The sequence below is a fragment of the Kitasatospora mediocidica KCTC 9733 genome, from assembly GCF_000744225.1.
GTDB lineage: Bacteria > Actinomycetota > Actinomycetes > Streptomycetales > Streptomycetaceae > Kitasatospora > Kitasatospora mediocidica.
The window spans coordinates 228,783-1,151,528 of record NZ_JQLN01000004.1 but is presented as its reverse complement, the minus strand read 5'-3'; the positions used below and the strand labels follow the sequence as shown (position 1 = coordinate 1,151,528).

700 protein-coding genes, 7 tRNA genes, 10 pseudogenes and 3 riboswitches (2 of these 720 running past the window's edge) are annotated in these 922,746 nt (G+C 72.2%); of the genes and pseudogenes, 386 read left to right on the top strand and 331 right to left on the bottom strand.

All coding sequences use genetic code 11. The features are described from left to right. The 3 genes in view from BS80_RS40700 to BS80_RS12425 are tightly spaced (at most 51 nt apart) and all read right to left on the bottom strand, a layout consistent with a single transcriptional unit that may run on beyond the window. Positions 1–101, bottom strand: the 5' portion of a protein-coding gene (locus BS80_RS40700) for a recombinase family protein (RefSeq protein WP_157536188.1). The gene continues 76 nt to the left of window position 1, outside the view; only the first 101 of its 177 coding nucleotides appear in the window; it begins with the start codon at positions 99–101; its stop codon lies off the left edge, out of view. 51 nt (positions 102–152) lie between these two features. Further along, on the bottom strand, positions 153–503 hold the full coding sequence (locus tag BS80_RS12430) for a hypothetical protein (RefSeq protein ID WP_035796438.1): 351 nt from the start codon (positions 501–503) through the stop codon (positions 153–155). Positions 504–532: 29 nt separating this feature from the next. After that, a complete protein-coding gene (locus BS80_RS12425) occupies positions 533–724 on the bottom strand; it encodes a hypothetical protein (RefSeq protein WP_035796437.1) in 192 nt (63 codons plus the stop codon). A 127-nt stretch (positions 725–851) separates the two neighbouring features. On the opposite strand from BS80_RS12425, the gene BS80_RS12420 reads away from it, so the two are divergent. The 20 genes from BS80_RS12420 (at position 852) to BS80_RS12335 (ending at position 8,307) form a co-directional block, all read left to right on the top strand. Continuing rightward, entirely contained in the window at positions 852–1,634 is a 783-nt protein-coding gene (locus BS80_RS12420) for a hypothetical protein (RefSeq protein WP_035796435.1), read from the top strand. Then, on the top strand, positions 1,634–1,978 hold the full coding sequence (locus tag BS80_RS12415) for a hypothetical protein (RefSeq protein WP_035796433.1): 345 nt from the start codon (positions 1,634–1,636) through the stop codon (positions 1,976–1,978). The genes BS80_RS12420 and BS80_RS12415 overlap by 1 nt, the downstream gene beginning before the upstream one ends. A gap of 1 nt (position 1,979) precedes the next feature. Continuing rightward, on the top strand, positions 1,980–2,207 hold the full coding sequence (locus BS80_RS12410; RefSeq protein ID WP_035796432.1) for a hypothetical protein: 228 nt from the start codon (positions 1,980–1,982) through the stop codon (positions 2,205–2,207). Further along, positions 2,204–2,494 carry a hypothetical protein gene (locus BS80_RS12405; protein ID WP_035796431.1) on the top strand — a complete coding sequence of 97 codons (291 nt, stop codon included), beginning with the start codon at positions 2,204–2,206 and terminating at the stop codon, positions 2,492–2,494. Before BS80_RS12410 ends, BS80_RS12405 begins: the two co-directional genes overlap by 4 nt. A gap of 63 nt (positions 2,495–2,557) precedes the next feature. Continuing rightward, entirely contained in the window at positions 2,558–2,731 is a 174-nt protein-coding gene (locus tag BS80_RS40695) for a hypothetical protein (protein ID WP_157536186.1), read from the top strand. Between the two features lie 71 nt (positions 2,732–2,802). Next, complete coding sequence (locus BS80_RS12400) at positions 2,803–3,099, top strand: hypothetical protein (protein ID WP_035796429.1); 297 nt, start codon at positions 2,803–2,805, stop codon at positions 3,097–3,099. Positions 3,100–3,122: 23 nt separating this feature from the next. Then, positions 3,123–3,644 (top strand): DUF6205 family protein, encoded by a 522-nt coding sequence (locus tag BS80_RS12395; protein WP_035796428.1) that lies wholly within the window; start codon positions 3,123–3,125, stop codon positions 3,642–3,644. A gap of 51 nt (positions 3,645–3,695) precedes the next feature. Next, positions 3,696–3,884: a hypothetical protein gene (locus BS80_RS12390; protein WP_035796427.1), complete on the top strand. Its 189-nt coding sequence runs from the start codon at positions 3,696–3,698 to the stop codon at positions 3,882–3,884. A gap of 10 nt (positions 3,885–3,894) precedes the next feature. After that, on the top strand, positions 3,895–4,131 hold the full coding sequence (locus BS80_RS12385; RefSeq protein ID WP_035796426.1) for a hypothetical protein: 237 nt from the start codon (positions 3,895–3,897) through the stop codon (positions 4,129–4,131). Continuing rightward, on the top strand, positions 4,128–4,331 hold the full coding sequence (locus BS80_RS12380; protein WP_035796425.1) for a hypothetical protein: 204 nt from the start codon (positions 4,128–4,130) through the stop codon (positions 4,329–4,331). Before BS80_RS12385 ends, BS80_RS12380 begins: the two co-directional genes overlap by 4 nt. Before the next feature lie 118 nt (positions 4,332–4,449). Then, positions 4,450–5,244 (top strand): tRNA(His) guanylyltransferase Thg1 family protein, encoded by a 795-nt coding sequence (locus BS80_RS12375; RefSeq protein ID WP_051966505.1) that lies wholly within the window; start codon positions 4,450–4,452, stop codon positions 5,242–5,244. Beyond that, positions 5,241–5,390: a hypothetical protein gene (locus BS80_RS40690; RefSeq protein WP_157536184.1), complete on the top strand. Its 150-nt coding sequence runs from the start codon at positions 5,241–5,243 to the stop codon at positions 5,388–5,390. Before BS80_RS12375 ends, BS80_RS40690 begins: the two co-directional genes overlap by 4 nt. Next, complete coding sequence (locus BS80_RS12370) at positions 5,387–5,623, top strand: hypothetical protein (protein ID WP_035796424.1); 237 nt, start codon at positions 5,387–5,389, stop codon at positions 5,621–5,623. Before BS80_RS40690 ends, BS80_RS12370 begins: the two co-directional genes overlap by 4 nt. After that, entirely contained in the window at positions 5,620–6,006 is a 387-nt protein-coding gene (locus tag BS80_RS12365; protein WP_035796423.1) for a hypothetical protein, read from the top strand. The genes BS80_RS12370 and BS80_RS12365 overlap by 4 nt, the downstream gene beginning before the upstream one ends. After that, a complete protein-coding gene (locus BS80_RS12360) occupies positions 6,006–6,209 on the top strand; it encodes a hypothetical protein (RefSeq protein WP_035796421.1) in 204 nt (67 codons plus the stop codon). Before BS80_RS12365 ends, BS80_RS12360 begins: the two co-directional genes overlap by 1 nt. Next, positions 6,206–6,850 (top strand): hypothetical protein, encoded by a 645-nt coding sequence (locus BS80_RS41825; protein WP_035796419.1) that lies wholly within the window; start codon positions 6,206–6,208, stop codon positions 6,848–6,850. Before BS80_RS12360 ends, BS80_RS41825 begins: the two co-directional genes overlap by 4 nt. Next, complete coding sequence (locus tag BS80_RS12350; RefSeq protein WP_035796418.1) at positions 6,847–7,044, top strand: hypothetical protein; 198 nt, start codon at positions 6,847–6,849, stop codon at positions 7,042–7,044. Before BS80_RS41825 ends, BS80_RS12350 begins: the two co-directional genes overlap by 4 nt. Then, a complete protein-coding gene (locus tag BS80_RS12345; protein ID WP_035796417.1) occupies positions 7,041–7,448 on the top strand; it encodes a hypothetical protein in 408 nt (135 codons plus the stop codon). The genes BS80_RS12350 and BS80_RS12345 overlap by 4 nt, the downstream gene beginning before the upstream one ends. After that, the gene (locus BS80_RS12340) at positions 7,445–8,116 is read left to right on the top strand and encodes a hypothetical protein (RefSeq protein WP_157536182.1); all 672 of its coding nucleotides are present in this window, start codon (positions 7,445–7,447) and stop codon (positions 8,114–8,116) included. The genes BS80_RS12345 and BS80_RS12340 overlap by 4 nt, the downstream gene beginning before the upstream one ends. After that, positions 8,113–8,307, top strand: a complete 195-nt coding sequence (locus BS80_RS12335) for a hypothetical protein (RefSeq protein WP_035796414.1) — start codon at positions 8,113–8,115, stop codon at positions 8,305–8,307. The genes BS80_RS12340 and BS80_RS12335 overlap by 4 nt, the downstream gene beginning before the upstream one ends. Before the next feature lie 204 nt (positions 8,308–8,511). On the opposite strand, the gene BS80_RS12330 is transcribed toward BS80_RS12335, so the two are convergent. The 27 genes from BS80_RS12330 to BS80_RS12195 all read right to left on the bottom strand — a co-directional run bounded on the left by BS80_RS12330 (position 8,512) and on the right by BS80_RS12195 (position 20,738). Further along, the gene (locus BS80_RS12330) at positions 8,512–8,790 is read right to left on the bottom strand and encodes a hypothetical protein (protein WP_198045497.1); all 279 of its coding nucleotides are present in this window, start codon (positions 8,788–8,790) and stop codon (positions 8,512–8,514) included. Next, positions 8,759–9,199, bottom strand: coding sequence for a DUF6221 family protein (locus BS80_RS12325; RefSeq protein WP_035796410.1), 441 nt, complete (start codon positions 9,197–9,199; stop codon positions 8,759–8,761). Before BS80_RS12325 ends, BS80_RS12330 begins: the two co-directional genes overlap by 32 nt. Before the next feature lie 409 nt (positions 9,200–9,608). Continuing rightward, positions 9,609–9,878, bottom strand: a complete 270-nt coding sequence (locus tag BS80_RS12320) for a hypothetical protein (protein WP_035796409.1) — start codon at positions 9,876–9,878, stop codon at positions 9,609–9,611. Continuing rightward, a complete protein-coding gene (locus tag BS80_RS12315; RefSeq protein WP_035796408.1) occupies positions 9,875–10,195 on the bottom strand; it encodes a hypothetical protein in 321 nt (106 codons plus the stop codon). The genes BS80_RS12320 and BS80_RS12315 overlap by 4 nt, the downstream gene beginning before the upstream one ends. A 316-nt stretch (positions 10,196–10,511) precedes the next feature. After that, complete coding sequence (locus BS80_RS12310; protein WP_035796407.1) at positions 10,512–11,027, bottom strand: C40 family peptidase; 516 nt, start codon at positions 11,025–11,027, stop codon at positions 10,512–10,514. Positions 11,028–11,376: 349 nt separating this feature from the next. Further along, positions 11,377–11,589, bottom strand: coding sequence for a hypothetical protein (locus BS80_RS12300; protein ID WP_035796404.1), 213 nt, complete (start codon positions 11,587–11,589; stop codon positions 11,377–11,379). Beyond that, positions 11,586–11,834 carry a hypothetical protein gene (locus BS80_RS12295; RefSeq protein ID WP_035796402.1) on the bottom strand — a complete coding sequence of 83 codons (249 nt, stop codon included), beginning with the start codon at positions 11,832–11,834 and terminating at the stop codon, positions 11,586–11,588. The genes BS80_RS12300 and BS80_RS12295 overlap by 4 nt, the downstream gene beginning before the upstream one ends. Beyond that, positions 11,831–12,541 (bottom strand): hypothetical protein, encoded by a 711-nt coding sequence (locus tag BS80_RS12290; protein WP_035796400.1) that lies wholly within the window; start codon positions 12,539–12,541, stop codon positions 11,831–11,833. Before BS80_RS12290 ends, BS80_RS12295 begins: the two co-directional genes overlap by 4 nt. A 349-nt stretch (positions 12,542–12,890) precedes the next feature. After that, entirely contained in the window at positions 12,891–13,079 is a 189-nt protein-coding gene (locus BS80_RS12285; RefSeq protein ID WP_035796399.1) for a hypothetical protein, read from the bottom strand. Further along, the gene (locus tag BS80_RS12280) at positions 13,076–13,696 is read right to left on the bottom strand and encodes a hypothetical protein (RefSeq protein WP_035796397.1); all 621 of its coding nucleotides are present in this window, start codon (positions 13,694–13,696) and stop codon (positions 13,076–13,078) included. Before BS80_RS12280 ends, BS80_RS12285 begins: the two co-directional genes overlap by 4 nt. After that, a complete protein-coding gene (locus tag BS80_RS12275; protein WP_157536180.1) occupies positions 13,689–13,994 on the bottom strand; it encodes an OB-fold nucleic acid binding domain-containing protein in 306 nt (101 codons plus the stop codon). The genes BS80_RS12280 and BS80_RS12275 overlap by 8 nt, the downstream gene beginning before the upstream one ends. Further along, a complete protein-coding gene (locus BS80_RS12270) occupies positions 13,991–14,431 on the bottom strand; it encodes a hypothetical protein (RefSeq protein ID WP_035796393.1) in 441 nt (146 codons plus the stop codon). Before BS80_RS12270 ends, BS80_RS12275 begins: the two co-directional genes overlap by 4 nt. A 64-nt stretch (positions 14,432–14,495) precedes the next feature. Further along, positions 14,496–15,239, bottom strand: coding sequence for a DNA cytosine methyltransferase (locus tag BS80_RS12265; RefSeq protein ID WP_051966504.1), 744 nt, complete (start codon positions 15,237–15,239; stop codon positions 14,496–14,498). An 18-nt stretch (positions 15,240–15,257) separates the two neighbouring features. Further along, positions 15,258–15,890 carry a DNA cytosine methyltransferase gene (locus BS80_RS12260; protein WP_083974677.1) on the bottom strand — a complete coding sequence of 211 codons (633 nt, stop codon included), beginning with the start codon at positions 15,888–15,890 and terminating at the stop codon, positions 15,258–15,260. A 114-nt stretch (positions 15,891–16,004) separates the two neighbouring features. Further along, entirely contained in the window at positions 16,005–16,271 is a 267-nt protein-coding gene (locus BS80_RS12255; RefSeq protein ID WP_035796392.1) for a hypothetical protein, read from the bottom strand. Further along, on the bottom strand, positions 16,271–16,663 hold the full coding sequence (locus BS80_RS12250; protein ID WP_035796390.1) for a hypothetical protein: 393 nt from the start codon (positions 16,661–16,663) through the stop codon (positions 16,271–16,273). Before BS80_RS12250 ends, BS80_RS12255 begins: the two co-directional genes overlap by 1 nt. An 8-nt stretch (positions 16,664–16,671) precedes the next feature. Beyond that, positions 16,672–17,028 (bottom strand): hypothetical protein, encoded by a 357-nt coding sequence (locus BS80_RS12245; protein ID WP_035796388.1) that lies wholly within the window; start codon positions 17,026–17,028, stop codon positions 16,672–16,674. 52 nt (positions 17,029–17,080) lie between these two features. Continuing rightward, the gene (locus BS80_RS12240; RefSeq protein ID WP_035796387.1) at positions 17,081–17,425 is read right to left on the bottom strand and encodes a hypothetical protein; all 345 of its coding nucleotides are present in this window, start codon (positions 17,423–17,425) and stop codon (positions 17,081–17,083) included. A 17-nt stretch (positions 17,426–17,442) separates the two neighbouring features. Further along, entirely contained in the window at positions 17,443–17,631 is a 189-nt protein-coding gene (locus tag BS80_RS12235) for a hypothetical protein (RefSeq protein WP_035796386.1), read from the bottom strand. Next, complete coding sequence (locus BS80_RS43810) at positions 17,628–18,257, bottom strand: MazG-like family protein (protein ID WP_332262164.1); 630 nt, start codon at positions 18,255–18,257, stop codon at positions 17,628–17,630. Before BS80_RS43810 ends, BS80_RS12235 begins: the two co-directional genes overlap by 4 nt. Continuing rightward, positions 18,254–18,385 carry a hypothetical protein gene (locus BS80_RS43520; RefSeq protein WP_269676101.1) on the bottom strand — a complete coding sequence of 44 codons (132 nt, stop codon included), beginning with the start codon at positions 18,383–18,385 and terminating at the stop codon, positions 18,254–18,256. The genes BS80_RS43810 and BS80_RS43520 overlap by 4 nt, the downstream gene beginning before the upstream one ends. 53 nt (positions 18,386–18,438) lie before the next feature. Continuing rightward, on the bottom strand, positions 18,439–18,762 hold the full coding sequence (locus BS80_RS12220; protein WP_035796384.1) for a hypothetical protein: 324 nt from the start codon (positions 18,760–18,762) through the stop codon (positions 18,439–18,441). Positions 18,763–18,806: 44 nt separating this feature from the next. Beyond that, entirely contained in the window at positions 18,807–19,202 is a 396-nt protein-coding gene (locus BS80_RS12215; protein ID WP_035796383.1) for a beta barrel domain-containing protein, read from the bottom strand. Positions 19,203–19,292: 90 nt separating this feature from the next. Continuing rightward, positions 19,293–19,628 carry a hypothetical protein gene (locus BS80_RS12210; protein ID WP_035796381.1) on the bottom strand — a complete coding sequence of 112 codons (336 nt, stop codon included), beginning with the start codon at positions 19,626–19,628 and terminating at the stop codon, positions 19,293–19,295. Positions 19,629–19,715: 87 nt separating this feature from the next. Further along, positions 19,716–20,078, bottom strand: a complete 363-nt coding sequence (locus BS80_RS12205) for a hypothetical protein (RefSeq protein WP_035796380.1) — start codon at positions 20,076–20,078, stop codon at positions 19,716–19,718. 72 nt (positions 20,079–20,150) lie between these two features. Next, positions 20,151–20,345, bottom strand: coding sequence for a hypothetical protein (locus BS80_RS12200; RefSeq protein ID WP_035796379.1), 195 nt, complete (start codon positions 20,343–20,345; stop codon positions 20,151–20,153). Between the two features lie 45 nt (positions 20,346–20,390). Beyond that, positions 20,391–20,738 carry a hypothetical protein gene (locus BS80_RS12195; protein WP_035796377.1) on the bottom strand — a complete coding sequence of 116 codons (348 nt, stop codon included), beginning with the start codon at positions 20,736–20,738 and terminating at the stop codon, positions 20,391–20,393. 168 nt (positions 20,739–20,906) lie between these two features. Here BS80_RS12195 and BS80_RS12190 point away from each other — a divergent pair, with 168 nt between their 5' ends. Next, positions 20,907–21,212, top strand: a complete 306-nt coding sequence (locus tag BS80_RS12190; RefSeq protein ID WP_035796376.1) for a hypothetical protein — start codon at positions 20,907–20,909, stop codon at positions 21,210–21,212. A gap of 59 nt (positions 21,213–21,271) precedes the next feature. On the opposite strand, the gene BS80_RS12185 is transcribed toward BS80_RS12190, so the two are convergent. From BS80_RS12185 to BS80_RS12065, 26 genes are all read right to left on the bottom strand, one after another. Continuing rightward, positions 21,272–21,565 carry a hypothetical protein gene (locus BS80_RS12185; RefSeq protein WP_035796375.1) on the bottom strand — a complete coding sequence of 98 codons (294 nt, stop codon included), beginning with the start codon at positions 21,563–21,565 and terminating at the stop codon, positions 21,272–21,274. After that, positions 21,562–21,984: a hypothetical protein gene (locus BS80_RS44075; protein ID WP_408607374.1), complete on the bottom strand. Its 423-nt coding sequence runs from the start codon at positions 21,982–21,984 to the stop codon at positions 21,562–21,564. The genes BS80_RS12185 and BS80_RS44075 overlap by 4 nt, the downstream gene beginning before the upstream one ends. Positions 21,985–21,998: 14 nt before the next feature. Further along, positions 21,999–22,475, bottom strand: coding sequence for a helix-turn-helix transcriptional regulator (locus tag BS80_RS37670; RefSeq protein ID WP_051966502.1), 477 nt, complete (start codon positions 22,473–22,475; stop codon positions 21,999–22,001). Then, positions 22,472–22,804, bottom strand: a complete 333-nt coding sequence (locus BS80_RS40680; RefSeq protein ID WP_035796372.1) for a zinc finger domain-containing protein — start codon at positions 22,802–22,804, stop codon at positions 22,472–22,474. The genes BS80_RS37670 and BS80_RS40680 overlap by 4 nt, the downstream gene beginning before the upstream one ends. A gap of 169 nt (positions 22,805–22,973) precedes the next feature. After that, positions 22,974–23,270, bottom strand: a complete 297-nt coding sequence (locus tag BS80_RS12165; protein ID WP_035796369.1) for an FDXHR family putative zinc-binding protein — start codon at positions 23,268–23,270, stop codon at positions 22,974–22,976. 105 nt (positions 23,271–23,375) lie between these two features. Next, complete coding sequence (locus tag BS80_RS12160) at positions 23,376–23,561, bottom strand: hypothetical protein (protein WP_035796367.1); 186 nt, start codon at positions 23,559–23,561, stop codon at positions 23,376–23,378. Further along, a complete protein-coding gene (locus BS80_RS12155; RefSeq protein ID WP_051966501.1) occupies positions 23,558–24,214 on the bottom strand; it encodes a zinc finger domain-containing protein in 657 nt (218 codons plus the stop codon). The genes BS80_RS12160 and BS80_RS12155 overlap by 4 nt, the downstream gene beginning before the upstream one ends. Beyond that, positions 24,211–25,332 (bottom strand): hypothetical protein, encoded by a 1,122-nt coding sequence (locus BS80_RS37665; RefSeq protein ID WP_051966500.1) that lies wholly within the window; start codon positions 25,330–25,332, stop codon positions 24,211–24,213. Before BS80_RS37665 ends, BS80_RS12155 begins: the two co-directional genes overlap by 4 nt. A 78-nt stretch (positions 25,333–25,410) precedes the next feature. Further along, complete coding sequence (locus tag BS80_RS12145; RefSeq protein WP_035796365.1) at positions 25,411–26,169, bottom strand: VWA domain-containing protein; 759 nt, start codon at positions 26,167–26,169, stop codon at positions 25,411–25,413. A gap of 40 nt (positions 26,170–26,209) precedes the next feature. After that, a complete protein-coding gene (locus tag BS80_RS12140) occupies positions 26,210–26,710 on the bottom strand; it encodes a single-stranded DNA-binding protein (RefSeq protein ID WP_035796363.1) in 501 nt (166 codons plus the stop codon). A 37-nt stretch (positions 26,711–26,747) separates the two neighbouring features. Beyond that, complete coding sequence (locus BS80_RS37660) at positions 26,748–27,266, bottom strand: WhiB family transcriptional regulator (protein WP_051966499.1); 519 nt, start codon at positions 27,264–27,266, stop codon at positions 26,748–26,750. Next, positions 27,263–27,817, bottom strand: coding sequence for a RusA family crossover junction endodeoxyribonuclease (locus BS80_RS12130; RefSeq protein ID WP_051966498.1), 555 nt, complete (start codon positions 27,815–27,817; stop codon positions 27,263–27,265). The genes BS80_RS37660 and BS80_RS12130 overlap by 4 nt, the downstream gene beginning before the upstream one ends. Continuing rightward, on the bottom strand, positions 27,814–27,945 hold the full coding sequence (locus tag BS80_RS43515; RefSeq protein ID WP_269676100.1) for a hypothetical protein: 132 nt from the start codon (positions 27,943–27,945) through the stop codon (positions 27,814–27,816). The genes BS80_RS12130 and BS80_RS43515 overlap by 4 nt, the downstream gene beginning before the upstream one ends. Then, a complete protein-coding gene (locus BS80_RS12125; RefSeq protein WP_035796360.1) occupies positions 27,942–28,310 on the bottom strand; it encodes a hypothetical protein in 369 nt (122 codons plus the stop codon). Before BS80_RS12125 ends, BS80_RS43515 begins: the two co-directional genes overlap by 4 nt. Beyond that, a complete protein-coding gene (locus BS80_RS12120) occupies positions 28,307–28,543 on the bottom strand; it encodes a hypothetical protein (RefSeq protein WP_035796357.1) in 237 nt (78 codons plus the stop codon). The genes BS80_RS12125 and BS80_RS12120 overlap by 4 nt, the downstream gene beginning before the upstream one ends. Next, positions 28,540–28,893: a hypothetical protein gene (locus BS80_RS12115; protein ID WP_035796354.1), complete on the bottom strand. Its 354-nt coding sequence runs from the start codon at positions 28,891–28,893 to the stop codon at positions 28,540–28,542. Before BS80_RS12115 ends, BS80_RS12120 begins: the two co-directional genes overlap by 4 nt. Before the next feature lie 10 nt (positions 28,894–28,903). Further along, complete coding sequence (locus tag BS80_RS12110) at positions 28,904–29,143, bottom strand: response regulator transcription factor (protein WP_051966497.1); 240 nt, start codon at positions 29,141–29,143, stop codon at positions 28,904–28,906. After that, positions 29,140–29,973: an exonuclease domain-containing protein gene (locus tag BS80_RS12105; RefSeq protein ID WP_157536178.1), complete on the bottom strand. Its 834-nt coding sequence runs from the start codon at positions 29,971–29,973 to the stop codon at positions 29,140–29,142. The genes BS80_RS12110 and BS80_RS12105 overlap by 4 nt, the downstream gene beginning before the upstream one ends. Before the next feature lie 78 nt (positions 29,974–30,051). Further along, positions 30,052–31,155, bottom strand: coding sequence for a recombination directionality factor (locus tag BS80_RS12100; RefSeq protein ID WP_035796349.1), 1,104 nt, complete (start codon positions 31,153–31,155; stop codon positions 30,052–30,054). Continuing rightward, positions 31,155–32,057, bottom strand: coding sequence for a hypothetical protein (locus BS80_RS12095; RefSeq protein ID WP_035796346.1), 903 nt, complete (start codon positions 32,055–32,057; stop codon positions 31,155–31,157). Before BS80_RS12095 ends, BS80_RS12100 begins: the two co-directional genes overlap by 1 nt. Next, complete coding sequence (locus BS80_RS12090; RefSeq protein WP_035796343.1) at positions 32,054–32,422, bottom strand: hypothetical protein; 369 nt, start codon at positions 32,420–32,422, stop codon at positions 32,054–32,056. The genes BS80_RS12095 and BS80_RS12090 overlap by 4 nt, the downstream gene beginning before the upstream one ends. Before the next feature lie 355 nt (positions 32,423–32,777). Further along, positions 32,778–32,963, bottom strand: coding sequence for a hypothetical protein (locus BS80_RS40675; RefSeq protein WP_157536176.1), 186 nt, complete (start codon positions 32,961–32,963; stop codon positions 32,778–32,780). Then, positions 32,960–33,274: a hypothetical protein gene (locus BS80_RS12080; RefSeq protein ID WP_035796339.1), complete on the bottom strand. Its 315-nt coding sequence runs from the start codon at positions 33,272–33,274 to the stop codon at positions 32,960–32,962. The genes BS80_RS40675 and BS80_RS12080 overlap by 4 nt, the downstream gene beginning before the upstream one ends. Before the next feature lie 97 nt (positions 33,275–33,371). Next, the gene (locus BS80_RS12075; protein ID WP_035796337.1) at positions 33,372–33,710 is read right to left on the bottom strand and encodes a GIY-YIG nuclease family protein; all 339 of its coding nucleotides are present in this window, start codon (positions 33,708–33,710) and stop codon (positions 33,372–33,374) included. Continuing rightward, the gene (locus tag BS80_RS12070; RefSeq protein WP_035796335.1) at positions 33,707–33,925 is read right to left on the bottom strand and encodes a hypothetical protein; all 219 of its coding nucleotides are present in this window, start codon (positions 33,923–33,925) and stop codon (positions 33,707–33,709) included. Before BS80_RS12070 ends, BS80_RS12075 begins: the two co-directional genes overlap by 4 nt. Then, complete coding sequence (locus BS80_RS12065) at positions 33,922–34,143, bottom strand: helix-turn-helix domain-containing protein (RefSeq protein ID WP_035796332.1); 222 nt, start codon at positions 34,141–34,143, stop codon at positions 33,922–33,924. The genes BS80_RS12070 and BS80_RS12065 overlap by 4 nt, the downstream gene beginning before the upstream one ends. 254 nt (positions 34,144–34,397) lie before the next feature. On the opposite strand from BS80_RS12065, the gene BS80_RS12060 reads away from it, so the two are divergent. From BS80_RS12060 to BS80_RS12045, 4 genes are all read left to right on the top strand, one after another. Further along, complete coding sequence (locus tag BS80_RS12060) at positions 34,398–34,838, top strand: helix-turn-helix domain-containing protein (RefSeq protein WP_035796329.1); 441 nt, start codon at positions 34,398–34,400, stop codon at positions 34,836–34,838. Between the two features lie 73 nt (positions 34,839–34,911). Then, positions 34,912–35,430, top strand: coding sequence for a hypothetical protein (locus tag BS80_RS12055; RefSeq protein ID WP_035796328.1), 519 nt, complete (start codon positions 34,912–34,914; stop codon positions 35,428–35,430). Between the two features lie 17 nt (positions 35,431–35,447). Further along, positions 35,448–37,007: a recombinase family protein gene (locus BS80_RS12050; protein WP_051966495.1), complete on the top strand. Its 1,560-nt coding sequence runs from the start codon at positions 35,448–35,450 to the stop codon at positions 37,005–37,007. A gap of 15 nt (positions 37,008–37,022) precedes the next feature. Beyond that, positions 37,023–37,517 (top strand): hypothetical protein, encoded by a 495-nt coding sequence (locus tag BS80_RS12045; RefSeq protein WP_035796326.1) that lies wholly within the window; start codon positions 37,023–37,025, stop codon positions 37,515–37,517. Positions 37,518–37,541: 24 nt separating this feature from the next. Here BS80_RS12045 and BS80_RS40670 read toward each other — a convergent pair whose 3' ends face one another. From BS80_RS40670 to BS80_RS12035, 3 genes are all read right to left on the bottom strand, one after another. Further along, complete coding sequence (locus BS80_RS40670; protein ID WP_157536174.1) at positions 37,542–37,712, bottom strand: hypothetical protein; 171 nt, start codon at positions 37,710–37,712, stop codon at positions 37,542–37,544. Positions 37,713–37,803: 91 nt separating this feature from the next. After that, positions 37,804–38,589 carry a carbon-nitrogen hydrolase family protein gene (locus BS80_RS12040; protein ID WP_035796325.1) on the bottom strand — a complete coding sequence of 262 codons (786 nt, stop codon included), beginning with the start codon at positions 38,587–38,589 and terminating at the stop codon, positions 37,804–37,806. Then, positions 38,586–40,004 carry a class I adenylate-forming enzyme family protein gene (locus tag BS80_RS12035; protein ID WP_035796324.1) on the bottom strand — a complete coding sequence of 473 codons (1,419 nt, stop codon included), beginning with the start codon at positions 40,002–40,004 and terminating at the stop codon, positions 38,586–38,588. The genes BS80_RS12040 and BS80_RS12035 overlap by 4 nt, the downstream gene beginning before the upstream one ends. A 265-nt stretch (positions 40,005–40,269) precedes the next feature. On the opposite strand from BS80_RS12035, the gene BS80_RS12030 reads away from it, so the two are divergent. Next, positions 40,270–41,016 (top strand): thioesterase II family protein, encoded by a 747-nt coding sequence (locus tag BS80_RS12030; RefSeq protein ID WP_035796322.1) that lies wholly within the window; start codon positions 40,270–40,272, stop codon positions 41,014–41,016. An 81-nt stretch (positions 41,017–41,097) separates the two neighbouring features. Here BS80_RS12030 and BS80_RS12025 read toward each other — a convergent pair whose 3' ends face one another. Together BS80_RS12025 and BS80_RS12020 are read right to left on the bottom strand one after the other, a co-directional pair. After that, on the bottom strand, positions 41,098–41,766 hold the full coding sequence (locus BS80_RS12025) for a response regulator transcription factor (protein ID WP_051966494.1): 669 nt from the start codon (positions 41,764–41,766) through the stop codon (positions 41,098–41,100). Next, on the bottom strand, positions 41,759–43,006 hold the full coding sequence (locus tag BS80_RS12020; protein WP_035796319.1) for a sensor histidine kinase: 1,248 nt from the start codon (positions 43,004–43,006) through the stop codon (positions 41,759–41,761). Before BS80_RS12020 ends, BS80_RS12025 begins: the two co-directional genes overlap by 8 nt. Positions 43,007–43,156: 150 nt before the next feature. Between BS80_RS12020 and BS80_RS12015 the strand changes: the two genes are divergently transcribed. From BS80_RS12015 to BS80_RS11955, 12 genes are all read left to right on the top strand, one after another. Beyond that, positions 43,157–43,711, top strand: a complete 555-nt coding sequence (locus BS80_RS12015; RefSeq protein WP_035796317.1) for a hypothetical protein — start codon at positions 43,157–43,159, stop codon at positions 43,709–43,711. Positions 43,712–43,760: 49 nt separating this feature from the next. Then, positions 43,761–44,273, top strand: coding sequence for a PH domain-containing protein (locus BS80_RS12010; protein ID WP_035796315.1), 513 nt, complete (start codon positions 43,761–43,763; stop codon positions 44,271–44,273). Beyond that, complete coding sequence (locus BS80_RS12005; protein ID WP_035796312.1) at positions 44,270–45,871, top strand: PH domain-containing protein; 1,602 nt, start codon at positions 44,270–44,272, stop codon at positions 45,869–45,871. Before BS80_RS12010 ends, BS80_RS12005 begins: the two co-directional genes overlap by 4 nt. A gap of 199 nt (positions 45,872–46,070) precedes the next feature. Continuing rightward, complete coding sequence (locus BS80_RS12000) at positions 46,071–70,244, top strand: type I polyketide synthase (RefSeq protein ID WP_035796309.1); 24,174 nt, start codon at positions 46,071–46,073, stop codon at positions 70,242–70,244. A gap of 47 nt (positions 70,245–70,291) precedes the next feature. Beyond that, positions 70,292–80,506 (top strand): type I polyketide synthase, encoded by a 10,215-nt coding sequence (locus BS80_RS11995; RefSeq protein WP_035796306.1) that lies wholly within the window; start codon positions 70,292–70,294, stop codon positions 80,504–80,506. A gap of 24 nt (positions 80,507–80,530) precedes the next feature. After that, on the top strand, positions 80,531–104,773 hold the full coding sequence (locus tag BS80_RS44070) for a type I polyketide synthase (protein ID WP_051966491.1): 24,243 nt from the start codon (positions 80,531–80,533) through the stop codon (positions 104,771–104,773). Between the two features lie 64 nt (positions 104,774–104,837). Beyond that, positions 104,838–109,763 (top strand): type I polyketide synthase, encoded by a 4,926-nt coding sequence (locus BS80_RS11980; protein ID WP_035796303.1) that lies wholly within the window; start codon positions 104,838–104,840, stop codon positions 109,761–109,763. A 280-nt stretch (positions 109,764–110,043) separates the two neighbouring features. Further along, positions 110,044–125,508: a type I polyketide synthase gene (locus BS80_RS11975; protein ID WP_232246481.1), complete on the top strand. Its 15,465-nt coding sequence runs from the start codon at positions 110,044–110,046 to the stop codon at positions 125,506–125,508. A gap of 60 nt (positions 125,509–125,568) precedes the next feature. After that, a complete protein-coding gene (locus BS80_RS11970) occupies positions 125,569–146,625 on the top strand; it encodes a type I polyketide synthase (protein WP_035796302.1) in 21,057 nt (7,018 codons plus the stop codon). A gap of 56 nt (positions 146,626–146,681) precedes the next feature. Beyond that, complete coding sequence (locus BS80_RS11965) at positions 146,682–156,242, top strand: type I polyketide synthase (RefSeq protein WP_408607365.1); 9,561 nt, start codon at positions 146,682–146,684, stop codon at positions 156,240–156,242. A gap of 47 nt (positions 156,243–156,289) precedes the next feature. Beyond that, a complete protein-coding gene (locus BS80_RS38560; protein WP_083974553.1) occupies positions 156,290–173,251 on the top strand; it encodes a type I polyketide synthase in 16,962 nt (5,653 codons plus the stop codon). A gap of 1 nt (position 173,252) precedes the next feature. Beyond that, positions 173,253–184,721, top strand: a complete 11,469-nt coding sequence (locus BS80_RS11955) for a type I polyketide synthase (protein ID WP_408607364.1) — start codon at positions 173,253–173,255, stop codon at positions 184,719–184,721. Between the two features lie 90 nt (positions 184,722–184,811). Here BS80_RS11955 and BS80_RS11950 read toward each other — a convergent pair whose 3' ends face one another. Beyond that, positions 184,812–185,750 (bottom strand): ACP S-malonyltransferase, encoded by a 939-nt coding sequence (locus BS80_RS11950; protein WP_157536172.1) that lies wholly within the window; start codon positions 185,748–185,750, stop codon positions 184,812–184,814. Between the two features lie 323 nt (positions 185,751–186,073). Between BS80_RS11950 and BS80_RS11945 the strand changes: the two genes are divergently transcribed. Next, complete coding sequence (locus BS80_RS11945; protein ID WP_035796298.1) at positions 186,074–186,709, top strand: thioesterase II family protein; 636 nt, start codon at positions 186,074–186,076, stop codon at positions 186,707–186,709. A 56-nt stretch (positions 186,710–186,765) separates the two neighbouring features. Here BS80_RS11945 and BS80_RS11940 read toward each other — a convergent pair whose 3' ends face one another. Further along, positions 186,766–188,424: a flavin monoamine oxidase family protein gene (locus BS80_RS11940; RefSeq protein ID WP_035796295.1), complete on the bottom strand. Its 1,659-nt coding sequence runs from the start codon at positions 188,422–188,424 to the stop codon at positions 186,766–186,768. Between the two features lie 279 nt (positions 188,425–188,703). Here BS80_RS11940 and BS80_RS11935 point away from each other — a divergent pair, with 279 nt between their 5' ends. The 3 genes from BS80_RS11935 to BS80_RS11925 all read left to right on the top strand — a co-directional run bounded on the left by BS80_RS11935 (position 188,704) and on the right by BS80_RS11925 (position 191,665). After that, complete coding sequence (locus tag BS80_RS11935; protein WP_035796292.1) at positions 188,704–189,750, top strand: sulfotransferase family protein; 1,047 nt, start codon at positions 188,704–188,706, stop codon at positions 189,748–189,750. 248 nt (positions 189,751–189,998) lie between these two features. Then, positions 189,999–190,910, top strand: a complete 912-nt coding sequence (locus BS80_RS11930; protein ID WP_232246442.1) for an ATP-binding cassette domain-containing protein — start codon at positions 189,999–190,001, stop codon at positions 190,908–190,910. Positions 190,911–190,912: 2 nt separating this feature from the next. Further along, a complete protein-coding gene (locus BS80_RS11925; RefSeq protein WP_232246441.1) occupies positions 190,913–191,665 on the top strand; it encodes an ABC transporter permease in 753 nt (250 codons plus the stop codon). A gap of 84 nt (positions 191,666–191,749) precedes the next feature. Here the strand turns inward: BS80_RS11925 and BS80_RS11920 are convergent, their stop codons facing one another. Genes BS80_RS11920 through BS80_RS11910 form a run of 3 tightly spaced genes read right to left on the bottom strand, consistent with a single transcriptional unit; the run spans position 191,750 to position 196,210 of the window. Next, a complete protein-coding gene (locus tag BS80_RS11920) occupies positions 191,750–192,430 on the bottom strand; it encodes a 4'-phosphopantetheinyl transferase family protein (RefSeq protein WP_035796284.1) in 681 nt (226 codons plus the stop codon). Then, positions 192,427–193,389 (bottom strand): metallophosphoesterase family protein, encoded by a 963-nt coding sequence (locus tag BS80_RS11915; RefSeq protein ID WP_035796282.1) that lies wholly within the window; start codon positions 193,387–193,389, stop codon positions 192,427–192,429. Before BS80_RS11915 ends, BS80_RS11920 begins: the two co-directional genes overlap by 4 nt. Then, positions 193,370–196,210, bottom strand: coding sequence for a helix-turn-helix transcriptional regulator (locus BS80_RS11910; RefSeq protein WP_232246480.1), 2,841 nt, complete (start codon positions 196,208–196,210; stop codon positions 193,370–193,372). Before BS80_RS11910 ends, BS80_RS11915 begins: the two co-directional genes overlap by 20 nt. A gap of 1,372 nt (positions 196,211–197,582) precedes the next feature. Here BS80_RS11910 and BS80_RS11905 point away from each other — a divergent pair. Continuing rightward, a complete protein-coding gene (locus tag BS80_RS11905) occupies positions 197,583–200,450 on the top strand; it encodes a helix-turn-helix transcriptional regulator (protein WP_035796280.1) in 2,868 nt (955 codons plus the stop codon). 22 nt (positions 200,451–200,472) lie between these two features. On the opposite strand, the gene BS80_RS11900 is transcribed toward BS80_RS11905, so the two are convergent. The 6 genes from BS80_RS11900 to egtA all read right to left on the bottom strand — a co-directional run bounded on the left by BS80_RS11900 (position 200,473) and on the right by egtA (position 206,577). Then, entirely contained in the window at positions 200,473–201,393 is a 921-nt protein-coding gene (locus BS80_RS11900; RefSeq protein WP_035796278.1) for an AurF N-oxygenase family protein, read from the bottom strand. A gap of 28 nt (positions 201,394–201,421) precedes the next feature. Further along, positions 201,422–202,039 (bottom strand): TetR/AcrR family transcriptional regulator, encoded by a 618-nt coding sequence (locus tag BS80_RS11895; protein ID WP_035796274.1) that lies wholly within the window; start codon positions 202,037–202,039, stop codon positions 201,422–201,424. Positions 202,040–202,176: 137 nt separating this feature from the next. Next, positions 202,177–203,154: an L-histidine N(alpha)-methyltransferase gene (gene egtD / locus BS80_RS11890; RefSeq protein ID WP_035796272.1), complete on the bottom strand. Its 978-nt coding sequence runs from the start codon at positions 203,152–203,154 to the stop codon at positions 202,177–202,179. Further along, positions 203,151–203,924 carry an ergothioneine biosynthesis protein EgtC gene (egtC, locus tag BS80_RS11885; RefSeq protein ID WP_035796270.1) on the bottom strand — a complete coding sequence of 258 codons (774 nt, stop codon included), beginning with the start codon at positions 203,922–203,924 and terminating at the stop codon, positions 203,151–203,153. Before egtC ends, egtD begins: the two co-directional genes overlap by 4 nt. Continuing rightward, positions 203,924–205,297, bottom strand: coding sequence for an ergothioneine biosynthesis protein EgtB (egtB, locus tag BS80_RS11880; RefSeq protein WP_408607363.1), 1,374 nt, complete (start codon positions 205,295–205,297; stop codon positions 203,924–203,926). Before egtB ends, egtC begins: the two co-directional genes overlap by 1 nt. Beyond that, positions 205,291–206,577, bottom strand: coding sequence for an ergothioneine biosynthesis glutamate--cysteine ligase EgtA (gene egtA / locus BS80_RS11875; RefSeq protein WP_035796269.1), 1,287 nt, complete (start codon positions 206,575–206,577; stop codon positions 205,291–205,293). Before egtA ends, egtB begins: the two co-directional genes overlap by 7 nt. Before the next feature lie 316 nt (positions 206,578–206,893). On the opposite strand from egtA, the gene BS80_RS11870 reads away from it, so the two are divergent. The 4 genes from BS80_RS11870 to BS80_RS11855 all read left to right on the top strand — a co-directional run bounded on the left by BS80_RS11870 (position 206,894) and on the right by BS80_RS11855 (position 211,274). After that, positions 206,894–207,613, top strand: a complete 720-nt coding sequence (locus BS80_RS11870) for a TetR/AcrR family transcriptional regulator (RefSeq protein ID WP_083974549.1) — start codon at positions 206,894–206,896, stop codon at positions 207,611–207,613. 131 nt (positions 207,614–207,744) lie between these two features. After that, the gene (locus BS80_RS11865; protein WP_035796267.1) at positions 207,745–209,232 is read left to right on the top strand and encodes an MFS transporter; all 1,488 of its coding nucleotides are present in this window, start codon (positions 207,745–207,747) and stop codon (positions 209,230–209,232) included. A gap of 120 nt (positions 209,233–209,352) precedes the next feature. After that, positions 209,353–210,393 carry a S66 family peptidase gene (locus tag BS80_RS11860; protein WP_408607373.1) on the top strand — a complete coding sequence of 347 codons (1,041 nt, stop codon included), beginning with the start codon at positions 209,353–209,355 and terminating at the stop codon, positions 210,391–210,393. 116 nt (positions 210,394–210,509) lie between these two features. Continuing rightward, positions 210,510–211,274 carry a GNAT family N-acetyltransferase gene (locus tag BS80_RS11855; protein ID WP_035796261.1) on the top strand — a complete coding sequence of 255 codons (765 nt, stop codon included), beginning with the start codon at positions 210,510–210,512 and terminating at the stop codon, positions 211,272–211,274. Here the strand turns inward: BS80_RS11855 and BS80_RS11850 are convergent. Beyond that, positions 211,247–211,870 (bottom strand): O-methyltransferase, encoded by a 624-nt coding sequence (locus BS80_RS11850; protein WP_035796259.1) that lies wholly within the window; start codon positions 211,868–211,870, stop codon positions 211,247–211,249. The two genes, BS80_RS11855 and BS80_RS11850, sit on opposite strands and share 28 nt — an antisense overlap. A gap of 11 nt (positions 211,871–211,881) precedes the next feature. Further along, positions 211,882–212,427 carry an RBBP9/YdeN family alpha/beta hydrolase gene (locus BS80_RS11845; RefSeq protein ID WP_035796255.1) on the bottom strand — a complete coding sequence of 182 codons (546 nt, stop codon included), beginning with the start codon at positions 212,425–212,427 and terminating at the stop codon, positions 211,882–211,884. A 174-nt stretch (positions 212,428–212,601) separates the two neighbouring features. On the opposite strand from BS80_RS11845, the gene BS80_RS11840 reads away from it, so the two are divergent. After that, positions 212,602–214,554, top strand: coding sequence for a phosphocholine-specific phospholipase C (locus BS80_RS11840; protein WP_035796247.1), 1,953 nt, complete (start codon positions 212,602–212,604; stop codon positions 214,552–214,554). A 15-nt stretch (positions 214,555–214,569) separates the two neighbouring features. Here BS80_RS11840 and BS80_RS44065 read toward each other — a convergent pair. Continuing rightward, positions 214,570–215,496 (bottom strand): annotated as a pseudogene (locus BS80_RS44065) (NAD(P)-dependent oxidoreductase); the annotation flags it as partial. A 127-nt stretch (positions 215,497–215,623) separates the two neighbouring features. Here BS80_RS44065 and BS80_RS11830 point away from each other — a divergent pair. Beyond that, positions 215,624–216,541 (top strand): alpha/beta hydrolase, encoded by a 918-nt coding sequence (locus tag BS80_RS11830; RefSeq protein WP_035796244.1) that lies wholly within the window; start codon positions 215,624–215,626, stop codon positions 216,539–216,541. A gap of 8 nt (positions 216,542–216,549) precedes the next feature. On the opposite strand, the gene BS80_RS11825 is transcribed toward BS80_RS11830, so the two are convergent. Then, entirely contained in the window at positions 216,550–217,812 is a 1,263-nt protein-coding gene (locus tag BS80_RS11825; protein ID WP_157536168.1) for a hypothetical protein, read from the bottom strand. A 146-nt stretch (positions 217,813–217,958) separates the two neighbouring features. Here BS80_RS11825 and BS80_RS11820 point away from each other — a divergent pair, with 146 nt between their 5' ends. Beyond that, positions 217,959–219,404, top strand: a complete 1,446-nt coding sequence (locus BS80_RS11820) for an FAD-binding oxidoreductase (protein ID WP_051966602.1) — start codon at positions 217,959–217,961, stop codon at positions 219,402–219,404. A gap of 41 nt (positions 219,405–219,445) precedes the next feature. Here the strand turns inward: BS80_RS11820 and BS80_RS11815 are convergent, their stop codons facing one another. From BS80_RS11815 to BS80_RS11805, 3 genes are read right to left on the bottom strand one after another with little or no spacing between them, the layout of a single operon-like run. Beyond that, on the bottom strand, positions 219,446–220,294 hold the full coding sequence (locus tag BS80_RS11815; protein ID WP_035796241.1) for a helix-turn-helix domain-containing protein: 849 nt from the start codon (positions 220,292–220,294) through the stop codon (positions 219,446–219,448). A 13-nt stretch (positions 220,295–220,307) separates the two neighbouring features. After that, positions 220,308–220,823, bottom strand: a complete 516-nt coding sequence (locus tag BS80_RS11810; RefSeq protein ID WP_035796239.1) for a DUF6879 family protein — start codon at positions 220,821–220,823, stop codon at positions 220,308–220,310. Further along, positions 220,795–221,049 (bottom strand): hypothetical protein, encoded by a 255-nt coding sequence (locus tag BS80_RS11805; RefSeq protein WP_035796237.1) that lies wholly within the window; start codon positions 221,047–221,049, stop codon positions 220,795–220,797. Before BS80_RS11805 ends, BS80_RS11810 begins: the two co-directional genes overlap by 29 nt. A 185-nt stretch (positions 221,050–221,234) precedes the next feature. Between BS80_RS11805 and BS80_RS40665 the strand changes: the two genes are divergently transcribed. From BS80_RS40665 to BS80_RS37645, 3 genes are all read left to right on the top strand, one after another. Beyond that, complete coding sequence (locus tag BS80_RS40665; RefSeq protein WP_157536166.1) at positions 221,235–221,375, top strand: hypothetical protein; 141 nt, start codon at positions 221,235–221,237, stop codon at positions 221,373–221,375. Between the two features lie 520 nt (positions 221,376–221,895). Then, a complete protein-coding gene (locus tag BS80_RS11800; protein ID WP_035796235.1) occupies positions 221,896–222,459 on the top strand; it encodes a hypothetical protein in 564 nt (187 codons plus the stop codon). A gap of 569 nt (positions 222,460–223,028) precedes the next feature. Beyond that, positions 223,029–224,123, top strand: a complete 1,095-nt coding sequence (locus BS80_RS37645) for a SagB/ThcOx family dehydrogenase (RefSeq protein ID WP_051966488.1) — start codon at positions 223,029–223,031, stop codon at positions 224,121–224,123. Between the two features lie 61 nt (positions 224,124–224,184). On the opposite strand, the gene BS80_RS40660 is transcribed toward BS80_RS37645, so the two are convergent. The 3 genes from BS80_RS40660 to BS80_RS11780 all read right to left on the bottom strand — a co-directional run bounded on the left by BS80_RS40660 (position 224,185) and on the right by BS80_RS11780 (position 228,036). Beyond that, complete coding sequence (locus tag BS80_RS40660; protein WP_035796234.1) at positions 224,185–225,207, bottom strand: hypothetical protein; 1,023 nt, start codon at positions 225,205–225,207, stop codon at positions 224,185–224,187. Positions 225,208–225,291: 84 nt separating this feature from the next. Then, complete coding sequence (locus BS80_RS11785) at positions 225,292–225,870, bottom strand: YdeI/OmpD-associated family protein (RefSeq protein ID WP_035796230.1); 579 nt, start codon at positions 225,868–225,870, stop codon at positions 225,292–225,294. A 108-nt stretch (positions 225,871–225,978) separates the two neighbouring features. Then, complete coding sequence (locus BS80_RS11780; RefSeq protein ID WP_035796227.1) at positions 225,979–228,036, bottom strand: carbohydrate binding domain-containing protein; 2,058 nt, start codon at positions 228,034–228,036, stop codon at positions 225,979–225,981. A 716-nt stretch (positions 228,037–228,752) separates the two neighbouring features. On the opposite strand from BS80_RS11780, the gene BS80_RS42685 reads away from it, so the two are divergent. Beyond that, the gene (locus tag BS80_RS42685) at positions 228,753–229,502 is read left to right on the top strand and encodes an aggregation-promoting factor C-terminal-like domain-containing protein (protein WP_157536164.1); all 750 of its coding nucleotides are present in this window, start codon (positions 228,753–228,755) and stop codon (positions 229,500–229,502) included. Positions 229,503–229,586: 84 nt separating this feature from the next. On the opposite strand, the gene BS80_RS11770 is transcribed toward BS80_RS42685, so the two are convergent. The 6 genes from BS80_RS11770 to BS80_RS11745 form a co-directional block, all read right to left on the bottom strand. Further along, entirely contained in the window at positions 229,587–230,498 is a 912-nt protein-coding gene (locus BS80_RS11770; RefSeq protein ID WP_035796224.1) for an ABC transporter substrate-binding protein, read from the bottom strand. Between the two features lie 43 nt (positions 230,499–230,541). Next, entirely contained in the window at positions 230,542–231,213 is a 672-nt protein-coding gene (locus BS80_RS11765; protein ID WP_035796221.1) for an ABC transporter permease, read from the bottom strand. Next, positions 231,210–231,878 carry an ABC transporter permease gene (locus tag BS80_RS11760; RefSeq protein WP_035796220.1) on the bottom strand — a complete coding sequence of 223 codons (669 nt, stop codon included), beginning with the start codon at positions 231,876–231,878 and terminating at the stop codon, positions 231,210–231,212. Before BS80_RS11760 ends, BS80_RS11765 begins: the two co-directional genes overlap by 4 nt. Next, a complete protein-coding gene (locus BS80_RS11755) occupies positions 231,868–232,923 on the bottom strand; it encodes an ABC transporter ATP-binding protein (RefSeq protein WP_035796217.1) in 1,056 nt (351 codons plus the stop codon). Before BS80_RS11755 ends, BS80_RS11760 begins: the two co-directional genes overlap by 11 nt. Positions 232,924–233,076: 153 nt before the next feature. Beyond that, positions 233,077–233,466 (bottom strand): rhodanese-like domain-containing protein, encoded by a 390-nt coding sequence (locus BS80_RS11750; RefSeq protein ID WP_051966601.1) that lies wholly within the window; start codon positions 233,464–233,466, stop codon positions 233,077–233,079. Beyond that, positions 233,463–234,008 (bottom strand): cysteine dioxygenase, encoded by a 546-nt coding sequence (locus tag BS80_RS11745; RefSeq protein ID WP_035796204.1) that lies wholly within the window; start codon positions 234,006–234,008, stop codon positions 233,463–233,465. The genes BS80_RS11750 and BS80_RS11745 overlap by 4 nt, the downstream gene beginning before the upstream one ends. Positions 234,009–234,353: 345 nt before the next feature. Between BS80_RS11745 and BS80_RS11740 the strand changes: the two genes are divergently transcribed. Further along, positions 234,354–235,079 carry a class I SAM-dependent methyltransferase gene (locus BS80_RS11740; RefSeq protein ID WP_035796203.1) on the top strand — a complete coding sequence of 242 codons (726 nt, stop codon included), beginning with the start codon at positions 234,354–234,356 and terminating at the stop codon, positions 235,077–235,079. Positions 235,080–235,149: 70 nt separating this feature from the next. Here the strand turns inward: BS80_RS11740 and BS80_RS11735 are convergent, their stop codons facing one another. The 4 genes from BS80_RS11735 to BS80_RS11720 form a co-directional block, all read right to left on the bottom strand. Then, positions 235,150–235,389 carry a hypothetical protein gene (locus BS80_RS11735; protein WP_051966487.1) on the bottom strand — a complete coding sequence of 80 codons (240 nt, stop codon included), beginning with the start codon at positions 235,387–235,389 and terminating at the stop codon, positions 235,150–235,152. Continuing rightward, positions 235,386–235,823 carry a hypothetical protein gene (locus BS80_RS11730; RefSeq protein WP_035796199.1) on the bottom strand — a complete coding sequence of 146 codons (438 nt, stop codon included), beginning with the start codon at positions 235,821–235,823 and terminating at the stop codon, positions 235,386–235,388. The genes BS80_RS11735 and BS80_RS11730 overlap by 4 nt, the downstream gene beginning before the upstream one ends. Before the next feature lie 126 nt (positions 235,824–235,949). Then, positions 235,950–237,476 carry a sensor histidine kinase gene (locus tag BS80_RS11725; RefSeq protein WP_035796197.1) on the bottom strand — a complete coding sequence of 509 codons (1,527 nt, stop codon included), beginning with the start codon at positions 237,474–237,476 and terminating at the stop codon, positions 235,950–235,952. Then, the gene (locus tag BS80_RS11720; protein WP_035796196.1) at positions 237,473–238,177 is read right to left on the bottom strand and encodes a response regulator transcription factor; all 705 of its coding nucleotides are present in this window, start codon (positions 238,175–238,177) and stop codon (positions 237,473–237,475) included. The genes BS80_RS11725 and BS80_RS11720 overlap by 4 nt, the downstream gene beginning before the upstream one ends. Positions 238,178–238,389: 212 nt before the next feature. Here BS80_RS11720 and BS80_RS11715 point away from each other — a divergent pair, with 212 nt between their 5' ends. Then, complete coding sequence (locus BS80_RS11715; RefSeq protein ID WP_035796194.1) at positions 238,390–238,656, top strand: GlsB/YeaQ/YmgE family stress response membrane protein; 267 nt, start codon at positions 238,390–238,392, stop codon at positions 238,654–238,656. Between the two features lie 64 nt (positions 238,657–238,720). On the opposite strand, the gene BS80_RS11710 is transcribed toward BS80_RS11715, so the two are convergent. The 4 genes and pseudogenes from BS80_RS11710 to BS80_RS11695 all read right to left on the bottom strand — a co-directional run bounded on the left by BS80_RS11710 (position 238,721) and on the right by BS80_RS11695 (position 244,500). Beyond that, positions 238,721–239,635, bottom strand: a complete 915-nt coding sequence (locus BS80_RS11710) for an ADP-ribosylglycohydrolase family protein (RefSeq protein ID WP_035796192.1) — start codon at positions 239,633–239,635, stop codon at positions 238,721–238,723. 185 nt (positions 239,636–239,820) lie between these two features. Next, entirely contained in the window at positions 239,821–242,031 is a 2,211-nt protein-coding gene (locus BS80_RS11705) for a S53 family peptidase (protein ID WP_035797341.1), read from the bottom strand. Between the two features lie 620 nt (positions 242,032–242,651). Further along, positions 242,652–243,227, bottom strand: a pseudogene (locus BS80_RS11700) (TetR family transcriptional regulator); the annotation flags it as partial. 268 nt (positions 243,228–243,495) lie between these two features. Beyond that, complete coding sequence (locus tag BS80_RS11695; protein WP_035796191.1) at positions 243,496–244,500, bottom strand: aldo/keto reductase; 1,005 nt, start codon at positions 244,498–244,500, stop codon at positions 243,496–243,498. A 257-nt stretch (positions 244,501–244,757) separates the two neighbouring features. Here BS80_RS11695 and BS80_RS11690 point away from each other — a divergent pair, with 257 nt between their 5' ends. Then, positions 244,758–247,241, top strand: a complete 2,484-nt coding sequence (locus BS80_RS11690) for an RICIN domain-containing protein (RefSeq protein ID WP_035796189.1) — start codon at positions 244,758–244,760, stop codon at positions 247,239–247,241. 39 nt (positions 247,242–247,280) lie between these two features. Here BS80_RS11690 and BS80_RS11685 read toward each other — a convergent pair whose 3' ends face one another. Together BS80_RS11685 and BS80_RS11680 are read right to left on the bottom strand one after the other, a co-directional pair. Next, positions 247,281–247,709, bottom strand: a complete 429-nt coding sequence (locus BS80_RS11685; protein ID WP_198045494.1) for a (4Fe-4S)-binding protein — start codon at positions 247,707–247,709, stop codon at positions 247,281–247,283. After that, on the bottom strand, positions 247,702–248,004 hold the full coding sequence (locus BS80_RS11680; RefSeq protein WP_035796188.1) for a GNAT family N-acetyltransferase: 303 nt from the start codon (positions 248,002–248,004) through the stop codon (positions 247,702–247,704). The genes BS80_RS11685 and BS80_RS11680 overlap by 8 nt, the downstream gene beginning before the upstream one ends. Positions 248,005–248,754: 750 nt before the next feature. Here BS80_RS11680 and BS80_RS11675 point away from each other — a divergent pair. The 6 genes from BS80_RS11675 (at position 248,755) to paaE (ending at position 253,839) form a co-directional block, all read left to right on the top strand. Then, entirely contained in the window at positions 248,755–250,062 is a 1,308-nt protein-coding gene (locus BS80_RS11675; RefSeq protein WP_198045493.1) for a M20 family metallopeptidase, read from the top strand. A gap of 117 nt (positions 250,063–250,179) precedes the next feature. Beyond that, entirely contained in the window at positions 250,180–251,124 is a 945-nt protein-coding gene (gene paaA, locus BS80_RS11670; RefSeq protein WP_051966486.1) for a 1,2-phenylacetyl-CoA epoxidase subunit PaaA, read from the top strand. Then, positions 251,117–251,404 (top strand): 1,2-phenylacetyl-CoA epoxidase subunit PaaB, encoded by a 288-nt coding sequence (gene paaB / locus BS80_RS11665; RefSeq protein WP_035796187.1) that lies wholly within the window; start codon positions 251,117–251,119, stop codon positions 251,402–251,404. Before paaA ends, paaB begins: the two co-directional genes overlap by 8 nt. 13 nt (positions 251,405–251,417) lie before the next feature. Then, positions 251,418–252,293 (top strand): 1,2-phenylacetyl-CoA epoxidase subunit PaaC, encoded by an 876-nt coding sequence (paaC, locus tag BS80_RS11660; RefSeq protein WP_035796186.1) that lies wholly within the window; start codon positions 251,418–251,420, stop codon positions 252,291–252,293. Continuing rightward, positions 252,287–252,772: a 1,2-phenylacetyl-CoA epoxidase subunit PaaD gene (gene paaD, locus BS80_RS11655; protein ID WP_035796185.1), complete on the top strand. Its 486-nt coding sequence runs from the start codon at positions 252,287–252,289 to the stop codon at positions 252,770–252,772. Before paaC ends, paaD begins: the two co-directional genes overlap by 7 nt. Further along, on the top strand, positions 252,772–253,839 hold the full coding sequence (paaE, locus tag BS80_RS11650) for a 1,2-phenylacetyl-CoA epoxidase subunit PaaE (protein ID WP_051966485.1): 1,068 nt from the start codon (positions 252,772–252,774) through the stop codon (positions 253,837–253,839). The genes paaD and paaE overlap by 1 nt, the downstream gene beginning before the upstream one ends. Here paaE and BS80_RS11645 read toward each other — a convergent pair. Together BS80_RS11645 and BS80_RS11640 are read right to left on the bottom strand one after the other, a co-directional pair. Then, positions 253,827–254,909 (bottom strand): FAD-dependent oxidoreductase, encoded by a 1,083-nt coding sequence (locus tag BS80_RS11645; RefSeq protein ID WP_035796184.1) that lies wholly within the window; start codon positions 254,907–254,909, stop codon positions 253,827–253,829. The genes paaE and BS80_RS11645 overlap by 13 nt on opposite strands. A gap of 40 nt (positions 254,910–254,949) precedes the next feature. Further along, positions 254,950–255,321: a YbjQ family protein gene (locus tag BS80_RS11640; protein ID WP_035796183.1), complete on the bottom strand. Its 372-nt coding sequence runs from the start codon at positions 255,319–255,321 to the stop codon at positions 254,950–254,952. 152 nt (positions 255,322–255,473) lie between these two features. Here BS80_RS11640 and BS80_RS39310 point away from each other — a divergent pair, with 152 nt between their 5' ends. Then, a complete protein-coding gene (locus BS80_RS39310; RefSeq protein WP_157536161.1) occupies positions 255,474–256,394 on the top strand; it encodes a hypothetical protein in 921 nt (306 codons plus the stop codon). Positions 256,395–256,403: 9 nt separating this feature from the next. After that, a complete protein-coding gene (locus BS80_RS11630) occupies positions 256,404–257,114 on the top strand; it encodes an aminoacyl-tRNA hydrolase (protein ID WP_035796182.1) in 711 nt (236 codons plus the stop codon). Between the two features lie 6 nt (positions 257,115–257,120). Here BS80_RS11630 and BS80_RS11625 read toward each other — a convergent pair whose 3' ends face one another. The 5 genes from BS80_RS11625 to modA all read right to left on the bottom strand — a co-directional run bounded on the left by BS80_RS11625 (position 257,121) and on the right by modA (position 260,974). Continuing rightward, positions 257,121–257,399: a DUF6295 family protein gene (locus BS80_RS11625; RefSeq protein ID WP_035796181.1), complete on the bottom strand. Its 279-nt coding sequence runs from the start codon at positions 257,397–257,399 to the stop codon at positions 257,121–257,123. A gap of 14 nt (positions 257,400–257,413) precedes the next feature. Next, complete coding sequence (locus BS80_RS11620; RefSeq protein WP_035796180.1) at positions 257,414–258,157, bottom strand: dienelactone hydrolase family protein; 744 nt, start codon at positions 258,155–258,157, stop codon at positions 257,414–257,416. Positions 258,158–258,246: 89 nt separating this feature from the next. After that, positions 258,247–259,308: an ABC transporter ATP-binding protein gene (locus BS80_RS11615; protein ID WP_083974538.1), complete on the bottom strand. Its 1,062-nt coding sequence runs from the start codon at positions 259,306–259,308 to the stop codon at positions 258,247–258,249. A 23-nt stretch (positions 259,309–259,331) separates the two neighbouring features. Beyond that, positions 259,332–260,126, bottom strand: coding sequence for an ABC transporter permease (locus tag BS80_RS11610; protein ID WP_408607362.1), 795 nt, complete (start codon positions 260,124–260,126; stop codon positions 259,332–259,334). 20 nt (positions 260,127–260,146) lie between these two features. Further along, the gene (modA, locus tag BS80_RS11605; protein WP_035796178.1) at positions 260,147–260,974 is read right to left on the bottom strand and encodes a molybdate ABC transporter substrate-binding protein; all 828 of its coding nucleotides are present in this window, start codon (positions 260,972–260,974) and stop codon (positions 260,147–260,149) included. A gap of 302 nt (positions 260,975–261,276) precedes the next feature. Here modA and BS80_RS11600 point away from each other — a divergent pair, with 302 nt between their 5' ends. From BS80_RS11600 to BS80_RS11575, 6 genes are all read left to right on the top strand, one after another. After that, a complete protein-coding gene (locus tag BS80_RS11600) occupies positions 261,277–262,344 on the top strand; it encodes an RNA ligase (ATP) (protein ID WP_035796177.1) in 1,068 nt (355 codons plus the stop codon). A gap of 74 nt (positions 262,345–262,418) precedes the next feature. Then, a complete protein-coding gene (locus tag BS80_RS11595; RefSeq protein ID WP_035796174.1) occupies positions 262,419–263,429 on the top strand; it encodes a hypothetical protein in 1,011 nt (336 codons plus the stop codon). 121 nt (positions 263,430–263,550) lie between these two features. Then, positions 263,551–264,957: a diaminobutyrate--2-oxoglutarate transaminase family protein gene (locus BS80_RS11590; protein ID WP_035796172.1), complete on the top strand. Its 1,407-nt coding sequence runs from the start codon at positions 263,551–263,553 to the stop codon at positions 264,955–264,957. Then, a complete protein-coding gene (locus BS80_RS11585) occupies positions 264,954–266,447 on the top strand; it encodes a pyridoxal phosphate-dependent decarboxylase family protein (RefSeq protein ID WP_051966481.1) in 1,494 nt (497 codons plus the stop codon). Before BS80_RS11590 ends, BS80_RS11585 begins: the two co-directional genes overlap by 4 nt. A gap of 680 nt (positions 266,448–267,127) precedes the next feature. Continuing rightward, on the top strand, positions 267,128–267,856 hold the full coding sequence (locus BS80_RS11580; RefSeq protein ID WP_035796170.1) for a tRNA-dependent cyclodipeptide synthase: 729 nt from the start codon (positions 267,128–267,130) through the stop codon (positions 267,854–267,856). Between the two features lie 73 nt (positions 267,857–267,929). After that, positions 267,930–269,168 (top strand): cytochrome P450, encoded by a 1,239-nt coding sequence (locus BS80_RS11575; RefSeq protein WP_051966480.1) that lies wholly within the window; start codon positions 267,930–267,932, stop codon positions 269,166–269,168. Between the two features lie 63 nt (positions 269,169–269,231). On the opposite strand, the gene BS80_RS11570 is transcribed toward BS80_RS11575, so the two are convergent. From BS80_RS11570 to BS80_RS11550, 5 genes are all read right to left on the bottom strand, one after another. Beyond that, positions 269,232–270,035: an inositol monophosphatase family protein gene (locus BS80_RS11570; protein WP_035797319.1), complete on the bottom strand. Its 804-nt coding sequence runs from the start codon at positions 270,033–270,035 to the stop codon at positions 269,232–269,234. 175 nt (positions 270,036–270,210) lie between these two features. Beyond that, positions 270,211–271,437: an MFS transporter gene (locus tag BS80_RS11565; protein WP_051966479.1), complete on the bottom strand. Its 1,227-nt coding sequence runs from the start codon at positions 271,435–271,437 to the stop codon at positions 270,211–270,213. Between the two features lie 124 nt (positions 271,438–271,561). After that, entirely contained in the window at positions 271,562–271,939 is a 378-nt protein-coding gene (locus tag BS80_RS41815) for a DUF202 domain-containing protein (protein ID WP_035796168.1), read from the bottom strand. Next, on the bottom strand, positions 271,936–272,292 hold the full coding sequence (locus BS80_RS11555; protein ID WP_232246440.1) for a YidH family protein: 357 nt from the start codon (positions 272,290–272,292) through the stop codon (positions 271,936–271,938). Before BS80_RS11555 ends, BS80_RS41815 begins: the two co-directional genes overlap by 4 nt. Positions 272,293–272,403: 111 nt before the next feature. After that, positions 272,404–273,000, bottom strand: a complete 597-nt coding sequence (locus BS80_RS11550; protein ID WP_035796164.1) for a TetR/AcrR family transcriptional regulator — start codon at positions 272,998–273,000, stop codon at positions 272,404–272,406. A 115-nt stretch (positions 273,001–273,115) separates the two neighbouring features. Between BS80_RS11550 and BS80_RS11545 the strand changes: the two genes are divergently transcribed. Then, positions 273,116–274,075 (top strand): alpha/beta hydrolase family protein, encoded by a 960-nt coding sequence (locus BS80_RS11545; RefSeq protein WP_035796163.1) that lies wholly within the window; start codon positions 273,116–273,118, stop codon positions 274,073–274,075. Between the two features lie 11 nt (positions 274,076–274,086). Here BS80_RS11545 and BS80_RS11540 read toward each other — a convergent pair whose 3' ends face one another. Next, positions 274,087–274,845: a MerR family transcriptional regulator gene (locus tag BS80_RS11540; protein WP_232246439.1), complete on the bottom strand. Its 759-nt coding sequence runs from the start codon at positions 274,843–274,845 to the stop codon at positions 274,087–274,089. Between the two features lie 157 nt (positions 274,846–275,002). On the opposite strand from BS80_RS11540, the gene BS80_RS11535 reads away from it, so the two are divergent. From BS80_RS11535 to BS80_RS11515, 5 genes are all read left to right on the top strand, one after another. Then, complete coding sequence (locus BS80_RS11535) at positions 275,003–276,667, top strand: flavin-containing monooxygenase (RefSeq protein WP_083974532.1); 1,665 nt, start codon at positions 275,003–275,005, stop codon at positions 276,665–276,667. Next, positions 276,664–277,626 carry an alpha/beta fold hydrolase gene (locus tag BS80_RS11530; RefSeq protein WP_035796160.1) on the top strand — a complete coding sequence of 321 codons (963 nt, stop codon included), beginning with the start codon at positions 276,664–276,666 and terminating at the stop codon, positions 277,624–277,626. The genes BS80_RS11535 and BS80_RS11530 overlap by 4 nt, the downstream gene beginning before the upstream one ends. Then, positions 277,623–278,561: an SDR family oxidoreductase gene (locus BS80_RS11525; RefSeq protein WP_051966478.1), complete on the top strand. Its 939-nt coding sequence runs from the start codon at positions 277,623–277,625 to the stop codon at positions 278,559–278,561. The genes BS80_RS11530 and BS80_RS11525 overlap by 4 nt, the downstream gene beginning before the upstream one ends. Next, positions 278,558–279,331: an SDR family NAD(P)-dependent oxidoreductase gene (locus BS80_RS11520; protein WP_035796158.1), complete on the top strand. Its 774-nt coding sequence runs from the start codon at positions 278,558–278,560 to the stop codon at positions 279,329–279,331. The genes BS80_RS11525 and BS80_RS11520 overlap by 4 nt, the downstream gene beginning before the upstream one ends. 123 nt (positions 279,332–279,454) lie before the next feature. Continuing rightward, positions 279,455–281,287: an ABC transporter ATP-binding protein gene (locus BS80_RS11515; RefSeq protein WP_035796157.1), complete on the top strand. Its 1,833-nt coding sequence runs from the start codon at positions 279,455–279,457 to the stop codon at positions 281,285–281,287. On the opposite strand, the gene BS80_RS40645 is transcribed toward BS80_RS11515, so the two are convergent. The 3 genes from BS80_RS40645 to BS80_RS11500 all read right to left on the bottom strand — a co-directional run bounded on the left by BS80_RS40645 (position 281,280) and on the right by BS80_RS11500 (position 282,996). Beyond that, entirely contained in the window at positions 281,280–281,663 is a 384-nt protein-coding gene (locus BS80_RS40645) for a hypothetical protein (protein ID WP_198045491.1), read from the bottom strand. The genes BS80_RS11515 and BS80_RS40645 overlap by 8 nt on opposite strands. A gap of 101 nt (positions 281,664–281,764) precedes the next feature. Then, complete coding sequence (locus BS80_RS40640; protein ID WP_035796153.1) at positions 281,765–282,202, bottom strand: hypothetical protein; 438 nt, start codon at positions 282,200–282,202, stop codon at positions 281,765–281,767. A gap of 125 nt (positions 282,203–282,327) precedes the next feature. Then, a complete protein-coding gene (locus BS80_RS11500) occupies positions 282,328–282,996 on the bottom strand; it encodes a lysophospholipid acyltransferase family protein (protein WP_035796152.1) in 669 nt (222 codons plus the stop codon). Positions 282,997–283,220: 224 nt separating this feature from the next. Here BS80_RS11500 and BS80_RS11495 point away from each other — a divergent pair. Next, positions 283,221–283,487, top strand: a pseudogene (locus BS80_RS11495) (cation:proton antiporter domain-containing protein); the annotation flags it as partial. Between the two features lie 2 nt (positions 283,488–283,489). Here the strand turns inward: BS80_RS11495 and BS80_RS11490 are convergent. After that, the gene (locus BS80_RS11490) at positions 283,490–284,548 is read right to left on the bottom strand and encodes a glycosyltransferase family 2 protein (protein WP_198045490.1); all 1,059 of its coding nucleotides are present in this window, start codon (positions 284,546–284,548) and stop codon (positions 283,490–283,492) included. Positions 284,549–285,065: 517 nt separating this feature from the next. Here BS80_RS11490 and BS80_RS11485 point away from each other — a divergent pair. The 4 genes from BS80_RS11485 (at position 285,066) to BS80_RS11470 (ending at position 287,305) form a co-directional block, all read left to right on the top strand. After that, positions 285,066–285,971: a hypothetical protein gene (locus BS80_RS11485; protein ID WP_035796147.1), complete on the top strand. Its 906-nt coding sequence runs from the start codon at positions 285,066–285,068 to the stop codon at positions 285,969–285,971. Between the two features lie 249 nt (positions 285,972–286,220). After that, positions 286,221–286,487, top strand: a complete 267-nt coding sequence (locus BS80_RS11480) for a hypothetical protein (RefSeq protein WP_035796144.1) — start codon at positions 286,221–286,223, stop codon at positions 286,485–286,487. A 121-nt stretch (positions 286,488–286,608) separates the two neighbouring features. After that, entirely contained in the window at positions 286,609–287,031 is a 423-nt protein-coding gene (locus BS80_RS11475) for a YjbQ family protein (protein WP_035796141.1), read from the top strand. Positions 287,032–287,074: 43 nt separating this feature from the next. Further along, positions 287,075–287,305 (top strand): hypothetical protein, encoded by a 231-nt coding sequence (locus BS80_RS11470; RefSeq protein ID WP_035796138.1) that lies wholly within the window; start codon positions 287,075–287,077, stop codon positions 287,303–287,305. Between the two features lie 72 nt (positions 287,306–287,377). Here BS80_RS11470 and BS80_RS41810 read toward each other — a convergent pair whose 3' ends face one another. From BS80_RS41810 to BS80_RS11455, 3 genes are all read right to left on the bottom strand, one after another. Next, entirely contained in the window at positions 287,378–289,492 is a 2,115-nt protein-coding gene (locus BS80_RS41810) for an alpha-galactosidase (RefSeq protein WP_083974526.1), read from the bottom strand. 151 nt (positions 289,493–289,643) lie between these two features. Then, entirely contained in the window at positions 289,644–292,673 is a 3,030-nt protein-coding gene (locus BS80_RS11460; protein WP_035796134.1) for an AAA family ATPase, read from the bottom strand. After that, positions 292,670–293,839, bottom strand: a complete 1,170-nt coding sequence (locus BS80_RS11455; protein WP_035796132.1) for an exonuclease SbcCD subunit D — start codon at positions 293,837–293,839, stop codon at positions 292,670–292,672. The genes BS80_RS11460 and BS80_RS11455 overlap by 4 nt, the downstream gene beginning before the upstream one ends. A gap of 265 nt (positions 293,840–294,104) precedes the next feature. Between BS80_RS11455 and BS80_RS11450 the strand changes: the two genes are divergently transcribed. The 3 genes from BS80_RS11450 (at position 294,105) to BS80_RS11440 (ending at position 297,416) form a co-directional block, all read left to right on the top strand. Continuing rightward, a complete protein-coding gene (locus BS80_RS11450) occupies positions 294,105–295,370 on the top strand; it encodes a hypothetical protein (RefSeq protein WP_157536158.1) in 1,266 nt (421 codons plus the stop codon). A gap of 246 nt (positions 295,371–295,616) precedes the next feature. Next, the gene (locus tag BS80_RS11445) at positions 295,617–296,225 is read left to right on the top strand and encodes a hypothetical protein (RefSeq protein ID WP_063771941.1); all 609 of its coding nucleotides are present in this window, start codon (positions 295,617–295,619) and stop codon (positions 296,223–296,225) included. A gap of 396 nt (positions 296,226–296,621) precedes the next feature. Beyond that, positions 296,622–297,416: an SGNH/GDSL hydrolase family protein gene (locus BS80_RS11440; RefSeq protein WP_035796128.1), complete on the top strand. Its 795-nt coding sequence runs from the start codon at positions 296,622–296,624 to the stop codon at positions 297,414–297,416. A 178-nt stretch (positions 297,417–297,594) separates the two neighbouring features. On the opposite strand, the gene BS80_RS11435 is transcribed toward BS80_RS11440, so the two are convergent. Both BS80_RS11435 and BS80_RS11430 read right to left on the bottom strand, forming a co-directional pair. Next, positions 297,595–298,914 carry a chitinase gene (locus BS80_RS11435; protein ID WP_083974524.1) on the bottom strand — a complete coding sequence of 440 codons (1,320 nt, stop codon included), beginning with the start codon at positions 298,912–298,914 and terminating at the stop codon, positions 297,595–297,597. 185 nt (positions 298,915–299,099) lie between these two features. After that, positions 299,100–300,929 (bottom strand): AMP-dependent synthetase/ligase, encoded by a 1,830-nt coding sequence (locus tag BS80_RS11430; RefSeq protein WP_035796125.1) that lies wholly within the window; start codon positions 300,927–300,929, stop codon positions 299,100–299,102. A 326-nt stretch (positions 300,930–301,255) separates the two neighbouring features. Between BS80_RS11430 and BS80_RS11425 the strand changes: the two genes are divergently transcribed. From BS80_RS11425 to BS80_RS11400, 6 genes are all read left to right on the top strand, one after another. Next, the gene (locus BS80_RS11425) at positions 301,256–303,904 is read left to right on the top strand and encodes a sensor histidine kinase (RefSeq protein WP_051966477.1); all 2,649 of its coding nucleotides are present in this window, start codon (positions 301,256–301,258) and stop codon (positions 303,902–303,904) included. Continuing rightward, positions 303,901–304,308, top strand: a complete 408-nt coding sequence (locus BS80_RS11420) for a roadblock/LC7 domain-containing protein (protein ID WP_035796123.1) — start codon at positions 303,901–303,903, stop codon at positions 304,306–304,308. Before BS80_RS11425 ends, BS80_RS11420 begins: the two co-directional genes overlap by 4 nt. Beyond that, the gene (locus tag BS80_RS11415; protein ID WP_035796121.1) at positions 304,305–304,751 is read left to right on the top strand and encodes a DUF742 domain-containing protein; all 447 of its coding nucleotides are present in this window, start codon (positions 304,305–304,307) and stop codon (positions 304,749–304,751) included. Before BS80_RS11420 ends, BS80_RS11415 begins: the two co-directional genes overlap by 4 nt. After that, positions 304,732–305,349: a GTP-binding protein gene (locus tag BS80_RS11410; protein WP_035796119.1), complete on the top strand. Its 618-nt coding sequence runs from the start codon at positions 304,732–304,734 to the stop codon at positions 305,347–305,349. Before BS80_RS11415 ends, BS80_RS11410 begins: the two co-directional genes overlap by 20 nt. A 180-nt stretch (positions 305,350–305,529) precedes the next feature. Beyond that, positions 305,530–305,721, top strand: coding sequence for a hypothetical protein (locus BS80_RS11405; RefSeq protein ID WP_035796117.1), 192 nt, complete (start codon positions 305,530–305,532; stop codon positions 305,719–305,721). A gap of 94 nt (positions 305,722–305,815) precedes the next feature. Beyond that, entirely contained in the window at positions 305,816–306,559 is a 744-nt protein-coding gene (locus BS80_RS11400) for a winged helix-turn-helix domain-containing protein (protein ID WP_083974522.1), read from the top strand. A gap of 70 nt (positions 306,560–306,629) precedes the next feature. Here BS80_RS11400 and BS80_RS11395 read toward each other — a convergent pair whose 3' ends face one another. Continuing rightward, entirely contained in the window at positions 306,630–307,619 is a 990-nt protein-coding gene (locus tag BS80_RS11395; protein WP_035796116.1) for an aldo/keto reductase, read from the bottom strand. A gap of 109 nt (positions 307,620–307,728) precedes the next feature. Between BS80_RS11395 and BS80_RS11390 the strand changes: the two genes are divergently transcribed. After that, entirely contained in the window at positions 307,729–308,778 is a 1,050-nt protein-coding gene (locus BS80_RS11390; protein ID WP_051966476.1) for an LLM class flavin-dependent oxidoreductase, read from the top strand. Here the strand turns inward: BS80_RS11390 and BS80_RS11385 are convergent. Together BS80_RS11385 and BS80_RS11380 are read right to left on the bottom strand one after the other, a co-directional pair. After that, the gene (locus BS80_RS11385; RefSeq protein ID WP_035796114.1) at positions 308,775–309,347 is read right to left on the bottom strand and encodes a Clp protease N-terminal domain-containing protein; all 573 of its coding nucleotides are present in this window, start codon (positions 309,345–309,347) and stop codon (positions 308,775–308,777) included. The genes BS80_RS11390 and BS80_RS11385 overlap by 4 nt on opposite strands. Positions 309,348–309,415: 68 nt before the next feature. Continuing rightward, complete coding sequence (locus BS80_RS11380) at positions 309,416–309,634, bottom strand: DNA-directed RNA polymerase sigma-70 factor (protein ID WP_035796112.1); 219 nt, start codon at positions 309,632–309,634, stop codon at positions 309,416–309,418. A 121-nt stretch (positions 309,635–309,755) separates the two neighbouring features. On the opposite strand from BS80_RS11380, the gene BS80_RS11375 reads away from it, so the two are divergent. After that, positions 309,756–310,190, top strand: coding sequence for a group III truncated hemoglobin (locus tag BS80_RS11375; protein WP_035796109.1), 435 nt, complete (start codon positions 309,756–309,758; stop codon positions 310,188–310,190). A 5-nt stretch (positions 310,191–310,195) separates the two neighbouring features. Here BS80_RS11375 and BS80_RS11370 read toward each other — a convergent pair whose 3' ends face one another. The 3 genes from BS80_RS11370 to BS80_RS11360 all read right to left on the bottom strand — a co-directional run bounded on the left by BS80_RS11370 (position 310,196) and on the right by BS80_RS11360 (position 315,842). Further along, positions 310,196–313,336: an error-prone DNA polymerase gene (locus BS80_RS11370; protein WP_232246438.1), complete on the bottom strand. Its 3,141-nt coding sequence runs from the start codon at positions 313,334–313,336 to the stop codon at positions 310,196–310,198. A 204-nt stretch (positions 313,337–313,540) separates the two neighbouring features. Next, on the bottom strand, positions 313,541–315,112 hold the full coding sequence (locus BS80_RS11365; protein WP_051966475.1) for a Y-family DNA polymerase: 1,572 nt from the start codon (positions 315,110–315,112) through the stop codon (positions 313,541–313,543). A gap of 1 nt (position 315,113) precedes the next feature. After that, complete coding sequence (locus BS80_RS11360; protein ID WP_051966474.1) at positions 315,114–315,842, bottom strand: hypothetical protein; 729 nt, start codon at positions 315,840–315,842, stop codon at positions 315,114–315,116. Between the two features lie 188 nt (positions 315,843–316,030). On the opposite strand from BS80_RS11360, the gene BS80_RS11355 reads away from it, so the two are divergent. The 3 genes from BS80_RS11355 to BS80_RS11345 all read left to right on the top strand — a co-directional run bounded on the left by BS80_RS11355 (position 316,031) and on the right by BS80_RS11345 (position 318,143). Then, a complete protein-coding gene (locus tag BS80_RS11355; RefSeq protein ID WP_035797292.1) occupies positions 316,031–316,591 on the top strand; it encodes a DinB family protein in 561 nt (186 codons plus the stop codon). A 127-nt stretch (positions 316,592–316,718) separates the two neighbouring features. Further along, entirely contained in the window at positions 316,719–317,210 is a 492-nt protein-coding gene (locus BS80_RS11350; RefSeq protein WP_035796105.1) for a peptidylprolyl isomerase, read from the top strand. A 222-nt stretch (positions 317,211–317,432) separates the two neighbouring features. After that, positions 317,433–318,143 (top strand): RraA family protein, encoded by a 711-nt coding sequence (locus BS80_RS11345; protein ID WP_198045489.1) that lies wholly within the window; start codon positions 317,433–317,435, stop codon positions 318,141–318,143. 152 nt (positions 318,144–318,295) lie between these two features. Here BS80_RS11345 and BS80_RS11340 read toward each other — a convergent pair whose 3' ends face one another. After that, a complete protein-coding gene (locus tag BS80_RS11340) occupies positions 318,296–318,655 on the bottom strand; it encodes a tetratricopeptide repeat protein (protein WP_051966473.1) in 360 nt (119 codons plus the stop codon). Positions 318,656–318,730: 75 nt separating this feature from the next. Here BS80_RS11340 and BS80_RS11335 point away from each other — a divergent pair, with 75 nt between their 5' ends. From BS80_RS11335 to BS80_RS11320, 4 genes are all read left to right on the top strand, one after another. Then, positions 318,731–319,315 (top strand): TetR/AcrR family transcriptional regulator, encoded by a 585-nt coding sequence (locus tag BS80_RS11335; RefSeq protein ID WP_035796104.1) that lies wholly within the window; start codon positions 318,731–318,733, stop codon positions 319,313–319,315. 66 nt (positions 319,316–319,381) lie between these two features. Further along, positions 319,382–319,972 carry a DUF4865 family protein gene (locus BS80_RS11330; protein WP_035796101.1) on the top strand — a complete coding sequence of 197 codons (591 nt, stop codon included), beginning with the start codon at positions 319,382–319,384 and terminating at the stop codon, positions 319,970–319,972. A 55-nt stretch (positions 319,973–320,027) separates the two neighbouring features. After that, complete coding sequence (locus BS80_RS11325) at positions 320,028–320,447, top strand: carboxymuconolactone decarboxylase family protein (protein ID WP_051966472.1); 420 nt, start codon at positions 320,028–320,030, stop codon at positions 320,445–320,447. Then, a complete protein-coding gene (locus BS80_RS11320; RefSeq protein WP_035796098.1) occupies positions 320,444–321,379 on the top strand; it encodes a phosphotriesterase family protein in 936 nt (311 codons plus the stop codon). The genes BS80_RS11325 and BS80_RS11320 overlap by 4 nt, the downstream gene beginning before the upstream one ends. 54 nt (positions 321,380–321,433) lie before the next feature. On the opposite strand, the gene BS80_RS11315 is transcribed toward BS80_RS11320, so the two are convergent. Beyond that, a complete protein-coding gene (locus BS80_RS11315; protein ID WP_035796095.1) occupies positions 321,434–322,198 on the bottom strand; it encodes an SDR family NAD(P)-dependent oxidoreductase in 765 nt (254 codons plus the stop codon). Positions 322,199–322,362: 164 nt separating this feature from the next. Here BS80_RS11315 and BS80_RS11310 point away from each other — a divergent pair, with 164 nt between their 5' ends. Together BS80_RS11310 and BS80_RS11305 are read left to right on the top strand one after the other, a co-directional pair. After that, positions 322,363–323,025 (top strand): TetR family transcriptional regulator, encoded by a 663-nt coding sequence (locus tag BS80_RS11310; protein ID WP_035796092.1) that lies wholly within the window; start codon positions 322,363–322,365, stop codon positions 323,023–323,025. A gap of 88 nt (positions 323,026–323,113) precedes the next feature. Continuing rightward, positions 323,114–324,277, top strand: coding sequence for an alpha/beta hydrolase (locus BS80_RS11305; protein ID WP_035796090.1), 1,164 nt, complete (start codon positions 323,114–323,116; stop codon positions 324,275–324,277). A gap of 29 nt (positions 324,278–324,306) precedes the next feature. Here BS80_RS11305 and BS80_RS37630 read toward each other — a convergent pair whose 3' ends face one another. Continuing rightward, entirely contained in the window at positions 324,307–324,642 is a 336-nt protein-coding gene (locus BS80_RS37630; protein ID WP_051966471.1) for a MoaF-related domain-containing protein, read from the bottom strand. A gap of 191 nt (positions 324,643–324,833) precedes the next feature. On the opposite strand from BS80_RS37630, the gene BS80_RS11295 reads away from it, so the two are divergent. From BS80_RS11295 to BS80_RS40630, 4 genes are all read left to right on the top strand, one after another. Further along, complete coding sequence (locus BS80_RS11295; protein ID WP_035796088.1) at positions 324,834–325,028, top strand: DUF1059 domain-containing protein; 195 nt, start codon at positions 324,834–324,836, stop codon at positions 325,026–325,028. 105 nt (positions 325,029–325,133) lie between these two features. Next, a complete protein-coding gene (locus tag BS80_RS11290) occupies positions 325,134–326,216 on the top strand; it encodes a class I SAM-dependent methyltransferase (RefSeq protein ID WP_035796086.1) in 1,083 nt (360 codons plus the stop codon). Between the two features lie 55 nt (positions 326,217–326,271). Further along, positions 326,272–327,006, top strand: a complete 735-nt coding sequence (locus BS80_RS11285; protein ID WP_035796084.1) for a helix-turn-helix transcriptional regulator — start codon at positions 326,272–326,274, stop codon at positions 327,004–327,006. 174 nt (positions 327,007–327,180) lie between these two features. After that, a riboswitch (cyclic di-AMP (ydaO/yuaA leader) is annotated at positions 327,181–327,299 on the top strand. A 4-nt stretch (positions 327,300–327,303) separates the two neighbouring features. Next, positions 327,304–328,491, top strand: coding sequence for a glycoside hydrolase family 16 protein (locus tag BS80_RS40630; RefSeq protein WP_157536154.1), 1,188 nt, complete (start codon positions 327,304–327,306; stop codon positions 328,489–328,491). Positions 328,492–328,560: 69 nt separating this feature from the next. Here the strand turns inward: BS80_RS40630 and BS80_RS11275 are convergent, their stop codons facing one another. After that, positions 328,561–329,355 carry an IclR family transcriptional regulator gene (locus BS80_RS11275; protein WP_035796080.1) on the bottom strand — a complete coding sequence of 265 codons (795 nt, stop codon included), beginning with the start codon at positions 329,353–329,355 and terminating at the stop codon, positions 328,561–328,563. Between the two features lie 192 nt (positions 329,356–329,547). On the opposite strand from BS80_RS11275, the gene aceB reads away from it, so the two are divergent. From aceB to gcl, 3 genes are all read left to right on the top strand, one after another. Next, entirely contained in the window at positions 329,548–331,200 is a 1,653-nt protein-coding gene (gene aceB / locus BS80_RS11270; RefSeq protein ID WP_035796078.1) for a malate synthase A, read from the top strand. A gap of 84 nt (positions 331,201–331,284) precedes the next feature. Continuing rightward, positions 331,285–331,674 (top strand): allophanate hydrolase-related protein, encoded by a 390-nt coding sequence (locus BS80_RS11265; protein ID WP_035796077.1) that lies wholly within the window; start codon positions 331,285–331,287, stop codon positions 331,672–331,674. A gap of 259 nt (positions 331,675–331,933) precedes the next feature. Next, entirely contained in the window at positions 331,934–333,721 is a 1,788-nt protein-coding gene (gene gcl / locus BS80_RS11260; protein WP_083974520.1) for a glyoxylate carboligase, read from the top strand. Positions 333,722–333,960: 239 nt separating this feature from the next. On the opposite strand, the gene BS80_RS11255 is transcribed toward gcl, so the two are convergent. From BS80_RS11255 to BS80_RS11230, 6 genes are all read right to left on the bottom strand, one after another. Next, entirely contained in the window at positions 333,961–335,343 is a 1,383-nt protein-coding gene (locus BS80_RS11255; protein ID WP_035796073.1) for an 8-oxoguanine deaminase, read from the bottom strand. Positions 335,344–335,525: 182 nt separating this feature from the next. Continuing rightward, positions 335,526–336,440 (bottom strand): factor-independent urate hydroxylase, encoded by a 915-nt coding sequence (pucL, locus tag BS80_RS11250; RefSeq protein ID WP_035796072.1) that lies wholly within the window; start codon positions 336,438–336,440, stop codon positions 335,526–335,528. Between the two features lie 17 nt (positions 336,441–336,457). Beyond that, a complete protein-coding gene (uraH, locus tag BS80_RS11245) occupies positions 336,458–336,793 on the bottom strand; it encodes a hydroxyisourate hydrolase (protein WP_035796071.1) in 336 nt (111 codons plus the stop codon). Positions 336,794–336,882: 89 nt separating this feature from the next. Continuing rightward, a complete protein-coding gene (uraD, locus tag BS80_RS11240; RefSeq protein WP_232246437.1) occupies positions 336,883–337,413 on the bottom strand; it encodes a 2-oxo-4-hydroxy-4-carboxy-5-ureidoimidazoline decarboxylase in 531 nt (176 codons plus the stop codon). Positions 337,414–337,588: 175 nt separating this feature from the next. Beyond that, entirely contained in the window at positions 337,589–337,972 is a 384-nt protein-coding gene (locus BS80_RS11235; RefSeq protein ID WP_035796066.1) for a helix-turn-helix domain-containing protein, read from the bottom strand. After that, positions 337,969–338,232, bottom strand: a complete 264-nt coding sequence (locus BS80_RS11230) for a thiamine-binding protein (RefSeq protein WP_232246436.1) — start codon at positions 338,230–338,232, stop codon at positions 337,969–337,971. The genes BS80_RS11235 and BS80_RS11230 overlap by 4 nt, the downstream gene beginning before the upstream one ends. Positions 338,233–338,396: 164 nt before the next feature. Here BS80_RS11230 and BS80_RS11225 point away from each other — a divergent pair, with 164 nt between their 5' ends. The 7 genes from BS80_RS11225 to BS80_RS11195 all read left to right on the top strand — a co-directional run bounded on the left by BS80_RS11225 (position 338,397) and on the right by BS80_RS11195 (position 346,884). Continuing rightward, positions 338,397–339,254, top strand: a complete 858-nt coding sequence (locus tag BS80_RS11225) for a TIM barrel protein (protein WP_083974518.1) — start codon at positions 338,397–338,399, stop codon at positions 339,252–339,254. A gap of 50 nt (positions 339,255–339,304) precedes the next feature. Next, the gene (locus tag BS80_RS11220) at positions 339,305–340,201 is read left to right on the top strand and encodes a 2-hydroxy-3-oxopropionate reductase (RefSeq protein ID WP_035796059.1); all 897 of its coding nucleotides are present in this window, start codon (positions 339,305–339,307) and stop codon (positions 340,199–340,201) included. Between the two features lie 290 nt (positions 340,202–340,491). After that, a complete protein-coding gene (locus BS80_RS11215) occupies positions 340,492–341,631 on the top strand; it encodes a glycerate kinase (protein WP_035796057.1) in 1,140 nt (379 codons plus the stop codon). Positions 341,632–341,726: 95 nt separating this feature from the next. After that, positions 341,727–343,094: an allantoinase AllB gene (gene allB / locus BS80_RS11210; RefSeq protein WP_035796055.1), complete on the top strand. Its 1,368-nt coding sequence runs from the start codon at positions 341,727–341,729 to the stop codon at positions 343,092–343,094. An 8-nt stretch (positions 343,095–343,102) separates the two neighbouring features. Further along, positions 343,103–344,380, top strand: a complete 1,278-nt coding sequence (alc, locus tag BS80_RS11205; protein ID WP_051966470.1) for an allantoicase — start codon at positions 343,103–343,105, stop codon at positions 344,378–344,380. A 44-nt stretch (positions 344,381–344,424) separates the two neighbouring features. Then, positions 344,425–345,885: a catalase gene (locus tag BS80_RS11200; RefSeq protein ID WP_035796054.1), complete on the top strand. Its 1,461-nt coding sequence runs from the start codon at positions 344,425–344,427 to the stop codon at positions 345,883–345,885. Between the two features lie 246 nt (positions 345,886–346,131). Next, the gene (locus tag BS80_RS11195; protein ID WP_408607372.1) at positions 346,132–346,884 is read left to right on the top strand and encodes an IclR family transcriptional regulator; all 753 of its coding nucleotides are present in this window, start codon (positions 346,132–346,134) and stop codon (positions 346,882–346,884) included. 31 nt (positions 346,885–346,915) lie between these two features. On the opposite strand, the gene BS80_RS11190 is transcribed toward BS80_RS11195, so the two are convergent. Both BS80_RS11190 and BS80_RS11185 read right to left on the bottom strand, forming a co-directional pair. Next, positions 346,916–347,935, bottom strand: a complete 1,020-nt coding sequence (locus BS80_RS11190) for an outer membrane protein assembly factor BamB family protein (RefSeq protein WP_035796047.1) — start codon at positions 347,933–347,935, stop codon at positions 346,916–346,918. A gap of 425 nt (positions 347,936–348,360) precedes the next feature. Continuing rightward, on the bottom strand, positions 348,361–348,795 hold the full coding sequence (locus BS80_RS11185; RefSeq protein WP_035796046.1) for a CBS domain-containing protein: 435 nt from the start codon (positions 348,793–348,795) through the stop codon (positions 348,361–348,363). A 212-nt stretch (positions 348,796–349,007) separates the two neighbouring features. Between BS80_RS11185 and BS80_RS11180 the strand changes: the two genes are divergently transcribed. From BS80_RS11180 to BS80_RS11165, 4 genes are read left to right on the top strand one after another with little or no spacing between them, the layout of a single operon-like run. After that, positions 349,008–349,901 (top strand): metal-dependent hydrolase, encoded by an 894-nt coding sequence (locus BS80_RS11180; protein ID WP_035796045.1) that lies wholly within the window; start codon positions 349,008–349,010, stop codon positions 349,899–349,901. A gap of 19 nt (positions 349,902–349,920) precedes the next feature. Continuing rightward, the gene (locus tag BS80_RS11175) at positions 349,921–351,018 is read left to right on the top strand and encodes a PDR/VanB family oxidoreductase (protein WP_035796043.1); all 1,098 of its coding nucleotides are present in this window, start codon (positions 349,921–349,923) and stop codon (positions 351,016–351,018) included. Positions 351,019–351,027: 9 nt separating this feature from the next. Continuing rightward, a complete protein-coding gene (locus BS80_RS11170) occupies positions 351,028–351,858 on the top strand; it encodes a M24 family metallopeptidase (RefSeq protein ID WP_035796041.1) in 831 nt (276 codons plus the stop codon). Then, positions 351,855–353,591 (top strand): SDR family oxidoreductase, encoded by a 1,737-nt coding sequence (locus tag BS80_RS11165; protein ID WP_035796040.1) that lies wholly within the window; start codon positions 351,855–351,857, stop codon positions 353,589–353,591. The genes BS80_RS11170 and BS80_RS11165 overlap by 4 nt, the downstream gene beginning before the upstream one ends. Before the next feature lie 69 nt (positions 353,592–353,660). Here the strand turns inward: BS80_RS11165 and BS80_RS11160 are convergent, their stop codons facing one another. From BS80_RS11160 to BS80_RS11125, 9 genes are all read right to left on the bottom strand, one after another. Next, positions 353,661–354,848: a globin domain-containing protein gene (locus BS80_RS11160; RefSeq protein ID WP_063771940.1), complete on the bottom strand. Its 1,188-nt coding sequence runs from the start codon at positions 354,846–354,848 to the stop codon at positions 353,661–353,663. 14 nt (positions 354,849–354,862) lie between these two features. Beyond that, a complete protein-coding gene (locus tag BS80_RS37625; protein ID WP_051966469.1) occupies positions 354,863–355,084 on the bottom strand; it encodes a hypothetical protein in 222 nt (73 codons plus the stop codon). 461 nt (positions 355,085–355,545) lie between these two features. Continuing rightward, positions 355,546–356,565: a hypothetical protein gene (locus BS80_RS11155; RefSeq protein ID WP_051966468.1), complete on the bottom strand. Its 1,020-nt coding sequence runs from the start codon at positions 356,563–356,565 to the stop codon at positions 355,546–355,548. Further along, positions 356,562–357,272, bottom strand: coding sequence for an RNA polymerase sigma factor (locus BS80_RS11150; RefSeq protein ID WP_408607361.1), 711 nt, complete (start codon positions 357,270–357,272; stop codon positions 356,562–356,564). Before BS80_RS11150 ends, BS80_RS11155 begins: the two co-directional genes overlap by 4 nt. Before the next feature lie 125 nt (positions 357,273–357,397). Next, the gene (locus BS80_RS11145; RefSeq protein ID WP_035796034.1) at positions 357,398–358,609 is read right to left on the bottom strand and encodes an XdhC family protein; all 1,212 of its coding nucleotides are present in this window, start codon (positions 358,607–358,609) and stop codon (positions 357,398–357,400) included. Positions 358,610–358,705: 96 nt separating this feature from the next. Continuing rightward, entirely contained in the window at positions 358,706–360,196 is a 1,491-nt protein-coding gene (locus tag BS80_RS11140; RefSeq protein WP_035796027.1) for an NCS2 family permease, read from the bottom strand. Positions 360,197–360,446: 250 nt separating this feature from the next. Next, positions 360,447–362,807 (bottom strand): xanthine dehydrogenase subunit D, encoded by a 2,361-nt coding sequence (gene pucD / locus BS80_RS11135; protein WP_051966467.1) that lies wholly within the window; start codon positions 362,805–362,807, stop codon positions 360,447–360,449. Then, complete coding sequence (locus BS80_RS11130) at positions 362,804–363,289, bottom strand: (2Fe-2S)-binding protein (RefSeq protein WP_035796025.1); 486 nt, start codon at positions 363,287–363,289, stop codon at positions 362,804–362,806. Before BS80_RS11130 ends, pucD begins: the two co-directional genes overlap by 4 nt. Then, on the bottom strand, positions 363,286–364,176 hold the full coding sequence (locus BS80_RS11125) for an FAD binding domain-containing protein (RefSeq protein WP_035796023.1): 891 nt from the start codon (positions 364,174–364,176) through the stop codon (positions 363,286–363,288). Before BS80_RS11125 ends, BS80_RS11130 begins: the two co-directional genes overlap by 4 nt. A 451-nt stretch (positions 364,177–364,627) precedes the next feature. Between BS80_RS11125 and BS80_RS11120 the strand changes: the two genes are divergently transcribed. After that, the gene (locus BS80_RS11120) at positions 364,628–366,220 is read left to right on the top strand and encodes a PucR family transcriptional regulator (protein ID WP_035796020.1); all 1,593 of its coding nucleotides are present in this window, start codon (positions 364,628–364,630) and stop codon (positions 366,218–366,220) included. Between the two features lie 64 nt (positions 366,221–366,284). Here the strand turns inward: BS80_RS11120 and BS80_RS11115 are convergent, their stop codons facing one another. Beyond that, positions 366,285–367,412: an alpha/beta hydrolase gene (locus BS80_RS11115; protein WP_035796018.1), complete on the bottom strand. Its 1,128-nt coding sequence runs from the start codon at positions 367,410–367,412 to the stop codon at positions 366,285–366,287. A gap of 301 nt (positions 367,413–367,713) precedes the next feature. Between BS80_RS11115 and BS80_RS11110 the strand changes: the two genes are divergently transcribed. Both BS80_RS11110 and BS80_RS11105 read left to right on the top strand, forming a co-directional pair. Further along, positions 367,714–368,814, top strand: coding sequence for an ROK family glucokinase (locus BS80_RS11110; protein ID WP_232246435.1), 1,101 nt, complete (start codon positions 367,714–367,716; stop codon positions 368,812–368,814). A gap of 107 nt (positions 368,815–368,921) precedes the next feature. Further along, positions 368,922–369,725 (top strand): exodeoxyribonuclease III, encoded by an 804-nt coding sequence (locus BS80_RS11105; RefSeq protein ID WP_035796015.1) that lies wholly within the window; start codon positions 368,922–368,924, stop codon positions 369,723–369,725. A 12-nt stretch (positions 369,726–369,737) separates the two neighbouring features. Here BS80_RS11105 and BS80_RS11100 read toward each other — a convergent pair whose 3' ends face one another. Continuing rightward, a complete protein-coding gene (locus BS80_RS11100) occupies positions 369,738–370,538 on the bottom strand; it encodes a lysoplasmalogenase (protein WP_051966466.1) in 801 nt (266 codons plus the stop codon). Then, entirely contained in the window at positions 370,532–371,404 is an 873-nt protein-coding gene (locus BS80_RS11095) for a sterol desaturase family protein (RefSeq protein ID WP_035796013.1), read from the bottom strand. The genes BS80_RS11100 and BS80_RS11095 overlap by 7 nt, the downstream gene beginning before the upstream one ends. 181 nt (positions 371,405–371,585) lie before the next feature. Here BS80_RS11095 and BS80_RS42680 point away from each other — a divergent pair, with 181 nt between their 5' ends. Next, positions 371,586–373,409, top strand: coding sequence for a DUF2398 family protein (locus tag BS80_RS42680; RefSeq protein ID WP_051966465.1), 1,824 nt, complete (start codon positions 371,586–371,588; stop codon positions 373,407–373,409). A gap of 5 nt (positions 373,410–373,414) precedes the next feature. On the opposite strand, the gene BS80_RS11085 is transcribed toward BS80_RS42680, so the two are convergent. The 7 genes from BS80_RS11085 to BS80_RS11055 all read right to left on the bottom strand — a co-directional run bounded on the left by BS80_RS11085 (position 373,415) and on the right by BS80_RS11055 (position 379,882). Continuing rightward, complete coding sequence (locus BS80_RS11085) at positions 373,415–373,657, bottom strand: hypothetical protein (protein ID WP_157536152.1); 243 nt, start codon at positions 373,655–373,657, stop codon at positions 373,415–373,417. 182 nt (positions 373,658–373,839) lie between these two features. After that, positions 373,840–375,513 (bottom strand): BCCT family transporter, encoded by a 1,674-nt coding sequence (locus BS80_RS11080; RefSeq protein ID WP_083974512.1) that lies wholly within the window; start codon positions 375,511–375,513, stop codon positions 373,840–373,842. A gap of 132 nt (positions 375,514–375,645) precedes the next feature. Beyond that, positions 375,646–376,272: a TetR/AcrR family transcriptional regulator gene (locus BS80_RS11075; protein ID WP_198045487.1), complete on the bottom strand. Its 627-nt coding sequence runs from the start codon at positions 376,270–376,272 to the stop codon at positions 375,646–375,648. Positions 376,273–376,349: 77 nt separating this feature from the next. Beyond that, positions 376,350–377,264 (bottom strand): acyl-CoA thioesterase, encoded by a 915-nt coding sequence (locus BS80_RS11070; RefSeq protein WP_035796002.1) that lies wholly within the window; start codon positions 377,262–377,264, stop codon positions 376,350–376,352. Positions 377,265–377,369: 105 nt separating this feature from the next. Beyond that, positions 377,370–378,557 (bottom strand): MBL fold metallo-hydrolase, encoded by a 1,188-nt coding sequence (locus BS80_RS11065; protein WP_198045526.1) that lies wholly within the window; start codon positions 378,555–378,557, stop codon positions 377,370–377,372. Positions 378,558–378,891: 334 nt separating this feature from the next. Beyond that, positions 378,892–379,344: a MaoC family dehydratase gene (locus BS80_RS11060; RefSeq protein ID WP_035796000.1), complete on the bottom strand. Its 453-nt coding sequence runs from the start codon at positions 379,342–379,344 to the stop codon at positions 378,892–378,894. A gap of 73 nt (positions 379,345–379,417) precedes the next feature. Continuing rightward, positions 379,418–379,882 carry a pyridoxamine 5'-phosphate oxidase family protein gene (locus BS80_RS11055; RefSeq protein ID WP_051966463.1) on the bottom strand — a complete coding sequence of 155 codons (465 nt, stop codon included), beginning with the start codon at positions 379,880–379,882 and terminating at the stop codon, positions 379,418–379,420. A 223-nt stretch (positions 379,883–380,105) separates the two neighbouring features. On the opposite strand from BS80_RS11055, the gene BS80_RS11050 reads away from it, so the two are divergent. The 13 genes and pseudogenes from BS80_RS11050 (at position 380,106) to BS80_RS43510 (ending at position 394,286) form a co-directional block, all read left to right on the top strand. After that, positions 380,106–380,951 carry a hypothetical protein gene (locus BS80_RS11050; protein ID WP_035795998.1) on the top strand — a complete coding sequence of 282 codons (846 nt, stop codon included), beginning with the start codon at positions 380,106–380,108 and terminating at the stop codon, positions 380,949–380,951. 326 nt (positions 380,952–381,277) lie between these two features. After that, the gene (locus BS80_RS11045; RefSeq protein WP_051966462.1) at positions 381,278–381,718 is read left to right on the top strand and encodes a hypothetical protein; all 441 of its coding nucleotides are present in this window, start codon (positions 381,278–381,280) and stop codon (positions 381,716–381,718) included. 137 nt (positions 381,719–381,855) lie between these two features. After that, on the top strand, positions 381,856–382,701 hold the full coding sequence (locus BS80_RS37620; protein ID WP_051966461.1) for a hypothetical protein: 846 nt from the start codon (positions 381,856–381,858) through the stop codon (positions 382,699–382,701). Between the two features lie 269 nt (positions 382,702–382,970). Further along, positions 382,971–383,177 (top strand): annotated as a pseudogene (locus tag BS80_RS44060) (SAF domain-containing protein); the annotation flags it as partial. A 493-nt stretch (positions 383,178–383,670) separates the two neighbouring features. Beyond that, the gene (locus BS80_RS41795; RefSeq protein WP_063771939.1) at positions 383,671–385,032 is read left to right on the top strand and encodes a hypothetical protein; all 1,362 of its coding nucleotides are present in this window, start codon (positions 383,671–383,673) and stop codon (positions 385,030–385,032) included. 4 nt (positions 385,033–385,036) lie between these two features. Then, a complete protein-coding gene (locus tag BS80_RS11025) occupies positions 385,037–386,773 on the top strand; it encodes an ATPase, T2SS/T4P/T4SS family (RefSeq protein WP_232246434.1) in 1,737 nt (578 codons plus the stop codon). 37 nt (positions 386,774–386,810) lie between these two features. Next, complete coding sequence (locus tag BS80_RS11020; protein WP_051966460.1) at positions 386,811–387,785, top strand: type II secretion system F family protein; 975 nt, start codon at positions 386,811–386,813, stop codon at positions 387,783–387,785. Continuing rightward, complete coding sequence (locus BS80_RS11015; RefSeq protein ID WP_035795989.1) at positions 387,782–388,669, top strand: type II secretion system F family protein; 888 nt, start codon at positions 387,782–387,784, stop codon at positions 388,667–388,669. The genes BS80_RS11020 and BS80_RS11015 overlap by 4 nt, the downstream gene beginning before the upstream one ends. 65 nt (positions 388,670–388,734) lie before the next feature. Further along, a complete protein-coding gene (locus BS80_RS42670) occupies positions 388,735–389,001 on the top strand; it encodes a hypothetical protein (protein WP_035795987.1) in 267 nt (88 codons plus the stop codon). After that, the gene (locus BS80_RS42665) at positions 388,998–389,390 is read left to right on the top strand and encodes a TadE/TadG family type IV pilus assembly protein (protein ID WP_035795986.1); all 393 of its coding nucleotides are present in this window, start codon (positions 388,998–389,000) and stop codon (positions 389,388–389,390) included. Before BS80_RS42670 ends, BS80_RS42665 begins: the two co-directional genes overlap by 4 nt. After that, positions 389,387–389,860, top strand: coding sequence for a TadE/TadG family type IV pilus assembly protein (locus BS80_RS11000; RefSeq protein ID WP_063771938.1), 474 nt, complete (start codon positions 389,387–389,389; stop codon positions 389,858–389,860). Before BS80_RS42665 ends, BS80_RS11000 begins: the two co-directional genes overlap by 4 nt. 26 nt (positions 389,861–389,886) lie before the next feature. Next, entirely contained in the window at positions 389,887–390,327 is a 441-nt protein-coding gene (locus BS80_RS10995) for a hypothetical protein (RefSeq protein ID WP_051966459.1), read from the top strand. After that, positions 390,327–394,286, top strand: a complete 3,960-nt coding sequence (locus BS80_RS43510; RefSeq protein WP_051966458.1) for a LysM peptidoglycan-binding domain-containing protein — start codon at positions 390,327–390,329, stop codon at positions 394,284–394,286. The genes BS80_RS10995 and BS80_RS43510 overlap by 1 nt, the downstream gene beginning before the upstream one ends. Positions 394,287–394,465: 179 nt before the next feature. On the opposite strand, the gene BS80_RS10985 is transcribed toward BS80_RS43510, so the two are convergent. The 3 genes from BS80_RS10985 to BS80_RS10970 form a co-directional block, all read right to left on the bottom strand. After that, the gene (locus BS80_RS10985) at positions 394,466–394,771 is read right to left on the bottom strand and encodes a cupin domain-containing protein (protein ID WP_035795979.1); all 306 of its coding nucleotides are present in this window, start codon (positions 394,769–394,771) and stop codon (positions 394,466–394,468) included. 340 nt (positions 394,772–395,111) lie between these two features. Beyond that, the gene (locus BS80_RS10980; protein WP_083974662.1) at positions 395,112–396,245 is read right to left on the bottom strand and encodes a N(5)-(carboxyethyl)ornithine synthase; all 1,134 of its coding nucleotides are present in this window, start codon (positions 396,243–396,245) and stop codon (positions 395,112–395,114) included. A gap of 1,067 nt (positions 396,246–397,312) precedes the next feature. Next, positions 397,313–397,828 carry a SigE family RNA polymerase sigma factor gene (locus BS80_RS10970; RefSeq protein ID WP_035795977.1) on the bottom strand — a complete coding sequence of 172 codons (516 nt, stop codon included), beginning with the start codon at positions 397,826–397,828 and terminating at the stop codon, positions 397,313–397,315. Positions 397,829–398,024: 196 nt separating this feature from the next. Between BS80_RS10970 and BS80_RS10965 the strand changes: the two genes are divergently transcribed. Together BS80_RS10965 and BS80_RS10960 are read left to right on the top strand one after the other, a co-directional pair. Continuing rightward, positions 398,025–398,396: an Imm51 family immunity protein gene (locus BS80_RS10965; RefSeq protein ID WP_035795976.1), complete on the top strand. Its 372-nt coding sequence runs from the start codon at positions 398,025–398,027 to the stop codon at positions 398,394–398,396. 31 nt (positions 398,397–398,427) lie between these two features. Beyond that, entirely contained in the window at positions 398,428–398,991 is a 564-nt protein-coding gene (locus tag BS80_RS10960; protein ID WP_051966457.1) for a GNAT family N-acetyltransferase, read from the top strand. Between the two features lie 7 nt (positions 398,992–398,998). Here the strand turns inward: BS80_RS10960 and BS80_RS10955 are convergent, their stop codons facing one another. The 3 genes from BS80_RS10955 to BS80_RS40615 form a co-directional block, all read right to left on the bottom strand. Then, complete coding sequence (locus BS80_RS10955; protein ID WP_035795974.1) at positions 398,999–399,943, bottom strand: S1 family peptidase; 945 nt, start codon at positions 399,941–399,943, stop codon at positions 398,999–399,001. A 173-nt stretch (positions 399,944–400,116) separates the two neighbouring features. Next, entirely contained in the window at positions 400,117–401,772 is a 1,656-nt protein-coding gene (locus tag BS80_RS10950) for a hypothetical protein (protein ID WP_035795972.1), read from the bottom strand. Between the two features lie 467 nt (positions 401,773–402,239). Beyond that, complete coding sequence (locus BS80_RS40615; RefSeq protein WP_157536148.1) at positions 402,240–402,455, bottom strand: hypothetical protein; 216 nt, start codon at positions 402,453–402,455, stop codon at positions 402,240–402,242. 171 nt (positions 402,456–402,626) lie between these two features. Between BS80_RS40615 and BS80_RS10940 the strand changes: the two genes are divergently transcribed. Further along, the gene (locus BS80_RS10940; RefSeq protein WP_035795970.1) at positions 402,627–404,099 is read left to right on the top strand and encodes a hypothetical protein; all 1,473 of its coding nucleotides are present in this window, start codon (positions 402,627–402,629) and stop codon (positions 404,097–404,099) included. A gap of 102 nt (positions 404,100–404,201) precedes the next feature. On the opposite strand, the gene BS80_RS10935 is transcribed toward BS80_RS10940, so the two are convergent. Next, complete coding sequence (locus BS80_RS10935; RefSeq protein ID WP_035795969.1) at positions 404,202–405,587, bottom strand: S53 family peptidase; 1,386 nt, start codon at positions 405,585–405,587, stop codon at positions 404,202–404,204. A gap of 307 nt (positions 405,588–405,894) precedes the next feature. Here BS80_RS10935 and BS80_RS10930 point away from each other — a divergent pair, with 307 nt between their 5' ends. Continuing rightward, complete coding sequence (locus tag BS80_RS10930; RefSeq protein ID WP_035797244.1) at positions 405,895–406,968, top strand: NAD-dependent epimerase/dehydratase family protein; 1,074 nt, start codon at positions 405,895–405,897, stop codon at positions 406,966–406,968. 208 nt (positions 406,969–407,176) lie between these two features. Here the strand turns inward: BS80_RS10930 and BS80_RS10925 are convergent, their stop codons facing one another. From BS80_RS10925 to BS80_RS10920, 3 genes are all read right to left on the bottom strand, one after another. Beyond that, positions 407,177–407,794, bottom strand: coding sequence for a recombinase family protein (locus BS80_RS10925; RefSeq protein ID WP_232246432.1), 618 nt, complete (start codon positions 407,792–407,794; stop codon positions 407,177–407,179). Between the two features lie 14 nt (positions 407,795–407,808). After that, on the bottom strand, positions 407,809–407,976 hold the full coding sequence (locus BS80_RS44255) for a zinc finger domain-containing protein (RefSeq protein WP_456298574.1): 168 nt from the start codon (positions 407,974–407,976) through the stop codon (positions 407,809–407,811). Between the two features lie 199 nt (positions 407,977–408,175). Next, on the bottom strand, positions 408,176–408,805 hold the full coding sequence (locus BS80_RS10920) for a winged helix-turn-helix transcriptional regulator (protein ID WP_035795967.1): 630 nt from the start codon (positions 408,803–408,805) through the stop codon (positions 408,176–408,178). A gap of 81 nt (positions 408,806–408,886) precedes the next feature. Between BS80_RS10920 and BS80_RS10915 the strand changes: the two genes are divergently transcribed. The 3 genes from BS80_RS10915 to BS80_RS40605 are packed head-to-tail and all read left to right on the top strand — an operon-like array spanning position 408,887 to position 411,504. Then, positions 408,887–409,639 carry an MBL fold metallo-hydrolase gene (locus tag BS80_RS10915; RefSeq protein ID WP_035795964.1) on the top strand — a complete coding sequence of 251 codons (753 nt, stop codon included), beginning with the start codon at positions 408,887–408,889 and terminating at the stop codon, positions 409,637–409,639. Between the two features lie 23 nt (positions 409,640–409,662). Beyond that, positions 409,663–410,307: an NAD(P)-dependent oxidoreductase gene (locus tag BS80_RS40610; RefSeq protein WP_035795962.1), complete on the top strand. Its 645-nt coding sequence runs from the start codon at positions 409,663–409,665 to the stop codon at positions 410,305–410,307. 3 nt (positions 410,308–410,310) lie between these two features. Beyond that, on the top strand, positions 410,311–411,504 hold the full coding sequence (locus tag BS80_RS40605) for a multidrug effflux MFS transporter (RefSeq protein WP_035795961.1): 1,194 nt from the start codon (positions 410,311–410,313) through the stop codon (positions 411,502–411,504). A 177-nt stretch (positions 411,505–411,681) separates the two neighbouring features. On the opposite strand, the pseudogene BS80_RS10900 reads toward BS80_RS40605, so the two are convergent. The 4 genes and pseudogenes from BS80_RS10900 to BS80_RS10885 all read right to left on the bottom strand — a co-directional run. Continuing rightward, positions 411,682–412,543, bottom strand: a pseudogene (locus BS80_RS10900) (Tn3 family transposase); the annotation flags it as partial. Positions 412,544–412,865: 322 nt separating this feature from the next. Beyond that, positions 412,866–413,633: a 3-oxoacyl-ACP reductase FabG gene (gene fabG / locus BS80_RS10895; RefSeq protein WP_035795960.1), complete on the bottom strand. Its 768-nt coding sequence runs from the start codon at positions 413,631–413,633 to the stop codon at positions 412,866–412,868. 77 nt (positions 413,634–413,710) lie between these two features. After that, positions 413,711–414,898, bottom strand: a complete 1,188-nt coding sequence (locus BS80_RS10890) for a thiolase family protein (protein WP_035795957.1) — start codon at positions 414,896–414,898, stop codon at positions 413,711–413,713. Between the two features lie 34 nt (positions 414,899–414,932). Next, complete coding sequence (locus tag BS80_RS10885; RefSeq protein ID WP_035795954.1) at positions 414,933–416,081, bottom strand: acyl-CoA dehydrogenase family protein; 1,149 nt, start codon at positions 416,079–416,081, stop codon at positions 414,933–414,935. Positions 416,082–416,226: 145 nt separating this feature from the next. Between BS80_RS10885 and BS80_RS10880 the strand changes: the two genes are divergently transcribed. Beyond that, entirely contained in the window at positions 416,227–416,955 is a 729-nt protein-coding gene (locus BS80_RS10880) for a TetR/AcrR family transcriptional regulator (protein ID WP_083974510.1), read from the top strand. Here BS80_RS10880 and BS80_RS10875 read toward each other — a convergent pair. After that, a complete protein-coding gene (locus BS80_RS10875) occupies positions 416,898–418,052 on the bottom strand; it encodes a nitric oxide synthase oxygenase (RefSeq protein WP_083974660.1) in 1,155 nt (384 codons plus the stop codon). The two genes, BS80_RS10880 and BS80_RS10875, sit on opposite strands and share 58 nt — an antisense overlap. 265 nt (positions 418,053–418,317) lie before the next feature. Continuing rightward, positions 418,318–419,835, bottom strand: a complete 1,518-nt coding sequence (locus BS80_RS10870; RefSeq protein ID WP_035795952.1) for an APC family permease — start codon at positions 419,833–419,835, stop codon at positions 418,318–418,320. A 172-nt stretch (positions 419,836–420,007) separates the two neighbouring features. Between BS80_RS10870 and BS80_RS10865 the strand changes: the two genes are divergently transcribed. Continuing rightward, a complete protein-coding gene (locus tag BS80_RS10865) occupies positions 420,008–420,676 on the top strand; it encodes a TetR/AcrR family transcriptional regulator (protein ID WP_051966454.1) in 669 nt (222 codons plus the stop codon). A 25-nt stretch (positions 420,677–420,701) separates the two neighbouring features. Here the strand turns inward: BS80_RS10865 and BS80_RS10860 are convergent, their stop codons facing one another. After that, entirely contained in the window at positions 420,702–421,490 is a 789-nt protein-coding gene (locus BS80_RS10860; protein ID WP_035795949.1) for a TIGR03084 family metal-binding protein, read from the bottom strand. Between the two features lie 26 nt (positions 421,491–421,516). Continuing rightward, the gene (locus BS80_RS10855) at positions 421,517–423,049 is read right to left on the bottom strand and encodes an AMP-binding protein (RefSeq protein ID WP_035795947.1); all 1,533 of its coding nucleotides are present in this window, start codon (positions 423,047–423,049) and stop codon (positions 421,517–421,519) included. A gap of 305 nt (positions 423,050–423,354) precedes the next feature. Here BS80_RS10855 and BS80_RS10850 point away from each other — a divergent pair, with 305 nt between their 5' ends. After that, a complete protein-coding gene (locus BS80_RS10850) occupies positions 423,355–424,104 on the top strand; it encodes an SDR family NAD(P)-dependent oxidoreductase (RefSeq protein WP_035795945.1) in 750 nt (249 codons plus the stop codon). Between the two features lies 1 nt (position 424,105). Beyond that, positions 424,106–425,209, top strand: coding sequence for an S-adenosylmethionine:tRNA ribosyltransferase-isomerase (locus tag BS80_RS10845; protein WP_035795942.1), 1,104 nt, complete (start codon positions 424,106–424,108; stop codon positions 425,207–425,209). Here the strand turns inward: BS80_RS10845 and BS80_RS10840 are convergent. Then, on the bottom strand, positions 425,206–426,375 hold the full coding sequence (locus BS80_RS10840; protein ID WP_051966593.1) for a serine hydrolase domain-containing protein: 1,170 nt from the start codon (positions 426,373–426,375) through the stop codon (positions 425,206–425,208). The two genes, BS80_RS10845 and BS80_RS10840, sit on opposite strands and share 4 nt — an antisense overlap. 277 nt (positions 426,376–426,652) lie before the next feature. Further along, entirely contained in the window at positions 426,653–427,927 is a 1,275-nt protein-coding gene (locus tag BS80_RS10835; protein WP_035795936.1) for a hypothetical protein, read from the bottom strand. Between the two features lie 209 nt (positions 427,928–428,136). Here BS80_RS10835 and BS80_RS10830 point away from each other — a divergent pair, with 209 nt between their 5' ends. The 22 genes from BS80_RS10830 to BS80_RS10720 all read left to right on the top strand — a co-directional run bounded on the left by BS80_RS10830 (position 428,137) and on the right by BS80_RS10720 (position 455,716). Beyond that, on the top strand, positions 428,137–429,372 hold the full coding sequence (locus BS80_RS10830; protein WP_035795934.1) for a methyltransferase: 1,236 nt from the start codon (positions 428,137–428,139) through the stop codon (positions 429,370–429,372). A gap of 108 nt (positions 429,373–429,480) precedes the next feature. Beyond that, entirely contained in the window at positions 429,481–431,385 is a 1,905-nt protein-coding gene (locus BS80_RS37605) for a serine/threonine-protein kinase (protein WP_051966453.1), read from the top strand. Positions 431,386–431,520: 135 nt separating this feature from the next. After that, a complete protein-coding gene (gene rox, locus BS80_RS10820) occupies positions 431,521–432,984 on the top strand; it encodes a rifampin monooxygenase (RefSeq protein ID WP_051966452.1) in 1,464 nt (487 codons plus the stop codon). After that, complete coding sequence (locus BS80_RS10815; protein WP_035795928.1) at positions 432,981–433,544, top strand: hypothetical protein; 564 nt, start codon at positions 432,981–432,983, stop codon at positions 433,542–433,544. The genes rox and BS80_RS10815 overlap by 4 nt, the downstream gene beginning before the upstream one ends. 183 nt (positions 433,545–433,727) lie before the next feature. Further along, positions 433,728–434,756 (top strand): N-acetyl-gamma-glutamyl-phosphate reductase, encoded by a 1,029-nt coding sequence (argC, locus tag BS80_RS10810; protein ID WP_035795925.1) that lies wholly within the window; start codon positions 433,728–433,730, stop codon positions 434,754–434,756. Then, positions 434,753–435,925, top strand: a complete 1,173-nt coding sequence (gene argJ, locus BS80_RS10805; RefSeq protein WP_035795922.1) for a bifunctional glutamate N-acetyltransferase/amino-acid acetyltransferase ArgJ — start codon at positions 434,753–434,755, stop codon at positions 435,923–435,925. The genes argC and argJ overlap by 4 nt, the downstream gene beginning before the upstream one ends. 15 nt (positions 435,926–435,940) lie before the next feature. After that, positions 435,941–436,876 (top strand): acetylglutamate kinase, encoded by a 936-nt coding sequence (gene argB, locus BS80_RS10800; protein WP_051966451.1) that lies wholly within the window; start codon positions 435,941–435,943, stop codon positions 436,874–436,876. A 119-nt stretch (positions 436,877–436,995) separates the two neighbouring features. Further along, positions 436,996–438,228: an acetylornithine transaminase gene (locus tag BS80_RS10795; RefSeq protein WP_232246478.1), complete on the top strand. Its 1,233-nt coding sequence runs from the start codon at positions 436,996–436,998 to the stop codon at positions 438,226–438,228. A gap of 18 nt (positions 438,229–438,246) precedes the next feature. Then, a complete protein-coding gene (locus tag BS80_RS10790; protein ID WP_035795921.1) occupies positions 438,247–438,795 on the top strand; it encodes an arginine repressor in 549 nt (182 codons plus the stop codon). Positions 438,796–438,954: 159 nt separating this feature from the next. Continuing rightward, positions 438,955–439,167, top strand: coding sequence for a ferredoxin (locus BS80_RS10785; protein WP_035795916.1), 213 nt, complete (start codon positions 438,955–438,957; stop codon positions 439,165–439,167). A 68-nt stretch (positions 439,168–439,235) separates the two neighbouring features. Next, entirely contained in the window at positions 439,236–440,390 is a 1,155-nt protein-coding gene (locus tag BS80_RS10780) for a cytochrome P450 (protein WP_035797231.1), read from the top strand. Between the two features lie 259 nt (positions 440,391–440,649). Beyond that, positions 440,650–441,843: an argininosuccinate synthase gene (locus tag BS80_RS10775; protein WP_035795914.1), complete on the top strand. Its 1,194-nt coding sequence runs from the start codon at positions 440,650–440,652 to the stop codon at positions 441,841–441,843. Between the two features lie 102 nt (positions 441,844–441,945). Beyond that, a complete protein-coding gene (argH, locus tag BS80_RS10770) occupies positions 441,946–443,370 on the top strand; it encodes an argininosuccinate lyase (RefSeq protein ID WP_035795912.1) in 1,425 nt (474 codons plus the stop codon). Positions 443,371–443,724: 354 nt separating this feature from the next. After that, a complete protein-coding gene (locus BS80_RS10765; protein ID WP_035795905.1) occupies positions 443,725–444,225 on the top strand; it encodes a GNAT family N-acetyltransferase in 501 nt (166 codons plus the stop codon). Between the two features lie 443 nt (positions 444,226–444,668). Further along, positions 444,669–445,739, top strand: coding sequence for a methionine ABC transporter ATP-binding protein (locus BS80_RS10760; protein WP_035795902.1), 1,071 nt, complete (start codon positions 444,669–444,671; stop codon positions 445,737–445,739). Next, a complete protein-coding gene (locus BS80_RS10755) occupies positions 445,736–446,431 on the top strand; it encodes a methionine ABC transporter permease (RefSeq protein WP_035795899.1) in 696 nt (231 codons plus the stop codon). The genes BS80_RS10760 and BS80_RS10755 overlap by 4 nt, the downstream gene beginning before the upstream one ends. A 95-nt stretch (positions 446,432–446,526) precedes the next feature. After that, entirely contained in the window at positions 446,527–447,354 is an 828-nt protein-coding gene (locus BS80_RS10750) for a MetQ/NlpA family ABC transporter substrate-binding protein (protein WP_035795897.1), read from the top strand. Between the two features lie 156 nt (positions 447,355–447,510). Then, positions 447,511–448,164 (top strand): GNAT family N-acetyltransferase, encoded by a 654-nt coding sequence (locus BS80_RS10745; protein ID WP_083974502.1) that lies wholly within the window; start codon positions 447,511–447,513, stop codon positions 448,162–448,164. A 213-nt stretch (positions 448,165–448,377) separates the two neighbouring features. After that, positions 448,378–449,607, top strand: coding sequence for a precorrin-6y C5,15-methyltransferase (decarboxylating) subunit CbiE (gene cbiE / locus BS80_RS10735; protein WP_035795890.1), 1,230 nt, complete (start codon positions 448,378–448,380; stop codon positions 449,605–449,607). 449 nt (positions 449,608–450,056) lie between these two features. After that, a complete protein-coding gene (gene cobT / locus BS80_RS10730) occupies positions 450,057–453,518 on the top strand; it encodes a nicotinate-nucleotide--dimethylbenzimidazole phosphoribosyltransferase (protein ID WP_083974500.1) in 3,462 nt (1,153 codons plus the stop codon). Between the two features lie 104 nt (positions 453,519–453,622). Further along, positions 453,623–454,873 carry a uroporphyrinogen-III C-methyltransferase gene (cobA, locus tag BS80_RS10725; protein ID WP_035795889.1) on the top strand — a complete coding sequence of 417 codons (1,251 nt, stop codon included), beginning with the start codon at positions 453,623–453,625 and terminating at the stop codon, positions 454,871–454,873. Positions 454,874–454,888: 15 nt separating this feature from the next. Further along, on the top strand, positions 454,889–455,716 hold the full coding sequence (locus BS80_RS10720) for a TrmH family RNA methyltransferase (RefSeq protein ID WP_035795887.1): 828 nt from the start codon (positions 454,889–454,891) through the stop codon (positions 455,714–455,716). Positions 455,717–455,750: 34 nt separating this feature from the next. Here the strand turns inward: BS80_RS10720 and BS80_RS40600 are convergent, their stop codons facing one another. Next, entirely contained in the window at positions 455,751–456,923 is a 1,173-nt protein-coding gene (locus tag BS80_RS40600; protein ID WP_063771936.1) for a hypothetical protein, read from the bottom strand. Then, on the bottom strand, positions 456,920–457,852 hold the full coding sequence (locus BS80_RS40595) for a serine/threonine-protein kinase (protein ID WP_198045486.1): 933 nt from the start codon (positions 457,850–457,852) through the stop codon (positions 456,920–456,922). Before BS80_RS40595 ends, BS80_RS40600 begins: the two co-directional genes overlap by 4 nt. A gap of 464 nt (positions 457,853–458,316) precedes the next feature. Here BS80_RS40595 and BS80_RS10710 point away from each other — a divergent pair, with 464 nt between their 5' ends. After that, positions 458,317–458,529, top strand: coding sequence for a hypothetical protein (locus tag BS80_RS10710; RefSeq protein ID WP_035795886.1), 213 nt, complete (start codon positions 458,317–458,319; stop codon positions 458,527–458,529). Between the two features lie 220 nt (positions 458,530–458,749). Here BS80_RS10710 and BS80_RS10705 read toward each other — a convergent pair. The 5 genes from BS80_RS10705 to BS80_RS10685 all read right to left on the bottom strand — a co-directional run bounded on the left by BS80_RS10705 (position 458,750) and on the right by BS80_RS10685 (position 459,349). Then, positions 458,750–458,821: transfer RNA gene (locus tag BS80_RS10705), tRNA-Val, on the bottom strand. Between the two features lie 75 nt (positions 458,822–458,896). After that, positions 458,897–458,968 (bottom strand) — tRNA-Val (locus BS80_RS10700). A 75-nt stretch (positions 458,969–459,043) separates the two neighbouring features. After that, positions 459,044–459,115, bottom strand: a tRNA-Val gene (locus tag BS80_RS10695). A 32-nt stretch (positions 459,116–459,147) separates the two neighbouring features. Further along, a tRNA-Cys gene (locus BS80_RS10690) sits at positions 459,148–459,221 on the bottom strand. 55 nt (positions 459,222–459,276) lie between these two features. Further along, positions 459,277–459,349: transfer RNA gene (locus tag BS80_RS10685), tRNA-Gly, on the bottom strand. Positions 459,350–459,719: 370 nt separating this feature from the next. Here BS80_RS10685 and BS80_RS10680 point away from each other — a divergent pair. The 3 genes and pseudogenes from BS80_RS10680 to BS80_RS10670 all read left to right on the top strand — a co-directional run bounded on the left by BS80_RS10680 (position 459,720) and on the right by BS80_RS10670 (position 462,496). Further along, positions 459,720–460,747 (top strand): annotated as a pseudogene (locus BS80_RS10680) (chorismate-binding protein). Between the two features lie 41 nt (positions 460,748–460,788). After that, positions 460,789–461,604, top strand: a complete 816-nt coding sequence (locus BS80_RS10675; RefSeq protein ID WP_035795883.1) for an aminotransferase class IV — start codon at positions 460,789–460,791, stop codon at positions 461,602–461,604. Positions 461,605–461,653: 49 nt separating this feature from the next. Further along, positions 461,654–462,496: a GNAT family N-acetyltransferase gene (locus BS80_RS10670; RefSeq protein ID WP_035795881.1), complete on the top strand. Its 843-nt coding sequence runs from the start codon at positions 461,654–461,656 to the stop codon at positions 462,494–462,496. Positions 462,497–462,670: 174 nt separating this feature from the next. Here the strand turns inward: BS80_RS10670 and BS80_RS10665 are convergent, their stop codons facing one another. The 3 genes from BS80_RS10665 to BS80_RS10655 all read right to left on the bottom strand — a co-directional run bounded on the left by BS80_RS10665 (position 462,671) and on the right by BS80_RS10655 (position 464,466). Beyond that, positions 462,671–463,159, bottom strand: coding sequence for a DsbA family protein (locus BS80_RS10665; protein WP_035795879.1), 489 nt, complete (start codon positions 463,157–463,159; stop codon positions 462,671–462,673). Between the two features lie 48 nt (positions 463,160–463,207). After that, complete coding sequence (locus BS80_RS10660; protein ID WP_035795877.1) at positions 463,208–463,789, bottom strand: CGNR zinc finger domain-containing protein; 582 nt, start codon at positions 463,787–463,789, stop codon at positions 463,208–463,210. Positions 463,790–464,052: 263 nt separating this feature from the next. Continuing rightward, entirely contained in the window at positions 464,053–464,466 is a 414-nt protein-coding gene (locus tag BS80_RS10655) for an SsgA family sporulation/cell division regulator (RefSeq protein WP_030056266.1), read from the bottom strand. Positions 464,467–464,785: 319 nt separating this feature from the next. On the opposite strand from BS80_RS10655, the gene BS80_RS10650 reads away from it, so the two are divergent. Together BS80_RS10650 and BS80_RS10645 are read left to right on the top strand one after the other, a co-directional pair. After that, positions 464,786–464,857: transfer RNA gene (locus tag BS80_RS10650), tRNA-Val, on the top strand. Between the two features lie 234 nt (positions 464,858–465,091). After that, positions 465,092–465,163 (top strand) — tRNA-Val (locus BS80_RS10645). A gap of 64 nt (positions 465,164–465,227) precedes the next feature. Here BS80_RS10645 and BS80_RS10640 read toward each other — a convergent pair. Further along, positions 465,228–466,001: a 3'-5' exonuclease gene (locus BS80_RS10640; RefSeq protein ID WP_035795875.1), complete on the bottom strand. Its 774-nt coding sequence runs from the start codon at positions 465,999–466,001 to the stop codon at positions 465,228–465,230. A gap of 233 nt (positions 466,002–466,234) precedes the next feature. Between BS80_RS10640 and thrS the strand changes: the two genes are divergently transcribed. Then, a complete protein-coding gene (gene thrS / locus BS80_RS10635; protein ID WP_035795874.1) occupies positions 466,235–468,211 on the top strand; it encodes a threonine--tRNA ligase in 1,977 nt (658 codons plus the stop codon). 70 nt (positions 468,212–468,281) lie between these two features. Next, positions 468,282–468,842 carry an HIT family protein gene (locus BS80_RS10630; RefSeq protein ID WP_035795872.1) on the top strand — a complete coding sequence of 187 codons (561 nt, stop codon included), beginning with the start codon at positions 468,282–468,284 and terminating at the stop codon, positions 468,840–468,842. A gap of 59 nt (positions 468,843–468,901) precedes the next feature. Here the strand turns inward: BS80_RS10630 and BS80_RS10625 are convergent, their stop codons facing one another. Next, positions 468,902–470,551 carry a hypothetical protein gene (locus BS80_RS10625; protein WP_035795870.1) on the bottom strand — a complete coding sequence of 550 codons (1,650 nt, stop codon included), beginning with the start codon at positions 470,549–470,551 and terminating at the stop codon, positions 468,902–468,904. A gap of 168 nt (positions 470,552–470,719) precedes the next feature. On the opposite strand from BS80_RS10625, the gene BS80_RS10620 reads away from it, so the two are divergent. The 16 genes from BS80_RS10620 (at position 470,720) to BS80_RS10545 (ending at position 486,635) form a co-directional block, all read left to right on the top strand. After that, a complete protein-coding gene (locus BS80_RS10620; protein ID WP_035795868.1) occupies positions 470,720–471,115 on the top strand; it encodes a thiol-disulfide oxidoreductase DCC family protein in 396 nt (131 codons plus the stop codon). A gap of 150 nt (positions 471,116–471,265) precedes the next feature. Further along, complete coding sequence (gene pgsA, locus BS80_RS10615; protein ID WP_035795866.1) at positions 471,266–471,913, top strand: phosphatidylinositol phosphate synthase; 648 nt, start codon at positions 471,266–471,268, stop codon at positions 471,911–471,913. 13 nt (positions 471,914–471,926) lie between these two features. After that, a complete protein-coding gene (locus tag BS80_RS10610; RefSeq protein WP_051966450.1) occupies positions 471,927–472,880 on the top strand; it encodes a phosphatidylinositol mannoside acyltransferase in 954 nt (317 codons plus the stop codon). Positions 472,881–472,910: 30 nt separating this feature from the next. Continuing rightward, positions 472,911–474,074, top strand: coding sequence for a glycosyltransferase family 4 protein (locus BS80_RS10605; RefSeq protein WP_035795864.1), 1,164 nt, complete (start codon positions 472,911–472,913; stop codon positions 474,072–474,074). A gap of 64 nt (positions 474,075–474,138) precedes the next feature. Then, on the top strand, positions 474,139–474,684 hold the full coding sequence (locus BS80_RS10600; protein ID WP_035795862.1) for a LemA family protein: 546 nt from the start codon (positions 474,139–474,141) through the stop codon (positions 474,682–474,684). A gap of 117 nt (positions 474,685–474,801) precedes the next feature. Continuing rightward, positions 474,802–475,716, top strand: a complete 915-nt coding sequence (gene pdxS, locus BS80_RS10595) for a pyridoxal 5'-phosphate synthase lyase subunit PdxS (protein WP_035795860.1) — start codon at positions 474,802–474,804, stop codon at positions 475,714–475,716. 91 nt (positions 475,717–475,807) lie between these two features. Then, positions 475,808–476,425, top strand: coding sequence for a pyridoxal 5'-phosphate synthase glutaminase subunit PdxT (pdxT, locus tag BS80_RS10590; RefSeq protein WP_035795858.1), 618 nt, complete (start codon positions 475,808–475,810; stop codon positions 476,423–476,425). Between the two features lie 78 nt (positions 476,426–476,503). After that, complete coding sequence (locus BS80_RS10585) at positions 476,504–477,262, top strand: YebC/PmpR family DNA-binding transcriptional regulator (protein WP_035795857.1); 759 nt, start codon at positions 476,504–476,506, stop codon at positions 477,260–477,262. Between the two features lie 137 nt (positions 477,263–477,399). Further along, on the top strand, positions 477,400–478,014 hold the full coding sequence (ruvC, locus tag BS80_RS10580; protein WP_051966449.1) for a crossover junction endodeoxyribonuclease RuvC: 615 nt from the start codon (positions 477,400–477,402) through the stop codon (positions 478,012–478,014). Continuing rightward, positions 478,011–478,622, top strand: coding sequence for a Holliday junction branch migration protein RuvA (gene ruvA / locus BS80_RS10575; protein WP_035795855.1), 612 nt, complete (start codon positions 478,011–478,013; stop codon positions 478,620–478,622). Before ruvC ends, ruvA begins: the two co-directional genes overlap by 4 nt. Positions 478,623–478,683: 61 nt before the next feature. Continuing rightward, entirely contained in the window at positions 478,684–479,799 is a 1,116-nt protein-coding gene (ruvB, locus tag BS80_RS10570) for a Holliday junction branch migration DNA helicase RuvB (RefSeq protein ID WP_035795851.1), read from the top strand. A 198-nt stretch (positions 479,800–479,997) separates the two neighbouring features. After that, the gene (gene yajC, locus BS80_RS10565; protein WP_051966448.1) at positions 479,998–480,384 is read left to right on the top strand and encodes a preprotein translocase subunit YajC; all 387 of its coding nucleotides are present in this window, start codon (positions 479,998–480,000) and stop codon (positions 480,382–480,384) included. A gap of 109 nt (positions 480,385–480,493) precedes the next feature. Then, on the top strand, positions 480,494–482,344 hold the full coding sequence (gene secD / locus BS80_RS10560) for a protein translocase subunit SecD (protein ID WP_035795848.1): 1,851 nt from the start codon (positions 480,494–480,496) through the stop codon (positions 482,342–482,344). A gap of 4 nt (positions 482,345–482,348) precedes the next feature. After that, positions 482,349–483,467, top strand: coding sequence for a protein translocase subunit SecF (gene secF / locus BS80_RS10555; protein ID WP_035795845.1), 1,119 nt, complete (start codon positions 482,349–482,351; stop codon positions 483,465–483,467). 20 nt (positions 483,468–483,487) lie between these two features. Further along, a complete protein-coding gene (locus BS80_RS10550) occupies positions 483,488–484,039 on the top strand; it encodes an adenine phosphoribosyltransferase (RefSeq protein ID WP_035795842.1) in 552 nt (183 codons plus the stop codon). Between the two features lie 88 nt (positions 484,040–484,127). After that, positions 484,128–486,635, top strand: a complete 2,508-nt coding sequence (locus tag BS80_RS10545) for a RelA/SpoT family protein (RefSeq protein ID WP_198045485.1) — start codon at positions 484,128–484,130, stop codon at positions 486,633–486,635. A 62-nt stretch (positions 486,636–486,697) separates the two neighbouring features. Here the strand turns inward: BS80_RS10545 and BS80_RS10540 are convergent, their stop codons facing one another. Together BS80_RS10540 and BS80_RS10535 are read right to left on the bottom strand one after the other, a co-directional pair. Continuing rightward, the gene (locus BS80_RS10540) at positions 486,698–487,927 is read right to left on the bottom strand and encodes a DUF349 domain-containing protein (protein WP_035795837.1); all 1,230 of its coding nucleotides are present in this window, start codon (positions 487,925–487,927) and stop codon (positions 486,698–486,700) included. 228 nt (positions 487,928–488,155) lie between these two features. Next, positions 488,156–488,989: a peptidylprolyl isomerase gene (locus BS80_RS10535; protein WP_035795834.1), complete on the bottom strand. Its 834-nt coding sequence runs from the start codon at positions 488,987–488,989 to the stop codon at positions 488,156–488,158. A gap of 275 nt (positions 488,990–489,264) precedes the next feature. Between BS80_RS10535 and BS80_RS10530 the strand changes: the two genes are divergently transcribed. The 13 genes from BS80_RS10530 (at position 489,265) to BS80_RS10470 (ending at position 504,686) form a co-directional block, all read left to right on the top strand. Further along, positions 489,265–489,972 carry an MBL fold metallo-hydrolase gene (locus tag BS80_RS10530; protein ID WP_035795831.1) on the top strand — a complete coding sequence of 236 codons (708 nt, stop codon included), beginning with the start codon at positions 489,265–489,267 and terminating at the stop codon, positions 489,970–489,972. Positions 489,973–489,983: 11 nt separating this feature from the next. Continuing rightward, positions 489,984–491,246, top strand: coding sequence for a histidine--tRNA ligase (gene hisS, locus BS80_RS10525; protein ID WP_035797224.1), 1,263 nt, complete (start codon positions 489,984–489,986; stop codon positions 491,244–491,246). Then, positions 491,243–493,030 carry an aspartate--tRNA ligase gene (aspS, locus tag BS80_RS10520; protein WP_035795828.1) on the top strand — a complete coding sequence of 596 codons (1,788 nt, stop codon included), beginning with the start codon at positions 491,243–491,245 and terminating at the stop codon, positions 493,028–493,030. The genes hisS and aspS overlap by 4 nt, the downstream gene beginning before the upstream one ends. A 114-nt stretch (positions 493,031–493,144) precedes the next feature. Further along, the gene (gene ppk2 / locus BS80_RS10515; protein ID WP_198045484.1) at positions 493,145–493,975 is read left to right on the top strand and encodes a polyphosphate kinase 2; all 831 of its coding nucleotides are present in this window, start codon (positions 493,145–493,147) and stop codon (positions 493,973–493,975) included. 30 nt (positions 493,976–494,005) lie between these two features. After that, positions 494,006–495,355 (top strand): replication-associated recombination protein A, encoded by a 1,350-nt coding sequence (locus BS80_RS10510; protein WP_035795825.1) that lies wholly within the window; start codon positions 494,006–494,008, stop codon positions 495,353–495,355. Positions 495,356–495,667: 312 nt separating this feature from the next. After that, positions 495,668–496,282, top strand: coding sequence for a 30S ribosomal protein S4 (rpsD, locus tag BS80_RS10505; protein WP_035795824.1), 615 nt, complete (start codon positions 495,668–495,670; stop codon positions 496,280–496,282). Positions 496,283–496,438: 156 nt separating this feature from the next. Beyond that, a complete protein-coding gene (locus BS80_RS10500) occupies positions 496,439–496,915 on the top strand; it encodes a DUF948 domain-containing protein (protein WP_035795821.1) in 477 nt (158 codons plus the stop codon). Positions 496,916–496,921: 6 nt separating this feature from the next. After that, positions 496,922–497,368, top strand: a complete 447-nt coding sequence (locus BS80_RS37600; protein ID WP_157536142.1) for a DUF6167 family protein — start codon at positions 496,922–496,924, stop codon at positions 497,366–497,368. Further along, the gene (alaS, locus tag BS80_RS10490; protein ID WP_035795819.1) at positions 497,368–500,037 is read left to right on the top strand and encodes an alanine--tRNA ligase; all 2,670 of its coding nucleotides are present in this window, start codon (positions 497,368–497,370) and stop codon (positions 500,035–500,037) included. The genes BS80_RS37600 and alaS overlap by 1 nt, the downstream gene beginning before the upstream one ends. Then, positions 500,037–500,528: a Holliday junction resolvase RuvX gene (ruvX, locus tag BS80_RS10485; protein ID WP_051966445.1), complete on the top strand. Its 492-nt coding sequence runs from the start codon at positions 500,037–500,039 to the stop codon at positions 500,526–500,528. The genes alaS and ruvX overlap by 1 nt, the downstream gene beginning before the upstream one ends. Before the next feature lie 92 nt (positions 500,529–500,620). Further along, a complete protein-coding gene (gene mltG / locus BS80_RS37595; protein WP_051966444.1) occupies positions 500,621–501,796 on the top strand; it encodes an endolytic transglycosylase MltG in 1,176 nt (391 codons plus the stop codon). A 170-nt stretch (positions 501,797–501,966) separates the two neighbouring features. Next, on the top strand, positions 501,967–503,844 hold the full coding sequence (gene mltG / locus BS80_RS37590; protein ID WP_051966443.1) for an endolytic transglycosylase MltG: 1,878 nt from the start codon (positions 501,967–501,969) through the stop codon (positions 503,842–503,844). A gap of 8 nt (positions 503,845–503,852) precedes the next feature. After that, positions 503,853–504,686, top strand: a complete 834-nt coding sequence (locus BS80_RS10470; RefSeq protein WP_035795818.1) for a shikimate dehydrogenase — start codon at positions 503,853–503,855, stop codon at positions 504,684–504,686. Between the two features lie 10 nt (positions 504,687–504,696). Here the strand turns inward: BS80_RS10470 and BS80_RS10465 are convergent, their stop codons facing one another. Continuing rightward, positions 504,697–504,948, bottom strand: coding sequence for a CBU_0592 family membrane protein (locus BS80_RS10465; protein ID WP_035795817.1), 252 nt, complete (start codon positions 504,946–504,948; stop codon positions 504,697–504,699). A 20-nt stretch (positions 504,949–504,968) separates the two neighbouring features. Continuing rightward, positions 504,969–505,034: riboswitch (guanidine-III (ykkC-III) riboswitch) on the bottom strand. 186 nt (positions 505,035–505,220) lie between these two features. Between BS80_RS10465 and aroC the strand changes: the two genes are divergently transcribed. The 6 genes from aroC to BS80_RS10430 all read left to right on the top strand — a co-directional run bounded on the left by aroC (position 505,221) and on the right by BS80_RS10430 (position 510,369). Further along, on the top strand, positions 505,221–506,405 hold the full coding sequence (aroC, locus tag BS80_RS10460) for a chorismate synthase (protein WP_157536139.1): 1,185 nt from the start codon (positions 505,221–505,223) through the stop codon (positions 506,403–506,405). Beyond that, positions 506,402–506,917: a shikimate kinase gene (locus BS80_RS10455; RefSeq protein ID WP_035795813.1), complete on the top strand. Its 516-nt coding sequence runs from the start codon at positions 506,402–506,404 to the stop codon at positions 506,915–506,917. Before aroC ends, BS80_RS10455 begins: the two co-directional genes overlap by 4 nt. Beyond that, positions 506,914–508,005, top strand: coding sequence for a 3-dehydroquinate synthase (aroB, locus tag BS80_RS10450; protein ID WP_035795811.1), 1,092 nt, complete (start codon positions 506,914–506,916; stop codon positions 508,003–508,005). Before BS80_RS10455 ends, aroB begins: the two co-directional genes overlap by 4 nt. After that, positions 508,002–508,442, top strand: coding sequence for a type II 3-dehydroquinate dehydratase (aroQ, locus tag BS80_RS10445; RefSeq protein ID WP_035795809.1), 441 nt, complete (start codon positions 508,002–508,004; stop codon positions 508,440–508,442). The genes aroB and aroQ overlap by 4 nt, the downstream gene beginning before the upstream one ends. Positions 508,443–508,507: 65 nt before the next feature. Further along, complete coding sequence (locus BS80_RS39270) at positions 508,508–509,530, top strand: AAA family ATPase (RefSeq protein WP_083974498.1); 1,023 nt, start codon at positions 508,508–508,510, stop codon at positions 509,528–509,530. A 32-nt stretch (positions 509,531–509,562) separates the two neighbouring features. Continuing rightward, entirely contained in the window at positions 509,563–510,369 is an 807-nt protein-coding gene (locus tag BS80_RS10430; RefSeq protein ID WP_035795804.1) for an Fpg/Nei family DNA glycosylase, read from the top strand. A 9-nt stretch (positions 510,370–510,378) separates the two neighbouring features. Here the strand turns inward: BS80_RS10430 and soxR are convergent, their stop codons facing one another. Next, positions 510,379–510,843, bottom strand: coding sequence for a redox-sensitive transcriptional activator SoxR (gene soxR, locus BS80_RS10425; protein WP_051966441.1), 465 nt, complete (start codon positions 510,841–510,843; stop codon positions 510,379–510,381). A gap of 93 nt (positions 510,844–510,936) precedes the next feature. Between soxR and fdxA the strand changes: the two genes are divergently transcribed. Then, positions 510,937–511,260, top strand: coding sequence for a ferredoxin (gene fdxA / locus BS80_RS10420; RefSeq protein ID WP_035795801.1), 324 nt, complete (start codon positions 510,937–510,939; stop codon positions 511,258–511,260). Between the two features lie 33 nt (positions 511,261–511,293). Here fdxA and BS80_RS10415 read toward each other — a convergent pair whose 3' ends face one another. Continuing rightward, a complete protein-coding gene (locus tag BS80_RS10415; protein WP_035795799.1) occupies positions 511,294–512,691 on the bottom strand; it encodes a lipase maturation factor family protein in 1,398 nt (465 codons plus the stop codon). Positions 512,692–512,716: 25 nt separating this feature from the next. Continuing rightward, positions 512,717–513,535, bottom strand: coding sequence for an SAM-dependent methyltransferase (locus BS80_RS10410; RefSeq protein WP_035795796.1), 819 nt, complete (start codon positions 513,533–513,535; stop codon positions 512,717–512,719). 178 nt (positions 513,536–513,713) lie between these two features. On the opposite strand from BS80_RS10410, the gene BS80_RS10405 reads away from it, so the two are divergent. From BS80_RS10405 to BS80_RS10385, 5 genes are all read left to right on the top strand, one after another. Then, entirely contained in the window at positions 513,714–514,238 is a 525-nt protein-coding gene (locus tag BS80_RS10405; protein WP_035795793.1) for a pyridoxamine 5'-phosphate oxidase family protein, read from the top strand. A 69-nt stretch (positions 514,239–514,307) separates the two neighbouring features. Beyond that, positions 514,308–515,414 carry a M24 family metallopeptidase gene (locus tag BS80_RS10400; RefSeq protein WP_035795790.1) on the top strand — a complete coding sequence of 369 codons (1,107 nt, stop codon included), beginning with the start codon at positions 514,308–514,310 and terminating at the stop codon, positions 515,412–515,414. Between the two features lie 69 nt (positions 515,415–515,483). After that, entirely contained in the window at positions 515,484–516,047 is a 564-nt protein-coding gene (gene efp / locus BS80_RS10395) for an elongation factor P (protein WP_035795787.1), read from the top strand. Then, positions 516,048–516,491 (top strand): transcription antitermination factor NusB, encoded by a 444-nt coding sequence (nusB, locus tag BS80_RS10390; RefSeq protein ID WP_035795785.1) that lies wholly within the window; start codon positions 516,048–516,050, stop codon positions 516,489–516,491. It begins immediately after the preceding gene. A gap of 112 nt (positions 516,492–516,603) precedes the next feature. After that, positions 516,604–517,449, top strand: coding sequence for an acyl-CoA thioesterase (locus BS80_RS10385; RefSeq protein WP_035795782.1), 846 nt, complete (start codon positions 516,604–516,606; stop codon positions 517,447–517,449). A 131-nt stretch (positions 517,450–517,580) separates the two neighbouring features. On the opposite strand, the gene bldD is transcribed toward BS80_RS10385, so the two are convergent. Continuing rightward, entirely contained in the window at positions 517,581–518,084 is a 504-nt protein-coding gene (gene bldD / locus BS80_RS10380; protein WP_035795779.1) for a transcriptional regulator BldD, read from the bottom strand. A gap of 327 nt (positions 518,085–518,411) precedes the next feature. On the opposite strand from bldD, the gene pyrR reads away from it, so the two are divergent. From pyrR to BS80_RS10300, 16 genes are all read left to right on the top strand, one after another. Next, entirely contained in the window at positions 518,412–519,029 is a 618-nt protein-coding gene (gene pyrR, locus BS80_RS10375) for a bifunctional pyr operon transcriptional regulator/uracil phosphoribosyltransferase PyrR (RefSeq protein WP_035795776.1), read from the top strand. Between the two features lie 20 nt (positions 519,030–519,049). Continuing rightward, complete coding sequence (locus BS80_RS10370) at positions 519,050–520,024, top strand: aspartate carbamoyltransferase catalytic subunit (RefSeq protein ID WP_035795774.1); 975 nt, start codon at positions 519,050–519,052, stop codon at positions 520,022–520,024. Further along, entirely contained in the window at positions 520,021–521,325 is a 1,305-nt protein-coding gene (locus BS80_RS10365; protein WP_035795772.1) for a dihydroorotase, read from the top strand. Before BS80_RS10370 ends, BS80_RS10365 begins: the two co-directional genes overlap by 4 nt. Continuing rightward, positions 521,322–521,876 carry a PH-like domain-containing protein gene (locus tag BS80_RS10360; RefSeq protein WP_035795770.1) on the top strand — a complete coding sequence of 185 codons (555 nt, stop codon included), beginning with the start codon at positions 521,322–521,324 and terminating at the stop codon, positions 521,874–521,876. Before BS80_RS10365 ends, BS80_RS10360 begins: the two co-directional genes overlap by 4 nt. Next, complete coding sequence (carA, locus tag BS80_RS10355; RefSeq protein ID WP_051966440.1) at positions 521,873–523,054, top strand: glutamine-hydrolyzing carbamoyl-phosphate synthase small subunit; 1,182 nt, start codon at positions 521,873–521,875, stop codon at positions 523,052–523,054. Before BS80_RS10360 ends, carA begins: the two co-directional genes overlap by 4 nt. A 3-nt stretch (positions 523,055–523,057) precedes the next feature. After that, a complete protein-coding gene (carB, locus tag BS80_RS10350; RefSeq protein WP_035795766.1) occupies positions 523,058–526,366 on the top strand; it encodes a carbamoyl-phosphate synthase large subunit in 3,309 nt (1,102 codons plus the stop codon). 76 nt (positions 526,367–526,442) lie between these two features. Next, on the top strand, positions 526,443–527,537 hold the full coding sequence (locus BS80_RS10345; protein ID WP_035795764.1) for a quinone-dependent dihydroorotate dehydrogenase: 1,095 nt from the start codon (positions 526,443–526,445) through the stop codon (positions 527,535–527,537). 96 nt (positions 527,538–527,633) lie between these two features. Then, a complete protein-coding gene (locus tag BS80_RS10340) occupies positions 527,634–528,485 on the top strand; it encodes a dihydroorotate dehydrogenase electron transfer subunit (protein ID WP_035795761.1) in 852 nt (283 codons plus the stop codon). Further along, positions 528,485–529,438 (top strand): dihydroorotate dehydrogenase, encoded by a 954-nt coding sequence (locus BS80_RS10335; protein WP_035795758.1) that lies wholly within the window; start codon positions 528,485–528,487, stop codon positions 529,436–529,438. The genes BS80_RS10340 and BS80_RS10335 overlap by 1 nt, the downstream gene beginning before the upstream one ends. A 16-nt stretch (positions 529,439–529,454) precedes the next feature. Further along, a complete protein-coding gene (gene pyrF / locus BS80_RS10330) occupies positions 529,455–530,282 on the top strand; it encodes an orotidine-5'-phosphate decarboxylase (RefSeq protein WP_035795755.1) in 828 nt (275 codons plus the stop codon). A 284-nt stretch (positions 530,283–530,566) separates the two neighbouring features. Then, a complete protein-coding gene (gene mihF / locus BS80_RS10325) occupies positions 530,567–530,893 on the top strand; it encodes an integration host factor, actinobacterial type (protein ID WP_035795753.1) in 327 nt (108 codons plus the stop codon). A 48-nt stretch (positions 530,894–530,941) separates the two neighbouring features. After that, positions 530,942–531,499, top strand: a complete 558-nt coding sequence (gene gmk, locus BS80_RS10320; RefSeq protein WP_035795752.1) for a guanylate kinase — start codon at positions 530,942–530,944, stop codon at positions 531,497–531,499. Positions 531,500–531,592: 93 nt separating this feature from the next. Beyond that, on the top strand, positions 531,593–531,859 hold the full coding sequence (gene rpoZ / locus BS80_RS10315) for a DNA-directed RNA polymerase subunit omega (protein ID WP_035795751.1): 267 nt from the start codon (positions 531,593–531,595) through the stop codon (positions 531,857–531,859). A 112-nt stretch (positions 531,860–531,971) separates the two neighbouring features. Beyond that, complete coding sequence (gene coaBC, locus BS80_RS10310; RefSeq protein WP_035795750.1) at positions 531,972–533,174, top strand: bifunctional phosphopantothenoylcysteine decarboxylase/phosphopantothenate--cysteine ligase CoaBC; 1,203 nt, start codon at positions 531,972–531,974, stop codon at positions 533,172–533,174. A gap of 149 nt (positions 533,175–533,323) precedes the next feature. Next, complete coding sequence (metK, locus tag BS80_RS10305; protein WP_035795749.1) at positions 533,324–534,532, top strand: methionine adenosyltransferase; 1,209 nt, start codon at positions 533,324–533,326, stop codon at positions 534,530–534,532. 92 nt (positions 534,533–534,624) lie between these two features. Further along, positions 534,625–536,706 carry a primosomal protein N' gene (locus BS80_RS10300; RefSeq protein WP_035795748.1) on the top strand — a complete coding sequence of 694 codons (2,082 nt, stop codon included), beginning with the start codon at positions 534,625–534,627 and terminating at the stop codon, positions 536,704–536,706. Positions 536,707–536,756: 50 nt separating this feature from the next. On the opposite strand, the gene BS80_RS39265 is transcribed toward BS80_RS10300, so the two are convergent. Further along, the gene (locus tag BS80_RS39265; RefSeq protein WP_083974496.1) at positions 536,757–537,395 is read right to left on the bottom strand and encodes a hypothetical protein; all 639 of its coding nucleotides are present in this window, start codon (positions 537,393–537,395) and stop codon (positions 536,757–536,759) included. Between the two features lie 237 nt (positions 537,396–537,632). On the opposite strand from BS80_RS39265, the gene def reads away from it, so the two are divergent. The 3 genes from def (at position 537,633) to BS80_RS10280 (ending at position 540,653) form a co-directional block, all read left to right on the top strand. Continuing rightward, positions 537,633–538,178 carry a peptide deformylase gene (def, locus tag BS80_RS10290; RefSeq protein WP_035797203.1) on the top strand — a complete coding sequence of 182 codons (546 nt, stop codon included), beginning with the start codon at positions 537,633–537,635 and terminating at the stop codon, positions 538,176–538,178. Positions 538,179–538,219: 41 nt separating this feature from the next. After that, positions 538,220–539,155: a methionyl-tRNA formyltransferase gene (gene fmt / locus BS80_RS10285; RefSeq protein ID WP_035795747.1), complete on the top strand. Its 936-nt coding sequence runs from the start codon at positions 538,220–538,222 to the stop codon at positions 539,153–539,155. 61 nt (positions 539,156–539,216) lie between these two features. After that, a complete protein-coding gene (locus tag BS80_RS10280; protein ID WP_035795745.1) occupies positions 539,217–540,653 on the top strand; it encodes an RsmB/NOP family class I SAM-dependent RNA methyltransferase in 1,437 nt (478 codons plus the stop codon). Between the two features lie 75 nt (positions 540,654–540,728). Here the strand turns inward: BS80_RS10280 and BS80_RS10275 are convergent, their stop codons facing one another. Beyond that, a complete protein-coding gene (locus BS80_RS10275; RefSeq protein WP_051966439.1) occupies positions 540,729–541,469 on the bottom strand; it encodes a TetR/AcrR family transcriptional regulator in 741 nt (246 codons plus the stop codon). Between the two features lie 104 nt (positions 541,470–541,573). On the opposite strand from BS80_RS10275, the gene BS80_RS10270 reads away from it, so the two are divergent. The 11 genes from BS80_RS10270 (at position 541,574) to BS80_RS10220 (ending at position 560,565) form a co-directional block, all read left to right on the top strand. Beyond that, positions 541,574–542,536 (top strand): daunorubicin resistance protein DrrA family ABC transporter ATP-binding protein, encoded by a 963-nt coding sequence (locus BS80_RS10270; protein ID WP_035795743.1) that lies wholly within the window; start codon positions 541,574–541,576, stop codon positions 542,534–542,536. Positions 542,537–542,550: 14 nt separating this feature from the next. After that, on the top strand, positions 542,551–543,396 hold the full coding sequence (locus BS80_RS10265; protein WP_232246430.1) for an ABC transporter permease: 846 nt from the start codon (positions 542,551–542,553) through the stop codon (positions 543,394–543,396). A gap of 194 nt (positions 543,397–543,590) precedes the next feature. Beyond that, a complete protein-coding gene (locus tag BS80_RS10260; protein WP_051966438.1) occupies positions 543,591–544,169 on the top strand; it encodes a fasciclin domain-containing protein in 579 nt (192 codons plus the stop codon). Between the two features lie 164 nt (positions 544,170–544,333). Next, positions 544,334–552,556, top strand: a complete 8,223-nt coding sequence (locus BS80_RS40590) for a DUF7927 domain-containing protein (protein ID WP_035795741.1) — start codon at positions 544,334–544,336, stop codon at positions 552,554–552,556. Positions 552,557–552,695: 139 nt separating this feature from the next. Continuing rightward, entirely contained in the window at positions 552,696–554,402 is a 1,707-nt protein-coding gene (locus tag BS80_RS10250; RefSeq protein ID WP_051966437.1) for a dolichyl-phosphate-mannose--protein mannosyltransferase, read from the top strand. Positions 554,403–554,529: 127 nt separating this feature from the next. After that, on the top strand, positions 554,530–555,501 hold the full coding sequence (locus BS80_RS10245; RefSeq protein ID WP_035795739.1) for an aldo/keto reductase: 972 nt from the start codon (positions 554,530–554,532) through the stop codon (positions 555,499–555,501). 104 nt (positions 555,502–555,605) lie between these two features. Beyond that, the gene (locus tag BS80_RS10240) at positions 555,606–556,397 is read left to right on the top strand and encodes a class I SAM-dependent methyltransferase (protein WP_035795737.1); all 792 of its coding nucleotides are present in this window, start codon (positions 555,606–555,608) and stop codon (positions 556,395–556,397) included. A gap of 222 nt (positions 556,398–556,619) precedes the next feature. Beyond that, positions 556,620–557,894, top strand: coding sequence for a beta-ketoacyl-[acyl-carrier-protein] synthase family protein (locus tag BS80_RS10235; RefSeq protein ID WP_035795733.1), 1,275 nt, complete (start codon positions 556,620–556,622; stop codon positions 557,892–557,894). A 291-nt stretch (positions 557,895–558,185) separates the two neighbouring features. After that, the gene (rpe, locus tag BS80_RS10230; RefSeq protein WP_035795731.1) at positions 558,186–558,869 is read left to right on the top strand and encodes a ribulose-phosphate 3-epimerase; all 684 of its coding nucleotides are present in this window, start codon (positions 558,186–558,188) and stop codon (positions 558,867–558,869) included. Between the two features lie 76 nt (positions 558,870–558,945). Beyond that, positions 558,946–559,905 (top strand): pirin family protein, encoded by a 960-nt coding sequence (locus BS80_RS10225; protein ID WP_035795730.1) that lies wholly within the window; start codon positions 558,946–558,948, stop codon positions 559,903–559,905. A 471-nt stretch (positions 559,906–560,376) separates the two neighbouring features. Then, positions 560,377–560,565 carry a hypothetical protein gene (locus BS80_RS10220; protein ID WP_035795727.1) on the top strand — a complete coding sequence of 63 codons (189 nt, stop codon included), beginning with the start codon at positions 560,377–560,379 and terminating at the stop codon, positions 560,563–560,565. 7 nt (positions 560,566–560,572) lie between these two features. Here BS80_RS10220 and BS80_RS10215 read toward each other — a convergent pair whose 3' ends face one another. Continuing rightward, complete coding sequence (locus BS80_RS10215; RefSeq protein WP_035795724.1) at positions 560,573–560,962, bottom strand: very short patch repair endonuclease; 390 nt, start codon at positions 560,960–560,962, stop codon at positions 560,573–560,575. 842 nt (positions 560,963–561,804) lie between these two features. Between BS80_RS10215 and BS80_RS10210 the strand changes: the two genes are divergently transcribed. The 8 genes from BS80_RS10210 to BS80_RS10170 all read left to right on the top strand — a co-directional run bounded on the left by BS80_RS10210 (position 561,805) and on the right by BS80_RS10170 (position 575,942). Further along, the gene (locus tag BS80_RS10210) at positions 561,805–562,137 is read left to right on the top strand and encodes a CU044_2847 family protein (RefSeq protein WP_232246428.1); all 333 of its coding nucleotides are present in this window, start codon (positions 561,805–561,807) and stop codon (positions 562,135–562,137) included. A 44-nt stretch (positions 562,138–562,181) separates the two neighbouring features. Further along, positions 562,182–566,318, top strand: a complete 4,137-nt coding sequence (locus tag BS80_RS10205; protein ID WP_232246427.1) for an AAA family ATPase — start codon at positions 562,182–562,184, stop codon at positions 566,316–566,318. Positions 566,319–566,417: 99 nt separating this feature from the next. Further along, a complete protein-coding gene (locus BS80_RS10200; protein WP_035795722.1) occupies positions 566,418–568,979 on the top strand; it encodes a Z1 domain-containing protein in 2,562 nt (853 codons plus the stop codon). Next, entirely contained in the window at positions 568,976–570,001 is a 1,026-nt protein-coding gene (locus BS80_RS10195; RefSeq protein ID WP_035795720.1) for a PD-(D/E)XK motif protein, read from the top strand. Before BS80_RS10200 ends, BS80_RS10195 begins: the two co-directional genes overlap by 4 nt. After that, a complete protein-coding gene (locus BS80_RS10190) occupies positions 569,998–571,992 on the top strand; it encodes a hypothetical protein (protein WP_035795718.1) in 1,995 nt (664 codons plus the stop codon). The genes BS80_RS10195 and BS80_RS10190 overlap by 4 nt, the downstream gene beginning before the upstream one ends. After that, positions 571,989–572,888 carry a hypothetical protein gene (locus tag BS80_RS41790; RefSeq protein WP_198045483.1) on the top strand — a complete coding sequence of 300 codons (900 nt, stop codon included), beginning with the start codon at positions 571,989–571,991 and terminating at the stop codon, positions 572,886–572,888. The genes BS80_RS10190 and BS80_RS41790 overlap by 4 nt, the downstream gene beginning before the upstream one ends. Continuing rightward, positions 572,885–574,711: a DNA cytosine methyltransferase gene (locus BS80_RS43780; protein WP_332262163.1), complete on the top strand. Its 1,827-nt coding sequence runs from the start codon at positions 572,885–572,887 to the stop codon at positions 574,709–574,711. Before BS80_RS41790 ends, BS80_RS43780 begins: the two co-directional genes overlap by 4 nt. Before the next feature lie 121 nt (positions 574,712–574,832). Further along, positions 574,833–575,942 (top strand): DNA cytosine methyltransferase, encoded by a 1,110-nt coding sequence (locus BS80_RS10170; RefSeq protein WP_232246426.1) that lies wholly within the window; start codon positions 574,833–574,835, stop codon positions 575,940–575,942. A gap of 146 nt (positions 575,943–576,088) precedes the next feature. Here the strand turns inward: BS80_RS10170 and BS80_RS10165 are convergent, their stop codons facing one another. The 5 genes and pseudogenes from BS80_RS10165 to BS80_RS41785 form a co-directional block, all read right to left on the bottom strand. Beyond that, positions 576,089–577,444 (bottom strand): IS1380 family transposase, encoded by a 1,356-nt coding sequence (locus BS80_RS10165; protein ID WP_035795708.1) that lies wholly within the window; start codon positions 577,442–577,444, stop codon positions 576,089–576,091. Positions 577,445–577,575: 131 nt separating this feature from the next. After that, positions 577,576–580,206 (bottom strand): tetratricopeptide repeat protein, encoded by a 2,631-nt coding sequence (locus tag BS80_RS10160; protein ID WP_035795706.1) that lies wholly within the window; start codon positions 580,204–580,206, stop codon positions 577,576–577,578. 235 nt (positions 580,207–580,441) lie between these two features. Beyond that, a complete protein-coding gene (locus BS80_RS40585; protein ID WP_157536135.1) occupies positions 580,442–580,603 on the bottom strand; it encodes a hypothetical protein in 162 nt (53 codons plus the stop codon). A 700-nt stretch (positions 580,604–581,303) separates the two neighbouring features. Beyond that, a pseudogene (locus tag BS80_RS39190) lies at positions 581,304–581,735 on the bottom strand (ATP-binding protein); the annotation flags it as partial. A gap of 22 nt (positions 581,736–581,757) precedes the next feature. Then, a complete protein-coding gene (locus BS80_RS41785) occupies positions 581,758–581,973 on the bottom strand; it encodes a hypothetical protein (protein ID WP_035795701.1) in 216 nt (71 codons plus the stop codon). A gap of 308 nt (positions 581,974–582,281) precedes the next feature. Between BS80_RS41785 and BS80_RS10140 the strand changes: the two genes are divergently transcribed. Further along, positions 582,282–582,722 carry a hypothetical protein gene (locus BS80_RS10140; protein ID WP_035795698.1) on the top strand — a complete coding sequence of 147 codons (441 nt, stop codon included), beginning with the start codon at positions 582,282–582,284 and terminating at the stop codon, positions 582,720–582,722. Positions 582,723–583,177: 455 nt separating this feature from the next. Next, complete coding sequence (locus BS80_RS10135; RefSeq protein ID WP_157536132.1) at positions 583,178–583,963, top strand: hypothetical protein; 786 nt, start codon at positions 583,178–583,180, stop codon at positions 583,961–583,963. 71 nt (positions 583,964–584,034) lie between these two features. Here the strand turns inward: BS80_RS10135 and BS80_RS10130 are convergent, their stop codons facing one another. From BS80_RS10130 to BS80_RS10115, 5 genes are all read right to left on the bottom strand, one after another. Then, on the bottom strand, positions 584,035–584,718 hold the full coding sequence (locus BS80_RS10130) for a hypothetical protein (RefSeq protein ID WP_035795688.1): 684 nt from the start codon (positions 584,716–584,718) through the stop codon (positions 584,035–584,037). 178 nt (positions 584,719–584,896) lie between these two features. Beyond that, positions 584,897–586,021 carry a Shedu anti-phage system protein SduA domain-containing protein gene (locus BS80_RS10125; RefSeq protein WP_157536129.1) on the bottom strand — a complete coding sequence of 375 codons (1,125 nt, stop codon included), beginning with the start codon at positions 586,019–586,021 and terminating at the stop codon, positions 584,897–584,899. A 341-nt stretch (positions 586,022–586,362) separates the two neighbouring features. Then, positions 586,363–586,536 (bottom strand): hypothetical protein, encoded by a 174-nt coding sequence (locus tag BS80_RS40580; protein WP_157536128.1) that lies wholly within the window; start codon positions 586,534–586,536, stop codon positions 586,363–586,365. Between the two features lie 400 nt (positions 586,537–586,936). After that, complete coding sequence (locus BS80_RS10120) at positions 586,937–587,713, bottom strand: endonuclease/exonuclease/phosphatase family protein (protein WP_035795687.1); 777 nt, start codon at positions 587,711–587,713, stop codon at positions 586,937–586,939. Between the two features lie 152 nt (positions 587,714–587,865). Further along, positions 587,866–589,089 (bottom strand): IS4 family transposase, encoded by a 1,224-nt coding sequence (locus BS80_RS10115; RefSeq protein WP_051966434.1) that lies wholly within the window; start codon positions 589,087–589,089, stop codon positions 587,866–587,868. Between the two features lie 551 nt (positions 589,090–589,640). Between BS80_RS10115 and BS80_RS10110 the strand changes: the two genes are divergently transcribed. Together BS80_RS10110 and BS80_RS10105 are read left to right on the top strand one after the other, a co-directional pair. Further along, positions 589,641–593,543 (top strand): AAA family ATPase, encoded by a 3,903-nt coding sequence (locus BS80_RS10110; RefSeq protein WP_035795684.1) that lies wholly within the window; start codon positions 589,641–589,643, stop codon positions 593,541–593,543. 323 nt (positions 593,544–593,866) lie between these two features. After that, a complete protein-coding gene (locus tag BS80_RS10105) occupies positions 593,867–594,043 on the top strand; it encodes a helix-turn-helix domain-containing protein (protein WP_157536264.1) in 177 nt (58 codons plus the stop codon). A 72-nt stretch (positions 594,044–594,115) separates the two neighbouring features. On the opposite strand, the gene BS80_RS10100 is transcribed toward BS80_RS10105, so the two are convergent. Further along, the gene (locus BS80_RS10100; RefSeq protein ID WP_232246425.1) at positions 594,116–595,270 is read right to left on the bottom strand and encodes a tyrosine-type recombinase/integrase; all 1,155 of its coding nucleotides are present in this window, start codon (positions 595,268–595,270) and stop codon (positions 594,116–594,118) included. Positions 595,271–595,364: 94 nt separating this feature from the next. Between BS80_RS10100 and BS80_RS39185 the strand changes: the two are divergent. From BS80_RS39185 to BS80_RS10095, 3 genes and pseudogenes are all read left to right on the top strand, one after another. Further along, positions 595,365–595,529: pseudogene (locus tag BS80_RS39185) on the top strand (pirin-like C-terminal cupin domain-containing protein); the annotation flags it as partial. Between the two features lie 419 nt (positions 595,530–595,948). Continuing rightward, a complete protein-coding gene (locus BS80_RS40575) occupies positions 595,949–596,113 on the top strand; it encodes a hypothetical protein (RefSeq protein WP_198045534.1) in 165 nt (54 codons plus the stop codon). Further along, the gene (locus tag BS80_RS10095; protein ID WP_051966433.1) at positions 596,110–596,913 is read left to right on the top strand and encodes a (2Fe-2S)-binding protein; all 804 of its coding nucleotides are present in this window, start codon (positions 596,110–596,112) and stop codon (positions 596,911–596,913) included. The genes BS80_RS40575 and BS80_RS10095 overlap by 4 nt, the downstream gene beginning before the upstream one ends. Before the next feature lie 254 nt (positions 596,914–597,167). Here the strand turns inward: BS80_RS10095 and BS80_RS10090 are convergent, their stop codons facing one another. From BS80_RS10090 to BS80_RS10015, 16 genes are all read right to left on the bottom strand, one after another. Further along, positions 597,168–599,357: a tetratricopeptide repeat protein gene (locus BS80_RS10090; protein WP_051966432.1), complete on the bottom strand. Its 2,190-nt coding sequence runs from the start codon at positions 599,355–599,357 to the stop codon at positions 597,168–597,170. 39 nt (positions 599,358–599,396) lie between these two features. Continuing rightward, positions 599,397–600,611 (bottom strand): hypothetical protein, encoded by a 1,215-nt coding sequence (locus BS80_RS10085; protein ID WP_035795681.1) that lies wholly within the window; start codon positions 600,609–600,611, stop codon positions 599,397–599,399. Between the two features lie 580 nt (positions 600,612–601,191). Beyond that, entirely contained in the window at positions 601,192–602,460 is a 1,269-nt protein-coding gene (locus BS80_RS10080) for an MFS transporter (RefSeq protein ID WP_035795679.1), read from the bottom strand. 49 nt (positions 602,461–602,509) lie between these two features. Further along, the gene (locus BS80_RS10075; protein WP_035795677.1) at positions 602,510–603,550 is read right to left on the bottom strand and encodes a polysaccharide deacetylase family protein; all 1,041 of its coding nucleotides are present in this window, start codon (positions 603,548–603,550) and stop codon (positions 602,510–602,512) included. After that, positions 603,547–604,920 carry a condensation domain-containing protein gene (locus BS80_RS10070; protein WP_035795676.1) on the bottom strand — a complete coding sequence of 458 codons (1,374 nt, stop codon included), beginning with the start codon at positions 604,918–604,920 and terminating at the stop codon, positions 603,547–603,549. The genes BS80_RS10075 and BS80_RS10070 overlap by 4 nt, the downstream gene beginning before the upstream one ends. A 136-nt stretch (positions 604,921–605,056) precedes the next feature. Further along, entirely contained in the window at positions 605,057–605,875 is an 819-nt protein-coding gene (locus BS80_RS10065) for a hypothetical protein (RefSeq protein WP_035795671.1), read from the bottom strand. Further along, positions 605,872–606,138, bottom strand: a complete 267-nt coding sequence (locus BS80_RS10060) for an acyl carrier protein (protein WP_035795669.1) — start codon at positions 606,136–606,138, stop codon at positions 605,872–605,874. Before BS80_RS10060 ends, BS80_RS10065 begins: the two co-directional genes overlap by 4 nt. Beyond that, positions 606,138–607,112, bottom strand: a complete 975-nt coding sequence (locus BS80_RS10055; protein WP_035795667.1) for a 3-oxoacyl-[acyl-carrier-protein] synthase III C-terminal domain-containing protein — start codon at positions 607,110–607,112, stop codon at positions 606,138–606,140. The genes BS80_RS10060 and BS80_RS10055 overlap by 1 nt, the downstream gene beginning before the upstream one ends. After that, positions 607,112–607,936, bottom strand: coding sequence for a class I SAM-dependent methyltransferase (locus tag BS80_RS10050; RefSeq protein ID WP_035795665.1), 825 nt, complete (start codon positions 607,934–607,936; stop codon positions 607,112–607,114). The genes BS80_RS10055 and BS80_RS10050 overlap by 1 nt, the downstream gene beginning before the upstream one ends. A 22-nt stretch (positions 607,937–607,958) precedes the next feature. Continuing rightward, positions 607,959–608,192 (bottom strand): phosphopantetheine-binding protein, encoded by a 234-nt coding sequence (locus tag BS80_RS10045; RefSeq protein WP_035795664.1) that lies wholly within the window; start codon positions 608,190–608,192, stop codon positions 607,959–607,961. Between the two features lie 10 nt (positions 608,193–608,202). After that, on the bottom strand, positions 608,203–608,637 hold the full coding sequence (locus BS80_RS10040; RefSeq protein WP_035795662.1) for a holo-ACP synthase: 435 nt from the start codon (positions 608,635–608,637) through the stop codon (positions 608,203–608,205). Continuing rightward, positions 608,634–609,470, bottom strand: coding sequence for a class-II aminoacyl-tRNA synthetase family protein (locus BS80_RS10035; protein ID WP_035795659.1), 837 nt, complete (start codon positions 609,468–609,470; stop codon positions 608,634–608,636). Before BS80_RS10035 ends, BS80_RS10040 begins: the two co-directional genes overlap by 4 nt. Further along, a complete protein-coding gene (locus BS80_RS10030; RefSeq protein WP_035795655.1) occupies positions 609,467–610,336 on the bottom strand; it encodes a diiron oxygenase in 870 nt (289 codons plus the stop codon). The genes BS80_RS10035 and BS80_RS10030 overlap by 4 nt, the downstream gene beginning before the upstream one ends. Before the next feature lie 99 nt (positions 610,337–610,435). Further along, the gene (locus BS80_RS10025; protein WP_035795652.1) at positions 610,436–611,098 is read right to left on the bottom strand and encodes a pyridoxamine 5'-phosphate oxidase family protein; all 663 of its coding nucleotides are present in this window, start codon (positions 611,096–611,098) and stop codon (positions 610,436–610,438) included. Continuing rightward, entirely contained in the window at positions 611,095–612,123 is a 1,029-nt protein-coding gene (locus tag BS80_RS10020) for a LuxR C-terminal-related transcriptional regulator (protein WP_035795650.1), read from the bottom strand. Before BS80_RS10020 ends, BS80_RS10025 begins: the two co-directional genes overlap by 4 nt. 355 nt (positions 612,124–612,478) lie before the next feature. Further along, positions 612,479–616,015: a BTAD domain-containing putative transcriptional regulator gene (locus tag BS80_RS10015; RefSeq protein WP_198045482.1), complete on the bottom strand. Its 3,537-nt coding sequence runs from the start codon at positions 616,013–616,015 to the stop codon at positions 612,479–612,481. Positions 616,016–616,317: 302 nt separating this feature from the next. On the opposite strand from BS80_RS10015, the gene BS80_RS10010 reads away from it, so the two are divergent. Further along, positions 616,318–616,761, top strand: a complete 444-nt coding sequence (locus tag BS80_RS10010) for a DUF7144 family membrane protein (RefSeq protein WP_083974479.1) — start codon at positions 616,318–616,320, stop codon at positions 616,759–616,761. Between the two features lie 59 nt (positions 616,762–616,820). Here the strand turns inward: BS80_RS10010 and BS80_RS10005 are convergent, their stop codons facing one another. Together BS80_RS10005 and BS80_RS10000 are read right to left on the bottom strand one after the other, a co-directional pair. Further along, entirely contained in the window at positions 616,821–618,854 is a 2,034-nt protein-coding gene (locus BS80_RS10005) for a B12-binding domain-containing radical SAM protein (protein ID WP_035795647.1), read from the bottom strand. Positions 618,855–618,862: 8 nt separating this feature from the next. Next, a complete protein-coding gene (locus BS80_RS10000) occupies positions 618,863–620,302 on the bottom strand; it encodes an NAD(P)/FAD-dependent oxidoreductase (RefSeq protein WP_232246424.1) in 1,440 nt (479 codons plus the stop codon). Between the two features lie 378 nt (positions 620,303–620,680). Here BS80_RS10000 and BS80_RS09995 point away from each other — a divergent pair, with 378 nt between their 5' ends. Both BS80_RS09995 and BS80_RS09990 read left to right on the top strand, forming a co-directional pair. After that, the gene (locus BS80_RS09995) at positions 620,681–621,136 is read left to right on the top strand and encodes a hypothetical protein (RefSeq protein ID WP_157536125.1); all 456 of its coding nucleotides are present in this window, start codon (positions 620,681–620,683) and stop codon (positions 621,134–621,136) included. Between the two features lie 79 nt (positions 621,137–621,215). Next, the gene (locus tag BS80_RS09990; protein ID WP_157536122.1) at positions 621,216–621,689 is read left to right on the top strand and encodes a hypothetical protein; all 474 of its coding nucleotides are present in this window, start codon (positions 621,216–621,218) and stop codon (positions 621,687–621,689) included. A 66-nt stretch (positions 621,690–621,755) separates the two neighbouring features. Here BS80_RS09990 and BS80_RS09985 read toward each other — a convergent pair whose 3' ends face one another. Genes BS80_RS09985 through BS80_RS43500 form a run of 6 tightly spaced genes read right to left on the bottom strand, consistent with a single transcriptional unit; the run spans position 621,756 to position 642,066 of the window. After that, positions 621,756–622,463 (bottom strand): class I SAM-dependent methyltransferase, encoded by a 708-nt coding sequence (locus BS80_RS09985; RefSeq protein WP_035795640.1) that lies wholly within the window; start codon positions 622,461–622,463, stop codon positions 621,756–621,758. Next, complete coding sequence (locus BS80_RS09980) at positions 622,460–623,221, bottom strand: thioesterase II family protein (RefSeq protein WP_035795639.1); 762 nt, start codon at positions 623,219–623,221, stop codon at positions 622,460–622,462. The genes BS80_RS09985 and BS80_RS09980 overlap by 4 nt, the downstream gene beginning before the upstream one ends. Then, on the bottom strand, positions 623,218–624,324 hold the full coding sequence (locus tag BS80_RS09975) for a Gfo/Idh/MocA family oxidoreductase (protein ID WP_035795637.1): 1,107 nt from the start codon (positions 624,322–624,324) through the stop codon (positions 623,218–623,220). Before BS80_RS09975 ends, BS80_RS09980 begins: the two co-directional genes overlap by 4 nt. Then, positions 624,321–625,499 (bottom strand): saccharopine dehydrogenase NADP-binding domain-containing protein, encoded by a 1,179-nt coding sequence (locus BS80_RS09970; protein ID WP_051966429.1) that lies wholly within the window; start codon positions 625,497–625,499, stop codon positions 624,321–624,323. The genes BS80_RS09975 and BS80_RS09970 overlap by 4 nt, the downstream gene beginning before the upstream one ends. After that, positions 625,496–631,027, bottom strand: coding sequence for a non-ribosomal peptide synthetase (locus tag BS80_RS09965; protein WP_232246423.1), 5,532 nt, complete (start codon positions 631,025–631,027; stop codon positions 625,496–625,498). Before BS80_RS09965 ends, BS80_RS09970 begins: the two co-directional genes overlap by 4 nt. Next, positions 631,024–642,066 carry a non-ribosomal peptide synthetase gene (locus BS80_RS43500; protein WP_051966428.1) on the bottom strand — a complete coding sequence of 3,681 codons (11,043 nt, stop codon included), beginning with the start codon at positions 642,064–642,066 and terminating at the stop codon, positions 631,024–631,026. Before BS80_RS43500 ends, BS80_RS09965 begins: the two co-directional genes overlap by 4 nt. A gap of 221 nt (positions 642,067–642,287) precedes the next feature. Here BS80_RS43500 and BS80_RS09950 point away from each other — a divergent pair, with 221 nt between their 5' ends. Then, on the top strand, positions 642,288–643,901 hold the full coding sequence (locus BS80_RS09950) for a (2,3-dihydroxybenzoyl)adenylate synthase (protein ID WP_157536120.1): 1,614 nt from the start codon (positions 642,288–642,290) through the stop codon (positions 643,899–643,901). Then, on the top strand, positions 643,898–645,229 hold the full coding sequence (locus BS80_RS09945) for a salicylate synthase (protein WP_035795636.1): 1,332 nt from the start codon (positions 643,898–643,900) through the stop codon (positions 645,227–645,229). The genes BS80_RS09950 and BS80_RS09945 overlap by 4 nt, the downstream gene beginning before the upstream one ends. 30 nt (positions 645,230–645,259) lie before the next feature. Here BS80_RS09945 and lgt read toward each other — a convergent pair whose 3' ends face one another. After that, a complete protein-coding gene (lgt, locus tag BS80_RS09940) occupies positions 645,260–646,132 on the bottom strand; it encodes a prolipoprotein diacylglyceryl transferase (protein WP_083974650.1) in 873 nt (290 codons plus the stop codon). A gap of 383 nt (positions 646,133–646,515) precedes the next feature. On the opposite strand from lgt, the gene BS80_RS09935 reads away from it, so the two are divergent. Continuing rightward, positions 646,516–648,156, top strand: coding sequence for an LCP family protein (locus BS80_RS09935; RefSeq protein ID WP_083974475.1), 1,641 nt, complete (start codon positions 646,516–646,518; stop codon positions 648,154–648,156). A 40-nt stretch (positions 648,157–648,196) separates the two neighbouring features. Here BS80_RS09935 and BS80_RS09930 read toward each other — a convergent pair whose 3' ends face one another. Continuing rightward, positions 648,197–649,591, bottom strand: a complete 1,395-nt coding sequence (locus BS80_RS09930; RefSeq protein ID WP_083974648.1) for an LCP family protein — start codon at positions 649,589–649,591, stop codon at positions 648,197–648,199. Positions 649,592–649,798: 207 nt separating this feature from the next. Between BS80_RS09930 and BS80_RS09925 the strand changes: the two genes are divergently transcribed. Next, positions 649,799–650,359, top strand: coding sequence for a TetR/AcrR family transcriptional regulator (locus BS80_RS09925; RefSeq protein WP_035795633.1), 561 nt, complete (start codon positions 649,799–649,801; stop codon positions 650,357–650,359). On the opposite strand, the gene BS80_RS09920 is transcribed toward BS80_RS09925, so the two are convergent. Both BS80_RS09920 and BS80_RS09915 read right to left on the bottom strand, forming a co-directional pair. Continuing rightward, positions 650,356–650,817, bottom strand: coding sequence for a nucleotide triphosphate diphosphatase NUDT15 (locus BS80_RS09920; protein ID WP_051966426.1), 462 nt, complete (start codon positions 650,815–650,817; stop codon positions 650,356–650,358). The two genes, BS80_RS09925 and BS80_RS09920, sit on opposite strands and share 4 nt — an antisense overlap. Positions 650,818–650,821: 4 nt before the next feature. Further along, entirely contained in the window at positions 650,822–652,309 is a 1,488-nt protein-coding gene (locus BS80_RS09915) for an SDR family oxidoreductase (RefSeq protein ID WP_035795630.1), read from the bottom strand. Positions 652,310–652,420: 111 nt separating this feature from the next. Here BS80_RS09915 and BS80_RS09910 point away from each other — a divergent pair, with 111 nt between their 5' ends. Then, the gene (locus tag BS80_RS09910; protein ID WP_035795627.1) at positions 652,421–653,380 is read left to right on the top strand and encodes a 2-hydroxyacid dehydrogenase; all 960 of its coding nucleotides are present in this window, start codon (positions 652,421–652,423) and stop codon (positions 653,378–653,380) included. Here BS80_RS09910 and BS80_RS09905 read toward each other — a convergent pair. Both BS80_RS09905 and BS80_RS09900 read right to left on the bottom strand, forming a co-directional pair. Then, positions 653,377–654,015 carry a hypothetical protein gene (locus BS80_RS09905; RefSeq protein WP_035795624.1) on the bottom strand — a complete coding sequence of 213 codons (639 nt, stop codon included), beginning with the start codon at positions 654,013–654,015 and terminating at the stop codon, positions 653,377–653,379. The genes BS80_RS09910 and BS80_RS09905 overlap by 4 nt on opposite strands. A 122-nt stretch (positions 654,016–654,137) precedes the next feature. Beyond that, positions 654,138–654,611 (bottom strand): VOC family protein, encoded by a 474-nt coding sequence (locus BS80_RS09900; protein ID WP_035795621.1) that lies wholly within the window; start codon positions 654,609–654,611, stop codon positions 654,138–654,140. Between the two features lie 194 nt (positions 654,612–654,805). Here BS80_RS09900 and BS80_RS09895 point away from each other — a divergent pair, with 194 nt between their 5' ends. The 3 genes from BS80_RS09895 (at position 654,806) to BS80_RS09885 (ending at position 656,668) form a co-directional block, all read left to right on the top strand. After that, a complete protein-coding gene (locus BS80_RS09895; protein ID WP_198045481.1) occupies positions 654,806–655,039 on the top strand; it encodes a hypothetical protein in 234 nt (77 codons plus the stop codon). A gap of 20 nt (positions 655,040–655,059) precedes the next feature. Next, a complete protein-coding gene (locus tag BS80_RS09890) occupies positions 655,060–656,322 on the top strand; it encodes an SPFH domain-containing protein (RefSeq protein ID WP_035795613.1) in 1,263 nt (420 codons plus the stop codon). 82 nt (positions 656,323–656,404) lie between these two features. Further along, positions 656,405–656,668, top strand: coding sequence for a dsRBD fold-containing protein (locus BS80_RS09885; protein ID WP_035795610.1), 264 nt, complete (start codon positions 656,405–656,407; stop codon positions 656,666–656,668). 46 nt (positions 656,669–656,714) lie between these two features. Here the strand turns inward: BS80_RS09885 and BS80_RS09880 are convergent, their stop codons facing one another. The 4 genes and pseudogenes from BS80_RS09880 to BS80_RS09865 all read right to left on the bottom strand — a co-directional run bounded on the left by BS80_RS09880 (position 656,715) and on the right by BS80_RS09865 (position 662,645). Continuing rightward, the gene (locus tag BS80_RS09880) at positions 656,715–657,185 is read right to left on the bottom strand and encodes a hypothetical protein (RefSeq protein ID WP_035795607.1); all 471 of its coding nucleotides are present in this window, start codon (positions 657,183–657,185) and stop codon (positions 656,715–656,717) included. Between the two features lie 684 nt (positions 657,186–657,869). Beyond that, a pseudogene (locus tag BS80_RS09875) lies at positions 657,870–659,858 on the bottom strand (APC family permease); the annotation flags it as partial. A 208-nt stretch (positions 659,859–660,066) separates the two neighbouring features. Further along, a complete protein-coding gene (locus tag BS80_RS09870; RefSeq protein WP_035795605.1) occupies positions 660,067–661,224 on the bottom strand; it encodes an ARPP-2 domain-containing protein in 1,158 nt (385 codons plus the stop codon). Continuing rightward, positions 661,221–662,645 carry a hypothetical protein gene (locus tag BS80_RS09865; RefSeq protein WP_035795603.1) on the bottom strand — a complete coding sequence of 475 codons (1,425 nt, stop codon included), beginning with the start codon at positions 662,643–662,645 and terminating at the stop codon, positions 661,221–661,223. Before BS80_RS09865 ends, BS80_RS09870 begins: the two co-directional genes overlap by 4 nt. A 389-nt stretch (positions 662,646–663,034) precedes the next feature. Here BS80_RS09865 and BS80_RS09860 point away from each other — a divergent pair, with 389 nt between their 5' ends. From BS80_RS09860 to BS80_RS09795, 15 genes are all read left to right on the top strand, one after another. Beyond that, complete coding sequence (locus BS80_RS09860; protein WP_035795601.1) at positions 663,035–664,117, top strand: NADH-quinone oxidoreductase subunit B family protein; 1,083 nt, start codon at positions 663,035–663,037, stop codon at positions 664,115–664,117. Between the two features lie 64 nt (positions 664,118–664,181). Further along, complete coding sequence (locus BS80_RS09855; RefSeq protein ID WP_035795598.1) at positions 664,182–665,969, top strand: nickel-dependent hydrogenase large subunit; 1,788 nt, start codon at positions 664,182–664,184, stop codon at positions 665,967–665,969. Next, positions 665,966–666,547, top strand: a complete 582-nt coding sequence (locus tag BS80_RS09850; RefSeq protein WP_035795596.1) for a hypothetical protein — start codon at positions 665,966–665,968, stop codon at positions 666,545–666,547. The genes BS80_RS09855 and BS80_RS09850 overlap by 4 nt, the downstream gene beginning before the upstream one ends. Next, positions 666,544–667,212, top strand: coding sequence for a DUF5947 family protein (locus BS80_RS09845; RefSeq protein WP_051966424.1), 669 nt, complete (start codon positions 666,544–666,546; stop codon positions 667,210–667,212). The genes BS80_RS09850 and BS80_RS09845 overlap by 4 nt, the downstream gene beginning before the upstream one ends. Continuing rightward, the gene (locus BS80_RS09840; RefSeq protein WP_035795595.1) at positions 667,209–667,922 is read left to right on the top strand and encodes a DUF6084 family protein; all 714 of its coding nucleotides are present in this window, start codon (positions 667,209–667,211) and stop codon (positions 667,920–667,922) included. Before BS80_RS09845 ends, BS80_RS09840 begins: the two co-directional genes overlap by 4 nt. A gap of 23 nt (positions 667,923–667,945) precedes the next feature. After that, complete coding sequence (locus BS80_RS09835; protein ID WP_035797149.1) at positions 667,946–669,385, top strand: hypothetical protein; 1,440 nt, start codon at positions 667,946–667,948, stop codon at positions 669,383–669,385. Beyond that, entirely contained in the window at positions 669,382–669,921 is a 540-nt protein-coding gene (locus BS80_RS09830; protein WP_035795589.1) for a hydrogenase maturation protease, read from the top strand. Before BS80_RS09835 ends, BS80_RS09830 begins: the two co-directional genes overlap by 4 nt. Further along, positions 669,915–670,022: a DUF6893 family small protein gene (locus BS80_RS44055; RefSeq protein ID WP_408607358.1), complete on the top strand. Its 108-nt coding sequence runs from the start codon at positions 669,915–669,917 to the stop codon at positions 670,020–670,022. Before BS80_RS09830 ends, BS80_RS44055 begins: the two co-directional genes overlap by 7 nt. Positions 670,023–670,166: 144 nt before the next feature. Next, on the top strand, positions 670,167–670,559 hold the full coding sequence (gene hypA, locus BS80_RS09825; RefSeq protein ID WP_035795584.1) for a hydrogenase maturation nickel metallochaperone HypA: 393 nt from the start codon (positions 670,167–670,169) through the stop codon (positions 670,557–670,559). Positions 670,560–670,563: 4 nt separating this feature from the next. Further along, positions 670,564–671,412 carry a hydrogenase nickel incorporation protein HypB gene (gene hypB / locus BS80_RS09820; RefSeq protein WP_035795581.1) on the top strand — a complete coding sequence of 283 codons (849 nt, stop codon included), beginning with the start codon at positions 670,564–670,566 and terminating at the stop codon, positions 671,410–671,412. Beyond that, positions 671,409–673,775 carry a carbamoyltransferase HypF gene (gene hypF, locus BS80_RS09815; RefSeq protein ID WP_035795578.1) on the top strand — a complete coding sequence of 789 codons (2,367 nt, stop codon included), beginning with the start codon at positions 671,409–671,411 and terminating at the stop codon, positions 673,773–673,775. Before hypB ends, hypF begins: the two co-directional genes overlap by 4 nt. A 32-nt stretch (positions 673,776–673,807) precedes the next feature. Then, positions 673,808–674,134, top strand: coding sequence for a HypC/HybG/HupF family hydrogenase formation chaperone (locus BS80_RS09810; protein ID WP_035795575.1), 327 nt, complete (start codon positions 673,808–673,810; stop codon positions 674,132–674,134). Then, positions 674,131–675,255, top strand: coding sequence for a hydrogenase formation protein HypD (gene hypD, locus BS80_RS09805; protein ID WP_035795572.1), 1,125 nt, complete (start codon positions 674,131–674,133; stop codon positions 675,253–675,255). Before BS80_RS09810 ends, hypD begins: the two co-directional genes overlap by 4 nt. Positions 675,256–675,307: 52 nt before the next feature. After that, positions 675,308–676,366, top strand: coding sequence for a hydrogenase expression/formation protein HypE (hypE, locus tag BS80_RS09800; RefSeq protein ID WP_035797147.1), 1,059 nt, complete (start codon positions 675,308–675,310; stop codon positions 676,364–676,366). A gap of 123 nt (positions 676,367–676,489) precedes the next feature. Then, a complete protein-coding gene (locus BS80_RS09795; protein WP_035795569.1) occupies positions 676,490–677,773 on the top strand; it encodes an NAD(P)/FAD-dependent oxidoreductase in 1,284 nt (427 codons plus the stop codon). A 17-nt stretch (positions 677,774–677,790) separates the two neighbouring features. Here BS80_RS09795 and BS80_RS09790 read toward each other — a convergent pair whose 3' ends face one another. Then, positions 677,791–678,081, bottom strand: a complete 291-nt coding sequence (locus tag BS80_RS09790) for a hypothetical protein (RefSeq protein WP_035795566.1) — start codon at positions 678,079–678,081, stop codon at positions 677,791–677,793. Between the two features lie 213 nt (positions 678,082–678,294). Between BS80_RS09790 and BS80_RS09785 the strand changes: the two genes are divergently transcribed. From BS80_RS09785 to BS80_RS09730, 12 genes are all read left to right on the top strand, one after another. Further along, complete coding sequence (locus BS80_RS09785) at positions 678,295–679,041, top strand: type 1 glutamine amidotransferase domain-containing protein (RefSeq protein WP_051966585.1); 747 nt, start codon at positions 678,295–678,297, stop codon at positions 679,039–679,041. 222 nt (positions 679,042–679,263) lie between these two features. Continuing rightward, positions 679,264–680,565, top strand: a complete 1,302-nt coding sequence (locus BS80_RS09780; RefSeq protein ID WP_157536117.1) for a hypothetical protein — start codon at positions 679,264–679,266, stop codon at positions 680,563–680,565. Between the two features lie 139 nt (positions 680,566–680,704). Next, positions 680,705–681,430: a hypothetical protein gene (locus BS80_RS09775; protein ID WP_035795560.1), complete on the top strand. Its 726-nt coding sequence runs from the start codon at positions 680,705–680,707 to the stop codon at positions 681,428–681,430. Positions 681,431–681,495: 65 nt separating this feature from the next. Then, positions 681,496–686,841: a cupredoxin domain-containing protein gene (locus BS80_RS09770; protein WP_035795557.1), complete on the top strand. Its 5,346-nt coding sequence runs from the start codon at positions 681,496–681,498 to the stop codon at positions 686,839–686,841. A gap of 80 nt (positions 686,842–686,921) precedes the next feature. Next, positions 686,922–688,691 (top strand): copper resistance CopC/CopD family protein, encoded by a 1,770-nt coding sequence (locus BS80_RS09765; RefSeq protein WP_035795548.1) that lies wholly within the window; start codon positions 686,922–686,924, stop codon positions 688,689–688,691. Between the two features lie 72 nt (positions 688,692–688,763). Further along, the gene (locus tag BS80_RS09760; protein WP_051966422.1) at positions 688,764–689,513 is read left to right on the top strand and encodes a YcnI family copper-binding membrane protein; all 750 of its coding nucleotides are present in this window, start codon (positions 688,764–688,766) and stop codon (positions 689,511–689,513) included. Positions 689,514–689,863: 350 nt separating this feature from the next. After that, complete coding sequence (locus tag BS80_RS42620) at positions 689,864–704,674, top strand: type I polyketide synthase (RefSeq protein ID WP_051966421.1); 14,811 nt, start codon at positions 689,864–689,866, stop codon at positions 704,672–704,674. 95 nt (positions 704,675–704,769) lie between these two features. Further along, positions 704,770–710,166, top strand: coding sequence for a type I polyketide synthase (locus tag BS80_RS09750; protein WP_408607370.1), 5,397 nt, complete (start codon positions 704,770–704,772; stop codon positions 710,164–710,166). A gap of 25 nt (positions 710,167–710,191) precedes the next feature. Next, complete coding sequence (locus BS80_RS09745; RefSeq protein WP_051966419.1) at positions 710,192–713,266, top strand: type I polyketide synthase; 3,075 nt, start codon at positions 710,192–710,194, stop codon at positions 713,264–713,266. Then, positions 713,266–714,054 carry an arylamine N-acetyltransferase family protein gene (locus tag BS80_RS09740; protein WP_051966418.1) on the top strand — a complete coding sequence of 263 codons (789 nt, stop codon included), beginning with the start codon at positions 713,266–713,268 and terminating at the stop codon, positions 714,052–714,054. Before BS80_RS09745 ends, BS80_RS09740 begins: the two co-directional genes overlap by 1 nt. After that, positions 714,054–715,667, top strand: coding sequence for a bifunctional 3-(3-hydroxy-phenyl)propionate/3-hydroxycinnamic acid hydroxylase MhpA (gene mhpA, locus BS80_RS09735; RefSeq protein ID WP_035795545.1), 1,614 nt, complete (start codon positions 714,054–714,056; stop codon positions 715,665–715,667). The genes BS80_RS09740 and mhpA overlap by 1 nt, the downstream gene beginning before the upstream one ends. 117 nt (positions 715,668–715,784) lie before the next feature. After that, a complete protein-coding gene (locus BS80_RS09730) occupies positions 715,785–717,005 on the top strand; it encodes a cytochrome P450 (protein WP_035795542.1) in 1,221 nt (406 codons plus the stop codon). A gap of 18 nt (positions 717,006–717,023) precedes the next feature. On the opposite strand, the gene BS80_RS09725 is transcribed toward BS80_RS09730, so the two are convergent. Beyond that, complete coding sequence (locus BS80_RS09725; RefSeq protein ID WP_035795539.1) at positions 717,024–717,509, bottom strand: MarR family winged helix-turn-helix transcriptional regulator; 486 nt, start codon at positions 717,507–717,509, stop codon at positions 717,024–717,026. Between the two features lie 240 nt (positions 717,510–717,749). On the opposite strand from BS80_RS09725, the gene BS80_RS09720 reads away from it, so the two are divergent. Together BS80_RS09720 and BS80_RS09715 are read left to right on the top strand one after the other, a co-directional pair. Continuing rightward, positions 717,750–719,168, top strand: coding sequence for an MFS transporter (locus tag BS80_RS09720; protein ID WP_063771931.1), 1,419 nt, complete (start codon positions 717,750–717,752; stop codon positions 719,166–719,168). Positions 719,169–719,239: 71 nt separating this feature from the next. After that, the gene (locus tag BS80_RS09715) at positions 719,240–719,671 is read left to right on the top strand and encodes a DUF6069 family protein (protein WP_035795536.1); all 432 of its coding nucleotides are present in this window, start codon (positions 719,240–719,242) and stop codon (positions 719,669–719,671) included. 147 nt (positions 719,672–719,818) lie between these two features. Here the strand turns inward: BS80_RS09715 and BS80_RS09710 are convergent, their stop codons facing one another. Together BS80_RS09710 and BS80_RS37580 are read right to left on the bottom strand one after the other, a co-directional pair. Then, the gene (locus BS80_RS09710; RefSeq protein ID WP_035795534.1) at positions 719,819–720,856 is read right to left on the bottom strand and encodes a 3-dehydroquinate synthase family protein; all 1,038 of its coding nucleotides are present in this window, start codon (positions 720,854–720,856) and stop codon (positions 719,819–719,821) included. A 25-nt stretch (positions 720,857–720,881) separates the two neighbouring features. Next, positions 720,882–721,700, bottom strand: a complete 819-nt coding sequence (locus tag BS80_RS37580; protein ID WP_051966417.1) for a lantibiotic dehydratase C-terminal domain-containing protein — start codon at positions 721,698–721,700, stop codon at positions 720,882–720,884. A 224-nt stretch (positions 721,701–721,924) separates the two neighbouring features. On the opposite strand from BS80_RS37580, the gene BS80_RS09700 reads away from it, so the two are divergent. After that, the gene (locus tag BS80_RS09700) at positions 721,925–722,860 is read left to right on the top strand and encodes an ROK family protein (protein ID WP_035795532.1); all 936 of its coding nucleotides are present in this window, start codon (positions 721,925–721,927) and stop codon (positions 722,858–722,860) included. A 70-nt stretch (positions 722,861–722,930) separates the two neighbouring features. Here the strand turns inward: BS80_RS09700 and BS80_RS09695 are convergent, their stop codons facing one another. From BS80_RS09695 to BS80_RS09680, 4 genes are all read right to left on the bottom strand, one after another. After that, on the bottom strand, positions 722,931–724,448 hold the full coding sequence (locus BS80_RS09695; protein WP_051966416.1) for an FAD-binding oxidoreductase: 1,518 nt from the start codon (positions 724,446–724,448) through the stop codon (positions 722,931–722,933). Between the two features lie 88 nt (positions 724,449–724,536). Beyond that, on the bottom strand, positions 724,537–725,835 hold the full coding sequence (locus tag BS80_RS09690; protein ID WP_408607357.1) for a 3-deoxy-7-phosphoheptulonate synthase: 1,299 nt from the start codon (positions 725,833–725,835) through the stop codon (positions 724,537–724,539). An 80-nt stretch (positions 725,836–725,915) separates the two neighbouring features. Next, positions 725,916–728,675, bottom strand: a complete 2,760-nt coding sequence (locus tag BS80_RS09685; RefSeq protein WP_035795529.1) for a helix-turn-helix transcriptional regulator — start codon at positions 728,673–728,675, stop codon at positions 725,916–725,918. A 314-nt stretch (positions 728,676–728,989) separates the two neighbouring features. Beyond that, positions 728,990–730,066 (bottom strand): phospholipase D-like domain-containing protein, encoded by a 1,077-nt coding sequence (locus tag BS80_RS09680; RefSeq protein ID WP_157536114.1) that lies wholly within the window; start codon positions 730,064–730,066, stop codon positions 728,990–728,992. A 190-nt stretch (positions 730,067–730,256) separates the two neighbouring features. Here BS80_RS09680 and BS80_RS40550 point away from each other — a divergent pair, with 190 nt between their 5' ends. Further along, positions 730,257–730,397, top strand: coding sequence for a hypothetical protein (locus BS80_RS40550; RefSeq protein ID WP_157536111.1), 141 nt, complete (start codon positions 730,257–730,259; stop codon positions 730,395–730,397). Positions 730,398–730,497: 100 nt separating this feature from the next. Then, the gene (locus BS80_RS37575; RefSeq protein WP_051966413.1) at positions 730,498–732,072 is read left to right on the top strand and encodes an AfsR/SARP family transcriptional regulator; all 1,575 of its coding nucleotides are present in this window, start codon (positions 730,498–730,500) and stop codon (positions 732,070–732,072) included. A 132-nt stretch (positions 732,073–732,204) separates the two neighbouring features. Here BS80_RS37575 and BS80_RS09670 read toward each other — a convergent pair whose 3' ends face one another. The 3 genes from BS80_RS09670 to BS80_RS09660 are packed head-to-tail and all read right to left on the bottom strand — an operon-like array spanning position 732,205 to position 735,229. Further along, entirely contained in the window at positions 732,205–732,900 is a 696-nt protein-coding gene (locus BS80_RS09670; RefSeq protein WP_083974467.1) for an HAD-IA family hydrolase, read from the bottom strand. A 38-nt stretch (positions 732,901–732,938) separates the two neighbouring features. Then, a complete protein-coding gene (locus tag BS80_RS09665; protein WP_051966412.1) occupies positions 732,939–734,066 on the bottom strand; it encodes a Gfo/Idh/MocA family protein in 1,128 nt (375 codons plus the stop codon). Further along, positions 734,063–735,229: an aminotransferase class I/II-fold pyridoxal phosphate-dependent enzyme gene (locus BS80_RS09660; RefSeq protein WP_035795527.1), complete on the bottom strand. Its 1,167-nt coding sequence runs from the start codon at positions 735,227–735,229 to the stop codon at positions 734,063–734,065. The genes BS80_RS09665 and BS80_RS09660 overlap by 4 nt, the downstream gene beginning before the upstream one ends. 249 nt (positions 735,230–735,478) lie before the next feature. Here BS80_RS09660 and BS80_RS09655 point away from each other — a divergent pair, with 249 nt between their 5' ends. From BS80_RS09655 to BS80_RS40545, 4 genes are all read left to right on the top strand, one after another. Next, complete coding sequence (locus tag BS80_RS09655; RefSeq protein ID WP_035795526.1) at positions 735,479–735,913, top strand: type II 3-dehydroquinate dehydratase; 435 nt, start codon at positions 735,479–735,481, stop codon at positions 735,911–735,913. A 17-nt stretch (positions 735,914–735,930) separates the two neighbouring features. Further along, positions 735,931–737,568 (top strand): acyl-CoA carboxylase subunit beta, encoded by a 1,638-nt coding sequence (locus tag BS80_RS09650; RefSeq protein WP_232246422.1) that lies wholly within the window; start codon positions 735,931–735,933, stop codon positions 737,566–737,568. Between the two features lie 8 nt (positions 737,569–737,576). After that, positions 737,577–737,783 (top strand): acyl-CoA carboxylase epsilon subunit, encoded by a 207-nt coding sequence (locus tag BS80_RS09645; protein WP_035795524.1) that lies wholly within the window; start codon positions 737,577–737,579, stop codon positions 737,781–737,783. Between the two features lie 85 nt (positions 737,784–737,868). Further along, on the top strand, positions 737,869–738,030 hold the full coding sequence (locus BS80_RS40545) for a hypothetical protein (RefSeq protein WP_157536105.1): 162 nt from the start codon (positions 737,869–737,871) through the stop codon (positions 738,028–738,030). Between the two features lie 289 nt (positions 738,031–738,319). Here BS80_RS40545 and BS80_RS09640 read toward each other — a convergent pair whose 3' ends face one another. The 5 genes from BS80_RS09640 to BS80_RS42615 form a co-directional block, all read right to left on the bottom strand. Continuing rightward, positions 738,320–739,354, bottom strand: coding sequence for a 3-oxoacyl-ACP synthase III family protein (locus tag BS80_RS09640; protein ID WP_051966411.1), 1,035 nt, complete (start codon positions 739,352–739,354; stop codon positions 738,320–738,322). Further along, positions 739,351–741,201 carry a ThiF family adenylyltransferase gene (locus BS80_RS09635; RefSeq protein WP_198045480.1) on the bottom strand — a complete coding sequence of 617 codons (1,851 nt, stop codon included), beginning with the start codon at positions 741,199–741,201 and terminating at the stop codon, positions 739,351–739,353. The genes BS80_RS09640 and BS80_RS09635 overlap by 4 nt, the downstream gene beginning before the upstream one ends. Positions 741,202–741,625: 424 nt before the next feature. Then, positions 741,626–741,787 carry a hypothetical protein gene (locus BS80_RS40540; RefSeq protein ID WP_157536102.1) on the bottom strand — a complete coding sequence of 54 codons (162 nt, stop codon included), beginning with the start codon at positions 741,785–741,787 and terminating at the stop codon, positions 741,626–741,628. Between the two features lie 58 nt (positions 741,788–741,845). Further along, positions 741,846–743,720, bottom strand: coding sequence for an ABC transporter ATP-binding protein (locus BS80_RS09630; protein ID WP_198045521.1), 1,875 nt, complete (start codon positions 743,718–743,720; stop codon positions 741,846–741,848). A 24-nt stretch (positions 743,721–743,744) separates the two neighbouring features. Further along, the gene (locus BS80_RS42615; protein WP_051966410.1) at positions 743,745–744,374 is read right to left on the bottom strand and encodes a LodA/GoxA family CTQ-dependent oxidase; all 630 of its coding nucleotides are present in this window, start codon (positions 744,372–744,374) and stop codon (positions 743,745–743,747) included. 398 nt (positions 744,375–744,772) lie between these two features. Here BS80_RS42615 and BS80_RS09620 point away from each other — a divergent pair, with 398 nt between their 5' ends. Next, positions 744,773–745,852, top strand: a complete 1,080-nt coding sequence (locus BS80_RS09620; protein WP_051966584.1) for a hypothetical protein — start codon at positions 744,773–744,775, stop codon at positions 745,850–745,852. Positions 745,853–746,098: 246 nt separating this feature from the next. Here the strand turns inward: BS80_RS09620 and BS80_RS09615 are convergent. Both BS80_RS09615 and BS80_RS09610 read right to left on the bottom strand, forming a co-directional pair. Continuing rightward, a pseudogene (locus BS80_RS09615) lies at positions 746,099–746,710 on the bottom strand (transposase); the annotation flags it as partial. 398 nt (positions 746,711–747,108) lie between these two features. Next, complete coding sequence (locus tag BS80_RS09610) at positions 747,109–747,492, bottom strand: transposase (RefSeq protein ID WP_035795515.1); 384 nt, start codon at positions 747,490–747,492, stop codon at positions 747,109–747,111. A 326-nt stretch (positions 747,493–747,818) separates the two neighbouring features. Between BS80_RS09610 and BS80_RS09605 the strand changes: the two genes are divergently transcribed. Beyond that, positions 747,819–749,258, top strand: coding sequence for a GuaB1 family IMP dehydrogenase-related protein (locus tag BS80_RS09605; protein WP_035795505.1), 1,440 nt, complete (start codon positions 747,819–747,821; stop codon positions 749,256–749,258). A 62-nt stretch (positions 749,259–749,320) separates the two neighbouring features. Here the strand turns inward: BS80_RS09605 and BS80_RS09600 are convergent, their stop codons facing one another. Continuing rightward, positions 749,321–750,964, bottom strand: coding sequence for a cellulose binding domain-containing protein (locus BS80_RS09600; RefSeq protein ID WP_035795500.1), 1,644 nt, complete (start codon positions 750,962–750,964; stop codon positions 749,321–749,323). Positions 750,965–751,118: 154 nt separating this feature from the next. Beyond that, positions 751,119–751,808, bottom strand: coding sequence for a DUF5995 family protein (locus tag BS80_RS09595; RefSeq protein WP_035795499.1), 690 nt, complete (start codon positions 751,806–751,808; stop codon positions 751,119–751,121). A gap of 111 nt (positions 751,809–751,919) precedes the next feature. On the opposite strand from BS80_RS09595, the gene BS80_RS09590 reads away from it, so the two are divergent. The 3 genes from BS80_RS09590 to BS80_RS09580 are packed head-to-tail and all read left to right on the top strand — an operon-like array spanning position 751,920 to position 755,783. Continuing rightward, positions 751,920–754,256 (top strand): FHA domain-containing protein, encoded by a 2,337-nt coding sequence (locus BS80_RS09590; RefSeq protein ID WP_035795497.1) that lies wholly within the window; start codon positions 751,920–751,922, stop codon positions 754,254–754,256. 34 nt (positions 754,257–754,290) lie between these two features. Then, a complete protein-coding gene (locus tag BS80_RS09585; protein WP_035795492.1) occupies positions 754,291–754,818 on the top strand; it encodes an SH3 domain-containing protein in 528 nt (175 codons plus the stop codon). After that, a complete protein-coding gene (locus BS80_RS09580; RefSeq protein WP_035795490.1) occupies positions 754,815–755,783 on the top strand; it encodes a serine/threonine-protein kinase in 969 nt (322 codons plus the stop codon). The genes BS80_RS09585 and BS80_RS09580 overlap by 4 nt, the downstream gene beginning before the upstream one ends. On the opposite strand, the gene BS80_RS09575 is transcribed toward BS80_RS09580, so the two are convergent. Together BS80_RS09575 and BS80_RS41735 are read right to left on the bottom strand one after the other, a co-directional pair. Continuing rightward, a complete protein-coding gene (locus BS80_RS09575; RefSeq protein ID WP_035795488.1) occupies positions 755,755–757,041 on the bottom strand; it encodes a streptophobe family protein in 1,287 nt (428 codons plus the stop codon). The genes BS80_RS09580 and BS80_RS09575 overlap by 29 nt on opposite strands. Before the next feature lie 226 nt (positions 757,042–757,267). Further along, positions 757,268–757,834, bottom strand: coding sequence for a hypothetical protein (locus BS80_RS41735; protein WP_051966409.1), 567 nt, complete (start codon positions 757,832–757,834; stop codon positions 757,268–757,270). A 55-nt stretch (positions 757,835–757,889) separates the two neighbouring features. Here BS80_RS41735 and BS80_RS44050 point away from each other — a divergent pair, with 55 nt between their 5' ends. Further along, a complete protein-coding gene (locus tag BS80_RS44050; RefSeq protein WP_408607369.1) occupies positions 757,890–758,786 on the top strand; it encodes a DUF6777 domain-containing protein in 897 nt (298 codons plus the stop codon). Between the two features lie 160 nt (positions 758,787–758,946). Here BS80_RS44050 and BS80_RS09560 read toward each other — a convergent pair whose 3' ends face one another. Continuing rightward, a complete protein-coding gene (locus BS80_RS09560) occupies positions 758,947–759,540 on the bottom strand; it encodes a helix-turn-helix domain-containing protein (protein ID WP_035795486.1) in 594 nt (197 codons plus the stop codon). 162 nt (positions 759,541–759,702) lie between these two features. Here BS80_RS09560 and BS80_RS09555 point away from each other — a divergent pair, with 162 nt between their 5' ends. Then, positions 759,703–760,830 carry an aryl-sulfate sulfotransferase gene (locus BS80_RS09555; RefSeq protein ID WP_035795484.1) on the top strand — a complete coding sequence of 376 codons (1,128 nt, stop codon included), beginning with the start codon at positions 759,703–759,705 and terminating at the stop codon, positions 760,828–760,830. Further along, positions 760,827–762,167, top strand: a complete 1,341-nt coding sequence (locus BS80_RS09550) for a uracil-xanthine permease family protein (RefSeq protein WP_232246421.1) — start codon at positions 760,827–760,829, stop codon at positions 762,165–762,167. Before BS80_RS09555 ends, BS80_RS09550 begins: the two co-directional genes overlap by 4 nt. Positions 762,168–762,194: 27 nt before the next feature. On the opposite strand, the gene BS80_RS09545 is transcribed toward BS80_RS09550, so the two are convergent. From BS80_RS09545 to BS80_RS37555, 3 genes are all read right to left on the bottom strand, one after another. Continuing rightward, complete coding sequence (locus tag BS80_RS09545; protein ID WP_035795481.1) at positions 762,195–763,841, bottom strand: FAD-binding oxidoreductase; 1,647 nt, start codon at positions 763,839–763,841, stop codon at positions 762,195–762,197. 88 nt (positions 763,842–763,929) lie between these two features. Beyond that, positions 763,930–764,439, bottom strand: coding sequence for a DinB family protein (locus BS80_RS09540; protein ID WP_035795480.1), 510 nt, complete (start codon positions 764,437–764,439; stop codon positions 763,930–763,932). 155 nt (positions 764,440–764,594) lie between these two features. Next, on the bottom strand, positions 764,595–765,746 hold the full coding sequence (locus tag BS80_RS37555) for a YncE family protein (protein WP_051966405.1): 1,152 nt from the start codon (positions 765,744–765,746) through the stop codon (positions 764,595–764,597). 253 nt (positions 765,747–765,999) lie between these two features. Then, positions 766,000–766,127: riboswitch (FMN riboswitch) on the top strand. A gap of 175 nt (positions 766,128–766,302) precedes the next feature. Between BS80_RS37555 and BS80_RS09530 the strand changes: the two genes are divergently transcribed. The 9 genes from BS80_RS09530 to BS80_RS09490 all read left to right on the top strand — a co-directional run bounded on the left by BS80_RS09530 (position 766,303) and on the right by BS80_RS09490 (position 773,748). Further along, on the top strand, positions 766,303–766,962 hold the full coding sequence (locus tag BS80_RS09530) for a riboflavin synthase (protein WP_035795479.1): 660 nt from the start codon (positions 766,303–766,305) through the stop codon (positions 766,960–766,962). After that, on the top strand, positions 766,959–767,609 hold the full coding sequence (locus BS80_RS09525) for a nicotinamide mononucleotide transporter family protein (protein WP_035795478.1): 651 nt from the start codon (positions 766,959–766,961) through the stop codon (positions 767,607–767,609). The genes BS80_RS09530 and BS80_RS09525 overlap by 4 nt, the downstream gene beginning before the upstream one ends. Further along, positions 767,606–768,889, top strand: coding sequence for a bifunctional 3,4-dihydroxy-2-butanone-4-phosphate synthase/GTP cyclohydrolase II (locus tag BS80_RS09520; RefSeq protein ID WP_035795477.1), 1,284 nt, complete (start codon positions 767,606–767,608; stop codon positions 768,887–768,889). The genes BS80_RS09525 and BS80_RS09520 overlap by 4 nt, the downstream gene beginning before the upstream one ends. A gap of 54 nt (positions 768,890–768,943) precedes the next feature. Further along, the gene (ribH, locus tag BS80_RS09515) at positions 768,944–769,429 is read left to right on the top strand and encodes a 6,7-dimethyl-8-ribityllumazine synthase (RefSeq protein WP_035795475.1); all 486 of its coding nucleotides are present in this window, start codon (positions 768,944–768,946) and stop codon (positions 769,427–769,429) included. A 99-nt stretch (positions 769,430–769,528) separates the two neighbouring features. Continuing rightward, a complete protein-coding gene (locus tag BS80_RS09510; protein ID WP_035795473.1) occupies positions 769,529–769,801 on the top strand; it encodes a phosphoribosyl-ATP diphosphatase in 273 nt (90 codons plus the stop codon). 49 nt (positions 769,802–769,850) lie between these two features. Beyond that, complete coding sequence (gene hisG / locus BS80_RS09505) at positions 769,851–770,696, top strand: ATP phosphoribosyltransferase (RefSeq protein WP_035795471.1); 846 nt, start codon at positions 769,851–769,853, stop codon at positions 770,694–770,696. A 27-nt stretch (positions 770,697–770,723) separates the two neighbouring features. Continuing rightward, entirely contained in the window at positions 770,724–771,188 is a 465-nt protein-coding gene (locus BS80_RS09500; RefSeq protein ID WP_035795469.1) for a PH domain-containing protein, read from the top strand. Between the two features lie 191 nt (positions 771,189–771,379). Beyond that, complete coding sequence (locus BS80_RS09495) at positions 771,380–772,702, top strand: hemolysin family protein (RefSeq protein ID WP_035795467.1); 1,323 nt, start codon at positions 771,380–771,382, stop codon at positions 772,700–772,702. Beyond that, complete coding sequence (locus BS80_RS09490) at positions 772,699–773,748, top strand: hemolysin family protein (protein ID WP_035797112.1); 1,050 nt, start codon at positions 772,699–772,701, stop codon at positions 773,746–773,748. Before BS80_RS09495 ends, BS80_RS09490 begins: the two co-directional genes overlap by 4 nt. A gap of 60 nt (positions 773,749–773,808) precedes the next feature. On the opposite strand, the gene BS80_RS09485 is transcribed toward BS80_RS09490, so the two are convergent. After that, complete coding sequence (locus BS80_RS09485) at positions 773,809–775,830, bottom strand: AAA family ATPase (protein WP_083974464.1); 2,022 nt, start codon at positions 775,828–775,830, stop codon at positions 773,809–773,811. Positions 775,831–776,181: 351 nt separating this feature from the next. Continuing rightward, entirely contained in the window at positions 776,182–776,793 is a 612-nt protein-coding gene (locus BS80_RS09480) for a uridine kinase family protein (RefSeq protein ID WP_051966404.1), read from the bottom strand. A gap of 205 nt (positions 776,794–776,998) precedes the next feature. Here BS80_RS09480 and BS80_RS09475 point away from each other — a divergent pair, with 205 nt between their 5' ends. Continuing rightward, the gene (locus tag BS80_RS09475) at positions 776,999–778,162 is read left to right on the top strand and encodes an acyl-CoA dehydrogenase family protein (protein WP_035795464.1); all 1,164 of its coding nucleotides are present in this window, start codon (positions 776,999–777,001) and stop codon (positions 778,160–778,162) included. 89 nt (positions 778,163–778,251) lie between these two features. On the opposite strand, the gene BS80_RS09470 is transcribed toward BS80_RS09475, so the two are convergent. After that, positions 778,252–778,722 (bottom strand): hypothetical protein, encoded by a 471-nt coding sequence (locus BS80_RS09470; RefSeq protein WP_051966403.1) that lies wholly within the window; start codon positions 778,720–778,722, stop codon positions 778,252–778,254. A gap of 213 nt (positions 778,723–778,935) precedes the next feature. Here BS80_RS09470 and BS80_RS09465 point away from each other — a divergent pair, with 213 nt between their 5' ends. The 4 genes from BS80_RS09465 to fxsA all read left to right on the top strand — a co-directional run bounded on the left by BS80_RS09465 (position 778,936) and on the right by fxsA (position 783,605). Next, positions 778,936–779,376, top strand: coding sequence for an Lrp/AsnC family transcriptional regulator (locus BS80_RS09465; protein ID WP_035795462.1), 441 nt, complete (start codon positions 778,936–778,938; stop codon positions 779,374–779,376). A 60-nt stretch (positions 779,377–779,436) separates the two neighbouring features. After that, positions 779,437–781,065, top strand: coding sequence for an amidohydrolase (locus BS80_RS09460; RefSeq protein ID WP_035795459.1), 1,629 nt, complete (start codon positions 779,437–779,439; stop codon positions 781,063–781,065). A gap of 163 nt (positions 781,066–781,228) precedes the next feature. Then, positions 781,229–782,959 carry an apolipoprotein N-acyltransferase gene (gene lnt / locus BS80_RS09455; RefSeq protein ID WP_408607356.1) on the top strand — a complete coding sequence of 577 codons (1,731 nt, stop codon included), beginning with the start codon at positions 781,229–781,231 and terminating at the stop codon, positions 782,957–782,959. 58 nt (positions 782,960–783,017) lie between these two features. Then, complete coding sequence (gene fxsA, locus BS80_RS09450) at positions 783,018–783,605, top strand: FxsA family membrane protein (protein WP_051966583.1); 588 nt, start codon at positions 783,018–783,020, stop codon at positions 783,603–783,605. A 242-nt stretch (positions 783,606–783,847) separates the two neighbouring features. Here the strand turns inward: fxsA and BS80_RS09445 are convergent, their stop codons facing one another. The 3 genes from BS80_RS09445 to BS80_RS09435 all read right to left on the bottom strand — a co-directional run bounded on the left by BS80_RS09445 (position 783,848) and on the right by BS80_RS09435 (position 786,439). Then, positions 783,848–784,222 (bottom strand): RNA polymerase-binding protein RbpA, encoded by a 375-nt coding sequence (locus BS80_RS09445; protein ID WP_035795456.1) that lies wholly within the window; start codon positions 784,220–784,222, stop codon positions 783,848–783,850. 318 nt (positions 784,223–784,540) lie between these two features. Beyond that, entirely contained in the window at positions 784,541–786,139 is a 1,599-nt protein-coding gene (locus tag BS80_RS09440) for a hypothetical protein (protein ID WP_083974462.1), read from the bottom strand. 105 nt (positions 786,140–786,244) lie between these two features. After that, a complete protein-coding gene (locus BS80_RS09435; RefSeq protein ID WP_035795453.1) occupies positions 786,245–786,439 on the bottom strand; it encodes a hypothetical protein in 195 nt (64 codons plus the stop codon). A 485-nt stretch (positions 786,440–786,924) separates the two neighbouring features. Between BS80_RS09435 and BS80_RS09430 the strand changes: the two genes are divergently transcribed. From BS80_RS09430 to BS80_RS37550, 3 genes are all read left to right on the top strand, one after another. Continuing rightward, complete coding sequence (locus BS80_RS09430) at positions 786,925–787,362, top strand: ankyrin repeat domain-containing protein (RefSeq protein WP_035795449.1); 438 nt, start codon at positions 786,925–786,927, stop codon at positions 787,360–787,362. 103 nt (positions 787,363–787,465) lie between these two features. Further along, positions 787,466–787,945, top strand: a complete 480-nt coding sequence (locus BS80_RS09425; RefSeq protein WP_035795446.1) for a GNAT family N-acetyltransferase — start codon at positions 787,466–787,468, stop codon at positions 787,943–787,945. Positions 787,946–788,350: 405 nt separating this feature from the next. After that, on the top strand, positions 788,351–789,004 hold the full coding sequence (locus BS80_RS37550) for an acyl-CoA thioesterase (protein WP_051966401.1): 654 nt from the start codon (positions 788,351–788,353) through the stop codon (positions 789,002–789,004). Between the two features lie 58 nt (positions 789,005–789,062). Here BS80_RS37550 and BS80_RS09415 read toward each other — a convergent pair whose 3' ends face one another. Genes BS80_RS09415 through BS80_RS09405 form a run of 3 tightly spaced genes read right to left on the bottom strand, consistent with a single transcriptional unit; the run spans position 789,063 to position 791,301 of the window. Next, positions 789,063–789,476: a RidA family protein gene (locus tag BS80_RS09415; protein ID WP_035795435.1), complete on the bottom strand. Its 414-nt coding sequence runs from the start codon at positions 789,474–789,476 to the stop codon at positions 789,063–789,065. 32 nt (positions 789,477–789,508) lie between these two features. Continuing rightward, positions 789,509–790,252, bottom strand: a complete 744-nt coding sequence (locus tag BS80_RS09410; RefSeq protein ID WP_035795425.1) for an IclR family transcriptional regulator — start codon at positions 790,250–790,252, stop codon at positions 789,509–789,511. Continuing rightward, positions 790,249–791,301 carry a sugar kinase gene (locus BS80_RS09405; protein WP_083974460.1) on the bottom strand — a complete coding sequence of 351 codons (1,053 nt, stop codon included), beginning with the start codon at positions 791,299–791,301 and terminating at the stop codon, positions 790,249–790,251. The genes BS80_RS09410 and BS80_RS09405 overlap by 4 nt, the downstream gene beginning before the upstream one ends. 113 nt (positions 791,302–791,414) lie before the next feature. On the opposite strand from BS80_RS09405, the gene BS80_RS09400 reads away from it, so the two are divergent. From BS80_RS09400 to BS80_RS09390, 3 genes are read left to right on the top strand one after another with little or no spacing between them, the layout of a single operon-like run. Continuing rightward, positions 791,415–792,734, top strand: a complete 1,320-nt coding sequence (locus BS80_RS09400) for a type III PLP-dependent enzyme domain-containing protein (RefSeq protein ID WP_332262162.1) — start codon at positions 791,415–791,417, stop codon at positions 792,732–792,734. After that, positions 792,734–794,335: an N-acyl-D-amino-acid deacylase family protein gene (locus BS80_RS09395; RefSeq protein WP_035795423.1), complete on the top strand. Its 1,602-nt coding sequence runs from the start codon at positions 792,734–792,736 to the stop codon at positions 794,333–794,335. The genes BS80_RS09400 and BS80_RS09395 overlap by 1 nt, the downstream gene beginning before the upstream one ends. Beyond that, a complete protein-coding gene (locus BS80_RS09390; RefSeq protein WP_051966398.1) occupies positions 794,332–794,985 on the top strand; it encodes a bifunctional 4-hydroxy-2-oxoglutarate aldolase/2-dehydro-3-deoxy-phosphogluconate aldolase in 654 nt (217 codons plus the stop codon). The genes BS80_RS09395 and BS80_RS09390 overlap by 4 nt, the downstream gene beginning before the upstream one ends. Positions 794,986–795,011: 26 nt before the next feature. Here BS80_RS09390 and BS80_RS09385 read toward each other — a convergent pair whose 3' ends face one another. The 3 genes from BS80_RS09385 to BS80_RS09375 form a co-directional block, all read right to left on the bottom strand. Then, entirely contained in the window at positions 795,012–795,887 is an 876-nt protein-coding gene (locus BS80_RS09385) for an SGNH/GDSL hydrolase family protein (RefSeq protein ID WP_051966397.1), read from the bottom strand. A gap of 128 nt (positions 795,888–796,015) precedes the next feature. Continuing rightward, positions 796,016–797,041 (bottom strand): S41 family peptidase, encoded by a 1,026-nt coding sequence (locus BS80_RS09380; RefSeq protein ID WP_051966396.1) that lies wholly within the window; start codon positions 797,039–797,041, stop codon positions 796,016–796,018. 173 nt (positions 797,042–797,214) lie between these two features. Next, on the bottom strand, positions 797,215–798,072 hold the full coding sequence (locus tag BS80_RS09375; RefSeq protein WP_035795420.1) for a hypothetical protein: 858 nt from the start codon (positions 798,070–798,072) through the stop codon (positions 797,215–797,217). A gap of 608 nt (positions 798,073–798,680) precedes the next feature. Here BS80_RS09375 and BS80_RS09370 point away from each other — a divergent pair. The 4 genes from BS80_RS09370 to BS80_RS09355 all read left to right on the top strand — a co-directional run bounded on the left by BS80_RS09370 (position 798,681) and on the right by BS80_RS09355 (position 803,729). Beyond that, positions 798,681–800,324, top strand: coding sequence for an APC family permease (locus BS80_RS09370; protein WP_035795417.1), 1,644 nt, complete (start codon positions 798,681–798,683; stop codon positions 800,322–800,324). 99 nt (positions 800,325–800,423) lie between these two features. Next, positions 800,424–801,269 carry an SAM-dependent methyltransferase gene (locus tag BS80_RS09365; RefSeq protein ID WP_035797087.1) on the top strand — a complete coding sequence of 282 codons (846 nt, stop codon included), beginning with the start codon at positions 800,424–800,426 and terminating at the stop codon, positions 801,267–801,269. A gap of 131 nt (positions 801,270–801,400) precedes the next feature. Then, positions 801,401–802,663 (top strand): esterase/lipase family protein, encoded by a 1,263-nt coding sequence (locus tag BS80_RS09360; protein WP_035795414.1) that lies wholly within the window; start codon positions 801,401–801,403, stop codon positions 802,661–802,663. Positions 802,664–802,676: 13 nt separating this feature from the next. After that, positions 802,677–803,729 carry an alpha/beta fold hydrolase gene (locus BS80_RS09355; RefSeq protein ID WP_035795411.1) on the top strand — a complete coding sequence of 351 codons (1,053 nt, stop codon included), beginning with the start codon at positions 802,677–802,679 and terminating at the stop codon, positions 803,727–803,729. A 36-nt stretch (positions 803,730–803,765) separates the two neighbouring features. Here BS80_RS09355 and BS80_RS09350 read toward each other — a convergent pair whose 3' ends face one another. The 3 genes from BS80_RS09350 to BS80_RS09340 form a co-directional block, all read right to left on the bottom strand. Then, positions 803,766–804,212 (bottom strand): SRPBCC family protein, encoded by a 447-nt coding sequence (locus BS80_RS09350; protein ID WP_035795408.1) that lies wholly within the window; start codon positions 804,210–804,212, stop codon positions 803,766–803,768. A 97-nt stretch (positions 804,213–804,309) separates the two neighbouring features. Next, positions 804,310–804,978, bottom strand: a complete 669-nt coding sequence (locus BS80_RS09345) for a hypothetical protein (protein ID WP_035795406.1) — start codon at positions 804,976–804,978, stop codon at positions 804,310–804,312. Between the two features lie 140 nt (positions 804,979–805,118). Beyond that, positions 805,119–806,030 (bottom strand): glutaminase, encoded by a 912-nt coding sequence (locus BS80_RS09340; RefSeq protein ID WP_035795404.1) that lies wholly within the window; start codon positions 806,028–806,030, stop codon positions 805,119–805,121. A gap of 85 nt (positions 806,031–806,115) precedes the next feature. On the opposite strand from BS80_RS09340, the gene BS80_RS09335 reads away from it, so the two are divergent. The 3 genes from BS80_RS09335 (at position 806,116) to BS80_RS09325 (ending at position 809,192) form a co-directional block, all read left to right on the top strand. Continuing rightward, positions 806,116–806,982 (top strand): Fpg/Nei family DNA glycosylase, encoded by an 867-nt coding sequence (locus BS80_RS09335; protein WP_035795402.1) that lies wholly within the window; start codon positions 806,116–806,118, stop codon positions 806,980–806,982. Positions 806,983–807,063: 81 nt separating this feature from the next. Continuing rightward, positions 807,064–808,710, top strand: a complete 1,647-nt coding sequence (locus BS80_RS09330; protein WP_035795400.1) for an AMP-binding protein — start codon at positions 807,064–807,066, stop codon at positions 808,708–808,710. A 101-nt stretch (positions 808,711–808,811) separates the two neighbouring features. After that, the gene (locus tag BS80_RS09325) at positions 808,812–809,192 is read left to right on the top strand and encodes a hypothetical protein (RefSeq protein ID WP_035795398.1); all 381 of its coding nucleotides are present in this window, start codon (positions 808,812–808,814) and stop codon (positions 809,190–809,192) included. Positions 809,193–809,203: 11 nt separating this feature from the next. Here BS80_RS09325 and BS80_RS09320 read toward each other — a convergent pair whose 3' ends face one another. Then, positions 809,204–810,169 (bottom strand): class I SAM-dependent methyltransferase, encoded by a 966-nt coding sequence (locus BS80_RS09320; protein WP_035795397.1) that lies wholly within the window; start codon positions 810,167–810,169, stop codon positions 809,204–809,206. Between the two features lie 78 nt (positions 810,170–810,247). Here BS80_RS09320 and BS80_RS09315 point away from each other — a divergent pair, with 78 nt between their 5' ends. Both BS80_RS09315 and BS80_RS40520 read left to right on the top strand, forming a co-directional pair. Further along, positions 810,248–810,847, top strand: coding sequence for a helix-turn-helix domain-containing protein (locus BS80_RS09315; protein ID WP_035795395.1), 600 nt, complete (start codon positions 810,248–810,250; stop codon positions 810,845–810,847). Between the two features lie 110 nt (positions 810,848–810,957). Next, positions 810,958–811,950, top strand: a complete 993-nt coding sequence (locus BS80_RS40520) for a GNAT family N-acetyltransferase (RefSeq protein WP_035795392.1) — start codon at positions 810,958–810,960, stop codon at positions 811,948–811,950. A gap of 21 nt (positions 811,951–811,971) precedes the next feature. Here the strand turns inward: BS80_RS40520 and BS80_RS09305 are convergent, their stop codons facing one another. After that, complete coding sequence (locus BS80_RS09305) at positions 811,972–812,535, bottom strand: DUF4291 domain-containing protein (protein ID WP_035795389.1); 564 nt, start codon at positions 812,533–812,535, stop codon at positions 811,972–811,974. A 124-nt stretch (positions 812,536–812,659) separates the two neighbouring features. Between BS80_RS09305 and BS80_RS09300 the strand changes: the two genes are divergently transcribed. Further along, positions 812,660–813,292, top strand: a complete 633-nt coding sequence (locus tag BS80_RS09300) for a GNAT family N-acetyltransferase (protein ID WP_035795386.1) — start codon at positions 812,660–812,662, stop codon at positions 813,290–813,292. A gap of 123 nt (positions 813,293–813,415) precedes the next feature. Here BS80_RS09300 and BS80_RS09295 read toward each other — a convergent pair whose 3' ends face one another. Further along, entirely contained in the window at positions 813,416–813,733 is a 318-nt protein-coding gene (locus BS80_RS09295; RefSeq protein WP_035795383.1) for a hypothetical protein, read from the bottom strand. Next, complete coding sequence (locus BS80_RS43495; RefSeq protein ID WP_157536099.1) at positions 813,730–820,284, bottom strand: RHS repeat-associated core domain-containing protein; 6,555 nt, start codon at positions 820,282–820,284, stop codon at positions 813,730–813,732. Before BS80_RS43495 ends, BS80_RS09295 begins: the two co-directional genes overlap by 4 nt. 343 nt (positions 820,285–820,627) lie before the next feature. Between BS80_RS43495 and BS80_RS09285 the strand changes: the two genes are divergently transcribed. After that, positions 820,628–824,290, top strand: coding sequence for a hypothetical protein (locus BS80_RS09285; RefSeq protein ID WP_198045479.1), 3,663 nt, complete (start codon positions 820,628–820,630; stop codon positions 824,288–824,290). A gap of 92 nt (positions 824,291–824,382) precedes the next feature. Here the strand turns inward: BS80_RS09285 and BS80_RS09280 are convergent, their stop codons facing one another. From BS80_RS09280 to BS80_RS09265, 5 genes are all read right to left on the bottom strand, one after another. Then, positions 824,383–826,449, bottom strand: a complete 2,067-nt coding sequence (locus BS80_RS09280) for an elongation factor G-like protein EF-G2 (protein ID WP_035795377.1) — start codon at positions 826,447–826,449, stop codon at positions 824,383–824,385. A gap of 671 nt (positions 826,450–827,120) precedes the next feature. Beyond that, positions 827,121–827,795 (bottom strand): hypothetical protein, encoded by a 675-nt coding sequence (locus BS80_RS40515; protein WP_157536096.1) that lies wholly within the window; start codon positions 827,793–827,795, stop codon positions 827,121–827,123. A 166-nt stretch (positions 827,796–827,961) separates the two neighbouring features. Next, positions 827,962–838,854 carry a LamG-like jellyroll fold domain-containing protein gene (locus BS80_RS09275; protein WP_157536093.1) on the bottom strand — a complete coding sequence of 3,631 codons (10,893 nt, stop codon included), beginning with the start codon at positions 838,852–838,854 and terminating at the stop codon, positions 827,962–827,964. A 274-nt stretch (positions 838,855–839,128) separates the two neighbouring features. Beyond that, positions 839,129–839,629: a type 1 periplasmic-binding domain-containing protein gene (locus BS80_RS09270; protein ID WP_051966393.1), complete on the bottom strand. Its 501-nt coding sequence runs from the start codon at positions 839,627–839,629 to the stop codon at positions 839,129–839,131. 76 nt (positions 839,630–839,705) lie between these two features. Then, positions 839,706–841,052, bottom strand: coding sequence for an MFS transporter (locus BS80_RS09265; protein WP_232246420.1), 1,347 nt, complete (start codon positions 841,050–841,052; stop codon positions 839,706–839,708). A 332-nt stretch (positions 841,053–841,384) separates the two neighbouring features. Here BS80_RS09265 and BS80_RS09260 point away from each other — a divergent pair, with 332 nt between their 5' ends. From BS80_RS09260 to BS80_RS09225, 8 genes are all read left to right on the top strand, one after another. Further along, positions 841,385–842,341, top strand: a complete 957-nt coding sequence (locus tag BS80_RS09260; protein ID WP_035795374.1) for a metal ABC transporter solute-binding protein, Zn/Mn family — start codon at positions 841,385–841,387, stop codon at positions 842,339–842,341. Continuing rightward, positions 842,338–843,252 carry a metal ABC transporter ATP-binding protein gene (locus BS80_RS09255; RefSeq protein WP_051966392.1) on the top strand — a complete coding sequence of 305 codons (915 nt, stop codon included), beginning with the start codon at positions 842,338–842,340 and terminating at the stop codon, positions 843,250–843,252. Before BS80_RS09260 ends, BS80_RS09255 begins: the two co-directional genes overlap by 4 nt. After that, complete coding sequence (locus tag BS80_RS09250) at positions 843,239–844,150, top strand: metal ABC transporter permease (RefSeq protein WP_051966391.1); 912 nt, start codon at positions 843,239–843,241, stop codon at positions 844,148–844,150. The genes BS80_RS09255 and BS80_RS09250 overlap by 14 nt, the downstream gene beginning before the upstream one ends. Beyond that, entirely contained in the window at positions 844,147–844,986 is an 840-nt protein-coding gene (locus tag BS80_RS09245) for a metal ABC transporter permease (protein ID WP_035795371.1), read from the top strand. The genes BS80_RS09250 and BS80_RS09245 overlap by 4 nt, the downstream gene beginning before the upstream one ends. 89 nt (positions 844,987–845,075) lie before the next feature. Further along, positions 845,076–846,395 (top strand): alpha/beta hydrolase, encoded by a 1,320-nt coding sequence (locus tag BS80_RS09240; RefSeq protein WP_035795368.1) that lies wholly within the window; start codon positions 845,076–845,078, stop codon positions 846,393–846,395. After that, positions 846,392–848,917 (top strand): rhomboid family intramembrane serine protease, encoded by a 2,526-nt coding sequence (locus BS80_RS09235; protein WP_051966390.1) that lies wholly within the window; start codon positions 846,392–846,394, stop codon positions 848,915–848,917. The genes BS80_RS09240 and BS80_RS09235 overlap by 4 nt, the downstream gene beginning before the upstream one ends. 74 nt (positions 848,918–848,991) lie before the next feature. Next, a complete protein-coding gene (locus tag BS80_RS09230) occupies positions 848,992–850,011 on the top strand; it encodes an ABC transporter ATP-binding protein (RefSeq protein ID WP_063771930.1) in 1,020 nt (339 codons plus the stop codon). Further along, complete coding sequence (locus BS80_RS09225; protein ID WP_035795365.1) at positions 850,008–850,739, top strand: ABC transporter permease; 732 nt, start codon at positions 850,008–850,010, stop codon at positions 850,737–850,739. Before BS80_RS09230 ends, BS80_RS09225 begins: the two co-directional genes overlap by 4 nt. A 56-nt stretch (positions 850,740–850,795) precedes the next feature. On the opposite strand, the gene BS80_RS09220 is transcribed toward BS80_RS09225, so the two are convergent. Next, the gene (locus BS80_RS09220; RefSeq protein WP_035795363.1) at positions 850,796–851,095 is read right to left on the bottom strand and encodes a putative quinol monooxygenase; all 300 of its coding nucleotides are present in this window, start codon (positions 851,093–851,095) and stop codon (positions 850,796–850,798) included. A gap of 132 nt (positions 851,096–851,227) precedes the next feature. On the opposite strand from BS80_RS09220, the gene BS80_RS09215 reads away from it, so the two are divergent. Both BS80_RS09215 and BS80_RS09210 read left to right on the top strand, forming a co-directional pair. After that, on the top strand, positions 851,228–852,187 hold the full coding sequence (locus tag BS80_RS09215) for a GlxA family transcriptional regulator (RefSeq protein ID WP_035795361.1): 960 nt from the start codon (positions 851,228–851,230) through the stop codon (positions 852,185–852,187). Between the two features lie 93 nt (positions 852,188–852,280). Further along, entirely contained in the window at positions 852,281–853,192 is a 912-nt protein-coding gene (locus BS80_RS09210; RefSeq protein WP_035795358.1) for a phosphatidylinositol-specific phospholipase C, read from the top strand. Positions 853,193–853,246: 54 nt separating this feature from the next. On the opposite strand, the gene BS80_RS09205 is transcribed toward BS80_RS09210, so the two are convergent. Both BS80_RS09205 and BS80_RS09200 read right to left on the bottom strand, forming a co-directional pair. Beyond that, entirely contained in the window at positions 853,247–853,624 is a 378-nt protein-coding gene (locus BS80_RS09205) for an RNA-binding S4 domain-containing protein (RefSeq protein WP_035795356.1), read from the bottom strand. A gap of 42 nt (positions 853,625–853,666) precedes the next feature. Continuing rightward, on the bottom strand, positions 853,667–854,599 hold the full coding sequence (locus BS80_RS09200) for an NADP-dependent oxidoreductase (protein WP_035797072.1): 933 nt from the start codon (positions 854,597–854,599) through the stop codon (positions 853,667–853,669). Between the two features lie 80 nt (positions 854,600–854,679). Here BS80_RS09200 and BS80_RS09195 point away from each other — a divergent pair, with 80 nt between their 5' ends. Next, the gene (locus BS80_RS09195) at positions 854,680–855,639 is read left to right on the top strand and encodes a GlxA family transcriptional regulator (RefSeq protein ID WP_035795353.1); all 960 of its coding nucleotides are present in this window, start codon (positions 854,680–854,682) and stop codon (positions 855,637–855,639) included. Between the two features lie 28 nt (positions 855,640–855,667). Here BS80_RS09195 and BS80_RS43490 read toward each other — a convergent pair whose 3' ends face one another. From BS80_RS43490 to BS80_RS09175, 4 genes are read right to left on the bottom strand one after another with little or no spacing between them, the layout of a single operon-like run. Beyond that, positions 855,668–859,276, bottom strand: a complete 3,609-nt coding sequence (locus BS80_RS43490) for a GH92 family glycosyl hydrolase (RefSeq protein ID WP_051966389.1) — start codon at positions 859,274–859,276, stop codon at positions 855,668–855,670. 52 nt (positions 859,277–859,328) lie between these two features. Then, positions 859,329–860,312, bottom strand: a complete 984-nt coding sequence (locus BS80_RS09185) for an ABC transporter substrate-binding protein (RefSeq protein WP_035795352.1) — start codon at positions 860,310–860,312, stop codon at positions 859,329–859,331. A 17-nt stretch (positions 860,313–860,329) separates the two neighbouring features. Beyond that, the gene (locus BS80_RS09180; RefSeq protein ID WP_035795349.1) at positions 860,330–861,322 is read right to left on the bottom strand and encodes an ABC transporter permease; all 993 of its coding nucleotides are present in this window, start codon (positions 861,320–861,322) and stop codon (positions 860,330–860,332) included. Continuing rightward, on the bottom strand, positions 861,319–862,092 hold the full coding sequence (locus BS80_RS09175; protein ID WP_035795346.1) for an ATP-binding cassette domain-containing protein: 774 nt from the start codon (positions 862,090–862,092) through the stop codon (positions 861,319–861,321). Before BS80_RS09175 ends, BS80_RS09180 begins: the two co-directional genes overlap by 4 nt. 278 nt (positions 862,093–862,370) lie before the next feature. On the opposite strand from BS80_RS09175, the gene BS80_RS09170 reads away from it, so the two are divergent. After that, entirely contained in the window at positions 862,371–863,372 is a 1,002-nt protein-coding gene (locus BS80_RS09170) for a LacI family DNA-binding transcriptional regulator (protein ID WP_051966581.1), read from the top strand. A 27-nt stretch (positions 863,373–863,399) separates the two neighbouring features. Here the strand turns inward: BS80_RS09170 and BS80_RS09165 are convergent, their stop codons facing one another. From BS80_RS09165 to BS80_RS09155, 3 genes are read right to left on the bottom strand one after another with little or no spacing between them, the layout of a single operon-like run. Next, positions 863,400–864,482, bottom strand: coding sequence for a methyltransferase (locus BS80_RS09165; RefSeq protein ID WP_051966388.1), 1,083 nt, complete (start codon positions 864,480–864,482; stop codon positions 863,400–863,402). Next, complete coding sequence (locus BS80_RS09160; protein WP_035795344.1) at positions 864,479–865,171, bottom strand: SGNH/GDSL hydrolase family protein; 693 nt, start codon at positions 865,169–865,171, stop codon at positions 864,479–864,481. Before BS80_RS09160 ends, BS80_RS09165 begins: the two co-directional genes overlap by 4 nt. Before the next feature lie 59 nt (positions 865,172–865,230). Next, positions 865,231–866,310: an alpha-hydroxy acid oxidase gene (locus BS80_RS09155; RefSeq protein ID WP_035795343.1), complete on the bottom strand. Its 1,080-nt coding sequence runs from the start codon at positions 866,308–866,310 to the stop codon at positions 865,231–865,233. A gap of 86 nt (positions 866,311–866,396) precedes the next feature. Between BS80_RS09155 and BS80_RS09150 the strand changes: the two genes are divergently transcribed. The 14 genes from BS80_RS09150 to BS80_RS09085 all read left to right on the top strand — a co-directional run bounded on the left by BS80_RS09150 (position 866,397) and on the right by BS80_RS09085 (position 881,131). Next, positions 866,397–867,710 carry an aminotransferase-like domain-containing protein gene (locus tag BS80_RS09150; RefSeq protein ID WP_035795342.1) on the top strand — a complete coding sequence of 438 codons (1,314 nt, stop codon included), beginning with the start codon at positions 866,397–866,399 and terminating at the stop codon, positions 867,708–867,710. A gap of 249 nt (positions 867,711–867,959) precedes the next feature. Continuing rightward, positions 867,960–869,375, top strand: coding sequence for a class I adenylate-forming enzyme family protein (locus BS80_RS09145; protein ID WP_035795340.1), 1,416 nt, complete (start codon positions 867,960–867,962; stop codon positions 869,373–869,375). A 69-nt stretch (positions 869,376–869,444) separates the two neighbouring features. Further along, positions 869,445–869,714 (top strand): phosphopantetheine-binding protein, encoded by a 270-nt coding sequence (locus BS80_RS09140; protein WP_035795337.1) that lies wholly within the window; start codon positions 869,445–869,447, stop codon positions 869,712–869,714. After that, positions 869,711–869,977, top strand: coding sequence for a hypothetical protein (locus BS80_RS09135; protein WP_051966387.1), 267 nt, complete (start codon positions 869,711–869,713; stop codon positions 869,975–869,977). The genes BS80_RS09140 and BS80_RS09135 overlap by 4 nt, the downstream gene beginning before the upstream one ends. Next, positions 869,970–871,106 carry a beta-ketoacyl synthase N-terminal-like domain-containing protein gene (locus tag BS80_RS09130; RefSeq protein ID WP_051966386.1) on the top strand — a complete coding sequence of 379 codons (1,137 nt, stop codon included), beginning with the start codon at positions 869,970–869,972 and terminating at the stop codon, positions 871,104–871,106. The genes BS80_RS09135 and BS80_RS09130 overlap by 8 nt, the downstream gene beginning before the upstream one ends. Further along, on the top strand, positions 871,103–871,693 hold the full coding sequence (locus BS80_RS09125) for a beta-ketoacyl-[acyl-carrier-protein] synthase family protein (protein WP_051966385.1): 591 nt from the start codon (positions 871,103–871,105) through the stop codon (positions 871,691–871,693). The genes BS80_RS09130 and BS80_RS09125 overlap by 4 nt, the downstream gene beginning before the upstream one ends. Beyond that, a complete protein-coding gene (locus BS80_RS09120) occupies positions 871,690–873,336 on the top strand; it encodes a class I adenylate-forming enzyme family protein (RefSeq protein ID WP_035795335.1) in 1,647 nt (548 codons plus the stop codon). Before BS80_RS09125 ends, BS80_RS09120 begins: the two co-directional genes overlap by 4 nt. Further along, a complete protein-coding gene (locus BS80_RS09115) occupies positions 873,333–874,628 on the top strand; it encodes a beta-ketoacyl-[acyl-carrier-protein] synthase family protein (protein WP_035795327.1) in 1,296 nt (431 codons plus the stop codon). Before BS80_RS09120 ends, BS80_RS09115 begins: the two co-directional genes overlap by 4 nt. Positions 874,629–874,770: 142 nt before the next feature. Then, positions 874,771–875,799 (top strand): 4-hydroxyphenylpyruvate dioxygenase, encoded by a 1,029-nt coding sequence (gene hppD, locus BS80_RS09110; protein WP_035795323.1) that lies wholly within the window; start codon positions 874,771–874,773, stop codon positions 875,797–875,799. Between the two features lie 20 nt (positions 875,800–875,819). After that, positions 875,820–876,731: a phytanoyl-CoA dioxygenase family protein gene (locus tag BS80_RS09105; protein WP_035795322.1), complete on the top strand. Its 912-nt coding sequence runs from the start codon at positions 875,820–875,822 to the stop codon at positions 876,729–876,731. Then, positions 876,728–877,696, top strand: coding sequence for a thiamine pyrophosphate-dependent dehydrogenase E1 component subunit alpha (locus BS80_RS09100; RefSeq protein ID WP_035795321.1), 969 nt, complete (start codon positions 876,728–876,730; stop codon positions 877,694–877,696). Before BS80_RS09105 ends, BS80_RS09100 begins: the two co-directional genes overlap by 4 nt. Then, entirely contained in the window at positions 877,693–878,658 is a 966-nt protein-coding gene (locus BS80_RS09095) for an alpha-ketoacid dehydrogenase subunit beta (protein ID WP_035795320.1), read from the top strand. Before BS80_RS09100 ends, BS80_RS09095 begins: the two co-directional genes overlap by 4 nt. A gap of 53 nt (positions 878,659–878,711) precedes the next feature. Next, positions 878,712–879,503, top strand: a complete 792-nt coding sequence (locus BS80_RS09090; RefSeq protein WP_035795319.1) for a DUF3050 domain-containing protein — start codon at positions 878,712–878,714, stop codon at positions 879,501–879,503. A gap of 41 nt (positions 879,504–879,544) precedes the next feature. Continuing rightward, positions 879,545–881,131, top strand: a complete 1,587-nt coding sequence (locus BS80_RS09085; RefSeq protein WP_051966384.1) for an AMP-binding protein — start codon at positions 879,545–879,547, stop codon at positions 881,129–881,131. 4 nt (positions 881,132–881,135) lie between these two features. On the opposite strand, the gene BS80_RS09080 is transcribed toward BS80_RS09085, so the two are convergent. Next, the gene (locus BS80_RS09080) at positions 881,136–881,957 is read right to left on the bottom strand and encodes an alpha/beta fold hydrolase (protein ID WP_035795317.1); all 822 of its coding nucleotides are present in this window, start codon (positions 881,955–881,957) and stop codon (positions 881,136–881,138) included. A 235-nt stretch (positions 881,958–882,192) separates the two neighbouring features. Between BS80_RS09080 and BS80_RS09075 the strand changes: the two genes are divergently transcribed. Beyond that, a complete protein-coding gene (locus tag BS80_RS09075) occupies positions 882,193–883,398 on the top strand; it encodes a cytochrome P450 (protein WP_035797063.1) in 1,206 nt (401 codons plus the stop codon). A 109-nt stretch (positions 883,399–883,507) separates the two neighbouring features. Here BS80_RS09075 and BS80_RS40510 read toward each other — a convergent pair whose 3' ends face one another. Then, the gene (locus BS80_RS40510; protein ID WP_157536087.1) at positions 883,508–883,723 is read right to left on the bottom strand and encodes a hypothetical protein; all 216 of its coding nucleotides are present in this window, start codon (positions 883,721–883,723) and stop codon (positions 883,508–883,510) included. 13 nt (positions 883,724–883,736) lie between these two features. Beyond that, positions 883,737–884,996 carry a cytochrome P450 gene (locus tag BS80_RS09070; RefSeq protein WP_051966382.1) on the bottom strand — a complete coding sequence of 420 codons (1,260 nt, stop codon included), beginning with the start codon at positions 884,994–884,996 and terminating at the stop codon, positions 883,737–883,739. A 214-nt stretch (positions 884,997–885,210) separates the two neighbouring features. Here BS80_RS09070 and BS80_RS09065 point away from each other — a divergent pair, with 214 nt between their 5' ends. The 3 genes from BS80_RS09065 to BS80_RS09055 are packed head-to-tail and all read left to right on the top strand — an operon-like array spanning position 885,211 to position 888,669. Continuing rightward, the gene (locus BS80_RS09065) at positions 885,211–886,182 is read left to right on the top strand and encodes an alpha/beta hydrolase (protein ID WP_035795315.1); all 972 of its coding nucleotides are present in this window, start codon (positions 885,211–885,213) and stop codon (positions 886,180–886,182) included. After that, complete coding sequence (locus BS80_RS09060; RefSeq protein WP_035795313.1) at positions 886,169–887,416, top strand: cytochrome P450; 1,248 nt, start codon at positions 886,169–886,171, stop codon at positions 887,414–887,416. Before BS80_RS09065 ends, BS80_RS09060 begins: the two co-directional genes overlap by 14 nt. Further along, entirely contained in the window at positions 887,410–888,669 is a 1,260-nt protein-coding gene (locus BS80_RS09055; RefSeq protein ID WP_051966381.1) for an MFS transporter, read from the top strand. Before BS80_RS09060 ends, BS80_RS09055 begins: the two co-directional genes overlap by 7 nt. On the opposite strand, the gene BS80_RS37540 is transcribed toward BS80_RS09055, so the two are convergent. Continuing rightward, positions 888,656–889,120 carry a 4'-phosphopantetheinyl transferase family protein gene (locus BS80_RS37540; RefSeq protein ID WP_198045478.1) on the bottom strand — a complete coding sequence of 155 codons (465 nt, stop codon included), beginning with the start codon at positions 889,118–889,120 and terminating at the stop codon, positions 888,656–888,658. The genes BS80_RS09055 and BS80_RS37540 overlap by 14 nt on opposite strands. Then, positions 889,117–889,296 carry a hypothetical protein gene (locus BS80_RS09045; RefSeq protein ID WP_035795311.1) on the bottom strand — a complete coding sequence of 60 codons (180 nt, stop codon included), beginning with the start codon at positions 889,294–889,296 and terminating at the stop codon, positions 889,117–889,119. The genes BS80_RS37540 and BS80_RS09045 overlap by 4 nt, the downstream gene beginning before the upstream one ends. Before the next feature lie 116 nt (positions 889,297–889,412). On the opposite strand from BS80_RS09045, the gene BS80_RS09040 reads away from it, so the two are divergent. Both BS80_RS09040 and BS80_RS09035 read left to right on the top strand, forming a co-directional pair. Further along, positions 889,413–889,766 (top strand): VOC family protein, encoded by a 354-nt coding sequence (locus BS80_RS09040; protein ID WP_035795309.1) that lies wholly within the window; start codon positions 889,413–889,415, stop codon positions 889,764–889,766. Between the two features lie 176 nt (positions 889,767–889,942). Continuing rightward, positions 889,943–890,776: an SAM-dependent methyltransferase gene (locus tag BS80_RS09035; RefSeq protein ID WP_051966379.1), complete on the top strand. Its 834-nt coding sequence runs from the start codon at positions 889,943–889,945 to the stop codon at positions 890,774–890,776. 187 nt (positions 890,777–890,963) lie between these two features. On the opposite strand, the gene BS80_RS09030 is transcribed toward BS80_RS09035, so the two are convergent. After that, positions 890,964–891,758, bottom strand: a complete 795-nt coding sequence (locus tag BS80_RS09030; RefSeq protein ID WP_035795307.1) for a methyltransferase domain-containing protein — start codon at positions 891,756–891,758, stop codon at positions 890,964–890,966. An 86-nt stretch (positions 891,759–891,844) separates the two neighbouring features. Further along, complete coding sequence (map, locus tag BS80_RS09025; protein ID WP_035795306.1) at positions 891,845–892,612, bottom strand: type I methionyl aminopeptidase; 768 nt, start codon at positions 892,610–892,612, stop codon at positions 891,845–891,847. 62 nt (positions 892,613–892,674) lie between these two features. On the opposite strand from map, the gene BS80_RS09020 reads away from it, so the two are divergent. Next, entirely contained in the window at positions 892,675–892,950 is a 276-nt protein-coding gene (locus BS80_RS09020; protein ID WP_035795304.1) for a helix-turn-helix domain-containing protein, read from the top strand. 16 nt (positions 892,951–892,966) lie between these two features. Then, positions 892,967–893,833, top strand: coding sequence for a DUF3626 domain-containing protein (locus tag BS80_RS09015; protein WP_035795301.1), 867 nt, complete (start codon positions 892,967–892,969; stop codon positions 893,831–893,833). Positions 893,834–893,888: 55 nt separating this feature from the next. Here BS80_RS09015 and BS80_RS09010 read toward each other — a convergent pair whose 3' ends face one another. From BS80_RS09010 to BS80_RS08955, 13 genes are all read right to left on the bottom strand, one after another. Then, entirely contained in the window at positions 893,889–894,452 is a 564-nt protein-coding gene (locus tag BS80_RS09010) for an AAA family ATPase (RefSeq protein WP_035795299.1), read from the bottom strand. 80 nt (positions 894,453–894,532) lie between these two features. Further along, positions 894,533–895,672: a DUF4190 domain-containing protein gene (locus BS80_RS09005; RefSeq protein ID WP_035795287.1), complete on the bottom strand. Its 1,140-nt coding sequence runs from the start codon at positions 895,670–895,672 to the stop codon at positions 894,533–894,535. A gap of 230 nt (positions 895,673–895,902) precedes the next feature. Next, on the bottom strand, positions 895,903–897,615 hold the full coding sequence (locus BS80_RS09000) for an LCP family protein (protein WP_198045477.1): 1,713 nt from the start codon (positions 897,613–897,615) through the stop codon (positions 895,903–895,905). 489 nt (positions 897,616–898,104) lie between these two features. Next, on the bottom strand, positions 898,105–898,992 hold the full coding sequence (locus BS80_RS08995) for a TIGR03621 family F420-dependent LLM class oxidoreductase (protein ID WP_035795285.1): 888 nt from the start codon (positions 898,990–898,992) through the stop codon (positions 898,105–898,107). Next, on the bottom strand, positions 898,989–900,611 hold the full coding sequence (locus BS80_RS42585; RefSeq protein ID WP_232246419.1) for a condensation domain-containing protein: 1,623 nt from the start codon (positions 900,609–900,611) through the stop codon (positions 898,989–898,991). The genes BS80_RS08995 and BS80_RS42585 overlap by 4 nt, the downstream gene beginning before the upstream one ends. Next, on the bottom strand, positions 900,500–902,041 hold the full coding sequence (locus BS80_RS42580) for a condensation domain-containing protein (protein WP_232246418.1): 1,542 nt from the start codon (positions 902,039–902,041) through the stop codon (positions 900,500–900,502). The genes BS80_RS42585 and BS80_RS42580 overlap by 112 nt, the downstream gene beginning before the upstream one ends. A 21-nt stretch (positions 902,042–902,062) precedes the next feature. Next, the gene (locus tag BS80_RS08985; RefSeq protein ID WP_198045476.1) at positions 902,063–903,574 is read right to left on the bottom strand and encodes an amino acid adenylation domain-containing protein; all 1,512 of its coding nucleotides are present in this window, start codon (positions 903,572–903,574) and stop codon (positions 902,063–902,065) included. A gap of 147 nt (positions 903,575–903,721) precedes the next feature. Further along, positions 903,722–903,910, bottom strand: a complete 189-nt coding sequence (locus tag BS80_RS08980) for an MbtH family protein (RefSeq protein WP_035795278.1) — start codon at positions 903,908–903,910, stop codon at positions 903,722–903,724. A gap of 40 nt (positions 903,911–903,950) precedes the next feature. Then, a complete protein-coding gene (locus BS80_RS08975; RefSeq protein WP_063771929.1) occupies positions 903,951–904,727 on the bottom strand; it encodes a thioesterase II family protein in 777 nt (258 codons plus the stop codon). After that, the gene (locus BS80_RS08970) at positions 904,724–907,948 is read right to left on the bottom strand and encodes a non-ribosomal peptide synthetase (protein WP_051966377.1); all 3,225 of its coding nucleotides are present in this window, start codon (positions 907,946–907,948) and stop codon (positions 904,724–904,726) included. The genes BS80_RS08975 and BS80_RS08970 overlap by 4 nt, the downstream gene beginning before the upstream one ends. Beyond that, positions 907,945–910,170: a type I polyketide synthase gene (locus tag BS80_RS08965; protein WP_051966376.1), complete on the bottom strand. Its 2,226-nt coding sequence runs from the start codon at positions 910,168–910,170 to the stop codon at positions 907,945–907,947. Before BS80_RS08965 ends, BS80_RS08970 begins: the two co-directional genes overlap by 4 nt. Further along, complete coding sequence (locus BS80_RS08960; protein WP_083974444.1) at positions 910,167–913,493, bottom strand: non-ribosomal peptide synthetase; 3,327 nt, start codon at positions 913,491–913,493, stop codon at positions 910,167–910,169. Before BS80_RS08960 ends, BS80_RS08965 begins: the two co-directional genes overlap by 4 nt. Continuing rightward, on the bottom strand, positions 913,483–913,827 hold the full coding sequence (locus tag BS80_RS08955; RefSeq protein WP_083974442.1) for a phosphopantetheine-binding protein: 345 nt from the start codon (positions 913,825–913,827) through the stop codon (positions 913,483–913,485). The genes BS80_RS08960 and BS80_RS08955 overlap by 11 nt, the downstream gene beginning before the upstream one ends. A gap of 564 nt (positions 913,828–914,391) precedes the next feature. Here BS80_RS08955 and BS80_RS08950 point away from each other — a divergent pair. Both BS80_RS08950 and BS80_RS08945 read left to right on the top strand, forming a co-directional pair. Next, positions 914,392–915,042, top strand: coding sequence for a response regulator transcription factor (locus tag BS80_RS08950; RefSeq protein ID WP_035795275.1), 651 nt, complete (start codon positions 914,392–914,394; stop codon positions 915,040–915,042). A gap of 157 nt (positions 915,043–915,199) precedes the next feature. Beyond that, positions 915,200–916,975: a hypothetical protein gene (locus BS80_RS08945; protein ID WP_157536084.1), complete on the top strand. Its 1,776-nt coding sequence runs from the start codon at positions 915,200–915,202 to the stop codon at positions 916,973–916,975. Between the two features lie 26 nt (positions 916,976–917,001). Here the strand turns inward: BS80_RS08945 and BS80_RS08940 are convergent, their stop codons facing one another. From BS80_RS08940 to BS80_RS08905, 7 genes are all read right to left on the bottom strand, one after another. Next, entirely contained in the window at positions 917,002–917,427 is a 426-nt protein-coding gene (locus tag BS80_RS08940) for a hypothetical protein (protein WP_035795269.1), read from the bottom strand. 33 nt (positions 917,428–917,460) lie between these two features. Continuing rightward, positions 917,461–919,116, bottom strand: coding sequence for an alpha/beta fold hydrolase (locus BS80_RS41730; RefSeq protein WP_063771928.1), 1,656 nt, complete (start codon positions 919,114–919,116; stop codon positions 917,461–917,463). Positions 919,117–919,210: 94 nt separating this feature from the next. After that, on the bottom strand, positions 919,211–919,996 hold the full coding sequence (locus BS80_RS08925) for a COG4705 family protein (protein ID WP_035795266.1): 786 nt from the start codon (positions 919,994–919,996) through the stop codon (positions 919,211–919,213). A 34-nt stretch (positions 919,997–920,030) separates the two neighbouring features. After that, the gene (locus tag BS80_RS08920) at positions 920,031–921,260 is read right to left on the bottom strand and encodes a sensor histidine kinase (RefSeq protein ID WP_051966374.1); all 1,230 of its coding nucleotides are present in this window, start codon (positions 921,258–921,260) and stop codon (positions 920,031–920,033) included. Continuing rightward, positions 921,257–921,913: a response regulator transcription factor gene (locus BS80_RS08915; protein ID WP_035795263.1), complete on the bottom strand. Its 657-nt coding sequence runs from the start codon at positions 921,911–921,913 to the stop codon at positions 921,257–921,259. Before BS80_RS08915 ends, BS80_RS08920 begins: the two co-directional genes overlap by 4 nt. A 14-nt stretch (positions 921,914–921,927) precedes the next feature. Then, positions 921,928–922,725, bottom strand: a complete 798-nt coding sequence (locus BS80_RS08910) for an FAD:protein FMN transferase (protein ID WP_035795260.1) — start codon at positions 922,723–922,725, stop codon at positions 921,928–921,930. A gap of 6 nt (positions 922,726–922,731) precedes the next feature. Continuing rightward, positions 922,732–922,746 carry the 3' end of an FMN-binding protein gene (locus BS80_RS08905; RefSeq protein WP_035795258.1) on the bottom strand. The gene runs 465 nt beyond the window's last position, so 15 of the gene's 480 nt are visible here — the last part of the coding sequence; the start codon falls outside the window, past its right edge; it ends in the stop codon at positions 922,732–922,734.

Genomic DNA, 922,746 nt, shown 5'->3' with positions numbered 1-922,746 from the left:
TCTTCTGCGATTTCCTCTGCGGTCAGGCCGCTCAGGTAGAGGCGGTTGATGCGCCGGATGAGGGCGGCGTCCCCGGGCGTGATGATGCTGTGGTCGGTCATTCCGGTCTCCTGGGACGGATCGGGCGGTCAGGGTAGCGCGAGGCTTGGGAGTCAGGGGCTGTCGGGCCGGGCGAGTTCGTACATGGGCGGCTTGGAACCGTCGATCTGTACGAGGTGCCCCTCCACGGCCAGTCGTTGCAGGTCCTGACGAGCCCTGGTGACGCTGGGAATCCAGTCCGCTGTCGAGTAGGCGGCCTTGGCCCGCTTGGCGTCCCAGCGGCCGCCCGCCTCGCGGATGATCGCGAGGAGTCGTTCGCGGTGGGTTGGCGGCTTGGGTGTTGTCGCAAGGACGGCGCGGGTGAGGGCTTCGAGGAGAACCTCGGTGCGGCTGGGGGTGCCGGGGAGTTTGGCGGCGTCGGCGAGTAGGGCTTCGGCGAGGGCACGTTGATCGAAGTCGGGCATGTGGGTCTCCGGGGTCGTGGCGGGAAGGGTCAGGGGCCGTCGGGTTCGGCGGGGCCGGGTGGGGCCTTGGCCGGCGTGGAGACGTAGCGCTGTAGCGCGGCGAGGATCACGTCGGTCAGGGTTCGGCCCTCGCTCGCGGCCTTCTCCTTGGCGGCGCCCCAGAGGCCGTCGGGGACCCGGATGTTCCGCAGTTTCGTGACGCCGGTGGCTGGCCTGGCCATTCTGTGGACTCCCAGTTTCTGTAGGTGCATAAATCTAGCATCGCCTGTGCGAACGGGCTTGACAAGGGCCTCGCATAGGTGCAATCTGTAGGTACATTAACTCGTCGCGAGCAGCATGGAGGACCTCATGGACGTCAAGGTCAGGAAGTACTACGGCGACATCGAGGTCTGCGCGACTTGCGGCACCGGCCAGCTCATCCGCCTCCGCGACGGCATGATCCGCAAGCACAAGCGCGAGGTCTGGGAGAACGGCCAGTGGACCGGCGGCCACGAGCACTGCCCCGGCAGCGGCCAGCCGCACATCGACCTTGTCGCCGCCAACAACGCCCGCTCCACCCAGGCCGAGACCCAGGAGGCCCTTGTGACTACCGACTTCAAGCCCGGTCAGCGCATCGTCGTCGCCGACGGCACCATCCACACCGTCGTCAAGATGTCCCGCTGGGCCAACGAGCCGCTGCGCGTCGAGGTCGAGGGCGGCTTGCAGTGGCTCGCCGCCAACTGCGAGCCCGTTCCGGAGCGGACCGACGCCACCGACCGCCTCGACCAGCTGCGCGCCGAACTCGACCGGACCACCGCCGCATGCGGGGAGCAGATCGAGCGACTCCGTGCCCACGTCCCCTGCGACCACGGCAGGGCCGACCTGCGCGGCGGCTACGCCGAACGGATCCCCGTCCCCGCCCGCTGCGAGTCCGGCGTAACCTACGGCCTCTGGGACGAGTACGCCGGGGGCTTCACCTACACCGGAGACTGCCGGTACGAGGTCGCCGCCGAAGCCGTCACGCGCCTGACCGACCCCGCCGACGACGACTACGACCCCGACGGCGAGTACAAGGTGCTGGCCATCTGCCGGGACCACGAGGAGCAGCCCGCCGACACCTGCGAGGACTGCTCGGCCGGGGACGAGAGCTGATGGCCAGTCGCATCGACTTCAGCAAAGCCGACGACGGCCGCTACCACGCCACGCACGAAGGAACCAGCTACGAGCTGGAGAAGCGCCGTAAGAACCCGTGCGACGGGTGCCCCGACACCGGCTGGTACCTGTACGGCGGCCCGCACTTCGGCACCTGGTGCGCCAGCACCATCGCTGCGGCCATCGCCGAGGCGAACAACGAGATCCTCGCCAAGCCGCCCGTCATCGAAGACGGCGAGGGACTTGGCTGCGCTGACTGCGCCAGGCCGAACGACGGCACCTGGCCGATCGGCTCCGACATCTGCAACCACTGCTGGGACCTTGCCGAAGCCGAGGACGTCTGACATGGCCGACCCCACGCCGAACGAGCGCCGGATCACCACGCACGCCCAGGCCAACGGCTGGACCATCCACTCCCGCGACGACCTGATGAACACCGTCGAGTACCGCAAGCGCGGCCGGAAGGCGTTCACCGTGGCATTCGGCCTCAACGGCCACGCCCGCTGGACCAGCGGCGCACCCCGACCGATCCGCACCACCAGCGCAGTCCTCGCCCACCTGGAGTCCCGATGACCAACACCACTGCCCTCACCACCCTGCTGCGTGGGGCCGACAACATGCCGAAGACCGCCGACCACGAGCCGCAGCAACGCTTCCCGAAGTGCGACGGCTTCTCCCACGGCAAGTACCTGTGCTCCGACTACGCGAAGTGGAAGGTGCTGTTCGCCACCCAGGCGCAGATCGACGCCGGTGAGAACGCGGCTGGCAAGTACTCCTGCGGGAAGCACCTCAACCAGCTATGTCAGGACGCCACAGAGCGCTACGGCATCGAGTTCGCGCAGGTTCGACCGCTCAACTGACCGCCCCCGCCCGGCTGCCCCGGCAGCCACCCCAAACCCCGAAGCGCCAACAAGGAGCAGATCATGCACACCGAGCCCAACCAGGTCTACCGGTCCCGCAACCGCCGCGACGACCGGCGGATCCGCATCGTCACAGTGAACTCGACCAGCGTCGATGTCGTGGATGCCGCCACCGGCAACTGGGCCGTCCGCCTCACCACCAGGCTCCTCCACACCGGATACGTCCTGGAGCAGTAGCGCCGAAACCACCAGCTGACCCCCGCCCGGCCGTCACCTGCGGCCGGGCCCACCCACCCGAGGAGGCCCCGATGGGCGACAACGTCATCCGCTTCACCCGCCCCACTCCTCCCCGCCCAACCGGCCGAACCTGCACCTGCGGCGCCACATGGAGGCCCGGCTTCAGCTCCGACCCGGCGTGGCTCATCGCCGCCAACCCGGAGCTGGAGTTCTTCGCCGGACTGTTGAGCTGTCACTGCTGCGGCCGGCGGAAACTGGACGTGATCCGGGAGCAGGCCGAGCAGCGCCGAGCCGAGCAGCCGCCCGCGATCCCCGTAAACCGCGAACGTCCGCCGGCCACCATCTCGCACATCCAGCCCCGCACCTGACCACCCAGCCGGAAGGACCAGCCATGGGCTACACAACCAAAGTCAGCGGCCAGTTCACGATCACGCCGCCGCTGTCCTGGCGCGAGATCAAGGACAGTCCGTTCGCCTCCCCGCGCTGGGACGCGAGCGACCTGGTCCTGCGCGTCGAGGCGACCGCGGTCGACACCGAAGACGGGCAGCTTGTCCGCAAGTCCGCCTCGGCCCTGGTCATGCGGGAGATCAGCGAGTACAACTGCCGGAACCTCATGGCCCAGGTCCAGAAGGCCGTCGACGACTTCCCCGGACACGAGTGGTCTGGCCGGCTGGACTGCGAGGGGGAGGAGAACGCGGACCTGTGGCGGGTCGTGATCCGTGACGGCAAGGCCGTGCGGGTCGAGCCGCGCATCATCTGGCCCGACGAGCAGCCGGAGGATGTTCTCCTGGCCGCGTGGAAGCGTGAGGCGGAACTCCTCCTCGACATCACCCGGCAGGCCCGGCTCATCATCAGCGACGAGCCCAACGCTGAGAAGGCCGTCGACGAGCTCCGCGAACTCCTCAACCCCTGACCCGCCCCCGGCTGTCTTCCCGGCGGCCGGCCCAACCCGAAGGAGCAGCACATGAACGCCAGCCACCCCGAAGACGACGCCTACAACGCCCGCTGCCACGCGCACGCCCAGGCCCACAACGAGTTCACGGAAGCGAACCCGGACTACAACCCGTGGCACGCCACCCCCGACGAGCGCGTCACCTACGACACATACGCCAACGGCCGCGTCGCCGAGATCCTCAGCCGCATCAACTCGTAGGGGCAGCACGATGACCGACACCACCCCGCTCTCCGCAATCCGAGCCGACATCGCCGCCAGCAAGGCTGCCATCGCCGAAGCCCGCGGCAACTTGGACGCCATGCGCCAGCACACCACGAACGCCAGCACGATCCTCGACGGGGTGCGCGCCGGCCTTGACCGCATCGAGCGGCGCAACGCCGAGTGCCCGACGTGTGACGGGACCGACGGCGACCACCAGATCGGCTGCCGAGAGGGGGAGTTGTGAGCGTCGAGCCCGGCCAGACCTACCAGCCGAACGACCCCAGCCAGCCCCAGATCGTCATCCTCACCCCGGTCGGCGACTGGACCGACTACGACGAGGTCCGCCACAACTCCGCGAGGATCACCGACGTGGAGACCGGTCGGCTCCGCGCATGGATCACGCCCGGTGAACTCGCCGTCGGCTACCGACTAGGCGACGCGTAGCGCCTGGCCTGGGCCCAACTTGCCTGCTCACGGCGCTGATTGGGCCCGCAAGGCAGGTGCGATCAAGTGGCACAAATGAGATAATCGACGCATACCACCCAGCCCGAGAGGCACCCTCATGACCGACTCGACCGCGCTCGGCGACAGGATGAAGCAGCACGAAGCCGCCTACCGCAGCATGCTGCCCCGCCGCACCTTCTCCATCCTGCGGGTCGACGGACGCTCCTTCCACGCCTACCTGCGCGGCGCCGAGTGCCCCTTCGATGCCCAGTTCGCCGCCGACATGGATGCGGTCGCCGAGGCTCTGTGCGCCGAGATCACTGGCGCCGTCATGGCGTACACCCAGTCCGACGAGATCAGCGTCCTGTACACCGACTTCGGGAGCGTCAACACGCAGCCGTGGTTCGGCGGGATCGCTGCCAAGCAGATCAGCATCGCCGCTGCACTCGCCACCGCCGAACTGAACGCCCGCCGGCCCGGGAAGCGCGCCCTGTTCGACGCCCGCGTGTTCACCGTCGCCGACCCGGTTGAGGTCGCCAACTACTTTCTGTGGCGCCAGCGTGATGCCGTCCGCAACAGCATCAGCATGGCCGCGCAGGCCCGCTTCTCCCACCGGCAACTCCACGGCGTCAACACCGGCCGCATGCAGGACATGCTCTGGTCCGAGCACGGCATCAACTGGAACGACTACCCCGACGGGTTCAAGCGCGGCCGGGTCACCGTCCGGCAGGTCGGCGAGCGCCAGGTCGAGTACGTCGACAAGCGCAGCGGCCAGACCGTCCAGGCAACTGCGGTCCGCACCTGGTGGGAGACCGCCGGCGCACCGCACTTCACCACCGAACCCAGCGGCTGGCTCGCCCAGACAATCCCCGCACCGCCGACCCTGACCAAGACCGAGGAGACGGCGGCATGACCAACTGTGAGACCTGCGGTCAGCAACTCGCCGCCCACGACCCGACCTGGTGCTTCGAGATCCCGGCCCGGCCGACCACCGACGCCGAGATCGCGGCGCTGCCCTCCCTCAACCTTGACCGCTTCCACGCCCAGGAGACCCTGTGATCGCCTGTCCCGTAACCGGATGCGACCTCGACGACCTGTACGACGACGCCGAACTCGAAGACCACCTCTTCCGCGAGCACGACGAGGAGGAACTCGCCGCCACCGTCGTCCGCCTCGCCCGCAAGGTCAGGTCCGCCCACGCCAACACCGAATGTGAGCGCTGCGGCAACTACGGCGCCACACCAGGTGACCACCCGCTCTGCGACACCTGCGAGACGGAGGTGCGGGGATGATCCGCGAGGACCGATTCCTGATCTCCCGCCGCCCGTACGCCGTCGACCTGAACAGTCTGCGCGTCACAGAGCACATGGTCACTCTCGGCGCAGTCTGGTTCCGGCGGCGCAACGGCGCCACCGTCGCCTGCATCGGCCACCTGTGGGACATCCAGCACCCCGCCCCGGCGGACGCCGCTGAGTTCCTACGTCGGCACGACGACGGTCGATACGGTGGCACCTGCTTCGGTCGGTGGGACGGCGAACGGTACTGGGGCGCGGGCGAACGGTACTGGCGCGCGCAGGAACCCGACGTCATCGCCCAGCACCTCGACCTACTGCTGCCGATGCTCGCCAACTACCCCGAGATCCCGGCGTCGTTCGACGGCTGGTGGCGATTCTGATGACCGACGCCGAGGTGCTGCTCGCCGCCGTCAAGGAGCTCGGCGAACGCCCGTCCGGGCTCCCCGTCTCCTGCAACCCGCTGATCGCCGCCATCCTCACCCGCTGGGCCCGCATGGCCGGCCTCGACCCCGACCCGCTGCACCGCGTCGGCGGCCCCGAAACCGTCGCCCTCGCAAGGGCCATCACCGGAGACCAGACATGACCTCCTTCACCACCCCGTGGACCGCCGAGCAGGTCACCCACCTCAACGACTACCAGCAGTCCGGCCGCATACACCCGTTCACGTGCGGCCAACGCGACCAACACCCGAACAACGAGGGCGTCCTCGTCGCCACCGAGAACGGCTGGCACTGCCCCGCCGACGGCTGCGACTACACGCAAGACTGGGCGCACGCCTTCATGGCAGCATCGCCACCACCACCGGACCCGCGCGACTTCATGGCGAAGGTCCGAGCCGAGAACCAGCGCGGCCACGAAGCGCTCCAACAGCTCCTGTTCGCCACGGAGTTCCGCATCCCCTGCCCCGAGGCCGCAGATCCCGACCGTTCCGACAGCGGCCCGGTGCTGCAGCCCGAGCCGCTGATCGTCCAGAAGGTCACCGCCAACTGGGCCGACCGGTTCCCAGATGGCTGGCTGATCCTCAACCCGAACCTCCAGCCCGGCGACCACGTGTGGACCGGTGACGGGTGGGTCTACCGCGGGAACCTCCACATCGGCGTGATCTACCGCTGGACCCGCGACGAAGCGATCGCCGAGGCGCAGCGCCTGGCCACCGAGGAGACCCGCCGGTACGAGACGTGGGTCGCGGAGCAGCGCGCCGCAGCTCGGAGGGAGCAGCCGTGAACCCCAGTGAAGAGCGTGCAGCCGGGATCGTCCGGGCCGTGCACCTCGGCCGGCGCGCCCCAGCCGGACGGCTGATCTACCTGGCGAACCGGCTCGAAGCCGCCCTCGAAGACGGGACGCTCCTGCCGTCCGTGCTGGCCACAATCACCGTGCTGCGGGACACCGCAAGCGAACTCGAAGGGAAGCGGCAGTGACCGTCACCCGCTACTTCTGCCCGCTCGACTGTGGCTGGCACCACGACCAGGCCGCCCCCGACTTCACCGACCCGGACAGGCTGTACCCGATCGCTGACATCCCGGCGCCGGCGGGTGTCGACCCGATCGCGTTCGGGGCCGCAGCGGGCGCCCTGCAGGCCGTTGACGTGATCGTGAAGGCACACCTGGAGACACACGGGCTGCTCGACTGGGTCCAGGCCATCACGCGCATCAAGGCCGAACGCGACCGGCTCGCCGCCGAACTGCGCCAGCACGAGACGTGCCGGACCTGCGGCCACGAACGCCACGAGCACACCCACGACGCGGCGATCCGCGCCGACTACTGCAGCCGCTGCACGATCGACCGCGGCGTGCACGACTTCCTGGCCGAGGAGCAGCGGTGACCGAAGACCTGAAGGCCCGCATCGCTGCTGCTATCAGCCATGGCCTTTGGTATTCCCAGGCCGACCCGGATTCGGTTGCCCCCGAGACGCTGGCAGCGGTCATGACCGTGGTGCAGCCGATCGTTGACGACCTGGCCATCGCCGAACAGCACATCGAGGAAGGCAACGAGGAGACGCTCAAGGCATACGCGCGACTCCGGAGGGCTGAAGCCGAACGGGACCGCCTCCGTACTGGCGTCGAGGCCATGTGGACCCGCTGGTTCGCGAACGCCCACGCCAGCCTCGGATTCCGGCAGGCCATGGACGGCATCGGGGGTGACCTCCGGCGCGTCCTCGGCAGTGGACCTGAACGTCGCGGCGGCCATTCAGGCGAACCCCCGGTCGACCTGAACAACGCTCGGATCGACGGCCACAACTACGTCGGCACCCCGACCTTCGGGCAGCGCTGCCAGGACGGACCCGCCGGCAGCACCTGCGGCGGCCTCTTCGAACAGCACGTGAGCCGCGAACCCTGCTACCACCTCGACTCGAAGCAACTCGGGGCCAGGGTCGGCGACCTGTCCCTGTGGTGCGCATGCGGCGCCCAGGTCTTCGCCGGCCCGCGAACAATGCCGAACAACCCGCCGACCAGCAGCAACACCGCGAACAACCCGGGCGGGCAACCGTGAGCCGGGAGCGGCGGCACATCGAGGTCGCGTTCACCGTCGACAAGCCCGAACACCTGCCACTCAAGGGCGGCGAGCCCATGTACGCCGACGACGTCAGCGAGGAACTACGCGAGACCGTCCAGGGGGCCGTCGACGCCTGGTACCGGCAGCGTGGGCATGAGCTGCTGGCGTGCGAACCCGATGTCATGTGACCGGCGTACCCTGGTGCTGCGCCGCTCGTCTGCCACCGGGAAACCGTGGCACCCGGGACGCCGGCATAGCCGGGCGGCGCAGTCTGCCGGGACAAGGCCTGGTCCGCTGTCGGACCCTCCCGCCGCAAGGTGGCTGACGCCCCCGGAGGATGTGAGCCCTGGCCCCTGTCGCACGCAACGCGGCAGGGGCCTCGTGCTGCCCGGCTACTTGCTCGGCGTCGGCACCTCGAACGCGTGACCGCACGTCCCCGCGAAGCGCATCGTCTTCCCGTTCGACAGCTTCAGGTCGAACCGGATCGTTCGGTTGCAGGCCGGACACTTGCTGGACGAGCCGAGCGGCTGGCCGGCCGCGTCGAAGAAGTTGGGCAGGTGCGCCGCGGTGAGCGGCTGGAAGGTCGTCATGGCGACCACGCTGCCCGATGCGGAAAATCCCGGCCAGAGCCCGATCGGGTCATTCAATTTCGGGCTGCGGGCTGACAGCATGCGAGGCCTCCCAGCCCCAGGCCTGCGCGAGCAGCAGCACCGTCCGGCACGGGTAGGGCGCGTACTGCGAGCCGCAAAGAATGCATGTGTCGATCACCGCAACCCCGTAGCCGTCGTAACCCACGGCCTTGACTGGCTGGTGCTCGGCGAGGATCTGCCGGTCCGCGGCGACACGGCGCAGCACCGCCCCCGGATCGTGCAGGGCGATGTGCCGCGCATCGGCCTCGTCGTAGACACCGCCACCCGACTCCGCCCCAACGACCCACCTGCTCCCATTGTGGCCTGGGCCGCGGCCACAAACCTCCCAGCCATCGCCGTGATCGCTTGGAGGCCGAACCCCCCACGGCCCCGGCGTCGCCGGCTTCGCGGTCTCCTCGGCGCGCGCCAGAGCCGCCGTCAGGAACTGCACTGCCGGATGCTTACTCACACAAACTCCCCCATCTCACGGCCCGGAGCGCACCCTGAACAGCGCACTGTCCCGCACGCGCAGCAGCCCGGGCAGTCCCCGAGGCACCAGCCGCCGCACGGCAGATGCGCGAAGTCGGCCGGCAACGGCTCGCCGAGTGCCGCCGGCCGCCCGTCACCGTGGACCTCCGCCACGTGCTTGCCGGCGCGCAGCATCGCCCGCTCCCACGACGACGCCTGCGCCACCACCGGGGCCGACAGGCAGCACGGACACCACACCTCCCAGCAGCACGACACCACCCGGCGAACCCGAACAACGGCCCGGCTGAAGTGCCGATGGCCAGCGACCTTGAACAGCCGATCCGGGCACGCCGGCTGGCCAGGGCACGCTACAAACACCACCGGCCGCTCGCTCACCGCCGCCTCCGCTTCTCGCCCTTCGGCGCCCGCACCCCGGCCGGCGCCACCCGCACCGGCGCGTCCAGATCCAACAGCCAACCCGACCAACCCTCATCCCGCAGCTGCTGTCGACGGCTCGTCACGCCGTACAAGAACGCCTCCTCCACCAGCAGGTCCACCACCTGGATCCGTTCAGCGAGCGCCATGGCGAACGCCGTCACGGGGTCCGCCCTGACCGCATCCAGCCGGCTGTCCAGCCACGGCGCCGACCAGCGCCCGTTCACCGTCGCCTCCGCTTGACCCGGGCCCGCTGCCGGCGCCTGTACCCCGACGAGAACGCCGACCGCTGCACCAAGCCGACGTCCGCCGCCCTCAACCCGTACGCCCGCAAGATCTGACGCGTGATCGGATCCGGACGCCCCGACCAGTACAAGCGCGTCTCCCGGGCCCGCTCCTCGGCGGCAGCAAGCCGCTCCCCAGCCATCCACTCGTCGTAGTCCCGCATCACCTCGGCCTCCAACTGCTGGGCCCACTGCTCCGGCGACCGCTCGGCTTCCGAGCCGGCCAGCAGGCCGCCGATCCCGTCGAACTCGCCGCTCATTCGTCCTCCTCGGGGCACGCGCAGACATCGGCGTTGCAGTACCCGTACGTGTCGGTGCACGGACCGTCGCAGCCAGAGGTGCCGCACGGGCCGTAGATACGGCCGTTCAGACACGCCCGATCAGAGTCCAGGCGATGACCGCACGGACAGCGGGCGGCACCAGCAGCGAGCGCCTCGATACCGGCACGCGCAGCCGCTACCTTCTCAGCGGACGGTCCCGGCTCGGACACGAGCCGCTGCATCCCAGCCTTGAAGTCCTCCGCTGCCTTCCAAGCCGGCGAGGCGAGCGCCCGCAGCAGGACCACAGGGAAACTGCTCACCGCTGCCCCTCCCGTCCGAGCAGCAGCGCCAGGTCGGCCGGGGTCACAAATCCTGGCCACCGACCGTCGTTGAACAGCTGCACGCCCGCGTCCTGGTAGCACTGATCGACAAGCTGGGAGCAGATCATGTGGCCCCGGTCCGAGATGTAGCGGCGCAACCCGGGCGCCGGGATGTGGAACCGGTGCGCGGCGATCGCGAAGTAGTCCGCAGCCGAATACGGGGTGTTGATCAGGTTGCGAGCCGCCGCGCAGATCGCGTACCGCTGCTCCGTGCTGAGCTCGGGCGAAACGTACTCGACGTGCCGGCCCGCGTACTCGTCCAGGCCGGCGATCCGCGCACCACCCGGCTCAGCCTCCAACAGCGTGTTGTCGTCGAGGACGATGAACGCGTGCTCGTACGGCGTCACCCCGTCGCCGAGCAGGAACTCACCGAGGCGTATGCCCCAGCCGACCGCGCCAACAATGCTGGTCAGGCCGATATCGCCCGGCTGCGGAACCTCATGAACGGTCACCGCGCTGCCTCCTTGTGGTCACGCTTCACGTGCTCGTCCCACTCAGCGCGAGCCGCCTCCTGGGAGGCCCAGCCGAACCGGTACCACCCGACACACCCCGGGCCGCCGTTGCACTGCCACGACCACACGCCGTTGACGTCCTCCCGAAACTCCGGCGCCGCGGTGCCAGCCATGTCCACGCCCTCATGACAGGGGCACCGGCACGGGGCAGGGCAGAACTTGCAACGCGCGGGCGTCTTCGTCCCCACCGCACCCGTATCCGACTGGCAGTAGCCATGCCCGTCCCGCCCGTCCGGCAGGACCAGGTCCCCGTGGAGACATCCGGTCGAGACGTAGAAGTGCTCGCCGCTCATGCCTCACCGTCCGTCGTCCACGCAGGCGGTACGAACTGCGGCCCGTGCTGGGCGTCGATCACGGCACGGTTCGCTTCGAGATACACGCGGGCATGCTCACGGGCCACATCAACCCGCGCGCCGGCCCACGCCTTCACGACCGTGCGCACCGTCACTGATCCGCAGAACGTGACGAACAGCCACACCGCCGTCTGCTGAAAACCCGTCATGTCAGCTCCTTCGGCTGGTCGACCCATGTGACGTCACCGTGCGCGAACGGACAGGGCAGCGGGACGATCTCGGCAACGTCACTCCATTCCCTCAGCCAAGCGATGTGCTGCGAGCAGTCGTGGACGTGGCCGACCTGATCGTGGAAGCGGGCAGCTGCCACGGCAGGCTTGGGGCAGTCCTCCCAGCTGCACGGCCAATGGGTAATGGGTTCGGCGAGTACGGCCTCAATGGCGGTCTCGATCACGCTGCAGCTCCGAACTGGTTGGCCGACTCGGCAAGCCGGATGAACGCGTCCCTCGTCCAGACCGCTGAGCAGCCCGGGCAGATGGTTCGCAGGGTGTTGGCGCCGACGCGCATCTCCGCGCCACATCGGACGCCGTCGTCCCATTCGGCGAGGCAGCGGACGGGGATGGTGCGGGCGCGGGGTTCACCGGTGACCGCGGCCTGGAGGTCGGCGACGGTGCGGTGGAGCGCTTCGGACAGCAGCAGCACGTCGGGGAGCAGCGGCTCACCGTCGACGAGGCGGGGGTTCTTGTGCTGCGCGCACGCCCACGGCAACTGCACCCGCAGGAACCGCAGCACGCCGGCCATCACGTCCGCGGTCGGCCGCCACGTCTGCACCGTGAAGCCCCGCGCCCGCCGCCAGTCGTCCTCCACCGTCCGCAGCCGGCCGAGCGGGGTGTCGTCACCGCCCGCCGTCAGGTTGATGATCGTCGCGTTGCCGGGCATCCCCGGGTGAACGGACATGGAACGGCCGGGTTCACGTTCGAGCACGGGCCGGTAGGTGGCGTCGGGGAGCTGCGCCCACAGGGTGGCCACGGTGTTGAGCTGGCCGTACAGGCGGTCCTCGCAACGCCAGCACGCCAGCCGGCCGTAGTCCGGGCCGTGCAGTTCACGCGGGCAGCAGGAGCAGCGGGGTATGTCGTCGGTGGGGTCGGCGGTGTCGAACATGCGTGTCTCCTGCGATCGGAGTACCGTCGGGTTCGAACCGGGTGAGCAGCGTGGCGCGCGCTAGTCGGTGAGCGGGACGTCCTGGCGAGGGCGTCCCGCTTCGTTGTGTCAGGTAGCGAGCAGCTCGCGGGCGAAGGCCAGCACGAAGTCCGGGAGTTCACGGAGTTGGGTGGGCGTCACACCGAGCGCCGCAGCGAGCAGCTCGTCGTCAGTCAGGTCGTGCGGCATGCGCGCTCCAGCGAGTCGAGGGGTACTCTGGGAGAGATTCGACACCAGATCACCTCGTGAAGCGCCAACCCCCGGCAGGGTTGGCGCTTTTCGCTTGGGGCCATTGTGCACCAGACGGCGATCAGGTCGCTGTAAGCGGAACGTCGGGCTCATACTCGCCGATGTCCAGGACATCCACCGCGATCCGGCACACGCCGCGCCGGAGTACTACCAGGTGATGGCCCGGCGGCAACAACAAGTCCGGCTCCCCCGGCTCGTCATCGTCGAACTCGGCGAAGCGCTCGCCCTCGAACCGGCGGCTCGTTGTCACGACGCACCGCCAGACAGCTCGCCGAGCGCGACTGTCGTCCGACACGGCCACTTGCAGAGGCAGATGTCGCACCACGGCCCGAGCGGGTTGCTGTCATCGCGGCCGTGCAGCGCTCGAACAGCGGCGACCCTGGCTTCGGCCTGCCCGAGCGCGGCCTCGTGGTCGCATTCGATCGGGTCCGGACAGCCATGCTTGCTACTAATTTGGGATGAAGTAGTAGCAGATTGGGAGTTGCCCGTCCCGTTCAGGGCGTCCCGCAGATCCGCCACCGCGTCCCGGCGGAACAGGTACTCGTCGAACCGGTCCACCACTGCCAGAGCCGCAGCGATTCGGGCCTCGGCTCGCTCGGCGGCACTGCGGTACTGGTGACTGAGCTGCGCAGCCTCCGACCGCTGCGCCTCGGCCTGCCCGAGCGCGGCCGAATGCTGGCAGTCGTCGATGTGCGGCGGCCAGCCGTCGGTGAGCCACGCCGGGGCGACGCCGTGGTCGGTCCAGCCGCAGTGGCGCTGCCCGATCTCGTAGCCGTGCCGCGCCCAGGCGCGGGCCTCGTCCACCTCGGCGCACAACCTGACGATCTGCTCCAACGCGTCCCTGCTGACATCAGGTCTCTCAACCACGATCGGTTCCTTCCTCCGCGGGCGTCACATTCATGGCGAGGATCGTCAGCCCGTCCGGCGTAGCGTCCAGCCGGCCGTTGACCGTCAGCCGCGCACCGAGCCGAACCGGGCAGGCATGGTCGCGCCAGACCCTCGGGAACACATGCACGTCGATCACCCCCGTCCCGTCATCGAGCGTGACCACAGCCCAGTCGTGACCGGCACCGCTCGTACGCAGCACAGCTGTGGTGACCGCGCCGGACACCAGCACCTCACCCTCAACCCGGCCAGAGCCGAGCAACACACCGACGGGCGTCATGACGCACCGCCGAGGAGCTGACGGGCCACCGCGAGGGCGGACTCGTTGGTCTGCGCTGCAATCCACGCGGCCCGGTTCCCCGGGTCGTCGTGGAAGACGTTGGCGGCAGCCTGTTCAGCCGCCTCGTGGGCGCGAGCCTCGTCGTCCAGCCAGTCGGCGAGCGCCGCACCGACGGCGGGGTGCATCAGGGCCATCCAGGCGCTGTTGGCCCACACGTTGCGATCTTCGTTCCAGGGCTTGTGGCCCATCGTGGGCAGCCACGCGACCAGCTCTGTCGCGTTGAGCTCCTCTCGGTCGGTCAGGACGGTTGCGGTGTGCCCGTACTCGCCGAGGTGGGTGTCGTGCGGTCGCCACGGGCCTGGTGTAGCGATGGCGGCGAACTCGCGGACACGTGCCGCGGCGGCGGTGAGCTGTTCGGCGGGGGTCTGGTCGGGCATCTGGTGCTCCTCGGGTGGTGGGCCGCCGCGGTGCGAGCGGCGGCCCAGGCGGGTGTGACGGACGTCAGGCAGGCGTCAGGGCGCGGCTGGCGTGGATGTGTTCTGCGGCCCGCAGCCCGATGTGACGGGCGTAGGCGGGCGGGATGGCTTCGCAGACCTCGCGGATCCCGAGCTGGATGCGGTCCATGCGGGCATCCTCCGGGACCTTGATCCACGGCATGCCCATGGCGTCGCAGGCGGCCCGCTGCCAGGCCCGGGAGTGCTTGCCGCCGTGGATCGACATGAACGGCTTCTCCGGCGTCGGCAGGTAGCCGTTGCGGGTGCAGCGCTCCACGTGCCCGGGATGATGCGGGGCGGTCAGGCCCCAGTTCGTCTCGAAGACCCGATGCCGGTACACCGTGAGACCGAACATCGGGCCGCACAGCGTGATCGGGTCGAGCAGCTCGACGCCGGCGACCTCGACGTTCTCGATCACGTACGGGACGCCGGCCGCGACCATTGCCTCACGGGTCGGGGCGATCAGCCGCGGGTAGTCCTTGCGGTTGTAGGCGTTCAGGTTCGAGTAGTCCTGGCAGGGCGGCGAGCCGTGGATCAGGTCGTACTCGTGGCCGTGCTCGCGGATGTACTCGACGGCGTCGCCCTGGATGAACGGGAACGGGTAGTTGGGCTGCGGGTCGATGTCGACGCCGACGACGGTGAACCCGGCGAGGTAGTAGCCCATTCCCATTCCGCCGGCGCAGCAGAACGTGTCGAGGACGAGCAGGCCGTTCGGCTCGCGGGCGGGGAGCGGGTGGCGGGGCGATATCACGGCGGTCCTTCCGAAGTGTCAGGCGAGCGTCAGAGCGGTGGCGTGATGCTCGGCGAAGCGCCGGCCGAGAAGCTCGGTGTACGCGGGTGGGATGGCCTCGGCGAGCTCGCGGCGGACGTCGGTCCAGCCGATGCCCATCGCCGTCTGCCACTCCGCGACCGAGCCCTTGCCGCCGCCGTCGCCGTACACGGCGAAGTACGGGCCGGTGAACCACTCGCCGTGCCGCATCCCGGCGACGCGCCCGCGGTGCGGCTGGTGCACGGGCCGGGGCGTCGACCAGTGGCCGAGCTCGAAGTTGCGGTGCCGCAGCACCTGAAGGCCGAACATCTCGCCGCACAGAGTCACGTCGACCCGCATGCGCTTCGAGGCGCGGCCGGGCGGCTGCTCGATGACGTACGGCCGGCCGGTCGACTCCAGCGCGGCGCGGGTCGGCTCCAGCAGGTCCGGGTAGTCGACCCCGCGGCCTTTGTTGGTGCCGGCGGTCAGGGTGCAGTCGTGCTGGCAGGGCGGTCCGGCGGAGATCAGGTCGAAGTCGGCGCCGTTGGTGGCGATGTAGTCGATGGCGTCGCCCTGGTGGAACTCGAAGGGGTAGCGGGGCTGTTCGAGGATGTCTACGCCGACGACGTTGTAGCCGGCGAGGTGGAGGCCCATGCCGGCGCCTCCGATGTTGCAGAAGGCGTCGAGGGCCCAGAGGCCGTTCCAGGGGCGGTCGGGGAGGGCGTGCACGGTGGTCCTTCCGGGGTGTCAGGCGGTTGGTGACGGGCGTCAGCGGCCGTCAGGAGCGGTGGCGAGGCTGCGTACCGTGCGGGCGGCCTCGCGGACCATGTCGGCCGAGCCGGGGCCGATTCCGGACGCGGGGCCGTAGTGCTCGGCGACCTTGGCCTCGGTCGCGTCGGCGATCCGGTCGAGGTGGTCGGCGGCTTCGGTGAGCACCTGGTCGCGGTAGGCGTCGAGGGCGCGGCCCCGGGTGACCGGGTGCGTGCCGATCAGCAGCACGTCCAGCTCGAAGCGGGCATCAGTGGGCTCGGCCATCAGGACTCCCCGGCGGCGAGGGCGGCCCGGTAGGCGGCCAGGTGGTCGGGGTGCAGCGGTCCGTCGAGCCACGGGATCAAGTCGAGTGCGATGCCAGCGGGCTCGTCAGCGGGGCCGATCTGCTCGACGCGGGCCAGGACGTGGTGGAGGCGGCAGTGCGCGGCCTCGGACTGCCGCTGCGCGGTGGCCAGCTCGGCGCGCAACCGGTCGGTGATCGGCGTCAGGGCGTCGGCGTACTGCTCGCGGACACGCACGCAGTCCGAGCAGCCGATCTCGCCGGGCTCGAAACCGCAGTCGCCGCAGAAGGCGCCAGCGGTGGACAGGGCGGCCAGGAGTTCCTCGCGGAGGCGGGTGTCGGCGAGTTGCTGGTCGGTGGGCGGGGTGGTGGTCATCGCGGGCCTCAGCTCTCGGTGGCGGGCAGGTGGCGGTACAGGGGGATGCCGTCGGCCTGCAGCACCCGGGTGAACAGCTCGTCCAGGTCGAGGCTCGGGTCAGCCGCCAAGTCCTCGGCAGGGCGCGTCCAGTCCGCCATGTCGGCGACGTACTCGGCGCAGGTGAACACGCCTTGCTTGCTGTAGAAGGCGCCGAAGGTGAGTCCGGAGTGGTGGCTGATCCGCCAATGCGCCTCCTCGCCGGGCTTGCGGTGGTGCTCGGGGACCTCGTCGGCGAGGAGACCGGGGGTGTTGGTGGGGTGGGACTCCCAGATCTCGGTGACGCCGGTCTTGAGGGGCACGGGGAGTTGCACGGGTTCGGACATGAGGGGGTTCTCCTGATGGCGTAGGCGGGGCTGTGCAGGCCTGGTGTTGGGCTCAGGCCGCTTCGGTGGTCTGGTTCTTGCGGGCGGCGTACCGGTCACGCTGATACGCCCGGTAGGCGCGGGCACAGGCACCGCACGCGGCCTCACGCCGGTACTGGTGCGCATGCCAGCCACCTGTCGTGCCGTGCTTGATCGGGCGCAGCCGGTCATGCTCGGCGTCAAGGAGGCGACGCTGTGCCTCACGGTTCGCCAGCCGGCACGGCTCGCACGGGGTTTCGCCGTGGCGCCGGTGCCGGGCGTACGCGGCCGAGGTGCCGCACGGGCGGAGGGTCTTGAGCCCGCAGGCGTCGAGGAGCCGGTACAGGTCGTCATCACTCGGGTTCGGGGTCATGTTCACGGTCGGCTCCTCACGAGTCAGTCGAGGTAGGTGGTGTTGCGGACCGGGTGCGCGTTGTAGATCTGCGGGTCGCCGTCGTAGCGGACCCGGAGCTTGCCGTTGCGGAAACCGACGATGGTTGCCGCACGGCCGGACACGACGATCTGGGCGCCGACCCTCGCCGGCACGTGGTACGCGCGGCGGATCCCCTCAGCCGTGGTCGTCACGGCTCGGCCTTGACGTTGACGCGGTCGGCAATGCGCTGGATCTTGGCGGCGAAGTGCTGCGCCGGGTCCTGGGCGAAGCTGTGCAGGGCGACCATCGCGGTGACGACCACGTCGCACAGCTCGTCCGCGACATCGGCCTCGGTGTGCGTCTGGCCCTTGCGCGGATTCTGGCCCTGCAACCCGATGTACGCCTGCGACACCTCGCCAACCTCCTCGGCCAGCTTCAGCAGGCGCATCGCGGTCTCGTGCGGGCCCCTGCCGTTGGACTCGTTCAGCCATGCCACCAAGGCCGCGACCGTCGGCCACGTGGTGTCCGCCGCAACAGCGCCCGCGAACATCCCGCGCAACACCAGCAGCCCCAACGTCTCGCCCAGGCACCCTTCCTCTGCCAGCCAGCAGTCCGTGGAGCCGCGCATCGTGTAGTCGCCGCCCTTGTAGCCCTGGTAGGTCTCGCCGCGGGCATCGCGGGCGGCGGCGAGCATCTCCCCGACGCTGACGTTGAAGGCAGGCTCGAACGCCAACTCGTTGTAGTAGCCGCGGTAGGAGTGCGGGTTGGCGAACCCATCGCGCAGGACTTGGGTGGGGTCCTCGGCTTCGAGGGCGGTGATCAGTTCGTCGAGCGTCATTGAGACTCCTTGGTGGTCGGGTTGGTGCAAGCTGTGCGGCGGTCCTTCATGCGGGCGAGGATTTGCGTGGTGGTGGGCGCGGCCCACTGGTGCCAGCCGACCGGTTCAATCCACTGCTGGTAGTGCACGCGGGCGGGGATCCCGCAGTGGCCGCAAGCGGACGGCTCGTCCGTTGCGCGGCTCACGCGGTCCACCACTGCGGCAGGTTCTCGCGGACCAGGACGGCAACCCACGCCGCACGATCCGCCTTGGGCACGTACCGCCACACCTCGGCCCGGTGGCCCTGCGGCCCGGCCGTTCCGTCGGAGTTGCGGAACAGGCCCTTGACGGTGACCTCGACCACGCGGGGGATTGCGAACGACGGGTGCTGCGAGTAGTTGATGGTGATGCGGGTCGGGACGAGCGTGTCGCTGCCGGAGTAGATGTCGGGGGCGCCGTTCGGCAGGTCGTAGGTCACGGTCTGCTTCTCCTCGTACGGGACGGCGGTGACGGTCTGAGTGGTCACGGTGGTCTCCTGGCGGGTGGTGGTGCGCGGACAGGCGGTCAGGGCTACAGCTCGGGCAGGCCGTCGTGGCGGCGCAGCAGGTTCGCGAGTTCAAGCCGTCGGTCCTCGGCGTACCAAGGCGACTTGAAGCCCGGGACAAGGTCGACCTCCCGCAGGTAGGCGTTGGCTTCGGCAACGCGCTGCTCCCACGCGTACTGCTCGGCGGTGACGAAGCGGTCCGACTGGCTGTGCTGGGCGCCCTCGTTCTGCGTGTCCAGGCGCATCCGCCACGTCCACGACTGCGAGCGAACCTGATTCACCTGGGCCAGTTCGATCCAGATGCGGCCGACCTTCGTCACCGCAGCGGGGATCGGGGCGTTGTCGGCCCGGTAACGGTTGAACGGGCGGATGACGATCAGCTGGTCGTCAACGGCGACCTTGCCGAGTTCGGGCTTACTCATGAAGGGGGCTCCGATCGAGGGTGTGGTGGGCGGTCGGGTCGGCTGAGTGCCTCGCAGGGCGCCCGTACGAGACGGGCACCCGGGCGGCCGTCAGGCGAGGAGTTCGTCCTGAGGCCGCAGCCCGCCGTCCCGACCCCGCCACAACGGCATGCCGTCCGACGGGCGCACCTGGAACGCGAAGCGCCAACCGTCGACAAGGTGGAGTTCGGCGAGGCGCTTCGCGATGTCGAGCCGGCGGCCGAGCGCGCCCAGCACCGGGGTCCGCTCAACCTGGAATCCGCCCGGCAGAGCCTCGTACAGGTACCAGTGCGGCCGCCCCATGCGGCCCTTGTCGTCCGCGATGGCCCGCTTGATCAGCTCGTAGGGGGCGCCATCCCACTCGGTCTTGTGATCGGCGGTCCAGCTCAGGCGGCTACGTCGGGGCATTTCGATCTCCGTTTCGGATTGGGTGAGTCGGGTGAGTGCCTCGCAGGATGCAGGTACGGGACCCGCACCCGGGCGGCGATCAGACGGTCAGGTGAGGACGCCGGCGGCGATGTACAGCCGGTCAGTCAGCAGGCCCTGCGGGAGCACCGCCGGCAGGTCACCCAGGGCGGCCAGGGCGGCGGCAACATCGGCCGCCACCATCGCCTCGTTCGCGGGGCCGTGGATCTCCCAGGCGGTGGCCGTGAGGGCGGCGACGACACCGTTGGTGGCGATGCCGAGGGCGACGTTGTCGCCGGTCTCGGCGAGGAGGCGGATGGTGCTGGCCGCGGGAGTGGGCGTCGACCGCGGCGCCTTGCCGTACTTCAGGTCGTGCAGCTCCTGGGCGCAGCCGGAGCAGGTGGCCATGAAACGGCCGGCGGACGGGTGGCGGCGGCAGGTCTGGAAGTGCACAGGGGTCTCCTCGCGGTGTTGGGCGCGGCGGTCGGATGGGGGCGGTGTGTTTTGGCGCGCCGCCGCTGACGGTCAGCCGTTACGGAAGACCTCGAAGATGTGGGTGACGTCGGTGCCGTAGGGGTTGGTGGCCGCGATGTTGACCGCGCCGTGCCGCAGGGCGACCGCGCCCATGCGTTCGACGTCGGCGCGGGTCAGGCCCTCGCGGTGCCACTGGTGCGGCTCGCTGGACGGGGTGGCCTGGGTCTGGAATCGCAGGGTGAACATGTGGGGCTCCTCGGGTGGGGTGTTGTACGGGTGGGTGGCGGCTGGTCAGGCGGCGAGGCGGTAGGCCTGGATGGCGGCCTTGTACTCGGCCTTGCGCGGCTTGTAGGCGGCGACCAGGACCGTGATCTGACGGGCGGTGAAGTGGTGGACCGAACGGCGCTTGCAGCCGCCGTCGACGGTGCGGTTGGTGCGGGCGACCTTGACCGGCGCGATGTGGAGGCGCTTGGCAACGGAGCGGAGGCCGCTGGCGACGCCGGCCGCGGTGTCGGTGTCGATGCCGGCGGCGATGAGGTGGGTGGTGATGGCTCGGCCGCGGTTGAGGGAGGCGCGGAAGCGGGTGGCGGCGGATCGGGTCTTCAGGGCCTGGCGGGCGGTGCGGGTGGCGGCGAGCATCGGGGCCTCCTGGGTCTCGGGGCCGCTCTGCGCTGCCCTTGATGACTCCAGTATTAGCCCAACGTGTTGGCCAGTCAATAGGCCAACATGTTGCCCATCATGATTCTTTGCGAGAAGCCAACGCGATGGCCTTCCCGATGGCCAACCCTCCATGCGAACATGACTGACATGACCAGCGACGACTACACACCCGACACCGAAACCACCCAGCTCTTCGCCCGCTACAAGAAAGCCCGCGAAGCAGAGAAGAAGCTCCTCGCCGAAGTCAAAGCCGCAGCCCCGGCCCAACTCCACGCCGGCGCCACCACGGCCCAGCTCGCCAAACTCACCGGACTGTCCGACGAAGTCTTCCGCCGCATCGCACGCGCCGAAGGCGTCGAGCGCAAGCGCGAACCCACCGTCGGCAGCCTCAAGCCAACCGACGGACCCGTCGCCAACCCCCGCCGCACCAAGGGCGCCGACCCCCAGGACTGACCCGCCCCGCCCCCACCCAGCCACACGGCCACCGCCGTGGGGCCCATCGTGCCGCCCGCTCATTGGAGCCCCCAGAAGTCGAACCGCACCCGGCCCTGGTCATCGCGGGAGAGCAGCCCCCAGTCGTTCCGCAGCCCCTGGTACACCGCCCGCCGAACGAGCTGCGGAGGACCCGAAAGATCCGCCAACGAAAACCCCGAAAACGGCAACGCGCACTCGAACTGCGGACACACCATCGACAGGTACGCCCCCGGAAACGGGCGCTCCTCACCGTCAAACGGGCCGCCAACCAACCGGATCGTGACCGTCGCAGGCACGTCGTACAGCGGCGCCAACTCCTCAAAGCCGCTCACCGCCGCGCCCCCAGATTCCGCACCGGAATCCCAGCCGTCTCGGCGCGCCGCATACAGTCCCGCGTCCCCGTCGACCTACCGAGCGGAAACGCCAGGCACAACACCGCGCCCGCATCCACCATCGCCTGGTTACGCCTGTGCCCAGCCGTCGGACAGTACTCGCCACCACCACGACGCACCCGCCTATGACCCGGCCGGCACCCAAGCCCGCAGACCCCCCACGCCGCCGGGAACAGGTCTCGCTCAACACCCAGACCGCGATGCCCAATCGCCCACAGATCCGCCAGGTCGTCCGCACCTGGTGCGGTGCCCTGCGCCACGACAATCCCGTCGTAGCCGATCTGTAGGGCGTCATGCCAGGCCTCCAGCAGGGCCGACCCGACCGCGTCGGCGTCCGACCAGGACCGACTGCCCGTCACGATCACCCGGGCGCTCACTCGACACCCACCGGGATCTCCAACACCCCGGCCGCAACCGCAGCAGCCACGACCGCCGACTTCCCCCGCACACCCAACCGCTCACCAGCCCGCCGCAACCGGCACTCCACCGCCGGCCGCGACACCCACAACGCCGCAGCGATCTCCGCATTCGACAAGCCGTCAACAGCGAGCTCCAACACCGCCAGCTCACGATCCGGCAGGCGACTACCCAACGCCACCGGACGACGAGACGACCGCCGCGACACCGGCTGCTCCCGCACCAGCAGCGCCAACTCCGGCATCCACCCCAACCACATCAGCACTGTTCCGAGCGTGTGCGAATCCGGTGCCAGGCCGGCCTTCATTTGCGTGAACGTCGACGGCGACAACCGCAGGTCAGCGGCCAACACACGCCACGACAGGCCACGCTGCACCCGCACCGCGTCCAGCCGGCCGTACAGCACCGGAACATCCAGCACGTACAGGCTCACGACGCCTCCCCGAGCGCCTGCCGGAACAGCCACCGCGACGCCGCATCCAGCCGGGCCGTGTGCGGAGTCCGAGGCGGCAGAGCACCCTTCACCGACACGCACCGCACCCCCGCCGCGGCACCGCAGTACGGGCACGGCACCAACGTCGGCGACGACTCCGCCGCCTCACGGCGCGCAGCATCCCGCTCGGCCCGGGCCTTCTCCAGATCGCCGGTCAGCCGGCGGATCGCCTTCCCCGCCCCGCCCAGCTGCGCCGCCAGATGCTGGACACCAGTCCGCAGCAGGTGCGTCTCCGCTGGCGTCAGGACGTGCCGCTCGGTGCGGTCCACCAGGACGAGGAGCTGCTCCCGGGATGGCAGGGCTGTCGCCGTTGGCGGTTCTGCCCTCTGGCGGCTCTTGAAGACCTGGGACGGGCGCGGAGTCTCCGCCAGACCCTTCGAGCCGTCAGAGACACGAACCGGAGCGCTTCCCGGGCCACCTGAGCCGGAACCGGCCGCGCTACTCATCGCCCACACCCCGCGCCCACAGCGCCGACAGCCGCGCCCGCTCCGCCTCCGACATCGGCGGCTTGCCCCACAGCGGCCCGAATGCCTCCTCCCGGGCGACCAGGCCGACGTCCGTCGGCTCGTTGCAGCGCAGGCCCTTCCGGTGTGCCTCGAAGGTCTTCAGCGACGTGAACGTCCTGCAGCAGCCGGCGCAGTGGCTGCGTTCGGCGCCGGTCCACCAGCTGTTGCAGGCGCCGTGGGTGATCGCGGCGGCGGGTATGCCGTCAAAGCCGGGGGTGGGATGTGCCATGGGGATGCCCTTTCTAGGGTTCCGGTCGTGGGTAATGCGGCGCTCGGGGGAGATTTGGATACCGGGCGTCGCTCGGGTGCCTCTGCGGCCGTCTACGGGCTTCGGTCAGTGCGCACTATTAGACGGCCCGTCAACGGCGGTCTTCGAGGAACGGCCCACGCCCGGCGCGACCACCTGCCAGCCGTCCCTTCGCAGCTCGGCGACGATCAGCCGACCGAGCGCTGCCCGATCCGTGTCCGGGTTTGCGTCGACGGTGGCCTGCACGGCGGCGACAACCGCGTCGGGGATCACGACGCTTCCTGCGGGTTGCGGTCCGTCACGTACAGGTCCTGCGCCTTCTCCCACGCATCCCGCCTGCTCGGATGCGTGCCCTGCACCATCCGCTTGCCCTTCGACGTCTGGCACGGCCGGTTGGCCAGTGCACGGCAGGCGTGCAGCGGGCATGGGATCGCGAGCTCGGGCCAGTTGCCGCGCTTCGCTCCGATCCCGGCCTGGGCGAGTTCGGCCCGGATGTGCTCCGGCATCCGGCCGATCTCGTTGAGGGCCTGGGCGACGTTGGGGTGCGGGCCGCCGGCTATCTCCCGGATCGGTTCGGCCTGCAGCCGTCCGTCGGCGATGGCTTGGATCTGAGCGCGGCGACGCTGGACGAACTCGGCGCCGGTCTCGTCCCGGCCGAGCGCGGGGTACGTGAACGCGCCGTCGGGGATCCGTTCGGCGCGGATCTCGGCGCGCAGCGTGCGGACGTGGTGGGGTTCGAGCCAGCGTCGGGCGTCGGGCTTCTCGGGCGGGGTGGCGAAGTAGCGGGCGACGGCGTTGAGGGTGTCGCGGTCGAGGGGGGTGTCGTGGAGGGCTGCGGCCCAAGCGCGGGCGTCGACTTCGCCGATGGTGCGGCGGTCGAATGCGGCGATGTGGCCGAGGAGGGTGGCGGCTTCGCTGGGTGTCATTGGTTTTCCTCTGCGGCGAGGCGGGCTGCGAGTTGGGCAGCGTCTTGGACGCGGCGGTCGGCGGTGGAGAGCTGTCGGCCGTCGGTGCCGGTGGCGGCTAGCGGGCTGCTGTGGCCGCGCTGGGCTTGGAGGCGCAAGGTGTCGTACTGCTTGCGGAGCTTGGGCATCGACAGGACGTTGCTGCACCAGAACGAGTCGGCTTGGGACCAGCGGATGGCGGCGAGGACGTTTTCGAGGGGGACGCGATCGCGGTCGATCATGCGGCGGCATTCGTCGCGCCAGTCCTGGGTGATGACGGGCTTGCGGGAGCCGTTGGCTTCGATGAGGTCGGCGAGGAGGGTGCAGGCCTGTTCGACGTCGAGCCGAACAGGCTCGACTGTGCGGTCCAACGGGGCGGGTCGGATGTCAACGACGGGTGCCACGACGTCTTCTATGGGGCAGGGGATAGGGGCAGGGGCAGGGGCAGGGGCAGGGGCCGCGCGTGTCTGCGCGCCCGCGCGCCCGCGCGTAGAGGGTTCGGCAGGCCCATCAGCATGGCTATCGCAGGGGGTTGCGGAAGGGCTTCCGCAGGGGGTTGCCGAGGGGGCTTCGCTGGCCCTTGCCGGTGGCGTCCCCTCGGGCTCCCGGAAGGCCCTCCGCAGGGCCTCGATGTGATCGGACACTTGCTGGCGAATCGACGGCCCTTCACCGGACCGCAGCTTGGCCGGCTCGTCGCTGAGGTCTTCGAGCGGAACGCGGTCCATCTCGGCCAGCAGCGCCCGCCGCAGGTGCCACGAGGAGATTTCCATCGCGCCGGACACCATCGCGCCCATCACTTTGGGTTGCTTCCAGACGCCGTCGTTGCGGACGAAGGAGCGGACGAGGAGCTCCTCGGTGTCGTCGTCGACGACGATGAACCGGGCCTCGTCGAGGGCGGCGAGGTGCTTGTCGAGTTCGGCGAAGCTGAGTCCGGCGGCCTTGCGGGTCCAGCGGCGCAGCGTGAGGGGGAGCAGCCCGGCGTGGTTGAGGTTCGGCTGCGAGATCAGGAACAGGTACAGGCGCTGCTGTTCCTGCGTCAGGGCGAGGAAGTCGCTGTCCTCCCAGACGCTGGTGAGGATGCGGCCGTGACCACGTGCCATGCGGGGCTTCTTTCGAGGACGGTGTGAGTGGGGGAGTGGGGGCCCGGCCGGCGGAGTAGTCCGGCTGGGCAGTTTGGGTCAGCTGATGACGCCGGCGTTCCTGGCGGCGATCAGCCAGGCCGGGTACTCGTTCAGGAGAAGGTCGTACAAGTGCTGGTCGGGCAGGGACTTGGGGTTGCGGCCGGTGGCGCAGAACCCGGCGTTGTCGACGGTCCGGCCGCTGAGGGTGTCGAGGCCGCGGAGGAACTGGAACTCGTTGCTGCCGTGTTCGCCGAAGCCGAGGAACTGCCAGAAGATCGGCAGGCGGGAGGTGTCGCGGAGGAGCTTCTCGGTGGCGGGCCGGTCGTTGCACTTGCCGTCGGTCTGGAAGATCACGAACGTGGGCAGGTTGGTGCCGCCCTGCTGGTGCTCGTTGATGACGCACTGCATGGCCGGGGCGTAGTTGGTGCCACCCCAAGTGACGCCGGCCTGGCGGCGCATCCGGTCGACGACGCCCTGGTGTGAGCCGATGACGGCGTCCATGGACTCGTAAGCCCGGTCGTGGAAGAACGTGACGGGGACGGTGCCGTCGTCGTCGAGGTTGGCGGCGAGCGCGAGGGTCTGCTCGGTGAGGTGCTGGACGGCGCCGTTGGCGTACAGGTTGGACATGCTGCCGGAGTGGTCGAGGACGAGGTGCACGGCGGCGCGCTGGGTGTTGAGGCTGGCCTTGGTGAGGGAGACGGCGGCGGTCTTGTACAGGTTGACGAGGTCGGGGGCGCGGTGGCGCATCGTGTCGAGGTCGATGGCGGCGCCGGCCGGGTCGGGGAGGGTGCTGGTGTTGCGCTTGAAGAGGTTCATGAGGGTTCTCCTGGCTGAGGGGTGGGTGGCTGCGCGGGGATCAGAAGGGCGCTTCGGTGCCGCTGGCGGGCGCTCCCCATCCGCCCTGGCCGCCCTGCGGCGTGGCCTGCGAGGCCCACGGGTCCTGTCCGCCGGGGTTCTGCTGCTGTCCCTGCGGCGTGCCCTGGCCCTGCTGCCGGTTGGCGCGGGTGACCTTGGCGGTGGCGCCTCGCAGTGACGGGCCGACTTCCTCGACCTCGATCTCGTAGACGGTCCGCTTCTCGCCTTCCTTCGTGTCGTAGCTCCGCTGGTTGAGGCGACCCTGCACGATCACGCGCATCCCCTTCTGCAGGGTCTCGGCGCAGTTCTCGGCGGGCTGACGCCAGACGTTGCACGTGAGGAAGAGGGACTCGCCGTCCTTCCACTCGTTCGACTGCTTGTCGAACGTGCGCGGCGTCGAGGCGATGCGGAACTTCGCTACCGGAACGCCGGCGGGAGTAAAACGCAGCTCCACGTCGTCAACGAGGTTGCCGCACAGGGTGATCAGGGTGTCGCCGGCCATCAGGCTGTGTCCTTGTCGTTGGTCTTGGATGCGGTGCTCATGCGGCGACCTTCCGCCGGTTGCCGGCCTTCCAGGTCTCGGCCGCTGCTGCGCCCTTGCACGGCTCGCACCGGCATCCGTACCTGCGGTACGCCGCGTAGCTGCCGTGGGCGGTTCCGGCGGGTACGGCGGCGAGCATGCGATGCAGGTCGGTCTTCTGCTGTTCGGCGTCGATGACGGCGCAGTCGTCGCAGCGGCATCCGAACAGCCACGCCTGCCGGGTGCCGTGCTCGGCGGGCAGGTCGCTGGTCTGCTTGCCGTTGTCGATGGCGAGGCGTTCGGCGGGGGTGTGGCCGCCGAGGATGCCGTTGCGTCCGACAGTGCCGCGTTCCGCTTCGAGGGCTTCGGTGAGGCATTGGGTGCGGACGGGGCAGCTGTAGCGGCAGATGCCGACGGCTTGCGCTGCCTGGGTGACGCCGGTTGGCGTGTTGTAGCGGGCGGGGAAGAACAGTTCGGGGTCGACGGTTCGGCAGGTGGAGGAGAGCCACCACGGCTGCTCGTCGTTGCGGGCGCTCATCGGGTCACCTCGGTGAGCTTCCAGATACGGATCACCGCTCCGGTGGTGTGGGGGATGACGTCGTCGGCGTCGTGCCCGACGTAGTACTTGGCGAGCCGCGTGTACTCGACGACTCGGGCATCGTCCTTCCATGCGACGCCGGTGAGGGCGTCCTCGGTGGAGCGGAGAAGCTTGGAGAGGTCGGGGGTTGAGGCGGGGCGCCAGCGCAGGCTCTTGGACCAGCGGACGCCGCCGGGCCACCAGGTGGGCTTGCCTGCGGGCTGCTCGCGGATGGTGAAGACGATGCTGGCGGCGAGCGGGCCGTCGAGCAGCGGCCGGTGGAGCTGGACTGCTCCGATGGTGGCGCTGGGCAATTCCATGGCGATGAGGGCGGCTTCCTTGACGTCCTGGCGCCAGGGCTTGAGCCGCTTCGACATTTCGAGCATGACGCCGTTGCCGACGTGGCGCTTCGATCCCTGCGGGGCCGGGGTGCCGTAGACGGTGATGATGAGGTCGGGCGGGCTGGTGAGCTGCGTGGTGGTGTTGAGGGGAGGTTCGGCGAGGGTGGTCATTCGTGGCTCCAGGCGGTGTACGCGAGAACGGTGAGGGCGAGGCCGAGGGTGGCGAGTTGGGCGGCGGCGAGGAGTTCGAGGCCGCGGTGCAGGTCTGCGCCGAGCAGTGCGCGGAGGGCGGCGGTCACGCGGCCTGTCCCGGCGGCGCGGCCATCTGCGGGACCTGGGCTGCTCCGTAGCCTCCAGGTCGGGCCCACAGGGGGACGGGCCGGATGGTGGCGATCGGGATTTCCTGCGTCGCTTCGGCGTCCGGTTCGGTGTCGAGGCGGGCGTTGGCGGCCGCGAGCCGGTCGGCTACCTCGCGGTGGGCGCGGCGCAGTTCGCCGGCCTCGGCGCCGAGGTCGAGGAGCCTGCAGGTCTGCACCTTGATGAGCTCGTCGGCGGCGTCGAGCTTGCGCTGCTGCTCGGCGATGATGGCGAGGAGTTCGCTGCGGGTCTGCGTGACGCGGTGCTGACCTCTGCCGCGCCACGCGGCGGGGATGGTGATGCTCACGTCGGCTCTCCAATGGTCAGGCAGGGGCAGGGTGGGATGGTGCCGCCGGGCGCGAGGACGTACTCGGCTCGGGCGCAGCGGGGGCAGTGGCGCCACAGGGTGGGGGCTACGGCACCGAACGGGCGGCCGGCTGGCTGGGCGGCGGCGGGCGGCGCGAGGTGCTTGCCGAGGGCCAGGTAGGTGGCGGCCGCGATCAGCGCGAGCAAGACGACGGCCACCACCACCTCGGTCATGACGCCTGCTGCAGCGCTGGTCTGATGTCACGCTCGGAGACCTCAGCGCGCAGCTGACGGATCGTCTCCCGGGACCTGACCATCGCGCGGGACAGCAGGTCGGCGCGACGGCGGTCGAGACTCGCGAGCTTGATCCATCCCTCGGCGACGTCCCGCAAGCGGGCCATTTCTCTGGCGTCGGCCCGTGCCGCAATGACGCGGTCCCTCGCGAGCTGCTTGGCGAGCTTCTCCCAGTCCAGCTCGACTTTGACCGGCTGAACCGTGGTGCCGCGGGCCGCATCCAGGGCCTTGCGGAGGTACGTCTCGCGTGCCTCCAGCTCGGCTATGCGGCGGCTCTTTGATCCCCACATGTGCTTGCTCCTATCTGGTGGCGATGTCGGCCGGCAGCAAGCCGAGGCTGATCGCGAGGGCGACCGCGTTGGCGTTGTTGACGGCGCCGAGACGCTCGAATGCGGACTTCGTCAGGGACTTCACCGTGTTCTCGGTGACGCCCATTTCCTTGGCGATCTGTCTCTGCTGCTTGCCGAGCGCGTAGTGGGTGATGAGCTCGGCCTCGCGGTCGGTCAGCTCGATCAGGTGCAGGCTCGGGCGGCCGGTCACTGGATCACCTCCGCCGCGAAAGGGCGCATCGGCCAGGCGCCGTCGACCACCGCGTTCGGGTCCCGCTTCTCGCCGGCTTTCTCCGACCGCAGCCACTCCTGGTAAGACGCCGCGTCCGCGGCAGCCCAGCCGATCTGGCGACGGTGCAGGTCGTCGATGTCGACCGCGAGATCATCGAACCGCTCGTACGGGCCGCGCCGGTTCCGCAACGCCTGTACCCAGTCGGGACGTTCGGCCGCCGGCCTGTGCGCGATGGCGCCCATCTTCCAGGCGGCCTGTGCCGACCTCAGGGCGTCGTACTCGGCTCCGTGGGCCTGCTCCTCGTCCCACTTCAGCCCGTACGTCTCCGCGGTCGTCCGCATCTGGTACGGGCCCTGCGTCTCGGACACGCGTTTGCGGTACGGGGCGGCGTGCTTGTCCAACACCAGCGTGTCGATGACGCGGGTGAGCGGACCGGCGAACTCTTCGAGGCCGGTGCCGTGGTGGCGCCGCGACTCGCGGTCGAGGAGGTTCAGGTCGAAGCTGCCCAGGTTGTGGCCGACGAGCGGGATCCCCGCGCCGATCGCCTCCGCCACCGCCTTGCCGATCTCGGCGACGGCCCGATCTGCGGGCATCCCGTGCTCGGCGAGATGCTCGTCCGTCAGCTTGTGCACGGCGATCGCGCCGAGCTCCTGCGGGATGCCCGGGTTGACCAGCCAGGTGCGCGTCTGGGTCGGCATGCCGCCGCCGACGTGGATCAGGGCGCAGGACACGATCCGCGCGGTCTCGACCTCTTTGTCGCTCGCCTCGAAGTCGAGCGCGGCCATGCGCTGCATGTACCAGGGAGACACGAGTGCCCTCCTTTCAGTGAGGGAAGATGAGGGGTGGGGCCGCGCCTGCTACCCACGGGCACGGCCCCGATCCGTCTGCTACTTGCCGGCCTTCATGTGCGCGAGGAACCGGTGCAGCTCCGCGGTCTCCGCCGAGCCCGGCATCGTCCCGCCGGAGAACTCCGCGAACCGCTCCTCGATGTGCTCCGTCGACCAACCCCGCGAGCCAGCCGCGGCGACGATCTGGAACCACACCTCCGTCGGGTCCTCGTCGTTGACGATCTCCGGCTCGATCACGTCATCCGGCTCAGACCTGTCAGCGGCCCGCTTCGACTCACCGATCGCCTTGATGCTCGCGAGATACTGCGCGGGAGCGCCCGCCGACTGAGCCTCGCGGTACACAGCCACGACCGCGTCGGCGTCCGCCGCTTCCTTCGCCAGCATCAGGAAGTCCTTCGGCGGCCCTGCGGGTACCACAGCGACACTGGTAGGAGCAGCCTCGATCGCAGCTGCCCCCGGCCCGGCAGTGACCTGCTGAGCAGCTCCCCGGATCTGCCCCGACATCAGCTCCGTCGGAGTGATCTCCACGTCCAGCGTCGGAACCATGAACCGCCTGGTGCCCTCGTCGTTGACGACACTCTTCGCTTCCATGCCGAGCCACCCGGCGACATAGCCGCCGACCTGGGCCAGCAGTTCAGCGGCGGGCGGCAACTCCACTGCGGCGTAGTACCCCTTGGAGACGAGCAGCCACTGCCCGAGCGCCGGGAGGTCACGCAGCATCACGTTCACGCGGGTGGTGATGGAGCAGTCCCGCTTCTCGGGGTTGCACATGCACGGCCGATCACGCTTGTGCTCCGTGACGCCATCGCAACGGCGCTGGCACTTCGACCCGGCATACAGCTCGTACCACTGAGATACGGCATCAGCTGGCGGCACGAGAACCGGCAACCGGTCGACGGTGGAGTACACCTCGAACTCGGCGGGGCCACCATTGGCGGGCGTCCACGGCTTCACGGTGCCGCCGTACAGCCCGGCGACCTGCTCCAGAATGGGCCGCGACGGGGAGGTGAAGCGGAACGCCTGCAGCTTGGCGGGGCGCTTGATCGCCTTGCCGTTCTTGTCGACCTTGCCCGTGTCGACGGTGTGGCCGATGCGGATCTCGCCGAGCTGACGCATTCGGCGCTGGAGGTCAAGGATGGGCATCAGGCGGCCTCCCTCTCGGTGTTGGCCGGCAGGGAGAGGGCCCCGCCGACGACGGTCTTGGACAGGCCGGACATCCACTCGGCGGCCTGCTGAACAACGCGGAAGTGAGCGAACACCTGGTCGTCGCAGACCACCGGGATCAGCCGGTAGCCCTCAGGGCGCAGGTGGAGCACCACTCCCGTGGAGTGGGTGGCAGGCATTGGCACGGTGCTGCCGTCGCGCAACCAGGCGATCTCCGCATTGCGGTAGGCGGACATCTGGAGCGCGGCCTCCGGGTAGACGCCCTTAACGTCCAGCTCTCCACCGGTCTTGGTGTCGCCCATGAACGTGGCGGTGGTCGCCGCTCCGAGCGCGGAAGCGATGAGTGGCGAACGGAGCAAGTAGTCGAGGGTGCCGGCGTACCCGAACTCGGGGCTGCCGACGACCATCTCGGACGCCTCGAACTCAACCTCCCACTCCTCCACGAACCGAAGGAAGTTGGCCAGGTATGGGGCCATCTCGGGGTCCTCGACCAAGTCGGCCGGGATCGGCTCACCGAGGACGTGAGCCTCGATGATGCGGTGCACCGCGCTGCCGACGTCGGCACGCTCGTCGCGTTTGCGCAGAGCGGCCCGGCTGAGCCAGTCCCGCTTCTCGGTGCGCTCGTCCGGACGGAGGGATGCAGCAACGAGCTGCGGGAGATTGGCGAACGCGGTATCCGCGACGACGCCGGCGGCCCAGCGGGAAAGAACATCGCCCTTGGTGGATCCGAGGCTAAGGATCGTGGTCACGCGGCGGTACTTGGCGCCGGTGACCTTGTCGCGGTACCAGCCGGCAGACGGCTTGGGGATGCGGTCTTCGCCGACGGGCGCGGGTGTGGTCTTGCGGGGGGCGCGGCGCTTGGGGGGAGTGGCGGTGGTCATGCTGCGCGCCTCCGGTCCTGGTGCGGGAGGACCACCAGGCGCTCGGCACGCATCCGGGCACTCGACGTCAACTGCGCCGCGGCGACCAGCTCGTCCGCCAGACCGCGGGCCTGCTCCTCGTCGATGCCGATCTGCGCGTGACCCATCTGCAGGTCGCACTCCATGTCCGCAACCGCGGCCGCCCAGGCGATCGGCCTGTCCACCGCGGCCGCGAGACGGTCCAACTGCTCGACCGCCAGGTCCGGGTTGTCCCGCCAGGCCCGCGCCAACTCACGGAACGAGTCGTTGCGGACCTCGTCGGCGTGGAGGATCACGCGCATCCACAGCGGATCCGGCTTCGCAGAGAGAACGGGCTTGTCGGTCACGGCGAGAGCTCCTTCGGGGCGGCGGGGGAGGGGACGGTGTACTGCTCCGCGTGCTTCTCCGGCGGATGACCGCACCCGCACGGACACAGCGGACCGGCAGCGGCCAGACCCTCAAGCCAGTCCGTGCCGGCCAGCAGCGCGGCAGCCGGCTCCCACGTGCGGCACGGCGTCGACAGGCGCGTCCTCAGGCACCCGGCCAAGTAGCCGTTCCCGGCACGGTCAGCGCCGGCGACAGCCGCCTCCAGCCGGTCCCGCTCAGCCACAGTCGACGGATGCCGTAACGGGCAGGTACAGCCGTGGGGTTCGGCGACCGGTTCCGCCGCGCGGTGCCGCCGACGACGCGCGAGGATGAGCGTCACGCCGCACCGCCCCGCCGGTCGCACTTCCGGCACTTCGCAATCCGCTTCCGGTACTGACGGCGCGTCTGCGTCGACCACGTCTGCGGATTCCTGCCACAGCGGTCGCAGAACGCCTCGAACACAGCCAGCTCAACCTTGAGCTCCGCAGCAGACACCGGAGCGTGCTCGATGGTCGCGTTCACGACGCCACCCCCACGACCGCATCCGGGTACGCCATCACACGGAGCTCGACCTCGGCGTACAAGCCGACCGCGACACGCTTCTCCGCCATGCGGTCCCGGTGCGGGTGCCAGCTCACGGGCTCTTCAGTCAGGCGCAACTCGTCGACCCACTCGCGGTAGTGCGCCGCGTCGGCGCCGAACAGCAGGATCAGCAGGCCACTGCCGCGGGCCTCGACACTCGTGGCCGGCAGGTGCGGGAACTCGCGGGACAGACTCAGCGCCGCAGTCAGCGGACCGGCGGTCGCTCGCAGGGGGTGGGTGGTTCGGGGCATAAGCTGTGTGATCACGGCCTGCCTCGCTTTCGTGAGAGATGTGTGGGGTGGGTCGAGGGCCGTTCCGGGTCGCAACCGGGGCGGCCCGCTACTTCGATCAGCTGATCTCGGAGCGCCATCCGCTGGCGCTGGCCACGTTTTCCAAGGCCCTGAAGTACGTGAACACCTCGTCGAAGTCCGCTTCCAGGAAGTGCTCGGTGTGGCCCGGGAGGTTGTCCCAGCGGTCCCGGCAGAAGCGGATGAGCCTGCGTTCGTCGGGGCCGGCGGTGCCGTAGCGGAAGCTGAAGTCGATCTCATCGATGGTGGTGCCGGACTGTCTGGCCCACCGCTTGTGGTCCTTGTACCGTCGACGGATGTCGTTGGTCCGGCCGACTTTGACGATGCCGTTGGCGAACCGGATGACGTACAGGTAGTTGACGTCGTCCTCGTTGCTCACGCGGCGAGCGGACGGATGGTGTGGGCCTGCTGGGTGGCGAGCACCTGCTTGCGCTGACTGATGATCAGGGCCTCGATCGCCTCGACGGACCCGAGCCGGTGGCCCGGGTACCAGGCGGCCTCGGCGGCCTTGCGGGGACTGAGAGCGTCGCGTTCGGCGCGGGCCTGCACGAGGATCAGAGCGGCTGCACTGATGGCTTCCTTGCGGGTGGTCATGCTGCGACCTGCTCGTCGGTCATGAGCTTGTTGATGGGCAGCTTGTAGGTGTCCAGGAAGCGGTTCTGCGTTGCGGCGTTGGGCTGGCACAGGCCGTTGGCGAGGCGGGAGACGGTCGACTTGCCGAGGCCGGTTCGCTTGGCGATGGCGTAGTCGCTGAGGTCCCCAACCTCAGCGGCTGCTGCGCGGAGGTTCTGGATGTTGAGGCGGTGGGACATGCGTCACCTCTTGTTCCCGTTTTCGGAAGTAGTTCCGTTGATGGGAGCAACGCTAGGCCTCAAGTGCCCATGGCGCAAGTATTTCCACATGAGGAATTAGCGAGATGTCCCAAGATGGGTCGGTTGTTCGACTCGTACACCCCGCGAGCGGCCTGTAGCCTCTGCTCTGACCTGGATGATTCCGTTTGTGGAACTACTCCCGCAGGCGCCAGCAGGTCGGCTATCCTGCCAGCCATGGGAGAGATGACAAACGCATGACACTCAACGAGCAGTACGCAGCCTGGCTCGCCAAGACGATGCGAGCCACCGAAGGCTTCGACATCGACAAGCAGCGCGGAGGCGGCCGCATGGCCCTCGCCACCGCCGTCGGCGTCTCGCCGAGTACCGTCGCGCGCTGGCTTGACGCCAAGTCAACCCCCAGCCCCGAGTACTATGAACCGATCGCCAAGGCGCTCGGCGTCGATCCGATCGTCATGATGGTTGAGAGCGGAATCATTTCCGCCGAATACCTGACGCGGATGCAGCGATCGGACGTACGATCTCAGCCAATCACCCCCGAGCAGGCAGCGGATGATCTAGGCATCCACGACCCGGACGAGCGTGAGCAGTTCTTCCGGGACGTGGCCCGTCGAACGCGCCGCCACCTGCGCCCCGCCGAGTCCGACGGTGAGACAGGGGGCGCGGTGGCCCAGTAACGGGGAGACGGCATTGCAACGCACGACCCGAACCTACAGAGCCCTCCTGGCCGGAATATCACTCCCCCTGGGGGTGGCCGTCATCAGTGCGTCCATCCCCGCGCACACGCCCACACAAGCCGTCGCCGGCCTCGCCCTCATCCTCACCGGCATCACCTCCTACGCCCTCAACGTCATCGACCGCGCCGTCCGCGACACCTCGCACGAACGCGACCGACTCCAAGAAGAACTGAAGGCGACCCGGGCGGAGCACATGCGGTACGTCGTGGCGAAGGCTTTCGTCGACCGCGAAGCCGAGGAGCTTTGCCGCAACATGGAACTCGCCGAGCAGGAGAACGCCGCCTACCTTGCATCCCAGACGGCACGGGTGATGGCCCTCGCCGCCGCCGAGCGCGAGGAACTCCTCGCCGACGTCGAGGACCGCGAGTCCAGCCTCAAGCGCCAGGGATTCCTCCAAGGGTTTGATGCCGGCCTGCGAGGCATCGCCCTCCCGCCGACTGCCCCCACCACAGGCGCCGTTGTCATCCAGATGCCCCGCGCGGCCATAGGATCCAACCCGAACGCGGCGGGCCATGGGGTGCACACGCCGTAGGGAAGCAAGGGGAATCGATGCGCTCAGTCCAACTCGCAGACGACCTGATCCCGACGATCGGATACATCCGCGTCAGCATGGCACGCGAGGAAATGATCTCCCCCGAGCTGCAGCGTGCGGCAATCGCCCAGTGGGCAGCTCGTACGGGACACCAGATCATCGACTGGGTCCAGGACCTCGACGCCACCGGCCGCAACTTCAAGCGCAAAATCATGAGGGCCATCGAACGCGTCGAAGCCAGCGAGGCGCAGGCCATCGCGGTATGGAAGTACTCCAGGTTCGGCCGGACCAGGACCGGCATCGAGATCAACCTCGCACGCATCGAACAAGCGGGCGGCCAACTGCTCTCTGCCACCGAAGACCTAGACGCCACCACCGCCACCGGATGGTTCCAACGCGACGTCATCTTCAGTGTCGCCACATTCGAGAGCAAGCGCGCCGGAGAGCAATGGTCCGAGACCCACCACTGGCGCCGAGAACAAGGGCTGCCCGCCACGGGCGGACGTCGCTTTGGATACATCTGGCACCCCCGCAGGGTCTACGCCCCCGACGGGTCGGTCACACTCCAGGACGAGCACTACGAGCCCGACCCGGAGTCGAAGGGTCTCGTCGCAGATCTCTTCCAGGGCTACGTTGCTGGCGACGGCTTCAACGTTCTGGCCGCCCGTCTCAACGCCGCCGGCATCCGAACGTCACACAACAAGATCTGGAACGACCGCAGTTTGTGCATCTACATGGACTCCGGGTTCGCGGCCGGCTACCTGCGTGTCCACGACGACGCATGCAAGACCGAGCCCTACCTGAGCCGATGCCCGAACCACCACCTCTACCGGCATCCGACCAAGGGCCACCCCCCGATCATCAGCCCCGAACTCTGGCAGCAGTACCAGGAGCGCCGAAACTTCACGCGGACCGCAGCCCCGAAGAACCGCGCCGCGGCCTACCCGCTCAGCGGCCTGGCCCGCTGCGGGCTCTGCTCCGGGTCTACGCGACGCGTCGTGGTCCACGGAAATTCCTACTTCATCTGCGACCAACGATCGCGCAAGGGAACCACGGTCTGCGTGGGCTTCAGGACTTGTCCGGTGAACGTGGGGGACGAGGCGCTCCTCAGGTGGCTCAAGAAGATCACGGGCGAGGTGAGCGACGAGGCTCGCACGCTTTCCGCCGGCCGGGTGATCCCCGACCCTGCGGCCTCGTTCGAGCGCAGGCGTGCGGCGGCTCAGCAGGAGGTGCAGCGGATCGAGCGGGCGGTGGCCAAGCACATGCGCACGTATGCCATGTCTGAACTCGACGACGCTGATGGCACGTTGGAGCGTGAGTACCTCGCGACCCTTGCAGGGCTCCGGGCGGAGAAGTCTGCGGCGGCCGAGAGGCTTTTCGTGCTGGACACGCCGTCCCCGGAGGAGAAAGCGGCGATGAGCCGCTCCGCGGCGCAGCCCATTGCGATAGGTCTGCTGGAGGAGTGGGACACGCTGGCTCCTGGCCGAGCCAACGCCTTGCTGCGGAAGATCGTGGGGCGCCTGGAGGTACTGCCTGGGCGGCGGGTCAGTGTGATCCCGGCCTGGGAAGTCGACTAGCAACGCCAACATCCAATGCAGAAGCTGTCAGACGACGACTTCGCCCAACACGTCTACGCGACGCTGGGCAACGTCGCCTCCCGCTCGGTCTCCTACCTGGCCGCGCCGGCCTTCGCGGCTGCGCTGATGGGCCGTGAGGTGCTGGGCACGCTCTCGGTCTACCGGCACGTACTGCTGATCGCCGAGCTGACGGCGGAGGACGGCGGCGCGCTGGTCGGGATGAGCCGCAACGACATCGAGGCGCTCGGCGGCCTGCGGGTGCTCGCGGTGCGCCTGGCCCGTCAGCCGGACAGCTACCAGTGGGGCTACGCCGACCGCAGCCGCGGCCTCGCGCCCGGCGACCGCGTGGTGCTGGCCGCCACCCGCAGCGGCCTCGGCCGCCTGAACACCGCGGCGCCGGAGGCGGTGAGCGCCTCGGGGGAGATCCGCATCCCCGGTCCCGCGCGAAGCGGTCCCGCCCGCGGCACCGGGGACGCGGCGGGGGTGCTGGGCGCCGGAGACCGCGTGTGAGGGCTGCCCCGAGGCCCAGACGCGTCACGAGGCCGCACCAGCACCCATCCGTTCCATCCACTCCCGCACGGTCAGGACGGCGGTGTGGGCGCCGCGCTCGTCGACCCGCAGCCCCCATGCGACCTCCACCGGCGGCGGCTTCCGCCGGGCGGCCGCCAGACCCGCCACCCAGACACCCGCGAGCTCTGGCACCATCGAACGTCCACTCCCACCACTGGATCGTCCGCGCACTCCACGGGAGAAGGCCAGGTGAGCGGGCATCAGGTAGCAGGGAATCCCGCTGCCGTCAGGGGGTGTAGAGGTCGGGGCGGCGGTCGGTCAGGTAGGGGGTGGCTTTGCGGGCGGCGGTGATGACTGCGGGGTCGACCTCGGTGATGAGGAGGTCTTCGCGGGGGGCTTCCAGGACCGTGCGGGTGCCGTCGGGGGCGGCGACGGTGGTGAGGCCGGAGAAGCGCAGGCCGTGGCGTTCGCCGATCCAGTTGGTGTAGGCGATGAAGAGCTGGCTCTCGAAGGCGCGGGCCGGGACGATCGTGCGCGGGATGAACTCCCACGGCTGCATCAGCGCGGTCGGGACGACCAGCAGGTCGGTCCCGGCCAGCGCGTGGGCCCGTACGGCCTCCGGGAACTCCACGTCGTAGCAGATCAGCAGACCCACCGTCAGGCCGCCCAGGGACGCCTGGACGACGCCGTCGGCGCCGGGGGCGAACCAGGTGCGGTCCACGTCGCCGAAGAGGTGCGCCTTGCGGTAGGAGGCCAGCGTGGTGCCGTGCGGGTCGACCAGCCGGGCCGAGTTGTACACGTCCGGGCCGTCGGACTCCGGCCAGCCGTGCACCAGCGCGATCCCGAACTCCCGGGCGATGGCGGAGACCGCCTCGCACTGCGGTCCGTCCAGTGGTCCGGCGGCCTCCGCCAGGGTGGCGGGGCGCAGCGGGTAGCCGCCCACCGACATCTCGGGGGTGATCAGCAGCTCCGCGCCCGCGTCGGCCGCCCGGCGCGCCACGGCCCGCAGGCGCTCCAGGAAGCGCGGGAGGCCCGGTGCCTCGCACGCGGCCTGCCAGCAGGCGATCCTCACTGGTTGTTCTCCTCCGGTCGGGCCAGCTGCTCCAGCTTCCGCTTGTCGGGCTTACCGTTGCGGTTCAGCGGGAAACTGTCCAGTACGGTGACCTGGTTGGGTCGCTCGTAGGCCGGCAGCAGGTCGTTCAGCACCTCGCGCCAGTAGCCCGCCTCGCGGCCCTGCTCGTCCTCCACGAAGAAGACCAGCTGCGCGCCGCGCCGCTCGTCCGGCAGCGCCACCACCCTGGTCGAGCAGCCGGATGCGGCCGCCTTGCGCTCGATCAGCTCCGGGTAGAGCGTGTAGCCCATCCGGTGGACGGCGAACTTGCGGCCCAGCACGAACAGGTTGCCGTCGGCGTCCAGATGCCCGAGGTCGCCGGTCTGCTGCCAGCCGGTGGGGGCGGGCTGCAGGGCGCCGTCCTCGCCGAGGTGGCCCTCCATGGCGTCCGGGGTGTGGACCTCGATCTCGCCCGGCTCGCCGGCCGCCACCGTGCGGCCCTCGTCGTCGACGATCCGCAGCCGGATGCCGTCCATGGCCCGTCCGCAGGAGACCGGGTTCTCCAGGGTGGCGAAGGCGATGTTGCCCAGTTCGGTGCTGCCGTAGCTGTCCAGCAGCGGGAGGCCGAACTCCTCGACGTAGCGCTCGACCAGCGGCCCGTCCAGCGGCGCTGCCCCGACGCAGAACATCCGGACCTGCTCCAGGTGCGCGCGCAGGTCGGGCTTGCGGGTGACCAGGTTGAGCATGCTGCGGTAGCTCGCCGGGGTCGCGTCGATCACGGTGCTGCCGGTCTCGCCGGCCATCCGCAGCGCCCGGTCGAGCCGGCGGTAGGGGGCGACCACCAGCGAGCACCGGCTCAGCCAGGCGATCAGCACCATGGACAGGCCGTACTGGTGGGAGAACGGCAGCAGCGGCAGCAGGACGTCGTCCGCCCGGTGGCCGACCTGGGCGGCGTTGCGCTCCAGGTTGCGCAGGAACTTGTCGCCCGACTTCACGACGCCCTTGGGCGCGCCGGTCGAGCCGGAGGTCCACATGATCAGGCCGTCGGTGAGCGCGCCCCAGGTCTCGAAGGACAGGCGCTCGTCCTCGACGACGCGCCCGGCCGCGGCGACCAGCAGCTCGTACAGGTGGATGGGGTCCAGGTCGTCGTCCACCGGCGCGTCGTCGTCGACGAAGACGGCCTTGACGCCGGTGCGCAGGGCGATCCGGCGGGTCTCCTCGACGTGCTCCTGCTGGTCGACCAGGACGATCGAGGCGCCCACGTGCATCAGGCCGAACAGGGTGCCGAGCCAGGCGGCGGAGTTGCCGGCCTTGAGCATCACACGCTGGCCGGGTCCGACGCCGTGCTCGCGCAGTACGTCGGCGATGCGCAGCGCGTCCTGTTCGAATTCGGCGAGAGTCCGTACCGAGTCGGTGGCAAAGATCTTCGCGGTCATCGGAGGCACGGTTTCCTTCCTCGTGCCGGACGGCTCCGGCGGGGGCACCTGGAGAGGACGCTAGGCAGCGCTGCCCGGGCCGGGAACCCTTAACCCGCCCCCTAGGCCCCCTGTCTTGCATCCGGTCCTGCACCGGTCGCCGCGCGCTGCGCCGGTGTTGGGCGGGCCGGGTCGGCCGGGCCGGGCCGATAGGGGTACCCCTTCGTTCAACTGCCGTGTTAGACATGGCTCATGTCCGAATTCGAGGGAAAGACCGTGCGCGACTATGGGTGAGCAGCGAGAGAACAGCCGTTGGGTGCGCCGGTTCCACCCGGCACCGCAGAGCAGGGTCCGCCTGGTCTGCCTGCCGCACGCGGGCGGCTCGGCACCGTTCTACTTCCCGATGTCGCAGGCGCTCTCCCCGGCCGTCGACGTCGTCTCCCTGCAGTACCCGGGGCGCCAGGAGCGGCGGTTGGACCCGCGGATCGAGAGCGTCGAGGAGTACGCGGACGCCATCGCCGCCGAGCTGAAGCCGTGGCTCGACCTGCCGGTCGCGCTCTTCGGGCACAGCCTGGGCGCCACCCTCGCCTTCGAGGTGGCGCGCCGTCTGGAGCGCGACGACCCGGAGTTCACCCCGGTCGCGCTCTTCGCCTCGGGCCGCCGGGCGCCCTCCCGGCACCGTGACGAGAACGTCCACCTGCGCGACGACGACGGCATCGTGGCCGAGATGAAGATCCTCAGCGGCACCGACGCGCGGGTCCTCGGCGACGAGGAGATCCTGCGTATGGTGATGCCCGCGATCCGCAGCGACTACACGGCCGCCGAGACCTACCGCGGCGAGCCCGGCGCCACCGTGCGCGCGCCGATCACCGTGCTGACCGGCGCGGACGACCCGCGCACCAGCGCGGAGGAGGCCGAGGCGTGGCGCGGGCACACCACCGGTGCCTTCGAGCTGCACACCTTCTCGGGCGGGCACTTCTTCCTGGCCAACCACCAGCCGCAGGTGCTCAAGATCGTCTCCGCCGCGCTGTAGCGGCGGTGGAGAGTCGTCCGGTGGCTTCGCCCCGTCGTGCGCTGCGGCGGGGCGAAGTGCTGCCCGGGCCCGGGCGGTGGGTCAGGAGAGCAGGCCGCGCTCCAGCGCCGTCATCACCGCGGCCGTCCGGTCGGACACCCCGAGCTTGCGGAACGCGCGCAGCAGATGGGTCTTCACCGTCGCCTCGCCGATGAACAGTTCGACGCCGATGTCGGCGTTGGTCTTGCCCTGGCTGACCAGCCGCAGTACCTCGCACTCCCGCCCCGACAGCGCGACCGGACTCACGCCCCGGGCCCGGAACAGCTTGCCGGCCAGCGACGGCGTCAGCACGGTTTCGCCCCGGGCCGCCGTCTGGACCGCGTCGATCAGCTCCTGGCGCGAACTGCCCTTCAGCAGGTAGCCCGACGCGCCCGCCTCCACCGCGCGCAGGATGTCCGCGTCGTCCTCGTACGTGGTCACGATGACCACCCGGCTGCCCGGCGACTGGCGCAGGATCTGCCCGGTGGCGGCCACGCCGTCCATCGCGCCCATCCGCAGGTCCAGCAGGACGATGTCCGGCCGCAGCGCGACGGCCTGGGCGACCGCCTCCTCGCCCGAACCCGCCTGCCCGACGACGCTGATGCCGTCGGCCGACTCCAGCATGGCGCTCAGACCCGCCCGGACCACCGGGTGGTCGTCGGCCAGCAGGACCCCGATCGGCCGGCCCGCGGGCTCGCCGCGGTCGTCCTCCGTACGAGCCTCGTCACTCATCGACTGCCTCCGCGTCCGACGGGCCCAGCGGCACCGTCACCTCGATCGTGGTGCCCTTGCCCGGGCGGCTGCGCACGGTCGCCGTGCCGCTGATCTCCTCGGCCCGGGCCTGCATCCCGCGCAGCCCGTAGCCCTGTTGGCGGCCGTCCGGCGTGAACCCCGGGCCGTCGTCGCGGACCAGCAGACGTACGGCGTCGTCCTGGTAGGCCACCACCACGTCCACCGTGCGGGCCCGGGCGGCGTGCTTGCGGACGTTGGCCATCGCCTCCTGCACCGAGCGCAGCAGTACGACGCTGGCGGTCATCGGCAGTTCCCGTTCCGTGCCCTCCACCGTGCAGCGGACGTCCAGGCCGGTCTCGGCCACCAGCCCGTCGGCCTGCCGGCGCACCGCCTGCACCAGGGAACTGCCGCGCAACGTGGGCGGGGTCAGCGCGGCGACGAAGTCGCGCGCCTCGGCCAGCGAGTCCTTGGCCACCCGCCCGGCCAGCGCCAGGTGGGTGTGGGCCAGTTGCGGGGCGTGGTCCAGCTCCGACTCGGCCGCCTGCACCAGGCCGATGATGCTGGTCAGGCCCTGGGCCAGGGTGTCGTGGATCTCCCGGGCCAGCCGCTCACGCTCGGCGGAGATGCCGGCCTCGTGGGAGAGCCGGGCCACCCGCTCCCGGCTGCGCCGCAGGTCCTCGACGAGTCCGCCGCGCTCCTTGCTCTGCCGCACCACCCGGGTGATCCAGAGCCCCAGCAGCAGCGACAGCGCGATGCTCAGCAACGCGACCGGCAGCACCGAGAGCACGTCCACGCCGAGGTCGTCGCCGTACACCCAGACCACCAGCACCGGCCAGAGGTTGGCCGCCAGCACCAGCACGACGGCCGACGCCATCGGCAGACTCATGATCAGCATCGGGCCCACGGCGAACATCGCGAAGGACCCCGCCAGGTTGCACGCGGTGATCACCGCGAACAGCAGCAGCAGGACGCCGGCGAAGACCAGGCCCTTCGGCCCGGACTCGGTGTCGTTGATCATCAGCGGCCGGCCCAGCGCCGCGTACCAGGGCACCATCAGCGTCAGCGCGCCGATCGCGACGGCGTGGTGCAGCTGTTGGTCGTCGGCGGTGAACAGCACGACGGCGGTGACGAGGTAGGAGACCGCGAAGAAGCCGTCCCAGAGCCCGAACCAGCGGTTGCCCGACTCGGGTCCGTAGTAGGCGCCGGCCTGATGCGGGTCCTGCTGGGTGTCACTGAGCACGACACCAGTCCTACCACGGTGTCCACCGGTCGGTGGACAGCGGAACCCACCGGTCGGTCGTCCCGGCGGGGGTGCGCGGCGGCCTAGCGTGGACAACAGCCGGGCCGTGCAGTGTTCCGGAGACATCGTCAACACCAGGGGTGGTTGTCCGTGAGCCAGTTCGTCTCCGCGCTCATCGCGAGCGGCACGATTCTGATCGTCATCCTGGCGACGGACATCGGTCGCCGCAAGATCACCACGATGCGGATGCTGCGCTCGGTGATCGCGGTCGCGGTGATCATCGCGATCTTCGTGCACTCCTTCCCGCACCAGGGGAACGACCTGTCGCTCCAGCTCGTGGGTGTGGGTGTGGGCGTGATCTGCGGCCTGGTCGCCGGCGCGCTGCTGCCCGCCTTCCGGGACGAGGACGGTGGCTTCAGCACGGTCGGCGGCATCGGCTACGCGCTGGTGTGGATCGTGCTCTCCGCCGGGCGGGTGAGCTTCGCGTACGGCGCGGACCACTGGTTCACCGCCGACCTGGTGCGCTTCTCGATCGACTACAAGATCAGCGGCAGCGCCAGCTACGCCAACACCTTCGTCTTCATGTCGCTGGCCATGGTGCTGACCCGTACGGCCGTCCTGCTGGCCAAGATGCGCCGGCTGCGCGCCGAGCGGCCCGCGGCCGCCGAGGTCGGTGCGGGCGCGGGCGCGGGCGCTACGCGCTGAGGCTGCGACCCGTCAATTCCTGACCATGGTGCGAGAGCAAGGGCAAACAGTGGAAAACAATCACGTCGTGCGGCTGCGGCCGCCCCGCCACCGCGTCGAGCCCCGGGCCATCGGCTGGTGGACGCTGCAGGCCTCGCTGTTCGCCCTGCCACTCCCGATCACCTTCGGGATCCTCTGCCTCACCATCGCGCCCACCCGTACGTTCTTCGGCTGGGCCACCCTGATCGCCCTGCTGCCCGGCCTGCTGTACATGGGCGTGATGCCGGTCTGGCGCTACCGGGTGCACCGCTGGGAGACCACCGACGACGCCGTGTACGCCGCGTCCGGCTGGCTCTGGCAGCACTGGCGGGTGGTCCCGCTGTCGCGGGTGCAGACCGTCGACACCCTGCGCGGGCCGCTCCAGCAGCTCTTCGGGCTCTCCGGGGTGACCGTGACCACCGCCTCCGCCTCGGGCGCGGTGAAGATCAAGGGCCTGGACCACCAGGTCGCCGGTGACCTGGTGGAGCGGCTGACCCGGTCCGCCCAGGCCGCCCCGCAGGGCGCCGAGCAGGACGCCACATGAGCGCCGGGACCGACGCCCGGCAGGCGGCCCAGGACACCGGCCCCGCGTGGGGGCGGCTGAGCGGACGGCTGGTACTGGTCAACCTGGCCATCCTGGCCGCGCCGGTGGCCACCCTCGCCGCCGCCCTGGCGGCCAACGGCGGCCGGGCCAACCTGCAGATCCTGATCACCCTCGGATCGCTGTTCAGCACCTTCCTGGTCGTCTGCGGGATCAGCCTGATGCGGCTGTTCACCACCCGCTACCGGGTCACCGACGAGCGCATCGAGATGCGCTCCGGGCTGTTCTTCCGCAGCCACCGCTCCGCGCCGATCGAGCGGATCCGCAGCGTGGACCTGACGGCCAACCCCGTGCACCGGCTCTTCGGCCTGACCACCGTGCGGATCGGCACCGGCGACCAGGGCTCCACCGCCGGCCGTCGGCTGGAGCTGGAGGGCATCGCCACCGCGGACGCCGCCGAGCTGCGCCGCCGGCTCGTCGCGGCCCGCGACGCCGCCCGGGGGCGGCAGCTGCCCGCCGACCAGGACGGCCCGATCTGCGAGCTGGACTGGTCCTGGCTGCGCTACGGCCCGCTGACCGTCTGGGGCGTCGGCGGCGTCTTCCTGGTCGCCGGCAGCGTCTACCGGACGCTGCACGAGATGCACGTCGATCCGCTGAAACTCGGCGTGGTCAAGGACGTCGAGGCCCGCTTCGGCTCGGTTCCGCTCTGGTTCGGGATCCTGGTCGCCCTGCTGATCGTCGTGGTGTTCGGCACCGTCGGCGCCACCGCCGTCTACATCGAGAACTGGTCGGGCTACCAACTGCGGCGCGAGGACGGCGGGATGCTCCTGGTCCGGCGCGGCCTGCTGGTCACCCGTTCGGTCAGCATCGAGGAACGGCGGCTGCGCGGCGTGGAGTTGGTCGAGGCGATCCCGCTGCGCTGGGCCGGCGGGGCCCGGACCAACGCGATCGCGAGCGGCCTGGGCGACCGGGAGGACAACCGCAGGCGCCGCGCCCTGACACCGCCGGCGCCGCGCGCGCAGGCGCTGCGGGTGGCCGCCGAGGTGTTGGCGCAGGACCCGGGCGCGCGGTCGGGGTCGGCCACGGCTACGGGTGCGGGACTGATGGCCGGGGACGGGCTCACCGCGCATCCGCGCGTCGCCCTGCGGCGCCGGACGAATCGCGCGCTGACGGCGGTGCTGCTGATCGCCGCCGTCCCGCTGGGCCTGGGGCTGTGGCTCGGCCCGGCGCTCCTGGTCACCGCCGGGGTCACCGCCGTGGTGCTGCTGCCGGTCGCGGTGGCACTCGCCCGGGACGCCTACCGCGCGCTCGGGCACGCCGTTCGCGGGCGCTACCTGGTGGCCCGCTCCGGCACCTTCGCGCGCCGCACCGTCGCGCTGCAGCGGGACGGGATCATCGGCTGGCGGGTCTCGCGGTCGGTCTTCCAGCGCCGGGCCGGACTGCTCACCCTCGGCGCCACCACCGCCGCCGGTGAGGGGATCTACCAGGTGCGCGACCTGCCGGTGGGGGCTGGACTGCTCCTCGCCGAGGAGGCGGTGCCCGGGCTGCTCGCGCCGTTCGTCGAGCGGGTCGAGGGGGCTGCGGGGGTGTCGGTGAGGTAATTCCCGGAACTCCTTGCCCGCACCGGAATCCTCGGGCATTCTGGTGAATTGCGCACGGATATTCCGAGTCGCGCCGCAGTGCCCGGACACCGAGGAACGCTAGGGGTCCGTAGGGGGTTTGAAGGGGTTCCCCGAGCCCCTTCCCGTATGCCAGGCTGCCGATTGGTCTGGTTGATGTCTGCGGGGATATTGGGGCGCGATGATGAGTGAGTCCGAGGATTTCACGCCCGAGCACACCGAATTGCGGGACACGCGTCCCGACGAGGTCTCGTCGTGGCGGCAACGGCTTGAGGAGCTGCCCGAGGGGCAGCGCGGCGAGGCAATCCTCGACTGGGTCGGTGAGCTGGTCTCGGCGGCCCTGCGCGACCACGCGCCGGACTCCCTCGACCCCTACCGGCCCTTCCTGGAGCTCGGGTTCGACTCGCTGGCCACGGTTCACCTGCACGCCAGGCTGACCGCCGCCACCGGGCTGAAGCTGCCGGTGACGCTGGCCTTCGACCACCCCACCCCCGCCGAGCTGGCGCGTCACCTGCACGGGCGGCTGCTGGGCCTGAGCGAGGTTGCGACCACGCTCACGGCCGCCTCCTTCGCGGACGACGAGCCGATCGCCATCGTCGGAATGAGCTGCCGCTTTCCCGGCGGCGTGCGTTCCCCGGAAGAACTCTGGGACCTCGTCGCGGACGGCCGGGACGTCATTTCCGAATTCCCGGAAGGGCGCGGCTGGGACCTTTCCGGCCTGTATCACCCGGACCCCGACCACGCGGGCAGCAGCTATGCCCGCGAGGGCGGATTCCTGCACGACGCGGACGAGTTCGACCCGGCGTTCTTCGGCATTTCCCCGCGTGAGGCGATGGCGATGGACCCGCAGCAGCGGCTGCTGCTGGAGACGTCCTGGGAGGCGTTCGAGCGCGCCGGGATCAACCCCGCGCTGGTGCGCGGCGGCCAGGTCGGCGTGTTCGTCGGAGCCGAGGCCCAGGAGTACGGACCGCGCCTGCACGAGGCCGAGGCGGGCCTCGAAGGCTTCCTGGTGACCGGCAACGCCGCCAGCGTCGCCTCCGGACGGATCGCCTACACCTTCGGCTTCGAGGGCCCCACGGTCACCGTCGACACCGCGTGCTCGTCCTCGTTGGTCGCGCTGCACCTCGCCGTGCAGGCGCTGCGCAGCGGCGAGTGCTCGCTCGCGCTGGCCGGCGGCGTCGCCGTGATGGCCAACCCCGGCTCGTTCGTCGCCTTCAGCCGCCAGCGCGGGTTGGCCGCCGACGGCCGTTGCAAGCCGTTCGCGGCGGCGGCGGACGGCACCGCGTGGGGCGAGGGCGCCGGGACGCTGCTCGTCGAGCGGCTCTCGGACGCCGAGCGCAACGGCCACCAGGTCCTCGCCGTCATCCGGGGCACCGCCATCAACCAGGACGGCGCCAGCAACGGCCTCACCGCGCCCAGCGGCCCGGCCCAGCAGCGCGTGATCCGACAGACCCTGGCCAACGCCCGGCTCTCGGCGGCGGACGTCGACGTGGTGGAGGCGCACGGCACGGGCACCAGCCTCGGCGACCCGATCGAGGCGCAGGCGCTGCTGGCGACCTACGGTCAGGGCCGGGAGGCCGAGCGCCCGCTCTGGCTCGGCTCGCTGAAGTCGAACATCGGCCACACCCAGGCGGCTGCCGGTGTCGGCGGCATCATCAAGATGGTCATGGCGATGCGGCACGGGGTGCTGCCGCGCACGCTGCACGTGGACGCGCCGACCCCGCACGTGGACTGGACGGCGGGCGACGTCGAGCTGCTGACCGAGGCGCGGGCGTGGCCGGAGACCGGGCGGGTGCGCCGGGCCGCCGTGTCGTCGTTCGGCATGAGCGGGACCAACGCCCACGCCATCATCGAGCAGCCGTCGCCGTCGCTGTCGCCGTCGCCGTCGCTGTCGGAGGGTGAGGGCGACGCGGCCGGCGGTTCGTTCGAGGGCGGCGTCCTGCCGTGGTCGCTCTCGGCGCGGACACCGGACGCGCTGCGCGGCCAGGCCGACCGGCTGCGGGCCCGGCTGGAGGCCGAGCCGCAGCTCTCGCCCGTCGATGTCGGCTACTCGCTGGCGTCCACCCGCGCGGAGTTCGAGCAGCGGGCCGTCCTGGTCGCCGAGGACCGCGCGGCCTTCCTCGACCTGCTGGCCTCCCTCGCCGCCGGCGAGGAGGACCCGCGCCTGCTGCGCGGTGCCCCGGCCACCGGCAAGCTCGCCTTCCTGTTCACCGGCCAGGGCAGCCAGCGGCTCGGGATGGGACGTGAACTCTACGACGCCTACCCGGTGTTCGCCGAGGCGCTGGACGACGCCTGCTGGTACCTGGAGGAGCAGCTCGAAGTCCCGCTGCGCGACGTGCTCTTCGCCGAGCCCGGCTCGCCGGAGGCGGCCCTGCTCGACCGTACCGACTACACCCAGCCCGCGTTGTTCGCGGTGGAGGTGGCGCTGTTCCGGCTCGTGGAGGCGTGGGGTCTGCGCCCGGACGTCCTGTCCGGCCACTCGATCGGTGAGCTGGCCGCCGCGCACGTGGCCGGTGTGCTGTCGCTGGAGGACGCCTGCGCGCTGGTCGCGGCCCGTGGCCGACTGATGCAGCAACTCCCCGCCGGTGGTGCGATGGTGGCGGTTCAGGCGACCGAGGCGGAGGTGCTGCCGCTGCTGACCGAGCGGGTGAGCATCGCGGCCGTCAACGGTCCGAACTCGGTGGTGGTGGCCGGTGACGAGGATGCGGTGCTGGCCTTGGTGGCCGGTTTCGAGGGCCGCAAGACGAAGCGGCTGACCGTCAGCCACGCCTTCCACTCGCCGCGCATGGACGACATGCTCGCCGAATTCCGGCGAGTGGCCCAGGTGTTGGAGTATGCGCCGCCGCGTATCCCGATCGTCTCGAACGTGACCGGTCGGATCGCCGGTGCCGAGGAACTCTGCTCGCCCGAGTACTGGGTCCGCCATGTCCGGGACGCCGTGCGGTTCCTGGACGGCATCCGCACGCTGGCGGAGCGCGGTGCGACGACCTTCCTGGAGCTGGGCCCCGACGGCGTGCTCTCGGCGATGGCCCAGGACTGCCTGGCCGGCGGCGACCTGGCTGTCGCCCCGGTCTTCACGCCGCTGCTGCGCGCCTCCCGTCCCGAGCCCGAGACGCTCGTCCGCGCGGTGGCGCTGGCGCACGTCCGGGGCAAGCAGGTGAACTGGGCTGCGGCATACGCCGGTACGGGTGCGCGCCGGGTCGAGTTGCCGACGTACGCGTTCCAGCGGCAGCGGTACTGGCTGGAGGCCGGGCCGGTCGTCGGTGAGGTGCTTGTCCAGGATGCTGCGGATCAGCGGTTCTGGGAGGTGGTGGAGCGCGGGGATCTGGAGGCGTTGGCGGCGGAGTTGGCGGTGGATCCCGCGCTGTCGTTGGGTGCGGTGTTGCCGGCGTTGTCGGCGTGGCGTCGGGTGCAGGGTGAGCGGTCGGTGGTGGAGGGTTGGCGCTACCGGGTGACGTGGAAGCCGCTGGCCGGTGTTGCGGCTCGTGCGGGGTTGTCGGGTGTGTGGTTGGTGTTGGCTGCGGGTCAGGCGTCGTCCGAGGTGGCGGGTGCTTTGGCCGGTGCTGGTGCCGAGGTGCGGGTTGTGGAGGTGGCGGGGGACCGCCACAGCGTTGGTGAGGTTCTGCGGGCGTCGGTGGATGGTCCGGTGGCGGGTGTGGTGTTGCTGCCGGGTGCTGGCCTGGACGGTGTTCTGGGTGTGGTGCAGGCGCTGGGTGACGTCAGTGTCGGCGGCCCGTTGTGGGTGCTGACCTCGGGTGCGGTCTCGACCGGGCGTTCGGATGCTGCTCCGGATGCGGGTCAGGCGTCGGTGTGGGGTCTGGGTCGCGTGGTCGGGTTGGAGCACCCGGAGCGTTGGGGTGGTCTGGTGGATCTTCCCCCGGTGCTGGACGGTCGGGCGTTGGAGCGTCTGGTTGGTGTCCTGAGCTCGGATGAGGATCAGGTTGCGGTTCGTGCGTCGGGGGTGTTCGGCCGTCGTCTGGTCCGCGCCTCTTCCGGTGCGGCAGGGCGTGCGTGGGTGCCGGGCGCTGGTTCGGTGCTGGTGACGGGCGGGACGGGTGCGCTGGGTGCTGAGGTGGCGCGTTGGCTGGTCGGCGCGGGCGCTGAGCATGTGGTGTTGACGAGCCGTCGGGGCCTGGAGGCGCCGGGCGCTGCGGAGTTGCGCGATGAGTTGGAGGCGCTGGGCGGTCGGGTGACGGTCGCCGCGTGTGATGTGGCTGACCGTGAGGCGCTGGCGGGTCTGTTGGCGGAGTTCCCGCCGACTGCGGTGGTGCACGCGGCCGGTGTGCTGGATGACGGCGTGCTGGACGCGTTGACGCCGGAGCGCTTCGCGACGGTGTTGCGCGCGAAGGTGGATGCGGCGGTCAACCTGGACGAGCTGACGCGAGCGATGGACCTGTCGGCGTTCGTCCTGTTCTCGTCGGTCACCGGCACGGTGGGTGCGGCGGGTCAGGGTAACTACGCTGCGGCGAACGCGTTCCTGGACGCGCTGGCCGAGCAGCGCCGCGCCGAGGGTCTGCCCGCGACGTCCGTCGCGTGGGGGCCGTGGGCGGGCTCCGGCATGGCGGCCGACGGTGCGCTGGAGGCGCGGATGCGCCGCGAGGGCATGCCGCCGATGGCCGCCGATCTCGCGATCGCCGCGCTTCAGCGGGCGCTGGACCTGGACGAGACGGGCGTGACCGTCGCCGACATCGACTGGGACCGCTTCCTGCCGTTCTTCACCGCCGCCCGGCCGAGCGCGCTGCTCACCGAGCGTCCGGTGCGGAGCCGTACCTCGGACGTGATCGTCACCGACGGCACGTTGCAGGCGGTAGCGGCTGATGCCGGGACGTTGGCGGGTCGGCTTGCGGGTCTGGCGGTGGTGGAGCGGCAGCGGGTGCTGCTGGATGTGGTGCGTTCCGCCGTGGCGGACGTGCTCGGGCATGCGGGTGCCGAGGCGGTGGAGGCGGAGCGGGCGTTCAAGGAGTTGGGCTTCGACTCGCTGACCGCTGTCGAGCTGCGCAACCGTCTGAACGCGGCGACCGGTCTGCGGCTGCCGACGACGCTGATCTACGACTACCCGTCGTCGGCGGCGTTGGCGGGGCACCTGGGTGCCGAACTGTCCGGCGTGGGAACGGCGGTGGCCGAGCCGGTGTCCCCGATGCTGGCGGTGGACGACGACCCGGTGGTGATCGTCGCGATGAGCTGCCGGTTCCCGGGTGGTGTGCGGTCGCCGGAGGGGTTGTGGCGGCTGTTGGTGGAGGGTGGCGACGCGGTGGCCGGGTTCCCGGCCGACCGTGGGTGGGACCTGGCGGGGTTGTACGACGCGGATCCCGATGCGCAGGGCACGTCGTATGTGCGTGAGGGCGGGTTCCTGTACGACGTCGCGGAGTTCGACGCCGCGTTCTTCGGGATCTCGCCGCGTGAGGCGCTGGCGATGGACCCGCAGCAGCGGTTGCTGCTGGAGACCGCGTGGGAGGCGTTCGAGCGGGCGGGCATCGACCCGGCCACCCTGCGCGGCAGCAAGACCGGTGTCTTCGCGGGCACCAACGGCCAGGACTACGCCGCACTGGTCTCCACCCCGCCCGAGGGCCTTGAGGGTCACATGGGCACCGGCAACGCGGCGAGTGTGGTCTCGGGCCGGCTGTCCTACACCTTCGGGCTTGAGGGCCCGGCGGTCACGGTCGACACGGCCTGTTCCTCCTCGCTGGTGGCCCTGCACCTGGCCGCCCAGGCGCTGCGGCAGGGTGAGGTCTCGCTCGCGCTCGTCGGCGGCGTCACGGTGATGTCCACGGCCGAGCCGTTCGTCGACTTCAGCCGTCAGCGCGGCTTGGCCGTTGACGGCCGGGTCAAGGCCTTCGCGGCCGGTGCCGATGGCACGGGTTGGGGCGAGGGTGTCGGCATGCTGCTCGTGGAGCGGCTGTCGGACGCGCGGCGCAATGGGCACCCGGTGCTCGCGGTGGTGCGTGGCTCGGCGGTGAACCAGGACGGCGCGAGCAACGGTCTGACGGCCCCGAACGGTCCCTCGCAGCAGCGGGTGATCCGGCAGGCGCTGGCCGGCGCGGGTCTGTCCGCCGCCGAGGTGGACGCGGTCGAGGCGCACGGCACCGGCACGACGCTGGGTGACCCGATCGAGGCGCAGGCGCTGCTGGCGACCTACGGCCAGGACCGTGACGCCGAGCGGCCGTTGCTGCTCGGATCGGTCAAGTCGAACATCGGTCACACTCAGGCGGCGGCGGGTGTGGCGGGCATCATCAAGATGGTGCTGGCGATGCAGCACGGCGTGCTGCCGCAGACGCTGCATGTGGACGCGCCGACGCCGCACGTGGACTGGACGGCCGGCGCGGTCGAGTTGCTGACGGAGGCGCGGGACTGGCCCGAGACCGGCCGTCCGCGCCGGGCGGGTGTCTCGTCCTTCGGCCTGAGCGGGACCAACGCGCACACCATCATCGAGCAGGCCCCGGCTGCTGAACCCGCCGAACCCGTTCTCGGGCAGGGCTCGTTGTCGTCGTCGCTGCCGTTCCTGCTGTCGGCGAAGGGCGGCGAGGCGCTGCGTGCCCAGGCTGCCGAGCTCGGTGCGCACCTGCTGTCCCACCCCGAACTGACGCCGGCCGACCTCGCCTTCTCGCTCGCCAGCAGCCGCTCGGCGCTGGACGATCGCGCGGCTCTGCTGGCCGGTGGGCGCGACGAGCTCATCGAGGGCCTGGCGGTGCTGGCCGCAGGCGAGTCGGCGGGCTCCGGTCTGGTGCGGGGGACGGTGGCCGGTGGCAAGACGGCGTTCCTGTTCACCGGCCAGGGCAGTCAGCGGCTCGGGATGGGGCGTGAACTCTACGACGCCTACCCCGTGTTCGCCGACGCGTTCGACGCGGTCTGCGCCGAGCTCGACGCGCACCTCGAACTGCCTTTGCACCACGTGCTGTTCGGCGATGATGCTGCGGTGCTGGACCGGACGGAGTTCACTCAGCCGGCGTTGTTCGCGGTGGAGGTGGCGCTGTTCCGGTTGGTGGAGGTGTGGGGTCTGCGGCCGGACTTCGTGTCGGGTCACTCGATCGGTGAGATCGCTGCCGCGCATGTGGCGGGTGTGCTGTCGCTGGCGGATGCGTGTGCGCTGGTGGCTGCTCGTGGGCGTCTGATGCAGGAACTGCCGTCCGGTGGTGCGATGGTGGCGTTGCAGGCGACGGAGGCGGAGGTGTTGCCGCTGCTGTCCGAGCGGGTGAGCATCGCGGCCGTGAACGGTCCGAACTCGCTGGTGATCGCTGGTGACGAGGACGAGGTCCTGGCCGTCGCGGCCGGCTTCGCGGGTCGCAAGAGCAAGCGCCTCACCGTCAGCCACGCGTTCCACTCGCCGTTGATGGACGGGATGCTTGACGCGTTCCGTGAGGTGGCGGAGGGGCTGACGTTCCAGGCTCCGGAGATTCCGATCGTGTCGAACCTGACCGGCGCTGTGGTGTCGGCGGAGGAAGTCGGTTCCGCCGACTTCTGGGTCCGCCACGTGCGGGAGGCGGTCCGGTTCCTGGACGGTGTGCGGGCGTTGGAGGCGCAGGGCGTCACGACGTTCCTGGAGCTGGGTCCGGACGGTGTGCTGACCGCGTTGGCACAGGACTGCGTCACCGAGGACACCGCCGCGTTCGTCTCGGCACTGCGCAAGGGCCGGGACGAGGGCGAGTCGCTGACGGCCGCGCTCGCTCAGGTGCACGTCCGGGGTGTCGCGCTGGACTGGAAGGCGTTCTTCGCCGGTACGGGTGCGCGTCGCGTCGAATTGCCGACGTACGCGTTCCAGCGTGAGCGGTTCTGGCTGGAGGCCGGGCCGGTCGTCGGTGAGGTGCTTGTCCAGGATGCTGCGGATCAGCGGTTCTGGGAGGTGGTGGAGCGTGGGGATCTGGAGGCGTTGGCGGCGGAGTTGGCGGTGGATCCCGCGCTGTCGTTGGGTGCGGTGTTGCCGGCGTTGTCGGCGTGGCGTCGGGTGCAGGGTGAGCGGTCGGTGGTGGAGGGTTGGCGCTACCGGGTGACGTGGAAGCCGCTGGCTGGTGTTGCGGCTCGTGGTGGGTTGTCGGGTGTGTGGTTGGTGCTGGCTGCGGGTCAGGTGTCGTCGGAGGTGGCGGCGGCTCTGGGGGGTGCTGGTGCTGAGGTGCGGGTTGTGGAGGTGGCGGGGGACCGCGACGGCGTTGGTGAGGCTCTGCGGGCGTCGGTGGATGGTCCGGTGGCGGGTGTGGTGTTGCTGCCGGGTGCTGGCCTGGATGGCGTGTTGAGTGTGGTGCAGGCGCTGGGTGACGTCAGTGTCGGTGGTCCGTTGTGGGTGTTGACGGCGGGTGCGGTGTCGGTGGGCCGTTCGGATGTTGCTCCGGATACGGGCCAGGCTTCGGTGTGGGGTCTGGGTCGCGTGGTGGGGTTGGAGCACCCCGAGCGTTGGGGTGGTTTGGTCGATCTTCCCCCGGTGCTGGACGGTCGGGCGTTGGAGCGTCTGGTGGGCGTGCTGGCGGGCTCGGGTGAGGATCAGGTTGCGGTTCGTGCGTCGGGGGTGTTCGGCCGTCGTCTGGTCCGCGCCGCTGCTGCCGGTGCGGTGGGTCGTGCGTGGGTGCCGGGCACGGGTTCGGTGCTGGTGACGGGCGGTACGGGTGCGCTGGGTGCCGAGGTGGCGCGTTGGCTGGTCGCCGCTGGTGCCGAGCACCTGGTGTTGACGAGCCGTCGGGGCCTGGAGGCGCCGGGCGCGGTCGAGTTGCGCGATGAGTTGGAGGCGCTGGGCGGCCGGGTGACGGTCGCCGCGTGTGACGTGGCCGACCGTGACGCGCTGGCCGCCCTGCTGGCGGAGTTCCCGCCGACTGCGGTGGTGCACGCGGCCGGTGTGCTGGATGACGGCGTGCTGGACGCGCTGACGCCGGAGCGTATGGAGCGCGTGCTCGCGGCGAAGGCCCGGGCGGCTCTGTATCTCCACGAGCTGACCAGCGAGTTGGACCTCTCGGCGTTCGTGCTGTTCTCCTCGATCACGGGGACGGTCGGCACGGCCGGCCAGGGCAACTACGCTGCGGCGAACGCGCTCCTGGACGCGCTGGCGGAGCAGCGTCGCGCTGAGGGTCTGCCCGCGACGTCCGTCGCGTGGGGCCCGTGGGCGGGCTCCGGCATGGCCGCCGACGAGGCGCTGGAGGCGCGGATGCGCCGCGAGGGCGTGCCGCCGATGGCTGCCCGGCTGGCGATCGCGGCGCTTCAGCGGGCGCTTGACCTGGACGAGACGGCCGTGACCGTCGCGGACATCGACTGGGAGCGGTTTGCTCCGGGCCTCGTGGCGTCGCGGCCGAGTCCGCTGGTGGCGGACCTGCCCGAGCTGCGGAAGACGCGGGAGACCGTGGCGGCACCGACGGCCGTAGCGGCTGATGCCGGGACGTTGGCGGGTCGGCTTGCGGGTCTGTCGGTGGTGGAGCGGCAGCGGGTGCTGCTGGATGTGGTGCGTTCCGCCGTGGCGGGTGTCCTCGGGCATGCGGGTGCCGAGGCGGTGGAGGCGGAGCGGGCGTTCAAGGAGTTGGGCTTCGACTCGCTGACCGCTGTCGAGCTGCGCAACCGTCTGAACGCGGCGACCGGTCTGCGGCTGCCGACGACGCTGATCTACGACTACCCGTCGTCGGCGGTGCTCACCGAGCACCTGCTCGCGGAGCTTCTCGGAGGCGAGGCCGACGTCACCGGTCCGGTGACGGTCGCAGTCGACGACGACCCCATCGCCATCGTCGCGATGAGCTGCCGGTTCCCGGGTGGTGTGCGGTCGCCGGAGGGGTTGTGGCGGCTGTTGGTGGAGGGTGGTGACGCGGTGGCCGGGTTCCCGGCCGACCGTGGGTGGGACCTGGCGGGGTTGTACGACGTGGATCCCGATGCGCAGGGCACGTCGTATGTGCGTGAGGGCGGGTTCCTGTACGACGTCGCGGAGTTCGACGCCGCGTTCTTCGGGATCTCGCCGCGTGAGGCGCTGGCGATGGACCCGCAGCAGCGGTTGCTGCTGGAGACCTCGTGGGAGGCGTTCGAGCGGGCGGGCATCGACCCGGCCACGCTGCGCGGCAGCCAGGCCGGCGTCTTCGTCGGCACCAACGGTCAGGACTACCTGACGCTGCTGATGAAGGCCCCCGAGGGCCTGGAGGGCCACCTGGGGACCGGCAACGCGGCGAGTGTGGTCTCGGGCCGGCTGTCCTACACCTTCGGCTTGGAGGGCCCGGCGGTCACGGTCGACACGGCCTGTTCCTCCTCGCTGGTCGCGCTGCACCTCGCGGCGCAGGCGCTGCGGCAGGGGGAGTGCTCGCTCGCGCTCGTCGGCGGCGTCACGGTGATGTCCACGCCGGAGAACTTCATCGACTTCAGCCGTCAGCGCGGTCTGGCCGTTGACGGCCGGATCAAGGCCTTCGCGGCCGGTGCCGACGGCACGGGTTGGGGCGAGGGTGTCGGCATGCTGCTCGTGGAGCGGCTGTCGGACGCGCGGCGCAACGGGCACCCGGTGCTCGCGGTGGTGCGTGGCTCGGCCGTCAACCAGGACGGTGCGAGCAACGGCCTCACGGCCCCGAACGGCCCGTCGCAGCAGCGCGTGATCCGCCAGGCGCTGGCGAGTGCCGGACTGTCGACCGGCGAGGTCGACGCGGTCGAGGCGCACGGCACCGGCACGACGCTCGGTGACCCGATCGAGGCCCAGGCGCTGCTGGCCACCTACGGCCAGGACCGAGACGCCGAGCGGCCGTTGCTGCTTGGCTCGGTCAAGTCGAACATCGGTCACACCCAGGCGGCGGCGGGTGTGGCGGGCATCATCAAGATGGTGCTGGCGATGCAGCACGGCGTGCTCCCGCAGTCCTTGCATGTGGACGCGCCGACCCCGCACGTGGACTGGACGGCCGGCGCGGTCGAGCTGCTCACCGAGGCGACGCCGTGGCCCGAGACCGGCCGTCCGCGCCGGGCCGGCATCTCGTCCTTCGGCATCAGCGGGACCAACGCGCACACCATCATCGAGCAGGCCCCGGCTGCCGAACCCGCTGTCTTGACCGGTGGCACCCCGGTGCCGCTGCCCTTCCTGCTCTCGGCGAAGAGCGCCGACGCCCTGGCGGCCCAGGCCCAGCGCCTGCACGACCATGTCGCGGCACAGTCCGAGCCGGCGTTGCTCGACGTCGCCCACTCGCTGGCCGTCGGCCGGAGCGCCCTGGACCACCGTGCGGTGGTGACTGCCGACAGCCGTGACGAGCTGCTGCGGGGGCTGGAGGCGCTGGCCGCAGGCGAGTCGGCGGCCTCGGGCCTGGTGCGGGGGACGGTCGCCGCTGGCAAGACGGCGTTCCTCTTCACCGGCCAGGGCAGCCAGCGGCTGGGGATGGGGCGTGAACTGTACGACGCCTACCCGGTGTTCGCCGATGCCCTGGACGAGGTCTGCGCCCACCTGGACGCGCACCTCGAACGGCCGCTGCGGGACGTGCTGTTCGGCGACGACGCCGAGATCCTGAACCGGACGGAGTTCACCCAGCCGGCGCTGTTCGCCATCGAGGTGGCGTTGTTCCGCCTCGTCGAGGCGTGGGGCCTGCGGCCGGACTTCCTGTCGGGTCACTCGATCGGTGAGATCGCCGCTGCGCATGTGGCGGGTGTTCTGTCGCTCTCGGATGCCTGCACGTTGGTGGCTGCTCGTGGCCGTCTCATGCAGGAACTGCCCGCCGGTGGCGCGATGGTGGCGATCCAGGCCACCGAGGACGAGGTGCTTCCGCTGCTCACCGAGCGGGTGAGCATCGCCGCCGTGAACGGTCCGACCTCGCTGGTGATCGCTGGTGACGAGGACGAGGTCCTGGCCGTCGTGGCCGGTCGCAAGAGCAAGCGCCTCACGGTCAGCCACGCGTTCCACTCGCCGCTGATGGAGCCGATGCTCGACGCGTTCCGCGAGGTCGTCGAGAGCCTGACGTTCCACGCCCCGGCGATCCCGATCGTCTCCAACCTGACCGGCGAAGTCGGCTCCGCCGACTTCTGGGTCCGGCACGTGCGCGAGGCCGTGCGCTTCCTGGACGGTGTCCGCAGCCTCGAAGCGCAGGGCGTCACGACGTTCGTCGAGCTGGGCCCGGACGGTGTGCTCTCCGCGCTGGGGCAGGAGTGCGTGACCGGTGACGCCGCGTCCTTCGTCCCGGTGCTGCGCAAGGGTCGCCCCGAGGCCGAGTCGCTGGTTGCCGCCGTCGCGCGGGCCCATGTGCGGGGCGTCGCGGTGGAGTGGGCGCAGGTCTTCGCGGGCACGGGTGCCCGCACCGTCGAGCTGCCCACCTACGCCTTCCAGCACCAGCGCTACTGGCCGGATGCCGTCGCCCTGGCGGCCGGTGACCCGGAGTCGGTCGGGCTGGGGCAGTCGGACCACCCGCTGCTCGGTGCGGCCGTTGCCCTGGCGGACACGGACGGCTTCCTCTTCACCGGCCTGCTGGCCACCCGGACCCACCCGTGGCTGGCCGACCACGCTGTCCTGGGCACCGTCCTGCTGCCCGGCACCGCCTTCGTCGAACTCGCGCTGCACGCAGGTTCCCAGGTCGGCTGCGACCTGCTGGACGAACTGACGCTGGAGGCGCCGCTCGCGCTGCCGGAGCAGGTGGCGGTGCAGTTGCAGCTGGTGGTGGAGGGTCCCGACGATTCCGGTCGCCGTTCCTTCAGCCTGCACTCCCGCCGGCGCGACGCGCTCGCGACCGAGCCGTGGACGCGCAACGCCACCGGCGTGCTGGCGCCCGGCAGCCGGACCCCGGCGGGCGACCTCGCGGTCTGGCCGCCGAAGGGCGCCTCGCGCGTCAGCGTCGACGGGCTCTACGAGGAGCTGGCCGGTGCCGGCCTCGGCTACGGGCCGGTCTTCCAGGGCCTGCGGGCCGCCTGGCGGCTCGGCGGCGACCTGTTCGCCGAGGTCGAGCTCCCGCAGGAGGCCGCTGGCGCGGAGCCGCGTCGGTTCGGCCTGCACCCCGCGCTGCTCGACTCCTGCCTGCACGTCATCGGCCTGGACAGCCCCGACCGCGAAGCGGCGCTGGCCGCCGGCGCGCTGCTCCCGTTCGCGTGGAGCGGGGTCCAGCTGCTGGCCGCCGGTGCCGGTGCGCTCCGGGTCCGGCTGTCCGAGCAGTCGCCGCACGCGGTGTCGTTGCTGGTGGCCGACGGGACGGGCCAACCGGTCGTCACCGTCGAGTCGGTCGCGCTGCGGCCGGCCTCCGCCGACCAGGTCCGGGCCGCCCGGAGCGACCTGCACCGCTCGCTGTTCCGGCTGGACTGGATCGCCGCGCCGATGCCGGCCGCGTCGGCCGCAGCCGCTGTGTCGCCCGAGCGTCCGGACGGCTGGGCCGTTCTGAGCACGGCAGCCACGGCACTGACCGGTGTCTTCGGGCCCGGCCTCCGGATCGACGGTCACGTCGACCTGGCGGCGCTGCGGACGGCCGTCGACGCCGGTGCGCCCGTGCCGCACACCGTGTTCCTCGACACCGCCGGCGTGCTCGACAGCGACAGCACGACCGCCGCCCCGACCACCGTCCCGGCGGAGGCGTCCGCCGTGCACGCCGCCACCCAGCGCGTGTTGGCGCTGCTCCAGTCCTGGCTGGCCGACGAGCGCTTCGCCGAGACGCGACTCGTGCTGCTGACGCGCGAGGCGGTGGCGACCGAGCCCGGCGCCGACGTGGCCGATCTGGTACACGCCGCCGCGCGCGGGCTGTTCCGTTCCGCGCAGTCGGAGAACCCCGGCCGACTGGTCCTGCTCGACCTGGACGACCTGGAGGCCTCGCGCCTCGCGGTGCCCGCCGCGCTGACGCTGGACGAGCCGGAACTCTCCCTGCGCGACGGCGCGGTGCTGGTGCCGCGACTGGCCCGGGTGCCGGTCGCCGCCACCGGCGCCGAGGACGACGAGCAGCTGCCGTCCGCGCCGGTGCTCGATCCGCAGGGCACCGTCCTGCTCACCGGTGCCGCCGGAACGCTCGGCGGCCTGTTCGCCCGTCACCTGGTCTCCGTCCACGGCGCGCGCCGGCTGCTGCTGGTCAGCCGCCGGGGTGCCGACGCCGCCGGGGCCGACGAGCTCCGGGCGGAGCTCGTTGCGGCCGGTGCGGCCGTGACCTGGGCGGCCTGCGACGTCGCCGACCGCGACGCGCTCGCCGAGCTGCTCGCCGGGATCGACCCCGCGCACCCGCTGACCGGCGTGGTGCACGCCGCCGGTGTGCTGGACGACGGCGTCATCGAGTCCCTGACGCCCGAGCGGGTCGAGCAGGTGCTGCGTCCCAAGGTGGACGCCGCGCTGAACCTGCACGAGCTGACCCGGGATCTCGACCTCGCCTCGTTCGTGCTGTTCTCCGGCGCGGCGGCCGTGTTCGGCGCGCCGGGCCAGGGCAGCTACGTCGCCGCCAACGCGTTCCTGGAGGCGCTGGCCCAGCACCGCGCCGCCCGGGGCCTCGCGGCGACCGCGCTGGCCTGGGGCCTGTGGGCCGAGGCCAGCGCGATGACCGGACGCCTGGACGACGTCGACCTGCGCCGGATCGCCCGTGGTGGCGTCGCGCCGATGCCGTCCGAGGAGGGGCTGGCGCTGTTCGATGCGGCCCACGCCGACGGCGGCGCGCTGCTCTTCCCGATGCGGCTCGACTACCCGGGCCTGAACGCCGAGGCCGCGGCGACCGGGACCGTGCCGGCGCCGCTGCGCGGCCTGGTGCGCCCGCCGCTGCGGCGGGCCGCCGCGGTGGCCGAGGGCTCCTCGCTGGCCCAGCGTCTCGGCGGGCTCGCGCCGGCCGAACAGCAGTCCGCGCTCCTGGAGTTGGTCCGCACCCGGGTGGCCGGCGTGCTGGGCTACCCGGGACCGGAGGCCGTCGAGGCTGGACGGGCGTTCAAGGAGCTGGGCTTCGACTCGCTCACCGCCGTCGAGCTGCGCAACGACCTCAAGACGGTCACCGGGCTGCGACTGCCCGCCACGCTCGTCTTCGACTACCCGACCCCCGCCGGCCTGGCCCGCTACCTGCACGAGGAACTGCTCGGCACGACGCAGGCCGCCGCACCGACCGCCCCGGCGACGGTGCTCGTGCCCGGCGACGACGACCCGATCGCGATCGTCGGCATGAGCTGCCGGTTCCCGGGCGGCGTGCAGTCGCCGGAGGACCTGTGGCGCCTGGTCGCCACCGGCGGCGACGGAATCTCCGGATTCCCCGCCGACCGGGGCTGGGACATCGACGGGCTCTACCACCCGGACCCTGACCAGCTCGGCACCAGCTACACCCGCGAGGGCGGATTCCTGCACGACGTGGCGGAGTTCGACGCCGCGTTCTTCGGGATCTCGCCGCGCGAGGCGCTGGCGATGGACCCGCAGCAGCGACTGCTGCTGGAGACGTCCTGGGAGGCGTTCGAGCGGGCCGGCATCGACCCGGCCACCCTGCGCGGCAGCCGCACCGGCGTCTTCGCAGGTGTGATGTACCACGACTACGTCACCCGCCTGGGTGAACTGCCCGACGGCGTCGAGGGCTACATCGGCACCGGCAACGCGGGCAGCATCGCCTCCGGCCGGGTCGCGTACACCTTCGGCCTGGAGGGCCCGGCGGTCACCGTCGACACGGCGTGTTCGTCCTCGCTCGTCGCTCTGCACTGGGCGATCCAGGCGCTGCGCAACGGTGAGTGCTCGCTGGCGCTGGCCGGTGGCGTGGCGGTGATGGCCACCCCCGAGACCTTCGTCGACTTCAGCCGCCAGCGCGGCCTGGCCACCGACGGCCGCTGCAAGTCCTTCGCGGCCGCCGCCGACGGCACCGGCTGGTCCGAGGGCGCGGGCATGCTGCTCGTGGAGCGGCTGTCGGACGCGCGGCGCAACGGGCACCCGGTGCTCGCGGTGGTGCGCGGTTCGGCGGTGAACCAGGACGGCGCGAGCAACGGCCTCACGGCGCCGAACGGTCCCTCGCAGCAGCGGGTGATCCGGCAGGCGCTGGCCGGCGCGGGGTTGTCCGCCGCCGAGGTTGACGCGGTCGAGGCGCACGGCACCGGCACGACGCTGGGTGACCCGATCGAGGCGCAGGCGCTGCTGGCCACCTACGGGCGGGAGAAGTCCGCCGACCAGCCGCTCTGGCTCGGCTCGATCAAGTCGAACATCGGCCACACGCAGGCGGCCGCCGGTGTCGCGGGCATCATCAAGATGGTCATGGCGATGCGCCACGGCGTGCTGCCGCAGACGCTGCACGTGGACGCACCGTCCCCGAAGATCGAATGGGCGGACGGCGCGGTCGAGTTGCTGACCGAGGCGCGGGCCTGGCCGGAGACCGGGCGGGTGCGCCGGGCCGGTATCTCGTCCTTCGGCATCAGCGGGACCAACGCGCACACCATCATCGAGCAGGCGCCCCCGGTCGAGGACGGCAGCGCCGTCCCGGCGACCGACGTCGCCGCACCCGTGGTGCCCTGGCTGCTCTCGGCAACCGGACCGGACGCGTTGCGCGAGCAGGCCCGCCGGTTGCGCGAACGGCTGCTCTCGGACGATGAGTTGAGCCTGAACGAGGTCGGCTACTCGCTGGCGGTCGGCCGGGCCGGCTTCGAGGAACGTGCGGCCCTGGTGGCCGAGGACCGTGAGGGATTCCTGCGCGGTCTGGCCGCCCTGGCCGCCGACGAACCGGCGGCCGGTGTGGTGCGGGGCGCGGTGGCCGGTGGCCGGACGGCGTTCCTGTTCACGGGGCAGGGGAGTCAGCGGCTGGGGATGGGGCGTGAGCTGTATGAGGCGTTCCCGGTGTTCGCGGCTGCGTTGGATGCGGTGTGTGCTGAGCTTGAACTGCCGCTGAAGGATGTGCTGTTCGGCGAGGACGCTGCGGTGCTGGACCGGACGGAGTTCACTCAGCCGGCGTTGTTCGCGGTGGAGGTGGCGCTGTTCCGGTTGGTGGAGGCGTGGGGTCTGAAGCCGGACTTCGTGTCGGGTCACTCGATCGGTGAGATCGCCGCCGCGCATGTGGCAGGTGTGTTCTCGCTGGCGGATGCCTGCACGCTGGTGTCCGCTCGCGGTCGCCTGATGCAGGAACTGCCGTCCGGTGGTGCGATGGTGGCGTTGCAGGCGACGGAGGCGGAGGTGCTGCCGCTGTTGTCCGAGCGGGTGAGCATCGCGGCCGTGAACGGTCCGAACTCGCTGGTGATCGCTGGTGACGAGGACGAGGTCCTGGCTGTCGCGGCCGGCTTCGCGGGTCGCAAGAGCAAGCGGCTGACCGTCAGCCACGCGTTCCACTCGCCGTTGATGGATCCGATGCTCGATGCCTTCCGTGCGGTTGTCGAGGGGCTGACGTTCCAGGCTCCGACGATCCCGATCGTGTCGAACCTGACCGGCGCTGTGGTGTCGGCGGAGGAAGTCGGTTCGGCCGACTTCTGGGTGCGGCATGTGCGGGAGGCGGTCCGGTTCCTGGACGGTGTGCGGGCGTTGGAGGCGCAGGGCGTCACGACGTTCCTGGAGCTGGGTCCGGATGGTGTGCTGACCGCGTTGGCGCAGGACTGCGTCACCGAGGACACCGCCGCGTTCGTCTCGGTGCTGCGCAAGGGCCGGCCCGAGGCCGAGAGCCTGGCCCTGGCGCTCGCCGGAGTCCAGGTGCGGGGCGTTCCCCTGGACTGGGAGGCGTTCTTCGCCGGTACGGGTCTGCGCCGGGTCGAGCTGCCGACCTACGCGTTCCAGCGGCAGCGGTACTGGCTGGACAGTCCGGCTGCCATGGTGGCGGGTAGTGCGGTCGCGGACTCGGTGGACGCGGGTTTCTGGGATGCCGTGGAGCGTGGGGATCTCGCTTCGTTGGCGTCGACGTTGGATGTTGCGGGTGAAGGCGCGCTGGAGACGCTGTTGCCGGCGTTGTCGGCGTGGCGTCGGGTGCAGGGTGAGCGGTCGGTGGTGGAGGGTTGGCGTTACCGGGTGACGTGGAAGCCGCTGTCGGCGGGGTCTGCCGGTGGTGGCCTGTCGGGTGTGTGGTTGGTGCTGGCTGCGGGGCAGGTGTCGTCCGAGGTGGCGGGTGCTCTGGCTGGTCGTGGTGCCGAGGTGCGGGTCGTCGAGGTGGCGGGCGACCGCCACAGTGTCGGTGAGGCGATTCGCGCGTCGGTGGATGGCCCGGTGGCGGGTGTGGTGTTGCTGCCGGGTGCTGGCCTGGACGGCGTGTTGAGCGTGGTGCAGGCGCTGGGTGACGTCAGTGTCGGCGGCCCGTTGTGGGTGCTGACCTCGGGTGCGGTCTCGACCGGGCGTTCGGATGCTGCTCCGGATGCGGGCCAGGCGTCGGTGTGGGGTCTGGGCCGGGTGGTGGGGTTGGAGCACCCGGAGCGTTGGGGTGGTCTGGTGGATCTTCCCCCGGTGCTGGACGGTCGGGCGTTGGAGCGTCTGGTTGGTGTCCTGAGCTCGGGTGAGGATCAGGTTGCGGTTCGTGCGTCTGGGGTGTTCGGCCGTCGTCTGGTCCGCGCCGCTGCTGCCGGTGCGGCAGGTCGTGCGTGGGTGCCGGGCACGGGTTCGGTGCTGGTGACGGGCGGGACGGGTGCGCTGGGTGCCGAGGTGGCGCGTTGGTTGCTCGCCGCTGGTGCCGAGCACCTGGTGCTGACGAGCCGTCGGGGCTTGGAGGCGCCGGGCGCGGTCGAGTTGCAGGCGGAGTTGGAGGCGCTGGGCGGTCGGGTGACGGTCGCCGCGTGTGATGTGGCTGACCGTGAGGCGCTGGCCGGTCTGTTGGCGGAGTTCCCGCCGACTGCGGTGGTGCACGCGGCGGGCGTGCTGGATGACGGCGTGCTGGACGCGTTGACGCCGGAGCGCTTCGCGACGGTGTTGCGCGCGAAGGTGGATGCGGCGGTCAACCTGGACGAGCTGACCAGGGACTTGGACCTGTCGGCGTTCGTCCTGTTCTCGTCGGTCACCGGCACGGTGGGTGCGGCGGGTCAGGGTAACTACGCTGCGGCGAACGCGTTCCTGGACGCGCTGGCCGAGCAGCGCCGCGCCGATGGCTTGCCCGCGACGTCCGTCGCGTGGGGCCCGTGGGCGGGCTCGGGCATGGCGGCGGACGAGGCGCTGGAGGCGCGGATGCGCCGCGGGGGCATGCCCCCCATGGCGTCCGGCCTGGCGATCGCCGCACTTCAGCGGGCGCTGGACCTGGACGAGACGGCCGTGACCGTGGCCGACGTCGATTGGGCACGGTTCGCCCCCGACTTCGGTGCCGTCCGGCCGAGCCCGCTGCTGGCCGACCTCCCCGAGGTGCGGGCGCTGCACGAGACCTCGGCGGGCATCTCGGAGTCCGGCGCCGACAGCGCCGGCCGGGCCGGTGGCGGCTCCTCGCTCGCGGACCGCCTGGTCGGTCTCGCCGAGGCCGAGCAACTGCGCGTCCTGCTGGGCCTGGTCCGCTCGCAGGTCGCGGCGGTGCTCGGGCACGAGGGGTCGGACGCGGTGGGCGCCGACCGGGCGTTCAAGGAGCTGGGCTTCGACTCCCTCACCGCCGTTGAGCTGCGCAACCGCCTCGGTGCCGCAAGTGGCGTTCAGCTGCCGACGACCCTGGTCTTCGACTACCCGACCGCGTCGGCTCTGGCCGGCTTCCTCCGGACGGAGCTCACCGGGCAACAGGACGCGGTCGGCGCAGGGGACTTGGCGCCGTCGGTGGCGACGGACGACGACCCCATCGCGATCGTCGCGATGAGCTGCCGCTTCCCCGGCGGCGTGCGTACCCCCGAGGAGCTGTGGCAGTTGCTCACGGCGGGAGGGGACGCGATCGCGCAGTTCCCGACCGACCGTGGCTGGAACCTCGACACACTCTTCGACGCGGACCTCGACAAGCAGGGCACCTCCTCCGCGAGCGCGGGCGGATTCCTTTACGACGCAGGGCAGTTCGACGCCGCGTTCTTCGGGATCTCGCCGCGTGAGGCGCTGGCGATGGACCCGCAGCAGCGGTTGCTGCTGGAGACCGCGTGGGAGGCGTTCGAGCGGGCGGGCATCGACCCGGCCGCCCTGCGCGGCACGTCGGCCGGTGTCTTCGTCGGCTCGAACGGGCAGGACTACGACTCCGCGCTGCGCACCGTCCCGGCGGACGTCGAAGGCTTTCTGGGGACGGGCAACGCGGCGAGCGTCGTCTCCGGCCGACTGGCGTACACCTTCGGGCTGGAGGGCCCGGCGGTCACCGTCGACACGGCCTGCTCCTCCTCGCTGGTCGCTCTGCACTGGGCGATCCAGGCGCTGCGGAGCGGGGAATGCTCGCTTGCGCTGGCCGGCGGCGTGACCATCATGTCCAGCCCGGGCGCGTTCATCGAGTTCAGCCGTCAGCGCGGTCTGGCCGCCGACGGCCGGATCAAGGCCTTCGCGGCCGGTGCCGACGGCACGGGCTGGGGCGAGGGCGTGGGCATGCTGCTCGTCGAGCGGCTGTCCGACGCGCGGCGCAACGGGCACCCGGTGCTCGCGATCGTCAAGGGCAGCGCCGTCAACCAGGACGGCGCGAGCAACGGCCTCACCGCCCCGAACGGCCCGTCCCAGCAGCGCGTCATCCGCCAGGCGCTGAGCAACGCCCAGCTGACCCCCGCCGAGATCGACGCGGTCGAGGCGCACGGCACCGGCACCAAGCTCGGTGACCCCATCGAGGCGCAGGCCCTGCTGGCCACCTACGGCCAGGACCGTGACGCCGACCGGCCGTTGCTGCTCGGCTCGATCAAGTCCAACATCGGTCACACCCAGGCAGCGGCGGGCGTGGCGGGCATCATCAAGATGGTCCTCGCCATGCAGCACGGCGTGCTGCCGCAGACGCTGCACGTGGACGCGCCGACCCCGCACGTCGACTGGACGGCGGGCGACATCGCGCTGCTGACCGAGGCGACGCCGTGGCCGGAGACCGGCCGTCCGCGCCGCGCGGGCATCTCGTCCTTCGGGTTCAGCGGGACCAACGCGCACACCGTCCTTGAGCAGGCACCGGCCCTCGCGAGCGGTGACGTGACCGCAACGCCGGTCGTGCGTGCGGTCGTTCGTCCGGACGTGCTGGCGTGGCCGCTGTCCGCGAAGAGCGAGGACGCGCTGCGGGCCCAGGCCGAGCGGCTGCGCGAGCGGCTGGCGGGCGACGCCGAGCTGCGGCCGCTCGACGTCGCCTACTCGCTGGCGACGTCCCGCTCCACGTTGGAGCGCCGCGCGGTGGTCGTCGGCCGGGACCGCGACCAACTCCTCGCCGGGCTGGACGCCCTGGTGCGGGGCGAGGGTGCCGGGAACCTGTTCCAGGGGGTGTCCGCCGATGGCCGCACGGCGGTCCTGTTCACCGGGCAGGGCAGCCAGCGCCTGGGCATGGGACGGGAGTTGTACGAGTCGAGCGAGGTGTTCGCCGAGGCGCTCGACGCGGTGGCCGCCGAACTGGACCGGCACCTCGAACGCCCGCTCCACGACGTCCTGTTCGCCTCCGAGGGTGACTTGCTGGACCGGACCGAGTTCACCCAGCCCGCACTGTTCGCCATCGAGGTGGCCCTCTTCCGCCTGGTCGAGGCGGCAGGCGTGCGGCCGGACTTCCTCGCCGGTCACTCGATCGGCGAGCTGTCCGCCGCGCACGTCGCGGGTGTTCTCTCACTCGCCGACGCCGCCGCCCTGGTGGCGGCGCGTGGCCGCCTGATGCAGGAACTGCCCGCCGGTGGTGCGATGGTGGCCGTCGAGGCGGCCGAGGCGGAGGTGCTGCCGATGCTCACCGAGCGGGTCAGCATCGCCGCCGTGAACGGCCCGACCTCCGTGGTGGTGGCCGGCGACGAGGGCGACGTCCTGGAGATCGCCGAGGATTTCCGGATGCTGGGCCGCAAGACCAAGCGGCTCACCGTCAGCCACGCCTTCCACTCCCCGCGGATGGTCGCGATGCTGGCCGGCTTCCGCAAGGTCGCCGAGCGACTGACCTACCACGAGCCGCTGATCCCGATCGTCTCCACGCTCACCGGTCACCTGACGACCGACGAGCTGTGCGATGCCGACTACTGGGTCCGGCACGTCCGGCACGCCGTCCGGTTCCTGGACGCGGTGCGCACGCTGGAGGCCCAGGGAGTGACCGACTACCTGGAGTTGGGGCCGGACGGAGTGCTCTGCGCGCTGGCGCAGGAGTGCGTCACCGGTGACGCGGACCCGGCCTTCGTCCCGGTGCTGCGCGGCGGCCGGCCCGAGGCGCAGACGCTGACCGAGGCGCTGGCCCGCCTGCACGCCCGGGGTACGGCCCCGGACTGGGCGGCGCTGTACGCCGGGACCGGCGCCCGCCGGGTCGAGCTGCCGACCTACGCCTTCCAGCGTCGGCGCTACTGGCTCGAATCCGGTGCCGAGGCGGCCGTTGAGCGCTCCGCCGAGGCGGGCGCCGTGGGCGCGGTCGACGCCCGGTTCTGGGCGGCGGTGGAGAGCGAGGACCTCGCCTCCTTCACCGAGGCCCTGCGGATCGACGCGGACCAGCCGCTGAGTGCCCTGCTCCCGGCCCTGTCCGCGTGGCGGCGCCGCACGCACGAGCAGTCCGCCCTGGACGCCTGGCGCTACCGGGTGCTCTGGAAGCCGCTGGATGAGCCCAGCACCGCTGTGCTCACCGGAAGTTGGCTGGTCGCGGTGCCGACGTCGCACGCCGAGGACGACACGGTGCTCCGGGCCGTCCGCGCGCTGACCGAGCGCGGCGCGCAGGTCCGCCTGATCGAGCAGGCCGCCGACGGCCTGGACAGGGCGGCGCTGGCCGGCCGGCTCCGCGAGGCCGCGGCGGACGGAACGGTGAGCGGGGTGTTCTCCCTCCTCGCGCTGGACGAGCAGCCGCATCCCGCCCACCCGTCGGTGCCCGCAGGCCTGTTGCTCACCGGCGTTCTGGTGCAGGCGCTCGGCGACGCGGGCGTGGACGCCGCGCTCTGGTGCGCCACCGCGGGTGCGGTGGCCACCGGCCCGTCGGACCGGCTGCGCAGCGCCGTCCAGGCCCAGGTCTGGGGCCTGGGCCGGGTGGTCGCGCTGGAGCACCCGGAGCGCTGGGGCGGTCTCGTCGACCTGCCCGCGACGCTCGACGAGCGGGCCGCCGCCCGACTGGCCGGTGTGCTCGGCGGGTTCGGCGACCGGGGTGAGGACCAGCTGGCGATCCGCACCTCCGGCCTGCTGGGCCGACGGGTCGCGCACGCCGAGCCCGCCCCGGCAGCCGCCCAGCCGTGGACGCCGCGTGGCACGATCCTGGTGACCGGTGGCACCGGCGCGCTGGGGGCGCACGTGGCCCGCTGGCTGGCCGGCAACGGTGCGCAGCGCCTGATCCTGGCCGGGCGCCGTGGGCCGCAGGCCCCGGGCGCCGAGCAGCTGGCCGCCGAACTCACCGCACTGGGTGCCGAGGTGGTGCTCGCCGCCTGCGACGTCAGCGACCGGGCGGCGCTGGCCGCCCTGCTGGCCGCCGTCGACCCCGAGCACCCGCTCACGGCCGTGGTGCACACCGCGGGCGCCGGGCAGTTCGCCGAGCTGGCGCAGACCGGACCGGCGGACGTCGCCGAGGTGGTGACCGCCAAGGTCGCCGGCGCCGTGCACCTGGACGAGCTGCTCGGGGAGACCGAGTTGGACGCCTTCGTGCTGTTCTCCTCGATCGCCGGTGTCTGGGGCAGCGGCGGACAGAGCGCCTACGCCGCGGCGAACGCGTTCCTGGACGCGCTGGCCGAACAGCGCCGGGCCCGTGGGCTGGTGGCCACCTCGGTGGCCTGGGGTCCGTGGGCGGACGGCGGACTCGTCGCCGACGACGAGGCGGCCGACCAACTGCGGCGCCGCGGGCTGCCGTTGATCGCCCCCGAGCGGGCGATCGAGGCACTCCAGCAGGCCCTGGACCAGGACGAGACCACGCTCAGCGTCGCCGACGTCGACTGGGAGCGGTTCGCTCCCGCCTTCACGGCGGCCCGTCCGCGTCCGCTGATCGCCGACCTGCCGGAGGTCCGCCGCGCCCTGGCGCCCGAACCGCGCTCCGACCGCCGGGACGGTGACGAGGGCGGCGAACAGGACGACCTGGCCACCCAGTTGGCGGGCCTGACCGGTACGGAGGCCGAGCGCCTCCTGCTCGACCTGGTGCGTACGCACGTCGCAGCCGTCCTCGGGCACACCGGCGGTACGGACATCGAGGCGGGCCGGGCGTTCAAGGAGCTGGGCTTCGACTCGCTGACCGCCGTCGAGCTGCGCAACCGCCTGAACGCGGCGACCGGCCTGCGGCTGCCGGCCTCGCTGGTCTTCGACCACCCGACGCCCGCGGCGCTCGCGGACCACCTGCGGTCCGAACTCCGGGGCGAGGACGGCACACCCCAACTCCCGGCGCTCGCGGAGATCGACAAGCTGGAATTCACCCTCGCCGGAGTCCCCGGGGACAGCGCGGAACGCGCGCAGGTCACCGCCCGGCTGGAAGCCCTGCTGCGGACCTGGAACGGGTCCGAGGGCGACGACGACTCAGAGCTCGAATCAGCGTCTGCCGAAGACCTGTTCGACATCATCAACAACGAATTCGGAAAGTCCTGACGTGATGACCGCACACCTTCCGACTCGCTCCAGGGGATGACGTTTCAGTGGCTGGCGTGACCGAAGAAAAGCTTCTCGAAAACCTGAAGTGGATGACCACCGAGCTGCGCCGCACCCGGCGCCGCCTGGGCGAAGTGGAAGCGGACGCAACCGAGCCGATCGCGATCGTCGCGATGAGCTGCCGGTTCCCCGGGGGGGTCGAATCCCCGGAGGATCTCTGGCAGTTGGTGGCCGAGGGCGGCGACGCCATCTCCGGGTTCCCCGCCGACCGCGGCTGGGACATCGAGGGGCTGGCCGACCCGGACCCCGACCGCAAGGGCACCTTCTACAACAGCGGCGGTGGATTCCTCACCGGCGCGGCCGAGTTCGACCCGGGCTTCTTCGGGATCTCGCCGCGTGAGGCGCTCGCCATGGACCCGCAGCAGCGGCTGCTGCTGGAGGCCGCCTGGGAGGTCTTCGAGCGGGCCGGCATCGACCCGGCCACCGTGCGCGGCTCGCGCACCGGCGTCCTGATCGGCGCCGCCGCGATGGGTTACGGCAGCGACCTGCAGGACGCGCCCGAGGGCCTGGAGGGGCTGCTGCTGACCGGCAGCGCGACCAGCGTGCTCTCCGGCCGGATCGCCTACACGCTCGGCCTGGAGGGTCCGGCGGCCACCGTCGACACGGCCTGCTCCTCGTCGCTGGTCGCACTGCACTGGGCGGCCCAGAACCTGCGCCGGCGCGAGTGCTCGCTCGCGCTGGTCGGCGGCGTCACCGTGATGCCCAACCCGGACGTCTTCGTCGAGTTCAGCCGCCAGCGCGGCCTGGCCGCCGACGGCCGCTGCAAGTCGTTCGCGGCGGCGGCGGACGGCACCGGCTGGTCCGAGGGCGTCGGCATGCTGCTCGTCGAGCGGCTCTCCGACGCGCGCAGGAACGGGCACCCCGTGCTGGCCGTGCTGCGTGGTTCGGCCGTCAACCAGGACGGCGCCAGCAACGGCCTGACCGCGCCCAACGGGCCCGCCCAGCAGCGCGTCATCCGGCAGGCGCTGGAGAACGCCCGGCTCTCCGCCGCCGAGGTGGACACGGTCGAGGCGCACGGCACCGGCACGACGCTGGGTGACCCGATCGAGGCCCAGGCGCTGCTGGCCACCTACGGCCAGGAACGGGCCGGGGACAAGCCGCTCTGGCTGGGCTCGCTGAAGTCCAACCTCGGCCACACCCAGGCCGCCGCAGGCGTGGCCGGCATCATCAAGATGGTCATGGCGATGCGCCACGGCGTGCTGCCCAAGACCCTGCACGTGGACGCGCCGACGCCGAACGTCGACTGGACGGCCGGCGCGGTCGAGCTGCTCACCGAGGCCCGGACCTGGCCCGCGACCGGCCAGCCGCGCCGGGCGGGTGTCTCGGCCTTCGGCGTGAGCGGCACCAACGCGCACGTCATCCTGGAGCAGGCGCCGGCCGAGGAGCCCCAGCCGGCCGCCGACGACGCGGCCGGCGCCGACCCGGACACCGCCGTCGCGCCGGTCGCCACCGACGTGCTGCCCTGGCTGCTCTCGGCCCGCACCGAAGGCGCGCTGCGCGAGGCCGCCGGCCGTCTGAGGGCCCTGCTCGACAGTCGTCCGGAGCTCGAACCGGCCGACGTGGGACACTCGTTGGCGACCGGAAGGGCGGCGCTGGAACGGCGTGCGGTGCTCGTCGGCTCCGACCGCTCCGGCTTCCTGGCGGACCTGGAGGCGCTGGCCGAGGGCCGCAGCGCCGTGGGTGCGGTCGTCGGTGGGCGGATGGCGTTCCTGTTCACGGGCCAGGGGAGTCAGCGGCTGGGGATGGGGCGTGAGCTGTATGACGCGTTCCCGGTGTTCGCGGCTGCGCTGGACGCGGTCTGTGCGGAGTTCGAACTGCCGCTGAAGAGCGTGCTGTTCGGTGATGACGCCGAGGCGCTGAACCGGACGGAGTTCACCCAGCCCGCGCTGTTCGCCATCGAGGTGGCGCTCTTCCGCCTCGTCGAGGCCTGGGGTCTGAAGCCGGACTTCCTCTCCGGTCACTCGATCGGTGAGATCGCCGCCGCGCACGTCGCGGGTGTGCTCTCGCTCGGCGATGCCTGCACGTTGGTGGCCGCTCGCGGTCGCCTGATGCAGGAACTGCCAGCCGGTGGCGCGATGGTGGCGATCCAGGCCACCGAGGACGAGGTGCTGCCGCTGCTCACCGAGCGGGTGAGCATTGCCGCCGTCAACGGTCCGAACTCGCTGGTGATCGCTGGTGACGAGGACGAGGTCCTGGCGGTCGCAGCCGGCCGCAAGAGCAAGCGCCTCACCGTCAGCCACGCGTTCCACTCGCCGCTGATGGACGGCATGCTCGACGCCTTCCGCGAGGTGGCCGAGGGCCTGACGTTCCACGCCCCGAAGATCCCGATCGTCTCCAACCTCACCGGCGCCGTGGTCTCGGCGCAGGAAGTCGGCTCGGCCGACTTCTGGGTCCGGCACGTCCGCGAGGCCGTCCGCTTCCTGGACGGCGTCCGGACGCTGCGCGAGCAGGGCGTCACCACCTTCGTCGAGCTGGGCCCCGACGGCGTGCTGACCGCGCTGGCTCAGGACTGCCTCCCCGCGCAGCAGGACGCGGACCCGGACGCCGGTGTCGAGCCGGCCTTCGTCGCGGTGCTGCGCGCCGGCCGGCCGGAGGTGCACGCGCTCACCACCGCCGTCGCGCAGGCCTTCACGCGCGGTGCGGCGCTGGACCGGACGGCGCTGTTCGCCGGCCGGGGCGGCCGGCGCGTCGAGCTGCCCACCTACGCCTTCCAGCACCAGCGCTTCTGGCTGGCGCCGGGCTCCTCCCGGTCGGCCGACGTGGCCGCCGCCGGCCTGGTCGCCACCGGCCACCCGCTGCTGGGCGCGCTGGTGGCGTCCGCCGACTCGGACGGCTTCCTGCTCACCGGCCGGATCTCGCCGCAGACCCACCCCTGGCTGGCCGACCACGCGGTGCACGGCGCAGCGGTGCTGTCCGGTGCGGCGTTCGTGGAGCTGGCGATCCGGGCCGGCGACGAGGCCGGCTGCGACCGGCTGGACGCGCTGACGCTCCAGGCCCCGCTGGTCCTGCCCGCTAGCGGCCCGGTCCAGCTCCAGCTGGCCGTCGCCCCGGGCGACGAGCAGGGGCGCCGCCCGTTCACGATCTCCTCCCGCGCACAGGACGCCGAGCCCGGCACGGCCTGGACCCGGCACGCCACCGGCGTCCTGGCGTCGGGCGCCGCGCAGCCGTCGTTCGACCTGACCGAGTGGCCGCCGGCCGACGCGGAGGTGCTCGACATCGACGGCCTCTACGAGGGCCTGGCCGCGAGCGGTCTCCAGTACGGGCCGCTGTTCCAGGGGCTCGCGGCCGCCTGGCGACGCGGCGACGAGGTCTTCGCCGAGGTCGCTCTGCCGACCGGTTCCGACCCGGACGCCCAGGCCTTCGGCCTGCACCCGGCTCTGCTGGACGCCGCGCTGCACAGTGAGTTGGGCAGCGACGGCGGCCCGGGGCGGCAGCCCGCCGCCTGGCACGGCGTCACCCTGCACGCCATGGGCGCGAGCGCGCTGCGGGTGCGGATCTCGCCGGCCGGCGAGGACACGGTGGCGCTGGCGCTCGCCGACGCCGGCGGCCTGCCGGTCGCCACGGTGGACGGTCTGACGCTGCGGGCGCTCCCGGACGGTGCGCCCGACGGCGGCCGGGCGGCGGACCCGCGCTCGCTCTTCCGGCTGGACTGGGTGACGCCCCCGACCGTCGAGGCCGGGCCGGCCGTGGCCGGTCGGCGGGTGCTGCTGGGCGAGGACACCCTCGGACTGCTGGCCGGCGGGATCGCCGCCGAGGCCTTCGCCGATCTGGCGGCGCTGGCGCAGTCCCTCGACGCCGACGCCGACGCCGACGCCGACGCCGACGAGAGCGCGGCGCCGGAGCTCGTGCTCGCCTGCCTCACCGCACCCGACGACGACGACGACGCCGACCGCGCCGACCTCGCTGCGGCCGGGCACCGCGCCGCGCACCGCGCGCTGGCGCTGGTGCAGGGCTGGCTCGCCGACGAGCGGTTCGCCGACTCCCGGCTGGTCGTCCTGACGCGTGGCGCGGTCGCGACCGACGCGATCGAGGGCATCACCGACCTGGCGCACGCCGGTCTGTGGGGGCTGGTGCGCTCGGCGGAGACCGAGAACCCGGACCGGTTCACGCTGGTCGACCTCGACGCCGACGCCGCCTCGCTGCCCGCGCTGGCCGACGCGCTGGCCACCGGAGAGCCCGAGTTGGCGCTGCGCGCCGGCCGGACCCTGGTGCCCCGGCTGGCTCGCGCCGCGCAGGCGGCGCTCCCGGCAGCGGCCGGGCCGGTGCTGGACCCCGACGGCACCGTGCTCATCACCGGCGGGACGGGCGCCCTCGGCCGCCTGGTCGCCCGGCACCTGGCCACCGAGCACGGCGTCCGCCGGTTCCTGCTCACCAGCCGGCGCGGCGCCGACGCCGACGGCGCGGCCGAGCTGGCCGCCGAACTGCGCGGCCACGGCGCCGAGGTGGCCTTCGCCGCCTGCGACGCGGCCGACCGCGCGGCGCTCACCGCGCTGCTCGCCACCGTCCCGGCCGAGCACCCGCTCACGGCCGTCGTGCACACCGCCGGTGTGCTGGACGACGCCACGGTGGTCTCCCTCACCCCCGAGCGCCTGGACCGCGTGCTGCGTCCCAAGCTGGACGCCGCCTGGAACCTGCACGAGCTGACCCGTGACCTCGGTCTGTCGGCGTTCGTCCTGTTCTCCGCCGTCGCCGGCACCCTCGGCAGCGCGGGCCAGGCCAACTACGCGGCGGCCAACGTCTTCCTGGACGCGCTCGCCGCGCACCGCCGGGCCCACGGCCTGGCCGCCACCTCGCTCGCCTGGGGCCTGTGGGCCGAGGCGGGCGGCATCACCGGTGGCCTGCGGGAGGCCGACCTGAGCCGGATGGCGCGGGCCGGCATGGGCGCGCTCTCCGCCGAGCAGGGCATGGCTCTGTTCGACCTGGCGCTCGTCGGCCCGGACCGTGCGAGCGGCCCGGCCGTCCTGGTCCCCGCCCGCCTGGACCTGGCGGCGCTGCGCACGGCCGCCGGCCCGGGACCCGTCCCGGCCCTGCTGCGCGGTCTGATCCGGACCGCCGCACGCCGGACCGTCGGGAACGCCGCCGCCGGCTCGGACCGGTCGCTGGTCCGACGCCTGCTCGCCCTCCCCACGGCCGAGCGGCGCCGGGCGCTGCTGGAGCTGGTCCGCACCGAGGTCGCCGCCGTGCTCGGCCACGCGTCCGCCGCCGACGTCGAGGCGGGCCGGGCGTTCAAGGAGCTGGGCTTCGACTCGCTGACCGCCGTCGACCTGCGCAACCGGCTGGGCGCCGTCACCGGGCTGCGCCTGCCGAGCACCACCGTCTTCGACTACCCGAACCCGACCGTCCTCGCCGACCACCTGCGCGACGAACTGCTCGGCGCGCAGGAGACCCCGAGCGTCGGCGCCGCCGCCGCTGCCGGTGCGGACGACGACCCGATCGCCATCGTGGCGATGAGCTGCCGCTACCCCGGGAACGTCAGCTCGCCCGAGGAGCTGTGGCAGCTGGTCTCCACCGGCGGCGACGCGATCACCGGGTTCCCGGTCAACCGGGGCTGGGAGAGCGGCAGCGCCGAGACCGACTACGCCCTCGCCGGTGGCTTCCTGCACCAGGCGGACCTGTTCGACGCCGCGTTCTTCGGGATCTCGCCGCGCGAGGCGCTGGCGATGGACCCGCAGCAGCGGTTGCTGCTGGAGACGTCCTGGGAGGCGTTCGAGCGGGCCGGCATCGACCCGGTGAGCCTGCGCGGCAGCCGGGCCGGGGTCTTCGTGGGCGCGTCCTACGGCGGCTACGACATCGGCCTGGACCAGGTCGGCGACGGGGTCGCGGGCCATGTGATGACCGGCAACGCCGGCAGCGTGATGTCCGGCCGGGTCGCCTACGCCTTCGGCCTGGAGGGTCCGGCCGTCACGGTCGACACGGCCTGCTCCTCCTCGCTGGTGGCGTTGCACTGGGCGATCCAGGCGCTGCGCCAGGGTGAGTGCTCGCTGGCGCTGGCCGGCGGCGTCACGGTGATGTCCACTCCCGGGACCTTCACCGAGTTCAGCCGTCAGGGCGGTCTCGCCTCGGACGGCCGGATCCGGGCGTTCGCGGCCGGAGCGGACGGCACGGGCTGGGGCGAGGGCGTCGGCATGCTGCTCGTCGAGCGGCTGTCGGACGCGCGGCGCAACGGGCACCCGGTGCTCGCGGTGGTGCGCGGCAGCGCGATCAACCAGGACGGCGCCAGCAACGGGCTCACCGCGCCGAACGGTCCCTCGCAGCAGCGGGTGATCCGCCAGGCGCTGGCCAGTGCCGGCCTGACGACCGCCGACGTGGACGCGGTCGAGGCGCACGGCACGGGCACCCGGCTGGGTGACCCGATCGAGGCCCAGGCGCTGCTGGCGACCTACGGCCAGGACCGTGACGCCGAGCGGCCGTTGCTGCTCGGCTCGATCAAGTCGAACATGGGCCACACCCAGGCGGCTGCCGGTGTCGCCGGCATCATCAAGACCGTCATGGCGATCCGGCACGGCGTGCTGCCGCAGACGCTGCACGTGGATGCGCCGACGCCGCACGTGGACTGGTCGGCGGGCGCGGTCGAGCTGCTGACCGAGTCGCGGGCCTGGCCGGAGACCGGCCGTCCGCGCCGGGCCGCCGTCTCGTCCTTCGGCATCAGCGGCACCAACGCGCACACCATCATCGAGCAGGCCCCGGCCGCCGAAGCCGTCGCCTCGGCCGGCACCGGTTCAATGCCGCTGCCGTTCCCGCTGTCGGCGAAGAGCACCGAGGCCCTGAGCGAGCAGGCCCGACGCCTGCACGACCGGCTGACGTCCGATCCCGACCTCGAACCGGTCGATGTGGCCTACTCGTTGGCAACCGGCCGCGCGGCCCTGGAGCGCCGCGCGGCGCTGACTGCCGACGGCCGGGACGAGCTGCTGAAGGGCCTGCGGGCGCTGGCCGACGGCGGGGCGTCCGACAGTGCGGTGGCCGGTGGCCGGATGGCCTTCCTGTTCACCGGCCAGGGGAGTCAGCGGCTCGGAATGGGGCGTGAACTCTACGCCGCCTACCCGGTGTTCGCGGCTGCGTTGGACGCTGGACTCGAACCGCCGCTGAGGGATGTGCTGTTCGGTGATGACGCCGAGGCGTTGAACCGGACGGAGTTCACCCAGCCCGCGCTGTTCGCCATCGAGGTGGCGCTCTTCCGCCTCGTCGAATCCTGGGGTCTGCGGCCGGACTTCGTGTCGGGTCACTCGATCGGTGAGATCGCTGCCGCGCATGTCGCGGGCGTTCTGTCGCTGGCGGATGCCTGCACGCTGGTGGCCGCTCGCGGTCGCCTGATGCAGGAACTGCCCGCCGGTGGTGCGATGGTGGCGATCCAGGCCACCGAGGACGAGGTGCTGCCACTGCTCACCGAGCGCGTGAGCATCGCGGCCGTGAACGGTCCGAACTCGCTGGTGATCGCTGGTGACGAGGACGAGGTCCTGGCGGTCGCAGCCGGTCGCAAGTCCAAGCGCCTGACGGTCAGCCACGCGTTCCACTCGCCGCTGATGGATCCGATGCTCGATGCCTTCCGCGAGGTCGTCGAGGGGCTGACGTTCCACGCTCCGGAGATCCCGATCGTCTCCAATCTGACCGGCGACGTGGTGTCGGCGCAGGAAGTCGGTTCCGCCGACTTCTGGGTCCGGCACGTCCGCGAGGCCGTCCGGTTCCTGGACGGGATGCGGACGCTGGAGGCCCAGGGCGTCACCACGTTCCTGGAGCTCGGTCCGGACGGTGTGCTGTCGGCCCTGGCCCAGGACTGCCTGCCGGACGACACCGACGCGGCCTTCGCCGCCGTCCTGCGCACCGGCCGCTCCGAGCGCGCGACGCTCACCGCCGCGCTCGCCCGGGCGCACGCCCGGGGCGCCGCCCTGGACTGGACGGCGTACTTCGCCGGAACCGGTGCGCGGCGCGTCGAGCTGCCCACATACGCCTTCCAGCAGCGCCGCTACTGGCCGGACGCCGTCGCACCGGCCGCCCCGGCGGCCGACGGCGCGCAGAGCGCGGTCGACGTGCGGTTCTGGGAGGCCGTGGCGCGCGGGGACCTGGCGTCGCTCGCCGCCGACCTGCGGGTGGACGGCGACCAGCCGTTCGGCGCGGTGCTGCCCGCCCTCTCGTCCTGGCGCCGCCGCCAGGAGGAGGCGGCCATCGCCGACAGCCGCCGCTACCACGTGGTCTGGAAGTCCCAGGCGCGTCCGGCCCCGGCCCGACCCGCCGTCCCCGCGGGGACCTGGCTGGCGGTCCTCCCCGCCGGCCTCGCGGACCGGGCCTGGGCCGAGACGCTCACCGGCGACCTCGCGCGGCTCGGCATGCGGATCACGCACGTCGAGCTGGACGCGACCCACGCCGACCCCGCCCTCCTCGCCGCACGGCTGGAGGCGGCGGCCGACGGCGGACCGGTGGCCGGCGTCCTCTCGCTGCTCGCGCTGGACGAGCGGGCGCACCCCGAGCACCCGGCGGTGCCGGTCGGCCTGGCGCTGACCGCGGCTCTCGCCGAGGCGCTCGGCCGGGTGGACGCCTACGCCGCGGCCCCCCTGTGGTGCGTCACCCGCCACGCGGTCTCCACCGCGGCCGGCGACCCGGCGGCCGGCGTCGTCCAGTCGCAGGTCTGGGGCCTGGGCCGGGTGGTCGCGCTGGAGCACCCCGAGCGCTGGGGCGGCCTGGTCGACCTGCCGCAGACGGCGGACGACCGCGTGTCGGCCCTGCTGGCCGGGCTGCTGGCCGAGCCGGGCGACGAGGACCAGTGGGCGGTCCGGGACTCCGGCGTCCTGGTCCGGCGTCTCGTTCAGGCCGCGCAGGATGCGCAGGACGCCGCGCCCGCCGACTCCTGGACCCCGCGCGGCACCGTGCTGGTGACCGGCGGTACGGGCGCGCTGGGCCGGCACGTCGCCCGCTGGCTGGCCCGCACCGGGGCCGAGCGGCTGGTCCTGGTCAGCCGCCGGGGCGCGGACGCCCCCGGCGCCGCCGAGTTCGCGGCCGAACTGGCCGGGGACGACACCGTCGTGACCCTCGCGGCGTGCGACGTGGCGGACCGCGACGCGGTCGCGACGCTGGTGGCGAAGCTCGCCGCCGACGGCACGCCCGTCCGGGCCGTGGTGCACGCCGCGGGCATCTCCCAGCCGCCCGGCACCGGCGTGGAACTCCCCGCCTTCGCCGACGTGGTGGCCGCCAAGACCGCCGGTGCGGTGCACCTGGACGCGGTGCTCGGCGACACGGAGCTGGACGCCTTCGTGCTGTTCTCCTCGATCGCCGGCGTGTGGGGCAGCGGCGGGCAGGGCGCGTACTCGGCGGCCAACGCGTTCCTGGACGCGCTGGCCGAACAGCGCCGCGCCCGCGGCCTGGCCGCCACCTCGGTGGCCTGGGGCCCGTGGGCGGAGGGCGGCATGGCCGCCGAGGGCGACGCCGAGGAGCAGCTCGACCGCCGGGGCCTGCCCCCGATGGCACCCGAGCTGAACATGGTGGCCCTCCAGCAGGCGCTGTCCCGCCGGGAGACGACCGTGACCGTCGCGGACGTCGACTGGGCCAGGTTCGCCCCGGCGTTCACCGCGGCCCGGCCCCGCCCGCTGCTCGACGACCTGCCGCAGGTGCGCGCGGCGCTGGCCGGCGACACCGGCCAGGACGCCGGCACCGCCGCCGCCGACGCGGGGTCGGCGCTGCGGCAGCGGCTCGCCGCGCTGTCGGCGGCCGACCGCCGGGACGCCGTCCTGGAGCTGGTCCGGACCCAGGTGGCCGGTGCGCTCGGGCACGCCTCCGCCGCCGACATCGAGGCGGGCCGGGCCTTCAAGGAGCTCGGCTTCGACTCGCTCACCGCGGTCGAGCTGCGCAACCTGCTGATGGCCGCCACCCAACTGCGGCTTCCCGCAAGCCTGGTGTACGACTACCCGACCCCGGCCGCGCTCGCCGAGCAGCTGCTCCGCGAGCTGGTCCCCGACTCCGACCACCCCGGTCCCGGCCAGGCGGCCGTGGACACCGACCCGCAGGACGCCGAGCTGCGCAGGACGCTGGCCGCCATCCCGATGGGCCGGATCCGTGAGGCCGGACTGCTGGAGTCCCTGCTCCAGCTCGCCAATCCCCAAGAAGCGCCCGGCACGACGCGAGGCGATGTCGCCGAGTCCATCGACACGATGGATCTCCAGCACCTCATCGACATGGCACTCGACCTCGACAGCCCCGACGGCACCGATTCCTGACGCAGCCCAAGCTCGGAGTACATGATGACAACCCCCAACGAGAAGATCGTTGAAGCGCTGCGGGCCTCGCTGAAGGAGACCGACCGGCTTCGACGGCAGAACCACCAGCTCACCGAGGCGTCCCGGGAACCGATCGCCATCGTCGCGATGAGCTGCCGCTTCCCCGGCGGAGTGCGCTCCCCGGAGGACCTCTGGCAGCTCGTCGCGGGCGGGCAGGACGCCGTCTCCGGCTTCCCGACCGACCGGGGCTGGGACATCGAGTCGCTCTACGACCCGGACCCCGACCACGCGGGCACCTTCTACGCCCGCGAGGGCGGATTCCTGCACGACGCCGCCGATTTCGACCCCGGCTTCTTCGGGATCTCGCCGCGCGAGGCGCTGGCGATGGACCCGCAGCAGCGGCTGCTCCTTGAGACGTCCTGGGAGGCGTTCGAGCGGGCCGGCATCGACCCGGCGACCGTGCGGGGCTCGCGGGCCGGCGTCTTCGTCGGCGCGTCCGCCCAGGCGTACGGCGCGGGCCAGAACGACCTGCCGGAGGGCGTCGAGGGCCACCTGCTCACCGGGACGGCGTCGAGCGTCGTCTCCGGCCGGCTGGCCTACGTCTTCGGCCTCGAAGGCCCGGCAGCCACCATCGACACCGCCTGCTCGTCCTCCTCGGTCGCCCTGCACCTCGCCGTGCAGGCGCTGCGCAACGGCGAGTGCTCGCTCGCGCTGGCGGCCGGCGTGACGGTGCTGGCCAGTCCGGACGTCTTCGTCGAGTTCAGCCGCCAGCGCGGGCTGGCCGCCGACGGCCGCTGCAAGTCCTTCGCGGCGGCGGCGGACGGCACCGGCTGGGGCGAGGGCGTCGGCGTCCTGCTCGTCGAGCGGCTCTCCGACGCGCGGCGCAACGGGCACCCGGTGCTCGCGGTCGTCAAGGGCAGCGCCGTCAACCAGGACGGCGCCAGCAACGGCCTCACCGCGCCCAACGGACCCGCACAGCAGCGCGTCATCCGCCAGGCGCTGGAGAACGCCCGGCTGACCCCCGCCGACATCGACGCGGTGGAGGCACATGGCACCGGTACCACGCTGGGTGACCCGATCGAGGCCCAGGCCCTGCTGGCCACCTACGGCCAGGACCGCCCCGAGGGGCAGCCGCTCTGGCTGGGCTCGCTGAAGTCCAACCTCGGCCACACCCAGAACGCCGCGGGCGTGGCGGGCATCATCAAGATGGTCATGGCGATGCGCCACGGCGTGCTGCCCAAGACCCTGCACGTGGACGAGCCCACCCCGCACGTCGACTGGACGGCGGGCGAGGTCTCGCTGCTCGCCGAGGCGCGGGCCTGGCCCGAGACGGGCCGGCCGCGCCGGGTGGGCGTCTCGGCGTTCGGCGTGAGCGGGACCAACGCGCACACCATCATCGAGCAGGCGCCGCAGGACGAGCCGGCCGCGCAGCCGACCACGCCGGACACCGCGCCGGCCGCCGCGCTGCCGCCGGTGCTCCCCTGGGTGCTCTCCGGACGCGGCGCCGACGCCGCCCGCGCGCAGGCCGAGCGTCTGCGCGAACACCTCGTCGGCCAGGGCGAGTTGTCGCTCGCCGACGTCGGCTACGCGCTGGCGACCACCCGCGCGACCTTCGACCACCGCGCCGTGCTCCTCGCGGGCGACCGGGACGGTTTCCTGGCCGGGCTGACCGCCATGGCCGAGGGCGTCGCTGCGCCCGGCCTGGTCCAGGGCTCGCCGGTGGCCGGGAAGCTCGCCTTCCTGTTCACGGGCCAGGGCAGCCAGCGGCTCGGGATGGGGCGTGAACTGTACGACGCCTACCCGGTGTTCGCGGCTGCGTTGGACGAGGTCTGTGCGCAGCTCGAACTGCCGCTGAAGGATGTGCTGTTCGGCGAGGACGCTGCGGTGCTGGACCGGACGGAGTACACCCAGCCCGCGTTGTTCGCGGTGGAGGTGGCGCTCTTCCGCCTGGTTGAGGCGTGGGGTCTGCGGCCGGACTTCCTGTCCGGGCACTCGATCGGTGAGATCGCCGCCGCGCATGTGGCGGGTGTGCTGTCGCTCGCGGATGCCTGCACGTTGGTGGCCGCGCGTGGCCGTCTGATGCAGGAACTGCCCGCCGGTGGTGCGATGGTGGCGATCCAGGCCACCGAGGACGAGGTGCTGCCGCTGCTGACCGGTCGGGTGAGCATCGCCGCCGTCAACGGTCCGAACTCGCTGGTGATCGCTGGTGACGAGGACGAGGTCCTGGCCGTCGTGGCCGGTCGCAAGTCCAAGCGTCTGACCGTCAGCCATGCGTTCCACTCGCCGTTGATGGAGCCGATGCTCGACGCGTTCCGCGAGGTCGTCGAGGGCCTGACGTTCCACGCCCCGGCGATCCCGATCGTCTCCAACCTGACCGGCGAGGTCACGTCCGCCGACTTCTGGGTCCGGCACGTCCGCGAGGGCGTGCGCTTCCTCGACGGTGTCCGCAGCCTCGAAGCGCAGGGCGTCACGACGTTCGTCGAGCTGGGCCCGGACGGTGTGCTCTCCGCACTGGCGCAGGAGTGCGTCACGGGTGACGAGCACGCCTTCGTCCCGGTGCTGCGCAAGGGTCGGCCGGAGGCCGAGTCGCTGGTTGCCGCCGTCGCGCGGGCCCATGTGCGGGGCGTCGCGGTGGAGTGGGCGCAGGTCTTCGCGGGCACGGGTGCCCGCACCGTCGAGCTGCCCACCTACGCCTTCCAGCCGCAGCGCTTCTGGCTGGAGGCCGGCACCCCGACGGGTGACGTGACCGCCGCCGGCCTCGAATCGGCCGACCACCCGCTGCTGGGCGCGGCCGTGCCGCTCGCCGACAGCGACGGGTTCCTGTTCACCGGTCGGCTCTCGGTGGACACCCACCCCTGGCTGGCCGACCACGTCGTGATGGGCAGCGTGCTGCTCCCCGGCACGGCGTTCGTCGAGCTGGCGATCCGGGCCGGCGACCAGGTCGGCTGCGACTACCTGGACGAGCTGACCCTGGAAGCCCCGCTGATCCTGCCCGAGCGCGGAGCCGTCCGGTTCCAGATCGTGCTGGGCCCGCTGGACGGCGCCGGGCGACGTTCGTTCGCCCTGCTGTCCCAGCTCCAGGGCGCGCCGGCCGAGGAGCCGTGGACCCGGCACGCCGGCGGTGTGCTCGGCTCGGGCGCGCCGCAGGCCTCGTTCTCCCACACCGAGTGGCCGCCGGCCGGCGCCCGTACGGCCGATGTCGAGGACCTGTACGAGACCCTCGCCCACGTCGGCCTGGACTACGGCCCGGTGTTCCGCGGCCTCACGGCGGCCTGGCGCCTGGGCGACGAGGTGTTCGCCGAGGTCCGGCTGCCCGAGACCGCCGTCGCCGACGCGCAGGCGTTCGGCCTGCACCCGGCTCTGCTCGACTCCGCCCTGCACGCGCTGGGCCTGGTCGGCACCGAGGGCCGGGGGCGGCTGCCGTTCGTCTGGAGCGGCGTGTCGCTGCACGCGAGCGGCGCCGCCGCCCTGCGCGTCCGGCTGGCGCCGAAGGGTGCCGACGGCGTGCGGATCGAGATCGCCGACGCAGGCGGTGCTCCGGTGGCGGCGGTGGACTCGCTCGTGCTGCGCCCGGTGTCGGCGGAGCAGGTGAATGCCGCGCGCTCGGCGTACCACGAGTCGCTGTTCCGCCTGGAGTGGGCCGACCTGACCGGTGACCCGGACGGTTCGGCGCTGCGCTGGGCCGTCGTCGGTCCGCAGGCGCGGGGCCTGGCCCCGGCCGCGCTGCGGGCCGAGGAGTTCGCCGACCTCGCCGCGCTGGCCGCCGCCGTGGACGCGGGGGCGGCCGTGCCGGACTGCGTCCTGGTCGCGCCGACCGCAGAGATCACTGAGGGTGCGGAGGCCGCTGAGCGCGCTCGGGCCGCTGAGGGCGCCGACGCTCTCGCCGACGCGGTGCGCCACGCCACCGCCGGGGCGCTCGGGCTGGTGCAGGCCTGGCTGGCCGACGACCGGTTCGCCGACGCCCGCCTGGTCTTCGCGACCTCGGGCGCGGTGGCCGCCGCGCCCGGTGAGCCGGTCGACGACCTGGCGCACGCCGCGGTGTGGGGCCTGCTGCGCTCCGCGCAGTCCGAGAACCCGGGCCGTTTCGTCCTCCTGGACCTCGACGGCGAGGACGTCTCGGCGGCCGCGCTGCCGTCGGCGCTGGCCTCCGGTGAGGACCAGGTGGCGATCCGCGCGGGCGCGGTCCGCACGCCGCGCCTGGCCCGGGTGCCGGTGGCGGCCGAACCGGCCGCGCGCACCGGTCTGTTCGGCGCCTCCGACCTCGACGGCACGGTGCTCGTCACCGGTGCCTCGGGCACGCTGGGCGGCCTGGTCGCCCGGCACCTGGTGACCGAACACGGCGTCCGCAGGCTGCTGTTGGTCAGCCGTCGCGGTGCCGCCGCCGAGAACGCGTCCGAACTGTCCGACGAACTCGCCGCCTTGGGCGCCGAAACCGTCTGGGCCGGCTGCGACCTGGCCGACCGGGCCGCGCTGGCCGCGCTGTTGGCGTCGGTCCCCGCCGAACACCCGCTGACCGCCGTGGTGCACACGGCCGGTGTGCTGGATGACGGCGTGATCGGCTCGCTCACCCCCGAGCGGCTCGACCGCGTGATGCGCCCGAAGGTCGACGCGGCCTGGAACCTGCACGAGCTGACGCGGGACCTGGACCTCGCGGCGTTCGTGCTGTTCTCCTCCTCCTCGGGTGTCTTCGGCGGACCGGGACAGGGCAACTACGCCGCCGCGAACGCGTTCCTGGACGCCCTGGCGGTGCGCCGACGGACCGCGGGCCTGACCGCGACCTCGCTGGCCTGGGGCCTGTGGGGCGGTTCGGGCATGGCCGGCGGACTGGACGAGGCCGACGTCAGCCGGATGCGGCGCGCGGGCCTGCCGCCGCTCTCGCCGGCCGAGGGCCTCGCCCTGCTGGACCTGGCCGTCGCGGTGGACGAGGCGGCGCTGGCCCCGATGCGGGTCGACACCATGGCGCTGCGCGCCCAGGCCGCAGCCGGAACGATCGCGCCGCTGCTGCGCGGACTGGTCCGGGTGCCCGTCCGGCGCACGGCAGGCGCCGCCGCCGGTACCGGGGAGTCGGCGCTGGCCCAGCGCCTGGCCGGGCTCGACGAGGTGGAGCGGGACCGGCTGCTGCTGGACCTGGTGCGCACCCAGGTGGCAGCCGTGCTGGGCTACGCCGGTCCGCAACTCGTCGAGGAGGGACGGGCGTTCAAGGAGCTCGGCTTCGACTCGCTGACCGCCGTCGAACTGCGCAACCTGCTCGGCGACGTGACCGGGCTGCGCCTGCCGGCCACCCTGGTCTTCGACTACCCCACCGCGCTCGCGCTGGCCGGCTACCTGCGCACCGAGATCGTCGGCGACGAGGCCGCGGTCATCGTCCCCGACCGCGTGATCACCGCTTCCGACGACGACCCGATCGCGATCGTGGCGATGAGCTGCCGGTTCCCCGGCGGCATCCAGTCCCCCGAGGACCTCTGGCGCCTGCTGGTCGCCGCCGAGGACGGCATCACGCCCTTCCCGGCCGACCGCGGCTGGGACCTCGACGCCCTCTACAGCGACGACCCCGACCGCGAGGGCACCAGCTACACCCGCGAGGGCGGCTTCCTGCACGACGTCGCTGACTTCGACGCGCCGTTCTTCGGGATCTCGCCGCGCGAGGCACTGGCGATGGACCCGCAGCAGCGCCTGCTGCTGGAGACGTCCTGGGAGGCCTTCGAGCGCGCCGGCATCGACCCGGCGACGCTGCGCGGCAGCAAGACCGCCGTGTACGTCGGCTCCAACGAGCAGGACTACCTGACCCTCTGGCTGAACGACGCCCAGGGCCTGGAAGGACACCTGGGCACCGGCAACGCGGCGAGTGTGGCCAGCGGCCGGCTCTCCTACACCTTCGGCCTGGAGGGCCCCGCCCTCACCGTCGACACCGCCTGCTCCTCGTCGATCGTCGCTCTGCACCTCGCCGCACAGGCGCTGCGCCAGGGCGAGTGCTCGATGGCGCTGGCCGGCGCCGTCACCGTGATGTCCACGCCCGGTGCCTTCACCGAGTTCAGCCGCCAGCGCGGCCTGGCCGCCGACGGCCGGATCAAGGCGTTCTCCGCCGACGCGGACGGGACGATCTGGTCCGAGGGCGTCGGCATGTTCCTGGTCGAGCGGCTCTCCGACGCGCAGCGCAACGGTCACCCGGTGCTCGCCCTGCTGCGCGCCACCGCCATCAACCAGGACGGTGCCAGCAACGGCCTGACCGCACCGAACGGCCCTTCGCAGCAGCGCGTCATCCGGCAGGCGCTGGCCAACGCCGGCCTGTCCGCCGCCGAGGTGGACGTCGTCGAGGCGCACGGCACCGGCACCACGCTCGGTGACCCGATCGAGGCCCAGGCCCTGCTGGCCACCTACGGCCAGGGCCGCGACGCGGACCAGCCGCTCTGGCTCGGCTCCGTCAAGTCGAACATCGGCCACACCCAGGCCGTCGCGGGCGCCGTCGGCATCATGAAGATGGTGCTCGCCATGCAGCACGGCGTGCTGCCCAAGACGCTGCACATCGCCGAGCCGACCCCGCACGTGGACTGGACGGCCGGCGACATCGAGCTGCTGACCGAGGCCCGGCCGTGGCCGGAGACCGGGCGCCCGCGTCGCGCGGGCGTCTCCTCCTTCGGCTACAGCGGCACCAACTCGCACGCCATCATCGAGCAGGCGCCGGAGCCGGCGGCGGTCGCCGCCGTGGTCGCCGTCGAGCCCGAGACGGTTCTCCCGGTTCTCCCGTGGGCCCTGTCGGGCCGCAGCGAGGCCGCCGTGCGCGCCCAGGCCCAGCGCCTGCGCGCCTACGTGGACACCGCCGCCGCCCACCGCCCGCTCGACATCGCCTACTCCCTCGCCACCAGCCGGTCCGCCCTGGAACACCGGGCCGTCCTGCTCGGCCAGGACATGGCCCAGCTCACCCGGAGCCTGGAGGCGCTGGCCGAGGGCCGCAGCACCGTCGGTGCAGTGGCCGGCGGCCGGATGGCGTTCCTGTTCACGGGCCAGGGGAGTCAGCGGCTGGGGATGGGGCGTGAGCTGTATGACGCGTTCCCGGTGTTCGCGGGTGCGTTGGATGCGGTGTGTGCCGAGCTTGAACTGCCGCTGAAGGATGTGCTGTTCGGTGATGACGCCGAGGCGTTGAACCGGACGGAGTTCACCCAGCCCGCGTTGTTCGCGGTGGAGGTGGCGCTCTTCCGCCTCGTCGAATCCTGGGGCCTGCGCCCGGACTTCGTGTCGGGTCACTCGATCGGTGAGATCGCTGCCGCGCACGTCGCGGGCGTTCTGTCGCTCGCGGATGCCTGCACGCTGGTGGCCGCTCGCGGTCGCCTGATGCAGGAACTGCCCGCCGGTGGTGCGATGGTGGCGTTGCAGGCGACGGAGGCGGAGGTGCTGCCGCTGCTGTCCGAGCGGGTGAGCATCGCGGCCGTGAACGGTCCGAACTCGCTGGTGATCGCTGGTGACGAGGACGAGGTCCTTGCTGTCGCGGCCGGCTTCGCGGGTCGCAAGAGCAAGCGGCTGACCGTCAGCCACGCGTTCCACTCGCCGTTGATGGACGGGATGCTTGACGCGTTCCGTGAGGTGGCGGAGGGGCTGAGCTACCAGGCTCCGAAGATCCCGATCGTGTCGAACCTGACCGGCGCTGTGGTCTCGGCGGAGGAAGTCGGTTCGGCCGACTTCTGGGTGCGGCATGTGCGTGAGGCGGTCCGGTTCCTGGACGGTGTGCGGGCGTTGGAGGCGCAGGGCGTCACGACGTTCCTGGAGCTGGGTCCGGATGGTGTGCTGACCGCGCTGGCGCAGGAGTGCGTCACCGGCGACGCCGACGCCGCTTTCGTTTCGGCGCTGCGTAAGGGCCGTCCCGAGACCGAGACGGTGACGGCCGCGCTGGCCGGCTTGCAGGTGCGCGGATTCGCACCGAACTGGGAGTCGTTCTTCGCCGGAACCGGTGCGCAGCGCGTCGATCTGCCGACGTACGCGTTCCAGCGTCGGCGCTACTGGCCGGAAGAGCCGGTGCGCAACGCTGTCGAGGGTTGGCGCTACCAGGTCTCCTGGAAGCCGCTGGCCGAGAGCCCGGCTCGTGGTGGGTTGTCGGGTGTGTGGTTGGTGTTGGCTGCTGGTCAGGCGTCGTCGGAGGTGGCGGATGCTTTGGCCGGTGCTGGTGCCGAGGTGCGGGTTGTCGAGGTGGCGGGGGACCGCCACAGTGTCGGTGAGGCTCTGCGGGCGTCGGTGGATGGTCCGGTGGCGGGTGTGGTGTTGCTGCCGGGTGCTGGCCTGGACGGTGTTCTGGGCGTGGTGCAGGCGCTGGGTGACGTCAGTGTCGGCGGCCCGTTGTGGGTGCTGACCTCGGGTGCGGTCTCGACCGGGCGTTCGGATGCTGTTCCGGATGCGGGTCAGGCTTCGGTGTGGGGTCTGGGCCGTGTGGTGGGGTTGGAGCATCCCGAGCGTTGGGGTGGTCTGGTCGATGTGCCGGCGGTGCTGGACGGTCGGGCGTTGGAGCGTCTGGTGGGCGTGCTGGCGGGCTCGGGTGAGGATCAGGTTGCGGTTCGTGCGTCGGGGGTGTTCGGCCGTCGTCTGGTCCGTGCCTCTGCTGGTGCGGTGGGTCGTGCGTGGGTGCCGGGCACGGGTTCGGTGCTGGTGACGGGTGGTACGGGTGCGCTGGGTGCCGAGGTGGCGCGTTGGCTGCTCGCCGCTGGCGCCGAGCATGTGGTGTTGACGAGCCGTCGTGGTCTGGAGGCGCCCGGCGCGGTCGAGTTGCGCGATGAGCTGGAGGCGCTTGGCGGCCGGGTGACGGTCGCCGCGTGTGATGTGGCTGACCGTGACGCGCTGGCGGCCCTGTTGGCGGAGTTCCCGCCGACTGCGGTGGTGCACGCGGCCGGTGTGCTGGACGACGGCGTGCTGGACGCGTTGACGCCGGAGCGCTTCGCGACGGTGCTGCGCGCGAAGGTGGATGCGGCGCTCAACCTGGACGAGCTGACCAGGGACTTGGACCTGTCGGCGTTCGTCCTGTTCTCCTCGATCGCCGGCACGGTGGGTGCAGCGGGTCAGGGTAACTATGCTGCGGCGAACGCGTTCCTGGATGCGCTGGCCGAGCGGCGTCGCGCCGAGGGTCTGCCCGCGACGTCCGTCGCGTGGGGCCCGTGGGCGGGCTCCGGCATGGCCGCCGACGGTGCGCTGGAGGCGCGGATGCGTCGTGCCGGTGTGCCGCCGATGGCGGCCGACCTCGCGATCCGTGAGCTTCAGCGGGCGCTTGACCTGGACGAGACGGCCGTGACCGTCGCGGACATCGGTTGGGAGCGGTTCGGCCCGGGCTTCACCGCCGCGCGGCCGAGCCCGCTGCTGGCCGACCTCGTCGAGGCGCGCCGTCCCGGCGCCCGCGACGGAGCCGGGCATGTCGAGTCGGCGGCCGTCGAGTCGGCGTCCGCGCTGGCTCAACGCCTGCTCGGCCTGCCCCAGGCGGGCCGCAAGCGTGCGCTGCTGGACCTGGTGCGTACCCACGTCGCCGGCGTTCTCGGTCACGAGGACGTCGAAGAGGTCGGGGCCGCGCGGGCGTTCCGGGAGATCGGCTTCGACTCGCTCACCGCCGTCGAGCTGCGGAACGGCCTGAACGCCGTGACCGCGCTGCGGTTGCCGGCCACGCTGATCTACGACTACCCGACGCCGCTGGCGCTCGCCGAGCACCTGCTCGCCGAGCTGCTCGGTGAGCAGGACGCCGTCACCGGACCGGTGGCGGTGGCCGTGGACGACGACCCGATCGCGATCGTCGCGATGAGCTGCCGCTTCCCGGGCGGCGTCGAGTCGCCGGAGGACCTCTGGCAGCTGCTCGTGTCCGGCGGCGACGCCATGTCGGCCATGCCGATGGACCGTGGCTGGGACCTGGAGGCGCTGTACAACCCGGACCCGGAGGTCGAGGGCACCTCGTACGTCCAGGAGGGCGGATTCCTCTACGAGGCCGGTGACTTCGACGCCGCGTTCTTCGGGATCTCGCCGCGTGAGGCGCTGGCGATGGACCCGCAGCAGCGCCTGCTGCTGGAGACCTCGTGGGAGGCGTTCGAGCGGGCCGGCATCGACCCGGCCACCCTGCGCGGCAGCCAGGCCGGCGTCTTCGTCGGCACTAACGGTCAGGACTACCTCTCCCTGCTGCTGAACGGACCCGAGGGCCTTGAGGGTCACATGGGCACCGGCAACGCGGCGAGTGTGGTCTCGGGCCGGCTGTCCTACACCTTCGGCCTGGAGGGCCCGGCCGTCACGGTCGACACGGCCTGCTCCTCGTCCCTGGTGGCTCTGCACTGGGCGATCCAGGCGCTGCGCAACGGCGAATGCTCGCTGGCACTGGCGGGCGGCGTGACCGTCATGTCGACCCCGGGCGCGTTCGTCGACTTCAGCCGTCAGCGCGGTCTTGCCGCCGACGGCCGGATCAAGGCCTTCGCGGCCGGTGCCGACGGCACGGGCTGGGGCGAGGGTGTCGGCATGCTGCTCGTGGAGCGGCTCTCGGACGCGCAGCGCAATGGGCACCCGGTGCTCGCGGTGGTCCGTGGCTCGGCCGTCAACCAGGACGGCGCCAGCAACGGCCTGACGGCCCCGAACGGGCCGTCGCAGCAGCGCGTCATCCGGCAGGCGCTGGCGAGTGCCGGACTGTCGACCGGCGAGGTCGACGCGGTGGAGGCGCACGGCACCGGCACGACGCTGGGTGACCCGATCGAGGCCCAGGCGCTGCTGGCGACCTACGGCCAGGACCGTGACGCCGAGCGGCCGTTGCTGCTCGGATCGGTCAAGTCCAACATCGGGCACACCCAGGCGGCGGCGGGCGTGGCTGGTGTGATCAAGATGGTGCTGGCGATGCAGCACGGCGTGCTGCCGCAGACGCTGCACGTGGACGCGCCGACCCCGCACGTCGACTGGACGGCGGGCGACATCGCGCTGCTGACCGAGGCGCGGGCCTGGCCCGAGACCGGGCGTCCGCGCCGGGCCGCTGTCTCGTCCTTCGGGTTCAGTGGGACCAACGCGCACACCGTCCTTGAGCAGGCACCCGTGGCCGAGACCGGGACCGTCGTTCCGGCGGCGGAACTCCCGGCCGTGCCGCTGGTCCTGTCGGCCAAGGGTGGGGCGGGCCTGCGGGCCCAGGCCGACCGGCTTCGTGCGTACCTGACCACCGAGTCGGACGTCCGACTGCCCGATGTCGCCTACTCGTTGGCCGTCGGACGTTCCGCCTTCGAGCACCGTGCGGTCCTGGTCGGCCAGGACCGTGCCGAGCTGCTGAAGAGCCTGGAGGCGCTGGCCGAGGGCGGCGCGACCGAGGGCGCGATCGTCGGCGGCCGGATGGCCTTCCTGTTCACGGGCCAGGGGAGTCAGCGGCTGGGGATGGGGCGTGAGCTGTACGAGGCGTTCCCGGTGTTCGCGGCTGCGTTGGACGCGGTGTGTGCGGAGTTCGAACTGCCGCTGAAGGATGTGCTGTTCGGGCAGGACAAGGAGTTGCTGGACCGGACGGAGTTCACTCAGCCGGCGTTGTTCGCGGTGGAGGTGGCGCTGTTCCGGTTGGTGGAGGCGTGGGGTCTGCGGCCGGACTTCGTGTCGGGTCACTCGATTGGTGAGATCGCTGCCGCGCATGTGGCTGGTGTGCTGTCGCTGGCGGATGCGTGTGCGCTGGTGGCTGCTCGTGGCCGTCTGATGCAGGAACTGCCGTCCGGTGGTGCGATGGTGGCGTTGCAGGCGACGGAAGCGGAGGTGTTGCCGCTGCTGACCGGTCGGGTGAGCATCGCGGCCGTGAACGGTCCGAACTCGCTGGTGATCGCTGGTGACGAGGACGAGGTCCTGGCTGTCGCGGCCGGCTTCGCGGGTCGCAAGAGCAAGCGTCTGACCGTCAGCCACGCGTTCCACTCGCCGTTGATGGACGGGATGCTTGACGCGTTCCGTGAGGTGGCGGAGGGGCTGACGTTCCAGGCTCCGGAGATTCCGATCGTGTCGAACCTGACGGGTGCTGTGGTGTCGGCGGAGGAAGTCGGTTCGGCCGACTTCTGGGTGCGGCATGTGCGTGAGGCGGTCCGGTTCCTGGACGGTGTGCGGGCGTTGGAGGCGCAGGGCGTCACGACGTTCCTGGAGCTGGGTCCGGACGGTGTGCTGACCGCGTTGGCGCAGGACTGCCTGGCGGAGGCCGACCGGGCCTTCGTCCCAGCGGTGCGGGCCGGCCGCTCGGAGTCCGAGGCGCTGATCGCCGCCGTGGCGCGGGCCCATGTCCGGGGCGTCGCACTGGACTGGGAGGCGTTCTTCGCCGGAACCGGTGCGCAGCGCGTCGAGCTGCCGACCTACGCGTTCCAGCGGGAGCGGTTCTGGGTCGAGGCCGTGGAGGACGTGCGGGAGGGTGCCGCAGCCACGGACTCGGTGGACGCGAGTTTCTGGGATGTGGTGGAGCGCGGGGATCTGAAGGCGCTCGCGGCCGAGCTTGAGCTTGACCCCGACCTTTCGTTGGGAGCGGCTCTGCCTGCTCTGTCGGCGTGGCGTCGGGTGCAGGGTGAGCGGTCGGTGGTGGAGGGTTGGCGCTACCGGGTGACGTGGAAGCCGCTGGCTGGTGTTGCGGCTCGTGGTGGGTTGTCGGGTGTGTGGTTGGTGCTGGCTGCGGGTCAGGCGTCGTCCGAGGTGGCGGGTGCTCTGGCTGGTCGTGGTGCTGAGGTGAGGGTTGTCGAGGTGTCGGGCGACCGGTTCAGCGTGGGTGAGGCTCTGCGGGCGTCGGTGGATGGTCCGGTGGCGGGTGTGGTGTTGCTGCCGGGTGCTGGCCTGGATGGTGTTCTGGGTGTGGTGCAGGCGCTGGGTGACGTCAGCGTGGCCGGCCCGTTGTGGGTGTTGACGGCGGGTGCGGTGTCGGTGGGCCGTTCGGATGGTGCTCCGGATGCGGGTCAGGCTTCGGTGTGGGGTCTGGGTCGTGTGGTGGGGTTGGAGCACCCGGAGCGTTGGGGTGGTCTGGTCGATGTGCCGGCGGTGCTGGACGGTCGGGCGTTGGAGCGTCTGGTGGGCGTGCTGGCGGGCTCGGGTGAGGATCAGGTTGCGGTTCGTGCGTCGGGGGTGTTCGGCCGTCGTCTGGTCCGTGCCGCTGCTGCCGGTGCGGCAGGTCGTGCGTGGGTGCCGGGCGCGGGTTCGGTGCTGGTGACGGGTGGTACGGGTGCGCTGGGTGCCGAGGTGGCGCGTTGGCTGCTCGCGGCTGGTGCCGAGCACCTGGTGCTGACGAGCCGTCGGGGTCTGGAGGCGCCGGGCGCGGTCGAGTTGCAGACGGAGTTGGAGGCGCTGGGCGGTCGGGTGACGGTCGCCGCGTGTGATGTGGCTGACCGTGAGGCGCTGGCGGGTCTGTTGGCGGAGTTCCCGCCGACTGCGGTGGTGCACGCGGCCGGTGTGCTGGACGACGGCGTGCTGGACGCGCTGACGCCGGAGCGCTTCGCCTCCGTGCTGCGCGCGAAGGTCGAGTCCGCAGTCAACCTGGACGAACTGACCAGGGACTTGGACCTCTCGGCGTTCGTCCTCTTCTCCTCGATCACGGGGACGGTCGGCACGGCCGGTCAGGGCAACTACGCTGCGGCGAACGCGTTCCTGGACGCGCTGGCCGAGCGGCGTCGCGCTGAGGGTCTGCCCGCGACGTCCGTCGCGTGGGGTCCGTGGGCGGGCTCGGGCATGGCGGCCGACGGTGCGCTGGAGGCGCGGATGCGCCGTGGCGGTGTGCCGCCGATGGCGGCCGGCCTGGCGATCGCGGCACTTCAGCGGGCGCTGGACCTGGACGAGACGTCCGTGACCGTCGCCGACATCGACTGGGAGCGGTTTGCTCCGGGCTTCACGGCGTCGCGGCCGAGCCCGCTGGTGTCCGGCCTCGCAGAGGTGCGGAAGACGCGGGAGAGCGCTCTGGCGCCGACCGCCGGGGCTGCTGACTCCGGGACGCTCGCGGGCCGGCTCGCGGGCCTGGCGGTGGCGGAGCGTGAGCGGGTGCTGCTGGAGACGGTGCGTTCCGCCGTCGCGGACGTCCTCGGGCACGCCGGTGCGGACGCCGTCGAGGCGACCCGCGCGTTCAAGGAGCTGGGCTTCGACTCGCTCACTGCGGTCGAACTGCGCAACCGCCTGAACGCGGCGACCGAACTGCGGCTGCCGACGACGCTGATCTACGACTACCCGACGCCGCTGGCGCTCGCCGAGCACCTGCTCGCCGAGCTGCTCGGTGAGCAGGACGCCGTCACCGGACCGGTGGCGGTGGCGGTGGACGACGACCCGATCGCGATCATCGCGATGAGCTGCCGCTTCCCCGGTGGCGTCCGGTCGCCGGAGGACCTCTGGCGCCTGCTGGCCGGTGGCGAGGACGCGATCTCCGCCTTCCCGACCGACCGTGGCTGGGAGCGCGAGTCGTTCTTCGACCCGCAGGCCGTCACGCAGGACGCCGCGTTCGCCCGTGAGGGCGGCTTCGTCTACGACGCCGGCGACTTCGACCCGGACTTCTTCGGGATCTCGCCGCGTGAGGCCGTCGCGATGGACCCGCAGCAGCGGTTGCTGCTGGAGACCTCGTGGGAGGTCTTCGAGCGGGCGGGCATCGACCCGGTGAGCCTGCGCGGCAGCCGGACCGGCGTCTTCGCGGGGACGAACGGTCAGGACTACCTGTCCCTCGTCCTCAGCACGCCGGACGGCGGCGACGGGTTCATGAGCACGGGCAACTCGGCGAGTGTGGTCTCGGGCCGGCTGTCCTACACCTTCGGCCTGGAGGGCCCGGCGGTCACCGTCGACACGGCCTGCTCGTCGTCGCTGGTCGCGTTGCACCTCGCGGCGCAGGCGCTGCGCAACGGTGAGTGCTCGCTGGCGCTGGCGGGCGGTGTGACCGTCATGTCGACGCCGGGCGCGTTCGTGGAGTTCAGCCGTCAGCGCGGTCTGGCCGCCGACGGCCGGATCAAGGCCTTCGCGGCCGGTGCCGACGGCACGGGTTGGGGCGAGGGCGTGGGCATGCTGCTCGTGGAGCGGCTGTCGGACGCGCGGCGCAACGGGCACCCGGTGCTCGCGGTGGTGCGTGGCTCGGCCGTCAACCAGGACGGTGCGAGCAACGGCCTCACGGCCCCGAACGGTCCCTCGCAGCAGCGGGTGATCCGGCAGGCGCTGGCGAGTGCCGGACTGTCGACCGGCGAGGTCGACGCGGTGGAGGCGCACGGCACCGGCACGACGCTGGGTGACCCGATCGAGGCCCAGGCGCTGCTGGCGACCTACGGCCAGGACCGTGACGCCGAGCGGCCGTTGCTGCTCGGCTCGGTCAAGTCCAACATCGGGCACACCCAGGCGGCGGCGGGTGTGGCGGGCATCATCAAGATGGTGCTGGCGATGCAGCACGGCGTGCTCCCGCAGACGCTGCACGTGGATGCGCCGACCCCGCACGTGGACTGGACGGCCGGCGCGGTCGAGCTGCTGACCGAGGCGCGGGCCTGGCCGGAGACCGGCCGTCCGCGCCGGGCCGCCGTCTCGTCCTTCGGCGTGAGCGGCACCAACGCGCACACCGTGCTCGAGCAGGCGCCGGTGGCCGAGATCGGGACCACCGTCGCTCCGGTGGCTGAACTCCCTTCCGTGCCATGGGTGCTGTCGGGCCGGACCGAGGCAGCCGTCAAGGACCAGGCCGCCCGCCTGCGCTCCCACTTGGTGGCCAACCCGGAGCTGGACTCTGCTGATGTGGCCTACTCGCTGGCCACCGGACGGGCGGCGCTTGAGCGCCGTGCGGTGCTGGTGGCCGACGACCGCGACGGGTTCCTGCGCGGTCTGGCCGCCCTGGCCGCCGACGAACCGACGGCCGGTGTGCTGCGGGACGCGGTGGCCGGTGGCCGGACGGCGTTCCTGTTCACGGGGCAGGGGAGCCAGCGGCTCGGGATGGGGCGTGAACTGTACGACGCCTACCCGGTGTTCGCCGACGCGCTGGACGAGGTCTGCGCCCACTTGGACGCGCACCTTGAACGGCCGCTGCGGGACGTGCTGTTCGGCGAGGACGCCGAGATCCTGAACCGGACGGAGTTCACCCAGCCGGCGCTGTTCGCCATCGAGGTGGCGCTGTTCCGTCTCGTTGAGGCGTGGGGCCTGCGGCCGGACTTCCTGTCCGGTCACTCGATCGGTGAGATTGCTGCCGCGCACGTGGCGGGCGTTCTCTCGCTCGCGGATGCCTGCACGCTGGTGGCCGCGCGTGGCCGTCTGATGCAGGAACTGCCCGCCGGTGGCGCGATGGTGGCGTTGCAGGCGACGGAGGCTGAGGTGCTGCCGCTGCTGACCGGTCGGGTGAGCATCGCGGCGGTGAACGGTCCGAACTCGTTGGTGATCGCTGGTGACGAGGACGAGGTTCTGGCCGTCGTGGCCGGTCGCAAGTCCAAGCGTCTGACTGTCAGTCACGCGTTCCACTCGCCGTTGATGGAGCCGATGCTCGACGCGTTCCGTGAGGTCGTCGAGGGCCTGACGTTCCACGCGCCGGCGATCCCGATCGTCTCCAACCTGACCGGTGAAGTCGGCTCCGTCGACTTCTGGGTCCGGCACGTCCGCGAGGCCGTGCGCTTCCTGGACGGTGTCCGCAGCCTCGAAGCGCAGGGCGTCACGACGTTCGTCGAGTTGGGCCCGGACGGTGTGCTCTCCGCGCTGGCGCAGGAGTGCGTCACGGGTGACGAGCACGCGTTCGTGCCGGTGCTGCGCAAGGGCCGGCCGGAGGCGGAGGCGTTGACCACCGCAGTGGCCCGGGTCCAGGCCCGGGGTGCGGAGATCGACTGGGAGGCGTTCTTCGCCGGGACCGGCGCCCGCCGGGTCACCCTGCCCACCTACGCGTTCCAGCGCCGGCGGTACTGGGCGGAGGCCGCCGAGGAGGCGGTCGCGGACTCGGTGGACGCGGGTTTCTGGGATGCCGTGGAGCGTGGGGATCTCGCTTCGTTGGCGTCGACGTTGGATGTTGCGGGTGAAGGGGCGCTGGAGACGCTGTTGCCGGCGTTGTCGGCGTGGCGTCGGGTGCAGGGTGAGCGGTCGGTGGTGGAGGGTTGGCGCTACCGGGTGACGTGGAAGCCGCTGTCGGCGGGGTCTGCCGGTGGTGGCCTGTCGGGTGTGTGGTTGGTGCTGGCTGCTGGTCAGGCGTCGTCGGAGGTGGCGGATGCTCTGGCTGGTCGTGGTGCTGAGGTGAGGGTTGTCGAGGTGTCGGGCGACCGGTTCAGCGTGGGTGAGGCTCTGCGGGCGTCGGTGGATGGTCCGGTGGCGGGTGTGGTGTTGCTGCCGGGTGCTGGCCTGGATGGCGTGTTGAGCGTGGTGCAGGCGCTGGGTGACGTCAGTGTCGGCGGCCCGTTGTGGGTGCTGACCTCGGGTGCGGTGTCGGTGGGCCGTTCGGATGCTGTTCCGGATGCGGGTCAGGCTTCGGTGTGGGGTCTGGGTCGTGTGGTGGGGTTGGAGCACCCGGAGCGTTGGGGTGGTCTGGTCGATGTGCCGGCGGTGCTGGACGGTCGGGCGTTGGAGCGTCTGGTGGGCGTGCTGGCGGGCTCGGGTGAGGATCAGGTTGCGGTTCGTGCGTCGGGGGTGTTCGGCCGTCGTCTGGTCCGTGCCGCTGCTGCCGGTGCGGCAGGTCGTGCGTGGGTGCCGGGCGCGGGTTCGGTGCTGGTGACGGGTGGTACGGGTGCGCTGGGCGCCGAGGTGGCGCGTTGGCTGCTCGCCGCCGGTGCCGAGCACCTGGTGCTGACGAGCCGTCGGGGCTTGGAGGCGCCCGGTGCCTTGGAGTTGCGCGATGAGTTGGAGGCGCTGGGCGGTCGGGTGACGGTCGCCGCGTGTGATGTGGCTGACCGTGAGGCGCTGGCTGGTCTGTTGGCGGAGTTCCCGCCGACTGCGGTGGTGCACGCGGCGGGCGTCCTGGATGACGGCGTGCTGGACGCGTTGACGCCGGAGCGCTTCGCGACGGTGCTGCGCGCGAAGGTGCAGTCTGCGGTCAACCTGGACGAGCTGACGCGGGCGATGGACCTGTCGGCGTTCGTCCTGTTCTCCTCGATCAGCGGCACGGTGGGTGCGGCGGGTCAGGGCAACTACGCTGCGGCGAACGCGTTCCTGGACGCGCTGGCCGAGCAGCGCCGCGCCGACGGCTTGCCCGCGACGTCCGTCGCGTGGGGCCCGTGGGCGGGCTCGGGCATGGCGGCGGACGAGGCGCTGGAGGCGCGGATGCGCCGTGGCGGTGTGCCGCCGATGGCGGCCGGCCTGGCGATCGCGGCACTTCAGCGGGCGCTGGACCTGGACGAGACGGTCGTGACCGTCGCCGACGTCGACTGGGTGCGCCTGGCCGAAGGCTTCACCGCGTCGCGGCCGAGCCCCCTGCTGGCGGAGCTGTCCGAGCTGCGGACGGCCCCGAGGAGCGCCCTGGCGCCGACGGCCGTCGACGCCGACGCCGACGCCGGGACGCTCGCGGGCCGGCTGGTGGGCCTGTCGGCAGTGGAGCGTGAGCGGGTGCTGCTGGAGACGGTGCGTTCCGCCGTCGCAGACGTCCTCGGGCACGCCGGTGCGGACGCCGTCGAGGCGGGCCGTTCGTTCAAGGAGCTGGGCTTCGACTCGCTGACCGCCGTCGAACTGCGCAACCGCCTGAACACCGTGACCGGGCTGCGGCTGCCGGCCACGCTGGTCTACGACTACCCGACGTCGTCGGCGCTGGCCGGCTTCCTCCGCACGGAGATCACCGGGCCGGAGGACCTGGCGGGTGCCGGGGTGCTGGTGCCGTCGGCGGTGCTAGACGACGATCCGATCGCGATCGTCGCGATGAGCTGCCGCTTCCCCGGCGGCGTCCGCACCCCGGAGGAGCTGTGGCAGCTGCTCGCAACGGGTGGGGACGCTGTGGCCGGGTTCCCGGCCGACCGTGGCTGGGACGTCGACGCACTCTTCGACCCGGAGTCCGAGGGCGACAACTCCTCGTACGTCCGGGAGGGCGGGTTCCTGACGGACGCCGCAGGGTTCGACCCGGGCTTCTTCGGGATCTCGCCGCGTGAGGCGCTGGCGATGGACCCGCAGCAGCGGCTGCTGCTGGAGACATCGTGGGAGGCGTTCGAGCGGGCGGGCATCGACCCGGTGACCCTGCGCGGTCAGCAGGTCGGCGTCTTCGCGGGCACCAACGGTCAGGACTACCTCTCCCTGGTGCTGTCCTCGCCGGAAGGCTCGGAGGGCTTCCTCGGCACCGGCAACGCGGCCAGCGTGATGTCTGGCCGGGTCTCCTACGCGCTGGGCCTGGAGGGGCCGGCGGTCACGGTGGACACGGCCTGCTCGTCCTCGCTGGTGGCTCTGCACTGGGCGGTGCAGGCGCTGCGCAGCGGCGAGTGCTCGCTCGCGCTGGCCGGCGGCGTGACCGTCATGTCGACGCCGGGCGCGTTCGTCGAGTTCAGCAAGCAGCGCGGTCTGGCCGCCGACGGCCGGATCAAGGCCTTCGCGGCCGCCGCCGACGGCACGGGCTGGGGCGAGGGCGTGGGCATGCTGCTCGTGGAGCGGCTGTCCGACGCCCGTAGGAACGGGCACCCGGTGCTCGCGATCGTCAAGGGCAGCGCCGTCAACCAGGACGGCGCGAGCAACGGCCTCACCGCCCCGAACGGCCCGTCCCAGCAGCGGGTGATCCGCCAGGCGCTGGCCGGTGCGGGTCTGTCCGCCGCCGAGGTGGACGCGGTCGAGGCGCACGGCACGGGCACCAAGCTCGGTGACCCGATCGAGGCCCAGGCGCTGCTGGCCACCTACGGCCAGGACCGGCCGCAGGACCGGCCGTTGCTGCTCGGCTCGATCAAGTCGAACATCGGTCACACCCAGGCTGCCGCAGGTGTCGCGGGCATCATCAAGATGGTGCTGGCGATGCAGCACGGCGTGCTCCCGCAGACGCTGCACGTGGACGCGCCGACCCCGCACGTCGACTGGACGGCCGGCGACATCGCGCTGCTGACCGAGGCGACGCCGTGGCCGGAGACCGGCCGTCCGCGCCGCGCGGGCATCTCGTCCTTCGGCATCAGCGGGACCAACGCCCACACCGTCATCGAGCAGGCCCCGGCGGCCGAGACCGACTCCGCCACTCCGGCGGCGGAGCTGCCGACCGTGCCGTGGGTCCTGTCGGGCCGGACCGAGGCCGCGCTCAGGGACCAGGCCGCGCGCCTGCGCTCCCACCTGGAGACCGACGCAAGCTCGGGTGCCACCGACGTCGCCTACTCGCTGGCGACGACGCGCACGTTGCTCGACCACCGTGCGGTGGTGACTGCCGACAGTCGCGACGAGCTGCTGAGGGGCCTGGAGGCGCTGGCCGCAGGCGAGTCGGCGGCTTCCGGTCTGGTGCGGGGGACGGTGGCCGGTGGCAAGACGGCGTTCCTGTTCACCGGCCAGGGCAGCCAGCGGCTGGGGATGGGGCGTGAACTGTACGACGCCTACCCGGTGTTCGCCGACGCGCTGGACGAGGTCTGCGCCCACTTGGACGCGCACCTCGAACGGCCGCTGCGGGACGTGCTGTTCGGCGAGGACGCCGAGGCGTTGAACCGGACGGAGTTCACCCAGCCGGCGCTGTTCGCCATCGAGGTGGCGTTGTTCCGTCTCGTTGAGGCGTGGGGCCTGCGGCCGGACTTCCTGTCGGGTCACTCGATCGGTGAGATCGCCGCCGCGCATGTCGCGGGCGTCCTCTCACTCGCGGACGCCTGCACGCTGGTGGCCGCCCGTGGCCGTCTGATGCAGGAACTGCCCTCCGGTGGCGCGATGGTGGCGATCCAGGCCACCGAGGACGAGGTGCTGCCGCTGCTCACCGAGCGGGTGAGCATCGCGGCCGTGAACGGTCCGAACTCGCTGGTGATCGCTGGTGACGAGGACGAGGTCCTGGCCGTCGTGGCCGGTCGCAAGTCCAAGCGCCTCACCGTCAGCCACGCGTTCCACTCGCCGCTGATGGAGCCGATGCTCGACGCGTTCCGCGAGGTCGTCGAGGGCCTGACGTTCCACGCCCCGGCGATCCCGATCGTCTCCAACCTGACCGGCGAAGTCGGCTCCGCCGACTTCTGGGTCCGGCACGTCCGCGAGGCCGTGCGCTTCCTGGACGGTGTCCGCAGCCTCGAAGCCCAGGGCGTCACGACGTTCGTCGAGCTGGGCCCGGACGGTGTGCTCTCCGCGCTGGCGCAGGAGTGCGTCACGGGTGACGAGCACGCGTTCGTGCCGGTGCTGCGCAAGGGCCGGCCGGAGGCGGAGGCGTTGACCACCGCAGTGGCCCGGGTCCAGGCCCGGGGTGCGGAGATCGACTGGGAGGCGTTCTTCGCCGGGACCGGCGCCCGCCGGGTCACCCTGCCCACCTACGCGTTCCAGCGCGAGCGCTACTGGGTCGACGCCGTGCTGACCATGGACGAGGTCGCCTCGATGGGCCTCGGCTCGGCCGCGCACCCGCTGCTCGGCGCGGCGGTGGAAATGCCCGACTCGCAGGCGTTCCTGTTCGCGGGTCGGCTGTCCCTCCAGACGCACCCCTGGCTGGCCGACTACGCGGTGGCCGACACGGTGGTGCTGCCGGGCGCGGCCTTCGTGGAGCTGGCCGTCCGGGCCGGCGACCAGGTCGGCTGCGACCTGGTGGAGGTGCTCACCCTGGAGGAGCCGCTGGTGCTGCCGGAACGCGGTGGTGTCCAGCTGCGGGTCTCCGTCGCGGAGCCGGACGACTCCGGTCGCCGCGCACTGGCCCTCCACTCCCGCCCCGAGCGGGGGTCGAAGGCCGCCGACGGCACCCGGACCGACCTGCCGTGGACGCGCCACGCCACCGGCGTGCTGGCCGGCGGGTCCGACCAGTCCGAGCCGTCCGCCGACCTGTCGGTGTGGCCGCCCGTCGGCGCCACGGCCGTCGACGTCGACGAGCTCTACGACCGCACGGCGCGCAGCGGCCTCGTGCACGGTCCCGCCTTCCAGGGCCTGCGGGCCGCCTGGCGGCGCGAGGACGAGGTCTTCGCGGAGGTCTGCCTCGCCCAGGCGCAGCAGCCGGACGCCGAGCGCTTCGCTCTGCACCCGGCGCTGCTGGACGCCGCGCTGCACCTGCTGCCGCTCGGCAGCGGGGACGAAAGCGAGATCCCCGCAACGGAGTTCGCCAGGCTGCCGCTCAGCTGGAGCGGCGTGACGCTGCACGCGGTCGGCGCCTCGGCGCTGCGCGTGCGGCTGACGCGGGCCGACGCGGGCGCGGTCCGCGTCCTGCTGGCGGACGAGACGGGTGCGCCCGTCGCCTCCGTCGACTCCCTGGCGACCCAGGCGGTGGCCGCGGGCACTCCTGCGGCGTCGACGGCCGACGTGTCGGCCGCGTTCCACGACTCGCTCTTCCGGATCGACTGGACGGAGCTGCCGACCTCGGTGGCGCCCGCCACGGGCGAGTACGCCGTCCTCGGGACCGACGACCTGAAGCTGGCCGTCGGGCTCCGGACCGCCGGAGCGCAGGCCGAGGCGTACGACGACCTCGACGCGCTGGGGCTGGCCGTCGCCATCGGCCGGACCGAGCCGGCCACCGTGCTGGTGCCCTTCCTCACGGACCGGGTCACCGCCACGGCGGCGGACGGCGGCGCGGGCACCGACCTCGCCGCGGAGGTGCACGACGCCGCACAGCGGGCCCTGCTCCTGCTCCAGGACTGGCTGGGCGGCAACCGGCCCGGCTCGGCGCGCCTGGTGCTCGTCACCCGGGGCGCCGTCACCGCGGCCGGGGACGCCGAGGCCGTGGACCTGGTGCACGCACCGCTCTGGGGTCTGCTGCGCGCGGCGCAGGCGGAGAACCCGGAGCAGTTCGTCCTGCTGGACATCGACGGGGAGGCCTCGTTCGCGGCGATCGCCGGGGCGCTGGCCTCGGGTGAACCCGAGCTGGCGCTCCGGGCCGGCCGGGCGTACGCGCCCCGTCTCGCCCGGGTCCCGGCAGCGGCCGCACCCGCGCAGACCCCGGTCGCGCGGATCGACGAGGCCGGCACCGTCCTGATCACCGGTGCCACCGGTGGTCTGGGCCGGCTGATGGCCCGCCACCTGGTGACCGAGCACGGCGCACGGCACCTGCTGCTCGTCAGCCGGCGCGGCCCGGCCGCCGACGGCATGGCCGAGCTGACCGGCGAACTGCACGCCCTGGGCGCCGAGGTAGCGGTCGCCGCCTGCGACGCGGCCGACCGCGAGGCACTGGCCGCGCTGCTGGCCGGCATCGACCCCGCGCACCCGCTGACGGCGGTGGTGCACGCCGCCGGCGTCCTGGACGACGGTGTCATCGACCTGCTGACGCCGGAGCGCCTCGACCGGGTGATGCGTCCGAAGGTCGACGCGGCGGTCAACCTCCATGAGCTGACGGCCGGTCTGGACCTCGCGGCCTTCGTGCTCTTCTCCGCGGCGGCCGGCACGCTGGGCAGCCCGGGACAGGGCAGCTACTCGGCGGCGAACGTCTTCCTGGACGCCCTCGCCGGGCACCGGCGCGCGCACGGCCTGGCCGGGCTCTCGCTGGTCTGGGGCATGTGGGCCGAGGAGCGGGGGATGGCCGGCCGGCTCGGCGCGGCCGACCTCGACCGGGTCGCCCGTGGCGGGGTGCTCCCGCTCGCCGCGGCGCAGGGGCTGGCTCTGTTCGACGCGGCCCGTGCGGTCGGCGAGCCGGTGCTGGTGCCGATCCGGCTGGATCTGGCCGCGCTGCGCTCCTCCGCGCAGGGCGGCGGACTGCCGCTCTTCCGGGGCCTGGTGCGGACCCCCGCACGCCGGGCTGTGGAGAGCCGCCGGACCGAGGTGACGGCCGGGACCCCGGCCGGCGCCGAGACGCTGGCCGAGCGGCTGGCGGGTCTGGCGGAGGCCGAGCAGGAGCGCATGGTGCTCGACCTGGTGCGCCGGCAGGTGGCCGAGGTCCTCGGCTACGCGTCGAAGGACCTGGTCGGCGCCGAGCAGGCGTTCAAGGAGTTGGGCTTCGACTCGCTCACCGCGGTCGAGCTCCGCAACCGCCTGAACGCCGCGACCGCTCTGCGGTTGCCGGCCACGCTGATCTACGACTTCCCGACGCCGTCGGCGCTCGCGCGCCAGTTGCGCCTGGAGGTGGCGCCGCCCGCGCCGGAGGCCGGACCGTCCGTCCTGGCCGAGCTGGAGCGGCTGGAGAGCACCCTCGCCTCGCTGGCACCGGGCGATCTCGCCTCGGTCGTCGAGGACGAGGCGGGCCACTCCCGCATCGCGGTGCGGCTGCAGTCGCTGTTGACCAAGTGGAACGACGTCGGACGGGCGTCCGACGAGGCCGGGGCGAGCGTGCTCGAAGAGGCCAGTGACGACGAGCTCTTCGACTTCATCGACAAGAGGTTCGGCCGGAGCTGACCGCACGGCCGCACCACCCCGACCACCCAGACGAACCATCGCAAGCGAATAGGTGAAGAAGCCAATGGCGAACGAAGCAAAGCTCCGTGAATATCTGAAGAAGGTCACCACGGATCTCGACGAGGCGTACCGGCGGCTGCAGGATGTCGAGGACCAGGCCCGCGAGCCGATCGCGATCGTCGCGATGAGCTGCCGCTTCGCCGGCGGCATCCGGACCCCCGAGGAGTTCTGGCAGCTGATCTCCTCGGGCGGCGACGCGCTGAGCGGGTTCCCGGCGGACCGGGGCTGGGACCTGGAGAACCTGTTCGACTCGGACCCGGACGTGCCCGGCACCTCCTACACCCGCGAGGGCGGGTTCCTCAGCGATGCGACCCGCTTCGACCCGGCGTTCTTCGGGATCTCGCCGCGTGAGGCGATGGCGATGGACCCGCAGCAGCGGCTGCTCCTGGAGACCGGCTGGGAGGCGTTCGAGCGCGCCGGCATCGACCCGGGCACCCTGCGCGGCAGCCGGACCGGCGTCTTCGCCGGTATCAACGGCTCCGACTACCTGCCCGTGGTGCTGGACGGCGACGAGGACTACGGCGGCCACCTGGGCACCGGCAACGCCGCCAGCGTGATGTCCGGCCGGCTCTCCTACACCTTCGGCCTGGAGGGCCCGGCGGTCACCGTGGACACCGCCTGCTCGGCCTCGCTGGTCGCGCTGCACCTGGCCGTCCAGGCGCTGCGGCTGGGTGAGTGCTCGCTGGCCCTGGCGGGTGGCGTCCACGTGATGTCGACCCCGGGCCTGTTCATCGAGTTCAGCCGGCAGCGCGGCCTGTCCAAGGACGGCCGCTGCCGGGCGTTCTCCTCGGACGCCGACGGCTTCGGCCCGGCCGAGGGCGTGGGCATGCTCCTGCTGGAGCGGCTCTCTGACGCGCAGCGCAACGGCCACCCCGTCCTCGCGGTGGTCCGCGGCAGCGCGATCAACCAGGACGGCGCGAGCAACGGGCTCACCGCGCCCAACGGCCCGTCGCAGCAGCGGGTGATCCGCCAGGCGCTGGCCAACGCCCGGCTCTCCAGCGACCAGGTGGACGTGGTCGAGGCGCACGGCACCGGAACCTCGCTCGGTGACCCGATCGAGGCGCAGGCGCTGCTGGCCACCTACGGCCAGGACCGGCCGCAGGAGCGGCCGTTGCTGCTCGGCTCGGTGAAGTCCAACATCGGTCACACCCAGGCCGCCGCCGGCATCGCGGGAGTGATGAAGCTGGTGATGTCGATGCAGCACGGTGTGCTGCCGCAGTCCCTGCACATCGCCGAGCCGTCGCCGCACATCGACTGGACGGCCGGCGCCGTGTCGCTGGCGCGTACCGCCACCGCCTGGCCGGAGACCGGCCGCCCGCGCCGCGCGGGCGTCTCCTCGTTCGGCTTCAGCGGCACCAACGCGCACGCCATCATCGAGCAGGCGCCCGCGGCCGTGCCGCAGGCACCGGCCGAGCCGGTGGCCGGGTCGGTGGTTCCGCCGGTGTGGGTGTTGTCGGGGAAGAGTGCGGGGGCGTTGGCGGGTCAGGCGGAGCGGTTGTTGGCTGCGCTGGGTGAGGGTGGTCCTGGTGTGGGTGATGTGGGTTGGTCGTTGGCGGTGGGTCGTGCGGCGTTGGAGCGTCGTGCGGTGGTGGTGGGTGCGGGTCGTGGGGAGTTGTTGGCGGGGTTGGGTGCGGTGGCCGGTGGGGTGATGGCGCCGGGTGTGGTGCAGGGGTCGGTTGCGGGTGGTCAGTTGGCGTTCGTGTTCCCCGGTCAGGGTTCGCAGTGGGTGGGTATGGCGGTGGAACTGCTGGACTCCTCGCCGGTGTTCGCGGCGCGGATGGGTGAGTGTGCTTCGGCGTTGGAGGCGTTCTGCGACTGGTCGCTGCTGGATGTGCTGCGCGGCGTGGAGGGCGCTCCTTCGTTGGAGCGCGTGGATGTGGTCCAGCCGGTGTTGTTCGCGGTGATGGTGTCGTTGGCGCGGGTGTGGGAGTCGCTGGGGGTGGTCCCGGAGGCGGTGGTGGGCCACTCGCAGGGTGAGATCGCGGCGGCGTGTGTGGCGGGGATCCTCTCGCTGGAGGATGCGGCGCGGGTGGTGGCGCTGCGCAGCCGGGTGATCGGCGGGGTGTTGGCTGGTGCGGGTGGGATGGTGTCGGTGGCTCTGCCGGTGGGCGGGGTGCGGGAGTTGATCGCTCGCTGGGGTGAGGAGCGGGTGTCGGTGGCGGCGGTCAACGGGCCGTCCTCGGTCGTCGTCTCGGGTGAGCCGGCGGCGCTGGAGGAGCTCCTCGCGGCGTGCGAGGCGGACGGTGTGCGGGCGCGTCGGGTGGCGGTGGACTACGCCTCGCACTCCGCGCAGGTGGAGGCGTTGCGCGCGGAGCTGTTGGAGTGCCTGGCACCCGTAGAGCCGATGGCGGCGAAGGTGCCGTTCCTGTCGACGGTGACCGGTGAGTGGGTCAAGGGCCCCGAGCTGGACGCGGGCTACTGGTTCGCGAACCTGCGCTCCACGGTCGAACTGGAGGGCGCGGTGCGCCGTTTGGTCTCCGAGGGCTTCGGTGTCTTCGTGGAGACCAGCGCCCACCCGGTGCTGACGATGGCCGTTCAGGAGACGGCGGAGGCGATGGATCGTGAGGTCGCCGCGATCGGGACGCTGCGCCGTGGTGAGGGTGGTTTGGAGCGGTTGTGGACGTCGGTGGGTGAGGCGTGGGTGCGTGGGGTGTCGGTGGACTGGCCGGCTGCCTTCGCCGGGACCGGTTCGCGCCAAGTCGCCCTCCCCACCTACGCGTTCCAGCAGCAGCGGTACTGGCCGGAGGCTGCTGCCCCCCGGGCCGTGCAGGCGGGCACGGTCGACGCCGTCGACGCCCGCTTCTGGGAGGCCGTGGAGTCCGAGGGCTGGCAGGCGCTGGCGGCCGAGTTGGCGGTTGACGGGGATCAGCCGCTGAGTGCGGTGCTGCCCGCGTTGTCCTCGTGGCGGCGGCAGAGTCGTGAGCAGTCGGTGGTGGACGGCTGGCGTTACAAGGTGACGTGGAAGGCGCTGCCGGAGCTGTCGGCCGGTCGTCTGTCGGGTGCGTGGCTGGTGGTGGTGCCGGAGCGTGTGGCGGACGGCGAGTGGGTGCGCGGCGTCGTCGCGGCGCTGGCCGAGCGCGGTGCGGAGGTGCGCACGCTGGTGCTGGGTCTGGAGGAGGAGCGCGGCACGCTGGCCGAGCGGCTGGGCGGTGAACTGAGCGGTGTTGTCTCGCTGTTGGCGTTGGACGATGTGGCGCATCCGGTGTTCGGGTCGGTTCCGGCGGGTGTGGTGGGCCAGTTGGCGCTGGTGCAGGCGTTGGGTGACGCGGGTGTGGTGGCGCCGTTGTGGTCGGTGACGTCGGGTGCGGTGTCGGTGGGCGGTGCTGATCGTCTGGCGGCGCCGGTGCAGGCGCTGGTCTGGGGTCTGGGCCGGGTGGCGGCGCTGGAGCACGGCGAGCGCTGGGGCGGTCTGCTGGACGTGCCGGCCCTTCCGGATACCCGGGCGTTGGAGCGTCTGGTGGGGGTGCTGGCGGGTGATGGTGAGGAGGATCAACTCGCCGTCCGTACGTCGGGGTTGTTCGCGCGGCGGTTGGTGCGTGCGCCGTTGGGGCAGTCGCCGGTGGTGCGTTCCTGGCGGGCGTCGGGGACGGTGTTGGTGACGGGTGGCACGGGTGCGCTGGGCGCGCGGGTGGCGCGGCGGCTGGCGGCCGAGGGGGCCGAACACCTGCTGCTGACGAGTCGTCGTGGTCTGGAGGCGCCGGGGGCGGTGGAGTTGCGGGCGGAGCTGGAGGCGTTGGGCGCCGAGGTGACGGTCGCGGCCTGCGACGTCGCCGACCGCGAGGCGCTGGCCGCGCTGCTGGACGGCATCCCGGCCGACCGGCCGCTGACCGCCGTGGTGCACACCGCCGCGGTGCTGGACGACGGTGTGATCGAGGGGCTGACGGCCGCGCAGGTGGACCGGGTCCTGAAGGTCAAGGTCGACGCGACCCTGCACCTGCACGAGCTGACCAAGCACCTCGACCTGTCCGCGTTCGTCCTCTTCTCCTCCTTCGCCGCCACCTTCGGCGCCCCCGGCCAGGGCAACCAGGCGCCGGGCAACGCCTTCCTACAGGCCTTCGCGGAGCAGCGCCGGGCCGACGGCCTGCCCGCGACCACCCTGTCCTGGGGACCGTGGGGAGACGGCGACACGGTGGGCGGTGCCATCGGCGAGCGGATGCGCCGCCACGGCATCAACGAGATGGCCTCCGAGCAGGCGCTCAACGCGCTCCAGCACGCGCTGGACCGCGACGAGACGGCGCTGACCGTCATGGACATGGAGTGGAAGCGCTTCACGCTGGCCTTCACCGCCGACCGGCGCCGCCCGCTCCTGGACGACCTGCCCGAGGCCCGCGAGGCCGTCAAGGAGATGCAGGCCGACGCGGCCGAGGACGGCCTCGGTGCCGCCGACCTGGTGCGCCGGCTCAGCGGCCTGCCGGAGACCGAGCGGGAGCGGGTGCTGCTGGAGCTGGTGCGCACCGCCGTTGCGGCCGTCCTCGGGCATGCGGGGGCCGAGCAGATCGAGGCGGGCCGCGCGTTCAAGGAGATGGGGTTCGACTCGCTGACCGCCGTCGAGCTGCGCAACCGGCTGAACGCCGCCACCGGCCTCAAGCTGCCGCCGACCCTGATCTTCGACCACCCGACCCCGGCGGCCGTGGCGGCCTGCCTGCGGGCCGAGGTGGTGCCCGACGCCGCGGCCGGCGGTGCGCCGGTGCTGGAGGAGCTCGACAAGCTCGAATCGGTGCTCGCCGCCAGCGCGCCCGACAACGTCACCCGGGCCCGCGTGACGATGCGCCTCCAGTCGCTGCTCGCGAAATGGAATGACGCGGATTCGCCGGTGACGGCCGCCGAATCTCCGGCCGGGTCCGCCGCGGCGCTGGACGTCGACGCACTCGGTTCGGCGGACGACGAGGAACTCTTCGCATTCATCAACCAGGGCCTCGGGCGGGGATGACGGGAATTCCGCTCTTGACGTCACTGTCGATGGCGGACAGGATTCTCCTCAATCTCTGAATAGCGTCGCCGTTCCCTGACCTTCTCCCTACCACCTCCGCTCGCAGGGGGTGGTAGGGGTTTGGTTAGGGGTTGTAGGCAGGGTTGGATCGGCCATAACCTCTCGCCGAGAAGTCGAGTAAATGTGGTTGTGGGTGCCAGGGTCCCGTGCTTGAGGATCCGAAAGCATATTCCGATGCCGTCTGCCGTAAATGGGTTGCGTAATGGCGAATGAAGAGACGCTGCGGGACTACCTCAAGCTGGTAACGGCGGATCTGCACCAGACTCGCCTCCGCCTGCGTGAGGCGGAAGCGAAGAATCACGATCCGATTGCCATCGTGGGCATCGGCTGTCGTTATCCCGGCGGCGTGCGGTCGCCCGAGGATCTGTGGCAGGTGGTGAGTGAGGGCGTCGACGCGGTCGGCGAGTTCCCCGTGGACCGCGGCTGGGACGTCGAGAACCTCTACCACCCGGACCCGGACCACCCCGGCACGAGCTACGTGCGCGAGGGCGGCTTCGTCCAGGACATCGCCGGGTTCGACCCCTCCCTGTTCGGCATCAGCCCGCGGGAAGCCCTCGGCATGGACCCGCAGCAGCGGCTCCTGCTGGAGACCTCCTGGGAGGCGTTCGAGCGGGCCGGGATCGACCCGACGTCGGTGCGCGGCAAGCAGATCGGCGTCTTCGTCGGCACCAGCAACCACGACTACCTCGCCGCGATCCTCAGTTCGACGGAGAACTTCGAGGGCTACTTCGGCACCGGCAACGCGGCGAGCGTGGCCTCCGGCCGGCTCTCCTACAGCTTCGGCCTGGAGGGCCCGGCCGTCACGGTCGACACCGCCTGCTCCTCGTCCCTGGTCGCGCTGCACCTGGCCGTCCAGGCGCTGCGCAACGGCGAGTGCACGCTCGCGCTGGCCGGCGGCGCGACCCTGATGTCGGCTCCCGGCACCTTCGTCGACTACAGCAAGATGCGCGGTCTCGCCTTCGACGGCCGCTCCAAGCCCTTCGCGCCCGAGGCCGACGGCTTCAGCCTGGCCGAGGGCGTCGGCGTGCTGCTGGTGGAACGGCTCTCGGACGCCCGGCGCAAGGGCCACCCGGTGCTCGCGGTGGTCCGCGGCACGGCGGTCAACCAGGACGGCGCCAGCAACGGCCTGACCTCCCCGAACGGCCCCTCCCAGCAGCGCGTCATCCTCCAGGCGCTGGCCAACGCCCGGCTCACCCCGGACCAGGTCGACGCGATCGAGGCGCACGGCACCGGCACGGCGCTCGGCGACCCGATCGAGGCCCAGGCGCTGCTGGCGACCTACGGCCAGGACCGCCCGGCGGGCCGGCCGCTGCTGCTGGGCTCCGTGAAGTCCAACATCGGCCACGCCCAGGCCGGCGCCGGCGTCGGCGGCATCATCAAGATGGTGATGGCCCTGCAGCACGGCGTGCTGCCCAAGACCCTGCACGTCACCGAGCCGACCCCGCACGTCGACTGGACGGCCGGCGAGATCGAGCTGCTGACCGAGGCGCGGGACTGGCCGCAGACCGGCGAGCCGCGCCGGGCCGGTGTCTCCTCGTTCGGCATGAGCGGCACCAACGCGCACACCATCCTCGAGCAGGCCCCGGCGGCCGACGAGGCGCCGGTCGACCCGGACGCGTCGGCGGCCGAGCCGTTCCGGCCGCCGCTGACCCCGGTGGTGCTCTCCGGCAAGAGCCAGGACGCGCTGCGGGCCCAGGCCGCGCAGCTGCGCGCCCACCTGGCCGCGCAGCCGGGCCTGGGCCTGGTCGACGTCGGCTACTCGCAGGCCGTCACCCGACCCGCGCTGGAGCGCCGCGCCGCGCTGGTGGCCGCCGACCGCGACGGCCTGCTGGCCGCGCTGGCCGCGCTGGCCGAGGGCCGCCAGGACCCCGCGCTGGTCGAGGGGCTGGCCGCCGAGGGCAAGGTCGCCTTCCTGTTCACCGGCCAGGGCAGCCAGCGCCTGGGCATGGGACGCGAACTGTCCGAGACCTACCCGGTGTTCGCCCGGGCGCTGGACGAGGTCTGCGCCCAGCTCGACCGCTTCCTCGAACGTCCGCTGAAGGACGTGCTGTTCGGCACGGACAAGGACCTGCTGGACCGCACCGGCTACACCCAGCCCGCGCTGTTCGCCGTCGAGGTGGCGCTCTTCCGGCTGCTGGAGTCCTGGGGTCTGAAGCCGGACTTCCTGTCCGGCCACTCGATCGGCGAGCTGGCCGCCGCCCACGTGGCCGGCGTCCTGTCGCTGCCGCACGCCGCGGCCCTGGTCGCGGCCCGCAGCCAGCTGATGCAGCAACTGCCCGCCGGCGGCGCCATGGTGGCGCTGCAGGCGGCCGAGTCCGAGGTGCTGCCGCTGCTCACCGAGCGGGTGAGCATCGCGGCCGTCAACGGCCCGGATTCCGTCGTCGTCGCGGGTGACGAGGACGCCGTCCTGGCCGTCGTGGCCGCCTTCGAGGGCCGCAAGAGCAAGCGCCTGACGGTCAGTCACGCCTTCCACTCGCCGCACATGGACGGCATGCTGGAGGCGTTCCGCCAGGTCGCGCAGAAGATCACCTTCCACGCCCCGAAGATCCCGATCGTCTCCAACCTCACCGGGACCCTGGTCTCCGCCGAGGAGATCACCACCCCCGACTTCTGGGTCCGGCACGTCCGCCAGGCCGTCCGCTTCCTGGACGGCGTGCGCCGGCTGGAGGAGTACGGGGTCACCACCTTCGTCGAGCTCGGCCCGGACGGCGTGCTGTCCGCGATGGCCCAGGACTGCCTGGTCGGCACGAAGAGCGGGGTCGCGGCGTTCGTGCCGACCCTGCGCGCCGACCGCAGCGAGCCGCGCACCCTGACCGACGTGCTGGCCCGGGTGCACGTGCGCGGCACCACCGTGGACTGGCAGGCCTACTACGCGCCCTGTGGCGCCACCCGCGTCGACCTGCCCACCTACGCCTTCCAGCGCCTGCGCTACTGGCCGGCCAACCCGTTCGCCGACATGGGCGAGCCCGTGGCACCCGGCACCGCCTTCGACGCGACCGACGCCCGCTTCTGGGAGGTCGTGCACAGCGAGGACCTCGCGGCCCTCGTCGACACGCTCGGCCTCGACGGCGACCAGCCGCTGAGCGCCGTGCTGCCCGCGCTCTCCGCCTGGCGCCGCCAGGGCCGGGACCGTTCCACCGTGGACGGCTGGCGCTACCGCACCACCTGGAAGCCGCTGCCGCCCGCGCCGCCCGCGCGGCTGTCCGGCAGCTGGCTGGTCCTCACCCCCGCCGGGCTGGAGGACGACGCCTGGGCGTCGGCGCCGGTCCGGATGCTGACCGAGCACGGCGCGCGGGTCCGGGTCGTCCCGGTGGACGCGACGACCGTGGACCGGGCGGCGCTGGCCGACCGGCTGCGCGCCGAGCTCGGCGCGGAGAGCGGCGTCGACGGCGTCCTGTCGCTGCTGGCCCTGGACGAGCGTCCGCACGCCGAACACCCCTCGCTCACCGCCGGTCTGACGGCCACCCTCGCGCTGGTCCAGGCGCTCGGCGACGCGGGCGTGGACGCCCGGCTCTGGGCCGCCACCCGCGGCGCGGTGTCCGTCGGCCGCACCGACCACCTCGACAGTCCCCGCCAGGCCGAGATCTGGGGCCTGGGCCGGACCGCCGCCCACGAGTACCCCGAGCGCTGGGGCGGTCTGGTCGACCTGCCGCAGACGGCCGACCGCCGCTCGCTGGCCCGGCTCGCCGAGATCCTCACGGGCTCCGGCGAGGAGGACCAGCTCGCGGTGCGCCCGCAGGGCGTCTTCGTGCGCCGGCTGGTCCGCGCCGCGCACGGCGAGAGCGCCGGCGACGCCTGGAGCACCGGTGGCACCGCACTGGTCACCGGCGGCACCGGCGCGCTCGGCGCGCACGTGGCCCGCTGGCTGGTGAGCCGCGGCGCCGAGCACCTGGTGCTGACCAGCCGTCGGGGCCCGGACGCCCCGGGCGCCGCCGAGCTGCGAGCGGAGCTGGAGGGCCTGGGCGCCCAGGTGACCGTCGCGGCCTGCGACGTCGCCGACCGCGAGGCGCTGGCCGCCCTGCTCGCCGCGATCCCCGCCGAACACCCGCTGCGCGCGGTCGTGCACGCGGCCGGCGTGCTGGACGACGGCGTGCTCGACGCGCAGACCCCGCGGCGGATCGCCGACGTGCTGCGTCCGAAGGCCGAAGCGGCCCGCAACCTCGACGAGTTGACCCGCGGCCTGGAGCTGGACGCCTTCGTGCTCTTCTCCTCGATGGCGGGCACCTTCGGTGCCGCCGGGCAGGCCAACTACACGGCGGCCAACGCCTACCTCGACGCCCTGGCCACCCAGCGCCGGGCCGAGGGCCTGTCGGCCACCTCGGTGGCCTGGGGCGCCTGGGCCGACGGTGGCATGGCCACCGACGCCACGGTCGCCGAGCGCCTTCGCCTGGCCGGACTCCCGGCCCTGGCACCCGAGTTGGCGACCGCCGCGCTGGCCACGGCGCTCGTCCTGGACGAGACCTGCCCGCTCGTGGTCGACATCGACTGGGAGCGCTTCGCCGCCGGCCTCACCGCGATCCGCCCCAACCCGTTCGTCGCCGACCTCCCCGAGGCGCAGCGCGTCGTCGCGGCCGCCCGGAGCACACCGGGCGCCGCCGACCAGGACTCCTCCCCGCTGGCGCAGCGCCTGGCGGCCGCCGGCACCGAGCAGGAGCGCGAGGACCTCGCGCTGGACTTCGTGCGGACCCAGGTCGCGGTCGTCCTCGGCCACCCCGGTCCGGACTCGGTCGAGCCCAGCCGGGCGTTCCGGGACCTCGGCTTCGACTCGCTCACCGCCGTCGAGATCCGCAACCTGCTGGGCGCGCTCACCGGCCTGCGGCTGCCCGCCACGCTGATCTTCGACTACCCGACCCCGGCCGTGCTGGCCGACTTCCTCCAGGCCGAACTGGCGGGCTCCCAGCCCTCGGTGGCCGGACCGGCGGCGCCCTCCGGCGCGGTCGCGGCGGTCGACGACCCGATCGCGATCGTCGGCATGAGCTGCCGCTTCCCCGGCGGCGTCGCCTCCCCCGAGGAGCTCTGGCAGCTGCTGGCCGCCGGCCGTGACGCGGTCGGCGGCATGCCCCAGGACCGGGGCTGGGACCTGGAGGCGCTCTACGACCCCGAGTCCCAGGCGGAGAACTCCACCTATGTGCGGGAGGGCGGCTTCCTCGCGGACGTCGCCGGGTTCGACCCGACGTTCTTCGGGATCTCGCCGCGCGAGGCCCTGGCCATGGACCCGCAGCAGCGCCTGCTGCTGGAGACCTCCTGGGAGGCCTTCGAGCGGGCCGGCATCGACCCGACCACGCTGCGCGGTCAGCAGGTGGGCGTCTTCGCGGGCACCAACGGCCAGGACTACCTGCCGGTGATCCTCGGCGCCCCGGACGGTTCGGAGGGCTTCCTCGGCACCGGCAACGCGGCCAGCGTGCTGTCCGGCCGGGTCTCCTACGCGCTGGGCCTGGAGGGCCCGGCGGTCACCGTCGACACCGCGTGCTCGTCCTCGTTGGTCGCGCTGCACTGGGCGATCCAGGCGCTGCGCAGCGGTGAGTGCACGCTCGCCCTCGCCGGCGGTGTCACCGTGATGTCCACCCCGTCCTCCTTCATCGACTTCAGCCGCCAGCGCGGGCTTGCCGCCGACGGCCGGATCAAGGCCTTCGCAGCCGGGGCCGACGGCACCGGCTGGGGCGAGGGCATCGGCATGCTGCTCGTCGAGCGGCTCTCCGACGCACGCCGCAACGGGCACCCGGTGCTCGCGGTGGTGCGCGGCAGCGCGATCAACCAGGACGGCGCGAGCAACGGGCTCACCGCCCCGAACGGGCCGTCCCAGCAGCGCGTCATCCGCCAGGCGCTGGCGAGTGCCGGCCTGACGACCGCCGACGTGGACGCGGTCGAGGCGCACGGCACCGGAACCAAGCTCGGCGATCCGATCGAGGCCCAGGCCCTGCTGGCCACCTACGGTCGCGACCGCGACGCCGATCAGCCGCTGCTGCTCGGCTCGATCAAGTCCAACTTCGGTCACACGCAGGCCGCCGCCGGTGTCGCGGGCATCATCAAGATGGTCCTCGCCATGCAGCACGGCGTGCTGCCGCAGACCCTGAACGTGGACGCGCCGTCGCCGCACGTGGACTGGTCGGCGGGCGCGGTCGAGCTGCTGACCGAGGCCCGGCCGTGGCCGGAGACCGGGCGCCCGCGCCGCGCGGGCGTCTCGTCCTTCGGCATCAGCGGCACCAACGCGCACACCATCATCGAGCAGGCCCCGGCCGTCGAGGCCGAGCCGCCCACCGACGTGGCGCCGCCGCAGGCCGGGCTGCCGCTCTGGGTGCTCTCCGCCAAGACCCCGCAGGCCCTGCGCGAGCAGGCCGCGCGGCTGCGCACGCACCTCGGCCTGCACCTCGAACCGACCGACACCGACGTCGCGTTCACGCTCGCCACCCGCCGCTCGGCCTTCGAGCAGCGGGCCGCGATCGGCGCCGAGGACCGCGCCGGCTTCCTGGCCGGCCTCGACGCGCTGGCCTCCGGTGACACGGCCGCCGGCCTGGTCGAGGGCGCGGTGGCCGGTGGCAGGACGGCCTTCCTCTTCACCGGCCAGGGCAGTCAGCGGCTCGGCATGGGGCGTGAACTGTACGACGCCTACCCGGTGTTCGCCGACGCGCTGGACGAGGTCTGCGCGCATCTCGAACTGCCCCTGCGGGACGTGCTGTTCGGCGACGACGCCGAGGCGCTGAACCGGACCGAGTTCACCCAGCCGGCGTTGTTCGCGGTGGAGGTGGCGCTGTTCCGGCTGGTTGAGGCGTGGGGTCTGAAGCCGGACTTCCTGTCCGGTCACTCGATCGGTGAGATCGCCGCCGCGCACGTCGCGGGTGTGCTGTCGCTGGCGGATGCCTGCACGCTGGTGGCCGCCCGTGGCCGTCTGATGCAGGAACTGCCCGCCGGTGGCGCGATGGTGGCGATCCAGGCCACCGAGGACGAGGTGCTGCCGCTGCTGACCGGTCGGGTGAGCATCGCGGCCGTGAACGGTCCGAACTCGCTGGTGATCGCTGGTGACGAGGACGAGGTCCTGGCCGTCGTGGCCGCCTTCGAGGGTCGCAAGAGCAAGCGCCTGACCGTCAGCCACGCGTTCCACTCGCCGTTGATGGAGCCGATGCTCGACGCCTTCCGTGAGGTCGTCGAGGGCCTGACGTTCCACGCGCCGAAGATCCCGATCGTCTCCAACCTGACCGGCGCCCTGGCGACGGCGGAGGAAGTCGGCTCCGCCGACTTCTGGGTCCGCCACGTGCGCGAGGCCGTGCGCTTCCTCGACGGTATCCGCAGCCTCGAAGCGCAGGGCGTCACGACCTTCGTCGAGCTCGGCCCGGACGGCGTGCTCTCCGCGCTGGCGCAGGAGTGCGTCACCGGCGACGAGCACGCCTTCGTGCCGGTGCTGCGCAAGGGCCGCCCCGAGGCCGAGTCGCTGGCGGCGGCCGTCGCCCGGCTGTATGTCGGCGGCGTGGCGGCGGACTGGGAGGCCGTCTTCGCCGGCACCGGCGCCGGTCAGGTCGAGCTGCCCACCTACGCCTTCCAGCACGAGCGGTACTGGCCGAAGCTGTCCTCGCTCTTCCTCGGCGACGTCGCCGCCGTGGGCCTGGGCGAGGCCGAGCACCCGTTGCTCGCGGCGAGTGCCGAACTGCCCGACGTGGACGGGATGCTGTTCACCGCGCGGCTGGCGCTGGCGACCCATCCCTGGCTCGCGGACCACACCATCATGGGCACCGTCCTGCTCCCGGGCACCGCGTTCGTGGAACTGGCGATCCGGGCGGGCGACCAGCTGGGCTGCGACCACCTCGAAGAACTGACCCTGGAAGCCCCGCTGGTGCTGCCCGAGCAGGGCGGCGTCCAGCTACGCCTGATGGTCGGCGCGGCGGACGAGGCGGGCCGGCGCACGCTGACGCTGCACTCCCGCCAGGAGGGCCTCCCGGCCGAGGAGCCGTGGACCCGGCACGCCAGCGGCGTGGTGAGCGCCGAGGCGCAGCCGCAGCCGTCCTTCGAGCTGGCCCAGTGGCCCCCGGCGGGCGCGGTCGAGGTGGAACTCGGCGACCGCTACGGCCAGTTGCTGGACATCGGCTTCGCCTACGGCCCGGCGTTCCAGGGCCTGCGGCAGGCCTGGCGGCGCGACGGCGAGATCTTCGCCGAGGTGCTGCTGCCCGAGGGTGCCCAGGACGAGGCCGGCCGCTTCGGCCTGCACCCCGCCCTGCTGGACTCCGCCCTGCACGCCATCGGTCTGGGCGGGCTCGGCGACACCGGGGGACAGGGGCGGCTCCCGTTCGCCTGGAGCGGGGTCTCCCTGCACGCGAGCGGCGCCTCCGCGCTGCGCGTCCACCTGGTGGCGTCGGGTACCGACCGGGTGCGGCTGGAGATCGCCGACGCCACCGGCGCGCCGGTGGCCACCGTCGCGGAGCTCGGTCTGCGCCCGGTCTCGGCCGAGCAACTGCGCACCGCACGGGCCGCGTTCCACGAGTCGCTGTTCACCCTCGACTGGACCGCGTTGACCCCCCTCGTGGAGCCGGCCGCGCCGGCCGGCACCGGCTGGGTGGCGCTGGGCGCCGCCGACGCCGCGCTGCGCGGCTGCGGCGTGCCGGTCACGGCCTTCGCCGGTCTCGACGCACTGGCCCAGTCCGGCACTCCCGTACCGGAGTTGGTCTTCGTCACGCCCTCGGTCGAGGGAGCGGACGAGGTGGCCGGTGCCACGCACCTGGCCACGGCCCGCATGCTGACGCTCGTCCAGGAGTGGCTGGGCGACCAGCGGTTCGCCGACGCGCGCCTGGTGGTGCTGACCTCGGGTGCCCTGGCCACGACCGCCGGTGAGCCGGTGGACGACCTGGCCGGCGCGGCGGTGTGGGGTCTGCTGCGCTCCGCGCAGTCGGAGAACCCGGACCGCTTCGTCCTGCTGGACCTGGACGGTTCGGCCGAGTCGCTGCGGGCCCTGCCCGCCGCGCTGGCCTCCGGTGAGCCGCAGTTGGCGCTGCGTGCCGGTGTGCCGAGCACGCCGAGGCTGGCCCGGGTGCCGGTGGACCCGCAGGCCGAGCAGGCCTGGACCCCCGCCCCCGACGGCACGGTGCTGATCACCGGCGCCTCCGGCTCGCTGGGCGGCCTGGTCGCCCGGCACGTGGTGGCCGAGTACGGCGTGCGCCGCCTGCTGCTGGTCAGCCGGCGCGGCGCCGCGGCCGAGGGCGCCGCCGAACTCACTGCCGAGCTGGCCGAGTCGGGCGCCGAGGCGAGCTGGGCGGCCTGCGACGTGGCGGACCGCGAGGCGCTGGCCGCCCTGCTGGCCGGCATCGACCCCGCGCACCCGCTGACCGCCGTGCTGCACACCGCCGGTGTGCTGGACGACGGCGTGATCGGCTCCCTGACGCCCGAGCGGGTCGACCGGGTGCTGCGTCCCAAGGTGGACGCCGCCTGGAACCTGCACGAGCTGACGCAGGACGCCGAGCTCTCCGCGTTCGTCCTGTTCTCCTCGTCCTCCGGCGTCTTCGGCGGTCCGGGGCAGGGCAACTACGCCGCGGCCAACGTCTTCCTGGACGCGCTGGCCCAGCACCGGGCGGCCCGCGGCCAGGCCGCGAGCGCACTGGCCTGGGGCCTGTGGGCGGGCTCGGGCATGGGCGGCGGCCTGGACGAGGCCGACGTCAGCCGGATGCGGCGCGCCGGACTCCCGCCGCTGCCGGTGTCGGAGGGCCTGACGCTGCTCGACACCGCCCTGCGGGTCGGCGCGGCCGCGCTCGTCCCGATGCGGGTGGACACCGCCGCCCTGCGCGGCCCGGCGGCGGCGGGCGCGATCTCGCCGCTGCTGCGCGGGCTGGTCCGGGTGCCCGTGCGGCGCGCGGCGCAGGCCGCCACCGCCGACGGCGCCTCGGGCCCGGCCCAGCGGCTCGTCGGACTCTCCGAGGCCGAGCAGGAGCGCCTGCTGCTGGACCTGGTGCGCTCGGCGGTCGCGACCGTGCTCGGCTACGCCGGCCCGGAGACCATCGGCTCCGGCCGGGCGTTCAAGGAGCTGGGCTTCGACTCGCTCACCGCCGTCGAACTGCGCAACCACCTCAACTCGCTCACCGGGCTGCGCCTGCCGGCCACGCTGGTCTTCGACTACCCGGACCCCACCGTGCTCGCCCGCCACCTGCGGGCCGAGCTGCTCGGCACCGCGTCGGCCGCCCGCACCCCGGTGGCCGTGGCGGCACTCTCCGACGACGAGCCGATCGCCATCGTCGCGATGAGCTGCCGCTACCCCGGCGGCGTGCGGACTCCCGAGGACCTGTGGCAGATGCTCGCCGCGGGCAGCGACGGGATCTCGCTCCTCCCCGACAACCGCGGCTGGGACCTCGACGGCCTCTACGACCCGGACCCGGACTCCCAGGGCACCTCCTACGCACGGGAGGGCGGCTTCCTGCACGACGCCGCCGACTTCGACCCGGCGTTCTTCGGGATCTCGCCGCGTGAGGCGCTGGCGATGGACCCGCAGCAGCGCCTGCTGCTGGAGACCACCTGGGAGGCCTTCGAGCGGGCCGGCATCGACCCGCTGTCGGTGCGCGGCAGCCAGACCGGCGTCTTCGCCGGCGTGATGTACCACGACTACGGCTCGCGCCTGCACGCCGTGCCGGACGAGGTCGAGGGCTACCTCGGCACCGGCAGCTCCAGCAGCGTCGTGTCGGGCCGGGTCGCCTACACCTTCGGCCTGGAGGGTCCGGCCGTCACGGTCGACACCGCGTGCTCCTCCTCGCTGGTCGCACTCCACCTCGCGGCGCAGGCGCTGCGCAGCGGCGAGTGCTCGCTCGCGCTGGCCGGCGGCGTCACGGTGATGTTCACACCGGGGACGTTCATCGAGTTCAGCCGCCAGCGCGGGCTGGCCGCCGACGGCCGGTGCAAGTCCTTCGCCGCGGCGGCGGACGGCACCGGCTGGGGCGAGGGCGCCGGCATGCTGCTCCTGGAACGGCTCTCCGACGCCCGCAAGAACGGCCACCAGGTGCTGGCGGTCGTCAAGGGCAGCGCGGTCAACCAGGACGGCGCGAGCAACGGGCTGACCGCGCCCAACGGCCCCTCGCAGCAGCGCGTGATCCGTCAGGCGCTGGCCAACGCCGGGCTCTCCAGCGACCAGGTGGACGTGGTCGAGGCGCACGGCACCGGTACCCGGCTGGGTGACCCGATCGAGGCCCAGGCCCTGCTGGCCACCTACGGCCAGGACCGCGACGCGCACCAGCCGCTCTGGCTGGGCTCCGTGAAGTCCAACCTCGGGCACACCCAGGCCGCCTCGGGCGTCGCCGGCGTGATCAAGATGGTGCTGTCCATGCGGCACGGCGTGCTGCCCAAGACCCTGCACGTGGACGCGCCCTCGCCGCACGTCGAGTGGGCCGCCGGCGCGGTCGCGCTGCTCACCGAGCAGCGGGACTGGCCGCAGACCGGCCGTCCGCGCCGGGCCGGCGTCTCCTCCTTCGGCATCAGCGGGACCAACGCGCACGCCATCATCGAGCAGGCGCCGCCCGTCCTCGCAGGTGAGGACGAGGGCGAGAGCGACGGCGACCGTGGCACCGGGCCGGCCTTCGTGCCCGTGCTGCTCTCCGCGCGCGGTGAGGACGGCCTGCGGGCCCAGGCCCAGCGCCTGCGCTCCCGGATCACCGCCGAGTCCTCCCTCCTGGACATCGGCTACTCGCTGGCGACCACCCGCTCCGCCCTGGAACACCGGGCCGCGCTGGTGGCCGACAGCCACGACACGGCGCTGCGCGCGCTGGAGGCGCTGAGCCGGGGCGAGTCCGGCCCGGCCGACGCGCAGGTGCTGCGCGGCATCGCGACCGAGGGCAAGACGGCGTTCCTGTTCACCGGCCAGGGGAGTCAGCGGCTCGGGATGGGGCGTGAACTGTACGACGCCTACCCGGTGTTCGCGGCTGCGTTGGACGCGGTCTGTGCGGAGTTCGAACTGCCGCTGAGGGATGTGTTGTTCGGTGATGACGCCGAGGCGTTGAACCGGACGGAGTTCACTCAGCCGGCGTTGTTCGCGGTGGAGGTGGCGCTGTTCCGGCTGGTTGAGGCGTGGGGTCTGAAGCCGGACTTCCTGTCGGGTCATTCGATCGGTGAGATCGCTGCCGCGCATGTGGCGGGCGTGTTCTCGCTGGCGGATGCCTGCACGCTGGTGGCCGCTCGTGGCCGTCTGATGCAGGAACTGCCGTCCGGTGGTGCGATGGTGGCGTTGCAGGCGACGGAGGCGGAGGTGCTTCCGCTGCTTACCGAGCGGGTGAGCATCGCCGCTGTCAACGGTCCGAACTCGCTGGTGATCGCTGGTGACGAGGACGAGGTCCTGGCCATTGCGGCCGGTCGCAAGAGCAAGCGCCTGACCGTCAGCCACGCGTTCCACTCGCCGCTGATGGAGCCGATGCTCGCGGACTTCCGCAAGCTCGCCGAGGGCCTGACCTACCACGCGCCGAAGATCCCGATCGTCTCCAACCTGACCGGCGCCCTGGCGACGGCGGAGGAAGTCGGCTCCGCCGACTTCTGGGTCCGGCACGTCCGCGACACCGTCCGCTTCCTCGACGGCGTCCGGGTGCTCGAAGCGCAGGGCGTCACCACCTTCGTCGAGCTCGGCCCGGACGGCGTGCTCTCCGCGCTGGCGCAGGAGTGCGTCACCGGCGACGGGCACGCCTTCGTCCCCGCGCTGCGGACCGGCAGCCCGGAGGCCCGCACGCTGGCCACCGTGCTCGCCCAGGCCCACGTGCGGGGCGTCCCGGTGGATTGGACTGCCCTCTACGCCGGGCACGGCGCCCGGCGGGTGGAGCTGCCGACCTACCCGTTCCAGCGCCAGCGCTACTGGTTGGACGTCGGCGTCTCCTTCGAGGACGTCGCGCTGGCGGGCCTGGAGCCCGCGGGCCACCCCCTGCTCGGTGCGGCGGTCGAACTCCCGGACTCCGGCGGCTTCGTGTTCACCGGCCGGCTCTCGCTGCACACGCACCCGTGGCTCGCCGACCACGCCGTCCTGGACACCGTCCTGCTGCCCGGCACCGCGTTCGTGGAGCTGGCCCTGCGGGCCGGCGCCGAGGTCGGCTGCGACACGGTCGAGGAACTGACCCTGGAAGCACCGCTGGTGCTGCCCGAGCAGGGCGCCGTCCAGCTCCGGCTGGGGCTCGCGGCGGCCGACCAGGACGGGCGGCGCGCGCTCACCCTGCACTCCCGCCAGGAGTTGGTCGACCCCGCCGAACCGTGGACCCGGCACGCCGGCGGCTTCCTCGCCACCGGCGCCCAGCCCGCGGCGCCGTCCGAGGCGTTCGACCTGAGCTCCTGGCCGCCGCCCGGCGCCACCGCGCTGGACACCGGCGACTTCTACCAGCGGGCGGCCGGGGCCGGCCTCGGCTACGGTCCGGTGTTCCAGGGCCTGCACGCCGCCTGGCGGCTCGGCGACGACCTGTTCGGCGAGATCCGGCTCCCGCAGGGCTTCGACGCCCAGGCCGCCGCATTCGCCCTGCACCCGGCCCTGCTGGACGCCGCCCTGCACACCCTCGGCCTCCAGGACACCGACGCGCCCGCCGAGCAGGAGACCGGCGCACGACTGCCGTTCGCCTGGACCGGGATCCGGCTGCACGCCGGCGGCGCGGCCTCGCTGCGGGTCCGGGTCAGCCCGGCCGGCTCCGGCGGCGTGTCGCTCCAGGTCGCGGACGCCACCGGCGCCGCCGTGGCCGCCATCGGCGGCCTGGTGCTGCGCCCGCTGTCGGCCGAACAGCTCAACGCCTCCCGCACCGCCCACCAGGAGTCCCTGTTCCGGCCCGAGTGGACGGCGCTCGCGCCGCTCACCGCCGGGCCGGACGAACGCCGGGTGCTGCTGGGCACGGGCGCGGCGTCGTTCACGCTCCCCGGGGAACGGCTCGACTCCTACCCGGACCTCGCGGCGCTCGCCGACGCGGTGGACCGGACCGGGACCGCCCCGGAGCTGGTCCTGCTGCCGCTCGTGCCACCGGCCCCCCGGTCGGGGAGCGGGCTGCCCGACGCCGCCCGGGCCGCCGCCCGGGAGGCGCTGGACCTGGTCCAGCGCTGGCTGGCGGACCAGCGGTTCGCCGACGCGCGGCTCGTCCTGGTGACCCGTCACGCGGTCGCCGTCCGCTCCGGCGAGGACATCGCCGATCTGGTGCACAGCACGGTCTGGGGCCTGCTCCGCTCGGCGCAGTCGGAGAACCCGGGACGCTTCGTCCTGGTCGACACCGACGGCGACGACCTCTCCCAGCGGGCCCTGACCGCCGCGATCGCCACCGGTGAGCCGCAGCTCGCGCTGCGGGCCGGCACCGCGCACGCCTTCCGGCTGGCCCGGGTCGCGGCACCGGCCACCGCCGCCGACGCCACCGCCACCGACGCCGCGTTCGGCCCGTACGGCACCGTGCTGGTCACCGGCGCGGGCGGCACGCTGGGCGGCCTGTTCGCCCGGCACCTGGTCACCCGACACGGCGTCCGGCAGCTGCTGCTCACCGGACGACGCGGCGAACAGACCCCCGGCGCCGCCGAACTCACCGCCGAGCTCCGCACGTTGGGCGCCGAGGTGAGCTGGGCGGCCTGTGACGCGGCGGACCGCGAGGCGCTGGCCGCCGTGCTGGCCGCCGTCCCCGCCGAGCACCCGCTCACCGGCGTCGTGCACATCGCCGGCGTCCTGGACGACGGCGTGATCAGCTCGCTGACCGCCGAGCGGATCGACGCGGTGCTGCGCCCGAAGGTGGACGCCGCCTGGAACCTGCACGAGCTGACGCGGGAGAGCGACCTCACGGCCTTCGTGGTGTTCTCCTCCGCCGCCGGTGTGTTCGGCAGCTCGGGGCAGGGCAACTACGCCGCCGCCAACACCTTCCTGGACGCCCTCGCCCAGCACCGCGCCGCCCAGGGCCTCCCGGCCGGCTCGCTGGCCTGGGGCCTGTGGGAGGCGGCCGGCGGCATGGCGGGCAGCCTCAACGAGGCCGAGCTGACCCGGATCGCCCGGGGCGGCTATCCCGCGCTGCCGCAGACCGAGGGCCTGGAGCTCTTCGACGCGGCCGGTGCGTCGGGTGAACCGGTGCTGGTGCCGATCAGGATCGACACCACGGTCCTGCGCGGCCAGGCCGCCGCCGGACTTCTGCCGTCGCTGTTGCGCGGTCTGGTCCGGATGCCGGTCCGCCGGGCCGCCGAGAGCGGCACCGCGGCCGCTGCGGCCGGTGCCGTCGGCGCGGGCTCGCTGGCCGAGCGGCTCGGCGCCCTGACGCCGGTCGAACGCGACCGCGTGCTGCTGGAGTTGGTGCGCACCCAGGTCGCCGCTGTGCTCGGGCACGGCGGACCGGACGACGTCGACTCCGGTCGGGGCTTCCTCGACCTCGGCTTCGACTCGCTCACCGCCGTGGATCTGCGCAACCGCCTGGGAGCGGCCGCCGGCCTGCGCCTGCCGGTCACGCTGATCTTCGACTACCCGACTCCCACCGCCCTCGCCGGCTACCTGCGCGAGGAACTCGCCACGGACAGCGCACCCGCGCACCAGTCCGTGCACACCGAGCTCGACAAGCTGGCCGGGCTCCTCGCCACGATCGGGACGGACGACCTCGAACGCCCCGGCATCACCTCGCGCCTGCGCGATCTCCTGTCGAAGTGGAATGAAACGCAAAGTGCAACGGACGGCGCTGCCGATGACCGCGAGATCCAGTCGGCGACAGCAGACGAGATCTTCGACCTCCTCGACGACGAGCTCGGGCTCGCGTGACCTGTTCCTGCTCCCGCTCCACATGAGCTTTCGGACTCTCAGCACCAGGGGAATGGCGTAATGGCGAACGAGGAGAAGTACCTCGACTACCTCAAGCGGGCGACCACCGACCTGCGGGAGGCACGGCGGCGGCTGCGCGAGGTCGAGGAGCGGGAGCAGGAGCCGATCGCCATCGTGGCGATGAGCTGCCGCTACCCGGGCGGCATCAGCACCCCCGAGGAGCTGTGGGAGCTGGTCGCCCGGGGCGGCGACGCCGTCTCGCCCTACCCCACCAACCGTGGCTGGGACTCCGAGGTGCTCTTCGAGCCCGACCCGGAGAGCGGCTACGAGGACTACCTGCACGAGGGCGGGTTCCTGCACGACGTCGCGGACTTCGACCCGGCGTTCTTCGGGATCTCGCCGCGCGAGGCCCTCGCCATGGACCCGCAGCAGCGCCTGCTGCTGGAGACCTCCTGGGAGGCGTTCGAGCGGGCGGGCATCGACCCGGCGACCCTGCGCGGCAGCCAGACCGGCGTCTTCGCGGGTGTGATGTACCACGACTACGCCTCGCGCCTGTGGTCCGTGCCCGAGGGCATCGAGGGCTTCCTGGGCAACGGCAGTTCGGGCAGCATCGCCTCGGGCCGGGTGGCCTACACCTTCGGCCTGGAGGGCCCGGCCCTCACCATCGACACCGCCTGCTCCTCCTCGCTGGTCGCCGTACACCTGGCCGCCCAGGCCCTGCGCCAGCGCGAGTGCGCGCTCGCGCTGGCCGGCGGCGTCACCGTGATGTCCACCCCCGGCACGTTCACCGAGTTCAGCCGCCAGCGCGGACTGGCGATGGACGGCCGCTGCAAGTCGTTCGCGGCGGCGGCGGACGGCACCGGCTGGGGCGAGGGCGCCGGCATGCTGCTCCTGGAGCGGCTCTCCGACGCGCGGCGCAACGGCCACCGCGTGCTGGCCGTGGTGCGCGGCTCGGCCGTGAACCAGGACGGTGCCAGCAGCGGCCTGACCGCGCCGAACGGCCCGTCCCAGCAGCGCGTGATCCGCCAGGCGCTGGCCGGCGCCCGGCTGTCCGCCGCGCAGATCGACGTGGTCGAGGCGCACGGCACCGGCACCACGCTCGGCGACCCGATCGAGGCCCAGGCCCTGCTGGCCACGTACGGCCGGGCGAGGGAGGCGGACCAGCCGCTCTGGCTCGGTTCCGTCAAGTCGAACGTCGGGCACACCCAGGCCGCCGCCGGTGTCGCGGGCATCATCAAGATGGTCCTCGCGATGCAGCACGGCGTGCTGCCCAAGACCCTGCACGTGGACGAGCCCACGCCGAGCGTGGACTGGTCGGCGGGTGCGGTAGAGCTGCTGACCGAGTCCCGGCCGTGGCCGGAGACCGGGCAGCCGCGCCGGGCCGCCGTGTCGTCCTTCGGCATCAGCGGGACCAACGCGCACACCATCATCGAGCAGGCCCCGGCCGACGAGCCGCAGGCTCCCGTGGACGGCGCCGCCGTCCCGGACGCCGGAGCCTCCGCGGCCGCGCTGCCCGTCTGGGCGCTCTCCGCCAAGAGCCGGACGGCGCTGCTCGCGCAGGCCGGCAAGCTCCACACCCACCTCGCCGCACACTCCGGCGTGGCGCTCGCGGACGTCGGCTTCTCGCTGGCGACCGGGCGTTCGGCCTTCGAGCACCGTGCGGTGGTGGTGGGCGACAGCCGTGACGAGCTGCTGGCGGGACTGGAGGCGCTGGCCGAGGGCCGCGCCGGCGCCGGTGTGGTCGAGGGCGCGGTGGCCGGTGGCAAGACGGCGTTCCTGTTCACCGGTCAGGGGAGTCAGCGGCTCGGGATGGGGCGTGAGCTCTATGACGCGTTCCCGGTGTTCGCGGCTGCGTTGGACGCGGTGTGTGCTGAGCTCGAACTGCCGCTGAAGGATGCGCTGTTCGGCGAGGACGCTGCGGTGCTGAATCGGACGGAGTTCACTCAGCCGGCGTTGTTCGCGGTGGAGGTGGCGCTGTTCCGGCTGGTTGAAGCCTGGGGTCTGAAGCCGGACTTCCTGTCCGGGCACTCGATCGGTGAGATCGCTGCCGCGCATGTGGCGGGCGTGTTCTCGCTGGCGGATGCCTGCACGCTGGTGGCCGCTCGTGGCCGTCTGATGCAGGAACTGCCGTCCGGTGGTGCGATGGTGGCGTTGCAGGCGACGGAGGCGGAGGTGCTGCCGCTGCTGACCGAGCGGGTGAGCATCGCGGCCGTCAACGGTCCGACGTCGGTGGTCGTGGCGGGTGACGAGGACGAGGTTCTGGCCATTGCGGCCGGTCGCAAGAGCAAGCGCCTCACGGTCAGTCACGCGTTCCACTCGCCGCTGATGGATCCGATGCTCGACGCCTTCCGCGAGGTCGTCGAGGGGCTGACGTTCCACGCTCCGAAGATCCCGATCGTGTCGAACCTGACCGGCGACGTGGTGTCGGCGCAGGAAGTCGGCTCGGCCGATTTCTGGGTCCGGCACGTCCGGGAGGCCGTCCGCTTCCTGGACGGCATCCGCACGCTGGAGGCGAAGAACGTCACGACGTTCGTTGAGCTCGGCCCGGACGGCGTGCTCACCGCCATGGCACAGGACTGCCTGGCCGAGAGCGGCGCGACCTTCGTCTCCGCGCTGCGTGCCGGCCGTCCGGAGGTCCGGAGCCTGGCCGCCGCACTGGCGGGGACCCATGTCCAGGGCGTGTCCCCGGACTGGAACCAGGTGTTCGCCGGGACCGGGACGACCCGTACGGACCTGCCGCTGTACGCCTTCCAGCGCGAGACCTACTGGCTCGACGCGGGCTACCCCGTCGGCGACGTCACGTCAGCCGGCCTCGGCGCGGCCGGGCACCCGCTGCTCGGCGCGGCGGTCTCGCTCGCCGACACCGACGGCTTCCTCTACACCGGGCGCCTGTCGCTGGAGACGCACCCGTGGCTGGCGGACCACGTCGTGATGGGCAGCGTGCTGCTCCCCGGGACGGCGTTCGTCGAGCTGGCGGTGCGGGCCGGCGACCAGGTGGGCTGCGGCCTGCTGGAGGAGCTGGCGTTGGAGGCGCCGCTGGTGCTGCCGGAGACGGGCGGTGTCCGCCTGCAGGTCGCGGTGGGTGCGCCGGACGGATCGGGCCGGTGCTCGGTCGCGGTGTACTCGCGCGTCGAGGATGCCGACGACGAGCCGTGGGTGCGGCACGCCTCCGGCGTGCTGGCCGGTGGCACGGGCGCCGTCCCGGTCGAACTGGACGTCTGGCCGCCGGTGGGCGCGACGGTGCTGCCGGTCGAGGGCCTGTACGAGGGACTGGCCGACGCCGGGCTCGCGTACGGTCCGGTGTTCCGTGGTGTGCGGGCTGCCTGGAGGCTCGGTGACGAGGTGTTCGCGGAGCTGGTGCTCGGGGAGGGGACCGGTTCGGAGGCGAGCCTGTTCGGCCTGCACCCGGCCCTCCTGGACTCGGCGCTGCACGTGGTGGGCCTGGGCGGACTGGTCGGGGACAACGGCGGGGTCCGCCTGCCGTTCCTGTGGAGCGGTGTGTCGTTGCACGCGGTCGGCGCCTCGGTGCTCCGGGTGCGGCTCTCCCCGGCGGGGCCGGATGCGGTGTCGTTGGCGGTGGCTGACGGTGCTGGGCGTGCGGTGCTGTCGGTGGACTCGTTGGTGTTGCGGCCGGTGTCGGCCGAGCAGCTGAGTGCCGGTGGGCGTCAGGATGCGCTGTTCCGGGTGGAGTGGGTGGATGTCCCGGCCGCGCCCGCTGCGGCTGGTCGGCTGGCGGCGCTGGGCGCCGACCCGTTCGGCCTGGTGCCGGCGGGGGACCGTTGTGCGGATCTCGACCAGCTTGCTGAACTGGACGGCGGGGTACCGGACTTCGTCCTGGTGTCGCCCGTGGTCGAGGGTGACACCGCCGCCGCCGCGCACCTGGCTGCCGAGCGGACGTTGGCGTTGCTTCAGCGGTGGTCGGCGGACGAGCGGTTCGCGGATGCGCGTCTGGTGTTTGTGACGTCGGGTGCGGTGGCCGTTGTTCCGGGCGAGCCGGTGGATGGCTTGGCGGGTGCGGCGGTGTGGGGTCTGGTGCGTTCGGCGCAGTCGGAGAACCCGGATCGCTTCCTGTTGCTGGACGTTGACGGGCCTGAGGGTTTGTCGGCGGCGTTGGCTGCGGGGGAGCCGCAATTGGCTCTCCGTGCTGGTGTGTTGAAGGCCGCGCGGTTGGCGCGAGCCGTTGCCGAGGGTGACGCCCCGTCGTGGGACGGTGAGGGTGCGGTGCTGGTGACCGGTGCCTCGGGTTCGCTGGGTGGTCTGGTGGCTCGCCACCTGGTGGCCGAGCACGGCGTGCGGAGCCTCCTGTTGGTGAGCCGTCGTGGTGCGGCGGCTGAGGGTGCTGCCGCACTGGCGGCCGAGTTGGCCGACTTGGGTGCTGAGGCGACGTGGGCGGCGTGTGATGTCGCGGACCGTGAGGCGCTGGCCGGCCTGCTGGCCGAGCACCCGCTCTCGGCCGTGGTGCACACGGCCGGTGTGCTGGACGACGGCGTGATCGGCTCGCTCACTCCGGAGCGTCTGGCTCATGTGCTGCGTCCGAAGGTGGATGCGGCGTGGAACCTGCACGAGCTGACGCGCGACATGGACTTGTCGGCGTTCGTGCTGTTCTCCTCCGCCGCCGGTGTCTTCGGTGGTGCGGGTCAGGGCAACTACGCTGCTGGAAACGCGTTCCTGGACGCTCTCGCCCAGCACCGCGTCGCACTCGGTCTGCCCGCGACCTCGCTGGCCTGGGGTCTGTGGGCGGATGAGGCGGGCATGGCCGGTGCGCTGGATGCCGCGGATGTGTCGCGGATGAGCCGTGCCGGTGTGGACGGGCTCTCCACCGCGCAGGGCCTGGAGCTCTTCGACGTGGCGACCGCCGGCGCCGAACCCCTGCTGGTGCCGATGCGGTTGGACCTCGCGGCGGTTCGGGCGGAGGCGGCGGCCAACGGTTGGGTGCCGCCGTTCCTGCGTGGTCTGGTGCGGGTGTCGGTGCGTCGGGTGGCGGAGGGTTCCGCCGTCGTCGGTGTGCTGGCACAGCGGCTGGTGGGTCTGGGCGAGGCCGAGCAGGAGCGTGCGCTCCTGGAGCTGGTCCGGAGTCAGGTCGCCGCCGTGCTCGGTCACGGTTCCGCCGACGGTGTCGAGCCGCAGCGGGCGTTCAAGGAGCTGGGCTTCGACTCGCTGACCGCCATCGAGCTGCGCAACCGGCTGAACGCGGTCACCGAGCTGCGACTGCCGGCCACGCTGGTCTTCGACTACCCGACCTCCCTCACCCTCGCCCGCTACCTGCGCGGCGAACTCGCGGGCGTGCGTGCGGACATCGGTATCCCGGTCGCACTGCCGAGCGCGGTCGACGACGAGCCGATCGCCATCGTCGCGATGAGCTGCCGGTTCCCCGGCGGGGTGAGCACGCCGGACGACCTGTGGCGTCTCCTCGCCTCGGGCGAGGACCTGATCTCCGAGTTCCCCACCGACCGTGGCTGGGACCTGGGCGCGATCTACCACGAGGACCCGGACCACCCGGGCACCTCGTACACCCGTCAGGGCGGCTTCCTGCACGACGCGGCCGACTTCGACCCCACGTTCTTCGGCATCTCGCCGCGTGAGGCCCTCGCCACCGACCCGCAGCAGCGCTTGCTGTTGGAGACGTCCTGGGAGGCGTTCGAGCGAGCGGGCATCGACCCGGCGACGCTGCGCGGCAGCCGGACCGGCGTCTTCGCCGGCGTGATGTACCACGACTACGCCGCGCTCCTCGACCAGGCGCCCGACGGCGGCGACGGAGCACTCGGCTCCGGCAGCACCGGCAGCATCGCCTCCGGCCGTGTCTCCTACACCTTCGGCCTGGAGGGCCCGGCGGTCACCATCGACACCGCCTGCTCGTCCTCGCTGGTGGCGCTGCACTGGGCGATCCAGTCGCTGCGCAGCGGCGAGTGCACCCTCGCCCTCGCCGGCGGTGTCACCGTGATGGCCACCCCCGGCACGTTCATCGGCTTCAGCCGCCAGCGCGGTTTGGCCGCCGACGGCCGGTGCAAGGCGTTCTCGGCCGATGCGGACGGGACCGGTTGGTCCGAGGGCGCGGGCATGCTGCTCGTCGAACGACTGTCCGACGCCCGCAGGAACGGGCACCCGGTGCTTGCGATCGTCAAGGGCAGCGCCGTCAACCAGGACGGTGCGAGCAACGGCCTCACGGCGCCGAACGGTCCCTCGCAGCAGCGGGTGATCCGGCAGGCGCTGGCGAGTGCGGGTCTGTCCACGTCGGACGTGGACGCGGTGGAGGCGCACGGCACCGGCACGACGCTGGGTGACCCGATCGAGGCCCAGGCGCTGCTGGCGACCTACGGCCAGGACCGCGACGCCGAGCGGCCGTTGCTGCTCGGATCGGTGAAGTCGAACATGGGTCACACCCAGGCGGCCGCCGGTGTCGCGGGCATCATCAAGATGGTCATGGCGATGCGCCACGGCGTGCTGCCCAAGACCCTGCACGCCGACGCGGCGTCGCCGCACGTGGACTGGTCGGCGGGCGACGTCGAGCTGCTGACCGAGTCGCGGGCCTGGCCGGAGACCGGCCGTCCGCGCCGGGCCGGCGTCTCCTCGTTCGGCATCAGCGGCACCAACGCGCACACCATCATCGAGCAGGCCCCGGCCGAGGACCTGGAGCCCACCACCGAGCCGACACCGGGCGCTGCGTTGCTGCCGTGGCCGCTCTCCGCTCGTAGCGCGGACGCGCTGCGCGACCAGGCCGCGCGCCTGCGCGAACACGTGCTCGGAATGCGCGAGTTGTCCCTCACGGACGTCGGCTTCTCGCTGGCGACCGGGCGTTCGGCCTTCGACCACCGCGCGGTGCTGGTGGGCGACAGCCGTGACGAGCTGCTGGCGGGACTGGAGGCGCTGGCCGAGGGCCGCGCCGCCGCCGGTGTGGTCGAGGGCGCGGTGGCCGGTGGCAAGACGGCGTTCCTGTTCACGGGGCAGGGGAGTCAGCGGCTGGGGATGGGGCGTGAGCTGTATGAGGCGTTCCCGGTGTTCGCGGCTGCGTTGGACGCGGTGTGTGCGGAGCTTGAACTGCCGCTGAAGGATGTGCTGTTCGGCGAGGACGCTGCGGTGCTGGACCGGACGGAGTTCACTCAGCCGGCGTTGTTCGCGGTGGAGGTGGCGCTGTTCCGGTTGGTTGAGGCGTGGGGTCTGCGGCCGGACTTCGTGTCCGGTCACTCGATCGGTGAGATCGCCGCTGCGCATGTGGCGGGTGTTCTGTCGCTCGCGGACGCTTGCACGTTGGTGGCTGCTCGTGGCCGTCTGATGCAGGAACTGCCTTCCGGTGGCGCGATGGTGGCGTTGCAGGCGACCGAGGCGGAGGTGCTTTCGCTGCTCAGCGAGCGCGTGAGCATCGCGGCTGTGAACGGTCCGAACTCGCTGGTGATCGCTGGTGACGAGGACGAGGTCCTGGCCATTGCGGCCGGTCGCAAGAGCAAGCGGCTGACCGTCAGTCACGCGTTCCACTCGCCGTTGATGGATCCGATGCTCGATGCCTTCCGTGCGGTGGCCGAGGGGCTGACGTTCGAGGCTCCGAAGATTCCGATCGTGTCGAACCTGACCGGCGCTGTGGTCTCGGCGGAGGAAGTCGGTTCCGCCGACTTCTGGGTCCGGCACGTCCGCGAGGCTGTCCGCTTCCTGGACGGCGTCCGCAGCCTCGAAGCCCAGGGCGTCACGACGTTCCTGGAGCTGGGTCCGGACGGTGTGCTGACCGCGCTGGCGCAGGACTGCGTCACCGAGGACACCGCCGCGTTCGTCTCGGCGCTGCGCAAGGGCCGGCCCGAGGCGGAGAGCCTGACCGCTGCCGCGATGCGGGCCCATGTCCGAGGCGTGGTCCTGGATTGGGAGGCGGTGTTCGCCGGGGCGGGTGCTCGTCGGGTTGAGCTGCCGACGTATGCGTTCCAGCGTCGGCGTTTTTGGCCGGAGTTGTCGGGTGTGGTGGTGGGTGGGACTGCTGGGTTGGGGTTGGTGTCGGTTGATCATCCGTTGGTGGGTGCTGTTGTTGGGTTGGCGGGTGGTGAGGGTCTGCTGTTGACGGGTCGGGTGTCGTTGGAGACGCATCCGTGGTTGGCGGATCATGCGGTGTTGGGCAGTGTGTTGTTGCCTGGTACGGCGTTTGTGGAGTTGGCGGTGCGGGCCGGCGATCAGGTTGGGTGCGGCACGGTCGAGGAGTTGACGTTGGAGGCGCCGTTGGTGCTTCCGGAGGCGGGTGGTGTCCGTCTGCAGGTGGTGGTGGGTGCGTCGGACGGGTCGGGTCGGTGCTCGGTCGCGGTGTATTCGCGGTTGGAGGATGCCGGGGATGACCTGTGGGTGCGACACGCCTCGGGTGTGCTCGCTCCCGCCGGTGGTGTGGTGCCGGCGGATCTGGCGGTGTGGCCGCCGGTGGGTGCCGCAGCGGTGCCGGTGGAGGGTCTGTACGAGGCTTTTGCGGGGATCGGTCTGGGGTATGGGCCGGTGTTCCAGGGGGTGCGGGCTGCGTGGCGTGCCGGGGACGAGGTGTTCGCGGAGGTCGCACTCGGTGAGGAGCAGGCGGGTGAGGCGGGGGCGTTCGGGTTGCATCCCGCCCTGTTGGACGCCGCGTTGCATGCGGTGGGTCTGGGTGAGTTCTTCGGTGGTGAGGATGCCGGGCGGGCTCGTCTGCCGTTTGCGTGGTCGGGTGTGTCGTTGCACGCGGTCGGTGCCTCGGTGCTCCGGGTGCGGGTGTCTGGGGCGGGGCCGGATGCGGTGTCGTTGGCGGTGGCTGACGGTGCTGGGCGTGCGGTGTTGTCGGTGGACTCGTTGGTGTTGCGGCCGGTGTCGGCAGAGCAGTTGAGTGCCGGTGGGCGTCAGGATGCGCTGTTCCGGGTGGAGTGGGTGGACGTTCCGGCCACCGCGCCCGCTGCGGTGGGTCGCCTCGCGGTGCTGGGCGCCGACCCGTTCGGCCTGGTGACCGTCGACGACCGTTATGCGGATCTGGATGCGTTGGCTCAACTTGAGTCCGGTGTTCCGGACTTCGTCCTGGTGTCGCCCGTGGTCGAGGGCGACAGCGCGACTGCGGCTCATGCGGCTGCGGAGCAGACGTTGGCGTTGCTCCAGCGGTGGTCGGCGGACGAGCGGTTCGCGGGTTCGTGCCTGGTCTTCGTGACCTCGGGTGCGGTGGCCGCCGTCCCGGGTGAGCCGGTGGACGCCCTGGCGGGTGCGGCCGTGTGGGGTCTGGTGCGTTCGGCGCAGTCGGAGAACCCGGGCCGCTTCCTGTTGCTGGACATCGACGGGACCGAGGGTCTGTCGGCGGCGCTGACTGCGGGGGAGCCGCAACTCGCCCTCCGCGCAGGCACGCTGAAGGCCGCGCGGTTGGCGCGAGCCGTTGCCGAGGGCGATGCCCCGGCGTGGAGCGGTGAGGGTGCGGTGTTGGTGACCGGTGCCTCGGGTTCGCTGGGCGGCCTGGTCGCCCGGCATCTGGTGGCCGAGCACGGCGTGCGGAGCCTGCTGTTGGTGAGCCGTCGTGGTGCGGCGGCCGAGGGTGCTGCCGAACTGGCGGCCGAGCTTGCCGACTTGGGCGCTGAGGCCACGTGGGCGGCGTGTGATGTCGCGGACCGTGAGGCGCTGGCCGGCCTGCTGGCCGAGCACCCGCTCTCGGCCGTGGTGCACACGGCCGGTGTGCTGGACGACGGCGTGATCGACTCGCTCACTCCGGAGCGTCTGGCCCATGTGCTGCGTCCGAAGGTGGATGCGGCGTGGAACCTGCACGAGCTGACCCGCGACATGGACTTGTCGGCGTTCGTGCTGTTCTCCTCCGCCGCCGGTGTCTTCGGTGGTGCGGGTCAGGGCAACTACGCTGCTGGAAACGCGTTCCTGGACGCTCTCGCCCAGCATCGCGCCGCACTCGGTCTGCCCGCGACCTCGCTGGCCTGGGGTCTGTGGGCGGATGAGGCGGGCATGGCCGGTGCGCTGGACGCGTCGGACGTGTCCCGGATGAACCGGGGCGGGGTCAACGCGCTCTCCGTTGAACAGGGCTTTGAGCTGTTCGATGTGGCGACCGGCGGCGCAGAGCCGCTGTTGGTGCCGATGCGGTTGGATCTCGCGGCGGTTCGGGTGGAGGCGGCGGCCAACGGTTGGGTGCCGCCGTTGCTGCGTGGTCTGGTGCGGGTGTCGGTGCGTCGGGTGGCTGAGGGGTCGGCTGCTGTCGGTGCGTTGGCGCAGCGGTTGCTGGGTCTGGGTGAGGTTGAGCGGGAGGGTGTGCTGCTGGAGCTGGTGCGGGGTCAGGTCGGCGCGGTGCTGGGTCATGGTGTGTCGGATGTGGTGGAGGCGGGGCAGTCGTTCCGTGAGCTGGGCTTTGACTCGTTGACGGCGGTTGAGCTGCGCAACGGGCTGGCTGCGGCGAGTGGGTTGCGGTTGCCGGCGACGTTGGTGTTCGACTATCCGACTCCGTTGGTGCTGGCGCGTTTCCTGGGTGCGGAGTTGGCGGGGTCGGCTGTCGGGGTGGCGGGGCCGGTGGTGGTGGGCTCGGCTGATGACGAGCCGATCGCGATTGTGGGTCTGGGGTGCCGCTATCCGGGTGGGGTGGCGTCGCCGGAGGATCTGTGGCGGTTGGTGATGGAGGGCCGGGATGTGATCTCGGGCTTCCCGACGGACCGTGGTTGGGATCTGGAGGGGCTGTTCCACGAGGAGGCCGATCACGCGGGGACGTCGTACACGCGTGAGGGTGGTTTCGTCGAGGACGCGGGCGCGTTCGACCCGGGCTTCTTCGGCATCTCGCCGCGTGAGGCCCTCGCGATGGACCCGCAGCAGCGCCTGCTGTTGGAGACGTCCTGGGAGGCGTTCGAGCGGGCGGGCATCGACCCGGCGACGCTGCGCGGCAGCCGGACCGGCGTCTTCGCCGGCGTGATGTACCACGACTACGCCTCGCTCCTGGACCGAGTGCCGGAGGGCGTCGAGGGCTTCCTCGGGACGGGCAACGCGGCGAGCGTGATTTCGGGCCGACTGTCCTACACCTTTGGCCTGGAGGGCCCGGCGGTCACCGTCGACACGGCCTGCTCGTCGTCGCTGGTCGCGTTGCACCTCGCTGTACAGGCACTTCGCAACGGTGAGTGCTCGCTGGCGCTGGCCGGCGGTGTGACCGTGATGGCCACGCCGGGTGCGTTCGTGGAGTTCAGCCGCCAGCGTGGTCTTGCCGCCGACGGCCGGTGCAAGGCGTTCTCGGCCGATGCGGACGGGACCGGTTGGTCCGAGGGCGCGGGCATGCTGCTCGTCGAGCGGCTCTCCGACGCGCAGCGGCTCGGGCACCCGGTGCTCGCCGTCGTGCGCGGCAGTGCGATCAACCAGGACGGTGCGAGCAACGGGCTCACGGCGCCGAACGGTCCCTCGCAGCAGCGGGTGATCCGGCAGGCGCTGGCGAGTGCGGGTCTGTCCACGTCGGACGTGGACGCGGTGGAGGCGCACGGCACGGGCACCTCGCTGGGTGACCCGATCGAGGCGCAGGCGCTGCTGGCGACGTATGGCCAGGACCGCGATGCCGAGCGGCCGTTGCTGCTCGGTTCGGTGAAGTCGAACATGGGTCACACCCAGGCGGCCGCTGGTGTGGCGGGCATCATCAAGATGGTGATGGCGATGCGTCACGGGGTGCTGCCGCAGACGCTGCACGTGGGTCAGCCGTCGCCGCACGTCGACTGGTCGGCGGGTGACATCGAGCTGCTGACGGAGGCCCGGCCGTGGCCGGAGACCGGTCGTCCGCGCCGGGCCGCTGTGTCGTCCTTCGGCTTCAGCGGGACCAACGCGCACACCATCATCGAGCAGGCACCGATCGCAGCGGCCGCGCTCGACACGGACGAGCCGGCACCGTCGGCTCCGGCCGTGAAGCTGTGGCCGCTGTCGGCGAAGACCGCCGACGCCCTGCGCGCCCAGGCGGTCCGACTGCGCTCCTTCCTGGACGACCACGAGGACGGCGAACTCACCGACCTGTCCTACTCGCTGGCCACGACGCGAGCCTCGCTGGACCACCGCGCGGCGGTGGTGGCCGAGGATCGGGCCGGCCTGCTGGCGGGCCTGGAAGCTCTGGCCGCGGGCGAGTCGGCGGCCTCGGGCCTGGTGCGAGGTGCGGTCGTCGGTGGCAAGACGGCGTTCCTGTTCACCGGCCAGGGGAGTCAGCGGCTCGGGATGGGGCGTGAACTGTACGACGCCTACCCGGTGTTCGCGGACGCGCTGGACGAGGTCTGTGCGCAGCTCGAACTGCCGCTGAAGGATGTGCTGTTCGGCGACGACGCCGAGGCGCTGAACCGGACCGAGTACACCCAGCCCGCGTTGTTCGCCATCGAGGTGGCGCTCTTCCGCCTCGTCGAGGCCTGGGGTCTGAAGCCGGACTTCCTCTCCGGGCACTCGATCGGTGAGATCGCCGCCGCGCATGTGGCGGGTGTTCTCTCGCTGGCGGATGCCTGCACGCTGGTGGCCGCTCGTGGCCGTCTGATGCAGGAACTGCCCGCCGGTGGTGCGATGGTGGCGATCCAGGCCACCGAGGACGAGGTGCTTCCGCTGCTCACCGAGCGCGTGAGCATTGCCGCCGTCAACGGTCCGAACTCGCTGGTGATCGCGGGTGACGAGGACGAGGTCCTGGCTGTTGCAGCCGACCGCAAGTCCAAGCGCCTCACCGTCAGCCACGCGTTCCACTCGCCGCTGATGGACGGCATGCTGGACGCGTTCCGCGAGGTCGTCGAGGGCCTGACGTTCCACGCGCCGAAGATCCCGATCGTCTCCAATCTCACCGGCGAGGTGACGTCCGCCGACTTCTGGGTCCGGCACGTCCGCGAGGGCGTCCGCTTCCTGGACGGCATCCGCACCCTCGAAGCCCAGGGCGTCACGACGTTCGTCGAGCTGGGCCCGGACGGCGTCCTGACCGCGTTGGCGCAGGACTGCGTCACCGGTAACGAGCAGGCCTTCGTGCCGACCCTGCGCAAGGGCCGCCCTGAGGCGGAGTCGCTGACCACTGCCCTCGCTACCCTGCACGTTCGCGGTGCACGACTCGACTGGGAGGCGGTGTTCGCCGGGGCGGGTGCTCGTCGGGTTGAGCTGCCGACGTATGCGTTCCAGCGTCGGCGTTTTTGGCCGGAGTTGTCGGGTGTGGTGGTGGGTGGGACTGCTGGGTTGGGGTTGGTGTCGGTTGATCATCCGTTGGTGGGTGCTGTTGTTGGGTTGGCGGGTGGTGAGGGTCTGCTGTTGACGGGTCGGGTGTCGTTGGAGACGCATCCGTGGTTGGCGGATCATGCGGTGTTGGGCAGTGTGTTGTTGCCTGGTACGGCGTTTGTGGAGTTGGCGGTGCGGGCCGGCGATCAGGTCGGGTGCGGCACGGTCGAGGAGTTGACGTTGGAGGCGCCGTTGGTGCTTCCGGAGGCGGGTGGTGTCCGTCTGCAGGTGGTGGTGGGTGCGTCGGACGGGTCGGGTCGGTGCTCGGTCGCGGTGTATTCGCGGTTGGAGGATGCCGGGGACGACCTGTGGGTGCGACACGCCTCGGGTGTGCTCGCTCCCGCCGGTGGTGTGGTGCCGGCGGATCTGGCGGTGTGGCCGCCGGTCGGGGCCGAGGCCGTCGGGGTGGAGGGTCTGTACGAGGCTTTTGCGGGGATCGGTCTGGGGTATGGGCCGGTGTTCCAGGGGGTGCGGGCTGCGTGGCGTGCCGGGGACGAGGTGTTCGCGGAGGTCGCACTCGGTGAGGAGCAGGCGGGTGAGGCGGGGGCGTTCGGGTTGCATCCCGCCCTGTTGGACGCCGCGTTGCATGCGGTGGGTCTGGGTGGGTTCTTCGGTGCTGAGGATGCCGGGCGGGCTCGTCTGCCGTTTGCGTGGTCGGGTGTGTCGTTGCACGCGGTCGGTGCCTCGGTGCTCCGGGTGCGGGTGTCTGCGGCGGGGCCGGATGCGGTGTCGTTGGCGGTGGCTGATGGTGCTGGGCGTGCGGTGCTGTCGGTGGACTCGTTGGTGTTGCGGCCGGTGTCGGCCGAGCAGTTGAGTTCCGGTGGGCGTCAGGATGCGCTGTTCCGGGTGGAGTGGGTGGACGTTCCGGCCACCGCTCCCGCTGCGGTGGGTCGACTGGCGGTGCTGGGTGCGGATCCGTTCGGCCTGGTGCCGGCGGGGGACCGTTGTGCGGATCTCGACCAGCTTGCTGAACTGGACGGCGGGGTGCCGGACTTCGTCCTGGTGGCGCCCGCGCTCGACGGTGACACCCCCGCCGCCGCGCACCTGGCTGCCGAGCGGACGTTGGCGTTGCTCCAGCGGTGGTCGGCGGACGAGCGGTTCGCGGGTTCGTGCCTGGTGTTTGTGACGTCGGGTGCGGTGGCCGTTGTTCCGGGTGAGCCGGTGGACGCCCTGGCGGGTGCGGCCGTGTGGGGTCTGGTGCGTTCGGCGCAGTCGGAGAACCCGGGCCGCTTCCTGCTGCTGGACATCGACGGGACCGAGGGTCTGTCGGCGGCACTGACTGCGGGGGAGCCGCAACTCGCCCTCCGTGCAGGCACGCTGAAGGCCGCGCGGTTGGCGCGAGCCGTTGCCGAGGGCGATGCCCCGTCGTGGAGCGGTGAGGGTGCGGTGCTGGTCACCGGTGCCTCGGGTTCGCTGGGCGGCCTGGCCGCCCGCCACCTGGTGACCGAGCACGGCGTACGGAGCCTGTTGTTGGTGAGCCGTCGTGGTGCGGCGGCCGAGGGTGCTGCCGAACTGGCGGCCGAGCTGGCCGACTTGGGTGCGCACGCGGTTTGGGCGGCGTGTGATGTCGCGGACCGCGAGGCGCTGGCCGGCCTGCTGGCCGAGCACCCGCTCTCGGCCGTGGTGCACACGGCCGGTGTGCTGGACGACGGCGTGATCGGCTCGCTCACTCCGGAGCGTCTGGCTCATGTGCTGCGTCCGAAGGTGGATGCGGCGTGGAACCTGCACGAGCTGACGCGCGACATGGACTTGTCGGCGTTCGTGCTGTTCTCCTCCGCCGCCGGTGTGTTCGGTGGTGCGGGTCAGGGCAACTACGCCGCTGCGAACGCGTTCCTGGACGCTCTCGCCCAGCATCGCGCCGCACTCGGTCTGCCCGCGACCTCGCTGGCCTGGGGTCTGTGGGCGGATGAGGCGGGCATGGCCGGTGCGCTGGATGCCGCGGATGTGTCGCGGATGAGCCGTGCCGGTGTGGACGGGCTCTCCACCGCGCAGGGCCTGGAGCTCTTCGACGTGGCGACCGCCGGCGCCGAACCGCTGCTGGTCCCGATGCTGCTTGACCTGGCCGCCCTGCACGCTCAGGCGTCCGGTGGTGCTCTGCTGCCGCCGTTGCTGCGTGGTCTGGTGCGGGTGTCGGTGCGTCGGGTGGCCGAGGGGTCGGCTGCTGTCGGTGCGTTGGCGCAGCGGTTGCTGGGTCTGGGTGAGGTTGAGCGGGAGGGTGTGCTGCTGGAGCTGGTGCGGGGTCAGGTCGGCGCGGTGCTGGGTCATGGTGTGTCGGATGTGGTGGAGGCGGGGCAGTCGTTCCGTGAGCTGGGCTTTGACTCGTTGACGGCGGTTGAGTTGCGCAACGGGCTGGCTGCGGCGAGTGGGTTGCGGTTGCCGGCGACGTTGGTGTTCGACTATCCGACTCCGTTGGTGCTGGCGCGTTTCCTGGGTGCGGAGTTGGCGGGGTCGGCTGTCGGGGTGGCGGGGCCGGTGGTGGTGGGCTCGGCTGATGACGAGCCGATCGCGATTGTGGGTCTGGGGTGCCGCTATCCGGGTGGGGTGGCGTCGCCGGAGGATCTGTGGCGGTTGGTGATGGAGGGCCGGGATGTGATCTCGGGCTTCCCGACGGATCGTGGTTGGGATCTGGAGGGGCTGTTCCACGAGGAGGCCGATCACGCGGGGACGTCGTACACGCGTGAGGGTGGTTTCGTCGAGGACGCGGGCGCGTTCGACCCGGGCTTCTTCGGGATCTCGCCGCGTGAGGCCCTGGCCATGGACCCGCAGCAGCGCCTGCTGTTGGAGACGTCCTGGGAGGCGTTCGAGCGGGCGGGCATCGACCCGGCGACGCTGCGCGGCAGCCGGACCGGCGTCTTCGCCGGCGTGATGTACCACGACTACGCCTCGATGGCCGTGCTCCCCGAAGGCGTTGAGGGCTTCATCGGTACGGGCAACGCGGCGAGCGTGATCTCCGGCCGGCTCTCCTACACCTTCGGCCTGGAGGGCCCGGCGGTCACCGTCGACACGGCCTGCTCGTCCTCGCTGGTGGCGCTGCACTGGGCGATCCAGGCGTTGCGCAACGGTGAGTGCACGCTGGCGTTGGCCGGTGGCGTGACCGTGATGGCCACGCCGGGTGCGTTCGTGGAGTTCAGCCGCCAGCGTGGTCTGGCCGCCGACGGCCGGTGCAAGGCGTTCTCGGCCGATGCGGACGGGACCGGTTGGTCCGAGGGCGCGGGCATGCTGCTCGTCGAGCGGCTCTCCGACGCCCGTAAGAACGGGCACCAGGTGCTGGCCGTCGTCCGGGGCAGTGCCGTCAACCAGGACGGTGCGAGCAACGGGCTCACCGCGCCGAACGGCCCGTCCCAGCAGCGCGTGATCCGCCAGGCGCTGGCCAACGCCGGCCTGTCGACCACCGACGTGGACGCGGTCGAGGCGCACGGCACGGGCACCACACTCGGTGACCCGATCGAGGCGCAGGCGCTGCTGGCGACATATGGCCAGGACCGTGACGCCGAGCGGCCGTTGCTGCTCGGTTCGGTGAAGTCGAACATGGGTCACACCCAGGCTGCCGCAGGTGTCGCGGGCATCATCAAGATGGTGATGGCGATGCGTCACGGGGTGCTGCCGCAGACCCTGCACGTGGGTCAGCCGTCGCCGCACGTCGACTGGTCGGCGGGTGACATCGAGCTGCTGACGGAGGCCCGGCCCTGGCCGGAGACCGGTCGTCCGCGCCGGGCCGCCGTGTCGTCCTTCGGCTTCAGCGGCACCAACGCGCACACCATCATCGAGCAGGCCCCGGCCGAGGACCTGGAGCCCACCACCGAGCCGGCACCGGGCGCTGCGCTGCTGCCGTGGCCGCTCTCTGCTCGTAGCGCGGACGCGTTGCGCGACCAAGCCGCGCGCCTGCGCGAACACCTGCTCGGCAAGCCGGAGTTGTCGCTCACGGACGTCGGCTTCTCGCTGGCGACCGGGCGTTCGGCCTTCGACCACCGCGCGGCGGTGGTGGCCGACAGCCGCGACGAGCTGCTGCGGGGCCTGGAGGCCCTGGCCGCAGGCGAGTCGGCGGCCTCGGGCCTGGTGCGGGGGACGGTCGCCGCTGGCAAGACGGCGTTCCTCTTCACCGGCCAGGGCAGCCAGCGGCTGGGGATGGGGCGTGAACTGTACGACGCCTACCCGGTGTTCGCGGACGCGCTGGACGCGGTCTGTGCGCAGCTCGAACTGCCGCTGAAGGACGTGTTGTTCGGGAAGGACAAGGAGCTGCTGGACCGGACGGAGTACACCCAGCCGGCGTTGTTCGCGGTGGAGGTGGCGCTGTTCCGGCTTGTCGAGGCGTGGGGTCTGAAGCCGGACTTCCTGTCCGGGCACTCGATCGGTGAGATCGCCGCCGCGCATGTGGCGGGTGTTCTCTCGCTGGCGGATGCCTGCACGCTGGTGGCCGCTCGTGGCCGTCTGATGCAGGAACTGCCCGCCGGTGGTGCGATGGTGGCGTTGCAGGCCACCGAGGCGGAGGTGCTGCCGCTGCTCACCGAGCGTGTGAGCATCGCGGCCGTCAACGGCCCGAACTCGCTGGTGATCGCGGGTGACGAGGACGAGGTCCTGGCTGTTGCGGCCGGTCGCAAGTCCAAGCGCCTGACCGTCAGCCACGCGTTCCACTCGCCGCTGATGGATCCGATGCTCGACGCCTTCCGTGCGGTGGCCGAGGGGCTGACGTTCGAGGCTCCGAAGATCCCGATCGTCTCCAACCTCACCGGCGACGTGGTGTCGGCGCAGGAAGTCGGTTCCGCCGACTTCTGGGTCCGCCACGTCCGCGAGGCCGTCCGCTTCCTGGACGGCATCCGCACCCTCGAAGCCCAGGGCGTCACGACGTTCCTGGAGCTGGGTCCGGACGGTGTCCTGACCGCGCTGGCGCAGGAGTGCGTCACCGGCGAGGCCGACGCCGCCTTCGTCCTCACCCTGCGCAAGGGCCGGCCGGAGGCGGAGTCGCTGACCACCGCTGCGATGCGGGCCCACGTCCGGGGCGTGGCCCTGGACTGGGAGGCGGTGTTCGCCGGGACCGGCGCCCGCCGGGTCGACCTGCCGACGTACGCCTTCCAGCGTCGCCGCTTCTGGTTGGAGAGCGCCGCCGCAGGCAACGGTGACGTGGCTTCGGCCGGTCTCGGCGCTGCCGATCACCCGCTGTTGGGCGCGGCGATGGACCTGCCCGACGGCGACGGCTTCCTGTTCACCGGCCGGCTCTCCCTCCACACGCACCGCTGGCTGGCCGACCACGCCGTCATGGGCACCGTCCTGCTGCCCGGCACCGCGTTCGTCGAGCTGGCCGTCCGCGCCGGCGACGAGGTCGGGTGCGACACGGTCGAGGACCTGACGCTGGAGGCACCGCTGGTGCTGCCCGAGCGGGGCGGTGTCCAGCTGCGGGTCAGCGTGGACGGGCCCGGCGCGTCCGGGCAGCGTGCGCTGAGCATCTACTCCCGCCCGGAGGACGCCCCCGACGAGCCGTGGCTGCGCCACGCGTCGGGTCTGCTCACCGCGTCCGACACCGCCGCCGCACCGGTGGAGCTGCGCGAGTGGCCGCCGGCCGGCGCCGAGGAGCTCGGGGTCGACGGTCTCTACGAGGCCTTCGCCGACCTCGGCCTCGGGTACGGGCCGGTCTTCCGCGGCCTGCGTGCCGCCTGGCGTGCCGGGAACGAGGTGTTCGCGGAGGTCGCACTCGGCGAGGAGCAGTCGGCCGAGGCCCGGGCGTACGGACTGCACCCCGCCCTGCTGGACGCCGCGCTGCACGCGGTGGGCCTGGGTGACTTCTTCCGGGGCGAGGACCCCGGGCGGGCCCGCCTGCCGTTCGCGTGGTCGGGTGTCCGGCTGCACGCGGTCGGCGCGGCGGTCCTGCGGGTCCGGGTGTCGGCGGCCGAGCACGGCGCGGTCAGCCTGGCGATCGCCGACGAGGCCGGTGCGCCGGTCGTGTCGGTCGACTCGCTCGCGCTGCGCCCGCTCGACGCCGAGCAGTTCAACGCCGCTCGGGCCGGTCACCACGAGGGGCTCTTCCAGCTCGCTTGGTCCGCGCTGCCGGCCTCCCCGCAGGCCGGGAACCCGGCCGGCTGGGCCGTCCTGGGCGGTGCCGACCTCGGGACGGCCGCCGCGCTGGTGGCCACGCTGGCGGCGGCGGGTGTCGAGGCCGGCGAATACGCCGACCTGCCCACCCTCGCCAAGGCGGTGGACGTCGAGGGCGTCCGGCCGGAGCTCGTCCTGCTTCCCTGCGGGCCGGTGCCGGGGGCGACCCACGACACGGCCGCCGCGGCGCACGCCGCGACCGGTCGGGTGCTGGAGCTGGTGAAGGAGTGGATCGCCGAGGACCGCTTCGCCGACGCCCGCCTGGTGCTGCTGACCAGCGGCGCGGTGGCGGTCGCCGAGGGCGAGGACGTGGCCGACCTGGCGCACGCCGCACTCTGGGGTCTGGTGCGGTCGGCGCAGGCCGAGCACCCGGGCCGCTTCGTCCTCGTGGACACCCATGGCCACACCGACACCGACAGCGACAGCGCCGACCTCCAGGCGCTCCTGTCCGCCCTCGCCTCGGACGAGACGCAGTTGGCCGTCCGCGCCGGGACCGTCCTGGCCCCGCGGCTCGCCCGGGTGCCCTCCCTCGCCGACGCGGTGGTGCCGGCCTACGACCCGGCGGGCACCGTCCTGATCACCGGGGCGACCGGCACCCTGGGTGGCCTGCTCGCCCGCCACCTGGTGGCCGAGCGCGGCGCGCGGCACCTGCTGCTCACCAGCCGCCGGGGTGCGCAGGCGCAGGGCGCCGCCGAACTCGCGGCGGAGCTCACCGAAGCCGGAGCGCAGGTCAGTTGGGCGGCCTGTGACGCGGCCGACCGCGACGCGCTGGCCGCACTGCTCGCGGGCATCGACCCCGCACACCCGCTGACGGCGGTGGTGCACTCCGCCGGTGTCCTGGACGACGGCATCATCGAGTCCCTGACGCCGGAGCGTCTCGACCGGGTGATGCGTCCGAAGGTGGACGCCGCCTGGAACCTGCACGAGCTGACGGCCGGTCTGGAGCTCGCGGAGTTCGTCCTGTTCTCCTCGGCGGCCGGCGTGTTCGGCAACCCGGGGCAGGGCAACTACGCGGCGGCGAACGCCTTCCTGGACGCACTCGCCCAGCACCGGCGTGCCCACGGCCTCCCGGCCGTGTCGCTGGCCTGGGGCCTGTGGGAGGACGACGGCGGCATGGCGGCCACGCTGGACGCGACGGACCGTCAGCGGATCAGCCGGGGCAGCATGGCGGCGCTCGGCAGCGCGGAGGGCCTCGCGCTGTTCGACGTGGCCGGCCCGGCCGGTTCCGCCGTGCTGATCCCGGCCCTGCTGGACATCGCCGCACTGCGGGCCCAGGCCGGGGCGGGAGTCGCGCCGCTGCTGCGCGGACTGATCCGCACCCAGCCGCGACGGGCCACGGCCGGCGGCGCGGACGGCGGGGCGCAGAGCCTCGCCGACCAGCTGGCGGGCCTGTCCCCGGCAGAACGGACCCGCTACCTGCTCAACCTGGTCCGCGCCCAGGTGGCCGCCGTACTCGGCCACAGCGACGCGGGCGAGGTCGAACCGAGCGCGGCCTTCAAGGAGTTGGGCTTCGACTCGCTCACCGCGGTCGAGCTCCGCAACCGGCTGGGCGCGGTCACCGGGCTGCGGCTGCCGGCGACGCTGATCTTCGACTATCCGACACCCACAGCGCTGGCCGACCACCTGCGGGCCGAACTCCCGCAGGACGGCGGTCCGTCCGTGTTCAGTGAACTCGACCGTCTGGAGGCCGCGTTGGTCGCGGCCACCGACGACAGCGTCACGCGTTCGCGGATCACCATGCGACTGCAGGCCCTCATGGCGAAGTGGAACGACGTCCAGGATGCGACCACCGACAGTGCTCCCGACGACCACGACCTCGAATCAGCAACAGACGACGAACTGTTCAACCTGCTCGACGACGAACTCGGTTCCTCCTGAACGGGAGTGTCCTGACCCGATGAGCACCATCTCCCCTCTCGCAAGGAGCCGACGCAATGGCCAGTGAAGCAATGGTGAACGAGGACAAGCTCCGCGACTACCTCAAGCGGGCGACCGCGGACCTGCGCCAGGTCCGCCGACGCCTGCGCGAGGTCGAGGACCGCAACCAGGAGCCGATCGCGATCGTGGCGATGGCCTGCCGCTACCCGGGCGGCGTGCGCACCCCCGAGGAGCTGTGGAGCCTCGTGCTCGACGGCGCCGACGCGATCTCCGGCTTCCCCACCGACCGTGGCTGGGACGTCGAGACGCTGTACGACGCGGACCCCGACCAGGCCGGCTCCAGCTATGTCAGTGAGGGCGGATTCCTCTACGACGCGGGGGCGTTCGACCCGGCGCTCTTCGGGATCTCGCCGCGCGAGGCGCTGGCGATGGACCCGCAGCAGCGGCTGTTGCTGGAGGCCTCCTGGGAGGCGTTCGAGCGGGCCGGGATCGACCCGACCGCCATGAAGGGCAGCCGGACCGGCGTCTTCGCCGGGGTGATGTACCACGACTACACCTCGCGGCTGGACTCGGTGCCCGAGGGCGTCGAGGGCTTCCTCGGGACCGGCAGCGCCGGCAGCATCGCCTCGGGCCGGGTGTCGTACACCTTCGGCCTGGAGGGTCCCGCGGTCACCGTGGACACCGCCTGCTCGTCCTCGCTGGTGACCCTGCACATGGCGGTCCAGGCGCTGCGCAACGGCGAGTGCTCGCTCGCCCTCGCGGGCGGCGTGACCGTGATGGCCACGCCGTCCACGTTCACCGAGTTCAGCCGCCAGCGCGGCCTGGCCGCCGACGGCCGCTGCAAGCCGTTCGCGGCCGCCGCGGACGGTACGGGCTGGGGCGAGGGCGTGGGCATGCTGCTCGTCGAGCGGCTCTCCGACGCGCAGCGGCTCGGGCACCCGGTGCTCGCCGTCGTGCGCGGCAGTGCGATCAACCAGGACGGCGCCAGCAACGGGCTGACCGCGCCCAACGGCCCGTCCCAGCAGCGCGTCATCCACCAGGCGCTCACCAACGCCCGGCTCTCCGCCGACGAGGTGGACGTGGTCGAGGCGCACGGCACCGGCACGACGCTGGGCGACCCGATCGAGGCCCAGGCCCTGCTGGCCACCTACGGCCAGGACCGGCCGCAGGACCGGCCGTTGCTGCTCGGCTCGATCAAGTCCAACATCGGTCACACCCAGGCCGCCGCCGGCGTGGCCGGCATCATCAAGATGGTCATGGCCATGCGCCACGGCGTCCTGCCCAAGACCCTGCACATCGACGCGCCGAGCCCGCACGTGGACTGGTCGGCGGGTGCGGTCGAGCTGCTCACCGAGACGAAGCCGTGGCCGCAGACCGAGCGGCCGCGTCGCGCGGCGGTCTCCTCCTTCGGCTTCAGCGGCACCAACGCGCACACGATTCTCGAACAGGCCCCGGTGGCCGAGCCCGAGCCCGAGGTCACGGCAGAGGCCAAGGTCCCGCCGGTGTGGGTGTTGTCGGGGAAGAGTGCGGGGGCGTTGGCGGGTCAGGCGGAGCGGTTGTTGGCTGCGCTGGGTGAGGGTGGTCCTGGTGTGGGTGATGTGGGTTGGTCGTTGGCGGTGGGTCGTGCGGCGTTGGAGCGTCGTGCGGTGGTGGTGGGTGCGGGTCGTGGGGAGTTGTTGGCGGGGTTGGGTGCGGTGGCCGGTGGGGTGATGGCGCCGGGTGTGGTGCAGGGGTCGGTTGCGGGTGGTCAGCTGGCGTTCGTGTTCCCCGGTCAGGGTTCGCAGTGGGTGGGTATGGCGGTGGAACTGCTGGACTCCTCGCCAGTGTTCGCGGCGCGGATGGCGGAGTGTGCTTCGGCGTTGGAGGCGTTCTGCGACTGGTCGCTGCTGGATGTGCTGCGCGGCGTGGAGGGCGCTCCTTCGTTGGAGCGCGTGGATGTGGTCCAGCCGGTGTTGTTCGCGGTGATGGTGTCGTTGGCGCGGGTGTGGGAGTCGCTGGGGGTGGTCCCGGAGGCGGTGGTGGGCCACTCGCAGGGTGAGATCGCGGCGGCCTGCGTGGCGGGGATCCTCTCGCTGGAGGACGCGGCGCGGGTGGTGGCGCTGCGCAGCCGGGTGATCGGCGGGGTGTTGGCTGGTGCGGGTGGGATGGTGTCGGTGGCTCTGCCGGTGGGCGGGGTGCGGGAGTTGATCGCTCGCTGGGGTGAGGAGCGGGTGTCGGTGGCGGCGGTCAACGGGCCGTCCTCGGTCGTCGTCTCGGGTGAGCCGGCGGCGCTGGAGGAGCTCCTCGCGGCGTGCGAGGCGGACGGCGTGCGGGCGCGTCGGGTGGCGGTGGACTACGCGTCACACTCCGCGCAGGTGGAGGCGTTGCGCGCGGAGCTGTTGGAGTGCCTGGCGCCGGTGCGGCCGATGACGGCGAAGGTGCCGTTCCTGTCGACGGTGACCGGCGAGTGGGTCAAGGGCCCCGAGCTGGACGCGGGCTACTGGTTCGCTAACCTGCGCTCCACGGTCGAACTGGAGGGCGCGGTGCGCCGTCTGGTCTCCGAGGGCTTCGGCCTCTTCGTGGAGACCAGCGCCCACCCGGTGCTGACGATGGCCGTTCAGGAGACGGCGGAGGCGATGGACCGCGAGGTCGCCGCGATCGGGACGTTGCGCCGTGGTGAGGGTGGTTTGGAGCGGTTGTGGACGTCGGTGGGTGAGGCGTGGGTGCGTGGGGTGTCGGTGGACTGGCCGGCTGCCTTCGCCGGGACCGGTTCGCGCCAAGTCGCCCTCCCCACCTACGCGTTCCAGAACCAGCACTACTGGCTCGAAGCCGGTACGAGCACTGCCGACCCCCTCGTCGCGACCCAGGACCCCGGGGAGGCCCGCTTCTGGGAGGCCGTGGAGTCCGAGGACTGGCAGGCGCTGGCGGCCGAGTTGGCGATCGAGGCCGATCAGCCGCTGAGTGCGATGCTGCCGGCCCTCTCGGCCTGGCGGCGGCAGAGTCGTGAGCAGTCGGTGGTGGACGGCTGGCGTTACAAGGTGACGTGGAAGGCGCTGCCGGAGCTGTCGGCCGGTCGTCTGTCGGGTGCGTGGCTGGTGGTGGTGCCGGAGCGTGTGGCGGACGGCGAGTGGGTGCGCGGCGTCGTCGCGGCGCTGGCCGAGCGCGGTGCGGAGGTGCGCACGCTGGTGCTGGGTCTGGAGGAGGAGCGCGGCACGCTGGCCGAGCGGCTGGGCGGTGAACTGAGCGGTGTTGTCTCGCTGTTGGCGTTGGACGATGTGGCGCATCCGGTGTTCGGGTCGGTTCCGGCGGGTGTGGTGGGCCAGTTGGCGCTGGTGCAGGCGTTGGGTGACGCGGGTGTGGTGGCGCCGTTGTGGTCGGTGACGTCGGGTGCGGTGTCGGTGGGCGGTGCTGATCGTCTGGTGGCGCCGGTGCAGGCGCTGGTGTGGGGTCTGGGCCGGGTGGCGGCGCTGGAGCACGGCGAGCGCTGGGGCGGTCTGCTGGACGTGCCGGCCCTTCCGGACGCCCGGGCGTTGGAGCGTCTGGTGGGGGTGCTGGCGGGTGATGGTGAGGAGGATCAACTCGCCGTCCGTACGTCGGGGTTGTTCGCGCGGCGGTTGGTGCGTGCGCCGTTGGGTCAGTCGCCGGTGGTGCGTTCCTGGCGGGCGTCGGGGACGGTGTTGGTGACGGGTGGTACGGGTGCGCTGGGCGCGCGGGTGGCGCGGCGGCTGGCGGCCGAGGGGGCTGAACACCTGCTGCTGACGAGTCGTCGTGGTCTGGAGGCGCCGGGTGCGGTGGAGTTGCGGGCGGAGCTGGAGGCGTTGGGCGCCGAGGTGACGGTCGCGGCCTGCGATGTCGCCGACCGCGAGGCGCTGGCCGCGCTGCTGGACGGCATCCCGGCCGACCGGCCGCTGACCGCCGTGGTGCACACCGCCGCGGTGCTGGACGACGGTGTGATCGAGGGGCTGACGGCCGCGCAGGTGGACCGGGTCCTGAAGGTCAAGGTCGACGCGACCCTGCACCTGCACGAGCTGACCAAGCACCTCGACCTGTCCGCGTTCGTCCTCTTCTCCTCCTTCGCCGCCACCTTCGGCGCCCCCGGCCAGGGCAACTACGCGCCGGGCAACGCCTTCCTGGACGCCTTCGCCGAGTACCGCCGTGAGGCCGGGCTTCCGGCCACCTCGTTGGCCTGGGGCCCGTGGGGCGACGGTGGCATGGCCGAGGGCGGGGTGGGAGAGCGGATGCGCCGCCACGGCATCAACGAGATGGCGCCCGAGCCGGCGCTCAACGCGTTCCAGCACGCGCTGGACCGCGACGAGACGGTGCTCACCGTCATCGACATGGAGTGGAAGCGCTTCGTCCTCGCCTTCACCTCGGGCCGCTCGCGCCCGCTGCTGGCCGACCTGCCCGAGGCCCGGGACGTCGTCAAGGACATGAACGGGGACGCCGAGGACGAGGGCGCCGGAGCCGCCGCCCTGGTGCGTCAGCTCGGCGCGCTGCCCGAGGCGGAGCGTGAGCCGCTCCTGCTGGACCTGGTGCGCACGGCCGTCGCGACCGTCCTGGGCTACGCGGGCGCCGGCGCCGTCGAGGCGGGCCGGGCGTTCAAGGAGCTGGGCTTCGACTCGCTGACCGCCGTCGAGCTGCGCAACCGGCTGAACGCGGCGATCGGCCTCAAGCTGCCGCCGACGCTGATCTTCGACTACCCGACCCCGACCGCTCTCGCCCGGCACCTGCGGGCGGAGCTGTCCGGCGGTCAGCAGGCCGTGCTGGCCCCGACGGCGACGGGGTCCGCGCTCTCGGACGACGAGCCGATCGCGATCGTCGCGATGAGCTGCCGCTTCCCCGGCGGTATCCGTACCCCGGAGGAGCTCTGGCAGCTGCTGGCCTCGGGAGGCGATGCGCTCTCCGCGTTCCCGGCCGACCGCGGCTGGGACGTCGAGTCCCTGTACAACCCGGACCCCGACGCCCAGGGCACCAGCTACACCCGCGAGGGCGGCTTCCTGAGCGGCGCCGCCGACTTCGACCCGACCTTCTTCGGGATCTCGCCGCGTGAGGCGATGGCGATGGACCCGCAGCAGCGCCTGCTGCTGGAGACCTCGTGGGAGGCGTTCGAGCGGGCCGGGATCGATCCGGGCACGCTGCAGGGCAGCCAGTCCGGGGTCTTCATCGGCTCCAACGGCTCGGACTACTCGATCCTGATGCGGAGCAACACCGAGGGCTACGAAGGCCACCTCGCCACCGGCAGCGCCGCGAGCGTGGTCTCCGGCCGGCTCTCCTACACCTTCGGCCTGGAGGGGCCCGCGGTCACCGTGGACACCGCCTGCTCGGCCTCGCTGGTCGCGCTGCACCTGGCCGTTCAGGCGCTGCGCAACGGCGAGTGCACGCTCGCGCTGGCCGGCGGCGTGACCGTGATGGCCACGCCCGGCACCTTCATCGAGTTCAGCCGTCAGCGCGGACTCTCCTCGGACGGCCGCAGCAAGGCGTTCTCCTCGGACGCCGACGGCTTCAGCCCGGCCGAGGGCGTGGGCATGCTGCTCGTCGAGCGGCTCTCCGACGCGCAGCGCAACGGCCACCCCGTCCTCGCGGTGGTCCGCGGCAGTGCGATCAACCAGGACGGCGCCAGCAACGGGCTGACCGCGCCGAACGGCCCGTCCCAGCAGCGGGTGATCCGCCAGGCGCTGGCCAACGCGCGGGTCTCCGCCGCCGAGGTCGACGTCGTGGAGGCGCACGGCACCGGCACCAGCCTCGGCGACCCGATCGAGGCCCAGGCGCTGCTGGCCACCTACGGCCAGGACCGCGACGGTCAGCGGCCGCTGCTGCTCGGCTCGGTCAAGTCCAACATCGGGCACACCCAGGCCGCCGCCGGCGTCGCCGGGGTGATGAAGCTGGTGCTGTCGATGCAGCACGGCGTGCTCCCGCAGTCCCTGCACATCGCCGAGCCGACCCCGCACGTGGACTGGACGGCGGGCGCGGTCGAGCTGCTGACCGAGGAGGTCAGCTGGCCGCAGAGCGAGCGTCCGCGCCGCGCGGGCGTCTCCTCGTTCGGCTTCAGCGGCACCAACGCGCACGTCATCCTGGAAGAGGCCCCTGCCGCCCTGCCGCAGCCGGCTGCGGAGCCGGTGTCCGAGCCGGTGGCGCTGCCGTGGATCCTCTCCGGCCGCACCGAGCAGGCTGTGCGCGAGCAGGCCGGGAAGCTGCTCGGCGCGCTCGGCGCCGACCCGTCCGCCCGTCCGCTCGACGTGGGCTATTCGCTGGCCACCGGCCGCGCCGTCTTCGACCACCGTGCGGTGCTGGTGGGCGGTGAGCGGGACGACTTCGTGCGGGCGCTGGACGCGCTGACCCGCGGTGAGGCCGTGCCCCACCTGGCCCAGGGGTCGGGTATCGGGGGCAGGACGGCATTCCTGTTCCCGGGACAGGGGTCGCAATGGGTAGGCATGGCTGTGGCGCTGTTGGATGCTTCGCCAGTGTTCGCTGCACGGATGAGTGAGTGCGCGACCGCGTTGGAGGCGTTCTGCGACTGGTCGTTGCCGGACGTGCTGCGCGGCGTGCCGGACGCTCCTTCGCTGGAGCGCGTGGATGTGGTCCAGCCGGTGTTGTTCGCGGTGATGGTGTCGCTGGCGCGGGTCTGGGAGTCGCTCGGTGTGCGGCCGGCCGCGGTGGTGGGCCATTCGCAGGGCGAGATCGCGGCGGCCTGCGTGGCGGGGATCCTCTCGCTGGAGGACGCGGCACGGGTCGTGGCGCTGCGCAGCCGGGTGATCGGCCGGGTGCTGGCGGGCGCGGGCGGGATGGTGTCGGTGGCTCTGCCGGTCGGCGGGGTCCGGGAACTGATCGGACGTTGGGGAGAGGAGCGGGTCTCGGTGGCAGCGGTCAACGGGCCGTCCTCGGTCGTCGTCTCGGGCGAGCCGACGGCGCTCGAGGAGCTCCTCGCGGCGTGCGAGGCGGACGGCGTGCGCGCCCGTCGCATCCCGGTGGACTACGCCTCGCACTCCGCGCAGGTGGAGGCGCTGCACGCGGAGCTGCTGGAGTGCCTGGCACCCGTAGAGCCGATGGCGGCGAAGGTGCCGTTCCTGTCGACGGTGACCGGCGAGTGGGTCAAGGGCCCCGAGCTGGACGCCGGTTACTGGTTCGCCAACCTGCGCTCCACGGTCGAACTGGAGGGCGCGGTGCGCCGTCTGGTCTCCGAGGGCTTCGGTCTCTTCGTGGAGACCAGCGCTCACCCGGTGCTGACGATGGCCGTTCAGGAGACGGCGGAGGCGATGGACCGCGAGGTCGCCGCGATCGGCACCCTGCGCCGGGGTGAGGGCGGTTTGGAGCGGCTGTGGGACTCGCTCGGCGAGGCCTGGGTGCGCGGCGCGACGGTGGACTGGCCGGCCGTCTTCGCCGGCACCGGCGCCGCCCGCGTCGACCTGCCCACCTACGCCTTCCAGCAGCAGCGCTACTGGCCGCAGGCCGTCGAGGCGCCGGCCCCGCAGCTCGGCGGCGGCGACGAGGTCGACGCACGCTTCTGGGAGGCCGTGGAGCGCGAGGACCTGGAGTCGCTCGCGGGGACGCTGGACTTCGCGGACTCCGCCGCGCTCTCCTCGTTGGGCGCGGTCCTTCCGGCCCTGTCGTCCTGGCGTCGGCAGAGCCGCGAGCAGTCCGCCGTGGACGGCTGGCGCTACCGGGTCTCCTGGAAGCCGCTGCCCGAGCTCCCGGCGGCCCGGCTGTCCGGTGCCTGGCTGCTGGTGGTGCCGCAGTGCGCCGCCGACGGCGACTGGGCGAAGGGTACGGCCCGTACGCTCACCGAGCGCGGCGCGGACGTGCGCACGCTCGTCCTCGACCCGCACGGCGACCGCGAGGCGCTGGCCGGCCTGATCCGCGCCGAACTCGCCGGGGACCTCGCCGTCGCCGGTGTGCTCTCGCTGCTCGCCCTGGACGACCGCGCCACCTCGGACACCGGCACCGCCAACGCCGGCCTGCTCGGCTCCGCCGCGCTGGTGCAGGCGCTGGGCGACGCCGGGATCGACGCGCCGCTGTGGTGCGCGACCCGCGGCGCCGTCTCGGTCGGCGGCTCGGACCGCACCGACCACCCGGTGCAGGCCCTCGTCTGGGGCCTGGGCCGGACCGCCGCGCTGGAGTACCCCGAGCGCTGGGGTGGCCTGATCGACCTGCCGGCCGGCGCCGACGACCGCGCGCTGTCCCGGCTGGCCGCCGTGCTCGCCGGGAGCGGCGGCGAGGACCAACTCGCCGTGCGCGCCTCGGGCGTGCTCGCCCGCCGGCTCGGCCGGGCCCCGCTGGCCGGCGCGACCGCGGCGAAGCCCTGGCGGCCGTCCGGCACCGTCCTGGTCACCGGCGGCACCGGCGCGCTCGGCGCGCAGGCGGCCCGCTGGCTGGCCCGCAACGGCGCCGAACACCTGCTGCTGACCAGCCGTCGTGGCCTGGAGGCCCCAGACGCGGTCGAGTTGCGGGCGGAGCTGGAAGGCCTCGGCGCCGAGGTGACGGTCGCCGCCTGCGACGTCGCCGACCGCGAGGCGCTCCGCACGCTGCTGGCCGCCGTCCCCGCCGACCGGCCGCTGACCGCCGTGCTGCACACCGCCGGTGTGCTCGACGACGGCGTCCTGGACGCGCTGACCCCGCAGCGCTTCGCGACCGTCCTGGCCCCCAAGGCCGACGGCGCGCTGCACCTGCACGAACTGACCAAGGAGCTCGACCTCTCCGCGTTCGTCCTGTTCTCCGGCATCGCGGGCACGCTCGGCGACGCCGGCCAGGGCAACTACGCGGCGGCCAACGCCTTCCTGGACGCGCTGGCCGAACAGCGCCGCGCCGACGGCCTGCCCGCCACCTCGGTGGCCTGGGGCCGCTGGGGCGAGAGCGGTCTGGCGGCCGGCGGTGCCATCGGCGAGCGGCTGGACCGGGGCGGCGTCCCGGCGATGGCCCCGCAGTCGGCCCTGCTGGCGCTCCAGCAGGCGCTGGACCACCCGGAGGCCGTCCTGGCCGTCGCGGACATCCAGTGGGAGCGTTTCATCCACGGCTACACGGCCGTCCGTCCGAGCCCGCTGCTCGGTGACCTCCCCGAGGTCCGGCGTCAGCTGCGCTCCGGCGCGGCGGACGGCGCCGACGGCGCGGCCGAGGCCCCGGCCACCGCGCTGCTGCGGCGGCTGACCGGAATGTCGCAGGCCGAACAGTCCCTGGTCGTACTGGAACTGGTGCGCTCCAACGCGGCCGCCGCGCTGGGCCACCCGTCGGTGGCCGAGGTCGGCGCGGGCCGGGCGTTCAAGGAGCTCGGCTTCGACTCGCTGATCGCGCTGGAACTGCGCAACCGGCTGGCCGTCGCGACCGGCCGCAAGCTGCCGGCCACGCTGGTCTTCGACTACCCGACGCCGGCCGCCCTGGCCGAGTTCCTGCGCGCAGACATCGTCGGTGACGGCGCTGCGGGCGCCGCACCGGGGCTCGCGGAGCTGGAGAAGCTGGAGTCCGCGCTCTCGGTGATCGATCCGGACGGCGAGACCCGGGCGGACATCGCCGCCCGGTTGCAGACCCTGCTGGCGAAGTGGGGCGAGCCGCGTGCGCTCCCCACCGGCAGCGGGACGGTGACGCGACAGCTCCAGGAAGCGACACCGGATGAGGTCTTCGACTTCATCGAGAAAGAACTCGGAATCTAAGGTCCGCACGCGCAAGGTTTGTGACGAGAAGCATGGGTGAGACTCCAATGGCGGATCAGGACAAGATCCTCGACTACCTCAAGCGGGTAACTGCCGATCTGCACCAGACGCGACAGCGCCTGCGCGAGGTCGAGTCGCAGGAGCCGGAACCGATCGCGATCGTGGGCATGAGCTGCAGGTTCCCCGGGGGCGTCGAGTCTCCGGAGGACCTGTGGAACCTCGTGGCCTCGGACGGCGACGCCATCTCGGACTTCCCCGCGGACCGCGGCTGGGACATCGAGTCGCTGTACGACGCGGACCCGGACTCCCAGGGCACCAGCTACACCCGCGAGGGTGGGTTCCTGGACGGGCCGGGCCGCTTCGACGCCGCCTTCTTCGGCATCAGCCCGCGCGAGACGCTGGCCATGGACCCGCAGCAGCGCCTGCTGCTGGAGACCTCCTGGGAGGTGTTCGAGCGGGCCGGCATCGACCCGGCCACCCTGCGCGGCAGCAAGGCCGGCGTCTTCATCGGCACCAACGGCCAGGACTACCCGGAGATCATGCACCGGCTGCCGAAGGGCGCCGAGCAGTACCTGCTGACCGGCAACGCGGCCAGCGTGATCTCCGGCCGGCTCTCCTACACCTTCGGCCTGGAGGGCCCGGCCCTCACCATCGACACCGCCTGCTCCTCCTCGCTGGTGGCGCTGCACCTGGCGATCCAGGCGCTGCGCAGCGGTGAGTGCTCGCTGGCACTCACCGGCGGTGTCACGGTGATGACCAGCCCGCGGGCGTTCGTCAACTTCAGCCGCCAGCGCGGGCTGGCGCCCGACGGCCGGTGCAAGGCGTTCGCGGACGGCGCCGACGGCACCGGCTGGGGCGAGGGCGTCGGCGTGCTGCTCGTCGAGCGGCTCTCCGACGCCCGCAGGAACGGGCACCCGGTGCTCGCCATCGTCAAGGGCAGCGCCGTCAACCAGGACGGCGCCAGCAACGGCCTCACCGCGCCCAACGGCCCCTCCCAGCAGCGCGTCATCCGCCAGGCGCTCACCGACGCCGGCCTGACGCCGGCCCAGGTGGACGTGGTGGAGGCACACGGCACCGGTACCAGCCTGGGCGACCCGATCGAGGCCCAGGCGCTGCTGGCCACCTACGGCCAGAACCGGCCCGAGGGGCGGCCGCTCTGGCTCGGCTCGGTCAAGTCCAACTTCGGCCACACCCAGGCCGCCGCCGGCGTCGCCGGCATCATCAAGATGGTCAAGGCCATCGAGCACGGCGTGCTGCCGCGCACCCTGCACGTCGACGCGCCCTCCCGGGACGTCGACTGGGGCACCGGTGCCGTCGAGCTGCTGACCGAGGCTCAGCCGTGGCCGGAGACCGGCCAGCCGCGCCGGGCCGGCGTCTCCTCGTTCGGCGTCAGCGGCACCAACGCGCACACCGTCATCGAGCAGGCGCCCGAGGCCGAGGCGCCCGCCGGGGAGGCCGTGCCGGCTCCGGGGGAGAGCTCCGTCCAGCGGTCGGCCGGCATCGGCCCGCTGCTGCCGATGCTGCTCTCCGGGCAGAGCGAACCGGCGCTGCGCGCCCAGGCCGAGCGGCTCACCGCCCACCTGGCAGCCCACCCCGAGCTGAGCGCGGCCGACCTGGCCCACTCGCTGGCGACCACCCGGCACGCGCTCGACCATCGCGCGGTCGTCCTCACCGGCGACGGCGGCCACGCCGACCTGCTGCGCGCCCTCGCCGTGCTGGCCGAGGGCGGCACCGGTGCCGGCCTGGTCCAGGGCGAGGTCGGCGACGGCAAGACGGCGTTCCTCTTCACCGGGCAGGGCAGCCAGCGGGCGGGCCTGGGCCGGGAGTTGTACGCGACGGTGCCCGGCTTCGCGCAGGCGCTCGACGCGGTCTGCGCCGAGCTCGACCAGCACCTCGAACTGCCGCTGAAGGACGTGCTGTTCGCCTCAGACAGCACGCAGCTGGACCGGACCGGGTACACCCAGCCCGCGCTGTTCGCCATCGAGGTGGCGCTCTTCCGGCTGCTGGAGTCCTGGGGTCTGAAGCCGGACTTCCTGGCCGGCCACTCGATCGGTGAGATCGCCGCCGCGCACGTGGCAGGCGTCTTCTCGCTGGCGGACGCGTGTGTGCTGGTGGCCGCGCGTGGCCGCCTGATGCAGGAACTCCCCACCGGTGGCGCGATGGTGGCCATCCAGGCCGCCGAGGCCGAGGTGCTGCCGCTGCTCACCGAGCGGGTCAGTATCGCCGCCGTCAACGGCCCGAAGTCCGTGGTCGTGGCGGGCGACGAGGACGCCGTGCTGGCCGTCGTCGCCGCCTTCGAGGACCGCAAGACCAAGCGTCTGACGGTCAGTCACGCCTTCCACTCGCCGCAGATGGACCCGATGCTGGCGGCGTTCCGCGAGGTCGCCCAGCGCATCGCCTACGCCGCGCCGGTCATCCCGATCGTCTCCACCCTCACCGGCGCCTCGGTCTCCGCCGAGGAGATCTGCGCGCCCGAGTACTGGGTGCGGCACGTGCGCGAGGCGGTCCGCTTCCTGGACGGCATCCGCCGGCTGGAGGAGTACGGCGTCACCACCTTCGTCGAGCTCGGTCCCGACGGCGTGCTGAGCGCGCTGGCGCAGGACTGCACCACCGCCGACGGCGCGCTCTTCCTGCCTGTGCTGCGCGGTGACCGCCCCGAGAGCGCGGCGCTGGCCGGCGCCGTCGCCCTGGCGCATGTGCACGGCGTCGCGGTCGACTGGACCGCCGTCCTCGCGGGCAGCGGCGGCAGCCGGATCGAACTGCCCACCTACGCCTTCCAGCGTGAGCTGTACTGGCCCGAGCCGGCCGCTCCCTGGACCGGCGACGTCACCGCCGCCGGGCTCGGCCCGGCCGACCACCCGCTGCTGGGCGCCGCCGTCTCGCTGGCCGACGCCGCCGGGTTCCTCTTCACCGGCCGGCTCTCGCTGCAGAGCCACCCGTGGCTGGCCGACCACGCCGTGATGGGCACCGTCCTGCTGCCGGGCACCGCCTTCGTCGAGCTGGCCGTGCGGGCCGGCGACCACGTCGGCTGCGACCTGCTGGAGGAGCTCACCCTCGAAGCCCCGGTCGTGCTGCCGCCGCAGGGTGGTGTGCAGCTGCAGATCGCCGTCGGCGCGCCGGACGCCTCCGGGCGCCGCTCGCTGACCCTGCACTCGCGCCTGGAGGAGGCCGCCGACGGCACCTGGGGCGAGGGTGAGTGGACCCGCCACGCCACCGGCCTGCTCGCCGCCGGGGCCCGTACCCCGGACGCCGACCTGGCCGCCTGGCCGCCGCCGGGCGCCACCGAGGTCCCGGTCGACGGGCTCTACGAGTACCTCACCGAGGCCGGCTTCGCCTACGGCCCGGTCTTCCAGGGCCTCAAGGCCGCCTGGCAGCACGGTGACGACGTCTACGCCGAGGTCCGGCTGCCCGAGCACGTCCGCGACGAGGCCGGCCTCTTCGGCCTGCACCCGGCGCTGCTGGACGCGGCCCTGCACGGCGTCGGCATCGGCTCGCTGCTGGAGGAGACCGAGCACGGCCGCCTGCCGTTCTCCTGGAGCGGCGTCAGCCTGCACGCCGTCGGCGCCGCCGCCCTGCGGGTGCGGCTGTCGCCGGCCGGCCAGGACACCGTGGCCGTCCTGGTGACGGACGAGAGCGGCGTCCCGGTCGCCTCGGTGGACGCGCTGCTGCTGCGCCCGGTCTCCCCGCAGCAGTTGCACGCCGCGAGCAGCACCTTCTACGACTCGCTCTTCCGGGTCGACTGGACCCCGGCGCCGGTCGCGGCCCCGACCACCGTCACGGCCGGTCAGTGGGCCCTGCTGGGCGAGGTCACCGAGGAGCTGGCCGCCGCGCTGCCGGCCTCGGCGGCCTACCCCGACCTGGCCGCGCTCGGCGCGGCCGTGGCCGCCGGCACCCCGGCGCCGCGCGCCGTGCTGGCACCGTTCCTCCCGCACGGTGACGCCGCACTGCCCGGTGACGCCGCGCTGCCCGGTGCCGTGCGCGCCGCGCTGCACCGGGCGCTGGAGCTGGCCCAGCAGTGGCTGGCCGACGACCGCTTCGCCGACTCCCGGCTGGTGCTCACCACCAGCGGCGCCGTCGCCACCACCGCCGCCGACGACGTCGCGGACCTGGCGAACGCCCCGCTGTGGGGCCTGCTGCGCTCCGCGCAGTCGGAGAACCCCGACCGCTTCGTCCTGCTGGACCTGGACGGTTCGGCGGAGTCCTTCCGCGTCCTGCCGGCCGCGCTGGCCGGCGGTGAGTCGCAGCTGGCGATCCGCACCGGCGCCGTGCTGGTGCCGCGCCTGGCCCGGGTCGCCGCCGAGGACGAGCACAGCGCGCCCGTCCTCGCCCCCGAGGGCACCGCGCTGGTCACCGGCGCGACCGGCACGCTGGGCGGCCTGGTCGCCCGGCACCTGGTCGCCGAACACGGCGTGCGGCACCTGCTGCTGCTCAGCCGACGCGGCGCGGACGCCCCCGGCGCCGCCGAACTCGCCGCCGAACTGCGGCAGTCGGGCGCCGAGGTGACCCTCGCGGCCTGCGACGCGGCGGACCGCGAGGCGTTGGCCGCCGTGCTGGCCGCCGTCCCCGCCGCGCACCCGCTGACCGCCGTGGTGCACACCGCCGGCGTGCTGGACGACGGCGTGCTCGGCTCGCTCGACGCCGAGCGGATCGACCGCGTGCTGCCGGCCAAGGTCGACGCCGCGCTGAACCTGCACGAGCTGACCCGGGGCGCCGACCTCGCCGCGTTCGTGCTGTTCTCCGCCGCCGCCGGCACCCTCGGCGGCCCCGGCCAGGCCAACTACGCCGCCGCCAACACCTTCCTGGACGCGCTCGCCCAGCACCGCCGGGCGCAGGGGCTGCCGGCCACCGCGCTCGCCTGGGGCCTGTGGGCCGAACGCAGCGGCATGACCGGTGAGTTGGGTGACACCGACCTTCAGCGGATCAACCGGGCCGGCGTCGCCGCGCTCTCCTCCGCCGAGGGCCTGGCCCTGCTGGACACCGCACTGGCCGTCGGCGACGCCGCCTTCGTCCCGATGCACCTGGACCTGGCCTCGCTGCGCCAGGCCGACGCGAGCATGGTGCCCGCGCTGCTGCGCGGCCTGGTCCGGGCCACCGGCCGCCGGGTCGTCGACGCGGCGGGCGCGGCTCCGGCCGGCGGCCTCGCCGAGCGGCTGCTCGGCCTGAGCGTGCCCGAACGCGACCGCCTGCTGCTGGAGATCGTCTGCAGCCAGGTCGCGGTGGTGCTCGGCTACCTCGGCCCCGAGGCCGTCGGTGCGGGCCGGGCGTTCAAGGAGCTGGGCTTCGACTCGCTCACCGCCGTCGAGCTGCGCAACCGCCTCGGCGCCGTCACCGGCGTCCGGCTGCCCGCCACGCTGGTCTTCGACTACCCGACGCCCACCGTGCTGGCCGGCTTCCTGCGCACCGAGATCCTCGGCGCCAACGCGGACGACGGCGCCGCCGCACCGGTGGTCGCCGCCGCGATCGCCGACGACGAGCCCATCGCGATCGTCGGCATGAGCTGCCGCTACCCCGGCGGGGTCACCACCCCCGAGGAGCTGTGGCAGCTCGTCACGGGCTCGGTGGACGCCATCTCCGGCTTCCCGACCAACCGCGGCTGGAACCTCGACGCGCTCTACCACGACGACCCCGAGCACGCCGGCACCAGCTACACCAGCCAGGGCGGATTCCTGCACGACGCGGGCGAGTTCGACCCCGACTTCTTCGGCATCAATCCGCGTGAGGCGCTGGCCATGGACCCGCAGCAGCGCCTGCTGCTGGAGGCGTCCTGGGAGGCGTTCGAACAGGCCGGCATCGATCCGCTGTCCGCGCGCGGCAGCCGCACCGGCGTCTTCGCCGGTGTGATGTACCACGACTACCTCTCCCGGCTGCCCGCCATCCCCGACGGCCTGGAGGGCTACCTCGGCACCGGCAACGCGGGCAGCGTCGCCTCCGGCCGGGTCGCCTACACGCTCGGCCTGGAGGGCCCGGCGGTCACCGTCGACACCGCGTGCTCGTCCTCGCTGGTCGCGCTGCACCTCGCGGCGCAGGCGCTGCGCAGCGGTGAGTGCACGATGGCGCTGGCCGGTGGCGTGGCCGTGATGGCCACCCCGGACACCTTCGTCGACTTCAGCCGCCAGCAGGGCCTGGCCACCAACGGCCGCTGCAAGTCCTTCGCCGCGTCCGCCGACGGCACCGGCTGGGCCGAGGGTGTCGGCATGCTGCTCGTCGAGCGGCTCTCCGACGCGCAGCGCAACGGCCACCAGGTGCTGGCGATCGTCCGTGGCACCGCCGTCAACCAGGACGGCGCCAGCAACGGGCTGACCGCGCCGAACGGCCCGTCCCAGCAGCGCGTCATCCGCCAGGCGCTGGCCAACGCGCGGGTCTCCGCCGCCGAGGTCGACGTCGTGGAGGCGCACGGCACCGGCACCACGCTCGGCGACCCGATCGAGGCCCAGGCCCTGCTGGCCACCTACGGCCGGGAGAAGACCGCCGACCAGCCGCTGCGGCTGGGCTCGATCAAGTCGAACATCGGCCACACCCAGGCCGCGGCCGGCGTGGCCGGCATCATCAAGATGGTCATGGCGATGCGCCACGGCGTGCTGCCGCAGACCCTGCACGTGGACGAGCCCTCGCCGCACGTGGACTGGGCGGCGGGCGCGGTCGAGCTGCTGACCGAGGCCCAGGCCTGGCCGGAGACCGGCCGTCCGCGCCGCGCGGGCGTCTCGTCCTTCGGCGTCAGCGGGACCAACGCGCACACCATCCTCGAAGAGGCACCCAAGGCGCAGGCACCGCAGCCGTCGGCCCCCCGGACGAACGGCGCGCTGCCGTGGACGCTCTCGGCACGCAGCACGGACGCCCTGCGCGCCCAGGCCGAGCGCCTGCTCGCCCACCTGGGGCAGCAGCCGGCGCAGCACCCCGCTGACGTCGCCTACGCGTTGGCGACGACGCGTGCGGCGCTGGAGCACCGTGCGGTCGTGGTGGGCGACAGCCGTGTCGACCTGCTGGCCGGTCTGGAGGCGCTGGCCGAGGGCCGCACCGCCGCCGGCGTGGTCGAGGGCGCGGTGGCCGGTGGCAAGACGGCCTTCCTGTTCACCGGCCAGGGCAGCCAGCGGCTCGGGATGGGGCGTGAACTCCACGCCGCCTACCCGGTGTTCGCGGCTGCGCTGGACGAGGTCTGCGCGCAGCTCGAACTGCCGCTGAAGGACGTGCTGTTCGGCGAGGACGCCGAGGCGCTGAACCGGACCGAGTACACCCAGCCCGCCCTGTTCGCCATCGAGGTGGCGCTCTTCCGCCTCGTCGAATCCTGGGGCCTGCGCCCGGACTTCCTCTCCGGTCACTCGATCGGTGAGATCGCCGCCGCGCACGTCGCGGGCGTTCTCTCGCTCGCGGATGCCTGCACGCTGGTGGCCGCCCGTGGCCGTCTGATGCAGGAACTGCCCGCCGGTGGCGCGATGGTGGCGATCCAGGCCACCGAAGACGAGGTGCTTCCGCTGCTCACCGAGCGGGTGAGCATCGCGGCCGTCAACGGTCCGAACTCGCTGGTGATCGCGGGTGACGAGGACGAGGTCCTGGCCGTCGCGGCCGGCCGCAAGTCCAAGCGCCTCACCGTCAGCCACGCGTTCCACTCGCCGCTGATGGAGCCGATGCTCGACGCCTTCCGCGAGGTCGTCGAGGGCCTGACGTTCCACGCGCCGAAGATCCCGATCGTCTCCAACCTGACCGGCGAAGTCGGCTCCGCCGACTTCTGGGTCCGGCACGTCCGCGAGGGCGTCCGCTTCCTGGACGGCATCCGCACCCTCGAAGCCCAGGGCGTCACCACCTTCGTCGAGCTCGGCCCGGACGGCGTGCTCTCCGCGTTGGCGCAGGACTGCGTCACCGGCGACGACCACGCCTTCGTCCCGACCCTGCGCAAGGGCCGCCCCGAGGCTGAGGCGCTGACCACCGCCCTCGCCGCGCTGCACGTCCGGGGCGCGGAGCTGGACTGGGAGGCGGTGTTCGCCGACACCGGCGCCCGTCAGGTCCCGCTGCCCACCTACGCCTTCCAGCGCCGCCGGTTCTGGCTGGAGGCGCCCGCCGGCTGGGTCGGCGACGTCGTGTCGGCCGGTCTCGCGTCGGCGGGTCACCCGCTGCTGGGCGCGGCCGTCCCGCTGGCCGACTCCGACGGGTATCTGCTGACCGGCCGGCTCTCGCTGGAGACCCACCCCTGGCTGGCCGACCACGCCGTCATGGGTACCGTCCTGCTGCCCGGCACCGCCTTCGTCGAGCTGGCGATGCACGCCGGCTACCAGGTCGGCCACGACCAGCTGGACGAACTCACCATCGAGGCACCGTTGGTCCTCGCCGACCAGCGGGCCGTCCAGGTCCAGATCATGGTCGGCGCCCCGGCCGAGGCCGGGCACCGCACGCTGGAGCTGTACTCCCGCACGCAGGACGCCCCGGCCGAGGAGCCGTGGATCCGGCACGCGAGCGGCGTGCTCGTCCCCGGCACCCCGCAGGCCGACTTCGACCTGACCGAGTGGCCGCCGGCCGGCGCCGAGGCCGCCGACGTCGAGGGTCTCTACGAGCACCTGGCCCAGGGCGGCTTCGCCTACGGCCCGATGTTCCAGGGCCTGCGCGCGGCCTGGCTGCGCGGCGACGAGGTCTTCGCCGAGATCGAACTCCCCGAGGAACGCCGGTCCGAGGCAGGCCTGTTCGGCCTGCACCCGGCGCTCCTGGACGCCGCCCTGCACAGCACCTTCGCCCGTCCCGACGGCGACGGACAGGGCAGGCTGCCGTTCTCCTGGAGCGGCGTGACGCTGTACGCGGTCGGCGCCGGCGCCCTGCGCGTGCGCCTCACGCAGACCGGCACCGACAGCGTGGCGCTGGAGCTGGCGGACGGGACCGGCGCGCCGGTGGCCGCCGTCCGGCAGCTGGCGCTGCGTCCGGTGGCGGCCGACCAGCTCACCGCCGGACGCTCCGCCGTCGCCCACCACGAGTCGCTGTTCCGGCTGGACTGGGTCACCGTCCCGGTGGCCGCCGCCGGTGCGGAGCCCGTCGGGCCGTGGACGCTGCTCGGCGCCGACCTGCCCGGGCCGCACGGCCTGGCCGGCGGGACCGTCGTGCACGCCGACCTGGCCGCGCTCGGGGCGGCCGTGGACGCGGGGGCCCAGGCACCCGCCCACGTCCTCGTCCCGTGCCTGCCGCAGGACGCGCCGGCCGGCGCCGAGGAGCTGACCGGCGCCGTGCACACGGCCGTCCGCGAGGCCCTCGCGCTCGTCCAGTCCTGGCTGGCCGACGAGCGCTTCGCCGGCTCGCGCCTGGTCCTGGTCACCCGTGGCGCGGTCGCCACCCAGGCCGACGCCGGTCTGCGCGACCTCGCGCACGCCCCGGTGTGGGGTCTGGTGCGGTCCGCGCAGTCGGAGAACCCCGACCGCCTGGTCCTGCTGGACCTGGACGGTGACAGCGGCTCCTACGAGGCGCTGCCCGCCGCCCTGGCCGGCGGTGAGCCGCAGTTGGCGCTGCGCCGGGGCACCGTGCACGCCCCCCGGCTGGCCCGCGTCCCGGTCGGCGGCCCGCTGGTGCCGCCCGCCGACGACCAGGCCTGGCGCCTGGACATGGAGGACAAGGGCACGCTGGAGAACCTGACCCTGCTGCCCTGCCCGGAGGCCTCGGCCCCGCTGCAGAGCGGACAGGTGCGGGTCGGGGTCCGGGCCGCCGGCCTGAACTTCCGCGACGTGCTCAACGGTCTCGGCATGTACCCCGGTGACGCCGGGCTGATGGGCAGTGAGGGCGCCGGTGTCGTCCTGGAGGTCGGCCCGGGGGTCACCGACCTGGCCGTCGGCGACCACGTCCTCGGCATGCTCCCCGGCGGCTTCGGCCCGCTGGTGGTGGCGGACCGCCGGATGGTCGCACCGATGCCCGCCGACTGGAGCTTCGCCGAGGCGGCGTCCGTCCCGATCGTCTTCATGACCGCCTACTACGCGCTGCGCGACCTGGCCGGTCTGCGCAGCGGCGAGTCGCTGTTGGTGCACGCCGCCGCCGGTGGTGTCGGCATGGCCGCCGTCCAGCTGGCCCGGCACTGGGGTGTCGACGTGTTCGCCACCGCCAGCCCGGCCAAGTGGGACACCCTGCGCTCGCTCGGTCTGGCCGACGACCGGATCGCCTCCTCCCGTACCCTGGACTTCGAGCAGACCTTCCGCGAGGCCACCGGCGCTCGCGGTGTGGACGTCGTGCTCGACTCGCTGGCCCGGGAGTTCGTCGACGCCTCGCTGCGGCTGCTGCCGCGCGGCGGCCGCTTCGTGGAGATGGGCAAGACCGACGTCCGGGTCCCGGCGGAGGTCGCCGCGGAACACCCCGGCGTCGCCTACCAGGCGTTCGACCTGACCGAGGCCGGGCTCGACCGCATCCAGGAGATGCTCTGCGAACTCCTTGAGCTGTTCGAGCGGGGCGCGTTGCGGCCGCTGCCGATCAGCTGCTGGGACGTCCGCCAGGCCCCGGACGCGTTCCGGTACCTGAGCCAGGCCCGGCACGTCGGCAAGGTCGTGCTGACCGTCCCCGCGCCGTGGAACCCGGACGGCACGGTGCTGGTCACCGGCGGCACCGGGACGCTGGGCGGCCTGGTCGCCCGGCACGCGGTGACCGAGCGCGGCGCCCGCCACCTGCTGCTCACCAGCCGGCGCGGCGAGCAGGCCGCCGGAGCCGCCGAACTCGCGGACGAACTGCGCGCGTTGGGCGCCGAGGTGACCATCGCGGCCTGCGACGCGGCCGACCGCGACTCCCTCGCCGCCGTGCTCGGCGCGATCCCCGCCGCACACCCGCTGACCGCCGTGCTGCACACCGCCGGTGTGCTGGACGACGGCATCGTCGGCTCCCTGACGCCCGAGCGCGTCGAACGGGTGCTGCGCCCCAAGGTGGACGCGGCGCTGAACCTGCACGAGCTGACCCGGGGCGCCGACCTCGCCGCGTTCGTGCTCTTCTCCTCCGCCGCCGGCACCTTCGGCGGCGCCGGACAGGCCAACTACGCGGCCGCCAACACCTTCCTGGACGCGCTGGCCCGCCACCGGCACGCCCACGGCCTCGCCGCCACGTCACTCGCCTGGGGCCTGTGGGCCGAGGCCAGCGGCATGACCGGTGAGCTGAACGGGACGGACAAGTCCCGGATGAGCCGCTCGGGCGTGCTCGGCCTCTCCTCCGAGGAGGGCTTGGGCCTGCTCGACGCCGCCCACCTGATCGGTGACCCGTTCCTGGTGCCGATGCAGCTGGACCTGGCGCCGCTCCAGCAGGCCGACCCCGCCATGGTGCCCGCCCTGCTGCGCGGCCTGGTGCGCGCACCGGCCCGCCGCGCCGCGCGCTCGGGCGCCGTCAGCGACGGCAGCTCGCTCGCCGAGCGCCTGGTCCGGCTGCCCGAGGCCGAGCGGGCGCAGCTCCTGCTCGACCTGGTACGCGGCCAGGTGGCCGCCGTGCTCGGCCACGCCTCGCCCGACGCGGTCGACGGGAACCGGGCCTTCAAGGACCTCGGGTTCGACTCGCTCACCGGCGTCGAGTTCCGCAACCGGCTGGGCGGTGCCGCAGGTCTGCGGCTGCCGGCCACCCTGGTCTTCGACTACCCGACGCCCACCGCCCTCGCCGAGTACCTGCGCGGCGAACTGCTCGGCGCCGACGCGCCCGACCCCGTCGCGGCCGCACCGGCCCACACGGCCGGTGCCGTCGACGACGACCCGATCGCGATCGTCGCGATGAGCTGCCGCTTCCCCGGCGACGTCCGCTCGCCCGAGGACCTCTGGGCGCTGCTCGCCGAAGGCCGCGACGGCATCGCGCACCTCCCGGCCGAGCGCGGCTGGGACCTCGACGGGCTCTACGACCCGGACCCGGACCGGCCCGGCACCTCCTACGCCCGCGAGGGTGGCTTCTACTACGACGCCCACCACTTCGACCCGGCGTTCTTCGGGATCTCGCCGCGTGAGGCGCTGGCGATGGACCCGCAGCAGCGCCTGCTCCTTGAGACGTCCTGGGAGGCCTTCGAGCGGGCCGGCATCGACCCGGCGGCGCTGCGCGGCAAGCAGGTCGGCGTCTTCGTCGGCCAGATGCACAACGACTACGTGTCGCGCCTGAACACCGTCCCCGAGGGCGTCGAGGGCTACCTCGGCACCGGCGGCTCCAGCAGCATCGCCTCCGGCCGGGTGTCGTACACCTTCGGCTTCGAGGGTCCGGCCGTCACGGTCGACACCGCGTGCTCGTCCTCGCTGGTCGCGCTGCACCTCGCGGCGCAGGCGCTGCGCAGCGGCGAGTGCACGATGGCGCTGGCCGGTGGTGTCACCATCATCACCACGCCGTCGGTGTTCACCGAGTTCAGCCGCCAGCGCGGCCTGGCCGCCGACGGGCGTTGCAAGCCGTTCGCGGCCGCCGCCGACGGCACCGCCTGGGGCGAGGGCGTCGGCATGCTGCTCGTCGAGCGGCTCTCCGACGCGCAGCGGCTCGGCCACCGGGTGCTCGCACTGGTCCGGGGCTCGGCCGTCAACCAGGACGGCGCGAGCAACGGCCTCACGGCGCCGAACGGTCCCTCGCAGCAGCGGGTGATTCGCAAGGCGCTGGCCGGCGCCGGGCTGACCAGCGCCGACGTGGACGCGGTCGAGGCGCACGGCACCGGTACCACGCTGGGCGACCCGATCGAGGCCCAGGCGCTGCTGGCCACCTACGGCCAGGACCGCGACGCGGACCGGCCGCTCTGGCTCGGCTCGATCAAGTCCAACTTCGGTCACACCCAGGCCGCCGCCGGTGTCGCGGGCGTCATCAAGATGGTGATGGCGATGCAGCACGGCGTGCTGCCCAAGTCCCTGCACGTGGACGCACCCTCGCCGCACGTGGACTGGGAGGCGGGCGCGGTCGAGCTGCTGACCGAGGCACGGGCCTGGCCGGAGACCGGCCGTCCGCGCCGGGCCGGCGTCTCCTCGTTCGGCATGAGCGGCACCAACGCGCACACCATCATCGAGCAGGCACCGCCCGTCCCCGAGGTCGAATCCCGCCCGACGGGAGCCGGTGTGCCGCTCTGGGTGCTGTCCGGCAAGACCCCGCAGGCGCTGAGCGACCAGGCCGCCCGTCTGCGCGCGCACCTGGCCGACCACCCGGACGTGGACCTCACCTCGCTCGGCTACTCGCTGGCCACCACGCGCAGCGCCCTGGAGAACCGCGCGGCCGTGGTGGCCGCCGACCGCCAGGAGTTCCTGGACCGCCTCGCCGCGCTGGCCTCCGGGCAGGTGCGGGGAGGGACGGTCGCCGGTGGGCGGACGGCGTTCCTGTTCACGGGGCAGGGCAGTCAGCGGCTCGGGATGGGGCGTGAACTGTACGACGCCTACCCGGTGTTCGCGGCTGCGTTGGACGCGGTCTGTGCTGAGCTCGAACTGCCGCTGAGGGATGTGCTGTTCGGTGATGACGCCGAGGCGTTGAACCGGACGGAGTTCACCCAGCCGGCGCTGTTCGCCATCGAGGTGGCGCTCTTCCGCCTCGTCGAATCCTGGGGCCTGCGGCCGGACTTCCTGTCCGGTCACTCGATCGGTGAGATCGCCGCCGCGCATGTCGCGGGTGTTCTCTCGCTGGCGGATGCCTGCACGCTGGTGGCCGCTCGTGGCCGTCTGATGCAGGAACTGCCCGCCGGTGGTGCGATGGTGGCGTTGCAGGTGACGGAGGCGGAGGTGCTGCCGATGCTCACCGAGCGGGTGAGCATCGCCGCTGTCAACGGTCCGAACTCGCTGGTGATCGCTGGTGACGAGGACGCCGTCCTGGCCATTGCGGCAGGCCGTAAGAGCAAGCGCCTGACCGTCAGCCACGCGTTCCACTCGCCGCTGATGGAGCCGATGCTCGCGGACTTCCGCAAGCTCGCGGAGGGCCTGACCTACCACGCGCCGAAGATCCCGATCGTCTCCAACCTGACCGGCGCCCTGGCGACGGCGGAGGAAGTCGGCTCCGCCGACTTCTGGGTCCGGCACGTCCGCGACACCGTCCGCTTCCTCGACGGCGTCCGGGTGCTCGAAGCGCAGGGCGTCACCACCTTCGTCGAGCTCGGCCCGGACGCCGTGCTCTCCGCGCTGGCGCAGGAGTGCGTCACCGGCGACGAGCACGCCTTCGTCCCGACGCTGCGCAAGGGCCGGCCCGAGAGCGCCGCCCTGCTCGCGGCGCTCGGTGCGGCGCACGTCCGGGGGGCCACCCCGGACTGGGAGGCGGTCTTCGCCGGGCAGGGCGCCCAGCGCGTCGACCTGCCGACCTACGCCTTCCAGCACCAGCCGTTCTGGCTGGACGCCGGATCGTCCGTCGGCAGCGCCTCCGCGATCGGGCTCAACCCGGCCGAGCACCCGCTGCTCGGCGCGGCGCTGGAACTGCCCGAGTCGAACGGCTTCCTGTTCACCGGGCGGCTCTCGCTGGAGACGCACCCGTGGCTGGCCGACCACGCCGTCATGGGCTCGGTGCTGCTGCCGGGGACGGCGTTCGTGGAACTGGCGCTGCGCGCCGGTGTCCAGGCGGGCTACGACCGGTTGGACGAACTCACCCTGGAGGCACCGCTGATCCTGCCCGAGCGAGGAGGCGTCCAGCTGCGCCTGTCGCTCGCGGCAGCCGACGCCGAGGGCCGTCGCTCGCTGACCATGCACTCGCGTGCGGAGAGCGCGCCGGAGGATGAGCCGTGGCTGCGACACGCCACCGGCGTGTTGGTGGAGAGCGGTCCTGCGGTCTCGTTCGACCTCGGCGTGTGGCCTCCCGTGGATGCGGAGGCGATCGGGGTCGACGGGCTCTACGAGGGCCTGGCCGGTGCGGGGTTCGCCTACGGGCCGGTCTTCCAGGGCCTGCGGGGTGCCTGGCGGCGCGGCGAGGAGATCTTCGCCGAGGTCGCACTTCCGGAGGGCAGCGAGGCCGACGCCAAGGCGTTCGGGCTGCACCCGGCGCTGCTGGACGCCGCGTTGCACGCGCTCGGGCTCGGCGACCTCGCCGGAAACCCTGGGCAGGGACGACTGCCGTTCGCCTGGACCGGCGTCTCGCTGCACGCCGTCGGCGCCTCCGCGCTGCGGGTGCGGCTGGCACCGGTCGCCAACGGCCGGGTGGCACTGGAGATCGCGGATGTCGCGGGTGCTCCGCTCGCCTCGGTCGACGGCCTGGTGCTGCGTTCGGTCTCGGCGGAGCAGCTGGGCGCGACCGGGCGCCAGGAGTCGCTGTTCCGTGTCGAGTGGGTGGATGTCGCGGCGAATGCCGTCGATGCGGGTCGTGTGGCGGTGCTGGGTGCGGATCCGTTCGGCCTGGTGCCGGCGGGGGACCGTTGTGCGGATCTCGACCAGCTTGCTGAACTGGACGGCGGGGTACCGGACTTCGTCCTGGTGTCGCCCGTGGTCGAGGGCGACAGCGCGACTGCGGCTCATGCGGCAGCGGAGCAGACGTTGGCGCTGCTTCAGCGGTGGTCGGCGGATGAGCGTTTCGCGGATGCGCGCCTGGTCTTCGTGACCTCGGGCGCGGTGGCCGCCGTCCCGGGTGAGCCGGTGGACGCCCTGGCGGGTGCGGCCGTGTGGGGTCTGGTGCGTTCGGCGCAGTCGGAGAACCCGGGCCGCTTCCTGCTGCTGGACATCGACGGGACCGAGGGTCTGTCGGCAGCGCTGACTGCGGGGGAGCCGCAACTCGCCCTCCGCGCAGGCACGCTGAAGGCCGCGCGGTTGGCCCGAGCCGTTGCCGAGGGCGACGCCCCGACCTGGGACGGCGAGGGCGCGGTGCTGGTCACCGGTGCCTCGGGTTCGCTGGGCGGCCTGGTCGCCCGCCACCTGGTGACCGAGCACGGCGTGCGCAACCTCCTGTTGGTGAGCCGTCGTGGTGCGGCGGCCGAGGGTGCTGCCGAACTGGCGGCCGAGTTGGCCGACTTGGGTGCTGAGGCGACGTGGGCGGCGTGTGATGTCGCGGACCGTGAGGCGCTGGCCGGCCTGCTGGCCGAGCACCCGCTCTCCGCCGTGGTGCACACCGCCGGCGTCCTGGACGACGGCGTGATCGGCTCGCTCACCCCCGAGCGTCTGGCCCATGTGCTGCGTCCGAAGGTGGACGCCGCCTGGAACCTGCACGAACTGACCCGCGACATGGACCTGTCGGCGTTCGTGCTCTTCTCCTCCGCCGCCGGTGTCTTCGGTGGCGCGGGCCAGGGCAACTACGCCGCTGCCAACGCGTTCCTGGACGCTCTCGCCCAGCATCGCGCCGCACTCGGCCTGCCCGCGACCTCACTGGCCTGGGGCCTGTGGGCCGATGCGGGCATGGGCGGCGGGGTCGACGCGTCGGACGTCTCCCGGATGAACCGGGGCGGGGTCAACGCGCTCTCCACCACGCAGGGTCTGGAGCTCTTCGACGTGGCGGCCGGCAGCGCCGAACCGCTGCTGGTCCCGATGCCGCTGGATCTGGCCGCCCTGCGGGCCCAGGCTGCGGCCGGCGGGCAGTTGCCGCTGCTGCTGCGCGGCCTGGTCCGGGTGCCGGTCCGCCGGGCCGCCGAGTCGGCCGCGGCCGCCGCGGCGGGCGTCGACGCTCTGCTCGGGCGGCTCGCCGGACGGTCGGCGGCCGAGCGGGAGGAGGTGCTGCTCCACCTGGTCTGCACCGAGGTGGCTGCCGTGCTCGGCCACCCCGGGCCCGAAGTGGTCGACCCGGCACGGTCGTTCAGCGAGGTCGGCTTCGACTCGCTGACCGCCGTCGAACTCCGCAACCGACTGGGCGCGGTCACCGGGGTCCGGCTCCCGGCCACCATGGTCTTCGACTACCCGACTCCCACCGCGCTGGTCCAGTTCCTCAAGGACGAGATCGTTCCGGACGGCGCGGGCGCGGTGACCTCGGTGCTCGCCGAGCTGGACCGGCTGGAGGCCTCGCTCGCGGGGGCCGAGACGGACGACGAGGGCCGGGGCCGGGTCACCGCCCGCCTGCAGGCGCTGCTCGCGACCTGGAGCGAGGACCGGGCGCCCGAGGACGGCGCCGACGTCGTCGACGAGATCGAGTCGGCGACGGATGACGACCTCTTCGACTTCATCGGCAAAGAATTCGGGATCTCCTGACATGACCGGCGTGAATGAGCCCGACCTTCCGGATTCCTCGAAGGGGAACGCACGTATGAACGAGGAAAAGCTCCGCTACTTTCTGAAGCGGGTGACTGCCGACCTGCACGAGACCCGCCGGCGACTGCAGGAGGTGGAGTCCGAGGACCGCGAGCCGATCGCGATCATCGGCATGAGCTGCCGCTACCCGGGCGGCGTCGCGTCGCCCGAGGACCTGTGGCGGCTCGTCTCCGAGGGCGGCGACGCGATCTCCCCCTTCCCCACCGACCGTGGCTGGGACATCGAGCGGCTCTTCAACGACGACCCGGACGGCCGGGGCACGAGCTACGTCCGCGAGGGCGGGTTCCTGCACGACGCCAACTACTTCGACCCGGCGTTCTTCGGGATCTCGCCGCGCGAGGCGCTCGCCATGGACCCCCAGCAGCGGCTGCTGCTGGAGACCACCTGGGAGGCGTTCGAGCGCGCGGGCATCGACGCCGCGTCGGCGCGCGGCACCCGGACCGGCGTCTTCGCCGGTGTGATGTACCACGACTACGCCTCCCGGCTGCGGGCCGTGCCGGCCGGCGTCGAGGGCTACCTCGGCACCGGCGGCTCCAGCAGCATCGCCTCCGGCCGGGTGTCGTACACCTTCGGCCTGGAGGGCCCGGCGGTCACCGTCGACACCGCCTGTTCGTCCTCCCTGGTGACGCTCCACCTGGCCGTGCAGGCGCTGCGCAACGGCGAGTGCACGATGGCGCTGGCCGGCGGTGTCACCGTGATGCCGACGCCCGGCACGTTCACCGAGTTCAGCCGCCAGCGCGGACTCTCCTTCGACGGCCGGTGCAAGTCGTTCGCGGACGCGGCCGACGGCACCGGCTGGTCCGAGGGTGCGGGCATGCTGCTGGTCGAGCGGCTCTCCGACGCCCGGAAGAACGGCCACCGGGTGCTGGCCGTCGTCCGGGGCAGCGCTGTCAACCAGGACGGCGCCAGCAACGGACTCACCGCGCCGAACGGCCCGTCCCAGCAGCGGGTGATCCGCCAGGCACTGGCCAGCGCCCGCCTGACGGCCGACCAGATCGACGTGGTCGAGGCGCACGGCACCGGCACCAAGCTCGGTGACCCGATCGAGGCCCAGGCCCTGCTGGCCACCTACGGCCGGGAGCGGCCGGCCGAGCGGCCGTTGCTGCTCGGCTCGATCAAGTCGAACGTCGGCCACACCCAGGCCGCCGCAGGCACCGCCGGCATCATCAAGATGGTCATGGCGATGCGCCACGGCGTGCTGCCCAAGTCCCTGCACGTCGACCGGCCCAGCTCGCACATCGACTGGGAGGCCGGCGCGGTCGAGCTGCTGACCGAGTCGCGGGCCTGGCCGGAGACCGGCCGCCCGCGTCGCGCCGCCGTCTCCTCCTTCGGCATCAGCGGCACCAATGCGCACCTGATCATCGAGCAGGCGCCGGAGCTGGAGGACGAGGCGTCCGACCCGGACGCGACCGACGACAGCGGCGACGAGTCGGTCGCCGCCGCCGTGCCGGCCAGGACCCTTCCCGTTCTGCCCTGGGTGCTGTCAGGCCGGGGTGAGGACGCCCTGCGGGCCCAGGCCGCCCGTCTGCACGCGCACGTGACGGACCGCCCGGACGCGGACCTGACCTCGCTCGGCTACGCGCTGGCCACCACACGCAGCGCCCTGGAGAACCGCGCGGCCGTGGTGGCCGGCGACCGCCAGGAGTTCCTGGACCGTCTCGCCGCGCTCGCCGCGGGGGACACCGCCGCCGGGCTGGTGCAGGGCACCGAGGCCAGGGGCCGGACGGCGTTCCTGTTCACCGGCCAGGGCAGTCAGCGGCTCGGGATGGGGCGTGAACTGTACGACGCCTACCCGGTGTTCGCCGACGCGCTGGACGAGGTCTGCGCGCAGCTCGAACTGCCGCTGAAGGACGTGCTGTTCGGCGAGGACGCCGAGGCGCTGAACCGGACCGAGTACACCCAGCCGGCGCTGTTCGCCATCGAGGTGGCGCTGTTCCGCCTCGTCGAATCCTGGGGCCTGCGCCCGGACTTCCTCTCCGGTCACTCGATCGGTGAGATCGCCGCCGCGCACGTCGCGGGCGTTCTCTCGCTCGCGGACGCCTGCACGCTGGTGGCCGCGCGTGGCCGTCTGATGCAGGAACTGCCCGCCGGTGGTGCGATGGTGGCGATCCAGGCCACCGAAGACGAGGTGCTTCCGCTGCTTACCGAGCGGGTGAGCATCGCGGCCGTCAACGGCCCGAACTCGCTGGTGATCGCGGGTGACGAGGACGCCGTCCTGGCTGTTGCAGCCGACCGCAAGTCCAAGCGCCTCACGGTCAGCCACGCGTTCCACTCGCCGCTGATGGAGCCGATGCTCGACGCCTTCCGTGAGGTCGTCGATGGGCTGACGTTCCACGCGCCGAAGATCCCGATCGTCTCCAACCTGACCGGCGAGGTCACGTCCGCCGACTTCTGGGTCCGCCACGTCCGCGAGGGCGTCCGCTTCCTGGACGGCATCCGCACCCTCGAAGCCCAGGGCGTCACGACGTTCGTCGAGCTCGGCCCGGACGGCGTGCTCTCCGCGCTGGCGCAGGACTGCGTCACCGGCGACGAGCACGCCTTCGTCCCGACCCTGCGCAAGGGCCGCCCCGAGGCCGAGGCGCTGACCACCGCCCTCGCCACGCTGCACGTCCGGGGCGTAGCCCTGGACTGGCCCGCCTACTACGCGGGCACCGGTGCCGACTGGGTCGAGCTGCCCACCTACGCGTTCCAACGTGAGCACTACTGGCTGGACGCGGGCGCCGACTTCGGCAGCGTCGGCTGGGCCGGGCTCGGGGCCGCTGAGCACCCGCTGCTGGGCGCGGCCGTCTCGCTGGCCGACGCCGACGGCTTCCTGTTCACCGGGCGGCTCTCGCTGGAGACGCACCCGTGGCTGGCCGACCACGCCGTCATGGGCTCGGTGCTGCTGCCGGGGACGGCGTTCGTGGAACTGGCGCTGCGCGCCGGTGTCCAGGCCGGCCACGACCGGTTGGACGAGCTCACCTTGGAGGCGCCGCTGATCCTGCCCGAGCAGGGCGCGGTGCTGCTGCAGATCGCGGTCGGCGCGCAGGACGGCGACGGTCGGCGCTCGTTGGCCTTCCACTCGCGGTTGGAGAACGCGCCGGAGGATGAACCGTGGCTGCGGCACGCCACCGGCGCGCTGCTGGAGAGCGGCCCGGAGGCGGCGTTCGACCTGCGGGTCTGGCCCCCGGCGGACGCACAGGAGATCGATGTCGACGGGCTCTACGAGGGCCTGGCCAGTGCGGGGTTCGCCTACGGTCCGGTCTTCCAGGGCCTGCAGGCCGCCTGGCAGCGCGGCGGCGAGGTCTTCGCCGAGGTGGAGCTGCCGGAGGGCATCGAGCCCGGCGCCGAGCTGTTCAGCCTGCACCCGGCGCTGCTGGATGCCGCGTTGCACGCGCTCGGGCTCGGCGACCTCGCCGCAGCCACCGGTCAGGGCGGACTGCCCTTCGCCTGGAGCGGCGTGCGCGTCCACTCGGTGGGTGCGAACGCCGTACGGGTACGGCTCTCCGCGACCGAAAACGGCACGGTGGCACTGGAGTTGGCGGATGTCACGGGCGCTCCCGTGGCGTCGGTGGAGAGCCTGACACTGCGTTCGGTCTCGGCCGGGCAGCTGAGCGCCGGTGGTCGTCAGGACGCGCTGTTCCGGGTGGAGTGGGTGGACGTTCCGGCCACCACCCCTGCTGCGGTGGGACGCCTGGCGGTGCTGGGTGCCGACCCGTTCGGCCTGCTGCCCGCCGACGACCGTTGCGCGGATCTCGACCAGCTGGCTCAACGTGACTCCGGCATGCCGGACTTCGTCTTTGTTTCGCCCGCGCTCGACGGTGACACCGTCGCCGCCGCGCACCTGGCTGCCGAGCGGACGTTGGCGTTGCTTCAGCGGTGGTCGGCGGATGAGCGGTTCGCGGGTTCGTGCCTGGTCTTCGTGACCTCGGGTGCGGTGGCCGCCGTCCCGGGTGAGCCGGTGGACGCCCTGGCGGGTGCGGCCGTGTGGGGTCTGGTGCGCTCGGCGCAGTCGGAGAACCCGGGCCGCTTCCTGCTGCTGGACATCGACGGGACCGAGGGTCTGTCGGCGGCACTGACCGCGGGGGAGCCACAACTCGCCCTCCGCGCAGGCACGCTGAAGGCCGCGCGGTTGGCGCGAGCCGTTGCCGAGGGCGACGCCCCGACCTGGGGCGGCGAGGGCGCGGTGCTGGTCACCGGTGCCTCGGGTTCGCTGGGCGGCCTGGTCGCCCGCCACCTGGTGACCGAGCACGGCGTGCGGAGCCTGTTGTTGGTGAGCCGTCGTGGTGCGGCGGCCGAGGGTGCTGCCGAACTGGCGGCCGAGTTGGCCGACTTGGGCGCTGAGGCGACGTGGGCGGCGTGTGATGTCGCGGACCGTGAGGCGCTGGCCGGCCTGCTGGCCGAGCACCCGCTCTCGGCCGTGGTGCACACCGCCGGCGTCCTGGACGACGGCGTGATCGGCTCGCTCACCCCCGAGCGCCTGGCCCACGTGCTGCGTCCGAAGGTGGACGCCGCCTGGAACCTGCACGAACTGACCCGCGACATGGACCTGTCGGCGTTCGTGCTCTTCTCCTCCGCCGCCGGTGTCTTCGGTGGCGCGGGCCAGGGCAACTACGCCGCTGCCAACGCGTTCCTGGACGCTCTCGCCCAGCACCGCGCCGCACTCGGCCTGCCCGCGACCTCACTGGCCTGGGGCCTGTGGGCGAACGAGGCGGGCATGGGCGGTGCGCTGGACGAGGCCGAGCTGAGCCGCCTTCAGCGCGGCGGTGTCCAGGCGCTCTCCACCACGCAGGGCCTGGAGCTCTTCGACGCGGCGACCGCCGGCGCCGAACCCCTGCTGGTCCCGATGACGCTGGACCTCGCTGCCCTGCGCCCGCAGGCCGCCGCCGGCCTGCTGCCGCCGCTGCTGCGCGGCCTGGTCCGGGCGCCGGCCCGCCGCGCCGCCCGCTCCGGCGCCGCCCAGTCCGGCGCGCTGGCCCAGCAGTTGGCCGGCGCCTCGGAGGCCGAGGCGGACCGGATCGTGCTGGAGCTGGTCCGCACGTACGTGTCCACGGTGCTCGGCTACTCCGGGCCCGAGGCCGTCGACCCGCAACGGGCCTTCAGCGAGGTCGGCTTCGACTCGCTGACCGCCGTCGAGCTGCGCAACCGGCTCGGCACGGCCACCGGCGTCCGGCTGCCCGCGACGCTGATCTTCGACTACCCGACCCCCAACGCGCTCGCCCGCTACCTGCGCGGCGAGGCCCAGGGCACCGCCGCCGAGGTGGCGGCCCCCCTGCGCGCCGCCACGGCGGCCGACGACGACCCGATCGCCATCGTCGCGATGAGCTGCCGGTTCCCCGGCGGGGTGCAGTCGCCGGAGGACCTCTGGACGCTGGTCACCGAGGGCCGTGACGCCATCACGGACATGCCGACCGACCGGGGCTGGGACATCGAGGGCCTCTACGGCGACGACCCGGAGCTCCAGGGCACCGGCTACGCCCGCAACGGCGGCTTCCTGCACGAGGCGCACCACTTCGACCCCACCCTCTTCGGGATCTCGCCGCGCGAGGCCCTCGCGATGGACCCGCAACAGCGCCTGCTGCTGGAGACCTCGTGGGAGGCGTTCGAGCGCGCGGGGATCGACCCGACCACGGTGGGCGGCAGCCGGACCGGCGTCTACACCGGCGTCATGTACAACGACTACGGGACACTGCTGCACCGCGCGCCGGACGGCCTTGAGGGCTTCATGGGCACGGCCAGTGCGGGCAGTGTCGCTTCCGGCCGGGTGTCGTACACCTTCGGCCTGGAGGGCCCGGCGGTCACCGTGGACACCGCCTGTTCGTCCTCGCTGGTGACCCTGCACCTGGCCGTTCAGGCGCTGCGCAGCGGCGAGTGCACGCTCGCGCTGGCCGGCGGCGTGACCGTGATGGCGACCCCGGGAACGTTCGTCGCCTTCAGCAAGCAGCGCGGCCTCGCCTCCGACGGCCGGTGCAAGCCGTTCGCCTCGGAGGCCGACGGCACGGCCTGGGGCGAGGGCGTGGGCATGCTGCTCGTCGAGCGGCTCTCCGACGCGCGCCGCAACGGGCACCCGGTGCTGGCGATCGTCAGCGGCAGCGCCGTCAACCAGGACGGCGCCAGCAACGGCCTGACCGCGCCGAACGGCCCCTCCCAGCAGCGGGTGATCCGCCAGGCGCTGGCCAACGCCCGGCTGTCGGCGGACCAGGTGGCCGTGGTCGAGGCGCACGGTACCGGCACCACGCTGGGCGACCCGATCGAGGCCCAGGCCCTGCTGGCCACCTACGGCCAGGACCGCGACGCGGACCAGCCGCTCTGGCTCGGCTCGATCAAGTCCAACTTCGGCCACACCCAGGCGGCCGCCGGCGTCGCGGGCATCATCAAGATGGTCAAGGCCATCGAGCACGGCGTGCTGCCCAAGTCGCTGCACATCAACGAGCCGTCGCCGCACGTGGACTGGTCGGCCGGCGCGGTCGAGCTGCTGACCCGGGAGATCAGCTGGCCGGAGACCGGCCGTCCGCGCCGCGCCGCCGTCTCCTCCTTCGGGATCAGCGGCACCAACGCGCACGTCATCCTGGAAGAGGCCCCTGCCGCCCGGCCCGCACCCCCCGCCGCGCCCGCGCCGGCCGAGGGCACCGCCGTGCCGTGGGTGCTGTCGGGCAAGAGCGAGAGCGCACTGCGCGCTCAGGCCGGGCGACTGGCGGACCGACTGGAGGCGGACCCCGACCTCCGGCCGGTCGACGTCGGCTACGCGCTGGCGACCACCCGGAGCACGCTGGAGCACCGCGCGGCCGTCGTCGCCGAGGACCGCGCCGGGTTCCTGGCGGGCCTGGCGGCGCTGGCCGCCGGCGAGTCGGCGGCCGGCCTGGTCGAGGGCTCGCCGGTCGGCGGCAAGCTGGCCTTCCTGTTCGCCGGACAGGGCAGCCAGCGGCTCGGCATGGGCCATGAACTGCACGCCGCGCAGCCGGTGTTCGCCGCCGCGCTGGACGAGGTCTGCGCCCACCTGGACAGCCACCTCGCACGGCCGCTCAAGGAGGTGATGTTCGGCGACGACGAGGAGCTGCTGGAACGCACCGAGTTCACCCAGCCCGCGCTCTTCGCCGTCGAGGTGGCGCTGTTCCGCCTCGCCGAGGCCTGGGGCCTGAAGCCGGACTTCCTCTCCGGCCACTCGATCGGCGAGATCGTCGCCGCGCACGTCGCGGGCGTCCTCTCGCTCCCCGACGCAGCCGCCCTGGTGGCCGCCCGCGGTCGCCTGATGCAGGAGCTGCCCGCCGGTGGCGCGATGGCGGCCGTCCAGGCGACCGAGGCGGAGGTCCTGCCGCTGCTCACCGAGCGGGTCGGCATCGCGGCCGTCAACGGCCCGAACTCCCTCGTCGTCGCCGGTGACGAGGACGCGGTGGCCGAGGTCGTCGCGGCCTTCGTCGTCCGGGGCCGCAAGACCAAGCGGCTGGCGGTCAGCCACGCCGCGCACTCGCCGCGGATGGACGCCATGCTGGACGACTTCCGCGCGGTCGCCGAGGGCGTGGTCTTCCACCCGCCGGTGATCCCGATCGTCTCCAACCTCACCGGCGCCGTGGTCTCGGCGCAGGAAGTCGGCTCCGCCGACTTCTGGGTCCGGCACGTGCGCCAGGCGGTCCGCTTCTTCGACGGCGTCCGAGCTCTGGAGGCCGAGGGCGTGCGCACCTTCGTCGAGCTCGGCCCGGACGGCGTGCTCAGCGCGATGGGCCAGGAGTGCGCGAGTGCGCAGGACGTGGTGTTCGCCCCGGCGCTGCGCTCCGGCCGGCCGGAGGCGCGGTCGTTCACGGCCGCCGTCGCCCGGGCCCACGTCCGGGGCGTCCCGGTGGACTGGAACGCCGTCTTCGCCGGCACCGGCGCCGCCCGCGTCGACCTGCCCACCTACGCCTTCCAGCACCGGCGTTACTGGATCGAGGTGCCCGCCTCGGTGGGCGACGTCGCCGCCGCCGGACTCGGTGCGGCGCACCACCCGCTGCTCGGCGCGGCCGTCGAACTGCCCGACTCCGACGGCTTCCTGCTCACCGGCCGGCTCTCCCTGCAGACCCACCCCTGGTTGGCGGACCACGCGGTCGCCGACACCGTCCTGCTGCCCGGCACCGCCTTCGTCGAGCTGGCGATCCGGGCCGGCGACGAGGTCGGCTGCGACCTCCTGGAGGAGCTGACGCTGGAGGCGCCGCTGCTGCTGCCGGAGCACGGCGGCGTCCAGCTGCGGCTGAGCGTCGGCGCGGCCGACGACTCGGCGCGCCGGACGGTGGAGGTGTACTCGCGGCCGGAGGAGGCCGCGGGCGCCGACGGCCGACCGGACCAGCCGTGGAGTCGGCACGCCACCGGCGTGCTGGCTACCGCGGTGGCGGGCCCGGCCCCCGAGGGCCTGCCGGCCTGGCCGCCGGCCGACGCCGTCGCCTTGGACGTCGAGGCGCTCTACGAGCAGTTCGCCGCCGGCGGGCTGGGCTACGGCCCGGCGTTCCAGGGTGTGCGGGCCGCGTGGCGGCGCGACGGCGAGGTCTTCGCCGAACTGCTGCTGCCCGAGCCGCAGCGCGCGGACGCGGCCCTGTTCGGCCTGCACCCCGCGCTGCTGGACGCGGCGCTGCACGGCGTCGCGCTCGGCGACTTCCTCAGCGCGGGCGACGGCGACGGGATCCGGCTGCCGTTCTCCTGGAGCGGCGTCAGCCTGCACGCCGCCGGCGCCACCGCACTGCGGGTGCGGATCGCCCCGGCCGGCCCGGACGCGGTCGCCCTCACGGTGGCCGACCAGGCCGGGGAGCCGGTTGCCTCGGTGGAGTCGCTGGTCCTGCGGCGCCTGGCCGCCGGGCAGCTGCGGTCCACGCGCACCGCCTACCACGAGTCGCTCTTCCGGCTGGAGTGGATCCCGCTGCCGTCCCGTCCGGTCGCCCCCGCGGCCACCGGACGGTGGGCGCTGGTCGGCTCCGACGACCAGCTGCCCGGCCTGGCGCGGGCGGCGGGCGTGGACTGCGACGTCTACGCCGACCTCGCCGCCCTGGCGGGCGTGGTGGCCGCGGGCAAGCCCCGGCCGGACGTCGTCCTGTTCGCCCCGGCCCCGGTCACCGGCCACGACCTGGCGGCGGACGCCCGCGGCGCCGCGCACGCGGCGCTGGAGGGCGTCCAGAGCTGGCTTGCCGAGGAGGCCTTCGCCGGCTCCCGGTTGGTCTTCGTGACCAGCGGCGCCACCGGTCCCGGCGCCGAGCCGGCCGGCCTGGCCCAGACCCCCGTCTGGGGCCTGGTGCGGACCGCGCAGACGGAGAACCCGGACCGGTTCGTCCTGCTGGACCTGGACGGTACGGAGGCCTCCCACCGTGCGCTGCCCGCCGCGCTGGCCGCCGCCGAGCCGCAGCTCGCGCTGCGGGCCGGCGACCTCCACGCGCCCCGGCTGGTCCCGGTGGCGGTGGACCCCGAGGCGGTGCCCGCCGCGACATTCGATCCGGACGGCACGGTCCTGGTCACCGGCGCCACCGGCGTGCTCGGCGGGCTGCTCGCCCGCCACCTGGTCGCCGAGCACAGGGTGCGGCACCTGCTGCTCACCGGCCGGCGCGGGATCCTGACGGCCGGCGCCGCCGACCTGGTCGCCGAACTGACCGCCCAGGGCGCCGAGGTGACCGTCGCGGCCTGCGACGCTGCCGACCGCCGGGCGCTGGCCGCGCTGCTCGCCGAGGTGCCCGCCGCGCACCCGCTCACCGCCGTGGTGCACGTCGCCGGGGTGCTGGACGACGCGGTGATCCCGGACCTGACGCCGGAGCGGCTGGACACCGTGCTGCGCCCGAAGGTGGACGCGGCGCTGAACCTGCACGAGTTGACCAAGGACGCCGGCCTCTCGGCGTTCGTGCTCTTCTCCTCGGCGGCCGGCACCTTCGGCGCGCCGGGGCAGGGCAACTACGCGGCCGCCAACACCTTCCTGGACGCGCTGGCCGAGCACCGCCGCTCGGCGGGCCTGCCCGCGCTCTCGCTGGCCTGGGGCCTGTGGGAGCAGCGCAGCGCGCTGACCGGTGACATGACGGCGGCGGACGTCCAGCGGATGGCCCGCTCGGGCCTGGCGCCGCTCTCCTCGCAGGAGGGGCTGGCGCTGTTCGACACGGCCAGGTCCGTCCAGGGCGAGGCGGTGTTGGTGCCGCTGCACCTGGACGTCGTGCCGCTGCGCGCCCAGGCCCAGGCCGGCGCGCTGCCCGCGGTGTTCCGCGCCCTGGTGCCCGTTGGCGGCCGGCGCACCGCGGCGGCCGCCACGGACCTCCCGGCCGGTCCGCCGCTGGCCCAGCGCCTCGCCGGGCTGGACGAGGCCGCGCAGCAGGAACTGCTGTTGGAGCTGGTCCGCGCGCAGGCGGCCGTCGTGCTCGGGTACCCGTCCACGGACACGGTGGTCGCGGCCGCCGGGTTCCTGGAGCTGGGCTTCGACTCGCTGACCTCGGTGGAGCTGCGCAACCGGCTGAACGTGGCCACCGGCCTGCGGCTGCCGGCCACCCTGCTCTTCGACCACCCGACGCCGGCCCTGGTCGCGCAGCAGCTGCGCGAGCGGCTGGCCGACGCGTCCGCCGAGGGCGGCGCGTCGGCGGCGGACCGGGACGCGGGCGGCGAGGAGCCGTCCGGCGTGTTCGGCGCGATGATGCGCGAGGCCGGGGAGCTCGGCAGGCAGCAGGAGTTCATGCGGCTGCTGATGGACGTCTCGCAGTTCCGGCCGTCCTTCACCGGCGCCGCCGACCTTCGCCGGCCGCCGGCCCTGGTGCGGCTGGCGCGCGGCGAGGCCGAGGCCGGGCCGGCCCTGGTCTGCTTCTCCTCGATCCTGTCGATCTCGGGACCGCACCAGTACGCGCGGTTCGCCGCCGGCTTCCGCGGCCGGCGGGACCTCTGGGCGATGGGCAACCCCGGCTTCCTGACCGGGGAGCAGCTGCCCGCGAGCCGCGAGGCGGTGATCGAGGCGCAGGCCGAGGCCGTCCTGCGGCAGCTGGACGGCGCGCCGTTCGCGCTGCTCGGCCACTCCTCCGGCGGAATGCTCGCGCACGAGGTGGCCGTCCGGCTGGAGAGCGCCGGGGTCTTCCCGGAGGCGGTCCTGCTGCTCGACATCTACTCGCAGGACCGGGACGCGGCGGTGGGCATCCAGCCCGGGCTGGCGGCCGGGATCGGTGAGCGGCAGGACAGCTACGTTCCGGTGGACGACGCCCGACTGCTCGCCATGGGTGCGTACTTCCGGCTCTTCGGGGAGTGGACGCCCCAGCCGCTGAAGACCCCGACCCTGCTGGTGCGGGCCGCCGAGCAGCTCTTCGACTGGTCCAGGGACGGCGACTGGCGCTCCTACTGGGACCTGGAGCACACCGCGCTCGACGTGCCCGGCAACCACTTCACCATGATGGAGGAGCACGCCGGGGCGACGGCGCAGGCGGTGCAGGACTGGCTCACCGCCGGGCCGGGCGCCTGACCCGGGGACACCGAAAGGGGCCGGTCCCCGCTCCCCCCGGAGTTCACCGGGGGAGCGGGGACCGGCCCCTGGCCGGTTCCTGGGACGCGGTCAGCGGGCCCGGGGAACGCGCTGGCGCTTGCCGGGGCCCACCGTGACGACCTGGAAGTTGTCCTTGGTGCAGTCCAGGCGGTGGAACAGGTTGTCCGGGCCGGCGATGCAGAGCTTGGTGACGCCGGCCGTGCGCAGCGCCCCGACCACCTTCGGCCAGTCGATCGGCAGGTCGAAGGTGTCCAGCAGCATCGTGCGCAGCCGGTCGGCGGTGGTGATGACGCTGCCGTCCTGGTCGGTGACGATCGGCAGCTTCGGGTCGGCGAACTCGTAGCGCGGGAAGACCTCTTCGGCGGCCCGCCGGCGCAGCTCGGTGAAGGCGGGCGCGTGCACCGCCGGGACCATGGTGTACATCGAGTACCCGCCGGCCTGGCTGATCCGCTGCTTGAAGCCCTCCAGGTCCCGCTCGGAGAGCGAGACCATGTGGAAGCCGCTGTCCAGGTGCCCGGAGAAGTCGTACCAGCGCCCGCGCTCGTCGAAGTCCGCGAGGATCTCGGCCAGCTTCTCCGGCGCCGTGCGCACGAAGGTGTGGGTGACCGCGTCCTGGTACTCCTCGGTGAAGTACCGCTGCTCGACCCGGGCCAGTTCGGCGGTCAGCCGGACCACCTCGGGGAAGGGCAACGCGCCGGTGTACGCGGTGGCGGCCTTCTGGCCGAAGCTGGGGCCCACGCAGAGGCCGGGGACGATGCCCAGCTCCTCCTCGGCCCGGTCGGCGGAGGCCATCGAGTTGACCAGGAAGGCGATCTGGGTCGCCTCGGAGTAGTCCTCCTCGGATTCCCGCAGGCGGTCGAAGACCGAATAGCCGAGTGCCTCGTCGGCCTCCGCGAGCCGTTTGCGGGCGAACGGGTCGAGCATCAGGAACTTCCCCACCTCGGAGAAGCTTGAAGGTCCCATGCCGGGGAACACGATGGCGGTGTTGGTCGATTCGGAAGCCGTCAAGGTCTGGTGCCCTTACTCCTGGGAACGGTACCGGCCGGGGCGCCGATGCGGGCCTGCCGTGCACCGCACCTGCTGGGCCGCAGAGAACATGCTTTCCATGTCTAGCACCGACGTTCGTCCGACGGCCCGGAGCAGCCCGCAGACCGGGGGTGCCCGTGCCAGGTCAGGGGCTGTGAGGGGGTGTGGCCGGACTGTCCGGCGCTGTCGTCCCACCAGGGCGCAATTGATCGCCGACGAGGGGGAGGCAGGGGGTTGCGGTGCCACGGAACAGGCTCATAGCCTCGCAGAATGAGCCCTTCTACCGACAGGGTGCGGAACAACTCGTGAATAGCTCGACAGATGCCACGGAGCCCGGGCCCGGCGGCGTCGGTCTCATACGGATTCTGCAGCCGGGGATTGCCAGCAGCTTTCGGCTGGTTTTCTTCCCCGAGTCCGCCGAGTCCATTGCCTACTACCTCTCGCTGGCGGAACTGCTGCTCCCCACCGTCGAGGTCCTGGTCGTCCAGTACCCGGTCGCCGCGGGCGGTGACGCGGGCGCGCGGACGACGGACGACGCGCAGCTGGCCGACCGGATCTTCGAGGCGTTGGGGGAGTGGACCGACGGGCCGGTGGCGCTCTTCGGGCACCGGGCCGGCGCGGATCTCGCCTTCCGGGTCGCCGAACGCTGGGAACGGGACTGCGGGACGGCGGTGCTGACGCTCTTCGTCTCCGCCCGGGCGGCCCGCCTGACGCTGCCGCTGGGCCCGCCGACGCTCGGCTGCCGGGTCGTCGCCCTGGTCGGTGAGCACACGCCGGACGCCCCGCGGCGCGGTGTGCGGGGCTGGCGGCGGTGTACCAGCGGGCGGTTCGACCTGGAGGTTTTACCCGACTCCTACGACTACCTGGACTCCTGCCGCCGGGAGATCGTCAACCTGGTGCACGACCAGCTGCTCTCCCAGCCGCCCCCCGACGCCGAGTGAGATCCGGCGCAGGGGGAGCGGCTGAGGGCGGTTCCGGTCTCAGGGCGGTTCCGGTCTCAGGTGTAGGGCAGCTCAACCGGCGCGATGCCGTGGAACAGGTCGCCGGGGCCGGGGTTGTCGGGGTGCGTCGCGCCACCGAGGTGGTTGAGCACCCCCCACACCGCGTTGAGCGCGGTGGTGACCGCCCCCTCGGCGAAGCCGGCCGTCCAGGAGACGTCGTCGCCGCAGAGGAAGAAGCCCTGCTGCCGCTCGTCCAGGTCCTCCTGCATGAACTGGGTGAACAGCCGCCGCTGGTAGCGGTACTGGCCCGGCAGGTTGGACTTGAAAGCGCCCATGAAGCTCGGCTCGGTCTCCCAGCTGATGGCCAGCGGTTCGCCGAGGATGTGCGAGCGGATGTCCAGGCCCGGGTAGATCAGGGCCAGCCTGGTCAGCAGCACCTCCAGCCGTTCTTCGGCGTCGAGCGTGGCGAACTTCAGCGAGTCGTCGTTCCAGGTGTACGACAGGCACATCACGGCGGGCCGGTCGGGGCCGTCGTCGAAGAGGTAGACGCCGCGCGGCATCCGGTCGGTGAGCGTCATGCTCATCGCGTCCTGGCCGGTGACCGGGTCGGTGTCCAGCCAGAACGGCCGGTCGACCAGCACGAACAGCTTGGACGCGCCCATGTAGTGGGTGCGTTCGATCGCCGTCCAGTGGTCGGTGGGCAGCAGCGCGGGGTCGCTCTCGATCCGGTTCAGCAGGGTCCACACGTGCGGGCTGAAGACGACGGCGGGGAACTCCCGCCGCCCGCCGCTCTCGTCCTCGACCCGGAAGCCCTGCGCGGTGCGCAGCAGTCGGGTCACCGCGGGCTGTGGCGCGCCGTCGTGCAGGGAAGCCAGTGACGTCCCCTGCGGCCAGTGCGCGAGCGTCGCCGGCCGGTGCTCCCACAGGCCGCGCGGCACCTGCTGGGAGCCGCCGACGATGGCGACCTGGTGGTCGTCCGCCTCGGTGTAGACGACCCGCAGGATCTCCAGCACGGAGTTGGGGAAGTCGGTGTCCCAGCCGCCGGTGCCGAAGCCGACCTGACCGAAGATCTCCCGGTGCCGGAAGGACTGGAAGGCCGAGGAGGTGGCGAGGAAGCCGTAGAACGACTGGTCGTCGAACTCCCGGACCAGCCGGTTCCAGACGTTCTTCAGGGTCTCCACGTCGCGGCGCTGGATCGCGTCGCGCATGGTCGACAGCTCGGCGCGCTCCTGCAGCGCCTTCTCCCAGGCGTCGGCGACCTCCTGGTAGACGTTCGGCAGGTCGTCGAGCGAACGGCCGCGGTGCTGGGCGCCGTTCAGGTCGATCAGGGTGCTGGAGGTGCTCGGGCCCAGCGGATTGGGGAACGGGCGGGTGGGCAGCGCCAACAGGTCGATGTAGTGGAACAGGGCCTGCGCGGAGACCGGGAACCGCATGGCCCCCATCTCCGCGAGGCAGTCCGGGTTTCCGGGGAAGGGCGTGGAGCGCATCCGCCCGCCCAGCTGCTCCGCCTCGTAGACGACCGGGCGCAGGCCCAGCCGCATGAGCTCGTACGCGGCGGTCAGGCCGGCCATGCCGCCGCCGACCACCGCGACCTCGGTGCCGGCCGCGCCGGGCGGCAGGGCTCCGAGGCCGGCCGGATGGCGGAGCCAGCCGTCGTAGGAGAAGGGGAAGTCCGGCACCAGCATCGTCGTCGGAGCCGGTCTGGCTGACGTCATGGGAGAACCTCTCGGGGCCGAGTCGGCTGTGCGTGAAGCGACATCGGGGAATTCCCGGCTCAGACCGTCGGACGGTCTAAGTCAAGGCAGAGCCAGGCTCGTGCCGACAGCGGCCCCACGCTATTTTCGCGGCGGCCGGACGATCAACCCCTATCCACCCTTGCTGACCGGCAGTCACGGACCGGACGACGATTTTCCGCCGATGCACCGGAAACCCGCCGAAATCGTGCGCGCTCGAATAGTGTCGACGCGATGACGAAATCTGGGGAGGAAGTGAGCATGCACACCCGAAAGCTGACGTTTGTGGTCGGCACCGGCCGATGTGGTTCGACGGCATTGTCGCAGGTCGTCAATCTGCACCCGGACATGCTGAGCGTGAACGAACTGTTCGCGAGCGTGCCGGGCCCGCAGGTGCTGGGCGACGAGCCGATGAGCGGCACCGAGTTCTGGGGCCACCTGGCCCGGCCGAACCCGGTGGCCGACACCATGCTCCGCAACGGCGCCCCGCCGCCCGAGTTCCTCTACAACCGCCGCCCGCGGGGGCGCTACCGCGTGGAGACCACCGGCATCCCCGCCGTCAGCATGATGGTCCTGCCGCACCTGACCGACGATCCGGACGGCCTGTTGGACGCGCTGGAGCCCGAGGTCAGCGCCTGGCCCGTGCGCTCCCCGGCCCGCCACTGGGAGGCGTTCTTCGACGCCCTGGCGGTGCGTTTCGGCGACCCGGGCGCGGTCGTCGAGCGCTCCGGCCTCTCGCTGGGCCGGGTGCCGCAGCTGCGCCGGCTCTTCCCGCACGCGCGCTTCGTCCACCTCTACCGGGACGGGCCGGACTGCGCGCTGTCGATGAGCCGGCACGTCGGGTTCCGGTTGCTCCTGCTGATGTGGGAGATGGCCGACCGGTGCGGCCTGGCCTCCCCGCACGAGCTGACCGCCGAGCACGCCGCCACGCTGCCGGCCGACCTCGCGCCGCTGCTCGGCGAGCGGTTCGATCCGGCGCTGGTGCTGGACCGGCCGATGCCGCTGAGCGTCTTCGGCGGGCTCTGGTCGCACCTGGTGGTCGACGGCGTGGACCGGCTGGAGGAGATCCCGCAGTCGCAGCGCAGCACCCTCCGCTACGAGCAGCTGATCGCCGATCCGCGCGGTGAACTGAAGCGGCTGGCCGACTTCGCGGGTGTCGAGGCGGACCCGCGGTGGCTGACCGCCGGCGCCGCTCTGCTGGATGGCGGCCGGTGCGGCGCCGCGCTGAATCTGCCGGCCGACGAACTCGCCGCACTGCGTCGCAGCTGCGAGCCGGGAATGCGGGCACTGGCCCGGCACGGCTGCTGAGAGAGCGCATGGTGAGGGGCGGTTAGGGGTTGCCGGGGGATTCGGCCGCCGCCTACATTTCGCGGTGGGTATGCGCGCATGCGCGCAATTCTCCGCCGAATCGCGGCGGCCGGAATCCCACGCGGATTGAACCGGCGTGTCTCTGCTGCCCGCCGGCAATCGCGTCCCACCGGACGAGAGTACATCTGATGATCAAAGTGCGCGGCCTCACCAAAACATTCAGAGGCCGGGGAAACACCGTTCAGGCGGTGAACGGAGTCGACCTCGATGTCGCCGAAGGCGAGATCGTCGGATTCCTCGGCCCCAACGGAGCGGGCAAGACGACCACCCTGCGCATGCTCTCCACGCTGCTGCGGCCCACCTCCGGCGAGGCCATGGTGGCCGGGTGCGATCTGCTCGACGACCCGGCCGGCGTCCGCCTGCGGATCGGGTACGTGGGCCAGGGCAACGGCGCCGGCGCCGACCAGCGGGTCGGCGAGGAACTGATCACCCAGGCACGGCTGTACGGCATGACCCGGGCCGCCGCCCGGCAGCGGGTGGACGAGCTGCTCACCCGCTACGAACTGCAGGGCATGGCCGGCCGCACCGTGCGGACCCTCTCCGGGGGCCAGCGCCGGCGGCTGGACATCGTGATGGGCGTCCTGCACCGGCCGCCGCTGGTCTTCCTGGACGAGCCGTCCGCCGCGCTGGACCCGCAGAGCCGCAGCAACCTCTGGCAGCACATCAGTTCGCTGCGCGACGAGCACGGCAGCACGATCTTCCTCACCACGCACTACCTCGACGAGGTGGACGCGCTGTGTGAGCGGATCCTGGTCATCGACGGCGGCCGGATCATCACCGAGGGCACCCCGGACGGCCTCAAGGGCGAGATCTCCGGTGACCTGGTGACCCTGGAGCCCGCCGACCCGGCGGCCGCCGCCGCGAGCGCCGAACAGCTCCCGGGCGCGCGGGAGGTCACCGTCGACGGTGCCACCGTCAGCTTCCGGGTCTCCCACGGTGACACCGCCGCACCGGAGTTGATGCGCACGCTGGAGGCGGCCGGAAACCCGGTGCGCGCGGTGCAGATCAAGCGGCCGACCCTCGACGACGTGTTCCTGACCCTCACCGGGCGCAGCCTGCGCGACGCCGACGCCAACCCCGAACCGGGACAGGGAGAATGACCGTGCGACTCCTCCAGCAGACCCGACTGGTCTTCGTCCGCTCCAGCCGCCCCTGGCTGCGCAGCCCGATGGCGCTCCTGGTGGGCGTGGCCGGGCCGCTGGTCTATCTCCTGCTCTTCGGGCCGCTGTTGAAGGGCACCGTCGTGCGGGGCGGCGGCAACCCCTGGCAGTGGTTCGTGCCGGGGATGCTGATGCAGCTCACCCTGTTCGGCGCCGCCTACGCCGGGTTCTCGCTGATCCCCGAACTGCGCTCCGGGGTGATGGAGCGACTGCGGGTCGCGCCGGTCAGCCGGGCGGCGCTGCTGCTCGGCCGGGTGATCAGTGACGTGTTCCAACTGGCGCTGCAGGGCGTGCTGTTGCTGGCAACCGCGACCGCGCTGGGCTTCCGTGCCTCGGTGCCGGCGATGGCGCTGGCGCTGACCCTGACGGCGGTGCTCGGTGCGGCGATCAGCTCGGCCTCCTACACGCTGGCGCTGAAGATCAAGGAGGAGTACAAGTTCGCCCCGCTGCTCAGCATGCTGCTGGTGCCGCTGATGCTGCTTTCCGGCGTCCTGCTCCCGATGGACGCCGCGCCGTCCTGGTTGCACACGCTCTCCCGGCTCAACCCGCTCACCCACGTGGTGGACGCGCTGCGCGCCATCGCGGTCGGGCACTACGGCTCGCACGCCACGCTGACCGGCGCCGTGGTCGCCGTCGTGCTGGCGGTGCTGGCGGTGGCCTGGGGAATGCGCACGATGAGCCGCGAACTCGGCTGACAGAGAAAGAAGTTCGGGCCGGTCCGCTCCCGCTGGGGAGCAGACCGGCCCGTTCGCGTCCGGGGTGGTACCGGACGCGGGTGCTCAGGCCGCGACCGCGATCGCGGTGACGATCAGACCGTGCCGGGCGACCCAGCCCCCGTCGAACCGGCTGACCAGCCGCCCGTCGGAGTGCCGCCCGGGCCGCAGCACCCGGGCGTGGAAGGTCCCGGACCGCCCGGCCACCCCGGCGGCGGGCGGATCCTGGGTGAACCTGATCTCCGCGTCCTCGAACTCCAACTCGGTTCGCATCAGCGGGTACCAGGTCTTGTAGACGCTCTCCTTGGCGCTGAACAGCAGCCGCCCGCGGTGCGGCAGCCCGCCGCCGCCCGGTGCGGCCGCCGCCCAGGCGGCCTCCGACGGCAGCGCGATGGACTCCAGCACCCCCGACGGCAGCGGCGCGTCCGGCTCGGCGTCGATCCCCACGGCCAGCAGCCGCGAGTCCCGCGCCAGCGCCGCCGCCCGGTAGCCGTCGCAGTGCGTCATGCTGCCCACCACGCCGGCCGGCCACTGCGGCGCGTTGCGCACTCCGGGCAGCACCGGCGTGGGCGGCAGGCCCAGTTCGGTCAGCGCCTGCCGCGCACAGGCCCGTACGGTGGCGCTCTCCCGCCGGCGGTCGTCCGGCAGGCCGGCGAGCAGGGCCACCTCCTGCGGGAAGAGCCCGTCCTCGCCGAAGTCCTCGAAGGAGTAGGCGCAGGCCGCCGCCGGTATCAGCTCGTCGATCATCGGGTGCTCGTTCCCTGGCCGGCCGTCGTCGCGGCCCCGTTCGGTGCCGTCGCCGGCTGCGCCGGGTAGGGCAGGATCTGGCGCAGCAGGCCCTTGGGGTGGCCGCGCCTGCGCCACTCGCGCGGGTAGCCGATCGAGACCTCCTCGAAGCGGACGCCGTCGTACCAGGTGGTCCGCGGGATGTGCAGGTGCCCGTAGACGACCGCGGCGGTGGTGAACCGCTGGTGCCAGTCGGCCGTCAGCTCGGTCCCGCACCACTGAGCGAACTCCGGGTAGTGCAGCACCCTGGTGGGCTCGCGGACCAGCGGGTAGTGGTTGACCAGCACCAGCGGGACGGCCGGGTCGTGCGCCGCCAGCCGTCGTTCGGTCTCCGCCACCCGGGCCCGGCACCAGGCGCCGCGGTCCGGGTAGGGGTCGGGGTGCAGCAGGTACTCGTCGCTGCAGACCACGCCCGTCTCGTGCGCGTAGGCGAGCGACTGCGCGACGGTGTCGGTGCCCGGCGCGCGGAAGGAGTAGTCGTAGAGCACGAAGAGCGGCGCCACGGCGACCGGTCCGCCGGGGCCGGTCCACACGGGGTACGGGTCCTCGGGGGTCAACACCCCGAGGCCACGGCAGAGTTCGACCAGATGACGGTAGCGGGCCACCCCGCGCAGCTGCACTCTGTCCTCGCGCGGGGTCCACAGCTCGTGGTTGCCCGGCGCCCAGACGACGGTGCTGAAGCGGTCCTTGAGCAGGCGCAGCGCCCACTCGATGTCCTCGGTCATCTCGCCGACGTCCCCGGCCACGAGCAACCAGTCCTCGTCGCTGCCGGGCCGCAGCGACTCCAGGATCGCGCGGTTCTCGGACATCCCGATGTGCAGGTCGCTCACCGCGAGCAGCCGTCCGCCGGACGGCGCGCTGCGGGTGGTCGGATCGGTCCGGCCGGTCGGGCCGGTCTGGTCAGGCGGTGTGGGCGACATCGAAATCCAAGCTGGTCGGCAGGTCCTGGCGGTGCCTGACATCGATCTTCCGGTAGACCCGGGTGAGGTGTTGCTCGACGGTACTGATCGTGATGAAGAGCTTGCCGGCGATCTCCCGGTTGGTGTACCCGTACGCGGCCAGCGAGGCGACCCGCCGTTCGGCCGCGGTCAGCGCGACCTCGCCGGTGCCGCCGGCCGCAGCCCCGGCCGCCGGCTCGGCTGCGCTGCCCGCAGCCGAGTCGGCGGCCGCGGCCGCGGCAGCGCTCGCGGTGGCCGCACCGGTGCGGGCCGGGGCGGCCGGCTCCGCGGTGCCGCGTCCGGACGCGCCCTGCAGCGAGCGGTAGAGCTCCTCGGCCCCGCAGCCGTCCGCCATCCGCGAGGCCCGGCGGACCAGCGGCCGGCTCTTGGCCGGATCGCCGAGGAGCTTGTGGGCCTGGCCGAGGTCGGCCAGCACCCGCGCCGTCTCGTACCAGTCGCCGCCGTCCTGCAGCTGTTCCAGTGCGCGGCCCAGCAGTTCGGGGCGGCTCCTGGCCGGCGCGCTCGCGGCGAGCACCCGCAGGGCCGCGCCGCTGGTGCGCGGCAGGGCGGATCCGGCCAGGTCCAGCTGCTCCTGGGCGAGCGCCCCCGCGCGTTCGGCGTTGCCCAGCTTCAGCCACACCTCCGCGGCGCCGGTGCGCCAGGGCACCAGCGCCGGCGAGTCCAGCGACCAGGCCCGCATCTCCTCGCCGCAGGCCAGGAAGTTGTCGAGCGCGGCGTGGTGGCGTCCGGTGGCCAGCCGGTGGCGGCCGAGCGCGTAGCGGTAGTGCAGGCCGAAGCGGGTCATGAACATCGTCTGCGGGACCGGCCGGTCCAGGTGTTCGGCCGCGGCGTCGTGGTGGCCCATCGCGGTCCGCGCCTCCACGAGGACCGAGAGCGGCAGCCCGATACCGACACCCCAGCCGTGCGCCGGGAGCTGCTCAAGGGCGGACTCGGCCTGTTCGACCGCCTCGGTGAGCCGGCCGCGGCGCAGCGAGACGAGGGCGCGGGTGGCGGTGAGGGTGGCCGTCCAGGCCGGGGCCCGCAGGTCGGCCGTCTGGGCGAGCAGCCGGTCGCACCAGAGCGCGGCGGCGGCGAGCCGGTCGGTGTACACGAGCGTCAGCAGCGCGGTGGCCAGCGCGTCCAGACTCTGGTCGGAGACCGGAGCGCTCTGCAGCACCTGCTCCGCGGTGGCCGCGGCGCCGGGCTCGGTGTGCTGGCCGAGCGCGACGGACAGCGCGCCCAGGGCCTTGAGCCGGGTGGCGGTGGGCAGCACCGGCATCGGCGCGGGTCCGAAGCGGGCCGGCAGCAGCGGGCCGACCTGGGTCAGCACGCCGGGGTAGGTGCAGGCCAACGTCTTTCGGGTGAACCGGAGTTCGGAGTCGAGCAGCGGGTCGTTCGGGTCTCCGGTGCTGCACACCCGGCGGATCGCCGCGGCCGCGTCGTCCATCCAGCCGTGCCACATCAGGCCGTGGGCCAGGTTCAGCGTGCAGCCGGACGGCAGCTGCCCGGAGCGGGCCGGGCCGGCCAGCGACTGCACCAGCTGGGCGGCGGCGGACGGCTTGAACCGCCAGGTCAGCCGTGCCCGAGAGGCCCGCAGCACCAGCCGCTGCTGCTCGTCCGAGCAGCTCAGTTCGGCCAGCCGCAGACATCGGATCGCCAGCGCCGCCTCGTCCGTGGCCAGCGCCTCCTGGGCGGCGTCCTGCAGGACCTGGGACACCCAGTGCGCCGGCTGCTCGGGCAGGCCGTGGGCGAGCAACTGGCCTGCGACGTCCAGCGGAGAGGCGCCGTCCTCGTGCAGCAGCCGGGCGGCCCGGTAGCGCAGGTCCGCACCCTCGTCGGTGGGCAGGTCCTCCAGGACGGCGCTGCGGGCCGCCTCGTGGCGGAAGTTCATGCCCTCCAGGATGCCGGCCTCCTGCTGGGTGGCCAGCGCGAGCCGCAGCCCCGACTCCGAGACCCCGGTCAGCCCGCGCAGGACGGTCGCGGAGGCCATGCTGTCCAGCAGCGCGACCCCGCGGGCGACCAGCAGGCTGTCGCTGCCACTGCGGTGGACGCACGCGAGGACGGCCTGCCGGAACAGGTCCCCGGCGCGTGGCCCGCACTCCGTCGAGCCGCCGGCGCCGTGGTCGTCCAGCAGGGCGCGCAGCAGCAGCGGGCTGCCGCCGGTGAACTGGTGGAAGCGGGGGGCCAGCTGGGCGCCCTCGGCCTGCCCGAGCTCCGCCGTGAGCAGCCGGGTCACCGCGTCGACACCGAGCGGACCGAGCGCGATCCGGCAGGCCCGGGGCTGGTCCAGCAGGTCGGCGAGGACCGGCGGCAGCCCGCCGGGGTGCAGGCCGTGGGTGGCGATCAGGGTCAGCTGGGCGGAGTCGTAGCAGCGCGTGAGATACGTCAGACAGCGCAGCGACTGGGGGTCGGCGAACTGGATGTCGTCGATGGCGATCAGGACCGGGCCCTGCGCGGCGAGGCCGGTCAGCGTGCGCAGGACGTCCTGCAGGAAGCGCGGCGGGACCTGCGCCGTCTCGCCGGTCGGGACCTCGACGGGGTCGCCGGTGGCCGGGCCGGTCTGCAGGAGCTGTTCCAGCAGGGCGTAGGGGAAGTGCTGTTCGGCTGGTGACGCGACGGCGCTGAGCAGCCTGACCCCCCGGGCCGCGGCGTGCCCCGACACCAGGTGCAGCAGCTCCGTCTTGCCCGAGCCCACCGCACCACTGACGACACCGAGTCCGCAACGGTCCTCAGGGCCCCCACCCAGCTGTCCGTCGAGGAGTTGTATGAGACGAGCGATCTCGTCGTCCCGGTCCACAAGCACGTCCAAGCATCCTTCCCGTTCGCGCCTCGCACGGGTCCGGACGGCATGACGGCGCAGCGGACTGCCGCTGCTGCCGGCCGTGCCAACGGGTCCCCGTGCGCTGTGCGTTGTATGCCACGGCCGGTCTGTCGGCCGCCCTCCGTACCGCGTGCAGGCGGTGGAGTCTGCGCATCCCCGTCTAGCCACCGCGCTCTGCGCGGGCCCCGCTCTCCCCCTCCGCTGGACCGTCCCCGGGCGTTCGGGCGGGCGCTCCCGGCACCGGCCAAAATCGCATGGCGCAGCCCCGGGCTGACGGTCCCCTCGTGCCGTCCGCTCACCTGTTCGTGACTGTAGCAATGTCAGATGTCAGGTGATGGCATCTGACCAGCCGTTAGGTCGTCATAAACCCGCTAATTCTTGTCTCATTAGCTGTTGGCCCGGGCTGGAGCCACCGACAGGACTGGAGATTCCACTGATCCCGCCCTGGTGACAGGGGTGGTGCGCGTGGCGCCGGTGCCCTGCGGCGGCCCGGTGGGGGCGGTTCGGTGGCGGCTTGGTGAAAATGTGGGTTTGGCCACGCGGGGGTTGGGTACGACGAACCCGGAGCTGCTGCGGACCCGGTCCCGGCAGGCGCCGTGCTGTGCCGTACCCGCAGACCTGCGGACACGGCCTGCCCGAGAGTCAGAACCGGTCCGCTGACCGGTTTTTGGTGGCGCTTCGGTGGGTGTCCGTGCGCAGAAGTTCCACAAGATCTGCGGCATGGCCCGGCAGCCGGGCGGGCAGTCCTGGAGTCGGGCGGCCCCCGATCCGCTGGCACACAATGGCGCGAGAAGTGTCGGAGCAGTTCTTACGAGATGGTGAATTCTCAACGGTTCCCACTGCCGGGCGGGCGCCATTCGTTGATTACTCAACCATTAGTCTGGCGTTGATCAGCTGATCTTCCGGCGGTGAAGAGCGGTCCCCCGGAAGGCGCCCGGCTTTCCCCGAAAAGCCATTTCAGGGGGTCCGGCCCGGCGGTTACGCGGCTGGGTGTATTCGAACTGTGCGGTCGGGTGCCCCGTACCCCGAAGTACCCGGGTGGTCTACCCCAATCTAGGGGTACCCCCTACCTCGGTCGCTCTGCCTAACATGACAACCGTCGGGGCCTCGGATCACCGTGCCACCGACGGCGCCGCTGCGAGGGCGCCGGCCGCACGGCCGAAGCAGCAAGCGGCCACGTCTTCCTGAGCGGCCGTCGGGGAAAAGCCGCGAGCGCGGATCCACGCGGATCCGTCCTTCGGCCTGCCCGCTTCCGTCGCGTCGGCACAGGCTCGCCCGTCTGGCGGGCCGGATCCACACATGTCGCAGAGAGAGCCTGCCGGGCACCGGGTGCCCCGCAGGAGAACCGGAGGGGATGTCCTTGTCGGCTGAACTGGTCGAGCGCGAGAGTCAGCTGACCGTGCTGAAGGAGCTGCTCACCAGCGCGATCGCCGGGAAGGGCCGGATCGCGCTGATCAGCGCGGCCGTCGCCGGCGGCAAGACCGCACTCCTGGTGGACTTCACCGACCAGGCGGTCGCCGAAGGGGCGCTGCTCCTGGACGCCACCGGCTCGCACACCGAACGCGCACTGCCCTTCGGCGTGCTGCGCAAGGTGCTGGACAACGCCCCGCTCGACCCGGCCGCACACGCCGAGACCGTCCGCCTGCTCGACCTCGCCGGCACCGACAGCGCCGGCCAGGCGCGGGTACGGGCGATGCTGCAGCTCTCGGCGGCCCTGCTCCGGCTCGCCAAGGACCGGCCGCTGGTGATCGCCGTCGACGACGTGCACTGCGCCGACGAGGCCTCGCTGCAGTTCCTCCTCTACCTGGCCCGCCGGATCCGGCACAGCGGCATCCTGTTGGTGCTCACCGGCTCCGCCCGGCTCCAGCAGGACCAGCTCGACTTCCACGCCGAACTCCAGCGCCAGCCGCACTGCACCCGGATCCGGCTGCGGATGCTCTCCGCGACCGGAACCGCCCGGATCCTGGCCACCCGCCTGGCGGCTGACCTGCCGTCGGCCGACCCGGGCCCCTTCCCGGCGGTGGCCCGGCTGGGCGCCGAGCTGTACGAGGCCACCGGCGGCAACCCGCTGCTGGTGCGCGCCCTGGTCGAGGACACCGCGGCCGCCGCGCAGAGCGCCGGCGCCCTGCCCCCGCACCTGGTCCGCTCCGACAGCTACACCCAGGCCGTGCTGGACTGCCTGCACCGCGGCGAGTCCGAGACGCTGGACGTCGCCCGCGCCACCGCCGTGCTTGGCGAGAGCGTCTCCCCGGTGCTGCTCGGCCGGCTGCTGGACATCCGCCCCATGGCGGCGACCCGGGCCGTGCAGGACCTGGGCCTGGCCGCGCTGCTCGACGACGGCCTCTACCGCGACCCGGCCGCCCGGACGGTGGTGCTCGACGCGACCCCGGCGGCGATGCTGGCCGACCTGCACCGCCGGGCCGCGCAGCTGCTGCACAGTGACGGCGCCGCCGCCCCCGAGGTCGCCCGTCACCTGGTCGCCGGCCGCGAGACCGGCGGTCCCTGGACCGTCCCGGTGCTCCAGGAGGCGGCCGAGTACGCCCTGGTCGACGACGACATGGAGATGGCCCGGCACTGCCTGGAACTCGCCTACCGGACCTGCACCGACGGCCGCACCCGCGCCGCCATCAAGGCCCGGCTGGTGAGCGTCGTCTGGCGCACCACCCCGGCCGCCGTCGACGGCCACCTCTCGCAGCTGACCGCCGAGATGGGCACCGGCCGGCTCTCGCACCGCGACCTGGCGATGTCCGTCGCCTACCTGGCCTGGGCGGGCCAGCTGGACCGGGCGGCCGACGTCGTCGACGAACTCGCGCGCTCCGGCGAGTGGACCGACCCCGGTGACGTGGCCGCGCTCACCGCCGCCCGCCGCTGGCTGACCGTCTTCAGCCCGCCGCTGGGCGCCCGCTTCCCCGCCACCGCCGAGGTCCCGGCCGCGGGCCCGGCCCGGCTGCCGCGCGCCGACGGCCGCCCGTCCGCCGTCGAGCCGCCCGCCCCGACCGCGGACGACGCCCACCTGCAGGCGGCCTCGGCCGTCGCCGCCGCGCTGAGCCCCGATGGTGACCCGCAGGCGGCCGTCGCCGAGGCGGCCCGGGTGCTGCAGCGTTACCACCTCAGCGACAGCACCATCCACCCGCTGGTCTTCGCCCTCTGGGCGCTGATCTACACCGACCGGCTCGACCTCGCCCTCTCCTGGTGCGAGCGACTGCTCGGCGAGTGCTCCGGGCACCACGCGCCGTCCTGGCAGGCGCTGCTGACCGTGGTCCGGGCCGAGATCGCGCTGCGCCAGGGCGACCTGGCCGGCGCCGAACGGCACGCCCGGGCGGCGCTGGCCCAGATGTCCCCGCAGAGCTGGGGCGTGGCGATCGCGCTCCCGCTGGCCGTGCTGCTCCAGGCCTGCACCGGGATGGGGCGCTACGACGAGGCGATGAGCCTGCTGGAGCACTCCGTCCCGGACACCCTCGCCCAGACCCTGCCGGGCCTGCACTACCGACGGGCCCGCGGCCGCTGGTACCTGGCGACCGGCCGGCTGCACGCGGCGCTCGGCGACTTCCTCGCCTGCGGGGAGCTGATGGAGCGCTGGGGGGTGGACAGCCCCGACCTGGTGCCGTGGCGCGCCGACGCCGCCGAGGCCTGGCTCGCACTCGGGGAGCCGGAGCGGGCCAGGAGCCTGGCCGAGCAGGAGCTGCGCCGCCGCGGCCCGGCCCGCAGCCGCCAGCGCGGCGCGCTGCTGCGGGTGATCGGCAGCACCGGCGAGACGCCGGCCCGGCTGCGGGTGCTCCGGGAGGCCGTCGAGATCCTGGAGACCAGCGGAGACCGGCTGCAACTCGCGGTCGCACTCGGGGAGCTGGGGCGTGGCCACCGCGCGATGGGCGACGTCAACCGGGCCCGGATGCTGGTGCGCAAGGCCTGGCACGTGGCCAAGTCCTGTGGCGCCGAGCCGCTCTGCCAGCAACTGATCCCCGGTCAGGCGGACGGCGAACCGGCGCTGCCGAGCCGCGACAGCGACCTCCCCCAGGACGCGGAGGTGCTGACCGAGGCCGAGGGACGCGTCGCGCTGCTCGCCGCCCACGGGCACACCAACCGCGAGATCGCGGCCCAGCTCTACGTCACCGTGAGTACGGTGGAGCAGCACCTCACCCGGATCTACCGCAAGCTCCAGGTCAAGCGCCGCCGGGACCTGCCGACCAAGCTCTCCGGAAACACCCTGGTCGGCATCGCCTGAGGCCCGCAGGCCTGACGGGCAATCAGGTCAGCAGCGAGGCGCGCCGCCACATCGCCTGCGAGCGGCTGTCGATGATGCCGAGGTCGGTGAAGAAGGTGACCGCCTTGCGGGCCCAGTCGACCTTGGTGGCCCGCCAGTTCGGGTTCTGTGCGGCCGCCGCGCGGGCCTCGCGCGGGTCCAGGCCGGCGAGGGCGTAGACCCGCGGGTTGATCGCCTCGTTCACCGCCTCGTACGCCAGGACGCCCAGCACCTGGCGGAAGACCGCCCGCCGGGCCGGGCTCATCCTGGCCCAGCGGCGCTCCAACTCCGGCTTGGCGTAGCCGATGTGGCGGGCCTCCTCGATCACGTGGATCCGGGCCACCGAGCGGGCCAGCGGCTGCAGGCTCTCGTCGCGGATCATCTCGCGCTGCATCGCGTCGGTGAACTCCTCGACGAAGATCGCACCGGCGAAGGTCAACGTGGTGTCGTTGAGCAGCAGATGGAACTTGCCGCGCCGCTGGGCCCGCCGGCTGGGACGGGCCGAGGGGTAGCCGGTCGCGGTGATGTACCGGGCGAACATCGTGGAGTGCCGGCACTCGTCGGCCACTTCGGTCAGCGCGTACTGCGCGTGCTGGGTGGTGAGGTCGCTGTCGTAGACGTGCCGGACCAGGCCGTTCATCAGGATCAGCTCGAACCAGATGCCCGCCGAGGTGACGCTGGCCAGCTCGTGCACGCTCAACTGCGCCTGCCGGCGCGGGGTCAGCCGGTCCCACAGGGGGGTTCCGTAGAGCGAGACCCGGTGCGGGGGTATCGCGAACTGGTCGGGGTCGATCGGGGCGTCCCAGTCGATCTCGGTCAGCGGGTCGTGCGAGTGCCTGGCGGAGACGCGCAGCAGGCGTTCGGCGTTCTGCTCGCGGGCTTCCAGAGTGAGGGCGGGTGCGCTGGAGGGGGAGGTGTCTCGCACGGTGCTGCTCCTACGGGTGGGACGGGCGTCAGCTGGGGGAGGCGGCGGCGGGGGAGCCGCCCAGGGCGCGCAGGGCGAAGGAGATGAGAGCGGGGATCAGGTCGGCGGGTGCCCGGCCGTCGGCCAGCGGTCCGACCAGCGCCTCGCCGACGCCCCCGACCAGCAGGGCGGCGGTCAGCTCCGGGTCCTGGGCGGGCAGCCGGCCGGCTGCCACGCCCTCGGCGATCCGCGCGGCGATCACGTCGCGGAACGCCCTGCGGAAGACCAGGCGTTCGGCCTCCACCTCGGCGTCCACCGGTTCGGCGAGCAGCGCGTACGCCAGCCGGGGCGCGCCGAGCGCCCGTCCGGCGAAGGTGCCGATCACCGAGGCGACCTGGGCGTGCAGGTCACCCTCGAACGCGGCCGCGTCGCGCACCGCCGCGACCTCCCGCCCGACCACCGACCGGAACAGCTCGGCGACCAGTTCGGACTTGTTGCGGAAGGACCGGTAGACGCTGCCGGTCGCGATCCCCGCCCGTTCCGCGACGGCGGCCACCGAGCAGGCGGCGTAGCCGCGTTCGGCGAGCAGTTCGATCGCGGCGGTGAGCACGGTCTCGCGCTGTGCGTCGAGCCGGGCTTGCACGGCGGGCGTTTTCCGGTAGGCCACGGCAAGAAGTGAAGCAGGCATTCAGAGCTTCAGCAAGACTCCGTGTCAATAAGGATCTGCTGTCTCCGAACCGGTGCCGGGCACGGCAGCGGCGCCTGTGCACCGAAGTGCGCAGGCGCCGCCGGGGAAGGGGTCGGTCAGCCGATCGGCTGGGCCAGCGAGAGGCCGAACCGGCCCTCGGGGTCGGTCCACCAGTGGGTCAGTGCGAAGCCGGCCGCGCTGAGCTCCCGCTCGACCCGCTCGCGGCGGAACTTCGCCGAGATCTCGGTGCGCAGCTCCTCGCCCGCGGCGAAGTGAACCGCCAGGTCGAGTCCCGGGATCTTCACGCTCTGGTCCTCCCGGGAGCGCAGCCGCATCTCGATCCACTCCTGCTCGGCGTCCCAGTGGGCGACGTGGTCGAAGGCCTCCGGGTCGAAGGTGGCGTCCAGTTCGCGGTTCACCACGGTGAGCACGTTCTTGTTGAACTCCGCGGTCACCCCGGCCGAGTCGTCGTAGGCGGCGACCAGGACGGCCGGGTCCTTGACCAGGTCGGTGCCGAGCAACAGCGAGTCGCCGGGGGCCAGTTCGGCCCGCAGTGCGGACAGGAAGACGGCGCGTTCGGCGGGCAGCAGGTTGCCCAGCGTGCCGCCGAGGAAGGCCACCAGCTTGGGGGAGTTCACCGCGTGCGGCAGGTCGAGGCTGGCGGTGAAGTCCGAGACCACCCCGTGCACACTCAACTCGGGGTACTCCTTGACCAGTTGCTCCCCAGCTTCCTGGAGTGCGCTCTCGCTGACGTCCACCGGGACGTAGCTCTCCAGGGTGCCCAGCGCGTGCAACCCGTCCAGCAGGAATCTGGTCTTCTCCGAGGAGCCCGAACCCAGCTCGACGACGGTACGGGCCGCGGTGGCCGCGGCGATCTCGCCGGCCCGGGCGGTCAGGATGGCCCGCTCGGCGCGGGTCGGGTAGTACTCGGGCAACCGGGTGATCTCCTCGAAGAGTTCACTGCCCCGGCTGTCGTAGAACCACTTCGGCGGAAGCCACTTCGGGTCCGCGGTCAGTCCGCCCCGGACGTCCTCGCGCAGGGCGCGGGCGAAGTGGTCGGCGGGCAGCAGCCGGGTGAGCTCGAAGGCGGTCATCGGGGGTTGTCCTCTCGGTTCGGGTCAGCGGGGTCCAGCGGGCGGACGGTCACCGCGTCCGGGGTGGCCAGCAGGAGCGAGCGGTCGGGCACCGGGACCCAGCCCGGCCCGTCGTCGCTCGGCTCGGAGGCGACCAGCACCGAGCGGCCGCGCTCCAGGCGATGGAAGAGCGTGTCGCCCCAGGTGGTCGCGGCGATCACATGGCCGTTGGTGATCAGCAGGTTGAGGCGTGCCTCGGTGTGCCGGGCGACGTCCGCGACGGTGGCGGACAGCGCCGCCGCGGGCTGCTGCCCGGTGCGCAGCCGGCGCGCGAGCAGCGCCCAGACCAGTGCGGAGTCGCAGCGCGCGGCCAGCGAGAGCAGCTCGGCCGGCGGCAGCAGCGCGGCCAGCGGGTCCACCGCGTCCGGCCAGCCGCTGAGCGCGCCGTTGTGGCTGAAGAGCCAACTGCCGTCCGCGTAGGGCGCGGCGGCCGCCTCGCCCGGCGCCGTGCCGGACGTCGCGGAGCGGACGGCGGCCAGCAGGGCCCGGGTGCGCACCACGCGGGCCAGGTCGGGCAGGTTCTCGTCGGCCCAGATCGGCCCGGCCCGGCGGTAGCGGGCCGGCACCGGGTCGCCGTCGGCGTACCAGCCCAACCCGAAGCCGTCGGCGTTGACCGTCCCGTAGCGCTGCAACCGGGGGGCCCAGGACTGCCGGTACAGCCCGAACGGCTGCTCCAGCAGCAGTTCGGCGATCGGCAGGGGTGCGCCCAGATAGGCGAGATGACGGCACATCAGGCGTCGGCTCCGAGGTCGCGGGCCGTGCGGAAGCCGGCGAAGATCTGCCGCCGTACCGGGTGGTCCCAGTTGCGGAAGGTGCCGCGGCAGGCCACCGGGGCGACCGCGAAGCTGCCGCCGCGCAGCACCTTGTACGGCGCGGGCTTGCCGGGCTCGGCGAAGAACACCTCGGAGTACTCGCGGTAGGGCCAGGCCTTGAAGCCGGGGTAGGGGGCGAAGTCGCTGGACGTCCACTCCCAGACGTCTCCGATCAACTGCCGTGCCCCGTACGGGGAGGCTCCCTGCGGGTAGCTGCCGACCGGGGCCGGCTGGAGGTGGCGCTGGCCCAGGTTGGCGTGCTCGGGGCCGGGCGCGGCGTCGCCCCACGGGAAGCGGCGGGAGCGGCCGGTGGCCGGGTCGTGCCGGGCGGCCTTCTCCCACTCCGCCTCGGTGGGCAGCCGGCGGCCGGCCCAGCGCGCGTAGGCGTCCGCCTCGTACCAGGTGACGTGCAGGACCGGCTCGTCGGGCGGGACCGGCTCGGTGCGGCCGAAGCGGCGGCGCAGCCACTGGCCGTCCTCGCGCGACCAGAACAGCGGGGCGGTGAGCCCGGCGTCCATCCGGTGCTGCCAGCCGGCCGGGGTCCACCAGCGCGGGTCGTGGTAGCCGCCGTCCTCGATGAACACCTGGTAGGCCGCGTTGCTCACCGGTGTGGTGTCCAGGGCGAAGGCGGCCAGCTGCACCTGGTGCGCCGGCCGCTCGTTGTCCAGGGCCCATGGCTCGGTGTCCGTTCCCATGGTGAACGGACCTGCGGGGATCACGACTTCGGACGGCCAGTCGGCGTGGGCCGGCCTCGGCGGGGTGGGCGCCACGATCGCGGCGGCGCCGGCCCGCAGCTGATGGGTGATCAGCATGGTTTCGTCGTGCTGCTGTTCGTGCTGGGCGATCAGACCGAAGGCGAAACCGGCCCGCAGCAGCGGCGGACCGGCCAGCTCGACGCCGGCCAGCAGGTCGAGCACCCGGCCGCGCACCTCGTGGGCGTAGGCCCGGGCCTCGGCGGGTGGCAGCAGCGGGAGCTTCGGCCGTTCGGCGCGCGGGTGCTCGAAGGCGTCGTAGAGCTGGTCGATCTCGGGGTGCATCGGGTCGCGTCCGCCGACGTTGCGCAGCAGCCAGAGCTCCTCCTGGTTGCCGATGTGCGCCAGGTCCCAGACCAGTGGCGACATCAACGGGGAGTGCTGGGCTGTGAGTTCGCCGTCATCGACACAGTCGGTCAGGCCGCTGGTGCGCTCCCGGGCGGCCAGCAGTTCGCCGGCGATGGTCTCCCGCAGCTGCTCGTCGCTGAGGTCGGTGAGCAGGGGGAGCGCAGTGAGCGTGGTGGGATCGGGGTTCAGCACGGCGTTGCCTCCTGGGACGCGGGGCGCAGGCCCGCGCCGGGCGGGTCGAGCAGGTCGTCGGCGGGACAGCGGCCCCGGGCGGTGTAGCGGTCGACGAAGTCGGCTACCTTGCTGCGCAGTTGCTCGCTGGCACCGAGACCGGGCAGTGCGGCGTCGGCGGCCGCGAAGCAGGCCAGCGCGGCCCTTCGCAGCACCGGATCGTCCACCGCCCGGGTGGCCGCCCGGCTCCAGGCGGCGCCGCGCGGTCCGGGCTCCTCGGTGGCCCGGACGAGGGGTTCCAGCGCCTCCTGGGCGGCGTCGGCAGCGCGCGGGTCCTCGAAGAGCGCGGTGGTGAGCGCGGTGGTCACCATCCAGCCGTCGCCTGGCTGGGCGTCGATCATGCGCAGTTCGAGGTAGCCGTGCGGGCGCACCGGCGGGAACAGCGTGGTGATGTGGTAGTCGAGGTCGGCCACCGTCGGGCGCTGCCCGGCCGGGCGGCGCAGCCAGTCGCGGAAGGTCAGGCCGGCCGGGGCGTTCCACGGCCGGCCGTCGGCGCGGCGCACGCAGAGCACGGCGGCGTCCAGCACGTAGCGGGCCCAGGAGGCCCGAGGGTCGCCGTTCGCGCTCGGCGCCAGGGTGCGGCTGGGGTCCATCCGGGACCAGACGGCCTGCCGGGTGGACCGGTAGCCGGTCGGCCGGCCGTCCAGCATCGGGGAGTTGGCGAACGCGGCGACCAGCACCGGGCCGAGCCGGTGGGCGAGCAGCCAGCGCTCGCGGAACCCGTGCGCGCCGCCCTGGTCGGTGCCCGCGTCCAGGCAGACCTGGGTGGACGCGGTGCTGGTCATCATGATCTTGCCCCACGGCCCGGCCCGGCCGAAGAACTCCTCCATGGCCAGGTAGCGGGGCTGGCGCAGCAGGACCCGGCGCTCGCGCGCGTGCGGTTCGGTGCCGTAGCCGGTGAGGGTCAGGCCCTGGGCGGCGAAGGCGGCCCGCAGGGCGGAGAGGTCGCGCGAGGTGATGTCGAGGCACTCGCTGAGACTGTCGGCGGGCGGGGAGCTGAGCTCGACCTGGCCGCCCGGCTCCCTGGTGATCCGGGAGCCGTGGGGGAGGAGCGGGTCTTCCTGGGGCAGCCGCAGGGCTTCCAGCGCGGCGAGTGTGCGGTTGTGCTCGGGGGCGGCGTCAGGGCGACAGGAGTCGTGGATGAGCCACTCCAGCTCGACGCCCACCCGGCGCGGCGGGCCTATCTTGAAACAGACGCTTGCGACGTAGGCCTCGGCGGCGGACTGGGTCAACTCAGTCACCGTCGGAGGCGTCTGCGGCTCGGCGTCCAGGGGCGGGCTGGCTGCCCGTGCTGGTTTCACGTGATCCACCGTCCTCGGTCCAGGAAGCAACCCGGTCTTCCTGCCCAGTTTGCGACGGGCCACACGGCGTTGCCGGATACCCGTGGGTAGGAAGTGGATCTCCGCTGGTCAGCGCTGGCAACCGGGTGATGTGACGCGGGTCACGGGGGCCCCAGAAATATGTGGGGAGCTTTTCCCCGTTTGCCGTACAGTAGGACGAAGTGGGGAACCAGTCCCCGGAAAACGACGCGGAACCGATCCCGGAAGGAGTGTCGTGATGAGTGCCATCAAAGCTGTCCGCAGTGTGCTGGCCGGGTGTGCCGTGAAGGCCGCCCAGGCCGAACCGGCCACCAAGCCTACGACGCCCCGCCTCCGGGCGGACGCCACCCGCAACCGGGAGCGGATTCTCGCCGCCGCCCGGGAGATCCTGTCCGAGAGCGGCGCCGAGGCGCCGCTGGACGAGATCGCCAAGCGGGCCGGTGTGGGGAACGCCACGCTCTACCGGAACTTCCCGGACCGCACGACGCTGGTCCGCGAGGTCGCCCGCTCCGTGATGGACCGCATCCTGGTCCAGGCGGAACAGGGACTGGTGGACGGCTCCGAACCGTTCGAGGCGCTCAAGCGCTTCGTCCACGTCGCCGCCGAGGAGCGGATCGGCGCGCTCTGCACCATGCTCACCGCGGGCGTGGACCTCAAGCAGGACGAGCAGCTCTACGCGATCCGGGCCCGGCTGGAGGAGGTGGTCGAGCAGCTCATGCAGCGCGCCCGGCAGGCCGGCCAGCTGCGTGCGGACGTCGGTCCGGGTGACCTGTTCGTCGCGGTCGCCCAGCTCACCCGTCCGCTGCCGGGCACCGGCTGCCTCGACCTCGGCTCCTTCGTCCACCGCCACCTGCATCTGTTCCTGGACGGTCTGCGGACCCCCACGCCATCCGAACTCCCAGGCCGGGCCGCTACTTTGGCAGACCTGCGGAACCAGCCCGCGCCCGTTCACGGCTGACCGGCCGGTCGGCCCGACGCGGCCCGACCCGACCCCGGCACGTCCTCGGACGCCCCCAGACGTTCTCGTTCCGTCACGCTTCGCACCAGCACGACCGCCGGCTCCACCAGCACCGTTAGGTGAGTAAACCCATGTCTGAAACCGTTCCACAGCCCGATCCCAGGCGCTGGAAGGCCCTGGCCTTCATCGGCCTGGCCCAGCTGATGGTGGTGCTGGACGCGACCATCGTCAACATCGCCCTGCCGTCCGCGCAGCGTGACCTCGCCTTCTCCGACACCAGCCGCCAGTGGGTCATCACCGCCTACGCGCTGGCCTTCGGCGGCCTGCTGCTGTTCGGCGGGCGGCTCTCCGACCTGCTGGGCCGGCGCCGGATGTTCATCATCGGCCTGGTCGGCTTCGCCGCCGCCTCGGCGCTCGGTGGCGCCGCCGCCAACATCAGCATGCTGATAGGCGCCCGCGCCCTGCAGGGCGTGTTCGGCGCGATGCTCGCGCCCGCCGCACTCTCGCTGCTCTCGGTGATGTTCACCGAGGCCAACGAACGCGCCAAGGCGTTCGGTATCTACGGCGCCATCGCCGGTGGTGGCGGTGCGATCGGCCTGATCCTCGGCGGTCTGCTCACCGAGTACCTCAACTGGCGCTGGACCCTCTTCGTCAACGTCCCGTTCGCCGTCATCGCCGTCATCGGCGCGGTCATGGTGATCCGCGAGCCCGGCGGAGCCCGCAACCGCAACCCGCTGGACATCCCCGGCGTGCTGCTGGTCTCCACCGGCCTGGTCTCCCTGGTCTACGGCTTCACCAAGGCCCAGGAGGACAGCTGGACCTCCGGGACCACGATCGGCCTGTTCGTCGCCGCCGCCGTGCTGCTGGCCGCGTTCGTCGCGGTCGAGAGCCGGGTCAAGAGCCCGCTGCTGCCGCTGCGCGTGGTGCTCAACCGCAACCGCGGTGGCGTCTACCTCTCGCTGGGCCTCGCGGTCATCGGGATGTTCGGCCTCTTCCTCTTCCTGACCTACTACCTGCAGAACGTGCTCGGCTACTCCCCGGTCAAGACCGGTGTGGCGTTCCTGCCGATGGTGGCCGGCATGATCACCGGCTCCACCCAGATCGGTGCCCGCCTGATGAACCGGGTCCCGGCCCGCTGGCTGATGGGCCCCGGCTTCCTGGTCGCGGCCTCCGGCCTGGTGATCCTCACCCAGATCAAGGTCGACTCGTCCTACTGGCTGATCCTGCCCGGCCTGGTCCTGATGGGCCTCGGCATGGGTACCGCGTTCATGCCCGCCATGAGCCTGGCGACCTACAAGGTGCAGCCGCAGGACGCCGGTGTCGCCTCCGCGATGGTCAACACCTCGCAGCAGGTCGGCGGCGCCATCGGCACCGCGCTGCTCAGCACGGTGGTCGCGAGTGCGATGAAGGCCTACCACCCCACGCACGTCACCAGCAAGACCAACGCGATGCTGCAGGTCCAGGTGCACGGCTTCGCCACCGCGATCTGGTGGTCGGCCGGGATCCTGGCGCTCGCCTCGCTGATCGCCTTCACCTTCCTGAACGCCGGTCACATGGGCCACAACCCGGACGCCTCGGACGAGGACAAGCAGGACTTCGTCCCGGCCATGGCGCACTGACGCCCGGTCCGTCCTGAACGGCGCTGCCCCCTCCACGCGGAAGGGGGCAGCGCCGTTCTCGTCGCGGGGAAAAGCGCTGGTCGAGGCCGATCGGCAATTTGTACGATCACCCCTATGACGATGCCCCCCGCGCACCCGCCCAAGCCACGACCCGGCGACCGGGTCGCCGTGATCTCCCCCTCCCAGGGCACCCCGGGCCGGCTCCCGCTGCCCTACGAACTGGGGCTGCGGCGGCTGCGCGAGGACTTCGGCCTGGTGCCGGTCGAGTACCCGGCCACCCGGCTCTTCGGCTCCACCCCGCAGCAGCGTGCGGCGGACATCCACGCGGCGTTCGCGGACCCGCAGATCAAGGCGGTCATCGCCACCATCGGCGGCGACGACCAGATCACCGTACTGCCGCTGCTGGACCGGGAGTTGATCCGGGCCAACCCGAAGCCGTTCTTCGGCTACAGCGACAACACCAACCTGCTGCTCTTCCTGCGCAACCTGGGCATCGTCAGCTACCACGGCGCCTCGGTGATGGTGCAGCTGGGCCGTCCCGGCGCGCTGCACCCGCTGACCGCGGACTCGTTGCGTGCGGCGCTGTTCGACTCCGGCAGCTACGAGCTTCGGCCGTCCGCGGACTTCGGCGACGTCGAGGCCCACTGGTCCGACCCGGCGACCTTCGAGGCCGAGCCGGCGATGGAGCCCGCCGAGGGCTGGATCTGGCACAACGCCGACAAGGTCGTCGAGGGCCTCGGCTGGGGCGGCAACCTGGAGATCCTCTCCTGGCTGCTGATGGCCGACCGCGAGATCCGCCCGGTCGAGGAGTACGCGGGACAGGTGCTCTACCTGGAGACCTCGGAGGAGCTGCCGAGCGCCGACGAGGTCCACCGGATCCTGCGCAACATGGGTGAGCGCGGCCTGCTGCGCCAGTTCCCCGCCGTCCTGATGGCCCGCGCGAAGGGCTGGAGCTTCGAGCACCCGAACGCCGCGCCGGAGAAGGCCGCCTACCGGGCGGCCCAGCGCGAGGCGGTGCTGCGCGCCCTGGCCGACTACGCCCCGGACGCCGTCGCCGTCTTCGACGTCGACTTCGGCCACACCGACCCACAGCTGGTCATCCCCTGCGGCGGCCGGATCCGCGTCGACGGCCCGGCCCGCCGGATCACCGTGCAGTACTGACGGCAGCGCGACCCCCGACCCCAGAACCCCGGCCCCCGGCCTCCGGCCGGTCCGACCAGCACGCGCAGCTCACCGAGCGCGCCGCACCCCGTCTTCAACGTGAGGTCACCATCACCGTGGACACCGACGTCCAGAGCTTTGCCGTCGCCAACCTCCGCCGACGTCCCGTGGTCGTCGAGACCGCCGGCTTCGTCGTGGGGTTCGACCCCGGTACCACCAGCCCGTACATCAACTACGCGACGCCGCTGCCCGGCGCCGAGCCGACCGCCGCGGACGTCGCCACCCTGGTCGCGGCCTTCCGTGACCGCGGGCTGAAGCCCCGCCTGGAGTTCGCCCCCGACGCCGCACCCGCCGTGGAGCCCGCGCTGCGCGAGGCCGGCTTCACCCGCGAGGCGGTGCACGAGTACCTGCTCTGCACCCCGGCCACGCTGGCCGTGCCGCAGCCCGGCCCGGGCCGTCCGATCGTGGAGATCCCGTCCACCGACGAGGACTTCACGGCGATCGACGAGGCCCTGGCCGAGGCGTTCGCGGGCGAGTTCCCCGCCTCTGCCGAGGGCGCGGCCCGGCTGCGCCGTACCCACGAGACGGGCGGCGCCGTGCGCTTCGTCCGTTCCCCCGACGGCAGGTGTGCGGGCGGGGCGATGACCTCCGCGCCGGCCGTCGGCACCTCGGAGCTGGCCGGGGTCGGGACGCGCCCGGACTTCCGCGGCCAGGGCGTCGCCGCCGCCGTCACCGCGGCACTCGCCGAGGCGATGTTCGCCGGCGGGGCGGCATCCGTCTGGCTCGAGTACTCCGGCGAGGGCTCGCGCCGGGTCTACGAGCGGGTCGGGTTCCGGCCGCACGGAACGCGGCTCTACGTGTCCCTGGCCGACCCGGCCTGACCGCGCAGGGTCGCCACCACCGAGCTGAGGTCCGGCGCGAGCCGGACCTCCACGGCGCGCAGGGCGGGGTGCTCCAGCCAGTGCAGCCGGGCGGTGTCGGGGCGGCCCTCGTGCAGCGGCGGCCAGCCGGGGGAGGGGGTGAAGTCGTCCATCACCAGGGTGCCCTGGGGGCTGAGCAGCCGGGCCGGGTCGGCGGGCGGCTCGATGCCCTTGCCCTGGCCGCCGCCGTCCAGCACCAGCAGGTCGAACGGTCCGTGCTCGTACAGCTCGGTCCAGTCCGCGCAGAGCACCCGGACCTGCGGCTGGTCGGCGAAGACCTCGGCGGCGACCGCTGCCCTGGCCGGGTCGCGTTCGACGCTGACCAGCCGCACCCCGGGCGCCGCGCCGCTCGCCAGCCAGGCCAGGCCGACCCCGCAGCCGGTTCCGCTCTCGCCGATCAGGCCCGCCGCCCCGCCGGCCAGCGCCCTGATCAGCAGGCCCTGTTCGGGGTGGCAGGAGTGTTCGAAGCCGTGCGCCCGCGCCACCTCCAGGGCGCGGCGCACCAGCGGCGGCAGGTCGGGCAGGCGGTGGTGCGCGGCGGTGCCGTGCGTCGACATCGGGTCTCTTCTCAGCCGGCCTTCGAGACCAGTTCGGCCAGCAGCTCCTGACCCTGCGGCCAACTGCCCATCTTGGAATCGCTGTTGATGTGCCCGTGCGGACCGAGCTCGACCAGCCGGGCGCCCCAGTTCTCGGCGAACCGCCGGGACCGCTCGATGCTGGCCCACGGGTCGTCGCTGCTGGCGACCACGATGCTGGGGAACGGCAGCGAGCGCAGCGGGATCGGCTGGAAGGTCCGGAGTCCCGGGTCCACCGCGTTGTCGATGTCGGCGGGCGCGACCAGCAGCGCGCCGGCCACCGGCAGGCCGTGACGCGCCGCCCAGTGCGCGACGGTGATGCAGCCGAGGCTGTGCGCGACCAGCACGACCGGTCCTGGCTGGGCCAGGACGGCCCGGTGCAGGGTCGCCACCCACTCGTCGACCTGCGGGGCGTCCCAGTCGGCCTGCTCGACGCGCAGGTACGCGGGGTGCTCCCGCTCCCACTGGCTCTGCCAGTGCTCGGGGCCGGACCCCTGGTAGCCGGGGAGAACGAGGACGGAGGCGGCGGTGTCAGTCACCCGGTCAGTTTATCGGCCTGATGATCCGCCAGGAAGGGCCACTCCAGCCACCTCGGACCGCGATATGTACAGACACCTCAACGGCTGTCCCCGGGTCTTCCGCTGTTCACCCTTGACTGGAATCATCCTTACCCGCAGGTAACTCGCCGTCGGTACCCCCTTCCTGGAGGCCTCGTGTCCCCGCTCTCCCGCCGCGCTCTGCTCGGTTCGGCCGCCGCCTCCGGCGCCGCGCTCGGCCTCGGCGCGCTGCCCGGCACCGTTCAGCAGGCCCTGGCCGCCCCCTCGGCGCCCGGAACCCTGGACGACGTCGAGCACGTCGTGGTGCTCATGCAGGAGAACCGCTCGTTCGACCACTACTTCGGCACCCTGAACGGCGTGCGCGGGTACGGCGACACCTCGCGGGTGCGCTTCCCCGGCGGCTCGGACGTGCTGCGCCAGAAGATGCTCGGCACGGTGGGCGGCACCGACCTACTGCCCTGGCACCTGGACACCTCCACCAGCGACGCCCAGCGGATCTTCGACCTGGACCACTCCTGGGCCGGCACCCACAGCGCCTGGGCGAACGGCCAGTACAACAACTGGATCCCGGCCAAGACCTGGTACACGATGGGCTACTACCGCCGCCAGGACATCCCGTTCCAGTACGCCCTCGCGGACGCCTTCACCGTCTGCGACCAGTACTTCTGCTCTGCCCTGACCTCCACCGACCCGAACCGGCTCTACCTCTGGTCGGGAACGATCGACCCGAACGCCACCGGCGGCGGCCCGGCCACCGACAACACCAAGTCCGGCTTCACCTGGACCACCTACCCCGAGCGGCTGCAGGCGGCCGGCATCTCCTGGAAGGTGTACCAGCAGCAGGACAACTACGACGACAACGCGCTGGCCTGGTTCAAGAGCTTCCAGACCGCCCCGCAGGACTCGCCGCTCTACGTCAACGGCATGGCCCGCCGGGGCGCCGACGACTTCGCCAACGACGTGGCCAACGGCAGCCTCCCGGCCGTGAGTTGGGTGGTGGCCCCGACCGCCCAGTCGGAGCACCCCAACTACCCGCCGGCCCAGGGCGCGGACTTCACCTCCTCGTACGTGCTGGAGGCGCTGGCCGCCAACCCGGAGGTCTGGGCGAAGACCGTCGTGCTGCTCAACTACGACGAGAACGACGGCTTCTTCGACCACGTGGTGCCGCCGGTGGCGCCGGACGGCACGCCGGACGAGTTCGTGGGCGGGGTGCCGATCGGCCTCGGGCCGCGCGTGCCGATGATCGTCATCTCGCCCTGGAGCCGGGGCGGCAAGGTCAACTCCGAGGTCTTCGACCACACTTCGGTGCTGCGGTTCCTGGAGAACTGGACCGGTGTGAAGGAGACCAACATCTCCGCCTGGCGGCGCACGGTCTGCGGCGACCTGATGTCGGCCTTCGACTTCACCACCAGCAACCGGACCTTCCCCGCCCTGCCCGACACCAAGCAGCTGCTGGCCGACCTGGCCGAACAGGACAAGCTGCTGCTGCCGCCGCTCTTCCCGCCGATCATCCAGCAGCAGCCGCAGGTCGAGCCGGGCGACCGCCCGTCGCTGCCGACCGGCTACCGCTTCGGCTCCTCCTCGCACACCGACACCTCCACCGGCCGGCTCTGGGTCACCCTGGACAACCTGGGCACGCTGGGCGCGGGCGTCTCGATGTACGTGGTGAACTTCCGCCAGTTCGGCGCCTGGCGCTACACCCTGCCGGTCGACGGCACGGTCACCGACTACTTCAGCGCGCTCGGCGTCAGCGGCGGCCCGTACGACGTCGACGCGCACGGCCCGGACGGCTTCCTGCGCGGCTACAAGGGTGACGTCCGCACCTGGACGAACTCCGCCAAGGGCCACCCGGAGGTCTCCTCGGTGGAGACCCCGGGCGGCGTGCAGATCACCCTGAGCAACCAGGGCAGCCGTCCGGTGGTCTTCACCATCGGCGCCAACTCGGCCTTCGGCGCGAGCGGTTCGACGCCGCGGACGGTCACCGTGCCGGCCGGCGGCAGCGCCCGGGACGTGCTCGCGCCGACCCCGGCCGGACGCTACGACTACGCCGTGACCGCCGACACCGGCGACGGCTTCGAGCGCCGCTTCGCCGGCCGCCTCCAGCCGTAGCCGTGGCCGTGGCCGTCACTGCGGGTTGACACCGCCGCCGCTCGGCGGGGGTGTCAACCCGGCCCGCCGGCGGGCCCGTTCGCCGAGCGCGGCAAGGTCGAGCCCGCCGTCCCCGTGCGCCACGGACTCCGCCAGCGCCTCGCGCAGCACGTCCGCGAACGGCAGCGGCACGCCCGCCTCGGCGCCCGCGTCCAGCGCGAGGCCGACGTCCTTGAGGCCGAGCGCCAGGCGGAACCCGGCCGGCTCGTACCGGTGTTCGGCGATCATCGCGCCGTAACCGGAGTAGACCGGGCCGGGCAGGATGGTGCTCGTCACGATCGCGAGCAGCTCCTGCGACGGCAGGCCGGAGGCCTCGGCGAGCGCGGAGGCCTCCGCGAACGCCTCGATGGCGGAGGCCAGCATGAAGTTGGCGCTGATCTTCGCGACATTGGCCACCTGCGGCTGATCGCCCAGCCGCCTGGTCGCCCGGCCCATCGCCTCGAACAGTGGCTCCACCCGGTCGATCATCGAACTCTCACCCGCCGCAAGGATGGTGAGGTTCCCGGCGGCCGCCACGTCGCTGCGGCCGAGGACCGGCGCGGCGACGTAGCCGATGCCGTGCCGGGCGTGCAGCTCGGCGGCCCGCCGGGCGAGAGCGGGCGAGACGCTGGCCATGTTCACGTGCACGGCCGCACCCGCCGCCGCCAACAACCCCTCGTCGAGCAACAGCGACTCCACCGCGGCGTCGTCCGCGAGCATCGACACCACGACCTCGTTCTCCAACACCTCGGCGAGGCTCCCCGCAGCCAGCGCCCCCCGCCCGACCAGCGCCCGCACCGGCTCCGGCGAGCGGTTCCAGACCTGCACGCGCTGGCCCGCGGCCACCAACTGCCCGGCCATCTCCCGGCCCATGGCCCCCAATCCGACGAATCCGACGTTCAAGGCTCTCTCCTGCTGCTCGGTTGACTGCTGCTCGGTTGACTGCTGTTTCTACTGACGTCGCCCGGCTCTGTGCCATGCTGCCCGGCCCGGGCGCGGTTAGCATCTCCCAAGAGCGTTCGATCATGTTCGACGGGGAGACGGGGAGACGATGAGCACCAGCGGAACAGGCCTGACCAGACGTCGGCTGCTGTGGGCGGGCGGCGCGCTCGGCGGCCTGGCCGCGCTCGGCGCCGGGACCGGGACCGCGATGGCCCAGGACGTCCTGCCGGGCGGGGTGACGCTGCGTCGGGCGCTCGGCCTGACCGGCCCGGACGGCAGCGTGCCGCAGGTCACCCCGGGACCGCTGACCGACGAGCCGGTCGCCTCCAGCGCCCGTGGTCGCACGGTGCGGCTGATCACCATGACCCCACCCGGCGTGGCCGACCCCTCCGGCCTGCCGGTCTGCGTGGTGCTGCACGGGCGCGGCGCCGACGCGCGGACGATGGTGCAGCTCGGGATGCCGCAGTTCCAGGCGGCGGCGGTCCGGGCCGGTGTGCCGCCGTTCGTCCTGGTCGCCGTGGACGGCGGGGACGCGAGCTACTGGCACCAGCGCACCCCGGGCGACGACCCGCAGCGGATGCTGTCGGACGAGCTGCCCGGCTGGCTGGCCGCCCGGGGCTTCGCCCGTGCGCGGGCCGGTGCGCCCGGCGGTGCGCTCGGCATCTCGATGGGCGGTTCGGGCGCGCTGCGCTACGCCCGGGGTCGCGGCGCGGGGTTCGGCCCGGTCGCGGTGCTCAGCCCGGCGGTCTTCCGCACCTGGGACGACGCCCGCACGGTGGACGGCTTCGACTCCGAGGCGGACTGGCGCGAGGACGAACCGCTGCTGCACCTCGACCAGCCGCACGGCTCCCCGCTGGCCGTCTGGTGCGGCACCGAGGACCCGTTCTGCCCCGCCGCCCGCCAACTGGCCGCCCGGGGCGGCGCCGTGCAGGGGCACTTCCCGCGCGGCGAGCACACCGACGGCTTCTGGCGCCGGGTGCTCCCGGCCGCGCTGGACTTCCTGGGTCACAGCCTGACCGCGCGGTAGGTTCCGGATCAGATCACCGTCCCCCAGAGCGTGAGCATCCCGGCGCCGTACCAGCTGCCGAGCAGCACGGCGCCGGTGGTCACGCTCCAGGCGGTGACCGCCCGGGCCCGGCCGAGCGCGAGGGCGGCGGGTAGCAGGAAGAGCAGCGCCGGAACCAGCATCCGGGGTTTGCAGGTGGCGTAGTTGCTCTGCCCGAGCGCCATCGCCGTGACCAGCAGGCCGTAGACGGCCAGCGGCGGCCAGGGCCGGTGGGTGAGGGCGAGCAGGGTGCAGCCGACGGCGAGCGTGATCAGCAGCGCGCTGCTCAGCTCCACCCAGTCGGCGCCGTCCCGGAACTGTGAGCTGACGAAGTCCCAGGTGTCCGCACCCCAGTCCAGGTGGGTGCCCCAACCCCCTTGCTGGATACGGAACCAGGCGTCCAGGGTGCCGGTGTGCAGGCCGACCCAGAGCAGGTAGCCGGGCGTGCCGGCGCCGGCCAGCAGGGCGCCGGCCAGCGGTCGCCACCGGCGGATCGGCCTCGGCATCCCGCTGCGCCACGCGCCGTACGGCAGCAGCGCCGCCGCGACCGCGACCGCCGCGCCCACGCCCGGGCCGGTGGAGCGGGTCAGCCCGGCCAGCAGGCCGCAGAGCCCGGCGCAGAGCCAGGCCTGCCGGTGTGCGGCCAGCAGCGCGCCGGCGGCCAGCGCGAGGAAGACCGGCTCGGTGTAGCCCATGCCGAGGCTGACCCCCATCGGCTGGGCGGCGGTCAGCAGCACCATCACCAGGCCGGTGCGCGGGGTGTAGAGGCGGGAGAGGAGCTGGTGGACCAGGACGGCGGCGGCCGCTCCGCCCAGCCGGCCCACCGTCAGGGCGCTGTCGCCGTAGCTCAGGGCGGTCAGCTCGTGCACGGCCCGCACGAGCGCGGGGAAGAGCGGGAAGAACGCCAGGTTGCTGCCGAACCAACCGCCGCCCGCGTCGCGCGACGCGGTGGCCGGGTAGCCGTGCGCGGCCACCTCCAGGTAGAGCCGGCTGTCCCAGCTGAGCAGCACATGGCCGACCGCGGGGGTGTCCGGGCGGCGCAGCAGCGCGATCATCGCGATCTGCACCAGCATCACCGCCAGGTACGCGAGCAGCGGCGGCGCCAGCCGGCGCGGCCACGCCCGTTCACCACCCCCGGCCGGTCCGGCGGGGGCGCCGACCGCCACGAGTCCGTGGACGGTGCCGAAGGCGGGGCCGTCGGTCGGCGCCGCGCGCGGCGGAGCGGGCGACGGGCGGACATCGGAGGACGTCATGAGGGGACCGTAGGCGCGCCGCGCGGCCCCGGGAGCGCGCTGGCGGCCTGTGTCCGCAGGGCGGTGGCGAGATCCGCCCGAAGGGACTATCGGGCAGGTCGGACCGTTCCGGCCGGTCGGGCTGGCACGATGCCGGGGTGGACCAGATGCGATCCGACCCGCCCGCCGCCTCGCCCGACCTGCCTGCCGCCCTCGCCGCCCTGCGCTCCGTGCTCGGGCCCGGCGATGTCCTGGACCCGGCCGACCCGGCGGCCGGCTTCGTCCGCGACGAGCGCGGCCTGCTGCCCGCCCGCCCCGCCGCCGTCCTGCGCCCGCGCGACACCGCGCAGGTGGCCGCCGCCGTCGCGGTCTGCGCCCGGTACGCGGTGCCGGTGGTGCCGTTCGCCGGCGGGACCGGGCTGGTCGGCGGGGCAGTGCCGCTGGGCGACCGCGAGCAGGTGGTGCTCAGCGTCCGCGCGCTGGACCGGATCCGCTCGGTCGACCCGGCCGACTTCGCGCTCACCGCGGAGGCCGGCTGCATCGTGGCGGACGTCCAACAGGCCGCCGCCGACGCCGGGTTGCTCTTCCCGCTGCGACTCGCCTCGGAGGGCAGCTGCCGGATCGGCGGCACCGTGGCCACCAACGCGGGCGGCAGCAACGTGCTGCGCTACGGGATGACCCGCGAACTGGTGCTCGGCCTGGAGGCGGTGCTGCCGGACGGCCGGATCTGGCACGGCCTGCGCGCGCTGCGCAAGGACAACACCGGCTACGACCTCAAACAGCTGCTGATCGGCTCGGAGGGCACCCTGGGCGTGGTCACCGCCGCCACCCTGCGGCTCTTCCCCGCCCCGCGCCACCGCGCGGTCGCCCTCCTCGCCCTGCCCCGACTCTCAGTGCTCACTCCGCTGTTGGCCTGCGCCCGGGACCTGCTGGAGGACCGGCTGAGCGCGCTGGAGCTCTTCACCCGCACCGGGGTCGAGCTCCTCCTCGCCCATGTCCCGGGCACCCGCGACCCGTTCGGCGCGCGGTATCCGGCGTACGTGCTGGTGGAGGCGACCGCCACCCGGGACGGCACCGGACTCGCCGCCCAGCTGGAGGAGTTCCTCACCGAGGCCACCGAACGCGGGCTCGTCACCGACGCCGTACCGGCCCTGGACCATCCGCAGGCCCAGGCACTCTGGGCGCTGCGCGAGTCGCTGCCGGAGGCGGAGAAGCGGGCCGGCGGAGCCGTCAAGCACGACGTCGGCGTCCGGCTCAGCGCCGTCGCCGACTTCGTCACCGCCGCCGAGGAGCGCCTTACGCAGCGTCATCCGGCCCTGAGGGCGAACGTCTTCGGCCATGCCGGCGACGGCAACGTGCACGTCAACGTGCTGGCGAACGGGCTGGCGTCGGCCGGGATCGACCGGGCGGAGGTCTCCGCACTGGTGCACCAGGTGGTCGCGGAGTTCGGCGGCAGCATCAGCGCCGAGCACGGCATCGGCGTCTTCAAGGCCGACGCGCTGCTGGCGGCGAAGTCGCCGCTCGAACTCGCCCTGCTGCGCACGGTGAAGGACGCACTCGACCCGCAGGGCATCATGAACCCCGGCAAGATGCTGCTCAGGCGGCAGTCCTGAGCTCCATGGCGCCCGCTGGCGCTGATCCACTGATGGGACTGTCAATCCAGGTATGCCAAGGCGCCCGCCACGAGTGAGCGCGCTGCTGCGCCTCGTAGCGCCCCCTGCGAGAGTCGATCAAAAGCTCGGGCGTACAGATCTACCTGGCTGGGTTGCGTGAGCGTGGAGGCAGCATCCAGTGTGTCGGCGTGGACTCTTGTGGCGTCGAAGATCGTGAACGTTGGCATGGGCCACACGGTCCGTTGTGTCACGAACGGAATGATGCCCAGAGCGACGTTCGGAAGATCCATAGCTCCGAGCAGGTGCCCGAGTTGAGCCGCCATGGCCTCGGTACCGCACACGCGGTACCGCAATACGGACTCCTCCAGTACGAACGAGAACCGGCGTGCGCCGTTGCTCAGCACCGCGTTGCGCCGCATGCGGGCCGCTACGGCGGCACTCACGTCGTCCGGGGTTTCCCGGAAGTCCGCGATGGACGACAGCAGAGCGGTGGCATATCCAGGAGTTTGGAGGAACCCGGGGATCACGTCGGAGACGTAGGCCCGGAACACCCTGGTCCGTTGGTACAGGTCCCCCGTGGACTCTTGCAGGCGACGGAGCCCACTCCGCTGAAGCCGTCTCCACTGCACATGAGCATCGGCGGACTGCCTGTTGGCGGCGATCAGATCAAGGGCTTGGTCGTCGGCGCCACAGGCTTGGCACCAGGCCCTTATGTCTGCATCGGAGGGAGGTGTCTTGGCGTTCTCGATCCGGGATGACTTCGATTCTGACCAGCCACACCTGACGGCCAGCTCCCGCCCGCTGATCCCGGCATCCTTCCGAATCTCACTCAGCCGACCGGCAAGGGCTTCGCGAGCCTTCTGAACGCTCGAAGAGGGGTGCGCGGGCATGGAGCTGGCCTCGTCAGATTTCGTAGAGGTGGTGCGGAACCGCTCGCTCCCAGACTGCTTCGAACGCAGTGGTGCACAGCTTTACGGTCTCCGGGTCTGCCGTGATCTCGTCCTCGACCACCACGCCGTCGCCGGAGAAGTGGTGCACCCGGAGTAGCGCACCATCGAACAGCCAGAAGTCATTCGCCGGGAGGGGGATACCCGTGGCCCGTCGCCGTTGCAGCCATCGGACCTCCTCACCCGCCGTAAGGTTCGCGTGGGTGACGTAGTGTTCCCACCGGATGTACTCGGACACGGGCTCGGAGACGATCCGAGCTCGACGGATCACCACACCCCGAGCCACCGTGTCCGTGATCAACTGGTCATAGGGATGCCACCAGGACTCGCGGTCATCCCAGTTGATCCGCTCGCCGCGCTGCCATCCCTCGAACCGCTCTGTCGGGGCATAGGAGTCCCGTAGCTCCAGATGGACAGCAGAGCGCTCGCACTGCCCAAGCAGGTCAGCGAAGTTGGGCACGCTCGATGGCATCGCACGCCTCCCTGATCATAGGTACCATCCGGGCCGGAACCCTGGTGATGGCTTCACTGTCGGGCACCGGACCATTCGCGGGGCTGCTTCGCTCGCAGTCTGCCTGAGTCTCGGGGCTCGGTTTCCATCCCTGGAACAGGATTTCCTGGGCCTCCAGGTCCACCCACACGGTGGGGCAGTGGTCCCGGTCGGTGTTGGGGTCGATGCCAATGAACTCTACGGCCATCGCTGGCTCCCTGGTCGAGGTGCTTGCTCGGGCTTGCACAAGCTTCGCTGAGCAGTAGATGAAGCGTCAATGCAGCGACGGGTCAAGAAGATTGGCGTGCAAGCTCATGCAAGTTCGTAGAGCCGGCTGTCTCACCGTCCGTAGCGTCGTCTGCATCGGCCCGGCAGGTAACGGAGGGAGCATCCGTGTCGAATTCAGAAGGCCATCCTTCGGAGGTGCCCGACGACCCCGAGCCTCCGGCTGGCCCCAGCGTGCTGGAGCCCGCCGAGTCGGACACCATGCGGCGGTTGCGTGAGGCCATGGGCCGGTACCGCCACCGCATCTGAGACCCCCCGTGCTGGGCCGTGGAAAGGGTTGTCCAGCCTGGCCGGGCCCCAAGAGGCTCCCCCCGATCGGCCTTCCTCGGACAGCACACCGACCGAGGTGGGGTCCGCAACACCGAACGGCCCGGCCGCCACCAGGCGGCCGGTTCCCTCAGCGTGAGGAGGCACCAGTATCCGCCACGGCCCGCTTGAGAGGCCGCCCGGTCCGACGCCGCCGGGCACCGCCGCCAGTACCGCCACCACCCCCGCCGAGTAGGAGGAACCCCATGCGTATCGAGATCGTCGTGTCCAAACACAAGGGAGCCGAGAAGCCCCCGCCGAAGCACCAGGGCAACCCCGCTCCGGAGCCGCAGCCCACCCCGCAGAAGTAGGACGGCAGGCGTGCCGATTCACCCCGGGAAGCCACACCCCGACCCGGTACCGCCACCGCACCCAAGTCCGGCCCCTGAGGGCTGACAGAATGGCAGGCCCCTCACAGCGTGCGACGTGAGGGGCCTGTCCCCCATGGCAAGGGAGAGCTTCAATGGCTGACGATCGTCTCGTCATCTCGTACGAGTCGCGCCACTTCGCTGACGTGGACTGGTCGTTGAAGGCTGACCGGTGGAAAGCGCACTTCTACGAGAACGGGGCCGATCGGAAAGCCGGAGGTGCGGAGATCACCCGGGTGGTTCCCGGAGTGACCCCGAACCCCCGCGCGGCGCTTGAGGTTGATCCCGGGCTGCTCGACCGCATCCCGCGCGTGATCTTCACCGAGGACGGTGACCTGGTCCCCGCACTGGCGGAGCTGCGCCCCCCACTGCTGCTCCTGCTGGAGTCGGTCCACGTCACGGACGAATGGCGGGGCAAGGGAGTCGGCATGAGCTTGGCAGTTGCGGCGCTGCGGCGGCTGGCCGTCCCGGGGACGGTGGCCGTCTGCTACCCGGCCCCGATCCACGACCACGGGCCGGATGAACCGTGTTCCTACGAGTCTGCTGACCCGGAGATCCGGCGACCGGATGAAGAGGCGGTAGCCAAGCTCAGGAGGGCATGGGAGCAGCACGGCTTCTCGCATCTCGACCAAGGCGTCTACACCATGGCTTTTGCCTGAGGCCGCGCCGCCCGCTGTGCTTCCTCTGGCCCCGTCCCGCTGGTGAATTCCCGCAGGGCGGGGCCTACTCGGTTTCGTTGGCCTGGTTGCGCTGCTCGGCCGGGAGGGGTGCCCCACTGCGGCACCCCTCCCGGCCGATGGCCGGGCGGGGCTCTTGCATGCGCTGACCCACCGATATGCTCAGAACCGGAAGTCAGAAGTGTTGGGAACCCGTGAGGGGTTGCCCCCACCACGCGCCGGCGAGTTGACTCTGTCGAGGCCCGCCATTCGGGTGGCCCTGCACCGAGAAACCGAGGAGGCTGGCCATGCAGGCTGAGATCACTGCAGACCGGACCAACTGCCAGGACCAGGAAACCTTCCTGATCGAGGTCATCGAGGACGACGACGAGTTCCTCCTGGCACTGAACAAGAACAACGTCTGCTGACCTGCCGTCATCAGTACTGCGGGCGCGGGACCGGTACCGGCCCCGCGCCGCTCTGACCGGGCAGTTCGACGCCCGGGCGCGGGGCTGCGACCCACCGGCCGGATGGTCAGTCCTTCGATTCCCCGGCCGACAATGGAGCTCTGCATGCTGGTTCGCGCGGTAAACCCGCTGTTCATCCAACCCGATGCCACCGGCATCCAGGTATCGAGCCCGCTGGTGCCCACCCGGCTCCGGATAGGGCCCGAAATCGCCGAGCTCCTGATCAGCGCGCGGACCCCGCTGTCCGTCCCCGAGGCCGAGTGCGGCGCCGCGTCCTCCCGGCTGGCCGCGGTGGAGCAGCTGCTGGCGCTGGGCTTTCTGGTCAAGGCGGAGGAGGACGAACCCGCGCCGGCGGCCCCGAGCCCGTGGGACGCCTGGGGGCCCGTCGCCTGGTGGTTCCACCAGCGCACCAGGAACGTGGCCTTCCTCCCGGCTGAGCAGGTCGGCGACTTCCGGAGCGAGTTGCTCACCCGGCCCCGGCCGAGCGGTTACGCACACCCCGGCCCGGAGACTCCGGTGCTCCTGCTGCCCCGAGTTCGCCGGCCGATGACCATGTCTTTCCAGGACGTGCTGGAACAACGGCGCACCCATCGCACCTTCACCGGTCAGCCGGTGTCGCTCGACGCCTTCGCGACACTGCTCCACTACTCCTTCGCCCCGCTCCGCTTCTCCGACTGCGGCGATCTGGGCGTCACCCAGCTGCGGGCCGCGGCCACGGGCGGTGCCCGGCACGAGACTGACGCCTACGTGGCCGTCTTCGACGTCCGGGACGTCTCACCCGGCCTGTACCGATACGACGCGATCCGCCATGGCCTCCTTCCCGTCGACGCCCGAGCCGACCGGGAATTCTGGGAGGGGCTGACATCGAGGCAGGGGTTTTTCACCACGGGCAGCTTTGCCCTGATCACCGTCGCGGTGGCTGAACGGATGTCCTGGAAGTACCGGCAGGCACGGGCCTATCGCTTCCTCCTGCAGGATGTCGGCCACGTGGCACAGGTGGTGTCCATGACGGCCACCGCACTCGGTCTGGGTGCCGCCATCACCGGCGCCTTCCAGGACGACTTGGTCGATCAGGCGCTCGGGCTCGACCCGGGATCGGAGTTCGCCACGTTTGTCATGGTCTGCGGCATTCCTCGGACCAGGGACGATGGCATGCCGCTCGACTCCGACTTCCCCAGTAAGCCCTGGGACCTGAGCTGAACGCGCCGCCGAGGGCCGCAGCCACTTGGCGGACGTCCTGGAAGCAGGCGCTGTAGGTCTCTCAGCCGGCCGCGGTCTTGCCGCGGGCCAGCAACTGGCTGCTCGCGTAGGCCGCCAGGGTGGGTCCGGCCGCCGTCGCGTCCGGGTCGGCCGTCGTCCCCGTGGTCCCCGGCCTGCGGGTGCCGGAGACCGAGTAGAAGTCGTAACGCCCGATCGAACCATGGGTGTTGGCGCAGCTGGGGGAGGTGCAGAAGGAGATCGAACCGGCCGGGGCGAGGCCCTGGATCTGGCCCTTGTACGCCGCGGCGGCGGCGTCGGCCAGCGACTTGGTGTCGAAAACCGCCACGCCGATCGTCACGGCGCTGAAGCCGTTGGTGTAGGTCGCCAGCAGCAGCGAGCCGCAGCCCTCGGCGGTCAGCTGGCCCAGTCCGCCGGTGGTCTTCTGCCAGCACGGCGAGGCGGTCCCGGTGTCGATCCGGGTCCAGGTCTTCCCGTCGGCCGAGAGCGTGGTGGCCGCGAACAGGGTGGCCGGGTCCAGGGGCGCGCCGTCCGTGCTGATGTTGGAGATCAGCGTCAGCGGGTCCTTGGGCGCGGCGCCGGGGGTGGGGGTGACGGCGTCCGGCAGGGTGGTCGCGGGCCCGGCCGGTGCGGCGCTGCCGGCGGACGGGTGAGCGACGTCGGCACTCGCCGACCTGCCGGGCGCCGGCGAGGCGCTCGCTGCGCCGCTCGCTGCGCCGCTCGGCGAGGCGTTGGGGGAGGAGCTGGCGGACGTGCCCGGCGAGGCCGCCCCGTCGGTCGTCGGGCTGCCGGCCGGGGACGGCCCGCGCCCGCCCAGCGCGTCGACCACGCCGGTCGTCGCGCCGCCCGCCCGGTGGTCCGAGCCGCCGCTCACCACGATCGCGGTCGCCGTGATACCCACCACGACCGCCGTCGCGGCCGCCCCGGCCGCCAGCAGGCGCAGCCGCCGACGCCGCCGGGAGTCACGCTCGTGACGCTCCGCCAGTGCGGCCCAGTCGGGTTCGGCGCTCGTGATCACCAGGGGGTCGCCGCCCTGGAGGTACTCGCTCTGCGGCCTCTCGGTCATAAGGCGGAAGCCTAGAACACCTCCCGGACGGACCCGCCCGCAGGCCCCGGCGGCCTGGACGCCGCAGGCCGTGTCACGCACCGCCTACGGGTGGATCTTCTCCCCGGCGGCGAGCATCGCGACATACTTCTCGATCCGCCGGGCGCGGGTCTCGGGTTTCTTGGGTTCTTGGACCCGGTAGAGCACGGCGTACCGGTTGGTGCGATCCAGGGTCTCGAAGAAGCGGGCGGCCGCGGGCTCGGCGGCGAGCGCCGCGGCGAGGTCGTCGGGGACCTCGGCGGTGCGCGAGCTCTCGTACGCGGCCTCCCAGCGGCCGTCCGCGCGGGCCCGCTCGACCTCGGCGAGCCCGGCCGGGTGCATTCGTCCGTCGGCGATCAGGGCCTCGGCCTTGTCGCGGTTGATCCGCGACCACTTGCTGCGGGCGCGGCGCGGGGTGAAACGCTGGAGCCAGTACCGGTCGTCCAGGGCGGCCTTCTGCCCGTCGATCCAGCCGTGGCAGAGGGCGACCTCCAGGGCCTCGGCATAGCTGAGTGCCTCGACGCCGGGCGCCTTCTTGCGAAACTTGAGCCAGATGCCCGGAGAGTCGCCGTGATGCTCCGTCAGCCAGGCTTCCAGGGCGGCGGGGGTGGCGAATTCGAGGGTCTCCAGCTGCTGTGCTGCCATGCTGTTCAGTCAAGCACAGGGCTCTGACACACAGCGCCGGGAACGGTCGGGGCCCGGGTCGCGTCGGCGCTGCCGACCTGACCCGGGCCCCTGCTCGGGACGGGACGACTAGGCGATCGAGAAGTCGTCCCCGAAGACGTTGCCCTGGCCGTACCAGCCGTGCAGGTAGATGGTCACGGTGCCCGAGGCGCCCGTGGTGAACGGGACGGAGAGCTTGGTCCAGCCGCTGCCCGAGGCCCAGGTGGAGGCGGTGGCGCCGCCGCTCACGCCCAGGTACGCGTAGCTGCCCTGGACCCAACCGGTCAGCGTGTAGGCGTGGTTGGGGGCGAGGGTGACGGTCTGGTCGCACTCACCGGTCTGGCTGCTGGTCGGCGAGACCTGGAGCGCGTGGCTGCCGGAGTGGACGGGGGTGGAGACCACCGCGCCACCGGGCTGGCAGGTCCACGGGCTCAGGCTGCCGGTCTCGAAGCCGCCGTTGGCCAGGCTGCCGGTGGTGGTGCCGCCGGTGACGGTGAGGGTGTAGGTGGTGGTGTGGCTGCCGGAGGCGGCGGTGCCGGTGATGGTGAGCGGGTAGCTGCCGGGCGTGGTGGTGGCGCTGGTGGCGATGCTCAGGGTGGAGGCGGCGCCGGCGGTGACGCTGGTGGGGCTGAGGGTGGCGGTGACGCCGGCGGGGGCGCCGGTGACGGTGAGGGCCACGTTCTGGGCGCTGCCGGAGGCGACGGCGGTGCCGATGGTGCTGCTGGCGGAGCTGCCTGCGGCGACCGAGCCGGCGGCCGGGGAGGCGCTCAGCGAGAAGTCGTTGCTGGTGGTGCCGCCGGTGACGGTGAGGGTGTAGGTGGTGGTGTGGCTGCCGGAGGCGGCGGTGCCGGTGATGGTGAGCGGGTAGCTGCCGGGCGTGGTGGTGGCGCTGGTGGCGATGCTCAGGGTGGAGGCGGCGCCGGCGGTGACGCTGGTGGGGCTGAGGGTGGCGGTGACGCCGGCGGGGGCGCCGGTGACGGTGAGGGCGACGCTCTGGGCGCTGCCGGAGGCGACGGCGGTGCCGATGGTGGCGCTGGCGGAGCTGCCTGCGGCGACCGAGCCGGCGGCCGGGGAGGCGCTCAGCGAGAAGTCGTTGACCTGGGTGCCGCCACCGTTGGTGAACGGCTCCAGGGCGTGGCTGAAGTCCCAGGTGCCCTGCGCGATGCCCGAGCAGGTGTCGGATCCGGCGGTGCCGACGCAGCCGCCGTTGTCACGCTCCAGGGCCCAGAACGAGAGCGTGTTGATGCCCTTGCTGTTGGCCCAGTTGAGGACGGTGGAGGCGTCCGCGACGGTGGTGGTCTCGCCCGCGCCGAAGTCGTCGATGCCGGGCATCAGGGTGACGCCGATCGAGCCCCACAGCTGGGCGGCCGTCTGCGTCGGGTAGAGCTTCGCCAACTGGGCCTCGGTGCCGGCGGCCGCGCTCTCGGCGTCGTTGGCCATCTCGTGCGAGGCGCCGTCGTAGTAGTCGAACGTCATGAGGTTCACGACGTCGATCCGCGCGTTGTTGGTGACCGCGTTCTTCAGGACCGCGAGACCGCTGGACGCCAGGCCGCTGGTGGTGGTCGGCAGGGTGTAGGAGAACTGCACGGTGCGGTTGTTGGCCGCGGCCCAGTCCTCGACGACCTTGATCGCCTTGTTGCGGCGGTCGATGCCGGCCGTGTTGGTCAGCGAGTTGTCCTCGGTGTCCAGGTCGATCCGGCTGACGCCGTAGGTGGTGATGACGTTCTCGTACGCGGCGGCGATCGAGTTGACGTCGGTGCAGCTGTCGGCGATCTCGGTGCCGCCGTTGTCAGCCGCGTAGCCGCCGAAGGACGGGATCACGTCGCCGCCGCCCGCGCGGATGGTGTTGATCGCGGCGCCGAACTGGGAGGCCGCGATCGGCTGTGAGGTCTGGCCGTTCCAATACGGGGTGCAGGAGCCCTTGGTGGCGGCCTGGATGAACGCCATCGTCAGGTACTTGTTGCCGGACTGCGCGGCCAGGGCGGCCGGGTCGTCGTTGCTGTAGGCCTCGAAGTACGGCGCGAAGACGTGCGTGGGCAGCGGGGTCGCCGCGTGGGCGGCGCTGCCGACGCCGACCACGAGACCGGCCGAGGCGGCCAGGGTGAAACCGGCCGAGATCAGGGCCTGGATGGATCTGTGAAGTCGCATGCAGTGCTCCAACAGACGTGACGGGGGAATTGGGAAGTGTGCATGACAACGACCCGCGCGGAGGTGGCCGGATCGCGGTCGGGCTGAGCGGGCTGGGCGGGCGTCGGCACAAGGAGCCGGTGGCGACAGGGGGTGGTGGGCGGATCAGGGCAGGGCAGGTGCCTGCCGGCCGGTGGTCACACCCCCACAGTGCATCCCGGTCGGATGACACCGCCTATGTTTGGACTAGACCACTGATCTGTCAAGAGTCCTAACGATTGGTCAGCACCGGCCGGTGGCACCGCCGGTCGCCCGACGGCGTGTCCCACCTGCGACGCACCGCCCGACCGGCACGCTCGGTGCCCGCTCGCTGACCCACGGCAACCGCGCTGGTGACACCGGCCACAGGGGATTGGCGCCCACGACCGTGCGTCGTCGCTCCGATCCCGTTGCCGGGGCGGCTGCACCGGGTTCCGGCGGCGGAACTCCTATCGCGCGTCGTAGCGGCGCTGTTTGCCGCCCGCCCGGCGCGCACGTTAAACCTGGACGAGTCGCCCAGCGCACCGCCTCGCACCGGCCTCCCGCCGGTGCCGCCCCTTCCCGGTGGAGCGCTCCGTACGGCACCGACCGAGACCGGGGTGCCCACGGCCACCGACGCGCCGTCGCAGCGCGCGGCACACCGCCGCAGTACCGCTGCGCGCCCGGGGCCGGAACCTACCGAACGAGGTTGATGCAGCATGCGCAAGACCCTGACGAACCACGTGCGCCGACGATCGTCCGTGCTGGTCGGCTCGGCCGGCCTGGCCACCGTGATCGCCGCCTCCGCCGTGGCCCTCGCGATCCCGACCGGCCCGGCCGTCGCGGACGCGCCGACCGTCACCACGGTCGCCGCCGCCGGACACCCGGACGCCCTCAAGATCGCGCCGGTCACCGCCACCCGCGCCATCGACACCGGCAAGCTCGGCGCCGCGCCCTACCTGAAGCCGACCCCGGCCGCCGGCGGCCACACCGTCGCGGCCGCGCCGTACCTGGCGTCGGGCGAGGCCAAGCCGGCCGCCCCGGCCGCGCAGCCCGTCGAGGCTCCCGCCGCCGCCCCGCAGGCTCCCGCTCCGGCCGCTCCGGCCGAGCAGGCCCCCGCGCAGCCCGCCCCGCAGCCCGCGGCTCCGGCGCCTGCCCCGCAGGCCGCCGTGGACACCAGCCCCAGCGGCGTCCGCGCGCTGGCGCAGAGCATGGTCCCGGCCGGCCAGTGGGCCGCCTTCAGCAACATCATCAACCACGAGAGCAGCTGGAACCTGCGGGCCACCAACCCGTCCTCCGGCTCCTATGGCCTCGGCCAGGCGCTGCCGGCCGGCAAGATGGCCTCGGCCGGCTCCGACTGGCGGACCAACCCGGTGACCCAGATCAAGTGGACGCTCGGCTACATGAACGACCGCTACGGCAGCCCGAACGCCGCTTGGGCCTTCTGGCAGAACCACCACTGGTACTGATCCGGACCCCACACGCGAGGGCCCCGCACCGCCGTCCCCCTCGGGCGGCGGTGCGGGGCCCTGACGCGTACCGGGCGCAGTCGGTCAGCCCAGGCCGTTGGCCTTGACCCAGTCCTTGGCGACCGCGGACGGGTCGTCCTTGTCGATCGAGACCTTCTTCATCAGCGCCACCAGCCCGGGGGTGTCCAGCTTCGCCGAGACGGCGTTCAGCGTGTCGGTCACCGTCGGGTTCACGCCGGCCTTGTTGACCAGCGGCGTGACGTTCTGCGCGCCGAACAGGTTCTTCGGGTCGGTGAGCGCCACCAGGCCGAGCTGGAGGATCCGCGGGTCGGTGGTGAAGACGTCGCCGACCTGGAGCGAGCCGTCCTTGAGCGCGTTGGCCGTGGTGTCGGCGGTCGGCTTCCAGTCCTTGAAGGTCAGCCCGTAGGCGTCCTTGAACTGCTGCTCGCGCCGCGACTTGAACTCCGGCTGGCCGCCGATGGTGAAGTTCGCCGCCTGCCCGGTGAGGTCGGTGATGCTCTTCAAGTTGTACTTGTCGGCCGTGGCCTGACTGACCGTCAGCGAGTCCTTGTCCTCGGCCGCCGAGGAGTTGAGGATCTCCAGCGAGGACGGCAGCGCCTTCTGCAGCGCCGCGTCGACGTCGGTCGAGGTGGCCGCGGTGGCCTTGGCGTCCAGGTACTGCAGCAGCGCGCCGTTGTACTCCGGCAGCACCGTCAGGTTGCCGCTCTGCAGCTGGCCGTAGATGACCTCCCGGCTGCCGATGTTGAACTTCTCGTCGACCTTGACGCCCTTGGCCTGCAGCGCCTGCGAGTAGATCGAGGCGAGCAGGACGTTCTCGGGGTAGTTCGCCGAGCCGATGGTCACCGTCGAGCCGCTGCCGGCGGCTTTGGAAGCACCGGACAGCGGGTCGCTCTTGGATGAGCTGCAGGCCGTCGCGGCCAGCGCGATGGCCGCCATCAGGACGACGGAGGTGGTCGCACGCGAACGCAGGGACATGAGGTGGTCCTTTCGGGACGGGAGTGGTGAGGAGTGAAGGGGGTCAGCGCCGCTGCTTGCGCAGCCCGGCGGGCAGGGCGAACCGGCTCAGCGCCGCGAAGAGCAGTTGGGCCGCCACCGCGAGCAGGACCACCAGCAGCGCGCCGCCGACGGTCAGCGGGAAGTCGCGGGTGGCCAGGCCGTCGATGACGTAGCGGCCGAGCCCGCCCAGGCCCACGTAGGCGGCCACCGTCGCGGTGGCGATCACCTGGACGGTGGCGGTACGCAGCCCGGCCAGCAGCGCGGGCAGCGCCGCCGGGACGCAGACCTGCCAGAGCACCTGGCGATGCGTCAGCCCGATGCCGCGCGCCGCGTCCCGCAGGTCCGGATCGGTGCCGCGGACGCCTTCGCAGGCCGCCACCAGCAGCACCGGCGCGGCCAGCGCCACCAGCGGGATCAGCACGGCGGTGTCGCCGACCCCGACCAGCAGGACGGCGAGGGTGACCAGGCCGAGCGTCGGCAGCGCCCGGGCGGTGCCGCTGAGCGCCGTCACCAGCCCGGCGCCGCGCCCGCTGTAGCCGATCAGCAGGCCCAGCGGGACGGCCAGCAGCGCCGCGTAGAACAGCGCCTCGCCGGAGATCGCCAGATGCTCGCCGATCCGGTTGGCGATCGAGTCGGGGCCGCTGCGCCGGTCGGGGGAGCTGAAGAAGTCGGAGATCCAGGAGAGCCAGTTCATCGCCGCACCGCCGTCTCACGCCCGGCCCAGGGGGCCAGTACCCGGCGGGCCAGCAGCAGTACGCCGTCGGTCACCAGGGCCAGCAGGGCGACCAGCACGATCCCGGCCACGATCGGGGTCGGGAAGGTCCGCTGGAAGCCGTCGATGAACAGGTAGCCGAGTCCGCCGCGCCCGATCAGCGCGCCGACGCTGGCCAGCGAGATGCTGGAGACCGCCGCCACCCGCAGGCCGGCCACCACGTACGGCACGGCCGAGGGGAGCTCGACGGCCGTCAGCCGCCGCCAGGGGCCGTAGCCCATCGCGGTGGCGGCCTGCCGGACCGGATCCGGCACCGCCCGCAGCCCGTCCACCGTGGTGGGCAGCAGCACGGCCAGCGCGTAGCAGGTCAGCGGGATCATCACGGTGGCCTGGGTGGCCAGACCGGTGTACGGGATGAGCACCACGAAGACCGCCAGCGAGGGCAGCGCGTAGACCACGTTGAAGGTCGCGGCCAGCGGCTGGTAGAGCCGCGGGAACCGGGTGCAGAGCAGTCCCAGCGGCAGCGCGAGCAGCAACCCGATCAGCACCGGCACCAGCGAGATCACCGCGTGGTCGGCCAGCAGGCCCCACAGGTAGCCGAGATGGTCGCCGATCCAGTACCAGCGGACCAGGGGCTCACCGTCCATGGCCGGCCTCGTCCCGGGGCGGTAGCGCGTGCAGCGCGTCGAGGGCGTCCAGGACGGCCGCGCGCGCGGCGATGCCGACGGCCCGTCCGTCGCCGTCCACCGCGACGGCCGCGCCGACGGGCGACAGCACGGTGGCGTCCAGCGCGGTGCGCAGGGTGTCGGCGCCGGGGTCGAAGGCGGCGGCCGGGCGGTGCTCGCCGTGGCCGGTCCAGCCGGTCGCCCGTCCGGCCTCGTCCAGCTCCAGCCGCCAGCCGGCGAAGGGCTCGTCGAGGGGGGTGAGTGCTATCGAGCCGGCCGGGCGCAGTCCGAGCCCGCGCAGCCCGCGGTCACGGCCAAGGAAGGCGGCCACCTGCTCGTCGGCCGGCGCGGCCAGCAGGGTGGCCGGGTCGGCGACCTGGCCGATCCGGCCGTGCTCGCGCAGCACCACGATCTGGTCGCCGAGCCGGACGGCCTCCTCGATGTCGTGCGTCACGAAGAGCACGGTCTTGTTCAACTCCGACTGCAGGCGGAGCAGTTCCTCCTGCAGCCCGGCCCGCACCACCGGGTCGACGGCGCTGAACGGCTCGTCCATCAGCAGCAGCGGCGGGTCGGCGGCCAGCGCCCTGGCCACCCCGACCCGCTGCTGCTGGCCGCCGGAGAGCTGGAACGGGTAGCGCTTGGCGGTCTCCGGTGCCAGGCCCACCAGTTCGAGCATCTCGTGCGCCCGGGCCCGGGCCTTCTTGCGGTCCCAGCCGAGCAGGTGGGGCACGGTGGCGATGTTGTCGATCACCTTGCGGTGCGGGAAGAGCCCCGCCTGCTGGATCACGTAGCCGATCCCGCGGCGCAGCTTGGCCGCCTCCAGCTCGGTGACGTCCGTGCCGTCCAGCAGCACCCGGCCCGAGGTCGGTTCCACCATCCGGTTGACCATCCGCAGGATGGTGGTCTTGCCGCAGCCGGACGGGCCGACCAGCACGGTGGTCCGCCCGGCGGGCACGGTGAGGTCGAGTCCCTCGACGGCTATCGTGCCGTCGGGGTGGCGCTTGCCGGCGCCGTCGAATCTGATCACGGAGTGTTCCTAGCTGTGGTGCCCTGGGCACCGGTCGGGTGAAGCTGGATCAGGGGCGGAGCCCCGCGGCACGTTTCCCGCGTCGAGGTTACGGGAAACCCCTGACCGGTGATCAGTGACGGATCTGACGCGGTCCTCCGCGTCACCCTCACCTCACCCCACCGGGGGTCCCGGCTCGGTGGGCAGGCCCGCCTCGGCCCAGGCGACGAAGCCGCCGTCCAGGTCGGTCGCCCGGTGCAGCCCCAGCTCGCGCAGCGAGGCGGCGGCCAGGCTGGAGGCGTACCCCGCCGAGCAGAGCACGATCACCGGCAGGTCGTACCCGGTCGCCTCCGGGATCCGGTGGCTGCCGGTCGGGTCCAGCCGCCACTCCAGCACATTGCGCTCGATCACCAGCGCGCCGGGGATCTGCCCCTCGGCGGACCGCTGCGCGGCCGGCCGGATGTCCACCAGCAACGCTCCCGCCAGCTGCGCGGTGCGGGTCTCCTGCGGGCCCGGGCGGTGCACACCCGCCCGGGAACGGGCCACCAGGTCGTCGACGGTCACCACTGCTCCGGTCCTTCCACCGCGGTGCGCCGCAGGCCGCTGGCGCGCAGTTCGTAGAGCGCCATCTCGCCCAGCGGCGGAGAGTACGCGTGGATGGTGACCGCCGGGCCCGCGGCGGTGTTGCGGACATCGTGCAGGAACTCCGGACCGAACGCGCGGACCGCGCCGGCCGACAGCCGCCGGGTGTGCAACTCCCCCTCGGGGCCCCCGAGCGAGAGCTCCTCCAGCTCACCCAGCGCCACCGTGAACGCCCCGCGCGAGCCCCCGTGGTCGTGGAAGCCGGTGGACTGCCCCGGCAGCCAGCTGATCAGCCACACCTCGTGGTCGTCCGCCAGTCGCAACCGTTCGTACCACCGCTCGTCCACCGACAGCCGCACCCGGTGGATCCACTCCTCCGGCCGCTCGGCCAGCTCGGCCACGACGGCCCGCAGCTCGGCGGGCGTCAGCACGGCGCCGGCTCCGGCTTCGGCGGACGGGGGTGCGGCAGGGGACGGAGAGTGAGCCGGCTGGTCGGTCTGGGCCGGCGCGAGGTCGACGCTCATCTGAGGTCCTCACGAAGGATGCGGGGTGCGCCCGTGCGACACACCGCCGACGACAGACGCCGGGGCAGCCGGGGAGCAGGGAGCGAAAGGTGTGAGTGGAGACGAAGCAGCCGTGCGCCCTGGAAACGGTCACAGGGGGCGGGGCCGACGAGGGTTCAGCGGCAGCAAGCACACATGTCGCTCGCCTGGCGTCGCAGATCGACGTGCAGGCGGCAGACGAGAGCGGTGCCGTGGTCCATGCCGTGATACTTGTCGACCGCCTACCTGCACGTCAAGCGAGGTCCACCATCCGGAGCGTCGCGCCGACCCCGCACCCGGGCCGGGCACCGGCGGTATCTTCGACGGATGGCTGACGAACTCTTCGGGCACCCACGGCTGGCGGCGATCTACGACCCGCTCGATCCGGATCGCGGCGACCTCGACGCCTACCTGCGCCTGGCCGGGCAACTCGGCGCGAGGCAGGTGCTGGACGTCGGCTGCGGCACCGGTGTCTTCGCGCTCCTGCTGGCCGATCGCGGCATCGAGGTCGTGGGTGTCGACCCCGCCCGCGCCTCCGTCGAGGTGGCCCGCGGCAAGCCGGGTGGTGACCGGGTTCGCTGGATCTGTGGTGACGCGACAGCGCTTCCACCGCTACAGGTCGACCTCGTCACGATGACGGCCAATGTGGCCCAGGCGATCGTCGCTCCGCACACGTGGCAGGGAACGCTCAAGGGGGCTTACGAGGCGCTGCGCCCCGGCGGTCATCTGGTGTTCGAGACCCGGGACCCGGCCAGGCGTGCCTGGGAGGAGTGGAACCGCGCGGCCTCGCACCGGGTCACCGAGATCCCGGGCGTCGGCGCCGTCGAGACCTGGCTCGAACTGGTGGAGGTGAGCGGGCCGTTGGTGACGTTTCGCGGGACCTACGTGTTCGCTGCGGACGGACGGCGGTTCACGTCCGATTCCACCCTGCGGTTCCGGGAACGTCAGGAGATCGAGGCGGACCTGACCGCGCAGGGATATCTGCTGCACGACGTCCGGGACGCACCCGATCGTCCGGGCAGGGAGTTCGTCTTCGTCGCGCAGCGGCCCTGAACGTCGTACGACGGCGCCGGTGGGGAGGAAAGGAACGCTCCTTTCCTCCCCACCGGCGCCCCGGGCGCGGTCAGTTGTTCTGCGCGGCGTCCGAATCGGCCGCTGCGGCGGCGCTCTCGGCGGCGTCCACCTTCTGCTGCATCTCGCCCAGCTGCTTGCTGTCGGTGGAAGCGTTGCCGGGGGAGGCGGCGTTGCCGGTGGTCGAGGCCGCCGGGGCCTGCGGGGTGGCGGAGCCCGCGCCGGCGCCGCAGGCGGTCAGGGTCAGCGTGGCGAGTGCGGCCGCTGCGGCGACGGCGAGGGCGCGCTTCACCGGGAGGCCGGAGCGGAGTCGCCGAGGCCCTGGGCGGAGCACCAGCTGGCCACCGACTTGAGGTCGCTCTGGCGGGTCTGCAGGGTCGGCACCAGGCTCTTGCGGAAGGTCAGCCGGTCGTTCAGGTAGGTGTACACGGCGGTCTGGCCGGCGGTCTTGGCGTTGTCCACCCGCTGCTCCAGGCGGGCGATCGAACCGGCCGTGGTGGCGGGGCCGTTGAGCCGGGTCAGGGAGTTCTCGATGCGCTCCTGGAGCTTCGGCATGCGCTTGCAGATGCTCTTCGCGCCGTCACCCGTGGGAACCGGGAGGGTCTTGGTGGTGGGCGACGCCACGGGGGTGGCGTCCTGCGCCTGGGCGGGGGCGGCGGTCGCGAGCAGCGCGCCGCCGAGGGTGAGGGCGCCGAGCGTGGCGGCCGCCTTGCGGTACGAGGTCATGACGGGTGTCCTCCGGTCTGTCGTGAACGGTCCGGCCGGTCACCGGGGCGACCTGCCGAGAGCGACAGTAGGGAGGCTCTTTGTGGATTCCTTGTGGGATCGCGAGCGGGGCTCCCACAGTCAACGTCAGTGGCCGCCGCCGATCCAGTCCCGGCGGGCCGGCAGCGCCACGGTCGGCGCGTCCGTGGCGAGCAGCGGCAGTCGTACCTCGATCCGGCAGCCGACCCCGCCGGGCGGCGACGACACGGTCACCGTGCCCCGGTGCAGGGCCACTTGCTGAGCCACCAGGGTCAGCCCGAGCCCGGAGCCGGGACTGTCCCGGCGCCGGTGGAAGCGGTCGAAGACGACGGCGCGCTGCTCGGGCGGGATGCCCGGACCGGCGTCGTCCACGGTCAGCACCGCCTGCCCGCCCTCCCGGCCCAGCCGGACGGTGATCCGGACGGGTTCGCCGGGCGTGCGACCGTGCGCCACGGCGTTGGCCAGCAGGTTGTCACAGAGGATCCGCAGCCCGGCGTCCCAGCCGAACACCCGTGCACCGCCTGCCACTTCGGGGACGTACCAGAGCTGGATCTCCGGGCGCCGGCGGCGCATCTCCTCCACGGCGGCCTCGACCGGCTCGGCCAGGTCCAGCGGGCCGAAGGCCTCCACCTCCACCAGATCGCCGCGCGCCAACATCCGCAGGGCGGTGAGCAGTTCGAGCAGCCGACGGTGGTCGCCGCGCAGGTCGGCCAGGATGTCGGCCCGGTCGGCGGGGGAGAGGTCGGGGTGCGCGTTGAGCACGTCGAGGTTGGTCTGCATGCTCATCAGCGGGGTGCGCAGCTCGTGCGAGGCGGCGGCCGAGAAGGAGCGCGCGGTGTCCAGCGCCTGGGTGGTCCGTTCGGCCTGCTCGTCGTAGCGTGCCAGCACCGTCTCCAGGACGGTGGCCAGCTCGTCGACGTCGCCCACGCCGGTGCGCTCGACCCCGAAGCCGGCGGCGCCCGCGCGCGGGTCCAGCTCGGCCGCGCGCCGGCCGAGCCGGCGCAGCGGAGCGGTGGCCCGCCCGGCCACGGCCAGCGCGAGCAGGCCCGAGAGCGGCGCCGCGAGCAGCGCGATCAGCAGCACCCGTCCGCGCACCGCGCTGACCTGCGGATCGGTGACCGAGGTGGGCTCGAACACCCAGAGCGTGCCGGGGTTGGCGCCGGTGATCCGCACGGCCAGCACCCGCCAACTGCGCGCCCCGACGGCGGGGGCGGCCGAAGCGGGGGCCGTGGCGGAGGCCGTGCCGGCGGTGGAGGCCGTCGCGTCGGCGGCCTCGCGGCCGCGGACCGTGGTGGGTCCGGCGCCCGGCGCCGGGAGGGCGACCGAGTCGGCCGGCTGCGGCCCGCCCTGGGTGACCAGCGTGCCGTTCGCGTCCGCCACCCGGACGCCGACGTCCAGCGCCGCGTCCAGCACCTTGCGGTGCTGGTTCTGCGCGACCTTGGTCCGGCCCTGCTGGTCGGCGTTGAGCAGTGTCCGGGCGTCCGGCAGGACGGCGGCGGCCCGGTCCTGGAGCCGGACGTTCTGCTCGCTGCGCAGGTCGTGGGTGATCAGGCCGAGCAGGGCCGCTCCGGCGCCGAGCACCAGCAGCGGCACGATCAGCGCGGTCGACAGGGCGATCCGGGTGGCGAGTCTCATCCGAGTCCCCCCGGGACGCGCAGCACGAAGCCGACCCCGCGCACGGTGTGGATCAGCCGGGGACGCCCGCCCTCCTCCAGCTTGCGCCGGAGGTAGCTGACGAAGGTGTCCACCGCGTCCGTGCGGACGTCGAAGTCGTAGCCCCAGACCCGGTCGAGCAGCTGGTCGCGGGTGAGCACCAGCCCGGCGTTGCGGGCCAGCTGCTCCAGCAGCTCGAACTCGCGCCGCGTCAGTTGCACCGGCAGGCCGTCCCGGTGGACCTCGCGGGTGGCCGGGTTGATCTCCAGCGGACCGGCGCGCAGCAGGCCGGTGGCGGCGGGCGGGCGCCGGCGCAGCAGCGCGTGCAGCCGCAGCACCAGTTCCTCCAGGGCGAACGGCTTGACCAGGTAGTCGTCGGCGCCGGCCTGTAGGCCGGCCACCCGGTCGGCCAGTTCGTCCAGGGCCGAGAGCATCAGTACGGGCGTGTCGACGCCCTGCGCGCGCAGCTGGCGGCAGACCTCGGTTCCGCTGAGGTCGGGCATCGAGACGTCGAGCACCAGGACGTCCGGTGGTTCGGTCGCGACGAGCTCCAGCGCGGCCCGGCCGCCGTCGGCCGAGCGGACGGCGAAGCCGCTCAGCCGCAGCCCGCGCTCCAGCGACCGCCGGATCGCGGCGTCGTCGTCCACCACCAGGACTCGACCGGTGCTCTCGCCGCCGCCCATCGGCGCGCTCCTTCCAGGGGCCCGGCCACGCGCCGGGGGTGGCCACCGTCGCACGCGCGGATGAGAGCCTTTCTCATCGAAATGGCGACGTCATGGCGACGTACGAAATGCCGAGGTCTGAAGTGCCGCTCCCCGGGTAGCCGCTGGAACCGGGAGGGCGCCCGGTGGCGTCTACTGCTCGGACAACGACGCACCGAAAGGCACGAGACACCATGGGCATTGTCAGCTGGATCATTCTGGGGCTGATCGCCGGGGCCGTCGCCAAGCTGCTGCTGCCCGGGCGCGACCCCGGGGGCATCATCGTCACGACGCTGATCGGCATCGCCGGGTCGTTCGTCGGAGGCTGGCTCTCCGCGCACTTCCTGCACCGGCCGGTGTCCACCCACTTCTTCGACCTCGCGAGCTGGGTCTCGGCCATCGCCGGAGCGCTGGTGCTGCTGGTCGCCTACCGTCTGGTCTTCGGCAACTCCCGCCGCTGAGACGACTCGGACGCCCGATGCGGCGGGTGGTGAGGCTGCTCCCTCGCCACCCGCCGCACGGTCGTCAGGACGGTCGTACGGCCGCGACCCAGTCGGGCAGCGGCTCGCGCGAGCCCAGCCAGCCGACCGGCACGCCGGCCAGTCCGGTTCGGGCAGCGACGACGCCGGCCGCGATGGCGCAGGTGGTGTCCATGTCCCCCCGGCCGCCGAGCGTGGTCCAGATCGCCTCGGGCAGGTCGTCCAGCGCGCCGGCCGCCGTCCAGAGCGCGAACGGCACGGTGTCCTGGGCCGACAGCTGCCGCCCGGAGCCCAGTGTCACGGCCGCGTGCCGCACCGACGTCGCCTGCGGCATCCTGGCAGCGATCCGCAGACCCGACCGGACGTCGCTCTCCGGCAGCAGCCCCGCCACCTCCTCCAGCAGCTCGCGCCGCCCCGGCACGGATGTCCCGCGACTGCGCGCGGCGAGAGCCGCGGCCAGTGCCACGGCGACCGCGCCGGCCGCCGCCTCGGGGTGGAAGTGCGTGGTCACCGCGGAGAGCCGGGCCTGCTCGGCGACGGCCGCCAGGTCGTCGGCGAACCAAGCGCCCAGCGGCGCGACCCGCATCGCCGCGCCGTTGCCGTGCGAGCCCTGGCCGCCGAACAGCCCGGCGGTGACGGTGCGCCAGTCGGCGCCCTCCTGGATCGCCCGCAGCACCTGGTGCATGGACGGTCCGTACTTGCGGCCGTAGTGCTCGGTGTACTCGGCGGCGAATCCCCGGGCGAGCTCGTCCTGCCGGACCTCGCCGTGCGCCACCAGGTGGCGCAGCAGGACCAGGGCCATCGCGGAGTCGTCGGTCCAGTGCCAGGGGCCCTTGCGTGGCACCCGCGCGGCCAGCGCGGCGGACGCCTCGTCGGCCGGGACCGGGAACCAGCGGTCGCCGAAGGCGTCGCCGAGCGTGAGTCCTTGCAGGCTGTCGAGCGCCGGGGCGGGGGCGAACACGTTGTCCTCCAGGTGAGAACGACCGAGGGGGTCGATTCTGCCGTCCCCCCGCCCTCCAGGCCAGCGCTTTCCCGTGCCCTCCGGCCACGGCCCCGGCCCCCGCGCCCCGGACAGCCCGAGGGCCCGTGGCGGGAAGCCACGGGCCCAGGGGTGCGTGCGACGTGCCGGGTGCTACTGATCAGTGATCAGGAGGTGGTGATGGCGGTGTCGTCGATCACGAAGCTGGTCTGCAGCGAGGAGTCCTCGGTGCCGGTGAACTTCAGGGTGACGGTCTGACCGGCGAAGGAGGAGAGGTCGTAGGACTTCTGCACGTAGCCGGTGTTGTGGTTGACGTTGGAGAACGACGCCACCGTGCTGGAGTTGGCCTGCACCTTGAGGGTGTCGTACGCCGTCGAGCCGGTCTCGGCGGTGTCGATGTGCAGCCAGAAGGAGAGCGTCGCGTGGCAGCCGGCCGGGATGCTGACCGTCTGGCTCAGGGTGTCGGTGTGCGAGGTGCCGTAGCCGTCCAGCCAGGCCTTCCAGCTGCCGGAGTGGGCGGGCTCGCCGCTGCTGTTGTCGAGGACGCCGGCGCTGGCGGTCCACGGGGCGGCCGAGCCGGTCTCGAAGCCGGCGTTGCCGAGCAGCTGGGCGCCACAGCCGGTGCCGCCGCCGCTGACGGTCCAGGTGAAGCTGGCGGAGCCGTTGGCGCCGGTGGTGTCGGTGGCCTTGACGGTCACGTTGTAGGTGCCGGCGGTGGAGGCGGTGCCGCTGATCAGGCCCGAGGAGCTGATCGAGAGGCCGGTGGGCAGGCCGGTGGCGGAGTAGGTCAGGGTCTGGCCGCCGGCGGAGTCACTGCCGTTGACCTGGAGGCTGACCGAGCTGCCGGTGGTGGTGGACTGGTTGCCGGGGCTGGTCACCGTGACGGTGTTGCCGCCGGTGCCGCCGCTGACGGTCCAGGTGAAGGAGGCGGAGCCGTTGGCGCCGGTGGTGTCGGTGGCCTTGACGGTCACGTTGTAGGTGCCGGCGGCGCTGGCGGTGCCGCTGATCAGGCCCGAGGAGCTGATCGAGAGGCCGGTGGGCAGGCCGGTGGCGGAGTAGGTCAGGGTCTGGCCGCCGGCGGAGTCACTGCCGTTGACCTGGAGGCTGACCGAGCTGCCGGTGGTGGTGGACTGGTTGCCGGGGCTGGTCACCGTGACGGTGTTGCCCGTGCTGGTGCCGGCCGCGAAGGCGGCGGTGCCGTTCGGGGTGCCGAGGCCGGTCGGGCCGTCGTAGCCGGTGCCGGCGGTGCAGAGGTAGCTCGGCGAGCAGGAGCCGTTGTTACCGCTGGTGACGTCGTTCAGCGCGGTGGTGTGCTGGTACGGGTACTTGGCCGGGTAGTCGCCCGAGCCGGGGGTGCCGGCGTCGGCGTAGACCGAGGCGATGATCGGCGAGGAGGCGCTGGTGCCGCCGTAGACCGCCCAGCCGGAGCCGCCGTAGGTCTGGTAGACCGCGACGCCGGTGGCCGGGTCGGCGACCGCCGAGACGTCCGAGACGGTGCGCTTGGAGCAGCCCGTGTCGGTCTGCCAGCTCGGCTTCGGGTCGTAGGCCGAGCAGCCCGAACCGGTGCCCTCGGAGCTGCTGGTCGACCAGACGGTCTCGCCCCAGCCGCGGGCGCTCGAGTTGCGGGTCAGCGCGGTGCCACCGACGGAGGTGACGTACTGCGAGGAGGCCGGGTACTCGGCGCCGTAGGCGGAGTCACCCGCGGAGACGGTGATCGCCACGCCCGGGTGGTTGAAGTAGCTGCTGTCCGAGGAGGTGTCGGTCGAGTCCTCGGAGCCGCCGTAGCTGTTGGAGACGTACTTGGCGCCCAGCGAGACCGCGGTGTTGACCGAGGTGCCCAGGTCGCTCATGTTGGCGGAGGTGGCCTCGACCAGCAGGATGTGGGCGTTCGGGGCGGCGGCGCTGACCATGTCGAGGTCCAGCGAGATCTCGCCGGCCCAGCCGGTGTCACCGGTCGGGTAGCTGGTGCCGCCGTTCTGGTCGACCTTCTTGAAGCAGCCGTTGGCCGTGGTGCAGGCCGGCAGGCCGTACTGGCTGCGGTAGGCGGCGAGGTCGGACTCCGCGTTCGGGTCGTCCTGCGCGTCGACGATGCCGATGGTCGCCCCGGCACCGCCGTTGGCGGGCAGCTTGTAGGCGCTCTGCAGGTCGGAGGGACCGTAGCCGGACGGCGTCGCGTTGGGCGCGAGGACCATCGGCTCCTTGATGTCCGTACGGGCCAGCGCGAGACAGGCCATCTGGCCCGGGTGCGTCGGAGCGGCGCAGACGTGCTTGACGCTGACCGGGCTGGCGCTGGTGGCGCCGGCGGCCTGTGCTGCGGGTGCGGCGAAGGCCAGCAGGCCCATCGCCGTCAGCGCGAAGGCCGGGACGGCCGCGGTCATCGCGCGCAGCCCGCGCTTACGCGGGCCGCTGGGGTTGTGGGTGCGCAAGAGAGAACCCTCCGTGGGGGTCGGGGTCGCTTCCACCCGGCTGGGGTGATGCCGGTGCGTGGGGAGAGCGCCCGGTGCTGGTGGATCTCGGCACGTGCGGATGGCCGACGGCTGGTGGCCGTGGGCCGGGAGCGTCCGCGCATGGGTGCATGCCGCGCGGACGCAGATGTGCGGGGTGACGCTGTGCAGAAGCGCGGCCGACCGCTTGTTCGCGGCCTGGTCGCGGGTGGGGGAGCTAGCGCCGAACCGTGGTGTCAGGGGCATGACATGCATCAGCCCGCACCACCCCGGCGGTACCGGGCTGGTGCGGGCCTGACGTTAGTGCGCGTTCACGACGGGCGGCAAGGTCCGCGTCAATCTTTTGCCGAGTCGAAATCATCAACTCCGCTGACGGAACTCGGATTTCACGCGCCCTCAGGGGCGGGTGCGGCGCCCGGGCCGGATGAGGCGCCGGTCCGGCCCTACGGGGCGCCGACCTGACCCGACGCGGCGTCGGTCTTTCCGGAGGGCGCGTCGGACGGCAGGTCGGACGGCAGGTCGGACGGCAGGTCGGAGCGGCCCCAACGCCCGGTCAGCCCGGCCCGCAGCAGCGCCCAGAGCGCCTCGAAGTCCGCGTCGGCCCGCTCGCCCGCCCACTCGCCGGCATGCGCCGGGTCGTGGAAGTGCGCGGTGGCCTGGAACACCGCGCGGGCCGTGACGGACACCTGGACGGGGGTGAACTCGCCCTGCCAGATGCCGTCCTGGATGATGGCGGCGATCTGGCCGGTGAGCACCTCGACGTGCTCGGCGACCGTGCCGCTGTGCTCGCCGACCAGCGACAGGTAGGTGGCGAACAGTTCGGGGTCGCTCAGAGCCTTGCGGCGCTTGGCGGCGAACAGCGTCGCGAGCCAGCGGTGCAGCCGCTCGCCGGCCGGGCCGGTCTCGGCGGTGACGGCCTGCAGGCTGTCGTGGGCCTGGTCCAGCCAGCGCTGGGTGACGGCCTCGCGCAGGGCGGCCTTGCTGGGGAAGTGGCGGTAGACGCTGCCGTGGCTGACCCCGAGGGCGCGGGCGATGTCCACCACGGTGGCCTTGGCCGGGCCGAACCGCCGCAGGACGTCCTCCGCCGCGCTCAGGATCTGCTCGGGGGTCAGTGCGCTGTCGGTGGTCACGGGGCGGTACGTCCTTACTGGTGCCGGCTGCTGGTTCCGGTCGCTGGGGCCGGAGGCTGCCGCGGTGCGGTCGCGGTCGGGGCCGCACCGCGACGGGAGCGTCGAGTCGCCGGGGTGCCGGACGGCGCGAACGCCGAGCGCCGGGGCCGCCCGCCGGGGCCCGCGCGGTCGGCGTCGGAAGTCGGCGGACGGCCCCGGCACTCGACGCGGCGCCGGGTGTCCGAGCCGGGTGTCCGAGCCGGGGCACGGGGACCCGGTGCGGGGTGTCTCAGTGCTCGCTGTCGAGGTGGGCCATCTGTGCCGCAGCGTACCTGTCCCCGAGGGCGGCACCGGCCGGGACGGCGGTCTCGATGGCGGCCAGGTCGGCCGCGGTGAGCTCGACGTCCACCGAGCCCAGGGCCTCCGCCAGCCGCTCGCGGCGGCGCGCGCCGACCAGCGGCACGATGTCCTCGCCGCGCGAGGCCACCCAGGCGATGGCCACCTGCGCGACGCTGACGCCCTTGGCCTCGGCGATCGTGCGCAGGGCCTCCACCAGGGCCAGGTTGTGGCTCAGGTTGTCGCCCTGGAAGCGCGGGCTGTGGCCGCGGAAGTCGGTGCCGGCCATCTCGCGGTCCTTGGCCCAGTGGCCGCTCAGCAGGCCGCGCGAGAGCACGCCGTACGCGGTGATGCCGATGCCCAGCTCGCGGGCGGCCGGCAGGACGGCGGCCTCCAGGTTCCGGGAGAGCAGCGAGTACTCGATCTGCAGGTCGCTGATCGGGTGGACGGCGCCGGCACGGCGCAGCGTGTCGGCGCCGACCTCGGAGAGGCCGATGTGCCGCACGTAGCCGGCCTGCACCAGCTCGGCGATCGCGCCGACGGTCTCCTCGACCGGGACGTTCGGGTCGAGCCGGGCCGGGCGGTAGATGTCGATGTAGTCGGTGCGCAGGCGGCGCAGCGTGTAGGCGAGGGCGGTCTTGGTGGCGGCGGGGCGCGCGTCGTAGCCGAGCCAGCTGCCGTCCGGGCCGCGCTGGGCGCCGAACTTGACGCTGATCTGGACGGCCGCGCGGTCGCGGCCGCGCAGCGCCTCGTGGATCAGCAACTCGTTGTGGCCCATGCCGTAGAAGTCGCCGGTGTCGATCAGCGTGATGCCGGCGTCCATGGCGGCGTGCAGGGTCGCGACGCTCTCGGCGTCGTCGGCCGGGCCGTAGAGGTCGGACATGCCCATGGCGCCGAGGCCGAGCGCGGAGGTGGTGGGGCCGTTGGCGCCGAGCTTGCGGGTGGGGAGGGCGGTCATTGGGTGCTCCTGCGGTGCGTTCGGGCTGGGGGTGTTCCGGAAACAACTATGGCATGACGGATGACAGATTTCAATATCTGTCAGTCCATACCCCATACCTGAGCCTTCGGGCATCCGTGGACAAGCCGCAACTTTCGGAACCTGCACGCATCTTGACGGTGTGTTGACCGCTCCCTACCGTTTGATTTTGGTTGTCTGAGTGTGATTTTGATCGGACAACGCGCACAATCCACCACCCATGGGAGGACTGCACCCCGATGCGAACCGTTTCCCCCACCGGTCGACTGCGAAGTACCGCCGCACTCGCCGTCCTCGCGCTCTGCCTCGCCCTGTCCGTCGGCCGAGCCCCCGCCCAGGCCGCAGCGCCCACCCCCCACCTCGCGGCCGCCCCCGCCGCCGCAGCAGCCGCCGGCACCGCGATCACCGTCGACGGCAACTCCACCGGCCGCACCTTCGACGGCGTCGGCGCCATCAGCGGCGGCGGCGGCAACTCCCGCCTGCTGCTCGACTACCCCGAGCCCCAGCGCGGCCAGATCCTGGACGACCTCTTCAAGCCCGGCTCCGGCGCCGCCCTGCAGATCCTCAAGGTCGAGATCGGCGGCGACACCAACTCCACCGACGGCGCCGAGTCCTCCATCGAGCACACCCGCGGCACGGTCGACTGCGACAACGGCTACGAGTGGTGGCTGATGGAACAGGCCAAGGCCCGCAACCCCGGCATCAAGCTCTACGCCCTCGCCTGGGGCGCCCCCGGCTGGGTCGGCAACGGGAACTTCTGGTCCCAGGACATGATCGATTACCTGATGTCCTGGCTCGGCTGCGCCCATCAGCACGGCCTCGCCATCGACTACCTCGGCGGCTGGAACGAGCGCGGCTACAACGCCGCCTGGTACGAGAACCTGCACGCCACCCTCGCCGCCAAGGGCTACACCGGCACCAAGGTGGTCGGCGCCGACGACAACTGGTCGATCGCCACCGCGATGCGCGGCGACAGCGCACTCAACGGCGCGGTGGACATCGTCGGCGCGCACTACCCGTGCGGCTACATGTCCGCCATGCAGACCTGTTCCACCACCTCCGACGCGCTGGCCACCGGCAAACAGCTCTGGGCGAGCGAGAACGGTTCGGAGGACGCCGACACCGGAGCCGCGCCGATCGCCCGCGCCATCAACCGCGGCTACCTGGACGCCAAGCTCACCGCCTTCATCAACTGGCCGGTGGTCGCCTCGCTCTACCAGAACCTCGGCTTCAACTCGATGGGCCTGGTCACGGCGAACCAGCCCTGGTCCGGCGCCTACGCGGTCGGCCGCAGCACCTGGGCGATCGCGCAGACCAGCCAGTTCACCGCGCCCGGCTGGCAGTACCTCGACTCCTCCTCCGGCTACCTGGGCGGCAACCGCGCCAACGGCAGCTACGTCAGCTACGCCGCCCCCGGCAAGGCCGCCTGGAGCACCGTCTTCGAGACCATGGACGCGACCGCCGCGCAGACCGTCACCCTGAAGGTGGCCGGCGGGCTCCCGGCCGGCGCGCTGCACGTCTGGTCCACCGACTTCTCCAGCAGCGCCGCCACGGCGCACCTGGTCCCCGGCCCCGACCTCACCCCCACCGCCGGCGGCTACCAGCTCACCCTGCAGCCCGGCCACCTCTACACCGTCACCACCACCACCGGTCAGGGCGCGGTGACCGCCGCCTCCCCGCAGCGCGGCGTGCTCGCCCTGCCGTACGCCGACTCGCTGGCCGGCACCGCCACCGGCCAGGAGGCCCGCTACTTCTCGGCGATGAACGGCGCCTTCGAGACCGAGCCGTGCGACGGCGGCCGGGCCGGCCGCTGCCTCACCCAGCAAGCCCCGACCACCCCGATCCGCTGGACCAACGAGCCCGCCGACCAGCCGTACACCCTGATGGGCGACCTCAGCTGGAGCAACTACACGGTCAGCACCGACGTGCTGCTCCAGCACGCGGGTACCGCCGAACTGCTCGGCCGGGTCGGCACCCAGGGCCGGAACAACAACGGGCTGAACGCCTACAACCTGAAGATCAGCGACACCGGCAGCTGGACCCTGCTGAAGAGCGACGACGCCTGGGCCTTCAGCACGCTGGCCAGCGGCTCGGTGGCGGCGCCTGGCCTGGGCAGCTGGCACAACCTGGCGCTGTCCTTCCAGGGCAGCACGATCACCGCGCGGATCGACGGCACGACGGTCGCCACGGTGACCGACGCCAGCTACGGCGCCGGCCAGGTCGCCCTGGGTACCGGCGGCTACTACGGCGCCCAGTTCAGCAACCTGAGCATCACCCCGGGCCCCGCCACCCCGCTGGACGGCACCTACCGGCTGGTCAGCGCGAACAGCAGCCAGCTGCTGGACGCCTCCGCCGGCGGCACCGCCGACGGCACCCCGGTCATCCAGTGGCCGGCCAACGGCGGCGCCAACCAGCAGTGGCACCTCGCCTCCACCGGCGACGGCTACTACACGGTCACCGGCGTGCCGAGCGGCAAGGCACTTGACGTGCCGAACCTGAGCGCCGTCCCGGAGACCCCGCTGGACCTGTGGACGGCGAACGGCGGCGCCAACCAGCAGTGGCTGGTGGTCCCGGCGGGCGGCGGCAGCTACACGCTGGAGTCCCGCTCGGACGGCGAACTGCTGGACATCGACGGCGCGTCGCTGACGATGGGCGCCAAGGCGATCCAGTGGCCGGCCGACGGCGGCGCCAACCAGCGCTGGCAGCTGGTCCCGGTCAGCTGAGGTCCCCGCATGCACTGAGGTTTCCGCAGGCAGCGCGGGTCAGCCGCCGCAGGCACCGCTGCGGTCGCAGTACGGCGGGCTCGCGCTGCTCCCGCACCCGCAGAGCATCGCGCGGGTCGCCTGCCGCGCCCCCGCACCGCCCTCGGTGATCCGCAGGTCGCCGCGGAGCAGCAGCCGTCCGTCCGCCGTCCGGAGCACCTCGGTCGGCCGGGCGGGCGGCTCGCCGCTGCCGTCCGCGAGCCGGTAGCCGAGCGCGCCGGTCGGGCAGCGTCGGACCACCTCGGCGACCTGCTCCGGCGGGGCCGCGCCCGGCTCGATCCAGGGTCGCCGGGTGGTGTCGAAGACGGCGGGCAGCCCGCGCACGCATTCGGCCGCATGACGGCACAGCCCCGGGTCGAAGGTGACCGTGACGCCCTCGGCCCGGTAGCTCTTCACCGCCGGCACCTTCGGCGGCTCGGGCTCAGTCACGGACCCGGCTCCGGTTCTGGTAGGCGAGGTCCTGGTACTCGGGGTGGCGCTGCATCCAGCCGTGGATGAACGGACAGGTCGCCAGCACGGCGAGCCCACGCCCGCGCGCGTCGTCCAGCGCCGCCCGGGCCAGCGCGCCGCCGACGCCCCGGCCCTCGAAGGCCGGCTCGACCTCGGTGTGCGGGTAGACGACCAGCTCGTCGCTGCGGATGTACAGGGCGAAGCCCGCCGCCCGGCCGTCCACCTGGGCCTCGAAGCGCTGCTCCGACGGGTTGTCACGTACCGTCACACTCATCCGCCACCACGCTCCTCGACTGCTGACCCCGCGTCATCCTCCGCATCATCGGTGCGCCGACCGGTCGGCCGGGCGGGACGCGCGGCGCCGGCGCGGCGGCCGTCACCCGTCCGGCGCGGATCGGGCGCGCCGGGGCCGGTTCGCCCTGCCGAAGGCGTTCGGGAGGTCCATCGTGGAGGTACGGAGTCGGTCCACCGACCGGATCCGTACCGGACGACCCCGGTCCGACCGCCGCGCCACGCCGCGCCACACCGTGCGACACGCCGCGACACACCGCGACACACCGCGCCGCGCGGTGACACCCGCCCCGCCGCCCGTGCCCGCGCGTCACCGCATGTCACCGCCCCGCGCCCGGGCACGCGCCGCGCCCGTGCCGCGCTCACGGCGCCCCGCGCCGGGCCCGCGCCACGCCCGCGACACACCCGCGCGGAGCGCGGGCGCGCCCTCGGACCAGGGCCACCTCGCAGGAAACCGAACGGTTCTTCTAGGCTCACCTCTCGGCTTCCTCATCACGTGGCGCGATCACGCGCCACGACCGGGAGGCCGGTGTCCACGGCGGTCCCGGGTGAGCCGGGGCCACCGGATCGAGCGAGGAGGACGCATGACGAACAGCCGTTCCATCGCACTACGCGCGCCCAGGCCACCGGCGGGCATGCGGCGCAGCCGTACCGTGTGTTCGCACGGCACCGCCGCGCCGCGCGGACTGTCGGGTGTGTCGCTGAATACGGGCAGCCGGCTCGGGGGTGTCCGGTGAGCCCGCACGGTACCGGCACCGCACCGCGCTCCGCCGAGCCGGCCGCCCGGCCACCGGCCCCCTCGGCGGGCTCCGGCGACCCGGCGTCCGCGCCCGGAACCGGCGGCGGTGAGGACCCGGCCCCCAGGGCCGAGGCGCTGCCCGGTCTGCCGAGCACCCTCGCCGCCCGCGCCCGCACCCTCTCCGCCGCCGTCCGCGGCCGTTGCGCCGACCTGGCCCGGATGGAGTCCCCGAGCGGCGACGCCGAGCGGCTGAACGCGCTCGCCGAGGAGCTGGCGGCCGGCTACCGGGCGACCGGCGCCCAGGTGAGCCGCGAGCCGGGCCCGGCCGGCGACCACCTGTTGCTGAACTGGCCCGGCCAGGACGAGAGCCTCCCGCACCTGCTCTTCGTCGGCCACCACGACACCGTCTGGCCGGCCGGCATCCTGGCCGACTGGCCGGTGCGGGAGCACGACGGCGTGCTCAGCGGTCCCGGCGTGCTGGACATGAAGGGCGGTCTGGCCCTCCTCGAAGGCGCCTTCGCGCTCCTCGCCGACCTCGGCCTGCGTCCGCACCGCTCGGTGCGGGTCGTGGTGACCGCGGACGAGGAGATCGGCAGCCCGGACGGCCGCCGCGTGGTGGAGCGCCAGCTCCCCGGCGCCGCCGCCGTCCTGGGCCTGGAACCACCGCACGAGGACGGCCGGCTCAAGACCGCCCGCCGCGGGGTCAGCCGGGTCCGGCTGACCGTCACCGGCCACGAGGCGCACGCGGGCAACCACCCCGAGGACGGCACCTCGGCGGTGGACGAACTGGTCGACCAGCTGGTCGCCGTCCGCGGGCTGGCCACCGGCCTGCCCGGCACCGAACTGAACACCGGCCGGATCAAGGGGGGCACCAGAGCCAACGTGGTGGCCGGCCAGGCGGAGGCCGAGCTCGGCCTGCGCTTCTCGACGCCGGAGGCCCAGCGCAGCACGCTGGACACCCTCGCTCACCTGACCGCGCTGCGCCCCGGCGCGCTGGTCCGCACCGAGGTGCTGTCCAGCCGCCCGGCCTGGCCCGAGCGGGACGGCAACCAGCTGCTGCGGCACGTGCGCTCGCTGGCGGCCGCGCTCGGCCAGCAGCTGGACGGCGCCCCGGCCGGCGGCGCGGGGGACACCAACCTGGCCGGTGCCCGCGGCCTGCCGACGCTGGACGGCCTCGGCGCGGTCGGCGCCGGCCCGCACGCCCGCGACGAGCACATCGAGCTGGCGCAGCTGGGCCCGCGGATCGCGTTGCTGGCCGGCCTGCTCGCGGTGCCGCTGCCCCGCCTGGGCAGCCGCTCCTGAGCCACCGCGGGGGCGGGTCCACTCGGGCCCGCCCCCGCTCATTTCCGATGGTCCTTGTCACGGGTGGCCAAACGGCTACACAATGGACCCGACCGAACGGTCAGTCGGGAGGCAGCGATGGTGCAGCAGGAACAGTCCGCTCTGGAGGAGCGTTTCGATGCGGTGGTCGCCGCCGAGCAGCGGATCGAGCCGCGGGACTGGATGCCGGACGCCTACCGGGCCACCCTGGTCCGGCAGATCGCCCAGCACGCGCACTCCGAGATCATCGGCATGCAGCCGGAGGGCAACTGGCTCACCCGGGCGCCCTCGCTGCGCCGCAAGGCGATCCTGCTGGCCAAGGCCCAGGACGAGGCCGGCCACGGGCTCTACCTCTACGCCGCCGCCGAGACGCTGGGCGTCGACCGGGCCGAGCTGACCGAGAAGCTGATCAGCGGGCGGCAGAAGTACTCGTCGATCTTCAACTACCCGACGCTCACCTTCGCCGACGTCGGGGTGATCGGCTGGCTGGTGGACGGCGCGGCGATCTGCAACCAGGTCCCGCTCTGCCGCTGCTCCTACGGGCCGTACGCGCGGGCGATGGTCCGGGTCTGCAAGGAGGAGTCCTTCCACCAGCGGCAGGGCTACGAGCTGCTGATGACCCTGATGCGCGGCACCGAGGGCCAGCGCCGGATGGTGCGGGACGCGGTGGACCGCTGGTGGTGGCCGTCGCTGATGATGTTCGGCCCGCCGGACGGCGACTCGCCGAACACCGCGCAGTCGATGGCCTGGCGGATCAAGCGGCACACCAACGACGAGCTGCGCCAGCGCTTCGTCGACATGACCGTCCCGCAGGCCGAGCACCTCGGCGTCACCCTCCCGGACCCGGCGCTGAGCTGGAACGAGGAGCGCGGCAGCTGGGACTTCGGCGAGCCGGACTGGTCCGAGCTGCAGCAGGTGATCAAGGGCAACGGCCCGTGCAACGCCGAGCGGATCGACCGCCGCCGGGCCGCCCACGAGGACGGCGCCTGGGTACGGGAAGCCGCCGTGGCGTACGCGGCGAAGCAGGAGGAGCGCAATGTCTGACATGTCCTGGCCGCTCTACGAGGTCTTCGTGCGCCCCCGGCGCGGCCTGAACCACGTGCACGTCGGTTCGCTGCACGCGGCCGACGACCGGATGGCGCTGCTCGCCGCGCGCGACCTCTACACCCGCCGCAACGAGGGCGTCAGCCTCTGGGTGGTGCGCTCGAACGCCATCACCGCCTCGACGCCGGACGAGAAGGACCCGTTCTTCGAGCCCTCCGGCGACAAGGTCTACCGCCACCCGACCTTCTACGACATCCCCGAGGATGTCCCGCACATCTGACCTGGGGGTCACCATGACGGACGATCACGTCTACCTGACGCTCGCCGAGTCGGACCACGAGGCCGAGGCCCGCTGGGCCTACGGGACGGGCTTCGCCGATCCGCTGCTGGGCGTCGACACCGCCCTGGCACCGGACGTCGACGGGGCCGACCTCTCGCTCTACTGCCAGATGCTCGGCGACGACGCGCTGATCCTGTCGCAGCGACTGATCGAGTGGTGCACCCGGGCCCCCGAGCTGGAGGAGGAGGTCGCCCTCGCCAACCTCGGCCTCGACCTGCTCGGTCAGGCGCGGCTGCTGCTCAGCCGGGCCGGCCAGGCCGACGGCAGCGGGCGCGGTGAGGACGACTTCGCCTACTGGCGGCCCGAGCACGAGTTCCGCAACGTCCGCCTGGTGGAGGTCGCCAACGGCGACTTCGCCTTCTCGGTGGCCCGGCTGCTGCTCTTCGCCACCGCCCGCGGGGCGCTCTACGAGCTGCTCGCCGGCGCGCCCGACCCGGTGCTGCGCGCGGTCGCCGTCCGTGGCGCCAAGGAGCTGGCCTACCACCAGGAGTACGCGACGGCCTGGACGCTGCGGCTGGGCGACGGCACCGCGTACTCGGCCGAGCGGATGCAGGCGGGTCTGGACGCGGTCTGGCCGCTGCTGGACGAGCTGTTCACCCCGCACGAGGTCGAGCTGCGGCTCGGCGTGGACCCCACCGCGCTGCGCGAGCCGGTGCTGGCCGCGCTGGCCGAGGTGATCACCGAGGCCCGGCTCACCGTCCCCACCGCCCTGCCGCTGGCCCGGATCGGCGGCCGGGCCGGGCGCGACGGCGTGCACACCGAGGCGCTGGGCCCGCTGCTGGCCGAGTTCCAGTCGGTGGCCCGCGAGCACCCGGGGGCGACATGGTGATCACGCTGCCCTCCGCCGCCGAGGTCGCGGCCACCGTCCCGGACCCCGAGCTGCCGATGCTCACCCTGGCCGACCTCGGCGTGCTGGCCGGCGTCGAGCAGCAGGGGGAGGCCGTCACGGTCTGGCTCACGCCGACGTACTCCGGCTGCCCGGCGGTCGCCGAGATGGCCGCCGACGTGGACACCCGGCTGCGGAAAGTCGGCTATGTCGACGTCTCGGTCCGACTGCGCCTGGACCCGCCGTGGAGCACCGACCTGATCACCGCCGAGGGCCGCCGCAAGCTCGCCGAGGCCGGCATCGCGCCGCCCGCCGCCGAGCACGGCGTGCTGCGGCTGGGCCCCACCCGGCTCGCGGTCGACTGCCCGCAGTGCGGCTCGGCCGACACCGAGGAGCTGTCCCGCTTCGGCTCCACCGCCTGCAAGGCGCTCTGGCGCTGCCGCGCCTGCCGCGAGCCGTTCGAACGTATGAAGGAGATCTGATGGCGCCCCGCCGACCGCAGTTCCAGCCCCTGCGGATCTCCGCCGTCGACCGCCTGTGCGAGGACGCGGTCGCGGTCACCTTCGAGGTGCCGGCCGAGCTGGCCGAGGAGTACGCCTTCCGGGCCGGCCAGACGCTGACCCTGCGGCAGCTGACCGACGAGGCCGACGAACGCCGGTCGTACTCGATCTGCTCGCCGGTCGGCGGGCCGCTGCGGATCGCGGTGCGCGAGGTGCCGGGCGGCCTCTTCTCCGGGCAGCTGGTACGCCGCGCAGCGGTCGGCGACACGGTCGAGGTGCTGCCGCCCGGCGGGACCTTCACGGCCGACCTGAGCCTCCCGGCCCGGCACGTGCTGCTGGCCGCCGGCTCCGGCATCACCCCGATGCTCTCGATCGCCGGATCGGTGCTGGCCGCCCACCCCGAATCCACCGTCACCCTGCTCTACGGCAACCGACGCAGCGACACCGTGATGTTCGCCGACGAGCTGGCCGACCTGAAGGACCGTTACCTGAACCGGTTCGAGCTGGTCCACGTGCTCTCCCGGGAGGCCCGCGACGCCGAGCTGCTCAGCGGTCGGCTGGACGCCGAGCGGGTCGGCGCGCTGCTCAAGGCCCTGGTGGACGTCGAGGCGGTCGACCACTGGTGGCTCTGCGGCCCGTACGGCATGGTGGCCGGCGCCCGCGAGCTGCTCGGCGGGCTCGGCGTCCCGGCCGCGGCGGTGCATCAGGAGCTCTTCCACGCCGAGGACGAGCCGGTCGCCGACCGCCCCGACGAGGCGGCCTTCGACGGCGAGGCCAGCGTGGTCACCCTCGTCCTGGACGGGCGGCGCAGCGAGCTGCGGCTGCCGCGCGACCGCAGCGTGCTGGACGGCGCGCAGCAGGCCCGTCCGGACCTGCCGTTCGCCTGCAAGGGCGGCGTCTGCGGCACCTGCCGGGCGCTGGTGACGGAGGGCGAAGTGACCATGCGTCGCAACTTCGCCCTGGAGGAGAAGGAGCTGGCCGCCGGCTATGTGCTGACCTGCCAGGCCCTGCCGGTCTCCGACCGGGTGACGGTCGACTACGACCGCTGAGCGAGCGCGGCTTCGGGCGCGCCCAGCAGGGCGACGATGTCGTTCACCGCGGCGCGCCCGGCCCGGTTGGCCCCGATCGTGCTGGCCGAGGGCCCGTACCCGACCAGGTGCACCCGCGGATCGGCCGCCGCCCGGGTGCCCTCCAGCCGGATGCCCCCTCCGGGCTCGCGCAGTCCGAGGGGGGCCAGGTGGCCGGTCTCGGGCCGGAAGCCGGTGGCCCAGACGATCGCGTCCACCGCCTCCTCCCGCTCGCCCCAGGCCACCCCGTGCTCGGTCAGCCGGTCGAACATCGGGAGCCGGTGCAGCGCGCCCAGCTCCCGGGCGCGGCGCAGCGCCACCGACGGGCCGAGCCCGGTGACGCTGACCACGCTGCGCACCGGCAGCCCCAGCCGGACTCGCTCCTCGACCAGCGCGACCGCCGCCCGCCCGGCCTCCGGGCTGAACGGGCCGTCCCGGAAGACCGGCTCACGGCGGGTCACCCAGAGCGTCTCGGCGACGGCCGCGACCTCCGAGAGCACCTGGACCGCCGAGGCCCCGCCGCCGACCACGGCCACCCTGAGACCCGCGAACTCCTCGGGGCCGCGGTAGTCGGCGTAGTGCAGCTGCCGCCCGGCGAAGCGGCCGGGGTAGTGCGGGACGAACGGCCTGCTCCAGGTCCCCGTCGCGTTGACCAGCGCGCGGGCCGACCAGCTACCCGCGTCGCTCTCCACCAGCAGCCGCCCGCCCGGCTGCGGGCGCACCGCCGTCACCCGCACCGGCCGCACCACCGGCAGCGCGTGCCGGGCCTCGTAGGCGGCGAAGTACCCGGGCACCACCTCACGGGCCGGGGCGGCCGGGTCGACCGGCGGCAGCTCGAAGTCGGGCAGGTCGTGGAAGCCGTGCACGGTGGCCATCCGCAGGGACGGCGCGCGGTGCGCCCAGGCCCCGCCCGGCGCCGCGTCGGCGTCCAGCACCACGAAGCCGTCGTACGGGGCGAAGCCGCGTCGGCGCAGGTGGTAGGCGGCGGAGAGGCCCGCCTGGCCCGCACCGATCACGACCACGTCGACGTTGGTTGCACCGTAAACAGTCACGCCCCTGAAACATCAGGGGCGTGACCGGGATTCCCGACGCTCAGGCGATCGGACTGATCACCGCCGCCGTGCCGTAGGCACAGATCTCCGTCCCCAGATCGGCAGCCTCGGTGACGTCGAAGCGCATCATCAGCACCGCGTTTCCGCCGCGCGCCCTGGTCTGCTCGATCAGCCGCTCCATCGCCTGGTTGCGGCTCTCCACCAGGGTCTTGGTCAGGCCCCTCAGCTCACCGCCCATCATCGACTTCAGCGAGGCGCCGATCTGGGTCCCGATGTGCCGGCTGCGCACCGTCAGACCGAAGACCTCACCGATCACCCGGTCCACCCGGTGCCCGGCAACGTCGTTGGTGGTGACCACCAGGATGTCCGCGTTCGGGCTCTGCCCGCCGCCGTACTCGTCAAGGTTGCTCATGCCCCCATCCTGCGCGAACACCGCCGTTCCGTCCGGCAGCCACGGCCGTGGGGCGGCCACCGGCGCACAGTTGCCGGATCCGCTCGGACGCCGGTAGCGAAAAGCTGCCGCCGACCTGTGAGCGGCGGCGGTAAAGGCCGTACCGTAGGCGCATGGGAGAGCGAAGCGGTCATCCGCAGGGGTCGGGAGCGACGGACAATCCGGGCGCACTGGAGATCGAGGCGACCGTGGTGCTGGGCATCCGGATCACCGACTGGCCCGCGCTGCGCGCCGCGGCCCTGGCCGCCGTCGAGGAGCTGGACTTCGCCGGCATCGACCCGGCCGCGCAACGCCGTGAGCTGCTCCGCGAGGTCGCCGAGGATCCGCACGCCGCGCTCGGCGCGCTGCTGCACCCGGACCGGCTGGTCGGCGCGCTGCCCGGCATCGAGCCGCTCGGCGGGACGCTGGAGATCAGCACCACCGACGACTTCGCCCCCGACTTCGCCGAGCTCTTCCCGCTCGACGCCGAGGACGGTGAACCGGGGGACTGGTCGCTCACCCCGCGCACGGCCTGCCTGTTGCACACCCAGCTGCTCGCGCTGGCCGACGCCGCCTACGACGACCTCGAAGAGCACGGCGACGACCCCGTGACCGACGGCGACGAGCATGACTGGGCGGTCTTCGCCCGCCTGCCGCGCCGCAGCTGGGTGATGCACCGCTCCTGGCGGCGCGCGATGGCCCGCGCCTACGACGACCTCGCCGAGGACCTCGGCCTGGGCGAGTGGCCGCTGCCGCGCTGCCCCGGCGAGGAACTCGCGCTGCGGCTGGCCCTGCTCGACGCGCGCTCGCTGCTCGGCTCCCAGCCGCAGGCGGTGGCCGACCTGATGGGCGATCTGCCGGCCGACCTCTACGACTACGACTGGGACGGCTGCTCCGACGAACTGCTCGGCGTCTACGACCTGGCCGGCCAGGACCCGGACGAGGACAGCGCGGTCCGCCTGGACAACGTGCTCGCGGCCACCCACCCCGAGGGCTGGTTCCTCCCGTACGAGGAGGCCGAGGAGCGCGACCCCGGCCGTGGCTACCGCCGGTAGCCTGTCCGGGTGACCACTCCGTTCGACGCCCCCAGTCCCGCAGGCGACCCCGCAGAGCGCGACGCCAATCCGCAGTACGTGCTGCCGCTGGTCCTCCACCTGGAGAAGGCCGATCCGCCGGCCCGCACCGACGCGCTGGAGACCTCCGCGCGCGCCGTGCTGACCCTGCTCGCGGACCCGCGCGCCACCGGTGACGGTGAGTGGGCCGAGCTGGTGCACGCCTGGGAGGACGCCCGGATCCGCAAGGTGGTCCGCCGGGCCCGCGGCGGCGAGTGGCGCAAGGCGGCGCAGCTGCCCGGCATCACCGTGCACGGGACGGCGGCCGAGGTGCGGGTCTACCCGCCCGTCCCGCTGGACGGCTGGCCGAAGGAACTGGCCAAGCTCCAGGTCTCCGGCACCGATCTGGACGACCCCGCCCCGCCCGCCGCCCCCGCCCCCGGCCTGCCGGTGCTCTGGCTCAACCCGGAGCTGGAGATGAGCGCCGGCAAGACCATGGCCCAGACCGGTCACGCCGCCCAGCTCACCTGGTGGCGCCTGGACGAGACCCAGCGCAAGGAGTGGGCCGAGTCCGGCTTCGCCCTCGCCGTCCGCACCGCCAGCCCCGCCCACTGGGCCACCCTGACCACCGGTGACCTCCCGCTGGTCCGCGACGCCGGCTTCACCGAGATCGCCCCCGGCTCCTGCACCGTCGTCGCCGACCACCCGGCTCTGTCGGGGTAGCAGGCCTCAGGCCGGCGGCTGCGCCGAGGCGAGGCCGGGCGGGGCGGCGGCCAGGGCGGCGCGGATGGCCTCGATCAGGGCCAGCGCCGACTCCTCGGTCAGTTCCACCGCGACGCGCGCGGAGGGGCCGAGGTCGGGGTTGAGGAAGTCGATGTTGACGGTGTGCTCGAAGGGCGCGTGCTGCGGGTGGTCGACGCAGACCATGGCGGTGGTGAGCGGGATGTAGCCGGTGGCGCTCTTGCCGCTGCCCTGGATCTCGGCCAGCTCGGTCAGATAGGTGCACATGACGGGTGGTCTCCTCAGGCGCCGAGGTGGCGACGGTAGAAGTCGAGAATCTTCGTCCAGCCGTCGGTGGCGGCCTGCGGGCGGTAGCCGGGGCGGTCGACGGCGAAGAAGCCGTGGCCGGCGTCCTCGTAGCTGTGGAACTCGTACTCCTTGCCGGCGGCCTTCAGCAGCTCCTCCAGCTCGGCGACCGCCTCGGGGGAGGGGTACTTGTCGTCGGCGCCGAAGATGCCGAGCAGCGGGCAGGAGAGGTCCGCGGCGAGGTGGCCGATCGGCTGGACCTGGAGCGGGAAGCCCTCGGGGACGGTGCCGGTGACGAAGGCGCCGTAGCAGTCCACCGCGGCCTGCAGCTCCAGGTGGGCGGCGGCCAGGAAGGACTGCCGCCCGCCCGAGCAGTGGCCGATGGTGCCCACCCGGCCGTTGGAGGAGCTGAGTCCGCGCAGGTACGCGGCGGCGCCGGCCACGTCGCCGACCAGGCGCTCGTCCGGGACGCCGCCGAGCGCGCGGGCGGTGGCGGAGGCGTCGTCGGGCGAGGCGCCGGGGGCCTCGCGGGTGTAGAGGTTGGGGCAGACCGCGTTGAAGCCCTCGGCGGCGAAGCGGCGCACCATCTCCTTGGTGCCCTCGTCGTAGCCGGGCATGTGGTGGATCACCACGACGCCGCCCAGCGGGCCCGCGGTGAGCGGTCGGGCGGAGTACGCCTCGATGGTGTCGCCGCTGTGGCCGGTGAGGGTGATGGTCTCCGCGAGCATCGCGTCGTACATGAGCCGTGACCTTTCCGTGGGGAGGACAGGTGTACCGGACCGAACGGTCGGTCCTGACGGCAGCGTATCGGGTGCCCGGCAGAGCCGGTTCAGGCCGGGTAGGCGTGGGTCTGGGCGGCCTTGACGGTGGCCCAGACGCTGGCTCCGGTGGACAGGTCGAGTTCGGCCGCGGCGGCCGGGGTGAGATCGGCGGCCAGCGGCAGCGCGCCGGTGAGGTCGGCGCGGACCTGGTCGCCGTGCAGGTCCAGGCCGGCCACCGTGAGCTCCCAGACGTTGCGGGCGCTGGAGTCCGGGCGGCCGCGGTGCAGGGTGACGGCGGCGGGCGGGAAGGCGACGAAGGCCGGGCCGGTGAGCTCGTCCGCGACGGTCAGCTCCGCGCCGCTCGCCAGCTTCACCCGGCGGCCGTCGGCGACGCCCTGATAGAGGTTCAGGCCGACCAGCCGGGCGATGTAGTCGGTGCGCGGGCGACGCGCGATCTCGGCGGGCGTGCCGGCCTGCACCACCCGGCCGTCCTCGATCACCACCAGGCGGTCGGCCAGCACCATGGCGTCCAGCGGGTCGTGCGTGACCAGCACCGCGACGGCGTCGAACTCCGCCAGGTGGCGCCGCAGTTGGGAGCGGACGTCGAGCCGGGTGCGGGCGTCCAGGGCGGCCAGCGGCTCGTCCAGCAGCAGCAGCCGCGGCCCGACGGCCAGCGCCCTGGCCAGCGCCACGCGTTGGGCCTGGCCGCCGGAGAGCTTGCCGGGGCGTTTGGCGCTGTGCTCCTCCAGGCCCATCCTGGCCAGCCAGGGCAGCGCCTCGGCGCGCGACTCCTTCTTGGAACGGCCCTGGCAGCGCAGGCCGAAACCGACGTTGTCCAGGGCGCTGAGGTGCGGGAAGAGCAGGTAGTCCTGGAAGACCACGCCCACCGGCCGCTCCTCGGCCGGGGTGTGCAGGCCGGCCGCCGGGTCCTCCAACGCCTTGCCGTCCAGCCGCAGGTGGCCGGCGGTGAGCGGCAGCAGGCCGGCCAGGGCGCGCAGGGCGGTGGTCTTGCCGGCGCCGTTGGGCCCGAGGAGCGCGATCACCTCGCCCGCGCCGGCGGTCAGCGCGAGGTCGAGCGAGAAGCCGGTCCGTTCGACCTGGAGGTGGGCGTCCAGGGAGGGCGTCGTCATCGGGTTCCTCACGTTCCTGCGGGCTACGGCGTGCTCATCCAGCGGTCGCGCAGCCCGACCAGCACCGCGATCGAGACCGCGAGCAGGACCAGGCTGAGCGCGATCGCGGTGTCCGGATCGGTCTCCATCGCGAGGTAGACCGCCAACGGCATGGTCTGGGTCTTCCCGGGGAAGTTCCCGGCGAAGGTGATCGTCGCACCGAACTCGCCGAGCGCCCGGGCCCAGGCGAGGACCGCGCCGGCTCCCACCCCGGGGGCGATCATCGGCAGGGTGACCCGCCGAAAGGCCGTCAGGCGCGAGGCGCCGAGTGTCGCGGCGGCCTCCTCGTAGCGGGGGTCGGCGGCGCGCAGCGCGCCCTCGACGCTGATCACCAGGAACGGCATCGCGACGAACGCCTCGGCGATCACCACGCCGGTGGTGGTGAACGGCAGCGTGATGCCGAAGGCCGAGTCCAGCCAGCGTCCGACGATCCCGTTGCGCCCCAGCGCCAGCAGCAGCGCCACGCCCCCGACCACCGGCGGCAGCACCAGCGGCAGGGTGACCAGCGCGCGGATCACCCGCCGTCCGGGGAACTCGGTGCGGGCCAGCAGCCAGGCCAGCGGCACCCCCAGCACCAGCGAGACGCCGGTCGCGGAGGTCGCGCAGATCAGCGACAGCCGCAGCGCGTCCCAGACCGCCGGGCTGGACAGCTCGCTGGGCATCGCGCTCCAGGGCGCCCTGATCAGCAGGCCGGCCAGCGGCAGGACGAGGAAGACCAGCCCCAGCAGCGCGGGCAGCAGCAGGGCGAGCGGGATCCGGGAGCCCCGCTTCGCCCTCACCGGCGCGGTGTCGATCAGTCTCACGGGGCCTGGAAGCCCGCCGCGGTCAGCACCTGCATGCCCTCGGTCGACTCGACGAAGGCGATGAACGCCGCGGCGCCGGCCGCGTTCGGGGCCTTGGCCACCTCGGCGATCGGGTAGTCGTTGATCGCCTTGGCCGCCTCGGGGAAGTTGACCCCGTCGACCTTGCCGCCCGCGGCCTGCACGTCGGTCTGGTAGACCACCGAAGCGTCGACCTCGCCCAGCTCGACCTTGGTGAGCGCGCTCTTGACGTCCTGCTCCAGGGTGACCGGGGTCAGCTTGACGCCGGCCGCGGTGAGCGCGGTCTGCGCGGCCGAGCCGCACGGCACCTGGGTCGCGCAGAGGGCGACCTTGACGCTCGGCGCGGCGAGCGCCTGCAGGCTGGTGAGGTTCTTCGGGTTGCCCTTGGGGACGGCGATCTCCAGGGTGTTGCGCACGAAGACCTTGGGGTCCGTGGCGGTGTCCTTGGCGTCGGTGACGGTCTTCATGGTCGCCGGGCTGGCGGCGGCGAAGACGTCGGCGGGCGCGCCGGACACGATGCTCTGCGCCAGCGCCGAGCTGCCGCCGTAGTTGAACTTCACCGTGGTGCCCGGGTTCGCGGCCTCGAACTTCTTGCCCAGGTCGTTGAAGGTCCCGGTGAGCGAGGCGGCGGCGAAGACGGTGATCGTGCCGGTGGCCTTCGGCGCGGACGCGGACGCCGCGGCGGAGCCCGAGGCGCCGGAGGCGGCGGGCGTCGTGCTCTTGGAGGAGCTGCACGCGGTCAGGCCAACGGCCAGGGCGAGCACGGCGAACGTGGCGGCGGCGGTGCGGGACCGGGTGGTGGTCATCTGGAGTTTCCCCTCTGCCGCGCCGTCAGGGCGCGGGTGTGCGGTCGGTGTGGGCCGGTCCGCCGCGTCATGCGGCGAAAGGGGGCGACCCTGGCGCCCACAGAGCTCGCGATCGTTGCGTATCTGCGGTCGCCGTGCCGATCATAGTGCCGCAGATGCAAGCCTGAAATCCCTTGTGCCTTCGCACAGGCCAGCCCGGCCCGGTGCCCGGTGGGACCTGTGTGAACCGTGGGAAAACCGCTGGCCACCAGGCCCGCTGCTTCGTCACAGTGGTGACATACCCACGGGGAGGAGTCACCACCATGTCCACGCTGCGCGTCACCGCCGAACGGCTCACCGTTCTGGACCACCCGAACGCCGACGCCCTGGAGCTCGCCCAGGTCGGGCTCTACCGGGCGGTGGTCGCCAAGGGTGCCTACCGCACCGGCGAGTACGCCGTCTACATACCCGAGCAGGCGGTACTCCCCGCCGCGCTCATCGAGGAGCTGGGTCTGACCGGACGGCTGGCCGGCAGCAAGTCCGACCGGGTGCGCGCGGTCCGGCTGCGCGGCGAGCTCTCGCAGGGCATCGTCTGCCGCCCGCTCGCGCTGGCCGGCGTCGACCTTGAGCTGGCCGCCGCCGAGGGCCGCGACTTCGCCGCCGAGCTGGGGGTCGTCAAGTGGGTGCCGCCGATCCCCACCACGATGAACGGCGAGGTCGAGGCCGCCCCGGATCTGCTGCCCTGGGTCGACATCGAGAACCTCCAGCGCTTCCCGGACGTCTTCGAGCCGGGAGAGCCGGTGGTGCTCACCGAGAAGCTGCACGGCAGTTGCTGCCTGCTCACCCTGCACGCCGGAACCGGCGCGGTGCAGGTCTCCTCCAAGGGGATCGGCGCCCAGGGCCTGGCGCTCAAGGAGGACGGCGGCAACCTCTACTGGCGCGCCGTCAGGGCGCACGGCGTGCCCGAGGCCGCCGCCGAGCTGGCCGAGCGGCTGGGCGCCGAGCGGGTCGGCATCTTCGGCGAGGTCTTCGGCGCGGGCGTGCAGGATCTCGGCTACGGCGAGTCGGGCCGCGCGGAGCTGCCCGGCTACGCGGTCTTCGACGTCTCGGCCGTGATCGACGGGCAGCTGCACTGGCTGGACGCCGCCGAGCTGCTGACGGGCCGGCTGCCGCTGGTGCCCCGGCTGTGGAGCGGTCCGTTCGACGCCGCCACCGTCCTGGCGCTGGCCGACGGCCGGGAGACGGTCTCCGGGCGCGGGCTGCACCTGCGCGAGGGCGTGGTGGTGCGGCCGGTGGTGGAGCGCTACAGCTTCGCGCTGGGCGGCCGGGCCATCGCCAAGGTGGTCAGCGGCGCCTACCTGACCCGCAAGGGCGGCACCGAGTACGAGTAGCAGGATCCACCCGGCGACGCACCGAGCTGACGTGATGTCAGGGCGTGTCTCCGGGTGGCACGTACGCTGCAAATATGATCACCCATGAGGACCGCAGGCTCCGCGCCCTGGCCGCCCAGGGCAGCTGGGCGGAGCTGCTCGGGATCTACCGGCAGACCCGGGCCGCCACCGCCGCGCTGAGCGGGGAGCGGGCCGCGGCGCGCGAGGCGGCGGCCTTCGGCCACGAGCTGGCCTTCGCGGCCCCGGCCGACGTCGCGGCCGGGCTCTTCGATCCGTCCGCCGGGCCCGGCGCGGTGGCGGGTGAGTACGACGGCCGGGTCGGGCCGCTCTGGGAGGTGCTGGCCACCCGTCACCTCTGGGAGGTGCTGGACCCGCTGCTGCCCGACGAGCCGATCCGGACGCTGGTGGCCCACACCCGGGTGCTGCTCGGCGAGGACCTGACGGGCACGGCGCTGGTGAGCCCCACGCCGCCGCCGGTGCTGCGGTCCTGGGAGCTGGCGGGCTGGGAGCCGGGCAGCCGGGTGACCAACTACCGGCGCGGCGGCGCGGCGGCCACGGCGCTCTTCTCGCTCCCGGACAGCCGGGAGGGTCTCGGCCCGATCCGGCTGCCCGCCCCCGGCAGCGCACTGCCCGGCCCCGACCAGCCCGCCACCGCCGCCCTGCGCGGCCTCTCCAGCTGGCTCAGCACCCGCTGCCTGCGCGGCTCGGCGCCGGACGCGGCCGCGCTGCTGGCGCCCAGCGGATCCCTGGCGACCGGTGGCTACATCCCCTTCGCCCTCGCCTACCCGGCGCTGGTGCGGGCCGCCTCCGGCGCCGGCGCGTACGGCGAACCGGGCGGCGCCGCCCGGGGCCGGATCGCCGTCTGGGAGGCGCTGGGCGCGATGGCGGACCCGTCCGCCAGCCTGCGGCCAGGAGGAACCCCGACGGTGCCCAGCTGCTCCGCGGACGAGGTGGACGCGCTGGTGGCCCGGATGCGTTGCTTCACCTGGTGCGATCCGGCCGACGAGATCTGGCATCTGCACCTGGCCCTGGAGGACCCGGCCACCGGCCTGGCCTGGGCGGTCAGCGGCTCGGACTACGACTGAGCGGTCTCCCGGTTGCGGGCGGCGCACCCGTGACCCGCTGCCCGGCGGCTCGTTGAAACGGACGGAGCGGTACCTGACAGGCCATAAACTAAAGTTAGGCTTACCTAACTTTGGAGCTGTCTTGACCCTCTCTGTCGCGCCTGCCGCCGCGCCTTCCGGTCCTGCCGCCCCCGCCGGGCCGGGTGAGGCGATCCTGCGCCGCCAACGGGTCCGCGAGTCCGCCGCCCGGACGTACGCCCGCTCGTTCCCGATCGTGCCGGTCCGCGCGCACGGCATGACGGTCGAGGGCGCCGACGGCCGCCGCTACCTGGACTGCCTCTCCGGCGCCGGCACCCTGGCGCTCGGCCACAACCACCCGGTGGTGCTGGACGCGATCCGCCGCACCCTGGACAGCGGGGCGCCGCTGCACCTGCTCGACCTCGCCACCGCGGAGAAGGACGACTTCACCACCGCGCTGCTGGAGAGCCTGCCGGCCGGGTTCGCGAACGGCGCCCGGGTGCACTTCTGCGGCCCGGCCGGGACCGACGCGGTCGAGGCCGCGCTCAAGCTGATGCAGACCGCGACCGGCCGCCGGGGTGCGCTGGCCTTCACCGGCGGCTACCACGGGATGACGGCTGGCGCCCTCGCGGTCACCGGCAACGTCGCCGCCAAGGAGCCGTTGCCGAGCGGCGGCGAGGTCACCCGGCTGCCCTACCCCTACTCCTACCGCTGCCCGTTCGGCCTCGGCGGCGAGGCGGGCGCGCGGATGTCCGAGGTCTACACCGAGCGGCTGCTCGACGATCCGGCGGGAGGCGTGGTGCGCCCGGCGGCGATGATCCTGGAGGCGGTGCAGGGGGAGGGCGGCGCGGTGCCGGGGCCGGACGGCTGGCTGCGCGCGATGCGCCGGATCACCGCCGAGCGCGGCATCCCGCTGATCGTGGACGAGGTGCAGACGGGCGTCGGTCGCACCGGCGCGATGTGGGCGGTCGAGCACAGCGGAATCGTCCCGGACGCCATGGTGCTCTCCAAGGCGATCGGCGGCAGCCTGCCGCTCGCGGTGGTGGTCTACCGCGAGGAGTACGACGGCTGGCAGCCCGGCGCGCACACCGGGACGTTCCGCGGCAACACCCTCGCGATGGCGGCCGGCGCCGCCACCCTGCGCCATGTCGCCGCCAACGGGCTCGCCGAACGGGCCGGACAGCTGGGCGGGTTGCTGATCAGGGAGCTGACCGCGCTGCGCGAGCGGCTGCCGGTGATCGGCGACGTGCGCGGTCGGGGGCTCATGATCGGCGTCGAACTGGTGGACCCCGCAGGGGAGATGGACAGCTGCGGCGCGCTGCCGGCGGATCCCCGGCTGGCCGTCCGGGTCCGCGAGGCGTGCCTGGCGCGTGGGCTGATCGTCGAACTCGGCGGCCGGCACGACGCGGTGCTGCGTCTGCTGCCGCCGCTGACGGTCACCGACGAGCAGCTGCGGGCGGTCCTGGACCGACTCGCCGACGCCATCGAGGCCGCATCCGCCCAAGGCCCGGCGCGGGGTGGGGCACGATGAGCGACGAACTTCCCGATCCCGAACTACCGCCCCTGGCCGGGGGAGTGGGCGGACCGGCCGCGCTGCGCCCGCTGCTGGAGACGGTGCTGACGGCGCTCGAAGCCGGTGCCGTGCGGCGCGCAGGTCCGTTGCCGGCCGGGGCTCCGGGGGAGCTGGCCGACCTGGTCCGCGAGGAGTTCCGGCACACCGAGGCCGACGCGCTGGCCCGGCTGACCGAGCTGCTCGCGCACGGCGCCGCCGATCCGGCGGATCCGGCCTGCGCGGCGCACCTGCACTGCCCGCCGCTGGCCGTCGCGGTCGCCGCCGACCTCGCGGCCGACGCGCTCAACCCCTCGATGGACTCCTGGGACCAGGCGCCGGCCGCCACTGTCCTGGAGACCGAGTTGCTGGCCGAACTGGCCGTCCTGGTCGGCTACCGGCCGGAACTGGCCGCCGGGGTGCTGACCTCCGGTGGCACCGAGTCCAACCTTCTCGGGCTGATGCTCGCCCGGGACCAGATCCTGCCCGGACGGCCCGAGATGGACGGGGTCGACCCGGGTACGCGCCCGCGGATCTTCGCCTCGCGCGCCGCGCACTTCTCCGTCCAGCGAGCGGCCGCCGTGCTCGGGCTGGGGGAGCGCGCGGTGGTCGCGGTCGACGTCGACCGCGAGCTGCGGATGGACGGCGCCGCGCTCGGCGCGGCGCTGGCGGCGGCGGTCCGGGACGGGCAGACGCCGATCGCGGTGGTCGCCACCGCCGGGACCACCGACACCGGCGCCGTCGACCCGCTGCACCGCTGCGCCGACCTGGCGGCCGAGTACGGCGCCTGGCTGCACGTGGACGCCGCGTACGGCGGTGGGGCGCTGCTCTCCGACCGGCTGGCGCCGCTGCTTGACGGCCTGGCGCGGGCCGACTCCGTCTCGCTGGACTGGCACAAGCTGGGCTGGCAGCCGACCGCCGCCGGGGTGTTCCTGGCCCGCCGGGCCGAGACCTACGCCTCGCTGGCCCGCCGGGCGGTCTATCTCAACCCGGCGGACGACGAGGAGGCCGGCTACCCGAGCCTGCTCGGTCTCTCGCTCCGGACGACCCGGCGGGCCGACGCTTTCAAGATCGCGGTCACCCTGCGGACGCTGGGCCGCCAGGGGCTGGGCCGGCTGGTCGACCGCTGCCATGAGCTGGCCCTGGCGGCGGCGGAACTCGTGCGTGGCCGACCCGAGTTGGAGCTGCACTGCGAACCGCTGCTGACCACTGTGGTGTTCCGCTACCGGCCGCAGCGCGGGGAGCGGGCGCGGGAGTGGGACCCGGCGGCCGTCGATCGGTTCAACGGCGAACTGCGCCGGCGGCTGCTGGCCGGCGGGCGCGCGGTGCTCGGCCGCACCGAACTCCCGGGCGCCGGCCCGGGCCTGGTGCGGCTCAAGCTCACGCTGCTCAATCCGCACACGAGCGAGGCCGAACTCGCCCGGCTGCTGGACGAGGTGACCGAGGCCGGCCGTGCACTGGAGTCGGCGTAGGGCAATGCGGAACAGTGGTGATCCGCACAATTCGACGGGAATATCGACGGCGCCTGCTGGAGGAAGTTCCAGCGATCGGTGGTAATCGCATTCCGTTGCTCATCGATGTCTTTTTTCGGCCGCGCCTGGACGACATTTCGCCAACCCACCGGCAAGACTTGCGATCCTCCCGAACAACGACGGTAACGTCACTTCCCGTAGTCGCCGCCACACCAGGAGCACACGGTTCCTCGGGACTCGCGGCGCGAGGGGGACCCGCCATGCGCAACCGCGAATCCGCGGTGCCTGCGGCATGTCGTAGCGATCGGGCGCGGCCGGCGACGGCCCCGGCGTCCGTGGTGGCCACCCCCGACGGCGCGCCGGATGTCCAGGCGCCGCCGGCCTTATGCTCGTAGCCCGGTCGTCGGAGTGGATCCGCTGCGGATCCCGGGCGGCCCGAGTGCCGCGGTGACCGTCGGACCTGAATTCAGCGTCACATTCGGATGAACGAGCGTCAATAGCGCGGGCATTTCTGCGCGCTCGTGCCCGGATGTGCGTTCTTCCGCGCCCCGGTGAACGGCGGCGCGCGTCACGACACCCGAGGTGCCGGACATTCTCCCTTCCCCCGCTTTCCCCTTCCCCCGTTTTCCTTTCCCTGACTTCTGCTGTGAACTCAGCCATGCGACGCGGAGGCCGCGGTTATGAGCGACTCGCTCATCAGCACCAAGCCCAGCACGTTCGAGGCACGTCCCTTTTCCGACCGCTGCCGGCAGGTATGGGAGCGCGGTGACCACCTGCTGATCGGGGTGAGCCCCGGGAACAGCTACTTCAGCCCGCAGCGGATATCCGAACTCGTCTTGTGGGCAAGGGAGTTCTTCGACTCGGTGGATATCGTCTACGCGGATCTGCACGTCGACACCCAGTTCGCGGCCTTCGGCTACACCCCCGAGCACGCCCAGCGCCGGGCTGCCAAGGAGATCAAGACCACCGCCCGGCGGATCCAGCGCGGGGTGGCGGACGCCGGCTGGGAGGCGGTCCGGATCCGCGCGGTCTCCGATTTCCTCTCCGACGCCCGCTACCAGCAGCTGCGGATCGCCATCGAGGAGAGCCTGACCGGCGACCCGGTCTTCCGGCAGGCCGCGGAGGGGATGGCGCGCTCCTTCCTCGCCGGCCGCACGCCCGACGGCGAGGAGCCGACCGCGGAGCAGCTCGCCGCCGGCCTGCGCTACATCTGCGCCGAGCTGCCGTTCTTCCTGGACACCCCCGGCCTGCTCAAAGTGCCCACCTCGGTCTCCTGCTACCACGTCGAACTCCCGCTCACCCCGGTGCTGTTCGGTCGCAGCGAGGGGCTGCGCGCGGTTCCCGGGCAGGCCTACGCGGTGGTCCGTCCCGGGGCGGCCGCGCCGCGTCCGGCCGCTGCCGCGGCCTGAACATCCGGGCCCGTGACCCGTCCGACCCCGACTTCCTTCTGATCGACCGTCATATTTCTTGAGGAGAAGCACGATGACCACGACAGCACAGCGCGACCCGGTCCTGCCCGGCACCGCGCACCACCCGCCGCTGCCGGACTTCCCGCTGTCCCGCCGCGGCGACATCCTGCCCGCGGAGGCCGAGCGGCTGCGTGCGGAGCAGCCGGTCGCCCGGGTCCGCACCATGACCGGCGACGAAGCCTGGCTGGTCAGCAGCTACGAGCTGGCCAAGCAGGTGCTGGAGGACGACCGGTTCAGCCTCAAGGACACCGCGAACCCGGGCGTGCCGCGCCAGTACGCGCTGACCATCCCGCCGGAGGTGGTCAACAACATGGGCAACATCAACAGCGCCGGGCTGCGCAACGCCGTCATGAAGACCCTCTCACCGCAGGCGGACCGGGAGTTGGGCGGCTGGCTGGAGGCGCAGGCGCACCAGCTGCTGGACCGGCTGATCGAGCAGGGCCCGCCGGCCGACCTGCGCGACGGCTTCACCGAGCCGTACTCGGCCGCGCTGCACTGCCGCCTGCTGGGCATCCCCACCGACGACTGGCGCCGGCTGATGTCCGGCATCGACGTCGCGTTCATCACCAGCCCGAGGACCTTCGAGGGCTCGGCAGTCAACTGGTACAAGGACCTCGGCTACATGGTGGACCGGCTGAACGCCGATCCGGAGCCGACCGAGGGCCTGCTCGGCCGGTTCGCCGAGCTGCGCCGCTCGCCGGACGTCTCGGACCAGGTCAGCGACGAGCTGCTGGCCACCGTCGCTCTCTCGCTCTTCGGCGCGGGCGCGGTCAGCACCTCGGCGTTCCTGCAGCACGCGATCATCGCGCTGGCGCAGCAGCCGGAGCTGGCCGACCGCCTGCGGGCCGAGCCGGCGGTGATCGGCCGGGCGGTGGACGAGCTGCTGCGCTACAACCTGTCGATCGGCGACGCGCTGCCGCGGATCGCCCTGGCCGACGTCCGGTTGGGCGAGGTGGAGATCAGGGCGGGTGAACTGGTGCTGGTCCTGATCGAGGGGGCCAACTACGACCCGGCGGTCTTCCCGCACCCCGAGCGGATCGACTTCGACCGGGAGTCCAACCCGCACCTGGCCTTCGGCGGGGGCCAGCACTTCTGCCCCGCCTCGGCGCTCGGCCGCACGCACGCCGAGATCGCGCTGACGGCGCTGGTGGAGAAGCTGCCGGCGCTGCGGCTGGCCCTGCCGGTCGAGCAGTTGGCGTGGCGTCCGGGCTTCATCAAGCGCCTGCCGGAGCGCCTGCCGGTGCTCTGGTAGCGCCGCAGGCCGTCTCCGACACCCGTTCGTCGTGGCGCTGCCGCGGCGGACGGGTCAGTCGGGTCAGTCGGGCAGGCCGAGCAGGATCGCCCGGGTCCGCTCCCAGGTCTCGGGGTCGCCGGCGACCAGCAGGCCGTCCTCACCGCCGGGCGGGTCGGCCCGGTACGGGGTGCCGTCCAGCCGGGCCGAGACCCCGCCGGTCTCGCGGACCAGCAGCGAGCCCGGTGCGTGGTCCCACGGAAGGGTCCGCCAGTAGACCAGGAAGTCCAGGTCACCGTCGGCGACCTGCGGGTACTCCACGCCCGCCGCGCGCCGCCCCCCGGTCACCTGGCCGAAGGCGTGCACCCGGTCACGCAGTCCGGGAAAGACGTCCTTGGTCAGGAACCACGGCTTCATCGAGCCGCGCCACTTCTCGGGCGAGTCGGCCGCCGGCGCATGGGTGAGCCGCTGCCCGTCGCGCCAGGCACCCGCGCCCAGTTCGGCGGCGTAGGCGGTGCGGGTCATCGGCTGCCAGATCCAGGCCGCCACCGCCTCGCCGTCGCGGATCAGCGAGACCATCACCGCGAAGTCGGGCCGTCCGGCCACGAAGTTGGCGGTCCCGTCCACCGGGTCGACCAGCCAGCAGGCGGGTTCGGTGTGCAGCGCCCGGGCGAGCGACGGGTCGGCGGCCACCGCCTCCTCGCCGACCACGGGCACCGGCAGCAGCTCGCGCAGCCGTCGGGTGATGATCACCTCGGCCTCCCGGTCGGCGACGGTGACCAGGTCACCCGGGGACTTCTCCATCACCTCGCCGGCCGCCAGGGCCCGGAATCGCGGTTCGACGACCTCCGCGGACGCCTCGGTGAGGATTTCCGCCACCTTCTCCATGAGCACGCGTCCGCTCCCTTCGCTGCTACCACTCTCGCACGCCCGGGTATCCGCGACCTGCGGCGACCACCGGCTGGACGGCGTGGGCCCCCACGCCGTCCCGGCCCGTCGCGCGGGGCCGGAGCGAACCCCTCGGGGCGGGTCCAGGCACGGAGGTACCGAGGAGCTCAGGCGCTCAGGCCGGGACCCGTTCGGCGACGGGGGAGTCGGCCGGCCGGCGGTAGCGCCGGCCGGTGGCCGTGCAGGCGGCGAGCAGCAGGGCGGCCGCCGCGGCGGCGCAGGTGAGGGCGAACGGCGCGCGCGGGCCGTAGGCGTCCACCGCCCAGCCGCCGGCCACCGTGCCCGCCGACTGCGCGAGCGTGATGCTGCTGACCAGTCCGGCCATCGCCTCGCCGAGCCGCATCCCCGGGACGGTCCGCTCGACCAGGCCGAACATCGTGATCATCTGCGGCGCGATCGCGAGCCCCACGCACCCCACCGCCAGCGCCAGTCCGCCCAGGCTGGTGCCGGTCAGCGGCGCCAACACCGACGCGGCGAAGAGCAGGCCGGTGCCGGCCCGCAGGCGTCCGGGCAGGTCCCAGCGGGCCGGCAGGGCCGCCATCGCGACGCCCGCGAAGGAGCTGGTCAGGCCCACCAGTCCGTAGAGCAGCCCGGCCGCGCCGGGGTGGCCCAGCTGCGCGGTGGTCGCGGTGACGCCGACCTGGAGTGAGCCGAAGACCGTCCCGAGCAGGGCCATGCCCGCCAGCAGCAGCCCGTACGGGAGGGTCAGCAGCCGCCCGGCGGGTGTGCGCGGACCCGCGCCGGTGCCGGGCGGCGCCGAGGGGTGCAGGGCGAAGAGCGTCGCGCCGCCGCCGACCAGGGCCGCCGCCAGCAGCATCCCGGCGCCCGGACCGGCCAGCGTGGCCAGCACGCCGACCAGCGCCGGGCCGCTGGTGAAGCTGATCTCGTCGACCAGGCCGTCCAGCCAGAGCGCCGAGGCCCGCCGGTCGGGCCGTCCGCGGGCCAGCCAGAGCCAGCGGCTGCGGGAGAGCGGCCCCACCAGCGGGACGGAGAGTCCGACCAGGACGGCCGGCGCCAGCTGCCAGCCGAGCGGCGCACCGCTCTCGGAGGCGGCCACCAGCGCGAGGATCGCGAGCGTGTTGACCACGGCGGCGACCAGCCCCACCGGGCGCTGCCCGCGCCGGTCGGCCAGCCGTCCCACCAGCGGCCCGCCGCCGGCTTGGCCCAGGGCCAGCGCACCGGCCGCCGCGGCTCCCTGCCAGACGCTGCCGGAGTTCTGACTGACCAGCAGCAGGGTGCCGATCGGGCACATCGCCGCCGGGAGCCGCCCGAGCAGCGACCACACCAGCACCCGACCACCCGTCAACTCCCGGGTGTCCCGGAACTTCTCCGCCGCACTCATGCCCGCTCGTCCTCCAGGGGCCGGGTCGGGGCGCCCGCCTCCCCCACACCGACCCCGACAGAGCGTCAGCCCGCGGGTGAGTCCCGACCCTATGAGCCAGTCGGATGGCCCAGCCATGGTCGGATCATCCAATCCCGCCGCCCGCAGTCGGTCCGCTGCCGGTGGCCGCGCTCGACGGGTGACCCGTGCTCGACGGGTGACCCACGCCCGGCCGGTGCGGCGCGCCCGCCGCGGACAGCGCGACGCCGAGGGCGACCAGCGCGGTCAGCAGGACGGTCAGAGCGATGAACCCCAGCGCGCGCGGCCGCCCGTGCGGGACGCTACGACACGTCCCCACCGCCCAGACCGCTGCCGTCACGACGACCAGCGGCAGGCCGGCCGGCGGGTCGATCCTCAGCACACCCGCGCTGACGGCCGCGAAGGTGACGCAGGTCCGGGTCCAGGCCAGGTCGGTGCGCCCCTGCGCGGACCCGGGTTCGACGTCGAGGGGCGGGCCGCTCACCCGCCGGAACTCCTGGAGAAGACCACCAGGGCCGCCGCGAACGCGCACTCGACGGCCACCACGGCGGCCAGAATCCGTGGCAGCGGGGAGCGTGGCAGCGGCGCGCCCTGCCGCAGCGCCCGCTGGGTGCGTGCCCAGTCCAGGTAGCCGACCACCGCGACGACCGCGCCGAGCACGATCAGCGGCACTCCGAGCGCCCGGCGCCCCCACGCGATCCCGGGGAAGGGCGGCAGCAGCTGGGTGAACCCCAGTCCCGCCGCCACCAGGGCCAGCGCGGTGCGGCTCCAGGCGAGGTAGGTCCGCTCGTTGGCGAGGGTGAAACGCGGGTCGGGCTCGCTCTCCTGGCCGGTCACCGCCCGTCTCCACGGATCATGCGGCCAGTCAAGCAGACCGGCCCGCGCCGCGGCGGAACCGAATCGCGGGGCGCGGCGCGGCGCAGGCCGACCGGCACATGGTGGGCGGCGTCAGGACGGTTGCGCTCGCCGCAGTCCCCCCAGGAGCAGGTCGACCAGGCGGCGGGGGTCGTAGCGCGGGTCGCTGTCCCGTCCGACGCAGAGGTTGCCGATGCCGCGCATCAGCTCGTAGGCAGCCGTCCCGGGGCGGATCTCGTCGGCCTCGACCGCGGCGTCGAGCAGCTGCGCGCAGACCGGAACCAGGCGGTCGAGGAAGTAGCTGTGCAGCGCCTCGAAGCCGGTGCTGTCCGACTGCAGGGCGTTGGCGAGTCCGTGTTTGGTGACCAGGAAGTCGACGAAGAGGTCGACCCACTGGCGGAGCGCCGCGAACGGGGAGTCGGCGGCGGCCAGCAGGCTCGGGCCGGCCTCGGCGCAGGCCTCCACCTGGTGGCGGTAGACCGCGACGACGAGATCGGCCCGGGTCGGGAAGTGGCGGTAGATCGTCCCCATCCCGACGCCCGCCCTGGCCGCGATCTCACGGATCGGTGCGTCGACGCCGGAGGTGACGAACACCTCGGCCGCGGCGGTGAGCAGCGTCTGCTGGTTGCGCACCGCGTCGGCCCGCTTGGTTCGGGCCGGCACCTCCCCGGAGGGGCTTGTCGAGGGCACCACGCTCTCCTTTCGCCGGCCGGGTGGCCGCCTGGACCGTTGACAAAGCGGAACACTGCTCCGTATCGTAAATCCGGAACATTGCTCCGCTTCTAGTCTAAGGGACGTCCTCGCCATGAGTGCACTCACCGACCCGGCCGGAACCTTCGGCCGGCCCGCTCCCGTCCTCTCGGTCGCACCGGTCGTGCTGCCGGTTCCCGGTCGCCCGGTGGACCTGGAACTGCGCGTCTCCGCGCCCGTGGCCGGGACCGACCTGCCGGTCATCCTCCTGTCGCACGGGCAGGGCCACTCCAACCACCTCTCCTCGCTTGACGGTTACGCCCCGCTCGCTAGCTTCTGGGCGGCGCACGGCTTTGTCGTGATCCAGCCCACCCATCTGAGCTCGACGACGCTGAGCCTGGACGCCGACACCCCCGGAGCGCCGCTGTACTGGCGCTCGCGCGCCGAGGACATGACGCACATCCTCGACCGGCTCGACCTGGTCGAGGCCGCCGTCCCGCAGCTCCTCGGGCGCCTGGACCGCGACAGGGTCGCCGTCGTCGGGCACTCGATGGGCGGCCACACCGCGAGCCTGCTGCTGGGCGCGCGGCTCACCGATCCGCAGGACGGGACGGAGGTGAACCTGGCGGAGCCGCGGATCAGGGCGGGCGTGCTGCTCGCCGCGCCCGGCCGGGGCGGGGACGCGCTCAGCGCGTGGGCGGCCGATAACTTCGCCTTCCTGCACACCCCGGACTTCTCCGCGATGACGACGCCCACGCTCGTGGTCGCCGGCGACAAGGACACCTCCGCCCACCTGACGGTCGCCGGCGCGGACTGGCACGCCGATCCGTACGTCCTCGCGCCGGGCCCCAAGTCCCTGCTCACGCTGTTCGACGCGGAGCACGGACTCGGCGGGATCTCCGGCTACGACGTCGCCGAGACCACGGACGAGAACCCCCTGCGGGTCGCCGCGGTCCAGCGGCTCGGCTGGGCCTACCTGCGCAGCGAGCTCTACCCCGGGGATCCCGCCTGGCAGCAGGCGTGTGACGCGCTGGCGGCCGGGCCCGAACCGCTCGGACGGGTCGAGTCCAAGTAGGCAGGGCGGCCTCAGTGCCGGCGCTGGCGGATCACCTCGTCGTACTCGGCGTGCACGCGGCGGTCCATGGCCAGCGCGAACTGGGCGTCGGCCACGGTGCGGGCCAGCGGGCGGACGCGGGTGAGCTGTTCCGTCAGGTGGGCGGCCCGGCCCGGCGGGAGCGGCTGCTCGCCGGCCAGCGCGCCGAGCAACTGGTCGCGGATCAGCGCGACGAAGACCTCGGCGACCGCGTCGGCGTACTCCTGGGTCTTGCGGCTGGCGTCCAGCACGGCGCTGAGCGGGACGCCCTCCGCCACCAGCGCGACGGTGGCGTCCATCAGGCGGCGGCTGACGTGGGTGACGCCGTCGTCCTGGACGGTGATGTAGCCCTGGGCGAGTGACTCGGCGGTGACGGTGTCGGTGAGCTGGTCGCCGAAGGCCGCCGCCAGCTCGTCCCAGCTCAGCGAGACGGGGGTCTCGTCCGACCAGGGGGCGACGATCGCGTCCTGCAGCCCGATCAGCTCGGCGACGTCCCGCCCGCTCTCGCCCGCGCCGATCAACTCGGTGATGCCGCCCAGGGTGTGGCCGCGTTCCAGCAGCTCGGCGATCATCTGCAGCCGGGCCAGGTGGGATTCGCCGTACCAGGCGATTCGGCCCTCCTTGCGCGGCGGCGGCAGGAGTTTGCGCTCGCGGTAGAAACGCAGGGTGCGGGTGGTGATGCCGGCGGCCGCGGCGAGTTCCTCGACGCGGAACTCGCGCGGACCTGCTGCTTTGCTCTCGATCTCCGCCACGCGGCCAGCATAGGGCGGGGCCGCGCCGAACCGGACCGGTCGGGCTTCTTCCATCAACTGTCAGCAAGGGCTACTCTGCCAATCGTGCCAGTAGATACTGGCGTGATTGGTCTGGGGAACAATCGTCAGCACCGCAGTGCCCAGAGAGGACCGCCGCATGGCAGCCAGCCCCGAGAAGCGTGCCCGCACCCGCACCGGCCGCACGCCGGACGTCCCGGCCCAGCCGGCCGCATCGGCCGGGCCTGCCGCGTCGGCCGAGTCCGACGTGCCGCGGGTGCCGCATGTCCGCGTGGCCGTGATCGGCTCCGGCTTCGGCGGGATCGGCGCGGGCGTGCGGCTGCGCCGTGCCGGGATCACCGACTTCGTGATCCTGGAGCGCGCCGGCTCGGTCGGCGGCACCTGGCGGGACAACGACTACCCGGGCTGCGCCTGCGACGTCCCCTCGCACCTGTACTCCTTCTCCTTCGCCCCCAACCCCGACTGGCCGCGCAGCTTCTCCGGCCAGGCCGACATCCGCGCCTACCTGGAGCGGGTCACCGACACCTACGGCCTGCGCGCGCACCTGCGCTTCAACGCCGAGGTCACCGAGGCCCGTTGGGAGCCCGCACAGGCCCGCTGGCGGGTCACCAGCGCGGCGGGGGAGTGGACGGCCGACGCGCTGGTCGCCGCCTGCGGTCCGCTCTCCGACCCGCAGATCCCCGACCTGCCGGGCCTCGCCGACTTCCCCGGAAAGGTCTTCCACACCTCCCGCTGGGACCACGACTACGACCTCACGGGCAAGCGCGTCGCCGTCGTCGGCACCGGGGCGTCGGCCGCCCAGGTGGTGCCCGCGATCCAGCCCGAGGTCGGCCGGCTGACGCTTTTCCAGCGCACGCCCGCCTGGGTGCTGCCCAAGGTGGACCGCGAGATCAGCGCCGTCGAACGCTGGGTGCACCGGACCATCCCGGCCACCACCGCGCTGCGCCGGGCGGCGCTCTTCGCCGTCCGCGAGCTCCAGGTGGACGCCTTCGTCCGCCGGCCCGGCGCGCTGCGGGTGGTCCAGCAGCTGGCCGAGCGCCACCTGGCCCGCTCGATCGCCGACCCCGCGCTGCGCGCCCAGCTGACCCCGGACTACCGGATCGGCTGCAAGCGCATCCTGATCAGCAACGGCTACTACCCGGCGCTGGCCGCCCCCAACGCCGAGGTGGTCGCCGCCGGGCTGACGGAGGTGCGCGGCTCCACCCTGGTCGCCGCCGACGGCAGCGAGCACGAGGTCGACGCGATCGTCTTCGGCACCGGCTTCCACGTCACCGACATGCCGATCGGCGCCAAGGTCTTCGGCGCCTCGGGGCGCAGCCTGGCCGAGGAGTGGGGTGGAGGCATGGAGGCGCTGCGTGGGTCCACCGTGCACGGGTTCCCCAACCTGTTCTTCGTCATCGGGCCCAACACCGGGCTCGGCAACAGCTCGATGATCCTCATGATCGAATCCCAACTGAACTATCTGATAGACGCGTTGAGCACCCTGGAGTCGGTCGGCGCGACCGCCCTGCAGCCCACCGAGCGGGCCCAGCGGCAGTGGAACCAGCGGCTCCAGCACAAGATGGAGCGCACCGTCTGGAGCACCGGCGGCTGCCGCAGCTGGTACCTGGACGGCGAGGGCAAGAACACCGTGCTCTGGCCCGGTTCGACCAGCTCCTTCCGCCGGGCCACCCGGCGGATCGACCTCGCCGAATACGACCTGATCAAGCGCACTGCCGCGGAGACCGCCGTCGGGACCTCCGCCGCGACCGCCGCCGATTCCGCCGCCGATTCCGCCGTCGTGACCCAGGAGGTGTCCGCGTGAGCCCCGCCATCCCCGCCGACTGCGTGCTCCCCGCCCCCGCGCGCGAGCACTCCGTCCGCTCCGCCGACGGCAGCCGGCTGCACGCCGCCGAGTACGGCCCCGAGGGCGCACCGCTCGTCGTGCTCGCGCACGGCTGGACCTGCTCCACCGAGTTCTGGGCCCCGGTCGTCCACCAACTGGCCGACACCCACCGGGTGGTCGCCTACGACCAGCGCGGGCACGGCCGCAGCGACATCCCGCCGACCCCGCGCGGCCACTCCACCACCGCGCTGGCCGACGACCTGGAAGCCGTCCTGGCCGCGGTCGTACCGGACGGCCGCAAGGCGGTGCTGGCCGGGCACAGCATGGGCGGCATGACCATCATGGCGGCCGGCGACCGGCCCGCCGTGGCCGCCAGGACGGCCGCCGCGCTGCTGGTCAGCACCGGTCCGAGCGACCTGGTCGAGGAGCTGTTGGTGATCCCGGCCGGCTGGCGGCCCCGGTGGCTGCGCCGCGCGCTGCACCGGCAGATCCTGCGCTCCCGGCTGCCGCTGGGCCCGATCAGCGGCGCGTCGAGGGCAGCACTGAAGTACGCCACGATGGGACCGGCCACGCCCGCCGACCGGGTCGAGGCCACCGCCCGGATCGTGCACGCCTGCCCGACGGCCGTCCGGGCCCGCTGGGCGGCGGTGCTCGGCGAACTGGACGTCAACGCCGGGCTGGCGCGGCTGGCCGCGCCCACCGCGATCGTCGTCGGCAGCGCCGACAAGCTCACCCCGCCGGTGTTCGCGCACCGGATGCTGGCCGCGCTGTCCTCGCCGGCCGGGTTGCTGGAGCTACCCGGGGTCGGGCACATGGCACCCGTCGAGCGGCCGACCGAGGTCGCCGCCGAGATCCGCCGGCTGGCCGCCGCCCACCTGACGGCCGCCTCCTCGTCCGCCGTCGCCGCCCCGCCCGTTGAGAGGACCGAGGCCTCGTGACTCCTTCACTGAACAACCAGGTCGTCGTCGTCACCGGCGCCGCCCGGGGCCTGGGCGCGCTGATGGCCCGTCGGCTCGCCGAGCGCGGGGCCCGGGTCGCGCTGGTCGGCCTGGAGCCGGCCGAACTCAAGGCCGCCGCCGCGCTGTGCGGTCCGGAGGCCTCCAGCTGGGAGGCCGACGTGACGGACCTCGCGGCGCTGACCGCCACCGCCGAGGCGATCACGGCGAGGTATGGCCGGATCGACACCGTGGTCGCCAACGCGGGCATCGCCATCGGCGGCCCGCTGCTCGACAGCGACCACGCCGCCTTCAGCCGGGTGATCGAGGTCAACCTCCTGGGCAGCGTCGCCACCGCCCGGGCCTTCCTTCCGGCTCTGACGCAGAGCCGCGGCTACCTGCTGCAGATCGCCTCGCTGGCCGCGATCACCCCGGCGCCGCTGATGAGCGCCTACTGCGCGAGCAAGGCCGGCGTCGAGTCGTTCGCCCACGCGCTGCGCGCCGAGGTCGCCCACCAGGGCGTCAAGGTCGGTGTCGGCTACCTGAGTTGGACCGACACCGACATGGTGCGCGGCGCCGACCAGGACGACGTGCTGCGCGAGATGCGGGCCCGGCTGCCCTGGCCGGCCAACCGCACCTATCCGATCGGCCCGGCGGTGGAACGCCTGGTGGACGGCATCGCCCGCCGCTCGCCGCACGTCTACGCGCAGGCCTGGCTGCGCGGCATGCAGCCGATGCGCTGGATGCTGCCCGGCCTGATCGCCTCGGTGGGCGCGCGCGAGGTGGCCCGGCTGGCGCCCCGGCTGCGGGCGACCGCGAGCAGCCGGCTGCGTCCGGTGGGTGCGGGCGGCGCGGCCGATGACGCGGCGCACGGTTCGGCGGGCCCCTCCGGCGGCATGCGGACTCCGCGGGCCGGTGACGCTAGCGTCACCCCATGACAACTGCCCTCATCACCGGCGCCACCGCCGGAATCGGTGCCGCCTTCGCCCGCCGTCTGGCGAAGGACGGCCACGACCTGGTCCTGGTCGCCCGGGACACCGGACGTCTGGAGGCCTCCGCCGCAGAGCTGCGCAAGGCGTTCGGGGTGGAGACGGAGGTGCTCACCGCCGACCTCGCCACCGAAGCCGGGATCGCCGCGGTCGAGGAGCGGCTGAAGGACGCTTCCCGACCGGTCGGCATCCTGGTCAACAACGCCGGGTTCGGCAACCGGGGCGCCTTTCTGGCGGTCCCGTTGCAGGACGAGCTCGACATGCTCAAGGTGCATGTCGAGGCGGTGCTGCGGCTCACCACGGCAGCTCTGCCCGGGATGCGCGAGCGCGGGTTCGGCGGGGTGGTCAACGTCGCCTCGGTGGCGGCCTTCCTGCCGCGCGGCACGTACGGAGCCACCAAGGCGTGGGTGGTCAACTTCACCCAGGGCGTGATGCGCGACCTCACCGGCACCGGCGTCCGGCTGATGGCGCTCTGCCCCGGCTTCACCCGCACCGAGTTCCACGAGCGGGCCGGTATGGGGACGTCGAACATCCCGGCCTGGGGCTGGCTCTCGGCCGAACGGGTGGTGGACGAGGCGCTGCGCGACCTGGCGCACGGCCGGACCCTCTCGGTGCCGGGCAAGCGCTACAAGCTGGTGGTGGCGGTGGCCCGGCTGATGCCGGCGGGCAAGCTCGGCGGGATGTCCTCGAAGGCGGCGCGTACCTACCGGACGGACTGAGGCCTCTCGGGCCGGCGCGCGGATCGGTGCGCGGGTCGGCGGGAATACCTGACGGGCATAGCTCATTATTAGCATCGCTAACAATGAGCTATGCTCCTCATGTTTCCCATCCCTGGAGGTTCTATGAGGCCCGACCGCGTCGACTGGACGCCGCCCGAACGCTCGGCCGACTCCCCGCAGCCGCCTGCCCAGCTGCGCCGCATCCTTGCCCTCTTCCGTCCCTACCGGGGACGGCTGGCCGTCGTCGGGCTGCTGGTCGGAGCCTCGGCGGTGGTCTCGGTGGTGTCGCCGTTCCTGCTGCGGGCGGTGCTCGACACGGCCATCCCGCAGGGCCGCACCGGACTGCTCGCCCTGCTGGTCCTCGGCATGGTGGCGACCGGGGTGATCAACAGCGTCTTCAACGTGTTGCAGACGCTGATCTCCACCACCGTCGGCCAGCGTGTCATGCACGACCTGCGCACCGCCGTCTACGCCCACCTGCAGCGGATGTCGCTGGCCTTCTTCACCCGCACCCGCACCGGCGAGGTGCAGTCCAGGATCGCCAACGACATCGGCGGCATGCAGTCCACCGTCACCTCCACCGCGACCTCCCTGGTGTCCAACCTGACCAGCGTGGTGGCCACGGTCGTGGCGATGGTCGCGCTGGACTGGCGGCTGACCGTCGTCTCGCTGCTGCTGCTCCCGCTCTTCGCCTGGATCAGCCGCCGGGTCGGCAGCGAGCGCAAGAAGATCACCTCGCAGCGCCAGAAGCAGCTGGCGCTGATGTCCTCGGCCGTCCAGGAGTCGCTGTCCGTCAGCGGCATCCTGCTGGGCCGTACGATGGGCCGATCGGACTCGCTGGCACGGGAGTTCACCGAGCAGTCGGACGAACTGGCCGGCCTGGAGGTGCGCTCCAGCATGGCCGGGCGCTGGCGGATGAACGTCATCCAGATCGTGCTGGCCGCGATGCCGGCGGTGATCTACCTGGCGGCCGGTCTGACCTCCGCGCACGGCGCGCCGATCGTCTCGATCGGCACCCTGGTCGCCTTCGTCACCCTCCAGCAGGCGCTGTTCCGCCCGGCGGTCAGCCTGCTGGCCACCGGCGTCGACGTGCAGACCTCGCTCGCGCTGTTCCAGCGGATCTTCGAGTACCTGGACCTGCCGGTGGAGATCGCCGAGCCCGCCGAGCCCGTCCACCTGCTGCAGGTCCGCGGCGAAGTCCGGTTCGAGCAGGTCGACTTCGGCTACGACGCCCAGCACCCCACCGGTACGCTGGCCGGGATCGACCTCACCGTCCCGCCCGGCGGTTCGCTCGCGGTGGTCGGCGAGACCGGCTCGGGCAAGACCACGCTCAGCTACCTGGTGCCCCGGCTCTACGACGTGACCGGCGGCCGGGTGACCATCGACGGCACCGACGTGCGCGACCTCGCCTTCGAGACGCTCTCCCGCGCGGTCGGCGTGGTCTCCCAGGAGACCTACCTCTTCCACGCCTCGGTCGCCGACAACCTGCGGTTCGCCAAACCCGACGCCACCGACGCCGAGTTGGTCGAGGCGGCCCGCGCGGCCCAGATCCACGACCACATCGCGGGCCTGCCCGACGGCTACCAGACCCTGGTCGGCGAGCGCGGCTACCGGTTCTCCGGCGGCGAGAAGCAGCGCCTGGCGATCGCCCGCACCATCCTGCGCAACCCGCCGGTCCTGATCCTGGACGAGGCCACCAGCGCCCTGGACAACCGCACCGAGCGCGCGGTCCAACAGGCCATCGACGCCCTGGCGGTGGGACGCACCACGATCACCATCGCGCACCGCCTCTCCACCGTCCGCCAGGCCGACCGCATCGTCGTCCTCGACCACGGCCACATCGCCGAACAGGGCACCCACGAGGAGCTTCTCGCCCGGGACGGCCGCTACGCCGCCCTCCTGCGCCGTGAGGCCCCGGAAGACGAGCCGGGTCGGGTCGACCCTGTTCTCACATAGCCAGCCAGGTGGCACTCCAGCCGAGGGAGAGATGCGGCCACAACGAGTGGTCGTCCAGCGGGTGGAGGGTGCGGGCGACGGCGGACAGATCGTCATGGGTGCGGGCGGAGTCGACGCAGACGGTGGCGAGGACGCCATGGCTGCGCACGGCGTAGCCGGTGAAGTCGTTGCCGATCAGCCTCCAGGCGTCCTTCCCGTCGGGGGTGCAGGAGGTGACGGGCAGGAGCACGACGGAGCCGACGGGGGTCGGGTCGTTGTCGGGCGTGTTGTGCCCGGTCGCCACTGTCGCCGCGAGCTTGCAGGGATTGGCCGTGGCCGGGGCGACGGAGACGACGCCGTCGTCGTTGCCGTCCATGGTGGTGTCCTGGAAGAACACGGTGGTGCGTACGCCGTAGGGGCCTGTGGTGAAGGCGGACTGCTCGCCACCGGGCCAGTCGACCGCCTGAAGGAGCGTGTGGTCCAGCCCGGGATGATCACTCAGCCAGGCACGGGCGGCCAGCGTTCCTGTAGGGCGTGCAGCGGCACCGTTCCCGCAGCCAGCAGCAGCACCGCGGCCCCGATCCCGGCGGCCACCGCCCGGCCTCGCACCTCCAGCAGGGCGAAGGCCAGCGGGTACGGCAGGCACAGCAGCACGGTCGAGACGGGACCGAAGGGCAGCAGATAGGGGCCCGAGACCAGCACCAGGTTCAGCGCCACCACGCCCGCCCCGCCCAGGACGAGCACCCGCAGCGCGGCGAGGCCGCTGCCCTTCCCTGCTGCGCGGCGCCGCCGCACCAGGGCCCACATCGAGGCGAAGGCAGCCCCCTGTAGCGCGCATCCGACGCCGAGCGCGATCAGGAACACCAGCCCGGCGATCCCCCCGCCGCCCTGGACGACGCTCGATGCGGCTCCTCGCACGACACCGATACCCAGCATGGACGGGAACCCGATGCACCACGCCAGGAGCCAATCCACCATCGGTCGGCGACCACCGGTGCTGCGTGACATGTTCTTCGGTGGAAAAGGGTCAGCGGCTCGATGACTGGACCCGGCCGGCATTCTCAGGCGGCTTTGGGGAGTTCGTTGTAGACCTCGGCGAGTTCCTGGCCGGACAGGGCGTGGACGGCGCGCATGACCTCGTCGGTGACCTCGCGGCGGGCCTTGGCGGAGCGTTGCCGGCCGTGGTACTCGGTGAAGTCCAGGGGCTCGCCGAAGCGGACGGTGACGCGGGCCAGGCGGGGGATGCGGGAGCCGACCGGTTGGAGGTGTTCGGTGCCCTCCAGGGCGACCGGGACGACCGGGACGCCGGCGGTCATCGCCAGCCAGGCCACGCCGGTCTTGCCGCGGTAGAGGCGGCCGTCGCGGGAGCGGGTGCCCTCGGGGTAGATGCCGAAGGCCTCGCCGCCCTCCAGGACCTCCAGCGCGGCGTCCAGGGCGGCCTGGGCGAGGTGGACGGTGCCGCGCTCGACGGGGACGGCGTTGATCGCGTCGAAGAACGCCTTGGAGAGCCGGCCGCGCATGCCCTCGCCCTGCCAGTACTCGGCCTTGGCCAGGAAGCGGACCGGGCGCGGCGCGGTCAGCGGGATCACCACGCTGTCGATGAAGGACAGGTGGTTGCTGGCCAGGATCACCCCACCCTTGCGCGGCACGTTCTCCAGGCCCTCGATGACGGGCCGGTAGAGGGCCTTCGCGAGCGGCTTGATCGCGAGCTTGGTGATGAGATTGATCATGGTCCCTCCCCGGGCACCGGCCTGCGTGGATCGGCTCGTCGCGGCGCCGTGCCGGGGCGCTGCCCGACCGCACAGTACGACATTCGTTGAGTCCGCTGTCGTCGGCCCCCATCCGGTGGGCACCGGATGACCAGGCAAAAGCCCGAAGTGACGCGCCGACGGTTCATACAATAGGCGCGTCGAGCCACCCCGGGGGCTCGATCCCCAGGGGAGGCGTTGCCGGCGTGAGCGGTGTCACAACAGTGCTGTTGCTGGTCATCCTGGCCACCGCCGTGGCCACCGGGGCCCGGCACTGGAGCATTCCCGCGCCGTCCCTGCTGGTGGTCGCCGGTGTGCTGGCCGGGCTGCTCCCGTTCGTCCCGCGGATCACCGTGCCACCGGAGGTGATCAGCGTGGCCGTGCTGCCGCCGCTGCTCTATGCCTCCGCGGAGGACATCTCCTGGCGCGAGCTGAAGGCGGTCTGGCGGCCCGTCACGGTGCCGGCGCTGGGGCCTCAGGCACTGCGGCGCAGGCCGCGCGCGAGGGAGGTCTTCAGCGTGCGCGGCAGCCGCCCGGTGCGGCGCAGCTCGTCGTAGGCGAACCGGGCGTCGCGCGCGGCCAGCCGGTAACGCAGGCCGGTGACGCCGCCGGGGAAGCGGTAGCCCTCGGGGCGGTGCCGGGCGAAGTGCGCGGCGATCCGGTGGAAGAAGTCCTTGCGCAACTCGGCGGGGACGAGCCCGGGGGAGTCGTAGACGGTCAGTGCCTGCTTGACGGTGCGCTCGAAGACCAGCGGGCTCAGCTCGCTGGGGCGCCGGTCCAGGAAGGCGAAGATGGCGTCGTACTGGGCGAAGGCGTCGGCGTGCCTGGGGGAGGAGGTCGCGGTGATCGCGCCGGGGCGGCCGCGGCGGTAGTTGTAGCAGGGGCGGTCGAGATAGCGCAGCCGTCCGGCGGCGAGCAGGGCCGGGTAGGTGACCGAGATGTCCTCGTAGTAGCCGCGTCCGAAGGCGACGTCCAGGCTGTCCAGGTACTCCCGGCGGAAGATCTTGTTCCAGACCGACATCACGCTCTGCAGCAGCGCCCGGTGCTCGGCGAGCGTGCAGCCGGCCTCCAGCGGCGAACCGGCCAGCACGTGCCGCCAGGGGTTGGGCTCGCTGCTCCCGTCCGGGTAGACGTGGGTGAAGCCGGTCAGCAGGACGTCGACCGGCTGCTCGCTCGCCCGCTCGGCGCGCAGCTCGGCCAGGACGGCGTCGAGCGTGCCGTCGGGGAGCCAGTCGTCGCTGTCGACGAACCAGATGTACTCGCCGTGCGCCTCGGGCAGGGCGGCCGCCCGGGCGCCGCCCAGGCCCTGGTTCTCGGTCAGGTGCAGGACGCGCAGACGGGGGTCTCGGGCCGCGTAGTCGTCCAGGATCTTGCCGCAGCCGTCGGGGGAGAGGTCGTCTACCGCGATCACCTCGATCTCCGCGGCCGCCTCGGCGTCCTGACCCGGCCGGCCGCCGAGGACGGAGTCCAGGCAGAGCGGCAGGAAGCGCTCCACGCCGTGGACGGGCAACACGATGCTGAGGAGGGGGCGCACGCTGTTCCTGTCTCCACGGTGGGGCCGGGTGGCGGTGGGACGGCCCACTCTAGTGCCGGGGCGCGGGCTGCCTGACGCGGCACTGGCGACCGCCGGTGCCACCGCCTGTGCGGCGGGGCACCGGCAGCCCGTTGGCGGCCCGGCCGACCCTCGGCGGCCGACCGCCGGTCCGTCCACCTTGGTCGAGCCGGGTCACCGCAGCGTTGAGGTGACCGAACAGTGGCTCAGGGGTGGCGGAAGGAGAAACAGGAGGCGCGTTCATGCGTTCATCAGTCGAATGACTGTAAGGACCGCAGAGCCCTACTTCCTGCTCAAACAGATATTGCTTGGACGTAACGGCCGCGTCAATCCCCCGTGTGTGTTCGGTTTCCGAATATTTCTCTTCAGCCTGTCAGGGGCATTGCCGGGGTTCCGCAGACCTCCTATATTGACGCGCAGTCTCATAGCGCGCTGCAGTATCCAGCGGTTCGGCTCCCCCACCTCTCCGCCGCCCGTACCTCTCCCCCCGGGAGCGCCCATGTCCGCGCAGCCCCCACTCCTCTCCTCCCCGCTGCCGCACCGCCCGGTCAGCCGGATCCTCAAGGCCGTCGTGCTGGTCCCGCTGGCCCTGGCGGCCGGCTACGTCTTCCTCTCCCTGACGCTGCTCAGCTCGCACACCGACGGCTTCTTCGCCTGGCGGATGTCCCCGGTCACCGCCACCCTGCTGGGCGCCGCCTACGGTGGCAGCTGCGCGATGCTGGCGCTGGCGGCCTGCACGGACAGCTGGGTCAAGGTGCGGGTGGCGGTCTTCGCCAGCTCCCTGTTCATGCTGTTGATGCTGGGCGCGCTGCTGCTGGGACGCGGTGAGATGCACCTGCGCGGCGGTGCCCTGGTGGGCTTCCTCAGCGCCTGGATCTGGCTGGGCGTCCATCTGCTGGCCCCCCTCGTCGGACTGGTGGGGCTGGGGGCGCAGTGGCGGATCCGCGGCGCGCTGCCGCCGCGCCCGCCGCGGCTGCCCTGGTGGGTCTCCGCGCCGATGGCCGTCAACGGGACGGCACTCGCCCTGGCCGGGGCCGTGCTCTACGTCGACCCGGCCCCGGCCGCCCGCCGCTGGCCGTGGCAGGCCGGACAGCTCGACGTCCGGGTGATCGGGGCCTGGTGCCTGGTCTTCGGGGTCGCCCTGCTGCTGAGCCGCCAGGAGGCCGAGCTGCGCCGGGTGCGCGGCGGCATGGCCGCCCTGGTCTGCACCGGCGGCTTCGGGCTGCTCGGGCTGGTGCGCTATGCCGACCGGGTCCACTGGGCCTCGCCGGGAGCGTGGCTGGTGGTGCTGGTGCTCTGCTCGCTGCTCGGGCTCGGACTCTCGGGCGTCGGGATCTCTGCCCTGCTCGATCCGCCGGAGATCACCCCCGCACCTCCGTCCGCCCCCGTGGTGCGCCCGGCCTGATTCGCTGTCAGCTGTGCGCCGGTCGGGGTCCGATGCCTGGTCAGAGACTGCGGCGGGGACGGGAATCGGCCGGTGTCCAGGATCCCGCCCCATCGATGCGCAGTCGTGACCGATGCCACGCGTCCCTGGTGACACGTGAGTTGTCATCACACGATACGGTGGCAGAACACCAGGACGGTTGCGCGAAGACCGTCCCTCACGGATAGTCTTCGCCTCACGGCCCTGGCGCCTCGTAGGGGTGGGAATCTCATGGAACACATGCAAGTGCGGAACAGGCCCCGAGTGCCGGCGATTCAGTGCGGCGTCGGGGCGACCGGTCGGCGGATCGACCGGCACCTGGCCGTGCTCGGCGCGCCCGCGCTCTCGGTGGTCGACACCGCCGAGGCGCTCGGCCTGATAAGGGAGCTGACGCCGCGTGGCGTGAGCACCCCGGCTGCTCCGCGTCGTACGGCGCGGGTGCTGCTGCTGGCCCCGCTGCGGCGGCTGAAGCGCAGTCTCTTCGGCAGCCGCGGATAGCGTCGGCCGCGGACCCGGTGGGCAGGAAACCGCCCACCGGGACTTTTGCGTTCCCGGACGCCCCGGATATGTGCGCGGATTCTTCACCGCCGCTTCGCCGGGATGGGTCAGGATGGGGGCCATGGCCGAGACCTTCCACTCCCAGACCTTCGAGATCATCACCGGCGACCAGGAAGTCGCCCTGGACATCACCGACCGCTGCACGGCCTTCCTGGACGACATAGCGTCCGGCCGGGACGGTCTGCTCAACGTCTTCGTCCCGCATGCCACCGCCGGTGTCGCGATCCTGGAGACCGGCGCGGGCAGCGACGACGACCTGCTCGCGGTGCTGCGCGACCTGCTGCCCGCCGACGACCGCTGGCGCCACCGGCACGGCAGCCCGGGCCATGGCCGCGACCACGTACTGCCCGGCCTGGTGGCCCCGCACGCGACGCTGCCGGTGATCGGCGGGCGCCCGGCGCTCGGCGTCTGGCAGTCGGTGGTGCTGATCGACACGAACCGGGACAACCCGCGGCGCACCGTGCGGCTCTCCTTCCTGGGCTGAGACGCGCTTGCCCCGGCCCGCCGGGAGCGGGTAGGAAGGCGGCATGACGGACGAGACGAGGACGTACTGCGCCGTGCCCGGGGCGGACGGGTCGGACGGGCCGGGCAGCCCGGGCGCGCTGGCCGCGCTCACCCCCGCCGTGGACGGGACGGGCCCGCGCGCCGACTGCGTGCTGTGCGGCGAGCCGACCGAGTTCCCGGCCGACCGGGCGGGCAGCACGCTCTGCCCGGTCTGCGCCTGGCAGCAGGCCCAGCGGATCGCCTGCGCCGGCTGACACCGTCCTGCCGGTCCTGCCGGTCCTGCCCGTCCGGGGGCCGGGCCGCCGCCCGGCCCCCGGACGGAGTCGTCAGCTGACGGCCAGCCAGCCCTGGGTGCCGCCCGCGTTGCCCGGGTTCACCACGACGGTGGAGCCCGCCGTGCCGGCGGCCGAGTCCAGCACGTATCCGGTCGCCCGGTTGGTGAGGGTCAGCGCGCCGCTGCCGGAGTTCTGGGTCACCACCCACTTCTGGTAGGCGCTGGCCGGGTCGTAGCCGTTCTGCACGGTGACCGCCGGACCGGAGCTGCCGGGCGCGGTGAGCGTGCCGTTGACCTGGGTGCCGGTGGAGCAGCGGTCGGAGATCCGGACGGTGCCGTCGCCGTTGGCGGTGAAGGTCCACTGCTCGGAGGTGTGGGTCGGGTCCCAGGCGTTGATGTCGGCGTTGCCGCCGGCGGGGGCGCTGCAGGTGCCGGCCACCTCCAGGACGTTACCGGCCGGGCCGCCGTTGGACAGGCTGTGGTACTTGCCGTCGCCGACGAGGGCCGGGGCGGTGTTCACGGTGGAGCCGCTGATCCGGTACATCGCCACCCCGTGCGGCGCGACCGTGGCGCTGATGCCGCCCGTGAAGGTGCCGGTGGCCTTGGTCCAGAGGTCCTGGTAGCGGTAGCCGGTGCCGTTGAGGCCGAGTGCGGCGAGGCTGGTGCTGATGGTCTGGCTGTTGGCCGGGTCCTGGTTGAGTAGCAGGACCGCGGTGTCGCCGTTCGAGAGCTGACGCTTGAGCACCACCGGTGCGGTCTGCGAGGTCGGCGCGCTGCCGACCAGGGTGGCGGGCCTGGCTAGGCTGTCCTGGTCGACCGCGATCACGCCGGCGTTCTTGTAGATCGCGAGCGAGGTGGCGCTCAGGCCGGTCGACCAGGTGGCGCCGTTGGACGTGTGCTGGGAGGCGGCCGCGCCGCGCAGGTCGGCGCCGGAGATCAGCGGCGAGGCCATCATCGACAGGATCGACAGCTCGGTGGCCGACTCGGTGTCGGTGAACGGCTTGTGGCACGTGCAGGTGTCGGTGACGCCGTACTCGCCGTAGGGGTCGACCCAGCCGGCGAACATCATGTCCATGTCGTTCCAGCTGCCCGGCTTGATGTTCGACGCGTACTGCAGCGACGTCCCCAGCGCGCCGCCGTAGAACACCCCGGTGAGGTCGCTGGCGCGGTCGCCGCCGATCCGGCAGAGGTTGGCGACCTGGCCGCACCAGATGCCGGTGGGGGCATAGCCCGGTGCGTTGTACTGCGGCGTGCCGGCCGCGGTGATCAGCGAGTCCGAGCGGGCCGGGTCGTTGGCCGCCTCCAGGGACGGCACGCCGGTGTGCACGGGCTGCGCCGAGACGCTCAGCACCACCTTGCGCCGGCCCTGCGCGGCGGAGGCGGCGTCCAGCGCCTTCTGGAAGGTCTGCACCCGGGCGTACATCGACTCGGTGAGCTCCTTCCCCTCGCCCTGGGTGCCGTAGTTGTGCCCGTCCGAGCCGGTGATCGGCGGGCCGTACGGGCAGTCGTCGTACTTGACGTAGTCGACGCCCCAGGCGACGAAGTCGGCGGCGTCGGTGCTCTCGTGGCCCAGGCTGCCGGGGTGGCTCTGGCAGGTGGTGTAGGTGTCGGTGCCGTACAGGCCGAACTTCATGCCTTTGCTGTGCGCGTACCAGGCGACGTACTGGATGCCGTTCAGCGTCTGCCCGTTGACGACCTGGTTGGGGAAGTTGGCCGGGTTCGGGATCAGGTGGCCGGTGGTCGGGTCGTTGCCGGTGCCGTCCGTGCCGCTGACGGGGTTGCCGTTGGTGTCGTAGAGCTGCAGGGCGCCGTAGGAGTTCTTCACCAGGTCGGTGGTCTGGCCGCTGCGGTGCCAGAGCGACCAGCCGTCGTCGATGGTCACGGTGTCGTAGCCGGCCGCCACCAGGCCGTTGGCCGCCATGGAGTCGATGGTGTCGGTCACCTGCTGCTCGGTGACGTTGGTCCCCAGGCTGTTCCAGGAGTTCCAGCCCATCGGCGGTGTCAGGGCGAGGCCGTTGCCCAGCTGGGGCGTCACGGTGGCCGCGGCGGCCACCGGGCTCGGGACCGCGCCGCTCAGCGTGGCGAGTGCCAGCATCGCCGACGAGAGCGAGACCGCCCCCAGCCGTCGCAGTCGCCGGTGCGAAGCGGCTGATCGGGATTCAAACATTCCAAACACCTTCCGTCGGGCGGGATGTGGGCCTGAGGGAAAATGTTTGGCCAACGCGCCCCATGTCGAGAAGTATTTGGTTTTGTTGGAATCTGTCAATGTCTGTGACAGGAACTGACAGAACTGATCAGCTGATCACCCAGCCCGTCTCTCAGCTCGCCTCCGGACCGGTGAGCTGGAGGGTCGAGCCCTGCCGGCCCTTGCGGACCAGCAGTTGAGCCGGGATCCGCTGGCGCAGATCCGCGACGTGGCTGACGATCCCGACGGCGCGGTCGCGCTCGCGCAGCCCGTCCAGCACGTCCATCACCTCCTCCAGGGCCTGCTCGTCCAGGGTGCCGAAGCCCTCGTCGATGAACAGGGTGTCCAGCGGCATGCCGCCGGCCTCGTCGGTCACCACGTCGGCCAGGCCCAGGGCCAGCGCCAGCGAGGCGAAGAAGCTCTCGCCGCCGGAGAGCGTGGCGGTGTCCCGCTCGGTGCCCGTCCAGGCGTCCACCACCAGCAGCGAGAGGCCCGAGCGGCGGTTGCCGGCGGCCCGCTGATCGCTGTGCGCCAGGGTGTAGCGGCCGCCGGACATCCGGACCAGCCGGGCGCTGGCCGCCGCCGCCACCTGTTCGAGACGGGCCGCCAGCACGTACGACTCCAGGCCCATCTTGAGGCGGTTGTCCCCGCCCGTCCCGCCGGCCAGCTGGGCCAGCCGGGTGATCCGGCCGAACTCGGCCAGCAGCGGCGCGAGTTCCTCGGCCAGCCGGGTCAGCAGGCCGCCCAGCCGGGCCAGTTCGGCCCGCCGCTCGCGGGCGGTGTGCTCGGTAGACGAGAGCGCCCGCAACCGGTCGACGGCCGCGCGCAGGCCCTCCCGGGCGGCCGTCGGATCGGCCGGTGGGCAGGTCGCCGCCGCCACCAGCGCGGCATCCGCCAGCAGGTCGGTGACCGCCGACCGCTCGGCGGCCCGCCGCTCCAGCCGCTCGCGCAACTCGGCCTGCCGCTCGGCCGGCATCCGGACGGCCTCGGCCTCCTGCGGCGTGTCGAAACCCGCCGCGTGCGCGGCTCGCAGCAGCTCGGCCTCGGCCTCGGCCAGTCGGGTGGCGGCCTCCTCGGCGGCGCGCGCGGCGCTCGCCGCGGCACCCAGCCGGGTGGCCAACCGGTCGAGACCGGCGGCCCGTTCGGCCACCGACGGGGCGTCGCCACGGGCCTCGGCGACCCGCTGGGCCAGCTCGTGGTGCTCGGCGGCCAGCGTCTCCAACCGCGCGGTGCGGGCCGCCACCCGCTCGCGGCTCTCGTGCAGCTGCTCGCCGTAGTGCTGGTGGCCGTGCTCCAGCCGCTCCCGGCGCTGGAGCAGGACGGTCAGCTGCTCGGCCGCGTGCAGCGCCGAGCGGTGCTCGCGGGTCAACGCGGCCACCTGCTCGGCCAGCTCGGCGGCCGGCTCCTCACCGGCGGTGCCGGCCGCGGTGGCCGCCCCCAGCTGGAGGCCGGTCAGCGCCTCGCGGGCCGCGCCCAGAGCCAGTTCGGCGGACTGCTGGACGGCTGCGGCGGCCTCTTCGTCCTGCGGGCGGACCGGCTCACCGGTCGGCGCGGCCGGGGCCGGGTGTGCGGCGGACCCGCAGACCCGGCAGGCCTCCCCGGCGCGGAGCCGGCCCGCCAGCTCGGCGGCCATCCCGTCCAGCCGGCGCCGACGCAGGTCGAGGGTGTGCTCGCGGGCGTCCAGCGCCGTCTTCTGCAGGCCGAGCAGCCCGGCCTCGGCCTCGGCGGCCAGGGCGCGCAGCTCGTCGCGGCGGCGGGCGGCGTCCAACCGCTGCGCGGTGTCGGCGCGGCGGGCCTCCAGCTGTTCGGTGCGGGCGGCGGCCTCGCGGGCCTGTGCCTCCTGCTCGCGCAGCGTGTCCGACTCGGCCTGATGGCCGGCCAGCCACAGTTCGGCCTCCTCGGCGAGTTCCTCGGCCTGGCGGCGGTCGGCGGCCTCGGTGGACTGCTCGGCGAGGAGTGCGGCGCAGCGGCGCTCGTCCTCGGCGGCCGCCCGCAGCCGCCCGATCGCCTCCCGCACGCCCGCCTCGGCGGCGGTCAGCTCGGCCACACCGGCCGCCGCCTCGGGGGCGTCGCCGAGCCGGCGGCGCTGCTCGGCCTCGGCCGCGGCGGCCCGCCGCCGTCCGTCCGCGGCGCCGGCCCGCAGCCGCAGCGCCGACTCCACACCGACCGCGGCCTGCGCCAGCGCCAGCCGCTGCCGCTCGGCGGCCTCCTGCTCCTCGGTGGCCGCCAGGGTGGCCGCCCGGTCCAGCGCCGCGCGGTGCTGACGCTGACGGCCCGCCAGCTCCTCGGCCGCCGACAGCTCCTGCTGGGCGGCCCGCTGGTGCTCCTCGGCACCGGCCAGCGCGGCCTCGGCGACGGCCAACTGCTCGGCCGCGCCGCTGCGCAGGACGGCGGCCCAGCCGAGCGCGGCCCCGGCGAGGTCGTCCGCGGTTCGGGGCTCGCCCTCCGCCGGGATCCACTCGGCGGCCGGTTCGGCGCCCGGCCCGGCCGCCTGCTCGGTGCGGCTGACCAGCTCGCGCAGCCCCCGCAGGCCGGCCTGCACGGCGGCCTCCTGCCGGCGGCGGCGCTCGGCCAGCCAGTCCTCCACCCGGCCGAACCGGGCGGTGTCGAACAGCTTGCCGAGCAGCTCGGCGCGGTGCGTGGCGTCGGCCTTCAGGAACCGCGCGAAGTCGCCCTGCGGTAGCAGCACCACCTGGCAGAACTGCTCGCGGCTCATCCCGATCAGGCGCAGGATCTCCTCGCCGGTCTCCTGGTGCGAGCGGCTGCCCGCCCGCCAGCCGGGCGCGCCCTCGCCCGCGTCGGCGGCCCACTCGCGCAGCAGGGTCTGCGCCTTCTCCGGGGTCCAGCCGGTGCCGCGCTTCTTGGGGCGCAGCTGCTCGGGGATCCGGGTGATCTCCAGCCGCCGCCCGCCGAGCGTCAGCTCCAACCGGACCTCGGTCAGCCGGTCCGGGGCGGCGTGGTCGCTGCGCATCCTGTTCGCCTTGCGGCTGCCGGGCAGCTCGCCGTAGAGGGCGTAGCAGACCGCGTCGAGCACGCTGCTCTTGCCCGCGCCGGTCGCCCCGCGCAGCAGGAAGAGGCCGCCGGTGGAGAGCGCGTCGAAGTCGACCTCCTCGCGGCCGGCGAACGGGCCGAAGGCGGTGACGGTCAGCCGGTGCAGTCTCATCGGGGCAGCTCCCGGGTGCGGTCGTCGGACTCGCGGACGTGTTCGAAGCCCTCGCGCAGCCAGTCGCGCTCGGTCGCGTCCAGCTCGATGCCGGGGCGTACGTGCCGCACGAAGCTCTCGGCGACCTCCAGGTCGTCGCGGCCGCGGACCCGGGCCGCGTAGGAGGGCAGGCCGTCGCCGCTCTCCTCGGCCGGTTCGAAGACCAGCTGGAGGGTGTGCGGGAAGCGGCGGCGCAGGCGTTCCATCGGATCGGCGGGACGGCCCGGGTCGGTCAGCGTCGCCTGCACCCAGGACTGCTCGTGGGCCTCTAGCGCCGGATCCTCCAGCAGCTCCGCCAGCCGTCCGCGCAGCCGTTTGAGCGGGCGCGGGACCGGGCAGTCCAGCCGCTCGGCGCTCACCGAGCCGTCGGCGGCCAGGTCGACCAGCCACATGCTCTTGCGCTGGAGCTCTTCGGAGAAGGAGTAGGCCAGCGGGGAACCGCTGTAGCGCAGGTGCGGGGCCAGCGTCTGGGCGCCGTGCAGGTGGCCGAGGGCCGCGTAGTGCACGCCGTCGAAGACCGCGGCCGGGACGCTCGCCACGCCGCCCACCGCGATGTCGCGCTCGCTGTCGCTGGCCGCGCCGCCGGTGACGAAGGCGTGCGCCAGGACGACCGCCCGGGTACCCGCCGGGCGGGCCGCCAGATCGGCGCGGACCTGGTCCATCGCGGCGCCGAGCACCGCCGCGTGGCCGCCGCGCTCCAGGCCGAAGCGCTCGCGGACCAGCAGCGGCTCCAGGTACGGCAGCCCGTAGACGGCGACCGGGCCGTGCGCGTCGGCCAGCAGCACCGGGGTCGCGCAGCCCTGCGGGTCGGTGCGCAGGTGGATCCCGGCGCGGCCGATCAGACCGGCGCCGACGCCCAGGCGGCGGGCCGAGTCGTGGTTGCCGCTGATGAAGACGGCCGGCACGTCGAGGTCGGCCAGCCGGTGCAGCACCTCGTCGAAGAGCCCGACCGCCTCCAGACCGGGCAGCGCGCGGTCGTAGACGTCCCCGGCGACGAGCACGGCGTCGACCTGCTGCTCGCGGACCACCGCCACCAGATGGTCGAGGAAGGCGCGCTGGGCGTCGAGCAGGCTCTCCCGGTGGAAGGAGCGGCCCAGGTGCCAGTCCGAGGTGTGCAGCAGTCGCATGGGGTGTGCTCCGGGAGGGCGGCTGGGGCGGTTGGGCGGGGGAGGTGCTTCGAGGGTCGAGGGGCGAGTGGGGCGTCGGGGGGCTGGACGGTCTACAGCGGCGACCCTAGCAACGGGGACTGACATTCCGTGGTGGTCTGCGATTGCTCACGCTCGGTGACGGAGCGTGGATTGTCAGTCGCTCTGTGTATGGTCGGCGGCGTCGGCCCACCGGGGGTTCCCGGGGGTCGGTGGTGGTCCGTCCGTTCGATCCAGGGAGGCCGTCATGTCCGAGAAGTCGCAGCAGCGCTCGCAGCAGCGCCGTCGTCCCGCCGGGCGTCCGGCTGACCGGCGGCCGGCTGGTGCGGCGCCCCTGGTGGGGCTGCCGCCGGGGTTCGGCGGTGGCGGGGGAGCCGCTGGGGGTGGTGGCGGTGGTAGTGGCGGCGGCGGGGCCCGGCCGATGGCCGGTCTGCGGGCGGGTGGTGCGCCGCTGGTGCAGCCGGTCGCGCTCGCGCTGGCGGCGGACGCGATCGACTTCCGCCGCCTGGGCCGCGACGGCGTCTTCGGCGGGACCGACTACCCGGGGTACCTGGATCGCACGCAGGTCCAGCTCCGGGCCGCGCTCGACCAGGGCTTCGAGGTCCACCTGCGGGTGCTGGAGCCCCTCGATTTCGCGGACTTCTGCGCGGCGCGCGGGCTGGCCCCGCAGGACCCGGCCGCCCGGGTGGCGTACGCGGCGGATCCGGAGTTGGCCGGGGAGCCGTTCGTCTACGACGGCGCGGCCCTGTCCGAGCTGCTGCCCGCGCTGGTGGCGGACCACCTGGCCAGGGTGCGGATCTCGGTGGCCTACCAGGAGCTGCTCGACGCGACGGCGCGGCCGGGGGACGCGGCGCCGCCGGGCCGATCGGCGCCGCCGCCAGCGGATCCGTCGGGCCTGTCGGGCCCGTCGGGCCCGCCAGGGGCGTCGTCCGCCGTCGGGCTGCGGGCGGCGGCGGAGCTGCTGGAGTACGTCGCCGCGGTGTACCTCGCGCTGCTGGCCGGGCTGGGGGAGGGGTGCCACCGCTTGGTGCTGCGGTTCGACGCCGCGCCGGGTGTCGAGAGCCGTGACGACGACGGGCCGGTGGCGACGGCGGAGCTCTGCGCCGAGCACGCGCGGCGCTACCTCCCGGCGCGCGAGGCGGAGGCCTTCTGCGTCACGCTGGCGGCCGGTCTGGGCGCGGGCCGGGCGGGCGAGTTGCTGGCGTACAGCGCCCGCCATGAGGGTGCGCGGTCCGTGCCGGGCGCGCGGTCCGGGCGCGGTGGGCGCGACGGGCGCGGTGGGAGCCGCGGGCGGGAGCGGCCGCGGGTGGTCCGTGGCTGGGCGTTGGCCGCCGGTCGGCTGTCGGCCCTGGACGCGGACGGCGTGCGGGCGGCGCTGGCCCGGCCCCCGTCCGCTGTGCCCGACGCCACCGGCGGGGTGACGGGTCCGCTGCGGGTGCGGTCCGGGTTCGCCCTGCCGGAGCCGTCCGGCCGCGGGACCGCGCCCGGGGCGGGTGGTGGGCCGATGGTCTGACGCCTCAGGGTTCGGCATCGGGGCCCGTCCGGGCGGGGTGCGGCGCTGCGTCCTTGCCCCGTGCGGCTGCGAGGACTGTTCATCGACCGCCTGTTCGGGGAAGATCAACAGGTCGGAGCCTGCGGTGGTGTGCGCCCGCGCGCCGCCGCCCGACCGCCGGCACCTGCGCCAGCCCCGACTCCCGCGCAGGCACGGTGACCGAATCCAGGACGACCGGCCCGAGAGCCCGACGGCGGAGGGGGACGCATGCAGCGGATCGAGTACAGCGCGGAGATCGCCGACCTGCTCGGCCGGGTCCGGCGCCGTCCGGCCGCGGGCTGGCCGTGGCGCCCCGACGAGCCGGTGCCGTCGTGGCTGCCGGTCAAGCAGTCCTGGGGCTGGCTCTTCGCGCGCGACGGCCGGGTGCTGACCCTGGTCAACCCGAAGGACGGCATCGTCAGCCTGCCCGGCGGCTCGCTGGAGCCCGAGGACGCCGGGGACCCGGGGGCGGCGCTGGCCCGCGAGGCGGCGGAGGAGGCTCAGGCGGTGATCGGGCCCGCGCACTACCTGGGCTACCTCTACGACCGGGTCGGTTCGGCGAACGGCGGCCATGAGTGCGCCCGGGTGCGGATGACGGCGGCCCTGCACACGGTGGGCCCGAGCGTGCCCGACCCGGCCTCCGGGCGCCACTACCGGCGGCTGCTGGTCGCGCCCGGTCTGGCCGTGGAACTGCTCGGCTGGGGTGAACCGGGCCTGCGGCAGGCCAGGGCCGCGGTGCGCGCGGCGGTGCGCACCCTCGCCGTGCCCGCGGCGGCGAACGAGGCGATCGAGGAGCTGCCGGCGGGCGGCTGCGAGGTCTTCCCGATACCCGGCTGACGGATTGTCGGTTGGCGGAGTATCACTGAGCGGTTACCACTGAGCGATTGTCACCGAGCGTGACGATCGCGGTGGTTTCGCGCTCCCGTGCGCCGGGTCGCCGGCGGGTGCGCCGCCGTCCGCTTCCTCCCGCCCTGCCCCGCTGTGCCCCGGATCGACGGGGGCGGGTGCGATGTCCGTTCTGCGGCGGCCGAGCCCCCGGGGTATCAGGGGCCTTGCCGGTCAGGGCGATATCGGCCGACATCGGGGGACATGGTGCGACGCCGTACTGACAATCGGGCCAACTCCAGGTCCCGGTACGAGAATTCCCGTCAACAACTTTGGCATGGGCACTTCCCCCGACGCAGCGTCACTGGTACCACATAGTGACCCGTGTCACAGTCCCGTGGAGGTCCGATGCGTCCCGTCCGTGCTGTCTCCGTTGCCGCCATGGCGTTCCTGCTGGCGGTCGCGACGTTCTTCCTGGCCTCACCCGCCAACGCCGCTACGGTCAGATACGTAGCGTTGGGAGATTCCTACTCGTCCGGCGTGGGGGCCGGCAACTACACCAGCTCCAGCGGCAGCTGTGAGCGCAGCACCAGCGCCTACGCCAGCCTGTGGGCCGCGGCGAACGCCCCCTCCTCCTTCACCTTCGTCGCGTGTTCCGGCGCCACGACCGGTGACGTGCTGAACAGCCAGCTGTCCGCCCTGAGTTCCTCCACCACCCTGATAAGCCTCACCATCGGCGGCAACGACGCCGGCTTCTCCAACACCATGGAGACCTGCGTGCTGGACGGCACCAGCTCCTGCCTCAGCGCGGTGCAGACCGCGGAGGCGTACGCCAACAACACCCTGCCCGCCCTGCTCGACAACCTCTACGCCGCCATCCACGCCAAGTCGCCCAGCGCCCACGTCGTGGTGATGGGCTACCCGGAGCTCTACCAGATCAACGGGAGCTGCTGGTTCGGCATCAGTGACACCTCGCGCAGCGCGATCAACGGCGCTGCCGACACCCTGGACTCGGTGATCTCCCAGCACGCCGCCCGGGCCGGCTTCACCTTCGCCGACGTCCGCGGCAACTTCTCGGGCCACGAGATCTGCAACGACGACCCGTGGCTGCACAGCACCACGCTGCCGATCGACCAGAGCTACCACCCCACCGCCGACGGCCAGCAGTACGGCTACCTGCCGGCCTTCACCGCCGCGGCCTGATTCCCGGGGCCCGATTCCGGGCGGCCTGATCCCACGAGCCTGATTCCTCGCCGCAGCGCCGCACGCGCTGTGCCGGTGCCGCGGTCTCACCGCCGTGGCACCGGCACAGTCCGCTGAACGCACCGCCGCCCCGGGCAGCGTCTGCTCGGGGCGGCGGGCGTCTCGGGGTCGGGCGGGATCAGCAGGGGCCGTCGTCACCCCAGACGCCCCACTGGCCGCTCGCGGTCGGAATCTCGTTCAGCGTCCACCACTTGGCGTGGTAGTTGTGCCCGTTGTAGGACACCTTGCTGCCCGCGGTGTAGGTGCTCGTCGCGCTCCACGGCGCGGCCGTGCAGGTGCCGGGAGAGCTGGGGGGCGTCACCGGCGGGGTCACCGGGGGCGTGACGGGCGGCGTGGTCGGCGGGGTGACGGGCGGCGTCGCACCGGCGAACTTCACCGTGTACTTGGTGAAGTCCCAGTCGTTCTGCGCCACGCTGGAGCAGGCGCCCGACAGGCCCGGGTCGACCGTCCCGGCGCACTGCCGGTCGCGGTTGACGGACCAGAAGGTGTAGCGGGCCAGCCCGTTGGCGGTGGCGAAGTTCAGCACGGTCTGGAAGTCGGCCTGGCTGAAGTACTCGGCCGCGTCGGTGCGCCCGTTCATCATCGAGATGCCCTCGTGCGCGTACGCGGTGGCCGCGTTCCAGCCGAAGGTGTTCTGCAGGATGGTGTTGAAGCTCACCAGCGCGGCGGTCTGCGCGGCGCCGCCGTTGAAGCCGCCGTCGAACGGCATGATCGAGAAGTTGTTCGGCGTGAAGCCCTGCGACTTCGCCTCGTTCAGCATCTGGGTGCCGAACCAGCCGGTTCCGGCGGTGGTCCCGGCGGTGGTGATAGAGATGTAGATGCCGGGGTTGTTCTGCTGGAGGATCTTGGCCGCGCCGATCTCGTTGTGGATCGCCGCGGTGTTCTCGTACTCCGGCTCCTCCAGGTCGAAGTCGATCGCGTGCAGGCCGTACTTGGTGACGACCTTCTGGTACGCGGCGGCGGTGGCCTCGGGCGTCCCGCAGCCCTGGCCGAGCTTGTTGCCGCCGTAGCCGCCGAAGGAGACCGAGACGTCGCCGCCCTTGCCGCGGATCGTCTGGATCACGGCCGGCATGACGGTGTCGGTGTCGATGGACGAGGTGCCGCCCCAGGCCGGGGTGCAGCCGCCGGAGTCCAGCACGAAGGCGAGCTGGAAGGCCTTCTGGCCGGTGGCGTCCATGACCGCGGCGGCGTCCGGCGGGGTGTTGTCCTCGGGCATCAGGTACGGCGCCGAGGCGTACCAGTTGCTGCTGAGCGCCCCGGTGGTGGCGGCCGTGGTGGTGGAGGCGAGGGCGGAGCCGCCGCCGGCGACGGCGGCCACGCCGCCGGCCAGCAGGCTGAAGGCGGCGACGGCCACCGCGGTGGCGGTGCGGCGGCGGTGTCGGCGGGTGGGCGCGCCGACGGCGGCGGCGGGCTGGGGGGACGGCGTGGCGCGATCCATCGAGTCTCCAGAGGGCGGCAGTGGGGGAGAGCCGTCCCGCGCGATGTGGGGGCGCGCGGGGCGGCTTGCGCTCGGACTTTCCAATAAAATGGACTAGACCAACTCGGAGGTCAAGAGCGCGAACGCACGCTTACCCTGTTCTTAAGGTTCGGGTGCCGGGCTCGACGGGGTGTCAGCGGGCGCCGTCAGGAGGTGTAGAGCTCCTCGATGTCCGCCGCGTACCAGTCCGCGATGGCCTTGCGGCGCATCTTCAGGGAGGGGGTCAGCAGCCCCTGCTCGACCGTGAAGTCCCTGGGCAGCAGGCGGAAGGCGCGGATCGACTCGGCGCGCGACACGGCGGTGTTGGCGGCGGCCACCGCACGCTGGATCTCGGCGTGCAGCTCCTCGTCGGCCAGCGCGGTCCACTCGTCCTGCGGCGGCCGGCGCCGGACCTGCTGCCAGTGGTCCAGCGCCCGGGGGTCCAGCGTGATCAGCGCCGCTACGTACGGCCGGTTGTCGCCGACCACCAGGCACTGCGAGACCAGCGGATGGAGCCGGACCCGCTCCTCCAGCGCGGCCGGCGCCAGGTTCTTGCCGCTGCTGGTGACGATCAGCTCCTTCTTGCGGCCGATGATGGTCAGATAGCCGTCGCCGTCCAGCGAGCCGAGGTCGCCGGTGGCGAACCAGCCGTCGCGCAGCGCCTCGGCCGTGCACCGCGGGTGGTTGAGGTAGCCGGCGAAGACGCTTCCGCCGCGCACCCACACCTCGCCGTCCTCGGCGATCAGCACCGTCGCACCGGGGACCGGCTTGCCGACCGTGCCGAACTTGGCCCGGCCCGGCGGGTTCGCGGTGATCGCGGCGGACGTCTCGGTGAGGCCGTACCCCTCGTAGACCGTCATCCCGGCGCCCGCGAAGAAGAGTCCGAGGTCGCGGTTGAGGGTGGAGCCGCCGCACATCACGTTGCGCACCCGGCCGCCCAGCGCGGCCCGGATCCGCTGGTAGACCATCCGGTCGAAGGCCAGATGACGGGCCTTCAGGCCGGGACCCGGACCGGTTCCGTGGCCCAGCGCCTTGCGCTCGTTGGCCCGAGCCCAGCGGATCGCCACCTCGGCGGCCCGTTCGAAGAGCTCGCCGCGCCCGGCCGTGGCGGCGGCCTGCCGGGCCTGCGCGTACAGCTTCTCGAAGACATAGGGGACGGCGTGCAGGAAGGTCGGGCGGAACGAGGCGAGGGCGGGCAGCAGCGCGTCGGCGCCCAGCTCGCCGACGTGGCCGAGCCGGATCCCGCCGCGCATCGCGGCGATCTGCACCATCCGTCCGTACACGTGCGCGAGCGGGAGGAAGAGGAGCGAGGAGGCCTGCTCGTTGCTGTGCTCGTTGAAGAGCGATCCCCAGCCGGCCAGCATGTTGTCCGCCTCGGCGGAGAAGTTGCCGTGAGTCAGCAGGCAGCCCTTGGGTCGGCCGGTGGTGCCGGAGGTGTAGATGACGGTGGCGACCGACTCGGCGGTGACCGCGAGGCGCTGGCGGTGCACCAGGGCGTCGGGGATGTCGCGACCGTCCTCGACCAGCAGTTCCACGCAGCGCTGGTCCAGCTGCCAGATGTCGGCCAGGTGCGGCAGCGCGTCGCAGACCGCCCCGACGGTCATCGCGTGGTCCTCGTTCTCGACCACGCAGGCCACCACATGGGTCTCGGCCAGGATCCAGCGGACCTGCTCGGCGGCGGCGGTGGGGTAGACCGGGACGGTGATCGCACCGATCGACCAGAGGGCGTAGTCGAAGAGCGTCCACTCGTACCGGGTCCGTGACATCAGGGCGACCCGGTCGCCGAACCGGATGCCACGTGCGAGTAAGCCCTTGGCCAGGCCGAGGACTTCGTCGCGGAACCGGCGTGCGCTCACGTCGTGCCAGCCGTCGCCCTGACCGGCGACGCGGCGGGAGTACAGCAGGAGGTCCGGGCTGGCCTCGGCGGTGTCGTACACCGAGTCGGCGAGTCCGCCCGGCGCGGGCGGGGCCAGCGGCGGTGTGCTCAGCTCGTGCACGATCCTCCTGGCCGTCTCCGCCCCTCCCGGGGCCCGGGCTCGAAGCTATCGGATCGTGGCGGCGCTGCCCAGGGCCGCGGTGCGCCCGGAGCGGGATCGGCACCGGCGAGGCCCAGTGGTGCCAGTGGTCATGCGCCTGCCAACCACGGGGATTTTTACGGGTTGTCATCGATCTCCGGACCCCTTCGAACGAGCATGCAAGGAGTAGTAAGCTCGCGCAGATCCATCGGCTTGACGCTCCCGTCGGGCCTGCTCGGCCTGCCGTATGCCCCGCTCGCCCGGGCCGGACCGACCGTCCACCCCGGGCACATTCGACCGAGGACTTCATGCGTCTGCGCAGCAGCTCGATCCGCGCGAAGATCATCGCGCTGCTCCTGGTGCCCATCGTCGCTCTCGTGGGCCTGTGGGCCTACGCCACGCTGGCCACCACCAGCGACCTCTGGAACCAGCTGAACATCGCGTCGACCTACCGGGCGTTCGGCGCCCCGGTCGACCAGCTGACCCGCGACCTCCAGGACGAACGCCGCGCCGCCGTGCTGCGGCTGGCCAGGCCCCGGGCCGAGGGCGTCCAGGACGACTACCAGAAGGCCCAGACCGTCACCGACCAGGACCTGCAGGCCCTGCGCAACCGGCTGGACGGATCGAACGCGGGTCAGCTGACCGCCACCGAGCGGGCCAGGCTCGGTGACGTCCTGACGGAGGCCGGTGCCCTCGCGGTGCTGCGCGGACAGGTCGGGCGCGACGGGGTGGCCTGGGAGTTCGCGCTCAGCCAGTACACCGACCTGATCAAGCCCACCTTCACCTTCCGGTCCGCCTTCATCGCCACCCAGAGCGGCCAGCTGCCGCGCCAGGGGACCATCCTGATCGAGCTGGTCCGGGCCCGGGAGTACTTCTCCCAGGAGGACGCGGCGATGGAGGGCCTCCAGGCGAGCTACCAGCCCACGGGGGCCGAGTACCAACTGGTGCTCGACCCGATGCACGACCAGCAGGCGCTCTTCACCGTCTACATCGGTGAACTGGACGCGGACGACCAGGCGGACTACCAGGCCGTCCGATCCGATCCCGCCTTCGCCCAGCAGGACGTCTTCGAGCGGGAGTTCCAGAGCGCCACCGATCCGAGCTTCGCGGCCCGCGACATCAGCACCGAGGCCTGGCAGCGGACCGCGGACCAGACCCTGGGCGAACTCGCCGCCGTCAACACCAGACTGGCCGACGCCATCGGCACCCGGGCCACCGCGTACGCGATGGGCCTGGTCTGGCGCGGCGTGATAGCCGGCCTGGTCGGTCTGCTGGCGATCGTGCTCTCCATCCTGATCTCCTTCCGGATCGGCCGCGGCCTGGTCCGCGAGCTGATCGGCCTGCGCAACGCCGCCAACGAACTGGCCGACGCCCGACTGCCCTCGGTGATGCTGCGACTGCGGCACGGTGAGCCGGTGGACCTCGCCGCCGAGACGCCTGACCTGGAGTTCGGCCAGGCCGAGATAGGCCAGGTCGGCCGGGCCTTCAACTCCGTGCAGCGCGCCGCGATCCAGGCCGCCGTGGAGCAGGCCGAGCTGCGGCGCGGCGTCTCGGCGGTCTTCGTCAACCTGGCCCGCCGCAGCCAGGTGCTGCTGCACCGGCAGTTGACCCTGCTGGACACCATGGAGCGGCGCACCGAGGACCCGGCCGAGCTGGACGACCTCTTCAAGCTGGACCACCTGACCACCCGCATGCGCCGGCACGCCGAGGGCTTGATCATCCTGTCCGGCGGCTCGCCGGGCCGCGCCTGGCGCAAGCCGGTGCGGATGGTCGACGTGGTGCGCGCGGCGGTCGGCGAGGTCGAGGACTACGCCCGGGTGATCGTCCGGCCGTTCCCCGGGACCGGGCTGCTCGGCAGCGCGGTGGCCGACGTCACCCACCTGATCGCCGAACTGGTCGAGAACGGCGCGGTCTTCTCGCCGCCGCAGACCCAGGTCACCGTCCAGGGCGAGGTGGTCGCGCACGGCTTCGCGCTGGAGATCGACGACCGCGGGCTCGGGCTGAGCGGGCAACTGCTCGCCGAGATCAACCAACGGCTCGAAGTGGAGCAGGAGTTCGACCTCGCCGACACCGACCGGCTGGGCCTCTTCGTGGTCAGCCGGCTGGCCCGGCGGCACGGCATCCGGGTCCACCTGCGGCCCTCGCCCTACGGCGGGACCAGTGCGGTCGTGCTGATCCCCCGGGAGCTGCTGGCCGAGGTGCCCGGCGGGTTCGCCGAGCCGCCCGCGGCCGCTCCCGCCCCGGCGCGCCAGCGTGAGCTGGTGGCGGTGGCCGGGGGCGCGGCCGAGGCCCAGCAGCGCCGTCCGGAGCCCAAGCCGCGCGGGCACCAGCGTCCGGTCACCGGCCCGCAGGCGGCCGGCGCCGAGCCCGCGCGCACGCCCGGCGGACTGCCCCGGCGGCGGTCGGGCGGCGGACCGGTGCTGGTACCGGCCTCCGGCGGTACCGGCCGCCACCGGCGGGGCACGCAGGGTACCGAGCCGGGCGACGCGGCCCCCGGGCCCGCAGCCGATCCGTCCACCGGCATCGACCCGTCCAGCAGCATCGACGCTTCCACCGGCACCGGGCTGCCCGGGTCCCAGGAGCCGCCGGGCGGTGGGCTGTTGCCGCGCCGGGTCCGGCAGGCCAACCTGGCGCCGCAGCTGAAGGAGGCCGGCGCCCGGGCCGAGGAGCCGACGCCGGACCGTGACCGGGCCGCCCGCGAGCGCTCGCCGGAGGAGGCACGGGCCACCTTCTCCTCGTTCCAGCGCGGCTTCAGCCGTGGCCGGGCCGATCCCGGCCGCCCGGCGCCGGCGCGACCGGCCGCGACCGCGCCCGCCCCGCCGGCCCCCTCACCGGCCGTGCCCGCGCCGTCCGTTCGGGACGCGCGTCGGGCGCTCACCTCCGCTCCCGTACCACCGGCCCTGCCGGCAGCTCCACGACCAGCACCACCCGCACCACTGGAAGGACAAGATCGATGACCGCAATGACCCAGCCGTCCGGCGACCTGAACTGGCTCCTGGACGAACTGGTGGGACGGGTCGCGTCTTTGAGGCACGCGGTCATCCTCTCCAGTGACGGGCTGGCCACCGGCGCCTCGCAGGCGCTCGGTCGCGAGGACGCCGAGCACCTGGCGGCGGTCGCGGCCGGCTTCCACAGCCTGGCCAAGGGGGCCGGACGGCACTTCGGCGTCGGCGGCGTGCGCCAGACCATGATCGAGCTGGATGAGGCCTTCCTCTTCATCACGGCTGCCGGGGACGGCAGTTGCCTGGCCGTCCTGGCGGACGCGGAGGCCGACATCGGCCAGATCGCCTACGAGATGGCCCTGCTGGTCAAGCGGGTCGGCGAGCACCTGGCCGCAGATCCGCGGACGCCGGCCGGATGACCGGGCCGCAGGCGGCGGAGCCGCCGGAGTCGAGACCCTCGGGCGGCAACCGGCAACCCGAGGAGGCACAGTGGTTCGACGACGAGGCGGGCCCGATGGTCCGGCTCTTCGCGATGACGCGCGGGCGGACCCGTCCGGTCGTCGACGGCTTCTTCGACCTGATCTCACTGATCGCGCTGAAGGACCCGGCCGAGCGGGACGGTCAACTGCCCACGCCTGTCCTGGATCCGGAACACCACGCGATCATCGACCTGTGCCGGAGCGGGCCGCTCGCCGTCGCCGAGATCGGCTCCTACACCGATCTGCCGGTCAGCGTGGTGCGCGTACTGCTCGGTGACCTGCACGACGCCGACCTGATCGACGTCACCCGCCCCGTCCCGCTCGCCGAACTCCCCGACGAGCGCCTGCTCCGGGAAGTGATCAATGGACTCCGCGCACTCTGACGCAGCGTCAGTACACGGACAGCGTAGTGGTATTCGCGGAGGCCCGGCGGTCGCGCTGAAGATCCTGGTGGCCGGCGGGTTCGGCGCGGGCAAGACCACGCTGGTGGGCGCGGTCAGCGAGATCCGCCCGCTGCGCACCGAGGAGCGGCTCAGCGAGCTGGGCCGGCCGCTCGACGACACCGCCGGGGTGGAGACCAAGCGGACCACCACGGTGGCGATGGACTTCGGGCGGATCGACCTGCGCCCCGGACTGGCGCTCTACCTCTTCGGCACCCCCGGACAGGACCGCTTCTGGTTCGTCTGGGACGAGCTGGCGCTCGGCGCGCTCGGTGCGCTGGTGCTCGCCGACACCCGGCGGCTGGCCGACTGCTTCCCCTCGGTGGACTTCTTCGAGCAGCGGGGTATCCCGTTCGTGGTCGCGGTCAACTGCTTCGAGGGCACCGAGGTCTTCGCCGTCGAGGACGTGCGGGGCGCGCTGGACCTCGACCCCGGTGTCCCGGTGGTGCTCTGTGACGCGCGCAGCCGTGAGGACGGCAAGGGTCTGCTGGTCCGACTGGTCGAGCACGCCGCCGAGCGCCGGGCGGCCCGGCGCGGTTAGGGCCGCCCGTGCGGGCTGCTGTCCGGTGCTCGGTTGCAAGTGCTCGGTTGTCCGCTGATCGGTCTCCGGTTTCCACACCGTGGACAGAGTTGCCCTGCGGGCACTCGGCATGGAACCCTCGGATCATCAGACCGAGGCGCGCGACCCGCGCCGGGCGGATCACCGGGGGAGGGCAGATTCATGAGTGCGCACCGTTCGCATCCGACGACCTGCCACGCCGCCGTCATCTGCTTCAATGGGGACATGCACACCACCGTGGACAGCAGCCGAGGTCGCCCCGACCTTGAGCCGTTCTGGCCGTCCCGGCAGCCGCACCTCTTCGACCAGACCTGTCCGGGCTCGCCTCGCGCGTCCCGGACCTCCGCCGGCTGACCCCGGGTCACCGACCCCGCTCAGCTGCGACAGCAGTGCCCGGCCGACGCGCAGACGAATCCCCACCCACCGTCTCGCGCGAAAGAGCTGCCTCATGTCCTCCTCCTCTGCCGTCCTCTCCGCTCCCGCCGCCACCCCGCACCTGCGGGCGGTCCGCTCGGTCTCCGCACTGCCCACCGGCGCCGAGCGATGGCACAACGCCGCGGCGGCGCCGCACACACCCGCACCGCACGGCGTCGCCGCGCCGTCGGTGGCCGGGCAGGGCGCTCCCGCGTCGGTTCCGGTCGTGCCGGAGCTGCTCAACGCACTGCCGGCGGGTGCGGCGGTGGTCGCCGCACTCCCGCACTCCGCGCTGCCGCAGGGTCTGATCGCCCAGTACGGCGCCCAGTTGGGCGTGCAGGTCGGCGCGCATCCGCTGGTCGGCTACCTGGTGCTGGTCCCGGCGGGCGAGGTCCCGGTCGTCGACCAGCTCGCCGCCGTCCGCCCGGGCCCGCACCCGTCGCCGGTCCCGGCGGACCGCCCGGCGCGGGCGGCCCGCCCGGCCGCCCGTGGGATCAGCGTCGACCTGGACCGCCGGCTCGCCTACGTGGACAACGAACAGCTCGACCTCACCTACCTGGAGTTCGAGCTGTTGGCCCACCTGACCCAGCACCCGCAGCGGGTGCACACCCGTGACTACCTGGTTTCCGCGGTCTGGGGCTACGGTCACGTCGGCGACGGTCGCACGGTCGACGTCCATGTCGCCCGGCTGCGACGTAAGTTGGGCGCCGCACACCGCGACAGCATCGTCACCGTGCGCCGGGTCGGCTACAAGTACGCTCCGGCTGCCGGGAGCTGAGCGAGGCCCGGTTGACCGGCCGGTGGCCGGGCGGCTGTTCGGCCGCCCGGCCCCGGCCACCCACTGGATGTCAGCTGCTCAGCCGGTCGATCTCGGCCAGCTCGGCGGCGCTCAGCGGGTCCGCCGCCAACGCGTCGATGTTCTGGTCGAGTTGCTCCACGCTGCTGGCGCCGATGATCACCGAGACCACCCGTGGGTCGCGCAGCACCCAGCTGAGCGCGAGCTGCGCCAGGTTCTGTCCGCGCTGCTCGGCGACCTTGTTCAGCGCCCGCAGCTGCTCCAGCTTGGCACCGGTGAGCGCCTCCTCCTTGAGGAAGTGGCCCACCGACATCCGCGATCCCGTCGGCACCCGGCCGTCGAGATAACGATTCGTCAGAAGACCCTGGGCGAGCGGAGAGTAGGCGATCAGGCTGGTCTGGGTGTCGCCGACGGCGTCCAGTACGCCGTCCTCGACGGCGCGGTCCAGGATGGAGTAGCGGGCCTGGTTCAGCAGGACCGGGGTGCCCAGCTCACGCAGGATCGCCACCGCCTCGCGGTGCTGCTCGGCGGGGTAGTTGGAGATGGCCGCGTAGAGCGCCTTGCCCTGGCGGACGGCCGAGGCGAGCGCGCCCATGGTCTCCTCCAGGGGCGTGTCCGGGTCGTAGCGGTGGGAGTAGAAGACGTCCACGTAGTCCAGGCCCATCCGACCGAGCGACTGGTCGAGACTGGCCAACAGGTACTTGCGCGAGCCGCCGTCGCCGTAGGGGCCGGGCCACATGTCGTAGCCCGCCTTCGAGGCGATGAACAGCTCGTCGCGGTAGGGACGGAAGTCCTGGGCGAAGAGCGTGCCGAAGTTCCGCTCGGCCGATCCGTACGGCGGACCGTAGTTGTTGGCGAGGTCGAAGTGGGTGACACCCCGGTCGAAGGCGCGGCGCAGCACGGCGCGCTGCACCTCCAGCGGCTGGGTGTCGCCGAAGTTGTGCCACAGGCCGAGCGAGACGGCGGGCAGCTGCACGCCGCTGCGCCCGGCGCGGCGGTAGGTCATCGAGGCGTAGCGGGAGTCGGCCGCGAGATAGCTCATGACGGCATCCTGCCAGGCCGGGGCGGGGTGTCGCGATCACCGCCGCAGCTCCGTGTCCCGGTCCGCCGTCCCCGTTGTGCCCTTTCCCCTCTCGTGAGGAGTCACCGCGATGCGGTTCATCGTCTCGTCCCTGCTCTCCAACGGACCCGACCCGGTCACCGGGCGGCAGTACAGCGCGTCCGAGAAGTACCGCAACGTCGTCGACCAGGCGGTCACCGCCGAGGAGTTCGGCTTCGACGGCTACGGCGTGGGGGAGCGGCACGGCGAGCCGTTCCTCTCGCCGTCGCCGGCCGTGCTCCTCGCCACCATCGCCGCCCGGACCTCCACCATCCGGCTCTTCACCACCGTGACGGTGCTCAGCATCCTGGACCCGGTCCGGGTGGCCGAGGACTACGCGATGCTGGACCAGCTCTCCGGCGGCCGGCTGGAGCTGATCATCGGCAAGGGCAACGACCCGCGCCACTTCGGGCTGTTCGGCCTGGAGGAGGAGCGGCAGTGGTCCCATCTCGCGGAGAACTACGGTCTGCTGCACCGGCTCTGGCGGGAGGAGAAGGTGACCTGGGCCGGGAGCACCCGGCCGCCGCTGACCGGGGTGACCAGCTATCCGCGCCCCTACCAGCAGCCCATACCGGTCTGGCACGGCAGCGCGACCAGTGAGCAGTCCACCGATCTGGCGGCCCGCTACGGCGACCCGCTCTTCTCCGCCAACAGCTTCCACCCGCTGGAGAAGTACCGGGTCCTGGTGGACCACTACCGCGAGCGCTGGGCGCACTACGGTCGCGCGCCCGAGGACGCCAGGGTCGGCACCGGCTTCGGCGGCCTCTTCCTGGCCAAGCGCTCGCAGGACGCGGTGGCGGGCTTCCGCCCTTACTGGGACGCGCTCTTCTCCTCCGCCGCCGGCCGGCACAACAACTCGCCGTTCAGCTCCCTGGAGGACGCCCTGGCACGCGGGTCCGCGCTGGTGGGCAGCCCGCAGCAGGTGATCGAGAAGATCCACCGCTACCACGAGGCGTTCGGCAACGAGGTGGTCGGGATCGGGGTGGACTCGCTGACAGAGGACGTGCAGCGCGAGCAACTGGCGCTTTTCGCCTCGGAGGTGGCGCCGGTGATCCGGCGTGAGCTGCGCCAGGTTCCTACGGCGGGCCGGCCGGCCGGTTAGCCGAGCGTGGCCAGGACAGCGGTCCGCACCGCCGCGGGGTCGAGCCCGTGGTCGCGGACGACCCGGGCGGCCAGGCCCTCGTTCTCCCGGATCAGGCCGAGCACGAGATGCCCTGGGCGGATCGCCCGCTGCTTCAGCGCGAGCGTCTCGCGCAGCGACAGTTCCAGCGCCTTCTTGGCCTGCCGGGTCCAGGGCCTGCGTCCGACGGCCCTGGACAGCCGGGAGCCGCGCCGCGGGTCGGTGGCGGCATCCCCGGGTCCGTCCAGCGCGCCCGGGCCGAAGGCGGCCTCCACCGCCTCCCGGACGGCGGTGAGGTCGATGCCGATGGTCTCCAGCGCCGCGGCGTCCACGCCGGCCGGGCGTTCGGCGAGCATCCGCAGCACGGCCGCCCGGGCGGTCTCCAGGTCGAGTCCGGCGCTGATCAGCACCTCCACGCCCGGGTCCTCGGTGAGGTGCAGCAGCGCGAGCAGCAGGTGTTCGGTGCCCACGTGCGGGTGCTGGAGGCGGGCGGCCTCCTCGAGGGCCAGCGGGATCGTGCGGCGGGCGTCGTCGGTGAATCGTTCCAGCATGGTCGTCCCCGTCCTTGTCCTGAGTCCTGTCGTCCTGTGGTCGGTCCGTGGGTCCGTGGGCCCGTTGGTCATCCCGCGGTGCGGCGGGCGTGCTTCTTGTGGACCGCCTGCCGGCTGACGCCGAGGCAGGCGGCGATCTCCTGCCAGGACCAGCCGTGCGCCCGGGCGTTGCCGACCTGGAGGTCCTCCAGCCGGTCGGCAAGGTCGCGCAGGGCACGGACGGCGCGGAGTCCGACGGCGGGGTCGCGGCTGCTCGCATCTGCGGCGAGCTGGTTGGTCTCGCTCATGGTGTCAATGTAGGTTGACACCGATCCCTTGTCAACCTTGGTTGACAAGGGCGTGCGGGGGCGGTGTGCTCCAGGGGGAGTGCGGGTCTACCGTGGGGGTGAGACCGGAGGAGCCAGCGCCATGCGGAACGACATCGCCACCCGCGCCGACCTGGAGCGCCTGCTGCGCCGCTTCTACGGCGCGGCCTTCGCCGACCCGCTGATCGGTCCGTTCTTCACCGAGGTCTCCGGGATGGACCTGGAGGCCCACCTCCCGCACATCACCGACTTCTGGGAGAGCACCCTGCTGCGCACAGCGGCCTACCGCCGCAACGCCTTCACCCCGCACGCCGCGCTGCACGAGCGGGAGCCGATGACCGCCGAACACTTCGGACGCTGGGTCCAGCTCTGGTCCGCCGCCGTGGACGGGCTGTACCGCGGCCCGGTCGCCGACCGGGCCAAGGCGCAGGGCGAGCGGATCGCGCTGGCCCTGCTGCGCCGCACCTCGGGCGAGGGCACCGAGGGTGCCGAGGGCGGCGGCTTCGTCCCGCTCGCGGCGGTCCTGCTGCGCAGCTGACCCGCTCACACGGCCACCCGTAGCGGTGCCAGCCGGGTGGCGACCAGGTTGGTCGCGCCCTGGTTGCGCTCGATGTGGCCGTGGATGAGCAGCCCGGCCCGGTCCAGCGCGGTCCGGCGGTGCGCCTCCCAGACCGGGCGGCTGCAGACCACGTTGATCAGGCCGGTCTCGTCCTCCAGGCTGATGAAGAGCACCCCGCCTGCGGTGGGCGGCCGTTGACGGTGCGTCACCAGTCCGCCGACCAGGACGGGGCTGCCGTGCGCGACGCCGGGCAGCGCGGAGGCCGGGAGCGCGCCGCAGCGCTCCAGGATCGACCGGACATGTTCGACGGGGTGGCTGGTGGCGGAGGAGCCGGTGGCCCACAGGTCCGCGATGGTCTCCTCGACAGGTGTCATCGCGGGCAGCGTCGGGGCGGCGGTCCCGGGGGTCGTCCCGGGCAGCAGATCCGGTCCGCCGGTCGCCAGGGCGCCTGCTGACCAAAGGGCCTGACGTCGCGTCAGACCGAAGCGGCGGAACGCCCCGGCGGTGGCCAGCGCCTCCAGGACCGGGGCCGGCAGGCCGGTTCGGCGTGCGAAGTCCTCCAGGTCGCGGTACGGCTGCCCGTCCGCGATCCGCTTCGCCTGCTCGTCGCCCAGCCCCCGGACGGTCGCCAGCCCCAGCCGGATCTCCGGTGCGTCGTCGGGCCCTTGCAGGGTCGGCCGGACCCGGCTGGCGTTGACGTCCACCGGGTGCACCGTCACCCCGTGCCGCCGGACGTCCGAGATCAGGCTGAGCGGCGAGTAGAACCCCATCGGCTGGTTGGCCAGCAACGCGCAGGTGAAGGCCGCCGGATGGTGGTACTTGAGCCAGGCGCTGGCATACACCAGATAGCCGAAGCTGATCGAATGGCTTTCCGGGAAGCCGTAGTTGGAGAAGGCCTCGATCTTGCCGTAGATGTCCTCGGCCACCGGCTCCGGGATCCCCCGCGCGGCCATCCCGTCCAGCAGTCTGCGGCGCAGCTCGGCCACCCGCTGGTGGGAGCGCTTGGACCCCATCGCCTGCCGCAGCTGGTCGGCCTCGGCGCCGGTGAACCCGGCGCAGTCGATGGCCAGTTGCATCATCTGCTCCTGGAAGAGCGGCACCCCCAGGGTCTTGCCGAGGGCCCGTTCCATCAACGGATGCGGGCAGCCGGCCGGCTCCAGCCCGGCCCGCCGCCGCAGGTACGGATGGACCGAGCCGCCCTGGATCGGCCCGGGGCGGATCAGTGCGACCTCGACCACCAGGTCGTAGAACGTGCGCGGCTTCAGCCGGGGCAGGGTGGACATCTGGGCGCGCGACTCGACCTGGAACACCCCGACGCTGTCCGCCCGGCAGAGCATCTCGTAGACCGCCTCGTCGTCGGCGGGGATGCTCGCCAGGTCGTAGCGGACGCCGTGGTGCTCGGCGATCAGGTCGCAGGCGTCGTGCAGGGCGGAGAGCATGCCCAGGCCGAGCAGGTCGATCTTGACCAGGCCCGCCCCGGCCGTCGACTCCTTGTCCCACTGCAGGACGGACCGGCCCGGCATCCGGGCCCACTCGGTCGGGCAGATCTCGCCGATCGGGTCCTCGGTGAGCACCATGCCGCCCGAGTGGATCCCCAAGTGTCTTGGAATGCCGTGTAGTTGACTGCCGAGTGCGAGCACGTCGTCGGGGATGACGGCGTCCGGCCCGGGGGCCGAGCGGAAGTCGGCCTGCCGGGAGAAGGCGGTGACCTGCTCCATCGGATAGCCGAGGACGCGGGCCGCGTCGCGCAGGGCGAGCCGTGGCCGGTAGGTGATCACGTTGGCGACCTGGGCGGCGTGCTCGCGGCCGTAGCGCCGGTAGACGTACTGGATGACCTCCTCGCGGCGGCGGTGCTCGATGTCCAGGTCGATGTCCGGCGGTCCGTCCCGGTCCATGCTGAGGAACCGTTCGAAGAGCAGCCGGTAGTGGATCGGGTCGACCGCGGTGATGCCCAGGGCGTAGCAGACCGCCGAGTTGGCGGCCGAGCCACGGCCCTGGCACCAGATGTCCGTGCGCCGGCAGAACTCCACCAGGTCGTGGACGATCAGGAAGTAGCCTGCCAGGTCCAGCCGTTCGATGATGTCCAGCTCGTGGGTCAGCTGGTCCCGGGCCTTGCGGTGGTCCGGGTGCGCGGGGCCGAAGCGCCGCGCCGCGCCGTCGGCGGTCAGGGCGCGCAGATGGCTGATCGGGGTGTGCCCGGGCGGCACCGGGAAACCCGGCAACTTCGGTGTGAGCGAGGCGAATGTGAAGGAGCAGGAGCGGCCGAGTTCGACGGTGGCCTGCTGGACGCCGGGGAAGCGGGCGAGCCGGGCCGCCATCTCGGCACCCGAGCGCAGGTGCGCGGTGCCCGCCGCCCTGGTCCAGCCGGCCGCCTCCTGGAGCGTCCGCCGGGCCTGCAACGCGGCGAGCCCCTGGGCGAGTCGGCCCTGGGCCGGCGAGGCGTGGTGGACGTTGTTGGAGGCGACCACCGCCAGGCCGGCCCGGGTGGCCAGCGCGGCCAGCGCGTCGTTGCGCGGGTCGTCGCCGGGCAGCCGGTGGTCGATCAGCTCGACGAAGACGTTCTCCGCTCCGAACGCGTCGGCGAGCGAACGGAGTTCACCCAGGGCGGCGGCCTCACCGTGCTCGTCGAGCGCTTGGCGCACCCGGCCGTTGCGGCAGCCGGTGAGGATGGCCCACTGCCCGCCGTGCGCGTCGGCGAGCCGCCCGAAGTCGTACGCGGGACGGCCCTTGCCCTCGCCCGCCAGCTGGGCCGCGCTGATCGCGGCGGAGAGCCGGCGGTAGCCCGCTGGGCCACGGGCCAGCACGAGCAGGTGCTCGGCCCGCCCGGAGCCGGGGCGGAGGTTCAACTCGGCGCCGAAGACGGTCCGCAGGCCGCCCGCCGCGGTGGTGCGGCGGGCGGCCTCGGCGAGTCGTACGGCCCCGTACAGGCCGTCGTGGTCGGTGATCGCGAGGGTCTCGACGCCGAGCCGGACCGCCTCCTCGACCAGCGCCTCGGGCTCGCTCGCGCCGTCCAGGAAGCTGAACGCGGAGTGCACGTGCAGCTCGGCCCACTGCTCGGGCCGCGGTTCGGATCCCCGTTCGGCCCGCCGCTCGGACCGCCGGAGCGGGAGCACGGTCGCGGGCACGGTCGCGGGCGGGGCGCGGACGGGGTCGCAGTCTCCCCCTGCCCCTGCCCCTGCCCCTGCCCCTGGCCCGCCATCCGGCGCTGGAGTTCGCTCCAGGGAACCCTGGGCAGGCTGTCGAATCCCATGGCTCGCTCTGCTCCTCACTCGTCTTCCCGCGCGTTTGCCCGCGCGTTCTCCCACGCGCCCGCTTCGGCCGCCGACCGCTCAGGCATAGGCCGCCTCCACCGCCCAGCCGCCGTCCTCCACCACGAGCAGCAGGGCCCGGCCGTCCGCGAGGGCGACCTGGAAGCGGGCCCGGCGGCGCGCCGCACCGGGGTCCCACCAGCGCTCGACGGCCGGCCACGGCCCGGCCCAGGCGGTGACCGCGAAGCTCCGTCCGGCCAGCGTCAGCCGGGCGGGCGGCGCCGACACCTCGGCGCGTCCGGTCACCCGTACCGGGGTGCCCTCCGCGTCGAGCACGGCCACCGGCGCCGGCACCGGCAGGACGACCGACGGCGCCGGATGCCCGAGCTGCCCGGGCCAGGGGGCGTCCCGGTCGGCGGCGGGCGGGGGGTGGTCGCCCCACGGCACCCGGACCAGTACCTCACCGGGCCCGCGCCCGCCGACCGGCTCGATCCGGCTCAGCCCGTCGTACCCCAGCAGCGCCTGCACCCGGGCGGCGGCCCGTTCCACCCGGTCCTCGGCCAGTGCCTGCCCCCAGAGGGCCAACTGCCGTCCGTGGTCGGCCACCAGCTCGTCCGGCACCAGGCGCAGCGCGGTGAAACCGCCCGACTCCGGGGCGAAGAACCCGGTGCCCTGCCAGGCCTGCAACTGCCAGCGGACGCGCTCGGCGAGCGCCGGGGCGGGCAGCCGTCCCTCGTGCTGCCACAGCCGTCGAGCCGTCCGCCCGTCCGCGCAGGTGACCTCCACGCCCACCCGGCGGCAGGCCAGCCCGGCTCCGCCGAGCGCGGTGTGCAGGCGCTCGGCGAGGGTCCTGGCGACGAAGACCAGCGGTTCGGCGAGCAGTTCGGGCGGCTCGAAGAGCTGCTCCACGGTCAGGTCGAGCCCCGGCGGTGCGGTGGCGGGCGGCCGGGCCTCCAGCCCCTGGGCCAGCCGGTAGGCGGCCAGGCCCGCCGGGCCGAACCGGTCGGCGACGGTCGCGGCCGGCAGGCGCGCGAAGTCGCCCAGCGTCGGCACCCCGAGCCGCACCAGCAGCCCGGTCAACGGCTCGTCGTCGAGGACGGCGACGGGGTACGGCGCCAGGAACGCGGCGGTCCGCCCGGCGGGGACGACCTCTGCGGCCCGGGCGGCGAGCACGGCGGCGAACAACCCCTCCGCCACGCCGACCCGCGGCCCGTCCGCCGCGCCCTCGTCGCCCACCCCGGCCACCGCCTGCCGCATCGCCGCGACCAGCGCCTCCTCCCCGCCGAAGTACCGCGCCGGCCCCTTCACCTGGATCGCGCAGAGCCCCGGGCGCACCACCTCGACCCGCGGCGTGAACGCCTCGACGGCGGCCAGTACGGGTTCGAACCGCCGGGTCTCGGCCTCCGGGTCGCGCTCGCGCAGCCACAGCTCAGGGCAGAGCCGGTGGGCGAGCCGCAGCCGCTGCCCGCGCCGCACCCCCGCCTGCCGGGCCGCGTTCGAACAGGCCAGTACCCGTCCGCCCTCGACCACCGCCACCGGCCCGGCGGCCTGCTCCGCGGTACAGGTGGCGACGATCGGCCAGTCGGGGTACCAGACCACCAGCACCCGAAGCGCGCCCACCCGGCTCGCGGTGTCGATCTCGACAGCAGTCATCTCACACCGCCGTCAACCCACCCCGCCCCACGATGTCCCTCGGCTCCCCACCGAGTCCTGCCCTCTCCCGTTCCGCCTCCGGCGCCGTCTCCCGCGCCGCTTCCTCCTCGGTCAGCGCCCGGACCACCCCGTGCCCGTCCGGCAGCCACAGGCGCGCCGTACGACCGCGCGCCGCCGCCCCGCGCCCCTGCACCACGACCTCCGCCTGCCGCCCGGCCAGCAGCCCGTGACCGGCCCCGAGGCCGACCCACCGGCTGCTCCGGACGCCCAGCCGCAGTCCGGCCCCGGGCCACTCCCCGGCCACCAGCAGGACGCAGCCGCTGCGCCGCAGCACCGCCCCCAGCCGGGCCGCGGACCGCGCGGCGACCGGCCCGGACGGGCGGAGCAGCACCACCTCCACCGCCCCGGCCAGCGCCGACACCACCTCGGGCCAGTGCGCCCCGGGGGCGTCCACCAGCAGCAACCGCCGCGGGTCGATCCCGTAGCCCGAGGCCGCGAGCAGCCCGAGTTCCGGCAGCCCGACCGCCGCACACCACCCGTCCGCGGCCCCGACCCCCGCCGCGAGCGCGAGCAGCAGCCCGGCATCCTCCGCCACCGACACCACCGTCCCGCGCCGCACCCCGCCCTCGGGCAGTACCCCCGCCAGCGCACCCGCCACCCCCGGAGTCGCGCCGTCCCCGGACGGCGCCGACACCGGCACCGCCTGCTGGACGAGTACGGGAGTGGCCACCCCTCCAGCATCGAACATCTGTTCGCAAAGATTCAAGTCGAATCCGCCCTGGTGACGCTGCGTGCCGGTGAGCGTCGATCTCGGTTCGCCCGCGATTGAGGACGGAATCTGACCTAGATGCCCCCTAGCGTGGTCCTTGCCGACGGAGCGGTCCGACGGAGCAGGACGCAATGAGGGAGCGGATGACCATGACTGACCACGCGCTGACGACCACCGACCAGCCGATCGAGTCCCCGGCCGTCGAGGGCGAGCGCGCCGACCTGTTGGCGATGCTGACCAAGCACCGGCACTTCCTGCGCTTCACCACCCGCGACCTCACCGACGAGCAGGCCGGCCTGCGGACCACCGCCAGCGAGTTGTGCCTGGGTGGTCTGGTCAAGCACGTCACCTCGGTCGAGCGGGGCTGGGCGGACTTCATCGTGCAGGGCCCGTCGGCGATGGGCGACTTCTCGACCATGACCGAGGCCGACTTCGCCCGGCGGGCCGACGAGTTCCGGATGCTGCCCGGTGAGACCCTCGCCGGTGTGCTGGAGCAGTACGCCGAGGTGGCCCGTCGCACCGACGAACTGGTCGTCGCCCTGCCGGATCTGAGTGCCACTCAGCCGCTGCCCAAGGCGCCGTGGTTCGAGCCGGGCGCGCGCTGGTCGGCGCGTCGGGTGCTGATGCACGTCATCGCCGAGACCGCTCAGCACGCCGGCCACGCCGACATCCTGCGCGAGAGCCTGGACGGCGCCAAGAGCATGGGGTAGCCGACCTGGTGACGGGGACCGGACCCCCGGTCCCCGTCACCGATCACCGGGTCGCTCGGCTAAGCTCCTGGGGGCGCGGAGGGGGTGGCGAGTCTCCGAATGCAGCGATTGATGCCAGAATGACCGTATGACGATCAAGGTTTACTTCGACATCACCATCGACGACGCGCCGGCCGGGCGGATCAGCTTCGATCTGTTCGACGACGTGGTCCCCACCACCGCGGAGAACTTCCGCGCGCTGGCCACCGGCGAGAAGGGCTTCGGCTACGCCGGGTCCAGCTTCCACCGGGTCATCCCCGAGTTCATGCTCCAGGGTGGCGACTTCACCCGCGGCGACGGCACCGGCGGCAAGAGCATCTACGGCGAGAAGTTCGCCGACGAGAACTTCACCCTCAAGCACGACCGTCCGTACCTCCTGTCGATGGCCAACGCCGGCCGCAACACCAACGGCTCGCAGTTCTTCATCACCACGGTGGTGACGCCGTGGCTGGACGGCAAGCACGTCGTGTTCGGTGAGGTCACCGAGGGCCAGGAGCTGGTCAAGAAGATCGAGGGCCTCGGCTCGCAGAGCGGCAAGACCAAGTCCAAGATCACCATTTCCGGGTCCGGAGTCCTCTGACACTCCACGGGTCCCATCGACCTCGGAGACGGCTCTGCGCGCGTCCGCCGGCGAACCACGCCGACGGGCGCGCGCCGTGCGTTCGGGGTGGTGTCCCGCGACCGCGCGGCCGCAGGGCGTCCGGTCGTTCGGTCGTTCGGTCGTTCGCGCGCCACGGCGGTGCCCGCTGGGCGAGACTGGTTCGGGGCCCATGGCCTAAGCGGACGAGAAGCGGAGCAGAGCATGCTGGATCACCGGGAACTTCGGCGGCGGTTCGCGACACTGACCACGGCCCATCTGGCCGACGCCTGCATGCGTGCCCGGGTTCCGGTGCGCTGTGCGCCCGCGCCGCTGGGCGCCGTCGTGCCCGGCAGCCGGCTGGCCGGGCGGGTGGCGCCGGTGCGGCACGTCGGGAGTGTCGACATCTTCCTGGAGGCCTTCGAGGAGGCCGAGCCCGGGGACGTGCTGGTGGTCGACAACGCGGGACGGCTCGACGAGAGTTGCGTCGGCGATCTCGCGGCCCTGGAGGCGCAGTGCGCCGGGCTGGACGGGATCGTGATCTGGGGGCTGCACCGCGACACGGCCGACATCCGGGCGATCGGACTGCCGGTCTTCAGCCTGGGGACGATGCCGACCGGTCCGCAGCGCCTCGACGCCCGTCCGGCGAACGCCCTGGAGTCCGCCAGGGTGGGGGAGTGGACGGTGGGCCGTGCGGACGTGGTGCTGGGCGACGACGACGGCGTGCTCTTCGTGCCGGCCGACCGCCTGGCGGACGTCCTCACCCAGGCCGAGACGATCCGGGACACCGAGCGCCGCCAGGCCGACCTGATCCGGTCGGGCGTCTCGCTGCGCAGCCAGGTGCAGTTCGACGGCTACCTCGCCCAACGCCGCCGGACGCCCTCGTTCACCTTCCGCGATCATCTGCGGGCCGTCGGCGGGGCGATCGAGGAGTGACACGCGGGGCGTGGCGGGGGCTGCGTCCGTCGGAGCGGGGTTCTCGGTAGCGCGGGTGGTCGTCGCCCGGGAGCGCCGGGGGACGGCAGATCACCCACACGCAGCCGTGCGTGAGCCTCGCGGGCCGGCCCTCCGGCCGGCCCGGCGCGTGCTCAGGACTGCGTCGCGTCGTCGGCCATCGCGGCCGCGAGGCGCAGGTGGGGGCGGGCCTCGTCGGGGCGGCTCTGGCGCTGCAGGGTGCGGCCGAGCATCAGGCGGGCGTAGCTCTCGGCCGGGTCCTGCTCCAGGATCCGGTGCAACTCGGCCTCGGCGCGCCAGAGTTGGGCGGAGTGGTAGTAGCTGCGCGCGAGCAGCAGCCGGACTGACAGGTTGCGGGGCTCCTGGTCGACCAGATCGCGCAGGATGCGGGCGGCGTCCGTATAGGCCCGGGAGTCGAAGAAGAGCTGGGCCCGGGCGTACTCCGCGGCGGGGTCGAGGGGACTGGTGGGGGTGAAGGTTCGCACCGTGGTCATGCCTGCTCCAACATTAGGTGAATCTTCAACTATTCCCGCCTGCCTATAAGGGTGCTGACTTCTGTACCTACTAGTATGTACAGTGTGCTCATGGCTACTCCGGAACGGCTCATCGAGAGCACCCAGGAGCTCCTGTGGGAGCGCGGTTACGTCGGCACCAGCCCCAAGGCGATCCAGCAGCGCGCGGGGGTGGGCCAGGGCAGCATGTACCACCACTTCGACGGCAAGCCCGATCTCGCCTGCGCCGCGCTGCGCCGGAGCGCGGAGCAGTTGCTGAGCCTGGCGGAGGAGCAGTTCTCCGCCCCCGGCACCGCCTACGAGCGGATCGCCGGCTACCTGCTGCGCCAGCGCGAGGTGCTGCGCGGCTGCCGGATCGGGCGGATGGCGCAGGACCCCGAGGTGATCGCGGATCCGGTGCTGCGGGCTCCGGTCCAGGAGACCTTCGACCGGCTGAGCGTCCGGATCGCCGAGGTGATCGAGGAGGGCCGCCGGCGCGGTGAGCTCCGGCCGGGGGCCGCGGCCCAGGAGCTGGCCGCCACGGTGGTGGCCGTCGTCCAGGGCGGCTACGTGATGGCCCGGGCCGCGGACTCCGAGGAGCCGTTCCACCGCGCGGTCCGCGGCGCGCTCGCGCTGCTGGGCACCCAGATCAGCCCGCAGTAGCCCGCAGTAGCCCGCAGCAGCCGCGACAGCTTCGACGGCCGCGACAGTCCGGAACAGGAGACGTCAGTGCAGGCGATGCAGTACGAGATCACCCTCCCGGCCGACTACGACATGCGGATCATCCGCCGCCGGGTCGCCGACCGGGGCCATCTGCTCGACGGATTCCCCGGGTTGGGGTTGAAGGCCTACCTGATCCGCGAGCGCGGGACGGCCGGTTCGCCGGTCAACCAGTACGCGCCCTTCTACCTCTGGAACTCCACGGAGGGGATGAACAGCTTCCTCTGGGGGCCGGGATTCCAGGGGATCAACGACGACTTCGGCCGCCCGGTCGTGCGGCACTGGCTGGGCCTGGCGTTCCAGGACGGCCCCGCCCGCGCCGTCGTCCCGCGCAGCGCCACCCGGAGCGTCGAGCCGGTCCCGCCGGGCCGCGCGCCGGCCGAAGCCGTGGCCCGGGCGCTGGAGCGGCTGCCGGACCGGGCCGAGGTGCACTCCACCGCGCTGGCCGTCGACACCGCACGGTGGGAGCTGACGACCTTCACACTCTGGGACGGTCCGGAAGCCGCCGCCGCGCTCGCGCCGGACGGTGCCGAGCGCTACGAGGTCCTGCACCTCAGCGCCCCGGAGCGGGAGAAGCTGCCGCAGGGTCGGCACTGGTGACGCCTCGGCCGGCGAATCGACAGATCGATATCGGACCGACCTCTCGGAGGGAACCATGACCACGCTCAGCAGCGCCACCCTGGATCGCGAGGCCGGTTACCGGCTGCTCGACCTCCTCCAGGACCAGCAGACCCAGGACGCGGCGCTCCCCGGCCTGGAGGCGATCGCGCCGGGGTTCGCGGACTGGATCGTCACCAGCCTCTTCGGCGGCACCTACCAGCGCGAGGGACTCACCCTCCGCGACCGCCAACTCGTCAACCTCGGCGTCCTCGCCACGCTCGGCGGGGTGGATCCGCAGCTCACCGGGCACATCCGCAGCAGCCTGCGGGTCGGCCTGACGGAGCAGCAGATCGTCGAGGTGTTCGTCCACCTCGCGCCGTACATCGGCACGCCGAAGACGCTGGCCGCGCTCCGGGTCGCGGCCGCCACCTTCGCGGGGCCGAACACGGGGCTGAACACGGAGGCGGACGCGTGAGCCGCGCCGTCCGCGCCGTCCGTACGGTCCTCGGCGACCTCGACCCGGCGGAGCTCGGTGTCTGCGACGCGCACGACCACCTCTTCCTGCGCAGCCCGCTGCTGCCCGGCCAGGAGCTGGACGATCCGCAGGCCGCCGCCGCCGAGCTGGCCGCCTTCCGCGTGGCCGGCGGGCAGGCCGTCGTCCAGTGGACCCCGTACGGGATGGGGCGGCACGCCGCCGAGCTGGCCGAGCTCTCCCGCCGCTCGGGAGTCCACCTGGTCGCCGCCACCGGCCTGCACCAGGCGGCGCACTACGAGCGGCCGCTGACGGCCGACCGCTACCGGGAGCTGGCCGCGCTCTTCGTGGCGGAGCTGACGGAGGGCATCCACGGGAACGGCCCCCGGGCCGGGATGATCAAGGTGGCCGGCGGCTACCACGGCCTGGACGAGCACGCCCGCCGGGTGATGACGGCCGCGGCCGAGGCGCACCACGCGACCGGCGCGCCGATCGGCGTCCACCACGAACTGGGCACCGGCGCGCTCGACGTCCTGGAACTGCTCTGCGGGCGGCTCGGGGTGCCGCCGCAGTGCGTCGTGCTGGGGCATCTCAACCGGTTCCCGGACCTGCGGGTGCACCGCGAGGCCGCCGAGGCGGGGGCCTACCTGGCGTTCGACGGGCCGTCCCGGGCCAACCACGCCACCGACTGGCGACTGCTGGACGGGATCGCCGCGCTGGTCGAGGCGGGTCACGGCGACCGCCTGCTGCTGGGCGGGGACACCACGACGGCGGCCGCGCGCTCGGCGACCGGGGGCGGTCCGGGCATGCCGTACCTGCTCACGGGGCTGCGGCCGAGGCTCGTCCGCGAGCTGGGCGAGGAGCAGACGGACCTGATCCTGCGGGCCAACCCGGCCCGTGCCTTCGCCGTGGAGTGGCGAAGCCCGGCGCTGTGAGCCCCGGCGCGGTGAGCCCGGGCACCGTGACCCCGGGCACCGTGAGCCCGGGGCTCACATGTGGGTGCCGCCGTCGATCCTGATCTCGGTGCCGGTGATGAACGCGCCGTCGTCGCTGGCCAGCATCGCGATCACCCCGGCCACCGTGTCGGGGCCGGCGAAGCCCTGCCCGAGCGCCGGGGCCAGCTTGGCGAGGAGGCTGAAGTCGGCGTCGGCGGGCAGGCCGGGGTTGTTGGTCATCCCGCTGTCGATGCTGCCCGGGGCGACGCAGACCGCGCGCAGGCCCTGCCGGGAGTACTCCTGGGCGATCGCGTGGGTGAAGGACTGGATGCCGCCCTTGGTCGCGGCGTAGGCGGCCATGTACGGGTGGGCGAAGCTCGCCGAGGTGGAGCTGAAGTTGACGACCACGCCCCGGCCGGTGGCCAGCAGCGCGGGCAGCGCCTCGCGGGTCATCAGGAAGGTGCCGGTCAGGTTGACCTTCAGCAGGGTGTTCCAGAAGTCCAGGCTCGTCTCGTGGGTGTGCGAGGAGCGCAGGATGCCGGCCGCGTTGACCAGCGCGTCCAGGCCGCCGAGGCCGGCCACCGCGGCCGCCACGCCGGTGCGGACCGCGTTCTCGTCCGAGATGTCTAGCAGGGCGGTGGTCAGCCGGTCGGCGGTGCCGTCCGCGGCGGCCCGCTCGGCGGTGGCCAGCAGGCCCGCCTCGTTGACGTCCACCGTGACGACCCGCCCGCCCTCGGCGAGGATCCGGTGGACGGTGGCCTGCCCGATGCCCGAGCCGCCGCCGGTGACGAGGACTCGACGGCCGGTGAAGCGCTGCATGGTGATGCTCCGTTCTGGAGGTTTCTGGAGGTGCTGGGTGCGCGGCCCGTGGTGGGGGCCGCTCTGTCACCGTACGCCCGAATGGCATAACGTGCCACTATGGCGTGCCGTGCCACATGGGCCCAGCGCGTCGCCGTGGCAGCACCGGGCGTAGCGTGGGAGTCATGAGCGAACTCCCCTCCCCGTCCGCGCGCCCCTCCCCGTCCGCGCGCCCCTCGCTGAGCGAGCGCCGCCGCGCCGAGACCCAGCTGGAGATCGCCATGGCAGCCGCCGAGCTCTTCGCCGAGCGCGGCGCGGAGGCCACCACGGCCGAGGACATCGCCCGCAGCGCGGGCGTCGCGCTGCGCACCTTCTACCGCTACTTCCGCGCCAAGGAGGAGGCCGTCGCCCCGCTGCTCGCGGCCGGCGGCCGCCGCTGGGTGGCGCTGATCGAGCGGAGCCCGGCCGGTCCGCCGCTGCCGCAGGTGCTGGAGCGCGCCGCCGTCGAGGCGCTGACCCCGGACGGCGAGGAGATGGCGCGGGCCCTGCTGGTCACCCGCCGCCTGCTGACCGATCCGGGGCTGCGGATCGTCTGGCAGGCCGTCCACCAGGACTCCGAGGACGAGCTCGTCCCGGCGCTGGCCGCGCGCTGTGGTCCGGCCGCCGATCCGCTGGAGGTCCGGCTGGCCGCGGCCGCTGCCACCGCCGCGATCCGGGTGGCGCTGGAGAGTTGGGCGGCGACCGATGCCGGTACCACCGGACCGGGTTCGCCCGGAGAGCTGGCGGCGCGCTGCGTAAGGGAGTTGACAGCGGGACTGCGGCTCTGGGGCGAGGTCCCGCACTCCTGATCGCGCGCTGAACTCCTGATCGCGCGCTGACCCGTTAGGGTGGCCCATCGGGGTACGGGCCGGTAACACACGCGGGAGCAGGGCGTTCATGGGTCTGACGAGCCACACGGTGGTGGCGCTGGCGGTCCTGTCGGCCCTGCTGGCGACGGCCGGCACGGTGTGGCTCTGGCCGCGGCTGGCCCGGCGGCACTGGCGGGCGGTGCTCGGCCGGATCGGCGCGCTGCTCCTCACTCAGCTGGCGACCCTGCTCGTGCTCGGCCTGCTGGCCAACAACTACTTCACCTTCTACGGCAGTTGGGACGAACTGCTGGGCAGTGGCGACACCTCCCCGGTCACCGTGCAGGCCAAGCAGTCGAGCGACGTCGACCCGCGGACCGGCCGGACGCCGGGCAAGCCGATCCCGGTGCAGCCGCTCGGCAAGGAGGACGTCCAGGGGCGCGGCGCGGTCGGCCGGGCGCCGGCCGAGTCCGGGGAGATCGACGCGGTCCGGATCGCCGGGGCCGAGTCCGGCCTGACCACCGACGGCTACGTCTACCTGCCGCCGCAGTACTTCCAACCCGCTTACGCCAACCGGAAGTTCCCCGTCGCCGTCGTGATGACCGGTTTCCCCGGCGACGCGAAGAACCTGGTGAACCGGCTCAACTACCCGGGTACCGCGCTCGGTCTGACCCTGAACGGCACGATGCGGCCCACCGTGCTGGTGCTGATGCGCCCCTCCCCGGCGATGCCGCGCGACACCGAGTGCGAGGACGTCCCCGGCGGTGCGGCCGCCGACACCTACTTCTCGCAGGACGTCCCCAAGGTCATCGCGGCCTCCTACCGGGTCCTGCCCGGCGGCCCCGGCTGGGGCGTGATGGGCGACTCGACCGGCGGCTACTGCGCGCTCAAGCTGGCGATGCGGCACCCGGGCGTGTTCCCGACCGCCGTCTCGCTCTCCGGCTACTACCGGGCCGCCGAGGACGACACCACCGGCGACCTCTTCGCGGGCAGCCCGCAGCTGCGTGACCAGGCCGACCTGGTCTGGCGGCTGCGGAACCTGCCCGCGCCCGCCGTCTCCGTCCTGGTGGCGGGCACCGACCAGGGAGACGGCGACTACCGGCAGCGGACGGACGCGTTCGTCGCCGCGGTCCAGCAGCCGATGCAGGTCTCGTCCACCGACCTCGCGGCGGGCGGGCACAACCTCCAGACCTGGAACCGGCTGATGCCGCCCGCGCTGGAGTGGCTCTCCCAGCACCTGGCGCCGCCGTCCTGACGCGGCGTCACCCCCGCCGGACAGGGAGCCTAGGCCACCCGCTCCAGCGTGCCGGCGTGCAGCTCGCCGACCCGGCCGCCCTCGCCCTCGTACGTCCAGAACACCCGGACGGTCAGCGCCGCCAGGTCCATCACATGGCTGACCGTGATGCCGCTCTTCTCCGTCCAGCTGACGAAGTAGACCTCCGGCGCGACCCGCGCCACGTGCAGGGTGACGTCCTCCCACTGGCCGGCCGACTCGCCCAGGCCCTCCCAGCGCAGCCGGGTGCCGTCGGCCGAGTAGGCGTTGCGGAAGGCCGCGCCGTTGTCGACCTGGAAGAGGTACGTCCGTCCGGCGAAGCCCGGCAGGGGGGCGGTCTCGGTCATGCGGTCGGAGTCCTCTTTTCCAGGGCCGGGGATGGGAGGCGATCGCCCCCCGAGGCGTGCGTGCCCAAGCTATCGGACCGGGCCGACAGAGGGATAATGGTCGGGCGACACGCCCGTACGCCGCCTGCCGGTCGTCCGGCCAGCCGTTGGCCCACCGGTCCGCGCGGCGCCGGGGCGTCGGGAGGTCGATCATGCGCAAGGTTGTCGACTGCCGTGAATACCCGAGCGAGAGCAACTGCTCACTGGCCATCACCGGTGAGGAGGAGGAGGTCGTGCGGGCCGCCGCCGAGCACGCCGTCTCGGTGCACGGGCACACGGACTCCCCCGAGCTGCGGCAGCAGATGAGGTCCATCCTGAAGGACGAACTGGTCCTGCAGCACACCTGAAACACCGGCGGGCCGGGTGCCCCGCGCCGTACGGGATTCTCCGTATGGCGCGGGGCACCGGCCGTTTGCTGCACTGGAGGGAGGCAGGAGAAGGAGGCGGTGGGGATGGCCATGGGCGAGAACACCGTGAACAGCGTGGACCAGGACAAGGTGATGGAGTTCCTGATGCGCGTGGTGACGGACGGCGGCGCGGCTGCCGCCGGACTGTGCACCTCGCTCGGCGACCGGCTGGGCCTGTACACCGCGATGGCCGGCGCGGGGTCGATGACCTCCGCGCAACTCGCGGAGCGGACCGGTCTGCACGAGCGCTACGTACGTGAATGGCTGGCGGCCCAGGTGGCCGGCGAGTACGTGACGTACGACGCCGACGCGGACGGCTACCTGCTGCCGGACGAGCACGCCGCCGTGCTGGCCGACCCGACCGCGCCGACCTACGCGGCCGGCTTCTTCACCATGATGCAGGCGCTGTACGGCACCGAGGACGTGCTGATGGAGGCCTTCCGCACCGGCCGCGGGGTCGGCTGGGAGGAGCACAGCAGCGCGCTCTTCGCCGGCACGGCGAAGTTCTTCCGGCCCGGCTACACCGGCGCGCTGGTCCCGGAGTGGATTCCCGCGATGAACGGCACCGACGCCAAGCTGCGCGCGGGCGCGGAGGTCGCCGACATCGGCTGCGGCTACGGCTGGTCGACGCTGCTGATGGCCGAGGCCTACCCGGCCTCCAAGTTCCACGGCTTCGACTTCCACCGTCCCTCGGTCGAGGCGGCCCGCCGCAACGCCGAGGAACGCGGCATGGCCGACCGGGTCAGCTTCGAGGTGGCCACCGCGCAGGACTTCCCCGGCCACGACTACGACCTGATCACCTTCTTCGACTGCCTGCACGACATGGGCGACCCGGGCAGCGCCCTGCAGCACGCCCGCGCGGCGCTCGCCGACGACGGCAGCTGCATGATCGTGGAGCCCAACGCCTCGGCGGACGTCCGGGAGAACGCCAACCCGATCGGCCGCGCGGTGGTCTCCGCGTCGGTCGCCGTCTGCCTGCCCTCGGCGCTGGCCCAGCACGGGCCGCACGCGATGGGCAACCACGCCGGCGAGGACGCGATGCGCATGATCGCCGACGACGCGGGACTGCACCACTGGAAGCTGGCCGCCGAGACCCCGGTGAACCGGGTGTACGCCGCCAGCAGGTAGAGCCGGAATGTCGGGCCGGCTTGACCGGCCTCCCCGGGCGGAGCACGCTTTTGAGGTGACTCCGTCCGGGGAGGCCGGTCTGCGGCGGATCTTCGCCGTGATCGACCTGCTTCTCGACGCCGTCGACGAGGAGACGCTCCTCCCGGCGCTGTTCCCGGCGCTGCTCCGGGCCGTCCCGGGGGACAGCCTCACCTGGTCGGTCCGTACCCCCGCCGGACGGCACCCGATCACCGCGCCGGCCGGGCTCTTCGGCCCCGAGGCGCTGGCCGGCTTCTTCCGCCACGCGCCCGCCGACTCGCTCTTCCGGCACACCGACACCGGCAGCGGCCGGCCGATGCGCCGCTCCGACCTCCAGTCGCGCACCGAGTACCACCGGCTGGGCACCTACGCCGAGGCGCTGCGTGGGGCGGGCGCCGAGTACCAGTTGGCCACCGCCTTCCCGGCGGGCTGGGCGCGCAGCGGGCGGCGCACCGTCTGCCTGGTGGTGAACCGCACCGGCAGCGACTTCGCGGATACCGACGTCGAGGCCGCCACGCTGCTGCGGGCCCGGCTGAGCCACGGCCTGGACCGCCTCGCCCCGCCCGTACGGCTGCCGGCCGACCTCACGGCGCGCGAGACCGCGGTCCTGGACCTGCTCGCGCACGGGCTGACCGACCGTCAGATCGGGCGCCGGCTGGACATCTGCGAGCGCACCGTGGACAAGCACCTGGAACACGTCTACGCCAAGCTGCGGGTGCACAGCCGGCTGGCGGCCGCGACCCTGTGGCGGACGGCGAGCACCAGGCTTTAGGTCGTGTGACCTTTCCGACAGCGCCTTGTCCGCACGCGAACCGTCTGCCTACGCTGCAAGTCGTCCGCCTCTGGCGGGCCCTGCCGCCGGGACGCCGAGTCCTGCCCACCCGCCGGCGGGCACCACGGCACCGCATGGGCAGGAGCGGGGGAACCAGGTCAGTCGCCGCGACCCCGCCCGCGCATGCAACCGGGCGCGGGGCCGCGGCTCGGGGTGAAGCCGCCGTCCCACCGGCGGCAGGGTCGACCTCAGACCCCAACCCGACAGCTCACCTCGCAGGCGTCGCAGAGGAACCCCATGAACTTTTCTGGTACCCCCGCACGCCTGGGCGCGATAGCCGGAGTGGTCGGCCTGCTGACCGTGCCCGTGGTCTCCCAGGCCCAGGCCTCCGCGCCGCGCGTCACCCAGGACCGGTTGACCCCGACCTCGGCCGTCGCCGGGGCCTCGACCACCGCCACCCTGACCCTGCACTCCTCCTCCTGCTTCACCGTCCGCACGGTGGGCGTGGGGGTGCGTGACGCCGCCGGTAACAACCTCGACTTCCCCGGCTCGCGCTCCAACGCGCAGATCTGCCCCGGCGGCCTCACCCTGACCACCGGCGCGCGCACGCTGCCGGCCGGGACGTACAACGAGTTCGGCTTCTACCAGGACACCGCCGGCGCCTGGCACAACCTGACCACGCAGACCCTCACCGTCGGCGCGGCCGCCAAGCCCACCCCGACGCCCACCCCGGCGCCGACCCCGGCGCCGACCCCGACCCCGGCGCCCACCCCGGCCCCCGTGGTCCCGGCCTCGCCCGTCGCGGGCAAGAACCTGACCTGGTCGGACGAGTTCAGCACCCCGCTCGCCCAGGACTCGCACTGGCAGTCCTCGACCAGCACCGCCTACAAGTACGGCACCCACAACCCGGACGACAACAAGCTCGACTGGCTCGACCCGTCCGACGTGCAGACCGCGAACGGCGTGGCGACCTTCACCGCGCAGCCCAGCAGCCACACCCTGGAGAACGGCAAGCAGGCCTGGACCACCGGGCTGCTCACCACCGAGGGCACCGCCGAGGGCTTCAAGGTCAAGACCGGCGACTACGCCGAGGCCCGGGTCCAGCTGCCCGGCGGCTCCGGTGCCTGGCCGGCGCTGTGGACCTGGCAGAACGGTGGCAACGAGGTCGACTCCTTCGAGTACCACCCGGACAACCCGAACCTGCTGGAGCTGACCAACCACGTCAACCCCGGCCAGGACTACTGGACCAACGCCTCGGCGGTGGCCCCCGGCCAGTGGGTGACCATCGGTACGTACTACGGCGCCAACTCGGTGGACTGGTACGTGAACGGGACCAAGGTCTTCTCCGACAACACCGGTGTGGGCGCCAACTGGTCGGCGTACCTGATCCTCAACCTGTCGGTCGGCGCGGGGCAGTACCACCCGGGCCCGCAGGGCACCGCCCCGATCAGCTTCGCGGCGGACTACGTGCGGGTCTACCGCTAGAAACCCCTACGCCGACGCCCCGGACCACCGCAGTGGTCCGGGGCGTCGGCGTATATCCGGTATCCGGCCTCAGGGCGCCAGGACGTGTCCCAGCCGTTCGGCGATCTGGCGCATCACCGGGACCAGTGAGGCGCTGCCGGCCTGCTCCTCCAGCGCGCGGATGCGGGCCTCGGGGCCGGAGACCGACAGGGCGGTGGGGGTCGGCGCACCCGGGACGGCCACCGCGATGCAGCGCACGCCGATCTCCTGCTCCTGGTCGTCCACCACGTAGCCGGCCTCGCGGGCCTGGGCCAGCTGGGCGAAGAGCGCGGTCGGGTCGGTGACGGTGAAGGCGGTGTGGGCGGGCAGCGGCTGGGTACCGAGCACGGCCCGGGCCTCGTCCTCGGGGAGCTGGGCGAGCAGCGCCTTGCCGACGCCGGTGCAGTGCGGCTGCACCCGGCGGCCGACCTCGGTGAACATCCGCATCGAGCGCCGGGACTGGACCTGCCCGACGTAGACGACGTCGCCGCCCTCCAGCACCGCCAGGTTGGCGGTCTCGCCGGTGGCCTCCATCAGCTCGGCCAGGTACGGGCGGGCCCAGCTGCCGAGCAGCCGGCCGGCCGTCTCGCCGAGCCGGATCAGCCGCGGACCGAGGGTGTAGCGACGCGCGGTGTCCTGGCGGACATAACCCTGCTGCGCGAGGGTACGAACCAGCCGGTGGATGGTGGGCATCGGCAGGCCCGAGGTGGTCGACAGTTCGCTGAGGGTGGCGATGCCGCCGGAGTCGGCGAGCGCTTCCAGGAGCAGGAAGGCGCGCTCGACGGACTGCACGCTTCCCGCACTGCGGTCGGAGCCTGTCGATGCTGCGACGGGGGTGGTGGCCACCGGCGTTCCCTTTGCTCTCGGGGGAGGAGTAGGCTCCCAGCGATCTACCTCAACAAACCGTTGAAATTCTGTATCGCGGAAACTAGTCTCCACCTTACAGAATCGAACTCGGCAGTAGGCGGGTTCAGATCGAGGAAGTTCCCACCGGAGCTTTCCTTACACACGCTCAACCGTCCAAGGAGTGTCCTGCCCATGGCTACAGACAATGGACCTGTCGGCGTCTCACCCGCCGTTCCGGTCGTCACTGTCGCCGGTCCGCGCGTCCCGCGTGCGGAGGAGGTGCTCACTCCGGAGGCGGTCGCCTTCGTCGTGGGCCTGCACCGTACCTTCGAAGGCCGCCGGCAGGAACTCCTGACCCGACGAAAGTCCCGCCGGGCCGAGATCGCCCGGGCGGGGACCCTCGACTTCCTCCCCGAGACGGCCGCCGTGCGCGCCGGGGACTGGAAGGTCGCCCCCGCGCCGCGCGCCCTGCAGGACCGCCGGGTCGAGATCACCGGCCCGACCGACCGCAAGATGCTCATCAACGCGCTCAACTCCGGCGCCAAGATCTGGCTGGCCGACTTCGAGGACGCCACCTCGCCGACCTGGCAGGCCGTGGTCTCCGGCCAGATCAACCTGATCGACGCCTACGAGGGCCGGATCGACTTCACCTCGGAGCAGGGCAAGACCTACACCCTCAAGCCCGCCGCCGAACTGGCCACCGTGGTGGTCCGCCCGCGCGGCTGGCACCTGGACGAGAACCACCTGCTGGTGGACGGCGTGCCGGTGGCCGGCGCGTTCTTCGACTTCGGCCTCTACTTCTTCCACAACGCGAAGCGGCTGATCGCCAAGGGCGCCGAGGACCCCAACTCCGGGCCGTACTTCTACCTCCCGAAGACCGAGAGTCACCTGGAGGCGCGCCTCTGGAACGACGTCTTCACCTACGCCCAGCAGCAGCTCGGCATCGAGCACGGCACCATCCGCGCGACCGTGCTGATCGAGACGATCACCGCCGCCTTCGAGATGGACGAGATCCTCTACGAGCTGCGCGAGCACGCCGCGGGCCTCAACGCCGGCCGCTGGGACTACCTCTTCTCGATCGTCAAGAACTTCCGCGACGCCGGCGACCACTACATCCTGCCGGACCGCAACAGCGTGGGCATGACCTCGCCCTTCATGGCCGCCTACGCCCGCCTGCTGGTGCAGACCTGCCACAAGCGCGGTGCGCACGCGATCGGCGGCATGGCCGCCTTCATTCCCTCGCGCAAGGACTCCGAGGTCAACGCCGCCGCCCTGGAGAAGGTCAAGGCGGACAAGGACCGCGAGGCCGCGGGTGGCTTCGACGGCTCCTGGGTGGCCCACCCGGACCTGGTCCCGGTGGCCCGCGCCTCGTTCGACGCGGTGCTCGGCGACCGGCCCAACCAGAAGGACAACCCGGGCTCCGCCGAGGTGGTGACGGGCAGTCAGCTGCTCGACATCGCCGGCTCCGGCGGCAGCTGCACCGAGGCCGGTCTGCAGAACGCGGTCGCGGTCGGCCTGCGCTACAGCGAGGCCTGGCTGCGCGGCCTGGGCGCCGTCGGCATCTTCAACATGATGGAGGACGCCGCCACCGCCGAGATCTCGCGCTCGCAGATCTGGCAGTGGATCCACAACGGCGTGGTGCTCGCCGACACCGGCGAGAAGGCCACCACCGAGCTGGTCCGCCGCCTGGTCTCCGAGGAACTGGTCTCGCTCCGCGCGGAGTTGGGCGATGAGGCGTACGCGGCCGGCCGATGGGCCGAGGCGCGCGAACTCTTCGAGCAGGTCTCGCTCTCCGAGGACTTCGTCGACTTCCTGACGTTGCCAGGCTACGCACTGCTCGGCTGAGCCGCTTACTGCCGTTTCGTACGGTCCGCCGGGGCGATCTGTCCCCGGCGGACCGTGCGCTTTTCCAGCTGAAGGGTTCCATCCATGGTCCGCATGTTCCTCAACGGTCAGGCGATGCGCGGCGGCGAGTTCCACGCGCTGCTCGGCGACGCCCCGTTGCTCGGTGTCGTCAGCACGGCGCCGGGCCACCGGTTCTTCTCCATCCGCGACGTCTGCCCCGGCCTGCTGCCCGACCCGGCGGTCGACACCGCGATCGAGGGCGAGTTGTACGAGGTGAGCCTGGAGTTCCTGCGCGACGTCCTGCTGCCCGGCGAGCCGGGCGAGCTGGAGTTCGGCGTCATCAAGCTGGCCGACGGGAGTGCCTGCTTCTCCATGGTGCTGGGCCGCGGTGAGCTGGAGCGCGGGGTGCACAAGGAGATCACCGAGTTCGGTGGCTGGCGCGCCTACCTGGCGACCCTGGGCCGTACCTTCTAGTCACCTCTACCCCCTTCCCCCCTGAGCCACCGGCGATCTCGCCGGTGGCTCTCTGTCGTTCAAGGCGCGGCGGCGGCGTCCAAGAAGGGCGGCCATATCGGGCATTTCTCCTGGTGAGATCACCAATGGCCAGAGCTTCAACGAGTTGTTGAAGATGGGTCAGCTGAACTCTTGACGCCTCGCCCGGCCTCGCCGTACTTTTATTTCGCATACCAAAACCCAAATTCCGTATCGTGGAACTGACCGCAGGAGACACCCGATGCCTCGAATGACAGCCGCCCGCGCGGCAGTGGAGATCCTCAAGCGCGAGGGCGTTGACGTCGCATTCGGCGTGCCCGGTGCCGCGATCAACCCGTTCTACGCCGCGCTCAAGGCCTCCGGCGAGATCCGCCACACCCTCGCCCGCCACGTCGAGGGCGCCTCGCACATGGCCGAGGGCTACACCCGGGCCAAGGCCGGCAACATCGGCGTCTGCATCGGCACCTCGGGCCCGGCCGGCACCGACATGATCACCGGCCTCTACTCGGCGATCGCCGACTCGATCCCGATCCTGTGCATCACGGGCCAGGCGCCGGTCGCCAAGCTGCACACCGAGGACTTCCAGGCCGTCGACATCGCCTCGATCGCCAAGCCGGTGACCAAGGCCGCCACGACCGTCCTGGAGGCCGCACAGGTCCCCGGCGTGTTCCAGCAGGCCTTCCACCTGATGCGCTCCGGCCGTCCGGGCCCGGTCCTGATCGACCTCCCGATCGACGTCCAGCTGACCGAGATCGAGTTCGACCCGGAGACGTACGAGCCGCTGGCGGTCTACAAGCCGGCCGCGACCCGCGCCCAGATCGAGAAGGCGATCGGCTTCCTGCTGGAGTCCGAGCGTCCGCTGATCGTCGCCGGTGGCGGCATCATCAACGCCGACGCCGCCGAGCTGCTGGTCGAGTTCGCCGAGCTGACCAACACGCCGGTCATCCCCACCCTGATGGGCTGGGGAATCATCGCGGACGACCACGAGCTGAGCGCCGGCATGGTCGGCGTGCAGACCTCGCACCGCTACGGGAACGCGAACTTCCTGGAGTCGGACTTCGTCCTCGGCATCGGCAACCGATGGGCCAACCGCCACACCGGCTACAAGCTGGACGTCTACCGCGGTGAGCGCAAGTTCGTTCACGTCGACATCGAGCCCACCCAGATCGGCCGGATCTTCGCCCCGGACTTCGGCATCGCCTCCGACGCCAAGGTCGCGCTGGAGCTCTTCATCGAGGTGGCCAAGGAGCTCAAGGCCGCCGGCAAGCTGCCCGACCGCAGCGCGTGGGTCGCCTCGACCCAGGAGCGCAAGGCCACGCTGCAGCGCCGCACGCACTTCGACAACGTGCCGATGAAGCCGCAGCGGGTCTACGAGGAGATGAACCGGGCCTTCGGCCCGGAGACCCGCTACGTCACCACCATCGGCCTCTCCCAGATCGCCGGCGCGCAGATGCTGCACGTCTACAAGCCGCGGCACTGGATCAACTGCGGTCAGGCCGGCCCGCTCGGCTGGACCACCCCGGCCGCTCTCGGGGTCGCGACCGCCGACCCGCAGACCCCGGTGGTCGCGCTCTCCGGCGACTACGACTTCCAGTTCATGCTGGAGGAGCTGGCCGTCGGTGCCCAGCACAAGATCCCGTACGTCCACGTGCTGGTGAACAACGCCTACCTCGGCCTGATCCGTCAGGCGCAGATCGGCCTGGACATCAACTTCCAGGTCAACCTGGAGTTCGAGAACATCAACTCCCCGGAGCTGGGCGTCTACGGCGTCGACCACGTCAAGGTCGTCGAGGGCCTGGGCTGCAAGGCGATCCGGGTCACCGACCCGAACGAGCTCGGCGCCGCCTTCGAGCAGGCCAAGAAGCTCGCTGCCGAGTACCAGGTGCCGGTCGTCGTCGAGGCGATCCTGGAGCGGATCACCAACATCGCGATGAGCAAGACGGCTGACATCAGCAACGTCAGCGAGTTCGAGGAGCTGGCCACCGAGCCCGGCCACGCCCCCACCGCCATCAAGGCGCTGAAGGTCTGACGCACGAACGCAGGGCCCGGGATGCTCGTCGAGCATCCCGGGCCCTCTGTTGTGCCCGCGTACGGCACGATGGGCACGCCACAGCCCCGGACCCTCGCCGTGGGTCCGGGGCTGCGGTCCGTCCGCCCCGGCTGGGGCGGACGGAGTCCGGGTCACGCACCGTCCCTGGGCGGCCCGGAGTTCAGGGGGATCGATGGGGAAGTCGGCCGGACCGACTTCCCCATCGGGGTGAGGCGGGGTCAGCCGCGGGCGGCCAGCTCACGGGCTGCCTTGGCGCAGGCCAGGGCGATCCGGTCCTCGTTCACCGTGGTCAGGTTGCCCTTCTCGACGACGGCGTTGCCGTTGACGAAGAGCACGGACAGCGGCGGCAGGGCGCCCAGCGTGAGGGCGGCCACCGGGTCGGCGATCGAGGAGTGCATGATGCCGTCGATCTTCCACAGCGCCAGGTCGGCGAGCTTGCCGACCTCGATCGAGCCGATCTCGTTGTGCCGGCCGAGCACCCGGGCGCCGCCCATGGTGCCCAGGCGCAGCGAGCTGCGGGCGGTGAGCGCCTTCGGGCTGCCGTGCAGACGGTTGATCAGCAGCGCGTTGCGCAGCTCGGTGCCGAGCTCACCCGACTCGTTGGAGGCGGTGCCGTCCACGCCCAGGCCGACCGGCACGCCAGCCCGGAGCATGTCCGGGACGCGGGCGATGCCGGCCGCGAGGCGGGCGTTGGAGGACGGGCAGTGTGCGACACCGGTGCCGGTCTCGGCGAACTTGGCGATGTCCGAGTCGTTCATGTGGACGCAGTGCGCCATCCAGACGTCCTCGCCCAGCCAGCCGGTGGACTCGAAGTAGTCGGTCGGGCCCATCCCGAACAGCTCCTTGCAGAACTGCTCCTCCTCGGCCGTCTCCGAGCCGTGGGTGTGCAGTCGGACGCCCTTGCGGCGGGCCAGCACGGCGGCCTCGCGCATCAGCTCGGTGGAGACCGAGAACGGCGAACAGGGCGCGATGGCGATCTGCAGCATCGAGTCGAAGGAGGCGTCGTGGTAGCGGTCCACGGCGGCCTCGGAGGCGATCAGGATGTCCTCGGTCTTCTCGACCGCGTGGTCCGGCGGCAGGCCGCCGTCCTTCTTGCTGCGGTCCATCGAGCCGCGCAGCGCGGTGAAGCGCATGCCCAGCTCCTGGACGGCCTCGATCTCGGCGCCCAGGATGTCGCCGCCGTCCTTCGGGAAGACGTAGTGGTGGTCGCTCGCGGTGGTGCAACCGGACTTCAGCAGCGCGGCGGCCGAACCCTGGGCGGCGGCGTGCACCAGCTTGTCGTCGATCCGCGACCAGGTCGGGTAGAGCGCGACCAGCCAGTCGAAGAGGATGTTGTCCTGGGCCAGGCCCCGGGTGATCCACTGGTAGAAGTGGTGGTGGGTGTTGACCAGGCCGGGGGTGATCAGATGGCCTTCGCCGTTGATCCGGCGCACCACGTTGTCCAGCCACTGCGGGGCGGGGCCGTCGCCGACCGACTCGATCTTGTTGCCGAGGATCACGACGTGGCCCCGGGCGTACTCGGTGTCGTTGGCGTCGACCGTGGCGACGGCGACGTTCTCGATCACGATCCGCTGGTCGGCGGGCGGAGGCTGGACGGCCATGGTGTCTCTCCAAGGGTGCGGTGGGGGAGGAGCGACCGCCGTCGGAGCTGTTGGTGTCCCGAGGGCGGGACGGCGGTACGAGAATCCCTCGGGATGCGACGACGCTCCGTACCGTCCACGCCGCGGGGAGGCGGTTGCGGGGGCGGTACGGAGCGGACCGCGTCGGCCGGACGACCGGTCGGTCAGGCGACCGGGATGACCGGGACGACGCCCTCGCGGTGCACGGTGCCCTCGATCAGGCCATACATCCGGTCGGCGGCGTAGTACACCTCGTTGTCGTTCTTGAGGCCGAAGGGCTCCAGGTCGACGAGGAAGTGGTGCTTGTTCGGGAGCTCCAGGCGGACCTCGTCCACCTCGGCCCGGTTGTTCAGCACCCGGGTGCCCATCGCGTGCAGCGTCTGCTGGAGCGAGTAGGAGTAGGTCTCCGCGAACGCCTCCAGCATGTGGCGGCGGATGTGGGCGTAGGAACGGTTCCAGTTCGGCTGGGCCTCGTCCTCCGCGCCGCTGAAGGAGTACTTCCAACGGGCCGTCACCTGGGTGGCCAGGATGCGGTCGTAGGCCTCCTTCAGGGTGGTGTACTTGTCCTTGATGTAGCCCCAGAACTCGGAGTTCGTGGTGTTCATCACGACCAGGTCCTTCAGCCCGGAGATGACCTGGACGGTGCTGCCGTCGTAGGTGATCTCGCAGGTGCGGACCTCACCGCCGTTGCGCGAGAAGGAGTGTCCGACCTCCTCGGACCCTATGAAGCGCGAGGAGTTGTCCGGGGTCTTGATCCGGTCCCAGGTGTATTCCTCGATCCGGATCCGGGCGCGGTGGATCGGCTCGTTGTTGTCCACGAAGTGCTTCGCCAGCGTGATGCCGAAGGCCTCCGCCGACTCGATGCCGTACTCCTTCGCGAACGCGAAGACGGTGTTCTTGGTGGTGTCGGTGGGCAGGCAGTTGGCGTTCGAGCCGGTGAGGTGGACGTCGTCGAGATCGCCGGAGAGGGCGACCGAGACGTTCAGGTCCTTGATCTCGTGGCGGGTGCTGTCGCGGTAGACCCGGACGATCCGGTTCTCTGCCTTGCCGTACTGGTTCTGACCGAGCACGTGGGCCATGGCGTGGCTCCTAGCTTCTAGCTTCCGCGGTAGACGGAGTATCCGAAGGGGTTCAGCAGCAGCGGCACGTGATAGTGGTGCTGCGCGGGCGCGACCGTGAAGACGATCGAGACCTCGGGGAAGAACGGCGTCTGTTCGGACCGGCCGGCGTAGTAGGCGGCGGTGTCGAACAGGAGCCGGACGACCGAGCCCGCCTCCACTGCCGGCAGGTCCTTGGCCCGGCCGTCGGAGTCCGTGGCGGAGGTGCCGAGCACCTTCCAACCACCCTCGGTGTTCAGTGCGAGCTCGACCGGGACACCCTCGGCCGGGCGGCCGAGGCTGGTGTCGAGCACGTGCGTGGAGATGCCAGTCATGGCTGAAGTGACCTTACTGGTGGCGGAGATGGGTGCCGCGCGCAGCGCGCCCCCGGAAGGGTGGCGGCGGGCGACGGGTGGGTGTCCGATCAGCTGGGGGTCTCGTCCAGGATGCGGTTGAGACGGATGTCGTTGATCTTGCGGAGCTCGCCGCGGACGATCTCGGCCTCGGTGGCCGCGTCGTTGGGGAACCGTTCGCGCAGCGCGTCCAGCATGGTGGCCGCGGTGCGCCCGGTGGCGCAGATCAGGAACACATGGCCGAACTTCGCCTCGTAGGCGGCGTTGGCCTCGTGCAGTTCGTCGAGGAGCGCGGAGTCCACTCCGTGGATGCCGGCCTGCTCGCGCTCGGAGGTGGCGTCGCCCGGCTTGGGTTTGCCGATCCGGGCGTGGCCGGCCATGGCGTCGCCGAGGTCCGCGGTCGAGAGTCCCGCCATGGCCGTCAGGTTGGCCGTGAGCAGGGCGTGTCGGTCGGACCAGGGCCGGGTGGCCGCGACGGCGGCGGCCCAGGCGGGGCTGGAGCAGACCTCCAAGAGGTGCTTCTCCAGCTCGGCGGCCGGAGCCGCCGCCAGCGCCGCGAGGGCGTCGGCTGCGTCAGGCGACGCATGGGGGTGGTTGGTCACGGGTGGACCTCCTGAAGAGTGGTGCCACCCGCAAAAACTAGATCCACCACCCCCGGTCGTCAACACTTTGTTGAAGCCTTGGTGGTTACGTTTCGAAGCGCCGGGTGTGACCGGGCGGTTTCGTGTGCGATCCGCCAAGTGTGCCGGGGTACGGCCATCGGTGAGACTTGCCTGGTCAGTCGGCCTTCGGGCCGTCGACCTGCCGGTTCAGGTAGTTGTACACCGTGAATCGGCTGACGCCCAGCGCGGACGCCACGGTCTCCACTCCGTGTCGGACGGTGAAGGCGCCACGTTCCTCCAGCAGGGCGACGACGCGCTGCTTCTCGAGCCGGTCGAGCTCGGTGAGCGGTCGCCCGTCGAACTGGCGGGTCATCTCGGCCAGCAGCCGGTCCAGCGCGTTGCTGAGGTGGGGGAGGCGGACGGCCACGGCCGGGACGCCCTCCCACTCCAGGACGACGTCGTCGGGCTTGGCGTCGGCCATCGGGAGCGCCGTCGCGCCGACGGCGTCGAGCAGCGGCTTTATCGCCGCGGTGAGCGGGTGTTCCAAGGCGTCGGTCACTGCGTACCCACTCCTTCCGGGGCATCTGGGACCACGCTGACCTGGAAGGAGATCCGGCTCGCGCCGGCTTCCAGGCTCTCGCGCAGCAGTCGGTCCACTGCGGTCAGGACCTGCTCGGCCGCGCCCTCGGCGCTGGTGCCGAACGGGCCGACCGAGACGGCCAGGCCCGCCTCGTCCACCGCCCTGCGGGCCGCGACCGCATGGTCCGGGAAATTGACCAGTTCGAACGGTTCTGTCGTGAACTCCACCATCAATCGCACCCGCTCACTGTAGCGAGCGGGCGATGGGGTGGCAGGGGCCGGTCGATCTCTTCAACAAATTGTTGCGACGGTCTTGACACCTCATCGGGTGCCCGTGCCATGCTTCCACCAAGCAGAATCCCTCTTCCGCATCATGGAAGTTGCGGATGTCGGAAGAGTGAAAGGTGATTGACGTGACTGCCGCTTCCCAGCACGCGTCCTTGAACGGCCGCGTCACGGTCAACCTGTCGATCCTGTTCAGTGAGCTTCCGCTCCTGGAGCGTCCCGCCGCCGCGGCGGCCGCCGGCTTCACCGCCGCCGAGCTGTGGTGGCCCTTCGGCGCCGACCACACCCCCACCGAGGCCGAGCTGGACGCGCTGCGCAAGGCGTTCACCGACGCCGGGGTGCAGCTCACCGGCCTCAACTTCCTGGACGACCTGACCAAGGGCGCCAAGGGCGTCCTGTCGGTGCCCGCCGAGAGCAAGCGCTTCCGGGAGAACATCCCGGTGGCCGTGGCCCTCGCCGAGTCGCTCGGCACCAAGGCGCTCAACGCGCTCTACGGCAACCGCGTCGAGGGCGTCGACCCGGCCGAGCAGGACGCCCTCGCGCTGGAGAACCTCGTCCTCGCCGCCCAGGCCGCGCACGCCATCGGCGCCGTCCTGCTGATCGAGGCGCTCAACAAGGTCGACGCGCCGGACTACCCGCTGCACACCGCGCAGGCCGCCGTCGACATCGTCGACCGGGTCAACGCCGCCACCGGGCTCGGCAACGCCACCTTCCTCTGCGACCTCTACCACCTGGCGGTGAACGGCGAGGACCTGCCCGCCGTCATCGCCGCCCACACGGGCAAGACCGGCCACGTGCAGATCGCCGACTTCCCGGGCCGCAACGAGCCCGGCACCGGCGAGCTGAACTTCGACGAGCTCTTCGCCCGGCTCGACGCGGCCGGTTACCCGGGCCGCATCGGCCTGGAGTACCGCCCGTCGACCGGCGTCAGCGCCGACAGCTTCGAGTGGCTCCCGCGCGAGAACCGCGCCGGCTGACCCTCAGCTCTCTCCCACCCTCCTCCCCCCGCTACGAAGGGAACAGCGCTGTGAGCGCCACCCCCCGCACCATCGCCTTCATCGGTCTCGGCATCATGGGCAGCCCGATGGCCGCCAACCTGGTCAAGGCCGGGCACACCGTCACCGGCTTCAACCTCGAGCAGTCCGCCATCGACGCCCTGGTGGCGGCCGGCGGCAAGGGCGCGACCAGCATCGCCGACGCCGTGACCGGCGCCGACGTGATCATCACCATGGTCCCCGCCGACCCGCACGTCGAGCAGGTCATCCTCGGTGAGGGCGGTGTCCTGGAGAACGCCAAGGCCGGCTCGCTCGTCATCGACATGAGCAGCATCACCCCGCAGACCTCGATCAAGGTCGCCGCGGCCGCCAAGGAGAAGGGCATCCGCACCCTGGACGCCCCCGTCTCCGGTGGCGAGGCCGGCGCGATCGAGGCCGTCCTGTCCATCATGGTCGGTGGCGAGGCGGCGGACTTCGCCGAGGCCAAGCCGCTCTTCGACGCGCTGGGCACCACGGTCATCCACGTCGGCCCGGCCGGTGCCGGCCAGACCGTGAAGGCCGCCAACCAGCTCATCGTGGCCGTGAACATCCAGGTCGTGGCCGAGGCCGTGGTCTTCCTGGAGAACGCGGGCGTCGACCTGCAGGCCGCGCTGGACGTCCTCGCGGGCGGCCTGGCCGGATCCACCGTGCTGAACCGCAAGAAGGCCAACATGGTCAACCGCGAGTTCGCCCCGGGCTTCCGGATCGACCTGCACCACAAGGACATGGGTATCGTCACGGCCGCCGCGCGCGCCGTCGAGGCCCCGCTGCCGGTCGGCTCGCTGGTCGCCCAGCTGGTCGCCTCGGCCCGCGCCAACGGTGACGGCTCGCTGGACCACTCGGCCCTGCTGCGCGGCGTCGAGCGCCTCGCGGGCCGCGAGGTCAAGTAACCCTCCGGGTTACCCCTTACTCCTCCTGGTGGCGTGTACCTGTCCGGTCGTGCCCGCGTCACCAGGAGGGCCTTATCGGCCAGCAGGGGAGTGGTGCTCATCCACCCCTGCTGGCCGTGCCAGCCGGCGGCGCCTCGCACTTCGGTCGTGCGGGCGCCGCCCGGCCCCCTCCCTCGCCGAGGGGAGCCTCCCGTACGTCGGAAGCGGGACGGGAGGAACGGCGGGGAGGGGGTCGCACCCCGATCATTGAGAGCACGTCCCCCAGCGCCACTCGGAAGTGAGGCCCCACCATGCCCGCCACCCCCACCCAGGGCCACGTGGTCGTAGCTCCCGACAAGTTCAAGGGCACCCTGGAGGGCGCCGAGGTCGCCGCCCGCCTGGCGGCCGGCATCCGCAAGGTCGCGCCGCAGCTGGAGATCCGCGAACTCCCGGTCGCCGACGGCGGCGAGGGCACGCTGGCCGCCGCGCTGGCGGCGGGCTTCACCCGGATCCCCGCCAAGGTGGCCGGTCCGACCGGGCTGCCGGTGGACGCCGCGATCGCCGTCAAGGGCGACACCGCCGTGGTCGAACTCGCGCTGGCCTCGGGCCTCGCCCGGCTCCCCGGCGGACGCACCGCGCCGCTGGCGGCCGGCTCCTACGGGGTCGGTCAGCTGATCGGCCGGGCGGTGAGCCTCGGCGCCAAGCGGATCGTGCTCGGCCTGGGCGGCAGCGCCTGCACCGACGGCGGCGCGGGCATGGTCCAGGCGCTGGGCGCCGCTCTGACGGACTCGGAGGGCATCGAACTGCCCCCCGGCGGTGCGGCCCTGCGCCGGCTGCACCGCATCGACCCGGTCCTGGTGACCAAGGCCCTCAAGGGCGTCGAGATCGTGGTGGCCTGCGACGTGGACAACCCGTTGCTCGGCCCGCGCGGCGCCACCGCCGTCTACGGCCCGCAGAAGGGCGCGGACGGCGAGGACCTGCTGGTCCTGGAGGCCGGTCTGACCCGCTGGGCGGACGTGGTCGCGGCCGGCACGGGTGAGGACTTCCGGGACGCCCCCGGCGCCGGGGCCGCAGGAGGGGTCGGCTTCGCCGCCCTGGCCCTGCTCGGCGCCACCATGCGGCCCGGCATCGAGCTTCTGCTCGAACTGCTGGGCTTCGACGAGGCCGTGCGTGGGGCACGCCTGGTCGTGACCGGTGAGGGTTGCCTGGACGCGCAGACGCTCCATGGCAAGGCTCCCGCCGGCGTTGCCGCGGCGGCCACTGGGGCGGGGGTTCCGGTGGCCGCTGTGGCCGGACGGCTCGAACTGTCGGAGAGCGAGTGGCGCGGGGCCGGTTTCGTCGCCGCCTACGCGCTCACCGACCTGGCCGAGCAGCCCGGCGACAGCCTGACGAAGGCCGCGGAGCTGGCCGAGGTCGCGGGGGAGCGACTGGCGGCCGACCTGCTGGCCTAGTTTCCAGCCAGTCGTACTTTCATACATTGACGTTTTGTTGAAGGCGGGCCTAGGCTCCGAGCCACCCACCTGACACCCCCACTCCGGAGGTCTTGATGCCGCTCAGCGAGCAGCCCGTGGCGACCGCGGTGATCCGCTCCCGCCGGGTGGTCCTCCCCGACGGCGAGCGGCCCGCCGATGTCTTGGTCCGGGACGGCAAGATCGAGCAGATCGCCGCCCACGGCTCGCTGCTGGTCGGCGACGCGCACCTGACCGACCTGGGTGAGGTGGCCCTGCTGCCCGGCCTGGTCGACACCCACGTGCACGTCAACGAGCCCGGCCGGACCGAGTGGGAGGGCTTCGCCACCGCCACCCGGGCGGCCGCCGCCGGCGGTGTCACCACCGTCATCGACATGCCGCTGAACTCCATCCCGCCCACCACCACGGTGGACGGCCTCGACGCCAAGCGGAAGATCGCCGAGGGTCAGGCCTGGGTCGACCTCGGCTTCTGGGGCGGCGCGATACCCGGCAACACCGGCGATCTGGAGCCGCTGCACGAGGCCGGCGTCTTCGGCTTCAAGAGCTTCCTGGCCCCCTCCGGCGTGGACGAGTTCCCGCATGTCGAGGGCGCCGACCTGGAGGCCGCGCTCACCGAGCAGGCCAGGATCGGCGCCCTGGCGATCATCCACGCCGAGGACCCGGCCGTGCTGGAGGCCGCCCCGCAGCGGCCCGGCACGCACTACCGCGACTTCCTCGCCTCTCGCCCCGACGACGCCGAATCCGCCGCCGTGGCACGGCTGTTGGACACCGCGCGGCGCACCGGCGCCCGGGTCCACATCCTGCACGTCTCCTCCGCCGCCGTCCTGCCGCTGCTCGCGCAGGCCCGCGCCGACGGCGTCCAGGTGACCGCCGAGACCTGTCCGCACTACCTGACGCTGGCGGCCGAGGAGGTCCCGGACGGCGACACGGCCTTCAAATGCTGCCCGCCGATCCGCGACGAGTCCAACCGCGACCTGCTCTGGGCGGCCCTGGCGGCCGGCGAGTTCGTCGCGATCGTCTCCGACCACTCGCCGTCCACGCCAGATCTGAAACTCCTTCAGAAGTACGGCGGCAGCGGCGACTTCGCCAAGGCCTGGGGTGGCATCGCCTCCCTCCAGCTGGGCCTGCCCGCGATCTGGACCGAGGCCCGCAAGCGCGGCCACAGCCTGTCCGACGTGGTCCGCTGGATGTCCGCCGGACCGGCCTCGCTGGTCGGCCTGACCGGCACCAAGGGCGCCATCGCGGTCGGCCACGACGCCGACCTGGTCGCCTTCGACCCGGACGGCGTGTTCTCCGTCGATCCCGACGCCCTGCACCACCGCAACCCCGTCACCCCGTACGCCGGCAAGACCCTGACCGGCACCGTGCAGACCACCTGGCTGCGCGGCCGCGTGGTGGACGTGGACGCCGAACCGTTCGGCCGGCAGATCCTTCGTACCCGCTGAGGAGCGAGATGAGTACCAGTCAGACCCCGGCCGCTCCCTTCACCGAGCTGGTCAACCTCGCCTCCCGGCTGCTCGGCGCGGGCGTGGTGGCCACCAACGAGGACACCTTCGCCGACGCGGAGAACCTGCTGGTCGCCAAGGCCGCCGAGTTCCGCGCGCACACCTTCGGCCACAAGGGCCAGATCATGGATGGCTGGGAGAGCAAGCGCCGGCGCGGTGTCAGCGCCGAGCAGCCGCACCCCACCGACGAGGACCACGACTGGGCGGTCGTCCGCCTGGGCGTGGCCGGCCGGATCCACGGCGTGATCGTCGACACCGCGCACTTCACCGGGAACTACCCGGAGACCGGCTCGGTGCAGGCCGCCTCGATACCCGGCCACCCGTCCGTCGAGGAGCTCGACGACGCCGAGTGGACCGACCTGGTCCCGCGCACCGCGCTCCAGGGCGACACCGCCCACGAGTTCGAGGTCAGCGACCCGACCCGCTACACCCACGTCCGGCTGAACATCTGGCCGGACGGCGGCGTGGCCCGCCTGCGGGTGCACGGCGAGGTGCTGCCCGACCCGCGCGACCTGGACGGCCTCAGCTTCGACCTGGCCGCCCAGGAGTACGGCGGCGTCGCCGAGGCCGCCTCGGACCGCTACTTCTCCTCCCCGCACAACCTGAACTCTCCGGGCCGCGCCTCCGTCATGGGCGAGGGCTGGGAGACCCGGCGTCGGCGCGACAAGGCCAACGACTGGGTACAGATCGCCCTGGCCGGGGGCGGCGAGGTCCTGGCCGCCGAGGTGGACACCACCCACTTCGTCGCCAACGCCCCCGGCTGGGCCGACCTGGTGGGCTACGACGCCTCCGCCGGCGGCGACCCGTCTGCTGACCCCTCCAGCGACCCTGACGGCTGGTTCGAGATCCTGCCGCGCACCCGGTTGCAGCCCGACACGCGCCACCGGCTGCGCCTGGACGTGGGCCGCCCGGTCACGCACGTCCGGATCAACGTCTACCCGGACGGCGGCCTGGCCCGCCTGCGGCTGACCGGCCGGCTCACCGAGGCCGGCCGCGCCGCCCTCGCGCTGCGCTGGTTCAACGCGCTGCCCGTAGCCGAGGCCGTCCAGGCGCTCACCGAAGCCGGCCTGGCCGGCGCCGAGGCGACCACCCTCGCCGCGGCGCGTCCGCTCGCCGCACCGGCCGACGTCACCGCCGCCGTGACGGCCCTTCAGCCCGCCGACGGCCCCGACGGCACCGAGACCTCCCGCCGGGCCGCCGCGATCTGGCGCCTGCTGGGCGTCTGAATTCTTCTCTCCACGCACCGCCTCTCTTTCCGAAGGACCGCGCTATGTCCAAGATCCTGACCACCGAGTCCGGCGCGCCGATCGCCGACAACCAGAACTCGGCCTCCGCCGGCGAGTACGGCCCGCTGCTCATCCAGGACCAGCAGCTCCTGGAGAAGCTCGCGCGCTTCAACCGCGAGCGCATCCCGGAGCGCGTGGTGCACGCCCGCGGCTCGGGCGCGTACGGCTACTTCGAGGTCACCGACGAGGTCTCGCAGTTCACCCGCGCCAACTTCCTCGCCTCGGTGGGCAAGCGGACCGAGGTCTTCCTGCGCTTCTCCACCGTCGCGGGCAACCTCGGCGCCAGCGACGCGGTCCGTGACCCGCGCGGCTTCGCGCTGAAGTTCTACACCGAAGAGGGCAACTACGACCTCGTCGGCAACAACACCCCGGTGTTCTTCATCAAGGACCCGATCAAGTTCCCCGACTTCATCCACTCGCAGAAGCGGGACCCGTACACCGGTATCCAGGAAGCCGACAACGTCTGGGACTTCTGGGCCCACTCGCCGGCCTCCACCCACCAGATCACCTGGCTCTTCGGCGACCGCGGCATCCCGGCCTCGTACCGCCACATGAACGGCTACGGCTCGCACACCTACCAGTGGGTCAACGAGTCGGGCGAGGCCTTCTGGGTCAAGTACCACTTCAAGACCAACCAGGGCATCCGCTCGCTGGACGGCGACCAGGCCGCCGAGGTGGTGGGCGCCGACGCCGACAGCCACCAGCGCGACCTGCACCAGGCGATCGAGCGCGGCGTGTTCCCGTCCTGGACCCTCTACGTCCAGCTGATGCCGGTGGCCGAGGCGGCCGACTACCGCTTCAACCCGTTCGACCTCACCAAGGTGTGGCCGCACGCGGACTACCCGCTGCAGAAGGTCGGCCGCCTGGTTCTCAACAAGAACCCGGAGAACGTCTTCGCCGAGGTCGAGCAGTCCGCCTTCTCGCCGAACAACTTCGTCCCCGGCATCGGCGCCTCGCCCGACAAGATGCTCCAGGGCCGGCTCTTCGCCTACGCGGACGCCCAGCGCTACCGCCTCGGCGTCAACCACACCCTGCTCGCCGTCAACGCCCCCAAGGCGACCGAGGCGAACAACTACGGCCGCGACGGCTTCGCCGCGGTCAACAAGTCCGGCCGTGGCAAGAACTACGAGCCCAACTCGTACGACGGCCCCGCCCAGACCGACAGCGCGCTGGCCGCGCCGGTGGCCCTGGGCGGCCACACCGGCACGTACACCACCCCCGCGCACACCAAGGACGACGACTTCTTCCAGGCGGGCGAGCTGTTCCGTCTGATGTCGGCCGGTGAGCAGGAGCGCCTGATCAACAACATCGCGGGCTTCCTCGCCCAGGTGACGCGCGACGACATCGTCGAGAAGAACCTCGCCCACTTCCACGCGGCCGACGAGAACTACGGTCGCCGCCTGGAGGCCGCCGTCGCCAAGCTCCGCGCCGGCGACGAGGGCTGACCCTCCCAGCGCCAACTGACGAACCCTCAGACGTACCCCTCCCCGCTGTCCTGGGGAGGGGTACGTCGTCATGTTTCCCGCCTGCTCCAACTGGTAATGCTTCTGGCATATGCCATTCGGCCAATACCCGTCACCTGCGGGAATATCGCCCGAGCAGGGGGTGTGGAGGGCGCACGGTGGTTAGTCTGAGGGTGGTACCAGGAGCGGAAAGGGGAGGCCATGCCGGCACACGGCCAGGGTCGTCAGATCATGCTCGACCAGGGTGAGTCCGGACCGCACGCCTCTCTGCGGCGCGCCCTGCGCCTGCTGGAGGTCGCGGACCGACACTCCGGAGGCGCCACCTTCGGGGACTTCGTCCGGGAGGCCGGCCTGCCCGCCCCCACCGTAAGGGAGTTGATCGCGATCCTGGCGGCCGAGGGCTACCTGCAACCGCTCGACGGCGGCTGGGTGCTCGGCGGCACGTTCGCGATGCTCGGCCAGTCCAACCGTGAGCAGCTGATCCGGATCAGGCTCAACCACAAGCTCGCCGAACTGCGCGACGAGCTGGGCGCCGCCGTCTACTTCAGCCGGTACTACGACGGCGAGTTGACGGTCGAGGCAGTCGCCTTCGGCGAGGACGCGCCCGCCGTGCACGAGTGGGTGGACTTCAAGGCCACGGCCCACGCCAGCGCGATCGGCAAGTGCCTGCTGAGCCAGCTCGACCACGACGGCCGCCTCGACCACCTCTCCCGCCACCCGATCGCCCGCCTCACCTCACGCACCATCACCGACGCCGAGCAGTTGATGCACCGCCTGGAACGTCAACCCGCGACCATGCCGGTCCTCGACCTCCAGGAATACGCCCTCGGCACCGTCTGCGCCGCCGTCCCCGTCACAGCGGGAACCACCGTCGGCTGCCTCGCCATGTCCCTCCCCGCCGCCAACGCCCACCGCCTCCGCGCCGCCGCCGAACTCCTCGCCGAGCGAGCGGCACCGCTGATGCTGGCGATGGCGGTCTGACCGCCGGCTCGTGGACGACCTCCTGACGTTCCTAAGCCGCATCCACGCTGGAATCGACCTCGACGACGCGCAACGTGCCCTTGGTCAGCACCAGTACCGTGTGGGGGCCGTGGCCGCGAAGGGCCCTGATCCTCTGGGTGATGCGCCTGGAGTGCGTCGAGTACCTCGGATCCTCCGGGTCTGGAACGACCAGGGCCAGCCCGCCACGCCAATCCGCCACGACGAACCCCGAGTCGGCCTGGACGGGGTGATCGACCTCCGAAGCGGCGAATATCCGCAGCAGTCTTCCGTCGTGTGCGTCGATGGCCGTGACCAAGCGGCGCGCTGCGGGTACCCAGAGGATCGGACCGGTCCGGCTCACCGCCTGCGGCAATAGCGGGTGGAAGTCGGAGTCGGATCGGTGGAAGACGGCGGCGGCTCCGGTGGAGAGCGAGAGTTCGAGCACGGTCCGCGGCCCGCAACGCGCAAGGACCCGGTCCGAGTCCAGCGACGTCAGGACCGGTTGCGCGTCACCCGAGGCCAGCGGCTCGGGCAGCGACCACCGGCGCGTGATCCGTCCGTCACGCGGTTCGACCAAGCGGATCTCGGCGCCATGCGGCTCACCGACCAACACACCGGCCTCCGTCACGAGCGGGACCGCGATCTCGGCACGCTCCGGATTCCGCCACAGCAGCGTTCCGGTCTGCAGGTCGAACGCCGTGAGCGGGGTGTAGCCGCGCCAGCCGCCGACCAGCACCGTGTCCTCCGTCGCCACCAGATGCCCGGTGAACTCGGCCAGCTGCGCCGTCCACAGCGTTTCCCCGGTGCGCACGTCCAGGCAGGACAGCCGCGGGAGGTTCTGCGGGATCACCAGGCAGCGCTCGCCGACGACAACGGTCGCGCGCGGCCAGGTGCCAACCGGAATATCCCAGCGCTGCGCGCCATCAAGAGGATCGAGACCGACCAGGCGAGTCCACCGCTCGTGGACGACGATGTGCTCGGCGGTCACCGCCAGTCCGGCCGCGCGACCCGGCTGATGAAGATTCCGCTCCCACACCGTCTGTCCGAACATGGGCTCATTCCAGCAGTGGCGTACCGGTGGTGCAACGAGTTTGCGACTTCGACCTGACGTCCGGTCCGTCGGTGCGGTTCGGGGCGAGAGAGAGAACGTGACCCGCTGATCGGCCGCCGTTCAGAGCCACTGGCACCCGACGCTCGGAACCCGGAGCGGCGCCAAGTACGCCGATCCAGCCCTTCCAACAGCCGGCCATCTCGGTGAGAGCTGCTGCGGCTGCGAACACCTGTGGCCCGCTGGCGACACTGACGAGGTCGCCCCTGGTGCACTTCCTTGTTACGGCGGACCGGGCCGAACCGGCGGCCATAGCGGCGTGTTCGGTAGCCGCGTGAGGCCCCCTCTGACCACTGCATCGCGAGAAAACGCCGGCGGGGCCGGTCGAGAGGTGATCTCAACCGGCCCCGCTCGTCTGTCGCTCAGCCTCAGTGGCTGGTGTAGACGCTGTCCATGAAGGCCAGGATCTGCTCGTCCGTGAGGCGGTGGCCCTCGCGGTGGCCGTGGGCGAGGTCGGCCTCGCTGATCATGCCGACCAGCATGTCGTTGTCGATCACCGGCATGCGGCGGATCTGGTGCTTCTCCATCTTCTTCAGGACGGTGTCCATCGAGTCGTCGGCGCGGACGCAGTGCAGGTGACCGCTGAGCTCCATCGCCTTCATCATCTTCGGGTCCTTGCCCTCGGCGATACATCGGGTGACGATGTCGCGGTCGGTGATCATGCCCTTGAGCTTCCGGTCCTCGCCGCAGATGGGGAGGGCACCGACGCCCATGTCGCGCATCATTCGTGCGGCGTCCATGAGGGTCTGTTCGGCGTCGATGCACTGGGCTCCGCTGTGCATGATGTCGCGCGCCATGATCATGGGAATACTCCTCTGCTTGCCGAGTTGTCGCCGAAGGTGTCGGCTTCATCACCGTAGGTGCCCGCCGGGATGGTCGCGAGTGGAGGGCGGGGTTCTGGGTGACGTTATTAGACTGTGCGTCGATAAGAATGGGCGAAACCCTTGTGGCAGGTCGTACCCGCCAGTAGTTTGAGGTGCCGCCACCGCCCCCGCAGGTCAGGAGGGTCACCCCAATGCCCGGTACCGGTACCGCACCCGAGGTGCACGACAACCTCGTTCTGGAGCCGCGCGACGTGAAGTTCGACTGGTCGCAGCTGCCGCTGCACTGGATCCCGGACGAGCCGTTCGCCACCCACACCATCAACGTCCTGCACCTGTTGCTCCCGGAGGGTGAGCGCTGGTTCGTCCGGGTCTTCAAGGACGCGCTGCCGATGATCACGGACGAGCAGCTGCGCGAGGAGGTGCTCGGCTTCATCGGGCAGGAGGCGATCCACGCCCAGGCGCACGAGGAGGTGCTGGAGCACCTGCTCTCCCAGGGGCTCGACCCCCGTCCGTACGTCCGGCAACTGGCCTGGCTCTTCCAGCGGGTGCTGGGCGAGCGGCCCGGGCTGAGCGCGCGGCAGCGGCGGGAGAACGTCATCGAGCGGGTGGCCTTCGTGGCCGCGATCGAGCACTTCACCGCGTTCCTGGGCAACTGGGCGCTCAACTCGCCCGGCCTGGACCGCGCGCAGGCCGATCCGACGATGCTGGACCTGCTGCGCTGGCACGGCGCCGAGGAGGTCGAGCACCGCAGCGTGGCGTACGACCTGATGGTCCACCTGGACCCCGGCTACCTGCGGCGGATCCGCGGCATGATGGTCTCCGGGCCGCTGCTCGTGCGGCTGTGGGTGCGCGGCGTGCGCTTCCTGCTGGCGGCCGACCCGACGCTGCACGGGCGGATCAGGCCCAGCTGGCTGGCGGCGCGCTCGGCCGCCGAGCGCGGCATGCTGCCCGATCCGGTGCAGTCGCTCCGGTCCGGCCTGCGCTACCTCAAGCGTGGCTACCACCCGACCCAGGAGGGTTCCAGCGCCCAGGCGTTGAGCTACCTCGCCACCTCTCCGGCCGCCCGCGCCGCCGTCGCCCGCTGAGCCCCGGAGCACTTGTCCCATGGACCACACCACCCTGCCGGAGTCGGCCAGCCTGCTGCCCGACCTGTACGGCCGCCCGCAGGCGGACCGCTTCATGCGCCACCTCACCGCCTTCGGTGACCGCTACACCCCGGCGCTCGGCAGCCTCGGCCTGCGCCGCAGCCCGCGGTTGCCCGAGCAGCCGAGGTCGCTGCCCGCGCTGGTCCTGGTGGTCACCGGACATCGGCCGGTCGCCGAGGACGTGGTCGAGCTGCGGCTGGCCGACCCGTCCGGCGACCTGCTGCCGCGCTGGCAGCCCGGCGCGCACTTGCGGCTGACGCTGCCCTCCGGCCGCGAGCGGCACTACTCGCTCTGCGGCGACCCGGCCGACCGCCGCTCGTACCGGATCGCGGTGCGCCGCCTGCCGGACGGCGGCGGCGGTTCGCTGGAGATCCACGACGAGCTGCACCTCGGGGTCCGGCTCACCGTGCGGCGCCCGCGCAACGGGTTCCCGTTCTGCGGTGAGCAGAAGCTGCTGCTGCTGGCCGGCGGGATCGGCGTGACCCCGTTGCTGCCGATCGCCCGCGAGGCTGGGCGGCGCGGCCTGGACTGGCACTTGGTGTACGCCGGGCGGAGCGCCGAAACCATGCCGTTCACCGAGGAGTTGCGCGCGCTGGCTCCCGAACGGGTCAGCCTGCTGGTCGGCCGGGTGCCCAGCGGTGCGGAGCTGCTGGAGCGGGCCCGGCCCGGCTCCGCGGTGTACTGCTGCGGCCCGGCCCCGATGCTCTCCGCCGTGCAGCGGGCGCTGGACGCATCGCCCGCCGGCGCCCTGCACTTCGAGCGCTTCGCCGCCGCGCCGATCGTCGACGGCAAGCCGTTCACCGTCCAACTCGGCGCGGACGGGCTGACCTTGGACGTCGCGGCGGACCGCTCCGCGCTGGACGTGCTGCGCGAGGCCCGGCCCGACCTGCCGTACTCCTGCCACCAGGGCTTCTGCGGCACCTGCCGCGTCCAGCTGCTGGCCGGCACCCCCGACCACCGTGACCGCCGGCTGACCTCCGAGGAACGGGCGGACGGCGCCCTGCTGCCCTGTGTCTCGCGGGCCGCCGAGGGCGAGCACCTCGTCCTGGACATCTGAGGAGTACCTGTGCCGACCTTTCCGTTCAGTACCCAGGACCTCGAACGCTTCCGCGAGGTCCAGCAACTCGCCTACCGCTGCGCCGAACAGGTCGCCGCCTGGATCGAACCCGGGGTGACCGAGCGGCAGGCCACCGCCAAGCTGCGGCGCTGCCTGGTGGCCGAGGGCGTGCAGGACTTCTTCCACATCCCGTTCGCCTGGTTCGGCGACCGGACCGCGTTCCGGCACTTCCACACGCCGCTGCAGTTCTTCGCCGGCGGCCGGGTGCTGCGCGAGGGCATGCCGTACGTGCTGGACTGCGCGCCGGTGGTGGACGGTTACACCGCCGACATCGGCTACGGCGGCAAGGTCGGCGACAACCCGGTCTGGGACCGGCTGGCGCTCGACCTGCGGACCTACCGGGAGCTGATCGTGCGCGAGGTGCGCGCCCGCAAGCCGCTCAACGAGGTCTACGCGGCCGTGGACGCGCAGATCGCCGCGCACGGCTACGACAACCGCCACCAGGTCTACCCCGGTCGGGTGATCGGCCACCAGGTGACCCGGACCGTCAGCCGGGGACCGGCCGGGGTGAACGTCCTCGGCTTCGGGGTACGCACCCTGCAGACCCTCGGGCGCGAGCTCATCAGCGAACGGCTGCACGGGCGTTCGCCGCTCTGGGCGGACGGCCGGTCCTCCCGGCACGCGCCGACCCCCGGCCTGTGGGCGGTGGAGCCGCACATCGGGTTCCGCGACGTCGGCATCAAGTTCGAAGAACTGCTGGTGGTCACCGAGGACGACGCCTACTGGCTCGACGACGACCTGCCGCACGTGCGGCGCTGGACCATGGAGGCAGCCGCATGACGACCGACGCCCACGCCACCCGCCGCCGCACCGTGCTCTCGGCCGGCGTCGCCCTGGCCGTCTTCGAGCAGGGCGCCCCGGACGCGCCCACCGTGCTGCTGGTGCACGGCTATCCGGACACCCACCGGGTCTGGGACGACGTCGCCGCCGATCTGGCCGCCGACCACCACGTGGTGCGCTACGACGTACGCGGCGCGGGGGAGTCGGGGGTGCCGGCCCGGCGCGAGGAGTACCGGTTGGAGCTGCTGGCGGCCGACCTCCTCGCGGTCGCCGACGCGGTCAGCCCGGACCGTGCGGTGCACGTGGTCGCCCACGACTGGGGCTCGTTGCAGTCCTGGGAGGCCGTCACCGAGCCCGGTGCCGAGCGGCGCATCGCCTCGTACACCACGATGTCCGGACCGTGCCTGGATCACATGGGCTTCTGGATCCGCCATCGACTGCGTCGGCCCACCCCGCGCCACCTGCGCCAACTCCTGGTCCAGGGCGCGCACTCCTGGTACATCACGGCCTTCCACCTGCCGTTCCTGGCGCCCGCGACCTGGCGGTTCGGCCTGGCCCGGGCCTGGCCGCGGGTGCTGCGCGACCTGGAGGCGGTCACCCCGCGCCCGGGCCACCCTCAGTCGACACTTCGTCAGGATGCCGTCCGGGGAATCGAGTTGTACCGGGCCAACATGCGGCCTCGGCTGCGCCACCCGCGCGAGCGGCCGACCGAGGTGCCGGTGCAGGTGGTCACGCTGACCCGCGACCGCTACGTCAGCGGCTTCCTCTCGGAGGGCCTGGAGCGCTGGGTCCCCCGGCTCACCCGGCGCGAACTGAACGCCACGCACTGGTCGGCGCTGCTGGAGAAGGGGGCCCTGGTGGCCGGGATGGTGCGCGAGTACACGGGCCGGATCGAGGCCGGCGGCGCGGGCGAACCCCCGGGATCCGACGGCCCGTTGGTGGTCGTCACCGGCGGCGGCAGCGGGATCGGGCGGGCCACCGCGCTGGCCTTCGCCGAACAGGGCTCCCGGGTCGTGGTCTGCGACCTGGACCTCGACGCCGCCCAACGCACCGCCGAACTCGCCTCCCTGCTCGGCCCGGTGGCCACCGCCTACCAGGTGGACGTCAGCGACGGCCCGGCCATGGACGCCTTCGCGCTGACCGTCGCCGCCGCGCACGGGGTGCCGGACGTGCTGGTCAACAACGCGGGCATCGGGCACTCGGGGACCTTCCTGCAGATCACCGAGAAGGAGTGGCAGCGGGTCCTGGACGTCAACCTCTGGGGCGTGATCCACGGCTGCCGGGCGTTCGGCACGTTGATGGCCGAGCGCGGCGAGGGCGGCCACATCGTCAACCTGGCCTCGGCGGCGGCCTACCTGCCGTCCAAGATCCTGGCGGCCTACGCCACCAGCAAGGCCGCGGTGCTGATGCTCTCCGACTGCCTGCGTGCCGAACTCGCCCCGGCCGGCATCGGGGTGAGCGCGATCTGCCCCGGCATCGTCAACACCAACATCACCCGGACCTCCACCTTCTCCGGCCTGTCGGCCGCCGAGCAGTCGGCCAAGCAGGCCCGCGCCTCGAAGCTCTACGCCCGCCGGGGCTTCCCGCCGGAGAAGGTCGCCGCCGAGATCGTCCGCGCGGTCCGGACCCGCAAGGCGGTCGTCCCGGTCACCTTCGAGGCGAAGGCGGCCCGGCTGCTGGGCCGGATCTCTCCCGGCCTGCTCCGGCTGGCCGCCCGGCTCGACCTGGGGTGACGGACGGCGTGCCCACGCGGACGGCCGGCAGGCGGTCGGGGACGGCCAGGGCAGGCCGGGCCCTGACCGTCAGACCGCCCCGGGGAACCTGCGCGGCGGCGCCACCGGGCTGTCCAGCAGGCCGGTGGTGATGTCCAACGCCTCCGGGGTGGTGTTGAGTTCGTAGTGCAGCCGCTCGCCGGGGACGCCGAGCCGCTGGAGCCGCTCGACCATGCTCATCACCATGTCGTCCGGACCGCTCACGAACACCTCGTGCTCACCCCACTGCCCCTGGGCGGGGACGACCTCCGGCAGCCTGCCCAGCACGCCGGGGTAGCCGATCTCCTCGGAGACCACCGGGACCAGCAGCAGACGCGGGAAGACCGCGGACAGTTGGCGCAGGCCAGGCAGGTCGTAGAGGTCGCTCTCGCGCCGGGCGCCGGTGAACAGGTGCAGGGTGAGCGGGCGGTGGCGCGAGATCATGTCCTCGACCAGCGCCTTGATCGGCGCCAGGCCGGTGCCGCCGGCCACGCAGAGCACCCGGCGGGCGGGATGCTCCGGCAGCACCATCGAGCCGCGCCCCGGACCCAGCCGCAGCACGTCGCCGACCCGGGTGTGGTGGACCAGCGCGTTGCTCACCCAGCCGGCCGGCACGGCCCGCACGTGCAGGGTCAGCAGCCCGTCGCGGCGCGGGGCGTTGGCGATCGAGTACGGGCGCCAGACCCGGGGCCAGCGGGCGGTCTCCACCGTGGTGTACTGCCCGGCGCGGTAGGGGAAGGGCGCGTCCGGGCGCAGCGTCAGGACGGCGACGTCCGGGGTGCGCATCTCGTGCCCGACCACCTCGGCCAGCCAGGACGCGGGGGTCCGGCCGGCCTCCTCCTCGGCGGCGCCGCTCATCGCCGAGGCTATCTGCCCGTACGCCTGCGCCCAGGCGCTCTCGTGCGCCTCGGTCCAGGCGTCGCCGGCGAACTTGCTCAGGGTGGCCAGCAGGGCGGAGCCGACGGCGTCGTAATGGGCGCTCTGCACACCGTACTTGCGGTGGTCGCGGCCCAGTTGGCGCAGGAAGGAGGTGAGTTCCTCGGGGCGGTCGAGCATCCGGACCGCGCCCGCGAGCGCCTGGAAGAGCCGGTCGCGCTGGATGTCCATCGCGGGCGGGAAGAAGGCGCGGACCTCCGGGTTGTGCAGGAAGAGCGTCGCGTAGAAGTGCGCGGTCAGCTTCTCCCCGGAATCCCGGACCAGGGTGAAGCTCTCACGGATCAGGGTCAGATTGTCAGTCATGTGATGGCGATTCGTCAGAGCCCTTGACGGCTGGTGTCCGCGGCGCCGAAGAAGTCGCCGCCCTTGCGTCTCGTGTCGTCGGTTCCCCGGACATGGGGGCAGCGGACATGGACCTCCTCGACCTGGTCCAGCAGCTGTTCCGCGCAATACCGCTCGGCGCGCTCGCTCGATCCGTAGGCTGCCTGGAGTGCGTGTTCCCCGGCGCTGCCGGGGCGGCCGAGCAGGTGCTTCGCCATCGCGTCTCCGTCAAGGTCTGTGGGCAGCTGGGCGTACCACGGGCATCACGGGCTGGGACATGCGGGGAACGTGCTGGAATATCAAGTGGATGTCAAGAGCATGACAAGATCTCTCCCAAGGCTGCACAACTGCCGTCCCGGGAAGCACCCTTAGGCGCTCCTGGCACCCTACACGTAGAGCGATCAGGACGTCACTCGACCCCGGTGGCCGGAATCAGCCGCTCCCGCGCCGCTCTCTCGTTCACCGCAACGGCGGGTGCAACGGCGGGTGCAGCGGCCTGGGCCCGGTCCGGTCGACCCCAACCGGACCGGGTCCAGGCGCTGCGCTGCGAGGCTGGTGGACCCGGGGGAGTCCACCAGTCCCGCAGCGGCGACAGCCGACTCATGCACAGTCGGCGCCGCCAGGTTTCCGGGCGGACGGCGTGTCCGGGGAGACCGCCATCCGTCCGGAAGTTCATGGGTTACCGCGTCGGCCGGCTGGCGCCGGCCTCCGTCGGGGACTGCGGCCAGCGGCCCGGGTCGGGCTTGTCGCCGGTGGGCGCGGGGATGTCCGGCCCACCCGGATCGAGCCTGCCCGGGTCGGGTCTGGCCGTGCCGGGCACGCTCGCGCTGGGAGCACCCGCGCCAGGGGTGTGGACCGGCTTGCCGCCCAGGGTGATCCCCGGACGGCCGGGGTGCTCGGTGCGGCCGCCCGTCGCACGGTCCGTGGCGGCGTCGGAGGGGTGCTCCGGGTCGTGGTCGGGACCGGCGGCGGTCGTCGTCGGCCCGGGCGTGGGGGTCGCCGTGCCGCCGGCCGACTGCGGCAGCTTCGCGCAGAAGGCCGGGACCCGCTCGGCGTTGCCCGCCGCGCGGATCAGCGGCGCGAACTTGGCGTCCGGGCTCGCCTGCCCGTTGCCGGTCGTGCCGTTGGCACCGGTCCAGGCCCGGCAGAGCGCCGCCAGACCGGCCGTGGCCGGAGCAAGCCCGTTGTCCGGCCGGTCCGAGCCGCGTCCGGTGCCCGACGGACGGCCGGAGCCGCCGGTCGAGGCCAGCGGCGCCGCCGGGACGGGGTGGGCGCCGGGCGTACCGCCGGCCGAACCGCCCAGCGCGACGGGCAGGTTCCCGGTTCCGGCCGCGACGGCGACACCGCCGAGGGCCGTCGCGGTGAGCGCGGCCGCGGCGATCTTCGTGCTCAGGAAGCGCGCGGGTGCGCAACCGGCCATCGATCGTCTCCGGAACTGGGGGGCGGTGGACTTGCGTGGAGCTTTCGTGCGTGGAGCTGCTGTGCGAGTGGCGGACTGGGCGGGCATGAGCCGGGCAGCCTCCCGGAACGCGGTCACGGCGGCCTCCTCACCGGCCAGTTCGCGCGCGGTGCCGGGGGCGGCCGCAGCGGCGAGCAGGTCGGAGAGGGCGCCGGTACCGCCCTGTCTGGCGTCCGTGGCACCGCTGAGCAGCTGCTCGGCGGCGTCGCGGTCGATCCGACGGGATCGGTTGGTGCTCATCTCATGTCCTTCAGCGTCGTCGCTCTGGTTTGTGTCACACCTTCGGGAGAACTTTTTTTCGGAAGTCCCACGGATGGTCGTGGCGGTGCTGTCCCGGGCGGCGCGCCGGTGGACTCCAGCAGGGCGGCGAGCTTGCGCAGACCGCGGTGGGCGGCCATCCGGACGCTCCCGGCCCGCTTGCCCAGCACCCGCGCCGCGCTCTCGGCGTCCAACTGCATGACGACGCGCAGCAGGACGGCCTCGGCCTGGTCCTTGGGCAGGCCGGCGATCATCGCCAGCGCCTGCCGGGTGCCGTCGGCCGCCAGCACGGCGCCCTCGGTGTCGTCCGGGGCCGGGAGGTCGGTGAGCTGATCGACCGGGAGGTCGGCGACCGGTCTGCGACGGCGGGCGCGCAGGTGGTCCATCGCCCGGTGGCGCGCGATGGTGGCGGCCCAGCCGCGGAACCCGTCCGCGTCGCCGTGGAAGGTGTGCAGGTCCCTGGCGATCTGCAGCCAGGCCTCGGAGGCGATGTCCTCGGCGTCCGCGCCGTCGCCGCCGACCAGGACCCGCAGATAGCGCAGCAGTGCGGGCTGGACGGCGCGGAAGAGCAGCCGGAAGCCGTCCTCCTCCCCTCTCTGCGCGGACCGGACGGCCTCGGACAGGTCGGGTATCAGGGGCGGTGAGGGGGCGGCGTCGTCATCGGCGCCGCACTGGTCTGCGTTAAGCACTGCGCCATCATCCGACATCGGCGCGCGGCTGACCGACGGCAGGTCGAAGCGGAGAGCCGGATACCGGAACGCACGTGAGCACCGCCGACGCGCTGTCGGCGGTGCTCACGTGCGTTCCGGTCCGCTCAGGCCGCGTGCTGGGTGGCCTTCGTCTCCTCGACGCGCTCCAGGTCGTGGTGGATCGGGCCCTGGCCGGCCGACAGCGGCAGGCAGCCGCCGCCCCGCCGGCTGGCGACGATCTCGGCCGCCACCGCGACCGCGGTCTCCTCGGGCGTCCGGGCGCCCAGGTCGAGCCCGATCGGCGAGCGCAGCCGGGCGATCTCGGCGTCGGTCAGGCCGACCTCGCGCAGCCGGGCGTTGCGCTCCAGGTGGGTCCGCCGCGAGCCCATCGCGCCGACGAAGCCGACCGGCAGCCGCAGCGCGCGCTCCAGCAGCGGGATGTCGAACTTGGCGTCGTGGGTGAGCACGCACAGCACGCTTCGGCCGTCGAGCCCGGACCTGGCGTCGGGCGAGGCGAGTTGGGCGTCCAGGTAGCGGTGCGGCCAGTCCACCACGACCTCGTCGGCGTCCGGGAAGCGGCGCTCGGTGGCGAACACCGGACGGGCGTCGCAGACCGTCACGCGGTAGCCGAGGAACTTGCCGATCCTGACCACGGCGGCGGCGAAGTCGATCGCGCCGAAGACCAGCATCCGCGGCGCGGGCACGTAGGACTCGACGAAGAAGGTCAGGGCGCCCTGGTCGGAGCCCGTCTCTGAATCAAGAGGTGTGCAGGGGCGGCCGTCCAGCGCCAGGGTGAGCTTGCCGGTCTTCCCGGCGTCCAGCATCGCCCGCGCCTCGGCGACGGCGGAGCGCTCCAGCGCCGCGGTCGTGGAGGGGGCGGGGGAGAGCGAGCCGTGGTGGGTGCCGGCGGTGACGGCCACCGTGGCGCCGAGCAGAGCGGCCGGGCCCTCGATCACCCGGGCCAGGGCCACCGGGGTGCCCGAGGCGATGTAGGTGATGCCGGCGTCGAGCGCGGCGTCGGCGCCCGGCACGATCGGCTGGACGAACACGTCCAGGATGCCGCCGCAGGTCAGACCCACCGCGAAGGCGTCCTCGTCGCTGTAGCCGAAGCGCTCCAGGACCGGTTCGCCGGAGGCGATCGCCTCCCGGCACAGCTCGTACACGGCCCCCTCCACGCAGCCGCCGGAGACGCTGCCGATCGCCTCGCCCTCGGCGTCCACGGCCAGCGCCGCCCCCGGGTCGCGCGGTGCGCTGCCCGAGACGCCCACCACCGTGGCCACCGCGAAGGAGCGCCCGGAGGCGTGCCAGGCCTGCAACTGATCGGCGATGTCCTGCATGTCCGGGCTCCTGTCAGGGTGTGGAGGGCGTGCCGTGAACCGGAAAACGGGCTGAGCCGCTGTGCGGGGTGAGGGCCCCGCACAGCGGCGGTGGTGCTAGTGGACTCCCAGCCACTCCTTGACCGGAGTGAGTGCGAAGTACACGACGAACACGGCGGTCAGGACCCACATCAGCGGACCCGGCTCGCGCCACTTGCCCTTGCCGGCCTTGATCACAACGTAGGTGATCACGCCGCCGGCCACGCCCGCGGTGATGCTGTAGGTGAACGGCATCAGCACGGCGGTGAGGAAGGCGGGGATGGCGACCTCGCGGTCACCCCAGTCGATGTGCCGCGCCTGGCTCATCATCATCGAGCCGATGACGACGAGGGCGGCGGAGGCGACCTCGACCGGCACGATGCCGGCCAGCGGGGAGAAGAAGAGCATCAGGGCGAACAGACCGCCGGTGACCACCGAGGCGAGGCCGGTGCGAGCACCGTCACCGACACCGGTGGCGGACTCGACGAAGACCGTCTGCCCGGAGGCCCCGGAGAGGCCGCCGATCACACCGCCGGTGCCGTCGATCAGCAGTGCCTTGCTGAGACCGGGCATCCGGCCCTGCTTGTCGGCGAGTCCGGCCTCGGTGCCGACGCCGATGATGGTGGCCATCGCGTCGAAGAAGCCGGCCAGCACCAGGGTGAAGACGGCGACCGAGGCGCTGATCGCGCCCATGCCCTTGCCGCCGAAGGCCCCGATGATGTCGACGTGACCGAAGAGCCCGAAGTTGGGGGAGGCGACCGGGTTGCCCGGCCACTTCGGGACGGAGCTGCTCCAGGTGTGCGCGGGAAGGTTGGCCGCGGCCTGGACGATGAAGGCGAGGACGGTGCCGCCGACGATGCCGATCAGGATGGCGCCGCGGGTGTTGCGGGCCAGCAGGACGAAGATGCTGAGCAGGGTGACGCAGAAGATCAGGACGGGCCAGCCGGTCAGCGTCCCGTTGGGGCCGAGGTCGACGGGCGGGCCGTACGGGTCCGGGCCGTGGTGGATGAAGCCGGCCTTGACCAGGCCGATCATCGAGATGAAGAGACCGATTCCGATGGTGATGGCGTGCTTGATCGGCAGCGGTATGCCGTTCATGATCTTCTCGCGGAGGCCGGAGACCACCAGCAGGACGATCAGCAGACCGTAGATGACACAGAGTCCGAACGCCTGCGCCCAGGTGGTGTGTGGCACCACGAGGGCGGAGATCGCGCCGGAGACGCCCAGCCCCGCGGCGGCGGCGAGCGGCACGTTGCCGACCACGCCGAGCAGGATGGTGGTGACCGCGGCGGCCAGGGCGGTGGCCGTGGTCAGCTGCGTCGCGTTCAGGTGGAACCCGGTCTTGTCGGCGCCGTCCAGGAGGATCGGGTTGAGCAGCAGGATGTAGGCCATCGCCATGAAGGTGGTGAGGCCGCCACGAATTTCGTTGCCGAAGGTCGAACCTCTGGCGGAAATCTTGAAGTACGCATCGAGGGCGTTCTTCGGCGGAACTGCCGCGGGCGGCGTGGGGGTGCCGGCCTGGGCGGGGATCTCTTCAGTGGTGCCTGGCTCCGTGGGGATCCGGGACATGTCCACTCCCAAGGTTCAAAGGGGATTGGGGTGGGCGAGCCGACCAGTTCGTCAAGGCAGACGACATGGGGGACTTGCTCGACTCACGAGGTGCACTCTGTAGGTGCCTGCGGTGCGGGGTGGAGCGCACCGCTGCAGAGCCCCGGCGTGGGAGAGGCAGCGGGATGGTGCACAGAGAGCTTGCGTGTGTTCGGTGGTGCATCCCGGGGCGGTGGGGAAGACGGTCACCGCCCCGGGAGGTTCGGTGGGACTAGAGCGTCCCGGTGAGGTGCTCCGGCCGGACCGGCACCCGGTTGAGGGCGAGGCCGGTGGCGGCGCGGATGGCGGCCACGATGGACGGGGTGGCCGAGACGGTGGGGGCCTCGCCGACGCCGCGCAGCCCGTAGGGGGCGTTCGGGTCGGGAAGTTCCAGTACGTCCACGGGGATCGGCGGGACGTCCAGGATGGTGGGGATCAGGTAGTCCGTGAAGGAGGCGTTGCGGACCTTGCCGTCCTTGACGATGATCTCCTCCATCACCGCCAGCCCGAGCGCCTGGGTGCAGCCGCCCTGGATCTGGCCGACCACCGAGAGCGGGTTGAGCGCCTTGCCGACGTCCTGGGCGGCCGTCAGCTCGACGACCTTCACCAGGCCGAGTTCCACGTCCACGTCGACCACCGCGCGGTTGGCGCAGAAGGTGTACTGGACGTGGCCGAAGCCCTGCCCGGTCTCCTTGTCGAACGGGACGGTGGGGCGGTGGTGGTGCTCGCGGGTCAGGTCGATCGCGTCGTCGCCCAGCAGGTCGACCATCGAGACCAGCACGCCGGCGGACTCCGAGACCACCTTGCCGCCGTTCAGCGACAGGTCGTTGTGGGTCCAGCCGTAGCGCTTGCGGCCCTTGGCGATCAGCGCCTGCGCGACGGCCTCCGCGGCGTACTTGACCGCGCCGCCCGTCATGTAGGTCTGCCGCGAGGCGGAGGTCGAACCGGCCGATCCGACCTCGGTGTTGGCCGGGTGGATGGTGACCTGCTCGACGCCCAGCTCGGTGCGGGCGATCTGGGCGTGCACGGTGATGCCGCCCTGGCCGACCTCGGCCATCGCGGTGTGCACCATGGCGACCGGCTCGCCGCCGATGACCTCCAGGCGGACCCGGGCGGTGGAGTAGTCGTCGAAGCCCTCGGAGAAGCCGACGTTCTTGATGCCGACCGAGTAGCCGATACCGCGGACGACGCCCTCGCCGTGCGTGGTGTTGGACAGCGCGCCGGGCAGCGTGCGGACGTCGAGGTTGGTGAGGTCCAGCGGCGGCGGGAGCGGCATGTCCTTGACCCGCTGCAGCAGTTCGGCGACCGGGGCGGGCGAGTCGATGACCTGGCCGGTGGGCATCGAGTCGCCCTCCGCCATCGCGTTCAGCTGGCGCAACTCCACCGGGTCCATGCCCAGTTCGGCGGCGAGCTTGTCCATCTGCGTCTCGTAGCCGAAGCAGGCCTGGACGGCGCCGAAGCCGCGCATCGCGCCGCAGGACGGGTTGTTGCTGTAGAGGGCGATGGCCTCCATCCGCACGTTCGGGATGTTGTACGGGCCGTGGCCCAGCGAGGCGGCGTTGCCGACGACGGCGGGGGAGGCTGACGCGTAGGCGCCGCCGTCCAGCACGATCCGGGCGTCCGCGTAGACGAGCTTGCCGTCGCGGGTGGCGCCGTGCTCGTAGTACATCTTCGCCGGGTGGCGGTGCACATGGCCGAAGAAGGACTCGTCACGGGCGTAGACGATCTTGACCGGCTTGCCGGTGCGCTGCGCCAGCAGGCAGGCGTGGATCTGCATCGACAGGTCCTCGCGGCCGCCGAAGGCGCCGCCGACCCCCGCGAGGGTCAGCCGGAGCTTCTCCTCCGGGATGCCGAGCACCGGGGCGACCTGCTGACGGTCCACGTGCAGCCACTGGGTGGCGACGTAGAGGTCCATGCCGCCGTCCTCGGCGGGCACGGCCAGGCCGGACTCCGGGCCGAGGAAGGCCTGGTCCTGCATGCCGACCTCGTAGTCGCCGCTGACGATCACGTCGGCGAGCGCCCGGATCTCGTCGGTCACGCCGCCGCCGTGCACCAGCTTCTGGCTGTGGCAGATGTTGCCCGAGCCGTGCGACTTGAACTCGTGCGGCTCGTGGACGTAGCCGTACACCTCGGGGTTGAGGCACTGCTCCTCGGTGGTGATCGGGGTGAGCACCTCGTACTCGACCTTGATCTTCTTCACCGCTCGACGGGCCGTCTCCGGGTGGTCCGCCGCGACGATCGCGATGGCCTCACCGTGGTAGCGGACCTTGTCGATGGCCAGCGCGGGCTGGTCCTGGATCTCCAGGCCGTAGAACTTGGTGCCCGGGATGTCCTCGTGGGTCAGCACCGCGTAGACGCCCGGGAGCTTGAGCGCCTCGGAGATGTCCACGCTGAGGATGTTGGCGCGCGGGTGCGGCGAGCGCAGCGCCATGCCCCAGAGCATGTCCTCGTGCCAGAGGTCGGAGGAGTACGCGAACTCGCCCTTGACCTTCAGCGTGCCGTCCGGACGCAGCGGCGAGCCGCCGATGCCGTCCTTGCTGCCGGTGCGGATGTCCTGCAGGTTCTTCTGACCGGCGATCGTACGAGTGCTCATTCGGAGGTCCCCACCTTCTGGCACTTGCGGGCGGAGGCGAGCCGCACCGCGTCCATGATCTTCTCGTAGCCGGTGCAGCGGCACAGGTTGCCGCTGAGCGCCTCACGGATGTCCGTGTCGCTCGGCTGCGGCTCGCGCTCCAGCAGGTCGTGGGTCTGCACCAGCAGCCCGGGGGTGCAGAAGCCGCACTGCACGGCGCCGGCGTCGATGAAGGCCTGCTGGACGGGGTCCAGGCCGCTCTCGTCGGCCAGGCCCTCGACGGTGCGGACCTCGCGGTCCTGCACCTGGCCGGCCGCGACCAGACAGGAACAGACCGGCACGTCGTCCAGGTAGACCGTGCAGGAGCCGCACTCGCCCTGCTCGCAGGCGTTCTTGGAGCCCGGCAGGCCCACCCGCTCGCGCAGCACGTAGAGCAGGCTCTCGCCCTCCCACACGTCGTCCGCCTCGACGGGCTTGCCGTTGGCGGTGAAAGTGACCCTCATGCCGCGCTCCTGATCTGCTTGCTGTAGTCGTTCCACGTCCAGGTCAGGGTGCGCCGCGCCATCACGGCCAGCGAGTGCCGGCGGTAGTCGGCGGTACCACGGACGTCGTCGATCGGGGAGGCGGCGGCCTTCACCAGCTCACCGAACTGCTGGATGACCTCGGCGCCCAGCAGGTCGCCGGACTCCCACAGGCCGCGCTCGGCGAGCACGCCCTGAAGGAACTCCTCGGCGGCCACGGCCCGGCGCGGCGTCGGGGCGGCGGAGCCGATCCCGGTGCCGACGGTGCCGTTCTTGGGGTGCAGCGCGAAGCCGAAGGCGCAGACCGCGATGACCATCGCGTTGCGGGTGCCGATCTTCGAGAACTGCTGCGGACCGTCCGCCACCGGGATGTGGACGCGCAGGATCAGCTCGTCCTTCTCCATGGAGTTGCGCTTCACGCCGACGTAGAAGTCGTCGATGGCGATCAGCCGGGTGCCGCGGGCCGCCGAGGCGACCTCGACGAAGACGTCCCGGCCGGCCGCCAGCAGCGCGGGGTGCGCGTCGCCGGCGGGGGAGGCCCCGCCCAGGTTGCCGCCGACACCGCCGCGGTTGCGAATCTGCGGGGACCCGACGGTGTGGGCCGCCAGGGCCAGACCCGGCAGGGGCTCGGACAGCTCGTTGATGATCCGGGCGTACGGCACCGAGGCGCCGAGTCTCACCACGCCGTCAGTGATCTCCCACTGACGCAGCTCGGTGATGCGGTTCAGGTCGAGAATCGCGGATGGCCGGTGCACGTCGAAGTTCATCTCGACCATCACGTCCGTACCACCGGAGATCGGCAGCGCGGTCGGGAACTCAGCCTTCGCCGCGAGCGCCTCGTCCCACGTAGCGGGCCGCAGGAACTCCATGCGGGTGTCTCCTCAAGTCGTCGTTGTCGCCGGAACCGCGGGGCGTCGCCCAGTCGGGGGCATCGGCGCGAGATTCCAAACCTTCGGTGTTCGGACTCTGCCACCCGAGCTTCGCTCCGGCTTCGTGTCCTGGTCACCGGGGTGTGTCCGGCGGCGTGTGGCCAGTGAACCGCTGTCGGCCCCGTCGGAGGCAGTCACCGATGGCATGAAGCCCTTGCCTCGCTGTCGCCCGGCATCCTGTACGTTCCTCTAAGGGAGACGAATCCCCTGTTGAGCGGTTTCCCAGCCGCCCCTTACGACCGTAATCCGGTCGTGACGACGAAGCTACGGCGCTGTGACCCGGCGGAGTGCTGATACGTAACACCCACTGCTCGAACTCGGGCACACTGTGAGCCCCCCTCACCTGCCACTCCTCCCCAACCGCCCCCTGTTCAGACGAAGGAGTCTGCGGATGCGTGTCCGTGACCTGCTCGCCCCCGGAGCCCCGAGACTGCGGCTCCTGGCAGCCGAGGACGAACTCGACCGACAGGTCAGCGGCGTCATGACCACGGACCTGTACGACCCGGGCCGCTACCTGCACGGGGGCGAGCTGGTGCTGACCGGGATGCTCTGGCGGACGGTGCCGGAGGACTCCGAGCGCTTCGTGCGGACCCTGGCGGCCGGTGGGGCGGTCGCGCTGGCGGCGGGCGAGGCCGAGGTCGGCCCGATCCCGGAGGACCTGATCGACGCGTGCCGACGCCACCGGATGCCCCTGCTGGCGGTGCCCGACGACGTCGCCTTCAGCTCGCTCACCGAGTTCATCGGCCGGCAGGTCTCCGCCGACCGGGCCGCCGACCTGGCCGCGCTGGTCGACCGGCACCGGCTGCTGGTCTCGGCGGCCGGCGGTGGCGGCCTGGACGCCGTCCTGGACCTGCTCGGCGGCGACCTCGACCTCGACTGCTGGGTGCTCACGCCCACCGCCCGGGTGGTCGCCGGACCCGCCGAGAACCTCTCCGCCGAGGCCCGCGACCAGCTGGTCCGCGCCCACCTGGCCGCCCAGCGCCAGCGCCGCCGCCCCCCGCACCGGGCCCGGCTGGCCGCCGGCGCGTACTCGCTGCTGCCCGCCGCCGCCGACCCCTCGGTCGAGGCGCCGCTCGCCGACTGGGTGCTGGTGGTGGCCGGCGACGTGACCGAGTGGACCGGAAAGCGCCAGCAACTGGCCGAGAACCTGGCCCGGCTGGTCGCCGCCGAGCGCACCCGCCGCGACGAGGGCCGCCGGCTGCGCCGCCGCCTGGCCGACGAGGTGCTGACGCTCCTTCAGCGCGACGCCGACCCCGCCGAGATCAGCCGCACGCTCTACGCCTCGTCGGCGATGGCCGCCCGCTACGAGGGCGCGGAGCCCAGGCCGCAGGAGCCGGACGGCTCCTGGCTGGTCCTCAGCGCCGAGGGCACCGGCCTGCCGGACGGCATGGTCCGGGCCGTCCTGGAGGAAGCTCTGACCGACACCTCGGACCGCGCGCTGGTCGCCGGCGCGGGCACCGGCGCGGTGATCGTGCTGCCCGCCCCGGACGCCGCCGTGCCCGCCGACGCGCTGCGCGAGCTGCTCGCGCCGCTGGAGGCCGGGCTCGGTTCGGAGGGGCGGATCACGGTGGGCGTCTCGGCCCCCGCGCTGGAGGCCGGCGGTCTGCGCGGCGCGCTGGAGGAGGCCCGGCACGCCCGCCGGATCGCCGCCGCCCGGGTCGGCCGGGTCTGCGTGGCCGGGCCCGAGGAGCTCGCCTCGCACGTGCTGCTGCTGGCCGCCGTCCCGGACGAGGTGCGCCGGGCGTTCCGCAGCCGGCTGCTCGACAAGGTGATCGCGTACGACATCGAGCACCAGGCCGACCTGGTCCGCACCCTGGAGGCGTTCCTGCGCTCGGACGGCTCCTGGACGCGCTGCGCGGCCCAGCTGCACGTGCACGTCAACACGCTGCGGTACCGGATCGGGCGGATCGAGGAGCTGACCGGGCGTGACCTCTCCCGGCTGGAGGACCGGGTGGACTTCTACCTGGCGCTAGAACTGGCCTGACCCGCGCCCGAACGCGCCGGAGCCCCGGACGGCAGGCCGTCCGGGGCTCCCACGCGTCACGAGGTCAGTGCTGGACCGGGATGATCCCCGTCAGCCACTTGAAGATCACCGGCACCATCGGTCCCCAGACATCGCGGTCGTGCCCGCTGGTGCTCTCCGTCACCGTCACCGTGGTCGGCGCCTTGGCGGCCTTGGCCAGCGCCTGCCCCGACTCGTAGCCGTCGCCCTTGGCGCCGCTCTGGAAGAGGGCGACCTTCGGCGGCTGCGGCGCGTGGGTGAGGATGTACAGCGGGTTGGAGATCTCCGCCAGGTGCGGGTCCTTGGCGGTGAGCGACTTCGCCTCGGCGGTCGGGTCGTTGTAGCCGGACATGCTGATCGCCGCGCGGTAGCGGTTCGGGTGCTCCAGGGCCAGCCGGTCGGCGCAGTGGGCGCCCGCCGAGTAGCCGGCCACCGCCCAGCGGTCGGAGGACGGGTCGGCCCGGAAGTTGTCCATGATCATCTGCGGGACGTCCCGCGACAGCCAGGTGTCGGCGTTCACCTTGCCGGGCACGTCCGCGCAGCCGGTGTCGGAGCCGTCGTTCATCAGCTGGGTCCGCGGCGAGACCAGGATGAACGGCGCCACCTCACCGGACTGCATCAGCGGCTTGAGCTGGTCGGAGACGCGCAGCGTGCCGAACCAGGTCTTGGACGAGCCGGGGAAGCCCGGCAGCAGCTCGACGACCGGGAAGTTCTTGTCCTTGTACGCGGGGTCGTTGTACTGCGGCGGCAGCCAGACCAGCACCTCGCCGTCCACCCCGGACAGCCGGCCCTTGAGCTCGGTGGTCTGCACGTCGCTCGGCACCACCGGGTCGCCGACTCCCTTGAACTGCTGGAGCACCTTGGCCGGCTTGGCGTCGCCGCTGGTGCCGCCCTGGCCGAGCGTGGCGTCCGACGGCGGCACGGGCACCGCGCGGACGTGGTTGGAGGTGCCCAGCAGGTCGTCCCAGCTGCCGTAGATGAGGTTCGCGTTGTTCACCAGCACGAACACCATGAGCACGGCCGTGGCCTGGCAGAACAGCAGCATGATCAGCCGGGTGACGGCCTGCACCGCCTTGGGTCCGCCGACTCGTCCCCAGAACAGCAGGGCCACCAGGATGGACACCGGCACCAGGATGATCGTGAGGAGGAGGAAGGGCGTACCTGTCAGTTGCATCGAGTTCTCGTATCCGGGTCGCTGGCCGCCCGGACCCCGCTTGCCCGGCGCGCTGTACAAAGAGTGAGGACGGCCAGGGGCACGTGAACGGTTGCTCGAACCTGGGAAATCGCTGAGAGCCCGCCCACGTGACCGGGGAGATCCGCCGGGTCACCACCCCTAGTCTGTCATCTGCCTGGGTGTCTCCTGTGCAGGGCCCAGTCAAACTTCACGAACGCGCCGTCTGCCCGTCGCCCGGGGAGAATGGCAGCCGTCCGTCCTTCACCTCAGCGCCGTCGTCCGACAAGGAGTCCCCGCCGTCGTGACCAGCCCCAACGGTCGGCCCAGCCAGCCCGTCCTGCCCGCCCTCCTCGGTCTCGGCCGGCGCAGCGCCGACCGGCGTCGGCGCACGCTGCCCGCCAGCGTGCTGCGGTTGCCCACGATCGGGGTCGACATCGGCGGCACCAAGGTGATCGCCGGGGTGGTGGACGGGGAGGGGAAGATCGTCGAGCAGCTGCGGGCGGAGACCCCGCACCGCAGCAAGAGCCCGCAGGTCGTCGAGGACGTCATCGTCGACCTGGTGCTGGAGCTCGCGGACCGCCACGACGTGCACGCGGTGGGCATCGGCGCGGCCGGCTGGGTGGACGCCGACCGCTCCCGGGTGCTGTTCGCGCCGCACCTGAACTGGCGCAACGAGCCGCTGCGCGACGCGCTCAGCGAGCGGCTGCGGTTCCCGGTGGTGGTCGAGAACGACGCCAACGCGGCGGCCTGGGCCGAGTGGCGCTTCGGCGCGGGCCGCGGCGAGGACCTGTTGGTGATGATCACCCTGGGCACCGGGATCGGTGGCGCGGTGGTCCGGCACGGCTACGTGGACCGCGGCCGGTACGGGCTGGCGGGCGAGTTCGGTCACATGCAGGTGGTGCCGGCCGGGCAGCGCTGTCCGTGCGGCAACCGGGGCTGCTGGGAGCAGTACTCCTCCGGCAACGCGCTGGTGCGCGAGGCCCGCGAGCTGGCCGCCGCCGAGTCGCCGGTGGCCCAGCCGCTGCTGGCGATGGCCGGCGGCGACGTCGCGGCGATCACCGGCCCGCTGGTCACCGAGGCCGCGCAGCAGGGCGACCCGATGGCCGTCGAGCTGCTGCACGACATCGGCACCTGGCTGGGCGTCGGGCTGGCCAACCTGGCCGCGGCGCTGGACCCCGGGCGCTTCGTGATCGGCGGCGGCGTCTCGGCGGCCGGCGACCTGCTGCTGGCCCCCGCCCAGGACGCCTTCCGGCGGACCCTGACCGGCCGGGGGTTCCGCCCGGAGGCCCAGCTGGCCCGGGCCGCGCTCGGCAACGAGGCGGGCCTGATCGGCGCCGCCGACCTGGCGCGCTCGGTCGCCCGCCGCTTTCGGACCGTCAAGCGCAGCCGCGTCGAACGCTGAGCCGCGGTTCGCCGGGGCCGGCCAGTCGGTGGTGCGCGGTAGATTCGGGACGGGTGCCGCCCCCGGTGCCCGCTCTCGTTGCCCCGCACCCCGGGAAGGCCCCAGCCGTGACCGTCCGCATCGCCACCTGGAACATCAACTCCGTCACCGCGCGGCTGCCCAAGCTGCTGGAGTGGCTGGAGAGCGCCAAGCCCGACGTGCTGTGCCTCCAGGAGCTGAAGTGCGCCACGGACGCGTTCCCCTACGAGGCCGTCCGCGAGCTCGGCTACGAGACCGAGGCGTACGGCACCGGGCGCTGGAACGGCGTGGCGATCCTCTCGAAGCTGGGCTTCGAGGACGTCGTGCGGGACGTCCCCGGCCAGCCCGGCTTCCTGGCCGACGACGCGCTGCTGCCCGCGACCGAGCCGCGCGCCATCGCCGCCACCTGCGGCCCGGTCCGGGTCTGGTCGGTCTACGTGCCCAACGGCCGCGAGGTGGACCACGCGCACTACCGCTACAAGCTGGAGTGGCTGGAGGCGCTGCGCGTGAGCGTGCTGGAGGACGCGGCGGGCAGCCGCCCGTTCGCCGTCCTCGGTGACTTCAACGTCGCGCCGACCGACGAGGACGTCTACGACGTCGCCGTCTTCGAGGGCGCCACCCACGTCACCCCCGCCGAGCGCGCCGCGCTGGCCGCCCTGCGCGAGGCGGGCCTGGCGGACGTGATGCCGCGGGCCCTCAAGTACGACCGCCCCTACACCTTCTGGGACTACCGCGCGCTGGCCTTCCCGAAGAACCGCGGCATGCGGATCGACCTCACCTACGGCAACGCCGCCTTCACGGCGGCCGTCACCGACAGCTACGTGGACCGCGAGGCCCGCAAGGGCAAGGGCACCTCCGACCACGCGCCCGTGGTCGTCGACCTCGCCCTCTGACGCACGCCCGACTCACGCCGCGACGGCCTCCGCCTCCTCCTCGGCCTTCAGGGCGGCGGTGGCCAGCAGGTACTGGGCGGCGACGTACGTCGACATGATCCAGAACTCGTGGCCCGGCAGCTCGCGCCAGCCCGCGATCCGGGTGGCGATCAGGGTGTCCGAGAGCAGGAAGAGTCCGCCGCCGAGCCCGGCCCGCAGGCCCAGGCCGGCCGAGGTCACGGCGGTGGAGGCGAGCAGCAGGCTGTAGCCGGCCACCGGGATCCGCAGGGCGCCCAGCCCCGGCCAGAGCTGGCTGATCATCACCGCCCAGGCCGCCGCGTACGCCGTGGAGACCAGGGCGGCGCGCCGACGGTCGGTCAGCGCGCCCTGCTGGGCGAACATCGTGACGTAGCAGACGTGCGCCGCGGCGAACGCGCCCATGCCGGCCAGGAACGCGCCCTCGTCGTCGAACTGCAGCAGGGTGTCGCCGACCGCACTCGCCAGCAGCGCCGGGACCAGCAGCCTGGCCGGCCGCGCAGCCGGGGCGGCGGCCGTCGCCTCGTGGCCGGCCATGCCGCTGGTCCCGGCCGCGGCGTTCAGCCCGCTGCGCCGGGCCCGGCCGCCCGGGGCACGGGAGCTGAGCACGTGCGCGGCCAGCAGCGGCATCAGGGCCGGCTTGCTGACCAGCTCCAGCGCCTTGCTGTCGGTCAGCAGCGAGCCCAGGTGCGCGGCGGAGGTCGCCGCGAAGGCACCCAGCAGGCCGCGGGCCCGGCCCGCCAGCCTCCCGGCGGTCGCTGCGGCGGTGGTGGATCGGGTGGTCTGGCTGTTCAGCATGCGGGGGAGCCCTCCGGGCCGGTCGCGGTGGTGGCAGGTCCGGGCTGCCAGCCCGGACCCTTGGTGAGATGGCGGAGCCGGTCGCCCCAGCTGTCGGCGGCGGCCAGGTCGCGGGCGATCGCCGCATACTCGTGGGTGGCCACCAGCAGAGGGTTGAAGGTGCTCAGATTCTTCGTCAGACCGTAGACCGGCCGGATGGTCTCGGGCGTGAACGAACCGAACAGCCGGTCCCAGAGGATCAGGATGCCGCCGAAGTTGCGGTCCAGGTAGCCGCCCTGCGAGGCGTGGTGCACGCGGTGGTGGGACGGCGTGTTGAGGACGTACTCGACCGGCGCGGGCAGCCGGTCGATCCGCTCGGTGTGGATCCAGAACTGGTACACCAGGTTGACGGACGAGCAGAACGCCAGCGCGGCCGGGTGCACCCCGGCCAGCACCATCGGGACGTAGAACACCCAGCTGGTCGCGCCGGTCCAGGGCTGGCGGAGCGCGGTGGAGAGGTTGTAGTGCCGGCTGGAGTGGTGCACCACGTGACAGGCCCACAGCACGCGCACGACGTGGTGCCCGCGGTGCTGCCAGTAGTAGCAGAAGTCCTGGGCGAGGAGCATCAGCGGCACCGTCCACCACAGCACCGGCACCCGCAGCGGCGTCAGCTCGTAGAGCGCGGAGTACACCGCCACGATCGGGATCTTCCACCCGGCGTCGAACAGCAGGCTGCCCAGGCCCATGGTGAGGCTGGTCGCGGTGTCCCGGCCCGCGTAGCCCTGCTCGTCCCGGTCCGGGTGGAACCGGAAGGAGGCCAGCTCGACCACGGTGAGCAGCACGAAGGCGGGTATCGACCACAGGACGACATCGGGCAGGTTGGGCATGACCGGCACCCTAGGCGACGTCCGCCGCCCTGCGGAAGGGGTTGTTACTCACGCGTAGCGGCCGAGTACCCGGGAGGTCCCGAGTCGGCGAAGGTCGTCAACTAGGCTGTCACCCGACATGGTGGAGCGGGACGGACAGCCGGGTGTGAGCGGGTCGCCCGGCGGCACGGCGGAGGGGCACGTGAACGGGGGCGGAGGGCTGGGCGGTACCGACCTGTCCGCCCGCACAGGCGTGCCGGCCGGGCCGTGGAGCATCGCGCTGACCGAAGTCGACGCTGTGGGGGATGTCCTGACGTTGCTCCAGCCGGATCCAGCTCCCGAGCCGGACCCCGACCCGGGTCCGCCGCCGTCGCCCCTCGCCGGGCCGAGGTCCGCCGTCCCGGCTGCCCGACGGGTCTCCGAGGCGCACCAGGACACGGCGCGCGAGGCGGCCCGCGAGCTGGTGCACCTCGCCCGGCGCTTCGCCCGGGCCGACGAGCAGCAGGCCCACGACCTCTTCACGGCCGCCTTCGGTCTCTACGGCGCCCGGCACTTCGGCATCGCGCCGGAGCCGGACACCGCCGACCTGGGCCGGGTCAGCTGGTGGCACGGACCGACCGTGCGCCGGCCGGCCGACCTGGCCGGTGTCCTGCCCGCGCAGGCCCGCCGGGCCCGCCGCCGTCACCCGGCCACCGCCACCGCCCCCGCCACTGCCCCTGCCACCGTTCCCGCGAGCGCGGCCGCCTCCGACCTCCCGTGCGCCGACCGGCTGAACCCGGGCCGGCACCGCAAGCCGGAACTGCCGCTCGCGGCGGACGAGCCGCAGGACCCGGCCCTCGGCGTCGAGCGCCGGGCCGCCGCCCGGATGCTCCTCGCGCACCCGCTGGTCACGGCGACCGGCCCGCACGCGGAGGCCTTCGCCCTGATCCGCCGTCACGCCGACTGGCTGGCAGAGCGCTTCGAGCGACTGCTCGGCTACCCGCTGGTGGTCACCGCCCGCTTCGCCCGCCTGCACAAGGCGGGGATCGGCCCGGGAGCGCTGCGCCGCCTCGACCTGGACGGCGTGCCCTGTCGGCCGGAGACCTACGCGGCGCTCGCGCTGACCCTCTCCGTCCTGCTGACCGGTCCGGACCGCCGGCCGGCCGGGCAGCTGGCCGAGGTGGTCGCGGTCGCGGCCGGCGCGGCCGGCATCGGCCCGGTGGTGGGTCCCGCGGGGATCGCTCCGGCGGCGGTCACGGCGGCGTTCGCGCTGCTGGGCCGGTGGCAGGTGCTGAACCCGGCCGGGCAGGCTCCGGCCGGCGTCCTGACGGTCGACCAGGAGCTGGCGGCCGTACTGGGCGCCGTCCCGGCCGACGGCGCGGCGGCGGAGCCGGCCGTCGACGTCCCGGTGGCCGTACGCCGACGGCTGGCCGAGACGCCGGTGGTGCTGCTGAGCGAACTGACCGCGCTGGAGCGCGAGTGGCTCTGGGAGTCCCGGCAGCGCGAGTCCGAGATGTTCGCGGAGTTCCTGGGCCTGACGGCGGAGATCCGGCGCGAGGGCATCGCGTTGCTCGACCCGGCCGGCGAGCTGACGGACCTTCGCCTGCCGTCCGCCGCCACGCCGGCCCACGCGGCGCTGCTGCTGGTGGAGCACCTGGTCGAGCAGCTGCGCCCGTTGCCCGACCCCGCGACGGAGGGTGCGGCGACGCCGGCCGTGACCGGGGTGCTGATCCCGGAGGCGCTGATAGACGGCACCCTCGGCGACGTCGCCGACGAGTACGGTGCGGCGGCCGGCTGGGGCCGGGACCACCTAGCGGACCGTGCGGCGTTCCGTCGCGAGGTGCTGGACCTGCTGCACGGGATGCGGCTGATCGCGCCGCTGGAGCAGCCTGCGGACCCTGCCGGTGCCGAGGGGACGTCAGCTGTGCGGGGGCGGGCGGCGGGGGGCTGGATGCTGCTGGCCCCGGCCGCCCGGTACGCCGTCCAGGCGGAGCTGCGGCCCGCGCCCGGCACCGGCCGGCACTCCCGTCCGGAGGACGGGCGCTGAGAGCGTCAGTGCGAGGAGCCGATCGCGCTCGCGACGGTTCCGTTCTGCACGGTCTCGACGGTCGCGCCCACGCCGAGCGTGCCCAGCGCGACGGACGCGGCCACCGCCGCGCAGGCCAGGAAGCGCCGGTGCCGCTGCGGGAGCGGGAAGCGCGGTGCGCCGTCGGGGCCGTCCGGGAGGGGGGCGTCCGGAGAGCCGGGGGCGGCGGGCCCCAGTGGCCCGTAGGAGGGTGACAGTCGGTCGTCCATGATGGTGAGCATTCCAGTCGGGTGTTAAACGATGACTACACAGGGGTGAACGCCGCACCCGTCTCACAAGACGAAACGGGACGCAGCCGTGCTCCGCAGATTGGCAGGTCAGCGACTTGAGCGCAGCCTGAGAACGGCTGGAACGGCGGCCGCGCCGGTGTAGTTCATCCTGGTGGTCAAGGTCAGCGCCGCCTCACCCGGTCGTCGAATTCACCCGTCCGCAGGAGCGTGTCGCTACGGCGGTCCGCCATCGCGTCGCCCACCGCGACCCGGATCGCCTCGCGCAGCCCGTGCGCGGCGTGGAAGCGCCGGGGCCCGGCGGCCGGGTCCTCGCGCAGCTCCTTGATCAGCGACAGGCAGAGCGCCAGCATCACCACGACGAACGGCAGCGCCACCAGAATGGTCGCGTTCTGCAGCGCGCTCAGCCCGCCGGCCAGCAGCAGCGAGGCCGCCACGCCGCCCATCAGGACGCCCCAGACCACCACCAGCCAGGTCCGCGGGTGCAGCGAGCCGCCGCTGGAGAGCGAGCCGAGCACCAGCGAGGCGGAGTCGGCGCTGGTGATGAAGTACGTCATCACCAGCAGCACGCAGATCACGCTGCTCACCGAGCCCCAGGGCAGCGCCTTCATCATCGCGAAGAGCGAGGCCTCCGGGCCCTGGGAGATCGTGCCGACCAGGTCGTGCGCACCGGTCGAGTCCAGCCGGATCGCCGTCCCGCCCATCACACAGAACCAGACCACGGTCGCTCCGCTGGGCACCAGCAGGACGCTGACCAGGAACTCGCGGACGGTGCGGCCGCGCGAGATGCGGGCGATGAAGGTGCCCACGAACGGCGCCCAGGAGAGCCACCAGGCCCAGTAGAAGATCGTCCAGGTGCCGAGCCACTTCTCGTCGGTGAAGGCGCCGGTCTGGCTGGAGAACACGAGCAGGTCGGAGAGGTAGCCGCCGACCGTGGAGGGGATGGAGTCCAGCACGAAGACGGTGGGGCCCACCAGGAAGACGAAGAGCATGATGGCCGAGGCCAGCACCACGTTGAGGGTGCTCAGCCACTTGACGCCCTTGTGCACGCCGGAGAAGGCGGAGAGCACGAAGGCGGCGGTCAGCGAGCCGATGATGACCAGCTGGACGTTCTGCGTGTTGCGGACCGAGGAGATGAAGCCGAGCCCGTCGGCGACCTGGAGGGCGCCCAGGCCCAGGCTGGTGGCGGAGCCGAAGACGGTCGCGAAGATCGCCAGCAGGTCGATGGCCCGGCCCGGTGCCCCGTTCGCGCGGCGGCTGCCCAGCAGCGGGACGAAGGCGGCGCTGATCCGGTTGCCGCGGCCCTTGCGGAAGGTGGTGTACGCGAGGGCGAGGCCGCCCATCGCGTAGATCGCCCAGGGGTGCAGGGTCCAGTGGAAGAGCGAGAACTCCAGCGCCTGCTGGGCGGCCGCAGGGGTCTGCGCGGTCAGCCCGGAGCCGGGCTGCGGTTCGGCGTAGAGCTGGAGCGGTTCGCCGACGCCGTAGAACATCAGGCCGATGCCCATGCCCGCGCTGAACATCATCGCGATCCAGGCCAGCGTGCTGAACTCCGGCCGCTCGTCGTCGCGTCCGAGCCGGATCCGGCCGAACCGGCTGCAGGCCAGCAGCACGGCCAGCACCAGGAAGACGTCCGCGGCGACCACGAAGAGCCACCCGAAGCTGTGCAGCACCCAGCCCAGCGCGCGGCTGGAGGTCCGGCCGAGGGAGTCCTTGGCGAAGACGCCCCAGGCGACCACCCCGAGCACCAGCACGGCGCTGATGCCGAAGACCACCCGGTCGGTGGGGAGGGTGGCCTGCGGTTCCCCGGGGGCGGTGGCGTCGGGTGGCTGACTGGTCATCAGGGGCCTTTCGGCAGAGGCAGTGAGAAGGGCGGCCGAAAAGCCGCATCTCGCACTATCTCCGTCGAAATCCGCCCGCCCGCCCGCGACGCGCCGAGCCGCCCCGGCTCCCGGGCCGGGGTGCCGACGCTCTCAGGCAGCCCCGTACGGTGCCAGCACCAGGCGCACCACGTCCTCCAGGCGCCGCCGGGCGTCGCCCAGGGTGGCCCGCCCGGTCACCCAGGCGGTCAGCTCGCCCTGCCAGGCGTGCGCCACGATCTGGCTCACCAGGGCGCTCTCGGTCGGCGGCACCTCGGCCATCACCGCCTGCAGCGCCAGCGCGTCGGCCCGCGCCATGCCCTGGAGCGCCTCGCTGGCGAACGGGTCGGTCGAGGCCGCCACGCTCACCCGCAACCGGGCCAGCTCGGGCTGGCGCTGGTAGGCCCGCATGCCGTCGCGCACGAAGCGCAGCATCCGCTCGGCGGGCTCGCGCGGCGCCTTGGGCCCGGGCAGGCCGCGCGGCTCGCAGGCCAGATCGACGAGCAGCAGCCGGTGCCATTCGGCGATGGCGGTGGCGAGCAGGTGCTCCTTGGAGGAGAAGTAGCGGTAGGCCGTCCCCAGGGCCACTCCCGAGCGCTCGCAGACCTGTTTCATCTGCAGCTTCTCGACGCCGGTCTCGGTCACCAGGGCGAGCGCGGCCGCGATCAGGCTCCGGCGGCGTTCCAGCTGGCGCGGCGACATCGCCTCGATCGGACGGGGTGACAGGTCAACACTGGTCACCCGCCCCATGATACGGGCCGCCGGCTGGCGTGAGTATGTCGCCTGAGCGGCGTGCGGCCGCGCCCACCGGTACGGCCTCAGGTCCGGTGGCGCTCGCGCAGCAGGGTCTCCTGGACGGCCGAGGCCACCAGGACGCCGTCGCGGTCGTAGAACTCGCCCAGCGCGAGCCCCCGGCCGTCCGCGGCGGACGGGCTGCGCTGGGCGAACAGCAGCCACTGGTCGGCGCGGAACGGGCGGTGGAACCACATCGCGTGGTCGAGCGAGGCCAGCGTCACCGTCGTCGCAGGCGGCTCGGTCCGCTGCAGCCGGGGCCGCTGGAGGTGCAGCGCGGTGGTGGAGGCCAGCGTCAGGTCCGAGAGGTAGGTCAGCGCGCAGACCTGGAGCAGCTGGTCGTCGGGCGGCAGCGGCGAGCGGCTGCGCAGCCAGACGAACTGCTGCGGCACGCCCGGGATCTCCGGCGGGATGCCCGGCGCGTCGTCCGGCAGGAAGCGGATGTCCAGCGAGTGGAAGCCGGAGGCGCTGCTGGGGTCCGCCTCCTCGGCCTCCTCGCGGGCCTGGAAGGGGTTGGGCAACTCCTCGGGACCGGGCACCGGCGGCATGGTGGGCCGGCGGTCGGTCGACTCCTCGCCGCGCTTGAACGAGGCGGAGAGCGTGAAGATCACCTCGCCGCGCTGAACCGCCGTCACCCGCCGGGTGGCGTAGGAGACGCCGTCGCGGATCCGCTCCACCTCGTAGACGATCGGCCGGGTCGGGTCGCCGGGGCGCAGGAAGTAGCCGTGCAGCGAGTGCACCGCGCGCTCGGTGTCCAGGGTGCGTCCGCCGGCGGTCAGCGCCTGGGCGGCCACCTGGCCGCCGAACGCCCGCAGCGGTGCGCCGGCGTGGCAGCTTCCCCGGAACAGGTTCTTGTCCAGCTCCTCGATCCGGAGCAGGTCCAGAAAGGATCTCAGGGCCGGGGGTCCGTCCTGCTGCTCCCGCGCGGTCTCATCTGTCATTGGCTCATAGTGGCAGAAGCGTGTCACGCGCACTGTGAGCTGGGTTACCAGTGCGTTTCTGCAACAGGTTCCTGTACCAGGGCGGCGTGGCGGTGGGCAGGTTGCTCAGGCGGGGACCTCGTCGCCGTGCGAGGAGTCGCGGGCCGGCTCCTGCGGGAGCGGGCGGGCGGTGACCGGGGCCGGGGCGGCCGGTCGGGCCCCGTCGGGCGGGACCGCCACCGCGCGCCACCAGGGCGTCGGCTCGGGGGCGTCGGCCGGCTCGAAGGGGGCTCCGGGGTGCGGGACGGCGAGGACGGCGCCGAGCGACCGGGCGGCCGCCAGGGTCCGTTCGACGGGCTCCTCCCACGGGTGCGGCGCCAGGTTGAAGGTGCACCAGTGGATCGGCAGCAGCAGCGCGCCGGCGGCGTCCAGGTGCGCCCGGACGCCCTCCTCCGGGGTCATGTGCACCTCGGGCCAGAAGTCGCTGTAGGCGCCGATCTGCATCATCGTCGCGTCGAACGGGCCCAGCCGGCGGCCGATCTCGGCGAAGCCGGGGAAGTAGCCGCTGTCCCCGCTGTGGAACACCCGGTGCTCGGGCCCGGCCACCGCCCAGGAGGCCCAGAGCAGGTTGGGGTTGGTCCGCGGGCCGCGACTGCAGTAGTGCCGGGCCGGGGTGGCGGTCAGCGTCAGGCCGGCCACCTCGGCCGACTCCCACCAGTCCAGTTCGGTGATCCGGTCGGCCGGTACGCCCCAGTGCTCCAGGTGCGCGCCGACGCCCAGCGGCGCGGCGAAGTGCGCGCCGCTGCCGATCAGGGCGCGCACGGTGGTCATGTCGAGGTGGTCGTAGTGGTCGTGCGAGATCACCACGACGTCGACCGGGCCGAGGTCGGCCAGCCGGATCGGCATCGGGTGCAGCCGCTTGGGGCCGATCCCGGGGAACGGAGAGCACCGCTCTCCCCAGACCGGGTCGAAGAGCACCCGGCGGCCGTCCAGTTCGGCCAGCACGGTGGCGTGGCCCAGCCAGGTCAGCCGCAGGCCCGAGACGGGCGGCAGCGCGAGCTCGGCGGTGCGCAGCGGGTGCACCGGGATCGGGGCGGCGGGCGCCCGGCGCGCGCGTCCGGAGGCCAGCTGGGCCCGGGTGATCTCCAGCGGCGACCGCTCGTAGACCAACCGCCGGGTCGGGACCGGGTTGCGGAAGGCGCCGTCGACGAAATGCGGGCTGCGCCGGATCCGCTCCAGGCGCTCCCCGGCCGGCTCGGCGCCGAAGGCGGCCGTCCGCACCCGGTGCCAGCCGGCGGTCGACAGCTCGCGCAGCGTGCCGGCCGGGGTGGGGGCGGCGTCGGGGGACAGTCCGCGCGGCCGGTCGGTGCCGGGGGAGAGCAGGCCGGAGACTCGGGAGTACCAGGGGACGGGGCCGGTCACGGCACCTCCAGAAGCGGGACACCAGTCGGGAAACCGGCGCCACCCGAGGGGCGTCGGCGGAACACCAGCGGCACGGCGGCGGGCGGGCACGTCACGCGGTGTGCCAGCCCATGACTATCGACATCTCATCGGGAGACTACCGGTAGCGATGCCGCCGGGCCCGCTGGATCCCGGGACCGCACTCCGTTCGGGGCGCCCGCCGAACGGGCCGTCAGCCGCGTCGGCGTCAGCGGTAGAAGCGGGTGATCGTCTCCGCCACGCAGTGCGGCTTGGCGCTGCCCTCGCTCACGATGGTGAACCGCACCACGGCCTGGGCACCGCCGGTCACCTCGGTCAGCGAGAGCAGTTCGGCGGTGGCCCGCACCGCGCTGCCGACCGGCACCGGGGCGGGGAAACGCACCTTGTCGGAACCGTAGTTGACGGCCATCCGGACGCCGTCGACGCCGTAGCACTCCTTGGCCAGCAGCGGGATCAGCGAGAGCGTCAGGTAGCCGTGCGCGATCGGCCCGCCGAACGGGCCGGACTTGGCGCGCTCCGGGTCGGTGTGGATCCACTGGTGGTCACCGGTGGCCTCGGCGAAGAGGTCGACCTGCTTCTGGGTCACCGTGTGCCAGTCGCTGGTGCCGAGCTCGGTGCCGACCGCCGCGGTCAGCTCGTCGAGGGTGGCGAACGTCGTCATGACTGCGCTCCTGAGGGCCGCTGGGGACTGCGGACGGGGGGACGGCCTTCCGCCCGTCCGGGGGAGCGTAGCCCTACCCGGCGCAGACCCGGTGGCGGGGTGAGACCTCGCCGCCGACGGGCGCCGGGCTCAGCCGCTGGCCGACCACCAGTTCGGGGGTCAGCACGACGAACATCGGCTCGGGCTCGGGGACCCAGGGCTTCGGTCCGCTGCGCAGCAGCTCCCAGTAGGTCCGCGGATCACGCACCACCGCGGTGTGCCCGTGCACGGTGACGCTCCAGCCGTGGCCGGCCGCGACGTCGACGTCGTCGGCCTGGAACGCCGTGACCGTGCCGTCCAGCGCGCGGGAGAGCGTGCCGCCCGGGAGCAGCGCCAGCACCAGCCGTCCGTCCGGCTCGACCCGGAAGGCGACCGGCAGCACGCCGGGCAGCGCGTGGGCGGTGTACACCACGCGGCCGAGGGGCACGGTGGCGAGCAGCCGAAGGCACTCGGCCTCGCTCAGCGTCTCGATCCGGTCGGCGGGGTGGGCGGGGTCCATGCTCCCGATGGTGCGGGTGGGCGCGGGGGACCGGTAGGGCCCATGGTCCCGGTCCTGGGACCCGGCCCGGCGAGACCCGATCGGAGTCGTTCCGGTCGAGAGTCACCACGAGTGGACCGTCGTGCGGCAGAGTGTGGCGGGCAGGGTACGGCAGGGCCGGCGGTGACGGGCATCCGGCCGGCCGATTCGGCCGAATCGGACGGACGCGGAGTGGGGTGCGGGCATGACTGGTGGCGTCGAACTGGTGGTGATCGGCGCGGACGGCGGTCCGGAGCGCAGTTACGGCGGCTCCGCGCAGGCCGCGCACGGCGCCCGGCTGCTGGCCCAGGCACTTCCCGCGGTCTGCTTCGACACCGGCTCACGCGGCTGCCGGGCCACCCTGGTGCCGCCGGACGCCGACGCGAACGCCATGCTGACCGCGCTGCGCGAGGCGGCCCGGCAGCAGGGGCGGTGGCTGGTGGTCTGCCTGCTGGGCCAGCTGGTGGCGGACCAGCGCGGCCGCCGGTTGGCGCTGGTCACCGCCGGCAGCACCCCGGACAACGCCTACCGGCGCGGGCTGGCCTGGGACTGGGTGGTCAGCGCGATGGTGCACGGCGCCCAGGACGAGGTGCTGCTGCTGGTCGACGCGGTGGCGGCGCCGGAGACCTGGGCCGCGATCGGCGGGGCCGGCGGCGAGCAGGGGGTGGCCGAGCTGCTCACGCACTCCCGGGTGCCGCTCTGGGGCCGGGTCGGCCCGTACGCGGGCGGTCGCCGCGGGCGGGACGCGGTACTGCCCGGCGCCGAGGGCTCGTTCAGCTGGGCGCTCGACCGGGTGCTGGAGCGCGGGGTGCCAGGGGGGCCCGCCACCGTCGCTCCGGCGGAGCTGCATCCCGCCGTCGCGGCCGAGCTGGCCTGGGGTGAACTGGCGTCAGGTATCGAGGCGCGGCTGCTTGTCCCTCCTTCGGGTGGCCGGTTGTTGATGCGCAATCGGGCCGCCGTGCGTGGTGCGCTGGCCGGATTGTCGGTTTCCGAAGAACTGTTGGCTGTTCTGTGGCGGGAAAGTGCCCCAACGGATCCGCCTTCCGCGTAAGGTCAGGGGCCCAAGGTGTTGCCGTGGGCGGGTGGGTTGGCGAAGAATCGGTCTTCACTCGCACTTCACTCGCACCAAGGCAGTAGGCAGGCTTTTTCTGCCAACTTCGGCCAGCTGTCGGTCAGTCGCGGCAAGGTGGGGCTATGCGCCGTTGCAAGGCTTTGTTACGCCTGAGGGCGGTCGGGGTCGGTGCGGTGGCTCTGCTCACGCTTTTCGCGGCCGGCTGCGCCGCTGATCGGCCGGGGGTCGCGGCCCGGATCGGAACTCCCGGTCCCAGTGCGGCGGGTGGGATTGTCGCGGCACCCTCCGGCTCCCCGGACGGGGGAGTGACAGCGCCCACCGACGGGCCCGAGGGGGCCGTGGGACGGGTGGTACTGAGGGCCTATCAGGCCTGGTGGGCGGCGCAGGTGCAGGCGGATGCGCGGAGTGACTCGACCGGGACGCAACTGCGGATCTACTCCACCGGCGAGGCGCTCAGCGGTGTGCTGGCGAGCCTGGTTTCTTTGCACGAGGCCAAGTTGGTGATGAGCGGGGCTCCCGTCAATTCACCGGTGGTGGCGAAACTCGATCTTTCCGGCACTCCACAGAGTGCGGTGGTCGAGGACTGTGTGGATGTCACCGGCTGGCACCAGGCCGATGCCGTGGACGGGTCGGTCAAGGATCCGCCGCAGCGCCTGGAACGCTATGTCGCGAGTGCCGAGATGCGCGCCAACGGCACTACCTGGATGGTTGTCGAGTTCAATCGCGAGGCAGGCCGGACATGTTGAGGTCGTCGAAGTCGGTACGCCGAATTCCTGGTCAACTCCTGTTACTGATCGCTCTGCTGGCCGGGTCGACACTGCCCGCCGCGGCCGCCGGTCCGACGGGGGGGATCAATCCCTGCGTCGTCCAGGCGGTCTGCATCGTGGTCACCACCCCCGGCCAGAGCCCCGCGCCCGGTGGCGGCGGTTCCGGCGGGGGAACGGGCGGCGGGTCGGGGGGCACCCAGACCTGCACCTGGAACGGTCAGCAGTGGCCCTGTTGGGACCCGGACCTCGGCTACTTCGACACCGGTGACGGCTGCTACTACAGCAAGAGCGACCCGCAGCCGCCGCCCGGCGACCCGGCCTGGGCCGGCAACGACCCCAGCACCGGCGCGATCTACGACAAGACCTGCCGGGACACCGCCGGCGGTCTCAACCCGGAGGCCCCGGTCTGGGAGGCCAAGGCGCCCGGCGCGGGCGCGCCGCCGCCGGATCCCGGCGTGGTGGCGCAAATAGCCTTCAAGAAGCTCCAGTTCGTCACGCCGGTGGCGCACACGGCACCGGGTGGTACGGCGCTGGTCGGGGTGCCGGTCTGGCTCTGGTACGACGCCCCGAACGCCACCGCCGAGGAGCTGACCGGTCCGCAGAGCCGGACGGCCTCGCTCTCCGGCATCTCGGTCACGGCGACCGCCGTGCTCAAGGACGTGGTCTGGGACCTCGGTTACCGCGACCCGGTGACCGGCAAGGAGGTCCTGGCCTCCTGCCAGGGCAAGGGCGCCGGTCACCCGTACGCGGTGGGCCTGGAGAACGACCCGCCCGCGGACGCCTGTATCCAGACGTACCTCAAGGCCTCGCCCGACGCCGGCTACTACCTGACGGTGACCGAGTCCTGGGCCGTCACCTCGGTCGACGACGCCACCGGGAATCAGGCCTGGCCCGAGCTGGACCTCACGGTGGCCAGCGCACCGCTCGCGCTGAAGGTGAACGAACTGCAAGTCCTGAACTGAACGCCGGGGTCGACAGGCGGCCGCCGATTGCCCCCGGCAGCCGCCCGCCGACCCGACCCGAACCCCCGTACCCGTACCCGTAGTCGGCACAGTCCCTCAGCAAGGAAGGCCGAAGTCCGGTGGAGAACCGCACATTCCCGTCCCCGACCCTCGGCACGCCCACCTTCGGCCAGGACCAGCCGCCAGCTGCGGCCGGTTCGGGGCGCGGGGGCTCGTCCGGCCCGGTCACCCCGTCCCGCTCGCTGCGCGCCCGGCGCCGACGCCCGGCGATGATCGCCATGGCCGCGGCGCTGATCGCGGCCGGCGGACTCGGCGGGGCGGTGCTCTACAACAGCACCGGGCAGCGGATCGCCGTGCTGGCACTGGCCCGTGACGTCCCGTACGGGCAGGCGCTGACCGCCGACGACCTGGTGGTGGCGCGGATCGCCAGCGACCCGGCGCTGAACCCGGTGAGCGCCTCCGACCGCGGCCTGGCGATCGGCCGCCGTGCCAGCACCGACCTGCACCGCGGCGCGCTGCTGCTGCCCGCCGACATCACCAACGCGCTGGTGGTCAAGCCGAGCGACCAGGTGGTCGGACTCGCGGTCAGGCCGAGCCAGTTGCCGGCCGGCGGGCTGGAGCCGGGGCAGCAGGTGATCGTGGTGCTGACCTCCGACGCGTCCTCGCAGACGGGTCAGTCGGGCCAGTCGGGCCAGTCGTCGCAGGCCTCGGGCGGCAACGGGGCGTCCGGCGGGGGCGCGCACGGTCCCGCGACGATCGGCGCGGTGGTCGCCGAGGTCGGGCGGGCCGGCGGCGACGGCAGCCAGGTGGTCGACGTCGCGGTGCAGCCGAGCGACGGGCCGACGCTGGCCGCGTGGGTGTCGGGCGGCCGGTTCCAGGTGATCCTGGCCCCGCGTACCGCGTCGTCGGCGGCGCCGTCGCCCGCACCCTCCGGCTCGGGGCCCCGGGGACCGGCGGGGGGGCCGCCTGATGGCCGTGATCGCGATCGCCGGCGGCCTGGGCGCTCCCGGGGCCACCACCACGGCCCTTGCCCTGCTGCTCTCCTGGCCGCTGGCGCCGGGACGCAAGGTCCTGCTCGCCGAGTGCGACCCGGACGGCGGAGCGGCCCTGGCCGGTGCGCTGGAGGGCCGGGTCGAAGCCGTGTACGGGCTGCGCAACCTCGCCGTCGCCGACCGGCGCGGCCTGCTCGCCGAGACGCTCTGGGACCAGTTGGTCGACATCTCGCCGGCCGGCAACGGCGAACGGCTGCTGCTGCCCGGCCTGACCGACCCGGCGCAGGCCGCCGGTCTCGCCTACACCTGGGAGCCGCTCGTCGAGGCCCTGCACGCGCTCGGTCCGCAGGGCTACGACGTGCTGCTCGACCTCGGGCGCTCCGGGGCGAGTGGTCCCGGCGCGATCCTCGCCCGGCGGGCCGACGCCGTCGTCGTGACGTTGCGCAGCACGCTGCGCGGGCTCAGCGCGGCCCGGCCGCGGCTGGCCGCGCTGCGCGAGGACCTGGAGTCGGCCGGCACCGGGGCGGACGCGCTCGGGCTGCTGGTGATCGCCGAGGGGCCCTACCCGGCGGCGGACATCACCCGGGAGCTCGGGCTGCCGGTGCTCGGGCTGCTGCCGCACGCCGTGCGGACGGCGCGGGTGCTGTCGGACGGCGGGGACAGTACGGACCGGCGGTTCATGCGCTCCGAGTTGATGCGTACGGCGCGCAGCGCGGCGGATCAGATCCAGACGCTGGTCCAGCGCCGCCGCGCCCGGCTCTCGGCCCTCGGCGTGGTCGCGGGGGCGGCCGCGGCGGCCGTCCCGCAGGCGTCCACGCCGGCGCCCGCCGCCGGGTACGGGTGGGGCGCGCCGGAGGAGTCGCACCCGCTGGCGTACCCGGCGCAGTCGCAGTCGCAGCCGTCGCCGGTGCAGCAGCCGTACGCGGGGCCGTCGGGGCAGGTCTACGCACCGGAGCCCGAGCAGTCCTGGAGCGCGCCGCCGCCGTCGTACGGTGAACAGGCCTATGCCGAGCCGCAGTTCGGCGAACCCCCGTACGCCGATCCGCAGTACGGCGGGCAGGTGTACGCGACGCAGTCCGGGGCAGCGTACGTGCCGCAGACCGGGCCGGTGCGGCCGCTTCGGACCGGTCCGGTGAGCCCGACGGCGACCCCGAGCCCGACCGTGCAGCCCTACCCGCATGCGCAGCCGCAGCCGCACCCGCAGACCGCCGAGCCGTATCCGCAATCGCTACCGCAACCGCCGCTCGCCGCCATAGCGCCGCACCCGGCCGCGCCCGAGCAGTTCCGCGCTCCGCAGGACGACGAGCAGACCCAGGGGGCGGTGCTCCGTGCGCGGTAGCCCGATGCGGGACCGTCCCGCCGGCGACCCGGCCGCGCTGCCGTGGACGCCGATCGCCCCCGCCCCGGCCGTCCACGACGCTCAGCCGGACGCCGGCTACCCGGACGACGCGTACGCGGGCCATGGCGCCGCGTCGGCGCCGGCCGGTCCGGTGATCCCCGGCCCGGTCCGTCCGTCCGCGCAGCCGGTCGGCCAGTTCCCGCCGCAGCCGCCGCGGTGGGCCCAGCCCCGGTCCCAGCCGCCGGCCGAGGCCCAGCCGCAGTACGCCGCCGCGCCCCCGCCGCCGTCCCCGGCCGCCGCCTCGCCGGTCGGCCTGCCGGTGCTGCCGACCCTCGACCCCTGGGGGGCCGCCACCGCGCCGCCCGTCGACCAGCAGGTGGCCCGTGAGCTCAAGCGCCAGGTCGCGGCCGAACTGCACCAGCAGCTCTCCCGTCTGACGGGCAGTCACGGACTGGACGCCGACCGCGCCACCCGCCGCCAGCGCGGCCGGGCGCTGATCGAGGAGGCGGTGGCCCGCTGGTCCGACGCGTACGCGCAGAGCCATGGCGTCCCGCCGACCCGCGAGCAGGACCGCGCGCTCTCCGAGGCCGTCTACGACCTGCTCTTCCGGGCCGGCCGGCTCCAGCCGTACCTGGACGACCCGGAGATCGAGAACATCCTGATCAACGGCTGCGACGACGTCTGGATCTCCCGCGTCCACCAACCCCTGCGCCAGGTACCGCCGGTGGCCGACTCCGACGCCGAACTCGTCGAGATGCTCCAGGACCTGGCCCGCCAGCACGGCGGTGGCGAGCGCAGTCTGAGCACCGCCAGCCCGACTCTGGCGCTGCGCCTGGAGGGCGGCATGCGGCTGCAGGCGATGACCGAGGTGACCCCGCGCCCGTATGTCGCGATCCGCCGTCACCGGGTCGCCTCGGCGACGCTGTCCGACCTGGTGACGCTGGGCACCGTCGACCCGACCATCGCGGCCTTCCTGGCCGCCGCCATCCGGGCCCGGAAGAACGTGATCATCACCGGCACCCAGGGCGTCGGCAAGACCAGCCTGCTGCGCGCGATGGCGGCCGAGATCCCGGCGGACGAGCGGGTCGGCACGCTGGAGTCGGAGTTCGAACTCTGGCTGCACACCCTCGGCCACCTGCGCCAGGTGGTCCCGATGGAGGCCCGCGAGGGCAACGGCGAGCGCGTCGACGGCAAGGTGGCCGGGGAGTTGACGATCGGCGAGCTGATCCCCGCGGCGCTGCGGATGACGCTGTCGCGGATCATCGTCGGCGAGGTCCGCTCCGGTGAGGTCGTCCCGATGCTGCGGGTGATGACCAACGGCGAGGGCGGCTCGATGTGCACGCTGCACGCGCGCGGCCCGCAGATGGTGGTCGACCGGATCGCCGAACTCTGCCTGGAGTACGGCTCGCACATGACCGACAGCCTGGCCTACCGGCTGATCGCCAACGCGATCGACCTGATCGTGCACGTGACGATGGTCGACGAGACGGCGGTCGGCGGGCGCCGGCACCGGTTCGTCTCGCACGTCATGGAGATCACCGGCCTCGGTGAGCAGGGCCGCCCGGCGCTGAACACCGTCTTCGGGCCCCGGCCCGACCTGGGAGAGCCCCGCGCGGTCCCGCACACCCCGCCGAACTGCCTGGACGACCTGCGCCGGGCCGGCTTCGACGCCGGCCTGCTGCAGTCCGCGTACGGCACATGGAGTGCACCGCTCTCGTTGCGGATCGGTGGTCTGCGATGACTCGTCCGGTCACCACCCGTCCGGAGGGACGCCACTGATGCTGCTCTACGCCCTGTGCGGGCTCCTGCTGGCCGGCGGCCTGGTCGCCCTCGCCGTCGGCCTGAACGGCAACCGCGCCGCCGAGCGCTCCGAGCCCGGCCCGCTGGCCACCCGGGCGCACGTCCTCTGGTACGGCGGGCCCGGCACCCCGGCGCCGTCGGTGGTCCGACGCCGCCGCATCCAACTCGCCCTCTCGCTGACCGGCGCCCCGCTGGTCTGGCTGTTCAGCCGGATCCCGCTCACCCTGGGCCTGGTCCCGCTGGCGGTGTTCGGCCTGCCCTGGCTGTTCGCCGCCACCCGCTCCGACACCCGGCGGATCGTCCGGCTGGAGGCGTTGGCCGAGTGGACCCAGCGGCTGGCCGACGTGCTGCTGCTCGGGATCGGCCTCAACCAGGCGCTGCTCGGCAGCCGCAAGACGGCGCCCACCGCGCTGGCACCCGAGATCGAGGACCTGGCCGCCCGGCTGCAGGCCCGCTGGCGTGCCGAGGACGCGCTGCGCGCCTTCGCGGACAGCCTGGCGGACGCCACCGCCGACAAGGTCCTCGCGGCGCTGCTGCTGCGCTCCGGCGACAGCGGGCCGGGGCTGGCCCGGGCGCTCTCCGACCTGGCCGAGTCGGTCCGCGAGGAGGTCCGCCAGCGGCGCTCGATCGAGGCCGACCGCTCCAAGCACCGTACGACCATCCGCTGGCTGGTGACGATCATCCTCGGCGTGATCGTGGTCGGCTCGTTCAACGAGCGCTACACCGCGCCCTACAGCTCCTTCCAGGGACAGCTGGTGCTCGGCGTCCTGGCCGCGCTCTTCGTCGCGGTCATCGCCTGGATGCGCTCGCTGGCCTCGAACCCGCCGCTGCCACGGCTGTTGGAGCCCGACCGGCGCAGCCGGGTCGGCGCGCTGCCCGAGCCGGACGGGTCGGACGACGAGGGCGAGGCCCGGGCCGACCTGGCGTCGCCGCTGCTGAAGGAGACCCGATGATCTCGCCGTGGGCCGTCCTGGCCGGCGCCGCCGCGGCCGGCGGGGTCGCCCTGCTGGTCGCCGAACTCCGGCCCTCGCCACCGAATCTGGGCCAGGCGCTGGACCGGCTGCACCGCGCGCCGGTCGAACACCGCGCGCAGAGCGTCGACGAGCAGGAGACCTGGTACGACCGCCTCGGCGCCCGCTCGCTGGCCTACGCGGGCTCGCGGCTGCCGACCCAGTCGCTGGCCCTGATCGGCCGCACCCCGGCCCGCTTCATGGCGCACAAGCTGCTCTTCGCGCTGGTCGGTCTGCTGCTCCCCGGCTACCTCTCCGCGATGGCCGCCCTCGTCGGGATCAGCCTGTCGGTGGCGCTGCCCGCGCTGCTCGGCGTGGCCCTGGCGGCGGCCGGCTGGATGCTGCCCGACGGCATCGTGCAGGGCGAGGCCAAGGAGGCCAGGACCGAGTACCTGCACGGCATCGCGGCCTACCTCGAACTCGTCGCGCTGGAGCGGGCCTCCGACCACGGTCCGGCCGAGGCGATGCGACGGGCGGCGGCCGTCGGCCGGGGCAACGTCTTCCGGCGGATCCGGGACGCCCTGGAGCGGGCGGCCACCGACCGGCTGCCCCCCTGGGACGGCCTGGACGCACTCGCCGAGGAACTCGGCCTGACGCCCCTCCAGGACGTCGCCGACATCATGCGGCTCTCCGGCACCGACGGAGCCGCCGTCTACGACACGCTACGGGCCCGCTCCAAGGGCCTGCGCGACGAGCTGCTCGCCGCGGAACTGGCGAAGGCCGGCTCCGACAGCGAACAGATGGTGGCGCCCGGCGCCGCCCTCACCCTGTTGATGACCATCCTGATCGTCTACCCCGCGCTGTACCAAATGCTCCATGTGTTCTGACGTCCGTGCGTGTTCCGAACTCGATTCCGGCCCATCGGAATTCCCCTCACCTGGGAGAGCGAACCATGAAGACCCTGCGTACTCTGCCCCTCCTGCTGCTGGCACCGCTGATGCTGCCCCTGCAACTCGCCGTGACGCTGCTGCGCGTCCACGCCGGCCGCGCCCGCGTCGCGCGGGCCGAGGGCGACCGCGGCGCGCTGAGCGTGGAGATGGCGCTGATCATCATCGTGGTGATCGGGATCGCCGGAGCGGTGCTGGCGGCGCTCACCAAGCTCGGCAACGCCGTCGAGCCCAAGATCCCCACCGCGATCCCCAGCGGCGTCGGGCAGTGACCTCCGAGCGCCGCCGGGAGCGCGACAGCGGGGTCCTCAGCATCAGTCTCGCGCTCGTCTTCCCGGCGGTGCTCTTCCTCGTCGTGCTCATCGCCCAGAGCTCGCTGCTCTGGTACACCGACAACGTGGCCCTCACCGCCGCGCGCGAGGGCGTCGACGCGGGACGCGCGTACGGCTCCACCGACCAGGCCGCCCACGACCGGGCCCAGGCGTTCCTGGACCGCTTCAACGGCCTGCTCGGGACCCCGACGGTCGACCCGCCGGTGCGCACCGCCACCGACCTGACCGTCACCGTGCACGTCAACCCGCTGATCCTGCTGCCCGGCTTCGACGGGCTGAAGATCACCCAGAGCGCCTCGGCGCCGATCGAACGGTATGTGGCGCCATGACCGGGCCCGGTCCGGTGAACGGGCCCGACGGCACGACCGGCGCACGCGATCCGCAGGCCGGCAGCCTGGCCCTGGAGGCGGCGATCCTGGCGCCGGCCATCGTCCTGCTGTTCTGTCTGGTGGTCGTGATCGGGCGGCTGGAGACGGTCGGCGGCACGGTGGACGCCGCCGCGCGCGCCGGGGCGCGCAGCGCCTCGCTGGACCGCTCCGGCGCGCCGGCGCAGCAGGTGGCGGCCACCGCCGTCAAGGACGCGCTGCGGCAGCAGGGCGTCAGTTGCCCCGACCCGCAGGTGACGGCGCGGACGGTTCCGCTCCAGGTCCCCGGCGCGCAGCCGCTCACGCTCGTCGAGGTGGACGTCGAGTGCACCGTCGCGGTGAATGATCTGCTCCCCGTGGGGGTACTACCGGGCGGTGTGGTGCACATGCACGGAAGCTTCAAATCGGTCATCGACCGCTACCGGTCGCAGTAGTGCACCGCCCGTGCAGGGGAGGGAACGTGAGGATCCGTCGGGACGCCCGTGACACGGGTACGATCTCGATCTTCGTGGCGCTCAGCGCCACGATGATGCTGCTGTTCATCGGCATCGTGCTGGACTGCGGCGGACGGCTGCGCGCCACCGCCGACGCCGACGCGCTGGCCCAGGAGGCCGCCCGGGTCGGCGGGCAGCAGATCGACCAGGGGGCGTTGCTCGGCGGCCGGGGCTTCCTGATCGACACCACCGCGGCCTACGCCGCCGCCGACGCCTACCTCGCACCGTACGGGCTGCACGCCGAACCGCCGCCGCCCGGCCGGCCGCCCTCCGCCAGCATCACGATCGTCATCGACACCACGTACGACACCGCCCTGTTGGGGCTGTTCAACACACCCACCCTGTCCGTGCAAGGCAAGGGCACCGCCACTCTGGTGCACGGCGTCGAGAAAGCGGGGGGCGCCTGATGGCCGCGCCACGAGCCAAGGTCCATGCCCGCCCGAGCGCCCCGGCCGCCGGCCGATCGGGCGCCTCCGCGGCCCCCGGGAGGGCTGCCCCGCCGGCCGGCACCCGGGCCGGCGGGCGCGCCGCCGCCCGGCCGCCGGGGCGTCGGCGCGGTCCGCTGCGCTCACTGCCGGGCGCGCTCGGCGCGCTGCTGGTGCTCGCCGTGCTGCTGGTCGGCGTTCCCGCGCTGCTCTACTACGGGACGCGGTCGGTGGCCGCGATGGGCGGCGCCGCCGACGGGAACCTCTGGCAGGTGCTCAGTACGCCCGACGACGGGCGGCTGTTCCTCTGGGCGCTGGTCGGCATCGGCTGGATCGGCTGGCTCTGCTTCGCGCTCTCCGTCCTGCTGGAGATCCCGGCCCAGTTGCGCGGACGGGTCGCCCGCCGGCTGCCGGCCTTCGGCTGGAGCCAGCGGATCGCGGCCGGCCTGGTCGGCGCGGTGATCGCGCTGCTGCCGGTGGCCGGCGCCTCGTTCGCCGCCACCCCAGGGCAGTTGACCGCAGCGACGGCTCCGGCACAGCTCGCGGCCGCGCCGCGCTACGCGGCCCTGACGGCCGGTCCGGTGAGCGCGCCCAGCGCGGCGCTGCCCGCCGCCGACCCGCAGCAGCCCAGCTACACCGTGCGCGACAGCCGGCCCGCCGACAGCCTCTGGTCGATCGCCGAGCGCCAACTCGGCTCGGGGGAACGCTGGCAGGAGATCGCCAAGCTCAACGCCGGTCGGGTGATGGACGGTTCAGGAACCACCTTCGACGCGGACCGGCCGATCCAGCCGGGCTGGCAGCTGTTGATGCCGGTCGGCGCGACGCCCGACACCGCCCCCGCGCCGGCCGCCGGCGCGTCCGTCCCCGGGCCGTCCGCAGGGGCGCACGACGCCACGACGACGGTGCGGGACGGGGACACGCTCTCCTCCATCGCGCTGCGCGAGCTGGGCAGTTCGGACGACTGGCCGCAGCTCTTCGCGGCCAACAAGGGGATCCAGGAACCGGACGGGGAGCGGCTGACCGACCCGGACATGGTGGCCGCCGGGACCGTGCTGACGATCCCGGGCGCACCCGCTGCGCCTGCCGCTCCGGCTGCCCCCGCTCCCGGTGCGGCCGCGGCGGCGCCCGCCTCCCCCGAGACGGCGCCGCACCCCGGCGGTTCGACGGCCGGGGGCACGTCCACGGCCGGAGGCGCACCGTCCGCCGAGGCCCACCCGTCGGCGACGCCCCACCCGTCCGCGACACCCCATCCGTCCGCCGATCCGGCCCCGCACTCGGCGCCGCCGCGCTCGGAGTCCCACCCCGTCGCGGCCAAGTCCGGTGGCGCGAAGGCCCACACGCCCAGCAGTGACTACACCACCTCCCTGGAGGTCTCCGGCATCGGTCTGCTGCTCGCCGCCGCGATGATCGGCGCGGTGGCCAACCGGCGCGGTATCCAGCAGCGCGCCCGTCGCCCCCGGCACCGGATCGTGATGCCGCCGCCGCCCGCCGCCGCCTTTGAATCCGAACTGAAAGCCCGTCAGAGCAGCACCGGACTCGACCAGTTGAACAGGTCGCTGCGCACCCTGGCCCGCAACGTCAGCCGCACCGGCAAGCGCCTGCCCGCGCTGGCCGCCGTCCGGGTGACCGCCGGCGGAACCATCGAACTGCACCTGGCGGCACCGGCCGTGCCGATCGCGCCGTTCCGCGCCGCGCACGCCGCCAACGTCTGGTGGTGCGCCGGTGACTCCGGCGACCTGCTCTCCGCCCAGCAGGCCGCCAAGGTCCCGGCGCCCTACCCGGCGCTGGTCACCCTCGGCAGCGCCGCCGACGGCGCCGCCGTGCTCGCCGACCTGGAGACCGTCCGGCTGCTGCACCTCAGCGGCCACCCCGACGACGCTCGCGGGGTGCTGCGCACCATCGCGCTGGAGCTGGCGCACAGCCCGCTGGCCGACAAGCTCAACCTGCACCTGATCGGCTTCGCCGACGACCTGCCGGTCTCCGACACGGTGGCCGACCGCGTGCACCACTACCCCCACCTGGAGGCCGCGCTGTCGGCGCTCGGCCCGCGCACCGCGAAGGCCAGGGCCACCCTGGTCTCCGCCGGGGCCGCCCATCCCCGCGACGCCCGCAGCCGCGGTCACGCCGACGAGGCCTGGGTGCCGGAGATCGTGCTCTCCGCCCAGCCGCCCAGCGGCAGCGTTCCGGCCGAGCTGGGCCGCCTGCTGGACGGGCGGCCGCGCACCTGCCTGGCCGTCGTCACCCGGGCCCCCGAGCGCGGTGCGGGCCCGGTCGCCCGGTGGACCCTGCCGAGTACCGGTGCGGCCAACCTGCCCGGACTCCACCTCTCGCTGCAACTCCAGCGGCTGACCGACGAACAGTTCGGCCACTGGAGCGAGTTGATGCAGACGTCCGGTTCGACGGAGCAACAGGCCGCGCCCAGCTGGACGTTGGACGGCGAGGAGCTCGAGCCCGCCGACCTGCCCAGGCCGGTACCCGTGTTGGCGGGGGTCGGTGCTCCCGGCGCGGCCGTCAACGCGCCGTTCGTCGGGGCGTCGCTGCCCGACGGCGTGCCGGAGGCCGGGCCGCGGCTGATCGCCCGGCTGATCGGGACCGGCAGCAGCCCGTTCGCCACCGTCGACCCGGCTGCCGCCCCCGGCGGTTCGTCCGGGTCGGCTGGACCGGTCGGGCCGGGCGGGGCCACCTTCGCGAACGACCCGTACTCGGCGTCGCCGTCGCCGTCGCCTTCGTCCGCTCCGGCCGCCGCTGCAGGAGCGTCCGGACCGCTCTCGGGGCTGCCGCTCGGCGGGCTGCCCCGGCACAGCATCAACAACCGCGGCCTGAAGGCGAACAGTGGCGCCGGCGGTGGCAGCGGCCAAGTGGTCATCCCGGTGACGGTCCAACTGCCGGAGCCCACGCCGGAGTCGGAGGCCGTCTTCGAACTCGCCCCCGCCGCCGAGCCCGCGCCGCCCGAGGCCGTCGTGGAGCCCGCCCCCGCCCTCGAACCCGACCCGGCCCCCGAGCCGCTCCCCATGCACGGCGCGGCCCCGGCCCCCAGCGCCGAAGACCCGCGGGTGGCCGTCCGCCCCGAACCGGTCACGCCCGTCACCGCGTCCAGCTCCACCTCCAGCACCACGTCCACGTCCGCCTCCGCCACGGTGACCGCGCGGACCGACGCCGACGACCTGCTCGCGATCCTCCGCTCCCCGGAGGCGCACGCCGTCCGGACCGCCCCACGCGTCCGCCTGCTCGGCCCGGTCGACGTCCTGGGCGCCACCGGCCCGGCCGACCCCGCCGCCCTGGCGGGCCTCACCGAACTGGCCGCCTACCTCGCCCTCAACCCGGGCGCCGACCCCGCCGCCGTGGACCGTGCGCTCCACCCCGGCGACCACATCCGCCCCGACCAGGCCCTGCCCGCCTCCCTGCCGGAGCTGGGCACCTGGTTCGGCGCCGCCCCCGACGGCCGCGCGTTCGTCCGTCCGGACAGCGCCGACGGCTGCACCTTCGCACCCACCGTGACCTGCGACTGGGACGAGTTCCGCAGCCTCTACCGACGCGGCATGCGCAGCACCAGCACCACCGCCGACGCCGCACTCGCCCACGCCCTGGCCCTGGTCCGTGGCGCCCCCTTCGCCGAGGCCCCCGCCACCACGTACGGCTGGGCCGAGGCAGCCCGCCAGGACATGCTGGCCGCCGTCGTCGACACCGCCCACGAACTCGCCGCCCGCCGCCTCCAGTACGGCGACCACCGCAGCGCCGAGGCAGCCGTCTTCCGCGGCCTCGCTGTCGCCCCCGACGTCGAACTCCTGCACCGCGACCTGTTCTACGCCTACGCCTCGGCCGGCGCCCGCGACCAACTCCTGAAAGCCGTCAACCGCCTGGACGCCCTCAGCCGCCGCACCGGCCGCAACCTCGACCCCGACACCGTCGCCCTCCTCCGCGACCTCCTCTCGGGCGCCTGACCCGGGGGAGTACTGCTACCTCAACGGCACTGACCACCGCAGCCACGGCGGGCAGAACGCCGCCATCGGCGCCTACGCGCGCCGGCGTAATGCCCGCGCCGAACCGGAGAGCAACTTCGCCCCCGACTCACCGATCCGCACCTGGACCGAGTACCCGGCCAAGGCTGCCTGACGAACAGTCACTCTTCGGCCGACTCCACGATCACCAGCACGCCATGACTTCCGGGGCGGACCGTGTGCGCGGTTCCCGCCGCCACCATGTACAGCTCGCCCGCCCGCACCGACACCGGCGTGCCGTCCACGTCCAGCTCCAGCCGGCCGTCGACCACGATCAGTGCCTCATCGGTACTGTGGCTCTCCTCCTCCACCGACAGCTCGTCCATGCGCAGGACCTTCACGCAGGCCGCCCCCACCTGGCCCAGCCTGCGAGAGCTCCACGCCTGCGGCAGGCCGGCCGCCGTCGCCATCAGGTCGACCACACTCACGGCACACCCCTCCCAGTAGGCCCGTTCGGTCGTGCCGACCGGCCCTCATCAAGATCAATGGATGCCACGGAAGCTACCCGACCAGGAGCACGACGTGGTCGACCGTTTGGCAAAGACTTTCGACGACCGGATTCAGAGTCCCACCGCGCGGCCCGCCCCAGACGCGCATCCCGTTACCCGGCCAAGCATCTGAGCCGAGCCACTGGCTCACCGGCCCACATTCGACCGGCTGAGCAAGTCCGGCGGTCCTTCTCCGAGGACGCGCACCGCCATCGCCCGACTGGTCGCCTCAGGGCACATGAAGGTGATCATCACCCTGAACTTCGACCCGCCTGAGGGCCTACCGCTGCTGCAGGTGCGGGTACTCGGTTGCGCGGTGCTGAAAGTCCAGGACGGCGGGGTTGCGGACCGCGCCGTCGCGGATCTCGATGGCGCGGCGGATGGTCTCGTCGGCCTCCCAGCTGGCGGGTCCGTCCAGCACCGAGCGCAGGTAGGGGATCAGTGCCTCGCTGTTCTCCCAGGTTGCCGCGTTCCACAGGTACGAGGGGCTGTGGTCGACACCGTAGTAGTGGACGTTGTCACCCACGGTGAAAATCGGCTCGGTGAAGGTGGTCGGCCGGGCCCAGCTGAAGCCCATGCCCTCGTCGCAGGAGACGTCGATGACCAGGGTGCCGGGCGACAGCGTGTCCAGGTCCTCGTCTATCAGGAAGGTCAGCGGCGCCCGGGTGTCCTGCAGCACGCAGTTGACGATGACGTCGTGTCCTGCCAGGAACTCCGCCAGCGGCTGCCGGCCGTCCTCGGTGAGGGCGTGGCTGCGGCGCGGGTCGGCGGTGTCGTCCGCGACGTCGTGGTCGAACTGGACGATCCGGGCGGAGTGGATCGGCGCGCTGACGGCGGTGACGCCGCGCGCGGTGAGCACGTCGACGTCGTGCACGCCCAGGGAGTTGAGCGCGGTCACCGCTCCACGGGCGGTCGCACCGAAACCGATGACGACGGCGCGCAGCCGGCGCCCGTAGGCGCCGGTGGAGCCCCGCAGCTGCATCGCGTGCAGCACCGAGCAGTAGCCGGCCAGCTCGTTGTTCTTGTGGAAGACGTGCAGGTTGAACGTGCCGTCGGGGTGCCAGTGGTTCATCGCCTCGAAGGCGATCAGGGTCAGCCGCCGGTCGATGGCCCTCTGGGTGACTTTCTCGTCCTGGACGCAGTGCGGCCAGCCCCACAGGACCTGCCCCTCGCGCAGCTCGGCCACGTCCTCGAGCATGGGCTTGCCCTGCAGGATCACGTCGCAGTCGGCGATCAGCTCCGCGCGCGAGCGCAGGCTTCCGACCAGGGGCGCGAGCTGCTCGTCGGAGACACCGAAGTAGGAGCCGTAGCCCTGCTCGAGGTGAATGCGTCCGCGGAGATCGTCGTCGATTCGCTCGAAGTGTGCGGGATGGACCGGCAGTCGATGCTCATTTTCCTTGCGTGACTGCGCCATGATGCCGAGCGTGAACTGGTGCAAAATGCCCCTTTGATTATTACCTGTCTACCACACTGCATCTCAGAGGGCATTTAATGGGAGCAGTTTGCCCTTTATATCCCAGTAGGTCCCTCGCCGGGTTGGTGTGCTCTCGTCCGTTGTGCGCTTGGTGAGGTTGTCGATCGAGGCGATGTGGATCATGGCTTCAGGCTTCGTTCGACCACCCACCGCCTTTTCGCAACGTGAAATCCGGGCTCACGGCGCAGCGGTTGCATGAATGTGGCGGAAGACTCCGTGCCGCTGCCTGATAGGCGGTTCTATGACTTCTGCAAACCGGACGGACTTCCCCATCGGCTATGGCATCACCATGCGGTCAGGGATGAAAGCCGCATGGCGGAACAGAGCTCTCTGAACGCCCACTGACAGGCTGATTCATGGGGACGTGGCCCGGAAGTCGAACTCCCGGGCCACGGGCCACAGTTCCTCTACCGAGTCGGGGTGGGGCTCGGGCTCGGCGCGCCGTCCGCCTGGCCGCTCGGGGTGGTCATCGGCGGGGCCGTTGCCGCTGGGGTCCAAGCCGGAGTTGGCATCGGACCTGTCCCGGGGGTGGGGGTTGGGGTCGGTATGCCTGCCGCCGGGGCGGTCGGGGTGGTCATGGGCGGCGGCGCTGACACTGCGGTCCGCGCCGGAGCGGGAGTCCGCATGGAACCCGTCCCGGGGGTGGGGGTTGAGGTCGGCATGCCTGCCGCCGGGGCGCTCGGCGTCGGCATCGGATCCGTCGTCGGACCCGTCGTCGGTGTCGGGGTCGGTGTCGGGGTCGGCGAGGTGACCGACGACGCCGGGCGTTGCAAGGGCGTGGTGGGGTGGTCCTGGGCAAAGGCGTTGGGCAGGACCACCAGCCCGATGCCGAGCCCCGCGAAGGTCAGGACCGATCCGCCGGCCATCCAGGCCGCCCGGGCCCGACGACGGGTTCGGACGCCTGCCTCCAGGCGGTCGCGGTGGCGGGGCTGAAAAGGCGTGTGTTCCGGTGTTTCGTGCATCATTCGAGCCAGCTCCTTCTCGAAGTCATCCATCGTGTTTCTCCTTCACCTCACCGGCTCGACAACCGCCTCGGCCAGTACCTGCCGCAGTTTGGCCACCCCGCGCGACACGAGAGAGCGGGCCGTACCCACCGGGCACCCCAGCACCTCGGCCACCTGCCGCTCGGGCAGGTCCTGGTAGTAGCGCAGCACCACCGCGGCCCGCTGCCGCACCGGCAGTTGCGCCAGCCCGATTTCCAACCGGGAGCGCTCCTCCACCTCGGCCGCCAGGTCGACCAGGCCGGTGATTTCCGGCATGTCCTGAGTCCGGGTGGGACGCTCGCCCCACCACCGTCGCCGCGCGGACCTGGCCGCCGCGCGCGTCAGCACCTGACGCACGTACGGCTCCGGCGCCTGCTGGGCGACCTTCGGCCAGGCGAACCAGAGTTTGACGAGCGCCTCTTGCAACAGGTCCTCGGCCCGGTGCCGGTCTCCACCGGAGAGCAGGCGTGCGAAATGGAACAGGGCCGACCAGCGGGCCGCTACGAACTCATCGAAGCCGTCCGGTTGCAGCTGCTTCATTGACACCGCCCTTCATTCGCCCATGCGCCTGTACTCCTAGAAAGGCGTCGGGCTCAGCCCCGCTATGCACTCCCGTCCTGTGAACCAGGTCACACGGGCCGCCCCCGCCGACTGGGACAGTACTCAAGCCGCCACCGCGCTCGGCCTCCGAACCCGCCTCGGACCGTTGTCAGTGCCGGCCGCTAGCGTCGCCACCATGGATACCGACCGGACGACCTACGCACCGCTGGCCCTCATCGAGTACGGCGATTCCGGCTCCTACGGGCTGCTCCTCACCGACAACGCGATGGTCGCGCTGTCGGACGAGTTCGAGGCCCGTGGCCGCTGGAGCAATGGGTACGGCTGGGAGTTCGTCGCCCGCTCGGCCGTCGACGCGTACGCCCCCGAGATAGCCGAGCGGCTGTCGTACGACTGCGAGGCCGGCATGTTCGTCGCCCGCAGCGGCGACCTGGAGGCGCTGCGGCTCCTCGCGGTCCTGGTGTCGACGACGTTCCACGACCGGGTCCGGCTCGGCGAGTTGCTGGGAAGCCGCAGTCCGGCGGAGACCAAAGAGGTCGGATCGGCTTGATCGAAGGCGGCCCGGTGTGCTCAACTGACTGATGATCAAGCTTCTGGACACCCTGCCGACCGCCCCGCCCGCGCTCGTCCTGCGCCCGTGGGAGCAGGACGACGTTCCCGCGCTCCTGGCCGCGCATCAGGATCCGCAGATGCGGCAGTGGCTGGTCACCCACCTGGACGACGTGGACGACGCGACGCGCTGGGTGGCGGAGCAGGAGGGCGCCCGGCAGCGCGCCGAGCGCTTCAGCTTCGCGGTGGTGGAGCCGGTCACGGGGGACGCCGCCTCGCACCGACTCGTCGGCCAGGTCGTCCTGAAGGGTGCCGGCGGGGGAGCGTCGGCCGCGGAGGTCGGGTACTGGACCGTCGCGGCCGCACGCGGGCGAGGCCTGGCCGGGCTGGCCTTGCGGTCCCTCACCGACTGGGCCTTCGCCACGTTCGCGGCCGATGGCCTCACCCGCCTTGAGCTCTTCCACCAGGTGGGCAACGAGGCGTCCTGCCGGGTGGCCGAGAAGAGCGGCTACCCGCTCGTCGCCGTCCTGCCGCCCCTGCCGCCGTACCCGCAGAACGGCCATCTGCACGTCCTGCGGCGGGGCGAGGGGGACTGAGCCGGGGTCAGAAGTTCAGCGGCTGGAAGAACGTCGGTCCGCCGCCGCCCTTCGGTCCTCCGCTGACCAGGCCGAGGCCCTTGCCCAGCTCGCGGTCGAAGACGGGCCCGCCGGAGTCGCCCGCGTTGCCGTCCTGGGTGCTCTCGGCGAGACCGGTGACCAGGCCGTCGGGGTAGTTGACGGTCACGTTGGTGGCCTCGATGGACCCGCACTGGGTGCCGCTGGTGGCGCCGGTGCCGCAGACCCGCTCGTTGAGCTTGGGCAGGGCGAAGCCGGTGACGTCGCGCACCACGCCGTCGTCGAGGACGGTGCTGTTGAGCTTCCACTTGTCGGTGGGGGTGATGACGGCCCAGTCGTGCCCGGGGAACTTGTCGGCGGTGACCGAGCCCAGCAGCTCCTTGCTGCGGTCGTACCACTTGGGTGCGGCCTTGCCGCAGTGGCCGGCGGTGGTCGCCTTGCCCTCGCGGTAGTTGTTGAACCCGCTGGTGCACTCGTAGACCGTGCCCGTGGTGCCGCTGAAGATCGGCGTGCCGCCGTTGAACGTCAGGTCCGCCGCCGGGGTCCCGGCGTCCAGCGGGGCCGGCACGGTGGCGACCCGCGAGGAGACCGCCGAGGCCACCTCGGTCACGTGCAGCAGCTGGGGGTCCAGATCGGCCAGGAAGTCCCGGGTCGAGCGGTCCTGGGCACCGGCGAGTACGGCGACGGCGACCTTGCAGGTGCCCTGGTCGACGTACCAGTACTGGCTGTTGCCGGCCCGGCCCGATCGGGCGAGATCGTCGAGCCGGGACTGCACGCCCTGCAACTGGTCGAGCTGCGCGGGGAGACAGACCGGGCCGCGGACGGCGGGCGGGATCGCGGCGGTGGCGGCTGCGGCGGGTGTGGCCGGCACGGCGGCGGCGCCCAGGGCCAGCAGGGCGATGGGCAGCAGTGATCGTTTGGCGGTGAGCTTCATCGGCGGATCCTTCGGGAGTTCGGCTGGCGCAGAACGGCAGCAGGGCGTCGCCCCGCGCGGGCCTGGATCGTGGCCGAAGGGGCGCGTGGCGTCACTCTAGGCACGGCGAACACCGGTTCGGCTGCGGAACGTGCAGCGGTTCACCCGAAGGAATCAGTGCTGCTGAGGGCGGCTCAGCTACCGGCGTCGCGGTCGCGCTCGCGGTCGCCGCCGTCCTCGTGCGGCTGCTCGTAGCCGCGCAGGGCCGGAATCAGGGCGAGGCAGAACGGGCCGATGAACAACGGGCCCACCATGTACCGGTAGAGCGGCGCCGGATTGGCCGCCAGGACGGTCAGTTGGTAGGCCAGCGGCACGCCGACCAGCGCGTACACCGCTCGCATCCGCCGACGCCCGACGTAGAAAGCGATCGCGGCGTAGGCGAGGTAGCACCAGGTGGCGCCGCGGTAGACGATCCAGTCGAGCTGCGGCACGCGGAACGCGTTGTACCAGGTGGCGGCGACGGTCCGCAGCCGCTGCGAGACCGGGTGGCTGTAGAGCGCGAGGCGGTACGGGTCGGAGGCCATCGGGGTGCCGGGGGCGGCCAGCCCGTACAGGTCCTGCGGCGCGACCCCGGGGTAGGCGATCCAGGTGTCGCCGCTCAGCGCGGGCGGTCCGGGGAACGGGGACCAGGCGATGTCGCCGCGGCAGATGCGGGCCTGCAGCACCAGGTCGGGGCGGGTCTTGAGGGCGTGCGTCCAGATGTCCGTGAGCTGGGAGTTGACCTTCTCCGCAGCCGTGCGGTTGAACTGCCAGTTGCTGACGAACTGGTCGGAGACGTAGCAGTTGGAGCCGCCGGCGGTCCACTCGGTGAGCGGGGTGACCTCGGCCATCACCGCCTTCTCCTGGGCGGTGAAGGACTCCGGGGCGTTCGCGTACACCACGGCGATGTCGTGGTAGTTGAGCGAGAAGACCGAGCTGACGGACGGCTGTTGGATCCCGAGCGCGGGGTAGAGGAAGAGCTGGCAGGCGAGTGAGACGCCGACGCTCGCCGTGGTCAGCGCGGTCAGCACGACCCGGCGCCCGGGAACGGCGATCGCGACCGCGAGGCCGGCCACCAGCGCGACGCCCAGGCCGTTGTTGCGGAACAGGCCGAGTCCGAGCAGCGCCAGTCCGAGCGCCCACCAGTCGCCGCGCGGCGCAGCCGTGCCGCGTGCCGCTCCGGTGGGGCGTGCCGCTTCCGTGGGACGCAGCGCGATCAGCCGGACGGTCGCGGCGAAGACCACGAGCGAGCAGAGCGTGAACGGCACGTCCTTCCAGATGAAGAGGACGAACGCGCCGGTCGGCGGCGCGGCCGCCAGCAACAGCGCGATCGGCGCCGTCCAGCGGCCCCGGCAGCCGAGCCCGCGCAGGGCGACGCAGAGGTAGGCGAGCGTGGCGGCGGCCGCGAAGGTCTGGGCCAGGGTCAGCAGCGCGAGCTTGCCGGGGATGTGCAGGACGAGCCAGATCATCGCGTCGTAGAGGACGGAGTGGTCCGAGCTCCACGGCCCGATGGTGACCTGCGAGACGTACATCGCCGAGTCGTAGCTGGTCAGCCCGGGGTAGAAGGCGGCCCACCAGAGCAGCAGGATCAGTTCCGTCCCGACGGCGACGGCCAGCGGCAGCCGCCAGTGCGCCGGAACGCGTCGGGCGAGGCGTCCCAGACGTCCCAGGCGTCCGGGACGTCCCGATCCGGCGGGCCGCAGGGCCCGCTGCGGGGTCGCCGGGCCGGGCGGGGCGGGCTTGCCGGGCGGGGCGGCCTCCGCACCGGGCTCGGCGACGGCGGATTCTGCGTCGTTGGAAGTCGGAGTCACGGTGCCTGTGCTTCCTGCGCGCTCGTGGGAGAGGGCCGACCGTCGCGACCGGGCGGGGGTGGCCTCGTGCGCCCGCATCATAGCGACCGTTCGTACGGGCTTACGGCTGCCGTACTGATGTGCGCCCGCTCGGCCGCGTTCGGCGCTCGGTCAAGGGGCCGGATGACGCCCGGTACGAGCGGGACGGGCAAGCGCCCCGGCCTGGAGCGGAGGGGAGATCACCCCGTAAGGTGGCGCGAAAGGGGAGTGGCGGAGGGTTGCCGCGACCTGCGGACTGAGAAAAGCCGCCGGGTACGGCGGACGGGGTGGTGACCGGCGTTGGCGGACAGTGCATCGACCTCCGGGGTTCCGGCCGGGGCGGTGACCGGTGAACCGGGCGTCGTCCCGGCCGCCGGTTCCGGGCTCGGCGGTTCGGGGTTTGACGGGACAGCGCTGCTGCCGGTGATCGAGGACGCCATTCCGGAGGCCTACCGGGCCGAGGCCGAGGCGCGTGCGGCGGCCGCCCGCGCGGCGGCGGCGACCGTGCCGCTGCCGCCGTCGGCGCCGCTGGCGAGCACGCTGCCGCTGCCGCCGCTGGGGGAGACCGAGCCGGCGCAGCCGTCCGCGATCCCCGAGCCGCCGTCGGCGCCGCCGATCCCGTCGGCCTCCACCGGCTGGACGGTCACCGGGCTGCGGCTGCCCACGCCGGAGGGCGAGGCCGCGGGCGCGGGCGTCGGCTCGGGCGTGGGCTCGGCGGTCGGTTCCGGCGCGACTTCGGTCGGCGGCGGGTTGCGCGGTCGGCTGCTCGCGGTCGAGGGCGGGTACGGCGGCGCCGGTCGGCGCGGCTGGGCCGGGGCGGCTCGGGACAGGCACAGGTGCTCTCCGCGATGCTCGCGGCCGTCTCGCCGCAGACCCTGCTCGGCGCCGACGCGGTCGACGCCGTCCACCTCCCGTCGGCGAGTGACCCGCACACCGTGGTCGCGCACCTGCGGGCGGCGGCCCGCCACCCGGGTCCGCTGCTGCTGCACCTCGGCGGGCACCTGGTGCTCGACAAGCGCGGCGGCGGCCTCCATCTGACCCTGCGCGACTCCAAGCCGGGGACGGTCCGTCAGGACGGTTTGGCCTGGCAGGCCGTCGCGGCCGAGCTGCGCTCGCGTCCGGCCGACTGGGACACCCTGGTGATCGCCGACCTCAGCGCCGACCAGGCGGCGTGGCCGCTGTTGCAGTCCGCGCCGACGCCGTTGGTGGAGGGGCTGCCGCTGTGGGCGGTGGTCAGCCCGGACGCCGAGCAGATCGGCACGTTCACCCGGGCGCTGATCGAGACGCTGCACGGCGGACGGCCCGGCGCGGGACCGCTTCTGGCACCCGAGCAACTGCGGTCGCAGGTGCACTCGGTGTTGCGGCCGGACGTGCTGGTGTTCGCCTCGCACGGGCCGGACCGGCCGGTGTTCCGCAACACGGCCCGTCAGCGCGGGGCCGACGCGGGCGCTCCGGCGCCGCGCGAGGTGTGGCAGGCCACCGCTCCGGCGCCGGCCGCGGCGAGCTCCGAGGAGTGGCCGCCGCCGGGCGGGTCGGCCGAGCCGCCCGCCCGGCCGGAGCCGTCGGAGGCGTCGGTGGCGGCGGTCGCGGTGGCCGCACCGGATGCTTCGACAGCAGTGGGGACACCGGCTGGTTCAGTGACGCTGCTCAAGCCGGGTGTGCCGCCGACCCCGCCCCGGCCGGTCCGGCCGGTGTCACTGGCGAAGCCGGGCGCGGCGGTGGACGCGGCGCCGGACCCGGTGCCCACGGACGTCCAGGAGCAGGCCCAGGAACAGATCGCCGATGCCGTACCCGCCGACGCCGTCCCGGTCGACGCCGTCCCCCAGCCACCGTCCGACCCGCAGCCGCAGCCGCAGCCGACCCCGCCGACGCCTCCCGCCGACTACCGCGAGGCCCTGGGACGGATTGCCCGCAGCGCCGAGGCGGGTGAGCACGCGAAGGCCGCCGGGCTCGCGCTCGCGCTGGAGCAGGAGGCCGTCGCCGCGAGCGGCGCGATCTCCGAGCCCGTCCTGATGATCCGTCAGATCCGCGCCCACGTCGCACGCTTGGCGGGCGAACCGGCCCACGCGGCCACGCTGTACCGGGAGGTCGCCCTCGTCATGATCGCCTCGCAGGGACCGGACGACCCGGAGACCCAGCGCGCCGTGACGAACGCCGAGGCCTGCTGGCGGGCGATCACCGACCGGGAGCAGGCGCTCAAGGTGGCCCCCGAGATCCTGGAGCTGCGCGCCCACCTCCCCGGCCCGGACGGCCGCAAGCTGCGCGCCTCCGAGCGCTACCTCGCGCAGCTCGCCGCCGCGCCGCAGTAGCCCCGGCGCGCGGGACGACGAACGGCCGCTGCCCGCCTCCCGGGGGAACCGGAAGGCGGGCAGCGGCCGTACAGGTGTACAGCGGGTAGAGCTGGTTGAGCGTCAGCGACCGGCGATCGCGTGCACGAACTTCGTGCCGTCGATGGTGCCGAGGCCCGTGGCCAGGTCGTAGCCCTTGACGGCCTGGTAGCCGGTCACGTTCGACCAGCCGTTGTCACCGGCGGTGACGTCGGTGATGCCGCTCCACTGCGAGGGCAGCAGCGACAGGCCGTACATCCGCCAGTTGAGCTGGCCGAGCCGGTAGCCGGCCGCCTGGTCGGCGAGCGCGACGACGCCGGAGAAGATCGGCGTGGCCTCGCTGGTGCCGCCGGTGAGGTGCCAGCCGACCGCGGTCGGGTCGTACGAGTCGTACGTCCAGGCCGCGCCGTCCACCGCCGCGCTCATGCTGATGTCGGGGGTGCCGCGGTGGTTGCCGGTCACGTTGGCGACACCGGTCTGGTACCACGGACGGTCGAAGACGGCCGAGACGCCGCCGCCGCCGGCGCCGTAGGCGTCGTGCCACACCTGGTCGGGCGCGGTGCGGTTGCCGTTGTTGTCCAGGGTCAGCTGGGTGCCGCCGACCGAGGTCACCAGCGGGTCCGAGGACGGCCAGGAGTTGACCTTGTAGGCGTAGTTGTTGTTGTTCACGTCGGAGTCGGTCACACCGTTGTCGCCGGAGGCACCGAGCACCGTCACGTTGTGCTCCGCGGCGGCCTTGAAGGCGTAGCGGAGGTTGGTGAGGGAGGAGTAGTCACCCTTGTCGAAGCCGGGGAAGGTGTTCTCCGTGGCGCCGAAGCTCTGCGAGATGACGTCGCCCTTGCCCTGCTTGATGAGCGCCTGCTCGGCGTCCATCATCTCGGGCAGGCCGGTGACGCCCTCGGTCTCCGCGACGGCGGTCTCGACCAGCAGGATGTGCGCGTCGGGAGCCATCGCGTGGGCGTACTCGACGTCCAGGGTGGTCTCGCCGGCCCAGCCGGTCTGGTCCGAGTTCTTCGGGTCGAAGACGGGGACGTTGCCCCACTTCTGGACCTCGACGTTGGTGTCGGGGAGGCCCCACTGCTTGTCGAAGGTCTCCAGGTCGTGCTGGATCGTCGGCGAGCCGAAGGAGTCGACGATGACGATCGTCCGGCCCTTGCCGGTGATGCCCTGCTTGTACAGCGGGTTCAGGTTGTACGCGGTGCGGTACTGCAGCGGCGAGTAGCAGTGGATGCCGATCTGCGTGACGCAGTCCGACGTCGACAGCGGGGCCGGGCGCGCGGCGGCGAGGAAGTGGCCCGCGGAGGCGGGCTGCAACTTGAACGTCACACCGGACGGGGTGCTGGCTGCGGCAACCGTGGTCTGCGCGGTAACCGTGCCTGCCGTCAGGGCGGTGGCCCCGACTGCGAGCAGTGCGAGCGCACGCGCGGTCATGGAGCGTCGGGGGCCCGCGGTGACGGGGGAGGTGCCCATGGAACTCCTTTGATGGAGGGTTGGACCGACACAAGGTCGATTCGGTTATCCCATCGTGTGAAGAGCCGATGAATCTATAGTCCTTTCGGACTCTTGACATGAGCGCACGCCATACCAACAGGTAACTCGATCGGCTCAGCGTCCCCGCGGACGTCCAGCGTGACGCGGCACACGTCAAACCGAGGTAAAGATTGCCCGCGCGGGCCTAGTGCCGCGCCTGTGGCGCTCTGTTCGCGGGCAGCGGACGGCTTGCGCCGTGGGCGGACACCTCGTGCAATTCGCTGCCCGGTATGGCGAACTGTTCGGCATGAGACTTCTGGTGATCGGTGGTTCGGTGTTCCTCGGACAGGCCTTCGTGGCCGACGCGTTGGCGCGCGGCTGGGAGGTGACGACGTTCAACCGCGGGAAGACCGCGCACGACCTGCCCGGTGTCGAGGTCGTGCGCGGTGACCGCGAGGTGCAGGGCGACCTGGACACGTTGGCCGCAGCCGGGCCGTGGGACGCGGTGGTGGACGTCTGCGGTTACGTCCCGCGGGTGGTGGGCGCCTCGGTGCGGACGCTGGCGCCGCAGACCCGGACGTATCTCTTCGTCTCCTCCGTCAGCGCCGTGCAGGGCTGGCCCGAGCTGGCGGTGGACGACTCCTCGCCCCGTCAGGAGTGCGCCTCTGACGCGGACCGGGACGCCGGCGACTACGGCGTGCTCAAGGCGGGGTGCGAACGCGCGGTCGAGGAGGGCTTCCCGGACGGCGCACTGGTGCTGCAGCCCGGTCTGATCATGGGTCCGGGGGACCGGGCGCGACGGCTGACCTGGTGGCTGGACCGGGCGGCCCGGGGTGGTCGGATGGTGGCGCCGGGCGCGCCCGAGCGGCCCATGCAGCTGATCGACGCCCGCGACATCGCCGCCTTCGGCCTGGACCAGGTGGAGCGAGGTGCCACCGGCCGCTACATGGTCAGCGGGGTGCGGGCCAACACGACCTGGGGCGAGTACCTGGGAACCTGCGTGGAGGTGACCGGTTCGAAGGCCGAACTCGTGTGGGTGGACGACGCGTTGATCGTCGAGCACGAGGTCGAGATGTGGACCGAGCTGCCGCTCTGGACGCCGCAGGGCCCCGAGGACGCCGCGGTCTGGGAGCCGGACTCGTCGCGGGCGATCGCCGCGGGGCTGCGCTGCCGGCCGGTGGTGGAGTCGATCCGTGACACCTGGGCCTGGCTGGCCACGCCGCAGGGGCACCAGGAGGCGTTCGGTGCCTACCGCAGCTTCGCGCAGGGCGGCGTGCAGGAACGCGGCCTGGCCCCGGAGAAGGAGCAGCGCATCCTGGACGCCTGGGACGCGGCCCTGTCCTCCCGAAGCTGCCGTGAAGTGACAAGTAGCTCTCTGTGATCAGAGTGACGCTCGGTCAGAGGTGGCGGGGCGGGGCTCGGGGACCGCGCCGGTCCGGTCGGCGGCGAAGTCGGCGCGGGCTTGCTCGACGGCTTCGGGGTACGCCTCGCGTTTGGCGTGCTCGGTCAGCGCCCGGTAGATGCTGGCGACCGAGGGGTGGTGCCCCTTGCGCTTGCCGGTGGGGATGATCAGGTCGGGCTGGATCTGCTCAACGGACTCCCCCCCCCGCGCGGCGTCGGAGCACGGTGTGGAGCATGTCGTCGGTGATGACGGGGGGCCGGCCGCCGTGCTTGCCCTTGCGGGCTGCGGTGTCGAGCCCTTCCAGGGTCGACTCGCGGATGTTCTCCCGCTCGGTCTCCGCCATCGCCGCGAAGAACGCGAACAGCAGCTTGCCCGGGCCGGTGGGGTCGTAGATGCCGGGCAGGGGTCCGGCGAGCATCTCCAGGATGAGGCCGTGGGCGGTGAGGTGGTCGGCCAGCGCGGTGAGTTCGGCGGCGTCGCGGGCGAGGCGCTTCATCTCGTACACGGTGAAGATGACCCGGCAGTGCGGGGCGTGCGCCTTGACCTCCCGCGCGGTCCGCAGCGCCTCCTCGAACCGGGGCCGGACCCGGACGCGGGTGCTGATCTTCTCGCTGAAGATCTTTTCCAGGGGGATGCCGTGTCCCGCGAGCGCGTCGAGCTGGGAGTCGAGTTCCTGGCCGAGGGTCGAGCAGCGGGCGTAACCGATGCGGATGTCCGCGCCCGGCAGGTCCGGGTCGATCGGCGCGGGGGGCGGGGTGCCCGGCCGCCACGGCCGGCCCGGCCCGCGGTCGGTCGGGGTTGGCACCCTCAGCGCCTTCTTCAGCCGGGGCACCATGGTGAAGCGGCGGTGTGGTAGGCGGAGGCGACGGCGCCGCCGCGCGAGCGGCAGGGCGATCCGGGCTGGGCATCGCACTTCGGACACGCGTGCTGTTCCACGTCGTCCGCTTCCGACCGGTCGGTCGGGGAGGGCTGCTGAGGGTCCGTCATGGGCGGCGATCTTCGCACAATGCAAGTCTCAGAAGGGGGTCCGTGCCGCTTTCGGGTGAGAACGGGTTCTGAGAACGGAACCGGGCCCGGCGGCGGTCTGGCGACCCGTCTCCGATCTTGCTCGGGCAAAGGACCGTTTTTGAGACCGGCGCGGACTCGGTAGAGCTTGAGGTCGCAGGCCCGCGAGCGGCCGGTCGATTCAGCGGGGCAGGATGCGCAGTACTGCCTCGCGTTCACCGCTGAGCCGCAGGCCTTGCTGTACTGCGGCGCTCAGATCGAGGTCGCCGAGCAGGGTCGCGGCCAGCAGGTGCGGCGGTCCGGTCAGGGACGCGGTGGGGTGGTCGACCCGGCCGGCGTGTGTGTGCACCGAGCCGTCCTTGACTTCGATGACCAGGTCCTCGCTGCCGTCGGCGTGCAGTTGCAGGGCGATTGCCGGCTGGTCGGGGCGGTGGTCGGTCAGTGCCCGGGCGGGCATGTCCAGCCAGTGGGTGCGGAAGGTGTCGTTGCCGCCCGGCTCACGCAACAGCGGCACGCCCCACCGGCTCAGTTCCTGCAGCACCGGCTCCAGCGCGCGGCCACGCTCGGTGAGGGAGAACAGGGTGGTGGCCACCGGCGGCGGGGCGGCCTCGCGGTGGATCAGGCCGGCTTCCTCGAGTTCGCGGAGCCGGTCGACCAGCAGGTTGCTGGCGATCCCGGGCAGCCCGTTGCGCAGGTCGGTGTGCCGGCAAGGACCCAGGGCGAGCAGTTCGCGGACGATCAGCAGGGTCCATCGGTCGCCGATGGTGTCCAGTGCTTTCGCGATGCCGCAGTACTGCCCGTAGGTGCGCATGCCACCACCCTACATTGCGACGTTGAGATTCAAAACTCTCTTGTTGACTTTCTCAACAACGTCGGTCTAGCGTCGCTGCCCATGACCACCACCCTTTCCGTGCGTCGGCTGGCCTGGGCCGGCGTCGAGATCCGTCTCGGCGACACCCGCCTGCTGATCGACCCGCTCGAGAACGTCGCTCCGCTGGCGCCGGTGATGGGGCCGCCGCACCGGCCGGTCGACCCGGTCGATACCCCGCCCGGCACCCACGCCCTCATCACCCATCTGCACCCCGACCACTACGACCACGACCTGATCGCCCGGATCGCGGCCACCGGCACGATCGGCTGTCACACCCCGAGCGCGGCCGGGCTGCACGAGGCGGGCATCACCCCCGTCGCCCAGGACCTGGGCGAGTCACGCCGCATCGGAAAGCTGACCGTCACCCCGGTGACCTCGCTGGACTGGCGCGGCAACGACTGTGACCAGGTCGCCTGGGTCGTCGAAGGCGCCGGCCGGCGGGTCATCCACTGCGGCGACACCCAGTGGCACGGCAGCTGGTGGCAGATCGCCCGCGACCACGGCCCGTTCGACGTCGCGTTCGTCCCGGTCAACGGCGTCATCGCCCACTTCGAGGGCTACGCGGCCAACGTCCCGGCGACCATGACCCCCGAGCAGGGCGTCGAGGCCGCCGTCGCACTCGGCGCCGGCACCGTCTGCGCCATGCACTACGGCCTGTTCCACAATCCGCCGTTCTACACCGAACAACCCGACATCGAGCAGCGGTTCCAGCACGCCGCCGACGAGCGCGGCATCACCGCGGCCATCGTCGCCGACGGCCAGCCCGTCCTCTGACCATCAGAAACAAGGAGCAACACATGAAGATCGTCCTGTTCGGTGCCAGCGGCAACATCGGCCGGCCCACCACCGAGGAACTACTGCGTCGCGGTCACACCGTCACCGCGGTCACCCGAGCCGGCCACCTCGACGGCCTCGAGCACAAGGCCCTGACCGTGACCACCGGTGACGTCACCGACCCCGCGGCGGTCGCCGGCCTCGCCGCCTCCCACGACGCCGTACTGTCGGCCGTCGGCCCCCGGATCGGCCAGGAGAACGACCGCGCCACGATCGTCGGTGCCGCCCGTGCGCTGATCGACGGACTCCGCCGAGCCGGCGTCACCCGCCTGGTCACCATCGGCGGCGCCGGGAGCCTGCGCACGCCGACCGGCGCCCGCGTCATGGACGACCCGGACTTCCCCGCGCTGTGGAAGGCCAACGCCGAGGCGCAGGCCGAGGCGCTCGACCTCTACCGGGGAACCACCGGCCTGGACTGGACCTATGTGTCCCCCGCCGCGCACATCGGCCTCGGCAAGCGGCGCGGCGCCTACCGAACCGGCGGCGACACACTGCTCACCGACGACGCCGGCGCCAGCGAGATCTCGTACGCCGACTACGCGATCGCCCTGGCCGACACGATCGAGAGCGGCACCGCGATCCGCCGCCGCATCACCGTGGCGTACTGAGCCATGAGCAACGACGCCGCCGGCCGGCACACCCGATTCATCGTCCTGCTCGCAGCGCTCGTGGCCCTGGGACCACTGTCCATCGACGGCTACCTGCCCGGACTGCCGGACCTCGCCGGCGACCTGCGCGCCAGCGCCGCGGCCACCCAGCTCACCATCACCGCCTGCCTGGCCGGGCTGGCCATCGGGCAGCTGATCGCCGGGCCGCTGAGCGACACCTACGGCCGGCGGCGTCCGTTGCTGGCGGGCCTCGCCCTCTACACGATCGCCAGCGCGCTCTGCGCGGTGGCACCCGACGTCCGGACCTTCGTCGGCCTACGCCTGGTCCAGGGCATCGGCGGGGCGTTCGGCATCGTCATCGCCAACGCCATGGTCCGCGACCGCACCTCCGGAACCCGCACCGCACGTCTCTTCTCCGCACTGACCTTGATCACCGGCCTGGCGCCGGTGTGCGCGCCGGTCCTCGGCGGCCAGCTACTGCGCGTCACGGCCTGGCCGGGGATCTTCGTGGGCCTGGCCGTACTCGGCGCCGTGATGCTGGCGGCCTCCGCCGTAGGACTGCCGGAGACCCGGTCCTCCGCGTCACGCCAGCCGCTGCTGGCTGTCGTCGGGCAGTTGCTCAGCGACCGGGTCTTCACCGGGTACGTCCTGGCCAACGGCCTGGTCTTCGCGGCGATGTTCGCCTACATCTCCGGCTCGCCGTTCGTCCTGCAGGAAATCCACGGCCTGTCACCGCAGCAGTACAGCGCCGTGTTCGCCGTCAACGCCGCCGGACTCATTGCGGCCGCCCAGATCAGCGGCCGGCTGGTGGCCCGGACCGGCGCCCGCGTGCTGCTGCTCGCCGGTCTGCTGGGCGCGACAGCCGGTGGCACCACGGTCCTGGGCGCGGTGCTGACACGGGCACCCCTGCCCGTGCTCCTGATCGGCCTGTTCGTCCTGGTCTCCAGCGTGGGCCTGGTCATGCCGAACGCCGCGGCCCAGGCCCTGGCCGACCACGGCGGACACGCCGGGTCGGCCGCCGCTCTGCTCGGCTTCAGCCAGTTCATGATCGGCGGGGCACTTGCTCCGCTGGCCGGCGCGGGTGGCGCCACCGACGCCTTGCCGATGGGAATCATCGTCGCCGTGCTGCCGGCGCTCGCTCTGCTCACACTCGGCATCCTCACCCGGTCGATGCCCGGAGAGCGCACCCCCGGCTGAACTCAGCCCGGCCCTTCCACGCCCGCCCCGGGCTGCCCGAGGCTGCCCGTCAGGCCCTGACGGGCCCCGGCCCGGCGAGCCCGTCAGGCCGGGGCTGTGCCCGGCTCGCTGCTGCGCGGGCCGGGCACTGAGGCCGTCACGGCGGCAACGAGGTCGAGGTGGGAGTTCATGTCCAGCTCGAAACCGGCCGTAGGGGTTCACGTGCGTCCAGAACAGCGGGGACAGGGCCCAGGTCGCCGTCCTTGCCGTAGAACAGGTCGTGGTTGGCGGAGTTCCAGTTCTCCACGACCTGGAGCCCGTCGTTGATCTCGTGCCGCAGCTCGGCGTCGGCGAGGTAGTCGCAGATGAACGCCGTACGCACCGCCCGGCCCAGCTCTTCGATCGCCCGGTAGGTGGGGTGCTTGGGCCCGCCGCGGGTGAAGCGCCGCAGGACCTGCTCGGCCTCGGCGGTGCCCAGGCGCAGGGCGGTGGTGTACTTCACGATCTGGTCGTACTGCTGGGCGATCAGGTCCCAGTCGATCGCCTTGGTCGACAGCATCGGCGCCAGGTGCGGCCAGGTCTCGTCCTCACCGGCCGCCGGCCGGTACAGCCGTGCGGAGCCGACGTTCTTCAGCCTCGGCAGCAGGTTGAAGCCGAGCATGTGGGCGAAGGCGAATCCGACGATTGAGGCGCCGTGGGTGTCGGTGTACTGGCGGTCGATCTCTACGCCCCTGCAGTGCCGCAGCACGCCCTCGATCATCGCGGAGACCTCGGACGCGGAGCAGGACTTGAGCTGGGAGTAGACGCACAGCGACTTCTTCTCGACGTGCCAGGAGATCATCACGCCGGGCCCGCGGTAGCGCTGGTGCCACTCGGTCATGAAGTTGCTGGACCAGGACCCGAACTTCTTCGAATCGCTCGCGCAGGCGGTGCCCTCGCCCCACCATGCCTGATCACGGGCCGCGAAGGTGGTGTTGACGAGGCGGACCAGGGCGGCGCGCAGGTTGGTGCGGTTGACGAACAGGTGCCGCACCCGGCGCAGGACGGCCTCGCTCTCACCGTGCTTTCCCAGCAACAACGCGAACCCCAGCCGGTTCGCCCCCGACTTGTTCCGCAGCCGCTCCTGGTCCTCCTCCAGCAGCGTCCAGACCTCGATCAGGTCCTCCGGCTCCCAGTCCTGCCGCACCCCGCGCTCCCTCCGGTCGACGTGACCGGACCAACCTCGCGGAACCGCTCCCTCAACAACCCCAGAAGATCGAAAACCCGGACAAGCACACCCTCGCCTTGCTACAGAGAGCTACTTGTCACTTCGCGGCAGCTTCGGGAGGACAGGGCCGACGCGCGCGGCTGAGCCGGGACCACCCGGTCCCGGCTCAGCACTCTCAGCGGGCGCCGCCGTTGACGTACAGGGTCTGGCCGCTCACGTACGAGGCCTCCTCGCTGGCCAGGAAGGCGACCACCGCGGCGACCTCCTCGGGACGGCCGACCCGGCGCAGCGGGGTCCGGGCGGCCACCTCGGACTGGTGCTCCTCGGCCGTCGAGCCGACCCGCTCGGCGGTGGCCGCGGTCATCGCGGTGGCGATGTAACCGGGCGCCACCGCGTTGACGTTGATGTTGAACGGGCCGAGCTCGATCGCCAGGGTGGCGGTCAGGCCCTGGATGCCGGCCTTGGCGGCGGCGTAGTTGGCCTGGCCGCGGGCGCCGAGCGCCGAGCGCGAGCTGAGCGAGACGATCTTCCCGAACTTCTGCGCGACCATGTACTTCTGGGCCGCCTGGCTGCAGTTGAAGGCGCTGGTGAGGTTGACCGCCAGCACGGAGTCCCAGTCGGCCCGGGGCATCTTGAAGAAGAGGTTGTCGCGGGTGATCCCGGCGTTGTTGACCAGGATCTGCACGCCCCCCAACTCCTCGGACACGGCGGCGAAGACGGCCTGCACCTCGTCGTAGTCGGAGACGTCGCAGCCGTAGGCGCGGGCGGTGCCGCCCTTGGCGGTGATCGCGTCGACCGTGCCCTGCGCCCGCTCGGCCGTCAGGTCGACCACCGCGACGGTCGCTCCCTCCTCGGCGAGCAGCAGGGCGGTGGCGGCGCCGATGCCCTGCGCTGCGCCGGTGACGACGGCGACCTTGCCGGCGAAGCCGGTGTACTTCGGCATGTGACTCTCCCTCAGTGGATCTCAGGCGTTCTCAGTACTTCGCGGGCGTTCTCAGGCCTTGCGTTCCCAGGCGTTTCTCAGGCGTTCTCGACGAGCACGGCGCTGCCCTGGCCGACGCCCACGCACATGGTGGCCAGCCCGCGCCGGGCACCGGTGCGGCGCATCCGGTGCAGCAGGGTGGTGAGGATCCGGGCGCCCGAGCCGCCCAGCGGGTGGCCCAGCGCGATCGCGCCGCCGCTGGGGTTGACCAGCTCCGGGTCGAAGCCCAACTCGTCGACGCAGGCCAGCGCCTGGGCGGCGAAGGCCTCGTTGAACTCGGCCTCCTGGACGTCCTCGACACTCCATCCCAGGCGCGTGAGCACCTTCCGGGTGGCCGGGACCGGCCCGATGCCCATGACGTCCGGGTGCACGCCCGCCGAGGCGCCCGCCGCGTACCGGCCGAGCGGCTCCAACCCCAGCTCGTGCAGGGCCTCTTCGCTGACCAGCAGCAGGCCGGCGGCGCCGTCGTTCATCGGTGAGGCGTTGCCGGCGGTGACCGTGCCGCCGGCCCGGAAGGCGGGCTTGAGCTGGGCGAGGCGCTCCAGGCTGCTGTCCTCGCGGATGCCCTCGTCCTGGCTCACCGTCACGCCGTCCGGGCGCAGGACGGGCAGCAGTTCGGCGTCGAAGTGGCCGTCCTTGCGGGCGGCGGCGGCGCGCTGGTGGCTGCGCAGCGCGAAGGCGTCCTGGCGCTCGCGGCTGATCCCGTAGCGGGCCGCGACCTCCTCGGCGGTCTCGCCCATGCTCAGCACGCCGTGCAGCTCATGCATCGCGGGGTTGGTGATCCGCCAGCCGAGCCGGGTGTCGAAGGTCTCCATCCGGTGCGGCAGGGCCTCGTCCGGGCGGGGGAGCACGAACGGCGCCCGGCTCATCGACTCGCAGCCGCCGGCGATCACGATCTCCGCCTCGCCGGAGCCGATCGCCCGCGCCGCGCTGGTGACGGCCTCCATGCCGGAGGCGCAGAGCCGGTTGACGGTGGCGCCGGGCACGCTCTCGGGCAGCCCGGCCAGCAGGACGGCCATCCGGGCGGCGTTGCGGTTGTCCTCGCCGGCCTGGTTGGCCGCTCCCCAGTACACGTCGTCGATCCGGGCCGGGTCGAGGGTCGGCACCTCGGCCAGCAGGCCGCGCAGGACGGCCGCCGAGAGGTCGTCGGGGCGGATGCCGGACAGGGCGCCGCGCAGGCGGCCGATCGGGGTGCGGCGGGCGGCGGCGAAGTAGACAGGGCGCACGACTCTGGGCTCCTGAGTAAAAGGGGTGGGTGGGTCAGAACGCGTTGACGCCGGTGAGGGCCCGGCCGATCAGCAGCTTCTGGATCTGGCTGGTGCCCTCGTAGAGGGTCATCACCCGGGCGTCGCGCAGGAGTTTGCCGACCGGGTACTCGTCGATGTAGCCGTAACCGCCGAAGACCTGCAGTGCGTTGGAGGCGGCCCGGACGGCGGCCTCGCTGGCGAAGAGCTTCGCGGTGGAGGACTCGGTGGCGAACGGCAGGCCGCGGTCGATGAGGTCGGCGACCTGCCAGGTGAGCAGGCGCGCGGCGGCCAGGTCGACCGAGATGTCCGCGATCAGCTCCTGCACCAACTGGTAGGAGGCGATCGGCTTGCCGAACTGCTCGCGCTGCTTCGCGTAGCCGACCGCCGCGTCCAGGCAGGCCTGGGCGATGCCCACGCACCCGGCCGCGACCGACATCCGGCCCTTGGCGAGCGCCGCCATCGCCACCGTGAAGCCCTTGCCCTCGGGGCCGAGCCGGGCGTTGTCGGGCACCCGGACGCCGTCGAACACCAGCTCGGCGGTGGCCTGGCCGCGCAGCCCGAGCTTGCCGTGGATCTCCCGGCGCTCGAATCCGGCGGTGTCGGTCGGCACCAGGAAGGCGGTGACGCCCTTGTGCCCGGCCTCGCCGGTCCGGGCGAAGACCAGCGCGACATCGGCCCAGGTGCCGTTGGTGATGAACATCTTCGAGCCGGTGAGCACCCAGTGGTCGCCGTCCCGGACCGCCCGGGTGGCCAGGTTGGCGGCGTCCGACCCGGTGCCCGGTTCGGTCAGGGCGAAGCAGCCCAGGGCCTGGCCGGAGGTCAGCCTCGGCAGCCAGTGGCGCTTCTGCTCCTCGCTGCCGTAGGCGTTCACCGACTTGGCGACCAGGCCCAGGGTGACCGAGACGATGCCGCGCACCGCGGAGTCGCCGCGGCCCAGCTCCTCCAGGACCAGGCAGTACGCGAGGTGGTCACCGCCGCTGCCGCCGTACTCCTCGGGGATGGTCAGGCCCAGGAAGCCGAGCTTGCCGAGTCTGGCGACGATCGTCCGGTCCACCGACTCCGCGCGGTCCCACGTGGCGGCGTGCGGGACGATCTCGCGTTCGGTGAAGTCGGCGGCGAGGGCGCGGACGGCCGCCTGCTCCTCGGACAGCTCCAGGTTCATCGCTCAGGGCCCTTCGGACGACCGGGTCGGCACCGACGGATAAACTAGCGGTGCAAGTTTTTTGGACTCTAGTCCGCCGGGACGGCTCCTGGGAAGAGGGGCCTGCGAGAATGCCGTTCCATCCACTCGACCGGAGGAACCCGCCATGGCCCGCCCCCGTACGCCGCTGCTCAGCCGCGAGCGGATCGTCGTGGCCGCGCTGGCCCTGGTGGACGCCGAGGGCCTGGACGCGCTCTCCACCCGGCGGCTGGCCGCGGTCCTGTCCGTCAGCGGCCCTTCGCTCTACAACCACTTCGCCACCAAGGACGAGCTGCTGGACGCGGTGGTGGACAGCGTGATCGGCGAGGTGGACCTCACGATGTTCCCCGCCGCCGGCCCCGACTGGCGCGGCGCGCTGGGCGCCTGGGCCCGCTCCTACCGCGCCGCGCTGGCCGCGCACCCCAGCATCGTCCCGGTGCTGGCCCAGGGCCCGGGCCGGCGGCCGAACGCGCTGCGGCTGGCCGACGCGGTCTACGGCTGCCTGGTCGAGGCGGGCTGGCCGCGCGGGCAGGCCACCCGGATCGGCGCGCTGATGCGCTACTTCGTCGCCGGGTCGGCGCTCGGCTCGTTCGCGGCCGGCTTTCCGGAGGACGCCGAGCTGTACGCGACCGGGTACCCGCACCTCGGCGAGGCGCACCGGATCGCCGAGCACCGCCGGCAGATCGACGAGGGCGCCTTCGAGACCGGTCTCGAGGCGCTGCTCGACGGCCTCGAACTGCGCTACCTACGGACGGTCGTGGGCGAGTCGGCCGCTCGGCCGGCCGGTCAGGGGGGAGCTCACCAGGGCTCGCGGGCGACGAAGGCCGGGCGGGTGGAGGGGTCCACCGGGTCGTAGTAGCGGTGGAAGACCGGCGTCACGCCGCCGGAGACCGGTGGCACGATCCAGCTCCAGTCGGCGGGCGTGGGCCGGCCGAGCCGGTTCTCCTGGGCGATGTGCTTGAGGAACCGCTCCGACTCGGTGTGGTGGTCCGCCATCGTCACGCCGGCCTCCTCGAAGGAGTGCAGCACGGCGACGTTCAGCTCCACCAGCGCGCGGTCGCGCCAGAGCGTGCGCTCGCGGGAGGTGTCCAGGCCGAGCCGGGCGGCCACCTCGGAGAGCAGGTTGTAGCGGTCGGCGTCGGCGAGGTTGCGGGCGCCGATCTCGGTGCCCATGTACCAGCCGTTGAACGGCGCGGCGGGGTAGCGGATGCCGCCGATCTCCAGGGTCATGTCGCTGATCGCGGGGACCGCGTACCAGCGCAGGCCCAACTCGGCGAACCAGGCGTGGTCGGGGTGGACGAGCGGCACCTCCAGGGTGCTGTCGTCGGGCAGTTCGTACCAGCGCGGCCGCTCGCCGGGCCGCTCCTGCACCAGCAGCGGCAGGACGTCGAACCGGCCCTCGCCCGGCTTCCAGCCCACGTCCTTGGCGCGGGCCGCCAGTTGGCCGCCGGCCGGATCGCCCGTCCAACCGCCGTCCGGCGCGGGGTAGCCCGCGTAGCGCACCAGCTGCTGGTTGAGGATCCGGGTCGCCGGGCGGCCGGGGCGGTCCGGGGCGAAGATCGTGATCAGCGGCCGGACCCGGCCGCCGTTGGTGGCCAACCTCAGGTGCTCGAAGCTCTGTTCGGCGATGTCGTCGGCCGAGCCGAGGCTGCGCAGGTCGCGCACCACCAGGCTGCGCCAGTACAGCCGGCCTATGCAGCGCGCCGAGTTGCGCCAGGCCACCCGGGCGCCGAACGCCAGTTCCTCGGTGGTCTGTTCGTAGCTGCCCGTGCGCTCGATCTCGTCCAGGACCTGGCGGATCCGCGTCTCGGGGTCCTGCAGTGCGGCCTGCTCCGCGTGGAACTGCCGCAGGAACCCGACCGCCTGCGCCGAGTCGGTGAACGCCTCGGCGCTCGACGGTGCTGCCGCCGCCGTGGAGTCGGCGTGGGGTGCCACGGGACCGCCGTACCCCATCGGGCAGGTGGCGGCGGGTACCGGCCGGTGGGCGCGAAGCCGACTGAAGATCAAGTGTGCATCCTTTCCGCCCCCATGGATACCGCATGTAGGTGAACGACGGCTGAGCGTGAGTGAATTCGCACAGGGCTCCCCCACTTCCCGCTAGGCTGGGGTGCGACGCGTGGAACATGTGATGAGCACGTCATGTACAGGGTGTCATGCGTCGATGGCCGGGCCCAAGGGGGGCCCGGCCATCGACGCATGACGGTGCAGACCGACCGGCTCAGGCCGGCGCGGGTGCCGGCTCCTCGGTGGAGGCGGCGTTCGTCTCCCGCATCAGGTCCTGCGGGCGGCGCAGCAGCAGGTAGCCGAGGCCGGCCAGGCTGACCGTGCCCACCCCGAGCAGGGCCGCCCAGACCTGGTACCAGGGTGCGCCGGGCGGTGCCAGGATCGCCCGCGGCCAGCAGATGTTCAGCACCTCGAGTCCGGTCCAGAGCACGGCCAGTGCGTTCAGCACCGTCCCCGCCCGGCCGTACGAGACCGCGCCGGCCGGGCGCCAGGTGCCGCGCACCCGGGCGATCAGCGCGGCGAGGGTGAGCAGGAAGAACGGCAGGAAGGTCGCGGCGCTGCCGAAGGTGATCAGGCTGCCCATCGCGGTGCTCTTCAGGCCGAGCGGCAGCGCCGCGCAGCTGATCACGGTGGCCGCGACCAGCCCGCCGATCGGGGCCTGGTGCTTGTTGACCCTGCGCACCCTGGCGGAGAACGGGAAGACCCCGTCCCGGGCCAGCGAGTAGAGCCCGCGCGCCGCGCCGCCCTGCGAGGCCATCAGGCAGGCGGTGAAGCTGACCAGCACCACGACGACGAACGGCTTGGCCGACCAGTCGCCGAAGGAGCTGGTGACGGCGGTGGTGACCGGGTCGAGGTCCCTGCCGGAGACCACGTCCGCCGGGTTCGGGTGGGCCAGCGCCACCGCGACGGCGTTCAGGATGACCACCGTGCCCACGCTGAGCAGCGCGTACCACATGGCGCGCGGCACCTGGCGGCCCGCGTCCTTGGTCTCCTCGGCGGTGGAGACGCAGGCGTCGAAGCCGATGAACGCCCAGCCGCCGACCGCGATCACGGCGAGGAAGGCCATCAGGCCGCCGGTGTGGGCGGCGGCGGGGGCGCCGAGGGTGTCGGTGAGCAGCGAGAAGCCGTGCTTGCGGAAGAAGAGCAGCAGAGAGACCCCGACCAGCACCGAGGCGATGGCCTCGGCGGCGATCCCCAGTGAGACGAACCAGCGCAGCAGGTTGATCCCGTAGGCGTTGACCAGGGCGCAGAGCATCGTGAAGACGGCTGAGACCAGCACCAGTTGGGCGGGCGTCGGGGTCGCGCCGAACAGTGCGAAGACCCATGGTGAGGCGAGGTAGGCGACCGTGGTGTTGGCGAACATCACGGCGAACTGCCAGAGCCAGCCGCTCATCCAGGCGAACGAGGGGTTGGCCAGCCGCCGGGTCCACTGGTAGGCGCCGCCGGCCAGCGGCCACTGCGAGGCGAGTTCGGAGTAGACGCAGACCACCAGCGCCTGGCCGAGCAGGCAGATCGGCAGCGCCCAGACCCAGGCCCCGCCGTCGATGCTCATCCCGACCTGGGCGACCGCGTAGAGGCCCACCACGGGGGAGACGACCGCGAAGCCCATCGCGATGTTCCCGAGGACGCCGAGGCTGCGGCGCAGCTCCTGGCGGTAGCCGAGGGCTGCCAGTCGCTCGCTGTCGTCGGCCGCTCCGCCGTCTGCGGGTCTGCGCGGGGAGTGCTCGCTCATATGCGTCCGCCTTGCTGTGACGTGGGGGTGTGAGGGAAAACTAACTTAGTTAGTCGGGAACCGTAGCCGGGTCACCCAGGTAAACGGAAGGGCCGACACCGGGCTGTAACCTTGCGCCGACGGCGACGGCCGGCAGTGGGACGGCGACAGCGGGCGAGAAGCGGGGCAGGGCGTGGGGCGACCGGTCAGGAACCTGCTGAGCAGGGACATCATCGCCGGAGCGGCGCTGGCGGTGGTCGACGAGAACGGCCCCGGCGGGCTCACCATGCGCGCGCTGGCCGAGCGGCTGGGGGTGAAGGCCGCCTCGCTCTACAACCACGTGGGGAGCAAGGACGACCTGCTGGACGCGCTCGCCGAACTGGTCAACGCCGAGATCGACCACGCCCCGCTGGAGCGCCGCGCGGGGGAGTCGGCCGACGACTGGCGCGAGGCGGTGGCCCGGTACGCCCGGGGCTACCGGCAGGTCTTCCTGCGTCACCCCAACACCATCGCCCTGCTGGCCCGGCGCCGGGTGGAGGCGACGCGGCAGCTGCTGGGCTACGACAAACTGCTCGGCGCGCTCGTCGCGGCCGGGCTCGCGCCGGCGGACGCCGCAGAGGCGGCGGCCGCGCTGGACTACCTGGTGCTGGGGTCGGCGCTGGAGACCTTCACCGAGGGCTTCGCCCGGCCGGCGGCCGACTACCGGCCGCACTATCCGGCGCTGGCCGGGGCCCTGGAGGCGTCGGCGGAACGCGGCGGCGGGCCGGGCGGGCTGGACGAGCGCGGCTTCGAGCTCGCGCTGCGGCTGCTGCTCGGCGGGCTGGGGAGAAGCGGCGGGGGAGGAGCGGCTGACACCCCCTGAGGCGGGGTGTCAGCCGCCCCGGCACTCACGCGCCGGTGGCCGCCCGGCCCTCTCCCGGCGGACCGGCGAAGACCTGGGCGATCGGCAACCAGGCGACGGCCACCGGACCGACCGCCGTCAGTGCCAGGTCGGCCGGGTGCCGGCGCTGGGTGACCCGCAGGCAGAAGTCCAGCGCCGGTCCGGTGATCCGGTTTTCCGCGTCCTCCGGTCCCCAGGCCCACAACTCGCCGTCAGGGCTGGTGAGTTCCACGCGCAATGCAGCCTCGGGTGCAGGCAGCCGGTTGGCCATGAAGGCGAACGGCACGGTACGGAAGCCCAGATGGGCGATGTGCCGCAGCCGGGCCGTCGGCGCGCGGACCACGCCGAGCGCGTCGGCGACGTCCTCGCCGTGCGCCCAGGTCTCCATGATCCGCGCGGTGGCCATCGAGATCGGCTTCATCGGCGGGCCGAACCAGGGCATCTTGGTACCGGGGTCGGCCTTCGCCAACTCGACTGCCAGCTCGGCCCGTCCGGCCCGCCAGTCGGCCAGCACCTCGCCGTGCGGACGCCGGGCGCCCGCCTCGGCACCCTCGTCGACGATGTTGTCGAGCTTGGCGAAGGCGGCCCGGCCGGCGGCCTCGAAGCCCTCCGGATCGCGCAGCGCGCGCAGCGCCCAGGCGTCCGTCCAGGCCAGGTGCGAGACCTGGTGGCTGATCGTCCAGCCGGGGGCGGAGGTCTCGGTGGCCCAGCCGTCGGCCGTCAAGTCGGCCACCAGGGCGTCGAGTCCGGCGCCCTCCTCGGCCAGGTCGGTGATCAGGTCGTGGACATCGGGCATGGTGGAACTCCCTCGGGATCGACGGATCAGTTGACGGTGCGTGAGCGGCCGGCCCAGTACGGCTCGCGCAGGCGGAACTTCTGCAGCTTGCCGGTGGTGGTGCGCGGCAGGGCGTCCCGGAACTCCACCGTGGTGGGGGACTTGTAGCCGGCCATCCGCGCCTTGCAGTGCGCGATCAGCGCGGCCTCGTCGGTGCTGCGCCCCGGCTTGAGGACGACCAGCGCCTTGATGGTCTCGCCCCACTTCTGGTCCGGCACGCCGATCACCGCGACCTCGGCCACGTCCGGGTGGTCGTAGAGCACGTCCTCCACCTCGATCGAGCTGACGTTCTCGCCGCCGGTGATGATCACGTCCTTCTTCCGGTCCGAGATGGTCAGGTAGCCGTCCTCCAGCGTCCCGCCGTCCCCGGTATGGAACCAGCCGTCCTTCAGCGCGGCGTCGGTCTCGTCCGGCCGCTCCCAGTAGCTGGTCAGGACGGTGTTGGAGCGGATCAGCACCTCGCCCTCGTCGTCCACCCGCAGCTCGGTGCCCAGCGCCGGGGCGCCCGCGCGGACCAGCTTCTCGGCGCGCTCGGCGGCCGGCAGGTCGTCCCACTCGGCGCGGGTGCGGTTCACCGTGGCGATCGGGGAGGTCTCGGTCAGGCCGTAGATCTGCATGAACTCCCAGCCCAGCTCGGTCTCCATGCGCTGGATCACGCTGGTCGGCGGCGGCGCGCCGGCCACGATGATCCGCACCCGGTCGCGCCCGGGGACCGGCCCCTCCCAGTCGGCCGCCGCGTCCAGCACCGCCGCGCACACCGCCGGGGCGCCGCACAGGAAGGTCACCCCGTGGCGTTCCACCCGGCGCAGGATCTCGGCGCCGTCCACCTTGCGCAGCACGATGTGCTGGGCGCCCAGCCCGGTCAGGCCGAACGGCATCCCCCAACCGTTGGCGTGGAACATCGGCAAGGTGTGCAGGTACACATCGCGATCGTTCGCCCCGAAGTGCAGCGCCATCAGCGTCGCATTCAGCCAGCAGTTGCGGTGGGTGAGCTGAACGCCCTTGGGGCGCGCGGTGGTTCCGCTGGTGAAGTTGATCGTGGCGGTGTCGTTCTCGTCGATCTCGTAGCGCACCGGCTCGTGCTCGAAGTCGTACAGCTCGGCGTCGCTCTCGGCGCCCAGCACGTACCGGCGGGCGCACGGCACCCCGGCCAGCGCCTCGTCCAGCTCGGGGTCCACCAGCAGCAGGGTCGCGCCGCTCTGCTCGACGATGTACGCGACCTCCTCGGCCTTCAGCCGGAAGTTGATCGGCACCAGCACCCGCCCGTAGCCGCTGACCCCGAAGAGCGCGGTCATCAGCCGGGCCGAGTTGTGCGAGACGATCGCGACCCGCTCGCCCTTGCCGATGCCGAGCCGGTCGAGGCCCGCCGCCTGTGCGCGGGCGAGTTGGGCGATCCGTCGGTAGCTCAGCTCGCCCCAGGGCTCGGCGGGTTGAACGGGCTCGTCGACAATTCCGATCCGGTCCCCGTAGACCATTTCGGCTCTGTTCAAGAAGTCCATGACGGACAGTGGTGTCTGCATGACGCCACTCTGGCCCCACCGGCCGTCCGCGCGCCAGCCCTCCGGGGGTGCTGCCCGGCCCGCCGGGCCGGGCAGCACCCGCGCAGGTCAGGAGGGAATGTAGTCGAAGCGCGGGGTCAGCGTGCCGAGGCGAGAGCGGGGGTGGCGACCGGGGCTGCGCCGGCGGTGGCCGGCGCGGCCGTGACCTTGGGTCCTGGGTCGGAAGGTGGAGCCGGCCTCGTCGGGGCGTCCTACGCCGAAAGGCCCCGCCGCGGCGCTGCTCCCGGCCGATCCACCGTCCGCATGTGCGGAGGGAGAGTGCAGGTATGAACACCACTGACACCCCGCAGCCGCCCCCCGCCCACCCCGTCGCCGTCGTCACCGGTGCCTCCCGGGGCCTTGGCCTCGAGCTCGCCCGGTTCCTGGCCGAGGACGGCTGGCAGCTGGTGATCACCGCCCGTGGCGCGGCCGAACTCTCCGCAGTCGAATCCCGGTTGAGCCGGCTGACGACCGTGATCGCGCTGGCCGGATCGGTGGTCGACGACGACCACCGCGCCGACCTCGCCGCGGCCGCCGACCGGCTGGGCGGCGCCGCGCTGCTGGTCAACAACGCCTCCACGCTGACCGGCTACGACCTCGCCGGCGCCGCCCTGCCCGCGCTCGCCGAATTCCCGCTGCCCGGCCTGCTGGAGACCTTCGAGGTCAACGTCCTCGGTCCGATCGCGCTCACCCAGCTGCTGCTGCCCCAACTCCGTTCGCACGATGGTGCGATGCTCGCCATCAGCTCGGACGCCGCCGTCGAGGCGTACGCCGGCTGGGGCGGCTACGGCGCGAGCAAGGCCGCGCTCGACCACGCCTGCGCGGTGCTCGCCGTCGAGGAACCGGGACTGCGCGTCTGGACGGTCGACCCCGGCGACCTGCGCACCCGGATGCACCAGGAGGCCTTCCCCGGCGAGGACATCTCGGACCGGCCGCTGCCGCAGACCGTCGTCCCGGCCTTCCGTGCCCTGCTGCGTGACCGTCCGGCCTCCGGCCGCTACCGCGCCGCCGACCTGCTCGCCGCGGCGGTGGGCTGAGATGCGCGCCGCCACGCAGACCCCCGGCTTCGACTTCACCGTCCCGCCGGAGCTCTCTGCCCACGCGCCCGCCGAGGCGCGCGGCCTGGCCCGCGACGGCGTGCGCATGCTGGTCGGCCGCGGGGACGGTTCCCCCACGGTCGAGCACCGCCGCTTCACCGACCTGCCGGCCGTGCTGCGCCCGGGCGACCTGCTGGTCGTCAACAACTCGGCCACCCTGCCGGCCGCCCTGCCCGCCCGGCTCCCCGACGGCACGCCCGTCGTGCTGCACCTCTCCTCGGCCCACCCGGACCCGCGCGGAACCCATCTCGTCGAGCTCCGCCGCCCGGCGGCCCGGGGCGCCGACTCCGACTTCGACGCTGCCGCCGCGCAGTACTTCCGTCCGGCCGAGAGCCCGGCCCGCCCCGGTCTGCCGCTCACCCTGCCGGACGGCGCCCGCGCCGTGCTGACCAGGGCGTTCACCGCGCGCCTCTGGTACGCCCGGCTCGCCCTGCCGCAGCCGCTGCCGGACTACCTGGCCCGGCACGGCAAGGCCATCCGCTACGGCTACGTCGACCGGGACTGGCCGCTCTCCGCCTACCAGACGGTCTTCGCCAGCGAGCCGGGCAGCAGCGAAATGCCCAGCGCGGCCCGCCCGTTCACCGCGCAGCTGGTCAGTGCGCTGGTCGCGCGCGGCGTCCTGGTCGCGCCGATCACGTTGCACACCGGCGTCGCCTCCCCGGAGGCCCACGAGGCCCCGTACGCCGAGCGGTTCCGCGTCCCGGAGTCGACCGCCCGGCTGGTCGAGCACGTCCGCGCGGTCGGCGGCCGGGTCATCGCGGTCGGCACCACCGCCGTCCGCGCCCTGGAGTCCGCCGTCGGCCCCGACGGACGCCCGCACGCCGCCGACGGCTGGACGGACCTGGTCGTCACCCCCGAGCGCGGCGTCCGCCTCGTGGACGGACTCCTCACCGGCTGGCACGAGCCGCGCGCCTCCCACCTGCTGATGCTGGAGGCGATCGCCGGCCGCCCGCTGCTCGACCTCTGCTACACAGAGGCGATCGCCCACCGCTACCTGTGGCACGAGTTCGGCGACGTGAACCTCCTGCTGTCGTACAGCTCCTAGTCGTCGATCGCCTGGTAGGCCGAGGTCCAGAAGTCGCGGCAGACGTCCGGCGGGTTGGGCGAGGTCCAGTTCCGCTGGGTCAGCAGGACGGTGACCAGCTCCTCGCTCGGATCGGTGCACCAGGAGGTGCCGAGGCCGCCGTCCCAGCCGAACCGCCCGACCGGCTCGGCCGGGTCGGTCCGCCGGGTGACCACCGACAGGCCGAAGCCCCAGCCGTGGCTGTCGAAGGAGCCGGGGAACAGCGCGGAGCCCGCCTTCTGCGCCGCTGTCAGCTGGTCGGTGACCATGGTCTCGACCGAGGGCCGGGAGAGGATCCGCTCGGCGCCGTACCGGCCCTTCCCCAGCATCATCCGGCCGAAGGCGAGGAAGTCGTCGGCGGTGGAGACCAGGCCCCCGCCGCCGGAGGGGAACGCCGGCGGCCGGCTCCAGGCGCCGCCGACCGCCTCGTCGGAGACCACCAGGCTCCCGGTCTCGGGGTCGGGCGCGTAGCTGGTGGCCAGCCGGTGCAGTTGGTCGGCCGGTACCGAGAAGCCGGTGTCCCGCATGCCGAGCGGGTCCAGCACCCGTTCGCGCAGGAAGGTCTCGAACGGTTGCCCCGAGGCGCGCGCGATCAGCACGCCGAGGACGTCCGAGCCGGTGTTGTACATCCACCGCTCGCCCGGCTGGTGGATCAGCGGCAGCGTCCCGAGCCGCCGGATCCACTCGTCCGGCTCCGGCGGTACCGACGGCTGCGGCGGGCCCTGGCCCAACTCCAGCTCGTCGGCGGCTCGTTGGATCGGGTACGTGCCGGGGCGGGCCATCACGATGCCGAAGCCCATCCGGAACGTCAGCAGGTCGCGCAGGGTGATCGGCCGGTGCGCGGGGACGGTGTCGTCGAGCGGTGCGTCCAGGCTGCGCAGGACCCGGCGGTCGGCCAGCTCGGGCAGCAGCCGGTCCACCGGATCGTCCAGCCGCAGCCGGCACTCCTCGACCAGGATCATCGCCGCGACGGCGGTGACCGGCTTGGTCATCGAGGAGACCCGGAAGATCGTGTCCCGTTCCACCGGCGGCCCGCCGAGCGCCCGCACACCGAGCGTCTCGACGTGGACCTCGCCGCGCCGGGCCACCACCGCGACCAGCCCGGGCACCCCGCCGGGCCCGACGTGCCACGCCAGGGTGTCGCGCATCCGCGCCAGCCTGGTCCCGGAGAATCCACCGTCGCGCACGGGCCCTGCCTTCCGCTCTCCTCGACTGGTGACGGAGTGCCACGGACCGATCCTGGCAGCGATCGCCGCGCCACCGCCGCTCCTGGGCCCGTGTCGCTGCCCCGAACAGCACGGCCCCGAACAGCACGGCCCCGAACAGCACGGCCCCGAACAGCACGGCCCCGAACAGCACCGCCCCCGAACAGCAGCGCGCCCCTCCCCCCGAGTGCGGGGGAAGGGGCGCGCTGCTGCCGGGAGGTCAGGCCCCGGCGCCGCCGAGCAGGCTCTTGATCTGGTCGTAGCCGAGGCCCGCCTCGGTGGCCGACTTGATGTCATCGGCGGTCAGACCGTCCGCCATCAGCTCCTTGACCTGGGCGTCGGTCAGCGCCGCCGCCGGGGTCATGTGCCCGCCGGCGGCCCCCAGGGCCTTCGGCGCGAACATCGCCATGATGTTCTTCAGGTCCGCGGCGGTGACGGCGGTGGCGCCGGCCGGCACCTGGAGGGTGGGGGTGTCGGTGCCGAAGGCGACCTTCACCGGCAGGTGGACGTTCGGCGTGGACTTCTTGTCCAGCTGTGCCAGGTCGAAGCCGATCGAGGAGACCGTCCCGTCCTTGAGGTACAGGTCCATGGCGAAGGTGCGGTCGGGCAGGTCGGCGGGGGCCGTGGCGGGCAGCTTGGCCAGGCCCGGAATGTCCTTGACGACCGAGGGGACCGAGGGGACCGACTTCAGCAGATCGTTCGCGAGCTGCCGCGACGGCGCGCTGACCACGATGTGCTCGGCGCCGTCCGTCTTGCCCTTGTCCGTGAAGGTGGCGTTGCGGGACAGCACGTCCTTGACGGTGTTCAGCAGGTTCTGCGCGGTCTTGGGGTCCATCGACGGCAGCGCGGACGGCTGCGCGGACGGCTGCGCGCCGTCCTTGGGCAGGTTGCCGGCGAGGCCCTTGCCGAAGTCCGCGGCGGTCTTCGGGTCGAGCGAGATCCACTGGCCGGCCAGGGCGTCCTTGACCACCTTCAGGGTGTCCGGGAGCTCGGCCGAGGTCGCCTGGACCTTCGCCGGGTCCGCACCCATCATCTTGGTGATCCCGGCGACGTCCGCGTGCAGGTAGACGTCACCGCCGAGCTGGCGCATCTCGACGAGCGAGGCTCCGCCGTTGCCCGTCACGGTGTAGGAGAGGTTGACCGACTTGTCGGCGGAGAGCCCCGCGCCGCCGGTTCCGGCGGTCGGCGTGGCGAGGTCCTTCAGCGGCTTGTCGGAGCTCAGCGCGACGGCGATGCCCAGCCCGGACAGCGCGTCGGCGTTCTTCTGCTCGATCTTCTCGCCGGTCGCGCTGCCGTAGGCCATGATCTGGGCGGCCGACGCGTCCAGCGACAGCTTGGCGCTGAAGGACTTGCCGGCGCCCAGCTTGCCGAACGCGTCCGACACCTTCTGGGCGGCACTGAGCTGCTTGACGGCGCCACAGGCCGTCAGGCCCGCGGCGAGGACGGAGGTGCAGGCGGCGGCAACCAGGGTGGCTCGAACGGTGCTGCGTATCACGGTGTTGATGGGGGCTCTCCTGAGGGATGGCGCCGGCACGGGGAGACAGCGAAACACAGGCTTCCGTGGTTGCGCACGCCATTTTTCTTTGCCTTCTCTTGAAGGTCGTGCCAACGTACCGCAGGGCTCCGACAGTCCGTGTCGGGGGTGGCGCAACACCCTTCCTGCCGCACGGTCAGGCGGCCCCGACCAGGTAACCTGAGCGGACGATGAACAGTTTCACGACGTCCTGGGGTGCCTTCGACCTCGCCCGTTTCCCCGAGGACCCGCGCGACGCGCTCCGCGCCTGGGATGCCGCCGACGCCTACCTGCTGCGACACCTCGCGGGAGCGCAAGCCGGACCGGAACCGGCCGTCGACACCGATACCGCCGCCGCCGCCTCCGACGTCGTCGCCGCCGCCGTTGACCTCACCGACGCCGTCGACCTGTCGGGCACCGTCGTCCTGGTCGGCGACCGTTGGGGCGCTCTGGCCACCGCGCTCGCCGGCCCGGCCCGTCCCGTGCAGATCACCGACTCGTTCCTGGCCCGCCAGGCGACCCGGGCGAACCTGGCGCGCAACGGCATCGACGAGGACGCGGTACGGCTGCTCTCGACCAGGGACACCCCGCCCGGCCCGATCGACGTCCTGCTGATCCGCGTCCCCAAGAGCCTCGCGCTCCTGGAGGACCAACTGCACCGCCTCGCACCGGGCGTGCACGCCGGCACCGTCGTCGTCGCCACCGGCATGGTCACCGAGATCCACACCTCGACGCTCAAGCTCTTCGAGCGGATCATCGGTCCGACCCGGACGTCGCTGGCGGAGAAGAAGGCCCGGCTGATCTTCTGCACGCCCGACCCCCGGCTGCCCCGCACCCCCAGCCCGTGGCCGCACAGCTACCCGCTGCCCGACGACATCGGCGTCGCCTCCGGCCTGACCGTCACCAACCACGCCGGCACCTTCTGCGCCGAACGCCTGGACATCGGGACCAGGTTCTTCCTGCGCAACCTCCCGCAGACCCGCCGGGGACGCGAGCGCGTCGTCGACCTCGGCTGCGGCAACGGCGTGGTCGGCACGGCCGCCGCCCTGGCCAACCCGCGCGCCGAACTCACCTTCATCGACGAGTCCTACCAGGCGGTGGCCTCGGCCGAGGCCACCTTCCGGGCCAACGCACCCGTGGACGCGTCCGCCGAGTTCCTGGTGGGCGACGGGCTGTCCGGCGTGCCGGCCGGCTCGGTCGACCTGGTGCTCAACAACCCGCCGTTCCACACCCACCAGGCGACCACCGACGCGACGGCCTGGCGGATGTTCACCGGCTCCCGCGATGTCCTGCGCCCCGGCGGCGAGCTCTGGGTCATCGGCAACCGGCACCTCGGCTACCACGTCAAGCTGCGGCGGCTCTTCGGCAACTGCGAGGTCGTCACCAGCGACCCGAAGTTCGTGATCCTGCGCTCCGTCAGGACCTGACGCCCTGCCCCCAACCGGGTCTGGCACACTCTGATCGTGATCCGACAATCTGGAGCGTCGGGCGCGATGAGGGGGACGGTGGGGACGGGGATGTGGGATCGGGGGACGGTGCTCGGGGACCGGTACCGGTTGACCGAGCGGCTCGGCGGCGGGGCGATGGGCGAGGTCTGGTGCGCGGACGACGGCGTGTTGGAGCGCCAGGTCGCCGTCAAGATCCTGCTGCCGTCGCTCCTGGACGACGCCGCGTTCATGGAGCGCTTCCGGCGTGAGGCCAAACTGCTGGCCGCGGTCAACCACCCCGGCATCGTGGAGGTCTACGACTACGGTGAGAGCACCGGCGGTTCGGTGACCCGGGTGGCCTACATCGTCATGGAGCTGATCACCGGCCGACCGCTGGACGAAGTCCTGGCGGAGGGCGGGCCGATGGCGGCCGACCAGGCCCTCGGCCTGGTCGCCCAGGCGCTCGACGCGCTGCACGTCGCGCACCGGCGCCAGATCGTGCACCGCGACATCAAGCCGTCGAACCTGATGCTGCGCGACGACGGCCGGGTGGTGGTGACCGACTTCGGCATCGCCAGCGCCGCCGCCGGTACGAGGATCACCTCGTCGAACGCGATCCTCGGCACCGCGCTCTACGTCGCCCCCGAGCGGGCCGAGGGCGCCTCGTCGATACCGTCGTCCGACCTCTACTCGATGGGTGTCCTCTGCTACGAAATGCTCACCGGCGAGCCGCCGTTCACCGGTGAGACGGCGCTGGAGATCGTGCTCAAGCACATCCGGCAGCCCGCGCCCGCGCTCCCCGACGCCTTTCCGGAGCCGGTGCGCGAGCTGGTCGCCAAGGCGCTGGCCAAGCAGCCCGAGGACCGTTTCACCAGCGCCGCCGTGATGGCGGCCGCCGCCCGCCGCGCCTCCGGCACAGCGCCGAGCGCCGGGCCCGCGATGAGCGTCCCGGCCGACAGTACGACGATCCGGCTGGTTTCGGCCGCCCCGGACGAGACCACGGAACCCGGGTCTGCGCCGCCGGCGGCGGCGACCGCTCCCGTCGAACCTCCGCTGGTGAAGACCCTGGTGGCCGCGGAGAAGCCGCGCCTGCGGCGCGACTGGCGCCGGTTGCTGATCCCCGTGATCATCCCGTGCACCATCACCGCGGGCGTCGGTACGGTCCTATTGATCGATCCGAGCCCGTTCCGCTCCGACGCGAGCCCGTCCGGCTCGCGACCCGTCGTCGCCGTCTCCGGTCCGTTGAGCGGCGGCGCGTCTTCGGCGGCCTCCGGGGTGCCGAGCTCCGCGGCGCCGACGTCGCCTGGCGCGGCCGCGCCCTCGACCCCGGGGGCGGCGAGTGCGTCGGCGCCGGGCGGCCCGCCGGCCTCGGCTGCTGCGCCGCCCGGCAGCGGCGCGGTCCCGCCGGCCGGCGGTGGCGGTGCCGGCAGTGGTGGCGGCGGTGGAACGACGTCCGGCTCGGGCGGTCAACCGGTGACCGCCCCGCAGGGCGGCGGCAACGCGCCGGGCCAGGGCGCCCCGGCGGCCCCCACGACAGCCGCGGCCCGGCCGACTGCCTCCACCCCCACGTCAGCGCCCGCACCCGCACCGGGTCCGGCAGCCCCCGCAGGCTGCGGCGGCGCCGGTTGGGGCGCGATCGTCAACGTCGGCGACCGGCAGAAGCTGGGCCTGGCCGCGGACAGCCTGGCCGGCGGCACCAGGGTGGTCACCGGCGCAACCACCGCCTACGGCTGGGTGCACTGGGCGGACGCGTTCCAGCGCTTCAACGTCTGCGACCGCAGCGACCCGGCCCTCGCCGAGATCCTCACCTTCGACGGCTCGCCGCCCGGCGTCGAACTCGCCTCCTTCAACGACGTCGCCACAGCCTGGACGACTGCCGCCACCGCCACCGGCAGCTACACCATCAAGGACTCCGGGGGGCAGAACTGCCTGACCGACAACGGCGTCGGCAAGCCCGTCACCGTCGTCGCCTGCACCCCGGGCAACACGTCCCAGGAGTGGTTGCTCCCCTGACACGGGCCCGCTCGTGCCCCAGAATGGTTGGCCAGGGCCAGCGCCTGTCCTTCTGTCACCTCGCTCTCGTGCCCTGGCTCTCGGCCTCGGTGCGGAGCGGCCGGCTGCAATCCAGACTCGGCGAATGGGCTTGTGATGATTGACGTGATCGTGGTCGGCGGCGGGCCGACCGGCTTGATGCTCGCCGGCGAGTTGCGGCTGCACGGTGTGCACGTCGTCGTGCTGGAGAAGTCGGCCGAGCCGACCGTGCACGCCCGCGGGCGTGGCCTGCACACGCGCAGCGTCGAACTGATGGACCAGCGCGGCCTGCTGGACCGGTTCCTCGCGGTCAGTGAGAAGTTCCGGATCGGTGGCTTCTTCGGCGGCGTCCACAAGGACTGGCCGGACCGGCTCGACACGGCGCACCCGTACGGCCTCTCCGTCCTGCAACCGGTCACCGAGCGGCTGCTCAACGAGCACGCCCTCGAACTCGGCGCCGAGATCCGGCGCGGCTGTGAGGTGGTCGGGCTCAGCCAGGACCCGGACGCGGTGACCGTCGAGCTCGCGGACGGCACGCGGCTGCGCTCGCGCTACCTCGTCGGGTGCGACGGCGGCCGCAGCGTGGTGCGCAAGCTGCTCGGCGTCGCCTTCCCCGGCGAGCCGGCCACGGTCGAAACGCTGCTGGGCGACCTGGAGGTGACCGAGGATCCGGAGACGGTGGCCGCCGTCGTCGCGGAGGTCAACAAGACCCAGCTGCGGTTCGGCGTCATCCCCAACGAGGACGGAACCCACCGCATCATCGTGCCCGCCGATGGCGTGGCCGAGGACCGTGCGACCGCGCCGACCCTGGAGGAGTTCAAGCACCAGCTGCGTTCCTTCGCCGGCACCGACTTCGGCGCCCACTCGCCGCGCTGGCTCTCCCGGTTCGGTGACGCCACCCGACAGGCCGAGCGCTACCGGGTCGGCCGCGCACTGCTGGCCGGCGACGCCGCGCACATCCACCCGCCGACCGGCGGACAGGGACTCAACCTAGGCGTGCAGGACGCCTTCAACCTCGGCTGGAAGCTGGCCGCCGAGGTCAACGGCTGGGCCCCGGAAGGCCTGCTGGACACCTACCACGTCGAACGCCACCCGATCGGCGCCAGCGTCCTGGACAACACCCGCGCACAGATCGTCCTGCTGGGCACCGACCCCGGCGCGGCCGCCCTGCGGGAGCTCTTCTCGAAGCTGATGGACTTCGAGGAGGTCAACCGCTACGTCACCGGCATCATCACCGCGGTCGACGTCCGCTACGACTTCGGCGAGGGCCACCCCCTCCTCGGCCGCCGCCAGCGCGACCTGACCCTCAAGCGCGGCCGCCTCTACGACCTGATGCACGCCGGCCGCGGCCTCCTCCTCGACCAGACCGGCCACCTCTCGGTCACCGGCTGGACGGACCGCATCGACCACATCGTCGACGTCAGCGAGCAACTCGACGCCCCCGCCGTCCTGCTGCGCCCCGACGGCCACATCGCGTGGGCCGGCGACAACCAGGAGCAGCTGCTCGCCCAACTCCCCAAGTGGTTCGGCAGGTCGGCGCGCACCGCCTCTGACCGAACCGCATCGAGGAACAGCAGTTGACCCCGTACTCCCTGGCGTTCTACGTCGACGTCGTCACCACCGGCACCGTGCTCGGCGTGAGCCCGACGGACCCTCCAGACCGCGTCACCGAGGTCCTGGGGTCGGACTTCGGCGAGCATATCTTCGACGACCACACCATGTGCCGTGACTACGGGCTGACCGAGTTCTCCTGGGAGCGCGCCTGCGCCGACCACCCCTGGTCGGGCCACCACTTCTCCTTGCAGGTCCACCGGCTCGCGCACCAGGACCGCACGGCCGCCGACGCGACACTCCGCGCCCGGTACGGGCGATTCACCCCCAGGCTCCGGTTCGAGAAGCTGCACCGACTGCTGGCGCGGCGCGGCGTCCCCCTGCTGGAGCTCCCGGCGAGCCCGCCGAACGCACCGTACTACCGAACGTTCTGGCAGCCCGATTCCGAGGTCGCCATCGTCGTCATCGGCACCCATGGCGAGTACAGCACGCCGGACAACCTGCGGGTCGGCGACGTGTACAAGATCCAAGCCCCGATGCCCGCCGACGAAGTGGAGCGCGTGCGAGCGTGGCCGAGCGAAGTCCTGTAGTCCTCGCCGGGTGTCTACGAGTGGCGGCGCTGCCCTGCTGCCGAGCGGTGCTCGGGCAGCACGTCAGTCAGACCACGGAAACCTAGCGGGCCCAGGAGCGGCCGCTCTCCCCTCCCGAGCGGAGTGCCTTGCATGGATGTTCCGGGATGCGTATATTCATGCTGAGTTCTAGGAGGAAACGTCATGGCATTGCGAGTCGCCGTCGCCGGGGCCAGCGGGTACGCCGGGGGTGAGGTGCTCCGGCTGCTGCTCGGGCACCCGGAGGTCGAGATCGGGGCGCTGACCGGTGGGTCGAACGCCGGGAGCAGGCTCGGTGAGTTGCAGCCGCACCTGATCCCGCTGGCGGACCGGGTGCTGGAGCCGACCACGACCGAGGTGCTCGCGGGGCACGACATCGTCTTCCTGGGGTTGCCGCACGGGCAGTCCGCCGCCGTCGCCGAGGCGCTCGGTGAGGATGTGCTGGTGGTGGACTGCGGGGCCGACTTCCGGCTCAAGGATGCCATGGACTGGGAGCGGTTCTACGGCTCGGCGCATGCGGGGACCTGGCCGTACGGCCTGCCCGAGCTGCCGGGGCACCGGGCCGCGCTGAAGGGGACGAAGCGGATCGCGGTTCCCGGCTGCTACCCGACGGCCGTCACGCTCGCCCTCTTCCCCGCGTACGCGGCGCGGCTCGCCGAGCCGGAGGCCGTGATCGTGGCGGCGAGTGGCACCTCGGGCGCCGGCAAGTCGGCCAAGACGCACCTGCTGGGCAGCGAGGTGATGGGCTCGGTCAGTCCGTACGGGGTCGGCGGCGGTCACCGGCACACGCCGGAGATGTCGCAGAACCTGAGCCCGGTGGCGGGGGAGCCGGTGACGGTCTCCTTCACGCCGACCCTGGTGCCGATGTCCCGGGGCATCCTGGCCACCTGCTCGGCGAAGGCGAAGCCGGGTGTCACGGCGGCGGCCGTCCGGGCCGCTTACGCCGAGGCGTTCGCCGCCGAGCCGTTCGTCCACCTGCTGCCCGAGGGGCAGTGGCCGCAGACCAAGTCGGTGTACGGCTCCAACTCCGCCCTCGTCCAGGTCGCCCTGGACGAGCACGCCGGGCGGATCGTCGTGATCAGCGCGATCGACAACCTCGTCAAGGGCACCGCCGGCGGCGCGGTGCAGAGCATGAACATCGCCCTGGGCCTGCCCGAGGAGCTGGGCCTTCCCGTGAACGGAGTCGCACCGTGACCAGTAACCACAAGAGTGTCGGCGTGACGGCGGCCGGCGGCTTCCGCGCGGCGGGGGTCACGGCCGGCCTCAAGGCCTCCGGCACCCCGGACCTGGCGCTGGTCGTCAACGACGGCCCCATGCACGCCGCGGCCGGCGTCTTCACCTCCAACCGGGTGAAGGCGGCTCCGGTGCTCTGGTCCCAGCAGGTGCTGAAGGCCGGTGAGTTGGCCGCAGTCGTGCTCAACTCCGGTGGCGCCAACGCTTGTACGGGCGCGGGTGGCTTCCAGGACACGCACGCCACCGCCGAGAAGGTCGCTGCCGAACTGGGCGTCGGCGCCGGCGAGGTGGCGGTGGTGTCGACCGGTCTGATCGGTGTGCGACTGCCGATGGACGTGCTGCTGCCGGGTGTCGAGCAGGCCGCCAAGGCGCTGTCCGCGGACGGCGGCGAGGCGGCGGCGATCGCCATCAAGACCACCGACACCGTGCACAAGACGGCCCAACTGAGCCGCAGCGGCTGGACGGTCGGCGGGATGGCCAAGGGCGCGGGGATGCTCGCGCCGGGCCTGGCCACCATGCTGGTCGTGGTCACCACCGATGCGGTCGTCGACAGTACGGGCCTGGACGAGGCGCTGCGCGCCGCCACCCGCACCACCTTCGACCGGGTGGACTCCGACGGCTGCATGTCCACCAACGACACGGTGCTGCTGCTCGCCTCGGGTGCGTCCGAAGTCACCCCGGACGCCGCCGAGTTCAACGCCGCCGTGCAGCAGGTCTGCGCCGAACTGGCGCGTCAGCTGATCGGTGACGCGGAGGGCGCCAGCAAGGACATCGAGATCGTGGTCACCGGCGCGGCCACCGAGGACGAGGCGGTGGACGTCGCCCGGGTGATCGCCCGCAACAACCTCCTCAAGTGTGCCCTGCACGGCGAGGACCCCAACTGGGGGCGGGTGTTGGCGGCGATCGGTACCACCAGCGCGGCCTTCGACCCGGACCGGCTGGACGTCGCGATCAACGGCGTCTGGGTGTGCCGCAACGGCTCGGTCGGCGACGACCGCGACCTGGTCGACATGACGGGACGCGAGATCACCATCACCGCGAACCTGAACGCCGGAGAGGCCGAGGCCACCGTGTGGACCAACGACCTGACGGCCGACTACGTGCACGAGAACAGCGCCTACTCCACCTGAGCCCGGGGACACACCTTGCAGATCGCACCCAAGGGCGAACAGGCCCGCAACAACACCGCGTTGCCCAAGGCCCGCACGCTCATCGAGGCGCTGCCCTGGCTGGAGCGGTTCCACGGCAAGACCGTGGTGATCAAGTTCGGCGGCAACGCCATGGTCGACGAGTCGCTGAAGTCGGCCTTCGCGCAGGACGTGGTCTTCCTGCGCTATGCCGGTCTGCACCCGGTCGTCGTGCACGGCGGCGGCCCGCAGATCAGCGCGCAGCTGGACAAGCTCGGCCTGAAGTCCTCGTTCACCAACGGGCTTCGGGTCACCACGCCGGAGACCATGGACGTCGTCCGGATGGTGCTGGCCGGGCAGGTGCAGCGCGAACTGGTCGGACTGCTCAACGAGCACGGCCCGTTCGCGGTCGGCATGACCGGTGAGGACGCGCACACCATGACCGCCGTCAAGCGCTACGCGACGGTGGACGGAGAGCAGGTGGACATCGGCCTGGTCGGCGACATCGTCAACATCGAGGCGGGCGCCGTCAAGGCGCTGATCGCCGACGGCCGGATCCCGGTCATCTCCAGCATCGCCCGCAGCACCGACGGCCACGTCTACAACATCAACGCGGACACCGCCGCGGCAGCCCTCGCGGTCGCGCTGGGCGCCGAGATGCTGGTGGTGCTCACGGACGTCGAGGGTCTGTACGCGGACTGGCCGAACTCCGACGACGTGATCAGCCAGCTCTCGGCCACCGAGCTGGACGCCATACTGCCGACGCTGGCCAGCGGGATGCTGCCGAAGATGGAGGGCTGCCTGCGCGCGGTCCGCTCGGGTGTGGGCACCGCCCGCGTGCTGGACGGCCGGGTGCAGCACAGCCTGCTCCTGGAGATCTTCACCGACGAGGGGATCGGCACCATGGTGGTGCCGGACGACGACACCGACGTACTCCTGGGGGGACTCGCATGACCGCCGGACCGACCGGACAGACCGACCCGACTGACCCGACCGACCCGACTGACCCGACCGGACAGACCGAACCGACCGACCCGACCGGCAAGGAACTCACCGACCGCTGGCAGCACGCCATGGCCGACAACTACGGCACCCCGCGCCTCGCGCTGGTCCGCGGTGAGGGCGCCACGCTCTGGGACGCCGACGGCAATCGCTATGTCGACTTCCTCGGCGGCATCGCGGTCAACGCGCTCGGCACCGCCCACCCGGCCGTCGTCGCGGCGGTCACCGACCAGATCGGTCGGCTGGGGCACGTCTCCAACCTCTTCATGGCCGAGCCGACGATCCGGCTCGCCGAGCGCCTGCTGGAGCTGTTCGGGCGGGAGGGCCGGGTCTTCTTCTGCAACTCGGGCGCCGAGGCCAACGAAGCCGCGTTCAAGATCAGCCGTCTCACCGGCCGCACCCACCTGGTCGCGCTGGAGGGCGGGTTCCACGGCCGGACCATGGGCGCCCTCGCGCTGACCGGCCAGCCCGCCAAGCAGGAGCCCTTCGTCCCGCTGCCCGGCGACGTCACGCACGTCCCGTTCGGCGATGTGGAGGCGCTGCGCGCGGCCGTCACCACCGAGACCGCCGCCGTCGTCCTGGAGCCGATCCAGGGCGAGAACGGCGCGATCCCGCTGCCGCCCGGCTACCTGCGGGCGGCGCGCGAGATCACCCGGGCCACCGGCACCCTGCTGGTCCTGGACGAGGTCCAGACGGGCATCGGCCGGACCGGCCACTGGTTCGCGCACCAGGCCGAGGAGGGTGTCGCCCCGGACGTGGTCACGCTCGCCAAGGGCCTGGGCGGCGGCCTGCCGATCGGCGCGGTGGTCGCCTTCGGCCCGGCGGCCGAGCTGCTGCGGCCCGGCCAGCACGGCACCACGTTCGGCGGCAACCCGGTGGTCGCGGCGGCCGCGCTGGCGGTCCTGGACACCATCGAGGCGGACGGGCTGCTCGCGCACGTGCGGCGCGTCGGCGACCGGTTGCGCTCGGGTGTCGAGGCGCTCGGCGACGACCTGGTGTCGCATGTCCGCGGCGCGGGCCTGCTGCTGGGCATCGTGCTGAACGAGCCGGTCGCGGCGCGGGTCCAGGCGGTGGCCCAGGAGGCCGGCTTCCTGGTGAACGCCGCCGTCGCGGACGCCGTGCGGCTGGTGCCGCCCCTGGTGCTCACCGAGCGCGAGGCCGATCTCTTCCTGGCCGCACTGCCGCAGATCCTCGACACCGTCCGCGCGGAGCGCAGCGCAGCCGACGCCGAACCCGCGACCAAAGCCGCGGCCGCCGTCGCGCAGGCGCGGGATGCCGCCCCGGCCGCGCAGGCCCGAGGGTAGTCGGGGAGAATCATCGACATGACCGTGCCGCCATCTGACCAGCCCGCCGCCGCCGGCCCCACCTCGCAGGTGCCGCAGACCCGCACGGCGCGGCACCGGCGGATCGTGGACCTGCTCACCCGTCAGCCCGTTCGTTCGCAGAGCCAGTTGGCCAAGCTCCTCGCGGACGACGGCCTGGTGGTCACCCAGGCCACGCTCTCGCGGGATCTGGACGAGCTGGGCGCGGTCAAGATCCGCAACCGGGACGGCGCGCTCATCTACGCCGTCCCGGCCGAGGGCGGCGACCGCACGCCGCGGGCGCCGATGGGGGAGTCCGCCAGCGAGGGGCGGATGGCCCGGTTGGCCGGTGAGTTGATGGTTTCGGCCACCGCCTCGGGCAACCTGGTGGTGCTGCGGACCCCGCCGGGTGCCGCGCAGTTCCTGGCCTCGGCGATCGACACGGCCGAGGTCTTCGAGATCATCGGCACCATCGCGGGCGACGACACCGTCCTGCTGATCAGCCGTGACCCGGCCGGCGGCCAGGCGCTGGCGGACCACCTGATGCAGCTGGCACAGGCCCGCTCGTAGGCCTGCACGGCTCCCCGGCCGCCACCGGTGCGAATCGGCCAATCTGCTTCGAACGGGTGCAACCCCTTCGTGTGCCCCGCAACTCCGGGCTAGGTTGAGCTGACGGAAAGTTGGTTGCCCAAGGCAACCGACCCCCTGCGCGCCCATCGAGGTCCCGCCATGCACGTGACTGTCGACCAGAATCGCTGCTGCAGTTCAGGGCAGTGTGTGCTGACCGCCCCCACGGTCTTCGACCAGAGCGAGGAGGACGGCCTGGTCCTGCTGCTCCAGGACGAACCGGCCGAAGCGCTCCACCCCCAAGTCCGCACCGCCGCCGCGATCTGCCCCAGCGGTGCCATCTCCCTCACCGTCGGACAGGCGGTCGGCGCATGAGCCAGAGCACGAGCCCCAGCAGCAGCCTCAGCGCCAGCCTCAGCACGGGCCAGGCCGACCTGCTGACGATGCCCGCCGACCGCGGCGGCTGCCCGTTCGACCCGCCGCCGAGCTACCGCAAGGAGGCCTCGGTCTCCCGGGTGAGCCTGTGGGACGGCAGCCCGTGCTGGCTGCTGAACGGCTACCGCGAGGTCCGCACGGCGCTGACCGACCGACGGTTCAGCGCCGACGCCCGCCACCCGGGCTTCCCCTTCCTCACCCCGGGCCGGCGCGAGCTGGTCGGGGACAATCCGAGCTTCATACGCCTGGACGACCCCGAGCACTCCCGGCTGCGCAAGATGCTCACCGGCGACTTCCTGATCAAGCGGGTCGAGGCGATGCGGCCCGGCATCCAGCGGATCGTCGACGAGACGCTGGACGCCATGCTGGCCAAGGGCTCGCCGGCCGACCTGGTCGCCGAATTCGCGCTTCCGGTACCGTCGTTGGTGATCTGCGACCTGCTCGGCGTGCCGTACGAGGACCACGAGTTCTTCCAGCGGCAGAGCAAGCTGCTGCTGGACGCCACCTCGCCCGCCGGCACCGTCCGGCAGGCCGTCGACGAGCTGGAGCAGTACCTCACCGCGCTCGCCGCCCGGATCGGCGCCGACGACGAGAGCATCCTCGGCCGGCTGGTCGCCCGCGGCGACCTGACGTCCGACGAGATCGCCTCCAACGCCCTGCTGCTGCTGATCGCCGGGCACGAGACGACCGCGAACATGACCTCGCTCTCCACCCTCGCGCTGCTGCGCAACCCGGAGCAGGCCGACCGGCTGCGCGCCGACCCCTCGCTGATCCGCGGCGCGGTGGAGGAGCTGCTGCGCTACCTCACCATCGTGCACACCGGTCTGCCCCGGGTGGCGCTGGAGGACGTCGAGTTGGACGGGGTCCTGATCCGGGCCGGGGAGGGCGTGCTGTGCATGCTCTCCACCGCGAACCGGGACGAGGAGCTCTTCGCGGCCGGCAGCGAGCTGGACGTCGAGCGCGACGCCCGGCGCCACCTGGCCTTCGGCTTCGGCGTGCACCAGTGCCTGGGCCAGCCGCTGGCCCGCGCCGAGCTGCAGATCGCCCTGGAGACGCTGCTGCGCCGACTGCCGGAGCTGCGGCTCGCGGTGCCGTTCGAGGAGCTCTCGTTCCGTACCGAGACGATCGTCTACGGCCTGCGAGCCCTGCCGATCGCCTGGTGAAGACCCCGTCCACCTGCTAGGAAGCAGGGGTGCACAGCACTGCCGAACCGATCGCCCGACCGATCACCCGACCGGCCGTCCGACCGATCACCCGACCGATCACTCGACGCCGGATCGCGGCGAGCCGGGACCACCGTCCCGGCTCGTGGCGGTCCGGCTTTGAGTTTCATGCGGAGTCGTGCATACTTATGCCTATCAGCGCATGGGACACCGATCCTGGCGCGAGCCCCCTGCCTGTACTGCGAAGAAGGAGAAAGCCGTGACCGAGCGCGTCGTACTCGCCTACTCGGGCGGTCTGGACACGTCCGTCTGCATCGGCTGGATCGCCGAGGAGACCGGCGCCGAGGTCATCGCCGTCGCCGTCGACGTCGGCCAGGGCGGCGAGGACCTGGACGCCATCCGCCAGCGCGCCCTGGACTGTGGCGCGGTCGAGGCCGAGGTGGCCGACGCCCGCCAGGAGTTCGCCGACGAGTACTGCCTCCCGGCCCTCAAGGCCAACGCCCTGTACCAGGGCCAGTACCCGCTGGTCTCCGCGCTCTCCCGGCCGGCCATCGTCAAGCACCTGGTGGCCGCCGCCCAGAAGCACGGCGCCAGCACGGTCGCCCACGGCTGCACCGGCAAGGGCAACGACCAGGTCCGCTTCGAGGTCGGCATCCAGTCGCTGGCCCCGTCGCTGAAGTGCATCGCCCCGGTCCGCGACTACGCGATGACCCGGGACAAGGCGATCGCCTTCGCCGAGGCCAAGAACCTCCCGATCGTCACCACCAAGAAGAACCCGTACTCGATCGACCAGAACGTCTTCGGGCGGGCCGTCGAGACCGGCTTCCTGGAGGACATCTGGAACGCGCCGATCGAGGACGTGTACGAGTACACCCAGAACCCGGCCACCCCGCGCGAGGCCGACGAGGTGGTCATCACCTTCGACGCCGGCGTCCCGGTCGCCATCGACGGCCGCAAGGTCACCGTCCTTCAGGCGATCGAGGAGCTCAACAAGCGGGCCGGCGCCCAGGGCATCGGCCGCCTCGACATGGTCGAGGACCGGCTCGTGGGCATCAAGTCCCGTGAGATCTACGAGGCTCCGGGCGCGATCGCGCTGATCACCGCGCACCAGGCGCTGGAGAACGTCACCGTCGAGCGCGAACTCGCCCGCTACAAGCGGCAGGTGGAGCAGCGCTGGGCCGAACTCGTCTACGACGGCCTGTGGTTCTCGCCGCTCAAGCGCGCGCTGGACGGCTTCATCAACGAGGCCAACCAGCAGGTCTCCGGCGACATCCGGATGGTCATGCACGGCGGCCGGGCCGTCGTGAACGGCCGCAAGTCGGAGCAGGCGCTGTACGACTTCAACCTCGCCACCTACGACACCGGCGACACGTTCGACCAGTCGATGTCCAAGGGCTTCATCGAGATCTTCGGTCTCTCCTCGAAGATCGCGGCCCGCCGCGACCAGGCCTGAGTCCCTCCCGAACCACCCTTCCCGAGCCCCGGCCGGTTCCCCTGCCGGCCGGGGCTCACCCCTTCTTCACCTCGCCGTCCGCGCCGCCGCAAGGAGCCCCCGATGTCGTCCGACCAGACCGCCGACGTACGCCTGTGGGGCGCCCGCTTCGCCGACGGCCCCTCCGAGGCGCTGGCCCGGCTGTCGGCCTCCGTCCACTTCGACTGGCGGCTCGCCCCGTACGACATCGCCGGCTCCAAGGCGCACGCCCGTGTCCTGTACGGCGCGGGCCTGCTCTCGGACGAGGAACTGGCCGCGATGCTGGCCGGGCTCGACCAGCTGCTGGCCGATGTCGAGGCGGGCGACTTCGTCGGCACGATCGCCGACGAGGACGTCCACACCGCGCTGGAGCGCGGCCTGCTGGAGCGGCTCGGTGCGGACCTCGGCGGCAAGCTGCGGGCCGGCCGCTCGCGCAACGACCAGATCGCCACGCTCTTCCGGATGTACCTGCGCGACCACGCCAGGACGATCGGCGCGCTGGTCCTCGACCTCCAGCACGCCCTGGTCGCGCTGGCCGAGGCGCACCCGGACACCGCCATGCCGGGCCGCACCCACCTGCAGCACGCGCAGCCCGTGCTCTTCGCCCACCACGTGCTCGCGCACGTCCAGGCGCTCAGCCGGGACGCCGAGCGGCTGCGCCAGTGGGACGCCCGCACGGCCGTCTCGCCGTACGGCTCCGGCGCGCTGGCCGGCTCCTCGCTCGGCCTGGACCCGCAGGCGGTGGCCGCCGAACTCGGCTTCGAGGGCGGCTCGGTCGGCAACTCCATCGACGGCACCGCCTCGCGCGACTTCGTCGCCGAGTTCGCCTTCGTGACCGCGATGATCGGGATCAACCTCTCCCGGATCGCCGAGGAGGTGATCCTGTGGAACACCAAGGAGTTCGGCTTCATCACGCTGCACGACGCCTTCTCCACGGGCTCCTCGATCATGCCGCAGAAGAAGAACCCGGACATCGCCGAGCTGGCCCGCGGCAAGTCCGGCCGCCTGATCGGCAACCTCACCGGCCTGCTGGCCACCCTCAAGGCCCTTCCGCTGGCGTACAACCGGGACCTCCAGGAGGACAAGGAGCCGGTCTTCGACTCCTGCGACACCCTTGAGGTCCTGCTGCCCGCCTTCACCGGCATGATGGCCACCCTCACCGTCCACCGCGAGCGGCTGGAGGAGCTGGCCCCGGCCGGCTTCTCGCTGGCCACCGACGTGGCCGAGTGGCTGGTCAAGCAGGGCGTGCCGTTCCGCGTCGCGCACGAGGTGGCGGGCGCCTGCGTCAAGACCTGTGAGGGCCTGGACATCGAGCTCGGCGACCTGACGGACGAACAGTTCGCCGCGATCTCCCCGCACCTGACGCCGGCCGTCCGCGAGGTGCTCAGCGTGCACGGCTCGATCGCCTCCCGCGACGGCCGCGGCGGCACCGCCCCCAGCGCCGTCGCCGCCCAGCTGAGCGAGCTCAAGGCGGACCTCTCGCTCCAGCAGGAGTGGGCGGGCCAGTAACACCGGTTCTCCTCCGAGGGGCGCGGCAGTCACCTGCCGCGCCCCTCTGGGCACTCCCGCCCGTCCGCACGCCGTCTGTACGCTGTCCGTACGCTGCCCGCGAGTGATTTCCGACACGCGCCAGGTCCGCCGGGTTGAGAACAGCTGAAGCCTGGGTAGAGCGCTGGCGAACGTATCTGCCGACGTATCTGCGCGTGGCCCGGCGTGACGGACGGGTGTTCGTCAGGTACGGCTGATACGGTCTTGCGCTACTCCCGGTCAGGGCCGATCCCCGTCCGGGCAGACCTCCGGCTGGGCATCCGGTGCGGAACCCTCACTGCGCGCGCCGGTAGAGACGATGGGAGGCCCCCGCACATGGGCATGAGCGTGATCATCTCGGTGGCGACCGAGGACGATGCCGAACAGATCCTCAAACTCCAGTACCTCGGGTACCAGAGCGAGGCCGAGCTTTACGGAGACTGGTCGATCGAGCCGCTGACGCAGAGCCTGGACAGCCTGCGCGCCGAGCTCGCCGACCGCCATGTGCTGGTCGCCCGGCTCGGTGACGAGGTGGTCGGCTCGGTCCGCGGCTGGGTCGACGCCGAGGGCGTCGGCCGGATAAGCCGACTGGTCGTCCACCCGCGGATGCAGCGGCACGGCCTGGGCGGCCGGCTGCTGACGGCTGTCGAGGAGCGCCTCGTGGCGCAGGGCCCGGTGGAGGCGTTCCGCCTGCACAGCGGGCACCGGAGCCTCGGCAACCTGCGGCTCTACGCCCGCCAGGGCTACCGGCAGACGGAGGTCCGCGCGGTCAGCCGCCGGCTGAGCTTCGTGACGCTGGAGAAGCCCGTCCAGGTCGCCCTGCCGACGGCGGTCTAGACCTCTCGCTCGTCCCCGGCCCCGCCCGCGCAGCCCTGCGCAGGCGGGGCCTTGGCGTGTGCGGCCCTTGGTGCGCCTGCCTCGTGTCCGTAATACGGACAGCGCGTCCTGTTCATTGGGACTCATCGCACCCATCTGTTTTACTAGTTCGTATGACTGCGACGACGAAATCCACCGCCCCCGGCACCATGCCGGCAGGTGTGCGTGGCATGTGTTGTCGAATGTGTCCCTGCTGAACGGGCCTTCGCCCCGCGGGCCACTGCCCGCCCCAGCCTCTCGGTCCGGCCTCCCGGTCCCGCACGCCCGCTGCCTCGACGCGTAGGCGTCGTCCGCGCCGGCGGTAACCCTCCCTGTCACACCACCCTCGCCGTCCGGCGTGGCGCCGCTCCGCGTGCGCCCGCGGGCCGTCGCGTGCCGCCCACCCCCGACCCACGGAAGCAGCTGTGATCACCACCAAGGACCTCACGAAGGTCTACCGATCAGGAGATCGCCAGGTCACCGCCCTGGACGGCGTCGACCTGCACGTCCGCGAGGGCGAGGTGTACGGCGTTGTCGGCACCAGCGGCGCCGGCAAGAGCACCCTCATCCGCTGCGTCAACATGCTGGAGCGCCCGAGCTCGGGCACGGTCACCGTCGACGGTCTCGACCTCACCGCGCTGGCGGGCAACGAGCACCGCGCGGGACGCGAACTGCGCGAGGCCCGCCGCCGGATCGGCATGGTCTTCCAGCACTTCAACCTGCTCTCCTCGCGCACCGTGCAGGAGAACGTCGAACTGCCGCTGGAGATCACCGGCCTGGACCGTCACGCCCGCCGCCGCAAGGCCGCCGAACTGCTGGAGCTGGTCGGCCTCGCCGACAAGGCCCGCAGCTACCCGGGCCAGCTCTCCGGCGGCCAGAAGCAGCGCGTCGGCATCGCCCGCGCGCTGGCCGGCGACCCCAAGGTGCTGCTCTCCGACGAGGCGACCTCCGCGCTCGACCCGGAAACCACCCGCTCGGTCCTGCGCCTGCTGCGCGACCTCAACCAGCAGCTCGGCCTGACGGTGCTCCTGATCACCCATGAGATGGACGTCATCAAGTCGGTCTGCGACTCGGCGGCGCTGATGCGCGGCGGACGGGTCGTCGAGTCCGGCACCCTCACCGACCTGCTCGCCGACGAGCGCTCCGAACTGGCCCGCGAGCTCTTCCCGCTCAGCGAGTTCGGCACCGGGCGGCCCGACGGCACCGTGCTGGAGATCACCTTCCAGGGCGACACCTCCGGACAGCCGTTCGTCTCCCAGCTCGCCCGGACCTACCAGATCGACGTCAACATCCTGGGCGCCGCGGTGGAGACCATCGGCGGCCGGATGGTCGGCCGGATGCGGGTCGAGCTCTCCGGCAGCCATCAGGACAACGTGGTGCCGATCGGCTACCTGCGCGAACAGGGCCTCCAAGTGGACGTCCTGAACGGGCCGAACGGCCTGAACGGGCCGAACAGCCTCGACGGCCTCACCGCGACGAACGGAGCAGTGGCATGACCTGGGACGACATGCAGCCGCTGCTGTGGACCGCCACACAGGAAACTTTCCAGATGGTCGGCATCGCCACCCTGGTCACCCTGCTGCTCGGCCTGCCGCTCGGCGTCCTGCTGGTCCTCACCGACCAGGGCGGGCCGCTGCGCAACCGGCCGGTCAACAAGGTGGTCGGCGCGATCGTCAACGTCGGGCGCTCGCTGCCCTTCGTGATCCTGCTGGTCGCGCTGATCCCGTTCACCCGCTGGGTGGTCGGCACCACCATCGGCTGGCAGGCGGCCACCGTGCCGCTGGCCGTCGGCGCCATCCCCTTCTTCGCGCGGCTGGTGGAGAGCGCGGTGCGCGGGGTGGACCGCGGCCTGGTCGAGGCGATCCACGCGATGGGCGGCAGCACCTGGGCGGTCGTCAGGAAGGCGCTGCTGCCGGAGGCCCTGCCGGCCCTGGTCTCGGCGCTGACCACCACCGTGATCGCGCTGGTCGGTTACTCGGCGATGGCCGGCACGGTCGGCGGCGGCGGCCTGGGCAACCTGGCCATCACCTACGGCTACATGCGGTTCGAGACCAACTTCATGATCGTCATCGTGATCGAGCTGATCCTGCTGGTCGCCGTCGTCCAGCTGCTCGGCGACTTCGCGGTCCGCCGGCTTTCCCACCGCGGCACCTCGGCCGGGCTGCTGTCCCGCCTGCGCCGCGCCTGACCGCCCGCCGACCGCACCCCTGAGACTTCCGCCTCCCGGGAAACCCCCGGGTGCGCGGCCAACCCCTCCCATACCTCCGGAGAAAGGCACTTTTCGTGCGTACCGTCCTGAAGTACACCGCTGTCCTCGCCACCGCCGGCCTCACGCTCTCCGTGGCGGCCTGCTCGTCCAGCTCCTCGGGCTCCTCGAACAGCGCCGACAAGCCGCTGGTCGTGGTCGCCAGCCCGACCCCGCACGCCCAGATCCTGGACTACATCCGGGACAACCTGGCGGCCAAGGCGGGTCTGAAGCTGACGGTCAAGGAGGTCTCGGACTACACCCTGCAGAACCCCGCCGTGCAGGACGGCTCCGCCGACGCCAACTACTTCCAGCACGTCCCCTACCTGACCGACTTCAACAAGACGCACGGGACGGACATCGTCCCGGTCGAGGCCGTCCACCTGGAGCCGCTGGGCGTCTACTCGAAGAAGGTCAAGAAGATCACCGACCTGGCCCAGGGCGCCTCGGTCGCGGTCCCCAACGACGCCACCAACGAGGGCCGGGCGCTCAAGCTGCTCGCCGACAACGACGTGATCACCCTCAAGGCCGGCGCCGGCACCACCGCCACCATCCACGACATCGCCGCCAACCCGAAGAGCCTCAAGTTCAAGGAGCTGGACGCCGCGCAGCTGCCGCGCGCCCTGGACGACGTGGACGCCTCGGTGATCAACGGCAACAACGCGCTGGGCGCGGGCCTCAAGCCCGCCACCGACGCGATCCTGCTGGAGAAGGCCGACGGCAACCCGTACGCGAACGTGCTCGCCGTCAAGAAGGGCCACGAGAACGACCCGCGGGTCCAGAAGCTGGTCCAGCTGCTGCACTCGCCCGAGGTCAAGAAGTACATCGAGGACACCTTCCAGGGCTCGGTCATCCCGGCCTTCTAGGCACGCCCCACCATTTCGCGGGCCCCGGCACGGCGGTGTCGGGGCCCGCGCACGTCCGCGCCCGGATCCGCGCGAACTGACGCTCCGTCGCCCCGGGACAGCGCCCCCGGAGCGCGGGGCGTACCGTGGGTCCACGACCCGGCGAGGAGAGACGGTATGCCAGCGAGCTTCCCCGAGACCGCGATCAGCACCGAACGGCTGCTGCTGCGCCCTCTGGAGGAGGGCGATGCGCCCGGGCTGGTCGCCATGATGGCCGACGAGCTGGTCCTGAGCTGGACCGACGTCCCGCAGCCCTACACCCGCGAGCATGCCCTGGGCTGGGTCCGCAGCGAGGTCCCCGAGCTGCGCGCCACCGGGCGGGGCATCGCCTTCGCGGTGACCGAGCACCTCACCCAGCGCCTGGTCGGCATCGTCGAACTGCACCACACCGACTGGCGTTTGCTCAGCACCGAGGCCAACTACGTGACGGCGCCGTGGGCGCGCGGCGAGGGCTACGCCGTCGAATCGCTGCTGGGGGTGGCGCAGTGGCTCTTCGAGGACCGCGGCTTCCACCGGCTGGAGCTGCGCACCGCGGCCGGCAACACCGCGGCCCAGCAGGTCGCGCAGAAGATCGGCTGCATCAGCGAGGGCGTGCTGCGCAGCGCCTGGATAGTGCGCACCGGCGAGGTCGGCTCGGCGGGGGAGGAGAGCCGCAGCGACCTGATCCTGTGGAGTCTGCTCCCCGAGGACCTGGACGCGGTCGACAGCTACGACGGCTACCAGGGCGGTGCCGCGCACGAGAACGCCGACCGGTTCGCCCTGCACGACTGACCTCCTGCCCCGTCAACCCGGGCCGACCCGAGTGGATGTCCGGCCTCGTACGATCCCACCAGGTAACCTCTGCTCCTGGGCGGACGGCCGGACGGCGGGGGTGGCAGACACCTCCGCCCTGCGCGGCCCTCCGGCCGGCCAGGGCCCGGACGCAGGTACCGATGCGCGCCGCGGCCGAGTCGTCAGGTGGGAACCGAGGGAGAACAGCCGCGCATGGCTGACCGGATCACAGTCATCGGCTGGGACGGCACACCGCTGACCGAGGCCGCCGCCGCCGCGCTCGGCGCAGCGACCCTGGTCGCCGGGGCGCCGTACCAGCTCAACGCGCTGCCGGTACCGGCTGCCGCCGAGCGGATCGCGCTCGGCAGCGTCGAGTCGGCGGCCCGCCGGATCGCCGAGCACCGGGGCGCGGTGGTGGTCGTCGCCGAGGGCGACCCCGGATTCTTCGGCGTCGTCCGCACCCTGCGGCGCGCCGAGTACGGCCTTGAGCTCGAAGTGCTGCCGGCCGTCTCCTCGGTCGCCGCGGCCTTCGCCCGGGCCGGAATGCCCTGGGAGGACGCCCAGGTGGTGAGCACGCACGGCGGCCGGTTGCGCCGGGCGGCGAACATCTGCCGGGCCAACAGCAAGGTCGCCGTGCTGACCAGCGCGGACGCCGGGCCCAGTGAGCTGGCCCTGATGCTGCGCGGCGTGCACCGCACCTTCGTGGTCTGCGAGGGACTCGGCACGCCCGACGAGGACGTCACCGTCCTGACCTCCGACCGGGTCCCGGACCACGACTGGCGCGACCCCAACGTGGTGCTGGTGATCGGCGGCAACGCGCAGACCAACCAGCCCGTCGGCGAACCGTCCGGCTGGCTCGCCGGCCGTCCGGTCGGTTACCGCACGGGCGAGCACGGCTGGGCCCTGCCGGGCGAGGCCTACGACGGCGAGGCGGCGGACTCGGTGCCCGCGCAGACCCGCGCGGTGGTGCTGGCCAGGCTCGGTCCCGGGCCGGGCGACCTGGTGTGGAGCGTGGGTTCGGGCAGCGGGGCGCTGGCGGTGGAGACGGCGCGCTTCGGCGCGGCGGTGCTCGCGGTCGAGGCGGATGCGGCGGCCTGCGCCCGGATCGCGGTCAACGCGCGCCGCTACGGCGTGGAGGTCGAGACCGTGCACGGCAGCGCGCCCGAGGTGCTGGGCGGCCTGCCCGAGCCGGACGCCGTGGTGGTCGAGCACGGCGGCGCCGCCGTGGTCGAGGCGGTGCTGACCCGCCGTCCGGGACGCCTGGTGGCACTGGCGGGCACCTTCGGCGAGGCCGAGGAGATCCGCAAGGTCGTCACCGCGGCGGGATACCAGCTGTCGGGCTCGCTGCTCCAGAGCGCGCCGCTCTCCAACGACGGCGGGCTGTCGATCGGTGCGGGCGAGAGTTCCCTCGTGCTCTGGGCCGAGCCGACTACCCAGCAGTAGCGGACGGCCATACCGGACGATTCGGACATCGATTCGATGAGCTGTCGGTCCGGGCCGGTAGTCTGACGGTCCGACCGCTTCCCGGAAATCCGGGGCGGCGGCCCTCCCGACGTGTTGCAACCCACACGCTGATCGGGCTGTGGGCATTCGACTGACACTCGCCGGACCGGGAGAATGTGCCGGGGCCCGGGGTGGTCGTGCCGGTTGCCCCGGGCTGTCGTTAGTTCAGGTGACGGTGTGCTGTGCCGATCCGCCCCCACCGGGGTGGGCGGGCGAGGCACCCGCTGCCGTGACCAGCCGGACGGGACCACGGGCGTCGCGCAACGGTGCGACGACCGTCAGTTGTTGAGGGGTGGGCCGACCCGCGGCTTGGACCCGGAGCGGACGGTGTGCCTCGGTCGGTGACCGGGTCGCCAAGGACGCGGAAGCGGCCTGGAAGGAGTGTTGACATGACCGACAACGGTCACGTCCCCAACGAGGGACTGCCGGAGCATCTGCTCCCCGAGAACGGAACCGACCCCGCGCGCGGAGGTGGCGGTTGGGGCCCCGACCTCGTCGGCCAGCCCGTCCCGGGCGGAGTTCTCCGACCGGCCTTCACCTTCCTCGATCAGCCGGACCAGGTGGAGCAGCGGCTGGAGCCGCTCGACCAGCTGGACGACGATGACGACGTGCTGCTGATGCCGGGTCCGCAGGGCTCCTGGAGCGATGCCGCGCCGCCGGTCACGATCCCGCAGGCCGACCTCGGGCCGGCGGCGCCCGCCGGGTTCGCCGTCGCCGACGGGCCGGTGGCCTTCCACCCGGTCGAGCCGGCCGCGCCGCTCGGCGACCCGTCGGTGCCGGTGGCGCCGGTCGAGCCGACGATGGCGCTGCTCACCGTTCCCGTGGCGGCTCCCGTCGCCGGGCCCGAGGCCGACGCGCTCGGCGTCGCGGGTACGCCGGTCGAGCCGTCCTGGCCCCCGCTCGCCCCGCCGCTGCTCGCCGCCGACGCGGCGCCGGAGGCGGCGGCCCTCGCGCCGGTCGCTCCCGACGTCGCCGTCCCCGCCGCTGCCGTCCCCGTTGCCGCCGAGCCGGTGACGCAGCCGGAGGCCGTCCAGGCGACCGTGCCACAGCCGGTGGCCGCGCAGTCCGCCCGCCGTCCGCTGCACGCGGGCCCGCCGATCCCGGACCCCTCGCTGATGACCGGTCACGTCCCGGTCCGCTCGCTCGCCGACCGTGGCCCGTCCGGCCAGGTCGCCGCGCCGGCCGTCGGCATCGCCGTGCTGCCCGCGCAGCAGGTGGCCGCGCCCGTCGAGACCGTGCCGGCGCCCGCTGCCCCCGCCCCGCTCCCGGTCGAACAGATCGAGCAGGCCGGGCAGGTCGAGCAGGTGGCCGTGGTGCACGAGGTCCCGGCGCCGGTGGCTGAGCCCGCCGCCGCGCCCGTCGTCGTCGAGCCCGTGGCCGAGGTCGTCGCCGCGCCCGTCGAGGTTCCGGCGGAACAGCTGCCCGTCGAGGTCCCGGTGGCCGAGGTTCCGGCTGCCGCTCCCGTTGTCGTGGAGCTCGTCGAGGCGCCCGCCGAGCAGCAGCCCGCCGAGCCGGTCGCCGAGCAGCTGCCCGACCCGGTCGCGGCCGTCGCCGTCGAGGCCCCCGTCACGCCGGAGCCGCAGCCCGACCCCCAGGCCCAGCCCGACCCCCAGGCCCAGCCCGCCCCCGTCGCCCACCCGCGCCGGATCGCCGCGTTCCTGGCCGCGCCCGCGCCGCACGGTCTGCCGGTCGTCCCCGCCGTGCCCGTGCCCGTGTCCGAGGCGCCCGAGACCACCGAGGCCCTCACCGTGCCCCCGATAACGCCCGACGCGTCCGCCGCCGCCCCGGAGCTCCGGCCCGCGGCCGCTCTGGCGGCACCGGCCGCACCAGCCGCACCGGAGACGGCCGTTGGCACCGGCGTGATGCCCTCCGGAACGACCGCCGCCGACCCGCAGCCCGCGCCCGTCGCCGAGGCCGCCGCCGTCGAGCTCACCGAGCCCGAGCCCGCCCAGTCGTCCGAGCAGCAGCCCGCCCCCGAGGCCGCCGCCGCAGCCGAGCCCGCGGTCGACCCGGAGCAGCTGAATCACCCGCAGCATCCGGAGCAGCCCCAGCAGCCGGAGCAGCCCGAAGAGCCCGCAGCCGAGGAGATCGACCGCGGCCCCGCCGCCCCCGGCTACGACCAGGCCATGCGCGACGCCGTCCACCAGGTCATGCGCGAGCGCCGCGACGTCCGCAACGGCTTCCGCCCGGACCCGGTCCCGCACGAGGTGCTGCTGCGCGTCCTGGAGGCGGCCCACACCGCGCCCAGCGTCGGCTACTCCCAGCCCTGGGACTTCGTGGTCATCCGGTCCTCCAAGACCCGCCGCAAGATGCACGACCTGGCCGAGCGTCAGCGCGAGGCCTACGCCGCCTCGCTCCCCAAGGGCCGCGCGAAGCAGTTCAAGGAAATCAAGATCGAGGCCATCCTCGACACGCCGGTCAACATCGTCGTCACCGCCGACCGCACCCGTGGCGGCCGGCACACCCTCGGCCGGCACACCCAGCCGCAGATGGCGCCCTACTCGGCCGCGCTGGCCGTCGAGAACCTCTGGCTGGCGGCCCGCGCCGAGGGCCTGGGCGTCGGCTGGGTGAGCTTCTTCGACGAGGAGGAGATGGTCCGCGAGCTCGGCCTGCCCGAGCACCTGGACGTCGTCGCCTACCTCTGCATCGGCTACGTCGACTCGTTCCCGGACGAGCCCGAGCTCCAGCAGCAGGGCTGGGCCAAGAAGCGCCCGCTCTCCTGGGTGGTGCACGAGGAGCAGTACGGCAACCGTGCCCTGCCGGGCGAGGAGCCGCACAGCCTGCTCGCCGAGACCCGCCGCACCATCCGCCCGCTGGACGCCAAGGCGCTCGGCGAGGCCTGGGACCGGCAGAAGCGGATGACCAAGCCGGCCGGCTCGCTCGGCATGCTGGAGATCATCTCCGCCCAGCTCAGCGGCCTCTCCCGCAAGTGCCCGCCGCCGGTCCCCGAGCCCGCCTGCGTCGCGGTCTTCGCGGGCGACCACGGCGTGCACGCCCAGGGCGTCACCCCCTGGCCGCAGGAGGTCACCGCGCAGATGGTGGCGAACTTCCTGGCCGGCGGCGCGGTGGTCAACGCCTTCGCCGCCCAGGTCGGCGCCGAGGTCTGCGTGGTGGACGTGGGCGTGGCCAGCGAGCTGCCGCAGGCAGTCCAGGACGGCCGGACCACCGGCCTGCTGCCCCGCAAGGTCAAGCCGGGCACCGACGACATGACCCAGGGCCCGGCGATGAGCCGGGAGGAGGCGCTCAAGGCCATCGAGGTCGGCATCGAGACCGCCCGCGACCTGGTCGCGGCGGGCAACAAGATCCTGATCACCGGCGACATGGGCATCGCCAACACCACGGCCTCCGCCGCCCTGATCGCCGTCTTCGCGGGCGCCGACCCGGCCGAGGTCACCGGCCGCGGCACCGGCATCGACGACGCGACGCACGCCCACAAGGTCGAGGTGGTCCGCCGCGCGCTGGCGCTGCACCAGCCCGACCCGGCTGACCCGATCGGCGTACTGGCCGCCGTCGGCGGTCTGGAGCACGCGGCCCTGGCGGGCTTCATGCTCGGCGCCGCCTCGCTGCGCACCCCGGTGATCCTGGACGGCGTCATCGCCGGCTCGGCCGCCCTGGTCGCCAAGGCGATCGCCCCCGAGGTCCTCGCCGCCTGCATCGCCGGCCACCGGTCCGCCGAGCCCGGCCACAAGGCCGCGCTGGCCAAGCTGGGCCTGCGTCCGCTGATCGACCTGGACCTTCGCCTCGGCGAGGGCACCGGCGCCCTGCTCGCGCTTCCCCTGGTGCAGAGTGCCGCCCGGGCGATGCACGATGTAGCCACCTTCGACTCCGCCGGGGTCACCGAGAAGGCCTGAGGCCGCGCTCGTCCGCTCCTCCCGTACCCGGCCCAAGGGCGCGTCCGGTACGGGAGGAGCGTTGCCCTACCCGAACAGCCCTCCGTCGCTCAGGAGCTCCGCCGATGACCGCGCCCCACCCCCACCCCAGCACCGCGGGCCGCACGCCCTACCCCGTCGGTCTGCTGCTCACCGGCCGCCGTGTGCTCGTGGTCGGCGGCGGCCAGGTAGCCCAGCGCCGGCTGCCGGCCCTGATAGCCGCCGGTGCCGATGTGCACCTGGTCTCGCCGGTCACCACCCCCGCCGTCCAGGCGATGGCCGACGCGGGCGAGATCAGCTGGCACCGCCGCGGCTACGCCGACGGTGACCTCGCGGACTGCTGGTACGTGCTGGTGGCCACCGACGACCACGCGGTCAACGAGGCCGTCAGCGCGGCGGCCGAAGGGCTGCGGATCTTCTGCGCCCGCAGCGACGACGCGGCCGCCGCGACCGCCTGGACCCCGGCCACCGGCCACGACGACGGCACCACCGTCGCCGTGCTGACCGGCGACCCGCGGTACTCCGCCGCGCTGCGCACCACCATCGTCGAGGGACTGCGCGACGGCAGCCTGAGCGCCCGTCAGTTCCGCGCCCGCGCGGCCGGCGTGGCCCTGGTCGGCGGCGGCCCCGGCGACCCGGACCTGATCACCGTGCGCGGCCGCCGGCTGCTCGCGGACGCGGACGTCGTGGTCGCCGACCGGCTGGCCCCGCGCGAGCTGCTCGCCGAGCTCGCGCCGCACGTCGAGGTGATCGACGCCTCCAAGATCCCGTACGGGCGCGCGATGGCCCAGGAGGCGATCAACCAGGCGCTGATCGACGCGGCCAAGGCCGGCAAGTTCGTGGTCCGGCTCAAGGGCGGCGACCCGTACGTCTACGGGCGTGGCGGTGAGGAGCTGCTCGCCTGCGTCGAGGCCGGCATCCCGGTCACCGTCGTGCCGGGCATCTCCAGCTCGATCAGTGTCCCGGCCGCGGTCGGCATCCCGGTCACCCACCGCGGGATGACCCACGAGTTCACCGTGGTCTCCGGCCACGTCGCCCCCGAGGACCCGCGCTCGCTGGTCAACTGGGAGGCGGCCGCCCAGATGCGCGGCACCCTGGTGCTGCTGATGGCCGTCGAGCGGATCGGCGCCATCGCGGCCCGCCTGATCGCCTCGGGCCGGGACGCCGACACGCCCGTCGCCGTGGTCCAGGAGGGCACCACCGCCGCCCAGCGCCGGATCGACGCGACCCTCGGTACGGTCGCCGCCACGGTGGTCGCCGAGGGCGTCCGCCCGCCGGCCGTCATCGTCATCGGCGAGGTCGTCCACGTGCTGGACCCCGCAACCCGTACCGCCTGAGCCGAGAGCGCGAGCATGGCCGAGCCGAGCACCATCACCGACCCCGACGACCCGCGCCTGGCGGACTACACCGGGCTGACCGACGTCGAGCTTCGCAGACGCCGGGAGCCGGCCGAAGGTCTGTTCATCGCCGAGGGCGAGAAGGTCATCCGGCGCGCCCTGGCTGCCGGGTACGCGATGCGCTCGATGCTGCTGACGGCCAAGTGGCTGGACGTCATGGCGGACGTCATCGCCGAGGCGGATGCCCCGGTGCACGTGGTCGAACCGCAGCTGGCCGAGGAGGTCACCGGCTACCACGTGCACCGCGGGGCGCTCGCCTCGATGGCGCGCAAGCCGCTGCCGTCCGCCGCCGACCTGCTCGGCGGCGGACGCGACGGCGCGGCCCGCCGGGTGGCCGTCTTCGAGGACATCGTCGACCACGCCAACATGGGTGCCGCCTTCAGGAACGCCGCCGCCCTCGGCATCGACGCCGTCCTGCTCACCCCGCGCTGCGCCGATCCGCTCTACCGGCGCTCGGTGAAGGTCTCGATGGGGACCGTCTTCCAGGTGCCGTGGACCCGCCTGGAGTCCTGGCCCCAGGACGTCGGGACCCTGCGCGCCGCGGGCTTCACGGTCGCCGCACTCTGCCTGAGCGAGCAGGCGATCACCCTCGACGAACTCGCCGCCCGCAACGACGAGAAGCTCGCCCTGGTCTTCGGCACCGAGGGCGACGGCATCGCCCCCGGCACCCTCGCCGCGGCGGACCAGCACGTCCGGATCCCGATGGAGGCCGGCGTGGACTCCCTCAACGTCGCGGCCGCCTCGGCCGTGGCCTTCTACACCACTCGCCCGCGCACGGCCTGACCCACCGGCCGAGGTCCACGGCTTGCGGCAAGGCTCAACTCACCCCGGTGCCACCGGAGATGCCTGCGCCCGGCCAGGACTCGTCGAGCGTGCCGTCCGGGCGCAGCGTGTAGCGGGTCGAGGAGCTGGCGCCGGTCTGGGCCACCCGCTCCTCGCGGACCAGCGCGCCGTCCTCCAGCCGCCAGGCGGCGGCGGCCTGCGGGTCCGCCGCCGAGGAGCGGGAGGCGAGCAGGACGGGCGTGTCGGTGGTGAAGCCGAAGAGCTCGACCAGGTCGACCGGGACCGAGCCCTCGGTCCGTCGCAGCACCACCACGGTGGCCGCCGCCCCCCGGTAGCGGGCGGGCAGCACGGAGGCCAGCGTGACCGGCGCGGCGCCGGGGGACTGCGGGGCGGTCGGCTGGACGGCGGGCGAGACGTCCGGGCCGGCCGAGCGGCCGTCGCGCAGCTGGATCGCCGGGCCGCCGCCGGGGTCGCTGTAGCTGCGGTTGGGCCAGTCCACCGCGGGCACCGCCCCGGTGGCCGGGCCGAAGCCGGCCGGGTTCGCCGCGCCGGGGGAGCCGGTGCCGCCGCTGGTCCTGGCCGCGGGCGCCTGGGGTGCCGGCTGCTGGCTCTGCACGCCGTCGGCGGAGAGTCCGAGCGCCGGTCCGGCTCCCTCGGGGACCTGGCCGCCGACCGCGGGGCGCGGCGCCGGCAGCCCCTGCGAACTGCGGTTCTCGCAGCCCTGGGCGGCCGCGATGGCCAGCGCCACGCCGATGGTGACGGTGATGAAGACCACCAGCCGCTGGCGCAGCAGCCGGCGGCGGGAGTCGATCGGCCGCCCCGGGGCCGGGGTGTGCTGACGGTCGCGCGCCGGACGTCCCGGGGCGGGCGTCTGCTGGCGCTCGCGCACGGTGGCCCGCTCCCGGCCCGCGCGGTCGTGCGGCGCCCGGACCGGCCGGGCCGCAGCCCGGACGTCGTAGGCCTCGTGGCCCTCCGGTGCCTGGGACTGAGCGTTGGCCTGGGCGTCGCGGGCCGGCCAGGGCATCGGCGCGGTCGGCGGCTGGCCGGGCGGCCGGCGCAGCGGGGCGCGCCGCTCGGCGGGCCGTCCGGCGCCGGGGTGGTGACCGGGAGCGCTGTGGCCGGCCTCGCGCGCCGAGGGCGCCCCGTGCGCCGGACTGCCCGGGGAGCCCGCGGCAGGGGCGAAACCGCCCTGCGCGCCGTGGCTCACGCCGGGCGCCGGCGCACCGGGGGGCGCAGCCGCGCGCCGCGCGCCGCCTCCCGGGCGGCCGCCTCCTCGCGCGGCTCGGCCGGCGCCGCCGCCCGCCCGCGACCGCCGCCGGCCCGTGCCGCCAGCTCGCTGAGCCGCTCGTGCAGATGAGCCGCGCCCGGGCGCTCCATCGGCTCCTTGGCCAGGCAGGCCCCGACCAGGGGAGCCAGCACCGCCGGCACCTCCGAGAGGTCCGGCTCCTCGTGCACGACCCGGTAGAGCATCACCTCCGACGAGGCGCCGGAGCCGAACGGCGAGTCGCCGGTCAGCGCGTACGCCAGCGTGGCGCCGAACGCGAAGACGTCGGTGGCGGGCGTCACCGCGGCGCCGCGGACCTGCTCGGGGGCCAGGAAGCCGGGTGAGCCGACGGCCGTGCCCACGTGGGTGAGCGTGCTGGCGCCGCGCGACCACGCGATGCCGAAGTCGATGATCCGCGGGCCCTTGGGGGAGAGCAGGATGTTGGACGGCTTCAGGTCCCGGTGCACGACGCCGGCCTCGTGCACCTTCACCAGGCCGTCGGCCAGCGCGGAACCGATCCGGGCCACCTCGGGCCAGGCCAGCGGGCCCTCGTCGCCGACCCGCTTGTAGAGCGAGGGGCCGGGCACGTACGCGGTGGCGAGCCAGGGCCGGTCGGCCTCGATGTCGGAGGCGACCACCCGGGCCGTGCAGCCGCCGCGGATCCGCGAGGCGGCGGCGATCTCGCGGGCGAACCGGGTGCGGAACTCCGCGTCCTCGGCCAGCTCGGCCCGGATCAGCTTCAGTGCGACCCGCTGGCCCTTGCGGTCGGAGCCCAGATAGACCACGCCCATCCCGCCGGCGCCGAGCCGACGGTGCAACCGGTAGGGGCCGACGATGCGGGGGTCCTCACGCCTCAGCCGCATCATCGCCATGTCGTTCCCCGTCGGCCCGTCAGGTGGGCAACCCGTGAGGTGCGCCCCCGGTGGTGGGGCAGCGTCAGATTCTTCCGGGCACAGCTTACGGACTGTCGGCTGCGGTGTGCTGATACGCAACACGTGAACCGCCGGTGGGATTGTCCGATCTCCCTGGGACAGGGCCGCGCGGAGGCGTTGGTGTGACCGGGGTCTCGGGGTCGCTCTCAGGGTTCCCTCGGGGGTCGAAGGACCCTCGACTCCCCCTGCGGTAGTAGTCGACCCGGACTCCACTCATCCTCCTGGCCACCCCTGGAACGATACGCGGGCACGATGTCAGGAGCCGGCGGTCCACCTACGGTTGAGAGCAGCGGTGGGCGGGGTGCTCGTCCCCCGAGACCAACCGTCCACCGCGCAGGCCGTACCGCAGCGGCATCGGTGACCGTCCGACTCGAAGCGGCACCAGTAGGGGCAGGAGCAGGACCATGGCAACGGAAATCTCCGCAGACCCGGCCCGGCGCCGGCGGCTGCTCGCGATCCGGCCCGCCCGGTCGCGCCGCCCGGCGGACGACCGCCGGCATCCCGTGGTCGCCCTGGCCATGGCGCTGCCGTGTGCGATCGCCCTGCTCCTGCTCTTCGGAGGCTGGGAGCAGATGGTCAGCCAGACCGAGGCGGTGGCCAACCTGATCGGGCGTTGACCTCTCGGGACAAGGGGTCGGCGCCGACCGGAGCGAAGCGCCCGCGGGGACACGCGGACGGGCGAGCAGCGGGTGCCCACGCACCGGTCAGTCGAGTGCCGTGTACGGAACGCCGGTGAGGGCGTCCCGTACACGGCACTCTCGTTTCCCCCGCCGCGGACGCACGAGAGCCGCAGCCCGTGACCGGACTGCGGCTCTCGTTCCAACTGCTTTGCTGCTGTGCGCGATACTGGGATCGAACCAGTGACCCCTACCGTGTCAAGGTAGTGCTCTCCCGCTGAGCTAATCGCGCCTGCCCGACACCAGAGTGTCGGCCCGGCTGGTGGCAGCACTGCGAGGTGCCGCCGAAGATCCCGAAGGACCTGTGTGCGCGATACTGGGATCGAACCAGTGACCCCTACCGTGTCAAGGTAGTGCTCTCCCGCTGAGCTAATCGCGCCTGCCCGACACCAGAGTGTCGGCCCGGCTGGTGGCAGCACTGCGAGGTGCCGCCGAAGGACCCGAAGGACCTGTGTGCGCGATACTGGGATCGAACCAGTGACCCCTACCGTGTCAAGGTAGTGCTCTCCCGCTGAGCTAATCGCGCGGGAAGACCCCCGGTCGAACCGGGGGACCTCTTGGAGGTGGAGACGGGATTTGAACCCGTGTACACGGCTTTGCAGGCCGTTGCCTCGCCTCTCGGCCACTCCACCAGGCAACTTGTCAAACATACCAGGAAGAACGATCATGCTGTCCTTCACGGCACCGAGCGGACGACGAGATTCGAACTCGCGACCCTCACCTTGGCAAGGTGATGCTCTACCAACTGAGCCACGTCCGCCTGTCTTCCGGGTCCTTCACCGCTTCTCAGCGGCTCCGTTTCCCGGCGACGTGTTGAACTTTAGCGGAAACCCTGGCCAGCTCAAATTCCGTATCCGCAGCTAGCGCCCGGGCCCCCTCCGAAGCGCCCCCCGGACGGCCCCGGCAGCAGTGCCGGGCCCGCCGCGAATCCGTGCACGTCAGCCGCCGGGCGCGGCCGCCGGCGCCCGGCGCGGACCGGGTCGCGGCCCGTGCCCGACCTAGACTTCCCAGCACCGCGGACCCGCAACACCGCAGACCCCCGCCGTCGGCCCCCCGGACCCGACGCAGACCGTGACCACCGCAGGAGAACCGTGCCCGCCCCCAGCTCCGCCCCCGCCCCCGACCAGCCGATGGCCCGCTTCGGCGGCCGGCTCGCGACGGGCCTGTGCGAGGTGACCTCCGACCCGGCCGCGTTGGAGAGCGAGGGCTGGTGGGCGGTCGCCCACGACTTCGAGGGCCGCCTCACCTGCGCCCGCTTCGCCGACGTCCGCCCCGACCCGGCCCCCGGCGCGAGCCCGGCGCCTGGCACGGCCCGCTCCCCGGCAGCTGGCACAGCTCGCTGGACCGCGCCGGCTACACCGCCGGCGTCCGCCGGATCCGTGAGCGGATCGCGACCGGTGAGGTCTACCAGGCGAACCTCTGCCGGGTGATGAGCGCGCCACTGCCGCAGGCCGACCCCGCCCGCAGCGACATCGACGCCCTGACCGGCCTGCTCGCCCACGGCAACCCGGCCCCCTACGCGGGCACCCTGCGGCTGCCCGACCACGGCATCGAGATCGCCACCGCCTCGCCCGAGCTCTACCTCTCCCGCTCCGGCCGGAGCGTCTCCTCCGGCCCGATCAAGGGCACCGGCCGCACCGAGGCCGACCTGCTGGAGAAGGACTACGCCGAGAACGTGATGATCGTCGACCTGGTCCGCAACGACCTCGGCCGCGCCTGCGCGATCGGCAGCATCACCGTCCCCGACCTCTGCGCGGTCGAGAAGCACCCCGGCCTGGTGCACCTGGTCTCGCTGGTCCGCGGCACCCTGCGGGACGGCGCCGGCTGGCCCGAGCTGCTGGACGCGACCTTCCCGCCCGGTTCGGTCACCGGCGCCCCCAAGTCCAGCGCGCTGCGCGTCATCGACGAGCTGGAGACCGCCCCGCGCGGCCCGTACACCGGCGCCGTCGGCTGGGTCGACGCCGACCGCGGTGAGGCCGAACTCGCTGTCGGCATCCGGACGTTCTGGATTGAGCGGCCCGCCGCGGCGGCGCCCGTCCTGTACTTCGGCACGGGCGCAGGCATTACCTGGGGCTCCGACCCCGAGCACGAGTGGGCGGAGACCGAACTCAAGGCCGCCCGGCTGGTCGCGATAGCGTCGGGGGAGTATCCGGAGTAGAGCCGTCCACTCCGTGCCCGCGTCTTCTGGAGGAACATCCGATGATCTGGCTGAACGGATCGCTGGTCGAGGAGCACCGCGCCGAGATCTCCGTCCTCGACCACGGACTGACCGTCGGCGACGGCGTGTTCGAGACGGTCAAGAGCGTGGCCGGCCGCCCGTTCGCGCTCACCCGCCACCTCGACCGCCTGGTCCGCTCCGCCACCGGCCTGGGCCTGCCGGCGCCGGACCTCGGCGAGGTCCGGGCCGGCTGCGCCGCCGTGCTCGCCGCCAACCCGATGCCGCGTGGCCGGCTGCGGATCACCTACACCGGCGGCCTCGCCCCGCTCGGCTCGGAGCGCAGCGACACCCCGCCCACCCTGGTGGTCGCGCTCGGCACCGCCGCCGAGCGTCCCGACAGCACCGCCGTCGCCACCGTCCCGTGGGCCCGCAACGAGCACAGCGCGGTGGCCGGCCTGAAGACCACCTCCTACGCCGAGAACGTGGTCGCGCTCGCCTACGCCCACCGCCACGGCGCCTCCGAGGCGGTGCTCGCCAACACCGCCGGCCGGCTCTGCGAGGGCACCGGCTCCAACGTCTTCGTGGTGGTGGACGGTGAGCTGCTCACCCCGCCGCTCGGCTCCGGCTGCCTGGCCGGCATCACCCGGGACCTGGTCGCCGACTGGTGCGGGGCACGGGAGGTCGACCTGCCGTACTCGATCCTGCGCGAGGCCGACGAGGTCTTCCTCACGTCGAGCCTGCGCGACGTCCAGGCCGTCCACCGGATCGACGACCACGACCTGCCCGCACCCGGCCCGGTCACCGCCAAGGCGATGGCGCACTTCGCCGCCCGCGCCGCCGACGACCTGGACCCGTGAGAGCGGCACACCCCGTTAGACGGGCACGCGGACGGGTAGGAAGGCTGCCATGACCACCACGCTGCGCCCTGCCGGCCCCGAGCAGTCCCTCCCGGGCGGCGGCCGCAGCCGCCGCTGGCAGGTCTGCGCCAACGGTCGTCCGGTGGGCACCGTGTGCACCAGCTCGCACCCGCTGGGCACCGGCTGGATCGGGCGGATCGCAGAGCTGGAGATCATCGCGCCGCAACGGCGGCGCGGCCGGGGCACGGTCGCGGCGCTCGCCGCCGAGGAGGCGCTGCGTCAGTGGGGCTGCGTGCGGATCGAGCTCTCCGTCCCCGCCGACGCCGCGGCCGCGCTCGCGCTGGCCGACTCGCTCGGCTACCTCGAGACCAACCGCAAGCTCGCCAAGGAGCTCGGCCAACCACCGGCCACCACACCGGATCTGACGATACGTCGGATCGGTGCGGAGGAGTTCCCGCACTGGCTGGCGCTCACCCGGGCCACCTACCGCGAACACCTGGCCCGCTCCGGGCTGACCCCCCGTCAGGCGTACGACAAGTGCGAGGCCGACCACACCGAACTGCTCGCCCAGGGCGCCGCCACGCCGGGCGTGGCGCTGCGTCAACTGGTCGTCGAGGGAAGGCCGGTGGGCAGTCTCTGGGTCGACCTGTCAGGCGGCACCCTGCCCGACGGCCGGCCGCAGGCCTGGGTGATGACCGTCGAGGTCGACGCCGACCGGCGCGGACACGGCTACGGCCGCGAGCTGATGCTCGCGGCCGAACGCGAATGCCTGGCCGCCGGGGTCCGTGACCTCGGCCTGAACGTCTACTCGGCGAACACCGTCGCCATCACGTTGTACGAGTCGCTCGGCTACCGGATCAGCAGCCGCATCCTGGCCAAACCGCTCGTTTAGGCCGTGTCTGACAATTCCCGCCGGGCCCGCGACGCCGGGCATCCCGGCTGGACGCACCGGCGGATCATCCAAGTACGACCCAGTACGAGGACGATCCGCCGGAACGCCCAGCCGGGCGCCCAACGCCGCGGGCTCATCCGACGCGAATTGTCAGACACGGCCTAGGAGTTCTCCTCAGGCCTCCAGCAGCGCCACGATCCGCTCGCGCAGCCCCTCCTGGCTCTGCCCGCCGTCCAGCCGCTGCCCGGCCACCACGTACGTCGGGGTGCCGGTCACGCCGATCGCCTTCCCCTCGGCCTGGTCGGCGTCGACGATCAGGGTGTGCCGGCCGTCGACCAGCGCGAGTTCGATCTCCTCGGTGTCCAGGCCCAGCCCGGCGGCCACCTCGACCAGCAGCTCCTGGCCGCGCTCGGCCAGCTCCTCGGTGCGGGCCAGCACCGCCTCCACGAAGGGCCAGCCCTGGCCCTGGGCGAAGGCCTCCTCGGCCGCCTCGGCGGCCGCGTAGGCGTGCTTGTGCCGCTCGAGCGGGAAGTGCCGGAACTCGATCGTCAGCGCGTCGCCGTAGCGCTCACGCAGGGCACGGACGTCGTCGAGGGAGGTGCGGCAGTCCGGACACTGCAGCTCGCACCAGAGCTCCAGACGGGGGAGAGAGGCTTCGGTCATGCGGCCAGTCTTCCATCACGGGAGCCGTCGGCCGAGCGCGAGCGTGGCTCAGCGCACGCCGAGCGGGATCGCGTCGTCGGCCGCCGAGCGCTGGCGGGCCCGGTAGGCGGCCACGTGCATCCGGTTTCCGCAGGTCCGGCTGTCGCAGTAGCGCCGGGAGCGGTTGCGCGAGAGGTCGACGAAGACGCGGGCGCAGTCCGGGGCCTCACAGCGGCGCAGCCGCTCCCGTTCACCGGCCATCAGGATGAGCCCCAGGGCCATCCCCAGCTCGGCCGCGAGATGGTCGGCCAGGGCCGCGTGCGGGGCGAAGTAGTGCATGTGCCAGCCGTGGCCGTCGTGGTCGGTCAGGCGTGGCGTCGCGTTGACGTCGGCCACCAGCACGTTCACCAGTTCGGCGGCCTCCTCGGTGGACCCCGCGCCGAACACCGCCCGTAGCCGGGCCCGCAGCGCGTGCACGGCCGCCAGGTCGGCCACGGTGACCGCGTCGACCTCGCTGATCTCCCGCCGCTCCACCAGGGCGTCCAACGAGGCGACGTCGGGAAGCTGCTCGTAGCCGCCCGCGTCGGGGGAGGTGTTGAGGAGCTCGACCAGGGTGCCCAGGGCGGACTCGGTGTCATGGGTGATCAGCACGTGGGAACTCCTCGCGTGCGCCGGGGACGGTGGCCCGTCCGCGTCGGTCATCAACGCCGCACTCTACCGGGCCCGGCGCCGGGAACGCCGAAGGCACCCGGAGCCACGAATGTGACTCCGGGTGCCTTCGGCGTTCTCACTCGAACGCCGTGGAGTACCGGCCCCGAGACCGCGCAGCACGCGGATGAGCCTGTGGCCGTGCCCCCGAGTAGGACAGCCACCAGGAATGTCGACCGGGCCACCGGGGGCGCACCCCCGGGGCTTCAGCTCTCGGCAAGGATGTGCGACAGCTCCCGGTCCAGATCGAAGTGACGATGTTCGGTGCCGGGGGGCACGGCGGCGTCGGTGCGCTTGAGGAACGACTCAAGCGCCCGGGCCGGGGCTTCCAGCAGTGCTTCTCCTTCCGGAGAGCTCAGCGCGATGCAGACGACACCCTGTCCGTGGCTACGTGACGGCCAGACCCGGACGTCGCCGGTACCGGTGGGTCGATGCAGCCCCTCCGCGAGGAGGTCGCGGGCGAACACCCACTCCACGGTCTCGTCGGCACCGGTGTGGAACGTGGCGTGCACGGCATAGGGGTCCGCAGTGTCGTAGCGCAGGCCCGCGGGGACGGGCAGTGACGACTCGCTGGACACGATGAGGCGCAGGTGCAGCTCGCAGCTGACCGTGGTGTTCATAAGCGCCATGGCCTTTCGCTCAGTGTGCGCTCGGGGAATCGCACGTCGGCGAACGGACCATCCCACCGCTGGCGCCGATGTAAACCCCTCTGTCCCGATTCGGGGCCCGGCGGTAACCCTTCCGGCGCATTGCACAAAGTGCCGGAAGCGGGTCCGAACGCGATATCGGGACGTCCGGCGGGACGGTCCTGACGTCCTGCGCAGTGGTTACCGAAAGTGACGGGCGGTGGCTGCCGGGCTGGTGGGGGCCGCTCTGGGGATGCCGGGGGAGGGGTGTGCGGAGCACCCCTCGGGATGCGGTAATGTTTTCTCTGCACCCGGGCGATTAGCTCAGCGGGAGAGCACTTCGTTCACACCGAAGGGGTCACTGGTTCGATCCCAGTATCGCCCACCGGATTGCAGAGTAAGGCGTAGGACCCCGGTCAGTAATTGACCGGGGTCCTACGCTTTTCGGTGTTCCGATCGAGAGTGGAAGTGACCGGAATCGACTCTTCGGGAAGTCGCGGGGAACTGAGGCGACGTCATGGGTCCTTTGCCGGAACCCCGCTGGCGGGCCGTCGGGTGGCCGCCGGCCAACCGCTTTGGAGCTACGCCTCGGACGGTGCTACTGTTCATCTCGTTGCCCGGGCGATTAGCTCAGCGGGAGAGCACTTCGTTCACACCGAAGGGGTCACTGGTTCGATCCCAGTATCGCCCACCGGACAACATCAGGGCCGTTGGTTGGATATCCAACCAACGGCCCTGATGCGTTGTCAGGCTCGTCAGGCCGCCGCTTCGCAGCTGTGTCCGGAGGTCAGCCGGTGTCCGCAGGCGCAGCGCACCGGACGCAGCGGCCAGGACCGGTCGACCCGCTCCGGGGTGCCGGACCGGTCGAACCAGTCCTGCAGTCCACGGGCCTGCGCGGCGTGCCAGACCCCCTGCCGCAGGTGCAGCTCGGCGGCCGAGAAGCCGCCCAGCGCCGCCCGGTGACGGGCACCTATCGCGCGGACCAGCTCCAGGGAGGCCGTGGCGTCGGCCGCCGCGTCGTGCGCGCCCTCCAGACTGACGCCGTAGTGCGCGCAGAGGTCGGTGAGGGTGCGTCGGCCCCGGCGGTAGCGGTCCACGTGCTTGTCCAGCACCCGCGGGTCGACCACCAGCAGCGCGGCGCCGTCCAGGAACTCCTCCAGCGAGCTCTCCCGGTGCCGGCGCAACTCCCGGTCGAGCAGCGTCAGGTCGTACGGGGCGTTCATCACCACCACCGGGACCCCGGCCCGGGCCTGGTCGGCGAGCGCGCGGGCTATCTCGCCGACCACGGTGTGCGGGGGGCGGCCGAAGGCGCGGACGTGTTCGTCGGTGATGCCGTGCACCGCGCGGGCGCCGTCCGGGATCGCGATGCCCGGGTCGGCCAGCCAGGTTCGTCGCTCGGCGGCGCTGCCCGGCGCCGCCTGGACGACCAGCGCGGCGGAGACGACCCGGTCGCTCTCCACGTCCACGCCGGTGGTCTCGGTGTCGAAGGAGGCGAGTGGGCCCTCGTGCCAGTAGTGGTGTTGCTCCATGACCACCCCTCAGGTCCCCCGGCCCCGCCTGGTGCACCGCCGAGGACTGGCGGTGCACCGGCTCATGGCGCCGTTCTGAGCAGGTGATACCCCGGGCAGGTACCCCTTCAACCCCGCCGCCGCGGCGACGGCCCGGACGACCGGCGGATATGGGTGCGCGGGCGGCGCGGCGGGCTCGGTACCATCGTCACGTCACAGCACTGTGCTGTGCGCCAGACCATCAGGAGAGACCGGTGACCGACGTCCGGGTAACCATCAGCCGCGAACCCGATCGGGAAGAGCGCGTGGTGACTACGGGCACCACGGCCGCCGACCTCTTCGCGGACGACCGCTCGATCATCGCCGCCCGGGTGGCGGGCGCGCTCAAGGACCTGGCCTACCAGGTGCAGGAGGGCGACGAGGTCGAGCCGGTCGAGCTCAGCAGCCCGGACGGTCTGAACATCCTGCGGCACTCCACCGCGCACGTGATGGCGCAGGCCGTGCAGGAGCTCTTCCCCGAGGCCAAGCTGGGCATCGGTCCGCCGATCAAGGACGGCTTCTACTACGACTTCGACGTCGAGAAGCCGTTCAACCCGGACGACCTCAAGGCCGTCGAGAAGAAGATGCAGGAGATCATCAAGCGCGGGCAGAAGTTCGCCCGCCGAGTGGTCACCGACGAGGCGGCCCGGGTCGAGCTGGCCGGCGAGCCGTACAAGCTGGAGCTGATCGGGCTCAAGGGTTCGGCCTCCTCGGAGGACGGCGCCAACGTCGAGGTGGGCGGCGCCGAGCTGACCATCTACGACAATCTGGACCCGAAGAGCGGCGAGCTGTGCTGGGGCGACCTGTGCCGCGGCCCGCACCTGCCGAGCACCCGGATGATCCCGGCCTTCAAGATCATGCGCTCGGCCGCCGCGTACTGGCGCGGCAGCGAGAAGAACCCGCAGCTGCAGCGTCTCTACGGGACCGCCTGGCCGACCAAGGACGAGCTCAAGGCGCACCTGGACTTCCTGGCCGAGGCCGCCAAGCGCGACCACCGCAAGCTCGGCAGCGAGCTGGACCTCTTCTCCATCCCGGAGGAGATCGGCTCGGGCCTCGCGGTCTTCCACCCCAAGGGCGGCGTGATGCGCCGGGCCATGGAGGACTACTCGCGCAAGCGGCACGAGGAGTCGGGCTACGAGTTCGTCTACACCCCGCACGCCACCAAGGGCACCCTGTTCGAGCTCTCCGGTCACCTGGACTGGTACGCCGACGGGATGTACCCGCCCATGCAGCTCGACGGCGAGAACGACTACTACCTCAAGCCGATGAACTGCCCGATGCACAACCTGATCTTCCGCTCCCGGGGTCGCTCCTACCGCGAACTCCCGCTGCGGCTCTTCGAGTTCGGCACGGTCTACCGCTACGAGAAGTCCGGCGTGGTGCACGGCCTGACCCGTGCCCGCGGCTTCACCCAGGACGACGCGCACATCTACTGCACCAAGGACCAGATGGCCGGCGAGCTGGACTCGCTGCTGACCTTCGTGCTGGACCTGCTGCGCGACTACGGGCTGAACGACTTCTACCTGGAGCTCTCCACCCGGGACCCGAACAAGTCGGTCGGCTCGGACGAGGACTGGGCCGAGGCCACCCAGGCGCTGGCCGACGCGGCCGAGAAGCAGGGCCTGGAGCTCACCATGGACCCGGAGGGCGCGGCCTTCTACGGTCCGAAGATCTCGGTGCAGGCCCGGGACGCCATCGGGCGCACCTGGCAGATGTCGACCATCCAGGTCGACTTCCAGCTGCCGCAGCGCTTCGAGCTGGAGTTCCAGGGTGCGGACGGCAACCGCCAGCGCCCGGTGATGATCCACCGCGCGCTGTTCGGCTCGATCGAGCGGTTCTTCGCGGTGCTCCTGGAGCACTACGCCGGCGCCATGCCGCCGTGGCTCGCGCCGGTCACCGTCGTCGGGATCCCGATCACCGACGAGCACGTGCCGTACCTCCAGGAGGTCGCGGCCGAGCTGAAGAAGCGTGGGATCCGGGTCGAGGTGGACGCCTCGGACGAGCGGATGCAGAAGAAGATCAGGAACGCTCAGAAGAGCAAGGTTCCGTTCATGCTGATCGCCGGCAACGACGACGTCGAAGCGGGCGCGGTGTCGTTCCGCTACCGCAACGGCGAGCAGAAGAACGGCGTCTCGCGTGACGAGGCGATCGCCGAGATCGTCGACGCGGTGGAGCGCCGGATCCAGGTCTGACCGAACGATCGGTGCGGGGCGGACTCGACGAGTCTGCCCCGCACTGGTTTCTCCGGGGCCCGCTCCGAATATGCTGATCACCATGACGAGTGAGCCGGAACTGCAGCGGGGCGTGGGGGAGCCGGACGGCTTCAGGCGCCTGTGGACGCCCCATCGGATGGCCTACATCCAGGGCGAGAACAAGCCCACCGGGCCTGCCCCCGGTGACGGGTGTCCGTTCTGCTCGATCCCGTCGCTGAGCGACGAGGACGGGCTGGTCGTCCGGCGCGGGGAGCACGTCTTCGCGGTGCTCAACCTGTACCCGTACAACGGCGGCCACCTCATGGTCGTCCCGTACCGGCACGTGCCCGACTACACCGAGCTCACCGAGCCCGAGACGGCCGAACTCGCCACTCTCACCAAGCAGGCGATGACCGCGCTGCGGGCCGCCTCCGGGGCGCACGGCTTCAACATCGGGATGAACCAGGGCGAGGCGGCCGGTGCCGGGATCGCCGCGCACCTGCACCAGCACGTGGTGCCGCGCTGGGGCGGCGACACCAACTTCATGCCGGTGGTCGGCCACACGAAGGTGCTGCCGCAGCTGCTCGCGGACACCCGCAAGATGCTGGCCGAGGCCTGGCCGCAGGACTGAGCCGGGCAGCACGGGGGCCCCGCCGGATTCCGGCGGGGCCCTTGTCGTGCTCGATCCGGTCAGTCGGCGTCGTAGGCGTCGGCCTTGAAGGGGCGCACGCTCTGCAGTTCGGACTTCAGGATCATCGAGCGGTTGCTGAACCGGTCGGTGTCGATGTCGTGGTCGCGCAGGAACTCGATGGTGGCCGCGAGCACCGCGCTCATCACCGGGGTGGCGATCCTCGTCGAGTCGTCCGTCATGAACCGGCTGTTCCACGGGGCCGTGGCCCAGGCGGTGCGCAGGCCGAACGGCTCCGGCAGGGGGAGCGTGCCGCCGAGCCAGTTGAGCAGCGCGGGCGCCTTCATGAAGGGCGCACGGACCGCCTGGCGGACCACCTCGTCGTTGTCGATCAGCGGCAGCTGGACGGTCTCCTCCACCCAGAACTTGCCCGACTTGGGCCGGGTGATCTCCTTGGGCTTGGGCTTGTCGTGGAAGGTGCCCTGCACCGGGCCCAGCGTGTAGCCGGTCACCGAGATCCGCAGGGTGTTGCCCAGGATCGTCACGGTGACCATCAGGCTGACGATCAACTTGCCGTTGTTCAGCACGAACTGGGTGCCCAGGTAGTGCCGCAGACCGGCCGCGCCGAAGGTCTGGCGGTTGGCGATGTCGGCCACCGCGTGGTCGCGCATCCGCGGGCCGTCCATCTCCGGGCCCTCCGGGCGGGCGATCTCGGCGGCGCCGGCGCCGACTTCGGAGATCACCCACTGCTGGACGGAGGAGTGCGGGATGCCGCCGTTGCCGACGTCGCTGCGGCCGAGGCCGTTCAGCTGGTCGGTGATCTTCTTGATCAGGTCCCAGGCGTGGAAGGTGCGGAAGTCCTGGTGGCCCTCGGCGGGGTAGAGGTCCCCGGCGACGTCCCAGGAGCCCCAGTGCTTGCCGAGACCGAGTATCCCGTTGACGCCCGCGTAGTGCAGGACGTTGGTGTCCTGCTCCATGGAGAGCCGGGTCAGCTGCTTCTTCAGCAGCTCGGCCTTGGCGTCCTTGTCGTCGCGCGGGACGGCGGTCGGCAGCACGGCGGCCAGCACGTTGCCGTCGATCAGCCCGGCCCAACGGGCCCGCAGGTCCTTGGTGGTGGCCAGACAGATCTGCCGCGCCCAGTACCAGCCGGCCACCGGGACCAGCAGCACCACGCGGGCGTAGACGGAGAGCGGCCCGGTGAACGGCGGGCGCAGCGCGAGCAGTACGGCCAGAGCCAGCGGCAGCAGCAGGATCGCGGCGCCGTAGGTCTTCTCCCGGGCGGGGCTGCTCTTGCCCATCATGATCCGCAGCTGGAAGGTGCCGAGCCAGACCAGTGCGCCGGGCAGGAAGAGCAGCCCGGTGAGCAGCGTCACCAGGGTGAGCTTGCGGTCCCGGGCGGTCCGGACCTCCTCCGCCGCCAGGCAGTGTTCGACGACCATCCGGGGGTCGGTGCCGAAGGACGGCACCAGTGGTTTGCGCGAGGCGCCCAGCGTGCGGGCGATCACGGCCTTGCTGAAGGCCTCGCCGAGGTTGGGTCGGAAGAGGCTGAACCGCCCGTGCTTCAGCGTGAGATCGGGCTGGGCGGCTTTGGCGAAGGCGTCCGGGTCGCCGTCGCGGTAGGCGACCGACGAGAGAGCCTGGGTGACCGCCGTCTGTGGGCCGGCGTCCGTACGGGGTATCTGCGCACCCGGGGTCATGTCCAGCTTGTTCATGGCGGCCACCCCTCCTCCCCTTGTGTGGTCAACGGCAGGCTATCGCGCCGCGGTACCGTCCCGCCGATGATCGTCTGAAGTGCCGTCACCAGCCAGGACGGGCCCGGCACTGCCGACATGCTTCCCCGGATGTGGGCGCTTCGATCCCGATGCGGCAGGATCGGTGTCATGAGTGCCAATGATCCTGTGCTGATCTATGACGGGGACTGTGCTTTCTGCACCTCCTGCGTCCGGTGGGCCGAGAAGTACCTGCGGCAGACGCTGGCCTCCGGGGGGTGGACGGCGCAGCCGTTCCAGTTCACCGAGCTGGCGGAGTTCGGGGTGACCCGGGAGCGGGCCGAGTTCGAGGTGCTCTGGGTGACCCCGACCGGCGCGGTGTACGGCGGTGCGCAGGCGGTGGCGCGGCTGCTGATGCGCTCCGGCGGGGTGTCCGCGTATCTGGGGGCGGTGCTGGCGCTCGGACCGGTGCGTCCGGTCGCGGCCGCGGTCTACCGGCTGATCGCGAGGAACCGTGAGCGGATGCCCGGCGGGACCCCGGCCTGCGCGCTGCCGCCCCGCGGGTAGCCCGTCGGGGCCCGGACGGGCGTGGGCGTCGAAGGCAGGTGAATCGGCTCGATACCATGGGTGAGCCGGGTGGGCTGATCCGCTCGGCCGCCCGGCGCCGCTCTCGGCCGCCGGTGAACACCAGGTGAGATCGGAGCGGTCCGGAAGGCCATGCTCAACAAATACGCGCGTGCCTTCTTCACACGTGTCCTGACCCCGTTCGCCGCCCTCCTGCTGCGCTGGGGCGTCAGCCCGGACGCGGTGACCCTGGTCGGTACGGCCGGCTCGGTGGCCGGCGCCCTGGTGTTCTTCCCCCGGGGCGAGTTCTTCTGGGGCACCATCACGATCACCCTCTTCATCTTCTCGGACCTGGTCGACGGCAACATGGCCCGCCAGTCCGGGCGGTCCAGCAAGTGGGGGGCCTTCCTGGACTCCACGCTGGACCGGGTCGCCGACTCGGCGGTCTTCGGCGGTATCGCGCTCTGGTACGCCGGGCACGGGAACAACGACCTGCTGTGCGCGATGGCGGTGCTCTGCCTGGCGAGCGGCCAGGTGGTCTCGTACACCAAGGCGCGGGCGGAGAGCCTGGGCCTGCCGTGCAACGTCTCCGGGCTGGTGGAGCGGGCCGAGCGGCTCGTGATCACCCTGGTGGCGGCCGGTATCGCGGGTCTGCACACCTTCGGGGTGCCGTACGTCGAGTGGTTGCTGCCGGTGGCGCTGTGGCTGGTGGCGGTGGGCAGCGTCATCACGGTGCTGCAGCGGATGCTGACGGTGCGTCGGGAGGCCTTCGAGGCCGCCGCCGTGGCGTCGGAGAGCTGAGGGCGGGGAAGCGATGCGGGAGAAACTGGTCGACAGCGGGTACGCGGCGGGGTGGGCCACCGTGAAGCTCCTGCCGGAGCCGGTGGCGCGCGCTCTGGGCAACCGGATCGCGGACGCGGTCTGGCGCAAGGAGGGCAAGGGGGTGCGCCAGCTCCAGGCGAACCTGGGCCGGGTCCGCCCGCAGGACACGCCCGCCCAGCTGCGCGAGCTCTCGCGGGCCGGGATGCGCTCCTACCTGCGCTACTGGATGGAGTCGTTCCGGCTGCCGACCTGGAACGACCGCACGATCGCCGACCGGGTGCAGGTGGACGGCATCGAGCATCTGGTCGCGGCGATGGAGTCCGGCCGGGGCGCGCTCGTGGCGCTGCCGCACATGGGCAACTGGGACCTGGCCGGGGCCTGGGTGGTCCGCCATCTCGGCTTCACCTTCACCACCGTCGCCGAGCGGCTGAAGCCCGAGTCGCTCTTCGACCGCTTCGTCGCCTATCGCGAGGGCCTGGGCATGGAGGTGCTGGCGCTGACCGGCGGCGGCGTCTCGGTGATCGGCACGCTGGCCCGCCGGCTGCGGGCCGGGCAGCTGGTCTGCCTGGTCGGCGACCGCGATCTGTCGGAGGCCGGCGTGCCGGTGACCTTCTTCGGTGAGGCCGCCAAGATGCCGGCCGGGCCCGCCATGCTGGCGCAGCGCACGGGCGCGGCGCTGCTGCCGGTCACCCTCTGGTACGACGGCCGGGTGATGCGCGGCACCATCCACCCGCCGGTGGAGCCCCCGGCGGGGGAGGACCGGCACGCGGTGACGCAGGCGATGACGCAGACCCTGGCGGACATCTGGGCCGAGGGGATCCGGCAGCACCCGCAGGACTGGCACATGCTGCAGCGCTACTGGCTCGCGGACCTTCCGTCGGCCCGGTCGGCGCGCCCGAAGCACGAAGCGAACGAAAAGTCGGCCGAGCCGACTCCTCGTGCCTGAGCGCGGTCCGACGACCCGGAGGGGAAACACGTGAAGATCGGTATCGTCTGCCCGTACGACTGGGACGTCCCCGGCGGGGTGCAGTTCCACATCCGTGACCTCGCCGAGCACCTGATCGGGCTGGGGCACGAGGTCTCGGTGCTCGCCCCGGCCGACGACGAGTCGGGCCTGCCGCCCTACGTGGTCTCGGCCGGCCGCGCGGTGGCCGTGCCGTACAACGGCTCGGTGGCGCGCCTCAGCTTCGGCATCCTCTCCGCGGCCCGGGTGCGGCGCTGGCTGCACGACGGCAACTTCGACATCCTGCACGTCCACGAGCCGACCTCGCCGAGCCTGTCGATACTGGCCGCGTGGTCGGCGACCGGACCGATGGTGGCGACCTTCCACACCTCCAACCCGCGCTCGCGGGCGATGATCGCGGCCTCGCCGATCCTGCAGCCGGGCCTGGAGAAGATCCGCGCCCGGATCGCGGTCAGCGAGTACGCCCGCCGCACCCTGGTCGAGCACCTCGGCGGCGACGCGGTGGTGATCCCCAACGGCGTGGACGTCTCGTTCTTCGCCGACGCCCTGCCCGACCCGCGCTGGACCGGCGCCACCATCGGCTTCATCGGCCGGATCAACGAGCCGCGCAAGGGCCTGCCCACACTGCTGGCCGCGCTCCCCGCGATCCTGGCCGCCCGGCCGGACGTGCGACTGCTGGTGGCCGGCAAGGGCGACGAGGAGGAGGCCGTCGCGGGCCTGGCCCCGGAAGTCCGGGCCAGGATCGAGTTCCTCGGCATGGTCAGCGACGAGGAGAAGGCGCGGCTGCTGCGCAGCGTCGACCTCTACGTGGCGCCCAACACCGGTGGCGAGAGCTTCGGGATCATCCTGGTGGAGGCGATGTCGGCGGCGGCGCCGGTGCTGGCCAGCGACCTGGACGCGTTCGCGCAGGTGCTGGACGGCGGCCGGGCCGGCGAGCTGTTCCCGGTCGAGAACGCCGACGCGCTGGCCGAGGCGGCGATCCGGCTGCTCGGCGACCCGCAGCGGCTGGCCGAGCTGCGCGTCGCGGCCTCGCGGCACGTCCAGCGCTTCGACTGGAAGACGGTGGGGACGGACATCCTGGCGGTCTACGAGACGGTCGCCGACGGCGCGGCCGGCGTGCACGAGGACGAGCAGCGGATCAGCTGGCGCGAGCGGTTGGGTCTGCCGCGGCCCTGAGTCCCGGGCGCCGGGCCCGGCGTGATCCTGGTCACGTCGGGCCGGGACGGTAGCGTTGCCCCCCGTGACTACCTGGATCTGGGCCGCTGTTGCCGTGGTGTTGTTCGCCGTCTACCTGAGTTGGACGGCCGGCCGGCTCGACCGGCTGCACGCCCGGATCGACGCCGCGCGGGCCGGGCTCGACGCCCAGCTGCTGCGCCGGGCCTCGGTGGCGCAGGAGCTGGCGACCTCCACGCTGCTCGACCCGGCCGCCTCGATCCTCCTCTACCAGGCCTCGCACGCGGCCCGGCAGGCCGACGAGGAGCAGCGTGAGGTGGCCGAGAGCGAGTTGAGCCAGGCACTGCGGGCGGTCTTCGCCGCGCCCGAGCAGGTCGAGGAACTGCGCGCGGCGCCCGGTGGCGAGGAGGCGCTGAGCGATCTGACCTCGGCGGTGCGGCGGGTCTCGATGGCCCGGCGGTTCCACAACGACGCCGTCCGGGCGGCCCGCGCCGTGCGGCTGCACCGACTGGTCAGGTACTTCCGGCTGGCCGGCAAGGCGCCGTTCCCGCTCGCCTTCGAGATGGACGACGAGCCGCCCGCCGCGCTGAATCCGCAGGGTTCGCCTGCGTAGTTCCAGCCGCTTTGTCGTATCCGCGCGGTCAGAATGGACTGAGAGGCGCACCAATCTGCGGCTCGAACGGCCTACCATAGGGCGATAGCACTGGTACGTCTTCGAGTGAGGTCCTACGTGTCCACCACCCCTGTCAACACCGCTGACCAGCCGCAGATCGGTACCGCCCGGGTCAAGCGCGGCATGGCCGAGCAGCTCAAGGGCGGTGTGATCATGGATGTGGTCAACGCCGAGCAGGCCAAGATCGCCGAGGACGCCGGTGCGGTCGCCGTCATGGCGCTGGAGCGCGTCCCCGCCGACATCCGCAAGGACGGCGGCGTGGCCCGGATGTCCGACCCGGACATGATCGACGGCATCATCAGCGCCGTCTCCATCCCGGTCATGGCCAAGTCCCGGATCGGCCACTTCGTCGAGGCCCAGGTCCTCCAGGCGCTCGGCGTCGACTACATCGACGAGTCCGAGGTGCTGACCCCGGCCGACGAGGTCAACCACTCCGACAAGTGGGCGTTCACCACCCCCTTCGTCTGTGGCGCCACCAACCTGGGCGAGGCGCTGCGCCGGATCGCCGAGGGTGCGGCCATGATCCGCTCCAAGGGCGAGGCCGGCACCGGCAACGTCGTCGAGGCCGTCCGCCACATGCGCCAGATCAACGGCGACATCCGCCGCCTGGCCACCCTCGACGAGAACGAGCTCTACGTCGCGGCGAAGAACCTGCAGGCCCCCTACGAGCTGGTCAAGGAGGTCGCGCAGCTGGGCAAGCTCCCGGTCGTGCTGTTCTCCGCCGGTGGTGTGGCCACCCCGGCCGACGCCGCGCTGATGATGCAGCTCGGTGCCGAGGGCGTCTTCGTGGGCTCCGGAATCTTCAAGTCCGGCGACCCGGCCAAGCGCGCCGCCGCCGTCGTGAAGGCCACCACCTTCTTCGACGACCCCAAGGTCATCGCGGATGTCTCGCGCGGTCTGGGCGAGGCCATGGTCGGCATCAACTGCGACACCCTGCCCGAGTCCGAGCGGTACGCCAACCGCGGTTGGTAGTCACGTAACAACGGTCCGCCGCGCGGCAGTTCGGCGCGGCGGACCGTTGTGCGTCCCCCCTGGATCAGATCCTGCGAAGAAGGTAGTCACCGTGTCCAGCAGCACCCCCGTCATCGGCGTCCTGGCCCTGCAGGGCGACGTCCGCGAGCACCTGGTCGCGCTCGCCGAGGCGGACGCCCTCGCCCGCCCGGTGCGTCGTCCCGAGGAGCTGGCGGAGGTCGACGCCCTGGTGATACCCGGGGGCGAGTCGACCACCATGTCCAACCTCGCGCTGGCCTTCGGCATGATGGCGCCGCTGCGCGAGCGGGTGGCCGCCGGGATGCCGGTCTACGGCTCCTGCGCGGGCATGATCATGCTCGCGGAGAAGATCCTGGACGGCCGGGACGACCAGCAGACCGTCGGCGGCATCGACATGACGGTTCGCCGCAACGCCTTCGGCCGGCAGAACGAGTCGTTCGAGTCCGCGATCGAGTTCCGCGGCCTGGAGGGCGACCCGGTGCACGGCGTCTTCATCCGCGCCCCCTGGGTCGAGTCGGTCGGCGCCGGCGTCGAGGTGCTCGCGGAGCTGCCCGCGGCGGACGGTGCGGAGAGCAGGATCGTGGCGGTCCGTCAGGGGAACCTGCTGGCCACCTCGTTCCACCCCGAGCTGACCGGCGACCACCGGGTGCACGCGTACTTCGTGCAGCTCGTCGCGGCCGCCGCGCGCTGATCCGGTGCCCGCCGCCTCGGGCGACACCGGTAAGATCTCTCCTGTTCATTTCCCTTTGGCGACGTAAAGGAGCTGGTGATGTCCGGCCACTCTAAGTGGGCTACCACCAAGCACAAGAAAGCCGTGATCGACGCCAAGCGCGGCAAGCTCTTCGCCAAGATGATCAAGAACATCGAGGTGGCGGCGCGTACCGGCGGCAGCGACCCGACCGGTAACCCGACGCTCTACGACGCCATCCAGAAGGCCAAGAAGAGCTCGGTCCCGATCGACAACATCAACCGCGCCGTCAAGCGCGGAGACGGCGCCGAGGCCGGCGGGGCCGACTACTCGACGATCATGTACGAGGGCTACGGCCCGAACGGTGTCGCGGTGCTCATCGAGTGCCTCACCGACAACCGCAACCGCGCCGCCTCCGACGTGCGCGTCGCGATGACCCGCAACGGCGGCAACATGGCCGACCCGGGCTCGGTCTCGTACATGTTCAACCGCAAGGGCGTGGTCGTCGTCGCCAAGGCGGACGGGGTCGACGAGGAGAAGGTGCTCGACGTCGTCCTGGAGGCCGGCGCCGAGGAGGTCAACGACCTCGGTGACAGCTTCGAGGTGATCTCCGCGCCGACCGACATGGTCGCTGTGCGCACCGCGCTGGTGGACGCCGGGATCGACTACGACTCCGCCGACGCCAACTTCGTGCCGAACCTCCAGGTCGAGCTGGACGTCGAGGGCGCCCGCAAGATCTTCAAGCTGATCGACGCGCTGGAGGACAGTGACGACGTGCAGAACGTCTTCGCCAACTTCGACATCTCCGACGAGGTCGGCGCGCAGCTCGACGCCGAGTAGGCATCCGCTCCGTCGTCCGGCCCGGCCCGGTGGTCCCTCGTGGATCACCGGGCCGGTCTCGTCGTCGGCGCGTCGTCGGCGTTGTCGGACCCTGCCGATACCCTTCGAGTCGGCATCACCGACGAAGGGCTTGTGACGTGCGGGTACTGGGCGTGGACCCGGGTTTGACCAGATGCGGCGTCGGTGTGGTGGACGGCGCGCCGGGCCGCCCGCTGACGATGGTCGCCGTCGGCGTGGTCCGCACCCCCGCCGAGGAGGACGTTCCGCTGCGCCTGCTGGCGATCGAGACGGGCCTGGAGGAGTGGATCGACACCCACCGGCCCGACGTCATCGCCATCGAGCGGGTCTTCGCCCAGCACAACGTCCGTACCGTGATGGGCACCGCGCAGGCCAGTGCCGTCGCGATGCTGTGCGCGGCGCGGCGCGGCATTCCCGTCTTCCTGCACACCCCCAGCGAGGTCAAGGCGGCCGTCTCCGGCTCGGGACGGGCCGACAAGGCCCAGGTCACCGCGATGGTGACCAGGCTCCTGCGGCTGGACGCGCCGCCCAAGCCCGCCGACGCCGCCGACGCGCTGGCGCTGGCCATCTGTCACATCTGGCGCGGCGCGGCCACCGACCGGATCGCGGCCGCGCTGGCCCGCACCGGCGCGGCGGCCGCCCGTCCCACCACCACCCGCACCGCCGCCACCCGCACCGCCGTCCCGCGCTCCGCCGCCCCCCGGCTCGCCCCCCGCAAGGAGTACCTTCCGTGATCGCCTTTGTTCAGGGCCCGGTGGCGTCCATCGGCCACGCCGGCGCCGTCGTCGAGGTCGGCGGCGTCGGCCTGGCGCTGCAGTGCACCCCGACCACGCTGGCCGCGCTGCGCGTGGGCGAGCCCGCCCGGCTGGCCACCTCGCTGGTGGTCCGTGAGGACTCGCTGACCCTCTTCGGCTTCGCGGACGACGACGAGCGGGCCACCTTCGAGATCCTCCAGGCGGCGCCCGGCGTCGGACCGCGCCTGGCCCAGGCCATGCTCGGCGTGCACAGCCCGGACGCGCTGCGCGTGGCGATCGCCGGCGGCGACGAGCGCGCGCTGATCCAGGTGCCCGGGATCGGCAAGGCCAAGGCGGCCAAGCTGCTCCTCGAGTACAAGGACAAGCTCGGCGCCCCGCACGGCAGCGTCCCCGCGCAGAAGCCGCTGGCGACCGGCCCCGCGCCGTGGAGCGACCAGCTGCACGCGGCGCTGGTCGGCCTCGGCTACGCTCCGCGCGAGGCGGACGACGCCGTCGCTGCCGTCACCCCCGAGGCCGAGGCGCAGGCGGTCACCGACGTCGGCGCCCTGCTGAAGGCCGCCCTGCGCAGCCTCAACCGCCAGCGCTGAACCGCTGTCGGCGTCCCGTACGCTGACGATTCGTCACCATGTCGACTTGGAGCCCGCCCTGATGAGCCCGTACGACTCCGACCCCGCCGACCGGTTCCCGGTCGACCGTGTGGTGGCGTCCGCCGCCGACGGCGAGGACCAGGCGGTCGAGGCGGCGCTGCGGCCCAAGCTGCTGGACGAGTTCATCGGTCAGGAACGGGTCCGTGAGCAGCTCTCCGTCGTCCTGCAGGCCGCCCGCCAGCGCGGCGCCTCGCCGGACCACGTGCTGCTCAGCGGCCCGCCCGGGCTGGGCAAGACCACCCTGTCGATGATCATCGCGGCCGAGCTGAACGCCCCGATCCGGATCACCTCCGGGCCGGCCATCCAGCACGCCGGCGACCTCGCGGCGATCCTCTCCTCGCTGAGCGAGGGCGAGGTGCTCTTCCTCGACGAGATCCACCGGATGTCGCGGCCCGCCGAGGAGATGCTCTACATGGCGATGGAGGACTTCCGGGTCGACGTGATCGTCGGCAAGGGACCCGGCGCCACCGCGATCCCGCTGGAGCTGCCGCCGTTCACCCTGGTCGGCGCGACCACCCGGGCCGGCCTGCTGCCGCCGCCGCTGCGCGACCGCTTCGGCTTCACCGGCCACATGGAGTTCTACGCGCCGGCCGAGCTGGAGCGGGTGGTGCACCGCTCGGCCGCCCTGCTGGACGTCGAGATCGACCCGATAGGCGCCGCCGAGATCGCCGGCCGCTCGCGCGGCACGCCCCGGATCGCCAACCGGCTGCTGCGCCGGGTTCGCGACTACGCGCAGGTCAGGCACGACGGCGTGGTCACCAGGGAGATCGCCGCCCAGGCCCTGAAGGTCTACGAGGTGGACGAGCGCGGCCTGGACCGGCTGGACCGCGCGGTGCTGACCGCCCTGCTGAAGCTGTTCGGCGGCGGCCCGGTGGGCCTGTCCACGCTGGCCGTCGCGGTGGGGGAGGAGTCCGAGACGGTCGAGGAGGTCGCCGAGCCGTTCCTGGTCCGCGAGGGACTGCTCGCCCGTACCCCGCGCGGCCGGATCGCCACCGCGGCCGCCTGGCAGCACATGGGTCTGGTCCCGCCGCTCCAGCCGGCCGCCGGCCGCGGACCGCTCCCGGCCCAGCAGGAGCTGTTCGGTCAGGGCGGCGCCGCCCGGCCGGGCGGCGAGTGACCTCGTGGAACGTCTTTCCGGGCACTGGTTCAGAGTGACCATGCCAGGGACTCGCCACCTTTGGTGGCAGGATGCGATGCTTGGCGTTGTCCGATCAGAGAAGCTCTCCTAGACTTCGCCGGACCGTCCCGTCTCACCTGACGGGCGACCATCTCCACAGGCCACCCGCCGGGTGGCCCGTAAAGGACGCTGTCTGCTGTGAATCTCCTCATTCTTCTCCTCCCCGTTGCCGCCATTTTTCTGATGTTCAGGTCGCAGAAGAAGCGGCAGCAGCAGGCGTCGTCCATGCAGTCCTCGATGGCGGCCGGCTCGGCGGTGCGCACCATCGGTGGGATGTACGCGCTGGTCAAGTCGGTCAACGACTCCACCGTGGAGCTGGAGATCGCGCCGGGCGTGGTCACGCACTTCTCCAAGAGCGCCATCGCCGCGGTGATCGACGAGCAGGAATACGACGAGATCATCAACGGTCGTCCCGAGGTGGACGAGTCGGTCGATCTCGATGACGAGGTCCTGGAGGACGAGACGCCGGCGGAGGAGTCGGTCAGTCTCGACAAGGGCACTGGCGACACGCCTGCCGCGAAGTAGTACGGACGGTCTGCAGCACCTCACGGTTGTCCGCGGTTAGCGCTGCCGCCTGCCCCAACGGGCCGGGCGGCGCGCAGCCTGCGGCATGGGACAGGGAGAAACGAGCAAGGTGGCAGCACCCAAGTCGCGTCCGCGCGACGGTTACCCGGGACGGGCGCTGGCCCTCATCCTGGTGGTCACCGTCGGTCTGGTCGCCCTCATGTTCGGGACGGGCCACACGACGCCTCGCCTCGGGATCGACCTTGCAGGCGGCACCAGCATCACGCTGACGGCCGACTCCAAGGACAAGGCCGCGATCAACCAGGCCAATATGAACACCGCGGTCGGGATCATCCAGCAGCGAGTCAACGGGTACGGCGTCTCCGAGGCGGAGGTGCAGACCCAGGGCAGCAACAACATCATCGTCAACATCCCGAAGAACGGCGCCTCGCAGGACGAGGCCAAGCAGGTCGGGACGACTGCCCAGCTGTACTTCCGCCCGGTGCTGGCGACCGCGCCCACCGGTGTGACCGCTCCTCCCGCGACCAGCAGCCCCAGCGCCGCTGCCAGTGGCAGTGCCAGTGCCAAGCCGAGCGCCAGTGCCAGCGCGAGCGCCGGCGCGGCCTCGGCCCAGCCGTCGACCAGTGCCGGCGCGGCCGCCACCCCGAGTGCCGGCGCCTCCACCGCGGGCCGCGCGCTCTCCGACGGCCTCAAGGCCGCCGACCCGAGCGGCACCCCGGGCGCGGCGGCTCCGTCCGCCCCGGCCAGCGGTGCTGCCGCCGCTCCCAGCGGCATGCCTAGCGCCCCCGCTGCCCCGCAGCCGACGAGCCCCGCCGAGATCTCGGCCGCGCTCACCCAGGGCACCGTCCCCGCCGACCTGCAGCAGCAGTTCACCGCCCTGGACTGCTCGGACATCAAGCAGCGGTCGAAGGACTACCAGACGGACCCGACCAAGGACTCCGTCGCCTGCACCCGTGACAAGGAGCAGGGCGCCTGGACCAAGCTCGCGCTCGGCCCGGTCGCGGTCAACGGCAAGGACGTCTCCAAGGCGCAGGCCGGCTTCGACACCCAGAACGGTGCCGGCTGGGAGGTCCAGCTGGGCTTCAACGGCGCCGGCAGCAAGGCCTTCGCCACCACCACCGGCCAGCTCGCCACCCAGCAGTCGCCGATGAACCAGTTCGCCATCGTGCTGGACGGCCAGGTCATCTCGCACCCGTACGTCAGCCAGTCGATCGTCGGCGGCAACTCGGTGATCTCCGGCAGCTTCACCCAGGACGAGGCCACCGGCCTCGCCAACGTGCTCAGCTTCGGCGCCCTGCCGCTCAGCTTCGTGCAGAGCGACGTGACCACGGTCACCCCGCAGCTCGGTGGCGACCAGCTGCACGCCGGTCTGATCGCCGGTGCGATCGGCCTGCTGCTCGTGGTGCTCTACTCGCTGATCTACTACCGCGGTCTGGGCCTGGTCTCCATCGCGGGCCTGGCGGTCTCGGCGGTCCTGACCTACTCGATCATGTGCCTGCTCGGCGCGGGGATCGGCTTCGCGCTGAACCTCCCGGCGGTCTGTGGCGCGATCGTGGCGATCGGTATCACGGCGGACTCCTTCATCGTGTACTTCGAGCGCATCCGCGACGAGGTCCGCGAGGGCGCCCAGCTGCGCCCGGCCGTCCAGCGCGCCTGGCCGCGCGCCCGGCGCACCATCCTGGTGTCCGACTTCGTCTCCTTCCTCTGTGCCGGCGTGCTCTACGTGGTCTCGGTCGGCAAGGTGCAGGGCTTCGCCTTCACCCTCGGCCTGACCACCCTGCTCGACGTCGTGGTGATCTTCCTCTTCACCAAGCCGTTGATCACGCTGCTGGCCCGCAAGAAGTTCTTCGCCAGTGGTCACCCGTGGTCCGGTCTGGACCCGAAGCGTCTGGGCGCCCGCCCGCCGGTCCGCAGCACTCGCCGCCGGCCCGCCACCACGTCTGCCGTGAAGGAGGCCTGACGCCATGTCACGCTTCGGCAACCTCGGCCACCGCCTCTACCAGGGCGAGATCAGCTTCGACTTCGTCGGTCGGCGCAAGCTCTGGTACAGCATCTCCGCGGTCATCGCGGGTGTGGCGCTGCTCGGTCTGACCGTGATCGGCCTGCACCTGAGCATCGAGTTCAAGGGCGGCGCGGTCTACACCGTCTCCAAGCCCGGGCTCTCGGTCTCGCAGGCGCAGGACGTCTCGAACAAGATCACCGGTGACAACACCGCGCTCGTCCAGGCCACCGGCAACGGCCAGATCCGGATCCAGGTCAGCTCGACGGAGAAGGTCGACTCCTCGACCTTCGTCAACAAGCTCTCCAGCGACCTGGACGTCCCGGCGTCCAGCGTCAACACCCAGGTGGTCGGCCCCAGCTGGGGCCACGAGATCTCCCAGAAGGCCCTGCTGGGCCTGGTGATCTTCATGGTGCTGGTCACCGTCTACCTGGCGATCGCCTTCGAGTGGCGGATGGCGGTGGCCGCCCTGGTCGCCCTCATCCACGACCTCCTGATCACCATCGGCGTCTACGCCCTGGTGGGCTTCGAGGTCAGCCCCGGTACGGTGATCGGCTTCCTCACCATCCTCGGGTACTCGCTCTACGACACGGTCGTCGTCTTCGACACCGTGAAGGAGAACACCAAGAACCTGGAGAAGCAGAACAAGCTCACCTACAGCGAGGCCGCCAACGCGGGCCTCAACCAGACCCTGGTGCGTTCCGTGAACACCACCGTGGTCGCCCTGCTGCCGGTGGCCGCGCTGCTCTTCATCGGTGGCGGCCTGCTCGGCGCCGGCACGCTGAACGACATCTCGCTCGCCCTCTTCATCGGCCTCTCGGCCGGTGCCTACTCCTCCATCTGCGTCGCCACCCCGCTGCTCGCGCAGCTCAAGGAGCAGCAGCCGGAGATGAAGGCACTCGCCAAGCGGGTTGCCCTGCGGCGCGCCGCGGACGCCAAGGCCGCGGCCGAGGCGCCCCAGGACGCCGCCCCGTCCGAGGGCGGGGATGACGAGGACGACGCTCTGGCGGCCGGTATGGTCGGTCAGCGGAACCAGCCCGTCAGCCGCGCCCGCGGCAAGGGCCGGCCCTCCGGCAAGCGCTGAACCCCACCCGAAGGACATCTGTGAACACCCCTGACACCGCCCTGGCCGACCTGCTCACCAGCAGGATCCGGGACGTCCCCGACTACCCGAAGCCCGGCGTGCTGTTCAAGGACATCGCGCCGCTGCTCGCCGACGCCGAGGCCTTCGCGGCCCTCACCCAGGCGCTGGCGGACCGGGCGAAGGCGCTGGGGGCGACCAAGGTGGTGGGCCTGGAGGCGCGCGGCTTCGTGCTGGCGGCTCCGGCGGCCTTCGCGGCCGGGCTCGGCTTCGTGCCGATCCGCAAGAAGGGCAAGCTGCCCGGCGAGGTGTTCGCGCAGTCGTACGACCTGGAGTACGGGTCGGCCACCCTCGAGGTGCAGTGCGACGCCTTCGCGCCGGGTGAGCGGGTGCTGGTGGTCGACGACGTGCTGGCCACCGGCGGCACCATCGCCGCCTCACTGGACCTGGTCCAGCGCACGGGGGCGGAGCTGGTCGGGGTCGTCGTGCTGATGGAGCTCGGCTTCCTGGACGGCCGCGAGCGGCTCTCCGCCCACCTGGGCGGGGCTCCGCTGGAGACGCTCATCACGGTCTGACGATCGGGACACTGATCCACAACGAGAGCGGTGATCGCATCTGCGATCACCGCTCTCGGCATGTCAGCCGCCGGGCGGCGGAACGCCGATGCTTCACGCTCGGTACCATGAAGGTTCATCCGGTGCGTTCCGAGGAGTGTCCTTGCCCGACGAGGTAGTGCCCACGGCCGAGTCCGGCGCCCCCAGCAGTCAGCCCGAGCCCTCGGGGGCCAGCCCGGCGCGTCCGGCCACGGTCCCGTCCGGCGCCTCCCGGACGGCGGTGCCCGCCGTCCGGTCCATCACCTCCTCCGGCGGAGGAGGCATGCGGGCCCGCCTCGCCCGCTTCGGCGGCCAGCGCAGCACGCTGCTCAACCCCGTGCTCGAACCGCTCTTCCGCACCATCCGGGCCGGCGACCCGAAGGCCGACCCGGCCCTGCTGCGTGACATCGAGCGGGCCTACGCCGTCGCCGAGAAGTGGCACCGCGGCCAGAAGCGCAAGAGCGGTGACCCCTACATCACCCACCCGCTGGCGGTGGCGACCATCCTCGCCGAGCTGGGGATGGACGCGGCCACCCTGATGGCCGGGCTGCTGCACGACACCGTCGAGGACACCGACTACGGCCTGGAGACCCTGCGCCAGGACTTCGGCGACTCGGTCGCCCTGCTGGTGGACGGCGTCACCAAGCTGGACAAGGTCAAGTTCGGCGAGGCCGCCCAGGCCGAGACGGTGCGCAAGATGGTCGTCGCGATGGCCAAGGACCCGCGGGTCCTGGTGATCAAGCTCGCCGACCGGCTGCACAACATGCGCACCATGCGCTACCTCAAGCGGGAGAAGCAGGAGAAGAAGGCCCGCGAGACGCTGGAGATCTACGCCCCGCTGGCGCACCGGCTGGGCATGAACACCATCAAGTGGGAGCTGGAGGACCTGGCCTTCGCCATCCTCTACCCCAAGATGTACGACGAGATCGTCCGGCTGGTCGCCGAGCGCGCCCCCAAGCGGGACGAGTACCTGGCGACCGTGATCGACCAGGTCCAGGGCGACCTGCGCGGCGCCCGGATCTCGGCGTCGGTGACGGGCCGGCCGAAGCACTACTACTCGGTCTACCAGAAGATGATCGTCCGAGGCCGCGACTTCGCGGAGATCTACGACCTGGTGGGCATCCGGGTCCTGGTCGACACCGTCCGCGACTGCTACGCGGCGCTCGGCACCATCCACGCGCGGTGGAACCCGGTCCCCGGCCGGTTCAAGGACTACATCGCGATGCCCAAGTTCAACATGTACCAGTCGCTGCACACCACGGTGATCGGCCCCGGCGGCAAGCCCGTCGAGCTGCAGATCCGCACCTTCGACATGCACCGCCGCGCCGAGTACGGCATCGCCGCGCACTGGAAGTACAAGCAGCGCGCGGTGGCCGGCACCTCCAAGGTCCGCACCGACACGCCGTCGCAGGTCCGCAAGGACGACAAGGCCGGCGCGGTCAACGAGATGGCTTGGCTGCGCCAGCTGCTCGACTGGCAGAAGGAGACCGAGGACCCGAGCGAGTTCCTGGAGTCGTTGCGCTTCGACCTCTCCAACAACGAGGTCTTCGTCTTCACGCCCAAGGGCGACGTGATAGCGCTGCCGGCCAGCTCCACCCCGGTGGACTTCGCCTTCGCGGTGCACACCGAGGTCGGGTACCGCTGCATAGGAGCCCGGGTCAACGGGCGCCTGGTGCCGCTGGAGTCGACGTTGGAGAACGGCGACCTGGTGGAGGTCTTCACCTCCAAGGCGGAGGGCGCCGGGCCGTCCCGGGACTGGCTGGGCTTCGTCAAGTCACCCCGGGCCCGCAACAAGATCAAGGCCTGGTTCTCCAAGGAGCGCCGCGAGGAGGCGATCGAGCAGGGCAAGGAGTCCATCGCCCGCGCGATGCGCAAGCAGGGTCTGCCGATCCAGCGGATCCTCACCGGTGACTCGCTGGTGACGCTGGCGCACGAGATGCGCTACCCCGACATCTCCTCGCTCTACGCCGCGATCGGCGAGGGCCACGTCGCCGCGCAGAACATCGTCCAGAAGCTGGTACAGGCGCTCGGCGGCGAGGAGAGCGCCAACGACGACCTCGCCGACACCGCGACGCCCACCGGCGGCGACGGCCGGGCGGCGCGCCGGCGGCGGGCCAAGGGCGACCCCGGGATCATCGTCAAGGGCGTCGACGACGTCTGGGTCAAGCTCTCGCGGTGCTGCACGCCCGTGCCGGGGGACCCGATCGTCGGCTTCGTGACGCGCGGCAACGGCGTCTCGGTGCACCGCGCGGACTGCGTCAACGTGGACTCGTTGACCCAGCAGCCCGAGCGGATGATCGAGGTCGAGTGGGCGGCGACCCAGTCCTCGGTCTTCCTGGTGGCCATCCAGGTCGAGGCGTTGGACCGGGCGCGACTGCTCTCGGACGTCACCCGGGTGCTCTCCGATCAGCACGTCAACATCCTCTCGGCGGCGGTGCAGACCTCGCGCGACAGGGTCGCGATGAGCCGCTTCACCTTCGAGATGGGCGACCCCAAGCACCTGGGCCACGTGCTCAAGGCGGTGCGCGGCGTCGAGGGCGTCTACGACGTCTACCGGGTGACCTCGGCCAAGAAGTAGCGCGGACGCGAGAGGGGCCCACCGCCGTTGGCGGTGGGCCCCTCTCGGCTGTCAGCCGGCTGTCAGCCGCTGAACTCCTGCAGGCTCTTCAGAGCCTGGTCGAGCAGCTCCTGACGGCCCGCCAGCTCCTTCTCCAGCTTCGCGGCCTTGGACTCGTTGCCCGCCGCACGGGCCTTGTCGGCCTCGGCGCGCAGCTTGTCCACGGCGCTCTGCAGCAGCCCGGTCATGCCGGCCGCACGGGCCTTGGCCTCCGGGTTGGAGCGCTGCCACTCGGCCTCCTCCGCCTCGCGGATGGCCCGCTCGACGGTGTTCAGCCGGGCGTCCAGCTTCGGCCGGGCGTCGCGCGGCACGTGCCCGATCGCCTCCCAGCGCTCGTTCACCTCCCGCAGGGCCGCCTTGGCGGCCTTCAGGTCGCTGATCGGCAGGATCGCCTCGGCCTCGACGAGCAGGGCCTCCTTCAGCTTCTGGTTCTCGCCCTGCTCGGCGTCGCGCTCGGTGAAGACCGCCGAGCGCGCCTGGAAGAAGACGTCCTGCGCGCCGCGGAACTTCGCCCACAGCTCGTCCTCGGCGTCCCGCTGCGCGCGGCCCGCCGACTTCCACTGCGCCATCAGGTCGCGGTAGGCCGCCGCGGTGTCGCCCCACTCGGTGGAGCTGGACAGTGCCTCGGCCTCGGCGACCAGCCGCTCCTTGAGCGCCCGCGCCTGGTCGCGCTCGGCGTCCAGCGACGCGAAGTGCGCCTTGCGGTGCTTGGAGAAGACCGACCGGGCGTGCGAGAACCGGTGCCAGAGCTCGTCGTCGCTCTTGCGGTCCAGCCGGGGCAGGCCCTTCCAGGTGTCCACCAGCGCGCGCAGCCGGTCTCCGGCCTCCCGCCACTGGGTGGACTCGGCGAGCTGCTCGGCCTCGGCGACCAGGGCCTCCTTGGCCACCCGGGTCTCGTCGGCCGCCTTGGCGCGGGCCGCCTTGCGCTCGACCTGCCGGGACTCGATCTCGCCGGTGAGCACCTCGAGGCGCTTGGCGAGCGAGGCCAGGTCGCCGACCGCGTGTGCCTCGACCACCTGCGCGCGCAGGTGGTCGAGCGCGGTCTGGGCGTCCTTCGCGGCCAGGTCCGTCTTACGGACCCGGTGCTCCAGCAGGCCGATCTCGGCTACCAGGCCCTGGTACTTGCGCTCGAAGTAGGCGAGAGCCTCCTCGGGGGAGCCCGCCTGCCAGGAACCTACGACGCGTTCGCCGTCGGCGGTCCTGACGTAGACGGTCCCCTGCTCGTCGACACGGCCCCACGGGTCGCTGCTCACAGCGCCTCCTCCACATGACGTTCCGTCCACGACCGTTGTCGTGCGGATCGTCGTCCACAGTTGAATGTGCGGCGGACCGATGGGCCCGCCGTTCCTGCCCGTCTGTCGGTGCTGCCGCGGGTGACGGCGATCGGGTCAGGGCACCCTATACAACAGCAACATAGGGGACCAGGCCCGGTGCTGTCCGCATCCCGGCCGGGCCAATTCGCGCGGCGTTGTCGGCCTCGCTCAGCTCTTGACAGCCGTCACCTTGTTGAGCACCACGCTGGCGTTCGGGGCGCCGTCGCCGCCGCCACCCTGCACGCCGCCGGCCGCGATGTTGTTCAGCACGTCCAGGCCGCCGGTGATCTTGCCGAACGGGGTGTAACTCGGGGGCAGCTGGCTGTCCTTGTAGACCAGGAAGAACTGGCTGCCGTTGGTGCCCGGGCCCGCGTTCGCCATCGCGACGGTGCCGGCCGGGTAGGTGCCGCCGGTCACGGCCTTGTCGGTCAGGTTCTCGTCGGCGAACTGGTAGCCGGGACCGCCGCTGCCGGAGCCGGTCGGGTCGCCGCACTGCAGGACGTAGATGCCCTGGGTGGTCAGGCGGTGGCACTTCACGTGGTCGAAGTAGTTCTCACCCGACAGGAACACGAACGAGTTGACGGTGTGCGGCGCCGTGGAGGGGTCCAACTGGAGCGTGACGGTGCCGCAGCTGGTGTCCAGCGTCGCGGTGTACTTCGCGTTGGCGTCCACCGACATGGCCGGCTCGGTCTTCCACTGCTTGCCGTTCGGGGAGCCCGCGGCCGGGGCGGTGCAGCCCTTGACCGACACCGGGGCGGCCGGAGCGCTGCTGCCGGGCGTGCTCGCGGCGGGCGCGGCGTTGGCGGTGGTCGACTTCTTGGCGTCGCTCTTGAAGGCGCCGCCCGCCCACAGGCCACCGCCCGCCAGGACGACGACGGCGAGCGAGGCACCGAGGATGCTGGTGCGGCGCCTGGCCTTGGCCTGGGCCTCGATCCGGTTCTGCTGCTGCCGCTCGTACTTCTCGCGGGCGAGCTGGCGCCGCCGCTGTTCGCTGTTGACCACCGGCTGTTGTCTCCTCTGTTGCGCTGGACTCTGGAGTGTCGGACTAAGGGGTACTGGTCCCTGGATGCGGTTCCCGGGGTGCTGGATCGGATCATCGCATCCACTGGCGGCCAAGTGTAGGGACCCCGTCTGTAAGTACGAGGTGAACAGCCCGTGGTCGAGGTCACGATTCACCGGTGGGGCGGCACGTCCTATCCGGTTCGCAACCGGTGCCTTACCGCCGGTAGGCTGCACCGAAGACTCTTCCCGCCCCTCGACACCTCCGAAGGACTGCCGTGTTCATCGCCGGATTTCCCGCCGGAGCCTGGGGCACCAACTGCTACCTGGTCGCGCCGGCCCCCGGCGAGGAGTGCGTGATCGTCGACCCGGGCCACCAGGCCACCCGCGGGGTGGAGGACCTGGTGCGCGAGCACCGGTTGAAGCCGGTCGCGGTGGTCCTCACGCACGGGCACATCGACCACGTCGCCTCGGTGGTGCCGGTCTGCGGGGCCCGGGACATCCCGGCCTGGATCCACCCCGACGACCGCTACATGATGGCCGACCCCGAGAAGGCGCTGGGCCGCTCCCTGGGGCAGCAGCTGATGGGCGAGATCACCGTCGGCGAGCCGTCCGACGTGCGCGAGCTGACCGACGGCAGCGTGCTGGAGCTGGCCGGCCTCAGCCTCACCGTCGACCATGCCCCCGGCCATACCAAGGGGTCGGTGACCTTCAGGACGCCGCAGCAGCCGGACCTTCCGCCGGTGCTGTTCTCGGGCGACCTGCTCTTCGCCGGCTCCATCGGGCGCACGGACCTCCCGGGCGGCAGCCATGACGCGATCATGCGTTCGCTGGCCCGGGTCTGCCTGCCCCTCGACGACGCCACCGTGGTCCTCTCCGGCCACGGCACCCAGACCACCATCGGCCGCGAGCGCGCCACCAACCCCTACCTCAAGCAAGCGGCGGGGGCTTCGGCCGGCCCCGGGCCGGTACGACGAGGAATGTGACGGAAGAGAAGTTGAACACCTTCACCGCCCCCAAGGGCACCTACGACCTGCTGCCGCCGAGCTCCGCGACCTTCCTGGCGATCCGCGAGGCGCTGTCCGCGCCGCTGCGCCGGGCCGGCTACGGCTACATCGAGACGCCCGTCTTCGAGGACGTCAAGCTCTTCTCGCGCGGCGTCGGCGAGTCCACCGACATCGTCACCAAGGAGATGTTCTCGCTCACCAAGCGCGGCAAGGAGGACCTCGCGCTGCGCCCCGAGGGCACCGCCTCGGTGGTCCGCGCGACCCTTCAGGCCAACCTGCACAAGCTCGGCAACCTGCCCGTCAAGCTCTGGTACTCCGGCTCGTTCTACCGCTACGAGCGCCCGCAGGCCGGCCGCTACCGGCAGTTCTCGCAGGTCGGCGCCGAGGCGATCGGCGCGGAGGACCCGGCGCTGGACGCCGAGCTGATCATCCTGGCCGACGACAGCTTCCGGGCGCTGGGGCTGCGCGACTACACGCTGCTGGTCAACAGCCTCGGCGACAAGCAGTGCCGCCCGGTCTACCGCGCCGCGCTCCAGGAGTTCCTCACCGGCCTGGACCTGGACGAGGACACCCGCCGGCGCGCCGAGATCAACCCGCTGCGGGTGCTGGACGACAAGCGCGAGGCCGTGCAGGCCCAGCTGACCGACGCGCCCCGGCTGCGCGACTTCCTGTGCGAGGACTGCAAGGCCTACGACGAGCAGGTCCGCGAGCTGCTCACGGCGGCCGGCGTGGCCTTCACCGACGACCCCAAGCTGGTCCGGGGCCTGGACTACTACACCCGTACCACCTTCGAGTTCGTGCACGGCGGCCTCGGCGCGCAGTCCGCGATCGGCGGCGGCGGCCGGTACGACGGCCTGTCCGAGATGCTCGGCGGCCCGGCGCTGCCGTCCGTCGGCTGGGGCCTGGGCGTGGACCGCACCTACCTCGCGATGGAGGCCGAGGGCATCGTCCTCGACCTGCCCGCCACCACCGCGGTCTACGCCGTGGCGCTCGGCGAGGAGGCCAAGAACGTGCTCTTCGCCAAGGTGGTCGAGCTGCGCCGGGCCGGCGTCGCCACCGACCTCGCCTTCGGCGTCAAGGGCATCAAGAACGCCATGAAGTCCGCCGACCGCTCCGGCGCCCGCTGGGCGCTGGTCGCCGGGGACCGCGATCTCGCCGACGGCGTCGTCCAGTTGAAGGACATGACCAGCGGCGAGCAGATCCCCGTCGCCCTCGACGCACTTGTCACCACCCTGAAGGAGAAGCAGCAGTGATCCGCACGCACGACGCGGGCACGCTCCGCGCGGAGCACGCCGGCACCACCATCACCCTGGCCGGCTGGGTGGCCCGCCGCCGCGACCACGGCGGCGTGGCCTTCATCGACCTGCGCGACGCCTCCGGCACCGTGCAGGTGGTGGTCCGCGACCTGGAGTCGGTGCACGGCCTGCGCGCCGAGTACTGCGTCAAGGTGACCGGCGACGTCCGGGTCCGCCCCGAGGGCAACGAGAACCCGGACATCCCGACCGGCCAGGTCGAGGTCGTGGTCAGCGCCATCGAGGTGCTCTCCGAGGCCGCCCCGCTGCCGTTCCAGGTCGCCGAGTACGAGCCGGGCACGGTCAACGAGGAGGTCCGGCTGCGCTACCGCTACCTGGACCTGCGCCGCGAGGGCCCGGCCCGCGCGCTGCGGCTGCGCTCGAAGGTCAACCACATCATCCGCACGGTGATGGAGGAGAACGACTACCTCGACATCGAGACGCCGTACCTCACCCGCTCCACCCCCGAGGGCGCCCGCGACTTCCTCGTCCCGGTCCGCCTGCAGCCCGGCCACTGGTACGCCCTGCCGCAGTCCCCGCAGCTCTTCAAGCAGCTGCTGATGGTCGCCGGCATGGAGCGCTACTACCAGATCGCCCGCTGCTTCCGCGACGAGGACTTCCGCGCCGACCGCCAGCCGGAGTTCACCCAGCTGGACATCGAGGCCTCCTTCGTCGACCAGGAGGACATCCTGGCGCTCGGCGAGAAGGTCGTCTCGCGGATCTGGTCCGACGTGCACGGCTACCAGCTGCCGAGCCCGCTGCCCCGGATGACCTACGCGGACGCGATGAACCGCTACGGCTCCGACAAGCCGGACGTCCGCTTCGGCCAGGAACTCACCGACCTGACCGAGTACTTCAAGGGCACCGAGTTCCGGGTCTTCCAGGCGCCCTACGTCGGCGCGGTCGTGATGCCCGGCGGCGCCTCGCAGCCCCGCAAGCAGCTCGACGCCTGGCAGGACTGGGCCAAGGCGCGCGGCGCCCGGGGTCTGGCCTACGTCGTCATCGACGCCGAGACCGGCGAGCTGCGCGGCCCGGTGGCCAAGAACCTCAACGCGGAGCACCTGGCCGGCCTGGCCGCCGCCGCGGGGGCCAAGAACGGTGACGCGATCTTCTTCGCGGCCGGCAAGAAGACCGCCTCGCAGGAGCTGCTCGGCGCCGCCCGCCTGGAGATCGGCCGCCGCTGCGAGCTGATCGACGAGTCGCAGTGGGCCTTCCTCTGGGTCGTCGACTTCCCGATGTTCGAGCCGATCGAGGACGACAAGGGCGAGTTCCAGGGCTGGCACGCGGTGCACCACCCGTTCACCGCCCCGACCGCCGAGTCGCTGGCCACCTTCGACACCGACCCGGGCAGCGCGCTCTCCAACGCGTACGACCTGGTGCTCAACGGCAGCGAGCTGGGCGGCGGATCGATCCGTATCCACCAGCGCGACGTGCAGAAGCGGGCGTTCGACGCGATCGGGCTCTCCGAGGAGGAGGCCGCCTCGCAGTTCGGCTTCCTGCTGGACGCCTTCAACTACGGCCCGCCGCCGCACGGCGGTGTCGCCTTCGGCCTGGACCGGATCGTCACGCTGCTCGGCGGCTACGACACCATCCGCGACGTCATCGCCTTCCCGAAGACGTCCACCGGCGGTGACCCGCTGACCGGCGCACCGACCCCGATCACCCCGGCCCAGCGCCGCGAGGCCGGCGTCGACGCCAAGCCCAAGGTCCGCGAGGACGCGAAGCCGGAGTCGCAGGACTCCTGAGGCACCGTGAAACCCCCGGTCGACTCGTCGGCCGGGGGTTTCGTGCATCCATCGGACGGCCTGGATGTGAGAGTTTGTCACTCTCTGTCCCGTCCTGTCCCCGGAGGCGCCACCGTGACCGACCAGCCCGCCGTGCAACCCCGTCTGGTCAAGAAGCGGTACGAGAAGGAACTGCTGCGGCTGCAGTACGAGCTGGTCAAGATGCAGGAGTGGGTACGGGCCGAGGGCGTTCGGCTGGTGGTGGTCTTCGAGGGGCGGGACGCGGCCGGCAAGGGTGGGGCGATCAAACGGGTGACGGAGTTCCTCAACCCGCGGGTGGCCCGGATCGCCGCGTTGCCGGCGCCCACCGAGCGCCAGCGTGGGCAGTGGTACTTCCAGCGCTATGTCGAGCAGCTGCCGGCGAAGGGCGAGATCGTGCTCTTCGACCGCAGCTGGTACAACCGGGCCGGGGTCGAGCACGTGATGGGCTTCTGCACGTCGGAGGAGTACTGGCAGTTCCTGCACCAGTGCCCGATCTTCGAGCGGATGCTGATCGAGGCGGGCATCGAGCTGCGCAAGTACTGGTTCTCGGTCAGCGACGCCGAGCAGGAGCGCCGGTTCCGCGACCGGCTGGCCGACCCGATGCGGCAGTGGAAGCTGTCGCCGATGGACACCGAGTCGATCACCCGCTGGGAGGACTACTCGCGGGCCAAGGACGAGATGTTCGTCCACACCGACCTGCCGGACTCGCCGTGGAACGTGGTGGAGAGCGAGGACAAGCGCCGGGCCCGGATCAACATGATCGCCCACCTGCTCTCCACCGTGCCCTACCGCGACGTCACCAAGCCCCCGCCGGCCCTGCCGCCCCGCCCGGCCTCCCAGGGCTACCAGCGCCCGCCGCGCGACCTGCAGAAGTACGTCCCCGACCACGCGACGGGGCTGGAGGGCAAGCGCAAGCGGAAATAGCCTGTCGGCCCGCTCGCATAGGCTGCGGGGGTGGACGAACCGGACCTCTTCACCGCCGCCGCCGAGGACCTCCAGGCCAGGGAGCCCGGCCGGGCCCCGCTGGCCGTACGGATGCGCCCGCGCACCCTGGACGAAGTGGCCGGCCAGCGGCAGCTGCTCAAGGAGGGCTCGCCGCTGCGCCGGCTGGTCTCCGGCTCGCGCGGCCCGGCCGCGACCAGTTCGGTGATCCTCTGGGGCCCGCCCGGTACCGGCAAGACCACCCTCGCGCACGTGATCAGCCAGGCGGTGGAGGGCCGCTTCGTCGAGCTCTCGGCGATCACCGCGGGCGTCAAGGAGGTGCGGGCGGTGATCGAGGGTGCCCGCCGCGCGGTCGGCATGAGCGGCCGCGAGACGGTGCTCTTCCTCGACGAGATCCACCGCTTCTCCAAGGCCCAGCAGGACTCGCTGCTCCCCGCCGTGGAGAACCGCTGGGTCACCCTGATCGCCGCGACCACCGAGAACCCGTACTTCTCGGTGATCTCCCCGCTGCTCTCCCGCTCGCTGCTGCTCACCCTCGAATCGCTGACGGACGACGACATCCGCGCCCTGCTGCGCCGCGCCCTGGTCGACGAGCGCGGGCTCGAAGGGCAGCTGGAGCTCAGCGCGGAGTCCGAGGAGCACCTGGTCCGCCTCGCCGGCGGGGATGCCCGGCGGGCGCTGACCACGCTGGAGGCGGCGGCCGGGGCGGCGCTGGAGAAGGGCGAGCAGACCATCACCCTCGCCACTACCGAGACCGCCGTCAACCAGGCGGCCGTCCGCTACGACAAGGACGGCGACCAGCACTACGACGTCGCCAGCGCGCTGATCAAGTCGATCCGGGGCAGCGACGTCGACGCGACGCTGCACTACCTGGCGCGGATGATCGAAGCCGGCGAGGACGCCCGCTTCATCGCCCGCCGCCTGATGATCTCGGCCAGCGAGGACATCGGCCTGGCCGACCCGACCGCGCTGCCCACCGCGGTCGCCGCCGCCCAGGCGGTGGCGCTGATCGGCTTCCCGGAGGCCCGGATCATCCTGTCCCAGGCCGCCATCGCGCTGGCGCTGGCACCCAAGTCGAACGCCGCCTACCTGGCCATCGACGCCGCGCTCGCCGACGTCCGCCAGGGCCTGGCCGGCGCCGTCCCGCCGCACCTGCGCGACGCGCACTACGGCGGCGCGGGCAAGCTGGGCCACGGCCAGGGCTACCAGTACCCGCACGACCTGCCCGGCGGCATCGCCGCCCAGCAGTACGCGCCGGACTCGGTGCACGGCAAGGTCTACTACCAGCCGACCCGGCACGGCGGGGAGGCCCGCTACGCCGATATCGCGGACTGGACCAGGGCCCGGCTGAAGGGCGAGTAGCCAGCGGGTATACTCGGTCGGAGTGCCAGGTCCCGGGCACGGCGGCGGGTGAGAACCCGACCGACCGGCCGCACCAGCGGGGCATCGGCCGATGACCCTTTTCGAGGGTCGTACCAGGAGCGTCGCGCACCGTTTCGGTGTCGCGGGCAGCCCACTCCCTTCATCGGGCGGTGGGCCGTTCGTGTGCTTGCACATAGTGCCCGGCCCCGGAGAGCGGCTGATCACCCCCGGGTGGTTTTTCTCCGGACCGCGAGAGGCGACCTCCGTCAACACCTGGTGAAGCCGTATTCACATGCAAGAGAGGTTTGGTTCATGGCGAACCAGAAGCGCCCCAAGGTCAAGATTGCCCGTGCCCTGGGCATTCCGCTGACCCCGAAGTCCGTCAAGTACTTCGAGGCCCGCCCGTACCCGCCCGGCCAGCACGGCCGCGGGCGCAAGCAGAACTCGGACTACAAGGTCCGTCTGATGGAGAAGCAGCGTCTGCGCGCTCAGTACGACCTGAGCGAGACCCAGATGGCTCGCGCCTTCGACCGCGCCAAGAAGGCCGAGGGCAAGACCGGTGACGCTCTCGTCGCCGACCTCGAGGTTCGCCTCGACTCGCTGGTCCTGCGTTCGGGCATCGCCCGCACGATCTACCAGGCCCGCCAGATGGTCGTGCACGGTCACATCGAGGTCAACGGCCACAAGGTCAACAAGCCCTCGTTCCAGCTGAAGCCCGGCTACGTTGTCACCGTGCGTGACCGTAGCAAGGAGAAGGTCCCGTTCCAGGTTGCCCGTGAGGGTGGCTACGCGGGCGAGGGCGCGACCCCGAAGTACCTCGAGGTCAACCTCAAGGCGCTGGCCTTCCGTCTGGACCGTGCCCCGCAGCGTCGCGAGATCCCCGTGATCTGCGACGAGCAGCTCGTCGTCGAGTACTACTCGCGCTGACCCGCGAGTAGTGGCACACCGAACCCCCGCTGCCTTCGGGCCGCGGGGGTTCGGCGCTTTCCGGGACCAGGCCGCCCCGCCAGCGGATATCCGGTCGGGAGCGGAGGCCCGGGCGCGATAGGGTTCCCTTCTGGAGAAGTGAAGGGAGCACGCAAAGTGTCCGTGGGAGAGCTGGCCGGCCTGATCGTGGCCGTGGGCTGGGCCGTCCTGGTCACTCTGCTCGCCGTCGTCCTGGTGCGGCTCTCGAAGGTGCTGCGCGAGGCCACCGTGCTGGTCTCCTCGGTCACCGAGCAGGCCGTGCCGCTGCTGGCCGACGCGAGCGCCGCCGTGCGCAGCGCGCACGAGCAGCTGGAGCGGGTGGACGAGATCACCGCCAACGTGCAGGACGCCGCCGCCAACGCCAACGCGCTCTCCTCGACGGTCGCCGCCACGCTGGGCGGCCCGTTGGTCAAGGTCGCGGCCTTCAGCTACGGCGTCCGCAAGGCCGTCGGCCGTCAGCAGAGCGGCCTGACACTTCCTCAACCCGGCGTCGAGAGCGACGCGTTGACCCGTCTGATCCGGGCCGAGGTGCGCGCCGCCACGGCGCCCCGGGGCGGCCTGCTGGCCCGTGTCCGGCGAGCCGTGAAGGGCTGATGCACCGTGGTTCGACGCGTCTTCTGGATGGCGGTCGGTGCCGGCACCGCCGTCTGGGCCATGAACAAGGCCAACGAGGCCGCCCGCCGGCTCACCCCTGACAGCCTGTCGGGCACCGCCGCGCGCGGCGCCCTGCACCTGGGCGACGTCGCCAAGCGCTTCGCCCTGGACGTCAAGGCCGGGATGGCCGAGCGCGAGCAGGAGCTGCGCGCGGACCTCGGGCTGGACGGCACCGCCGTGCTGGACCCGCCGCGCCGGCGCCTGAGCGCGTCCCTCGGCGCCGGGTCCCTCGACGCCGGGTCCCTCGACGCCGGTGACCGAGCTATCTCGGCGGCCCCGGGCTCTCCGGGCGCCGCCCTGCCTCCGTCGCGCAAGACCCCCCAAGCCATCGCGTCAACGCCCCGTCAGCTCGAACAGCGCCGGGGCAGTACCCCCAACCGGAAGGACCAATAATGGAGTCGGCAGAGATTCGCCGCCGCTGGCTGCGCTTCTTCGAGGACCGCGGCCACACCGTTGTTCCGTCGGCGTCCCTGGTCGCCGACGACCCCACCCTGCTGCTGGTCAACGCCGGCATGGTGCCGTTCAAGCCGTACTTCCTGGGCGACGTCAAGCCCACCTTCAGCACGGCGACCAGCGTGCAGAAGTGCGTGCGGACTCCGGACATCGAAGAGGTCGGCAAGACCACCCGGCACGGCACGTTCTTCCAGATGTGCGGCAACTTCTCCTTCGGCGCCTACTTCAAGGAAGGGGCCATCAGCTACGCGTGGGAGCTGCTGACCTCGTCGGTGGAGGACGGTGGCTACGGCCTGGACCCGGAGAAGCTCTGGATCACCGTCTACCAGGACGACGACGAGGCCGAGAAGATCTGGCTGGAGAAGATCGGCGTCCCGTCCGAGCGGATCCAGCGCCTGGGCAAGGCCGACAACTTCTGGTCGATGGGCGTCCCCGGCCCGTGCGGGCCGTGCTCGGAGATCAACTACGACCGCGGGCCGGCCTACGGCGAGGAGGGCGGCCCGGCCGTCAACGGCGAGCGTTACATGGAGATCTGGAACCTGGTCTTCATGCAGTACGAGCGTGGCGCCGGCACCGGCAAGGACGACTTCCCGATCCTGGGCGACCTGCCGAACAAGAACATCGACACCGGTCTCGGCCTGGAGCGTCTGGCCACCATCCTGCAGGGCGTCGACAACCTCTTCGAGATCGACACCACCCGGATGATCCTGGGCCGGGCCGCCGAGCTGACCGGCCACCGCTACGGCGCCGGCGAGAAGACCGACGTCTCGCTGCGCGTGGTCTCGGACCACATCCGCACCTCGGTGATGCTGGTCGCCGACGGCGTGACCCCGGGCAACGAGGGCCGTGGCTACGTGCTGCGCCGCATCCTGCGCCGCGCGATCCGCAACATGCGCCTGCTGGGCGCCACCGAGCCGGTCACCCAGTCGCTGACCGACGTGACCATCGAGGCGATGGGCCCGCAGTACCCGGAGCTCTTCGAGGAGCGCAAGCGCATCGAGACGGTGATCGTCGCCGAGGAGATGTCGTTCCTGCAGACCCTGCGCAGCGGCACGCTCATCCTGGACACCGCGGTCGCCGAGACCAAGTCGGGCGGCTCCACGGTGCTCGCCGGTGACAAGGCCTTCCAGCTGCACGACACCTTCGGCTTCCCGATCGACCTCACCCTGGAGATCGCCGCCGAGCAGGGCCTCTCGGTGGACGAGGACGGCTTCCGCCGCCTCATGAAGCAGCAGCGCGACGCCGCCAAGGCCGACGCCCGTGCCAAGAAGCACGGCCACGCCGACGTCTCCGCCTACCGCGTGGTGGCCGACACCTCCGGCGCCACCACCTTCATCGGCTACACCGACACCCACGCCGAGGCCACCGTGGTCGGCCTGCTGGTGGACGGCGTGCCGGCCCCGGCCGCGCACGAGGGCGACGACGTCGAACTGGTGCTGGACCGTACGCCGTTCTACGCCGAGGGCGGCGGCCAGCTCGCCGACCACGGCCGGATCCGACTGGACTCCGGCGCCGTGGTCGAGATCCGCGACGTCCAGCAGCCGGTGCCCGGCGTGATCGTGCACAAGGGTTCGGTGCTGGTCGGCGAGGTGGTGCTCGGCGCCAACGCCTACGCCCAGCTCGACCTGGACCGCCGCCGCGCCGTCTCGCGCGCCCACAGCGCCACCCACCTGACCCACCAGGCGCTGCGTGACGCGCTCGGCCCGACGGCCGCCCAGGCCGGCTCGGAGAACGCCCCCGGCCGCTTCCGGTTCGACTTCGGCTCGCCGACCGCCGTGCCCGGCTCGGTCCTGGTGGACGTCGAGCAGAAGATCAACGAGGTGCTGGCCCGCGAACTCGACGTCACCGCCGAGGTGATGACGATGGATCAGGCCCGCAAGGCCGGCGCCATCGCGATGTTCGGCGAGAAGTACGGCGACGCCGTCCGAGTGGTGACCATCGGTGACTTCTCCAAGGAGCTGTGCGGTGGCACGCACGTCGGCAACACCGCCCAGCTGGGTCTGGTGAAGCTGCTCGGCGAGTCCTCGATCGGCGCCGGCGTGCGCCGCGTCGAGGCGCTGGTCGGCGTGGACGCCTACAAGTTCCTGGCCCGCGAGCACACCGTGGTGGTCCAGCTGACCGAGCTGGTCAAGGGCCGCCCGGAGGAGCTGCCGGAGAAGATCGCCGGCATGCTCGGCAAGCTCAAGGACGCCGAGAAGGAGATCGACCGCTTCCGCGCCGAGAAGGTGCTGGCCGCGGCTGCCGCACTGGTGGACAGCGCCCAGGACATCCACGGCGTGGCCCTGGTGGCCGCCCGGGTGCCGGACGGCGCCGGCGCCGACGACCTGCGCAAGCTGGTCCTGGACGTGCGCAACCGCCTCGGCTCCAAGCCGGCGGTGGTTGCCGCCTTCACGGTCGCCAACGACCGGCCGCTGACCGTCATCGCCACCAACGAGGACGCCCGCGCCCGCGGCGTCAAGGCCGGTGAGCTGGTCAAGGTCGCCGCCAAGGCGCTCGGCGGCGGCGGTGGCGGCAAGGACGACGTGGCCCAGGGCGGCGGCACAAACCCGGCCGCCGTGGACGCGGCCGTCGAGGCCGTCCGTTCGCTGGTCGCGGAGCGCACCGCCTGATGGAGCACAGCCTGACGGAGGAGCCCAAGCCCTGGCGCAGGGGCCGGCGGATCGCCGTCGACGTCGGTGACGCCCGGATCGGGGTCGCGTCCTGCGACCCCGACGGGCTGATCGCCACGCCCGTGGAGACGGTCCCCGCCGGGGGCCGCTCCCAGGCGCGGCTCAAGGCGATCGTCGAGGAGTACGACGCGATCGAGGTCGTGGTCGGCCTGCCGCGCTCGCTGAACGGCAAGGAGGGCCCGGCCGCGGAGAAGGTGCGCGGCTACGCGGGCCGGCTGGCGGCGCTGCTCGCGCCGGTCCCGGTCCGGCTGGTCGACGAGCGGATGACCACCGTCACCGCAGCTCAGGGGATGCGGGCGGCCGGTGTCAAGGCCAAGAAGGGCCGGTCGGCGATCGACCAGGCCGCGGCTGTGGTGATCCTGCAGAGCGCGCTTGAGACCGAACGGGTGAGCGGACGCGCACCTGGTGAGAGCGTCGAGCCGATCAGCTGATCAGCCTGGTCTAGCTTGCAGATGGGGGCCCGTCCGGACGCGTCCGGACGGGCCCCCTGACGTTTGCGCCCAGCCGCGGAGGCTCTCGACCCATGGACCAGGACTCGGCCCCCGGCCTCACCCCCGGGCACCTCGGGGCACCGGCCCTGGAGCCCGGACCGCAGGAGCGCCCGCCGGCCCCGTCGGGCCCCCGCGACCAGCGCCCGGACCGGACGGGCCTCGCCTGCGGCCTCACCGCGCTGCTGCTGGCCCTGCTGGCCGGTGGGGTCCTGCTGATCGGCGTCCGGATGTTCGGCCACTCGGGCCCACCGCAGGCGGCCGACTACCAGGGCGGCGGCACCGGCTCGGTCGAGATCTCCGTCCCGCAGGGCGCCAGCCTCACCCGGATCGGCCAGCTCCTGGTGAAGAACAAGGTGGTCGCGAGTACCAAGGCCTTCACCACGGTCGCCGCCCAGGCCACCGGGCAGCGGATCCAGCCCGGCACGTACACGCTCAAGCGGCAGATGAGCGCGGCCGCCGCGCTCACCGTGCTCGGCAACCCGGCCAACGCCAACGGTCTGACCGTGCCCGAGGGTTGGCGCGCCAGCCAGATCTACGCCGCGATCGACCAGCGCCTGAAGCTCCCCTCGGGCAGCGCGCAGTACGCCGCCGACCAGCACCGCGACGAGCTCGGGCTGCCCGACTACGCGGGCGGCAACCCCGAGGGCCTCTACTTCCCGTCCACCTACAGCGTCACCAGCGACAGCACGCCGCTGTCGCTGCTCCAGCAGATGGTCAAGCAGTCCGGCGTGGAGTCCGGCACCGACGAGCTGGACGCCGACGCGCCCGGCAACGGGATCACCTCCTACCAGGCGTTGGTGATGGCCAGCCTGGTCCAGGGTGAGGCGGACAACCCCGACGACATGGCCAAGGTGGCCCGGGTGATCTACAACCGGCTGGGCAAGGGGATGCCGCTGCAGCTCGACTCGACCATCAACTACGCCCTCGGCCGCACGACGCTGCACACCACGGTGACCGACACCAAGCTCGACTCGCCGTTCAACACCTACCAGCACCCCGGACTGCCGCCGACGCCGATCGACAGCCCCGGGCACGACGCGCTGGACGCCGTGCTGAATCCGGCGCAGGGGGACTGGCTCTACTTCGTCACCGTGCAGCCCGGGGACACCCGTTTCACGGACAGTGAGCAACAGCACAAGAAGAACGTCGACGACTTCAACGCGTACCAGGCCCAGCACGCTCCCTCGCCCGGAGCGAGCCCCTCCTGAGGCTCCGGAGGACCACTCTGCGCCAGGACGGGATCCGAGGCCTCGCAGTGCGGTACGGTAACGTCTCCCACCAGGCGCTGCGCTAGCACGCCGGTTCGACACGTTGCCGGGACGCCGTCCCGGACGGCCGGTCCGATCAACCGTCCGTCTCCGTCGGCATAAGGGATTCGATGACTGATCAGGGTCGGGGCTACGGCTCCCAGCCGTGGAACCCCGCCGAGTCCGGGTACGGAGAGCAGGCGCAGCAGGTCGCCGCTCCCGACGGGCAGGGCTATGCCGGGCAGGATCCGTACGCGCAGCAGCAGCACATCCCGCAGCAGCAGGGACCGTACGGCCAGGGTCAGTTCGTACAGCAGGGCCAGTCCTACGGACAGCAGCAGGGCTACCCGCAGGAGCAGTACGCCCAGCAGGACCCGTACGCGCAGCAGGGTCAGCACGGCCAGCCGATGCAGCAGGTCCCGAACCAGCAGCAGTGGCAGCAGCAGCCCTATCCCCAGCAGCAGGGGTACCCACAGCAGCAGCAGGGCTACCCGCAGCAGGGTTATCCGCAGGGCCAGTTCCCGCAACAGCAGCAGTACCAGCAGCAACAACAGCCCGCCCCCGTGCCGCAGCAGCAGGCCGTCCCGGTCGCGCGGACCGTGCCGGCCGCGCCGGTCGCCCCGCAGCCCTCCGGGCCCGGCCCCGACGGCATCGACTGGGAGGCCGAGGCGGCGGCGCTGGACAACCCGGCCGCCGTCACCGAGCAGTTCGAGGACGAGCTCTACGCCGAGGGCGAGTACGCCGAAGGGGAGTACGCCGAGGACGCGTACACCGAGGACGAACGCGCGGAGCAGGACGAGCACGGCGAGCACACCGAGGACGAGTTCGCCGAGGACGAGGAGCGGGCGTCCTTCTTCGGCGGCGAGGAGCAGGACAACAGCCGCGAGTCCGAGCGCAAACGCAAGGAGAAGGGCAAGAAGACCGGCCGCCGCAACCGCGGGGCCTGCCTGGTGGTCGCGCTGGTGATGCTCGGTGGCGCCGGCGGTGTCGGCTACCTGGGCTACGGCTACTACAAGAGCCACTTCGGTCCCCCGGCCGACTACGTCGGCGACGGCACCGGCGAGGTGCAGATCGAGATCGCCTCCGGCGCGGCCGGCACCGACATGGCCACGGTGCTGAAGAACGCCGACGTGGTGAAGAGCGCGCAGGCCTTCAGCGACGCGTTCACCAAGAACCTCCCGAAGGCGGCGAGTATTCAGCCGGGCTTCTACACCATGCACCACGAGATGTCCGCCGACTCCGCGATCCAGCTGCTGCTGACCGCGGCCGGCGGCGACGCGCTGATCGTGCCCGAGGGCCAGCCGGCCAGCGCCGTCTACACGTTGATCGACAACAAGCTCAAGGTCCCGGCGGGTACCACGGCCGGTGTGGCGAAGAGCCAGGCCGGCAGCCTCGGCCTGCCGGCCTACGCCAACAACAACCCCGAGGGCTTCCTCTGGCCGACCAAGTACTCGATCGGCCAGGGCATGAAGCCGCTGGATCTGCTCAAGCAGATGGTCGCCACGGCCAACACCACCTACGCCGGCCTCAACCTGGACGGGGGCGCGCAGGCGGTGGGCCTCAAGAACGCCTACGACGTCATCACCGAGGCCAGTATCCTGCAGCGCGAGGGCAACAACTCGGCGGACTTCGGCAAGATGGCCCGGGTCATCTACAACCGGCTGACCACCGACGTGAACCACCACACGCTGGGCATGGACACCACGCTGCAGTACTCGGTCGGCTCGAAGACGCTCACCGATGCGCAGATCAAGGACGCGTCGAACAAGTACAACACCTACATCAACCCGGGCCTGCCGCCGACCCCGATCGCCAACCCGGGGCAGGACGCCATCCAGGCGGTGCTCAACCCGACGCCCGGATCCTGGGGCTTCTTCCTGGCGACCAGTCCGACGCAGACCCAGTTCTTCGACACCGGCGAGCAGTTCGCGGCGGCCGTCAAGGCCAACTGCGCGGCCCACGGCCAGGGCTTCGACGCCAAGCAGGTCATCTGCACCAGCAAGAGCTGAGAGGCTCCATGGACATCCCCCAGCGCCGGGCCGCCGTGCTCGGCTCACCGATCGCACACTCGCTCTCCCCGGTGCTGCACAACGCCGCCTACCGCGCGCTCGGCCTGGCGGGCTGGGAGTACGGGCGGTTCGAGGTGGACGAAGCGGCGCTGCCCGGCTTCCTCGCGGGGCTGGATCCGGAGCTGTGGGCGGGCCTGTCGCTGACCATGCCGCTCAAGCGCGCGGTGGTGCCGCTGCTGGACGAGGTGAGCGCCACGGCGCTGGCCGTGGACGCGGTCAACACGGTGGTCCTCGAGCCCGACGGCCGCCGCACGGGCGACAACACCGACGTGCCCGGCCTGATCGCCGCGCTGCGCGAACGTGCGGTGACGACCGTGCCGGCCGCGGCCGTGCTCGGCGCCGGGGCCACCGCCTCCTCCGCGCTGGCCGCGTTGGCGCAGGTGTGCACCGGCAAGGTGACGGTGTACGTGCGCAGCCCGGAGCGGGCCCGCGAGATGCTCGCGCTCGGCGCGCGGCTCGGGCTGGCGGTCCGCACGGCGCCCTGGGAGCAGGGCGCCGAGGCACTGGCCGGACCGCTGACCATCTCCACCACGCCGGTCGGTGCCACCGACGCCTTCGCCGAGGGCCTGACGGCCGCGCCCGGCGTGCTCTTCGACGTCCTGTACCACCCGTGGCCGACCGCCCTGGCGGCGGCCTGCACGCAGCGCGGCGCCACCGTCCTGGGCGGGCTGGACCTGCTGGTCCACCAGGCGCTGCTCCAGTGCGAGCGTTTCACCCGCATCACGCCGGGCCCGCTCGCGGCGATGCGCGCCGCCGGCGAACAGGCGCTGGCGGCAGGTTGACGCCCGGGCGTCAGTGCTCGGTGCGGGGTTCCCGGCCGCGCAGCACGGCGACCAGGCCGATCAGCGACACCACCGCCCAGACGCCCTCCAGCAGCAGGAAGCCCCACTGGAGGGTGAATGCGGCCTGCGTCGCCAGGATCGCCGAACCGGACAGGTTGAAGATCAGGTAGGCCTTGGACCTGGCGCTGAGCCGGCCCGACTGGGCCAGCGCGAAGGGGATCAGTATGAGGATCGACCCGAGGATCTGGACGGTCTGCTCCATGACGGCACACTCCTGACAAGTGAGCGTCGTCTTGTCTGTCCGGGTACGGCGCGTCTCGTCCGGTGGCCGCGGAAGGGCGGTCCGCCTCCATTGTGCCTGAGACCGGGTGTCCCTGTCGCGGACGGTGGCTGTCCGCCCAGCGGACCGTGAACCGATACCCCCGTCAGTCGTGAAAGGATTCGGGAGAGGGCACCGCGCACCGGAGCCCACAGATGAACCCGGCCGGACCGCGGCCTCACCGCCGCGACCGGACCGCTGACGAAGGAGCACCGTTGGGTACGTTGCGCTGGCTGACGGCGGGGGAGTCGCACGGCCCCGCACTCGTCGCGACGTTGGAGGGCCTGCCCGCGGGCGTGCCCGTGACCACCGCGATGGTGGCGGACGCCCTGGCGCGGCGCCGGCTCGGCTACGGGCGCGGCGCCCGGATGAAGTTCGAGCAGGACGAGGTCACCTTCCTCGGCGGCGTGCGGCACGGCCTGACGATGGGCAGCCCCGTCGCGGTCATGGTGGGCAACACCGAGTGGCCCAAGTGGGAGCAGGTGATGTCGGCCGACCCGGTCGACCCCGAGATCCTGGCGGGCCTGGCCCGTAACGAGGCGCTCACCCGCCCGCGCCCCGGCCACGCCGACCTGGCCGGCATGCAGAAGTACAGCATCGACGAGGCCCGCCCGATCCTGGAGCGCGCCAGCGCCCGCGAGACGGCCGCCCGGGTCGCGCTGGGCGCCGTCGCCCGCTCCTACCTCAAGGAGACCTGCGGCATCGAGCTGGTCTCGCACGTGGTGGAGCTGGGCGCCGCCAAGGCCCCGGCCGGCGTGCTGCCGCTGCCCGGCGACGAGGCCCGCCTCGACGAGGACCCGGTGCGCTGCCTGGACGCCGACGCCGCCAAGCGGATGGTCGCCGAGATCGACCAGGCCCACAAGGACGGCGACACGCTCGGCGGCGTCGTCGAGGTGCTCGCGTACGGCGTGCCGGTGGGCCTGGGCTCGCACGTGCACTGGGACCGGCGCCTGGACGCCCGCCTGGCCGCCGCGCTGATGGGCATCCAGGCGATCAAGGGCGTCGAGGTCGGCGACGGCTTCGAGCTGGCCCGGGTCCCCGGCTCGCAGGCGCACGACGAGATCGTGCCGACCCCCGACGGCGTGCGGCGCACCTCGGGCCGCTCCGGCGGCACCGAGGGCGGCCTCTCCACCGGGGAGCTGCTGCGGGTGCGGGCCGCGATGAAGCCGATCGCCACCGTGCCGCGCGCGCTGCAGACCCTGGACGTGCGCACCGGCGAGCCCGCCAAGGCGCACCACCAGCGCTCGGACGTCTGTGCCGTGCCGGCCGCCGGGATCGTCGCCGAGGCGATGGTCGCGCTGGTGCTGGCCGACGCGGTGAGCGAGAAGTTCGGCGGCGACAACGTCTCCGAGACCCGCCGCAACGTCCAGAACTTCCTCGACCACCTGATCGTCCGATGAGCGGCCCCGCGGTCGTGCTGGTCGGCCCTCCCGGGGCCGGCAAGACCACCGTCGGACGACTGCTGGCCGAGCGTCTCGGCACCGAGTTCCGCGACACCGACGCGGACGTCGAGCAGCTCGCGGGCAAGCCGATCCCGGAGATCTTCATCGACGAGGGCGAGCCGCACTTTCGCGCCCTGGAGGCGCAGGTCGTCGCCGCCGCGCTGGAGAGCCACCCCGGCGTGCTGGCGCTGGGCGGCGGGGCCGTCATGGCGGACGCCAGCCGGGCGCTGCTGGCCGGCCGGCCGGTTGCCTACCTTGAGGTGTCGCAGGCCGACGCGGTCAAGCGGGTCGGCCTGGACGCCCCGCGTCCGCTGCTCGCGGTCAACCCGCGGGCGGCCTGGCGCGAGTTGATGGAGGCCCGGCGGCCGCTGTACCTGGAGGTCGCCGCAACCGTGATCGGCACCGAGGGGCTCACCCCGGAGCAGGTCGCGGACGCAGTCCTGGAATCCCTGGAGTTGAAGCGAGTATGAGTAGCAGCACCGTCACCATCCACATCGGGGGCGCGGACGGCCACGAGCCGTACGACGTGCTGATCGGGCAGCAGTTGCTCGGCGAGCTCGGCGGCCTGATCGGCACGCAGGCCCGACGGGTGGCGATCATCCACCCGGAGGCGCTGGAGGCGACCGCCGAGGTGATCCGCGAGGACCTGGCCGGCGAGGGCTACGAGGCGATCGCCCTCCAGGTGCCCAACGCCGAGGAGGCCAAGAGCGCCGACGTCGCCGCGTACTGCTGGTCGGTCCTCGGGCAGACCGGTTTCACCCGCAGCGACGTGGTCATCGGCCTCGGCGGCGGCGCCACCACCGACCTGGCCGGGTTCGTGGCCGCGACCTGGCTGCGCGGGGTGCGCTGGATCGCCATGCCCACCACGCTGCTCGGCATGGTGGACGCGGCGGTCGGCGGCAAGACCGGCATCAACATCGCCGAGGGCAAGAACCTGGTCGGCACCTTCCACCCGCCGGTCGGGGTGCTGGCCGACCTGGCGACGCTGGAGACCGTGCCCAAGCACGACTACGTCTCGGGTCTCGCCGAGGTCATCAAGTGCGGCTTCATCGCCGACCCCGTGATCCTGGACCTGATCGAGGCCGACCCGGCCGGCGCCACCACGCCGGCCGGCCCGCACACCGTGGAGCTGATCCGGCGCGCCATCCAGGTCAAGGCCGACGTGGTCTCCGGCGACCTCAAGGAGTGCGGCCGCCGCGAGATCCTCAACTACGGCCACACCCTGGCGCACGCCATCGAGCGCAACGAGCGCTACAAGTGGCGGCACGGCGCGGCGGTCTCGGTCGGCATGGTGTTCGCCGCCGAACTCGGGCGGCTGGCCGGGCGGTTGGACGACGAGGCGGCCGACCGGCACCGCACCGTGCTGGCCTCGGTGGGCCTGCCGCTGAGCTACCGTGCCGACGCCTGGCCGAAGTTGCTGGACGCCATGAAGATCGACAAGAAGTCGCGCGGGGACCTGCTGCGGTTCATCGTGCTCGACGGCCTGGCCAAGACTTCCGTCCTGGAGGGCCCGGACCCGTCGCTGCTGGTCGCCGCCTACGCCGAGGTGTCGGCGTGACGGCCGTGCTGGTGCTGAACGGCCCGAACCTCGGCCGCCTGGGCAGCCGCGAGCCGGACGTCTACGGTGCCACCAGCTACGCCGGCCTGGTGGAGCGGTGCACGGCGCTGGGCGCGGAGTTGGGCTTCGAGGTCCAGGTCCACGAGACCAACTCCGAGCAGCAGATGATCGAGTGGCTGCACCGGGCGGCGGACGAGAAGACCCCCGTGGTGATCAACCCGGGTGCCTTCACGCACTACTCGTACGCGATGCGCGACGCGGCCGCCCAGCGGACCGCGCCGCTGATCGAGGTGCACATCTCCAACCCGTATGCCCGCGAGGAGTTCCGGCACACCTCGGTGATCGCCGCGGTCGCCTCCGGCACCATCGCCGGCTTCGGCCTGGGCTCCTACGAACTCGCGCTGCGCGCCCTCGCCGAGCAGCTCACCAAGGGGTAGGGCCGGCCCCGCCCGAGGTGGGCGGCCCGGTGGGCGGACTGGGCTGCTCACCGGGCCGCCGTGTAATGTCCCGGACGGGAGGTGTGTCCGTGACGCAGTACGCAGGGGGAGGTCAGCAGCCTCCGCGGCCGCTGGCCCCGCCGCCGGTGCCGCCGCGCCAGACCGTGCAGCCGTACCCGGCGCCGCCGACGAGGCGCGCCGCGTTGCCGCCGGGCCCGCCGCCGCCGTTGCCGCCGGCTCCGCTGCCGTCCGGCCTGCCGCCCGCCCTGCCCTCCGCTCCGCCGCCGCCCGCGCCCGCGCTGCCCGGTTCGGCGCCGGCGTCGCCGCCGCCTCCCGCACCCGTGACGGCCGCCCAGCCGCCGCAGGCTCCGCCGCCGCGCCCGGCGCCCGCTTCCGCTCCCGCGCCCGCGCAGCCCCGCCGGGCCCAGGCCACCGCGCCGTCCGCCGCCGTACCGCCGGGCGGGACCGGGCACTTCGTCATGCCCACCGGCTCGCCGGTCCACCTGCCGGCGCCCGTCGCGCACGCCTACACCGGTCCGATCGCCGTCCTGCTGATCGGCCCGGCCGGCGCCGGCAAGACCACGGTCGCCCGGCACTGGGCCGAGCGGCGCCCCACCACGACCGCGCACATCAGCCTGGACGACGTCCGCGAGTGGGTGCAGTCCGGCTTCGCCAACCCGCAGTCCGGCTGGAACAACGCCTCCGAGGCGCAGTACCGGCTGGCCCGCCGCACCTGCGGCTTCGCCTGCCGCAACTACCTGGCCAACGGCATCTCCTGCATCATCGACGACGCGGTCTTCCCCGACCGTCCGGCGATCGGCCTGGGCGGCTGGAAGCGCCACATCGGCCCCGGCATGATCCCGGTGGTGCTGCTCCCGGGCCTGGACTCGGTCCTCGCCCGCAACGCCCGGCGCAGCGGCAACCGGCGGCTCAGCGACGAGGAAGTGGCCCGGATCCACGGGCGGATGGCCGGCTGGTACAACTCCGGACTGCCGATCATCGACAACTCCCAGCTCGACGTGAGCGCCACCGCCGAGGCCCTGGACCGGGTGGTCACCGCCCGGCTCGCCGGCCAGCCGGTCCGCTGAACCCTCCCGCACCGTACGAGAGTTGACCCGTCATGCCCGAAGGCCACATCCTGCACCGGCTCGCCGCCGAGAACCTGCGCGCCTTCGGCGGCCGCCCGGTGGCCGTCGCCAGCCCGCAGGGCCGCTTCGCCGAGGGCGCCGCGCTGCTCGACGGCCGCACGCTGGAGAGCGCCGAGGCGGACGGCAAGCACCTCTTCCTCGGCTTCGCGGACTCCTGGCTGCACATCCACCTGGGCCTCTACGGCGGCTTCAGCTTCGGCGCGGCCCCGGCGCCCGCGCCGGTCGGGCTGATCCGGCTGCGCCTGGAGAACGCCGAGCACTTCGCCGACCTGCGCGGGCCGACCACCTGCGCGCTGATCACCCCGGCCGAGAAGGACGCCGTGCACGCCCGGCTCGGCCCGGACCCGCTGCGCGCCGACGCCGACCCGGAGGCCGCCTGGCAGCGCATCTCGCGCAGCCGCAGCACGGTGGCGGCGCTCCTGATGGACCAGAAGGTCCTGGCAGGCGTCGGCAACGTCTACCGCGCCGAGGTGCTCTTCCGGCACGCGATCAGCCCGCACCGGGCCGGCCGCGACCTGTCCCGGGCCGAATGGGACGCGATCTGGGGCGACCTGGTGGAGCTGATGCACGGCGGCGCGGCCATCGGCCGGATCGACACCGTACGCCCCGAGCACACCCCCGAGGCGATGGGCCGCCCGCCCCGGGTCGACGACCACGGCGGCGAGGTCTACGTCTACCGGCGGGCCGCGATGCCCTGCCTGGTCTGCGGCACCGAGATCCGCACCGAGTCGCACGCGGCCCGCAACCTCTTCTGGTGCCCCCGCTGCCAGCAGGTCTAGTGCCGCGTCTCAGAGCCGTCGAGGCCCGACGCCGTCCCCAGCGAGCGCATCACCCGGGTTCAGCAGCGCGCAGGCCTTCATCGAGAGGCATCCGCAGCCGATACACCCGGTGAGCTCGGCCTCAAGCCGCTCGATGGTCTGCCGGCGCTCCTCCAGCCGACGCTTCCAGTCGCGCGAGGCCCGCTGCCACTCCTGGTGACTCGGCGGACGGTCGAGCGGCACGTCGGCGAACGCCTCCTGGAGGTCCTGCAACGGGATGCCGATCCGTTTGGCCACCGAGATCAACGCCACGCGGCGCAACATGTGCCGCGGGTAGCGGCGTTGGTTGCGATGGTCGCGGTCGGACGCGATCAGGCCGAGTTCCTCGTAGAACCGCAGCGCGGAGACGGCCGCCCCGGTCCGCGCGCTCACCTCGCCGATGCTCAGCCAGTCGTCCGGGGTGGCCCGGAGGCTGGCGGAACCGTAGCTCGTCATGAAGATCCTCCCTTGACCTCAAGGTTACTTGAGGTCATACGGTCGGCTGCGTCGGAACGGCAAGCAGGAACCACCGGAGAGGACGGCAGTTCGATGACGTTTGTGATCGCTTTGCCCTGTGTGGACGTCACGGACAAGGCATGCATCGACGAGTGCCCGGTCGACTGCATCTACGAGGGAGAGCGCATGCTCTACGTCCAACCGGACGAGTGCATCGACTGCGGCGCCTGCGAGCCGGTGTGCCCCGTCGAAGCGATCTTCTTCGAGGACGACATCCCGCAGGAGTGGCAGCACTTCACCACCGTGAACGCCGAGTTCTTCGCCGACCTCGGCGCCCCCGGAGGCAGCGCGAAGCTCGGTCGGATCGGACACGACCACCCGGTCGTGGCGGCACTGCCGTCGCAGAGCGCCGTGTGAGCCGGCGGCCCTCGAACAGGCAACTCGTGCTGGTCACCTCCTGACCGGCGCGAGGTACTCGCGCACGCGGGTCCGGTGCCACCACGCGCCGCTGGCACGCCGTTCGCGGGCGGTGGTGAAGCGGTAGCGGTAGAGCACGGCCCGGACGAAGACCGGCGGGGCGTCCGGGAACGGGTTGCCGCGCAGCAGGCGCAGCGTGTCCGGGTCGTTCACCAGCAGCCGTTCGACGAACGGCCGCAACCACGGCCGCGCGTAGCTCGGGGAGATCCCGGCGAACCACATCATCCAGTCCAACCGCAGGTGGTACGGCGCGAATTGGCGCGGCAGCCGGCGCACGTCCCCGGGCTTCCCGTGGAACGCGTACTCCCGCCAGAGCGTCCCCGGGGTGATCCGCGGCTCGGCGGTGCCCTCCACCACCACCTCCAGCCGGACCCGGTTGATGCTGCCGAACGCGCCGTAGGTGTTCACCAGGTGCAGCTGGTTGAAGGAGCGGTTCATCGCCTGGTGGCGGGAGAGCAGATTGCGCACCGGCCAGTAACTCAGGCCCACCACCAGTGCGGTGGCGGCCAGCACCGCGCCCCGGAACCACAGCGGACCGGCTCCGGCGGTGCTCGCGGCGTGCGGCAGTTCGACCGCGGAGAAGGCCAGCGCGATAGTGAGCCAGTTGAGCCAGGCGAAGTTGCCGGAGGCGACCAGCCAGAGCTGGGTCAGGACCATCAGCGCGGCCGCCGTCCCGGCCACCGGCTGCGGCAGGAACAGGCAGACGGGCAGCAGCAGTTGGGCCAGGTGGTTGGCCGCCACCTCGACCCGGTGCAGCGGCTGCGGCAGGTGGTGGAAGTACCAGCTCAGCGGCCCGGGCATCGGCTGCGTCTCGTGGTGGTAGCGCAGGCAGGTGAGGTCGCGCCAGCACGGGTCGCCGCGCAGCTTGATCAGCCCGGCGCCGAACTCGACCCGGAAGAGCAGCCAGCGGAACAGCCAGAGCACGGGTGTGGGCGGCGCCACCGTCGCGTTGCCGAGGAAGACGGCCAGGAAGCCCGCCTCCAGCAGCAACGACTCCCAGCCGAAGCCGTACCAGACCTGCCCGACGTTGACGATCGACAGGTAGAGCACCCACAGCGCCGTCCAGAACAGCATGGACGCCCACAGCGGCACCGCATCCGCCGCCCCCGCCAGCACCGCCGCCGCGAGCGCGGCACCCGTCCAGGCGACGACGGCGAAGCCGAGGTCGCTGTAGCCGAACTGGAAGATGCTCGGCGCCCGCCGAAACGGCCTGCGCGCCAGGAAGCGCGGCACCGGCAGTATCCCGTGCACCCCGATCAGCGCCCGGAACTGCCGGGCCGCGGCCAGGAAGCCGACCAGATAGACGGCGGCCAGCAGCCGCAGCAGAACCAGTCTGCTCAGCCCGTACGCGGGGGCGGTGAACCAGTGCACGCGCCCCATCCCTACCAGAGCGCGGCTACGGCTTGCGTGCCACCGCGCCGTAGTAGTACGCCGAGGCGATGTCCACTCCCTCGGCCACCTCGCCCCAGCCCAGTACGGGGACGACGCCGGGGTCGACCAGGTCGAGCCCGTCCAGGAACCGGGCCACCTCGGCGCGCTCGCGTGGCGTCAGTGTGACGTGGGCGTGGGCGGCGGCGCGGACGGCGATGTCGACCTCCTCGGGGGCGAAGTCCGCGGTGGGGTGGGTCAGCGCCACGTAGCTGCCGGAGGGCAGCGCGTCGACCAGGGCGCGGACCATGGCCCACGGGTCCTCGGCGTCCTTGAAGAGCATCAGCACGGCGATCAACAGCAGGCCGACGGGCTGGTCCAGGTCGATGATCTTCGCCAGCGCCGGATGCCCGAGGATGTCCGCCGGCTCGCGCAGGTCGCCCAGGACGAACGACGTCCGCCCGGCCGGGTGGCTGGAGATCATCGCCCGCGCGTGGGCCAGCACGATCGGGTCGTTGTCGACGTACAGCACCCGGCACTCGGGGGCCAGCGTCTGCGCCACCTCGTAGGTGTTGCCCGCGGTCGGGATCCCGGTGCCGATGTCGAGGAACTGCCGGATCCCGCCCTCGACCACCAGGTGGGTGACGGCCTTGGCGAGGAAGTCCCGGTTGGCCCTGGCCATCGCGCGCATGTTCGGCACGGCGGCGATGATCTGCTCGGCCAGCTCCCGGTCGGCGGGGAAGTTGTCCTTGCCACCCAGCCAGTAGTCGTAGACCCGTGCGGAGTGGGCGACGGTGGTGTCGATCTCGGCGGGGGCCCAGTCGCTCGTTGCGTCGGTCCTGGTCATGGCGTTCCTCCACGGGGACGGACGGCCCACTGGCCGCGCGCCGCAGCCTATATGACTAACCGTCATTCTCTTCCCTCCTGATGTCGCTGAGGAGCGACTGCGCGCCTGAGTGGGAGGGTGGGAAGCGATCCGGCCGCGGCGCAGGGCGGCCGGCCCGGACTCTCGAAGGGGATGGACGATGACCGGCAGGGAACCCGTCGAGGCGACCAACCTCGACCGCTACGGCAACCCGGCGCTGGCGTGGAGCAGGGCTGACGAGGCGCTTCGCGTCTCCATGCCGAGCCCGGCCGTCACCTCCTTCCTCGGGACGGTCCGTCCGGACGGGCGCCCGTGCGCCGCGGGCATCGGGGCGGTGTGGCTCGACGGCGATCTGTACTTCACCAGCGGCCCCGACGCGCGCAAGGCGCGCAATCTGGCCGCGAATCCGGCGTGCACGTTCTCGGTGCGGCTGGAGGGCATCGACCTGGTGGCCGAGGGCGAGGCTGCGCGGGTCACCGACGGGGACACGCTGGCGAGGGTCTCGGCCGTCTACCGAGCGGCGGGGTGGCCCGCCGAGGTGGCGGGGGACGCCTTCACCGCGCCCTTCAACGCCCCCAGCGCGGGCCCGCCGCCGTGGCAGCTGTTCCGGATGCGGATCAGCACTCTCTTCGGCGTCGCCACGGTCGAGCCGCACGGCGCGACCCGATGGCGGTTCGCGCACTGAGACAGCCCGGCTCGGACCGCCCGGCTCGCAGAACAGGCGCCCGGGCGTGTCTCTTCGTAGGCTCGAACCATGTCCGATGCGCACGCCGCCCGCCGACAGCGGCTCCGAGAGCACTGCGGCGCGGCCGGAGCCGACGCGGCGCTGATCACGAGCGCGGCCAACGTCCGGTACCTGACGGGGTGTGCTCCGTGCGGCGCCGCCCTGCTGCTCACCCGCGAGCGGGCGCTGCTCGCGCTGCCCGCGGACCTGCCGCCGGACGACACCGGCGAGCACCCGTACGCCGACGACCTGGCCCATCTGGCCGCCGAGCCGGACGAGGACACCGCCGTGACCGCCACCGCGGCCGCGCTGACCCTGGGCGTCGGCCACCTGGTGGTCGAGGATCACGACCTGACCGTCAGCCGCCACCGGGCGCTTCGCGCGCTGGCGGTCGGCGTGCGCTTCTCCGACCTGGACCTCGCCGTCGAGCGGCAGCGGGTGATCAAGGACGAGTACGAGATCGGCGACCTGCGGATCGCCGCCGAGATCGCCGACCAGGCCCTCGGCGAGCTGCTGGAGTCGATCCTCGTCGGGCGCACCGAGCGGCACCTGGCGATGGAGCTGGAGCGCCGCATGATCGACCACGGCGCGGACCGGGCGGCCTTCCCGGTCTCGGTCGGCACCGGCAGCCACTCGGGCCGGGCCGGTCACCCGCCCACCGACCGGCGGGTCGAGGAGGGCGACTTCCTGACCGTCTCGCTCGGCGCCCAGTACCGCGGCTACGCCGTCTCCACCGCGCGCACCTTCGTGATCGGCGCGGCCCCGGCGGCCTGGCAGGTGGACCTGCACCGGCTGGTCTTCGAGGCCCAGCGGGCCGGTCGGGAGGCGCTGGGCCCGGGTGTTCCGGCCGCCGCCGCCGACCGTGCGGCCCGCGACATCCTGCAGGCGGCGGGCCATTTGGAGAGCCCGCCGAGGCCGCTGGGACACGGTGTCGGACTGGAGGTGAGGGAGGCGCCGCGTCTGGGACCGGCAGACATGGGTAAACTGGACAATCGCGTGCCGGTCACCGTCGGTCCAGGGGTCCATCTCCCGGGCAAGGGCGGCGTCCGGATCGAGGACACGCTCGTCGTACGCCCCCTTGAAGAGGGCGGGCCCGAGCTGCTCACCATCACCACCAAGGAGCTCCTCGCCCTGTAGTCCCACTCGCGTGGGGCCAGGCCGCATCCCTTGGTTCCTTGACAGCTAGATGCAGGAGTAAGTGCGCCCGTGGCTTCCACGAACGATCTCAAGAACGGCATGGTCCTCAAGCTCGACAACGACCAGCTCTGGTCCGTGGTCGAGTTCCAGCATGTGAAGCCGGGCAAGGGCCCCGCCTTCGTGCGCACCAAGCTCAAGCACGTGCTGAGCGGCAAGGTCGTCGACAAGACGTTCAACGCGGGTACCAAGGTCGAGACCGCCAATGTCGACAAGCGCGGCATGCAGTTCTCGTACAAGGACGGCGACAACTTCGTCTTCATGGACATGGACACCTACGACCAGCTCACCATTGAGCCGAGCGTCGTCGGCGATGCCGCCAAGTACCTGCTCGAGGGCTTCGAGGCCCTGGTCGCGGTCAACGAGGGCATTCCGCTGTACATCGAGCTGCCGGCCTCGGTCGAGCTGCTCGTCCAGGAGACCGAGCCGGGCCTGCAGGGCGACCGCTCCACCGGCGGCACCAAGCCCGCCACCCTGGAGACCGGCGCCGAGATCGCCGTCCCGCTCTTCATCGTCACCGGCGAGAAGATCAAGGTCGACACCCGCGACGGCAGCTACCTCGGCCGCGTGAAGTAAGTGTCTGCTGCACGCACCAAGGCCCGCACGCGCGCCTTCCAGATCCTCTTCGAGGCCGACCACCGGGACGTCGACCCGCTGTCGGTCCTCGCCGACTGGGTCGCCCGGGCACGGGACCCCAAGCCGGACGAGGGTGTTCCGCAGGTCGGCGAGTACACCATGCAGCTGGTCGAGGGTTACGTCCAGCACGCTCGGCGGATCGACGAGCTGATCTCCACCTACTCGGTGGGCTGGACCCTGGACCGGATGCCGATCGCGGACCGCAACGTCCTGCGGATCGGCGCCTACGAGCTGATCTGGGAGGACGGCGTCCCGGACGCCGTCGTCGTGGACGAGGCGGTGGAGATCGCCAAGGAGTACTCCACGAACGACTCCCCGGCTTTCGTGAACGGCCTGCTGGCCCGTTTCATGGAGCTCAAGCCCTCCATCCGGCGGGCTCAGTAGCAACGCTTTCCCTTCGATGGCCGTCGGACCTCCGGGTCCGGCGGCCATCGGGCGTTCACGGCCCTGGCGTATGTTGGCTACTGACCAGTAGCTTCCCGAAGGGCGTCCCACCATGACGACTGTGACCGCGACCGGCAGCAGCGAGTTCGACCAGGCCATCGCCCTGCATCCGGGCCCCGACGGCGTGCGCCGCGGCGAGCTCGGCGCCGGCTGGCGGATCGGCGGCGGCATCAACGGCGGGCTGCTGCTCGCGGTCGCCGCCAACGCGCTCTCCCAGGAGCTGCCCGAGCACCCCGACCCGGTCTCGATCAGCTGCTACTACCTCTCGGCCTCCCGCCCGGGCCCCGCGAGCGTGCGCACCGACGTCGTGCGCCGCGGCCGCTCGCTCTCCACCGGTACCGCCTCGCTCTACCAGGACGGCGAGGACGGCGCGCCGGTCGAGCGGCTGAGAGTACTCGCCAGCTTCGGCGACCTGGCGGACCAGGAGGGCGAGGTGCACACCTCCGCGACGCCGCCCGTGATGCCCCCGCCGGAGCAGTGCGTCGGGATGGAGCACGCGCCCCCGTCGCTGATCGAGCAGGCCGAGCTGCTGCAGCGCTTCGACATGCGACTCGACCCGGCCACCGTCGGCTGGGCGGTCGGGCAGCCCTCCAGGCAGGGCCGGATCCAGGGCTGGTTCCGGTTCGCCGACGGCCGGATGCCCGACCCGCTGGCGCTGCTGCTGGTGGCCGACGCGCTGCCGCCGGTCACCTTCGACCTCGGCCTGCCCGGCTGGGCGCCGACCATCGAGCTGACGGTCCACCTGCGGGCCCGTCCGGTCCCCGGCTGGCTGCGGGTCAGCCACGCCACGCGCAACGCGGCCGGCGGGTATTTCGAGGAGGACGCGGAGATCTGGGACGAGTCCGGCCGCCTGGTCGCGCAGTCCCGCCAGCTGGCCCGCGCGCCGCGGGCGAAATGATCTCACTCTCAGTTACATGTTCGTGACAACAGGGCGGCCGACCTCGGTCGACCGCCCTGTTGGTATGCGTACGGCGCGGCCCCCCGGGGCCGCGCCGTGACGTTTCTGCAGATGCCCGCTCGCGCGGACGGTCAGCCGGCGTCCTCGTCGCGCACCGCGCGACGGGCGTCGGGGTTGAGCACGCCCCAGCTGATCAGCTGTTCGGTGAGGATCGACGGCGACTGGTCGTAGATCACGGCCAGCGTGCGCAGGTCGTCCTGACGGATCGACAGCACCTTGCCGTTGTAGTCACCGCGCTGGGACTGGATGGTGGCGGCGTAGCGCTGGAGCGGGCCGGCCTTCTCTGACGGAACCTGGGTCAGTCTCTCCAGGTCCAGCACCAGGCGCGGCGGCGGCTCGGCCGCACCGCCCGGGGTGCCGCCCGGCAGGAGCTCCTGCACCGGCACGCCGTAGAACTCCGCCAGCTCGGCCAGGCGCTGCACGGTCACCGCACGGTCGCCGCGCTCGTAGGAGCCGACGACGACTGCCTTCCAGCGCCCCTGGGACTTCTCCTCGACGCCGTGCAGGGAGAGTCCCTGCTGAGTGCGGATCGCTCGGAGTTTTCCTCCGAGCTGCTTCGCGTAGTCGCTGGACATTGGTCTCCCCGGACGAGTTTGTTTCGCGTTCAATGGCGGTCACGGGGGAGTGAGGGGTGCCTCACAGCCCAGGCGTCCTACCGGTGGGTTCGACGTCTGTTCCGTAACTCACTGTGAGGTTACGTAGAGTAAGGTAGCTGCGTCAAGCCGAATGGGGCAGTCGTGCGAATGGTCCGCTGCCTCTGCGTGAACACGACATAGAGTGCGAGCAGGATCAGGGTGATCGCCCTGGTAGTGTGGATGAGGCTTCCGGCACGACTGGGCAGCCACCCCCAAGGCATCCTTTAAGGCCCGTCCCGTGAGGCGGGGAAGGAGGTCGGCTTCGGCATGACCGCATCACAGGACTCCACCCAGCCACGTCCGCCGCACCAGGTTCTGGACGGCGCGGACATCTCCCGGGTCATCACCCGGATCGCCCACGAGATCGTGGAGCGCGCGAAAGGCGCCGAGGATGTCGTCCTCCTCGGTATCCACACCCGCGGCGTCCACCTCAGCCGCCGGCTGCACGCCCGGTTGACGCAGATCACCGGCCGCGAGATCCCGCTCGGGACGCTCGACATCACGATGTACCGGGACGACCTGCGGCTGAAGCCCGCCCGGGCCCTGGAGCACACCGAGATCCCGTCCGGCGGCATCGACGGCAAGCTCGTCATCCTCGTCGACGACGTGCTCTTCTCCGGCCGCACCATCCGCGCCGCGCTCGACGCGCTCGGCGACATCGGTCGGCCGCGCGCCGTCCAGCTCGCCGTCCTGGTCGACCGCGGGCACCGCGAGCTGCCGATCCGCGCCGACTACGTGGGCAAGAACCTGCCCACCTCGCTGCGCGAGGCCGTCCAGGTCCGGCTCTCCGACTCCGACGGGCACGACGCCGTCCTGGTCGGCGACCGCGACTACGCCGCCCGCTCGTCCCAGGCGCTCGCCGCCGACCCGATCCCGGCCCCGTAACCCGGCAGGAGCTCCCCGAAATGCGCCACCTCGTCTCCGCCGCCGACCTCAGCCGCGACGACGCGCTGCTGCTCCTGGACACCGCCGAGGAGCTCGCCCAGCTCTCCGGCCGGGCCGTCAAGAAGCTCCCCACCCTGCGCGGCCGCACCGTCGTCAACCTGTTCTTCGAAGACTCCACCCGCACCAAGACCTCCTTCGAGGTCGCCGAGAAGCGGCTCTCCGCCGACGTCGTCAACTTCGCCGCCAAGGGCTCCTCGGTCTCCAAGGGCGAGAGCCTGAAGGACACCGCGCTGACCCTCCAGGCGATGGGCGCCGACGCCGTCGTCATCCGCCACCACGCCTCCGGCGCGCCGGCCCGCCTGGCCCAGTCCGACTGGCTGCACGGCAGCGTCATCAACGCCGGCGACGGCACCCACGAGCACCCCACCCAGGCCCTGCTGGACGCCTTCACGATGCGCCGCCACCTCAACCCGGGCCTGGGACACGACCTGGCCGGGCGCCGGGTCACCATCGTCGGCGACATCCTGCACAGCCGGGTGGCGCGCTCCAACGTCCTGCTGCTGAACACCCTGGGCGCCGAGGTCACCTTCGTGGCCCCGCCGACCCTGCTGCCGATCGGCATCGAGAACTGGCCCTGCGAGGTCAGCTACGACCTCGACAGCACGCTCGCCAAGACCGACGCGGTGATGATGCTGCGGGTCCAGCGCGAGCGGATGAACGCCGCGTTCTTCCCGACCGAGCGCGAGTACTCGCGCCGCTACGGCCTGAACGGCAACCGGATGGCCCGGCTGCCCGAGCACGCCATCGTGATGCACCCCGGCCCGATGGTCCGCGGCATGGAGATCACCGCCGAGGTGGCCGACTCCCCGCGCTGCACCGTGGTCGAGCAGGTCGCCAACGGCGTCTCGATCCGGATGGCCGTCCTGTACCTCCTGCTCGGCGGCGCCACGCTCGCCGACACCCCCCGCACCGAAAGCCCGGAGACCGTCGCATGAGCAGCTACCTGATCCGCAACGCCCAGATCCTCGGCGGCGCCGCGCAGGACATCTTCATCTCGGACGGCGTCATCCGGGAGATCGGCACCGACCTCACCGGCGAGGCCGACGTCGACATCGACGCGCACGGCCTGATCGCGCTGCCCGGCCTGGTCGACCTGCACACCCACCTGCGCGAGCCGGGCCGCGAGGACGCCGAGACCGTCCTGACCGGCACCCAGGCCGCCGCCAAGGGCGGCTTCACCGCCGTCCACGCGATGGCCAACACCTTCCCGGTGGCGGACACCGCCGGCGTGGTCGAGCAGGTCTGGCGCCTGGGCCAGGCGGCCGGCTACTGCGACGTGCAGCCGGTCGGCGCCGTCACGGTCGGCCTGGAGGGCAAGAAGCTCGCCGAACTCGGCGCGATGCACGACTCCGCCGCGGCCGTCCGGGTCTTCTCCGACGACGGCAAGTGCGTGGACGACGCGGTGATCATGCGCCGCGCGCTGGAGTACGTGAAGGCCTTCGACGGGGTCGTCGCCCAGCACGCCCAGGAGCCGCGGCTGACCGAGGGCGCCCAGATGAACGAGGGCCAGGTCTCCGGTGAGCTGGGCCTGGGCGGCTGGCCGGCCGTCGCCGAGGAGGCGATCATCGCCCGTGACGTGCTGCTGGCCGCGCACGTCGGTTCCCGGCTGCACGTCTGCCACGTCTCGACGGCCGGTTCGGTGGAGATCATCCGCTGGGCCAAGGCCAAGGGCTGGCCGGTGACCGCCGAGGTGACCCCGCACCACCTGCTGCTCACCGACGAGCTGGTCCGCTCCTACGACGCGGTCTACAAGGTCAACCCGCCGCTGCGCACCGCCGAGGACGTGCACGCGCTGCGGATGGCGCTGGCCGACGGCACCATCGACGCCGTCGCCACCGACCACGCCCCGCACCCGATGGAGGACAAGGAGTGCGAGTGGGCCGCCGCCGCGATGGGCATGGTCGGCCTGGAGACCGCGCTCTCGGTGGTCCAGCAGGCGATGGTCGAGACCGGCCTGCTGAACTGGGAGGGCGTTGCCGACCGGATGTCGCACCGCCCGGCCCGGATCGGACGGCTGGCCGGCCACGGGCGTCCCGTCTCGGTCGGTGAGCCGGCCAACCTGGTGCTTTTCGATCCCGGATACCGTGGCACGGTGATCCCCGAGAGCTTTGCCACCCGTAGCCGCAACACCCCCTACCGGGGCCTCGAACTGCCCGGCCGTGTGCACGCGACCTTCCTGCGCGGGGTGCCCACCGTGCTGGCCGGCGAGCTGGTCGAGCCGGGCGAGCTGGCATGAGGCCGGTCCTCCTGCTGGGCATGGAGCAGGCCAAGGTCCGCAACTGGCCGGACTACATCGGCTGGGCGGTGGGCCTGCTGATCGTGATCGGCATCGTCTACTGGCTGATGCGCCAGGGCTGGAACTGGCGCCGGCACCTGCAGTCCGACCTACCGGCCCTGCCCGCCGTGCCGAGCGACCCCGGCCCGGCCATTCTGGAGAGCAGCGGTCGCTACCACGGCAGCACCACCGCCGGGAACTGGCTCGACCGAGTGGTGGCCCACGGCCTGGGCACCCGGAGCCTGGCCCAGCTGACCCTCACCGAACGCGGCCTGCTGGCCGTCCGTCCGGGTGAGGACGACCTGTGGATCCCCGCCGAGCACCTGACCGGTGCGCGGACCGACTCCGGCATCGCCGGCAAGGTCGTCCCGGCCGGCCTGCTGGTCGTCACCTGGACGCACGAGGGCCGCGCGCTGGATTCGGGTTTCCGGCTCGACCACCCGGACGAGCACGCCCGCTGGGTCACCGAACTCGCAACACGTACGACGAAGACGGAAGGCGTAACACCATGACCGCACCTGCCCCCCTCACTACGAGGCAGCCGCGTGCTGCCCGCCGGGAGCGCGTGCCCGCCGTGCTCGTCCTGGAGGACGGCCGGACCTTCCGCGGCCAGGCCTACGGCGCGACCGGCGAGACCTTCGGCGAGGCGGTCTTCAACACCGGCATGTCCGGCTACCAGGAGACCCTCACCGACCCGTCCTACCACCGCCAGGTGGTGGTCATGACGGCCCCGCAGATCGGCAACACCGGCGTCAACGACGAGGACCCGGAGTCGCAGCGGATCTGGGTGGCCGGCTACGTGGTCCGCGACCCCGCCCGGGTCCCGTCCAACTGGCGCTCGCGGCGCTCGCTGGACGAGGAGCTGGCGAACCAGGGCGTCGTGGGCATCAGCGGCATCGACACCCGTGCGCTCACCCGCCACCTGCGCGAGCGCGGCGCGATGCGGGTCGGCATCTTCTCCGGCCCCTCGCTGGCCGAGGAGAGCGAGCTCCTCGTCCGGGTGCTCCAGGCGCCCGAGATGAAGGGCGCCGACCTCTGCGCCGAGGTCGCCACCACCGAGCCGTACATCGTGCCGGCGGTGGGGGAGAAGCGCTTCACCGTCGCCGCCGTGGACCTCGGCATCAAGGCGATGACCCCGCAGCGGATGGCCGAGCGCGGCATCGAGGTGCACGTGCTGCCCGCCAACTCCACGGTCGAGGACATCTACGCCGTCGCCCCCGACGGCGTGTTCTTCTCCAACGGCCCGGGTGACCCGGCCACCGCCGACCACCAGGTCGCCGTGATGCAGGAGGTGCTGACGCGCCGCACCCCGCTGTTCGGCATCTGCTTCGGCAACCAGATCCTCGGCCGCGCGCTGGGCTTCGGCACCTACAAGCTCAAGTACGGCCACCGCGGCATCAACCAGCCGGTGCAGGACCGCTCCACCGGCAAGGTCGAGGTCACCGCGCACAACCACGGCTTCGCCGTCGAGGCGCCGCTGGACAAGGTCAGCGACACGCCGTACGGCCGGGCCGAGGTCTCCCACGTCTGCCTCAACGACAACGTCGTCGAGGGCCTGCAGTGCCTGGACGTTCCCGCCTTCAGCGTGCAGTACCACCCCGAGGCGGCAGCCGGTCCGCACGACGCGGCCTACCTCTTCGACCGTTTTGTCGACCTCATGACGGCGTCGCACGCCAACGCAGGGAGCTGACCCGTGCCCAAGCGCACCGATATCAAGTCCGTCCTGGTCATCGGCTCCGGTCCGATCGTGATCGGCCAGGCCGCGGAGTTCGACTACTCCGGTACCCAGGCCTGCCGCGTGCTGCGGGCCGAGGGCCTGCGGGTGATCCTGGTGAACTCCAACCCCGCGACGATCATGACCGACCCGGAGATCGCCGACGCCACGTACGTCGAGCCGATCACCCCCGACTTCGTCGAGAAGATCATCGCCAAGGAGCGCCCCGACGTGCTCCTGCCGACCCTCGGCGGGCAGACCGCGCTCAACACCGCGATCTCGCTGCACGAGAACGGCACGCTGGCCAAGTACGGCGTCGAGCTGATCGGCGCCAACGTCGAGGCGATCCACAAGGGCGAGGACCGCCAGCTCTTCAAGGGCGTGGTCGAGGCGGTGCACGCCAAGATCGGCCACGGCGAGTCCGCCCGCTCGGTGATCTGCCACACCATGGACGAGATCATGGCGGGCGTCGACACCCTCGGCGGCTACCCGGTCGTGGTCCGGCCCTCCTTCACGATGGGCGGCGCCGGCTCCGGCTTCGCGCACGACGAGGAGGACCTGCGCCGGATCGCCGGCCAGGGCCTGGCGCTGTCGCCGACCACCGAGGTGCTCCTGGAGGAGTCCATCCTCGGCTGGAAGGAGTACGAGCTGGAGCTCATGCGCGACCGCAACGACAACGTCGTGGTGGTCTGCTCCATCGAGAACTTCGACCCGATGGGCGTGCACACCGGCGACTCGATCACGGTCGCGCCGGCGATGACGCTGACCGACCGCGAGTACCAGACGCTGCGCGACATCGGCATCGCGATCATCCGCGAGGTCGGCGTCGACACCGGCGGCTGCAACATCCAGTTCGCGATCAACCCGGACGACGGCCGGATCATCGTGATCGAGATGAACCCCCGGGTCTCCCGCTCCTCCGCGCTGGCCTCCAAGGCGACCGGCTTCCCGATCGCCAAGATCGCCGCCAAGCTGGCCGTCGGCTACACGCTGGACGAGATCCCCAACGACATCACCGAGAAGACCCCGGCCTCCTTCGAGCCGGCCCTCGACTACGTCGTGGTGAAGGTCCCGCGCTTCGCCTTCGAGAAGTTCCCCTCCGCCGACGCGTCGCTGACCACCACCATGAAGTCGGTGGGCGAGGCCATGGCGATGGGCCGCAACTTCCCCGAGGCGCTCAACAAGGCGCTGCGCTCGCTGGAGAAGAAGGGCTCGCAGTTCTCCTGGAGTGGCGAGATCGGCGACAAGGACGCGCTGCTGGCCAAGGCCCAGGTGCCCACCGACGGCCGGATCAACACGGTCATGGAGGCCATCCGGGCCGGCGCCACCCAGCAGGAGGTCTTCGACTCCACGAAGATCGACCCCTGGTTCGTCGACCAGCTCTTCCTGCTGGACGAGATCGCCGCCGAGCTGGCCGAGGCCGACAAGCTCGACCCCGAGCTGCTGCGGCACGCCAAGCGGCACGGCTTCTCCGACCAGCAGATCGGCGAGATCCGCGGCCTGAAGCCGGACGTGGTCCGCGAGGTGCGGCACGCGCTCGGCATCCGCCCGGTCTTCAAGACGGTCGACACCTGCGCCGCCGAGTTCGCCGCCAAGACCCCGTACTTCTACTCGTCCTACGACGAGGAGAGCGAGGTCGCGCCGCGCACCAAGCCCGCCGTGATCATCCTGGGCTCGGGTCCGAACCGGATCGGCCAGGGCATCGAGTTCGACTACTCCTGCGTGCACGCCTCCTTCGCGCTGGCCGACGCCGGGTACGAGACCGTGATGGTCAACTGCAACCCGGAGACCGTCTCCACCGACTACGACACCTCCGACCGGCTCTACTTCGAGCCGCTCACGCTGGAGGACGTGCTGGAGATCGTGCACGCCGAGCAGCAGGCCGGACCGCTGGCCGGCGTGATCGTCCAGCTCGGCGGCCAGACCCCGCTGGGCCTGGCGCAGGCGCTCAAGGACAACGGCGTGCCGATCGTCGGCACCCAGCCCGAGGCCATCGACCTGGCCGAGGAGCGCGGCGCGTTCGGCCGGGTGCTGCGCGACGCGGGCCTGCCGGCCCCCAAGCACGGCACCGCCTTCTCCTTCGAGGAGGCCAAGGCGATCGCCGACGAGATCGGCTACCCGGTGCTCGCCCGCCCGTCCTACGTGCTGGGCGGCCGCGGCATGGAGATCGTCTACGACGAGCCCTCGCTCGCCTCCTACCTGGAGCGGCACGCCGGCCTGATCTCCGAGCACCCGGTGCTCATCGACCGCTTCCTGGACGACGCGGTGGAGATCGACGTCGACGCACTCTACGACGGCACCGAGCTCTACCTCGGCGGCGTCATGGAGCACATCGAGGAGGCCGGTATCCACTCCGGCGACTCGGCCTGCGCGCTGCCGCCGATCACGCTGGGCGGCTACGACATCAAGCGCCTGCGCACCTCCACCGAGGCGATCGCGCGCGGCGTCGGTGTGCGCGGTCTGATCAACATCCAGTTCGCGCTCTCCGGGGACATCCTGTACGTCCTGGAGGCCAACCCGCGCGCCTCGCGGACCGTGCCGTTCACCTCCAAGGCGACGGCTGTCCCGCTGGCCAAGGCCGCCGCCCGGATCTCGCTCGGCGCCACCATCGCCGACCTGCGCGCGGAGGGCCTGCTGCCCGCCGAGGGCGACGGCGGCACGCTGCCGGCGAACTGCCCGATCTCCGTCAAGGAGGCCGTGATGCCGTGGAGCCGCTTCCGCGACATCCACGGGCGCGGCGTCGACACCGTGCTCGGCCCGGAGATGCGCTCCACCGGCGAGGTCATGGGCATCGACACGGTCTTCGGCACCGCGTACGCCAAGGCCCAGTCCGGCGCGTACGGCGCGCTGCCGACCAAGGGCAAGGTGTTCGTCTCGGTGGCCAACCGCGACAAGCGCAACCTGGTCTTCCCGGCCCGCGCGCTGGTCGAGCTCGGCTTCGAGGTCCTCGCCACCTCCGGCACCGCCGAGGTGCTGCAGCGCGGCGGCATCCCGTCCACCGTGGTGCGCAAGCACAGCGAGGGTGAGGGTCCCAACGGCGAGCGGACCATCGTGCAGCTGATCCACGACGGCGAGGTCGACCTGATCATCAACACCCCGTACGGCACCGGCGGCCGGCTCGACGGCTACGAGATCCGCACCGCGGCGGTCTCGCGCGGCGTGCCGTGCCTGACCACCGTCCAGGCGATGGGTGCGGCCGTCCAGGGCATCGACGCGCTGACCCGGGGCGATGTCGGTGTGATGTCGCTGCAGGAGCACGCGGCGCTGATCAACTCCGCGCGCAAGTAGCTCCATCATCAGTGGGGGGCACCGAAGGTTCCGGTGCCTCCCACTGTCATGTGTCATGCGAGGAAGGCCTCCCAGCTTGTACAAGATCCTGTTCAACCTCGTGTTCCGGAAGATGGACCCGGAGAAGGCCCACCACCTGGCCTTCTTCTGGATCCGGCTGGCCGCCTCGGTGCCCGGTCTGCGCCAGCTGGTGCGCCTGGTGCTGGCCCCGCAGGACCGGGCGCTGCGCACCACCGCGCTCGGGCTCGACCTGCCGGGCCCGTTCGGCCTGGGCGCCGGCTTCGACAAGAACGCGGTGGGCATCGACGGCCTGGCGATGCTCGGCTTCGACTACGTCGAGATCGGCACCGTCACCGGTGAGCCGCAGCCGGGCAACCCGCTGCCCCGGCTCTTCCGGCTGGTCGAGGACCGCGGCCTGATCAACCGGATGGGATTCAACAACCAGGGCTCGGCCCGGGTCGCCGCCCGGCTGGCCGCCCGCCCGCACACCAGCTCGACCCCGGTGATCGGCGTCAACATCGGCAAGACCAAGGTGGTCGAGGAGGCCGACGCGATCGCCGACTACGTCAAGAGCACCTTGCGGCTGGCGGCGCACGCCGACTACCTGGTGGTCAACGTCAGCTCGCCGAACACCCCCGGACTGCGCAACCTGCAGGCCGTCTCGCACCTCGGCCCGCTGCTCGCGGCCGTCCGCGAGGCCGCCGACCAGGCCACCGCGCACCACGTCCCGCTGCTGGTCAAGATCGCTCCCGACCTCGCCGACGAGGACGTCGACGCGGTCGCCGAGCTGGCCCTGGAGCTGCGCCTGGACGGCATCATCGCCACCAACACCACCATCGGCCGGGACGGCCTGCGCGCGCCGGCCGCGCAGATCGAGGCGATCGGGATGGGCGGGCTCTCCGGCGCTCCGCTCAAGGAGCGCTCGCTGGAGGTGCTCAAGCGCCTGCGCAAGCGCACCGAGGGCCGTCTCACGCTGGTCTCGGTCGGCGGCATCGAGACCGCCGACGACGCCTGGGAGCGGATCGTGGCCGGTGCCGACCTGGTGCAGGGCTACAGCGCCTTCATCTACGAGGGGCCGTTCTGGATGCGCCGGGTGCACAAGGGCCTGGGCGCCCGGCTGCGCGCCAGCGGCTTCCGGACGATCGCCGAGGCGGTCGGCAGCAAGGCCTGACGGTTCGTCACTCTCTGGGGGGATGTGACAGCCGGTGGGCGGATTTGGGAGAGTTCGAACGCCAACCGGGCTCAGGCCGTCGAAAGGTGTCCTCGCATGGCCAACCCCCTGCACCTGCGGGCCGAGGTGCTCACGAACGTCCCCGATGCCGCGTACCACCGCCTGCTGCTGCGCGCCCCCGGGGTGCCGGAGCGGGCCCGTCCGGGCCACTTCGCCACTCTGGCGGTGGGCGGCCCGGACTCCTCGATGCTGCTGCGTCGGGCCTTCTCGATCCACCGCGCCGATCCCGAGGCCGGGACGGTCGAGCTGGTGGTGGCCGCGCGCGGCCCCGGCAGCCGGCGGCTGGCCGAGGCCGCGCCGGGCGAGACGCTGGACCTGATCGCCCCGCTCGGCACGCCGTTCCCGCTGCCGGACGGCCCGGTGAGCGCCCTGCTGGTGGCCGACGGCCACCACAGCGCGGTGCTCTTCGACCTGGCCGCCGAGATCCAGCGGCGCGGCGGCCAGGTCGGCTTCATCCTCGGCGCGGCCGGCGCGGACCGGCTCTTCGGCGTCGAGCGGGCCCGGGAGCTCACCCGGGACGTCCTGGTGCTCACCGAGGACGGCTCGGCCGGGATGGCCGGCCAGGTCACCGGACCGCTGGCGCAGGCCGTCGGCGCCATCGAGGCGAGCGTCGTCTACGCGGGCGGGCCGGTCCCGATGCTCGCGGCGGTCGGCGCGATCGCGGCGGAGCTCGGCGTGCGCAGCCACGTCGCGGTCGAGGCGGCGATGGCCTGCGGGGTCGGGATCTGCATGACCTGCGTGCTGCCGGTGGTCGGCGAGGACGGCGTCAGCCGCTTCGTCCGGTCCTGCACCGACGGGCCGGTCTTCGACGGGTCCCGGGTCCGCTGGGCCGACATCGGCACCGTTCCCCCCGACCTCGAAGGTGCCGCCGCGATGGGAGTCAGCTGATGCAGCCGCAGGACGTCGACCTCCGTGCCCCGCTCGGTTCCACGGTGCTGCCCAACCCGCTGAGCACGGCGGCCGGCTGCGCCGGGTACGGGCGGGAGCTGGCGCGCTTCGTGCCGTTGGACGCGCTGGGCACCGTGACCACCAAGACGATCATGCCGCAGCCGCGCTCGGGCCGGGCCACCCCGCGGCTGGCCGAGACGCCGTCCGGGATGCTCAACTCGATCGGGATGCCGGGCGCGGGCATCGACGCCTTCGTCCGCCAGGAGCTGCCCTGGCTGGCCGAGCGCGGCGCCCGGGTGCTGGTCTCGATCGCGGGGGAGCGGCTGGAGGAGTTCGCGGCCCTCGTCGAGCGGCTCAACGGGCAGCCGGGGGTGGCCGGCATCGAGCTGAACATCTCCTGCCCGAACACCGCCGACCGCGGCCTGTTCTTCGCCAGCAACCCGGCCACCTCGTACGACGTGGTCCGCGCGGTCCGCAAGGTCACCGACCCCGAGCTGCCGGTCTACGCCAAGCTCTCGCCCGACGTCACCTCGATCACCGAGATCGCCGCGGCCTGCGTGCAGGCCGGGGCGGACGGCCTGTCGATGGTCAACACCGCGCTCGGGATGGCCGTGGACCTGGACACCCTGCGCCCCGCGCTGGCCGACGGCACCGGCGGGCTCTCCGGCCCGGCGCTGCGCCCGATCGCGGTGCGCTGCGTCTACCAGGTGCACGCCGCGATGCTCGCCGAGCGGATCCCGATGGTGCCGATCCTCGGCATGGGCGGCATCCGCAGTGGGCGGGACGCGCTGGAGTTCACCCTGGCCGGGGCCTCCGGGGTGGCCGTCGGCACCGCGCTCTTCAACGACCCCGGCGCCCCGCTGCGGATCCTGGACGAGCTGCGCGCCGAACTGGCTGCCCGGGGCTTCGCCAAGTACACCGACGCGGTGGGACTCGCCCACCGCCCTCTCTAGAGTCTGGAAGGCCCACATGACCACCTTCGGTACCCGGCTGCGCCACGCGATGGACACCCGCGGCCAGCTCTGCGTCGGCATCGACCCGCACGCCGCGCTGCTCTCCGCCTGGGGGCTGGGCGACGACCTGGCCGGCCTGGAGACCTTCAGCCGCACGGTGGTCGAGGCGCTGGCCGACCGGGTCGCCGTGCTCAAGCCGCAGGCCGCCTTCTTCGAGCGCTTCGGCAGCAAGGGCGTCGCCGTCCTGGAGCGGAGCGTGGCCGACGCCCGGGCGGCCGGCGCGCTGGTGCTGATGGATGCCAAGCGCGGCGACATCGGCTCCACCATGGCCGCCTACGCCGAGGCCTTCCTGTCGCCCGGCAGCCCGCTCTTCTCGGACGCGGTGACGGTCAGCCCGTACCTGGGCTTCGGCTCGCTGCAGCCCGCGCTGGACCTGGCCCGGGCGAGCGACGCCGGCGTCTTCGCGCTGGCCCTGACCTCCAACCCCGAGGGCTTCGAGGTGCAGCGCGCCGTCGGCCCGGACGGCGTGAGCGTGGCGCAGGGGGTGCTGAACCGGCTGGCGGCGGAGAACAAGGGCGCCGAGCCGCTGGGCTCCTTCGGTGCGGTGGTCGGGGCGACGCTGGCCGACGCGGGCGCCGACCTGGCGATCAACGGACCCCTGCTGGCTCCCGGGATCGGTGCCCAGGGAGCGACCATGGCCGACCTGCCGCGGGTCTTCGGCGCCGAGGTCCGCAACGTGGTCCCCAGCGTCAGCCGCGACGTGCTCAAGCACGGGCCGTCGGTGAACGCGCTGCGCCAGGCCGCGCAGCGCTTCGTGGAGGAGTACGCGGCGGCGGCGATGTGAGGGTCGTCACAGTCGTTTGACGAACAGGGGCCAAACCCGGCCGATTTCTCCCGAAAAGTCCTGGCCTACCTAGGCTGACCAGGACTTTTCGGCTTCTTTTCCTGACGCGGGCGCGCAATGCGGGTAGTGTCCGGCGGTAGGTGCCCTTGGAGGCGCGATTCTCGTTGCTCTTGCAGGTCAGAGCGGCGTGGCCGCACTTCGGCCGTAGTCCCAGCGACGTCGGCAGGCCCCTGGTACTACCTGTCCTAGCACTTCATTTCCTTCCAGACCCTGAGGTGAACGGCGTGGCTCTTCCGCCCCTTACCCCTGAACAGCGCACCGCTGCGCTGGCCAAGGCCGCCGAGGCTCGCCGGGAGCGCGCCGAGGTGAAGAACCGGCTCAAGCACTCCGGAGCCTCCCTGCACGAGGTGATCAAGGCCGGCAAGGCCGACAACGAGGTCATCGGCAAGATGAAGGTCTCCGCACTACTGGAGAGCCTTCCCGGTGTCGGCAAGGTCCGCGCCAAGCAGATCATGGAGCGGCTCGGCATCAGCGAGAGCCGTCGGGTTCGCGGCCTCGGTACCAACCAGATCGCCTCCTTGGAGCGCGAGTTCGGCGGCGCTGCATCCTGACGCCACCCGGTGGTCTCCGGTTCGTCCGCGATCCGGGATAATCGGGGCATGAGTGAACGTCCGCGGCTGACCGTGCTCTCCGGCCCTTCGGGGGTCGGCAAGAGCACGGTCGTCGCTCATATGAGGCAGCAGCACCCCGAGGTCTGGCTCTCGGTGTCGGCGACGACCCGCCACCCGAGGCCCGGCGAGCAGCACGGGGTCCATTACCACTTCGTCGACAACGACGAGTTCGACAAGCTGATCGCGAACGGCGAACTGCTGGAGTGGGCGGTGTTCGCCGGCAACCGCTACGGCACGCCGCGCTCGGCGGTGCAGGAGCGGCTGGAGCGCGGTGAGCCCGTGCTGCTGGAGATCGACCTGCAGGGCGCCCGCCAGGTGCGGGAGTCGATGCCCGAGGCGCAGCTGGTCTTCCTGGCCCCGCCGAGCTGGGACGAGCTGGTCCGCCGGCTCACCGGCCGCGGCACCGAGGCGCGGGACGTGATCGAGCAGCGGCTGTCGGCGGCGAAGGTCGAACTGGCGGCCGAGCCGGAGTTCGACACCACGCTGGTCAACACCTCCGTCGAGCAGGTGGCGGCCGAACTGCTAACCTTGCTCGGTGTAGCCTGATCTGATCTTTCTGATGGTGATCTTTCCGGATCCGATCAGATCGAGCCAGCTCACTGAGATTTCAGTTTTTCCATTCTTTCGGAAGGTTTTCGCGTGTCCTCTTCCATGACTGCTCCCGAGGGCATCATCAACCCGCCGATCGACGAGCTGCTTGAGGCCACCGACTCGAAGTACAGCCTGGTCATCTACGCCGCCAAGCGCGCGCGTCAGATCAACGCTTACTACTCGCAGCTCGGTGAGGGCCTCCTGGAGTACGTCGGCCCGCTGGTCGACACCCACGTGCACGAGAAGCCGCTGTCGATCGCGCTGCGCGAGATCAACGCCGGCATGCTCACGGCCGAGGCCGTCGACGTCGCCTGATGTTTCGTCAGTGAAGGGCCCGCCGGAGATCCTCCGGCGGGCCCTTCGCGTCTGCCCGTTCGACCAGGGCCGTAGGGTGATCACCAGCCCCAGTGGAGGAGTGGACCAGCCCATGCACCAGCCCCGTGTCGTCCTCGGAGTCAGCGGCGGGATCGCCGCCTACAAGGCCTGCGAGCTGCTCCGCCGGTTCACCGAGTCCGGCCACCAGGTCACCGTGGTGCCCACCGCGGCGTCGCTGCACTTCGTCGGCGAGGCGACCTGGGCCGCGCTGTCCGGCCGTCCGGCGGCCACCGAGACCTGGGAGCGGGTGCACGAGGTCCCGCACGTGCGGATCGGGCAGCAGGCCGACCTGGTCGTGGTCGCCCCCGCCACCGCCGACCTGCTCGCCAAGGCCGCCCACGGCCTGGCCGACGACCTGCTGACCAACACGCTCCTGACCGCGCGCTGTCCGGTGGTCTTCGCCCCGGCGATGCACACCGAGATGTGGGAGCACCCCGCCACCCAGGAGAACGTCGCCACGCTGCGCCGGCGTGGCGCGATCGTGTTGGAGCCCGCGGTCGGCCGGCTGACCGGGGTGGACACCGGCAAGGGCCGGCTGCCCGACCCGGGCGCGATCTTCGAGGCCTGCCGGCTGGTGCTGGCCCGCGGCGCCCTGCCGCTGGACCTGGCCGGACGTCACGTGGTGGTCTCCGGCGGCGGCACCCGCGAGCCGCTGGACCCGGTGCGCTTCCTGGGCAACATCTCCTCCGGCAAGCAGGGCTACGCGCTGGCCGCCACCGCCGCGGCGCGCGGCGCCCGGGTCACCCTGCTGGCCGCCAACACCGAACTCCCGGACCCGGCCGGCGTCGATGTGGTGAAGGTCTCGACCGCGCTCCAGCTGCGCGAGGCCGCGCTCAAGGCCGCGGCCGACGCCGACGTGGTGGTGATGGCCGCCGCGGTGGCCGACTTCCGGCCCGCCGAGTACGCCGCCGTCAAGATCAAGAAGGTCGAGGGGGCCGAGCCCGCGCCGGTCGCTCTGGTGCGCAACCCCGACATCCTGGTGGAACTGGCCACGCACCGGGCGTCCCCGGCCCAGGTGGTGGTGGGCTTCGCCGCCGAGACCGACCACGCCCTGGAACACGGACGGGCCAAGCTCGCCCGAAAAGGCTGCGACCTGTTGGTGGTGAACGAGGTCGGCGAGGGCCGGGCCTTCGGTGCCGATACGAACGAAGCCGTCATCCTGGGCTCAGACGGCTCCGAGACGGTGGTCCCGCACGGTCCGAAGGAGGCCCTGGCGGACCTCCTGTGGGACCTGGTGGTGCCGCGACTGACGTGACCAGTGGGTGAGACGGGACCGAGCGAACTGTTGAAGACAGTGTCGAACGTCGGTACCCGCCCGTTACACTCCAGGCATCAAGTCTTTCCGGATGCCCCGGCCCGGCCGGGAGCGTTCAGTCAGCAGCCGCTGCAACCCCAGGGAGCGCTGTGTCTCGCCGCCTGTTCACGTCGGAGTCCGTCACCGAGGGACACCCCGACAAGATCGCTGACCAGATCAGCGACACCATTCTCGACGCCCTCCTCAAGGACGACCCGACCTCCCGGGTCGCCGTGGAGACGCTGATCACCACCGGCCTGGTGCACATCGCCGGCGAGGTGACCACGAAGGCGTATGCGCCGATCGCGCAGCTGGTGCGCGAGAAGATCCTGGAGATCGGCTACGACAGCTCGAAGAAGGGCTTCGACGGCGCCTCCTGTGGCGTCTCGGTGTCCATCGGCGCGCAGTCCCCGGACATCGCCCAGGGTGTCGACACCGCGTACGAGGCGCGCGTGGACGGCGACGAGGACGACCTTGACCGCCAGGGCGCCGGCGACCAGGGCCTGATGTTCGGTTACGCGTGCACCGACACGCCCGAGCTGATGCCGCTGCCGATCACCCTGGCGCACCGCCTGTCGCGTCGGCTCTCCGAGGTGCGCAAGAACGGGACCATCCCCTACCTGCGCCCCGACGGCAAGACCCAGGTCACCATCGAGTACGACGGCGACAAGGCGGTCCGTCTGGACACCGTCGTGGTCTCCTCGCAGCACGCCAGCGACATCGACCTCGATTCGCTGCTCGCGCCCGACATCCGCGAGTTCGTCGTGGAGCCGGAGCTCAAGCGCCTCGCCGAGGACGGCATCGACCTGGAGGTCGGCGACTACCGGCTGCTGGTCAACCCGACCGGCCGCTTCGAGATCGGCGGCCCGATGGGCGACGCCGGCCTGACCGGTCGCAAGATCATCATCGACACCTACGGCGGCATGGCCCGGCACGGTGGCGGTGCCTTCTCGGGCAAGGACCCGTCCAAGGTCGACCGCTCGGCCGCCTACGCGATGCGCTGGGTCGCGAAGAACATCGTCGCGGCGGGCCTGGCCACCCGCGCCGAGGTGCAGGTCGCGTACGCGATCGGCAAGGCCGAGCCGGTGGGCCTGTTCGTGGAGACCTTCGGCACCGAGACCGTCCCGGTGCTGAAGATCCAGGAGGCCGTCACCCAGGTCTTCGACCTGCGCCCGGCCGCGATCATCCGCGACCTGGACCTGCTGCGCCCGATCTACGCCCAGACCGCCGCCTACGGCCACTTCGGCCGTGAGCTGCCGGACTTCACCTGGGAGCGCACCGACCGCGCGGAGCTGCTGAAGGCCGCCGCGGGCGCGTGACACGCGTCTGATCCGCGGGCGGCGGCCACCCCCAGCCGGGGTGGCCGCCGCCCGCGGCGTTTCTGTCAGAGCTTTCTGGTACGACTGGATTCATGAGCACCGACGACCCCACCGCCGGCGGGCCTCCCGAGCAGCTCGCGCTCATCCGGGAGACGGTGCGCAAGGCCAAGCCCCGGACGTGGCGCGGCGCGCAGCGTGCCGCCGAACTCCCGGTGGCGCGGGTGGTGGTCGACAAGGGCCTGCTCCACCTCGACCAGTTCTTCGACTACGCGGTGCCGGCCACGATGGCCGAGGACGCCCAGCCGGGCACCCGGGTCCGGGTCCGGTTCGGGGCCCGGGTGGTGGCCGGCCGGCGTGAGGGCGGGGAGCTGCACGACGGCTTCGTGGTCGAGCGCCTCGCCGCCAGCGACTACGCCGGGCCGCTCGCCCCACTGGCCCAGGTGCTCTCCCCGGAGCGGGTGCTGACGCCCGCCCTGCTGCGGCTCAGCCGCAAGATCGCCGACCGCTACGCCGGCACGCTGGCCGACGTGCTCCAGCTCGCGGTGCCGCCCCGGCACGCCAAGGCCGAGGCGGAGCCGTCGCCCGAGCCGCTCGCGCCCCCCGCCGCGCCGGAGCCCGGCAGCTGGAGCCGCTACCCGCACGGCGCCGAGTTCCTCGCCTCGCTCGCCGCCGGCCACGCGCCGCGGGCGGTCTGGACGGCGCTGCCCGGCCCCGACTGGCCGGGCGAGATCGCGCGCGCCGTCGCCGCCGCGCTGGCCGCCGGGCGCGGAGCCGTCGTGGTGCTGCCGGACGGGCGCGCGGTGGCCCGGGTCGACGAGGCGCTGACCGCGCTGCTCGGCCCCGGCCGGCACGCCACGCTGACCGCCGATCTCGGCCCCAAGGAGCGCTACCGCCGCTGGCTGACCGTCAGCCGCGGCTCGGTGCGCGCCGCGATCGGCACCCGTGCGACGATCTTCGCGCCGGTGCGCGACCTGGGACTCGTGGTGGTCTGGTCGGACGGCGACAGCAGCCACAGCGACCCGCGCGCCCCGCACCCGCACGTGCGCGAGGTGGCGCTGCTGCGGGCCGCGGAGGAGGGCGCGGCGGTGCTGCTCGGCGGCCTGTCGATGACCGTCGAGGCCGCGCAGCTGCTGCGCACCGGCTGGGCCCGGCCGCTGGCCGCCGACCGGGCGGTGGTGCGCGAGGCCGCGCCGCGGGTGCGGACCGTCGGCGACGGCGACCAGGCGCGGGACGCCGCCGCGCAGGCCGCCCGGCTGCCCTCGGTCGCCTGGCAGGTGGCCCGCGACGCGCTGCGCAGCGGCCCGGTGCTGGTCCAGGTGCCGCGTCGCGGGTACGTGCCGCGGCTGGCCTGCGACCGCTGCCGGACCCCGGCCCGCTGCCGGCACTGCGTCGGCCCGCTGGAGGCCACCGCGGCCGGGCGGGAGCTGCGCTGCTCCTGGTGCGGGGTGGAGGAGGCGGACTGGCACTGCGTCGAGTGCGGCTCGTTCCGGCTGCGGGCGCAGGTGGTCGGCGCCCGGCGGACGGCGGAGGAGCTGGGCAAGGCGTTCCCGCAGACCCCGGTGCGCACCTCGGGGCGGGACGCGGTGCTGGCCACCGTCGGTCCGGAACCCGCGCTGGTGATCTGCACGCCCGGTGCCGAGCCGGTGGCCGAGGGCGGCTACGCGGCGGCGCTGCTGCTGGACGGCTGGGCGCTGCTCGGCCGCCCCGACCTGCGGGCCGGTGAGGAGGCGCTGCGGCTCTGGCTGGCCGCGGCCGGGCTGGTCAGGCCGTCCGGCGAGGGCGGTGTGGTGGTGGTCGTGGCGGAGCCGACGGCGCGGCCGGTGCAGGCGCTGGTCCGCTGGGACCCGGCCGGGCACGCGGGGGTGGAGCTGGAGGAACGGGCCCAGCTGCACTTCCCGCCGGTCTCCCGGATGGCCTCGGTGGCCGGTTCGCCGAGCGCCGTGGCCGATCTGCTGGCGCTCACCAGGCTGCCGGAGGGGACCGATGTCCTGGGCCCGATCCCGCTCCCCGCCCCGGGGGGACGTGGCGAGGAGCAGGAGCGTGCGCTGCTGCGGGTGAACCCCGGTCAGGGCGGAGCACTGGCAGCGGCGCTGAAGGCCGCGCAGATCGCCCGGGTGGCGCTGCGCACACCCGATCCGGTCAAGGTCAGGATCGACCCGGTCGACATCGGCTGAGCACTTCCCGGGGGCGGCCCAGGTGGAGCACTCCGGTGGTTGTGGGGCGCTCAGCGGCCCACGCGAGCCCCCGGGTGTTGCGGCAGGCCGCCCTGCCGTGCCGCCGGGACGGCCCGGGCCAGCGGAGCGGCCGCCAGCGGGTTCGGGCCGGCCAGCGGGCCCTGAGCCAGCGCGGCCTGGCCCATCGCGTTCGAATTCATCGGACTCGGGGCAGGCTCCTCGCGCAGCGCCGCGGGGGCGATCGCGCCCTGCTCGTCCGCCAGGCAGTCGTCGCGCGGCCCGCCCGGGGCCGGGACCGTCGTGGCCAGCGGCGCACCGGCCGCTCCCAGCAGCTCGCTCGCCGAGCGGCGCATGCCGTAGCGCCGGTGCACCGCCTGCTTGGTGACCCCGAGGGCGGAGCCCACCGAGTCCCAGGAGAAGCCCAGCGCCCGGTCGAACTCGACCGCCGCCGCCACCAGCGTCTCCACGCTCTCGCGCAGCTCCTGGGCCAGGCGCACGGTCGGGGCCGGGGCCCTGCCGTACACCACGAAGCCGCCGGAGCTGCTGGGCCGACGCGGCCGGTAGACGTTGCCCAGCTGGGCGGTGAGGGTGCGCAGGGCGTCGACCTGGCGCCGGACGCGTTCGATGTCGCGCACCAGCAGGTGCAGGCTCGCCCGTGCCCGGGTGTCGTGGTTGATCTGCTCGGCCATCGTGCTCAGGCCACCTTCCGTGCAAGTGAATGGGGCCTCGCGCCGGCCCGGTGAACTCACGGTCAATCTCACTTGACCAACGCCGAAGCAGGGTCCGGGGTCACGCGTCGCGTCGATCCGGGATATGCCAGATCTGCCGACCGGACCGGTCGGAGCACCGCATAGACTGATGTGCTGCGGCGCAACGAGCCGGAACAGCGAACCCGAGCAGTCGACCCCGACGAGGAGCCCGCCACCGTGCCGATCCAGCCGATCCGGATCTTCGGCGACCCGGTCCTGCGTGCCACGGCACAGCCGGTGACCACGTTCGACAAGGAACTGCGCACCCTGGTCAAGGACTTGACCGAGACCATGCTCGACGCCCCGGGCGCCGGCCTGGCCGCTCCCCAACTCGGCGTCTCGCTGCGGGTCTTCACCTACCACGTGGACGGCGTGGTGGGGCACCTGATCAACCCCGACCTGTCGCTCACCGAGGAGGAGCAGGACGGCCCCGAGGGCTGCCTCTCGCTCCCCGGGCTGCGGTTCGACACCAAGCGCGCCTACGGCGTGGTGGCCCGGGGCTTCAACGAGTACGGCGACCCGGTGACCATCGAGGGCACCCAGCTGCTGGCCCGCTGCATCCAGCACGAGACCGACCACCTGGACGGGATCATCTTCATCGACCGGCTGGACCGCGAGCTGCGCAAGGAGGCCCTGCGGGCGATCCGCGAGTCCGACTGGGGCAGCGGCCCGGTCCCCGAGGTACGGCTCTCGCCGCACAGCACCTTCGGCGCGGTCCGCTGAAGCTCCTCAACTCCCCTTCCACTTCTTGAAAGGCCCGTGACTTGCGTCTCGTCTTCGCCGGAACCCCCGAGGTCGCCGTCCCCGCCCTGGAGGCGCTGCTCGCCTCCGACCAGCACGAGGTGGTCGCCGTGGTGACCCGCCCGGACGCGCCCGCCGGGCGCGGCCGCAAGCTGGTGGCCAGTCCGGTGGGGCAGCGCGCGCAGGAGGCGGGGATCGAGGTCCTCAAGCCCGCGAAGCCCAGCGAGCCGGAGTTCCTGGCCCGGCTGGCCGAGTTGGCGCCCGACTGCTGCCCGGTGGTCGCCTACGGTGCGCTGCTGCGTGAGCCGGCCCTGGCGATCCCGCGGCACGGCTGGGTCAACCTGCACTTCTCGCTGCTGCCCGCCTGGCGCGGCGCGGCCCCGGTCCAGCACGCGGTGCTGGCCGGCGACGAGGTGACCGGCGCCTCCACCTTCCGGATCGAGCTGGGCCTGGACTCCGGCCCGGTCTTCGGCATCCTGACCGAGGAGATCCGGCCCACCGACACCAGCGGCGAGTTGCTGACCCGGCTCTCGCACGCCGGTGCGCGGCTGCTCACCGCGACCATGGACGGCATCGCCGAAGGCGCTCTGCAGGCCGTCCCGCAGCCCGTCGAGGGCATCACCCTCGCCCCCAAGATCACCGTCGAGGACGCCCGGATCGACTGGACGCACCCGGCCCTGCGGATCGACCGCCTGGTGCGCGGCTGCGCCCCCGCGCCCGGCGCCTGGACCACCTTCCGCGGCGAGCGGCTCAAGGTCTCCGGCCCGGTGAAGCTGCTGACCGACGCCACCGAGCTGGCTCCCGGCGAGCTGGCCGTGAGCAAGAACAGCGTGCGGGTCGGCACCGGCAGCCATGAGATCGAGCTGGGCGAGGTCCAGCCGCAGGGCAAGAAGCCGATGCGGGCGGCAGACTGGGCACGTGGGGTCCGGATCGAGAGCGGGGAACCGCTCGGCGTCTGACCCGTCACCCCCCCGTACCGCACGCCCGTTTCGATAACTCCGCAGCACTTTGAGGTCCCCCGTGAGCACCCCCGCCCCCAGCGCCAAGCGCCCCCCGCGTCCGCACCGCCGCCCGAAGAAGGACCCGGCGCGCCTGGTCGCCTTCAAGGCCCTGCGGGCCGTCGACGAGCGCGACGCGTACGCCAACCTGATCCTGCCGTCGCTGCTGCGTGAGGCCGAGCAGAAGGGCATGGAGCGCCGCGACGCCGCCCTCGCCACCGAGCTCGTCTACGGGACGCTGCGCCTGCAGGGCAGTTACGACGCGATCATCGCGGCCTGCATCGACCGGCCGCTGCGCGAGGTCGACCCGCCGGTGCTGGACGTCCTGTCGCTCGGCGCGCACCAGCTGCTGGCCACCCGGATCCCCAGCCACGCGGCGGTCTCGGCCACCGTCGAGCTGGCCCGGGCGGTGCTCGGCGACGGGAAGGCGAAGTTCGTCAACGCCGTGCTGCGCCGGATCAGCGCCAAGGACCTGGACACCTGGATCGCCCAGGTCGCGCCGCCCTTCGAGAAGGACGCCGAGGACCACCTGGCCGTCGTCCACTCGCACCCGCGCTGGGTGGTCTCCTCGCTCTGGGACTCGCTCGGCCGCTGGCAGCCGGACGCCTGCGGACGCGCGGACATCGAGGAGCTGTTGCGCGCCGACAACGAGCGTCCCGAGGTCACCCTGGTGGCCCGGCCCGGTCGTGCCACGGCCGCCGAACTCGCCGAGGCGCTGCCGGAGAGCGAGCCCGGCCGGTGGTCGCCGTACGCCGTGCGGCTGGCCGAGGGCGGCGACCCGGGCGAGTTGGACGTCATCAAGGAGAACCGGGTCGGCGTCCAGGACGAGGGCAGCCAGCTGGTCGCGCTCGCCCTGGCAGCGGCGCCGATCGACGGCTCCGACCGGCTCTGGCTGGACGGCTGCGCGGGCCCCGGCGGCAAGGCCGCCCTGCTCGGCGCGCTGGCCGCCGAGCGCGGCGCGGCCCTGGTGGCGTCCGAGAAGCAGCCGCACCGGGCCCGGCTGGTGGCGCGGGCCCTGGACGGCAACCCCGGTCCGTATACGGTGATCGCCGCCGACGGCACCCGGCCGGCCTGGCGGCCCGGCAGCTTCGACCGGGCGCTGGTGGACGTCCCGTGCTCGGGCCTCGGCGCGCTGCGTCGCCGCCCGGAGGCGCGCTGGCGGCGTCGGCCCGAGGACATCGCGGGCTTCGGCCAGCTCCAGCGCGACCTGCTGCGCTCGGCGATCGAGTCGGTGCGGGTCGGCGGCGTGATCGGCTACGCGACCTGCTCCCCGCACCTGGCCGAGACCCGCGCGGTGGTGGACGATGTGCTGCGCGGCGACGTCGCGCTGGAGTGGATCGACGCGCGCCCGCTGCTGCCCGGCGTCCCGGCGCTCGGCGCGGGCCCGGACGTCCAGCTCTGGCCGCACCTGCACAGCACCGACGCGATGTACCTCGCGCTGCTGCGCCGCACTTCCTGATCGATGCCGAGGGGCCCGGACGACGCCGTCGTCCGGGCCCCTCGGCATGTCATCTCACCTGCCCGGCGGAGGTGTTCACGTCGTTGCGGGCTGGTCGGGCGGGGTGAGCATCGCGGTGAGGATTCGGCCGAGCGAGCGTTCGAAGACGCTGTCCGGTGTGCTGGGGTTGCCACCCGCGGAGGCCAACGCCGTGGCCAGGTGCGGGTACTGGCCGGTGAGCACGGCCTGGGTCATGTACTCGATCAGCTCACGCTGCCCCTGCTCGCGGTCCTGCCCGGGGGAGACGCCGCCGCGCTCCCACTCGGCGAACTGCACGACGAAGCCGTTCAGCAGGGACATCGCCTCCAGCTTGGTGCCGCTGTCGAACGGCACCGGGGCCATCACGGCGAGGTAGTACTCGGCGAACCGCAGCCCGTTCGGTCCCAGCGAGGGGCGGGTGACGACGACGGTCGCCGCCCACGGGTGGCGGCGCAGGATGGCGAGCTGCTGGTGCGCCAACTCCCTTAGGTCGGACCGGACATCGCCGGACGGCTGGTCCGGGAAGCGGTACTCGCCGGACACCGCGTCCAGCATCAGGTCGAAGAGGTGCTCCTTCTTCGGGACGTAGTTGTAGAGCGACATCGTCCCGGCGCCGAGTTCGGCGGCGATCCGGCGCATCGAGACGGCACCCAGGCCCTCGGCGTCGGCCAGCGCGACCGCGACGGCGGCGATCGAGGCACGGCTGTGCGCGGGACGCGGCCCGCGGCCGGTCCGTTCGGGGCGCAGCCAGATCAGCTCCGGAGTGGTGGCGGCGGGCGGGGTCTTGCTGGACGGCACGGAAGATCACCTCGAAATCCATCTTAGCAACGTACGCCGTACGTAGTACGCTGCTGCACAGAACGCCTCTACGTACGGCGTACCTAGAAAGCGAGGGCTCCGCCATGTCGCAGCTATCTGGAGATCAACTCGCGGTATCGGCCCAGGGATTGGGCAAGAGCTTCGGCGGGACCACGGCGCTGGACGGCCTTGACCTGGCCGTCCCGGCGGGCACGGTCTACGGTCTGCTCGGTCCCAACGGCGCCGGCAAGACCACCGCCATCCGGCTGCTCGCCACGCTGACCGCTCCTGACACCGGGTGGGCGAGGGTGGCCGGCTTCGACGTGGCCAGGGAGCCCGAGCGGGTGCGCCGCAGCATCGGCCTGGCCGGACAGCATGCCGCCGTGGACGAGGGAATCACCGGACGCGAGAACCTCACTCTGGTCGGCCGGTTCCACCACCTCGGCGCCCGCGAGGCCCGCCGCCGCGCGGACGAACTGCTGGAGCGCTTCGGCCTCGCGGCGGCCGGCGACCGCCTGGTGCGCGGCTACTCCGGTGGCATGCGCCGCCGCCTGGACCTGGTGGCCTGCCTGGTCACCCGGCCGCCGGTGCTGTTCCTGGACGAGCCCACCACCGGCCTCGACCCGCGCAGCCGGGGCGAGATCTGGGACGCCGTACGGGAGTTGACCGCCGGTGGCAGCACCGTTCTGCTCACCACCCAGTACCTGGAGGAGGCCGACCGGCTGGCCGACACCGTGATGGTCCTCGACCACGGCCGCGCCATCGCCGACGGCCCACCGGGCCGGCTGAAGGCGGCGATCGGCACCCGGGTGCAGGTGGTCGTCGACGATGCCGGCCAACTCCCGGCCGCCGCCGGGGTGCTGGCCGCCGTGACGGGTGGTGAGCCGGTCAGTGACCGGGACCGCCGACAGGTCGAGGCGCTCTCCCTGCCGGGCCGCGAGGTGCTGCTACCCGCGCTCGTCCGCGCACTCGACGCCGCCGGCGTGGCCGCCCGCGACGTCGCCCTGCGCACGCCCTCGCTCGACGACGTCTTCCTCGCCCTCACCGCCGAAAGGCAGGCCGCCTGATGTCCGGTTCCACCGTGTCGACGACCCGTCCCGCCCGCGCCACCGCCCCCGGCGGGCCGGCGGCCGCCCCCGGCCGGCTGCGCCGCACCGCGCTGGACGCGGCCACCTCGACGACCCGCGTCCTGCTGTACTACCGGCACTCGCCCGGCCTGCTCGCGGCCTCGTTGGCCGTCCCGGTGGTGATGGTGGTGCTCTTCGGCTACGTCTTCGGCAGTGCGATGCGGGTGCCCGGTGGCGGCGACTACCGCGAGTTCCTGATGCCCGGGCTCTTCGCGATGGTGGCGATCAACGGCATCACCCCGACCATGGTCGGCGTCGCGCGTGACGTCGACCGCGGTGCCACCGACCGGCTGCGCTCGATGCCGCTCTCGCGCTTCGGTGTGCTGCTCGGATCGGCGCTGGCCGACCTGCTGATCGGGGTGGCCGTGCTGGTGCCACTGGTCGGGGTGGGACTCGCGGTCGGCTGGCGGATGCGCGACGGCGTCGCCGACGCGCTGGCCGCCTTCGCGCTGCTGGTGCTCTTCCGCTTCGTGATGACCTGGGTGGGCACGTTCCTGGGACTGGCCGCCGGCAGCGAGCAGATGGCCGGGCAGCTGGCGGTGCTGACCTTCCCGCCCGCCATGGTGACCAATGTGTTCGTGCCGACCGGCGGGATGCCGGGCTGGCTGCGGGTGATCGCCGACTGGAACCCGGCCAGCGCCGTGGTGGCGGCCTGTCGGCAGCTGTTCGGCAACCCGACGGCCCCGGCGTCCGCCTGGCCGTTGCAGCACCCGGTGGTGGCCACGCTGCTCTGGAGCGGGCTGCTGCTGGCCGTCTTCGCGCCACTGGCCGTCCGGAAGTACTCGACGCACGGGCGCTGACGGGGACCGGGGACCCGGGACCGGTGACCGGGGGCGGGGGGTGTCGGCTGCGCCGGTCGGGGCGCCGCCAGTCGGGGGATGTTCGAGGTGCGCGGTGGTCCGCTGCGGCGGTGCGGCCCGGGCGACTGTCACTATCTGGGCAGATCTGGTCCTGGTATGTCCGGATTGCCAGCCCTGAGAGAGGACCATCGTCCATGCGCAGTCTCCCCTCGCGTACCGCCCTGGCCGTGGGCATCGTCCTGGCAGCCGTCACGCTCTCGGGCTGCGCAGGCTACGGGGAGGAGTCGGCCGACCGGGCCGGGCCGCCGCCGGACAAGCCGTTCGGCCAGACCTGCACGCAACTGCCCGCCGACGGCCCGGGCAGCATGGACTCCATGGGCGGCATCCCGGTGCTGGCCGCCATCGAGCAGACCAAGGACCTCAGCACGCTGGCCGGCCTGATCAAGACGGCCAAGGCCAAGGACCTGTTCGACTCGATGGACAACGTCACGGTGTTCGCGCCCACCGACGAGGCCTTCGCCAAGCTCCCCGACGCGCAGCGCAAGACGCTCGGCGACCAGGCCGCCGCAAGCGACCTGCTGCGCCGTCTGATCGTCGTGCGCGACCTGCACAAGAGCGACCTCGCCGACCACGACTACACCAGCGTGCAGGGCGCGGTCCTCAAGGCCACCGGTTCGGGCGACGACTACCGGGTCGGCGGCGCGCAGGTGCTGTGCGGGAGCATCAAGACGTCCAACGCGCGCCTCGCGATGCTCGACCAGGTGCCGTCCTGACTCCGTTGTCGGGGTGGGGTCGGGAGTAGGAAGTCGGTGTGAGCCGAACGCGGGGAATTTCCGGGCAATGTGATGACACGTCATCAGTTGATCGTTCCTTCAACAATTCATCGGATAGTCGTTGCTCAGCTCATCGGAAAGCGATGGGCTGAGAGGAGACTCCGGTGGTCCCGGTGCGTGGCTGGTTCAACGGTCGGATCCCGACGGTGTTGCGGGCGGTGCTGGCCCTGTTGTGCCTGGTACCCCAGAGCAGCCTTGCGCTGGCCACACCCGCCAACCCGGTGGCGCTGCGGCACGTTGTGGCTGCGGCCGCGAGGGCCGCAGCCGCTCCCGCTCCCGCCGAGTGGGTGGAGTCCGACCGGGCCGCGGTGACCTGCACGCCGACCACCGGCTTCACCAACTGCGTGCGCTACACCGCCAGCGGCGCCGACCAGACGTTCACGGTGCCGGCGGGGGTCAGCAGCCTCTTCGTCCGGCTCTGGGGCGCGGGCGGCGGTGGCGTCAAGACGGCGTACTACACCGGCCAGCGCGGTGGCGGCGGTGGCGGCTACACGACCGGCACGGTCGCCGTCACCGCCGGCGACTCCCTGACGGTCACCTCCGGCAGCGGGGGCGTGATGAACTCGACCTCCGGCGTGTACGGCGGCGGCGGTGCCGGCGGCGCCGGACGGACGGACGCCTCCGGCGCGACCGGCGGCGGCATGAGCGCGCTGTGGAAGGGCGCCAACGGCTCGACCCCGCTGCTGATCGCGGGCGGCGGTGGCGGGGCCTCGCCCGGCGCGGACACCGGCACTCCGAGTTCGGGCGGCGGTGGCGGCAGCAGCGGCGGTCAGGACAACCAGCCCGCTCTCTCCGGCCGGGGCGGCACCCAGTCCACCGGAGGCGCGGCCGCCACCAACACGGACTGCGGCCGGGCCACGGCGGGCAGTCGCTTCCAGGGCGGTACGGGTGGGTCGTCCTCGGGGTTCGAAGGCGGCGGTGGCGGTGGCGGCGGCAACTACGGTGGCGGCGGCGGTTCCTGCCAGAGCTCCGGCGGAAACCCCAACGGGATGGGCGGTGGCGGCTCCGGCTTCACCGGCGGCACCGGGGTCACGGGAGCCGGTACGGCCAACGGCTCGAACAGCAGCGCCAACGGTGTCGGCGGCGCGGCGGCCGGTACCAACGACCCGCTGTACAGCGCGAACATCGGCAACGGCGGCGGCATCACCAACGGCGCCAACGGCGAGGTGACCGTGGAGTGGGTGACCAAGGTGGCCCTCTCGATCACCAAGACCGCCGTCCCCGCGTCCTACACCCCCGGCGAGCCCCTGACCTACACCGTCACCGTCAACAACGCCGGTCCCGCCCCGGTCTCCGCGGCCCAGATCAGGGACACCCTGCCGTCCGCCCTGCGCGGCTTCACCTGGAACTGCGCAGCGACCGCGCCGAACGTCTGCAACAGCCCGTCGTCCGGCACCGGCACTATCGACACCACCGCCGACATCGCGTCCGGCGGCAAGGTGACCCTGACGCTGACCGGCACGGTGCCCTCGGACACCATCGGTACCCTCTCCAACACCGCGACCGTCACCCGCCCCTCCGGCACCACCGACGACAACTGCGGCCCGACCTGCTCGGCCACCCGGGACACCCCGGCGGCGGTGAAGACCGGACTGGCGGTGACCAAGACGCCCGACAGGAACCCGTACGTCCCCGGCCAGCCGCTCACCTACACGATCACCGTCACCAACAAGGGCCCGTCCGACGCGACCGGTGTGCGGGTCCAGGACACCCTGCCCGCCGCGATCCAGGGCTTCACCTGGAGCTGCGCCGCGACCGCGCCCGACAGCTGCGGTACGACCGCCACGGGCACCGGCAGCATCGACACCACCGTCAACGTCGTCGCCGGTGGCAAGGTCGTCTACACGCTGACCGGCACGGTGCCGCCCAACACCAGCGGCTCGCTCGACAACCGCGCCACGGTGACGCCGCCCGGCGCAGTCACCGACCCGGGCTGCACGCCGAACTGCACCAGCACCGCCAACCCGATCGCCCCCAACGGGCAGGCCAGCCTGACGATTTCGAAGGTGTTGTTGACCGATCCGGTGGTGCCGGGGCAGGGGGTGTCGTGGCGGGTGACGGTGAGCAATGCGGGTCCGTCGCGGGCGCGTGGTGTGGTGGTGCGGGATCAGGTGCCGGTGGGGGTGAGTGGTGCGTCGATGAAGGCGGACGCGGACAGTGCGGACTGTCCGGTCGGGGGTGGTGTGGCGGTGTGTCCGGCGGTCGAGATCCCGGTGGGTGGCTCGTTGTCGTGGACGCTGACCGGCACGCTCTCGCCCGACGCGACGGCGACGCCGGTGAACACGGCGACGGTGACGGGTGGTCCGGATCCGTCGGCATCGGTGCGGACGGCTGTCGCGTCGCCCTCGTCCTCGCCGTCACCGCAGGCGAACCTGACGATTTCGAAGGTGTTGTTGACCGATCCGGTGGTGCCGGGGCAGGGGGTGTCGTGGCGGGTGACGGTGAGCAATGCGGGTCCGTCGCGGGCGCGTGGTGTGGTGGTGCGGGATCAGGTGCCGGTGGGGGTGAGTGGTGCGTCGATGAAGGCGGACGCGGACAGTGCGGACTGTCCGGTCGGGGGTGGTGTGGCGGTGTGTCCGGCGGTCGAGATCCCGGTGGGTGGCTCGTTGTCGTGGACGCTGACCGGCACGCTCTCGCCCGACGCGACGGCGACGCCGGTGAACACGGCGACGGTGACGGGTGGTCCGGATCCGTCGGCATCGGTGCGGACGGCTGTCGCGTCGCCCTCGTCCTCGCCGTCACCGCAGGCGAACCTGACGATTTCGAAGGTGCTGCTCACCTCCCCGGCGGTGGCCGGGCAGACGATCTCGTGGCGGGTGACGGTGACCAACAACGGCCCGTCCCGGGCGCGCGGCGTGGTCGTCACCGACCAGGTGCCGGCCGACGTCCGCAATCCGCAGATGACCGCCGACGACGACGCGACGCCCTGCCCGATCACGAGCAGCGTGGCCACCTGCCCCGCGACCGTCATCGACCAGAACGCCTCGAAGTCCTACACCCTGACCGGCGTGCTCTCCTCCAACGCCACCACCGTGCCGACCAACACGGCCGTGGTGACGGGCGGCCCGGATCCCAGCGCCTCCGCGCGCACGGCAGTGGCGTCGCCGAGCGAGTCCCTCACCGTCCGCGCGCAACTGACCCTCTCGAAGATCCTGTTGACCGATCCGGTGGTGCCCGGCCAGCCGATCTCGTGGCGGGTGACGGTGACCAACAACGGCCCGTCCCGGGCGCGCGGCGTGGTTGTCACCGACCACATCCCCGCCGACACGACGAACGCGACGATGGTCGCCGACTCCGACGGCACGGCGTGCCCGATCACCGGTGCCGATGCGGTCTGCCCGGCCGTCGAGCTCGCGGCGAACGAGTCCAAGTCGTACACCGTCGCCGGAACGCTCTCGCCGGACGCGACCCAGACCCCGGTCAACCTCGCGTCGGTGACCGGCGGCCCCGACCCGTCCGCCTCGGTGCACGTCGCCACGGCCCAGGCCAGCGGCTCGCCGGTCGGCCGGTCCAGCCTGACCATCGCCAAGGCGCTGTTGACCGACCCGGTGGTGCCCGGGCAGACGATCGCGTGGCGGGTGACGGTCACCAACAACGGCCCGTCCCGCGCGCGCGGCATCGACCTGCTCGACCGCGTCCCGGACGGCGTCTCCGGCGCGAGCATGACCTCCGACGCCAACAACGTGCCCTGCCGGATCACCGGCGGCGTGGCCGAGTGCTACCCGTTCGACCTCGCGGTCAACGCCACCGCCTCCTTCACGCTCTCCGGCATGCTGGCCCCGAACGCCGTCCAGACGCCCGTGAACACCGCGACCGTCATCAACCCCGGCGACCCGTCGCAGGCGACGAAGACGGCCGTCGCCTCGCCGTCCTCGTCGCCGGTGCCGCAGGCCAATCTGACGATCTCCAAGGTGCTGCTGACCGACCCGGTGGTCCCCGGGCAGACGATCTCCTGGCGGGTGACGGTCACCAACAACGGCCCCTCGCGAGCGCGGGGCGTGGTCGTCCGGGACCGCATCCCGGTCGGCGTCACCGGCGCGCGGATGTCCGGCGAGGCCGGGCAGGTCGACTGCCCGGTCACGAACGGGGAGGCGGTCTGCCCCGCCCAGGACCTCGCGGTGAACGAGTCCGAGGCCTTCGTGCTCACGGGGACGTTGGATGCGAATGCGATGGTGACGCCGGTGAACACGGCGACGGTGTCGGGTGGTCCGGACCCGTCGGCGAGTGTGCACACGGCTGTTGCGTCGGCGAGTGGTTCGCCGGAGTTGCGGGCGAGTTTGACCGTTTCGAAGGTGTTGTTGACGTCGCCGGTGGTGCCGGGGCAGCAGGTGCAGTGGCGGGTGAGCGTGACGAACAACGGTCCGTCGCGGGCGCGTGGTGTGGTGGTGAGGGATCAGGTGCCGGCCGGGGTGGCGGATGCGTCGATGAAGGCTGATGCGGATGGCTCGGATTGCCCGGTGAGTGCGGGAGTTGCCACATGTCCTGCGGTGGAGATCCCTGCGGGTGAGTCGCGTACGTGGACGATGTCCGGGACGCTGGACGCGAACGCGACCTCGACGCCGGGCAACACCGTGGTGGTCACGGGTGGTCCGGATCCGAGTGCGTCGGTACACACCGCCGTTGCGTCGCCGAGCAGTTCGCCCGACCAGCGGGCGAACCTGACGCTCTCCAAGGTGCTGCTGACCGATCCGGTGGTGCCCGGGCAGCGGATTCAGTGGCGGGTCACCGTCACCAACAACGGTCCGTCGCGGGCGCGGGACGTGGTCGTCAGCGACCGGGTGCCCGCTGGTGTCAGCGATGCCGTGATGACCTCCGACAGCGGCGGGCCGGACTGTGCGGTGCTGAGCGGGACGGCGACCTGCGCGGCTGTCGAGCTGGCGGTGGGGGAGTCGAGGTCGTACACCCTGTCGGGGACGCTGGTTTCGGACGCGACGGCGGTGCCGGTCAACTCGGCGACGGTGACCGGTGGTCCGGATCCGTCGGCGAGTGTGCACACGGCGGTGGCCAGCCCGACCGGGCCGGTGACGCCGCGGGCGGGTCTGACGCTGGCGAAGGTGCTGCTGACCAACCCGGTGGTCCCGGGTGAGTCGATCCAGTGGCGGGTCACGGTCACCAACAACGGTCCGTCGCGCGCCCGTGATGTGGTGGTCAGCGACCAGGTGCCGGCCGGGGTGACGAACGCCGTCATGCAGGCGGACTCGGACGGCGCCGGTTGCCCGCTCAGCGCCGGCACGGCGACCTGTCCGGCGACGGAGTTGGACGTCAACCAGTCCAAGACGTACACCCTCACCGGTGTCCTCTCCCCGGATGCCACCGTCACGCCGAGCAACTCGGCCTCGGTGACCGGCGGTCCCGACCCGTCGGCGTCCGTCCGGACCGCGGTGGCGAGCCCGAGCGCCCCGCCGCAGCTGCGGGCCGACCTCGCCCTCGCCAAGGAGCTGCTGACGTCGCCGGTGGTGCCCGGGCAGCAGATCCGCTGGCGGGTCACGGTCACCAACAACGGTCCGTCGCGCGCTCGGGGCGTCGTGGTCAGCGACCAGGTCCCACCTGGGGTGGACGGTGCCTCGATGACCGCCGACGACGGCCCCCAGGAGGCCTGCCCGATCACCTCTGGCACGGCGACCTGTCCGGCGATCGAGCTGGCGGCCAACGCCTCGCGCAGCTACACGCTCACCGGCACGCTCTCCGCGGACGCGACCGCCGCGCCCGTCAACGTCGCGACCGTCACCGGCGGCCCCGACCCCGACCCCTCGAACAACGTCGCCACCGCCCACCCCACCGAGACCGTGCAGCCCCGCGCGGGCCTGACGGTGTCGAAGGTGCTGCTGACGAATCCGGTGGTGCCCGGGCAGCGGATCCAGTGGCGGGTGGCGGTGACGAACAACGGTCCGTCGCGCGCTCGGGACGTCGTCGTCAGCGACCGGATCCCGGACGGCGTCACCGGCGCCGAGATGGCGATCGACGCCACCGGGGAGGCATGCCCGATCACGAACGGGCTGGCGACCTGCCCGGCCGTCGAGATCGCGCCGAACGCGACGGCGACGTTCACCCTGACCGGCACACTGGCCCAGGACGCCACCGCCACACCCGTCAACTCGGCGGTGGTGACGGGTGGTCCGGATCCGTCGGCGAGTGCGCACACGGCGGTGGCGTCGCCGAGTGGTTCGCCGTCGCCGCGGGCGAGCCTGACGGTGTCCAAGGTGCTGCTGACGGACCCGGTGGTGCCCGGGCAGACGATCTCGTGGCGGGTGACGGTGACCAACAACGGTCCGTCCCGGGCCAGGGATGTCGTGGTCACCGACCATGTTCCGGCCGGCGTCTCCGGTGTGTCGATGGCCTCCGACCCGGGTGCTGTCGCGTGCCGGGTGACCGGCGACACGGCGGTGTGTCCGGCGATCGGGCTGGAGGTCGGGCAGTCCGCGAGCTATGTGCTGACCGGCACGCTCTCCCCGGACGCGACGGTCACGCCCGTCAACTCGGCGGTGGTGACGGGTGGTCCGGATCCGTCGGCGAGTGCGCACACGGCGGTGGCGTCGCCGAGTGGTCCGCCCTCTCCGCAGGCGCATCTGACGGTGTCGAAGGTGTTGCTGACGAGTCCGGTGGTGCCGGGGCAGCAGGTGCAGTGGCGGGTGGCCGTGACGAACAATGGTCCGTCCCGCGCCCGGGATGTGGTGGTGCGGGACCAGGTGCCGGCCGGGGTGACGAACGCGTCGATGAAGGCGGATGCGGCCGGCACCGACTGCCCGGTCGCGGACGGCGTGGCGACGTGTCCCGCGGTGGAGATCCCGGTGGGGGAGTCCCGTACCTGGACGCTGACCGGCACGCTGGTGGCGGGGGCGACGGTCACTCCGACCAACGTCGCCGTCGTCACCGGCGGCCCCGACCCGTCCGTGAGCGCGCACACGGCGGTCGCCTCGCCCAGCGGCACTCCCGAGCAGCGGGCCAGTCTGACGCTGTCGAAGGTGCTGCTGACGGACCCGGTGGTGCCGGGGCAGCGGATCCAGTGGCGGGTGTCGGTGACGAACAACGGTCCGTCCCGCGCAAGGGACGTCGTGGTGAGCGACCGCATCCCCGGCGGGGTCGGCGCGGCGGCGATGACCGCGGACGGTGACGGCACCGCCTGTCCGATCACCGACGGGCTGGCGCTCTGCCCGGCCGTCGAACTGGCGGTGGGCGAGTCCAGGACGTACACCGTGTCCGGGACGCTGGCCGCCGACGCGACCGCCGTGCCCAGCAACGCGGCGACCGTGACCGGTGGTCCGGACCCGTCGGCCAGCGTGCACACGGCGGTGGCCAGCCCGACCGGGCCGGTGACGCCGCAGGCGGCCCCGACAGTGTCGAAGGTGCTGCTGACCGATCCGGTGGTGCCGGGGCAGCGGATCCAGTGGCGGGTGTCGGTGACCAACAACGGTCCGTCGGTCGCCCGGGACGTCGTGGTGAGCGACCGGATCCCGGCCCAGGTCAACGAGCCGGCGATGCGGGCGGACGCCGACGGGACGGAGTGTCCGGTCAGCGAGGGCGCGGCGGTCTGCCCGGCGATCGAGCTGGCGGTCGGCCAGACCCGCAGCTACACGCTCACCGGGGTGCTGGACGGCGACGCCACCGTGACGCCGACCAACACGGCGGTGGTGACGGGCGGCCCGGACCCGTCGGCGAGCGCGCACACGGCGGTCGCCTCGCCGACCGGGCCGCTGACGCCCAGCCGCGAACTGCGGTTGGACAAGTCGGTCTCGCCGACCGCCCCGACCGCGGGCGGACGGGTCAGCTACACGGTGACCGTGACCAACACGGGGACCGGTACGTACCGCGGGGCCGAGATCGTCGACGACCTCAGCGGTGTGCTCGGCTCGGCCGACCCGGACGGCGCGGCCACGGCCAGCACCGGCAGTGTCTCCTCCGCCGGGTCGCTGCTGACCTGGGTCCTCGACCTGCCGGCCGGTGCCACCGCCACGCTCCGGTACACGTTCACCGTCCACCGCGACGCGGGCGGCCGCACGCTGGCCAATGCCGTCACCGCCCGCACGGACGGCACCAACTGCCCTGGGGCGATGGACGGTAGCCAGGTCGGCGGGGTCCGGCGGGCGCTGCCCGGCCAGGGCGCGGCCGTCGACCCGGCCTGCTCGACGGCCGTCACCGTCGTCGCGCTGCCGAGCCCGACGCCCACTCCGACGCCCACTCCGACGCCCACTCCGAAGCCGAGCCCGATGCGCACCCGGCCGCCGCTGCCCGATACCGGCAGTTCGGGCCTGGCCGTGGACCTCGTCGTGGCGACGCTGCTACTGGCCGCCGGCTCGGCGCTGGTCGTGCACCGCAGGGGCCGCCGCTGAGCCGCCGCTTATCCGCTGCTGATTCGCCGCTGATCGGAGGCGAAGGCCCGGGCCGCTCGCTGAGGCGAACGGGCGGATTACCCGGTCCGGTGGGGCACGGCGCGCAGTGGGCGCCGTGCCCCACCCCGATGATGGGCGGATGCTGCTGGAGCCGTTGCCGCCGCCGTCCCCCCGGGCCTGGGAACTGCTGCGGTTCCCCCCTGCCCGGGCCGCCCGACTCGCCGCCCTCAACGGGTGGATCGGGCCGGCGCTGGTCACCCTCCTCGCCGGGGTGCTGCGGTTCGGCCACCTGGGCAGCCCGCGCGCGGTGGTCTTCGACGAGACGTACTACGCGAAGGACGCCTGGTCGCTGCTGCGGTACGGCTACGAGGGGACCTGGAGTGCCGGGGCCGACGTCGACCTGCTGGCCCGGCCGCAGCGCATCGACCTCAGCGCCGCACCGGAGTTCATCGCGCATCCGCCGGTCGGCAAGTGGCTGATCGCGCTGGGCGAGGCGGTGTTCGGGCTGACCCCGTTCGGCTGGCGGTTCGTGCCGGCGCTGCTGGGCACGCTCTCGGTGCTGATGCTCTGCCGGATCGGCCGCCGGCTGCTGCGCTCCACCTGGTGGGGCGCGCTGGCCGGGCTGTTGCTCACGTTCGACGGCCTGCACTTCGTGATGAGCCGCACCGCGCTGCTCGACATCGTGCTGATGTTCTGGGTGCTCGCCGCCTTCGGCTGCCTGCTGATCGACCGGGACGCCTTCCGGGCCCGGCTGGCGTCCGGTGACGGGAGCGGCGGTGGCGCTGGTGGCGGTGGCGGGTGGGACGAGGCGGTCGTCAGTGAGGACGAACAGGGCTCGCGTCCATGGCGGTTGGCGGCCGGGGTCTGCCTGGGCCTGGCGTGCGGCACCAAGTGGAGCGGGGCCTACTCACTGGCCGCCTTCGGCCTGCTCACGGTGGCGTGGGACGTGGGCGCGTACCGGGCGGCCGGCGCCGCCCGGCCGTGGCGGGTCGCGCTGCGGCGGCAGGCGGTGCCCGCCTTCGCGGCCCTGGTGCCGGTCGCCTTCGCGACCTACCTGGCGTCCTGGACGGGCTGGCTGGTCGGGCAGGGCGGCTACGCGCGGGACTGGGCGGTGGGCCAGGACCTGTCCAGCATCGGCCCGTTGGGGTCCTGGGTGCCCGCGCCGCTGATCAGCCTGGTGCACTACCACCAGGAGATCTGGGGTTTCCACCTGGCGCTGTCGACGCCGCACCGCTACCAGTCCGACCCGCTGGACTGGCTGCTGCTCACCCGCCCGGTCTCCTACTTCTTCCGGGACTCGGCGGGCGGCTCGGCGGCCTGCCGCGCCGAGGGCTGCACGCGGGAGATCCTCGCGCTCGGCACGCCGCTGCTCTGGTGGACGGCGCTGGTCGCCCTCGGCTACCTGCTGCACCGGCTGCTGCGGCGGCGCGACTGGCGTGCGGGTGCGGTGCTGGCGGCGGTGGCGGCGGGCTACCTGCCGTGGTTCCTGTACCAGGGCCGGACGCTGTTCTCCTTCTACACCGTCGCGTTCGTGCCGTTCCTGTGCCTGGCGGTGGCCATGCTGCTGGCGGACCTCGCCGGGCGGCCGGGCCCGGCGCTGCCCTCGCCGCGCGGTGCGGACGGTGGCGCGGGCGCGGGCGCGGGCGCGGGGGCGGGCACGGGCGTCGGCAGGGGTGCGGGGCTGGGCGCGAGCCGGCGGTCGGTGCGGTGGGCGAGGCTGACGGCTGCGGGGCTGTTGACCGTCGCGGTGGCGGTGAACTTCGCCTGGTTCCTGCCGCTCTACACCGGGCAGGCCGAGACCGTCGCGGCCTGGGAGAGCCGGATCTGGTTCGACAGCTGGATCTGATCGACGGGCGGACGGGCGGACGGGCTGAGGCGTGGACGGGCGGAGGGGTCGGATGCGGAGGGTAGTGCAGTCGACATGACGATTTGTCAGTCTGGACAAACAGGTCGGTGCGGCAGAGGGTGACTTCATGGAGTTCACCTACCTCGGCCGCACCGGCCTCCGCGTCTCGCGCCTCTGCCTGGGCACCATGAACTTCGGCCCGCACACCGAAGAGGCCGACGCGCACCGGATCATGGACGTCGCCCACGAGCAGGGCATCAACTTCTTCGACACCGCCAACGTGTACGGCTTCGGTGAGAACAAGGGCCGCACCGAAGAGATCATCGGCAGCTGGTTCGCCCAGGGCGAGGGCCGCCGCGAGCGGACCGTCCTCGCCACCAAGCTCTACGGCGACATGGGGGCCTGGCCCAACGAGGGCAAGCTCTCCGCGCTCAACATCCGCCGGGCCGTGGATGCCAGCCTCAAGCGGCTGCGCACGGACTACATCGACCTCTACCAGATGCACCACATCGACCGGGCTACGCCGTGGGAGGAGATCTGGCAGGCGATGGAGGTGCTGGTCGCCCAGGGCAAGATCATCTACGTCGGCTCCAGCAACTTCGCGGGCTGGCACCTCGCCCAGGCACAGGAGGCCGCCAAGGCGCGGGGGTTCCTGGGGCTGGCGAGCGAGCAGTCGCTCTACAACCTGCTGGAGCGCAGCGTCGAGCTGGAGGTGGTGCCGGCCGCCGAGCACTACGGCATCGGCCTCATCCCGTGGTCCCCGCTGCACGGCGGGGTCCTCGGCGGGGTGCTGCGCAAGGAGCGCGAGGGCGTCCGCCGGGCCTCCGGCCGTGCCGTAGAGACGCTCGGTGTCAAGCGTGAGCAGATCGCCCAGTACGAGGACCTCGCCGCCGAACTCGGTCACGAGCCCGGCGACATCGCCCTCGCCTGGCTGCTCACCCGCCCGGCCGTCACCGCCCCGATCGTCGGACCGCGCACGCTGGAGCAGTTGCACGCGGCGGTACGGGCGTTGGGCGTGACGCTCGACCAGAAGACGCTCGACCGGCTGGACGAGATCTTCCCGGGCCGCCGCCCGGCCCCGGAGGACTACGCCTGGTAGGACGACCGCCTGCCCAGGGTCCCGAAGGCGGGGCCGGGGGCAGTTTGGCGTTGGGCCCGCTCCTGGCGGAGCGGGTGACCCGTTGACCGGAACGGAACACCGCGATGAACAGTTACACCGATCAACGTCTGGCCGCTGCCTACCAGTTGGGCAACGAGATGCCGGCCGACTCGCTGCGCGCCTGGGCCGAGCTCTTCCTGCACGAGGCCCCGGCGCCCGTCGGCGCGGGGCTGCGCGCGGTCGAGGTCGGCGCCGGGACGGGCATGTTCTGCGCGGCGCTGGCCGATGCGTCGCCCGGTGCCATGGTGGTCGGCATCGAGCCATCCGCGCCGATGCTCGCCGAGGCGGTTCGGCGCAACGCCCGTCCGGGGGTGCGCTACCTCGCGGGCAGCGCGGAGGCGTTGCCCGTCGTGGACGGCGGCTTCGACCTCGCGCTGCTCTCCCGCGTCGTCCACCATCTGCCGGACCGGCCCGCCGCCGCAAGGGAGTTGCTACGGGTGCTGCGTCCGGGCGGACGGCTGGTGGTCCGCACCACCTTCCGCGAGCGCCTGGACGCGCTGGTCTACCAGTACTGGCCCCGGCTGCGTGAGACCGACGCCCGGCGGTTCCCCGCCGAGCGCGAGGTGCTGGACGACTTCACGGCGGCCGGGTTCACGGTGCACCGGGTGTCCTCGCGGGCCCTGCCCGTGGCCGCCGGCCTGGGGGAGTTCCGGGACCGGCTGGCCGACCGGCCGCAGTCCAAGTTCCTGGCGCTGACCGAGCGCGAGTTCGCCGAGGGATTGGCCCGGCTGACTTCGGATGCGGAGGCGGAGGCGGAGGCGGTGCCGCGGCGGCCCGTGCTGGAGCGTTATGACCTGGTTGTCCTGGAGCGTTCGCGTGAAACGCGGTGGCAATGAATGCGGACGGCCGGTTTTTGTCGAATCGTCCGACACCGCTTCTGCGCTGCCCCGCGTTTGCCTGGATGAACAGCTGCTGGTGAAATGGAATCACTCGGGGGGAGGTGTCCGTTGTCCTGGTGTCTCGGTTAAAGTGCGAGCGCCACTGCCAACGGCAAATTAAGGGATCGCACAATGAGAGACCGGTCGTCCGTCGCGAATCATCAGCAGTCCGGGATTCGCGTGAATGAGCAGTCGCCCGAACGCCGAAGAGTGGTCGTCACGGGGGTGGGGGTGATTTCGCCGCTGGGGGGTGACGCCGCGTCGACCTGGGAGGGGCTGCTGGCGGGGGCGTGCGGTGTGCGGCCGCTGACCGGGCCGGAGTTCGCGGGGCTGCCGGTGCACATCGCGGCCCCTGCGGCGGTCGACCCGGCCACGCTGCTGCCGCGTACCCAGGCGCGCACCATGGGCCGCAGCGCGCAGTTCGCGCTGCTGGCGGCCCGGGAGGCCTGGGCGGACGCCGGCTTCGGCCACGAGGCTCTCCACGAGGGCGAGTTGGACGCCAAGCGGGTGGGGGTGTCGATGGGCACGATCATCGGTGGCGCGCCGGTGCTGGTCGCGGCCGACCAGGTGCTGTCCGAGCGCGGGGCGAGGTTCGTCTCGCCGCACACGGCACCGATGACCGTGCCCAACAGTGCGTCCGCGCAGATCGCGATCGACCTCGGCGTGCGGGGGGAGGCGCGGACGGTGGTGTCGGGCTGCGCGTCGGGCACCGAGGCGATCGGGCAGGCGATCGACCGGATCAGACACGGCCACCTGGACGTCGTGCTGGCCGGCGGCAGCGAGGCGGTGATCACCCCGGTCGTGCTGGCCGCCTTCGCCTCGATGCGCGCGCTGGCCCTTGGCCAGGACGGCCCTCTGGGCGCCTGCCGGCCGTTCGACAAGAACCGGGACGGCTTCGTCGTCGGCGAGGGCGCCGGGCTGCTGGTCCTGGAGTCCGAGGAGCACGCGCTGGCCCGTGGGGCGCGGATCTACTGCGAGGCGGCCGGCTGGGGCCTGTCCGCGGACGCTCACCACATGGCCGCCCCCAGGCCGGACGGCGAGGGCATCGTCGACGCGATAGCCAAGGCGCTGGCGGACGCGCGAGCCGAGGCCGGCGATGTGGTGCACGTGAACGCGCACGCCACCGCCACCTCGAACGGGGACGCGGCCGAGGCGGTCGCCCTGCACGCCGTCTTCGGCACCGGGATCGCGGATGTCCCGGTCACCGCGCCCAAGGGGGCACTGGGTCACATGCAGGGCGCCGGCGGTGCGGTGGAGGCGATTGCCACCGTGCTCACCCTGCACCACGGCCTCATTCCCCCCACCGTCGGCTGCGACAATCCGGACGACGAGATAGGACTCGACGTCGTTGTCGGAACGGCGCGCCCGCTGTCGCGTAACGGGGATGTGGCGCTGAGCAACTCCTACGGCTTCGGCGGCCACAACGCCGTTCTCGCCTTCCGTCGTACCGACTGAGAAAAGAAACCGATTCATCGGTTTTTATGTGGTCGGATAATCAGCTCTCAGTGCACCTTTGATTGCCTTGAGTGTCGGCTCTACCCGGCCCATTGGCGGTTGAATCCTGGACGACCGGAAATGAATGCGCCTTTTGTCATGTCGGCAGCAATATCGAGCGTCGCGTCCGCCGGAGTAGCGGTCCGGGCCGGGCAGCTGCCGGGCGGCGTGCCCGACCACGTGGGAGGCGGGGGATGATGGGGGCGAGGCGACCGCGCTGGTGGCCCGTCCCGAGTGGTGAAGGTATCGGAAATGGCGCAGATCAACCCCAGCATCCTGTCCGCGGACTTCGCTCGTCTCGCCCAGGAGGCCGAGGCCGTGCGGGGGGCCGACTGGCTGCACGTGGACGTGATGGACAACCACTTCGTCCCGAACCTGACGCTCGGGGTGCCGATCGTGGAGTCGCTGGCCCGGGCCACCGACATCCCGCTGGACTGCCACCTGATGATCGAGCAGCCGGACCGCTGGGCTCCCCAGTACGTCGAGGCCGGCGCCGGCTCGGTGACCTTCCACGTCGAGGCGGCCGCCGCTCCCGTCCGGCTCGCCCGCGAGATCCGCGCCAAGGGCGCCCGCGCGTCGATGGCGCTGCGCCCGGCCACGCCCATCGAGCCCTACGAGGACCTGCTGCCCGAGCTGGACATGCTGCTGATCATGACGGTCGAGCCGGGCTTCGGTGGCCAGGCCTTCCTGGACATCATGCTGCCCAAGATCCGCCGCACCCGTGAGCTGATCTCCAAGCACGGCCTGGAGCTCTGGCTCCAGGTCGACGGCGGCGTCTCGGCCTCCACCATCGAGCGGTGCGCCGAGGCCGGTGCCGACGTCTTCGTGGCGGGCTCGGCCGTCTACGGCGCCGCCGACCCGGCCGAGGCGGTGCGAGGGCTGCGCGCCCAGGCCGAGGCGGCCATCGCGGGCGCGCCCTGGGCCTGCGCGCACTGAGGCGCCGGCCCCGATCTCGGGCGCCACTTCCCCGGGTCCGCCGTGGCTGCCCCGTCGTCAGTTAGCGTGGGTTGCCGTGAGCAACCTCGATCCCAAGCCCGTCACCACCCTCTGCGGCGGTGACGCGAGCGCCGGCCCGGTACGGGAGCTGATGACGGGTCGCTCCGTCCGGCTCGGCGAGAGCACCCAGGTGCGCCGACTACTGCCGAACCTTCCCCGGCGGATGGTCGGCGCCTGGTGCTTCGTCGACCACTACGGCCCCGACGACATCGCCGACGAGCCCGGCATGCAGGTCCCGCCGCACCCGCATCTGGGCCTGCAGACCGTCAGTTGGTTGCACGACGGCGAGGTGCTGCACCGCGACAGCCTCGGCAGCCTGGCCACCGTCCGCCCGCGCGAACTCGGGCTGATGACCTCGGGCCGGGCCATCTCGCACTCCGAGGAGTCCCCGCGCGACCACGCCCGCCTCCTGCACGGCGCCCAACTCTGGGTCGCCCTGCCGGACGCCCACCGGCACACGGCTCCCACCTTCGAACACCACGCCGACCTCCCCGAGATCAGCGCCACCGGCCTGCACGGCACCGTGATCCTCGGCTCGATGGACGGCGCCACCTCCCCCGGCCGCACCTTCACCCCGCTGGTCGGCGTCGACCTCACGCTCACCGAGGGCACCCCGGCCGCCCTGCCACTGGAGCCCGACTTCGAGTACGCGGTGCTCGCGATGGCCGGCGGCGTCGACGTGGACGGCGTCCGGGTCGAGCCCGGCTCGATCCTCTACCTGGGCTGCGGCCGACGCCAACTCCCCCTGCTGGCCCGCACCGACAGCTCGCTCCTGCTGCTGGGCGGCGAGCCGTTCGGGGAGGAGATCTTGATGTGGTGGAACTTCGTCGGACGCAGTGACGAGGAGATCAGGCAGGCGCGCGAGGAGTGGACGAACGGGAGGAGGTTCGGCGAGGTGCACGGCTACGACGGGGCTCGGCTGGCCGCTCCCGAGGTGCCCCAACTTCCCCTGAAGGCACGGGGAAGGGTGCGCTGACCTGGGCCTATGTGTCCGCGGAGCGGTGCGTTGGTTTGCGGTGGGTCGCAGTTCCGGTCGGTCTGTGATCCACCGTCTCGGGAGAGCGTTCGTGCCGCCGCGCGACGGGCCGGTGAGTGATCGCCAGTCCCAGATATGGGCATGTGTAGCCAGGTTTAGTCAGACCAATGCTGACTCAATGCTGACTTTGCTGACTAATAGTCAGGTCCATGTGATGGATGTGCGTGATCAGTACAGTGCGGTCTCGGCCCTCGCCCGTCGATGGCTCCGCTCGGGCAGATGGGCCCTACCTGGAGGGCTGCAAACTCGTGGTGGCGAACGGGCGGTGCTACGGGGGAGCGGTTGGCGGTTTGTCGGGTGCCGACAACGGCCGGGGTAGATGGACGGCCCCACTCGCGACGGGGCCGAGCACGTCTTCGGCCGCTTACGGGCGATCGGGACTGACGCATAGACCTCTGGCATGCTGTTGGCGTGATCAGAGAACCGTTCGAGACCGTCATCCGTATGGACGGCACTGTCGAGCTTCCGATGGGAATCCTCGTCGAGGCCGGCCTCGCGGTCGGCGCCAAGATCATCGCCTTCAGTGACGGTGATGGCAGGATCGTCCTACGGCGAGAGGCTGATGCCGTTGATGACCTACTCAGAGGCCTGCCTCTCTAACTACGGGTCACCGTCGGGCCCGCAAGCGGGCAGCCGCGACGGTCTCGATCACGAGGTGTGCCGCCTCCTCCGGCGGGACGTGCTCCCAGAATCGCAGCACCGTCCATCCTGCTTGCTCGAGCAGGCGTACCGTTTCCGCGTCGCGGGCCTTGTTCCCCTCGATCTTTTTGGTCCAGAAGCCCCTGTTCGTCTCGGGAATGTTCCGATGCTCTGCACAGCCATGCCAGTAGCAGCCGTCGACGAAGACCGCGACCTTCACCTTCGTGAACACGATGTCCGCCGTACGCCGGAGCGTCGGTACCGGCCGCATCGAGACGCGATACCGGAGACCCTCCCGGTGCAGTAGCGATCGGAGACGCAGTTCGGGTTTCGTGTCCTTCCCCCTGTTGCCCTGCATCGACTTCCGAGTACCGGGAGACGCTGCCCATGAGCCTTCTGCAACCGGGGCAGGCGCGAGCAGTCCGGTAGCGGCAGCCAAGCGCCAGCCCTGACGCAGGTTCTCCGCGCGAGTGGGAAGATCGACCTCTCCCAACGGAATGCGATTAGAACGGCCCGCGGCGGTCCATCGGAGCGCAACCCGAACCCGTCCCGTGCGGGCGGATCGGCTCAGCACGACCGTCGCTGGCCGGAGACTCCCCGCGCCAGTGTCCACCAGTCGGTGGCTGGCACCGCCCGCTGCACGGTCCTGCTCGCGCGACAACTGCAGTCTGCTGAGCCCCCGCCTCGGACGCCACGATCGGTCGGGAGCGGCCTTTGCCAGCGACCTCCTCGTGTTCTTCTCTGCCACTGATCGTTCCCCGGCTCTCGAGAGTGCGCTTCGATTCGACGATACGGGCAGACCGGGTGGTGTTGTTGCCGCGTCGCTTGCAGGCCCGACACCCGGTACTTGCAGGGTGTGACCGGGCCCCCTTTACAGCTCCGACGAGCCCGCCGAAGCCTCCGGAGCACAAGGTCCGAGTCGGCATCCGAGAACTGGCGAGGCGACTGAGGCGTGCGGTGTTGGCAGCTGTGGGGTCCGCCGCTCCCGACTTGGGTTATGGCAGTCGGTCCTCGGGATGTGGAGGACCTTGACGGGGACGCGGGACGCTGTCGCCCCCAAGGCGGTTGAAAACCTTCATAAACCGCAACATTGATGAACGAATCATCCTCGGAGTCGAGGGGCGACACGCCACCGGTTCTGCGTGGTCCCGGCGTTGCCGGTACCGTCTTCGCGACAGTGAGTTAGCGAAGGGGGGACCAATGGCGTCTCAGGTGGTGTCATACGAGCTGGATCCGAACACGGTGGTGCAGTTCGAGATCGAGCCGACGGATGGATACCAGCAGGTCGGCGCCGACCAGGTTCTCGGCCGAGTACAGGAGTCCATCCGCCCCGCCATCGAAGCTGCACGAGCCGTGATGGACCAGGTCGCGAGGCTTCGCCCTGCGGAGGTCGAGGTTTCGTTCGGCATCAAGGTGAACGGCACGACCAACTGGTTGGTTGCCAAGGCCGCGACAGAGGCCAACTTCGGCGTGAAGCTCAAATGGCGCCCCGCCGGTGAGCAGGCCGGAGACGAGGGCGACACCGAGGAATGAGTACGGCAACCCCGGACGGCCGCCGGCCCCGGGTGGACGGTTGGGTGGCAGCCGTCCACCCGTCGGAAGTCGGCGACAGGCTCCTCGGCTCGGGTTTTCTCGTGGACGCCCACCGCGTGCTGACCTGTGCTCACGTCGTCTTCTCACAGGACAAGCCGCTCAACCAGCTGTGGGTGGCGTTCCCGAAGGCCGATGAGCTGATGCATCGCCGGATCAAGGTCCGTCGCGTGATGGCGCCCGAGACCGCCCGGGGTGTGAAAGACGTGGCGGTCCTGATCCTCGAAGAGCCGGTGTCCGAGAAGTTCGCCGCGCCGTTACGGCGACCGAGGCCGGATGACCTGCTGGGCACTTCGTGGTGGTCCTTCGGCTTCGCCGACGACCTTCTGGGGGATTCGACGGACGGAGTGGTAGGCGAGTCGATCTCGTATGGCTGGGTCCGCTTGAACACCGGTCGCCGCACGATCCGTTCCGGCGACAGCGGAGCTGCACTTTGGGCGGCCGACTATCAGGCCGTCGTCGGAATGGTGGGGCAGGCGCGATTGAACGGAGACGAGGCCCGCGCCCTGACCATGTGGGCCATTGCCGACTACCTGCCGGACGAGAAGCTGCAGCTGCTTACGGACTGGGCGGTCGAGGACGCGGGCGATGCCGGGCTGTCCGAGTGGGGATGGACCCTCTCGGGCGATGTCGAAGCCGGCCGACACTGGCGTCCCCGGGCTCGCGGAGTGAGCACGGATGCCGAGCGGGGCATGCGATTCCGTGGCCGCACGGCAGCATTGACCACGATCGTCGACTGGATCACCCGATCGGTCGGTGACCGCAGGCAGGTCCTGGTCGTAACCGGATCCCCCGGGGTCGGGAAATCCGCGGTGCTGGGCCGCATCGTCACCTCGGCCGATCAACGGATCGCGGCGACCCTACTGCCCGAGGACGACGCCGTTCGAGCGCCGGCGGGATCCGTGGCCTGTGCGGTTCACGCTAAGGGAAAGACCGCTCTGGACGTGGCCTGTGAGATCGCCTCCGCCGCCTCTGCCGCGCTCCCGGGGGACATCGACGACTTGCCGCTCCTGATGAGGACCGCACTCGGCAGACGGACGCCGAGAGCGTTCGCCGTCGTGGTGGACGCACTCGACGAAGCCGCGACGCCCGACGATGCACGGGCGATCATGAGATCGATCGCGATTCCTCTTGCGGGGACGTGTGCGGACCTCGGCGTCACGGTGGTGGTCGGTTGCCGCCGCGTGGACGGCGAGGGTGACCTGGTTGCACCGTTCGGCGCAGCCGTTGAGATCCTGGACCTCGACAGCCCGGAATTCTTCGCGCAAGAGGACTTGATCGCCTACACGCTGGCGACACTTCAACTGTTCGGTGACGAGCGCTCGGACAACCCGTACAACGTACGAAGCACAGCCGATGCGGTGGCCGAACGGATCGCCGTCATCGCGCAACGGAACTTCCTGATCGCCGGGCTGGTCGCACGTTTCCACGGCATGCACGACCGCACGGCGATCGAGCCGGCCTCGATCTCCTTCGCCCCGAACGTCCCCGACGTGCTCCGGGACTACCTCAGCCTCCTGCCATTGCTGGACGACATTCCCGCAGAGGAGGTTCTTGCAGCGCTGGCATACGCGGAGTCCCCCGGGATGACACTCGATCTCTGGTCCACCGCAGTGGGTGCCCTAACCGGTCGTAGTCCGGCTGTGAACGACTTGCGGGCGTTCGCCCGAGCCTCCGCAGCGAACTTCCTTATCGAGTCGAGTCCCACCGCCGCTCGGCCGAGTACCTTCCGACTGTTCCACCAAGCGCTGAACGAAGCGCTTGTGGCGGGCCGGGCAGCGGAGGTGACCATCGCCGACGAACGTGCCATCGCCCTAGCCTTCCAGCGCATCGGTAGCGAGACGGGCTGGGACGGTGCCCCCGACTACCTGCTTCGGGCACTGCCGGATCACGCCGCCCGGGGTGGTGTCATCGACGATCTGCTTGAGGACGACTCGTATCCCCTCCACGCCGACCTTCGTCGGCTGGTACCGGCGGCCAAGGCTTCGACCTCGGCCTCGGGACGAGCCCGTAGTCGGTTGCTGCGAATGACCCCGCAGGCTCTCGATGCGGCGCCGGAGGAGCGGGCAGCCCTCTTCAGCATGACCGAGACCCGCGAACGCCTGGGCGACACGTATCGCGACGCCGGGCTTCGCGCGCCGTATCGGGCGCTCTGGGCTGCGGGGCCACCTCACCTTGAGGAGATCGTGCTCGAAGGCCACGGTGACTGGGTCAATGCCGTGTGCGTGCTTCCCACGGAGGGCCGCACTAATCTCGCCAGCGCCGCCAACGACGGCACCGTGCGTCTCTGGAACCTGGATACCGGAGACCAACTGCGGGTTCTCGAGGGCTATAACGGCTCCGTCCAGGCCATGTGTGCCGTGTCGGTGGAGGGGCGACTGCTTCTCGCGACTGCCGGGAGCGATTCGGTGGTCCGCCTCCAGGATCCCGTGACCGGGGTGCTGCTCCGTGCTTTCGAGGGGCATACCGGAGCAGTCAGGGCCGTGCTTGCGGTCGGGACTTTCGGACGGTCGCTTCTCGTGACCGCTGGGAACGACTCGACGGTTCGTGTGTGGGATCCGGAGTCGGGTGAGTCGGTACACGTGCTCGAAGGGCATGACGGCTGGGTCAACGCCGTGTGCGCAGTGTCGGTGGGTGGCCGGACGCTGCTCGCGACCGCCGGGAACGACTCCGTGGTTCGCTTGTGGAATCCGGAGTCCGGTGCCCATTGCGGAGACCTGGAAGGACATGAGGGTGCGGTCTTGGCGGTGTGTGCCGTCGGTGCTCGGGGCAGGGTGCTTCTCGTGACCGCCGGTGAGGACTCGACGGTTCGTGTGTGGGATCCGGAGTCGGGTGAGTCGGTACACGTGCTCGAAGGGCATGACGGCTGGGTCAACGCTGTGTGCGCAGTGTCCGTGGGTGGCCGGTCGCTGGTCGTGACGGCCGGTGATGATTCCATGGTCCGTGTGTGGGATCCGGAGACAGGTGTGGCCTCCGGTGGCCTTGAGGGCCATACCGATCGGGTGTTGGCAGTGTGTGCAGTCTCCGGGGGCGACCAGCCGCTGTTCGTGACGGCCGGTGACGATTCCATGGTTCGGGTGTGGGATCCGGAGGCGGTAGCCGTTTCCGGCGGGCTAGGGGGCCCTACAGGCCGGGTGCCGGCGGTCTGTGCCGTCTCAGTGGGTGGCCGGGCGATGGTGGTTACCGCCGGACATGATGCCGGCGTGCAGTTGTGGGATCCGGAGTCCGGCGCCGTAACGCGAACCCTGGAAGGTCGCAGCGGTCGGATCCGAGCCCTCTGCGCCCTGTCCGCGAGTGATCGCAGTCTGCTCGTAACGGCCGGCGATCAGACGATCCGTGTTCGGGACGCAGCTACCGGTGAAATTCTGCATAGCTTTGAAGGTCACCCGAACGGAATCAATGCAGTATGTGCGGTTCCGATCGGTGAGGGGACTCTGCTTGCCATCGCTGGCGACGACCGAGTCGTTCGTTTGTGGGATCCCGATGAGGTCGAGCGCTTGCGGACCTTCGACAGCGAAACCGGTTCGTACAACGCGGTTTGCGCGCTCACCACGGGTGGCCGCACGCTGCTCGCGGCTGCAGGAGAGCGCCTCGCTGCAGCTGGCGGTGGGACGGTGATTCGCCTTTGGGACCTAGTCTCCGGCGCCATGCGGTGGACCTTCGAAGGCCACACCAAGGCGGTCAACGCTGTCTGTGCCGTTCCGCTGGACGACCGCACTCTGCTCGCTTCAGTCGGTGACGATCGCACGCTTCGCCTGTGGGATCCCGAGACCGGCGAGGCGGTTTCCGTTCACGAGGGCCACACGAGCCGTGTAATGGCTGTCCGAGCGATTGTGACGGGCGATCGGACCTTTCTCGTGACCGCGGGAAGCGACCACACGGTCAGACTCTGGCAGCCCTTCGTTCCCCACGCAGTGCGGGTGATTCCCGTTCGTTCCCCGGCGCTTTCCATTGAAGAGGTCGACGGCCTGATCGTAATCGGGCTTAACGACGGGGTGGTGGCTCTGGCTGATACCCAGGAATCGGTATCGCCGCTGAAGGCGCTCCAGTTCTCCGCCGTGAAATCTGCCGCGGCTCGGAACACTGGCTATCCAGTCGCCGGGGCGGAGAGGGGTAATCCGTGAAGAGCGCTAGCGTGTATTCGCGGTTTGGTGGGACCGTTATGGTTCAGGCTTCGAATAATTCTGACTCTATCGAACGAGATCGGGGAACGGTCGGCTGCTATGACCGATGAAATCGACGGAATGTATGAAACGTTCAAGGCGCTTCTTGACACGTTCACCCCGGCAGACTCGATTAAGCGCCTGGAGCAGTTCGGCATCGGCCCCGAGGTTATTCAGAAAATTCGAGACCGGCACGAGCACGAGGCGATTCGTGTCAAGGAGCTCGAGGAGCCGCGTGTCGTGGAAGCCGGGAATCGCGAAACCTGGTACACGGGACCTCAGCCCAAGGACAAGTGCTGGCCGGCCATCGAGGACCTGCTCCGTCGGGACGACTGGTCGGAGCCAGCGGTCACGAGTCTCGACGAGGCCTCTTACCGGATCGTTTCGCTGCTCAACCACCCGCGAGAGAGGTCCTTCTCTACGCGGGGCCTTGTGGTCGGTTACGTGCAGTCCGGTAAGACGACCAACTTCACGTCGGTCGTTGCCAAGGCCGCGGACCGTGGCTACAAGTTGTTCATCGTCCTCGCGGGCGTCCACAACGGCCTTCGTCGTCAGACCCAGGCGCGATTGATTCAGCAGCTAGTTGAGCCCAATCCAACTCTGTGGTCCCAGCTCACGGGGCTCGACAAGGACTTCACGCCGCAGGAGAATCCGGCCTCGTACTTTGGCAAGAGTAATAAGACGCATGTGCTGTGCGTGGTGAAAAAGAACGCCGCGGTGTTGCGTAAGCTCGCTCGTTGGCTCGATCAGGCGTCGGAGTACTTGCAGGACTGCCCGGCGCTGATCATCGATGACGAGGCCGATCAGGCGACCGTGGCGACGAAGTCGATCAACCCGCTGATCTTGAGCATCATGGAGAGCCTGCCGAAGTGTGCGTACCTCGGCTACACCGCGTCCCCCTTCGCCAACCTGCTGATCGATCCGAGCGCTGAGGATCTCTACCCCAAGGACTTCGTGGTCAATCTACCGAAGCCAGCGGGTCATTTCGGCACAGAGGTCCTGTTCGGGCGATATGCGCTCGACGGTGAGGATCCGGAACAGGTGGATGACGGGCACGACATGATTCGCTCGATCCCCAAAGAAGACGTGTCGTGCGTGCGCCCTGCCACGAAGGCGGACGTCGATGGCTTCGAGCCGGTTATCACCGACACCCTTCGTGAGGCCGTCGAATACTTTTGGCTTGCCACGGCCGCTCGACGCGTGCGCGGCAAGGGGAATCCGCATAACACGATGTTGATCCACACCAGCGTCAACACGGCGGTACACAACAGCTTCGGGCGACCGCTCGAGCAACTGCGCGATCGCTCTGCGGAGGCCCTGGCGGACGTCGAGTTCGTCGGTCGGCTGCGAGAGCTATGGGACCGAGAAACCGCCCGCGTCGCAGCCGAGGAGTTCCACGAGACGAAGGTGGAATTCGACCGACTTCTTCCGGAACTCCCGGGGGTCCTCGCAAGCTGCCGTATCATCATGGATAACTCCAGCAGTGAAGCCCGATTGGACTATGAGAACGGCCCGGTCGTGGCGATCGCGGTGGGTGGTAACACGCTTTCCAGGGGGTTGACCCTCGAAGGCCTGTCGGTCAGCTACTTCGTCCGCTCGGTATCGGCGTACGACACGCTTCTGCAAATGGGACGCTGGTTCGGTTTCCGAAACCACTACGCGGACCTCCCGCGGATTTGGATGACCGACGATCTCGCCGAATGGTTCCGCCACATCGCCACCGTCGAGACCGAGATGCGTCGAGACATCGACGTCTACATGACCGAGGACGAGACGCCTCTCAGCTTCGCCGTGCGCCTTCGTACGCATCCGGCCATGCGTGTCACCGCGGCAGCAAAGATGCGGGATGCCGTTACGGCCGCCTCCTCCTACGGCGGCAAGCGCGTTCAGACCCATTACTTTCACACCAACGCCGAATGGTTGAGGGGCAATCTCGCTGCCGCCCGGACGCTCGTGACCGAGGCCAGGAAGCGCTCGGTGCGGACGGAGGAACGTCCCGAGGACGGTCGCTACGTCTTCCGCGACGTTCCGCACGAGCTCGTGACCGAGTTCTTGGCGTCGTATCAGTTCCATGAGAAGTCTCCGGAGAGCGACGGCGAGCTGATCACGGGGTACATCAAGAAGCGAGTCCGCATGGCCGGCTCGCTGGGTAGGTGGAATGTCGCGATCGTCGGCAACCCCGGCGGTACCGAGGACAGGGATCTCTGCTTCGCCGAAGGCGTAGCGGTCGGCCGGATCAGCCGCGCTCGGGTCACCACTGCCAGCCCCACGCCGGACTTCGCCGACATCAAGACGCTGATGAGCCGCCGCGACGCCGCCGTCGACTTGGTGGGCGACACGGATAAGCTCGTGGAGAAGGAGATCAAGGCCGAGCGGATGCGTCAGCTCCCCGACCACGGCCTGCTGGTCCTCTATCCGATCGACAAGGTCTCGACGCCCGCCCCGTCCAAGCAGCAGCGGCGTGAGCCGCTGAACGCGGAGGAACACGTCATCGGCGTCGGACTGGTTTTCCCCGAGCCGAGGGGCGCGGACAGCACCGTGGAGAAGTACATCTCGGCCGATCTCTCCGGAGTCGAGATCGAAGACGAGGACTACAGCTTCCTCGACGGTGAAGGCGTATGACCGACAGCGCGCTCCGGAAGGTAGTCGAGCAGTACTGGACCGCCCTCGAGACCGAGCAGGCCAGCGATGCAAGGCACCTGCGAGTCTCCCAGCTCCCCGTAAGCACCGACGGCGGACCCTTGGCGGTGGGCGTCGATCACGACGGCCATCGACACCTCCTCGTGCCGATCCACTCGCATCAGAAGGTACGGGCGGGCCTGGACGGCCCAGTACTCCGCCTGCGTAAGCGACCTTTGGAGGACAAGGAGACCTATCAGACGTACGCCGACCTCGGATGCCTGCGAAGCGATCTCAACGATCTATTCACGGAACTGTGCCTAGACGTTCTGGTTGTAGTCGAGGGCATGCCCGAAACCCCGGTCAAGGCCCTCTATCGCGTACTCGACCGGTGGCGGGCGCTGTTCCGGACGGAGAACAAGCCGTTGAAGTCGGAGCAACTTGCCGGTCTGTTCGGAGAGTTGATTCTGCTCAATCGGCTTCTAGAACAGGACCCGAGTGCTCACCGGCTCTGGCACGGCCCGCATGGTCATCGTCACGACTTCTCGACTGTGACCACCGCCGTCGAAGTGAAGTCCACCACGGCTGGTGAGGGGCGCAGGCCGCGCATCCACGGGCTCGACCAACTGGAGCCACCGGCCGGTGGTCTGCTCTGCATGGCCTGGTTTCGCCTCCAACGCACCCTTGCAGAGAGTGCGGGTACCGGATTCATCGAGTCGATAGAACGAGCACTCCGACTCTGCGACGACGAGAGCGTGCTGCTCGAACTGCTTGCCGCAGCGGGGTATCACTCCTCCGACGCCGACCACTACCGAGACGTTCGCTTCGTCATCACCGAGGAGGCGTGGTACCGAGTCGACGCCGAATTCCCCGGACTGACGAGCCGAGCCCTCGCAGCAGCAGGCGTGCCGGTGACGGTCCTGGAGGTCGAGTACACGATCGACCTGTCCGGAGAACATCCGGCGCCCCTAAGGCAGGAGACCGTGTCCACGGTGATCGACAGCATGATCCGGGAGTCAGCGTGACGGAGCCCCGATGGTCCTCCCAGCCGTACCCGCCGGATGGCGGAAATGCGGCCGAGGGCATCCGCAACCAGCTCGGCCGCCCCGAACTCGATCTACTCACCATCCTGGTACGAGAGTCCGCGCAGAACAGTTGGGATGCGCGGCTGGAGGGCTCCTCGGAACCGGTCGACTATCGAATCGAACTGGGAACGGTCGGTCCTGCACACGTGCTCGCCTGGCGCGAGCTGTTGCTCAGTGGGGCGCCGATATCCGCCCATCTCCCCCTGCGCGACTCGCTGATGCGTGGCGTGGTGCGGGTGATGGTGATCTCCGACCGGGGTACCAGAGGCCTCGGTGGTCCCACCAGAGCTGACGAAGCCATCGGCGACGACCGCGACTTCGTCTCCTTCGTCCGCAACATCGGTGAACCGCGCAACACCGCTCTCGGTGGCGGCACCTTCGGCTTCGGCAAGGGCATCTTCTACCTTCTCTCCAAATGCGGCACGATCCTGGTGCACACGCGCTGCCGGACGGAGGAGGGCGGGTACGAGACTAGGCTTATCGGCTGTGCTCTGTGGAAGAACTACGTGGCCTCGGGACCCACCGGTGAACGTCGGTACACCGGCAGGCACTGGTGGGGCGATACCGTCGGCCCGGTCGTCGAACCACTCGTCGGGGCTGAAGCCGAGGCCACGGTCCGACGCCTCGGTCTCAAGTCGTTCGGTCCAGACGAGACGGGCACCACCGTCATCGTTATAGACCCCTCCCTTGAGGATCTCGAGCCCGCGGCTGCGGCGGACTACCTCGCGGAGACCGTGACATGGCACCTGTGGCCGAAGATGATCGCTACCGGTACCGGACGGCCCGCGATGCGTTTCGCCGTGGGTTGCGATGGCAGGGATCATCCGGTCCCCGACCCGCGGCAGACCCGCCCGCTCGACATGTTCGTGTCGGCTTACGAGGCCATGCTCGGCCCGGACGGCACAGACATCGAGTGCTTCAAACCCAAGAAGCATCTCGGCAGGCTCGGCCTGATCACCCGGATCATCCCACCCCTGGAACCCAGCAGGGCCTCCCGCCTGCTCGGAATGGAAGACCTCGTCCATCACGTCTGCCTCATGCGGCCCGCTGAATTGGTCGTCACCTACCATCCCGGACCCAAGCCGCCGAGCGTGCACCAGGGTTACGCCGGAGTGTTCCGCGGAGACCCGGGCATGGACGACGCCTACGCGAGGGCCGAACCACCGACCCACGACGCCTGGCACCCTCAGTCACTCGACTACCCGGATAGCACATTCGTCCGAACGACGTTCCGGCGCATTCAGGAGCGGATCGACGGGCTGCTCGCACTGGGCGGGACCGCCCGCTCCGGTGCAGCCAAGGTGGCACTGGGAGCGGCCAGTTCACTCTTTTCAGGTCTCGTGGGAGGCGCTTGGGGCATCGGCGGAGCCACCGACTACGGCAGACCCGGCAGCACAGCGACCTCCTCTTCGCGTGCCTCGGAGGTCGACGAGCACGAGTCCGCCGAACCGGCCGACCCGGGCAGCCCGCCGGCGACCGTCGGCCCCACTACTGGCCACTCGACGCCAGGGGAATCGGGCTCGGGAAGCCGTGCCGCTCCGGGGGCCGCTCACGGCCACGGAGTAGCCGCTCCCGGTGGTCGGCCTTTTCGCCGTCGCCCCCGCGTGCAGTATCTCGGTGACCCCTACTACGAGGAGGATTCCGATGCGGCTGTTCTCGTGCAGGAGTTCAGGTTGCCCGTACCCGGGATCCAGCGTGTTCGAGCCGACCTGGCGGTCACTCTGCCGGGCGGCGGCGGGCGAGAGTCCGATCCGCCTTTGGGCGCGCAGATGCCCGAGCTTGTCGGCTGGCAGGACGCCACGGGACGACTCCACACCGAGCCGTCGTTCGAGATCGACGGTGGCGATGCCGTCTGGCGAGCCGTAGTCCGCCCAGCTCCGGACACCATGACCGAGATCGACATCAAGGTCGAGGCGGTGAAGACGCAGTGAGTCGCCGGGCACTTCCGTATCGAATCCCGTCCGAGGACGTCGTCCAGACCGACCTCTGGCAACTGGTCATGGACGACGGCCATGTTCCCATGCCCGAGGCGCTTTCCGACTGGGACTACCAGATGGATCTGCACCTGCGTAGGTCAGTCCGGGTCGACCAGGACCGAGCGCGCTCCGAGGCAGGACTTCCAGCCGAGGCCGTGCTCATGCTCGCCGCGGTTTGGACGGCCACCGGCTCCAACCTGAGTGGCCCGGCCCAGCACGTCCGCCTGGCGGGTGGCGGGTCGGCCACCATCTCGCTCGATGTCCGGCTTCGGGGTTCGGATCTGGGTGGACTCCTACTCCTGGACACGGTCCTTCTTCTCGGTGAGCGCCAGAGCGACGTCCGGCCGGCCGCGCCTCGCCGCGCCGGATCGGTCCTGTGGAGCGACCGCGCGGCCCTGCGACTCCAGGGCGACGCCCCGCAATTCCCGATGGCAGTGATCGACTTCGGGCGGACCTCTTTTCCAGACGGTGCGGCATGGCACCTGCAGATCAGCGGCAATCTGGAGAGCGCGACCATGGGTTCGCTGCTATTGCTGGTCAACGAGCGGAACACGGCCGTCGCCACTGCCTTCGAGAGCGCGGGCAAGCCACGGGACATCGACAGGATCGTGCTGTCCGCGGTGTACGCGGACACCGCGAGAACCATGATCGAACACGCGCTGTCACTCGACGAGTTCGTCGATGGCGCCGACTTCCCCTCCGAGTCGCTCGGGGCAACCCTCACGGCTCTGTTCGACCAGCTCTTTCCCGGCCGCTCGATCAGCGACATGAGATTGCGCCGACAGCAGTCACCGAGCCTGTTCGCCTCGGAAGTCCAGGAAGCCGTGAAGATCTTCGAGGTGTCGCGATGAGCTATCTGTACCCCCGATTGCTCTCCGGCCAGGCTCGGCGCCTGTTCGCCGAGTACGGTCAACTCTCGGTTGCCCAGCTCACGAAGCGGGTGGCCACGTCCCACGATTCCGCCGTCTACGTCGCGACCGGAGGCGACCGGATCTCCGAGGCCCAACTCAATCGGTTGCGCGGCCTCGTGCTCGGCCTCGCCGCGGACGCCGGCTTTCCGGAGCCGGCCGGTCGCGCGCGAAACGCCGAGTTCGACATCCGGCTCGCGGTGTTGTTGCACTCGGAGATGGGACTGGTCCCCGCCGAAGCCGCCGCGCGGGACGTGTGGGCCTTTCTAGCGCTGGTCCTGCTGCCCGACGTGGCCTACTGGCGCTATCCCGAACCTCCCAAGGACCGCGTCCTCGGCACCGATCTCACCCGACATGTCTTCGGCCGCTTGTGGTGGCGGGCTCAACTCGTGCATTCCTCCGCCGACTCGGATCCTTATGGTGCGCTGGGGATCCTCGGCGAGGCCGCCTTCGACCAGATCTATGCCCGTCGGGCGGCGCTCGGCGGAAGCCCGCACACGGTCAAGGCCATCCTTCGGGTCTGGAACGAACTCGATCTGCACGGCCTGAACGAACGGGAGGCTCTGCGCGACTTTCTCAAGAGAATGTTGCGACTTGCCCCGTTCGTACTCTTCGACGGCATCGAGGAGAATGTGCTGGACGAAGAACTTCGGACCGTCGCACAGGAATCGGTGACCGCGCTGCTACGAGTTCCCTCGCTGGAACTCCCATCGTCGGGAATATCGGATCTGGCGTCCGCGCCGGTCTTGGCGCATCCACAGCCCGAGGTCCGGGCAGCGGGTGACGCTCGGCGTGAGCCGTCGTCGGTGCTCTCCTCGCTGGAGATCTGTGCCGGGTCGGGCGCCCAGGCACTGGGGCTCGAGCGCGCAGGCTTCGAGCCGGTCCTCCTACTCGACCGAAACCCCAAGGCGTGCGCGACCATCTCCCTCAACCGCCCACTATGGGAGGTTCACTGTGGCGACATCGGGGACTTCGATCCTCTTCAGCACCGAAGGGTGTTAGGGGTAGACCTGCTCAGCGGTGGCCTGCCTCGAATCAAGTCGGCAGCCGCGGTCCGCCGGGCCGACGACGGGGAAGCACGCGAGGTGCTCGAAGCCGCACTCCGGCTGGTAGATCTCCTCCGCCCGAAGGCGGTTCTCCTTGAGAACCTCGCCGACCTCGCGTCGAGCCCCGATTTCGCCGCCGACCGATCGTGGATCGAGGCCGAGCTGGCGCAAGCCGGCTACCATTCGAACTGGGCGGTGCTCGACGCCGCCGACTTCGGTGTTCCCCAGCATCGGAAAAGCGGGTTCCTTGTCGCTCTCCTCGAGCCTTTCAGTTCCGGCTTTCGATGGCCGGAGCCCAGCGGTATGCCCGCGCCGACCGTCGGCGCCGTGCTCGGTGCTTCCATGGCCAGCTGCGGCTGGCCCGGTGCCGACGCCTGGTCCGAGCGAGCCGATCGCTTGGCGCCCGCACTCGTAGGCGGCTCGGAGAATCGAGGCGGGGCGGATCTCGGCCCTACCGGGAGCAAGCGAGCTTGGGCGGCTGCGGGGGTCGACGGCAACAGCCTGGCGGATGATCCTCCCGGCGCCGACTTCCCGGTGGACGGCCACCCGAAGCTCACCGTGAGGCAGGCGGCAAGGATCCAGGCGATCCCCGACGATTGGCAGCTCGCCGGTGGCAAGACCGCCGAGTACAGGCAGGTCGGCCATGCTTTGGCGCCGCCGGTCGCCGAGGCCGTGGGGCGCGCGATCGCCTACGCACTCAAGGTGGGCGAGCGCGTATAGGCGACATCACCTGGTCATCCGCTTCGAGGAACCGGCCCCGCCGGCTAGCATAGGGCCGATCCGTGTCTACGACGCCGGAGACCGTAGCTCTCCCTCGCCTCCCGAACTGCAAGGAAACCGCGTGCCTGCGCCCTTCAAGATCATCGACCTGTTCGCCGGCCCGGGAGGGCTGGACGTGGCAGCACAGGCGCTCGGCGTTCCGGTCGTCGTCGGCATCGAATGGGACGACGACGCATGTGCTACACGCATGGCGGCCGGTCTCCCGACAAGGAACCGGGATGTGCGCGACTTCAAGCCGAGCGACTTCAAGGACGCCAACGTCCTGGCCGGCGGGCCCCCGTGTCAGACCTTCACCGTCGCCGGGAACGGTGAAGGAAGGGCTGCGCTCGATCAGGTTCTCCGGTTCGCGAATCGTTACGCCGCCGTGCAGCCGGGCTGCCACGACGAGGAGTTCGCGGCGATTCGGGACGACCTCAAGCAGCTCAGCGACGAACGTACCGGCCTGGTGCTGGAACCGCTGCGATGGGCGCTGGAGGCGCTCATCGATGGTCGGCCCTATCAGGCGATCGTCCTGGAACAGGTTCGCGCGGTACTCCCGGTCTGGCAGGCGTTCGGCGAGATCCTCAGGAGCAAGGGCTACGCGGTAGCGGAGCCGGAGGTTCTCCACACCGAGGAGTTCGGGGTTCCCCAGACGCGACGCCGGGCCATTCTGATCGCCCGCTGGGCCGGCGAGGGCGCCCAAATCGAGGGGGCGCCGGAGATGCCCGAGCCCTCTCACCGACGTTATAGGAAGGGGGTCGGTCGAAATTCGGGGAGTTCGTCCCACCTGCCCTGGGTGACGATGGGGGAGGCGCTCGGGCGAGCGGACTGCTTCGAGGTGGTCTCGAACTACGGAACCGGTGGTAACCCGAAGGCACGAGGGCGCCGCCGGTACGACGAACCTTCCGCCACCGTGACCGGCAAGGGATCACGCAACAAGCTCGACTGGAATGGCCGCGACCTCGGGGTGTTCTCGCTTGCCGAGCTGGGTGTACTCCAAACGTTTCCTCGGGACTATCCATGGCGACGTGAAAACGGCGACGACATCGATGCCCTCGGTGCGCGCAGCGTTATTGCACAGCAGATCGGTAACGCCGTTCCGCCGCGGCTGGGGATGCATGTTCTCGCTTCCGCGCTCGATATCAAGCGCGAAGATCTCGAAGCCGCGATCAAGCTGCAGTACGACTACTGAGCCCGAATCCACCGGCCTGGTCCGAGGGTGATTGATTCGGGTCCGGCTGGCTGGTGCCCGGTGTGAGGATGTGGGGTGTCCGCTGGTCTGCCTAGCTCTTCCACGTCTGTCCTGGTCGGGCCCTTGCGGGCGGGTGGTCGGTGTGGTCAGAGTGTTGGTGGCGAGTGGGCGGCGTCGAACAGGTCGGCGAAGGCGTGCTGCCAGGGCCCCCCTCTCGATAGGTGAAGTGTCAGTCGGCGAGCGGTGCGGGCGAGTCGGGCTGGGACGTGGACCAGGTGCGCGCGGATCGTTTCGGTGGTGGCCTTCGCGTGGAAGGCGCCCGCGAGTGCCCCGGCTGCCCGCAGCAGGTTGTGCGTGATCGCCCACAGGGTCAGCCAGGCGGCGTTGGCCTGGAACGATCCGGAGGGCAGGTGGGCCAGCGCTGAACCCTTGCCGTCCGCGATGACCTGCTCGACGACCGCGTGCCGCCGGTGCTGCAGTTCGGCCTGCAGCACCTCGAAGGGGCTGTCGGTGAAGACCGGGTGGTAGCGCCAGGCCGTGAACAGCTCGCCCTGCCCGGCGGCGACCTCGGCGTTCAGGCGGCGGACCCGGCGCACGATAAGTCGGGCGGTGACGTGCTCGGCCTTCCTGCGGCCGGTGAACGCCGTGTACTCGATTTCGGCGACCTCGGCGTCGGAGATCAGCTCGTCGGTGTCGGGGTCGACGAACGCCTCGGGGTAGCGGATCGCCGTCCACGCGGTCTCGGGGATGGTGCTGATCGCGGCGGCGAGGTGCGGGTTCATCCGCACCGTGACGGAGAAGCGGACGCCCGCGCGGCGGCAGGCCGCGACGACGTCGGCGTTGTAGAACTGGCTGTCCGCGCGCACTACGACGGTGCCCCTCGCGCCGGCCTGCCTGGCTGCCGCAATGGCCTCGGCGGTGAACGGGCCGGCGCCGCGGGCGTCGGCGGCCTTTCCGCGTCGCAGCCGCACTGCCGCGATCACGGGTCGCGCGAGTGGCGTCGACAGCGTGGCCAGGATCGGGTGCAGGGTGCGAACGCCCTTGAACCGGCCGACCTCGGCGCCCTGCTTCGAGCGGCCGAACACCCGCCGGTGGGTGGGGTCGATATCGACGAACGCCACCTGGCCGACGCCGGGCAGCAGCGGTGTTGTCGCGGCGAGGCGGGCGAGGAAGTCCTGGTGCACACCGTGAAGTTGGCGGTTGTGGCCGTGGGTGAACGAGCGCAGGGACGTGCTCAGCGTCGACGGCGCTCGCACCCTTGCGAACAGCGCTTTCATCGCGCCGTGCCGCAGCCGGTCGGCGACGTCGATCGAATCGGCCCCGGCGCTCATCGCCGCCACCAGGCTCATCGCCTTCGCGGCCGGGGCACCACCGCAGTTGTCGGCCTGGTCGATCCGGAGCCTGTAGGTGATCAGGCCCGGCAGGTTGAGCCGCTCGGCCAGGCGAACCAGCGGGACCAGGCCCGCGTCCGCGATGAGGTTCGGCTTGTCGAACGCGGCCAAGACGGCCGTTGTGGCGTGAGAGGATTGTACTTACGAGATGCCTTGCTGATTGTGCTGATGAAGCGTAGAGAACTCACATCATTGCAGGTCGCAAGGCACCTCTTCGTTCCGGGCCTCTCCCACGCCCGCGATCAGCCAGTGGACCCGGGCTCAGGGATCGTGTGTACTCCGAGCATTTCACGGAGGGAGCCCTCAATGGCAGCTACGTGTTGCTGGGAACCGAGCTTGCGAAACATGCGGAGAGCCAAATTGTAATGAATCTGCGCCTGGCTCGGAGCATTGGACATCCATTCGAGGGTGCCGAGAAGGGCCAGCGAAGCCGCCTCCTGAAACTCATTCGAGACGTCGCGAAAGTAGCGGTGGGCCAATTGGAGCGAATGGCGGGCCTCTGGCAGGTTGCTCATTGCGAGCTGAGCATGGCCAAGATTCAGGTAATTGAGATGAATTCCGAATTCGTCCTGGACCTCCCGATAAGCAGAGAAGGCCGCCTGGAACGATTTCACTGATTGCTCCAGCCGCCCCAGCTGGGATAGAGTGACGCCGAGGCCGGCGTGCCCAGAAGCCTCCTTTCGCCGATCCCCTGACGCGTGGTGGAACCGGATGGATTCGGCGTAAGCCGTGGCAGCTGGGCCAAGCATACCGGCCTCTCGATAAGCACTGCCAAGATTCGTGAGAGATGTTCCCAGGTCATTGGCATCTTGATTTTTCCGAGAAAGTCGGACCGCTTCGACAAGAATCGGAATGGCTTCTGCGGGGCTGCGGTGCTGGCGGACCGCTGCACCCAAGGCGATGGTGGCGTCGCACTGACCGTCGAGGAAGCCGATTCTCTCCGCAATGGCAAGGGCTTTGGTCAAGGTCAGGATAGCGTCCTCAAACCTGCGCAGGCTGGTCAGGGCGTTACCCACGTTGTTCAGGGCCCTGACTTGCCGTTCGGCGTCGTGCTCCTGGCGCGCGGCCTCGTGCGCCGTCTGCGCAGACTGCAGAGCCTCTGGGCCCCGGCCCCTCAGATCGAGGAACACGAGGAGGTTCATCGACAGCACGAACGCGTACTCTGTCATACCGAACTCCCGGGCCTGCCGGGCTGTTGCCTGAAGGTTCGCACAATCAACGTCGAACCAGCTCAGCGCATCACCCACTGCATCAAACCGCGGTGGATTCCCTTCGGGTGTTCCTCTCAGAGTTAGATCGGCCTCGTGCGAGATCTGGGCATAGAGCTCTGCCGCGCGACCGAACGCCGCCCGGCGTTCTACCTCAGAGATGGTTGTCCGGCACTGTTCGGCAGAGAACAGATGGACCAGGTCGTGCATTTTCCACCGAGAGGTTCCAGGGACGCGCGAAACCAGGCTGGCCTGGCCGAGCTTGCGGAGGACTGAGCGCGCCTGTGGGTCGTCTTCGCCCAGAACGGCGGCAGCCACCGGCTCTGACATCTGGCTTCCCGGATGAATGGACAGCTTGCAGAACGGGGCCCGCAAGGACTCGTCGAGGCGGATAAGCGAGACGTGTAGTGCGGCCCGGACGGCTGTGTCTCCAAACTGCAGGACATCCAGCCGGGTCTTCTCAGCCGTCAGTTCCGCTAGCAACTCGACAGCGTCAAGGTCGGGATCTTCCTTCATGATCGCTGCCGAGACGCTGAGCGCCAACGGAAGGTGACCACACAGCTTGGCGATCTCCCGGATCGGGAGCGGATCCCGGAGCCGGTCGTCGCCGGGACTCAGGTTCTTTCCAAACAGGACTTCCGACTCCGCAGGACCGAGGCACTCCAGCTTGATCGTCTCGACGCCTTCGATGATGCCAAGTCGGCTGCGCGAAGTGATGATCACTCCATGGGTAGTCCCTCGGGGAAGCAACTCGGCTACTTGCGAGAGCTCGGCCACGTTGTCGAACACCAGAAGTACCGGACTACCCGCTGCACCGAGGGAATCGAGCGTCCGATGATAGAGAGCGGCCTGACTCTCGACGTCCCGTGGAGTCTCGCCGGCTGGGACACCAAGTGCGGACAGGAGGGGGGCGTAGGCCGTGCCGGCACGAGCCAATTGATCGCGGTTGACCGAGAAGCCACGCATGTCCGCGACGACCACACCACCGGAGAACACCGCATGTGTGTCCGGTTCCCCGGCGACCCAGTCGACGAGGGACGTCTTGCCGACGCCAGCCATTCCAGAGACAAGGACCCTGCGTGCACCGCTCTCGGTCAGCTTCGCCTTGATGGCTCGCCGCTCTTGACCACGGCCGACGAACCATGATGGGGCTGACCGGGAGGTTCCCGATACGAGTGCGACCTGGAGTGCCGACTCGCCTGTGTGCCGACTCGAGCGCTTCTCAACGAACATGTGGGCGACTTCCAGGAACAAGTCGAGATTTCTTGCATGGAGTTCCTGCTCGAGAGGAACATGGATCCAGGTCGGCGCATCCTGGGACGATTCCAAAGTCTCCGTCAGGTTGACCCAGAACAGCTGTCGTGACCCGACATCGAAGACCACCCCGAAAACGGGCAGGAGTGCGTTTCTCCAGTCACTCGCATGCGCGTCAACAGGGATCGCGTAGCCGTTCGCCCGCTTGTACTTGTCGCCGCTCTTCACCTGAACGGTGATAGACGCACCAGTTCGCTCACCTCCCCGAGTGAGCATGACGAATAGATCCTCGCCGAAGTCGTTGCCCCCATCGATCTCCTGGACGATCTGATCGTGTTCCTCCAGGAGCGCGCGGAGCGCGTTGACCCCCGCTCGTTCGATCCTTCTGTTCCGAGTGACGCTTGCTGGCACTGTTCTCCCACCCCACCGCACCAGTCGGCGCTGCTGATACGGCGACACTATCGCTCAGCCCGGATCAACGAGCTGATTCCCGGGTGATCGGTTCGCTGGTTCTGCCGGGGTGACCGGCTGGAGGGCATGCGGAATCGGCTGGTCCGCCCAGCTCTTCCACATGCTGCTCCGGTCGGGCCCTCGCGGGCGGGGTGGTGAGGTCGTTGTCCAGGCCGGTGAATGCCTGCTGGCAAGGTCATTGGTCGGGCAGCCTGGAAGCGGCCGGAGCGAGCGGGCCGGACTTGCCGCCAGCGATGATCTGCTCCATCACGGCGTACTGCCGGTGGTGAAGCTCGGCCTGCAGTATCGTGAACGGGCTGTCGGTGAACACGGCGTGGTAGCGCCAGCTGGTGAACAATTCGCCCTGATCGTGCGGCGGCTTCGGGGTTGAGACGGCGAACCCGCCGCACGATCAGGCGGGCCGTTGTCTGCTCGTCCTTATTCCGGCCGGTGAAGGCGGTGTAGGTGGTCTCGGCGACCTCGGCGTCGAAGACGAATTCGCCGGAGTCGGGTCGACGAAGGAAACCGGGTAGCGGATCGGCGTCCACGCGTCCGGCGCGATGGCCGAGATCGTGGTGGCGATGTGCGGGTTCATCCGCACGGTGAGGGAGAACCGGGCATTGGTGCGACAGCAGGCGGCCACAGCGTCGGCGTTGTAGAACTGGCTGTCCGCGCGGACGACCACGATTCCGCTCGGGCCGGGCAGCGGCCAGGGCCTCGGCGGTGAACGGGGCGGCGCCGCGGGCGTCGGCGGCTTGCCTCGGCCCTGTTTGGCGCGTCCGAAGACACGCCGGTGGGTGGGGTCGACGTCCACGAACGCCACCGGGTCAGCGCCGGGCAGCAGCGCGGTGGTCCGGGCAAGCTGACCGTTGGCGCACGACCACTACACCACTTCACAGGACAGGACCCACGACCCCGTCCCGAGACGTCTCCGGGACGTCCCAAGACGGGGTCGTGCCGTCCCGGTAGAGCGCGCCAGCATCTACGCGTGAACGACGGCGTTATTCCTAGGGGTTGTGGTCGCCCAATTCTCCAGCCCCTGGGATCTGCCGGGCTGTCTAGGTCGGCGGGGCGGTGGGGTTCCTCGGTCGCTTGTTGGGCCGGTAGCTCGGGCTGTTCATGATGACCTGGTGACTGGCGTTGATGAGCCGGTCGAGGAGGGACTCGGCGACGACGGGGTTAGGGAAGTGCGGATACCAGTCGCTGGGAGCGCGGTTGCTGGTGATGATCACGGAGTGGCCTTGCCGTTCGGAGACGAGTTCGTAGAGGTCGTCCGCCTGGGGCGCGGTCAGTTGCCGCATGGCGAGGTCGTCGAGGATCAGCAGGTCGGGACGGACGAGTTCACGCATGCGCTGGTCCCAGGTGCGGTCCGCGTGACCGCCGGCGAGCTCGGCCAGGAGGCGGCTGGTCTTGGCGAAGCGGACGTTGGCGCCCTGGCGGATGGCGAGGTGTCCCAGCGCCTGGGCGACGTGGGTCTTCCCGACCCCGAGTGACGCCGGGGCCGATCTACAGTCAGCAGTACTGGGGTGCGCTACGAGAGCAGAAGCGATAGTTGTCGTCGTCGGTGTATCCGCCGTGCCTCCGGTTGGCGTGGTCGTGGGCGATGCAGCTACCGGCGGCGGAGAGGATGAACAGGCCGACGACACCGGCGGTGATCCAGAACTTGATCTCGGATCGCTTCCGGACGCGCTCCTTGGCACGTTGCCTGACTATCTCGTCCAGGGCCACCCTTGGGGGTTTCCCTCGGTTCGGTCCTCCACCGAATTTGGCGAAGTGGGAACTGGCCAGCCGTGTAAGGCCATCCGGTCCGGTGATCCATCGTTCGCCCGTCACAGGCTGCCCTCCTCGTGGTGGCACAGTCACGGCCACCATGCCGACACCCGATCGTAGACAAGGCGGCGGTGCGACCGGTGCCCAGATGCACACAGGGTGCGGGCGACCGACTGACCTTCCGTCTCCCCCTGCTCCCCACCCTTCCCGGTGACGTTCTCCCTGACCAGCCCTCGCGGCCGACCCGCGGGCTCTACGCTCGCCCCATGCAGCCTGTCCTGACGAACGAGCAGCTCACCGAGCGCTGGCCCGAGGTTCTCGACGCCGTGAAGCAGCGTCGGCGGTTCACCTGGATTCTGCTGAGCCAGAACGGCACCCCCGTCGGCGTCGACGGCCAGGTGGTGACGGTGGAGTTCGCCAACGCTGGGGTGTGCGACTCCTTCGAGAACAGCGGCAGCGTCGAAGTCGTCCAGGTCGCGCTGGAGCACATCCTGGGCGGGGACTGGTGGGTGGAGTGCACTGTGGACCCCAACGCGCCCGACAGTCCTTCGCGGCAGTCTCCAGGCCCGCGGCTCGCGCGGGAGGAGTTCCACCAGAGGCTGATCAGCCGATCGCCGCTCAACGAGAACATGCCGGTCGACGGCGAGAACGACGACTCCGGGTACGGCGAGGGCTCGTACTTCCAGCACGCGGTGCAGAAGGACTGAGCCGCCGCCCGCCTCGGCCCTGGCACCGGTGACAACCTCCGGCTGACGGTCGAGTGCGGCCCGAACAACCCCACTCCGGCCGTCCACCGCGGCAGCAAGGTGCCCGCAGCGGTGTGACTTGGCACCGCCTGCTCGCGGGGCGCGTCACCGTGGCGTCCTCGGCGCCGCCGGACAATCGCACCTGAGGCGGGCACGATAGGGGGATGGACCGAGTGGGTCGGGCAGTCGGAGCGAGCGAGCGGTCTGCGTGCCGGGAGTGGGCCGAGAACCTGGCCGCGTGGGCAGGCTCGTCGCAGCCACACTCAGACGTAGTGGAAGCTCTCGCGCAGGCGCTCCATCGGTGCGTCCTCGCGCAGGAGCAGTGGCGCCGAGGCGTCGATCACGTGACGTTGGACCACCTCGACGCGGCCCTCGCCGGGGACGGGGACGGGGAGGCAGAGTGCGGAGCTCGGGGGGTGATCGCCGCGCACCGGCAGCCCTACCCGACGCCCTACCACGCGACCCCCCGCTTCGTAGGGTGCCGACGCCAGACGCTGGCCGACATGCTGCGGTCCCGGCCTGACGGCGGCCTGTTGGCGGCGCTGGCCGGCTCGGATGTTCTGGCGGGCGAGGTGACTGTGCATGTGGCGACTTTGGTGGCCGACCTCGGTCCCGAGCGTCCGCCCGTGGTGCACCTGTCGCTGGCTGATCTTGAGGATCACGACCCGTGGGGGCGCGGGCCGGAGGGCGACGATCCGGCGGCGCACAGCGTCTACGTGAAAGCAACCGGGCCCGGCGTCGCGGACCGGCTCTACAACGGTCACTCCCATAAGCTGCTCGTGGCCGCGATCTCTCCGGCGGAGCCCCCGGAGGTGGCGCTCAGAAGGATCGCCGAGCGCCTCCTCGTCGGAAGCCTGCTGGTCGGCATGCAGACGCCGACCCGGTCGGTGGCCATGTGGGACAAGGGCGTGCGTGTGCCCGAAGCAACCGCTGGCGCCGCGTTCGGCTGGCTGTCGTTACTGGTCGAGTTGGAGACCGAGTCGGGCCAAGGCCACTGGGCGGGACCGGCGCTGCGGGCCTGGACGCTCTGGGCGTCCCTGCGCCGCCGGGAGCTCATGCAGACGACCCGAGCTCCCCGCGAGAACCGCGTGCTGCCCCGGAGCGGGGCGATCGAGGTGGTGGCGCCCGACGGCAGCCGCAGCCTGGTGCGGATCACCTCGGCCCGCTCGACGGCCCGGCCCGCCCCGATCCTCGGGGAGTAACCGGGGGCGCTGCCGAAGAACATCCTTGTCCGCAGGCCGGCGAACCCGTCCAGTGGACGCCCGGCCCGGGCTCAGGCCGTGATGTCCATCGCGATGGCCAGCTCGGTGAGCGCGGACAGCAGGTCGGCGTCGGCCTCGCATCGCTCGCGGGCGGCCTCGGACTGGTTGGGGCTGGGCTCGGCCAGCTGGCCGGCCGAGCGGACCAGCGCGAGGGTCAGGGCTGGCGTCCGGTTCTCGGCCCCCTCCATGAACACGGCCATCGTCAGCGAGTCGAGAGTGAGGCCGTCGGCACACCACTCGACCACATGGTGGCTGAACGACGTGTCGTCCGTATTCGGGCTCCACGCCCCGGACGCCAGGTCGGCGCGCAGCGCCGCGACCTCCTCCCTCGCGGTGCAGGGAGGACCGTCGGCGTTCTCGACTGCGGTTTGCAGCAAGGCGCGGCTGAATGCTTCCCAGCCTTCAGCGGGACGCAGATCGGGGTTGGCCGCCGGGTACCAGAGGGTGGCGCAGCGGGTGCACACCAGGCGTGCCTCCTCGCCGGGGCGGCCTTGGACGAGGTGGCCCCGGTCCTGACCACACCACTGCCGGGGGCATGTGAGCGGAATCGGGTGGACGACGGCCGGGGTCACGGGCGTGCCGGTGAGGATAAGGCTGTCAGAGACCTGGGCCACCCAGCTGGCAAGGTCGCGGTCGAACGTCGGGACCAGGATCGGGTCCTCGACCAGTACTTGGCAGAGTGTTCCGGTCGCCATCAGCCGCCTCCTTGGGGTGAACGGTTAGTAAATCAACTATGAGCCAGCCGCCGACGCTTTCGTCAGCGGTTCCGGGAATTCACCTCCGGCGTCGCGGGCAGGCCGGCCGACCCGTCGGGGTCAGGCACCCGCGAGCAGGGGGACGCTCCGGTAGCTGGCCACCGGGTGTAAGGCGACCCTAATTTCCGAGGGCCAGGGCGCTGCGGCGGATCGGATCCGGCTCCTCGTTTAAGCGCATCAGCCAGTCGTAAGTGCGGACCATGATCTGCGTCCGTCGCTGCGTAAGCTCGCGGATCTCGGCGGCCGCGTCGTCGGCGTCCTCGCGAGCCATGATGATCAACCCTGGAGCCTCGGCCGTAATACCCGGCAGGCCAAGCCCGTTGTTCGCGCGGGCAGACCGGGCATAGTGCAAGTTACTGGACAGCCACCGACGCCAATCCTCGATCTGGTCGACGGCATGCCGCAGGGTCATGGTTGCCCGCCGGTTGCCCGGGTTGCTCATGCGGCTGACCGGGCTCTCGAGTTCGACCAGCACCCATCGCATCCCGAGGGAGGTCTGACCGGCGATCAGGAAGTCGGCCATGTAGTTGTTCCCGAACTGGACCTGGGGCCGCACCCACGTACCGTGGTTGCCCACCACGGCGCCCCCGAGTAGCGCAGGGTGTTTCTCCAGTACCTGCTGCATCGCACGCTCGTCCTCGGCCGTCTCGAGTGCATTGCGCAGGGCTTCGACGGCGGCCGGCGTGGCGGGGCCTCCAACCAGCCACGGGGCCAACTGCGCCTCGTCGACCTGGGTGATCTGGTGGGGGTTGCTGTGGATCGCAGCGGCGTACTCGCGCGCCTGGCGAAGCTGCTCGGGGTAGTCGCCTTCACTGGGCCGGATGATGCGAGTGACCCGGTGGGGTGAGGTGCCGAGCCCGTGGCCGCCCCGGAAGTTCAGCCGGCCGTTGGCGCTGATCGAGGAGACCTCGCCGTACACCTCTGGACCCCTGCCCCGATCCCGGGCGATGACGACGTCAGCGACTACCGGTTGCAGACGGCGCAGAGCCTCTGCAGACTCGCGGTCCCTGGCAACGCGTAGCCAGGCGTTCAGCACCTCCCGGAACCCGAGCTCGTGCTCATCGGGAACCGTGAGGTTGGTTCGCGCTGCCAGATCGAGGAGCGTCTCATACTCGGCGCTGCCGAAGTCCTTCGCGAGCGCCAGCTCCAGGGGTACCCGGAGGTGGACCCGCAGCTCCGCGGCGGCGACCCGCGCTGGCATGGCTGGCTCCAGAGGAAAGCCCTGGGCCTTGGCGACGGCCATCTGTTCATCCGTCGGCGCTGCGCACCGCCGTTCCAGGGCCTCGGCCACGACTAGCCACTCGGACTCTGACACTGTGCCTCCTTACCGATCGACGCACCCACCGTAGCGAGTCGACGACCCTTCGAAGGCGGCAACGGCAGGAGCCGGGGCGTCGAGCTGAGGGCACTCCACGGCGCGCGGGTCGACGGCCGCAACCACCCCGTGCCGTCCGGGAGCAGCAGCTCGACAGGGACGGCCCAGCCGGCGTCTTACCAGTCAGCATCGCTTCCCGCCCAGTCGCGTCGGCTCGGGGATCCCAGGTCCGGTGGGAAAAGCTCCGTACATGACCATCCGGACTGAACTTAGCCGCCGAGCGCGACGTCCAGCAGGTTCTCCCAGCAGATCAGCCCCCTGCCGTCGTGCCATTGGGCGACCAGCGAGATCTTCTCGGCCCGCTCGACGCCGTCCCCGGCGTACGCCACGTTCAGGTGCGGGGCGTAGACCGCAGGGGTGACCGGCACCCGGTCGCCGAGCACCGCCGTGTGGGCCTGGGCCGTCAGCTCCCACAGCCGCCGCGGGTGCGCCGGGATGCCCGGCCCGCTCCAGGGCGACCTGCCCTACGGAGGGCCGCTCAAGGATGACGTCGAAGGGGGCGATCCGGGCAGCGCCGGCGCGGACCAGCTCGACGACGCCCGCCAGCTCGGCTTCGCTCGTCTGCTCCTGCGGGGCGGCGTGCAGCACGGCCAGGTGCAGCCACTGCGGAGGGACGGCGTACAGCCCGGGGACGTCCAGAACCTCCCGGTAGGGCTCGCTGAGCAGACGGGCGGTCTCCTGGTCAGGGAGGATGTGCCAGTGGAGGTCCCGGCGACCGGCCGGCCACGGGTATGTCTGGCGGTTGGCGACGCGGTGGAAGAAGTCCTGCATGGTTGTTTCCGATCAGGTGTAGGTGCGGACGGCGGAGTTGTCGGCCTTCGACAGGTCGAGGGTGAACACGAGCCCGTGGTGGTCGGAGAAGTCGGTCTCGGCCACCCGGCAGTCCTCGATTGCCGGGCTGAGGGCCCGGGTGGTGTGCGCCTGGTCGACGCGCAGCAGCCCGGCCTTCCCCGTGGCCTTGAGCGGCGACTGGTCGTGGCGGCGCTCGGCGACGACCGCCGCTACGTCGGCGAACTCCCCGTCCCGCAGCACTTCGCCGACGATCCGGTTGCCCTCCCACGGGTCGTCCGGGTGCTGGCGCCGCTTGCACCGGGCGGTCCGGTTGTAGGGCTGGACGAGGGTCCAGTCGATCTCGTCGTCGCCCAGCGGCACGTGGTTGATGTCCCCGGCGATCATCCCGAAGCCGCCGTACCGGTACGCCCGCGCCACGAGGAGCTGAGCCTCCTGAGCGGCGGTGTCGGCGGAGTACGGCGTCAGGTGGGTGCTGATCGCCACCAGTGGCGCCTCCAGCGCCTCGGTGAGTCCCCACCGGGCGAAGCGGGGCGCGCAGTAGCCCTGGTGCAGGTCATGCTCGGAGTACCGGGTGTCGACGTCCTCCACCCGCAGCGCGTCGGGGTGCCAGGCGACGGCGGTGGGCAGGTTGCGCGACGGCGCGACCGCGACCTGCATCCCGAGGGTGAGGCCGGCGGCTGCGGCTTCGTCCGGGTCGGCCAGCCAGTCGACCTCCTGGAGGAACAGCAGGTGCGGGGCTTCCCGGCGGATCTCCCGGACTAGGCCCAATGCCGGTGACTTTAGGTCGGGCCGTGCTTGGTGATGGTGGGTGTTGCTGGTTGTGGTGGTGGGCGCGTTTGAGGGGCCAGTTGGACATCTTGCGTTTGATGACGCGCGGGCAGGCTCGTTGACGCCGTTCGGGTAGCAGGCGTTCGGTGATCTCAGCCAGGGTGCGGATCAGTGCGCTGGCGAGTCTGCCGGGGGGAAAGCGCCGCCTGGGTGGGGACTTGGCGGCGCACAACACGCAGGCTGCGGGTGAACGACAGACGGTCGGGGTCCAGGCCCTCGCGCAGGGCAGCCTGGTGCATCAACTGCCGGATGGCGTGATGGACGAGGAGGAGGCCGTAGATCTCCTGCTCGACGCCCCACGGGTACTTCGAGCGCAGGACGAGCCTGGGGCCGCGCTGGTGGGTCTTGATCTCGTCCAGCGTGGTCTCGATCTCCCAGCGCTGGGCATAGAGCGCGGCCAGTTCGACGGCCGGTGCCTCCTTCGGGTCGAGGAGGGTCGTAAGCAGCCGGTAGACGGTGGTGTCGCCGGTGCGGGCCAGGGTGTACTCGACGACCCGCACGGTCACCGGGTCGCGGCGGGTCCTCCTGTCCTGCTCGGCGAAGACCTCGCTGAGGTAAGAGCCGTCGCCAAGGACCCGCACGATTGGCAGGGCCGCGTTCTTGCGCACCCGCCACAGGAGGTCCGCGCCGCTAGCCCGTGCCTGCTGCCACAGCTCGAAGCCGTAGAAGCCCCGGTCGGCCAGCAGCAGCATCCCCGCCCGAAGATGGGCAAACAGCTGCCGGGAGAGCGTCTGCTCGCTGGCCGACAACGGTCCCAGCGCGGCGCCGAACACCGCATGGGTGCCGCACTCGGCCAGTCCCACCAGCCTGGCCTGCGGGAACGCGCCCACCCCACGCCCGGACCCCGGACGGCCGAAGAACTCGTCGTTGGCTTCGGTGTCGGCCAGGTCCAGCGTGGTGCCGTCCACGGCTACCAGTTGCCAGCGCCGGTACCAGGCACCCGCCGTCCCGGACACGGCCAGCGGACGGCACACCCGCGCGAACAGCAACCGCAAGGGCTCCGGGCCCAGCCTGCGACGGGCCCGGCCGATCGCAGCGGTCGTCGGCACTCTCCACGACCGCCGCCCGTCCCCGAGGCCTTCGCCCAGCAGCCGCGCGACCTCCTCATAGCCCTGCCCGAAGAACAGGCACATCGCCAACACGAAGTACACGACCACCCGCGCCGGCAGCAGCCGACTGCGCTTCTCGACCCGCCCAGTCTCGGCGATCACCTCATCGACCAAACCCGGCGGAAACGCCTGGGTCAACACCCCGATCGCAATCCGATCCGACAACCGCTCACCCGCAGGCAACTTGACCTGCCCCACCCTCGCCACCCCACAACCAACGAGACCGGAAGCCCAAAGTCACCGGCATTGGGCTTAGGCGGCATGATGCAGCAGCCCTCAGTCTGTTGTGGAGTACCGACAGGCCCGATCTTGGCCATACTGGTGCGTCCGGTGGGGCCATGTGCGGCCGGTGTGCGGCCGGACCCCTTTGGACGGGGCAACATCAGGTGGTACGGCTTGAGAAGCTGCACCTGCTCTGACCAGGCAAAATGGCACTACGGAGCACGAGACGGTACCAGCCGTCACGAACGCTCATGGTCTCGTAATGCGCAGGTTGGGGGTTCGGATCTCGTAGGCGCCGAACCGCAGAAGGCCCGGTGCTAGCCAGTGACCTGTGACCATGCTTTGGCGAAACCGTCAATGCTGTCGCTCGGGTGAACTGATCTTGATCGCAGCTCGGAGCTGCTGTCGGGCGCCCGTCAGCACGGCTCCTGGGGGAAGTGGCCCCGTCGGTGGCGTCGTTGGGGGGATCATGGCTGTGTCGCCGTGGGCGCTAATCCGAGTCCATCTGCGGGAGTGCCCCATTATTGGAGGGCCCTGTGCTGTACGACACCGTCAAGGTCGCCTTGGAGCAACTCACCGACGACCGAGTCTTTGAGCGGGTCGCCTACCGTGTCATGCGGCACCGCTACCCGGATCTGCGGATCACGACTGCCACCTCGGACACTGGCCTGGACGGCTACTCGCGGCCTCTCTTCGGTCCCGAGGAGGAGATCGTGCTCTGGGCGAGTTTCGAGAACACCAAGGCGAAGCTCAAACCGGAGCTGGCCAAACACAAGGATCACGGACGGCGGGCCAACGCGATCTTCGTGACGAACAAGAGCACGCCAACCGAGGCGACCCAGAGACGGTGGAAGCGCGACGCCCTGAAGGACTGGGAGGTCCATCTGGAGATCTTCACGCTGGACCAGTTGGTGGAGGATCTGGAGACGGACGATCTGCGGTGGGTGGCAGAGGCTGACCTGGGAGTGCGCCCGAAACAACCGCGGCATCTCCTCACCTGTGCGGAGTACCTCGACCGGCTCGCCATCGTGCCCGGTATGTCGGAGCCGCTGCTGGGCCGTGACGACGAGTTGCAGAGCCTTCGACACGCGCTGCGGCCCGAGGACGGCACCGCCCGCGTGGTGGTCGTTGAGGGGCCGGGAGGGATCGGCAAGACCCGACTTGCCATGGAGGCCGCCCACACCACGTCGACCACACTGGTGATTCCGACCGGCGTGGCCGCGCCGTCGGCGGTGTTCGCGGCGGTGCCGCTGAACGTCTCGCTGATCGTGATCGTCGACGACGCCCACCGCAGCCCTGACCTGAGCGGACTGGCGGCGCTGATCAACGACCGCCGCTTTGACCGGGTCCGCCTTCTGCTGACAGTTCGCCCCGGATACCGCGACCTCACCCTGCAGCGCGCCGGCCTGGAGCTACATGCGGCACCGCCCTTTGAGGTCGAAGCGCTTGACCGGCCCTTCATCGACGGGATCATGACCGCCCGCGGCATCACCCACTCCGTGTTCCGGCAGAGTGTCGTCGACCTGGCCCAAGGCAATCCGATGCTGGCCCACGCAGCCTGCGAAGTGGCCCTCTCTCGCGGAGTGTTCGTCTGGGACGACGCAGCCAGCCTGCTGCGGGACTTGATGACCCGCCGCCTCGGCGACCGCGACACCGATGCCCACCGCGCGGCGGCTGTCGCTCTTGCTCTCCTGGGCAGCGCCGCCGATGCCGACCAACTGGCCCCGATCGCCGACGCTGTGCGACCCCTGCCCCCGCAGCGTCACGAAATCGCCACCTTGCTCGATGACCTCGCTGATGCCGGCCTCGCCGACGCGCCGCCGTACAGCTTGCGCCCCGCCGTCGTGGGGCAGGTACTTCTGGCTGACGCGCTCGACCCGGCGGCCCGGGTTCGGCTGGACACCGCTAAGGCTCTGGCCCTCCTCGGTGTCGGCCACGAGGACCGCACCCATGCTGGCAACGAGGCCAGCGGTGCACTGATCGAGACGGCTGCCGCCCTTGGCCCCACTCTTGGGGCGCTCGCTCTTGCGGCCCGCGAACGCGGGAACCGAGTGGTCAGCGCTCAACTGGCGACGGTCGTAACCGAACTCCTTCCCGGTGTGGCCGACATGCGGGACGCCGCGCTGGTCGCTGCCGTGGCCACCGAGGTCATCCCGGCGGCTCCGGGCCTCCTGGCAGACATGCACAGCAGCCTGGTGGAGCGCTGGCCACTGCCGGCCTCGACGGACGTGTGGGGACGCGACCCTGTCGGTCACTACCGGTCCGAAGTCGTGCACCTCGGCCAGCGCTTCGGTGAGCTTGCCGAACGTGCGGGCCTGGACGCCATGCCCAACCCAGTGAGCGTGCTACTCGATATGGCCTGGCTGGCGGAACCCGCCCTACCGTCGGACGGCCATGACCTGAAGGAACTCCTCCGCCCGATCAGCCGCTGGTGCTCGGCCCCCGCCCACACCCTTCCCGGCAGCTTCGCCGCCCTGCTGCAGCGCCGCCGTGAGGTTCTACGCTCAATTGCCCAATGGCACCGCGACCGAACTGCTCAGCCACCGCCAGGCCTCGGCCCGGCCGAGGCCACGGTTCGCGAGCCACAGAGCCGTGCCCGCGTCCTCCTCGCAGCCCTGCAGCCACTGCTCCAGGTAACGGTCGAGTCCACCCACCTCGGAAGCCCGCACGCAGCGAACGTCGCCATCCTGCACGCTCACATTCTGCCCGACCAGCCTGACACAACCACGTTGCTCACCGACGCGGTCGACCTCCTGGCACCGCTTCTAGATGAGCCGTCCATCCGGACCCCCGGCAACCGCCACCTCCTGTACGACCTCATGGAACTGCCATCCCAACTGCGAGGAGAAGGTGCCCGCCCCGTCCTCGGCTCCGGTCAGCCGATGCCGGCACACGCCATCGCGGCCCTGGACACCGCAGCCGAACACGCCGCGCAGGCGACCGCCGACCGCTGGGGCAGCTTGCCCCTGGCCGCCCGGCGAAGGGCGGCGCAGGCGAGCCTGCGGTTCGAAGAACCACGAACTCTGACTGCTGCGGCCGCACTCGGCGACCCTGTGGCCGCCGCCGCCATGGCCGATCCGGCCCTCGCCAGGCTCCTGATCGTGCAACCCGTGGACACTTCAGCACCCTGGCGCGAGGGAATCGAGGCACAGAGACAGGCCGCGGAGGATCTCGCCGAACAGATCAGCACGGAGGAGGTCATCGCCCTGCTGGAGCAGATCGACCAGTCAGCGCGCGGCTACGCAGCCTCCGCCCTCCCCGGCTTCGCCGTCGCCGCAGGCGCCGCGGCCCCGAGCCCGGACGCCGTGCTCGAGCGCCTGGCCCAAGGCCCCCTCGCTGGCGAGATCAGCCTGCTGACCGGACTCGCGAAGGCCCACGAAACGGCAGTCTGGACCTGGATCGACGCCCGCCTCGCCGATCCGCGCCTAGCGACTCTCGCCCTGTGGATCGGCGACCAACATCCCGACCACGAGCCCGAGCTGTTCGCGAACATCGTCGCCTGCCTCACTACGAATCCGGCCCCCAACGGCACCGGACACGCCCAGCTGATCGCGGCATTCGCCCGGCACCTCATTACTTGCGGACAGCCCGCTCAGGATCGGCTGCAGATCCTTGCCAAACTCGGCACCTGCGGACCCGCAGACGCCCTGCCGAACGTGTTGGAAGGCGTCGGCATGCTCCTTGCCGACGCCCGAGCGGCTGGCCTCGCTCTCGACGACGCTCTCCTGGATCACCTAGCGAACCTGCTGCGCCGCCGACTTGATGACCACAGTCTGACCAGCAGAGCCTCGATCCACTCCGACAGCAGCGTGGCCTCGGCGGCCGTCGAGATCGCTGTTTCGGCGCCGTCCGCATTCGCCACGATCCTTGCTGAGCGGCTTCTGACCAGCGGAGGCGACCACTCCGTGCCAATTGCCTGGGAGGACCGTCTCAGAGACCTCGACCACGGGGCGCGGGAGAACCTGGCCGTTGCCTTCCATGAGGCCGTCGAGCAGCTTCGAACCGCCCAGGTGTCGGTACTGACCGAACACCAGGAGGCTGCAGTGGCGCAGACTCTGACCCTGTTGGGAGAAGGCACCGGCTACTGGAGGAACCTGCTCGAACGGTGGGCCGCCGGTGCTCCGGATGATCGCGTCCGAGCCGCTGTCGCGATCCAATCTGCCTGGCAGGATCCCAGCTGGGCACTAATCGTTTCTGCTGTCCTGTCTGCGGGCGTTACCGCCGCCACCCGGGAGAACCTCCTACACGGCCTCCTGTACACGGATCTCCACCCAGGACTCCCGGCTGCGACACAGGCCCGTCAGGCCGCTCTCGCACCGCTGCACACCGACAAGACCAGCGCCGTCCGCCGGTTCGCGACAGAAGCGCAACAAAGGCTCGACGAGCAACTGGAGAGCTACCAAGCAGGCGAGATCCGCGACGTCCGCGGCTATAGGTAGGTCGTTCACCACCTCCAGTTGAACGCAGCCTCGCGGACGGAGCTCGACGTCCGCGATGTACAGGCGGCGCGCCTGTCGCCAATCATTCGGTGCCGCATCCCCACTGTTGGAGCCCTGTATCGCTACGCGGGATCGCCAGGCGGCACACGCCCCGCCTCCCTGCCTGGGCGAGTGACCTCCAAGCACGCACCACTTACACCGCTTATCAGTAAGTGCCGGTCATTCCAAATCAGCGTTCGCGCGGAAGGTGATAGCTGCCTGAGCGCTCCGCTCTGGCGTTCGATCGTGCCATTACCTATGGAGTGCTCGTGTCGGCTCAGTTCATGGATGTCAAGCAGACCGCAGAGTACTTGAACATGTCGGTGCCGTGGGTGTACAGGGAGGCCCCGCGGTTGGGCCTCATCCCTTACAAGTTCGGGCGGGGGCGTAATGCGAAGATCCAGTTTCGGGTTTCTGAGGTTCAGTCATGGCTCAAGCAGCAGAAGGTCTCTGGATGGTGATCGGCAGGTACTGAGTAGCGAGTACTTGCAGCCCCGGCTCTGCTCGATCGGAGCCGGGGCCGCTCCTTGCTCCTAAGCGGCCAGGCCGAGATCGAGGATCTTGGCGGCCTTGCTGATCGACCCCGGCATGAGATGCCGGTAGATCTTGAATGTGATGTCGAGACTCCTATGTCCCATCCACTCGGCGACATCAGTGATCGGAATGCCATTGGTCAGGCAGTTCGATGCGAAGAAGTGCCGGAAGCTGTAGACGACCATCCCCTCGGGGATCTCCACCACACCCGACTTCTTGATCCTCAGCCACTGGTTGTCGAGGTAGTAGCAGGGAAACGCTTTGCTGAGGTCGTGAGGATGCCGGAGAAGGTAGCCATCGACCGTGCCGTACTTGTCCGCGTACCAGTCGATGGTCTCTTTGACCCGCGCCGGAAGTGGGACATCGCGGTACTCGGTGACCTTACGGTGCTTCAACCGCCCATAGGTCTTGGTGGTCTGATTCACCTGCTCCGTGATCCGGTAGATATCGTCGGCCACGATGTTCCTGAGGTTGACTGCCGCCGCCTCCCCATTGCGCAGCCCGCAGCCGCTCATGAGGTCGGTGATCAGGAGGAACATGTCGTCGCCGGCGGTGCGTATGTCCCGGAGTTGCGTCGGCGAGGGAATGACGGCACGCGTCGGGTCGTACTGCGGGGGCCTCACACCCTCGAGCGGGCTCTCGTCGTAGATGCCGAGTCGATGGGCATCGAGCAGGATCGACTTGAGCTTGTCGTAGGCGTTGGACTGCGTTGCCAGCCCGACGCCGTTGCGCTCCATGGTCTGGAGGAAGCCGTCCACGACCTTGTGGTCGAACGTGCCCATCCGACGACTGCGGAGCGCCGGGAAGAGGTGGTGCTCCAACAGGGAGTCGAGAGCCCGCACCGATGACTCACCGAGATGCCGCTGGCCGGCCTTCCACTCGGCGACGTACTCGCCGAACTGCATCACCCCGTACTTCTGGATGCGCTCGGCCTTGCTCTGCTTTCGCGGGGTGTCCTTCTTGGCTTTGTAGATCTCGGACAACCGGGTGATGGCCTTGTCCTGGGTGGCGTAGCCGGACTCCTCGACCTGCTTTCCGGTGGCGTCGCGGTACCGAATCTTGTACTCGTGCGGGCACTTGGACCACCTCGCCTGAGGGTGCTCGCACTCCTTGAAGAAGGTGCCCATGCCGTGGGCCAAAGCCTTGGTGGCCATGATGATCGACTCCCCGCGTACCAATGCTGACTATTTGCTGACGGGGGATGGTCCACCAGGCTTCTGACCTGGGTGAAAACGCTGAATCGGTGATATGTGGTGGAACTTCGTCGGACGCAGTGACGAGGAGATCAGGCAGGCGCGCGAGGAGTGGACGAACGGGAGGAGGTTCGGCGAGGTGCACGGCTACGACGGGGCTCGGCTGGCCGCTCCCGAGGCGCCCCAACTGCCCCTGAAGCCACGGGGAAGGGCGCGCTGACCTGGGACTTCGATCCCGTGCCGCGCTGCGGTGGGTGGCGGTCTCCGACTGGCATGCGATCCACCGTTCCTGCGGAGTCGAGCCGGCCGGTGGTCGTGTTGAGGCCAAGGACCTGGGACAGCCGCCAATCCTGGAAGCCTTCGAGTTGTATGTGGCCTTCGCTGATCGTCCGGGTCGGACGGCGGCTCGGGGTCACCTTGCTCACAGGGGCTCCAAGGACACCGGGGACGATTGACGGCCGATCCGGCGGGGCCGTACCCTGCCTGAGGTAGTGATGGCGTACAGAAGCTGATGAGAGTCCAGCACGGTCGCGCCACTGTGAGCGAAGCGCCCCCGGGCGGTTCGCGAGTCAGATACGACGCCATCACCGCGCTCCAATTCGCTAGCGGGATGCCGGATCCCCTGAAGGTGGCTCAACTGTGGTGCTGTTCAGCTTCCGCTTCTACTCGGTGGTCGCACAGCTGCTGCTCTGGGCCTGCCTCGGGCTCGTCTTCGGGCCGATGGCCGAGCGTCTGCTCAACCCGCGGACCGAGTCCGCCGCCGCGGCGGCCTCGATCAAGTCGAAGCCCGTCACGGCGGTATGACCGACCCGGCAAGCCGCCGCACGGCGGCACGCCCGGACCCGGGGGTCACGATCCCGCAGCGGATCGCGGCCCTCGGGCCGTTCTTCGTCTTCGAGACCCACGGTCCCGCAGCGGCCGCGGTGCCCTGGCGGGGCATGGGCGAACTCCTCGACGATCCAGCCGTGTTGGGCGAGCGGATCGGTGCCGTGCGCGGCTACCTGGCGGCCGGGGGAGGGCAAGGCGTCGAGGCGGTCGAGCTGCGGGTGGCCGCCTCGGTGACCCACCTGGGCCTGGTCTCCCGGCTGATCTCCCCGTCCTTCGCCGTGGCCGTGCTCGCGGGCGCGGTGCTCCCGTACGGCCTGCGGGAGGCCAGGTGGCAGCCGACGCTCGGCGGCATGTTCCCGCTGTCGCTGCCGGACCGGGTGCCCGTACCCGTGGCCGACCCGGTCGAACGGGCGGCTCGACTCGGGTCCGAGCTGTTCGACGGCCCGGTGCGCGAGCTGGTGGCGGCCGTCGGTGGCTACTCGGTCGCGCCGCAGATCCTGTGGGGCAACGTCGCCTCGGCGGTCAACGGCGCGGTCTCGGCCATCGCCCGGACAGCTCCTGAACTAACGGGCCAGGCCCGCGACTTCGCCACCATGGTGCTGGACCAGCCACACCTGCGCGGCACTTGCACGATGGCGGCGGACGGCACCGGGTTCCGCCGCCGCAGCTGCTGCCTCATCTACCGGGCTGCCCCGGGCCGCGCGGGCGGCCTGTGCGGGGACTGCGTCCTCACGGCACCAGTCCGGACGCGGCCGCCCGACGCGGTGCGGGGCTGACGTCCCGTTCCTCCCGCGCTGTTCGGAGCCCCCGGGTCTCGGCGGACGGCCCGCGCCGTATCAGGCGGCTTCTCGTAGGCGCTCGTTGCGTCGCATGATGTAGGCAGTGCGGCACTCGTAGATGGTCGGGACGAGGCCGATCACGGCCGAAGCGGCGATGCCGTCATGGCTCGAAGCATAGGTAGGTCGCTGACCTATGCGCAGCCCCCTTGGTCGGCGGCCGGCTGATCGCGTCACTGTGCGTCAGTGGGAGCTCAGCCGCCGAGCAGCGACCGGACCTCCTCGGCGTGTTCGGAGGCGCCGAGCTCCAGGTGGGCGGTGAGGTCGCGGCGGGCTGCCTCGTGCGCACCGCGGCGCAGCTGGCAGCGACCGCGCAGGAAGAGCAGTTCGGCCTTGTCGTCGGTGTGCTCCAGGGCGACCGTGTAGTCGGCCACGGCGTCGTCCCAGCGGTGCAGCTCCTCCAGGACGAAGCCCCGGTTGTAGCGCAGGTCGCTGTCGTCGGGCTGCTGCTCGACGGCGGTGGTCAGATCGCGCAGCGCCTCGTCGGGGCGGCCCTGGCCGTGGGCGGCGACGGCGCGGTTGACCAGGGCCTCGTGCAGCTGCGGGTCCAGCTCCAGCGCGCGGGTGAAGGCGGCTACGGCGGCGTCGGCGTCGTCCAGTTCGAGCAGCGCCAGGCCGAGGGTGCAGTGCAGCCGGGCGTCGTCCGGGCTCTGCGCCAGGCCGGCGGCGGCCTGTTCGGCGGCCTGGCCGGGCTCCGCGAGGTCCAACAGCAGGGAGGCCAGTGAGACGCGCGCTTCGGTGTAGTCCGGCTCCAGGTCCAGGACGTACCGAAGATCAGCCAACGCACCATCGGTGTCCGCGAGTTCGGCGCGGACGTTGGCGCGGTTCCAGTACACCTCGGGGAACGGCGGGCTCAGCCGGACGGCCTCCTCGTAGTTCTCCAACGCCTCCTGGTGGCGGCCCAGTTGGAAGTACAGGTTGCCGCGGTCGAAGTGGTACTCGGGGTAGTGCGGATCCACCTCGATGACGTGGTCGAACTCCGCCAGCGCCTCCTCGGCGCGGCCCAGCGCGGCCAGCACCTGGCCGCGGTTGTGGTGCAGTACCGAGCGGTGCAACCGGTGTTGGTCGGGCCGCAGTTCGGCGTCCAGGCGCTCGATGCCGGCGGTGACGAGCTCCAGTGAGGCGGGCAGGTTCTTCAGGTGCATCTGCACCAGGGCCTTGCCGTTGTTCATGAACACCGCGTGGAAGGCGCGGTCCTCCTGGTCGGGCAGCGCCTCGGCGATCGCGATGGCGGTGTTGACGTAGGCCAACGCGCGTGTGTGGTCCTTGTGTTCGGGACCGTAGAGGCGGGTGTAGAGCAGGCTCAGCGCGTAGTGGAGCGACATGTGCGGGCGCAGGGCCGTGGTTCGCGAGAGCAGGTCGTGGTAGAGCTGCTCGGTCTCGGCCGGACGGTCCAGCAGGGCCAGGCACTGGGCGGCCTGGGTGCGGGCCCGGTGGTAGGTGATCCGGTCGTCGGGCTCGACCAGGGCCGTCATCCGGTCGGCCAGGTCCAGTCCGGCGTGGTAGAAACCCATCCCGATGCAGTAGCCGACCGCCTCGGCGCAGGCGCGCAGCCCGTCGGTGTGCGGCGCGCTGCCGCGTTCGCGGTGGTAGACGACGGCGCCCAGTCGCAGGCTGAACTCTCCGCGCTGCTCCAGCTCTTCGGCGCGCCGATCGTGCAACTCCGCGCGCCGGGCCGGGTCGAGGCGCTGGTAGGCCGCGCGGGCGGTGGGCAGCTCGAGGGCGCAGTCGGCGGCGACGTACGCGCGGGCCAGCGTCACCTGATCGTCGGGGTCGGCGGCGTGCGGGTCGGCCGGGTCCGGGACGGCGTCGGCGGGCAGGGTGTGCCGGACGGCGTGGGCGGCGACGGCCGCGCTCAGCGTGGCCGGGGGCTCGGGCTGCGCGGAGGCCGCCACGATCCGCAGCCGGGCCGGGTCCAGGCGGCGCAGCGCGAGTTCCAGGAACTCCAGATCGGTGGCGTCCGCACGGTCGACGTCGCGGTAGACCAACACCGGTACGGCGTAGGACCGTTCGGGAATCGCCGACCAGGCGGCGAGCAGGTCCACCAAGCCGTGCGCGATACGCCGGGTGCGCAGGGCTGAGTACCAGCGGGTGCGCTCGGCGTCGGCGGCCGTCGAGGTGAGTGTGTCGGGCGCGGGTCCGACCAGGGGCAGCGTCTCGGGGGCGGCGGCGAGGATCTCGATGGCGTGCCGGCGCAGCAGGTCGGGCCGGTGCTTGTGGAGTTCGGGGACCAGCTCGCGCAGCAGGGCGCCGGTGGCGGTGTACGGGCCGCGCAGGCGCCGGTCGGCGTCCAGCACCAGGGGCGACCCGGGCTGCCCGGCGGCGAAGGGCGCGACCGCATCGTGGGGTGCGGTGAGCCAGAGGTGGCAGACGGCCGTGGGCATGGCGGGCTCCGCTGGGATGAGAGGGGAGGGAGGGGCTGGTCAGGAGGCCGGGACGGCGGCGGCGCGCCGGCGTCGGCGGTCGCGCACCGCCAGCGCCGTGAGCAGGCCGAACTGCGAGAGGATCGCGGTGGCGGCCACCGCGGAGTCCCAGAAGTGCGGGTCGTCCAGGGCGCCCGCGCTGATGCCGTGGGCGAGTCGGACGGCGAATCCGGCGATCACCGGGGCGATCCCCTTGAGGACGACGGCGATCATCAGCGTGGCGCCGAGCACGACGAACGGCGCGTAGCGGCGGGCCATGGCGCGGTCGTGCGCGGTCCAGCCGGACTCGTCCGTGGCGCGTTCCGGACGGCCGAGCCGGCGCCACAGCGTGTTGCGCAGGTAGGCACGGGTGAGGGCGTGCAGGTCCGGGCAGCGCAGCAGCACGGTGACCACGTGGTAGAGGTCGGTCTCCATGAAGACCATGACCTGCCAGAGCATCCGCAGCAGCGTCATGTACGCCAGCGCGCAGGCGATCCGGCCGATGTCGGTGACGCCTGCGTGCGCGAGCCGGTCCGCCTCCCCCACGCCGATGAGTGCGGCGAAGTAGAGGGCGTCGGCAACCAGTCCGGCGCAGAACGGCAGAATCCGCCGCGCTCTGGGGACGCCCATCAGGCCGGCCAGGGTGGTTTCGAAGACGACGAAGACCAGCCGTCGCCCGATGCTCAGCCGGCTGGGCAGGTTCAGCCGGCGGCCGGCCAGGACGTGGAACGACTCGTGCCAGGCCACGCCGACCAACTGGCCCGCGAAGATGGTGAGTTCGATGACGACCAGCGAGCTGCTGAAGAATACGGCGGACGGGGTGGGGTGCAGCCCCGGCGTCCGTGCGGCGATCCAGCCGGCCACCGCCACGACCAGCGTGTACAGGACCCAGGCCGGCGCGGAGAACGCCAGCCGGCCCAGCCGGTGGCCGCGTACCACGGTGGCGGGCGGCGGCTCGTCGCCCTCGGCGGGTTCGGGGTCGGCGGGGTCGCGCAGGAATTCCAGGTCCCGCAGCGTCTCCACCAGATCCTCGATGTCGGCGCGTTCGCCGTACGTTTCCAGGTACCAGTCACCGACCCGCGGAATACTTTCGCCATTCTGCAAATGACGGACCACCGCTGCGGCGTCGGCCGGGAAAACCGCGAAGGAATCGATCTCGGGGCGGCCGATGACGATTTCGTCGCCCTCCTCGACAAAGGTCAGTGCATGGAATCGAATTCGCTCTGCTGCATCCACCGCGCCTCCCGGCCGTCGGTCCTCCGGCAGCCGGGCGTCCGCCGGCCCGAGGTCCTGTGTCCGCTGTCCGGGATCCCGTGTCCGCTGACCGGGACCCCGGGCGGCGGACACGGGACCGTGTCATCAGGCTGCGTTGCAGGGGCCACCGCCGTAGAACGCGGTTGCCGTGCTGGTCAGACGCACCGGACCGGTCTTGCGCACCTGGAGCTTCTTCATGGCTGTCCCTCCTTCCCGAGTGAGAAACGACGAATGCGTACCGAGCACAGCTGGCGTGAGTCACCTCCCGACGGGGTGTCATGTCAGCTGCAGCGTCAGCATGGCGGCGACGTATTCAGACTGTCAATCGGTCTGAATGCGCGAATTCCGGGGCTTCCTGAGAATTCCGGTCAACGATCTCGACTCGCGCATCAGAAGGCACAGGAGAAACGTGCGCAGCACGGTCGGCCGACGCGGGTGGGGGACGTCCGTGAATGGGCGGGGAAAGCCACCGTGCTCAGGTCGCGGAAACGACAGAGCCGCCCGGGGTGACCAGGCGGCGCAGGGCGTGCAGGGTGACTGTCGTGTGCTCGGGTGGTTGGGGTCAGGTGCGGTCGGGTGCGCGGCCGAGGGTGCGGATGGGGTGGGTGAGGAGGAGGGCGGTGGCGGTGAGGGCGGCGGCGGCTGCGCCGACGAGGAGGACGTGGTGGGTGCCGAAGGCTTTGACGGCGGGGCCGGCGAGGGCGCTGCCGACGGGGTACATGCCGACGGAGCCGGCGACTTCGTAGGCGTGGACGCGGTTGAGGACTTCGCCGGGGACCTGGGTCTGGACGCTGGTGGCCCACATGACGCCCCAGATGCCGATGCCGATGCCGACGGTGGTCTGGGCGAGGGCGAGGAGCCAGACGGGTGCGCCGAGGACGATGCCCAGGGGGTAGAGGGGGTAGGCGAGCATGGCGGTGGCGCCGGCGGCCAGCGGGCGGGCGGGTTTGTAGCGGATGGCGAGGAGGCCGCCGGCGACGGTTCCGGCGCCGAGGGCGGCGTTGATGAGGCCGAAGGCGGTGGCGCCGTGGGCGGGGACGATGACGCCGGCGGCGATGGAGAGTTGGGGTCCCCAGGACAGGACGGCGAAGAACATCCAGATGACGATGACGCCCCAGAGCCAGCTGCGGGAGCGGAATTCGTGCCAGCCGACGACGAGGTTGCGCCACAGGCTCTCGCCGGCGGGTGGGGCGGGGACGACGCCCAGGCGCAGGGCGAAGAGGCAGGTGGCGCTGGTGCCGTAGGCGGCGGCGGAGATGATCATGACCCAGCCGGTGGAGGCGGTGCCGACGAGGAGGCCGGCCAGGGCGGGGCCGCCGAGGCCGGTGAGGGCCTCGGAGGTGCGCAGGACGCCGTTGGCGCCCTGGACGTCGCGGGCGACCAGGGGGACGGTGGAGGAGGCGCCGGGTTGGAACATGGCGTTGGCGGTGCCGGCGATCATCAGCAGGGCGTAGAGCTGCCAGAGGTGGTCGATGCGGTGCAGGAAGAGGACGGCGAGCAGGATCTGGGTGGTGAGGTTGGTCAGGTCGGCGGCGATCATCATCCGGCGGGCGGTGAAGCGGTCGGCCAGGACGCCGCCGAACAGCACCAGGGCGGCGAAGGGGCCCACCAGGAACGCCATCGCGTATCCGGCGGTGCTCAGCCCGTAGCCGCCCCTGAGCAGGCCGGCCGAGACCGCCACCGGCAGCATCGCCCAGCTGAGCAGGCCCGCGCTGCGCGCGGTGAAGTAGTAGCGGAAGTTGCGGGACCAGATGGCCGGTTCGCCGCCCGGCGGGTCCTGGGGCCGCGCGGACGCCTGCGCGTCGGTGTGGTCGGTCAACGGTTCGGTCATGACTCTTCAGTGCTCCAGCCGTAGCTCGTGGTCGTCATCGGTCGGATGGCTACTGGACGGCCGGCGTGGGCAGTTCTCCCACGGTGACCAGTTCCAGGCCTCGTTCGAGCAGGCCCTCGATGATCGAGGGGAGGGCCTGGACGGTCTGGCCGCGATCGCCGGCGCCCTCGTGCAGCAGCACCACCGAGCCCGGCCCGGCGGCGTCCAGCACGGTCGCGGCGATCCGCTCCGGCCCGGGCCTGGACCAGTCGCGGGAGTCGACGTCCCACAGCGTCAGGGTGCTCGGATGTCTCTCCAGGGTGGTGAGCACCTCGGGGTTCAGCGAGCCGTAGGGCGGACGGAACCGGGTCGGGGCCTGGCCGGTCACCTGGGCCACCGCCTCCGTCGTCCGGTCGAGCTGCTCGCGCAGCTGACCAGGTGTCAGGTCGAACAGGAAGGGGTGCGACCAGGTGTGGTTGCCCACCTCGTGACCGGCCCCGGCGATCCGGCGCACCTCCTCGGGCAGCGCCGCGACGTGGAGACCGACGCAGAAGAACGTCGCCCGGGCGCCGTAGCGCTCCAGGATCTCCAGCACCCGGCGGGTGTGCACCGGATCGGGGCCGTCGTCGAAGGTGAGCGCGACCCGCGGGGTGTCCCGGTGTCCGTGCTCGAAGCAGCGCCCGGCCGCCGTCATGGCCGCCACGATCGGTTCGCCGCGCCGCACGCCCTCGTGGTACTCGTCGGCGCGGCCGGTCAGGGTGCCGCCTTCGGCGGTCACCCGGGCCAGCGCGCCGGGCGCGCTGTGGGCCTGCTGCGCCAGCCGGTCGGCCGCCACGGAGCCGAACCGCGGCCGGGTCGGCAGCAGCCAGGGGTCGGCGCGGTAGACCTCGAGACCGGCTGCCGTCATCGGCCCGTCGAGCAGGCCGTTGGTACTGTCCAGGACCACGGCCGGCGGCTGCCCGTCCTCGAAGTCCCGCAGCCAGGCGATGAGTTCGGCGACCTGGCCGCCGCCCCAGCTGCTCGGCTCGGCGGCCCGCTGCCCCGCCGCGTCGAGGACCTCGACCCGGTAGCCCTCGTCCGTCCAGGCGATGCCCGCATACCGCGTGCTCATACCTCCCCCAGTGCGATCGCCTCGCCGACGACCAGCCGTTCGACCCCGCGCAGGAACTGCTCCATCCCCTCGCGGGTGATCACCGCCGGGTCGGCCGTCATGGCGAGATCCAGGGCGCCGGGGGCGGTCAGCACGTCGACCGCCACCGACACGTTCACCCGCGCCGGGAACTCGGTGGGCCAGCTCAGTTCGGTCCGGCCGATCAGTTCGCCCAGTGCGGCGCGCGGCCGCTCGACGGTGTCGAAGGGCCCGGTGCCCGGGTCCCGGGTGTCGTTCCACCAGCACGAGTGGTCGGCGGCCTCGCCCCGCTCGGCCATCACCGCCACCTCCCGCTCCAGCGCCCACTTGTCGTACCCCGCGTGGCGGAACGAGCTGAACGCGACGGACCGCGTCCGGCGTACCGCGTCCCTGAAGTCCCGGTCCGCGTCGGTGAGAAGGAACAGGGCCTCCTGCGCGACCGTGCTGACCGCGGCGGCGGCGGACGGCTGGAACCGGTTGCTCACCACCACCTGGAACACCGCGTCGCCGCTGCCGGACATCCTGGCCAGCTGGTGGGCGGCGGCGCCCAGCAGCAGCGCCGAATCGCTCACCCCCAGCTCCTCCGCCACCCGGGTGACGGCGACCGCCAGCGCGGGCGAGCGCAGCAGCGCGTTGGGGAAGCGCCGGGCCGGATCGGCGGCGAGGCCCGGCGCCGCCGGGTTCGGGAACATCTTCCGCGGGCCGACGGTGAGTTGCTCGCACCAGTAGCGGCGCGCCGCCTCGTCCCGGCGACGGCCCAGCGGCGACGCCTGGACCTCCGCGGCCTCCAACGGCTGCAGGGCCGGGCGGTCCGCGCGCAGCGACTCGGCGGTCGCTCCCGCCTCGATCAGCTGCAGGTCGCGGACCATCCGGCCCTGCCCCCAGTAGTCCATCCCGGCGTGCGAGGCCGCCAGCACCAGCCGGTGCACCAGGCCCTCGCACTCCACCAGGCCGACCCGCAGCGGCCACTCCCGCTCGTGGTCGAAGGCACGCCCGGCCAGCTCCCCGAGCAGCGCGGCGCTGACCGCCGGGGCCTGCTCCGGCGCGCAGCTGCGGATCTGCACGGGGAGCTCGCCGGAGCCGTCCACCACCTGCTCCAGGCCGTCCACGCCGGCCGGCAGGAACCGGGTGTGCAGGCTGTCGTGGAGCAGCAACAGCTCCGTCAGGTCCGCCAGCACGCGGGAGACCGGGCGGGGCGGGGAGACGGGCAGGTCGATCGGCAGGTTGTACCGGGGGGCGTCGTCACCCAGCCGTGTCACGACTCCCCAGATCGCCCGCTGCCCCCAGGTGGCCGGGGCTGTCCCGGCTCGCGCGGAGTCCAGTCTGATGGACTGCTCGTTGACCGTGGTCATCGTGTTCTCACCCTTCCGTTCGATTGCCTCGTCCGATGTCTGTCGGAGCAGCACGTGAGCCCCGCGCATCGGGGTCGAGCGAGTCCGCCACGACCGGTCGTGGCGGACTCGCTCGACCCCGACCCGCAGGGTGGGGTTACTTCTCGCCGGTGGCGAAGAGCGCGACGTGACTGCGGCCGGAGCGCGGGTCGGTGTCGCAGAGCACGACCCGCCGATAGGCCTGCTGCCACTCCTGCCAGTGCTCGGCCAGCTCCAGCCAGAGGCTGGTGCAGTAGCTGCCCGGGGCCGCCCGGTGCACCGCGGTGCGCTCCGGGACGTCCTCGGTGACCCAGGGTCCGAGCACCAGGAGGGTGCCGTCCTGCGCGCCGCTCAGGCCGAGGGTCTCCTCGTCGAGCGCGGCCGCCGCCGAGGGGGCCGACCGCGCCCGGACGAACCGAAGTCCGTCCTCGGTGGAGGCCCCGAGGACCAGTGCCGCGGCCGAGTCGACCAGCGGCGTCTCCTGGACCAGCGGGAAGGCCGTCGGCAGGGTGGTCTGCTCCAGCACCGCCAGGACCACCTCCGCGGCCCGCCCCGCACTGTGGTACGCCGAGGCGACCCGCAGTGCGGTGAAGGGCGCGGCCAGGCCCTGCTGGGCGATCGCGAAGTTGGCCGCCCGGCCGCCGAGGCGGTCGGTCAGGTACGGCGCGACGGCGGTGAACGGCACCACGTCCGGGAGGGCGTGGGTGACGATCAGCAGCTCCGGCCGGCTGCGGCCGACGCCGTCGTCGGCGGCGAGCAGGTCGGCGAGGTCGCGGTGCTGGACGTGTGCGCCCCGGTTGAACAGCTCCTCGTCCGGCTTCTGCCCGAAGGGGGCGAGCAGGTCGTGGAAGTAGCCGAGCGCGGCCGGGGTGTCACCCGGCCCGCGGCCCTGCGGCGCGCGCACCGCGGCGGCGGCCCGGACGGCGAGTCCGGTCATGACGTCCCCTCTCCTTGGCGGAGTGCGGCCTCGACGTAGTCGGCGAAGGACCGCATGGTCCGCAGATGGTCGATGTCGAGGTCCTCCGGGTCGACCGAGATGCCGGTCGCCTCCTCGACGGTCATCAGCAGCCCCAGCACGGAGGAGGAGTCGAGCCGCAGCTCGTCGAAGAGCGCGGTGTCCTCCGTGAGCCCGGTGACCGACCGCTCCAGGACCTCGCTGAGCGCCTTCTCGATGGTGGCCAGTACTTCCTGACGATCCATCAGCTCTCACCCGCCGCGCGGTGGGTGATCACCATCGCGCCGAAGGTGGCGCCCAGGCCGACCGAGACCAGCAGGTAGTGCGCGCCGTCCACCAGGCGTCCGGCGTCCCGCAGGGTGGTGTAGTTGACGAAGACGTCGGAGGCGAAGGTGTGGCTGAAGCGCGGGACGTTGTCCAGGAAGACCTTCTCCGGCGCCACCTCCAGCTCCTTGATGGTCTGCCGCCAGGCCAGCTTGTTGACGTTGTGCGGGATCACCAGGTCGACCTCGTCGAGCGTCAACCCGGCCTCCGCCACCGCCTGGTGGATGACCTCGGCGATCCTGGCGCCGTACTGCTCCCCGAACACGGTGTTCTGCTCGGGGGTCAGCTCCAGCCACTGGGCGTACTCGCCCAGGGTCCGGGTGGCGAACGAGCGGACCACGTCGCCGTCGCCGTCCAGGGTGATCAGGCAGGAGGCCGCGGCGTCGGCCATGATCGAGGTGTTGGGCACGTGCTGGACGATCGGCGAGTAGGCCTGCTCGCCGGTGACCATCAGGGCGTACGCACCCTCGGTGCCCTCCGCGCGGAGCAGTTCACCCAGCACCTCGATGGCGCCCAGGCTGCTGACGCAGGCCTGGTGGCTGAGGCCGAAGGCCTCGGTGCCGGCGAGACCGAGGTCGTCGCTGACCACCTGCGCGATGTCCACGTCGGCCGGGGCCACCGCCTGGGTGACGTGGGCGTAGGCCAGGTACTCCACCCGGCCGCCCTCCGGGAGGGCGGCCAGGGCGCTGCGCGCGGCGGGCCGCAGCAGGTCGATCAGTGGGAGCTCCGGGTCGAAGCGCAGCGTGTCCAGCCCGTAGAACTTGCGGAACACGCCCAGTTCGGCCCGACGCAGACCCAGCCGCTCGCCCAGCTCCTCGATCCGCACGCTGCGCTCGGGCAGGTACGACTCGATGCGCTCCAGGGTGATCCGGCGATCGGCGGTCGGACGGCTCATCAGGCCGTCGCGATCTCGGCGCGGATCAGCCACAGCCGGTTGGCGCCGCGACGGTTCCTCGGCTGGACCTGGTACGGCCAGCGGCCCTCACCGGCGCCGGGCTGGCCGGGCTCGCGCAGGTCGGTGGTCTTCCAGCCGTTGGCGGTCAGGAACTCCTCGGGCTCGTCGGTGCCGAAGATCCACGGCGTGCCGTCGGCGGCGAGGGTGTCCAGGAAGGGCTTCGAGAACGGGCTGCGCAGCAGGGCGCGCCCGAGGATGTCGAAGGCCAGGTGGCTGCCGGGGGCCGAGGCGGAGGCGAGCAACTGCAGCAGCCCGGCGGCCTGCTCCTCGGTGAGGAAGAAGGTCAGCGCCTCGGCGACCCACAGGGTCGGGCGGTCACGGTCGAAGCCCGCGGCCTCCAGGGAGGGCATCCAGTCGCCGGTGAGGTCGGCGGAGACCTCGCGCCGGTCGGTGCGCGGCTCGGCGCCCAGGGCGTCGAGCCGGCGGCGCTTCTCGGCGATCAGCAGGGCGTGGTCGACCTCGTAGACCTCGGTGCCCTCCGGCCAGTCGAGCCGGAACGAGCGGGTGTCCATGCCCGCCGCGATCAGGACCACCTGCTGGATCCCGCTGGTGGCGAGGACGTCGCGGATGGCGTCGTCCAGGTACCGGGTCCGGATCGAGATGAACGGCAGCAGGCCGCCGCCGGCGTAGCGCTCGATCAGCTCGAAGCCCCGGGGTGCGGCCAGGTCCTGGGCCAGCGGGTCGACGAACAGCGCGTCCTCGCGCTCGGACTCCTGCGCGCGGGCCGCGGCCATCCACTGTGCGGTGTACGAGACTGCATCCATGGTGAAAGATCCCTCCTCGGGATCAGGCGAAGAACGCCTTCTCGATGGTCGCGAGGGTCTGGAAGTCCTCGATGTCGATGTTGTCGAAGTCGACCTCGATGCCTGCGGCGTCCTCGATGGTGTAGACGAGTTCGACGAAGGCGAGCGAGTCGACGAGCCGGCTCTCGATGAGGTCGACGTCGGCGGCGAGCTCGGTGCGCTCGGGGTGACGGCCGAGGATCCAGTCCCTGACCTTGTCGATACCTGCGGAACTCATGGCATTCCCTTCAGAGTTGGTCATCAAGAGAGTGGTGGTGGTCGAGTGCGGCGGTGGCGGCCGCGACGGCGATCGCGAAGCCTCCGTCGTGGCTGATGCTGACGTCGATCGGGCCTAGGTCGGCCTGCCGGGCCAACTCGGCCGCCCCGCCCGAGAGTCGGACTCCGGGCCGGCCGCCGGGACCGCGCAGGACCTCGATGCCCTGCCAGGGCACCGGCCGTCCGACGGCGCCGAACAGCTTGAAGACGGCCTCCTTGGCGGCCAGCCGTCCGGCGATCCCGGCCTGGTCGGGCGCGCCGTCCGGGGTCCGGGAGGCGGTCACCTCCTCGGTGGAGAGGAACCGCCTGAGCACCGGACCGATGTCGGGGTCCAGCAGCTCGCGGACCCGGGAGAGCGGCACGAGGTCGACGCCGATCCGCGGCCGCGGCGCGACCGGTGGGGTCACGACGGGTCGGCGGCGGCGCGCACGGCGGCCAGCGCGGCGTCGAGGTCCTCGTCGAAGTGCTCGGTCAGGACGGCGACCCAGCGCTCCAGGCCGAAGGCCACGCAGGAGGTGTAGGCGTGCTCACCGGACTCCAGCCGGATGCCGCACCGCTCGCCGAAGAAGTTGCGGTGGGTGTTGACCGAGGCGATCGCCAGGTCGCCGTACTGGAACTCGTACTTGACCGGGCTGAGCTTCTGCAGCAGGGCGCGGCCGTTGTCGTTGCGGAAGAACGGGTCGCCGGCCGGCACCTTGCCCAGGTCGATCCCGAGCGCGCCGGCGAAGGCCTGGATCCGCCCGGTGAAGCCGGCCAGCACGTCCTGGGTGTGCTGGAAGCTGCCGAGCGCGACGATCTCGCGCATCTGGAAGCTGGCGAGGCGGCGCAGCCCGCCGTAGTGGTCCTCGTTGCGGAAGCAGCGGTTGACCAGGGTCACCAGGGTGTCGTCGGCGACCTGGTCGCCCTCGTGGAAGAGGTACGCGCCGTAGCAGGTGGCGTGCGGCAGTCCGTACCGCGCCTCGGTCACCGAACCCGGCCCGAACTTGCCCTCCACCGGCTTGAAGTGATCCTCCGTCAGATCAAGTGAGCCGGCCACCCAGGCGAGCTGGGGGAAGTTGGTGTAGACGTCGAACTTCTCCAGGTCGGTCACCGGGAAGAGCGGCGGGGCGCTGATCTCCTCGGCGCCGGCCGCCAGGCCCCAGCCGGCGAAGACCCGGTCGAGCTCCTTGACGAGCCTGGTGGCCGGCGGCCCGAGGATGGCCAGCGCGGGTGCGCCGTCGCTCCCGGTCAGGCGGTTCATCGGATGAGTCCCGTCTTTTCGAGGTACTTGGTGGTCTTGCGGAAGGTGCGCGACTCGGCCTCGGCCCGGGCCGGCGACTCCATCAGGGCCCGGCGCAGCTCGTGCGGGTTCTCCAGCCCGGCGTCGCGGTAGACCTGCGGGTGGTAGAGCGAGTCGAAGCTGTGCTTGAGGTAGCGGCGCAGGTAGGTGGAGACGTCGGCCAGTTCCTGTTCGGTGGCGGTCTGCTTCAGGTCCTGGTGCAGCAGGTCGACCAGCTCGCGGCCGAAAGCGATGTGCCGGGACTCGTCCTGGTGGTGGATCCGGTTGATGCCGCGGATCGTCTCGTGCAGCCGCTCGTCCTCGGCCATCGCCGAGTTGAAGTGGTCGACCAGCTCCTCGAAGATCAGGATGCGGGCGAACACCAGCAGGCTCTGGATCTTGGCCGAGGGCTCGGAGGCCTCCGCGCCGGCCGGCTGCCGGTAGATCTTCTTGCCGTAGCGCAGGCAGAACTCGGCGAAGAACCACATGTGCTCGTTCTCCTCACCGATGAAGTGGTGGAAGAACTCCGACGGCGTTTCGAAGCCGGCGGTGTGGATACGGCCGACCACCTCGATGAGAAGTTCGCGAATGCCGTGCACATTGAGGCTGTAGAAATTGATGCTCTCGTGCTTGGAAAGCGTGTGGAGCTGTTGCGGAGTGAGCTTCTCGGCCCATTCCGTCCCATAGGTGGTGGTGAGCTCGGGGCTCATCCACCACATGTCCTCGGGAAGTCGGTCCGGCCACTCGAACAGCCGGTACGGGTTGTAGTAGTCGTCGATCGACTTGGTGGCGAGGCGGTCCAGGATTCCCCGGAACCGGTCGTTTCGGTCGATCACATCGCTGACCATCGCGCGATGGCTCCGTTCGCCTCGGGGTCTCTTCTGTGATCTCAGAGTAGGGATTCCGGTTAGGGTTCCTCAATGCCCGAAACCGGCTGCCGAATTCGGTCAGTGGGCAGCTCTGGGTGGATTTGGGCGGGCATCGGCGCGATGCGCGGCGAGTTCCGCGCGCAGGGCGGCGTTCTCCCGCTCCAGCCGCGCGAGGTGATCCTGGACCGGGACCAGCGCGTCGGAGAGTTCGCGCTTGCTGAAGCGGGGCGTGATGTGGTTGGGGCAGTTCCAGGCGACGCCCTCGACCCGGATGGTGACGAGCTGTTCGACCGTGCCGTCGGTGCGCGGCGAGTCCAGGCGCTCGGCGAGCGCGGGGTCCTGGCCGGGCGGCACGGCGGTGGCGTGGCCGAACACCTTGAGCCGGGTCTGCCGGGCGTGGTCGATGAAGAAGAGCGCGACCCGGTCGTCGGCGCGCAGGTTGCCGGTGGTGATGTACTGCCGGTTGCCCCGGACGTCCAGATAGCCCAGCGTGTGTTCGTCCAGGACATGGACGAACCCCGGCGGCCCGCCCCGGAACTGGATGTACGGCCAGCCGGTCTCGCCCACGCTGGCGAACAGGAAGCCGTCCAGGCTGCGGATGAAGTCGGCCTCGGCGTCGCTGAGCGGCTCGGGCTCCTCGTCCGCCCCCCGCAGCTGGCGGCCGGCCGCGGCGGCGCTGCCCATCTCCTGCTGGACCTGACGCACCGTCGAGGTGAACGCGAGTCTGGCGAACCGGCTCATGCGGCGCTCCTCAGGACCAGGTCGACCAGGCCGGTCCGGGCGGCCAGCACGCCGGCCTGGAAGCGGCTGGTGGCCGACAGATCCTGCATGATCGTGGCGACATGGCGGCGGAAGGTCCGCTCGGACATGCCCACCCGGCGCGCGATCACCTCGTCCTTGGCACCCGAGGCCAGCAGGTCGAGGAGGGTCACCTTCAGGTCCTCCAGCGTCCCGGCGTAGCCGGCCGCGCCGGAGTCGAAGTCGAACGCGGACTCCCAGGCCCGGGCGTGCAGTGCGGCCAGGAAGGCCGCGACCGCGCCCTCGTAGACGACGGCGATCGCGTCGCCCTCGCCGGCCGGGATGAACGCGGTCTTCCGGTCGAAGACCAGGAAGCGGTCGTGCACCTCCTTGGTGGTGCGCACCTGCCCACCCGCCGGCAGGAGGTCGCCGATGTGCGCGCGGGTGTCGGAGTCGCCGCGGGCGGTGTGGGGGTAGAGGATCCGTCCCTGCGCGCCGCGCCGCAGCGCCTCCAGCACCAGCGGACGGGCCAGTTGGAGTTCGCGGGTCTCGTGGGCCACGCAGGGTTGCATCACCAGGACCTCGGTGGTGCAGCCCTGCGCGGCCTCCAGCAGCCGCAGTTCGATCTCCTCCGGGTCGTCGGTGATCACCACCGGCTCGGTGCGGGTCCTGGTCTGCTTCTGATAGGCCGCCGCGAAGGAGCTCAACTGCCCCTTGAATCCGGCGAGTCGGCGGCGGCTGTCATGGATCTCCCACTCCAGCGGGACCAGGAGCTCCATCTGGGCGGCCTCCGGGCTGACCGCGACCAGCCGGTCCGCACCGCCCTGCGCCGGCTTGACCAGGTGCAGTTCGCGCAGCGCGCCGACCGCCTGCTCGGCGCGCTGCAGCGGGACGCCCAGCTCCTCGGCGATCCCGGACGGGGTGAAGTCGGCGCGCCCGGCGACGCGTTCGTAGAAGGCGACGACGAACTCGTCGGCGGTGCCGACTCGTTGGCCTTCCTGACGTAGGGTCTGCGTGCTGAATTCCATCGTCATCTCACTCTGATCGCGCGGATAGGTCGGCAGGACCGAAGGAGAGGGGCCCGGAGCGCCCCGGACGGGCGGCGGTGGAGGGCACCGTGAGCTGTGGCAACGTGTCACCTCATGGATCGGCACGGGGAACGGTCTTGTGGTTGCGACTACCGTACGGAGACGACCTGGTTGGGCCCCTACAGCCGGGCCAGAGGCGTCGAAGCCCCCGCCCGGCCGATCGCCGCCGGGCGGACCCGCGCTGACCTGCGGGTCCGCCCGGCGCCGCCGACCGGCCCACGGGAACCGGCAGAACTGCGGTAACTGCCGCAGCAGTTGTCCTGCCGCCGGGCCGGCGACCGGCGGACGCCGGTGTTCAGCCGATCCGGACCCCGCCCATCGCCCGGGAGAGCCGCAGCACCTCGCGCCAGTGCTCGAGCGCCTCGCTCCGCTCGCCGAGGGCCGACTGCGCGTGGCCCAGCGCCAGTTGGCTGCGCGCCTCGCCCGGCCGGTGCCCGGTCTCGCGGTGCAGGGCGAGTGCGTCGCGCCCGATCTCCAGGGCGGTCCGCGACTCGCCCAGCCGTACCCGGACGCAAGCCAGGACGTTGAGCGCGCAGCCTTCGAGCATCCGGAACTCCGCCTTGCGGGAGAGCGTGACGGCGCGCTCCGCGGTGCGCAGGGCGGTCTGCGGCTCCAGGCGCGCCTGGACCGTCGCGAGCCCGACGAGAGCCGCGACCTGGGGGAACCGGTCGTTCACGACCTCGGCGAGGTGGAGCGCCTCCCGGTAGCTGTCGGCCGCTTCGGACAGATCGTGCGCGCGCTCCTGCGCGGCGCCCAGCGCGAAGTAGGCGTTGGCCTCCAGCCGCCGGTTGCGCAGCGCCTGGGCGGCGGCGAGGGCCGTGTGGGCCAGCAGCCGTCCGGTGGAGTGGTCGCCCAGGTCGGTGTGCGCGCCCGAGAGACAGCTCAGCGCCACTGTCTCACTGAGCTTGTTGCCGCTCCTCAGGTGGATCGGCAGCGCCTCGCCGAGCACCCGGATCGCGTCCCTCGGGCGTCCCAGCGCGCGGTAGGCGATCCCCAGATTGGTGTGCGAAACCGCCTCTCCACCCGCGGAGTTGAGGTCCCGGAAGAGCTGGGCCGCATGCGAGAAGTGCTCGGCCGCCTCGTGCAGTCGCCCGAGCTTCCAGCAGATCAGCCCCAGGTTGGTGACGTCGTCGGCGGTCCCCGCCCCGTTGCTGCGCCGGGTGAGTTCACGCGCCTGGCACAGGTAGTCGGAGGCCAGCCGCATGGCGCCGTTCTCCTGGTGCGCGGCGCCGATCCGGCGCAGCGCCAACGCCTGGCCGTCGGGCCAGTCGGCCTGCCGCGCGAGCTCCAGCGCGCTGCCGAACAGTTCCATGGCCTGCGCGTTGTTCGCCAGCATCCAGTGGCAGTCGGCGCGCCGCAACTGGGCGGCGGCCTGGGCCCGCAGCTCGCCGTCGGCGACGGCGGCGAACAGGCTTGCGGTCGCGACCTTGAGGCAGTCGCCCGTGTACATCCCCACCGAGAGATAGCTGTGCAGGCTCTCCGCCAGCCGCCAGGCGATGGTGGTGAAGCCGGTGCCGGACGCCTGCAGGACGGCGCCGGCCAGGTTCTCCCGCTCGCTGTCCAGCCACTCCGAGGCCTGGCCGTCGTCGGCGAGAACCAGCGCGGCCGAGGGAGCCGTCCCGGCGGACGGCTCCGAGGCCGGCTGCGCCGGATAGAGCAACCGGGCCGCCGCGTCGGTGTGGTAGAGGTACCAGTCGAAGAGCCGCTGCCGGGCGGCGTGCGCCTCCTCCCGGCCCACCAGCTCGCGGGCGTAGGACCGCAGCAGGTCGTGCAGGCCGAACCGGCTGGCCGCCCGTTCCTGCACCAGATGGGCGTCCGTCAGGCTGACCAGCAGTCCGGCGGATTCGGCCGAGGTCGAGTCCGCGAGCGCCGCCGCGCCGTGCACGGTGAGGTCGGGGCCGGGCATCAGGCTGAGGAGCCGGAACACCCGCTGCGCCCCGGCCGGGAGCGCGCGGTAGGAGAGGTCGAAGGCGGCCCGGACCGTCGAGCGCCGGTCGCCTTCGATGTGCAGCCGGCTGAGCATGTCGTCACCCGCCAACTCGGCGCAGTACTCGGCGATTCCGGCATTGCGGGCGAGCAGGTTGGCGCCGGCGATCCGGATCGCCAGTGGCAGCCCGCTGCACACCCGCACGAGCCGGTCGGCGGCCTCCTCCTCGGCCGCGACCCGGCTCTCCCCGATGGTGCCGGCCAGCAGTTGGCGGGCCTCGTCCGGATCGAGCACGTCCAGGCCGAGTTGGCGCGCGCCGTCGCTCGCGACCAGTCCGGCGAGCTGGCTGCGGCTGGTGATCACCACCGCGCAGCGCTGGGCGCCCGGGATGAGCGGCCTGACCTGTTCGGCGTCCCGCGCGTTGTCCAGCACGATCAGCATCTGCTTGTCGGCGAGCAGGGTGCGGTAGAGCGCGGCGGCCTCGTCCTCGTCCTCGGGCAGCTGGTCGGGGGGTGCGCCCAGGGCCCGCAGGAACTGTGCCAGGACCTCCCCGGGACGCAGCGTCGGGAGCGCGGAATGGCCGCGCAGGTCGACGAAGAGCTGCCCGTCCTCGAAGTGCTCACGCCGCGCGTGCGCCCACTGCGTGGCGAGGGCGGTCTTGCCGACCCCGGGTGCGCCGACCACCGCCACCACGTGCGAGCGTCGCGCCTGGTCGGGCGCGACGAGGGAGTCCAGCTCCCGCATCTGCCGTCGCCGTCCGACGTAGGAGTCGGCCTTGGCGGGCAGTTGGGCCGGGGGCGGGCCGGACAGCGGCGGCCGGTCGGCGGTCACGGGGTGGTCGGGGCGCTGCGCGAGGGGCAGTTGCTGGCGCAGCACGCGCAGGTGGGCGTCGCGGACCTCGGCGCTGGGTGCGATGCCCAGCTCCTCGTCGAGCCGGTCGCGCAGGCGGTTGAACACGTTGAGCGCGGCGGCCTGCTCCCCGCAGCTGGCGAGGGTGAGCATCAGCCGGGCGTGCAGACCCTCGTGCAGCGGCTCGGTGTTGACCAGGTCCCAGAGCACCCGGACGGCCTCCTCGGGACGGCGCAGCAGCAGCGCCGTGTCGGCGTGCAGGAGCGCCGCCTCGACCCGCCGCTCGTTGGCCGCCACCGCGGCCGGATGCTGGCGCAGCACCGGGTCCGCGTCCGCGAGTACGGGCCCGCGCCAGCACTGCAGGGCCTGCGTCAGCGCCTCGTACGCGGCCCTGGGGTCGGGCGCGCGGTGCACGCGCTTCGCCTGGGCCAGCAGCTCGTCGAACTGGCCCAGGTCGATCTGGTTCCGGGACGCCTCCAGCAGGTAGCCGGTGGGCGTGCGGACGACGGTCGGCGGCGGGACGGTCCGCAGGCCGGCCGGCTCCAGCAGCTGGCGGACCTGGCTGACGTAGGTGTGGATCAGGCTCTGGTGGGAGCTGGGAGGGCCGAACGGCCAGAGGGTGTCGGTGATTTCCTGCTGGGTGGACGGCTCGGGGTGCTTGAGCGCCAGCAGGCCCAGCAGCCGGCGCAGCATCGGGCTGGTGACCGGCACGGGGGTCTGGCCGCGCTGGAGGGTGAGCGGGCCGAGGATCAGCAGGCGCGGGCGCGCACCGGCGCGCGGCGCGGCGGTGCGGGCGGCGGCCTGCAGGTCCGCCAGCTCGCCGCCGCTCAGCCCCAGCGTCTCGGCCAGCCGGTGCAGGGTGCGCGCCTGGGGCCGCTGGACCCGGCCGCGCTCGATGTCGCGCAGCGCCCTGGTGCTGACTCCGGCCCGTAACGCGGCCTCCTGCTGGCTCAGCCCGGCCCGTCGGCGGAACGACTGGAGCCGTGGGCCGAACGCGTCCGGCTCGCCGGCCGGACCGCCGCGGGCCAGTCCCGTGGCCGACATCCTCTCTGACATGGCATCCCCCTCATCCGGTGACCGCGCCCTGTCGGTCATGACCGGCGGCGGCAGTGCGGGCCGTGCGTGGCCGATTCCGCAGGGGATTTCGACCAACGATCAGTTTGGACTAGACCAATGAGCCAGGCAAGGGACAATCCGCCCGCCCGGGCGCGGCCCCTCCGGGGCGGCCGGGCTGGGCACCCAGGGTGAGGGTGTGCGCCTGTGCGTGAGAGGCGCGCGGTTCCGGCCGTGCCGTGGAACGCTGGAAGCAGTGCCGCGGTCCGATCGACCGGTCGGTTCCGCCCGCCAAGGAGGCTCCGATGACCAGTAACGACGTCAACCAGCCGCCGCCCGGAAGTTTCGTCCCGAACCCCACGCGCAGCGGCGTCAGATCGGGCCTGACCCTGTTCGCGGCGGTGATGATGATGATCGGCGGGAGCATGGCGGTCTTCGAGGGGATCACCGCCATCGCCAAGGACGACCTGTTCGTCCGGACGGCGAACTACACGTTCAGCTTCAGCCTGACCAGCTGGGGCTGGATCCACCTCGTCCTGGGCATCGTGCTCTTCCTCGCGGGCTGCGCGCTGATCAGCGGGGCCGTCTGGGCGCGTGCCGTCGGCGTCGTGATGGCGGCTCTCGTCCTGATCGCCAACTTCCTGTGGCTGCCGTACTACCCGTTCTGGGCCATCGCCCTGATCGCCCTGAACATCTTCGTCATCTGGGCCCTCTGCGCCGGGACGCTGCGCGAGGGCCGGTACTCCTGAGGACGCCGGACGCTCTTCCCCCGGGCGGATCGCCGCACCGGGGGAAGGGCGGGGGAGGCTCAGGCCGGGGCCAGGCTCCCGGCGTCGCTCGCGGTCCAGTCGACGGCGGCCTCCCGCAGGGGGGAGACCAGGCCGCGCCAGACGAGGACGACGAAGCGGCTGAACGAGTAGCTGGGCTGGAAGTCCTCCAGGTGCAGCGGGGCCGCGCCGATCCGGCCGGTCACTTCGCCGCCCTCGGGACAGCTCAGGTCGGGCGGCAGGTCGCCGGCGTCCCTGAGCAGGGTCATCAGCTCGGCGGAGATCCGGAAGTCCAGTTGCTCGGCCTCGCCGGTGATCATCGACCGGAAGACCGCGCCGGCGGCGAGGTCCAGCTCCAGGGCGGCGCGCAGGGCGGTGGGGTCGGGGCGGGCGTCCTCGGGCAGCGAGCGCAACAGGACGGCGACGGCGGCCTCCAGGAAGCGCTCCAGGGCGGCGGCGTCCCGCACCAGGCGGTGCAGCAGCGCCTCGTAGTGGGTCTCCTGGCGGCCGTACAGTTCGCCGCTGCCGACCTCGATGGCGAGCTCGTCCTCGATCAGCCGGCGGTCGATCCGGTCCGGCTGCTGCCAGGACTGCCGGTAGTTGACGGCGATCGCGTGTGCCACCGGGTCGGGCGCGCGGTCGAAGAGGAACTCGCGCAGCAGCTCGCACAGGTCCACCACGCGGACGTCCGAGGTGGCGTTCAGCAGCCGCAGCGTGCAGCGCAGCAGGGACTTCTGGAAGAGGTAGAGGCAGAACCGGAACTCCAGTCCGCGCAGCCACTCCTCCTCGGTCATCGTGGCGTGGGAGACCACCGTCTCGCCGGTCAGCTCCGGGTCGCTGACGTCCACCGGGAGCCGGCGGACGACGATCTTCTGCTCCTCCCGGAACTTCTCCCGGGTGTAGTCGGTGTTGTTCAGCAGGAGCAGCGGGAAGATGATCGGCGCGCCGCCGGCGCTGAGCACCTCCTCGGTGCCGGTGAGGAAGCTGGCGTAGGTCTCGCCCGGCATCCCCCAGATCAGGTCGGTGTAGGTGGGGATGCCCAGGTCGCGGAACTCGCTCTGGAGCTTGCGGAAGTGGTCGGGGCGGATGTTGGAGCGGTTGCCCAGTTCGAGGGCGGTGGGGCTGAAGGACTGCGCCGACAGCGTCACCGGCGCCAGCAGGCCGCCGTCCCGCAGCAGACCGGCCATCTGGACGATCCGCTTGTTGCAGTTCTTCGCCCAGGTGACGAAGAAGTCGACCCGCTTGTCGTACTTCCGGCAGGTGTCCACCAGGAGTTGGGCGATCTCGACGTCCCGGGGCAGGATGCCGAAGTTGGCGTCGGCCAGGGCGAGCATCATGTGCGGACCGGCCAGCCGGATGATCCGGTCGAGGTCGGCGGCGATCCGCTCCATCGGGAACTGGCGGACCTTGGAGTTGGTCGCGCCACCCCAGTAGCAGAACGCGCAGCTGTAGGGGCAGCCGCGGTTGGTCTCGTACACCAGTAGGGTGGTGGTGGCCAGTTCGGCGTCCGAGTAGACGGAGATCGGCGAGGGCACGGTGGCCAGGTCGGTGATCCGGTCGGCGGCCTTGGTGGTGACCAGCCGCCGGTCGGCGCCGGTGCCCGACCAGTAGCTGAGCCCGTCGACCGAGGCGAGGTCGGCGCGGTCGTCCAGCAGGGCGCGGAGCAGCTCGACGAAGCGGAACTCGCCGTCCCCGTGCACCAGGACGTCCGTCCAGGGCGCCTCGGCGAAGAGCGCGTCCTGCTGGTAGCTGACGTCGTTGCCGCCCATCACGATCCGGCAGTTCGGCCAGGCCAGCTTGACCCGGCGGGCGAGTTCGACGGACTTGGCCCGGTTCCAGAAGTAGACCGTGAACGCGACGACCAGCGGATCGTCCAGCGCGGCGAGGACCTGCTCGCAGGCCTGCTCGAAGAGCGACCCCCGGGAGAGCAGGGCGTGCCGGGTGAACGTGCAGCGGTCCGCGACCTCGGGGACGGCCTGGGCGGCCGCCTGCAGATAGCCCAGCGTGGGGCTGTAGCCGGCGCCGGCGATGGTGGTCAGGTCCACCAGATGCACCTGGCGGGAACGGGTGCCCATGCGTGCCGTCACCTCGACGTGGTGAGGTCGGCGGACTCGGCGGGACGCGGCGGCCTGACCACGCCGGCGGCGGGCTGCTCGCGCCGCAGGCCGAGCCGGGGCGAGGTGACCAGGCGCAGCCGGGAGTCCTCGTCGTAGAGGTCGCGCGGCCGGATCTCGACCAGGCTGAGGTTGTCCTCGCCGTTCGCCGCGTCCGCCGCCGGGGCCTGTCCCCGGCCGTGCTTGGCGTCGTAGAGGTCGGAGATGCCGCCCACGATCTCGACGAACGCCGCGTTGGGAGTGATCGCCTGCTCGGCGGGCGTGCCGGTCAGCTTCTGTGCGAGCCAGAAGTAGCCGGCCTGGCCCTGGTACTGGTCGTACATCCGGGCGACCATGGCGAGCATCCGGGTGTAGCTGTGGCGGTAGAGCGACTCGTAGAACGTGCCGGCCTCGCTCTCGGTCACCTCCCCGTCGAGCACCGCGACGATCGAGGCGGCGGCGAGCAGCGCGCTGTAGGAGGCGAGGTGCACGCCGCTGGAGAGCAGCGGGTCGAGGAAGCAGGCCGCGTCGCCGGCCACGAAGTAGCCGGGGCCGCAGAACGTGTCGGAGACGTAGGAGTAGTCCTGCTCGACCTTCGCCGGGGAGATCCGGGTGTCGCCCGCCAGCAGCGAGCGGACCGTGTCCGACTCGTCGACGAGGGCGGTCAGCAGGTCTTCGAGCGAGTCGTGCGCGCGGCGGCGCTCGCGGAAGGCGCTCTCGTGCATGACGAACCCGACGCTGCGCCGGCCGCCGCGCAGCGGAATGACCCAGTACCAGCCGTCCGGCGAGGAGATGATGTTGCTGCCGCCCTGCGGGGTGTCCGGCAGCAGCTCCTCGCCGTCCCAGTAGCCCCAGATGGCCACGTTGCGGAAGACCTCGTGCCGGGTGCGGTTGCGGAAGTGCTGGGCGGTGAGGACGCCGGCCCGGCCGGAGGCGTCGACGACGTGCTCGAAGCGGGTGGTGTGCAGCCGGTCGGGGTCGTCGCCGCTGACCCACTCGGCGGCCACCGGGCGGTCGTCCTCGAAGACGATCCGCTTGACGGCGGCGTTCTGGACGACCCGGGCGCCTTGTTCCGACGCATTGTTCAGCAGCAGGTGGTCGAATTCCGAGCGGTCCACTGACCAGGACCTTACTTCGGGGCCGAACAATTTCGTCCAGTCCGCACTCCAGTCTTTCTCGGCGCCCCAGCGGAACAGGCCGCCGTGCTTGTTCATGAAGCCGAAGTCGTCGACTTTCTGTGCGGCTCCGGCGAGCTCCAGAACGGCCCGGCAGGACGAAGCCAGGGCCTCGCCGATGTGGTAGCGGGGGAATACCTCCTTCTCCAGCAGGAGGACGTCGACGCCCGCCCGGGCGAGTAGTGCGGCCGCTAGTGAGCCGGCCGGACCACCGCCGATCACCAGGACCTTCACCGAGGTTGCAGTTGGCTCCACTTGACTCTCCATCAGGTCGGTGTCGACAGGGGGTTGGCGCCCACTGTAGAGGCCGTGTGGCCCCGCGTCGCACCCGCGATTAGGCCAGTCGAGGGCATCGTGATCCGCAGTCGGGAAAAGGTTTCGCGATCCTGTGGAAGGGAAGCCAGATGGCCGGTCAATGATCGTCATATGGGTGGAGTTGTTAGCCCATATGGTGTTCTCCGAAGAGTTCATGCGAATGGATGAGTCGATTTGATCATGACCCAGAGTCGGGGGCCGCTATAGTTCCAGTTGTTCGCGCACGTCGTTTTGAGGTCCGGATGGTGACTGGGGCGACTTTTGCGTGGGCAGTCGCTGAAATCGTGCGTTCACGTAGAACAAAGGAAGGGTTCCCTCATGACCTCAACCCGACGGCTTGCGATGGCCGTCCTGTGCTCCACCTCCCTCGCCGCCGCCCTGGTGGCGGCGACCCCCGCGGTGGCGAGCGCGCCGGCCTCGCAGCGCGCCGCGTGTGGTGCGTCGGCCTCGGACTACGACGGGACCTTCGCGGGCGCCTTCGACAACAACGCGGCCGCCACCCTCTCGGCCACCTTCGCCGCGCCCCGGTCGGTCACCACCCACTGGTCCGTCCAGGGCTGGGACGGCTCCGGCAAGGGAGAGTACGAGCTCAGTGCCACCGGTCCGGAGTGGACGAACTCCAACACCGTCGACGGCCCGCTCACCGGTGTGGACAACGAGGTCTACCGCAGCGTCAGCGTCAGCTGCGCCAACGGCGGCGGCACGGTCACCTCGATCGCCGGCATCGTCGACTCCGGTAAGGCACAGATCCCGTTCACGATCGACCGGCAGTAGTCCCGACCGGCCGTCCGCGCGGACGGCCCGTCGTACCTCCTCGGCCGCTGACATGTGTCCCCAGTAGAAAGGCTTTCCCATGATGTCGATCCGACGGCTCGCGCTGCCGCTCGCCTGCGCCACCGCCCTCACCGCCGCGCTCGTGGCGGCTTCCCCCGCCATGGCCGTCCAGCCGGCGCAACACCGTGCCGGTGCCTGTGGCGCGGCTGACCAGGACTACAACGGCAGCTTCTCGGGCACCTTCGACAACGCGCCCGGCGACACCATCAACGTGACGTTCTCCGCGCCGCAGTCGGTCCAGACGAACTGGACCGTGGAGAGCTGGACGGGCAACGGCAAGGGCACCTTCGAGCTCACCAACGCTGGCGTGAAGTGGAACAACTCCGACCTGATCTCCGGCCCCGCCACCGGCGTGGACACCGAGGACTTCCACAGCACGGCCGTCAGCTGTGATGACGGCACCAGCGAGGTCGCCACCATCCACGGCGAGGTCGTCGCGCCGACCGGGAACGGCACGGTGCGGTACGCCTTCACGGTCACCCGCCAGAGCTAGTCCCGGCAGAGCGTTCGCACGCGAGGGCTGGGCCACCGCCGGGGCGGTGGCCCAGCCCGTCGGCGTTCAGCGGACCAGCACGCCCAGTTCGGGGGTGATCCGCTTGGCCGTCAGGCCCGTCTCGGCGGCCAGGTCCTCGATGCCGAAGGTGTACCACTCGTGCGTGACGTCCACCTCGCGCACCACCCGGCTCCCGCGCAGCACCCGCCAGGTGGCGGCCCAGCGCATCCGGTCGGGACCGCACGGTTCGCCCGAGAGCCAGGCCTCGTAGTCCTGCTCGCCGAGCGTCTGGCGGGCGATCCGCATCGGCGCGACCGACTGCGGGGCGCTGACCGCCATCAGTTCGACGAGAATCGGCGCACCGGCCGGGAGACGGTCCAGCAGGCGGCCCCACAGCTCGGCCCGCTCGGAGCGGTCCAGGTAGCCGAGCACCCCACAGATCACCGCGCCCGAGAGCCGGTCCGGCAGCTCCATCTCCTGGGCGGAGGCGGCGACGACGGTCACCCGGCGCCGGAGGTCCTCGTCCCGGACCACCCGGCTGGTCAGCGCGGCCCGCATGCCGGGCGACGGCTCGACGGCGAGGATCCGGGCGTCGGGCAGCACCCGCCCGATCACCGCCGTCGCCCGCCCGGTCCCGGCCCCGAGGTCGAGCACCGGGCCGGATCCGGTGTCCGTCCCGGCGAGCGCCGCGGCGAGCAGCGGGTCGCTCTGCGACCAGTGCTGGACGCCCACCAGGTCGTAGAACTCGGCGGTGGGGGAGTAGTAGTCGATCACGGTGAACAGGCCTCCGGAAGCAGGGTGGTGGGGGTGAGCAGGCAGTCGGCGATCGCCGCCGCTACCTGGTGCCGCTGCGGCACCAGGTAGAAGTGGTCGCCGGGGAAGGTCCGCAGGGTGAAGCCGCCGGTGGTCGCGTGCGCCCAGTCGCCGGCCTGGCCGAGCGTCAGCTCGGTGTCCGCCAGGGCGGCGAAGGCGGTCACCGGGCAGCTGAGCAGTCGGCCGGGCGGCGGTCGGTAGGTCTCGATCAGCCGGTAGTCGGCCCGGATCACGGGTGCCATCAGCTGCCAGAGTTCGGCGTCCTCGAAGAGCAGCCGGCTGGTGCCGCCCAGCCGGGCGAGTTCGGCGCGCAGCGCCGCGTCGTCGCCCAGGTGCACCTCCCCGGCGCTCACGTGCTCGACCGGTTCGCGCGCCGAGACGATCAGATGGGCCGGGTCCGGCAGCCGCAGCGCCACCTCGTGGGCGATCGCGGCGCCCATGCTGTGGCCGAACAGCGCCAGCGGCCGGCCGGCCAGCGAGGCGAAGGCGGCCACCTCCGGGAGGACCGCCTCGGCCAGCGCCGTCAGGTCGGTGAGCAACGGCTCGGTGAAGCGGTCCTCCCGGCCCGGGTACTGCACCGCCAGCAGCTCGATCCACGGTGGCAGCAGCTGCGGCCAGCCGCGGAACGCGCCCGCGCCGCTGCCCGCGTGCGGGAAGCAGACCAGCCGCAGGCGGGCGTCCGGTCGGGGTTGGTAGCAGCGCAGCCAGGGAGTCGTCATACGGGCAGCTCCGTCATCAGGTCGGCGGGGTGGAGGGGCGGGGACGGCGCCCCTCCGATCAGTTCGGGCCGGCCGAGCCGGGTGGTCAGGTCCGACCACATCCGGCTCACCGTCAGGTCGTACTGCCCGCGCGAGGAGCCCGGGCCGTCGTCCAGGATCGCCGTCCGCAGCTCACCGAGGGCGTGCCGGATCCCGTCCGGCCAGAGCTCGGCGAAGGTCCGCCGGAACGAGTACGGCGGTTCGGCGCCGAGCGGTGAGCCGGTCGGCTGGTCCAGGCGCTCGGTGCCGGGGCCGTCCAGGGCCAGCAGCCCGTCCCCGTCGCGGCCGACGTGCAGCCGGGGGTTCCAGAGCACCGGGCCGTGCGTGTCGGCGAGGGTGAGGGTGCCCGCGTCGGTGCCCAGCGAGACGCGGTGCAGCAGGTGGGCGTGGTTGTCGGGGTCGGCCGGGTCGAGCTGGTTCTGTACCCGCAGGGTGAGCGGCACCCCGGCGACCGCGCCGTGCACCAGCCGGAAGGGCACCGGCGCACCGGTGGCGGCCCGCACCTCGGCGACCGGCACCGGATCGGTGAACGCCCAGGGGCCGAGGCCGCCGAGCGCCCGGCCGAGGATGTCGAGCAGCGGGAGCAGCACCTGGCTCGAACAGGCGGCGTCCACGTACCGGCAGGTCCGCAGGGCGCGCAGGGCGCGCGCCGCGGCCAGGAAGCGGCGCACCGGCTCGACGTGCGGGTAGAACCCGTTGAGCTGGTAACGGACACCGTGCGCGCGCGCCGCCCGCAGGCAGGCGGCCACCTCGTCCGGATGGGCGGGCTGCTCCTGCAGCACGTGCACGCCGCGGGTCAGCAGGGCCCGCGCCAACTCGCCGCCCGCACCGCCCGCGACCGCCGCGCGGACCACCACGCAGGCCACCTCCACGTCGGGCGGCAGCTGCTCGACGCCGGTGTAGTACGGCACGCCGTACGCGGCGGCGCGGCGGCGTGAGCGCGGGCTGTCGTTGGCCAGCACGCCGACCAGCTCGAAGTCGGGCGAGGCCGCCCGCAGCGCCTGGAGGTAGAAGGTGCCGAACACCGTGCCGCAGACCACCGTGCGCAGCGCGCGCCCGCTCACAACGCACCCACCGAGGAGGTCAGTTCGACCGGGCCGTGCGAGAGGTCCAGCGTGACGCCGGGGGTTGCGGCGAGCCGGCGGACGCTCTCGGCGGGGTCGAGCACCTCGGCCGCGAAGTGCAGGCCGGCGGGGATCGTGCCGGCCAGCGTGGCGGTCACCGCGAGCGCGCCGACGGCGGCGGTGAGCCGGTAGCTGTCGCGGGTGCCGAGCACGGCGGTGGCCGCGCCGTCGGGGGAGTCCAGGGCGAACACCATCCGGAAGTACGGCCGGCGCCCGGTGAGATCCAACTCGGCGGCCCTGACCAGCCGTTCGGCGGCCTCGGCGAGTGGTTCGCGGCCGGTGCCCAGGGCCGCGAGCAGGTCGCGGACCCGGCGGCCGGGGAACACGTTGAACCAGTCCAGCTCGTCCAGGCCCAGGGCCCGGGCGAGGCGTTCGGCCTCAGTGCTCAGGTAGGGCTGGAGGGAGACGCTGGTGGGGAAGTACGGCAGCTCGGCGCCGTCCTGCGCGCGGAGCGCCCGGCTGACCCGGCGGCCTTGGCGCCAGGCGGCCAGCGATTCGCCGAACGGGACGGTGGCGTCGGTCGGATGCCCACTCGGGTCGCCGCTCGGGTCGCCGCCCACCGAGAGCAGCAGGTCGGCCGCCACGGTCCGGCTGCACCGCTCCAGGCCCCCGGTCCACACCGTCAACCGCCCCCCACCGCCGACCTGTTGCCGCTGCGCCAGCCAGCGGGGCAGCAGCCCGGACAGGCCGGGCAGCATGCCCGCCGACAGGACGACACTGCGTCCGGTGCCCGCGACGTCCACCGCGCGCAGCTGCTCGTACGCCGGGTCGTCGCCCGCGACGTCCACGCAGTGCGCCCCGGCGGCCAGCGCGGCCAGCGCGACCCGCCCCCGCACCCGGTAGGACGGGCCGGCGCAGTTCAGCACGACGCTGCAGCCCGCGCAGAACGCCGCGAGGCTCGCCGCGGCGTCGAGGTCCACCGCGACCGCCCGGCTCGCCCGGTCCGTGCCGCCCGGCAGCGCGGCGGCGACCGCGGCCACCGCGTCGAGCCGCCGTCCGCCCAACCGGAGCCGCTCGACGCCCAGTTCGCGCAGGGCCCGGGCCGCTGCCCGCCCCACCACGCCGGAGCCGCCCAGCACACCGACCACCCCGGTGCCCGTCCGGGCGCCGGTCATGACGCGGCTCCGCCGAGCAGCCCGCGCACGGCCGCCGCCCGGTGTCCGGCGATGCACCCGAAGTGGTCGCCCTCGATCTCCCGGACTCGCAACTCGCCCAGGCAGATGCGCTGCCAGTACGCGTTCATGTCCTCCTGAAGGCCGGGGACGAAGCTGTACGTCCCGGTGTGCGACAGGAAGGTGATGTCGCCGACGTACGGCTCCGGCCGGTGCCGGGTGACCGCGAACAGGCTGTGCCGGAAGATCCGGTAGCGCCGGGCCAGTTGGGCCCGGTCGAGCGGTCCCGCCAGCAGCTCCGCGGCGTGTGCCACGGCCGCCAGCCGCTCCTCGGGGCCGCGTTCGGCCAGCGCGCGGAAGGCCTCGGCCACCTTGGCGTGCGCGCCGTCGAGCGCGGCCAGCCGGCCGGCGGCCAGCCGGCCCGGGGTGGTCGCGAGGACGGCCTCGATCGCCCGGCCGAGCGCGGCGCCGTCCGCCGGGAACCCCACGGTCCCCGGATCGACGCCCAGCGAGAGGGCGAAGGTGTACTCGGCGAGCAGGTCCTCGTGCACCTCGAACGCGGGCCGGTAGCAGCTGATCACGGTCAGGTTCTCCACCTCGGCGCCGCCCTCGGCCAGCGCCCGGGCCACCTCGGTGGCGATCAGCCCGCCCATGCAGTAGCCGACCACCCGGAACCGCCGCGCGCCGCCGGCCAGCAGCCGGTGCGCGTACTCCCCGCCCAGCCGGTTGATCAGCAGCGCCGGATCGGCGTCGAGGTAGCGCGCCGTGGAGCCGGCCTCCAGACCGACCACCGGCCCGGTGGCCGGCCGTCGGCGGTACTCCTCCAGCACGGCCTGGTAGGGCAGCAGGGTGCCGCTGCCGTCATGCACCAGCACGGTGGTCGGACCGTCGGCCGTGCCCGCGACCAGCAGGGTCGGCGTGGCCGCGGCGTCCTCGGCCTCCGGCAGGTCGGCGACGGCGCTGGGAGCGGCGGCGCCGCGCAGGAAGCCCGCGAGCGCGGCCACCGTCGGACGCTGGAGCATCTGGCGCAGCAGGTGCTCCCACTCCGTCCCGGCCGCCGAGGGTTCCTCCTCGCGCAGCCGCCCGACCAGCCGGGCCACCAGCAGCGAGTCCCCGCCGAGCCGGAAGAAGTCGTCCTCCCGGCCGACCCGAGGGCAGTCCAGCACCTCGGCCCAGAGCGCGGCGAGCCGCCGTTCCAGCTCGTCCGCGGGCTCGGCCGCCGCGCCGGAGCGGTCCGCGCCGCCCTCGCCGCCCGGCTCGGGAACCCGGCGGCGCAGCCCGGCCCGGTCGATCTTGCCGTTGGCGGTGAGCGGGAGCTCGTCCAGGATCTCCAGGTGGGCCGGGAGCATGTGTTCGGGCAGCCGGTCGGCCAGATGGCGGGTCAACTCGTCCCGGGTCAGCCGGGTCCGGTCGCTCTTCAGGCGCGAGAAGAAGATCTGCTGCCCGGCCTGGGCGAGGACGTCGTCGGCGGGCGGGAAGCAGAGCCGGACGTCGGCGCCCGCGTCGGCCAGCAGCCCGGTCCACTGGGCGTGGGTCAGGAAGGTCTGGTCGGCCGCCTCGCGCAGATCGTTGAAGCCCCCGCTCAGCCCGTCGACGAACTCCATCGAGACCAGCAGCGGATGGCGCTCCACGGTGGCCTCCATGAACACCAACCACCCGCCGGGCGCCAGCAGTTCGCGCAGCCGTCCGAGTGCCTGCGCGGCGTCGTCGGCGTTGTGCAGCACGTTGGCGCAGAGGATCACGTCGAAGCTGTTCGCCGTCAGGCCCTGCCCGGCGGCGTCCGCGTTGACGTCGAAGAGGCCGTAGCGCACCCAAGGGTAGGGCTCGAAGCGCCTGCGCGCCTCGCCCAGGAAGAACTTCGAGATATCGGTGAAGAGGTAGTCCACCTCGAACTCGGCCAGTGCGGGGATCAGGTCGATGCTGGTCCCGCCGACGCCCGCGCCGACCTCCAGGATCCGCAGGGGGCCCGGCCGGTCGTGCGAGGCGGCCAGCTCGCGCAGCCCGGCGACGGCGACCCGGTTCAGCGTGCGGCTGACCAGGTTGTCGCGGTAGGCGGCCTGGGCGACGTTGAGGTTGCCCTGCGGGAAGAGCAGCTGCAGCGGGTCCTCCTCGCCGCGCAGCAGCTCGGCCAGGTGTTCGCTGCTGGTCCGCACCAGGCGCAGCAGGTCGGCGCCGTAGTCGAGTTGACGCCCGAGCTGCTCGACCCGCTGCCAGCCCGCCTCCGGGTCCACCGGATCGGTGGCGGGCAGGCCGCAGTACCGGCCGGTGGCCGGGTCGTGCCGCAGCCGTCCCGCCCGGGTGAGCGCGCGCAGCCAGCGGCGGACGGCCCGGGTGTGCAGGGCGTGCGCGCCGAGCCCGGCCGCGACCTGCGGGGCGGTGTGCGCGCTCTGCGGGGTCTCGAACAGCGCTGCGGCGCGCAGCGTACGGGCGATCGCGGTGAGCGCGACCTCGTCGGCCAGGGCCAGGAACTCGCCCAGCAGTTCGCGGTCGACACCGGCTCCGGCCGCCGCTCCGGCGGCGCCGGCGGCGGCGATCGCACGGGCTCCGCTCGGCGCCGGTGCCTGCTCGGTGGGCCGGGTGGTGGCGAAGGCCGCCAGCCGCCGCTGCGCGGGGTCCTCGCCCGACACCAGTGCCACCGCCGACGCCACCGCCGGGTGGGACTCGACGGCCGCGGCGAGTTCGGCGGGCTCGACCCGGTGGCCGCGGATCTTCACCTGGTCGTCGATCCGGCCGAGCAACTCGATGGCGCCGTCCGGCAGATAGCGCCCGAGGTCGCCGGTGCGGTACATCCGCGCGCCGGTGCGGGGGTGGACGCGGAAGCGCTCCGCGGTCCGGGTGGTGTCGCCGAGGTAGCCGAGGGCGAGACCGGCACCGGTGATGTACAGCTCGCCCGGCACCAGATCCGGGCGGTCGTGCAGCTCGGCGTCGAGTACGTGCCAGCCCTGGTTGGCCAGCGGCGTGCCGTACGGGACGCTGGAGGCGCCGACCGGCTGCCGGTCGATCGGGTGGATGATCGACCAGATGGCCGCTTCGGTAGCGCCGCCGAGGCCGACCAGCTCGCAGTGCGGCAGCCGCCGGGCGATCCGCTCGGTCAGCGGGAGCGGGATCCAGTCGCCGGAGAGCAGGGCCAGGCGCAGCGGGAGCGAGCCGACCGCGCTGTCCTCGGAGCTCAGGTAGCTTTCCAGCATTTGGAGTTGGGCGGGAACGGAGTTCCACAGGGTGATCCCGTGCCGGACCGTCAGGTCGGCCCAGTGCGCGGGGTCGGCGCGGCGCCGCGGGTCGGGCAGCACCAGGGCGCCGCCGCGGGCCAGCGGCCCGAAGACGTCGTACACCGAGAGGTCGAAGCCCAGCGCGGCGAGGCCGAGCACCCGGTCGTCCGGGCCGACGGCGAACCGGTCGTTGATGTCGGCGACGGTGTTCAGCGCCGCGCGGTGGCTGATCATCACGCCCTTGGGCGTACCGGTCGAGCCCGAGGTGTAGATCACGTAGGCGAGGTCGTCGGGCGCGGCGGCGCGCAGCGGCTCGCGCACCGCCGACTCCGCACTCCCGTCCACGGTCAGCATCCGCAGGCCAGGCAACTCGGCCGTGCACCAGGGCTGGACGAGTACCGTGGCGACCCCGGCGCCGGCCAGCATCGCATCCCGGCGGGCGGCCGGCTGATCGGTGTCGAGCGGCAGATAGGCCGCGCCGGCGAGCAACGTGCCGAGGATGGCGACCACTTGCTCCCAGCCCTTGTCCATCAGCACGGCGACCACCCGGCCCGCCGGGTCGCCGTCGGTGGCCAGCTGTTCGGCGACCGCCGCAGCCCGGGACAGCAGTTGACGATACGTCAGTTCGTTCGAGCCCGCGATCACGGCGATCCGGTCGGGCGTGGCACGCGCCTGAGCCACCAGACCGGCGTGCAGCAGTCCTTCGGGCAGCGGGCGCGCGGTCCGGTTGACCCGCTCGCGCCGCTCGCGCTGGGCGTCGGGCAGTTCGACGACCGAGGTGAGCTGCCAGGCCTGGTCGGAGTCGGCCAGCCGTCGAACGGCCGTCTCGAAGGCGGCGAAGGCGTCCTCGGCCAGGCCGTCGGGGAAGACCCCCTGGCGGACGTCCCAGCCGAGCAGCAGGGCGTCGCGGTGCTCCATGACCTGGCAGTCGATCCAGACGTGCGGCGTGCGGCTGTTGCCGAGGACGATCTCGCCCTCGCGCAACCGGGCCGGGCCGTCCGTGCTTTCGTCGCCGCCGACGCCCACGGTGCTGGTGAACACCACCGGCATCAGCGCGGCGTCCTGGCCCCGGCGCCGGCCGAGCTCGCGCAGCACCTCGACCCCGGAGCAGCTCCGGTGGTCGAGGTCCAGCCACAGCTGGGCCTGCACGGCTGCCGCGCGGGAGGCGAACGACCCGTCGGCCGAACTGTCCACCGTCAGCAGCTCCACCGAGGTGAAGTCACCTACCAGCAGGCCGACGTCGGGATGCAGTGGCAGTCGGCTGAACATCGGCAGGTCCAGCGTGAAGCGCGGCCGGCCGCTCCACCGGCCGACCACCTCCGCGTAGGCGGTGAGCAGGGCGACGGTCGGCGTGACGCCGTGCGCGGCCGCCCGGTCGCGCAGCTGCCGCCAGTCCTCGGCGGGCAGCTGGGCCTGCACGCGCTCGAAGCGTGGGGCGCCGGCGCCGGGCACCCCGGTGGCGCGCGGCAGGGCCGGGGCGGGCGCCAAGGGGACGGCGTCACCGCCCTCGGGCCGTTCCTCGTCGAGCCGGTCCCACCAGTAGGCCCGGTCCTGCTCGAACCTGCCGTCGCGCAGCTGCCGTTCGGCCGCGAGGTAGTCGCGGTAGCCGATCCCCAGCTCGGGCAGCGGCGTGCCGGGGCGCAGGCAGAGCTGCTCCAACTCGCCCAGCAGCAGCTGGACGCTGGCGTAGTCGCAGATCAGCAGGTCGATCGCGAGATGGACGACGACGTGCAGCGCCGTCCGGGTGACCCGCAGCTCGTGCAGCGGCCACTGGTCGGGGCGGAAGTCGCGGGCGGAGAGCTCGGCCCGGGCGGTGTCGATCGCCTGCCGCTGCTCGGCGGCCGACCCGAAGCAGGCGTCGGTGACCGGGACGGGCTGCTCGGGCACGGTCGCCAGCACCTGCTGGTAGCCGTCCTGGTGCACGACGGTCCGCAGCGCGTCGTGCCGCGCCGTCAACTGCCGCCAGGCGTCGGCCACCAGCGCCGGGTCGAAGGCCGGGAACCGGACCTCCAGGTACGCCTGGCAGCCGACGCCGCCGTACTCGTAGGCACTGCTGCGCCCCAGCAGGTACGCGGACTGGACGTCGGTGAGCGGGAACGGCTCGTACCGGGCCGCCGGGTCGTGGGTGAGCCGCGGACCGGCCGCGCCGCGGCGGAGCTCTTCGAGCACGGCGGGCTTGTGCTGCCGCAGCCGCGCGAGCCGCTCCTCGGTCATCACATGGCGAGGCGCGCGGTAGCGCAGCACCCCGTCCTCCTCCCACAACCGGACGCCGATGTTCTCAAGTTCACCGATGAGTTCACCGATGAGTTCGCTGACCGTCAAAGGGAGCCGTCCTCTGTGTCGTCGTCCTCGGTGCCGAGGATCTGGTGCTCGATGAGCGTCGCGAGTCCTGCGATCGTGGGCGTGCTGAGCAGCTGGCGCAGCGAGATCTCGCAGCCGAACCGGTCGCGCAGCCGCTGGACCAGCCGGGTCGCCTGGAGACTGTCGCCGCCCAGGGCGAAGAACGTGGCGTCGCGGGGGACGGCGGCTCTGCCGAGCAGGCCGCCCCACAGCTCGGCCAGCGTCGTTTCGACCGGGCCGCGCGCGGCCTGCCCGGTCGGCGGGGTGGAACCGGCCTCCGACGCCAGGGACTTGAGCTTCGCCCGGTCGACCTTGCCGTTGCCGGTCAGCGGGAGCGCGTCGAGCACGGTGATCGTGCTCGGGCGGGCGTACGGCGGCAGTCGGTCGACCAGGAAGCCCTGCACGGCGGCCGGTTGGGGGTGCTCGGGACCGTCGGCCGTGACGAAGGCGTGCAGACGGTGGCCGCCGCGCTCGCCGACGGCCACGACGACGGCCTGCCGCACGGCGGGGTACGCGGTGAGCGCCGCCTCGGTCTCGCCGGGTTCGAGGCGGTGGCCGTTGATCTTGAGCTGGTGGTCCGTGCGGCCGAGGAACTCCAGGGTCCCGTCGGGGTGGTAGCGGGCGAGGTCGCCGGTGCGGTAGTAGCGCACGCCGTCGTGCCGGACGAACTTCTCGACGGTCCGGGTGGGGTCGCCCCGGTAGCCGGCGGCGAGGCCGGCGCCGGCGATCCAGAGTTCGCCGGGGACCCAGTCGGGGGTGTCGTGGCCGTGCGGTCCGGTGGTGCGGTGGTGTTGGTTGCGCAACGGGTGGCCGTAGGGGATGGACGTCCAGTGCGCCGGGATCCCGGTTACCTCCCAGCTGTTGGACCAGATGGCGGCCTCGGTGGCGCCGCCCAGGGCGATCAGGCGGCAGTGCGGGAGGTGGCTGGTGAGGCGGGGGTGCAGGTCGAGGCCGACCCAGTCGCCGGAGACCAGGGCGAGCCGCAGGTGGGTGAGCGGCTGGTGGGGCCGGGCCGCTGTGAGGAGCATGTCGAGCAGGGTGGGGACGCTGTTCCAGAGCGTGACCCGGTGGTCGTCGATGAGGGTGAGCCAGGCCTCGGGGTTGCGGCGGTCGTCCTCGTGCGGGAGGACGAGGGCGGCGCCGGTGCTGAGCGGGCCGAAGATGTCGTAGACGGAGAGGTCGAAGTCGAGGGCGGAGAGGGCCAGGAGGCGGTCGTCGGGTCCGACGGTGAACCGCTCGTTGATGTCCTGGACGGTGTTCAGGGCGGCCCGGTGGGTGATCTCGACGCCCTTCGGCTCGCCGGTGGAGCCGGAGGTGAAGATGACGTACGCGAGCGCGTCGCCCGCCACCGCCACCGGACCCGCCAACGGCTCGTACGCGGGTGCCGCGGCGACCTCGGCCGCCGAGAGCGTGAACCGCGCGCCGCCGGTCGCCAGCATCCGGGCGCGCCGAGCGCCGGGCTGCTCCGGCCCGATCGGCAGGTAGGCGCCGCCGGCGGCGAGTACCCCCAGCACCGCGGCGATCTGGTCGGGGCCCTTCGGCAGGCTCACCGCCACCGGTTCGGCCGGCCGCAGGCCACCGGCGTGCAGCAACGCCGCGATCCGCAGCGCGCGTTCGGCCAGTTCGCCGTAGGTCAGCCGCCCGTCCGCACCCCAGCGCAGGGCGCAGCGGCCGGGGTCGGCCGCCGCCCGGGCGAAGAAGTCCCCGTGCAGCGGCCCGCTCGGCAGCGGCCCGGCCGTCGCGTTGACGGCGGCACGGACGGCGCGCTGCGCCACGGGGAGCAGCGCGGGGCGCGGGGCGGACCAGTCCGCCCGGCAGGCCCAGTCGAGCAGGTCGCCGTGCGCGGCGAACATCGCGTCGAGCATCCCGGCGGGGAACAGTTCCTCCACCGCGTCCCAGGTGACCAGCAGGCCGCCGTCGCGGACCATCACCTGTTCGTCCAGCCAGACCTGCGGCGTCTGCGACACGCTCCAGACCGGCCGGCGCAGTCCGTCGCTGAGCTCGTCGGCCACCCCGAGCGCGCTGGTGAACACCACGGGCAGGGTCGCCCCGGCCGCGCCCGCCGCTCCCGCCTCCGCGCGCAGCAGGCCGAGGACGGGAGCGCCGCGGTGGTCGAGGTCGCGCCACAGTCGGTCCTGCAACCGCCGGACCCTGGCTTCGAACGACTCGCCCGGCTCCGGCCGGTGGGCGACCGGCAGCAGCGAGGTGAAGTCGCCGAGCACCCGCTCGATGTCGGGATGCACGTCGCGGCGGTCGAACAGGGTGAGCGCCAGGGTCAGTTCGGGGTCGAGACTCCAGGCGCCGAGCACCTCCGCGTAGCACGCGAGCAACAGGGCGGACGGCGTGAAGCCGTGCTGCCGGGCCCGGGCCTGGAGCGCCTGCCACTGCTCGGGGGCGAGCCAGGTCTCGCGGCGGACGAAGCGCGGCCGGTCGACGGTCGCGGGGTCGACGGCGAGCGGCAGGGCCGGCGCGGGCGGCAGCTGCGGGATCCGCTGTTGCCAGTAGCTCAGTGAGCGGTCGAGTTCGGTCGGGTCCGGTGCGACCTGGCAGGCGTAGTCGCGGAAGGAGACGCCGATCGGCGGGAGTTGGGCGTCCGGGTCGCGGTAGAGCCGGTCGAGCTCGGAGAAAAGGATCATCATGCTCAGCCCGTCGACCACCAGGTAGTCGAGACCGATGCCGACCCGGGTGCGGCCGTCCTCGTGGCGGGCAGCGCGGACGTCGAAGAGCGGCCAGGTCGACGGGTCGAGGAGCTGGTGGGACATCTCCTCGCGCAGCGCGGTGAGTCGGGTCTCGCCGGTGGCCTCGGCGAGCGGGATGGTCAGGCGGGGGACCACGGGCATGACCCGCTGGCTGCCGTCCTCGTCGAACACCACGCGCAGCATCTCGTGGCGCTCGATCAGCCGGTTCCAGGCGTCCTCCAGCCGGGCGAGGTCGAGCTCGCTCGCGTCGAACTCGCAGTAGTAGTAGGACCCGACGCCGCCCAGGGTGAAGGCCGAGGACCGCCCGACCCAGTAGGCGCGTTGCAGTTCGGTCGGCGGGAACGGCTGATGGCGCGCGGCCGGGTCGGCGGTGATGCCGGCGGGCCGGACGCCGACGGCCGACGGCTCGCCCTCCAGCGTCAGCGTCGCGGCGAACTCCGCGAGTTGCGGCGCCGTGAACAGCGCGCTGATCGCGGCGCCCGCGACGCCGGCCGTGCGCAGCCGGGTCACCACCTTGGTGGCCAGCAGCGAGTCGCCGCCCAGGGTGAAGAAGTTGCCGTCGCACGAGGGCGCGGGCACTCCCAGCACCTCGGACCAGACCGCGGCCACCAGCAACTCAGCCGGAGTCTCAGGCAGTTGGCTGGCGAGGGACGGGACCTGAGCCGGGACGGCGTGGGCGGTGAGAGCCGCCCGGTCGACCTTGCCGTTGGCGGTGAGCGGGAGTTCGTCCCAGAACGCGACGGCGTGCGGCACCGCGTGCCGGGGCAACCGCTCGGCCAGGAAGGCCCGTAGCACCTCGGCGGCGACCTGGTGGCCGCCCTCGGCCACAACGTGCGCCACCAACTGCCGCCGCGCACCGCGGTCGTCGACGGTCACCACGGCTCGGCGCACGCCCGGGTGGCTCTCCAGGGCGGCTTCGATCTCGCCGGGTTCGAGGCGGTGGCCGTTGATCTTGAGCTGGTGGTCCGTGCGGCCGAGGAACTCCAGGGTCCCGTCGCCGTGGTAGCGGCCGAGGTCGCCGGTGCGGTACCAGCCGGTGCCGTCGTGCTGGACGAACTTCTCGGCGGTCCGGTCCGGATCCCCCCGGTAGCCGTCGGCCAGGCCGAGACCGCCGATCCAGAGCTCGCCCGGGACGAGGTCGGGGCAGTCGCGGCCCTGCGCGTCGACCACGCGGTAGCACTGGTTGCGCAGCGGATGTCCGTACGGGACGGACGTCCAGTGTGCCGGGATCCCGGTGATCTCCCAGGAGTTGGACCAGATGGCGGCTTCGGTGGCGCCGCCCAGCGCGATCAGTCGGCAGTGCGGCAGCCGGGTGGTGAGGCGCGGGTGCAGGTCGAGGCCGACCCAGTCGCCGGAGACCAGCGCCAGCCGCAGCGAGTCGGGGAGCGGTCGGGATTCGGCCGCGGTGAGCAGCATGTCGAGGAGGGTGGGGACGGTGTTCCAGAGGGTCACCCGGTGCCGGTGGGCGAGGTCGAGCCAGCGTTCGGCGTCGCGCCGTTCGTCCTCGCCGATGAGGACAAGGGCGGCGCCGGTGCTGAGCGGGCCGAAGATGTCGTAGACGGAGAGGTCGAAGTCCAGGGCGGAGACGGCCAGGACGCGGTCGTCAGGTCCGACGGCGAACCGCTCGTTGACGTCCTGGACGGTGTTCGCCGCCGCCCGGTGGCTCACCTCCACGCCCTTGGGTTCGCCGGTGGAACCGGAGGTGAAGATGACGTACGCGAGCGCGTCGCCCGCCACCGCCACCGGACCCGCCAGCGGCTCGTACCGCTCGTACTCCCCGATGGCGAGCACGGCGACCCCCTCGGGAGCCGGCTCCGCGTGCGCCGTCGCGGTCAGGACGCAGTGGACCCCGGCGTTGCGGTAGAGCCGCTCGCGCCGCGTGACGGGCAGGTCCACGCCGACCGGAACGTAGGCCGCGCCGGTGGCCAACACGCCAAGCACCGCTGCGAGTTGGTCCGGCCCCTTGGGGAGGTGCAGGGCCACGGCGCAGCCCGGACGGACGCCGTTCGCGCGCAGCAGCGCGGCGATCCGCCGGGCCCGCAGGGCGAGTTGGCCGTAGTCGAGCCGTCCACCGGCCCAGTGGCAGGCCGTCCGGTCCGGCTCGCGCTCGGCCAGCGCGAAGAACGGCTCGTGCAGCGCGGCGGTCGGCAGCGGCCCGGCCGTGCTGTTGACACCGGCCCGGACGGCGCGTTGGCCGGCCGGCAGCAGATCGGGGACGGGGGCGTCCCAGTCGGACTCGGCCAGCCAGCCCAACAGCTCTCCGTACGCGGCGAACATCGCGTCCAGGGCTCCTGCGGGGAACAGCTGCTCCACCGCGTCCCAGTCGTAGTGCAGGCCCCGCGCCGAGTCGTAGACCTGGTTGTCGAGCCAGGTCTGCGGGGTCTGCGAGACGCCCCAGACCCGGGGCAGCAGCCAGTCGGCGAGGTCGAGCGAGAGGTCGCGCGGGGTGCCCAGCGCGCTGGTGAAGACCACCGGCATCGCCTGCTCCGCCACCCCCTGCGACCTGGCCAGCTCGCGGGTGACCCGGACGGCCGACCAGGCGCGGTGACCCAGGTCCTCTCCCAGCCGCCGCTGGAGGGCGCGGGCCCGGTCGAGGAACCCGGCGCCGGGCGCGGGCTGGTAGGCGACGAGCAGCAGCGAGGTGAAGTCGCCCACGATGTCGTCGACGGCCGGATGCACCTCCTCGCGGTCGAAGAGCGTGAGGTTGACCGTGAGTTCGGGGTGGGCGCTCCACCGCCCGAGCACCTCGGCGTACCCGGCGAGCAGGACGGCCGAGGGCGTCAGCCCGTACGTCCGGGCCCGGTCGGTGAGGGCCTGCCAGCGAGCCGTCGGCAGCAGCCCCGAGCGCCTGACGAAGCGCGCCGCGGTGACCTCCGACGGGTGCGCGGCCAGCGGCAGCCGGGGTGCGGGCGGCAGGTCGGCCAGCCGGTCCGTCCAGTACCGCCGCGCGGCTTCGGAGGCGGCGGCGGACGGCGCGACCTGGAGCAGGTAGTCGCGGAAGGACAGCCCGTCGACCGGGGGCAGCGCCGCGTCCGGCGTGCGGTAGAGCCGGTCGAGTTCGCCGAGCACGATCATCATGCTGCGGCCGTCCAGCACGATGTTCTCCAGGCTGACCCCGAGCCGGACGCGCCGCGCGCCGTCCTGCTCGTAGACCAGCGCGCGCAGGTCGACCAGCGGCCACCGCGCCGGGTCGCGGACCTGGTGCGACATGGCCGTGCGGAACGCGCCGAGCGCGTCCCCAGCGGCATCGGCCGTCGGCCGCTCGACCGGGATCACCACCCTCGGCACGTCGGCCAGGATGCGCTGGTCGCCGTGTTCGTCGAAGACGGCCCGCAGCATCTCGTGCCGGGCGATCAGGCGGTTCCAGGCCTCTTCGAGGCGGTCGAGGTCGAGCCCGGTCCCGTCGAACTCGACGTAGTAGTGCGCGCCCACGCCGCCCAGCGGCAGGCCGGCGGCCCGGCCGGTCCAGTAGGCGCGTTGCACGTCGGTGGGCGGGAACGGGTCGTGGCGGTGCCCGGGGTCGGCGACGACCGTCGCGTGCGGCGCGCCAGGGGCGTGCGTGAGGCACGCGGCGAGGTCCTTGAGGACGGGGGAGGCGAACACCGCCGACAGCTCCACGGCCAGCCCGGCGCCGCGCAGCCGGCTCACCAGCCGGGTGGCCAGCAGCGAGTCGCCGCCGAGCGCGAAGAAGCTCTGCTCGCGGGCGACGTACCCGACCCCGAGCACCTCGCACCAGAGCGCGGCCAGCGCGGTCTCCAGCGGACCGCTCGGCGGGTCGCCGGCGGCCCGTGCGGCGCCCGCCCCGGCCCCGGCGGGATCGGCGGCGGGCAGCAGGCCCGCCAGCGCGGCGCGGTCCACCTTGCCGTTGGCGGTGAGCGGCAGCGCGGCCGTGCCGAACAGGAGGTCGGGGATCATCGCGGCGGGCAGCCGGGCGGCCAGCCACTCCCGGAGGGCGTCCTCGGTCGGCAGCCCGGCGTCCGGGGCCTTGGCGGCGCGCAGCAGCAGATGCCCGTCCGGGAGGGCCGGGCCGCCGGCGCGGGCGGGTGACGGGACGAGCCCGGCGCGCGCCAGCAGGTGGTGCCAGTCCACGGCTGGGAGCAGCGGGGTGCGTCGGTCCCGGCGGACCGGGTCGAGCCGGGTGAAGCCGACGGTCGGCAGGGCGGCGGCGATCAGGGCGAGCGGGGGAAGCGCGGTCCGTTCCAGCGCGAGCAGCAGCCCGCCGGGCGCGAGCAGCAGCGCGCCGAGCTGCGCGCCCTGCGCCGGGTCGGGGTACGCGTGCAGCGCGTTGTCGGCCACCACCACGTCGAAGCGGCCCAGCAGTTCGGCCGGAACCAGCGGGCCGCTGAGCCGGCGGTAGGCGAACCGGCCGGGGGCGTCGGCCAGCAGCTTCTGGGCGGCGTCGAGCCGGCTGACGGAGGTGTCGAGCAGGGTGCAGCGGTGGCGGTCGTCGGCGGCGGCCAGTCGCCGGGCGATCCGGGAGCCGCCTGCCCCGAGTACGGCGATCTCCAAGGGGATTGCCGTCGAAGGGAGTTCGGCGACCAGCGCGGCCGCCGCGCGATCCGCGCCGGCGTCGAGACCCGCCAGCGCCTCGGGAGCCAGCACCGGGTCGTCGAGCAGCGCCGACGGGTCGAGTTCGCCGCGCACGACGGCGGCCAGCTCGTCGATTCGTTGCGCCAACCGTTGGGCCACCGCCGTGAGTTCGCCGCCGGGCGGCGCCTCGGACGCGGCCGGTCGGCACACGGCGGCCAGTCGTGGACCGGCGGCGTAACCGTGCCGGTCGCCGGTGAGCACGCCCCGCGCGGCGAGCCAGTCGAACCAGAGGCGCAGCAGCGGCTGCCACCCGGGCGGCGCGCCCCAGCGGCGGGCCAGTTCGGTGAGCGGCGCGCTCGCGGCCGTGACGCCCGCCTCACCGGCCGCGAGCCGGGCGAGGACGTGCTCGACGACACGCGCCTCGGGGTCCGCCTGGTCGCGCGGCGCCACCGGTCCCGCCTGGTCGCGCGGCGCTGCCGGTCCCGCCTGGTCGCGCGGCGCTGCCGGTCCCGCCTGGTCGCGCGGCCCTGCCGGGCCCGCCGACTCCGGGGCGGGTTCGGCGACGGCCACCGCGCGCGGGGCCGGTACGGGAGGCAGCGCCGGCCGGGCCGGGCGCCCGTCGACGGCCACCGGGGTGGCCACCGCCGCCAGCCGCCTGGCCGGGCCCTCGCCGAGCACGGCCACCGTGCAGCGACCGACCGAGGGGTGCGCCTGGAGGGCCGCCTCGATCTCGCCCAACTCGGTGCGCACGCCCCGGATCTTGATCTGCCGGTCGATTCGGCCGAGGAACTCCAGCGTGCCGTCCGGCCAGTAGCGCCCACGGTCGCCCGTCCGGTACCAGCGACCGTCCTCGTGCGTGACGAACCGGTCCGCCGTGAGCCCGGGATCACCGAGGTAGCCGAGCGCCACGCCGGCGCCGCCGATCCACAGTTCGCCGGCCACCCAGTCGGGGCGGTCCAGGCCGGTCGGCCCGACCACCCTGAACTGCTGGTTGCGCAGCGGGAATCCGTACGGGACGGAGGTCCAGGTCGCGGGAACCTCGGTCACCTCGAAGAGGTTCGACCAGATCGAGGCCTCGGTCGCGCCGCCGAGCGCGACGAACCGGCAGGCCTGCCCGCTCCGCCCGGCGAGCCGCCCGGGCAGGTCGAGGCCGATCCAGTCGCCCGACAGCAGTGCCAGCCGCAACCCGGCTAGGCCTCCCGGCAGTTGGGGTTCGACCGGGGCCGCGGTGAGCAGCATGTCCAGCAGGACCGGTACCGAGTTCCAGACGGTGACGCCGTGCCGGGCGATCAGCTCGGCCCACGCCCGGGGGTCGCGCCGCTGCGCCTCGGCCGGCAGGACCAGCGCGCCACCGGCCGACAGCAGGCCGAAGACGTCGTAGACCGACAGGTCGAAGTCGAGCGCGGAGACGGCGAGTACCCGGTCGCGGGGGCCCACCGAGAAGCGCTCGTTGAGGTCGGCGACGGTGTTGGCGGCCGCGCCGTGGGCGACCTGGACGCCCTTGGGGTCGCCGGTGGTGCCCGAGGTGAAGATCACGTAGGCGGGCGCGTCGGCCGGCACCGGGACGGGCCCCGCGAGCGGCGGGTGCGCGCAGGCCGTCGCGACGTCCAGCGCCGACACGGTCGAGGGGAGGCCGGTCGGGGCGGCCGTGTCGGTCAGCAGCAGCCGGACACCGGCGCGCTCCAGGATCCGCCGCCGCCGCCGGTCCGGCTGGTCGACGCCCACGGGGACGTAGCTGCCGCCGGCTGCGAGCACCCCGAGCACCGCCGCGATCTGGTCGGCGCCCCGGGCGGTCGAGACGGCCACCGGTTCGGCCGCCCGCAGTCCGCGCTCACGCAGCGCCGCGGCCACCCCCAGCGCCCGCCGCGCCAGCGTGCCGTACGTCATCCTCCCGTACGTCGTCGTCCCGTGTGCCGTCGTCCCGTGTGCCGTCGTCGCGTCCGGCGCCGCGTCGTCGTCGCCCCACAACAGGGCCGGGCTGTCCGGGTGTTCGGCGGCGCGGTCGAAGAAGCCCGCGTGCAGCGGGCGGTCGGCGCCGGGCGCGCCGGTGGCGTTGACGCGGGCCCGGACGGCCCGCTGGCGCGGCGGCAGGGCCGGGCGGACGGGTCCGTCCCAGGCGCGCCCGGCGGCGAGGCGGTCGACCAACTCCCGGTAGCTGTCGAACATGTCGTCGACCAGCCCGGCGGGGAACAGGTCGTCGACGGCGTCCCAGCACAGGTCGACGCCGCCCTGCGACTCGTACACCTGGTGGTCCAGCCAGACCTGCGGGGTCTGCGAGATCATCCAGCCCAACTCGCCGATGGACTGCCGCACTTCGGCGTCGATGAGATCGTCGCCGAGGGTGCAGGCGAACACCACGGGCGCCCTCCGCGGCTGCTCCTCCCCGGTCTCCCGCGCGCGGGCCAGGTCACGCAGCACGTCGACACCGGAGTACGCGCTGTGCGCGGCGACGGCCCGGAACTCGCTCTGCAGCGCGCGGGCGCGCTCCAGGAACGAGACGTCCGCCGAGACGTCCGCGGTGAGCAGCAGCAGGTCGGTGAAGTCGGCCACCATGCCGGGGACGGCCGGGTGCACCGCGTCGCGGTCGAACAGCGGCACGCTGAGCAGGAACCGGGGGCTCTCGCTGAACGCGCCGAGCACCTCGGCGTACGCGGCGGCCAGGGCCATCGCCGGGGTGGTGCCGCCGCGCCGCGCGCGGTCGCCGAACCGCCGCCAGGCGTCCGGTTCCAGGCGGTGCCGCCGCCGGGTGAAGCGCGGCGCCGCCGCCAGTCGCGTCGGGTCGGTGGCCAGCGGCAGGCCGGGCCCGTCCGGCAGGTCGGGCAGCCGGTCGCGCCAGTACGCCTGGGCCTCCCGGCGGGCCTGCGCGCGCCGTGCGCCGTGGTCGGCGAGGTAGTGCGGGAAGGTGAACTCTTCGGTGGGTGACAGGAGTTCGGGGGAGTGGTAGGCGCGGGTGAGGTCGGCCAGCAGGATTCTGATGCTCTCGACGTCCGCGACCAGCAGGTCCACGCCGAGGTGCAGCCGGGTGGCGCCGCCGGGCAGCAGCGAGAGCTGCACATCCAGCACCTCGCCCTGCTCCACGCGCAGCCGGCGGTGCGAGAGCGCCTCCCGGACGGCCGCGAGGCGCTCTGCCGTGTGTTGCTCGAGCCGCCCGGCCACGTGCTGCTCGGGGCCGTCGCGCAGGTCGTGCACCAGCAGCCCGGGCCAGGCGCTGTCCGGCATGATCTGCTGCGTGCCGTCCTCCAGGAACCGGGCCCGCAGCATGCCGTGCCGGGCGAGCACGGTGCGCACCGCGGCTTCGAGCCGTTCGGGTACGAGGCCGACGCCGTCGAACTCCAGGTAGGCGTGGCAGCCCACCGAGCCGAGCACCTGGTCGTCGCGCCGCCCGATCCAGTACGCGTGCTGCATCGGCGTCAGCGCGAAGGGCGCGCCCGGGTCAACCGGCTGACCGCTCCCGTCGACGGCCGGACCGGCCTCGGCGACCGCCGCGCTCCGCGCCCGGGGCTCCGGCAGGTGGGCGTCGGCCAGCGCCGACCACTGGGCGAGCGTCGGGCTCTGCGCCAGCGCCGGGAAGCCGACCTGGACGCCCTGGCGACGCAGCCAGCCGGCCAGCGTCATCGTCCGGATCGAGTCCATGCCGAGCTCGGCGAGGTCGTCGGTGTCCAGGAGATCCCGAGCCTCGCAGCCGAGCAGGTCCGCGACCGCATTCCTGAGTGCGTCCGCCGTCAGCGATGGGCGGGCGAGTGGCTGCGCCTCATGTTCAGTGGCCGAAATCCCATGCTGCGGTGAAAGCATCCCTCGCCCATCGCTCGGATAGCAGTGTACTTGTCCTACTGCGGCACAGAAGGTTGTGCGTCCAGAAACTAATACACCAGACTTCCCACTCCGGGCAAAGTCCCGACGGTGCCACCGGTGAATGCGAAGAGCGCTAAAGTACACCGGGATTGATGGTTGGATTGTGCACGACCCCATCTCTCCTGTCCTACCCTTGCTCATAAAATATTCAGATCAATGGGATGAAACTCAGAGTGGATACCCTTGACGCCATCCTGCGCTCGCAGGCTCGCTGTCGCCCCGACCGGACGGCGCTGATCTCCTCGGGACGGCGCATCGGCTACGGCGAACTCGACGCTGCCGTCGAGCGGCTGGCCGGTCGGCTGGCCGGGCTGGGCCTGGCCGCCGGCGACCGTGTCGTCGTCCAGCTTCCGAACTCCATCGAATTCATACTTCTTATTTTCGCCCTTTTCCGGCTCGGCGTGATTCCGGTCCTGGCGCTGCCCGGACACCGGAGAAACGAGATCGATCATCTGTGTAAGATGGCCGAGGCGGTGGGGTACGCCATCCCCCGCGGGCAGCCCGGATTCGACTTCCTTTCCCTTGCCGAGGCCGTTCGCGCGGGAAATCAAGGCTTGCGTCACGTCCTGACCGCAGGGCATCCAGATGGTTCTCTCGACGACGTATTCCGGTTGCACGACGGTACCGATCTGCCTTCTCGCCGACCGGATTCGCAATTCCCCGTACCCGCCCCTGCGGACCTCGCCCTGCTGCTTCTCTCCGGTGGGACGACGGGTGCGCCGAAACTCATTCCCCGCACGCACCGGGACTACGTCTACAACGTCCGGGAGAGCGCCGCGCTGTGCGGGCTGGACGAGAACTCCCGCTATCTCGCGGCCCTGCCCGCCGCGCACAACTTCGCCCTCGGCTGCCCCGGCGTGCTGGGCACGCTGGCGGTCGGCGGCACCGTCGTCCTGGCGCCGGGCGCCGCCCCCGACCAGACCTTCGAGCTGATCGCCCGGGAACGGGTGACCGTGTCCGCCCTCACCCCGCCGCTCCTCACGCTCTGGCTGGCTGAGGCCTCCTGGTCCGACGCCGACCTGTCGAGCCTGCGCCTGCTCCAGGTCGGCGGCGCCCGGCTGGGCCGGGCCGAGGCGGCCCGGGTCGGTCCCGAACTGGGCTGCCGGCTGCAGCAGGTGTTCGGCATGGCCGAAGGCCTGCTCTGCTTCACCCGGCCCGACGATCCGCCGGAGACCGTGCTCTCCACCCAGGGCCGCCCGCTCTCCGCGGCGGACGAACTGCGGGTGGTGGACGGCGACGAGCGGGAGGTCGCCCCCGGCGAGATCGGCGAACTGCTCGTCCGCGGCCCGTACACGATCCGCGGTTACTACCGGGCCCCCGACTACGACGCGACCGCCTTCACCACGGACGGCTACTACCGCACGGGCGACCTGGTGCGCCGCACCGCGACCGGCCACCTGGTCGTCGAGGGGCGGGTCAAGGACGTCATCAACCGCGGCGGGGAGAAGGTGCCGGCCGCCGAGGTCGAGGACCACCTGTCGGCGCACCCGCAGGTCGCGCAGGCCGCAGTCGTCGGCATGCCGGACGGGCTGCTCGGCGAACGCTCCTGCGCGTACGTGGTGCCGCAGGGGAGTGCGCCCACCCTCGGCGAGCTGGCCGCCTTCCTGCGCGGGCGGGGGCTGGCCGCGTACAAACTGCCCGACCGGCTCGAAATCGCGGACGCGTTCCCGCGCACCGGCGCGGGCAAGGTCGACAAGCGCGAACTCGCGGCCGGTGTCGCCGCCAGACTGCGGGCCGAAGGCCTCGCAAAAGCCGTCAGGGAGAACACACCATGACCCCACGCCAGTGCTACCGGGAGACCGAGGTCGACGCCCCGCACGACCCGCTGCTGATGGCCGCGCGACTGGCCAGGGCCCACCGGGCCGAGACCCATGTCGTCTACGAGCAGGGCGCCGTCTGGCACGTCGGCGTGGGGACGCTGGCGGAGATCCGGGTGGACGGGCGGCACGTGCACTACACCTGCGGTGCGGACCGGCGCAGCATCGCCTGGCACGAGCAGCCGCTGCGGGTGGTCGCCGCACTGCTCGACGAGCTGCCGGTGGAGGGCTGGTGCGCCTACGGCTGGGCGGCCTTCGAACTCGCCGTCGCGCAGTCCGGCGGCGACCCGGGAGGCGCCTCAACTCCGCTCCTTCACCTGGTCGTTCCCCAGGACGAGGTGAGGATCACGGCCGGCCGGGCGCTGCTGCGGACCACCGGCCCGGGCGCCCGGGACCGGCTTGCCGCGCTCCTCGCCGAGGCACCCACCGCACCAGCCGCGGTGGGCGGGGTGCCCGGAATCGACCTCACGGCCGACGGCGACCAGTACCGGAAGCTGGTGGCTTCGGCCGTGGCCGACATCGCCGCCGGTTCGTACCAGAAGGTCGTGCTCAGCAGGGTCGTCCCGGTGCCCGGCGCGATCGACCTGGTGGACACCTTCGTGCTCGGCCGGCGCCACAACACCCCGGCCCGGTCCTTCCTGCTCGGCATGGGCGCTCTGCGGGCGGCCGGCTTCAGCCCGGAACTGGTCGTCACGGTCGACGCCGACGGTCTGGTCCGGACCCAGCCGCTGGCGGGCACCCGGGCCCGCACCGACTCGGCCGCCGAGAACGCCCGGCTGCGCGCCGAACTCCTGGGCGACGCCAAGGAGATCCACGAGCACCGGATCTCGGTGGAGGCCGCCCGCGGCGAGCTCGGCGAGGTCTGCGAGGCGGCGGGCATCGCGGTCGACGAGTACATGGTCGTCAAGGAGCGCGGCAGCGTGCAGCACCTGGCCTCGCGGCTCTCCGGCCGGCTCGCGCCGGGCCTGGACCGCTGGGACGCGTTCGCCGCGCTGTTCCCCGCGATCACCGCGACCGGCGTGCCCAAGCCGGCCGCCGTCGCGGGCGTCCGGCAGCACGAACAGGTGGCCCGGGAGATGTACGGGGGCGCGGTGCTGGCCGTGGACGCCTCCGGCGCGCTCGACGCCGCCCTGGTCCTGCGCGCGGTCTTCGAGCAGGCCGGACGGGTCTGGCTGCGGGCGGGGGCCGGGATCGTGGCCCAGTCCGTCCCGGCGCGCGAACTGGAGGAGACCTGCGAGAAGCTGCGCAGCGTCGCGGCCTACCTGGTACCGGCCGCAGGACGCTGAGCCGCCGCCCTTCCGGAGGCCCCGCCCCTCTCAGGCCGTCTCGTCGGGCTTGTCGGCCGCGCCCGTGAGGTCGGGGCCCGCGACGCGGCCGATACCCGGGTCCGCCGGGGCCGGGCGGTTGCGGGTGATCACCAGGTAGGCGACCGAGGCGAGGAAGAGGAGCAGCGAGGTCCAGTCGTTGAGCCGCAGCCCGAGGATGTGGTTGGCGTGGTCGTCGCGCAGCGCCTCCACCCAGCCCCGCCCGGCCGTGTAGGCGGCGACGTACAGGGCGAACAGGCGCCCGGAGTGCATGCTGAACCGCCGGTCCGCCCAGAGCAGCAGCACGACGACGCCCAGGTCCCACAGCGACTCGTAGAGGAAGGTCGGCTGGTAGGTGGCGATGTCCGGGGTGCCCGGCGGCCGGTGCGCCGGGTCGATGAGCAGGCCCCAGGGCAGGTGGGTGGGGTTCCCGTAGAGCTCCTGGTTGAAGTAGTTGCCCCAGCGGCCGATGGCCTGCGCGAGGATCAGGCCCGGCGCGAGGGCGTCCGCGTAGGCGGACAGTCGGATGCCCCGGCGGCGGCAGCCGATCCAGGCACCGACCGCGCCGAGCGCCACCGCACCCCAGATCCCGAGGCCGCCGTCCCAGATGTACAGCGCCCGGATCGGCTGCTCCCCGGCCTTGAAGTACAGCTCGGGGTCGGTGATCACGTGGTAGAGCCGTCCGCCGACGATGCCGAACGGCACCGCCCAGACCGCGATGTCCGTGATGTCGTCCGGATTGCCGCCGAGCGCGGACCAGCGCCTGCGGGTCAGCCACAGCGCGGCGGCGATCCCGGCGATGATGCAGAGCGCGTAGGCGCGGATCGGCACCGGCCCCAGGTGCCAGACCCCCTGGGAGGGGCTGGGCAGATATGCCAGTTCCAGCATGAGGGCCGTTCCCCTAGCGGGCCGGGCGCGGCGGTGGGCCCGCCCCGCGATGGCCCTCACCGTACCTCGGAGAGTGATCGGGTCCGCAACCACGGCCCGGTCGCGCACGGACGCGCGGCCTGCCGTCCGCAGGGCTTCACCCAGCCCGGAGCCTGATCGTCCGCGAACCGGCGCAACCGTTGGTACTGACGGAACGTCACACCTCGGTAGTGGGCACCCGCCGACCGGGTGGGTATGCCGAGAGTGCCGGGTCCGCCGGCCTGTTGGATGGGGGAGCACATGATCGGCCAGGGGACGGCAGCGTCCGAGCGGGACGGATCCACGGGGGGTCGCCGCAGCCTGCGGCCGGGCCCGGCCACGGACCGGGGAGGTGTTCGCCGATGACCGGGATACCCGCGGAGCGGTCCGGATCGGCACCGCGCGCCACGGCCCGCCGGGGCCGTCCCAAACCCCGGCGCCGGGGTTTGCGGCTCGCGGCCTTCACCGCCGCCGGCCTGGTGCTGATGACCGTCGGCGTCGGTACGTACCTCTACGTCCAGCTCAACGGCGACATCCACCACTCCTCGCTGTTCTCCGGTACGTCGGGCGACGCGGGCCACGAGAAGCCGGACGCCTTCGGCCGCACGCCGATCAACATCCTGGTCATCGGGTCCGACACCCGCGACAACGCGGCCGACTGCGCGATCGGCGGCGACTGCGGCTCGGGCGCCAACGCGGACGTCCAGATGGTCCTGCACGTCTCGGCCGACCGCAGCAACGCCACCGTGATGAGCATCCCGCGCGACACCATGACCGAGCTGCCGGCCTGCAACGACACGCAGAACCACACCTCGATGAAGACCGTTGCGCACGGCCAGATCAACAGCACGCTGGACTACGGTCCCGGCTGCACGGTCGCCGCCGTCCACCAGCTGACCGGGATCCCGATCGACCACTTCGTCACCGTCGACTTCACCGGCGTGGTCCAGATGTCCGACGCGGTCGGCGGCGTGCCGGTCTGCGTCAGCGACAACGTCTACGACGCCAACTCCGGCCTCAAACTGAAGAAGGGCAACCACACCCTGAAGGGCACGGCCGCCCTCCAGTTCGTCCGCTCCCGGGACGCCTTCGGCGACGGCAGCGACCTGGGCCGCACGGTCACCCAGCACATGTTCATCGGGTCCCTGGTCCGCCAGCTGAAGAGTGCCGGGACGCTCACCGACCCGGCGGCCGTCTACTCGCTGGCCGGCGCCGCCGTCAAGGCGCTGACCGTGGACGACGCCCTGAACGGCATCCCGAAGCTGGTCGGGCTGGCGGACGACATCAACAAGGTGCCGGCCGACCGGATCACCTTCACCACCATGCAGAACAGCCCGGATCCCCGGGCCCAGGGCAAGGTCGTCGTCTCGCCGGCCGCCAGGAACCTGTTCACCGCGATCACCGACGACCAGTCGCTGACGACCGCGAGCGGTGACAAGTCCAGCGCCGCCGCCCAGGCCACCTCGACCGCGGGCGACCCCACCACCACCACCCCGGGACCCTCGGCGAAGCCGTCCGGCGCCGCACCGGCACAGATCGCCGTGCGGGTGGAGAACGGCAGCAACGTCAGCGGCCGCGGCGGCGCCCTCAAGGCCGCGCTGATCGCCCAGGGCTACAGCTCCAGGACCAGCGACGCCACCGGGACGGTCACCGCCCGCACGACCGTCGGCTACCCGGCCGGCCGCGAGGCCGACGCCCAGGAGGTCGCCGCCTCGCTCGGGTTGCCCGCCACCGCCGTGGTTCCCGGTGACGGCCCCGGCATCACGCTGACCATCGGCACCGACTGGACCACCGGCACCACCTTCGGCACCTCCGCCACCGCCGGGACGCCCACCCCCGTCAACACCCAGGCCGCCCTGAGCGACGCCAACGCGGCCACCGCCGACGACGGCAGCAAGTGTGCCCAGGTCAGCCACGACTACACCGAGAAGATCAACGGCGTCGGCATGACACCGATCCAGGCCTACGCCCGGTTCCCCGACAAGCCCGACTCCGCCTCCTGACCGCTCCGCGCCCTGACCCCTGCTCCGCAGGACGCGGGGGTCAGGGCGCGGAGTCCGGGATCTGCGGGTTGAGCGCGTAGGCCGCGACGGGCGTGCCGAACTGCGTGGTGTCCTCGGTGCCGACGGCCACGCAGCCGGCCGGCGCCGTGGCGTTGAGCGGCTGGGTGGCCGCCGTCGGGGAGGAGCCGGCATCGGCCGCGACGGGGGCGTACCCCTGCGGAGCGAAGCCCGCCGAGGGCCCCGGGGCCGGGGAGCGGCCCAGCAGCGCGTCGAGGAACAGCCCGGGGCCGCCACCGGCCTTCGTCGCGCCGCCGCCCGGCCGGACCGGCGACTGCGGGCGGGCCTCCGCCGCCGTGGTGGCCGACGCCGAGGCCGACGGCAGCGGCTGGTCGGTGGCCAGCGCCCGGAACACCGCCTGCGCGCCGGGGCCGGGGCTGAGCCAGTTGGCGTTGGCCGGGTACGGCACGCTCGGCATCGTGATGAAGGCGGTCCGGTCGGTCGGCACGTCGGCGAGTTGGGAGGCGATCGACATCAGGTTCGTCACCCCGGCCAGGCCGTCGTCCACGGTCAGCGCCTTGGTCGCCGCGTCGGCGAGCTTGTAGAGCGCGACCGGGTCGGTCAGCGTGCCGGCGCTCTTGGTCTTCTGCAGCAGCGCGGAGAGGAACACGTGCTGGGCGGTCTCGCGGCCGAGGTCGCCGCCGTTGCCGAAACCGTGCCGGGTGCGCAGGAACTCCAGGGCGGCCAGGCCCTTGAGCGTGTGGGTCCCCTTGGCGAGCTTGAGGTGCGAGTCCGGGTCGTACACGTTGTTGTCGACGCAGACGTTGACGCCGCCGACCGCGTCGGACATGCTCACCACCCCGGCGAAGTCGACCATCATGAAGTGGTCGATGGATATGCCGGTCAGCGCGTGGACCGCGGCCACCGTGCAGCCGGGGCCGCCGTTCTGCAGGCTCCCGTTGATCTGTGACCGCGCCTGCGCCGGGTAGCTGTGGCCGGTGGCGGGGTCGGTGCAGGCGGGGATGTCCACCACCGTGTCGCGCGGGATGCTCATGACCGTCGCGTCGGTGCGGCCCGCGGACAGGTGGACGACCATCTCCACGTCGGCGTTGGCGCCCGGCCCGCAGTCGCCGCCGATCGCGCAGTCGGCGGCGGTGGCGCGGGTGTCCGAGCCGATCACCAGGATGTTCATCGGGCTCTGGCCCGCACTGTTCCTGGCCTCCGGGCTCTGCGTCCCGGGGGCCAGGTACAGGGCCGAATGGTGGATGTCGCCGTTCAGGTGGAAGAACAGCCAGGTGCCCCCGGCCGCCAGCAGCACCACCACGAGCGCCAGGGCGAAGGCAGCCCGGCGGATCCAGGGGTGACGCCGTCGCCCGGTCCCGGGGCCGCCGCGAGCGGCGCTGCGGGAGCGTGGCCACGGGAATCGCCTGTTCGTCATCTCCACCAGCCCCGTTCGTTCCAGGGGGGTCGATCCGGTCGCAAGCCCTTCGCGCAGCAGGGGCGGAAAAACGGCATGTCAGCGCCACTGTAGGGGGCGAGACCGGCCCGCGCCTTCCGAAGCCGGGCAGCCACGGCGGCCGCCCGCCCGCCGGGTACCGCTACCCCGGTAGGGTGTCGGCCTGTGGCCGATCGTCGAACAACCATCATGGAAGCCGCCGCGCGGGTGATCGCCCGGCGCGGTGTGCGGGGTCTGCGGGTGGAGGAACTGGCCGCCGAGGCCGGGGTGTCCACGGCGCTGATCTACTACCACTTCAAGGACCGCACCGGGATCATGCGGGCGACGCTGGAGTTCATCAGCGACCGCGCCGAGCGGTACACCACGGAGCGCGACCCGCAGGCCGAACCACTCTCCCCCGAGGCCGAGTTGGAGCAGTGCCTGGTGCAGGAGCTGCAGGACACCCCCACCGTGCGGGAGAACAGCGCCGCCTGGGGGGAGTTGCGGGCCAGCGCCGTCTTCGAACCGGACCTGCGCGAGGACCTCGCCAAGGCCACCCTGGTCTGGGTGCAGGAGGTCGCCGACCTGCTCGGCCGCGCCGCGCCGATGAGCACGGCCACCGCGCTGGCCGCCGCCGCCGAACGGCTGACGGCGCTCCTGGAGGGCCTGAGCGTCCGCTGGTTGAGCGGCGGACTGCCGCTGGACCACGCGCGCGAGCTGATGTCGGGCTCCGTCGAAGCCGAACTGGCCCGCCTGCGCGGCACTAGCTAGCGCGCCACCGGGTAGCCGAAGACGTCGGCCGGCAGTGATGGCAGCCCCGGCTGCCAGCGCGACAGCACCCAGGCCGACGGTGCGAAGAGCGGCGTCGGCAGCGCGTCGGGCGCGAAGCGCTCCCAACCACCGCAGGCGTGCGGCTCGGTGACCACGGCGGTCGCGTCGCAGACCGGCGCGAGGACGGCCGCGGTCAGCCGGGCCCGGCCGTCCCGGTGGTCGAGCAGCACGCCCAGCACCCGCATCGCGTCGGCGGGCAGCACGATCCCGGTCTCCTCGGCCAACTCCCGTGCGGCGGCCTGCTCGAAGGACTCACCGTGCTGGTCGACCTTGCCGCCGGGCAGGCCCCAGCTCGGCTGCTCGCCGGCTGTGATCCGGCGCCCGAGCAGCACGCGGCCGTCCGGGGCCGGCACGATCACGCCGGCCCCGATCAACGGCGGCCGGAGGGCCGCGGTCACCGGGTCACCAGGGGGAGGGCGCGTAGTCCTTGAGGAAGCACCCGTGCAGGTCCTCCCCGAGTTCCCCGCGGACGATCGGGTCGTAGACCCGCGCCGCGCCGTCCACCAGGTCCAGCGGGGCGTGGAAGCCCTCGGCGGCCAGCCGCATCTTGTCCGGGTGCGGGCGCTCGTCGGTGATCCAGCCGGTGTCCACGGCGGTCATCAGGATGCCGTCGGTCTCCAGCATCTCCTTGGCGCTGGTGCGGGTGAGCATGTTCAGCGCGGCCTTGGCCATGTTGGTGTGCGGGTGGCCCGCGCCCTTGTAGCCGCGGCTGAACTGGCCCTCCATCGCGGAGACGTTCACCACGTACTTACGGCGCGCCGTGGCCGCCGCCATGCTCGGGCGCAGGCGGCTGACCAGCAGGAACGGCGCGGTCATGTTGCACAGCTGCACTTCGAGCAGCTCGATCGGGTCGACCTCGTCGACCGTCTGCACCCAGGTGTTGGTGGAGTCCAGGTCGGGGACCAGGCCACCGGCGTCGATCGCGGTGCCGGCCTCGATCCGGGCCGGCGAGGCCGAGCCGGTGACCAGCGCGAGCGAGGTGACCTGCTGGGCGGTGAGGCCGTCGTGCGCGCCGTCGGCCTGGCCGGGCAGCGCCGGGCGGTCCACCGCGCCGCTGCCGAAGCTGCCGATCACCTCGGCGGCCGGCAGCGCCCCGGCGGGCAGCGGCGCGGACTCCGCCGCCACCAGCTCCGCGTAGGCGCGGGGGGAGCGACGGACGGTCTGCGCCGCGTTGTTGATCAGGATGTCGAGCGGGCCGTCGGCGGCCACCGAGTCGGCCAGCGCGATCACCTGGGCCGGGTCGCGCAGGTCGATCCCGACGATCTTCAGCCGGTGCAGCCAGTCGGCGCTGTCGGGCATCTCCTTGAAGCGGCGGATCGCGTCGTTGGGGAAGCGCGTGGTGATCGTGGTGTGCGCGCCGTCCCGCAGCAGCCGCAGCGCGATGTACATCCCGATCTTCGCCCGGCCGCCGGTGAGCAGCGCACGACGGCCGGTAAGGTCGGCCCGGGCGTCGCGGCGCGAGCGGTTCTCCTTGGCGCACGGCGGGCAGAGCTGGTGGTAGAAGGCGTCGACCTCGACGTAGCGGGTCTTGCAGGTGTAGCAGGAGCGCGGGCGCTGCAGGATCCCGGCGATCTCGGTGGTGGTCGGGCTGCTGAGCCCGAACACGCCCGCGGTCTCGTCGTCGATCCGGCCGGGGGCGCCGGTCGCGGTGGCGGCGGTCACGGCGCGGTCGTTGGCCGACTTGGCGGCGCGGGTCTCCTGGCGGCGGCGCTGCTTCACGGTGCGGAAGATGCCGGCGACGGCGCGGCGCACGGTGATCGCGTCCGGGTGGTCGACGTCGAGGTCGTCCAGTTCGGCGAGTACGTCCAGGCAGAACCGCAGGCGTTCCGGGTCGATCCCCGGCCCGAACTCGAACTCCGTGATGTCCTGCATCTCCTCTGCCGTCGCCATGCCTTCGCTGCTTCCTTCATCGCTGATCCCACCCGATTACTCGATGAATCGTACGGAGTGCTCAGCGGGAGGCCAAACGACGTCGGTTGATCGCTGGGTAGATTGCGGGCCATGACCGCTGCCACCACACCCGTCGTCCTGCTGCCGTACCCCGCCGAGTCGATTCCCGGGCTGCCCGCGGAGCTGGAGGTGCACCTGTTCGACAACGCCTCCTGCGACGGCGTGCCCGGGCCGCCGCCGGCCGGGCTGCTGGCCCGCACCGACGTCCTGGTCGTCCCGTACAGCTACCTGCACCCGGGCTCGGTACTGCCGCTGCTGCCCGCCATGCCCCGGCTGCGGGTGGTGCAGACGCAGACCGCCGGGGTGGACGACATCCTCCCGCACATCCCGGCCGGTGTGACGCTCTGCAACGCCCGGGGCGTGCACGACGCCTCCACCGCCGAACTGGCCCTCACCCTCACGCTGGCGGCGCTGCGCGACGTCCCCGGCTTCGTCCGGGGCCAGGACGCCGAGCAGTGGCGGGCCGGCTTCTACCCGGCGCTGGCCGACCGGACGGTCCTGATCGTCGGCTACGGCGCGGTCGGCGAGGCGATCGAGGAGCGGCTGCGGCCCTTCGAGTGCGAGGTGCTGCGGGTGGCCAGGTCGGCCCGCAGCGCCGCGCACGGGCCCGTGCGGGCGCTCAGCGAGCTGCCCGAGCTGCTGCCGCGGGCGGACGTGGTGATCCTGGCGGTGCCGCTGTCGGACAGCACCCGAGGCCTGGTGGACGCCGGCTTCCTGGCCGCGCTGCCGGACGGCGCGCTGCTGGTGAACGTGGCGCGCGGCCCGGTGGTCGACACCGCCGCCCTGCTCGCGGAGCTGACGGCCGGGCGGCTGCGGGCGGCGCTGGACGTCACCGACCCCGAGCCGCTGCCGGCCGGTCACCCGCTCTGGCACGCGCCCGGCCTGCTGATCAGTCCGCACGTGGGCGGCAGCAGTTCGGCCTTCCTGCCGCGCGCCAAGCGCCTGATCGGGGCCCAGCTGACCCGCTTCGCCAAGGGCGAGCCGCTGGAGAACGTGATCACGCCGCGTTAGCGCGGGTCGGGCCGGTCGAGGTTCCAGTGCCGGACGACCTGGCAGAACCAGGACTGGTCGTCGTCGCCGCGCGGGATCAGCGCGAAGCGGCTGATGGTGCGCTGGCCGCCCTCGTGGTCGCCGTAGAGCAGGTCGATGTTGATCCGCTCGCGGCTCTTCAGGCGCTGGACCAGCGGCGCGTGGTCGGGGTCGGCCGGTTCGCGGATCGCCGCGTGCCAGAAGCCGGTGTCGCCGGGCGCGACGTACAGGTCGCGGGACTGGCGGCGGAAGGCGTCCGGGGCGGCCGGCCGGCGGTCGGCGTAGGTGTCGTCGTCGGCGAACCGCCAGCCGTGGATCACGCCCAGGCCCGGGCCGACGTTGCGCAGCGAGGCGGCGAGGTAGAGCCGGCCGTCCTCGACCCGGACGTACCCGGCGCTGCCGTGCAGGCGGGTCCAGTGGCCGTCCATCCAGACCAGCTTCTGGTCCGGGTCGTCCACCCGCGAGGAGATCAGCACCGGGCGCAGCGAGGCCTGGACGGCGCGCTCGGCGGAGAGCGCGGCGCGGTCCGCCGAGCGGATCGAGGCGAAGGAGGCCACGGCCAGGACGAGCGTTCCGCCGGCGGTCGCCAACGAGGAGATGGTCGCCCAGTCAGCCATGGGCGTCGGCCCGCCGGCTCGGCTCGGCGGATGATCGCAGCGAAGTCATTGCGGCAGCGTAGGGGAGGACCCTCCGACGCGGTCGGAGGGTCCGGCAGGTGGGCAGGGTCCGGGCGGGACGGTCAGCTGTCGCCGCCCATGGCGGCCTTGGCGCGCTCGGCCATCTCCTGCGGCGGCACGTCCTCGATGTGGGTCGCCACGCTCCAGTGGTGCCCGAACGGGTCGGCGAACGAGCCGGACCGGTCGCCGTAGAACTGGTTCGCCAACGGCCGCAGCACGGTGGCACCGTGGGCCAGCGCCGTCTCGAACACCGCGTCGACGTCCTCGACGTAGACGTTCAGCAGCACGGGCGTGCCGCCGACCGTCTTGGGGCCGCGCGCGCCGACCTCGGGGTACTCGTCGGCCAGCATGATCACCGAATCGCCCAGCTGCAGCTCCGCGTGGCCGACCCGGCCGTCCGGGCCGGTCATCCGGTCGCCGCGCTGGGTGGCGCCGAAGACCGTGGCGTAGAAGTCGATCGCGGCGGCCGCACCGGCGACGAACAGGTACGGCGACAGGCGGGGGTATCCATCGGGAAGGGGTTTCACGGACGACATGACGGCTCCTGGTGCTCTGGACTGCGCCTCTTCCGTCAGCCTGGCACGGCGGTCCGACGGGTGCAGGGCGGCGGCCCGCCCGGCGGGCGGCGGGGTCGGCGCCGCATCCGGAGCGTCGCCTGTCGCGGGAGGCTCTTTTCACCCCCGCGATCGTTAGATTGGAGGGGCGGAGGTTCGGCCGCGGCGGAGGGCGGGTGAGCTTGGTGCACGAGGCGGGCGACGCGGAGCAGAGCCCGGTCGGTGCGGTGGGACGGGTCACCGTCTCGATCCCGCTGGACGGCCCGGGCGAGGTGCTCGTGCCGGTACGCGGCGGGACCGAGGCCTTCGCGGCCTGGGCCGACGAGCCGATCGCCCGGCACGCCCAGGTCATGGTGGTGGAGCGGACCTCCGCCCGATCGGTCATCGTCGTCCCCTTCCCCCTTTCGTAGCTCGTCAGAGGAGTCCCGCGATGTTGTTCTGGCATGTTCCCGCGCCGAACGAGGCGCTGCTGATCTCCGGTTCCAAGCGCCAGGCCCAGGACACCCAGTTCCGGATCGTCACCGGCCACGGCAGCTTCGTGATGCCGATCAAGCAGAAGGCCCGGATGCTGTCGCTGGCGCTGCGCGAGGCGGAGATCTCCGAGGACTGCGTCACCCAGCAGGGAATCCGCCTCAACGTCCGTGCCGTGACGGTCTTCAAGGTCGGCGACGACTCGGTGTCCATCTCCAACGCGGCCCGCCGCTTCCTGGCCGAGCAGGACCGGATGGAGGAGCTGGTCGGCCGGATCTTCGCGGGCCATCTGCGCTCGATCATCGGCGGCCTGACGGTGGAACAGATCATCCGCGAGCGCGACCGGGTGGCGCAGGAGGTGAAGGCCGGCAGCCACAACGAGATGGAGAAGCTGGGCATCGTGGTGGACGCCCTGCAGATCCAGGAGATCGAGGACGCCACCGGCTACATCACCAACCTGGCCGCCCCGCACGCCGCCGCGGTGGCCAGCCAGGCCCGGATCGCCCAGGCCCGCTCCGACCAGGAGGCCGCCCAGCGCGAGCAGGAGGCCGCCGCCCTGAAGGCGCAGTACGAGCGTGACACCGCCATCAAGCGGGCCGGCTTCGTGGCCGAGACCGAGCAGGCCAACGCCAGGGCGGCCCAGGCCGGGCCACTGGCCTCGGCCAAGGCCTCGCAGGAGGTCATCGAGGAGCAGACGGCGCTGGCCCAGCGCCAGGCCAACCTGGCCGCCCAGCGGCTGGAGGCGGAGGTCCGCCGCCCGGCCGACGCGGAGGCCTACCGGCAGCGCACGCTGGCCGAGGCGCAGCGTGACCGGGCGAAGTTCGAGGCCGAGGGCGAGGCCTACCGGCGCACCACGCTGGCCACCGCCGAGGCCCAGGCGATCCGGGTCCAGGCGGACGGCACCGCGTACGCCGAGCGGACCACCGCCGAGGCGCAGGCCGCCGCCAACGACGCCCGGGCGGCCTCGCTCCGGGGCGGCAACCAGGAGCTGATCGCGGCCAACCGGGTGGTGGAGAACCTGCCGGCGCTGGTCGACGCGGCGGCCCGGGGCATCGCGGGCTCCAACCTGACCATCCTGAACGGCACCGAGGGCGTCAACGAGGTCGCCGCCGGGATCGTCGGCCAGGGCCTGGCGATCCTGGACGCGCTGAAGCGGTCCACCGGAGCGGTGAACCGCACGGCCGCGGCCGCCCAGTCGGCTCCGCCGGCCGACCCGAGCTGAGCCCGTGCCGTCCTTGCCGCTCGCGGGGCTCGGGAGGACGCTGGAGAGAGCGGGGGGACGGACCGGGTCCAGGAGGCGCGGGATGCACAACCAGTGGAAAGTCGAGCTGAGCTTCGAGGAGGACGGGACCGTCACGGCCTGCGAGGCCCGGCTGGTCGGGGTCCGGGCACCGTCGCTGAACGCCCACGCGGAGTCGGTCCGCAGTGCGGCCGACCGCCCCGCCAACCGGATCGGCGAGGAGGTGGCGGCCTCGCGGGCGCTGGACACGCTCTCTCGCAAGCTGCACGCCCAGGCCCACGGTGATGTCGAGGACGCGAGTCTGCGGCCCGACTACCTGATCTACTGACCGACGGGAGAGCGGGTTCCCCGATATCCGGAGAACCCGCCGCCGGTCACTGCTGGACGAACGAGCCCGAGCCCGAGGCCTGGCCGGGGATCGGGGCGTTCGGCACGGCGGTCAGCAGCTGGTCGAACTCGTTGCGCCAGTAGCGGTGGATGTTGAGCCGGCGCGGGAACTTCTCGCCGGGGAACTGCAGGTATATCGAGCTCCACACCCGCGCGCGCTTGATCTTGCTCACCGGGAAGGCGCTGCGGGGGTAGACCGCGACGACCTCGCCCGGACGGTTGGTCCAGCGACTGGCGGTGTTCACCACGACCGAGGTGTTGGTGAGCGTCAGGAAGTAGAACTTGCGGGTGAAGGCGACCACCAGGCCGAGCAGCGGGACCTCGTCGAACAGTGCGTTCAGCCAGGGGCTCGGGCCCGTCTCCGTGTGCACGCAGGCGATGAAGGTCTCGCCGGGGGGCGCTACCTGGGAGAGCTTCTCAATGACCTGAGCCTTCTGCTTGGCCCGCCGAATCGCCATGAACCTGTCTTTCTTTTCAGGTGAGTGCCGCCGCACAAGCGCGGCGAAAACGGCTGAGATTAGCACCTGGGAGCAGGGTCATGCGATGAATTGTTCGAATACAGGTTTATCGCTGATATGGGCGATTCTGGCTGGTTAACGACCTATTCATGCCGAATCGCCGGAGGGTCAGGAGACGCGAACGCCCCGGCCCCTGACACCGTGTCGGGCGTCAGGGGCCGGGGCGTCAAAGGCCGGGGCGTCGGGGGAATCCGGCTACGCGGTCGCCTCCGGCTCGTTCTTCTTCGGCGGCAGCAGCGCGTACGAGGGGTTGGCGATGGTCAGATAACCGTCGGTGCTGCCGACCATGCCCTCCGCGCGCAGGCGGGCGCCGGGCTGGATGCCCTGGATCGCGCGGCGGCCGTAGAAGGTGAGCGTGATGCCGCCGGTCTCGTCGAACAGCTCGCACTCCAGGTGCGGAGTGCCGGAGACCGGGGTCACGTTCACCGAGCGGATCTGGCCCCGGACGCTGGCGCGGTTGCGCCAGTGCAGGTCGGATATCGCGGTGGTGCCGTCCGCGCGCGGCGTGGCCGGCGCCTGCGCGGCCTCGGTGCCGGCGCTCTCGACGACGCGCCGCCGTCCCCTGGCGCTCTCGCCGCGGGCCGCGGTGGCGGTGCTGGGCACCGGCCGGGGGCCGTCCGCCAGGTCGGGGCCGAGCTCCTCGATGGCCTGCGTGACGTCGAACGGCACGATGGTCGCCGCGGTGTGCGGCAGCCGGCTGGCGGCCTGCGCGATCCGGTCGCCGACCCGGGCGTGGAAGAGCCGGCCGAAGAGCGGGCCGTAGGCGCGCCGGGGGATCAGCAGGGTGACGTCGGTCCGGCCGTCCGCCGTGGCCCGCGCCGAGAGCTCGGCCACTGCGCGGCGCAGCCGCCGGTCGGGGCACTCGATGACCTCCAGCGGGACGTCCGCGGCGTGGTGCGCCTCCCAGCTGCGCTGCAGCCGCTCGGCCTGCCGGTCGTCCACCATGAAGTGCACGGCGCTCAGCTCGGTCGGGCGCAGGCTGCGCGCGTGGTGCAGGGCCTTGACGACGGCCAGGTCGAGCCGGTCCACCAGCACGTAGACCACGCTGCGGGTGTTGGCGGCGGTGGTCGCCGAGGCCGGAGCGGCCGCCAGCGCGGCGGTCTCGGCGCGGTAGCGGCCGTTGGTGCGGATCAGCGCCCAGACGCCGAACGGGAAGATGACGACGACCATCCAGGCGCCCTCGGTGAACTTGGTGACCGCGAACATCACCACCACCGCCGCGGACGCCACGGCCGCGGCCGCGTTGATCACGATCTTCATCGTGCGATGCGGATCGCGGCGCACCCAGTTGTACTTCACCAGACCGGCGGCGGCCATCACGAACCCGGTGAACACGCCGATCGCGTAGAGCGCGACCAGCTTGGTGAGGTTGCCCTGGGTGCCGATCAGCAGCACCAGCGAGGCCACCGCCAGCACGATGATGCCGTTGGAGAAGGCGAGCCGGTGGCCGCGGATGGTCAACTGCCGGGGCAGGAAGGAGTCCTCGGCGACGAAGCTGGCCAGGAACGGGAACCCGTTGAAGGAGGTGTTGCCGCCGGTGTAGAGGATCAGCGCGGTGGCGATCTGGACGAAGGCGAACATCACGTTGCCGAAGCCGCTCTGGCCGAATACCAGGTGCGCCTCCTGCGCGAGGACCGTCGGGCTGCCCGAGGAGAACGGCACGGCGTGGGTCTTCCAGGCCAGCGTGGAGACGCCGAGCACCAGGGCGCCGAGGATGGTGCTCATGATCACCAGGGTGCGCCGGGCGTTGGGGCCCTGCGGGCTGCGGAAGGCACTGACGCCGTTGGAGATGGCCTCCAGACCGGTCAGCGAGGAACCGCCGTTGGCGAACGCCCGCATCATGATGAAGAGCGAGGCGCCCATCAGGATGCCGCCGCCGGGGTGGCCGATGTCGATCACGCCGGGCGCGTGCAACTGGGCGTCGGTGAGCTGCGGCAGGGTGCCGGTGAAGAGCCGGATCATCCCGACGACGACGGTCAGCCCGGTGGCCAGGATGAACAGGTAGGTCGGCAGCGAGAAGGCCTTGCCGGCCTCGCGGATGCCCCGCAGGTTGCCGTAGAAGAGCAGCGCGACCACCCCGCAGGTGATCCAGATCTTCTCGTGGTCGATGTTGGTGTGCAGCAGCAGCTGGAGCAGTGAGGCCACCGCGTCGGTGCCGGCGGCGGTCTGCACCGCGACCGTCACGATGTAGTCGATCAGCAGCGCCACGGCGGCGATCTGGGCGACCCGCGGTCCGAAGTTCTCGCGCGCCACCACGTAGGAGCCGCCGGCCTTGGTGTACGTCATGACGACGTCGCGGTAGGACAGCGTGAGCAGGAAGAGCAGCGCCAGGATGATGCCGGTGACCGGCATGACCAGCGCGAAGCCGGCCACTCCGACGGCCGGGATCAGCTGGGTCAGCATCTGTTCGGTGCCGTACGCGCTGGAGCTGATGCAGTCCGGGGCCAGCACGCCGAGCGCGATGGGCTTGGAGAGCTTCTCGTTGTGCAGTTCCGAGCTGACCAGCGGCGGGCCCAGCAGAGCCTTCTTGAGCCGGTAGCCGGCACTCTCCGGGAGGTCGACACCGCCCGGGAGTGCGGAGGGTTTTTCGGGGGCTTGGGCAGGCGCGGCCATGCGCCATCCTTTCGACCGTGAGTACCTGGCGGCGCGACACTGCGTTGTCCGGGGTACTGCTGACGGCGTGAGGGGCCGTCGCCTTTTTGACGGTTATCTTCTTAACGCGTTTCAAGCGCTCCGGCGCCCCTGAGCATGATCCAATCGGCTTTCTTGACGGGATCTTGACGGGCTCCCGTCGACCCGGCCGACCCGGCGACGTCGCAGCTCAGCGCTTGCGTCCCAGCGTTCCCACGGCCACCTTGCGGTACAGGTCCAGCACGTCCCGGCGCAGCAGGTGGCCGAAGCCGGCCGACTCCAGCCGCATCCCCAGCTGCGCCTCGGTGACCCCCAGTTCGGCCGCCGTGTCGGCGAGGTTCCACTGCCGCTCGGCCAGCCGGCTCAGCAGGTGGCCGCGCCGGACCTGGTTCTCCGAGAGCCGGAAGGTCTTCAGGTACGCGATCCGGCCGTTCTCGTCGGTGATCGTCTCGCCGATGTGGTTCTCGTGCTTCGGCGCGAAGGGCGGCAGGAACCGGGAGAGCGTGAAGCGGCCCAGCCGGTAGACGCTCTGCGCGGTGTGCGGGACGTCGAGCAGGCCGCCGGCCATCGTGGTGTCGTGGAAGAGCGCCCAGTCGCGCTCCTGGCGCCGCGCCGCCGCCCGCAGGTCGGCCAGCGAACGGATGCCCGCGCCGTCGATCGCGGTCCGGAAGTCGGGCAGCGGCGCCGCCAGCAGCGCGTAGTGGTGCACCAACTCGCCGTAGAGGTCACTGACCAGGCTGGGGTGCAGCGCCCGGTAGTCGTCGGGGTGCGGGACGGCGAAGGCGCTCGCCAGCGCGTCGCCGGTGTAGACCAGCAGTCCGCACTGGTTCGGGTGGATCTCGAAGACCCGCAGCGCGTCGCCCAGCCCGCGCACCTGCGCGCCCACGTACGCCTCCTCGACGCGCGGGGAGAGGCCGCCTCGCAGCGCCCGGTCCGACCACTCCTGCCAGGCGATCACGGGCCCGCCGAAGTGCAGTGCCAGGTAGCCCTCCAGTGCGAGGTGCAGCGGCAGGAAGCGCAGCCGGTCCTTGGCCTGCCGGCGGACCATTCGGCGGTGGAAGCGCAGCGGCATGGCCGGCGGCGGCCCGCCGCCGGGACCGTCCAGCCGGGTGCCGTACGCGGCGGCCGGCGAGCCGTCGCCGGTCCAGGCCGCGACGAACCCGTGCGGGATGTACGAGAGGTAGTGGTCGCGCGGACCCAGCTCGACCAGGCCGGGCCCGTCGCTGTAGATCTCCTCGTGCAGCCGCAGGTCGGTCAGCGGCTCCTCGCGCACCAGCGGCACCAGCCGCACCCCGCCCCAGACCTGCGAGGGGCGGGTGGTGAGGCCGGTCAGGTCCAGCACGGTCATCGCTCCTCCTTCAGGAAGTGGGCGGTACGGGCGTCCAGATAGGCCGTCAACTCGGCTTTCCCGGTGCGGCCTTCGGCGAACTGGGCGAGTTCGACCAGGGCCGGCAGGTCCTCGGCGTCGCGCAGTCCGGCGGTGGGGACGGTCGGGGCGAGCCGGCGAACGTCGAAGTCCTCCGCGTCGTACACCGGGTTGAGGTGGACGACGCTGGTGCGGCGCCCGGGGTCGAGCCGGGTGCGCCAGATGCGCAGTACCTCGCCGGCCAGCCCGGGCGGCGCGTTGTCCCAGCCGTCCGAGACGATCACCAGGCGGGCGGGCGCGGTGTCCAGCGCGTCCAGGATCCGGTGGCCCAGCGGCGTCGGCCCCTGCGGACGGCTGAGCAGTGCGTCCGTGTGGCCGGAGGTCCAGAACGCGGTGTAGTGCCCGGCCAGCGCCTCCAGCAGGTAGTGGGCGGCGAGTGCGGCGGCGAGCGGGCGGCGCCGCTTCTGCCCCGACCCGACCGTGGAGAAGCTGTCGTCCAGTACTGCGGCCACCCGGCCCCAGCTGCCCCGGTGCACGCCCGCCACCCGGCGCGCGGCGGCCCGCAGTGCGTCCGTCAGCTCGGCGCGCCGGGCCAGCCGGTCCGCGACCGGCAGCCCGAGCACATACGAGGCGAGGCGGGTGAGCGGCATCCGGGTTAGATCGGCGCGCACCGCGCCGGCCTTGTGCTCGCGTCCGGACTCCTGCAACCGCAGCTGCTCCAGACGGGTCATCCGCGGGGCGATCCGCTCCAGGAAGACCGCGCGCGGGATCCGGTGCTTGGCGGCGAAGCCCTCGGCCACGGTGTACGGCAGCTCGTAGAGGGCAGCCTGCTCGTAGTGCGCCCGGCGCCAGCTCTCCAGGATGGGCGTGGTGAACCGCTTGCGGGAGCTGGGCGCGAACACGAACGGGCCCAACTCCTCGACGGCGGGCGCCAGATGGGCGTGCCGCAGGGCGAGCTTGACCCCGCCGCGGTACTTCACCGCGTCGAACGCCGGGTCCGGACGGGCGGCGATCCAGTCGCGCATGACGGCCCGGGTGCGCCGGTTGTTGACCTTGGCCCGGCGCAGCTCGCGGAACAGCCCGTACACCCGCTGCGGCGGGAGCAGCGCCAGCCGACGGGCGATCAGCCGGCCCTCCGTACGACGCTGCTCGTCGGTCGCCTCGCGGGCGCTCTCCAGCAGCCGCCGGACGATCAGCACCGCGTTGTGGTCGTTGATGTCGAGCGCGAGGACGGCGGCGTACAGGTCGCGGTAGTTGCCGATCATGTACTCGTGCAGGAAGTCCAGCGAGAGCCGCTGCGCGCCCTCCTCGCTGTGGAACTCGCGCTGCCCGGTGGAGGTGATCGCCGCGTTGACGAAGAGCAGCACGTCGTCGGCGGCGATCAGGTCGCCGTACGAGTCCATCGGACGATCCCCCGGGTCGTGGTCGGATGCCGGCCGGGGAATGGGGGCGCGAACTGCGAATCATTGCGTTAGAGGCAGGTTCCGGAAGTCGCACCGGAGTCCCGCGGCCGGCCCGCCGACCGTAACAGAGCGGCCCCCGGGCCCACCGCCGAATATCCGCGGTGCTGCGCTGCGCCAACTGGGCCTGGCCCGGGTTCCGCTTTCGAGTGACACGGCGGCTGGCCGCACGCGGAGCGGCCCCGGATGTGCGTGAGCATCGGCTCTGGCCCTGCCGCACCAGGGAGCGTCACCGGATTGGCCGCGCCCGACGTCACACCGGGCTCCGGTTCCGAGCACGCTGAGAACTGACCTGAGGGTATTTCGTCCCACACCTCCCCGAGGAGGCCCCCATGAACGCTCCAACGCCGACCACGGCCGATGCGGCCGCATCGGGACCGGGCACCGACGAGTCCCCGATCCACATCCTCTGGATCAATGCCGGGCTGAGCTGCGACGGCGACTCCGTGTCGCTGACCGCCGCCACCCAGCCCAGCATCGAGGAGATCGCACTCAGCGTGCTCCCTGGTCTGCCCAAGATCGCCATCCACTGGCCGCTGATCGACTTCGAGTGCGGTCCGGTCCAGGGGGCGGACAACTTCATCGAGTGGTTCTTCAAGGGGGAGCGCGGCGAGATCGACCCGTTCGTCCTGGTCATCGAGGGGTCCATCCCCAACGAGGCGATCAAGGCCGAGGGTTACTGGTGCGGCTTCGGCGACAACCCCGAGACCGGCCAGCCGATCACCACCAGCGAGTGGATCGACCGGCTCGCGCCCAAGGCGTTGGCCGTGGTCGCGATCGGCACCTGCGCCACCTACGGCGGCATCCACGCGATGGCCGGCAACCCCACCGGTGCGATGGGCGTGCCCGACTACCTGGGCTGGGACTGGAAGTCCAAGGCCGGCATCCCGATCGTCTGCGTGCCCGGCTGCCCGATCCAGCCCGACAACTTCTCCGAGACGCTGGTCTACCTGCTCCACCAGGCCACCGGCGCCGCCCCGATGATCCCGCTGGACGAACACCTGCGTCCCACCTGGCTGTTCGGCGCCACCGTGCACGAGGGCTGCGACCGGGCCGGCTACTACGAGCAGGGCGAGTTCGCGACCACCTACGACTCGCCCAAGTGCCTGGTGAAGCTCGGCTGCTGGGGCCCGGTGGTGAAGTGCAACGTGCCCAAGCGCGGCTGGATCAACGGCATCGGCGGCTGCCCCAACGTCGGCGGCATCTGCATCGCCTGCACGATGCCCGGCTTCCCCGACAAGTTCATGCCGTTCATGGACGAGCCGCCCGGCGGCAAGGTCTCCAGCACCGCCAGCGCCGCCTACGGCGCGGTCATCCGCAGGCTGCGCGCGGTCACCGCCGCCACCGTGGACAAGGAGCCCAAGTGGCGCGCGCCCGGGGAGAAGCTCACCACCGGCTACAAGCCCCCCTGGTGATTCCGCATCAGAACCCCAACCGTCCAGCAGCGCTCCCCGTTTGAAGAAGGGCACGGCACACACGATGGCAACACCGAGCACGAAGGCGACCGGCGACGGCAGCGGCCTGGTGGAGATGTCCTGGGATCCGATCACCCGGATCGTGGGCAGTCTCGGCATCCACACGAAGATCGACTTCAAGCAGAAGAAGGTCGCGGAGTGCTACAGCACCTCCTCGGTCTTCCGCGGCTACAGCGTCTTCATGCGGGGCAAGGACCCCCGGGACGCGCACTTCATCACCAGCCGGATCTGTGGCATCTGCGGTGACAACCACGCCACGTGCTCGGTGTACGCGCAGAACATGGCCTACGGGGTGAAGCCGCCGCACCTGGGCGAGTGGATCATCAACCTCGGCGAGGCCGCGGAGTACATGTTCGACCACAACATCTTCCAGGAGAACCTGGTCGGGGTCGACTACTGCGAACGGATGGTCAAGGAGACCAACCCCGGCGTGCTGGAGCTGGCCGAGCGTACGGCCGCTCCGCACGCCGGGGAGCACGGCTACAAGACGATCGCCGACATCATGCGCTCGCTCAACCCGATCGAGGGCGAGTTCTACCGTGAGGCGCTCCAGGTCTCCCGCTACACCCGGGAGATGTTCTGCCTGATGGAGGGGCGCCACGTGCACCCCTCCACGCTCTACCCGGGCGGCGTCGGCACGGTCGCCTCGGTCCAGCTCTTCACCGACTACCTCAGCCGGCTGATGCGCTACGTGGAGTTCATGAAGCGCGTCGTCCCGCTGCACGACGACCTCTTCGACTTCTTCTACGAGGCGCTGCCCGGCTACGAGGAGGTCGGCCGCCGGCGCGTGCTGCTCGGCTGCTGGGGCGCTCTGAACGACCCCGAGTACTGCGACTTCACGTACCGCAACATGACCGACTGGGGACGGCGGATGTTCGTCACCCCGGGCGTCGTCGTGGACGGCAAGCTGGTCACCAACGACCTCACCGAGATCAACCTCGGCATCCGGATCCTGCTCGGCAGCTCGTACTACGACGACTGGCAGGGCAAGGAGCAGTTCGTCACGCACGACCCGCTCGGCAACCCGGTCGACCCGCGCCACCCGTGGAACCAGCACACCATCCCGGCGCCGCAGAAGCGCAACTTCGACGACAAGTACAGCTGGGTGATGTCGCCGCGCTGGTTCGACGGCAAGGACTACCTGGCGCTGGACACCGGCGGCGGCCCGATCGCCCGGCTCTGGTCCACCGCGCTGTCCGGGCTGGTCGACATCGGCTACGTCAAGGCCACCGGCCACAGCGTGCAGATCAACCTGCCGCGCACCATGACCAAGCCCGAGACCAGCTTCGAGTGGAAGATCCCGAAGTGGAGCAACGCGCTGGAGCGCAACCGCGCCCGCACGTACTTCCAGGCCTACGCGGCGGCCGTCGCCCTGCACTTCGCGGAGAAGGGCCTGGCCGAGGTCCGCGCCGGGCGCACCCAGACCTGGGAGAAGTTCGAGGTGCCGGAGGAGGGGCTGGGGGTCGGCTTCACCGAGGCCGTGCGCGGCGTCCTGTCGCACCACATGGTGATCCGGGACGGCAAGATCGCCAACTACCACCCGTACCCGCCGACCCCGTGGAACGCCAGCACCCGTGACACCTACGGGACGCCCGGCCCGTACGAGGACGCCGTGCAGAACACGCCGATCTTCGAGGAGAACACGCCCGAGAACTTCAAGGGCATCGACATCATGCGCGCCGTCCGCAGCTTCGACCCCTGTCTGCCCTGCGGCGTCCACATGTACCTCGGCGAGGGCAAGACCGTGCAGAAGATGCACGTGCCCACCGGCCTGAGCGGCATGGGCGGATGAGCGCCACGGTGGAGACCCCCGTCCGGCCGCGGACAGCCGACGCCGAGCTGACCGGCCGGCGGGTCGAGGAGGTGCTGGAGCGCCTGGCGGCCACCGGCGACCGCGAGGTCTGCGCCGCGGCCGAGGAGCTGGTCCGGCTGCTGATGGACTTCTACGGCGCCGGGCTCGGCCGGATCGTCGAGGTGCTGGACCGCGGCACCGAGCACACCCGCGCCCTGGACCGGCTGCTGCGCGACGAGTTGGTGTCCAGCCTGCTGGTGCTGCACGAGCTGCACCCCGAGGACGTCGCCACCCGGATCGGCCGTGCGCTGGCCGGGCTGCGCAACAAGCCCGTGGAGCTGGTGCGCTTCGACGAGGCCACCGGCACGCTCCACGTGCGGGCCGCCGGTGGCGGCTGCGGCTGCTCCGCCACCGGTGACGAGACGGAACAGGCGGTCCGCGAGGCGATGGCCTGCTTCGCCCCCGAGGTCACCTCGGTGCGGCTGGAGGCCGCGGTCAAGGAGCCGGCGCTGCTGCAGATCGGCGTCCGTCCGCCGGGCACCGCTGCGGGGGCCGCCGCCCCGGTGACGACCTCGTGAGCACCGCTCAGGCGTGGCCGCCGCGGACCGGGCCCTCGCCCGCTCCCGGCGGCCTGCGCCGCTTCGTCCGCTCCCCGCAACCACGCCAGGAGCGCTGCGAGTTGTGCGGGGTGGTGGTGGCCGAGGCAGGGCACCGGCACCTGGTGGACACCGAGAAGCGCTCGCTGGCCTGTGCCTGCACCGCGTGCGCGATGCTCTTCGACCGTCCGGGGGCGGCCGGCGGCCGGTTCCGGACCGTGCCGGACCGGTACTTCACCGACCCCGGCCACAGCCTGGACGACGGTGCCTGGGAGCTGCTGCAGATCCCGGTGAGCGTCGCCTTCTTCTTCCGCAACGCCGAGTTGGACCGGCTGGTCGCGCTCTACCCGAGCCCGGCCGGCGCCACCGAGAGCGAGCTGGACCCGGCCACCTGGCAGACCGTGCTGGGCCAGACCCGGCTCGCCGCGCTGCTCGAACCCGACGTCGAGGCGCTGCTGGTGCACCGCAGCGAGGGCCGCTACGCGTGCTTCCTGGTGCCGATCGACGTCTGCTACGAGCTGGTCGGGCGGATGCGGCTGCACTGGCAGGGGTTCGACGGCGGCGCGGAGGCCAGGGCCGACCTGGCGGCCTTCTTCGCGCAGGTCACCAGCCGGGCCCGGGTGCCGAAGGAGGGCGCGGCGCCGTGACCGAATTCGCCTTCTCCTGCACCGGGGTGCGCGCCGACCGCTACGCGGCCGGCCCCACCCTGGTGTTCCGGCTGCGGATCACCGCCTCCCCGGACACCCGGGTGCACGCGATCGCGCTGCGCTGCCAGCTGCGGATCGAGCCCGCCCGCCGCGGCTACCGCGCGGACGAGGCCGACGGCCTGGCGGACCTGTTCGGCGACCGCGCGCGTTGGGGCAGCACGCTGCTGCCGGTGCAGTTCGCCCAGGTCTCGCTGGTGGTGCCCGGCTTCACCGGGGAGATCGAGGTCGACCTCCCGGTGCCGTGCAGCTACGACCTGGACCTCGCCCCGACGCGGTACTTCCACGCGCTCGAGGAGGGCGAGGTGCCGCTGCTGATGCTCTTCTCCGGCACCGCGTTCACCGGGCCCGGCGGCTATCAGGTCGAGCCGGTGCCCTGGGACCGCGAGGCGTCCTTCCGGATGCCGGTCGCCGTGTGGCGCGAGATGGTCGACCAGCACTTCCCCGGCTGCGGCTGGCTGCGGCTGCCCCGCGAGACCATGGACGCCCTGCTCGCCTACCGCTCACGCCGGGCGCTGCCCTCCTGGGAGGCGACCGTGCGGGAGCTGCTGGCCGCGGCGCAGGCCGCCTCGCCGGATCTCCAACCTCCGCCGCCCGCCTGCGCCCTGTCGGGCCCGGCGGTACCGCTCGCCACCGGAAGGACGGGTCAGTGACGACCACCGAACCGACCGCCGACATGGTCGCCGAGGCGATCGGCGCACCGGACGCCGACTTCGACACCCGGTTCGCCGCCGCCCGACAGGTGGCGGACGCCGTCCTGTTCGAGGGCTACGTGCTCTATCCGTACCGGGCCTCGGCGGCCAAGAACCGGATGCGCTGGCAGTTCGGCGTGCTGGTGCCGCCCGGGTGGGGCGCCGACTGCGGCGAGCACGCCCAGCAGCGCACCGAGTGCCTGATGGAGCCGCGGCGCGGCGCAGCCCTCCTGGTCGAGCTGCGCTTCCTGCACGCGCAGCGGCGCGTCGTCCAGCAGCTCGGCCCGGCCGGCGGCTACCGCACGGTCGCCGAACTGGAGCTCTCCGACCGGGTGCTGACGCCCTGGGACGAGGGCGTCGAGGAGCGGGTGCGGCTGACCGTGCCGGTGGCCGAGCTGGCCGACGGCGAGTACCTCCTGCCGTTCGAACTGCCGGTCCACGAACAGGCCGAGGCGGTGCACGACGAGGCCGGCCGCACGGTCGGACGGCTGCTGCGCCGACGCGAGGCGCTCTGCGGAGCGATCCGGCTGACCGCCACCGACATCGAGGGCCCGTACGCGACCCAGCGGCTGACCGCGGTGGTGGAGAACACCAGCGACTGGACGCCGCTGGACGGTTCGGCCGACCGGGAGGCCGCGCTGCCGCGCTCGCTGGTCTCGGCCCACCTGATGCTCGGGCTGACCTCCGGCTCGTTCCTCTCGATGGCCGACCCGCCGCAGTGGGCCAAGGGCGCCACGGCGGCCTGCCGCAACGAGCACACCTGGCCGGTGCTGGCCGGCGGCTCGGGCGGCGCCGACGTGCTGCTGTCCTCCCCGATCATCCTGGAGGACCACCCGGCGATCGCCCCCGAGAGCCCCGGCGCGCTCTACGACGCGCTGGAGATCGACGAGATCCTCGCCCTGCGTACCTCGGCGCTGACCGACCAGGAGAAGCGCGAGGCCCGCGGCACCGACGCGCGGGCCGCCGCCGTGATCGACCTGGCCGACTCGATGCCGCCCGAGGTCCTGGAGCGCCTGCACGGCGCGGTCCGGGCGCTGCGGGAGGTCACCGCGCCGCGGGCGCAGGACGACATCGACCTGGTCGACCTGGTGGACCCGGCCGCCGTGCTCCAGCCGGACACCCCCTGGTGGGACCCGGCGAGTGACCGCTCCTTCGACCCCGCCCGGGACCGGGTCGTGGTGGACGGCCGGTCGGTGGGCGCCGGCAGCCGGGTGCTGCTCAAGCCCGGCCTGCGGCGCAGCGACGCCCAGGACCTCTTCCTGCACGGGCGCAGCGCCCAGGTCGAGGCGGTGCTGCACGACGTCGACGGTGCCGTGCACCTGGCGGTGATCGTGGAGGGCGACCCGGGCGCCGACATCCGGCGCGAGCAGGGCCGGTTCCTGTACTTCCAGCCCGACGAGGTCTCCCCGCTGGAGGACGCGTGAGCGCGCCCGCGATCCGGCGGACCCTGGTGGCGGGCGTCGGCAACATCTTCCTCGGCGACGACGCCTTCGGCGTCGAGACCGTCCGGGAGTTGAGCCGGCAACCGCTGCCCGCGCATGTCGAGGCCGTCGACATCGGGGTGCGCGGCGTCCATCTGGCCTACCAACTCCTTGAGGGCTACGACACGTTGATCCTGGTCGACGCCACCCTGCGGGGCAGCGATCCGGGCACGCTGTACCTGATCGAGCCGGGCGAGGGCAGCGGGTCCGGCGGCGTGGAGCAGACCGAGGCCCTGCTCGACGGACACCGGATGTCCCCGGACTCGGTGTTGGCGCTGCTGGGCACCCTGTGTGCCGGCACCGGGGCCTCCCCGCCCCGCCGCACGCTGGTGGTGGGCTGCGAACCCGCCTGCGTCGAGGAGGGGTTCGGGCTCAGTGCGCCGGTGGCCGCGGCGGTGCCGGAGGCCGTCCGGCTGGTGCTGCGGCTGCTGGACGATGACCACGACCGTGAACCGAGAGAGGAAAACGTCTCATGTTGAAGAAGATCTTCGTCTCCGGCGTGACCGTGGCGGCGCTGGCCGCCCTGGTCTCGCAGGTGCTGCCGGACATCAAGCGCTATCTGCGGATGCGCAGTATGTGAGACAGCGTCATATCTCCTTCTGTCGAGCCAGGTTGGGCCAAGCGGGCGATCCGCCGTCCGGTGGCGGCGTGGCAGCCGGCCCGGTCGCCCGACGGCGCTCTGTAATGGAGCGGCTCGGCCGTTCGGCCCGGCAGGAGGAGACCGATGCACGAGATGTCCGTCGCGATGGCCGTGGTCGGCCAGGTGGAGGAGGCGGCGCAGGCCGCCGGTGCCACTGCCGTCCGGTCCATCCGGCTGCAGGTCGGCGAGCTGGCCGGGGTGGTCCCCGACTCGCTCGCCTTCTGTTTTGAACTGGCCTGCTCCGGGACGGTGTTGGAGGGGGCCGAGCTGGTCACCGAGACGGTCCCCGGGCGGGCCCGCTGTGGGCCCTGCGCCGACGAATGGGCGGTCGGCATGCCGCCGGACCTGTGCTGCCCGGTCTGCGGAGCGGCGACCGAGGAGCTCCTGGCCGGCCGCGAGCTGCAGATCGTCAGCGTGTGCTGGGAGGACGGCCCGGTGCCCGTGCCCACCCGCGAACGGATCCCCGAGGAGCGTTGAAACCATGTGTCGTGTGGTCGACCTGCAGCAGGCGGTACTCGCCAAGAACGACGTCTGCGCCCACGAGTTGCGCGCCGAGCTGGCCGCCCGCGGCACGATCGTCGTCAACCTGCTCTCCAGTCCGGGCAGCGGGAAGACCGCGCTGCTGGAGCAGGAGCTGCTGCTCGCCCGCCGACGCGGCGTTCCCGTCGCCGCGTTGACCGCCGACCTGGCCACCGAGAACGACGCGATGCGCCTGGCCCGGTCCGGCGTCCCGGTGAAGCAGGTGCTGACCGACGGGCTCTGCCATCTGGAGGCCGGGATGCTCGGCGCCCATCTGGAGGACTGGCTGCCCGAGGACACCCGGCTGCTGTTCGTGGAGAACGTCGGCAACCTGGTCTGCCCGGCCTCCTACGACCTGGGCGAGTCGCTGCGGGTCGCCCTCGCCTCGGTGACCGAGGGGGAGGACAAGCCGCTCAAGTACCCCACCGCCTTCGGCCTGGCTCAGCTGGTGGTGGTCACCAAGACGGACATCGCCCAGGCGGTCGGCTTCGACGAGGCGGCCTTCCGGGCCAACGTCCAGCAGGTCAACCCGGGGGTCGAGGTGGTGCTCACCTCCGCGCGCGGCGGCGCCGGGGCCGGGCTGCTGCTCGACCGGGCGGTCGCGGTCGCGGACGGCGCCTCGCCGCACCTGCCGGTGATGGCCGCCCGGACGGCCGGGCACCTCCACGAGCACGGACAGCACGGCGGCGGCGAACTGCACAGCCACGAAGGCGGCCTGCTGCACGCCCACCCGCACGCCCACGACGGCGACGACCACGCCCACCCGCAGACGGCCGGGGCGGCGACCTCCCCGCGGGCGCACCGGTCGTGACGGCCGCGCAACCGGGCACCGCCGTCGGCGAGGTGCTGCGCCGCCGGGTCACCGTCCGGGGCGTCGTGCAGGGCGTCGGATTCCGCCCGTTCGTCTACACGCTGGCCACCGGGCTCGGCCTGGCCGGGCAGGTCAGCAACACCGGCGAGGGCGTCATCGCGGAGGTTGAGGGTGCGCCGGGCGCGGTGGCGCTGTTCTGCGACCGGATCGCCACCGACGCGCCGCCGCTGGCCGTGGTGGAGTCGGTCGATCACCAGGAACTCGCCGCCGCCGGGGGCTCGGGCTTCGCCATCGTCGCCTCGCGCAATGGCGGCCCGGCCCGCACCCTGGTCTCCCCGGACGTCGCCACCTGCGCCGACTGCCTCGCCGAGCTGGCCGATCCCGCCGACCGCCGCCACCGGCACCCGTTCATCACCTGTACGCACTGCGGCCCGCGCTTCACCATCGTCACCGGGCTGCCCTACGACCGCTCGCACACCACCATGGCCGGCTTCCCGATGTGCGCGGACTGCGCGCGCGAGTACGCGGACCCGGCCGACCGGCGCTTTCACGCGCAGCCGGTCGCCTGCCACGCCTGCGGGCCCCGGCTGGTGCTGCTGCCTGCCGACGGCGTGCCGGGCGACCCGATCGCGGCCGCCCGCGCGCTGCTCGCGGAGGGCGCGATCCTCGCGGTCAAGGGCCTCGGCGGCTACCACCTGGCCTGCGACGCGACCGACTCGGCGGCGGTGGCCCGGCTGCGGCTGCGCAAGGCGCGCGGCGACAAGCCGTTCGCGCTGATGGCCCGCAGCCCCGAGGACGTCGAGCCGCTGGTGGAGCTGGGGGCGGCCGAACGGGAGCTGCTGACCGGCGGAACCCGTCCGATCGTGCTGCTGCGCAAGCGATATGACGGTTCGTCGACAGTGGCCGACGCGGTGGCGCCGGGCAGTGCGGACCTCGGGGTGATGCTGCCCTACACGCCGCTGCACCACCTGCTGCTCGGGCTGCCCGGCGACCCGCCGGGGCCCCGGCTGCTCGTGATGACCAGCGGCAACCTGTCCGGTGAGCCGATCGTCATCGACGACGCCGAGGCGCTGGAGCGGCTGGCCCACCTGGCCGACGCCTGGCTGACCCACGACCGGCCGATCCACGTCCCCTGCGACGACTCGGTGCTGCGGGTCTGCGACGACGCGCCGCTGATGCTGCGCCGCTCGCGCGGCTACGCCCCGTTGCCGGTCGCGCTGCCGGTGCCGGTGCGGGCGGCGCTCGCGGTCGGCGGGGACCTGAAGAACACCTTCTGCCTCGCCGAGGGCCGCCGGGCCTGGCTCTCGGCCCACGTCGGCGACATGGACGACCTCGCCACCCAGCACGCCTTCGAGCGCGCCGAGGCCCAGTTGGAGTCGATCACCGGGGTGCGCCCCACCCTGCTGGCCGCCGACCGGCACCCGGCCTACCGTTCCGGCCGGTGGGCGCAGCGGCACCGCGGTGACCGCCTGTTGGCGCCGGTCCAGCACCACCACGCGCATATCGCCTCGGCGATGGCCGAACACGGCCTGGACGGCGGGCGCCGGGTGATCGGCGTCGCGTTCGACGGGACGGGGTACGGCGACGACGGGGCCGTCTGGGGCGGTGAGTTCCTGCTGGCCGACTACGACGGCTACCGCCGCTTCGGGCAGTTGGCCTATGTGCCGCTCCCCGGTAGTGACGCCGCCGTGCACCGCCCGTACCGGATGGCGCTGGCCCACCTGCGCGCGGCCGGCCTGCCCTGGACACCCGACCTGCCCTGTGTGGCGGCCTGTCCGCCGGATGAACTGAAGCTGCTGGAACGTCAGTTGGAGCGCGACCTGAACTGCGTGCCGACCTCCAGCATGGGCCGGCTGTTCGACGCCGTCTCGTCGTTGGCGGGCGTCTGCCAGCTGGCGGGCTACGAGGCGCAGGCCGCGATCGAGTTGGAGGCGGCGGCGCTGGTCGGCGCCGGTGCCGGTGCCCTGCGGGGTGACGGCTACGCCTTCGGGCTGCGCCCAGGGCCGTCCGGCGGGCTGTGTGCCGAGCCGGGGCCGGTGCTGGCGGCCGTCGTCGCCGATCTGCGGGCGGGCGCCGACCGGGGGCTGGTCGCGGCCCGGTTCCACGCGGCGGTGGCCGACCTGGTGTGCCGGGTCTGCGCCGCAGCGCGCGCCGAGACGGGCCTGGACACCGTCGCTCTGACCGGCGGGGTGTTCGCCAACACCGTCCTCTCCTCGGCCTGTTCGGCGGGCCTGGCCCGGGACGGCTTCACCGTGCTGCGCCACCGCCTGGTCCCGCCGAACGACGGCGGGCTGGCGCTCGGCCAGCTGATGGTGGCGGCCCGGTGGCGGCCCGGCGACCGGCCGCCTCCGGTCCATTCCTGACCTCCCGACTCCCGACAGCAAGGAGACACCCCATGTGTTTGGCGGTACCCGGCAGAGTGCTGGACATCGAGGAACGGGACGGCACCCGGATGGCCAACGTCGACTTCGGCGGTGTGGTCAAGGAGGTGTGCCTGGAGTACCTGCCGGACCTCCAGGTCGGCGAGTACGCCATCGTCCACGTCGGATTCGCGTTGCAGCGCCTGGACGAGGAGTCGGCCAGGCACACCCTGGAGCTCTTCGCCGACCTCGGGATGCTCCAGGAGGAGTTCGGCGATCCGTGGGAACTGGCCGCCAGGGAGGGCGGATTCGTCTTCCCGAGTGACGTGGCGGGCGACGCGGTGCGGGAGGCGGGGGAGTGAAGTACATCGACGAGTTCCAGAACCCGGAGCTGGCCCGGCGGCTGCTCGACGACATCCACTCCACGGTGACCAGGCCGTGGGCGCTGATGGAGGTCTGCGGCGGCCAGACGCACACCATCATCCGGCACGGGATCGACCAACTGCTGCCGGATGAAGTGGAGTTGATCCACGGCCCAGGGTGCCCGGTGTGCGTGACCCCACTGGAGGTGATCGACAAGGCGTTGGAGATCGCCTCCCGTCCCGGGGTGATCTTCTGCTCCTTCGGCGACATGCTCCGGGTCCCGGGGACCGGCCGCGACCTGTTCCGGGTCCGCAGCGAGGGCGGGGACGTGCGGGTGGTGTACTCGCCGCTGGACGCCCTGCGGATCGCCCAGCAGAACCCGCAGCGCGAGGTGGTCTTCTTCGGTATCGGCTTCGAGACCACCGCCCCGCCCAACGCCATGACCGTCTACCAGGCGCGCAAGCTGGGCATCCGCAACTTCAGCCTGCTGGTTTCGCACGTCCGGGTGCCGCCCGCGATCGAGGCCATCATGCAGTCGCCGAGCTGCCGGGTGCAGGGCTTCCTGGCCGCCGGGCACGTCTGCAGCGTGATGGGCGTCGGCGAGTACCCGGAGCTGGCCGAGCGCTTCGAGGTGCCGATCGTGGTGACCGGCTTCGAACCGCTCGACATCCTGGAGGGAGTGCGGCGCACCGTACGGCAGTTGGAGCGCGGCGAGCACACGGTGGAGAACGCCTACGGACGGGCCGTGCGCCCCGAGGGGAACCCGGCGGCGCAGGCGATGCTGGCGGACGTCTTCGAGGTCACCGACCGGGCCTGGCGCGGGATCGGCGTGATCCCGCGGAGCGGCTGGCGACTGTCCGAGCGCTACCGCGAGTTCGACGCCGAACTGCGCTTCTCGGTCACCGGCATCCAGACCCTGGAGCCGGCCGCCTGCCGGGCCGGCGAGGTGCTGCAGGGCCTGCTGAAGCCGCATGAGTGCGAGGCCTTCGGGACTCTCTGCACCCCGCGCAACCCGCTCGGCGCCACCATGGTGTCCAGCGAGGGCGCCTGCGCGGCCTACTACCTCTACCGCCGGCTCGACCTCACCCCCGCGCGCCAGGAGGCGAGCCCCGTTGTCTGAGACCACTCCCGTTCCGTTCGGCGCCCGCACGCTCAGCTCGCAGGCCCAGGAGCTGCTGAAGGCACCGGACTTCAGCTCCTGGACCTGCCCGGCTCCACTGCGCGACCAGCCCCGGGTGGTGATGGGCCACGGCGGCGGTGGTGCGCTCTCCGCCGAGCTGGTCCAGCACGTGTTCGCCCCCGCCTTCGGGGGAGCGGTGCTGGCGCAGCTGGGCGACGCCGCCGCCGTCTCGCTCGGCGGTGTTCGACTGGCCTTCTCCACCGACTCGTTCGTGGTCCGGCCGCTGTTCTTCCCCGGTGGCAGCATCGGCGACCTCGCGGTCAACGGGACCGTCAACGACCTGGCGATGAGCGGTGCCCGGGCCGCCTACCTGTCCTGCGGGTTCATCCTGGAGGAGGGCGTGGAGATGTCGGTCCTCGCCCGGGTCTCGCAGGCGCTGGGCGCGGCGGCGCGTGCGGCGGGCGTCGAGGTGGCGACCGGTGACACCAAGGTCGTCGAGGCCGGTCACGGTGACGGCGTCTACATCAACACCGCCGGCATCGGGCTGATCCCGGACGGCGTCGACCTGCGGCCGCAGCGGGTGGTCCCGGGCGACGTGGTGATCGTCAGCGGCGAGATCGGCGTGCACGGCGTGGCGATCATGAGCGTCCGCGAGGGCCTGGAGTTCGGAGTGGAGATCGAGAGCGACTGCGCGGCCCTGGGCGGGCTGGTGGAGGCGATGCTCGCGGTCACCCCGGACCTGCACGTGCTGCGCGACCCCACCCGGGGCGGGCTGGCGGCCGCGCTCAACGAGATCGCCTCGGCGGCCGGCGTCGGCGTGGTCGTCCAGGAGCGCGCGGTCCCGGTCCCGCCGGCCGTCGCCAACGCCTGCGCGATCCTCGGCCTGGACCCGATGTACGTGGCCAACGAGGGCAAGCTGGTCGCGTTTGTGCCGCGCGAGAAGGCGGACGCCGTCCTCGCGGCGATGCGCGCGCACCCGCTGGGCGCGGGCGCGGCGGTGATCGGCGAGGCGGTGCCGGAGCACCCGGGCATGGTGGTGGCCCGCACCGGCCTCGGCGGCACCCGCGTGGTGGACCTGCCGCTCGGCGAGCAGCTGCCACGGATCTGCTGACGTTGTGCGGTGGCGGGAGTGAGGGGGCCTCAGGCCCGCACTCTTGACACCTGACCATGGTCCTGACAGCACTGGAGGGCAGCACTGCCGAACGGCAGCGCACCTGAAGGGGGCGATCAGCGCATGACCAGGCCTGGGAGCACGGAATACGACTACGACGTCGTGATCAGTGGAGCAAGCCTCGCCGGCAGTGCCGCGGCGATCCTGCTCGCTCGACGCGGCGTCCGCGTCGCACTGCTGGAACGCCGCTCGGACCCCGCGGCGCACAAGGTGCTCTGCACCCATTCCATCCAGGCCTGCGCCCACCCGGTGCTGGACGAACTCGGCCTCCTCCCCGACCTGGAGGAGGCCGGAGCCGTCCGCAACGAGGGCCGCTGGTACACCCGTTGGGGATGGATCGAGCCGAGGGCCGCGCCGGAGGGCCCCGCGCTGCCGTACGCGTACAACGTGCGGCGCAGCACCCTCGATCCGATGATCAGGGCCCATGCGGCGGCGACCGCGGGTGTCGACCTGCTGCTCGGCCACCAGGTGACCGGGTTGCTCGCGGAGGGCGGCCGCACCTCGGGGGTGCGCGCCTCGACACCCCAGGGCGAGCGCGAGATCAGGGCCCGCCTGGTGGTCGGCGCCGACGGCAAGGACTCGGCCGTGGCGAAGTCGGCCGGGATGCCCGAGCGGCGGTACGCGAACGGGCGGTTCGGCTATCTCGCGCAGTTCCGCGATCTTCCGCTGCACGGCGGGTTCGGTCATACCTGGTTCCTCGAACCCGACATGGCGTACGCCTTCCCGAACGAGGACGGGGTGACGGTGGTCGCGGTGCTCCCGGACAAGAAGCGCCTGCCGCCCTTCCGGGAGGACCTGGAGGGCAGCTTCCTCGCCTTCGTCCGCGCCCTGCCCGAGGCACCGCCGATCGACTCCGCCGAACGCATATCGAAGATCATCGGTACGGTCGACTACCCGCTGCACAGCCGCAAGCCGATCGCACCGGGCGTCGCGCTCATCGGCGACGCCGCGCTGACCAGCGACCCGTTGTGGGGGGTGGGGTGCGGCTGGGCTCTGCAGTCCGCGCAGTGGCTGGCCGAGGCGGTCGCACCGGCCGCTACCGGTCGGGGCGACCTCGACAGGTCGCTGGCGGCGTACGCGCGCACACACCGGCGCCGGCTGGCCGGCCACCAGTTCCTGGCGGCCGACTACGCCACCGCCCGTCCGTTCAACCCCCTGGAGCGGCTGATGTTCTCGGCGGCAGCGCGCGACGCGGCGGTGGCGCGGCACATGTACCGGTACGCGTCCCGCCTGATCGGTCCGGCGCGCTTCCTGAACCCCGCGGCGCTGGCCAAGGCTTCGGGCGTCAACCTCAGGCACCGCTGGGCTGGTGCGCCCGACCCGCAGGTGTCGCGCACGGGATCATGATGCCGGGGGCCCCGGCACTAGGTCGCCGTCCCGGGGGCGCGGGCCTCGCCGCGGGCCTTGGTGGCCACCACCATGGCCTGGTGGATCTCCCGGGCGGTGTGCTCGTCGGTGGCGGGGACCGGGCTGCCGTGGACGGTGTACCAGTCGAGGGCGTCGGTGTACTGGACGGTGATGATGGCCTCGGTGCCCGTCCAGGTGGTGTGGACGGTCAGGTCGCCCGTGATGGCGCCGACCTCAGCGGTCAGGACTCCGCCGGGGCCGGCGATGATGCTCTTCGTGGTCCAGGATTCCCAGGCGTCGGCGGCCATCCAGAACTCCAAACTCGGTCGGTCAGCGATGCGACCGGGACCTGCCCGGCGCCGGAGGGGGCGGCCCGTCCGGCAGTCCCCTGTTCGAGCGTGCGCCTGCGGCGGCCCGTGCGCATCCCGGCGGAGGGTGCGAATTTTCGGCCGGTAGGCTCGCGGCACGCGCCGCCGGGCCCGTTCGGGCGCCCGCGGGAGCACAAGAAGAAGGTGGACCTCGTGGCCAGAGTCCTGATCCCCGTGCCCGACCGGGACTTCGACGTGACCGAGGTCGCGGTGCCCTGGCGGCTGCTGACCGAGGCCGGCCACCAGGTGGTCTTCGCCACCGAGGCCGCCGGCACCGTACCGGCCGCCGACCCCCGGCTGCTGACCGGCGTCGTCCTCGGCAAGCTCGGCGCGGCCCCCGAGGCCAAGGACTGCTACGCGCAGCTGGTCGTCGCGCCCGAGTTCCGGGCCACCCTGGCCTGGGCGGACCTCGACCCGGCCGAGTTCGACGCGCTGCTCCTGCCCGGCGGCCACGCGCCCGCGATGCGCCAATACCTGGGCTCGGAGCTGTTGCAGGCCAAGGTCGCCGCGTTCTGGGCCACCGGACGGCCGGTGGCCGCGATCTGCCACGGCGTCCTGGTGCTGGCCCGGGCCCAGGACCCGGCGACCGGCCGCAGCCTGCTGTACGGCCGGCGCACCACCTGCCTGCCCGCCTACATGGAGCGGTCCGCCTACCTGGCCACCGCCTGGCGGCTGGGCCGGTACTACCGGACGTACCCCGCCTATGTGGAGACCGAGGTACGGGCGGCGCTGGCCGGCGAGCGCGACTTCGAGCGCGGCCCGCTCACCCTCTCGCGCCGGGGCACCGCGGACGACGACAGCGGCGCCTTCACCGTGCTGGACGGCAGCTACCTGTCCGCCCGCTGGCCGGGCGACGCCTATCTGTTCTCCCGCCGGCTGATCGAGCTGCTGGGCGACTGACCCCGGCCGGGGGGACCGGAGCTGACGAATTCACCGAAAACCGGTACCGCGCGGCGCTGTGGGCGGCACAGTGGACCACGGGTGTTTGACGCTGCCATGCCAGGCTGCGCGGGGCGCCCGGGTACGGGCGGAATTCGGCTACCGGTCCGGCACGCGGCGCGCGCCGGCCGAGCAGGGGGTCAGCAGCAGATGAGTGCTCTCGCCAGGGGATTGAGCCACTTCGTGACCTGCGTGACGGTGGCCGCCGCAGGCCTCGCGCTGCCGGGCGTCGCGTCGGCCGCGCCGATGCCCGCGCCCGCGCACGGCTGCCGGGACGCGAGCGTCGTCGGCACCGTCGAGGAGCAGCGGCTGAGCCGCTCGATCGGCACCGGCCAGGCCGCCGTCCCGGCCCAGCTGCTCAGGTTGAGCGGCTTCGACCAGCTCACCGACGGCTTCTCGGCCGCGCTCTGCTCGGTGCACAGCGCCGCCGGGGCCCGCGCCGCGGTCGCCGCCTCGGGCCGGCTGCTCTGGCGGACCGCGGTGCGCCGTGCCGGGGACCCGCGTCCGACCGCCCCCGGCGCGCTGCCCGGCGACGACGACCGCCCGCTCTACTGGGCACGGCTGACCATGACGCTCGCGCTGCGCCAGTGGACGCCCCGGTTCGCCCTCTCGGACGCCGAGCGCGCCGGGCTGGAGCACGATCTCGACTACGCCTCGCGCGGCATCACCAGCAGCGACTTCCGGCCGGAACCGGGCGTCCGCAAGCTCTTCGTGACCGGATTCGACCCGTTCTCGCTCGACCAGGACATCCGGATCGGCAACCCCGCGGGCGCCGCCGTGCTCAGCCTGGACGGGCGGATCCTGGACGTGAACGGCACCCGGGTGCAGGTGCGGTCCGTCGTCCTGCCGGTGCGCTACGCGGACTTCGACGCCGGCATCGCCGAGGACGCGCTGCGCCCGCACCTGGCGCCCGGCCCGCAGCAGGCCGACATGGTCACCACGATCAGCCAGGGCCGCCCGGGCAAGTTCGACCTGGAGGTGTGGAACGGCCGGCGGCGCGACGTGCCCGCTTCCTACGGTGACAACGACAACGTCTGGGGCGGCGGCACCCCGCAGGCGCCCGTGGTCTTCCCCGGCGTCGCGCCCGGCCCGGAGTTCACCCGCACCACCCTGCCGGTGGACGCGATGGCCGCCGCCCCCACCGGGCCGTTCCCGGTCAACGTCGATCTGCCCGTGCTGGAGATCCCGGCCGGCGGCACCGCTCCCGTGACGGCGCCGAACGGTCCCACACCCGGCTCGGTCGCGGTGGAGGGCGGCGGCGGGGGCTATCTGTCCAACGAGATCGCCTACCGCGACACGCTGCTGCGCGACGAACTCGCCCCCTCGCTGCCGGCCGGCCACCTGCACACGCCGGTGTTGACGATGGCCGACGACGACAGCACGCAGCTCACCGATCCGGTGTTCGAGCAGAACCGCGCCACCATCGTGGCCCAGGTCCGGCAACTGCTCCGCGCCGGCCTGGCGGCCACCGAAGACTCCCGCTGACCCGGCCGGCACATCCCGTCCGCCACCTGACGGGGATGAGCGGGCGATTACCGGGTGGTGGCCGGCGCCGTGGAACTCTCACAGCATCCGATGAGCAGGCTGGCATCGGGGCGGGTCCACGAGCGAGGGGCAGGGCGGGATGCTGTGGCGATTCGGAGAGCGTGGCGCCGGCAAGGCGTCCAACCCGCGGCTGAGCACCTGGTTGGCCCGGTGCATCAGTATCTGCCTCGTGGTGGTGGCGGTGGCCACGACGGCCACCGGGGTGGTCCTGTGGCGCCGTCACGTGGCTGCCGCTCTGGCGCTGCCGACGCGTTCGGCGACGCTCAACGGGCTCGACGCGCTGCCTCAGGCGGCGGCGTGGGAGGCGATGGACCAGTCGGCCATGAGCCCCGACCCCTCGTCCGGCGATCCGTCCGACGGTTCGCCTGACGGATCGTCCGACGGTTCGTCCGACGGATCCGCGGGCGTTTCGCCCGACGGCTCGCTCGACGACTCGCAGGGCGGCTATCAGATGCCCGCGCAGATGATGCCCGGGGCTCCGGCGGCCGGCGAGGTGCGGCTGGGCGTTCCGCTGACGCTGGAGAACACCGGCGGCGGGCCGCTGGACTTCGGTGTCTCGCAGGAGTTCCAGCTCGGTGGTGGCAAGGCCGGCGGACCTCGCACGGCCCACTCCGACACCTTCGGCGGGCTGGCCCAGCTGGCTCCGCACAACGCCGTGCGGGGCGTCGTCTACTTCGACACGCCGCCCCCCGGGGCCGGTGACCCGCCGCTCTACCTGCTCTGGAAACGCGGTGGGCAGACGCGGCGGCTGCTCCTGTCGGTGACCGGTACACCGGGCGACCCCCAGTCGATGCCCGGTATGTGAGTCCGCACCTTTTCTCCCGCCGGGTGCCGCTGTGGTCCGGCGGCACACCAGAAGGAGGTCTCGCCATGCGCGAGCCGTCCGCCGAGGCCCTGAGAGGCCCGGCGCGTGAGTGGGCCGACGGCCCACCGCAAGAGAGAGCGGTCCCGGAGTTCCGGGCCGAGTTCCTGTTGGTCCTCCTGCTGGCCGCGAGTACCGTGGCCTGGCAGTGCTGGGCCGTCCCCGGCGGTGCCGGCGGGTGGAGCACCGGCCCGGCCGCCGCCGTCGACTTCCTGCTGGCCCTGCCGGCCGCAGGCGCCGCCGTCCGGCTGTCCGGCGCCGCGCTGCGCCGGCTGCCGGTCCGGCGCGGGGTGCCGGGCGAGCTGCTGCGCGGCTCGGTGCTGGCGCTGGCCTTCACCGCGGTGATGGTGCCGGTGAGTGTGGTGCAGGCCGCTGCCCGTTCCGTCCTGGGTTCCTCGGGGGACCTGAGCGGTGTGCCCGAGCTGTACAGCACCGACCCGGTGGGCCTGCTGCGGTACGGCGTCAGCCAGGCGACGCAGCTCGAACTGGCCCTGCTGGTCGCGCTCGTCGTGGGGCTGGCGGCCGGTCGGGTGTTCTCCCGGGCGGCTGCCCGGCCGACCCCGGAGCACGTCCCGGCAGCGGCCGCGGTCCACGGCCCGCCGCTGAGCGGGCGTTCGCGCCGCAGGGCCTTCGGGCCGCGTACGGCGGTGGTGGGCCTGGTGGTCGCCGGTCTGCTGCTGCCGAACGAGGCGCTGGCCGGAGCGAACGACCTGCACCGTTCGTACGGTGACTGTGCCACCGCTCCGCAGCGGGTGTTCGACATCAGTGCCATCGACATCGACCTGGTGGTCGACCGGTTCGGTGACCACGACCCGTACGGGTACATGTACGTACTGAACTCCCGTCTGCAGGCCGTCCGGGACCAGGAGGCCGCGCTGGAACGCGCGTCCTCGCTGCCCAAGGACGACCCGACCGCGGCCAAGGTCTCGATCGGCCTCGGTGAGGACCCGATGCAGCCGCTGGTGATGCGGGCCCGCCTCGGCGAGTGCGTGGTCATCAACCTGACCAACAAGATCACCCAGCCGGTGCGCGGCGGCGAGCTCGGCAACCCGCCCATCGTGCAGCCGGGCGGCCTGCCCTCGGTCTCGGTCGACATGGCTGGCGTCGCGTACGACGCGGCTCGCGGGGACGGCGGCCAGGCGGTCGGCGACAACCCCACCTCGGTGATGGCGGCGCCCGGCGAGACCAAGCAGTACCGCTACTACCTCGACCCCGCGATGGGCGAGGGCGGCAAGGTCTTCCGCAGTGGCGGCGACTCCCAGCAGCTCACCTACCACGGCCTCTTCGGCTCGCTGATCGCGGAGACCGCCGGTTCCCGCTGGTTCGACCCGATGAGCGGTGCGGAGAAGACCTGGGACAACGGCTGGAGCAACTGGGAGGCGATGATCCAGCCCCGGACCAGTCCGACCTTCCGTGAGTTCACCCTGATGTACCACGAGATCGGCGACGAGGACTTCAACCTGCGCCGACCGCTGCGGGAGAACACCACGGGCATCCCGATCGGCGGCGACCCCGGCGTACCGGTGGGCGACCAGGTGCAGTACGGCCGGCCGCTGCCGATGATCGACGTACGCCCGCCGACCGCGTCCACGCCGGAGGAGGGCGGCGGTGGCACCGACACCTACCGTCCGGGCGCCTGGGCGATCAACTACCGCAGCGAGCCGTTCTACCGCAGGCTCCAGCTGGAGGCCCCGCGCGGGCAGGATGCCCAGAAGGCCAACGAGTCGCTGGGCTACAGCTCGTACACCTACGGCGACCCGGCGACCCCGATGCCGCGCTCGTACCTGGGTGAAGCCACCAAGACCCGGCTGATGAACACCGGCGTGGGCCAGCTGCACGTGCACCACCTGCACGGCGGCGGCACCCGCTGGGCGCAGAACCCGGGCGTGGACCAGAGCGCCAGCACGGTCGGCCTGCGCAAGACGCCCGATCCCGGCATGCAGTCCATCGACCTCGACTCGCAGACCGTCAGCCCGGGCGAGTCGTACACGCTGGACCACGAGTGCGGCGCGGGCGGCTGCCAGCAGGCACCGGGCGACTACCTCTTCCACTGCCACATCTCGCAGCACTACATCGCGGGCATGTGGGGGATCTGGCGGGTCTTCGACACCCGACAACCCGATCTCGCGCCGCTGCCCGGCAATGCCCAGGCACCGGCCGCGGTGGACTCGGCCGGCCTGCTGGGCAAGGTGATCCAGGGCAAGACGGTGGTGCTCCAGGCCGACCTGACCGACCAGAAGACCCAGGTCGCCCTGGAGAAGCTGGTCGAGGGCTATCTGCCGCCGCAGGGCACCCGCTGGACCACCGCGACCGGCTCCGACCCGGACGACGCCACCGTCTGGGATTGGCAGAAGGGCGGCAGCGCCCAGAAACCGGTCTACCTGGGCGAGCCGGAGACCTCGTCGGTCTGGGCGAACTACCGCTCCGCCGCACCGGGTTCACGTCCGACGATCATGTTCAACCCGGACACCGGAAAGCCCGCCTACCCACTGCTGAAACCTCATCTCGGGATGCGACCACCCTTCGCCCCCGGAGGCCACTCGGGTGCGCCCTACCTGGGGGAGACCGCGACGGCCCAGAACCCCGGCGCGATCTGCCCCTCCCAGGCACCGGTGCGGCAGTACAACACGACCGCCGTCACCCTGCCGATCAAGGAGACCGCCCGGGAGACCGACACCAACGGTGAGTTGTACGTCCTGAACGAGGACAAGGCCGGAGTACTCGCCGGCACCAAGCCCGCCGACCCGTTGACCATCCGGGCCAACGTCGGCGACTGCGTGGGCGTGATCTTCGGCAGCGAGCTGAATCCGACCGTCCAGGCCAAGGTCAACATGCACACCCACTTCGTGCAGTTCGACCCGCTGGCCTCCGACGGCGTGATCACCGGCTTCGCCTTCGAGCAGTCGGTCTTCAGCGACACCCGCGAGGGCCGCACGCTGAGTTCCTCGGACGCACCGGACAAGGTCACCGTGAACACGGTGGGCGAGCTGCGCCCGGGCGTCTCGATCGGGATCGGCGTGGGCCGGACCGACGTGGAGATCCGGACCATCACGGCGATCAACGGCAACCAGCTCACCTTCGACAAGGCGCTGACCAACAGTCACGCCCAGGGTGAGCCGGTCACCACGGAGTTCGTGCAGTACCGCTGGTTCGCGGACGTCGACTCCGGCACCGTCTTCTGGCACGACCACGTGAACGGCGTCACCTCCTGGGCGCACGGCCTCTTCGGCGCCCTGATCATCGAGCCGAAGGGCTCGACCTACCGCGACCCGGTGACCGGCGCGCCGGTGCGCAGCGGTACCAACGTCGACATCATCAACAACGACGGCTCGGTCGGGACCGGCGAGAGCGGCTCCTTCCGTGAGTTCATGCTGTTCCTGCACAACGGCCGAAGAGGCCGAAGCGAACTGTCCGGCACCCAACCGGGGACCGACCTGATCCCCTTCAACAACGGCCAGGAGTGCGAGGAGGGCTCCATCAACCTGAGAGCGGCACCTCTCGGGGAACGAACACCACCGGGGCAGACCCCCACCGACCCGAAAACCACCGACCAGCGCCAGGAGTTCAACGGCGAACGCTGCCGCAACGCCTTCGTCAACGACCAGGACGTCCCCGGCTCGCCCGATGTGAGCACGGCCAAGGCGACCGTGACGACCGTGGACCCGTACGTCTTCTCCTCGGTGAAGTACGGCGACCCGATGACCCCGCTGCTGCGTGCCTACGCGGGCGACCCGGTGGTGATCCGGACCATCGGCCTGAGCGACCGCGCCGAGGCGCTGCGCATCCAGGGCCACCGGTTCCGGCTGGAACGCTTCAGTCCGGGCAGTCAGTTGTCCGACACGGCCACCGTCGGCATGTCCGAGCGGTACGACTACGTGTTGGACGGCGGTGCCGGCGGTCCCTCGCACAGTCCGGGTGACTACCTCTACTACAGCACCCGCACCTTCGCGCTGGAGAGCGGAGCGTGGGGCATCTTCCGGGTCTACGGCAGTCCGCAGAGCGACCTGCTGCCACTGCCGGCCCACCCGGCGCCCACCGACCCGCAGGGCTTCCCGCGGCAGAGCGCCGCGACCGGGAACACCCAGCGCAATCCCGGGCCCGCCCCCGCGTCGGCCTACCGGGCGGACGGCTCGGTCAACACCGACGTGGTCACCTCCACGGCGAACCCGTGTCCCTCGGGTGCCCGGCCGATCCACTACGACGTCTCGCTGTTCGACCAGCCGCTGCCGACCGAGCCCTACTCGGACACCGGTGGCGTGGTCTACGCGCTGACCTCGGACGTGGCAGCGATGAAGGCCGGGACCAAACCGGTGGAGCCGCTGGTGCTCCGGGTCGACCAGGGCGACTGCGTCAGCCTGACCCTGCACAACCAGGTCTCGCCGGGCTCGCTCTACGGCGGCGTCCGGGCCGGCCTCGACCTCGCCAAGCTGACGCACAACCAGCAGCTCTCGGCGGGCAGCGCGATCGGCCTCAACCCGGACTCCACGGTCGGTGCCGGAGGGACCGTCGGATACACCTACTACGCGGACCAGGCGCTGGGCACCTCGCTGTTCCAGAACCTGGGCAGCGTGGCCTCACTGCGCCACGGGGCCTACGGCATGATGATCGTGGAGCCGCGCGGCGCGACCTGGTCGGACAGTGAGACCGGTGCCCCGCTGGGGACCACCGCGACCAGCACCGAGGCGATCATCCGGGCGCCGGGGCAGCCCCGGTTCCGGGAGTTCGCGCTGACCATGCAGACCACCGACCAGCAGTTCGGGCGCGGGATCCTGCCCTACGACGAGGAGGTCGCCGGCAACGGCGTCAACAGCCCCTTCTCGTTCAACGTGGCACCCGCTCCGGTCCCCGGCGCGCCGCCGGGAACGTCCGGGAACCCGGGCTCCTACGACAAGGGGTACAGCGATTTCAACTACCACAGCGCGCCGCTGACCACGCGGCTGGGCCTGACCGCCAACATCAACGACTTCACGAAGGCGACGGTCATCGGGTCCTACGGCACCGCGTTCAGCTCGACCCCGTACGGCGATCCGCACACCCCGGTGTTCCGGGCCAACAGCGGTGACCCGGTGGTCTTCCGGGTCGGTGTCGGGGCCTCCGACCAGCTGCACTCGTTCACGGTCAGTGGTCACACCTTCCCGATGGACCCGCTGCTCCAAGGGTCCCAACTGATGACGGCCCGCACCGTCACCGCCGGCGAGACCATCGACGCGCGGATCGGCAAGGCGGGCGCCGATCACGGCTACACGGGGGACTACCTGTTCTCCGACGCGCGGATGGGATTCGTCGAGGCCGGCATGTGGGGCATCCTGCGGGTGCTCCCGGACGGTTCGCCCGACTCCCCGGCGCATCTGTGACGCAGTCGCAGCGCGGCACTGCCCTCCCCCCGGTCCCTGGCCGGACCGGGGGGAGGGCGCTGTCCCGCTGGCCGGCCGCGTTGCTGGTCCTGTTGGCGGCGTTCGGCCTGGTGTGGGCGGGACCGGCCCAGCCGGCCTTCGCGCACGCCCAGGTGCTGGGCACCAGCCCGGCGAACGGTGCCCAACTCGCCAGTGCGCCCAGTGAGATCGACATGCGGTTCAGCGAGGGCGTGCTGCTCGTCGACGACGGCATCCAGGTGGTCGGGCCGAACGGGCCGGTGCGGCCCGCGAGTTCGGCACAGTTGGACGCGCAGCACCCCGACCAGCTGCACCTCGCGCTCCCGGCCGGTCTGGGCTCGGGGATCTACACCGTCAACTGGCGTGTGGTCTCGGCGGATTCGCACCCCGTGCACGGCGCCTTCGTGTTCGGTGTCGGTGGCGCGAGGCCGGACCGGCTGCCCACGGCGGGTGCCCAGGGCGACGGGCAGTCGGCCCTCTCGCTCACCTTCGACCTGTTCCGCTGGCTGGGTTATGCGGCGCTCGGCCTGTTGGCCGGCGGCGCCGGGTTCCTGGCCGTCTGCTGGCCGGACGGCCTGACCCAGCGCCGGGTGCGGCGGGTGCTCGCCCTGGCCTGGGGCGCGAGCCTGTCCGCCACGCTCGGCGTGCTGCTGCTGCAGGGCCCGTACGCGGACGGCCTGGGGCTGACCAAGGTGGTGAGCCCACACCTGGTGGCGGTCACCCTCGGTACCGGCTACGGGCACTACGTCCTGGCCCGACTCGTGCTGCTGCTGGCGGCACTGGTCCTGGGGCTGGCGCTGCGCGGCGGCCCGGCGTGGGCCCGTCCCGGCTCGACCGGCCGGCGGATCGCGGTCGGCTGCGGCGCGGCCCTAGGGGTCGGCCTGCCGCTCACCTGGCGCGGCACCGGGCACACCATCGCCGAGCCCGGTCTGCTGCCGGCCGCGGCGGACGCGCTGCACCTGGCCGCGATGGCCTGCTGGTTCGGCGGACTGGTCTTCCTGCTGCTCTGCCTGGGCCGCGCCGCCCACCGGCCGCCCGCCGAGCGGCTGGCCGTGGCGGCCGGGCGGTTCTCACTGGTGGCGACCGGGTCGGTAGCCGTGCTGGTGGTGACCGGCTGCTACAAGGCCTGGCGCGAGGTCGGCTCGGTGGCGGCCCTGACCGGTACGGCCTACGGCACGCTGCTGGTGCTCAAGCTCGGCTGCACATGCGTGCTGCTCTGGCTGGGCATGCAGTCCCGCGGTCTGGTCCGGCGCCGACTGGCCCGTTCCGCGGCGGAGGCCGGCGTACCCGTGCTGGAACCGGTCGGAGCGGGCGCGCCGGTGCGCGGCCGGACCGGACAGCGGGCCGAGCGGGCGCGGCGCGAGCTGGCTGCCCGGGAGGCCCTCGACCGGCGGCAGTTGCGCTGGTCGGTCGGGATCGAAGTGGTCTTCGTCCTGGTGGTCCTGGCGCTCACCTCGGTGCTGGTCGCGACCCCGCCCGGGGCCCGTCCGGCGGCCGCCCGCAGTACGTCGACCGGGCAGCGGCTGGCACTGCGGGGCGGCGGGCACCTCACGCTCACCCTCGGCCCGGCCGGCGTCGGGCCGAACTCGCTCGCCCTGACCGTGCTGGATCCGACCGGAAAGCCCTGGGACGTACCGGAAGTGACGGCGGCGCTCAGCATGCCCGACGCGGGCGTGGGCCGGCTGCCGGTCACGCTGGTGCGCACGGGAGCCGGGAATTACCAGTCGCAGAACCTGATCCTGCCGAAATCCGGCACGGCGAGGCTGGAAATCACCGTGCGGTCGACCGAGACCGACGAAGAGACCGTGCAGGGCGAATTCACGGTGTTCTGACCGCAGGTGAACCGATGTATCCGAATCGATGTATACGAACCTATGCAGCCGAACCCAAGAGGACTGATCCGCATGTCGAATGTTTCCCGTGCCCTCGGTCGTGCCGCGGCACTCGCCGGTGCCGCCGGTGCCGTGCTGCTGCTCCTGGCGGGGCCGGCGGCCGCCCATGTCACCGTCCACCCGTCGGCGGCGCCGCAGGGCGCCGCCGACCAGGCGTTCGCCTTCCGGGTGCCGGACGAGGAGGCCGACGCCGGCACCGTCAAGGTCGAACTCTTCCTGCCGGCCGACCACCCGATCCCCTCGGTCACGCTCGCTGCCGTCCCGGGCTGGACCGACCAGATCGAGACCGCCAAGCTCGCCGCCCCGATCCACACCGACGACGGCGACGTCTCCGAGGCGGTCACCAAGGTCACCTGGACCGGCGGCACCATCACGCCCGGGCACTACCAGGACTTCCCGGTCGTCCTCGGCGCCCTGCCGACCGGCCTGGACCAGCTCACCTTCAAGGTGCTGCAGACCTACTCCGACGGCACCGTGGTCCGCTGGATCGACCAGTCCCAGCCGGGCCAGGCCGAGCCGGAGCACCCCGCGCCGGTGCTGCAGTTGACCGCCGCCGGCCAGGCCCCGAGCAGGTCGGCGCCGCGCCCGCCGCGCCCGCCGCGCCCGGCGCCCGGAGCGGCGGCGACTCGGTGGCCCGGGGTTGGGGGGTGGCCGGGGCGGTGCTGGGCGCTGTCGCGCTCGTCGGCTTCGTCACGACCGCACTGCGTCGCCGGGGCAGCGCCCTGGGCGCGTTCTCCGCGGCCCCGGCGGTCCAGCCGGTGAGTGGCGACCTCGCCACCGAGGGGTGAGCCCGCGGCGGGGCGGAACGCCGCAGCCCGCAGGGAGTAACGGCCGTCGGTCCCGTCCGGGACCGACGGCCGTCGGCGTTCCGGGAGCTTTCCGCGTGCATTCGAGGAGTTCCCGGAACGGTTGCACCGAAATCGCTCCCGGCGCAATTACCGCGGCGTTTGGGGTTGAAGACTGGGCGCCACTAGGGGGGGTGACAGGGGGTTGGCCGATCGCTTTCCGGTCGAGACTGGTCACCGGCACTGTGCGAGGCGATCCCGCATGTGTGAGTGCGCACCTGGAGCAGGAGCGCCAGATATCCCGCCCGATCGAGAGGTGTAGGGAAAATGCTGCGTACCGAGCTGATCCGGCCGCTGCCTGAGCTGCTGCGGGCCAACGCCGATCGTTTCGGGGACAAAGTCGCCTTCCGGGACGCCCGCCGCAGTGTCGGCTACGCGGAGCTGGAACTGCGCACCCGACGCCTCGCCGGGAACCTGGCCGCCATGCGCCTGCAACCGGGCGACCGCGCGGCGATCCTGCTCGGCAACCAGGTCGAGATGGTGGAGAGCTATCTGGCGATCACCCGCGCAGCAGCCGTCGGCGTGCCGCTCAACCCCCGGGTCACCCCGGCCGAACTCGGCTACCTGCTGGACGACTGCGGCGCCCGCGTGGTGATCACCGACCCGCCCCGGTACGCGCAGCTGGCACCGCTGTTGACGGATCGTCAGCACATTCGGGTGGTGCTCGTCGAGGACGAGGCCGGCACCGCGCTGCCGAGCGGCGCCGTCGCCTTCGAGACGCTGGCCGGCCGCGAGCCGAGCACCCCCGCCCGCGACGACCTGGGCCTGGACGAGGTCGCCTGGATGCTCTACACCTCCGGGACCACCGGCCGGCCCAAGGGCGTGCTCTCCACCCAGCGCAGCTGCCTGTGGTCGGTGGCCTCCTGCTACGTCCCGATCCCGGGCCTGTCGGCCGAGGACCGGGTGGTCTGGCCGCTGCCGCTGTTCCACAGCCTGTCCCACATCGCCTGCGTGCTGGCGGTGACCGCGGTCGGCGCGAGCGCCCGGATCGTGGACGGCTTCTCGGCCGAGGAGGTGCTCGACGCGGTCCGCGAGGAGTCGGCGACCTTCCTGGCCGGCGTCCCCACCATGTACCACTACCTGGTCCAGGCCGCCCGGGAGAACGACTTCCACGCGCCGGACCTGCGGATGTGCCTGGTCGGCGGCGCGATCACCACCGCCGCGCTCCGCCGTTCCTTCGAGGAGTACTTCGGTGCGCCGCTGCTGGACGCCTACGGCAGTACCGAGACCTGCGGGTCGATCACCATCAACTGGCCAACCGGCGCCCGGGTCGAGGGCTCCTGCGGCCTCCCCGTGCCCGGTCTCGGCGTTCGACTGGTCGACCCCGAGACCGGGACCGACGTGCTGACCGGTGACGAGGGCGAGGTGTGGGTCCGCGGCACCAGCGTGATGGTCGGCTACTACAACCGGCCGGAGGCCACCGCCGCCGCGCTCAAGGACGGCTGGTACCGCACCGGTGACCTGGCCCGGCGAGACGCGGCCGGCTACTTCACCATCACCGGCCGGATCAAGGAACTGATCATCCGCGGCGGCGAGAACATCCACCCCGGCGAGGTCGAGGAGGTCCTGCGGCAGGTGCCGGGGGTCGCGGACGTCGCGGTGGTGGGCAAGCCGCACGAGCTGCTCGGGGAGGTACCGGTGGCGTTCGTCGTCACGGGTCCCGAGGGGATCGACGCGGATCAGCTGTTCGCCACCTGCCGTGAGCACCTCTCCTACTTCAAGGTGCCGGAGGAGCTCTACGAGATCGAGAAGATCCCGCGCACCGCCTCCGGCAAGATCACCCGGCATGTGCTGTTGGACCAGCCCACCCGGCTGCGGGCCACCAGCAGCGGCCGGTACGAGTCGCTGTTCCGGCTGGACTGGATGCCGGTGCCCTCGCTGCCGGTCGGCCAGGGCGGCGCGGCGCAGGCAGCCGCGCTGTCCGGCGCCGGCCGGTGGGCGGTGGTGGGCGCGGGTGCCGAGGACCTCGTCGAGGCCCTGACGGCGGCAGGCGTCCAGGCGGACCACCATGCCGATCTCGACGCGGCCCGTATCGCCGGTGCCGCTGGTGCCGGCGGCGCAGACGGCGCAGACGGCGCTGCCGAGGTGACCGTGCTGCTCCCGGACACCACCGTGACCGGTCAGGGCTCGGTGGTTTCGCCGGCCGACCGGATGCGTGAGGCGCTGACCGGGCTCGCCCAGCAGGTGGAAGCCTGGCTGGCCGACAACCGGCCCGCCACCGCCCGGCTCGTGGTGGTGACCCGGGACGCCGTCGCCGCCGCCGCCGACGAACAGCTCGCCGGGCTCGCCCAGGCGCCGCTGTGGGGCTGGCTGCGCTCCGTCCAGGCCGAGCACCCCGATCGCCTGGTGGTCGTCGACATCGCCGCCGCCGACCCGCTCGCCGCCCGGGCTCTGCCGACTGCCGTGGCCACCGCCGAGCCGCAACTCGCGATCCGTTCCGGCGTCCCGCTGGTGCCCCGGCTGGCCCACGCGTCCGCGCGCACCGACCAGGAGCAGCCGACAGCCATCGACCCGCGGTACACCGTTCTGGTCACCGGCGCGGACGGCGTGGCGGGCGCTGCCGCGGCCCGTCAGCTGGTGGCCGGTCAGGGCGCCCGCCGGGTACTGCTGACCAGCCCGCGTGGCTCGGCCGACCCGGCCGCCGTGGAGTTGGAGAGCGAACTCGTCTCGGCCGGTGCCACGGTCGAGCTGGCCGCCTGCGCGGTCGCGGACCGTCAGGAGCTGGCAGCGCTGCTCGCCCGCATCCCGGCCGAGCACCCGCTCACCGCCGTGGTGCACACCTCCGGCCGTCAGGATGCGACCTCCGACACCGGCCTGCGGGCCCTGGTCGACGGCGCGCAGCACCTGCACGACCTCACCGCCGACCGGGAGTTGACCGCCTTCGTGCTCTGCTCGACGGTCCTCGGTGTGCTCGGTGCGCCCGGCCGGGGCGACCAGGCGGCCGCGGCGGCCTTCCTCGACGCGCTGGCCCAACGCCGCCGCGCGGCCGGTCTGCCCGCCCTCTCGCTGGCCTTCGGTCCGTGGGAGCAGCCGGGCGCGGCCACTTCGGAGCCGACCACCGTGCCGGGTGTCGGCGTGCTCTCGGTGCCCGAGAGCCTGGCCATGCTGGACGCCGCGCGCACCGCCGACCAGGCGTTCCTGGCCGTCATGCGGCTGGACGTCGCGGGCCTGGACGCCGCGGGCCTGGCCGGCCGCGCCGTGCCGGCCCCGCTGCGCGCGCTGATCGACGCGCCCGCCCGGCCGTCCCGTCCCGCTGTGACCGACGAGGCGGTGCCCGCCGAGCTGCGCGCGGCGCTGGCCGGTCGCTCGGAAGCCGACCAGCACGGTGCAGTGCTGGACCTGGTCCGCACCGCGCTGGTCGAGATGACCGGCGTGGACGACCCCGACCTCGAACGGACCTTCAAGGACCTCGGGTTCACCTCGGCCACCGCGGTCGAGCTGCGCAACAAGCTGACCTCGGCGGTCGGGCTGCGCCTGCCCGTCACGCTGGCCTTCGACTATCCGACACCGCTGGCAGTCGCCGACTACCTGCGCCGTCGGCTGCTCGGTCTGCCCGGCACGCACCCCCGGTCCGGTGCGCCGGCCCAGGTGCAGCACTTCGACGAGCCGATCGCGATTGTGGCGATGGGGTGCCGGCTGCCGGGTGGGGTGTCGTCGCCGGATGAGCTGTGGCGGTTGGTGGAACAGGGAGTTGACGCGATCTCGCCGTTCCCGGTGGATCGGGGCTGGGATCTGGAGGGACTGTACGATCCGGACCCGGATCACCCGGGGACGTCGTATGCGCGGCACGGTGGGTTCCTGCACGAGGCCGCGGAGTTCGACGCGGCGTTCTTCGGGATCTCGCCGCGTGAGGCGTTGGCGATGGACCCGCAGCAGCGGTTGCTGCTGGAGACGTCCTGGGAGGTCTTCGAGCGGGCCGGGATCGATCCGACCTCGCTGGGCGGTGCCTCGATCGGCGTCTTCTCCGGGGTGATGCACCACGACTACGCGAGCAACCTGAGCAAGGCGCCCGAGGGCAGCGAGGGCTACCTCGGCATCGGTACGGCGGGCAGCGTGGCTTCGGGGCGGGTCTCCTACACGCTGGGCCTGGAGGGTCCGTCGATCAGCGTGGACACGGCCTGTTCGTCGTCGTTGGTGGCGTTGCACCTGGCGGTGCAGGCGTTGCGCAGTGGTGAGTGCTCGATGGCGCTGGCCGGTGGTGTGGCGGTGATGGCCACCCCTGGCACGTTCGTGGAGTTCTCGCGTCAGCGTGGGTTGGCGGTGGATGGTCGGATCAAGGCGTTTGCGGCTGCGGCGGATGGTACGGCGTGGGCTGAGGGTGTGGGTGTGTTGCTGGTGGAGCGGTTGTCGGATGCTCAGCGGTTGGGGCATCCGGTGTTGGCGGTGGTGCGGGGTTCGGCGGTGAATCAGGATGGTGCGTCGAATGGTCTGACGGCTCCGAACGGTCCGTCCCAGCAGCGGGTGATTCGGGCGGCGTTGGCCTCTGGTGGGTTGTCGGCGGCGGATGTGGACGCGGTGGAGGCGCACGGTACGGGTACGACGTTGGGTGATCCGATCGAGGCGCAGGCGCTGCTGGCGACGTATGGCCAGGAGCGGGCTGGGGGTGAGCCGTTGTGGCTTGGGTCGTTGAAGTCGAACATCGGTCATGCGCAGGCGGCGGCTGGTGTGGCGGGTGTGATCAAGATGGTGATGGCGTTGCGGCATGGGGTGTTGCCGCGGACGCTGCATGTGGATGAGCCGTCGCCGAAGGTGGACTGGTCGGCGGGTGCGGTGGAGTTGTTGACGCGGGCGCGGGCCTGGCCTGTGCGGGAGGGGCGGGTGCGTCGGGCGGGGGTGTCGTCGTTCGGGGTGAGTGGGACGAACGCGCATGTGATTGTGGAGGAGGCGCCTGCGGTTGCGGAGCCTGCTGGCCGGGTTGTGTCGGGTGGGGTGCTGCCGTTGGTGTTGTCGGCGAAGTCGCCGGAGGCGTTGCGGGGGCAGGCGGATCGGTTGGCCGATGCCCTGGACCGGGAGGATGCGCCGGCGTTGGTGGATGTGGCGCATTCGCTGGTGGCGTCGCGGGCGCGGTTGGAGCGTCGTGCGGTGGTCGTCGCGGGGGACCGTGAGGAGGCGGTGGCTGCTCTGCGGGCGGTGTCGGGCGGCAGCGGTGTGGTGGGTGGTCGGTTGGCGGTGTTGTTCACGGGTCAGGGGTCGCAGCGGGTCGGCATGGGGCTGGAACTGTACGGCCGGTTCCCGGTGTTCGCCGCTGCGTTTGACGCGGTGTGTGCGGAGTTGGATGCGTATCTGTCGCGTCCGTTGGTGGAGGTGCTGGCGGACAAGGAGCTGCTGGATCGCACCGAGTTCGCTCAGCCGGCGTTGTTCGCGGTGGAGGTGGCGTTGTTCCGGTTGGTGGAGTCGTGGGGTGTTCGGCCGGATTTTGTGGCGGGTCATTCGATCGGTGAGTTGGCGGCCGCGCATGTGGCGGGTGTCTGGTCGTTGGCGGATGCTGCCCGTTTGGTGGCTGCGCGTGGGCGGTTGATGCAGCAACTGCCGTCGGGTGGGGCGATGGTGGCGGTGGAGGCGTCCGAGGAGGAGGTCCGGCCGCTGCTGGTGGAGGGCGTGGACATCGCGGCGGTGAACGGTCCGCGCGCGGTGGTGCTTTCCGGCGTCGCGGCCACCGTGGAGGAGTTGGCGCAGCGGCTGGCTGAACAGGGTAGCCGGGTCAAGCGGCTGACGGTCAGTCATGCCTTTCATTCGTCGTTGATGGACGGGATGGTGGAGGAGTTCGGGGAGGTCGCGGCGGGTCTGGTGTATGAGGAGCCGCGGATCCCGGTGGTCTCCAACCTCCCCGGTGAGGCGGATCTGACGTCGCCCTCGCACTGGGTGCGTCATGTTCGTGAGGAGGTGCGTTTCGCGGACGGTGTGCGGGCGTTGGCGGCCGAGGGGGTGACGACGTTCCTGGAGCTCGGTCCGGATGGTGTGTTGACGGCTCTGGCTCAGGAGGTGCTGGACGGCGGCGACTTCGGGTTTGTGGCGGCGTTGCGTCGTGGCCGTCCGGAGGGGGTGGCGGTGCTGTCGGCGGTGGGTGAGGTGTGGGCGCGGGGTGTGGCGGTGGACTGGTCGTCGTTGGTGGCGGGTGGTCGTCGGGTGGAGCTTCCGACGTATGCGTTCCAGCGTGAGCGGTTCTGGTTGGCGGGTTCGCCGGTTTCGGGTGATGCCGGTTCGCTGGGGCTGATGGGTGTGGATCATCCGTTGCTGGGTGCGTTGACGTTGCTGCCGGAGTCGGGTGGTGTGCTGGGTGCGGGTGTGTGGTCGTTGGACGCGCAGCCGTGGTTGGCGGATCACGTGGTGGCGGGCACGGTGGTGGTGCCGGGTGCGGCGTTGGTGGAGTTGGTGGTGCGTGCGGGTGATGAGGCCGGTGCGGGTGTGGTCGAGGAGTTGGTGATCGAGGCGCCGTTGGTGCTGGCGGAGCGTGGTGGTGTGCGGGTGCAGGTGGTGGTCGGCGGTGCGGACGACTCCGGTCGTCGTCCGGTGTCCGTCCATTCGCTGGCCCAGGGTGCCGAGGCGGGTTCGCCGTGGACGCGGCATGTGAGCGGCTTCCTGGTGGAGCGGGCGCAGCCGGCCGGCTTCGACCTGAGCGTCTGGCCGCCCGAGGGCGCGCAGGAGGTCGACCTGTCCGACTTCTATGACCGTCGTGCGTTGGCTGGTCTGGGGTACGGGCCGGTGTTCCAGGGCGTGCGTGCTGCGTGGAGGCGTGGCGGGGAGGTCTTTGCGGAGGTTGCTCTGCCGGACGGTCAGCAGCCCGAGCTGTTCGGTCTGCACCCCGCCCTCCTCGACTCCGCTCTCCAGGCCGGGATGTTCGCACCGGAGCTTCAGTCGACTGAGGGGCTCACCCAACTCCCCTTCTCCTTCGGTGATCTGGCGCTGCACGCGGTGGGTGCCGATGCCCTGCGGGTGCGTGCGGTGGCGGCCGGCGCTGACACGCTGTCGCTGCAGATCGCCGACGGCAGCGGGGCCCCGGTGGCCACGGTGGGTTCGATGGTGCTGCGCACGCTGCCCGACGACGCGCTCAGCGCGAACCGCTCGCCACTGCGCGACTCGCTGTTCCGCGTCGAGTGGACCGCGCTCGCCCAGCCCGACAGCACGGCCCCGCTCTCCACGGCGGTGCTCGGCATCGACTACTTGGACATCACCGCGCTCACCGCTGCGGTCGCCGCAGGCGCACCGGCGCCGGAGGTGCTCGGCTTCGAGGTCACCGCCGATGCTCAGGGCGCGCAGCGGGTGCGGGAGACGACCGTCGCGGTCCTTGACCTGCTCCAGGCCTGGGCCGCCGAACCGGTGCTGGCCGAATCCCGGCTGCTGATCGCCACCCGAGGTGCGATGGCGGTGCAGTCCGCCGGGGAAGTGACCGACCCGGCCGCCGCCGCGGTGTGGGGCCTGGTCCGCTCGGCCCAGTCCGAGAACCCGGACCGGATCATCCTCGTGGACAGTGACGACGATCTGTCAGAGAGCGTGCTGCAAACGGCAGTTGGACTGGACGAACCGCAGCTGGCGCTGCGCTCCGGCCGGGCCTTCGCACCCAGGCTTGGCCGGGCCGAGGGGATCGAGCAGCTCGCCGTCCCCGCGACCCCTGCCTGGCACCTGGACGTCACCGAGCGCGGCACACTGGAGAACCTTGCCCTGCTGCCCAGCCCGGAGGTGCTGGAACCGCTCGGCGAGGGCCAGGTGCGCCTTGCCGTCCGCGCGGCCGGCTTGAACTTCCGTGACGTGCTGATCGCCCTCGGCATGTACCCCGGCGAGGCCAGCTTCGGCGGCGAGGGTGCGGGCGTGGTCCTGGAGGTCGGGCCGGGTGTCACCCGACTCGCCCCCGGCGACCGGGTGATGGGCCTGCTGCGCGACGGTTTCGGACCGCAGGCGCTGGCCGACCACCGCAATCTGGTGCGGATGCCGCGCGGTTGGTCCTTTGCGCAGGCCGCGTCGGCCCCGATCGTCTTCGTCACGGCCTACTACGGCCTGAAGGACCGCGCCGGGCTGAGCGCGGGCGAGTCCGTGCTGATCCATGCCGCCGCCGGCGGTGTCGGCATGGCAGCCGTCCAACTGGCACGGCACTTCGGCGCCGAGGTCTTCGGTACCGCCGGGCTCGGCAAGTGGGCGGCGTTGCGCGCGGGTGGTCTGGACGACGCCCACCTGGGCAACTCGCGGACCCTGGAGTTCCGGGAGAAGTTCCTGGCCGCCACCGAGGGACGCGGCGTGGACGTCGTGCTGGACGCCCTGGCCGGCGAGTTCGTCGACGCTTCGCTCGACCTGCTGCCGCGCGGTGGCCGGTTCCTGGAGATGGGCAAGACCGACATCCGGGTGCCCGAGGAGGTGGCAGTCGGCCACCCCGGTGTCGCCTACCAGGCGTTCGACCTGGTCGAGGCGGGGCCGGACCGGGTCCAGGAGATCCTCACCGAGCTGGTCGGTCTCTTCGAGAGCGGCGCGCTGGCGCCGCTGCCACTGGTCAGCTGGGACGTCCGCCGGGCCCCGGAGGCGTTCCGCCACCTCAGCCAGGCCCGGCACATCGGCAAGGTGGTGCTGACCGTGCCGCACGAGCCGGACCGCGAGGGCACCGCCCTGGTCAGCGGCCTCGGCACGCTGGGCAGCCTGGTCGCCCGGCACCTGGTGACCGAGCACGGGGTCAGGAACGTGGTGCTGACCAGCCGCCGCGGACCGGCCGCGGAGGGCGCCGCCGAACTGGCGGCCGAACTGACCGGGCTCGGCGCTCGGGTCACCCTGACGGCCTGTGACACCGCCGACCGTGAGGCGCTGGCGGCGGTGCTGGCCGCGATCCCCGCCGAGCACCCGCTGACCGCCGTGGTGCACACCGCCGGTGTGCTGGACGACGGCGTGGTCTCCGCGCTGACCCCGGACCGCTTCGACCGGGTGCTGCGGCCCAAGGTCGACGCCGCGCTGAACCTGCACGAGCTGACCCGCGACGAAGACCTGGCCGCGTTCGTCCTCTTCTCCTCCGCCGCAGGTGTCTTCGGCAACCCGGGACAGGCCAACTACGCGGCGGCCAACGGATTCCTGGACGCCCTGGCGGACCAGCGCCGTTCGGCCGGCCTACCCGCCGTCTCACTGGCCTGGGGCTTCTGGGCCGAGACCAGCGCGATGACCGCCGAGCTCGACACCGCGGCGCTGCAGCGCAACAAGCGCGACGGCATGCTGGGCCTGACGGCCGAGACCGGCATGGCGCTGTTGGACGAGGGGCTGAACGCCGCCGTCCCGGTCCTGGTGCCGGCCAGGCTCGACCTCGCCGGGCTGCGGGCCCGCTCGGCCGGCGAACGCGTACCGGCGATCCTGCGGGGCTTGGTGCGGGCCACCCGGCAGGCTGCCAAGTCGGCTGACCGGTCCGGTGGTTCGCTGGTGCAGGAGCTTGCTGCCCGGTCCCCCGAGGAACAGACCCGGCTGCTGCGGGACTTGGTGCTCGCCAATGCTGCCACCGTGCTCGGCCACGCCGTCCCCGGCATGATCGAGGCGGAGAAGGCCTTCAAGGAGGCCGGCTTCGACTCGCTGACCTCGGTCGAGTTGCGCAACCGGCTGGGAGCGCTCACCGGTCTGCGACTCTCGGCGACCGTGGTCTTCGACTACCCGACGCCGCTGGCCCTGGCCGGGCACCTGCGGACCGAGCTGCTCGGAGAACTCGCCGCCACGCCTGCTCCGGCCACGGCGCCGATCCGGGACCAGGCCGGCGAGGCCGGTACCGACGACCCGATCGCCATCGTCGCGATGGCCTGCCGGTTCCCCGGTGGCGTGGACAGCGCCGAGGACCTGTGGCGGCTGGTCGCCGACGGCGGCGAGGTGGTCTCCGGCTTCCCGGTCAACCGTGGCTGGGACCTGGAGGGGCTCTTCGACCCCGACCCGGACCGGCTCGGCAAGACCTACGTCGACAAGGGCGCCTTCCTGCACGACGCGGGAGAGTTCGACGCGGCGTTCTTCGGGATCTCGCCGCGTGAGGCGATGGCGATGGACCCGCAGCAGCGGCTGCTGCTGGAGACGTCCTGGGAGACCTTCGAACGGGCCGGGATCGACCCCAGCTCGGTACGCGGCAGTGACATCGGTGTCTTCACCGGCCTGATCAGCCACGACTACACCGTGCGCCTTCAGCAGGCACCGGCGGAGCTCGAAGGACTGCGGCTCACCGGCACCGCCGGAAGTGTGGCCTCCGGTCGGGTCTCCTACGCGCTGGGCCTGGAGGGCCCGTCGATCAGCGTGGACACGGCCTGTTCGTCCTCGCTGGTGGCGCTGCACCTGGCGGCGCAGGCGCTGCGCAGTGGTGAGTGCTCGATGGCCCTGGCCGGCGGCGTCATGGTGATGGCCACGGCCGACACGTTCGTGGAGTTCTCGCGTCAGCGTGGGTTGGCGGTGGACGGCCGGGTCAAGGCTTTCGCCGCTGCGGCGGATGGTACGGCGTGGGCTGAGGGTGTGGGTGTGCTGCTGGTGGAGCGGTTGTCGGATGCTCAGCGGTTGGGGCATCCGGTGTTGGCGGTGGTGCGGGGTTCGGCGGTGAATCAGGATGGTGCGTCGAATGGTCTGACGGCTCCGAACGGACCCTCGCAGCAGCGGGTGATCCGGGCGGCGTTGGCTTCCGGTGGGTTGTCGGCGGCGGATGTGGACGCGGTGGAGGCGCACGGCACCGGTACGACGCTGGGTGACCCGATCGAGGCGCAGGCGCTGCTGGCGACCTATGGCCAGGAGCGGGCCGGGGGTGAGCCGTTGTGGCTCGGCTCGGTTAAGTCGAACATCGGCCATGCCCAGGGCGCGGCCGGCGTCGCTAGTGTGATCAAGATGGTGATGGCGCTCCAACACGAGGAGTTGCCGCGGACGCTGCATGTGGATGAGCCGTCGCCGAAGGTGGACTGGTCGGCGGGCGCGGTGGAGCTGTTGACGCAGGCGCGGGCCTGGCCTGTGCGGGAGGGTCGGGTGCGTCGGGCGGGCGTGTCGTCGTTCGGGGTGAGTGGGACGAACGCGCATGTGATTGTGGAGGAGGCGCCTGCCGTTGCGGAGCCTGCTGCCCGGGTTGAGCCGGGTGGGGTGCTGCCGTTGGTGTTGTCGGCGAAGTCGCCGGAGGCGTTGCGGGGGCAGGCGGATCGGTTGGCCGACGCCCTGGACCGGGAGGATGCGCCGGCGTTGGTGGATGTGGCGCATTCGCTGGTGGCGTCGCGGGCGCGGTTGGAGCGTCGTGCGGTGGTCGTCGCGGGGGACCGTGAGGAGGCGGTGGCTGCTCTGCGGGCGGTGTCGGGCGGCGGCGGTGTGGTGGGTGGTCGGTTGGCGGTGTTGTTCACGGGTCAGGGGTCGCAGCGGGTCGGTATGGGGCTGGAACTGTACGGCCGGTTCCCGGTGTTCGCCGCTGCGTTTGACGCGGTGTGTGCGGAGCTGGACCCCCATCTGTCGCGTCCGTTGGCGCAGGTGCTGGCGGACAAGGAGTTGCTGGATCGCACCGAGTTCGCTCAGCCGGCCTTGTTCGCGGTGGAGGTGGCGCTGTTCCGGCTGCTCGACTCCTGGGGTGTTCGGCCGGATTTTGTGGCGGGTCATTCGATCGGTGAGTTGGCGGCCGCGCATGTGGCGGGTGTCTGGTCGTTGGCGGATGCCGCCCGCTTGGTGGCCGCGCGTGGGCGGTTGATGCAGCAACTGCCGTCGGGTGGGACGATGGTGGCGGTGGAGGCGTCGGAGGAGGAGGTCCGGCCGCTGCTGGTGGAGGGCGTGGACATCGCGGCGGTGAATGGTCCGCGTGCGGTGGTGCTCTCCGGTGTTGCTTCGGTGGTGGAGAAGTTGGCGCAGCGGCTGGCTGAACAGGGCAGTCGGGTCAAGCGGCTGACGGTCAGTCATGCCTTTCATTCGTCGTTGATGGACGGGATGTTGGAGGAGTTCGGGGAGGTGGCGGCGGGTCTGGTGTATGAGGAGCCGCGGATCCCGGTGGTGTCCAACCTTCCCGGTGAGGCGGATCTGACGTCGCCCTCGCACTGGGTGCGTCATGTTCGTGAGGAGGTGCGTTTCGCGGACGGTGTGCGGGCGTTGGCGGCCGAGGGGGTGACGACGTTCCTGGAGCTCGGCCCGGATGGTGTGTTGACGGCCTTGGTTCAGGATGTGGTGGAGGGCGTCGGGTCTGTGGCGGCGTTGCGTCGTGGCCGTCCGGAGGAGTCGGCGGTGCTGTCGGCGGTGGGTGAGGTGTGGGCGCGGGGTGTGGCGGTGGACTGGTCGTCGTTGGTGGTGGGCGGTCGTCGGGTGGAGCTTCCGACGTACGCCTTCCAACGCGAGTGGTATTGGCCGAAGACCGTGGCTCCGGCCGGGGATGTGGCCTCACTCGGTCTGGCCGCTGGGGGGCACCCGCTGCTGGGTGCGCTGACGCTGCTGCCCGAGTCGGGTGGGGTGCTCGGTTCCGGTCTGTGGTCGCTGGGGTCGCAGCCGTGGTTGGCGGATCACGTGGTGGCGGGCACGGTGGTGGTGCCGGGTGCGGCGTTGGTGGAGTTGGTGGTGCGTGCGGGTGATGAGGCCGGTGCGGGTGTGGTCGAGGAGCTCGTGATCGAGGCGCCGTTGGTGCTGGCGGAGCGTGGTGGTGTGCGGGTGCAGGTGGTGGTCGGCGGTGCGGACGACGCCGGTCGTCGTCCGGTGTCCGTCCATTCGCTGGCCCAGGGCGCCGAGGCGGGTTCGCCGTGGACGCGGCATGTGAGCGGCTTCCTGGTGGAGCAGGCGCAGCCGGCCGGCTTCGACTTCACCGTCTGGCCGCCCGAGGGCGCGCAGAAGGTCGACCTGTCCGACTTCTACGACCGCCAGCTCGACGCCGGCTACGAGTACGGGCCGGTGTTCCAAGGCGTGCGTGCGGTCTGGAGGCGTGGCGAGGAGGTCTTTGCGGAGGTTGCTCTGCCGGACGGTCAGCAGCCCGAGCTGTTCGGCCTGCACCCCGCCCTCCTCGACGCCGCCCTTCAGTCCAGCAGTCTGCTCGCCGGCGACGCGGCTGACCCGGCTGACCCGGCCGAGCCGGGCATGGTGCGGCTCCCGTTCGCGTGGAACAGCGTGGCGCTGTACGCCGCCGGTGCGTCCGGTCTGCGCGTGCGGGCGACACGTGAGGGCGCGGATGGGATCGGGCTGAGTCTGGCGGACCAGGCCGGCGCCGCAGTGGCCACGGTCGGCGCACTGGTGATGAGGGCGGTGCCGGTCGGACAGCTCGCGGCTGCGACCGCTCCGACGCAGGACTCGCTCTACCGGCTCGACTGGACCGCCGTGCCGCAGCCCGAGTCGCGTTCGACGCTGGACCACACGGCTGTCGCGCCGGTGACCGACGCGGCCTCGGTGCACTCCCTGGTCGCCGCCGTCGAGGCCGGTACGCCGGCTCCCGAGCTGCTCACCTTCGAGGTGACGGCGCAGCCCAGCGCGGCCGGCGCGCAGCGGGCCCATCAGCTCGCCGCCCGCACCCTGGCCCTGCTCCAGGCATGGACCGCCGCCGACGTACTCGAAGACTCGCGCCTGGTGGTCGCGACCCGGGGCGCGGTGATCGGCGCCACCGACCCGGCTGCCACCGCGGTCTGGGGCCTGGTCCGCTCGGCCCAGGCCGAGCATCCGGATCGAATCACCCTGGTGGACATCGATGACCATCTGTCAGAGGCGGTTCTGGAAACTGTGATTGGTTCCGGTGAGCCGCAGTTGGCGTTGCGTTCGGGTGTGTGGTCGGTGCCTCGTCTGGTGCGGGCTGGGGTTGGGGTTGGGGTTGGTGATGGCTTGGCTGGGTTGGATCCGGTGGGGACGGTGTTGGTGACTGGTGGTACGGGGATGTTGGGTGGGTTGGTGGCTCGGCATCTGGTGGAGCGGTATGGGGTGCGGGAGTTGGTGTTGGCGAGTCGGCGTGGTCCGGGTGCGGCGGGGGCGTCGGAGTTGGTGGCGGAGCTTGCGGGGTTGGGTGCGCGGGCGTCGGTGGTGGCGTGTGATGCGGGGGATCGTGAGGCGTTGGCGGGGTTGTTGGCGGGGGTGTCGGTTGAGCATCCGTTGACTGCGGTGGTGCATACGGCGGGTGTGTTGGACGACGGGGTGATCGCGTCGTTGGACGGGGAGCGGTTGGCGGGGGTGTTTCGGCCGAAGGTGGATGCGGCGTGGAATCTGCACGAGTTGACGCGTGACCACGGCCTGGCGGCGTTTGTGCTCTACTCGTCGATCGCGGGTACGGTCGGCACGCCGGGGCAGGGCAACTACGCTGCGGCGAACGCATTCCTGGACGGTCTGGCCGAGCACCGGCGGGGTCTGGGGCTGCCGGCGACCTCGCTGGCCTGGGGCCTGTGGGCCGAGGCGAGCGGGATGACCGGTCACCTCGACGAGGCCGACATCCAGCGCGGAAAGCGCGGGGGTGTGCTCGGACTGCCGGCCGACGAGGGTATGGCGCTCTTCGACGCGGCACTGGCCTCGGCCGAGCCCGCGTTGGTCCCGGCCAAGCTGGACCTCGCCGAACTGCGACGCCAGGGCGGGCTCTCGTCGGTGCCGGCGATCCTGCGCGGCCTGGTGCGCCCGGCACGCCGAGCGGCCCCCGCAGCCGGCCACGGCGGCGAGCAGTCGCTGGCCCAGCGTCTCGTCGGCCTGTCGGCCGAGGAGACCGGGCAGCACCTGTTGGACCTGGTGCTCGGCGAGGTGGCCACCGTTCTCGGCGCCGGTGGCGCCCACCGGATCGACGCCACGCAGTCGTTCAAGGACTCCGGCTTCGACTCGCTGACCGCCGTCGAGCTGCGCAACCGCCTCACCGAGGCGACCGGCGCACGACTGCCCGCCACCCTGGTCTTCGACTACCCCAACCCGGCCGCTCTGGTGCAGACGCTCCAGGAGCAGTTGGCGGCCGCCAACCCGGCCCAGCCGCTCTCGGCACTTGAGGAGCTGTCCCGGCTGGAGCGGGCGTTGGCCGCGGCAGCGCCGGAGCCCGGCGTTCGGGACCAACTGGCACAGCGCCTCCAGGCGTTGAGCACTCAGCTGGAGGCACTGCGGGGCATTGCGGCGGACGGGGACGAACTCGAACTCGACCTCGGCACGGCGACGGACGACGAGATCTTCGACCTGATCGAGAACGAACTCGGGCTGGCCTGACCGCCCGTACCCGTCGGCGGAACAACTACTGAACTCGAAGGGACCGAGGTGCCATGACCAGTAACGACGAAAAGCTGCGCGACTACCTGAAGCTCGTGGTCGCCGACCTGCGCCGAGCCAACAAGCAGCTGCGCGATGTGGAAGCGGAGAAGTCCGAGCCGATCGCGATTGTGGCGATGGGGTGCCGGCTGCCGGGTGGGGTGTCGTCGCCGGATGAGCTGTGGCGGTTGGTGGATCAGGGAGTTGACGCGATCTCGCCGTTCCCGGTGGATCGGGGCTGGGATCTGGAGGGTCTGTACGATCCGGACCCGGATCACCCGGGGACGTCGTATGCGCGGCACGGCGGGTTCCTGCACGAGGCTGCGGAGTTCGACGCGGCGTTCTTCGGGATCTCGCCGCGCGAGGCGCTGGCGATGAACCCGCAGCAGCGGTTGCTGCTGGAGACGTCCTGGGAGGTCTTCGAGCGGGCCGGGATCGATCCGGCCTCGCTGCGGGGTAGTTCCATCGGGATCTTCGCCGGCGTCATGCACCACGACTACGCCCCCGTCGGCTCACGGATCCCGGCGGCCGTCGAGGGCATGGTCGGGATCGGCAACTCGGGCAGCGCCACCTCCGGTCGGGTCTCCTACACGCTGGGCCTGGAGGGCCCGGCGGTCACTGTCGAGACCGCCTGTTCGTCGTCGTTGGTGGCGTTGCACCTGGCGGTGCAGGCGTTGCGCAGTGGTGAGTGCTCGATGGCGCTGGCGGGTGGTGTGGCGGTGATGGCCACGGCCGACACGTTCGTGGAGTTCTCGCGTCAGCGTGGGTTGGCGGTGGATGGTCGGATCAAGGCGTTCGCGGGTGCGGCGGATGGTACGGCGTGGGCCGAGGGTGTGGGTGTGTTGCTGGTGGAGCGGTTGTCGGATGCTCAGCGGTTGGGGCATCCGGTGTTGGCGGTGGTGCGGGGTTCGGCGGTGAACCAGGATGGTGCGTCGAATGGTCTGACGGCTCCGAACGGGCCGTCGCAGCAGCGGGTGATTCGGGCGGCGTTGGCTTCTGGTGGGTTGTCGGCGGCGGATGTGGATGCGGTGGAGGCGCATGGCACCGGTACGACGTTGGGTGACCCGATCGAGGCGCAGGCGCTGCTGGCGACGTATGGCCAGGAGCGGGCCGGGGGTGAGCCGTTGTGGCTCGGGTCGTTGAAGTCGAACATCGGTCATGCGCAGGCGGCGGCTGGTGTGGCGGGTGTGATCAAGATGGTGATGGCGCTCCAACACGAGGAGTTGCCGCGGACGCTGCATGTGGATGAGCCGTCGCCGAAGGTGGACTGGTCGGCGGGCGCGGTGGAGCTGTTGACGCAGGCTCGGGCCTGGCCTGTGCGGGAGGGGCGGGTGCGTCGGGCGGGCGTGTCGTCGTTCGGGGTGAGTGGGACGAATGCGCATGTGATTGTGGAGGAGGCGCCTGCCGTTGCGGAGCCTGCTGCCCGGGTTGAGCCGGGTGGGGTGCTGCCGTTGGTGTTGTCGGCGAAGTCGCCGGAGGCGTTGCGGGGGCAGGCGCAGCGGTTGGCCGACGCCCTGGACCGGGAGCATGCGCCGGCGTTGGCGGATGTGGCGTACTCGTTGGCTTTGACGCGTACGGCGTTTGACCGGCGGGCTGTGGTGGCGGCTTCGGATGTGTCCGAGGCGGTGGCTGCTCTGCGGGCGGTGTCGGGCGGCGGCGGTGTGGTGGGTGGTCGGTTGGCGGTGTTGTTCACGGGTCAGGGGTCGCAGCGGGTCGGTATGGGGCTGGAACTGTACGGCCGGTTCCCGGTGTTCGCGGCGGCGTTTGACGCGGTGTGTGCGGAGCTGGACCCCCATCTGTCGCGTCCGTTGGCGCAGGTGCTGGCGGACAAGGAGTTGCTGGATCGCACCGAGTTCGCTCAGCCGGCCTTGTTCGCGGTGGAGGTGGCGCTGTTCCGGCTGCTCGACTCCTGGGGTGTTCGGCCGGATTTTGTGGCGGGTCATTCGATCGGTGAGTTGGCGGCCGCGCATGTGGCGGGTGTCTGGTCGTTGGCGGATGCCGCCCGCTTGGTGGCCGCGCGTGGGCGGTTGATGCAGCAACTGCCGTCGGGTGGGGCGATGGTGGCGGTGGAGGCGTCGGAGGAGGAGGTCCGGCCGCTGCTGGTGGAGGGCGTGGACATCGCGGCGGTGAATGGTCCGCGTGCGGTGGTGCTCTCCGGTGTTGCTTCGGTGGTGGAGAAGTTGGCGCAGCGGCTGGCTGAACAGGGCAGTCGGGTCAAGCGGCTGACGGTCAGTCATGCCTTTCATTCGTCGTTGATGGACGGGATGTTGGAGGAGTTCGGGGAGGTGGCGGCGGGTCTGGTGTATGAGGAGCCGCGGATCCCGGTGGTGTCCAACCTTCCCGGTGAGGCGGATCTGACGTCGCCCTCGCACTGGGTGCGTCATGTTCGTGAGGAGGTGCGTTTCGCGGACGGTGTGCGGGCGTTGGCGGCCGAGGGGGTGACGACGTTCCTGGAGCTCGGCCCGGATGGAGTGTTGACGGCGCTGGTTCAGGACGTGGTGGAGGGCGTCGGGTTTGTGGCGGCGTTGCGTCGTGGCCGTCCGGAGGGGGTGGCGGTGCTGTCGGCGGTGGGTGAGGTGTGGGCGCGGGGTGTGGCGGTGGACTGGTCGTCGTTGGTGGCGGGTGGTCGTCGGGTGGAGCTTCCCACCTATGCGTTCCAGCGTGAGCGGTTCTGGTTGGCGGGGTCGCCGGTTTCGGGTGATGCCGGTTCGCTGGGTCTGATGGGTGTGGATCATCCGTTGCTGGGTGCGTTGACGTTGCTGCCGGAGTCGGGTGGTGTGCTGGGTGCGGGTGTGTGGTCGTTGGACGCGCAGCCGTGGTTGGCGGATCACGTGGTGGCGGGCACGGTGGTGGTGCCGGGTGCGGCGTTGGTGGAGTTGGTGGTGCGTGCGGGTGATGAGGCCGGTGCGGGTGTGGTCGAGGAGTTGGTGATCGAGGCGCCGTTGGTGCTGGCGGAGCGTGGTGGTGTGCGGGTGCAGGTGGTGGTCGGCGGTGCGGACGACTCCGGTCGTCGTCCGGTGTCCGTCCATTCGCTGGCCCAGGGTGCCGAGGCGGGTTCGCCGTGGACGCGGCATGTGAGCGGCTTCCTGGTGGAGCGGGCGCAGCCGGCCGGCTTCGACCTGAGCGTCTGGCCGCCCGAGGGCGCGCAGGAGGTCGACCTGTCCGACTTCTATGACCGTCGTGCGTTGGCTGGTCTGGAGTACGGGCCGGTGTTCCAGGGCGTGCGTGCTGCGTGGAGGCGTGGCGGGGAGGTCTTTGCGGAGGTTGCTCTGCCGGACGGTCAGCAGCCCGAGCTGTTCGGTCTGCACCCCGCCCTCCTCGACGCCGCCCTCCAGTCGACCAGCCTGCTGGTCGCCGGTGAGGGCGTGAAACTCCCCTTCTCCTTCGGTGATCTGGCGCTGCACGCGGTGGGTGCCGATGCCCTGCGGGTGTGCGCGGTGGCGGCCGGCCCCGACACACTGTCGCTGCAGATCGCCGACGGCAGCGGGGCCCCGGTGGCCACGGTGGGTTCGATGGTGCTGCGCACGCTGCCCGACGACGCGCTCAGCGCGAACCGCTCGCCACTGCGCGACTCGCTGTTCCGCGTCGAGTGGACCGCGCTCGCCCTGCCCGACAGCACAGCCGCTCTCTCCTCGGTGGTGCTCGGCATCGACCACCCCGACATCGCGGCCGTGGCCGAGGCGGTGCGTGGGGGCGGCGCAGCGCCGGACGTGGTGATCGCGGACCTCACCGAGGTCGGCGACGGGTCCCCGGCGGAGCTCGCCTTCCACCGCACCACCCGGGCCCTGGAGCTGCTCCAGGAGTGGTCGACCGCTGCCGAACTGGACGGCACCGCACGGCTGGTGCTGCTCACCCGCTGCGCGACGGGCGCGGGGGCCGATCCGGCCTCTGCCGCTGTCTGGGGCCTTGTGCGTTCGGCCCAGTCCGAGAACCCGGACGCGTTCGTGCTGATCGACCTCGGCGAGGACGACGAACCGTCGGCTCAGCAGCTGCGAACGGCGGTTGGTTTCGGTGAGCCGCAGTTGGCGTTGCGTTCGGGTGTGTGGTCGGTGCCTCGTCTGGTGCGGGCTGGGGTTGGGGTTGGGGTTGGTGATGGCTTGGCTGGGTTGGATCCGGTGGGGACGGTGTTGGTGACTGGTGGTACGGGGATGTTGGGTGGGTTGGTGGCTCGGCATCTGGTGGAGCGGTATGGGGTGCGGGAGTTGGTGTTGGCGAGTCGGCGTGGTCCGGGTGCGGCGGGGGCGTCGGAGTTGGTGGCGGAGCTTGCGGGGTTGGGTGCGCGGGCGTCGGTGGTGGCGTGTGATGCGGGGGATCGTGAGGCGTTGGCGGGGTTGTTGGCGGGGGTGTCGGTTGAGCATCCGTTGACTGCGGTGGTGCATACGGCGGGTGTGCTGGACGACGGGGTGATCGCGTCGTTGGACGGGGAGCGGTTGGCGGGGGTGTTTCGGCCGAAGGTGGATGCGGCGTGGAATCTGCACGAGTTGACGCGTGACCACGGCCTGGCGGCGTTTGTGCTCTACTCGTCGATCGCGGGTACGGTCGGCACGCCTGGGCAGGGCAACTACGCTGCGGCGAACGCATTCCTGGACGGTCTGGCCGAGCACCGGAGGGGTCTGGGGCTGCCGGCGACCTCGTTGGCCTGGGGCCTGTGGGGCACGGACAGCGAGATGACGGACAGCCTGGCCGAGGCCGACCGTGAACGGGTGGCCCGCAGCGGGATGCTCGCACTGGACGCGCCCGAGGGTATGGCGCTCTTCGACGCGGCCCTGGCCTCGGCCGATCCCGCGCTGGTCCCGGCCAAGCTGGACCTGGCCGAACTGCGACGCCAGGCCGGTCAGGCCGCCGTCGCCCCGCTGCTGCGCGGGCTGGTCGGCCAGGTACGGCGAGTGGCCCGGCCCGGCACCCCGAGCGGCGAGTCGCTGAGCACCCGACTGCTCGCCCTCCCGGTGGCGGAGCGGACCCGGTTGCTGGTCGACCTGGTGAGCGAGCAGGCTGCCACCGCGCTGGGGCTGGCCGGTGCGGCCGGCGTGGAACCGGACCAGGCGTTCAAGGACCTCGGCTTCGACTCGCTCACCGGCGTCGAGCTGCGCAACCGGCTGGCTGCGCTCACCGGAGTCCGGCTGCCGGCCACCCTGGTCTTCGACCACCCGACCCCGCAGGCCCTCGCCGGGCGTCTGCTGAGCGAGCTGTTCCCGCAGGCCGTCTCGGCCGACCGGCTGAGCGCGGAGCACGAGCGCGGACTGCGCCGGGCCCTGGCCACCGCTCCACTCCAGCGGCTCGGTGAACTGGGAGTTCTGGAAGCACTGTTGGCCCTCGCGGCCGAGATGGAGGCGGTCGCCGGGCCGATCGATGAGCTCGCCACGGACGATACGGACGAGACGGACCTGATTGTCGCCATGGACCTGGAGGGCCTGGTGGCACGGGCCTTCGACAGCGCCGGCACCGGCAACTGAGCCGATGGGGATCGAGAGGACAGGCATGACTACGCAGCAGGACAAGGTCGTCGAGGCACTGCGCGCCTCGCTGTTGGAGAACGAGCGGCTGCGGCGGGCGAACGACCGGCTCAGCAACAGGGCGAGCGAGCCCATTGCCATTGTGTCGATGGCCTGCCGGCTGCCGGGTGGGATCTCCTCGCCCGAGGAGCTCTGGCACCTGGTGGCCGAGGGCGTCGACGGGGTCACCGGCTTCCCGCGCAGTCGCGGCTGGGATCTGGAGAGCCTGTACGACCCGAGTCCGGCGCAGCCGGGCCGGACCTATCTGACCGAGGCCGGATTCCTGCACGACGCAGGGGAGTTCGATGCCGGCTTCTTCGGCCTCTCGGAGCGTGAGGCGCTCGGCACCGACCCGCAGCAGCGGCTGCTGCTGGAGACCGCCTGGGAGGCCTTCGAGCGGGCCGGCCTGGATCCGCACGCGGTCCGCGGCAGCGACACCGGGGTCTTCGCCGGGCTGATGTACCACGACTACGCGCACGGCATCGAGCAACTGCCCGAGGGGGTCGGCTCCTTCCTCGGCCTGGGGAAGTCGGGCAGTGTCCTGTCCGGCCGGCTCTCCTATCTGTTCGACCTGAGCGGCCCTTCGGTGACGCTGGACACGGCCTGCTCCTCCTCGCTGGTGGCGCTGCACCTGGCCGCTCAGGCACTGCGCAACGGCGAATGCTCCATGGCGCTCGCCGGCGGGGTGACCGTGATGGCCACCCCGGGGGCGTTCGTCGACTTCTCGCAGCAGCGGGCGCTGGCCGCGGACGGCCGGATCAAGGCCTTCGCGGGTGCTGCCGACGGCACCAACTGGGCCGAGGGCGTGGGCCTGCTGCTCCTGGAGCGGCTTTCGGACGCTCAGCGGTTGGGGCATCCGGTGTTGGCGGTGGTGCGTGGTTCGGCGGTGAACCAGGACGGTGCGTCGAATGGTCTGACGGCTCCGAACGGTCCCTCCCAGGAGCGGGTGATCCGGGCGGCGTTGGCCTCTGCCGGTCTGTCGGCGGCGGATGTGGACGCGGTGGAGGCGCACGGCACCGGTACGACGCTGGGCGATCCGATCGAGGCACAGGCGCTGCTGGCGACCTATGGCCAGGACCGTGCCGGGGATGAGCCGTTGTGGCTCGGCTCGTTGAAGTCGAACATCGGCCATGCCCAGGCGGCGGCTGGTGTGGCGGGTGTGATCAAGATGGTGATGGCACTCCAACACGAAGTGTTGCCGCGGACACTGCATGTGGACGAGCCGTCGCCGAAGGTGGACTGGTCGGCGGGCGCGGTGGAGCTGTTGACGCAGTCGCGGGCCTGGCCGGCCCGGCCCGGCCGGCGCCGGCGGACTGGGGTCTCCTCCTTCGGGATCAGCGGCACCAACGCGCACGTGATCCTGGAGGAGGCACCGGCGGTCGCGGAGCCTGCTGCCCGGGAGGAGACGACCGGGGTGCTGCCGTTCGTACTGTCGGCGAAGTCGCCGCAGGCGCTGCGCGCCCAAGCGGGCCGGCTGGCCTCCTTCCTGGACGTCGAGGACACCACCGCGCCGCTGGATCTCGCCTACTCGCTCGCGCGGACGCGCAGCGCGTTCGACCGCCGGGCCGCGGTGATCGCCGCCGACATGCCCGAACTGCTCGGCGGCCTGCGGCGGTTGGCGGCCGGAGAGACCAGCCCGGTGGTGCTGGAGGGCAGTCGAAGCCGGGGGCGGCTGGCGATGCTGTTCACCGGTCAGGGGTCCCAGCGGGTCGGCATGGGTGAGGAACTGTACGGGGAGTACCCGGTGTTCGCCGCCGCGTTCGACGCGGTGTGTGCGGAGCTCGACCCGTATCTGTCGCGCCCGTTGGCGGAGGTGCTGGCGGACAAGGAGCTGCTGGATCGCACCGAGTTCGCCCAGCCGGCGTTGTTCGCGGTGGAGGTGGCGCTGTTCCGGCTGCTCGACTCCTGGGGCGTGCGGCCGGACTTTGTGGCCGGTCACTCGATCGGTGAGCTGGCGGCCGCGCATGTGGCGGGTGTCTGGTCGTTGGCGGATGCCGCCCGCTTGGTGGCCGCGCGTGGCCGGCTGATGCAGCAACTTCCCGCAGGCGGGGCGATGGTGGCAGTGCAGGCGTCGGAGGAGGAGGTCCGGCCGCTGCTGGTGCAGGGCGTGGACATCGCGGCGGTGAACGGGCCGCGCGCGGTGGTGCTCTCCGGGGTCGCTTCGGTGGTCGAGGAGTTGGCCCAGCGACTGGCCGAACAGGGCAGCCGGGTCAAGCACCTGACGGTCAGTCATGCCTTTCATTCCTCGTTGATGGACGGGATGTTGGAGGAGTTCGGGGAGGTCGCGTCGGGCCTGGTGTACGAGAAGCCGCGGATCCCGGTGGTCTCCAACCTCCCCGGCGAGGCGGACCTGACGTCACCCGAACACTGGGTCCGGCACGTTCGCGAGGAGGTCCGCTTCGCGGACGGCGTGCGCACCCTCGCGGCCGAGGGAGTCACGACGTTCCTGGAGCTGGGCCCCGGCGGCGTGCTGAGCGCCATGGGGCCGGCCTGTCTGGGGGAGCAGGCCGGTGACACCGCCTTCGTTCCGGCGCTGCGCACCGGCATCGCCGAGGACCGCACCGTGCCGGCCGCGCTCGCCCAGCTCTACACACGCGGCACAAATGTCGATTGGTCGGCGCTGCTCGTCGGCGGACGTCGGGTCGAACTGCCCACGTACGCCTTCCAGCGGCGCTCTTACTGGCTGGAGGCCACAACTACCGTGGAAGAGAACGTGGAAACCCTTGACCAGGGCCTCGGGGCCCGCCAGGCGCTCGCTGCGCGACTGCTGCCGCTGTCCGAGACGGAGCAGCTGGACCTGCTGCTCGAACTGATCCTGACCGAGTCGGAGCAGGCCCGCACCGAGCAGTCCCCGGACGAGTTCTTCGAAGAGGAACTCGACCAGGACAGCCCGTACTTCGAGGTCGGCTTCAACTCGCTGAGCGCGGTCGAGCTGCGCAACCGCCTGGTTGCCGTGACCGGTCTGCAGCTCAGCCCGATGCTGCTGTTCGACCAGCCCACCCCCGCCTATGTCGCGGACCACCTGCGGGAGCAGCTGCTCGCCGCCTCCAAGGAGAAGTGATGACTGTGTTCAGCACCGACAAGTACCTGGCGAGGATCGGCTACCAGGGCACCAGGGAGCTCTCCGTGGCGAACCTGCGGGAGATCCAGAAGCGGCACCTGATCGCGATCCCGTTCGACAACACCCTGAACGCCGACGCCGATCGCGGCGTCGAGGTCCTGGACGACGTGGCGATCGACGAGGACGCGGTCTTCGCGGCCGTGGTCGAGGGCGGCCGTGGGGGCGTCTGCTACGAGCTGAACGGTCTGATGCGCCGACTTCTCACCGAACTCGGCTACGAGGTGCGGATCCTGGCCGCCTCCGTACTGCAGGTGAACGGCAACTTCGGTCCCGACCTGGAGCACATCTTCAACTGCGTGTTGATCGACGGCGAGACGTACCTGGTGGACGTCGGTCTGGCCGGCCCGTCCTTCCTGGAGCCGCTGCGGGTCACCGACGAGGAGCAGACCCAGTACGGCGTGGACTACCGGATCGTCGACCAGCAGGACGGCTACCGGCTGGTGCAGCGTCGGCCGCAGGGCACCGACTGGAGCCCGCTGTACAAGTTCAGGCTCGAGTACCGCGAGCTGGCCGACTGGTCCGGTCTGGTCGAGGCCCTGGCGGCGTTCCCGCTGGAGGAGGTCCTGCTCGGCACCCGGATCCACAGCCGGGCCTTCGAGACCGGCCAGATGGTGCTGATCGGCAAGCGCTATGTGCGGGTCGAGGACGGCAAGGAAGAGGTCAAGGTGCTGGCGAACCCGCAGCGGTTCAAGGAAGTTGTCGACCTCGTGCTGAACGGGCAGGGCTGATGGCCGGCGCCGCCGGGGAGCAGAGCGACGTCCTGATCGTCGGCTACGGACCGGTGGGGCAGCTGCTCGCCCTGCTGCTGGTCCAGAACGGCTGGCGGGTGACCGTGGTGGAGCGGTGGCCCGAGCCGTACCCGATGCCGCGTGCGGTGGCCTTCGACGGCGAGGGCGCGCGGACACTGTCCGCGGTCGGCGTCGGCGGTCTGATCGGCGAGATCGGCGAGCCGTCCGGCGAGTACCTGTGGAAGAACGCCGAGGGTCAGGTGCTGCTGCACATCGACGGTGCGGCCGACCTGTGGTGCGGATGGCCGGAGTCCACCTCGATGTACCAGCCGGCGCTGGAGGCCGCGCTCCAGGCGCGCGGCACCGAGTTCGCCGAACTGACCGTCCTGCGCGGGATGCGGGCGGTGCGGCTGGCGGAGCACCAGGACTTCGTCGAGCTGACCGCGGTGGACGCCGCAGGCGCCGAACACCTGCTGACGGCGCGCTGGGTGGTGGGCTGCGACGGGGCGAACAGCTTCGTGCGCGAGCACGTCCCCGGAACCGTCACCGACCTGGGCTTCTCGCACGACTGGCTGATCTGCGACGTGGTACTGGACGAGGAGCGCGAGTTCAAGCCGAACAACCTTCAGATCTGCGACCCGGCCCGGCCGCGCACCGAGGTGTCGGCCGGCCCCGGCCACCGGCGCTGGGAGTTCATGCGGGTCGGCGACGAGACGGTGGCCGGGCTCAACACGCCGGAGACCGCCTGGCGGCTGCTCGGCCTGTTCGGCGTCGACCAGCAGAATGCCCGCCTGGAGCGGCACCACGTCTACACCTTCCAGGCGAGCCTGGCGGACCAGTGGCGCTCGGGCCGACTGCTGCTGGCCGGCGACGCCGCCCATGTGATGCCGCCGTTCGCCGGCCAGGGCATGTCCTCCGGTTTCCGGGACGCGAAGGCCCTGGCCTGGCGGCTCGACGCGGTGCTGCGCGGCACCGCGCAGGAGGGCCTGCTGGACAGCTACACGGAGGAGCGCCGGACCCATGTGAAGCATGCGCTCACCATGTCGGTCAACCTCGGGAAGATCATCTGCCAGACGGACGCGGTGGCCGCCGCCGAGCGCGACCAGGTGATGCGCGCCACCGCCGAGCGGGCCAAGGCCACCGGCACGGTGAGCAGGCGCTCCCCGCTGCAGCCGCTCAGCCGCGGTCTGCTGCACGTCGGAGCCAACCAGCGGCCGGTCCGGCCCGCCGGCGCCCTGACCCCGCAGGCCCGGGTCGCGCGGGCCGGCCGCAGCGGACTCTTCGACGACGTGGTGGGCACCGGCTTCGTGCTGCTGACCACCGAGGACCCGCACGCTCTGCTGGACGCCGCCGAGTTGGCCTTCCTGGAGCGCCTGGGTACCCACCTGGTCCAGCTCCGGCCGGCCGGCGGCATGCCCGCCCCGGCCGCGCCACACCTGGTCGAGGACCTGGACGGCACCCTGCTGGGCTACCTCGCCGATGCCGGTGCGACGGCTCTGCTGGTGCGCCCCGACTACTACGTCTACGGCGCTGCGGCCGACCGCCAGGGCCTGGCCGAGCTGCTGGCCACGCTGCGCGAGCGGCTGGGCGCGGCCGCCGCAATGGCCCTCTGATTACCGGCCGCAGCCGACAGTTACCCAGCGATGACTGATGCCGGGATTCCGGCACATACGGTCGTGCTCGCCGCCGCTTCGCCCGCCGGCGGGCACCGCCCTGAGGAGGAAGACGCCATGACCCAATCCCTGCGCACCGTGGACGCGTTGCCGCTGTCCCGCGGGTCCCGCTTCGATCCGGCGGACGAGCTGCGCGAGCTGCGCGAGCAGCACCCGGTGACCCGGTTCAGCTACCCCGACGGCCACTTCGGCTGGCTGGTGACCGGTTACGCCGCAGCCCGTGCGGTGCTGGCCGACCCGCGGTTCAGCTCGCGGCGCGAGCTGCAGCACTTTCCGATCCCGCACCCGATGATGGCCGAGGAGATGAAGCCGGCCGAGCCGGGCTCCTTCCCGGAGATGGACGCGCCCGAACACACCCGCTACCGACGGTTGCTCACCGGCCAGTTCACGGCCCGTCGGCTCAAGGAGCTGACGCCGCGGATCGAGCGGATCGTCGAGGACCACCTGGACGCGATGGAGCAGGCGGGCCCGCCGGTCGACCTGGTCCAGGCGTTCGGCCTCGCGGTGCCCTCGCTGGTGATCTGCGAGCTGCTCGGGGTGCCGTACGCCGACCGCGAGCAGTTCCAGGCCCGTTCGCTGGTGATGGTCAGCATGGACTCGACGCCGGAGCAGACCATGGAGGCCCTCGCGGGCTTCCGCGAGTTCGTCCTGCAGCTGGTGCAGGCCAAGCGGACCGAGCCGACCGACGACCTGCTCGGCAGCCTGGTCACCGATGGCGAGTTGACCGATGAGGAGCTGACCACGATCGGCCTCTCGCTGCTCTTCGCCGGCCACGGGCTGACCGGGAACATGCTCTCGCTGGGCACGTACGCCCTGCTGGACAGCCCCGACCAGCTGGCCGCGCTGCTCGGCAAGCCGGAGCTCATCGACAACGCGGTGGACGAGCTGCTGCGGTTCCTGACGATCGTGCACATCGGCCCGACCCGGACCGCGCTGGAGGACATCGAGCTCGGCGGCCAGCTGATCAAGGAGGGCGAGACGGTGACGCTCTCGCTGCCCGCCGCCAACCGGGACCCTGAGCGGTTCGAGAACCCGGACACGCTGGACATCACCCGGGAGGCCGCGCGCGGCCACCTCGCACTGGGTCACGGCATGCACCAGTGCCTGGGTGCCGAGCTCGCCCGGATACAGATGCGGGTCGGCTACCCGGCGCTGTTCCGGCGCTTCCCCGACCTGCGCCTGGCGGTGCCGACCGAGGAGATTCCGATGCGCGACAACATGGCCTTCTACGGCGTGCACCGGCTCCCGGTCGTCTGGGGCGGCGCCGAGGGCGAGTAGCCCGTCGGGCCGGGTCGCTCAGACCCGGCCCGACCGGCGCCGAGGCGGCTGTTCGCACTGGATGAACGCGGACAGCCGCCCTTCGACGAGCCGGGTGAGGCCCTCGACGAAACCAGCCCTGACCTGGGGCGAGAGGGAGCCCAGCACGTCCTCGTGGACACCGCCGATGATCTCCTGCGAGCGGGCGACGATCTGCCGGCCCTTCTCGGTGACCACCAGGGTCTTGACCCGGCGGTCCGTGGTGGAGGGCTGCCGCTCGGCCAGTCCGTCCTGCTCCAGCTTGTCCACGACGACCACCATGGTGGTCTTGTCCAGGCCGCACGCCTCGGCGATCTGCGTCTGCGTCAGATCGCCCTCCAGCGCCTTGTAGAGGACGCAGTGGGCGCGCGGGCTGATCCCGACCTCCTCCAGCGCGGCGGTCAGCTCCGTCTGCAGCGAGTGGCTGGTCCAGGAGAGCAGAAACATCAGGTCGGTGGTCGCGATCGCGGGGGCTGTGGTCTGCATAGGTCGATGGTAACTGGACCTTCCCGCAGAAGAAAGTTTCTCAACCGAACTACTTGCCTCCCCTCGCTCCCGTCGCGGGGTGGGGGTGCGGCAAAAACATGTTCTGATCAATACTGTGCCGAACAGAACTATCTGCTACTGTACGTTTCTGTCCGGAACGGCCGGGAGGGCCAACTCATGTCCATGCCAGTCCAGTTAACCGCCAGAACCCGCTGGCTAGCCTTTTCGGTGCTGAGCGCGATGCAGTTGATGATCGTGATCGACATCAGCATCGTCACCGTGGCGCTGCACTCGATCCAGCGTGATCTGGGCTTCGAGCAGGCCCACCTGGCCTGGGTCACCAACGCCTACACCGTCGGCTTCGGCGGTTCGCTACTCCTCTCCGGCCGCCTCGGCGACCTGGTCGGGCGCAAGCGGATGTTCGTCGCCGGCCTGTCCGTCTTCACCCTCTTCTCCGCACTCGGCGGCGTGTCCCAGAACCAGGGGATGCTGATCGCGATGCGGTTCTTCCAGGGCGTCGGGGCCGCGATGGCCTACGCCGTGGTGATGGGCATCATCTTCACGCTCTTCCAGGACCCGCGGGAGGTGGGCAAGGCGATGGGGGCCGCCGGCTTCGTCCAGGCGGCGGGTGCCGCGATCGGCATCCTCCTCGGCGCCTTCCTCACCCAGGGGATCAACTGGCACTGGGTCTTCTTCATCAACGTGCCGATCGGCGTGGCGGCGGGCGTGCTCGCGGTCAAGGTCGTGCCGGCCGACAAGGGAATGGGCTTCGGCTCCGGCATCGACATCGCCGGAGCGGTGCTTGCCACCGCCGGCATGATGCTGGGCGTCTACACCATCGCCACCGTCGGCGACTACGGCTGGCAGTCCGGCCACACCTTCGGCTTCGGCCTCGGCGCGCTGGCGCTCCTGGTGGGCTTCGTACTGCGGCAGACCAAGGCGCCGGTGCCGCTGATGCCGCTGACCCTCTTCCGGTCGCGGAACCTGACCGGCGGCAACCTGGCCCACATGCTGCTGGTGGCCGCCACCATCTCCTTCAACATCCTGGTCGCGCTCTACCTGCAGCAGGTGGTCGGCTACTCACCGATCAAGGCCGGCCTGGCCTTCCTGCCGCTGGCGCTGTGCGCCGCCGTCGCCTCGCTGACGCTCTCGCACCGGCTCAACGCGAAGTTCGGCCTGCGAACCGTGCTGCTGGCCAGCCTGGTGGTGATGGCCGCCGGCCTGCTGCTGGCCGCCCGGCTGCCGGTGCATCCCGACTACGCGGTGGACCTGCTTCCGGTGGTCGTGCTGCTCGGCGCGGGCGGCGGGCTGGCCATGCCCGCGGTCATGATGCTCTCGATGTCCGTCACCTCCCCGCAGGACGCAGGCCTCGCCTCCGGGCTGGCCGGCACCTCCGGGACGGTCGGCGACTCGATCGGCATCGCGACCATGACCGCGATCGCCGCCTCGCACGCCACCACGCTGCTCGCCCGCGGCCAGAGCCTCCCGGAGGCGATGACCGGTGGCTACCGGCTCTCCTTCGGCATCGGCGCGGGCGTGCTCGCGGTGGCCTTCGTGCTCGGCCTGCTGATCCTGCGCACCCCGCAGCAGCCCATGGGGGGTCCGCCGCCCTCGGACCCCGCCGCCGAGCTGGCCGGCGCCGAGAGCATCCCGATCTGACACCGCCTCACCCGCGGTTCGCAGCAACGACAGCAACGTCCCCCGCATCTCTCGTCCCGAGGAGCACCCCCATGACCACCCAGACGCCTTCCCGTTCCATCGCCCCGGCCGCCCCGACCTGGCGCCTGCGGATCGCCGCGGTGCTCGCCGCCGTGATCGGCGCCGTCGTGATCTACGCGATCGCCAAGGCCGCCGGTGCCGACTTCCTCGTCGACCAGCACAACGGCAAGGGCGCGCAGGCCATCGGTATCGGCGCGGTGATCGGTATGGCACTGATCATCCCGCTGCTCGGCTGGGGCCTGATGGCCCTGCTGGAGAAGTTCAACCGCAACCCGGTCAAGATCTGGACCATCGTGGCCGGCGTGGTGACCGTCCTCTCCTACCTGCTGCTCCTGGTGGTCGGCGCCGCGGCCGGCACCAAGCTCTCGCTCTTCCTGCTGCACACCTTCGTCGCCGCCGTGCTGTTCACGCTGCTGCGCCGGGGTGCGGGCAAGACCGCCTGACGTCCGCCCAACGCGCGCGCTGATCCCGAGATCCGCCGTACGGGCCCTGCTCTTCGGGGACCGGAGCACCCCTGGTTCCGGTCCCCGAAACACCGATCGCCCTCCGCCACCTGGTCGTGGCGGAGGGCGATCGTGTTTCCCGGGTGCTCAGAGTCGGCGCGGCATGGCCTCCAGGACCTCCAGCACCACCCGCTCCGGCACCGCGTGCACCAGCTCGGGGCCGCGGGCCGAGTCCAGGACGAAGCTGAGACCGTCGGTCGCCTTCTTGTCCAGCCGCATCAACGCCACGAGTTCGGCGGGCGTCGGGCCGGCCGGCAGGGCGGTCGGCAGGCCGTAGTGCGCCACCACCTCCAGGTGCTCGGCGCTGCGGGCCTCGTCGATGCGGCCCAGGGCGGCGGCCAGCCGGCCCGCGAAGACCGTGCCGACCGCCACGCCCTCGCCGTGCCGCATCGCGAAGTCGGTGGCCCGCTCCAGCGCGTGGCCCAGCGTGTGGCCGTAGTTGAGCAGGTGACGCAGGCCGGTGTCGCGCTCGTCGGCCATCACGATCGAGGCCTTGCGCGCGACGCTCGCGCCGATCTGCTCGTGCAGCGGCAGCCCGCGCAGGTCGCCGGCGCCGATGAAGTGGCAGCGGGCGATCTCGCCGAAGCCGTTGGTCCACTCCTCGCGGGGCAGCGTCTGGAGGAAGTCGGTGTCGCAGAGCACCGCCTTCGGCTGCCAGTACGCGCCGACCAGGTTCTTGCCCTGCGGCAGGTTGACCGCGGTCTTGCCCCCCACGCTGGCGTCCACCTGGGCCAGCAGCGAGGTGGGCAGGTGCACCACCGCGACGCCGCGGTGGAACAGCGCCGCGGCGAATCCGACCGAGTCGGTGGTGGTGCCGCCACCGCAGGAGACCACCAGGTCGGAGCGGGTCAGGTGGAAGTCGGCGAAGCGCCGGCACATGTCCTCGACGGTGGACAGGGTCTTGTCCTGCTCACCGTCGCGCGCGGTCAGGAAGAGTGTTTCCACCCCGGTCTCGGGGACGCTCTCGCGCGGCCGGGCCGAGACCACGACCACACGTTTCGCACCGCTTCCGGCGACGATCTCGGGCAGCAGGTTCCGCACCCCCGCTCCGATGTGCACCGGGTAGGAACGGTCGCCCAGTTCGACCCTGATCGTGCGGTGCGGCCGCAGCGCGGTCTCGGACATCATTGCTCCTCTCGACGCGACCTGGTCACGCGCTCTGCAGGGCCGGGGCGGGGGCGGTCAGCGGGAGGCCGTCGGCGAGCGCGCCGCGCAGCGCGTTGGCCGCCAGCGTCTCGGCGGCCAACGACAGGCCGAGCCGGTCGTGGGTGAGCTGAGCGTGCTCGAACAGCAGGAAGTTGACGGGGACGGCCGCGCCGAGCGGCACATCCGAGACGATCGCGTCGACCGCGCGGGTGTAGCCCGCCCAGACGCCGCTGTCCAGCCGTCCGTCCAGGAGCACCGGGATGACGTCGGCCTGCCGGCGCGCCGCCTCGCTCACCCGGACCCGCTCGGCCGGAGCCATCGCCTGGCTGCGATGCTGCCAGAGCGTGAACAGGAAGCTCGCGCGCTCACGGGCCGGGACCAGACTGACCAGGCTGCCCAGGTGCAGGACCGCCATCTCGAACTGACGGTCCGCATCGAGCCGTCCGTCGCGCAGCAGGTCGAGCGCGAAGTCGCTGGAGAGCGCGGCGAGCCGCTCGGCCAGCCGACGGGCCGGCAGCGAGTCGTGGTGGTCGGCGGGCCGGCCGCCGTGCTCCGCCGCCACCGGCCAGTCGTGCGAGGCGGCGACCGCGCGCACCGCCGCCTCCAGCTCCTGGCGCAGCGGATCGGCCGAGTGGAACCAGAGCCCGAGGGCTGATCCGGGTGCGTCGGCGAGCCGCTGGAACGACCACAGAACGCTCGGGTCCCTGTCGCGCAGTCGGTCGGCCAGCACCGGGCCGACCTTGGAGATCGCCTGCTCGACATGGTCCTCGGTATCGGTCCCGAGTGGTTTCGGCAGACGGAGGAACGACCAGCTTTGAGCCACCTTGAGCCACCTCGAAATGGTAGGAGGGATTGTTCTCCGCAGAATGTGCGCGGGAATTCCGGGATTTCCCCGGAGGTGCGCTCTCCGCTGGCTGCCAGCGTAATAGTGGGGGCCTGGCGGTGCCGGGCGGGCGGCCCGGCAGTGCGGCCGTGCCGCCAAGTTAGGGCGGCAGTAGGGGGATCGCTGGGGTGAATAACACCCGGCGCCTGTGGAATTCTCGCAGCATGGACGCTGATAGCACTTTTCTGGGAATCGATATCGGTGGCACCAAGGTCGCGATGCGGGCCGAGACGGCCGGGGTCGCACAGGACGGCGGGGGCGGCGGGGGCGGCCGGAAGAGCTGGGAGAGCACATTCCGCTGGCCGCCGCCCGAGGGGCCCGCCGCTGACCTGGCCGTGCTGGCCGAGCACCTGGACGCCTTGGTCCGCCGGCTCGACGGGCCGCTCGCCGGGGTGGGGATAGCCCTGCCGGCGACCCTGGACCCGGTCGGCCGGGTGACCGCCTGGCCCGGCCGTCCCTCCTGGACCGGCCTGGACCTGGCCGCCGCACTGCGTGAGGTGCTGCCCGGGACCGAGGTCCGCTGCGCCGACGACGGCGACCTGGCCGCCATGGCGGAGGCGGCGGCGCTGGACTGCCCGGACGTGGTCTACCTCGGGGTGGGCACCGGCATCGGCGGCGGGATCGTGCTGGGCGGGCGTCCGTACCCCGGACCCGGCCGGGGCTCCTGCGAGATCGGCCATCTGGTGGTCGACCGCACCGGTCCGCTCTGCGACTGCGGGCGTCGCGGCTGCGTCCAGGCGCTGGCCTCGGGGCCGGCCACGCTGCGCCGGGCAGCCGTCGAGGCGGCCGCCGAGGTGGATTTCGCCACCCTGCGACAGGCTTGGTCGGACCGGCTGGACTGGGCGGTACGCGTGGTCGAGGAGAGTTGCGCCGTGCTGGCGGCGGCCGCCGTCTCGGTGGGGGAGCTGACCCACCCCGCGTACACCGTCCTCGGTGGCGGCTTCGCCGACGGACTGCCCGGCTTTGTGGCCGAAGTCGACCGCCAGGCCCAGAAGTTGTCCCGCCCCGGACACTCGGTCGCGCCGGTTCGGGCGGCTGCCCTGGGCGGCCTCTCCTCACTGCGCGGCGCCCTGCTGCTGGCCCGGGGCGAGGCCGCCTGAGCGGCGGCCTCCCGAAGCGCGAACGAGGGCCCCGGCAACCCGCCGGGGCCCTCGTTCGGTGCGTCGGGCGTCAGCTGCCGACGCTCTGCGGGTGCTGGAACAGATCAGTCGGGTCGTACGCGTACTTCACCTGCACCAGACGGGCGTAGTTGTCGCCGTAGTTGTCGGCGGCCCAGTCGCCGTTCATCACCGAGCTGGGGAAGTTGATGTACGAGCCGCCGGCCCGCGGCGCCAGTGCCGCCGCGCCGGCGGCGGCCCAGTCGTCCGCCGCCGGCACGTCGGTGGAGTCCTGGAAGCCGACCTGGTAGCCGAGCAGCGACTGCGCCGAGCGGTGCACGTACGCGGTGGCCCCGCTGGGCACGTCGTTGGCGGCGCCACCGAGCGCGAAGGACTGCAGGAACCGGTACGGCAGCTCCGGGTGCGCCGACCAGGCGTTCAGGACGTCGGTGGCGTCGGCGGTGGTGAGCTGGCGGTCGATCAGCCGGTAGCTCTGGCGCTGGTTCGGGGTCCGGGGCAGCACCGCGTCCGGGTTGCTGCCGGCCCGGTGGCAGGCCAGCTCGGTGATGTCGCCGCAGCCGTACAGGTACTGCATGCCGTCGGCGAAGCCGAACTGCTGGGAGGTGCGGCTGAGCGGCTTGGCGCCGACGGCCAGCGCCAGCTGGTCCAACTGGGCGTCGGCGTCGGCCTGGACGCCGTGGTAGCCGCCGTAGATGCGCACCAGCGGGTTGCTGCTCGGGTAGCCGTAGTAGCCGTTCGGCGGCACCACGATCAGCGAGGAGCCCAGCTCACGCGGTGCGTTGGCGGTCCAGTGCTCCCAGGCGGCGATGGTGGTGGCGGCGTTGTCGAAGGACCAGACCGTCTCGTAGGCGGTGAGGACGGGTGCGTCGATCGGGGTGACCTCGAAGTTCACCACGATGCCGAAGTTGCCGCCACCGCCGCCGCGGACCGCCCAGTACAGATCCGGCTCCACGAAGGGCGAGCAGTAGGTGATCCGACCGTCCGAGGTGGCCACCCGGGCGGACACCACGTGGTCGGCGCCGATCCCGAACTTGCGGGTCTGCCACCCGAGTCCACCGCCGGACAGGAACCCGCCGGCGCAGACCGTCGGGCAGGTACCGGCGATGACCTGCTTGTTGTACGGCTTCAGCTGGCTGAGCGCGTCGATCGACTGGGTGCCGGGACCGAGCTGCACGGTGGAGCCGGTGACGGTGGCCTGGTTGATCCGGGACAGGTCCACGATCAGCGCGTTGTCGCCGGTGGACCAGCCCGCGAGGTTGTGGCCGCCGCTGCGTACCCGCAGCGGGGTGCCGGTGTACTGCGAGAACAGCACGCAGGTGCGGACGTCGTCGGCGTTCTGGCAGTACGCGACGGCCTGCGGGTTGACCGCGTCGTACTGGCCGAGCTGCAGCTGCTTGGCGGCCGCGAAGCCGCTGTCGGTGGGCAGCACCAGGGTGCCCTGGAGCCGGGAGCGCAGGATGTTCCACTGGCTGGTCGCGGCGGACGCGTTCCATGAGGTCGAGTCGGCCAGCGCGGTGGCGGCGAGCGCGAGCCCGCCGCCGGCGCGGAACAGGGACCTACGGCTGAGCATGGTTCCTCCCGTTGGGACGTGCAAGAGAAGCGATGTGGGATCGGTGTGGTGCGGGGAGACTGTGGGTAGGGCGGCCGGCCGCCCCGGTTCAGCCGCGCAGCAGATCGCCGACCAGGGTGGCGAGCTCCAGCGACTGCCGGGTGTTCAGCCGCGGGTCGCAGGCGGTCTCGTAGCGGTAGGCCAGGTCGCCGTCGGAGATCTCCTCGGTGCCGCCCAGGCACTCGGTCACGTCGTCGCCGGTGAGCTCCACGTGCAGCCCCCCGGGATGGGTGCCCAGCCGGCGGTGCACCTCGAAGAACCCCTCGACCTCATCGGCGATCCGGGCGAAGTGCCGGGTCTTGTACCCGGTCGGGGACTCGACCCCGTTGCCGTGCATCGGATCGCACTGCCAGACCACCTGGTGTCCGGTCTCGGTGACCCGTTCGACCAGCGGCGGCAGCGCCTCACGGATCCGGTCGCTGCCCATCCGGATGATCAGGGTCAGCCGGCCCGCCGTCCGACGCGGGTCCAGCCGCCGGACGTACTCGACGGCCTGCTCGGGCGTGGTGGAGGGGCCGAGCTTGAGGCCGATCGGGTTCTCCAGCAGCTCGGCGAGGGCGATGTGCGCGCCGTCCAGCCGACGGGTCCGCTCGCCGATCCACAGGAAGTGCGAGGAGAGCCCGTACAACCCGGTGCCGTCCGCCGTCTCGCGCGGTCGGACCAGGCCGGCCTCGTAGTCCAGCAGCAGCGCCTCGTGGCTGGCGAAGACCTCGGTGGGCAGGGCGGCCCCGCTCTCACCGGTACCCGCCTCGTGGCGGGAGCCGCCGGTGATCGCCCGGACGTAGTTCATCGTCGCGCCGGCGTGGGCATAGGCGCGCAGCATCCGGCTCGGGTCCGCGACGCGGGCCGTCGGCGAGGGGTGCAGCGAGTTGACGATGTCGCCCCGGTAGACCGGCAGGCCCAGGCTGTCGACGGCGTTGGAGCGCGGCTTGGCGAACTGGCCGGCCATCCGGGCGATGTTCAGGACCGGCAGGTCGGCCGCGCGGCCGAGCAGCGTGGACATCTGCAGCAGCGTGCCGATGTTGGCCCGGACATGGGACTCGGTGTTGCCGGCGAAGGTCTCGGCGCAGTCGCCGCCCTGCAACAGGAAGGCTTCGCCGCGGGCCACCCGGGCAAGCCGTTCGCGCAGCGCGTCGACCTCCTCGGGCAGTACGAGCGGCGGCAGTTCGGCCAGCGTCGCGCGGGTCGCGGCCACCTGGGCGGCGTCCGGCCAGCTGGGCTGCTGGTCGGCGGGCCGGGCCAGCGCCTCGGTCAGCCGGGAGAGGAACGGAGCCGGGGGCGGGGGAGCGTGCTCGGAGGGCCGTTGACCGACCGTCACGGCCTCGGACTGCTCACGCAGAGTTGGCACGGGGTGACCTGATCCTTCGTTCGAGGGAGGGGTGGGTCGGGAGGGGTGGGTCGGGAGGGGTGGGGTGCGGCGGGCAGTCGTCAGCCGGCCTTGGATGTCGTGGTCCACAGGTCTGTCGGCAGATCGGCGCGCCGCTTCACGTTGAGTTTCCGGAACACCCGGGTGAGGTGCTGCTCGACCGTGCTCGGGGTGACGTAGAGCCGGCCGGCGATCTCCCGGTTGGTGTATCCCATGACCGCCAGCGAGGCGACCCGGCGCTCGGAGCCGGAGAGCGCGGCGATCTGGTCGCCGCCGAGCGGTATCCGCTCCACCGACTCGTCGCTGCCGGAGAGCAGTTCCTGGACGAGCGCGTGCGCCCCGCAGGTGGTCGCCACGTGCAGCGCCTGCCGCAGCAGCAGGCGGGCCCGGCGCGGGTCGCCGAGCGCGTCGTGGGTACGGCTGAGGTCGGCGAGGACCCGCGCCACCTCGAAGCGGTCGCCGGATGCCTCCAGCAGGTCGAGCGCCTCGTTCAGCAGGCTGGTCCGCCGGTTCGGCGGGCAGACCCGGGCGAACAGCCGCAGGGCGTGCCCGCGCGTCCGGGTGCCCTCGGTGCCGGGGTGGGCGAGTTGGTCGTGCAGCAGGTGCTTGGCCTGGTCCTTGTTGCCCAGCCGAAGCCAGGCCTCGGCCGCGCCGATCCGCCACGGCACCAGTCCCGCCTGGTCCAGTCCCCAGGCCTGCACCAGGTCACCGCAGGCCAGGAAGTCGGCCAGCGCCGCGTGGTGATGGTTGCCCAACAGATAGGAGCAGCCCCGGGCGTAGAGGTAGGGCAGCCCGTGGCGGCTCTCGAACATCTGGTCCGGAACCGGGCGGGCGAGCAGCTCGGCCACCTCGGTCAGACTGCCCATCCGGGTAGCGGCCAGCACCAGGGTGCCCAGCGGCAGCCCGACGGCCACCCCCCAGGCCTTCTCCGGGAGTTCGGTCAGCGCCTCACTCGCCTGGGCGATCGCCGTGCCGAGCCGGCCCCGGCGTAGCGAGACCTCGGCCCGCACGGCGGTGAAGACCGGTCGCCAGGTCGGCGCGTCGTAGCGCTGCGGCTCGGCGGTCAGCTGGTCGCACCAGTACTCGGCCGCTTCCAGCTTGTCGGCGCAGAGCAGGGTCAGCAGGGCCAGTGCGGCCGACTCCTCGACCCAGAAGGACGTCCGGTTCAGCTTGATGTCCTGGAGGACCCGCTCCGCCTGGTGGACCGACTCAGGGTCGTACGGCCGCTCCAACCGGTCGGCCAGCGAGGCGGCCCGGTTCAGCCAGGGGTCGGAGCCGAGCACCGCGGTGCCGGCCCGCCGGTCGCCGGGGTACCGCCGGCTCTGGCGTGGCCGGGCGAGTTGGGGGTGGCTGCTGAGCAGCCACGACTCGACGTCGTGCAGCACCGCGGCCGACTCGCCGGCCGGTGCCTGCTGCTCGCGCAGGCCGGTCAGGACCTGGGCGGCCGACTCCGAACGCCCGTGCCAGAGCAGCTGCCTGAGCACGGCGGCCTTGTCGTGGGCGCTGAGCAGGTCCTCCCGGGCGGCCTCGGTCAGCGCGGGCAGGTGCCGGGCCGAGGCGGCCCGGTCGGTCTGCCACTCGACCTGTGCGAGCCGCGCCACCGTCTCGGCCCGCTGGTCCGGGGCGCCGGCCGAACGCTGGGCAAGGGTCAGGCTGGCCACCGCGAGCGCGGCGCGGTCGCTCTGCAGGGCCAGTTCGGCGGCCTCGCCGAGCAGGTCCGCCGCCCAGGGCTGCTCCTGTCCGGTCTCCACCAGGTGGTGGGCCACCCGGGTGGCGTCCGCGCCCTGGTCGTGCAGCATCCGGGCGGCCGACAGGTTCAGCTCGGCCCGCTCCCGCGCGGAGAGCTCGTTCAGCAGCGCGGCGCCCGCCTCCGGGTGCCGGAAGAAGCCGTCGGTGAGCACGGCGGCTGCGGTCATCGCGTCCAAGGACTGCTCGACCCGGTCCCGTGGGACCCCGGTGAGCCGGCTCAACTCACCGGCGGTGGCCGAGGGGCCGAGCACCGCCAGAGCGCGGGCCACCGGCACGGTGTCCAGGTCTCCGCGGTGCAGAGCGCCGGCCAGCGCCAGGCCGTAACCGGCGGCGCGGTTGGTGCGGGCCTGGTCGTGGTCCTCCAGCAGGGCCCGCAGCAGCAGCGGGTTGCCGCCGCTGAGGGCGTGGAACCGCGCGGCCAGCCGGTGGGTGCTCATCGGGTCGAGGTGCTGGGCCAGGAGGTGCCGTGTGCCGGTACCGGAGAGCGGGCCGACCCGCAGCCGGTGCAGGTCGGGCTGGCGCAGCAGTTCGGCACGCAGCGACGGGTGCCGCGGCTGCACGTCCATGGTGTCGGTGACCAGCAGCATCAGAGGGGCTGCGCCGAGCCGGCGGATCAGGTGCAACAGGCAGTGCAGGGACGGCAGGTCGGCGTGCCGCAGGTCGTCGACGGCGATCAGCAGCGGCTGCCGGCCGGCCAGGTCGAGCAGCATCGCGGCCTGCTCGTGCAGGTGCTGCGTCGGGCGCGGCTCGAGCTGCCGACCGTCGCCGGCCGGCTCGGGCCGGATGTCGGCGACCAGCAGCCGGTCCACCCGGGCGGCGAGCGCCGGGTCCGGCCCGGCGGCCCGGAACAGCTGTCTGAGCAGGCCGAACGGCAGGTCGCTCTCGTCCCGGAAGCAGGTGCCGCTGAGTACCGCCACGCCGGCGGCCGCGGCCTGCTCGGCGAATTCCCGGAGCAGCGCCGTCTTTCCGCTGGCAAAAGGCCCTTCCAGGCACGCCAGCCGGCCCTTTCCGGACCTCGCTTCACTGAGCAGTGAATGGAGTGTCTCTAATTGTTCGAATCGCTCGACGAGCATGACCCGGTGTCCCCCCGCCGCAGTGGTCACGGCCGCCCGGACAGGCGGCAACCGACTTTCCTGGTCCGCATATTGTTGGTACCCAGGCGACTGGATGGACTGTAGCAATTCCACGGAATCGGCCACCCATCCACCGGAAATCCGTCGCCCATCGCGGTACGAGGGGCTGGTTAGGGGGGTGCCAGGGGGTTGCCGGGCCGGCTCGCCGCTTCGTATGGTCCAGCGACATCCGCCCGCGATGCGGTCGGCGGTTCTGATCGCGATGGGCGGGGGCCAGCGCGATCCCCGCGCTGGTGCCGGCCGGCCCGAGTGGGTCAGCAGTCCGTCCCGGTCTCGCTCGGGTGCTCGTCGAGCAGGCCGGACTGCGCTACCAGGAAACCCAGTTGAGCCCGACTGCGGCTGCCGAGGCCGGCGGCGATCCGGGCGATGTACTCCTGGCAGCGGCGCACGCTGATGCCCAGTTGCTGCGCCGTCACGGCGTCGGTGTCGCCGGCCACCACGTGCCGGATGATCGCCACGCTCAACTGGTCCGAGATGAGGGTGGTGGTCCGGCTGCGGTCCGGCGCGGTGAAGGGCTTGGCCCGCAGCCAGGCACGCTCGAAGACGCCGGCCAGGAAATCGATGATGCCCGGCTGGCGGATCTCGATCGCGGTCTGCCGGTCCAGTCGACCCGGAATGAAGGCCACGGTGCGATCGAAGATAATCAACCGCTCGAACGACTCGTCCAGGGTGCGGACGTCGGCGCCTTTCTCGCGGATCACCCGGACGAAGTCCTGCGTGCCGACCGAGGACCGTGCGGTGTGCTGGTAGATGGTTCGCATCGGCACACCGCGCTCCAGCATCGCCAGTGTCGGCGGCAGCGAATCGCTGAGCGTCTGCCGGGAACGGCCGCCACCGGGTTGGAATGTGAGCAACTCACTCCGGCATTCCTGGGCGCTCTGGTGGATAGCGCCATTGATGTCGGCCAGACCGGAGTGGATGGTCAGGGTGCCGCTGTCGGGCTGGCGGTGCTCCTCGTACACCTGGCTCGCCATTCGGAGCCGGGAGCGGGCCTGGGTGATCTGTCGAACGGTCTCGTTCGCCGCCCGCAGAATCGACTCGACCACCGACGCCTCGGCGGCGACCGGGCTGACCGGATAATAGTGCCGAATGCCCTCGATGTCCGCTTCGCCCACCAGGTGCAGGCCCATCAGTCGGCCGATCGAGGTGCGGGTTCTTATTAAGCCTGGTTCGTGGTCGCCGATGGACTCGGCAGCCCCCTCCAGGGTCAGTTGCTCATGGACCACCATCGCTTGGTAGAGCCGCAGGCTCGCGGTATCAAGCAGGGGCAAAGTAGGACTCATCGAATCAGGTTGGACAGACAACATCAAATCCCCATCGGGTTCACGCATTGCGGGATCACGACCCCTTGTTAAGCTTGAGCTTAGAGGTACCCGGCTATCAGGATCTAGGCATAGCGCCAGGCACGGCCCGCTGGATCAGCGGTCGTTTTCCGAGTGGCGTGAACATTTAGCGGGTTTCCAAAAAGGGGGCGCGGACATGTCTGTCCGTCGTATTTTCTGTGCTATTTGTGTAGGAATCGTGACAAGTGCTTTCGGAGGAGCGCTTGTCGCGACACTCGGCGCCGCCGCCGCGCCCGTCGCGCAGGTCGCGGTCGTTCTGCCGGCGGGCGACATCGGCTGGGACGGCGGCCGCCAGGCAAGCACCCCGGCTCAGCTCTGATCTCCGGGCGCCGGCCGAGCGACACAGGCCGGCCGGCGCCGGCAAAGGTCATTGCTTCGAGGCGGGGGAGGTCTTGTTGCGTTTCAACATGCTTGGTCCATTGGAAGTACAACAGGAGGACCGGCGCGTCCCGTTACGGGGTGTCAACCAGCGGGCCGTCCTCGCATTCCTGCTCCTGCACGCCAACAAGGTGGTGCCTGCCAGCCACCTGATCCGGGCCCTGTGGCAGGACGACACACCGCTGACCGCCCGGAAGATGCTGCACAACGCCATCGCCGGGCTGCGCGGTGCGCTGCGGGCCAACCACGAGGGCCGCGATCCGGTCTCGTTGGTCACCCAGGCGCCCGGGTACGTGCTGCAGGTGTCGCCGGACCAACTCGACCTGCTGGTGTTCCAGCAGCTCTGGGAGTCGGGACGGGCGGCACTGGCCGAGGGTTCGTACGACACCGCGGCCGGTGTCATCCATCAGGGGCTGGCGCTCTGGCGCGGGCCCGCGCTCGCGGATCTGGTGGAGGCGGGTTTTGCCTGGTCGCAGTTGGCGGCGGTGCAGGGCGCCCGGATGGCTGCCCTGGAGGACTGCGCCGAGGCGCACCTGGCCGTCGGCCGGCACCACCGGGTGGTCGACCTGTTGGAGACGACCGTCCCGACGGAACCGACCCGGGAACGGATGTGCGCCCAGCTGATGATCGCGCTCTACGGGGCCGGTCGGCACAGCGAGGCACTGGGCGTGTACCGCAGAACGCGGTACGCGCTGGTGGAGGAGCTCGGCCTGGATCCCAGCCGGGAACTCCAGGCGCTGGAGCGCGCGATCCTGGAGCACGACCCGGCGCTCGGTCTGACCGCTTCCGGTCCGGGCTTCCACAGCGGTTCGGTGCCGGCCCCGCGCGGGCCCGGCGGCGACCGGGGCGGGGTCCGGCAGCCCCGGGCGACCGAGGTGGCGAGCGGAGCCCTGCTGCTGCGCAGCGGCGCGGCCGCGGCGCTGCGTCCGGGCGGTCGCGAGGGTGAGCGCGAGTTGGCGCTGCTGCGGCAACGCTTCTCGGAGGTGGCGGACTCGGGTCGGCCGCACTCGGTCGCGGTGTTCGGCGAGTCACCGGCGAAGGCGGACCGGTTGATCACCGACTTCGCGCAGTCGCTCGCCCAACTGCCCGGCGGCGTCGGGTTTCTGCGGGCCAGCGCGGAACCGCCGACGCGAGCCGCGCGGTCCACGGCGATCGCCGATCTGGTGCGGGCGCACGCCGGCATCGAGGAGGCGGACGCCGACGAGGTCGCCCGGCAGAAGCTGGTGCTGGCGCTGCGCGGTCTGCTCGGCGCCGGGCAGGTGCTGGACTGGGCCTGCGCGCAGCTGCTCCCGCTGGTCGCCCAGGACGACTGCGGCCAGTGGACCGAGGTCGGCGGCGAGGTGCTGGCGGTCCGTCGACTGCTGGAGGAACTCGCCGGCCGTGGCGCCCTGGTGGTGGCGATCGAGAATCTGCACTGGGCCGACGAACTCTCGCTCGGCCTGGTCGAGGCGCTGGCCGCCTGCGGGTTGCCGGTGCCGCTGCTGCTGGTGACCACCGCGCTCGCGGAGCCGACGGAGCGGCGGCCGCCGATGGTGGCACGCCCGCACCGCGCCGCGGCCCACCCGCAGCCGCGTTCCGTGGTGCGCATGCCGGCCGTCACCCGGATCGGTGCCTGAACCGGCATCGGTGACCCGACTGGACGAGGCTCCAGCCCGTGAGGGTTGGAGCCTCGTCCAATCGGTCGGGTTCCGGGCCTGGGCCGTGTCTGACAATTCCCGCCGGGCCCGACGCGAATTGTCAGACACTGCCTAGCGGCCGGCCAGCGCCGGGCAGAGGGCGAGCAGGTCGGCGGGCCGGTCCAGCGCGGCGTCCGGCTTGGCGTCCAGCAGCGCCTGGGCATCCGACTCGCCCCACAGGGCGGCCACCGCGGCCACCTGGGCACCGCGCGCGCTGGCGATGTCGGTCACCGCGTCGCCCACCATCATCGCGTCCTGCGGCCGGACCCCGAGCAGGTCCAGTGCCTGCAGCACGATGTCCGGGGCCGGCTTGGGGTGGGCGACCTCGTCCGAGCCGATGACGTGGTCGAACAGCGGCAGCACCCCGAGCAGGTCGAGCAGCGACCTGGCCCGGTCGCCGGCCTTGCCGGTGGCTATCGCCATCTTCAGGCCGCGGTCGCGCAGTTCGTGCAGCAGCTCGCGCACGCCGTCGAAGAGCTCGACCTGGTGGGCCAGGCGGTAGCTCTCCCGGACGAAGGGAGCCTCCATCTCCGGCGGCAGACCCATGATCTTCATGATGTCCGGAAAATATCGCCCGAGGTGCTTCTCGTACTCCTCGAACGGCGGGGTACCAGAGCCCACGACCTCCGCGTACGCGGTGGTGAAGGCCTGCCGCATGACCCCGAAGCTGTTCACGACGACACCGTCGAGGTCGAAGACCACGGCGCTCTTGGGGTGTCCGAGCGGGCTGTCGAGCAGGTCGACGCGATGGTTCAGAGCGGTTTCCATGGAGGCTCCCTGAGGTTGGATCGGCTGTCCTGGTGCGATCAGCCGGCTACCTGGACCGCGACCCGTTCGGGATCGCGACCGGGGTTACTGCGTGCCGAGTCGTAGAGGCGCTCGATCACGGCGATGGTGCGGCGGACATCCCCGATCGTCTCGCCGCGCTGCTGACTGTCAATCAACTGCGTTTGTATGATGTCGAGTTGACGGTCATATTCGGAGCCGATCGGCTCGTCCGGCAGTACCACGGGGGTGCTCACGCCGTGCCTGGTCACGGTGAGCCGTGAGCCCCCGGCGCGGTTGGGGCTGAATCCGAAGGTGCACTCCAGCGACGCCACCCCGGCGCTGCCCTCGACCCGCAGGACGGTCCGGTCCGGCGCCTCGTGCGAGGCCCAACTCGCCCGCAGTGATACGGCGATGCCCTCGTCGGTGACCAGGAAGCCGCGTGCGGTGTCCTCGACGTCGCCGCTGCGCCACTGGTCGGCCGTGGGCTCGTCGGCACGCCAACTCGCGCCGTGCGACTGGGCGCTGATGAAGTCGCCGGAGGTGCTGCCGACCACCTGCCGGAAGTCCACCGGACCCAGCAGCGGGCGCAGCGTGTCCAGCAGGTGCCAGCCCAGGTCGACCAGTGCCCCGCCACCGGCCAGCTCGCGCCGGGTGAACCAGCCACCCGCGCCGGGCACCCCGTTGGCGCGCACCCAGGCGAGTTCCACGTACCGGATCCGGCCCAGCGAGGGGATCAGTTCGGCCAGCGCGCCGATGTCGGCCCGGTACTGGGCGGCGCTGCCGGCCAGCAGCACCGCCCCGCCCGCCGCCTCGGCGGCGGCCAGCTGGTCGGCCTCGGCCGAGCTCAGGCAGACCGGCTTCTCGAGGAAGACCGGCAACCCGCGCTCCAGCAGCCGGGCGGCGATGCGCGCGTGCAGGTGATTGGGCACCGCCACGATCGCCAGGTCGATCAACTCCGGGTCGAGCTGGTCGATGTCCGCCAGCACTGGGATGTCCGGTGAGGCCTCGGCGAACGCCTCCCGCGCCGACTGCTGCGGCTCGACCGCCGCGGCCACCGAGAAACCGGGATGGGCGAGCAGGCGGGGGAGCCAGATGGAGCGGCCCGCCCAGCCGAGCCCCACGACTGCGGCCCGGATCGGCTGTGATCCGGTGGTCGGCGGCGTCACAGAGTTGCCACCACGTCGGCCACGATCTCGGCGATGTCGTGCATCAGCTGCTCGGAGCCGAGCAGCGTGCGGTGGTGCAGCCAGATGGCGTCGTTGTTGATGGCCTCGCTGACCGGGCAGCGGCGGGCCAGCTCCTCGACCGTCTCGTCCGGGCCACCGGTCTCCCAGAAGCCGTCGCAGCGGTAGATCGCGCGGAACGCGGCGAACGCCGGCAGACCGCGCTCGACCAGCGTGGCCACCATCTCGTTGCGCCGCTCCTCGGTGAGGCCGGGAACGCGGAACATCGCCATGTAGTGCGGATTGCGGTTGTTCCGCTCGTCGCGGCCCTGCGGGATCACGCCGTCGATCTCGGACAGCAGCCGGTGCAGCAGCGGCCAGCGCTCCTCGCGGGTCTCGATCTGGCTGTCCAGCCGGCTCAGCTGGGCGCGCAGGACGCTGGCGGAGAACTCGTTCATCCGGAAGTTGGAGCCGGAGGTGGCGTGCAGATAGCGCAGGTCGCCACGCGGGCGGCCGCAGCTGTGCCGCACGAAGGCGGCCTCGTACTGCTCGCCCTTCGGGAAGAGCACGGCGCCGCCCTCGCCGGCCGTCATCAGCTTGCCGTTCTGGAAGCTGAACGCGGCGACCGAGTCGAGCTCGCCGAGCTTCTTGCCGTTCCACTCCGAACCCTGGGCGTGCGCGGCGTCCTGGATCAGCGGGATTCCGGTGTTCGTGGAGATCTTCCCGAGCGCGTCCATGTCGGCGAGGCGCCCGGCCATGTGCACCGGCATGATCGCGCGGGTCCTGGAGGTGATCCGCTCCTCGACCGCGACGGGGTCGATGCAGTAGGTCACCGGGTCGACGTCCACCGGCACCGCGACCGCGCCGAGCCGCTGCGCGGCCTGTGAGGAGGAGATGAAGGTGAAGGCCGGGACGATGACCTCGGTCCCCGGGCCGACCCCGAGCACCTGGAGGGCCAGCTCCAGCGCGTGGGTGCCGTTCGTCACGGCCAGGATGTGCTCCGCGTTGTGGTACTCGGCGAACTCGCGCTCGAACGAGTCCACCTCGCTGCCGCCCATGCGCCACCACTGGCCCTGCTCCAGGGCACGCAGCAGGCCGGCCCGCTCGGCGTCGCCGAATTGCGGCCAGGCCGGGATATCGAGCACGCCACGAGAATTCTTGCTCATGATTCCAACCTTTGTTGTGGAGGGCGGAAGCACCGCGTCGCCGTCGGCTCCGCCGGAGCATCCGAAGGAAATTCAGCATTCGGCACGCTACCCGAGGCCCGGAAGCGCTCCAACCCCCTACCGGACCCCCTGAAACACCCTTCTCTCGGTTCCCGGCAATGGGGTCGGAGCCGGGTCGCCAGTACGCTGGACCGAGCCGAATTACTTGGCAATTCATCGTTGCGCGACAATCGGAAGAGCGAGGGACCGGTGAACGCACTACTCCTGCTGAACGGCCCGAACCTGGGCATCCTGGGTCGGCGCCAACCCGAGGTGTACGGCCACGAGACCCTCGCGGACGTCGAGAAAGCCGTCGCCGCCGAGGTCGCCGACCGCGGTTGGGAGGTCATCTCCGTCCAGGACGAGTCCGAGGGCGATCTCATCCGGGCGATCCAGGCCAATTACGGGACGGTGGGCGCGATCGTCAACCCGGGGGCCCTGATGGTCGCCGGCTGGAGCCTGCGGGACGCCATGGCGAATTACCCCCGGCCCTGGGTCGAGGTGCACATATCGAATGTCTGGGCCCGGGAGGCATTTCGACACGAATCAGTCCTGGCGCCGCTGGCCGGCGGCATTGTGGTGGGATTCGGAACCCTCGGCTACCGGCTTGCCGCGCGAGCCCTGCTGGAGATGGTGACCGAGTGATTTCCACACATTCGGTCATGGCCGCACCGAGCCCGACCACGGCCGCCTCGGCGCCTCCTGACGACCTGGGCGAGGAGACGGTGGCGCGGAAGGCTCCTGGTACTCCTGGTACCCGTGGTCGGGTGGCGGAGTTGCACGAGCTGCGTGAGCAGGTGCGGCGCGGCCCGAGCGACAAGGCCACCGAGGCGCAGCACGCCAAGGGCAAGTTGACGGCGCGTGAGCGGATCGACCTGCTGTTGGACGCGGGGTCGTTCCATGAGGTGGAGCCGTTGCGGCGGCACCGTGCGTCGGGTTTCGGGCTGGAGGGGAAGAAGCCGCATACCGATGGTGTGATCGTGGGTTGGGGCACGGTGAACGGCCGGACGGTGTTCACCTACGCGCATGATTTCCGGATCTTCGGTGGGGCGCTGGGTGAGGCGCATGCGCAGAAGATCCACAAGATCATGGACATGGCGATCGCGGCGGGTGCGCCGCTGGTGTCGCTGAACGACGGTGCCGGGGCCCGGATCCAGGAGGGCGTCACGGCGCTGGCCGGTTACGGCGGTATCTTCCAGCGCAACACCCGAGCGTCGGGGGTGATCCCGCAGATCTCGGTGATGCTGGGCCCGTGCGCGGGCGGCGCGGCCTACAGTCCGGCGTTGACGGACTTCGTGTTCATGGTCCGTGAGACGTCGCAGATGTTCATCACCGGCCCGGACGTGGTGCAGGCCGTCACCGGGGAGAAGATCAGCCAGAACGGTCTGGGCGGCGCGGACGTGCACTCGGCGGTGTCGGGGGTGTCGCACTTCGCGTACGACGACGAGCAGTCGTGCATCGAGGAGGTGCGGTTCCTGCTGTCGATGCTGCCGCAGAACAACCGCGAGATGCCGCCGGCCACGCCCGCCGAGGACCCGGTGGAGCGGCGCTGCGAGGCGCTGCTGGACCTGGTGCCCGCCGACGGCAACCGGCCCTACGACATGCGCAAGGTGTTGGAGGAGATCGTCGACCACGGCGAGTACCTGGAGGTCCACGAGCGCTGGGCCACCAACGTCATCGTCGCGCTGGCCCGCATCGACGGCCACGTGGTGGGGCTGATCGCCAACCAGCCGCAGTCCCTGGCGGGCGTCCTGGACATCAATGCGTCGGAAAAGGCCGCCCGCTTCGTGCAGATGTGCGACGCCTTCAACATCCCGCTGGTCACCCTGCTGGACGTGCCCGGCTTCCTGCCCGGCGTCGACCAGGAGCACGAGGGCATCATCCGCCACGGCGCCAAGCTCCTCTACGCCTACTGCAACGCCACCGTCCCGCGGATCCAGCTGATCCTGCGCAAGGCCTACGGCGGCGCGTACATCGTGATGGACTCGCGCTCGATCGGCGCGGACCTGTCCTACGCGTGGCCGACCAACGAGATCGCCGTGATGGGTGCCGAGGGCGCCGCCAACGTGATCTTCCGGCGCGACATCAACGCCGCCGAGGACCCCGAGGCGATGCGCGCCCAGAAGATCAAGGAATACAAGAACGAACTCATGCACCCGTACTACGCGGCCGAACGCGGCCTCGTCGACGACGTCATCGACCCCGCCGAGACCCGCACCGTCCTGGCCGCCGCCCTCGCCATGCTCCGCACCAAGCACGCCGACCTGCCCTCCCGCAAGCACGGCAACCCACCCCTGTGAGCTCTCGGATGGATGACCTGACCGTGCGGGTCCTCCGGGGTCGGCCGACCCCGGAGGAACTCGCCGCCGTGGCCGTGGTGCTGCGTGTCCTCGCCGCGAGGCGCAGCGTTCCGACGGCCCCCCACCGCCGCGTCGTCGCCCGCCCCCGCTGGCGGCGGGCGGCACTGCGGACCGCCGACACGGCCGCACAGAGCTGGCAGACCGCCGGCCGGTGATTCAACAATCGTGCGTGAACCGGCGGCGTTGGCGGACCTCCGCCGCCCGGCCGCGTGAGGGGCGCCGAGCGGCGGGGCCAGGGCCGTGGCCAAGGCCGACACGGTCCGCAACGGCGACACCCGCCTGCTCCGTGGGGTCGAGGCCGTCGTGGACAAGGACCGCAGGGCCGATGCGGCCACCGGCCGCGGCAACGTGCTGTACCACCGATACGACGGCCACTACGGCCTCATCACTCCCGCATCATAGGGGCGGCGCGGGTGCGGCCCGGCTGCTGTGGGGCATGACCAGGCACCGCAGAACCGGGGACGGCGTGGGGCCGTCCCCGGTTCGCGCTGTCCGGAAGCAGGAAGGGATCCGGATGGCCTCGTTGCTGTTGAGTTGACACCGGCCGGCACGTGGGGATGCCGGGTGTCGGAGCCGGGGGCCCGGACCCGAGACAGGCGCGAGCCCAGCGTGGTCGTGGAGCTTTCCAGGTCCAGTGATCACATGGGGGAGCTGTGCACGCGGTGCTGTCCTGCCTGCTGGACAGGTCCGTTCAGCTGTGGCGCAGGCACAGGGTGCCCCAGTGGAAGCCTGCGCCGATGGCGGACATGACGTAGGTGTCGCCTGGCTTGATCCGTCCGTGGGTGACGGCGTCGTGGAGTGCGGTGAACATTCCGGCCGCGCCGGTATTGCCGAGCTTGTCGAGGGTGATGGGGGCGCGTTCGGAGGGGACGTCGAGGGTTTTCAGGGTTTCGCCCAGGATGTTGATGTTGGCCTGGTGCAGGAAGTAGTGGTCGATGGCGGCGGGGTCCAGGCCGGCGCGTCGGGCTGCGAGGGTGATGCTCTGGGGCAGCCTGGTGGTGGCGGTCTCCCAGACGGCCCGTCCGTCCATGGCCAGGTAGTGGCCGCCGTCGGTGAGGGTGTCGGCGGTGGTCGGCAGTCGGGAGCCGCCGGCCGGGATCTGTACTTGGTAGGAGAGTTGCGAGCCCAGGTCGTAGGCGAGCAGGCCGGCGCCGTGGGTGTCGTTCTTGGCCAGGACGGCCGCGGCTGCGGCGTCGCCGAAGAAGACTCCGGTGGTGCGGTCGCCCGGGGCGGTGACGCGGGAGGCGCAGTCGGCGGCGAGGACCAGGACGTTGCTGATGGAGGGGTTCTGGAGCAGGTGGGCGGCCAGCAGCACGGCGTGGACCCCGGAGGCGCAGGCGGCCTGGGTCACGTCCAGGGCCAGGGCGCGGGTGGCGCCGAGTGCGTCTTTGACGATCAGGGAGGTGGAGGGCAGGGGTTGGTCGTAGGTATAGGTGGCGACGATGACGGCGTCCAGGTCCGTTGCGGCCAGCCCGGCGGCTTGCAGGGCCGGCCGGGCGGCGGCCAGGCACATGTCGGAGGTGGCCAGTTCCGGTGCCAGGCGCCGTCGTTCGCGGATGCCGGTGCGGGCGACGATCCATTCGTCGGTGGTGTCGAGGGTGCGGGTGAGGTCGTGGTTGGTCACGATGGTCGGCGGTAGGTGCAGGCCGGTTCCGGTGACGGCGAACGGGACGGGCAGGCCGGCGCCGGTGTGGGTGTCGGTGGCCAGCTCGGGGGCGAGGGTCATGCGACGGTGCTCCGGTCGGCTCGGGTGAGGAGTTCGAGGTCGGTGTAGAAGCGGCCGGAGGGGCGGGGCTGGCCGAGCAGGATGCGGCGGGCCGCCTCTGCGGTCAGAGCTCCGCCCAGGGCGACGCCGGAGGCCAGTTGTGGCCAGCTGCTGAGGGTCTTGCCGATCTGCGGGATGGAGGCGGCGAGTTCGGGGCTGATGCGCTCGCGGTCGACCATGGTGAGGATCAGGTCGACGATCTGGTCGAAGGTCAGGTCGAGCAGGTCGGCGGAGGTGGTCTCGCCCAGGATGCCGTGCAGCAGGGGCCGTTCGGGTTCGAGGTCGAAGCGTTCCACGTCCAGCAGGCCTCGGTCGTTGGCATCCATGACCACCGGGATGCCGAGCCGGCGGGCGTGCTCACGAGCGGCGATCTTGACGTAGGGGGTGTCGCATTCCTCGACGAGCAGGTCGATCGGACCATGACCGCCGCTGAAGAATTCGGGCATGTTCTCGTCGGTCAGACCGGCCGGGTAGATCTCGATGTCCAGCCAGGGATCGATCTCCAGCATCTGACGGGCGGAGATGACGCACTTGTTGAGGCCCATGTGGTGGACTCCGGCGCGCAGCCGGTTCAGGTTGGACAGGCTCAGGTCGTCGAAGTCGGCGAGCTTGAACGCGCCGCCGATTCCCTCCATCGCGAAGGTGAGCGCGGCGCTGCTGCCGACCGACAGTCCGATCACGCCCACCCGGCGGGCCATCAGTTCCCGCTGCTGCGGACGTTCGATCCGACCCCGGTTGCGGTCGGTACGCACCAGCCTGAACTCCTCGCGCGGCAGCAGGTGCACCAGCCGACCCGACCACGGATACCACGCCCAGACCCCGTAGGAGGCCGGGTCGACTCCCGCCAACTGCTCCCCGACGGCCCTCTCCAGCTCCGCCCCGGCCAGCTTCCGCCCGGGTTCACGGCTCCTGACCAGCTCCCGCAGCTGCTCCTCGATCGTGTCGCAGACCTCGCGGACCTGGCCCGAGGCCAGCAGCGCGTCCAGCTCCCCGCGGTCCTCGGCACGCTGGGGCTCGAACAGGACGGGCCGCCAGACCTCGGCGTCCATGCGGCGATCGGCGCCGGGGGCGGGGATCGTGACGGCGGACGATCCGGCCCTGCCGTGGGCGCGGGGCAGGTCGCCCAGGGCCCGCTCCGGCGTCACCGTGATCGTGGAGAAGACCGGTTCCAGCTGCTCGACCAGGGCGGTGTACTCCCCCGCGCCGCGGGCGGCCCGGTAGAGCATGAGGACCACGTCCTCGGTGTACCGCTCCACGTACCGGCGCGTGCCGGGCACCGGGCGGAAGCCGAACCGTTCGTGGAACAGGTCCTGCCCGTCCGCCGTGCCGGAGGTCCCGATCATGGCCTTGGCCCCCAGGCAGCGGGCCGCGGCGATGGCCATCGCGTTCAGATGCACACCCAGGCCCAGCTTGCGGGCCCGGTGCTCGACGACGAGTCGACTGTGCTCAAACGTTTCTGCGGTTCCCAGCCCTTCCTCGGTCAGCAAGTCCTCGAAGGGCCCTTCCCCAAGGAAGGCGCGGGACTGGAACAGCCGCCCCGTCTGCGGGGTCGACAGCCGCACATACCCGACGGGCGGGCCGTCGGCCTCGCGTCGGCCCACGAAGTGCCAGGCCCCGAAGTCCAGTTCCTGATCATCGACGTAGTCCTCACCATCGCGGAAGTCGGGCCGGCGGCCCCCGTCGAACAGGATCCGTGCACGTAACTCGCGGATCCGGGTGACCAGTTCCGCAGCCCCCGGCGCTTCGGCCGGCAGCTGGAACGCGGACACCTGCCACGGCACGCCAAAACCCACACCATCAGTACTCACAGCGGACAGCTCCTTTTCTTCGGGCGCGTACGTCACACGACATGGCGGCATGACGCCTGCGCACTCGTTGATCAACGAGCGCGCAGGCGAAGCGTTTCTTCGGGCCGCTCCAGCAGCACAGGACTGCAAGGGAACGGCGACAGGGATGCGATGACGCGAAGGGGTGGTCGTCGCGTTACGCGAGTCCTCCCACCGATGACGATAGCTATGGCATGTCCACAGCGAATGTCTCTGGATCTTCGTCGGCCAATCGGCAGGGGCGGGCTGGAATCCCGCCCCGTGCACGACGCGCAGCACCGCCCCGCGCCGGGCCGCCTGGCGGAAGGCGAAGTCGATGGCCTCCGCTGCCGGTTCGTGGGTGTCGACACCCAGGACCACCTGTGGTCCGTCGGGGCCGGAGCCGCACCGGGCTCCGGCCGACCCGTCAGGCGAAGACGGTTCGCAGGGCCTGGAGGACCGTGGCGGGTTCGGTCAGGGCGTGGTGGACCGGGGGAACGCGGAGGTCGAGGCCGAGGAGCTGGTAGACGGCGTGCATGGCGCCGCGCACGGAGTACTCGACGGTGAAGATCGCCGCACCAGGGGGCACCTCCCGGCCGAAGGCTGGGGGACCGCTCCTTGCCGGGCAAAGGTTGCCTGACGCGGCACTAGACGCTTGCCGCCGGGAGGTGCTTCTCGAACTGGGTGCGGTGCAGTTCGGCGTACCGCCCGTCCGCGGCGAGCAGTTCCTCGTGCGTGCCTCGCTCCACGATCTGTCCGGCTTCGACGACGAGGATCAGGTCGGCGGCCCGCACCGTGGACAGCCGGTGGGCGATGACGACGGCGGTTCGCCCCTCCAGGGCCTCCGCGAGGGCCTCCTGGACGGCCGCTTCCGAGGTGTTGTCCAGGTGGGCCGTGGCCTCGTCGAGGATGACGACGCGCTGCCGGGCCAGCAGCAGCCGGGCGATGGTCATGCGCTGTCGCTCGCCGCCGGAGAGCCGGTAGCCGCGCTCGCCGACCACGGTGTCGAGGCCGTCAGGCAGGGAGTGCACGAGGTCTTCGAGGCGGGCCCGGCGCAGCACCTCCCACAGCTCGTCCTCGGCCGCCCCGGGCCGGGCGAGCAGCAGGTTCTCGCGCACCGAGTCGTGGAAGAGGTGCCCGTCCTGGGTGACCATGCCCAGAGTCGCCCGCATCGAGCCGGCGCTCAGCTCGCGCACGTCGATGCCGCCGATCCGGACGGCTCCCGCGTCGGTGTCGTACAGCCGCGGCAGCAGCTGCGCGATGGTGGACTTCCCGGCGCCGGACGAGCCGACCAGGGCGACGGTCTGGCCGGGTTCGGCGCGGAAGCTGATGCCGTGCAGCACCTCGGCGCCACCGCGGGTGTCCAGTGCGGCGACCTCCTCCAGCGAGGCCAGGGAGACCTTGTCGGCGGACGGGTAGCCGAAGCGGACGTCCTCGAACTCCACCGCGACCGGCCCCTCCGGCACGGTGCGGGCGTCCGGCTGCTCCTCGATCAGCGGCTTGAGGTCGAGCACCTCGAAGACCCGCTCGAAGCTGACGAGGGCGCTCATGACCTCGACGCGGGCCCCTGCGAGCGAGGTGAGCGGCGCGTACAGGCGGGTCAACAGCAGTGCCAGGGACACCACGGCGCCCGGCTGCAGGCTGCCGCTCAGCGCGAACCAGCCGCCGAGCCCGTAGACGAGCGCGAGCGCCAGGGCGGAGACCAGCGTCAGGGCGGTGATGAATGCCGACTGTGCCATCGCCGTGCGCACCCCGATGTCCCGCACCCGCCGGGCCCGCGCCGCGAACTCGGTGGACTCGTCCTCGGGCCGCCCGAAGAGCTTGACCAAGGTGGCGCCCGGCGCCGAGAACCGCTCGGTCATCCGGGTGCCCATCGAGGCGTTCAGGTCGGCGGCCTCGCGCTGGAGCTTCGCCATCCGGCTGCCCGTCCGCCGCGCGGGGATCACGAACAGCGGCAGCAGCACCAGCGCGAGCAGCGTGATCTGCCAGGACAGGGTGAGCATCACGACGAGGGTGAGCATCAGCGTCACCAGGTTGCTGACGACTCCGGAGAGGGTGTTGCTGAAGGCGCGTTGTGCTCCGATCACGTCGTTGTTGAGGCGGCTGACGAGCGCGCCGGTCCGCGTACGCGTGAAGAACGCGACCGGCATGCGCTGCACATGGTCGAACACGGCCGTCCGCAGGTCCAGGATGAGCCCTTCGCCGAGCGTCGACGACAGCCAGCGGCCCAGGATCCCGAACGCGGCCTCGGCGAGCGCGATGAGGGCGATGAGCAGGGCGAGGCGTACCACGGTACTCCGGTCGCCGTGGGACACGATGGCGTCTACGACGCGCCCCGCGAGCACCGGCGTGGCGACGGCGAGCAGCGCTGTGCCCACGCTGAGCGCCACGAAGTGCCAGATGCGGCGGCGGTGCGGCCGGGCGAAGGCGCCGATGCGCCGCAGCGTCGTGCGGGCGAACGGGCGGCGCTCCTGCTGGGCGTTCATGACGCTGTGCAGCTGCATCCAGGCTGTGCTCTCCATGCTCATGGGAGAGACGGTATGGCCTCAGGCTTTCCTGAGGTCAGGGGGGGGCTCGGCCTGGCCCGTCCGGGCCGAGTGCCTGTGGGCGACGACGTGGCCGGGCGTTGGTGAGGTGCCGTCAGCCGGTTGGGGAGACAGTGGCCGCCGTCTCAGGTGCTCGGGTGGGGTGTGGCGGCGGGACCAGAAGGGGTGGGTGGGCCAGCGGGGCTCGGCGGTGTAGGTGGTTGCGGTGGTAGGCGGCGAGGAGGGTTGCAGGGTGGTGCGGTAGGAGGGGAGGGCGGTGGGGTCTCCGGTGAGGTGGGCGTGGAGGGCGAGGGCTCCGGTCAGGCCGGTGTGGAGGGCGGTGAGGATGCCTTGGGAGGAGATGGGGTCGAAGGCGGTGGCGGCGTCGCCGACGGCGAGCCAGCCGTCGCCGGTCGGGGAGAGCTTCAGGTGCTGCAGCGGGGTGCGCGGCGGGATGGCCATCCCGTCCCCGTACAGCCGGAAGCGCGCGGCCTCGCGCTTGATCGCGCCGGAGGCGTCCTTGTAGAAGCCCGGCGCCGCCGGGTGGGGATCGGGGACCTCGGGCCCGAGGTAGTACTCCTCCGGCGAGTTCCCCACGCGGGCGACCCCGATGGCGTGGTGGATGACGGCGCGGACGACTTCGTCGAGCATGGGCGGTGCCTCCAACGTCTGCGAACGTTCGGGGAGAAGGGTTGTTCGCAGACGGAAGGTTAGGTGCGGCGGTGTGGGGCCGAACGGGGTGACACGGAGTAAGTCTCGAACGAGTAAAGGGAGTTGTCGCGCGGGGGCGGGCGAATAAATGACGTTCACAGGATTGACGGTCTCCTGACAGGTCTGCTTTCCTCGGAGTACCGCGCGGCTCCCTGCTCGGTGCCAAGCTCACCACCTGTACCCCACAAGGCAGTTGGTGAGGCCAGGTGCAACGACTCGCACCACCGACCGGGCCTTCGGCGCTTCTTCACCGCTCTCGTACCACCTGCTCGACCGCTCCGCCTACCCGAGCGGCGCGGCCCCATCGAGAGAGGAACTCCCCCACCATGGGTCACTCCATGCTCCGTCGTACCTCCCGTGCCACGCTCACCGGTGCCGCTGCCCTCGCCCTGGCGGCTGGCGCGGCGCTGGCCGTCGTGCCCCAGGCCTCGGCGCTGGCCCCCGCGAGTGCCGATTCGGCCGCGGTGCGGCACGGCGTCATGACGACGGTCCAGCAGGCCGCCCAGAACCGCGCCCACCGGGCGGCGACCAGTGCGAACACCCTTAGCTACGGCGGTGGCACCGGCGGCGTCGGCGTCAACGACGGGCACTCCAAGGTGTACCTGGTCTTCTACGGCAACCAGTGGGGCACCCAGAGCACCGACAGCCACGGCAACGCCACCTTCTCGAAGGACCCCTCGCACGTCGCCTCGCCCACCCAGCAGATGTTCAAGGGCATCGGCACCGGCAGTGAGAAGTGGTCCGCCGACCTGACCCAGTGGTGCGACGGTGCCGTGGCGGCGGGTGCGACCAGCTGTCCGTCCAACGGCAGCTTCGTGCCCTACCAGACCGGTGGCGTGCTCTCCGGTGTCTGGTACGACAACTCGGCGGCCTCGCCGAGCGCCGCGACCGGCCACCAGCTCGGGCAGGAGGCGGTCAAGGCGGCCGCGCACTTCGGCAACACCACCGCCGCCTCCAACCGGCACACGTACTACGTGATCCTCTCCCCGCACGGCGCCAACCCGGACAGCTACTTCAACAACTACTGTGCCTGGCACGACTATACGGGCGACAGCACGCTGACCGGCGGCGCGGTGACCTCGCCCTACGGCCAGCTGGCCTTCAGCAACCAGCCCTACAACACCGACATGGGCGCCAGCTGTGGCGTTGGCTTCGTCAACTCGCCTGGCACGTTGGACGGTTGGACAATGACCCTGGGTCACGAGTGGCACGAGATGATGTCGGACCAGTTCCCGGCGGGCGGCTGGACCAACGCAAGCTCCGGCGAGGAGAACTCGGACGAGTGCGCCTGGATCGCCAAGGGCCAGCCGGGCGGTGCGGCGAACGTGACCATGGGCACCGCCGGCACCTTCGCCGAGCAGGCCAGCTGGTCGAACGACACCAACTCCTGCGCGATCACCCACGCGATCCTGCACTGACCTGACACACGAGTCCCGCCGACGACAGGCCGTCGGCGGGACTCGTGCGCGCTGAGGGTGGGATGAACCCCGCAGATGCCGGTCGTGGATGCCGGGCCAACCGGAGTGACCCGAGGGAGTGGCGAGTCGGTCTCCTGACGGGCCGTCTCCTGGTCGGCGAGGACGCGCAGGCAGCACCTGGCCGGCACCTGGACCGCCCGGAACCGGTCCCGCGGGGTGCCGCTGGCCGGGGCCGAGGCGCCACTTGGACTCGGTGGATTCGCGCAGGCCCTCGGCGAGTGCGATCAGTTCTTTCGTGCCGTCGACGCGGACGCCGAGCAGGACCAGCACGCACGAGTGCGCCTGCCCGAGCCGAACCGTGGGGTGCACGCCGTCGGCTCACACGTAGACGAAGTCCCGGTCGGACAGGTCCCGGGCCTGAAAGGCGGCGCGGTCGTCGCCCCACTGCTTCGTCAGCCGGGTCACAGTGGCCGGCGACAGCCCGGCGGCCGAGCCGAGGAACTGCTCCAGCGCGGGCACGAAGTCCCCGGAGGACAGGCCGTGCAGGTAGAGCAGCGGCAGCACCTCCGAGACCCTCGGCGACTTGTGACACCACGGCGGCAGGATCTTCGAAGAGAAACACTGGCGCTCGCCGGTTGCCTCCTCGATGCGGTGGTCGTTCACCCGCGGTGCGCTGACCTCGACGGGTCCGGCGGCAGTGACGACGGTCCGGGACCGATGGTGGCCGTTGCGGACCACCAGGCGCCGACCATGCTCGTCGGATTCGGCCGCCAACTCGGCTATGTACTGGTTGACTTCCGCTTCCAAAGCGGCAGCAAGCCTTCGGCGGGCGCCCTCGCGGACGATCTCGTCGATCAGGAGCCGGACTGGGTGGAGCCGCCGTCGGTGACTACGCCGAGCATGGGCGTGCCTTCCCGATCCGCACTGCAACGCGGGCCTACTCGGTGACCATCAAGGGATCATTCGGGAAGGTACGCCCTCCGAATGCCCTCCCGGAACCGATCCACAAGTCCTGAGCGCAGGCGGCAGGTCGGCGTAGTCGGGCCGGTTGAGCAGGGCCAGGACCTCGGCGCGCTCGGCCGGCGTCAGCGCCGAAGGCGGCGCGGGGCGCGGGGCCCGCTTCCTGGGGGCGGGCGGATGGAGTCTTCGGTAGTGCGTGGCCCGCGAGCGCCCGGACAGCCGGCAAGCGGCCGTGGTGCTCAACTCGCGCTCCAAGCCGGGGAACAGCTCATCGACGACCTGCTCGACGTCGCGCTTCAGTCCGCGCTCTCGGAGAGCATTTCCAAGAGCGCATGTGCTTTTCCCAGCAGTTCCAGAGCCGCGTCCTTCTGCGCGCCCTCCTTCTCCAGCCGGGCGACCTTCTTGCGCAGCCGCTCGAGCTCGGCCTGCTCGGCGGCCTTCTTCGGCCGGGCCCGCGAGGTGCGTTTGTCGACCAAGGTGGCCATCGCGCCCGCGTCCCGGGCGGCCCGCCAATCGACAATGTGCGAGTGGCAGAGCCGCTCGCGGCGCAGGATCGCGCCCTTCTCCCCGTTCGGGGCCGCGTCGTACTCGGCGACGATCCGCAGCTTGTACTCCGCCGGGAACGTCCGCCGCTTCGGGCGCGGTGCCGGGTCCTGCTCGGGGTGGGTGGTGCTGGCCATGCCGGTGATACTCCTGTCTCGCCGATCCACTAACCCGACATACCGGGCGTCTCAGCCGAGACTGTCAGAGAGGGTCTTCCGGGAGTTCGCGAAGCTGTGGACCCGGCTCATGGCCGGTTTGCACCGTTCGACTTGTACGTTCCTACAGGAGTTGCGCCAGTGCTCCCGGGTCTGTCTGTGTGGATCTTCAACGTTCGCGTGTGAACTGGCTTTCGACCCGGGTATCGGCAAGTATTGACGGTTGGGTGCGGGGCGCCCGAGTGCGCCCCGCGGCCGAGCCGCATTCGCACCCGAGGTGTACCTTCTCCCAGCCAGAGAGCCTTTTCATGCGCTTCCTGAACGACCTCAAGCCCGCGTACGACCTCACGTACGACGACGTCTTCATGGTCCCCAGCCGCTCCGCAGTGGGCTCCCGGCAGGGCGTCGACCTTTCCTCCAACGACGGCACCGGGACCACCATCCCGCTGGTGGTCGCGAACATGACCGCGATCGCCGGCCGCCGGATGGCCGAGACGGTGGCCCGCCGCGGCGGGCTCGTCGCCATCCCGCAGGACATCCCGACCGAGGTCATCGCCGAGGTCATCGGCTGGGTGAAGCAGCGCCACCTGGTGTTCGACACCCCCGTCACGCTCGCCCCTGGCGCCACCGTCGCCGACGCGCTGGCGCTGCTGCCCAAGCGCGCGCACGGTGTGCTGGTCGTCGTCGAGGGTGGCCGGCCGGTCGGCGTGGTGGCCGAGTCCGACTGCCACGGGGTGGACCGCTTCACCAGCGTCTCCCAGGTGATGTCCCGTGACCTGCTGCTGCTGGACGAGGGCATCGACCCGCGCGCGGCGTTCGAGCGCCTCAACGAGGGCCACCGCAAGGTCGCGCCGGTGGTGGACGCGGACGGCAAGCTGGTCGGCATCCTGACCCGCAAGGGCGCGCTGCGCGCCACCCTGTACACCCCGGCCGTCGACGACGCCGGCAAGCTGCGGATCGCCGCCACCGTCGGCATCAACGGCGACGTGGCCGGCAAGGCCAAGGCGCTGATCGAGGCCGGTGCGGACGTGCTGGTGGTGGACACCGCACACGGTCACCAGGAGTCGATGATCAGCGCGCTGCGCGCGGTTCGTGGCCTCGACCCGCAGATCCCGATCGTGGCCGGCAACGTGGTCTCCGCCGTGGGTGTGCGCGATCTGGTGGAGGCCGGCGCGGACATCCTCAAGGTCGGTGTCGGCCCGGGCGCGATGTGCACCACCCGGATGATGACCGGCGTCGGCCGGCCGCAGTTCTCCGCCGTGCTGGAGTGTGCGGACGAGGCCCGTCGGCTCGGCAAGCACGTCTGGGCGGACGGCGGCGTGCGCCACCCGCGCGACGTCGCGATGGCGCTGGCCGCCGGCGCGTCCAACGTGATGATCGGCTCCTGGTTCGCCGGGACGTACGAGTCCCCGGGCGACCTGCAGACCGCTCCGGACGGGCGTCAGTACAAGGAGAGCTTCGGCATGGCGTCCGCTCGCGCGGTGCGCAACCGGACCGCCGAGGAGTCCGGCTACGACCGGGCCCGCAAGGCGCTCTTCGAGGAGGGCATCTCCACCTCGCGGATGTTCGTCGACCCGGCCCGCCCGGGCGTCGAGGACCTGATCGACTCGGTGATCGCCGGCGTGCGCAGCTCCTGCACCTATGCCGGTGCCAACAGCCTGGAGGAGTTCCGCGAGAAGGCGATCGTGGGCGTCCAGAGCGCGGCCGGCTACGCCGAGGGCAAGCCGCTGCACTCCAGCTGGGCCTGACCCTCGCGCCACAGTGCCCCCCGGCCGCATCGACGCGGCCGGGGGGCACTGTGCTGCGCGGGTCAGCCGGTGAAGCCGGCCCACATCTTGGAGAACTCGTACGGCGTCTGGGTGATGTTGGTGCACTTGAAGAGGGCGCCGGTGCAGGCGTTGGCGTCCCGGGTGAGCTCCCAGAAGGCCAGCTCGCCCAGGTGGTTCTGCTGGGCGAAGGTGAGCAGCTGCTGGGCGTCGGCGAGGCCGAACACCTCGTCCGCGTTGTCGTTCTGACCCAGCATCGGGGTGACGCCGACCATCGCCCAGGTCTGCGCGGTGGTCAGGGCCGGCCAGACCTGCGCGATCTGCGCGCGGGTGGACTGCGCGGACTGGATCGCGTAAGCGCCCATCTTGCCGGACGGGTTGGGCGCCTCGGTGTCGCCGAAGTCCATCGCCATCACGTTGACCACGTCGACGGCGACGCCCGCGGCCTTGGCCGACTGCAGGACGTAGACGCCGTCGGCGGTCAGGCCGCTGGGCAGCACCGGGAGGGTCAGGCTGACCTTGAGGTCGCGGCCCTTGGCCCGCTGGGCGGCCTGGACGGCGGCGATCGCGGCCGAGCGGCGGTCGATCGAGGCGTGGTCGGAGACCGCGGAGCCCTCGATGTCGAAGTCGATCCGGTCCAGCCCGTAGGCGTCGACGACCTTCTGGTACTGCGCCGTCAGGCTCGCGACGTCGGTGCAGGACTGGGCCAGCTCGGTGCCGGCCTCGCCGCCGAAGGACGGGCGGACGTCGCCGCCGGCCGCGCGGACCGCGTCGAAGTCGGCCTTGTCCCAGCCGGTTCCCGGGTCGTAGGCGTTGAACCAGCTCGCGGTGCAGGCCGCGGTGCCGTTCACGATGAAGCCGAGCGAGAGCTGCTTGAGCCCGGTGGTGGCGATGATCTGCGCCAGGTTGGGCGTCGGGTAGGCGCCCAGGTCGACGAAGGGCGCGGCCACCCCGGCGGCGGTGCCACTGCCCGCGACACCGGTCACCGTGGCGGACTTCGCCGACTCGTTGCCCGCCGCGTCGTAGGCGGTCACCGCGAAGGTGTGGCTGCTGCCGGCCAGCAGGCCGGTGAGGGTGGTCGAGGCGCCGGTCGTGGTGGTCGCCACCACGCCGGTGCCCTCGTAGATCCGGTAGCCGGCCACCGCGACGTTGTCGGTGGAGGGCGTCCAGGCCAGCGAGATGCTGTCCGGCCCGGTGGCGGAGACCTTGACGCCGGCGGGGACCGAGGGCGGCGTGTTGTCGGCCGGGGCGCCGGCGCAGGGAGCGTTGTTGATGGCGCAGTTGGCGGGCAGCACCTGGGTGCCGGTGGCCGAGATGTCCATCCCGACGACCGGGGCGCTGGCGCCGGGCGCGAGTGGTGAGGCCCAGCTCGGCGAGGTCACCGTGTAGTGGGTGCCACTCTGGGTGAGGGTGCCGTTCCAGGCGCTGGTGGCGCTCTCCCCGGCGGGCAGGTCGAACGAGAGCGACCACGAGGACACCGTGGTGTTGGTGTTGTTGGTGATCGTGTAGTCCGCCTCGAACCCGCTGCTCCAGCTCTGCGGCTCGGTGAGGGTGGCGATCAGGCCGGACATGCCGCCGGCGGCCTGCGCGGTGGCGGGCAGCGTGAGCGGTAGGGCTGCGCAGGCCAACAGGGCGGTGGCCGTGGTGACGGTGGCCATGGTGACGGTGGGCAGGGTGACACGCCTCATGGGCGGGTCCTCCTTGGCGAAGGGCAGCGCAGGCACGCCGCCGGACAGTGTGGGGGAGTGCCGCGGCTCCCTTACAGTGGTACAGACCAATAGGGCGCGTCAATACAGCCGGGGTCGCGGGATTCGCCGCGTTCCCGGCTGCGGTGAGGGTCCGTCAGGCTCCCAGTGGGGTGAGCAGCGCCCGGCTGACCATGCCGACCGAGTCGTCGAGCGCGCTGACCAGGGCGGCGGACGCGAGCGGGGCGTCGCGCAGACCGTGCAGCACCAGCACGGTGGCCCAGGCGGCGTCCCTGGCCCGGTCGATGCTCCAGACGCCCAGCACGTGCAGCAGCGGTTCGGCCGCCCGCGTGGACTCGGGTTCGGGCAGCAGCTCCTCGCGGACCTGGGCCTCCACCTGGGCGAGCAGGTCGTTGATCCGGTGGTAGTCCGCCTCGAAGGTGAGGGGGTCGCGGCCGAGCAGCTGGGCGGTGTCCAGGACCGCGAGCGGCAGGTCGTGCTCGATGTGCGCGTTCATGCCGGCCAGGGCGAACTGCAGCGGGTGGATGCCGGGGTGGCGGCGCAGCTCGAAGAGCGGGCGCCAGCAGGGGCGCGGGCGGCGTCCGGCGGCGTCGGTGTCGACGGCGGCCAGGTAGCGGCCGGCGAAGACCACGTCGAGGGCGCTCATCGCGTCGGGGTCGGCGAAGTAGGCGGCCGCGAGCCGGTCGTGCACCAGTTGGGTGACGGTCAGGTACATCCGGTGGAAGACCCCGACGCCGTCGCCCGGTGGGAATGTGGGGGCCAGGGTCTGCAATCGTGCGATGACCTGATCGACCGTCGGGACGCCTGCCACCGGTGCATCCGTCATCGTGCCACCTCGCCTGGAAGGGGGTCTCACGATGCCAAACCGCGCGCCTGCGCGGAACCCGCCGGGCGGGCGATTTCTGCGACTGTCCCACGATCGGTCTATCGTCGGAGTATGGGAGAGCGACAGGTCGCGCCCAACGCGCCGCAGCTGGTCCTGGAGACGGCGGACGACTCGAAGGTGCTGAGCCCGAGCCGTTCGTACCACGTCGGCCGCGACCCGGTCAGCGAGATCGTCCTCGCCGATCCCCGGGTCTCCTGGCACCACGCGCTGCTGCACGTCGAGCACGACCACTGGACCCTCGACGACATCGGCAGCACCAACGGCACCTTCGTGGACGGCCGTCGGATCGGCCACCTGGACGTCGGCCCGGGCTCGGTGATCCGCTTCGGAAGCCCCGGCGACGGCCCCAGGGTCGCGTTCAGCGGCGCCCCCGAGCCGGTCCGCGCCCGGCCCCGGCCGTCCGCGCTGACCTCGCTCACCGGTTCCTACCGCGCGCCGACCAACGTCCTGCCGCTGCCCGCCCGCACCGTGCGGATCGGCCGCGCGCCGGGCAACGACCTGGTCCTGGACGACCTCTCGGTGTCCCGTCTGCACGCCGAGCTGCGGGCCCGCCCGGACGGCCGCTACGAGATCGTCGACCTGGGCAGCCACAACGGCACCTACCTCAACGGCCAGCCGGTCCTCCAGGCGATCGTCGGCTCGCAGGACCTGGTCGGCATCGGGCACTCGATGCTCTGCCTGGTCGGCGGCGAGCTCCAGGAGTTCGTCGACGCCGGCGACGTCACACTCGACGTCGAGGGGCTGGTGGTGAGGGTCGACGACGGGCGGGTGCTGCTCGACCGGATCAGCTTCCCGGTCGGCGAGAAGTGCCTGCTCGCGGTGGCCGGTCCCAGCGGCTCCGGCAAGTCCACCCTGCTCAACGCGCTGACCGGCCTGCGTCCGGCGGACGAGGGCACCGTGCGCTACGACGGCCGCGACCTCTACCGCGACTACGCCGAACTGCGCCGCAGGATCGGCCTGGTGCCGCAGGACGACATCCTGCACACCCAGCTCACCGTGCGCCGCGCACTGGGCTACGCCGCCGAACTGCGCTTCCCCGGCGACACCGCCGAGTCCGAGCGGGAGGCCCGGATCACCGAGGTGATCTCCGAACTCGGCCTGGAGAAGCGCGCCGACCTGGTCATCTCCAGCCTCTCCGGCGGCCAGCGCAAGCGGGTCAGCGTGGCCCTGGAACTCCTCACCAAGCCCTCCCTGCTCTTCCTGGACGAACCGACCTCGGGGCTGGACCCCGGCATGGACCGCTCGGTGATGCACATGCTGCGCGCCCTGGCCGACGACGGCCGCACCGTCGTCGTGGTCACCCACAGCGTGCTCAGCCTGGACGTCTGCGACCGGCTGCTGCTGCTCGCGCCCGGTGGACGGATCGCCTACTACGGCCCGCCCGGCGACGCGCTGGCGTACTTCGGCTACACCCAGTGGCCCGAGGCGTTCGAGGCCTTCGAGACCGAGGAGGACCGGGACTGGGCCGGCCAGTTCCGCTCCTCGGCGCCCTACCGCCGGTACATCGCGCCGATGGCCGAGCCGCGGCCGCCGGCCCCGACCGCCGACCGGCCGGCCCCGCCGCCGCCCACCCCCCAGCGCTGGCACTCCCAGGTGGGCACCCTGGTCCGCCGCTACGCGACCGCGCTGGTCGCCGACCGGACCTTCCTGGCGATCATGGTCGCGCTGCCCTTCGTGATGGGGGCGATGGCGCACGCCCTGGCCGGCAGCAAGCTCACCAGCACCACCGCACTCAACGCCCTGCTGATCCTCTGCGTCGGCGGCGTGCTCACCGGCGCGGCCAACGCGGTCCGCGAGCTGGTCAAGGAACGCGTCATCTACCAGCGCGAACGGGCCGTCGGCCTGTCCAGATCCGCCTACCTCTGCTCCAAGGTGGTGGTGCTGGGAACGGTGACGGTGGTGCAGGCGGTCGTCCTCACCATGGTCGGCCTCGGCGGCGTGCAGCTGCGACCACAGGGTGGCAGCGGGGTCTTCCTGCCGCCGTTGCTGGAGATCACCCTCGCCGTCGCGCTGCTCTCCTTCACCGCGATGATGCTCGGCCTCTTCATCTCCGCGCTGGTGAAGAAGGAGGAGGTCACCATGCCGCTGCTGGTGCTGCTGGCGATCGTCCAGGTGGTCTTCTGCGGCGCGCTGCTCCCGCTCAGCGGTGTCCCGGTCCTCAACCAGCTCTCCTGGCTGGTCCCCTCACGCTGGGCGTTGGGCGCGATGGCGTCCACCATCGACCTGCACGCCATCGTCCCCGGGAGCCTGACCGCCGACCCGCTCTTCCGGCACTCCGCCGGAGTCTGGCTGCTCGACATGGGCATGCTGGTGGTTCTCTCGGCCGTGCTCGCCGTGCTGGTCGCCCGCCTGCTGCGCCGGCACGAGCCGGCCGTCATGAGGCGATGAGGGCGATGACGGCGACGACCGGGGCCGGTCCGCGATGAGCGAGGTCAGGGACGGGGGCGCCGGCTTCGTGGCGACCCACGTGGTCCCGCCGGACGGTCTGCCGACCTGGGCCGAGCCGGACCCGGGGCACCCCACGGCACGGCTGGACGCGCTGCTGCCCGTCCAGCTGGCCAAGCTGCGCGGGGACTGGGCGCAGGTGCGCTGCTCCAACGGCTGGACGGCCTGGCTGGACGGCCGGTTGCTGGTCCCGCTGCCGCACAGTCCGGAGGCGGCCGCCCGCCCGCTGGACGTCGTGGAGGATCCGCGCCCGCTGCTGATCAGGCTGGAGCGCGCCCTGGCCGACTACCGCAGGCTGGTCGAGGACCTCGCCACCGGGCGCTGCGACCTGGAGGCCTTCCGGCGGCGCAGCGGGGGCGTCCGGCTGGGCGCGGTGGTCGACGGCCCCGCCGCCTGGCTGCTCGATCTCGACCGCGGCACCTGGTACTACTGCGACGGCACCGGGCTGCGGACGTACGCCACGGTCCAGCCGCCGCCGGACGGCGACCAGGCGGACAGCCGATGACCACCGTCCCGTCGGACCTGCTCGGCCGCACCATCGCCGGCTACCGCCTGGACCGCGAGATCGGCCGCGGCGGCATGGCGGTGGTCTACCAGGCCGAGGACCTGCGGCTGGGCCGGCAGGTGGCGGTCAAGGTGCTCGCCCCCGAGCTGGCCCGCAACGAGGTGTTCCGCAAGCGGTTCGCGCACGAGTCGCGGATCGCGGCCTCGATCGACCACCCCCACATCGTCCCGGTCTTCGAGGCCGGCGAGGCACAGGGCGTGCTCTTCATCGCGATGCGCTACGTGCACGGCCGCGACCTGCGCGCGCTGCTCGACCGGGAGGGCCCGCTCGGCGTGCGCCAGACGGCGCGGATCGCCGGTCAGGTGGCCTCCGCGCTGGACGCCGCGCACGACCACGACCTGGTCCACCGCGACGTCAAGCCCGGCAACATCCTGGTCGCCGAGGGCACCGACAGCGACCATCCGGAGCACGTCTACCTGACCGACTTCGGCCTGACCAAGAAGTCCCTCTCGCTGACCGGCTTCACCACGGTGGGCCAGTTCGTCGGCACGCTCGACTACGTCGCCCCCGAGCAGATCGCCGGCAAGCCGGTCGACGGCCGCTGCGACGTCTACAGCCTGGGTTGCGTGGTGCACGAGGCGCTGACCGGGCATCCGCCGTTCGAGCGCGACGACGACATGGCGCTGCTCTGGGCCCACCTGCACGACCCGCCCTCGACGCTCGGGCTCGCCCCGGGGGTGGCGGGCGTGCTGGCCCGGGCGCTGGCCAAGGCGCCGGAGGAGCGGTACGACACCTGTGTGGCCTTCACGAGCGCGCTGCGCGCCCAGGCGGGCGGACCGGTGCCGGTCGCGGTGCCGGATCCCACCCAGGTGGTGACCCGGCCTCCGGAGCCCTGGCCGGCCCCGCCCGCCTGGGCCGCCCCGGTGTTCGGCGTGCCTACCGACGACGACGGCCCCGGACGGTGAGCGCTCCGACGAATCCGGCCAGGGCGCCCCAGACCCCGCCCGCGGCCACCGTCACCAGCAGGTCGCAGTGCAGCGCCACGGCGGCGGCGGGTCCCGTCAGGTCGCCGACCCCCAGGAACGACAGCCCGTAGTTCGCCGCGATCCTGGTCAGCAACCCCACCACCAGCAGCGCCGCGCCGAGCGCGACCGCCATCCGCACGGCGTGCTGCCAGGGCGAGACCCCGCCGCCCGGCACGGCCGTCGCGGCGGTCTGCCGGGCGCTCAGGACACCCGCGCCGAGCACCACGACCGCGGCCAGCGGCAGCAGCAGCCAGGCCCGGCCGTCCTGCTGCGCGAGCGAACTCAGGTCCAGCACGGCCTCCTTGTCGCCGCCGACGCCCAGCACCGAGGCCAGCGGCTCGGGGACGGGCAGCCCGATGCTGCCGCCGGTCACCCGTCCGTGCCAGGAGCCGCCGAGGCCGACACCGAGCGCGATCCACACCAGGTTGGGCAGGCCGAGCAGGACCAGCGCCAGGGTGTCCCGGGCGTCCGTGCCGCGGATCACCACGACGAACGCGGCGACCAACCCGAGCAGCACGTACGCCAGCAGGACCAGCAGCACCCCGTGCGCCGCCGGGCGCACCCACAGCTGGCGGCGCAGCAGGGCCGAGGGCAGCGGCGCCCGGCGGGCGACCACGAAGGCGAGGAGCAGCACCACGACCAGCCAGAGCAGCCCGTAACCGAGCGCGGCCGCCCAGGCGGCGTGGAACCCGACGGTGGGGGTGATGCCGAGCGCCCCGCCGATCAGGTCGGCCTCCGGGCTGCCGGTGGAGATGCTGAAACTGTGCCGGGCCAGCCGGGTGAGCAGCAGCAGGGCGGCCGCCCAGAAGAGTGCCGTCCGCAGCGCCCGGGCCGCCAGCTCGCCCGGCGTCAGCACGGCCCGCAGCCGCAGCGGCCACAGGAACACCCACCCCAGCACCAGCGCGCCGACCAGCGTCACCGAGAGCGGCACCACGTCGATGGACGCGCTCGCCTGGGCCAGGAAACCGGCGTCGCCGTCCAGCTGGAGCGGGATGCCCTGCGCGCTCAGCACGGTCGCGGCCACCACCGGCAGGAACGAACCGGACGGCAGCCCGGTCGCCCCGGCCGACCAGAGGCCGAGCGCGGCGACGGCGGCCATCACCACGAGGGTGGCGACGGCGGTGGCGAGGGCTTCCAGCCAGCCGGCCGGCGGGCGGTGCGGGTGGGCGGCGTCGGGGGGACCGTCACTCGGACGCACGCTGTCTCCTGCTCGGGCGGGGGCGGGTGGGGCCGGGGCTGCCGGCAGGTCCAGCTTCCGTCGGCGCGGCGGGATCGGCGCGGGGGACGGGCGCGCAGTGGCCCGATGGGGTGTCGCAGTGGCCGCTCGCGGAGCCGGCTGCGGGTGGGCGGCGGGCCCGGCTGCGGTTGCGAGGCGGCACGGGCAGGCGCAGAGAATGGGCCGTGAGCTCCGAAACGCCGTCAGGTCAGCCGTCCGGTGGGTCTCCCGAGGAACCGTCGGGTTCGTCGGGGGCGTCCGGCCCGCCGCCGTCCGGTCCGCCCTCGGGCCCGACGTCCGGGCCCTCCTCGACTCCGCCGCCGTCCGGGCAGGTGCCCGGTCCGCCGTCGGGGCCGCAGTCCGGCCCACAGCCCGGTACGCCGCCGCAGCCGCCCGGGCCGCCCGGGCCGCCGTCCTCGGGTGGTCCGCCCTCGGGCGCGCGGCCGGACGGCTCCGGGGAGGCGACGTCCCTGGGGTCGGCGCCGCCGCCCGTCGGGCCGCCGCCGCGCACGCTGGTCAGCGCGTCCGGTGGCGGTGGGGGTGGTGGCCCCCGGCGGCCGTGGTGGCGCAGCCGGCGTGGTCTGGTGGTCGCCGCGGGTGTCGTCGTGCTCGCCGCCGGGGTGGGCATCGCGCTGGCCGAGCGCCAGCCGAAGAGCAGCAGCCAGGTCACCTCCGCGGCGCCGCAGGTCGCGCTGCAGGCGGCCACCGTTCCCGGCCCCGACCCGTTCACCCCCTCGGTCGCCGTCGCCGTCGCGAAGTCGTCGGGCCCGGCCACGGGTTCACCGCCCGCGGCGGCCGTCTCGGTCCTGCCGACCGGCGCGGGCGGGAGCGTGAACGGCGGCTCGGTCGGCCTCTACGGCGGCACCGAGCGGACCGGCAGCTGCGATGTGGGACAGCTCTCCGACTTCCTGACCACGCACGCGGACAAGGGCAAGGCGTGGGCCCAGGTCGAGGGCATCCCGCAGGGCTCGATCTCCTCCTACCTGCACTCGCTGACCCCCGTGGTGCTGCGGGTGGACACCCGGGTGACCAACCACGGGTTCGCGGACGGCGCGGCGACCAGCTTCCAGTCCGTGCTGCAGGCCGGCACCGCCGTGCTGGTCGACAGCCGGGGCGTGCCCCGGACGCGCTGCGCGTGCGGGAACCCGCTGCTGCCGCCGGTCATGTCGAGCGCGACGCCGACCTTTACGGGCAGTGCCTGGCCCTCGTTCCACCCGAACAACGTGGTCGTCGTCCAACCGGCGCCGACACCGGTGGTCGTGATCGTGGTGGTCGACCAGGACAGCGGCAAGGCGTTCGCCCGGCCAGTGGGCAGCTCCGGCAGCCACGACACCGGCGCGCCGAGCCCGATCGGGTCCGCGTCCGCGTCCACATCCACCTCGTCGGCCTCGTCGGCCTCGTCGTCCGCCTCGAGCGCCACTTCCGGTTCGAGCTCCGCCTCGGCGTCGGGCGGCCAGTCCTCCGCGTCCGCCTCGGCCTCGAAGAGCGCCTCGTCCTCGTCTTCGTCCCCGTCTTCGTCATCGTCCTCGCCCTCCTCATCGACGACGAGTTCGACGGCGACATCGACGATGACGGAGACGACCTCTGGCAGCGCGTCGTCCGCGGGCACCCACTCGCTCTCCACCACGACTCCCACCGAGTCCACCGCCTCGACCTCGGGCCTGGTCACCGCCTCCGGGTCCGGTTCCGAGAGCGCGGCGCTGGACTCGACAGGTGCGAGCTCCTAGTGCCGCGTCAGGCAACCTTTGCCCGTCAAGGAGCGGTGTCCGGTGCGTGCTCTCGGCGTGCCGGCCGGAAGTCCTCGTACTGGACGTACTTGGGCTTTCGGCCGGTGCGGCGAGAGTGCGTGCCGGGCGTCGCGACGGGGCGAAGGTTGCCTGACACGGCCTAGCACTCGGTCAGCGGGTCGGCTGCGACCTCGACGTGCTCCGCGACGGCGACGACCAGTACCCGGGTGCCCGGCTCCAGTGCGCGCCAGCGGTGCCGGACGCCGCCGGCCAGGTAGAGGGTGTCCCCGGCACTGAGCCGGTGGGTCTCGCCGTCCGCCTCCAGCTCGGCCGAGCCGTCCGCGACGTAGAGCAACTCGTCGTTGCGGTGCAGGAACTCACGCAGGCCGTCATGGCGCCCGGTGAACTCCAGTGCGTGCAGCTGGTGGTGGCCGCGCACCAGCGGGCGGACCCGCGCTCCGTCCGGGTCGGCGTCCTCGGCGGTGGCCAACTCCCCGTCGGCGCCCGCCCGTACGATGTCCACCCGGCGCGCGGGGTGGGCGGCGGCCAGCAGCTGCACGGCGGTGGTCGCCAGCGCATCGGCGATCAGCTGGAGTGAGCGCATGCTCGGGCGGGCCCGGTCGTTCTCGATCTGGCTCAGGAACGGCGAGGACAGGCCGGAGCGGGCGGCGACCTCGGCCAGCGTGAGGTCCAGCGCGCGTCGGCGGCGGCGCACGCTCGCCCCGACCCGCAGCTCCGGTGCTTCCCGCGTCACGTGGTGCCCTGCCTTCCGTTCCGGGTGATCGTCTTTCGTGGTCATCGCAGCCTAGCGGTGGCCCGGGGGCGGTTTATCGCGCCGTTCACAGTGCCGACATACCCGGCCTCTAACTTCTGAAGGTAGTTGATGCCATCAAAGAAAGTTTGACAGGAGCGCCCCATGCCCGTAGTCGACCAGAACTCCCGCCGCCGCCGCGGCACCGGACTCATCGCCCTGGACGCCGACGCTTCGGCCGGCGGCTACACCCTGTTCGCACCGCTCACCGGCGGCGGCGAGGTGTACCTGATCGACCTGCGCGGGCAGGTCGTCCACCAGTGGAAACTGCCGTACCGGCCCGGGCGGCACGCCCGGATCCTGGCGGGCGGCAACCTCGCCTACAACGGTGTGCTGCCTGACCGGCCCGCGCTCTTCCCGATGTGGCACAAGTACCGCGGCGGCGTGATGACAGAGGTGGCCCCGGACGGCACCGTCCTGCGCGAGCACCGCGACCCGCTGCAGCACCACGACGCCCACCACCTGGACGACGGCCGGATCCTCTACACCGCGCTCGAACCCCTGCGCGGCGCGGACGCCGAGGCTGTCCGGGGCGGGGTCCCGGGCTCCGAGACGGACGGCACGGTCTGGGCCGACACCATCCAGGAGGTGGACGCGGACGGCAACCCCACCTGGTCCTGGCGGGCGGCCGAGCACCTGGACCGCGACGCCTACGCCCTGCACCCGGACTACTCCCGCGAGCACTGGCCGCTCATCAACAGCGTCACCCCGCTCGCCGACGGCACCGTGCTGGCCAGCCTGCGCAGCACCTCCGACGTGATCGTGATCAGCCGGGAGACCGGCGAGGTCCTCTGGCGCAGCGCGCCCGGGACCGTCTCCCAGCAGCACTGCCCGACCGAACTGCCCGGCGGGAACCTGCTGGTGTTCGACAACGGTGTCTTCCGCCCGGGCTGCGACGTGCCGTACTCCCGGGTCGTCGAGATCGAGCGGAGCAGCGGAGAGGTCGTCTGGGAGTACCACGACCCGGCACGGGAGTCCTTCTTCGCGCCGTTCATGGGCAGCGCGCAACGGCTGCCCGGGGGGAACACCCTGGTCACGGACTCGCCCTCGGGCCGGCTCTTCGAGGTGACCCGGGACGGCTACCTCTGCTGGGAGTACGTCGTGCCCTACTTCGGCGGGTACCGGGAGTCGCAGGTCCGCGAGCTGTTCCCGGCCGAGCCCAACGCCGTGTTCCGCGCCTACCGTTACTCCGCGGCCGACCTGCCGTGGCTGACCGTGGCGGGCCAGGCGTGAGCGCCGTGGTGAGCCCCGTCGACGAACGGCTTCCGCTGCGGCGGCTGGTGCCGCTCTCCGCGCAGCACGTCGTGGTGATGATCGCCGGCCCGGTCTCCACCACCTTCCTGACCGGCCAGGCGCTCGGCCTCTCACCCGACCGGACGGCCGCCCTGCTCAGCGCGACGCTCGTGCTCTGCGGGGTGGGCTCGCTGGTGCAGTCGCTGGGCGTGCGCGGGATCGGCGCGCGACTGCCGTTCGTGATGCTGCCCGGGGGCGCCGCCACCGCGCTCTTCCTGCAGATCGCCAAGGACCACGGCCCCGCCACCGCGAGCGGCTCGGTGCTGCTCGCGGCGGCGCTGCTGCTCGCCGTCCTGCCCCTCTACGCGAGGGTGGTGCGGCTCTTCCCACCCCTGGTGCTGGGCACGGCCGTGCTGCTGATCGGCATCTCGATGATCAAGGTGGCGGCCCAACTGGTCACCGGTGTCCCCGGGAAGCCCGGCTACGCGGCCCCCTCGGCGGTCGCGCTGGCGGCGGCGACCGTCGGCTGCACGGTGCTGCTGCTTGCGGTGCTGCACGGGGTGTGGCGGCAGAGCGCCGTCCTGCTCGGGCTTGCGGCCGGCACGCTGCTGGCGTCGGTCGTCGGGCTCGGCGGCTTCGCCGCCGTGCACGGGACGGGATTCGCGCTGCCACACCCGTTCCCTTACGGCACACCGCACTTCGACCTGCTGGCCGCGCTGCCGCTGCTGGTCTTCAGCCTGGCCTCGCTGGCCGAGGCCACCGGCCAGACCGTGCTCAACAGTGAGATCGTCGGGCACGACCTCGGCCTGGAACGCGACGTGCCACGGGTGGCGCGGGCGGACGCGGTGGTGTCGCTGCTCGGCGGGGTGTTCGGCAGCTCACCGCTGGTGACCAGTTCGGAGAACCTCGGCCTCGGCCAACTCACGGGCGTGCGCAGCAGATTTGTCACAGCCGGGGCCGGCGTGCTGCTCGTCGCGGTCGGCCTGCTGACCCCGCTCTCGCGCCTGCTGGCCGGCCTGCCGGCGCCGGCGGTCGGGGGTTCGGCCCTGGTGGTCTACGCCGTGATCGCCGCGCAGGGCGTCCGGATGCTGCAAGGCGTCGACCTCGCCGACCGCGCGAACTCCACCGTCGTCGCCCTCGCGCTGGCCGCGGGCCTGCTGCCGCTGCTGGCGCCCGACCTGTACCAGGGCTTCCCCTCCTGGGCCCGGACGATCTGCGCCAGCGGCGTGGTCGCGGGGACCCTCGCCGCCGTGGCCCTGTACGCGGCCTTCGCCCGTCTGCCGCGCGCCCGCCCGCTCAGCGGCGCGTCGGTGGGCGCGGTCGGCGAGGACGGCTGACACCGCGTCGCGTACGTTCTCCGGACGTCACCGGCTGCCCGGCGGGGCGACGATCGACTGGGCGTGGTGGAAGCGGTTCTGCGGGTCCCAGAGTGCCTTGGCGGCTTGCAAGCGTGGGTAGTTGTCCTTGTAGTAGAGCTGCGGGTAGCGCGGCGACGGGTCGGTGGCGACGCCCAGGTCGGTGTCCGGGTAGTTGACGTACGCGCCGTCTGTCGTCAAGTCGCGTGTGGCGCTGCTGACTTCGGGGAGGCCGCCGGTGTCGGCGTAGACCCCGGCGTAGAACTCGCGCAGGAAGTCCAGGTGCGCCGCGTCCTCGGCGGGGTCGGTCCAGTAGGTCTGGTACTGGAGTTTGAGGATGGAGTCGCGCTGTGGGACGGCGGTCTCGGCCGGCCCGACCGCGTTGATCCGGCAGCCGTAGCTGTCGACCTGGACCAGGGTCTGGGTGAGGTCGGCGCCGGGGGCCGTGCGGGTCAGCGCATTCCAGATCCCGGCGATCTGGCCATCGGTCAACGGGCTGCGGTGGTAGGCGGACTTGTATTTCCCGCGCTGCAGGTCGCCGGAGGCGCTCAGCACCGAGGCCGCCTGGAACCACGGCAGTTGGCGGCGGGTCTCGGTGGACGGCAGGAAATACTCCCCGACCCTGCGGCTCTGCAACGCGGTCCGGGTCTTCACCCCGGCCTGGAGCGCTGCCAGGAAGCTGTCCAGCGGGCCCGGGTCGTCCTGGTCCCATTGGGTGAGCAGCACGATGCTTCCGTTGCTCCGGTGGGAGAGCTGGAGCATGCTGAACAGCCCCTGGTACAGCGGCTCTTCGGGCGCGCTGTGGGCGGCGAAGAACTCGCCGTAGTTCCGCAGCAGCCGCTCGAAGCCGTCCCGGTCCTGCTCCAGCCCGGCCCATGGCCAGGCGAGGGTGCTGATCCACACGTGTTCCGGGGTCTTCGGCAGAGTCTCGGCGAAGTAATAGCGCACCACCAGGCCGAAGTTGCCGCCACCACCGCCGGTGTGCGCCCAGAAGAGCTCCGCGGTGTCTGAGCCGGGCCGGTCGTCGCGGTGCGCCGCGGTCAGCTCGGCCCGGCCGTTCCTGACCGTGACGACGTCCACCTGCACCAGGTGGTCGACGGTCAGCCCGTGGCGGCGGGAGAGCAGGCCGTAGCCTCCGCCGCAGATGTGGCCGCCGGCGCCGACGGAGTTGCACGAGCCGGCCGGCAGGGTCACCCCGTACTTCCGGAACAGCGTGCTGTAGACGTCCCAGTTGCTGGCGCCGGACTCGACGCAGTACGCCGTGCGGCCGCGTTTGTCCCGCGTCCGGTAGACGTTCCTCATCGGGCTCACGTCGAGGATCGCGCCGCCGGTGTTGTCGACGAAGTCCTCGTAGCAGTGGCCGCCGCTGCGCACGGTGGGCCGCAGGCCCTGGCTCAGGGCGTGCTGCACGGCCGCGACGGCGTCGGCCTCGTCCGCGATCAGCTGGACGTAGCGCGGATTGCTGCTCCAGCGCTGGTTGAAACCCCGGCGCAGCGAGTCGTACCGCCCGTCCCCCGGGAGGACGCGTAGTGCGGTGAGGTCGGCGGTGGGGGCCGGGTCCGCAGCGGCGGGCGGCGCGGTGACCGGACCGAGCGAGACCCCTGCGGCCGCGGCGCCGGCGGCGGTCAGCAGGCCGCGTCGGGAGACTGATGACATGAGCAACTCCATTCGCAAGAAAGGAAGCTGATGCCTCATCAGTAAACCGCATGCGGAGTATCCGGCGGCCGGATCCGCGCGGACTCGCTCAGGCGCCGACGGTGCCGTCGATCCCCTCACGCAGGAAGTCGGCGTGGCCGTTGTGGCGGGCGTAGTCGTGGAGCAGGTGCAGCATCACCAGGCGCAGCGAGACGTCCTCGCCCCAGCGGGCGTTGTGGCCGGTCACGTCGAGGGACTCGGCGGCCCGCTCGATCCGGCGGGAGTGCTCCACCTCCGTCTGCCAGGCCGCGAACGCCTCCGAGCGGGTGGCCGAACTGGCGTCGTAGGCCACCTGGTAGTCCATCTCCTCGGACCACACCAGCGGGAGCGTGGACTCGCCGTTGATCACGATGCGGAACCAGGTGCGCTCGACCTCGGCCATGTGCCGCACCAGGCCGAGCAGCGAGAGGGTCGAGGGTGGCATCGACTGGCGGCGCAGCTCGTCGTCGGAGAGGCCGTCGCACTTCATCGCGAGGGTCGCGCGGTGGTAGTCGAGGAACGAGCGCAGCATCTCGCGCTCGCCGCCGACCAGGGGCGGACCGATGCGTTCGGTGGTCATGAGGTGTCTCCCTGCCGGGGCCGTCGTCGGTGATCTTCCTGCATCCTGCACCGTCGGTGCGGCCCGGGCAACGGAGATCTGTGACGGTGTGCGCGGCCGTCCGGCCAAGCGGCTGCGTGGCCGGACGGCCGCTTGGCCGCGCACACCGTCCGACGTCAGTGGGTCGGCAGGAACTGCACGCTGCCGGCGCCGCCGTCCGCGGGGGTCGCGACGCCGGTGAGCAGGAGGGTGCTGCCACCGGCGCCGGGCGCGGCGCCCCAGAGCTGGTCGGTGTCGATGTCGGTGAGCGGGCGGCCGACCTTGCGGGTGGCGGTGTTGGCCACCCGGACCTTCGGGCCGTTGACGTCGTCGTCCACCACGTACAACGAGCTGCCGTCGCCGCTCACCACCGGGTACCGCAGGTCGAGATAGCCGCTGGAGAACGTGATGGTGCCGGTGATGGTGTCGGTCGCGGTGCTGATCACGTGCACCAGGCCGGTGTTGGTGGCGACGGCGTAGATCCGGCTGCCGTCGGGGCTGATCGCCACGCCGTCCGTGCCGCTCTCACCGGCGGGCTGCGCGACGGTCGCCAGTACGGTGGGCGCGGCGCCGGCGCCGACGGCGAGGTGGACCAGGCCGGCGTCGGTGCTCACATAGGCGTCCGTGCCGCCGCGGACGAGCATGCCGTTCGCGTAGCCGTACGTGCCCGGCAGCGTGACCGAGGTCGTGAAGGCCCCGGTCGTGGGGGAGAAGACCAGGACGCGCGCGGGGCCGTTCTGGCGGTAGGCGGTGGCGCCGTACTGGCTGACGTAGACCGAGGTGCCGTCCGGGCTGACCGCGAGACCGGTCAGGGCGCCCTGGAGCCAGCCCGGGGCGGTCGTCTGGACGGGTGCGGCGACGCTGGTGAGCACGGTGTCCGTGGCGGTGTCGACGACCGAGAGGGCCTGGCCGGTCAGGACGTAGAGCCGGCTCCCGTCCGGGCTGAACCCCAGCTGCCCGAGGCGCTCCGATGACGCTGCGGGGAGCGCGATGGTGGCGGTCACCGCGCCCGTGGCGGTGTCGAGGACGTCCAGCGCCGCGCTGTATCCGGACGGGCCGCTGCCGGCGGTGACGCCGACGAAGGCCTGCCGCCCGCCCGGGGCGACGGCCACCGAGGTCGGGACGGTCGCACCGAGGTCGGTCGTACCGTCGTAGAAGGCGGCGGTGGCGGTGGCCGCGACGGCGTGGCCCGCGCCTGCGGCGTCGGCCACGCCGCTGCCCGCCCCGACGAGTGACAGCAGTGCGACAAGTCCGATCGTCCGGCGTAGGGCCGGAAGTTGGTGCTTCACTGGGATCCCCTCCCGTTGGCTGGTCTGCATCGTAGGGAGCCAGGGCCGTCCCGACCGGGGTGATGGCCTGATGCCGCCGTGAGAACGGCCGACAACGCCTCGCCGGGGGCCGGGAGCGGCCGCCGGTCCGTTGCGGTGACCTGCGGGGCGCCCTGGCATTCCCGGGCGGTGAGTGAAACAGACCACAACGTCACCCTCTCCCTGAACGGTTGCGGGCCGTGGCACAATGAGCGCAGTAGTAGCAGTGACGTTCAGCGCACTCCGGGGTCGGTGAAAATCCGAACCGGCGGTTACAGTCCGCGACCCGTCCGCAGCCAGCGGCCGGTTGACCAGGTGAAATTCCTGGACCGACGGTTAAAGTCCGGATGGGAGGCGTGCGCGACGGATCGAGCAGTGCCACGGATCCCCTCGGGGAGCCGTGTTCAGGGCGTACGGCCAGAGCTCCCTTCGGCGACGAAGCGAGGCCCTCCCGGGCGCCCGTAGCCGCCGATCCGTGTCATCTCCCGATCAATGCCGCCCCGGAGTCCGCGCCCCTATTAGCGCGAGGAGAACCCGGGTGTTCACCGGCATCATCGAAGAGCTCGGCGAGGTCGTCTCCATCGAGGAGTTCGGCGACTCCTCGCGCATCCGCCTGCGTGGCCCGCTGGTCTGTACCGGTGCCCGGCACGGCGAATCCATCGCGGTCAATGGCGTCTGCCTGACCGTCGTCGACAGTCCGGACGAACTGGCCGCCGAGAGCGGCGAGTTCAGCGCGGACGTGATGGCCGAGACGCTCCAGCGGTCCAGCCTGGGCGCGCTGGTGGTCGGTTCGCGGGTCAACCTGGAACGCGCCATGGCGCTCGGCGCCCGGCTCGGCGGCCACCTCGTCCAGGGCCATGTCGACGCCACCGGAACGCTGTTGGAGCGTTCGCCGGGTGAGTTGGACGGCGAGGGCAACCCCCGCTGGGAGGTGCTGCGCTTCTCGCTCCCGCAGAGCATCTCGCGCTACCTGGTCGACAAGGGCTCGATCACCGTGGACGGCATCAGCCTCACCGTGGTCGAGGCCGCGGCGGACAGCTTCACGGTCAGCCTGATCCCGGCCACGCTCGCGCTGACCACCTTGGGCGCCAAGGTCGTTGGGGAGCCCGTCAACCTCGAGGTCGACGTTCTCGCGAAGTACGTCGAGCGCCTGCTCGACTCCCGTACCGTTCCGGCGATCTCGAAGGACGCCTCGTGAACTGGCTCAACAGCATCGCCTTCTCGATATTCGGCCAGCACGTGCTGTGGACCGACATGGTCGGCAACCTGCTCGGGCTCGCGGCCCTGGCGCTCGGCTGGCGCCGCTCGGTCACCAGCTGGCCGGTCCAACTCCTCTCCGGCGTGGTGCTGGTGGGGGCCTACCTGTCCGGCCACCTGACCGGTCTGATGGGCAAGCAGGTGATCGTGATCGTCACCGCCGTCTGGGGCTGGGCCCGCTGGCAGCGCGGCCTGCGCGACACCGGTGAGATCAAGGTCCGCTTCGCGACCTGGACCGAGCGCGCGCTGCTGGTCGGCGCGACCGCACTGGCGACCGTCGGGGTGGCGCTGCTCTTCACCCACTACTCCTGGATGTCCTGGAGTCCGTGGTCCGACGCCTACATCTTCGTCGGCACCCTGGCGGCGATGGTCGCCCAGGCCCGCGGCTGGGTGGAGTTCTGGTTCGCCTGGATCGCCGTCGACGTGGTCGGCGTCCCGCTGGCCTTCAACAACGGCTACGCGTTCTCCGGACTGACCTACAGCATCTACTTCGTCCTGGTGCTGCTCGGGCTGCGCGCCTGGTGGCTGAGCACCCGCACCCCCCGGACCTCCACGTCCGCCTCGACCCTCCAGGGAGCCACGGCATGAGCACCCAAGACAGCACCCCGGACCTCGGCCCGGACCTCGGCCCGGACCTCGGCCTCGACCCGATCGAGCGCGCCATCGCCGACATCGCGGCCGGTCGTGCCGTGATCGTGGTGGACGACGAGGACCGCGAGAACGAGGGCGACATCATCTTCGCCGCCTCGGCCGCGACGCCCGAACTGCTCGCCTTCACCATTCGCTACAGCTCCGGCGTGATCTGCGTCCCGATGACCGGCGCCGAGGCCGACCGGCTCAACCTGCCGCCGATGACCCGGGTCAACGAGGACCGCAAGGGCACGGCCTACACCGTCTCGGTGGACGCCCGCGATGTGGAGGCCACCGGCATCTCGGCGGTCGACCGCGCGATGACCGTCCGCCTGCTGGGCGACCCGGCCTCCGGTCCCGACGACTTCACCCGCCCCGGCCACGTCTTCCCGCTGCGCGCGATGGACGGTGGCGTGCTGGTGCGCCCCGGCCACACCGAGGCCGGCGTCGACCTGGCGCGGCTGGCCGGACTGGCCCCGGCCGCCGCCATCTGCGAGGTGGTCAACGACGACGGGACGATGGCCCGGCTGCCCGAGCTGGTCGCCTTCGCCCGCGAGCACGGCCTGGCGATCATCTCGATCGAGGACCTGATCGCCTACCGCCGCCGCACCGAGCTGCACGTCGACCGCGCCGCCGTCACCGCCCTGCCCACCATCCACGGCGAGTTCACGGCCGTCGGATACCGCGGCACGCTGGACGGTATCGAGCACATCGCCCTGGTCGCGGGCGGCCTGGACGCCGACGGACAGCTGCCGGACGGCGAGGACGTGCTGGTCCGGGTGCACTCGGAGTGCCTGACCGGCGACGTGCTCGGCTCGCTGCGCTGCGACTGCGGTCCCCAACTCCAGCTCTCGCTGGCCAAGGTGGCCGCCGCCGGCCGCGGCGTGGTGCTCTACCTGCGCGGGCACGAGGGCCGCGGCATCGGTCTGGCCCACAAGCTGCGCGCCTACCAGCTCCAGGAGCAGGGGCGTGACACCGTGGACGCCAACCTCGACCTGGGCCTGCCCGCCGACGCCCGCGACTACAGCATCGGCGCGCAGATGCTCACCGACCTCGGCGTGCGGTCGCTGACGCTGCTCACCAACAACCCCGACAAGCTGGCCGCGCTGACCGAGCACGGCCTCAAGGTCAAGGGCCGGGAGCCGATCCCGGTCGAGGCCGGCGTGCACAACCTCGGCTACCTGCTGACCAAGCGCGACCGGATGGGCCACGACCTGCCGTGGCTCGGCAACGCCTGATCCTGCGCCACACCACCCACCGACGAAGAAAACCGACGAAGAAAAGAGACACCAGTGAGCGGCCACGGAGCACCCGAGCTGACCGTCGAGAACTGCCAGGACCTGCGGGTCGCGGTGATCGCCGCCCAGTGGCACACCACGGTGATGGACGGCCTGCTGGACGGCGCCAAGCGCGCCCTCAAGGAGCTGGGGATCGAGGAGCCGACCATCGTCCGCGTCCCCGGCACCTTCGAACTGCCGGTGGCTGCAAAGCAGTTGGCCAGCCGTGGCTACGACGCCGTGGTCGCGCTCGGGGTGGTCATCCGCGGCGGCACCCCGCACTTCGACTACGTCTGCCAGGCCGCCACCCTCGGCCTGACCGACGTCAGCGTGAGCACCGGGGTGCCGGTCGGCTTCGGCGTGCTGACCTGTGACAACGAGCAGCAGGCGGTGGACCGGGCCGGGCTGCCGGGCTCGGCCGAGGACAAGGGCCACGAGGCGGTCACCGCCGCCGTCGCCACCGCCGCCATGCTGCGCTCGGTCTCCGAGCCCTGGCGCTGACCCGCTTCGGACGCTGTGCGGTCGGGTGTCCAGCGGACTGTCCACGGTCCGGGACTGTTTACCGTCCGTCCAGGTCCAGCACGTAAGGTGAGTCCCATCATGGCTTCGAAGACATTCGAGGAGCTCTTCTCCGAGCTCCAGCAGAAGGCCGCCACAGGCGACCCCTCGTCCTCCCGTACGGCTCAGCTCGTGCAGCAGGGCGTTCACAGCATCGGCAAGAAGGTGGTCGAAGAGGCCGCCGAGGTCTGGATGGCGGCCGAGTTCCAGTCCCAGGAACAGACCGCCGAGGAGATCTCCCAGCTCCTCTACCACCTTCAGGTGATGATGATCGCCCGCGGGCTGACGCTCGACGACGTCTACGCCTATCTCTGAAGCAGTGCCGCTCCACCCCATCCGCGACCAAGCGAAGGATTACCCTCTCATGCTGCGCATCGCCCTCCCCAACAAGGGTTCGCTCTCGGGTCCCGCGGCGGAGATGCTCCATGAGGCCGGGTACCGCCAGCGCAAGGACCCCAAGGAACTGGTTCTCGTCGACCCCGAGAACCAGGTGGAGTTCTTCTTCCTGCGCCCCCGCGACATCGCGGTGTACGTCGGTTCCGGCCGGCTGGACGTCGGGATCACCGGCCGTGACCTGCTCCTCGATTCGGCGTCCAACGCCGAGGAGGTGCTCGCGCTCGGCTTCGGCGGCTCGACCTTCCGCTTCGCCGGACCGGTCGGTTCGCCCAAGGACGTCCAGGGCCTGCAGGGCCTGCGGATCGCCACCTCGTACACCGGCCTGGTCGAGCAGCACCTGGCCGAGCAGGGCGTCACGGCGACGGTGACCAAGCTGGACGGCGCGGTGGAGACCGCGGTGCAGCTGGGCGTGGCCGACGTGATCGCCGACGTGGTGGAGACTGGGACCAGCCTGCGCAATGCCGGTCTGGAGATCTTCGGCGAGCCGATCCTGGTCTCCGACGCCGTGGTGATCCGCCCCAAGGGCGCCGGCCAGGACGCCGGGGTCGACCAGTTCCTGCGCCGGCTGCAGGGCGTCCTGGTGGCCCGCCGCTACGTGCTGATGGACTACGACATCCGCGCCGAGAAGGTCACCGAGGCGGTCGCCCTGACGCCCGGCCTGGAGTCGCCGACCGTCTCCCCGCTGCACACCGAGGGCTGGGTCGCCGTCCGTTCGATGGTGCTCCGCAAGGAGGCCCAGCGGATCATGGACGACCTGTGGAGCATCGGCGCCCGGGCCATCCTGGTGACCAACATCCACGCCTGCCGTCTCTGACCAGCCTGTTCCGGGAGCACCGACGCCATGCCTGACGCAGATCTGCCCACCCTTCCCGTCACCTGGGCGCCGCGCCGCAACCGTGCGGTGCTGCTCCCGGTGAGCGCGCTGCTGGTGGTCGTCTTCGTCACGGTCGCGCTGGCGCTCCCGGCCAGCTGGCAGCTCAACGACCGGGTCGCCCTGATCACCACCGGCCTGGTCTTCGCCGCGGCCGGCGCGATGCTTGCGCGCCCCCACGTGGTCGCCGACGCGGACGGGATCACCGTGGTGAACTTCGTCCGCACCCGGCGGCTGCACTGGGCGCAGATCGTCCGGGTGAACCTCCGCCAGGGTGACCCGTGGGTGACCCTGGACCTGGCCGACGGCACCTCGCTGGCCGCCGTCGGGATCCAGCCGGGCGGCGGCCGCGAGCAGGCCGTCCGGGCCGCGCTCGGGCTGCGTGACCTCGTCGAGGCGCGCGGGGCGACGCCGGAGCCCGCCACCACCAAGTAGCCCGAACCGCGTTCGCGACATCACTCGAACACCAGAACCGAACGGGCCCGGGTATCGTCTACGCTGGTAAAGCCGGGGCAAAGCGGCCCCGCCCGCCCGCGACCTGAGGAGTGAACCCTCCCCTCGATGGACGATCCGTCCGGTAGTACACCCGCCGCCTCCCTCCTGAGCCCCGGAGAGCAGGCGGCGCTGTGATCGCCGCCTGGCTGATGCTGATCGCGGCCCTCCTGCTCATCCTCGCGAACGGCCTCTTCGTGGCCGCCGAGTTCTCTCTCATCACGGTCGACCGCGGCACCGTGGAGCGGGCCGCCGCAGGCGGGGACCGCAAGGCGATCGGCGTCCGCGCGGCGCTGCGCCGGCTGTCGTTCCAGCTCTCCGGCGCCCAACTCGGCATCACCCTCACCTCGCTGCTGGTCGGCATGCTGGCCGAACCGGCCCTCTCCACCCTGCTCGGCCCACCGTTGACGGCGATCGGCGTGCCGGCCTCGGCCACCACGGGCGTGGCGGTGGTCGTCGGCATGCTGCTGGCCACCGTCGTGCAGATGGTGATCGGCGAGCTGGTCCCGAAGAACTGGGCGATCTCCCGCCCGCTCCAGGTGGCCCGCGCCGTCGCCGGGCCGCAGCGGCTCTTCTCGACCGTCTGCCGCCCGGTGATCACCGTGTTGAACGGCTCGGCCGACCGGATGGTCCGGTCGCTGGGCCTGGAGCCGACCGAGGAGCTGGCGCACGCCCGCACCCCCGGTGAACTGGTCTTCCTCGCCCGGCACTCGGCCCGCGCGGGAGCGATAGAGGAGGACACCGCCCTGCTCTTCGTCCGCTCGCTGGGCCTGGCCGAACTGACCGCCGAGAGCGTGATGACCCCGCGGGTGGACGTGGCCGCGCTCCAGCAGGACGCCACCGCCGCCGACGTGGTCAACCTCACCCGGGCCACCGGCTTCTCCCGTTTCCCGGTCTACCGGGACAGCCTGGACGAGGTCACCGGCACGGTCACCCTCAAGGACGCGCTGGCGGTGCGCCCCGAACAGCGCGCCAGCGTGCGGATCGCGCAGCTGGCCGGCGTGCCACTGCTGGTCCCCGAGACCCTGCCGGCCGAGCGGCTGCTCGACCGGCTGCGCAGCCGCACGCCGATGGCGATCGTGATCGACGAGTACGGCGGGACGGCCGGTGTGGTGACCCTGGAGGACATCGTCGAGGAGATCGTCGGCGAGGTGCAGGACGAGCACGACCCGGGCGACGTACCGGAGTTGGTCGCGATTGTGCCGGTCGACGGCAGGCCGGCCTGGCTGGCCGACGGCCGCGCCCGGATCGACCAGCTCGGCGCGATCGGCCTGGTCGCCCCGCACGGCCCGTACGAGACGCTGGCCGGGCTGCTGGCCGACCTGCTCGGCAAGATCCCCGAGCCCGGCGACCGGGCCGTGCTGCCGGGCTGGGAGCTGACCGCGCAGGCGGTGGACCGGCACCGCACCACCCGGGTCCGGCTGGTCCGGGTCGAGGGTACGGAGGGCCGGTGGTGATCTTCTTCCAACTCTTCGCCTCGGGTCTGCTGTTGCTCGGCAACGCCTTCTTCGTCGGGGCCGAGTTCGCCGTCATCTCGGTGCGCCGCAGCCAGATCGAGCCGCTCGCGGACGCCGGCAACCGCCGGGCGCGCACCGTCCTGCATGCCCTGTCGAACGTCTCGGCGATGCTGGCCGCCGCCCAACTGGGCATCACGGTCTGCTCGCTGCTGCTGGGCGCGCTCGCCGAGCCGACCATCGCCCACCTGCTGGAGGGCCCGTTCCAGGCGGTCGGCCTGCCCGAGCTGCTGGTCCACCCGACCGCCTACGTGCTGGCGCTGGCCCTGGTGGTCTTCCTGCACATGGTGATCGGAGAGATGGTTCCCAAGAACATCGCACTCGCCACGCCGGAGCGTGCCGCGCTCTGGCTCGGCCCGCCGCTGGACCGGCTGGCCCGGCTGCTGAACCCGGTGATCCGGCTGCTGAACGCCTTGGCCAACCTGGTGCTGCGACTCTTCGGGGTCGAGCCGAAGGACGAGGTGGAGTCGGTTTACAACGGGGAGCAACTGCTCTGGATCCTCTCCGAGTCACGGGCCGCCGGGCTGCTGGAGCAGGGTGAGCAGGAGCGCCTGGAGGACGCCCTGGAGCTCGGCCACCGCCCGGTCGCCGAGGTGCTGCTGCCGATGTCCCGGCTGGTCACCGTGGACTCCTCGGTGACCGCCCGCCAGGTCGAGGAGCTGGCGGTGTCCACCGGCTTCTCGCGCTTCCCGGTGATCGGCGACTCGGGGGACTTCCTCGGCTACCTGCACGTCAAGGACGTGCTGGAGGCGGAGGACCGCGAGGCGGCCGTCCCGGTGCGGCTGTGGCGGCCGATGACGGTCGTGGCGGAGCGACTGCCGCTGGACGACGCGCTCACCGCGATGCGCCGGGCGGCCGCCCACCTGGCCGCGGTGACCGCCCCGGACGGGCGCACGCTCGGCCTGGTCACCCTGGAGGACGTCCTGGAGGAGCTGGTCGGCGAGATGCACGACCCGGACCACCGGCGCACCGCCCCGGAGCGAGCCTAGCCGTGTCTGACAATTCCCGGCTCATCCGACGCGAGTTGTCAGACACGGCCCAGGAGCTGCTCAGCTGCGCCCGTCGATCAGCTCGCCGTACGCCTGGACCAGGTCGGGCAGTCGCAGGGTGGCCAGGTCCTCGCGGCCGGGCAGTGCGCGGGCCTGGGAGAGCCGCAGGTCGCGGTAGGCGCAGGACTTCTCGTAGAGGGTCCTGATGAACCGGCCGTTGCCGAGGTCGTCGATCCAGCCCTCGCCCACCACATGGGCGCAGATGCTGGCCAGCTCCTCGGCGGCGTCCTCGTCCCAGCTGTCGCCGTCCCGGGCGGCTAACGTGCTGCCGATGGCGGTGAGTTCGGCCGGGCGGTAGCTGGGGAAGTCCACCCGGGTGGTGAAGCGGGAGTTGAGGCCGGGGTTCGTCGCCAGCAGGCGGTTCATCCCCTCCGGGTAGCCGGCCAGGATCACCACCAGCCGGTCCCGGTTGTCCTCGGCCCGCTTGAGCAGGACCTGGAGGGCCTCGTCACCGTAGGCGTCGCCCTTGCTGTAGCCGGAGTTGGCGAGGCTGTAGGCCTCGTCGATGAAGAGCACGCCGTCCAGTGCGGAGTCGATCAGCTCGTTCGCCTTGACCGCGGTCTGGCCGAGGAACTCGCCGACCAGGTCGGCGCGTTGGGCCTCCACCAGGTGGTCGCCGGAGAGCAGGCCGAGCGCGTGGAAGACCTGGCCGAGGATCCGCGCCACGGTGGTCTTGCCGGTGCCGGACGGTCCGGAGAAGACGAAGTGACGCTTCGGCGGCTGGACCGGCAGGCCCTGGTCGGCGCGCAGCCCGGCCATCCGCAGCTGGGCCGAGAGTGCCCGGACCTGGCGCTTGACCGGGTCCAGGCCCACCATCTGCTCCAGTGCGGCGAGGGCCACGTCCAGCTGCGCGCGGCCCGCGGGGGAGCCGACGGGGGCGGGGCCGCCGCCCTCCGCGGGTGCGGCCCCGAGGTTTTCCCGGACCGCCGCGGCGGCGTTCGGCGCGCTCTCCCCGGTGCCGCTGCCGGTACCGGTTCCCTGACCCGGGCCGGTGCCGCCACCGACCCCCGGCTCGCAGCGCCCGGTGCCGCCCGGCCGTCCGCCGAGCTGGAGCGCTCCGGCGTCGGCGGCGTCGGTGCCGTCGAGGTCGGCGCCCTCCAGCGAGTAGGAGGCCTCCAGCTGTTCGGCCAGCTGTTCGGCGCGCTCCTGGGCGTCCACCAGGCCCAGTCCGTCGAACGCCTCCAGCCCCTCCAACCCGTCCATCGCCAGCCCGTCCAGCGCGGGTCCCGGCGGCTCCGCCGGGTCCGCGAGCGCCCCGGGGTCGCCGGCGTCCTCCAGCATGGTGAAGCCGGGCAGCTCGTCCAGCAGGCCGAGCCCGTCCTCGGCCGCGATCGCGGCCAGCCGGGCGGCGGTGTCCATGAACGCCGGGTCGGCGCGGTGCACCGCCCGGTAGAGCGGCAGGGCGGCGGCGCTGCGCCCGGCCCCCTCGTACGCCCGGGCCAGCCAGTAGCGCAGTTCCTTGCGCTGCGGCTGCTCCGATCTGCAGCGCGTCAACGAGGCGGCCAGCGGGGACTGCGCCTGGGCGCACATGTCCAGCCGGACCCTGGCCATCCCGCCGAACAGGCCCGCCTCGATGCCGAGCAGTGGGTCGTCGAGCAGTTGGTCGGTGTCCCGGATGAGCTGCTCCCAGTCCTTGAGCAGGTAGGAGCGGCAGGCGTGCAGGAAGCGCACCGACGGGTCCTGGTCGGCGGGCGGGCACTGCTCCAGCGCGCGGTCCAGCTCGGCCAGGTGCCGGCCGTCCAGCCAGTGCGAGGCATGGGCGAGTGCGAGGTCGCGGGTGCCCTCCAGGACGGGCTGCACCCACCAGCCGAGCCAGTACCAGGAGCTCAGCGGGCGCTGGTGGTGACGGCGCTGCTCGCCGAAGCGTTTCTTGTGCCGGTGCATCGCGAGCAGCGCGCCGGAGGTGTCGCAGCGCAGGGCGTGCAGGCCGAGCCAGGCGTCCGCCATGCCCGGGTCGAGCCGGACGGCGGTGCGGAACTCCTCCTCGGCGCGGGCGTAGGAGCCGGCCGTGTACGCGTCCATGGCGCGCAGCCATGCGCGGTCGGCCGGTCCGTGCGGACCCGTGGTGCCGGAACTGTCGACAGTGGTCACTCACGCCCCCCGTGGTGTGCACCGATGCGCGGCCAACTGATGGCATGTCAGCACCGCGCCCCCGGGGCGCATATGCGCCTGCACTTCATCGTACCGGCGCCGGGCTGATCCGGAAGGGTGTCGCGCCGGTCCAAATCCTTTGCGCGCGTAGACCGTTCGTCTACCGACGGGTGGGTCGGGCGGGGCAGGGGCAGCAGAACGGCACCTCCGGCTCACGGGGGACGAGTCGGAGGTGCCGCGTTTATGGTTGCGGGCTCAACTAATCCCGCTGCGAGGGAGAACCTAGTTGTTCCCCGGAACGCGGTCAACCACTCCGTCGAACGCCGAGGTCCGCGTGACGCGTCCGGTCCGGCCGTCCACCAGGAGCTGGGCGTACGGCCGGCTGGGGTCCCGCGCGAAGTGCGCCGCCTCGGCCGCCGACCAGCGCTCCCAGAACGCCGCCAGCTCCGGCCCGTCGCGCAACTCGCCCCGTGCACGGGCGGCTTCGGCGGGCAGCTCCATCCAGATCAGCGCGGCCAGCAGCGGTCGCACCGCACGCCGTCCGGCCCCGACTCCCTCGACGAGGACGACCGGCGCGGGCGGTACGTCGCACGCCCCCTCGAACCGCCGGCTCACCCAGTCGTAGACCCGGTGCCGGGCGTGCTCCCCGCGTGAGAGCGGCTCCAGCACCTGCCCGCGCAGCCGCCCGGTCCAGCCGAACAGCTCCTCGTGGGTCGCCAGGTCGTCCAGGTGCACGACCGGCGCCCCGCCCAGGGCCCGGGCGAGGCGAGCGGCGAAGGTGGTCTTCCCGGAGCCGGCATGGCCGTCCACGGCGACCAGCCGGACCGGTCCGCAGGACGGCGGCAGCGCCCCGAGCTGGGCGGCGAGTGCTTCCAGGCCGTCCGGGTGATCCATACCGGCCACTCTACGGGCCTGCGGCCGGGGCGCCGGATGCGCTGGTCAGGCGCCCCGTGACGGGCGGCCCGGGATCGGGCATACTCGCATCGCCAGCTATGTGAACGACCGTTTACCGCTGACCGGTGGCGGCCGAGCCACCCAGCACCCCCCAACGCGCCGTGCCCCACACCCCGGGGCCCGATCGAGGAGGCGACCCACCCTCATGAACGCCGCACCCCCCAAGCCCGTGGAACGTCAGCTGCCGAGCGACGAGGCCCGCGAACTTCTCGCCCTCACTCGTGACCTGGTCGACCGTGAACTGCTTCCCCGGGCCGCCGAGGAGGAGGCGGCCGGCCGCTTCCCGCGGGACGTCTTCCGCACCCTGGGCGAGGCGGGCCTGCTCTCCCTGCCGTACGCGGAGGCCGACGGCGGCGGCGAGCAGCCCTACGAGGTCTACCTCCAGGTCCTGGAGGAGCTCTCCTCCGGCTGGCTGGCGGTCGGCCTCGGGGTGAGCGTCCACACCCTCTCCTGCCACGCGCTGGCCACCTTCGGCAGCGCTGAGCAGCGCTCCCGCTGGCTGCCGGGGATGCTGGGCGGCGCACAGCTGGGCGCCTACTGCCTCTCCGAGCCGCAGTCGGGCTCCGACGCGGCCGCGCTGCGCACCCGCGCCGACCGTGACGGCGACGAGTACGTCATCAGCGGCACCAAGGCCTGGATCACGCACGGCGGGCAGGCCGACTTCTACAGCACCTTGGTGCGCACCGGCGAGGACGGCCCGCGCGGCATAAGCTGCCTGCTCGTCCCCGGTGACAGCGCCGGCCTGTCGTCCGCGCCGCCGGAGCACAAGATGGGCATGCAGAGCTCGCCCACCGCCCAGATGCACTTCGACGGCGTGCGGCTGAGCGCCGACCGGCTGGTCGGCGAGGAGGGCCAGGGCTTCCAGATCGCGCTCTCCGCGCTGGACTCCGGCCGGCTCGGCATCGCGGCCTGCGCGATCGGTGTGGCCCAGGCCGCGCTGGACCTCGCGGTGGACTACGCCCGGACCCGGCAGCAGTTCGGCCGGCCGATCGCCGACTTCCAGGGCCTGTCCTTCATGCTCGCGGACATGGCCACCCAGATCGAGGCCGGCCGCTCGCTCTACCTGGCCGCGGCCCGGCTGCGGGACGGCGGCCTGGCCTTCTCCAAGCAGGCCGCGATGGCCAAGCTGTTCTGCACCGACACCGCCATGCGGGTGACCACGGACGCGGTCCAGGTGCTCGGCGGCTACGGCTACACCCAGGACTTCCCGGCCGAGCGCTTCATGCGCGAGGCCAAGGTGCTGCAGATCGTCGAGGGCACCAATCAGATCCAGCGCCTGGTGATCGGCCGCCACCTCACCAAGGGCTGAGCCACCGGCTGAGTTTCACCCCGAACGAGTCGCGAGCCCGACGCCGAGGATCGGCGTCGGGCTCGCGGCCCGTTCGGGAGCCGCCGTGCTCAGTGGCGGACGAGCCGGGCGTCCGCGGGCTTGCGCATCGCCGGCACCCGGTGCATGCCGGGAGCGCCGCCCGGGCCGCCCGCGTGCGAGAACGGCTGGGTGCGCCAGTCCAGGACGACCGGCCGCGCGAGCAGCGCGGCGAGGGCGCTGTCGGTGTCGGTTCCCGGTTCGGGGCCGGTCTCCTCCAGGTCGTCCGCCGGCAGCCCCGACCCCGGGCACAGCGCGGGGGAGAACGGGTGCCAGGCGGTCCGCAGCACCGCGTGCTGCGGCAGCCGCTCCTCCTCGTCCACCAGGGCGATCGGGCGGTCGCACTCCGGGCAGTGCACGCGGAAGATCTCCCAGGACTCGGGCTCGCCGGGGTCGGCTCCCGGAGCGAGGTCGAGGCCCGGGGACAGCTCGTCGCCCTCCGGCCCGTCGAGCTCGGTCAGGGTGCTGTCGGCGCTGAGGGCGCGCTGGTCGGCTGCAGGCATCTGATCCCCCTTTGGATCTGGCCGGGCCGGCTCGGCCGGGGCCAACACGAGCACTTCCCGCCGAGGGGGGCTCATAACCCTGCAGGTGACGGCAGGGTGATGCACTGAAGTGTGGCCTTGGCCACATTCCCCTGGCACGTGCCACCGGCGCACTCGCGGGCCGCGCGCCGGGTGGGCCGAGCGGCTCCGGTATCTGGGGTAGGTTGACGCCTTGTGGAGGACCTCGACCAACGCATCGTCCAGCTGCTCGTCCAGGACGGGCGGATGAGCTACACCGACCTGGGCAAGGCGACCGGCCTGTCCACCTCGGCCGTGCACCAGCGGGTGCGCCGGCTGGAGCAGCGGGGGGTGATCCGCGGCTACTCGGCGATCATCGACCCGGACGCCGTCGACCTCGCGCTCACGGCCTTCATCTCGGTCAAGCCCTTCGACCCGAGCGCCCCGGACGACGTGCCCGACCGGCTCGCCCCGCTGCCCGAGATCGAGGCCTGCCACAGCGTCGCGGGCGACGAGAGCTACATCCTCAAGGTCCGGGTCTCCGCCCCCGGCGACCTGGAGGACCTGCTCGCCCGGATCCGCACCGCCGCCGGCGTCTCCACCCGGACCACCGTGGTGCTCTCCACCCCGTACGAGGCCCGGCCGCCCAAGCTGTAGGGCGCTGTCCGCCCGACCCGGTGTCCGAGGGGCGGACAAACCGGGTGCAGACTAGTGCGCATGACCGAACGCACCTCCCGCACCGTGCTGCTGCGCGGCGGAACCGTCTACAGCCCGGCCGACCCCTTCGCCACCGCGATGCTGATCGAGGGCGAACAGGTCGCCTGGGTCGGCAGCGAGGGCGCCGCGGACGGCTACGCCTCGGTCGCGGACGAGGTCGTCGACCTCGCCGGTGCGCTGGTCACCCCCGCCTTCGTGGACGCCCACGTGCACGCCACCTCGGCCGGCCTCGCGCTGACCGGCCTGGACCTCACCGGCTGCCCCACCCTCGCCGAGGCGCTCGCCCGGATCGCCGCGTTCGTCTCCGCCGCCTCCGGCGAGGGCCTGGCGGGCGGTGTGCTGATCGGCCACGGCTGGGACGAGAGCGGCTGGCCCGAGGGCCGCCCGCCGACCCGCGCCGAGCTGGACGAGGCGGCGGGCGGCGCCGCCATCTACCTCTCCCGCACCGATGTGCACTCGGCTCTGGCGTCCAGCGCCCTGCGCGGGCTCACCCCGGGGCTGGACGCCGAGCCCGGCTTCCACCCCGAGGCCCCGCTCACCCGCGACGCCCACCACGCCGTGCGCCGCACCGCCCTGGCCCACCTGACGGACGCTCAGCGCCGCGCCGCCCAACTCGCCACCCTGGAGCGCGCCGCCGCCCTCGGCATCGGCTCGCTGCACGAGTGCGCCGGGCCGGAGATCTCCTCCGAGCAGGACCTCACCGCGCTGCTGGCGCTGGCCGCCGAGCACCAGGGCCCCGAGGTCTACGGCTACTGGGGCGAGTTGGGCGGCGTGGAGACGGCCCGCCGGCTCGGCGCGGTCGGCGCCGGCGGCGACCTCTTCGTGGACGGCGCGCTCGGCTCGCACACCGCCTGCCTGCACGCGCCCTACCAGGACGCCGAGCACACCGGCACCGCCTACCTGACGGCCGACCAGGTCGCCGACCACGTCACCGCCTGCACCGAGGCGGGCCTGCAGGCCGGCTTCCACGCGATCGGCGACGCCGCGCTGAGCGCCGTCCTGGCGGGCGTCGGGACGGCGGTGGCCCGGCTCGGCCTGCCGGCCGTCAAGGCCCTGCGGCACCGGGTCGAGCACGCCGAGGCGCTGGACGACAAGGCCGTCGCGGCCTTCGCCGAGTACGGTCTGGTGGCCTCCGTACAGCCCGCCTTCGACGCCGCCTGGGGCGGCCCGGACGGCATGTACGTCCAGCGCCTTGGCGCGGAGCGGGCGGCCGGCCTCAACCCGTTCGCCGCGCTGCTGCGGGCCGGCGTGCCGCTGGCCTTCGGCTCGGACGCGCCGGTGACCGCGCTGGACCCCTGGGGCACCGTGCGCGCCGCCGCCTTCCACCGCACCCCCGACCACCGGATCTCGGTGCGGGCCGCCTTCAACGCGCACACCCGCGGCGGCTGGCGGGCGATCGGCCACGACCACGAGGGCGTGCTGGTGCCGGGCGCCCCGGCCAGCTACGCGGTCTGGGAGACCGGCGACCTGGTCGTGCAGGCCCCGGACTCGCGGGTCGCGGGCTGGTCCACCGACCCCCGCTCCGGCACCCCCGGCCTGCCCGACCTCACCCCCGGCGGCCCGCTGCCGGCCTGCCTGCGCACGGTGGTCCGCGGCCGGACCGTGTACCAGGCCGGACGTCCGGGCTGACCTGCGGATTCTCACCCGGCCGCGACTACCGGTGGCTCGCGGCGGGAGGTACCGTCGTCGGATACCCGCCGGAGCCCCGTACGGGCGCGCAGCGGCGTGTCCGCTCCGGCGGTGCGATACGGGCGCATGGCTGGTCGGTCCCAATCAGAGAGATGGTGCGCAGGTGGCATTGCCGCTCGACTCGGAGTCCCGGGTCCACGGCGCGGACGACGTGTCCGACGACTCCGCGGTGCCGACCGCGTCCGTGCGCTCCGGCCGGTTCGCCCGGCGCCGGGCCGTCATACGCGCCGGGCTGCCCCGCACGGCGCTGGCCGCCGTCGCGGGTCTGCTGCTCGCACTGGCCTTCCCGCCGTACGGCGTCTGGCCGCTGTCGATCGTCGCGGTGGCGTTGCTCTCGCTGCTGACCCGCGGCCGCACCGCGCGCCAGGGCGCCTGGACGGGCTTCGCCTTCGGTCTCCCGTTCTTCCTCGGGCTGCTCGACTGGATCCGGGTGATCGGCTCGGACGCCTGGGCCGGGCTCTCGACGGTCGAGGCGCTGTTCGTCGCCGCGCTGGGCGCCGGGCTCGCGCTGACCTCCCGGCTGCGTGGCTGGCCGTTCTGGGGGGCCTGCCTCTGGGTGGCCCAGGAGTGGGCCCGCGACCGGCTGCCGCTCGGCGGCTTCCCGTGGGGACGGCTGGCCTTCGCCAACACCGCCAGCCCGTACACGCCGCTGGCCGCGCTGGGCGGGGCGCCGCTGGTGACCTTCGCGGTCGCGCTGACCGGCGCGCTGCTGGCTTTCGTGGCGCTCCCGTACCTCCCGTACCTGCCGCTGCTGTCGCGTGCGGCGCGGCGCGGCGCTCCCGAGGCTGCTCCTGCCCCCGCGGCGCGCCGGCCGGTGCTGGTCCCGGCGCTCGCCGGGGCCTGCGCGGTGGTGGTGGCGGTGGCCGGCTACGCCGTCCCGGTCCCCACCAACGCCGACGCCACCACCAAGGTCGCCGTCATCCAGGGCAACGTCCCGCACCCGGGGATGGACTTCCTCGGCCGTCCGATGCAGGTGCTCGACAACCACGCCGACGCCACCGACCGGCTGGCCGCCGCCGTCAAGGCGGGCAAGGCGCCGCAGCCCGACGTGGTGATCTGGCCGGAGAACTCCTCCGACATGGATCCGTACAGCGATCCCGCCGCCTACGAGCGAATCGACGAGGCGGTCAAGGCGATCGGTGTGCCCACCCTGGTCGGCGCCCTGGTCGACGGCCCGGACAACCAGCACGTGCAGAACGAGGGCATCGTCTGGGACCCGGCGATCGGCCCGGGGGCCCACTACACCAAGCAGCACCCGGTGCCGTTCGGCGAGTACGTGCCGTTCCGCTCGGTGCTGATGAAGGTCATCACCCGCCTGCAGCGGGTCGCCCGGGACTTCTACCCCGGCAAGACGAGCGGCGTGCTCCAGCTGGGACCGGCCAGGATCGGCGATGTGATCTGCTTCGAGGTCGCGTACGACGAGATCGTCCGGGACACCGTCGACGACGGCGGCCGGGTCATCGTCGTGCAGACCAACAACGCCACCTACGCGCGCAGCGGCCAGCCCGACCAGCAGCTGGCGATGTCCCGGCTGCGCGCGGTCGAGCACGGCCGGGCCGTGGTGATCGCCGCGACCAGTGGGATCAGTGCGATCATCCGGCCGGACGGCACGGTCGAGAGCCGTACCGCCGAGCTGGTGCCCGCCGAACTGAGCGCGGACGTGCCGCTGCGCGACGGAAAGACCGTCGCCGACCGGGTGGGCGCCGCGCCGGAGTGGACGCTCTCCGTCCTCGGCCTGCTGGCCTGCGGCGGAGCCCTCCTGGCGGGCCGCCGCCGACGCACCGACGGCGGAACACCCGAGGCCCCCGAACCGTTGACCACTGTGGCGACCTAGCCGGTCAGGAACCCCGTCCGCCGGCGTGCCGTTCGCCGCGATGGAGTGGAACCGTACCGTGACCCACGAAGCATTCCCCGCCGCCCATGGCGGTGCCCCCCATGGCGGTGCCCCCGCCCCCGGGCGTCCCGCCGGGCGTCGTTTCCGGCTGCGCCGGGTGGTCCCGCTCGTGGTGACCGTCTGGCTGGTGCTGGAGATCTGGCTGCTGGTCCAGGTCGCCTCGCTGATCGGCTGGTTCCTGGTGCTGGCCCTGCTGGTCGGCGGTGCCGCGCTCGGCGGCTCGCTGGTCAAGCGGGCCGGCCTGAAGGCCTTCCGGGCGGCGACCGCCTCGTTCGAACAGGGAGCCGTGCCGCCGTCCGGCGCGGCCGAGACCGGCACCAGCCTGACCGTGCTGGCCGGCCTGCTGCTGATCCTGCCGGGCTTCCTGTCGGACGTGCTGGGCCTGACCCTGCTCTTCCCGCCGACCAGGGCGCTGTGGCGGCTGCTCGGCCGCCGGGTGGCCGGCTCCGCGCTGCGCGGCTCCGCCCCCGCCGCGGCCGCCCCGCTCGCGGACGCGCTGCGCCTGCAGGAGCAGCTGCGGATCCACCGGCCGGACGGCAAGGTGATCCAGGGCGAGGTGGTCGACGAGCCGACCGACCGGCCGTAGAGCATAAGACCGACCGGCAAATGGTGGGCGGCGTCGCGGCCCGATGGCTCTCGCCTGGACGGCTTCTCCTCAGTCACCGCAGCTCCGCTGCTGCTCCCTCGTCGGCACCGCCCAGACTCGGCCCTCGACCCGCTCCTTCCTCCACCCACCATTTGCCGGTCGGTCTAAGAACTGCCGAAGGGCCCCGAACCAGAGTTCTGGTTCGGGGCCCTTCGGCAGTTCTTCCGCCCGGGGGCGGTTACTCAGGCGCTCTTACGGGTGTCCCGCGGGTGAACCGCGAGGTTCATCCCACCGGAGCGGAGCACGGCCAGCCTCTCGGCCAGCACCTCCTCCAACTCCTCACGGGTCCGGCGCTCCATCAGCATGTCCCAATGGGTCCGGGTTGGCTTGGTCTTCTTCTCCTCCGGCTCGTCACCGTCCAGCAGGACGGCTTCGGTGCCGCAGAAGCGGCACTCCCACGCCGAGGGGATCTCCGCCTCGACGGAGAAGGGCACCTCGAAGCGGTGTCCGTTCTGACATGCGTACTCGACGGTCTGGCGGGGGGCCAGGTCGATGCCACGGTCGGTCTCGTAGCTGGTGGCCCCAAGTCGCGTGCCGCGGAGAGCTCGCTCGCTCATGAATCGTGCCTCCAGGGCTTATGGCCCACAGGACTAGTTGGTCGCTGTCTTCGTCGTTCGGTCAACGCTCGGCCGCCGACGAAGATTCCCGTACCGGGACATGCGTCGTCTGTCGTGCCGCCCCTGTTTGTACCCATCTCCGTCCGATTTGTCACATCTGGAGCCGGATATCACCCTGAGTGCCGCGAAATTCGCACCCTGTGACCGAATGTCTCTTGTTTCCGGAGCGTAATGGCCTTCCGGAGGGTACTGGTGCGATACCTGAATTGGCCATTCCGTCGCGCGGCCGGTCGGGTGGCGGCACCCGCCCCTCGCCGCTCAGAGCAGCGGCGCGGGCCGCGCCCGGCGCTCCTTGCCGAGTTCCACCCGTACCGGCGGCTCACTCTCCCGGCCGACCTCGGGCGCCGCCTGCGGCATCGGCGGGGCGGCGGCCTCGGTGCGGGTGTCGCGGTGCGGGAGCAGCGAGATGACGGCGTCGCGCAACCGGGCCGGCGCCTCGTCGTCCAGCGGGTCGACGGTGGCCGGCACCTGGACGCGGATCGGGGCCGTCGTGCCGATCCGGGCGTAGCCGCGGCCGGGCGGGGTCAGCGCGGCGGGGGCGATGTCCAGCGGGACGCCGAGCGCGCAGCGCAGGTCGTCCTGGGCGGCGCAGCCGAGCACCACCCGGGCCCGGGTGGTGGCGCGCACGGTGGCCGAGATCCGGTCGACGGCCTCGATCGCGTCGACCACCACCACGGTGACCCTGGCCGCGCGGCCGTGCCGCAGCGGGGTCTCCAGCAGGTCCTGCGGGTCGGGGCGGCCCTCCGCCTGGGCGAGTTCGCTGAGCTCGGTGGGGTGGTCGAGCAGCAGCCAGAGCGGGCGGGTGACGTCGGCGGGGGCGGGCGTGCCGTTGTGTCGCGCGGTGTTGAGCGCGGCGATCCGGCGCTCCGTCTCCTGGGCCGCCCAGTCCAGCGCGGCCAGTGCGCCGTGCAGGCTGGTCTCCACGGTGTGCACGCCGGGGCGGTTGACCAGGCAGGCGTGCTCGCCGGTGCCGGCGCCGTCGACCACCAGCAGGTCGCCGTGCACCAGCGCCTGCAGGGCGATCGTGCGCAGCAGGGTGGAGGTGCCCGAGCCGGCCGCGCCGAGCGCCAGCAGGTGCGGCTCGGAGGAGCGGGGGCCGGTGCGCCAGATGACCGGGGGCTGGTGGCTGGGGCCGCCGTCCTGGCTGACCGGGATCATCCGCTGGGTGGCCAGCGCGTCGGTGAAGCCGAGCACGATCTCGCCGGGGGCGGTCACCCAGCTCTGCGCGGGAAGGTCGACGGGGAGCGGCGCCAGAGCGGTGACCCGGAGCTTGTTGCACTCCTCGTCCCAGTCGAAGCGGTACTCGCGGGCCCGGCCGGCCTTGCCCTGCACCACCTGTTCGACCCGGGCCCGGGCGGCCGGCTCGGTGTCGGTGAAGTAGGCCGGGTAGCCGAGCTCCAGGGCGCAGAGCCGACCGTCGCCGTCGAACTCCCAGCCGGCGAAGACGTTCTTGTAACTGCCGTCCGGGCTGTAGAGCGGGCAGACGTCCTCGGGGGAGGCGAGGTAGGGGGTGAGCGCGGCGTAGAGAGCGGTCAGCTTCAGGTCGGCGACGTCCGGCTCGGGCGCCGTGGCGGCCTTGGGCTGGCGGCCGACCCAGGCGGCGCTGGCGACCAGCGCGACCACGGCCAGCAGGGGGCCGTGCGGCAGCAGCACGATGCCGACCAGGGCGGCGGCGGTGAGCAGCAGGGTCGGGCCGCGGCGGTCCTTGGGGGTGGCCTGCCAGCGGCTCCTGGCCCAGTCGGCGTGGCGGCGCAGGCCGCGTCCGATCAGAGCGAGCGGCGCGAACATGTCGTTGGCGTGGTCACCGGCGGTGCGTGCGAGGTCGCGTCCTCGGGTGAGGTGGCGGTTGAGGGACATGGTCCTGACTCCCCGGGCGGGTGGGACGAATAGGGACGGCCCGGGGCGGTGGGATCCGCGCCCGGGCCGGTGGGCCTCCGAGGGGGAGGCCCCGGGACCGAGAGGTCAGAACTTGATGCCGCCGAGCAGGTTGGCCAGGCTCGCGCCGCCCGCCTGAATGCTCGGGGCGATGGCGGTGCCGGCGAGGTAGAAGCCGAAGAGGGAGCAGACCAAGGCGTGCGACACCTTGAGCCCGTCCCGGCGGAAGAAGAGGAAGGCGATGGTGCCGAACAGGACGATGCCGGAGATGGACAGGATCACGGGGTCTGCTCCTCGGTGCGGGGGGACAGGAAGGACCACTGCCGTGGGAATGGCGGCGGTGAGCGGTCCGCGAAGCCATACAGGGGACAGTGTCACGGAAAGTTCCCTTATCGTGACAAAAAGTAATAGATGATGGAACGGCGCAAATGGGTGGACTTTCCGCGAAGCCGCAGGCCGGGGGTGGGGTGAGGTGCTTTCGGCTCCCTCGCGGCGGCCCTGCGGGCCTGGCGGGCCCGGCATCCCGGGGGCCTCTCCGGGACGGTTGCTGCTGTGACGGGTGTGACGAATGGGGCTGGTGAGGAACCGGTGTCATTCCCCCGAACGGGTGCGTGACCGATCGCCCGGTGTGTCGTGCGTGATGGCCGAATCGCGGACAGTCCTGGCCCGGGCGTCAGCGGCCGGTTACGGTGCGGGGGCACCACGCGGCGGGCCGGTGCGCGCCGCTGTGGACTCTCCTGTCAACCCTCCGTAGTGAAGGGCCCGAGATGGCCGACGAGCGCGAACCCCAGAACCTTGCAGAGACCCCTGCCGACGAGCAGGGCGCCGATGCCGAGCTGATCGAGCTGGCGGGCCGGATCTTCGGCGCCGCCCGTTCCGGCGACCAGGCGGCGCTGGCCGCCTTCCTGGACGCGGGGACGCCGGCGAACCTGTCGAACGACCGAGGCGACACCTTGCTGATGCTGGCCGCCTACCACGGGCACGCGGAGGCGGTCCGGGTGCTGCTGGCGCACGGCGCGGACCCGGACCGGGCCAACGACCGGGGGCAGACCCCGCTGGCCGGGGCCGTCTTCAAGGGAGCCGACGACGTGCTGGACGCCCTGCTGGAGGGCGGCGCGGACCCGACGGCCGGGCAGCCGTCGGCCGTCGTCACGGCGCAGATGTTCGGCAAGGACGACCTGTTGGCGCGGTTCGCCGCGCGCTGAGGCGGCGGGGTAACGGGGTGGCCCCAGGCGGGCCGTGGACCTGCTCCCAGGCGGTTTCGAGTCCGGACCGACGGTAGATCATCAGGTCCTATGCTTGTCTGTCATGGAGCTCCGTACGACTGGCTATGACCACCCCGACGCCCAGCTGCTGACCGCCGAGGTCCAGCAGGAGTACATCCGCCGCTACGGCGAGGTGGACGAGACGGTGATGCACCCGGAGCACTTCGTGCCGCCGCAGGGGACCTTCGTGGTGGCCTACCTGGACGGCGCGCCGGTCGCCTGCGGCGGCTGGCGCGCCAAGGAGAGCGGCGGCCCGGGACTGCAGGACGGGGACGCCGAGCTGAAGCGGATGTTCGTCCTCTCGGCGGCCCGTGGCAAGGGGCTGGCCCGGGCCGTGCTGCGTCATCTGGAGGGCTCCGCCGCCGAGGCGGGCCGAGCCAGGGTCATTCTGGAGACCGGCACCGAGCAGCCCGAGGCGGTCGCGCTCTACACCTCGGAGGGCTACCAGCCGATCACCAAGTTCGGCATCTACCGGGAATCGCCGCTGAGCATCTGCCTGGGCAAGGAGCTCGGCCCGGCCTGAGCCCGGACCGTCCGCGGGTGGCCGGCGGTGATCGAATGCCCGGTGCGCAAGACTTCTTCACATTCTGCGCGATTTCCCGCGTGCGATGCCGCCGGTTGGCTGGTTACTTGACTGGTCACGGTGAATTCCGATTACTCCGGACGTGGGTTCATTCCCCCCGGAGGTGCATAAACCGTGAATAGGGCGGTTGGGCTGGGCTAGCGTCATCCCCGCTGCGTCAGTGGGGTGGCCTCCGGAATCGTCCGGGTCACCTGTCATGCCCATCCGCTATTTCCCGGGAGACACCGTGCACGAAAATTGCCAACCGGAAAGCAGTGCGGCCGCATCCGCCGGTCGCCGGCTCGCGGTGAACGCGCTCGCCGCTGACGGTCCTTACCGCCGTCGTGTCACCACCGGAGCACAGCGATGAACGGGGGCCGACTGGACACGCGGCCGACCGCGCAGCCGCAAACGCCCTCCGCCACCGTGCCGCCGGAGGCGCCGGACGCGCCGGTCACGCTTGCCGAGTCCGACGAGAACGCGCATGTCCTCTGCTGCCCCACCCGGTGGAGCGATGTCGACGAGAACGGGCACATCAACAATGCCCGGTTGGTCGGCTACATCCAGGAGGGAATCCACGACCTCTTTTACCACCACGCGCGGGCCGTGCGGGATTCGCTCTTTCCGGCCGGATTCCTGATCGCCCGGCACGAGATCGATTATCTTCAGCAGCTGCACCACCAGCCGGAGCCGCTGCTGGTGCGGTTGCAGGTGGAACGGCTCGGGCGCAGTTCCGCCCAGGTGCGGGTGGACGTCTGCCGTGAGCCGTTCACCTACATGACGGCCCGTACGGTCGTGGTCGCCCGCGACCGGACCTCCGGGCGGTCGCGGAAGCTGAGCCAGTCGGAGCGGCGCTTCCTGTCGGACTATCTGACGGACAGTCCGCATCTGGCGCAGGCGCAGGGGCCGTCCAAGGCCCAGGCGAAGCCCGTGCAGCCGAAGAAGATGGCGTCGCCCAAGGTGCCGCAGGCCAGGTCGAGGTCCCGGGCCGCCGCCCTGCCGAGGAGCCGCCGGGGCTGAGTACCGCGGGCCGTCGGACCCGCCCGCCCTGCGGGGAGCGGGCGGGTCCGACGGCACGTCAGGAGACCACGGCCTGCGCGTCGATCTCCACCAGCATCGCCTCGTTCGGCAGCTCCACGAAGACCGTGGTGCGGCAGGGCTTCACGCCGGAACCGATGTGCTCCTCGATGAACTCGGCGTAGGCCTCGTTCATCGGGGCGAAGTCCGCGCGGGTGGTGAGGTAGACCCGGAACATCAGCACGTCCTCCACGCGGGCCCCGGCCGCCTCGACGATCGCCCGGACGTTCTCCAGGGTGCGCCGGGTCTGCGCCTTCACGTCGCCGGGGTGGAGGTAGGCGCCGGTCTGCGGGTCCTGCGGGCCCTGGCCCGAGACCTGCACGATCGGGCCCTTGCGGACGCCCTGGGAGAACAGCCAGGCCGGCGCCGGGGCGCCGTCGGTGCGGATCTCGGTCTTCTCGGCGTAGTCACTCATGTCGCTCGGCTTTCTCTGGGCGGATCGGGGGGTCAGGGGGTGGCGCCGCAGTCGGCGGAGACCGCGGCGGCGGTCGCCAGCAGCTGCGGGAGCAGGTCGAGCACGCGTTCGTAGGGCAGGACCAGGTCCGGCACCGAGATCGACGCGGCGGCCACCACCCGTCCGGTGGCGTCCCGGACCGGGGCGGCGACGCAGTTCATGAACGGCTCGTGCTCGGCGTGGTCCTGCGCCCAGCCCTGGCCGGCCACCGTCGCCAGCTCGCCCAGCAGGGCCTGCGGGGTGCGCAGCGTGCGGGTGGTGAAGGGGGTGAAGTCGATCCGGGCCACCGCCCTGCGGCGCTCGGCGGGCGGCAGGTCGGCCAGCAGGACCTTGGAGACCGCCGCGCAGTGCAGCGGCACCGGCAGCCCGATCCGCGAATACATCCGCACCGGCTGGCGGGACTCGTACTTGTCGATGTAGACCACCTCGCCGCCCTCGTAGGCCGCCAGGTGCACGGTCTGCCCGGTGGCGGCGTTCAGCTCGGCCAGGTGGGCGGCGGCGATCCGGCGCACCGGACGCTGTTCCAGGGCGCGGCTGGAGAGCGCGAAGAGCCCGGCGCCCAGGTGGTAGCGGTAGTCGGCGTCCCGGTGGACCATCCGGGCCTCCTCCAGGCTCTGCAGCAGCCGCAGCACCGTGGTCTTGTGCACGGCGAGCAGCGCGGCGAGCTGGTCGAGTGAGCGCGGGCCCTCGCCGAGCTCGGTGAGCAGCCGCAGGGCACGGGTGACGGTCTGGCTCATCGGTCTCTCCTGGGCCGGGTGTCGGTGAGTACGGGGGAGACGATGCCGGACGCGTCGACCCTGGTCGCGGCCCACTGCGCGGGCGTGGCGTCCAGCAGGGCCGCGACGTCCCCGGCGGGGGGCAGCGGGCCGCGGTCGCCGTGGGCGGTCAGTGCGGCGGCGGCGCAGAGGTGGCCCAGGCGCAGCCGGCGGCGCTGGTCGAGGCCGCGCAGGGTGGCGTGCAGGTAGCCGGCGGCGAACGCGTCGCCCGCGCCGGTGGGCTCCACCACGGCCACCGCCAGGGCGGGTTCGGTCACCGTGCGGCCGCTCGCGCCGACCGCGGTGGCCCGCCGGTCGGCGTCCTTGACCACCAGCGTGGCGGGCGAGGGCAGCAGGGCGCGCAGGGCGGCCGGGTCGCCGGTGCCCAGCACGGCTTCGGCCTCGTCGGCGCCGAGCAGCACCACGTCGGCGGCGTCCAGCAGGGCGGGCAGGACGGAGCTGTCGCGGCCGTGCCAGAGCGTCGGGCGCCAGTTGAGGTCGAAGCTGACGGTGCGGCCGGAGCGACGGTCCGCCAGCAGGGCGCGGAGCAGGGCGAGGCAGCTGTCGGAGAGGGCCGCGCTGATCCCGGACAGGTGCAGCAGCTCGGCGCCGGCTATCAGCGCGGCCGCCGCCGGGTCGTCCAGGAGCGCCGGACCGAGGGCGGCCGCGGCCGAGCCGGTGCGGTAGTAGTGCAGGCGGCTGCGGCCCGGGCCCAGATCGCGCGGGTGGGTGCCGGGGGAACCGATCTCCTTGACGTACAGCCCGGTGGGGCGCTGCGGGTCGACGGCGACGGCGGAGGTGTCCACGCCGTGGGCGGCGAGTTCGCCGGTCAGCCGGCGGCCGAAGCCGTCGTCACCGACCCGGCTGATCCAGGCGGTCGGGGTGCCCAGAGCGGCCAGGGTGCAGGCGACGTTGGACTCCGCGCCGCCGATGGTGTGCCGGAAGGTCTCGACGGTCTCCAGTGGTCCGGTCCGGTCCGGAAGCAGGACGGCCATCGACTCACCGAGACAGACCGCTGCGGCAGTTGCCACCGAAACGCACACCCCTTCGTTGACCCTGGTTGCGGGTCGATGCTAGAACCGGAGAAGCAACATATGCAAAGGATGTTGCGGATGTTGCAACATCCCAGTTCGGAGGTGCAGTGGTGATCCAGTCCAAGGCAAGTGGTCCGGCCGGCTCGGGGATCGACGCGGCGCGGGTGGCCGCTCTCGCCGACGAACGGCTGGACTGGCGGTTCAAGGCCGTCCCGGCGGCGGCCTCGGGGCTGACGGTCGCCGAGTACCTGGCCACCGGGCCGACCCTGGACGACTTCGGGACCCCGCTGCTGACCCTGGACGCCGGTGCCATGGCGCACAATCTGCGCACCATGGCCGACTGGGCCGCCGAGGCCGGGGTGCGGCTCGCGCCGCACGGCAAGACCACGATGGCGCCGGCGCTCTGGCGCGACCAGCTGGAGGCCGGCGCCTGGGCGATCACGCTGGCCAACCTGCCGCAGCTGCGGGTCGCCCGCGCCTTCGGGGTGCGTCGGGTACTGCTCGCGAACTCCCTGCTGGACGCGGCCGGACTGGCTTGGCTGGCCGGCGAGTTGGACGCCGACCCGGAGTTCTCGGTGAGCTGCTGGGTGGACTCGGTGCAGAGCGTGGAGCTGATGGACCGGGCGTTGCGCGCGGCCGGGGCCCGGCGCCCGGTGGAGGTGTTGGTCGAACTCGGCGGCCCCGGCGGGCGGACCGGCGCCCGCGACCTGGAGAGCGCTCTCCAGGTCGCCCGGGCCGCGTACGGCGCGGACACCCTGCGGCTGTCCGGCCTCGGCGGCTACGAGGGCGCGCTCGCCCACGACGCGACCGCGGCCGGGCTCGCGACGGTCGAGCGCTACCTGGAGCAACTCGCCGCACTGCACGGCCTGGTACGGGCCGAGGGGCTCTTCGGGCAGGCCGCGGAGGTGGTGCTGACGGCCGGCGGCAGCGCGTACTTCGACCAGGTCGCCCGGGTGCTGACCCCGATCGCGCGGGCCCACCCGGACACCTGCGTGGTGCTTCGCGCCGGCGCCTACCTGGTGCACGACGACGGCTTCTACCGGGGCATCTCGCCGCTGGTCCGGGGCGCCGAGGGTGGGCCGCTGCGCTCGGCGATGCACGGCTGGGCCCGGGTGGTCTCCCGGCCCGAGGAGCAACTCGCCCTGCTGGATGGTGGAAAGCGCGACTTCCCGTACGACGAGGGCCTGCCCGAGCCGCAGTCGGTGCGCACCGCCGACGGACTGCGCAAGCTGACCGGCGCGGTGACGGCGGTCAACGACCAGCACGCGTTCCTGCGCGAGGCGGGCGAGCTGGCACCGGTCGGCGCGGTCGTCCGGCTCGGCCTCTCGCACCCCTGCACCGCCTTCGACAAGTGGACCCTGATCCCGGTACTGGACGACGCGGACCGTGCGAACCCCCGGGTGGTCGACCTGGTCCGGACGTTCTTCTGATGCCCGACCTGCTCTTCCGCGGTGCCACCGTGATCGACGGCACCGGCGCCGAGCGCCGGCGCGCCGACGTCACGGTCGACGCGGGTGTGATCACCGCCCTGGGTGATGGCTTGACGGGTCGTCAGGTGATCGACGCCGAAGGGCTGGTGCTCGCACCGGGGTTCATCGACATGCACGCCCACTCCGATCTGCGGCTGCTGGTCGAGCCGGACCACCCCTCCCGGGTCACCCAGGGCGTCACCTGTGAGCTGCTCGGCCAGGACGGCCTGTCGTACGCGCCGGTGGACGACGTCACGCTTCCCCAGCTGCGCCGCCAACTGGCCGGCTGGAACGGCGATCCCGACGGCTTCGGGTGGGACTGGCGCACGGTCGGGCAGTACCTCGACCGGCTGGACCGGGGGATCGCGGTGAACGCCTGCTATCTCGTCCCGCACGGTTCGCTGCGGATGATGGTGTTGGGCTGGCAGGACCGCCCGCCCACGCCGCAGGAGCTGGCGCGGATGCGCGAGTTGCTCGGGCAGGGGCTGCACGAGGGCGCCGTCGGCCTCTCCAGCGGGCTGAGCTACCCGCCCGGCATGTACGCCGGGACCGCCGAACTGGTCGCGCTCTGCGAGCTGGTGGCCGCCTACGGCGGGTTCCACGCGACGCACCAGCGGTCGTACGGGAAAGGCGCGTTGGAGGGCTATGCGGAGATGGTGGAGATCTCCCGGCAGTCCGGCTGCCCGCTCCACCTGGCGCACGCGACGATGAACTTCGGCGTCAACGCGGGCCGGGCCGGGGAGCTGCTGGAGCTGCTGGACCGGGCGATCGCGGACGGCTGTGACCTCACCCTGGACAGCTATCCCTATCTGCCGGGATCCACCACGCTGGCGGCCCTGCTGCCCGGTTGGGTGGCCGAGGGCGGTCCGGCGGCAGCTCTGGCGCGGCTCGGCGACCCGGTGGCCCGGATGCGGATCGGGCGTGAGCTGGAGCAGACCGGCAGCGACGGCTGCCACGGGGTGGTGGTCGACTGGGCGACCGTCCAGATCTCCGGCGTGCGCGACCAGCGGCTCGCCGCGGCGGTCGGTTCCACCGTCGCCCAACTGGCCGACGCTCGCGGCAGCAGCGGGACAGAGGTCTTCTTCCAGCTGCTGCGGGACGACGAGTTGGGCACCACGATCCTCCAGCACGTCGGCCACGAGGAGAACGTCCGGGCCATCATGCGCCACCGCGCGCACACCGCCGGCAGCGACGGCCTGCTGGTCGGCGCCCGGCCGCACCCGCGGGCCTGGGGCACCTTCCCGCGCTATCTCGGGTACTACGCGCGGGAGTTGGGGGTGCTCACGCTGGAGGAGGCGGTGGCCAGGATGACCGGCCGGCCGGCCCGCCGGTTGCGGCTGGAGCGGCGCGGCCTGATCCGGCCCGGTTACCACGCCGACCTGGTGCTCTTCGACCCGCAGACGGTCGGGGCCACCGCCACCTTCGAGGACCCGTGCCGGCCGGCCGCCGGCATCCAGCACGTCTACGTCAACGGCACCGCCGTGCTGCGGGACACCCGTCCCACCGGGGCGCTTCCCGGCCGCGCGCTGCGCCGTACCGAGCAGGGGACCCGAGCCCGATGAGCCTTCCGTCCACCGAGCAGGCCCTGGAGCTGCGGGCCGCGCTGAGTGCCGACCCCGTGATCGCGGTGGTCCGGGCGCCCCGGATACCCGACCCCGCCGCGCTCTGCGCGGCGCTGGCCGAAGGGGGCATCCGCTGGGTCGAGTTCACCTTCACCACGCCGGGGGTGACGCAGGCGCTGGCCCGGGCGTCGGCGGCCGGCACCGGCTGCCGGATCGGCGTCGGCACCGTCCTGACGGCCGAGCAGGCCGAACGCGGCATCGAGGCCGGAGCGTCGTTCCTGGTCACCCCCGGCTGCCGCGCGCAGGTCGCGCGGGCGGCGCGGGAGGCGGGCGTCCCGGTGGTGCTCGGTGCGCTCACGCCGACCGAGGTCGCCGAGGCGGTGGAGCTGGGGGCGGCGGCGGTCAAGATCTTCCCCGCCAGGGCCTTCGGGCCCGGCTACTTCAAGGACCTGGCCGGCCCCTATCCGGACGTCCCGCTGGTGGCCTCGGGCGGCGTCAGCACGCTGAACGCGGCCGACTTCCTGGCACACGGCGCGCTGGCGGTCTGCGCGGGGACGGAGGTGGTGGCCCCGGAGCTGGTGGCGGCCGCCGACTGGGCCGCGATCACCCGCCGGGCACGGCTGTTCACCGCCGCGCTCGGGCGGCGGTGAACAGCCGATAGCGCCGCGTACTTGGCTCAGAGCTTCGGCAGGAAGGCGTCGGCGATCACCTGGTAGCCGGTGTCGTTGGCGTGGATGTCGCCGCGCGCCATGTTGGTCCAGGTCATGATGCGGTCCACGTTCAGCGGCACCTGCTGGCCGGCCAGCGGGACCAGCGGCAGGAAGGAGTTGGTGCTGAACGCCTTGGCGACGTCGGCCGTCGGCACGCCGTGCAGCGCGTCGACGACGTCCAGCGTGGTGTTCAGGGTGTCGGCCAGCGGCACCGAGAGGCCGGCCAGCACCTTGCCCTGGCCGCCGGTCATCCAGGCGGCGAGGAAGGGGTCGTAGAGGTTCATCCCGACGATCTTCGTATGCGGCCCGGCCACCGCCTTGAGCCTGCCCAGGATCGTGCCGAGGTCCTGGCCGGCCGTGACGATGCCCTTGGTCGCGCAGGCGATGTCCAGGTTGCCGCCGGTGGCGCAGCCGTCCACGTTGTTGGCGCCGATGTCGAGGGTGACCGTGACATCGTCGTGGCGGTGGGCCAACAGGTAGGCGACCGCGGCGTCGATCTGCGCACCGGCGTACGGGTGCGGGTACGGGCAGCCGCCGTTGATCATCGAGCCGGTGGTCTCGCCCGGGCAGCCCAGGTCGGTGAAGGAGAACGCGTGGCCGGAGTGCGCGGCGCGCTCGCCGAGGGTGCGGGCGAGATCCTGGGCGTAGCCGTGGCCGACCTCGCTGCCGCCGCCCGGCAGGGTCTGGTAGCCCGCCGCGAGCGAGTCGCCGAGGGCGAGGTAGTAGTGCGGCGCGCGGTTCTCGGCGGCGGAGGCGGGGGCGGCCGAGACGCCGAGCAGGGCGCCGCCGAGCAGGACGGCGCAGGCCGCCCGGTGTCTGCGACCGGACAGAAGTGAACGCATGGACCCTCCCGAGGTGACCCGCCCGCCGCCCGGGTGGCGCGGCGCGGGTCGAACCCGGGTGAGGTTACTGCCTGGTAGATCGGCTGGTAAGGGGGCTGACCAGGAAATCTTCCTGGCCGTCGATCTCGTTACAGCGGGGTGCTCGCGGACCGGGCGGCGGACGCGTCGGGGCCGGTGGCCGCCGTGGGTGCGGTGAGCGCCGCGACGGCCCGGCGGGCCTCGTCGGCGGAGGGGGAGTCGACGTCGCGGGCGGCCACCGCGGCCAGCGCCGCCCGGTACGCGACGTCGAGGGCGTCGGCCGGCGCGGTCTCGATGTCGGGGGTGATGCCGGTGCCCTCCCAGTTGTCGCCGGAGGTCGGGTTGATGGCGCGGGCGACCGGGATCGTCGCCTCCAGGTGTGGGTGGACGGTGAAGCCCTGGCGCGGGTTCGCGCCGCCGCCGGTACGCTCGCCGACCACTACGGCCCGGCCCAACTGCTGGAGGTCGTAGGTGAGTTCCTCGCCACCCGAGAAGGTGGCCCGGCTGGTCAGCAGGTAGAGCGGCTTCTCGCCGCCGAACTTCGCGCCCGGCACGTACGGCAGGCTCCAGAACTGGATGTAGTCGTCGTCCTCGCGGTCGTACAGGGTGTTCAGGTGGGTCGGCTGGTCGAGCAGGTAACTGGCGATCTGGGCCACGGTGTTGGGGTGGCCGCCGACGCAGGCACGCAGGTCGATGACGAGCGCTTCGGCGCGGGCCACCAGGTTGAGCGCGGCGGTCACCGACTCGCCGGTCATCGAGAGCGGGAACAGGATCGGGGCCAGCTCCAGGAGTGCGACACCGCCGGCGAGCCGCTCGATCTTCGGCACGCCGCCGAGCGAGAGGTCGGCGGCGTGGGTCATCTCGGCCAGCACGGCGCCGTCCGCGCCGTCCGGTATCGGGCGGGGGTGGAACTTCAGCCGCAGGTGGCGGTCGTTGTTGACCGACTGCAGGTCCTCGGTGGCCAGCCGGCCCAACTCCGCCGGGTCCGCCGCCTGGTGGTAGCGGCCTGCGGCGAGGCGGTCGTCGAGCAGTGCGGCCAGCTGGGCGCCGACCTCGGGGAAGACGTACCGCTCGACGACCAGACGGCGGGTCTCGCCGATGACGGCGGTGATCTCTGCGGGCTGGAGCTGGGTCATGGCGTTTCCCCCTGGAAGCGTGTGGCGGTGCGTTCGAGAGGAGTAGATCATGGGTTCAATGAAAGCGTCAACAAATCTCGACGCTTAAATCGGTGCGAACACGCCGACGGCGTGCCGGTGACTCGTCACCGGCACGCCGTCGCGGAACTTCCTCGCCTGGGGGCGCTGCTCTGTCAGGGGGCGCTGATCAGGCCCAGGGCGATCAGGTCGTCCAGCGGTTCGATCACGCTGCAGGTGCCGAAGGCGGTGAATCCCCGCCGGGTGGCGGCGATCTGATCGTCCGTCAGCTTCTCGGCGAGGCCGGCCAGGACGGTCCCGGAGCGCTCGGCGAGAAGCTCGGCCAGCTCGGCCCGGGTGCCGCCCTCGGCCGCCGCGTGGGTCGCCAGCAGGACGTTGAGGAACCCGTGGTGCTCGAAGCCGGTGGCCGGGTCGGTGTGCCGCAGTGCGTTGTGCAGACCGGCGGTGCACTTGAACGCCAGCTCGCGCTCGGCGCAGGCCAGCAGGAACGCGGCGAGCTCGTCCTCGCTCGGGAAGGCTGCGGCCGCCGTCCCGCCGGTGCGGAACTTCGCGCGGTACGGCGTCCCGGCCAGCACGTCCAGGGCGGCCGGGACGCCGGGCCCGCGCGGCACCTCGACGGCGCCTGCGGCGCCCTCCGGCAGCAGTGCCTCGTACGCGGCCAGCACCCGGCGGACTCCTTCGGCGGCCTCGACGCCCGGGTCGGCGGCGACCTCGGCGCCTACCACCCGCAGGCCGCGCCCGGCTGCCGCGGCCCGCAGTGCCGGCTCGAGGCCGGTGCTGCCACTGGGCACGATCACGCCGATCCGCAGGTCCTCGGGGTCCTGGGCGACCAGCGTCGCCAGTCCGCCGGCGCCGCACAGGAAGGGGCCCACCAGCTCCGCGTACCAGGCGGTGCGGTGCACCAGGTGCGCGGGAACGGCCTGCTCCAGCGGCAGCTCCCCGGGCGGGAAGATCGCGGCGTCGTCGCAGAGTCCGCTGAAGAGCGGGGGCACGGCGCTCCGGTGGGTCGTCATGGGTCCCGTCCTTATACGTGTCGACACAGGCTCTGAGCCTGCCTCAGCCCGGCCGTGCAATCAAGGTCGGGCCGGTCGCGGGCGGCAGGGGCGACGGCGACACGCCGTCGAACGGGTGAGGATGCCAGATCGCCGACCCGAAAGGCGTAACGCTGGGTGCCGTCGGCGTTGCCGGAGGTGAGGTTTTCGCGCCGCCCGTCGTGGGTATTAGTGCGCGCCGCCCATCCCGGCCGCGCCCCTCGCGGATCTGACGGTCCGTCAAGTCCCTTCGCCGGTGAGCGTATGGAGGGCGTTAAGAGTATTTCCGGCGGATGAATTGGATCCGCATCGCCATGCGTCCCCGACGAAGGCTATGAGCCCCGGCGGGAGAAAGCTCAAATCATCCTCAAATATTGGTCCAGACTTTAGCTCTAAAGTTGTCAGTGGGCGTCACCAGCTGCTCTGACCTGCGCAGATGCCGTCTCGTGGGCATGGTGCGACGAATTGAGAGTTTCATGCTATGAGGTCACTCGAACGTAACTATTCGGCCATTGGGTCTTTGCAGATCCCTAATCGGCGGTTAGCGTTTGGCCACTCTCACTCCGCCGTCATTGAAGAGGGTTCGTGACATGGCAGTTGTTGACACAATATCTCCGCCTACCTCCGGATCGGGGAGCAAGCTCCGCCGCGAGATCGGACTGATCGGCCTGCTCTGGGCGTCGGTCGGCTCGATCATCGGCTCGGGCTGGCTGTTCGGAGCCAAGGGCGCGGTGGTCGTCGCCGGACCGGCGGCCGTCATCTCGTGGGGGATCGGGGCCGTCGCGATCGTGCTGCTCGCACTGGTCCACGCGGAGCTCGGGGGGATGTTCCCGGTAGCAGGCGGCACGGCTCGCTACCCGCACTACACCTTCGGCGGACTGGCCGGCATGTCCTTCGGCTGGTTCTCCTGGCTTCAGGCGGCCACTGTGGCGCCGATCGAGGTTCAGGCCATGATCGGCTACGCCGGTCACTGGTCCTTCGCGACCGGCTTCCTCAACACCAACGGCACCCTGACCAAGTCGGGCTTCGCAGTCTCGGTGCTGCTGATGGCGGTCTTCGTGGCCGTCAACTTCCTCGGCGTCCGCCTGCTGGCCCGCACTAACAGCGTCGCCACCTGGTGGAAGGTCGCCATCCCGCTGGTGACGATCTTCGTGCTCGCGATCAGCAACTTCCACCCGGGCAACTTCACCTCACACGGCTTCGCGCCGTTCGGTGTCAAGGGTGTGCTGGGCGCGATCAGCACCAGCGGCATCATCTTCGCGCTGCTCGGCTTCGAGCAGGCGATCCAGCTCTCCGGTGAGAGCAAGAACCCCAAGCGGGACATCCCGCGCGCGGTGATCGGTTCGGTCTTCATCGGCGCGGTCATCTACACCCTGCTCCAGGTCGTCTACATCGGCGCCCTGCCCGGCAGCTCCTTCGTCCACGGCTGGGCCAACCTCGCCTATCAGGGAATCCAGGGTCCGTTCGCCGGTCTGGCCACCGTCGTCGGCCTGGGTGTGCTGGCCTGGGTGCTGTACGTGGATGCAGTGATCTCCCCGGCAGGAACCGGTCTCATCTACACCACCTCCACGTCGCGGATCTCCTACGGCCTGGCCAAGAACGGCTACGCTCCCCAGCTGTTCGAGCGCACCGACACCCGCGGCGTGCCGTGGTTCGGCCTGATCATCTCCTTCGCCACCGGCGTGATCTGCTTCCTGCCCTTTCCCAGCTGGCAGGCGCTGGTCGGTTTCATCACCTCGGCCAGTGTGCTGATGTACGCCGGCGCCCCGCTCGCGCTCGGAGTGCTGCGCAAGCGACTGCCGGACCGTGAGCGCCCCTACCGGCTGCCGCTGGGCGAGATCATCTCCCCGCTCTCGTTCGTGGTTGCCGGTCTGATCATGTACTGGGACGGCTGGGACACCCTGTGGCGTCTGGGCGTCGCGATCCTGCTCGGCTACCTGCTGCTCGGCTCCTACGCCGCGTACGCGATCAAGAAGCGGCTTCCGAACGCGCCCCGGCTCAACTGGAAGGCCGCGCAGTGGCTGCCGGCTTACCTGGTCGGCATGGGCCTTATCTCCTGGCAGGGTGGTTTCGGCCCCAACGCCAAGAACAACATCCCGCTCTGGTGGGACATGGGCCTGGTCGCGGTCTTCTCTCTCGCCATCTACTACTGGGCCCGCGCCGTGGCGCTGCCCGCCGAGGAGATCGAGCGGAACATCGCCGACGTCGAGGTCGTCGACGAGGGCGGTCACTGACAGCACCGCACCACTGAAGTACTCGTAGCACCCGCATGACGGCCGACGCCGCCCAGGTCACCCGACCTGGGCGGCGTCGGCCGTCGTAGCATGCGCAGCATGACAACCCATGGAATTCCTGAGGGCGTTGGCCACACGGCGCTCGGTGTGGCGCGGGCCCGGGCGATCGAGAGCCGGCGCCCCGACCGGCTCTTCGACGACCCGTACGCCGCCGCCTTCGTCACCGCCGCGTACGGCGAGCCGGCCGAGCCCAAGCCCGGCGAGGTGGCGCCCGGGCTGGTCGCGATGGCCCGCCACCTGGTGGTGCGCACCCGTTTCTTCGACGACTACCTGCTGCGGGCCACAGCCGAGGGCTGCACGCAGGTGGTGGTGCCGGCCGCGGGTCTGGACACCCGGGCCTTCCGGCTGCCCTGGCCGGACGGGGTGAGCTTATTCGAGATCGACCTGCCCGAGATCTCGGCGTTCAAGGAGCGGGTGCTGGCCGAGCAGGGCGCCGTCCCCGCCTGCCGGCGCAGCTCGCTGGTCGCCGACCTGCGCGAGGACTGGGCCGCGGTGCTGACCGGCGCGGGCTTCGACCCGGCGGCCCGCTCGGTCTGGCTGATCGAGGGGCTGCTGATCTACCTGGACGCGGCCGACGCCGCCCGGCTGCTCACGGTCGTCGGCGAACTGTCGGCCCCGGGCAGTCGGTTGGCGCTCACGCACGGCGCCGGCCGCCGGGACCGCGAGCTGCGCGGCCAGGACCAGGTGGCGCCCGAGCTGGCGGCGGTGGCCGCCCTGTGGCGCGGCGGTCTGGACGAGGACCCGGTCGACTGGCTGGCCCGCGACGGCTGGCAGGCCGTCCGGCACGACCGGGCGGAGGCCGCCGCCTCGTACGGCCGTCCGGACTACGTCTCCCCGCAGGCCCGATTCGTCACCGCCGAGCGGGTGGGGGCGGAGCAGGGCTGAGCGACCAGGGGTGTGGCCCACACAGTGGTCGCCCGCAGCTGTGGCCCGCCCACATGGGTGGGGCCGCCCGCTGCCCCTAGGGTGTCGCCCGGGCCGCTCCCGGCCCCGCAGACCAGGGGAGTTGACGCGCGGTGCGGGCACGAGGCGGCTGGATTCTCGCAGTACTGCTGTCGTTGGTGACGGCGTTCGCCGGGGCGCTGCCCGCCTCGGCCTCGGCGCCGGCCTACCTGAAACTGGAGGCGAGCTACGGCTCGGTCGCCAACGGCTGGGACCACGTGGAGCGTTACCTCGACACCACCACGGGCTACCAGCAGGAGCAGTACCCGCCGGACGGCCGCGGCGACCAGGACGGCCAGCGGCTGACCTTCTTCGGCGGAGTGCGGGAGCCCTTCTCCGGCCGCTTCCTGCTCTACTCCGCGCCCGGCTGGAACAGCGGCGCGCATCAGGTCCCGATCCTGCTGGTGCACGGCGCCAACGACAATCCGGACCGGGCCTGGGCCGATCCGGGTGAGTCCGGCGGCTACGGCTGCGGCGCGCTCAGCTGCCCCGACACCGGTCTGATGCAGTACCTTTCGGGCCGCGGCTACCGGGTCTTCGCGATCGGCTTCGCACAGAAGCAGGGCGACAACCTGATGCAGGCCCAGGAGGTCGGCGACGCGGTGGCGTTGATCCGGGCCAAGCTCGGCGTCCCGCAGGTCGACCTGGTGGGCTGGAGCAAGGGGGAGATGTCCGCCCGGGCGTACGTCTCCTCGCTCAAGCCCTCCTGGGGGCGCGGCTACGCGGGCGACGTCCGCCGGCTGGTCACCCTCGGTGGCCCCAACGGCGGCTACGACTACCCCTACGCGCACGGCTGGGCCCACGACTTCAGCATCTGGCCGGAGTGCGGCGGCACCGTCAACGCGCCCTCCCCGCATCTGGACATGACCTGCTACGGCGCCTACACCGCCCACCCGGAGTTCGCCTTCACGCCCACCTCGGGCCACGACGACTACCCGGGCCAGCGGCAGATGCTGGCCCGCTGGGACGGCAGCTACGGCGTCGACCAGACCCAACAGGACTGGTACACCACGTACTACGGCGGCCAGGGCCTCTACACCTACGGCACCGGTATCCAAGCCGCCATCAACGCGGGCTCGTTGGTCGCGCCGCTGCAGAAGGCCGGGGTGCCCGCCTCGATTCCGACCTTCCTGCTGGCCGGCGGGACGCCGAACATCGTCGGCATCTTCAACGAGGACCGTGGCCCGAGCGACGGCGTGGTCTTCGTCTCCAGCGCGCTGGACACCGCCGGGATCGGCGATGTCGCCGGCACCGCCCTGGTCGCCGCCGCCAACCACCTCGAACTCGGCTGGAACGGCGCGGTCGCCGCCCAGATCGACAGCTGGCTCGGCAACTGAGAGGGTGCCCGTCATGCAGCGTCCCACCCTTGCCGCGCGGCGCGTGGCGACCTCCAGACTGACCGTCAACATCCTTGAGAGGAAAGGAAGTTCCGAAGGTGAGCCGGTACTCCTCCTGCACGGCAACGTCTCCGCCGCGCCGTTCTGGCACCGGACCGTGGTCGACCTGCCCGCTGGATACCGCCCGATCGCCCCCGACCTGCGCGGCTTCGGCGACAGCGACCCGCTGCCGGTGGACGCCACCCGTGGGCTGAGCGACTACAGCGACGACCTCAGCGCGCTCCTGGACGCCCTCGGGCTGGACCGGGTGCACCTGGTCGGCTGGAGCCTGGGCGGCGGCGTGGCGCTGCGGCAGCTGCGCGACCACGCGCCGCGGCTGCGGTCGGTGACCCTGGTCAACCCCGTCTCGCCGTACGGCTTCGGCGGCACCCACGGCATCGACGGCCGGCTGAACCACCCGGACGGCGCGGGCTCCGGCGCAGGCACCGCCAATCCGGAGTTCGTCCGTCTGCTGGCCGCCGGTGAGCGCGCCGCCGACTCCCCGCTGGCTCCGCGCGCCGTGCTCGAAGCCTGCTACGTCAAGCGGACGTTGGACCCGGCGGCGGTCGACGACTACGTCGGCGCGATGCTCTCCACCCGGATCGGCGACGACCACTACCCGGGCGACTCGCGCACCTCGCAGGCCTGGCCCGGCATCGCCCCCGGGGACCGCGGCGTCCTCAACTGCCTGGCCCCGACGCACTTCCGGATCGACGACCTGGAGGCGGCGCAGGCCAAGCCGCCGGTGCTGTGGGTGCGCGGCGCCGAGGACGTCATCGTCTCGGACACCTCGCTCTTCGACCTGGCCCACCTCGGCGCCCTGGGCGCTGTCCCCGGCTGGCCCGGCTCACACGCCTGCCCGGCCCAGCCGATGGTGTCCCAGACCCGCGCCATCCTGGACCGCTACGCGGCGGCCGGCGGCAGCGTCCGGGAGGTCGTCTTCGAGGGCGTCGGCCACAGCCCGCACCTGGAGTGCCCGCAGGAGTTCGTGGCCGAGCTGACGGCGGTGCTGCGCAGCGGGCGGTGAAGCGCAGCCGTGAACGGGAGGTGTGAACGGGAGGCGTCAGCCGCCCGGCATCGGTCGTTCCTCCTCGACCAGCTGCTTGAACTGCTCCAGGTCGGCACGCACGGTGCGTTCGATCGCGCTGACCTGGGCGAAGCCGTGCGGCCCGCCGAAGGCCTCGCGGACGGCGTCCGGCTCGTACTCGACGCGGATCTGCACCCGGGTGCTCCCGGCGTCGAGCGGGAGCAGGGCGAAGGTGCCCTTCAGGTGGGCGCTGTCCATGGTCTGCCAGGTCATGACCTGGTTCTGGCCCCGGTCGGTGATCTCGGTCTCGAACGCCCGCTCGGTGCCCTCCACCTCGATGTCGAGGTGGGCCCGGCTGCCGCCGTGGGTGTGGGCGTGCAGCACGCCGTCGACGAAGCGCGGGTAGTCCTGGACGCGGTGCAACTGCTCCCAGGCCACCTGTATCGGCACGTCCACATCGATCTGCTCTTCGAGCCTGCTCATCCGGCGCCTCGCCTTCTCAGCTTGCTGGGTCCCCGCCGACCATTCCAGCGTGCGCCCTCGGCGGTGCGGTGGGCAACCAGAGACGGCGGCCGGCGGTTCAGGCCAGGCCGGGGACCTGGTCGGCGAGGGTGTTCCAGAACAGCAGCTCGTAGTGCTGGAGCAACCGTGCGTAGCGCCGGCCCAGGGCGATCCGCTCCGGCGTGAGGCCGCCGGCGGTGATCACCGAGAGCGCCTCGTCCTCCAGTTCGGGGGCCGGCACGGCGAAGAAGTCGAAGAACGCGCAGGAGGCGTCGCTGAAGCCGTAGCGGCGTCGCAGGGCGCGCGCGGTGATCGCACAGGACGTGCCCCAGTCGGCGAAGTTGGCGCTCAGTGCGAGCACCACCGCGATCGGGTCGCCGTTCAGGGCCAGCCAGGCCAGGTAGTTGGGGTAGGTCTGGCAGCCGGCCAGCGGCTCGTGCCCGGGGCCGGTCGCCGCCTCCCGTCCGCAGCCGGCCGTGAAGGCCGCCAGTGCGGTGAGCGCCCGGGACTCGCCGTCGGCCAGCCGGCTGAAATAGCCGCCGACGGGGGAGTCCGAGCAGCGGGTGGCCAGCAGCAGGAAGCTGCGCCGGTCGCTGGTGATGACGTGGTGCTGCTGCGCGGCGAGTTCGCCGAGCACGGCCAGCGGCGCGGTGCCCTGCTCGATCGGCGCGATGAGCCGGTTCGAGCCGTCGGCCGGCGCGAACTCCCGCCGGATGCTCTGCAGTACCTCGCGTGGCGTCGGGGACATCGGCTTGCGCCTCCTGTGGCCGCCGTGCGGACGGGCTGACGCGGTTCAGCGTAGACGCAACCCGGGGGCGCCGAGGCGGTCGCCGCGACGTGTCGCGCGGCCGCGTGGGGCGCGGCCGGGCATGACGGAGGTCTGGGGGATCAGAAGATCGACCAGCCGGTGGCGGTGGTGAAGGCGTCCAGGGCCGCGACCGCGCCCACCGAGTTCCCGGCGCGGTCCAGCGCCGGGCCCCAGGCGCAGAGCGCGCCCCGGCCGGGCACGATGGTCAGGATGCCGCCGCCGACCCCGCTCTTGCCCGGCAGGCCGACCCGGTAGGCGAACTCGCCGGCCGCGTCGTACGTCCCGCAGGTCAGCAGGACGGCGTTGACCCGCTTGGCGTCACTGCGCGAGAGCAGTCGGCTGCCGTCCGCGCGCAGCCCGTGGCGCGCCAGGAAGAGGCCGGTCAGCGCGAGGTCCCGGCAGCTGGCGGTGAGGGCGCAGTGCGCGTAGTAGTTGCTCAGCACCTCCTCGACGGGGTTCTCCAGGTTGCCGTAGCTCGCGATGAAGTGGGCCAGGGCGGCGTTGCGGTGGCCGTGCGCGGCCTCGGAGGCGGCCACCGCGGAGTCGGTGTCCAGCAGCGGGTTGCCGGACTCGGCGCGCAGGAAGTCGCGCACGGTCCGTCCGGCGTCTCCGGTCAGCGTGAGGAGCCGGTCGGTGACCACGATCGCGCCGGAGTTGAGGAAGGGGTTGCGCGGGATCCCGTTCTCGCTCTCCAGCTGGACCAGCGAGTTGAACGGGGTGCCGGAGGGCTCGCGGCCGACCCGGTGCCAGACCGTCTCGCCGCCGGTGGCCAGGGCGAGCGCGAGGGTGAAGAGCTTGGAGATGCTCTGCACCGAGAACGGCTGCTCCCAGTCCCCGGCGCCGTACACCGCGCCGTCGACGGTCGCCAGCGCGAGGCCGAACGAGGCCGGGTCGACCTCGGCGAGGGCCGGGATGTAGTCCGCGACCCGCCCGGTGCCGAGCACGGGCAGGGCGGCATCGGCGGCACGCCGCACTTCACGCTGGTAGTTCATACGATCATTCTGCATGCGTGGCGCGGCACCGGGAGAGCGCCCCGGCCGCCCTGCGCCGCCGCCCGGGGCGCGGCACAATGGTGACGTGCCGGAGCTGCCCGAAGTCGAAGCGCTCAGCGCCTTCCTGACCGAACGGCTCGTCGGGCGCGCGATCGGCCGGGTGTACCCGGTGGCGATCAACGCGCTCAAGACCTACCGGCCGCCGCTGGAGGACCTGGAGGGCCGCACGGTCACGGAGGTCGGCCGGCGCGGCAAGTTCCTGGTGATCGGCACCGGCGGGCCGTACCTGGTCGTCCACCTGGCCCGGGCCGGCTGGCTGCGCTGGCGGGAGAACCTGCCGCCCGAGCCGCCGCACCCCGGCAAGGGCCCGCTCGCGCTGCGACTCTGCCTCGCCGACCCTCCCGGCACCGGCTTCGACCTCACCGAGGCCGGCACCCACAAGGGCCTGGCCGTGTACTGCGTCGGCGATCCGGCCGAGGTCCCCGGCATCGCCCGGCTCGGCCCGGACCCGCTCGACCCGGGGTTCACCGAGGAGCTCTTCGCCGGGCTGCTGAGCGGCGAGCGGCGCCGGATCAAGGGCGTCCTGCGTGACCAGGCCACTATCGCCGGGATCGGCAACGCCTACTCGGACGAGGTGCTGCACGCCGCCCGGCTCTCGCCGTACAAGATCGCCGCCAAGCTCACCGCCGCCGAGACCGCCACCCTCTACGAGGCGATCGGCGCCACCCTGCGGGACGCCGTGGAGCGCTCCCGGGGCCTGGCCGCCGGTGAGTTGAAGGCCGAGAAGAAGACCGGCCTGCGGGTGCACGGCAGGGCCGGGCAGCCGTGCCCGGTCTGCGGGGACGTGATCCGCGAAGTCTCCTTCGCCGACTCCGCGCTGCAGTACTGTCCGACATGCCAGACCGGTGGCAAACCCCTCGCCGACCGTCGCCTCTCCCGCCTCCTGAAGTAGAGCTCCCCAAGCCGGGCATGGAAGGTCGTCCGCGTGGGTATCGCCCCCGCAGCCGTCCCCGACCCTCCGCAGGAGTGAACCGTGCCCGTCGCCGACCTGAGCCATGCCCGCGGAGCCACCGGCACGCCGCTGCTGACCGAGACCATCGGCGCCAACCTCGACCGCACCGCCGCCGCCTTCGCCGAGCGCGAGGCGCTCGTCGACCTGCCGACCGGACGGCGCTGGACGTACGGCCGGCTCGTCGAGGACGTGGACGTGGTGGCCCGCGGGCTGCTGGCGCTGGGCGTCGGCACCGGGGACCGGGTCGGGATCTGGTCACCGAACTGCGCGGAGTGGGTGCTGCTGCAGTACGCCACCGCCCGGATCGGCGCCGTCCTGGTCAGCATCAACCCGGGTTACCGCACCCACGAGTTGGTCTACGTCCTGCGTCAGGCCGGCGTTCGCACAGTGGTGGCGATGCCCGCCTACAAAACCTCCGACTACGCGGGCATGCTCGCGCAGGCCCGCCCCGACTGCCCCGAGCTGCGCGACGTGCTGCTGATCGGCGAGGCATCCTGGGACGCCCTGCTGACCGCCGGACGGGCCGGCGACCCCGCCCAACCCGCGCTCGTCGGCGCCGGGTTGAGCCCCGACGACCCGATCAACATCCAGTACACCTCGGGCACCACCGGGTTCCCCAAGGGAGCCACCCTCTCGCACCGCAACATCCTCAACAACGGGTACTTCGTCGGCGAGTTGTGCGAGTACACCGAGCAGGACCGGATCTGCATCCCGGTGCCCTTCTACCACTGCTTCGGCATGGTGATGGGCAACCTCGGGGCCACCTCGCACGGCGCCTGCATGGTGATCCCGGCGCCGTCCTTCGACCCCGCGGCGACGCTGGCGGCGGTGGCCGCCGAGCGCTGCACCTCGCTCTACGGCGTCCCGACGATGTTCATCGCCGAGCTCAACGACCCGTCCTTCGCCGAGCACGACCTCTCCTCGCTGCGCACCGGGATCATGGCCGGTTCGCCCTGCCCGAGCGAGGTGATGAAGCAGGTGATCGAGCGGATGGGCATGCGCGACGTGTCGATCTGCTACGGCATGACCGAGACCTCGCCGGTCTCCACCCAGACCCGCACCGACGACTCCTTCGAGCACCGGGTCTCCACCGTCGGCCGGGTCGGTCCGCACCTGGAGGTCAAGGTGGTCCACCCGTCCACCGGCGAGACCCTCCCACGCGGCGCCGCGGGCGAGTTGTGCACCCGTGGCTACTCGGTGATGCTCGGCTACTGGGACGAGCCGGAGCGGACGGCCGAGGCGGTGGACGCTGACGGCTGGATGCACACCGGCGACCTCGCCGTGATGGACGCGGACGGCTTCCTGGCCATCACCGGCCGGATCAAGGACATGGTGATCCGCGGCGGCGAGAACGTCTACCCGCGCGAGATCGAGGAGTTCCTCTACCGCCACCCCGACATCCTGGACGCCCAGGTGATCGGCGTGCCCGACGAGAAGTACGGCGAGGAGCTGATGGCCTGGATCCGGCTGCGCCCCGGCGCGCCCGAGCTGACGGCCGAGGCCCTGCGCGCCTTCTGCGACGGCAAGTTGGCGCACTACAAGATCCCGCGCTACGTGCACCTGGTGGATGCGTTCCCGATGACCGTCACGGGCAAGATCCGCAAGGTGGAGATGCGGGAGGAGGCGGTCCGGCTGCTGGCGGACCGGGAAGCGGAACGGGCGAGGTAGCGGCCGCACCCGGGATGCTGCACCGTCGGCTGCCCTTTCGGTCGTTGTGGAGGAGCCGCCACGGTGGTCACATCTGCTCGCCGGCCCCGCGTGGAGCGGCGGTGAGTGGGGAGGGACCGGCAGATGCACGGTGGAGAGCGGCGGCCCGATCGCGGGCGCGGACCGGCGGCGCCCGCGTCGCAGGGCCCGGCGGTGCGGGACCGGACGGCGGACGAGCCGGGGCGGGCCGCGCTGCGGCGGGCCCTGCCGCGGCCGGGGGCCGCGCCGACTCCGGGAACGCCAAGGCGTTCGAGGGACTGAACGACCTGGCCCGGGGTCAGTGCCTGAAGATCGTCGCACTGTTCCAGGGGCCCGAGTTCCGCCGCGCCGCCCTGAACCCCCTCGCGGCCGTGGCCGCGCTGAACCGGGTCATCGCCTCGGGGGGTCAGCTCGGGATCGCCGACGCCGTCTACAAGTCCACGCTGTTCGGTCCGAAGGAGTAGGAACCAGCAGGTCAGCGCGGCGGGCGCACGCCCGTGAAGACCGTGCTCGCGGTGAGCAGGAAGGCGTCGGGCCGGTTCAGGATGCCCTCCGGGGCCTCGGGGTCCACCAGGATGTCGAGGGTCCTGCGGTCCTCGGCGTCCAGGGGGTCGGCCATCCGGTCGCGTACCCGGGCCAGCTGATCGAACAGGAAGGCGCGGGCGGTGTCGTCCAGGGGTGCGGGCAGGTCGAGGAGGACGGTGTGGCTGCCGGCGTCGGTGAGCCCGGCGCGGGTGAGCATGGCGGGCCAGTCCTCGATCTCGGGCTTGCTGCCGGGCAGTTCGGTGCGCATGGTCTCGAACCACTGCTCCTGGACCACATCCAGCCGGGCCTGGAGGCCGGGCCTGCCGATGCCGATGTCGCGCGGCAGGAAGCGCGTCGGCAGCCCGCCCTCCGCGACGGCGAGGATTCCGCCGGGCCTGAGCAGGCCGGCCAGCGCGGTCAGGGTGGCCTGCTGGTCGCCGAGGTGGTGGACGGCCTTGCTGCTCCAGATCAGGTCCGCCGTGCCGAGGCCGGGCTCGCCGCCGCCGCTTTCGCCGTGCTCGCCGCCGCTGGTCAGTCCCTCGGGCAGCTGTGCGTGCCGGGTGGTCACCCGGCCGCCGAGACCGAGCCGCTCGGCGCGGGCCAGGGCGTGGTCCAGCAGCCCGGGTGCGCCGTCCACCGCGACCACCTCGGCGTCCGGGAAGGCCTCGGCGAGGACGCAGGTCATCACGCCCGGCCCGCTGCCGATGTCGAGGATGCGGCGGCGGACCGTCTGCCCACTCCCGTCGGCGCCGAGCAGGCCGCTCAGGTGGGTCGCCATGCGGTTGAGGGCCGGCAGCTGGAGTTCGCCGTTGCGCTCCAGGTGGGCGGCCATGTCCTCCCAGTCGATCTCGGTGTCGTGCTGCCCGTGGCTGTCGCCGTGGCTGTGACCGTGTCCGGAGTGGTTGTGTGCGCTCATGGGGGGAAGCGTGCCCCCCGCCGAGCGAGCGTGGCAACTTCCGTTGCTGATTCCGGGACAGTGGTGTGGAATACCCGGATGGACACCCCATCTCCTCCCTACCAGGCGGTCCTCGACGAGGTGGCCCCCCGGCTGCGCCGCCTGCGCGACAAGCGCGGCCTCACCCTGGCCGCGCTCTCCGAGGCGACCGGCATCTCCAAGAGCACCCTCTCCCGCCTGGAGTCGGGGCAGCGCCGTCCGACCCTTGAGCTGCTGCTGCCTCTCGCCGACGTCTACCAGGTGCCCCTGGACGACCTGGTCGGAGCCCCGGCGGTGGGGGATCCCCGGGTGCGGCTGACGCCGCGCGCGCTGACGAACGGCGGGACCGCCGTCCCGTTGACCCGGGGGCCGGGCCCGCTTCAGGCCTACAAGATGATCATCAACGACCGGGGTACCGAGCCGGAACTCCGGACCCACGAGGGCTACGAGTGGCTGTACGTGCTGGGCGGACGCCTGCGCCTCGTCCTCGCCGAACACGATCTGGAGCTCGGCGCCGGTGAGGCCGCCGAGTTCGACACCCGGCTGCCGCACTGGTTCAGCAGCGCGGACGGGCGGCCCGTCGAGATCCTCAGCCTCTTCGGGCGCCAGGGTGAGCGGATGCACGTCCGCGCGAAGCCCTCCGCGAAGCCCCGCGCCTGACGGTCCGGCACCCCGCGGGCGGCGCCCGCGGCGCAGCCGTCCCGCAGGTGTACGGTGCCCTGGTCCCCGCCCCGATCCCCGACGCGCCACCGAGAACCACTGGAGTCCGCATGTACGCACGCCCCCTCGGCCCGGGAGCGCGGCTCGCCCCGCTGGAGCCCTGGCGGGCCGCGGAGTTCCTCGCCAACCTCGACCGCTGCCGCACCCACATCGCCCCTTGGGTCGGCCGCAGCTTCGTCGCCAAGGACCTGGAGTCCGCCGAGGCCGTGCTGCGCCGCTACTGGGACGCGCAGGGACGGACGGGCGCCGGAATCCACGGCATCTGGCTGGACGAAGTCCTGGTCGGCGGCGTCATGTTCGTCTCGATCGAGAACGCGACGGGCGTCGCCGAGGTCGGGTGCTGGCTGGAGCCCGCGGCCGAGGGGCGCGGGCTGGTCACCCGGGCGGCCGGGCTGCTGATCGACTGGGCCTTCCGCGAGCGGGGGGTGCGCCAGATCATCTGGGACACCCGGGCTGCCAACGTCCGCAGCATCAGCACCGCCCGCCGTCTCGGCCTGACCTTCCAGGAGGCGGACGACTCCGGCGAGTACTCCAGGGAGATCTGGTCGATCGGCGCCGAGGAGTGGCTCGGCCGACGGGTCGCGGACGGCGCAGGCGGCACGGGTGGTTCGGTGGGCGCTGTTTCGGACGAGGACCAGATCGACGCCCTGGGCGCGGAGTTCTTCGACGCCTTCACCAACGCCGACGGCCGGGTGGTCGATCTGGGCGCGCTGGAGGCCTCGTTCGTCCCGGGTGCCGTCATCGTGACCCGCGCCGCGGATCCCGCCCCGGTGCGGGTCGAGTCCCTGGAGGAATTCCTGACGCCTCGACAGAAGTTGCTCACCGATGGCGAGTTGACCGACTTCAGGGAATGGGAGACGACCCGGAGCACGCTGGTGTCCGGCGACCTCGCGCTGCGACTCGTCCGCTTCGCCAAGTCCGGTGTCCTGCGCGGCACTCCGTTCACCGGTGGCGGGACGGCGGGTACCCAGCTGGTGCGGACGTCGGCCGGCTGGCGGATCGCGGGCCTCACCTTGAGCGACGACGACGGCGCGCAGGGCTGACGGCGACACTGGGCTCTGGGCTCAGCCGATCGCCAACTCCCGTGCCAGTGAGGGATTCAGCGGGTAAGGCCGTTCCGGCGGGAGGAGCCGGGCGGCCTGCGAGGCGCGGCCGGAGCGGACCAGCTCGGCGATCCTGCGGACGCGCGGGGTGAGGTCGGTGATCGAGATCGTCCACTCGTCCGCGAAGGCGTCGATCAGGCCGCGGCCGACGCCGACCTGGATGCTGTAGTGGTTGAGGGCCGCACCCGAGAGCGAGCGCTCCGGGTCCCACTGGACGTGCACGGCGGCCCGCTCCACGGCCGCTGGGTCAGCGGTTGTCGGAACGGCCCGGGCCAGCGCCTGTTCCCACCCGGCCCGGCTGATCCGCACGGCCAGGACGCATGTCTGGCCCGGCTTCTGGCCCCAGTTGCTGCGGTGCATCAACCAGCGGAAGGACGGCTTGATCCAGGTCATCCGACCGCGCGAGAACGGCGCGACGAACCGGTTCGCGGCCACGGCAGGCCCGGCGATCGCCGGTGCGTAGGCCTGGTAGAGCACGATGCCGGCGGCATCGTAGTCGGCACGGATCTCACGTAGCTGCGTCACCGGCCCCACTGTGCCGGTCCGCGACGCTCACGACCAGCGGATTTCCGGTGCCCTCTTGTCGCGTGGATGTGTAATATCCACAGAGGGATATCAACCATTACTCATTGCTCGAAGGGGTGGCCGGATGCTGGAGATCGCGCGCACGTGGGTCGAGGGCTGGACCGTCTCACGCCGGACACCCAAGCCGGTGGACGTGCCGTGGGGACTGCGTATCGCGGTCGGTCAGCCGGCCCAGAGGGTCCGCCACGTCCTGCGGGACGCCGATGCCGAGGTCGCCCGCGGGCTCGTCGACTCGATCACCGAGCCGGCCACCTGGGTCAAGGCGTTTCTCGAACCGGACGTCATGGAGCCGTGGTTCGGCTCCGGGTGGCATCCGACCGAACCCGGCTTCCTGATGGGCGTCGACCTGCGGCCGTCCGCCGTGCGCCCGCCCGACGGCTACACCGTCATCACCGAGACCGCCGACGCCGTCACCTACGTCCGGGTCCTGACCGCCGGCGGGGAGCTCGCCGCGCGCGGGCAGCTTGCGCTGACCGGCGCCGCAGGCGTGTTCGACCAGATCTCCACCGAGCAGGCCCACCAGCGCCTCGGCCTCGGGACACTCGTGATGGACACGCTCACCAACGCGGCCGTCGACAACGAGGTGGAGACCGGCCTCCTGGGCGCGACCCTTCAGGGCCGGGCGCTCTACGAGACGCTCGACTGGAAGGTCATCGCCCCCCTCACCGGCTATATCCACCGGCCCGTCGCTCTCTGAACGATCTTGCTGCGGAGGGTAGTTGGAATTTCCGGCTCTGCAGCCTGCCTCCGGCTGTCCGTGAAACGCGTCGGCCTCCACGGCCCCTGAGGGGAGTGGAGGCCGACGTCGTGCGGAAGTGTGCTATTCGAGCTCTGCCCACAGGGCCTTTTTGAGGCGCTCGAACTCCTCGTTGGCCTCGATCATTTCTGTCCTGTCGCTTCTGGAGACGTAGAAGTCACTGAGACCACCACGCCCGTACGTCGCCTCGCGAAGTACCTCTGCCGCATCTCGCAGCGCCTCGGCATCAGTTGACTGCTCGTAAGCCAGGGCAAGCCGGACTACTCGGAGCTTGTGGTAGGCACCGATCTCTCTGGGGCCCTCACCGAGAACGATCTGGACAAGGGTGTCGACGATCTCGCGCGCCCGCAGTCGGCGCGCCTTGAAGGCGTCCTCGCTCATCCCAGACTCGTCGATCCGATGATCGTGCCCTTGTTCCAGGAGTTCTGAATGAAGATCTGCTGGACTCCGCCCACGTAGACGCCTCCCTGGTTTGCCACGGGACCTTCGAAGATCTCGGTCCCGGCGGGGAACTTGATCGAGTACACCGTGTCGATCGGTGAACTGCCGGTCCAGCCTCCGCTGAGGTCGAACCAGTGCGGCTTCACCGCGGTGTCGATTCTCACGTTGGCCACCGATGCCGGGGGCTCGGCGGTGTACCAGCTGCCGAACTCCTTGCCGGGACCGCCGACGCCGCCCCGATAGAGAATCGTGTCCTGCGTGAGAACACGGACATTGTATCGTCCACCCGCGAAAGCGGCGGTCGCGGACTCGGATATCTCCGCCAGCGGACCCGGATTGTCCACCATGTTGTAGAGGTACTTGTCCGCCTCCGAGGACGCGGACCTGGCGGCCGTCGCGGCGCCCGCCGCCGGTCTGGCGTCGGCTTCCGGGACCTCCAGGTGCGTGACGAGGACGGTGGCCAGCGTGTTGACGTCATTGGTGAGCCACTGCGTCAGCCCGGGGTGTTTGGCGAACCACTTGTCGACGCTGTCGTGGTGGGCCTGGAGAACGGTGCCGCGATATTCGCCGGACTCGTATCCGCGCGTCGACGGAATGTACTGGGTAATGGTGCCGGTCGGGATTCCGGCGTAGCCGCCGACGTGCCTGACGTCCTTCCAGGCCCAGCCGCCGGCCGGGTCACTGACGTACTGGCTTCCCGCCTGGTAGACCGAGGACCCCTGGTCGGTGCGCCCGAGGGACCACTGGTAGTCCTCGCTGGTGCCGCCGTCGGTTGGGCCGAGGGGGATCAGTCCGCTGGGGTCGCTGAGGTTGACCGGATCGTTGGTGCTGTAGGCGTACGGGTTCCACTGCTGGGGGTCGGTGGGGTTGATGAGCGGGTCCGGGCTGAGGAATCGGCCGTGGACCGGGTCGTACTCACGGGCACCGATGTTGGTCAGGCCGGTGGCGACGTCCGCGGTGCCGCCGATGAATCCCTTGTCGCCGGCCCAGGCGCCTGCGCCGGGCTGGGTGCCGCGGGCGTTGCCGAACGGGTCGGTCGGTCGCCGGGTGACGCTCTGCGAGGCGTCCGTGGTGATCTGGACGCTGCCGGTGCCGTGCGGGTCGGCGGCCTGGTAGACGAGCTGGCCGCCGCCGGTGGGGGTGGTGACCCGGGTGATCGTGATGCCGCCGGGCGAACCGTAGTAGCGCACGTCGGTCAGCGAGTTGTCGGCGGTGTTCAGGGTGAGTTCGTCGGCGCCCAGGCTGACCGTGGTCCGGCCCGGGTCGCGGCGGATGAGCTGCTTGCCGTCGGCGTCGTAGAGGTAGGAGGTCGCCGATCCCGGCTTGGCGGTCGAGGCCAGCCTGTCCTCGCCGTTCCAGGTCAGGGTGGTGGTGCCGGTGGCGTCGGTGACGCCGGTGGTGTTGCCCCCGGCGTCGTAGGTGTAGGTGCTGCCGGCGGTGCCGCTCGCGGACTTTGTCGAGGACGTCAGCAGCCCGTGCGGGCCGCCGGTGGTGCCCTGGGCGGGGTTGGCGCCCGTGCCGAAGGTCTGGGTGGTGGTGGAGTCATTGGCGGTGTTGCCGGTGACGTCGTGCTGCACCAGGCCGGTTCGGTTGCCGCTCGCGTCGTAGCTGTAGCTCTGCCAGTACGGTGCCGGGCCGCCCACGGTGGGCTTGCCCGCCGTGCTGCCCGGGCCGGTGGCGTTGTTGCAGGTGCCGATGCCGGGGACGGAGGGCGCCGGCTTGGTGGTCGTGCCGGCGGTGTCGGTCCAGGCGGTGGTGAGCCGGCCCAGGTAGTCGTACGTGTAGCACTGGGTGTCGGTCGCCGAGGCGTTCTGCAGGTCGGTGACCGAGGTGACGCGGCCGGCCGGGTTGTAGGTGTAGCCGGTCTGGTCCAGCGAGGTGGTGCCGGTCTGGCGGTCCAGGAAGGAGTTGACGACGTGTCCGGTCGCCCAGTCGTACTGCTGGGTGGAGACCACCTGGGTGCCGTAGTCGCCCACGGTGGTACGGGTCGCCCGGCCCAGCGCGTCGTACTGGACGTCGGTGACCAGGCTGTTGTTGCCGCCCGAGGCGATCAGCGAGCCGGTGTTGCTGTAGAGGTAGTCGACCTCCTCGGCGGGAAGCCCGCCCATCGCGGGCAGGATGGTGTGGTCCAGCGAACCCAGCACCGGGGTGTAGGTGTTGCTGGTGGTGTAGGTGCCGGCCAGCGCGCCCTCGGAGGAGGGGATCGTGACGCTGCTGCCGAGCGCGCGGTACATGGCGTCGTAGCCGGTGACCGCCTGGGTGTACGCCGCGCCGGTGGCGCCGCCCACGTAGCGGGTCGAGGCGGTCGGCTGACCCTTGGCGAGGGTGTCGTAGGTCCAGCCCACGAGCTGGTTCGCCGGGGCGACGCTGCCCGTGTACATCCCGGTCTTACGGCCCAGGACGTCGTAGCTGTAGGCGAGCGTGTTGTTGCGGGAGTCGGTGGTGGTGGCCACCCGGGAGTCGACGTCGTAGGTGGAGCTGGTTGTCCCGGTGTCCGGGTCGGTGGCCGAGGTCTGCCGGCCGCGCAGGTCGTAGGTGTAGGACCAGGTGTTGCCCGCTGCGTCGGTCCGGCTCAGCGGCTGGCCCGCGGCGGTGTACGCGTAGTTCGTGACATCGGCGTCCGAGGAGGTGCCGGTGGCCGAGCCGACGCGGTACTGCCACAGCTGGGTGGTGCGGCCGCGCGCGTCGGTGAGCGTGCTGGTGGGCGTGCCGCCCTGCGCGGGCGTCGTGTCCGTGCGGTCGGCGCCCGGGTAGGCGGTGATGGTGGCCCACTGCTGCTGGGCGTAGGACATGAACGCGCTGGAGACCGCCCGGCCGAGGCCGTCGTAGGTCACCCAGGTCTGCGCGGGCACCTGCGAGTCCGGCACCGAGAAGATCGCGCTGCCGGGCAGGTTGGCGCTGTCGTAGTACGGGGCCGAGGTCTTGATCGGCCAGCCGTGCGAGTCGTACGTGCTGTCGGTGATCAGACGCCCGCCGCTGCCGCTGGGCGTGGTGGTCTGGGTCTGCCGGGTGCGGCCGAGACCGTCGTACAGCTCGGTCCTGGTCGAGTAGCTGCCGTCCTCACGGATGACCTGTGAGGTGACCACCGACGGGGCGGTGGTGCCGTTCACGGCGTAGGAGTACTTCTGGTCGGGCGACAGGTTGGTCGCCCGGTCCGGGTTCCACACCGCCGTGACGCGGCCGAGACCGTCGTACTGCCGCGTGGTGGCGCGCCCGTTGGCGTCCGTGGAGACCAGCGGGAGACCGCGGCCGGGATCGAAGGTCGCGGTGGTGGCCCAGGAGGCGCCCATCGGACCGGTGAGCTTGACCTGGGTCGGGATGGTGCCGGTCGCCGGCTGCGGGTCGGTCCTGGACACCACGCCGTCCGCGCCGGCGGTCGTGACCGTCCGGCCGTAGGAGTCGAAGGTGGTGGTGCTCAGGGTGGTGTACTGCGCGTTGCCGCCGCCGTCGTACGAGGAGAGGCTTTGCGTGCCGGTCGCGTCCGCGACCGCCCCGGCCTGGCCGAACGGCTGGCCGTCGAAGAGGGTCCGGGTGTCGGAGACGGTGTTGGACGCGCTCGGGGTGGTCCCGCACGCCCCCGCGATGCTGCGCTTGCCGGATGCCAGGGTCAGCATCATCGGGTTGCTGCCGACCGCGTAGCTGGTCGTGGTGCAGATCTCCGGTGCGGCGGCGGTGCCGTCGCCCTTGTCGTCCACCGACACCGGGCGGTTCGCGTGCGTGGCGTCGGAGGTCGAGACCGTGGTGACCGTACGCCAGGAGCCGCCGGAGAGGCGCTGCGAGGTGGTGGCGGTGGCGCTGGTGCTGCCGTAGCGGGCGACCAGGTCGGGCATACCGCCGGACTGCTTGTGGGTCGCCGTGACCACCTCGCCGGAGGGCACGGTGGCCGAGGCGGTGAGGATCGAGCCGCCGGCCTGGTCGAAGCCCTGGCTGCCGAGCACACTGCCGGTGAGCCAGCTGTCGTCCGCGCGGGTCACCGCTGTCGCGCCCGGGTAGGGGACGAAGGAGACGGTGACGCTCTTCGTGGTGCCGTCCGCCTGGTGGTCCCCGTTCATGCCGCGCAGGTAGGTGGCGACCTTCTGGGTCTTGGGTGCCTCACCCGCGTTGCCGGTGCCGATGGTCGTGGTGACCGTCTGGTAGCCGCGGAACTCGTCCCAGCTACGGGTCTTGGGGTCGGTGACGTCGCTGTCGTCGCGGTGCCAGGCGGCGCCGCCGCCGTAGGCGTAGCTGGTGGTCTTGGTCGGCGTCGTGCCGATCACCCCGTCCTGTTCGGTGACGGTGCTGACCAGGGTCTTGTTGAACCAGTCACTGACCGGATCGGGCGAGCTGGAGCCCGGGAGGTACCACTTGACCGGCATGCAGGCCATGGTGTTGGCGTCCTCGGAGGACGGCATGTGGTTGGCGACCCGCGAGCACTCGGCCGCGGCGTAGACCACGTTGATCTGTTCGCCGGTCTCCGTGCTGATCTGCTGGATGCGCGGACGGTAGAACGCCGGTTCGGCCGGCGTCAGGCCGTCCACCCGGTTCGCCAACTCGCGCGCGGTGAAGGTCACCGCGGGCAGCGAGACGGCCGGCTGGCCGTCGGTGCCGGTGCGTTGGATCGAGGAGAGCCACAGGGCGGGCTTGGTGCCGTCGCCCGGGTCGGGGAACGTGTGCTTGAGCGTCCACGAGTCGACGGTGGTGTACGAGGTGCCGACCAGGACCTGGGTGCTGATCTGGGAGAGCATCAGCGGCGACCAGAAGGTCGGGTTGTCGACGGTGCAGGCGCCCGACGAGGCGCAGGCCTGGTCGAGGGGTGAGTCCGGCCAGTTGGTCTGGTTGGCCTTGACGCGCTGCGCGGTGGTGCAGGTGACCGAGCCGGAGGGGGTGCAGCGCTCGGCGGTGGTGAAAACGACCTGCGCGGCCGGCTTCAGGGTGCCACCCGCGGTGAGCTGCTCGGGCAGGCGCTGACCGTAGGAGATCGTGCTGACCTCGGTGGAGCGGACGTACGCGGTCGGCGTGCCGTTCCCGCTGTTCTGGCCGCCGCCGCGGTTGTAGTAGTTGACGTCCTGCTGGTAGCTGTAGCTGGTCAGGTTCTGGTGCGGGTCCACGACGTAGTCGAGGTTCCAGCGCCAGCCCTCCTGGCAGTAGGAGGCCGTGCCGGTGGACGAGTTGTAGCAGTCGTCGCCGCTCTTGGGCGAGTAGACCGGCTCGTAGGCGACCGAGTTGGTGGCCGGGTCGCTGTGGCTGCCGCCGGGCAGGTGGTTCTGGCCGAAGTAGTACTGCACTCCGTCCGAGGTGGTCACCCGCCAGAACTCGCCGTTGTGAGCCTCGTTCGCGGCGCCGGTCAGCTGCTCGACCTTGGAGCCGTCATCGCCCTGCAGGTGCCACGCACCGGTCGCATCGTCGTGCACCAGGGCACCGGAGTGGCCACCGAGGCTGAGAGTGGCGTTCTGGCCGGCCCAGCAACGGTCCGCAGAACCGGTGACGCCGTCCTTGTCGCAGCCCTGGTACGACCGCTCGATGAACCCGGGCTGGTAGTCCCAGCCCTCGCCGACCCAGGAGGCCTGCGCGTTCTGCGCCGAGGTCTTGCCGTCGACGACCGAGGAGTCGTAGGAGAGCGAGACCGTCGGGCCGGTACCGTCCAGCGCCGGAGGCGTCTGGATCGGGTAGGCGTAGGTGAAGTCCCCGATGTTGGAACCGGCGCTCCAGGCCGTCGAGGGGGACAGCTGCGTGGCGGAGTATCCGCCCATCGCGCCGTCGGAGGACGGCGCGGCAGCCAGCACCATGGGTGCGGCGGCACTGGCGGCGGCCTGGACGAGACCGGCCTGCACGACGTGCGGGCCGCTGCCGGCCGGCAGCGAGGCGGCGGTGGTGTTCGGCGCCGACGAGGCCGGCAGTGTGACCTCGGCGGTCAGTACGTCGCTCCGCGGGTCCACGGAGGAGGCCACCGGAGTCTGCCGACGACACTGAGCCAGGTCCGGCGTGGTCAGCGCACAGGCCGGCAGCGCGACCAGGCGCGCCCGGTCCGCCCAGCCCGCGGCCTGCAGGGCCTTGAGGTCCAGGGCCACCTTCACATGGTCACCCACCGTGCCCGCCATGCCCGCCGTGCCCGCCGGGTCGGTCAGGGCGACGATCGGTCCGCTGACGCCGGCGGCCGTGCCCTGGTTCGCTGCGGTGACGTCGACCCGCACCGACTGTGCGGAGTGGTCGGCGGTCCCGGCGACCTTGACGGGCAGCTGGCCGGCCTGAACGGCGTCACCGGTCAGTCGGACCGTCTGCGAGCCGGCGACCAGTGGGACGGCCGAGGGCTTCCAGTCCCCGGGGACCGGGAAGGCCGGTGCCTTCGGACGACCGGGAGTCAGGTTCTGACCCTTGACCGATTTCTGACCCGCGTTCAGCGGTGTGCCGGGCGGGGACCAGACCCGCCCGTGCGGCAGGTGCGCCGCCAGTCCTTCGGCGGGCGGTGCCGCCACCAGCGATATCAGTACGGCTGCGATTCCGGTGAGTCCCACCCACCGCTTTCTGCCGCCCGACCCTGGTCTGAATTGCGCTTCGTCGCGCTGTGCCCTCACGGACAACTCCCCGATATCTGATGCAATGTCATTCACAAGCACACAAGAGGTGCCATGATCGAGGCGACTTTAGGGTTTATCGCGCGAACGGCGCCAGCTGGACCGTCATGCGAACTCAATTCGTTACCTAACTATTCATCAGAATAAGATGTGGGATCAATCGGTCATATTCGGACATGAAGTTGTGCGGCTTGACCGATCGACACTTAATCGTTCATCGTTCCGAGCGAAATGCATGCCCCCGAGGGGGCGGCCCAGAACGGGACGGACAAAACCCAGCACCATGTCGAGAAACACACTGAACGGGCGCGGCGGCCACGCTCGCCGCCCGAGAGCCGTCCGGGCGGCCTCGCTGATATCCCTCGCGGTCAGCGGTGCGCTGAGCCTCGGCGTGCTGGCGGCACCCGTCGCACAGGCGGTCACCGTCGACCCGGCCGGCCTCGGCCCCGCGGCCGTCCCCGCCGCCCAGTCGCCCGGGGCGAAGCCGGCCGTGACCGCCGCTCAGCAGGCTCTGCTGGACGCCCGGACGAAGGCCGCGGCCACCGGGACGGCCGTTGTGGTCGACGCGCTGACCACCGAGACCTCGCAGACACAGGTCAATCCGGACGGCACGCTGAGCACCACCGCCCACGCCCAGGCGGTCCGCACCCAGCGCGGCACGGGCTGGGTGGACCTGGACCCGACGCTGCGCCGCAACCCCGACGGGACGCTCAGCCCGGCGGTTACCCCGCTCGGCCTGACCGTCTCCGGCGGCGGCACCGGCCCGCTCGCGACGCTCACCACCGCTGACGGCAAGAAGCTCGCGGTCTCCGCCCCGTTCGCCCTGCCCGCCCCGAGCCTCGACGGCGCGACGGCGACCTACGTCAACGTGCTCAGCGACGTCGACCTCCAGGTCACCGCGCTGCCCACCGGTGGCTGGCGCGATGTCATCGTGGTGCGTACGGCCGCCGCGGCGGCCAGTGCGCAGCTGAAGGACCTGCACTTCCCGGTCAGCTCCTCGGGCCTGAGTGTCGACGCCGACGCGGCGGGCAACATCGGCTTCAAGGACGCCGCCGGCCGGGTCCGGCTGCAGGCGCCCACACCGCTGCAGTGGGACTCGGCGCTGCCCGCGCCCGCCGCCCCCGGAGCGGGGGCACTGCGCAACCCGTCGCCGATGGCAGCCCCCGCCGCCCCTGCAGCGAGCGGTGCCTCCACCGCCCAGGCGCCGGGCGACCAGGCCAGCGAGGCGCCGATCGGCATCAAGGCGACCAGCACCGGCATCGACCTCACCCCGGACCCGGCCACCTTCGGCAAGGGCACCGGTCCCTGGTACCTCGACCCGACGATCAGTGCCGACAGCGGCTACCAGGCCTCGGCCCAGGTGCAGGAGTACCACCCCGACACCAAGTACTACAACGCGGTCGGCGACCTGGGCGCCGGCTACTGCGGGTACAGCGACTGCACCGGCCACGGCCGCGAACGCGCGTACTTCCAGCTCGGCATCAACGCGGCCATCTACACCCAGCCCGGTGGAGCGCCGGCCCCGCCGACCGTCTACAAGTCGACGTTCTACGCCAACGTCAGCAGCGCCTCCTCCCCGAGCACCAGCACGCCGCTCGGCCTCTACTGGACCGGCGCCATCGACGGCAACACCACCTGGAACAACCAGCCCTGCAACGGCGGCAGCACCATGGGCGGCTGCTCGAAGGTCGGCTCGACCTGGATCACCGGCACCGGACCGATCAGCTTCGACGTCACCGCGCAGCTGCAGCAGGCCGCAACCGGCCACTGGGGCAACTGGACGGTCGGCATCGCGCCCGACGACGAGTCCAACATGTACTACCGCAAGCACATCACCAACAACCCGCACATCACCACCACCTACGACCTGCAGCCGAGCGCCTGGTGGCCGCGGATCAGCCCGCAGCCCGGTTTCGCGTCGAGCAACAGTCACTTCGACTGCACCAGCGGCGGCACCAACCCCTGGGACAACGCGGGCTGGATCGGCGCCAACCAGAACATCTCGCTGACCGCGAGCAACTGGTCGCCGGCCGGGCTCCCACTGCACCAGGCCTTCCGGATGTGGGACGACAACAACAGCCAGGGCGGCTGGACCGGTGACAGCGGCTGGCAGGGTGCCTCCAACGTCGCCAGTGTCAACGTCGGTTCACTGACGGACGGCCACCAGTACGGCTGGACCTCCAACGCCTACGACGCGGACCCGGCCAACCAGGGGCTCGGCTCCCCCGAGACCAGCTGGTGCTACTTCCGCGTCGACAAGACTCCGCCGACGGCCAGCGTCAGCTCCACCGACTTCCCGCCGTCCGGCACCGCGAACCCGACCCCGGCGAAGTACAGCTCCGACCAGGGCACCTTCACCCTCAGCGCCACCGACCCGGCGCCGTCCGGCGGCAGCGCCTCCGGGCCGGCCTGCTTCAAGGTCAGCACCTCGTCCTCGCCGACCTCCGGCTGGCACTGCGGCGACGCGGGCACCCTGGCGGCCGACGCCAACGGCAAGGCCGGCTACAGCTACACCCCCGGCAGCTGGGGCACCAACACGCTCTACGTGCAGGCCCAGGACAACGCCGGCAACTACAGCCAGCCGGTCTTCTACACCTACTACGCGCCGTGGAAGCCGGGCAGCACTCCGGTCTTCGGCGACGTCAACGGTGACAACAAGCCGGACATCCTGCTGCCCGACTCGAACGGCAACCTGCGGCTGATCCAGCCGGGCATCGATCCCGCCGGCACGTCGACGATCTCCTCGCCGCCCACCGCCGCGGTCGGCGGCACCGGCTGGAACGGCATCCAGATCACCCACCGGGGCTCGCTGCTCGGCGGCAAGTGGATGGACGACCTGATCGCCCACCCCGCGGGCGACCCGCAGATGTACCTCTACCAGAACGACCTCCACGGCAACTTCAGCGTCCGATCCCCGTTCTACAAGTCCGGAAGCGCCACCCCCGGCACCGTGACCTGCCAGGACAACACCGGGGTCACCATCACCTGCCCCACCGACTTCGGCGGCAACGACTGGAGCACCACCACGCAGATCCTCGCCCTCGGCAGCCCCGACGGCGAGGGCCTGACGCCCTCCACCGACCCCCAGGGCAACCCGGTCAGCCTGCTGAGCCGTACCTCGCTGCTCGCTGTGATCAGCGGCAAGCTCTGGCTCTTCCCGGCGGGCACCACCAACGCACGCCTGCTCAAGCCGACGGACCGTCAGGTCTCCGGCGCCGACTGGAGTCAGTACGACCTGATCGGCCCCGGCCCGGCCAACGGCGGCAACCAGCCGACCCTGTGGAGCCGCAGCAGGATCGACGGCACCATGCACGCCTACCCCCTCACCAAGAACACCGACGGGACCACCAACTACTCGGCCCTGGACGACCCGGCCTCCGGCTACATCGCGGGCACCGGCGGCGTCGACCCCACCACCTATCCGACCGTCGGCTCGGTCGGCGATCTCACAGGTGACAAGGTGGCGGACCTCTACGCCGTCACCAAGGACCACCACCTGCTGGTCTGGCCCGGTACGGCCGACGCGACCGGCAAGGTGACCGGCTTCGCGGTCCCGAGCGACCTTGGCCCGGTGGACGCGGCGGTGAACCCGAACTTCGCGCCCGGCGCCGTGCTGCACCCCGGCGACACCGCCTACTCCGCCCACACCCGGCTGAGCATGCAGCTCGACGGAAACCTGGTGCTGTACTCCCGCAACACCGGCCAGGCACTCTGGTCCACCAGCACCTTCGGCACCGGCAACTGGGCCTCCTTCCAGGCCGACGGCAACCTGGTGGTCTACAGCCTCACCAACAACAACCCCACGGACCAGAGCCACCCGCTCTGGGCCAGCGGCACCAACGGGTCGGGAGCGCGGGCGACCGTCCAGGACGACTGCAACTTCGTGATCTACAACGCGTCGAACAGTCCGATCTGGAGCAGCAACACCTACAACCCGAATCCCTGATCGCCGGGCGCCGGTCATGAGCCGGAGAGCAGGGGAGGGAGCTGGCCCGGCCAGTCCCCTCCCGGCTCTCCGGCTCAGGCGTTTCCTCCGCGCTACTCCTGCGTCCGCGCGAGGTGGGCGGCGACGGCGGCGGGCATCGGCTCGTAGCGCAGCGGGGTGCGAGTGAAGGAGCCGGTGCCGTGCGAGAGGGAGCGCAAGTCGACGGCGTAGCGTGTGAGTTCGAGCTCGGGGACCTCGGCCCGCAGCAGGCTGCGGCCCGGGCCGGCGGCCTCGGTGCCGAGCACCCGGCCGCGCCGCATCGACAGGTCGCTGAAGACGGCGCCCTGGTACTCGTCGGGGATCAACACCCCGACATCGGCCACGGGTTCGAGCAGCTGGACGGTGGTCTGGGCGGCCGCGTCGCGCAGCGCCAGACCGGCCGCGGTCTGGAAGGAGGCGTCGGAGGAGTCCACCGAGTGCGCCTTGCCGTCTACCAGGGTGACCCGGATGTCCACCAACGGATGTCCGTCGCTCAGGCCGTGCGCCAACTGGGCCCGCACGCCCTTCTCGACGGACGGCACGAAGTGCCGCGGCACCGCGCCGCCGACCACCTTGTCCACGAACTCGAAGCCGCCACCGGCCGGCAGCGGCTCCACCAGCAACTCGCAGAGCGCGTACTGCCCGTGCCCGCCGGACTGCTTGACCAGCCGCCCGTGCCCGGTCGCCGTCCCGGCGAAGGTCTCGCGCAGCGCCACCCGGTACGGCACCTGGTCCACCCGCACGCCGTACAGCGACCCCAACTGCTGTAGGACGACGGCCGCGTGGGCCTCGCCGGTGCACCAGAGCACGATCTGGTGGGTGTCCGGGTTCTGCTCGACCCGGACGGCCGCGTCATGCGCGGTGAGCTTGGCCAGGCCCTGGGCGAGCTTGTCGTCGTCCGCCTTGCTGTGTGCCTCGACGGCGATCGGCAGCAGCGGGTCGGGCAGGCTCCACGGCTCCAGCAGCTGCGGCGCGGACGGATCCGACAGCGTGTCGCCGGCCCGGGCCGCAGTGAGCTTGGCGACGCAGACCAGGTCGCCGGCGATCGCCTCCGGCACCGGGCGCTGGTGCTTGCCGAACGGGCTGGTGAGCGCGGAGATCCGCTCCTCCGACTCGCCGCCCTGGGGGCCGCTGACGTGCAGCAGGGTGTCGGGGTGCAGGGTCCCGGCGAAGACCCGGACCAGGCTGAGCCGCCCGACGTACGGGTCGCCGGTGTTGTGGATCACCTGCGCGGCGAGCGGGGCCTTCGGGTCGCAGGGCAGCGGGTCGCCGCGCCCGGTCCGGTCGGCGGGGGAGGGGAACGAGTCGACGATCAGGTCCAGCAGTTCGACGGCGCCGGTGCCGTCCTGGGTGGTCGGCAGCACCGGGTGCAGCGCGTCGTGCAGCACGGCCCCGCGCAGGCCGGCGGCCAGGGAGCCGGAGTCGAGGTTCTCGCCGTCGAGGTAGCGCTCCAGCAGCGTGTCGTCCTCGCCGGCGATGGCCTCCACGAGCTGCTCGCGGGCCGGCGCGGTGTCGGGCGGAGCGGCGGCCTCCCCGTGCGTCGCGCCGGACAGCACGTCGACCGTGCCGTGCACGTGCCCCTCCGTGCGCACCGGCAGGTCCAGCGGCTGGACGGAGTCGGGCCGGTCGCCGGCGAAAGTCTCCTGGCAGGCGGCCAGCACCTCGGCGAAGTCGGCCCGCGCTGCGTCCATCCGGGTGACGGCGATCGCCCGGGGAAGCCGGGCGTCGGCGCAGGCCTGCCAGAGCACGAGCACCGGCCCCGTCACGGGTTCGGTGGCGGAGACCAGGAACACCGCGGCGTCGGCCGCGCGCACGGCGGCGTTCAGCTCACCCGCGAAGTCGGCGTAGCCGGGCGGGTCCAGCAGGTTGATCTTGACCCCGCGCCACTCCAGCGGCAGCAAGGCCAGCCGGACCGAGCGCTGCTGCTGGTGCTCGATCTCCTCGTAGTCGGAGACGGTCGTCCCGTCCTCGACCCGCCCGGCCCGCGTCACCGCCCCCGCCGCCAGCGCCAGCGACTCGGCCAGCGTGCTCTTGCCGACCCCGCTGACCCCGACCAGCACGACATTGCGCACCTGCTCCGGCCGCTCGACGACAGGCGCCCGGCCCCCCGCCCCCGCCCGGGACGTTCCTCGCTCGGACATCGCTGCCACTCCTCCCGACGGGCACGCACGGGGTCGTATGGGACGCATCGGACGCATCCCCTCCGAGCTTTCCACCGCTGCTCCGGCCCGGCCATTTGGGCGGCGTGGGGGGTGACACTCGTCGAAACAAGGCGTTTCGGCGTGGCCAGAGGCCGCGTGGCGGAACGTAGACGCGGTGCGGGCGGCTCGGGCGGCGGGTGTGCGGCCTGCGCATGCGAGCCGCCTTGAAGCCCATAAGGATCGCTTCGACGCACTCCACCACCAGGACTGTGTCTGGGTGCGCTGTTGAACCGGCAAGCCCACCAGCGGTGTTCACTGAAATGGCTGTGCCGCAGTGCCATGCGGCACAGCCAATAGGGGAGCGACCCGATGTGGCCAGGACGACCTGGCGGGCGGCCCCGCCGCTTTGTGGGGCGCTCGTTCGCTGACGTGGCCGTGAGGTACTGCCGTCGAACGGTTAGAAGCCCCACCAACGGAAATCCGGAGGGGCTTCTGTGAACCTTTCGGAAAGTCCCGTTCAGGGCTATTCGGGAAAGGGTGCTATGGCATCCTGCGCACAGTTACCACTCGGCATATCCTCCCAGGGTCTGACATGGCCGTCGAACCTCTTGTTAGTTACCGCCGCATTCGCGCGGGATGTGTCAGTCTGGTTAGATCAGGAAGGCAGTCGCCTACGAATCACAATGATCATCAGCTGAATAGACCTGCCACTTCACGGAAGGAATTCCATCCAAGCCACTGAGGCTTTCGGCGGAAATTCCTGAAGCTCTCACGAAAGAGAAGCCCTCCCTGTTGCGCCTTGGGGCCCTAAAGTCCATTGCTGGACCAATCTCCACAATCAGCACTTCATTCATGAATATTCGACGGCCGGGGCGCGGCCACTCCCATCCTCCGAAGTCGACCTCTTCCACTTCGGCCAATACGTCTGGAAGGATTTCGTTAGGAACTTGAGAGCAAGTTCGACAGAAGTTCGCTGAGGCGGCAGCGTCCTTGAGCGTTGCATGGACAAGAAATTCTGGGAGGGACTCGGGAATCAGCCTCCATTCACCATGCAATTCAGCCTCGTAGACAGAATTTGAGTCCTCGGCATCAAAGGCCCAGAACCAGTCGCCGGTAGAGTCAGCAGCAAACTCAACCTTCCCTTGGTTCAATCTGATCTTCCGAGGTCCAAAAATTTGATGCTCGGCTGACCTGATCACCTCCCAGCGATAGGCGAGGCTGTACCACTCACTAATCGGCTGAGGGATCCCCGGGAGGTCCTCCGGGACCTGCCATTCCGAACAATCAGGCGGCCCATACCAGCGGGCGAGGAGGGCGGGGAGATTAATGTCTGCAGGATCAATCACTCGCCCATGATAGCGCACAGGCAAATCTCTCGACGTCGGAAGCTGGCAGACCGAGCAGCTGCACTCCACCAACCGGCGACGCCCGCACGACAGCCGGAGAGGCTGTCGTGCGGGCGTCGCCCATCAAGTGTGCGGATCGTAATGCGGTCGCACTTATTCGATTTGCCTAATCAGCCGCACCGATGAAGACCCTGTTCTTGATGGCCCCTTCCTCATTTTGCCAGATAACCATTAGCTTGGAGCCTTGCGGCAGCATTTCTCGCATTGCAGAGACGCAGTACTTGCATGCTCCATAGGCTGCACCTTGAGCCTTGTGCAGGTACAAGTAAGCTTCATCTGATCCAGATTTGCGCATCAGTGCTGCCGTCTGATTCTCCAAGTGGTGGAAATTCTCGTCCGTTGTCCCTGGAGGTGCTTCCCAATCCGATCGGAGATTGCGACCGTCACCGCCCGAAGAAAGGTCGTGAGATGCGCCGTCGCTCAGCTGTGCATGGCCGGACATGCCACCGGGACGGTCGAATGAAGAACTCGCGTTCTTTGCCTTCTCGAGGCCCGCCTGCAATTCCGACGGGCAAGGAAGAGAAATATTGTGAACGAGAACCGGGGTGCTGCCTGCCTCCACGTAGTACGTGTGGAGGTCGCCGATGGTCAGGTCGTAGGTGGTGGTGTCAGCGTGGAAGAGGTGGGTGGTGGCGACCGTGGCGGTGCCGGTGGGGGTCTGCAGGACGTCGCCGGGGTTGAGGTACTGGGCCTCGACGAAGGCGTGCTGGGTCTCGTCGTAGAAGGGGTGGTGGTAGGTGGTGGTCAGGGTCGAGCCGTCGGTCTGGACGTCGTCGGCAGAGGCGGGCGCCTTGGCCTGAGTCGCAGGGGCGGTGGTCGACGTGGCGGCCGAGGGTTCGGCGGCCTGGGCGGGCTGGGCCGGGGCGGCCCAGAGGGTCAGGGCAGCGACACCGGCGGCGAGGCCGAGGAGGGCCTTGCCTGCCTTGGAGGCGGTGCTGCTGCTGTCGGTCTTGGTCGGGGTGATGGTCAGGTTGACGAAGTCATGGTCGGTGGTGGTGACGATGACGTTGGTGACGGTGTGGGTCTCGGTGCCGTCCTTGCCGGGCACGGAGTTGGTGATCTGGTCGCCGATCTTGATCTGGCTGATCGGCTTGGTTGTGTTGTCCGCCAGCAGGACCGGGGTGTTGCCGGTGAAGCTGTGCGGTCCGGTCTTGCACGTCGCGCCTTGCGTTGCGCTCTGGCTCGCCTCGCTCGTCGTCTCGTGGGTGGCCACCGCGGTGGCGTCCTGTGCTCCCGCGTCGGCGACCTCGCTGGCTCCCTTGCCGAAGAGGCCTCCGGCGGCGTCGAGGGCCTTCGGGCCGATCTTGCCGAGGAGCTTGCCGCCGAGGGCACCGAGGCCGTCACCGAGTGCGGCCTCCGCACCGCCGACGAGGGCCGACTTGCCGAACGCACCGGCGGAGCAGGCCTTGCCTCCGCCGGAGGCGCACTTGAACCCCTGGTCGACCAGGGCTCCGGCCGCGCCGGAGAGGGCCGAACAGCCGATCGTGCCGACGCCCGCCGTGGCCGCTTCGCAACCGGCGAAGACGGCGGTGGAGACCACGAACGAGGTGATCGCCGCGGCGTGGTGCTTGACGTAGCTGGCGGTGGCGACGGCTGCCTTGGCGACGGCGTGGCCGACGGCCTTGGCTGCCTTCTTGACGACGGTTGCCACGTGTTTCACGGCCTTGGCGACCGCGTGGTAGGCGGTATGGACGGCGTGGACCACGGTATGGACCACACGTCTGACGGTTTTGACGGAGTACCGGTAGACGCGTTTCGCCGCCTGGTAGACCCTGCGGCCCATGTCGACGATGCGGCTCGCCGCGGCTGCGGCGGCGCGCTGGGCTGCTGCGGCGATCGCGGCGGCTGCGGCTGCTGCCGCGGCGATCGCTGCCCTGGCCTGCTCGGCTGCCCACGCGGCTGCCGCGGCGGCCTGCTGGGCGGCCCACTGGGCTGCCGCCCGGGCGGCGCTGGCGACGCGTTCGGCTGCGGCCTTGGCGGCCTGGACCTCGCACGAGCCGGTCCACCAGGAGCAGTGGCCGCTCGGGTCGGTGCCGATCATCGGGTTGTCGTCGACGTAGGCGAACGGGTTCGCCGCGGCCGAGTTGGGGGTGGGGTTGTTGGAGACGGTGTCCTTGTTGAGGAACACGCCGTCGGCCGGGTTGTACCAGCGCGACCCCATGTTGACCTTGCCGTTGGCCGAGTCGGTCCAGCCGGACTGGTAGCCGAGCTGGCCGACGAGGCCGGCGGTCGCGGTGACGTTGCCCAGCGGGTCGTACGTCTGCGAGCCGGTCAGCGCGGTCGAGCCGCTGCCGAACTGGCCGACCACGTCGTCGTGCTGGTCGGTCATCACGGTGTGGCCGGTAGCGGTGGTGCCGCCGGGGGTGTTGGTCCCGACCAGGCCGCCTGCGGCGTCCCAGGTGTAGGTGTTGGTGCCGTCCGAGGCGAGCTGATTGCCGCCGCCGGTGTACTGGAAGGTGCGGTTGCCACCGCCGCCGGTGCCGACCGAGGTCATCACGCGGCCCGAGGCGTCCAGGGTGTAGGTGTCCTGGCCGGCGATGATCTGCTGGCCGTAGGCGTCCGAGGCGTAGACGGCGGGGGTGCCGCCGGTGCGGTCCTCGGTCATGGTGCCGCGGGCGGAGTAGCGGTAGGTCTGCGTACCGTCCGAGGTCAGCTGGTCGCGCTCGTCGTAGGTGAAGACGTTCGAGCCGACCTGGATGCGGTTGCCCGAGGCGTCGTAGGAGTAGGCGGTGTTGGTCGTCCCGTTGTTCCAGGACGAGAGGCGGTTGGCGTAGTCGTAGGTGTAGGTGTTGGCCGAGGCGCCGGTGACGCCGGTGGTGGTCTTCGAGGCGAGGTTGCTGTCCTGGTCGTAGCCGTACGCGATGGACGCCAGGGTGGTGGACCCGGAGGTGAGGGTGTCACCGGTCAGGCGGTGCATCGGGTCGTAGCTGAACGCCCGGGTCTGACCGCTCGCGCCGTAGCTGATCGAGGTCGGCTGGGACAGCGAGTTGTACCCGTAGGTGAGGGTGTTCCCGGTGGCCGGGTCGTTCATGGTGGCCAGTCGGCCGCCGTTGTCGTAGGTGTAGGAGGTGGTGCCGGCCGCGTCGGTGCGGCTGGCGAGCAGTCCGTCCTTGGTGTAGCCGAACGAGCTGGTGCCGGCCGTGCCGCTCGCGGAGAGCAGGTCACCGCGGTCGTCGTAGCCGAACGACTCGCTGGTGGCCGCCTGGTAGCCGGTCTGGCCCGCCGTGCCGGCCGCCGTGGTCTGCGCGGTGAGGACCTGGCCCAGCGGGTCGTAGGTGAAGTTGCGGGTGGCCGTGGCCGCCTCGGCTCCACTGCCGGACTGCGAGGTCAGGTTGCCCGAGACGTCGTAGGTCATGGTGTTGACCACGCCGCCGGGCTGGTTCACCTGGGTGAGCCGGCCGAGCTGGTCGTAGACGTAGCCCGTGGTGCCGTCCGAGGCCGCCGTGTAGGTGGCGGTGGTCGGCGCGATGGAGCTCTCCGGCTTGCCCCAGGAGTTGTAGGTGTACTTCCAGGAGTTGCCGCGGCCGTCGGTGAAGCGGGTCCGCTCACCCTTGGCGTCGTAGCCGAAGGAGGTGGTGATGGACGAGGTGGCCGAGACCGGCTGGATCTCGTTGGTCACCATGCCGGTGGCGTCGTAGGTGAAGGTGGAGGTGTTGTTGCGGGCGTCGGTGCTCGACAGGACGTTGCCGACACCGTCGTACGTCTGCGAGCTCTGCGCCAGCAGGAACGGCAGCGGACCGCTGGAGTACTGCTTGGTGAGGGCGGGCTGGCCCGAGGCGTTGTAGTCCGTCTCGGTCATGCTGCCGTCGGGGGCGGTGGTCTTCTGCCGGTTGCCCATGAAGTCATAGGCGTAGCTGGTGGTGTTGCCCGCCGGGTCGGTCGTGGAGGCGAGGTCGCCCGCACGGTTGTACCCGTAGCTGGTGGTCCGCCCGTCCGCAGAGGTCTGCGAGGAGAGGAAGGCACCGTAGGGGTTGCCCGAGCTCACCGCGTAGGAGGAGGTCTCGGTCAGGGTCTGTGCGGTGGGGTAGCGCTCCAGCGTGCTGGAGGTGATCTCGCGGCCCATGTAGTCGTAGGTCGCCTGGTGGACGGCCCCGGACGCGTCGGTGACGGAGAGCTTGTCGCCGTTCGTGTCGTAGGTGTAGTGCGTCTTGTTGCCGTCCGGGGTGGTCTCCTGCGCCAACTCGCCGCGCTGGTCGAAGAGGTAGCTGCTGGACTTGCCGTCGGCCCGGGTCGCGGTGATCACGTCGCCGAGCGCGTCGTACGTCTGCGTCGTGGTCGCGGTGATCGGGGTGCTGGAGCCCGGCGGGGTGTAGGACGGGTCGGTGCTGGAGGTCTCCTCGCCGTTGGCGTCGTAGGTGTGGGTCACCTCGTTGCCGTTCGGGTCGAGCTGCTCCACCTCCTCGCCGAAGGTGTTGAACCCGCTGGTGGTGGTCGGGTGGGACGGGGCGGGGGTACCGCCGGCGGTCTCCACCGACACCGTCGGGGCGGAGGTGATGGTGCGGTTGCCCGCCTCGTCGTTGACGTAGTTGGTGGTGTTGCCGTTGGCGTCGGTCATCGAGGTCGTCAGACCCCGCTGGTCGTAGGTGTAGTTGGTGGTCTGCTGGCCGGACGAGCCGACCGTGCCGCCGCCGCGCCCGGAGCTGTAGAGCCCCGCCGCCTCGGTGGCGCTCAGCGCCCGCTGGTAGACCTGGACGTTGGCCACCGAGCCGCTGTCGCCGGTGCCGTAGAGCTGGCCGCCGCCGGAGAGCACGGCGTTGCCGATGCTCAGCGGGCCGGTCGCGTTCCACGCGCTGGCGTTGCTGGTGGTGGCCGCGGCCGTGCCGTTGACGTAGAGCGTCATGGTGCCGGCCGAGCCGTCGTACACGCCGACCAGGTGGGTCCACGTGTTGGTCGTCGCCGGGCTGGTGCCGGCCGCCTCGGGGTAACTGACCCCGCTGGTGGCGTCCGCGCTCGGGGAGACGAAGGCCCAGGTGTTCAGGGCCTTGGAGTACTGCAGGTAGAACGCCTCGGTGTTCTTGCCGCCCTGCGCCACGATGGTGTGGTCGCTGCTGGTGTCGGCGAGGTTGGCCCAGGCCGAGACGGTGTACGAGGAGGCGGTGTTGATGACCGGCCCGTTGGTGGCCAGCCAGTCGCTGCCGTTGAACGTGGCGGCGCTGTTCGACCAGGTCACCGGGCCGTTGGCGGACGCGGTGTTACCGGTGCCGGTGGCGTCGGTGACGGTGCTGCCCGAGGTCTGGCTCAGCGGCCACCAGCCGTTCGGGTGGCCCGAGGCGTCCCCGTACAGGGTCTGGCTCAGGGTCCGTCCGGCGCCGTCGTAGGTGGAGGACGTGGTGCGGTCCCAGCCCGAGGAGTCGTGCTCGTTGCTGGTGGCGATCAGGTCGTCGGGCGTGTACGACATCGAGGTGGTGCGGTCGACGCCGGTCGGGTCGATGGTGGTGCCGGTGGTCCGCGAGGCCGCGTCCACCTGGTACTGCGTCACCGTGGCGCCGTTGGAGCTGGTGCGCTGGGTGAGGTTGCCGGCCGCGTCGTACAGGTCGGACTGCAGGACGAAGGGGTTGGCGCCGTTGGAGTCGGTCTTGGTGACGGTGGCGGTCAGGCCGTCGTCGGTGTAGGTGTACGCCGTGGTGTTGCCCATCGCGTCCGTCACCGAGGCCAGTCGGCCGGCCGGGTCGTAGGCGCGGGAGGACTCGACCACGGTGGCCGGGGCCGTCGGGTTGGTCGGGTCACCGGTGATGCCGAGCACGCTCTGGGTGAGCAGGTGCCCGTTGGAGTCGTAGGTGTAGGCCGTGACGACCCCGGCCGGGTTGGTCTCCTGCAGCAGGTTGCCGCTGCTGTCGTAGGTGGACGTGGTGGTCGCGCCGTTGGCGGCGCCCGCGTTGCCGTTGGCGTCGGTGCGGCTGGCCACCTGGTCGTACTGGTTGTAGGTGGTGCTCTCGGTGCGCGGCGAGTCGCCGCCGGTGGCGTCGGTGACCGACTGCGAGGTGATGTTGCCGTCGGCGTCGAAGACCGTGCTGCTCACCGAGGAGTGGATGGCCCCGGTGACCCGGTCGGTGATCGGCGGGTTGGTCTCCTTCACCACCTGGCTCAGGCCGTCGTAGGCGTAAGCGGTGGTCAGACCGGCCGGGTAGGTGTCCGAGACGACCGTCTTGGTGAGCGGTCGGCCCTGGCCGTCGTAGGTGTAGCTGGTCTTCAGACCCGCGGGGTCGGTGGTCGAGGCCACGTCACCGCTGTGCAGGTAGGCGATCGAGTTGACCGCGCCGCCCGGCGAGGTGGTCTTCACCGGCAGGCCCAGCGGGACGGTACCGGTGTCGGTCGCGGGGAAGTTGGCGCTTCCGTCGCTGTAGGTGGTCGTGGTGGTACGGCCGTTGGGGAAGCCGGCCACCGGCGGGGTGGTGGTGCTGATCTTGTTGCCGGACGCGTCGTAGGTGTAGCTGGTGAGGTACGTGTTGTCGGTCGCCGAGGACGACCGGCCGTCGCGGACCGTCAGCAGGACGTCGTTGCGCGGGTCGGCGGTGGTGAGCGTGGCGGTGGTGTCGTCCGGCCAGTACGAGTAGTACTTGGTCGAGCAGACGCCGGCCGCCTGGTTCTGGCAGCCGGTGACGGACACCGTGTTGCCGCGCACGTCGTGGCCCGTGGTGGTCACGTCGCCGTCGGGGTCGGTGGTGGTGTGCAGGAAGCCGCCGCTGTCGTAGCCGTACGACGTCTTGTTGCCGCCACCGTCGATCTCGGCCACCTGGTGGTTGCCGGCGTTCGGGTCGTACTGGTGGACGAGCGTCTTACCGCCGGGGTCGACGACGTTCACCGTCTCCAGCGGGGAAAGGCCCGCGGAGTTCTGGCCCGCCTGGAAGTGCTGGGCCGCGTCGGCGGCGGTCAGCTGCGCCCGGTAGAAGGCGACGTCGGAGATCGAGCCGGGGAAGTAGCCCTCGGTGTTGGTCGGTCCGTTCGGCCAGCTGCTGCTCTCGCCCGCGCCCACGTACACGTAGGTGGAGGGGGAGACCGTCCGGGTGCCCAGCGTGGTGCCGGTGAGGCTGCCGTCCAGGTACATCGACTGCGAGGTGGCGGAGGCGGAGAGCACCACGTGGTGCCACTTGCCGTCGTTGACCGTCGAGGGAGTGACGATCTGCCAGGCGGTCGTGTACTGGTCCCAGAACTTGCCGTGCAGCTTGCCGTCGGTGCCGACGTACAGCGCCGGGACCCAGCTGTTGCCGCGCGGGGAGCCGCCGGTCAGGGACGCGCCCGCGTAGTCGAAGAGCACACCGCCCGCCGTGTTGCCGGCCGGCATGTTGAACCACATCTCGACCGAGTTCGGCCCGGTGCCCACCGTGTCGGTGCTCGGCAGCTGGACGTAGGACGAGCTCCCGTTGAACTTGGCCGCCGTGGCGTCGGCGAACGGTCCGCCGGAGCCGAGGGTCGCCGCGTTGTAGGTGCCGGTGCCGTACTTGACCTCGTCGTAGGCGTTGGACGCCCCCGCGGTGTCACCGAGCCGCCAGTAGCCGGCCGGGGCCGCGCCCATCACGGCGGAGCGGTAGACCTGGCTGGAGCCGGCCACCGAGGGCTTGCCGATCTGCCAGACGCCGCCGTTCTCGTCGGTCACCTGGGTGACCTGGGCGGTGTTGGTGTCGTAGCCGACCGTGGCGAACTGCTTGCCCGAGGGACGGGTGATGCCGGTCAGCAGCGTGCCGGCCTGCTTGCCCGCCGTGTACTGGGCGGCCACCTGGGTGGCGGTCAGGCCCTTGGGGAAGGCGGCGACCTGGGCGATGGTGCCGTTGAAGTAGGTCGCGTACCCCGTGTTGATGGTGGTGGAGTAGTGCGGCTCGTCGGGCCAGGTGCCGCCGAGGAAGCCGGCGCCGATGTAGGTGTGGCCCTGCAGTGCGCTGGTGTAGCCGCCGCTGCGCCCGATCATGCCGCTCAGCGGCTGGCCGACCTGGCTGCCGTCGAGGTACAGGGTCTGCGAGGACCCGGCGCCCGCCAGCACCACCTGGTGCCAGTTGCCGTCGTTGACCGCGCCCGAGACGATCGGGGCGACGCCGGAGGTGTTCCAGAACTCGGCGTTGATCCGCCCGTGCGCGTCCAGGTAGATGGACGGCGTGAACTGGGCGGCGGTGGTCCCGCTGCTCAGCGGCAGCGTGGAGTAGGAGAACAGCACACCGGGCGTGGTCGAGGTGGTCTTGAACCACATCGACATCGTGTACTGGCTGGAGCTGCTGGCCAGGCTCTTGGGTATCTCGATGTACGAGGAGGAGCCGTTGAAGCCCGCCGCGGTGGCGGTGCTGCCGGCCAACGGACCGGCCTGGCCCAGCGTGACGGTGTTGTACGTCGCCTTGTCGGCGCCCTCGTTGGTGTTCACGGCGCTGGCCGCGTTGGCCGCGCCGGACGTCTCGTTGAGCGGCCAGAGCGAGGAGGCCCCGGCGTCCAGCACCTGGGTCTGGAACTGCGAGCCGGGGGTGTAGCTGTACTGGCTGCAGCTGGTGGTGTCGGTCGGCGAGCAGAGCTTGGTCAGCTGGTCGCCCGTGTAGCTGTAGGTCCAGGTGAGCGCGGTGCTCCAGTTGCCCGCCACCACCGGGTCGGTGTAGACGGAGGAGACGTGCGGGCTGCCCGCGCCGGTCGGGGTCGACCAGTTGAAGTGCAGCGAGCGGTTGGAGACGGCCGAGGCGATGCCGGTGACCTCGCCGGCCGTCCAGTAGAAGTAGATCGCCCGGGTGTTGGCGTCGGCGACCGAGTAGATGCCGTACGCGCCGGTGCCCAGGCTCTGGGTGAAGGTGTAGACCGTGTCGTTCTTGTCGGTCAGGGTGTAGCCGCCGGTGATGGCGCGCAGCGTGGCGAAGCGGCCGGCCGGTGCGGCGAAGGTGCCGTCCGCGCTCTTGCCGAAGCCGACCTGCGAGCCGTCCGGGTAGGTGACCACGACGCCGGTCAGGTTGCCGGAGGCGTCCTTGCGCTCGGTGGCGCGGGCGTCCAGGATGCTGGACCAGCCGGAGCCGAAGGCGCCGTTGGTGCGGTAGTCACGGGAGTTGTAGTCGCGGACCACGTCCAGGCTCGGACCGGAGGTGCTGACCTCGGCGTCGGTGACCGACTTGGTGAAGTTGCCGGTGGCCGGGTCGAAGCCGTTCGCGTCCCCGTTCTGGGAGAGCGAGGAGGTGATGGCCGGCTGCGGCACCTGGACGCTGAGCTCGGAGTAGGGAGCGGCGGGGGAGTACTGCGTCCCGTTGTTCGCCTGGACGGTCCAGTAGTAGGACTGCCCCCACTTGAGCGTCCCGGACGGGACGGTCCAGCCGCCGCCGCTGACCAGGCCGGAGTCGGCGAGCTTGTTGTTGCTGCCGTCGTAGACCTGGAAGTCGTACTTGAGGGCGCTGCTGAGGACCTGCGAGTCGTCGGCGAAGGCCTGCAGCTGCGGCGTCAGCGTGTCGGTGGTGTTGCCGTTCTGCGGGTAGGTGGCCTCGACCTGCGGGGGGACGTTACCGGTGTAGTCGTAGACGACGTACGGCGCGGCGCCCGGGTCGGCCATCGAGCCGAACTGCTTCCAGTGCAGGTTGTCGTTGGTCGGTGCGGAGATGGCCAGGCCGTAGTCCGGCGTCGTCCCGTTGGCCAGGTTCTGCATGGCGGCGGTGTTGAGCGGGACGACCAGCTGGTCGCCGCCGGTCGTGCTGCCCGAGTTGTTGACGCAGGCCTTCGAGACGGTGGGGGTCAGCGTGCCGATCGGCGAGCCGAAGCTCGGGCCCGGGTAGCTGGTGACGCTGCTGGGCGTCCAGGGCTGGGTGATCTGCGAGACGTTGAAGGTCTCCGGGGTGCAGGTGGAGGCCCAGATGTCGTACAGCCACAGGTGCGCCGAGACCAGCGAGACGCCCGAGCCGTCGAAGGTGTGGTACCAGTCCTGCTCGAAGGAGTTGGCCGAGTGCGGGCCGGAGTCCCAGGAGCCGACCTTGATGGTCTGCTCCATCGAGTGGTCGACCTGCGGGGTGTCGGAGCCCGACTCCGCGTAGGTGGTGTTGACGAAGTCCCAGATGGACGGGTCCACCGTGACCGGGAAGCTGCGGGCCTTGTCGTGCAGCCAGGCGGCGCTCAGGGTCATCTGCAGGGCGGGCTTGCCGCCGTCGGTGATCAGCTGGTAGGTCACGTCGTGCGTGGTACCGCGCTCACCGGAGACCGGAGCGATCTTGGAGTCGTAGGCGTAGGCGGCCGGGATCGTCTCGACGACCTTGCCGCTGCTGTCCTTGAGGTCCACGCCGCCGGCCGTGTTCAGCGAGGGCGTCAGGCCGGTGAGGTTCAGCGGGAAGACCCAGGAGTTGGCGGCCTGCGCGGAGTGCAGGACCACGGACTCCTTGAGGCCCTCGCTGATCGGAGCCACCATCAGGTCGGTGTCCGGCAGCACGCCGGCGTACGTCACGGTGGAGCCCGAGGCCGTGCCGGTGACCTGCGCCGCGCCCTTGAGCCCGTAGGAGAGGCCGTGCGCGGGGTCGACGCCGAAGCTGGCGAGGGCGCCGTCGGCGGCCTGCGGGGCGAAGTCGACGCTGAGGTTGTTGGCGGCCTCGTGGAAGCGTCCGTCGCCGGCCTTGGCGACGTTGGTGTTCACCGGCTGCCAGGCGCCCGAGGCGTCCTGGAAGTTGGTCTTCTGCTGGGCGACGCGGCGGCTGAAGGTGCCGTCGGCGTTGTCGAAGTAGTCGGTGTCCGCGGTCGACTTGGCCGCGTTGCGCTTGCTGGTCGCAGGGTCGTAGCCCTTGACCGCGGTGGCGCTGGCGCCGGTCTTGAAGTTGCGCGCGTACGGCTTGACCTCGGGCAGCTCACCCTTGCCGGCACCGGGCGCGTGGCCGGCGCCGCGGTTGGCCTTGGTCTGGGCGGCGGCGGCGGTGTGGCCGTGCCCGGCCGCCGAGCCGGTGTGCTGCTGCGGCACACCGCTCCAGGACGGCTTGCCGGCGAACAGCGAGGAGACGAAGGACTGCAGGGGGGAGAGCGAGAAGGCCGGGAGCGTGGCGCCGGTCGCCATCGCCTGCTCGGTCGTCAGCATGAGGCTGAGCATGGTGACGACGAGCAGCGCGAGTGAGCGTATGACGCGTCGTCGTCGCTCCCGTCTGCGTCGGGTCAGGCGGGCAGGTGGAACGGGCATAGGTCACCCCAGAGAAGATCAAAACGAAAGGATCAGCTCATCGCAGCAGCCCTGACGTTCCGTCTGCAAGGTGAGAAGCGGGTTTTCGCCGATCGATGCGGAATATTCACTTCCGGTGAAGCGAAACGCCTCTGACCTGGGGTTATAAAGAGAAGATAAGGAAGGAAATGCCCGATTAGGACGGGCTTGCGCCCGCCACGGACCGGGCCACCTCGGCACGCACGTCGGAGGTCGGGTCGAGCACCGTCAGGTTGGCCGCCGTGGCGCCGTGGTCGACCAGGACGAAGCGCACCTTCGGGTTGGCCGACGCCACCGCGCGCAGGGCCTGGCCGGGCAGCGGGTCCGCGGCCAGGACCACCGAGCACTTCTGCTGGATCAGGGTGTTGGCGTACGACTGCGCGTTGGCGACCGTCGCCGGACCGATCACCGGCAGCGAGGAGACCTGCGCCCGACTGGCCGCCGACCCGTCCTGCAGGCCGGCCCAGACCGGGGCGTCCGCCGCCGCGGTCACCCCTTGCTGGTCGGTCAGCAGGCAGGCTCGCACCTGGGTGTACTGGCGGGCCCGCACCGGCAGCGGCGCCGGCTTGTGCCCGGGCAGGGTGGCCAGCAGCACGCCGCCCACCAGCAGCGCACCGCCGCCCACACCCGCTGCCCACCAGATCTGACGCTGTTCCATCCTCGGCTCCTCATTTGATCTTGACCGGTGCGGTACCGGCCCGACGAAGCCGAGATCCTAGCGGCACGGGAGTGGGTCAGTGTTGCCCGGCCCGGCGCTGCGCGGCGACCAGCAGCAGGGCCGCGACCAGCGCGGATGCCGTGGCGACCAGCACCGCGAGCCAGCCGTGCCGGAACGCGTCCAGGGCCTGCGGGGCTCCGTGCGGGGTGCCGAGCACGCTCACCACCACGGCCACCCCGACTACGGCGCCGATCTGACGGGCCATCGTGGTGACGGCCGATCCGGTGGCGAACCGGGTGGGGGGCAGCGCACCGGCCGCGGCGCCGATCAGCGTGGGCAGTGTGAGGCCGACTCCGGCGCCGGTGAGCAGCATCCCGGGCAGCAGCTCGGCGGCGTATCCGGGTGCCGGCCGCACGGTCAGCAGCCACCAGGCGATCCCGGCGGCGAACAGGACGAGCCCGGCCGCCGCCGTCCGCCCGTGGCCGAGCCGGCGCAGCAGCGGGCCGGCGGCCAGCGCGATCGGCGGGACGAGCAGTGGGCCGGGCGCGATGGCCAGTCCGGTGCGCAGCGCCGAGTAGCCCCAGACCTGCTGGCACCAGAGCACCGAGGTGAGCAGCATGCCGGCGAACGCGACGGTGAAGAGCAGCGCGGTGGCGTTGGCCGCGGCGAAGACCGGGACGCGCAGCAGCGGCAGTTCGACCACCGGCGCCGGGTGGCGGGCGGAGCGTCGCAGGAACCAGCCGGTGAGTGCCGCCGCGGCCAGCAGGCTGCCGATCACCCGGGGCGAACTCCAGCCCCAAGCATCGGACTTGACGAGTCCGACGGCCAGCGCGGCGATGGCGGCGGTGAGCAGCAGGGCGCCGGTGAGATCCGGCAGCGGACCGGCCTCGGGCCTGGGGGTGCGCGGCAGCACCCGCAGGCCGGCCAGCAGGGCGGCGAGGCCGACGGGCAGGTTGACCAGGAAGACCCAGCGCCAGTCGGCCTCCACCAGGAGTCCGCCGACCACCGGTCCGAGTCCGGCGGCGATCCCGCCGATCGACGCCCAGGCCCGGACGGCGCCGGCCCGGCGCTCGGGTGCGGTGGCGGCCAGCAGCAGGGCCAACGAGGTCGGCATCAGCAGCGCCGCGCCGACCGCCTGGAGCAGCCGGGCGGCGACCAGCGCGCCGACGCCGGGGGCCAGCGCGCAGAGCGCGGAGGAGAGCGTGAACAGGGCCAGACCCACCAGGAATCCGGTGCGGTGGCCGATCCGGTCGGCCAGCCGTCCGGCGGGGACGAGCAGGGCGGCGAAGACGATCGCGTAGCCGTTGAGCACCCAGGAGAGCGAGGCGAGGGTGCTGCCTGGGAAGTGCCGGCCCATCGCGGGGAGGGCGACGTTGACGATGAAGAGATCGAGGTTGGAGACGAAGACGGCGGCGGCCACCACCAGGAAGACCGGACGCCCGGCCGTCTGTGGCGCCTGCTGGGCTTGGCGGCCTGGCTTGGCTTGCTGGGCTGGCTTGGTTTGCCGGCCTGGCTTGGTTTGCTGGGCTTCAGAGTTTGATTGTCCAACTATATGCATGGCGGCACGCTAGTGGCAGTGGGTTTGGAAATGCAACCCACTGGTGCGTCATCGGACGATCGGTCAAGGTTTGGTAATGATTGTCATCTCGGAGGTCAGCTGGCTTGGAGATGAAAACCGTTGCCACATAGTCTGAGTGGCGTCCCACCGAGTCGACCCCTCCTGCCGGGGCCGTGTCCTGAGGAGTGCCTCCACCTATGCCCGCACCCCAGCCCCGCCGGGCCGCCGCGCGACTGGCGCCGACCGTCGTCGTCGCCGCCGCACTCGCGGCCCTCAGTGCCTGCGCCACCACCTCGCCGGTGAAGAGCAGTGACTCGGCGGACGGTGGGAGCGGCAAGGTGATCCAGGTGGTCGCGGCCGAGAACTTCTGGGGCAGCATCGCCGCCCAGCTCGGCGGCGACCACGTCAAGGTGACCAGCATCATCACCAACCCCGACACCGACCCGCACTCCTACGAGCCCACCGCCGCCGACGGGCGCACCGTGGCGGGCGCGCAGTACGCGATCGTCAACGGCATCGGCTACGACAGCTGGGCCGACAAGTTGATCGGCGCCAACCCCAGCAAGGCCCGCACCGCCCTGAAGGTCGGCGACCTGGTCGGCGTCAAGGAGGGCGGCAACCCGCACCAGTGGTACGCGCCCGCCAGTGTCACCCAGGTGATCGACCGAATAACGGCCGACTACCAGAAGATCGACCCGGCCGACGCCGCGTACTTCGACAGCCGGCGGACCGCCTTCGAGAGCACCGCTCTCGCGCCGTACCACCAGCTGATATCCGACATCAGGGCGAAGTACGCGGGCACCCCGATCGGGGCCTCCGAGTCGATCGTCACCCCGCTCGCCGAGGGCCTGGGCCTCACGATGCTCACCCCCGAGAGCTTCCTGGACGCGATGAGCGAGGGCACCGACCCGACCGCCGCCGACAAGGCGGCCATCGACCGGCAGATCAGCACCAAGCAGATCAAGATCTACGTCTACAACACCCAGAACGCCACGCCCGACGTGACCGCCCAGGTCAACGCGGCCAAGGCACAGGGCATCCCGGTCGCCGCCGTCACCGAGACGCTGTCGCCGGCCGGCAGCACCTTCCAGGACTGGCAGACCGGGGAACTCCGGGGCATCGCCGATGCGCTGAGCCAGGCGGTGGCCAAGTGACTACGACCGCAACCGAGTTGCCCGGAGCCGACGCCCTGCAACCCGGTGTCCCGGTGGTCGAACTGGGCGGCGTGGCCGTCCGGGTAGGCGGCCGCACCCTCTGGTCGGACGTCGATCTCACCGTGGGGGAGGGCGAGTTCACCGCCGTCCTCGGCCCCAACGGGGTCGGCAAGTCCACCCTGGTCAAGCTGCTGCTCGGGATGGTCCCCGCCGCCGCGGGCCAGGCCCGGGTGCTCGGCGCCGCGCCCGGCCAGGGCAACCCCCGGGTCGGCTACCTGCCGCAGCGCCGCAGCTTCGACGCCAGCCTGCGGATCCGCGGCACCGACGTCGTGCGACTCGGCCTGGACGGCGACCGCTGGGGCGTCCCGCTGCCCGGGCTGCGCTCGGCGCGGCGCCGCGCGGATGCCCAAAGGGTCGACGAGGTCATCGAGTTGGTCGGTGCCGGGGGCTACGCACACCGCCCGATCGGGCAGTGCTCGGGCGGCGAGCAGCAGCGGCTGCTGATCGCCCAGGCGCTGGTGCGCCGCCCCCGACTCCTGCTCCTGGACGAGCCGTTGGACAGCCTCGACCTGCCCAACCAGAGCGCGGTGGCGGCCCTGCTGGGCCGGATCTGCCACCAGGAGGGGGTGGCCGTGCTGATGGTCGCCCACGACGTCAACCCGATCCTGCACCACCTGGACCGCGTGGTGTACATCGCCGAGGGCGGAGCCGTCACCGGCACCCCCGCCGAGGTGATCACCTCGCAGACGCTGACCCGGCTCTACCGGACCCCGGTCGAGGTGCTGCGCACCTCCGACGGGCGTCTGGTCGTGGTCGGCCAGCCGGAGGCGCCGGCCGTGCACGTCGACCGGCACGCCGCGTCCGCGCCCGCTGCCGCCGGCGCCGCGGGGGGCGACCGTGCTGCTCGCTGACGCCGCCTCACCGGTCTTCTCCTGGAACCTGCTCACCGACTTCCAGGAGATGTGGTCCTACCCCTTCATGGTCAACGCCTTCCGGGCCGGCGCGATCGTCGCGGTCGTGTCGGCGGCGGTGGGCTGGTTCATGGTGCTGCGCCGGCAGACCTTCGCCGGGCACACCCTGTCGGTGGCCGCCTTCCCCGGCGCCTCGCTGGCCACCCTGCTCGGTGTCAGCGCCACCTTCGGCTACTTCGGCTTCTGCGTGGCCGCCGCCCTGGTGATCGCGCTGCTGCGGCGCAAGGGCCGGGACAGCGGCGCGGAGGAGTCCGCCGTCACCGGCACCGTCCAGGCGTTCGCGCTGGCCTGCGGCTTCCTCTTCATCACGCTCTACAAGGGGCTGCTCAGCGGGCCGGAGTCGCTGCTGTTCGGCAGCTTCCTGGGCATCACCACCGGCCAGGTGACGGTGCTGGCGGTGGTCGGCGCGCTGGTGCTCGCGGTGCTGGCGCTGATCGGGCGCCCGCTGCTGTTCGCGTCCGTCGACCCGGAGGTCGCCGCCGGCCGCGGGGTGCCGGTGCGGTTGCTGGCCACCGTCTTCCTGGTGCTGCTGGGCGCGGCGACCGCCGAGGCCGGGCAGATCACCGGCACCCTGCTGGTCTTCGCGCTGATGGTGGTCCCGGCCGCCACCGCCCAACAGCTCACCGCCCGCCCCGGGCTCAGCCTGCTGCTGGCCGTGCTGATCGCCCTGGCCTCCTGCTGGTTCGGGCTGATCGCCGCCTACTACCAGCCCTACCCGCTCGGCTTCTTCGTCACCGCCTTCGCGTTCGGCGGCTACGTCCTGGCCCACCTGGGCCGCGCCGTGCACGACCTGCTGGGCCGCGGCCGCGGCCCGCTCGCGATCGGAAGCGCCGCATGAGCACGCTCACCCAGCCCTTCTTCCAGCACGCCCTGCTGGCCGGCACCTTCATCGCGCTGGCGGCCGGACTGGTCGGCTACTTCCTGGTGCTGCGGGCCCAGATCTTCACCGGTGACGCGCTCAGCCACGTCGCCTTCACCGGCGCGATGGCCGCCCTGGCCGGCGGCTACGACCTGCGGCTCGGCCTCTTCGCCGGCACCGTCGGCGGCGGGCTGCTGCTCGGCGGGATCGGCCGCAAGGGCCGTCCGGACGACGTGGCGATCGGCAGCGTCTTCGCCTGGATCCTCGGCCTGGGCGCGTTCTTCCTGACCGTCTACACCACCTCGCGCAGCGGGGCCCAGGGCGGCGCCGGGACCAGCGTGCTGTTCGGTTCGATCTTCGGACTGAACGCGAGCCAGACCCTGTTGGCCGTGCTGATCGCCGTCGCGGTCTGCGCCGCGCTGCTGGTGATCGCCCGCCCGCTGCTCTTCGCGACCGTGGACGAGGCCGTCGCCGCCGCGCGCGGAGTGCCGGTGCGGGCGCTCGGCCTCGGGTTCCTGGCGCTGGTCGGCGCGTGTGCGGGCGAGGCCACCCAGGCGGTCGGCTCGCTGCTGCTGCTGGGGCTGCTGGCGGCGCCGGCCGGGGCGGCGATCCGGCTCACCGACCGGCCGTTCCGCGCGCTCGGGCTGTCGGCGGGGCTGGCGGTGCTGGAGATGTGGATCGGCCTGCTGCTCAGCGCCGAGGTGCCGACGCTGCCGCCGAGCTTCGCGATCATGGCCACGGCGACGGCGGTGTACGGCGCGACGTTCCTGGTCCGGCCCGCGCGTGCGGGGCGGGCGGGCATCGCGGAGGCGTAGCGGTTCACCCGGTCGGCGGGCTGCGGATGCCCGGGGCGGTGTGCAGGGATTCACTGGCGCTCTAGGACGCGCCGATCCCGAGGAGCACCATGACCCAGTCCGTGGCGGTCAGGAGCCCGCTCGACTGGTCATTGACCGAGGGTGTCATCCCGGTGCTGATCGTGCTGGTGGGCCTGGGCGCGCTGGCCGGGCTGGTGGTCTCGCGCGACCCGCACTGGTGGACCCGCTGGCTTCCGTGCGCGGTGGTCCTGACGGGTGTGGGCACGCTGCTGCTGCACTGGTGGATCGACGACTGGTGGCAGCCCTTCGCCGAGCCGCTGCCGCGCAAGGTGTGGTTCTGGATCGGCGTCGGCCTGCTCGGCGTCCTGTTGGCGGCCTTCCGGATACCGGCGCTGGGCTGGCGCGGGCGGGGCGCCGCCGTGCTGGCGGCGGTGCTGGTCCTGGTGATGGCGGGCAACCAGGTGAACCGGCACTTCGACCAGTACCCGACACTGCGGGTGCTGTTCGCGCCCTGGTTGCAGAAGACCACGGCGCTGCCCGCCGGCACCGCCGCCGGCACGGTCACCGCACCGCCCGGCGGAACGCTCTACGACGTCTGGCGGCCGCCGGCCGGGCTGCCCGCCAAGGGCACCGTCTCCACCTCGCCGATCCCCGGCCTGATCTCCGGCTTCAACCCGCGCGCCGCCTACGTCTATCTGCCCCCCGCCTACCATGCGAACCCGCGCCCGCTGCTGCCCGTGCTGATCCTGATGGCCGGCCAGCCGGGCAGCCCGCTGGACTGGGTGACCTCGGGCAACATGCCCGACGCGATGGACGCCTTCGCCGCCGCCCACCACGGCCTGGCCCCGATCGTGGTGGTCGCCGACCCGATCGGCTCGGACTTCAACAACACCCTCTGCATGAACTCCAAGATCGCCCAGGCGCAGACCTACCTGGCCGAGGACGTGCCGAACTGGGTCCACGCGCACCTGCAGACCGCCGCCGGCCGCGCCCACTGGTCGATCGGCGGCCTCTCGCTCGGTGGCACCTGCGCCCTCCAACTCGCGGTCAACGCACCGCAGGTGTACGGCTCGTTCCTGGACATCTCGGGCCAGAGCGAGCCGACCCTGGGCAGCCACAGCAAGACCGTGGACACGGCCTTCGGCGGCGACGAGGCGGCCTTCGACGCGGTGGACCCGCTGCATGTGATGGCCCGGCAGCGGTTCCCGGACACCGCCGCCTCGTTCGTGGTCGGCTCCGGTGACGGCGAGTTCGGACCACAGCAGGCGACGGTCTACCAGGCGGCTCTCAAGGCCGGCATGAAGGCGATCGCCGGGACGCTGCCCGGCGGGCACGACTGGACGGTGTTCCGGGTCGCGCTCGCCCAGAACATCCCTTGGCTGGCCCAGCAGACAGGAATCATCCGATGAGCACCCCTCAGGTTCGCGACGACGCCGTACCGCTCGCTCCCGCGCCCGAGCGCGGCTATCGCTGGCTGCGTCAACTGGCCTTTCTCGTCGAGCCGTTGCGCAGCGCGCCGGTCACCCTGGGGCTGCTGGTCGCGCTCTGGGTGATCGGCGGCGCCACCGACTCGCTGCGGGCCCGTCCGCCGCGGCACCTGTTGGAGAACGTCGGGGTCGGCATCACGACCCTGGAGGCCGGGCACTGGTGGACCCCGGTGACCTCGCTCTTCTGGTGCACCGGGATCGTCGCATACGTGGTGGCCAGCCTGCTGCTGGTGGTGATCGGCGCGCAGGCCGAACGGCGGCTGGGCACACCGATGGTGGCCTGGGTGCTGGTCGGCGGCCAGGTGGCCGGCACGCTGCTGGGCACCGGTGTGGTCCGCCTCGGGGTGGCGGCGGGGTCGGCCTGGTGCGAGAACATCAAGGACCAGATCGCGGTCGGTCCCACCCCCGGGATCTTCGCGCTGGCCATGGTGCTGAGCTTCCGGCTCACCACGCTGTGGCAGCGCAGGCTCCAACTGCTGGCGCTGCTCGTGCCGTTGGTGATGGTGCTGTATGTCGGCTACCTGGCGAGTGTGCAGCGGTTGTGCGGCGCGCTGGTCGGTCTGGCGGTCGGGGCGGTGCTCTTCGGGAGGGCCGGTGACCTGCGTCCGCACCGCTCCTCGCACAACGAGGCCCGGGTGCTGGTGGCGCTGTGCGTGGCCGCCTCGGCGATCGGCCCGCTGGTGGCCAGCGTCTACAAGAACGCCACCGGGCCGTTCAACAACCTGGCGGGCCTGTACTACTCGCAGGCGCCCAGCGACGAGGACGTCCGCGCGGCCTGCGAGACCTCCGCCGTGGAGTGCGCCCGGGCGCACTCCACCCAGCACTTCTTCAACTCCCCGGGCCTGTTGATGGGGATCCTGATCCCGTTGCTGCTCTTCGTCCTCGCCGAGGGCCTGCGCCGGGGCCTGCGGCTGGCCTGGTGGATCACCGTGCTGGCGCAGGTCGGGTGGATCTCGCTGGTCGGCTGGGCGGTCAAGGACGACTTCTCGGGCACCGACCGGGCCGACCCCACCTCGTACGTGCTGCAGATCTACGGCGAGGCGCTGTTGCTGCCGGTGCTGATCGTGATGCTGCTGATGCTCACCCAGGACCGCTTCGAACTGCGGCTGCCGCGCCACGCGGTGATCCGGCTGAGCGCGGTGATCGGCGGCGCCTTCCTGCTGGCCTGCGCCGCGTATGTGGGGATCGGCTGGCTGCTGCGCGACCAGTACGAGCCGCGGGCTACCGTGCGCGGACTGCTGAAGGGGCTGCCCTCGGAGTTCCTGCCGCCCGCCTACAACGACCTGCTGCCGAGCTACCCCGTCACCACCGGTGGGGCGACCCGGGCCCTGGAGAACTACTGCGGGGTGGTGTTCTGGGCGGTGGCGTTGGTGGCGTTGTTGGTGGCTTTCCGGCGGCCGTGGGTGCATGTGGACGCGGCGGCGGGGGCGCGGGCGCGGGCGTTGTTGGAGCGGCACGGGGGGCCGATGTTGTCGTTCATCTCGACGTGGGACGGGAATCACTACTGGTTCGATGCGGGGGGTGAGGCGGCGGTGGCGTATCGGGTGTTCGCGACGGTGGCGTTGACGACGGGGGATCCGTTCGGGGAGCCGGGGGCGTGTGGGCGGGCGGTGGCGGGGTTCGCGGCGTTCTGTGACGCGCGGGGGTGGACGCCGTGTTTTTACAGCGTGACGCCGGGGGTGTTGGAGGCGGCGCGGGGGTTGGGGTGGCGGTCGGTGCAGGTGGCGGAGGACACGGTGGTGGCGTTGCCGGAGTTGGCGTTCACGGGGAAGAAGTGGCAGGACATCCGGACGTCGTTGAACAAGGCGAAGAAGGAGGGGATCACGGCGCAGTGGTGGAGTTGGGGGTCGGCGCCGTTGGCGGTCCGGGATCAGATCCGGTCGATCTCGGAGGAGTGGGTGTCGGACAAGGGGTTGCCGGAGATGGGGTTCACGTTGGGGGGTCTGGAGGAGTTGGACGATCCGGCGGTGCGGTTGTTGGTGGCGGTGGACGGGGATCGGACGGTGCACGGGTTGACGAGTTGGATGCCGGTGTATCGGGAGGGTGAGCCGGTGGGGTGGACGCTGGATTTCATGCGGCGGCGTTCGGAGGGGTTCCGGGGGGTGACGGAGTTCCTGATCGCGTCGGCGGCGCTGGGGTTCAAGGAGGAGGGGGCGTTGTTCCTGAGCCTGTCGGGCGCGCCACTGGCCCGCGCCGACGAGGACGACCCGGTCACCGTGCTGCAGCGGCTGCTGGACTGGATGGGCCGGACGCTGGAGCCGGTGTACGGGTTCCGGTCACTGTTGGCGTTCAAGGCGAAGTTCCAGCCGGAGTACCGGCCGCTGTACATGGTGTACCCGGACCCGGCGGCGCTGGCGAGTATCACCCGGGCGATCGGCAAGGCCTACCTGCCGCATCTGACGCCGGGCCAGGGCGTCCGCCTGATGCGCAGACTGTCGACCTAGCGGGTGACGGGGTGACGGGGTGACCGGATGGGTACAGGAGCGATCAGGGATCGCCGAGTGCGAAGGATCAACCCATGAGTGAGGACCGACCGGCGATGGCCGGCGCGCCGGCCGTGGAATTCCACGGCGTCTCCAAGCACTACGGACCAGTCAAGGCGGTGGACGAACTCAGCCTCCAGCTGCCACAGGGCCGCACGATCGCGCTGCTCGGCCCCAACGGCGCCGGCAAGTCCACCTCGATCGACCTGCTGCTCGGCCTGCGCAAGGCGACCGGCGGCACCGTACGGGTGCTCGGCAGTACCCCGCGCGAGGCGGTCAACGCCGGGCGGATCGGGGTGATGCTGCAGTCCGGCGGCCTGATGCGCGAGGTGACCGTCCGGGAGTTCCTGACGCTGATCACCCAGCTGCACCCCAAGCCGCTGGAGATCGGCGAGCTCCTCGCCCGCGCCAACATCAGTGACATCGCCGACCGCAAGGTGGACAAGCTCTCCGGCGGCCAGACCCAGCGGGTGCGGTTCGCCGTCGCCATCGCCGGTGAGAACGATCTGCTGGTGCTGGACGAGCCGACCACCGGGATGGACGTGGAGAACCGGCAGATCTTCTGGCAGGCGATGAAGGCCGAGGCCCGCCGCGGCAAGACCATCCTGTTCGCCACCCACTACCTGGAGGAGGCCGACCAGGTCGCCGACCTGGTGGTCGTGATCAACAAGGGCCGGCTGCTCGCGGAGGGCACCGCCGCCGAGATCAAGGCGATGGCCGGGTTCCGCCGGGTCGCCTTCCGGCTGCCCGGCGCCCGTGAGGAGGACCTGTCGCGGTTGCCCGGGGTCCGCTCGGTGGATCTCTCCGGCGGTCTGGTGCGGATGCAGACCTCGGACTCCGATGCCACCCTATACGCGGTGCTCGACGCCGGGCACCGCCCCAGCGAGATCGAGGTGACGGCGCTCGGCCTGGAACAGGCCTTCATCGCGATCACCGAGCAGGACAACAGCAGCCAGGACAGCGGCGGCCAGGACAACGGCGGCCAGGACAAGGGCGGCCGGGACGACAACGGTCGGGACGGCGGCAACGGCCAGGGACCGGAGGGCGTGCGATGAACGGTGTGTGGGCACTGACCCGGCTGGAGATCCTGCGGGTGTTCCGCAATCGCCGGGTGCTGTTCTTCTCGGTGCTCTACCCGACGCTGCTCTTCGTGGTGATCGGCGGCAGCGCCAAGGGCGAGATCGGCGGGATCCCGGTCCGCAACTACTACATGGTCGCGATGGCCCTGTTCGGCGCGCTCGGCGCGGCCCTGATGAACAACGCGCAGAAGATCGCCCAGGAGCGCAGCGACGGCTGGATCAAGCAACTCAAGCTGACCACCCTGCCGGGCAACGGCTACGTGGTCGCGAAGATCTCGTCGGCGGCGATGGTGACGCTGCCGGCCATCGTGGTGGTCTTTGTGGTCGGCGCCGTGATGGGCGTTCACCTCCAGGCGGCGGTCTGGCTGGAGGCCACGGTGATCATCTGGATCACCTCGTTCGCCTTCACCGCGCTGGGGATCGCGATCGGCTACGCGCTGCCGCAGGACAGCGTGCAACTGGTCGCGATGATCACCTATTTCGTGATGGCGATCCTCGGCGGCCTCTGGTTCACGCTCGGCAGCGGGGCGCTGGCCGACATCGGCAAGGTACTGCCCAGCTACGCGGCCCGCGACTACGTGATGAACCGGGTCACCGGGCTGGACGGCAACTCGACCGACTTGGTGGTGATCGCCCTCTGGGTGGTGGCCACGGTCGTCTTCGCGGGGTACGTCTACCAGCGGGACGCCAAGATCGACGAGTAGTCGCCGGGCGGGCCCGGGGTCGGGGCCGCCCGGCGGTCGGTCAGTCGGTCAGTCGGTCAGGAGAGCTTGGCGGCGAGCACGTCGACCCGCTGGATCTCCGGTGCGGTAGCGAGCATGGTCGGCGCCAACTCCCTGAGGGCGGCGGCGATCCGGCCGTTCAGGTGGGCCTCTCGGCCGTCCTCGCCGTCGAAGGTGTCGAAGACGCCGAACACCGTCGCGCTCTCGCGGAACGCGTACCAGCTGACCGTCAGTTCCTCCTGTTCGGCCAGGGTGAGTGCGCCCGCCAGGACGCCCGCCAGCTCCTCGGCGTGCTCGGGCTTGGCCTCGATGCGGACCCGCAGACCGATCTTCGACATGATGCGCTCCTTCTTGCGTACCGCACGGCCCGGTGCCGTGCACAGCCGACGTCCTGCCGGCATGGACGAATCTATGGTGGCCGGGAGCTCCGGCGGAGTGTCGCGACCGGCACATCCGATACCGTTTCCGCCATGCGGATAGCCGTACTGGCCCTCGACGGCCTCTTCGACTCGGGCCTGGCCTCGGTGCTCGACGTCCTGGGCTGTGCCAACGACCTGCGCGAGCGTATTCCGGGGGCGCCGCCGCCGTGGGAGGTCGAGACCGTCGGGTTCCGTGACCAGGTGCGCACCGGCGCGGGCCTGCTGGTGCCGGCCCGGCCGGTCGAGGCGGCCGACCGCTGTGACCTGCTGCTGGTGCCCGCCGTGCCGAAGCGCGATCCGCAGGGGCTGGCCGACCTGGTCGGCGGGGAGGAGATGCGCGGCGCCCGCGAGCTGCTGGCGCACACCCGCCAGCGCGGGGCGACGGTCGCCTCCGCCTGCGCGGGTACCTTCCTGCTCGCCGAGGCGGGCGTGCTGGACGGCCGCCGGGCCACCACGACCTGGTGGCTCGCGCCGCTGTTCCGGCAGCGCTACCCCCGCGTCGAGCTCGACCAGAGCCGGATGGTGACCAGCTCGGACGGCGTGATCACGGCGGGCGCCGCCTTCGGCCACGTCGACCTGGCGCTCTGGCTGGTACGCCGCAGCAGTCCCGGCCTCAGCGAGCTGGTATCCCGTCACCTGGTGGTCGACGAGCGGCCCTCCCAGGCCTCGTACACCATGGTGAGCACCCTCGCGCAGAGCGATCCGGTGGTCGCCGCCTTCGACCGGTGGGTGCGCGAGCGGTTGCACGAGCAGCTGGACATCGGTGCGGCGGCCCGTGCGATCGGGGTCAGCGAGCGTACGTTGCAGCGCGCGACGGCCGGCGCGCTCGGGGTCACGCCGGTCCGCTTCGTCCAGGATCTGCGGGTCGAACAGGCCTCCCACCTGCTGCGGACCACCGAGCTCGGGGTCGAGGTGATCGCCCGCCGGGTCGGTTATCTGAACGCGAACACGTTGCGGGTCCTGCTCCGGGAGCGTTCGGGGCTGACGGCAGGCCAACTACGCCGGGGATGAGTGGTGTTGTAGGACTGTCGCGCTGCCGGGGTGCCCTTGATAATGGGCATGGCAAGTCGGCCGGGCCTGCCGGGTCAACGAGGGGAAGCAGTCATGGACTTGACGGGTACGCGGATCAGCCGGCGCACCTTCGCCCGCTCGGCGCTGGTGCTGGGCGCGGCGGGGCTCGGGCTGGCGCGGGCGGCGACGCCGGCGCGGGCGGACGTGCTGCCGGCGGGGTCCGACTGGATGGGTGCGCTGCCCGGCGGCGGCTACCTGTCGCAGCTGACCGTGCCCGGGACGCATGACACCGGCTCGCGCTACGGCGGAGCGCTCACGCAGACCCAGACGCTCGCCGTGCCGGACCAACTCGCCGCTGGGGTCCGGTTCCTGGACGTCCGGTGCCGCGCGATCAACGGGGTGTTCGCGATCCACCACGGCCCGGTCTTCCAGCAGATCTTCTTCGGCGACGTGCTCAACGCCTGCCAGGACTTCCTGGCGCAGCATCCGGGGGAGAGCGTGCTGATGCGGGTCAAGCAGGAGTACTCGACCGTCTCCGACGCGGACTTCGCGGCGATCTTCGCGGGCTACCAGGCGAAGTGGTCCGGGCTGTTCTGGGCCGAGAACCGGATCCCGCAACTCGGCGAGGTGCGTGGCCGGGTGGTGCTGCTGGCGGACAGCTCCGGCCTGCCGGGTATCCCGTGGGGCGGCGCGTCCACCGACATCGAGGACGACTACGACATCGGGACGATCTTCGAGATCGCCTCGCGTAAGTGGCCCGAGGTCTCCGCCCACTTCGACGCGGCGCGGGCCTCGGCCGACCCGCAGAAGCTGTACATCACCTTCACCACCTCCTCGGGCTGGGGCCTGTGGCCGCAGCAGGCCGCCGAGGCGATGGCGCCGAGGATCGGCGGCTACCTCGGCGGCCTGAACGCCGCTGCCCGGCCGCTGCTCGGGACGGTGCCGATGGACTTCGTCACCGCGGGCTCCGTGCAGCCGTTCTACGCGCTGAACTTCGGCCTCTGAGCCCTCTGAGCCCTCTGAGGCCTCTGGGGCCTCTGGGGCCTCTGGGGCCGCCCACTACTCGTGGTGCAGCCGCTCCAGCTCGCGCCGGTCGCGCTTGGTGGGGCGGCCCGCGCCGCGGTCGCGGCGGCCGGCCGTGGCGGTGTCCTCGGGCGTGGGCGGCGGGCTGTTGTCGACGTAGCACTGCACGGCGACGGGCGGCCCGACCCGCTTGCGCACGGTGTCCTTGACGACGACGATCCGTTCGCGCCCGTCCTGGCGCACCCGCACCTCGTCGCCGGGCCGGATCGCCTGCGCGGGCTTGACGCGTTCGCCGTTCACCCGCACATGGCCGGCCCGGCAGGCCGCGGCGGCCAGTGCGCGCGTCTTGGTGAGCCGGACGGACCAGATCCAGCTGTCGACCCGGACCGCCTCGGTCCCCTCGTTCGTAGCCATCCCTCGACTCTATGGCCTGGCGGCCCGGTCCGGTCGCCGGGTCTAGGGCACCGTGAGGACGACCTTCCCGGTGACCCGGCCGGTGTCGCCCAGGTCGTGGCCCTTGGCCGCCTGGGCGAGCGGGAAGGTCGCCTCGACCACGGCCCGGAGCCTGCCCGCGGTGACCAGGTCGGCGATGGCGCGCATGCCCGCCTGGTCGGCCTCGACGAGGAGCGGGTAGGCCCGCAGGCCGCGGGCGGCGGCCTGCGCGGGGAGGTCCTGCGGGAACGAGCCGATGGCGATCGAGATCAACTGGCCGCCGGGCTTCAGGGTGTCGAGCGAGCGGACGGCCGTCTCGCCGCCGAGGGTGTCCAGGACGACGTCGACCGGGTCGATCGCGGTGAAGTCCTCGGTCCGGTAGTCGATCAGCTGGTCGGCGCCGAGCTCGCGCAGCAGCGCGTGCTTGGGGGCGCTGGCCGTGCCGATCACGTACGCGCCGCGCTCCTTGGCGATCTGCACGGCCAGGTGGCCGACGCCGCCGGCCGCGGCGTGGATCAGCACCCGCTGGCCGGGGCGAAGGTCGGCGGCGTCCACCAGGACCTGCCAGGCGGTGAGGGCCGCCAGCGGGATGGCGCCGGCCTGGACATGGTCGACGCCCTCCGGCTTGCGGACCAGGGCGCGCGCGGGGGCCACCACGAACTCGGCGAACGCGCCGACGCCGTGCGGGTAGGGGAGCATGCCGAAGACCTCGTCGCCGGGCCGGTGGATCGTGACGCCGAGGCCGACGGCCTCGACGACGCCCGAGACGTCCCAGCCGAGCACCAGGGGGAGCCGGCCGACCAGGCCGGCGAACTGCTTGTGCTTCCAGTCGGTGGGGTTCATGCCCGCCGCGCGGACGCGGACGAGTACCTCGGAGGGGCCGGGCGACGGGCGGTCGAGTTCGACCTCCTGGAGAACTTCGCTGCCGCCGTAGGTGTGCTGGCTGATCGCCTTCATCGTGGTCATGGGGTCAGCATGGTTCAGGGCCGAACTGGGACGACAGTGGCCCGAAGGTCATGATGTGCAAGGATTGGGCCATGCATCGTGTGGTGGTTCTGGCCCTGGACGGGGTCATTCCGTTCGAGTTGAGTCTGGCCTCGCGGCTCTTCGGGGTTGCCCTCGACCCCGAGGGCCGTCGGCTCTACGAGGTGGTCACCTGCTCGCTGGACGGGAGGCCGGTCCGCACCTCCGCCGACTTCTCGATCGCCGTCGAGCACGACGCGTCGATCCTGGCCGGTGCGGACACCGTGGTGATCCCCGCCTCCGAGGAGTTCGCCGAAATCGTCGACCGGGCCGCGCTGCCGCGCCGCACGGCCGAGGCGCTGGCGCTGATCGGGCCCGCGACCCGGATCGTCGGGATCTGCCTGGCCACCTTTCCGCTGGCGGCGGCGGGCCTCCTGGACGGCCGGGCCGCCGCCACCCACTGGCACCACGCCGAGCGCTTCCAACGGCTCTATCCCGAGGTCGAGTTGGAGCCCGACGTGCTCTTCGTGGACGGCGGCCGGGTGCTGACCTCCGCCGGAGCGGCGGCCGGTATCGACCTGCTGCTGCACGTGATCCGCCGGGACCACGGCAGCGCCGTCGCCAACTTCGTGGCCCGTTGCTGCGTGGTCCAGCCGCAGCGCGAGGGCGGGCAGGCCCAGTACGTGCAGCGGCCGGTGCCCGAGCGCTCGGACACCGGGACGTCCGGCACGCGCGCCTGGGCGCTGGACCGGCTGCACGAGCCGCTCCAGCTGGAGGACCTGGCCGCGCACGCGGGCATGAGCCGGCGCACCTTCACCCGGCGCTTCCGGGCCGAGGTGGGGCTCAGCCCGGGGCAGTGGCTCATCCAGCAGCGCGTCGACCTGGCCCGGCAGCTGCTGGAGAGCAGCGACCTGCCGGTGGGCCGGATCGCCGAGCGGGTCGGCTTCGGCACCGATGCCTCGCTGCGCCAGCACCTGCACGCCGCGATCAGCATCTCGCCGGGTGCCTACCGGCGGACCTTCCGGGCCGGATAGGCCGTCGGCCGGACGCGCAGCCGGCCGCTCAGCCGGTGACCGTGACGCCGTCGGGGACGTTGCCGACGGTGATCGGCTGCCCGGCGGTGGCGGTGGCCGGGTCCACCGGCCTGATCTCGTTGACGTTGGAGTCCACCGCCCACAGCAGGCCGCCGTCCGGGGCGAAGGCCAGCGCGTAGCTGCCGGACCCGGTGGGGATCAGCGGGCCGGCGGTCAGCGTCGCGGTGTCGATCGGGGTGACGCCGCCCGCTCCGCTCGCCGCGACGTAGGCGGTCCGGCCGTCCGGCGCGACGGCGACGTACTCGGGACCCGAGCCGACCGGCACGGTGGCGGTCACCTGGTAGCTGGCGGTGTCGATCACGGAGACCGTGCCGGCGCCGTTGTCGGTGACGTAGGCGCGGCTGCCGTCCGGGGCGAAGGCGACGCCGAAGGGCGCGGCGCCGACCGCCACGGTGTGGGTCACCGCCCGGGTGGCGAGGTCGACCACGCTGACCGTGCCGTCGCCCTGGTCGGCCACCCAGAGCTCGCCGCCCCCGGGGCGCACCCGCAGCCGTTCGGGCTGGCCGCCGACCTTGACCGGGGGGCCCGCGGTCAGCGTCGCGGTGTCGATGGGCTGGACCGTGCCGTCGCCGAAGTCGCTGACCCAGACGGTCTTCCCGTCCGGCGTCGGCGCGGCGTCGGCCGCGGTGCTGCCGACCTTGACGGTCGCGGTGACGGCGTCCGTGGTGAGGTCGACCACGGTGACGTCGTTGCTGTTGTTGTTCGCCACGAACAGCTGACCGGAGGCTGTGGTCATGCCGTCGGGGCCGCTGCCGACGGCGATCGGCGGGCCGGCGTTGCGGGTGCGGGTGTCGACCGGCGTGACCGTGTTGTCGCTGTAGTTGGAGACGTAGGCGGTCGGGATGGTCTGCCCGGGCTGGGCGACGGTGACCAGCAGACGGGTGCGCGCGAGCACCGCGCCGTCGGCGGTGTGCCCGGTCAACGCGACCTGGTAGTAGCCGGTGGCGGTACCGGCGGCGGCGGTGAGTGCGACGGACGTGGTGGCGTCGGCGCCGGCCGGTGCGGTCACCGTGGCGCCGGCCGGGCCCACGGTCAGGCCGGCCGGCGCGTCGGCCTGCCAGCTGACGGTGGCGGGTGCGTTGCCGGCCGTGTCGTCGACGGTGACGGCCACCGTGGTGCCGCCGCCGGGGGCGATCCTGACCTGGCCGGGGGAGGCGGTCAGCGCGGCGCGGGTGGTCGGCGGGAAGGCGGGACGGCCGCCGTCGTAGGACGGCGGCGCGTCGCCGGGGGCGGTGCCCCAGTGGGTGTCCGGGGTGGCGCCGAGGGTGAAGTCGAGGCGGTGGGTGCGGTTCAGGTCCACCCAGGTGTGGCTGGAGGGGCGGCCGTCCACGGCCAGCTGCTGGACGTAGCTCCCGCCGCCTGCGGCGGAGTTGGCGTTGATCGTCAGATCGTGGCCGTCGGGTCCGTGCAGCACGGCGTGCGGGAAGAGCGGGCTGCCGAGCACGAGGGTCGCGGTGCCCGGGGTCTGCGGGTAGACGCCGAGCGCCGCCCACACGTACCAGGAGCTCATCGCTCCGAGGTCGTCGTTGCCGGGCTCGCCGCCGGGGGTGAGGCCGTAGAGCGAGTCCATGACGGCGCGCACGGTGGACTGGGTCTTCCACGGCTGCCCGACGCTGTCGTACGCCCACGGGGTGTCGAAGGCGGGTTCGTTGCCCTGCCAGTGGTAGGGCTGGTTCGGGCCCGCGTTGAGCCGGCTGAAGTACTGGTCGAGGCGGGCGGCGGCCACCTGGTCGCCGCCCATGCCGTCGATCAGGCCGCGCAGGTCCTGCGGCACCATCCAGGTGTACTGGGCGGCGTTGCCCTCCTGGAAGCCGCTCTGGCCGAAGCCGCCGGTGGTCTGCACGGGCGGGCCGGGCGGGAACGCCCCGTCGGCGTCGCGCGGGCGGATGTAGCCGGTGGCGGTGTCGAACAGGTTCGCCCAGTTCTGCGCGCGTTGCTGGAACTGCGTGGCCGTGCCCGACTTCCCCAGGGCGGTGGCGAGTTGGCCGATCGAGAAGTCGGCGAGGGCGTACTCCAGGGTCTCCGAGGCGCCGTTGGGGACCGGACTGATCGAGTCGGAGCCGACGTTGGGCACATAGCCGTGGCTCAGGTAGTCGGCGCCGTGCGGCCGCTCCACGTACCAGCCCTGGCCGGGCGCTCCGGTGCTGCTCTGCGCGCCGTGCACCATGGCATCGAGCGCGTGCCCGGCGTCGAAGCCGCGGGCGTCGAAGGCGTAGGCGTCCGCCAGGATCGGGTCCGCCGGGTCGCCGTTCATCACGCCGGTGTAGCCGTTGGCCACCGGCCACTTGGGCAGCCACCCGCCCTGGTCGGCGTCGTTCAGCAGGGAAGTCGCCATGTCGGCGGTCTGCGCCGGGGCGACCTGGGCCAGCAGGGGCACCTGGGAGCGGTAGATGTCCCAGCCGGAGAAGTTGCTGTACTGCGCGTGCCCCGGGGGCGCGGTGTGCACTGCGCCGTCGAAGCCCGGATAGCGGCCGTCGGCGTCGCTGAACAGGTTGGGGTGCAGCAGGGAGTGGTAGAGCGCGGTGTAGAAGGTGGCCTGCCGGGTACGGGTGCCGCCGGCGATCGTGACGGCGCGCAGCTGCCGGTTCCACAGCCTCGTGGCCTGCGCGGCCACCGCCGGGACGTCCCAACTGCCGCTGTCACTGTGCAGGTTGGCTTCGGCGCCGGCGACGCTGACGTAGGAGACCGCGACCCGCATGCCGACCACCGGATCGCTGCGGGTGTCGAAGGTGAGCCAGCCGCCCGCCACCACGCCGGTCGCGGCGTCGTGCTGACTGTTCGTCAACTGCTGGTCGGCGGGGTGCTGGGAGCCGCTGACCGCCACGCTGCCGCTCCCTGCGTCGACCCGGACGGCCGACGGGGAGGCGCCCGACCAGGTGCCCGAGGCGGTGAACGGCCGGTCGAAGACCGCGGCGAAGTGCACGGTGTAGGTGTCCGGTTGGCCGCAGAAGTGGCCACTGGTGACCGAGCCGGTGATCTCGTGGTCGCCGACCGTGCGTAGGTCGGCGGCCGAGCCGCCGTTCTCGCTGGAGGCGGCCTTCACCAGCAGCTGCGCCTGCGCGATGGCGGGGAAGGTGAAGCGCCCGACGCCGGTGCGGGCGGTGACGGCCAGCTCGGTGCGCACGCCCCCGGCCGTGGTGGCGTACGAGCCCGGGTGGGCGCTCTCCGAGGCGTGCTCGAAGGGCGCCGTCGCCGTGCTCGGGTCGGCAGGCAGCGCGCCGGTCAGCGGGAGGAAGGGGAAGTCGCCGGCGACGGCGCAGCCGGGCCCGGAGAGATGGGTGAGGCTGAAGCCGGTGATCGAGGAGTCCGCGGTGTCATAGCCGCCGCCGGGCGGTCGGGACGGGGTGTCGGGGCTCCACTGCAGCATGCCGAACGGCACGTCGGCGCCCGGGAAGGTGTCCACCTGGCCGACCACGTCGCCGCCGCTGCCGGTGCCGACGAACGGGTCGACCAGCGAGGCGGGGTCGCTGACCGCGGCGGGGACGGCGACGGTGTCGGCCGAGGCCGCCGCCGGGGCGAGGGCGACGGCGGCCAGCACGGCGCCGGCCAGCAGGAGCGTGCGCAGGGGGCGGGACACGCGGTGACCTCTTCCGGTACCTGGGGACGGTGGGAGGGGTGCTGGTGCTGCGTCAGGAGGTGCAGTCGGCCTTGTAGAGGAAGCGGGCGGTGGCCGGGTCCTTCAGGTTGTCCCGGGTGATGCTCGCCAGGTCGGTCTGGATGGTGGCGGTGACCGGCTTCTTCCCGATCGCGTTGCCGAGCTGGTCGACCGCCTGCTGCCCGATCCCGTACGGGTCCTGGGAGATCAGCGCGTCCACCGAGCCGCTCTGCAGCGCCTGGACCTGCGCGGGGCCGGCGTCGAAGGAGACGACCTTGATCCTGCCCTGCTTGCCCGCGTTCTTCAGGCCGGTGCCGACCCCCTCCCCGGTCTGCGAGTTGGCGGTGAAGATGCCGGTGACGCCGGGGTGCGCCGACAGCTCGTCGCCGACGGCGGAGGCCGCGCCCTGCGCGGTGTCGCCGACCTGGCGGACGTCGTCGATGGTCAGGCCCGGGTACTTGGCGGCCAGCTGCTGCTTGAAGCCCTGGATCCGGGCGTTGGTGGTGGTGGTCGTCAGGTCGGGCGTGAGTACCACGATCTCGCCTGTGGTGCCCAGGAGTTGGGCCATCGTGTCGGCGGCCTTCTGGCCACCCTGGAGGTTGTTGGAGGAGATGTGTGTGACGCCGAGCGAGCCGTCGGTGAGCGAGGTGTCCACGACCGCCACCTTGGCGCCCGCGCTCTGCAGCGTCTTCACGGGCGCGGCAAGGGAGTTGGGGTCGACCGGTGAGATCAGCACGCCGCTCGGGCGGTTGGCGGCCACGCTGTTCACCGCGTCCACCTGCTCGGGCACGCTCCAGTCGGCGGATCCGGTGGCGCTGAACGCGTAGCCGAGCTTCTTCGCCTCGGCGCTCGCCCCGCACTTCATGGTGATGTAGAACGGGTCGCCGGTCTTGCCGGCGACGAACGCGATGCTCGTGCCGCCGCCGGCGCCGCCACCGCTGCTGGAGCAGCCGGTGAGCGCCACGACGGCGAGGGCGGCGGCCACGCCGAGCAGCCGGTAGTTATTGGGGTACACCATGACAACCTCCGGGAGGGTTAGCCGAGTTGGCGTCGACGGCGGCGCAACTGGTCGAAGTAGACGGCTGCCACCAGCACGCCGCCGACCGCGACGGTCTGCCAGAACGACTGCACCTGAAGGATGGTGAAGCCGCTCTGCAGCACCGCCGGGATGAAGACGCCGATCACCGTGCCGATCACCGAGCCGGTGCCGCCGAACAGGCTGGTGCCGCCGAGGACGACGGCGGCGATCGCGTTCAGATTGTCCTGGGTGCCGCTGGTCAGCGTGGTGCTGCTGAAGTGCGCCAGGTTCAGCACCCCGGCCAGGCCCGCCAGCAGGCCGGAGAGCGCATAGACCTTGATCAGGTGCCGGTCGACCCGGATGCCGACCCGGCCCGCGGCCTCGGCGTTGGAGCCGATCGCCCGGGTGTAGCGGCCGAACCGGGTCAGCCCGAGCCCGGCCGCGGCGACCGCGACCACCAGCACGGCGATCACGATCAGCCAGGGCACGCCCAGCACGCTGCCGCTGCCCACCGAGTCGGTCAGCGCGCCGGGCACGTTGCCGACGTCCACGCCGTGGGTGAGGATCTGGCCGAAGCCCAGCGCCATGCCGAGTGTGCCGAGCGTGACGATCAACGGTGGCACCTTGGCCCGGGCGACCAGGAAGCCGTTCAGCGCTCCCCAGGCCAGCCCGGCCGCCAGGCCCGCCGCCGTACCTGCCGCGACCACGCCCCAGCCCGCTTTCGGGCCGCTGTCCAGGCCGTTCATGGTCCGGGCGGCGATCACGCCGGAGAAAATCAGCACCGAGCCGACCGAGAGGTCGATCCCGGCGGTGACGATCACGAAGGTCTGGCCCACCGCGAGCAGGACCAGGATCGACGACTCGGTGGCGATGCTGCGGAACTCGAAGACGGTGGCGAAGGCGTTCGGCCGCAGCGCCGAGAAGACCGCGACCAGGGCCGCCAGCACCAGGAACGTCCAGATCGTGTTCTGGCCGCGCAGGCGCTGCGCGGCCTCGCGCAGATCGGTCATCGCGGGTCTCCCTCGTCCTGGCTGTCCAGTGCACCGGTCATCGCGGCGACCAACTCCTCCAGCGAGGTCTCGGCCGCCGCGAAGCGCGCCACCCGCCGTCCCAGCCGCAGGACTTCGACCCGGTCGGCCACCGACAGCACCTCGGGCATGTTGTGGCTGATCAGCACCACCGAGACGCCGCGGTCCCGCACCCGCCGGATCAGATCGAGCACCCGGCCGCGTTGGAGGACGCCGAGCGCGGCGGTCGGCTCGTCCATGAAGACGATCCGCGAGGCCCAGGCCACCGAGCGGGCGATCGCCACGCTCTGCCGCTGGCCGCCGGAGAGGGTGGCCACCGGGGCACCGATGTCCCGTAGCTCGATGCCGAGTTCGCCGAACGCCTCGACGGCGCGGGTGCGCATCGCGCGCTTGTCCAGGACGCCGAGCAGGCCGAGCAGCCCGCCGCGCAGCTGCTCGCGGCCGAGGAAGAGGTTCGCCGCGGCGTCGAGGTCCGCGGCCAGCGCCAGGTCCTGGTAGACGGTCTCGATGCCCAGGGCCTGGGCGTCGCGCGGGCTGCCGAACGACGTCGGCCTGCCGTCCAGCAGGATCTCGCCGCCGTCCGGGGCGATCGCGCCGACCAGGGTCTTGACCAGCGTCGACTTGCCCGCGCCGTTGTCGCCGACCAGGGCCACCACTTCGCCCGGCTGGACGGCGAAGTCGGCGCCGCTCAGTGCGTGCACCTGGCCGTAGGTCTTGACGAGTCGCCGGGCCTCCAAGAGGGGTTGGGACACCGTTCCTCCTCACTGGACAACGTTGTCGCGTTTGGCATGTACTCATGGGAACGGGACGGCTGTCAAGGCTTTCGACCGTAACGGCCGGGGCGCCTGGGGTGCACAAGTCGGCGTGTGGAATACCGAATTGACGACACGTCGGAGGTTCCGTGGTTAAACTCCTGGCAACGTTGTCAGAGAGGCGGGATCAGATGGCCGACGAGCCGATCGGGCCCGCGCCGGTGGGGTCCGCGCCGGTTGGGTCCGCGCCGCTGGGGCAGCCGACCGTTCGGCCGACCATGAAGGACGTCGCGGCGGCGGCCGGGGTGGGGCTCAAGACGGTGTCCCGGGTGGTCAACGGTGAGTCGGGGGTGCGGGAGGCCACCGCGCAACGGGTCCGCGCAGCCGTCGCGCAGCTCGGCTTCCGGCGCAACGACAGTGCCCGGCTGCTGCGCCAGGGGCGGCACACCAGCAGCGTCGGGCTCGTCCTGGACGACGTGTCGGACCCGTTCTCCTCGCTGCTCCACCGGGCGGTGGAGGAAGTGGCCCGCGCACACGGCTCGTTGCTTTTCACCGGCTCCTCCGCCGCCGACCCGGCGCGCGAACGGGAGTTGACGCTGGCCTTCTGCGCGCGCCGGGTGGACGGGCTGATCGTGGTCCCCACCTCCGCCGAACACAGCTATCTGGCCCAGGAGATGGCGGCCGGCACCGCCGTGGTCGCGGTCGACCGACCGCTGCCGGGACTGGCGGCCGACGCGGTACTCAGCGACAACCGCGGCGGCAGCCGCAGCGGCGCCGACCACCTGCTGCGCCAGGGCCACCGCCGGATCGGTTACCTCGGCGACCTGCCCGGCATCTTCACCGCGGCCGAACGCCTGCACGGCTACCGGCAGGCGATGGCCGACGCGGGCTGCGCGGTGCAGTCGCACTGGGTCTCGATGGGCGGCCCCGACCCGGTCGGCGTCCGGCTCGCGCTGGACCGGATGCTCGCGGGCCGCCACCCGGTGACAGCCGTGCTGTGCGGCAACAACCGCACCAGCGTCGCCGTGCTGCGCGAGTGGGGCACCCGGGCGCAGCGTCCGGCGCTGGTCGGCTTCGACGACTTCGAGTTGGCCGATCTGCTCGCCACCCCGGTCACCGTCGTCGCCCAGGACCCGATCCGGCTCGGCCGCACGGCGGCGCAGCTGCTCTTCCGCCGCCTGGCCGGTGAACGGGGACGGCCCCAGCTGATCGAACTCCCCACCCGCCTGATCCCGCGCGGCAGCGGCGAGTCGGCCCCGGCCCCGGAGCCGGCGCGCTGAGCGGGCCGCTCAGCCGTCCACAGCGCCCTACACCGGCACCGCCTCGATCACGCTCTCGCTGCGCGAGGCGTGCGAGGGGGCGGCGCGGACCGAGCGGATCGCGAAGCCGGCCTCGGCCAGCAGTGCCCGGTACTGCTCCAGGGTGCGGTCGTGGCCGTCGACCATGACCAGCATCAGCAGGTCGATCAGCTTGGCCTGCGCCGCGAACGGGCCCGGGCGGGCCCGGGTGGGCGGCTCCTCCAGGTCGTCCTGGTCCTCCAGGTACTCGAAGACCAGCAACCGGCCCTCGGGCGGTACGGCCTCGCGGGCCCGGCGCAGGATCGTCAGCGCGCTCGGGTCGTCCCAGTTGTGCAGGACGCGCGAGAGCGTGTAGAGGTCGGCGCCGGGCGGGAGGAGCTTCTCGTCGAAGAAACTGCCCGCGACGAGGTCGACGCGCTCGGCAAGCCCGGCCTCGGTGAGGCGGGTGCGAGCCAGCTCGATCGACTCCGGGAGCTCCACCAGCGTGCCGCGCGCGCTGCGGTGACGGGCCAGCACCTTGGCGAGCAGTCCGCCCTCGCCGCCGCCGATGTCGACGACGGATCGCAGCCCGCCCAGGTCGCAGGAGGCGAGGGCGGCCGGGACGGCGGCGGCGCCCATCGCGGCGTGGAAGGTCGCAGCGGCCTGCGGGTGCTCGCCGAGGTAGTCGTAGAACGGGATGCCGTGCAACCGTTCGAAGGCGGGCTCTCCGGTGCGCAGGGTGTGCATGATCTCGCCGAAGGCGCCGTGCACCTCCTCGCCGAACATCAGCGCGGTGGGCCGGCTGGAGCGCCGGTAGTCCGCGCAGAGCAGCCGGGTGGTGGCGGTCAGGGCGAAGGTGCGCGGTGCGGTGCGGCGCAGCAGGCCGCTCGCGGTGAGCGCGCGCAGCGTGCGGTGCAAGGCGCGCGGGTCGGCGTCGCAGGCGGCGGCGAGGTCGTCCACGGTGCGCGGGCCCTCGGCCAGCAGGTCGGGGACGCCGAGCCTGGTGATCGCGTAGCAGGCCTGGGCGATCCAGCCGCCGGTCAACACGGCGAACAGGGCCGCCCGTTCGGCGATCCCGGGCTGCGGCTCGCCCGCCGGCACGGACTGCGTCACGGCTGCTCCCCGCGCAACCGGGCGCCGAGGCCGCGGACCGTCTCGGCGGCGGCGATGGCGTGCGACCGCCGGGTGCCGTGCCGACCGTCCGCGCTGTAGAGGTCGGCCTCCTGCGAGGCGGGGTGGCCGATCAGGCTCACCTGGACGGTGCCCAGCCGCCCGGCCAGCTGCTGGGTGCGCTCGGCCAGGTCGTGCAGCCGGGCGCGCAGGGCGGGGCGGAACTCCTCGGGTACCGCCGGGGAGTAGGAACCGTCGAACATGCTCACCGTGATCACCTCGGCCCCGCCGGCCTGCAACCCCTCGACGATGGCGCGCAGGTCGGCCTCGACGGCGTCGGGATCGTAGGAGCGGGACAGCAGGTTGTAGCCGCCGCAGGCGACCAGGGCCAGGTCGGGGGCGAACGCGCGGGCCACGTCGAGCTGTTCGGCCCGGACCTGCTCCGACCGGGTGTTGCGGCGCCCGAAGTTGTGGAACGCGAAGCCGGGGCGCAGCGCGGCGAGTTCGGCCGCGATCCGGTCGGCCCAGGGCTCGTCCGGATAGCCGGGGCTGGGCTCGCCCAGGCCCTCGGCGATGCTGTCGCCGAGCACCGCGAAGCGCTGCCAGGGGTGCCCGGCGAGCAGGGCCGCCGCCTCTCCGTCGCGCAGGCAGTACGGGTCGGCGGCTTCGCCGGGGGTGAGGGCTATGGGCATGGAGGGTGTGTTCCCTTCTGTGATCGATTCTCAAACGCCGACGACCGCAGCGGCGTTGGTCAGTATCCGGCCACCAGGCCGCGGTCCAGGGACGCGACGCTCGGGCGTCCCGACAACACCATCGCCTCGGTCAGCTCCTCGCGCAGCAGGCCCAGCACCGCGGCTGCTCCCGCCTGGCCGCCGCAGGCCAGTCCCCAGAGCACCGGGCGGCCGATCAGGGCCGCGTCGGCGCCCAGCGCGAGTGCCTTCAGCACGTCGATCCCGGAGCGGATGCCGCCGTCCACCAGGACGGCGCACTGCCCGGCGACGACGTCCGCGATCTCCGGGAGCGCCTCCATACTCGGTATCGCGTGGTCCAGTTGGCGACCGCCGTGGTTGGAGACCACGACGCCCGCCACGCCGTGCGCCACCGCCCGCCGGGCGTCCTCGGGGTCCAGGATGCCCTTGAGCACCAGCGGCAGCCTGGTGCGCGCCCGCAGCCAATCGAGGTCGGCCCAGGTGATCGAGGCGTCGAACTGCTCGCGGGAGTGCCGGGCTATGCCGGAGTCGCCGGGACGGCTGCCGTGCGTGGCGGCCATCACCGCCGGATCCAGGTTGGCCGCCCGGATCTGGTCGGGCAGCGCGAACCCGTGGCGCAGGTCGCGCAGCCGGCGGGCGACCCGCGGCGCGTCCACGGTGAGCACCAGGGCGCCGTAGCCGGCCGCCTCGGCCCGTTCGATCAGACCGAGCAGGACCTCACGCTCCCGCAGCCAGTAGAGCTGTAACCAGCGGGGGCCGCTGGTGGCTTCGGCGATCTCCTCCAGGGTCCGGCTGGCGAACATCGAGGCGATGTAGAGCGCGCCCTGCTCGCCGGCCGCGCGGGCGCTGGCCACTTCGCCCTGGGGGTGGCAGAGCCGGTGGTAGGCCATCGGCGCGACCCCCAGCGGCGCCGCCAGAGCGCCGCCCAGGACGGTGGTGGCGGGGTCGCAGCGGCTCACGTCGACCAGCACGGAGGGCCGCAGCCTGATCCGGTCAAGTGCTCGCCGTGCGCCGCCGATCAGCGACTCACTCCCGCTCCCGCCGGCCAGGAACGCCCAGACGTCGGCGGGCAGTCGCCCGCGCGCCGGGGCCTCGTACTCGTCCACGCTCAACAGCTGCACCGTGTGCCGTCCTCTCTTCCGATCGCTGATCTAGCATGTGCCGCAGCCGAATCCGGATCAGTGCCCGCTCCTTCGAAAGGACGCCCGTGGCGACCCAGGCCCGCGTCACCAGGCCGCTCGACCTCAGCGCACTGCACGCCTCGCTCAGTGATCCGCTGCTGGACGCGATGAACTTCCTCAACGAGGTGACCCAGCGCTTCCCCCACGCGGTCTCCTTCGCGCCCGGACGCCCCCACGAGGGGCTCTTCGACGTCGCCGCGATCGAGCGCCACCTGAAGACCTACACCACGTACATGATCCAAGAGTTGGGGCAGAGCGAGGAGCAGGTCAAGACCGCCCTCCTCCAGTACGGGCGCACCAACGGCCAGATCCACGCGCTGATCGCCCGGACGCTGGAGAACGACGAGGGCATCACGATCGCGCCCGAGGCCGTGGTGGTGACGGTCGGCTGCCAGGAGGGCATGCTGCTGGTGCTGCGGGCGCTCTTCGCCGACGGGGACGACGTGCTGCTGGTCAACTCGCCCTGCTACGTGGGTGCCACGGGCGCGGCCCGGCTGTTGGACATCCCGGTCGAAGCGGTGCCGGAGGGGCCGGACGGTCTGGACCCGGAGCAGGTGGCGGCCGCGGTCGTGCGGCTGCGGGCGGCCGGCAAGCGGCCGCGCGCGCTCTACCTGGTCCCGGACTTCGGCAACCCCTCCGGGGTCAGTGTCGGTGTGGCGGCCCGGCACCGGTTGCTGGAGGTGGCGGCCGAGCACGATCTGCTGATCCTGGAGGACAACCCGTACGGCTTCTTCGTCCGGGAGGGTGAGCCGCGTCCGACGCTCAAGTCCCTTGACCGGGACCGCCGGGTGATCCATCTGGGCTCCTTCGCCAAGACCGTCTTCCCCGGCGCCCGGGTCGGCTATCTGCTGGCCGACCAGGAGGTGGCCGGGCCGGACGGGCGGCGCAGCCTGCTGGCCGAGGAGCTCTCGAAGATCAAGAGCATGACGACCGTCAACACCCCGGCGCTGAGCCAGGCGGTGATCGGCGGCGTGCTGATCGAGAGCGGCTTCAGGCTGCGCGAGATCAACGGCGCGGCGATCGCCTTCTACCGTCGCAATCTCGACGCCCTGCTACGGCAGTTGGAGCTGCAGCTGCCCCCGGAGCGGCGCGCGGCGCTGGGCCTGAGCTGGAACCGGCCCGACGGCGGGTTCTTCCTGACCGTCAACGTCCGCTTCCGCGCGGACAACGCGGCCTTGGAGCGCTCGGCGCGCGACTACGGCGTGCTCTGGACACCGATGGACTCCTTCTACCCGGGGGGCGGCGGGGAGCGTCAACTCCGTCTTTCGTGCAGCTATGTGAGTCTGGAACAGATCGAGGACGGTGTCCGGCGATTCGCCGACTTCGTCGCCGAGGCCTGACCCCAAGGGTCCCCAGGCCCTCATCCGGTGCCCTGCTACCCAACGGCCACGTCCGGAAAACACGTCCCAGATCACGGCATCCGTCACGGTGGAGTTCACCCTGTGCGGGCCTTCACCGCGTGCCCCCGACGGCACAGATCCTCATCACAAGGAGCCTTGACCAGCCCGGTCGGGTGTGGGAATTTTACGGCGCGAGACAGCCAAAACCGGCTTCGCGCCTGCCGATCGCCCCCTTATCCGGGAGACGCGATGTTGGGTTCCGCCACTCCTCACCCATCGGGAGTCCCGCCGTACGACGGCTGGGTCGACCACTACCTGCTCGCCGGTCCGGCAGACGAACCGTGTCTGCGGCTGGGCCGGACCGTGACCCGTGGAACGCTCCTCGACCTCGTCGCCGAGCAGCAGAAACGCTTATCCTCAGCGGGACTTGAGTCCGGCGGCACGGTGGCCCTGCGACTGCCGCCCTCCTTGACGTACATCGCCGTGCTGCTGGCCGCCTGGCGGTCCGGCGCCCAAGTGAGCCTGCTCGACCACCGGTTGACCCAGGCCGAGGTCGACCGGGCGCTGGACCGGCTGGCCCCCCAGGTCGTGGTGACGGCCGATCGGACCGGCGGCGCCGCGTTACGCGGCTACAGCGAGGTCGAGGCGCTCTGCGCCCGCCGGCCCGAGGGCCGCCCGGCCCGGAGCGGACACTGCCTGATCCAGCTCAGCTCCGGTTCGACCGGCCCGAGCAAGGTGATCGCCCGCACGCCGCAGGACCTGGTGCGCGAACTGGTCCGCTACGACCGCCTCCTCGACTACCCGGCCCGAGGTGCCCGGGTCGTGCTGCTCGCCTCGGTCGTGCATGTGCTGGGCCTGGTCGGCGGCCTGTTGCAGTGCCTGCACGCGGGCGTCCGGCTGGACTTCCCCGAACGGCTGACCGGCGTCGGGATCCTGGACGCGGTGGCGGTGGACGCGATGCCGACCACGGTGCTCGGCGTCCCCTTCCACGCCGAACTGCTGGCCGCCCAGAGCGACACACGCCGCTTCCCGCAGCTGACCCGGATGATCGTCGCGGGCGAGCTGACCCGCCCGGGTCTGCCGGCCGCGTTCACCGCGCGCTACGGCGTCCCGCTGGGCAGCATGTTCGGGATGACCGAGCTCGGCATGCTCGCCACCGATCTCACCGGCCGCCACCACCCCTCGGTCGAACCGGCGGACGGCATCCGGGTGCGGGTCCAGGACGGCGAGTTGCTGATCGCGGCGGCCGCCTCCCCCTACCTCGGCAGCGCCGATCCGACGCGCTGGGCGGACGGCTGGCTGCACACCCGGGACGCCGCCACCGTCGACCCGCAGAGCGGCCTGCTGACCCTGCTGGGCCGGCTCGACTCGCAGATCTCGATCGGCGGCCTCAAGGTCGACCTCACCGAGGTCGAGCGCACGGTGGCCGCGCTGCCCGGGGTGAGCGAGGCCGTGGTCGTCCACGACGACGGCATCGACGCCTACCTGGCGCTCGAAGGGACCACCGTGGACATCGTCCAGGCTTCGCTGGTCCGGGAGTTGGCGCCCTACAAGCGACCCCGGCGGCTGCACGTGCTGCCCGGGCTCCCGCGCACCACCACCGGCAAGACCCTGCGCGACCCGGCCGCCCTGCGCCGGGCCGCCGCCGAGCACCCCGCCTCCTGATCCCGCCGCGCAGCACCGACCCCGCCGCGGCGGGGCGACCGGGCGCGGCCGTCCGAAAGGTAGAGAACCGTGAAAGAGGAGATCAGCACCTTCATCGTCCAGTCCCTGCGGGAGATGAACTACGACGTGGACGACGTCACCGACGAGACCGACCTCGGACCCGCCGGACTCGACCTGGAGTCCCTGGCGCTGGCCGAGTTGACCGTCCAGTTGGAGGACGCCTACGGCCTCACGTTCAGCGACGAGGACGTCGAGACCCTGGCCACGCTGAACCTCGGCGAGTTCGCCACCGCACTGGCCGCGCGGCTGGCCGTCACCGCGGCGGGCAGAGCTGAATGAGCCCCCTCTCCCCGAACGGCCGTGACACCTCCCTGGGCCGTGACGACGTGGTCGCCATGCTGGCGGCCTTCGGCAACCGCGAGCCCCGGCAGGTGGACGAGGCTCTCGGCTCGCTCGAACTCACCTGGCTGATCACGGAGGTGGAGCAGCGCTACGGCGTGGCGCTCGACCTGAGCGACGAGGACCTCGACCGGATGGTCACCGTGAGCGGCGCCACCGAGGTGCTGCGCGAGGCGCTGATCGGCGGCGCCGGTCATGCGTGACCAGGGGACACCCCGGCCCGCCACCGCCAGGCGGGTCGTGCTGACCGGCCTCGACGCGCTCAGCGCGCACGGTCGCGGCGCGGCGCTGGTGAGCTCCCAAGTCACCTCCGGCACAGCAGCGTTCGCCACCGTCGAGCGGTTCGGCACGCAGGCCTTCCGGGTCCACCGGGCGGCCCTGCTGCCGGACGCCGGAACGCTCCTCGCGGAGCTGGCCGGCTCGGTGCGCCGGGCCCTGGCCCAGGCGCAGGCGGACCCGCGGGCGGACGCCGGGGCGGCGGCGTGCGACACGCTGCTGCTGGCGGTGCACAGCGACGAACCCACGCCCGAGGGACCGCTCTCCCGGGCGCTGTCGGCCCGTTGCGGGCTGCCCGCGGTGACCCGCCTCTACACCACGGCCTGCGTGGCGGGCAGCACGGCCGTCGCCGACGCCGCCGTGCTGATCGCCTCCGGGCGCGCGGACCGGGTGGTGGTGGCGGCCGGGTACCTGGTCGAGCCGGTCCAGTACGCGCTCTTCGACGCCGGGCGGGCGCTGTCCCGGGACGGCGAGGTCCGGCCGTTCGCCGCCGACCGCAAGGGCGCGCTGCTCGGCGACGGCGTGGCCACCGTCGTCCTGGAGGCGGCGGAGGCCGCCGAGGCCCGCGGGGTGCCGGCCCTGGCGGTGCTCGCGGGCTGGGGCCGGGCCGGGGACGCCCACCACGTGGTCCGCCCCCGCCCGGACGGCCTCGGGCTGGCCCGGGCGGTGGACGCCGCGCTGCGCCGAGCTGGGGTCGGCGCCGACCGGGTCGGCTATGTGAACGCCAACGCCAACGGCGCCGTGCTCGGCGACAGCGCCGAAGTCGAGGCGCTGCGGCTGGTGTTCGGCGATGCGGTCGGCACGGTCCCGGTCAGCTCGACCAAGGGCGTGCACGGCCACGCGCTGGAGGGATCGGCCCTGCTGGAGCTGGTGATCACCGTCGAGGCGCTGCGCAGCGGCCGGCTCCCGGTGCAGGCCGGACTGCGCACGGCCGACCCGCAGTGCCCGCTGGACCTGGTGCTCGACCACCCCCGGCCGAGCACCGCCCGCTACGCGTTGAGCCTCAACTCGGCCTTCGGCGGCGCCAACACGGCCCTGCTGGTGGGTGCGGCATGAGCGCGCCGGCTCCCGACCCGTCCGGCCCCGCCGCCGCGCAGGGCCTGGTCGTCCTGGCCGCCGCGCGCTGGCCCGAGCGACCGCAGGACTCCGTGGCCCCGTTGCCCGGCTTCATCCTGTCCAGCTTCCAGCCGCTGGTCGCCGAGGTCGCCGGACGCTGCCTGCGAGGCCGGCCGTCGGTCGAACCGGCCCCGCGTACCGGCCTGTTGCTCGCCAGCGCGCGGGGCGACACGGTGACCCGCGCGGTGGTCGCGGCCGCGCTGGCCGAGGGGCGGCCGGTGCCGCCGCTGCTGTTCTACCAGTCCAACCCCAACGCGGTGGCCGGCCACGTCGCGGCCCGCTGGGGGCTGGACGGCCCGGTGGTGTGCACGGCCCCGCTCGGCGGCACCCCCGAGAGCGTCTTGGCAGACGCGCTCGGCTGCGCGGCCCTGCTGATCGAGGACGGTGACGCGCGGCAGGTGCTGGTCGTCGCCGCGGAGCAGGGCGGCGGGGCGGGGGAGTCGGACCACGCGGTGGCCGTACTCGTCGCCGCCGCGGCAGTACCCCGAAGACTCGTGACCAGTGAGGGAAGGGACCAGCGATCGTGAGCGTCCGTCAGATCCGTGCCAGTCTCGCCGCCGATCCGCAGGTCGGCGCCGGAAACGTGCTGTCCGCCCGGATGGCACTCGGCATCGGCCTGGACCAGCCGATGCTGGCCTTCGACACCGATATCGACGCGATCCCCGCCTGGGAGCCGATCACCGTACGGGAGTTGGACCGCCGGGTGCGGGCCAGGGCGGCCGCGCTGGCCGCCCAGGGGATCGGCCCCAGGGACCCGGTGGTGGTGTGCGCCGACGCGGCCGGCGAATCCGTGCTGGCCGCCCTGGCGCTCACCCGGCTCGGCGCCATCCCGGCCCTGGTCAACCCGCGGCTGGACGCCGAGAAGGCGTCCCGCTACATCCGGCGGCTGACCGCCGTGGGCGTGCTGACCGACGAGCGGCACCGCGCGGCCCTGGCCGGGTACGACACCGGCACCCCGCTGCTGCCCGAGATCGGCTCGCTCGGCGCGGGCGACCCGGACGCCGCGCCGCCCGCCTACCGCCACGCGTCGCAGGACCCGGTGGCGATCACCCACTCCTCGGGCACCACCGGCCTGCCCAAGGCGGTCGTCCACTCGCACGACAGCCTGTACGCGGCGGTCCGCTACCGGCTCGCGCTGCCGCGTCCGCAGGGGTCGGACCGGCTGCTCAGCGCGCTGCCCGGTGCGCACGCCGCGACGCTGATCGCGCTCAACCTCGCGCTCAGCTCGCACGCCGAGATCGCCTTCCTGTCGCAACAGAGCGCGGCCGCCGTGCTGGAGGCGATCGAACTGCGCCGTCCGAACGGCGTGCTGGGCTTCGCCGCCACCTGGTCCGACCTCGCCCGGCACGACCTGTCCGCGCGCGATCTCTCCTCGGTCGCGCTCTGGTGGAACACCGGCGACTGCGCCCACGAGACGCACATCCGCCACCTGGTGGCGCAGGGCAGCCGGGAGGCCCTGGTGGACCGGCGCCGCCGGCGCATCGCCGGCTCGGCCTTCGTGGACGGCCTGGGCTCCACCGAGATGGGCCACTCGCACTTCCACATCACCCACACCCCGGAGACCGACCGCTACGGGCGCTGCGTCGGAAAGCCGCACCCGTTCGTCGACTGTGCCGTGCTCGACCCGGCCGGCGACGCCCTGGAGCCCTTCGAGATCGGCGAGTTGGGCACCCGTTCGCCGACTCTGGCGCTGGGCTACTGGAACGACTCGGCGACCACCTACCGCACCCGGGTGCGCGGCTACTTCCTCACCGGCGACCTGGTCTACCGGGACGAGGAGGGCTACTACTACCACGTCGACCGCGTGGTGGACTCGGTGGAGCTGGGCGACGGCCACCGCCTGCACACCGCGATGTCCGAGGAACGCGTCCTGGTGGGCTGCCCCGACGTGCTGGACTGCACGGTGGTCGCGGTGCGCGAGGGGGAGCGGGTGGTCACCGACGTGCTGCTCCAGCTGGCCGCGGGGGCGGATCGCGAGCGCGACCGCACCAAGGAGGTGAAGGCCGCGCTGGAGGAGGCGGTGGCCCTGACGGTGCGTCAGGTGGTCGCGGTCGACGACAGTGCCATCCCGCTCGGACCGACCGGCAAGGTGCGCAAGGTGCTGCTGCGCGAGCAGCACCTTGCCTCGCTCGGGGTCGCTGGCGACGCCGCTGCGGAGGCGGCCCGATGAGCGCCACGGCACGTCCCCGCGCGGTCGTCACCGGCATCGGCCTGGTCACCCCGCTCGGCCGCAAGCCGGCGGAGTTCTTCGAGGCGCTGCTCGCCGGCCGCTCGGGCCTCTGCCGTCCCGCCGAGGACCATCCGGCGGGTGGCTGGCTGGAGGCGGCCGGGATCGCCCCCTGGATCGACCCGCTGGAGGTTCTGCCGCGCACCGAGACCAAGGCGGTGGACCGCTTCGTCCTGCTGGCCCTGGCGGCCGCGGACGACGCGCTGGCGGACGCCGGGCTGGTGGTGGGCCGGGACGTGGACCCGCGCCGGGTCGCGGTGGTGGTCTCCACCGGCGGCGGCGGGCTGCAGACCTTCGAGCAGCATGCGCGCAATCGTCAGGACCGTGGCCGCCCCGGGGTGAGCCCCTACCTGCTGCCCGGCATGCTCTCCAATATGGGATCGGCCCGGATCGCCATCAAGTACGGCATCCGCGGCTACAGTTCGTCGATCGTGACGGCCTGTGCGGCGGGCGCCCAGTCGATCGCCGAGGGGCTGCGGCTGATCCGCGGCGGCGAGGCGGACGTGGTGGTCTGCGGGGCGGCGGAGTCCTCGCTGCATCCGACGATCGCCGCCGCCTTCGCCAACGCCCGTGCACTGGCCAGCGGTTGGCAGGATCCGACGGAGGCCAGCCGGCCCTTCGACCAGCGCAGGAACGGCTTCGTGCTCGGCGAGGGCAGCGCCGTCCTGGTGCTGGAGCGCGCGGAGCACGCGGACGCGCGCGGCGCCGCCGGGCACGCCGACCTGCTCGGCTGGGGCGCCAGCACCGACGCCCACCACCCCACCACGCCGCGCCCGGACGGCGAGGGCGCCGCCGACTCGATGCGGGCGGCGCTGGGCTCGGCCGGGCTGTCTCCCTCGGACATCGGCTACGTCAACGCCCATGGCACCGGCACCAAGTTGGGTGACGTCGCCGAGGCCACCGCCCTGCGCGCGGTCTTCGGCGATCAGGGCCCGGCGGTCAGCTCCACCAAGGGCGCCACCGGCCATCTGCTCGGCGCCGGGGGAGCGGTGGAGGCGGTGGCCGGCATCCTCGCGCTCTCCAGTGGGCAGCTGCCACCGACACTCAACCTCGAGACGCCGGGCCCCGGTTGCGAACTCGACCACGTCAGCGGCGCGGCGCGGCAGGTGCGCGTGCGGGCCGCCCTCTCGAACTCCTTCGCCTTCGGCGGCCACAACGTCAGCCTGGTCTTCGGTGCGCCGAGCACCCGGCTGGCCCGCGCCGCCACCGCCGTCCCCGACCCGGCTCTCCCGTGATCCCCGAGCCCGCGGGCCCGGCCCGGCCCCCGCCGGCGCCCCCGCCCAGCTGACCGCCCGACTCCCCGGTCGCCGAACCAGCATGCCGTGCACCCCATCGCCGAGCACCCGTAGAGCACCCGCAGAGGACGGTCACCGCCCCATGAGCATCCATCGGATCGACCATGTCGAGTTCCACGTCGCGAACGCCGACGAGGCGGCCCGCGAGCTCGCCGGGACCTTCGGTTTCCGGGACGGCCCCGACCCGGGCGCCGCGCGGCTGCCGGCCGGACGCACCGCGGTGTTGCTGCGCCAGGGCAGCATCCGCCTGCTGTTCACCTCCTCGGACGACCCCGCCGACCCGGCCGCCCGGTTCGTCCAGCGGCACGGCGACGGCGTGGCGGCGATCGGGCTCTCCTGCGACGACGCGGCCGCCTGCTTCGCGAGCGCTCTCGCCGCCGGCGCCGTCCCGCTCTCGCCGCCCGCCGCCCACCAGGAGGACGGCCACCCGGTGGTCAGCGCCGCGATCCGCGGCTTCGGCGACGTGGAGCTGAGATTCGTGCAGCGCGAGCCGCTGCCCACCGCCGATCTGCCGGCCGGCCTGCTGGTCGAGCTCGACCACCTCGCGGTCTGCGTCCCCTCGGGCGAACTGGCCTCCACCGTAAGGTTCCTGGAGCAGACCCTCGGCCTGCGGCAGATCTTCACCGAGTACATCGCGGTGGGCACCCAGGGGATGGACTCGATCGTCGTGCAGAGCCCGTCCGGCGGTGTCACGCTCACCCTGATCGAGCCGGACACCAGCCGCGACCCCGGGCAGATCGACGGGTTCCTGGAGCAGCACCAGGGCGTCGGGGTCCAGCACCTGGCCTTCCGCACCGAGGACATCGCGCTCACCGTGCAGAGGCTCGAACAGCGGGGCGTGCGCTTCCTCAGCACCCCCGGGCGCTACTACGACCACCTGCGCGAGCGGCTGGGCGACTCGGTGATCCCGCTGGAGACCCTGCGCCGGCTGAACATCCTGGTGGACCGGGACCACGGCGGGCAGCTCTTCCAGATCTTCACCCGGTCGGTCCACCCGCGCCGCACCTTCTTCCTGGAGGTCATCGAGCGGCGCGGGGCGCTCACCTTCGGCAGCGCCAACATCAAGGCACTCTACGAGGCCGTGGAGCGCACCGACGCTTCGCACGCCTGACCCAGGAAGGAAGGCGAATCGTGACATCACTGGCCGAGTTCACCCTCACCGACGCCGACCGGGAGCTGCTGCCCACGGCGGAGGATGTCCGCCGCTACGCCGAGCACGGCTGGTACCTCTCCCAGCGCCTCTTCAGCGACGAGGAGTTGGCGACGCTGGAAGAGGCGAGCGAGAGCTTCTACGCCGGGCGGGTCGACCGCCCGCTGCCGGTACGCCCGCCCCGGCTGGCCGACTGGCAGCCGGCCGACGGCGACGTGCAGCGCCACAACGACTACATCCACCACCAGAGCGAGGCGATCTCCGCGATCCTGCGCAAGCCGCTGATCGGCGCGGTCGCGGCGCTGCTGGCGCGCGCGGACGAGATCCGGATCTTCCAGTCCACCCTGATCCTCAAGCCGCCGCGCCCGCAGGAACCCAGCAACCTGGTGCCCTGGCACGCCGACCGGCACTACTGGCAGACCTGCAGCTCGGAGCGGATGCTCACCGCCTTCCTCCCGTTCCACCACTGCGACGAGGAGATGGGCACCATCACCATGGTGGACGGCAGCCACCTGTGGAAGGAGATCGAGGGCGACGACTCCACCCGGCACTTCGCCCAGCGTGACCGCGGTGAGCTGGAGGAGATCCTCGCGCGGACCGCCCGGTTCAACGGCGCCGAGGTGACCAAGGTGCCGGTGGTGATCCCGGCCGGGCACGTGAACTTCCACCACTGCCGCACCTATCACGGTAGCGGCGCCAACGTCTCCGCCCGCCCGCGCCGGGCGATCTCGCTGCACCTGCAGGACGGCGCCAACCACTACCGCCCGTACGCCAAGGCGGACGGCACGCCGGTGGTCTACAACCACGACGTCCTGGTGCGGCGGACCGCCGAGGGCCACCCCGACTACGCGGACCCGACGTACTGCCCGACGCTCTGGAGGTCCGCGCCGTGACCGAGTCGACCCCGGCCGGGCTCTACCGAGGGATGCGCCTGATCCGCGCCTTCGAGGAGACGGCGCTGTCCCTGGTGAGGTCCGGCGAGATCGTCGGCGGCATCCACCCGTACATCGGGCAGGAGGCCGTCGCGGTCGGCGTCTGCGCCGCGCTGCGCCCCGACGACCAGCTGACCAGTACCCACCGCGGGCACGGCCACGTGCTGGCCAAGGGCGCCGATCCGCGCCGGATGCTGGCCGAACTGGCGGGCCGGGAGAGCGGCCTCAACCGCGGCCGCGGTGGCTCGATGCACGCCGCCGACCTGTCGCTGGGTGTGCTGGGCGCCAACGGCATCGTGGGCGCCGGCGCGCCGATCGCGGCCGGCGCCGCCTGGGCGGCCCTGCGTCAGGGGCTGGACCGGGTGGTGGTGACCTTCTTCGGTGACGGCGCGCTCAACCAGGGCGTCCTGCTGGAGGCGATGAACCTGGCCGCGCTCTGGCGGCTGCCGGTGCTCTTCGTCTGCGAGAACAACGGCTACGCCACCACGCTGTCCGTCCAGGCCGGCGTGGCCGGCTCGGCGCTCGCACGCGCGGCCGCCTTCGGGATCCCGGCCGAGGCGGTGGACGGCATGGACGTCGAGGCCGTCCGGCTGGCCACCGAGCGAGCGGTGGAGCGTGCCCGGTCCGGCGCCGGGCCCTCCTTCCTGGAGTGCCGGACCTACCGCTTCGAGGGCCACCACACCATGGAGCGCCGGGTCCGGCTGAACTACCGCAGCGCCGAGGAGATCGACTCCTGGCGCCGGCGCGACCCGCTGGAACGCTGCGACCCGGGCGCCGGGCAGCGCGCGGTGATCGACCGGGAGGTCGGCGAACTCATGGCCGAGGCCGTGGAGTTCGCGCTGAACGGTGCGCACCCCGACCCGGCCGGCGCCCTCGACCACCTCTACGCCGACGGGCTGCTGCCCCGGGCAGGAGTCCCGACGTGACCAAGCTCTCCTACGCCAAGGGCCTCAACCGGGCGCTCGCCGACGAGTTGGCCCGCGACCCCGCGGTCTGCGTCTTCGGCGAGGACGTCGGCGCGGGCCTGGCCGGCCTCACCCCCGGCCTCCAGGCCCGCTTCGGGGCCGACCGGGTGGTGGACACCCCGCTCTCCGAGCAGGCGTTCACCTCGCTGGCGCTGGGTGCGGCGTTGGCCGGGATGCGGCCGGTGGTGGAGTTCCAGATCCCCTCGCTGCTCTTCCTGGTCTTCGAGCAGATCGCCAACCAGGCCCACAAGATCTCCCTGATGACGGGTGGTCAGATCACCGCACCCGTCACCTATGTGGTGCCGGGCTCCGGCTCGCGCGACGGCTGGGCGGGTCAGCACTCGGACCACCCGTACAGCCTCTTCGCCCATGTCGGGGTGAAGACCCTGCTCCCCGCGACCCCGGCCGACGCCTACGGCCTGCTCGTCTCGGCGATCCGCGACCCCGACCCGGTGGTGCTGTTCGCACCGGCGGGCGCGCTGGCTGTGCGCGAGGACGTCACCACCGAGCTGGTGCCCGTGCCGATCGGCTCGGCCCGGATCCACCGGCCCGGCGAGGACGTCACCGTGGTCGCCGCCGGCGCGCTGGTGTACGACGCACTCGCGGTGGCCGAGGAGTTGGCCGGCCAGATCTCGGTGGAGGTCTTCGACCCGCGCACCGTCTACCCCTTCGACTGGGCGGCGCTGTCCGCCTCGGTCGCCCGGACCGGCCGCCTGGTGGTGGCCGACGACTCCAACCGAATGTGCGGATTCGGCGCGGAGGTGATCACCGGCGTTGTGGAGCGCGGCGCGCCGCTGCGCACCGCCCCGCGCCGGGTCACCCGGCCGGACGGCGCCGTGCTGCCGTTCGCCCTGGGTCTGGACCGCGCTCTGCAGCCCAGCCGGGACCAACTGCGGGACGCCGTCCGGGCCGTCATGTTCTGACCCAGACCCCTTACGCCACCCGAACCACCCGAACGCCGAGCAAGGAGATCCTCATGGCCACCGACCGCTACCACTGGGACCGTCAGCACCCCGGACTCGCCGCCCTCCAGCTGGCCATCGAGCCGGCCCGCCAGGCGGTCCTGGGACACCCGATGTACGGCCGGCTGAACAGCCTGCAGGCCGTGCGGACCTTCCAGGAGACCCACGTCTTCGCGGTCTGGGACTTCATGTCGCTGCTCAAGAGCCTGCAGCGGACCCTGACCTGCGTCTCGGTCCCGTGGGTACCCAGCGGGCCGACCGCGAGCCGCAGACTCATCAACGACATCGTGCTGGTGGAGGAGAGCGACGAGCTCGGCGACGGCTTCATCAGCCACTTCGAGCTCTACATCGGGGGCATGGCGGAGTCCGGCGCCGACACCGGTCCGATCACCGCCTTCGTGGAACTGCTGCGCGAGGGGACGGCGGTGACCGAGGCGCTCAAGCTCGCCGCGGCGCCGCAGGCCGCCCTCGACTTCGTGGCCGTCACCTGGGGCATCATCGAGGCCGCCCCCGTGCACTGCCAGGCCGCCGCCTTCGCCTTCGGCCGCGAGGACCTGATCCCCGAGATGTTCCAGCAGGTCATCAGCATCGAGGACGAGCAGGGCCAGTTGGGGACCTTCAAGGACTACCTGGCCCGGCACATCGAGGTGGACGGCGAGCAGCACACCCCGATGGCGATGCAGATGCTGATCGACCTGTGCGGCGACGACGACGCCAAGTGGGCGGCCTGCGCCGAGACGGTGCGGACCGCCCTGGAGGCCCGCACCGCGCTCTGGACCGCGATCCACGCCGCCACCACGATCTGACGCGCCATCACCACCTCGACATCCACAAGGAAGTGGCCCACATGACCGAACAGCCGGCACCGACCGTCAACTACGTCGAGCAGCTGCTGGAACTCTTCGCCGCCTGCGGGGACAAGGAGGCCGTGGTCTGCGCGGAGCGCAGGCTCAGCTACGCCCAGATGCGCACCATGGTCCTGGAGTTGGCGACGAAGCTGCGCGACCGGGGGGTGCGCCCCGGCGCCGGGGTCGCTCTGCTGGTCCGGAACACACCCGAGTCGATCGCCCTGCAGCTGGCGCTGCACCTGCTGGGCTGCCGTACGGTCTGGATCGCCCGCTACCCCCCGTACCGCGAGCAGGTGGAGTTCATCGAGCAGGCCCAGGTCGAGGTGCTGATCTACGACCCGGAACGGACCGGGCGGCTCACCGAGGAACTGACCCACCGCGCCGAGCCGTTGCAGATCCTCTGCGCCGGCCCCGGCGGCCAGGGCCCCGACCTGCTGGAGCCGGTCGAGCCGGGAACCCCGGAGTTCGTCCGCGCGCCCGGGACCCCGGAGCCGTCCTCGCTCTTCTACACCGGCGGCACCAGCGGACGGCCCCGGCTGGTCCACCACGAGCACCGCTTCTTCCTGGCGCTGCTGGCCGCCGCGGGCTACTACCGCTCGATCGGCGAGCTCGGCATGCGCCATCTGTCCACCACCGCGTTCGTGCACGTCAGCGGCCAGATGCCGGCGCTGCTGACGCTCGCCGAGGACGGCCTGCTGCTGCTGGCCGAGCGCGTCGACCTGGAGTCGTTCCTGGACACCATCCGGGACGAGCGGCTGACGAGCGTCTTCATCTCGCCGGCCCGGCTGTCCGAGCTGCTGGACAGCCCGCTGCTGGACGGCGCCGACCTCAGCAGCCTGCGCTACCTCAACTGCGGCGGAGGCCCGATCTCGCCGACCCGACTCGCCCAGGGCATCGAGCGGTTCGGGCCGGTGCTGCGGCCGGTGTACGGGCTGAGCGAGCTGCCGCTCGTCGCCGACCAGCCGTTCATGGTGAACGACCCGGAGCACCCCGAGCGACTGGCCTCGGCCGGCAAGCCGTTCGCGGACACCCGGATCGAGATCCGCGGCGAGAAGGACGAGTTGCTGGGCACCGGCGAGATCGGCGAGGTCTGCGCGGCCGGTTCGCTGGTCATGACGGGCTACTGGAACGACCCCGAGGGCAGCGCGCAGACCATGGCCGGCGGCTTCCTGCACACCGGCGACCTGGGCTACCTGGACGAGCACGGCTACCTCTTCCTGGTGGACCGCAAGAAGGACATGATCGTCACCAGCGTGGGCGCGGCCAACGTCTACACCCGTCCGATCGAGGACGTGCTCGCCTCCCACCCGGACGTCCGGGCGGCCGCGGTGATCGGGGTGCCCGATCCGGGCTGGGGCGAGGCGGCACACGCGTACGTGGTGCTCGCGCCGGACGCCACCGTCTCGGTCGAGGAGCTGCAGGAGCTGGTGGAACGGGAGTTGAGCGACCTGCACGCGCCGCGCGGCATCGACTTCGTGGAGTCGCTGCCGCGTACCGCGCTCGACAAGGTGGACAAGCGCGCGCTGCGGGCCCGGCACTACGAGGACCCGGAGCGCCGGACCGTCTCCGACCTGGCGCCCCGGTGACGGCCTACCGTCCGGTCCGCGCCAGCCGCGGCGCCAGCAGCCGGCCGATCTCGGCGGCCGGCTGCCGGCGCATCATCAGCCGGTGTTCGGTGCCGATCTCGTGAGACTCGATCCGGCCCGTGACGTAACGCTGCCAGGCCTCGGCCGAGTTGAGCGGCGCGGTCCGCTCCAGCGCGGCCTTGACGAACAGCAGGTCGCCCCGGAACAGCTCCGGGGTGAACCGACGGCGCAGCCGGACGTTGTGCAGGAAGACCTGGAGGACGGCCGCCAGCCGGTGGTCCTCCAGACCGTCCAGCAGGTGCCCGCGCTCCAGCAGCACAGCCCGGGCGCGCTCCTCGTCCAGCGGGGAGCCGTCCGGCGCGACCAGGCGGGCCGGGGCGCAGCCGGCGTTCTCCAGCAGGGTCGTCAGGTACTCGTGCTCGGTGGGCTCCTGGGCGGGGCTGGCCTCGTCGTAGGGGAAGCAGTCCAGCAGGGCGAGCAGGGCGACCCGCTCACCCGCCGCCTGGAGCCGGGCCGCCATGGTGTGCGCCACGATGCCGCCGAAGGACCAGCCGAGCAGGCGGTACGGGCCGTGCGGCTGGACCTCGCGGACCAGCTCCAGGAACCGCGCGGCGACCTGCTCGACGGAGTCCGGCAGCAGCCCCGGATCCGCCAGGCCCTCGGCCTGCAGGGCGAGGACCCGCCGCGCGGGGTCCAGGTGCGGCGCCAGTGCCGCGTACTCCCAGGCGATTCCGGCCGCCGGGTGCACGCAGAACAGCGGGTCCCCGGTGCCGGGCGCGAGCTCGATCAGCGGCTGGAATCCGGGATGCGTCGGCACATTTCCCATCGGAACACTCCCTGTACGAGAGGACGGATATCACGGAACATCATGGCGCACCCCCGGGGATAACGCACGTAATTGCCCCGGCCGACACCCCCGGGCAGCCCCGCCCGGAATCCACAGCTGCCCGCGCCCGGAATTCCCCCGGATCGCGCCGGCGGCCGCTGCCGGTTTCCCGGAGAAGATATCCGGAAAACCCCGGAACTGTCCGTCGATAATCATTCCCGAAGCGGTGGAGATCATGGCCGACCAACAGCCCGACGCTTTTCCCTTCCCGCTGCACCCCGACGAGTTCGGCACCTCCTCGCGCCAGCACCGGCTGCGCCGCGAGCAGTGCCCGCTCGGCGAGGTGCTGTTGCCCAGCGGCGACCAGGCCCATCTGGTGGTCGCCTACGAGGACGTCGCCACGGTCCTGCGGGACCGCCGCTTCAGCCGCAACCTCCGCTACCCGGGGGCGCCGCGGATGGTCAGCGAGGCCGACATGTCCGACCACCCCGACGCGATCATCAACCACGACCCGCCGGAGCACGGCCGCTTCCGCCAGGCGATCCAGGGTGCCTTCAGCCCCAGCCAGGAGCCGGTCTGGCGGCCCGTGGTGCAGCGGATCGTGGACGGCCTGCTGGACTCGATCGCCGCCGCCGGGCCGCCGTCCGACCTGGTGACGGACTTCGCCGGGGTGCTGCCGATCGCCGTGATGTGCGCGCTGGTGGGCGTGCCGGCCGAGGACACCGGGCTCTTCCAGGAGTGGACCGGGGTCTTCTTCGCCGTCGACCAGGCCAGCACCGAGGAGCGGTTGCGGGCGAACAAGGAGTTCCTGGCCTACATCCGGGCCTTCCTGGCCCAGCGGCGCAAGGAACCCGGTCAGGACCTGGTGGACGTGCTGGTGACCGCCTGCGACGTGGAGCAGCGGCTCTCCGAGGCGGAGCTCGTCCAGATGGTCACGGCGCTGCTGATCGGCGGGCACGAGAACACCGCCTCCACGCTGGCCCGCGGCGTCTTCACGCTGCTGCGCCACCCCGAGCAGTTCGCCGCACTGCGCGCGGACCCGGCGCTGACCGGCCCGGCGGTGGAGGAGGTGCTGCGCTTCGAGGTGCCCAGCGAGGGCGCCTTCCTGCGGGTCGCCACCGAGGTGACGCCGCTCTCGGCCGGCAGCGTCCAGGCCGGGCGGGCCGTCCAGGTGTCGATCCCCGGTGCCAACCGGGACCCGCGGCACTTCCCCGAGCCCGAGCGCTTCGACATCCACCGGACGGCGAACCCGCACCTGACCTTCGGCCTGGGCGCGCACTTCTGCCCCGGCGCCCCGCTGGCCCGCCTGGAGCTGTCGCTGGCACTGCGCGGCCTGGTCGACCGGTTCCCCGGGCTGCGGCTGGCCATCGCGCCCGAGGACGTCCGGTACGCCGGGGGCGCGCTCATCCACCCGCTGCTGTCTCTCCCGGTGGCCTGGTGACGCGCTGACCCGGCCCCCGCGCGGAGCGGGCCGGGCCGGTGGGACCGAATCAGTGATTCGGTCCCACCGGCCCGGTTTCGCATCAGCTCCCGAAGGGGCTGGTCAGAACTCAGTCGCGCTCGGCGACGAACTTCGACTCCTCGGCGACGAAGTCCTCGACGACGTTGACGTTGGGGTCCTCGGTGACACGGCTCATAGCTGGCCTCCATTCGTTGGAACACTGGACAGGGCACTTACCGTGGAGCAATTTCAAGATAGCCGGGAAACGCCGTCCTGCCAAGATGGACAAGCCGGACACCGGGTTGATCGAATTCCCGGTGATCACGTCTCCGGGGATATCAGCGCAGTGTCACCGGGAAATGTTCGAAACCGCGCAGCACCAGGCCCCGGCGCACCGGTTCACCGGCCTGGCGAAGGCCCGGGAACCGCGTCAGCAGGGCCGGGAAGAAGGCGGCGGACTCGATCCTGGCCAGCGGTGCGCCCAGGCAGAAGTGCATGCCGCCGCCGAACGAGACCGAGCCGGTGCCGGGCCGGGTGATGTCGAACACGTCCGGGTCCGGGAACCGCTCGGGATCCCGGTTGGCTGCGCCCAGCAGCCCGATCACCAGGGTGCCGGCGGGCACCGGGGTCTGCCGGATCGTCACGTCCTCGGCGGCCACCCGGGCCAGGATCTGGATCGGCGCGTCGTAGCGCAGCGCCTCCTCCACCGCGCCCGGCGCCAGCGCCGGGTCGGCGCGCAGCAGGTCGGCCTGCCCGGGGTGGGCCAGGAACGCGGCGGTCCCGTTCACCAGGTGGTTGACCATGGTGTCGACGCCCGCCATGAAGAGCAGCAGCAGGGTCTGCAGCAGCTCCGGCTCGCTCAGCCCGCCGCCCTCCCGGTCTCCCGACACGTCGTCGCGCACCGCCACCAGCGCCGAGGCGAGGTCGTCGGTGGGCTCCTTGCGGCGGTCGGCCACCAACGCCGCGAAGTAGTCCATCAGCGTCTCGGCGCCACGGTCGGCGGCGGCCAGCGCCGGTTCGTCCACGGTGAGTTCGACCACCTGCATCATCGCGGACATGGACTCCTGGAGCAGCCCCCAGTCCTTCGGCGGGACGCCGACCATGGTCCCGATCACCGAGACCGGCAGCGACCGGGAGAGCAGCGCCTGCAGATCGACGACGCCGCCGTCCGCGCCCGCGTCGGCGATCTCGTCCAACGCGGCCTCGGCGAGCCGCCCGATCTGCTCGCGCAGCGCCGCCATCCGACGCGCGGTGAAGGCACCGCTGACCAGCCGGCGCAGCCGGGTGTGGTCGGGCGGGTCGCGGAAGAGCATCGCCTCGATGGTGGCGACCTTCCCCGGCCGCTCGCGCCAGCCGGGGGAGACCCGGTCCATCCAGTCCGGGCCCTGGGCCCGGAAGGACGTGCTGCGCACCAGCTCCGCGCAGTCCTGGTGGCCGGTCAGGTAGAGCTGCCCGCGCCGGGTGCGGCAGACCGGTGCCAGGGCGCGCAACGCGGCGTAGACCGGGTAGGGGTCGGCCCGCCCCTGCGGGGTGCCCAGCCGGGCCAGCAGTGCCTCGGTCGCCTCTTCCCCGGGTGCGGTGCTCCGGTCCTCGCCCATCGGCCAGCCTCCTCGATCAAGGGTCACGTGGTCCGCGCAGGGGTCATTCTGGGGCGCCCGGGTCCGTGCCGTCGAGGTCTGCGGCCGTCCCGGCGACCAGCTGATGACCGATCAACTCCGTTCAGATCATTGCCCTCTGCTCCATGGTCACCGTAGGGTCTCGGCAGGCTGCCGATCGCACCTTCGCCCTGCGTTCCCCAACCGGGAGAGCCCGATGCCACTCGATCCACAGGTCCAGGCCCTGCGCGAGCGCCGTGCCCGATCGGCGGCCCCTCCGTTGTACGAGATGACCGTCGAGGGTGCCCGCGCGGCCGACCTCGCCGACATCCGCAGCGCCGCAGGCGATCCCGAACCGGTCGGCGAGGTGACCGAGTTGACCATCCCCGGCCCCGGCGGGGAGCTCACGCTGCGGGTCTACCGCCCGGTCGGCGAGGGCCCGCACCCGGCGCTGCTCTACTTCTTCGGCGGCGGCTGGACGCTCGGCACCATCGACACCTGCGACGCGCTCTGCCGCAGCCTCACCAACGCGGTCGGCTGCGCCACCCTCTCGGTCGGCTACCGGCTGGCACCCGAACACCCCTTCCCGGCCGCCGTCGAGGACTGCTGGTCCACCGCGCGCTGGGTGGCCGACCACGCCCAGAGCCTTGGGATCGACCCGGCCCGGCTGGCCGTCGGCGGCGACAGCGCCGGTGGCAACCTGGCGGCCGCCGTCACCCTGCTCGGCCGGGAGCGCTCGGGACCAGCCCTGGTCCACCAGCTGCTGGTCTACCCCAACACCGACTACCGGGCCGACACGCCCTCGCGCCGCGAGAACGGCGACCCGCTGCTCTTCAACCACCGCTCGGTGGACTGGTACTGGGGCCACTACCTGTCCGACGTCCGGGACGGCGACCACCCGCTGGCCTCCCCGCTGCGCGCCGGGGACCTCGCCGGGCTGCCCCCGGCCACCGTCATCACCGCCGAGTACGACCCGCTGCGCGATGAGGGCGAGAGCTACGCACAGCGGCTGCGGGAGTCCGGCGTCCCGGTCCGGGCCACCCGCTACCCGGGCATGGTGCACGGCTTCTTCGCGATGTCCGGCGTCCTGGACGGCGGACGGGCGGCCGTCGACCAGGCGGCCCGGGAACTGCGGGCCGCGTTCGCCCCGACCACCGCCGTCGGAGGGCAGGCCGATGACCTCGCCTGAGGTGGACCCGGTGGTTGACGCGCTGGCCGCCCTGCGGACCCCGCAGGGCGCTGCCCGGCCGTACCCGCACTACGCGCAGCTGCGGACGCACTCCCCGGTGCACCCCACACCCGGCGGCGGCGTGCTGCTCACCCGCTACGAGGACTGCGTCGCGGTCACCCGCGACCCGCGCTTCCACGCGCAGAACGCGGCCTGGATGGACCTCAAGCGCCCCGACTGGCGTGAGCACCCCGGCCTGCGGGCCACCACCGAGTCCTTTCTCTTCCAGGACCCGCCCGGCCACACCCGGCTGCGCCGGCTGGTCGGCGGCGCCTTCACCCAGCGCCGCGCGGTCGCCCTGCGCGCGTACGTCGCCGAGCTCACCGGCCGGATCCTCGACCGGGTCGCCGAGTTGGGGGCCGGCGGTTCGCCCGTGGACCTGCACGAGGTGCTCGCGGCCGGCCTGCCCATCGCGGTCATCGGCAAGGTGCTCGGCGTGCCCGAGGAGGACCAACCCCGGCTGCGGGAGCCCCTGGAGGGCCTGCGGCTCGCCGTGGACGGCGGCGGGGTGGACGCCCACCTGGAGGTCATCGATCGCGCCGGCACCGCGCTCACCGGCTACTTCGGCGAACTCGCCGCCCGCCGCCGCGCCGACCCCCGCGACGACGTCACCACCGCGCTCGTCGCGGCGATGACCCCGGCGGGTTCCCCCGGTTCGGAAGACCCCTTGACCCAGGACGAGTTGGAGCAGACCCTCACCCTGGTCTTCAGCGCCGCCATCGAGAGCATGGTCGACATGCTGCTGAACGGCCTGGCCGCCCTGTTGGACCACCCCGTCCAGGCGGAACTGCTGCGCGCCGACCCGGGGTTGGTCGGCGGCGCGGTGGAGGAGATGCTGCGCTACGACACCCCCGTGCAGGCGATGGCCCGGGTGGCGGGCGAGGACGGCGTGATCGGCGGCGTCCCGGTGTCGGCGGGCGGGCAGGTGGTGATGATGCTGGGCGCCGCCAACCGGGACCCGCACGCCTTCCCCGACCCCGACGTCTTCGACATCACCCGGACCGGCGGCCCGACCGTCTTCTCGTTCGGCGGCGGCGTGCACCACTGCCTGGGCGCACCGCTGGCCCGGATGCAGGCCGCGGTGTTCTTCCCCGCGCTGCTGGAACGCTTCCCGAAGCTGGCCGCCGCCGGGGACCCGGTCCGCCGCGGCACGGTGCTGCGCGGCTTCGCCGACTTCCCGGTCACCGTGTGTTAGCGGAGCCCCGGTCGGCGGCGGCCGATCCGCCGCCGCTGCACCGCAACCGCGACTTCAACCTGCTGTGGAGCGGGCAGGCGGTGTCCGCGCTCGGCACCCAGATGTCGGGAATCTGCTACCCGCTGCTGGTCCTGGCCGCCACCGGCTCGGCGGCCCAGGCCGGTCTGGTCGGCGGGGCCACCCTGGTCGGCAGTCTGGTGATGCTGCTGCCCGCCGGGGTGGTCGCGGACCACTACCCGCGCCGGCGCATCATGGTGGTCACCTCCCTGCTGCAACTGCTCGCGGTCGGCAGTGTGGTGCCGGCCGTGCTGGCCCAGCACGTCTGGCTGCCGCACCTGATGGTGGTCGGCGCGCTGCAGGGCTGCTCCTCGGCGTTCTTCATGGGCGCCAGTCGCGGCGCGGTGCGCAGGGTCGTGCCGTCCGCCCAACTGCCCGCCGCGATGGCCCTCACCCAGGCCCGCGGCCAGGCCGCCGCGATGATCGGACCACCGGTGGGTGGCGCGCTGTTCGGCGTGGCGCAGGCGCTCCCGTTCGGTCTGGACGCGCTCTCCTTCGGGGCGATCACCGTCACCTCGGCGCTGGTCCGCAGCTCGCTGGACCCCGAGCGCCGGCCCTCCTTGGGTGCGCCGCGCGAGCCGCTGCGCCGCGTCGTCACCGCCGGCCTGCGCTACGTGCTGGGCAACCCGTACCTGCGGATGTACGCCCTGTGGGGGGCCGCGGTGAACGCGGTCGCCGCCGGGATGCTGCTGATGGTGATCGTGCTGGCCCGCAGCCGGGGCGCCGACCCGACCGAGGTCGGGGCCATGGTGTCGGTCAACGCGCTGTGCGGGCTGGGTGGTTCACTGCTCGGCCCGCGACTGGCCAAGCTGCTCGGCGGCCGCGCCTGGGTGCTGATCACGTCCTGGCTGCTGCCGTTCTGCGCGGTCGGCATCGCGTTCGCGCCCTGGGTCTGGCTGATGACGGTGCTGGGCGCCGTCAGCACCTTCACCATCATGCCCGCGATCATCGTCTTCCAGGTCCGTGCCACCCGGATCACCCCCGACGACCTCCAGGCACAGACCGGCAACGCCGTCCAACTCCTCGGCTCCAGCGTCAGCTGGCTGGCCCCCTCGCTCTTCGGCCTGCTGGCCGACACCCAGGGCGCCCGGACCGCGATCCTGCTCGCCGCGGCGCTGTACGGTGCCACCGCCCTCTGGTTGCAGCGCGATCGCGCGCTGCGCAGCCTGGACCGGGACCCCGTCACTCCGCTGTAGCGACCCGGACGGCCGCCGTGGCCGCCCCCGGCCCGGCCGCCGCCACCGCCACCATCAGGTCGTCCAACTCTCCTGCGGTTGAGGCGAGTTCGGCGACACCCGGAGCCGCGGTGAGCGGCCGGCACTGGCGTGTCCGCTCGTCCGGCCACGGGGACGGCCACGGTGACGGCCACGCGTCCGGCAGGGCGACCGCGCGCCGCAGGCCGACCCCGCCGCCCAGGCCCTGGCCGAGCGCCTTGGCCATCGCCTCCTTCTGCGTCCACAGCCAGAGGAAAGCGCTCGCCTGCCGCTGCGGCCCCCAACGCCCGCTCCACGCCGCCTCCTCGGGCGGGAACCACCGCCGGGCCAGCGCCCCGGCCGCGAGCGGACGCAGCGTCTCGATGTCCACCCCCACCGCCAACTCCCGGCTCGCCGCCACCGCGACCACCCCTCGCGCGTGACTCAGACTCACCGCCACCCGCACCCCGCCGCCCCCACCACGTACGGCCGCCCACTCGCCGCCCGCTCCAGCCGCAACCGCGCCACCGTCACTCCGCCCACCCGCGCCGCCAACCGCAGCGCCAGCGCCCGCGCCGCCTCCCGCTCACCCCCGGTGACCCGGCCCACCAGGACCTCGACCTGCGGCACGGCTACTTGTCCTGACTCGGCTGGGAGCACGGGCCCACCCTACGAGTTCGGGGGTGTCGGGCGGGTGATGGTGTGGTGCGGGACGTTCCGGGGCGCCGTCCTGGCAGGATGACCGCATGGAACGAGTGCTTGGAATCGGCGGATACTTCCTGCGGGCCACCGACCCGGTGTCGCTGGGCGCCTGGTACCGCGACAGCCTGGGCCTGGACGCGGACGAGCACGGCCTCTGGCGTCAGGACACCGGGCCGACCGTCTTCGCGACCTTCGAGTCCGGGACCGACTACTTCGGGTCCCGGACGCAGCAGACCATGCTCAACTTCCGGGTCCGCGACCTGGATGCGATGCTCACGCAGCTGCGAGCGGGCGGAGCGGACGTGGCTGAGGAGACCCAGGAGATGGACGGTGTCGGCCGGTTCGGCTGGGTCACCGATCCCGAGGGCAATCGCATCGAACTGTGGCAGCCCGCCTGACCGCCTCCGACAGGGGGTCGCACGAACGGGTGGGATCTGCCACGGACCGGCGTTCACTGCGCTGTTGGGCGCTGGTGCCGGATTAGAGTCCATTGACCGACTGGTCCCGTCTGCCGCGCGGCGACACCGGCGCGCTGCGGTGCCCGTCCCTTCGTCGAGACTGCCGGTGAGGCGCCATGTCCAGTGCAACGTCCGATCAGACCGTTCCCTCCTACGTCGATCCGTCACAACCCAGTATCGCCAGGGTGTACGACGCCTTCCTCAACGGCACCGACAACTACGAGGTGGACCGCGAGGTGGTCCGGGGCGTCCTGAAGGCCGCTCCCGAGGCCGCGGACCTGGCGGTCGAGAACCGGCGGTTCCTGATTCGCGCCTGCCGGTTCCTGGCCCAACAGACAGGCGTCACCCAGTACCTGGACTGCGGGTCGGGCCTGCCGACCGCCGAGAACACCCACAACGTGGTGCAGCGGATCAACCCGGACGCGCGGGTCGTCTATGTGGACAACGACCCACTGGTCCTCGCCCACAGCCGTGCGCTGCTGGAGGAGGTCGAGGGCGCCTTCATCGTCTCCGAGGACATCTTCGAGCCGGAGAAGCTGCTGCTGAACGAAGTCGTGCGGTCCGCGCTGGACTGGAACGAGCCGATCGCTCTGCTGCAGATGGGCACACTGCACCACTACAACGGCGAGGACGCGCGCACGCGCAAGGACGTCATGCGCGCCTACATCGACGCTCTGCCGCCCGGCTCCTACGTGGCGATCAGTCACTTCCTGGACCCGGAGGACGAGTACAGCGCGACCGCCCGGACGATGGAGGGCATGTTCCTGCACAGCATGATGGGCAGCGGCACCTTCTCCACCAAGGCCGAACTGGAGGAGCTGTTCAACGGTCTGGAGCTGGTGGCCCCCGGCCTGGTGCGGTGCGCCGACTGGTGGCCGGACGGCCCGCAGCTGAAGCAGCTGAACGCGGCCCAGCGTTGCATCGCCGGCGGCGTCGCCCGCAAGGCGTGAGCGACGTACCCGTACGTGCGCCGGCTCGCCGCCCCGGCCATGTGGCGGGGGCGGCGAGCCGGTCCTTCCTTACGGGGTGACGATGCTGAAGAGCGGGTTGAAGTCCTCTACCAGGCCGGCGTAGGCGGTGAGGGCGGCGGCGACCCGTCGAGCTGGGTCGGGCCCTTCCTATGCCCGCGCCGCGTGGTCAGCGCCGGGTGGTGGCCACGGCGAAGATGCGGCGGAAGGGGAAGACCGTGCCGTGCGGGCCGGCGGGGTAGGCGTCGCGCAGGAGGGCGCCGTAGTCGGCGAGGAAGGCCCGGCGGTCGGCCGGGTCGGTCAGCAGGGTGAGGACCGGGCGCAGGGCGGTGCCCCGGGTCCAGGCGAGGACCGGGTCGGGGCCGGGGAGCAGGGTGCTGTAGGTGGTCTCCCAGACGTCGACCGAGCAGCCGGCGCCGGCCAGGGTGTCCAGGTAGACGGAGGGTTCGTGGACGCCGGCACCGGCGGAGAGTCCGCCGAGGGCGTCCTGCCAGCGGGTGCTTCGGGTGAGGTCGCGGAGCAGGGTGTGGCTGGGGGCGTCGAAGTTGCCGGGGACCTGGAGGGCGAGGCTGCCACCGGGGCGCAGGGCGGCGGTCCAGCGGGGGAGCAGGGCGAGGTGGCCGTCGATCCACTGCAGCAGGGCGTTGCTGACGATCAGGTCGGGTGCGGCGGGGGCCGGGTCGTAGCCGAGGGCGTCCGCGAGCAGGTAGTCGGCGGTGGGCTCGCCCTCGGCGCGGGCCATGCTGAGCATCTCGGGGGAGTTGTCGACACCGGTGATCCGGGCCTCGGGCCAGCGCTCGCGCAGGACGGCGGTGGAGTTTCCGGGGCCGCAGCCGATGTCCAGGATCGTCGCGGGCGGGGAGAGCGGGTCGACGGGCACCCGGGCCAGCAGGTCGTGCAGCGGGCGGGTGCGCTCGTCGGCGAAGCGCAGGTACTGCGCGGGGTCCCAGTGAGGCGTGGTCATGGGCGCTCCAAAGTATCTCGACGTCAAGATATCCAGGTCAAGCATGGGCTCTGGGTATCTCGATGTCAAGATACTTGGCGTCGAGGTCAGAGCAGGGTGAGGATGCGCGGGCCCTCCTCGGTGACGGCGACGGTGTGTTCGATGTGGGCGGCCCGGCTGCCGTCGATCGTGCGCAGGGTCCAGCCGTCGCGGTCGGTGCGGTACTCGTTGCGTCCGCCGGCCATGAGCATCGGCTCGATGGCGAGGGTGAGGCCGTGGCGCAGGGTGAAGCCGCGGCCGGGGCGTCCGTGGTTGGGGAGGTGGGGGTCCTCGTGCATCCGGCGGCCGATGCCGTGGCCGCCGAAGTCGGTCGGCATGCCGCAGGCGGCTCTGCGGGCGACCGTGCTGATGGCATGGGAGATGTCCCCGATGCGGTGGCCGACGGTGGCGGCGGCGATGCCGGCGTCCAGGGCCTGCTGGGTGGCGGCGATGAGGGCCAGGTCCGCGGGGCGCGGGGTGCCGACGGTGAAGCTGATCGCGGCGTCGCCGGTCCAGCCGTCGAGTTCGGCCCCGCAGTCGATGCTCACCAGGTCGCCGTCGCGCAGGCGGTAGTCGTCGGGGATGCCGTGCGCGACGGCGTCGTTGACGGAGGCGCAGATCACGGCGGGGAACGGGACGGGCGCGAAGGACGGCTGGTATCCCAGGAACGGCGAGCGTGCCCCCGCCTCGGCCAGGACGGCGCGGGCGGCCTCGTCGAGCTCGCGCAGGCTCACCCCCACGCCTGCCGCCGCCCGCCCGGCCGCGAGTGCGTGGGCCACGACGCGGCCGGCCGCTCGCATCGCCTCCAGCGCCGTGTCGGTCTTGATCTCCACCATGTGCCGTGACTCCCTGCGGTGCGGTCGCGCCCAATACTTATACCGGTATTAGTATCACGGGTATGGTGAGAGTTCCTTTGAGTCCCCAGGAGCGGCAACGCGGAGAGCGCTTCGGCGCCCTGCTCCGCCAGGCCCGGGGGGAGCGCAGCATGGTCGACGTCGCGGCGGCGGCCGGAGTGTCCGCCGAGACGCTCCGCAAGATCGAGACCGGGCGGGCCCCGACCCCGGCCTTCTTCACCGTGGCGGCCCTGGCCCACGCGCTCGACCTGTCGCTGGACGAGCTGGCCGTGGCCTGCGCGGAGGACGTCGACTGCGACGGGCAGGCTCTGTCGGCCTGACGTGCATACTGCCCCGATGGACGTTCACGCCGCCCCCGCCCCCGCCGCCCCTGCCACCGGTTCGCCGCAGGGGCAGGCGCTTCGCCATGTCGCCGCGCTCTCCGCCGGGTCCCCGCTGGACCCCGCTCTGCGGGTGACGCTGAACTTCCATCCGGACCGGGAGCTGCACGGGCGCCCGATCCTGGTCGCGCTGGCCGAGGACGGCGTCTACCACTCGCAGTTCGTCACGGGCACCAGCAACGGCGGGCTGACCGCCCACCCGGACGGCGACCGGTGGCGCTGGGAGAGCCGGATCTTCGGTGGCGCGTATGACGAGGCGGCCGCCCAGGAGCGGCCCGTGTACGGGGCGTTGGACTTCCGGCGCAGTCCGCTCGGCGCGGCGCCCCGCTTCGGATCGGCGTACTTCCGGCTGACGGCCCAGGCGTTGCGGCGCGCCACCTTCTGCTATCCGGACAGCTTCTACGAGCCGGAGGCGTTCGGCGTCGCCGCCACGGCGACGACACTCGTCGAGCTGGCCGCCGCCGACGAGCAGGACGCGCTCAACGTCTATGTCGAGGCGCAGGTGCACGGGCAGGTGCTGCTGGAACGCGACGTGGACGCGCTGGTCCTGGACCCGTGCTACCGGGGGACGGCCGTGGAGGACGACGCTCGCCGACTGCCCTGCCCACTCGCCTGGCATCCAGGACTGCGCCTCGCCGTGGACGAGCTGCGCCGCCATGGGGACTACCGGGGACAGGAGTTCGTCGACCTGGGCGCGGAGATCGCCGAGCACGGGTTCCTCGACCCGCGGATCATCGGGGACGCGGCACGCGGCGGCCGGTACGACCAGCAGGCGCTGAAGAAGGTGTGGCACTGCCTGGCCCGCTTCGGCTCGCCGGTGTGACGACCGGTCGCCGGTCCGTATGCCTCGCCAAGGTGGGTGTACGGACCGGCGACTGTCATGGGGTCTGCGGGATGATCACGCGGCCTTCGCTGATCTGGCTCGCGAGCAGGGGGATGTCCACCGGCCGGGTCGTGTCGACACGGTGCACGGGCCCGAGGCCGAGCGGTTCGGCCATCCGACTCCACAGCTCCCACCGCTCGTCGGAGCCCGGCTGGTCGTCGAGGTGCACGGGGTGCCGCTGCGCGGCCCGGTCGGCGAAGCGGTGCCGCACGACCTCCAACGGCGCTTCGCACCAGACCTCCTGGGCCTCCGTCACGCCGGCCCGCGCGAGTCCAGCGATCGCGAAGCGGCGGGTGTGGGCCAGCCACGGGCTCTCCAGCACAGCGCCGTCCGGCGCGAACGCCAACAGCGTCCACAGTGTCTCCGCTGCGGCGCTCCCCAGGGCGTTGCTCCACTCGCGCGCGGCGGTACCGACCGTGGGTTTCACCCCGAGGGCGTCGGCCAGGGTCTCCTTGACCGCGTCCTTGCTGAACAGCGGAAGTCTCAACTCCTGTGCCAGGGCCCGGGCGAGGGTGGTCTTCCCGGCCCCGGGAAGTCCGTTGACGAGTACGGTCACCATACGGCGAATCGTAGACCGGCGGCTGATCGCTCACCGCAGGTGGCGGGGGGCGGATGCCCGATGCCGCTGGCGGTAGGTGGTTACGACGTCAGGCGCGCGTCGTGGTCGGGGAGGGAGAGGGCGATCCGGGCTACTGCCTCGGCGGCGTCGGGGGAGTGGCTGGAGAGGGTGGCCAGCAGTTGGGTCACGGGGGTGTCGGTGGCCTTCGCGGCGGCTTCCCAGGTGGGCTGGTCGGCTCGGAGTTCGGTCAGGAGTGCGGCTACCTGGGCCTGGGCGGTGTCCGGCCAGGTCTTCACCTCCAGGCCGGCCTTGGCCAGGCTGATGCCGGTCGCGGTTCCCTGGATCCAGTCGCGGTACGCCCGTTCCTCTGTCTGCGGGCTGCCGGTGGGCTTGCCCCAGAAGTTGTCGTCCAGGGGAGCGAGGTTCAGCAGGAAGACCTGCTGAACCGGGGTCAGGTTGCTCGCGTCCCGGCGCAGTGGGCCGGTGGAGCTGCCGACGACCGTGTCCGTCAGGAAGCAGACCCCGGTGTGGTTACCGGCCAGCCAGCTGGACTCGTCGCTGGGGTAGATGGATTCGGCCCGGACGAAGGTCGGGCGCGCCCACGGGTCGGTGACGTAGGCCGCCTCGCTGGACCTGCAGGCCGTCCTGACCTGCAGTTTGGCGCTCTCGGCGCCCGGAAAGGGGCCCGGGCCCAGGTTGGGCCGGGACGCGACCTCGCCCTTGTGCTCCTTCTGGCAGGACACCGCGACGGTGCGCACCGGGTGGGCCGAGGTCTCGTCGAAGCAGTCGCCGACCTTGAGGCTCCAGACGGCGGCCGTGCTGTTCTTGAGGCCGGGTGCGTGGAGGATGGCGTGCACGAAGCCGGCGCCGAAGACGGTGCTCAGGGTCAGGCCCAGCACCCCGAGGACCACGCCGCTCACGGCCAGCGCGCGGCCGCGCTGGCGCCGCTTGCGGAGCTGGACCAGCGCTCCGATGCCGAGCCCGATGCCGAGTGGCCACAGGAAGCAGGTCAGGCTGCTGACCAGCGCGGCGACCGCCAGCCCGTTGGTGGCGGGCTGGGCCGGTTGCAGGTAGGGCCCGTAGTCCCAGGGACCTCCGCCGGGAGGTGCCCAGAGCGAGGTCAGCGAACCGGGCTTGTCGGGCGAACTCGGCGAGGGCGGCGAGGGCGGTGCCCAGACGTCCCGGGTGGCCGGCTGCTGGTCGGTTCGGTCGTCGGTCACGTCTGCTGTTCCCCCGCGCTGCCTGTTGCTGCCGCTGTCACTGCCCCTCACACTCTCCGCATGTGACGAAGGCGTGTTCGATCAAGCCTGGACTGTAGCGGATCTTGTGCATGACCGATCGAACACGTCATGCGAGATGAATGCCGCAACGAAAAACGCCCCCGCCCGCGCACCAGGACGGTGCGCGGGCGGGGGCAACACTGGCTCGCGGCCCAGGGTGCTCAGGTCGCTCAGGGAGCGGAGTCCGGCACGTCCGTGGCCTTGGCGTAGGCCTGGATCGGCGTCATCGGGACGCCGTTCAGCTCGACGGTGCGCGCGTGGCTGACCTGGCCGCAGCTGCTGGAGTCGTCGGCGGTCTGCGAGTCGGCCTGGGCCAGCGCGGCCTGGGTGTTCGCCGGGGCGGGCGCGGCGGCGGTGCCGGCTCCGGCGGTGAAGGTGGTGCCGCTCGTCCAGTCGGCGCCGATCACCAGGGAGATCCCCGGACCGTCGCCAGCCTCGACCGCGCCGGCTGGCAGGCCCGCCGAGGCGGCGACCTCCTGGGCGTCGGCCTCGTGTCCGGCCGTGTAGGTGACGACGCTCTTCGCGGCGGCGGGGCCGTTGGCGGCGGTGCTCTCGGAGCTGTAGCCGGCGGCCTTGAGGGCGGTGGCGATCTCGCCCGCCCGCCCGGCCGTCCCGCTGCCGTTCTTGACGTGCACCGCGATCTCCCGCTTCGGCGCACCACCCGTCGCGGCGGGCGCTGCGGGCGCGGCCGGTGCGGCGGGCGACGCCGCGGCGGGGGCGCCGGTGTCCGTCGAGGTGGCCTGCGCGGCGGCGGAGGAGGTGTCGCCGCTGCCGGTGGTCAGCGACTGGTCGTTGATGATCGTGGAGAAGAGGTTCTTGGCGGCGGGGGAGACCAGCACCCGGGCCGCGTCCTTGGGGTCCGGGACGTTCTGCATGGTGGTGAAGGTGATCCGGTTGGACGGGACCTTGTTGAGGTCGTCCGCGAGCCCGATCAGCTGGGGTATGCCGCTGAGGCCGGTGTCGACGGTCAGCGCCTTGGTGGCGGCGTCGGCCAGCGAGTAGACGGCCGCCGGGTTGGTGAGCGTGCCGGCGCTCTTCAGCTGGCGGACCATCGAGGCCAGGAACATGTGCTGGATGCCGGAACGCCCGGTGTCGCTGCCGTCGCCGAAGCCGTGCCGCGAGCGGACGAAGGCCAGGGCGGACATGCCCTTGAGGGTGTGGTTGCCCTTCTTCAGCTTCAGGTGCGAGTAGGTGTCGTAGACGTCGTCGCTGACGCAGACCGGCACGCCGCCGACCGCGTCGGACATCTGGACCACGCCCGAGAAGTCGACCGTGATGAAGTGGTCGATCGGGATCCCGGTCAGCTGGTGGACGGCGGCGACCGTGCAGCCGGGGCCGTAGTCCAGGGTGCTGTTGATCTGGCCGTACTGGGCCTTCATCGAGGTGTGGTTCTGGGTGTCGTTGCAGGCCGGCAGCTGGGTCATGGTGTCGCGCGGGACGCTCATCACGGTGGCGTTGCTGCGGTCGGCCGAGACGTGCAGGACCATCTGGACGTCCGCGTTGGCGCCCGAGCCGCAGTCGCCGCCGATCGAGCAGTCGGCCGCGTTGTCGCGGGTGTCCGAGCCGATGACCAGGATGTTGATCGGGGTGCGGCCGAAGGCGTCCGGCTTCTCGTGGCCGGCGTCGCCCGTGGTACCGGCGAACAGCGAGGAGCTCTTGATGTTCCCGTCGAGCTTCTCGTAGAGGAACGCGCCGACGCCGGCGGTCACCAGGACCAGGCCGGCCGTGCTGAAGGCGACGATGCGCAGCACCCGGCGGGGCTTCTTACGGCTCTTGCGGGCCGCGGCCCGCCCGCCGGTGGCTGCCGCCGGCAGCGGGGCCGGGCCGTTTCCGCCCTTGCCACGCCGCCCCGACCGGGACTTGTCCACCTGTATCTCGGTCATGCCTGCGTGCCCTCACTCCTCGACCGGTCCGATGACCGCTGACGATCCGACGACCGCTGCCTGTCCTGCTGACGGTCCAAGACGCCCGCACCGCGCAGCGGTCCGGCCGCGCACGTTCTGTGCCGCCGCCCTACCGCCTCGCTCGGTGCGACGATCCACTGACCCGTCACGCGCTCTCCCTCATCCAGTCGGCCGGGGCCCCGGCGGTCTCGACCAAGCCGTCCGGATCCGGAGCGTGCCAGTCTGGTTAACTGGACGCCCCGTCCTGCTGAACGGTTGCGTCACCTGCCCAGGTCGGACACGCGGCCCGCGACAGGTAAGCCAAGGTAGCGCCAGTTTTCTGCGGACTGCGGACCGGGTGGCCTCTGGCCCGTTGACCGGCCCGGGAGCAGGTCGGGACGAGGCGCCTGAAGACAGGCTTTTCGACCGTCCGGAGGGGGAGTTCGGCCGGTCGGGGGTGTGACCACCTTCACACCCCCCGCGCGTTTGTCAGCGGCCCGCGAGCAGCTCCACGACCGGTGCGAAGGCGGCCATGTCGCGCTCCTGCACACAGACGTAGGACATCCCGTAGCGCTCCCGGCGCTCCAGCAGGGTGGCCGCGATCTCCTGGGCCGTGCCGAGCAGCAGGGTCGGGGCGTCGAGGATCTGCGCCGCCGACAGGTACGGCAGCCGTCGGCGGGCGGTCTGCGCGGCGGCCGCGCGGTCGGGCGTCACCAGCACCGTCTGGACCAGGACGTTGCGCTCCACCCGGTCGGCGCGCTCTCCCGCCGCCTGCGCGAAGAACCGCACCCGCTCGTCCATCGCCTCGGCGTCGATCAGCTGCAGCGTGCCGCGCGCCGAGCCGGGCGCCAGCACCGCACCGGAGAACGAGACGATGTCGGCGTGCCGCGCGGCCAGCCGCAGTACCCGGTCGCCGTTGCCGCCGACCAGCAGTGGGAGCTGCGCGGGCGCTTCGCCGAAGCCCAGCGCTCGCGGCGCCGCGAGCTGCTGGCGCAGGTCGACGAGGGTCTGCTCCAGGCGCCCGACCCGGCTGCCGGCGGTTCCCCAGTCGAAGCCGGCCTTGTCGAACTCCGCGCGCACATAGCCGGTCCCCAGCCCCACCTCCACCCGTCCGTCGGTGAGGCCGTCCGCGGTGAGCGCGTCCCTGGCCAGCAGGACCGGGTTCCAGAACGCGCTGTTCAGGACGAAGGTGGTCAGCCGGATCCGTTCGGTCGCGGCCGCGGCGGAGACCATCGCGGGAAAGGGGGACTGCACCCCCAGGTGGTCGGGCACGGCGATGACGTCGTAGCCGAGGCGCTCGGCGGTGCGGCAGGCCTGCCACCACTGCTCGCGTCCTGCGGCGGGCACGAGGTTGACGCCGAAGCGGAAGGTCTTCACGGGGTTCGGCTCGTTTCGGTCGCGCGCCCCAGCACCGGCCGGGCGAGAAGGTCGGGAAAGCGGTCCAGTACGGCGGCCAGCTCGGCGGCCAGCCGCTCGGCGCCCGCGGCGTCGAGGACGTCGCCGCGGTGGGCGAGGGTGCCCTGCAGGGTGCCGTCCGTCTCGGTGAGGGTCACGGTGAGACCGAACTTGTTGGTCTCCTCGTCCTGCAGCTCGTGGTCGAGCGAGACCAGTCGCGCACGGTCGAGGGTGGCGGACCAGCGCGTCGTGCTGACGCTGTTCAGCAGAACGTCGACGAACGGCGTGCGGCCGGGCGCGCGGGGCGGCCGCAGCGCGCGGACCACCTCGTCGAACGGCGCGCTCTGGTGCTCGAAGGCCGCCATGACCTCCTCGCGGGTGGCCTCCAGCAGGTCCGCGAAGGTCGTCCCGGGCTCGCAGTGGGAGCGCAGCACGAGGGTGTTCAGGCAGGGGCCGATCACGTCGCCGAACGCGCCGGCCGCCCGGTTCGCCACCGGGATGCCGAAGGTCAGGTCGGCCGCGCCGGACCAGCGGTGCAGCACCGCGGCCAGCGCCGCCGCGGTGACCATGAACCGGGAGGCCCGGTGCTGCGCCTGGACGGGCAGCAGCCGCCCGGCCAGCCCGTCCGCCAGCGGCAGGCGGACACTGCCGGACGGCGTGCCGGCGGGCAGCCCGGGCCGGGCGAGGTCCAGCGCGCTGGGCGCACCGGCCAGGTGGGTGGACCAGTACGCCAGGTCCGCCGTCGCCCGCACCCGGCCGGGGCCGTCCTGCTGGGAGCGGACCAGCTCGCGGTACTGCCGGGGAGCCGGCCGTGCGGCGGCCGCCGGCCCGGTACCGCTGCGCTGGTAGCAGAGCTCCAACTCCCGTACCAGGACCGGGACCGACTCGCCGTCCAGGACCAGGTGGTGTACGCAGAGCGTGAGCACCCGCCCGCCGTCCGGCAGGGTGAGCAGGGCTGCCGTCAGCAGCCGTCCGGCCTCCGGGGCGAAGCCGCTCGCGGCGGCGTCGGACCACGTGCGCAGCCACTGCGACTGCTCCGCCACGCTCTGCGCGGGCAGCTCGGACTCCTCCAGGACGGGGGCCCACGGCTCGGCGACCTCCTGGTGCAGCCTGCCGTCGACGTCGACGAAGCGGGTGCGCAGGATCTCGTGGCGGGCGACCAGGCCGGCGAGTGCGGCGCGCAGCCGGTCCGGGTCGAGTTCGCCGTGCACGCTCCAGGAGAGCGGGATGTGGTAGCGCGCGTGCACCGGGTCCAGCCGCTCGGCCAGCCAGATGCCCTCCTGGAAGCCGGACGCGGGGAAACTCCCGCCGGTGCGGTAGGGCTCCGGCACGGCCGGGTCCTGAGCAGTGGCCTCGGCGGCGCCCTCGTTGCCGTCGCAGGCGGCGGCCGCGCGCCGGCTGTCGATCAGCTCGGCGAGGTCGCCGAGCCGGGGGTGGCTGAACAGGTCGCGCACGGAGAGCTCGACGCCCAGGCGCCGGCTGATCCGGGTCAGCAGGGTGGCGGCCAGCAGGGAGTGGCCGCCCAGCTCGAAGAACGAGTCGTCGGGCGCGATGTCCGTGATCCGCAGCACCCGGCTCCAGATCTCGCCGAGCGGCGCCATCGTCTCGGAGACGCCGGTCCGGACGGCGGCGGCTTGTGCGGGTGCGGGTGCGGGAGTGGCGGGCCGGGGACGGGGACGGCGGTGGCCGGGCGGTGGACGGCGGGCAGCCGCGCGGTGGCCTCGGCGAGGGTGCGGTGGCGGTCGGCCACCATGTCGGTGAGCACGGCCAGGAAGTCCCGTTCCAGCGCGGCGGTGGCGGCGGGACCGACTGATCCGGTCGCGTCCTTCCAGAGCATCCGGCTGCCGTTGCTGCCCTCGGTCAGCGTCACGGTGAGCCGGTAGTCGGCCACGTCCGTCGGGTCGAGCAGGGCGAGGGTGGCGCGCGCATCGCCGCCGACGAGCTCGAAGCCGAAGACGTCGAGACCGTTCTCGGCGGTCGAGTCCCAGTACGCGAGGACCACCTGGTGGGTCTGCGCGCGGGCCTCGGGGCCCAGCAGGTTCGCGCTGCGCAGGATCGCGGGCAGTGGCAGCGCGGCGTGCCGCAGGCCCGTGCGCACGGTGGACCGCAGCTCCCGCAGCAGCTGCTCGTAGCTGTCCGTGGGGCGCAGCCGCTGGCGGAACGGCAGGACGTTGACGAAGAAGCCCACCCGTCCCCTCAACTCCTCGGTGGAGCGGCCGTGGTAGGGCGCGGAGACGATCAGGTCGGCACTGCCGGTGTGGTGGTGCAGGGTGACGAACAGGGCGCCCAGCATGACGGTGAAGTACGAGATGCCCAGCCGGCCGGCCAGTTCACCCACCTGGTGGGTCAACTCTTCCTCCACCGGGAAGGGTGGCAGGTCCCTCAGGGGCGGCGCCGGGTCGGTGGTCCGGTCCGCCAGGGTGCGGGCCGGCGGCAGCGCCGCCAGCGCGTCGCGCCAGTACGCCCGCAGCGGCTCGCCGGACGCGTCCTCGGCCGCCTCGCGCGTGCGCCGGGCGTGCTCGACGAGTGGCGCGAGCTCCGGCGGCGGCGCCAACTCCTCGCCCGCGTAGGCCCGGCGAAGGTCGTCCAGTAGGACCGGGATCGAGGCGCCGTCCAGGGTGATGTGGTGGATCGTGATCAGCAGGACGGTCCAGTCCGGGCCGTGCAGCAGCTCCACCCGGGAGATTGGTGCACGCTCCAGGTCGAACGGGATCCGCGCCGCCGCGAGAGCCTCCTCCCGCGGCAGGTCCACGCTCCGGACGGTCACCTCCACGGCGTCGGCGGCGCAGTCGGCCCAGTCCAGGCACATCACCCCGTCCGCGCCGCGCCGCACCCGCGACCGCAGCGCGGGGTGGCGGTGGAACAGCTGCGCGCAGGCGGCCCGCAGCCTGGACGGCTCCACGGTTCCGGTGACCTCCAGCGCGAGCGGGATGACGTGCTCCCACTTGGCGGGGTCGAGCTGCCAGGTCACCCACATCGCCTCCTGGGTGACCGACAGGGGAAGCTGGTGCGACGGCACGGATCGGTCCAATGCGTCCTCCTCGGTGGCGGGTTAGCGGAGCTGCTCGGCGAGAGCGCGCCTGTCGGTCTTTCCCGAGGGGCTCAGCGGCAGCGCGGGGACGTGGACGAACCGGCCGGGGACCATGAAGACCGGCAGCGCGGCCCGGGCGTGCGCGGCCAACTGCTCGGCCACGGCGGCCGCGGGCCCGGCGGCGCCGTCCGGGAGGGTGTAGAAGGCCACCAGCTGCCGTTCGCCGATCCGGCTGGTGACGGGCACCACCACCAGGTCGGCCACGTCCGGCGCGCCGCGCAACGCGGACTCGACCTCGCCGATCTCGATCCGGTACCCGTTGACCTTGACCTGGTCGTCCGCGCGCCCGGCGTACTCGACGCTGCCGTCCGCCCGGGCCACCCCGAGGTCGCCGCTGCGGTAGTAGCGGCGGGGGGCCGCGCCGTCCGGTGAGAGCAGCGGGTAGCGCTCGGCGGTCAGTTCCGCGCGGTCCAGGTAGCCGATCGCCAACTGCGGTCCGGCGAGGTGGATTTCACCGACCTCACCGGGCAGCGCCGGCTTGCCCTCCTCGGTGAGCAGGGCCAACTCGAAGCCGTCCAGCGGCAGTCCGATGTTGAGCGCCGGGTCGGCGGCCCCCTCGGGAGCCGCCGAGCCGACCGGTGCGTCCAGCTCGGCCGGGAGCAGGTGCCGGCAGGTGGAGAAGACGGTGGTCTCGGTGATGCCGTACATGTTGACGAACCCGGTGGCCGGGCCGTGGAACTGGCGCCACTCGCGGACCGCGTCGACGTCCACCACCTCGCCGCCGAAGATCACGTAGCGCAGCGGGAGCGGCGCGGCCGACTCGTCGGCGTCCAGCGGGTCGGTGCCGGCCCGGGAGAGGTAGCGGAAGACCGAGGGCACCTGGTTGAGGACGGTGACGCCCTCGGCGCGCAGCAGTTCCAGCGTCGATTCGGGCAGCCGGGCGACCTCGGCCGGCACCACGACGAGCTTGGCGCCGTGCGCCAGCGCTCCCCACATCTCCCAGACCGAGAAGTCGAAGCAGTAGGAGTGGAAGAGCGTCCACACGTCGTCGCCGTCGAGTTCCAGTACCCGGTCGCAGGCCTCCAACAGGGCCGTCACGTTGCGGTGCGAGACCTCGACGCCCTTGGGGGTGCCGCTGGAGCCCGAGGTGTAGATCACGTAGGCCGGCGCATCCGGCGTCACGGCCACCTCTTTGGCTCGGGGCGCGTCCGGTGCCCAGAGGGCGGCGTCCAGGGCCAGCAACTCGCCCACGGCGGGCGCGCCGTCGCTGCCGGGGTCGGTCAGGACGAGGTCCACCGCGGCGTCCTCGGCCATGAAGCGCACCCGATCGGCGGGGTAGGACGGGTCGAGCGGCACGTAGCTGCAACCGGCCTTCAGCACCGCCAGGATGGCCACCACCACCGCGTTGCCACGCCGCAGGTGGAGGCCGACCCGTGCGCCGGGCCCGGGGACGCGGCGCAGGATCGCAGCGGCCAGCCGGTCGGCCCGCTCGTCGAGTTGACGATATGTCAGCTGTTCGTCCGGATCGGACACGGCCGGGGCGTCCGGCCGCAGGGCCGCCTGGGCCGAGAAAACCTGGTGAAGGCAGAGTTCGGACGGCACGGTAGTTGTTCCACTCCTCGGTGATGACGGCTGTGCGGTGCTTGCGGCCGTGCGGTGATGCGACGATCGGCCGGGCGGTCAGCGCAGGCTGAGCGGACGCAGGTCCGTCCAGACCTCCTTGATGTGGGCCAGGCAGGCGGCCTTGTCGCCACTGACCCCGACGCCCTCCCAGCCGGCCGGGAGCTCGCGGCCCTCGGGCCAGACGGAGTACTGCTCCTCGTGGTTGCGCACCACGAGGTACTGGCGGTCGTCGCCGTCCTCGAACATCTCGACTCTCCTTGTGTGATGGGGTGCCCGGTGGCACCGCTCAGACGTGCTGGAGCAGGTCCGCCCGGACCTGCGCGAGCATCTCGGCGCCGCTCGGGCCGGTGGGGAAGAAGTGGTCGCCGGGCAGCATCCGCAGGCTGAAGGCGGAGCTGGTGTGCGCGCTCCAGGCGGCGAGTTCGGGCACCGAGACGGTGCGGTCCTCGGTGCCGCCGAAGACGCTGATCGGGACGGCCAGCGGTGGGCGCACCCGGTGGCGGTAGCTGTAGTCCAGCTCGAAGTCCGCCCGGATCGAGGGCAGTGTCAGCCGCAGCAGCTCCGGCTTCGCCAGCACCTCCCGGGGGGTGCCGCCGAGCCGGACCATCACCTCGGCCAGCTCCGACGCGGGCAGCAGGTGGTAGGGCAGGCCCGCGCTGCCGAGCCCCGGGGCCTGGTGCGCCGCCGCCACCAGGGAGAGCGGGGTGTGGGCGGGGTCGCGAGCGAGCCGGTCGGCCAGCTCGAAGCCGACCACTGAGCCGAGACTGTGCCCGAAGATCACCGTCGGGAGCGGCGGTTCGGCCCGTACCGCCTCGGCCAGGGCGTCGGCCAGCGGTTCCATCGCGGTGTACGGAACCTCCCGCAGCCGTGCGCCGCGTCCGGGCAACTGGACCGCGCAGACCTCGACTTCGGGGGGCAGCAGCTCGAACCAGGAGCGGAACACCGAGGCGGCGGCGCCGGCCCCGGGCAGGCAGAGCAGGCGTATCCGGGCCTGCGGGCGCGGTGGGAACCGCAGCAGCCACCGGCTGCGCCCGGCGGCAACCAGCCCTGTGCGTAAGGTCACTGCGTCGGCTCCTGCCGCAGCTGGGCGGCGAGTTCCTCGACCGTCGGGTGGTGGAAGAGCTGGCTGACGCTGAGCTTCAGCCCGGCCTCACGGGCGCGGTGCACCACCTGGATGCTCTTCAGCGAGTCGCCGCCGATCTCGAAGAAGTCCTCGCCGATGCCGGTCTCCCGGCGTCCCAGTACCTGGCTCCAGATGTCGGTCAGGATCCGCTCCAGCTCGTCGCGCGGCCTCAGCAGCCGTTCAGGACGGTTCAGTTGGGGGAGCGGAAGGGCCGCGCGGTCGACCTTGCCGCTCGCATTGAGCGGGAAGTGCGGCAGCACCACGAGGTAACCGGGGAGCATGTACCGGGGCAGCCGGTCGAGCAGCCACTCGCGCAGCGCGGCGGTGAACGCCTCCTCGGCCGGCCCGTCCTCGCCGGCCGGCCCGGTCCTCACCAGGTAGGCGGTCAGGGCGGGTTCGGCCCCGGGAGTGCCGGCGACGGTGGTGGTGACGATGGCGTCCTGTACGCCGGGGTGGCCGCGTAGGGCGTTCTCGATCTCGCCCGGCTCGATCCGGAAGCCGCGGACCTTCAGCTGGTGGTCGTTGCGGCCCAGGAAGTCGATGGTGGCGTCGGCCCGCCAGCGGACCAGGTCGCCGGTACGGTACAGCCGGGCACCGGGCGTGCGGCTGTACGGGTGCGGCACGAAGCGGTCGGCCGTCAGCTCGGGGCGGCCCAGGTAGCCGCGGGCCAGCGCGACGCCGCCGAGGAACAATTCACCCGGCAGGCCGACCGGCACCGGGCGCAGCAGGTCGTCCAGGACGTACACCTCGACGCCGGCGATCGGGCGTCCGATCGGCACCCGGGCGTCGCGCGCGCCGGCCGCGACGGCCGAGCCGGGCATCTGCGGCGGGCACTCCCACTCGGTCACCTCGATCGAGGCCTCGGTGGGGCCGTAGAAGTTGGACAGCCGCACCGGCAGCCGGTCCAGGCAGCGGTCGCGCAGCTGGGCGGGCAGTGCCTGCCCGCTGCACAGCACCCGTTGCAGCGAGACGCACCGGTGCAGGTCGGGCTGGTCGAGGAAGACCTCCAGCATCGGCGGCACGAAGTGCACGGTGGTGATCGCCTCGCGTTCGATCAGGTCGACCAGGTAGGCCGGGTCGCGGTGCCCGCCGGGCTCGGCGACCACCAGGGTGGCGCCGACCGTGAGCGGCCAGAGCAGCTCCCACACCGAGACGTCGAAGGTGTACGGGGTCTTCTGCAGCACCCGGTCCTGCGGGGTGAGGCGCTGGGCGTCCTGCAGGCAGTGGATCCGGTTGGCCAGCCCGCGGTGCGGGACGCCCACCGCCTTCGGCTCGCCGGTGGAGCCGGAGGTGTAGATCACGTACGCCAGATCGTCCGGCTCGACCTCGACCTCGGCAGTGACCTGGGCCCCGCCCTCGGCCTCGCCGGTGTCCACGGCCAGCACCGGGACACCGGTCCGCGCGAACGCGCCGGCCAGCTCGCCGGTGGTGAGCACATGGGTGGCGCCGGAGAGTTGGACCAGGTGGGCCAGCCGCCCCGGCGGGTCCTCCGGCGACAACGGCAGATAGGCACCGCCGCCGCTCAGCACGGCCAGGATCGAGGGCACCAGCTCGACGCCACGCGGCAGGCAGAGCGCGACCACGGTGCGCGGGCCGCCGCCGTGCTCGGAGATCCGCCGGGCGATCTGCCCGGTCCGGGCGGTCAGCTCGGCGTAGCTCAGCCGGGTGGATTCAAAGACGACCGCGGTCGCCTCCGGTGTACGGGCGGCCTGGCGCTCGATCTGCCGGTGGACCGGACCGTCCCAGGGGTGCGGGTCGCCGGTGCGGCTCCACCCGTGCAGGAGCTGGTCGGCCTCCTCCTCGGACAACAGCGAGAGGGCGGAGGTCTTCGTCTGCGGCGCCTCGACCGCCGCCCGCAGCAGGTTGCGGTACTGCTGCGCGATGCGCTGCACGGTCGGCGCGTCGAACAGCTCGGTCCGGTAGCGGAAGGTCGCCGTGGCGCCGTCGCCGCCCGGGCGGATCTCCAACCACAGGTCGGTGAAGGTGGTCGGCGGGCGGACCGGCAGCACCTCCACCGTCAGGTTGTCCAACTGCGGTACGGACAGTGGCTGCTGGAGTGCGAACATGGTCTGGAAGAGCGGGTCGTGACTGGCCGCGCGGTCCAACTCCAGGGCGCTCACCAGCTGTTCCAGCGGCACCCCCTGGTCGGCGAAGGCGGCCAGCGTGCCGCGACGGGTGCGTAGCAGCAGCTCGGCGAAGTCCGGGTCGCCGGACAGGTCCAGGCGCAACGGCAGGGTGTTGACGAACATCCCGATCAGCGGCTCGACGGCCGTGCCGCTGCGTCCGGCGGAGGGGCTCCCGATCACCAGGTCCTGGGTGCCGCAGAGCCGGGAGAGCAGCACCCCGAAGGCGGAGAGCAGGGTCATGAAGGGGGTGACCCGGTGCTGTCGCGCGGTCGTCGCGACCGCCTGCCAGAGCTCGGGCTCCAGCGGCAGGTCCAAGGTCGCCCCGGCGAAGCCCTGGACGGCGGGCCGGGAGTGACTGGTGGGCAGTTCGAGCACGGCCGGCGCTCCCGCCAGCCGTTCCCGCAGCCGGTCCAGCGACTCCTGGGCCTTGAGGCTCAGCAACTCCTTGCGTTCGAGCTCCGCGTACTGGCCGAACTGCATCGGCAGCGGGTCGAGCCCCGCGTCGGCTCCGGTCGACTCGGCGGTGTAGAGCGCGGACAGCTCCAGGTGGAGGCGGCCCATCGACCAGCCGTCGCAGATGCTGTGGTGGCAGACCACCGCGAGCACATGTTCCTCGACGTCCAGGCGCAGCAGGCTGGTTCGGATCAGCGGGCCTTGCGTGAGGTCGAACTCGCGCAGGGTGTCTGCCTCGACGAGCGCGGTGGCCCGTGCGGTGCGCTCCGGAGCCGGGACGGCCGTCAGGTCGGTGACCGGCAGGGCGAGGGCGTGGGTGGGCGCGATGCGCTGGTAGGGCTCGCCGTCCTCGACCAGGAAGGTGGTGCGCAGCGTTTCGTGCCGGTCGGTGATCCGCTGGAGCGCGCGGTGCAGCGCGCCGGCGTCGAGCGGGCCGCGCAGGTGCAGCGCCGAGACCAGGTTGTAGGCGCTGTTGCCGTTGGTGAACTGGTCCAGGAACCAGAGCCGCCGCTGGGCGAAGGTGGTCGGCGCGATCACGACCGCGTCTGCGTGCTGCTCGGCGTTCTGCTCGGTGTGCGTCACGAGGCCCCCCGGGTGTCGCTGTCCGCCGCGGTGGCGTTCAGGGTGTGCAGCAGCTCGACGACGACCGCGGCGAACTCCGGGACCGTCGGGGCGTCGAAGATCGCCTCCATCGGCGGTGAGACCCCGAAGGTGTCCTCGACCAGCGAAAGCAACTGGACGGCGGTCAGCGAGTCGCCGCCGAGCTCGAAGAAGTCCCGCTCGGCGATGTCCTCGCTGTCGCCCAGCACCTTGCCGAAGAGCACCGCGAGCTGCTCCTCGACCGAGGCGGCCTCCGGTGCTGCCACGTCCGCCGCCCCGTTCACCGCCACATCCGCCGCCACATCCGCCGCTGCGCCCGCGACCGCGCCCGCACCCGCTTCCGCTTCCGCGCAGGCGAACGGCTCGGGCTTGACCAGGTGGGTCCGGCGCTCGAACGGGTAGCTGGGCAGCGGCACCCGGCGGCGCGGTGCGTCGCCGTGCAGACGGGACCAGTCGATCGGCGCGCCGTCCTGCCACAGCCGTCCCACCGTGTCGAGCAGGGTGGCGAGTTCAGGCTCGGACAGTTCGCCGGCCGCCGCCCGGTCGAGCTCGCGCGGCAGCTGTTCGGGGGCCGGTGCGGGGACGGCGGCGGACGGCGCCGGCGCCGCGGCGGACAGCGCCTCGACCGCCTGCGCGGTGTCGGCGCAGACCAGGTACCGGCGGTGGGCGAAGGCGTGCCGTCCGCTCTGCAGCGTCCAGGCGACCTCGGCCAATGACAACTCCGGTGTCCGGCGCAGGTGTTCGGCCAGCCGCAGAGCCATCGCATCGAGCGCCTCGGGTGTCCGGGCGGAGAGCACGAGCAGCCGGCTGCCGCTCGCTGCGGCCGGCCGGTCGGCGCCCGGGGCCTCCTCCAGCACCACGTGCGCGTTCGTCCCGCCGATGCCGAAGGAGCTGACCCCGGCCCGTCGGGGCGCACCCGCGGACTCCCAACTCCGGTTCTCGGTCTGCACGGTGAAGGGGGTGTCGGCGAAGTCGATGACCGGGTTGGGGCCGTCGAAGTGCAGCGTGGCGGGGATCGTCCGGTGCTCCAGCGCGAGGACGGTCTTGATCAGCCCGGCGACGCCGGCGGCGGTGTCGGTGTGGCCGATGTTCGTCTTGACCGAGCCCAGCGCGATCGAGCCGTCCGGCACCGGGGCGGTGCGGAACGCCTGGGTCAGCGCGGTGACCTCGATCGGGTCGCCCACCGGGGTCCCGGTGCCGTGCGCCTCGACGTAGGAGATCGACGCGGGGCTGACCTCGGCCGCGGTGTGTGCCAGCCGGATCACCTCCGCCTGGCCCCGGACGCTGGGCGCGGTGAAGCCCGCGCGGTGGTGACCGTCGTTGTTCACCGCGGAGCCGCGGATCACGGCGTGCACATGGTCGCCGTCGTCGATCGCATCCTGCGCCCGGCGCAGCACGACGACGCCGGCGCCGTCGCCGGCCACGATGCCGCGGGCGTTCCAGGAGAAGGTGCGGCAGCGCCCGTCCGGCGACATCGTGCCGCCCTCCCGGTACCAGTAGCCCGAACGCGGCAGCCGCAGCGAGACGCCGCCGGCCAGCGCCATGTCGCACTCGCCGGCCAGCAGGGCCCGGCTCGCCTCGTGGACGGCCACCAGGGAGGTCGAGCAGGCCGTCATCACGGTCATGCTGGGCCCGGTCAGGCCGAGCTTGTACGACACCCGGGTGGCGAGGTGCTCGGGCTCGTTGGCCAGGTTCAGCGCCAGGTCGTCCACGCCGGGGAAGCGGTCCGCCTGGGACTGGACGACCGAGGCGTAGCCGTTGCGGCCCGCGCCCGCGAAGACGCCCACCGTGCCGGGGACGGCGCGGGGGTCGTAGCCGGCCCGCTCCAGGGCCTCCCAGGCGCACTCCAGGAACATCTGGTGCTGCGGGTTGAGCAGGGTGGCGTCACGGCCGGAGAACTGGAAGAAGTCCGCGTCGAACTCCCCGATGCCGTCGACCGATCCGTGCATCGGGACGTAGCGCGGGTCGTTGAGCAGTGCCGGGTCCTGCCCCCACTCCCGCAGCTCCTGTGCGGTGAAGGGCCGGACCGAGTCCACGCCGGCGACCAGGTTCGCCCAGTACTCCTCGGGCGTCGTGGCACCGGGGAGCCGGCAGGCCATGCCGACGACGGCGATGTGCGTGTCGTTCTCCGCGTAGCCCTCGTAGCCCTCGTAGCCCTCGTGGTCCTCGTGGTCCGCGCCGATGCCGATGCCGATGCCGCTCAAGAGTCAGTCCTTCCACCAGATGGATCGGCGGGCCGGTCAGCCGCGTCGGGTGTGCCGGAGGCCGGCCGGTTCTGGGCGCGCATCGCGCGCAGCCGGGCGTTGCCGCGCCTGAGGCGGGTGCCGGCAGCGGCGTCGGCGGCCGCCGGGGTGATGGCGGGGGCGCCGGGGACGGCTGCGGGTGCGGCCTCGGCCGTGCCGAGGAACTGGGCGAGCGCTGCCACCGTGGGGTGCTCGAAGAGCGTCAGGATCGCCACCTCGCGCTCCAACTCCTGTGCCAGCAGGTCCCGTACCGTCGCCAGCAGCAGCGAGTGGCCGCCGATGTCGAAGAAGTTGTCCTGGAGCCCGAAGCGGTCGTGGCCCAGCGCCTTGGCCCAGACGGTGGCGATCTCGCGCTCCCACGGCGCCTCGACGCCGCGTTCGCCCGCCGGACGGCCGACCAGGGGCACCGCGTGCTCGGCCAGCGCCGCGCGGTCGACCTTGCCGTTGGCCGTGAGCGGCAGTTCGCTCAGCAGGCGGTACTCGTGCGGACGCATGTATCCGGGCAGCCGGCGCCCGACGTGGGCGTGCAGCTCCTCGCGGTCGGGCACGGTGGCCGGGTCGGTGAGCACCAGATAGGCGGTCAGCGACGGGTCGGTGCCGGTGGCGGCGACGATGGCCTCCTGGACGCCCGGGTGGGCGCGCAGCACGTTCTCGATCTCGCCGGCCTCGATCCGGAAGCCGCGGATCTTCAGCTGGTGGTCGTTGCGCCCCAGGAAGTCCAGGCTGCCGTCGGCCCGCAGCCGGACCAGGTCGCCGGTGCGGTAGAGCCGGGCGCCGGGGGTGGCGGCGAACGGGTGCGGGACGAAGCGGTCGGCGGTCAGCTCGGGGCGGCCCAGGTAGCCGCGGGCCAGCGCGATCCCGCCGAGGTGGAGTTCGCCCGGCATGCCGATCGGTACCGGGCTCAACTCCCGGTCCAGGACGTACACTTCCACGCCCGGAAGGGGACGGCCGAGGTCCGGCGGGGCGCCGCGGCCGGCCGGGTCGGCCTGGACCGTGCCCGAGGTGGCGACGACCGTACTCTCGGTCGGGCCGTAGTTGTTGACCAGACGGAACGGCAACTCCCGTGCGCCGAGCCCGTGCAGACGGTCGCCGCCGGTCAGGACGGTGCGCGGCGCGCCGGTCGCCGGCCAACTGGCCTCGGCCATCCGCTCGATCAGCGGGGTGGGAACGAAGCAGCTGGTCACCTCGCGCTCGACCAGCCACGCGGTCAGGTCCTTCGGGGAGAGCACGGTCTCGGCGTCCGGCACCTCCAGCGTGGCGCCGGCACTCAGCGCGGGCCAGATCTCCCAGACCGAGGCGTCGAAGCCGGGGGCGGCGATCAGCGTGGTCCGGTCGCCCGGTCCGATGCCGAACTCCCGGTGGTGCCAGGCCACCAGGTTCGCCAGCGAGCGGTGCTCGACCATCACGCCCTTGGGCAGTCCGGTCGAGCCGGAGGTGTAGATGACGTAGGCGAGGTCAGCGGGACCGGCCTGCGGGGCGCGCTCGCCCTGCGCCGCCGGCCGACGGTCCGTGCGGACCTCCTCCAGCGTGAGGACGGCTCCGGAGTCGACCCGGTCGGCGTGCCGGCGGTCGGTCAGGGTCAGCAGCGGGGCGGCCTCGGTCAGGATGGCGCAGAGCCTGGACGGCGGGTTCGCCGGGTCGAGCGGCAGGTAGCCGGCGCCGCTCTTGAGGATGCCCAGCTCGGCGACCACCAGGTCGACGCCGCGCGGCAGGCAGGTCGCCACCAGGCTGCCCGGCCGGGCACCGGCGGCCCGCAGCCGCGCCGCGACCAGCTCCGCCTGCCGGTCCAACTCGGCGTAGCTGAGCTCCTGTTGTGCGGAGCGCACGGCGACGGCGGACGGCCGCTCGGCGGCCTGGCGGGCCACCAGCAGGTGGACGGACTCGGCCCCCGGCGCGGGCGGGCTGACGCTGCCGGCCAGCACGGTGCGCTCCTCGCGGGCGCCCAGCAGCGGCAGCTGCCCCAGCCGCCCGTCCGGCGCGGCCAGCGCGGCCGACAGCAGGCGCAGATAGCGCTCACCCAGCAGATCGGCCGTGCGCGGGTCGAAGAGGTCCGTCTGGAAGCCCACCCAGCCCTCGACCCGCTCGGCGCTCCACGCCATGTGCAGGGTCAGTTCGAACTTGGCGGTCTCGATCCGGATCGGCACCGGGGAGGCCTGCAGCCCGGCCGGCGCCGAGGACCCGGCCGCCACGTCCTCGTAGGTGAAGACGCTCTGGAAGACCGGGTGCCGCGAGGTCAGGCGCTCGGGCTGGAGCTCCTCCACCACCTGCTGGAACGGCAGGTCCTGGTACTCGTGCCCGGCCAGGAAGGTGTCGCGCACCTGGTGCAGCAGCTCGACGAAGGTCATCCCGGGCCGCACCCGGACGGACAGCGGCAGCATGTTCACGAACAGCCCGACGACGCCCTCGACCTCCAGCGTCGTACGGCCGCTGACCGGCACGCCGATCACCACCTCCGGCGAGGCGGACAGCCGGGACAGCAGCACGGCGTAGGCGCTGAGCAGCACGACGAACCTGGTCACCCGGTTGCGGGTGGCCAGGGTCTGGGCCTGCTGCCCGAGTTGGGGTGAGACCAGGAAGGAGCTGGTGTCCCCGCGGTGGCTGGGCTGTTGCGGATGCGGCCAGTCGGTGGGCAGTTGGAGCTGCGGCGGCGCGGAGGCCAGCCGGTCACGCCAGTAGGCCAGCGCCTCGACGCGGCGCGGCCCGGCCAGCATCCGCCGCTCGTCGGCCACGTAGTCCCGGTAGTCGTACGCCGCCGGTGCGCCGGTCTGCGGGGCGGGGGCGCCGGCCAGCTCGGCCGCGTAGTCGGCCGCCAGGTCGCGTTCGACGATCCCCAACGACCAGCCGTCGACCACGATGTGGTGGAAGGCGAGGACCAGGACGTGCTCCTCGGTCGCCAGCCGGATCAGCCGGGCCCGGAACACCGGCCCGTTGACCAGGTCGAAGGGTGCCAGCGCCGCCCGGTCCACCTCGTCGGTCAGGGCCCGCTCGCGCGCCGTGGCGGGCACGTCGGTGAGGTCGACCAGGGTCAGCGGCACGGTGGCGTGCGGCGCGGTCCGCAGCACCGGCGTACCGTCCACGGTCGGGAAGGTGGCGCGCAGTTGGGCGTGCCGCTCGACCAGCCGGGCGATCGACCGCTCCAGCGCGGGCGCGTCGAGATCGCCGCGCAGCCGGGTGGCTTTGGGGACGTTGTACTCGCTGCCGTCCGGCCGCAGCTGCCAGAAGAACCAGAGCCGTTGCTGCGCCGACGAGAGCGGCGAGAAGTCCTGCTGCACGCTAGTGGGCACCCTTCTCGGTGTCCGCGCCCGCGGCGTCCACGCTCTCGCCCCGGCGCTGGGCGAAGGCCGTGAGTTCGGCGATGGTGGGGAATGCGAAGAAGACGGCCAGCGGTACGTCGACCTGGAGGACCCGGCGCATCCGGGAAATGACCTGCGAAGCGGTCAGCGAATGGCCGCCCAGTTCGAAGAAGTTGTCTTCGGGGGTCAGTCCGTCCAGGCGCAGAACCTCTTCCCAGATCCGCGTGATCGCGTGCTCCAGGTGGTCGTCGGGCGTCGCGTTCACCGACGGTTCCGGCGACTGCCGCACGGTGCCGTCGTCCGCTGAATGCCCATCGGTGATCATCGCCGCAGGCTTCCTCTCTATTCGAAGTATGTGTGGAAGCGACTCGGTCCGGGTGTGGCGCAAAGGCCTTCACCGACCTCCTGGGCGCTGTGCTGATTCCAAGATGAACGGCGCAGCGCAGGGAACGCAAGCGTCCCCACCCTTTGGGGAGGGGATGGCTGCCCCTAGGGGCAACGGGGGGATCGATTGTCTACGGACAGGGGAGATGTTCACGGCCACGTCAGCAGCCGGCGGGCCTGCCGCCGCCCGGAATCCGTCCGGCTGTGCCCGTCTGTATGCGCTGTGAGCTGGGGAGTTGAGCCACGCGGGCAGTTCGGGCACAGTGCACAGGGGGAGTTGACGCTGTGTCGGCCGGTCCGGCCGGCTCGGCGCGCGGCTGCTCGGCGGACGACCGGAGCCTCAGGCCACTTGCGGATTTTCCATGATCATCCTAGCCTTTTCGCGTCCCCGGGATCGCTATGACTTCTTCGGTCCGCCCGGGTCTTCGCCGGTTCGGCCGGCCGTCAGGAGCAATTGCCATGCACTTAGGAAACGTCCCCGAGCTGCACCGGGATGTGCTGAACCATGCCCGGTAAGAGTGCGAAGCCCGTCACCGTGGCGGTACTCGCCAATGACCCGGTAACCGGCGAGGGCGCTGTTTCGTGGTTGTCCATGTGCAAGGACGTCACCGCGAGCTATTGGACCTGGCGTCATCCGGCCGACGTTCTGCTGGTATTGGCGACGGAGGTCACCGGCGACACCCTGTCCCGGGTGGAACGTGTGCAGCACGAAACGCCGGACAGCACGCTGCCGATGGTGCTGGTCGCGCACGAGTTTCCCGACCACCACGTGCTGCGCGCGATCGACCTCGGACTGGTGAGCTTCCTGCATCGCCAGGAGAGCGGGTTCGAGGAGATCAAGCGGGCCGTCCTGGAGGCGGCGGGCGGCGAGGGCCATGAAAGCCCGTCAGGGGTGCAGCAGTCCCTGATCGCCCATATCAAGGCGATCCGGGACAATGCCCTGGTGCCGCACGGCCTTAACATCGCCGGTCTGTCCGACCGGGAGGTCGAGGTACTGCGTTTACTGGCCGAGGGCCTGAGTACCAAACATATAGCGGCGAAGCTCAGTTACTCGGAACGAACCGTGAAGAGCATCGTGCATGACGTGGTGACGCGGCTCAACCTCCGCAATCGCACCCACGCCGTCGTCTACGCCCTGCGCACCGGCGTCATCTGAACCCGCCGGGCGGGTGCGGCCGTAGTGGTCATGCGGGATCACTTTTCGCTGGCAGCAACCAAGTTCAGCCACCGAAGCGGTCCCGGCTTCCCTCGGGATCTCCGGCTCATCCGACCCGGCCGCTGTCCTCGGCAGTGGCAAGAATGGTGAACGACCAGTGACAGCAAGAACATCGACGGTGCTTACGGTGCTGCTCGCGGCGGCCCTGCCGGCCCTCGGCCTGGCGCCGTCGGCCGCTGCGGCGGCCACGGCCTCCGGGGTGCCCGCGGCGCCGCCCGCCGCCTCGGTGGCGCCCGCCCAGACCGGCGCCCGCGTCCACCTGCTGGCCCCGCGCCAGGCGCGCGAGGCGGCCGTGGTGGAACCCACCGCGACCGCCGGCGGACCGTTGGTCGACGGCGGCGGCCCGGTGCAGACCGCGCCCCGGATCTACGTCGACTACTGGGGCTGGACCTCCGACCCGGCGGGCGTGGCGCCCTACCTCAACCGGTTCTACGCCTCGGTCGGCGCCTCGCCCTGGCTGGCGACCGTCCAGCAGTACGGCGCCGGCACCTCCCCGGCGGTGCTGGCCGGCACCTGGTCGGACCCGGCTTCGGTGCCCGCGGTGCCGACCGACGCGCAGATCCAGGCCGAGGCCGTCAGCGCCGCGCAGCACTTCGGCGCCACCAGCTCGCTGAACACCCAGATCGTCGTGGCGACTCCGACCGGTCACTCGACGGCGGGCTTCGGCAGCAGCTACTGCGGCTACCACGGCGCGGTCGCGGCGCTGCCCAGCATCACCTACACCGACCTGCCGTACATGCCGGACGTGGCCGGTTCCTGCGGCGGGGGCAGTGCCAACGGCTCCGCCGGCACCCTGGACGGCGTGAGCATCGTCGCGGGTCACGAACTGGCCGAGACCGTCACGGACCCCCTGGTCAACGCCTGGCGCGACAGCACCGCCGCGGAGATCGGGGACAAGTGCGCCTGGGTCAACATCGGCAACACCAACCTCTCCGGCAACACCTTCGCGATGCAGCCACTGTGGAGCAACAACTCCGGTGGCTGCAGCATGGGTTCGGGTGCCTGGTCGAACTGGCAGCAGCACGCCGCGCCGACGCCGGGCGTGGCCGTCGGGGCCTCCCCGGTGGTGGCCTCGTGGGGTCCCAGGCGCCTGGACCTGTTCGTCCGGGGCAAGGACGGGGCGATCTGGCACCAGCCGTACGACACCAGCGGGGCGGGCTGGTACCCCTGGGAGTCGATGGGCGGCAGCTTCGTCTCCAACGCCGCCGCGGTGGCCTGGGACCCGACCCGGCTCGACCTGTTCGGCGTGGGAACGGACGGCAACATCCGGCATCGCTCGTGGAGCAGCACCGGTGGCTGGGGGAGTTGGAACACCGACTTCGCCGCCCCGCCGCCCGGGGTGGCGTCCGGCGCCACGCCGACCGTGACGTCCTGGGGCACCGGCCGGCTCGACCTGTTCGTCCGGGGCAAGGACAACGCGATCTGGCACCTGAGCTACAGCAACGGCTGGAGCAAGTGGGAGAGTCTCGGCGCGAAGATCATCTCCGATCCGGTGGCGACCTCGCCCGACAACGGCCACATCGACCTGTTCGGCCTCGGCACCAACAACAACATCTGGCACAAGTCCTGGACCCCGGCCACCGGCTGGAGCAGCTGGTCGCCGGACCTCCCGGCACTGCCCGTCGGCATCGCCCCCGGTAGCGCGCCGGCGGCCTCCCTCTGGCGGCCGAACGCCGGCGAGATCGAGGTCTACGTCCGGGGCAAGGACGGCGCGATCTGGAACTGCCTCTACAACAGCGGAAGTTGGGGAGCCTGGTCGTCCCAGGGCGGCTCGCTGGCGTCCAACACGACGGCGATCTCCCGGGGCCCCAACGTGATCGACCTGTTCGCGGTCGGCAGCGACGGATCGCTGGACGAGAAGCTCTGGGCCTGACGCCCGGACCCGTCGACGCCCTCGGCTCAGTGGCCGAGGGCGTCGACCTGGCGCTTGAGCAGGTCCTGAGCGGCGGACCGGTCCGCGGTGACGAAGCCACGCGTCTCGGCCAGGCCGGTCTCCTTGATCCGCAGGCTCGGCGGGTTCGCCGACCAGAACTCGTTGATGAAGTCGTCGAGCGTCAGTACCCCGGTGTGCGCGTCGATGCCGGAGAAGGCCCGGCCGCCGGTCGGCGTCGTGAGGATCTCTGCGGACAGCTGCGCGTTCGCCGCCGCGACCGCGTCGGGCGAGGTGTCGGAGGCCGATACCGGCGGCAGAGCCGTCGCGGACGCAGGGTCCGTGGGCGTGGGGTGGGAGGCGGGCGTTGACGCGCTGCAACCGGTGAGGGCTGCGGTTGCGGTCAGGACGAGGGCCGCCGGGAGAGTGCGGAGGGGAGATCTGCGTATCGGCACCGGAGCACCATGGCAGAGCCCCGGCCGGTGGCCTCAGCCGCCGTCGGAGGCCTGGTGCCAGGCGTGTTCGGCGGCGGCGAGGTCGGCTTCGGCGTCCTGGCGCTGGGCGGCGTAGAGCAGGCCGTAGCCGAAGGTGTCCTGGCCGTGGGCGCGGGCGTCGGTGAGGAGGGTCAGGACGGCCTGCTCGGCGACCACGCCGTCCTGGTGGCGGCCGAGGGCCTGTTGCAGCTCCTTCATGCGCAGGACGTACCGGGAGCCGGCCGGGCCGGTGAGCGGGAGGATGCTCTCGGCGGTGTAGCGGGCCCGCTTGGCCGCCTTGCGGGCCTGGTGCAGGGCGGCGTCGCGGTCCGGGCCGGGGGGTGTGCCGAAGGCGGCGCGGGTGCGGCGGCCGGTGCGGCGGCGTTCGCGGCGCAGTACCCGCCGGGCTTCGCCGCGGCCGTGGGAGGCGCGTTGGCGCAGCGGTGGCTGGGCGGCGGTCTGCGCCAGGGCGTCCAGCAGGGCCCGGTAGCGCGGGCTGTCGAGGGTGCGCAGGGCGGCGCGGTGGGCGGTGGTGTAGCGGCGTTCGAAGCGGGCCCGGATCCGCTCGGCCAGCTCCTCGGGGCGGGCGGCGGCCGGCAGGGCGGCGGCCTGGGCGGTGAGCCGTTCGCCCAGCACCTCGGCGTCGCGGGCCCGTCCGAGGATCTTGCCCAGCAGGCGCAGCTCCGCGCCGAGCGGGTCGGTCCGCTCGCGGTGCAGCATGCGGCGGTGGGCCGTCAGGGCGCTGCGCAGCCGTCGCACGGTGATCCGCATCTGGTGCACGGCGTCGGGCTCGTCGCGGCGTACGGCGGCGTCGAGCGTGAGGAGCTCGGCCAGCCGGACCTGGAGGTAGGCAGTGAGCGCCGCGCCGATGGAGTGCTCGGCCGGTTCTTGTACCGGGCGCGATCGCGGGGCCGCCGGTGCCAGGAACGGCAGGACGAGCGCGAGCAGCTGCTCGGGCCGCCGGGTGACATCCGTATGGGTGGTGCCGGGCAGCACGGCGAGCTGGGCGTCGGGGATCAGGTCGAGCATCTCGGCGGCGTGGGCGAGGCGGACGAAGTCGTGGTCACCGAGCACCAGCAGGGTGGGCGCGCGCAGCGACCGCAGCTCGTCGGCGGTCCGCCCCTCGAACGCCGCGACCATCGCCGTGACGCGGGCGAGCAGCGCGGCGAAGTGGTCCGGGTCCGGGGCGACCTCGCGGTACGCGGCCTCCCAGGCGCGGCGGTCGGCCTCGGACGGCAGCCGGTCCGAGCCGGGGGGCAGGTCGTGGAAGCCGTCGGGGCGGTAGGGCGCCGAGGCCAGGACGAGGTGGGACACCAGCTCGGGGCGGGTCACCGCGAGCTCCAGGGCGACCAGGCCGCCGAGGCTGTAGCCCAGGAAGTCGGCCCGGTCGACGTTCAGGTGCCTGAGCAGCGCGGCCACGTCGGCCGCCAGGGCGCCGAGGGTCATCTCCCGAGCGGTGTCGGCGGTGCGGCCGTGGCCCTGGAGCTCGACGGCGATCACCTGGTGCCGCTCGGCGAGCGGGGCCAGCAGCGGGCCGAAGGCCAGCTCGACGGTGAGCATCCCGCCGTGCAGCAGCACCAGCGGACGGCCGGTGCCATGGATCTCGTGGTAGATCCGCAGCCCGTTGACGTCGGCGTAGCCGCGCTGCGGCGCTCTGCTGTCGGCGGTCATCTCGGTCCTCCTGCGCCCGACGGTACGCCCGTGGACGCCGACGGGCCGCCGGGCGCGACCACGCACCCGACGGCCCGACCGTTCGACGGAGGGTTCAGCGAGCGGCGACGTCCCGGCGGGTCGCCGCCAGGTACCCGACCAGGACGAGGATCGCCAGGCTCCAGCCCGCCGTGGTGGGCCCGAGCCCGAGGTTGAGGCCGCCGCGCTGGTGGCTGACGGCCATCCAGTCCGCGAAGGACGCGCCGAGCGGCCGGGTCAGCACGTACGCGCACCAGAAGGCGGGGATCGCGCCGAGCCCCAGCCGCGCGTGGCCGAGCGCCGGGAGCGCGATCAGCACGGCGAACATCACGCCCGACGCCAGGTAGCCCAGGCCGAAGGTGGTCGCGGTGAGGTCGCCGACGGCGGTGCCCAGGGCGAAGGTGGCCAGCACGGTGGCCCAGTAGAACAGCTCGCGCCGGCGGGTGTGGATGCTGTGGATGGAGAGGGTGCGCTCGCTCGCGTACCAGCCGCCGAAGACCGCGGCGAGGGCGAGCAGGAAGAAGGGGGAGGACACCAGGTACGGCACGCCCAGGCCGACGTGCAGCACGTCGGCGGCCATCGTGCCGAACACGCTGACCATGACGACGGTGGTCCAGTAAATCCAGGCCACATAGCGGCGGACGCTGAGCTGCACCGCCAGGCAGACCACCAGTCCCACCCCGCCGAGCGCTACCGCGATCATCGGGTCCAGCACGTGTGCCAGGAAGTCGGAGGCGGTCTCGCCCATCCCGGTGGTCAGCACCTTGATGATCCAGAACAGTGCCGTCACCTCCGGCACCTTGCTCATCGCCTGCCTGACGGGGGCAGCGGGACTGTTGGGCTGGAGTTGAGCTGTCGTCATGTGAGGCAGAATGGCACAGTTCGACCCGGAGTGTCTACATGCCTGTAGACGAAGCGCTCCGCAGCGGCAGCCGCAGCGCGACCGTCAGCCCGCCCGCCGGTCGTGCCGCCGCTGCGACCATACCGCCGTGGGCCACCGCGACCGCGCGGACGATCGACAGGCCCAGGCCGGCACCGTCGGGCCGCTCGGAAGAAGCGTCCTCGCCTGACGGGTCCGTACCACTGCGCCGGGTGTGCCGCCCGCGATGGAAGGGCTCGAACAGCTCGTCCAACTGGGTGGGGTCCACCGCCGGACCGTCGTTGGTCACGATCAACTCCACCCAGGGTGAGCCGTCGGGCGCCCGCGTCTCGCGGGTGACCACCGCGAGCAGGCCGCCGGAGCGGTTGTACTTCACCGCGTTCTCCAGCAGGTTGGTCACCGCGATGCCCAGCAGCGCCACGTTGCCGCGCAGCGGGGCGGCGCCCAGCTCGCACTCCAGCCGCAGGCCGCGCGCCCGGCTGCGGGCGGCGACGTGGTCCAGCGCCTCCGCCGTGACGTCCGCCAGGTCGTCGTCCTCGAACTCGGTGACGCGCTGCTCGGAGCGGGCCAGCACCAGGAGCGCGTCGATCAGCCGCTGCGCCTGCGCGGTGGAGTCGGCGACGTCCTGCGCCATCGCGCGCCACTGGGCCTGGGTGGCGGCGGGCTTGGCGAGGGTCACCTCGACGGCCGCCCGGCTCACCGCCAGGGGGGTGCGCAGTTCGTGGCTGGCGTTGGCGACGAACCGCCGCTGGGTGGCGAAGGCCGCGTCCAGCCGTTGCAGCATCTCGTCGAAGGTGTCGCCGAGCTCCTTGAGCTCGTCGGGCGGCCCGGGCAGGTTGAGGCGCTCGTGCAGGGTGGTGCCGCTGGCACGGCGGGCCGCCGCCGTGATCGCCTTGATCGGGCGCAGCATCCGGCCGGCGATCCACCAGCCCAGCAGCGCCGACACCGCGACCACCACCAGGAGCAGCAGCAGGGCGTCGCGGAGCAGGTGCGAGACGGCGGCGTCGCGGATCTGGTCGCTGAGGCCGACGATGTGGTCATGGTCGGGATCGAGTCGGCCGGGGATCGCGCCGGGCGGCAGCGGCTTGAAGATGGCGTGGTAGAACGCCGTGGTCATGGCGGCGACCAGCGCGCTGCCGCCGACCGTGAACAGGGCCGCGTAGGTGAGGGTGAGGCGCGCGCGGATGGTCAGCGGCGGGCGCAGTACCCACGACGGCAGCCGGGGCAGCCGCACCCGCGCGCTCACGGCGCGATCCGGTAGCCGGCGCCGACCAGGGTCTCCACCAGGTCCGGGAGCCCCAGCTTGCGGCGCAGCCGGTTGACGGTGACCCGGACGGTGTTGGTGAACGGGTCGGTGTGCTCGTCCCAGGCCCGTTCCAGCAGCTGCTCGTGACTGAGCACCGCGCCGTCGGCGGTGAGCAGCACCTGCAGGACGGTGAACTCCTTGGCGGTCAGCGCGATCGGCCGCCCCGACCGGTGGACGGTGCGGCGCAGCGTGTCCATGGTCAGCTCGCCGCGTACCAGCTGGGCGGGGTGCGAGCGCCGCCGCCGGCCCAGCGCCCGCACCCGCAGGGTGAGCTCGGCGAACGAGAACGGCTTGCCGAGGTAGTCGTCGGCGCCCAGGGTCAGGCCGTCCACCCGGTCGTCGGTGCCGGACAGCGCGGTCAGCATCAGGATCATCGGGGCATTGTTGCGCACTGAGAGCCGTTGGCAGACCTCGTCGCCGGGGGTGCCCGGCAGGTCGCGGTCCAGCACCACGACGTCGTACGCGTTCAGGTCGGCCTTGTCGAGCGCGTCGGTGCCGTCGTGGCTGACGTCCACGGCCATGCCCTGGTCACGCAGCCCCTCGGCGATGCGTGCGGCCAGGCGCTGTTCGTCCTCGACGACCAGAATCCGCATGTGTTCATCCTCTCTCAGGACAGCTGTGGCAGGTGGGCGGCAAGGCCGCCGGTCCACCAGGTCGCACCGGCCGGGTCGACGGTCAGGGCTTGGTACCCGGTCCGCTCGGCGAGGCCGCGCAGCCACTCGCGCGCGGTGGCCGCGCCGCGCGGTCCGTCGGCCAGCGCCAGGGCGGCCGTCGCGTAGCCGTCGGCGCGGGCCAGGTCGGGGCCGGTGACGGTGACCTGGGCCAGCGCGGTGGCGCGTCGGCCGCTGGACGGGTTGAAGACGTGCGCGCCGCGCTCGGCGGTGCCGGAGGTGGCCACCGCGCCGTCGGCGACCGTCAGGACCGTCAGTACGGTGCGCGGCCGGTGCGGATCGGTCAGCGCCACCCGCCAGGGAGTGCCGTCCCGGCCGCCGCGCAGGCGTACGTCGCCGCCGGCGTTGAGCGCGTGGCGGGTCAGCCCGTGCGCGGTCAGCAGGGCGCCGGCGCGCTCGGTGGCCCAGCCCTTCACGGCGCCGCAGGGGTCGAAACCGGGCGGGTCGCCGACCGCCCAGGCGTCGAACGCGCCGTCGCTGGCCTGCTTCAACTCCTCGCACAGGGAGAGCACTTCGTGGATCTCGCTGCCCGGCTCGATCGCGCTCGGCGCCAGCCTGCCGTCGCGGATCCGGCTGATCGGGCTGTCGGCGCGAAACGGCGAGAAGACCGCGTCGACGTGCCGCAGCCACCCGAACGCCGCCTCGCCCGCCGCGTCGAAGTCGGCGGCCGGCACGTCGTCGGGGGCGGCCAGCGAGACGACGGTGCCCATGATCGTCGCGGTCGCGGTGCGCATCCGGTGCTACTTCCCGGCCGC

What these genes read in the sequence shown, in the direction of transcription:
- BS80_RS12430 (WP_035796438.1), bottom strand. Translation starts at nt 503, where the DNA reads ATGCCCGACTTCGATCAACGTGCCCTCGCCGAAGCCCTACTCGCCGAC.
- BS80_RS12425 (WP_035796437.1), bottom strand. Translation starts at nt 724, where the DNA reads ATGGCCAGGCCAGCCACCGGCGTCACGAAACTGCGGAACATCCGGGTC.
- BS80_RS12420 (WP_035796435.1), top strand. Translation starts at nt 852, where the DNA reads ATGGACGTCAAGGTCAGGAAGTACTACGGCGACATCGAGGTCTGCGCG.
- BS80_RS12415 (WP_035796433.1), top strand. Translation starts at nt 1,634, where the DNA reads ATGGCCAGTCGCATCGACTTCAGCAAAGCCGACGACGGCCGCTACCAC.
- BS80_RS12410 (WP_035796432.1), top strand. Translation starts at nt 1,980, where the DNA reads ATGGCCGACCCCACGCCGAACGAGCGCCGGATCACCACGCACGCCCAG.
- BS80_RS12405 (WP_035796431.1), top strand. Translation starts at nt 2,204, where the DNA reads ATGACCAACACCACTGCCCTCACCACCCTGCTGCGTGGGGCCGACAAC.
- BS80_RS40695 (WP_157536186.1), top strand. Translation starts at nt 2,558, where the DNA reads ATGCACACCGAGCCCAACCAGGTCTACCGGTCCCGCAACCGCCGCGAC.
- BS80_RS12400 (WP_035796429.1), top strand. Translation starts at nt 2,803, where the DNA reads ATGGGCGACAACGTCATCCGCTTCACCCGCCCCACTCCTCCCCGCCCA.
- BS80_RS12395 (WP_035796428.1), top strand. Translation starts at nt 3,123, where the DNA reads ATGGGCTACACAACCAAAGTCAGCGGCCAGTTCACGATCACGCCGCCG.
- BS80_RS12390 (WP_035796427.1), top strand. Translation starts at nt 3,696, where the DNA reads ATGAACGCCAGCCACCCCGAAGACGACGCCTACAACGCCCGCTGCCAC.
- BS80_RS12385 (WP_035796426.1), top strand. Translation starts at nt 3,895, where the DNA reads ATGACCGACACCACCCCGCTCTCCGCAATCCGAGCCGACATCGCCGCC.
- BS80_RS12375 (WP_051966505.1), top strand. Translation starts at nt 4,450, where the DNA reads ATGACCGACTCGACCGCGCTCGGCGACAGGATGAAGCAGCACGAAGCC.
- BS80_RS40690 (WP_157536184.1), top strand. Translation starts at nt 5,241, where the DNA reads ATGACCAACTGTGAGACCTGCGGTCAGCAACTCGCCGCCCACGACCCG.
- BS80_RS12365 (WP_035796423.1), top strand. Translation starts at nt 5,620, where the DNA reads ATGATCCGCGAGGACCGATTCCTGATCTCCCGCCGCCCGTACGCCGTC.
- BS80_RS12360 (WP_035796421.1), top strand. Translation starts at nt 6,006, where the DNA reads ATGACCGACGCCGAGGTGCTGCTCGCCGCCGTCAAGGAGCTCGGCGAA.
- BS80_RS41825 (WP_035796419.1), top strand. Translation starts at nt 6,206, where the DNA reads ATGACCTCCTTCACCACCCCGTGGACCGCCGAGCAGGTCACCCACCTC.
- BS80_RS12330 (WP_198045497.1), bottom strand. Translation starts at nt 8,790, where the DNA reads ATGCTGTCAGCCCGCAGCCCGAAATTGAATGACCCGATCGGGCTCTGG.
- BS80_RS12315 (WP_035796408.1), bottom strand. Translation starts at nt 10,195, where the DNA reads ATGAGCGGCGAGTTCGACGGGATCGGCGGCCTGCTGGCCGGCTCGGAA.
- BS80_RS12300 (WP_035796404.1), bottom strand. Translation starts at nt 11,589, where the DNA reads ATGACGGGTTTTCAGCAGACGGCGGTGTGGCTGTTCGTCACGTTCTGC.
- BS80_RS12290 (WP_035796400.1), bottom strand. Translation starts at nt 12,541, where the DNA reads ATGTTCGACACCGCCGACCCCACCGACGACATACCCCGCTGCTCCTGC.
- BS80_RS12275 (WP_157536180.1), bottom strand. Translation starts at nt 13,994, where the DNA reads ATGACGCCCGTCGGTGTGTTGCTCGGCTCTGGCCGGGTTGAGGGTGAG.
- BS80_RS12270 (WP_035796393.1), bottom strand. Translation starts at nt 14,431, where the DNA reads ATGCCCGACCAGACCCCCGCCGAACAGCTCACCGCCGCCGCGGCACGT.
- BS80_RS12260 (WP_083974677.1), bottom strand. Translation starts at nt 15,890, where the DNA reads ATGGGCCTCCACCTCGCCGGCTACAACGTCGTCGGCGTAGACATCCTC.
- BS80_RS12255 (WP_035796392.1), bottom strand. Translation starts at nt 16,271, where the DNA reads ATGGCCGAGCCCACTGATGCCCGCTTCGAGCTGGACGTGCTGCTGATC.
- BS80_RS12250 (WP_035796390.1), bottom strand. Translation starts at nt 16,663, where the DNA reads ATGACCACCACCCCGCCCACCGACCAGCAACTCGCCGACACCCGCCTC.
- BS80_RS12245 (WP_035796388.1), bottom strand. Translation starts at nt 17,028, where the DNA reads ATGTCCGAACCCGTGCAACTCCCCGTGCCCCTCAAGACCGGCGTCACC.
- BS80_RS43810 (WP_332262164.1), bottom strand. Translation starts at nt 18,257, where the DNA reads ATGACGCTCGACGAACTGATCACCGCCCTCGAAGCCGAGGACCCCACC.
- BS80_RS12215 (WP_035796383.1), bottom strand. Translation starts at nt 19,202, where the DNA reads ATGAGTAAGCCCGAACTCGGCAAGGTCGCCGTTGACGACCAGCTGATC.
- BS80_RS12210 (WP_035796381.1), bottom strand. Translation starts at nt 19,628, where the DNA reads ATGCCCCGACGTAGCCGCCTGAGCTGGACCGCCGATCACAAGACCGAG.
- BS80_RS12200 (WP_035796379.1), bottom strand. Translation starts at nt 20,345, where the DNA reads ATGTTCACCCTGCGATTCCAGACCCAGGCCACCCCGTCCAGCGAGCCG.
- BS80_RS12195 (WP_035796377.1), bottom strand. Translation starts at nt 20,738, where the DNA reads ATGCTCGCCGCCACCCGCACCGCCCGCCAGGCCCTGAAGACCCGATCC.
- BS80_RS12190 (WP_035796376.1), top strand. Translation starts at nt 20,907, where the DNA reads ATGACCAGCGACGACTACACACCCGACACCGAAACCACCCAGCTCTTC.
- BS80_RS12165 (WP_035796369.1), bottom strand. Translation starts at nt 23,270, where the DNA reads ATGGCACATCCCACCCCCGGCTTTGACGGCATACCCGCCGCCGCGATC.
- BS80_RS12155 (WP_051966501.1), bottom strand. Translation starts at nt 24,214, where the DNA reads ATGACACCCAGCGAAGCCGCCACCCTCCTCGGCCACATCGCCGCATTC.
- BS80_RS37665 (WP_051966500.1), bottom strand. Translation starts at nt 25,332, where the DNA reads ATGGCACGTGGTCACGGCCGCATCCTCACCAGCGTCTGGGAGGACAGC.
- BS80_RS12145 (WP_035796365.1), bottom strand. Translation starts at nt 26,169, where the DNA reads ATGAACCTCTTCAAGCGCAACACCAGCACCCTCCCCGACCCGGCCGGC.
- BS80_RS12140 (WP_035796363.1), bottom strand. Translation starts at nt 26,710, where the DNA reads ATGGCCGGCGACACCCTGATCACCCTGTGCGGCAACCTCGTTGACGAC.
- BS80_RS37660 (WP_051966499.1), bottom strand. Translation starts at nt 27,266, where the DNA reads ATGAGCGCCCGCAACGACGAGCAGCCGTGGTGGCTCTCCTCCACCTGC.
- BS80_RS12130 (WP_051966498.1), bottom strand. Translation starts at nt 27,817, where the DNA reads ATGACCACCCTCGCCGAACCTCCCCTCAACACCACCACGCAGCTCACC.
- BS80_RS12120 (WP_035796357.1), bottom strand. Translation starts at nt 28,543, where the DNA reads ATGACCGAGGTGGTGGTGGCCGTCGTCTTGCTCGCGCTGATCGCGGCC.
- BS80_RS12115 (WP_035796354.1), bottom strand. Translation starts at nt 28,893, where the DNA reads ATGTGGGGATCAAAGAGCCGCCGCATAGCCGAGCTGGAGGCACGCGAG.
- BS80_RS12100 (WP_035796349.1), bottom strand. Translation starts at nt 31,155, where the DNA reads ATGCCCATCCTTGACCTCCAGCGCCGAATGCGTCAGCTCGGCGAGATC.
- BS80_RS12095 (WP_035796346.1), bottom strand. Translation starts at nt 32,057, where the DNA reads ATGACCACCGCCACTCCCCCCAAGCGCCGCGCCCCCCGCAAGACCACA.
- BS80_RS12080 (WP_035796339.1), bottom strand. Translation starts at nt 33,274, where the DNA reads ATGCCCCGAACCACCCACCCCCTGCGAGCGACCGCCGGTCCGCTGACT.
- BS80_RS12070 (WP_035796335.1), bottom strand. Translation starts at nt 33,925, where the DNA reads ATGACCACCCGCAAGGAAGCCATCAGTGCAGCCGCTCTGATCCTCGTG.
- BS80_RS12065 (WP_035796332.1), bottom strand. Translation starts at nt 34,143, where the DNA reads ATGTCCCACCGCCTCAACATCCAGAACCTCCGCGCAGCAGCCGCTGAG.
- BS80_RS12060 (WP_035796329.1), top strand. Translation starts at nt 34,398, where the DNA reads ATGACACTCAACGAGCAGTACGCAGCCTGGCTCGCCAAGACGATGCGA.
- BS80_RS12050 (WP_051966495.1), top strand. Translation starts at nt 35,448, where the DNA reads ATGCGCTCAGTCCAACTCGCAGACGACCTGATCCCGACGATCGGATAC.
- BS80_RS12045 (WP_035796326.1), top strand. Translation starts at nt 37,023, where the DNA reads ATGCAGAAGCTGTCAGACGACGACTTCGCCCAACACGTCTACGCGACG.
- BS80_RS40670 (WP_157536174.1), bottom strand. Translation starts at nt 37,712, where the DNA reads ATGGTGCCAGAGCTCGCGGGTGTCTGGGTGGCGGGTCTGGCGGCCGCC.
- BS80_RS12035 (WP_035796324.1), bottom strand. Translation starts at nt 40,004, where the DNA reads ATGACCGCGAAGATCTTTGCCACCGACTCGGTACGGACTCTCGCCGAA.
- BS80_RS12030 (WP_035796322.1), top strand. Translation starts at nt 40,270, where the DNA reads ATGGGTGAGCAGCGAGAGAACAGCCGTTGGGTGCGCCGGTTCCACCCG.
- BS80_RS12025 (WP_051966494.1), bottom strand. Translation starts at nt 41,766, where the DNA reads ATGAGTGACGAGGCTCGTACGGAGGACGACCGCGGCGAGCCCGCGGGC.
- BS80_RS12005 (WP_035796312.1), top strand. Translation starts at nt 44,270, where the DNA reads ATGAGCGCCGGGACCGACGCCCGGCAGGCGGCCCAGGACACCGGCCCC.
- BS80_RS12000 (WP_035796309.1), top strand. Translation starts at nt 46,071, where the DNA reads ATGATGAGTGAGTCCGAGGATTTCACGCCCGAGCACACCGAATTGCGG.
- BS80_RS44070 (WP_051966491.1), top strand. Translation starts at nt 80,531, where the DNA reads ATGACAACCCCCAACGAGAAGATCGTTGAAGCGCTGCGGGCCTCGCTG.
- BS80_RS11980 (WP_035796303.1), top strand. Translation starts at nt 104,838, where the DNA reads ATGGCGAACGAAGCAAAGCTCCGTGAATATCTGAAGAAGGTCACCACG.
- BS80_RS11970 (WP_035796302.1), top strand. Translation starts at nt 125,569, where the DNA reads ATGGCGAACGAGGAGAAGTACCTCGACTACCTCAAGCGGGCGACCACC.
- BS80_RS11965 (WP_408607365.1), top strand. Translation starts at nt 146,682, where the DNA reads ATGGCCAGTGAAGCAATGGTGAACGAGGACAAGCTCCGCGACTACCTC.
- BS80_RS38560 (WP_083974553.1), top strand. Translation starts at nt 156,290, where the DNA reads ATGGCGGATCAGGACAAGATCCTCGACTACCTCAAGCGGGTAACTGCC.
- BS80_RS11955 (WP_408607364.1), top strand. Translation starts at nt 173,253, where the DNA reads ATGACCGGCGTGAATGAGCCCGACCTTCCGGATTCCTCGAAGGGGAAC.
- BS80_RS11940 (WP_035796295.1), bottom strand. Translation starts at nt 188,424, where the DNA reads ATGACGTCAGCCAGACCGGCTCCGACGACGATGCTGGTGCCGGACTTC.
- BS80_RS11935 (WP_035796292.1), top strand. Translation starts at nt 188,704, where the DNA reads ATGCACACCCGAAAGCTGACGTTTGTGGTCGGCACCGGCCGATGTGGT.
- BS80_RS11920 (WP_035796284.1), bottom strand. Translation starts at nt 192,430, where the DNA reads ATGATCGACGAGCTGATACCGGCGGCGGCCTGCGCCTACTCCTTCGAG.
- BS80_RS11915 (WP_035796282.1), bottom strand. Translation starts at nt 193,389, where the DNA reads ATGTCGCCCACACCGCCTGACCAGACCGGCCCGACCGGCCGGACCGAT.
- BS80_RS11905 (WP_035796280.1), top strand. Translation starts at nt 197,583, where the DNA reads ATGTCCTTGTCGGCTGAACTGGTCGAGCGCGAGAGTCAGCTGACCGTG.
- egtD (WP_035796272.1), bottom strand. Translation starts at nt 203,154, where the DNA reads ATGACCGCCTTCGAGCTCACCCGGCTGCTGCCCGCCGACCACTTCGCC.
- egtC (WP_035796270.1), bottom strand. Translation starts at nt 203,924, where the DNA reads ATGTGCCGTCATCTCGCCTATCTGGGCGCACCCCTGCCGATCGCCGAA.
- BS80_RS11870 (WP_083974549.1), top strand. Translation starts at nt 206,894, where the DNA reads ATGAGTGCCATCAAAGCTGTCCGCAGTGTGCTGGCCGGGTGTGCCGTG.
- BS80_RS11865 (WP_035796267.1), top strand. Translation starts at nt 207,745, where the DNA reads ATGTCTGAAACCGTTCCACAGCCCGATCCCAGGCGCTGGAAGGCCCTG.
- BS80_RS11860 (WP_408607373.1), top strand. Translation starts at nt 209,353, where the DNA reads ATGCCCCCCGCGCACCCGCCCAAGCCACGACCCGGCGACCGGGTCGCC.
- BS80_RS11850 (WP_035796259.1), bottom strand. Translation starts at nt 211,870, where the DNA reads ATGTCGACGCACGGCACCGCCGCGCACCACCGCCTGCCCGACCTGCCG.
- BS80_RS11830 (WP_035796244.1), top strand. Translation starts at nt 215,624, where the DNA reads ATGAGCACCAGCGGAACAGGCCTGACCAGACGTCGGCTGCTGTGGGCG.
- BS80_RS11825 (WP_157536168.1), bottom strand. Translation starts at nt 217,812, where the DNA reads ATGACGTCCTCCGATGTCCGCCCGTCGCCCGCTCCGCCGCGCGCGGCG.
- BS80_RS11820 (WP_051966602.1), top strand. Translation starts at nt 217,959, where the DNA reads ATGCGATCCGACCCGCCCGCCGCCTCGCCCGACCTGCCTGCCGCCCTC.
- BS80_RS11815 (WP_035796241.1), bottom strand. Translation starts at nt 220,294, where the DNA reads ATGCCCGCGCACCCCTCTTCGAGCGTTCAGAAGGCTCGCGAAGCCCTT.
- BS80_RS11810 (WP_035796239.1), bottom strand. Translation starts at nt 220,823, where the DNA reads ATGCCATCGAGCGTGCCCAACTTCGCTGACCTGCTTGGGCAGTGCGAG.
- BS80_RS11805 (WP_035796237.1), bottom strand. Translation starts at nt 221,049, where the DNA reads ATGGCCGTAGAGTTCATTGGCATCGACCCCAACACCGACCGGGACCAC.
- BS80_RS11800 (WP_035796235.1), top strand. Translation starts at nt 221,896, where the DNA reads ATGGCTGACGATCGTCTCGTCATCTCGTACGAGTCGCGCCACTTCGCT.
- BS80_RS37645 (WP_051966488.1), top strand. Translation starts at nt 223,029, where the DNA reads ATGCTGGTTCGCGCGGTAAACCCGCTGTTCATCCAACCCGATGCCACC.
- BS80_RS40660 (WP_035796234.1), bottom strand. Translation starts at nt 225,207, where the DNA reads ATGACCGAGAGGCCGCAGAGCGAGTACCTCCAGGGCGGCGACCCCCTG.
- BS80_RS11785 (WP_035796230.1), bottom strand. Translation starts at nt 225,870, where the DNA reads ATGGCAGCACAGCAGCTGGAGACCCTCGAATTCGCCACCCCCGCCGCC.
- BS80_RS11780 (WP_035796227.1), bottom strand. Translation starts at nt 228,036, where the DNA reads ATGCGACTTCACAGATCCATCCAGGCCCTGATCTCGGCCGGTTTCACC.
- BS80_RS42685 (WP_157536164.1), top strand. Translation starts at nt 228,753, where the DNA reads ATGCGCAAGACCCTGACGAACCACGTGCGCCGACGATCGTCCGTGCTG.
- BS80_RS11770 (WP_035796224.1), bottom strand. Translation starts at nt 230,498, where the DNA reads ATGTCCCTGCGTTCGCGTGCGACCACCTCCGTCGTCCTGATGGCGGCC.
- BS80_RS11765 (WP_035796221.1), bottom strand. Translation starts at nt 231,213, where the DNA reads ATGAACTGGCTCTCCTGGATCTCCGACTTCTTCAGCTCCCCCGACCGG.
- BS80_RS11760 (WP_035796220.1), bottom strand. Translation starts at nt 231,878, where the DNA reads ATGGACGGTGAGCCCCTGGTCCGCTGGTACTGGATCGGCGACCATCTC.
- BS80_RS11745 (WP_035796204.1), bottom strand. Translation starts at nt 234,008, where the DNA reads ATGAGCGTCGACCTCGCGCCGGCCCAGACCGACCAGCCGGCTCACTCT.
- BS80_RS11740 (WP_035796203.1), top strand. Translation starts at nt 234,354, where the DNA reads ATGGCTGACGAACTCTTCGGGCACCCACGGCTGGCGGCGATCTACGAC.
- BS80_RS11730 (WP_035796199.1), bottom strand. Translation starts at nt 235,823, where the DNA reads ATGACCTCGTACCGCAAGGCGGCCGCCACGCTCGGCGCCCTCACCCTC.
- BS80_RS11725 (WP_035796197.1), bottom strand. Translation starts at nt 237,476, where the DNA reads ATGAGACTCGCCACCCGGATCGCCCTGTCGACCGCGCTGATCGTGCCG.
- BS80_RS11720 (WP_035796196.1), bottom strand. Translation starts at nt 238,177, where the DNA reads ATGGGCGGCGGCGAGAGCACCGGTCGAGTCCTGGTGGTGGACGACGAC.
- BS80_RS11715 (WP_035796194.1), top strand. Translation starts at nt 238,390, where the DNA reads ATGGGCATTGTCAGCTGGATCATTCTGGGGCTGATCGCCGGGGCCGTC.
- BS80_RS11705 (WP_035797341.1), bottom strand. Translation starts at nt 242,031, where the DNA reads ATGACCGCGGCCGTCCCGGCCTTCGCGCTGACGGCGATGGGCCTGCTG.
- BS80_RS11695 (WP_035796191.1), bottom strand. Translation starts at nt 244,500, where the DNA reads ATGACCGCCCTCCCCACCCGCAAGCTCGGCGCCAACGGCCCCACCACC.
- BS80_RS11690 (WP_035796189.1), top strand. Translation starts at nt 244,758, where the DNA reads ATGCGAACCGTTTCCCCCACCGGTCGACTGCGAAGTACCGCCGCACTC.
- BS80_RS11680 (WP_035796188.1), bottom strand. Translation starts at nt 248,004, where the DNA reads ATGAGTGTGACGGTACGTGACAACCCGTCGGAGCAGCGCTTCGAGGCC.
- paaA (WP_051966486.1), top strand. Translation starts at nt 250,180, where the DNA reads ATGGTGCAGCAGGAACAGTCCGCTCTGGAGGAGCGTTTCGATGCGGTG.
- paaB (WP_035796187.1), top strand. Translation starts at nt 251,117, where the DNA reads ATGTCTGACATGTCCTGGCCGCTCTACGAGGTCTTCGTGCGCCCCCGG.
- paaC (WP_035796186.1), top strand. Translation starts at nt 251,418, where the DNA reads ATGACGGACGATCACGTCTACCTGACGCTCGCCGAGTCGGACCACGAG.
- paaD (WP_035796185.1), top strand. Translation starts at nt 252,287, where the DNA reads ATGGTGATCACGCTGCCCTCCGCCGCCGAGGTCGCGGCCACCGTCCCG.
- paaE (WP_051966485.1), top strand. Translation starts at nt 252,772, where the DNA reads ATGGCGCCCCGCCGACCGCAGTTCCAGCCCCTGCGGATCTCCGCCGTC.
- BS80_RS11640 (WP_035796183.1), bottom strand. Translation starts at nt 255,321, where the DNA reads ATGAGCAACCTTGACGAGTACGGCGGCGGGCAGAGCCCGAACGCGGAC.
- BS80_RS39310 (WP_157536161.1), top strand. Translation starts at nt 255,474, where the DNA reads ATGGGAGAGCGAAGCGGTCATCCGCAGGGGTCGGGAGCGACGGACAAT.
- BS80_RS11625 (WP_035796181.1), bottom strand. Translation starts at nt 257,399, where the DNA reads ATGTGCACCTATCTGACCGAGCTGGCCGAGATCCAGGGCAGCGGCAAG.
- BS80_RS11620 (WP_035796180.1), bottom strand. Translation starts at nt 258,157, where the DNA reads ATGTACGACGCGATGCTCGCGGAGACCATCACCCTCACCGGCCACAGC.
- BS80_RS11615 (WP_083974538.1), bottom strand. Translation starts at nt 259,308, where the DNA reads ATGACGACGCCCTCCCTGGACGCCCACCTCCAGGTCGAACGGACCGGC.
- modA (WP_035796178.1), bottom strand. Translation starts at nt 260,974, where the DNA reads ATGACCACCACCCGGTCCCGCACCGCCGCCGCCACGTTCGCCGTGCTC.
- BS80_RS11600 (WP_035796177.1), top strand. Translation starts at nt 261,277, where the DNA reads ATGTCCACGCTGCGCGTCACCGCCGAACGGCTCACCGTTCTGGACCAC.
- BS80_RS11595 (WP_035796174.1), top strand. Translation starts at nt 262,419, where the DNA reads ATGATCACCCATGAGGACCGCAGGCTCCGCGCCCTGGCCGCCCAGGGC.
- BS80_RS11585 (WP_051966481.1), top strand. Translation starts at nt 264,954, where the DNA reads ATGAGCGACGAACTTCCCGATCCCGAACTACCGCCCCTGGCCGGGGGA.
- BS80_RS11580 (WP_035796170.1), top strand. Translation starts at nt 267,128, where the DNA reads ATGAGCGACTCGCTCATCAGCACCAAGCCCAGCACGTTCGAGGCACGT.
- BS80_RS11575 (WP_051966480.1), top strand. Translation starts at nt 267,930, where the DNA reads ATGACCACGACAGCACAGCGCGACCCGGTCCTGCCCGGCACCGCGCAC.
- BS80_RS11570 (WP_035797319.1), bottom strand. Translation starts at nt 270,035, where the DNA reads ATGGAGAAGGTGGCGGAAATCCTCACCGAGGCGTCCGCGGAGGTCGTC.
- BS80_RS11565 (WP_051966479.1), bottom strand. Translation starts at nt 271,437, where the DNA reads ATGAGTGCGGCGGAGAAGTTCCGGGACACCCGGGAGTTGACGGGTGGT.
- BS80_RS11545 (WP_035796163.1), top strand. Translation starts at nt 273,116, where the DNA reads ATGAGTGCACTCACCGACCCGGCCGGAACCTTCGGCCGGCCCGCTCCC.
- BS80_RS11535 (WP_083974532.1), top strand. Translation starts at nt 275,003, where the DNA reads ATGGCAGCCAGCCCCGAGAAGCGTGCCCGCACCCGCACCGGCCGCACG.
- BS80_RS11520 (WP_035796158.1), top strand. Translation starts at nt 278,558, where the DNA reads ATGACAACTGCCCTCATCACCGGCGCCACCGCCGGAATCGGTGCCGCC.
- BS80_RS11515 (WP_035796157.1), top strand. Translation starts at nt 279,455, where the DNA reads ATGAGGCCCGACCGCGTCGACTGGACGCCGCCCGAACGCTCGGCCGAC.
- BS80_RS40640 (WP_035796153.1), bottom strand. Translation starts at nt 282,202, where the DNA reads ATGCTGGGTATCGGTGTCGTGCGAGGAGCCGCATCGAGCGTCGTCCAG.
- BS80_RS11500 (WP_035796152.1), bottom strand. Translation starts at nt 282,996, where the DNA reads ATGATCAATCTCATCACCAAGCTCGCGATCAAGCCGCTCGCGAAGGCC.
- BS80_RS11485 (WP_035796147.1), top strand. Translation starts at nt 285,066, where the DNA reads ATGTCCGCGCAGCCCCCACTCCTCTCCTCCCCGCTGCCGCACCGCCCG.
- BS80_RS11480 (WP_035796144.1), top strand. Translation starts at nt 286,221, where the DNA reads ATGGAACACATGCAAGTGCGGAACAGGCCCCGAGTGCCGGCGATTCAG.
- BS80_RS11475 (WP_035796141.1), top strand. Translation starts at nt 286,609, where the DNA reads ATGGCCGAGACCTTCCACTCCCAGACCTTCGAGATCATCACCGGCGAC.
- BS80_RS11470 (WP_035796138.1), top strand. Translation starts at nt 287,075, where the DNA reads ATGACGGACGAGACGAGGACGTACTGCGCCGTGCCCGGGGCGGACGGG.
- BS80_RS41810 (WP_083974526.1), bottom strand. Translation starts at nt 289,492, where the DNA reads ATGTTTGAATCCCGATCAGCCGCTTCGCACCGGCGACTGCGACGGCTG.
- BS80_RS11460 (WP_035796134.1), bottom strand. Translation starts at nt 292,673, where the DNA reads ATGAGACTGCACCGGCTGACCGTCACCGCCTTCGGCCCGTTCGCCGGC.
- BS80_RS11455 (WP_035796132.1), bottom strand. Translation starts at nt 293,839, where the DNA reads ATGCGACTGCTGCACACCTCGGACTGGCACCTGGGCCGCTCCTTCCAC.
- BS80_RS11450 (WP_157536158.1), top strand. Translation starts at nt 294,105, where the DNA reads ATGTCCGAGAAGTCGCAGCAGCGCTCGCAGCAGCGCCGTCGTCCCGCC.
- BS80_RS11445 (WP_063771941.1), top strand. Translation starts at nt 295,617, where the DNA reads ATGCAGCGGATCGAGTACAGCGCGGAGATCGCCGACCTGCTCGGCCGG.
- BS80_RS11440 (WP_035796128.1), top strand. Translation starts at nt 296,622, where the DNA reads ATGCGTCCCGTCCGTGCTGTCTCCGTTGCCGCCATGGCGTTCCTGCTG.
- BS80_RS11435 (WP_083974524.1), bottom strand. Translation starts at nt 298,914, where the DNA reads ATGGATCGCGCCACGCCGTCCCCCCAGCCCGCCGCCGCCGTCGGCGCG.
- BS80_RS11425 (WP_051966477.1), top strand. Translation starts at nt 301,256, where the DNA reads ATGCGTCTGCGCAGCAGCTCGATCCGCGCGAAGATCATCGCGCTGCTC.
- BS80_RS11420 (WP_035796123.1), top strand. Translation starts at nt 303,901, where the DNA reads ATGACCGCAATGACCCAGCCGTCCGGCGACCTGAACTGGCTCCTGGAC.
- BS80_RS11415 (WP_035796121.1), top strand. Translation starts at nt 304,305, where the DNA reads ATGACCGGGCCGCAGGCGGCGGAGCCGCCGGAGTCGAGACCCTCGGGC.
- BS80_RS11410 (WP_035796119.1), top strand. Translation starts at nt 304,732, where the DNA reads ATGGACTCCGCGCACTCTGACGCAGCGTCAGTACACGGACAGCGTAGT.
- BS80_RS11405 (WP_035796117.1), top strand. Translation starts at nt 305,530, where the DNA reads ATGAGTGCGCACCGTTCGCATCCGACGACCTGCCACGCCGCCGTCATC.
- BS80_RS11400 (WP_083974522.1), top strand. Translation starts at nt 305,816, where the DNA reads ATGTCCTCCTCCTCTGCCGTCCTCTCCGCTCCCGCCGCCACCCCGCAC.
- BS80_RS11395 (WP_035796116.1), bottom strand. Translation starts at nt 307,619, where the DNA reads ATGAGCTATCTCGCGGCCGACTCCCGCTACGCCTCGATGACCTACCGC.
- BS80_RS11390 (WP_051966476.1), top strand. Translation starts at nt 307,729, where the DNA reads ATGCGGTTCATCGTCTCGTCCCTGCTCTCCAACGGACCCGACCCGGTC.
- BS80_RS11385 (WP_035796114.1), bottom strand. Translation starts at nt 309,347, where the DNA reads ATGCTGGAACGATTCACCGACGACGCCCGCCGCACGATCCCGCTGGCC.
- BS80_RS11380 (WP_035796112.1), bottom strand. Translation starts at nt 309,634, where the DNA reads ATGAGCGAGACCAACCAGCTCGCCGCAGATGCGAGCAGCCGCGACCCC.
- BS80_RS11375 (WP_035796109.1), top strand. Translation starts at nt 309,756, where the DNA reads ATGCGGAACGACATCGCCACCCGCGCCGACCTGGAGCGCCTGCTGCGC.
- BS80_RS11365 (WP_051966475.1), bottom strand. Translation starts at nt 315,112, where the DNA reads ATGACTGCTGTCGAGATCGACACCGCGAGCCGGGTGGGCGCGCTTCGG.
- BS80_RS11355 (WP_035797292.1), top strand. Translation starts at nt 316,031, where the DNA reads ATGACTGACCACGCGCTGACGACCACCGACCAGCCGATCGAGTCCCCG.
- BS80_RS11350 (WP_035796105.1), top strand. Translation starts at nt 316,719, where the DNA reads ATGACGATCAAGGTTTACTTCGACATCACCATCGACGACGCGCCGGCC.
- BS80_RS11345 (WP_198045489.1), top strand. Translation starts at nt 317,433, where the DNA reads ATGCTGGATCACCGGGAACTTCGGCGGCGGTTCGCGACACTGACCACG.
- BS80_RS11340 (WP_051966473.1), bottom strand. Translation starts at nt 318,655, where the DNA reads ATGACCACGGTGCGAACCTTCACCCCCACCAGTCCCCTCGACCCCGCC.
- BS80_RS11335 (WP_035796104.1), top strand. Translation starts at nt 318,731, where the DNA reads ATGTACAGTGTGCTCATGGCTACTCCGGAACGGCTCATCGAGAGCACC.
- BS80_RS11325 (WP_051966472.1), top strand. Translation starts at nt 320,028, where the DNA reads ATGACCACGCTCAGCAGCGCCACCCTGGATCGCGAGGCCGGTTACCGG.
- BS80_RS11315 (WP_035796095.1), bottom strand. Translation starts at nt 322,198, where the DNA reads ATGCAGCGCTTCACCGGCCGTCGAGTCCTCGTCACCGGCGGCGGCTCG.
- BS80_RS11310 (WP_035796092.1), top strand. Translation starts at nt 322,363, where the DNA reads ATGAGCGAACTCCCCTCCCCGTCCGCGCGCCCCTCCCCGTCCGCGCGC.
- BS80_RS11305 (WP_035796090.1), top strand. Translation starts at nt 323,114, where the DNA reads ATGGGTCTGACGAGCCACACGGTGGTGGCGCTGGCGGTCCTGTCGGCC.
- BS80_RS37630 (WP_051966471.1), bottom strand. Translation starts at nt 324,642, where the DNA reads ATGACCGAGACCGCCCCCCTGCCGGGCTTCGCCGGACGGACGTACCTC.
- BS80_RS11295 (WP_035796088.1), top strand. Translation starts at nt 324,834, where the DNA reads ATGCGCAAGGTTGTCGACTGCCGTGAATACCCGAGCGAGAGCAACTGC.
- BS80_RS11290 (WP_035796086.1), top strand. Translation starts at nt 325,134, where the DNA reads ATGGCCATGGGCGAGAACACCGTGAACAGCGTGGACCAGGACAAGGTG.
- BS80_RS40630 (WP_157536154.1), top strand. Translation starts at nt 327,304, where the DNA reads ATGAACTTTTCTGGTACCCCCGCACGCCTGGGCGCGATAGCCGGAGTG.
- aceB (WP_035796078.1), top strand. Translation starts at nt 329,548, where the DNA reads ATGGCTACAGACAATGGACCTGTCGGCGTCTCACCCGCCGTTCCGGTC.
- BS80_RS11265 (WP_035796077.1), top strand. Translation starts at nt 331,285, where the DNA reads ATGGTCCGCATGTTCCTCAACGGTCAGGCGATGCGCGGCGGCGAGTTC.
- gcl (WP_083974520.1), top strand. Translation starts at nt 331,934, where the DNA reads ATGCCTCGAATGACAGCCGCCCGCGCGGCAGTGGAGATCCTCAAGCGC.
- BS80_RS11255 (WP_035796073.1), bottom strand. Translation starts at nt 335,343, where the DNA reads ATGGCCGTCCAGCCTCCGCCCGCCGACCAGCGGATCGTGATCGAGAAC.
- pucL (WP_035796072.1), bottom strand. Translation starts at nt 336,440, where the DNA reads ATGGCCCACGTGCTCGGTCAGAACCAGTACGGCAAGGCAGAGAACCGG.
- uraH (WP_035796071.1), bottom strand. Translation starts at nt 336,793, where the DNA reads ATGACTGGCATCTCCACGCACGTGCTCGACACCAGCCTCGGCCGCCCG.
- BS80_RS11215 (WP_035796057.1), top strand. Translation starts at nt 340,492, where the DNA reads ATGCCCGCCACCCCCACCCAGGGCCACGTGGTCGTAGCTCCCGACAAG.
- allB (WP_035796055.1), top strand. Translation starts at nt 341,727, where the DNA reads ATGCCGCTCAGCGAGCAGCCCGTGGCGACCGCGGTGATCCGCTCCCGC.
- alc (WP_051966470.1), top strand. Translation starts at nt 343,103, where the DNA reads ATGAGTACCAGTCAGACCCCGGCCGCTCCCTTCACCGAGCTGGTCAAC.
- BS80_RS11200 (WP_035796054.1), top strand. Translation starts at nt 344,425, where the DNA reads ATGTCCAAGATCCTGACCACCGAGTCCGGCGCGCCGATCGCCGACAAC.
- BS80_RS11190 (WP_035796047.1), bottom strand. Translation starts at nt 347,935, where the DNA reads ATGTTCGGACAGACGGTGTGGGAGCGGAATCTTCATCAGCCGGGTCGC.
- BS80_RS11185 (WP_035796046.1), bottom strand. Translation starts at nt 348,795, where the DNA reads ATGATCATGGCGCGCGACATCATGCACAGCGGAGCCCAGTGCATCGAC.
- BS80_RS11180 (WP_035796045.1), top strand. Translation starts at nt 349,008, where the DNA reads ATGCCCGGTACCGGTACCGCACCCGAGGTGCACGACAACCTCGTTCTG.
- BS80_RS11175 (WP_035796043.1), top strand. Translation starts at nt 349,921, where the DNA reads ATGGACCACACCACCCTGCCGGAGTCGGCCAGCCTGCTGCCCGACCTG.
- BS80_RS11165 (WP_035796040.1), top strand. Translation starts at nt 351,855, where the DNA reads ATGACGACCGACGCCCACGCCACCCGCCGCCGCACCGTGCTCTCGGCC.
- BS80_RS11160 (WP_063771940.1), bottom strand. Translation starts at nt 354,848, where the DNA reads ATGACTGACAATCTGACCCTGATCCGTGAGAGCTTCACCCTGGTCCGG.
- BS80_RS37625 (WP_051966469.1), bottom strand. Translation starts at nt 355,084, where the DNA reads ATGGCGAAGCACCTGCTCGGCCGCCCCGGCAGCGCCGGGGAACACGCA.
- BS80_RS11155 (WP_051966468.1), bottom strand. Translation starts at nt 356,565, where the DNA reads ATGAGCACCAACCGATCCCGTCGGATCGACCGCGACGCCGCCGAGCAG.
- BS80_RS11145 (WP_035796034.1), bottom strand. Translation starts at nt 358,609, where the DNA reads ATGCAGGACATCGCCGATCAGTTGCAGGCCTGGCACGCCTCCGGGCGC.
- BS80_RS11140 (WP_035796027.1), bottom strand. Translation starts at nt 360,196, where the DNA reads ATGTCCCGGATCCCCACGGAGCCAGGCACCACTGAAGAGATCCCCGCC.
- pucD (WP_051966467.1), bottom strand. Translation starts at nt 362,807, where the DNA reads ATGAGCACTCGTACGATCGCCGGTCAGAAGAACCTGCAGGACATCCGC.
- BS80_RS11130 (WP_035796025.1), bottom strand. Translation starts at nt 363,289, where the DNA reads ATGAGGGTCACTTTCACCGCCAACGGCAAGCCCGTCGAGGCGGACGAC.
- BS80_RS11125 (WP_035796023.1), bottom strand. Translation starts at nt 364,176, where the DNA reads ATGGAGTTCCTGCGGCCCGCTACGTGGGACGAGGCGCTCGCGGCGAAG.
- BS80_RS11120 (WP_035796020.1), top strand. Translation starts at nt 364,628, where the DNA reads ATGCGTGTCCGTGACCTGCTCGCCCCCGGAGCCCCGAGACTGCGGCTC.
- BS80_RS11115 (WP_035796018.1), bottom strand. Translation starts at nt 367,412, where the DNA reads ATGCAACTGACAGGTACGCCCTTCCTCCTCCTCACGATCATCCTGGTG.
- BS80_RS11100 (WP_051966466.1), bottom strand. Translation starts at nt 370,538, where the DNA reads ATGCTGAACAGCCAGACCACCCGATCCACCACCGCCGCAGCGACCGCC.
- BS80_RS11095 (WP_035796013.1), bottom strand. Translation starts at nt 371,404, where the DNA reads ATGCCCAACCTGCCCGATGTCGTCCTGTGGTCGATACCCGCCTTCGTG.
- BS80_RS11085 (WP_157536152.1), bottom strand. Translation starts at nt 373,657, where the DNA reads ATGGACGACCGACTGTCACCCTCCTACGGGCCACTGGGGCCCGCCGCC.
- BS80_RS11080 (WP_083974512.1), bottom strand. Translation starts at nt 375,513, where the DNA reads ATGACCAGTCAGCCACCCGACGCCACCGCCCCCGGGGAACCGCAGGCC.
- BS80_RS11070 (WP_035796002.1), bottom strand. Translation starts at nt 377,264, where the DNA reads ATGACAGATGAGACCGCGCGGGAGCAGCAGGACGGACCCCCGGCCCTG.
- BS80_RS11060 (WP_035796000.1), bottom strand. Translation starts at nt 379,344, where the DNA reads ATGACGACGTTCGCCACCCTCGACGAGCTGACCGCGGCGGTCGGCACC.
- BS80_RS11055 (WP_051966463.1), bottom strand. Translation starts at nt 379,882, where the DNA reads ATGGACCCCGCCCACCCCGCCGACCGGATCGAGACGCTGAGCGAGGCC.
- BS80_RS11050 (WP_035795998.1), top strand. Translation starts at nt 380,106, where the DNA reads ATGACTGGTGGCGTCGAACTGGTGGTGATCGGCGCGGACGGCGGTCCG.
- BS80_RS41795 (WP_063771939.1), top strand. Translation starts at nt 383,671, where the DNA reads ATGGCCGTGATCGCGATCGCCGGCGGCCTGGGCGCTCCCGGGGCCACC.
- BS80_RS11025 (WP_232246434.1), top strand. Translation starts at nt 385,037, where the DNA reads ATGCGGGACCGTCCCGCCGGCGACCCGGCCGCGCTGCCGTGGACGCCG.
- BS80_RS11020 (WP_051966460.1), top strand. Translation starts at nt 386,811, where the DNA reads ATGCTGCTCTACGCCCTGTGCGGGCTCCTGCTGGCCGGCGGCCTGGTC.
- BS80_RS11015 (WP_035795989.1), top strand. Translation starts at nt 387,782, where the DNA reads ATGATCTCGCCGTGGGCCGTCCTGGCCGGCGCCGCCGCGGCCGGCGGG.
- BS80_RS42670 (WP_035795987.1), top strand. Translation starts at nt 388,735, where the DNA reads ATGAAGACCCTGCGTACTCTGCCCCTCCTGCTGCTGGCACCGCTGATG.
- BS80_RS11000 (WP_063771938.1), top strand. Translation starts at nt 389,387, where the DNA reads ATGACCGGGCCCGGTCCGGTGAACGGGCCCGACGGCACGACCGGCGCA.
- BS80_RS43510 (WP_051966458.1), top strand. Translation starts at nt 390,327, where the DNA reads ATGGCCGCGCCACGAGCCAAGGTCCATGCCCGCCCGAGCGCCCCGGCC.
- BS80_RS10980 (WP_083974662.1), bottom strand. Translation starts at nt 396,245, where the DNA reads ATGGCGCAGTCACGCAAGGAAAATGAGCATCGACTGCCGGTCCATCCC.
- BS80_RS10970 (WP_035795977.1), bottom strand. Translation starts at nt 397,828, where the DNA reads ATGAAGCAGCTGCAACCGGACGGCTTCGATGAGTTCGTAGCGGCCCGC.
- BS80_RS10965 (WP_035795976.1), top strand. Translation starts at nt 398,025, where the DNA reads ATGGATACCGACCGGACGACCTACGCACCGCTGGCCCTCATCGAGTAC.
- BS80_RS10960 (WP_051966457.1), top strand. Translation starts at nt 398,428, where the DNA reads ATGATCAAGCTTCTGGACACCCTGCCGACCGCCCCGCCCGCGCTCGTC.
- BS80_RS10955 (WP_035795974.1), bottom strand. Translation starts at nt 399,943, where the DNA reads ATGAAGCTCACCGCCAAACGATCACTGCTGCCCATCGCCCTGCTGGCC.
- BS80_RS10935 (WP_035795969.1), bottom strand. Translation starts at nt 405,587, where the DNA reads ATGGGCACCTCCCCCGTCACCGCGGGCCCCCGACGCTCCATGACCGCG.
- BS80_RS10930 (WP_035797244.1), top strand. Translation starts at nt 405,895, where the DNA reads ATGAGACTTCTGGTGATCGGTGGTTCGGTGTTCCTCGGACAGGCCTTC.
- BS80_RS44255 (WP_456298574.1), bottom strand. Translation starts at nt 407,976, where the DNA reads ATGACGGACCCTCAGCAGCCCTCCCCGACCGACCGGTCGGAAGCGGAC.
- BS80_RS10920 (WP_035795967.1), bottom strand. Translation starts at nt 408,805, where the DNA reads ATGCGCACCTACGGGCAGTACTGCGGCATCGCGAAAGCACTGGACACC.
- BS80_RS10915 (WP_035795964.1), top strand. Translation starts at nt 408,887, where the DNA reads ATGACCACCACCCTTTCCGTGCGTCGGCTGGCCTGGGCCGGCGTCGAG.
- BS80_RS40610 (WP_035795962.1), top strand. Translation starts at nt 409,663, where the DNA reads ATGAAGATCGTCCTGTTCGGTGCCAGCGGCAACATCGGCCGGCCCACC.
- BS80_RS40605 (WP_035795961.1), top strand. Translation starts at nt 410,311, where the DNA reads ATGAGCAACGACGCCGCCGGCCGGCACACCCGATTCATCGTCCTGCTC.
- fabG (WP_035795960.1), bottom strand. Translation starts at nt 413,633, where the DNA reads ATGCCGAAGTACACCGGCTTCGCCGGCAAGGTCGCCGTCGTCACCGGC.
- BS80_RS10885 (WP_035795954.1), bottom strand. Translation starts at nt 416,081, where the DNA reads ATGAACCTGGAGCTGTCCGAGGAGCAGGCGGCCGTCCGCGCCCTCGCC.
- BS80_RS10880 (WP_083974510.1), top strand. Translation starts at nt 416,227, where the DNA reads ATGGCCCGCCCCCGTACGCCGCTGCTCAGCCGCGAGCGGATCGTCGTG.
- BS80_RS10875 (WP_083974660.1), bottom strand. Translation starts at nt 418,052, where the DNA reads ATGGGGTACGGCGGTCCCGTGGCACCCCACGCCGACTCCACGGCGGCG.
- BS80_RS10870 (WP_035795952.1), bottom strand. Translation starts at nt 419,835, where the DNA reads ATGAGCGAGCACTCCCCGCGCAGACCCGCAGACGGCGGAGCGGCCGAC.
- BS80_RS10860 (WP_035795949.1), bottom strand. Translation starts at nt 421,490, where the DNA reads ATGCCCGATGTCCACGACCTGATCACCGACCTGGCCGAGGAGGGCGCC.
- BS80_RS10855 (WP_035795947.1), bottom strand. Translation starts at nt 423,049, where the DNA reads ATGCAGACACCACTGTCCGTCATGGACTTCTTGAACAGAGCCGAAATG.
- BS80_RS10850 (WP_035795945.1), top strand. Translation starts at nt 423,355, where the DNA reads ATGAACACCACTGACACCCCGCAGCCGCCCCCCGCCCACCCCGTCGCC.
- BS80_RS10845 (WP_035795942.1), top strand. Translation starts at nt 424,106, where the DNA reads ATGCGCGCCGCCACGCAGACCCCCGGCTTCGACTTCACCGTCCCGCCG.
- BS80_RS10840 (WP_051966593.1), bottom strand. Translation starts at nt 426,375, where the DNA reads ATGCGCGACACCCTGGCGTGGCACGTCGGGCCCGGCGGGGTGCCCGGG.
- BS80_RS10830 (WP_035795934.1), top strand. Translation starts at nt 428,137, where the DNA reads ATGAACAGTTTCACGACGTCCTGGGGTGCCTTCGACCTCGCCCGTTTC.
- rox (WP_051966452.1), top strand. Translation starts at nt 431,521, where the DNA reads ATGATTGACGTGATCGTGGTCGGCGGCGGGCCGACCGGCTTGATGCTC.
- argC (WP_035795925.1), top strand. Translation starts at nt 433,728, where the DNA reads ATGGCATTGCGAGTCGCCGTCGCCGGGGCCAGCGGGTACGCCGGGGGT.
- BS80_RS10795 (WP_232246478.1), top strand. Translation starts at nt 436,996, where the DNA reads ATGGCCGACAACTACGGCACCCCGCGCCTCGCGCTGGTCCGCGGTGAG.
- BS80_RS10790 (WP_035795921.1), top strand. Translation starts at nt 438,247, where the DNA reads ATGACCGTGCCGCCATCTGACCAGCCCGCCGCCGCCGGCCCCACCTCG.
- BS80_RS10785 (WP_035795916.1), top strand. Translation starts at nt 438,955, where the DNA reads ATGCACGTGACTGTCGACCAGAATCGCTGCTGCAGTTCAGGGCAGTGT.
- BS80_RS10780 (WP_035797231.1), top strand. Translation starts at nt 439,236, where the DNA reads ATGCCCGCCGACCGCGGCGGCTGCCCGTTCGACCCGCCGCCGAGCTAC.
- argH (WP_035795912.1), top strand. Translation starts at nt 441,946, where the DNA reads ATGTCGTCCGACCAGACCGCCGACGTACGCCTGTGGGGCGCCCGCTTC.
- BS80_RS10765 (WP_035795905.1), top strand. Translation starts at nt 443,725, where the DNA reads ATGGGCATGAGCGTGATCATCTCGGTGGCGACCGAGGACGATGCCGAA.
- BS80_RS10755 (WP_035795899.1), top strand. Translation starts at nt 445,736, where the DNA reads ATGACCTGGGACGACATGCAGCCGCTGCTGTGGACCGCCACACAGGAA.
- BS80_RS10745 (WP_083974502.1), top strand. Translation starts at nt 447,511, where the DNA reads ATGCCAGCGAGCTTCCCCGAGACCGCGATCAGCACCGAACGGCTGCTG.
- cbiE (WP_035795890.1), top strand. Translation starts at nt 448,378, where the DNA reads ATGGCTGACCGGATCACAGTCATCGGCTGGGACGGCACACCGCTGACC.
- cobT (WP_083974500.1), top strand. Translation starts at nt 450,057, where the DNA reads ATGACCGACAACGGTCACGTCCCCAACGAGGGACTGCCGGAGCATCTG.
- cobA (WP_035795889.1), top strand. Translation starts at nt 453,623, where the DNA reads ATGACCGCGCCCCACCCCCACCCCAGCACCGCGGGCCGCACGCCCTAC.
- BS80_RS10720 (WP_035795887.1), top strand. Translation starts at nt 454,889, where the DNA reads ATGGCCGAGCCGAGCACCATCACCGACCCCGACGACCCGCGCCTGGCG.
- BS80_RS40595 (WP_198045486.1), bottom strand. Translation starts at nt 457,852, where the DNA reads ATGGCGATGATGCGGCTGAGGCGTGAGGACCCCCGCATCGTCGGCCCC.
- BS80_RS10710 (WP_035795886.1), top strand. Translation starts at nt 458,317, where the DNA reads ATGGCAACGGAAATCTCCGCAGACCCGGCCCGGCGCCGGCGGCTGCTC.
- BS80_RS10675 (WP_035795883.1), top strand. Translation starts at nt 460,789, where the DNA reads ATGATCTGGCTGAACGGATCGCTGGTCGAGGAGCACCGCGCCGAGATC.
- BS80_RS10670 (WP_035795881.1), top strand. Translation starts at nt 461,654, where the DNA reads ATGACCACCACGCTGCGCCCTGCCGGCCCCGAGCAGTCCCTCCCGGGC.
- BS80_RS10665 (WP_035795879.1), bottom strand. Translation starts at nt 463,159, where the DNA reads ATGACCGAAGCCTCTCTCCCCCGTCTGGAGCTCTGGTGCGAGCTGCAG.
- BS80_RS10655 (WP_030056266.1), bottom strand. Translation starts at nt 464,466, where the DNA reads ATGAACACCACGGTCAGCTGCGAGCTGCACCTGCGCCTCATCGTGTCC.
- BS80_RS10640 (WP_035795875.1), bottom strand. Translation starts at nt 466,001, where the DNA reads ATGGAGCAACACCACTACTGGCACGAGGGCCCACTCGCCTCCTTCGAC.
- BS80_RS10630 (WP_035795872.1), top strand. Translation starts at nt 468,282, where the DNA reads ATGCTGATCACCATGACGAGTGAGCCGGAACTGCAGCGGGGCGTGGGG.
- BS80_RS10625 (WP_035795870.1), bottom strand. Translation starts at nt 470,551, where the DNA reads ATGAACAAGCTGGACATGACCCCGGGTGCGCAGATACCCCGTACGGAC.
- BS80_RS10620 (WP_035795868.1), top strand. Translation starts at nt 470,720, where the DNA reads ATGAGTGCCAATGATCCTGTGCTGATCTATGACGGGGACTGTGCTTTC.
- pgsA (WP_035795866.1), top strand. Translation starts at nt 471,266, where the DNA reads ATGCTCAACAAATACGCGCGTGCCTTCTTCACACGTGTCCTGACCCCG.
- BS80_RS10610 (WP_051966450.1), top strand. Translation starts at nt 471,927, where the DNA reads ATGCGGGAGAAACTGGTCGACAGCGGGTACGCGGCGGGGTGGGCCACC.
- BS80_RS10585 (WP_035795857.1), top strand. Translation starts at nt 476,504, where the DNA reads ATGTCCGGCCACTCTAAGTGGGCTACCACCAAGCACAAGAAAGCCGTG.
- ruvB (WP_035795851.1), top strand. Translation starts at nt 478,684, where the DNA reads ATGAGCCCGTACGACTCCGACCCCGCCGACCGGTTCCCGGTCGACCGT.
- secF (WP_035795845.1), top strand. Translation starts at nt 482,349, where the DNA reads ATGTCACGCTTCGGCAACCTCGGCCACCGCCTCTACCAGGGCGAGATC.
- BS80_RS10545 (WP_198045485.1), top strand. Translation starts at nt 484,128, where the DNA reads ATGCTTCACGCTCGGTACCATGAAGGTTCATCCGGTGCGTTCCGAGGA.
- rpsD (WP_035795824.1), top strand. Translation starts at nt 495,668, where the DNA reads ATGGCGAACCAGAAGCGCCCCAAGGTCAAGATTGCCCGTGCCCTGGGC.
- alaS (WP_035795819.1), top strand. Translation starts at nt 497,368, where the DNA reads ATGGAGTCGGCAGAGATTCGCCGCCGCTGGCTGCGCTTCTTCGAGGAC.
- ruvX (WP_051966445.1), top strand. Translation starts at nt 500,037, where the DNA reads ATGGAGCACAGCCTGACGGAGGAGCCCAAGCCCTGGCGCAGGGGCCGG.
- mltG (WP_051966444.1), top strand. Translation starts at nt 500,621, where the DNA reads ATGGACCAGGACTCGGCCCCCGGCCTCACCCCCGGGCACCTCGGGGCA.
- mltG (WP_051966443.1), top strand. Translation starts at nt 501,967, where the DNA reads ATGACTGATCAGGGTCGGGGCTACGGCTCCCAGCCGTGGAACCCCGCC.
- BS80_RS10470 (WP_035795818.1), top strand. Translation starts at nt 503,853, where the DNA reads ATGGACATCCCCCAGCGCCGGGCCGCCGTGCTCGGCTCACCGATCGCA.
- BS80_RS10465 (WP_035795817.1), bottom strand. Translation starts at nt 504,948, where the DNA reads ATGGAGCAGACCGTCCAGATCCTCGGGTCGATCCTCATACTGATCCCC.
- BS80_RS10455 (WP_035795813.1), top strand. Translation starts at nt 506,402, where the DNA reads ATGAGCGGCCCCGCGGTCGTGCTGGTCGGCCCTCCCGGGGCCGGCAAG.
- aroB (WP_035795811.1), top strand. Translation starts at nt 506,914, where the DNA reads ATGAGTAGCAGCACCGTCACCATCCACATCGGGGGCGCGGACGGCCAC.
- BS80_RS39270 (WP_083974498.1), top strand. Translation starts at nt 508,508, where the DNA reads ATGTCCCGGACGGGAGGTGTGTCCGTGACGCAGTACGCAGGGGGAGGT.
- BS80_RS10430 (WP_035795804.1), top strand. Translation starts at nt 509,563, where the DNA reads ATGCCCGAAGGCCACATCCTGCACCGGCTCGCCGCCGAGAACCTGCGC.
- soxR (WP_051966441.1), bottom strand. Translation starts at nt 510,843, where the DNA reads ATGACGAGCTACGGTTCCGCCAGCCTCCGGGCCACCCCGGACGACTGG.
- fdxA (WP_035795801.1), top strand. Translation starts at nt 510,937, where the DNA reads ATGACGTTTGTGATCGCTTTGCCCTGTGTGGACGTCACGGACAAGGCA.
- BS80_RS10410 (WP_035795796.1), bottom strand. Translation starts at nt 513,535, where the DNA reads ATGACCAGGACCGACGCAACGAGCGACTGGGCCCCCGCCGAGATCGAC.
- BS80_RS10405 (WP_035795793.1), top strand. Translation starts at nt 513,714, where the DNA reads ATGACCGGCAGGGAACCCGTCGAGGCGACCAACCTCGACCGCTACGGC.
- BS80_RS10400 (WP_035795790.1), top strand. Translation starts at nt 514,308, where the DNA reads ATGTCCGATGCGCACGCCGCCCGCCGACAGCGGCTCCGAGAGCACTGC.
- BS80_RS10385 (WP_035795782.1), top strand. Translation starts at nt 516,604, where the DNA reads ATGACGACTGTGACCGCGACCGGCAGCAGCGAGTTCGACCAGGCCATC.
- bldD (WP_035795779.1), bottom strand. Translation starts at nt 518,084, where the DNA reads ATGTCCAGCGACTACGCGAAGCAGCTCGGAGGAAAACTCCGAGCGATC.
- pyrR (WP_035795776.1), top strand. Translation starts at nt 518,412, where the DNA reads ATGACCGCATCACAGGACTCCACCCAGCCACGTCCGCCGCACCAGGTT.
- BS80_RS10370 (WP_035795774.1), top strand. Translation starts at nt 519,050, where the DNA reads ATGCGCCACCTCGTCTCCGCCGCCGACCTCAGCCGCGACGACGCGCTG.
- BS80_RS10365 (WP_035795772.1), top strand. Translation starts at nt 520,021, where the DNA reads ATGAGCAGCTACCTGATCCGCAACGCCCAGATCCTCGGCGGCGCCGCG.
- BS80_RS10360 (WP_035795770.1), top strand. Translation starts at nt 521,322, where the DNA reads ATGAGGCCGGTCCTCCTGCTGGGCATGGAGCAGGCCAAGGTCCGCAAC.
- carA (WP_051966440.1), top strand. Translation starts at nt 521,873, where the DNA reads ATGACCGCACCTGCCCCCCTCACTACGAGGCAGCCGCGTGCTGCCCGC.
- BS80_RS10340 (WP_035795761.1), top strand. Translation starts at nt 527,634, where the DNA reads ATGGCCAACCCCCTGCACCTGCGGGCCGAGGTGCTCACGAACGTCCCC.
- BS80_RS10335 (WP_035795758.1), top strand. Translation starts at nt 528,485, where the DNA reads ATGCAGCCGCAGGACGTCGACCTCCGTGCCCCGCTCGGTTCCACGGTG.
- pyrF (WP_035795755.1), top strand. Translation starts at nt 529,455, where the DNA reads ATGACCACCTTCGGTACCCGGCTGCGCCACGCGATGGACACCCGCGGC.
- gmk (WP_035795752.1), top strand. Translation starts at nt 530,942, where the DNA reads ATGAGTGAACGTCCGCGGCTGACCGTGCTCTCCGGCCCTTCGGGGGTC.
- coaBC (WP_035795750.1), top strand. Translation starts at nt 531,972, where the DNA reads ATGCACCAGCCCCGTGTCGTCCTCGGAGTCAGCGGCGGGATCGCCGCC.
- BS80_RS10300 (WP_035795748.1), top strand. Translation starts at nt 534,625, where the DNA reads ATGAGCACCGACGACCCCACCGCCGGCGGGCCTCCCGAGCAGCTCGCG.
- BS80_RS39265 (WP_083974496.1), bottom strand. Translation starts at nt 537,395, where the DNA reads ATGGCCGAGCAGATCAACCACGACACCCGGGCACGGGCGAGCCTGCAC.
- BS80_RS10270 (WP_035795743.1), top strand. Translation starts at nt 541,574, where the DNA reads ATGTCGCAGCTATCTGGAGATCAACTCGCGGTATCGGCCCAGGGATTG.
- BS80_RS10260 (WP_051966438.1), top strand. Translation starts at nt 543,591, where the DNA reads ATGCGCAGTCTCCCCTCGCGTACCGCCCTGGCCGTGGGCATCGTCCTG.
- BS80_RS10250 (WP_051966437.1), top strand. Translation starts at nt 552,696, where the DNA reads ATGCTGCTGGAGCCGTTGCCGCCGCCGTCCCCCCGGGCCTGGGAACTG.
- BS80_RS10245 (WP_035795739.1), top strand. Translation starts at nt 554,530, where the DNA reads ATGGAGTTCACCTACCTCGGCCGCACCGGCCTCCGCGTCTCGCGCCTC.
- BS80_RS10240 (WP_035795737.1), top strand. Translation starts at nt 555,606, where the DNA reads ATGAACAGTTACACCGATCAACGTCTGGCCGCTGCCTACCAGTTGGGC.
- rpe (WP_035795731.1), top strand. Translation starts at nt 558,186, where the DNA reads ATGGCGCAGATCAACCCCAGCATCCTGTCCGCGGACTTCGCTCGTCTC.
- BS80_RS10215 (WP_035795724.1), bottom strand. Translation starts at nt 560,962, where the DNA reads ATGCAGGGCAACAGGGGGAAGGACACGAAACCCGAACTGCGTCTCCGA.
- BS80_RS10210 (WP_232246428.1), top strand. Translation starts at nt 561,805, where the DNA reads ATGGCGTCTCAGGTGGTGTCATACGAGCTGGATCCGAACACGGTGGTG.
- BS80_RS10200 (WP_035795722.1), top strand. Translation starts at nt 566,418, where the DNA reads ATGACCGATGAAATCGACGGAATGTATGAAACGTTCAAGGCGCTTCTT.
- BS80_RS10195 (WP_035795720.1), top strand. Translation starts at nt 568,976, where the DNA reads ATGACCGACAGCGCGCTCCGGAAGGTAGTCGAGCAGTACTGGACCGCC.
- BS80_RS43780 (WP_332262163.1), top strand. Translation starts at nt 572,885, where the DNA reads ATGAGCTATCTGTACCCCCGATTGCTCTCCGGCCAGGCTCGGCGCCTG.
- BS80_RS10140 (WP_035795698.1), top strand. Translation starts at nt 582,282, where the DNA reads ATGCAGCCTGTCCTGACGAACGAGCAGCTCACCGAGCGCTGGCCCGAG.
- BS80_RS10130 (WP_035795688.1), bottom strand. Translation starts at nt 584,718, where the DNA reads ATGGCGACCGGAACACTCTGCCAAGTACTGGTCGAGGACCCGATCCTG.
- BS80_RS10125 (WP_157536129.1), bottom strand. Translation starts at nt 586,021, where the DNA reads ATGGCCGTCGCCAAGGCCCAGGGCTTTCCTCTGGAGCCAGCCATGCCA.
- BS80_RS10105 (WP_157536264.1), top strand. Translation starts at nt 593,867, where the DNA reads ATGGATGTCAAGCAGACCGCAGAGTACTTGAACATGTCGGTGCCGTGG.
- BS80_RS10100 (WP_232246425.1), bottom strand. Translation starts at nt 595,270, where the DNA reads ATGGCCACCAAGGCTTTGGCCCACGGCATGGGCACCTTCTTCAAGGAG.
- BS80_RS10095 (WP_051966433.1), top strand. Translation starts at nt 596,110, where the DNA reads ATGACCGACCCGGCAAGCCGCCGCACGGCGGCACGCCCGGACCCGGGG.
- BS80_RS10090 (WP_051966432.1), bottom strand. Translation starts at nt 599,357, where the DNA reads ATGCCCACGGCCGTCTGCCACCTCTGGCTCACCGCACCCCACGATGCG.
- BS80_RS10080 (WP_035795679.1), bottom strand. Translation starts at nt 602,460, where the DNA reads ATGACCGAACCGTTGACCGACCACACCGACGCGCAGGCGTCCGCGCGG.
- BS80_RS10075 (WP_035795677.1), bottom strand. Translation starts at nt 603,550, where the DNA reads ATGAGCACGCGGTATGCGGGCATCGCCTGGACGGACGAGGGCTACCGG.
- BS80_RS10070 (WP_035795676.1), bottom strand. Translation starts at nt 604,920, where the DNA reads ATGACCACGGTCAACGAGCAGTCCATCAGACTGGACTCCGCGCGAGCC.
- BS80_RS10065 (WP_035795671.1), bottom strand. Translation starts at nt 605,875, where the DNA reads ATGACCGGACTCGCCGTCCGGGCCGCCGCCGCGGTGCGCGCGCCGCAG.
- BS80_RS10060 (WP_035795669.1), bottom strand. Translation starts at nt 606,138, where the DNA reads ATGGATCGTCAGGAAGTACTGGCCACCATCGAGAAGGCGCTCAGCGAG.
- BS80_RS10055 (WP_035795667.1), bottom strand. Translation starts at nt 607,112, where the DNA reads ATGAGCCGTCCGACCGCCGATCGCCGGATCACCCTGGAGCGCATCGAG.
- BS80_RS10050 (WP_035795665.1), bottom strand. Translation starts at nt 607,936, where the DNA reads ATGGATGCAGTCTCGTACACCGCACAGTGGATGGCCGCGGCCCGCGCG.
- BS80_RS10045 (WP_035795664.1), bottom strand. Translation starts at nt 608,192, where the DNA reads ATGAGTTCCGCAGGTATCGACAAGGTCAGGGACTGGATCCTCGGCCGT.
- BS80_RS10035 (WP_035795659.1), bottom strand. Translation starts at nt 609,470, where the DNA reads ATGAACCGCCTGACCGGGAGCGACGGCGCACCCGCGCTGGCCATCCTC.
- BS80_RS10030 (WP_035795655.1), bottom strand. Translation starts at nt 610,336, where the DNA reads ATGGTCAGCGATGTGATCGACCGAAACGACCGGTTCCGGGGAATCCTG.
- BS80_RS10025 (WP_035795652.1), bottom strand. Translation starts at nt 611,098, where the DNA reads ATGAGCCGGTTCGCCAGACTCGCGTTCACCTCGACGGTGCGTCAGGTC.
- BS80_RS10020 (WP_035795650.1), bottom strand. Translation starts at nt 612,123, where the DNA reads ATGGAATTCAGCACGCAGACCCTACGTCAGGAAGGCCAACGAGTCGGC.
- BS80_RS10015 (WP_198045482.1), bottom strand. Translation starts at nt 616,015, where the DNA reads ATGTCAGAGAGGATGTCGGCCACGGGACTGGCCCGCGGCGGTCCGGCC.
- BS80_RS10010 (WP_083974479.1), top strand. Translation starts at nt 616,318, where the DNA reads ATGACCAGTAACGACGTCAACCAGCCGCCGCCCGGAAGTTTCGTCCCG.
- BS80_RS10005 (WP_035795647.1), bottom strand. Translation starts at nt 618,854, where the DNA reads ATGGGCACCCGTTCCCGCCAGGTGCATCTGGTGGACCTGACCACCATC.
- BS80_RS09995 (WP_157536125.1), top strand. Translation starts at nt 620,681, where the DNA reads ATGACCTCAACCCGACGGCTTGCGATGGCCGTCCTGTGCTCCACCTCC.
- BS80_RS09990 (WP_157536122.1), top strand. Translation starts at nt 621,216, where the DNA reads ATGATGTCGATCCGACGGCTCGCGCTGCCGCTCGCCTGCGCCACCGCC.
- BS80_RS09980 (WP_035795639.1), bottom strand. Translation starts at nt 623,221, where the DNA reads ATGACGACTCCCTGGCTGCGCTGCTACCAACCCCGACCGGACGCCCGC.
- BS80_RS09970 (WP_051966429.1), bottom strand. Translation starts at nt 625,499, where the DNA reads ATGACCGGCGCCCGGACGGGCACCGGGGTGGTCGGTGTGCTGGGCGGC.
- BS80_RS43500 (WP_051966428.1), bottom strand. Translation starts at nt 642,066, where the DNA reads ATGCTTTCACCGCAGCATGGGATTTCGGCCACTGAACATGAGGCGCAG.
- BS80_RS09950 (WP_157536120.1), top strand. Translation starts at nt 642,288, where the DNA reads ATGAAACTCAGAGTGGATACCCTTGACGCCATCCTGCGCTCGCAGGCT.
- BS80_RS09945 (WP_035795636.1), top strand. Translation starts at nt 643,898, where the DNA reads ATGACCCCACGCCAGTGCTACCGGGAGACCGAGGTCGACGCCCCGCAC.
- BS80_RS09935 (WP_083974475.1), top strand. Translation starts at nt 646,516, where the DNA reads ATGACCGGGATACCCGCGGAGCGGTCCGGATCGGCACCGCGCGCCACG.
- BS80_RS09930 (WP_083974648.1), bottom strand. Translation starts at nt 649,591, where the DNA reads ATGACGAACAGGCGATTCCCGTGGCCACGCTCCCGCAGCGCCGCTCGC.
- BS80_RS09925 (WP_035795633.1), top strand. Translation starts at nt 649,799, where the DNA reads ATGGAAGCCGCCGCGCGGGTGATCGCCCGGCGCGGTGTGCGGGGTCTG.
- BS80_RS09915 (WP_035795630.1), bottom strand. Translation starts at nt 652,309, where the DNA reads ATGGCGACGGCAGAGGAGATGCAGGACATCACGGAGTTCGAGTTCGGG.
- BS80_RS09910 (WP_035795627.1), top strand. Translation starts at nt 652,421, where the DNA reads ATGACCGCTGCCACCACACCCGTCGTCCTGCTGCCGTACCCCGCCGAG.
- BS80_RS09905 (WP_035795624.1), bottom strand. Translation starts at nt 654,015, where the DNA reads ATGGCTGACTGGGCGACCATCTCCTCGTTGGCGACCGCCGGCGGAACG.
- BS80_RS09900 (WP_035795621.1), bottom strand. Translation starts at nt 654,611, where the DNA reads ATGTCGTCCGTGAAACCCCTTCCCGATGGATACCCCCGCCTGTCGCCG.
- BS80_RS09890 (WP_035795613.1), top strand. Translation starts at nt 655,060, where the DNA reads ATGTTGTTCTGGCATGTTCCCGCGCCGAACGAGGCGCTGCTGATCTCC.
- BS80_RS09885 (WP_035795610.1), top strand. Translation starts at nt 656,405, where the DNA reads ATGCACAACCAGTGGAAAGTCGAGCTGAGCTTCGAGGAGGACGGGACC.
- BS80_RS09880 (WP_035795607.1), bottom strand. Translation starts at nt 657,185, where the DNA reads ATGGCGATTCGGCGGGCCAAGCAGAAGGCTCAGGTCATTGAGAAGCTC.
- BS80_RS09870 (WP_035795605.1), bottom strand. Translation starts at nt 661,224, where the DNA reads ATGACCGTGCTGGACCTGACCGGCCTCACCACCCGCCCCTCGCAGGTC.
- BS80_RS09865 (WP_035795603.1), bottom strand. Translation starts at nt 662,645, where the DNA reads ATGGACTCGTACGGCGACCTGATCGCCGCCGACGACGTGCTGCTCTTC.
- BS80_RS09860 (WP_035795601.1), top strand. Translation starts at nt 663,035, where the DNA reads ATGAACGCTCCAACGCCGACCACGGCCGATGCGGCCGCATCGGGACCG.
- BS80_RS09855 (WP_035795598.1), top strand. Translation starts at nt 664,182, where the DNA reads ATGGCAACACCGAGCACGAAGGCGACCGGCGACGGCAGCGGCCTGGTG.
- BS80_RS09850 (WP_035795596.1), top strand. Translation starts at nt 665,966, where the DNA reads ATGAGCGCCACGGTGGAGACCCCCGTCCGGCCGCGGACAGCCGACGCC.
- BS80_RS09835 (WP_035797149.1), top strand. Translation starts at nt 667,946, where the DNA reads ATGGTCGCCGAGGCGATCGGCGCACCGGACGCCGACTTCGACACCCGG.
- BS80_RS44055 (WP_408607358.1), top strand. Translation starts at nt 669,915, where the DNA reads ATGTTGAAGAAGATCTTCGTCTCCGGCGTGACCGTGGCGGCGCTGGCC.
- hypA (WP_035795584.1), top strand. Translation starts at nt 670,167, where the DNA reads ATGCACGAGATGTCCGTCGCGATGGCCGTGGTCGGCCAGGTGGAGGAG.
- hypB (WP_035795581.1), top strand. Translation starts at nt 670,564, where the DNA reads ATGTGTCGTGTGGTCGACCTGCAGCAGGCGGTACTCGCCAAGAACGAC.
- BS80_RS09810 (WP_035795575.1), top strand. Translation starts at nt 673,808, where the DNA reads ATGTGTTTGGCGGTACCCGGCAGAGTGCTGGACATCGAGGAACGGGAC.
- BS80_RS09795 (WP_035795569.1), top strand. Translation starts at nt 676,490, where the DNA reads ATGACCAGGCCTGGGAGCACGGAATACGACTACGACGTCGTGATCAGT.
- BS80_RS09790 (WP_035795566.1), bottom strand. Translation starts at nt 678,081, where the DNA reads ATGGCCGCCGACGCCTGGGAATCCTGGACCACGAAGAGCATCATCGCC.
- BS80_RS09775 (WP_035795560.1), top strand. Translation starts at nt 680,705, where the DNA reads ATGCTGTGGCGATTCGGAGAGCGTGGCGCCGGCAAGGCGTCCAACCCG.
- BS80_RS09770 (WP_035795557.1), top strand. Translation starts at nt 681,496, where the DNA reads ATGCGCGAGCCGTCCGCCGAGGCCCTGAGAGGCCCGGCGCGTGAGTGG.
- BS80_RS09760 (WP_051966422.1), top strand. Translation starts at nt 688,764, where the DNA reads ATGTCGAATGTTTCCCGTGCCCTCGGTCGTGCCGCGGCACTCGCCGGT.
- BS80_RS42620 (WP_051966421.1), top strand. Translation starts at nt 689,864, where the DNA reads ATGCTGCGTACCGAGCTGATCCGGCCGCTGCCTGAGCTGCTGCGGGCC.
- BS80_RS09745 (WP_051966419.1), top strand. Translation starts at nt 710,192, where the DNA reads ATGACTACGCAGCAGGACAAGGTCGTCGAGGCACTGCGCGCCTCGCTG.
- BS80_RS09740 (WP_051966418.1), top strand. Translation starts at nt 713,266, where the DNA reads ATGACTGTGTTCAGCACCGACAAGTACCTGGCGAGGATCGGCTACCAG.
- mhpA (WP_035795545.1), top strand. Translation starts at nt 714,054, where the DNA reads ATGGCCGGCGCCGCCGGGGAGCAGAGCGACGTCCTGATCGTCGGCTAC.
- BS80_RS09730 (WP_035795542.1), top strand. Translation starts at nt 715,785, where the DNA reads ATGACCCAATCCCTGCGCACCGTGGACGCGTTGCCGCTGTCCCGCGGG.
- BS80_RS09725 (WP_035795539.1), bottom strand. Translation starts at nt 717,509, where the DNA reads ATGCAGACCACAGCCCCCGCGATCGCGACCACCGACCTGATGTTTCTG.
- BS80_RS09720 (WP_063771931.1), top strand. Translation starts at nt 717,750, where the DNA reads ATGCAGTTGATGATCGTGATCGACATCAGCATCGTCACCGTGGCGCTG.
- BS80_RS09715 (WP_035795536.1), top strand. Translation starts at nt 719,240, where the DNA reads ATGACCACCCAGACGCCTTCCCGTTCCATCGCCCCGGCCGCCCCGACC.
- BS80_RS09710 (WP_035795534.1), bottom strand. Translation starts at nt 720,856, where the DNA reads ATGTCCGAGACCGCGCTGCGGCCGCACCGCACGATCAGGGTCGAACTG.
- BS80_RS09700 (WP_035795532.1), top strand. Translation starts at nt 721,925, where the DNA reads ATGGACGCTGATAGCACTTTTCTGGGAATCGATATCGGTGGCACCAAG.
- BS80_RS09695 (WP_051966416.1), bottom strand. Translation starts at nt 724,448, where the DNA reads ATGCTCAGCCGTAGGTCCCTGTTCCGCGCCGGCGGCGGGCTCGCGCTC.
- BS80_RS09685 (WP_035795529.1), bottom strand. Translation starts at nt 728,675, where the DNA reads ATGCTCGTCGAGCGATTCGAACAATTAGAGACACTCCATTCACTGCTC.
- BS80_RS09680 (WP_157536114.1), bottom strand. Translation starts at nt 730,066, where the DNA reads ATGCGTGAACCCGATGGGGATTTGATGTTGTCTGTCCAACCTGATTCG.
- BS80_RS09670 (WP_083974467.1), bottom strand. Translation starts at nt 732,900, where the DNA reads ATGGAAACCGCTCTGAACCATCGCGTCGACCTGCTCGACAGCCCGCTC.
- BS80_RS09660 (WP_035795527.1), bottom strand. Translation starts at nt 735,229, where the DNA reads ATGAGCAAGAATTCTCGTGGCGTGCTCGATATCCCGGCCTGGCCGCAA.
- BS80_RS09650 (WP_232246422.1), top strand. Translation starts at nt 735,931, where the DNA reads ATGGCCGCACCGAGCCCGACCACGGCCGCCTCGGCGCCTCCTGACGAC.
- BS80_RS09645 (WP_035795524.1), top strand. Translation starts at nt 737,577, where the DNA reads ATGGATGACCTGACCGTGCGGGTCCTCCGGGGTCGGCCGACCCCGGAG.
- BS80_RS09640 (WP_051966411.1), bottom strand. Translation starts at nt 739,354, where the DNA reads ATGACCCTCGCCCCCGAGCTGGCCACCGACACCCACACCGGCGCCGGC.
- BS80_RS09630 (WP_198045521.1), bottom strand. Translation starts at nt 743,720, where the DNA reads ATGGAGAGCACAGCCTGGATGCAGCTGCACAGCGTCATGAACGCCCAG.
- BS80_RS42615 (WP_051966410.1), bottom strand. Translation starts at nt 744,374, where the DNA reads ATGCTCGACGAAGTCGTCCGCGCCGTCATCCACCACGCCATCGGGGTC.
- BS80_RS09620 (WP_051966584.1), top strand. Translation starts at nt 744,773, where the DNA reads ATGCTCCGTCGTACCTCCCGTGCCACGCTCACCGGTGCCGCTGCCCTC.
- BS80_RS09610 (WP_035795515.1), bottom strand. Translation starts at nt 747,492, where the DNA reads ATGGCCAGCACCACCCACCCCGAGCAGGACCCGGCACCGCGCCCGAAG.
- BS80_RS09605 (WP_035795505.1), top strand. Translation starts at nt 747,819, where the DNA reads ATGCGCTTCCTGAACGACCTCAAGCCCGCGTACGACCTCACGTACGAC.
- BS80_RS09600 (WP_035795500.1), bottom strand. Translation starts at nt 750,964, where the DNA reads ATGAGGCGTGTCACCCTGCCCACCGTCACCATGGCCACCGTCACCACG.
- BS80_RS09595 (WP_035795499.1), bottom strand. Translation starts at nt 751,808, where the DNA reads ATGACGGATGCACCGGTGGCAGGCGTCCCGACGGTCGATCAGGTCATC.
- BS80_RS09590 (WP_035795497.1), top strand. Translation starts at nt 751,920, where the DNA reads ATGGGAGAGCGACAGGTCGCGCCCAACGCGCCGCAGCTGGTCCTGGAG.
- BS80_RS09585 (WP_035795492.1), top strand. Translation starts at nt 754,291, where the DNA reads ATGAGCGAGGTCAGGGACGGGGGCGCCGGCTTCGTGGCGACCCACGTG.
- BS80_RS09580 (WP_035795490.1), top strand. Translation starts at nt 754,815, where the DNA reads ATGACCACCGTCCCGTCGGACCTGCTCGGCCGCACCATCGCCGGCTAC.
- BS80_RS09555 (WP_035795484.1), top strand. Translation starts at nt 759,703, where the DNA reads ATGCCCGTAGTCGACCAGAACTCCCGCCGCCGCCGCGGCACCGGACTC.
- BS80_RS09545 (WP_035795481.1), bottom strand. Translation starts at nt 763,841, where the DNA reads ATGTCATCAGTCTCCCGACGCGGCCTGCTGACCGCCGCCGGCGCCGCG.
- BS80_RS09540 (WP_035795480.1), bottom strand. Translation starts at nt 764,439, where the DNA reads ATGACCACCGAACGCATCGGTCCGCCCCTGGTCGGCGGCGAGCGCGAG.
- BS80_RS09520 (WP_035795477.1), top strand. Translation starts at nt 767,606, where the DNA reads ATGAGCACCCAAGACAGCACCCCGGACCTCGGCCCGGACCTCGGCCCG.
- BS80_RS09510 (WP_035795473.1), top strand. Translation starts at nt 769,529, where the DNA reads ATGGCTTCGAAGACATTCGAGGAGCTCTTCTCCGAGCTCCAGCAGAAG.
- hisG (WP_035795471.1), top strand. Translation starts at nt 769,851, where the DNA reads ATGCTGCGCATCGCCCTCCCCAACAAGGGTTCGCTCTCGGGTCCCGCG.
- BS80_RS09500 (WP_035795469.1), top strand. Translation starts at nt 770,724, where the DNA reads ATGCCTGACGCAGATCTGCCCACCCTTCCCGTCACCTGGGCGCCGCGC.
- BS80_RS09485 (WP_083974464.1), bottom strand. Translation starts at nt 775,830, where the DNA reads ATGGACGCGTACACGGCCGGCTCCTACGCCCGCGCCGAGGAGGAGTTC.
- BS80_RS09480 (WP_051966404.1), bottom strand. Translation starts at nt 776,793, where the DNA reads ATGGATCACCCGGACGGCCTGGAAGCACTCGCCGCCCAGCTCGGGGCG.
- BS80_RS09475 (WP_035795464.1), top strand. Translation starts at nt 776,999, where the DNA reads ATGAACGCCGCACCCCCCAAGCCCGTGGAACGTCAGCTGCCGAGCGAC.
- BS80_RS09470 (WP_051966403.1), bottom strand. Translation starts at nt 778,722, where the DNA reads ATGCCTGCAGCCGACCAGCGCGCCCTCAGCGCCGACAGCACCCTGACC.
- BS80_RS09460 (WP_035795459.1), top strand. Translation starts at nt 779,437, where the DNA reads ATGACCGAACGCACCTCCCGCACCGTGCTGCTGCGCGGCGGAACCGTC.
- BS80_RS09445 (WP_035795456.1), bottom strand. Translation starts at nt 784,222, where the DNA reads ATGAGCGAGCGAGCTCTCCGCGGCACGCGACTTGGGGCCACCAGCTAC.
- BS80_RS09440 (WP_083974462.1), bottom strand. Translation starts at nt 786,139, where the DNA reads ATGTCCCTCAACCGCCACCTCACCCGAGGACGCGACCTCGCACGCACC.
- BS80_RS09430 (WP_035795449.1), top strand. Translation starts at nt 786,925, where the DNA reads ATGGCCGACGAGCGCGAACCCCAGAACCTTGCAGAGACCCCTGCCGAC.
- BS80_RS09425 (WP_035795446.1), top strand. Translation starts at nt 787,466, where the DNA reads ATGGAGCTCCGTACGACTGGCTATGACCACCCCGACGCCCAGCTGCTG.
- BS80_RS37550 (WP_051966401.1), top strand. Translation starts at nt 788,351, where the DNA reads ATGAACGGGGGCCGACTGGACACGCGGCCGACCGCGCAGCCGCAAACG.
- BS80_RS09415 (WP_035795435.1), bottom strand. Translation starts at nt 789,476, where the DNA reads ATGAGTGACTACGCCGAGAAGACCGAGATCCGCACCGACGGCGCCCCG.
- BS80_RS09410 (WP_035795425.1), bottom strand. Translation starts at nt 790,252, where the DNA reads ATGAGCCAGACCGTCACCCGTGCCCTGCGGCTGCTCACCGAGCTCGGC.
- BS80_RS09395 (WP_035795423.1), top strand. Translation starts at nt 792,734, where the DNA reads ATGCCCGACCTGCTCTTCCGCGGTGCCACCGTGATCGACGGCACCGGC.
- BS80_RS09390 (WP_051966398.1), top strand. Translation starts at nt 794,332, where the DNA reads ATGAGCCTTCCGTCCACCGAGCAGGCCCTGGAGCTGCGGGCCGCGCTG.
- BS80_RS09385 (WP_051966397.1), bottom strand. Translation starts at nt 795,887, where the DNA reads ATGCGTTCACTTCTGTCCGGTCGCAGACACCGGGCGGCCTGCGCCGTC.
- BS80_RS09380 (WP_051966396.1), bottom strand. Translation starts at nt 797,041, where the DNA reads ATGACCCAGCTCCAGCCCGCAGAGATCACCGCCGTCATCGGCGAGACC.
- BS80_RS09375 (WP_035795420.1), bottom strand. Translation starts at nt 798,072, where the DNA reads ATGACGACCCACCGGAGCGCCGTGCCCCCGCTCTTCAGCGGACTCTGC.
- BS80_RS09370 (WP_035795417.1), top strand. Translation starts at nt 798,681, where the DNA reads ATGGCAGTTGTTGACACAATATCTCCGCCTACCTCCGGATCGGGGAGC.
- BS80_RS09365 (WP_035797087.1), top strand. Translation starts at nt 800,424, where the DNA reads ATGACAACCCATGGAATTCCTGAGGGCGTTGGCCACACGGCGCTCGGT.
- BS80_RS09355 (WP_035795411.1), top strand. Translation starts at nt 802,677, where the DNA reads ATGCAGCGTCCCACCCTTGCCGCGCGGCGCGTGGCGACCTCCAGACTG.
- BS80_RS09350 (WP_035795408.1), bottom strand. Translation starts at nt 804,212, where the DNA reads ATGAGCAGGCTCGAAGAGCAGATCGATGTGGACGTGCCGATACAGGTG.
- BS80_RS09345 (WP_035795406.1), bottom strand. Translation starts at nt 804,978, where the DNA reads ATGTCCCCGACGCCACGCGAGGTACTGCAGAGCATCCGGCGGGAGTTC.
- BS80_RS09340 (WP_035795404.1), bottom strand. Translation starts at nt 806,030, where the DNA reads ATGAACTACCAGCGTGAAGTGCGGCGTGCCGCCGATGCCGCCCTGCCC.
- BS80_RS09320 (WP_035795397.1), bottom strand. Translation starts at nt 810,169, where the DNA reads ATGAGCGCACACAACCACTCCGGACACGGTCACAGCCACGGCGACAGC.
- BS80_RS09315 (WP_035795395.1), top strand. Translation starts at nt 810,248, where the DNA reads ATGGACACCCCATCTCCTCCCTACCAGGCGGTCCTCGACGAGGTGGCC.
- BS80_RS40520 (WP_035795392.1), top strand. Translation starts at nt 810,958, where the DNA reads ATGTACGCACGCCCCCTCGGCCCGGGAGCGCGGCTCGCCCCGCTGGAG.
- BS80_RS09300 (WP_035795386.1), top strand. Translation starts at nt 812,660, where the DNA reads ATGCTGGAGATCGCGCGCACGTGGGTCGAGGGCTGGACCGTCTCACGC.
- BS80_RS09295 (WP_035795383.1), bottom strand. Translation starts at nt 813,733, where the DNA reads ATGAGCGAGGACGCCTTCAAGGCGCGCCGACTGCGGGCGCGCGAGATC.
- BS80_RS09285 (WP_198045479.1), top strand. Translation starts at nt 820,628, where the DNA reads ATGTCGAGAAACACACTGAACGGGCGCGGCGGCCACGCTCGCCGCCCG.
- BS80_RS09280 (WP_035795377.1), bottom strand. Translation starts at nt 826,449, where the DNA reads ATGTCCGAGCGAGGAACGTCCCGGGCGGGGGCGGGGGGCCGGGCGCCT.
- BS80_RS09275 (WP_157536093.1), bottom strand. Translation starts at nt 838,854, where the DNA reads ATGCTGACGACCGAGCAGGCGATGGCGACCGGCGCCACGCTCCCGGCC.
- BS80_RS09270 (WP_051966393.1), bottom strand. Translation starts at nt 839,629, where the DNA reads ATGGAACAGCGTCAGATCTGGTGGGCAGCGGGTGTGGGCGGCGGTGCG.
- BS80_RS09260 (WP_035795374.1), top strand. Translation starts at nt 841,385, where the DNA reads ATGCCCGCACCCCAGCCCCGCCGGGCCGCCGCGCGACTGGCGCCGACC.
- BS80_RS09245 (WP_035795371.1), top strand. Translation starts at nt 844,147, where the DNA reads ATGAGCACGCTCACCCAGCCCTTCTTCCAGCACGCCCTGCTGGCCGGC.
- BS80_RS09240 (WP_035795368.1), top strand. Translation starts at nt 845,076, where the DNA reads ATGACCCAGTCCGTGGCGGTCAGGAGCCCGCTCGACTGGTCATTGACC.
- BS80_RS09235 (WP_051966390.1), top strand. Translation starts at nt 846,392, where the DNA reads ATGAGCACCCCTCAGGTTCGCGACGACGCCGTACCGCTCGCTCCCGCG.
- BS80_RS09230 (WP_063771930.1), top strand. Translation starts at nt 848,992, where the DNA reads ATGAGTGAGGACCGACCGGCGATGGCCGGCGCGCCGGCCGTGGAATTC.
- BS80_RS09225 (WP_035795365.1), top strand. Translation starts at nt 850,008, where the DNA reads ATGAACGGTGTGTGGGCACTGACCCGGCTGGAGATCCTGCGGGTGTTC.
- BS80_RS09220 (WP_035795363.1), bottom strand. Translation starts at nt 851,095, where the DNA reads ATGTCGAAGATCGGTCTGCGGGTCCGCATCGAGGCCAAGCCCGAGCAC.
- BS80_RS09215 (WP_035795361.1), top strand. Translation starts at nt 851,228, where the DNA reads ATGCGGATAGCCGTACTGGCCCTCGACGGCCTCTTCGACTCGGGCCTG.
- BS80_RS09210 (WP_035795358.1), top strand. Translation starts at nt 852,281, where the DNA reads ATGGACTTGACGGGTACGCGGATCAGCCGGCGCACCTTCGCCCGCTCG.
- BS80_RS09205 (WP_035795356.1), bottom strand. Translation starts at nt 853,624, where the DNA reads ATGGCTACGAACGAGGGGACCGAGGCGGTCCGGGTCGACAGCTGGATC.
- BS80_RS09200 (WP_035797072.1), bottom strand. Translation starts at nt 854,599, where the DNA reads ATGAAGGCGATCAGCCAGCACACCTACGGCGGCAGCGAAGTTCTCCAG.
- BS80_RS09195 (WP_035795353.1), top strand. Translation starts at nt 854,680, where the DNA reads ATGCATCGTGTGGTGGTTCTGGCCCTGGACGGGGTCATTCCGTTCGAG.
- BS80_RS09185 (WP_035795352.1), bottom strand. Translation starts at nt 860,312, where the DNA reads ATGGTGTACCCCAATAACTACCGGCTGCTCGGCGTGGCCGCCGCCCTC.
- BS80_RS09180 (WP_035795349.1), bottom strand. Translation starts at nt 861,322, where the DNA reads ATGACCGATCTGCGCGAGGCCGCGCAGCGCCTGCGCGGCCAGAACACG.
- BS80_RS09170 (WP_051966581.1), top strand. Translation starts at nt 862,371, where the DNA reads ATGAAGGACGTCGCGGCGGCGGCCGGGGTGGGGCTCAAGACGGTGTCC.
- BS80_RS09160 (WP_035795344.1), bottom strand. Translation starts at nt 865,171, where the DNA reads ATGCCCATAGCCCTCACCCCCGGCGAAGCCGCCGACCCGTACTGCCTG.
- BS80_RS09145 (WP_035795340.1), top strand. Translation starts at nt 867,960, where the DNA reads ATGTTGGGTTCCGCCACTCCTCACCCATCGGGAGTCCCGCCGTACGAC.
- BS80_RS09135 (WP_051966387.1), top strand. Translation starts at nt 869,711, where the DNA reads ATGAGCCCCCTCTCCCCGAACGGCCGTGACACCTCCCTGGGCCGTGAC.
- BS80_RS09130 (WP_051966386.1), top strand. Translation starts at nt 869,970, where the DNA reads ATGCGTGACCAGGGGACACCCCGGCCCGCCACCGCCAGGCGGGTCGTG.
- BS80_RS09125 (WP_051966385.1), top strand. Translation starts at nt 871,103, where the DNA reads ATGAGCGCGCCGGCTCCCGACCCGTCCGGCCCCGCCGCCGCGCAGGGC.
- BS80_RS09115 (WP_035795327.1), top strand. Translation starts at nt 873,333, where the DNA reads ATGAGCGCCACGGCACGTCCCCGCGCGGTCGTCACCGGCATCGGCCTG.
- hppD (WP_035795323.1), top strand. Translation starts at nt 874,771, where the DNA reads ATGAGCATCCATCGGATCGACCATGTCGAGTTCCACGTCGCGAACGCC.
- BS80_RS09090 (WP_035795319.1), top strand. Translation starts at nt 878,712, where the DNA reads ATGGCCACCGACCGCTACCACTGGGACCGTCAGCACCCCGGACTCGCC.
- BS80_RS09085 (WP_051966384.1), top strand. Translation starts at nt 879,545, where the DNA reads ATGACCGAACAGCCGGCACCGACCGTCAACTACGTCGAGCAGCTGCTG.
- BS80_RS09080 (WP_035795317.1), bottom strand. Translation starts at nt 881,957, where the DNA reads ATGGGAAATGTGCCGACGCATCCCGGATTCCAGCCGCTGATCGAGCTC.
- BS80_RS09075 (WP_035797063.1), top strand. Translation starts at nt 882,193, where the DNA reads ATGGCCGACCAACAGCCCGACGCTTTTCCCTTCCCGCTGCACCCCGAC.
- BS80_RS09070 (WP_051966382.1), bottom strand. Translation starts at nt 884,996, where the DNA reads ATGGGCGAGGACCGGAGCACCGCACCCGGGGAAGAGGCGACCGAGGCA.
- BS80_RS09065 (WP_035795315.1), top strand. Translation starts at nt 885,211, where the DNA reads ATGCCACTCGATCCACAGGTCCAGGCCCTGCGCGAGCGCCGTGCCCGA.
- BS80_RS09060 (WP_035795313.1), top strand. Translation starts at nt 886,169, where the DNA reads ATGACCTCGCCTGAGGTGGACCCGGTGGTTGACGCGCTGGCCGCCCTG.
- BS80_RS09040 (WP_035795309.1), top strand. Translation starts at nt 889,413, where the DNA reads ATGGAACGAGTGCTTGGAATCGGCGGATACTTCCTGCGGGCCACCGAC.
- BS80_RS09035 (WP_051966379.1), top strand. Translation starts at nt 889,943, where the DNA reads ATGTCCAGTGCAACGTCCGATCAGACCGTTCCCTCCTACGTCGATCCG.
- BS80_RS09030 (WP_035795307.1), bottom strand. Translation starts at nt 891,758, where the DNA reads ATGACCACGCCTCACTGGGACCCCGCGCAGTACCTGCGCTTCGCCGAC.
- map (WP_035795306.1), bottom strand. Translation starts at nt 892,612, where the DNA reads ATGGTGGAGATCAAGACCGACACGGCGCTGGAGGCGATGCGAGCGGCC.
- BS80_RS09020 (WP_035795304.1), top strand. Translation starts at nt 892,675, where the DNA reads ATGGTGAGAGTTCCTTTGAGTCCCCAGGAGCGGCAACGCGGAGAGCGC.
- BS80_RS09015 (WP_035795301.1), top strand. Translation starts at nt 892,967, where the DNA reads ATGGACGTTCACGCCGCCCCCGCCCCCGCCGCCCCTGCCACCGGTTCG.
- BS80_RS09010 (WP_035795299.1), bottom strand. Translation starts at nt 894,452, where the DNA reads ATGGTGACCGTACTCGTCAACGGACTTCCCGGGGCCGGGAAGACCACC.
- BS80_RS09000 (WP_198045477.1), bottom strand. Translation starts at nt 897,615, where the DNA reads ATGACCGAGATACAGGTGGACAAGTCCCGGTCGGGGCGGCGTGGCAAG.
- BS80_RS42585 (WP_232246419.1), bottom strand. Translation starts at nt 900,611, where the DNA reads ATGGCGCCGCTCGGCGAGATCTGGAGCCGGGTGCTGCGGATCACGGAC.
- BS80_RS08980 (WP_035795278.1), bottom strand. Translation starts at nt 903,910, where the DNA reads ATGTTCGAGGACGGCGACGACCGCCAGTACCTCGTGGTGCGCAACCAC.
- BS80_RS08955 (WP_083974442.1), bottom strand. Translation starts at nt 913,827, where the DNA reads ATGATCACCGATGGGCATTCAGCGGACGACGGCACCGTGCGGCAGTCG.
- BS80_RS08950 (WP_035795275.1), top strand. Translation starts at nt 914,392, where the DNA reads ATGCCCGGTAAGAGTGCGAAGCCCGTCACCGTGGCGGTACTCGCCAAT.
- BS80_RS41730 (WP_063771928.1), bottom strand. Translation starts at nt 919,116, where the DNA reads ATGACCGCCGACAGCAGAGCGCCGCAGCGCGGCTACGCCGACGTCAAC.
- BS80_RS08925 (WP_035795266.1), bottom strand. Translation starts at nt 919,996, where the DNA reads ATGACGACAGCTCAACTCCAGCCCAACAGTCCCGCTGCCCCCGTCAGG.
- BS80_RS08915 (WP_035795263.1), bottom strand. Translation starts at nt 921,913, where the DNA reads ATGCGGATTCTGGTCGTCGAGGACGAACAGCGCCTGGCCGCACGCATC.
- BS80_RS08910 (WP_035795260.1), bottom strand. Translation starts at nt 922,725, where the DNA reads ATGCGCACCGCGACCGCGACGATCATGGGCACCGTCGTCTCGCTGGCC.